Here is a 902,694-nt window from a genome sequence, read left to right as displayed (position 1 = left end):
CGCTGACGCTTACCCGGCCTACGTTTGCATCGCTGTTGCCGGGTGGCGCTAACGCTTACCCGGCCTACGTTTGCATCGCTGTTGCCGGGTGGCGCCGTTCGAGCCGTTGTAGGTCGGGTAAGGCAAAGCCGCCACCCGACTTTTTTATTTGCTGCACACCTCACACCCCGGGTTACGCATCAGCTTCATCTCGCGGAACTGGCAGGTCATCGCGTCATACATCACGATTTTACCCGCTGCGGGCGTGCCGTAGTGCGCCAGCACTTTGATCGCCTCCATCGCCTGCAAGGAACCGATAACGCCAACCAGTGGCGCCATCACGCCCGCCTCGACGCAGGTCAGCGCATTCTCGCCAAACAGACGGCTCAGGCAGCGGTAGCAGGGCTCTCCTTCAGCGTAGGTGAAGACGGTGATTTGCCCCTCCATGCGGATGGCCGCGCCGGAAATCAGCGGCGTTTTATGGGCAAAGCAACCCGCATTGAGCTGGTTGCGAATGGCGACGTTATCGGTGCAGTCCAGCACCAGGTCATGCCGTGCAATCTGCGCAAACAGCGCGTCGTCATCCAGCATCGCGTCAATCAGGGTGAACTGAACGTTGGGGTTAATGCGCGCCAGCGCCGTGCGTGCTGATTCCACTTTAGGCTGACCGACCGTCGCGTCGCTGTGCAGCGTCTGGCGTTGCAGGTTGGACACCGACACGGTGTCGAAATCCAGCAGCGTCATGCTGCCGACGCCCGCCGCAGCCAGATATTGCGCTGCCGCGCAGCCCAGCCCGCCAAGACCCACAACCAGCACGCTGGCCGCCTTGAGCGCTTCCTGGCCCTCGAAATCAAACCCGCGCAGCACGATCTGGCGGTTATAGCGCATCATCTCCGGGTCGCTCAGTTCCACCGTCATGTCAGCCTCCGAACAGGTGGTTAAAGCGTTCTACTTCAACCCATTCGCCCGCCTCAACGTGGCCGCGATCGCGCTCCAGCACGATAAAGCAGTTCCCCTGACTGAAGGAGCTAAAGATGTGTGAACCCTGATGCCCGGTGGTGCTCACCTCCAGCTCGCCGTCGGCGTTGCGCGCCAGAATGCCGCGCTGGAAATCGAGACGGCCCGGTGATTTTTTGAGGCGCGTTGCCGCCCGCACGCGCACACGCTCCGGCAGCGGGCTGGCATTGTTGCCTGAAAGCTTCGCCAGCAGCGGGATCACCAGTTGGTAGAAGGTCAGCGCGGCAGAGACCGGGTTACCCGGCAGGCCACAGAACCAGCTGTGCGGAAGTTTGCCAAACGCGAACGGTTTGCCCGGTTTAATCGCCAGCTTCCAGAAGGCGATTTCACCCAGCTCTTCAAGCAGGGTTTTGGTGTAATCCGCTTCGCCAACCGAAACGCCGCCGGAACTGATCACCACGTCGGCAGAGGCGTCAGCGTCGATAAACGCCGCGCGCAGTTTTTGCGGATCGTCAGGAATGATACCGAGGTTAATCACCTCACAGCCCAGCTGCTCAAGCATCAGGTGCACCGCCAGACGGTTGGTGTCGTAAATCTGCCCCTCGTTCAGCGGCTGACCCGGAAGCTGTAGCTCATCTCCCGTGGAGAACACCGCCACGCGCACTTTGCGGACCACGTCAATCTCCGCGATGCCAAGCGATGCCAGCACCGGCAGTTCGGCGACCGTCAGCTTTTGCCCGGCGGCAAAGACCGTTGCGCCCAGGGTAATGTCTTCCCCGATGTGGCGGATATTCTGTCCCGCTTTGACGCTGGCGGTGAAGCGCACGCCGTCGTCCGTTTGTTCGGTCTCTTCCTGCATCACCACGGCTTCACAGCCCTTTGGCACCGGTGCCCCGGTCATAATGCGCACGCAGGTGCCCGCTGGCCACTCACCGTTAAACGGCTGCCCGGCAAACGCTTTACCTGCCACCGGCAGCGGCTGACCCGTTTGCAGATCCGCCAGACGTACGGCATAGCCGTCCATCGCCGCGTTATCGAACCCCGGCACGTTCAGCGGCGAGACGATATCGCGCGCGGCAATACGGCCAAAACAGCGCACAAGCGGCAGTGTCTCAACGTCGTGCAGTGGAGTAATGCGGTCAAGCATCTGCGAGAGTGCCGTCTCAAGCGGCATCAGTCCGGCGGTAAAATCCATGGTGGGCTCCTGCGGAGTAACAACGAAAGCGCTCATTATGGCAGAAAAGTGCGGCTAACTGTATGACCCGATGGGTGTACGCTTTACATCACAGTTGCGTCTTTCTATATTCAAAAATCATCTGAAGATTCGTCGACGATAATGATATTTATAGAAAAAGCAGCCAGCCAGGCTGATGGGTGATGCGAAATGAGTAAAGCGGTTATCGCAATTCATGGCGGTGCCGGGGCAATCACCCGTGCACAGCTCAGTCCCGAGCAGGAGAAGCGTTATATTGATGCGCTGAACGCCATTGTGGAAACAGGCCAGCGGATGCTGGAAGCGGGCGACAGCGCGCTGGACGTGGTGACCGAAGCGGTGCGTCTGCTGGAGGAGTGCCCGCTGTTTAATGCCGGTATTGGCTCGGTCTTTACGCGCGATGAAACGCACGAGCTGGATGCCTGCGTGATGGACGGCGTCACCCTGAAGGCGGGCGCGGTAGCGGGCGTCAGCCGTCTGCGTAATCCGGTGCTGGCCGCGCGTTTGGTGATGGAACAAAGCCCGCATGTGCTGCTGGCCGGGGCGGGGGCGGAAAAATTTGCCGTTGAGCACGGGATGGACACGGTCTCGCCCGATCTTTTTTCCACCGAGGAGCGTTACCGGCAACTGCTGGACGCCCGTACAGCGGGGATGACGCAGCTGGACCATGCCGCGCCGCTCGATGAACGCAGCAAAATGGGCACGGTAGGCGCGGTGGCGCTGGATAAAGCCGGTAATCTCGCCGCCGCGACGTCGACAGGCGGTATGACCAACAAACTTCCCGGTCGCGTCGGCGACAGCCCGCTGCCGGGGGCCGGGTGTTACGCCAATAACGCCACCGCGGCGGTGTCATGCACCGGCACCGGCGAAGTGTTTATCCGCGCGCTGGCGGCCTACGACATTACCGCGCTAATGGATTACGGCGGATTAAGCCTGAGTGAGGCCTGCGAGCGGGTAGTGATGGAGAAACTGCCGGCGCTGGGCGGGATTGGCGGCTTAATTGCGGTGGATCGGGAGGGCAACGTGGCTCTGCCGTTCAACAGTGAAGGGATGTACCGGGCGTGGGGGTATGCCGGCGATGCGCCCAGCACAGGCATTTATCGTGAATAAGGGGGCATTGCGTGCCGCACCGTGAAGAGCTGGACAACTGCGAAGTGCTGGCTGTCCACCAACTGAATATTGCGTTTCAGGAAGAGCGGCAGTTCATCCCCGCAGTACAGAATTTATCGTTTTCGCTCAGGCGCGGCGAGACGCTGGCGATTGTTGGCGAATCAGGTTCCGGTAAATCCGTTACCGCGCTGGCGCTGATGCGTCTGCTTGAGCAGACGGGCGGGCAGGTCACCAGCGAGCGGATGCTGTTGCGCCGTCGCAACCGTCAGGTTATCGATCTCAACGAGCTGAGTGCGTCCCAGATGCAGGGGGTGCGCGGGGCAGATATTGCGATGATTTTTCAGGAGCCGATGACCTCCCTGAACCCGGTTTTTCCGGTGGGCGAGCAGATTGCCGAATCTATCCGCCTGCATCAGGGACTGAGCGGTGATGAGGCGCTCAATGAAGCAAAACGGATGCTGGAGCTGGTGCGTATCCCTGAGGCGCACGCGATTTTGTCCCGCTATCCGCATCAGCTTTCCGGCGGCATGCGCCAGCGGGTGATGATTGCGATGGCGCTGTCGTGCCGTCCGGCGGTGCTCATTGCGGACGAACCCACCACGGCGCTGGATGTCACCATTCAGGCCCAGATCCTGCAATTGATTAAGGTATTGCAGCAGGAGATGGAGATGGGGGTGATTTTCATCACCCACGATATGGGGGTGGTGGCGGATATTGCCGATCGGGTGCTGGTTATGCATCAGGGCAATGCCGTGGAAACCGGCACGGTGGAGCAGGTCTTTCATGCGCCGGTGCATCCTTATACCAAAGCGCTGCTGGCGGCGGTCCCGCGTCTGGGGGCCATGAATGGCAGTGATTTTCCGCGCCGTTTTCCGCTGTTCTCACAGACCGAACAGGGCCAGCAGGAAGACGAAACCGAACAGGATACGGTGGTTCCCGGCAGGCCAATTCTCGAAGTGCGTGACCTGGTGACCCGTTTCCCGCTGCGTAGCGGGATCCTCAATCGCGTGAAGCGCGAAGTGCATGCGGTTGAAAACGTCAGTTTTGATCTCTGGCCGGGCGAAACGCTGGCGCTGGTGGGGGAGTCCGGCTGCGGTAAATCCACCACCGGACGGGCGCTGCTCAGGCTGGTGGCGTCGCAGGAGGGGAGCATCACCTTCAACGGTGAGCGCATCGACACGCTCCCTAACAGTAAATTGCAGGCGGTGCGCCGGGATATTCAGTTTATATTCCAGGATCCTTATGCGTCGCTCGATCCGCGCCATACGGTGGGGTACTCGATTATGGAGCCGCTGCGGGTGCATAACCTGCTCGACGGTGAAGCCGCGCAGCGCCGCGTCGCATGGCTGCTGGAGCGCGTGGGCCTGAAGTCGGAGCATGCCTGGCGTTATCCGCACGAATTTTCTGGCGGTCAGCGTCAGCGTATCTGCATTGCGAGGGCATTGGCCCTCAATCCGAAAGTGGTGATTGCGGATGAGTCCGTGTCAGCGCTGGATGTCTCTATCCGCGCGCAAATTATCAATCTCCTGCTCGATTTACAGCGGGATTTGGGCATTGCGTTTCTGTTTATCTCCCACGATATGGCGGTGGTGGAGCGGATCAGCCATCGCGTGGCGGTGATGTACATGGGGCAAATTGTTGAAATCGGCCCCCGTCGGGCGGTGTTTGAAAACCCGCAGCACCCTTACACCCGCAAGCTGATGGCTGCCGTACCGGTTGCCGATCCTGAGCATCGTCACGCCCAGCGCGTGCTGTTGCAGGACGAAATGCCGAGCAATATTCGTAAACGGGGCGAAACCCTGGAGCGCGTGGCGCTGCGTGAGGTGGGACCCGGTCATTTTGTCGCACCACCGCGTCAGGGCAATGCATTCTCGCGGTTATAACTTACAACAGGCAGGAGAACACAATGGTTCCTTTTGTTGCTCGTAAATGGCTGCTGGCCGCGAGCGTGACGGCTGCGCTGGCCGCCGCCCCCGCGTTCGCGGCGAAAGATGTGGTGGTGGCTGTGGGGTCTAACTTCACGACCCTGGATCCGTATGATGCCAACGACACTCTTTCTCAGGCGGTGGCAAAATCCTTCTACCAGGGGCTGTTCGGCCTGGACCGCGAAATGAAGCTGAAAAACGTGCTGGCGGAAGGCTATACCGTGTCGGACGACGGGCTGGTCTATACCGTTAAGCTCCGTACCGGCGTGAAGTTCCAGGATGGCACCGACTTCAACGCCGAGGCGGTTAAGGTCAACCTGGATCGTGCCAGCAATCCGGAAAACGGTCTTAAACGCTACAACCTGTATAAAAATATCGCCCAAACCGAGGTGGTTGATCCGGCAACGGTGAAGATCACCCTCAAAGAGCCGTTCTCGGCGTTTATCAATATCCTGGCGCATCCCGCGACGGCGATGATTTCGCCCGCCGCCCTGAAAAAATACGGCAAAGAGATTGGATTCCACCCGGTGGGGACCGGACCGTACGAACTGCTCACCTGGAACCAGACCGATTTTGTGAAGGTGAAAAAATTCGCCGGATACTGGCAGCAGGGGCTGCCGAAGCTGGATACCATCACCTGGCGGCCGGTAGTGGACAATAATACCCGCGCCGCAATGCTGCAAACCGGCGAAGCGCAGTTTGCCTTCCCGATCCCGTACGAACAGGCGGCGCTGCTGGCGAAAAACAGCAAGCTGGAACTGGTGGCCAGCCCGTCGATCATGCAGCGCTACATCAGCATGAACGTTACGCAGAAACCGTTTGATAACCCGAAGGTGCGTGAAGCCATCAACTACGCCATTAACCGCCAGGCGCTGGTGAAGGTGGCCTTTGCCGGCTACGCCACCCCGGCGACGGGCGTGATGCCGCCAACCATTGAGTACGCGCAAAGCTATCAGCCGTGGCCTTACGATCCGGCGAAAGCGCGGGAACTGCTGAAAGAGGCGGGCTATACGAACGGCTTTAGCACTACGCTGTGGTCGTCGCATAACCACAGTACCGCGCAGAAGGTGCTGCAATTTACCCAGCAGCAGTTGGCGCAGGTGGGCATTAAAGCCAGGGTTACGGCGATGGATGCCGGACAGCGAGCGGCGGAAGTGGAAGGCAAAGGACAGAAAGAGAGCGGCGTGCGGATGTTCTACACCGGCTGGACGGCTTCAACCGGAGAAGCGGACTGGTCCCTGTCGCCGCTGTTTGCTTCCCAGAACTGGCCGCCAACGCTGTTCAATACCGCGTTCTACAGTAATCCGCAGGTGGATAAAGATCTGGCCGATGCCCTGAAAACCACCAAACCGGAAGAGAAAGCACGCCTGTACAAAGAGGCGCAGGACATTATCTGGAAAGAGTCGCCGTGGGTGCCGCTGGTGGTGGAAAAACTGGTCTCAGCCCACAACAAAGCGCTGACCGGTTTTTACATCATGCCGGATACGGGCTTTAGCTTTGATGACGCGGATTTGAAATAAAACTCATGCTGAATTATGTGTGTAAACGCCTGCTGGGGCTTATCCCGACGCTGCTGATTGTGGCCGTGCTGGTGTTTTTGTTTGTCCATATGCTGCCCGGCGATCCGGCGCGTTTGATTGCCGGACCGGAAGCGGATGCGACGGTTATTGAACTGGTGCGTAAACAGCTCGGTCTTGACCAGCCGCTGTACAGGCAATTTCTGCGTTACATTGGCAATGTCCTTCAGGGCGATTTCGGCATCTCAATGGTGTCGCGTCGTCCGGTGTCGGAGGAGATTGCCAGCCGCTTTATGCCTACCTTCTGGTTAACGATTGCCAGTATGAGCTGGGCGGTTGTCTTTGGCCTGGGCGCGGGGATTGTCGCCGCCGTCTGGCGCAACCGCTGGCCGGATAAGCTCGGTATGGCGCTGGCGGTCACCGGCATCTCTTTCCCGGCGTTTGCGCTGGGCATGCTGCTGATGCAGATTTTCTCCGTCGAGCTGGGCTGGTTGCCGACCGTCGGGGCCGACACCTGGAAGCACTACATTCTGCCCTCTATGACGCTAGGCGCGGCCGTTGCGGCGGTTATGGCCCGATTTACCCGCGCCTCGTTTGTCGACGTGCTGAGCGAAGATTACATTCGCACCGCGCGGGCAAAAGGGGTGAGTGAGAAATGGGTCATTCTGAAGCATGGTTTTCGTAATGCGATGATCCCGGTGGTCACGATGATGGGGCTACAGTTCGGCTTCCTGCTGGGGGGCTCTATCGTGGTTGAGAAGGTCTTTAACTGGCCGGGGCTGGGGCGCCTGCTGGTCGACTCGGTCGATATGCGTGACTATCCGGTTATTCAGGCTGAAGTCCTGCTTTTCTCGCTGGAGTTTATTCTTATCAACTTAGTGGTGGATGTGCTGTACGCCGCCATTAACCCGGCCATCAGGTATAAGTAAGATGCGATTACTGAACTGGCGTCGCCAGGCCATTTTAAACGCTATGCCGGGGATCAGGCCGGACCATATTCGCACCCCGTGGGTTGAGTTCTGGCGTCGATTCCGTCGTCAGCCCGTCGCTATGGTCGCCGGGTTGTTTGTGTTACTGCTGATCCTGGTGGCGATTATCGCCCCCTGGATAGCCCCGTTTGATGCGGAAAACTACTTCGACTACGACCGGCTGAACGATGGTCCGTCGATGATGCACTGGTTTGGCGTGGACTCGCTCGGGCGCGATATTTTTAGCCGCGTGCTGGTAGGGGCGCAGATCTCACTGGCGGCCGGGGTCTTCGCGGTGCTGATGGGCGCAGCAATTGGCACCGTGCTGGGGCTGGTGGCCGGGTACTACGAAGGCTGGTGGGACCGCATCATCATGCGTATCTGCGACGTGCTGTTTGCCTTTCCCGGTATTCTGCTGGCGATTGCCGTGGTGGCGGTGATGGGCAGCGGCATGGCGAACGTCATTATCGCCGTGGCGGTATTCTCGATTCCCGCTTTCGCGCGTCTGGTACGTGGCAACACGCTGGTGCTGAAGCAGCAGACCTTTATCGAGTCGGCGCGCAGCATGGGAGCCAGCGATGCCACCATCCTGTTCAGCCATATTCTGCCGGGAACGGTCTCGTCTATCGTGGTCTATTTCACCATGCGCATAGGCGTGTCGATTATCTCGGCGGCCAGCCTGTCGTTTCTGGGGTTAGGGGCACAGCCGCCGACGCCGGAGTGGGGGGCGATGCTGAACGAGGCGCGGGCGGATATGGTGATTGCGCCACACGTGGCGATCTTCCCGAGCCTGGCGATTTTCCTGACCGTGCTGGCGTTTAACCTGCTGGGGGATGGGCTGCGCGACGCGCTGGATCCGAGGATTAAGGGGTAGTGCAGTGAAATGTGCCGGGTGGCGGCTACGCCTTACCCGGCCTACAAAAGGGAAGCAGGGTGTTTAAACCCGGCTACCCCACAGGTCATACTCATCCGCGTTTTCAACCTTCACGCGAATAATATCACCCGGCTTAACCTGTGTTTCGCCGTTCAGGTACACCGCGCCGTCGATTTCAGGCGCATCCGCCATGCTGCGGCCAATCGCGCCTTCTTCGTCCACTTCGTCGATAATCACCAGAATTTCGCGGCCCACTTTCTCCTGCAAGCGTTCAGCCGAGATCTGCTGTTGCAGCTGCATAAAGCGGTTCCAGCGCTCCTCTTTTACCTCTTCCGGCACCTGGTCCGCCAGCTCGTTGGCGGTTGCGCCTTCAACCGGGCTGTACTTGAAGCAGCCGACGCGATCCAGACGCGCCTCTTTCAGGAAGTCGAGCAGCATCTGGAAATCTTCTTCGGTTTCACCCGGGAAGCCGACAATAAAGGTGGAGCGCAGGGTCAGATCCGGGCAGATCTCACGCCACTGCTTGATGCGCGCCAGTTGGCGATCCACGGAGCCAGGACGTTTCATCAGCTTCAGAATACGCGGGCTGGCGTGCTGTAGCGGGATATCCAGATACGGCAGGATTTTGCCTTCCGCCATCAGCGGGATCACATCGTCAACGTGCGGGTAAGGATAGACGTAGTGCAGGCGCGTCCAGATCCCGAGCTTAGCCAGCTGCTCGCACAGGCCGACCATGCTGGTTTTCACCGGCTCGCCGTTGTGGAAACCGGAGCGGTGTTTGACGTCCACACCGTAGGCGGAGGTGTCCTGGGAGATGACCAGCAGCTCCTTCACGCCCGCGTCGGCCAGGCGTTTGGCTTCTGCCAGCACCTCGCCAATCGGACGGCTCACCAGATCGCCACGCATCGACGGGATGATGCAGAAGGTACAGCGGTGGTTGCAGCCTTCGGAAATTTTCAGGTAGGCGTAGTGGCGCGGCGTCAGCTTCACGCCCTGTTCCGGCACCAGGCTCAGGAACGGGTTGTGCTTTGGTTTGGGGACGTAGTGATGAACATGTTCCAGCACCTGCTCGTAGCTGTGCGGGCCTGTGATCTCAAGCACTTTCGGGTGCACTTCGCGGATCTGATCCACCTTCGCGCCCAGGCAGCCGGTGACAATCACTTTGCCGTTTTCCGTCAGGGCTTCACCAATGGCTTCCAGTGACTCCTGGACCGCGCTGTCGATGAACCCGCAGGTGTTGACGATCACCATGTCGGCGTTGTCGTAGCTTGGCACCACGTCATAGCCTTCAGTGCGAAGTTCAGTCAGGATGCGTTCGGAGTCCACCAGGTTCTTCGGGCAGCCGAGGGAGACAAAGCCGATTTTCGGCGGGTGCGTAACATTGCTCATAGGTTAAAAATTCATCAATTATGGAGTTATCAGGGCGGGATTTTACAGCGTATCGCGGGGGATTTATACACTCTTGATGGCGCAGTTGAGGCGGGCAATCGTTGTAACATTGTAAAGAATGTTAATCAGTTATCGTTTATTGATCTCAGGCATTACATTGTACAAAAAATGACCTTATCCTTAATAAGGTAACATGGCTGACAGGGGAGGAAGTAGCATGTCCGTTGACAGACTGAAACGCGATCTGCTTAACAAGCTGATCAACGCCCGAATCGACCTGGCCGCATATCTGCAACTCCGCAAGGCGAAAGGGTATATGTCAGTCAGCGAAAGCGAAAATCTGCGTGATAACTTCTTTGAACTTTGCAATTTCATGCGTGAAAAAGCATCCATCCTGAAAGCGCACTGCGCTGAAAGCGAATTAGTGGCGCTGCGCCGCGCCGCCGAGGTGCTCTCCATCGCCGGAGTCTGTTTGATGAACGGACGTCACGACTGCCCGAATTTTATTGCCGTTAACGCGGAGAAGCTTGAAAACTGCCTGACCACGCTCGCGCTTTGCATCATGTGTCTGAACAAGCCGGAAACGCTTGCCCGGCACTGAACCCGGGGGAGGCAACTCCCCCTTCTGATTAAGCTTTTGTAAAAGTGGTAACGCACCCGGGAACAGTGGCTAATCTTTAAGCCATATGTCGATAAAGGAGTGCGTTATGCCTCGATCCTCGTTGATTTTCCTTCCAGTCTTGTTATTCCCGCTTTCACTGCTTGCAGCGCCTGAGACGGTTAAAGTCGACGTGCTACAGACAAAACTGGATCACCCCTGGTCGCTGGCGTTTTTGCCAGATAACAAGGGGCTGCTCATCACGCTCAAAGACGGGCAGCTTAAGCACTGGCAGGCTGGAAAAGGGCTCTCCGATCCGATTGTCGGCGTGCCGAAAGTGTGGGCGAGCGGCCAGGGCGGACTGCTGGACGTCGCGCTGGCCCCGGATTTTGCACAGTCACGGCGGGTCTGGCTCAGCTTCGCCGAGGCAGGTAATGATGGCAAAGCGGGTACCGCCGTGGGCTACGGGCGGTTGAGCGATGACATTTCGCGCATTGAGGGCTTCCAGGTGGTGTTCCGACAGATGCCGAAGCTCTCTACCGGCAACCACTTTGGCGGACGGCTGGTGTTCGACGGCAAAGGCTATCTCTTTATTGGCCTGGGTGAAAACAACCAGCGCCCGACGGCGCAGGAGCTGGACAAGCTTCAGGGCAAGGTGGTGCGCCTGACGGAGGACGGAAAAGTGCCGCCGGATAATCCGTTTGTGAACACCGCCGGTGCGCGCCCTGAAATCTGGTCCTATGGCATTCGCAACCCGCAGGGGATGGCGATGAATCCGTGGAGCGACACGCTGTGGCTCAACGAACACGGACCACGCGGTGGGGATGAGATTAACATTCCTGAGAAGGGCAAAAACTACGGCTGGCCCCTGGCGACGCACGGGATTAATTACAGCGGCCTGAAAATCCCGGAAGCGAAAGGCGAGCACGTTGAGGGCACCGAAAAACCGCTGTTTGTCTGGAAAGTATCGCCCGCCGTCAGCGGCATGGCGTTCTACAACAGCGACGTCTTCCCGCAGTGGAAAAACAAGCTGTTTATCGGCGCGTTGAAGGAGAAAGACGTCATTGTGCTGAGCGTGAAGGGCAATACCGTGACGGAGGACGGACGCATTCTGGGCGATAAAGATCAGCGTATTCGCGATGTGCGCGTCGGGCCGGATGGCTATCTGTACGTGCTGACTGACGAGACGGACGGGCAGCTGCTGAAAGTCAGCCCGTCCGGGTCGTAATCAGGTCACCGGGATCATCACCACGTTGCGATACGCCGGGCGCTCGCTAAGCTGCTGGATCCAGCGCTCCAGGTGAGGGCGCGGGGTCCAGTTGAGACCCATGTTAGTGAGGTTCCAGACGAAGGGGGCGACGGCGATATCACCCACGCCGAAGGTGTCGCCGGAGAACCAGGTGTGCTTCGCCAGTTCGTCGTCCATCATCGCGAACAGGGATTCGCAGGCGTCCTGGGCGACATGAATGGCGGGATAATCACGTTCGGCTTCCGGCGTGCGGATCAGCCCCATCAGGATCACCCGGTGCGTGGGGGAAAGCGTCTGGTTTGCCCAGTCCATCCATTTTTCGCCCTGCGCGCGCCGGGCCGGATTTTCCACCCACAGGCGACCCTGGCCGTATTGCGCGGCGAGATAACGCACGATGGTGTTGGACTCCCACAGCGTGGCGTCTGTCTCGTCATCGCGCAGCAACGGCACCAGTCCGTTTGGGTTCATCGCCAGATAGTCGGCGTCTTTATTCACCCCGAACGCCATGCCAGCCATGATTTGGTTGAACGGTAAATCCAGTTCCTCCAGCGTCCAGAGCACTTTCTTCACGTTAGTCGAATTGTTCCTGCCCCACAGCGTAATCATATTTACTCCCGATGAGATGTGAATCCGAGTCAGCTTTTCGCCATGGTGAGATAAACCTAACAATTACGCAACAGATGCTAAAAAAAACGCCGCAATCAAAGCGTATCTGAATGTTATTGCATAAACTTTAAAAACTTTACCTGGAACAGGTTTCTTTGAACGCTGTAGTGCGCTATTACTCATCGCTTCTTGCGACACGGTGATTGTGACGTGATTTTTAGAATGGACACTCGGGTGGCATTTATGACGCAAAAAACTTCTTCTCTGCGCAGCCTGGCGGCAGGCTCGGCGCTGCTTTTCCTTTTTGCCCCAACGCTCCATGCGGCGGAACAGACGGCGCCCGAAGCGCCGCCTGTCGATGCGCGCGCCTGGATCCTGATGGATTACGCCAGCGGGAAAGTGCTGGCGGAAGGTAACGCCGACGAAAAACTCGACCCGGCGAGCCTGACGAAAATTATGACCAGCTATGTTGTCGGCCAGGCGTTGAAAGCGGGCAAGATCAAGCTGGATGACATGGTCACCGTCGGCAAAGATGCCTGGGCGACGGGTAACCCGGCGCTGCGCGGCTCGTCCGTCATGTTCCTGAAGCCCGGCGATCAGGTCTCCGTTTCCGATCTGAATAAAGGGGTCATTATTCAGTCGGGAAATGATGCCTGTATTGCGCTGGCCGATTACGTCGCAGGCAGTCAGGACTCATTCATTGGGTTGATGAATGGCTACGCGCAAAAACTGGGTCTGACCAACACCACCTTTAAAACCGTTCACGGCCTGGATGCGCCCGGTCAGTTCAGTACCGCGCGCGATATGGCGCTGCTGGGCAAAGCGCTGATCCATGACGTGCCGGATGAGTACGCCATCCATAAAGAGAAAGAGTTTACCTTCAACAATATCCGCCAGCCTAACCGTAACCGTCTGCTCTGGAGCAGTAACGTTAACGTGGACGGCATGAAAACGGGGACGACCGCCGGGGCCGGATACAACCTGGTGGCTTCTGCGACGCAGGGCGACATGCGCCTGATCTCGGTGGTGCTGGGGACGAAAACCGACCGCATTCGTTTTAATGAATCCGAAAAACTGCTGACCTGGGGTTTCCGCTTCTTTGAAACCGTCACGCCGATTAAGCCGGACGCCACCTTCGTCAGCCAGCGCGTCTGGTTTGGGGATAAAAGTGAAGTGAACCTGGGGGCAGGTGAAGCGGGGTCCGTCACCATTCCACGCGGTCAGCTGAAAAACCTGAAAGCCAGCTATACCCTGACCGAGCCACAGCTGACCGCGCCGTTGAAAAAAGGCCAGGTGGTCGGGACGATAGATTTCCAGCTTAACGGCAAATCCATTGAGCAGCGTCCGCTGGTGGTGATGGAAGCGGTGGAAGAGGGGGGCTTCTTCAGCCGGATGTGGGACTTTGTGTTAATGAAGTTCCACGGCTGGTTTGGCAGCTGGTTCAGCTAGGTTTTTGCCGGGTGGCGCTGCGCTTACCCGGCCTTCGTTCGAGCTGTTGTAGGCCGGGTAAGCGAAGCGCCACCCGGCATAACCTCAATACATCAACTTCACCTGCTGCGCCTTTGCATACGACACCAGCTCGTCATCCGGGCGGCAATCACTGACGATGGCGTCAAAGCGCGACAGTTCCCCCATCCTTGCCGGACGAACCTTGCCAAATTTACTGTGATCAACCACCAGCACATGCTGCTGTGCGGCGTTGAGCGCCCACTGTTTCACCGGTAACTCTTCAAGATTAAAACAGGTTGCCCCCTGTTTCACATTCACACCCGCCGCAGAGTAAAAGGCGATATCCGGACATACATTGCTCAGCGTGTCCTGAATATTCAGCGGCTTGAAGATGGCGTTGCTGGCATGAAACTCGCCGCCGCACAAAATCACCCGGCACGCCGGTTTCTCCTGCAAGGCCAGGAAGGTGTTTAGCGAATAACAGACGGCGGTAAAGGGAACGGTGCTGTCGATGGCCTCGATGATCCACGGGGTTGTCGTACCGCAGTCAAAAAACAGCGTTTGATGCGGCTGCACCAGCGAGGCGGCGAGCCGCGCGGCTTTGCGCTTCTCTTCCACCAGGCGTGTTTTTTGATCGCTTAACAGATAATGGCTGGCGCTACGCGGCTCCAGAACAATATACCCGCCAAGCAGCACAACGGGGGCGCTGTCGCTGTTCAGATCGCGACGAATGGTCATTTCAGACACGCCAAGCAGGGTAGCGGCTTCCTTAAGATGCAGCTTATCGCTGCGCTTCAGCGCCTGAAGCAGCTGAGCAATGCGGTCATCGCGACGTGTTTCCATAGATCCTCGGGCTAAAAAAGTGAGCCCCCGCAGGGCGGGGGCTCAAGTGTAACCTGACGGACCGGGGTTAGTCACGTATCCAGCCTTTGCGGATCGGAAGGGCAAACAGAACGCGATAGGCCTGTGATAATCCACGATAAAGCGCCGGACCAAAGAGGCTCCACAGGATGGCTGCGCTGACGCAGCCCATCAGCCCCACCAGGAAACCGCCGACCATATCCAGCGGCCAGTGCACGCCCAGGTAGACGCGGGACCAGGCGATGGCGACCGCCACCCCCATCAGCACCATGCCAGACCACAGGCGATGCCAGAACAGGAAGGCCAGCGCAAAGGTGAAGATCACCGTGCCGTGATCGCTCGGGAACGAGTCATCCGGCGCATGGTGCAGGAAGTTGTAGCCGACGCGATCGACAAACGGACGATCGTGCGGGAAGGCGTGGCCCAGCACGTAGCTTGCCAGCACGCTCACGCCGATCGCCATCGCCATTTTGATCACCAGATGGCGCTGGGCGGTGACCTGTGTACGAGGTCCCCATAACCAGAGGATCACCGCCAGCGCCGGTACAATGCTGATCACATCTTTCGCAATGAAGGTGGCGAGATCGATCATCCATTCCGGTGATGCTGGCGTGGCGTTGAGCAGGTAAAACAGTTCGTAGTTCAGATTTTCTAACATAATCTCGTTACTCTTTAGCAAACCAGGTGGAAACCAGCCCGTAAACCAGCACCTGGGAAAACCAGACCCACCACCCGGCCCACAGGTTGTGAGAGAAAAAATGCGCGCCGCGCATGACCTGCCCGAATCCCATCAGCAGCCCCATAACAACGCCTAACGCGACAAAGGACCAGGCCAGGCGCGGACGTTCACGCCAGAAGGCAAAAAACAACCCCATCACCATAAACCCGCTTGAGGCGTGGCCGCCGGGAAAGCAGCGTCCCGGTCCGCTGTCTGCCGGAACGGCGCTGAACAGGGGATACGAGACGGCTTTGCCGCCATACTCCACCAGATCCCACGGACAGCTGTGGTGGCTTATGCTTTTCAGCACCCCAACTACCAGCGCCCCCAGCCCCATCAGAAGCGCGGCCGTCACCAGCCGGGCATTGCGTTTGTAAGCGCCGTAAATCAGCGATGCGGCAGCCAGCGCAATGGTCACATATTTCGCCAGCCGATGGTTCAGCAGATCCAGCAGCGGGTTTTGCTGTAGCGGGAAATGGTGCGTCGCCGCGTCATACCAGAAGCCGGTTATCCATCGGTCAAGCGATTCATCGCGCGAAAGCCAGGTAAAAAGCAGCGCAAGGACGATCAGCCCGAAAAGCTGATAACCATAAAAGCGGGCAGGCAAACGGTAAAGGCTTTTTGTCTTATTTGTCGGTAACTTAGATAATTCTGAAGGGCTGACGGCGTGTGTCATAGTTTCGGTCAATAACGTGAAATAGCACTATCATAGGGAGGGCAACTTAAGGAAACCTTAAACAACAACGATAAGTGCCTTATTTCTGTGTTTTCACGTGATTATGCTATCTCAGACAGCGGCAATTCATTACACTCATCGCGATTTTTTCATACTAAAGAGATTGCATGATAAACCGTTCTTCTTCCGGTAATCGTCTGGGTCGTCAGGCGTTACTTTTTCCTCTGTGTCTGGTGCTTTACGAATTCTCTACCTACATCGGCAACGACATGATCCAGCCAGGCATGCTGGCTGTGGTTGAGCAGTACAACGCAGGTATTGAGTGGGTACCTACATCCATGACCGCCTATCTGGCGGGCGGCATGTTTTTACAGTGGCTTTTAGGGCCGCTGTCGGATCGTATTGGCCGCCGCCCGGTGATGCTGACGGGCGTGGTGTGGTTTATCGTCACCTGTCTCGCCACGCTGCTGGCGCAGAACATTGAGCAATTCACGCTGCTGCGTTTCCTTCAGGGCGTGAGCCTGTGCTTTATTGGCGCCGTGGGCTACGCCGCTATTCAGGAGTCGTTTGAGGAGGCGGTATGTATCAAAATAACCGCGCTGATGGCGAACGTGGCGCTGATTGCGCCGCTTCTGGGGCCGCTGGTGGGAGCCGCATGGGTCCACGTTGCGCCGTGGGAAGGGATGTTCGTCCTCTTTGCCGCGCTTGCGGCCATCTCTTTCTTTGGGCTGCACCGTGCGATGCCGGAGACCGCCACCCGCCTGGGCGAAAAGCTCTCGCTTAAAGAGCTGGGGCGTGACTATAAGGCGGTGCTGCAAAACGGCCGTTTTGTCGCGGGCGCGCTGGCGACGGGCTTTGTCAGCCTGCCGCTGCTGGCGTGGATTGCCCAGTCGCCGGTCATTATCATCAGCGGCGAACAGCTTAGCAGCTATGAGTATGGCCTGTTACAGGTGCCGATTTTTGGCGCGCTGATTATCGATAACCTGGTGCTGGCGCGTCTGACGTCGCGACGTACCGTGCGTTCGCTGATTATTATGGGTGGCTGGCCCATAGCGGCAGGGCTGATTATCGCGGCGGTGGCGACCGTAGTCTCGTCCCATGCGTACCTGTGGATGACGGCGGGGCTGAGCGTTTATGCGTTTGGTATTGGCGTGGCGAATGCTGGCCTGGTGCGCCTGACGCTGTTCGCCAGTGAAATGAGTAAAGGCACGGTGTCTGCCGCGATGGGGATGCTGCAAATGCTGATTTTCACCGTCGGTATTGAGGTGAGCAAGCATGCCTATGCTTTCGGCGGTAACGGACTGTTCAGCCTGTTTAACCTCGCCAACGGCGTGCTGTGGATTGCCCTGATGGTGGTATTCCTGAAAGACAAACGCGTCGGAAACGCCCTGCAACCGTAATTCTTATTCCCTCTCCCCCGTGGGCGAGCTCGGGACAGTCCCCTCTCCCTGTGGGAGAGGGTTAGGGTGAGGGCACCAGAGCGCACGGAATCAATTAAACGGCGCCTCCCCGTCCAGCACCCTATCAATTACGTCCAGCACCCCTTCGTCATTATTGTTCGGCGCTTCATAGCGGGCCACCGCCTTAATGTGCGGTCTGGCATTGGCCATCGCGAAGCCATACCCTGCCTGGCGCAACATCTCCACGTCGTTACCGCTGTCGCCAAAGGCCACCACTTCACTGTCCTCAATGCCCCAGCGCGCTTGCAGGATCCGCAGGCCGTTAGCTTTGTGTACGCCGGGGATAATCAGGTCGATACTGCCGTGTCCCGTGGTCACCGGCACCATGATGTCGCCAAGCTTCTCATGCAGCAGCGCCTGAATGCGCGGAATTTCGTCGTCAGAGACGTTTAGCCCGAATTTGAAGAAAATATCGTTGAGGTTGTCAAAGCTGCTGACGCTTTCAAGGCGGTGATAGTATTTCGCAGCAATCTCTTTGAAGAGGTCGTTATACGTTTTCAGCGTGTAGGCGCTGTTTTTTCCGCAGGCAATTATCTCAATGCCGGGCACGTCGTTTAACAGGGTGGCGACGGTCAGAAAATGCTCTTTCGACAGTTCGCCGTTAAACACGTCTTCGCCCGCATCCACCACCCAGCCGCCGTTTTCGGCAACGAAGGCAATTTCATGGGCGATCTCCGGGAAAAATGAGATCAGCTGGTAGTACTGGTTTCCGCTGGCGACCACAAAACGGATGCCTTGCGCTTTCATGCGCGCGTACTGCGCCAGAAAACGCGCGCGGTTATAGGTTTTCGCATCGCTCAGGAAGGAGCCATCCATGTCGACTGCAATCAGTTTAACGCTCATATCCCTTCTCCATTGACGTTGTTTCTGCTTCCGGTTTTGCCACCGCTCGCGCCACCAGGGCGGCAATAATGACTAACCCTAATACCACCAGCATCGCGCTGCGTAACCCGTAGTGCTCACCGAGGAATCCAAGCAGCGGCGGGCCCACCAGGAAAGCGAGGTAGCCCGTGGTCGCCACGACGCTCACGCGCGTCGGCGCGTCGGGGCCGGTATCGCTGGCAGCGGAAATGGTCAGCGGGAAGCCAAGGGAGGCGCCCAGTCCCCACAGGATCACCGACACGCCGGCAATCCAGTCCACATCCACAAAGATAATCATCGCGATGCCCAGCCCACCCAGCAGGGCGCTGGCACGGACGACAGCCACGCGGCTGTAACGGTCGATAAACCAGCCCCCGGTAAAGCGTCCGACGGTCATGCCGAGCGTGAACCCGGCGTAAATCAGCGAGCCGGAGGTGGGGCTAAATCCGTGCCCGTCTACCATCAGCAACGGTAGCCAGTCGTTGGCGGAGCCTTCAGCAAACGCCATCGCCAGTACCACCACGCCAATCAGCATCAGCTGGAAATCGCGATAGAAGGGCAACCCTTTTGCCGCAGACTTCTGTTCGTCCGAGGCATTTTGTCCTGTGCCAGCGGGAATAGCCCTGATGCCGGTGAGGATCGGGATAATACAGACCAGCGCCGCGAGTAAAATGTGCACATTGGCCGCAATGCCCAGCGCCGTCAGCGCCATCCCTATGCCCGCGCCCGCCAGCGTGCCGAGGCTGTAAAAGCCATGCATCATCGGCAGCACCGTTTTGTTCATCGCCTGTTCAACGGCGGCCCCCTCGACGTTAATGGCCACTTCCGCCGCACCAAAGCTGCCGCCAAATACCATCAGCCCAAGGGCAAACATCAGCGGCGAGGCGAACCACAGCGCCACGCTCAGACCGAGCATTCCCACCACGGCGCAGCACATGGTGGTGCGGATCACCGCGCGCGTGCCAAAGCGTTTCACCAGCCAGGCCGAGCAGAGGATGCCGCTCATCGAGCCAATCGACAGGCCAAACAGCACGATCCCCATCTCCGCCGTCGAAACGGATAGCGTATCGCGGATTGCCGGGGTGCGCGTTGCCCAGGAAGCCATCAGCAGCCCGGGGATGAAGAAGAACATAAATAGCGCCCACATGCGCAGATGCAGGGCTTTGCGAGGAGAAGTTAGCGTCATTGGGATCAGCACCAGAAGTACAACAATAGCGACAACACTAGCAACTTTGTGTACATTTGTACATAAACCGGATGAGGATTTTATGAGCAGACCACCGAACGACCCTAACCGCCGCGAGAAGATACTCCAGGCGACGCTGGACACCATTGCTGAGCACGGTATTCATGCCGTCACGCACCGCAAAATTGCCACCTGCGCAGGCGTGCCGCTGGGGTCGATGACCTACTATTTCGACGGGATGGAGTCGCTTCTGGAGGAGGCATTCACGTGGTTTACGCAGCAGATGTCTCAGCAGTACCGGGATTTCTTCGCGGGGGTTACGGGGCGCGAGAGGGCGTGCGAGGCCATTACCACGCTGATCCACAGTTCAGCCGTGACCACGCCACACAATATGGCGCTGATGTATCAGCTGTACGCGTTTATGCACCGCAGCGCCGCGCTGAAAACGGTGATGCAGGACTGGATGAAGATGAGCCAGGCTACGCTGGAGCAGTGGTTTGATCCGGCCACCGCCCGCGCGCTGGATGCGTTTATCGAGGGGATGACGCTGCATTTTGTGACCGATCGGTCGCCGTTAACCCGGGAGGAGATCCGGGTGATGGTGGGGCGGATTGCAGGCGAGGATACCGTCTGATAGCACTCGCCCCGGCTACGCTTATTGTCGGGAGATTTTTTTCCCGCTGGCGTCAACGACGACTTCGCCATCTTCCTTTGTAAATGCCCCTTTTTGCGCGTCCGGAAGGATGTCGAGAACGACTTCAGAAGGACGGCACAGACGGGTGCCCAGCGGTGTCACCACAATCGGACGGTTAATCAGGATGGGGTATTGCAGCATGAAATCGATAAGCTGGTCATCGGTGAAATTTCCCCCGGCAAGGCCCAGTTGCTCATAAGGCTCGACGTTTTTGCGCAGCAGATCGCACACGGAAATCCCCATGTCTGCAATCAGCCTGGTCAGTTGATCGCGTGACGGCGGGTTTTCCAGATAGAGGACAATCTCTGGTTCCGTACCGCTGTTGCGGATCATCTCCAGCGTATTGCGCGACGTGCCGCAGGCGGGGTTGTGATAAATGGTGATGTAGCTCATATCAGTGACTCATTATGGTGTGAAGGAGAGACGTAGCGCGAGTGCGGCGAGCGTCACAAAGAGAACCGGCAGGGTCATTATGATGCCCGTCCTGAAGTAGTAGCCCCAGGTAACAGTCATGTTTTTCTGTGCCAGCACATGGAGCCAGAGCAGGGTAGCCAGACTTCCTATGGGGGTAATTTTCGGCCCCAAATCGCAGCCAATCACGTTAGCGTAAATCATTGCCTCTTTAACCAACCCTGTTGCAGCACTACCCTCAATGGAGAGCGCGCCAATCAGCACCGTTGGCATATTGTTCATTATGGATGACAGGAAGGCGGTGATAAATCCGGTTCCCAGCGTGGTGATCCAGAGTCCGTATCCGGCTAAGTGATCAAGAACGCCTGAAAGAGACTCCGTCAGCCCGGCGTTGCGCAGGCCATACACCACCAGATACATCCCCAGCGAGAAGATAACAATTTGCCACGGCGCGCCGCGCAGCACTTTTCCAGTGTTAATGGCGTGCCCGCGTTTAGCAACGGCAAACAAAATCAGCGCGCCAGTTGTTGCGATAGCGCTGACCGGGATACCCAGAGGTTCAAGCACAAAGAAACCGACAAGCAGTAGCAGCAGCACGATCCAGCCCGTTCTGAACGTTGGCAGGTCGTGAATGGCCCGTGCGGGCTCGCGGAGTTTTGCCTGGTCATATTCGTGGGGAATTTCTTTTCGGAAGAACAGATGCAGCATCACCAGCGTTGCGGCAATCGCAGCGATATCAACCGGGATCATCACCGAGGCGTATTCGCTGAAGCCCAGCTTAAAGAAGTCCGCCGACACAATGTTGACCAGGTTGGAGACAATCAGCGGCAGGCTGGCGGTATCGGCGATAAATCCCGCCGCCATCACGAACGCCAGCGTAGCCTGCTTGCTGAACCCCAGCGCCAGCAGCATAGCGATGACGATAGGGGTGAGGATCAGCGCCGCGCCGTCATTGGCAAACAGCGCCGCCACGGCTGCGCCCAGCAGCACGATCCAGGTAAACAGCAATCGCCCGCGACCGTTTCCCCAGCGGGCAACGTGCAGCGCGGCCCACTCGAAAAAGCCGGACTCATCCAGAAGCAGGCTGATAATGATGACGGCGATGAACGTTGCCGTCGCATTCCAGACGATATTCCATACCACAGGGATATCGTTGATGTGGATCACGCCGCTCATCAGCGCCAGCACGGCGCCAATGGTGGCGCTCCAGCCGATACTGAGCCCTTTGGGCTGCCAGATAACCAGTACCAGCGTAAACAGAAAAATAGCCCCTGCCAGAAACATCTTTTACTCCGTTATATCTGTTATTGTGAATGTGTTTTGGTCAGCACGAGCCCGGAAGTCGGTTTTTCAGCTTCATACGCGTCTCTTCCCGCAGGCAGTTCCAGCTGGTGTCGATAACGGTTGCCGCCCATGCAGGCATGTTGGGAGAGAGACGGTAGTAGATCCACTTACCCTCGCGACGGTCGATGGCCAGCCCGGCCTCGCGCAGTAAGGCCATGTGGCGGGAGACTTTCGGCTGCGGCTCGTTGGTAGCGGAGCAGAGATCGCAGACGCACAGCTCGCCCGCTTCACGCAGAAGCATGACGATGGAGAGGCGCGTTTCGTCGGAGAGGGTTTTGAAGAGCTGAACGGGGTGAAGCATCTGGCGATCCTGCGTGGTTTTTATCATATACATTAAATCATATATGTTTGTGGCGAGTGAGGGAAGGGCAATAAGGGCAAATAAATGCCCTTAAAGAAGTACTTTTATTTTACGCCGTAGTGCGTTCGTTCCAGGCGTCACTGTGCTGGATGTTCCCATCAACAATGCGCCAGGTGATCTTCTCATACTGCAAGCTGACGCTTTCGACGTGGTTAATTTTATCGTTGGCCGCGATTTTCACATTAGGTACGCTACAGTTAACCCCAGTCACCTTCACGTTCTCCATGAAGACTGTGTAATAGCACACTTCCTGACCGGCATCGTTAATATGATAGAACTTAATTTCTGCGCTTTTTAGCGCCTGGCCAGTGGCGGCAGCTTTATAAAGATATGGGGTAGAACTATCCACCTCCTTTTCGATCCTCATAGAAGAGTGCTGTCGTGTACCGGTAATCGCTCCATTTGCGCTGTTAACCGGAAGATTGATACCGTGACTTAAACCGATTATCTCAATGCTTCCTTCGCGGTCCTGAACATCTACTGAGCCTTTGATATCTGCGCCGCCGTCGTCTTTGAGCCACATATAGGGAGGGATTGGCATATTATTTTTTCCTTATTTTATTGAATAACTTCATTGTTAAGAGATAGAAAACTGTTGTGAGAGTAAACAGGATTAAAATATCGGTGTTTATATATGTTTCGTACATTGTTTCCGCATTCACATCACCATAGATGAAGCCGCAAATAGCAGTTGCAACATTATGATTAATATAATCTGTTGAAGGACCCAGCGTGCGTCCTAGCGGAAAGCTAATTAACACAAACCAGACGGCCTTAAGCAGTCTTGATCCCCATTTACGGGCAAGTGTAGCTATATCCACCGTCAACAACCTCAATACAGCCGCGAGCCATAAGTGAACGCATACATGGAACCTGAATAAGCTCTGTGTTCATAAGAGCGTTACGGATTAATGCATAATCGGAGTTATGAGCGATTGTTATACACCCTTCTGACACTGTACCGGGATGGAGTCTGAACAGCCCGCGATAGACGTGATCAACCCATGTTCCATCGTCGATTCCCAAATCATCCTTATATAAAGCAAACCACTCATCACGGCCAAATTCCGCACCGGATCTTATTTTGTTCCATTGGTCCTGAACATGAGCTTTTAATGAGGATAAGAAACCTCCTGAGCCTCGATCAACAATCCAATATTTACCTGGGGGAATTGGGCCTGCACCTTGTATTGCGCCACAAGTTCCTTGATTACGGTAAGTTCCCTGACCGGAATGCGCCATAAAGATGCCAACCCCATATAAATTAAATGGGGCGTAGTCAGCACCATTTAGCGTCATTGTTCCATTTATAGCCATACATACCAACCCTTCTTGTCACCGTTGGATTTTATCTTCGGCATGGTCGTCATCTTTAATCCAAATACTGCTGCTGAAAAGTCCATCTCTGTTAATTCCATCATTTACATTTATTCGCCGTAGCATATGCCCGCAGATGAGATGAAAATTCAAACCTGATCATGTTAAACCCAAGGAATCTGTTTTTAGGAAATTGACCAGGTAAATTTTAACCAAGTAATAGAAATGACTTATGAAAGTTCCCACACTGCCAGGACGATTTTATTAGCCATTAGCAATAACGGCTGAAATGAAACTGATGTTCTTGCGCATCCTTTCAGAAACATTTGATGTGCGACAGTTAACCTTATTTCCTGATCTTGATGGTTTTTGTAAAGCGCCCTCTGAGCATGTTAAGAGGTGGGATAACGAAAGATGGTGATACATGTATTTTTAGTCGCCATTTTGCCGCCACTGGGCTTGATGATGCAATATAACCTGTTGATTTTAATGTTAATAAAATTCAGGCAACAAAAAACCCATCAACCTTGAACCAAAACGGCGGGGTTGATGGGCTCCACAAATTGGGGACATCAAAGAAAAGCAGTGGCACTAGTTATGACTGCACCCTGCGTAAAAAGTTCTGCGCGTAACGAAAATTTTTTGCGCCACACGCAAACTTGAGATTTATCCGAGTCCAGGCCAGATAATGATGATCAGCGTACCCGCCAGCGTCAGCAGCACGTTGGCGATTGCGTACGTGCCTGCATAGCCCAGCGCCGGGATATTGCTGCGCGCAGTGTCGCTGATGATCTCCATCGCCGGTGCGCAGGTGCGCGCGCCCATCATCGCGCCGAAGAGCAGGGCGCGGTTCATGCGCAGCACGTAGGCGCCGAACAGGAAACAGATCACCACCGGTACCAGGCTGACGATAAGTCCGGAAACCAACATTTGCCAGCCGACCGCGCCCAGGCCGTTGCCAATGCCGCTCCCGGCGCTTAAGCCGACACCCGCCATAAAGACCATCAGACCGAACTCTTTCACCATGTTCAGCGCCCCCTGAGGGATATAGCCGAAGGTGGGATGGTTCGCTCGCAGGAAGCCCAGCATGATCCCGGCGAACAGCAGACCGGCTGCGTTACCAATGCCGAAGCTAAAGTTGCTGAACTGGAAGGTGATCATCCCGATCATCAGGCCGACAATGAAGAAGGCGCAGAAGGCTAACAGGTCCGTCACCTGGCTGTGGATCGAGATAAAGCCGATACGGTCGGCAACGGTTTTAACACGTCGGGCATCGCCGCTGACCTGCAACACATCGCCTTTATTGAGCACCACGTTATCGTCGATAGGCATTTCAATCTGGCTGCGGATCACGCGGTTGAGGAAACAACCGTGGTCGGTCAGCTTCAGCTGTGCCAGACGGCGGCCCACGGCGTTGTGGTTTTTCACCACAATCTCTTCGGTGACGATACGCATGTCCAGCAGGTCGCGGTCAAACACCTCTTTCCCGTTGCGGAAGCTCGGATCGAGACGCGCGTGGGCGTCCGGGTAGCCAACAAGGGCGATGTCATCGCCCATCTGGAGCACCGCGTCACCGTCCGGGTTTGCCAGAATGCCGTTACGACGGATACGTTCGATGTAGCAGCCGGTCTGACGGTAGATCCCCAGCTCGCGCAGGTTTTTCCCGTCGGTCCAGGCAACCAGCTCCGGCCCGACGCGGTAGGCGCGGATCACCGGCAGGTAAACTTTACGTTTGGAGTCCGTGTCCAGGCCGCGCTCGCGGGCGATGGTCTGGGCGCTGGTCTGGAGATCCTGATGCTGAAGTTTTGGCAGATAGCGCGCGCCAACAATCAGGCTCACCAGACCAATCAGATAGGTCAGGGCATAGCCCAGACTCAGGTTGTCCAGCGCGGAGGAAAGCTGCGTGCCTGCCATGCCAGAATGACGAAGCGTATCCCCCGCGCCAACAAGCACCGGCGTGGAGGTCATCGAGCCTGCCAGCATACCGGCCGTTAAGCCGATGTCCCAGCCAAACAGTTTGCCCAGCCCTAACGCAATCAGCAGGGCGCTGCCGACCATCACCAGCGCCAGCATCAGGTAATTTTTGCCGTCTCGGAAGAAAATGGAAAAAAAGTTCGGACCGGCTTCCACGCCTACGCAAAAAATAAACAGCATGAAACCTAAGTTAAGCGCGTCCGTGTTAATACTGAAATGTTGTTGACCTAATAACAGGGAGACGACTAAAACGCCAATGGAATTACCAAGTTGAACTGAACCCAGGCGTAATTTACCCAGACAAAGGCCCAGCGCCAGTACCACAAATAATAACAGGATGTAATTCCCATTTAACAAGTCTGCGACGTTTATATTCACGGAGGCTAACTTCTTGTTTACCAGTAAGTTGTTGAATGAAAGGACTATTTGGGCTACTGTTTTCAGAGTCAGGGAATCACTTTGCATCTCCCTGCTTCCTGATAAATACCCTAAACACTAGCAGTCGGTTAGTTTAATCGTAATAGCTACCGACAGCCACCTATTATCGCACGACTTCTGTGCGTGCTTTGGCAAGGATTGCCGCATTGCTTTATCTGACTGGGCGTCCACCGGACGATTTTTGTATTTGATAGAGATAAGTCAGGAGGATAGTTTGAACTTTAAACGAAACTGGGCTGGCGTAATCAGCTGTTTTTTGCTGTTTACGGTCGTTTGCATGTCGCTCGCTTTTAACGTGAAAGGCGCCTTCAGAGCGTCCGGTCATCCCGAGCTGGGCCTGTTGTTCTTCATCCTGCCGGGGGTAGTCGCTGGTTTTCTCTCGCGTAAAGGCGAGGTGGTGATGCCGCTTATTGGGGCAATGCTTGCGGCCCCGCTCTGCCTGCTTCTGATGCGCGTGCTGTTTCTCTCGTCGAGAAGCGTCTGGCAGGAAGTGGCGTGGCTACTGAGTGGCGTTTTCTGGTGTGCGCTGGGCGCGCTCTGTTTCTTATTTACGCGCAGCCTGCTGCAACAGCGGAAGCACCGTAAATAAAAACGCCCTCAGGGTGAGGGCGTCTTCGCATTACTGAGCCGCAAACAGGCCCAGGTGTTCTTTGGCGTAGGCCTCAAAATCGGTACAGCCGCCGATGTGTTTCTGATCGAGGAAGATCTGCGGCACGGTTTCAACCGGCTTACCCACGGTTTTTTCCAGATCGGCTTTAGTGATGCCTTCCGCGTGGATATCCACGTAACGGAAGTTGAAATCATCACGTTCTTCAGTCAGTTTCTCTGCCAGCTCTTTCGCGCGTACACAGTAAGGGCATCCTGGACGACCAAAAATTACTGCAAACATTTCTCTCTCCTCAAAAAACAAGCCTGACGGCGAATAGCGCCTATAGTGCACGATAACCTGCCGTCATGGAAAGAAGGTTTCACCTGTCACTTTGATACAGTCAGGCTATGTTTCGCCAATTACATCAGGTGGATCATTGCCTATACTGGCTGCCATACGTTTTACGCAACACAAAGAGAGACAAAATGACGCCAACCATTGACCTGCTTCGTTCCCACCGTTCCATTCGCCATTTCACCGATGAGCCGATTACCCAGGCGCAGCGGGAAGCGATCATCGACAGCGCAAGAGGCACCTCCAGCTCCAGCTTTTTGCAGTGCAGCTCCATTATCCGCATCACCGATCCGGCGATGCGTGAGCAGCTGGTAACGCTGACGGGCGGACAAAAGCACGTTGCCCAGGCGGCTGAGTTCTGGGTGTTCTGCGCCGATTTTAACCGTCATCTGCAAATCTGCCCCGAGGCCGAGCTGGGGCTGGCGGAACAGCTGCTGCTGGGCGTGGTGGATACGGCGCTGATGGCGCAAAACGCGTTCACGGCGGCGGAATCGCTGGGGCTTGGCGGCGTCTATATTGGCGGGCTGCGTAACAACATCGAAAGCGTGACGGAACTGCTGAAGCTGCCGAAACACGTGCTGCCGCTGTTTGGTCTGTGCCTCGGCTGGCCGGCAGATAACCCGGATCTGAAGCCGCGCATTCCTGCTGCGATGCTGGTGCATGAAAACCACTACCAGCCGGTCGACCAGGACGTTCTGCATCAATACGATGAAGAGCTGGCGAACTACTATCTGACGCGCGACAGCAACAACCGCCGCGACACCTGGAGCGACCATATTCGTCGCACCATCATCAAGGAGAACCGCCCGTTCATTCTTGATTACCTGCACAAACAGGGCTGGGCAACGCGGTAGTCCATTCCTCCTGCGCCTCGTGTATGATAGGCAGGCTTTTACCATGTCTTTAGAGAGGTGCAGGGTGAAAATTGCCATATTGTCCCGGGATGGAACGCTCTATTCATGTAAACGCCTGCGAGAAGCGGCGGCGAAACGCGGACATCAGATTGAGATCCTCGATCCGATGTCCTGCTATATGAACATCGACCCTGCGGCATCGTCGATTCATTACAAAGGCCGCAAACTCCCGCATTTTGATGCGGTGATCCCCCGCATTGGCTCCCAGATCACCTATTACGGTACGGCTGCGCTGCGCCAGTTTGAAATGCTGGGAAGCTATCCGCTCAACGAGTCCGTGGCGATCTCACGCGCCCGCGATAAGCTGCGCTCGCTGCAACTGCTGGCGCGCCAGGGGATCGATCTGCCCGTCACCGGGATTGCCCACTCCCCGGACGACACCAGCGATTTAATCGACATGGTGGGCGGTGCGCCGCTGGTTATTAAGCTGGTGGAAGGTACGCAGGGTATTGGGGTGGTACTGGCGGAGACGCGTCAGGCGGCGGAAAGCGTGATCGACGCGTTTCGCGGTCTGAATGCCCATATTCTGGTGCAGGAGTATATTAAAGAGGCCAACGGGTGCGACATCCGCTGCTTTGTGGTGGGCGATGAAGTGGTGGCCGCCATAGAGCGGCAGGCAAAAGAGGGCGACTTCCGCTCTAACCTGCACCGCGGCGGTATCGCGCGGGTGGCCCTTATTAGCGAGCGCGAGCGCGAGATTGCTGTGAAAGCAGCGCAGACGCTGGGCCTGGACGTGGCGGGGGTCGATCTGCTGCGTGCCGGGCGCGGGCCGCTGGTGATGGAAGTCAACGCCTCGCCGGGGCTGGAAGGGGTGGAAAAAACCACAGGCGTCGATATTGCAGGTAAAATGATCGCATGGATTGAACGCCATGCGACGCCGGGATTTTGCCTGAAAACGGGCGGTTAAATGGATCGGCGCGCACTTTTTGCGTAATCTGGACAACGTTTTTATTTAAGAGGCTGCACAGCGATGGATTTACAGGTCGTACCTACACTGGATACGTTACGTCAATGGCTCGATGATGCCGGTATTACTTTCTTCGAATGCGACTCCTGCCAGGCGCTGCATCTGCCTCACATGCAAAATTTCGATGGCATTTTCGATGCCAAAATCGATCTGATTAACGACGTGATCCTGTTCTCGGCGCTGGCTGAAGTAAAGCCTTCTGCGCTGCTGGCGCTGGCGTCTGATCTGTCAGCGATCAACGCCAGTTCTTTGACGGTGAAAGCGTTTCTCGACATACAGGATGATAATCTGCCAAAGCTGGTGGTTTGCCAGTCTTTATTCTCCGGCGCGGGGCTCTCCTTCAAGCAATTCGCCTGGTTTATGCGCCTGAGCGAAGAGCAAATTTCAATGGTAATGATGGAAGCCAACGCACATCACCTGCTGTATAGCGCGGAAGATGATGCCGAGAATAATGATGCATCTCCCAATTTTCTCCACTAAGCCTGTCTGACTTTTGCGCAGTCGCTGCCAGAGCGGCTGCATAACACCGTTTTTTCTGCTGCTTTTAACCTTTCTTTAAAGAGTTTTTCACCTCCTCTCCGGCCGTTTCGGCTTATCACGTAGACATAATCTGCATAAAAAATTGATAAAAGGCGTTTTTTCGTCTGGGCTATAGCCGGAGACACGGGCTACAGTTATTCTTGCGGTGCTTAAAAAAGCGAGCGGAACCTGCCGGGAAGAGGGGGGTATTTTATTTCGGGCAGAGCGACAAACTATGCATGATTATTGCATATCTTCAAGCTGCACAGTTTTGGTTCGTTTGTTAACGAACTTTCAGAAGGAATAACAATATGATCGCCTTGAATAAAAAATGGTTATCGGGTCTGGTTGCGGGTGCTCTGATGGCCGTCTCTGCCGGCACGCTCGCTGCGGAACAAAAAACGCTGCACGTCTATAACTGGTCTGACTATATTGCGCCGGACACCGTCGCGAATTTTGAAAAAGAGACCGGCATTAAGGTTGTCTACGACGTATTCGATTCCAACGAAGTGCTGGAAGGCAAACTGATGGCGGGCAGCACCGGTTTCGATCTGGTGGTGCCGTCGGCAAGCTTCCTGGAGCGTCAGCTGACCGCCGGTGTCTTCCAGCCGCTGGACAAGAGCAAATTACCGAACTGGAAAAACCTCGATCCGGACGTGCTGAAGCTGGTGGCGAAGCACGATCCGGAGAATAAATACGCGATGCCTTACCTGTGGGCGACCACCGGTATTGGCTATAACGTGGATAAAGTCAAAGCGGCGCTGGGCCCGGACGTCAAGCTGGACAGCTGGGACGTGGTGCTGAAGCCGGAAAACCTCGAGAAGCTGAAAAGCTGCGGCGTCTCTTTCCTCGATGCGCCGGAAGAGATTTTCGCCACCGTGCTTAACTATCTCGGCAAAGATCCTAACAGCAGCAAGGCCGACGACTACACCGGTCCGGCAACCGACCTGCTCCTGAAGCTGCGTCCGAATATTCGCTACTTCCAATCCTCTCAGTACATCAACGACCTGGCTAACGGGGATATCTGCGTGGCCATCGGCTGGGCGGGCGATGTCTGGCAGGCGGCGAACCGCGCGAAAGAGGCCAAAAACGGCGTAAATGTTTCCTACTTCATTCCGAAGGAGGGGGCGCTGGCGTTCTTCGACGTCTTCGCGATGCCGGCTGATGCGAAAAATAAAGAGGAAGCGTATCAATTCCTCAACTACCTGATGCGTCCGGAGGTGATTGCCCACATCAGCGACCATGTCTACTACGCCAACGGTAACAAGGCCTCCGTGCCGCTGGTGAGCGAAGAAATCCGCAATAATCCGGCGATCTATCCGCCAGCCGATGTGTTTGCCAAGCTCTTCACCCTGAAAGTGCAGGAACCGAAAATTGACCGTGTGCGTACCCGCGCGTGGACCAAGGTGAAAAGCGGTAAGTAACGGCGTTTGATATCGTTGCCCGGTGGCGCTGTCGCTTACCGGGCCGACAGATCCCGTAGGCCGGGCAAGCGTTAGCGCCGCCCGGCGATGCGCACCCTGACGGTGCGTTTGCACCAGTGTTGATCTATGCCGGAGAGCACCCCGTGAATGACGCTATCCCCCGCCCGCAGGCGAAAGTCCGTAAAGCGCTGACCCCGCTTCTTGAAATTCGTAACCTCACCAAATCCTTCGACGGCCAGCATGCCGTGGACGATGTCAGCCTGACGATCTACAAAGGTGAAATTTTTGCTTTGCTCGGCGCATCGGGCTGCGGCAAATCAACACTGCTGCGTATGCTGGCAGGCTTTGAACAGCCTACCGCCGGGCAGATCGTGCTGGATGGGGTAGACCTCTCCAGCGTGCCGCCGTACCAGCGGCCCATAAACATGATGTTCCAGTCCTATGCCCTGTTCCCGCACATGACCGTTGAGCAGAACATCGCCTTCGGCCTGAAGCAGGACAAACTGCCGAAAGCCGAAATCACCGCGCGCGTGGCAGAGATGCTGAGCCTGGTGCATATGCAGGAGTTTGCGAAGCGTAAGCCGCATCAGCTTTCCGGCGGCCAGCGTCAGCGCGTGGCGCTGGCAAGAAGTCTGGCGAAGCGACCAAAATTATTACTGCTCGACGAGCCGATGGGCGCGCTGGATAAAAAGCTGCGCGACCGGATGCAGCTGGAAGTGGTGGATATCCTCGAGCGCGTGGGGGTGACCTGCGTGATGGTGACCCACGATCAGGAAGAGGCGATGACCATGGCCGGGCGCATTGCGATCATGAATCGCGGTAAGTTCGTGCAGATCGGCGAGCCGGAAGAGATCTATGAACACCCGACAACCCGCTACAGCGCGGAGTTCATCGGCTCGGTGAACGTCTTCGAAGGGCTACTGAAGGAACGCCAGGACGACGGTCTGGTGATTGAATCGCCGGGGCTGGTGCACCCGCTGAAGGTTGATTCTGATAACTCCGTGGTGGACAACGTGCCGGTTTACGTTGCCCTGCGCCCGGAAAAAATCATGCTTTGCGATGAGCCGCCCGCCGATGGCTATAACTTTGCCGTGGGCGAAGTGGTGCACATTGCCTATCTCGGCGATCTGTCGATTTACCATGTGCGCCTGAAAAGCGGCCAGATGCTCAGCGCCCAGTTACAGAACGAACACCGGTATCGCAAGGGACAGCCAACCTGGGGCGACGAAGTGAGCCTCTGCTGGGATGCGGACAGTTGCGTAGTCCTGACGGTATAAGGAGCGGTCATGAGCACACTTGAACCTCCAGCCCGCGTCAAAAAACCGGGCGGTTTCGCGCTCTGGCTGGCGCGCATGCAGATGGCGCATGGCCGCAAGCTGGTCATCGCCATGCCCTATATCTGGCTGATCCTGCTGTTTCTGCTGCCGTTCCTGATCGTCTTTAAGATCAGCCTGGCGGAGATGGCGCGGGCGATCCCACCGTATACCGATCTGTGGGAGTGGGCCGACGGGCAGCTGACGCTGACCTTAAACCTCGGTAATTTCCTGCAACTGACCGACGATCCGCTCTATTTCGAAGCCTATTTGCAGTCGTTACAGGTTGCGGCCATTTCTACGATTTGCTGCTTGTTGATGGGCTACCCGCTGGCGTGGGCAGTGGCGCACAGCAAGCCGTCGACGCGAAATATTTTACTGCTGTTGGTCATTTTACCGTCGTGGACGTCGTTCCTGATCCGCGTGTACGCGTGGATGGGGATCCTGAAGAATAACGGCATACTGAATAATTTCCTGCTGTGGCTTGGGGTCATCGACCAGCCGCTGACGATCCTGCACACCAACCTTGCGGTGTATATCGGGATTGTCTATGCCTATCTGCCGTTTATGGTGCTGCCGATCTATACGGCGCTGACGCGAATCGATTACTCGCTGGTGGAAGCCTCGCTGGATCTCGGCGCACGCCCGTTGAAGACTTTCTTCAGCGTCATTGTGCCGCTCACCAAAGGCGGGATCATCGCCGGATCGATGCTGGTGTTTATCCCGGCGGTCGGGGAGTTTGTGATCCCGGAACTGCTCGGCGGCCCGGACAGTATCATGATTGGCCGCGTGCTGTGGCAGGAGTTCTTCAATAACCGCGACTGGCCGGTGGCCTCGGCGGTGGCGATCGTCATGTTACTGCTGCTGATCGTGCCGATCATGTGGTTCCACAAACATCAGCAGAAACAGATGGGAGACCACGGATGAACAACTTACCGGTAGTACGCTCCCCGTGGCGAATTGCGATCCTGATTATCGGCTTTACCTTCCTGTATGCGCCAATGCTGATGCTGGTGATCTACTCGTTCAACAGCTCTAAGCTGGTCACCGTCTGGGCGGGCTGGTCCACGCGCTGGTACAGCGAGCTGTTCCATGATGATGCGATGATGAGCGCGGTGGGGCTGAGCCTGACCATTGCGGCGCTGGCGGCGACGATGGCCTGCGTGCTGGGCACTATCGCCGCGCTGGTGATGGTGCGCTTTGGCCGTTTCCGCGGGGCGAATGGTTTCGCGTTTATGATCACCGCCCCGCTGGTTATGCCGGACGTCATCACCGGCCTGTCGCTACTGCTGCTGTTTGTCGCGCTGGCGCACGCCATCGGCTGGCCAGCGGATCGCGGGATGCTCACCATCTGGCTGGCACATGTCACCTTCTGTACGGCGTATGTGGCGGTGGTGATCTCCTCGCGACTGCGCGAGCTGGATCGCTCCATTGAAGAGGCGGCGATGGATCTCGGCGCAACGCCGCTGAAGGTCTTTTTCATCATCACGCTGCCGATGATTATGCCGGCTGTGATCTCCGGCTGGCTGCTGGCGTTCACGCTCTCGCTCGACGATCTGGTTATCGCCAGCTTTGTGTCGGGGCCGGGCGCGACGACGCTGCCGATGCTGGTCTTCTCCAGCGTGCGGATGGGGGTGAATCCGGAGATCAACGCCCTGGCGTCCATCATCCTTGGCGTGGTCGGAATTGTCGGATTTATCGCCTGGTATTTGATGGCGCGCGCGGAAAAACAGCGTGTGCGCGATATCCAGCGTGCAAGACGCGGCTGAAGGAATTACTATTTCCAATGATGTGCCGCGTATGACGCGGCACTGTTTTTCAGGGAAGTAAAAACATTGGGATTCTCACAAAAAACACGTCATTCGCACGCTCGTCCGAACGTCCCTGCACTGGTGCAGGTGGCGGCGCTCGCCATTATTATGATCCGCTGCCTGGATGTGCTGATGATAATGAACACGCTGGGTCCGCGCGGAATGGGGGAATTTATTCACCGCAGCGCGCAGACGTGGAATCTGACGCTGGTGTTTCTCAGCAGCCTGATGCTGGTGTTTATTGAGATCTACTGTGCGTTCTCGCTGGTGAAAGGACGTAACTGGGCGCGCTGGGTGTATCTGCTTACGCAGATCACCGCCGCAGGCTACCTGTGGGCCGCCTCGCTGGGCTATGGCTATCCGGAGCTGTTCAGCATACCCGGTGAGTCGCGACGCGAGATTTTCCATTCACTGGTGATGCAAAAACTGCCGGATATGCTGGTGCTCTGCCTGCTTTATCTCCCGGCTTCCAGTCGGCGGTTCTTCCGCCTGCAATAATGTGTATAATCGCAGCCCTCGTGTTTCTTAAGGTTTTCATATGCAGTGCGCACTCTATGACGCCGGACGCTGCCGCTCCTGTCAGTGGATAGAACAGCCGGTCTCTCAACAACTCACCGCCAAAATGGCCGACCTGCAACAGCTGCTGACAGCACATGCGGTGGGCGAGTGGTGCGCACCCGTAAGTGGCCCGGAACAGGGCTTTCGCAATAAAGCCAAAATGGTGGTCAGCGGCAGCGTTGAAAAGCCGCTGCTGGGGATGCTGCACCGCGACGGCACCCCGGAAGATTTAACCGACTGCCCGCTATATCCCGCCTCGTTTGAGCCGGTGTTTAGCGCGCTGAAACCGTTTATCGCCCGGGCGGGGTTAACGCCCTATAACGTTGCCCGCAGGCGCGGCGAGCTGAAATACCTTTTGCTGACCGAAAGCCAGATCGACGGCGGGATGATGCTGCGCTTTGTGCTGCGTTCGGAAAACAAGCTGGAGCAGCTGCGCGCGGCGCTTCCGGGGTTGCAGGAACAGCTTCCGCAGCTCAAGGTTATCACCGCGAATATTCAGCCGGTGCATATGGCGATCATGGAAGGGGAGAAAGAGATTTTCTTCACCGAACAGCATGCGCTGGCGGAGAGCTTTAACGGCGTGCCGCTGTGGATCCGTCCGCAAAGCTTCTTTCAAACTAACCCCACCGTCGCCAGCGCGCTGTATGCCACCGCGCGCGACTGGGTGCGTGCGTTACAGGTTCATCACATGTGGGATCTGTTCTGCGGCGTCGGCGGCTTTGGCCTGCACTGTGCCACGCCAGACATGCAGCTCACCGGAATTGAGATCTCCGCCGAAGCGATTGCCTGCGCGAAGCAGTCCGCCGCAGAGCTGGGGCTGACGAATCTGCACTTCCAGGCGCTGGACTCGACCCGGTTCGCCACCGGACAGGGCAACGTGCCGGAGCTGGTGCTGGTGAACCCGCCGCGCCGGGGTATCGGCCAGGCGCTCTGCGACTACCTGAGCCAGATGGCGCCGGAGTACATTGTCTACTCCAGCTGTAACGCGCAGACCATGGCGAAGGATATCGCTCATCTACCGGGCTACCGCATTGAACGCGTGCAGCTTTTCGATATGTTCCCGCATACCGCCCATTATGAAGTGCTGACGTTGTTGGTGAAAACGCGCTAATCCTCAACATCGCCCGGTGGCGCTGCGCTTACCGGGCCTACGATCCGGAGTAGGCCGGGTAAGGCGTAGCCGCCACCCGGCTTTGTTTGCTCAACCCAGTAATGCGACTCCCGTCTCTGTTTTAAGCCAGCGTGGCGCTTTCAACTGGTCGGCAAAATAGCCTGTCAGCTCACGTTGTTAACCAAAGCGCAGGCCGGGTAAGGCGAAGCCGCCACCCGGCATAAACCCCGCACAATGTTCAACAAAATGTGAACTCTTCCCCCGCTCGAAATCAGGTAAGCTTACGTCATAACAAATGATTGAAGGCTTACCCATGAAGCAGATCCTGCTGGTAGAAGACGACCACGATATCGCGGCACTCCTGCGTCTTAATCTGGAAGATGAAGGCTACGCCATTACCCACGAGCCCGACGGGGGCAACGCCTTACAGCGTCTTGAAACACAGCCGTGGGACGCGGTGATCCTCGATCTGATGCTGCCGAATGTCGATGGTCTGGAGATTTGCCGCCGTATCCGCCAGATGACCCGCTACCTGCCCATTATCATCATTAGCGCCCGCAGCAGTGAAACTGACCGTATTACCGGCCTGGAAACCGGGGCGGATGATTATCTGGCAAAACCTTTCTCGGTGCAGGAGCTGATTGCCCGCATTAAGGCGCTGTTTCGCCGTCAGCAGGCGATGGGCCAGGCGCAGACGGACGGCATTATTCAGGCGCACGGACTGACTATCGATCCGCTGGCGCGCACCGTGCGCCTTAACGGTCAACACGTCGATCTCACCCCGCGCGAATTTGAACTGCTCTATTTCTTTGCCCGCCATCCCGGAGAGGTCTTTTCGCGGCTGGCACTGCTGGAGCAGGTATGGGGGTATCAGCACGAAGGCTACGAACACACCGTCAATACCCACATTAACCGCCTGCGCATTAAAATAGAGAAAGATGCCGCCGAGCCGGAGATCGTTCGCACCGTCTGGGGCAAAGGCTACAAATTTGCGGAGCAGAATCATGATGCGTCGCTTTAGCCTGAGCCAGCGCCTGACGCTGCTGTTTACGGCGTTACTGCTGCTCTGCGCCACCGTCGCCTGTGCGGTGCAGCTCTACAGCAGCATGCAGTACGGCAATGCGATGGTGCAGCGGCTCTCCGGTGGGCTGGCGCAGCAGATTGTGCAGCGGGAAGCGATTCTGGATGCGCAGGGCAGGGTGGATCGCAGCGCCTTAAAACCGCTGTTCGACCGGCTGATGACCTTTAATCCGAGCGTCGAGCTGTATGTTGTCTCGCCAGATGGCGATATCCTGGCCGATGCCGCCCCGCCGGGGCACATTCAGCGGCAAAAAATTGACCTCGTGCCGATACAGAATTTCCTCAGCGGGACGGTGATGCCGGTGTTTGGCGACGATCCCCGAAGCCAGAATAAGAAAGTCTTCAGCGCCACCCCGCTGCGGCAGGACGGTGAGCTGAAGGGGTATCTGTACATTATTTTGCAGGGGGAGGAGTCCAACGCGCTGGCGGAGATGGCCTGGCACAAAGCGCTCTGGAGTACGGCGCTGTGGTCGATGCTGCTGGTGGCGCTGTTTGGTCTGCTGGCGGGGTTGCTGCTCTGGTACTGGGTGACGCGCCCGGTTAAAGAGCTCACGCTGGACGTGGCCGGGCTGGAGCAGGACAGCATCAGCGCGATTAAGCAGCTGGCGGCCCAGCCGCTTGAGCCTGCCGGCCAGGATGAAGTGGCGACCCTGCGCAATACCTTTATCGAGCTGGCGCGCAAAATCACCTCTCAGTGGGATCGGCTGGCCGACAGCGACCGCCAGCGCCGGGAGTTTATCGCCAACATTTCGCACGACTTACGCACCCCGCTGACGTCGCTGCTGGGTTATCTGGAAACGCTGTCGCTGAAATCCGCAACGCTGTCGCCGCAGGAGCATCAGCAGTACCTCGCTACCGCGCTGCGTCAGGGGCAAAAGGTACGCCATCTGTCGCAGCAGCTGTTCGAGCTGGCGCGTCTTGAGCACGGCGGCATCAAGCCCCAGCGCGAGCGTTTTGCCATGGCTGAACTGATTTCCGACGTGGCGCAAAAGTTTGAACTCGCTGCCCGCACGCGTGAGTTAAATCTGCACATTGACGTCCCGGGTCCGCTGCCGCAGGTGTTGGCCGATGTTTCCATGATTGAACGGGTGGTGACGAATCTGCTGGATAATGCGATACGCCATACCCCAGCAGGTGGAGACATTCGTCTGGCGGTGTGGCAGGAGAACGACCGGTTACAGGTTGAAGTGGCCGACAGCGGAACGGGTGTTGATGCCGCATTACGGGACGATCTGTTCCAGCGTCCGTCAGCGTTAAATCCACAGGCCTCGCGGGAGCACCGGGGCGGGTTAGGGCTGTTAATCGTGAAAAGAATGCTGGAGCTGCACGGCGGGGGGATCAGGCTGATGGAGTCCGTGAGCGGGGCACGGTTCAGGTTCTTTGTGCCGCTTTAAGAAATTGCCGGGTGGCGGCTTCGCCTTACCCGGCCTACAGACCACCCCCGTAGGCCAGGTCACCCGGCAAAAAAGGTTATTGCGGGAACCACTGCTCGCTGATTTTCTGGTATGTGCCGTCAGCTTTGATCGCTTTCAGCGCGCCGTTCAGTTTCTCAAGCAGAGCCTTGTTATCCGGACGCACGGCAATACCGAGGCCAGTGCCGAAATACTGCGGATCGGTCACTTTCTCCGTCGCTGTACCCAGCTGCGGGTTGGTTTTCAGCCACTCATTCACGACCGCGGTGTCGCCAAATACGCCATCAATACGGCCATTTTTCAGGTCGATAATGGCGTTCTGGTAGCTGTCGTAGGCCACGGTTTTCACTTCAGGATGCTTGTCCTGGAGGTATTTCTGGTGCGTGGTGCCGTTCTCCATGCCGATGCGCTTGCCTTTCAGCTCGTCGAAAGATTTATAAGCCCCTTTCTTCGCAATCACCACCGCAGAGTTCGCGTAGTACGGGTCGGTGAACGCGACCTGCTTGCTGCGCTCTGGCGTGATGTCCATGCCGGAGATCACCGCGTCGTACTTTTTAAATTTCAGGGACGGGATCAGGCTGTCAAATGCGTGGTTAGTAAAGGTGCAGTCGGCCTGCATCTGCTTGCACAGCGCTTTCGCCAGGTCGATGTCGAAGCCGACGATCTGGTTGCTGGCATCCAGCGATTCAAACGGCGGATAGGTGGCAGAAACGCCGAAATTGATTTTATCGGCGGCGGATGCGCCAGCGGCGAAGGTTGCGAGTAATGCGGCCAGAACTAACTTTTTCATTGTAATGCTCCCGTCTGTCAATCTTGTCATTATGCGCCGTGTCTGCGGCATGGATGTACAATGCCACTCAATGAATTTATATGCAATAAATATGATTAAATATTATTTAATGCATAAAAAAATGCGGGTAACCCATCAGGTTACCCGCACTACGAAATCAGCTTTATGCATTAAGTCGATTAATTTCTGCGCTCAAACGCCAGCGCCTTACGCTCGATAAGACGCATCATCAGGGTCAGCAGACCGTTGACCACCAGATAGACCAGACCCGCCGCACCGAACACCATCACGTCGTAGGTGCGTCCGTACAGCAGTTGTCCGTGGCCCATCACTTCCATCAGGGTGATGGTGTAGGCCAGGGAGGTACTTTTGAACACCAGCACGACTTCGTTGGAATAGGAAGAGAGGGCGCGCTTAAAGGCATAAGGCAGCAGGATCGCCAGCGTATCCTTCTTGCTCATGCCCAGAGCCCCGCAGGACTGCCACTGGCCTTCCGGGATCGCGCGAATGGCACCGTAGAACAGCTGCGTGGTATAGGCCGCGCTGTTCAGGGAGAGGGCAATCAGGGCGCAGAGCCATGGCTCAGAGAGCAGATGCCAGATAACCGGATATTCCTGTAACGACGGGAACTGGCCCGGGCCGTAGTAAATCAGGAAGATCTGCACCAGCAGCGGCGTTCCGGTAAAGAGCGTAATGTAGCCACGTACAATCCACACCAGCACCGGCGTTTTCAGCGTCAGGACGATGGTGAAGATCAGCGCCAGGATCAGCGCCACGATGATAGACGCGACGGTCAGCGTCAGGCTGGTGTGCAGCCCTTTCATCAGTTCGGGTAAATAATCCAGCATCAGCCTGGTCTCCGTTCAAAACGCGTTGCGCGCAAATCAATACGCTTCAGAACGTACTGGCTCAGCAACGTGATCACCAGGTAGATAGCCGCCGCGACGATGTACCAGGTAAACGGCTCCTGCGTACGGGTGGCGATACTTTTTGTTTGCAACATCAAATCGTTCACGCTGATCAGGCTCACCAGCGCGGTATCTTTCAGCAGTACCAGCCACTGGTTACCCAGCCCTGGCAGGGCATGACGCCACATCTGCGGCATCACCAGGCGGAAGAAGATCGCCGCTTTCGACAGACCCAGCGCCTGGCCGGATTCCCATTGACCCTGCGGTACCGCCTTCAGCGCTCCGCGCAGCGTTTGTGACGCATAGGCCGAATAGAGCAGGGAGAGCGCAATCACGCCGCACAGGAACGGGCTGACGTCGAAGTTCTCAATCTGCATCTGCACCGGGATCTGCGCAAAGCCGAGATTAATCGTGAAGCCGTCCGACAGCGTTAACAGCAGCTGTGAGGAGCCGAAATAGATAAACAGGACCACCAGAATTTCCGGCAGTCCACGCAGCACAGTCACCAGCGCTGAACCGAGCCATGCGACAGGGCGCCACTTAACGGACTCCCACACCGCAAAGAACATCGCCAGTACGAGGCCGATAATCAGTGCACAAACGGCAAGGCCGACGGTCATCCCGGCGGCGCTTGCTAAAGGAAAAATTTCATTCATCAGGAATTACTTCTGGAACCATTTTTTGTAGATGGTTTCGTAGGTGCCGTCTTTCTTCACTTTTTCCAGCGCAGCGTTGAATTTCTGCTGCAACTCGGTATTGCCCTGACGTACGGCAATACCCAGACCTGTACCGAAGTAGTCTTTATCGGTCACCTTGTCACCCACGGCGGCCAGCTTGTCGTTCGCTTTCAGCCATTCAGTCACAACAGCCGTGTCCCCGAACACCGCATCGATACGACCGTTTTGCAGGTCCAGCTTCGCATTCTGGTAGCTGTCATACGGCACGGTGGTGATTTCCGGATGCTTATCCATGATGAATTTCTGGTGCGTCGTGCCGTTCTGCACGCCCACTTTCTTGCCTTTCAGCAGATCAACAGAGGCGTATTTCCCTTTCTGACCGATGAACAGCGCAGAGTTGTCATAGTAAGGGGTGGTGAACAGAACCTGTTTTTCACGCTCAGGGGTGATGTCCATGCCCGCCATTACGGCGTCGATACGACGGAACTTCAGGCTTGGGATCAGGCTGTCGAAGGCCTGGTTGCTGAAGGTACAGGTCGCATCAATCTCTTTACACAGGGCGTTAGCCAGGTCCACATCAAAGCCGACAATCTTATTGTTGGCATCAATGGATTCAAACGGAGGATAAGACGCTTCAGTGGCGAAACGAATGGTCTGAGCTGCGGTAGCGGAAAGGCTGACGCTAGCGAGCAGCGCGGCAATCAATACTTTTTTCATTATCTTTTTCCCTAACACATCAGTGTGATAAGTAGTTTTTGAAGGCGTCGGTTTGCGGTTGAGTGAAACAACTCGCATCACCTTGCTCAACGATATACCCGTTTTCCATGTACACCACGCGGCTGGCGGTTTTGCGCGCCACTTCCACTTCATGGGTAACGATGACCTGCGTAATATTGGTTTCCGCCAGTTCACGAATAATGCTGACGATCTGGGCGGTAATTTCCGGGTCCAGCGCGGCGGTAGGCTCATCAAACAGCAGCACGGCTGGCTCCATCATCAGCGCACGGGCAATGGCCACGCGCTGCTGCTGACCGCCGGAAAGGTGCAGCGGATAACGATCGCTGTACGGCTTAAGGCGCAGACGCTCCAGCAGCTTTTCGGCACGCGCCATCGCCTGGTCTTTGCTTAAGCCAAGCACGCGGCACGGGGCTTCAATCAGGTTTTGCACCACCGTCAGATGCGGCCAGAGATTGTATTGCTGGAAAACCATGCCCACGTTTTGACGCAGTTCACGAATCGCTTTATCAGACGGGGTTTTCGCGAAGTCAAAATGGTTACCGGCGATGGCCAGCGTCCCCGAACGGGGCATTTCAAGCAGATTAAGAACACGCAGAAGGGAGCTTTTTCCCGCGCCGCTTGGGCCGAGCAAAACCAGCGTTTCGCCCTCCGGGCAACTCAGCGTAATGTCGAACAGCGCCTGGTGTGCGCCGTAGAAGCAGTTAATGCCGTTTAGTTTAATACTCATCGGGGCAGTCTTTACTCATCCAGGCAATCTATAGCAATTGAGGCCGCAGATAGTACCGTTGACAGAATAGTTATGCAATATTTCTGCGTTAAAAGTTAAATATAACCCGTGTTTCCTCTTAAACATAGCACAAAATAGCGACGGGAAAGGGGGGCGAGTATAAATGTCGGCATTCCGCAGGAAATGCCGGACATTTTACGGGGTTAACGTTTATTGAACGGATGCGTTAGCGGTTCTCAATCGACTGGCGAAGGGTACCGGCCGGGGCATGAACGCTGCCGCCAATGTAGCGCACATCGTCTATTGCCCAGCACTGGCCTTCACGGATCATCAGCACCTCATCCTGCCAGGTTTGCGTCCCCTGGGTGAGCTTCACGCGCAGGGGAATATTGCGTGCGTCGGTATTCGGTATGGTGGACGCGCTGGCGACGTCTGCGCTGTCCGGCAGCGTGGCGCGGCTGGAGAACGGATCGGATGACAGCAGGGCGTTGTGCTGCGGATCGCGCGAAGCGTCGGTGAGCAGTTTCGCCAGATTATCGCTCAGGTACGGGCGCAGGGCGGTCAGGTCATTACCGCGATGCTGAATACGGTAATCATAAAATTGTTGCGCCACGGCATCCGGACCACCCTCAATACAAGGGCCGCTGCGGGTTCCGATATCCTTAAAGGCTGGCGTGACCGGCGTTGTGCAGGCGCTGAGCACCAGCGCGCATGGCACTAAAAGCGTTAAAGCAGAGTAGCGCATGTTGATTTCCTTATTTATTAACTATCCTTTCAATCATAGCGTAACGAACCGATAATGCTGTCGCTAACGCATTGAACGCTAAAGAAGGAGAGAAAGTATGCAATTTTCAACAACGCCAACCCTGGAAGGTCAACCGATTACCGAGTACTGCGGCGTGGTCACCGGTGAGGCGATTCTGGGCGCCAACATTTTCCGCGATTTCTTTGCCGGCATTCGGGATATCGTCGGGGGTCGTTCCGGCGCGTACGAGAAAGAGCTGCGTAAGGCGCGCGAGATTGCTTTTAAGGAGCTGGGCGAGCAGGCCAAAGCGCTGGGCGCGGATGCGGTGGTGGGCATTGATATCGACTACGAAACGGTCGGGAAAGATGCCAGCATGCTGATGGTGAGCGTAAGCGGCACGGCGGTGAAGACCCGTCGATGAAGCGTTCGCTCTCAACCCTCCTGCTGGCGATGTTGCTGGCAGGATGCGCCTCGGAAGAGGGCATTGTTGATAAAGGCGCGTACGAGCTGGATACGCGCCATCAGGCGCAGGCGGCCTACCCGCGTATAAAGGTGCTGGTTATTCACTACACCGCCGATGATTTCGACACCTCGCTTGCGACCCTGACCGATAAAAACGTCAGCTCTCACTATCTCATCCCCGCAAAGCCGCCAGCTCCGCAGGGCAAACCGCGTATCTGGCAGCTGGTCCCGGAGAGCGAACTGGCCTGGCATGCGGGCATCAGCTTCTGGCGTGGCACCAACCGCATAAATGATACCTCCGTCGGCATTGAGCTGGAAAACCGCGGCTGGCGGAAAACCGATGGCGTGAAAACCTTTACCCCCTTCGAACCGGGGCAAATTGCGGCGCTGATCCCGCTTGCCAGAGATATCATCGCCCGCTACGACATTAAACCGCAGAACGTGGTGGCACACTCGGATATCGCCCCGCAGCGTAAAGGCGATCCTGGCCCGCTGTTTCCGTGGCGCGAACTGGCGCAGCAGGGTATCGGAGCCTGGCCCGATCCGGGGCGCGTGAATTTTTATATCAACGGGCGACCGCATTATCAGCAGGTTGATACCGCAGCACTGCTCGATTTGCTGGCGCGCTACGGTTACGAGGTGCCAGAAAACAGTACGCCCGAACAGCAAAAACGCATCATCATGGTTTTCCAGATGCATTTCCGTCCGCAGTTATGGAATGGCGTAGCGGATGTGGAAACCATGGCGATTGCCGAAGCACTTTTAGAGAAATACGGGCAGGGGTAAACCTTCGGACTACCCCCGAATGAGTATATTTTCGTAAGTTCCTATCAGATTAATCCTAAGTACAAACTCATTTCATTTTTAGTTAATTGACTTAAAATTATCCCGATTTAAGATGGACACATAGCGCGCTAAGTAATTTGGCGAATTAATAAAAAGCTTCACTCTTTTTTTGTTTATTCTTGACGTTTTCATCAGGAAAAATATTTATGGCTCGGTAACAACACCGTGGCCATGCTTTTTAAAAATCACATCTTAAATCGGGTATAACAATGTTAAGCATCTATGGAAAAAAATTACGTCCGCAACATGAAATGGAAAAGATCATTTCTGCAACCTCAGGCGTTGAAGAAAGAACGTTAAAAAAATGGCAGAAAATTTCCACTTCTGATTCCGACTATATTCATATTATCGTCAGCGGTGAAGTCGAATTTCGACGTGAATCTGACGAACTGTGCATGTTCACCGTCACCGGGCAATGCATTTTCGGCCTGTCGTCAATGTATTACAACGCCACCCATATGTACGGCCTTGTTCGGACGAATACGGTTGTTCGCTCGATCAAGAAAGAGGTCTTCGCCCAGCTGATGACCGAAAAAAATCTGTGGCCAGAACTGACCAAAGTCCTTTCCTGGTACATCTGCATGCTGAGCAAACGTGATGATGTTCTGGTTGCCCGCAGTGCGTATTCCGTTGTCCGCGAATTTTTATATGAGATTAACGACCTGATTGTTCAACAACAGCGTGATATTAACGTTTATGATTACATTCAGGAATACACTAACCTGGCACGTAGCACTATTATTAAAATCCTCTCCGATCTGAAAAAGGGTCAATATATCGTGGTGGAAAAAGGTCGACTGCTTAACCTTACCGCACTGCCTGAAAAATATTAACACCTGCTCCCGCCGTCTCCTTTTTCACTGAAAGGAGAACGGCTATTTCCACTGTTTTTTACACTGGCTTGTGAATTATCCTGCGTTTCGTCAACCGGCGGCGCGGGAATTTTTCCTTGAGAATAATCCCGCTCCTGCTCTTTTAGCGCCTGCTTAAATAATTCTGTTAATGATGACTCTTCACTGCCCGTGCTGGCGGGAGCGTTATCGTGCTCATGCGCTTCGGTCCCGGGTAAGGTATCCCGCGAGGCGTCGTGTGGCACCGCGCCGTCGGGCGCCTGCTGCCAGTCGCCATCATCACTGTTGATCGGCAGATCCTGCATCGATGGAACATCAACTGGCACTGGCGCAGCTTTAGGCTGCGGATGCGGGAACGGTTTACTCACGTACACATAATGCATATCCGAAAGTTGCGTTTCCGGTTTCGCAACGCTGGCGTTGACCGGTTCAGGCGCCGGGTGGCGCAGGTTCCAGTAGACGTGCATATACAGGCCGACAACCAGCATGACGCAAAGCCCGACCAGCCATAACGCTGTTTTGCCGAATACGTTTTTCAGGCTGGGGAGACGGTACGAAAACCAGACCGCTTCCCCGGTTGTATAGCTGCGCTGGGCCGCAAGGCAGATGGTCGACATTAGGCTTTCTTCTCCTGCGTTTTCGCGTCCGGGGCGGTGCTGGTGGCCTGAATCAGTACGCCCGGCGTGCTGTTGGTCACGCGCATCAGCTGCATCAGCGTATCTTCGCCGGGGATACCATCCACGTGCAGATGCATTTTTTGCTGGAATTCGCGGGTGCGTTTCATCATCTCTGTGGTCCAGATCCGGGCATGCGTTTCGGGCTGGCTCAGCGCCAGGCTTAATTGCTGATCCAGCCAGGCCATATCTTTGCTGTCGCTGGCCGCGCCGATCGCGTCTTTACCTTCCGGTGTCAGGCGGTGCAGCTGGGTGAAGTTGCCGGTCGCGTGCCGGTTAAACCAGCTGCGGCTCACCTGCCAGGTCCGGTTATTCATTAACAGGTCAATGGACGTGTCCCCGACCCTGGCGACCACCGCATAGTTAAGATGGCCGCTGGTTTTCAGTTCACTGACCCACGGATACCCTTCCTGCGCCAGCGTCTCCGGCGACGCGTTCCCCTGTTTACACATCAGGTTCACTTTGGCGGCGTTCTGGCACAGCGCATCTTCGGCCGAGGCGTCATACCCCCACATAAGATACAACTGATGCATCGCATCCGGCTGATTAACTATTTCGTTGTCGATAACCGGCACTACGGGCGCTTCGACTTTTAGCGATTGCTGTTTCCAGCTGACGGGCACCGGCAGCTGGATCGGCAGGCGTGCGCCGATCGATGAGGTCAAATACCAGCCGCAGGCGGCAAACAGCACGGACGCAAACAGCCCCACGGTCGCCAGGCGCTTACCGTGTTTTTGGGCGGGCAGGATCTCTCCCGCCGCCAGACGTAAATGACGTGGGCTGACCTGCGCCGCGCGTTCCGTCCAGGCGGCGAGCATTGACAGGTGCGCCAGCGCGTTCAGTTTGCTGATGTTGCCTTTGGTTAGCGTGTGCATTTTGCGCACGCGGGCAGGCGGCAACGGCGAGTTTTCGCAGCCGTGTTCTTCGCACTGGGCCTGTACATAGCTCAGGTATTCGCGGCAGGTCAGGGGGCGCAGGGCATGATGCGTGTGCGTATATTCGCGCAGTTCAGGTTGCTTTAGCAGGATCTCCTGATCCGCATTGCCCGTCAGTACCACGGCGAGCCGGAAGTTCAGCTCCTGGGCGCGCGTGAGCAGCGTTCCCAGGACTTCACGGCAGCTCTCCTTCATGGCTTCGGCATGGGCGATCGTCACTACTCTGGATTTCGCTTTCCCCTCCTGCCACTGGCGCAGGACGGCATCCACCGCCTGCATGCGATCTTTAATCGCTTTCGTTCCCGGGTTGAGTTTGTACAGCAGGCTACTGGCACTCAGTTTGGGAAACGCGTTGATGGCAAGAACGGTATGGTTGCTGGCTTTCAGCGCGTCGATGAACAGACCCAGAAGCGGAGCGTCGTCGCAAAAAAGCCCGATAATTCCCGCCAGCTGGGTTTTCTCTTTCAGCAGGTTGAACACGTCCTGATGATAAGGCACCAGAAAATCACCGGATAAACGGGTGATTGTCCTGAATGGCGGATTTTTAAAATTAAAGTGGCTCTGATACATAACGACTTACCGTCTCTGATTAGGAATAGCAACAGCAGCAGAAAGTAAGGTAATGCCCCTGAGCGGTCAATTTGCAGACAGAGTAAAAATATCCAGCCGGCTGCGCCTAACATCTGGAATTTATACGGTCAATATTTTTCTTTATGAAAGTTGGTGGCGAAGTCAGTGGTCGTGTTTGCAACAGCTTATTACTATTTTCCTCCATATTGGCGCAGTATGACGCTGCTTATTTTTGCTTTGCTATAGGCCGGATAAAAAATGAGGTTCTCATTTCTGTCACGGTGGATAACGCCTTGTATTATGTTTTTGCTGCTCATTTTTTGTGGCCAGCAAGGCTATCTCACCTTTAAAGATTATAAAAAAGTTATGAATAAGTTTGCTAATTCTGACCTACAGCCGCTGAAAAAAACGCGCGAAGACAAACCCTTCACGCTTTTTACGGCTGCCGTCCGTCAGGAGAACTTATCGGCTGCGGCAAAACCCCCGCTGGCGGCGGAGATTGAAGGCATTGTGCGCAGTGATGACGCCTGGCTCTCCTTCGCTGTCATCAAAACCCCGGGCGGCCAGCGAAGCTACCGCGAGGGTGAACCGCTCGCCGGGTTTAACGACGCATTTATTCAGGAAATAAACAAAGATAATGTGGTGGTTAATTATGAAGGTGCTACGCAGGTACTGGCGTTAAATAAACCGGACTATTTTAAGGGGGGCGTGGAGAGCGGCCCGGTTACAAAATCGACGAAAGATGCTGGCGCAGAGAGTGTGCATCTTGATGATTATCTGGTGTTAAAACCCATCATTGAAAAAGGCCGACTGGAAGGCTACAGGATAAACCCAAGGTATGCCTCCGCCTTTTACAGTCAGTCAGGTCTGGAAAAAGGCGATGTGGCGATTCAGGTTAACTCTGTCGATATGACCGATGAAGCAAAAGCGAAAAGCATTATTGCCAACTGGTCGAAAATGAAAGAAGCGGAGGTCATCGTACGACGTCACGCTCACCTTGAAAATATTCGGGTTAATGTTCTAAATAATTGATAAGTGTGCAGACATGAAAAAATTTCCCTGGGCGTGCGTGGCGCTGACCGCATTGTCGTTATATTCCAGTTCGCTGCTTGCAGCTAACTTTAGCGCAAGTTTTAAAAATACTGATATTCGCGAGTTTATCGATACGGTAGGTCGCAATCTCAACAAAACTATTCTGGTCGATCCGTCCGTCCAGGGAACCGTCTCGGTCAGAACCTACAACGTGCTGACGGAGGATGAGTATTACCAGTTCTTCCTGAGCGTGCTGGATCTCTACGGCCTGTCGGTGATCCCGATGGACAACGGCATGGTCAAAGTGGTGCGCTCAAGCGTAGCGCGTACCGCCGGTGCGCCGCTGGCAGACAGCAAAAACCCGGGCAAAGGTGACGAGATTATCACCCGCGTGGTGCGTATGGAAAACGTACCCGTTCGCGAGCTGGCCCCGCTGCTGCGTCAGCTCAACGATGCCACCGGCATCGGGAATGTGGTCCACTTTGAGCCGTCCAACGTCCTGCTGTTAACCGGTAAAGCCTCGGTGGTGAACCGCCTGGTGGATCTGGTTCAGCGCGTCGATAAAGACGGTATTCAGCGCCGCGAAATCATCCCGCTGCGCTTTGCCTCTGCCAAAGAGCTTTCGGATATGTTGAATAACCTCAACAACGAAGAGCAGAAGGGGCAGAATGCGCCGCAGCTGGCGACCAAGGTGGTGGCGGATGACGAAACCAATAGCCTGGTGATCAGCGGCTCGGAAGATGCGCGGGCGCGTACCCGTTCCCTTATCCATCAGCTGGATCGCGAGCAGAATAACGAGGGGAACACCCGCGTCTTCTACCTCAAATATGCCAGCGCCACCAAAGTGGTACCGGTGCTGACGGGGATTGGCGAGCAGCTGAAAGACAAGCCGGGCGCGGCCAAAGCGAAAACCGCGAGCGCCTCAACCGACCTGAATATTACCGCCGACGAGTCGACCAACTCCCTGGTGATCACCGCGCAGCCTAACGTGATGAACTCCCTGGAGAAGGTGATCGACAAGCTGGATATTCGCCGTCCGCAGGTGCTGGTGGAAGCGATCATTGCCGAAGTGCAGGACGGCAACGGCCTGGATCTTGGCGTGCAGTGGACGAGCAAGCACGGCGGCGTGCAGTTTGGCGCTACCGGCCTGCCAATCAGCCAGATTAAAAATGGCACCATGAAAGGGGCGAGCTTCACGGGCCTTGCGACCGGCTTCTTTAACGGTGATTTCGGTGCGCTGGTGACCGCGCTCTCCACCGACGGTAAAAACGACATCCTCTCCACGCCAAGCGTGGTCACGCTGGATAATAAAGAAGCGTCGTTCAACGTCGGTCAGGATGTGCCGGTGCTTTCCGGTTCGCAAACCACCAGCGGCGACAACGTCTTTAACTCGGTTGAGCGTAAAACCGTGGGGACCAAGCTGAAGATTGTGCCGCAAATCAACGATGGCGACATGATCCACCTGAAGATTGAGCAGGAAGTATCCAGCGTCGACAACAGCGCAACGGAAGATTCCAGCCTCGGCCCAACCTTCAACACGCGCACGATTAATAACGAAGTGATGGTCCACAGTGGCCAGACGGTGGTGCTCGGCGGCCTGATGGAAAATGTGACCAAACAGTCGGTCTCCAAAGTGCCGCTGCTCGGCGATATCCCGCTGGTCGGGCAGCTGTTCCGCTACACCTCGCAGGATACCTCTAAACGCAACCTGATGGTGTTTATTCATACCACCGTCCTGCGTGACGACGACAACTACAGCGCAGCCTCGAAAGAGAAATACGACCAGATCCGGGTGCGCCAGATGCAGCGCGTGGAAGAGAAAAAGCTCGGTATTGTCGAGCCGAGCGACAACGCCGTACTGCCAGCGTTTCCTGCCGCCAGCACTGCACCCGTGAAAACCCACGCGGCACGCAATCCGTTTAAAGAGTAAGGCGGAGGGGAAACGTGGACGAACTGACTAAAACCCTGTGTAGCAGCAACTACGCAAAAGAAAACGGCGTTCTGCTTTACAACAATGACGTCTATATCCGTGAGGACACCCCGGCGTTAGCGCTGCTGGAGGTGCGTCGGGTGCTGGGACGCGCGTTTGTCCCGGTTACCCTGGCGCCGGAAGCGTTTGACGAGATGCTGGCCAAAATCTGGCAGCAGAGCAGCGGCGTGTCGCAGCAGCTGGTGGACGATATGGACGCGGATATCGATCTGATGGCGTTAACCGAGGAGATCCCGGATAACGAAGATCTGCTCGATAACGATGAAAACTCGCCGGTGATCCGCCTGATCAACGCCATTCTCGGCGAGGCGGTGAAGGACGGCGCGTCGGATATTCATATCGAAACCTTCGAGCGCACCCTGAGCATACGCTTTCGCGTTGACGGCGTGCTGCGCCCGGTGCTGCAACCGGCGCGTAAGCTCGCCCCGCTGCTGGTGTCGCGTATCAAGGTGATGTCGAAACTCGACATCGCCGAGAAACGCCTCCCGCAGGATGGCCGTATCTCCCTGCGCATCGGTCGCAAGGCCATCGACGTGCGCGTCTCGACCATTCCGTCCCAGTACGGCGAGCGCGTGGTGATGCGCCTGCTCGATAAAAGCAATCTCAAGCCCGACATCAACAAGCTGGGGCTGATTGATGAAGAACTGGAGAAGCTGAAAGGGCTGATCGACCGCCCGCACGGGATCATCCTCGTTACCGGCCCGACGGGTTCCGGTAAAAGTACCACGCTGTACGCCATTCTTTCGGCGCTGAACGGCCACGAACGCAACATTCTGACCGTGGAAGATCCGATTGAGTACGAGCTGGAAGGGGTGGGGCAGACGCAGGTTAACCCGCGCGTGGACATGACCTTTGCCCGCGGGCTGCGCGCCATTCTGCGTCAGGACCCGGACGTGGTGATGATCGGGGAAATTCGCGACGGTGAGACCGCCCAGATTGCGGTGCAGGCGTCGCTGACCGGTCACCTGGTGATGTCGACGCTGCACACCAACAGTGCCGCAGGGGCGATAACCCGTCTGCGGGATATGGGGCTGGAGTCCTTCTTAATCGGTTCATCGCTGCTCGGTGTCATTGCCCAGCGTCTGGTGCGTCGGCTGTGTACGCACTGCCGGACCACCAGTCCGCTGGACGCCAATGAAAAAGCGCTGTTCAGCTTTATGGCCGCGCCGCCAGACGCGATTTACCGCGCGGTGGGGTGCGAACACTGCCGTCAGAGCGGCTATCAGGGCCGCGCCGGTATCCATGAATTCCTGGTGGTGGACAGCGCCATGCGCCGCGCCATCCATGAAGATAAGGACGAAATGTCCCTCGAAACGCAGCTTTTTAAGCATGCCTACAGCCTGCGTGAAAACGGGCTGCTGAAGGTGATCGGCGGCGTGACGTCTCTGGAAGAGGTCATGCGCGTCACCGCCGAACGTGGAGGGGATGCGTAATGGCTTTCTACGCCTGGACGGCAACGGATGCCGCGGGGAAAACACAGCGCGGGACGTTACAGGCCGAGGGGCAGAAGCAGGTTCGCCAGTGGCTTCGCGAGCAAAAGCTGATGCCCGTCAGCATCACCGAAACCCGCGAAACGGCGGCTGGCGGGAAAGCGAAAACCGGGGTGAAGCTCTCCACTCCGGTGCTGTCGATGTTTACCCGTCAGCTTTCGACGCTGGTCAACGCCGCGCTGCCGCTGGAGAGCGCGCTGAAAGCGATCTCGAAGCAGACGGAAGACAAAAAGCTGGCGGCGATGGTGGTGGAGATCCGCGAGAAGGTGGTGGAAGGCCACACCCTGTTCGATGCCTTCAGCCAGTTTCCGCGCACCTTCGACAAGCTTTACTGCACGCTGGTGATGGCCGGGGAGAAAACCGGTCACCTGGGCGACGTGCTGGAAAAGCTGGCGGAGTACAACGAGCAGCGCCAGAAGATGAAAAGCAAGCTGACGCAGGCAATGGTCTACCCGATAACCCTCACCGTGGTCGCCATCGCGGTCATCAGCATCCTGCTGGTGGCGGTGGTACCGCAGGTGATCGAGCAGTTTACCCACATGAAGCAGCAGCTGCCGATCACCACCCGGACGCTGATTGCGGTCAGTGATTTCCTGCAAGCCTGGGGCATTTATATTGTGGGCATTCTGGGGGGCGGCTTTATCGGCTTCAAAACCTGGCTGAGGAATGCCAAAAACCGTTTTCGCTGGCACAGCTGGCTGGTGAACGGCTCGCCGATTAAAAAGCTGGTCTGCGCCATCAACAGTGCCCGCTATATCCGTACCCTGAGCATTTTGCAGGCCAGTAGCGTGCCGCTGCTGGAGGGAATGTATATCGCGATGGACGGTATTGAAAACCGCTATGCCCGGCAGGTGCTGGAGCAGGCCGCCGACACCGTGCGCCAGGGGGCGTCGCTGTATGCGGCGCTGGAACAGGCGAAATTATTCCCGCCCACCATGCTGTATATGATTGCCTCCGGTGAAGAGAGCGGGGAATTAGGTAATTTAATGGATCGCGCGGCGGAAAATCAGGAATCGGCCTTACAACATCGAATTACATTAACGCTGTCGGTCTTTGAACCGGCGCTGGTGGTATCCATGGCGACGATTGTTTTATTCATCGTTCTGTCAATATTACAACCGCTTCTGCAACTTAATAATATGGTAGGTTAAATCATGGTTTTAAAACGTAAAAACCTGGCTCGCCAGGCGGGCTTTACATTGCTCGAATTAATGGTGGTCATTGTTATTCTCGGCGTACTGGCGAGTATGGTGGTGCCAAATTTAATGGGCAATAAGGAAAAAGCCGATACGCAAAAAGCAACCAGCGATATTGTCGCGCTCGAAGGCTCGCTGGATATGTACAAGCTGGATAACCACCGCTACCCGACCACAGAGCAGGGTTTGCAGGCGCTGGTGACCAAACCTGAAATCGCGCCAATCCCGAACGGCTACCGCACGGACGGCTATATCCGTCGCCTGCCGCAGGACCCCTGGGGCAATGATTATCTTCTGGTGAGCCCGGGTGAACACGGCGCGGTGGACGTCTTCTCAGCCGGTCCGGACGGCGAAGCCAATACCGCCGATGACATTACAAACTGGTCTCTGGATAAGAAAGAGAAATAATGAAAAATCAACGCGGCTTTACGTTGCTGGAAATTATTCTGGCGCTGGTGATATTTGCCAGCTGCGCCATGATGGTGGTGTCCACCATTCCTTCGCGCAGCGGCGCGGATATATTTGGCCAGCAATTAAAAGCGCTCGTTGATTATGGTTCAGACCGTGCGGTGATGGACGGAAATATTGTCGGGCTGGTGATCGCCACCGATAAATATCAGCTGGTGACGATCGCCGATAAAAATGGCGAGCGGCACTGGATGCCATTATCTGCCGGACGCATTAACACCAAAGGTGATTTTCCGGAAGAGATGCATGTGTCGCTTTCGCCGCAGCGTCTGGCCGCGACGGTGACCTCCGAGCCGCAGGTGATCTTTTTACCGGACGGTGAAATCAGCCGCTTTACGCTGACGCTGCAAAGTTACGACAAACAGCACCATTTCCGCGTGGTGTCGCACGGTGCGGCGCCGGTATCGGTAGAAAACGATGGCTAACGGCAACAAAAAGCAAAAGGGGATGACGCTGCTGGAGGTGATGGTCGCTCTGGTGATTTTCTCCACCGCCGCGCTGGCACTGATGAACTCGGTCTCCCTGAACGTGCGTTTTACCCATGGCCTGGCCGATACCTTGCAGGCCAGTTGGGTGGCGGAAAATCAGCTGGCGGAAGCACAGCTCACCCGAACCGACTTCCCGGATGCTGAACAGCAGGGGACGGAAATCATGGGCGGGCGCAGCTGGAACTGGCGTAAGCAGCGGGTGAAAACCGCCGACAACGTCTGGGCGAATACCCTACGCGTGTATGCGGAAAGCGATGAGAGCCAGCCGGTTATCTCCCTGCGCATCATTCCGCCGGGAGAGAGCAAGTGAAGAAAACGCGACGCCAGCGCGGATTTACCCTGCTGGAGATCATGATTGCGCTGACTATCTTCGCGGTGATCAGCACCCTGGCCTGGCAAATTCTGGACGGCGCGATGCGTACCAGCTCGGCCACCGATGCCAGCGCCGCAAAGCTCAACCAGCTTCAGCGCGCCTGGAGTCTGATGGAGCGTGATTTTTTCCAGCTTCAGGCGCGCGCCCCGCGTAATGAGCCGGAGCTGTTTCGTCAGGAGGGCGATGCTCTTGAACTGACCACCCTGAATGGCGTGAGCGGAACGGTCCAGCTGGAGCGCGTGCGCTGGCGGCTGGAAGAGGGGCGTTTGTATCGCGACGTCTGGCCGGTCATTGACGCTCCGGCGGACGTTAAGCCTGACGAAGTGCCCATTGTCAGCGGCGTAAAATCATTGCAGTGGCGGTTTTATCGTCAGGGCTGGCAGACAGCCTGGCACGACGCTGCCCATCTGCCGGACGGCGTGGAGGTTACGTTGACGATGGAAAGCGGGGATACCTGGCGCTGGGTGTTCACTACACCGGGTGATATGCCGGAGGTGGCCGCTGCCGCAGCGCCAGCGCCTTCGCCGGAGACCAGACCATGAAACGGATCCGTCAACAACAGGGCGTCGCCCTGCTGGTGGTGCTGATTTTGCTGGTGATGATGTCGGCGCTGGCCGCCAAAATCAGCCAGCAGTTCTGCCGTAATTTGCAGAAAACGCATTATCAGGTAAGCCAGCAGCAGCTGCGCTGGGCGATGCAGACCCAGGAAAAAGTGGTGAAGGACCGGTTACAGACCGACGCCAGCGGCGAGAGCAAGCCGCTGGCCCTGGACGGCGACTGGCATCAGCCGCTGGAGACGCAGGGTGAGGACTATACGGTCGTGAGCCAGGTGGAAGATGCGCAGGACTGCTTTAACGTCAATAACCTGTTGACCGCCGACATCGCACCCCAGGGGCAAAGCGCTCCCGCGGTGGCGGAAAAACCGCGTAAAGCGCGGATTGTTGAACAACTTCTGACGGAAAGCGGCCTCAGCCCGGGCACGGCGGAGGCGGTCTATTTCCAGCTGGTGGATTATCTCGATGGTGACAGCACCACGGCGAAGGAGGGGGCCGAAAGCGATGCGTGGGCTGGCGTCGTGCCCGCGCGGCAACCGGCAAATCAGATGATGCGCAGCATCGCGGAAATCAAACTGCTGCCTGCGTTCCCTGTTACGGCGTATCCGAAGGTGAGCAAGCTGTTATGCGCGCTGCCGGACGCTGCCAGCAAGGTTGATGTCAACACCCTGCAACCGGAACAGGCCGCCGTGCTGGCGGCCATGTTCCCCGGAAAACTGACGCGGGATGACGTCGTTCGCCTGTTGGATGCGCGTCCGGAATCGGGCTGGGAAAATATGGAAGCGTTCAGCAAAGCGCTGGAGCAGGCCTTCCCGCAGTTAAAAGACGATCTCCCGCAGGTGGCGGATCAATTTTCTATAAACAGCCGGTACTTCCGCGTGAATTACACCGGCAATACCGATGAATTAACGCTTCGCGTGGTCAGCCAGCTTCAGGTGAATAACGAAGCCGGTGAGATCGTGACGTGGCAGCGTCGTTACCGAATGATTGAATAAGAAAAGTAGAACGTTATGAAACAGGTACTTTTTGTTCGTCCCGACAGCCGCGAGGGCGGGAAAATAATGTGGTGTGAGTCCGGCAGCGAGCGCGTCGAGGTGGTCGACAGCCTGGAGATGCTGGCCGAACACCCCCTGGCTACGCGCGTTTGTCTCCTGTTGCCCGCCAGCGACATGATTTTCCGCCATTTTACGCTGCCGAAAAAGATGGCTTCTCAGGCGATGGCCTTCTCGTGGATGGCGGAAGAGACGCTGATTGGCGACGTGGACAACCTCCACTGGACGGTACTCCACAAAAAAGGCGCCGACGTCGACGCCGTGGCCATTGACGCCGACCGCCTGCGCGCGGCATTAACCCGCTGTCAGGAGGCCGGATTAAACGTGATTCAGGCCCTGCCTGATGCCTGGCTGCTGCCCGTGACGACAGGGGGCAGCACGCTGGTCGCACAGGATGATAGCTACTGGCTGCGTTTATCGCCCCATGTGGCGGGTGAAATGGAGGCAACCCTGCTGTCGCTGTTAATGCAGAAAGCCGGGGTCGGGGAAGTGTGGTGTTACGGCGATGCGCCTGCGAAGGTGCACGTTGACGTGCAGCATGCCTGGCAGCATCCGCTGGCACTGATTCAGCCGCAGTGGCAAACCTGCCGCGTTAACCTGCTTCACGGTGAATTCAGCCTTAAGGCCGGTAATGGGCGGGCGGCGAAAAGTATGAAAGCCGCGATGGTGGCGGCGGGCGTGCTGTCTGTTGCTCTGCTGCTGGGGCCACGCATTGCAATGGCCTGGATGCTTGTGCAGCAGGAAAATCGGGTGCAGGAGGAGATCGTCCAGGTTTATCAGCACCATTTCCCCAGCATGCGCCAGCAGACCAATATCAAATATCACTTTGGTCAAAGCCTGAAAAAACAGAGCAAGGGATTCTTTCTTCAGCTTGATGAGCTGGAGAAAGCCCGGCAGTCAGTCCCTGCGATGGAGATCGAACTGCTGGAGTACGATGCGCAGCAAAACACCCTGACGCTGAGCGTCAGCGCGCAAAACCAGCCCGCGTTGCAGGCGTTTGTTAACCAGACCAGTGAGAATTTTGATTTTACCTTACAGCCTGTTTCAACAACCGAACCGTATACCGCCATGATCGCAGGGAAACATAAATGAAAGAGCGAATCGCGCAGCTGAAGTCACGCTATCAGAATTACAGCACCCGGGAAAAAATTATTTTAAAAATATGTGCCGTTGCTATTGTGGGGGCAGCGGTGTATTACACAGGAGTGATCCCCCTGGATAATATGATTCAAAATAGTAAATCGACGCTTAAAAGACAAAAAGAGACCCTTAACTGGATGCGCAGTGAAATTGATAAAAATCATCTTCAGGTCCAGATAGTCAAAACGAATAATCCGCGTACGGTGGTCGAGAACAGCGCCCATGAAATTAACCTTTCACTGACGGATATGCGCCAGGAGGGACAAACTTTATCGTTCGTGGTGAATCGGGTGAATGTTTATGAATTAAAAAGCTGGCTGCGTGAAATTAATCAGACCTCCGGCGTGAGACTGCAAAAAATAAACCTCACGCCGGTGGACCACCTCAGCGACGTAAAAGCGCAGGTGCAGCTCACCTGGTCAAAAAACGCATGAATACCTTTTCGCTGATGAGGGACGCCTGCCCGGTAGGGTTCCCGATAATGAGTGCGATCCTGGGCGGCATTGTGGGCAGTTTTCTTGGCGTTGTCGCCGAGCGCGTACCGGGGATGGTGATGGATGAGGAGGGGAGTGGCAATCTGCTCTTTCCGGCCTCGCACTGTCCGGTGTGCCAGCACGCGCTTGCCGCGTGGGAAAACATCCCGCTGCTCAGCTGGCTGTTATTACGGGGGCGCTGCCACCAGTGCGGCAGCGCGATCCCGCTGCGACTCTTTCTGGTCGAACTGATCTCCGCCTTGTTTTTTGGCATTACGGCCTGGTGCATGCCGGACGTTCAGGCGCTGTTCTCTTTGTGGTTACTGGCGGCTTTTTTACTGCCGCTGGCCATGATCGACTGGCAGCATCAGCTGCTTCCGGACTGCCTGACCCAGCCGCTGCTGTGGGCGGGGTTAGTGCTCCATGCGTTTGACCACACGTTGCCGCTACGCGATGCGCTGTTCGGCGCGGTGGCGGGCTATCTGTCGCTCTGGCTGCTCTACTGGGCTTTTCGTCTGATCACGGGACGAGAAGGTCTGGGTTACGGGGATTTTAAGCTACTGGCGGCGCTGGGCGCCTGGTGCGGCTGGCAGGCGTTGCCCTCCATTGAACTGGCGGCAGCGTTAAGCGGTATTGTCGGTTATTTCGCCGTAAATAATTTAAATAAAAATAACCTCACTATTTCTTTTGGTCCTTATCTCGCCTTTGCTGGAATAGGGGTGTTTATGAGTCAGCAATTTGCTTTCACATTTTAAATATACAGGTCAAGATTTTTTATGAGTTTTTTCGATGGTAGAAGAGAAGGACGTCTCTTTATGCTCAGTGTATTGTAAAGGATATAAGCTAGACGGAATTTGGGCTTGTATCTTTTAATGGAGGAATACAACGCAGCAACAATTTTTTTGTTCACGACACTCACGTTGGTTAAATACGCATTACGCGAAACGCATCCATGATCTCACGGAAGACATGGGTTATTACGTTACGAATAAATTTATCAGGAAATAAAAATGAAATTTATGAAGCCAAAATATCTGGCGCTCTTTATTGCGGCGGCAACCAGCTCCGCATTTGCAGCAGCGCCAGGTGCACCGACGATCGGCTATGGCAATGACAAATTTGCCCTGGTGGAAGTGGATCAGGCTGCCCAGGATTATAACAATCTTGTCAAAGTGCATAACGATGGCGTGGATGTAAAAGTTGAGTGGAACGTCTGGAGTGGTGATGCGCCAACTTCAGCGAAAGTTCTGCTGGACGGACAAACCGTATGGACCGGCGCAGCCGGCGCGACGGGCTCTGCAACGTTTAAAGTGAAAAAAGGCGGGCGTTATCAGGAACAGGTTGAAGTCTGTAACGCCAGCGGCTGTGCGAAAAGCGCCAGCAAGCTGATTATTGTGGCAGACACCGACGGTAGCCACCTGCTGCCGCTGAATACGTCTCTCAAAGAGAATAACAAAGCGTTTGCGAAGCATACCGATAAAGTGGTTGCGGCCTACTTCCCGGAGTGGGGCGTTTATGACCGTAACTTCCCGGTTGATAAGATCCCTGCGGCAAACCTCAACCACATTCTTTACGGCTTCATTCCAATCTGTGGCGGTGACGGCATCAACGACGGCCTGAAAACCATTGAAGGCGGCAACAGCTTCCGCGTGCTCCAGAACGACTGTAAGGGCCGACCTGACTATACCGTGGCGATCCACGACCCATGGGCTGCGCTGCAAAAACCACAGGCTGGCGTCTCCGGCTGGGACGACCCGTATAAAGGTAACTTTGGCCAGCTGATGGCGCTGAAAAAAGCGCATCCGGACCTGAAAGTGCTGCCATCTATCGGCGGCTGGACGCTCTCCGATCCCTTCTTCCACATGGGTGACCCGGCTATCCGCGCACGCTTTGTCTCTTCTGTGAAAGAGTTCCTCCAGACCTGGAAATTCTTTGACGGCGTGGATATCGACTGGGAATTCCCTGGCGGCGGCGGTGTGAGCGAAAACCTGGGCAATCCGCAGCAGGATAAAGCGACCTATACCGCGCTGATGCACGACCTGCGCACCATGCTGAACGAGCTGTCTGCACAGACGGGCCGTACCTATGAACTGACCAGCGCCATCGGTGCAGGCCGCGATAAGATCGAAGACGTGGATTACACTGCCGCTCAGCAGTACCTCGACCACATCTTCCTGATGAGCTATGACTTCTACGGCGGCTGGAGCAACACCGTTCTCGGCCACCAGGCGGCGCTGCGCGCGCCAGCATGGCGTCCGGACACTGACTACACCACTGAAAATGGCGTTAACGCGCTGCTTTCCCAGGGCGTACAACCAGGCAAGATCGTGGTGGGTGCGGGAATGTATGGCCGCGGCTGGACCGGCGTGCATGGCTACACCGGTAACAATCCATTCACCGGCACCGCTACAGGTATGGTGAAAGGGACCTGGGAACCCGGCGTGGTTGACTATCGTCAGATCGTTAACGAATACAAAGGCAAACCAGGCTGGGAATACGGCTACGACGCTGATGCGGAAGCCCCTTACGTCTTCAACAAAACTACCGGCGACCTGATCACGTATGAAGATGCGCGTTCAACCACGGCGAAAGGTAAGTATGTTCTGGCGAATAAACTGGGTGGCCTGTTCGCATGGTCTATCGACTCTGACACCGGTGACATCCTGAACGCGATGAACGAAAGCCTGCTGGGCGGCGACGCTACGCCGGTTGATCCGGTGGTCACCAACCACGCGCCAATCGCGTCCTCTGCCGACCAGAACGTGTCTGGCCCGGTAACCGTCACGCTCGATGGCTCTGCTTCAAGCGATCCTGATGGCGATGCGATTACCTACAAATGGACTCAGGTCTCTGGTCCGTCGGTCACCATCACCAACAGCACCAAAGCGAAAGCGACCTTTAACGTTGCCGCCGCGACGTCCGACCAGACCATGGTGTTCCGCCTGACGGTGACCGATGCAAAAGGCCTGAGCAACGCGATTGATATCCAGGTGGTGAACAAGGCGCCGAAAGCTAACCAGGCACCGGTTTTAAACCCAATGGAAGCGATCACGCTTGAATCAGGTGAAACCTATGCGCTGCATGCCCAGGCCGCGGATCCAGACGGAGATGCGTTGACCTACGCCTGGAGTGTACCAGCAGATATGCACGCTACCGGGTCTGACTCCGCGAACGTGAACATCACTGCGCCGGAAGTGAGCTCGACGTCTACCTACACCCTGAGCGTGGTGGTGAGCGACGGTAAGACCAGCGTGCAGTCTAACGTCCAGGTCACCGTGAATCCGAAAGCGGCGCCTGCACCTGTGCCAGATGACGAAGACACTAACCCGGCGGATGACGTTACCCCTCCGGCTGATGATGTGACTCCACCGTCTGACAAAGGGAGCTGCGATGCACCTGTGGATGCTAACGCCAGCAAATATGCGGCGTGGGAATCCAGCAAAATCTACAACGGTGGCGATACCGTAAGCTTCGACCATCTGGTGTGGAAAGCGAAGTACTGGACTCAGGGCAATCAGCCTGGCTTCGGTGTGGATGCATGGGAGCTGGTAAGCAACGTGAAGATGAACTGGCGTTCTGACCTGGTCTACAACGGCGGCGACACCACCACCTATGAAGGAAACGTTTACCGTGCGAAATGGTGGACCCGTGGTGATAATCCAGCCAACAGCGACGTATGGGTAAAAGAAGGCGCATCAACAGACTGCAAATAATCTAACCCATTAATGACTCCCCCTTTTAGAGGGGGAGTGATTCAAAATTCATTTTACAGGATGTTGGTAAGGAGAAATAACCGAAACTGTCAGCAGGTAAAAATGAAAAAGTTGATTTTGTTGTTATTGATAATAAGCCAAAGCGCTCTGGCAAACTGTTGGAATAAAGCGGCGCATTATTATCATGTCGACCCTTATTTACTGTACGCGATAGCGAATGTGGAATCCGGAATGAACCCGTATGCGGTTGGGCAAAACCGCGATGGCACGCGGGATGTCGGGCTGATGCAAATCAACAGTTCGCATTTTACAGCGCTGGAAAGCAGAGGAATCGACGAATACCGGTTAATCACGGAGCCGTGTACCTCGATCATGGTCGGGGCTTCTATCCTTGCCGGGATGATCAGGGTGTATGGCTATAACTGGGAAGCCGTTGGCGCGTATAACGCCGGACTGAAAAAAGAAAATTATCCGCAGAGGATGAAATATGCCCATAAGGTCTGGGCCAAATATCAGCAACTGAAATTAGCAGCACGTTATTAACGTTTTTTATTTTTGAAGAATTCCTGAAGGTGTTCTTCGAAAAGTGAAAACAGCTGAATGTGGTTTATGTATTAACGGAGTAATACCTAAGCCGGGATTTTAACATTTAATTTTAAACGAACAGGAAAACTGAAGTGAACAAAAGGACGTTACTGAGTGTACTCATTGCGGGAGCCTGCGTGGCGCCACTCATGGCTCAGGCTGCTAACCTGAAGGAGACCAGCAGTGAGCCGTACACCATCAAAGCCAGCGATCTGGCGAAGAAAGAGAAGGAACTGACGGACTTCCCGCTGATGGCTTCGGTTAAAGAGACCATCCAGACGCTGGATAACGCGCAGGTTGAATTGATTGAGCCAGGCCGGGCGGCGAACCCGGACAACGTTAAGCGCGTTGAAGGGATTGTGAAAGCCAGCGACTGGGAATATCTCTTCCCGCTGCGCGCGCAGGCCTATACCTACAGCAACTTCCTGAAAGCCGTGGGTAAATTCCCGGCGCTGTGTAAGACCTACAATGACGGTCGTGACAGCGACGCCATCTGCCGCAAAGAGCTGGCCACCATGTTTGCCCACTTTGCCCAGGAGACCGGCGGCCACGAAAGCTGGCGTCCGGAAGCCGAATGGCGTCAGGCGCTGGTCCACGTACGTGAAATGGGCTGGAGCGAAGGGCAGAAGGGCGGTTATAACGGCGAATGTAACCCGGACGTCTGGCAGGGGCAGACCTGGCCTTGCGGTAAAGATAAAGACGGCGATTTCCTGAGCTACTTCGGTCGTGGTGCGAAACAGTTGTCCTACAATTACAACTACGGTCCATTCTCTGAAGCGATGTACGGTGACGTGCGTACGCTGCTCGACAAACCTGAGCTGGTGGCGGACACCTGGCTGAACCTGGCGAGTGCGATCTTCTTCTTCGCCTATCCGCAGCCGCCAAAACCAAGCATGTTGCAGGTGATCGACGGTACATGGCAGCCGAACGACCACGATAAAGCCAACGGTCTGGTTCCGGGCTTTGGTGTGACCACCCAGATCATCAACGGCGGCGTTGAGTGCGGCGGCCCGACTGAAATTGCGCAGTCTCAAAACCGTATCAAGTATTACAAAGAGTTCGCGAACTACCTGAAAGTGCCTGTTCCGGCGAACGAAGTGTTGGGTTGCGCCAACATGAAGCAGTTCGACGAAGGTGGCGCAGGCGCTCTGAAGATTTACTGGGAACAGGACTGGGGATGGAGCGCGGATACCCCGGACGGCAAAACCTACTCTTGCCAGCTGGTGGGTTACCAGACCCCGTTCAGCGCATTTAAAGACGGTGACTACAGCAAGTGCGTGCAGCACTTCTTTAACGTGAAAATTGTTAACGACGAGGGTTCTTCCGAGACCCCGGACGAAACGCCGGTCACGCCAACACCGACGCCATCTGGCGATGAAACGCCGGCACCAACCCCAACGCCGGATGAAACGCCGGTTGTGGTGAACCACGCGCCGGTTGCGCAGATTGCCGGTCCGATCGGTGCAGTGGAAGCGGGTGCGCAGGTTTCTCTGAGCGCCGAAGGCTCTACCGATCCAGATGGTAACACGCTGACGTATACCTGGCGTTCCCAGGATGGTCAGACTGTTACCGGTCAGGACAAAGCGGTTGTGACCTTTACAGCGCCAGAGTCTGCGACGGCGCAGCAGTATGAAGTGAGCCTGACCGTCAGCGATGGCGAACTGAGCAGCACCACGTCTTACCTGCTGAACGTGAAAGCGAAAGCGGCAACGCCATCCGGAGAAGATACGTCTTACCCGGCATGGAGCGCGAACAGCAAGTACAACGCCGGTGATATCGTGAACAACCACGGTAAACTGTTCCAGTGCAAACCGTTCCCGTACAGCGGCTGGTGTAACAATGCGCCGACGTACTATGAACCTGGCGCAGGTCTGGCATGGGCTGAAGCCTGGACGGCCTTATAAACAGCAAACGGCAACCCCCAGGGTTGCCGTTTTAGTGTCTGCACCCTCTCCCTGTGGGAGAGGGCCGGGGTGAAGGCATCAGTACGCACTCTCTGTTTTTTGCCGGGTGGCGCTGCGCTTACCCGGCCTACATGAGGCTGGAACGCTTACCGGTGCAACTTCCCGTGATCCCGTAACCACGCAGCCGTACGCACTATCCCTTCATCCAGCGATACAATCGGTTTATATCCCAGCTCGTTCTCCGCCCGCGAAATATCCAGCGTAAAATCAAAGTTGAGCTTCGACACACCGTAATGCGTCAGCGCAGGCTCTTTCGCCGATTTACTGCCAAAGCGCTCCATGCTGCGGGCAATCATGTCCAGCATCGGGTAAGGAACGGAACGGATCCGGCAGTCGATTTTTAACTCGTCAATCAGCCTTTGCACAATGCTGCGCAGGGTACAGGGTTCGCCGTTGGTGATGTTGTACGCGCGGCCCGACACCAGCTTATCGCATTCCGGCTGGCTCGCCAGCCACATGGCGTGAACGGCATTTTCGTAATAGGTCATGTCCACCAGCGCATCGCCGCCGCGCGGTAACAGCACGCTGCCGTAGTGGTGCATCATCTGGGCCAGTCGCGGGATAAAGACTTTGTCGTGCGGCCCAAACAGGCTCTGCGGACGCAGCACGGTAAAGCGGGTGTGCGGGTTTGACTGGGCCAGCAGGTCGATCACCTCTTCGCCCGCCGCTTTACTGCGGGCAAACTCACAGGCGAAGCGCGCCGGGCGGAAATCTTCCTGAATATCACGATGGTGGTGATAGTCGAAATAGAGCGACGGGGAGGAGATATGAATAAAGTTACGCACGCCCCAGGCGACGGCCCATTCGCCCAGACGGCGCGTGGCGCGCACGTTGGCGAGATCAAAGGCTTCCTGGGTACCCCACGGAGAGGTAAAACTGGAGCAGTGCCACAGCGTATCGATACCGGCGAGCATCACCTTGGCCTGAGAGGAGACCAGTTCCGTCAGATCGGCATGGACAAATTCAGCGCCCATTTTTTGCAGGAGCTTACCCATCGCCTCATTGCGACCGGTGGCCCTCACGCTGATGCCTTTGTTGCGCAGAAACTCGACCGCATTTCGGCCTAAGCCGCTGGTCGCCCCGGTAACCAGTACCTTCATAACAATCCACTGTGTTGAAAAGAATTTCGTGCGCATTCTTTCGTGAATTACGATGTGTTGCAATGGGAAAGGTGAAAGATTAAGAGTTTTATTTAGTTATTTTCCCGCTTTTCTTCTGCCAGTTGCGCAATCCGTTTCGCCATTCCGCGGAAGATAAACAGGTGTGCCGGGATCATCAGCAACCAGTAAAACAGACCCGGCATTCCGTGCGGATGCCACCATGCCCGAACGTCCAGTTCACGATGGTCGCCGTTGTCCTTGAGGGTGAAGCAGAGCCGCCCCAGCCCCGGCGCCTTCATGCCAAACAGCAGCGCCAGCTGTTTTTCCGGCTCAACAATAATCACTTTCCAGCTGTCGACGGTATCGCCCACCTTCAGCCAGGGATGGGCAGGGCGGCCTTTTGCCAGCCGGTGACCGACCAGCAGATCCAGCGCGCCGCGCGTTTGCCACAGAATATTGCCGAAGAAATAGCGCTCTTTGCCGCCGATCTGGTTCACAACTTCCCACAGCGCTGCCAGGCTGGCCGTGGTTTTTACCGTACAGCCCGCCTGTTTCGGATAATAGCCGTACTCGGGCCGCCAGCGGGCAAACGCCTGCGCGTCATAACCCCAGTCGCTGGAGTTCACCAGCTTCTCTTCCTCTTTCAGCGTATTGCGCACCGCGTCGTCAAAGCGGATCAATTCCTGAGGGATTAAGGCGCGCAGCGCGCGATCGTCCGCCAGCAGATCGTGCTTCAGCCCCTGGATCAGCGCTTTGGCGGTCGTCGGCGGCACGGAGGTGATCACATTCAAAAACCACACCGATATCCAGCGGGTCGGGAAAGGGATGGGGATCAGCCAGCGGCGGCGGCCGCTCACCCGCATAAAATGTTCGAACTGCGCCTGATAGCTCAGCACTTCCGGGCCTGCCGCCTCCAGCACGCGATGCTGCTCCGCCGGGTGATCCAGCAATGCCACCAGATAGTGGAGTAAATTCTCCAGCGCAATGGGCGTGGTGCGTGAGCGTACCCAGCGCGGCGGCGTCAGCACGGGCAGGTTGTAGACCATATCGCGCATCACTTCGAATGCGGCGGAACCCGCGCCGACGATGATCCCCGCCCGCAGTTCGGTGACGGGTATATGGGCGCTTCGCAGCGTTTCTGCCGTCAGTTGCCGGGCGCGCAGATGGTCTGACTGCTCGTGCTCAGGTGCCTGGAGCGAGCTTAAAAAAATCACCTGCTTCACCGGCGTTTGCCGCAGCGCATCACGAACGTTCATCGCCACCTGACGCTCGTGGGCGATAAAATCGCCGCCTTCGCCCATGCTGTGGACAAGGTAGTAAAGCGTATCGACCCCTTCCAGCAGCGCAGGAAGCGCTTTCGGCCAGTTAAGGTCAACGTTGTGACACGTCACGCCAGGCAAATGTAGCTTTTGCAGGCGTTCCGTGTTGCGTGCCGCTGCCAGCACCTGGTGCCCCTGCTGGCTTAACGCAGTGGTCAGATGCTGACCGATATACCCGCTGGCGCCGAGCACCAGAATACGTTGCGGCACGGTATGCTCCTTAACGCTGTAAAAATGCCTGCCAGTGTTTCACCACCTCGGTCAACTGCTCGCGGTTAACGTCAAGGTGCATCACCAGCCGCACGACCGGGGAGGCGTTAATCAGCACGCCACGGGCTTTCATAAAGTCGCCCAGCGCGGCAGCATGCTCATCGCCGACGCGGACAAACAGCATGTTGGTGTCGTGACGCATGACATCAGCGCCGATTTCACGCAGCTGCGCTGCCATCCACGCTGCATTGTCGTGATCGTTTTTCAGGCGTGACACGTTATTTTTCAGGGCGTACAGTCCGGCTGCCGCCAGAATACCCGCCTGACGCATCCCGCCGCCGGTCATTTTGCGCCAGCGGTTGGCGCGCCTGATGTAGTCCGCGCTGCCAACCAGCAGGGAACCTACCGGCGTACCCAGCCCTTTAGAGAGGCAAATGGTGAACGAGTCGCAATATTGGGTGATCGCTTTCAGCTCGCAGCCGTACTCCACCACGGCGTTGAAGATACGTGCGCCGTCAACGTGCAGGCCGAGCTTGCGCTCACGGGTAAAGTCCCATGCCGCTTTCAGGTATTCGCGCGGCAGGACTTTACCGTTATGGGTGTTTTCGAGGCTCAGCAGTTTAGTGCGGGCGAAGTGAATATCATCGGCTTTGATTTTCGCCGCGACCTTGTCCAGCGGCAGCGTACCGTCCGGCGCGGCGTCAATCGGCTGCGGCTGGATGCTGCCAAGCACCGCCGCACCGCCGGCTTCGTACAGGTAGTTATGCGCCCCCTGGCCGACGATATACTCCTCGCCGCGCTCGCAGTGGCTGAGCAGCGCCACCAGGTTAGCCTGCGTGCCGGTGGGCAGGAACAGGGCAGCCTCTTTACCGCTCAGCTCTGCCGCATAGCGCTGGAGTTCGTTGACCGTCGGGTCATCGCCGTAGACGTCGTCCCCGACCGGGGCGGCCATCATCTCTTCGAGCATGGCGCGGCTCGGACGGGTAACGGTATCACTACGTAAATCAATCATTTCACATCCCTTTAATCTAAGAGGTCTTGTGAAATGTTTTACCTGAGCCAGTTGGTTTTTGCCAGTTCGATCACTTCGTCACCGCGCCCGCTGATGATGGCGCGCAGCATGTAGAGGCTAAAACCTTTGGCCTGTTCCAGCTTGATTTGAGGCGGGATCGCCAGCTCTTCTTTGGCGACCACCACATCCACCAGCACCGGGCCGTCGATGGCGAAGGCGCGTTGCAGGGCGTCGTCCACCTCTGAGGCTTTCTCCACCCGAATACCGGTGATACCGCAGGCTTCGGCGATGCGGGCAAAGTTGGTGTCGTGCAGTTCGGTGCCGTCCGTGAGGTAGCCTCCGGCCTTCATCTCCATCGCCACGAAGCCCAGAACGCTGTTGTTAAAGACCACGATTTTCAGCGGAAGCTTCATCTGCGCCACCGACAGGAAATCCCCCATCAGCATACTGAACCCGCCGTCGCCGCACATCGCCACCACCTGACGTTCCGGTGCCGTCGCTTTTGCGCCCAGCGCCTGCGGCATGGCGTTGGCCATTGAGCCATGGTTGAACGACCCAAGCAGGCGACGTTTGCCGTTCATTTTCAGATAGCGCGCGGCCCAGACGGTGGGCGTTCCTACGTCGCAGGTGAAGATGGCATCGTCGTCGGCGAAGTGGCTGATCTGCTGCGCCAGATACTGCGGGTGGATCGCTTTTTCGCTCGGTTTGGCGAGATCGTCCAGCCCCTTGCGCGCATCGCGATAATCGCTCAGGGCTTTATCGAGGAATTTGCGGTCCGTTTTTTCTTCCAGCAGCGGCAGCAGGGCGGCGAGGGTGGATTTGATATCGCCGATAAGCGCCATATCCACCTTGCTGTGCGCGCCGATGCTGCCGGGATTAATGTCGATCTGGATAATTTTGGCATCCGTCGGGTAGAACGCGCGGTACGGGAACTGGGTGCCGAGCAGGATCAGCGTGTCGGCGTTCATCATGGTGTGGAAGCCGCTGGAAAAACCGATCAGCCCGGTCATGCCGACATCGTACGGGTTATCGTATTCAACGTGCTCTTTCCCGCGCAGGGCGTGCACAACTGGCGCCTTCAGCTTACCGGCAAATTCCACCAGCTCTTTATGCGCGCCGGCGCAGCCGCTGCCGCACATCAGGGCGATATTGCTGGAGTATCGCAGCAGCTGCGCCAGCTTTTTCAGCTCTTCATCGGCAGGGGTAATGGTTGGCTGGGGCGCAGAGTACCAGTGGGTGGTGGCGGTTTCAGGTGCGGCCTTCAGCGCCACGTCCCCCGGCAGCACAACCACCGAAACCCCGCGATTCAGGATCGCCTTACGCATGGCTATCGCCAGCACCTGTGGGATCTGCTCCGGCGATGAGACCAGCTCGCAATAGTGGCTGCATTCACGGAACAGCTCCTGCGGATGCGTCTCCTGAAAATAGCCGCTACCGATTTCAGATGACGGAATGTGAGCCGCAATCGCCAGCACCGGAACATGGTTGCGGTGACAGTCGAACAGACCGTTGATGAGGTGCAGGTTTCCCGGTCCGCAGGAACCTGCACAGACGGCGAGTTCACCCGTAAGCTGCGCTTCGGCACCGGCGGCAAAGGCGGCGACTTCTTCATGGCGGGTGGGCATCCACTCAATAGTTTTCATCTTGTTAAGGCTATCGCTGAGTCCGTTCAGAGAATCGCCAGTGACGCCCCAGATACGCTTTACGCCAGCCTGCTCAAGGGTTTTCGCTATGTATGCAGCCACAGTTTGTTTCATGGTTGTCCGTTCCTTTTTGTGATATCGCTTACAAGCTTAGAAGAAAGTCGCTGTATTGCCTGCTCAGTATTCCTTAAGTACAGGTGGTTTTTCTGCGCGACGCGCCGCCAGCGGGCTGAGGTTGGGGCGGGAGGAAGCGGGTTTGCAGACCCTTTTTTCCTGATGGTGCATAAGTTGTTGATTTTATATGGTTAGGCTGAAGGGGAATAAAAAAGGGGTTGGAGGGAGTTTTTGAGGTATTGGTTTATCAGACAAAGGGATAGATGTAGATTGCTTCAGTTCACTGCCGGGCAGGCAGCTTAGAAATACGGCGACACCGACACGCGCCAGCGTGTTTTGTTCACTGCCGGGCAGGCAGCTTAGAAATCTTGCCTGATTTGCTCATGCCTTTAGCCACGGTTCACTGCCGTACAGGCCGTAGGCACAATGTAGGCCGGGTAAACGTAGTGCCACCCGGCAAAAAGCCCGGTGGCGCTGACGCTTACCGGGCCTACAGAGGTTCCAAAGGCAAATGCGCTGGCCTGCATGGGCAAAAAGCCCGGTGGCGCTGACGCTTACCGGGCCTACAGAGGTTCCAAAGGCAAATGCGCTGGCCTGCATGGGCAAAAAGCCCGGTGGCGCTGACGCTTGCCGGGCTTACAGAGGTTCCAAAGGCAAATGCGCTGGCCTGCATGGGCAAAAAGCCCGGTGGCGCTGACGCTTGCCGGGCTTACAGAGGTTCCAAAGGCAAATGCGCTGGCCTGCATGGGCAAAAAGCCCGGTGGCGCTGACGCTTACCGGGCCTACAGGGGTTACAAAGGCATATGCGCTGGCCTGCATGGGCAAAAAGCCCGGAGGCGCTGACGCTTACCGGGCCTACAGGGTTCCAAAGGCAAATGCGCTGGCCTGCATGGGCAAAAAGCCCGGTGGCGCTGATGCTTACCGGGCCTACAGGTGAACCGCGACAGATTATGCGAGCACAAGATCGCCCTGCGGATGGCACGAACATGCCAGCACATAGCCCTCTGCGATTTCTGCGTCGGTCAGCGTCATGGTGCTGGTGACCGTGTACTCACCGGAAACCACTTTGGTCTTGCAACATCCGCACACCCCGGCGCGACAGGCCGCCGCCACCGGTACGTTGTTGCTTTCCAGCGCTTCAAGCAGCGTGGTGCCCACCCGCCCAAAGAAGGTCTGCGCCGGTTGCAGCTTCGTGAACTTCATCCCGCTGGTCGCCGCTTCCGCTACAGGCGTGAAGAACTGCTCTTTGAAGAAGCGGGTCACGCCGAGCGCTTTCACTTCTTTCTCCACGATCTCCATGTACGGCGCCGGGCCGCAGGTCATCACGGTGCGGTTCGCAATATCCGGCACGCTTTGCAGCAGCTCGCGGCTCAGGCGCCCCGCGACAAAACCGTGCGTCGCGTTGTGCTCGGCCACCAGCGTCACCGGATAGTTGCGCCATTCTTCGGCAAAAATCACATCTTCCGGGGAACGAACGCTGAAAATCACCTGCACGTCGGCCTGAGGACGGTATTTCGCCAGCCAGCGACGCATCGACATAATCGGCGTCACGCCACAACCCGCCGCCAGCAGCAGGAATTTATCTTCCGTCTTGTCGTCACAGGTAAACTCGCCCTGCGCGTCAGACAGCCAGATGTAATCCCCGCGCTTCACGTCCCGGGTCAGCCACTCGGATCCTGCGCCGTCATCAATACGACGAACGGTGAGCGTAATGTACTCGCTCACGCCCGGCGTGGAGGAGATCGTGTAGGCGCGCAGAGTATCCGCCGAATTACGCACGCTCACCAGCGCATACTGGCCCGCGCGGTACGGATAATAGTCATGGCACAGCAGCGACAGCGTCCACACATCCGGCGTCTCCTGATGGATGTGATGAACCTGCATCCGCCACGGACATTGTGAGGTTGGCATGGTCATGAGTTACTCCTTACGCGCTCAGCAGTTGCTTCATATCATCTTCAACGTTGGTCACAGAACGCAGACCAAATTTCTCGTTCAGGATGGCCAGCAGGTCCGGCGTCAGGAAGCCTGGCGCGGTCGGCCCGGTGACGATGTTGGTCACGCCGAGAGAGAGCAGGGTCAACAGGATAACGATCGCTTTCTGCTCGAACCAGGAGAGCACCAGCGACAGCGGCAGATCGTTCACGCCGCAGCCCAGTTTCTCTGCCAACGTGACCGCCAGAATGATGGCTGAATATGCATCGTTACACTGACCCGCATCCACCAGGCGCGGCAGACCTTCGATGTTGCCGAAGTCCAGCTTGTTGAAACGGTACTTACCGCAGGCCAGGGTCAGGATCAGACAGTCTTCCGGTACGCGGGTGGCGAAATCGGTGAAGTAGTTACGTTCCCCGCGCGCGCCGTCACAGCCGCCGATCAGGAAGATGTGACGCAGTTTTTCACGGCTGACGAGGTCAATCAGGGAATCCGCCGCACCCAGCAGGGTTTCACGACCAAAACCGACGGTGATGAGGTGCGGAATTTCGCTGTACGGGAAGCCTGCCATCTGCTGCGCCTGAGCGATAACCGGACCGAAATCGTCGCCTTCAAGGTGGCTCACGCCCGGCCAGCCGACGATGCTGCGGGTCCAGATACGGTCGTCATACGCGCCGACGGTCGGGTCGATGATGCAGTTAGAGGTCATGACGATTGGGCCAGGGAAGCGGGCAAACTCCACCTGCTGGTTCTGCCAGCCGCTGCCGTAGTTACCGATCAGATGCTTAAATTTACGCAGCTCCGGGTAGCCGTGCGCGGGCAGCATTTCGCCGTGGGTATAAACGTTAACGCCGGTGCCTTCGGTCTGCTTCAGCAGGTTGTAGAGATCTTTCAGGTCATGACCGGAGATCAGGATGCATTTGCCTTCGGTCGCTTTGACGTTGACCTGCGTTGGCGTTGGGTGGCCGTAGGTGCTGGTTTCACCGGCATCCAGAATGCTCATCACTTTGAAGTTCATCTGGCCGATTTCCATCGAGCATTCCAGCAGGGCGTTCATATCGGAAGGCCAGGTGCCCAGCCAGGCCATGATTTTGTGGTACTGGGCGTAAATAGCGTTGTCGTACTGGCCGAGTACGTGCGCGTGTTCCATATAGGCCGCAGCACCTTTCAGACCGTACAGGCACAGCAGGCGCAGGCCGAGGATGTTTTCGCCAATCGCCGCTTTGTCTTTATTGGGAGTAAATTCTGCGGCCTGACGCTGTAGCTCGCCCAGGTCGTCGCTCACCAGCTGTAGCTCCGCCATCGGGTTGTCCACGCGGGCGCTGGCGTCGGCATTCAGGCACTGCGCTTTCAGGGCTTCACGCAGGGCAATCGCTTCGCGGGCATAGCCCACAATGCGTGGAGAATCGAAGTTAACGTTGGTCAGCGTGGAGAAAAATGCGCGCGGCGCAAAGCTGTCGACATAGTGATCAACAATGCCATATTCACGGGCTTTGAAGGCCCAGGCGGACAAGCCTTGCAGCGCCGCAATCAGCAGATCCTGGAGATCGGACGTTTCTGCGGTTTTGCCGCACATACCCTGCGCGTAAGAGCAGCCGTTGCCTGCTGGGGTACGGATGGTTTGTTCACATTGCACACAAAACATAATCACACCTGTTAAAGTTATATTTGAGATACATGTTTAAGGTTATGCCTGTGCCACAACGGAGAAAAGTGCTTTCTTATACTAAGTGGAGGGTTATTGATTTAGCGCAATTTTGGCGGCAGGTTCACTACCGCCAAAGCAGTATCAGGCTGAGAAGAACGCCATCAAAATGGGTACCAGCAGGCTCAGAATAAAACCGTGTACGATGGCGGCAGGAACCATCTCCAGCCCTCCCGAGCGCTGTAATACCGGCAGGGTAAAGTCCATTGAGGTGGCCCCGCACAGGCCCAGCGCGGTAGAGCGGCTGCGGCGTACCAGGCCGGGGATCAGCATGATGGCTATCAGCTCGCGCGCCAGATCGTTAAAGAAGGCGGCGCTGCCGATCACCGGACCAAACGATTCGGTCAGCAGAATACCGGAGAGCGAATACCAGCCGAAACCGGACGCCATCGCCAGGCTGGTTTTCAGCGGCAGATCGAGAATAAAGGCGTTAATCACTCCCCCCGCCAGTGAGCTGGCCACAACGATAACGGCAACCATCATGCCCCGGCGGTTAAGGACAATCTGTTTCAGCGTCATGCCATTATTTCGCAGCTGAATACCAATCAGGAAGAGCAGGAAAATAAGCGTATATTCGCTGGCTTCCGTTGCGTGCTGTAAAAATGCCCAGCCGGTCAGACCCAGTAAAAAACCGAGTACCACCACGCCGCACAGTTTTAATGATTCCAGCGCCATCGCAATACGGGAGGGAAGCTTTTCCTGATGGTGGTGATTTTTCCAGGGAATAGTGCGTTCCAGCCAGAACAGCGCAGCAATATTGCACAGCAGAATAACCACTACCGTAACCGCAGAATAATGCAGGATGGAAAGCAAGTTCGTCGCCAGATTATCCAGGAAGGCCAGGCTGATCCCCATAAAGAACAGAATGACGTAAACAATCCAGCTGAGAAAGCGATTAATAAGCTTTAAGGCCGATTCATGACGCAGCGGAATAAGGTAGCCCACAATCAGGGGCAGAAGAATGATGAGGAGTCCTGAGAACATGAACAGCCGGTCCTTTTGAGTATCAGTTAAGCGCCAGAGACACTACCCAATAAAGGCTGTGAGGTAAAGCTACAAAAAAAGCCGGGTGGTGGCTGCGCCTTACCCGGCCTACAAAGTGCACACTAACGTAGGTCGGGTAAGCTTTAGCGCTACCCGACATTACAGACCGCACTTAATTAATCGCGTTTTTCCAGCAGGGTGCGATACAGCACGCCGCCCAGAATACCGCCGATAATTGGCATCACCCAGAACAGCCACAGCTGTTCAAGCGCCCAGCCGCCCTGGAAAATAGCCACCGCGGTGCTGCGCGCCGGGTTAACGGAGGTGTTGGTCACCGGAATGGAGATGAGGTGGATCAGCGTCAACGCCAGACCAATAGCGATGGGGGCAAAGCCCGCAGGCGCGTATTTGTCCGTTGCGCCGTGGATCACCAACAGGAAGCCTGCGGTGAGCACAATTTCAATCACGATGGCAGACAGCATCGAGTAGCCGCCTGGAGAGTGTTCGCCGAAGCCGTTCGACGCAAATCCGCTGGCCGCGGCGTCAAATCCGGCTTTACCGCTGGCAATTACGTACAGCACCGCCGCGGCAATAATACCGCCAATAACCTGGGCAATAATATAGCCAATAATATCTTTCGCCGGGAAACGTCCGCCCGCCCATAATCCTAATGTGACGGCCGGGTTGAAATGACCGCCGGAAATATGCCCCACGGCGAATGCCATGGTTAATACAGTTAAGCCGAATGCCAGCGCGACGCCGACAAAGCCAATACCTAATTCCGGAAATGCGGCTGCCAGTACTGCGCTACCGCAGCCACCAAACACCAGCCAGAATGTACCAAAGCATTCTGCCGCTAATTTTCTGAACATAACCACCTCAATAATAAACGTCCGCGCCCATTCCTGCGCGCGGGTTATATCGCCATAAAGGGATGACGACTCAAAGAGCCAGTATTTTGAAACCATCAACATCCCTTCGCCACTCAAATAAATTCACTAAATTTGATTTAAGGCAATGTGATGTCAATCCTTGTTCAGATCGGAGGTAATAAGAGCATAGCCCAATAATTAAGGGGCGTATATTCTGCTGTCGTGACCCACAGCCTGCCGCTATACTGCTGATAACTTGAAGGAAAAAGTGGCCGAATTGCGGGGGATGTATGCTACTCGAACGTGTGGAGATTGTCGGGTTTCGCGGGATTAACCGCCTGTCGCTGCAACTGGAACAGAACAACGTCCTGATAGGCGAAAATGCCTGGGGTAAATCCAGCCTGCTGGATGCCCTGACGCTGCTACTTTCGCCCGAAGAGAACTTGTACCACTTCGTTCATGATGACTTCTGGTTTCCGCCGGGGGATGTCAACGGACGCGAGAAACACCTGCATATCATTCTGACCTTCCGCGAATCCGAGCCCGGTCGCCATCGCGTGCGTCGTTTTCGCCCTATGTCGCCCTGCTGGGTGCCCTGTGAAGATGGTTTCCAGCGTATTTTCTATCGCCTTGAGGGCGAAATGGCGCAAAACGACGGGGTGTTAACCCTGCGTGAATTTCTTGATGAGAAGGGAAATCCGATCCCGCTCGATAATATTGACGAGCTTGCCCGCCATCTTATCCGCCTCTCCCCCGTGCTGCGCTTACGAGACGCGCGCTTTATGCGGCGGATCCGTAACGGCACCGTGCCGAATATGCCCGAGGTGGAGGTGACCGCCCGCGAACTGGATTTCCTCGCCCGTGAACTGGTCTCACGGCCGCAGAACCTCACCGACGGCCAGATCCGTCAGGGACTGTCTGCCATGGTGCAACTGCTGGAGCACTATTTCTCCGAGCAGGGAACGGGGCAGGCGCGCCACCGTCTGATGCGTCGCCGCTCGCACGATGAACAACGAAGCTGGCGCTATCTCGATATTATCAACCGCATGATCGACCGCCCCGGCGGGCGCACGCATCGGGTGATCCTGCTGGGATTATTCTCCACGCTTTTACAGGCGAAAGGGACGGTGCGCCTGGATCGGGACGCGCGCCCGCTGCTGCTGGTGGAAGATCCGGAAACGCGGCTGCACCCGATTATGCTTTCCGTGGCGTGGCATCTTCTTAATTTGCTGCCGTTGCAGCGAGTCACCACCACGAATTCCGGAGAGCTGCTCTCTCTGACGCCGGTGGAGTATGTCTGCCGCCTGGTGCGTGAATCCTCGCGGGTCACCGCCTACCGGCTCGGGCCCGGCGGGTTAAATGCCGAAGATGGCCGACGAATTGCGTTTCATATCCGTTTTAACCGTGCCTCTTCCCTGTTTGCCCGCTGCTGGTTGCTGGTGGAAGGGGAAACGGAAACCTGGGTGATAAACGAGCTGGCTCGCCAGTGCGGACACCACTTTGATGCCGAAGGGATCAAAGTGATCGAATTTGCTCAGTCTGGCTTAAAACCGCTGATCAAATTTGCGCGCCGGATGGGGATAGAGTGGCACGTACTGGTGGATGGCGATGAGGCAGGTAAAAAATATGCGGCGACCGTGCGCAGCCTGCTCAATAACGATCGTGAAGAGGAGCGGGAACATCTGACCGCGCTGCCTGCGATGGACATGGAGCACTTTATGTACCGCCAGGGATTTGACGACGTCTTTCACCGCGTGGCGATGATCCCGGTAGATGTGCCCATGAATATGCGCCGGGTGATTGCCAAAGCTATCCATCGGTCGTCAAAACCGGATTTGGCCATTGAAGTTGCGACGGAAGCGGGCAGGCGAGGCGTGGAGTCGGTGCCCACGCTGCTGCGTAAAATGTTCTCCCGCGTCCTCTGGCTGGCTCGCGGGAGGGCCGATTAACGGGCAGTCGCCTGCGAAACCTGTTGGATCAGGCTATCAAGCAGGGCATAGCGGCGGCGGTATTCGGACCGTTTTTTACTCGCAATCTCTTCCATCGGTTTGCGTGGCATGGTCAGTGGCAGGGCAAAGTTGCCGTTATCCTGCTGCTGTCCGCCAAGGGAGCGCCAGAAGCTATCATAGTCAGCCAGCAATTTTCCCTCTTTTTTCTTGCGATAGCGCCAGCTGCGGTAGATGTGGGTGGCGTTACTCACCGCGAGGATCTGCTCGACCGGGAAGGCGCCTGCCAGCGTCATGACCGCTTCAACCAGCAGACGTTTTGGGAACAGTCCGTGACAGGCTTTGGTCGCCAGCTGAATGTGCTCGTGCGGGACATGCGCTTTCGCCCCCTGCATTCCGCCGATGAAGAGCGTTGGCTTGCCCTGGTATGTGCACAGCGTAAAGGTCAGCTCGGCCAGCACCGTGTTCTGGTGGTCGCAAAAAGTGAGGGTCGCTTCCCCTTCTTTGTCCAGAAACGCATCCGCGCTCAGGCGAACGCTAAACTGCTGCTCCTCTTTGCCCGTTAACGTCACCAGCGTGATGCCCTGGCTGGAGAGGTAGCCGTTCAGCAGCGACGCCGGAAGATGGCGGCTCATCATCTCATAGTGATCGTTCAGTGCGTCCAGCGTAGTCTGGCGGCCCATATTGACGGTCAGCCACGGCCGGTGCAGGCGGCACGGCAGGCCGGGCTGCACGCGCAGGATCTGCATCAGACGGGGCTGTTTTGCAAGGTTTCCAAGCAGGCGCGCAGTGGTGAACGGCGTTGCCAGCGAGCGCAACATAAACTTACGTCGATAGGCCGGATTTTGCCACGCCAGCCCCGGCGTGAGGGAACCCGATGCCAGGCTTTTAAACAGTTGCCAGCCCGATTTAGGCTGGGGCAGCGTTGAATAAGGTGTATCGACGATGGAAGACATGTTAGATCCTGCTTCTGGTGGAATATCGCTATTTCAGCAGGCGCTTTATCAACATCGGGTAAACAATTCCCGACGATTACGGGGATCGGGGGTTTCGTTGAGGAGTGGTTTAGATAAAATCAACGGTGATGATAGCCAGAACAATTATTTGGAATATTTATGAACCTGAAGGGAAAACGCAGAAAGCTGTTTCTGCTGCTGGCGGTAGTGGTGTTAGCGGGCGGATTCTGGTTATGGAAGGTACTGAACGCGCCGGTACCACAGTATCAAACGCTGATTGTTCGTCCGGGCGAGCTGCAACAAAACGTGCTGGCGACGGGGAAACTGGATGCCCTGCGTAAGGTTGACGTGGGCGCGCAGGTCAGCGGTCAGCTTAAAACCCTGTCAGTTGAGATTGGCGATAAGGTTAAAAAAGGCCAGCTGCTGGGCGTGATCGATCCTGAGCAGGCGCAAAACCAAATCCGCGAAGTGGAAGCGACGCTGATGGAGCTGCGCGCGCAGCGCGCGCAGGCTCAGGCGGAGCGTAATCTCGCTCAGGTCACCCTGACGCGCCAGCAGGCGCTGGCGAAAACGCAGGCTATCTCGAAACAGGATCTGGACACAGCCGCCACGGAGCTGGCGGTGAAGCAGGCGCAGATTGGCACCATCGATGCGCAAATCAAACGGAATCAGGCCTCGCTGGATACGGCGAAAACCAACCTCGATTACACGCAAATCGTTGCGCCAATGGCCGGGGAAGTGACGCAGATAACCACCCTGCAAGGCCAGACGGTCATCGCCGCGCAGCAGGCGCCGAACATCCTGACCCTGGCGGATATGAGCACCATGCTGGTGAAAGCCCAGGTATCCGAAGCGGACGTCATTCACCTTAAGCCGGGGCAGAAAGCCTGGTTTACGGTGCTGGGCGATCCGCAAACCCGCTATGAAGGGGTGCTGAAAGATATCCTGCCGACGCCGGAGAAGGTCAACGACGCTATCTTCTACTATGCGCGTTTTGAGGTGCCAAACCCGCAGGGCGTGCTGCGTCTGGACATGACCGCCCAGGTGCATATCCAGCTGACCGGCGTTAAAAACGTGCTGACGGTTCCGCTCTCCGCGCTGGGTGAATCCGCCGGGGACAATCGCTACAAGGTGAAAGTGCTGCGCAACGGCGAAAGCCGCGAGCGGGAAGTGGTGATTGGCGCACGTAACGACACCGATGTGGTGGTGGTAAAAGGGCTGGAAGAGGGTGAGGAAGTGGTCACCAGCGAAACCCTGCCCGGAGCCGCGCAATGACGGCGCTGCTTGAGCTGAATGACATTCGTCGCAGCTATCCGTCCGGCGACGGGCCGGTGGAGGTGCTGAAGGGCATCTCCCTGCGCGTTGAAGCCGGTGAGATGGTGGCGATTGTCGGGGCGTCGGGCTCGGGTAAATCAACGCTGATGAACATTCTTGGCTGTCTGGATAAGCCCACCAGCGGCACCTATCGCGTGGCCGGGACGGATGTTTCCACCCTGGACGGCGACGCGCTGGCGAAGCTGCGTCGCGAGCATTTTGGCTTTATTTTTCAGCGTTACCATCTGCTTTCACACCTGAGCGCGGCGCAGAACGTGGAGGTGCCAGCGGTGTATGCGGGCGTCGAGCGCAAAAAACGCCTTGAACGCGCGAAGGCGCTGTTAACGCGTCTTGGGCTGGCGGAGCGTGTTGATTATCAGCCTTCGCAGCTTTCAGGCGGTCAGCAGCAGCGCGTGAGTATTGCCCGCGCGCTGATGAACGGCGGACAGGTGATCCTCGCTGATGAGCCAACCGGTGCGCTCGACAGCCATTCCGGTGAAGAGGTGATGGCGATCCTGCATCAGCTGCGCGATCAGGGGCATACGGTGATTATTGTCACCCACGATCCGCAGGTGGCAGCGCAGGCGGAACGCATCATTGAGATCCACGACGGCGAGCTGGTCAGCAACCCGCCGCCACGTCAGTCCAGAGCGGCGGCGCCGAAAGAAGCCTTACCTGCGTCCACCGGCTGGGGACAGTTCTCCAGCGGCTTTCGTGAAGCGCTGACCATGGCCTGGCTGGCGATGGCGGCCAACAAAATGCGCACCCTGCTGACCATGCTCGGCATCATTATCGGTATTGCCTCGGTGGTGTCGATTGTGGTGGTGGGCGATGCGGCGAAACAGCTGGTGCTGGCGGATATTCGCGCCATCGGGACTAACACCATCGACGTTTACCCCGGCAAAGATTTTGGCGACGACGAGCCGCAGTATCAGCAGGCGCTGAAATACGACGATCTGGCGGCTATTCAGAAGCAGCCGTGGGTGAACTCCGCCACGCCTGCCGTGTCGCAAAACCTGCGTCTGCGCTACGGCAACATCGACGTGGCGGCCAGCGCTAACGGCGTCAGCGGAGATTACTTCAACGTCTACGGCATGACCTTCAGCGAAGGGGCGACCTTCAACGCGGAACAGCTGGCGGGCAGGGCGCAGGTGGTGGTGTTAGACGCTAACTCGCGCAGACAGCTTTTCCCCAATAAAACCCGTGTGGTGGGGGAAGTGATCCTGGTGGGTAACATGCCCGCCACGGTGATTGGTGTGGCGGAAGAGAAACAGTCCATGTTTGGCAGCAGCAAGATCCTGCGCGTCTGGCTGCCGTACAGCACCATTTCCGGGCGCATTATGGGACAGTCCTGGCTCAACTCCATTACCGTGCGAGTGAAAGAGGGCTACGACAGCGCGCTGGCGGAACAGCAGCTCGAGCGGCTGTTAACGTTGCGCCACGGGAAAAAGGATTTCTTCACCTGGAACATGGACGGCCTCTTGAAAACGGCCGAAAAGACCACACGTACTCTTCAGCTGTTCCTGACGCTGGTGGCGGTGATTTCGCTGGTCGTCGGCGGGATAGGGGTGATGAACATTATGCTGGTGTCGGTGACCGAACGTACGCGGGAGATCGGCATTCGCATGGCGGTCGGGGCCAGAGCCAGCGATGTGCTCCAGCAATTTTTGATTGAAGCGGTGCTGGTGTGTCTGGTGGGAGGCGCGATGGGGATTGCGCTCTCGATGATGATCGCCTTCGCGCTCCAGCTCTTTTTACCGGGGTGGGAGATTGGCTTCTCACCGATGGCGATCCTCACCGCGTTTTTGTGCTCCACCTTTACCGGCATTTTGTTTGGCTGGCTGCCGGCACGAAACGCTGCGCGGCTGGATCCGGTGGATGCGCTGGCGCGGGAATAACCCGAAAATAAAAATGCCAGCCGATCGGGCTGGCATTTTGCCTGCGGGGTGTACACAATGAATCAGAGAGCTATGCAACCGTTTCTGCTTCAACGGGCACGATAAGACTGGCGTGATTGCCTTTTGGCCCCTGGTGTACATCGAACCGGACGGACTGCCCGGCTTTGAGCGTCCTGTAACCATCCATCTGAATGGTGGAATAGTGAGCGAAGATATCCTCGCCGCCGCCTTCGGGGCAAATGAAGCCAAACCCCTTGGCGTTGTTGAACCACTTAACAGTACCCATTTCCATGCTTCGACATCCTTCGTAAATCTTATAAATTAAGATGGAATGAACCGGTGGTGGAGTGGGGGCTGTTCAAAACCTCGCCAACTCACGCTTGTACAATTTAGAGAAACGGAAGAAGCCGTCAAGCGTTTGGCGCTGGAGTTGGGACAATAATCAACCAAAATTTGAGGCAGTTAACGCTATTGCAACAGTTTGTGACAGACATCGCGGATGACAGTAATAGATGATTGTTATCTAACATCTGAGGTAGATTCAAAGTGGTTATGCATAATGGGTAAGACCAACGATTGGCTGGATTTTGACCAGCTGGCGGAAGATAAAGTGCGCGACGCGCTAAAACCGCCATCTATGTATAAAGTTATGTTAATGAACGATGATTACACGCCGATGGAATTTGTTATTGACGTGCTACAAAAGTTCTTTTCTTATGATGTTGAACGTGCAACGCAACTGATGCTTACCGTTCATTATCGTGGCAAAGCGATCTGCGGCATCTTTACTGCCGAGGTTGCGGAAACCAAAGTAGCGATGGTGAACGACTATGCAAGGGAGAACGAGCATCCGTTGCTGTGTACGCTGGAAAAGGCCTGATAAGGCATAAAATTGGGGGAGGTGCCTATGCTCAATCAAGAACTGGAACTCAGTTTAAACATGGCTTTCGCCAGAGCGCGTGAGCACCGACATGAGTTTATGACCGTCGAGCACCTGCTGCTCGCACTGCTTAGCAACCCATCTGCCCGCGAAGCGCTGGAAGCCTGCTCCGTGGATCTGGTGGCGCTACGTCAGGAACTCGAAGCCTTCATCGAACAAACTACACCGGTGCTGCCAGCCAGTGAAGAAGAGCGCGACACGCAGCCGACGCTCAGCTTCCAGCGCGTGTTGCAGCGCGCGGTTTTCCACGTCCAGTCTTCCGGACGTAGCGAAGTGACTGGTGCCAATGTCCTGGTCGCCATCTTCAGCGAGCAGGAGTCCCAGGCGGCCTACCTGCTGCGTAAACACGAAGTCAGCCGGCTCGACGTGGTCAACTTCATCTCTCACGGAACGCGAAAAGACGAGCCTAACCAGGCATCGGATCCCAGCGGACAGATCAACAGCAATGAAGAGCAAGCAGGCGGGGAGGATCGTATGGAAAACTTCACCACCAACCTTAACCAGCTTGCTCGCGTTGGCGGTATCGACCCGCTGATTGGCCGCGACAAAGAGCTGGAGCGTGCCATCCAGGTGCTGTGCCGTCGCCGTAAGAACAACCCGCTGCTGGTGGGGGAATCTGGCGTGGGTAAAACCGCGATTGCCGAAGGGCTGGCCTGGCGCATTGTGCAGGGCGACGTGCCGGAAGTGATTGCCGACTGTACCATCTACTCGCTGGATATTGGCTCGCTGCTGGCGGGCACCAAATACCGCGGTGATTTCGAAAAACGTTTCAAAGCGCTGTTAAAACAGCTGGAGCAGGACACCAACAGCATCCTGTTTATCGATGAGATCCACACCATCATCGGCGCAGGTGCGGCCTCCGGTGGCCAGGTGGATGCCGCTAACCTGATCAAACCGCTGCTCTCCAGCGGCAAGATCCGCGTGATGGGCTCCACGACGTACCAGGAGTTCAGCAACATCTTTGAGAAGGATCGTGCGCTGGCGCGTCGTTTCCAGAAAATCGACGTTACCGAGCCGTCGGTTGACGAAACGGTGCAGATCATCAATGGCCTGAAAACCAAGTACGAAGCACACCACGACGTGCGTTACACCGCGAAAGCGGTCCGTGCGGCGGTGGAACTGGCGGTGAAATACATCAACGATCGTCATCTGCCGGATAAAGCGATCGACGTGATTGATGAGGCGGGTGCGCGTGCGCGCCTGATGCCAGCCAGCAAGCGTAAGAAAACCGTGAACGTGGCGGATATCGAGTCCGTGGTGGCCCGCATCGCGCGTATTCCTGAGAAGAGCGTTTCTCAGAGCGACCGTGATACGCTGCGCACCCTCGGCAATCGCCTGAAAATGCTGGTCTTTGGTCAGGATAAAGCCATTGAGGCCTTAACCGAAGCGATCAAGATGGCCCGTGCTGGCCTGGGGCATGACCACAAGCCGGTTGGTTCCTTCCTGTTCGCCGGCCCGACCGGGGTGGGTAAAACCGAGGTGACGGTTCAGCTTTCCAAAGCGCTGGGCATTGAACTGCTGCGCTTTGATATGTCCGAGTATATGGAGCGTCACACCGTCAGCCGTTTGATTGGTGCGCCTCCGGGATACGTGGGCTTTGACCAGGGCGGCCTGCTTACGGACGCGGTTATCAAGCATCCGCACGCGGTACTGCTGCTCGATGAAATCGAGAAAGCGCATCCGGACGTGTTCAACATCCTGTTGCAGGTGATGGACAACGGGACGCTGACCGATAACAACGGGCGCAAGGCCGATTTCCGCAACGTGGTGCTGGTGATGACCACCAACGCGGGCGTGCGGGAAACCGAGCGTAAATCCATCGGCCTGATCCACCAGGATAACAGCACCGATGCGATGGAAGAGATCAAGAAGATCTTCACGCCGGAGTTCCGTAACCGTCTGGACAACATTATCTGGTTCGATCATCTGTCTACCGAGGTGATTCATCAGGTGGTGGACAAGTTCATCGTCGAGTTGCAGGTTCAGCTGGATCAGAAAGGCGTGTCGCTGGAAGTGAGCCAGGAGGCCCGCAACTGGCTGGCTGAGAAAGGCTACGACCATGCGATGGGCGCCCGTCCGATGGCGCGCGTGATTCAGGACAACCTGAAGAAACCGCTGGCAAACGAGCTGCTGTTTGGCTCGCTGGTGGACGGCGGCCAGGTAACGGTGGGGCTGGATCAGGCGAAGAACGAACTGACGTACGATTTCCAGAGTGCGGCGAAGCACAAGCCGGAAGCGGCTCACTGATTTTCTTTAGTGTAAAAGCCGGGTTTTTAACCCGGCTTTTTTGTGTCCGCTTTTCTCCCTCTCCCTGTGGGAGAGGGTCAGGGTGAGGGCATCAGACCGCACTAAAATACCTCTTCCTGAACAGCCACACTAAAGCCATAAATAAAAAAGGCCGGGAATATCCCGGCCTTATTTAATATTCATCTGCCATTACAGGCGAAAACAATTAGCGACTACGGAAGACAATGCGGCCTTTGCTCAGGTCGTACGGGGTCAGCTCAACAGTCACTTTGTCGCCCGTCAAAATGCGGATATAGTTTTTGCGCATTTTACCGGAGATGTGCGCAGTTACCACGTGACCGTTTTCCAGTTCTACGCGAAACATGGTATTAGGCAACGTATCAAGTACGGTACCCTGCATTTCAATATTGTCTTCTTTGGCCATCTAATCCTCTGGGGTATCACTACCAAGTTTTGAACCGGCAAGATAATGCCGAAATTCCTCAATTAAGTAAAGAATTGCGCGTTTAAAACGCAGCAAAACAGTCTCAGCGTATTGCCCAAGCGTCACGGTACAACCGAACGGAAAGCGCATTCGTAAAGGGGAGACGACAGGATAAACGTAAGGACGTTATCTGAAGCGAGGGTCCCAAACGGCGGCGGGGCAACAGGCAGAAGCTACTCTGCGGCGTAATTATAACACCCTCATAAAAAATATGCGGAAAACATTTAGGCATTGGGTATAAAGAGCGTTCTGGGAACCCAAAAATCGCGTGGTAGGGTCTTCTTTCGGCACTGTTCCAGATGTTCGATATAGTGTCGGCGGGAGATTTCAACGGCGCCGAGCGAGGCGGTGTGCTCATTCAGCACCTGGCAATCCATCAGCCGTCCGCCGCGTCGGGCAAATTCCTCGCTAAACACCAGCAGCGCGGTTTTCGACGCATTCGTGGCGCGGGAGAACATCGACTCGCCGCAGAACAGCGTGCCCTGCGCCACGCCGTACATTCCGCCGACGAGGTTATCCTCTTTCCATACTTCAATAGAGTGCGCGTAGCCCAGCTCATGAAGCTGGTGGTAGGCGATAATGATATCGCGGGTTATCCAGGTGCCTTCATGACGATCTTCAGCGCAGCCTTCGATAACCTGGCCGAAGGCGTGATTGAGCGTGACGCGAAAGGGGGATTTTGCATGAAAACGCTTCATGCTGCGGCTCAGGTGAAACTGTCCAGGCCACAGCACGGCTCGCGGGTCGGGAGACCACCATAAGATCGGGTCGCCGGGAGAAAACCACGGGAAGATGCCGCGCTGGTAAGCCATTAAGAGCCGTGCCGGGCTGAGATCGCCGCCCAGAGCCAGCAAGCCGTTAGGTTCACGCAGCGCCCCCTCCGGTGAAGGGAACGCAATATTATGGCGAGAAAGCTGCACCAGGCGCATGACAACAGAACTCCAGTACGCGAGAGAGGACGCTACAAATATAGTCTACAGGCGCTGTTTAAACTGGTAGTAGCGACCCTGTTTTGCCAGCAGCTCTGCGTGACTACCTTGCTCAATTATGTGTCCGTTGTCCATCACAATTATCTGATCGAAATTCACCAGCCCGCGCAGACGGTGCGTGACCATCACCACGGTTTTACCTTTCATCACATTCGCCAGTAAATCAAGGATTTGGCTCTCTGTCGTGGCATCCAGTCCTTCTGTCGGTTCATCCAGCAGCATCAGCGGCGCATCGTGCAGCAGCGCACGCGCAATGGCCAGACGACGCAGTTCGCCGCCGGAAAGCTGTCGACCCCCTTCACCCAGCCAGCTGTTCAACCCGTCGTCTTCAAGCAGCTTGTGCAGCCCAACCTGCTCCAGCATTGCCCGCAGCGTATCGTCGGAGGCGTCTGGTGCCGCCAGAAGAAGATTATCGCGCAGCGTAGCGCTGAACAGATGCACCCGCTGGGGCACGACGCTGACCGTTTTACGCAAGGCCGCTTCGCTAAAACCAGACAGCGGAACGTCGTTAAACAGAATCTCGCCCTGCTGTGGGTCCCACGCGCGCGTGAGAAGTTGCAGAAGTGTCGATTTCCCACATCCCGTACGGCCAAGGATCGCAATGCGCTGCCCGGCATCAACAGAAAGGGTGATGTCTTCCAGCGCGTTTTGCGCCTGCTTGTCGTAGGCGAAAGTGACATTGCTGAGCGTCAGCGCGACCTGCTCTGGCACAGCGGTTTGACCCGCGCTGAACTTCACTTCCGGCTCCTGCTCGGCAATATCCGTAATGCGCAGCGCAGAGGCAATCACCTGGCCGAGATGCTGAAAGGCGCCCGTGACCGGGGCTAAGGCTTCAAAGGCTGCCAGGGCACAGAAAACAAACAGCGCAATCAGCGGGCCAGGCTGCGCGTTACCGCCCACGCCACCGGAGGCCATCCAGAGCATGGCGATAACGGCAATCCCACCAATTAACATCATCAGCGCCTGGGAGAACGCGGTCAGTTCAGACTGGCGACGCTGGGCTTCATGCCAGTTCAGCTCCGTATTTTCCATGCGGGCGCGGTAGCGCTTGCTGGCACCAAAAAGGGTGAGCTCGGCCTGTCCCTGCAACCAGGCGGTGAGCTGCTGGCGATATTCTCCACGCAGGCGCGTCAGGTTTTCCCCGGTGGTTTTACCTGCACGATAAAACAGGGGCGGCAGAATAATCAGCGTCATCAGCATGATGCCGCCGAGCGTCAGTGCGATGGGAACATCCAGGAAACTCAACCCCAGCGTGACCACGACAATCACTACAAACGCGCCCACCATAGGTGAAATGACGCGCAGATAGAGGTGATCCAGCGTATCCACATCTGCGACCACGCGGTTGAGTAATTCGCCCTGTCGAAAACGTGCCAGCCCGGCAGGGGAGAGGGGCAGCAGTTTGCTGAAGGTGTAAATACGCAGGTGTTGCAGCACGCGGAAGGTCGCGTCGTGGCTGACCAGACGTTCAAAGTAGCGCCCGGCAGTTCGCGTAATGGCCGTGCCGCGCACCCCGGCGGCAGGCAGCATGTAGTTAAAGCTGTACAGTCCGGCAAAGCCTGCGGCCGCAGACGCGGAGAGGAACCAGCCGGAAAGCGTAAGCAGACCGATGCTGGCCAGCAGAGTAACGATCGCCAGCACGATCCCGAGCGTCAGCATCCATTTGTGGCGTTTATACAGTGCAAGATACGGAAGCAGGGCGCGCATCAGATATCCTCCTGACGGTTCGCCAGCAGGGTCGCAAACGGCCCCTGCGCGGCAACAAGCGCGGCGTAATCGCCTTGCTCAACAATGTGTCCGTTTTCCATCACCCAAATCTGATCCCAGTCGGCAATACCTTCCAGCTGGTGGGTCACCATCAGGGTGGTTTGCTGGCGTGAGGCTGCGTTAAGCGCATCCATCACGCGCTGCTCGCTGTGAGCGTCCAGGCTGGCGGCGGGTTCGTCCAGCAGCATTAGCGAAGAGGGATTCAGCAGCGCACGGGCAACCGCGACGCGCTGTGCCTGGCCTACTGACAGCCCGGCAGACTGATCGCCAATGACGGTATCGACACCCTGCGCAAGCAGCGGCAGAAACTCGCTGACCCAGGCGCGGTCGAGGACCGATTGCAGCTCATCTTCACGCGCATCCGGCCGTGCCAGCAGCACATTCTCGCGTAGCGTCGGAGCTGGCAGCTGAGGGTTTTGCCCCACCCAACTCAGCTGTTTACGCCAGGCATCAGGATCGAGCTCGCGCAGCTCCGTTTTATTGATACGCAGCGATCCGGTGTACGCCATAAAACCTGACAGCGCATTCAACAATGAGCTTTTACCTGAGCCGCTGGTACCCACCAGCACCACACGTTGCCCGGCAGGCAGGGTAAAGTTCAGCGGACCGGCCAGCACTTTGCCTTCAGGCGACAGAACAGAAAAATCCTGTGCTTCAATGGTCACCGGATCGTTCGTATTCAGCGTTACCTCACCACGCTCCGGATTCGCCAGCGGCGTTTCCATGAAGGTTTTCAGGCTGTCGGCAGCACCCACCGCCTGCGCTTTGGCATGGTAAAAGGTGCCGAGATCGCGAAGCGGCTGGAAAAATTCCGGGGCCAGGATCAGCGCCAGGAACCCGGCGGAAAGCGTGACCGCCGTACCGTAGTGGCCAAAGTCCAGCGCGCCGAGGTAGGAGAAGCCAAAGTAAACCGCCACCAGCGCAATCGACAGGGAGGTGAAAAATTCGAGCACACCAGATGAGAGAAAGGCCATGCGCAACACTTCCATGGTGCGCTGACGGAAATCCTGCGACGCCAGGCGAATGTTTTCGGTTTCCGCTTCACCACGACCGAAGATCCGCAGGGTTTCCATTCCGCGCAGACGGTCCAGGAAATGACCGCTCAACCGACCCAACGCCAGGAAGTTACGACGGTTAGCATCTGCCGCACCCATGCCGACCATCGCCATAAACAGCGGGATGAGCGGGGCGGTGCCCAGCAGGATCAACGCCGCCACCCAGTTAACAGGGAAGATGGCGATAACAATCATCAGGGGCACAAACACCGCCAGCGCCATCTGGGGAAGATAACGCGCGTAGTAATCGTGCATATCGTCGATTTGCTCAAGGATCAGCGTCGCCCAGCTACCAGCCGGTTTGCCCTGGATCCACGCAGGCCCGGCTTCCGAAAGCCGGTCGAGCACCTTGCGGCGGATCTCATAGCGGATGTGCTGCCCGGCATGGAATCCAACCCGCTCGCGCAGCCAGACCACCCACGCACGCAGAACGAAAACCAGCACCAGAACGATAAACGGCAACAGCAGCGCTTCGCGCGGAATGTTCTCCATGATCATATGATTGAGAATGCGGGCCAGCAGCCATGCCTGGGCAACAATCAACAGACCGCTGATGAATCCCAGAACGCGGGAAATCATAAGCCAGCGGCGGGACAGAACGCTTTGCTGTTTCAGCCAGCGGGTTAACTCTTGTTGACGGGTTTTTTCCATTGCGTACTTTGCAGGTGACGTTATAAGAAATTAGACCTCTGCATGTTACACGCGAGCAAAAATAAAGGCGACCAGTGGCCGCCTTTATTTACGTTTGTTACTGACTTGTAAAGATTATTTGCCTTGTTCAGCCAGCCCGTCCAGGTAGCGTTCTGCGTCCAGCGCGGCCATACAACCGGTGCCCGCAGAAGTGATCGCCTGACGATAAATATGGTCCATCACGTCGCCAGCTGCGAAGACACCCGGAACGCTGGTCTGGGTGGCGTTGCCGTGAATGCCAGACTGCACTTTGATGTAGCCGTTCTCCAGCTCCAGCTGGCCTTCAAAGATAGCCGTGTTCGGGCTGTGACCGATTGCCACAAACAGGCCTGCCACTTCCAGCGTTTCGACGTTATCGGTGTTCTGGGTATCACGGATACGCAGTCCCGCCACGCCCATCTGATCGCCAGTCACTTCTTCCAGCGTACGGTTGGTATGCAGCACAATGTTGCCGCTCGCCACTTTGTCCATCAGGCGTTTAATCAGGATCTTCTCCGCGCGGAAGGTGTCGCGACGGTGAATCAGGTGTACTTCTGAGGCAATATTTGCCAGATACAGCGCTTCTTCCACAGCGGTGTTGCCGCCGCCGATAACCGCAACTTTCTGGTTGCGATAGAAGAAACCGTCGCAGGTCGCGCAGGCTGACACGCCGCGGCCTTTGAACGCTTCTTCAGACGGCAGGCCGAGATAGCGGGCAGAGGCGCCGGTGGCGATGATCAGCGCATCGCAGGTGTATTCGCCGCTGTCACCCGTCAGGCGGAACGGACGGTTCTGCAAATCCACTTTATTGATGTGGTCGAACAGGATTTCGGTTTCGAATTTGGCGGCATGCTCGTGCATGCGCTCCATCAGCAGCGGCCCGGTCAGGTCGTTCGGGTCGCCAGGCCAGTTTTCCACTTCCGTGGTGGTGGTCAGCTGACCGCCTTTTTCCATCCCGGTGATCAGTACCGGTTGCAGGTTAGCGCGTGCAGCATAGACCGCTGCGGTATATCCCGCAGGTCCAGAACCAAGGATTAGCAGCTTACTGTGTTTGGTCGTGCCCATGAGATCCCCATTGTTGTTGGCAGGCAATGGGCTGGATTGTAGGGAATTTGTTGCCGTAAAAAAAGAGCAGGAGAGTTTTGCTTCCGATATATGCAATAGACGCGCCCTATGGGTCAGAGGCGGTCACATCACTTCTGCTACTGAAAACCGCGCGTTTATAAGGCAATAAAATGAGGATTAATACCCCTCCGTAATGAATATCCGGCATGTTGTACTAAAAATCGATGTTTTGCTTTGACAATCCCCTGCGCTTTTGCGAAAACATTCAAGGAAGAAAAAAAGACGCACGAACTGCATGCCGCATAGACATGCACGGAAATGCCATTTTTACCGGGTCAGTGAAATCTACGCATGGTGTGGACAGACGCCATACGTGATGTCTGTGACTGCTTTCGGGCAACGGTCTTCTTACCGCAGAACCCGAATCTACATCGCGTCTAATACATAACCAGGCGATGTGATGAATAACGGGTCCAGGCTCTGAACAGTGATGTGCACAGGGTCCAGGCAGGAGTAGGGAAGGAATACAGAGAGACAATAATAATGGTAGATAGCAAGAAGCGCCCTGGCAAAGATCTCGACCGTATCGATCGTAACATTCTTAATGAATTGCAAAAGGATGGGCGTATTTCCAACGTCGAGCTTTCAAAACGTGTGGGACTTTCCCCGACGCCGTGCCTTGAGCGTGTGCGTCGACTGGAAAGACAGGGTTTTATTCAGGGCTATACGGCTCTGCTGAACCCGCATTATCTGGATGCCTCACTTCTGGTATTTGTTGAGATTACTCTGAATCGTGGTGCACCAGATGTGTTTGAGCAATTTAACGCCGCTGTGCAAAAACTTGAAGAAATTCAAGAGTGTCATCTGGTTTCCGGTGATTTTGACTACCTGTTGAAAACCCGTGTGCCTGATATGTCCGCCTACCGTAAGCTGCTGGGTGAAACCCTGCTGCGTCTGCCAGGCGTGAACGACACCCGTACTTATGTGGTGATGGAAGAGGTCAAACAGAGCAATCGTCTGGTTATTAAGACGCGCTAACACGGAACAGGTGCAAAATCAGTGTAGTTTGATTACACTCCTGTTAATCCATACAGCAACAGTGCCGGGGAGTCCCGGCGCTGTTGTCCGTTTTAGCACACAGGCAGGACATGCCTGATACCTGGAGAGCCTTTCTTGAGCCAGGAATATACTGAAGACAAAGAAGTCACATTATCTAAGCTAAGCAGCGGACGTCGTCTCCTTGAGGCGTTACTGATTGTTATTGCCCTTTTTGCCGTCTGGCTGATGGCTGCCTTACTCAGTTTCAACCCCTCAGACCCCAGCTGGTCGCAAACCGCATGGCATGAGCCTATCCATAATTTAGGTGGCGTTCCCGGCGCCTGGCTTGCGGACACACTCTTCTTCATTTTCGGTGTGATGGCCTATACCCTTCCCGTCATCATTATTGGCGGATGCTGGTTTGCCTGGCGTCATCGACAGAACGACGACTACATCGATTATTTTGCCGTTTCGCTGCGCCTGATTGGCGCCCTGGCGCTGATCCTCACCTCCTGCGGACTGGCGGCGATCAACGCCGATGACATCTGGTACTTCGCCTCCGGCGGGGTGATTGGCAGCCTGTTGAGCTCCGCGCTGCAACCGATGCTTCACAGCAGCGGCGGCACGCTGGCGCTGCTTTGTATCTGGGCAGCGGGCCTGACGCTGTTTACCGGCTGGTCCTGGGTGAGCATTGCCGAAAAAATCGGCAGCTTTATTCTGACTCTGCTGACGTTTGCCAGCAATCGCACCCGTCGTGATGATACGTGGGTCGATGAAGACGAATATGAAGATGAGTACGAAGAGGAAGACGAGGCACCCGTGCAGCGTCGTGAATCCCGCCGTGCCCGTATTCTGCGCGGTGCTCTGGCACGCCGCCAGCGCGTTGCTGAAAAATTTGCTAACCCGTTAGGCCGTAAAACGGATGCCGCGCTTTTCTCCGGCAAACGTATGGATGAAGAGGAGCAGATTGAGTATCGCGGCGCGGCCGTCGATCCTGATGATGTGTTGTTCTCTGGTCATCGAGCTACGCCGGGTGAGTATGATGAATACGATCCGCTGTTGCATGGTCATTCCGTGACTGAACCGGTAGCCGCTGCTGCTGCCGCAACGACGGCTGCGCAGGCCCATGTTGCGCCTGTTGAAGCCGTGATGCCGTCCTCGCCTGTTCCGGCACCGGAGTCCGCGATCCAGCAACCGCAGGTGGACTGGCAGACTGCGCCAGGTGTCCATACGCCTGAACCGACCATTGCGCCGGAGCCTGAAAGCTATATTCCTGTGCAGCAGGAACAGTGGCAGCAACCGTATCAGCCGCCTGAGCCTGCCAGCGAGCCGCAACAGCCGTATCAGGCTTATACGCCCGAACCTGCTGAACCTGAACAGCCATACGTTGCGCCGGTGTCTGAACCCGAAGTGGTGGAGGAAGCGAAGCCATCCCGTCCGCCATTGTACTATTTTGAAGAGGTGGAAGAGCGCCGTGCCCGAGAGCGCGAGCAGCTTGCCGCCTGGTATCAGCCCGTGCCTGAGCCGGTGCAGGAGCCTGTTGTAAAAGCGCCTTCTGCAAGCGTTGCACCTGTAGATCCAGCGCCAGCCGTTGCGTCAGGAGCGGAAACCGTGAAGCAGGCAACGGCAGCCGCTGCCGCGTCCGCTCCGCTATTCAGCCCGGCAACCGATGGTGCGCCGCGTCCTCAGGTAAAAGAGGGCATTGGTCCACAATTGCCGCGTCCTAATCGCGTGCGCGTACCGACGCGCCGGGAGCTGGCCTCTTATGGCATTAAACTGCCTTCCCAGCGTATGGCGGAAGAAAAAGCCCGTGAGTCCGACTACGAAGATGATGCCGACGAACTGCATCAGGATGAGCTGGCGCGTCAGTTTGCCGCCCAGCAGACTCAACGCTACGGGAATGAGTACCAACACGATGTTCATTCTCAGCAGGATGAAGATGATGCTGCCGAAGCGGAATTAGCGCGTCAGTTTGCGGCCACGCAGCAGCAACGTTATTCCGGTGAGCAGCCTTCGGGGGCAAACCCGTTCTCGCTCTCGGATTTTGAATTTTCACCGATGAAAGATCTGGTGGATGACGGTCCGAGCGAACCGCTGTTCACGCCGAGCGTGATGCCAGAAGCGGAACCGGTGCGTCAGGCGCCAGCGCCGCAGGTTAATGCGCAACCACAACAGCCAGTGCCGCAGGCTTATGCGCAGCCGCATACACCGCCGGCCCAACCGCCGCAGCCGCAGTTCCAGCAGCCAGCACCACAGCCGCAGGAAAGCCTGATTCACCCGCTGTTGATGCGTAACGGAGACAGCCGTCCGCTGCAACGACCAAGTACGCCGTTGCCGTCGCTGGATCTGTTAACGCCGCCGCCAGCGGAAGTCGAACCGGTGGATACTTTTGCTCTTGAGCAGATGGCCCGTCTGGTGGAAGCGCGTCTGGCTGACTTCCGTATTAAAGCGGACGTGGTGAACTACTCCCCTGGCCCGGTGATCACCCGTTTCGAACTGAACCTGGCGCCAGGCGTAAAAGCGGCGCGTATTTCTAACCTGTCCCGTGACCTGGCGCGTTCTCTGTCGACCGTGGCGGTTCGCGTGGTGGAAGTGATCCCAGGTAAGCCTTACGTTGGCCTTGAGCTGCCAAACAAGAAACGCCAGACCGTTTATCTGCGTGAAGTTCTGGATAACACCAAATTCCGCGACAACCCGTCCCCGCTGACCGTGGTGCTGGGTAAAGATATCGCTGGCGATCCGGTGGTTGCCGATCTCGCGAAGATGCCGCACCTGCTGGTTGCGGGTACCACCGGCTCCGGTAAATCGGTCGGGGTGAACGCCATGATCCTCAGTATGCTCTACAAAGCGCAGCCTGAAGATGTGCGTTTCATCATGATCGACCCGAAAATGCTTGAACTGTCCGTCTACGAAGGCATTCCGCACCTGTTAACGGAAGTGGTGACCGACATGAAGGACGCCGCCAACGCATTGCGCTGGAGCGTCAATGAAATGGAGCGTCGCTATAAGCTGATGTCTGCGCTGGGCGTGCGTAACCTGGCCGGTTATAACGAGAAAATCGCTGAGGCGGCACGTATGGGCCGTCCGATTCCGGACCCATACTGGAAGCCGGGTGACAGCATGGATGCCCAGCATCCGGTGCTGGAAAAACTGCCTTACATCGTGGTGCTGGTGGATGAATTCGCCGACCTGATGATGACCGTTGGCAAGAAAGTGGAAGAGCTGATTGCGCGTCTGGCACAGAAAGCGCGTGCGGCGGGCATCCACCTGGTGCTTGCAACGCAGCGTCCGTCCGTAGACGTTATCACCGGACTTATTAAGGCAAACATCCCGACCCGTATCGCGTTTACCGTGTCGAGTAAAATTGACTCGCGTACTATCCTGGACCAGGGTGGTGCAGAGTCGCTGCTGGGGATGGGTGATATGCTCTATTCCGGCCCGAACTCCACCTCGCCGGTGCGTGTCCACGGTGCATTTGTTCGCGACCAGGAAGTGCACGCGGTGGTGCAGGACTGGAAAGCGCGCGGTCGGCCGCAATACGTTGACGGCATCACCTCCGACAGTGAAAGCGAAGGTGGCGGCGGTGGTTTTGACGGCGGCGAAGAGCTGGATCCGTTATTTGACCAGGCGGTTAATTTCGTTACCGAAAAACGTAAGGCGTCCATCTCCGGCGTCCAGCGCCAGTTCCGTATTGGCTACAACCGCGCGGCGCGTATTATCGAGCAGATGGAAGCCCAGGGTATTGTGAGCGAACAGGGGCATAACGGTAACCGTGAGGTGCTGGCGCCACCGCCGTTTGATTAACCTTCAGCGATTGCAAAGAAGGGTAAATCAGCAAAAATTAAGCATATTCTTCTGTCGCCTGCCTTCGGGCAGGTCCAGAATAGAAACGGAACCCCATATCGGGAAGACGTATTTTAAGGAATAACAATGAAAAAAATCGCCATCGTCTGTGCATTACTCTCCAGTTTTGTTGCCAGCAGCGTCTGGGCTGATGCAGCCAGCGACCTTAAAAGCCGACTGGATAAAGTGAGCAGCTTCCACGCCAGCTTCACGCAAAAAGTGACTGACGGCAGTGGCAACGCGGTGCAGGAAGGTCAGGGGGATTTGTGGGTGAAACGCCCGAATCTCTTCAACTGGCACATGACCCAGCCGGATGAAAGCGTGCTGGTGTCCGACGGGAAAACCTTATGGTTCTACAACCCGTTTGTTGAGCAGGCGACCGCCACCTGGTTGAAAGACGCGACCAGCAATACGCCGTTTATGCTCATTGCCCGTAACCAGTCCAGCGACTGGCAGCAGTACAACATTAAACAAAACGGTGATGAGTTCGTCCTGACGCCAAAAGGCAGCAACGGTAACCTGAAGCAGTTCACCATTAACGTGAGCAGCAACGGTACCATCAATCAGTTCGGTGCGGTTGAGCAGGACGATCAGCGCAGTAGCTATCAGCTTAAGTCTCAGCAAAACGGCGCCGTAGATGCTTCGAAATTCACCTTTACCCCGCCGCAGGGCGTAACGGTGGACGACCAACGTAATAAGTAAGAGGCATGAGTGAGCAACCTGTCGCTCGATTTTTCAGATAATGCGTTTCAACCTCTGGCCGCCCGTATGCGGCCAGAAAATTTAGCGCAGTACATCGGCCAGCAACACCTGCTGGCTGCGGGGAAACCCTTGCCGCGCGCCATAGAGGCGGGGCATCTGCACTCCATGATCCTCTGGGGGCCACCCGGCACCGGCAAAACAACCCTCGCTGAAGTGATCGCCCGCTATGCTAACGCGGACGTTGAGCGCATCTCGGCGGTTACCTCCGGCGTGAAGGAGATTCGTGAGGCGATCGAGCGCGCGCGGCAAAACCGTAATGCCGGGCGCCGCACCATTCTGTTTGTCGATGAAGTCCACCGTTTCAATAAAAGCCAGCAGGATGCGTTTCTGCCGCACATTGAAGACGGCACGATTTTCTTCATCGGCGCAACCACGGAAAACCCGTCGTTTGAACTCAACTCCGCGCTGCTTTCCCGCGCCCGCGTTTACCTGCTTAAATCCCTGACCACAGAGGATATCGAAAAGGTTCTGACGCAGGCGATGGAGGATAAGGCGCGCGGCTACGGCGGGCAGGATATCGTTCTGCCAGACGACACGCGTCGGGCGATTGCGGAACTGGTCAACGGCGATGCGCGCCGCGCGCTGAACACGCTGGAAATGATGGCCGATATGGCCGAAGTGGACGATGCGGGCAAGCGGGTACTGAAACCTGAGTTGCTCACCGAAATAGCCGGTGAACGCAGCGCACGCTTCGATAATAAAGGCGATCGTTTTTACGATCTGATCTCGGCATTACATAAGTCCGTGCGCGGCAGCGCCCCGGATGCGGCGCTCTACTGGTACGCGCGGATCATTACCGCCGGTGGCGATCCGTTATATGTCGCGCGTCGCTGCCTGGCCATCGCGTCAGAAGATGTCGGTAATGCCGATCCACGCGCCATGCAGGTCGCTATTTCCGCCTGGGACTGCTTTACCCGCGTCGGACCCGCGGAAGGTGAGCGTGCCATTGCGCAGGCAATTGTCTATCTGGCCTGCGCGCCGAAAAGTAACGCGGTGTATACCGCCTTCAAAGCGGCGATGTCAGATGCACGTGAACGTCCGGACTACGATGTGCCGGTTCATCTGCGCAATGCGCCAACCAAATTGATGAAAGAGATGGGTTACGGGCAGGAGTATCGCTACGCCCATGATGAACCCAATGCCTACGCCGCCGGGGAAGAGTATTTTCCACAGGAGATGGCACAAACCCGCTATTATCATCCCACAAACAGAGGTCTTGAGGGTAAGATTGGCGAAAAGCTCGCCTGGCTTGCCGGACAGGATCAAAATAGCCCTATAAAACGCTACCGTTAGTTCAATCGTTGCGGTAATGTTGGCAATATATCTCTGTGGCCGCAGGCTGTGGTCACTTTTTCCTTTTTTAATTCGATAAGCACAGGATAAGCATGCTCGATCCCAATCTGCTGCGTAATGAGCCAGACGCAGTCGCTGAAAAACTGGCACGCCGGGGCTTTAAGCTGGATGTAGATAAGCTGCGCGCTCTTGAAGAGCGTCGTAAAGTTTTGCAGGTACAAACTGAAAATCTGCAAGCAGAGCGTAATTCTCGATCGAAATCCATTGGCCAGGCGAAAGCGCGCGGGGAAGATATTGAGCCATTACGCCTGGAAGTGAACAAACTGGGTGAAGAGCTGGATCAGGCGAAAGCTGAACTAGACGTTCTTCAGGCTGAAATTCGTGATATCGCTCTGGCGATCCCGAACATTCCTGACGACAGCGTGCCTGTCGGCAAAGACGAAAACGACAACGTTGAAGTGAAACGCTGGGGCACGCCTCGCGAGTTTGACTTTGAGGTGCGCGATCACGTCACGCTGGGCGAAATGCACGCGGGCCTGGACTTTGCGGCTGCGGTTAAGCTGACGGGTTCTCGCTTTGTGGTCATGAAAGGTCAAATTGCCCATCTGCACCGCGCTCTGGCGCAGTTCATGCTGGATCTGCACACCGAGCAGCACGGCTACAGCGAAACCTACGTTCCGTATCTGGTTAACCACGATACGCTGTACGGTACCGGCCAGTTGCCGAAATTTGCCGGCGATCTGTTCCACACCCGTCCGCTGGACGAGGAAGCAGACAGCAGCAACTACGCGCTGATCCCAACCGCGGAAGTGCCGCTGACCAACCTCGTGCGTGATGAGATCATCGACGAAGACGATCTGCCAATCAAACTGACCGCGCACTCTCCATGTTTCCGTTCTGAAGCCGGTTCTTACGGTCGCGATACGCGCGGTCTGATCCGTATGCACCAGTTCGATAAAGTTGAGATGGTGCAGATCGTTCGTCCGGAAGAGTCTATGGACGCGCTGGAAGAGATGACCGGTCATGCTGAGAAAGTGCTGGAGCTGCTGGGCCTGCCGTACCGCCGTATGGCGCTTTGCACCGGCGACATGGGCTTCGGTGCCTGCAAAACCTTCGACCTTGAAGTCTGGGTGCCTGCGCAGAACACCTACCGTGAAATCTCCTCCTGCTCCAACGTCTGGGATTTCCAGGCGCGTCGTATGCAGGCGCGTTGCCGCAGCAAATCTGACAAGAAAACCCGTCTGGTTCATACCCTGAACGGTTCTGGTCTGGCAGTAGGCCGTACGCTGGTTGCTGTGCTGGAAAACTACCAGCAGGCTGACGGACGCATTGAGATCCCTGAAGTGCTGCGCCCTTACATGAAAGGCCAGCAGTTCATCGGCTAATTATTTGCTCTAAGACAAAAAAGCGCCTCAGGGCGCTTTTTTTATGCCTCTGATTTGATACGAAGCAATAACCCCTCCCTCTAAAGTAGTAATACTCCTCCGAACGAAAGTCAGCATAAAACACTGATAACCAAAAATATCGTTATACATAAAACTATATAGCGGTATATGCCGCCCTTTATTTCTTTGTGAGCAACCAAAGTGAGTCTTTATGAAAATCAAAGCGCCTGAAGCGTTAATGGCTGCCGAGGTCACTCGCCGTGGGTTGATGAAAACCACGGCAATAGGCGGTCTGGCGGTTGCCAGCAGCGCCTTTACGCTCCCTTTTACCCGTCTGGCGTCGGCGGCGGAGGCTCTGTCTCCCGCTTCAGCCCCGGAAAAAGTGGTGTGGAGTGCCTGTACCGTTAACTGTGGTAGCCGTTGTCCTCTGCGTATGCATGTTGTGGACGGTGAAATCAAATATGTCGAAACAGACAATACCGGCGATGATAACTACGAAGGGTTACATCAGGTTCGTGCCTGTCTGCGTGGCCGTTCAATGCGCCGTCGCGTTTATAACCCGGATCGTCTGAAATACCCAATGAAGCGCGTCGGTAAGCGTGGGGAAGGGAAGTTCGAGCGTATTAGCTGGGACGAAGCCTACGATATTATCGCGACTAACATGCAGCGCCTGATCAAAGAGTATGGCAACGAATCCATCTACCTCAACTACGGCACCGGGACGCTGGGCGGTACCATGACCCGCTCCTGGCCGCCGGGTAAAACGTTGGTGGCGCGCCTGATGAACTGCTGCGGCGGCTATCTCAATCATTACGGCGACTACTCTTCCGCACAGATTGCTGCGGGGCTGAACTACACCTACGGCGGCTGGGCAGACGGTAACAGCCCGTCGGATATCGAAAACAGTAAACTGGTGGTGTTGTTCGGTAACAACCCAGGCGAAACCCGGATGAGCGGCGGTGGGGTAACCTATTATCTTGAGCAGGCGCGCGCCAAATCCAACGCACGTATGATCATCGTCGATCCGCGCTATACCGATACCGGCGCGGGACGTGAAGACGAGTGGATCCCTATTCGCCCTGGTACCGATGCGGCGCTGGTCAATGCGCTGGCGTATGTGATGATCACTGAAAACCTCGTCGATCAGCCGTTCCTTGATAAATACTGCGTGGGTTATGACGAGAAGACCCTGCCAGCCAGCGCACCGGCTAACGGGCATTACAAAGCGTACATTCTTGGTCAGGGCAGCGACGGGGTAGCGAAAACCCCTGAGTGGGCATCCACCATTACCGGCATTCCAGTCGAGCGTATTGTTCAGCTGGCCCGTGAAATTGGTTCAGCAAAACCGGCTTATATCAGCCAGGGATGGGGACCACAGCGTCACGCGAACGGCGAAATTGCCACCCGCGCTATTTCTATGCTCTCGATTCTGACTGGCAACGTTGGTATTCACGGCGGTAATAGCGGGGCGCGTGAAGGCTCGTATGAAGTCCCGTTTGAACGTATGCCAACGCTGGATAACCCGGTTCAGACCAGCATCTCCATGTTTATGTGGACGGACGCGATCGAGCGCGGCCCGGAAATGACCGCGCTGCGTGACGGTGTTCGGGGCAAAGATAAGCTGGACGTGCCGATCAAAATGATCTGGAACTACGCCGGTAACTGCCTGATCAACCAGCACTCTGAAATCAACCGCACCCATGAAATTTTGCAGGACGACAAGAAGTGCGAAATGATTGTGGTGATCGACTGCCACATGACCTCATCGGCGAAGTATGCCGATATTCTGCTCCCAGACTGCACTGCGTCTGAGCAGATGGATTTCGCGCTGGACGCCTCCTGCGGCAACATGTCCTATGTGATCTTCACTGACCAGGCCATCAAACCGCGCTTCGAGTGCAAAACCATCTATGAGATGACTTCCGAGCTGGCGAAACGTCTTGGCGTTGAGCAGCAGTTCACTGAAGGACGTACTCAGGAAGGGTGGATGCGCCATCTGCACGAGCTCTCACGCAAAGCCATTCCTGACCTGCCGGACTTCGATACCTTCCGCAAGCAGGGCATGTACAAGCAGCGCGATCCCGAAGGACATCACGTGGCGTATAAAGCCTTCCGCGACGATCCGCAGGCCAATCCGCTGACCACGCCGTCGGGCAAAATCGAGATCTACTCCGAAGAGCTGGCAAAAATTGCCGCAACGTGGGAATTGCCGGAAGGGGATGTAATCGATCCGCTGCCGATTTATACGCCAGGCTTCGAAAACTACAACGATCCGCTGACGGCGAAATTCCCGCTTCAGTTGACCGGTTTCCACTACAAAGCGCGTGTTCACTCCACCTACGGCAACGTTGACGTACTGAAAGCGGCCTGCCGACAGGAGATGTGGATCAACCCGATGGATGCGAAAGCGCGCGGCATCAGTAATGGCGATCGCGTACGTATCTTCAACGGACGTGGCGAAGTGCATATCGAAGCTAAAGTGACTCCGCGTATGATGCCTGGCGTTGTCGCGCTGGGGGAAGGGGCCTGGTATAACCCGGATGCGAACCGTATCGATCAGGCGGGCTGCATCAATGTTCTCACTACGCAGCGTCCGTCGCCGCTGGCGAAGGGCAACCCATCCCACACAAACCTCGTTCAGGTTGAAAAGGCGTAAGGAGTAACCGATGACAACCCAGTATGGATTTTTTATTGATTCCAGCCGCTGCACCGGGTGCAAAACCTGCGAGCTGGCCTGCAAGGATTACAAAGACCTGACCCCGGACGTTAGCTTCCGTCGTATTTATGAATACGCGGGCGGCGACTGGCAGGAGGACAACGGCGTCTGGCATCAGGATGTCTTCGCCTATTACCTGTCGATTGCCTGCAACCACTGCGAAGATCCGGCCTGCATCAAGGTCTGTCCGAGCGGGGCAATGCACAAGCGCGACGACGGTTTTGTGGTGGTGGACGAGGATGTCTGCATCGGCTGTCGCTACTGCCACATGGCCTGTCCGTACGGCGCGCCGCAGTACAATGCCGCCAAAGGCCACATGACCAAGTGCGACGGCTGCCACAGCCGCGTGGCGGACGGCAAAAAGCCCATCTGCGTCGAGTCCTGCCCGCTGCGCGCGCTGGACTTTGGCCCGATTGAGGAGCTGCGCAAAAAACACGGTCAGCTTGCTGCCGTCGCGCCGCTGCCGTCTGCGCACTTCACGAAGCCGAGTATTGTGATTAAACCTAACGCCAACAGCCGTCCGACGGGTGACACCACCGGCTACCTGGCAAACCCGAAGGAGGTGTGAGATGGGAAGTGGATGGCATGAATGGCCGCTGATGATCTTCACGGTCTTTGGGCAGTGCGTGGCGGGCGGGTTTATCGTCCTTGCGCTGGCGCTGTTAAAAGGGAACCTCAATGCTGAACAGCAGCAGCGTTTGGTGTTAAGCATGTTTGGCCTGTGGGTGTTGATGGGAATTGGGTTTATCGCCTCTACGCTGCACCTGGGCTCACCGATGCGCGCGTTTAACTCCCTGAACCGCGTAGGTGCCTCTTCGCTGAGTAACGAGATTGCCAGCGGCGCAATCTTCTTTGCCGTTGGTGGGCTGGGGTGGTTACTGGCAGCGCTGAAAAAGCTGCCTTCAGGGTTACGCGCGTTGTGGCTCATCGTCACCATGGTACTGGGCGTTGTCTTCGTCTGGATGATGGTCCGGGTGTACAACACTATCGATACCGTTCCGACCTGGTACAGCGTCTGGACGCCGATGAGCTTCTTCCTGACCATGTTTATTGGCGGGCCGCTGCTGGGTTATCTGCTGCTGCGTGTGGCTGGTATTAATGGTTGGGCGATGCGCCTGCTGCCCGCGGTCTCGCTGCTGGCGCTGGTAATCAGTACCGTTGTCGCGCTCATGCAGGGAGCGGAGCTGGCGACCATTCACAGCTCTATCCAGCAGGCTTCGGCGTTGGTGCCGGATTACGGTTCGCTGATGGCCTGGCGTGTGGTGCTGCTGACGGCGGCGCTGGTGTGCTGGATTGCCCCTCAGCTTAAAGGTTACTCGCCTGCGCTGCCGTTGCTGTCCCTGGCCTTTGTGCTGGTGCTGGCAGGGGAGTTAATTGGTCGCGGCGTATTTTACGGTCTGCATATGACGGTCGGTATGGCTATCGCCAGCTAATTTTAGATTTTGTTATAAAAAGCCGGGACATAGCGCCCGGCTTTTCTTTTTTCATTCATGAAATTTTTCGACTGATGTTTCGTTGTAAAAATTCCCGGAAATAAATAAAAACAAATAGATAATTAATATCAGTAACAGGCTTTGCATTAGCAGGATGAGTTTTTTAAATCGACAAGGCGCATAACGTGCGTGACGCCTGAACCGGTGGATTGACTTTGTTTTTGCCAGTGGCATGATGCGCACGAAATCTGAACTTCCTCACGGTTTTTAATCCATGACCACCTATACCCGCCCGGTGCTTTTGTTGCTCTGTGGCCTGCTTTTGCTGACCCTGGCGATCGCGGTGTTAAACACACTCGTCCCGCTATGGCTCGCCCATGAAAACTTACCGACCTGGCAGGTGGGTATGGTTAGCTCGTCCTTTTTTACGGGTAATCTGCTGGGCACCTTATTAACGGGCAGCCTTATTAAGCGCTTTGGTTTTAACCGCAGTTATTATCTGGCGTCGCTGATTTTTGCCGTCGGCTGCGCCGGTTTAGGCCTCATGGTCGGCTTCTGGAGCTGGATGGTCTGGCGCTTTATTGCGGGCGTCGGCTGCGCCATGATCTGGGTGGTGGTTGAAAGTGCGCTAATGTGCAGCGGAACGTCCCGTAATCGCGGGCGTCTGCTGGCGGCCTATATGATGGTTTACTACGTCGGTACCGTTCTGGGACAGCTGATGGTCAGCAAACTGCCAACCGACCTGATGAGCGTGCTGCCGTGGGTGACGGGCATGGTTCTGGCGGCGATCCTGCCGCTGCTCTTTACCCGTATTGTGAATCAAAACAGCGAGCATCAGGAAGCTACCCACGTCTGGCCGATGCTGAGACTGCGCCAGGCGCGTCTGGGGGTTAACGGCTGCATTATTTCCGGGATTGTGCTGGGCTCGCTCTATGGCCTGATGCCGCTCTATCTTAACCATCAGGGCGTCAGTGATTCCGGGATCGGTTTCTGGATGGCGGTGATGGTCAGCGCGGGGATTGTCGGCCAGTGGCCGATTGGCCGCCTGGCGGACCGCTTTGGTCGTCTGCTGGTGCTGCGCGTTCAGGTCTTCGTGGTCATCATGGGCTGTCTCGCCATGCTCAGCAACGCCGCAATGGCGCCTGCGCTGTTCATTCTGGGAGCTGCGGGCTTTACGCTCTATCCGGTCGCGATGGCCTGGGCCTGTGAGAAAGTTGAGCATCACCAACTGGTTGCAATGAACCAGGCTTTGTTGCTGAGTTACACCATCGGCAGTTTACTGGGGCCGACTTTTACCGCTATGCTCATGCAAAATTATTCTGACAATCTGCTGTTTATTATGATCGCCAGCGTGTCGTTTATTTATCTGTTAATGCTGCTGCGCAAAGTGGGCGAACATCCAACGCCAGTGGCCCATGCATGACTTATTAAAAGCCTGTCGATGACAGGCTTTTTTGTCCCTGTCACATATAAGACTTTTACTTATTGTGAGTTTTTACTGCCTGGCGATAATTCAAATGAGTTTACCACTAAAAGGCAGCAATCATGTCTACTCGTCGTTTTTCCACTACCGCACTTGCCGTAGTGTTGGCTTTAACGTTTGCAACGGCTCCGGCCATGGCTAATCCTGGAAACGGGAATGGTGGTGGTCACGGAAACGGTGGCGGACAAGGTAATAGCGGCAATCATGGTAACGGGAACGCTGGTAACCATGGTAATAAACACAATAACGGTCAGGATAACCCTGGGAAATCGGATAAGAGCTTTAAAAACAGCAAAGATGTCGGTAATGATGTGGATGCTCGCGTGAGCTTCGATCATGCCCGCCATCTGGCACTGAATTACGGCTTAACGGGCTACGACTCTCTGCCTCCGGGAATTGCGAAAAACCTGGCGCGCGGTAAGCCACTGCCTCCGGGCATTGCGAAGAAAACCGTGCCAGCCGATATGCTGGGTCAGCTTCCTTCCTATCCGGGCTATGAATGGCGCGTAGTAGGTGACGACCTGGTCTTAATTGCGCTGAGTACGGCGATTGTGACTTCCGTTATTAACGGCGTCTTTAAATAGAATATAAAAAGACCCGGTTTTCACCGGGCCTTTTCGTTAATACATGACCTTGTGGCCATACTGCTCAAGAATACCTTTGACGCGCTCCATCGTCTCTTTTTTCGGCGGCTTCACGCCATCGAGTTTGTACTCTTCACCCATCGCCACCCATTTATGTTTACCCAGCTCGTGATAGGGCAGGAGTTCAATTTTCTCCACGTTACCCATATCCCGGGTAAATTCACCCAGACGATGTGCAGAGTCATCATCATCTGACCAGCCCGGCACCACCACGTAGCGGATCCAGGTCTTGACGCCTTTATTGGCAATGTATTTGGCAAATTCCAGCGTACGGTGGTTTGAAACGCCAACCAGATTCTGGTGGATCTCATCGTTCATCTGCTTGAGATCGAGCATCACCAGATCGGTCACTTCAAGCAGTTCATCAATAACCGGATCGTAACGGCGCACAAAGCCGTTGGTGTCGAGGCAGGTATGAATGCCTTCTTTGTGGCAGGCGCGGAACCAGTCGCGCACAAACTCAGCCTGAAGAATGGCTTCACCGCCGGATGCCGTCACGCCACCGCCGGACGCGTTCATGAAGTGGCGATAGGTCACCACCTCTTTCATCAGATCTTCAACGGTGACTTCTTTACCGCCATGGGTGTCCCAGGTGTCACGGTTATGGCAGTACAGGCAGCGCATCAGGCAGCCCTGGAAGAAAGTGATAAAGCGGATCCCCGGGCCATCGACGGTGCCACAGGATTCAAAGGAGTGAATGCGACCAATAATTGACATTGCGGTGATATCTCCGAATTTGGCCCATCCGGGGGCCTATGTAGATGCACAGCTCAAAGGCTATGTCGAGTCTGTTTTGGCTGTTATCCATTAAGTATAGATAGCGGACAAAAGAGACTGATAAAGCGAGGGTGTTAAAAAGGCCCCACTTGCGTGGAGCCTTTATTGTACGCTTTTTAACGCGTGATTTCAGTCAATTCCACTTACATGGACTGAGTGAAAGTACGGGTAATAACGTCCTGCTGCTGTTCTTTCGTCAGGGAGTTAAAACGTACTGCGTAGCCAGATACGCGGATGGTCAGCTGAGGATATTTCTCAGGGTGTTCCATCGCGTCGAGCAGCATTTCACGGTTCATCACGTTCACGTTCAGGTGCTGACCACCTTCGATGGACGCTTCGTGGTGGAAGTAACCATCCATCAGACCCGCCAGGTTAGTTTTACGCACTTCGTCGTCTTTACCCAGCGCGTTTGGCACGATAGAGAAGGTGTAAGAGATACCATCTTTCGCGTAAGCAAACGGCAGTTTAGCAACGGAGGTCAGAGAGGCAACCGCACCTTTCTGGTCACGACCGTGCATTGGGTTAGCACCTGGGCCGAATGGCGCGCCAGCACGACGACCGTCTGGGGTGTTACCGGTTTTCTTACCATACACAACGTTAGAGGTGATGGTCAGAACAGACTGAGTCGGGATAGCGTTACGATAGGTAGTGAGTTTCTGAATTTTCTTCATGAAACGTTCTACCAGGTCAACCGCCATGTCATCAACGCGAGCGTCGTTGTTACCAAACTGCGGATATTCGCCTTCGATTTCGAAGTCGATAGCCAGACCATCTTCGTCACGAATTGGTTTAACTTTCGCATATTTGATTGCAGACAGGGAGTCAGCAGCAACGGACAGACCTGCGATACCACACGCCATGGTGCGAACGACGTCACGGTCGTGCAGCGCCATCAGAGAGGCTTCGTAGCTGTACTTGTCGTGCATGTAGTGGATAACGTTCAGCGCGGTCACGTACTGTTTAGCCAGCCAGTCCATGAAGTGGTCCATGCGCTCCATGACTTCGTCATAGTTCAGCACGTCGCCTTTGATCGGTTCAGACTTAGGACCAACCTGCATTTTCAGTTTTTCATCAACGCCGCCGTTGATTGCGTACAGCATGGTTTTCGCCAGGTTTGCACGCGCACCGAAGAACTGCATTTGCTTACCAACAACCATTGGACTTACGCAGCAAGCGATAGCGTAGTCATCGTTGTTGAAGTCAGGACGCATCAGGTCATCGTTCTCGTATTGCAGAGAAGAGGTGTCGATGGACACTTTAGCGGCGAATTTCTTGAAGTTCAGAGGCAGTTTTTCAGACCACAGAACGGTGATGTTCGGCTCCGGAGAAGGACCCATGGTGTACAGGGTGTTCAGGAAGCGGAAGCTGTTTTTGGTTACCAGAGTACGGCCGTCTACGCCCATACCGCCGATAGATTCGGTTGCCCAGATTGGGTCACCAGAGAACAGCTCATCATATTCTGGGGTACGCAGGAAGCGAACCATACGCAGTTTCATGACCAGGTGGTCAATCATTTCCTGAGCGTCTTGTTCGGTGATTTTGCCTGCTTTCAGGTCACGTTCGATGTACGCATCCAGGAAGGTGGATACGCGGCCGAAGGACATTGCTGCACCGTTCTGAGACTTAACAGCGGCCAGGTAGCCGAAGTAGGTCCACTGGATAGCTTCCTGAGCGTTGGTTGCAGGACCAGAGATATCGCAGCCGTATTTAGCCGCCATCTCTTTGATCTGACCCAGCGCACGGTGCTGTTCAGCGATCTCTTCACGCAGACGGATAGTCGCTTCCAGGTTTACGCCGTTTTCCAGGTCAGACTGGAGAGAGACGAACTGTGCGTATTTGTCTTTCATCAGGAAGTCGATACCGTACAGCGCAACGCGACGGTAGTCACCGATGATACGGCCACGGCCATAGGCATCTGGCAGACCGGTCAGAACGCCAGATTTACGGCAGTTCAGAATGTCTTTGGTGTAAACATCGAATACGCCCTGGTTATGGGTTTTACGGTATTCGGTGAAGATTTTTTTCAGCATTGGGTCCAGCTCGCGGTTATACGCTTTGCAGGAACCTTCAACCATTTTGATACCACCGAACGGGATGATTGCGCGTTTCAGTGGTGCTTCAGTTTGCAGACCAACGATTTTCTCAAGGGCTTTGTTGATGTAGCCAGCATCGTGAGAAGTGATGGTAGAAGCAACGGAGGTGTCAAAATCAACTGGCGCGTGAGTGCGGTTTTCCAGTTTAACGCCTTCCATTACGCTGTCCCACAGCTTGGTGGTTGCGTCAGTCGCACCAGCCAGGAAGGATTCGTCACCTTCATACGGGGTATAGTTTTTCTGAATGAAGTCACGGACGTTGACTTCATTCTGCCAGTCACCTTTCGTAAAACCTTCCCAGGCTGTGGCTAACTTTTCATTAAGCTCGGACATGTAACACCTACCTTCTTAAGTGGATTTTTTATTTACTGCCTGAGACAACCATTAATGATGATCGCCGCCACGCAGGTAAATGACCCAGTATGTCAACCCAACTAACAGACCCCCACCGATAATGTTCCCGATAGTGACGGGGATCAGGTTATCAGTAATGAAGTTCATAATAGTCAGGTGTGAAAAACTTTCCGGGGTTGAACCTACAGCAGTCCAGAACTCCGGGCTTGCAAAGTTGCGGATAACAATACCCATCGGGATCATGAACATATTCGCAATACTGTGCTCAAAGCCGCTGGCAACAAACATCGCAACCGGCAGAACCATAATCATGGCTTTATCCATCAGGCTACGACCAGAGTAGCTCATCCAGACCGCCAGGCAGACCATCAGGTTTGCGAGGATGCCGAGAGCAACAGCTTCGATAAATGTATGGTGCATTTTGTGGTCGGCGGTTTGCAGGACGTTAAGCCCCCAGCCGCCGTTGGCGGTCATATACTCGCCAGAGAGCCACATCAACAGAACAAAGAGCAGACAGCCAATCAGGTTGCCAACGTAAACGTTGAGCCAGTTGCGCCCCAGTTGACCCCAGGTAATTCTTCCGCTGGCTTTTGCCACCACAATCAGCACCGTTGAGGTGAAGAGGTCGGCGCCGCAGATGACGCAGAGAATCAGGCCCAGTGAGAAGCAAATACCACCAATCAGTTTCGCTACGCCGAAAGGCATCCCGGCAGTGCCGGTGGTGGCTGTGATATAGAAGACGAAAGCGATGGAGATGAACACCCCAGCCGTAATGGCCAGAAAGAACGTCGTCATCGGATGTTTCGTGGCTTTGTAGACACCCGCTTCTTCGGCAACTTTCGCCATCGCAGCGGGGAGTAATAGATCAAAAGGGTTGTCAGCTTTCACACTAACTCTCTCTTTATTAAGTCGGCGACGAGATACTAACAAAGCATTATAGAAGAGAAATTGATATAGATCATATCTCGCCTGGCTTATAGGCCCGCAGTGTGTATGGTTTTACAGCAAAAGCGGAGTAAGTATTTGATTATCCGTATAAAAATAAATTTTAAAAGTTATGAAAAGAGTTGAATTTTTTCCTTCAGCCTCCCGTGGAACAGTTAATTAAAATGGAGTATTTATTATAATTAGTAACAGTAAAGCTCAGGTAAGCGTTTTTATATTTACCCGTGATTAACTTAATTATTACAATTAAACGTCATTGCGGAAAAATAAAAAAAAAGGGGCAATGAAATTGCCCCGTAATATAGCTCAGGCGATTGAATACGCCTACAGCCATTAATGTTATATGCGCTTATTTTGACCAGTAAGCGGCTTTTGCCTTCTGCAATTTTTCATACGCATTCAGCAGTGACTGATGCGCCGGGAAGGCTTTCAGATCGCTGTCAACCGCTTGCAGGCCGTAGAATGGTTCTTCACCGCTCAGCGCCGCGCTGGCAGCTTCAACGGCATCCGCACCGTACATACGTACAAAGGCGTTCAGATACTGCAATGGCTCGCGGTCGTCTTCCTGAGAAAGCAGGAGCAGCGTTTGCAGGCAACGGTAATAGTTAGTGCGCTCGGCGGAGAAGACGGACTGGTTAAACTCCATCGTCCACTCGGTCCAGGCCAAAGCCTGATCCAGATCGCCGCCCGCCAGCGCCAGCATCGCTTTCAGCTCGCCGATGCGCAGGGTGTACCAGCCGTTATCTTTTCCGGTCGCCAGACCCAGCAGTTCGCGCACGCGGGTGAAATCATCGTGTCCTTCTTCGTCCAGCTGGGCGATCAGGTTCAGATAATCTTCTTTATCCCACTCGCTGCCTGGCAGGGCCAGCAGGGTTTCACGCAGATGCGCGCCCATGCTGTTGTTCGCCAGCCACAGATCTTCTGCCGGATAAATGTCCGACATACCTGGCACAATAATACGGCACGCGTAAACGCCGAGGTGTTCATAGTCGGCAATGTAAACTTCCTGATCTTCCGCGTTGAAGATCGCCATCAGGGTGGCGAATTCTTCTTCCGTCGTACCGGCAAAGCTCCAGTCCACGAACGGATAGTCCGCGTCCTGTTTGAACATATCCCAGGAGATCAAACCGCTGGAGTCGATGAAGTGTGTTTCGAGGTTGGTGTGCTCGGCGACTTCTTCGTCATCAAAGGTTGGCGGAGTAAAGACATCGAGATCTTTCAGGCTACGACCTTGCAGCAGTTCGGTTACGGTACGCTCCAGCGCCACGCCGAAGTCCGGGTGCGCGCCGAAGGAGGCGAAGCAGGTGCCATTTGCCGGGTTGAACAGTACCACGCAGATAACCGGATATTTGCCGCCCAGAGAGCCGTCATAAGCAAAGATTGGGAAACCTTCTGCTTCCAGTTTGGCGATGGATTCCACCACGCCCGGGTAGCGCGCCAGCACGTCAGCCGGGATCTCCGGCAGGCTGATGGATTCAGCAATAATGCGGTTTTTGATATGACGCTCGAAAACTTCAGACAATCCCTGCACGCGCGCTTCGTTGCGGGTATTACCGGCAGACATGCCGTTAGACACATACAGGTTGCCGACGATGTTCATCGGGATATAAACGGTCTGCTCGTCAGACTGACGGGTGAACGGCAGGGCGCAGATCCCACGATCCTCATTGCCGGATTGCAGGTCGATCAACATGCTGCCGGTCAGTTCGTTTTCCGGATCGTAGAACGCGCGCAGGCGGGCATCGAGAATGCCTTCCGGCAGTTCATCGTTTTCGGTCAGCGGGAACCATTTTTCGTTCGGATAGTGAACGAACGGACCGTTGGCAATAGTTTCGCCCAGCCAGAAGTCGGCGAAGAAGTAGTTGGTGGACAGACGCTCAAAATACTCACCCAGCGCAGAGGCCAGTGCCGCTTTTTTGGTCGCGCCTTTACCGTTGGTAAAGCACAGCGCACAGTCTTTGTCGCGAATATGCACGGACCAGACGTGAGGCACCGGATTCAGCCAGGAGGCTTCTTCGATATTAAAGCCCAGGTCGGTCAGTTTCTGCTGGAAGCGAGCGATGGAATCTTCCAGAGCGGCGTCTTTGCCGGGGATAAACGTTTGAGTCATGGCGTTCACTTTTATCGTACGTAAAGCGCGCAATGATACGGGTTTTGCGTGACGGGTGCTATCTCCGGCGAAAATAAATGGCTGGACTATGCTTATAAGCAGTAACCTACTGTTAAGGCATAAAAAAATGAAAGCTTTCGATCTCCAGCGGATGGCGTTTGATAAAGTCCCTCCTGAGTTTTTAGGCGAAGTAGCGCTGCGCAGCCTGTACACCTTTGTACTCGTTTTCCTGTTTCTGAAAATCACCGGACGTCGCGGCGTGCGGCAGATGTCGCTGTTTGAAGTGCTGATCATCCTGACGCTGGGGTCGGCGGCAGGGGACGTTGCCTTTTATGACGATGTGCCGATGGTGCCGGTCTTTATCGTCTTCGTGACGCTTGCACTGCTGTACCGGCTGGTCATGTGGCTGATGTCGAAAAGTGAGAAACTGGAAGATCTGCTCGAAGGGAAGCCGGTGGTGATTGTCGAAGATGGTCAACTGGCCTGGGAGAATGTGCAAAGCGCCAATATGACGGAGTTTGAGTTCTTTATGGAACTCCGTTTGAGCAGCGTTGAGCAACTGGGGCAGGTGCGTCTGGCGATTATGGAAACGAATGGTCAAATCAGCGTCTATTACTATTCCGACGATGAGGTGAAGCCCGGCCTGTGCATCCTGCCGGATATGCTCATCGAGCGATACAAAACTGTACCTGAAGCGGGCGAGTACGCCTGCATAAAATGTAGTCATGTCGTGGTTATGCAGGCGGGCGATCATCAATTATGCCCCCGCTGTACGAATCCAGAATGGACGAAGGTTAGCCGGGCTAAACGTAACACCTGACAGCGATTTTGTCGGTTTTGTGACAACGGTACGGCAGATTGTATTGTGTGACGAGGGGCACATTTCTTCGGCCATCAGTTTTAGACATTGCGGCGCGTGTCACTGAATGATAAAACCGATATCCACAGTTATAACTTATGGCTTTTAGCGTGGTGAGGGGAAATGGCTCAAGTCTTTAATTTCAGTTCAGGTCCGGCAATGTTACCGGCAGACGTGCTCAAACAGGCTCAACAGGAGCTGTGTGACTGGAACGGTCTGGGTACGTCGGTGATGGAAGTCAGCCACCGGGGTAAAGCGTTTATTCAGGTGGCGGAAGAAGCAGAAAAGGATTTTCGCGATCTGCTGAACATTCCCTCGAACTACAAAGTATTGTTCTGTCATGGCGGTGGACGCGGCCAGTTTGCGGGTATCCCGCTCAATCTACTGGGCGACAAAACCACCGCTGATTACGTTGATGCCGGCTACTGGGCGGCCAGTGCGGTAAAAGAAGCGCACAAATATTGCACGCCGAATGTCATCGATGCCAAAGTGACCGTTGACGGTCTGCGCGCCGTGAAGCCGATGAGTGAGTGGCAGCTTTCTGACAACGCCGCGTATCTTCACTACTGCCCGAACGAAACCATCGACGGTATTGCCATTCACGAAGAGCCAGACTTTGGCGAAAATGTCATTGTGACGGCGGATCTCTCTTCAACCATTCTGTCCACCCCGCTGGATGTCAGCCGCTACGGCGTCATCTACGCGGGTGCCCAGAAAAACATCGGTCCTGCGGGTCTGACTATCGTTATTGTGCGTGAAGACCTGCTGGGGAAAGCCCATAAGTCTTGCCCGTCAATTCTGGATTACACCGTCCTGAACGACAACGATTCCATGTTCAACACCCCACCAACGTTTGCCTGGTATCTCTCCGGCCTGGTCTTCAAATGGCTGAAGCAAAAAGGCGGTGTGGCGCAGATGGATAAGATCAATCAGCAAAAGGCTGAACTGCTGTACGGCGTGATCGACAAGAGCGATTTCTACCGTAACGATGTCGCCAAAACTAACCGTTCGCGCATGAACGTGCCGTTCCAGCTGGCGGACAGCAACCTGGATAATGTGTTCCTGGAAGAGTCCTTCGCGGCGGGTCTGCATGCGCTGAAAGGCCACCGTGTGGTAGGCGGAATGCGCGCCTCTATCTATAACGCCATGCCGCTGGAGGGCGTTAAAGCCCTGACTGATTTCATGATCGACTTCGAACGTCGTCACGGTTAATTGGCTGTTTTTCACCCCCGCAGCGTTCCTGCGGGGTTTTTATTATGTTGAGTTGAGAGTTGAGTTTCATGGAATCCCTGACGTTACAACCTATCGCGCGGGTAGATGGCACCATTAATCTGCCTGGTTCAAAAAGTGTCTCGAACCGCGCTCTGCTGCTGGCAGCTCTGGCAAACGGCACCACCGTCCTCACTAATCTGCTGGACAGCGATGACGTGCGCCATATGCTCAATGCACTGAAAGCGTTGGGCGTTCAGTACGCGCTGTCTGACGATCGTACCCGTTGTGAAGTCACCGGTAACGGCGGCGCGTTACATTCTGCTGAAGCGCTGAAGCTTTTCCTGGGTAACGCCGGTACCGCGATGCGTCCTCTGGCCGCTGCGCTGTGTCTGGGGAGTAACGATATTGTGCTGACCGGTGAGCCGCGAATGAAAGAGCGTCCGATCGGCCATCTGGTGGATGCCCTGCGTCAGGGCGGCGCGCAGATTGATTATCTTGAGCAGGAAAATTACCCGCCCCTGCGTCTGCGCGGGGGATTCACTGGCGGCAATGTTGAGGTTGACGGTAGCGTTTCCAGCCAGTTCCTGACCGCGCTGCTGATGACCGCACCGCTGGCACCACAGGACACCGTCATCAGCATTAAAGGCGACCTGGTTTCTAAGCCGTACATTGATATCACCCTGCACCTGATGAACACCTTTGGTGTTGAGGTGGAAAACCAGTCTTATCAGCGTTTCGTGGTTCGCGGTGGGCAGCAGTACCAGTCGCCGGGCCACTACCTGGTTGAAGGCGATGCTTCATCCGCCTCCTATTTCCTTGCCGCAGGCGCGATTAAAGGCGGTACGGTTAAAGTGACGGGCATTGGCCGCAACAGCGTGCAGGGCGATATCCGTTTTGCTGACGTGCTGGAAAAAATGGGCGCGGTGGTGACCTGGGGCGATGACTTCATCTCCTGCACCCACGGTGAGCTGAACGCCATCGATATGGATATGAACCATATTCCGGATGCGGCGATGACCATTGCCACCGCTGCGCTGTTTGCGAAAGGCACCACCACGCTGCGAAACATTTACAACTGGCGTGTGAAAGAGACGGACCGCCTGTTCGCGATGGCAACCGAGCTGCGTAAAGTGGGGGCCGAGGTAGAAGAGGGCGAAGACTACATTCGCGTCACGCCGCCGGCAAAACTGCAATTTGCAGAAATTGGTACCTACAACGATCACCGCATGGCGATGTGTTTCTCGCTGGTGGCGTTGTCAGATACGCCAGTCACTATCCTTGATCCGAAGTGTACGGCAAAAACGTTCCCGGACTACTTCGAACAGCTGGCGCGCATTAGCACCCTGGCCTGATGATCGTATGCCGCATCACCTGATGCGGCATTTCCTTACGCTTTCTGACACTCATCCTCTTTCATTTCTTCTACACTCTGCTTCAATCATTCCGTAATTTGCACGCAAAGGTAACAGTTGCGCACGTTGGCGCGTATAATGCGCGGCGTTCATGTAAACGGTATGCCTTAATTAAGGAGAAAAAGATGACGGCAATTGCCCCGGTAATCACCATTGATGGGCCAAGTGGCGCAGGGAAAGGTACTCTGTGCAAAGCGATGGCGGAAGCATTGCAATGGCATCTTTTAGATTCGGGAGCAATCTATCGCGTGCTGGCGCTGGCTGCGCTGCATCATCATGTGGATGTTGCGTCTGAAGAAGCGCTGGTACCGCTGGCTGCGCATCTGGATGTGCGCTTTGTCTCGACCGATGGCAACCTTGAAGTGATCCTGGAAGGGGAAGATGTCAGCGGTGAAATCCGTACGCAAGAAGTGGCCAATGCGGCCTCTCAGGTGGCGGCTTTCCCACGCGTTCGTGAAGCGCTGTTACGTCGCCAGCGCGGTTTCCGTGAAGCGCCGGGGCTGATCGCCGACGGCCGCGACATGGGAACCGTGGTATTCCCCGATGCGCCAGTGAAAATTTTCCTTGACGCCTCTTCAGAAGAACGTGCTCAACGCCGCATGCTTCAGTTGCAGGAAAAGGGGTTTAGTGTTAACTTTGATCGCCTTTTATCCGAGATAAAAGAGCGCGATGACCGCGATCGTAACCGCGCCGTCGCACCACTTGTTCCCGCGCAAGACGCATTAGTGCTGGATTCAACCAGTTTAACTATTGAGCAAGTGATTGAAAAAGCGCTACAATATGCGCGCCAAAAACTGGCACTCGCGTAATCGCGACCGATTTAGCAGTACCCCCGCTGCAATGGATTGACGGCGGGTATGTGAAACAACCCCATCCGGCACGGAGCCAGGTGGACGTTAATATTAACCTGAAGATTAAACATGACTGAATCTTTTGCTCAACTGTTTGAAGAATCCTTAAAAGAAATCGAAACCCGTCCGGGTTCCATCGTTCGTGGCGTTGTTGTTGCTATCGACAAAGACGTTGTACTGGTTGACGCCGGTCTGAAATCTGAGTCTGCCATCCCGGCTGAGCAGTTCAAAAACGCCCAGGGCGAGCTGGAAATCCAGGTTGGTGACGAAGTTGACGTTGCTCTGGACGCAGTAGAAGACGGCTTCGGCGAAACCCTGCTGTCTCGTGAGAAAGCTAAACGTCACGAAGCATGGATCACGCTGGAAAAAGCTTACGAAGAAGCTGAAACTGTGGTCGGTGTTATCAACGGCAAAGTTAAAGGTGGCTTCACTGTTGAGCTGAATGGTATTCGTGCGTTCCTGCCAGGTTCTCTGGTAGACGTTCGTCCAGTCCGTGACACCCTGCACCTCGAAGGCAAAGAGCTTGAGTTCAAAGTAATCAAGCTGGACCAGAAGCGTAACAACGTTGTTGTTTCCCGTCGTGCCGTTATCGAATCCGAAAACAGCGCAGAACGCGATCAGCTGCTGGAAAACCTGCAGGAAGGCATGGAAGTCAAAGGTATCGTTAAGAACCTCACTGACTACGGCGCATTCGTTGACCTGGGCGGCGTTGATGGCCTGCTGCACATCACCGACATGGCGTGGAAACGCGTTAAGCACCCAAGCGAAATCGTGAACGTGGGCGACGAAATCACTGTTAAAGTGCTGAAGTTCGACCGCGAGCGTACTCGTGTATCCCTCGGCCTGAAACAGCTGGGCGAAGATCCATGGGTAGCTATCGCTAAGCGTTACCCAGAAGGTACTAAACTGACTGGTCGCGTTACCAACCTGACTGACTACGGCTGCTTCGTTGAAATCGAAGAAGGCGTTGAAGGTCTGGTGCACGTTTCCGAAATGGACTGGACCAACAAAAACATCCACCCATCCAAAGTTGTTAACGTTGGTGATGTAGTGGAAGTGATGGTTCTGGATATCGACGAAGAACGTCGTCGTATCTCCCTGGGCCTGAAGCAGTGCAAAAACAACCCATGGCAGCAGTTCGCGGAAACCCACAACAAGGGCGACCGTGTTGAAGGTAAAATCAAGTCTATCACTGACTTCGGTATCTTCATCGGCCTGGACGGCGGCATCGATGGCCTGGTTCACCTGTCTGACATCTCCTGGAACGTTGCAGGCGAAGAAGCAGTTCGTGAATACAAAAAAGGCGACGAAATCGCAGCAGTTGTTCTGCAAGTTGACGCAGAGCGTGAGCGTATCTCCCTGGGCGTTAAACAGCTCGCAGAAGATCCGTTCAACAACTGGGTTGCACTGAACAAGAAAGGCGCAATCGTAAACGGTAAAGTGACTGCTGTTGACGCTAAAGGCGCAACCGTAGAACTGGCTGACGGCGTTGAAGGTTACCTGCGCGCTTCCGAAGCTTCACGTGACCGCGTTGAAGATGCAACTCTGGTTCTGAGCGTTGGTGACGACGTTGAAGCTAAGTTCACCGGTGTTGACCGTAAGAACCGTGCAATCAGCCTGTCTGTTCGTGCTAAAGACGAAGCTGATGAGAAAGATGCAATCGCAACTGTGAACAAACAGGAAGATGCAAACTTCTCTAACAACGCAATGGCTGAAGCTTTCAAAGCAGCTAAAGGCGAGTAAGTTCAGGTTCGCACCATCATTTGAGCTGTAACGCATTTACAGCGCGAAGGATGGAGAGCAGACTTGACAGATTGCAGGATTCGTCCTGTAATCAATAACAAAGGGCGGCTACGGCCGCCCTTGTTTAATAAGCTGTTCAGCTAATGGGTTTGAAAGGAACCGGAGGAATCATGACCAAGTCAGAATTGATTGAAAGACTTGCCAGTCAGCAACCGCATATCCCTGCCAAGGCTGTGGAAGATGCCGTTAAAGAGATGCTGGAGCATATGGCTACCACTCTTGCCCAGGGCGAGCGCATTGAAATCCGCGGTTTCGGTAGTTTTTCTCTGCACTATCGTGCACCACGTACCGGGCGTAACCCGAAGACTGGCGATAAAGTGGAGCTGGAAGGAAAGTATGTTCCGCACTTTAAGCCGGGTAAAGAACTGCGCGATCGCGCCAATATTTACGGTAACTGAGTTTAATCATCAGGGTTAAACTGAGTTTAAAGAAAGCACCTTAGGGTGCTTTTTTTGTATCCCGCCCCTGCATTTCTGAATACGCGCCGCATTTAAATTTTCTACTTGCTGTAAACGCTTAAAAAGGTTGCAGCGCCCGCTGTAAATCACGTTTTTTCTGTCTGACGATGCATCAGTCCCGCCGCATAATCGCCTGAAACATGGAGGTGAAGATGGGGATCCACGTTATCAGTATGTGCGCCATTCTGGCCATAATCCCGCTCTATTGGTTACCCGTTTTGCCAGATTTGCATCTTGTCTGGTTGCTGATTGCCGCAGGAATTGCGTTATCCGTACAGCAGAGAAAATGGCTCAGGTTTTCAGGACTCGCATTGCTTTTTATGTGCTGGGGGATCCTGGCCGCTCAGGAAAGCGTGTGGCCGATGAACTATTTAACGCAAGCACCGCAGCAGGCCGAGGTGGTCATTACCGCAACGGACGGCGCAACGATGCATCAGGGAAGGATTGTCAGCCTCAATGGAGAACGCGTGTGGGCTGCCATGGGCGTGGCGCTGTATGGCAACTATCTGCCGCAAAACGTCTGCGTGGGTCAACGCTGGGCAATGACCCTGCGGTTCAGGGCGGTACACGGAGAACTCAACGATGGCGGCTATGATTCACAGAAAAATGCCTTTGCCCGACACCAGACGCTGAGTGGACGGTTTACCCATGCGGCGCTCGTTGACGAAGGCTGTAGTCTGCGTGCGCAATACCTGACATCACTACAGAATACTCTTTCAGCATATCAGTGGGGATCCGTGATCCTGGGGCTGGGGATGGGAGAGCGGCTGTCGGTCTCGCGGGAGATAAAAATCCTGATGCGTGATACCGGAACGATGCATCTGATGGCAATCTCGGGATTACATATTGCGCTGGCCGCTTCTGTCATCTGGTTTCTGGCGCGGGGCATTCAGTTCTTCCTGCCGGGCCGCTGGATTATCTGGCAAATCCCCTTGCTGGCAGGGCTGATTTTTGCCGCGTTTTACGCATGGCTAACGGGCTTGCAGCCGCCCGCGCTGCGCACGGTTATCGCGCTTGTGGTACTGGCTGCATTAAAAATGAGTGGTCGCCAGTGGTCGCCCTGGCAGGTATGGCTTACCTGCGTGGCGGCGATCCTGATTTTCGACCCACTGGCGGTACTGTCACAAAGCCTGGCGTTGTCAGCGTTTGCGGTCGCCGCGCTTATTTTTTGGTATCAGTGGTTGCCTCTCCCGCACTGGCAACGTGGCCGGTGCCTGCGGCCGCTGGCGACGCTAGTGTATTTGCAGGTTGGAATGCTGCTGCTTCTGTTGCCGCTTCAGGTCCTGATTTTCCATGGTTTCAGCCTCTCCTCGCTGGTGGCGAACCTGTTTGCCGTTCCTCTGGTCACGTTTATCTCAGTTCCGCTGATCCTGCTCGGCATGTTTCTGCATCTGTTTCCGGTCGCTGCGCTGGAAAGTATTGTCTGGCTGGCTACTGATAAATCTCTGGCAGGGCTTTTCTGGCTATTGATGCGTTTACCGAATGGCTGGCAGGACGTTGATGAACGCTGGCAATACCTGACGTTACTGCCGTGGCTGCTGGTCATTGGCTGGCGATTCAGGGCCTTCAGCGCAGCACCCGCAGTCTGTCTGGCAGGCAGCGTGGTGCTGGCCTTTCCCCTCTGGCACAGGGTTAAAACAGACAGCTGGTCCCTGCATATGCTGGATGTAGGGCAGGGGATGGCGATGGTCATTGAGCGTCACGGGAAGGCCATTCTGTATGACACCGGGCTGGCATGGCCCGGTGGGGACAGTGCGCAGCAGCTGATTATCCCCTGGCTACGCTGGCATCATCTGAAACCGGAAGGGGCGATCCTGAGCCATGAACATCTCGACCACGCGGGGGGACTGGCATCGCTAAAAGCTGCCTGGCCCGCAATGTGGATCAGGAGCCCCTTATCCTGGTCCGGACATCTTCCGTGCTTTCGAGGACAGCGATGGCAGTGGCAGGGTTTAACGTTCTCCGTGCACTGGCCACCCGAAAACACCTCGGCGAAAGGTAACAACCGCTCCTGTGTGGTAAAAATCGATGACGGCGAACAGAGCGTGTTACTGACCGGAGACATTGAAGCGCAGGCAGAACTGGCAATGCTAAGCCATCGCTGGCGTCAGCTTGCGTCTACACTGATCCAGGTGCCGCATCATGGAAGTAACACGTCATCTTCAACACCGTTGCTACAGCGCGTAGAGGGGCAGGTTTCGTTGGCCTCGATGGCTCGCTATAACGCGTGGCGTTTCCCTTCTATTAAAGTGGTCCGGCGCTATCGAACGGAGGGATATCTCTGGCTTGATACCCCGCATTCCGGGCAGATATCTGTGACCTTTTCGCACCATAGTCGGCAAATTCGTCGCTTACGCGAACACTATTTACCGCGTTGGTATCATCAGTGGTTTGGCGCGCCCGTAGATAACGGGTAGAATATGCGGCTATTTCAACAAATGCTGGTTTTTTGAATGCATAACGACAAAGATCTCTCCACGTGGCAAACGTTCCGCCGGCTCTGGCCGATGATTGCTCCTTTCAAAACAGGCTTGATCGTGGCGGGCGTAGCGTTAATCCTCAACGCAGCCAGCGATACGTTTATGTTATCGCTTCTCAAACCGTTACTGGATGACGGTTTCGGTAAAACGGATCGTTCAGTGCTGCTATGGATGCCGCTGGTGGTTATTGGGCTGATGATCTTACGCGGAATCTCCAGCTATGTATCCAGCTACTGCATCTCCTGGGTATCCGGTAAAGTGGTGATGACCATGCGCCGTCGATTATTCAGTCATATGATGGGGATGCCGGTCTCATTCTTTGACAAACAGTCAACCGGCACCCTGCTGTCGCGTATTACCTACGATTCAGAGCAGGTGGCGTCGTCCTCTTCCAGCGCACTGATTACCGTTGTGCGTGAAGGCGCATCCATCATCGGCCTGTTCGCGATGATGTTCTATTACAGCTGGCAACTGTCGCTGATCCTTATTGTGCTGGCGCCGATTGTCTCCATCGCGATCCGCGTGGTATCAAAGCGTTTTCGCAACATCAGTAAAAATATGCAGAATACGATGGGGCAGGTGACTACCAGCGCCGAGCAGATGCTGAAAGGCCATAAGGAAGTGTTGATTTTCGGCGGTCAGGAAGTCGAAACCAAACGCTTTGACAAGGTCAGCAACAGAATGCGCCTGCAAGGAATGAAAATGGTATCGGCCTCGTCGATTTCCGATCCGATCATTCAGCTGATTGCCTCTCTGGCCCTGGCCTTCGTCCTGTATGCCGCCAGTTTCCCGAGCGTCATGGAAACCCTGACTGCGGGTACCATTACGGTGGTGTTCTCATCCATGATTGCGCTGATGCGTCCGCTGAAATCGCTGACTAACGTCAACGCCCAGTTCCAGCGCGGGATGGCAGCCTGTCAGACGCTGTTCAGCATCCTCGATTCCGAACAGGAAAAAGATGAAGGTACACGCGTGATCGAGCGCGCTAAAGGCGACCTGGAATTCCGTAACGTCACCTTTACCTATCCAGGCCGCGAAGTGCCGGCGCTGCGTGATATCAGCCTGTCCATCCCGGCGGGTAAAACCGTTGCGCTGGTCGGTCGTTCCGGTTCGGGCAAGTCGACCATTGCCAGCCTGATTACCCGTTTCTACGATATCGACCAGGGCGAGATCCTGCTTGATGGTCACGACCTGCGGGAATATACCCTCCAGTCGCTGCGTAACCAGGTCGCGCTGGTCTCGCAGAACGTGCATCTGTTCAACGATACAGTGGCGAACAACATTGCGTATGCCCGTACCGAAGAGTACAGCCGTGAAGAGATTGAGAATGCGGCGCGTATGGCCTATGCGATGGACTTCATTAACAAAATGGATAACGGTCTGGATACGATCATTGGCGAAAACGGGGTGCTGCTCTCAGGTGGTCAGCGTCAGCGTATCGCGATTGCCCGTGCGCTGCTGCGCAACAGCCCGATTCTGATCCTCGATGAAGCAACGTCCGCACTGGATACGGAATCTGAACGCGCTATCCAGTCGGCTCTGGATGAATTACAGAAAAACCGTACCTCGCTGGTTATTGCGCACCGTCTGTCGACCATCGAACAGGCTGACGAAATCGTGGTGGTGGAAGATGGCGTGATCGTTGAACGCGGCAGCCATGCGGACCTGCTGGAACAGCGTGGTGTTTACGCGCAGCTTCATAAAATGCAGTTCGGTCAATGATTGCACGCATCTGGTCGGGGGAATCCCCTCTGTGGGTGCTGCTTCTCCCGCTCTCCTGGCTGTATGGCCTGGTGAGCGGTGCTATTCGTCTGCTTTATCGCCTCGGGATCAAGCGCGCCTGGCGCGCACCGGTACCGGTGGTGGTGGTCGGCAACCTGACGGCGGGTGGAAACGGCAAAACCCCGGTGGTGATCTGGCTGGTAGAACAGCTCCAGAGGCGCGGTATCCGCCCGGGAGTTGTCTCACGCGGTTACGGTGGTAAAGCGGCGCAGTATCCACTGGTGCTGAGCCCAGCTACGACAACCGCTGAAGCCGGCGATGAGCCGGTACTGATTTACCAGCGTACAGGCGCGCCGGTTGCGGTATCGCCGGTGCGCAGTGATGCCGTAAAGGCACTGCTTGCGGAGCATGACGTACAAATCGTTATTACCGATGATGGTTTGCAGCATTACGCGCTGGCGCGTGACAAAGAGATCGTGGTCATTGACGGCGTGCGGCGTTTTGGCAACGGCTGGTGGCTGCCAGCCGGTCCAATGCGTGAGCGTGCGTCGCGCCTGAAGAGCGTCGATGCTGTGATTGTAAACGGTGGTGAAGCCAGAGCGGGCGAAATCCCGATGCATCTTCGTCCCGGACAGGCCGTGAATATGTTGACCGGCGTGCGTAAAGACGTCGCGCAACTGGAACATCTGGTTGCGATGGCCGGTATAGGTCATCCGCCGCGTTTCTTCGCAACGCTGGAGCAGTGCGGCGCAAAGCTTGATAAACGGGTGCCGCTCGCCGATCACCAGGCGTTAGTTGCCGAAGAGGTTGAAAGGCTGGCAACGCCGGGACAGACGCTGATCATGACGGAAAAAGACGCGGTAAAATGCCGGGCCTTTGCGAAAGAAAACTGGTGGTATCTGCCGGTTGACGCTGAACTCAGCGGCGAACAGCCGGAACATTTGCTCAAGGAACTGCTCGCGTTAGTGCAGTAACTTCTACGCGGTTCCGGTGGCGCTTTGACTGACAGGAAAACGCATGTCTCTACCGCAACTCTCACTTGCAGCCGCACGAAACTTGCATCTTGCCGCCCAGGGGCTTCTGAAAAAGCCCCGTCGCCGCGCGCAGCCAGCGGATATCCTCTCTACCGTGCAACGCATGTCGTTGCTGCAAATCGACACCATTAACATCGTGGCGCGTAGCCCGTATCTGGTCCTGTTTAGCCGCCTGGGAAACTATCCTCCGCAGTGGCTGGATAATGCGCTAAGTCAGGGCGAACTGATGGAATACTGGGCGCACGAAGCCTGTTTTCTCCCGCGCAGCGATTTTGCACTGGTGCGTCACCGCATGCTCGCCCCGGACAAAATGGGCTGGAAATACCGTCAGGAGTGGATGGTGGAACACGCGGATGAAATAGAGCAACTGATTGCCCATATTCAGGAAAACGGGCCGGTACGCTCCGCGGATTTTGAACACCCGCGAAAAGGCGCAAGCGGATGGTGGGAGTGGAAACCGCACAAACGCCATCTTGAAGGGCTGTTTACGTCGGGCAAAGTGATGGTGGTCGAGCGTCGCAACTTTCAGCGCGTCTATGACCTCACACACCGCGTTATGCCTCACTGGGACGATACGCGTGACCTGCTGTCTCAGGACGCTGCCGAAGCCATCATGCTCGGGAATAGCGCCCGCAGCCTTGGCATCTTCCGTCCACAGTGGCTGGCGGATTATTATCGTCTGCGTCAGCCGCAGCTAAAACCACTGCTGGAATCGTGGCAGCGCGAACAGCGCGTCATGCCGGTCTCGGTAGAGTCGTTAGGTGAAATGTGGTTGCATGCGGATTTGTTCCCTCTGCTGGCGCAGGCGCAGGAGGGCAAACTCCAGGCGACCCACAGTGCCGTGCTGTCGCCGTTCGACCCCGTTGTCTGGGACAGAAAGCGGGCCGGGCAGTTGTTTAATTTCAGCTACCGTCTGGAATGCTACACTCCGGCGCCCAGGCGGCAGTATGGTTATTTTGTTTTGCCGCTGCTGCACAAAGGCCAGCTAGTCGGGCGCATGGACGCTAAAATGCACCGTAAAACCGGCATGCTTGAAATTATCGCGCTCTGGCTTGAAGAGGGCATAAAGGTGACGGCTGGCCTGGAAAAAGGGTTAACGACTGCGCTCAGTGAATTTGCCCGCTGGCAGGGGGCGCATGAAATTGTACTCGGTCGCGTGCCTGCGGGGCTGTTTACGACCTGTCGAGGTGGCTGGGAAACAGGCACTCCCTGAAAAGGGAATGTGATAAGCTTTAGCGATTACCCATACGGAGGAACTATGGATCACCGTTTACTTGAAATTATTGCCTGCCCGGTGTGCAACGGCAAACTGTATTACAGCCAGGATAAACAAGAGCTGATTTGCAAACTGGACAGCCTGGCGTTCCCGCTGCGTGACGGTATTCCGGTCCTGCTGGAAAATGAAGCCCGTTCCCTGGTGGCAGAAGAGATCAAACCATGAGTTTTGTTGTCATTATCCCTGCGCGTTATGCTTCAACGCGCCTGCCAGGTAAACCGCTGGTGGATATCAATGGCAAACCGATGATTGTGCATGTCCTTGAACGGGCACGCGAATCGGGCGCCGGACGCGTCATCGTCGCCACCGATCACCCGGATGTTGCGCGCGCGGTTGAGGCCGCGGGTGGGGAAGTGTGCATGACCCGTGCCGATCATCAGTCAGGCACCGAGCGCCTGGCGGAAGTCGTCGAAAAATGCGGTTTCAGCGACGAGACGGTGATTGTGAACGTGCAGGGCGATGAGCCGATGATCCCGGCGGCGATTATCCGTCAGGTGGCCGACAACCTGGCTCAGCGTCAGGTCGGGATGGCGACCCTCGCGGTGCCGATTCACCACGCTGAAGAGGCGTTCAATCCGAATGCGGTGAAAGTGGTCATGGACGCAGAGGGCTACGCGCTCTATTTCTCCCGCGCCACCATTCCGTGGGATCGCGATCGTTTCGCGCAATCGAAAGAGACAATCGGCGAAACCTTCCTGCGCCACATCGGTATTTACGGCTACCGCGCCGGCTTTATTCGTCGCTACGTCGTCTGGGCACCAAGCCCGCTGGAGCATATTGAAATGCTCGAACAGCTTCGCGTGCTGTGGTACGGCGAGAAAATTCACGTTGCGGTTGCCCAGGAAATCCCAGGCACCGGCGTGGATACCCCTGAAGATCTCGAGCGCGTACGCGTCGAAATGCGTTAATTCGCTGGCATCCCCTCGTCTGGGGGGATGCTCTCCCGCCTGGCTATTTTCCTTTTCTTTTTCATTATTGATCTCTACCGGGTGACATCCGGGTTTCGCGCGCTCATTATAAAAGCAGTAGTCTTAATGGGGGTAATCTCATATGGAACAGCTGCGTGCTGAACTCAGCCATCTCCTTGGCGAAAAGCTAAGCCGGGTGGAATGCGTGAATGAAAAGGCCGACACCGCACTCTGGTCGTTGTACGACAGTCAGGGAAACCCCATGCCGCTGATGGCCAGAAGTTTTACCTCGCCGGGCGTCGCCAGACAGCTGGCCTGGAAAATGTCGATGCTGGCGCGGGAAGGGACTGTCCGCATGCCGACGGTCTACGGCGTGATGACCCATGAGGAGCATCCCGGCCCGGATGTTCTGCTTATCGAGCGTTTACGCGGGGTTTCTGTTGAAGCCCCGACGCGTACACCGGAGCGCTGGGAACAGCTGAAAGATCAGATTGTCGAGGCTCTGCTTGCCTGGCATCGGCAGGACAGCCGGGGTCTTGTTGGCGCGGTGGACAGCACGCAGGAAAACCTGTGGCCGCTGTGGTATCGCCAGCGTGTTGAAGTGCTGTGGGGCACGCTGAACCAGTTCAACAACACCGGTTTAACGATGCAGGACAAACGTATTTTATTCCGCACCCGGGAGTGTCTGCCGACGCTGTTTGAGGGCTTTAACGACAACTGCGTGCTGGTTCACGGCAATTTCACGCTGCGCAGTATGCTTAAAGACTCGCGCAGCGACCAGCTGCTGGCGATGGTCGGGCCGGGGATCATGCTCTGGGCGCCGCGCGAGTACGAACTGTTCAGGCTGAGCGAGGGCGGGGCGGCGGAAGATTTGCTCTGGCACTATCTTCAGCGCGCCCCCGTTGCGGAGGCCTTTCTCTGGCGACGCTGGCTCTATCTTCTCTGGGATGAGGTGGCGCAGCTGGTCAACACCGGGCGCTTTAATCGCGCCAGTTTCGATCTGGCCGCAAAATCACTCCTGCCCTGGCTTGCCTGACGAACCTTTGAGCCACTGCCAGAGGCGGCCAAGCGTCTCGTAGCCGACGCGATCGCTGTGCATCAGCCATACCGGGGACGGGATTATCCGTTCCCACGGATTGAGCGGGGCGTCAATAGCCATCTGGTTTGCCGGAGCAGGAAGCGGATGCAGGCCCTGCTTCTCAAAGAAAATCATTGCGCGCGGCAGGTGTGAAGCAGAGGTCACCAGCAGGAACGGTACATCACCGATGGCCTGTTTCACCGCCGCCGCCTCTTCTTCGGTATCTTTTGGGCTATCCAGCGTGATGATGGCGGAACGCGGTACGCCAAGCGATTCAGCCACTCTTGCTCCTGCTTCAGCGGTACTGACCGGGTTGGTTTTTGCCGCAGCGCCCGTGAAGATCATCTTCGATCCAGGATTGGCCAGCCACAGGCGGATCCCCTCGTTCAGGCGCGGCAGGCTGTTGTTGATCAGGTTCGAGCTGGGCGCCCAGTTCGGATCCCAGGTATACCCGCCGCCCAGCACGACGATATAGCCCACCTTCTGATTTCCCTGCCATGTCGGGTAGGTGTTTTCAATCGGACGTAATAAACCGTCAGCGACCGGTTGCAGGCTGAGTAACAGCAGCGCCAGCCAGCCCACGGTAACGAGGGATTTACCGCTTTTCTGAAAGCGGCTAAACCATATCAATGCCAGCCCCAGCGCGATGAGAAGCAACAGCAGGGGAAGGGGAAGCATCATGCCTCCGATATATTTTTTTAGGGTAAAAAGCATCCTTTTTGGTTCCTTTTTTAACCATACAGCAGGCGATTGTCGGTGATATTACACCAGAGTGGTTCATTCTCCGCGCGGGTGTGACAAAATAGCGGTTTTGCAGTGAGTGGAACCCTCCCAATGCGGGATCGCAATTTTGATGACATCGCGGAAAAGTTTTCGCGCAACATTTATGGCACCACCAAAGGTCAGCTTCGTCAGACGATCCTCTGGCAGGATCTGGACAAGCTGCTGGCTGAATTCGGTGACCGACCGTTGCGCGTGCTGGATGCCGGCGGTGGGGAAGGTCAGACTGCAATTCTGATGGCGCAGCGGGGACATCACGTCACGCTTTGCGATCTTTCTGCCGAGATGGTTGCGCGTGCAGGGCGAGCGGCAGAAGAGAAAGGTGTGAGCGACAACATGCATTTTATACATTGCGCCGCTCAGGACATTCCGCAGCATTTGGAAACGCAGGTTGATCTGATATTGTTTCATGCTGTGCTCGAATGGATCGCCGAACCACAAGCGATGTTAAAAACGCTGTGGTCGATGTTGCGCCCGGGCGGTGCGTTATCGCTGATGTTTTACAATGCCAACGGCCTGCTAATGCGAAACGTGCTGGTCGGCAATTTTGGCTATGTACAGCAGGGCATGTATAAAAAGAAACGACGCACGCTTTCACCGGATTTCCCCCGTGAACCGCAGCAGGTCTATGGCTGGCTGGAGGAGATCGGTTGGGAAATTACCGGCAAAACCGGCGTGAGGGTGTTTCATGATTATCTGCGTGATAAACAAAAACAGGATGACTGTTTAGACGCCTTAACAGAAATAGAGACGCGGTACTGCCGCCAGGAGCCTTATCTGAGCCTTGGCCGCTATATACACGTCACCGCGCGCAAGCCGCAGATGCAAGGATAATCTATGAGTGAATTTTCCCAGACAGTCCCCGAACTGGTTGCCTGGGCCAGGAAAAACGATTTCTCCATCTCGCTGCCGGTAGACAGACTCTCATTCCTGCTGGCGGTTGCGACGCTAAACGGCGAACGCCTGGATGGCGAAATGAGTGAAGGCGAACTGGTGGATGCGTTCCGCCACGTCAGTGATGCGTTTGAGCAAACCAGCGAAACCATTAGCGTGCGTGCCAACAACGCAATCAATGATATGGTGCGTCAACGTCTGCTGAACCGCTTTACCAGCGAGCAGGCGGAAGGAAACGCCATCTATCGTCTTACGCCACTGGGCATTGGCATTACCGACTATTACATCCGCCAGCGCGAATTTTCCACGCTGCGTCTCTCCATGCAGCTCTCTATTGTTGCAGGTGAGCTGAAGCGTGCCGCCGACGCGGCTGATGAAAACGGTGACGAATTCCACTGGCATCGCAACGTTTACGCGCCGCTGAAATATTCGGTCGCCGAGATTTTCGACAGTATCGATCTGACTCAACGTCTGATGGACGAACAGCAGCAGCAGGTGAAAGACGATATCGCTCAACTGCTTAATAAAGACTGGCGTGCGGCCATCTCCAGCTGTGAACTCTTGCTGTCAGAAACGTCGGGTACGCTGCGTGAGTTGCAGGATACGCTGGAGGCGGCGGGAGATAAGCTACAGGCCAATCTGCTACGCATTCAGGACGCGACGATGGCGCACGACGATCTGCATTTTATCGACCGTCTGGTGTTTGATTTGCAGAGCAAGCTTGACCGCATTATCAGCTGGGGCCAGCAGTCGATCGACCTGTGGATCGGTTACGACCGCCACGTGCATAAATTTATCCGTACCGCCATCGATATGGATAAGAATCGCGTCTTTGCTCAACGTCTGCGCCAGTCGGTACAGACCTACTTCGATGCGCCGTGGGCGCTGACCTACGCCAACGCCGATCGTCTGCTGGATATGCGCGACGAAGAGATGGCGCTGCGTGATGAAGAGGTCACCGGTGAACTGCCACCGGATCTGGAATACGAAGAATTTAACGAAATTCGCGAGCAGCTTGCGGCGATGATCGAAGAACAGCTCGCTGTCTACAAAACCAGACAAGCACCGCTGGATCTTGGCCTCGTGGTACGCGACTATCTGGCGCAGTATCCGCGCGCGCGCCACTTCGATGTTGCCCGCATTGTTGTAGACCAGGCGGTGCGCCTGGGCATCGCACAAGCCGATTTCACCGGACTGCCGCCGAAGTGGCAGCCGATTAACGATTACGGAGCCAAGGTACAGGCGCATGTCATTGACAAATATTGAACACGTGATGCCAGTTAAGCTGGCACAGGCGCTGGCGAATCCGTTGTTTCCGGCGCTGGATAGCCAGCTGCGTGCCGGTCGTCACATTGGCCTTGACGAGCTGGATAATCACGCCTTTTTGATGGACTTTCAGGAGTACCTGGAAGAGTTTTACGCTCGCTATAACGTTGAGCTGATCCGCGCGCCGGAAGGTTTTTTCTACCTGCGTCCGCGCTCTACCACGCTTATTCCGCGCTCGGTGCTTTCCGAACTGGATATGATGGTCGGCAAAATTCTCTGCTACCTCTATCTCAGCCCGGAACGTCTGGCGAATGAAGGGATCTTCACCCAGCAGGAGCTTTACGATGAGCTGCTGTCGCTGGCGGATGAAAGCAAGCTGCTCAAGCTGGTGAATAACCGCTCAACGGGGTCCGATCTGGACCGTCAGAAATTACAGGAAAAAGTTCGCTCTTCCCTGAACCGTCTGCGCCGTCTGGGAATGGTCTGGTTCATGGGTCACGACAGCAGCAAGTTCCGTATTACCGAATCGGTCTTCCGTTTTGGCGCCGACGTGCGTGCGGGTGACGATGCGCGTGAAGCGCAGCTGCGCATGATCCGTGACGGTGAAGCGATGCCGGTGGAAAACCATTTGCAGCTCAATGACGAGCACGAAGAGAATCAGCCGGATAGCGGGGAGGAAGAGTAATGATTGAACGCGGTAAATTTCGCTCACTAACGCTGATCAACTGGAACGGCTTCTTTGCCCGAACATTCGATCTGGATGAGCTGGTGACAACGCTCTCCGGCGGTAACGGGGCGGGTAAATCCACCACCATGGCGGCCTTCGTGACGGCGCTGATCCCTGACCTGACCCTGCTGCACTTCCGTAACACCACTGAAGCGGGCGCCACGAGCGGCTCTCGTGATAAAGGTCTGCACGGTAAGCTGAAAGCGGGCGTCTGTTATTCAGTGCTGGACGTGATCAACTCCCGCCATCAGCGCGTGGTTGTAGGCGTGCGTCTGCAACAGGTTGCTGGCCGCGACCGTAAAGTAGATATCAAACCGTTTGCGATCCAGGGACTACCAACCTCCGTACAGCCGACCGCGCTGCTGACGGAAACCCTGAATGAACGTCAGGCGCGCGTCCTCACGCTCCAGGAGCTGAAAGACAAGCTGGAAGCTATCGAAGGCGTGCAGTTTAAGCAGTTTAACTCCATTACCGACTATCACTCTCTGATGTTCGATCTCGGCGTGGTAGCCCGTCGTCTGCGCAGCGCGTCAGATCGTAGTAAATACTACCGTCTGATTGAAGCCTCCCTGTACGGCGGTATCTCCAGCGCCATTACTCGCTCCCTGCGCGACTACCTGCTGCCGGAAAACAGCGGCGTGCGTAAGGCCTTCCAGGATATGGAAGCCGCGCTGCGTGAAAACCGCATGACGCTGGAAGCGATTCGCGTCACACAGTCTGACCGCGACCTGTTTAAGCACCTGATCAGCGAAGCCACCAACTACGTGGCGGCGGACTATATGCGCCACGCCAACGAGCGCCGTATTCATCTCGACCAGGCGCTGGAGTATCGCCGCGAGCTGTTTACCTCCCGCAAACAGCTGGTGGCTGAGCAGTATAAGCATGTCGAAATGGCGCGCGAACTGGGCGAGCACAACGGTGCGGAAGGGGATCTGGAAGCCGATTACCAGGCGGCCAGCGATCACCTGAACCTGGTGCAGACCGCGCTGCGTCAGCAGGAAAAAATCGAGCGCTATGAAGCCGATCTGGATGAGCTGCAAATTCGTCTTGAAGAGCAAAATGAAGTGGTGGCCGAAGCTGCCGAATTGCAGGAAGAGAACGAAGCCCGCGCGGAAGCCGCCGAGCTGGAAGTGGATGAACTGAAAAGCCAGCTTGCTGATTACCAGCAGGCGCTGGACGTGCAGCAGACGCGTGCGATTCAGTACAACCAGGCGTTGCAGGCGTTGCAGCGTGCCAAAGAGCTGTGCCATCTGCCGGACCTGACCCCGGAAAGCGCTGACGAATGGCTGGATACCTTCCAGGCCAAAGAGCAGGAAGCCACTGAGAAACTGCTTTCTCTCGATCAGAAAATGAGCGTGGCGCAAACGGCGCATAGCCAGTTTGAGCAGGCGTACCAGCTGGTGGTGGCGATCAACGGTCCGCTGGCGCGTAACGAAGCGTGGGACGTTGCCCGTGAGCTGCTGCGCGACGGCGTCAATCAACGCCATCTGGCCGAACAGGTGCAGCCGCTGCGCATGCGCCTGAACGAGCTGGAACAGCGTCTGCGTGAACAGCAGGAAGCCGAGCGTCTGCTGGCGGAATTCTGCAAGCGTCAGGGTAAAAATTACGATTTCGACGAGCTTGAGGCCCTGCACCAGGAGCTGGAAGCGCGTATTGCGGCCCTGTCGGATACCGTATCGAACGCCAGCGAACAGCGCATGACGCTGCGTCAGGAGCTGGAACAGCTTCAGTCGCGTTCGAAGACGCTCTTACAGCGTGCGCCGATCTGGCTGGCTGCACAAAGCAGCCTGAACCAGCTCAGCGAACAGTGTGGCCAGGAGTTTGCCTCCAGCCAGGACGTCACCGAGTACATGCAACAGCTGCTGGAGCGCGAGCGTGAAGCGATTGTTGAGCGTGACGAAGTGGGTGCGCGCAAGCGTGACGTCGATGAAGAGATCGAGCGTTTAAGCCAGCCTGGCGGCTCAGAAGATCCGCGCCTGAATGCCTTAGCCGAGCGTTTCGGCGGCGTGCTGCTGTCTGAAATTTACGACGATGTCGGCCTGGACGATGCGCCGTACTTCTCCGCGCTGTACGGTCCATCCCGTAACGCGATTGTGGTGCCGGATCTGTCGCTGATTTCGGACCAGCTTGCAGGGCTGGAAGACTGCCCGGAAGATCTCTACCTCATCGAAGGGGATCCGCAGTCGTTTGATGACAGCGTATTCAGCGTCGACGAGCTGGAAAAAGCGGTGGTGGTGAAAATCGCCGATCGCCAGTGGCGCTATTCGCGCTTCCCGGAACTGCCGCTGTTTGGCCGCGCCGCGCGTGAAAACCGTATTGAAAGCCTGCACGCTGAGCGCGAAACGCTTTCTGAACGTTTTGCAACCCTGTCGTTTGATGTTCAAAAAACGCAGCGTCTGCATCAGGCGTTCAGCCGCTTTATCGGCAGCCACCTGGGCGTTGCCTTTGAGCCCGATCCGGAAGCTGAAATCCGCAAGCTCAACACCCGCCGTGGTGAGCTGGAGCGTGCGCTTGCCAGCCATGAAAATGACAACCAGCAAAGCCGCGTGCAGTTCGAGCAGGCGAAAGAGGGCGTTGCGGCCCTTAACCGCATCCTGCCGCGCCTGAACCTGCTGGCGGACGATACGCTCGCCGACCGCGTGGACGAAATTCAGGAACGTCTGGACGAAGCGCAGGAAGCGGCGCGCTTTGTGCAGCAGCACGGCAATCAGCTGGCAAAACTGGAGCCGATGGTTTCCGTTCTCCAGAGCGACCCGGAACAGTTTGAGCAGTTAAAAGAAGATTACGCCTGGTCACAGCAGGTGCAGCGCGAAGCGCGTCAGCAGGCGTTTGCCCTGACGGAAGTGGTGCAACGTCGCGCACACTTCGGCTACTCCGATTCAGCAGAAATGCTGAGCGGGAACAGTGATCTTAATGAAAAGCTGCGCGAGCGTCTTGAGCAGGCCGAAGCAGAGCGTACGCGCGCCCGTGAAGCGATGCGTACTCACGCCGCACAGCTGAGCCAGTACAGCCAGGTCATGGCCTCGCTGAAAAGCTCCTTCGACACCAAGAAAGAGCTGTTAAACGATCTGCATAAAGAGTTGCAGGACATCGGCGTGCGCGCCGACAGCGGTGCAGAAGAGCGGGCGCGTATTCGCCGCGATGAGCTGCATGCTCAGCTCAGTAACAACCGCGCGCGTCGTAATCAGCTGGAAAAAGCGCTGACCTTCTGTGAAGCAGAGATGGACAACCTGACGCGACGCCTGCGCAAGCTGGAGCGTGACTATCATGAGATGCGTGAACAGGTTGTGACCGCGAAGGCGGGGTGGTGCGCGGTGATGCGCATGGTGAAAGATAACAACGTGGAGCGTCGTCTGCATCGTCGCGAGCTGGCGTACCTGTCAGCCGATGAACTGCGCTCTATGTCGGATAAGGCGCTGGGGGCGCTGCGTCTGGCGGTGGCGGATAACGAACACCTGCGCGACGTGCTGCGTATGTCCGAAGATCCGAAGCGTCCTGAGCGCAAAATTCAGTTCTTCGTGGCGGTTTATCAGCACTTACGCGAGCGTATTCGTCAGGACATCATCCGTACCGACGATCCGGTGGAAGCGATCGAACAGATGGAGATCGAGCTGGGCCGACTGACGGAGGAGCTGACCTCCCGCGAGCAGAAGCTGGCAATCAGCTCCCGCAGCGTGGCGAATATTATTCGTAAAACCATTCAGCGCGAGCAGAACCGTATCCGTCAGCTGAACCAGGGCCTGCAAAGCGTGTCGTTTGGCCAGGTCAACAGCGTGCGGCTGAACGTGAACGTGCGTGAGGCGCACTCCACGCTGCTGGACGTGTTGTCTGAACAGCACGAACAGCATCAGGATCTGTTCAACAGTAACCGCCTGACCTTCTCCGAAGCGCTGGCGAAGCTATATCAGCGTCTGAATCCGCAGATTGACATGGGCCAGCGTACGCCGCAAACCATCGGCGAGGAGCTGCTGGACTACCGCAACTATCTGGAAATGGAAGTTGAGGTTAACCGTGGCTCAGACGGCTGGCTGCGCGCGGAATCCGGTGCGCTCTCTACCGGTGAAGCCATCGGTACCGGTATGTCGATTCTGGTGATGGTGGTGCAGAGCTGGGAAGATGAAGCGCGTCGTCTGCGCGGCAAAGACATCTCGCCATGCCGTCTGCTGTTCCTCGATGAAGCCGCGCGTCTCGACGCCCGCTCCATCGCCACGCTGTTTGAGCTTTGCGAGCGACTCGATATGCAGCTCATCATCGCGGCGCCGGAAAACATCAGTCCGGAAAAAGGGACAACCTATAAGCTGGTGCGTAAGGTGTTTCAGAACAGTGAACACGTACACGTCGTGGGCCTGCGTGGTTTCGCCCCGCAGCCACCGGAGTCATTACCGGGCACGGCTGACGCCTCTTAACCCGGGGTGCGACAAATAGCGGCGCTCATGCGCCGCTTTTTTTATTCACTTAACTTGTGTTCAGGGCTGCGTTATCTTTAAACTTCTTTACATAAGGTAAGGCAGCAGCGAGTATGCCTTTCTATACTGAAGGAAAGCTCCAGAATAATGGGCATGTCGTGAAAAACAGGGGGCAAGGGATGTTGCTTAAGAAAAATCGTGGTCGTCAGCTGTCTGCGCTGAGTTTGTGCCTGACAGTGATGTTTGCTCCACTGTTTACCGCTCAGGCCGATGAGCCTGAAATTGTACCGACTGACAGCTCCGCGACGATGGGCGCGCAGCCGACGTCGCTGTCACAACCGCTGGATCAGTCTCCGGCGACGGCCATCATGGCCGGCATTAAACCGCTGCCGGAAGGCATCGATACTGAATCATTACGCCAGCAGCTTATGACCGGCCTGCCCTCGGGCTATACTCCCGCTTATATTAACCAGCTCACGCTGCTTTACGCTGCGCGCGATATGAAACCGATGTGGGAAAATCGCGAGGCGGTACGTGCCTTCCAGCAGCAACTGGCTGAAGTGGCGATTGCAGGTTTTCAGCCGCAGTTCACGACCTGGGTTGAGCTCCTGACCGACCCTGCCGTTACCGGACAGGCGCGTGACGTGGTGCTGTCTGATGCCATGATGGGCTACTTACAGTTTGTGGCGGGGATTTCGGTGAACGGCAACCGCTGGTTATACAGCAGTAAACCGTACAAGCTGGCGACGCCTGCGCTGTCCGTCATTAATCAGTGGCAGCTGTCGCTGGATAACGGCGAACTGCCGCGCTTTATCGCAAGCCTTGCGCCTGCCCATCCGCAATATGCCACGATGCATCAGTCGCTTCTTGAGCTGGTTGCGGATTCCCGCCCGTGGCCTCAGCTGCGTGGCACCACAACGCTGCGTCCGGGGCAGTGGAGCAGCGATGTGCCTGCGATCCGCGAAATTATGAAACGCTCCGGCATTCTCGACAGCGGCCCTAAAATTGCGCTGCCCGGTGACGAGACGCAAAATGCGGTCGTCAGCCCGTCGGCGCCGGTAAAAGAGAAAACGGCCGTTGCGTTGAGCAATAAGCCCGCCGCTTACGATCGCGAGCTGGTCGCCGCAGTGAAGCAGTTCCAGGCTGGGCAGGGGCTTGGCGCTGACGGCGTGATTGGTCCATCTACTCGCGACTGGCTGAACGTCTCTCCGGCCCAGCGGGCAGGGGTGCTGGCGTTGAATATCCAGCGCTTGCGCTTGCTGCCGGGCACGTTATCCACCGGCATTATGGTCAACATTCCGGCGTACTCCCTGGTCTACTATCAGGACGGTAGCGAAGTGCTGGCGTCCCGCGTGATTGTCGGCCGACCTGACCGTAAAACGCCAATGATGAGCAGCGCGCTGAATAACGTGGTGGTTAACCCGCCGTGGAACGTGCCGCCGACGCTGGCGCGCAAAGATATCCTGCCTAAGGTATGGAATGACCCGGGTTATCTGGAGCGACATAACTATACGGTGATGCGGGGCTGGAACAGCAAAGAAGCGATTGATCCCTGGATGGTCGACTGGTCAACGATTACGCCATCGAACCTGCCGTTCCGTTTCCAGCAGGCACCGGGCGCCCATAACTCGCTGGGACGTTACAAATTCAATATGCCAAGTTCGGACGCTATCTACCTGCATGATACCCCGAACCATAATCTGTTCCAGAAAGATGCACGCGCGCTCAGCTCGGGCTGTGTTCGGGTGAACAAGGCCTCCGAGCTGGCGAATATGCTGTTGCAGGATGCAGGCTGGAACGATGCGCGGATATCAGATGCCCTGAAGCAGGGGGATACGCGTTACGTCAATATTCGCCACAATATTCCGGTCAATCTTTACTATCTGACGGCGTTTGTAGGCGCGGACGGACGCACCCAGTATCGTACAGATATTTACAATTATGATCTGACAGCGCGATCCGGCGCACAAATTTTGCCAAAAGCGGAACAATTAATCAGGTAAATGAAGTAGTTCGGTAAAAATGATTGTCGTAAGTTATGGTGAATATGAGGCGATCTGTCTGCAAGCCGCGTATTCACTGGGGTTGGGTGCCTTGACGTAGCAGGCTTTGCCAGTTATGGTGCCCTTCGTGCGCTAAGCATATTGACAATTTCTTTTACCTGTAGACCTGATTATCATGGACAAATTTGACGCTAATCGCCGCAAATTGCTGGCGTTAGGTGGCGTTGCGCTGGGCGCAGCAGCCATCCTTCCGACGCCAGCATTTGCCACCCTCTCGACACCTCGTCCGCGTATTTTAACGCTCAACAATCTGCATACTGGTGAGACGCTTAAAGCGGAATTTTTCGATGGCAGAGGCTATATTCAGGATGAATTAGCAAGACTCAACCATTTTTTCCGTGATTTCCGCGCGAATAAAATCAAAGCCATCGACCCTGGATTATTCGATCAGCTTTACCGCTTGCAGGGACTGCTGGGGACCAAAAGGCCGGTGCAACTCATTTCTGGCTATCGCTCTCTGGATACCAACAATGAACTGCGCGCCCACAGCCGTGGGGTAGCGAAAAAAAGCTATCACACTAAAGGGCAGGCGATGGATTTCCATATTGAAGGCGTTTCGTTAGCCAATATTCGCAAAGCGGCGTTATCTATGCGCGCAGGTGGTGTAGGATACTACCCACGTAGCAACTTTGTGCATATTGATACCGGGCCGGTTCGGCACTGGTAATAACGAAACACAGGAGCAGTATGAACTATCGTATTATTCCGGTTACCGCGTTCTCACAGAACTGTTCATTGATCTGGTGTGAACAAACTAAACTGGCCGCGCTTGTCGATCCCGGTGGAGACGCAGGGACAATCAAGCAGGAAGTCGCTGCCAGCGGTGTAACGCTGATGCAGATTTTACTCACCCATGGCCATCTCGACCATGTGGGTGCAGCGGCAGAACTGGCTGAACACTACGGTGTGCCGATTATCGGCCCGGAAAAAGAAGATGAGTTCTGGCTTCAGGGGCTACCTGCCCAAAGCCGCATGTTTGGTCTGGATGACTGTCAGCCACTGACACCGGACCGCTGGCTGAACGAAGGCGATCGCGTTAACGTAGGGAATGTAACTTTACAGGTGTTGCATTGCCCAGGGCATACGCCCGGCCATATCGTCTTCTTTGATGACGTGTCGCGCCTGCTGATTTCCGGTGACGTGATTTTCAAAGGGGGCGTAGGACGCAGCGATTTCCCACGCGGCGATCACGGTCAACTGATTCAGTCGATTAAGCAGAAGTTATTGCCGTTAGGTGATGATGTGACGTTTATCCCTGGACACGGACCAATGTCGACGCTGGGCGATGAGCGGTTGCATAACCCGTTCCTTCAGGATGAAATGCCTGTCTGGTAAACCCGGTAAAATAAAAAAGCCTGCGCGATGCAGGCTTTTTTTATGGGTGCAGGTTACAGCACCGCGACAATGGCTTCGCACAGCGGCGCCATGTTGTCAGGCGTCATACCTGCAACGTTCACGCGGCCAGAGGCAACGGCATACACGCCAAACTCTTCACGCAGGCGCAGCACCTGCTCTTTGGTCAGGCCGCTGAAGGAGAACATGCCGTTCTGCTTGATGATGAAGCTGAAGTCACGGTCAGCGCCTTTCTCAGCCAGCGTGTTCACAAACAGCAGACGCATGCGCTGAATGCGCTGACGCATATCGTTCAGCTCTTGTTCCCAGATTGCGCGCAGCGCATCGTTGCTCAGGATCGTCGCGACCACAGACGCACCGTGTGCCGGTGGGTTAGAGTAGTTAGCGCGGATCACGGACTTCATCTGGCTGAATGCGCGATCGACGGTTGCTTCGTCAGCAGCCACCAGCGTACAGGCGCCGACACGCTCGTTATACAGACCAAAGTTCTTGGAATAGGAGCTTGCGACAATCAGCTCCTGATGCACGGCGGCGAATGCGCGCAGACCTTCTGCATCTTCTTCCAGACCACGGGCAAAGCCCTGGTAAGCGAAGTCGAACAGCGGCAGCCAGCCTTTTTCAACGGACAGCTTAGCCAGCTGTTCCCACTGCTCAAGCGTAGGATCGATACCGGTTGGGTTATGGCAGCAGCCGTGGAACAGCACCACATCGCCCGCCTGGGCTTCGCTCAGGCTGGCCAGTAGACCGTCGAAATCCAGCGCGTGGTTTGCCGCGTCGTAGTAGGCGTATTCACGCACTTCCAGACCCGCAGAATTAAAAACGCTCTTGTGGTTCGGCCAGCTTGGATTGCTTACCCACACACGCTTCACAGAGGTGTTTTTCGCCAGGAAATCTGCCGCCACGCGCAGTGCGCCGGTACCGCCTGGGGTCTGCGCCGTGCGGGCGCGTTTTTCGCTCACAATGGTGCTGCCTTTGCCGAACAGCAGCTCCTGGGTGCAGCGACCAAATTCAGGGATACCATCAATACCGAGGTAGTTTTTGGTGGTTTCGTTTTCCAGCAGATACTGCTCAGCTTTTTTGACGCTGGTCAGTACCGGAGTTTTGCCGGTTTCATCTTTATATACACCAATACCCAGGTTGATTTTGCCAGGGCGGTCGTCGGCACGAAACAGATCGGCCAGGCCCAGAATTGGGTCGGCAGGAGCGGCAGTAATGTTCTCAAACATGACGAAGTTCCATTGTGATTACAGAAGTGAAATCCGCTATCAGGTTAACGGTAGATTTACAAAATGCCAACCGTTTGCGACGAAAAGCGTGCGGCTTTTCAAAAGTCGCTATTATTTTCTCTCAGGAATAAAAAAACAGGGCCGAAGCCCTGTTCATTAAGCATATAACAACGAGGTGTGCTGATTAGAACTGGTAAACCAGACCCAGAGCCACGATGTCGTCGTTGTTGATGCCCAGCTTGTTGTCATCTTTCAGCTGGTTGATCTGATAGTCAACATAGGTAGACATGTTTTTGTTGAAGTAGTATGTCGCACCAACGTCGATGTAGTTGATGTAGTCTTCGTCACCGATACCTTCTACGTCTTTCGCTTTAGATTTGTAGTAAGCGATGGATGGACGCAGACCGAAATCGAACTGGTACTGAGCGACGACAGAGAAGTCCTGAGACTTGTTAGCGAAACCACGGCTGCCCAGACGCGCTGCGTTACGCATTTCGCCATAAATAGCTGCCAGGTAGATGTTGTTCGCGTCATATTTCAGGCCGGTTGCCCACTGCTCAGCTTTGTCGCCTTTACCCCAATCCAGCGTCTGCTGGTTGTTGGTACGGTCAGCTGCACCATAAGCACCCACAATGCCGAAACCGTCGAAATCATAGCTCAGAGAGGTTGCCCAGCCGTCACCGTTGGAACGTACTGCGTCATCACGTTCATTTTTGCCCAGGTACTGAACACCAAAGTTCAGACCGTCAACCAGGCCGAAGAAGTTGCTGTTACGGTAAGTCGCCAGACCACCCGTACGGCCTGCGAAGAAGTTATCGCTCGCGCCGGTGTCGCCGCCGAACTCAGGCAGCATATCGGTGATGCCGATTGCGTCATAGACCAGACCGTAGTTACGACCGTAGTCGAAGGAGCCTGCGTCACCAAATTTCAGACCTGCGAATGCCAGACGGGTTTTGTTGCCGTTCTGTGCATCGCCACCTTCAGAGTTGTTACCCTGGAAGTTGTATTCCCACTGACCGTAGCCAGTCAGCTGATCGTTGATCTGAGTTTCACCTTTGAAGCCCAGACGCGCGTAAGTGTTGTCGCCATCGTTGCCCGCGTAATCAGAGAAGTAATGCAGGCCAACTGCTTTCCCGTAAAGATCTAATTTGTTGCCGTCTTTGTTATAGATTTCAGCAGCGTTTGCTGCACCGGCTACCAGCAGGGCAGGGACTACCACTGCCAGGATATTGCGCTTCATCATTATTTATTACCCTCATTGGTTTTTTTATGACACTCGCCACTGCCGCCAATAAATTCTGTCAATAAATATTTCCGGAACTATTGATGAGAGTTAGGTGTCTTTATGTGTCTGACAGGCATCTTTCCATTCATAGAACCGTTTCGCTACACTGAAAGTGCTACAATCTTCAAGATTCAGTTACCAAAAGAAAATATGTGTAACTAAATATGTATTTTTGGGAACTTTGTGAAGCACCTCAAATTTCAGTGCCGCCTGGCGAATTAAACATCCGCTTTATTCTTATATATATGATTTCCTTATATTTAATTTAGCTAAAGGCCTTTCGTATAAACAGAAGTTAAACGGCTCATTTTTTCTTATGATCGACAAAAGCCATCCAGATGGCTGTGAAATTGGTTGTTTTTTATGCTAATGCGTAAGAATTGTTTTAAGCGCAATAAGAATGGGGTTATTTTTTTGTCTCAGGATATTTCGTGGAAACAAAACGTAACAGGTAGAGGTAATAGCGGGGTTGTGGTTTAAAGACGCTTACTTCTGACTGACGAAAACTGACATTGCAGGATAAAATAATGGCCAGCATTTGCTGGCCATTAATGATTTGGTCGGTTAGAAACTTGCGTTACGCGGTGTGCGTGGGAACGGAATCACATCACGTACGTTCTGAACACCTGTTACGTAAGCAATCAGACGTTCGAAGCCCAGGCCAAAGCCGGAGTGTGGAACGGTGCCGTAGCGACGGAGATCGCGATACCAGCTGTAGTCCGCCGGGTTAAGGCCCATCTCCTGCATACGCGCGTCCAGCACATCCAGGCGCTCTTCACGCTGGGAGCCACCGATGATCTCACCAATGCCCGGCGCCAGGACATCCATCGCGGCAACGGTTTTACCGTCTTCGTTAAGGCGCATATAGAACGCCTTAATGTCTTTCGGATAGTTTTTCACCACAACCGGTGCTTTAAAGTGCTTCTCTGCCAGATAACGTTCGTGCTCGGAGGAGAGATCCACGCCCCAGTAAACCGGGTTTTCGAATTTCTCACCGCATTTTTCCAGGATTGCGACCGCGTCGGTGTAATCCACCTGCGCGAAGTCTGCGGAGACGAAGCGCTCAAGACGGGCGATGGCGTCGTTATCGACACGCTCAGCGAAGAATTTCATGTCGTCTGCGCGCTCTTCGAGAACGGCTTTAAACACGTATTTCAGCATCGCTTCTGCCAGGGCTGCCGCGTCATTCAGATCGGCAAAGGCCACTTCCGGCTCCAGCATCCAGAATTCCGCCAGGTGACGGCTGGTGTTGGAGTTTTCCGCACGGAAGGTTGGGCCGAAGGTATAGATCTTAGACAGCGCACAGGCGTAGGTTTCACCGTTGAGCTGGCCGGAAACCGTCAGGAAGGCTTCTTTACCAAAGAAGTCTTTGTCGTAATCGACTTTACCTTCCGGCGTACGCGGCAGGTTTTCCATATCCAGCGTTGAAACGCGGAACATTTCACCTGCGCCTTCGGTATCGGAAGCCGTGATCAGCGGAGTAGAAACCCAGAAGTAACCTTGCTCGTCAAAGAAGCGATGCAGCGCCTGCGCCAGCGTATGACGCACGCGGGCAACCGCACCAATCAGGTTGGTGCGCGGACGCAGGTGCGCGACTTCACGCAGATATTCGATGCTGTGACGCTTCGCAGCCATCGGGTAGGTGTCCGGATCTTCAACCCAGCCGGTCACTTCCACCGAGGTCGCCTGAATTTCGTAGCTCTGACCCTGGCCCGGAGAGGCCACCACAACACCGGTGACGATCACGGAACAGCCGGTTGTCAGGTGCAGAACGTCATCATTGTAATTGGGCAGAGAATTATTAATGACGGCCTGTACAGGATCAAAGCAGGAACCGTCATAGACGGCGAGGAAGGAGATGCCAGCTTTAGAATCTCGGCGAGTACGCACCCATCCGCGCACGGTGACCTCCTGGTCAACGGCGACACGGCCCTGGAGTACGTCGGCTACAGGCACAACGCTCATAATATTCTCTCTGTTAATAGTCGGAAAAAATAAACACTTGTCCGCCCTTATAGGGGGGATATCTATGTTACCTGCCATCCGCTATCAGACAAGTAAATTTCACCGTCTTAAGAGAAGAAATAAGAAATTAATAAGAGAAGGGGAGCCATGAAGGCTCCCCCGAAGCCGTTAGCTGGCTTTTTTAACCTGAGGCAGATCGAAGGCTTTACGTAATGCGCGGACAAACGCTTTGTCATGGCAGATGGTTTTGCCCGGACTGTCGGAGAGCTTCGCGACCGGCTTACCGTTACATTCCACCAGTTTTATGACGATGTTCAGCGGTTTCACCTGAGGAATATCACAGGTTAACCGCGTACCAATCCCGAAACTCAGGTTCACCCGCGATGAGAAATGGCGATAAAGGTCGACGGCTTTCGCCAGGTCAAGGTTATCGGAGAAGACCAGCACCTTACTCATGGGGTCGATGCCCAGTTTTTCGTAATGGGCGATGGCTTTCTCACCCCATTCAACCGGGTCCCCGGAATCATGGCGCAAACCCTGGTAGCGTTCGGCAAACTCAGGGCCAAAGTCGCGCAGGAACGCGTCCATGGTAATGCAGTCGGTAAGGGCAATACCCAGCCGATCGGGGTATTCCTCAAGCCACGCGGCGAGGGCGGCTCGCTGGCTGTTGGCAAGGTCAGGGCTGATCTGCTGGTGCGCCTGGAACCATTCGTGCGCCTGGGTGCCCATCGGCGTTAAATCAAGGCGACGTGCCAGATCGTAGTTACTGGTGCCAACGAACCACGGCTCCTGTTGCAGACGTCTGACAATGGCTTCCTGAACCTCGCGAGAGAAGCGGCGGCGCGTGCCAAAGTCCATCAGACGGAATCGGGACATATCCAGCCCTTCGGTCAGTCTGGAAAACTCAACGAGTTTATTCTCCAGAGCGGCAACCGCCTGCGTCACACCGGTTTCAGGGGAGCGATAGCGGTGGGCCAGCTCGCTGATCACGGCCAGAAGCGGCACTTCCCACATGATCACCTCGCGCCACGGGCCGGTCAGACGAATGTCCAGCTTGCCGTTATCATTGGTGACGGTGACCTGTTCCGGGTTATAGCGGAACTCACGCAGCCAGTTCAGATAATCCGCTTTAAAGAAAGGCAGGCCTGAAAGCCACTGATATTCGTCATCGGTGAGCGCCAGATGCTGCATGGCCTCGACCTGTTCACGAATGGAATCTGCGTAGATACCCAGCAAGTCGTCACCCCGGCAGCGAAATTCCGCCGCAACATGGACATCATGATAGTGGTGAAACACGGCTTGCTGCATATGCAGCTTGTACGCGTCGGTATCCAGCAACGTATGCAGAACCGGAGAAGCGAATTGAGTCATAGGTGCGCTGTAGCATCCTCTCACGGGAGCGTTTAGTACAATAAACAACTCCGGAGTATACCCTGTTTAGTGATTTATTGAACCCCGATCACAACATAAGCACACTTTATGGTCGAGAGCATTTCGTGCCCCGTGTTATAAAAATGTAGCTAAAAAGGGCGTTGTGCCTGAAAAGATGAACATTCTGCATAGCGCGTTTTACACAACAGGAATATATTGAATCGTTACTCGACAAACGATGCATAAGGTTTTCTATGACACAACAGCCACAAGCTAAATACCGCCACGACTATCGTGCGCCGGAATACCTGATAAGCGATATCGATCTGACTTTCGAGCTGGATGCCACAAAAACCGTGGTGACGGCGGTAAGCCAGGTGACGCGCCAGAGCGCGACAGCCGTGCCGCTGCGTCTGGATGGTGAAGACCTGACGCTGGTTTCCCTGCATATTAACGATGAAGCCTGGTCAGACTATAAAGAAGAAGGCAACCAGCTGGTCATCGACAACCTGCCGGAACGCTTTACCCTGCGCATCGTGAATGAAATTAGCCCTGCCGCCAATACCGCGCTGGAAGGACTTTACCAGTCAGGCGTAGCCCTGTGTACCCAGTGTGAAGCCGAAGGTTTCCGCCACATTACCTGGTATCTGGATCGCCCGGACGTCCTGGCGCGCTTTACCACCAAAATTATTGCCGACAAAACGCTGTACCCGTACCTGCTTTCCAACGGCAACCGGATTGGTGAAGGGGAACTGGAGAATGGCCGTCACTGGGTACAGTGGCAGGATCCGTTCCCGAAACCCTGCTATCTGTTTGCGCTGGTGGCGGGAGATTTCGATGTCCTGCGCGACACCTTTAAAACGCGCTCTGGCCGTGAAGTCGCGCTGGAGCTGTTCGTGGACCGTGGCAACCTTGACCGCGCACCGTGGGCAATGACCTCCCTCATCAACTCCATGAAGTGGGATGAAACGCGCTTTGGCCTCGAATATGACCTCGACATCTATATGATCGTTGCGGTCGATTTCTTCAACATGGGCGCGATGGAGAATAAAGGTCTTAACATCTTTAACTCTAAATACGTGCTGGCGCGTACCGATACCGCCACGGATAAAGATTACCTCGATATCGAACGCGTTATCGGCCACGAATATTTCCATAACTGGACCGGGAACCGCGTCACCTGTCGCGACTGGTTCCAGCTGAGCCTGAAAGAGGGCTTAACCGTCTTCCGCGATCAGGAGTTCAGCTCCGATCTGGGATCGCGGGCGGTGAACCGCATCAACAACGTGCGCACCATGCGTGGTCTGCAATTTGCAGAAGATGCCAGCCCAATGGCCCATCCGATCCGCCCGGATAAAGTCATTGAGATGAATAACTTCTACACCCTGACGGTGTATGAAAAAGGCGCTGAAATTATCCGTATGATCCACACCCTGCTGGGCGAAGAGAATTTCCAGAAAGGGATGCAGCTCTACTTCGAACGCCACGACGGCAGTGCGGCCACCTGCGACGATTTTGTTCAGGCGATGGAAGACGCCTCTAACGTCGATCTGTCTCATTTCCGCCGCTGGTACAGCCAGGCCGGTACGCCGATCGTGACGGTCAAAGACGACTACAACCCGGAAACCGAGCAGTACACGCTGACCATCAGCCAGCGCACGCCGCCAACGGCCGAGCAGGAAGAGAAACATCCGCTGCACATTCCGTTCAGCGTTGAGCTGTACGACAACGAAGGCAACGTGATCCCGTTACAGAAGGGCGGCCACCCGGTGCATAACGTGCTGAACGTGACTCAGGCAGAGCAGACCTTTATCTTCGATAACGTCTATTTCCAGCCTGTTCCTGCCCTGCTGTGCGAATTCTCCGCGCCGGTGAAACTCGAATATAAGTGGAGCGATCAGCAGCTGACGTTCCTGATGCGTCACGCGCGCAACGATTTCTCGCGCTGGGATGCGGCACAAAGCCTGCTGGCGACCTACATCAAGCTGAACGTCAACCGTTACCAGCAGGGCCAGCCGCTGACGCTGCCGGTTCATGTGGCAGACGCGTTCCGTGCCATCCTGCTGGATGAGGACATTGACCCGGCGCTGGCGGCTGAAATTTTGACGCTGCCGTCTGCGACTGAAATCGCCGAGCTGTTTGACATCATCGACCCGATTGCCATCGTCGCCGTGCGTGAAGCGCTGACCCGCACGCTGGCGACCGAACTGGCAGATGAGTTCCTCGCCATTTACAACGCCAACAAGCTGGACGCGTATCGGGTGGAACATGCGGATATCGGTAAACGTTCCCTGCGCAATACCTGCCTGCGCTATCTGGCGTTTGGTGAGGCAGAGCTGGCGAACACGCTGGTCAGCAAGCAGTACCACGAAGCCGATAACATGACGGATGCCCTGGCCGCGCTGGCCGCAAGCGTTGCCGCCGAGCTACCGTGCCGCGATGCGCTGATGCAGGAGTACGACGACAAGTGGCATCAGGATGGTCTGGTGATGGACAAGTGGTTCATCCTTCAGGCCACCAGCCCGGCAGCCGATGTACTCAGCAAAGTACGCAGCCTGCTGAAGCACCGTTCGTTCACCATGAGCAACCCGAACCGCGTCCGCTCTCTGATTGGTGCCTTCGCCAGCAGCAACCCGGCCGCGTTCCATGCCGAAGACGGCAGCGGTTATCAGTTCATGGTTGAAATGCTGACCGAGCTGAACAGCCGTAACCCGCAGGTGGCGTCTCGTCTGATTGAGCCGCTGATCCGCCTGAAACGTTACGATGCGCAGCGTCAGGCGAAAATGCGCGCCGCGCTTGAGCAGCTGAAAGCGCTGGAAAATCTGTCTGGCGATCTGTACGAGAAGATTGCTAAGGCGCTGGCCTGATGTAAAAAAGCCCGGTGGCGCTACGCTTACCGGGCCTACGTGGGGTCGCGGGGCATCGGTTTTCTCCCTCTCCCTGTGGGAGAGGGCCGGGGTGAGGGCATCAGGCATTAGCCTTTATCCGCTGAATCTCCGCTTCCCCACGTTTCATCACCCGATCCAGTACTTCGGCTTCCAGCTCCGCCAGTCTGGCCGATCCCACGCGGCGAGGACGTGGAATATCTACCGTCAGATCCAGACCAATTTTGCCCTCTTCTATTAACAGCACTCTGTCTGCCATTGCCACGGCTTCACTGACATCATGCGTCACCAGCAGTACCGTAAAGCCGTGCGTCTGCCAGAGGGTTTCAATCAGATCCTGCATCTCGATCCGCGTCAGGGCATCAAGCGCGCCGAGCGGTTCATCGAGCAGCAACAGGCCGGGACGGTGAATCAGCGCGCGTGCCAGCGCTACGCGCTGCTTTTGTCCACCCGACAGGGCCGCAGGCCACTCTCCCGCGCGATTCTCCAGCCCTACCGCAGCGAGTGCCTGCCGGGCGTCCTCCCGCCAGCTGCCCTTCAGGCCCAGCCCGACGTTATCCATCACCGTTTTCCACGGCAGCAGACGCGCGTCCTGAAACATCATGCGCGTATCATCCTGAATCGTGGCCAGCGGCGTAGTGCCTGCCAGAATGTCACCGCTGTTTGGCGCTTCCAGCCCGGCTAAAAGACGCAGCAGGGTACTCTTGCCGCCACCGCTGCGGCCGACAACGGCCACAAACTGTCCGGCAGGAATATGCAGATCCAGTGCATTCAGAATGGTGTTGTCGCCGTAGCGTTTGGTCACGCCGTTCAGCAGTAACGGTGTTCCCTGGTTCAGTCGTGCAGTATTCATGCTTTCGCCTCCTGAGGGGTGTAGGCCGGGTTCCAGCGCAGCCAGCTACGTTCCAGCCACTGGGCGCTGACGTCCGCAAGTTTGCCGAGCAGGGCATAAAGGATAATGGCAACCACCACCACGTCCGTTTGCAGGAACTCGCGGGCGTTCATCGCCAGATAACCAATGCCGGAGTTAGCCGAAATGGTTTCCGCCACGATCAGGGTTAGCCACATCAGGCCGAGCGCAAAACGCACCCCAACCATAATGGAGGGCAGGGCGCCCGGCAGGATCACATGGGTAAACAGGGCAAAACCTGACAGGCCATAGCTGCGGGCCATCTCCACCAGACCGCGATCGATATTACGGATCCCATGCCAGGTATTGATATAAATCGGGAATAACGTTCCCAGCGCCACGAGGAAAATTTTGGCGCTCTCATCAATGCCAAACCACAGGATAACCAGCGGAATAAGCGCCAGATGCGGCACGTTGCGCAGCATCTGAACGGAGGTATCCAGTAGCCGCTCACCCCAGCGTGACAGGCCGCTGATCAGCCCCAGCGTCAGGCCGATGCTTCCGCCAATCGAAAAGCCAATTACCGCGCGCCAGGAGCTGATGGCAAGATGTTGCCACAGCTCACCGCTGGCGCTTAGCGACCAGAACGCTTCCACAACGCCCTCCGGAGAGGGCAAAATGCGGCTCGACAGCCAGCCAGTTGAAGACGCCAGTTGCCAGACGAGGACAATGCCGACGGGCAGAAACCACGGCGCGGCGCGCAGCAGCCATTTTTGTGCGGTTGCAGACATGGTGGCTCCTTAGCTTTGCGCGACTTTTCTCGGGATAAACGCGTTCGCCACGGCTTCGCCCTGCAACTGAAGCTGACGTAGCTGCGGAATTTCCGGGATAGCGACATCCAGATGCGGGAACAGCAGTTCACCCACCTTGTACGCCTCCTCCAGATGTGGGTAGCCAGACAGGATAAAGCTGTCGATCCCCAGCGCCGCGTATTCATTAATGCGTGCCGCTACGGTTGGACCGTCGCCGACCAGTGCCGTGCCGGCGCCGCCGCGCACCAGACCTACCCCGGCCCACAGGTTCGGGCTGATCTCAAGATTTTCACGCTTGCCGTTGTGCAGGGAAGCCATCCGATGCTGGCCCACGGAGTCGGTTTTGGCAAACGCCGCCTGTGCTTTAGCGATAGTGTCGTCGTCCAGATGAGCGATCAGACGGTCGGCGGCTTGCCAGGCCTCGTCGTTGGTTTCGCGTACGATCACGTGCAGGCGAATGCCGAAGCGTACCGTACGGCCATGTTCTGCGGCTTTAGCGCGTACCTGAGCAATTTTCTCTTTCACCAGCTCCGGTGGCTCGCCCCAGGTCAGATAGAGATCGACCTGCTCAGCCGCCAGCTCCTGCGCCACGTCCGACGATCCGCCGAAATAGAGGGGAGGGCGCGGCTGCTGTACCGGCGGGAAGTAGAGCTGTGCATCGCGAACGTGGATATGTTTCCCTTCGAAGGTGACGGTTTCCCCTTCCAGCAGACGTCGCCAGACGCGGGTGAACTCTGCGGAGGCTTCATAGCGCTCGGTATGATCGAGAAAGACGCCATCGCCCGCCAGCTCCTGCGGATCGCTGCCCGTCACCAGGTTGAACAGCGCACGGCCGTTGGAAAGCCTGTCCAGCGTTGCCGCCTGACGCGCCGCGACGGTGGGCGACACCACGCTCGGGCGCAAGGCTACCAGGAATTTCAGACGCTGGGTGACGGGGATCATTGACGCGGCAACCAGCCACGCATCCTCACACGAGCGGCCCGTCGGGATCAGTACCCCGGTAAAACCGATGCGGTCTGCCGCCTGGGCGATCTGCTGTAGATAGCCGTGATCGACCGGGCGGGCGCCTTCTTCTGTGCCAAGATAGTGTCCATCACCGTGGGTGGGTAAAAACCAGAAAAGATTCAGACTCATGATTTTTTTCCTTCAATGCCAGCGGGTTGCCAGATGCGTTCGCGAATATTCACCTGCTTTGGAACCAGGCGGTTTTGATAAAAGAGGTCTGCCGTTTGCTGCTGGAGAGCGGCAACGTGGGCGTCAACCGGTGCTATGGTGGTGGGAGGACGGTGGTCAAGATAAGTGGCGATCACCGGTTCAGGCAGGCCCATGGTTTTTGCCAGCAGCGTGATGCTCTGCTGACGCTGGCTTTGGGTCAGCGCATCGGCCTGAGAGAAGGTATCCAGCACCTGCTGAATAAATGCGCCATTTTTCTCAGCGTAAGGACGTGCCGCCAGGTAGAACGAACCGGTCTGCTTCAGGGTGGTGCCGTCTTTCAGCACCCGCACACCGCCCTGCAACAGTGCGGCGGAGTAGTACGGATCCCAGATAGCCCAGGCATCAACATTTTTTTGCTGAAACGCCGCGCGCGCATCGGCAGGCGTCAGGTAAACGGGCTGGATATCGGTGAATTTAAGGCCGGCCTCCTGCAACGCGCGCAGCAGCAGGTTGTGTGAGCTTGAACCTTTCTGGAAAGCAACCTTATGGCCTTTGAGGTCGGCGACGCTTTTGATCTCGCTGTTTTCCGGCACCAAAATAACCTCTGCCTTCGGCTTGGCGGGCTCAACGCCAACGTAAACCAGATCCGCCCCGGCAGCCTGCGCAAAGATTGGCGGGATATCGCCGGTGCTACCTAAATCAATACTCCCGACGTTCAGCGCCTCCAGCATCTGTGGTCCGGCAGGGAACTCGACCCATGAGAATTTGGTCTCCGGGAAACGCTTCTCAAGCAACGCATGGCTTTTCGCCAACACCATGCTGACGCTGCCTTTCTGATAACCGATACGCAGGCTCTCCGGCGCTTTCTCCGCCGCCTGAGCCAGCGACGCCACTGCCAGCAGACCTGCCAGCCCGATACGGGTAACTGTTTTAAACATGCGCCACTCCTTGTGATTGATGAAATGCTGCCGCGTGGCGATCCCGACGGTTCAGGGCGTGCCAGAAGGTTTCGAGTGCACTGTCGAGGCGGGTTTGCAGATTCGGCGTGAAATGGGGTTTATGCTGGTAGTCGATTACCTGTGAGTCGTCAGCGAAGACGCCATGCAGGATCTCCTGCGCTTTCAGCGCGTTCAGAACCGGCTTGAGGGCATAATCCACCGCCAGTAAATGAGCTACCGTACCGCCTGTGGCCAGCGGCAGGACGACCTTACCGTCCAGCGCGCGTTCGGGCAGCAGATCGAGCAGCGTTTTCAGTGCGCCGGAAAAAGAGGCTTTATAAATCGGTGTCGCGACGACCAGCCCGTCAGCACTCTTAAGTTGTTCGATCAGAGTTTTCAGCGCCGGGCTGTCGAAACGGGCGTAGAGCAGATCTTCAGGCGCGAAATTGTGCAAATTCCAGTGACACACTTCGACATCCAGAGCATTAAGCTTTTCGCGAGCGTATTCCAGCAGTGCGCTGGAGCGAGAGGGGAAGCGGGGGCTTCCGGCCAGGGTAATGACGCGCATGGTTGCTCCTTATAACTAATTGTTTGCTTTTATCTAACATTCATAACAATTTTCAGGAGTGTGACATTGCGTGGTTATTCCACTAAATGATTTATCCTCAGGATGAATGCAGAAAAATGCATAAGAAGCGAACCGATAAGTAAACGATTGCGTTTTACGTGGCTTTTTTTGCCACAGGTCAATTCCCTTTCCGGGCGGAATCGCACATAATCCCCTCCCGGTTTGCACACCGGGAATCCAGGAGAGTTCATGTACTACCCCTTCGTTCGTAAAGCCCTTTTCCAGCTCGATCCTGAGCGCGCTCATGAATTTACATTTCAGCAGTTACGCCGTATTACAGGAACGCCTCTGGCCGCGCTGGTGCGTCAAAACGTGCCGGAAAAACCAGTTCAGTGCATGGGCCTGACTTTCAAAAATCCACTGGGCCTGGCGGCCGGTCTGGACAAAAATGGCGAATGCATTGATGCACTCGGTGCGATGGGCTTTGGCTCGATCGAAATCGGGACGGTGACGCCGCGTCCGCAGCCGGGAAATGACAAGCCACGTCTGTTTCGCCTGGTTGAAGCCGAGGGGCTGATCAACCGCATGGGCTTTAATAACCTTGGCGTCGATCATCTGGTTGAGAACGTTAAGAAAGCCCATTTTGATGGCGTGCTGGGTATTAATATTGGCAAAAATAAAGACACGCCGGTCGAGCAGGGTAAAGATGACTATCTGATTTGTATGGAAAAAGTCTATGCCTATGCCGGTTATATTGCGGTGAATATATCTTCGCCTAACACCCCAGGGCTGCGTTCATTACAATATGGCGAAGCGCTCGACGATCTTCTTGGCGCCATTAAAAATAAACAAACGGCGCTACAGGCGATCCACCATAAATATGTTCCGGTCGCGGTTAAGATCGCCCCGGATCTTTCGGCAGAAGAATTGATCCAGGTTGCTGACAGTTTAGTTCGCCATAATATTGATGGTGTGATTGCAACCAATACAACACTCGATCGCTCTCTCGTTCAGGGAATGAAAAACTGTGACGAAGCGGGTGGATTAAGTGGCCGTCCGGTACAATTAAAAAGCACCGAAATTATTCGCGCACTCTCCGCAGAATTAAAAGGTCAGCTGCCGATTATTGGCGTGGGTGGCATTGACTCTGTCATCGCTGCACGTGAGAAGATGGCGGCAGGTGCATCGCTGGTGCAAATTTATTCCGGCTTTATTTTTAAAGGGCCGCCGCTGATTAAAGAAATCGTCACGCATATCTAATCTTTTCTCTTAATCAGACAACCAGGGCTTTATTTCCAGCCCTGGTTGTTTTATATTCCGTCATTGTTGCTTATTTAAACATTATAGTCTTTTATTACTAGTGTTATAAGCGAAGCGGCAAACAGGACATTTTTAGTACAGGACGTTTAGGGGACGGGAGAGAAACATGCGAATTAAACCTGACGATAACTGGCGCTGGTATTTTTGTGACGAGCATGACCGTATGATGCTCGACTTAGCCAATGGCATGTTGTTTCGCTCTCGTTTTGCGCGCCGAATGTTAACGCCAGACGCGTTTGCTCCCTCAGGCTTTTGCGTTGACGACGCTGCACTCTATTTCTCTTTTGAAGAAAAATGCCGTGAGTTCGATCTCTCCAAAGAACAGCGCGCTGAACTGGTACTAAATGCGCTGGTGGCGATCCGTTTCCTGAAACCGCAAATGCCGAAAAGCTGGCATTTTCTCGCCCACGGCATGTGCTGGACCCCGGCTATCGGCGATGCGGCGAGCGTCAATCTGAGCGATACCGAAGAAGAGGTGAATTTGCTGGTGGTTGAACCCGGTGAAAACGCTGCGCTCTGTTTGCTGGCCCAACCCGGCGTGACCATTGCCGGGCGAGTTATGCAGTTAGGTGATGCCATCAAAGTGATGAATGACAGGCTGAAGCCACAGCTGCGCGTTGATTCCTTCAGCCTTGAACAGGCAGTTTAAGCTTCCAGCTGTACGGATGTTTTCGGGACACAGCTACAGCACAGGATCGTGCCGTCACTGCCAATCGCAGATTTCTTCAGGGCACTTACTTCACCATCGACCAGTTTAATGCGACAGCATCCGCAAATCCCCGCGCGACAGGAATACGGTACGCGGATACCTGCCTGCTCCAGCTGTTCCAGTAGCACCTGCTGATTGTTACCACGGATAACTTTGCCTTCCCAGTGAATATCCACCGCGGAAGCGACGTTGGTGACAACGTCAACCATCTCTTCTTCCTGACCTGCGCCGTACACCCTGGCAGGCCCGCGGGTGAGAATTTCGACCTCGTCGCCCACGCGGATCACGCCGCTGGAGCGGGGGATCAGGTTCTGGCCGAAGTCGACATCGCCGTTATCCTGCGCGGTACGAAATGACTGCAAGGTTTTCAGCGGTTCGCCGGAAGGGTGTTTCTGACCTTTCTCCGGGCTGACGGTGGTAAAAATACAGCGGCTGCACGGCTTCACGACATCAAAAATAACGCTGCCGATTCGGATCACTTTCCAGGTATCTTCATCCCAGGCATTCGCTCCGGTCACCACCAGATTCGGGCGAAATTGCTCCATCTGCACGCTGGCTTTGCAACGGTTTTGTAAATCACGCAGCGAGGCCTCGCTGGTCAGAAGGAAGGGAAAACCATCCGCGAAGGAGAGAGGAACCGCATCGTGGCGCTTCACGCGACGGGTCAGCGCAGGCCCAACCCAGCGCAGCTGAACGTCACGGGAGAAAAAGCCGCTCAGCCACTGGTTAATGTTATCCGGCGCGATACGCGCGGTAAAATGATTGCCCCACACTTCCGTTGGCGCATCAAGCGGCGCAAAATCAGCAAAGCGGATCACGACGCTTGAACCGTTCGGCGCAGTCAAATGCAGCCCGTCATGAAGCGGGGAAGGGGTAAAGCGAACCATCTGCGGGAACTGACGTGCGGTGATAAACGTACCGTCAGGCTCGGTGACCATAAAAATACGATCGAAGGCGAATCCGCTCATATCGGCCAGCGCGTGAGTCACGCCGATACCGCGCATCGATTTCACCGGATGAATAAAAAGCCTGGATAACGTCGCCACTGCACACTCCCGCTAAAGAAAATAAGCCTTCAACTTTATGACATACACGCCATATTAGCTATAATGCGCGACAATTTTCTATGAGTAAAAGTGACGATATGAATTCTCTGTTTGCCAGTACGGCCCGTGGGCTGGAAGAGCTGTTAAAAACTGAACTGGAAGCCCTGGGCGCGAAAGAGTGCCGGGTGGTTCAGGGTGGTGTCCATTTTGAGGGCGACACGCGGCTTATTTACCAGAGCCTGATGTGGAGCCGTCTGGCGTCGCGCATCATGCTGCCGATGAAAGAGTGCAAGGTCTACAGCGATCTTGATCTCTACACCGGCGTACAGATGATCGACTGGACAGAGATCTTCACCCCGGACGCCACCTTTGCGGTGCATTTCAACGGCGTCAACGATGAAATCCGCAACAGCCAGTACGGTGCCCTGCGCGTTAAGGATGCCATTGTGGACTGCTTCACGCGTCGTAATAAAGAACGTCCGAACGTTGACCGTGAAAACCCGGATCTGCGTATCAACGTCTGGCTGAACGGCGATACGGCCAGTATTTCCCTGGATCTGAGTGGCGCAGGCCTGCATCTGCGCGGCTATCGCGATCGCACCGGGATGGCGCCGATCAAAGAAACGCTGGCTGCCGCTATCGTGATGCGCTCCGGATGGCAGCCAGGTACGCCGCTGCTCGATCCGATGTGCGGTTCCGGTACGCTGCTGATTGAAGCCGCGATGCTGGCCACCGACCGTGCGCCAGGGCTGCATCGCGGCCACTGGGGCTTCAAAGGCTGGGCGCAGCACGATGAGGCCATCTGGAAAGAGGTCAAAGACGATGCGCAGACCCGCGCCCGTAAAGGGCTGGCGGAGTACACCTCTCACTTTTACGGTTCGGACAGCGATGCACGGGTGATTGAACGCGCGCGCAGCAACGCCCGTCGTGCCGGTATCGGCGAGCTGGTCACCTTCGAGGTGAAAGACGTGGCGAACCTGACCAACCCGCTTCCAAAAGGCCCGTACGGTACGGTGATCAGCAACCCACCGTATGGTGAGCGTCTGGACAGCGAGCCGGCGCTGATTGCGCTGCACAGCCTGCTGGGCCGCAACATGAAAGCGCATTTCGGCGGCTGGAACCTCTCCCTGTTTAGCGCCTCGCCGGAGCTGCTGAGCTGCCTGCAATTGCGTGCCGATCGCCAGTTCAAGGCGAAAAACGGCCCGCTGGATTGCGTGCAGAAAAACTACCATCTGGCAGAGATAGCGGCGGACAGCAAACCGTCAGGTGTGGCGGAAGATTACGCCAACCGCCTGCGCAAAAACCTGAAGAAATTTGAGAAGTGGGCGAAGCAGGAAGGTATCGAATGTTATCGCCTGTACGACGCTGACCTGCCGGAGTACAACGTGGCGGTTGACCGCTATGCGGACTGGGTGGTGGTTCAGGAATACGCCCCGCCGAAAACCATCGATGCGCAAAAAGCGCGTCAGCGTATGCTGGATGTGATTGCGGCCACCATTGCCGTACTTGGCATTTCGCCAAACAAGCTGGTGCTGAAAACCCGTGAGCGTCAGAAAGGCAAAAATCAGTATCAGAAGATGGGCGAGAAGGGCGACTTCCTCGAAGTGGGCGAATATAACGCGCGCCTGTGGGTTAACCTGACCGACTATCTTGATACCGGCCTGTTCCTCGATCACCGTATCGCCCGCCGCATGCTGGGCCAGATGAGCAAGGGCAAAGACTTCCTGAACCTGTTCTCCTATACCGGCAGCGCCAGCGTTCATGCGGGGCTTGGCGGCGCGCGTAGCACCACCACGGTAGATATGTCCCGGACTTATCTGGAGTGGGCTGAGCGCAACCTGCGTCTTAACGGCTTAACCGGTCGTCAGCATCGCCTGTTACAGGCCGACGTGCTGGGCTGGCTGCGCGATACCGACGAGCAGTTTGACCTGATCTTTATCGATCCGCCGACCTTCTCTAACTCCAAGCGTATGGAGGATAGCTTTGACGTTCAACGCGATCACCTGCGCCTGATGACCGACCTGAAGCGCCTGCTGCGTAAAGGCGGCACCATTATGTTCTCGAATAACAAGCGCGGATTCCGCATGGATCACGACGGCCTGGCCGAACTGGGACTGAAAGCACAAGAAATCAGCCAAAAAACGCTGTCTCAGGACTTTGCCCGTAACCGTCAAATCCACAACTGCTGGCTGATCTCCGCGGTCTGAAAGGAAAAATAAATGTCTTTAATTAGTATGCACGGCGCGTGGCTCTCTTTCAGCGACTCACCGCTTCTCGATAATGCAGAGCTGCATATCGAAGATAACGAGCGCGTCTGTCTGGTCGGCCGTAACGGCGCAGGTAAATCGACGCTGATGAAGATCCTCAACCGTGAGCAGGGGCTGGACGACGGCCGTATTGTTTACGAGCAGGATCTGATCGTCTCTCGTCTGCAACAGGATCCGCCGCGTAACGTCACCGGCAGCGTGTACGATTTTGTGGCGGAAGGGATTTCAGAGCAGGCGGAATACCTCAAGCGTTACCACGAGATTTCACATCTGGTGATGACGGACCCGAGCGACAAGAATCTCAACGAGCTGGCAAAAGTGCAGGGGATGCTCGATCACCACGGTCTGTGGCAGCTGGAAAACCGCATTAACGAAGTGCTGGCCCAGCTTGGCCTGGAAGCGGATATGGAGCTGTCGGCGCTCTCCGGCGGCTGGCTGCGTAAAGCGGCGCTGGGCCGTGCCCTGGTGAGCGGGCCCAGGGTGCTGCTGCTGGACGAACCGACGAACCACCTGGATATCGAAGCGATTGACTGGCTGGAAGGGTTCCTGAAAACCTTTAACGGTACCATTATCTTCATCTCCCACGACCGTTCGTTCATCCGCAACATGGCCACGCGCATTGTCGATCTCGATCGCGGCAAGCTGGTGACCTATCCGGGCGATTACGATACCTATCTGCTGGAGAAAGAAGAAAACCTGCGCGTGGAAGAGCTGCAAAATGCCGAGTTCGACCGCAAGCTGGCCCAGGAAGAGGTATGGATCCGTCAGGGCATTAAAGCGCGTCGTACCCGTAACGAAGGCCGCGTTCGCGCCCTGAAGGCGATGCGCCGCGAACGTAGCGAACGCCGCGAAGTCATGGGTAGCGCCAAAATGCAGGTGGGAGAGGCGTCCCGCTCGGGCAAGATTGTCTTCGAAATGGAGAACGTGAATTATTCGGTTGACGGCAAAGTGCTGGTGAACGATTTCTCCGCTCAGGTTCAGCGCGGCGACAAAATTGCGCTGATCGGCCCGAACGGGTGCGGTAAAACCACACTGCTGAAACTGATGCTCGGTCAGCTCCAGGCCGACAGCGGTCGTATCCACTGCGGTACCAAACTGGAAGTGGCGTACTTCGACCAGCACCGCGCCGAGCTGGATCCAGACCGTACGGTGATGGATAACCTCGCCGAGGGTAAACAGGAGGTCATGGTTAATGGCAAGCCGCGTCACGTGCTGGGCTACCTTCAGGACTTCCTGTTCCACCCGAAACGCGCTATGACGCCGGTGCGCGCGCTGTCCGGGGGAGAACGTAACCGTCTTTTGCTGGCGCGTCTGTTCCTGAAACCCAGTAACTTATTGATTCTCGATGAACCGACTAACGATCTGGATGTCGAAACGCTGGAACTGCTGGAAGAGTTGATTGATGGTTATCAGGGAACCGTAATGCTGGTCAGCCACGATCGTCAGTTTGTCGATAACACCGTGACCGAGTGCTGGATCTTCGAAGGCAAAGGGCGCATCGGGCAATATGTGGGCGGCTATCATGACGCGCGTGGACAGCAATCGCAGTCGCTGGCGCAAAAACAGGCGAAGACCAAAAATGTCGCTGAACCTGTTGTTGCAAAGGCAGAAACTGTCAAAAAGTCTCCTGCTAAAATGAGTTATAACTTGCAGCGCGAGCTGGAAGGGCTGCCGCAGCGTCTGGAAGAGCTGGAAGCTGCACTGGAAGCACTGCAAATCCAGGTCGCTGATGCGTCATTCTTTACGCAGCCTCACGACTATACTCAGAAAGTATTGGCTGAACTCTCCCAGGCTGAACAGGCGCTGGAAGAGGCATTTGAGCGCTGGGAGTACCTTGAGTCTCTGAAAAACGGCGCATAAACAGGGATAATCTATGTGTGACCAGCACCATGCCGATCGGCATATATTATGCTCGCAATGCGATATGCTCGTGGCGTTGCCAGAGCTTGGTCACGGACATAAGGCTGCCTGCCCGCGCTGCGGCGCTACGCTGACGACCGAGTGGGACGCGCCAAGGCAGCGTCCTACGGCTTATGCGCTGGCAGCCTTATTCATGTTACTGCTCTCCAATCTCTTCCCTTTCATCTATATGAAAGTGGGCGGGATGACCAGCCAGGTGGATTTACTGGAAATACCAGGCGTGATGTTCTCGGAAGATTACGCCAGCCTTGGCACCTTCTTTCTTCTTTTCGTGCAGATCGTCCCGGCTTTTTGCCTGGTCGTCATTCTGCTGCTGGTCAACCGCGTCAGGATGCCCACTGTCCTTAAAATCAAACTCGCGCGGATCCTGTTCCAGTTGAAAAGCTGGGGGATGGCGGAAATTTTTCTCGCGGGTATCCTGGTTAGCTTCGTGAAGCTGATGGCCTACGGCGATGTGGGGATTGGCAGCAGCTTTATTCCGTGGTGTCTGTACTGCGTGCTACAACTGCGCGCGTTCCAGTGCGTGGACCGACGCTGGGCCTGGGACGATATTGCCCCGGCGCCTACGCTCTCGCAGACGGTAAAGGTGGGCGTACCGGGTATCCGTCAGGGGCTTCGCTCCTGCTCGTGCTGCACCGCCGTGCTGCCCGCGGATGTCGAGGTGTGCCCGCGCTGTGAAACAAAAGGTCACGTCCGGCGTAAAAATAGCCTGCAATGGACCATGGCGCTGCTGGTGACCTCTGTCATGCTCTATCTGCCCGCCAATATCTTGCCGATCATGATCACCGATCTGCTCGGCGACAGAATGCCCTCGACCATACTGGCCGGGGTGATTTTGCTGTGGAGCGAGGGGTCTTACCCTGTAGCAGGCGTCATATTCCTCGCCAGTATTATGGTTCCGACCTTAAAGATGATTGCCATTGCCTGGCTTTGCTGGGATGCAAAAGGGCACGGTAAGCGAGACAGCGAGCGTATGCATCTGATTTATGAGGTCGTGGAATTTGTTGGCCGCTGGTCGATGATTGACGTGTTCGTGATTGCGGTTCTCTCAGCGCTGGTGCGTATGGGGGGGCTGATGAGTATTTATCCCGCTATGGGGGCGCTGATGTTTGCGTTGGTCGTCATTATGACCATGTTTGCGGCCATGACCTTCGACCCTCGTTTATCGTGGGATCGTGAGCCCGATTCAAGCCATGAGGAAGAGTAAGAGCATGGAAAATAAGAGTGGAGAGGCTAAAGTGCAGAAGGTCAGAAACTGGTCGCCGGTGTGGATTTTCCCTATCGTGACCGCGCTGATCGGTGCATGGATCCTGTTTTATCATTACAGCCATCAGGGACCGGAAGTCACGCTAATTACCACCAATGCAGAGGGGATTGAGGGCGGAAAAACCACCATCAAGAGCCGCAGCGTGGATGTGGGTGTCGTGGAAAGCGCGACCCTGACGGATGATTTAACCCATGTTGAAATCAAGGCCCGCCTGAATGCCGGCATGGAAAAACTGCTCCATGAAGATTCTGTTTTTTGGGTAGTGAAACCGCAGGTCGGGAGAGAAGGGATCAGCGGCTTAGGAACGCTATTGTCAGGGGCCTACATCGAACTCCAGCCCGGCAACAAAGGCGCCCAGCCAGCAAACTATCAGCTGCTGGATTCACCGCCGCTTGCGCCACCGGATGCAAAAGGGATCCGCGTTATTCTGGACAGCAAAAAAGCGGGCCAGCTCTCGCCGGGCGATCCGGTACTGTTCCGTGGATATCGCGTCGGTTCGGTTGAAACAAGCACCTTCGATCCGCAAAAACGGACCATCAGCTATCAGCTTTTTATCAATGCGCCTAATGACCGCCTGGTGACCAGCAACGTTCGCTTCTGGAAAGACAGCGGGATCGCGGTGGATCTGACCTCTGCGGGGATGCGCGTTGAGATGGGTTCACTCACCACGCTGTTTGGTGGGGGCGTCAGTTTTGATGTGCCGGAAGGTATCGATCTGGGACAACCGGTGGCGGAGAAAACCGCCTTCAGGCTGTTTGACGATCAAAAAAGCATTCAGGATGCGCTCTATACCGATCACATCGACTACCTGATGTTCTTTAAGGACTCTGTACGCGGCTTGCAGCCTGGGGCGCCAGTTGAGTTCCGGGGTATCCGTCTGGGGACCGTGGGACAAGTGCCTTACTTTGTTCCGGGACTCAAGCAGATGCTTGATGATGATTATCGTATTCCGGTGCTGATCCGCATTGAGCCTGAGCGTTTGATTAACCAGATAGGCGAGGACCAGGATATTGGGGAGCATATCAGCGATCTGATGAATCGCGGTCTGCGTGGCTCGCTGAAAACTGGCAACCTGGTCACAGGGGCGTTATATGTCGATATGGACTTCTATCCAAAAGCGCCACCAATGACGGGGATCCGTGAATTTGGCGGCTACAAAATTATTCCTACGGTCAGCAGTGGCCTGGCGCAGATCCAACAGCGCCTGATGGAAACGCTGGATAAGATCAACAATCTGCCGCTGAATCCAATGCTTGAGGCCGCGACGGGATCACTGCATCAGAGCCAGGCGACGATGCAACGTCTGCAAACCACGCTGGATAATATCAACAAGATCACTGCCAACCAGTCCATGCAGCAGCTGCCGCAGGATATGCAGAAAACGTTGCGCGAACTGAATCGCAGTATGCAGGGCTTCCAGCCGGGCTCAGCGGCTTACAACAAGATGGTGGCGGATATGCAACGTCTTGATCAGGTTTTACGCGAGCTACAGCCCGTTCTGAAAACGCTCAATGAAAAGAGCAACGCGCTGGTGTTTGAAGCGAAAGACAAAAAGGATCCTGAGCCTAAGAGGGCGAAACAATGAAAAAATGGCTAATCATCGCAGGCGCACTGGTATTAACGGCCTGTAGCTCTGGAAGCGATAACAAAAGCTACTACCAGTTGCCGTTAAGCGCGCAATCCGGTGCGCAGAGTAGCACCTCGCAGGGCAGCCGTCTGCTGTGGGTTGAACAGGTTGCCGTGCCAGATTATCTGGCGGGCAACGGGGTGGTCTACCAGACCAGCGATGTGCAGTACGTTATCGCCAACAATAACCTGTGGGCCAGCCCGCTGGATCAGCAGCTACGCAATACGCTGGTGGCGAATCTGAGCAGCCAGCTTCCTGGTTGGGTAGTCGCCTCGCAGCCTCTGGGAAGCGATCAGGACACTCTGAATGTTAACGTGACGGGATTCCATGGCCGCTATGATGGTGCGGTTGTTATCAGCGGGGAGTGGCTCTTGAATCATCAGGGCCAGTTGATTAAGCGTCCTTTCCATCTGGAACTGAAGCAGCAGAAAGATGGCTATGACGAAATGGTGAAAGTGCTTGCGCAGGGGTGGGCACAGGAGTCGGCTGCTATCGCAAGAGAGATTTCCCGGCTGCCATAAGTAAAATTCATCGACGAAAGCCGCACTCAGCTTCTTGCTGATTGCGGCTTTTTTTTCGTTTTATGTTCAGTTTGTTACTTGTCCCGCGTCACATTTTTTGTACAAACGATCTTCCATGTAGCTCACAAATATGACACCCGTATGAATTTTGAACGTTGACGCTGACGCCGATTCGGGGTATTCGTTAACTGTGCTTGCACATATTGCAATCACTGTTTTCTTTCCACCAGACAAAAGAATGAGGGAAACGAGGCATGAAGAGACAGAAACGAGATCGCCTGGAAAGGGCTCATCAACGTGGTTATCAGGCTGGCATCGCCGGACGTTCAAAAGAAATGTGTCCCTATCAGGCCCTGAATCAAAGGTCCCAATGGCTAGGGGGCTGGCGAGAAGCCATCGGAGACAGGGCAGTACTTGCTTGATACCGTCTCTTTAAAAAGAAACCTCCGCAATGCGGAGGTTTCGCCTTTCTGGAAGGGGCTAAATGCCGTTATCAGAAAGCGGAGGTATCCTGGAACAGACCCACTTTCAGGTCGTTCGCGGTATAGATAAGACGACCATCTACCAGCACTTCACCGTCCGCCAGGCCCATAATCAGGCGGCGGTTAACGATGCGTTTGAAATGGATACGGTAGGTGACTTTCTTCGCGGTAGGCAGAACCTGACCGGTGAATTTCACTTCGCCTACGCCCAGCGCACGGCCTTTGCCTTCACCGCCAAGCCAGCCCAGATAGAAGCCAACCAGCTGCCACATGGCATCGAGGCCCAGGCAGCCAGGCATTACCGGATCGCCAATAAAGTGGCAACCGAAGAACCACAGGTCCGGGTTGATATCGAGTTCTGCTTCTACGTAACCCTTATCAAAGTTGCCGCCGGTTTCGGTCATTTTCACGACACGGTCCATCATCAGCATATTTGGGGCCGGTAACTGCGGGCCTTTCGCACCAAACAGTTCACCGCGACCAGAGGCAAGAAGGTCTTCTTTAGTATAGGATTCGCGTTTATCTACCATGTTCTCAGTAAGCCTTATTTTAGTGAAGGACGCAGGATAGCTAACACGTGTACGCTGAACAAGTCCGATCAGTTAGCACTAAACCAACTTAACCAGCGTAACGGCCACGGATAACGATGACGAGCATCCTGCTGTGTCGCCTGAGCTATACGTTCCTGAATGGTCTGCATCAGGGTTGTCTGGCCTTCGCCGTCCCAGACCAGGTTTGTCAGTAAGGGTAGTGCATCCTCAACTCCTTCGATGGCCCAGACGGCGAATTGTTCCTGCTCTACCGCATCCAGAATCGCCTGGCTCAGGCTCAAATGGCGAGCGTTAGGCGCCGGAATAATCACGCCCTGTTTGCCGTTTAAACCGCGCTGCTGGCAGATAGCGAAGAAGCCTTCGATTTTCTCATTCAGTCCACCCACCGGTTGAGCACGACCAAACTGATCCACGGAACCGGTAATCGCAATATTCTGATTAATCGGTACGTCTGCAAGCGCGCTGATCACGGCGCACAGCTCTGCCATCGAGGCGCTGTCGCCGTCGACTTCACTGTAGGACTGCTCAAAGGTCAACGAGGCAGAGAAGGGGATCTGCTGCTCCAGCTGAAGTTCAGACATCAGGAATGCCTGCATGATCATCATGCCTTTGGCATGAATGTTTCCGCCCAGTTCGGCCTTGCGTTCGATATCGGTAAATTCGCCGTCACCAATGTGCACGACACAGCTGATACGGGAAGGCTCGCCAAAGGCGCGCGGGTGTCCGGGGAACTCGATGACGGACAAGGCGTTGATTTGCCCGATACGTTCGCCTTCGGTCTCCACCAGAATCTGTTCCAGCAGAATTTCATCCTGCATACGGTCAGCAAGATAACCTTCACGCCATTCACGCTGGGCCAGCATCTGGCTAAGCTGCTCACCAGTAAACGGACCGTTGCCGCTGATAACGCCCACTTCACGCAGCTGTTTACCGATCCAGAGCGGGCAGAGCGGCAGGGTTTCCTGATCGCCAGTGTAGCGTACGGCCTCGCGGATTAAGCCCGGCCACGCATCCTCGGCAGGCGAGGGCAGCGCGAAACGTTCCGCCACGGCCATAACCCACTGACACCACTGCGCCATGTCATCGGCATCGGCGATCTGAATATTGTCTTCAAATTCACTGTAAACCGCCTGCTCCGCGAGTTCTGGCTCCATTTCCTGGAAATCAGCCAGAGATTCACGGTCACCCGTCAGCACGACGGTCAGCGACAGCGGCATAGACGGAATGGAAACAGGCAGCGGACGTGAATCGTCGTAGCCTATCCAGTCAAAACGTTGCTGCATCACCACCGTTTTCAGGCGCATCCACAGCAGAGGCTGTGCGAGCAGGGTGCGAAGGGAGATGAGCAACACACCACCGTTCGCGCGGTGTACCAGACCGGGTTGCAGTGACACATCGCCATTGAACTGACGAAGGCAGCCGAACAGCTGTTCTGCTTCCACCCAGTTGGCGGTGATCACTTCGCCTTTTGCAGCGAATTGTCCGTCTGCCTGCGTGGCAGGTTCGAAGGTCACGTCACGTCCGGCAATATGATACTGACCACCAAAAACGGCATTCGTTTTTGGATGCAACTGGCGCATGGCATCACCGAGAAGCGTCAGATACTCGGCTTCTTCCGGGGCTTTGAGCAGCATGAAAGGAGATGTAGCCCATGGGGATGACATCTGTTCCAGCGCGTAATGCAAACGCGGTTGTGTATCGCTAAGTATGAATTCGTGTTCTTTTGTGAGGTCTGGCTGTGCAAACAGCTCCTGATAGCTCTCGGTATCCGGAACCAGGTCACGCCATGCAAGTTTCGTAATGGTCAAAGTTGATGTTTTTTAGTCAGAAGTAAAACCGTGGAGTATACCGTAAGCGGCGCACTCTGCCCAATCAGGATTCGGGTTTTCGTCATGCGGATCGCCTGCGGCGTTTCACAGGATATGATTTCTTTTCAGCAGATTGCCAAAAAACTGATATTCTGAACAGAGTTACACGGTAACACTGAGATCGCAATGAAATATCAACAACTGGAAAACCTCGAAAGCGGCTGGAAATGGAAGTACCTGGTCAAAAAGCACCGTGAAGGGGAGCTGATCACCTGCTACATCGAAGCCAGCGCGGCACAAGAAGCTGTGGATATGTTGCTGACCCTCGAAAACGAACCGGTACTGGTAAACGGCTGGATTGAGAAACACATTAATCCGGCCCTGTTAAACCGGATGAAGCAAACTATCCGTGCTCGTCGTAAACGGCATTTCAATGCCGAGCATCAGCACACCCGTAAGAAATCCATCGACCTGGAGTTCATGGTCTGGCAGCGTCTGGCCGGGCTTGCGCAACGGCGCGGGAAAACCCTGTCGGAAACGGTGGTGCAGCTGATTGAAGATGCCGAGCACAAAGAGAAGTATGCCAGCCAGATGTCGACGCTGAAGAACGATCTACAGGCACTGTTAGGTAAAAAATAAGCTTTTTACTTTTCTTCAGATAATAAAAAACCCCGCATCGCGGGGTTTTTTTATAAGACGATAACTTATGCCGCAGGCTGAGTTACAACGTCTTTGATACCTTTAACTTCGATCTCTACGCGACGATCTGGTGCCAGGCAGTCGATCAGTGCAGCGCGTGGTTTCACGTTGTCACAGGTAGAACCGGTAACTGGGTTAGATTCGCCCATACCACGTGGGGAGATCTTGTTAGCTGGGATACCTTTAGATACCAGGTAATCAACTACAGACTGAGCACGTTTCTCAGACAGACCCTGGTTGTAAGCGTCAGAACCGATACGGTCGGTGAAGCCCAGAACCACTACAGAACCGTCTTTAGGATCCAGGTTGCTCAGCTGGGTGTACAGCTGATCAAGTGCCTGCTGACCTTCTGGTTTCAGGGTAGCTTTGTTGAAGTTGAACAGAACGTCAGACTTCAGAGTGAAGTGCTTGGTCTGTACTTCTGGAGCTGGAGCCGGAGCTGGAGCTACGACTGGCGCATCTTCCTGCTGACCGAAACGGTAAGAAACACCAACGCTCAGCATGCCGTTGTCTGGACGAACGCCAACGGTAGCACCGTCACCGATGTTGTTAACCCACTGGTATTCCAGACGGGTAGCGATGTCACGGGTCATTGCCCACTCAACGCCACCAGCGAATACTGGGGAAACACCAGTGTCGTGGTCGTCACCAGCGATGCTGTTGCTGGAGTCTGCACGCCATACCATGCCGCCCAGACGGGTGTACACGTCCAGGTCGTCAGTCACTGGGTAACCCAGTTTAGCGGTCAGCTGTACGCCTTGAGCTTTGAAAGCGCCATTTACGTTGTCGCCTTTGTAAGGCATACGACCTAACCAGTCGTAACCCATTTCAAAGCCAACATACGGGTTAACCTGATAGCCACCGAACGCACCTGCACCCAGCTGGCTCTCGTGAGTAGGGCCATCGTTGTTCAGGCTGCTGTTGTACCAACCGGTGTCATGGAACTGAGACCAGCCCAGTTTACCACCTGCATACCAGGTATTATCTTTCGGAGCGGCCTGCGCTACGGTAGCGAAGCCAGCCAGTGCCACTGCAATCGCGATAGCTGTCTTTTTCATTTTTTGCGCCTCGTTATCATCCAAAATTTGCCATGAATATCTCCATCGGAGGAATCACGGTTAAATCCTTCACCGGGGGGCGTGGTCAAATATAAACCTACCGATATCTTCGGCTTAGGCCGAGCACCCCTGGCGATGTAAAGTCTACAACGTAGCTGAAAACTTACAAGTGTGAAGTCCGTCAGGCATATGAAAAAAAAAGTTCCGTATACCTAATATTTAACAATTTTTGAACGAATTTTGTGCAGTAAAATTAACGAGAACCGCGTCAGACAAGCCTTGCCGCAGTTTTGGCGCGTTGAACTTTTTTTGCATACTGCGGTCGAAAAAAATTCCAGGAAAACTCTTAAAATGACTCAATGGTACACATTTGAGTGAATTTTTAGCCCGGGATGTTGTCCTCTGCGATAGGAATCTCCACGAACCGGCCGCATGATGAAACCCATCGCGTTACCTTCTTCAGCCGCTTCAGTCAGACGCAAATGTTCCTCTTGCGACAGATCCTCAGGCAACCACCCAATCACGACGCTATAGTTCCCGGTACGTAATGCCCGGACCATCGACTCGACCGTATCGCAAGGGGAGAGTTGATTAATCTGCATCACCTTCGCTAACGGCAGGCCAGCCGACTGAACCCATTCACGACTTAATTTTTGCTGTGGCGTCAGCCAGAGCTGCCAGCGAGACTGTTGCCCGAGCTGCTGCAAAAGCGGCAGGAGTAAGAGTTGTGTTAACAGCGGCTGGTCTTCACGGTAAACCACTTCACTGATAAGCCCTGTCGATACACGCCCGATAGAATTCTGCGCAGCATTGCCTGCGGCAGAAGTGGAAGGTGTTAAGTGATTTGCATAGCCTGAAGTGTACATATTCATTCCAGCCCTGTAGTTACTGTATGGATATACAGTAACCCCTGTGTGCATAAAGATCAACCTCATTTTCGGAAAGCGACTCGCAAATTTCATCCATTCCTGGTGAACCTGAAAAAATCATCTTGCCCAACGGCAATAAGTTGCCTATTTTCCTGCTAACGGATCCGTTAGTAAGAAATATCGTGTTTACTGTATGATTTTTAATGGAATTATCATGAAAAAGATATCTTATGATCGGATTTATCAATCTCAGGAATACCTCTCTCCGCTGGGCGAAATTCATCATCGCGCCCTGTTTGGCGGTTATACCCTGGCCGTGGATGAAGCGGTGTTCGCGATGGTGTCTGACGGCGAGCTGTACCTTCGCGCCTGTGAGCAAAGTGCAAAATACTGTGTAAAAAAACGCCTCCTCTTTTCTGACACTGATGAAACGAGGACGGCCAGTGCTGCTTAATTACTACCGTGTGGATGAAGGTCTGTGGCAAAACAGGGAAAAGCTGCTTCAGCTCTCCTCGTTTGCGCTCGATGCCGCCAGGAAAGAGCGCTACCAGCGCCATCAGCGTAACCGGCTTAAGGATCTGCCGAACCTGACCTTTCAGATTGAGGTCCTGCTTATGGAGGCGGGCATTACCAATGAAGAGACGCTACGACAGTTGGGGGCGAAGACGAGCTGGCTGAAAATGCGCTCTAAGAATAAAGCGCTGAGTATCCGGGTATTGTTCGCGCTTGAAGGCGCCATCGAAGGGTTACATGAAGCGGCACTCCCGGCGGATATTCGCCGGGAGCTTATGGAGTGGTTTAATGCGCTGCCTGAGTCGCAGGGCGATCATTCCGCCAGGTAGCGATCTTCTGTCGCAGCCGACAAATTTCCGGCAGCAAAGCGATAAGCAGGCCAATTTGCTGTAGGACCAGCGGAGCTTTGTTGTCGGTGCCAGGATCAAGGTGAGCGATACGTTGCACCAGTTCATCCAGTGCCTGGTGAACCCGTGGCTCATCCGCAGGTTGATGATGAAGCGCATCATCAACGTAGCAAACGGCGTCGTCCAGCAGCGCCAGGATGCCCGGATTTGTCAGTTTCTCACGGTGGGCGCCAAGGGTAGAGATATAGCTGGTGAACGTGTGGTTCAGACACAGCAGGCGGAAGGCTGTCTCCCGGATTTCTGCCGTGGCGCGCGGCTCAGTTGACATATTCGAGACAACGGAAGCCAGCTCTGCGTCCGTGTTATGCGCATCGCGACGGGCAATCCGATAGGCCAGACGGTTATCGCGACCCTGATGGTATTGCTCAAGAATAGCATCCAGATAGCGGCAGTTAGCGTTCATCGCTCTGTCGGACACGCGCGGTAAGTTACGAAAACGCCAGTCCGGCCAGATAAAGCTCACCGCCGCCCAGGCAATGGCGCAGCCGATTAGCGTGTCGATAACGCGAGGAAGGGCCACTTCAAAGCCTTCACCCAGCAGATTGAAGCAGAGCAGCACCAGCAGCGTGATGAACATCGTGGCGTGGGCGTACTGCACATTGCGGAAGGCGAAAAACAGTACACCGGTAATCACAATCAGGATCAGTTGCCCTTCTACGGATGGCACAAAGTAGAGCACCGGCAGCCCGATGGCGACCCCGACTAATGTCCCGACAATACGCAGCGCGAGCCGATGGCGGGTAGCGTTATAGTTCGGCTGGCAGACAAACAGGCTGGTCAGCAGGATCCAGTAACCGTGGTGCAATCCTGTTATCTGGATAAACGCGTAGCCGACGCACAGAACCAGCGACATCCTTACCGCATGGCGAAAGAGGGCGGATTCCGGCGTAAAATGACGGCTCAGGCGCAGCCACATATCGCTGAAACCGTTGAGACTGTCGTCGGCAAGCTGGTTGTCGGCGTCATTGCCCGGCATTGCCATCGCCTGTTCAGACTCAATGGTGGCGAGCTGAGCATCGATGGCTCTCAGGTTGTTGAGCAAGAATCCCAGGGCTTTGAACTGTTCCGGCGATGTCCCACTGGCCTGAACGCGATCGAGGGCCGCATCCAGATGACTGAATGCGCGTTCAAAGCGAGGATCGTGCTGATAGGGCGTGCGCAGCAGTATTGAGCGCGCAAGTTGCTGGCAGGCCTGAGACTGCATCGACAGCAGGCGCTGGAAACGGAACATCACGTCGCTGTAGCGGAATTTCTCGCGCAGGTCAGCGTACTGCACATGCGAGGAGCTGGCGCGCTCGTGAATATCCTGGGCAACAAAGTAGTAGTGCAGTGTGCGCCGGGTACCGCGCTGACCGCGATCGCCGCGCAGACGGGTGAGCAGAGACGCTTTGGTCTGATTCAGCGTGGCGACCAGCTGGCCATTTGCCAGCGCCAGATCGTACAGGGGCGCCTGGCTGTCCTCTTCAATATCCGGATCAAACAGCCGGGATTTCAGTTCCAGATAGTGGGCCAGCTGTTCGTAACTGCGGGCAATGTTGTCCTGTAAGGCACGAACCGGAAAAATAAGATGTCCGGTTAAGGTCAGCAGGTTATACCAGATAGCGCCCAACAGCAGCAGGACCGGTTGCTGATACCACTGATCGTAAAGAGAGACGCCCAGCATGGTGTAAATGGCAATCAGCAGGGCGCCAAACGCGATAGTGGCGTAGCGTTGCCCGAGGCCGCCGAGCAAAATGAAGCCGCTGGTGGACACCGTCAGCCCTAAGGCAAACAGCCAGGGCCAGGGGAAAAGCAGCTCAACGGAGGCGGAAGCAATAAAGAAGCAGACCAGCGTAATGACCAGATTACGCAAACGACCGGCCAGGCGGTCGTCGAGATCCGCCAGCGCGCCGGCCACCACCCCAAGCGTGAGGGGGATGGTGAGCTTCACGTCATTTAGCCACCACGGCAGAGCGACGGTGCCGCAGAGGGCGATAAAGATCCTGACGTTATACAGCCAGTTACTGTTCCACGTATAGCGACGAAGCAGGGGGCTTAGCATGAGTGCGGCCAGTCCTTATTACTGAAAACGGCGACGGGCGTTGGCTTCACGAGCGGCTTGCGCGACTTCGACCGGGACAACACGGCGTCCTACCGGCCACAGGGCGATGGTAGCAATTTTGAAATTAGCGATGCCAACCGGAATGCCTATAATCGTGATGCACTGGGCGATACCGGCGAAGATATGCATCAGACACAACCACCAGCCAAAGAAGATCAGCCATAAAATATTCAGCAGCGTGCCGCCGGTATTCATCAGGGCGTTTTTTCTTTCCGGCTCCAGCTCATCCACGTGTACGGCTTCATTTCCATAAGGAACGAGGGACAGTTTGGTGATTTCCCAGCAGGAGCGCGTCAGCGGAAGGGTGAAGATGAGCACGATGCTCACCAGGGTGGCAAAAAGCCAGGAAAGGGTGGTGGCAAAACCGCCAAGGACAAAATTCAACACATTCAGAACGGTACGCATAAACCCTCATTTCCTTCGATATGATTAACGCCCGGTGATTGTAACGTTTTTTTGGGCTGGAGCACCTTAAAACTGGCAGTTAAACTGTCTGACAAATTATGACCTCGTGGATCCGGCAGGATATGGAACTGAAAGCAACTTCAATGGGCAAACGCCTGGCGCAGCACCCTTACGACAAGATTGTCCTGCTCAATGCAGGAGTGAAAGTCTCCGGTGAACGCCACGAATACCTTATTCCGTTTAATCAGCTACTGGCCATTCATTGTAAACGAGGGCTGGTATGGGGGGAGCTGGAGTTCGTCCTGCCGGCAGACAAAGTGGTGCGACTCCACGGGACCGAGTGGGCGGAAACCCAACGCTTCCACCATCATCTGAACACGCGCTGGCAGCAGTGGAGCCAGGAGATGAGCGTGATTGCCGCACAGGTTCTGCAACAGGTGCTGGACGATATCGCGCTAAGCAATACGCAGCAGAAGTGGCTGACGCGCCAGCAAACCGCCGGGCTTCAGCAAAAAATCGCCCAGGCGCTGACGGCATTGCCTTTACCGGTGGCGCGGCTTGAGGAATTTGATAACTGCCGCGACGCGTGGCGGAAGTGCCAGGCCTGGCTGAGCGATATCGAGAAAAGCCGTCTGGCGCATAACCAGGCCTGGACTGAGGCGATGCTTACGCAATATGCCGACTTCTTCAGCACGGTGGAGTCATCGCCCCTCAATCCTGCCCAGGCGCGCGCCGTGGTGAATGGCGAGCAGTCTTTATTGGTGCTGGCAGGTGCCGGGAGCGGCAAAACGTCGGTGCTGGTGGCGCGCGCGGGCTGGCTTCTGGCAACGGGCGAGGCGGTTGCCGACCAAATTTTGCTGCTGGCCTTTGGTCGCAAGGCTGCGCAGGAGATGGATGAGCGCATTCAGGCGCGTTTGCATACCCAGGATATCTCGGCGCGCACGTTCCACTCCCTCGCTTTACACATCATTCAACAGGGCAGCAAAAAAGTTCCTGTTGTCAGCAAGCTGGAGAACGACGCTCAGGCTCGCCAGGCGCTGTTTATCAAGGCATGGCGTCAGCAGTGCAGTGAAAAAAAGGCGCAGGCGAAAGGCTGGCGTCAGTGGCTTGAAGAGGAACTCAGCTGGGAGGTGCCGGAGGGCAGCTTCTGGCAGGATGAAAAGCTGGCGCGCCGGCTGGGCTCTCGTCTCGACCGGTGGGTAAGCCTGATGCGCATGCACGGCGGCTCTCAGGCGGAGATGATAGAAAGCGCACCGGAGTCGATCCGCGCTGTGTTTTCTAAACGGGTTAAGCTGATGGCGCCGATGCTGAAAGCGTGGAAAACCGCGCTGAAAGACGAAAACGCGGTCGATTTTTCGGGGCTGATCCATCAGGCCATTATCATTCTGGAGAAAGGGCGCTTCGTCAGCCCGTGGAAACACATCCTGGTGGATGAGTTTCAGGATATCTCGCCGCAGCGCGCTGCGCTGCTTTCGGCGCTGCGGGCGCAGAATAAACACACGTCGCTGTTTGCCGTGGGCGATGACTGGCAGGCTATCTACCGTTTCAGCGGGGCGCAACTATCCCTCACGACGGCCTTCCACCACTATTTTGGGGAAGGCGATCGCAGCGATCTGGACACCACCTACCGCTTCAACTCGCGGATTGGCGAAATAGCCAACCGTTTTATTCAGCAGAACCCGCACCAGCTGTCGAAACCGCTTAACAGCCTGACGTCGGGGGATAAAAAGGCCGTCACGCTGCTGGCGGACGATCAGCTGGAACCGCTGCTGGATAAACTGAGCGGCTATGCGAAACCGGATGAGCGCATTCTGGTCCTGGCGCGTTATCATCACCTCAAGCCGACGGCGCTGGAAAAAGCGGCGACGCGCTGGCCAAAACTTCAGCTCGATTTTATGACCATTCACGCCAGTAAAGGGCAGCAGGCCGACTACGTGATTGTGGTGGGGCTAAAAGAGGGGAGCGACGGTTTCCCTGCACCGGCGCGGGAATCCGTGATGGAAGAGGCGTTATTACCTGTTCCGGAAGATTTCCCGGATGCAGAGGAGCGGCGTTTACTGTACGTGGCGATAACCCGCGCGCGCCATCGCGTGTGGCTCTTGTTCAACAAAGAGGAGCCGTCGGTGTTTGTCGATATTTTGAAAAGTATTGACGTGCCGGTGGCGAGAAAGCCGTAACGCGCCGGGCAAATTCTGTAGGCCCGGTAAGCGCAGCGCCACCGGGCAAAAAACTACTTCAGTCTCTCCGCAAGATAACGCTGATAATCCGGGATCAAAATCTCCACCGGATCGTTAAACTGCGGCGATTCAATGATGAAATCTGCCGTTGAAAGATTGGTGGCTACCGGAATGTTCCACACCGTCGCCAGACGCAGCAGCGCTTTAACGTCCGGATCATGCGGAACCGCGTTCAGCGGATCCCAGAAGAAAATCAGAACGTCAATTTTACCTTCTGAAATCTGAGCACCTACCTGCTGGTCACCCCCCATCGGGCCGCTCAGCATGGCATTCACTTCCAGACCGGTTTCGCGGTGGATCAGGTTGCCGGTTGTTCCCGTGGCAGAAAGGGCATGATGCTGTAAAAGAGGCTGATGGCGACGAACCCAGTTAAGCAGCATTTGTTTACAGTGATCGTGCGCAACCAGAGCAATGTGCTTGCGCGCCGGAAGTGTGCGTGTTGTCAGTTCCATAATCTTATCCGTGAGGTTACCTCGTTACACGATGACGGGAACTGGCTGATGCTGCAAGAGAAAGGACGAAAAAATGTGGCTTACGACGAAGGTTGTTGCTTCGCCCATTGCAGAAAACGGGCGCGCGTGTCCGGATCGGCATTCTGGAACCAGAACTTGAGGCGTTGCTCAGTAAGGGTCTGCGACTGAGGGGGGAGTACATCCAGCTCCGATACGCCCGAAAGCAGGGTACTGTCATCCGCCATCATGGTGGCGAACTGGGGCAGCGAGGCGCGCCCGCTGGCCCTGTTGTAGGTCTCGGTGTCCGCTTCATAGTCTGTTCCCTTTGGCCTTTTTGTCAGCGCCAGAATATCCAGTTTTACCGGGATGGGCATGGAGTCCCCGTCCACCAGTTCAATGCGCGGCGAGGCATCAAATGCCAGTGACTCCTTTTCTGTCTCAAGGCGCGGGAGACGAAAATTGACCTGGCTGATACGCTGGGTATTAAAGCTGACCACCAGCGGAGGCGAAATGTACACCTGCTGTTCGTTGTCGGCGAGGCGAATGGTCTTTTCCACCCGAAAAACCACCTGGTGCGGGCCGTTATCCAGCTCGATACTGTCTGCACCCCGCAGCAGGGAGCTGGAGACTTTTTTCCCGTCCAGCACCAGCAGGTCAATGTCGGTTGAGAGTCTGAGGGTGGTTGCGAAAACACAAACCGGCATGATTAACGCAACCATAGCCCAGGCAATGCCGGTTTTCATAGCAGACTCCTGTAGACAAACTACCCGGTAAGAATGTATCAAAAGTTTTCGACAAACACGTTTACTAACATATAGACATATTCTGCCGTTTTGCCCTCATACTTCTGTATGGGATGCGTGGTTGAGATGTCCGCTTTGACGTACACTTTGAAAAAAGCCAGGAGGAAAAGCATGAAAGAGAACGACATTGTCGAAATTCTGACGTCCACGCGCACTATTGCGCTGGTCGGCGCGAGCGATAAACCGGATCGCCCAAGCTATCGGGTCATGAAATACCTTCTGGATCAGGGTTATCACGTGATCCCGGTCTCGCCGAAGGTGGCGGGGAAAACGCTGCTGGGCCAGCAGGGCTATGCGACGCTCGCGGACGTGCCGGAAAAGGTGGATATGGTGGACGTTTTTCGCAATTCAGAGGCGGCCTGGGGCGTGGCGCAGGAGGCGATTGCCATCGGCGCGAAAACGCTGTGGATGCAGCTGGGCGTGATTAATGAGCAGGCGGCCGTGCTGGCGCGCGATGCCGGGCTGAAGGTGGTGATGGATCGCTGTCCGGCAATCGATATTCCCCGTCTGGGGCTGGCAAAATAAAAAAAGCCCGTTTGACGGGCTTTTTTACACCTTTAGTTGCGCAGTCTTGGTGCCTGTAACTGTTTGCGGATGGTCTGAGCAAGCTCGTCCATAGTGGGTTGTTCCGGATGCTCATCCTGTAGTTCACCACTCAGCTGCGCTTCGGCAAGATAGGTATGGACAGGCTGACCATCGTCGCCCTCCATAACCACATGATACCAGGGCGCGGCGCGAAGCGCTGCGTCAACGGCCAGATCGTCTGCTGACGGTTCATCAAGGGAATACTCCGGGTCGATATCCACGACCACACCCAAATATCCAAGCAAGGTGTGGCGGACCTGCTGGCCGATACCGAATTTGCTGGCAATCATAGTCACCTCCCGGGAAACATTACATACACACTATGTGCGGGCAATATTTCTCTTTTCAAGTTACATGACGCGACAGGCAAACCCTTTCAGATACAGCCCTTCCGGGTAGGTAGCGATCACCGGGTGATCGGCGGCCTGACGGAACTGCTCTATAAATTGTACATCACGACCCGCATCTATTGCGGCATCGGCGATGATTTTTTGGAATAAATCTGTCGTCATCAGGCCAGAGCAGGAGAACGTCAGCAGCACGCCGCCCGGGTTCAGCAGCTGGATCGCCAGCATGTTGATGTCTTTATAGCCACGGCAGGCGCCCATCAGCTGGCTTTTGTTTTCAACAAACTTCGGCGGGTCCATCACGATTACGTCAAATTTCTCGCCCTGGTCGCGGTATTTACGCAGCAGTTTGAATACGTCGTCGCGCACAAACTCCGCTTTGCTCAGATCCAGCTTATTCAGCTCAACGTTCTGCTTCGCCACGTCCAGCGCTTCCTGTGAGGTGTCGACGCTCACCACCTGAGCACAGCCGCCCATCAGGGCAGAGACCGCAAAGCCGCCGGTATAAGAGAAGCAGTTCAGCACGAGTTTATCGGCAACGTACTGGCGCGTTGCCAGACGGCTGTCACGCTGGTCGAGGTAATAACCGGTCTTATGGCCGCCCTGGATATCCACCAGCAGCTTCATGCCATGCTCTTCAATAGGCAGCAGGGCAGGCGGCAGTTCGCCGGTGACCGGGCCTTGCGTCAGCTCCATGCCCTCTTTTTTACGTACCGCCACGTCGCTGCGGTCGTAAATGGCACATTCCGGGAACAGGGTTTGCAGGGCGCTAATCAGCGCGGCACGCTGGTATTCCGCCCCGGCGCTCAGCAGCTGCAACACCAGGAAATTGCCGAAGCGGTCAATGGTCACGCCCGGCAGCCCGTCGGACTCTCCGGCAATCAGACGATAGCTGTCCAGCCCGTCACGCTTTGCCAGCCACTCGCGCCACTGCTGCGCCTGTTGCAAACGACGGACAAAGAAGTCGATATCGATGGTTTCTTCTTTATCGAACGTCCAGACGCGCGCGCGGATCTGAGATGCTGGCGAGTATGCGCCGCGTGCTAACCATTTCCCCTGATGGTCAACAATATCGATGGTTTCACCGAGGCTGGCTTTACCTTCCATGCGGGCAACCGCGCCGGAAAAGACCCAGGGATGACGGCGCAGTAATGACTTCTCGCGCCCTTTGGCTAACACTAAACGTACACTCATAATTTGCTATTCTGTCGATTCCAATGAAATGGCCGCCATTTTCCCGACTTCAGTGAGGAAATGCAACGCGCCAGTCGGATAAGGAGAAGGATGATGTCAAATGTTTGCACCATTGCCTGGGTCCATGGCCTTGTACAGGGCGTCGGATTCCGCTACAGCACCCAGCGCGAAGCCCTTCAGCTCGGGCTGACAGGGTATGCGCGTAACATGGATGATGGCAGCGTGGAGGTTGTGGCCTGCGGTGAGGCGGATCGGGTTGAGAAGCTGGTGGCGTGGCTGAAAGCGGGCGGACCGCGCAGCGCGCGGGTTGATAAGGTGCTAACGGAACCGCATCAACCCGACCGGGAATACGCTGACTTCAGTATTCGCTATTAAATGCATTTTACCGGCTTTGGCAGGCCGGCGATTTTTGTCGCCTGTTTAGCCGGGCCTTTCGGAAACAGGCGATACAGATAACGGCTGTTGCCTTTCTCTTCGCCAAATTTATTCGCCATGGCTTTGACCAGCATGCGGATAGCCGGCGAGGTGTTGAATTCAAGGTAAAATTCTCGCACGAAGCGCACCACTTCCCAGTGTTCCGGGGAGAGGGTAATTCCTTCATTTTCCGCAATTTTCTCCGCCAGCGCTTCGCTCCACTGGCTGCTCTCTTTCAGATAACCGTCGTTATCGGTTTCGATCTCTTTGCCTTCAAAACTCAACATATTCATTCACACGTTAGTCAAAAACCGCCTAAGTCTACCAAAAAAACAAAGCCCCGCATAAGCGGGGCCCTGTTCACAGCACGGTGAGTTAATCGCGGCTGGCGAAGCCCAGGATGCTCAGCAGGCTGACAAAAATGTTGTACAGCGACACATACAGGCTCACGGTGGCGCGGATATAGTTCGTCTCACCGCCGTGAATGATGTTGCTGGTTTCATACAGGATTGCGCCGGATGAAATCAGGATAAACACCGCGCTGATTGCCAGATGCAGCGCAGGCAATTGCAGGAAGATGTTCGCCAGCATACCGACCAGCACAATCACGATACCTGCCATCAGCATACCGCCAAGGAAGGACATGTCCTTACGGGTGGTCAGCACGTAGGCCGAGCAGCAGAAGAACACCAGCGCGGTACCGCCCAGCGCCATACCAATCACGTCGCCCATTCCGGCAGACAGATAGGCATTCAGGATTGGCCCCAGAATGTAGCCCAGGAAGCCGGTAAAGGCGAACGCGGAGAGAATACCCACCGGTTTATCCGCGGTTTTGTAGGTCAGGAACATCAGACCGTACATACCCACCAGCGTCAGGATCAGGCCCGGAGAAGGCAGCATCAGTACGGTGCTGGCCGTCGCGGTGATCGCCGAAAACGCCAGCGTCAGGCTGAGCATGAAATAGGTATTGCGCAGCACCTTATGGGTGCTGAGTAGCGATGTGCGGTCGCGTGAAGAAGTAATTATACGATCCATGAGTCACTCTCTTATGACAGATGTAATTAGCGCAAAGAATAGGAAACGGCGCGGCAGACGCAAAGTGGTTTTACCCATCTTTACTCAGCCCCTTAGGGATTATGCTGGTTTTTTATTCTGGCAAAGCCTTTGTACTCAGAATGAAGTGCGGTTTGTAGGGCGTATTCAGATCAACCTCTTATAGGTCACTGAAAAATATTGCGTTATTTCCCTAAGGCCGCTAAGAGTTATTTCCGGATCGTCATAAAAACAGACAATAAGGCGAAGGAAATGAAACCACAAACACGCACGCACTTTACACTCTCTTTGTTAACCGCAGGGATCCTGTGCGCCAGCACGGCAACCTGGGCGGCTAACGTGCCGGCAGGAACCCAGCTGGCAGATAAGCAGGAACTGGTCAGGAACAACGGCAGTGAACCCGCCTCGCTCGACCCGCATAAAGTCGAAAGCGATGTCGAATTCAATATTATCAGCGATTTATTCGACGGGCTGGTCAGCGTCTCTCCGGCAGGTGAAATCCAGCCGCGCCTGGCGGAGAAATGGGAAAATAAAGACAACACCGTCTGGACGTTCCATCTGCGTCCGGGCATTACCTGGAGCGATGGAACCCCCATCACCGCGGAAGATATTGTCTGGAGCTGGCAGCGGCTGGTCGACCCGAAAACCGCCTCTCCGTATGCCAGCTATCCCGGTAGTATGCGTATCGTCAACGGCACTGATATCGCAGAAGGCAAAAAAGCGCCCGAGTCGCTGGGGGTGAAAGCCATCAATGACAGCACGCTGGAAGTTACGCTCACGCAACCTAACGCCGCTTTCCTGGCGATGCTGGCTCACCCGTCTCTGGTGCCAATTGATAAAGTCCTGGTAGGCCGTTTCGGTGATAAGTGGACCAAACCGGAGCACTTCGTCAGCAGCGGGGCCTATAAACTGTCACAGTGGGTGGTTAACGAACGCATTGTGGCGGTGCGTAACCCGAAATATTGGGATAACGAACATACCGTCATCAACAAGGTGACCTATCTGCCCATTTCCTCTGAAGCTGCTGACGTCAACCGCTACAAAGCGGGCGAAATCGACATTGTTTACACGGTGCCGATCAACCAGTTTGCTCAGCTGAAGAAAACGCTGGGGAGCGAGCTGGACGTTTCACCGCAGCTTGCCACCTATTATTATCAGTTCAACACCACCCGGCCGCCGTTCAACGACGCCCGCGTGCGCAAGGCGCTGAACCTGGCGCTGGATAAAGACATCATCGCCGGGAAAGTATTAGGGCAGGGCCAGCGCCCGGCATGGCTGATCAGCCAGCCGGATATTGGCGGCGTCAAGCTCCAGAACCCGGATTACGCCAGCTGGCCGATGGATAAACGCATTGCCGAGGCGAAAAAGCTGCTGGCCGAAGCCGGATTTAACGACAGCCATCCGCTCAGCTTTAATCTCCTCTATAACACCTCGGAATCGCACCAGCGTATTGCCATTGCCGCCAGCTCAATGTGGAAGAAGAACCTCGGCGTGGAGGCGAAGCTGCAAAATCAGGAGTGGAAAACCATGCTTGATACCATGCACACCCATAACTTTGACGCGGTACGCTACGCCTGGATTGCCGATTACGACGATGCGGCAACTTTCCTGAACAACTTCCGTACCGGGGATAGCCAAAACACCACTCAGTACAGCAATCCGGACTACGATCGGGCACTGGTGAACGCGGCGAAATCGAAAACGGCGGAGGAGCGCGGTAAATTCTACCAGCAGGCAGAAGATCTGCTAGGACGGGATGTACCGGCGATCCCGGTCTATCATTACGTGCGCACGCACCTGGTGAAACCGTGGGTAGGGGGTTTCACGCCAGACAAGCTCGGGTACTACTACACCAAAGATATGTACATCAAAAAGCACTAACGATCCGCGGTGGATATTATGCTGCCAAAACGGCCAATCTGTCGTCTATTCAACCGATTAAACGCATTTTGGCTATTTTTAAAGCGAACGAATGCGCGCACTCTTTACAGCGCGCGGTGAGGTGTTTATAGTTCGCCTCACTTAGGAAGCGTGGCCGAGCGGTTGAAGGCACCGGTCTTGAAAACCGGCGACCCGAAAGGGTTCTAGAGTTCGAATCTCTACGCTTCCGCCAAATTCGAAACCCCTGCGATAGCAATATCGCAGGGGTTTTTGTTTTTGCGCCAGTCTTCCGTCATGCCACCATGTTGTAGCTTATCGTGATCCCGGCGTCGGCCTTGCAGACCTGAGCTTTTACGCACCAGGTGTCCTCGATGTTTGCCGGCGTCAGAACCGCTTCGGGCGCGCCCGTGGCGGCGATCTGCCCGGCCTTCAGGAGGATCAGACGCTGGCAATAATTGGCCGCAAGATTGAGATCGTGCAGTGCAACCACCACCGTAAGCGGCAGCTGTGAAACGAGCCGCATCAGCTCCAGCTGGTGCTGAATGTCCAGGTGGTTTGTCGGTTCATCGAGCAACAGCACCTGCGGCTGCTGGGCCAGCGCGCGGGCTATCTGGCTTCGCTGGCGCTCTCCGCCAGACAAAGAGTGCCATCGCCGCTGGCGTAAGCGGCATAACTGCATCAGGCCAATCGCCTGCTCAACCGCAGCCTCATCGTCGCGCGAGGTTTTCTGGAATGTTTTCCGGTAGGGCGTACGCCCCAGTCTGACAATGTCCTCAACGGTCAGTTCTCCGTCGACCTCAGCATGTTGCGGGACAAACGCCATGTGCTGCGCGCGTTTTTTCAGCGGCATCATGCCGAGCGTTGTGCCATTAAGCGCCACGCGTTCGCTGAGTCGTGGAAACAGCCCGGCGAGACAGCGCAGCAGCGTCGACTTGCCCGAGCCGTTTGGCCCTAACAGGCCGATAATCTGCCCGGATGGCAGGTCGAGATCGATATCCTTAAGCACCGTCTGCGCTTGTCGGGTTACGGTTAACCCGGCCACAGTAATATTCATGGATGCTCCTTTCGGTTTTGATAAAGCAACGCCACAAAGACGGGGGCGCCTACCAGCGCAGTCACCACCCCGATGGGCAGAACCTGGTGCACAATCAGCGTGCGTGAGACGATATCGGCGAGGATCATAAAGTGGGCGCCGATAAGAAACGTCAGCGGGATAGATAGACGATGGCCCGGCCCACATAGCATGCGCGTTACATGGGGAATGACCAGCCCGACAAACCCCACTGCGCCCGTGGCGCTCACCAGCGTTGCGGTAACAATGGCACAGGTCAGCAATAAGACAATACGCACGGCGGTAACCGGGATCCCCAGCGTGGTGGAGACCTCATCCCCGAAGGTGAAGGTGTCCAGCGCCCGTGAAAAGAGCAATACCACCAGTAAACCCGCAAGCGTAACGGCCAGCGCCAGCAGCGCGTCAGGCCAGCGCACGCCGCTCAGACTTCCCAGCAGCCAGAACATGACGCTACGGGACTGCTCGGCATTGGCGGACGTGCTGACGACGTACGCGGTCATGGCGTTGAAGAGCTGGGTGCCCGCAATGCCAGCCAGTAAAATGCGCGACGGGCTTTCACTCATCCCGTTTGTAATCACCATGATGAGCGCAAAGGCGGCGCACGAGCCGACAAACGCACCGCTGCTCACGCCAATCACGCTCCCCCCGATGCCGAGAAGCATCACGCAGACGGCCCCCAGCGATGCGCCCGCGGAAATCCCCAGCAGATAAGGCTCAGCCAGAGGGTTACGCAGGATCGACTGCAACACCAGCCCGCACAACGCCAGGCCGCCGCCGCTGCACGCGGCCATTACTGCCCGGCTCATGCGATATTGCCAGACGATACCTTCCTCCGTTTGCGGCAACGCATAAGAGGTCAAACCCAGTCCGTTGAGGATCGCTTTCCCGGTACTGGCATACGACACCGGCATGTCACCGATACTGGCGGCAAAGACCAGCATCAGCGGCAGCGCCATGGCACCGGCTGCCAGTAAACCCTGCTGGCGGCGGTCAAAAGCGAAATGACTCATTGTTCATCCTGGAAAGAAGCCAGCCGATCGCTGATAAGCTCAACCGCATCGACATTACGCAATGAAGGGTTTAACGACATCGCTGGCACCACGATGATGTGGTTGTTCCTGACCGCAGGCATGTTCTTTGTCACCGGGTCACTGCGCAAGAACGCTTTTTTTACCTCAACGTCATCGGCAGGGTAGAGCCTGCGGGACATCCCGGCGATAACAATCACGTCCGGCTGCGATCGGGCTATATGTTCCCACGTTACAGCGGGCCATTCGTCGTGAGAGTCAATAATGTTCTTCAACCCCAGCGTGCGGCTGATCCAGCCAGGCGCGCCGTAATTCCCGGCCACCCAGGGATCGCCATTCAGACGGCTGCTGGAGAACCAGAATACAACGCTAAGCGGTTTCGCGGAGGCGCGCGCCTGGGCCTTTTTAATACGCTCCGCCAGCGCACGATTGAGCTGCTCACCTCGCGCGGAAACATCAAAAATCGTCGCCAGATCTGTCACTTCCCGTGTAATTTCCGCCAGTGAAAACGGCGCGCTACGTGCTCCGTCTGCGTTTGAGGTTTCCGTTACCGTTTTATCCGTGCAGTCGGCAGGGGAGATCCACGTATTAATCCCCAGCGACGCAAACTGCTCACGGGTTCCCACTTCTCCCTGCGGACCAATGTGCCAGTGATACTGTGCGAGAACGAGTTCAGGTTTCTGCCCTACCACGGCCTCAAAGGAGGGGGAATTATCCGCAAGCCTGGGGAGGTTTTTCCCGGCATCCTCCAGCGGGGCCGGGAGCTTGCCGAACCAGACTGACGTCGCGGCGATCGTTTTCTCCAGCCCCAGTGCGAGCAGTAATTCTGTTTCATGCTGACCCACGGTCACGACGCGCTGAGGAGCCTGCGTAAAGGTCTGCTTAACGCCGCAATTTTCAATCGTGAGGGGCCAGGTGGTTGCGGCGAAAGCGGCAGGCGCCATGGAGAGCAGTGAAGCCAGAAATAACCCATTTTTAAGTAACATAGAACGCAATCCGAAATTGTTATGTTATAACATAATACATATATTGTGACTGAGAGCAACACGCTCACCGTCGCTTGTTGCAGAAACGAAAGGCTGGACTATTCTCAACATACCCACCTGGCATTCGCGGGTTGCCTGAAAAATAACAAGATTTCTGACCTGGGGTAGTAAGGATGAAAAAGATCCTGCTCGCGTTTGCGTTCTGTTTTGCCGCCCTGAGCGGCTTCTCATCGTATGCCGCAGAGCCCCGCCAGGCGCCTACGGAGCAGGAGCGCGCCCGTACGGTCTATATCTTTCATCAGCCCATCGTCATGCTACAGGCGAAATTTGGCCTGACCACGCCGGAAGAGCGCGTTTTACGCATCCGCAACACCCTGCGCAATTTTACCGAGGCGGATGTGCGTGAGCCGCTCAGCATCGTCCCCGTGACCCGCTATAACCAGCAGGGACGGCTGATAGTGATGAACGGTAAACCTGTGATGCTGCTGACCGAAGGGGATTTGGACGAAGGGGACGATCTTACCCTCGATCAGGCCGCACAGCGCGTGCTGGCGCGCATGGAAGCGCAGAGAATGGCGCTGCGCGATCAATACGATACCGGCTGGCTGGCGCTGTCTACGGTAAAAACTGCCGCTGGCCTGCTGGGGCTGTTGCTGCTCTGCTATGGCGCGTGGCGTTCCTGGCGCTGGTTCCGGCGCGTCTACCGTCGGCGTATTGTGGAGAATCGCAGCCGGGTGCCGCAAAGCTGGCGGCGGTACATTGGCGCAATTGAGATTCGGCTTTACGCCTTGCTGATGTTCCTGCTGGGGTTGATCGGCTTTTACGTCTGGCTGAGCTGGGCATTCAGTCTGTTTCCGTGGACGCGGGTGTGGGGCACGTCGCTGGGAGACTGGACGCTTCGCGTGGTGCAGCAAATCGCCCTGGCGATTGTCTCGGCCTTGCCGGGGCTGACGATTGTGCTGATCATTTTCCTCATTACCGCATTTATTCTGAAGCTTCTCAGGATGGTGCTCAATCAGGTGGAGGCTGGTCGTCTGCAACTTCCCGGCGTACATCCGGAAACCGTGGGGGCTACCCGTAAGCTCATTTCCGTTGCCGTCTGGCTATTTGCTCTCTCCGCCGCCTGGCCGTTTCTTCCCGGTGCAAACTCGCTGGCGTTTAAAGGTATTAGCGTCTTCTTTGGCCTGATGCTAACGCTGGGCTCGGCAGGGGTGATGAACCATGCCATGAGCGGTCTGGTCCTAATTTACTCCCGCGCTCTGCGCAAAGGCGATGTCATTCGGGTGGCGGATAACGAAGGCAAGGTCAGTGAAATTGGCATGCTGGCGACCAAAATTATTACCCGGGAAAATTATGTCGTTACCGTGCCCAACGCGGTGGTGGTGAGCGGTAAGATCACCAATCTGAGCGCGCTACAGCCCGATGGCAGCCTCAATCTGACGGTCAGCGTCACGATCGGTTATGACACCCCATGGCGTCAGGTGCATGCCATGCTGGAGCTGGCCGCGAAACGGGCAAAAGGGATTGACCTTTCCGAGCCGCCGCTGGTACGCCAGTTAGGGTTAATGGACTGGTATATCGCTTACGAATTGCAGGTCCGTCTGCTGCCCGAACAGTCCCTCGCGGTTGCCCGCAATGAACTGCATAGCCAGATACAGGATGTGTTTAACGAATTTAACGTGCAGATCATGTCCCCGAATTTTGTTATGCAGCCAGAGGGCAGCGTAATGGTTGCCAAAGAGAACTGGTATACCGCGCCAGCCAAACCCCCTCAGGTCGAAACGTGACGGCCCGGTTTTTTTGTGGCAAGGCAAAATGTTACAGCTTTTAATCGACGATCGCCGATTTTACACGGGTCATCGCCAGAATGTTTTTTGAGCGCATATTTAATTTCTCGAGGATCCTCACGCGGTAGGTGCTGGTCGTTTTTTGTGACAATTGCAGCTTTTTCGCGATCTCATGGTTTTCCAAATGAAACAGCTTCAGCACGTCATATTCGCGTCGCGTAAAGGAGTGTGTCCTGAGCGCCCGGTAAAAGCGCATCAGCTGCTGAAAAGGGTGAGCAGTAAAATGCATCGACGAATAGATAATATTATCGATTCTCACTGCGCGGTTGGCTTCTATCTCATGCATCAGGACAATGTAATCACGCTTAACTTTTTTGACCTGCCGAATGGTTTTATTGCGTAACTTATCCTGTTCAATCGCAATGATAAAATCCATCGCCTGATCGACCCCATCAAGATCGTGAATATCCGCGTCATCGCGAATCAAATGGGTTGATGTCAGGGAGCTTGATACACCATGGCAAAGGTAATAGTTATCACTGATAAATAAAAAATTCATAATCGTCGTTAAATAAAGTCATGGCTAATCTCTTATCGCAGTGATCCACGGTTAATGGGTGTTGTGCGAAAAAGAGTCTAAATGACCACCCGCGAATCTAATAAACGTTATGAATGTAAAAATAAATGTTTACATTTTAGCCAGTCGATGGCGAAGAAATCAGCGGGACGGAAGGGGAGGACGAAAGACGTGTAATGTTATGCAATTTCGTGCTTTACATCATGCTCAGAGATGTTTATAGTGCGCCTCACTTTGGAAGCGTGGCCGAGCGGTTGAAGGCACCGGTCTTGAAAACCGGCGACCCGAAAGGGTTCTAGAGTTCGAATCTCTACGCTTCCGCCAAATTCGAAAACCCTGCGATAGCAATATCGCAGGGTTTTTTGGTTATTCCAGCCCCAGCGTATACTGCGCGATTTTGAAGTAGATAATCAGCCCGGTCCCGTCGATTAGCGTGGCGATAAACGGTGCGGAGACCACCGCCGGATCGATTTTGCAGCGTTTCAGTACCATCGGGATCACCGACGAGACGATGGCGCTCCACAGTGTAATGCAGACCAGCGTCAGGCTGACGATGAGCGTGATTTCCATCCCAATACCCATCATCCAGGCGCGAACGCAGCCCGCCAGACCCAGCGTGGCGGCAATCATTAACGAGGTGCTGATCTCTTTGCGCAGCACGCGACCCACATCGCGAAGGTGGACTTCACCCAGCGCCATGGCGCGCACCAGCGTCGAGGTGATCTGCGTCCCGCTGTTTCCGCCGGTGCCAATCAGCAGCGGAATAAAGAACGCCAGCGCGATGGCAGATTCCAGCGCCTCTTCAAAATGCTGGATCACCGAACTGGTATACGCTTCCGCAACAAACAGCAGCAGCAGCCAGACGGAGCGTTTCTTCCACAGGCTGAAGGCGCTGGTTTCCAGATAGGGCTTCTCCAGCGGCAGCGTCGCCCCCTGAAGCTGGGCATCTTCAGTAACGTCATCTTCCAGCAGATGGGCGATTTCACGCTCGGTAAGGCAGCCCACCAGCTTGCCGTGGGTCACCACCGGCACCACATCCGCACCCGCGTGCGCCAGCAGCCCGGCGACATCCGCCCGCTCATCTTCCGGTTTGAGCTGAATAAAATCCGATATCATCAACCCCTTAACAGGCTGCACGGTATCCGTGGCCTGCAATAATTTGCGTACGGCGATTAAACCTGCGAGGCGACCGTTATCTTCGATAAAAATATGCGACGGAATATCATCATCTTTTAATTTTTCAAAGAACTGCTCGCGTGCCAGAGCTACGCATAATGAAATATCGATAACGATAAAATCGGTATTCATATATTGCGCGATGGCGCTGTCATTAAAAACCAGGTTTTGGTTGTGAATAGCGTAAGACATAGTAAATTCCCTTTGAATATTAAAATCTCTCAGGGGCGAGCAAGACAGGGCATGTCGGAAAGGAGATCCCCACGTCCTGGGTTCAGCACTGTACACCGTATCCCACAAGGGAAGTTATACTGACAAAGCCTTGATTCGACAGTGCCTGTTTTACCCTGTGCCGGTTCTCTCGAACCCACCAGAGCGATAACGTGTATTTGTACAGGAGCCTCGCCATAACGAGATCGTTGTAAAACGAGAGGGATAATACGCCTGTTTAAATTTAGTGCTCAGAAAATTAAATAATGTTTAAGAACGGTTTAGGTAAATCTTATTAATAAAATGTTGAGGGTTTATTTAAGGTTATTCATTTTAAATGGACAATTAAATTATTAACGGGGGAGGGGAAAATGACATGGTTTGATAACCTGCTGAATCATTTTGCGCTATATCCGGCACATCTGTTTGTGCTGTTATTCGTGATGGCGCTGAGCAAATCGACGGTGCTGATCTCCTCCGTGCTGCCGCCTGCGTCGGTGATGCTGCTGGCGGGCATTACCGTCAGCCAGGGGAGCATGCATCCTGCGCTGACGTGGCTCGCCGTGGTGATGGGGGCAACGGCGGGTTCGGTGCTGAATTACCATATCGGCCAACTGATGGGGCATACCAGGATGGTCACGCGCTTCACCTCAAAGCATGCCAATAAGTTCCTGCGGGTCCAGCATCAGCTGCAAAAGAACGGGGTCATCGTGCTTTTTACGTCGCGCTTCCTGGCGGTGTTGCGTTACATCGTCCCGCTGGCGGCCGGGATGCTCAGGCTGAACGCCGTCAAGGTCTACGCCGTCAGCCTGCTTTCCGCCTGTGCGTGGGCGGCGCTGTATGTCGGCGCGGTCACCGGCATCAGCGCCTTTTGAATTACAGGCTCCCCATTCCGCCGTCCACCAGCAGTTCCGTTCCCACCGTGTAGCTCGACTCGTCGGAGGCCAGATAGAGTGCGGCTTTTGCCAGCTCGGTCGTCGAGCCCATTCTGCCCAGCGGCACCAGCTTAATGACCTCTGCCATCATCGCGTTAAGCGCCTCGTCGCTTAAGCCCGTTTTTGTAAACGCCGGGGTTTCCACCGGACCGGGACTCAGACCGTTGACGCGGATCCCGCGCGGCAGCAGCTCCGCCGACAGTGTACGCGCCAGCGACAGCACGGCGGCCTTGCTCGCGGCATACGCGCTACTGGTGGGCAGGCCGATGCGCGCGCTCACGGAGCCGCAGAGGATCACCGAGGATGGGTTATTCAGCAGCGGCAGCAGCGCCTGAATTAAAAAGAACGGTCCCTTCAGGTTGATGTTCATCAGACGGTCCCAGGCCTCTTCCTGCCAGGCTTCCAGCGGCGCGTGCGTAACGTCACCGGCGTTGAGAAAGACCGCATCCAGGCGTGGCCAGCGGGCGGTGAGGGTCTCCGCCAGCGCTTTTTGCGACGAAATATCGCCTGCGTCGGTTGGGATCACCCAGGCCTTATCGCCCAGAATGCGCTCTGCTTCGGCGAGGGTATCCGGGTTGCGTCCGGTCACGGCGACGCGCGCCCCTTCGGCGATAAACGCCTGCGCGGTGGCGAGACCGATACCGCTGGTGCCGCCGGTAATCAACGTATACTTATCGGTTAAACGACCCATGTTCTTCTCCTGAAATGTCTCTGGAGAAAGCACTATAGAAACGTTAGTATCGAAAGGAAACCAGGTACCAAATGGATACTAACGAGGCAAGAGGTGTGAAATGGCAGAGCTGCTGGAAGCGTGCTGCGAAAAAAAATCTGAGGCGTATACCTGCCCGATGACGCAGTTTGTGAATCTGATTTCCGGTAAGTGGGCGATCCCCATTCTCTATCGCCTGATTGTGTTCAATACGCCCGTTCGCTTTGGCGATCTGCTGCGTGCCGCTGCCCCCATCACCCAGAAAGAGCTGACGAAGCAGCTGCGCCTGTTTGAGCAGCGCGGTCTGGTGACGCGAACGGTCTACCCGGAGATCCCGCCGCGCGTGGAGTATCAGATCACCGAGCTGGGGCTAACCCTTCAGGACGCACTCTCGCCGCTGGCCGCCTGGATGAGCGAATACGGTGACCAGCTTCAGCGTTAGGCTACTGTTTTACGTAGCGCGGATCCCCGCTTCATCGGTGAGATAGGCCACCAGAATATCGACTGCGACCCCGTAGCGCGCGTCGCGAACAATCAGCAGCGACCACCAGTCGCCGATAATATCCAGCGAACGGGCGACGGGGCAGGTGCTCTCTTCAAGGCGGGTACGTTTCACAGCGAATTCTCCGGTGGGGTATGGTTTTTTTATAAAACTTATCGGCACACGCCGTAAGCACGTTAATCATCAGTTTGAGAAATGCTTCCCGAAAAACCTGTCACGGATCTGTCACACTCAGGGCGACATTAAAAACGTGTGAGGAATTAGGGATGAGAAAAGCACTACTCGCAGTTGCCGTGGCAGGTACCCTTTCCGTGACCTTTGGCGCACAGGCGCAGGACACGCCGGACGGCTATCAGCTGGAACAGGTGCTCATCATGAGCCGCCACAACCTGCGCGCGCCGCTTGCCAATAACGGCAGCGTGCTGGAGCAGTCCACGCCGAAGCAGTGGCCGGAGTGGGACGTCCCGGGTGGACAGCTCACCACCAAAGGTGGCGTACTGGAAGTGTATATGGGTCACTATATGCGCGAGTGGCTGGCAGAGCAGGGGATGGTGAAGACGGGTGAATGCCCGCCAGCGGATACCGTCTATGCCTACGCCAACAGCCTCCAGCGCACCGTGGCGACCGCGCAGTTCTTTATCACCGGCGCGTTCCCCGGGTGCGATGTTCCTGTGCATCACCAGGAAAAAATGGGCACCATGGACCCCACCTTCAATCCGGTCATTACCGATAACTCCCCTGAGTTTCGCGAGAAAGCGCTGAAAGCGATGGAGACGGAACGGCAGAAAATGCAGCTGGATGAAAGCTACAAACTGCTGGAACAGCTGACAAACTACAGCGACTCGCCGTCCTGCAAGGAGAAAAAAGTCTGCTCCCTGACGGAGGCGAAAGATACGTTCAGCGCCGATTATGAAAAAGAACCGGGCGTCTCCGGGCCGCTGAAGGTGGGTAACTCGCTGGTGGATGCGTTCACGCTACAGTATTACGAAGGCTTCCCGACAGACCAGGTGGCCTGGGGGGAAATCAAAACCGATCAGCAGTGGCGCGTGCTGTCGAAGCTGAAAAACGGCTATCAGGACTCGCTGTTTACGTCGACGGAGGTGGCGCAGAACGTGGCTAAACCGCTGGTGAAGTACATTGATAAAGCGCTGGTGACCGACCAGGCAAAAGCGCCAAAAATCACCCTGCTGGTGGGGCACGACTCTAACATCGCCTCGCTGCTGACCGCGCTGGACTTCAGGCCTTATCAGCTGCACGACCAGCAGGAAAGAACCCCGATTGGCGGTAAAATTGTCTTCCAGCGCTGGCATGACAAAAACACTAATCAGGAGCTGATGAAAATTGAGTATGTCTACCAGAGTTCAGAGCAACTGCGTAACGCCAGCGTACTGTCGCTGCAATCCCCTGCGCAGCGCGTGACGCTGGAGCTGAAGGGCTGTCCGGTGGATGGCAACGGCTTCTGTCCTGTCGATAAATTCAATGCGGTGATGAACAACGCGGCGAAATAGAAGATAACCCCCCGCGTGGGCGGGGGGAACGTTCAGACGTTTTTACGTTCGATGGTTTGCTCGCCCCAGAACAGCGAGTCTTTGTCGGTTTTTTCGAAGGCGCGAACCAGCACTTCATCGTTGCCTTCTTCCCAAATCTGCTCAGCCAGCTTTTCGTCATAATTGGCGACTTCAAAGATGGCTTCGGCAATCTCCGGAGAGGTATTGCGTAAACTTGCCCATTCGCCCACGTGGTGAGCTTTGGATTCTTGAGTTGGCATACTTGTCCTCCTGTTGGGTTAGCCGTTCAGTTTTTTGGCAAGACCCGCGACGTATTCACCCTGATAGCGGGCGATTGAAAGTTCTTCATTGCTTGGCTGACGTGAACCATCTCCACCGGCAATGGTGGTCGCACCATACGGTGTCCCGCCACGAACCTGCGAAACATCGAACAGTTCCTGTGCGCCGTAGCCAATCGGCACAATCACCATCCCATGATGGGCAAGAGTAGTCCAGGTGGAGGTGATCGTCTGCTCCTGGCCGCCGCCCGTGCCGGTAGAGCTGAACACGCTGGCCAGCTTGCCGTATAACGCGCCGGAGGCCCAGAGCCCGCCCGTCTGGTCGAGGAAGGTGCGCATCTGGCCGGACATATTGCCGAAGCGGGTCGGGGTGCCGAAGATAATGGCATCATAGTCCGCGAGCTCCTGCGGGGTGGCGACCGGGGCGTTTTGTGTTTTCCCCCCGGCTTTGGCGAAGGCTTCCGCCTGCATGGTTTCCGGTACGCGTTTAACCACGACCTCAACGCCGTCTACTCTGTTTGCGCCTTCTGCTACTGCGTGAGCCATGGTTTCAATGTGTCCATACATGGAATAATAGAGCACCAGAACTTTTGCCATTTTGCATCACTCCTCGTTGGTTTTTCTTACAGCGGATCGCTGCGTTCCTTTAAAGATATGACATCACAGCCAGACTGCAAAAATGAACGGCATTTCTTTGATATATAACAATATCTTTTGGTTACGCGCCTTGTAGCAAAATGAAACAACTTTCGCGGCGCGGATTTTTCAAAATATAAGAATGGCTTATGAATGACTTCCCCGATATTTCATACGAAAGGCTGAGATCATGTTGCAGAATATTACCTCTCGCTTGCCGGATAGCCGCATTACACTAAGCTTAGTTTCACGCGGCACAGATAAAGGCACTGTCCTTGAGCCGCGAGGTGAAAGAATCCTCTTTTACTGAATGCAATATGATGTCTAATGTTTCACACTCTGGAGGTTAGAGATGGCAAACCATCGTGGTGGTTCAGGTAATTTCGCTGAAGACCGTGAAAGAGCATCAGAAGCAGGTCGTAAAGGTGGCCAGTCTAGCGGGGGCAACTTCAAAAACGACCCTCAGCGCGCATCAGAGGCTGGTAAAAAAGGGGGTAAAAATAGCCACGGCAGCAATAAGTAGTACGCCGGGTTAACGCCCTGCCGCCGGGTTTCCCGGCGGTTTTTTTATGTCTGCTACATTGAACTGTCATCAAAGGCATCGCACACTACAGGATTAATTCTTCGTGCTGGTGTCCCATGTCCGTTTCCCGTTTTACCTTCTCCATTAAGCCTCAGGAAGCGATCCTGATTTTGATCACCATGTTCTGGGGCGGAACCTTTCTTGCCGTTCAGTACGCGGTCACGATGAGCGATCCGTTTTTCTTTGTAGGGCTGCGCTTTGCAACCGCGGCGATTGCCGTGGCGCTTATTTCGCTGAAAACCCTGCGCGGGTTGACCCTGAGAGAGCTTAAAGCGGGTGTCGCCATTGGCGTGGCGATTGCCATGGGCTACAGCCTGCAAACGTGGGGGCTCCAGTCTATCTCCAGCAGTAAATCCGCCTTCATCACCGCCATGTACGTACCGCTGGTGCCGCTGTTGCAGTGGCTGTGCCTCGGCAGAATGCCGGGCCTGATGTCGTGCATTGGCATCGTGCTGGCGTTCATCGGCCTTATTTTATTAGCCGGGCCGGAAAATAATCTGCTGGCGCTGGGGCCGGGGGAGATCATCACTCTGGTGGGGGCCGTCGCCATTGCGGCAGAAATTATCCTGATTAGCGCCTGGGCAGGAAAAGTGGACGTCAAGCGGGTGACGGTGGTGCAGCTTACCACCGCGTCGCTGGTGGCGTTCGCGACGATGGTGCCGGCAGGGGAGTCCGTCCCGCCGATGTCTACCGGGCTTATCGTCGTGGCGCTGGGGCTGGGCATTTTCAGCGCCATTATCCAGGTCACCATGAACTGGGCGCAGCGCAGCGTATCCCCGACACGGGCGACGGTCATTTATACCGGTGAACCGGTGTGGGCGGGTATTTTCGGGCGACTCGCCGGGGAACGTCTGCCCCTGCTGGCGCTGGTGGGCGCGGCGTTTATTGTTCTCGGCGTGCTGGTGAGTGAGTTAAAACTCAGAAAGCGTCGGAATGCGGTGAACGATTTAACGGCCGAATAAGCTTTTGATTGAAATAAAGGGCAGGTTTAACTACGATGTGTACGGATGAAAACCGTACACGATAAATGAAACCATGCCAGCACTCAAAAAACAGCGTATCGATCTTCGCCTGTCGGACGAAGACAAAACAATGATTGAAGAAGCGGCAGCGATGACCAACCAAACGATCACCCAGTTTATGGTGAACAGTGCGTCAGAGCGTGCTGCCGAAGTCATCGAACAGCATCGGCGTCTCGTATTAAACGAAGCCTCATGGAATGCCGTTATGGATGCCATCGACAATCCACCAGAGCCAAATGAACGCCTGAAGCGAGCGGCGAAACGTCTTCGAAACATGGAGTGAAGCGTCGTGGCAAATCTCACGATCGAAATGTTATCAGAGGGAACCGATTACGATTTCGGCGATTTCGATTGTGGTGAACCCTCGCTCAATGCCTTCCTTACCGATCACCTGGTGCGTCAGCATGGCGGGCGTATTTTACGCGGCTACCTGCTTAAAGAACGCGACCATCCGCGTATCCTGGGCTATTACACCCTTTCGGGAAGTTGCTTTGAAAAAGCGATGCTTCCTTCAAAGACTCAGCAGCGCCGCATCCCATACAGCAACGTCCCCAGCGTGACGCTGGGACGTCTGGCTGTCCATAAAGAACTACAGGGAAACGAGTGGGGAACAACGCTTGTCACACACGCTATGCGCGTGGTTTATCTGGCGTCGCAGGCTGTTGGCGTCCACGGAATTTTTGTGGATGCGCTTAACGAACGGGCCAAACGATTTTATCTGAAGCTGGGGTTTATCCCGCTGGCAGGTGAAAACAGCAGTTCGCTGTTCTTCCCCACGCAATCTATAGAACGACTGTTTGAGCAGGCGTGATCGCTCTTAAGGAACATGCAGGTCGGGTAAGGCGTCGCCGTTACCCGACGTGTTGATTTCACGGATCCTGAGTCACCACGGCGCCCTGCGGCGCGGCAGCCATCCGGCGGCTCAGCAGGGCGTTGAGCAGGATCGCGCCGAAGGTCGCCGTGCCAATCCCGCCCACCGTAAACCCGCCCAGCGTCAGGGCGAAATCACCCGCCCCCAGCACCAGCGTCACCGCCACCATGATCAGGTTACCGTTCTGGCTCAGATCAACATGATTCTGCACCAAGATACGTGCCCCTGCCACGGCAATCAGACCAAATACCACAATCGAGGCGCCGCCAATCACGGGGGCCGGGATGGTGTGGATCAATGCGCCGAATTTTGGGGAAAAGCCGAGCAGCATCGCCATCACCGCCGCCGCCACGAAGACCAGCGTCGAATAGACTTTGGTCACTGCCATCACGCCGATGTTTTCCGCGTAGGTGGTCACGCCGCTGCCGCCGACCGAGCCGGAGAGCATGGTCGCCAGACCGTCTCCCACAAACGCCCGCCCCATATACGGATCCATATTGCGCCCGGTCATTCCCGCTACGGCTTTCAGGTGGCCCAGGTTTTCAGCCACCAGAATCACCGCGACAGGCGCGATGAGCATCATCGCCTGAGCGTTAAAGGTGGGTGAGGTCATCTGCGGCAGGCCGAACCAGGCGGCCTGGTGAATCAGTGTGAAATCAACCGGTTTGCCGAGGCCGAACACGTTCGCCAGCAGCGCGTAGACCAGACAGGCCGCAATCAGCCCGACCAGGATCAGCAGCCGCTGGATCATGCCGCGCGTAAAGACCGCCACCACGCCGATGCACAGCACCGTAATTACCGCCATCCAGCTTTCAAACGGCGAAGCGGAGACGCTCTTCACCGCAATCGGCGCGAGGTTCAGGCCTATCGCCATCACCACCGCCCCGGTGACGACGGGGGGCATCATCCGCTCGATCCAGCGTGTGCCGACTTTCATCACCACCAGACCGGTCAGGGTGTAGACCAGCCCACAGGCGATAATGCCGCCGAGGGCCACGCTCAGGTTGGGGTTAATACCCTGACCGTTAAACCCGGTCGCTGCAATGACCACCCCCACGAAGGCGGCGCTGGAGCCCAGATAGCTGGGCACACGCCCGCCGGTGACAAAAAAGAACAGCAGGGTACCCATACCCGACATCAAAATGGCGAGGTTAGGATCCAGCCCCATCAGCATGGGCATCAGCACCGTCGCACCAAACATCGCGACCGCATGCTGCACGCCCATCACCATGGTCTGCCCGAGCGGGAGCCTTTCATCCGGCGCGACCACGCCTGCTTCTGTGGAGGTCGATTTCAACTGCCAGTGGGGAAGTCCGAACATGATCTGTCTCCTGAATGCGGATTAACAGGCGGGTCGCATAAGTGCGTGATAGCCGCGGTCAAACCACACCAGCCCTTGCGGCGCCGGGTGGCGTACGATGGATACAATGTCGCAGAACAGAATGTCGTGAGTACCGACGCTGACCACCTGGCTGATACGGCAGTCGAACGAGGCCAGCGCGTCCTCCAGACGCGGGCAGCCCGTGTCGCCCGTTTGCCAGCGAGCGGCGGCAAAGCGTTCCGCCATCGGCGTTTTACCGCCAAACAGGTTGGATAATGGCTCCTGTCCGGCACTCAGTGTGTTAACGCACAGGGTGCGGTTTTCGCTAAACGTCGACCAGACGGACGCGCCACGGTTGAGGCAAACCAGCAGAGTGGGCGGGGAATCGGTTACGCTGCATACCGCGCTGGCGGTGAAGCCCGCTTTTCCCGCCGGGCCGTCGGTGGTGATGATATTGACCGCTGCGCCGACGCAGGCCATAGCGTCGCGAAAGGTTTGTTTATCCGGTGTCATCACATTCGCTCCTTACGCCAGCCCGCAGGCATCGTCAAAGGCCAGACGCGGCAGGCGTCCGTACTGTTTGGTCGTATCGCCATAGCCGATGTTAATCAGCAGATTGCTTTTGAGCAGCGTGCCCGTGAAATAGGCCGCGTCCACTTTTTCCCGGTCAAAACCCGACATCGGCCCGGTGTCCAGCCCGAGCGCGCGGCAGGCGAAAATCAGGTACGCGGCCTGCATTGAGCTGTTGCGAAAGGCGGTCTCTTCCGCCAGCGCGGGGCTTGCGGTAAACCAGCTTCTGGCATCGCCGTGCGGGAACAGTTCAGGCAGGCGCTCATAAAACTCGCTGTCCCAGGCGACAATCGCCGTGACCGGGGCAGTGAGCGTTTTCTCAAGGTTGCCGCTGGAGAGCGCCGGGCGCAGCTTCTCTTTTCCTTCCGGGCTTCGCACAAACACAATGCGCGCCGGGGAGCAGTTGGCGGACGTCGGCCCCCATTTCATCAGGTCATAAATCTCGCGCAGCGTCTCGTCACTGACCGGTATATCCAGCCAGCCGTTATGGGTACGTGCGCCGGTAAACAGCGTTTCCAGCGCGGCGGGCGTGATGGCTTCGCTCATTCAAGCTCCTTACAAAGCGGGTTCTGGGCTGTGCAGCAGGCTGGCAAGCCCGTTCAGCAGCAGAGTGTTAAAGGTGTCCGGCTCGGTCACATTGCAGGCATGCCCGCCCTGGCGCATGACCGTTTTGCGGGCGTGCGGGAGGGCGGCGTGCAGTTCAGCGGAGCAGACGGACGGCACCAGCAGATCGTCGGTGGAACAGATAATCTGTACGGGGCAGCGAACGCGTGCAGCGTGGCGGCTGAAATCGGCCTGTTTCAGCGCATGCAGCCTGCGCAGCAGATTGGCTTTGCCCTGAAAATGGGCCAGCGCCAGCGCGTCCTCGGCCTCCAGCCGCGGGGCGCGGGCGGCCATCCAGTCTGCCGGGTAGAGGAACAACGGCTGTGCCTCTACCCACGCCTGCGCGCCGCCCGCATGCAGCAGACGTTCGCGAACGTCAAAACAGCGGCGGGTATGGGCATTGAGGGTCAGCCAGCCGTTGACGCAGACCAGCGCGGTGAGGGCGTCGGGCTTATCGATGGCCAGCCGCAGGCCGACCAGCGCCCCCAGCGCGTGGCCGACCACGCAGTAACGGGCGATCCCGGCCCCGGCTAACGCCAGCGCAAGCTCGTCGGCCATGTGTGCGAGGGTGTAGTCTTCCGGCAGGGTATCCGGGTTATTCCCCGTGCCCCGCTGGTCGTAGCACACCACCTGATACTCCTGCCCCAGCACGGCGAGCTGGGGCAGCCAGTAGCTGCCGCTGCCGCCGAGCCCGGCAATCAGTACCACCACGGGCGCGCCCGCAAAGGGGGGCGGTGAAATGGACAATTTCATGGCCGCCTCACTTCGCGATGTGCGCAACGGTGGCAATTTCAACCAGCGCTTCGGGCTTTACCAGCCCGCACTGGATGCAAAACCGCGCCGGTTTATCGCCGGGGAAAAACTCCGCGTAGATTTCGTTAATCGCGGCGTAGTTTTTCCAGTCGGTGATAAAGATGCTGTTGAAGGTCACGTCCTCCATCGTCCCACCCGCCGTTTCGATCACGGTTTTGATCGTCTCCAGCACGTGGCGGGTTTGCGCCTTTGGGTCATCGATAAACACCACGTTGTTGTCTTTATCAAACGGCAGCGTGCCCGAGACATACACCACGCCGTCGGCGAGAGTGCCGGGGGCAAACGGGGCAATCGGGGTGCTGGTGCCCGGCGGAATAATCACGGATTTCGGCATAGCGGTTCTCCTCAGGCGATGCGGGCGAGCGGCGGCGTCAGCGCGTCGCAGAAATCATTGACGTTACTGACCCAGCCAAAAAAGGTTTCGATATTGAACAGGGCGGCTTTCTGGGCAAAATCCGGCCCGGCCTGATGGGTGGCATCCTCCAGCACCACCCCAAAATACTCGAGGAAAAAGCCGTCGCGCAGGGTCGACTCCACGCACACGTTGGTGGCTATGCCCGTAAAGACCAGATGACGAATGCCCCGGCTGCGCAGCATGCTGTCGAGCGGGGTATTGAAAAAGCCGCTGTAGCGCGGTTTCGGCAGCACGATATCGCCGGGTTCCGGTACCAGCTCATCCACCAGCTGATAATCCCAGCCGCCTTTCGCCAGCAGCGAGCCCTGGAGTTCGGGCCGTTGGCGCATGGTTTTCAGGGCGTTGGATTTGTGAAAGTTGGGGGAACCGGGACCGCCAGCCTCGACGTACTGCTCGTCCCAGCCGTTCTGGAACCAGACGATCAGCATGCCCGCAGCACGTGCGGCGCTCACGGCGGTTTTGATGTTCTCAATCACCGGCTGCGTGGTGGAGACGTCAAACCCGGCCAGATCCAGATACCCGCCTTTACTGGCATAGGCGTTTTGCATATCCACCACGATCAGCGCGCTGCGCTGCGCGTCTAAGGTAATGGCTTCCGGGCGAGCGTTGAGGGTCGTCATTACGCCACCTCCTTCGTCACGGCAGGGATGTGGGCGCGGCACTGCATCAGCGGCTGAATGCGCTCGCCGAAAGTTTCCACGCCGGTGAGAAAATCATCGAAGGTCAGCAGCACGCCTTCGGCGCCGGGCACGGCAGCCACTTCGTCGAGCATTCTGGCCACGCTGGCATACGAGCCAACCAGGGTGCCCATGTTGATATTGACGGCAGACGTCGGGTCGGCCATCTGGCGAACGTTGGTGTCCGCGCCGGAGCGGGTATCCTTCTGGCTCTGCTCGGTAAGCCAGCTCAGCGCTTCGTCATCCGCGCCGTCCTTGTATCGTTCCCATTTGGCGCGCGCGGCGTCGTCGGTTTCGTCGGCAATCACCATAAACAGCACGTAGGAGCCCACGTCGCGCCCGGTTTTGTCGGCGGCCGCTTTCATGCGTGCCGCGGTGGGCGCGAAGGCGGCCGGGGTGTTAACGCCTTTGCCGAAGCAGAAGTTGAAGTCGGCGTATTTCGCCGAGAATTCCATTCCCGCGTCGCTCTGTCCGGCGCATATCACCTTCATCGGCACCGACGGCTGCGGGCTGACGCGGCAGTCGTTCATGGTAAAGAAGTCGCCTTTGAAATCGCTTTTGCCGGTGCCCCACAGATCGCGCAGCACCTGCACATATTCGGTCAGGTAGTCGTAGCGACGGGAGAAGTAATCGTCCCCCGGCCAGATCCCCATCTGCTCGTACTCCGGCTTTTGCCAGCCGGTGACCAGGTTAACGCCAAAGCGCCCCCCGGAGATGGAGTCGATGGTGGAGGCCATCCGCGCCACGATTGCCGGGGGAAGGGTAAGGGTGGCGGCGGTGGCGTAAATCTGGATGCGCGAGGTTACCGCCGCCAGGCCCGCCATCAGGGTGAAAGACTCCAGGTTGTGGTCCCAGAATTCGGTCTTACCGCCGAAACCGCGCAGCTTGATCATCGAGAGCGCAAAGTCGAAGTGGTAGTGCTCCGCTTTCTGCACGATGGCTTTATTCAGCTCAAAGGTCGGCATGTATTGCGGGGCAGTGGTTGAGATAAGCCAGCCGTTGTTGCCGATCGGTACAAATACGCCAATTTTCATCACGAACCTCTCTTCATTACGTCGCAGGTGTCACGATGTTTTTGCAAAGGCAGTGCCAGTTTTGAAAATCACTTTGTTATTAATGTGTTAAATGATGGTTGTTAAAATTAACAGCGAAAATGTGGACTGGATGGTCAAAATCATTGCACAGAAAACAGGCACTCATGCGCGCTGAGGGTGCAGAAGGTCGTGGCGAGACGGGGGTTTTGCTATGCTGAGCGCAGGACAGAAAATGGAGAGCGAAAATGACACAAGGCGCAGTGAAAACACCCGGTAAACGTTCGCAGGCGGTGAGCGCCAAGAAACAGGCGATCCTCAGCGCTGCGCTGGAGACATTTTCGCAGTTTGGTATTCACGGCACGCGCCTTGAGCAGGTGGCCGAGCAGGCCGGGGTGTCCAAAACCAATCTGCTCTACTACTACCCGTCAAAAGAGGCGCTCTATATCGCGGTGATGCAGCAGATCCTCGATATCTGGCTGGCACCTCTCAAGGCGTTTCGCGAAGAGCTGGCCCCGCTGGTGGCGATAGAGGAGTACATACGCCTGAAGCTGGAGGTATCGCGTGATTACCCGCAGGCATCAAGGCTGTTCTGCCTGGAGATGTTGCAGGGCGCGCCGCTGTTGCAGGCGGAGCTGACCGGCGATTTAAAGCAGCTGGTGGACGATAAATCAGCCATTATTGCCGGATGGGTCGCCAGCGGAAAACTGGCGCCCGTCGATCCGCATCATCTGATCTTCATGATTTGGGCCTCAACCCAGCACTACGCTGACTTCGCGGCCCAGGTCGAGGCGGTGACCGGTAAAACGCTCCAGGACGAGGCGTTTTTCCAGAGCACCCTGGAAAACGTACAGCGGATGATTATCGAAGGGATCCGCGTGCGCTAGTTTCCCGGCGGAAGAGGACAGCTTAAGTCGCCCTCTTCACACTGCATCAGCGTGGCCAGAAACGCTTCGCGCTCCGCGGTTTTCTCCGCCAGACACTGGTTCACAATCATTGGCTGAACGCTCCCGCCTTCCGTACCCGAACCGATAAACGCACAGTCCGCGTCGCGCAGGCTAATCCACGCCTGCTGCGCCTTTTTCAGGAGATCGCGCTGAGGCGCTGCCGCACGTTTGATGGCGGCCTGATACGTCTCGTTGAGCTTTTTATCGGCGGCCTGGTACTGCTGCGCGCTACAGGTGTTCAGTTCAAGCTGGGTGGTCGCGTTATCGCACTCGTCGGCCAGCGCGCTGGCGCTCATGAGCAGGGCTGCACCTGCGAGAAATACTCTTTTCATCATCCCCTCCATGTAAAAAAGCCGGATACGCTGTGCTTATCCGGCCTGGGCTATTTTGTAGCCCCGGTAAGCGTAGCGTCACCGGGGAGAGTTTACACGATTAACCGATTGTCATCAGGCTGGCGTTACCGCCCGCCGCCGCGGTGTTAACGCTGAGCGAGCGCTCAACGTACAGGCGCTCCAGCAGCAGGTTGGTCTCCCCGCGGGCGAAGCCCTGCACCGAGACAATCGCGCCGCTGCGGGCCGCCACCTGCTCGCACAGTTCGCGTAGCTGGTCGGAATCACCGTGGTAGATCACCGCGTCAAACGGCTGGGTCAGCAGGGCATCGGCCTTCGCAAAGCGAATGCGGGCCGAGACCGCTTTTGGCAACTGTTTGGCGAGGTCGCGATGCAGGGCATCTTCCGGCCACAGCACCTCACAGCCCGTTGCCGTTGCGGCTGCCAGCTGCACCAGCGCATCCTCCTCGTTATCCGCCACGCACAGCACACGCTCGCGCGGCATCAGCGTCCAGGTGTTGCGCTCACCGGTTGGACCCGGCAGCAGACGCTGTGTTCCCGCCTGCGCCAGCTCGCCGTACTGCTGTGCAATCGCATGCAGCTCGGGACGATTTTCAGCCCACTTAATCAGCGCGTCCAGCGGCTGGGTCAGCACGGCTTTCACCTGCGCATCCACCGGATATTCCGCGTCCTGACGCGCCAGCGTTACGCCCAGCGCATTTTCCGGACGGTTCGCCAGCAGGCGGTACAGATAGAGCGGACCGCCCGCTTTCGGGCCGGTGCCGGAGAGACCTTCACCGCCGAACGGCTGCACGCCCACGACCGCGCCAACCATGTTGCGGTTGACGTACAGGTTGCCGACTTTAGCATTGCCGGTCACCTGGGCAATGGTTTCGTCGATACGGGTATGCACGCCAAGCGTCAGGCCGTAACCCGAGGCGTTGATCTGATCGATCAGCTCGTTGAGGTTGTTACGGTTGTAGCGCACCACGTGCAGTACCGGACCGAAGACCTCTTTTTTCAGCTCGTCGAAGCTTGCCAGCTCAATCAGCGTTGGCGGCACGAAGGTGCCGGTCTGCCACTCGCGGGCATCTTCGCTGTTCTCGCGCACCGCCTGGAACACCGGACGGCCTTTGGCACGCATGGTCTGAATGTGATTTTCAATGTTGGCTTTGGCTTCCGCGTCGATCACCGGCCCGATGTCGGTGGTGAGACGGCCCGGGTTGCCCATGCGGCATTCCGCCATCGCACCGCGCAGCATCTTCAGCGTGTGGTCAGCCACGTCATCCTGTAAGCACAGTACGCGCAGAGCGGAACAGCGTTGGCCCGCGCTGTCGAAGGCAGAGGCCAGCACGTCAACGACGACCTGCTCGGTGAGCGCGGAGGAGTCCACGATCATGGCGTTCATGCCGCCGGTTTCAGCGATCAGCGGGGTAGGACGGCCCTGCGCATCCAGACGGGTGGCGATGTTGCGTTGCAGCAGGGAGGCCACTTCGGTCGAACCGGTAAACATCACGCCGCGCACGCGGTTATCGGAGGTCAGTTTGGCCCCGACCGTTTCACCGCGCCCTGGCAGGAGCTGCACCACGCCCGCCGGTACGCCCGCTTCCAGCAGAATGTTAATGCCCTGGGCGGCAATCAGCGGGGTCTGCTCTGCCGGTTTTGCCAGCACGCTGTTGCCTGCGGCCAGCGCCGCGGCAATCTGGCCGGTGAAGATCGCCAGCGGGAAGTTCCACGGGCTGATACATACCACCGGGCCGAGCGGACGGTGGGTTTCGTTGTCGAAATCATCGCGCACCTGACCGGCGTAGTAGTGCAGGAAGTCGACCGCCTCGCGCACTTCGGCGATGGCGTTGCTGAAGGTTTTACCCGCTTCACGCACCAGAATGCCGATCAGCTGCTGCATCTGATCTTCCATCAGCACCGCCGCGCGTTCCAGAATGGCGGCACGCTCCTGCGGCGGGGTAGCAAACCAGATTGGCGCGTTGTTCACCGCGCTCTCCAGGGCCTGCTCCACTTCCGCTTCCGTGGCCTCGCGCACGTAGCCGACGATGTCCTTCGGCTCTGCCGGGTTGATCACCGGCTGCATTTCACCGTCCTCAACGGACTGCTCAAGGATCGGCCTGGCCTGCCACTTCTGCAATGCGCTGTTAAGCAGGGCGGAAGAGAGCGACGCCAGACGGTGTTCGTTCGCCAGATCCAGACCCGCCGAGTTGACGCGGCCTGCACCATACAGCTCGCGCGGCAGGGCAATCTTCGGATGCGGCAGACCAATCTGGCCTTCCTGCGCCGCCATCTTCTCAACGGCCTGTACCGGATCGGCCACCAGTTCGTCCAGCGGCAGGGTGGTATCGGCGATGCGGTTAACGAAGGAGGTGTTCGCCCCGTTCTCCAGCAGACGACGCACCAGGTAGGCCAGCAGGGTCTCGTGGGTACCTACCGGGGCATAGATTCGGCACGGACGGTTCAGCTTGCCGTCGGCCACTTTACCGGTCACTTGCTCGTACAGCGGTTCACCCATGCCGTGCAGGCACTGGAACTCGTACTGGCCCGGATAGTAGTTCTGACCCGCGAGGCTGTAGATCGCCGCCAGGGTGTTGGCGTTGTGGGTGGCGAACTGCGGATAAATCAGGTTCGGCACGCCGAGCAGTTTTTTCGCGCAGGCGAGGTAAGAGACGTCGGTATAGACCTTGCGGGTATAGACCGGATAACCTTCCAGACCTTCCATCTGGGCGCGTTTGATTTCGCTGTCCCAGTAGGCGCCCTTCACCAGACGGATCATCAGGCGGCGACAGCTGCGGCTGGCCAGGTCAATCAGGTAGTCAATGACGAACGGACAGCGTTTCTGGTAGGCCTGGATAACGAAACCAATCCCGTTCCAGCCCGCCAGCTCCGGCTCGAAGCACAGTTTTTCCAGCAGGTCGAGGGAGATCTCCAGACGGTCCGCCTCTTCGGCGTCGATGTTGATGCCGATGTCATACTGGCGCGCCAGCAGGGTCAGGGACTTCAGGCGCGGGTAGAGTTCTTCCATCACCCGGTCGTACTGCGCACGGCTGTAGCGCGGGTGCAGGGCGGAAAGCTTGATAGAGATGCCCGGACCTTCATAAATACCGCGACCGTTGGACGCTTTACCGATGGCGTGGATCGCCTGCTGGTAAGAGACCATGTAGGCCTGCGCGTCGGCGGCGGTCAGCGCCGCTTCACCCAGCATGTCGTAGGAGTAGCGGAAGCCTTTGTCTTCCAGCTTGCGGGCGTTCGCCAGCGCTTCGGCAATGGTTTCCCCGGTGACGAACTGCTCGCCCATCAGGCGCATCGCCATGTCCACGCCCTTGCGGATCAGCGGCTCGCCGCTCTTGCCGATGATGCGGTTCAGAGAGCGCGACAGGTTGGCTTCGTTATGGGTGGAGACCAGCTTGCCGGTAAACAGCAGGCCCCAGGTGGCGGCGTTAACGAACAGGGACGGACTGCGGCCAATGTGGGAGTGCCAGTTGCCGTTACTGATTTTGTCGCGGATCAGGGCATCGCGGGTGGCTTTATCCGGAATACGCAGCAGCGCTTCCGCCAGACACATCAGCGCCACGCCTTCCTGCGAGGAGAGGGAGAACTCCTGCAACAGACCCTGCACCATACCGGCGCGTCCGCTGGCGGTTTTCTGGTTACGCAGCTTGTCGGCGAGCTGATACGCGAGGCTGTGCGCCTGAGCGGCAACGGCTTCCGGCAGGCGCGCCTGCTCCAGCAGCATCGGCACGGCGTCGGTTTCGGCACGGCGGTAGGCGCCGGTAATGGCGGCGCGGCTGACGGACTGCGGCAGGATCTGCTCGGCAAATTCCAGGAACGGCTGGTGGTTCTCTTCAACAGCCGTCGCGGCCTCTTCGCTTTCGTTCGCTGCACCCGCCAGCAGGGCAGGCAGCTCCGGCAGACCTTCTTCACTCTCCAGTCTTTCCAGATAGTTAAAAATCGCCTGCTTGATTAACCAGTGCGGTGTGCGGTCGATGCGGGTCGCAGCGGTTTTAATCCGTTCGCGGGTAGCGTCATCCAGCTTAACCCCCATGGTGGTCATCCCCATGCCAAAACTCCTGTTGTTCTGTAATAGCGTTCTGTTGATAGCGTGAAATATCCACCATGTTGCAACTTTGTGCAACCGTGTTAAATGTGACCTGGTCTGCAAGCTGGAAAATGAATGGATTGTTAACGATTAGTTAGCTGTGAAAAAGAACGTGCGGCGGTTTCTGAGCCCAGTTTTTATGCGGTGCTTAACACTTTTTAAAGGTGCAACCCGTAAAAGCGTGAGCGAGTGCAACCTATAGGAAAGACGTATAAAACCAGGGATGAAATTCATGTAAATGCAGTGTTAAATCGTTTGTCAGTGGGATGCGTATACGGCAGGATAGCGCGCCCAACGGAAACACATACACACATCACTACGTTCCGGTGATGACATAACAAGGCAACCCGGACGGTTGTCGCTCGACATTTTGGAGAATTTGAATGGCTATTAGCACACCGATGCTGGTGACATTTCTCGTTTATATTTTTGGCATGATCCTGATAGGGTTTTTGGCATGGCGTTCCACTAAAAACTTTGACGACTACATCCTCGGCGGGCGCAGCTTAGGCCCGATGGTCACCGCACTCTCTGCGGGCGCTTCCGACATGAGCGGCTGGCTGCTGATGGGGCTGCCGGGCGCGATTTTCATCTCCGGTATCTCCGAAAGCTGGATCGCCATCGGCCTGACCGTCGGCGCGTGGATCAACTGGAAGCTGGTGGCAGGCCGTCTGCGCGTGCACACCGAAGCCAACAACAACGCCCTGACGCTGCCGGACTACTTCACCGGACGCTTTGAAGATAACAGCCGTATCCTGCGCATTATCTCCGCGGTGGTGATCCTGCTGTTCTTCACCATCTACTGTGCCTCCGGCATCGTGGCGGGCGCGCGCCTGTTCGAAAGCACCTTCGGCATGAGCTATGAAACCGCCCTGTGGGCCGGCGCCGCAGCAACCATCCTCTATACCTTCGTGGGCGGATTCCTGGCGGTAAGCTGGACCGATACCGTGCAGGCGAGCCTGATGATCTTCGCCCTGATCCTGACTCCGGTGATTGTCATTTTCACCGTCGGCGGCTTTGGCGAATCGCTGGAAGTGATCAAGCAGAAGAGCATCGAAAACGTCGATATGCTGAAAGGGCTGAACTTCGTCGCCATTGTCTCTCTGATGGGCTGGGGCCTGGGCTACTTCGGCCAGCCGCACATTCTGGCGCGCTTCATGGCGGCGGATTCTCACCACACCATCGTTCACGCGCGTCGCATCAGCATGACGTGGATGATCCTGTGTCTGGCGGGGGCGTGTGCGGTCGGCTTCTTCGGTATCGCGTACTTCAACAACAACCCGGCGCAGGCGGGCGCGGTGAACCAGAACGCCGAGCGCGTGTTCATCGAGCTGGCGCAGATCCTGTTCAACCCGTGGATCGCCGGCATCCTGCTCTCTGCGATCCTCGCGGCGGTGATGTCCACCCTGAGCTGTCAGCTGCTGGTGTGCTCCAGCGCCATCACCGAAGACCTCTACAAAGCGTTCCTGCGTAAGGGCGCGAGCCAGAAAGAGCTGGTGTGGGTAGGGCGCTTTATGGTGCTGGTGGTTGCGCTGGTGGCGATTGCGCTGGCGGCAAACCCGGAAAACCGCGTCCTGGGGCTGGTGAGCTACGCCTGGGCGGGCTTCGGTGCGGCATTTGGTCCGGTGGTGCTGTTCTCTGTACTGTGGTCACGCATGACCCGCAACGGCGCGCTGGCGGGGATGATTATCGGTGCGGTAACCGTTATCGTCTGGAAACAGTTCGCGTGGCTGGGCCTGTACGAAATCATTCCGGGCTTCATCTTCGGCAGCCTCGGTATCGTGGTGTTTAGCCTGCTGGGTAAAGCGCCGTCTGCGTCTATGCAGAAACGCTTTGCGGAGGCGGACGCGCACTATCACTCAGCGCCGCCGTCTAAGCTCCAGGCTGAGTAATTTTCCCCTCACCCTAACCCTCTCCCCGGTGGGGAGAGGGGATAGTCCTTTCACTTATGTGAGTCTTCATCAATGAGAATTAAAACAGGGTTAATGGTGGCAGCATTCGTGATGCTGGCGGGCTGTAGCGCACCCGCACAGCACGCGGCGGTGAAAACCTGCAAAGCAGAAAATCAGATGCAGCAGACCACGCTTTATTTCGGCTTAAACCGTCCTGCCGGGGCGCAAATCACAGGCAACGAATGGCAGCAGTTTGTCGACCAGGACGTGACGCCACGCTTTCGCGATGGTTTAACGGTATTTGATGCGCGCGGTCAGTGGCTGGGGAATGATGGAAAAGTGGCGCGCGAGCCGAGCAAGGCATTGATGCTGATCCACGCTAAAGACGCGCAGAGTGAGAAGAATATCGAAGCGTTGCGCGGGATCTATAAGTCACGCTTCGCGCAGGAGTCGGTGATGCGGGTCGACCAGCCGGTGTGCGTGCAGTTTTAATGAAAAACGGCGGGAAACCCGCCGTTGTTGTATCGTAGGCCCGTGCAAGCGAAGCGCCGCCGGGCACAAAACTTACAGCACCAACCCCGCAAAGCTCGCCGACAGCAGGCTTACCAGCGTTGCCCCGTATACAAGGCGTAAACCAAACCGCGACACCACGTTACCCTGTTGCTCATTCAGACCTTTTATTGCCCCCGCCACAATGCCAATGGAAGCGAAGTTAGCGAACGATACCAGGAACACGGATAAAATCCCCAGCCCGCGCGGTGACATTTGATGGGCTATTTTTTGCAGCTCGATCATCGCCACAAATTCATTCGCCACCAGTTTAGTTGCCATAATGCTCCCCGCGCTTAAGGCATCGCTCAGCGGAATACCAATAAGCCACGCCAGCGGATAAAACACATAACCCAGAATCTGCTGGAAGCTCATGCCAAATATGCCGGAGAAGAGGGCGTTAATGGCGCTAATAAGGGCGATAAAGCCAATCAGCATCGCCAGAATAATCATCGCCACCTTAAAACCGGCCAGAATATACTCGCCCAGCATTTCAAAGAAGCTCTGGGATTCGTGCAGTTTTTCCAGCCTGATATCCGGCTCCGCTTCCGGGCGGGCCGGGTTAATGACCGAAAGAATAATAAAGGTGCTGAACATGTTCAGGATCAGCGCCGCGACGACAAACCTGGCGTCGAGCATAGTCATATAGGCCCCGACAATCGACAGCGAAACCGTCGACATGGCCGTGGCAGCCATCGTAAACAGACGACGCGAGGAGAGATCGCCCAGCACGCCTTTGTAGGCAATGAAGTTTTCCGACTGACCGAGGATCAGCGAACTCACCGCGTTAAAGGATTCCAGCTTGCCCATGCCGTTCAGTTTTGACAGCAGCGTCCCGATCACCCGAATAAAGATCGGCAGAATACGCCAGTGCTGAAGAATACCAATCAGCGCCGAGATAAAAATAATGGGGCAGAGCACGCCAAGGAAAATGAACGCCAGCCCTTTTTCACCCATCCCGCCAAAGACAAAATTCGTCCCTTCGGCAGCGAATTTAAGCAGCGACTCAAAGAAACCGGAAACGTATTTAATAATAAACAGGCCGCTTTCTGCGTGGAGGAAAAAGAACGCCAGCGCGATTTCGATCACGATCAGCTGTAAAACGAAACGAATACGAATTTTTCGGCGGTCGAAACTCACCAGCCAGGCGAGCGCAAGAATAATCACCAGCGCCAGCAGGAAATGGACAATTTTAAACATGGCTTATTTTCAGTTGGTTTTCGAGGCGGACATTTAGCCACAGCCCCGGTTAACCGTAAATGGGCATTTTCGTTATACCTTATAAACGTAACGGTTACTCAGGCAATTATTACTCCGCAATGCGTTTACATCTGGTCATCAAAACTCAACACATTTCGCTTGTTTTTCTTGTTGCCGTAATGATAATCACTATCACAAGAATTTACTTTTCTTTGCATCAGTTGACCGCGATAAACATTTAAGGTGTCGGCATGTTTGTTCCTTTTCTCATTATGTTACGTGAAGGCCTTGAAGCGGCCCTGATTGTTAGCCTTATCGCCAGTTATCTGAAGCGTACCCAGCGCGGACGCTGGATTGGCGTCATGTGGGTTGGGGTTTTCCTTGCTGCGGCGCTCTGCCTGGGCCTCGGTATCCTCATCAACGAAACCACCGGGGAGTTCCCGCAGAAAGAGCAGGAGCTGTTTGAAGGGATCGTCGCCGTGATTGCGGTGGTGATCCTCACCTGGATGGTGTTCTGGATGCGCAAGGTCTCCCGTAACGTGAAGGTACAGCTTGAGCAGGCGGTGGATAACGCCCTGCAAAAAGGCAACCACCACGGCTGGGCGCTGATCATGATGGTCTTTTTCGCCGTGGCGCGTGAAGGCCTGGAGTCTGTGTTCTTCCTGCTCGCGGCTTTTCAGCAGGACGTGGGCATCTGGCCGCCGCTGGGCGCGGTGCTCGGGCTGGCCACGGCGGTTGTGCTTGGCTTCCTGCTCTACTGGGGCGGCATTCGTCTTAACCTGGGCGCGTTCTTCAAGTGGACCAGCCTGTTTATTCTGCTGGTGGCCGCAGGGCTGGCGGCAGGGGCGATCCGCGCCTTCCACGAAGCGGGTCTGTGGAACCACTTCCAGGACGTGGCGTTCGATCTCAGCAACGTCCTGTCGACCCATTCACTGACCGGTACCCTGCTCGAAGGGATCTTCGGCTACCAGGAAACGCCGAGCGTCAGCGAAGTGGCGATGTACTTTATCTATCTGGTTCCGGCGCTGATCCTGTTCGCTATGCCGCCGCGTACCGGCTCGCAGACGTCGCGCGTAGCGCCGTAAGTGCTGTTTTAGTTACAACATACTTTTAAAGGGAAGAGTCATGGCCATTCAGTTCCGTCGTAGTGCGTTATGCGCAGGCATTGCCGCGCTGTTCGTGTCTGCCTTCACCGCTCAGGCGGCAGATATTCCGCAGGTAAAAGTCACCGTCAACGATAAACAGTGCGAGCCGATGACCATCACGGTTAACAGCGGTAAAACGCAGTTTATTATTCAGAACCACAGCCAGAAGGCGCTGGAGTGGGAAATTCTGAAAGGCGTGATGGTGGTGGAAGAGCGCGAGAATATCGCGCCGGGCTTCAGCCAGAAGATGACCGCAAATCTTCAGCCCGGGGAATATGACATGACCTGCGGCCTGCTGACTAACCCGAAAGGTAAGCTGATCGTCAAAGGCGCAGCGACGGCGGACGCGGCCAAAGGCACGGCGCTGCTGAGCCTCGGCGACGCCATTACCGCCTATAAAGCCTACGTCACCAAAGAGACAGCGGACCTGGTGGCAGGCACCAAAGCCTTTACCGACGCGGTGAAAGCGGGCGACATCGAAAAAGCGAAATCCCAGTATGCGCCTACCCGTCAGCACTACGAGCGCATTGAGCCGATTGCCGAACTGTTCTCTGACCTCGATGGCAGCATTGACGCCCGTGAAGACGACTACGAGCAGAAGGCCGCCGATCCGAAATTCACCGGCTTCCACCGTCTGGAAAAAGCCCTGTTTGGCGATAACTCCACCAGTGGGATGGAGAAATACGCCGAGCAGCTCAACAGCGACGTGCTGGAGCTGCAAAAACGCATCAGCGAGCTGGCATTCCCACCGTCGAAAGTGGTGGGTGGCGCAGCGGGCCTGATTGAAGAAGTGGCCGCCAGCAAAATCAGCGGTGAAGAAGATCGTTACAGCCACACCGACCTGTGGGACTTCCAGGCGAACGTCGACGGCGCACAGAAAATTGTCGATCTGCTGCGGCCTCAGCTGCAAAAAGAGAACGGCGAGCTGCTGGCGAAAGTGGATGCCAACTTTAAGAAAGTTGACGCTATCCTGGCGAAATACCGCACCAAAGACGGGTTCGAAACCTACGACAAGCTGACCGATGCTGACCGTAACGCGCTGAAAGGCCCGATAACCACCCTGGCGGAAGATCTCTCCCTGCTGCGTGGCGTACTGGGTCTGGATTAAGCGATGAACAAGCATGACGAGTACGACGTGGCGGAACCTTCCCGACGTCGGTTGTTAAAAGGGGTAGGGGCGCTGGGCGGCGCGTTTGCCCTGGCGGGCGGCTGTCCGGTGGCGCATGCGGCAAAACCGCAAAGCGCCCCCGGCACGCTCTCCCCGGATGCGCGTATGGAAACGCAGCCGTTTTATGGTGAGCACCAGGCGGGGATCCTGACGCCGCAGCAGGCCTCGATGATGCTGGTGGCTTTCGATTCGCTGGCGAGTGATAAAGCCGACCTTGAGCGTCTGTTCAGGCTGTTGACCACGCGTATTGCCTTCCTCACCGCCGGCGGTCCCGCACCGGAAACACCGAATCCGCGCCTGCCGCCGATGGATTCCGGCATCCTCGGCGCGTTTATCGCTCCCGATAATCTGACCATCACCGTGTCGGTGGGGGAATCGCTGTTTGATGATCGCTACGGACTGGCGAAGCAGAAGCCGAAAGCGCTGCAAAAAATGACGCGATTCCCGAATGATTCTCTCGACGCGGCGCTGTGCCACGGCGATCTGCTGTTGCAGATCTGCGCTAATACCCAGGATACGGTGATCCATGCCCTGCGCGATATTATCAAGCACACCCCGGATCTGCTGAGCGTGCGCTGGAAGCGGGAAGGTTTTATCTCTGACCACGCCGCGCGCAGTAAAGGGAAAGAGACGCCGGTCAACCTGCTGGGCTTCAAAGACGGCACCGCCAACCCGGACAGCAGCAATACCGCGTTGATGAAGAACGTGGTATGGGTGACGGCGGATCAGGGCGAACCGGCCTGGGCGGTCGGAGGCACCTATCAGGCGGTGCGTATCATTCAGTTCCACGTGGAGTTCTGGGACCGCACGCCGCTGAAAGAGCAGCAAACTATCTTCGGTCGCGATAAGCAAACCGGCGCACCGCTCGGCATGAAGCACGAGCACGATGAACCCGACTACGCCCGCGATCCGAACGGGGACGTCATCGCGCTGGACAGCCATATTCGCCTCGCCAATCCTCGCACCAAAGAGACGCAATCCAGCCTGATGATGCGCAGGGGCTACAGCTACTCGCTGGGGGTGACCAACTCCGGTCAGCTTGATATGGGACTGCTGTTTGTCTGCTATCAGCACGATCTGGAGAAGGGATTCCTCACCGTGCAGAAGCGGCTCAACGGCGAAGCGCTGGAGGAATATATTAAGCCCATCGGCGGCGGCTATTTCTTTGCCCTGCCCGGCGCGCGTGACGCGAACGCCTGGCTCGCTCAGGGTCTGATAGAAGCCTGATAATCGTCCCTGCGACAGTTCGCGGGGACATTATTTTTTCGAAGGACTATCTTATTGTTATATTTCTGTAATATTTCTATATAAGACTGATTTTCCATGTAGGGGCAGTCCTAAAAGTTGCATTCAGGTAAAATAAATGTTGCATTTATGATAATTCCTGATGTACTTAAGAGAAGACAGCGGTAGTTCCCGGCAGTGATGCTAACTCACTATGGAGATCGCGAATGGTTGCGTCCTGTACTGGACAAGGTAAACACATCAACCGCATTACCCGGCGCGGAGGCTCAGACTCCGGCAGCGATTTCTTCACCACCAAATTCTCTCCTTCACCTCAAGAACCTTTTTCTACCGACGTGCATAACGGTGCGCGTAGCCGTTGTATATCGTCATCCGGTAATGCAAGCAATGGCTTACAAGGAAGCCAACCCTCTGATGTTCGTGCGCATAATCGTGCCGATGCTGGCGCGTGTGATGAATACCAACAACTCAAGGTGCTATCCATGGGAAGACAGAAAGCAGTGATCAAAGCTCGTCGTGAAGCAAAACGTGTGCTGAGACGGGATTCACGTAGCCATAAGCAGCGTGAAGAAGAATCGGTCACCTCGCTTGTGCAGATGAGCGGCGTAGAATCCATTGGCATGGCGCGGGACAGCCGCGATGCATCGCCAATTGTGGCGCGGAATGAAGCTCAGGCGCACTACCTGAATGCTATCGAGAGTAAACAGCTCATCTTTGCAACCGGGGAAGCCGGATGCGGGAAAACCTGGATCAGCGCCGCCAAAGCGGCGGAGGCGCTGATTCATAAGGACGTGGAAAGGATCATCGTTACCCGTCCGGTACTGCAAGCGGATGAAGATCTGGGCTTCCTGCCCGGCGATATTTCCGAGAAGTTTGCCCCGTACTTCAGGCCCGTCTATGACGTGCTGGTGAAGCGGTTGGGCGCTTCCTTTATGCAGTACTGCCTGCGACCAGAGATTGGCAAGGTGGAAATCGCGCCGTTCGCCTATATGCGCGGACGTACATTTGAAAATGCGGTCGTTATTCTTGACGAGGCTCAGAACGTAACCGCTGCGCAAATGAAGATGTTTTTAACGCGCCTCGGGGAGAACGTGACGGTTATCGTCAACGGCGATATTACCCAGTGTGACCTGCCGTCGGGCGTGAAGTCCGGCCTGAGCGATGCCATGTCACGTTTTGAGGAAGATGAGATGATAGGGGTGGTCCGCTTCACAAAAGAGGACTGCGTCCGCTCAGCGCTGTGCCAACGAACGCTGGAAGTGTACTCCGACTAAGATCATTTCACATTTTAAGTCATTTCTTCCCGGCGTTATGCCGGGAAGCTTCCTTTATTCCCTCTGCACGCGTGGCTTTTTTAAATCATATTTATTTCCTATAGCATTCAACAGGATTTACGCCCCGTTTTGCGGTAATAATAATATTACTGTTAATTTGCTGCGAACGCTTTTTATACAGGTCACGGAAATGTGATATGTATTTATAATACCCACAAAATATCTATGAATATAATGATCATGCTAATTATTGGTTTAAAATTAAACGTGAATGTTGTCACAGAACATGACTAAGCAGTAAAAATTAAGTTGGTGTCTTTTGGGTAATTATCTATGTTTCGTACTTGTTCAGACAAAATTCTAAAAAGAAACTCGCCAGGGGATCGTTTCCTCTGGAACATCACGCTAAGGGTCATACATGAACGAACTGGTTAGTGCAATTAATGGTGTTATCTGGAGCCCGGCGTTAATATTTTTATGTCTGGGTGTCGGCCTCTATTTCTCGCTGCGTAGTCGCTTTCTGCAATTACGGCATATAAAACTTATGATTACCCTGATGTTTCAGGGGCGTCCTACCGAGGCAGGCGTGTCGTCGTTTCAGGCGCTGACGATGACGCTGGCGGGCCGCGTGGGGACAGGGAATATTGCCGGTGTAGCGACCGCCATTACCTTTGGTGGACCCGGTGCGCTTTTCTGGATGTGGATCGTGGCATTTTTGGGGGCAAGCTCTGCTTTTGTCGAATCCACGTTAGGTCAGGTTTATAAAGAGAAAATCAACGGCGAATATCGTGGTGGTCCTGCCTTTTATATTGAGAAAGGGTTAGGCGTGAAGTGGTACGCATGGTTATTTGCCATCGTAACGATTTTCTCCTGCGGATTATTACTGCCAGGTGTGCAGGCAAACTCTATTGGTGCGAGCCTGGATATTGCCTTTGGTCTGAGCCCAAATGTCACGGCGGCGTTACTTGCTGTGCTGTTGAGTTTTATTATTTTTGGTGGCGTAAAAAGGATTGCCAGCTTTAGCAGCATGGTGGTTCCGTTTATGGCGCTCGGCTATATTATTGTCGCGTGCGTGATTATCGCTATCAATATTGATCAGCTTCCTTCAGTTATATTGCTGATCTGGAAAAGTGCTTTTGGCCTTGAAGCTGGGTTTGGCGCTATTCTGGGCCAGGCCATCATGTGGGGCGTCAAGCGTGGCGTCTATTCCAACGAGGCGGCGCAGGGTACCGGGCCACATGCCTCCTCGGCGGCGGCCGTAAGCCATCCGGTGAAACAGGGGCTGGTTCAGGCGTTCTCCGTGTACATCGACACGCTGTTTGTCTGCTCCGCGACCGGGTTTATGCTGTTGATCACCGGGCTGTATAACGTGCAGGGCGTCGACGGCGCAGCGCTCTATACCGGAATAGCGGGCGTGGCCGCAGGACCGGGATATGTCCAGACGGCAATGGAAAGTATGATGCCGGGCTTCGGTAATTATTTTGTTGCCATCGCGCTGTTCTTCTTTGCCTTCACCACGATCATTGCTTACTACTACATCGCTGAAACGAATATCGCCTACATCAACCGTAAGATTCATCGCCCGTGGCTGACGTTCCTGCTCAAGCTGTGTCTGATGGCTTCGACGGTATATGGCACGGTACGCACCGCGGATCTGGCCTGGGGATTAGGGGATATCGGCGTAGGGCTGATGGCATGGCTCAACATTATTGCCATCGTTCTGTTGCATAAAAAAGCGTTTGCCAGCCTGAAGGATTATGAAATCCAGAATGCACAGGGGTTGGATCCACACTTTGACCCGGTTCGGCTGGGGATTAAAAATGCGGATTACTGGCTGGAGGAGCGTAAGGATGAAGCGGGTTTGAATATTGGCCAGAGACTTGCTCCCGAGGGAAAGCAACCGGCTGGAAAGCTGAATAGCTGAGGAATGGTTGAGACAGGCCCGTGCTTTTGTACGGGCTTTTTTTTGTAGGTGAGGCAGCTCGTGTCGCACCGGGGGGGATTGACTCGCTTCGCTCGCCCTGCGGGCAGCCTGTTCGCTATGCTCTCAGTCTGTCCAACTGGCTGCCGCCAGTTGTCGAACCCCAGTCGGGGGTTCTCATCCCCCCCTTTTCGGAGAATATAAAAGAAAAAAGCCCGTACTTTCGTACGAGCTCTCATCTTAAATATGGCGGTGAGGGGGGGATTCGAACCCCCGATACGTTGCCGTATACACACTTTCCAGGCGTGCTCCTTCAGCCACTCGGACACCTCACCATATTGTTTTGCTGCCTGACCGCTTGGGGGGCAACGGGGCGCTACTATAGGGAGTTGCGCTAAAACGGTCAAGCAGATTTTCAGCATTCGTGCTTGTTCGGTTAAGCCTTAATCAGCTTATGTCGCAGCGCGCAGGATTAACGCTGCGAATCGAGCACTTCGCTGTTTTTCACCACGTCCTGCGCTTTGCTGTAGCTTTCGATCAGCAGCTGGTAGGCCGGGAAGATGTGTGTGTACACCTCAGCCCATTCACCCGCATCTTCACGGTTCCACGTGCGCTGAATTTCGGAAGCAACAGCAGCCGTGTCCATCGGCACCACGCCTGCCTGCACCACGCGCGCCAGGGTGATCTCCTGCGCCATTTTGCTGTAGGTGCCGGAGGCATCAATCACCGCAAACACTTTATATCCGTCCGCCACCGCGCTGATGGACGGGAAGGCCATGCAGACGCTGGTGATCGTCCCCGCGATAATCAGCGTTTTGCGCCCGGTGGCTTTCACCGCCGCCACGAACTCCGGGTTATCCCAGGCGTTGATCTCCCCCTTGCGTGCCACATACTGTGCGTGCGGCGCGTTGGCGTGGATCTCCGGGATAAGCGGGCCGTTCGGTCCCTGTGGAACCGACGCCGTGGTGATCACCGGGATCTTCGCCAGCGAGGCGATTTTTGCCAGCGCTGCTGCACGGGCGCGCAGCTCAGGCATTGGCATGTCTCCTACGGTCTGGAACAGCCCGCTCTGGTGATCGATAAGCAGCATAACGGCATCGTTTACGTCAATAACGGGACGTGCACCGTTGAAGTTTGCAGGGGTAGACATAATGCGCTCCTTATTACGTTTAGATTTGGCCAAAGCGGCCGGAGTTGAAATCGCGAATAGCCTCGGCAATTTCGGTTTTACTGTTCATCACAAACGGGCCATAGCCCACGATGGGTTCATTCAGCGGCTCCCCGGCCATCAGCAGCACTTTGGCATCGCTGCTGGCTTCGAGATGCAGTTTGTCACCGCTCTGACTCAGCACGACCAGTTGCGCCTCACCGGCAGGCGTGGTGCCGTTCACCGTCACGCTGCCTTCAACGACAACCAGCGCCGTGCTCCAGCCTTCGGGCTGATTGAGCGTCAGATGGCTACCCTGGCGCAGCGCGAGATCCCACACGTTCAGCGGTGAGAAGGTATGCGCCGGGCCGGTTACCTCTCCAAAACGGCCAGCAATCACGCGCAATGTTCCGCTGTTATCCGGCAGGGTGACCACCGGGATATCCGACTGAGTGATGCTCTGGTAGCCAGGCGTCGCCATTTTGTCTTTGGCGGGCAGGTTGACCCACAGCTGCATCATTTTCAGTTCACCGCCTTTCTGCGAAAACGCGCTGGAGTGGAACTCCTCGTGCAAAATGCCTGCGCCTGCCGTCATCCACTGCACGTCGCCTGGGCCAATAACGCCGCCTCTGCCGGTGGAATCACGGTGCTCCACTTCGCCTGAGTAGACGATGGTCACCGTTTCAAAACCGCGATGAGGATGCTCGCCCACGCCGCGTTTCGCGCCGTCCGCCGGGAAGGTATGCGGTCCGGCGTAGTCCAGCAGCAGGAACGGGCTCAGGGGCTCGCCGTGCGTCTGGTAAGAAAACATCGAACGAACCGGAAAACCGTCACCGACCCAGTGCGGACGAGGTGCGGTATACACGCCTGTTACGTTTTTCATGATTAACTCCTGATGTCCTGTTGATGGAATTAGCTTATATTCAGGGTTAATATCCCGGTAGATAGCAAAAATGACATTCACTGTTCCTTAAATGGAACAATGGAGGCGTATGCAGGATCTCAATGATTTCGTATGGTTTGTGAAGGTGGTGGAGCATGGTGGCTTTGCGGCGGCGGGTCGGGCGCTCGATCAGCCTAAGTCGAAACTGAGCCGTCGGATTGCTCAGCTGGAAGAACGCCTGGGCGTTCGGTTGATCCAACGTACCACGCGGCAGTTTGCAGTGACGGAGGTGGGGCAGACGTTCTATCAGCACTGTAAAGCCATGCTGGTGGAAGCTGAAGCTGCGGAGGAGGCGGTGGCTGCTTTACAGGCTGAGCCGCGCGGTATGGTCAGGCTCACCTGTCCTGTCACCTTGCTGCACGTTCACGTGGGGCCCATGCTGGCGCGGTTTATGGCGCGCTATCCAGGGATCAACCTCCAGCTCGAAGCCACCAACCGCCGGGTCGATCTGGTGGCGGAGGGGGTGGATGTGGCGATCCGCGTTCGTCCGCGCCCGTTTGATGACAGCGATCTGGTATTAAGGGTGCTGGCGGACAGGGGGCACTGTCTGGTTGCCGGGCCGGCACTGATTGAACGGATGGGCAACCCGGCGATGCCCTCTGAACTCAGCGAGTGGCCGGGGTTAAGTATGGGGGCGGGCAAGCACCTGCATAAGTGGGAATTGAGCGGGCCGGAGGGCGCAAAGGCAGAAATTCACTTCACGCCGCGCCTGGTGACTACCGACATGCTGGCGCTGCGGGAGGCGGCGATGGCGGGCGTGGGCGTGGTACAGCTGCCCATTTTGATGGTGAAGGATCAGCTGGCTTCAGGTGAACTTGTTCGGGTGCTGAATGCCTGGGAACCCAGACGGGAAGTGATCCACGCGGTGTATCCATCCCGGCGCGGCCTGCTGCCATCGGTCAGGACGCTGGTGGATTTTCTCACCGAAGAGTATGCAAAGATGGTTGAAGACTAGCTTTTTGTAGGTCGGGTAAGCGTAGCGCCACCCGACATAAAGAACGCAGGGAGCGAATCTCCTTACGGAGAATATAAAAGAAAAAAGCCCGTACTTACGTACGAGCTCTTGTCTTGAATATGGCGGTGAGGGGGGGATTGACTCGCTTCGCTCGCCCTTCGGGCAGCCTGTTCGCTACGCTCTCAGTCTGTCCAACTGGCTGCGCCAGTTGTCGAACCCCGGTCGGGGGTTCTCATCCCCCCAAAGGCGTGCAACATGCGAAAAAAAAGCCCGCATTTTCATGCGAGCTCTTCTTCAAATATGGCGGTGAGGGGGGGATTCGAACCCCCGATACGTTGCCGTATACACACTTTCCAGGCGTGCTCCTTCAGCCACTCGGACACCTCACCATATTGTCATCCCGTTGTTGTCGGGACGGGCGCTAATGTAAGGAAAAGCCGTACTGCCGTCAACCCACTTTTTCAGTAATTTAGCGTGTTTAGACAAACTTCAGGCAACCTGATTCCGAAATGTGCGAAATACGCCTCTTTTATCAGCAACGCGGTTTAGCGATAAATTTGTTATGCTGGCAAGCCAGTTGAAAATGAAAATAAAACAGCGCAATAAAAGGCAATGACTATGGATATTATCTTCTATCACCCCACTTTTGATACGGCTTACTGGATTAACGCGCTCACGGCGGCACTGCCTGGCGCACGCGTTCGCGAATGGAAACAGGGCGATAATGAACATGCTGACTACGCGCTGGTCTGGCATCCCCCGGTCGAAATGCTTCAGGGACGCCGTTTGAAGGCGGTGTTTGCTCTTGGTGCGGGTGTGGATTCCATTCTCAGTAAGCTGAAGGCACACCCTGAAATGCTGCCGGAGGATATTCCCCTGTTTCGTCTGGAAGATACCGGTATGGGGCAGCAGATGCAGGAATATGCCGTGAGCCAGGTGCTGCACTGGTTCCGCCGTTTCGACGATTATCAGGCGTTTAAACAGCAATCCCACTGGGAACCGCTTCCGGATTATCAGTATGAAGATTTCACCATCGGCATCCTCGGCGCGGGTGTACTGGGTTCGAAAGTCGCCGAAGCGCTCGCGCCGTGGGGCTTCCCACTGCGCTGCTGGAGCCGGAGCCGTAAGGATTATCCAGGCGTCGAGAGCTTTGCCGGAACGGACGAACTCCCGGCGTTCCTGAAAGGGACTCGCGTCCTTATTAACCTGCTGCCGAATACGGCGGAAACGGTCGGCATTATCAATGGCACGCTCCTCAACCAGTTGGCAGAAGACAGCTACTTAATGAACCTGGCGCGCGGGGTACACGTTGTCGAAGACGATCTGCTGAAAGCGCTGGATAGCGGTAAACTGAAAGGCGCAATGCTGGATGTCTATAGCCGCGAACCGCTGCCAAAAGACAGCCCGCTCTGGGCACATCCGCGCGTGGCGATGACGCCTCATATTGCGGCCGTGACGCGACCGGCGGAGGCCGTGGCGTACATCTCGCATACCATCAGCGAAATAGAGAAGGGCAACGCGGTGACCGGACAGGTCGACAGACAGCGAGGCTACTGAGAGAAACCCGGCGTTCGCCGGGTTTTTGCTAATATTCGCCGCTGATAACTGCTATCCTTGGGAAAAACCGCAGAGGAGAGAAAGATGTATCCCGTTGACCTGCATATGCACACCGTCGCCAGTACCCACGCTTACAGTAACCTCCATGATTATATCGCTCAGGCGAAGCTGAAAGGCATTAAACTGTTTGCGATAACCGATCACGGTCCGGATATGGCGGATGCGCCGCACTACTGGCATTTTGTGAATATGCGTATCTGGCCACGCCTGGTGGACGGTATCGGGATACTGCGCGGCATCGAAGCGAACATCAAAAATACTGACGGTGAGATTGACTGCACCGGCCCGATGCTGACCTCGTTAGATCTGATCCTCGCCGGCTTCCACGAGCCGGTCTTTGCGCCCCAGGATAAAGAGACCAACACCGCAGCGATGATTGCCACTATTGCCAGCGGCAACGTGCACATTATCAGCCACCCGGGAAATCCGAAATACCCGATTGATATTCAGGCCGTGGCGCAGGCGGCAGCGAAGCACCGCGTGGCGCTGGAGATTAACAACTCCTCCTTTGTTCACTCGCGTAAGGGCAGTGAAGCCAACTGCCGCGAAGTGGCGGCGGCCGTGCGTGACGCGGGCGGCATGGTGGCGCTGGGCTCTGATTCACACACGGCCTTCACGCTGGGTGATTTCAGCGAGTGCCTGAAAATATTGCGGGACGTGAATTTCCCGGAAGAACAGATCCTGAACGTCACGCCGCGTCGTATGCTCGACTTCCTTGAGTCGCGCGGCATGGCGCCGATTGATGAATTTGCCGATCTTTAATTAATAACGGAATAAAAACATGAATGAGTTTTCCATCCTTTGCCGCGTGCTGGGCACCTTATATTACCGCCAGCCGCAGGATCCGCTGCTGGTTCCGCTGTTTACCCTGATTCGTGAAGGTAAACTGGCGCAGAGCTGGCCGCTGGAACAGGATGAGTTGCTGGAACGCTTGCAAAAAAGCTGTGATATGCAGCAGATTTCAACGGATTACAACGCGCTGTTTGTGGGGGAAGAGTGTCGCGTGTCGCCGTATCGTTCTGCCTGGCAGGAAGGTACGACCGAAGCGGAAGTTCGGGCGTTTCTGTCAGAACGCGGCATGCCGCTGACGGATATGCCTGCCGATCATATCGGTACCCTGCTGCTGGCGGCCTCCTGGATTGAAGATAATGCAGGTGATGATGAGAACGAGGCGATTGAAACCCTGTTCGAAACGTATTTGCTTCCGTGGGTTGGCACCTTCCTGGGTAAAGTTGAAGCCCACGCCACCTCGCCGTTCTGGAGAACGCTGGCTCCGCTGACGCGTGACGCCATCGCTGCCATGTGGGACGAGCTGGAAGAAGAGAACGAAGAGTGATTTGAATCACAAAAATCCTGCAACGATACATTTCAACTTGCACGTAATGTGCTTCTGATCTCATTTCTATGGTGCGCATCTGCTAAGATGCGCACCATGAACATACTACTTTGTATTGCAATCACGACTGGCATCCTCTCCGGCCTCTGGGGGTGGGTGGCTGTCTCTCTCGGCTTGTTGAGCTGGGCTGGTTTTCTTGGCTGCACGGCCTATTTCGCCTGCCCGCGGGGTGGTCTCAAAGGGCTCTTCATCTCCGGCTGTACTCTGATGAGCGGTGTGATTTGGGCGCTGGTCATTATGAAAGGCAGCGCGCTGGCGCCGCATGTGGAAATCCTGGGGTACGCCATCACCGGTATGGTGGCCTTCCTGATGTGCATTCAGGCAAAACATCTGCTGCTGTCCTTTGTGCCCGGCACGTTCATGGGTGCCTGTGCGACCTTTGCAGGGCAGGGGGACTGGAAGCTGGTGGTCCCTTCGCTCATGCTGGGATTACTGTTTGGCTACGCCATGAAGAACAGCGGTCTCTGGCTTGCGGCCCGGCGCGAGAAGAGCCAGAGCGTTCCTGCGGTAAGCAAATAAAAAAAAGGCGAGACGGAAATCTCGCCTTTTTTATGCGCCGCCGATTATGACTCTGGCGGCACCGACATCTCTCGGTATTTCACCAGCACCGCATTACTCACATCACTTTTATTCTGAAGATCCCACAAGCCGCGATCGATACCGTCATTAATCAGGAAAATCACGCCGGTTTCGATGGCCGACATCAGACACAGCATGACCGGCTCGTTAGAGGTATAGCCAATTTCACCTTCCAGCAGACGCTGGTAGTCGATAAAGCGGAATACCCCGGCCTGCACTTCATAAGAGAGAATCGTTTTGCTGGTGGTCACGGAGGATAATATCTCACCCGTGCTCACGTTAACCACGCGCAGGTTGACGGCAATCTGATCCAGCTGATACTGCGTGTCGGCCCCGATGCCAAAGTAACGCGCACCCGCGCCGCCCGATTTCACGTTACTTTCGTAGCCGATAATCGAGCCTTCCACCATGATATTGGCTGCGGTGAGAGACTGTAGCGGCATGCGGTTATTGACGCCAACGGTACCATTCTCCTGCGCGGCACGAATGATTTTTCGTTCGTTAAGCAGGTTTTGCAGCCCCTGACGTTCCAGCGGGATAAACCAGCGAGAATCTTTCAGGGCGGTGACCAGCATCGCGGTGGCGCTCTGCGGTACGGCCGTCGAGAAGTTACTGGCCGGATACGGTTTGAACTGGCCCGTCTCATCCTGAATGTTATAGACCGAGACGAATATCTTCCCGGTAGGGACCGGCAGATGCGTCAGATCCCGGTAGCTCTGGGCACGAGGCATCAGGGTGGGTTTAGCGGCTTCTTTTGGCGGGGCAGTTAAACAACCGCTTAATAAGCACACTGCAACTAAAATAAAAAAGCGCTGCATAATAATTGTCCTTATTTCGGGGTTGTTTAGAAATCAGTTGAACTGGTCTGCAAACCGGAAACCTGGATTGTCGACGTTTTACCGGTTTTTCGGTCTGTCACATTTAACTGAAGCTGCCCGTCTTTATTGGCAATATCGACGATAAAGTCGTTAGTGACCATCCGGCCGGGTTTTCCGGTATTAATGTTGGTTAATAAGCCACCTAATATTTGCGACTGGATGGCCTGAGTGAAATTATCCAGGGCCGACGGGGTCTCGATACCGAAATCATCGTCATAGCTGGGGTCTTTATAGGAGTTTTGAGCCTGAGCCTGGTTAAGCATAAAGGCTCCGTTATTCGGGTTGCCGCCAAAATTAGGGTTGCGGAACTGGAATGTCATATTTCCGGCCCAGCTCAACGGCGCAATGAGCATTAACGAAATCACTGTGTGTGCGAGACGCATTACAGCCTCCGAAATAGGTGTCGTTGCTAGAACTCATCTTTTGCTAAATCGCCTGTGCTCAAAAGGGCTTTGTCTAACTGTAGGCGGTTAATAGCTTCTTCTGTTTGTGCCAGCGCGAAAGCGACGTTCTGATCGAAGTCTCTTTTCGTTGGGAATAAAAAAGTCTGGTAAATAACGTCCTGATTAGCGGTTATTGTGATCCAGCTTCCCCACCGCGCACTGGGCCGTTCGTTGATGGTTAAGTTACCCGGATAATCGCTTTCCCACTTATCGCTGAAGGCACGATAAAAATCGTGTCCGACAGAGGTGACGGTGTGGTCGGTCAACAGTCCGGGAACTTCCACCTCAACAGCCTGAAGGTTTCCGGCAGCAAGCATAATGCCTGCGGCGGCAATCCAACTTAGGGTGCGTTTCATGCTATTAACGCCTGAGGTTATCGTTTGCCCACGACACCGCCTGCGTGCGATTTTTAACAGCTATCTTTTTGAAAAGATTATAAAGATGCGTCTTAACCGTATTTTCGCTGATAAATAACGAACGGGCGATTTCAATATTTGAAGCACCAATACGCAGTTTGTTCAGGATCTCTTTCTCACGGTGCGTCAGAAGTGCAGATTCTGAACTGTTATAGCGATAATTTCCGGAGTGGGTAATGAGGTAGCTGGCCAGTTTTTGCGAGAAATAACACTCCCCCCGCAATATGCCCTGCAAACCCTCCACGACACGGTTTTCTTCTTCAGTGACGTAAAACACGCCGTTAATATGCGGCCAGCTCTCAATATCGCGGAAAGGATACTCATCAGGCGTATTTAATAACAATACGCGGATATTATTGTTTTTCCTGCTTAAATTATCCTGCCAGTAATGGACCAGTTTTTTATCCGCTTCCATCATATCGAGAAGAATGATGCTGCCAGGAGCGATATCATCAAAAGAACGTTGAATATTATGCAGTTTCCCGTTAAGCGAGAGGCATTGTTTTAAATGCTGCAATAACGCTGTCGCTTGTAGGGAAGGTTTTGTGATCAACAATAATGTATGACCGGGTAAGCTATGGACTTCATTAAACATGATGAAACCCCACGTTATTTATGACACCCGGCAGCTGCCCTCGTATTATTGAAAAAGGCACCAGAAGTACTGACAGGTGTGGCACTGCTGTGTGTAGTTAAAAAACCTTCCTCCAAAGGAGGCGGTAAAATTAAAAACAAATAACGTACTGCTGTTTTCAATCTAGCTATTGCAAACTTTAAAGCAAGTGTTAATCATGTAACAGAATGTAAAATTCGATATTAAGTTGTGTATTTTGCAGGGTGAATAGATTTTAAGATAAGGGGAAAGTTGTACAGGTGTATAAACGTGCATAGATTTTGAAAGTCATACAATATATTATAAAGAATTGAATTATTGAGCTTTTAATTATTGTAAGCCAGCCGGTAAAAAGTATGAACTCAGCTAAAAAGTTAAGACTTCTCTAAGCTGGAAATTTTTCTTAAAAAAACTTGCTTCGTGTCACGCACCGGGCAAAAGACATTGCCATGTTTGTCTGTAGAAGCCGCTACAGGTTGGACAGCCTGTCTCGCTGTTGTCCAGGCGCTCAGACAAGAATTTATTTCTGCATTAGTGGTGTGTCGCGTCGTTTCAGGCGAGATTTACGACTTTGAGGTGAATGAGCATATAAAAATAAGGCACACGGGTGAGATATTAAACATGTTTCGGCAGACATACTCTTTTCCGTAACGCGGCGTTAACAAAACGAATCGCGTTAACGGAGTCAGGAATACCTTTTATATAGCCAGGTCCAGGGTGACAGCATGAAAAACAAAACGTTGTTTATGATGTTTACATTACTGGGTGCGCCTGGGTTTGTAATCGCAGGTGATTCAGATTTAGCCAGTTCTGAATATAATTTTGCGATAAATGAATTAAGTAAAGCTTCATACAATCAGGCAGCCATTATTGGTCAACAGGGCTCAGGTAATAATGCTGATGTACGCCAGGGCGGTTCTAAATTGCTGTCCGTTATTGCCCAAGAGGGCGGGAATAACCGCGCGAATGTTGATCAGTCAGGGACGTATAACCTTGCTTATATCGATCAGACCGGCAACGGCAATGATGCGAGTATTAAGCAGGGCGCTTTTGGCAACACCGCCATGATTATCCAGAAAGGCTCGGGTAACAGGGCGAATATAACGCAGTACGGTACGCAGAAAACAGCAGTTGTAGTACAGAGACAGTCGCAAATGGCTATTCGCGTTATTCAACGCTAGCGATGTGTGACGCCTTAATCAATCCGATGGGGGTTTACCATGAAACTTTTCAAAGTGGCAGTTATTGCAGCAATCGTAGTTTCTGGCAGTGCTTTCGCAGGTGCGGTACCACAATTTGGCGGCGGCCACGGTGGTGGCTGGGGTGGCGGCAATAACGGCCCTGACTCAACCCTGAGCATTTACCAGTACGGCGGCGGTAACTCCGCGCTTGCTTTGCAGACGGACGCCCGAGATTCTGAATTGACCATTACCCAGCATGGTGGCGGTAACGGCGCAGATGTTGGACAGGGCTCTGATGACAGTTCTATCGATCTGCTGCAAAAAGGCTTTGGTAACAGCGCCACCATCGACCAGTGGAATAGCAAAGACTCTGTTATCAACGTGAAACAGTTCGGAGGCGGCAACGGCGCGGCGGTAGACCAGACAGCATCCGGCTCAACGGTGACTGTGCACCAGGTTGGCTTTGGCAACAACGCGACCGCACACCAGTACTGATTCATTTCTGTACCAAAAAACAGGGCATGCGCCCTGTTTTTTTTCGGGAGGATCTCATGAGTACCTTCATTCTCCTTGCCGCGCTTGCCAGTCAGATAACGTTCAGCACCTCACAGCAGGCAAATATGACAACCATTATTCCTCAGGTCACGCTGGCAAACGCCTGCGAATGTCAGGTTGAGGTGTTATCTGTCCGACAGGGGCAGGCGGGACAAAGTACATCGCGGCAGAAAAATACTCTTTTTATACCCGCTAATCAGCCGATTGATTTAACGCGAATCAGTTTAAATATTCGCTCAGGGGATGCGGTAAAAATAATCGTCACCGTTTCCGATGGAAAATCGCTTCATTTATCACAGCAGTGGAACGCACCGGCAAGTACGCTTTAATCATTCATGAAATCAATGGTTTAATAAAGTGGCGGCGCTGCACAGGTAAGCTATGCTGATATCAAGAACCCAGCAATCGGGTTGCTTAAATTGATACGTCATAACGGAGCGTTTTTACCCCTCAAGGACGAATTTCATTGAGGAGTACAAATAATGTTCAAATCCGCAGCGTGTATTATTTCTGGTCTGGGACTGATCCTGTCCTCTTTTTTTTCTCCGGCTTATTCAGCAACTATAGAAAATGGTGGGGTGATTCATTTTCGTGGCGCGGTGGTCGCTGACCCGTGCGAAGTCACGCCCCGGCATCAGCAGTTTGCGATCTCCTGTCCGGAAAATAACCGTATGAAAACGCATACCATCAGTTATGACGAGGCGCTCCGGGGCCATCATCCTCATTCAGCTCTGGCCGCTGTCAGCATGAAATACCTGAATGAACAGAAAACGCTTGCGGTCGTTCAGGTCGATTACCGATAACCGACGTTTTTTTCACGGCAGTTTTTCTCCTTCTCCCTCTGCGATACACTGATGAAAAAGGCGGGTTGCAGAGGGTGTTTATGAGACCGCAAATCGACGTTATTCATGGCGATATCACGACGGTACACGTTGACGTGATCGTCAACGCAGCCAATTCCTCCCTGATGGGTGGGGGCGGGGTGGACGGTGCCATTCACCGGGCCGCAGGCCCTCAACTCCTTGAAGCATGCAAAACCGTGCGTCAGCAGCAGGGAGAGTGCCCGCCGGGGCATGCTGTTATTACGCTTGCAGGCGATCTCCCGGCCAAAGCGGTGATCCATACCGTTGGACCCGTCTGGCACGGTGGCGACCGCCATGAGGCTGAGATTCTGGAGCAGGCGTATCGTAACTGCCTGCGGCTTGCGGCGGATAACGGGTACAAGACCATGGCGTTCCCCGCCATTAGCACCGGGGTATACGGTTATCCAAAGGAAGCGGCAGCTACAATCGCCGTGAATACCGTTTATCACTACCTTTCCCTCAAACCCATGCCGGAAAAAGTCATTTTTGTCTGTTTCGATGAGCACACCGCCGACCTGTATCAGCGGATTTTGACCGCGCGCAGCCAGGCATTTTGATGTCTGAAGTGCAAAAACGGCGCCCTGGAGGCGCCGTTTTGTTATCCCGCTTTAACCTGAGGTTTGCCTGAGAACAGGAAACGCAAAAGCGGGATCCGCAGATGGATTTCATACAACACGATGGCAATGCCAACCACAAAGACCAGGCCGGTGAAGAAGCCCAGCGCATTCGAGGCGATATGCGGCGTAATGTACGCCCCGAAAAACAGCGTCAGCGGATGGTGAACCAGGTAGATAAACAGCGAAGCATTAACGAAATAGGTGACGCGACTGGATTTAAAATTCAGCAGACGATGGCCAAGGGCGAACACCACGTTAACCATCCACAGGCCCATCAGCATCGTTATCACGCTCTCTGTCTCATACATCCACGCGTCCCCGCTGCCATAGCGCTGATTGAGAAGATAGGCGGCAAAGGCCAGCGCAGCACCCACCGCACACCAGGGGGAGGGGGTGGTAAACAGCGCTTTAAGCCGAGGATGAATAAATGCCAGCGCCCCAATCAGGAAGAAGGGAATGTAAAACAGGGTCTGCATCACCACGAAATTAAACAGCCCATCGCTCAGAATGGGAGGGTAGACAATGAGCAGGGTACGCCTGACGGCGGCATACGCGACCCCCAGCGCAAGAAACAGCAGAGACAGCTTGCCCAGGGTGATGTTGGCGAAGAAGGTCGAGGATGCGGTGCTCGCACGCTGGCGCAGCTGGCTGAAGATCAACAAACTCACCGTGGTTAGCACCACCAGTACCAGCAGGAACCAGAGGTGGGAAATCAGCTCCCAGACCAGGGTGTTGTATTTCTCATAGAAGGAGAGATTCGGCCAGTTTTCCGCCTTGCCTTTAACATGCTGCAACATGATGAACTGCGGCAGCGTCAGCAGCGGAATGGCCGTCAACATCGGTATGCCCACGCGCTCCACGCGCACTTTCCACCATCGTTTGAGGGGATAGCGCAAGAAGAGCATGTAAGAGAAATAACCGGAAATGACAAAAAACACCTGCATGCGGAAGGCATGGATAAAATCATTAAACAGCGTCAGCCACCAGGAGGGCATCTGGCTGTTCACGTGCCAGGTGTGGCTGGAATAGATCAGTGAAATATGAAAAGGGATCCCCAATAGCATGAGCCATGCGCGGATCGAGTCGAGGAAATATTCACGTTGTACAGGGGTTGTGCTCATATAACTTTGCGCATTCTCAGACTTTTCGCCTTATCCCTAAGGCTCATAATGGTTACATTCGGAGCCAACCCTACACCAAGACCGACACCCTGTCTCCAGGATAAGCACGCAAAGTGAAAAGCGGGTTCTTTCATTTGCTTAATCCATGAGCCAGCGAGCTGAACAAAGCAGTGATAATGTTGTCGGATTGCCTGAGTTTCCATTAAAATGGATCGGATCGATATAAGCACACAAAGGGGGAAGTGCTTACTTATTATGAAACATAAACCACAAATGATGAAAATGCGTTGGTTGGGTGTAGCAGTGCTGTTGTCACTGTATACCTCATCTGCACTGGCCTTTAACATCGATGATGTCGCAAAACAGGCTAAATCGATGGCGGGCAAGAGCTACGAAGCGCCAAAAAGTAACCTGCCCTCCGTTTTCCGCGACATGAAATACGCGGACTATCAGCAGATCCAGTTCAATCACGATAAAGCGTACTGGAACAATATTAAAACCCCGTTCAAGCTTGAATTTTACCACCAGGGTATGTACTTCGACACGCCGGTTGCCATCAACGAAGTGACGGCGACCGCGGTACGCAAAATCAAGTACAGCCCGGATTATTTCAATTTTGGCGATGTGCAACACGATAAAGACACGGTAAAAGACCTCGGCTTCGCAGGCTTCAAGGTGCTTTATCCGATTAACAGCAAAGATAAAAACGACGAAATCGTCAGCATGCTTGGCGCCAGCTACTTCCGCGTGATTGGCGCGGGGCAGGTGTACGGGCTTTCTGCGCGCGGTCTGGCAATTGATACCGCGCTGCCATCAGGTGAAGAATTTCCACGTTTTCGCGAGTTCTGGATCGAACGTCCAAAACCAACCGACAAACGTCTGACAATTTATGCGCTGCTGGACTCCCCTCGTGCGACAGGCGCTTATCGCTTCGTGATCATGCCAGGGCGTGACACGGTGGTTGACGTACAGTCTAAAGTTTACCTGCGCGATAAAGTGGGCAAACTGGGCGTCGCGCCGCTGACCAGCATGTTCCTGTTCGGGCCGAACCAGCCCTCTCCGGCGACCAATTTCCGTCCTGAACTGCATGATTCCAACGGCCTCTCCATTCATGCGGGTAACGGCGAGTGGATCTGGCGTCCGCTGAACAACCCGAAACACCTCGCCGTCAGCAGCTTTGCGATGGAAAACCCGCAGGGCTTTGGTCTGCTGCAACGTGGCCGTCAGTTCTCCCGCTTTGAAGATCTGGATGACCGCTACGATCTGCGTCCAAGCGCCTGGGTTACGCCGAAAGGCGACTGGGGTAAAGGCAAGGTTGAGCTGGTTGAAATTCCAACTAACGATGAAACCAACGATAACATTGTGGCGTACTGGACACCGGATCAGCTGCCGGAAGCCGGTAAAGAGATGAACTTCAAGTATGCGATCACCTTCAGCCGTGACGAAGACAAACTGCACGCACCGGATAACGCGTATGTAATGCAGACGCGTCGTTCGACGGGTGACGTGAAGCAGTCCAACCTGATTCGTCAGCCGGATGGCACGCTGGCATTTATCGTGGACTTCACCGGGCAGGATATGAAAAAACTGGCCCCGGATACTGCCGTGACGGCACAGGCCAGCATTGGCGATAACGGTGAAATCGTTGAGAACGCCGTGCGTTACAACCCGGTCACCAAAGGGTGGCGTTTGACCCTGCGCGTGAAGGTGAAAGATCCGAAACAGACCACTGAAATGCGCGCCGCGCTGGTCAGTAACGATAAGCCGCTGAGTGAAACCTGGAGCTATCAGCTACCTGCCAATGAATAATACATCTGAATATATTGATGCCATGCCGCTGACGGACATTGAAAAAGCGGCACTCCCTGCGAGCGACATCCGCGCGGTTCACACCGCGCTGGATGGTGAACATCGTCACTTTTCCCGTGATGATGATACGCCGCTGGGGTCAGTGAAGGCACGTCTGGAGCAGGCATGGCCGGACTCGCTGGCAGAAGGGCAGCTAATCAAGGATGACGAAGGGCGTGACCAGCTACAGGCGATGCCGAAGGCCACGCGTTCCTCCATGTTCCCCGATCCGTGGCGCACCAACCCGGTGGGCCGCTTCTGGGATCGCCTGCGTGGGCGTGACGTGACGCCGCGCTATCTGTCACGTCTGACTAAAGAACAGCAGGCATCCGAGCAGAAATGGCGTACCGTGGGAACGATTCGTCGTTACATTCTGCTGCTGCTGACGCTGGCGCAGACGGTTGTCGCCACCTGGTACATGAAAACCATTCTGCCGTACCAGGGCTGGGCGTTGATTAACCCTGCTGACATGATTGGCCAGGATATCTGGGTCTCCTTCATGCAGCTGCTGCCGTATATTTTACAGAGCGGCATTCTTCTGCTGTTCGCGGTGCTGTTCTGTTGGGTCTCCGCCGGGTTCTGGACAGCGCTGATGGGCTTCCTGCAACTGCTGATGGGACGTGACAAATACAGCATTTCCGCGTCGACGGTCGGGGATGAACCCCTCAACCCTGAGCACCGCACCGCGCTGATCATGCCTATCTGTAACGAGGACGTTGACCGCGTATTCGCCGGGCTGCGTGCTACCTGGGAGTCTGTAAAGGCGACCGGTAACGCAGCGCATTTCGACGTCTATATCCTGAGCGACAGCTACAACCCGGATATCTGCGTGGCAGAGCAAAAAGCCTGGATGGAGCTGATTGCTGAAGTGCAGGGCGAAGGGCAGATCTTCTACCGCCGCCGTCGTCGTCGTGTGAAGCGTAAGAGCGGGAACATCGATGACTTCTGTCGTCGCTGGGGTAACCAGTACAGCTACATGGTGGTACTGGACGCGGACTCCGTGATGAGCGGCGACTGCCTGAGCGGGCTGGTCCGTCTGATGGAAGCCAACCCGAACGCGGGTATTATTCAGTCCTCGCCAAAAGCATCCGGTATGGACACGCTGTATGCGCGCTGCCAGCAGTTTGCGACCCGCGTTTACGGCCCGCTGTTTACCGCCGGTCTGCACTTCTGGCAGCTGGGTGAATCTCACTACTGGGGCCACAACGCCATTATCCGCGTGAAGCCATTCATCGAGCACTGTGCCCTGGCACCGCTGCCGGGTGAAGGGTCGTTTGCCGGGTCCATTCTGTCGCATGACTTTGTGGAAGCGGCGTTGATGCGCCGTGCAGGGTGGGGCGTCTGGATTGCTTACGATCTGCCTGGCTCGTATGAAGAGCTGCCGCCGAACCTGCTGGATGAACTCAAACGCGACCGCCGCTGGTGTCACGGTAACCTGATGAACTTCCGCCTGTTCCTGGTGAAAGGGATGCACCCTGTTCACCGTGCGGTGTTCCTGACGGGCGTTATGTCCTATCTGTCTGCGCCGCTGTGGTTTATGTTCCTGGCGCTCTCAACCGCGTTGCAGGTTGTGCATGCCCTGACGGAGCCGCAGTATTTCCTGCAACCGCGCCAGCTGTTCCCGGTGTGGCCGCAGTGGCGTCCGGAGCTTGCGATCGCGCTGTTCGCGTCGACCATGGTGCTGCTGTTCCTGCCTAAGCTGCTCAGTATCATTCTGATCTGGTGCAAAGGTTCGAAGGAGTACGGTGGTTTCTGCCGCGTGACCCTTTCACTGCTGCTGGAAGTGCTGTTCTCGGTCCTGCTGGCGCCGGTGCGTATGCTGTTCCATACGGTGTTTGTGGTGAGCGCGTTCCTGGGATGGGAAGTGGTGTGGAATTCACCGCAGCGTGACGATGACTCTACGCCGTGGAGTGAAGCCTTTATGCGCCACGGCTCTCAGCTGCTGCTGGGCCTGGTGTGGGCCGTTGGTATGGCCTGGCTGGATCTGCGTTTCCTGTTCTGGCTTGCGCCAATCGTCTTCTCGCTGATCCTGTCGCCGTTTGTATCGGTGATCTCCAGCCGTTCCACGGTGGGCCTGCGTACCAAACGCTGGAAGCTGTTCCTGATCCCGGAAGAGTATTCTCCGCCGCAGGTGCTGGTGGATACCGATACCTATCTGGAGCAGAACCGCAAACGCACGCTGGATGATGGCTTTATGCATGCCGTGTTTAACCCGTCATTCAACGCGCTGGCAACCGCGATGGCGACGGCGCGTCACCGCGCCAGCCAGGTGCTGGAGATCGCCCGCGATCGCCACGTTGAGCAGGCGCTGAACGAGACGCCAGAAAAGCTTAACCGCGACCGTCGTCTGGTGTTGTTGAGCGATCCGGTGACGATGGCACGGCTTCACTACCGCGTGTGGTCCGCGCCGGAGAGATACTCTTCGTGGGTGAACTACTACAAGGACGTGAAGCTCAATCCGCTGGCCCTGAAGGCGAAGTAAGTTGTTAAGTAGGGCGGGTAAGCGAAGCGCCACCCGCCAAATAAAATACCGGCTTAATCGCCGGTATTTTTTTAGAGGTCAGAAATGAAAGTAATCATTGTCGTCATGATGGCATGCCTGCTCAGCGGTTGCGGCAGCATCATCAGCCGCACCATCCCCGGGCAGGGCCACGGGAATCAGTACTACCCCGGCGTACAGTGGGATGTCCGTGATTCCGCATGGCGCTATCTCACCGTGCTCGATCTGCCGTTTTCGCTGATTTTCGACACGCTACTGCTGCCCATCGATGCCAGCCACGGCCCCTACGAGTAGCGGTGACTTATCGCTCGTCCCATTCGTCCGCTGCGGCCTGACCCTCTTCGGTATCCAGCGGCGGTTCGAGCTGAAACTCACCTTCGTCCCATTCGTGCAGCGTATTTTCTTCCAGCCACTCCTGACGTAACTCAATTTCGTCATAGTCGCCGTCGAATACCGCCTGTGCACCTTCACCACTGAGTATCGGCAGACATTCACCGTCTTCACCTTCATCAGCAAAGAATTCGGCCTGCCACATAATATCGCCGTCCTGTAGGACGTATTTTTGGATATTGAGTTGTTGCACGTCAGCATCTTCTTCCTCAATGCCGGGATTATCGGCGAGGAACTCTTCGCGAGCGGCATCAATTGCTTCTTCCAGCGTGGCGTACATGGTCATTGGTGTCTCCCTGTTTTTCGTGAAGGTATTCAGGGAAAGAATAGCTGATTATGTGATTTTGCAAGTATGAATGCGAAAATTAGCCGTCACGATGTTGTCTTATTCGCGCCGGGCGTAGCGCCCGGGATAAGCTGAGCCACGAATAAACGGCGTTGAACAGCACGACGCCTGCCGTCACGATAAAGACCGCCCGGAAACCGAAGCTGGCCGAAATCCCCGCGCCGACCAGCGGTCCGGTGACGTTACCCAGATCGCGAAACGACTGGTTATAGCTGAAAATACGACCGGCTATCTGGTTGGTGGAGTTATAGACCAGCAGCGTCTGTACAGCCGGGAGTAGCGCACCATCCGCAGCCCCCAGCAGGAAGCGCAGGACGCCGAGCTGCCACGGAGACTGCACCAACGCCATGGGGATCAGCAGCAGGACGGAGACGATCAGGGCGCAGATCAGGATCTTTTCCGGGCCGATACGGTCTCCCAGCTTGCCGAGCCTCGGCGCGCTCAGTAGCGCCGCCACGCCGGGAACAGAGGCGATTAGGCCGCTGATAAAGGCGATATTGCTGACGTTTCCCGCCAGGTCGCGTACGTAGAGCGTCAGTATAGGCGCGATTGAACCGGTGGCCACCTGGATAATCATGGTGGTTACAAACAGGCTCAGCACCAGCTTTGGGTTTTTCAGCGAGGCCAGCACATCCCGGGCGTGCAGCATCTCTTTTTTGGCCACGGGCGTGAAATTCTCGCGGATACAGATAAGCGTCACCAGGAAGCAGAGGAACAGCACGCTGGCGGTAATGAAGAATACCGGCCGCAGTCCGTAGTGGTCGGCCAGCAGCCCGCCCGCCAGTGGGCCCAGCAGTGCGCCGCTTACGCCGCCAGTGGATAGCGTGCCCAACGCCCAGCCGCTTTTCTGGCGCGGGATTTGGGTGGCGATCAGGGCGTTGGCGTTAGGGATAAATCCCCCGAGCAGGCCCAGAAGCGCGCGTAGTATCAGGAACTGCCAGACATTCTGCGCCACCCCCATCAGCAGCATAATGATCGCCATGCCGAGCGCGGAGCGCAGCAGCATAATTTTGCGGCCTTTGCGATCCGCCAGCCCACCCCAGAAAGGCGACGCAATGGCGGAGAACAGGAACGTAATGCTGAACACCAGGCCGGACCACATATTCAGGGCGCTATGTCCGGTGACGCCGAGCTGTTCAACGTAGAGGGGCAGGAAGGGCATCACCAGGCTAAAGGCGGCGCCAGTAAGAAAACAACCCAGCCACGCAACCGTCAGGTTACGTTTCCAGTTTATGGGAGCATCTGTGGGGGACATAACTATCCGCATAATGAGGTGCAGGGCACCGTGAACAGTGAGGTAATAAGCCTGCTAATTATGCGCCCGGGGTATGATTGCCGCAATGACGGGGAGCTTTTAAAGCTAAAACAACATGCGGCCCGGAAGGCCGCACGCAGGTTAATACCGGGAAGGGACGCCCTGAGGCCGGGTTTTAAAGCGGCGATGCAACCACATGTACTGCTCCGGCGCGAGCATAATGCATTTCTCGACAACGCCGTTCATCCAGCGGGCGGTGGTTTCTGCATCAATCAGCGGTGGCGCGAGTTCCGGCTCCAGCATGATGAGCTGATAGCCTGAACCGTCTGGTTTACGGCGCGGTACAAACGGCACGATAGCCGCTTTGGACATCCGCGCCAGCATCCAGGTCCCGGTGGTCGTCGCTGCATCTTCCACCGCAAAGAACGGGACAAACACGCTGGATTGCGGGCCATAGTCATGATCCGGGGCATACCAGACCACTTCACCTGATTTCAGGGCGCGGATCATCCCTTTCAGGTCTTTGCGATCGATCATGCTTTTATTGGAGCGCATGCGTCCGTTGGTCTGGATCAAATCGATCACCGGATTATCGTTAGGACGATAAACGCCAATACCCGGGGCCTGCATGCCGAACATGCGCGCGCCAATTTCGAGCGTCAGGAAATGAACGCCAATCAGCAGGACGCCAGTCTGGTTGGCCTGAAGAGTATGCACCGGCTCCATGCCGGTCCCGGCCACTTCCGTCCAGCGCGCCATGCGTTTATCCGACCAGAACCAGGCCATACCGGTCTCCATCAGCCCCATGCCGACAGATTCGAAGTTTTTAACCACCATGTCGTGGCGCTCAGATTCACTCATCTGAGGAAAACAAAGCTCAAGGTTACGATACGCGATCCTGGCGCGACGCTTCATAAACTGCTGAGCAATGCGGCCCAGTCCTTTACCCATGCGGAAAATGACGGGATAAGGCAGCTGTACAATTAGCCACAACAAGCCAATGCCTGACCATGTTAACCAATAGCGGGGATGCAAAAGCGCGGCAGTAAATTTCGGTAACTGGGTCATGTCTGTCCTGTGTTCTAACGTCCTGAAAGGATATTGTCTCATTTTTTAAGGCATAGCCAAAATGTCTGTCATCGAAACATGAAAGAATATGCAAATGTTAAGTCTGATTAATCAGGTTGACTGAAATGTAGCGTAAATTGTGTGGATGTAAATTGTCTTTGTTTGCTATATCATGCCGACCGATTTTTATTTCTCAACGATTGCAGGACTTGTACACCATGCCAGTGTTACACAACCGCGTTTCGAATGAGATGTTGAAAGCGCGTATGTTGGCCGAAACCGAACCGCGCACAACGATCTCTTTCTATAAGTATTTCACCATCGATGATCCCCAGGCGACCCGCGATGCGCTTTACCAGGCTTTCACCGCCCTGAACGTGTTTGGTCGCGTCTATCTGGCGCGTGAGGGGATTAACGCGCAGATCAGCGTGCCGGAAAGCAAGGTCAGCGCCTTCCGCGACCTCCTTTACGGGTTTGATCCGGCGCTTAACGGCTTACGCCTGAACATTGCGCTGGATGATGACGGTAAATCATTCTGGGTGCTGCGCATGAAGGTGCGCGAGCGTATTGTGGCGGATGGCATTGACGATCCGAGCTTCAATGCCGCTAATGTGGGGGAGTACCTGAAGGCCGCTGAAGTGAACGCGATGCTCGACGATCCGGATGCGGTGTTCATTGATATGCGTAACCACTACGAATATGAAGTGGGTCACTTCGAGAATGCGATGGAAATTCCTGCCGACACCTTCCGCGAGCAACTGCCAAAAGCCGTTGAGATGATGCAGGAGCATAAAGACAAAAAGATCGTTATGTACTGCACCGGGGGGATCCGCTGTGAAAAAGCCAGCGCCTGGATGAAGCACAACGGGTTTAATAAAGTCTGGCACATTGAGGGTGGGATCATTGAGTATGCCCGTCGCGCCCGTGAGCAGGGTTTACCGGTGCGTTTTATCGGTAAGAACTTTGTGTTTGACGAGCGTATGGGCGAGCGAATTTCAGAGGACGTGATCGCGCACTGCCACCAGTGCGGTACGCCGTGCGATACGCATACCAACTGCAAAAACGACGGATGTCATCTGCTGTTTATTCAGTGCCCTGCATGTGCCGAGAAGTTTAATGGCTGCTGTAGCGAGCTGTGCAGTGAAGAGAGTATCTTGCCTGAAGAAGAGCAACGTCGTCGCCGTGCCGGACGCGAGAACGGGAATAAGATCTTTAATAAATCCCGGGGCCGACTGAATACCAAACTGGGTATTCCGGACCCGGAGTAAAACACTGCCCGGCGGCGCGAAAGCCTGCCGGGCCTGTTTTATGACTTCTGCTGAACGCCTTCCACCGAAATAATCAACTCAACATCCTGCGATGCCGGGCCTAAATCCGTGGTGATATTAAAATCTTTCAGATGAATTTTGCCTGCGGCTTCAAAGCCAGCACGTTTGCCACCCCACGGATCGTCGCCCTGTCCAATTAATTTGGCATCCAGTGTGACCGGTTTTGTTACGCCGTTCAGCGTCAGATTACCGGTAATAGCGAGCTTATCACCGTCTTTCTTCACCTCTGTCGACGCGAAAGTAGCTTGCGGGAATTTGCCCACGTTCAGAAATTCAGCGCTGCGCAGATGTTTATCACGCTCGGCGTGATTAGTGTCGACGCTGTTGGTATTAATGGTGACGTTCACTTTATCGGCAGCAGGGTTTTTCTCGTCGAAAGTAAATGTGCCATCGAAATCATTGAATGTGCCATATAACCAGCTGTAACCCAGATGCTGAATACGGAAATTGACAAAGGCATGCTGGCCCTCCTTATCAATTTTATAGTCAGCGGCAATGGCCGAACCGGTGGTAAATAGCAGCGAACCTAATGCGATACCCAACAGGCGTTTTTTCATTTTATGCTCCAGAGTCAACTGACGAACGGCCAAGCATGCGCTTCAGCGTATCGTCTTTATCAATAAAGTGATGTTTCAGGGCCGCAAGGCCATGCAGGACAGACAGGATCACCACGCTCCATGCCAGCCACAGATGAACCACACCTGCGGTGTCAGCCTGTGAACCGGCGTCAGCCAGCGTGGCTGGGACGTCAAAAAGCCCAAACACGCTGATCGGTTTACCGTCTGCGGTCGAAATGAGATAGCCGCTGATCAGAATGGCGAACAGCAGGGCATAGAGTGCGATATGTGCGCCAACAGCGCTTATGCGGGTAAGGCGGCCATGGCTTTTGGGCGCTGGAGGGGGCGGAGAGATATGTCGCCAGATCACGCGAAAAACCAGACCCATCATCAGCAGAACCCCAATGCTTTTGTGCAATTCGGGGGCCTGATGATACCAACCGTCATAATAGCTTAATGTCACCATCCAGAGGCCGAGACCAAACATGGCATAGACGGCAAGTGCAAATAGCCAGTGTAAACACATGGATATTATTCCGTAGCGACGGGAGGAGTTACGCCATTGCATATGAATTTCCGTTCTCAAATGACTGAGCAATAAAAATGGACGGGTTAAATAAATAATGCAACTGAAAAAAATGAATAATGTTTTTTATTTAATTTATTTCAGCGAATTTGAATGTGTTTCCGCAATGTATTTCAATCGCTTCGTTCAATAAATTTGAGGTGACGTTTTTTAAAAAATATAAGTTAAATAAATTTAAAGGAGTGTCAATAAACGTCAGCGAGAATTTTCAGAAGAATACAATATAGATAACGTCAATGATCGCCAGCAGCGACCAAAGAACAATGTAGAGCATAAAATGCTCGCGGATGTTATTGATAAAGTAATTCACCAGTCTGCGCATCATGCCTCTATCGCTAAACAGGCCCCGGTTATTCGGAGCCTGTAGAGGTATTATCGATCAAAGCGCGCGAGCGCGAAGGGCTTGAGATCAAACGAAGGCGCGATCCCCTGCGCAAACTGGGCGGCGATTTCACCTAACACAGAGGCAAATTTAAACCCGTGACCGCTGAGTCCGGTTACGAGCAGGGTGTTATCGTGTCCCGGAAGGGTGTCGATGATAAAATCTTCATCCGGGGTGTTGTCGTAGGTGCACGCTGCGCCGTAAAGCAACCCGCCTATGCCCGGCAGGATATTACGCAGGAACGTGAAGGCTTCGGAACCATCCTGCGGATAAGCACCGTAAGGCTTGCGTTCTTCCGCAGAGGAAATTACCTGTCCGCCGTTATGTTTGCCAATCTTGAGCGCGTCTTTTTCCGAGGGGAAACCGTAGAACTGGTCGCCATTGGGTAACTCGCCTGTAAACGCCGGGAATTTGTTCTGGCTGCTGTAACGCCCGTCAGACTGGAACCAGGAGAAGACTTTTCGCACCGGCTGGATGGGTAGGTCCGGCAGCAGTTTCGTCACCCACGTTCCCGCACTCACCAGCAGACGCGTGGCGGTATATTCACCTTCAGAGGTGGTGACGGTTGAACCCTCTGCATGGTGGGTGATGCCCGTGACCGGACAGTTGAACAACTGTGCGCAGCCCGCTTTGGCGGCGAGATCAATCCAGGTCTTAATGGCCGTTTCGCTGTGCAGCACGCCAGAGTTGGCTTCAAACAACCCAATGTAGTCGTCAGGGACAGAAATTTCCGGCCAGCGCGCCATGATGCCGTTTGCATCCAGACGCTCGACGTCCAGGCGGTAGGCTTTCGCGCTCTCCTCGACGGTCGCCAGAAACGTGGAGCTGGCTGGCCCCAGGTTAACGACCCCGGTGCGCTCAAAAATGCGATCTTCGGTGAGTGTGGCCAGCTCATCCCACAGCGTCTGAGCCCGAAGCACCAGCGGTACATAACGTTCACCTTCGCCGTAAGCGTGACGGATCAGACGGGTATCGCCGTGATGGCTTCCTTCAGAGTGGGGGGGAAGGTGGGCGTCAATCATCAGCACTTTCAGACCCGCCTGCGTGGCGTAATAACCGGCGGCAGATCCTACGGAGCCGCTTCCGATAATGATTAAATCGTATTTCATAGGCTTCTCTTTACTAACGCTTTGTTAGCAGAGTAATTAACTAAGTGGGCTTATACAAGAGCGAAATAAATAAGGCACCGCGAGGGTGCCTGTTGAGTGAAAAGGGGCATAAGGTCAATGCCGTTTATACTCATTTTCCTGATAGTCGCCAGATTCTATTTTTGCGATGCCTGCTTCTAAAATAGAGATAAACTGACGGGCGACGTCTGTTGTAAGCCACAGCGTCTGTCCAACTTCCGCTTCATCACGGTTTTGCTGATTTGGGGTCTGGTAGTGCAAACGCAGCATCAGCGCATCGTAGCTGTCTACGGTGCTGATATCCCAGCCAACAAGCGGATGGGTCTGGATGACTTCACTATTCTTTTCCATTATAACCCCCTTAATGCGTGTTAGAAGACAACGACTTTGAGGTTCAATGCATGTTTTTCTGAAAGCAATTTCAGTATATCAATTAATAAGGGTTCAGAAGGAAAAAATAAACGGGTAGCAACACATTTTTATGCTTTTTAGGATTGTTCGAACAATAAAACGCCATCTTGTTCACGATTTTCTAAGAAGATGCTGAAATATTTTGAACTTTCAGGAGACGAAACGAAAAAAAGCCGGGGCGACCCGGCAAAAAAACACAATGAGGGAGCAAATTTTAAGCAGTGATGAACCAGTCGTCGGCGCTTTCCCATGTTTCCTGCAAAATTTCGCTGATGCGTTCTTTGTCTTCTTTCGCGCCGCCGATGACGGAAAGATGGTTTGCTGTTGCATAACGTACCGTTACGGCACCATCGTTTTCAGGAAAAGTGCTGTTAATACGTCGGGATAGTTCACCCGCCAGAGCGTCGAGTGCGCCAGCAGGCAGGACGGTGGATTTGGCTATGGTGACTTCGATACGCATAAATGCCCCCTGTGTAATATACTGTTTATTTATACAGTTATATTGTCGGTTTGACAACAGGGGGCGCGATTTTTTTAGCGTTTTACCGTCCAGTTTACGGTTTCACCGGCCAGGAAGGGGATCAGCGTATCGTCGGTGAGCGCAATCGACGCTTCAACCTGGCTTTCTTTGCGCTCCAGCTCAATGAACGTGTCATTGACTGGCAGACCGTAGAAACGCGGGCCGTTAAGGGAGCAGAAGGCTTCGAAATGGTCTAACGCATTCATCTCTTCAAACACGGTTGCGTAACTTGCCAGGGCGGTCGGGGCGTTAAAGCAGCCTGCACAGCCGCAACTCGCCTCTTTACGGTGACGGGCATGCGGGGCGGAATCCGTGCCGAGGAACGCGCGCGGGAAGCCGCTGGCGACCAACTCACGTAGCGCCTGCTGGTGGATGTTGCGCTTGAGGATTGGCAGACAATACAGATGTGGGCGAACGCCGCCCACCAGCATGTGGTTACGGTTAAACATCAGGTGCTGCGGGGTGATGGTGGCGGAAATCAGCTCGTTTCCATCCCGGACATACTCTGCGGCATCTTTAGTCGTAATGTGTTCAAACACCACTTTCAGCCCCGGAAGACGCTGGCGCAGCGGCTCCATGACCGTTTCGATAAAACGTGCTTCGCGATCGAAAATATCAATGTCAGCGTGGGTCACTTCCCCATGCACCAGCAGCGGCATGCCCAGTTTTTGCATACGCTCCAGAACAGGCATGATGGCATCAATACTGGTCACCCCATGGCTGGAGTTGATGGTGGCATTCGCCGGGTAGAGCTTCGCGGCGGTAAATACACCTTCGTTAAACCCGCGCTCAACTTCATTCGGATCCAGCGAGTCCGTCAGGTAGCAGGTCATCAATGGGGTAAAATCGTGTCCGGCCGGAACGGCGTCAAGGATACGCTGGCGATAGGCAATCGCGGCCTCGACGGTAGTGACTGGCGGAACCAGGTTAGGCATAACAATCGCACGGCCATAAATTTCGCTGGTATACGGCACGACGGTTTTCAGCATGTCGCCATCACGAAGATGGATATGCCAGTCGTCTGGGCGGCGGATTTTGAGAACCTGGGATTGTACAGTCATGTAAGCTCCGGCTTGAAAGAGATCAGTCATAAGAGGGCTGTTTTTGCCGGACACAAATCATAAGCGGAAACGTTTTCGTTTGCACACTATTCCGTTAAAAAAAACGGGCGCCTGAGCGCCCGGAGTGTTTAGTCGGTGAAAGGGATGATGATTTCACCCGGTTTCACCTCTATCCCTTTGGCATATTTTTTCGCCAGAGATTCGCCTTTGCTCTTGTCTTCGCTCAGAACATAGGCAGGCTGTTGGTTAAAGTAGTTCTGCAACGACTGGTTGAGATACGGCATCAGCGTTTGCAGCACCGGTTTCATTTTTTCCGGCGTCACAACTGCATCGACGATTTCCATCTCTTGCAGGAAAATGGCCCCTTTCTCTTTATTAAAGACCGGCAGCGCCTTGAGCTTCAGCTTGATATCCGCTTTCTGATTGCCGAAGAGCGAGGTCATATCGAGGCTGGCATCGCCGGAAAGGGTGACTTTGTTAGGCTCCTCGCGCCCAATCTGGCTGGCGAGATTCGTCAGGACGATATGCGCATCCGCAAGGCCGGGCACGCCGATATCTTTTGAAAAGTTATTATGTTTTTCCAGCGCCTGATTAATTTCCTGCTCACTGACGGTGTACTGCGTAAGCTGGTTACATCCCACCAGCAGACCACTGACAATTAACGCAGCGGCAATAACGATCTTTTTCATGGCGTTCCTCAACATAAAATCGGCGCATCTGTCCTGATACGCCAGTATGTCAGGGTGATTCAACAGAAACCAGCAGAAAAAACTGATAGTGAAAGAGGGTCAGGCGCCAGGCTCCAGCATCCCGCGGGTGCTGCGTTTATCACTGAACTGCCACCAGAGGGCAATCAGCGTCATAAAGCCGACCATGCCGAGCATGACCCACGGCAGCTCCGGCTGATGGAGCGCTTTTCCGGCATCAAACAGCCAGCCGCCACCGGTGTAACCCAGTGCGCCGCCAAGCGCCAGCCCGAGACGGCTGAAGCCCATGTAGCTGCCGCGGGCCCGGGCGTCGGCAAGTGACGCGCTCAGCGTTTCACGGGCTGGCTCGGCAATGATTGAGCCAATATAGAAGGTGCAGATGAGCATAAACAGTTGCTGAAGCGAACTCACCAGGCCGATGGGCATCATGCTCAGCGTCATCAGCAACAGCCCGGCCATCAGACGGTGCTCAAGCCGGAAACGGCGCTCGCTCCAGCGGGCAATCGGATAGAGCAGCGTCAGAGAGAGGCTGGCCTCAATGGCATACATCCATTTCACCGCTGCCGGCGTGCCGGCAATATCGTTAACCATAATGGGCAGCATCAGCATGACCTGCACGGCGAGCATGTAGTAGCCGGTCAGGGTTAACACATAGGTGACGAAGCGTTTATCGCTCAGCACGCGGTCAAGCCCTTCCCGCACAGGCGCCTTCACCGTCGACAGCTTCCACGCGGGCAGAAACAGACCGTTAAACAGCGCGCAGAGAATAAACAACACCGCGCCGGTGGCGCAGACCAGGCGGAAATCGTATTGCAGCAGCCAGCTTCCCAGCAGGGCGCCCACCACCGCGCCAGCGCTGTCCTGCATCATCAAAATCGAAAAGAAGCGCCCCCGGTGTTGCGGACGGATAAGCTTAACCACCAGCGCGGTACGCGGTGGGTCGAAAAGGGTGCCGCCAATCCCGGAAAGGAAACAGGAGAACCACAGCAGCCAGGGTTCATGAGCGATTGCCATGGTGGCGAATCCCGCCGCACGTAACAGCATGCCGGTGACGATCATCGGTTTCGCGCCGAAGCGGTCGGCTATTGCGCCGCCAAACACGCCCAGACCCTGTTGTACAAACTGGCGTAGACCCAGCGCGATCCCGACCATCAATGCCGCCCAGCCCATTTGATCGACAAAACGAATCGATATAAGCGGAAAAACGACAAAAAAGCCGAGCACGACCAGCATGTTATCGACGAGCAGGAAATATTTACCCAGGCTCCTGGCCTGTGATACGCGGGACATTTTCCCTCCAGGGAAAATAAAAGGTGAGCACGCTAACATTCTGCGGTGTCGCCGGGCTTTTTCCCATACCCGCTGGCGACAATATTTTTTTATCAAAAAGGTGCTTTGATAGAGAGTTCTCATCGAAAAATGTGAAAAGCGATCAAAATGGTATGTCACTGTTTTCACAGAAGGCACAGGCGCAGGTATAGTAAAGCTAACAGGCAGAGCAGAAGCGACGGGAAGGAGTGGTAACGATGTTTGGCTATCGCAGTAATGTGCCAAAAGTGCGTCTGACGACGGACAGGCTGGTCGTTCGTCTGGTGCATGAGCGTGATGCCTGGCGTCTGGCGGATTATTACGCCGAGAATCGCCAGTTTTTAAAACCCTGGGAACCCGTTCGGGACGAGAGCCACTGCTACCCCTCTGGCTGGCAGGCGCGCCTCAGTATGATTGCGGAATTTCATAAACAGGGAAGTGCGTTTTATTTCGCGCTTCTCGATCCGGAAGAGAAAGAGATCGTTGGCATTGCCAATTTTTCAAACGTGGTACGCGGGTCGTTTCACGCCTGTTACCTCGGGTATTCCATCGGTCAGAAATGGCAGGGGCAGGGGCTCATGTTTGAGGCGCTGACGGCGGCGATTCGCTACATGCAGCGCACGCAACATATCCATCGCATTATGGCCAACTACATGCCGCACAATAAGCGCAGCGGCGATCTGCTGGCCCGCCTGGGGTTTGAGAAAGAGGGCTATGCCAAAGATTATCTGCTGATTGACGGCGAGTGGCGGGACCATGTGCTCACCGCGCTCACCACCCAGGAGTGGACCGCGGGTCGTTAAGGAGAAAAAATGAAATATCAGTTAAATGGCGCCGAAGCGCGCGTGGTCGGCTGCCTTCTGGAAAAGCAGGTCACCACGCCGGAACAGTATCCTCTGTCCGTGAATGCCGTCACGATGGCCTGCAACCAGAAGACGAACCGTGAGCCGGTGATGAACCTTGGCGAGCACGAGGTGCAGGATACCCTTGACGAGCTGGTGAAGCGCCACTATCTGCGCACCGTCAGCGGCTTCGGTAATCGCGTCACTAAATATGAACAGCGCTTTTGTAATTCCGAATTTGGCGATTTAAAACTCAGCGCTGCGGAAGTGGCGGTGATCACCACGCTGCTGCTGCGCGGGGCGCAGACGCCGGGGGAACTGCGCACGCGCGCCTCTCGCATGCATGAATTTCGTGATATGCAGGACGTTGAACAGACGCTGGAGGGGCTGGCATCACGCGAGGACGGTCCTTACGTGGTGCGTCTGCCCCGCGAGCCGGGCAAGCGTGAAAGCCGCTACATGCACCTGTTTAGCGGCGACGTGGAGGCCTCTGCGCTGGCCGTCGAATCTGATACGCCAGCATCAAACGACAGCCTGACCGCGCGCGTGGCAGCCCTGGAAGACGAGGTTGCCGGGCTGAAGCAGCGTCTGGATGCGTTACTCGCACATCTGGGAGATTAATCGTGACAACATTACGCATTGGTGTTGTGGGGCTGGGAGGAATTGCGCAAAAAGCCTGGCTGCCCGTTTTAGGCGCCGCGTCCGACTGGACGCTGCAAGGGGCGTGGTCGCCCACCCGCGAGAAAGCTGAGCGCATCTGCAAAACCTGGCGCATCCCTTATGCCGGTTCGCTACAGGATTTAGCCCGTGAATGTGATGCGGTATTTGTGCATACCTCAACCGCGACGCACTATCAGGTGGTGAGCGAGTTGCTTAACGCAGGCGTTCACGTCTGCGTGGATAAACCCCTGGCGGAAAATGTACAGGATGCTGAACGACTGATTGAGCTGGCCGCGCGTAAAAAGTTGACGCTGATGGTCGGCTTCAACCGCCGTTTTGCACCGCTCTATCAGCAGCTTAAAGCGCAGTCCGGCTCGTTCGCCTCTCTGCGTATGGATAAGCACCGTACCGACAGCGTGGGGCCGAACGACCTGCGCTTCACGCTGCTGGATGATTATCTCCACGTCGTGGATACGGCCCTTTGGCTGAGTAACGGAAAAGCCCAGCTGCAAAGCGGCACGCTGCTGACTAACGAGCAGGGTGAGATGGTTTACGCCGAACATCATTTTGCCGTTGAGCATTTGCAGGTGACGACCAGCATGCATCGTCGGGCGGGCAGCCAGCGCGAGTCCGTGCAGGCCGTTACGGATGGCGCGCTGTATGACGTCACCGATATGCGAGAGTGGCGGGAAGAGAAGGGCAATGGCGTGGTCGCGTTACCGGTTCCCGGCTGGCAAAGCAACCTGGAGCAGCGTGGCTTCGTGGGCTGCGCGCGTCACTTCATCACCTGCGTGCAGAATCAGACGGTTCCTGAAACGTCCGGGGAGCAGGCTATTCTGGCGCAGCGCATTGTGGAACGACTCTGGCGCGAAGCCATGTCGGAATAACGCGTTGTAACATCTGCCGATAGTAATTCGTTGAAATCCGGTTAGACTAAGCGCCGCTTGTTGGCTTTGCCGGGTGGCGCTAACGCTTATCCGTCCTGGAAATCCGTAGGGTTGTGGAACTTCACGTTAATGAACTTATTAAAATCGCTGGCGGCCGTCAGCTCGATGACCATGTTTTCCCGCGTGCTTGGCTTTGCGCGCGATGCCATTGTGGCAAGGGTTTTTGGCGCCGGGATGGCGACTGACGCCTTTTTCGTCGCTTTTAAGCTGCCAAACCTGCTGCGCCGTATTTTTGCCGAAGGGGCCTTTTCACAGGCATTTGTTCCGATCCTCGCAGAATATAAAAGCAAACAGGGCGAAGATGCCACCCGCGTCTTTGTGGCCTACGTTTCCGGATTACTGACGCTGGCGCTGGCGATCGTGACCGTCCTGGGGATGCTGGCAGCGCCCTGGGTGATCATGGTGACGGCGCCGGGTTTTGCTGACACGGCGGATAAATTTGCCCTGACCACCCAACTGCTGCGTATAACCTTCCCCTATATTCTGCTGATTTCGCTGGCGTCGCTGGTGGGTGCCATCCTGAATACCTGGAACCGCTTCTCCGTTCCGGCCTTTGCCCCCACGTTCCTTAACGTCAGCATGATTGGCTTTGCGCTGTTCGCCGCGCCGCATTTTAACCCACCGGTGCTGGCGCTGGCCTGGGCCGTGACCGTCGGCGGCGTGTTACAGCTTGCTTACCAGCTTCCGCACCTGAAAAAAATCGGCATGCTGGTTCTGCCGCGCATTAATTTCAAAGATGCGGGCGCAATGCGCGTTATCAAACAGATGGGACCGGCGATACTCGGCGTGTCCGTTAGCCAGATCTCGCTGATCATCAATACCATCTTCGCCTCTTTCCTGGTGTCGGGCTCGGTGTCCTGGATGTACTACGCCGATCGTCTGATGGAGTTTCCATCCGGGGTGCTGGGCGTGGCGCTGGGGACTATTCTGCTGCCGTCGCTGTCGAAAAGTTTCGCCAGCGGCAACCACGATGAATACTGCCGCCTGATGGACTGGGGCCTGCGTCTCTGTTTTCTGCTGGCGCTGCCAAGCGCGGTGGCGCTGGGGATCCTGGCAAAACCGCTGACGGTTTCATTGTTCCAGTATGGAAAATTCACCGCCTTTGATGCCGCCATGACCCAGCGTGCGCTCGTAGCCTACTCGGTGGGGCTGATGGGGCTGATTGTCGTGAAGGTGCTTGCGCCCGGTTTCTATTCACGTCAGGACATCAAAACGCCGGTTAAGATTGCCATTGTGACGCTGATCATGACGCAGCTGATGAACCTGGCGTTTATTGGACCGCTGAAACACGCGGGGCTGTCATTGTCGATTGGTCTGGCGGCCTGTCTGAACGCCGGGCTGCTGTACTGGCAGCTGCGCAAGCAGGATATCTTCACACCGCAGCCGGGCTGGGCAAGCTTCCTGCTGCGTCTGGCGATTGCGGTAGTGGTGATGGCGGCCGCGCTGGTTGGCATGTTGTATGTCATGCCTGAGTGGGCGCAGGGCACCATGCCTTACCGCCTGATGCGTCTGATGGCCGTGGTGGTGGTCGGTGTGGTGGCGTACTTTGCCACGCTGGCGGTGCTTGGCTTCAAAGTGAAAGAGTTCACCCGCCGCACGGTATAAACGCCAAAAGGGGAGTTCACCAGAAGGTGCTCCCCGCTTCATGACGTGCCGCTACTGCGTCAAATCGAAATCTTTTTCCCACCCGTGATACGTGCCGTGGCCGTCTGACCATCCGCACCGTACAGCCCCGGCTCTTTATAGGGCTTTAACACTTCAAGCGCCTGCTGATTACGGATAATCTGTCCTTCCAGCAGCCAGCCGTTATGCTGGTTAAGATCGCGAAGATGCTGGGTTTTTTCTGTAATGGTCTGCCAGCGTTCGTTGATCTCATCATTGGCGCTGCGTTTCGCGTCTTGCTCAGCGCGTCGCTGTTTTTCCAGATAATCCAGGGTCGCCAGCAGCGAGCTTTTATCTTCAGTTATGCGTTGCAACGCGCTGCCGTTGATTTGACCAGAAGAGAGGTGGTGCTGTTCTGCATCCATCACCGTTTTCAGGTCGTTCAGGACCACCGTCATCTGATCCAGTATTTCTGACAGTCGACTCATACGGTTAGTTACTCTGGAGGAAACTCTGTGCGTCCTGAATCAGCGCATCAGCGATTTTGCTGGTATCCATTTTCAGTTCGCCGTTACGGATAGCCGTTTTCAGCGCTTCAACACGTTCCATATTGATATCGCTGCTGCCTGGCTGCATCAGCTTCGACTGCGCATCGCTCAGCGTGACGCTGGTGCTGTTAGCCGTCGACGTTTTTTCCAGACGCGTTTTTTGCGGGGCAGCCTCATTCGTTTCGCGAGGTTGTACAGTGCTAACCGGCTTCAGGGCTGATGTACGATCAATGCTCATAGTGTTGTCCTCATCGAGGGTTCGCGGCGTTTGCGCCTGACATCATCATTTGTTGAATATTTATCGGCAGTCGCCGCGAAATCTTTAAAAAGATTACAGGTTAATCAGAATATTCCCATCAGGACCGACCGTGCCGCTGACCACCTGGCCTGAGGACATTCTGACCCGGGCATTTTGCGCCACTGCGGCATTATTCAGCGCTTTTCCTTCACTGTTGATACTAAAGCCTTCGCCATTGGCGACCACCATCACCTGTTGTCCCGCTTTCACCCGCCACGCCTGGCGCAGCATGGATAGCTGTATCGCCTGTCCAGGAGCGACATCGCGCAGGCTGACCGCCTCCTGAGCCTGGTTGATATCCAGCATCGTCCGCGGTGGAAGCTGATCCAGACGGCCTCGCTTCAGCGTTACGCTGTCAGGTTGCAGCAGGCTGCCCCGGGGAATGGGAACGGCGGCGACAACATAATTGCCCGTCGCCTGAACCGCAACCTGTAAGTAGCGTTTTTCATTGGCGCAACGCGCCAGCACGTTCACGTTGCCCCATAAGCGGGTGCTGCCGGTCACGCTAAATGACGGGGCTTCGCAGGAAGGATAAAGGTTAGGCGGGGTGCGCACGGTCACGCGTACGTCATCGCTGAAACCGGCCAGCTTCTGCGCAAAGAATGCATTGAGCTGGTCCTCTAACCCCTCAGCCTGCACCAGAGGGCTTAAAAGCAGTAGGGTCGCCGCCAGGCCACGTTTAAAAGTCCGCATCGCACGTTCCACCATGTCCAGAATTTAGCAAATTCTACCCGCAGTGGTTTTCCATCAACGCAACAAATAGCGACGCATTTTGCGCTTATTCCGTCGATAGGGGAGACGGGGTGAGATTTAAGCTGTGAACTGAAATTTTCTCATCAGCGGAGGAGACATGCTCGATAAACTCGACGCCGCGTTACGTTTTCAGCAGGAAGCGCTCAATTTACGCGCCCAGCGGCAGGAGATTTTAGCCGCCAATATCGCCAACGCGGATACCCCCGGGTATCAGGCGCGCGATATTGATTTTTCCAGTGAACTCAAAAAAGTGATGGAGCGTGGACGTGCCGAAGGAACGGGTGTCTCACTGGCCCTGACATCCTCACGTCATATTCCCGCTCAGGCGATGACCGCGCCAACGACCGACCTGCTTTACCGTATTCCCGATCAGCCCTCACTTGATGGTAACACCGTCGACATGGACCGGGAGCGCACACAGTTTGCCGATAACAGCCTGCAATACCAGACAGGTCTGACGCTACTCGGCGGGCAAATTAAAGGCATGATGACCGTCCTACAGGGGGGCAATTAGTAAATGGCCTTGCTGAATATTTTTGATATCGCCGGTTCGGCATTAACGGCGCAGTCCAAACGACTGAACGTGGCCGCCAGTAACCTGGCCAACGCCGACAGCGTGACCGGCCCTGACGGGCAACCGTATCGCGCTAAACAGGTTGTCTTCCAGGTTGATGCTGCACCGGGTGCGGCAACGGGCGGCGTAAAAGTGGCGGACGTGGTTGAGAGCCAGGCACCCGACAAGCTGGTTTACGAGCCAGGCAACCCGCTCGCGGATGCCAGCGGCTACGTGAAAATGCCGAACGTGGATGTGGTCGGGGAGATGGTGAACTCCATGTCCGCGTCGCGCAGCTACCAGGCAAACGTCGAAGTGCTTAATACCGTGAAGAGCATGATGCTCAAAACACTCACTCTCGGCCAGTAAAGGAGACACGCATGTCCATCGCCGTAAACGTGAATGACCCGACAAATACCGGCGTCAACAGCACCAGCAGTGCGACCGGTTCTAGCTCTCTCACCGGGAGCAATGCCTCCGATTTACAGAGCAGCTTTCTGACCCTGCTGGTGGCGCAGCTGAAAAATCAGGATCCGACCAATCCGATGCAGAACAACGAACTGACCACGCAGCTTGCGCAGATCAGTACCGTCAGCGGCATTGAGAAACTGAACACTACGCTCGGCTCGGTCTCCGGTCAAATCGATAACAGCCAGTCCTTGCAGGCCGCCAACCTGATCGGTCACGGGGTGATGATCCCGGGGACCACGATTCTGGCGGGCACCAGCACTACCGATGGCACCTCCACCACCACCACGACGCCGTTTGGCGTTGAATTGCAGCAGCCGGCCGACAAAGTCACCGCCACAATCAAAGACGCCAGCGGCAACGTGGTGCGCACGATTGAGATTGGCGAGCTTAAAGCGGGCGTTCATACCTTTACCTGGGATGGCAGCCTGACCGACGGCACTAAAGCGCCTAACGGCTCGTATCAGGTTGCGATTAGCGCCAGCAACGGCACCACTCAGCTGGTGGCTCAGCCGCTACAGTTTGCCCTGGTTCAGGGCGTCATCAAGGGTAGCGATGGCAACAAACTGGATTTGGGTACCTCCGGTACCACCACACTCGACGAAGTTCGGCAGATTATCTAAGCCTTAATACTTATCAGGAGTAAGTCATGGCCTTTTCTCAAGCGGTCAGCGGCCTGAATGCTGCGGCCACCAACCTGGACGTCATTGGCAACAACATCGCCAACTCCGCGACCTATGGTTTTAAATCCGGTTCTGCGTCTTTTGCAGATATGTTTGCAGGCTCTAAAGTGGGTCTGGGCGTGAAGGTTGCGGGTATCACCCAGGACTTCACCGACGGGACGACCACCAACACCGGTCGCGGTCTGGACGTCGCCATCAGCCAGAACGGTTTCTTCCGTATGGTGGATGCCAACGGTTCCGTGTTCTACAGCCGCAACGGCCAGTTCAAGCTGGATGAAAACCGTAACCTGGTGAACATGCAGGGACTTCAGTTAACCGGTTATCCGGTTGCCGGCACGCCGCCTACGGTGCAAACCGGTGCGAATCCGCAGGCGATCTCCATCCCAACGACGCTGATGGCGGCGAAGTCCACCACCACGGCCTCTCAGCAGATCAACCTGAACTCCACCGATACCGCGCCAACCGTCGCCTTCGACCCGGCCAACCCTGACTCTTACAATAAGAAAGGCACCGTGACGGTGTTTGACAGCCAGGGTAATGCGCACAACATGAACCTGTTCTATGTCAAGGATGCAACTCCAGCTAACTCCTGGAAAGTGTATGCGCAGGACGGCAGCGTAGCGGGAGATAAAGCTCAGCTGGCAACCACATTGGTCTTTAATGAGAGCGGTGTGTTGACCGGTGGTGCGGAAGCCGACATCAAGACCGGAGAGATCCCTGGTGCAACGGCGGCAACATTCAAAATGAGTTTCGCCAACTCCATGCAGCAAAACACCGGTGCGAACAACATCGTGGCGACGAGCCAGAACGGCTATAAGCCGGGCGATCTGGTGAGCTACCAGATCAACGATGACGGTACCGTTGTCGGTAACTATTCGAACGAACAGACCCAGGTGCTGGGCCAGATCGTGCTGGCAAACTTCGCCAACAACGAAGGCCTGAAATCCGAAGGGGATAACGTCTGGTCTGCCACGCAGTCTTCCGGGGTTGCCCTGCTGGGAACCGCGGGTTCCGGTAACTTCGGCACGCTGACTAACGGTGCGCTGGAAGCCTCCAACGTCGATCTGAGTAAAGAGCTGGTGAACATGATCGTCGCGCAACGTAACTACCAGTCCAACGCGCAGACCATCAAAACCCAGGATCAGATCCTCAACACGCTGGTTAACCTGCGTTAAGCAGCTGACGGGAAAGCGCAATGGATCACGCAATATATACAGCGATGGGCGCAGCAAGCCAGACGCTCAATCAGCAAGCTGTTACCGCCAGCAACCTTGCGAACGCTTCCACGCCAGGTTTTCGTGCGCAGCTCAACGCGCTGCGTGCGGTGCCGGTAGAAGGGCTGTCATTGCCCACGCGTACGCTGGTCACCGCCTCCACGCCGGGCGCCGACATGACGCCAGGTCAGATGGATTACACCGCGCGTCCGCTGGACGTTGCCCTTCAGCAGGACGGCTGGCTGGCGGTGCAAACGGCTGACGGCGGGGAAGGGTATACCCGCAACGGTAATATCCAGGTGAGCGCCACCGGGCAGCTGACGATTCAGGGGCATCCGGTTATGGGCGAAGCCGGTCCGTTGACGGTGCCGGAAGGGTCAGAGCTGACCATTGCGGCAGACGGGACGATCTCGGCGTTAAACCCGGGCGACCCGGCGAACACCGTTGCGCCTGTCGGTCGTCTGAAGCTGGTGAAAGCGGAAGGCAACGAAGTGCAGCGTGGCGATGACGGGATGTTCCGTCTGACCCAGGCGGCGCAGGCCACGCGTGGCGCCACGTTACAGGCCGACCCGACCATCCGCGTGATGTCCGGCGTGCTGGAAGGCAGTAACGTCAAACCGGTGGAAGCCATGACCGACATGATCGCCAGCGCCCGCCGCTTCGAAATGCAGATGAAAATCATCAGCAGCGTCGATGAAAACGCAGGCAAGGCTAACCAACTTCTGGCTATGAGTTAACAGGACTCCCTATGATCAGTTCTTTATGGATCGCGAAAACCGGTCTGGACGCACAGCAAACCAATATGGATGTGATTGCCAACAACCTGGCAAACGTCAGCACCAATGGTTTCAAGCGCCAGCGTGCGGTTTTCGAAGATTTGCTTTATCAAACGATTCGTCAGCCAGGGGCGCAGTCTTCTGAGCAAACCACGCTGCCGTCCGGTCTGCAAATTGGTACCGGCGTGCGCCCGGTCGCCACCGAGCGTCTGCACAGCCAGGGCAACCTGTCCCAGACCAACAACAGTAAAGACGTTGCCATTAAAGGTCAGGGTTTCTTCCAGGTGCAGCTGCCTGACGGGACCTCCGCCTATACCCGCGATGGTTCGTTCCAGGTGGATCAGAACGGCCAGCTGGTGACGGCGGGCGGTTTCCAGGTTCAGCCTGCGATCACCATACCGGCGAACGCGCTGAGTATCACCATTGGTCGTGACGGTATCGTCAGCGTCACTCAGCAAGGTCAGGCCGCGCCGGTCCAGGTTGGACAGCTCAACCTGACCACCTTCATGAACGATACCGGACTGGAAAGCATCGGTGAGAACCTCTACACCGAAACGCAGTCTTCCGGCACGCCAAATGAAAGTACCCCGGGCCTGAACGGGGCGGGGCTGCTGTATCAGGGGTATGTGGAAACCTCGAACGTTAACGTGGCGGAAGAGCTGGTGAATATGATCCAGGTCCAGCGCGCCTATGAAATTAACAGTAAAGCAGTGTCGACGACCGACCAGATGCTGCAAAAACTGACGCAACTCTAAGGTGTAGCCCGGTGCGGTAAACGTCGCACCGGCTCCCTGTTTTCGAAGATGAAGGCAATGCAAAAAAACGCGGCGTTTCGTTATCCGATCCTGACTGTTCTGGCCGTCACCCTCAGCGGGTGTGCCTGGATCCCGTATAAACCATTGGTACAGGGTGCGACTACCGCCCAACCCGTTCCCGGCCCCGCGCCGGTGGTGAACGGCTCTATTTTCCAGACCGCGCAGCCGATTAACTACGGTTATCAGCCGCTGTTTGAAGACCGTCGTCCGCGTAACGTTGGCGATACGCTGACCATTGTGTTGCAGGAAAACGTCAGTGCGAGTAAGAGCTCGTCGGCGAACGCCAGCCGCGACGGCAAAACCAATTTTGGCTTCGACACCGTGCCGCGCTATCTGCAAGGGCTGTTCGGCAACGCCCGTGCGGATGTGGAAGCCTCCGGCGGCAACACCTTTAACGGTAAAGGTGGTGCGAACGCCAGCAACACCTTCAGCGGAACGCTGACGGTTACGGTTGACCAGGTTCTGGTGAACGGCAACCTGCACGTGGTGGGCGAAAAACAGATCGCCATTAACCAGGGTACGGAATTCATTCGCTTCTCCGGTGTGGTTAACCCTCGCACTATCAGCGGCACCAACACCGTACCGTCCACCCAGGTGGCGGATGCGCGCATTGAGTACGTCGGCAACGGCTACATTAACGAAGCGCAAAATATGGGCTGGCTGCAACGCTTCTTCCTTAACTTATCGCCGATGTAAGCGAGGTGACCTATGTATAAATTTCTCTTCGCCGTGGCGCTGTCGCTGGTCGCTACCGTTGCGCAGGCCGATCGCATACGCGATCTCACCAGCGTGCAGGGCGTGCGCGAAAACTCGCTGATTGGCTACGGCCTGGTGGTGGGGCTGGATGGGACGGGTGACCAGACGACCCAGACGCCGTTCACCACCCAGAGCCTGAACAATATGCTCTCGCAGCTCGGTATTACCGTACCGGCCGGGACCAACATGCAGCTGAAAAACGTGGCGGCCGTGATGGTGACCGCGTCTTATCCGGCCTTTGCGCGTCAGGGGCAGACCATCGACGTGGTTGTCTCGTCGATGGGTAACGCCAAAAGCCTGCGTGGCGGTACGTTGCTGATGACGCCGCTGAAAGGGGTCGACAGCCAGGTGTATGCTCTGGCGCAGGGCAACATTCTGGTTGGCGGAGCAGGCGCGTCGGCGGGCGGCAGCAGCGTGCAGGTGAACCAGCTGAACGGGGGACGTATTACCAACGGCGCGATCATCGAACGTGAGCTGCCGACCCAGTTCGGCACCGGCAACACCATTAACCTGCAACTGAATAACGAAGACTTTACGATGGCGCAGCAGATCGCTGACACCATCAACCGCAGCCGGGGCTACGGCAGCGCCACCGCGCTGGATGCCCGTACCGTGCAGATCCGCACGTCAACCGGCAGCAGCAACCAGGTGCGGTTGCTGGCCGATATCCAGAATATGGAAGTGAACGTGCCGGTGCAGGATGCGAAAGTCATTATCAACTCCCGTACCGGCTCGGTGGTGATGAACCGCGAAGTGACGCTGGACAGCTGCGCCGTGGCGCAGGGCAATCTCTCCGTCACGGTTAACCGCTCGGCCAACGTCAGCCAGCCGGATACCCCGTTTGGTGGCGGTCAGACGGTAGTGACCCCGCAAACGCAGATTGATTTACGACAGAGCGGCGGTTCGTTGCAGAGCGTGCGCTCCAGCGCCAACCTGAACAGCGTGGTGCGTGCTCTGAATGCGCTGGGTGCAACGCCAATGGATCTGATGTCCATTCTGCAATCCATGCAAAGTGCAGGCTGCCTGCGCGCCAGACTGGAAATCATCTAAATGCTGACCGATAGCAAACTGTTGACCAGTGCCGCCTGGGATGCCCAGTCGCTCAACGAGCTGAAAACCAAAGCGGGCAAGGATCCGGCGGCGAATATCCGCCCGGTGGCCCGTCAGGTGGAAGGCATGTTCGTACAAATGATGTTGAAAAGCATGCGTGAAACCCTGCCGAAAGATGGCATGTTCAGCAGCGATTCCACGCGGCTTTACACCAGCATGTACGATCAGCAGATTGCCCAGCAAATGACCGCCGGAAAGGGGCTCGGCCTGGCGGACATGATTGTGAAGCAGACCGCAGCCGCTCAGGGGCTCCCGCCTGAAGAGGCCCCGCCGCAGGTGCCGCTGAAGTTTGATCTGGAAAAGGTGACCAGTTATCAAAATCAGGCGCTGACGCAGATGGTGCGTAAGGCGATGCCGAAGCCGGCAGAAACGCGTGACGAGCCGCTCTCCGGCGACAGCAAAGACTTCCTGGCGCAGCTCTCCCTGCCGGCGCGTCTTGCCAGTGAAGAGAGCGGCGTGCCGCACCATCTGATTCTGGCGCAGGCGGCGCTGGAGTCGGGCTGGGGGCAACGTCAGATCCGCAGGGAGAACGGTGAGCCGAGCTTCAACATCTTTGGCGTGAAGGCCACCTCCAGCTGGAAAGGGCCGACCACCGAGATCACCACCACCGAATATGAGAACGGTGCGGCAGTGAAGGTGAAAGCCAAATTCCGCGTCTACAGCTCGTATCTGGAAGCGTTGTCGGATTATGTCGGGCTGCTGAGCCGGAATCCGCGCTACACCGCCGTGACCCAGGCCGCCACGCCAGAGCAGGGCGCTCAGGCATTGCAGAATGCTGGCTACGCGACCGATCCAAACTATGCGCGCAAGCTGACCAGCATGATCCAGCAGCTGAAATCCATGTCTGAGAAGGTCAGCAAAGCGTATAGCACAGATCTCGAAAATCTGTTCTGAAAGTTCTCAAGTCCCGGTGGAGGTTGCCGATAACCTTCATCAGGACTCGTGTCTGAACGTATAAAAGGAACCCCCATGTCCAGTTTGATTAACAGCGCCATGAGTGGCCTCAGTGCTGCGCAGTCGGCACTCAATACCGTCAGTAATAATATTTCAAGCTACAACGTGGCAGGTTATACCCGCCAGACCACCATTCTGGGGGCATCAAACAGCACCCTGACCGGCGGTGGCTGGGTGGGTAACGGGGTCTATGTCTCCGGTGTTCAGCGTGAATATGATGCGTTTATCACCAACCAGCTGCGCGCGGCGCAGAACCAGAGCAGTGGGCTGACCACGCGCTACCAGCAGATGTCAAAAATTGACGACGTGCTTTCTGATACCACGAACTCGCTTTCTGCCAACCTCCAGGATTTCTTTAAAAGCCTGCAAACGCTGGTGAGTAACGCAGAAGATCCGGCTGCTCGCCAGACGGTACTCGGGAAGGCGGATGGTCTGGTAAACCAGTTTAAAACCAACGATCAATATCTCCGCGATCAGGATGCGCAGGTCAATACGGCGATTTCTACCAGCGTCGATCAGATCAATAACTACGCGAAACAGATTGCCAATCTTAACGATCAGATCTCCCGGCTGACTGGCGTCGGTGCGGGCGCATCCCCGAATGAACTGCTCGATCAGCGCGATCAGCTGGTGAGTGAACTGAACAAGATTGTCGGTGTGGACGTCACCGTACAGGACAGCGGCACCTACAACATCTCTATCGCCAACGGTTACACCCTGGTACAGGGCAGCAACGCCAGCCAGCTGGCGGCGGTGAAATCCAGTGCGGACCCAGCGCGTACAACAATTGCGTATGTGGATACCGCAGCGGGCAACGTGGAGATCTCAGAAAAACAGATCACCACGGGGTCGCTTGGGGGGCTGTTAACGTTCCGTTCTCAGGATCTGGATCAGGCGCGAAACACCCTTAACCAGATGGCGCTGGCGTTTGCGGATGCCATGAATACCCAGCACCAGGCTGGCTTTGATGCCAACGGGGATGCAGGCGGCAAGCTGTTTGATTTTGGCTCGCCGGCAGTGCTGAGTAACGGTAAAAACACCGGAAGCGCGTCCGTTACGGCCACGATGACGGACAGTACAAAGGTCCAGGCGACAAACTATAAAGTCGAGTACAACGGTACTGACTGGACAATCACGCGTCTGTCGGACAACACCAGCTTCACGGCCAAGCCTGACGCCAGCGGTAATCTGTCGTTTGATGGTCTCAACGTTAAGATTAGCGGCTCAGCCGATAATAAAGACAGTTTCATCGTCAAACCGGTGAATGACGTCATTGTCAATATGGACGTAGCGATCAGCGACGAATCCAAACTGGCGATGGCCTCCGCGAAAGGAAGCGGTGAAAGCGACAATACCAATGGCCAGAAGCTGCTGGATTTACAGAGCGCCAAATTGGTGGGAGGGAACAAAACCTTTAACGATGCTTATGCCGCGCTGGTCAGTACGGTGGGCAGCACCACGGCGTCGCTGAAAACCAGCAGCGAAACCAAAGTTAACGTGGTGACGCAGCTGACCAAACAACAGCAGTCAATCTCCGGGGTTAACCTGGATGAAGAGTATGGCAACCTGCAACGCTATCAGCAGTACTATCTGGCGAATGCGCAGGTGCTGCAAACGGCGAGCACGCTGTTTGATGCATTGATCAATATCCGCTAAGGCTGAGGCATAAAAAATGCGTATTAGTACTCAAATGATGTATGAGCAAAGCATGCGCGGCGTGACGAACTCCCAAAGTCTCTGGCTCAGCTACGGCGAGCAGATGTCTACGGGGAAGCGTATCAACCGTCCGTCTGACGATCCGATTGCCGCCTCGCAGGCCGTTGTGCTCTCTCAGGCTCAAACGCAAAACAGCCAGTATGCGCTGGCACGCTCCTTCGCTACGACGAAAGTCTCGCTGGAAGAGAACGTGTTATCGCAAGTGACAACCGCCATCCAGGCTGCTCAGGAAAAGATTGTCAATGCGGGCAACGGTACGTTAAGTGACGATGACCGCGCTTCGCTGGCCACAAACCTGCAAGGTATTCGCGATCAGCTCATGAACCTGGCTAACAGCACGGACGGTAACGGTCGCTATATTTTTTCCGGTTACAAGACCGAAGCGGCGGCTTTCGACCAGACTACGGGTGATTATAAGGGCGGCGGAACGCCAATCAGCCAGCAGGTTGACTCCGCGCGCACGATGCAAATTAGCCATACGGGCACTGAAGTTTTCGATAGCTTCACCAGCAATGCCAAGCCAGAGCCAGATGGTAGTGCGCCGGAAACGAATTTGTTCAAGATCCTCGACTCCGCAATTGAAGCGCTGAATACGCCGATTGGGGAGGACGAAACGAAAGCCGAGGCGTTTACGGCGGCTATTGATAAAGCCAACCGTGGCCTGAGCAACTCCCTCAACAACGTGCTGACCGTGCGCGCCGACCTCGGCATCAAGCTGGATGAGCTGGGCAAGCTGGACGCTCTGGGTGAAGACCGCGCGCTGGGTCAGACGCAGCAGATGAGTAACCTGGTTGACGTGGACTGGAACTCGGTGATTTCGTCCTACACCATGCAGCAGGCGGCGTTGCAGGCCTCGTATAAAGCCTTTAGCGATATGCAGGGTATGTCTTTGTTCCAGATGAACAAATAAGACTCTGACCTGTTTGACATGTCTTGAAACTGGGCATGTTTTGACTGCCCAACCCGTCCGGGTTGGGCATTTTTTTTACACACTTTCAGCCTGTGCGGACAGCACCCTGGCGCTTTCAACCACTCTGATAGCCAGCGCAATGGCGCCACACAGGGTTGCCAGAGCCACCACGCCAGACCAGCCCGCCAGCGTATAGATATTGCTGCCTACTGCCGAACCTAGCGCCATTCCGATGAAAATGACGGTAAACAGCAGGGCGTTCAGGCGTCCGCGGGCCTGCGGCTCAAGGCTATAGACCAGGTTCTGGTGGGCCACGAGGCTGGACTGCAAGCCGAGATCGAAACCGACCGCGGAGAGGGCAATCAGGATCAACTGACCGTGTACACCCAGTGCCGGCATCAGGAACATCAGGGCAAACGAGAGGGTCACCAGCGCGGCACCCAGTTGGGTGACTTTACCGGCGCCCAGCTTATCGGCAAGACCACCCGCCAGCGGTGCGGCCAGCGCGCCAGCGGCTCCGGCAATACCAAATCCACCCGCTATGGCACTGCCAAGGTGATACCGTTCCAGCAGCATGACCGCCAGCGTTGACCAGAATGCGCTAAAGGCAATCGACAGAAAACCCTGGGCCAGCGCGGCCCGACGCAGCGCCGGATATCGGCGCCAGAGGTGTTCCATGGAGCGCATCAGCGCCGGGTAGCTCAGCGTGGAGTGAACGGCGAAGCGGGGAAGCACGGCCCACATCACCACGCCAATAAAGGCAATACTTGCGGCGGCCAGCTGATACATCACCCGCCAGCCAAAGGCCTCACCCACCACGCCGCTCACGGTTCTGGAGAGCAAAATCCCCAGCAGCAGGCCGGTCATCACCGTGCCGACCGTTTTTCCCTGTTTACCTTCCGGCGCGAGGATCGCTGCGGCCGGGACAATATCCTGCGCCATGGTGGCGGCCATGCCAATCAGCAGGCTGGTGAGCAGCAGGGAGTGCAGTTGTCCGGTCAGGCTACAACCCAGCAGGAACAGCGCCAGAGCCGCACTTTTTATCAGGATCAGCGTTCTGCGGTCATGACGATCGCCGAGCGGGAGCAGAAACAGGATGCCCAGGGCATAACCCGCCTGGGTGAGCGTCGGGACCATGCCCATGCCTTCGATGCTCAGATGCAGGTCTGAGCCCATCAGCGGCAGCAGAGGCTGGGCATAATAGATGGATGCCACGCTAAAGCCCGCACCGAGCGCCAGCATTAAGATTACCCAGCGGCTTACGGCCCGGGTGGTGGTTGTGTTCATAAGATGTTCCTCATTCGTTGTGTGCGGCTATTTTTTATCAGTACGCCTTGCGACGGTAGCGGGCGCGGTGGTAAAACGCTTATACGTGCGGCGTATGGGTAAAAATGGTATGAAAAGGTCTGAGCGTATAGATCGGGTAGAACTGATGCGAACGTTTGTTCGCATTGTGGAGGCGGGGTCTCTTTCTGCGGCGGCACGTCAGCTGGCAACAACCCAGGCCACGGTGAGCCGACGGTTGCAGTCGCTTGAGACCATGCTGGGAGTACGCCTGATGCTGCGCACAACCCATACGACCCGGCTGACCGATGACGGCGAACGCTGCTATCAGCATGCCCGACGGGTGATTGACAGCTGGCTGGCGCTGGAAGACGAGGTAGGGCAGACGGAAGATGAACCGGTTGGGGTGCTGAGGGTGCGCGCCCCGCACGCGTTTGGCCAGGATCAGCTTCTGAAACCGTTAACCGAATTTTTACAGCGCTATCCCCAGCTTTCTGTTGAGTGGATGCTCAACGATCGCTCGGTTGATTTCCTCGGCGACAACCTTGACTGTGCTATTCGGGTGGGTGTGGAAGTCGATCCGGCAACCGTGTCCGTGCTGCTGGCTGAAGTGCCGCGCTCGGTGGTGGCTTCACCGGAATTACTGGCCCGTTATCCCGCGGTTAAAACGCCGGAAGATTTGCAGCAGCTTCCCTGGATTGCCATCAGCTCTTTTTATCAACGTCATGTGGAGCTTTTCCACGATGCATCATCTGCCCCGGCGCGGGTTACCATTACGCCACGCCTGAGTACCGACAGCCTGTATGTGGCGCGCAATACGGCACTCACCGGGCTGGGCGTGGCGGTGGTATCCAGCTGGACAGTACAGGATGATATTCAGGAAGGACGACTGGTGCATCTACTGCCAGAGTGGCAGCCGGCAGCGTTACCGGTACATCTGGTTTACCCCTGGTCTCGTTATTATCCGGCGCGCTTGCGGCGTTTTCTGGAGCTGATGCGGCAGATAATGCCGGAGGTCACCGGAATGAGAAAGCCCCTGCAACAGCCATAAAAAAGCCGACCCGAAGGTCGGCTTTCAGTCTTAGCGTGCGTTATTCAACAGGCTGAGGACGGGTCGCTGGCGCAGTAGCCATGTGCGTTGCACTGTGACCACCGGCAGCACCTTTGCCTTCGAAGTTGAATGCCGGACGAACCCAGTCGCTATGGCGTGGCGCTTCAGGTACATACTCAGGTGCCGGGGCGCGAGTCATCGGCGCGGTAGCAACGTGAGCAGGCGCTGGAGCGGCAACGACCTCAACCGGCTCGGATTTCACTTCAGCCTCTTTGACCTCTTCGACAACAGGCTCAACCTGAATCTCGACGTCCTGAACAACCTCTTCCGTCACCGTTTCGACGGTAACGTCTGCGGGTTCTTCTGCTGCGGAGACCGGCTCAGCTTCCTCCGCGACTTCTTCAGCCACCACGGTATCTTCTTCGGCAATGATCTGCGGGGCGGCATCAACCGGCGCAGCAATGACTTCAGGATGGGTCGTTTCAACTTCCACAGCCTGCGGTGCCACCGTGTCAACAACCTGCGGTTCAACCACGGTTGCTGCTTCAGTCACGACGTCTTCCACCGCTGCTACCGGTGCAATCACCTCTTCGGTCACAGCCTGTTCTTCAACAGCCTGCTCCGGGCGAGCAACCGGATAACGGATCCAGACTTTACCGGATGCCATCTCAGGTGACGCGCACGCCACGGTCAGCGGCATTGGCGACTGAGTCGGGTAACGCTCGTCACGGTAGCGACGACGACGCTGGCCGCTCACGCGCAGGTGACGCGGAGAACGACGGGAGCGACGCGGCATACCTGCGTTGTCACGGTTTTCGCTGCTTTCGTCCTGCTCAACCTGATTTTCCACTACGGCTGGCAGGTCAACTTTCGCGACCTGGGTACCCGTTGTGCTTTCTGCTGCTTCAACCGCGATAACGTCGTTTTCTTCCGTCTGAACAGCACCCACACGTACTTTCTGGGTCAGCTGACGCTGCTTACGACGCGGCATAACCTGAGTACGCTCTTCCTGCTCCGTGTCCTGCTGTTCAACAGGCGCTTCGCGGTTCAGGTTTTTGACTTCCTGCTGGGCCTGGCGTTTCTCGTCGTTACGACGACGGTTACGCTCGCGGCGAGGTTGCTGCTCGTCACGCTGTTTGCTCTTCTCGGACTCATCGCCCGCCTGCTGGCGAATTTCACGATCTTCAACGTTCTGCTGTTGCTTCTCGCGACGGTTGCGACGGTTGTCCTCGCGTTGTTCACGACCTTCGTTGTTCTCGGAACGATTATCACGGCGCTCGTTACGATCGCTACGGTCGTTGCGGTCATTACGATCGCGACGATTGTTCTGACGCTTACGACGGTCCTGCTGACGCTCTGGTTTCGCTTCTTTTGGCGCTTCTTTCGGCTGCTCAGGCTGAACTTCTTCGCCAGCAAACATTTTTTTCAGCGCGCCGAAGATGCGGCTCAGGAGACCCGGCTGCTCAGGCTGCGCTTTTGGCGCGGCAGGGGCCGCCTTTTGCACGGCAGGTTTTGCCGCTGGTTTTTCCAGCGTCGCTTCCGGCGGGGCTTCCGGCATGATGAAGGTTGCTAATGCAGGCTGCTCAGGCAGTTTACGCTCGGCAGGCTCTTCATCCGATGGCAGCGCCATTTCTTCTTCATGCAGCTTCGGTAGCAGGTAGCTGAGGGTGCTTGTCTCTTCGCCTTTACGCACGCGCAGCACGTGATAGTGCGGGGTTTGCATCTCGTCGTTTGGCACGATGATGCAGCGAACGCCGCCCTGACGCGCTTCGATTGCGCTTACCGCTGCACGTTTTTCGTTCAGCAGGTAGGAGGCAATCGGCACCGGAACGATGGCGTGAACCTCTTTGGTGTTCTCTTTCAGCGCTTCTTCTTCAATCAGACGCAGAATAGAGAGGGAGAGCGATTCATTGTCACGCACGGTACCCGTACCGGAACAGCGCGGGCAGACGTGATGGCTGGACTCGCCGAGTGACGGGCTCAGACGCTGACGGGACATTTCCAGCAGGCCGAAGCGCGAGATATGGCTAATCTGGATACGTGCGCGATCCTGGCGCACCGCTTCACGCAGACGGTTTTCAACCGCACGCTGATGGCGAACCGGGGTCATGTCGATGAAGTCGATAACAATCAGACCACCCAGGTCGCGCAGGCGGAGCTGGCGGGCGATTTCATCAGCGGCTTCAAGGTTGGTGTTGAAGGCGGTCTCTTCGATGTCGCCGCCACGGGTTGCACGCGCGGAGTTGATGTCGATAGCGGTCAGCGCTTCGGTGGTATCAATTACGATAGAACCGCCGGACGGCAGACGCACTTCACGCTGGAAGGCAGACTCGATCTGGGATTCAATCTGATAGTGGCTGAACAGCGGGATTTCACCGGTGTACAGTTTAATTTTGCTGGTGAAATCCGGGCGACCCAGCGCGGCGATGTGCTGGCGAGCCAGCTCAAGCACTTTCGGGTTATCAATCAGAATTTCACCGATGTCCTGACGTAGATAATCACGGAAGGCACGCACAATAACGTTGCTTTCCTGGTGGATCAGGAACGGAGCAGGACGGCTCTCAGCCGCTTTCTTGATGGCTTCCCAGTGCTTCAGACGGAAGCTCAGGTCCCACTGCAACGCTTCGGCAGATTTGCCGACGCCTGCGGTGCGCACGATAAGGCCCATGCCGTCTGGCAGCTCGAGACTTGCCAGCGCTTCTTTCAGCTCGGTACGGTCATCGCCTTCGATACGGCGAGAGATGCCACCCGCACGCGGGTTGTTTGGCATCAATACCAGATAGCTTCCTGCCAGGCTGATAAAGGTGGTCAGTGCGGCACCTTTGTTGCCACGCTCTTCTTTATCGATCTGGACGATAACTTCCTGACCTTCACGCAGAACATCTTTAATGTTCGGACGGCCATGGGAGTTGTAGTTTGCAGGAAAATATTCGCGGGCGATTTCTTTGAGAGGAAGGAAACCGTGACGCTCAGCACCGTAATCGACAAATGCAGCTTCAAGGCTTGGTTCAATGCGGGTGATTTTGCCTTTGTAAATGTTCGCTTTTTTCTGTTCGTGTCCAGGACTTTCGATATCCAGATCGTACAGGCGCTGCCCATCCACAAGGGCGACACGCAACTCTTCTTGCTGAGTTGCGTTGATTAACATTCTTTTCATCGTAACTTACTCGTTATTCTTACATTGACGACAAAGCTGCGGGCAAGGTGACGCTTTCCGGGGTATGAACCGATGGCCTCGTGTCTATTCACGTCGCCAACCTCACGGTTGTCGCTCGCTTAAGAGGCGCAGAGTGTCGGTTGCCTGTGTTTCATACGGAAACACAGCGCAATTATCAGGGGAATTGCCTGGGAAAACTCTCCAGAGAACAATCCTTATACCGGGAAGTACTGCAACCCGCAGCCCGCTAACTGCCTGAAAGATCAATACGTCTTACGCCATTGCTGCGTGGATGATCGGTCAGACAAAATTGGTCATTCCGTCGACATCCTTACAAAACCCGGATTTAACGCGGAAAACGGATTCATTATTCCACTGCTCGCCGGGTTATAGCAAGATGACTTTTACCAATTATCACCCGGTTACTCACAGTTTCTTCACTTCAACGGGGTGATTGGTTTAATAACCACCAAATCGATTGCGCGAAAGGGGAGTGGTCCGGATAAAAGTAAATATAAGCATAGAAAAATGAGTGGCGCTAATGTCTGACGCTATTTAGAATCGCCAACCATGAAAACAGAGACTCCAGCCGTAAAAATGGTTGCCATCGCCGACGACGAGGCGGGGCAACGTATCGATAATTTTTTGCGCACCCAGTTGAAGGGCGTGCCAAAAAGTATGATTTATCGCATCTTGCGTAAGGGCGAGGTGCGGGTGAACAAAAAACGCGTGAAGCCAGAGTATAAGCTCGAGGCGGGCGATGAAGTCCGGATCCCACCGGTACGTGTTGCAGAGCGTGAAGAAGAGGTCGTTTCTCCGAAGCTGCAAAAAGTCGCGGCCCTGAGCGACGTTATCCTTTATGAGGACGACCACATTCTGGTGCTGAATAAACCGTCCGGAACGGCGGTACACGGGGGGAGCGGTCTGAGCTTCGGCGTGATTGAAGGGTTACGCGCGCTGCGCCCGGAAGCGCGTTTCCTCGAACTGGTTCACCGTCTTGACCGCGATACCTCTGGCGTGCTGCTGGTGGCGAAAAAACGTTCTGCGCTGCGTTCACTGCATGAACAGCTGCGCGAAAAAGGGATGCAGAAAGATTACCTGGCGCTGGTGCGCGGCCAGTGGCAGTCCCACGTGAAAGTGGTGCAGGCGCCGCTGCTGAAAAATATTCTGCAAAGCGGCGAGCGCATTGTTCGTGTTAATCAGGAAGGGAAACCGTCTGAGACGCGCTTTAAAGTTGAAGAGCGCTACGAATTCGCCACGCTGGTGCGCTGTAGTCCGGTGACGGGGCGTACCCACCAGATTCGCGTCCATACCCAGTTTGCGGGCCATCCGATTGCGTTTGATGACCGCTATGGCGATCGCGAATTTGATAAGCAGCTGGCGGGAACAGGGCTGTCGCGTCTGTTCCTGCACGCGGCAGCGCTGAAATTTACCCATCCTAATACCGGCGAAGTTATCCGTATTGAAGCGCCGCTGGATGATCAGCTCAAACGCTGTCTGAAAGTTCTGCGCGGCTAAGGTAAATGTAAAACGGCAATGTATATTGCCGTTTTTTATGTTTGCCCCCTCTCCCTGTGGGAGAGGGCCGGGGTGAGGGCATCAGGCCGCAGGGATCACATCGTCAGCGGATTACACTCTTCTCGCCTCAACATCTGGCACAGCGCAATCAGCGGCAACCCCACCAGCGTGTTGGGATCGCGGCCATCGAGCTTGTCGAACAACGCAATCCCTAGTCCTTCACTTTTAAAGCTCCCTGCACAGTTTAGCGGACGTTCCCGACGCACATAATCCATAATCTCCTGCTCGCTAAGATGACGGAAGTGCACATCAAACGGCTCGCACTCGGTTTGCAGATGACCGGAAGCCGAATTATAAAGCGCCAGGCCGGTATAAAAGGTCACGATACCGCCTCGCGCACGCAACAGCTGCTGGCAGGCGTTTTCTTCCGTATGCGGTTTGCCGGTGATTTCGCCGTCCAGCACACAAACCTGATCGGAGCCTATAATCAGATGTGCGGGGTAACGTACGGCCAGCGACTGTGCTTTCTCTTTCGCGAGACGGGTCACCAGATGACGCGGTGACTCGCCCGGCTGTGGCGTTTCATCCACCTCCGGCGCAGCGCATTCAAACGGGATCCCGAGCTTTTCCAGCAGCATTCGGCGATAAGGTGAAGTGGAAGCAAGGACGAGATTTGGCATATTTTTATCACCAGATATAGCGTATCGATGCCAGCCATTTTAAACTACAGGCCGCAATGTGTGCGAATAATTGGCAAAAGGCAGCTCTGGTTGCCTTTTTCTTTGACTCTATGACGTTACAAAGTTAATATGCGCGCCCTATGCAAAAGGTAAAATTACCCCTGACTCTTGATCCGGTTCGTACGGCTCAAAAACGCCTCGATTACGAAGGAATCTATTCTTCCGATCAGGCTGAGCGTATTGCCGAATCTGTAGTCAGTGTGGACAGTGATGTAGAATGCTCCATGTCGTTCGCTATCGACAACCAGCGTCTCGCCGTGTTAACCGGTGATGCAAAGGTGACGGTAACGCTCGAATGTCAGCGTTGCGGGAAACCGTTTGTACAGCATGTTCACACAACGTATTGTTTTAGTCCGGTTCGTTCTGACGAACAGGCTGAAGCACTCCCGGAAGCGTATGAGCCGATTGAGGTTAACGAATTCGGTGAAATCGATCTTCTGGCGCTGGTTGAAGATGAAGTCATCCTCTCCCTGCCAGTCGTTCCGGTGCATGATTCTGAACACTGTGAAGTGTCCGAGGCGGACATGGTCTTTGGGGAACTGCCTGATGAAGCGCAAAAACCAAACCCATTTGCCGTATTAGCCAGCTTAAAGCGTAAGTAATTGAGGAGTAAGGTCCATGGCCGTACAACAGAATAAACCAACCCGTTCCAAACGTGGCATGCGTCGTTCCCATGACGCGCTGACCGCAGTTACCAGCCTGTCTGTAGACAAGACTTCTGGTGAGAAACACCTGCGTCACCACATCACCGCTGACGGTTTCTACCGCGGCCGCAAGGTTATCACTAAGTAATCACGCGTCAGCGTGATTAGGCTTAGTGAGGAACTTCCCCGTGCAAACGGGGAGTTTACCGAACCAGGCTGCGACGATACCTTGACACGTCTAACCCTGGCGTTAGATGTCATGGGGGGAGATTTTGGCCCTACCGTGACAGTGCCTGCAGCATTGCAGGCACTGAATTCTAATTCGCAACTCACACTTCTTTTAGTCGGTAATCCCGACACAATCACGCCATTACTTGCAAAAGCTGACTTTGAACAACGTTCGCGTCTGCAGATTATTCCTGCGCAGTCAGTTATTGCCAGTGATGCCCGGCCATCGCAGGCTATTCGTAATAGCCGCGGCAGCTCTATGCGAATGGCGCTGGAGCTGGTGAAAGAAGGGCGAGCGCAGGCTTGCGTCAGCGCGGGAAATACTGGTGCGCTGATGGGGCTGTCGAAATTATTGCTCAAGCCGATTGAGGGCATTGAGCGTCCGGCGCTGGTGACGGTATTACCGCATCAGCAGAAGGGCAAAACGGTGGTGCTGGATCTGGGCGCTAACGTGGATTGTGATAGTACAATGCTGGCTCAGTTTGCCGTTATGGGGTCGGTGCTGGCTGAAGACGTGGTCGGGATTAACAATCCCCGCGTTGCTTTACTGAATATTGGTGAAGAAGAGACCAAAGGCCTGGACAGTATCCGCGACGCTGCGGAAATACTCAAACAGGTCCCCTCCATCAACTATATTGGTTATCTCGAAGCCAATGAGTTGCTGACGGGCAAAACGGATGTATTAGTGTGTGATGGCTTCACCGGAAACGTGACGTTGAAGACCATGGAAGGGGTCGTACGAATGTTCCTTTCTCTGCTGAAATCGCAGGGAGAAGGTAAAAAAAGGTCCTGGTGGCTGATTTTATTAAAGCGTTGGTTACAAAAAAGCCTGACGCGGCGATTCAGTCACCTCAACCCCGACCAGTATAATGGCGCCTGTCTGTTAGGATTGCGCGGCATCGTGATTAAGAGTCATGGCGCCGCCAATCAGCGAGCATTTACCGTCGCGATTGAACAGGCAGTGCAGGCGGTGCAGCGTCAAGTCCCTCAGAGGATTGCCGCTCGCCTGGGATCTGTATTAGCTAAAAGTGACTGAGCGTACATGTATACGAAGATTTTAGGTACCGGCAGCTACCTGCCAAAACAAGTGCGTACCAACGCCGATCTTGAAAAAATGGTAGATACGTCTGACGAGTGGATTGTCACGCGCACAGGTATCCGTGAACGTCGTATCGCCGCGCCAGACGAAACTGTGTCCACCATGGGCTACGAAGCCGCTCAGCGAGCGCTTGAGATGGCTGGCATTGATAAAGAACAGATCGGGCTTATTGTGGTGGCGACAACCTCTGCCACGCATGCCTTCCCAAGCGCAGCGTGCCAGGTGCAGAACATGCTCGGCATCAAAGGCTGCCCGGCATTTGATGTTGCAGCAGCGTGCGCGGGTTTCACCTATGCGCTGAGCATCGCCGATCAGTATGTAAAATCGGGCGCCGTAAAATATGCGCTGGTGATCGGCGCTGATGTGCTGGCGCGTACCTGCGATCCGACCGATCGCGGCACGATCATTATTTTTGGCGATGGCGCGGGCGCGGTGCTGCTGGGGCAGTCCGAAGAGCCGGGCATCATCTCCACGCACCTGCATGCCGATGGCCGCTACGGCGAGCTGTTAACGCTGCCTAACGCCGATCGCGTTAATCCGGACAGTTCGATTTACCTGACAATGGCAGGTAACGAAGTGTTTAAAGTGGCCGTGACTGAACTGGCTCACATCGTTGATGAGACGCTGGAAGCGAACAATCTGGACCGCGCCGCACTCGACTGGCTGGTACCGCATCAGGCGAACCTGCGTATCATCAGCGCGACGGCGAAGAAGCTGGGCATGTCTATGGATAACGTTGTGGTGACGCTTGATCGCCACGGCAACACCTCTGCGGCATCGGTACCGTGCGCATTTGACGAAGCGGTACGCGATGGACGAATCAAACGGGGCCAACTGGTCTTGCTTGAAGCCTTTGGTGGCGGGTTCACCTGGGGTTCCGCGCTGGTTCGTTTCTAGGATAAGGATTAAAAAATGACGCAATTTGCTTTTGTGTTCCCGGGACAGGGCTCGCAAACTGTCGGGATGTTGTCTGAAATGGCAGCAAACTATCCGGTTATTGAAGAGACTTTCCGTGAAGCCTCTGACGCGCTGGGTTATGATCTGTGGGCGCTGACCCAACAGGGCCCCGCTGAAGAGCTGAACAAAACCTGGCAGACTCAACCGGCACTGCTGGCAGCCTCCGTCGCATTGTGGCGCGTATGGCAGCAGCAGGGCGGCAAAGCGCCGACGCTGATGGCGGGTCATAGCCTGGGTGAATACTCTGCGCTGGTCTGCGCAGGGGTGATTGCCTTCGCTGACGCGGTACGCCTGGTTGAATTGCGTGGTAAATTCATGCAGGAAGCGGTGCCAGAGGGCACGGGCGGCATGTCTGCCATCATCGGTCTGGATGATGCGTCTATCGCTAAAGCCTGTGAAGAATCTGCTGAAGGTCAGGTCGTTTCTCCGGTAAACTTTAACTCGCCAGGCCAGGTGGTTATCGCGGGTCATAAAGAAGCGGTTGAGCGTGCAGGTGCTGCCTGTAAAGCTGCGGGCGCAAAACGTGCACTGCCCCTGCCGGTGAGCGTACCGTCTCACTGCGCGCTGATGAAGCCCGCTGCCGATAAGCTGGCGGTTGAGCTGGAAAAAATGACCTTTAACGCACCGACGATTTCCGTTGTGAATAACGTCGATGTGCAGTGCGAAACCGCGCCGGAGGCTATCCGTAACGCGCTGGTTCGCCAGCTCTACAGCCCGGTTCAGTGGACTAAAACCGTTGAATTTATGGCGTCTCAGGGCGTTGAACATCTGTATGAAGTTGGTCCAGGTAAGGTACTTACCGGTCTGACAAAACGTATTGTAGACACCCTGACTGCCTCGGCGATTAACGAGCCGGAAGCCATGAAAGCGGCACTCTCGCAATAAAAGAGGAATACCATGAGTTTTGAAGGAAAAATTGCCCTGGTGACCGGCGCAAGCCGCGGTATTGGGCGCGCTATTGCTGAAACACTGGTTGCGCGCGGCGCGACGGTGATCGGGACTGCGACCAGTGAGAATGGCGCACAGGCCATCAGCGACTATCTGGGTGCGAACGGTAAAGGTCTGGTACTGAATGTGACTGAACCAGCATCTATCGAATCTGTTCTGGAAAATATTCGCGCAGAGTTTGGCGAAGTGGATATTCTGGTCAATAATGCCGGGATCACTCGCGACAACCTGCTGATGCGAATGAAAGACGACGAGTGGAACGATATTATCGAAACCAACCTGTCATCTGTATTCCGTCTGTCAAAAGCGGTAATGCGCGCTATGATGAAAAAGCGTCATGGTCGTATTATCACTGTAGGTTCTGTGGTTGGTACCATGGGAAATGCTGGTCAGGCTAACTACGCTGCGGCGAAAGCAGGTCTGATCGGTTTCAGTAAGTCGCTGGCGCGTGAAGTCGCGTCCCGCGGAATTACTGTAAACGTTGTTGCTCCGGGCTTTATTGAAACGGACATGACGCGTGCGCTGACTGATGAGCAGCGTGCGGGTACGCTGGCGGCAGTTCCGGCGGGTCGTCTTGGCGACCCTAAAGAAATCGCCAGCGCGGTTGCATTTTTAGCCTCTGACGAAGCGGGTTACATCACTGGTGAAACCCTCCACGTCAACGGCGGGATGTACATGGTTTAATCACGATCGAAAATATTTGCGTTATTTGGGCAAATGGCCTCAAAATAACGTAAAATCGTGGTAAGACCTGCCGGGATTTAGTTGCAAATTTTTCAACATTTTATACACTACGAAAACCATCGCGAAAGCGAGTTTTGATAGGAAATTTAAGAGTATGAGCACTATCGAAGAACGCGTTAAGAAAATTATCGGCGAACAGCTGGGCGTTAAGCAGGAAGAAGTTGTGAACTCCGCTTCCTTTGTTGAAGACCTGGGCGCAGATTCTCTTGACACCGTTGAGCTGGTAATGGCTCTGGAAGAAGAGTTTGATACTGAGATTCCGGACGAAGAAGCTGAGAAAATCACCACCGTTCAGGCTGCCATTGATTACATCAACGGTCACCAGGCGTAAGTGAACATCTCCAGGCGGTCATTCGACCGCCTGAGTTTTATCTTTTGTTGTCCCACGAATCTCTTTTTTTATCCCTCCCTGGAGGACAAGCGTGTCTAAGCGTCGTGTAGTTGTGACCGGACTTGGCATGTTGTCTCCTGTCGGCAATACCGTAGAGTCCACCTGGAAAGCTCTCCTTGCCGGTCAGAGCGGCATCAGCCTAATCGACCATTTCGATACTAGCGCCTATGCAACGAAATTTGCTGGCTTAGTAAAGGATTTTAACTGTGAAGAGATCATCTCGCGCAAAGAACAGCGCAAGATGGATGCCTTCATTCAATATGGAATTGTCGCTGGCGTTCAGGCCATGCAGGATTCTGGCCTTGAGATTACGGAAGAGAACGCGACCCGTATCGGCGCCGCTATCGGCTCCGGGATTGGCGGTCTGGGTCTGATTGAAGAAAACCATACATCTCTGATGAATGGCGGCCCGCGTAAAATCAGCCCGTTCTTCGTTCCGTCTACGATTGTCAACATGGTGGCAGGTCACCTGACCATTATGTTCGGCCTGCGTGGCCCAAGCATCTCAATCGCGACAGCCTGTACGTCTGGCGTGCATAACATCGGCCAGGCCGCGCGTATCATTGCGTACGGCGATGCAGATGCTATGGTTGCGGGCGGCGCTGAAAAAGCCAGTACCCCGCTGGGCGTCGGTGGCTTCGGTGCAGCGCGTGCGCTCTCTACCCGAAACGATAATCCTCAGGCGGCGAGCCGTCCGTGGGATAAAGACCGTGATGGTTTCGTGCTGGGTGACGGTGCAGGCATGATCGTACTGGAAGAGTACGAACACGCGAAAAAACGTGGCGCGAAAATTTATGCTGAAGTTGTTGGCTTTGGCATGAGCAGCGATGCTTATCACATGACGTCTCCTCCAGAGAACGGCGCAGGCGCTGCGCTGGCGATGGAAAACGCCATCCGCGATGCGGGCATTACGCCAGCACAGATTGGCTACGTTAACGCCCATGGGACGTCTACCCCTGCGGGCGATAAAGCAGAAGCGCAGGCTGTTAAGTCTATCTTCGGCGAATCTGCCGGCCGCGTAATGGTAAGCTCCACGAAATCCATGACCGGTCACCTGCTGGGTGCTGCGGGGGCAGTAGAGTCAATCTACTCTATTCTCGCGCTGCGCGATCAGGCTGTACCGCCAACCATCAACCTGGATTATCCGGATGAAGGTTGCGATCTGGACTTCGTTCCTCACGAAGCGCGCCAGGTTAGCGGTATGGAGTATACCCTGTGTAACTCCTTCGGCTTCGGTGGGACTAACGGCTCTCTGATCTTCAAAAAGGTCTGAGTCTGGTTAGTCGCTGACGATAAAAAAGGTCCGCTTGCCGGGCCTTTTTTATTAGGTGAAATCCCCTTGTCCGGCTGCTCACATCCTGCCAGACTGAGCCTCCACGCATAAGGAGCCACCATGTTTTTGATTAATGGCCTTGAGCAAGAAACGCTGCCAGCCAGCGACAGGGCGACCCAGTTTGGCGATGGCTGTTTCACGACTGCGCGTATTCTCGACGGTGGCGTGTGTCTGCTCGGGGCCCATATCCTTCGTTTACAAAAAGCCTGCGAAGCATTACTGATCCCCTTCTCGCAGTGGGACATTCTTGAAAGTGAAATGCGTCGGCTGGCGTCAGATAAAGCAAGCGGCGTCCTGAAAGTCATTATTAGCCGCGGGAGCGGTGGCCGGGGCTATAGCGGTTCTGCCTGTCTGCATCCTACGCGGGTCCTTTCCGTTTCAGATTATCCTTCCCATTATGCGCACTGGCGTGAAGAGGGCGTAGCCCTGGCGCTAAGTCCGGTACGTCTGGGGCGAAACCCGATGCTCGCTGGCATAAAACATCTCAACCGCCTTGAACAGGTGCTTATTCGTACTCATCTTGAGCAGACGGAGGCCGGGGAGGCGCTGGTTCTTGACAGCGAAGGGTACATTACGGAATGCTGTGCGGCTAATTTACTCTGGCGGAAGGGCTGTGATGTGTTCACGCCTTCGCTGGAGCAGGCCGGCGTCAACGGCATTATGCGGCAGTTTTGTATGCACCAGCTGGCACGTGCAGGCTTTCGCGTTGTCGAAGTCAACGCTAAGGAAGAGGCGCTGCTGTCTGCCGATGAAGTTGTTATCTGCAATGCGCTGATGCCCGTTGTCCCCGTTCGCGCTTATGGCCGCAAATGCTGGTCATCCCGCGAGCTGTTCCAGTTTCTGGCCCCGTTATGTGAGCAAACCAGGTAGTCATGAAGAAAATGTTACGCTTTGTCCTCCTTCTTATCGTTGCGTTCGGTATCGCTGGCGGAGCGGGAGTGTGGAAAGTCCGTCAGCTGGCGGAGAGTCAGATCCTGATTAAAGACGAGACGATTTTTACCCTGAAAGCGGGTACCGGGCGGCAGGCGCTTGGTCAGCAGCTGTATGACGACAAAATTATCAATCGCCCACGCGTATTCCAGTGGCTGCTGCGTATTGAACCGGACCTGTCCCATTTCAAGGCCGGCACCTATCGCTTTACCCCTGGCATGACCGTGCGCGAGATGCTGCAACTGCTGGAGAGTGGTAAAGAAGCCCAGTTCCCGCTGCGTTTTGTGGAAGGTATGCGTCTGAGCGATTACCTCAGGCAGCTGCGGGACGCGCCATACATTAAGCATACGCTGAAAGATGACCGCTACCAGACCGTGGCAGACGCCTTAAAATTCGAACATCCCGAGTGGGTGGAAGGCTGGTTCTGGCCCGATACGTGGATGTATACGGCAGGCACGACGGATGTGGCCATTCTGAAGCGCGCGCACAACAAAATGGTCGCGGCGGTAGACGCTGCCTGGAAAGGGCGAGCAGAGGGCCTGCCTTATAAAGATCAAAACCAGTTCATGACGATGGCCTCGATCATCGAGAAAGAGACGGCCGTTGCTCCCGAACGTGACCAGGTTGCCTCGGTGTTTATTAACCGTCTGCGCATCGGCATGCGTTTGCAAACCGATCCTACCGTCATCTACGGCATGGGCGAAAACTACAACGGCAGGATTTCCAGAAAAGATCTGGAGACGCCAACGGCGTATAATACCTACGTGATTAGCGGCCTGCCGCCTGGACCGATCGCGACGCCGAGTGAAGCATCGTTGAAGGCCGCCGCGCACCCGGCCAAAACGCCGTATCTCTATTTTGTGGCTGACGGAAAAGGGGGGCATACGTTTAATACCAACCTGGCCAGCCACAATCGCTCCGTTCAGGACTATCTGAAGGCACTTAAGGAAAAAAATGCGCAGTAAATACATTGTCATTGAGGGACTCGAAGGGGCGGGCAAAACAACTGCCCGTAACGTGGTGGTGGATACGCTTACGTCGCTTGGCGTTGCCGACATGGTCTTTACCCGCGAGCCGGGCGGTACGCAGCTGGCGGAAAAACTGCGCAGCCTGGTTCTGGATATCAAATCCGTTGGCGATGAAGTTATTACCGACAAAGCGGAAGTGCTGATGTTCTATGCTGCGCGCGTTCAGCTGGTGGAGACGGTGATCAAACCCGCTCTGGCAGAAGGGAAATGGGTGATTGGCGATCGCCACGATCTCTCAACCCAGGCGTATCAGGGCGGGGGCCGGGGTATCGATCAGGCCATGCTGGCTACGCTTCGCGACGCGGTTCTGGGCGATTTCCGTCCTGACCTGACGCTGTATCTGGACGTAACTCCTGAGGTGGGCCTGAAGCGCGCCCGTGCCCGCGGCGAACTGGACCGCATTGAACAGGAGTCTTTTGATTTCTTTAACCGCACCCGTGCGCGTTATCTGGAACTGGCCGGGCAGGACAAGACCATTCGTACCATCGATGCGACGCAATCCCTTGAAGACGTTACGCGTGATATTCAGCAGACCGTTACGCAGTGGCTACAGGAGCAGCAGGCATGAAATGGTATCCATGGTTGCGCCCACACTTTGAACAGCTGATCGGCAGCTATCAGGTTGGTCGGGGGCATCATGCGTTACTGATCCAGGCGCTGCCGGGAATGGGTGATGATGCGTTGATTTACGCCATCACCCGCTTTCTGATGTGCCAACAGCCGGAAGGACATAAAAGCTGCGGTAAATGCCGGGGTTGCCAGCTCATGCAGGCGGGCACGCATCCTGACTATTACACCCTCGAACCCGAGAAGGGCAAAAATACGCTCGGTATCGACGCGGTGCGTGAGGTCAGTGAGAAACTGTACGAATATGCGCGTCTGGGGGGGGCGAAAGTGGTGTGGCTGAATGACGCCGCGCTACTCACGGAAGCCGCAGCCAACGCCCTGTTAAAAACCCTGGAAGAGCCGCCAGAGAATACCTGGTTTTTCCTCTCCTGCCGCGAGCCGGAACGCTTGCTGGCGACGCTGCGCAGTCGCTGCCTTCTTCACCACCTCGCTGTCCCTCAGGAATCCTGGGCGCTCGCCTGGCTTGAGCGAGAAGTGACGGTGTCACAAGATGCGGCGCGCTCGGCGTTGCGCCTGTGCAGCGGTGCGCCTGCGGCTGCGCTGGCCTTATTGCAGCCGGAAGTGTGGTCCCAGCGTGAAACGCTATGTCGTGCGGTTGAATCAGCCCTCGACAGCCATGACTGGCTTAGCGTGCTGCCAGCGCTGAACAGCGATCAGGCACCGGAACGGCTGCACTGGCTGGCCGCGCTGCTGCTGGATGCGCTCAAAATCCAGCAGGGGGCGACGCTTCTGACTAACCCTGACGTGTGGGCGCTGGTCACCACGCTGGCGAATCGCCTGTCAGGGCAGTCGCTGCACGCTATCCTTCATGATATCTGCCAGAGTCGTGAACAACTTTTGACGGTAACCGGTCTCAATCGCGAGCTTTTACTGACCGACCAGTTACTGCGTATCGAACACTACCTGCAACCAGGCGTCATACCGCCGGTTTCCCACCTCTGAGAGAGACATTATGTTTTTAGTCGACTCACACTGCCATCTCGATGGCCTGGATTATCAGTCCCTGCATAAAAATGTGGACGACGTGCTGGCGAAAGCCGCCGCGCGCGATGTGAAATTTTGCCTGGCCGTGGCGACCACGTTGCCGGGTTACCGCGCCATGCGTGAACTGGTAGGCGAGCGCGATAATGTCGTCTTCTCCTGCGGCGTGCATCCGCTGAATCAGGATGAAGCGTACGACGTTGAGGATTTACGCCGTCTTGCCGCAGAAGAGGGCGTAGTGGCGATGGGCGAGACCGGTCTCGACTATTTCTACACCCCGGAAACGAAACCTCGCCAGCAGGAATCCTTCCGCAACCACATCCGTATTGGCCGTGAACTGAATAAGCCTGTTATCGTTCATACCCGCGATGCGCGCGCCGACACGCTGGCGATCCTGCGGGAAGAAAAGGTGACGGATTGCGGTGGCGTACTACACTGTTTCACTGAAGACAGAGAAACGGCGGGTAAGCTGCTTGATTTAGGCTTTTATATCTCGTTCTCGGGGATTGTAACGTTCCGGAATGCTGAGCAACTGCGTGATGCGGCGCGATATGTTCCGCTGGATCGTATTCTGGTGGAAACCGATTCCCCGTACCTGGCACCGGTGCCTCATCGCGGCAAAGAAAATCAGCCAGCGATGACCCGGGATGTCGCTGAGTATATGGCCGTTCTGAAAGGTGTCAGTATTGAAGAGCTGGCTCGCGTGACAACGGAAAACTTCGCCAGTCTGTTCCATATCGACCCCGCCCACCTGCAATCTGTCTGATACGCCTGTTATTTTTAGGCTCGTAATTAATAAGTAAAACGAGTAAAGTTCACCGCCTCATTTGGGGCGGTGATGGCGTTTTTAGACACATCCAGACATGCTTTATGTAAATATCTGCAAGTTTTTTGGCCGTCTTGAACTGAAACGTGATAGCCGTCAAACAAACTCAGAGGGAATTATTTTACTCTGTGTAATAAATAAAGGGCGCTTAGATGTCCTGTCCACGGCGCGGTACTCCCCCCGGGCCAATGCGTGAAAACGTAAAAAAAGCACAAATACTCAGGAGCACTCTCAATTATGTTTAAGAATGCATTTGCTAACCTGCAAAAGGTCGGTAAATCGCTGATGCTGCCAGTATCCGTACTGCCTATCGCAGGTATCCTGCTGGGTGTCGGTTCTGCAAACTTCAGCTGGCTGCCAGCCGTAGTTTCCCACGTGATGGCCGAAGCAGGCGGTTCTGTTTTTGCTAACATGCCGCTGATCTTCGCTATCGGTGTTGCTCTGGGCTTCACCAATAACGACGGTGTATCCGCGCTGGCGTCCGTTGTTGCTTACGGCATCATGGTGAAAACCATGGCTGTGGTTGCGCCGCTGGTACTGCACTTACCTGCTGAAGAGATTGCCGCTAAGCATCTGGCGGACACCGGTGTTCTCGGTGGTATCATCTCCGGTGCGATTGCAGCGTATATGTTTAACCGCTTCTATCGCATCAAGCTGCCTGAGTATCTGGGCTTCTTCGCGGGTAAACGTTTTGTGCCGATCATTTCTGGTCTGGCCGCGATTTTCACCGGTGTGGTTCTGTCTTTCATCTGGCCACCAATCGGTACAGCAATCCAGACCTTCTCTCAGTGGGCGGCTTACCAGAACCCGGTTGTGGCGTTCGGTATCTACGGCTTCATTGAGCGCTGCCTGGTACCATTTGGTCTGCACCACATCTGGAACGTTCCATTCCAGATGCAGATTGGTGAATACACCAACGCAGCAGGCCAGGTGTTCCACGGCGACATCCCACGCTACATGGCGGGTGACCCAACGGCAGGTAAACTGTCTGGTGGCTTCCTGTTCAAAATGTACGGTCTGCCGGCCGCCGCAATTGCGATCTGGCACTCTGCTAAACCAGAGAACCGTGCAAAAGTGGGCGGTATCATGATCTCCGCAGCGCTGACCTCGTTCCTGACCGGTATCACCGAGCCGATCGAGTTCTCCTTCATGTTCGTTGCGCCGATCCTGTACATCATCCACGCGGTACTGGCAGGTCTGGCATTCCCAATCTGTATCCTGCTGGGTATGCGTGACGGTACGTCCTTCTCTCACGGTCTGATCGACTTCATCGTTCTGTCCGGTAACAGCAGCAAGCTGTGGCTGTTCCCAATTGTGGGTGCGGGCTACGCAGTGGTGTACTACACCGTCTTCCGCGTGCTGATCAAAGCACTGGACCTGAAAACGCCGGGTCGTGAAGATGCAACGGAAGACAGCAAAGCCGGTGCGACCAGCGAAATGGCGCCTGCTCTGGTAGCTGCCTTCGGTGGTAAAGAGAACATCACTAACCTGGACGCGTGTATCACTCGTCTGCGTGTGAGCGTTGCCGACGTTGCGAAAGTAGACCAGCCGGGTCTGAAAAAACTGGGCGCAGCGGGCGTCGTTGTTGCAGGTTCTGGTGTTCAGGCAATCTTCGGTACGAAATCCGATAACCTGAAAACCGAAATGGATGAGTACATCCGCAACAACTAAGCTGTGACCTGGGGAGACTAAGGCAGCCGAATGGCTGCCTTTTTTATTACTGCGGCTTGTGGTGCCGGGTGGCGGCGGCACCTTACCGGGCCTACGTGATGGGTAGGCCCGGTAAGCGCAGCGCCACCGGGCTTCTGTCACTCAGAAATCGTAGCTCGCGCTCACCGAGACGTTCAGCGGCGCGCCATACACTACATAAGAGCCGACGTAATCGTAATACTCTTTGTCGAACAGGTTGTTGACGTTAGCCTGCACCGCAAAATCTTTGGTGACCTGATAACGGCTGAACAGGTTCACCAGCCCATAGCTGCCTTGCTCCGCGCGGGAACGTCCTGCCGGGCCGCCTTCCACGTCCGTCCACACTTTGTTCTGCCAGTTTACGCCACCGCCCACGGTCAGTTCCGGCAGCATTGGCAACTGATAGCGGGTGAAGAGCTTCATGGTTGTGCGCGGCTGATCGGAGCTGACGGCGTTGCCATTCTTATCTTCTGCGATGTAACGCGTCGCGCCGAAGGTCAGCTGCCAGTTATCGGTCAGGGCACCATTGAGCTCGAACTCGACCCCTTTGCTGACCACCCCGTCCAGCGATTCATAGATCGACTCACCGCTCGGCATGTAGGTATAGGTGTTGCTGGCGACGTTATCCTGCTCAATGCGGAAAATCGCCAGCGAGGTGGTGAGGCGGGTATTAAACCAGTCCGCCTTCACCCCGGCTTCGTAGCTTTTACCCGTGGTAGGGTCAAGATAACGTCCGCTGGCATCGCGCTTATCCTGCGGCTGGAAGATAGAGGTATAGCTGACGTAGGTCGACCAGTCCTCATTGATGTCATACACCAGGCCGGCGTACGGCGTGACATCATCTTTGGTGCTTTCCAGACGGGTATTCGGCGATCCTGCCGGGTTATAACGAATGTTATATTGGGTGTAGCGCGCGCCCAGGATCAGGTGCAGCGGATCGGCCAGCGAGAAACGAGCCGACGAATAGGCTGAAGACTGGCGAATATCATCCTTGCTGTAGAGTTTCCACGGCGTCCACTGGGGATCGGCGATGTTCCCGTTCCAGTTCTTAAAGTTGCCGACATCAACCATGCCGTATACCGCATCCGGCATGGAGTTGTCGTAATGGTTACGCTGACGGCTGAAGCTGCCGCCGAACATCATTTCGTGCTGACGGCCAAAGAGATCGAAGCCGCCGCGCAGGAAGGCGTCAACCGCATCCTGTTTACGTTCCCCACGGTTCCAGCCTCCGTAACCCACCAGGCCCGCACCGGTCTCTTTATCCGGATAGCCGGACATATACATCAGTTTGGAGTCGAAGTTGGTTTCAGCGTGCATACCGTTGATGTGCGCTTCCCAGCCATTATCGAAACGCTGAGTCAGGTTAGCGAAGATGCGGGTGCTGTCTTTATCTGAATAAGCCCAGTCAGGTGCGACAGTCTGGCTGCGATTGTAGTGGGTCTTACTTCCGTCGCTGTACCAGGTCGGCAGCCCGCCCCAGGTTGGGTCGGCGGTATGGCTTTCCTGATACTCATACCCTACCGAGAGGGTGGTGCTGTCGGTGACATCCGCGTCCATCACACCGTAGAGGAATTTCTTCCGGTAGTGGTAGTTATCCACGAAGCTGTCGTTGTCCTGATAACCCGTAATCAGACGGCCCCGTACCTTACCTGACTCTACCAGCGGCGCCTGGAGATCCAGCACGTAGCGCTGCTTGTCCCAGCTGCCGTAACTGGCGGAGACGTTACCTTTAAATTCCGGGCTGTCCGCGTGCTTACGCACCATATTAACGTACGCCGCCGGGTTGCCCGTGCCGGACATCAGGCCGGTGGCGCCGCGAACCACTTCGATGCGGTCATAAATCGCGGTATCCGCGGCGGTATCACCAAAGTTCCACACTTCACTGATGGAGGTTGGCAGGTCGTCATAGGCGTAGTTGCTGACGAAAAAGCCGCGTGAGTAAAACACGGTACGGTCGCTGTCCTGCACCTGGGCCGTAATGCCCGTGGTATTCGTCAGCACCTGTCCGATGGATTGCAGATTCTGGTCAGCCATACGTTGCTGGCTGATAACGCTGACGGACTGTGGGATGTCGCGGGGAACCAGCAACAGTTTGGTGCCGGTGGTGGTGGTTTTTACGCTGTAATCCTGATCCTGGCTGGCAGAAAGATCCTGTGTGTTGTCAAAACCCCCGTCTACGACGACGGTATCTTCGGTGGTTGAAGCAGCGAAAGCGGCGGTTGGCGTCAATGCCATAGCAATGCAGGCGGCCAGCAACGAAGGTGTTGCGGCAGGCTGATGTTGCCCATCCCTGGTGTGATTAATGAAAGACATCATCAAACCCTTAGTGAATGGTGAAGGTAATTCGCGACAGTCCCGCTAGCACGGGCTGACGTCGTTTTCTATGTTAAAAATGCTCATGAAAATGCAAATGCGAAATATACGCATTGTGATTAACGCTGTAAACAGATGTTTCGGGATGAACTGAAATAAGGTTTCAGAAAAGAAATGTCCTAAAGCGATGCCTCTTCAGCCAGATGGCGGACAATCAGGAAAGAAATCACGGGAGAAGGTTGAAAGGACAGGAGAAACTCGCTCATACTCTTGTCTTGTGTCACGCAGTAAATCAGACAATGTGTGTTAACAACGGACGCACGACGCCAGATTAAACTTAAAAGGAAAAGGTCATGGCTGAAGAAACGATTTTCAGTAAAATTATCCGCCGAGAAATTCCGTCGGATATTGTCTATCAGGATGAACTGGTCACGGCTTTCCGCGACATTTCTCCCCAGGCGCCGACGCACATCCTTATTATTCCCAATATTCTGATCCCGACCGTCAATGACGTTAAAACCGAGCATGAAGTGGCGCTGGGCCGTATGCTTACGGTGGCCGCGAAAATCGCAGAGCAGGAAGGGATTGCTGAAGACGGATACCGTCTGATCATGAACTGTAATCGCCATGGCGGCCAGGAAGTCTATCATATTCATATGCATCTGCTGGGTGGACGTCCACTGGGACCGATGCTGGCACATAAAGGTCTTTAATATGTTAACTGGGCGTATTGCAGCGCTGATCGTGACGCTGGTAATGGTTGGGTGCAGCGCGCGTCCCGCCATCCCGGTCAGTGAAGAACAGACGCTGGTGATGGAGTCCTCAGTGCTTGCTGCGGGCATCACGGCGGAGAAACCTTCGCTGACCATAAGCGAAATCCAGTCTTCAGCCTCCTCTACGCTCTATAACGAAAGGCAAGAGCCAGTGACGGTGCATTATCGCTTCTACTGGTATGACGTGAGAGGTCTTGAGATGCACCCGCTTGAGGCGCCGCGCAGCGTGACTATCCCGGCAAGATCGTCAGTCACGCTCTACGGCAGCGCCAGCTATCTGGGTGCACATAAGGTGAGACTTTATCTTTATTTGTAAGGAGTGAACCTTGATTAAAACAATGAGCCGTTATGCGCTCCTGAGTGCTTTTGCACTCTTTCTGGCGGGTTGTGTGACGCGAACGGAAGAACCAGCACCGGTAGATCAGGCGAAGCCGGGAACGGAACAGCCAACAACGCCAGCGCAGCCTGTTCCAACCGTGCCGTCTGTACCGACCATTCCGGCGCAGCCTGGCCCGATCGAACATCCGGACGACACCGCACAGCCTGCGCCGCGAGTACGCCACTATGACTGGAACGGCGCAATGCAGCCGATGGTGGGCAAAATGTTGCAGGCACAGGGCGTTACGCCCGGCAGCGTGCTGCTGGTGGACAGCGTGAACAACCGTACAAACGGTTCCCTGAATGCGGGAGAAGCGACGGAAACCCTGCGCAACGCGCTGGCAAACAACGGTAAATTTACGCTGGTCTCAGCTCAGCAGCTCGCGGTCGCCAAGCAGCAGCTTGGTCTGTCGCCTCAGGACAGCCTGGGTTCGCGCAGTAAAGCGATTGGTATTGCCCGCAACGTTGGCGCGCAGTATGTCCTTTATTCTAACGCGACAGGCAACGTGAACACGCCGTCGTTGCAGATGCAGTTAATGCTGGTTCAGACCGGCGAAATTATCTGGTCAGGTAAAGGTGCCGTTACGCAACAATAAGCGCACGCGTCATGACGTCCTGACGCGTTATTTCCCTCAGTACCGTGTTATCGCGCCGCAAGCCCCCGCCGGGCTTGGCGGCGCGAGTTGCATTATTGAGCGTGGCGACCATCGGCTGGTTTTACGTCAGCATCACGATGCCGCCGCGCCTGCCTCCCATTTTCGTCGCCAGTTCCGCGCCCTGAAGCGCCTGCCCGCCGACCTTGCGCCACAACCTCATCTCTTTATCAGAGACTGGATGGCGGTGGCGTTTATTGCGGGTGAGATCAAAAGCGAGCTTCCCGATACGCCTGCGCTTGCAGCCATGCTGTATCATCTGCATCGCCAGCCGCGTCTGGGCTGGCGGGTAACGTTACTTCCTTTGCTGGATCACTACTGGCAGCAGGCTGCGCCTGGACGACGCACGCCCTACTGGCTGGCGCAGCTTAAGCGGCTACGCAGAGCGGGAGAGCCGCAGGCGTTACGTCTGGCGCCGCTGCATATGGATGTCCACGCGGGTAATATCGTTCATACCACGGCAGGCGAGAAACTTATCGACTGGGAATATGCCGGAGACGGTGACGTGGCGCTCGAACTCGCTGCGGTCTGGATGCCTGATGAGGCGTCGCGCGAGCAGCTGATAACCGCCTATGCCCGAAACGCCAACATCAATGCGCTCACCCTTGCGCGGCAGGTCGCGCGCTGGCGTCCGTGGGTGTTGATGCTGATGGCGGGATGGTTTGAAATGCGCCTTCAGCAGACAGATGACAAACAATTTATTGCGCTGGCAAATGATGCCTGGCGTCAGTTACAAACGAAAGGATAAGAGAGGTAGGTGTGGGTCCAGTAATGTTGGATGTCGAAGGGTTTGAGCTGGATGCGGAAGAGCGCGAAATTCTGGCGCATCCGCTGGTAGGGGGGCTGATTCTTTTCACCCGCAATTATCATGATCCGGAGCAGTTGCGTGAGCTGGTTCGCCAGATCCGTGCGGCGTCGCGCAATCACCTAGTGGTGGCCGTAGACCAGGAAGGTGGGCGTGTGCAGCGTTTCCGCGAAGGGTTTACCCGTTTACCCGCCGCGCAATCTTTTGCTGCGCTGCTGGGGATCGAAGAGGGCGGTCAACTGGCGCAGGACGCCGGCTGGCTGATGGCCAGCGAGATGATCGCCATGGATATCGACATCAGCTTCGCCCCGGTGCTGGACGTAGGACACATTAGCGCGGCAATTGGTGAGCGTTCGTATCATGACGATCCGCGTATTGCGCTGGCAATGGCGACGCGCTTTATTGACGGTATGCATGCTGCGGGCATGAAAACCACCGGCAAACATTTCCCGGGCCACGGGGCGGTGACGGCGGATTCCCATAAAGAAACCCCGCGCGATCCGCGCTCGGAAGCAGACATTCGCGCTAAAGACATGTCGGTTTTCCGCTCGCTGATCGCTGATAACAAGCTGGATGCCATCATGCCTGCGCACGTCATCTACAGTGAGGTCGATCCGCGTCCGGCCAGCGGCTCTCCGCACTGGCTGAAAACCGTACTGCGTCAGGAATTAGGCTTCAATGGCGTAATTTTCTCTGACGATTTATCCATGGAGGGGGCGGCAATTATGGGTAGCTATGCCGAACGTGGGCAGGCTTCGCTGGATGCGGGTTGCGATATGATCCTCGTCTGCAATAATCGTAAAGGGGCGGTGAGCGTGCTGGATAACCTGTCGCCGATCAATGCTGAACGTGTTACACAATTGTATCATAAAGGTTCATTTAGTCGTCAGGAGCTGATGGACTCGGCGCGCTGGAAAACGGTAAACGCCCGGCTTGAAGCCCTGAACGAGCGCTGGCAGGCACATAAAGCAGCCCTTTAATTCATCCCGGAAGGCGTAGCGTGGTGAGACGATGATCATTTATTTACACGGTTTTGACTCAAACAGTCCTGGTAATCATGAGAAAGTGCTGCAATTGCAGTTTATCGATCCGGATGTCCGGCTGATCAGTTACAGCACACGTCATCCGAAGCATGACATGCAGCATCTGCTTAAAGAAGTGGATAAAATGTTGCAGCTCAATATCGACGATCGCCCGCTGATCTGCGGCGTGGGGTTAGGAGGATACTGGGCAGAGCGCATCGGTTTTTTGTGCGATATCCGTCAGGTCATTTTTAATCCTAACCTCTTTCCGAACGAAAACATGGAAGGCAAAATCGATCGCCCGGAGGAGTACGCCGACATCGCAACTAAATGCGTGAGCAATTTCCGTGAAAAGAACCGCGATCGGTGTCTGGTGATCCTTTCCCGCAACGATGAAGCGCTGAACAGCTCCCGCGCCGCCGAGCTTCTGCACCATTACTACGAAATTGTCTGGGACGAAGAGCAGACCCACAAGTTCAAAAACATTTCCCCGCACTTGCAGCGTATTAAAGCCTTTAAAACGCTGGGCTGATCTCCCTGAACCTGATAAAGGCCCGGTACGTGAAAGCGTACCGGGCCTCTTTTTTGTCAGAGTTGTCTACTTTTAAACCATCAAAACTTGATACATATCAATTTTGGTATGACCAATGCGCCTGACGTGCTATTCTCAATGAATCTGAATGGTTTCAGCGCAGTAACCTGTTGTTAATTAAGGGTTATTTATATAACTTTTAATTAACAATTGGTTAATAATTTGAGGGGGTCACGTTGACTACGCCATTGAAAAAGATAGTGATTGTCGGCGGTGGTGCTGGCGGACTGGAGCTCGCGACACAGCTGGGTAAGAAGCTGGGTCGCGGTAAGAAAGCCAAAATCACGCTGGTGGATCGTAACCACAGTCATCTGTGGAAGCCGTTACTGCACGAAGTGGCGACCGGGTCGCTGGATGAGGGCGTGGATGCGCTGAGCTATCTGGCGCATGCGCGTAACCACCACTTCCAGTTCCAGCTGGGTTCGGTGGTGGATATCAATCGTGAAAACAAAACCATCACGCTGGCTGAGCTGCGTGATGATAAAGGCGAGTTGCTGGTTCCTGAGCGCAAGCTGGCCTATGACACGCTGGTGATGGCCCTGGGCAGTACCTCCAATGATTTCAACACCCCAGGCGTAAAAGAGCACTGCATCTTCCTGGATAATCCGCATCAGGCGCGTCGTTTCCATCAGGAGATGCTTAACCTGTTCCTGAAGTACACCAACAACATGGGTGCTAACGGCAAGGTCAACATTGCTATCGTGGGCGGCGGCGCAACGGGCGTTGAATTATCGGCGGAGTTGCACAATGCGGTCAAACAGCTGCACAGCTACGGCTACAAAGGGCTGACTAACGAAGCGCTGAATGTGACGCTGGTGGAAGCAGGTGAACGTATTCTGCCTGCGCTGCCGCCGCGTATTTCCGGCGCGGCGCACAACGAGCTGACCAAACTGGGCGTGCGCGTGCTGACCCAGACCATGGTGACCAGCGCGGATGAGGGCGGCCTGCATACCAAAGACGGCGAATATATCCAGGCCGACCTGATGGTTTGGGCTGCGGGGATCAAAGCGCCTGATTTCATGAAAGATATCGGTGGGCTGGAGACGAACCGCATTAACCAGCTGGTGACAGAGCCGACGCTGCAAACCACGCGCGATCCGGACATCTTCGCCATTGGCGACTGTGCCTCCTGCGCACGTCCGGAAGGCGGATTTGTACCGCCTCGCGCTCAGGCCGCGCACCAGATGGCAAGCCTCGTGCTGCATAACATCCTGGCGCAGATGAAAGGCAAACCGATGAAAGCCTATGTCTACAAAGACCACGGCTCTCTGGTGTCGCTCTCAAACTTCTCCACCGTGGGCAGCCTGATGGGTAACCTGATGCGCGGCTCCATGATGGTGGAGGGGCGCATCGCCCGCTTCGTGTACATTTCTCTGTACCGTATGCACCAGATTGCGCTGCACGGCTACTTCAAAACCGGCCTGATGATGCTGGTTGGCCGCATCAACCGCGTGATCCGTCCACGCCTGAAGCTGCACTAATTTCTCTCTCCCTCCGGGCCCTCCGGAGGGAATTCTTAGCACATCATGCTGTGCATTTCCCTCCTGACGCTTAAGAGTTCTCTTAAACCCACGTTGTCCCGGTCAACAGCCCTGATTTTGATCCTTTATCTTATTGGCGAAGCGTTTATTGCGCTGCAAAATTGCTACCAATTGCAACAAAGGAGGAAGTCCCGTGAATAAATCAATGTTGGCGGGTATAGGGATTGGCGTCGCAGCTGCGTTAGGTGTGGCTGCCGTTGCCAGTCTGAACGTACTTGATCGTGGCCCGCAGTATGCGCAGGTGGTTTCCGCTACACCGATCAAAGAGTCGGTCAAGACGCCTCGTCAGGAGTGCCGTAATGTTTCTGTCACCCATCGTCGTCCGGTTCAGGATGAAAACCGTATCGCTGGCTCCGTGCTGGGCGCGGTTGCTGGTGGGGTGATTGGTCATCAGTTTGGTGGCGGCCGTGGTAAGGATGTCGCGACGGTGGTTGGTGCGCTGGGTGGCGGTTATGCCGGTAACCAGGTACAGGGCGCGATGCAGGAAAATGATACCTACACCACAACGCAGCAGCGCTGTAAAACCGTGTATGACAAGTCTGAAAAAATGTTGGGCTACGACGTAACCTACAAAATTGGCGATCAGCAGGGCAAAATCCGCATGGATAAAGATCCTGGCACGCAGATCCCTCTCGACAGCAACGGTCAGCTGATACTGAATAACAAAGTGTAAAAAAGATGTTCTCTGAACTTAGCTCCTCATGCGCTCAGGCTGAGGAGCTTTTTTTTTGCGTCAGAGTTTAAGAAGTTCAGGCCACAGGCGCAGTGTTGTTTGCGTAATCCCCTGCAATTTTTCCAGCGTCGCGCCTTCACGGGCGCTGATGGACATCCCCTGTAAAATACAGCTCAGATACTGGGAAAGCTCCTGCGGACGGCAATGCGCCGGTATTTCGCCGCGCTGCTGACGCTGAGCCAGAAACGTGCTGAGCGTCTCCTCCTGCATCGCATGCCGCGATTTGACCGTGTTGGCAATCTCTTTAGACGATGCCGCGAGGGTCGCGGAGGTGTTGATCATAAAACAGCCCGCAGGCGTGTCCTTGCTGGTATAGCAGGTCGCGATTGCCGTGAAATAATCCTGCAATGCCTGCTCAACCGTTTTTTCTTCGCAGAACAGCTGGGCTTCATGTTTTGCCGCGAAGCGCGCGATGTATCTGTCCAGAACGGCCCGGAATAAGCCTTCTTTGTTGGTGAACTCTGCGTACAGGGTAGGGGCTTTCGCGCCCGTTGCTTCCACGAGATCGGAAAGCGACGTGGCTTCATACCCATGCTGCCAGAAGAGCGTCATGGCCTTATCGAGCGCCGCATCCCTGTCGAACACTTTTGGTCGGCCACGGCTTTTCTTCGCGTAACGCGTGACATCGGTTGTCATGTGCCGTTGGTCCTCTGTTGTTTTGTTGAATAGTCATTATAAAAATAAACGTCTGCAACGACCAGCGGTGATTTCTGAAAAATAATTTAATTTTATCTTTATGAAATATAAGGCAAATGAAATTAATTTAACGACCATTATAAAAATGGGTTGACGTGTGACCTGGATCACATCTATCATTTACCTATCGATCGTTAACTAAATAACTAACGACCACTACATCATCTGCCTAAAGGTATAAAATCATGAAAAACGTTAAAACCCTCATCGCTGCCGCCGTTCTGAGTTCACTCTCTTTCGCAAGCTTCGCTGCTGTTGAAGTGCAATCCACGCCAGCAGACCAGCAGAAAGTCGGTACCATCTCTGCCACTGCCGGTACTAATCTGGGCTCTCTGGAAGATCAGCTGGCACAAAAAGCTGACGAAATGGGTGCGAAATCATTCCGCATCACCTCTGTGACCGGTCCTAACACCCTGCACGGTACCGCTGTTATCTACAAATAAGCGTAACGCAACCCTCCGTTATGCCACTGCAATAAAAAACGCCCTGCTGATGCAGGGCGTTTGTCGTTATTACTGCTTTACATTGATTGCTGAGCAACCTCATGATGCCGCGTGACATCGGTTGGCATCCCCGAGCGCGCTTCCATCGCCCGCTCCATCACCGCGCCATCGGTATTGGCATTCGTTTTAAAGCTCACCATCGAGGCATTCAGATTAATCGGCAGCGTCTGCGGATCGTCATTGATGTTTTTCGATAGCGGCTGGTGGATCTCAACCAGACGGACGCCACCCGGTTCTTCAGACACTTTAATCGGCGTATTAATGATATTCACTTTCGTGCCAGGGGCGATCACGCGGTAGAGCGTTTTGATATCGTCATCGCGCAGGCGAATGCAGCCGGAGCTGACGCGCATCCCGATCCCGAAATCCGCATTCGTTCCGTGCAGAAGATAAACCCCACCGTATGCCGCCAGGCGAATCGCATGGTGCCCCATCGGATTATCCGGGCCAGCGGGCACCACGGCAGGCAGGTCGATACCTTGAGCTTTATAACGGGCGCGAATGTTTGCCGTCGGGGTCCAGGTTGGATTAGCGCGCTTATCAGAGACGGTGGTGACCATGGTAGGCGTGAGCGTATCGCCCCCCAGCTGACCAATACCGATAGGGTAGACGGTCACTTCGTTCTTGCCCGGCGGGTAGTAATACAGACGCAGCTCGGCGAGGTTAATCACAATGCCCTGACGCGGTGCGTCCGGCAGGATGGTTTGCAGCGGAATCGTCAGTACGCTGCCTGCCCGGGGCACGTATGGATCTACGCCCGGGTTGGCCTGCAACAGCGCCAGGAACCCGACGTTATATTTTTTGGCAATCGCTTCCAGCGAACCGCCATCGTTTTCAACCACGTGAAAGCGGTTTTCACCTACGACATTGCTGCCGGCAGGCGGAAGAGGCCAGGTATTGGCGCGAGCAGGGAGCGCGACGGCAACCGTCGCGGCCAGCGCAAACAGAGTTAACCAGCGGGTAAAACGCGAAGAAATCATCATTATCATAATCCATACAAATGATAAGGCTATTGTTTTATAAGGCGTTAATGATAATTATGGCGAATGTATAGTCGGGAAGTTCGGGCGAAGTGCAAAGAGTTTGTAAATTGTCCCCCCGCCAGCCGGGCGCTGGCGGGGGATACCGTTATGCGATGGCGTTCTCTTCCAGCTGACGCATAAAGTTACGCACCCAGTCCATGCGGGTTTTACGTTCCGTCAGATCCTGAGTGAATTTCAGACGCGTCGGGCCATCAAGACGGAAATGCTGCGGCTGTTTTTGCAGGAGGCCAATCAGCCACATCGGATCGACGTGGTTCTTCTCGGCAAACTCAATGACGCCGCCTTTCTCATTGCCTTCAAGCTTGCGAATGCCCAGCTTCTGCGCCTGCTGACGCAGGCGGGCAATATCCAGCAGGTTACGCGCCGCATCGGGCAATATCCCAAAACGGTCAATCAGTTCGACTTTGATCTCTTCCAGCTCGCCTTCGCTTTTCGCGCTGGCAATGCGTTTGTAGAACGACAGACGGGTATTCACGTCAGGAATAAAATCATCCGGCAGCAGAGAAGGCATGCGCAGTTCCACTTCGGTCTGCTGGCTGGTGAGATCTTCCAGAGACGGTTCACGTCCGGTTTTAAGCGCGTCGACGGCATTTTCCAGCAGCTCCATATACAGCGAGAAACCGATGGTTTCCATGGAGCCGCTCTGGTCTTCACCCAGCAGCTCACCGGCGCCGCGGATCTCCAGGTCGTGGGTCGCCAGCGCAAAGCCAGCACCCAGATCTTCCAGCGAGGCGATAGCTTCCAGACGCTTTTGCGCGTCGGTGGTCATCGCCTTCGGATGCGGCGTCAGCAGCCAGGCGTAGGCCTGATGGTGCGAGCGCCCGACGCGCCCGCGCAGCTGGTGCAGCTGGGCCAGGCCGAAGTGATCCGCACGTTCGATGATGATGGTGTTCGCCGTCGGAATGTCGATCCCGGTCTCAATGATGGTGGTACACACCAGCACGTTGAAACGCTGGTGGTGGAAATCGTTCATCACCCGCTCCAGCTCGCGCTCGCGCATCTGGCCGTGACCAATGGCGATGCGCGCTTCCGGTACCAGCTCTGCCAGCCTGTCGGCGGCTTTCTGAATATTTTCGACGTCGTTATAAAGGTAATACACCTGGCCGCCGCGCAGCACTTCGCGCAGGATCGCCTCGCGCACCACCAGATTGTCGTACTCGCGAACAAAGGTTTTCACCGCCAGACGGCGCGCCGGTGGGGTGGCGATTATCGACAGATCGCGCATGCCGCTCATCGCCATGTTCAGGGTGCGCGGGATCGGCGTTGCGGTCAGGGTCAGAATGTCGACGTCGGCGCGCATCGCTTTGATGCGCTCTTTATGGCGCACCCCGAAGCGGTGCTCTTCATCCACGATCAGCAGCCCCAGATCTTTCCAATTCACGTCGCTTTGCAGCAGCTTGTGAGTGCCGATCAGAATATCAATTTTGCCTTCGCTTGCCTGTTCCAGGATTTGCGTCTGCTCTTTGGCGCTGCGAAAACGCGACAGCATCTCAATGCGCACCGGCCAGTTGGCGAAGCGGTCGCGGAAGTTGTCGAAGTGCTGCTGGGCGAGGAGGGTAGTCGGCACCAGCACCGCCACCTGCTTGTTGTTTTCCACCGCCAAAAAGGCGGCACGCATCGCCACTTCGGTTTTGCCGAAGCCCACGTCACCGCAGACCAAGCGGTCCATGGCCAGCGGCTGGCACATGTCGCTCAGCACGGCGTTAATGGCCTGGGCCTGATCCGGCGTAGTTTCAAACGGGAAGCTGTCGCAGAACAGCTGATACTGCTCTTTATCATGCTTAAACGCATAGCCCTCTTTGGCCGCACGCTGGGCGTAAATATCCAGCAGCTCGGCGGCCACGTCGCGTACTTTTTCCGCCGCCTTCTGGCGCGCGCGCGCCCAGGCATCGCCGCCCAGCTTATGCAGCGGCGCGTTGTCTTCCGCGCCGCCAGCGTAGCGACTGATCAGGTGCAGGGACGACACCGGCACGTACAGTTTGGCGTCGTTGGCGTAGGTCAGCATCAGGTATTCACCTTTGATGCCGCCTGCTTCGAGGGTGGTCATCCCCTGATAGCGACCCACCCCGTGTTCAAGGTGAACGATCGGCTGACCGGGGTGCAGTTCGGCCAGGTTACGGATCAGGGTGTCTGGGTTGATGGTGCGACGGCTGTCCTGACGACGGCGCGCGACGCGCTCGCCCAGCAGGTCGCTTTCACAAATCAACGCCAGGTTATTGAGCGTATCAATGAATCCGTGCTCGGCGGCGCCGATCATCAGGTAACGGCCATTTCCGGTCGCTTCGCTCAGGCGAAGAATGCGCTTCGGCGCAACTTTGATCCGTCCCAGCAGTTCGCCCAGCGCTTCACGGCGACCCTCACTTTCAACGGAGAAGACCACCGGCCCGGTGAAGGACTCAAGAAACTTGCGCAGATTATCAAGCGGGGATTTCTGCTGCGCCTGGACGGCCAGGTCAGGCAGCGTCCGGAACGCGAGATTGGTGTTCGCCGCCTTCTCGGCAAGCGCGTCGGTTTTGAGCTGCATGCGCGGCCAGCGTTTCAGCTCGGCGTTGAGCTCGTCGGTACGTAGCCACAGCATTTCCGGCGGCAGCAGCGGACGCATCGGGTCAACGCCCCGGTTTTCAAAGCGGGCGCGCGTTTCGCTTTCAAAGCGGCTGGCACTGGCGTCGATATCCCCGGTGTTAACAATCAGCGTATTCGCCGGGAAGTAGCTGAACAGCGCCGGCAGCGGTTCGTTAAAGAACAGGGGCTGCCAGTACTCGATCCCGGCCGGAAGGGTGCCCTTGCTGACTTGCTGGTAGATATGTTCGGCATCGCGCTTCACGTCGAACCTGTCGCGCCACTGGCTGCGGAACAGCTCGATGGCGGTTTTATCCGTCGGGAACTCATGGGCGGGCAGTAGGTTAATGGAGTCCACTTCCTCCAGCGTGCGCTGGGTGTCAGCGTCGAACACGCGCAGGCTGTCGATCTCATCATCAAAGAAATCCAGACGATATGGCCGATCGCTGCCCATCGGATAGAGATCCAGCAGCGCACCGCGCGTCGCATATTCGCCGTGCTCCATCACCTGGTCGACATGTCGATAGCCGGCTCCGTCCAGCTGCACGCGCAGGGCATCGCGCGACAGGCGCTGGCCTTTTTTCATCACCAGCGCATGGCCGTGCAAATAGCTGTGCGGACAGACGCGCTGCATCAGGGTGTTCACTGGTACAATCAGCACGCCGCGCTGCATGGTGGGAAGCTGATACAGCGTCGACAGGCGTGAAGAGATGATCTCCTGGTGCGGAGAAAAACTGTCGTAGGGAAGCGTTTCCCAGTCGGCCAGGCTGAATACCAGACTGTCGGTGAACTGACGAATTTCGTCGTGCAGGCGCAGGGCGTTTTGCATGTCCGGGGCAACCAGCACCACCGGCCCTGGATGCCGCTCAGCAATTTCCGCCACCAGGGTGGCGCAGGCCGCGCCCGTGAGTTCGCCCAGCTGGCGCTGGTCGCCCGCTTTGACAGGCAAGGAGTAACGATAGTGTTCAGGCATGGCTATGTCAGAGTCTCTTGGGGATATACCAACAGTATTGGGGCATATCACTGATACGCAATGTCTTTATTATCCTCGATCGTTTTACATAAGCAAATCGTAACCGCACAAGAGGGAAAGTGCCCCCGGATGGGTAGAGAGTTCCTCAGTAATTTGAAAGCAGAAGCAATAACGTTGTCTTCAGACTAACTGAGGGCTTTCAGCGATGCCCTGGTCCGGCTGTAAATCGCTGAGGCGTTTCCTGAAGGCCGGGGCGAGGCGCAGGGATGCGCCGAGAGGGCGTGGCCTGCATGGATGCAGGCTCATGCCCGACCCGATAGCCGGAAGGAATAAGCCGAGGGTATCGCGAAGCGACGATTTACCGCCGGGAGCCCGGGTTGCCAGGGTGGTGGCGACTGAGCCACCCTGGCACGTTCACCGCTCGTGCGGTTATAGAATAGCAAGGAACATAAGGTGAACGGAACGAGCACCACAGCTGTATGTTCACCCTCACCCCAGCCCTCTCCCATAGGGAGAGGGAGCCGTCTGTGCAGGCCTTATTTTGTAGCCCGTATGGGACAGGGTTAGTTAGCGGGTCGTGGGCACGGGCGAAAGCCGCGCGGGAGGGGAGAAGAAAAGATCGCCAAAGAGGGCGGTCGAGAGCTTACGTGCCCCCAGCCCAACCAGCGTGCAGACGAGCAGGCTGATAAATGGATAAACCAGAATCAGCGTTAACTCCGCCCAGATCGGCCAGTACGCCGCATTCATTTCGCGGATCAGGAGCAGGCTAAATGCCTCGATTAAAATGCGGTGGGTGGTATATATCGCGATGGTGTTTGAACCGATGACGTTCAGCAGATTATTGGGATGAACGGCATAACGCTGCTCGAAGCTGTAAAAGAGCTTCATGATAACCACGATTGACAGCAGAGAGAGCGGCAGAGGGACATTAGCGAACCACAGCACCACCGACACCGCACCAGAGGCGATGAGTATCAGACAGCTGCGGCGCAAATTCATCCCTTTCATCCACGCCATCAACTGCGCGCCGTACCATGCGCCGAGGCTGTAGTAGACCATGTTGCGCACCACGCTGTTCATTCCCCACCACGGTAACGGCAGGAAGTTGATGGCGATGCTTGCCAGCGCCAGAAGCCCCAGCATCGGCAGTTTCCAGCGGCTCAGCAGCTTACAGAGCGTAAAGTAGACCACTAAGGCGTACAAATACCATAGGCTGGTGCTGGCCGTGAGCATTCCCCGTACAAACCCTGAAACGGAATCGGCGTAGGCCGCATTGGATGCTGTCGCCAGCTCTCGCTCGGGGGCGAGCCAGGCATTCAGATGAGTCAGCGCCTGCCATTGCAGGACGCCCCACAGGGCCAAAACCCAGACAATGCTCCAGATCCGCTTGTCGAGACTGGTGCGCCAGTTCACCTCGTCAATATATCGACGGATCAAATAGCCGGAGATAAAGAAAAACACCGGCATACGGAACGGGGCAAGGTAAAGATTAAAGTAGACCCAGCATTTGGCGAGCAGGCCCGATAACGGATGCTGTAGCCCGTCCAGGTGAGGATAAAAGGTGATCACCGAGTGGTAAATCACCACCAGGCAGATGCACAGACCTTTTATCTGGTTAATCCATAATGCTTTTTGTTTCATTGTGCGTGACGACCTTGTTGCCATAAACGAAAGGACGATTGTTGTAAAATGAAACCCTGATGTAACGGGTAACAGTCTGTATCAGGACGATTTTCGGAAAAGGTGGAGGCTGTCTGGCGGAAGTTCAGTCAGTAGCATGATGATTTATCTGAATTTTTCGGAAAAATGATTACCGAATCTTACGGTTTCAGTCATTTACGCTTAGCGGATTCGCTTATATACTCGTGGGTCTGCTATCAGCAAACAGACGGATTTCATGTATCAACCTGTCGCACTCTTTATAGGCTTACGTTACATGCGTGGGCGCGCCGCGGACCGCTTCGGTCGCTTTGTCTCCTGGCTTTCGACTATTGGCATTACGCTTGGCGTGATGGCACTGGTGACGGTGCTTTCCGTCATGAACGGCTTCGAGCGCGAGCTGCAAAACAATATCCTGGGGCTGATGCCGCAGGCCGTTCTCTCTTCCACTCAGGGTTCCGTTAATCCGCAACAGCTGCCGGAAAGCGCGGTGAAGTTACAGGGTGTCACGCGCGTTGCGCCGCTCACGACGGGCGATGTGGTGCTGCAAAGCGCCCGTAGCGTGGCGGTCGGGGTGATGCTGGGTATCGATCCGGCGCAAAAAGATCCGCTGACGCCGTTCCTGGTCAATGTGAAACAAACCGACCTGGAAGCGGGTAAATACAACGTCATCCTCGGCGAGCAGCTTGCCGGGCAGCTCGGGGTCAACCGTGGCGATCAGCTGCGTGTGATGGTGCCGTCAGCCAGTCAGTTTACGCCGATGGGGCGTCTGCCAAGCCAGCGCCTGTTCAACGTGATTGGCACGTTTGCGGCGAACAGCGAAGTTGATGGTTACCAGATGCTGGTTAACATTCAGGACGCCTCGCGTCTGATGCGCTACCCGGCGGGAAATATCACCGGCTGGCGTCTGTGGCTTGATGCGCCGCTGAAGGTGGATACCCTTAGCCAGCAGACGCTACCGGAAGGGACGAAATGGCAGGACTGGCGCGACCGGAAGGGCGAACTGTTCCAGGCCGTGCGCATGGAGAAAAACATGATGGGGCTGCTGCTGAGCCTGATCGTGGCCGTTGCCGCGTTTAATATCATCACCTCGCTCGGGCTGATGGTGATGGAGAAGCAAGGCGAAGTCGCCATTCTGCAAACTCAGGGGCTGACTCCGCGCCAGATCATGGCGGTATTTATGGTCCAGGGTGCCAGCGCTGGCATCATCGGCGCGCTGCTCGGCGCGGCGCTGGGGGCGCTGCTCGCCAGCCAGCTCAACAATCTCATGCCGATTATCGGCGCGCTGCTTGATGGCGCGGCGCTGCCGGTGGCAATCGAGCCGCTCCAGGTGGTCGGTATTGCGCTGGCCGCGATGGCCATTGCGCTGCTTTCTACGCTTTATCCTTCCTGGCGGGCTGCCGCCACTCAACCCGCTGAGGCTTTACGTTATGAATAAGATCCTGTTGCAGTGCGACAACCTGTCCAAACGCTATCAGGAAGGCACTGTGCAGACCGACGTGTTGCACAATGTGAGTTTTAGCGTGGGCGAAGGCGAGATGATGGCGATTGTCGGTAGCTCTGGCTCCGGTAAAAGTACGTTGCTGCATCTGCTTGGCGGGCTGGACACGCCAACCGAAGGCGATGTGATCTTCTCCGGGCAGCCGCTGAGTAAAATGTCGTCTACGGCGAAAGCCGAGCTGCGTAACCGCGAGCTGGGCTTTATCTATCAGTTCCACCATCTGCTGCCGGACTTTACGGCGCTGGAAAACGTCGCAATGCCGCTGCTGATTGGTAAAAAGAAACCCGCGGAAATTAATGCCCGCGCCAGCGACATGCTAAAAGCGGTAGGGCTGGGTCATCGCGGAAATCACCGTCCGTCTGAGCTTTCCGGCGGTGAGCGTCAGCGTGTGGCCATCGCCCGTGCGCTGGTCAACAACCCGCGCCTGGTGCTGGCGGATGAACCGACAGGTAACCTCGATGCGCGTAACGCAGACAGCATTTTCCAGCTTCTCGGCGAACTGAACGCCGCGCAGGGAACCGCGTTTCTGGTGGTCACCCACGATTTACAACTGGCTAAGCGGATGGGGCGTCAGCTGGAAATGCGCGACGGTCGTCTGAATGCTGAACTGACGCTGATGGGAGCGGAGTAATGGCTTCACCGTTATCGTTACTCATCGGGTTACGCTTTAGCCGCGGTCGTCGCCGGAGCGGGATGGTATCCCTTATCTCCGTGATCTCCACCATCGGTATCGCCCTGGGCGTGGCGGTGTTGATCGTGGGCTTAAGCGCCATGAACGGCTTTGAGCGTGAACTGAATAACCGCATTCTGGCCGTTGTCCCCCACGGTGAAATCGAGCCGGTTAACCAGCCGTGGTCCAACTGGCGTGATGCCCTTAACAAAGTGGAAAAGGTGCCCGGCATTGCGGCGGCTGCACCTTACATCAACTTTACCGGGCTGGTAGAGAGCGGGGTAAACCTGCGCGCCATTCAGGTGAAAGGGGTAAATCCTCGTCAGGAAGAGCGTCTGAGCGCGCTGCCGCGCTATGTGCAAAATGGCGCATGGGCAAACTTTAAGGCTGGCGAGCAGCAGATCATCATGGGCAAAGGCGTTGCCGATGCGCTGAAGGTGAAGCAGGGCGACTGGGTCTCGATCATGATCCCGAACGCCAGCGCTGATCACAAATTGCAGCAGCCTAAGCGCGTACGTCTGCACGTCACCGGTATTTTGCAACTGAGCGGCCAGCTCGATCACAGCTTCGCGATGGTGCCGCTGGAAGATGCGCGCCAGTATCTGGATATGAGCGACAGCGTGACGGGCATTGCCATTAAGGTTAACGACGTCTTCAACGCCAATAAACTGGTGCGTGACGCTGGCAGCGTGACCAATAACTATGTCTACATCAAAAGCTGGATCGGCACTTACGGTTATATGTACCGTGATATCCAGATGATCCGCGCGATTATGTATCTGGCGATGGTGCTGGTGATTGGGGTGGCGTGTTTTAATATCGTCTCGACGCTGGTCATGGCCGTTAAGGATAAGAGCGGCGACATCGCCGTGCTGCGTACCTTAGGGGCGAAAGACGGTCTTATTCGCGCCATCTTCGTCTGGTACGGTTTGCTGGCGGGGCTGTTTGGCAGCCTCTGCGGCGTGGCGATCGGCGTGGTGGTTTCCCTTCAGCTGACGCCGATTATTAACGGAATTGAAGCGCTTATTGGCCATCAGTTCCTGTCAGGCGATATCTATTTTATTGACTTCCTGCCGTCTGAACTGCACTGGCTGGACGTTATTTATGTGCTGGTTACAGCACTTTTACTGAGTCTGCTGGCAAGCTGGTATCCGGCGCGTCGCGCAAGCCGAATTGATCCGGCGAGGGTATTAAGTGGCCAGTAATTTCGTCATGGTTTAGCGGTCTTTTGGCCGCTGAATCAAACAGAGGAATGCATCATGTATTACGGATTTGATATTGGCGGCACCAAGATTGCGCTCGGCGTGTTCGATAAAGACCTTAAGCTACAATGGGAAACCCGCGTACCCACGCCGCGCGAAAGCTACGATGAATTTTTAACCGCCATTGCCGCGCTGGTGGCGCAAGCGGATGAACGCTTTGGCGTCATAGGCAGCGTCGGCATTGGTATTCCGGGTATGCCCGAAACCGACGATGGCACGCTGTATGCCGCCAACGTTCCTGCTGCCAGCGGCAAACCGCTGCGTGCCGATCTTTCTGCTCTCCTTGAGCGCGACGTGCGCTTAGACAACGATGCCAACTGTTTTGCTCTCTCAGAGGCCTGGGACGACGAGTTTCGTCGCTATCCGCTGGTGATGGGGTTGATCCTCGGAACCGGCGTGGGGGGCGGGATAGTCATTAACGGTAAGCCCATTACCGGGCGCAGCTACATTACCGGCGAATTTGGTCATATCCGTCTGCCGGTGGATGCGCTGGATGTTGTCGGACGTGATTTCCCGTTGATCCGCTGCGGTTGTGGTCAGCACGGCTGTATTGAGAGTTACCTTTCAGGCCGTGGGTTTGCATGGCTTTATGAACACTTCTATCATCAGAAACATGACGCCCCCCAAATCATTACCCTGTGGGAACAAGGGGATGCGCAGGCGCGAGAGCACGTTGAACGCTATCTCGACCTGCTGGCCGTGTGCCTGGGGAATATCCTGACCATCGTCGACCCGGATCTGCTGGTGATCGGGGGAGGGCTGTCAAATTTCACTGCGATTACGGAACAGTTGTCCGGGCGTCTGCCCCGACATTTATTGCCGGTCGCCCGCGTGCCGCGCATTGAACGCGCGCGACACGGGGACGCAGGAGGCATGCGCGGAGCCGCATTCCTTCATCTCACCGATTAGTTTACGAGGTTATTATGCTGTCGCGTCGCCAGGGTCGACTCAGCCGTTTTCGCAAAAATAAACGCCGCTTACGTGAACGCCTGCGTCAGCGGATCTTTTTCAGAGACAGGATGATGCCAGAAGCGATGGATAAACCCAGAGTGGTGGTGTTGACCGGGGCGGGGATCTCCGCCGAATCCGGTATTCAGACCTTCCGCGCGGCGGACGGACTGTGGGAAGAACACCGAGTTGAAGATGTGGCGACGCCGGAAGGTTTCGCCCGCGACCCGGCGCTGGTACAGGCGTTCTACAACGCCCGCCGTCGCCAGCTTCAGCAGCCGGAGATTGCGCCGAATGCGGCGCACCTGGCGCTGGCAAAGCTGGAGGAAGCGCTGGGGGATCGTTTTCTGCTGGTCACGCAGAACATCGACAATCTTCACGAAAGGGCCGGAAACCACAACATCATTCACATGCACGGCGAACTGCTCAAGGTGCGGTGCGCATGGAGTGGTCAGGTGCTGGACTGGAAAGAGGACGTGCTGGACGAAGACCGCTGCCACTGCTGTCAGTTCCCTTCGCGTCTGCGTCCGCATGTGGTCTGGTTTGGCGAAATGCCGCTGGGAATGGATGAGATCTACAGCGCCCTGGCTATGGCGGACGTCTTTATCGCCATTGGTACCTCAGGACATGTCTATCCGGCGGCAGGATTTGTTCACGAAGCGCGACTGCAAGGTGCCCATACGGTGGAGCTTAATCTGGAGCCAAGCCAGGTCGGGAGCGAGTTTGAAGAGAAACATTACGGTCTGGCGAGCGAGGTGGTGCCAGCCTTTGTGGATAAACTCCTGAAGGGGCTGTAAGAGTAACGGGCGACATTGCGTCGCCCGTTGTGCATTAACGGCCTGCTTTTAGCTTCTGATAATACTCTTCATACAGGCGGCTCGCGTCACCGACGTCGTTCTGCCATTCCCCTTTGCTGATGGTTTCAGCGTCCGGATAAAGCGATTTATCATTTGCCACTTCAGGGCTTAACAGCTTCCGCGCGGCCAGGTTTGGCGTCGGGTAGCCGATGGTTTCCGCCACCTCTTTTGCCACATCCGGGCGCAGCAGGAAATTAATCAGCTTCAGGGCGCCCTCGACGTTTTTCGCATTCGCCGGGATCGCGAGGCTGTCCATCCAGAAGATGCCGCCCTCCTTCGGCCAGACCACCTCCAGCGGCGTCCCGGCCTGACGCGCCACAAACGCAGAGCCGTTCCAGACCATACCCAGATTCACTTCACCTTCCATATACGGGTTAGCCGGGTTATCCGAGTTGAACGCCGCCACGTTTGGCATCAGCTTTTTCAGTTCGTTATACGCCGCTTCGATCTCTTTCGGATCGGTGGTGTTACCGGAATAGCCGAGTTTACGCAGCGCAACCTGGAACACTTCGCGCGCATCGTCGGTTAACAGCAGGCTGCTTTTGTATTCCGGCTTCCACAGGTCAGCCCAGGATGAAACCGTTTTTGGATCAATGGCATCGCTGTTGACGCCAATTGCCGTCGCGCCCCAGATGTACGGAATGGAGTAGTCGTTGTTCGGGTCGAACGGCTTGTTTAGCATCTCAGGATCGAGGTTTGAAAAATTGGTTAGCTTCGTTTTGTCGATCTTCTGGATCATGCCTTCTTTGCGCATCTTGTCGACGAAATAGGTCGACGGCACCACCAGGTCATACGCGCCATCTTTATAGGTTTTGAGCTTGGCGTACATGGTTTCATTCGACTCGTAGGTCGAATAGATCACCTTGATGCCCGTCTCTTTGGTGAACTGCTCCAGCAGGCCCGGCGGCACATACTCGGTCCAGTTGTAGAAATAGAGCGTTTTGCTGTCATCAGCATGCGCGGAGCCCATTCCGAGCACCAGTGCCGCAGCGGCAAGCATTTTTTTCATTTCTGTGTCCCCTGAGATTTTGTTTTATCACGAGCAATAACCTGGCTGGCAATTACCAGAACCAGCGATAACACCAACAGAATAGTCGCCAGCGCGTTCACTTCGGGTGAAACACCGACTTTAACCATTGAGTAGATCTTCAACGGCAGAATTTCATAGCTCGGCCCGGTGACGAAGGAGGACACGACCACGTCGTCCATCGACAGGGTAAAGCTGAGCAGCCATCCTGCTGCCACGGCGGGCATCGCCAGCGGCAGAATGATTTTGCGCAGAATGGTCATCTCGCTCGCACCCAGATCTTTCGCCGCTTCCAGCATGCGTACGTCGAACCCTTTCAGACGCGCGTAGACGGTTACCACCACAAACGGCAGACAGAAGGTGATATGCGAGAACAGCAGCGACCAGAAACCGAGCTGGACGCCCAGCAGCATAAACAGCACCAGCAGTGAAATGGCCATCACGATATCCGGGGACATCATCACCACAAACAGCATGCCACTGACGAACGGCTTACCGCGAAAACGGTAGCGGTACAGCGCCACGGCGGTCAGCGAGCCAATCAGCGTCGCGAAGGTGGCAGAAAATACCGCCATCGTCAGCGAGTGCTGAGCGGCCTGTAGCAGGCTGTCATTGTTCATCAGCAGGCCATACCATTTGGTGGTAAACCCTTGCCAGTTGATCCCGAAGCGTGAGCTGTTAAAGGAGTTCACGATCAAAATGATTATCGGAATATAGAGATACGCATAAATGGCGGTCATAAAACCGCCGCGAAGCAGTCGACCGATCATTCCAGCTCCACCTTCTTATTCAGCAGGCGTGATGCACGCCAGTAAACCAGCAGCATCAGTCCCATCACCACCGTCAGCGTTATGCTGGTGGCCGAGCCGAACGGCCAGTCGCGGATATTCAGGAACTGACTCTTAATCACGTTACCGATCAGCAGGTTTTTCGCCCCGCCCATCAGGTCCGATACGTAGAACAGGCCCATCGCAGGCAGCATGACCAGCAGACAGCCGGCGATAATACCCGGCATGGTCAGCGGAATAATGATGCGGACAAAGGTTTGTAACTTACTGGCGCCCAGGTCTTTCGCCGCTTCCAGCAGCGGTTTATCGAGCTTTTCAATGCTGGAGTAGAGCGGCATCACCATAAACGGCAGCAGGATATAGACCAGGCCGACAATCACCGCGCCCGGGGTGAACATGATGCGGATCGGCGTCTCGATCACCCCCAGCCACAGCAGAAACTCGTTCAGATAACCTTTGGTGCTGAGGAAGATTTTCAGCCCGTAGATGCGGATTAACGAGTTGGTCCAGAAGGGTACAATCAGTAAAAACAGCAGCAGCGGCCGTACTTTTTGCGGCAGGCGGGCCAGGAACCAGGCGAATGGATACCCCAGCACCAGACAGGCGAGGGTAGCAATCAGCGCCATATTGAGCGAGTGCAGCAGCACGTCAAAATAGAGCGGATCGAGCAGGCGCGCGTAGTTGTCCAGCGTAAAGACCATCGCGACGAAGTTCGCGTCGTCGCGGGTCAGGAAGCTGGTCACGATGATCATCAGGTTGGGTAGAAAGACAAACAACACAAGCCAACCGACGATCGTGGCAATCACCACATTCTGGAACTTACTTGTGTTCTTCATCAGCCAGTACAACCTCCCAGCTTTCTACCCAGTTGATGACCATTTTCTGATCCAGCGAGTGGTCGAAGTCCGGATCGTCCTCGTTAAAGAACTCGCTGACCATCACCATTTTGCCGTTTTCCAGTTCCACAACGGATTCGAGGGTCATCCCTTTGTAGTTGCGTTCGCGAACGTAACCGATCAGACCTTCGGCGTCAGCCGTGTCGTGGATCTCATCAACGCGGAGATCTTCCGGGCGCAGCAGGACGTTGAGCTTTTGCCCCTTCTCGACGGCAAAGTTGACGGTAATATTGCATTCGCGGCCTTCCACGTTCGCGCGAACGCGCTGCTCGTCCAGACGCTCGATCACCGTGGCGTTAAAGATATTGATTTCGCCAATAAAGCTGGCGACGAACAGGTTTTTCGGCTCTTCGTAAATTTCACGCGGGGTGCCATCCTGCTCAATCTTGCCGTCGCGCATCACCACGATACGGTCTGACATGGTCAGGGCTTCTTCCTGATCGTGCGTGACAAACACGAACGTGATGCCGAGCTTACGCTGAAGCGCTTTCAGCTCGTTCTGCATCTGCTTGCGCAGCTTGTAGTCCAGCGCGGAGAGGGATTCATCCAGCAGGAGCAGGCGAGGTTTGTTGACCACGGCGCGGGCAATGGCCACACGCTGCTGCTGACCACCGGAAAGTTGATGCGGCTTGCGCTGGGCGAACGCCTCCAGCTGTACCATGCGCAGGGCTTCGGTAACCCGAGGTGGGATCTCGCTGGCCGGTGTTTTTTGCATCCGCAGGCCAAACGCCACGTTCTCAAACACGGTCATGTGCGGGAACAGGGCATAGCTCTGAAAGACGGTATTGACGTGGCGATCTTCGGCTGGAACCTGGGTTATGTCCTGGTTCTCAAGATGGATATGGCCGTTATCGACGCTTTCCAGCCCGGCGATAAGGCGCAGGACGGTGGTTTTGCCGCAGCCGGAGGGGCCGAGCAGCGTGAGAAACTCACCGTCATTGATGGTCAGATTAAGGTCGGAAATGACATCTTTGCCATCGAAACTTTTACGAATTCGTTCCAGTTGCACCAGCGGTGAAAGGGAACGGGGTTGTGTATTCAATTTTCGCGCTGTCCCATATAGACGCCTCAGGCAGCAGACTGAAGCGGGGTTTGTGTGTAACCACCTTGGTGACTCGTAATGAGGGCGGACATTCTACGGCAAACCCATTGAATCGCCAATCCTTCTCACTTATTCATAAGCTACATTTATTAACGCACAACGATATAAACGTAAAAAGTTCTCGTTTGCGGGATAAAAGTGACCTGACGCAATATTTGCGTTTTGCTGCTTAATGATAATGTTGTCACAAAAAGTGAGGGTGACTGCATGGATAAACTACTTGAGCGTTTCTTACATTACGTTTCGCTGGATACCCAATCTAAGCCGGGGGTCCGACAGGTGCCAAGCACCGAAGGCCAGTGGAAGCTGCTAAATCTGCTGAAAGAGCAGCTGGAGGCCATGGGGCTGGTTGATGTCACGCTCAGCGAAAAAGGGACCGTGATGGGAACGCTGCCGGCGAATATTGACGGCGATATTCCGGCAATTGGCTTTATTTCTCATGTCGATACCTCACCTGATTTTAGCGGTAAACACGTAAACCCGCAGATTGTTGAAAACTATCGCGGCGGTGATATTGCGCTGGGCATTGGCGACGAAGTGCTGTCGCCGGTGATGTTCCCGGTACTGCATCAGCTGCTGGGGCAGACGTTAATCACCACTGACGGCAAAACCTTGCTGGGGGCCGATGACAAAGCGGGCATCGCCGAGATCATGACGGCGCTGGCGGTGCTGAAGGGCAAAAATATCCCACATGGCGATATCCGCGTGGCCTTCACGCCGGATGAAGAGGTTGGAAAAGGCGCAAAACACTTTGACGTTGAGGCGTTTAACGCGCAGTGGGCCTACACCGTCGACGGTGGCGGCGTGGGTGAACTGGAGTATGAAAACTTTAACGCGGCATCGGTAACGATCAAAATCGTCGGGAATAACGTGCACCCGGGGTCTGCGAAAGGGGTGATGGTGAATGCGCTGTCGCTGGCTGCGCGTATTCATGCGGAAGTGCCCGCCGAAGAGAGCCCGGAGATGACGGAAGGGTATGAGGGTTTTTATCATCTGACCAGCATCAAGGGGACCGTGGACAGCGCGCAGATGCACTATATTGTCCGCGATTTCGACCGCAAAGCCTTTGAAGCACGCAAACGTAAGATGATGGAGATCGCGAAAAAGGTCGGCAAGGGGCTACATCCGGATTGCTATATTGAACTCATCATCGAAGACAGCTATTACAATATGCGCGATAAGGTGATGGAGCATCCGCATATTCTTGATATCGCCCAGCAGGCGATGCGCGATTGTGACATCGAGCCGGTGATGAAACCGATCCGTGGCGGTACCGATGGTTCACAGCTGTCGTTTATGGGCCTGCCGTGCCCGAACCTGTTTACCGGTGGATATAACTACCACGGCAAGCATGAATTCGTGACGCTGGAAGGGATGGAGAAAGCGGTGCAGGTGATCGTGCGGATAGCGGAGTTAACCGCGAAGCGGTAATGTTTTATGCCGGGTGGCGGCTACGCCTTACCCGGCCTACGGGTGCAATATGTAGGCCGGGTAAGGCGTAGCCGCCACCCGGCACATGAACAGGGAGTTCAAATGTCAAACTACCGCCGCCACTACATCCCCGGTGGGACCTGGTTTTTCACCGTCAATCTGCAAAACCGCCAGAGCGATTTACTTACTCACCACATCGACAGCCTGCGTTCCGCTACCGCCACGGTTAAGCGTGCAAAGCCCTTTACCATTAACGCCTGGGTTATCCTGCCTGAACATATGCACTGTATCTGGACCCTGCCGGAAGGAGACAGTGACTTTTCAGCGCGCTGGCGCGACATCAAAAAAACGTTTAGCCGCAACATTGAAATGCGCCACGTCTGGCAACCGCGTTTCTGGGAGCACACTATTCGCAATGAGCAGGATTATCGGCGGCATATGGATTACGTCTACATCAATCCGCTGAAGCATGGCTATGTCGGGAAAGTCGTCGACTGGCCCTATTCAACGTTTCATCGGGACGTGCGGGAAGGGTTATATCCGGCAGACTGGGCGGGTGAGATTGAGGATTTTGCGGCGGGGGAGCGGAAGTAAAACAAAGCCCGGTGGCGGCTACGCCTTACCCGGCCTACATTTCGATCGTAGGCCCGGTAAGCGCAGCGCCACCGGGCATTAAAGCGGCTCAGTCCTCAAAAAACCAGTACCCGCTGTTCACCAGCGCGGCCAGCATGGCGAGGAAGGAGGGATCGTCCAGTGCGTCGCCAAAGGTATCCGCAGTCAGCACCATATGGCTGGCAATCGCTTCCAGCGCCGGGCGATGCGGAGAGTCCAGGCGCTCGCCGTTGACGAATACCTCTTCGCCAATGCGCAGTACGCGTAATCCGCCCAGACGAACCAGCTTATCGCCCTGCTGGAGCGCATCATAAATTTCATCTGCCTGATACGGCGGCTCTGGTGGTGCGACGTCCAGTTCGTGACGCGACTGGCTGATAAACTCGCCAAACCACTGTCTGAAGTGCTCCGGTTCGTTGATCAGATCCAGCATCATCCCGCGCAGCTTATCCAGCTCCTCTGGCAGAATATCCGCCGGGTGCTCACGCGCCGGAACGTCCGGATCGCTGTAACGGTAGCTGCCCAGCTCACGCTGTAAAACATAGTCAGCAAATCCGCTGATCATCTCGCGCCCGCTTGGCGCGCGGAAACCAACCGAATAGTTCAGCGAGTTTTCCAGGGAATAACCTTCATGCGGGAAGCCCGGTGGGATATAAAGAATGTCACCTGGCTCCAGCTCTTCATCAATGATCCCTTCAAACGGATCAACCTGAAGCAGATCCGGGTGCGGGCAGTGCTGCTTCATTGGCACTTTTTCGCCCACGCGCCAGCGACGGCGCCCGGTACCCTGAATGATAAACACGTCGTACTGATCCAGATGCGGACCCACGCCGCCACCGGGAACGGAGAAGGAGATCATCAGATCGTCCATTCGCCAGTCTGGCAGGGCGCGGAAGGGACGCATTAAGGCTGCGGTGGGTTCGTGCCAGTTGTTGACCGCCTGCACCAGTAAAGACCAGTTGTTTTCGCCCAGATGATCGTAGCTTTCAAAGGGACCGTGGCTGACCTGCCATTTCCCGTCCTGGTGGCTCACCAGACGGCTGTCTACCTCGTTTTCCATCGCCAGACCAGCGAGTTCGTCAGGAGAAATAGGGTCGATAAAATTGCTGATCCCGCGTTTAAGAACGACCGGGCGTTTTTGCCAGTAACGTTCAATAAATTCGGGCCAGTTAAGCGTTAATTGATAATCCATATTTTTGTATTCCGCAGGCTCTTACTGAGACGGATTATAACGGAAGCACCGCCCCCTGACTGCGAGATCCGCGTATTTTTCACATTTCGGGTCAACTATCGTTCGATACGGGATGCTGGCGGCCAAAAATGACTTCCATACGGGCACCGCCCAGCAAACTTTCACCGGTTTCAATCTTGCCCTCGTACTGATCGACGATTTCCCTGGCGACGGATAATCCGACGCCCTGGCCTGGCCGCAGCGTATCGGCGCGCTGGCCGCGATCGAACACCACTTCGCGTTTATTACAGGGAATGCCAGGACCATCATCCTCAACGATAATATGCAGTTCGTTATCCGTTACCCGCGCGGACACCTCGACAAACTCCAGACAATATTTGCAGGCGTTATCGAGCAGGTTTCCCATCACTTCCATAAAGTCATTTTTCTCACCGACAAAGCTAATTTCCGGTGAGATATCAAGACTGATGTTGACCCCTTTACGCTGGTACACCTTGTTCAGCGCAGAGGTGAGGTTATCCAGCAGCGGGGCTACCGGGTGCAGTTCACGGCTCAACAGGGCGCTTCCGGAACGCATGCTCGCGCGGTGCAGGTAATAGCCGATCTGCTGTGAAATACGGCTGATTTGTTCCAGCATCACCGGCTCGGCGTCATCCACGCTCATTTTCGAACTGCGCATGGAACGCAGGGTACTCTGCATCACGGCCAGCGGGGTTTTCAGGCTGTGCGTAAGGTCGGTGAGCGTCGTGCGATACTTGTCGTAGCGTTCACGTTCGCTTTTCAGCAGGCGGTTGAGGTTGCGCACCAGGCTGGTCAGCTCACGCGTGGTCTCCGGGTTTAGCTTCTCGCGGTGATGTTCCTCCAGCTCGCGCACCTCTTTGGCAAGGGATTCAATCGGGCGGAGGCTCCACCACGCAGCAACCCACAGGAGAGGGATCACCAGCAGCAGGTTGGCAGCCAGAACATACACAAACCAGTTCCAGACCATATACGAGCGTTTCAGCTCAACCGGTATGGTATCGATCACCACAATGGTTAACTGCGGCATGTTCAGGGTGGCGGGGTAAAGGTTGATGGCCACAGAGTGGGTCATCTCCGTGTCGTCATCTTCGGCCCGGATCTCATTAAGCTTAATCTGTAAGGCGCGATCGTCACGCAGCAGGCTGCTGGTGGAGTTGAGGTCGGCTTCTATTTCATGAAAACCGTTGGTTTTCAGCCATTCCGGACGGATGCGCTTTTTCAACCACGGGACATCGCGCTGGGCCCAAAGCAATTTCCCTTTTTCATCATAGATCAGCGCTAGCGTCGGGCTCTGCTGATTCAGGTTTTCCGGCATCTCGACGGTGATTCGGTTGTTCTCCCACTTCGCCAGGGTATAAAACAGGTTACTTTCGCCGCGAAGCAAGCGGAAGGTGGTTTTATCGAAGCTCACGCTATAACCGACCAACGCCACCATCCCGTAAGAGAGCGACAGCACCAGCACGACGGCGGCGGTTGCCAGCAAAAAGCGAACCCGCAGCGAAAGGGGTAAAATGTGGCGCAATATCCCTTTCATTTAGCGTAATTCGAACAGGTAGCCCTGACCACGCACGGTGGTGATCACGTCATGCGGGTACTGCGCCTGAATTTTTTTACGCAGGCGACCCATCAGTACGTCAATGGTGTGGCTTTCGCGCAGCTCGGCATCCGGATAGAGCTGAAGCATCAGGGAATCTTTGCTCACCACTTTACCGTTGTTACGGATCAGCGTTTCCATGATGGTGTATTCGAATGCGGTCAGCTTGATCACTTCATCATTAATAGAAAATTCGCGGCGAGAGAGGTCCACTTGGAACGGCGGCAGAGAGATAACCTGTGACGCCAGCCCGCTGTTGCGGCGCAGCAGCGCCTGCATACGCGCAGCGACTTCTTCAATATGGAAGGGTTTGGTCACGTAGTCATCCGCGCCAGCGCTCAGGACTTCAACCTTGTCCTGCCAGCCTTCGCGGGCAGTCAGCACCAGCACCGGCAGGGAAACGTCATGGCTACGCCAGCGGCGGATAAGGGACAATCCGTCTTCATCCGGCAGCCCTAAATCGACAATGGCGATGTCCGGCAGGTGTTCATTGAGATAATAATCGGCCTCTTTTGCGTCTTCAGCATCATCCACCTGATGACCCATCTCCTGAAGTTGAACTTTCAGGTGATGACGTAGCAATGCGTTATCCTCAACAACCAGTACGCGCATCATCACTTCTCCCTTTATAAATGGTATGAATAGTTTAACGCTGATTATTCAGGTTGACACCAGCGCAATGAAATTAAATGATTTTTTCATGCTCCCGAACACAGGGGGGGATGACGCCAGGCACCTGATTATTAAGTATGTTGACCTGAGCCTGGTTCATATCACCCACCCAACTCACGTAAGCCTCATGCGCCCCCAGCAGGCGCGGGTAATATAAACTGACTTGTTTTCGCAAGCTTTCGCAATCCCGATAAAACAGCCATCCGTTTATGAACTGTTGAAGGCGAGTCGCTTTTTGGACAGCACGGGCACGCCAGTTTTGTAAATATTGCCCTTTTTTTTGTAAGGATGTTCTCACTATGCCTGGCTTTGTCTACGCTTATTTTATGGTGCGAAATTAGATTTGCATAAGATGTGCCAGAAAAGCAGCATTTTTACACAACAAAACAGCAATATAGCGAGTAAAGAGGACTTTATGGAATGGAAGGTTGTTGAGACTATTGCGAGCCCGGAAAGCGGAACCATCTTTTGCAAAGTTGAAACACAGTATGGCCTGAATTATATCCTGTGGTTAAAGGGAGATTATTACGTTCGTACAGGTGAAATCATCACCACTTCAAACCAGGGGATCCTGATTAACGATCGGCGGCGTAGAGTATGGATAGCGCAGGCAATGCCCTTTACATCAATAGGCTGGATGGGGTTCAAACAGAAAAACGCGTGTCCAGGCAACCGACAGGAGATGGATCGCCCGTGCACGGCTGAAACCCCGTGCCAGTTCAAACTTTGCCCGTTCGGCTTAAAACGGTATATTCCGGAAAGTTATTCCACGGCAAAAAATAACATTCAGCCTGACGGCAGGCTCTAATCCCGGCAAAACAGATAATGTGACGTGAAATGTCGGCTCGATGATGTAAAGCAGCCCCCTTTCCAGGTGGAAAGGGGGAAGGGCGATTACTTCAGCTCGTCAACCATAGCGATGGCACGGCCAATATAGTTTGCCGGGGTCATCTCTTTCAGGCGCGCTTTTTCTTCTTCTGGCAGCGCCAGACCGTCGATAAACTGTTTCATACCTTCAGCATCAACGCGTTTACCGCGGGTCAGCTCTTTGAGTTTCTCGTACGGTTTTTCGATGCCGTAACGACGCATCACGGTCTGAATCGGCTCCGCCAGCACTTCCCAGTTGTGATCCAGCTCGTCCAGCAGACGGTCGCGGTTAACTTCCAGTTTGCTCACACCTTTCAGGGTGGACTGGTAGGCGATCAGCGCGTAGCCAATACCTACGCCCAGGTTACGCAGCACCGTGGAGTCAGTCAGGTCGCGCTGCCAGCGGGAGACCGGCAGCTTGCTCGCCATATGCTGCAACACGGCATTCGCCAGACCCAGGTTACCTTCGGAGTTTTCGAAGTCGATTGGGTTCACTTTGTGCGGCATGGTGGACGAACCGATTTCCCCGGCGATGGTCTTCTGCTTGAAGTGGTTCAGGGCGATGTAACCCCATACATCACGATCGAAGTCGATCAGGATGGTGTTGAAGCGCGCAATGCAGTCAAACAGCTCGGCGATGTAGTCGTGCGGCTCAATTTGGGTGGTGTACGGGTTCCACTGGATCCCCAGAGAGGTCACAAACTCTTCGCTGAACTGGTGCCAGTCCACTTCCGGGTACGCGGCGATGTGGGCGTTGTAGTTACCCACCGCGCCGTTGATTTTGCCGAGGATCTCAACCTGCTCCAGCTGACGATACTGGCGTTCCATGCGGTACGCCACGTTCGCCATCTCTTTACCCATGGTGGATGGGGTTGCTGGCTGGCCGTGAGTACGGGACAGCAGCGGAATGTCGCGGTATTCCACGGACAGCGCTTTCACCGCATCAATGATTTTACGCCAGTAAGGGAGTACTACCTCTTTCCGCGCGGTAGAGAGCATCAGCGCGTGAGACAGGTTGTTAATATCTTCAGACGTACAGGCGAAGTGAATAAATTCAGATACCGCGTGCAGGGCAGGGACGCTTGCCACTTTCTCTTTCAGGAAGTATTCAACCGCTTTCACGTCGTGGTTGGTGGTGCGTTCGATGGTTTTAATGCGCGCGGCATCTTCTTCGCTGAACTCAGCAACGATTTTATCAAGGTAATCGTTTGCCTTTGCGTCAAAAGCAGGAACTTCCTTGATTGCTGTCTGGGCGGCCAGCTTTTGCAGCCAGCGTACTTCAACCTGAACACGGAACTTCAGCAGGCCATATTCGCTGAAGATCCCGCGCAGCGCGCTGACTTTATCGCCGTAGCGTCCATCGACAGGGGATACGGCGGTCAGTGAGGATAATTCCATAATTCGCAACTCCGGGAGGTTAACAATGAGCAAGAATTTGTTTTGCCTGAGTCGTCAGGCGATGACGAGAAAACATTAACTGTAGGCGGCCACCGCCGACCTGTTGCCACAGCACGGCGGCACGGATGCCTGCCAGCAGCGAAGCGCGTACCTTCGCCTGTACCTGTGGGCTTTGCAATACGGCAGGCGAACCGGTGACCTGAATACGCGGGCCGAGCGGGCTAATCACGTCAACGTAGATACCGGCCATCGCGCTGAGCAGGGTCTCAGACTGGAGGTCAAAGTGGTCGAGCTGGCGCTGTAGCCCGGCGATGCGGTCGCCCAGGGTATTCATTGCGCCTTTTGCCGCATTAAGCTTACGTTCCAGCACCATCAGGCTTAAGGTGTAGCGGGTCAGTTCCGCGTTCAACCCCTGACGGTTGCTGGCGTTGAGCACGCCGAGCAGAGTTTCAAGACCGAGACGAAGATTGGTTTCACTGCCGCCAAAGACGCCCAGCGTGGAGCCTGGGTTAAGATCGATAACGCTGTTGAGTGAAACGTGCAGGGCATCAGCGTCGCAATGACCCTGATGCGCCAGCTGTTGCACCAGACGGGCTGACTGGCAAATTCCCGCCAGCGCCAGGGTGATGTCATAATAGTTCTTCGCCACACGGTCTCCTTTATGTGTGCAAACGGTTTAAACAGCAGGCAGCGGCAGGCGCTGTTCAATGATCCCACCGCCGAGGCAAATTTCGCCGCTGTAGAAAACAGCAGACTGGCCAGGGGTAACGGCGGAAACCGGCTCGTCGAAACGCACGTCAATGCGATCGTCATCCAGTGCGGTTACGGTGCAAGGGATGTCCGTCTGGCGGTAGCGCGTTTTCACTGTGCAGCGTAGCGTGCCTTTCAGCGGCTCGCGATCGACCCAGTGCAGCTGTTGCGCGATCAGTCCAACGGACATCAGGCGCGGGTGGTCGTGACCCTGAGCCACAACCAGAATATTGTTTTCGACGTCTTTGTCGACCACGTACCACGGATCTTCGCTGCCCTCTTTGGTGCCGCCGATACCCAGACCTTTACGCTGGCCGAGAGTGTGGTACATCAGCCCCTGGTGCTGACCAATCTCATCGCCGTCAACGGTGACGATTTTGCCCGGCTGTGCAGGCAGGTAGCGCCCCAGGAACTCGCGGAATTTACGCTCGCCGATAAAACAAATACCGGTGGAGTCTTTTTTCTTCGCGGTGATCAGATCCAGATCTTCAGCAATCTTACGCACTTCCGGCTTTTCCAGCTCGCCGACCGGGAACAGGCTCTGGGCAATCTGTTCGTGGCTCAGCGTATAGAGGAAGTAGCTCTGATCTTTGTTGCCGTCCAGGCCGCGCAGCAGCTGGCTTTTGCCATTCACATCCGCGCGACGCACGTAGTGGCCGGTCGCAATGTAGTCTGCGCCCAGGTCTTCCGCGGCGAATTCCAGGAAGGCTTTGAATTTGATCTCTTTGTTGCACAGGATATCCGGGTTTGGCGTGCGGCCCGCTTTGTACTCTTCGAGGAAGAGTTCAAAAACGTTGTCCCAGTATTCTGCGGCAAAGTTAACGGTGTGCAGTTCGATGCCGAGCTTATCGCACACGGCCTGCGCATCGGCGAGATCCGCAGCGGCAGTGCAGTATTCCTCGCCATCGTCTTCCTCCCAGTTCTTCATGAACAGGCCCTCCACCTTATAGCCCTGTTGCTGCAACAGGTAGGCGGAAACGGAGGAATCGACACCGCCGGACATGCCGACGATTACTTTTTTCTGGCTGTTATCTGACATGGAATACTCACGACATTGAACTTCAAGGCGGCGTATTCTATCACGCCCCCCCACCATTGACACCCTCTGTAAACGGCCAGTTAAATTCTGCAATGACATCCAGCGGCAGGCGCGCCGCAGACTGCCAGCAGCGGATGCTTTCCGCCACCAGCGGCGAACGCAGGTTTGGCGCGTTCAGGATCTCCTCGGCAGTCACCCACAGGCAGCGATCGATATCGTCGTCGTGCGGTTCAGTGGCGCACGTTTCGTTAAGTTCAACGGCGAATAAGAAGCGCAGGAAAGGCGTCTGGTCAGGCGCTATCCACTGATGCATACGGATAAAATGCTGCGGTTCGGCGCGGATACCCGTCTCCTCCCACAGCTCACGGGCTGCCGCCTGGCGTAAGGTTTCATTGGCTTCAAGATGCCCGGCAGGCTGGTTCCACAGCGCTTTGCCGTTGATGGTCTCTTCCACCACCAGGAATTTCCCCTGCGCATGGACCACGCAGGCGACCGTAACATGAGGTTTAAACATCAGTTCTCCTTAGGGGTAACATCCCGCCATTCCCCGTTTGCCAGCGAGTCCAGCGTGTAGCTGCCCATGGCATAGCGAATGAGTCGCAGGGTAGGGTAGCCCACATGCGCAGTCATGCGCCTGACCTGTCGGTTGCGGCCTTCATAAAGGGTGATTTTAAGCCAGCTGGTGGGAATGGATTTCCGCTCACGAATCGGCGGGTTGCGCGGCCACAACCACTCGGGTTCATTCACGCGCTCAATACCAGCCGGCAGGGTGGGACCGTCGTTCAGCGTTACGCCGTTACGCAGTTTTGCCAGCGACGCGTCGTCCGGCTCGCCTTCAACCTGCACAAAGTAAATTTTCCCGGTACGCTTGCCCGGCTGAGTGAGCCTGGCCTGGAGCACGCCGTCATTGGTGAGCACCAGCAACCCTTCGCTGTCACGATCCAGACGTCCCGCCGCGTACACTCCCTGAACGGGAATAAAGTCCTTCAGCGTGCTGCGCCCGGCCTCGTCGGTAAACTGCGGCAATACATCGTAGGGTTTATTGAACAGTATGACCCGCGTTGGCTGGGGTTCTGGCGTTCTTCTGGTGGCTTGTCGTGAGCTGAATCGCTCAACCCGGTGTTTTCTAAAAGAAGTTTTCGTCATGGTATTTTCAGGCGTTATCAATTGCCGCATTATAGCCTAATAACGAAGACCTTTCATGGCGTCGGACAATCAGGTACTATCGGAAGGCTCATTACAATTTATTAACATAAGATCAGTAACAACCAGAAGCGCTCGAAGGAGAGGTTAATGGAAAGCAAAGTAGTTGTTCCGGCGGAAGGTAAAAAGATCACCCTGCAAAACGGCAAGATTAACGTTCCTCACAACCCGATTATCCCGTTCATTGAAGGCGACGGTATCGGCGTAGACGTTACCCCGGCAATGCTGAAAGTGGTTGATGCCGCTGTTGAGAAAGCCTACAAAGGCGAGCGTAAAATTTCCTGGATGGAAATTTACACCGGTGAAAAATCGACTCAAGTTTATGGCCAGGACGTCTGGCTGCCAGCCGAAACGCTGGACCTGATCCGCGACTATCGCGTTGCTATCAAAGGCCCTCTGACCACACCAGTTGGCGGTGGCATTCGCTCCCTGAACGTGGCGCTGCGTCAGGAACTGGATCTGTATGTGTGTCTGCGTCCGGTGCGTTACTACCAGGGCACCCCAAGCCCGGTTAAGCACCCGGAACTGACCGACATGGTTATCTTCCGTGAAAACTCAGAAGACATCTACGCCGGTATCGAATGGAAAGCGGACTCTGCTGATGCAGAAAAAGTGATTAAATTCCTGCGCGAAGAGATGGGCGTGAAGAAAATTCGCTTCCCTGAGCATTGCGGCATCGGCATCAAGCCATGCTCCGAAGAAGGGACCAAGCGTCTGGTGCGTGCCGCCATCGAATACGCTATCACCAACGATCGTGACTCTGTGACCCTGGTTCACAAAGGCAACATCATGAAGTTCACCGAAGGCGCGTTCAAAGACTGGGGCTACCAGCTGGCGACCGAAGAGTTCGGCGGTGAACTGATCGACGGCGGCCCATGGCAGAAAATTAAGAACCCGAACACCGGTAAAGAGATCATCATTAAAGATGTGATTGCCGATGCGTTCCTGCAACAGATCCTGCTGCGACCTGCTGAGTATGACGTGATCGCCTGTATGAACCTGAATGGTGACTACATCTCCGATGCGCTGGCCGCACAGGTGGGTGGTATCGGTATCGCCCCGGGCGCGAACATCGGTGACGAGTGCGCCCTGTTCGAAGCAACTCACGGTACTGCACCTAAATACGCAGGCCAGGACAAAGTCAACCCAGGCTCTATCATTCTATCCGCAGAGATGATGCTGCGTCATATGGAATGGTTCGAAGCCGCAGACCTGATCGTTAAGGGTATGGAAGGCGCGATTAACGCGAAAACCGTCACCTATGACTTTGAACGTCTGATGGAAGGCGCTAAACTGCTGAAATGCTCAGAGTTTGGCGACGCGATTATCGCGAACATGTAATCCACTCGCTGGGTTAAATGACAACGGGAGCCTGAGGGTTCCCGTTTTTTATGCACACAAGACGGAAACAACGCTATGACCCATGATATCCCGCTCAAGTATTATGACATCGTCGACGAGTATGCGACTGAAACGGCGAAACCGGTAGAAGAGGCAGAGCGTACGCCGCTGGCACACTATTTCCAGCTGCTGCTCACTCGCTTATACAACAATGAGGAAATCAGTGAAGAGGCGCAGCGGGAGATGGCTGTCCAGGCGGAGATAGACGAAGCGCGCATTGACGATATTGCGAACTTCCTGAATCAGTGGGGCAATGAATAACGCGTCATCGCGCTGAGTCTGCCAGCAGCCTGGCGAGGTCGTGCCGGGTTAGCGACTTTGAAAAGTACCAGCCTTGTACGAGGGCATCGGGGTATCTCTGCGCGATGAACTGATATTGCGTTTCGCTTTCAACCCCTTCAAAAACCAGGGTTTTGTGCAGTTTAGCGAGCGCGTCGCTGAAGATCACCAGGATATCCTGTTTATAGTGCTCGCTGATGCCGTCCACTAACGACTTATCCACCTTGATTTCGTCATATTTGAGATTTGAGAGCCTGGCCAGATTAGAGTTTTGCACACCAAAATCGTCTATTGAAATTTTGACGCCTGCCGATTTAAGCTCCTCACAAAACTCTTCAAGGATGGCCGCGGTGGAAACGCCATTTTCGGATAACTCAACTTTGATTAACGATAAGGGAATCGCGTTCTCTGAGCATTCATGACGTAATACCGCCAGGAATTTGCCGTCTTCAATTTCCGTCCGGCCAACGTTCAGTGAAATCATTAACTGATGTTCAGCGGCCAGCGCGGCAATTTCCGCCAGGGATTTCTTTATCATGTTCTGATAATAAACGTTATACAGGCCAATTTTTTTAATTAACGGGATAAACAGCTCAGGAGAAACCTCTTTGTGATTGTTATCCTGCCATCTTGATAACACTTCAACCCCGACGATTTTCTTATCAGCAACCCGAATAACAGGCTGAAAATGAACGCTGATGGTATTCGCTTTTACCGCTTTGACCAGCGTTCGTTCCAGAGAACGTCGGTCTTCATAAAGTCGAAGAGAAAACAGCGTCAGGGATACCCAGATAAAGTATAAAAACAAGCACAGAAGCACCATCACTACGTGGGAGAGCGAAGCCAGTCCGGCATCATGGTGTGTGACGGTAACGCACAAATCCCAGCGTGTACTGCACTCTGTCACAGCCAGCGTAAATAACAGAGACTGTAAGCGGCTGAAGTTTTCTGATGGCGGCGTAACGGTGAAAAAGGTGCGGCAGAAATCTTTAGTGGAAGAACGAAGCGAATAGTTGGCGGTAACGGGGGCAAATTTATCGTAGGCTGAACGGGAGGTGAAGATAATAAGGTGGTTATAGATTGTCGCATTGCCGACAAAGAAATCTTTCTGCGAAAACTGCGCCAGGCTGAATCCGTTCTGGGTATTATGCAGCTCAGAGGGAAGGGCGATGGGATTTGCCAGCTTGCCCCAAAACGCGGTGCAGGTGATTTTCCCCTTTTCAATAAACCCCACATCGGCGAAATAGAGACTTCGCATCTTTAATTTTCGGTAGACGTTCAGACTGGCGCTATCGCATCCCTGCGTGGAGGTATTTTTAAGCGTACTGGCGATATTTTGCGTTAACTCTTCAGAATAGCTTAAGAGCGTGTGGGAGATCTCCCTCTGCCGGTTCTTTTGCTGCTCAGCGATAATGGCGTTAACAGCATACAGCGACAGGACGACCATAAAGGTTGAGATGATAGCAACGGCAATGGCCTTCTTCATTTTCCTGTTGTCCCACCACGTCCTGAGGTGCAGGGATCTTAACACAGGTCATAAAAGCTACAAGTATGAGAGTTGAGGCTGCACGGAATCGAAAGGAAAGCCACCATGCCAGGCTCCTTTCATCTCAGAACCATTCAAACCGTGTTGAGAGCAGTAGCAGTAACGTACTGGCAGAAACAAGATTAAGGCAGATGACAAACTTGCTTGATACGTTCATGTTATCAACGTTTTTGTTGTTCAGTAGCCACAGAGAATAGCGTTTCATCTCCACTGAAGAAACGCCAGATTTTGGTGGGTTCGGGCAAAAAAAAGCCCACTCAAGAGTGGGCAAGAAATACTGGAAGCAATGTGAGCAATGTCGTACTGAATACCTGAGTGATTTGCTCAACTATTCAGTAATGAGAAAGATAATCTTTCTCAGTAAAAGATGCAACCCCACGATGAGTGTGGAACGGCATTTTTTTACTGCTCATATTTTAATCAAACGAACCGTGTGATTCTTATCACAAATTTCCTTTCTCAGATCCTGTGCTATCCTTTTCTGTGTCGTTGATTTAATGACAAAAACCATACAGAGAGGAAAGCTATGGGAATTTTATCCTGGATTATCTTTGGGCTGATTGCGGGGATCCTGGCGAAGTGGATTATGCCGGGCAAAGATGGCGGCGGTTTCATCGTCACGATCATTCTGGGGATTGTGGGTGCAGTCGTCGGTGGCTGGATCAGTACCCTGTTCGGCTTTGGCAGAGTTGATGGCTTCAACTTCGGCAGCTTTGTCGTCGCGGTGATTGGCGCGCTGGTTGTTCTGTTTATCTACAGAAAAATCAAAAGCTAAATCTGACCTGTGTTAAAAAAGGCTGCCTGACGGCGGCCTTTTTACTTTGGGCGTTACCACCAGCCTAACTGCGTACCGGCGACGGCCACGATGGCGACAATCAACATGATGATGGTCGTTTTTCTCATTTAAGCCCCCGGCGCGGCGTAACCGCCAAGGAAAAACCAGCCTAAAAACACCACCGCTGTGATAAAAATAACCACCGGAAAGAGGATCCCTATTCTCATGCCATCACCTGTTTGAGTTTGTATAAGGCCGTAGAGTGTACGGTTTTAATCTAACGCGACAAAGCCTGTTTTGCTTTTTCCTTTTTTATCCTGATACATCGCGAGGTCTGCGGTGCGCAGGGCGCTATCTTCATCCGTGCTGTGAGGATCAACAATAACGACGCCAAGGCTTGCGCCGGGATAAAGAATAGTGGCATTGCCTAATCCGTATTCGCCCGCAATAAGACCATTGAGGCGGGTTTTGATTGCGTTGACCTCTGTACTGGCGTCGCCATCATCGCTGTGACTCAGGCTGGCAACCAGAAATTCATCGCCGCCGAGCCGGCCAATAATCTCATCCTGCGTTTGCTCGTGAGTCAGCCGCTTGCCGACCTGTACGAGGAAGCGATCGCCCGCCTCATGCCCGTACTGGTCATTGATTCGCTTGAAATCATCGAGGTCAATAAAAGCCATCATGACGTTGCGGTTAAGATGGCGCGCCAGTGAGAACAGGGTGGTAAGGTTTTCAAAAATGGCGCGACGATTCGGCAGGCCGGTGAGGGCGTCGGTGTAAGAGTGAGCAATGAGCGCCGCATTTGCTTCGCGAAGCTGAAGCACAAGCGACTCTTTCTGAATGTACTGACCAATTAAACCGGCAAAGAGTCTGATTACCTGCTCGCCACGCTCGCTGAACTGTTTCTGTGCGGTGCTGGCCGCGCAAAGCGTGCCATATAGAGAACCGTCAGCCAGGTGAACCGGCACGCTCATATAGGTTGTAATGCCCAGTGCTTTGGCCGCTTCACACTCCGGCCAGCGGTCGGGCACCTCGTTACTGAACAACGTGTCGCTGTCGATGGCGCGCTTACACAGTGTTTCGTCCCAGGGCACGCTGAACCCTTCAGGGATCTGCATTTGCTTGCTGTTACGGGCATATAAAATGTGCTGCAAACGCGCATTGATATCGACTTTCGTCAGGTAGGTTGATTCCATATCCGTCACAATTTCCAGCATTTCCAGTAGCTGACGCACCAGACTGTCGAGAGATTGCTCAGTGGAGAGGGTTTCTGAAACACGGGCAAGAATGATATCTGACATGAGGCAGGATGACTCCCATGCAGAAGACCTCTGTATCTGCATGTTATGCTGAAAATATAGACTCCGGTCATAGTAAAACATGAACAGGATTAATTTTATAGATTCTTCTGAAGGCAGATGAGGGGAAGACTAAAAAAAGCCCCGATGTTGAGATCGGGGCAAAACATCTTGATTACGGAATGATGTTCTCTGGTCAGTGTGAGAACAGGCATCACTATAAGGGGGAATCGTGCAGGTTTAATGGAGAAATCATGGAGAAAACGGCGATGACCCGTTACTCTGACGTTTTTACACCCTGAAGGATCATGATAATGAAATATCTTCTCCTGGCGCTGGTTTTACCGCTGGCCGCCTGCTCAACAAAGACAACCCCTCCTGATGCGCCTCAACCGCCGCACGCTATTGGTATGGCAAACCCGGCGTCAGTGTACTGTCTGGAGAAAGGGGGAGAGCAAATCCCTGTTCAAAGCCCGCAGGGCGTACGTACCGAGTGCAAATTGCCAGGCGGGGAAGTGATCGATGAATGGGATCTCTACCGCCGCGATCACCCGCAACCGACCAGATGACAACGGCAATAAAACTGCGATACACTTCTCTTTAGGATTATTCTTAGCCAGTTTCTGGCAGTACGTTTGCGAGAAGAAGTATGTTTCAGTTAAAACCGGGCAGCATGGCGATGATCGTGGGTGCGCGTACGGCGGCAGGCCGTCGAAATATCGGTAAATCCGTCGAGCTGTTTGGACTTTGTCAGCCGGGCCAGCGTTTTGTGAACCCGGTTAACGGCGTCATGACGCAATTACCCGCCACGTCAGCGCGTGCGCTGTGGCTGGTCACCGGTGATGTTTACGCCTTTGATAATCAGCACGGTTTTGCGTTTGTTCGCCCGGAACATCTGATGCCGCTTACTCCCGACGAGATGCCACACAACGTGGATGAGCTGGCGATCGGTTAATCACAGTTTACGCAGCCAGTCCGCCAGTACCTGCGCGTGATTCTGCTCCGTATTTTTCGCCCCATAGAGTAGCGTCACGGTCTGCTGTTTGGCGAGAGCCGCCAGGCGTTTGCCTTCATCCGGATGCTGCGCCAGCTCTTTACGATAGGCTTCACTGAACGCGGTGAAATCTATCGTTTCACTGTGAAAAGCTTTTCGCAGTTCGCTGGACGGCGTTAGCGCTTTACACCACTCATCACAGACGAGGTCGGTCTTTTTTATCCCTCGCGGCCAGAGTCTGTCGACCAGGATCCGGTAACCGTCTTTTGAGGTCGCCTGCTCATACACGCGTTTACATTGAATCATGGGTCCTCCTCATTTCCTTACGACGTTCTGCAAGAACACTATAGCACCCGGCTTTTATCCACCCAATTTAAGGTATTGTGATAATTGCAAAAGATCGGTAGTCTGAGGTTCCTTATGTTATCTGAAAATCCTCCGGCATAAGGAATCTCTGATGGAACTCTCCCCGGTTAAAACGACGCTGCGCATTGCGCTGGTTGGTGATTACAATCCCGATGTTATTGCGCACCAGGCGATCCCGCTGGCGATTGACGACGCCGCTGCGGTTCTGGATCTCACCGCTGATTATGACTGGCTCGCCACGCCTGAGCTGACCAGCGCCGAAGACCTGGTCGGGTATGATGCCATCTGGCTGGTACCGGCAAGCCCGTATAAAAACACCGAGGCGGCGTTTATTGCGGCCCGTTACGCGCGTGAGAACAGCATCCCCTTTCTCGGCACCTGCGGCGGGTTCCAGCATGCGCTGATTGAGTATGCGCGTAATGTACTGGGCTGGCACGATGCAGGCCATGCCGAAACCGACACCGAGGGAAGGATGGTAATTGCGCCGCTGACCTGCTCGCTGGTGGAAAAAACCGACGCGATCGAGCTGCGGAATAACACGCTGATTGCTAAAGCGTATGGCAAGCCGGAAATTCAGGAGGGGTATCACTGCAATTACGGCGTCTCACCTGAGTTTGCCGACCAGCTTGAGCGGGGCGACATGCGCGTAACGGGCTGGGACGAGCAGGGCGAGATCCGCGCGGCAGAGCTGGTAACCCATCCTTTCTTTGTCCTCACCCTGTTCCAGCATGAGCGGGCCGCGCTGCAAGGGCGCCCGGTCGTGCTGGTACAGGCCATGCTGCGGGCGGCGCAGGGATAAAAAAAGCAGACCTCCGGGTCTGCCTTGAATGTCAGCGGGGTGTGATCTCCCGGTCACGCCCGGCAAGCATACCGCATAATGCCATCACTACCGCGGCCAGCGCGCAGGCGAGCAGCGGAATGCGCCAGTCTCCGGCGGTATCGTGAATTTTCCCCATCAGCGGTGGGCCACAGGCCGCCAGAAGATAGCCAATCGACTGTGCCATGCCGGAGAGCGCCGCGGCCTGATGGGCCGAGCTGGCGCGCAGCCCTATAAACGTCAGGCCGAGGATCATGGTGGCGCCGGATCCAAAGCCAAACGCCAGCGTCCAGACGACGGCCAGCCCCGGCGCGAACCAGAACCCGGCCGCGCTGACGGCGCACATCAGGGCGACTAGCCCGGCAATGCCACGCTGATCGTTAAGACGGTGCAGGATCAGCGGAATGGCGAGACCGGGAACCGCGGTTGCCAGCTGGAGAAGCCCGTGCATGGAGCCAGCCTGCGTTTCGCTGTAGCCATGGCTAAGCAAAATCGCGGGTAACCAGCCGATAATGACGTAGTAAATCAGCGAGTTAATGCCCAGAAAAAGCGTCACCTGCCAGGCGAGCGCCGAGCGCCAGATAGCCCGATTGTGCAGCGCGCCCGCTCCGGTCAGGGTGGCGGCCGGCTTCTGGCGCCATTGCGGTAACCACAGCAGCAGCGCCACCAGCGGGAAGAACATCAGCATCAGCAGCGCCCCGTGCCAGCCACCACTCCCCAGCGACAGCGGGACGATCAGCGCCGACCCTGCGGCAGCAGCGGCTCCCATCGTCAGCGAATAAGCCCCCGTCAGTTTTGCGACCTGGCCCGGAAAATCACGTTTGATTAAGCCAGGTAGCAGGACATTGCCCAGCGCAATCCCACAGCCCACGATCGCCGTACCGATAAACAGCAGCGAGGCCGACGGCAGCGAACGTACGCCAATCCCGATGCAAATCAGCAGCAGAGCGATAAAAAGGCTGCGCTCCATGCCCAGGCGCCGGGCGACGCCTGCGGCAAGGGGAGAGATAAAGGCGAAGGCCAGCAGAGGCAGCGTTGTGAGCAGGCCGGTTTGCGCCGTGCTTAAGCCATAGTCCTGTCGGATGGTATCGAGCAGGGGGGCGACACCGGTAAAGGTGACGCGCAGCGTCGTGGCAATCATCAGGATGCCTGCAATCAGCAGCGCACCCTGTTTCCCGGAAGGTTGAATAGCAGTAGTCATTATTGTCTCTTACGTTCAGGCGAGCGCATACCATACCGATTTAAGTCGTGGTTGAAATCAGGCTAAAATGACAGTTTATCGCTAATATCGGACAACTTTATGTACGGACTGGGGCTCGATGGCTACGATCCCGATAGCCAGCACGACGCGGCGGTGGCCTTTCGCATCCGCGTGGTGGCACAGGAACAATATATTCCGCTGCATCAGCACCGCAAAGGGCAGCTGATTATGGCGCTGGGGGGAGCGATCACCTGTGAAGTGGAGAACGCGATGCTGATGGTGCCGCCCCAGTATGCGGTGTGGATCCCGGGACAAACGCCGCACAGCAACAAGGCGACGCCCGGCGCGCAGCTCTGTCTGCTGTTTATTGAACCCGGTGCGCTCGAATTGCCGACGCGTACCTGTACGCTGAAAATATCGCCCCTGGTGCGGGAGCTGGTGCTGGCGCTTGCGGACAGGTCACGGGAGGAACTGCCTCTTCCCGCTACCGGAAGGCTGGTTGACGTCCTGTTTGATGAACTGCCCCTGCAACCGCAGGAGCATCTACAGCTGCCGGTATCTCCGCATCCAAAAATTCGCCTGATGAGTGAGACCATGGCAAACGAACCTGCCGCCTGGCAGACGCTGGCGCAGTGGGCCAGCCACTTTGCCATGAGCGAACGCAATCTGGCGCGGCTGGTGGTGAAAGAGACTGGCTTGAGCTTTCGCCGCTGGCGGCACCAGCTCCAGCTGATTGTCGCATTGCAGTTTTTGATCGGCGGAAAGTCGGTTCAGCAGGCGGCGCAGGCGCTGGGGTATGACTCCACCACCGCCTTCATCACCATGTTTAAGAAAGGACTGGGACAGACGCCCGCCCGCTATATCGCCAGCCTGACTACGACTTCCCGATAAACAGCGAAACCAGTCCGGCAGCAATCAGCGGGCCAACCGGCACGCCACGAAACAGCGCCACGCCTAACACGGTGCCCACCAGCAGCCCGGCCACCAGTGAAGGCTGGCTGCTCATCAGCGTCACGCCGCGCCCGCCAAGCCATGAGACAAAAACGCCCACCGCAATCGCCACCAGCGATTTCCAGTTTACAAAGGAGTGCAGCAGCGTTGAGGCCGGTAGCGTTCCGCTGGCAATCGGGGCCATCACGCCGATGGTCAAAATAATGATCCCGATGGTAAGCCCCTGTTTTTCTATCCACGGGAAGAAGGTATTCAACGGTGTGACGCGAACAATGATCAGGACCAGAATGGAAATCGCGACGGTGGTGTTGTGGCTGACAAAACCCAGAGCAGCCAGGGTCAGAAGTATGAGCAGAGTAGGGTCGAACATGACGGGATCCTTGCCAAAAATAGTAAGCCTGCTTACTTTACGCGCAAACGCGACGGCAGGCAGGCTTTACTGAAAAAATTGTCTATTTTTGGGCACTTGCCTGACGTCAGTCCACCAGCTGCTGGATAAGCGGACTCCCTTCGCGGATAAACACCGGGATGGTTTCCAGCGCCGCAGGCACCCGGATATGCTCCCCACCGGCGTAGCGCTCACCGTTGAGAGCGACCCAGCTATTGCCCGTCGGCAACCAGACATCGCGCTCACGCTGACCGGCCTGCATAACCGGCGCCACCAGAAGATCTTCGCCAAACAGATACTGATCTTCACACGCCCAGCTCTGCTTATCCTGCGGATAGTGCCAGAACAGCGGACGCATGAGCGGGTCTCCGTGCAGATGAGCCTGCTGGTACAACGCGTCAATATACGGGCGCAGGGTTTCGCGGACGGTAAGCCAGTGCTGCATGATGGCGTAATTCTCTTCTCCGTAACTCCACAGCTCATTAGGCGAACCGCTGTTACACTGAGGAATGCCGTCACGGTAGCGCTCCGGGGGCTGGATCTGCGGTTCGCGATAGCCGTGCATGCGCAGAACCGGTGTAAACACCGCCCACTGGAACCAACGGATCAGCAATTCGTGGAACGCCGGGTCGTTAACGTTCCCTCCCTGGAAGCCACCGATATCGGTCGTCCACCATGGGATCCCCGCCAGCCCCATATTCAGTCCCGCGGCGAGTTGATTGCGAAAAGCATGGAACGAGGAGTGGACATCACCCGACCACGCCAGCACGCCGAAGCGCTGGCTGCCTGCCCAGGCACAGCGTACCAGGTTAACAATGTCGGTTTCACCATTTGCCTGGAGCCCATCGTAAAAGCCCTGCGCAAAGTCACGCGGGTAGCGATTGCCCACTTCCAGCACCGGACCGGCGTGGTAGCGATAGTTGTCAAAATCATAGGCTCGGTATTCCGGTTCCGCTTCGTCCAGCCAGAACAGCTTAATGCCCATGTCGTAGTAATTTTTCTTCACCGTATCCCAGACGAATTTCCGCGCCTCAGGATGGGTCGCATCAAAGAAGGTGGTATTGCCCATAAAATCGAGGTTGACCTGCACGCCACGTTCACTGCTGACCAGCCAGCCTTTGGCTTTCATCAGCGGGTAGAGAGGGCTGCGCGCCTCTACCGTTGGCCACACCGACACCATCAGCGCAATACCCATTTCGCGCAGCTCGTCGACCATCCCTTCAGGATCGGGCCAGTCTACGGGGTCGAAGCACCAGGTGCCCTGATTCGGCCAGTGGAAAAAGTCGATGACCATCACCGACAGCGGCAGATTACGGCGGCGATACTCCCGCGCAACCTCCAGCACCTCCTGCTGGGTGCGGTAGCGTAATTTGCACTGCCACAGCCCGCTGATAAACGCCGGGGCGGAGGGCGGAGTACCGGTGGCTTTCACATACTGGCGGGTGATATCCGCCACCGTATCAGCGGCGGTGATCCAGTAGTCCATTTCTCCCGTCACGCGGGCGCGCCATTCCGTCTGATTTTTTGCAAAGCTGGCTTCACCAATCGCCGGGTTGTTCCAAAGCAGGCCATAGCCAAGGCTGGACTGCATAAAGGGCACGCTGGCCTGGGAGTTGCGCTGCGCCAGTTCCAGCGTACAGCCTTTCAGATCCAGCCACGGCTGTTGATACTGACCCATGCCATAGATGCGTTCATCCGGACGCGATTCAAACCGGACGGTGAACTGATATTTCCCCCCCATTAGCGGCTTAAATTCGCGGCCATCCAGCTTCAGGGCGCTGACATATTTATCCTGGCTCTTCTCGCTGGCACCGATACCCACCGTTGAACGCTGGCGCCACATCTCTTCCAGCAGCAGTTCGCCGCGCTGATTGTAGAAGGCCAGCTGACCTTTAAGATTCAGCGTCGCGGTAATATTGCCGTTGCGCAGCGTCAGGCTTTCCGCTTCGGCGACAATCTCAGCCTGGCAAGGGGCGGCGGGCAACAGTGCCTGTAAGGCGTCATCAAAAGCCGGGGAGCAGGTGGCCCTGACGCGCAGGCTGTTTTCACCCCACGGTTCAATACGCAGGGTCTGGCGTTCAAAACGCCATTCGATACTGTTGGAATGTTGGATCAGCTCACTCATGGAAAACGCGTCCTTCTAAACAGGGTGTTTGGCAAGATGGATGGATTGCATTGTGCTGTCGTCGAGCTTGTACCAGCGCAGCGTGGCAAACGCGCAGAGTGACAAGACGCCAGGCACGACGGTGAAGAGGGCGATGATGCAGTACATGGCCGTGGTGGTCTGTTCCGGGGCGTTGGCGACATAGCCGCTTAAGCCCAGCGTCCAGCCAACAATCGCGCCGCTGATCGCCATTCCCAGCTTGAGTACGGCGAGGAAGGTGGAGAAGATCACGCCGTCCATGCGTTTGCCCTGTTTCCATTCGCCGTAATCGGCGACGTCCGCCATCATTACCCACATCAGCGTGGTGGTGGCCTGGTAAAGGGTGGAGACGATAAACGTCATGGGCACCAGAATAAGCACTGACTTAGGCGCAAAGAACAGGGCGATGCTGAGTACCCCCGCCAGTACGGAACAGTATCCAAACATCTGCACTTTGCTGACGTTCTGCGTCAGACGTTTGGCCAGCGCACTGCCTGCGGCTTTCCCGAGAATATGCGCCCCGAGCATCCACATAAAATAGCTTGCGCTACCGAGATAATAAGTGACGAAATACATCATTGCGCCAAGGCGAATAACGCCAAAACCAATGTTGGTTAATACCAGGACGGCGACAACCCGCCATTGGTCGTTTCGTAATAAATCCCGCAGTTCCGCAAGATAATTATTGTGGGTGGCGGGAGCCTTAATACGCTCGCGCGTATTGGCGAAGCAGATCCAGAACATGATGACCGCGATGGTCGCCATAATGGCCATCGCCCAGCGGTAGCCCAGTAATTTATCATCGCCGCCTAAAAACTCTGCGAGCGGCATCATAAAGAATGTCGACAGCGCGCCACCCAGCGTGGCCAGGAAAAAACGATAGGACTGGAGGGAAATTCGCGCATCGTTGTCGGGCGTGATCACCGCGCCCATGGAGCAATAGGGAATATTGATTGCGGTATACATCAGCATCATCAGGGTATAGCTGACGGTGGCGAAAATCATTTTACCGTGCAGATCGAGCGACGCCGGAACGGCGTAGGTCAGCAGACAACTTGCGCCAAAGGGCAGCGCCAGCCACAGCATCCAGGGGCGGAATTTGCCCCAGCGCGTGCGCGTCCTGTCTGCGATATAGCCCATCGCCGGGTCTATTATGGCATCGGCGGTTCTCGCCAGAAGAAACATGGTGCCCACGAATGCGGCAGGTAGCCCCACCACGTCCGTATAGTAAAACGTCAGAAAAATAATGACGTTATCCAGCCCAATATGGCTCGCCATATCGCCTAACCCATAACTGATCTTTTCTTTACGGGTAATTATTTCGGTCATTGTATTCACCTTGCCAGTGTAAGGTTTATTTTTGAGGTGCTCCGTAAACAGGGTTAACCATGATGAAAAGGTTAACAATTGCGAGATCTGGCATCGGGGTTACGTAAATTTCTTTTCGTGATACCGGTAACAAATAAAGTATTTAAACAGTGACTTTATACGGGGGAGGATAGTTAACAGCGAATCGTTTCAGCGAAAAAATAGTTATTTCATGGACGCGTCATTGTCATTTAACTGTCATTGTGCGGGGGTAAAAAAGAGGCAAACGGGCAAAGCAGAGGGCATCATGAACGATCCTATGTTTGTCGAAACGCTGATTATCTCCTCATCGTTTTTTATTATCGCGATTATTTTGATTGCTTCCGTGCTGCTGCTGGAAAACGGCTGACCGTTAGCCAGCCGCAGTATTTATTGTTTACGGAACGTCACCAGTTCAGGACGGGCGATACGCAGATAGTCCTGGGTGTCCATAATCACCGACTTTTCCAGCAGGCCGGCGTTAAAGGCGATCTCATCGAAGCGCTCAAACAGCAGCGGATCGGCGACCAGCGTCAGATCCGGATGAAAGCTGAAGGGGGGAATGGCGCCGAAAACGCAGCCGGTAAGCGCATCCACTTCAGCCGGACTGGCGAGAGAGGCCTTTAGCCCACCGAAATGACTGGCCAGAAGGCTCAGATCGGCCTGCCGATCGGCGGCGAGGATTGCCAGAATATGTTTCTTAACACCGTTGCCTTTTACCTTGCAGACCAGTGCTTTTGCACCCTGCCGGAGATCGGTCCCGCGAATTTCACTGACCGCTTCGCATTTCCCAACGGCCTCATGCGCCACCACGCGAAAGCGCGCCTCCTGCTCGGTTAATAAGCTGATTAGCCGCTGATGGGGCGTCGTCCCGATCACGTCATCAGACATAACGATTTCACCTGTGATTTGCCAATACGTAGCTTGCTACATTAGCACGGGACGGAGAGGGCTGAAAGAAAACAGCCAGCGGGTGCGCTGGCTGTTGGGTCATGCGTTGCTGGTGGACGACTGTTTCTGGAACAGTTCCCGGAAGACCGGGTAGATGTCATCCTGGTCACGAATGTGCTGCATCGCAAAGTTATCGAACATCGCTTGCAGATGCTCATACTCACGCCACAGCGTCTGGTGGGCGCGACGGGTAATTTCAATGTAGCTGTAGTAACGCACCACCGGCAGGATCTTCTTCGCCAGAATTTCATGACACAGCGGCGAGTCATCCGCCCAGTTATCGCCATCCGATGCCTGCGCGGCGTAGATATTCCACTGCGCCGGATCGTAGCGCTCCTTCACCACCTCGTCCATCAGCTTCAGGGCGCTCGACACGATGGTGCCGCCGGTCTCCTGCGAGTAGAAGAACTCATGTTCATCCACCTCTTTCGCCTGAGTGTGATGGCGGATGTAGACCACCTCCACGTTCTTATACGTTCTGCTCAGGAACAGATAGAGCAGAATATAAAAACGCTTAGCCATATCCTTGGTGGCCTGATCCATTGAACCTGATACGTCCATCAGGCAGAACATCACCGCCTGACTGGAAGGCTCCGGCCGTTTTTCGTAGTTCTTGTAGCGCAGGTCGAACGTGTCGATAAACGGCACCCGGTCGATCTTCGCCCGCAGTTCGGCGATCTCTTTTCGCAGGCGCTCCTCTTCCAGCAGTTGTGCCGGCTCCGTGTTTTCCACCACTTTCAGGCTGGTTTCCAGCTCGCGCAGTTCGCGCCGTTTGCCTGCCGTCATCGCCGTGCGTCGCGCCAGCGAGTTTTGCAGTGAACGCACCACGCTGATGTTGGCGGGTACCCCGTTTGCGGTATAACCCGCGCGATGGGTTTTGTATTCGTTGAGCTGACGGTGCTGATTCTTTCTCAGATTCGGCAGGGCCAGATCCTCAAACAGCAGGTCGAGATATTCGTCTTTTGAAATCTGAAAGACGAACTCGTCCTGGCCTTCACCGTCCTGGCTGGCCTGCCCCTGACCGCTGCCAGAACCGCCGCCTCCGCCTTGGGGCCGCTCGATTCTGTCATTCTGGACGAAGTGGTCATTACCTGGGTGCACGCGATGGCGAAGGCCGCCACGCCCCTGATGAAACATCGGTTCGCTGATGTCATCGTTAGGGATGGAGACGGATTCGCCGCTGTCGACGTCGGTCACCGAGCGTTTGTTGATGGCCTCGGAGATCGACTGTTTAATTTGCGCTTTATAACGGCGCAAGAAGCGCTGGCGATTCACCGTGCTCTTGTTTTTGCCGTTAAGACGCCGGTCAATAAACCAGGTCATATATCCCCCGTACTGCATTTGCCAACTTGCAGCGTCCGTAAGTACCGGACATTTTGTTGGCCCGGTAAGCGCGTTACCGGGCACTTGTTTTAAGACGATTTACGCACGCGCAGATACCATTCACAGAGCAGGCGGACCTGTTTGCGGGTATAGCCTTTTTCCATCATACGGTCGACAAAATCGTCGTGCTTTTTCTGCTCGTCGGTTGAGGTTTTGGCGTTGAACGAGATGACCGGCAACAGCTCTTCCGTGTTAGAGAACATTTTCTTCTCTATAACCGTGCGCAGTTTTTCGTAGCTGGTCCAGTTCGGATTGCGGCCGTTGTTATGCGCTCTGGCGCGCAGCACGAAGTTCACAATCTCGTTTCGGAAGTCTTTCGGATTGCTGATCCCGGCTGGTTTCTCGATTTTTTCAAGTTCCGCGTTCAGGGATTCACGGTCAAACAGCTGGCCGGTATCCGGGTCGCGATACTCCTGATCCTGGATCCAGAAGTCAGCGTAGGTGACGTACCGGTCGAAGATGTTCTGGCCGTATTCGGAATAGGATTCCAGGTAGGCGGTCTGGATCTCTTTGCCGATAAACTCGGCGTATTTCGGGATCAGGTAGCCTTTCAGGAACTCCAGGTAGCGTTCAGCCTGCTCCTGTGGGAACTGTTCACGTTCAATTTGCTGTTCCAGCACGTAGAACAGATGTACCGGGTTGGCGGCCACCTCCGCGTGGTCGAAGTTAAAGACGCGGGAGAGGATCTTAAACGCGAAACGCGTCGACAAACCGTTCATCCCTTCGTCGACCCCGGCGTAATCGCGGTATTCCTGGTACGATTTCGCTTTCGGGTCGGTATCCTTCAGGCTTTCACCGTCATATACGCGCATTTTTGAGTAGATGCTGGAATTTTCCGGCTCTTTCAGGCGCGACAGGATCGAGAAGCGCGACAGCGTTTCCAGCGTTCCCGGTGCGCAAGGGGCATGGACCAGCTCACTGTGGTTGAGCAGTTTTTCGTAAATCTTGATCTCCTCGGAGATCCGCAGGCAATATGGCACTTTGACGATGTACACACGGTCAAGGAATGCCTCATTGTTTTTATTGTTACGGAAGGTCACCCATTCAGATTCGTTAGAGTGGGCAAGGATAATCCCGTTAAACGGCAGGGCGGAAATACCTTCTGTCCCGTTGTAGTTCCCTTCCTGGGTGGCGGTCAGTAGCGGATGCAGCACTTTGATCGGTGCTTTAAACATCTCGACAAATTCCATAATCCCCTGGTTGGCGCGGCACAGCGCACCGGAATAACCGTAGGCATCCGGGTCGTTTTGCGCGTGATGCTCCAGCTTACGGATATCGACTTTACCCACCAGCGCCGAGATATCCTGGTTGTTCTCGTCACCGGGTTCAGTTTTAGCGATGGCGATCTGCTCGAGGATAGACGGCCACACTTTCACGACGCGGAACTTGGTGATGTCCCCGCCAAACTCGTGCAGACGTTTTGCCGCCCACGGCGACATGATCGTACCGAGATAGCGATGCGGAATGCCAAACTCTTTTTCCAGAATTTGCGCATCCTCTTGCGGATTAAACAGGCACAGCGGATGGTCATTGACCGGGCTGCGTTCGCCGTTGGCGCTCAGCACATAGATCGGCACGCGCTGCATCAGCGCTTTCAGCCGTTCAGCCAGGGAGGATTTACCCCCACCGACAGGACCCAGCAGGTAAAGGATCTGTTTCTTCTCTTCCAGCCCCTGAGCGGCATGCTTCAGGTAGGAGACGATCTGCTCAATGGCGTCTTCCATGCCATAGAACTCTTCAAACGCCGGGTATCGGGCGACCACCCGATTCGAAAATAGACGGGAAAGCCGTGGCTCCAGGGCAGTATCAACCATGTTTGGCTCACCAATAGCCATCAATAGCCGTTCTGCCGCATTGGCATAGGCACTGCGATCTTGCCGACAAATGGTAAGAAACTCCTGCAGTGTGAACTCTTCGTCCTTGGCAGCTTCGTAGCGCTGGCGATAGTGATCGAATATATTCATGGCATGCCGTCCTTTCGTTTTTTAGCACAGGATAAGAGCCGTTCGTATGAGTAGTGGAGGCTCCCGGAAGAGAATTTTTCGCACCTCACTGCCAGAGCAGCAACCTGTGTGCCAGGTCGAAGGCTATGAACCTCAGGGTGTTCAGCAAAACCTCTTCTTAAATTAAAGCGTAGATGGCAATTGCAAAACTTGCATACGGATAAAATCTACTTTCAATGACATATCAATAACTCATCCAAAAATTTCCACTGCGGTTATAAGCGAAAAGCGGGTTTTTCATTTATCGGTCACATAAATGAAAGCGGGATGTCATCTGAAAAATGAAAAATAACGGGTTAATCAAACGGATTAGCGCGCAAAAAATTTTGGGATGTACGGGAATGGCGGTTACACTTCACCCGCTGATTATTTGACTACAGGAAAGAATGGATTGTGACCAAACTCAAACTTCTGGCATTGGGCATCCTTGCCGCTACCGCAGCGAGCACCGTACAGGCTGAGAGCCAGTGGACTGTTGGCGCGGGTGCTGGCGTGATTAACAGCCCGTACAAGCAGTATGACCGCGACGTTTATCCTGTCCCCGTTGTCACCTATGAAGGCGATAACTTCTGGTTCCGTGGGTTGGGCGGTGGCTACTATCTGTGGAACGATACGGCCGATAAGCTCTCCATCATGGCCTATTACGATCCAACGCACTTTAAACCAGGCGACAGCGACAGCAATGCGCTTCGTCAGCTGGACAAACGCAGAAGCTCACTGATGGCGGGGCTTTCTTACGTCCATAATACCGAGTATGGCTTCCTGCGCACTGCGCTGGCGGGCGATACCCTGGACAACAGCAACGGCTTCATCTGGGATCTGGCGTGGCTTTATCGCTATACCAACGGCGCAGTGACGCTGACGCCGGGTATCGGTGTGCAGTACAGCAGCGAGAATTACAACGACTACTACTATGGCGTGTCTAAAGCGGAGTCTCGCCGCAGTGGTCTGAAGAGCTACAGCGCGGATGATGGCTGGGACCCGTACCTGGAACTCACCGCCTCGTATAACTTCCTCGGTGACTGGAATGTGTACGGTACTGGCCGTTACATTCGTCTGAGCGATGAAGTGAAAGACAGCCCGATGGTCGACAAGTCCTGGTCTGGCATCTTCTCCGTGGGTGTGACCTACAAGTTCTGACCAGAACGTGATGCATTAAAACGGGGCGCTAGCGCCCCGTTTGTTTTTTATGATGCCTGAACAATATTAGCGCTTCACAATCTTGATCGTCTGGCCTAAGCGGGACGGTTTTTCTTCGCTGGTTTTCTGCGGCGCGGTCACGCACGCGGTTTCCACACACACGAAGGTCTTGTAACCGTCATCCGGGATATCCGCCATGCTGACGGAAAGGGCAGGGCCCGGGTTCCAGCCCACCACGTTGCTGTGGTGGTGATGAACCACATCAATACCGCGGTTCAGCGCGCTGTCGTGGATGACGCTACAGGCTTCCGGGTGCAGATACACGCGGTCGGTACGATCCGGGAAAGTCTGCACGCCGTCGTCCAGCTTGCCTTCTTTCGCGTTATCCACTTTGTCGATAAAGGTATCGCCAAGTCCGCTCACCTTAACGGCCTGAATGTCGCCTACGTTGAAATAGGTGTGCAGGGCGGACGTTGTTTCAAATTCGCCGTGCGCTTCCAGTTCAATCTCGCAGGTTTTACCCAGCTTGAAGCGGGCATACAGGGTGAACTCGTGTGGCCACAGGGCACGCGTTTCATCATTCGCCTGGAGTTCAAAGGTCAACACCGCGCCGTTATCATCTTCGTTGTGGGCTTTCAGCGTCCACTGCTGGTTACGGGCGAAACCGTGTGAGGGTAAACCCTGCTGCGCTGACGGGCCAAACCATGGCCAGCAGATCGGTACGCCGCCGCGGATCGCCGCCCCTTTTTTGAACGAGGTGGCCTCGCTCAGCCACAGGCCTTCTTCTTCACCTTCTGGTTTCCAGGAGAGCAGGTGGGCGCCATTGAGCGCTACGGAGGCTTTAACGCGCGGATGATCAACGACGATGATATCAGCACCGTCGATCTGACGGCGGGAGAGCACAGGGGTAAGTTGTTCGACTACCGGAAGTGCAAAAATTTTATTAATCATTAAGCAATCCTCTGTCTAAAAACAATAAAAAAGGCGACCGAAGTCGCCTTTTAGGATCAAGCACTCATCTCAACTTATTTGGAGATGTGAGCGATCAGGTCCAGTACTTTGTTAGAGTAGCCAGTTTCGTTGTCGTACCAGGAAACCAGTTTCACGAAGTTGTCGTTCAGTGCGATACCTGCTTTAGCATCGAACACGGAAGTGCACACTTCGCCGTTGAAATCGGTAGATACAACGTCGTCTTCGGTGTAACCCAGAACGCCTTTCATTGGGCCTTCGGAAGCAGCTTTGATTGCTTTCTTAATTTCTTCATAAGAAGCAGCTTTTTCCAGACGAACGGTCAGGTCAACAACGGATACGTTAGGAGTTGGAACGCGGAACGCCATACCGGTCAGTTTGCCATTCAGTTCTGGCAGTACTTTACCTACTGCTTTAGCAGCACCGGTAGAAGATGGGATGATGTTCTGAGCCGCGCCACGGCCGCCGCGCCAGTCTTTGTGAGACGGGCCATCAACGGTTTTCTGAGTAGCGGTGGTTGCGTGAACGGTAGTCATCAGACCTTCGATGATGCCGAAGTTGTCGTTGATAACTTTAGCCAGCGGTGCCAGGCAGTTGGTGGTGCAGGATGCGTTGGAAACGATGTCCTGGCCAGCGTAAGTTTCGAAGTTTGCACCGCGAACGAACATTGGGGTGTTGTCTTTGGAAGGACCAGTCAGAACAACTTTCTTCGCACCCGCAGTGATGTGTTTACGTGCAGTTTCGTCGGTCAGGAAGATACCGGTAGCTTCAGCTACAACGTCAACACCGATTTCGTTCCATTTCAGGTTAGCTGGGTCTTTCTCAGCAGTAACGCGGATGGTTTTGCCATTAACAACCAGGTGGCCGTCTTTCACTTCAACGGTGCCGTCGAAACGACCGTGAGTTGAGTCGTACTTCAGCATGTACGCCATGTATTCAGCGTCCAGGAGATCGTTGATACCAACGATTTCGATGTCAGAACGTTTCTGAGCAGCACGGAAAACAATACGGCCGATACGGCCAAAACCGTTGATACCTACTTTGATAGTCATATATTCCACCAGCTATTTGTTAGTGAATAAAAGGTTGCCTGTAAAATTACAAAAACCTTACGCAGCGTCAAGCGGAATCGTGTCAATCATTGCGACAAATCAATCCTGTGACTAACGTTTGTGCGACTGACTCGCCTCACTTTCCCTTTGAGCTAGCAACCACATGGGGGCTGCGCCCGGAATTTTAAAGGCCTCGCAGGATTAAAATGTGAAATTGATCACAATTGCCTGACCGCCTTTTCGCGACACATAAGTTTAGAACAAAAGTGCACGCGCGGGTGTTAATGTTTTGTTAGAATCTGGGTTAAAAGATGTCTGTTTCAACAGCGAGATGTAAGCATATGTCGAACCAACGTAACCCCGACGATTTGAAAAAAAACCTTACAGAGATGCAGTTTTACGTGACGCAAAATCACGGCACAGAACCGCCGTTTTCCGGGCGTTTGCTGCACAATAAACGGGAAGGCGTCTACCACTGCCTGGTGTGTGATGCACCGCTGTTTAACTCCCAGACGAAGTACGATTCTGGCTGCGGCTGGCCGAGCTTTTACGAGCCTGTCAGCGATGATGCGATCCGCTACCTGACGGACACCTCGCACGGCATGGTGCGCACCGAAATTCGCTGCGGGAACTGTGACGCCCATCTCGGGCATGTCTTCCCGGATGGCCCGCAGCCGACGGGGGAGCGTTTCTGCGTAAATTCGGCTTCCATGAGCTTTACCGATGATGAAAACGGCGACCAGACCAAGGGTTGAAAAAACGATTCAGCAAATTATTCCTTTGAAAGGGAGAGATCATGAATATTGATGACATGATTGCAGGTATGACCCCGGAGGTTTATCAGCGTCTGGTAACGGCCGTTGAGCTGGGAAAATGGCCGGACGGTGTGGCGCTCACACCTGAGCAAAAAGAGAACAGTTTGCAGCTGGTGATGCTGTGGCAGGCGCGTCATAATACCGACGCCCAGCACATGACTATCGACACTAACGGTCAGATGGTGATGAAAAGCAAGCGCGAGCTGAAAGAAGAGTTCGGCATCGCGCCGAAGCCGATTGCGACCTTCAAATAAAGATCCCATGTAGGCCGGGTAAGCGCTAGCGCCACCCGGCACACTACATCTTAGTGCGGGATCCCAAGCGACTCCGCCAGCTGTTTCGCGAGCTGGTTTTCGTCGTCTGCCCCATACTCCCAGAACATGGCGCCAGCCAGACCTTTCTCCTTAATGTAATCCGCTTTGATCGCCACGGATCGCGGGTTCTCATAGGAAATCGCAAACAGCGCCTTCCCGTCGGCGGATTTCACCGACAGCCACGGCACCTTCGACTGTTCGTCCCAGTGCTCGGTAAAGCGTTTCTGCGGATCGTTCAGCAGCTTGCGGACGATATCGTTGTATTTCACATAGGTATCTTTGGTCAGATCATAGCCAAGCGATTTGAACAGGCCCAGTTCCTGCGGCCCGAAGTAGGGCTGCGTCACCGGATTGTTCTGCGCGTCCGGTTTGCTCCAGTCGATACCCGGTTCAACGGCGCGCTTCGGCACGCGCCCATAGAAACCAATTCCGAGGTTCATCTGCTGCGGCTTCAGCCCGGCGGCCAGATAGTTATTCACCACAAAATCGACGCTGTATTTGTCTGCGGCAGCCACCGTTGGCCAGGCGCTGGAGTCATACAGATTCGCGTTAAAATACTGAGTACCGTACGCCATGTCGTAGGTCATCAGGTTGATGTAATCGAGCAGGGGGGCAATGGCTTTCACATCCACCCAGCTTTTCGGACTTTCCGCATTCGCGCCCACCGCAATCGTGACCAGCTTTTTCTTACCAAACGCGTCACGCATCTCTTTTAACAGCGCGGTGAAATTATCCCGGTCGGCAGGGGTGCTCTCGACCAGTCCCCACGCGCCGTTGACCGGATATTCCCAGTCCAGGTCGATCCCGTCCAGGCCGTATTTACTGACGATCTCCTGCGCGGAGCGAATAAATACCGCGCGACTCTCTTTGGTTGCCGCTGCGCCAGAAAAACCACGCGCGCCCCAGCCGCCAACGGAAAGCAGGACTTTCAGGTTCGGGTTTTGTTTACGAAGCTGAGGAAGTAACGCCAGATCGGATGCCACCTTAGGTGATAACCAGATTTGATGCAGTTTTGCCGGATCTTTCAGCGCGGCGTTGGTTTCGTCTTTCTCGTTGTTATAGACCAGACCAAACGAGTAGTTGAGGTGGGTGATCTGGCGGACGTCCAGTTTCTTAATATCGCCACCCGGTCCGGCGGTAACATCGCCACCGCCATTGAAGTAGCCCACGGACATCAGGGGCGCGGCGGAAGCCAGTGACGCGCAAAGCAAGGGTAATGCTGCCAGCAAGGGCAAACGTTTCATATAAGTTCCTCTTTGACCGAATAAAAATAACCACGCCACAGAAAAGGCGTGGCGAAAAAACAGCCTGAAGAGAATAGCATCGCCGCTTCGCTTGTGATGCGAGGGAGTTCACTTTATGGGGATTGGGGAAGAAATGCCGGGTGGCTTCGCCTTACCCGGCCTACAAAACCAGAGAAAGTAGGCCGGGTAAGGCGAAGCCACCCGGCTAAAAAAGCTTACGCTTGCGTCTCCATCCAGTCAGCCAGCGTATACAGCGTTGCGCCTTCTGCGGCCATATCCATAAACGCCTGAGCGCTGTCCTGCGGCTGAATATTCACCCCGCGACAACCGTCGGTAATGACATTCACGGTGTAGCCCAACTGGAGCGCATCCAGCACGGTGAACTTCACGCAGTAATCCGTCGCCAGGCCCAGCACAATCAGCTCGGTGATCTCATGGTGGCGTAACCACGCGTCCAGCGCCGTCTTCTGGCGGTGACCGTTATCAAAGAACGCGCTGTAGCTGTCGATGGTTGGGTTTTCACCTTTGTGGAACACCGCGTCGATGGCCTTCTGGTTCAGCAGCGGGTGCAGCTCAGCGCCTTCCTTCTGCTGCACGCAGTGATCGGGCCAGAAGGTTTGCGCCAGCCCGTCCAGTTCGCCCTGGCTGTAAGGCTCAACGTTGTGCTGGCTGGCAAAGCTGCCGTGGTTTGCCGGATGCCAGTCCTGACTCGCCACCACCGCTTCACCACGAGCCTTGCACCACGCAATCAGCGAATTCGCGACGTCTACGGTGCTGTCGCCTTCCGCGACGGCCAGTGCACCGCCCGCACAGAAATCATTTTGCAAATCGACCAGTAACAGGGCGCGTTGCTTCATGGGACCTCCTTATTCGTCCGGCGTCAGTTCACCGCGCAGGTTTTGCATCATGGCGCGGCGAATGGAATCAATATCCAGATCCTGACTCAGTAAATAGTGAAGTTTAGTCAGCGTTGCCTCAACGGTCATATCGAAACCACTGTTCACGCCAGCGTGCGCCAGAGCATTACCGGTGGCGTAGCCGCCCATATTGACCTTACCGGACATACACTGGGTGAGGTTGACCACCACAATCCCGCGATCGCTCGCCTCCTGAAGCTCTTTCAGGAACTCACCGTTCTGCGGGGCGTTACCCACACCATAAGAGCGCAGGATCAGCGCCTTCACCGGCTGGCGCAGGAAGTTGCGCACCACGTCGGCGGAAATACCCGGATAAATCGTCACCACGCCGATCGGCTGCGGGGTGATGGGGTGAACGATCAGTTCGCCTGCGGTATTTGGCGCGGGCGGCGTGCCCAGACGACGGATATGGATCCCCGCTTCCAGCAGCGGTTGCAGGTTAGGTGAGGCAAAAGCGTCAAAGCCGTCAGCGTGCGCTTTAGTGGTACGGTTCCCGCGGTACAGCCGGTTGTTGAAGAACAGCGTTACCTCGTTGATCGGGTAATTAGCGGCCACGTACAGGGAGTTAAGCAGGTTGATCTGCCCGTCTGAACGCAGTTCCGCCAGCGGGATCTGCGAGCCGGTCACGATGACGGGCTTGCTCAGGTTCTCCAGCATGAAGGAGAGCGCCGAGGCGGTGAACGCCATGGTGTCGGTGCCGTGCAGGATCACGAAGCCGTCATACTGGTCGTAATGGGCTTTAATATCGTCCGCAATATGCTGCCAGTCTTCCGGCGTCATGTCGGAGGAGTCCATCAGCGGCTCATATTCGTGAATGGTAAAGTCCGGCATTTCCGGACGGTGGAATTCAGGCATCAGCGCCAGCTGGCGCTGCAAGTGGCCGGAAACCGGGATATAGCCATTTTCTGAGCGCTGCATACCGATGGTACCGCCGGTATAGGCGACATAAATTGATTTCTTCTGCATGGTAATGAGTTCTTGTTCTTCAAAAGAAAAAATCCCCTCTTCACGGGAAGAGGGGACGGTTGTTAACGCACGTTCGCACAGGTCAGGCAAAACGCGTAGCGGCTTTGTGGATCATTAAAGGCTGCGAGCTTGTCGCTCTCCGCTTTCATGGCTTTCGCCGCGGTCGCCATCGGCGCCGGCAGATAAGCCTGAAGCGCGTCCGGCAGCATGGCACGGACGGAGCCGGACATGCTGTCCATGACCATATCGAAGAACGTCGGTTCGTCCTGATAATAGTCCACGTGCCACTGCTTGAGCTTCGCCAGCTCCGCCGCTTTCTTCACGGCGTCGTCGAAGTCACCCAGACTGTCTACCAGACCGTTGCTCTTCGCGTCCTGGCCGGTCCAGACGTGGCCCTGAGCGATCTGGTCAATCTGATCGGGCGTCTTTTTACGGGAGTCCGCAACCAGCGTGATGAAACGTTTATAGCCACTCTCAATGCTGAGCTGCATCATCTCAGACACCTCAGGCGGCAGGGATTTGGTAACGGACACGTCCGCCAGCGGCGAGGTGGAGACGCCGTCGGTGTGGACGCCGAGATAATCCAGGCTGTTCTCTACGGTGTTGATCACGCCGAAGATGCCAATCGAGCCGGTCAGCGTGCTTGGGTTAGCCACAATGTAGTTGGCTGGCGTCGAGATCCAGTATCCCCCGGAAGCCGCCATGCCGCCCATCGAGACCACTACCGGCTTGCCTGCGGCGCGCGCGGCGGCCAGTTCAGCACGGATTACTTCAGAGGCGCTGACGCTGCCGCCAGGGCTGTTCACCCGCAGGACAATCGCCTTCACTTTCGGATCCAGGCGCGCATCGCGGATCTGCGACGCGGTGGTGTCCCCGCCGACGTTCCCCGGCGTTTCTTCGCCATCCATAATGGCCCCGTTAGCAAACACCACGGCGATGCTGTCACCGCTGTCGTCCGGCTTTTTCGCGGCGTAGTCATACATGCTGATGGCGCTGTAGTTTTTATCCTCTTTACTCCAGCCGAACTGTTTGGTCAGCGCTTTTTCAATTTCAGCGCTGGAACCCAGCTGATCGACCAGTTTGTTATCAAGCGCGTATTTCGCTGTATCGCCGTCCACCTTGCGCAGGCCGTCCAGCACGCCGCGCGCGCCCGGGAAGACCTGCTCAGCGGTAATCTGACGGTTAGCGGCAATGGTGCCGAGGTAGTTCTGCCACAGCTCGCCAATCCAGCGGCTGTCCGCTTCACGGGCGGCAGGGGACATATCATCGCGGATAAACGGCTCCACGGCGGATTTATAGGTCCCGACGCGGAAGACGTGGGTGGTGACCTTCAGCTTGTCGAGCAGCGATTTGTAGTACAAACCATTAGTGGCAAAGCCATGCAGATCGACCGTGCCCTGTGGCGAAAGCCAGATCTTATTGGCAAAGCTCGCCAGATAATATTGTCCCTGGGTGTAGCTGTCGCCAATGGCAATAACCGGTTTACCGCTGTCGCGGAATTCGCGCAGCGCTTTACCGATGTACTGCATTGACGGCTGATCGGCGCCGGCAAAATCTTTCAGGTCCAGCACGATACCGGTAATGTTACGATCGTCTTTAGCCTGACGGATGGTGTCGACGATATCAAACAGGGAGTTTTCCTGAAGACGGTCTGACGTTGCGCCGAACAGCTGGCGACCAATCACGCCCAGACGGTTGCTGGTCGATGGCTTATCAACAATCACGCCGGTGATATCGAGTAACAACGCGCCGCGCGTCGAATGCTGCGACTGGGTTGCGTTGCTGATATGCATCCAGATACCTGCGCATACCAGGACCAGGAAGATGAAGAAGATGTTCATCACCAGGTTGCGGACGAAGTTGAGCAGTCGCCACGTCCATTTAAAGAAACCGGCAAAGATTCGCCAAAGGGTTCGCATGTATTCTCCCTAACCAGAAAAGGACTGTTTCCGTCGCCACGGGACGGTAATGTGCGGTTATCGTAATGACCCAACCGCCACTTGTCAGCAGGAATCGCCTGCCACGCTGTAACAAATTCTGCTGTCGTGTTAATTTTGTGAGTAAATTTCATGAAAGGAGTTAACCAATGGACGCACTTGAACTGCTTGTTAACCGTCGTAGCGCTTCCCGCCTGGCCGAACCGGCACCCGTCGGCGAGCAGCTGGAAAACATTCTGCGTGCCGGAATGCGTGCGCCGGACCATGGCACATTGCAGCCGTGGCACTTCTTTATCATTGAAGGCGAAGGGCGCGACCGCTTCAGCCAGCTGCTGGAGCAGGGGGCTGTTGCCGCAGGCCAGGATGAGAAGGGGATTGATAAAGCCCGCAGTGCGCCATTCCGCGCGCCGATGATCATCGCTGTCGTGGCGAAATGTCAGGCCGACCATAAGGTGCCGGTCTGGGAGCAGGAAATGTCCGCAGGCTGCGCGGTAATGGCGATGCAAATGGCCGCCGTCGCGCAGGGCTTCAATGGCATCTGGCGCACCGGACCGCTGACCGAGAGTTCGGTCGTGCGTGATGGCTTTGCCTGTGGTGAGCACGATAAAATTGTCGGCTTCCTCTATCTTGGCACCCCGCAGCTTAAAGCCTCCAGCACCATCAGCGTGCCAGACACCACGCCTTTCGTCAGCCGTTTCTGATAAGCCGCGCTAAACTGTCTGGATTCTGAGCATCCGCCGCAGAATTCAGACAGTCATACTTACCTCTTTATTGAATGAGCGCTACCATAGCGCGATTGAGATGACAGGAGACGTCCATGAGCGAGCAAACCATTCGTTTAACGCAATACAGCCACGGAGCCGGTTGCGGTTGTAAAATTTCCCCGAAAGTGCTGGAGACCATCCTGCACAGTGAACAGGCGAAGTTTGTCGACCCGAACCTGCTTGTCGGTAACGAAACGCGTGACGATGCAGCGGTTTATGACCTGGGTAACGGCACCAGCATTATCAGCACTACTGACTTCTTTATGCCGATTGTCGACAACCCGTTCGACTTCGGGCGCATTGCGGCCACCAACGCCATCAGCGATATCTTTGCGATGGGCGGTAAACCGATTATGGCGATCGCCATTCTGGGCTGGCCGATTAACACCCTCCCGCCGGAGATTGCCCGCGACGTGATCGAAGGCGGACGCTTTGCCTGCCAGCAGGCGGGTATTGTCCTGGCCGGTGGTCACTCTATCGATGCGCCGGAGCCGATCTTCGGCCTGGCCGTCACCGGCGTGGTGCCGACCGAGCGCGTGAAGCGCAACAGCACGGCGCAACCGGGCTGCAAATTGTTCCTCACCAAGCCGCTGGGCATTGGCGTACTGACCACTGCCGAGAAGAAATCCCTGCTGAAGCCCGAGCATATCGGTCTGGCAACGGAAGTGATGTGCCAGATGAACCTCGCCGGTGCGGCATTCGCCAATATCGACGGCGTGAAGGCCATGACCGACGTGACCGGTTTTGGTCTGCTGGGGCACCTCTCTGAAGTCTGTCAGGGCGCGGGCGTGCAGGCGCAGGTCTGGTATCAGGATGTGCCTAAGCTGCCGGGCGTGGAAGAGTACATTGCTCAGGGCGCAGTGCCGGGCGGGACGCAGCGCAACTTCGCCAGCTACGGCCATTTAATGGGCGAAATGCCGGAAGCGTGGCGTAACCTGCTGTGCGATCCGCAAACCTCCGGCGGCCTGCTGCTGGCGGTGACGCCGGAAGCTGAAGCTGACGTTCAGGCGACGGCTGCCGAGTTTGGCATCACCCTGACGGCCATTGGTGAGCTGGTGACCGCCCGCGGTGGTCGACCGATGATTGAGATCCGTTAATTCGATGCGGTTGTTTATTGCCGAAAAGCCGAGTCTGGCGCGTGCCATCGCCGATGTGCTGCCCAGGCCGCATCGCAAAGGCGACGGCTTTATCGAATGCGGTAACGGGCAGGTGGTCACCTGGTGTATCGGTCACCTGCTTGAACAGGCGCAGCCGGATGTCTACGACAGCCGCTACGCCCGCTGGAATCTCAACGATCTACCGATTGTGCCGGAAAAATGGCGTCTCCAACCGCGTCCTTCCGTCACCAAACAGCTCAACGTCATTAAGCGCTTCCTGCATGAGGCGACGGAAGTGGTCCACGCGGGTGACCCGGACAGGGAAGGGCAACTGCTGGTCGATGAAGTGCTGGACTACCTGGAGCTGGCGCCGGAAAAGCGCCAGCAGGTGCAGCGCTGCCTGATCAACGACCTCAACCCTCAGGCGGTAGAGCGGGCCATTTCACGCCTGCGCGCCAACAGCGAATTTATTCCCCTGTGTGTCTCCGCGCTGGCGCGTGCCCGTGCGGACTGGCTGTACGGGATCAACATGACCCGCGCCTACACCATTCTCGGGCGCAACGCGGGTTATCAGGGCGTACTCTCCGTCGGTCGTGTCCAGACACCGGTGCTGGGGCTGGTGGTGCGTCGCGACGAAGAGATCGAAAATTTCGTCGCCAAAGACTTCTTCGAAGTCAAAGCGCATATCGTCACGCCGAAAGACGAACGCTTTACCGCCGTCTGGCAGCCAAGCGATGCCTGTGAGTCATATCAGGACGAAGAGGGACGGCTGCTGCATCGCCCGCTGGCGGAGCACGTGGTCAACCGCATTACCGGCCAGCCCGCAATCGTCACCAGCTATAACGACAAACGGGAAACGGAGCCCGCACCGCTGCCGTTCTCCCTTTCGGCGTTGCAGATTGAGGCGGCTAAGCGCTTTGGTCTTAGCGCACAGAACGTGCTCGATATCTGCCAGAAGCTCTACGAAACCCACAAGCTGATCACCTATCCGCGTTCGGACAGCCGCTATCTGCCGGAAGAACACTTCGCCGGACGCCACTCGGTGATGAATGCCATTGGCGTCCATGCGCCGGATCTGTTGCCGCAACCGGCGGTAAACCCGGATACCCATAACCGCTGCTGGGACGATAAAAAAGTCGATGCTCACCACGCGATAATCCCGACGGCGCGCACCAGCAACGTCAACCTGACCGACAACGAAGCAAAGGTCTATAACCTGATCGCACGTCAGTATCTGATGCAGTTCTGCCCGGACGCGGTGTTCCGCAAGTGCGTTATTGAACTGGAGATTGCCAAAGGCAAATTTATCGCCAAAGCGCGTTTCCTCGCGGAAGCGGGCTGGCGCACGCTGCTCGGCAACAAAGAGCGTGACGAAGAGAACGACGGCACGCCGCTGCCGGTCGTGGCCAAAGGCGACGAACTGCTGTGCGAGAAGGGCGAAGTGGTTGAACGACAAACCCAGCCGCCGCGCCATTTCACCGACGCGACGCTGCTGTCGGCCATGACCGGCATCGCCCGTTTTGTGCAGGATAAAGATCTGAAGAAGATCCTGCGCGCCACCGACGGTCTGGGGACGGAGGCGACCCGCGCGGGGATCATCGAACTGCTCTTTAAGCGCGGCTTCCTGGAGAAAAAGGGACGTTACATCCATTCAACAGAACCGGGCCGGGCGCTAATTCATTCGCTGCCGGAGCTGGCCGCCAGGCCGGACATGACCGCGCACTGGGAGTCGGTGCTGACGCAGATCAGCGAAAAGCAGTGCCGTTATCAGGACTTTATGCAGCCGCTGGTAGGGACGCTTTATCAGCTGATTGACCAGGCGCGCAGTACGCCAGTGAAGCGATTCCGGGGAATGGTCGCCCCGGGCGGCGGGGCGAAGAAACCGTTCAAAAAGAAGAAAAGCGCAGCCAAAAATACAACCGCTTAAACCGTAGGCCGGGTAAGGCGAAGCCGCCACCCGGCGAAAGCCCCTCTGCGGCCTGAAAAAAGCCCGGTGGCGCTAACGCTTACCGGGCCTACAAGGGCGAGAATGCAGCGAAACTAAATCACACCCTGTCCGATCATCGCATCGGCCACCTTCACGAACCCGGCGATATTCGCCCCGCGCACGTAGTTAGTTTGCGAGGCCTCGCCGCCGTACTCCACGCAGGCGTGATGAATATCGAGCATGATGTGGTGCAGACGGGCATCCACTTTCTCTGCCTTCCAGCCCATTCTCGCGGCGTTTTGCGCCATTTCCAGACCGGATGTTGCCACGCCGCCAGCGTTCGCCGCCTTGCCTGGCGCAAACAGCACGCCCGCGTCCAGGAACAGGTCGGTCGCTTCAATAGTGGTGGGCATATTTGCCCCTTCCGCTACCGCTTTCACGCCATTGCTAATCAGCGTCCGGGCGGCATCCACGTCCAGTTCGTTTTGCGTCGCGCACGGCAGGGCGATATCCACCGGCACGCCCCACGGCTGTTTACCTTCCAGATAGGTCAGGCCAAATTCACGGGCATAATCCGCTACCCGACCGTCACGGCTGGCTTTGATTTCGCACAGACGCGCCAGTTTTTCTGCCGTAAAGCCAGCTTCATCCACCACGGTACCGCTGGAATCGGAGGCGGTCACCACGCGCGCGCCAAACGCCATCGCTTTCTCGATAGCGTACTGCGCCACGTTGCCGAAGCCGGAGACCGCCACGCGCATCCCCTCGAAGCTCAGCCCGTGACGCTTAAGCATCGCTTCGGTGAAATAGACCAGACCATAACCCGTCGCTTCCGGGCGAATCAGGCTACCGCCAAACGACAGACCTTTGCCGGTAAAGACGCAGGCGCTGTTGTTGGAGAGCTTTTTCATCATCCCGGCCATAAAGCCCACTTCACGCCCCCCCACGCCGATATCCCCGGCAGGAACGTCGGTGTCCGGCCCAAGGTGGCGATAGAGCTCAGTGACCAGCGCCTGGCAGAAGCGCATCACTTCGCCTTCGCTCTTGCCTTTCGGATCGAAATCACTCCCGCCTTTACCGCCGCCCATCGGCAGGGTAGTGAGCGCATTTTTAAAGGTCTGCTCGAAGCCGAGGAATTTCAGAATCGACAGGTTCACCGAGGGGTGGAAGCGCATCCCGCCCTTAAACGGCCCAATGGCGGAGTTAAACTGCACGCGCCACGCGCGGTTGACCTGCACCTGATTGCGGTCGTCCACCCACGCCACGCGGAACTGGATGACGCGCTCCGGCTCTACCAGACGTTCAAGCAGCGCCATCTGACGGTAACGCGGATTTTCCTCAAGGAAGGGCCACAGGGTGGTCATGACTTCACGAACGGCCTGGGCAAACTCGCTTTGGTGCGGGTCGCGCTGCTGAACATGGGCAAGAAAGCTTTCCAGAGAGCGTGTCTGATCCATAGATATAAGAACCTCTTATAATAATTTATGCGTGTGGCGTAGATGTTTTGTGTCGTTTTTTTGACTATACCACCCGCACCGCTTTGAGAGGCAAGCAGAAATTTATTCCGCAAGGGAAATTAATGACAGGGCGCGCGTCATAACCAAAAGCGATGACGAGATAAATTAAAGATCCCGTCCGGATCGACCGTTATAGATATAAACGATGCAAAGGAAATAAAGTCTATGAACCGTTACGCAATGGCCGCGTTATGTTTGATGGTGTCCGCCGGGGCACAGGCTGACCGCATTCGCCCGGATGTCGAGGTCAACGTGCCGCCAGAGGTTTTTAGCGCTGGCGGCCAGCGTGCGCAGCCGTGTAATCAGTGCTGTATCTATCAGGATCAAAACTATTCCGAAGGCGCAGTAGTCAGGGCAGATGGCGTGCTGTTGCAGTGCCAGCGTGATGAACGCACCCTCAGTACAAATCCGCTGGTCTGGCGTCGCGTAAAAGAATAAACGCTTCCAGCAGCGGTATATCCGCCGGGGCTAAAGCATACGTGAACGCGTCTTCTGGCGTGCACCATACCAGCGCCGAGTGATAATGCGCCTTCAGCTGACCGCTAAATTCAGGCACATGCCAGGCGTGGAGGTGAATCAGCCGCTGCGACACCTCCCGCTGGTGGCTTGCCACATACCGCGCGGGCACGGCTTCAATGCCGAGTTCTTCGCGCAGTTCGCGGATCAGCGCTTCCGGCTGGGTCTCACCGGCTTCAACCTTCCCGCCCGCAAATTCCCACATTCCTGGCTGATCGGCATGTTCGGGACGCTGCGCCAGCAAAATCTTGCCCTCTTTTTCGAGGATGGCCGCAACCACATCGAGTGTTTTCAGCATGTTCGTCAATAATTAATAGCGAAAAACGACATATTATCGTGCCCTTCCAAAGAGTCCAGTCATCAGGAGAATCAGTTGAAAGAGACATCCGCCTGGGTTGCGCCCATGGAAACCCTTCCCGTCAGCCTCAGCCCCATCGCCGCCATGCAGAAAAAACACTTCGGCGCGGTGCTGAACCCCACGCGCTGGTGGGGGTGTATGCCGCGTCTTTTCTGGCTGGTGGCGCTGTTTGTCGGCTATCTGGAGCGGCGCAAGGCGCGTTTGACGCCGGTTCTGCGATCGCTACTAATGACGCGGGTCTCGCAGATCTGCCACTGCGCATTTTGTATTGATGCCAACAGCCTGCGTCTGGCCGAGCGGAGCGGGGCGCTGGATAAAGTACAGGCCGTCAGCGACTGGCAAAATTCCACCCTGTTCAGCGAAGAGGAGCGCGCGGCGCTGGCCTATGCGGAAGCGGTCACCGCCACGCCGCCTCAGGTGGATGAAAATATCAAAAGTCTGCTGAAGCGCCACTTTACGGAAGAGACCATCACCGAAATGACGGCTCTGATTGCCTTTCAGAATCTTTCCGCCCGCTTTAACGCCGCGCTGGATATCCCGGCTCAGGGGCTGTGCGCCACGTTTAAAGGTAAACCGCATGCTGGATAAACATCTGCACCCCCGACTGAAACCCGGGTTAAATCAGCTGGCCGCCGCGCTGGATAGACCGTTTATCACGCCTGATGGCTTAACGCTCGCCGGGTTTGCGATTGGCGTGCTGGCGTTACCGTTTCTGGCGCTGGGCTGGTATCCGGCGGCGCTGATCGCCATTGTGCTGAACCGGCTGCTGGATGGTCTGGACGGCGCGCTGGCGCGTCGCCGTGGCCTGACGGACGCGGGAGGATTTCTTGATATCGCCCTCGACTTCCTGTTCTACGCCCTGGTGCCGTTTGGCTTTGCGCTGGCCGCTCCGGCTGATAACGCGATCGCCGCCGCCTGGCTGCTGTTCGCGTTTATGGGGACGGGCAGCAGCTTCCTGGCCTTTGCCGCGCTGGCGGGGAAGCATGATATCGACAATCCCGGCTATGCGCACAAGTCGCTTTATTACATTGGAGGATTAACGGAAGGAACGGAGACCATCGCGCTGTTTGTGCTGTGCTGCCTGTTTCCGGCGCATTTCGCGCTGTTTGCCTGGACATTTGGCGCGTTGTGCTGGCTGACCACCACAACGCGCATCTGGAGCGGTTATATCACGCTGAAATCACTTCCCCGCTAGCGTGCGCTTTCCGGTCCGCGCTCCCCGGTGGAGACCGGGTTCTGCGGATGGCTGCTCCATTCGTACCAGCCGCCGTCGTAGACGGCAACGTTCTGCCAGCCCATCGCGCGGGCGTACATAAAGGCTTCAGACGCGCGCCAGCCGGTACCACAGTAAAACGCAACGTGCTGCTCCGGCAGGATATTCCATGTTTTCCACATGGCGGCAATATCATCGGCGCTGCGCATGGTGCCATCCGGATTGTGGAAATCTTCCATGTGGGTCGCGTCGCTGCCCGCATGGCCCCAGCGCGCACCGGCAATCTCACCTTTTGGCTTGATATAGCTGTAGCCGCTGGTTTCACCGATAAACTCTGGCCAGGAACGAATGCTCACCAGCGAGGCGTCCTGACGGTGCAGCATTCCCCGGGCCTGCTCCATATCCACCATCAGCCGGGGCTGGCTCGGGATCGGCGCGCCAAAATCAGGGGCTGGCTTCACCTTTGCAGGCGTTCCGCGCTCAACGGGCAGGCTGGCGTCGGACCACGCCTTCCAGCCGCCATCCAGAATTCGCACATCCTTCACGCCCGCGTAGAGCATGATCTGCGCCACGCGCGCGGCGGCATACACGTCGCGACCGTACAGAATGACGGTGGTATCGTGACTGATCCCGTGCTTCGCCAGCATCGCTTTCAGCTTTTCGTCAGAGACCTTATTCCACAGCGGTTCGCTTTCCACTTCATTGGTGTCGATATAGCCCGCACCGGGAATGTGGCTCAGGAGATAAAGCTTCGGCGCACCCCAGCCAGCCTCGATCACCTTCCATTCTCCGGCTGGTGCGGCGGTAACGGGTTTGCCCTGCTGCAACTGGCGGATCCACTGCGGATAAACCAGCTGTTCGAAATGTGCCAGACGTTGCAGACGGTCGGATTGTTGCAGGGCATCGCTCAGGGTGGAGACGTGGGTAAAGCCCGCTTTCTCCAGCCGCGCTTTGACGGTCTGGTTGTCATCATCGTTGCCATAGAGCGCGACCGGCATGTCTGGCGTAAGCCGATGTTGTTTTGCCCAGCCGCTGAGCTGTTCATCGCTCATTGCCCCAAGCCAGCTGGCAGAGAGATTAAGCGCGGCGGGTTCATGCCCGGACTTTCCGCTCAGGGTCTGCGGCCAGCCGTTATAGAACGCACTGACGCGCGTATCAATTACCGCGCCGTTTTGCGCCTGGAGCTGGTCCAGCGTGAGGGAGTGGGGCATATCAGCCGCCGTGGAGGAGAGTGAGGCGAGGCCGCAGATCAGGGCCAGCGCGGTCAGTTGAGAAACACGTTTCATCGAAAAACCTGACGTCATTAAAAGAGGGGGGCATTGTCGTCTCTCCTGAAGCCAAAAACATTGCGTTAGCACATTATTGCCAGCGAGAAATCTCAATCACCTCGCCGCCGGGCGGAATATCGTCCTCATCATGCGTGACCAGCACCACCGGGATCCTGCGCTGGCGAGTAACCTCGAATACCCACGCCCGGAATGAGGCGCGCAGCGTTTTATCCAGTCGACTGAACGGCTCGTCGAGCAGCAATGCCTGCGGCTGGGCGAGAAGAGCGCGCAACAGGCTGACCCGGGCGCGCTCGCCGCCGGACAGGGTCGCCGGATCGCTGGCGTAGTGGTTTGCCAGCCCGGCAGTGTCCAGGGCCTGTTCTACCGCGTTGCGGCGGGCGCGCCCGACGATGTGCGCCGGCAGCGCCAGCATCAGGTTTTGCCCCACGCTGAAGGCGTCAAACAGCAGGGCATCCTGAAACAGAATGCCGATCCCGCGCGTTTCCACGGGAAGCATATCGCAGCGGCGATCGTTCAGCCACAGCTCGCCGTGCGCCTTAAAATCAGCGGATAACGCCCCCACCATCCAGGCGAAAAGGGTCGATTTCCCGCTCCCGGAGGGCCCCATCAGCGTGACAATCTCCCCCGCCGGGACGCGGAAGTTGACCTCACGGAAGAGTGGCGCAATGGTGAGATTTTTCACGTTCAGCATTAACGTAATCCTTGTCTGTGACGGCCCACGAGCCGGGAGAGCAGCGCGGCAAGGGCAAATACGCTGCTGGTCAACAGCAACAGACCCAGCGCCCGGCTGGCGAGGATCGGAATGCTGCCGCCGCTGCTGAGGGCGACCGCCTCCGTCGTCAGGGTGGTGAAACGTCCCGCTCCCAGCCAGAGGGTCGGCATGTACTGGGCCATGCTCACGGAAAAGCCGGTGGCAAAGGCCAGCAGGGCCGGACGAATCATCAGGGGGCATTTCACCAACCAGAAAATTTTCGCCTGTCGCCAGCCCAGCGTTCTGGCGGTGAGGATAAGCCGGGGATCGAGCCTGCGCCAGGCCGGTTGCAGCACCAGGAGCATCCACGGGAGGACCCAGAGCATATGGCTCCAGAGCACCGCAGCGTACTGGCCGTCGATGCCCAGCCACAGCGCCACGGCATATTGCCCGGACACGAGGGGCAGCGCCGGGAGGGCGAGCGGCAGCCAGACCCACACCGCGCCGCGCTGGGGTCCCCGCTCAAGCCAGAGCATGAGGATGGCCAGCGCTGTCAGGCTGGACAGCAGTCCCAGTGAAAGGCTGTCGCTGACGGGGCCGATGTCGTCCCGGCGTGCCAGCATCAGCAGAACCAGCGCACAGAGGACGCCGCACAGCGGCAGTAACCCGCCCAGCGTCCGTGCGGGCAGCGCAGTATGCGAAGCGCGACGAACTCCGGAGGGGTCACGCTGGGCGCGCCGCCATGCCGTCCAGAAGCCGTATCCCACCGCGGCAAGCGCCGCCAGCAGCAGGAGCAACACCAGACACAGCAGCGTTCCCTTTGTTTGCTGTTGTGCATCGCCCTGGGTGAGCCACTGCCAGGCCAGCACCGCCAGCGTCGGCGGGTTGCCCGGCCCGAGCACGATCGCCACATCCACCACGGAAAGCGACCAGGCCAGCACCGCCAGCATGACAGCGCCCAGCGCGGGGGCAATGGCCGGGAGGACGAGCCAGTTGAGCGCCTGCATGCGTCCGTAGCCGAAGGTATGCAGGACAATTTTCTGCTGTGCGAGGCGCTTTTCAGGCAGCGCGGCGTAAATTGCCCACAGAACGAACGCGCTCTCTTTGACCGCAAGCGTCAGGCCAAGCCCGATACCGTAGCGGTCAAGCTGCGGCGAACAGACTGTACAGATCCGGTAAAACTGCCCTCCTTCCGCAAACAGCAGCAGCGCGCTGGTGGCGAAGGCGACGTGCGGCACGGCTAACAGCCACGGCAGACGGGTGCTCAGGCGCTGCCAGCCTTCACCCGGCCAGAGAAGCGCAAGCAGGATCAGGGCGATAAACAGTGAGCCCAGCGTCGCGATAAGCGTGGAAACCAGCGTGGCGGCCAGCGCCTGCGGCAGCTGCGGGTCGGCAAACAGCGCCGCCCAGTTGCCGGGAGAAAACGCCGGGGCCAGCAGCATGCCGCTGGCGGGAAGCAGGGGCAGATAGATGACCGCCATTGCCGCCCAGACCAGCCCGCTTAGCGGGTTCCGTAGCGGCGAAGCCATTCCTGCTCCAGGGCGTTAACCCAGGCGGCGTGCGGTTCGGGAAGCACATCAGGCGTGTCTGAGGGGGTAAAGGCGCGAAGCTGTTTTGCCGCTGTCGCAGGCAGTTTTTCGCCATCCAGTACGCTCGGGTCACCCCAGACGGCAGGATTGGCTTTGCGGATCTGCGCCTGCGGTGACAGCAGGAAATTGGCCACTACCTTCGCGCCTGCGCTCGCGCTGGCGTTTGCCGGGATAGCGACAAAATGGACGTTGCCGATCATGCCTTTGAGAAAGCCGAAACTGTAGCTGTCGGCAGGTAATTCACCGCTCGCCACCTTTTGCATCGCATGGGCGGGGTTAAAGGTGAGCGACAGGTTCAGACTGCCGCTGGCCAGCAGCGTATCCATTCGTGCAGGCGACGGAGGAAAATCGTTCCCTTCGCGCCACAGCAGGGGGTGCAGCGTATCAAGGTAATCCCACAGCGGCGCGGTGACCTGCGCAAAGGTTCTGTCTGGCGCGTTTTTTAACGCCTCCGGATGGGCGGTCAGCGCCAGCAGTAGCTGCTCAAGAAACGCCGTGCCGGTAAAATCCGGCGGTCGCGGATAGCTCACCTTGCCAGGGTGCTGTCGGGCGTATACCAGCAGCGCGTGGGGATCTGCCGGTGGTGTCGGCGTACTCGCTTTACGGGCGATAAAGGTTAATTGCGCGCCGCCCCACGGGGATTCTGCCCCATCGGTCGGGATGGCAAAATCTTCCGTTACCGGTTTACGGGTATCGACGTAGCGCCAGTTGGGCAGGGTTTGCGCCCAGCCGGTGAGCAGCAGGTTTGCCGCTTTCAGGTTGCGGAAGTTTTCCCCGTTTACCCAGAGTAGATCCACCGACCCGTTACTGCTGCGTCCTGCGGCATGTTCCGTCTGGATCCGCTTCACCGCGTCGGCGGCATCGGCCAGATGAACGATCTTCAGGTTGACGGCGTAGTGCGTTTTCATCTCGCCGCTTACCCAGTCGAGGTAGCGGTTAACGGCCTCGTCACCGCCCCAGGCGTTAAACCAGACGGTCTGCCCGGTGGCCTGTTGCTGAATGGATTGCCAGCTCTCTGCGGCGAAGGCAGAGGTTGCCAGCAGCAGACTCGTCAGAAACGCGCAAAAACGCACCCGGCGCATAATGCCTCACTTTTTAATCGAAGGGATGTAACGGGAAAACAGCCAGCGAGTGACCAGCGGTAATAACCCTAATAGTGTAAAGGCGAACAGCAGTCCCGGCGACAGAATATCGCGCAGCGCGGTGAGTTTCCCCAGCTCGCGTCCGGCGTTCAGATAAATGACGGTGGCAGGTAGCATTGCAAGCTGGCTGACCCACCAGTAGTGACGCACCCTGAGACGGGTTAGCCCCATCAGCAAATTGACCAGAAAGAACGGGAACAACGGCATCAGGCGCAGGGCAAAAAGGTAGCGCGCGCCGTCGCGATCCATTCCCGCATCTATCGTGCTCATCTGTGCGGCAAAGCGCCGCTGCACCCAGTCGCGCAGCAGATAACGGCTGACGAGCATGGCAAGCGTGGCGCCGAGCGTCGAGGCAAATGACACCAACAGCGTCGCCTCCCACAGGCTGAAAAGCGCCCCGCCGAGCAGCGTCAGAAGCGCGGCTCCGGGGATCGACAGCGCGGAGAGCAGAACGTAAACCGCAAAATAGATCAGCGCGCTCTGAAGAGGCGCCTGCTCCACACGATCGATCAACGTTTGCTGGTGCATTTTTAGCGTGTCGAGGGAGAGCATGCCTGGAGGAAGCAAAACAACGGTCAAAACAAATGCGCCCAAAAGGGCGCACAGGAGACTGATTTTTTTAATATTCACTGAAGTTTACAGCTTAAACGTTGCCCATACCGGCGCATGGTCGGACGGTTTTTCCATGCTGCGGATGTCATAGTCGATACCGGTTTCGATGCAGCGTTCGGCCAGGGGGGCGCTCGCCAGCAGCAGATCAATACGCAGGCCCCGGTTGTCATCGAAGCCTTTAGAGCGATAATCAAACCACGAGAAGCGATCCTGCGTCGCCGGGTTAGCCGTGCGGAAAGTATCCACCAGCCCCCAACCCAGCAGGCGCTCCATCCACTCGCGCTCCTCCGGCAGGAAAGAGCATTTGCCGGTGCGCAGCCAGCGCTTACGGTTCTCTTCGCCAATACCGATATCCAGATCCGTCGGGCTGATATTCATGTCGCCCATGATCAGCACCGGGTTTTCTTTTTTGAGTTCGGTTGTCAGGTAGTTTTGCAGATCCTGATAAAACTTCGCTTTGGCCGGGAATTTGGTTTCATGATCGCGGCTTTCACCCTGCGGGAAATAGCCGTTGATGACGGTCACATTGCCGAGCGCGGAAGGAATTTCCGCCATGATGATGCGGCGTTGCGCCTCTTCATCGTCACCCGGGAAGCCACGACGCACCGACACCGGCGTATCTTTGGTCAGCAGCGCAACGCCGTAGTGGCCTTTCTGACCGTGGTAAAAAACGTTATAGCCCAGCTTCGCTACCTCTTCGAGCGGGAACATATCGTCGTGAACTTTTGTCTCCTGCAAGCCGATCACATCTGGCTGATGTTGCTCAACAATCGCTTCAAGCTGGTGAGGGCGGGCACGCAGGCCGTTGATATTAAAAGAGACAAATTTCATAGTCGCTGCCAATGCAAGGTGAATAGTGCAAGGATGGTAGCAGAATTTACGTCGTCTGTTATCCGCTTCGCCCAATTACTGCGACAGATAATGCCGACGGTGCAATATTTGCACCATTTCGGCGCGTTTTGCCCTCGAACAGGGCATAAAGGACCGATAAATTTCGCGAGCGATCACAATTCCAGAATTATATTTGGCCTCTGCATACTCTTTCTTGTTTTCATGCGGCAAAGCGCCGCTTGTCGTAAAAATATTCACTATTTATGCATTAACAGTGAATAACTCCATATTGTAACTCATTGATATTGTGTTACCCCAACCCGTTTATGCATTTTTATCGCTGGCTGGCACGAAGGCTGCAATCTACATTCACAGTGCAAACACTCAATTATTTAACATTTAAACAACCTTTTATTTACCGGATGAGGTCGCTATGTCTCTGTCAGTTACGCGTGAAAATTTCGATGAATGGATGATGCCGGTATACGCTCCGGCGGCTTTTATTCCGGTACGTGGGGAAGGCTCTCGCCTGTGGGATCAGCAGGGCAAAGAGTATATCGACTTTGCGGGTGGGATTGCGGTGAATGCGCTGGGGCATGCAAACCCGGCGCTGCGGCAGGCGCTGAATGACCAGGCAGCGAAATTCTGGCATACCGGCAACGGTTATACCAACGAACCGGCATTGCGTCTGGCGAAGAAGCTGATCGACGCCACTTTCGCAGACAAAGTCTTTTTCTGTAACTCCGGCGCGGAAGCGAACGAAGCGGCGCTAAAGCTGGCGCGAAAATATGCGCACGATAAATTCGGCGCGCACAAGAGCGGCATCGTAGCCTTTAAAAATGCCTTCCATGGCCGCACGCTGTTTACCGTCAGTGCGGGTGGTCAGCCCTCATATTCTCAGGATTTTGCGCCGCTGCCGCCGGATATCCGTCATGCGGCGTATAACGATTTACACTCTGCCAGCGAGCTGATTGACGACACCACCTGTGCGGTGATTGTCGAGCCCATGCAGGGGGAAGGCGGCGTCATGCCCGCCCAGAAAGCGTTCCTGCAAGGGCTGCGCGAGCTGTGCGATCGGCATAACGCGGTCCTGATTTTTGACGAAGTCCAGACCGGCGTGGGCCGCACGGGTGAGCTGTACGCCTACATGCACTATGGCGTGACCCCGGATGTGCTCTCAACAGCCAAAGCGCTCGGCGGCGGTTTCCCGGTGGGGGCGATGCTGACCACCGATAAATTCGCCAGCGTGATGACCGTGGGCACCCATGGCACCACATACGGCGGCAACCCGCTGGCAACCGCTGTCGCCGGACAGGTGCTGGATATCATCAACACCCCTGAGGTGCTGAACGGCGTGAAGCAGCGTCACCAGTGGTTTGTTGAGCGCCTTACTGCCATCAATAACCAGACCGGCTTGTTCAAAGAGATCCGCGGTCTGGGGCTGTTAATAGGCTGTGAGCTTGCCCCTGAGTTTGCCGGCAAAGCGAAGCTGATTTCACAGGAAGCGGCAAAGCAGGGCGTAATGGTGCTGATTGCCGGTGCTAACGTGGTGCGGTTTGCCCCTGCGCTGATCGTCAGCGAGGAAGAGGTCAGAACTGGCTTAGATCGTTTTGCGCTGGCCTGCGAACAGGTGAAGTCCGGGGTGTCATCATGATGGTCATCCGTCCCGTTGCGCACGGCGATCTCGCCGGGCTTATGCAGCTTGCCGGTAAGACAGGGGGCGGGCTAACCTCGCTGCCTGCCGATGAAAAAACGCTGTCGGCGCGCATTGAGCGCGCCCTGCAAACCTGGCAGGGGACGTTGCCAAAAAGCGAACAGGGCTATGTGTTCGTGCTGGAAGATACCGACACGGGAACCGTGGCGGGGATTTGCGCTATCGAGGTGGCCGTCGGGCTTAACGATCCGTGGTACAACTACCGGGTCGGCACGATGGTCCACGCCTCGAAAGAGCTGAACGTTTACAACGCGCTGCCGACGCTCTTCCTCTGTAATGACCATACCGGCGCCAGCGAACTCTGCACCCTGTTTCTCGATCCGGACTGGCGCAAAGAGGGCAACGGTTATCTGCTCTCCAAATCGCGCTTTATGTTTATGGCCGCCTTTCGCGACCGCTTCAACGAAAAAGTGGTCGCGGAGATGCGCGGCGTGATTGATGAGACGGGCTACTCGCCGTTCTGGGAGAGTCTGGGCGAACGCTTCTTCTCCATGGAATTTAGCCGGGCGGATTACCTGTGCGGTACCGGTCAGAAGGCGTTTATCGCCGAGCTGATGCCGAAGCATCCTATTTATACCCATTTCTTAACCCCAGAAGCGCAGGCGGTGATCGGCGAAGTTCACCCGCAAACCGCTCCGGCCCGCGCAGTGCTGGAGAAAGAGGGATTTCGCTACCGTAACTACGTCGACATCTTCGACGGCGGCCCGACGCTGGAATGCGACATTGACCGCGTTCGCGCCATCCGTAAAAGCCGCCTGGTTGAGGTTTCAGAAGGCCAGCCCGCGCCGGGCGAGTGGCCAGCCTGCCTGGTCTCGAACGAGAATTACACCAACTTCCGCGCCATGCTGGTGCGAACCAACCCAACATGCGAGCGTCTGGTACTGACGGCTGCGCAACTGGATGCCCTGAAATGTAACGCTGGCGACACGGTTCGCCTGGTGCGGCTCTGCCCTGAGGAGAAAACAGCATGACTCTATGGATTAACGGTGACTGGGTAACGGGCGAAGGTGACGCGCGGACAAAAACTAACCCAGTCGGCCAGGAGGTGCTCTGGTCGGGGAACGACGCCAGCGCCGGGCAGGTTGAGCAGGCCTGCCAGGCTGCACGCCGCGCGTTTCCGGCATGGGCGAAACGGCCATTCTCCGAGCGCCAGGCGCTGGTTGAGAAATTTGCTGCGCTGCTGGAGGCCAATAAAGCCGAGCTGACCCGCATCATTGCCTGCGAAACCAGCAAGCCGCGCTGGGAGGCAACAACCGAAGTCACGGCGATGATCAACAAAATCGCGATATCGGTGAAGGCGTACCATACCCGCACCGGCGAGCAGCATACCGAGATGCCAGACGGCGCCGCCACGCTGCGCCACCGTCCGCACGGGGTGCTGGCGGTGTTTGGCCCGTATAACTTCCCCGGACATCTGCCGAACGGGCACATTGTGCCTGCGCTGCTGGCGGGGAATACCGTCATCTTCAAGCCGAGTGAGTTAACCCCCTTAACCGGAGAAGCAGTCATAAAACTCTGGGAGCAGGCGGGGCTGCCGCCGGGGGTGCTGAATCTGGTGCAGGGCGGGCGTGAAACAGGTCAGGCGCTGAGTGCGCTGAGCGACATTGACGGTTTGCTGTTCACCGGCAGTGCCGGAACGGGGTATCAGCTGCATCGTCAGCTGGCGGGGCAGCCGGAAAAAATTCTGGCGCTGGAGATGGGCGGCAACAACCCGCTGATTGTGGAAGATCCGGATGATATCGATGCCGCGGTCCATCTGACCATTCAGTCGGCGTTCATTACCGCCGGACAGCGCTGCACCTGCGCCCGCCGCCTGCTGGTTAAGCGCGGCGCGCAGGGGGATGCGTTCCTGAAGCGTCTGGTGGAGGTGAGCGCGCGTCTGGTTCCCGCGAAATGGGATGCCGAGCCGCAGCCGTTTATCGGCGGGCTGATCTCCGCGCAGGCGGCGCTGAACGTGCTGAAAGCGTGGCAGGAGCACGTGGCGCGCGGGGCGAAAACCCTGCTGGAGCCGAAGCTGGTTCAGCCGGGCACGTCGCTGCTGACGCCGGGGATTATTGAGATGAGTGCGACGAGCAACGTGCCGGATGAAGAGGTCTTTGGCCCGCTGCTGTGCGTCTGGCGCTATGACGATTTTGAGTCGGCGATCGAGATGGCCAACAACACCCGCTACGGCCTGTCGAGCGGCCTGATATCGCCGCATCGCGAGAAATTCGAACAGCTGCTGCTGGAAGCGCGCGCCGGGATCGTGAACTGGAACAAACCGCTGACCGGTGCGGCGAGCACCGCGCCGTTTGGTGGCGTAGGGGCGTCGGGCAACCATCGCGCCAGCGCCTGGTATGCCGCCGATTACTGCGCGTGGCCGATGGCAAGCCTGGAAACCCCGGCGCTGACGCTGCCGGAGACGCTGAATCCGGGGCTGGATTTTACAGAGGGTGACGCCCATGAAAGCGCGTGAGGTTAACTTTGACGGCCTCGTGGGGCTGACGCACCACTATGCCGGGCTGTCGTTCGGTAATGAAGCCTCGACGAAGCACCGTTTCCAGGTCTCGAACCCGAAGCTGGCGGCGAAGCAGGGTCTGTTGAAAATGAAGGCGCTGTCCGATGCCGGTTTCCCGCAGGCGGTGATCCCGCCTCAGGAGCGACCAAACGTGGACGTGCTGCGCCAGCTGGGGTTCAGCGGTACGGATGAACAGGTGGTGGAAAAAGCAGGCACGCAGACGCCACACCTGCTTTCGGCGGCCAGTTCAGCCTCCTCGATGTGGGTGGCGAATGCCGCCACCGTTGCGCCGTCGGCGGATACGCTGGACGGCAAAGTGCATCTGACCGTTGCTAACCTGAACAACAAATTCCACCGCGCCAGCGAAGCGGAGACCACCGGGCGCGTGCTGCGCGCCATTTTTAATCATGAAGCGCATTTCGAGGTGCATTCGGCGCTGCCGCAGGTCGCGATGTTTGGCGATGAAGGGGCGGCAAACCACAACCGTCTGGGCGGCGACTATGGCGAGCCGGGTTTGCAGCTGTTTATCTATGGACGGGAAGAGGGCGGCCACGCCGCGCCGGTTCGTTATCCGGCGAGACAAACTTTAGCCGCAAGCCAGGCGGTTGCGCGGCTGAACCAGGTTAATCCTTCTCAGGTGATTTTTGCCCAGCAAAATCCGCAGGTGATCGACCAGGGCGTGTTTCATAACGACGTCATTGCCGTTTCCAACCGTCAGGTGCTGTTCTGCCACGAGCAGGCGTTTGCCCATCAGGAAAAGTTGCTGGCCACGCTGCGCGAACGCGTGCCGGGATTTATGCCGATTCAGGTGCCCACGCAGGCGGTAAGCGTGCAGGATGCGGTCGAAACGTATCTGTTCAACAGCCAGCTGCTGAGCCGGGATGATGGCAGCATGATGCTGGTGCTGCCGCAGGAGTCCCGCAACCATCAGGGCGTCTGGCGCTATCTGAGCGAACTGGTGCAGGCGGATAACCCGATTGATGAACTGCGCGTGTTTGATCTGCGGGAAAGTATGGCCAACGGCGGGGGACCGGCGTGCCTGCGACTGCGCGTGGTGTTAACGCCGGAGGAGATGCAGGCCGTGAATCCGGCGGTAATGATGAACGACACGCTGTTCAATACCCTCAATGACTGGGTGGACCGCTATTATCGCGACCGTCTAGTTCAGGCCGATCTGGTTGATCCGCATCTGCTGCGCGAAGGCCGCGAGGCGCTGGATGCATTATCGACCATCCTGCAACTGGGATCGGTTTATCCGTTCCAGCGCTAAGGAGACGATATGGAAAACTTACTGGCGCTGACGCTGGCCGAAGAGACACCGGAGCGGCACGAGGGGGAAGGCCCCTCGTTCCACTGGCGATGGCTGGGGCGGGGCGTGCTTGAACTGACGCCGACGGGGGAATATGACCTGTCGCTGCTGCTTTCGACCGGCATTCACGGAAACGAAACCGCACCCGTGGAGATTGTCGATCTTTTGCTGCGCGCGCTGTTTCGCGCTGAGATCACGCTGCACTGCCGTCTGCTGGTGGTGCTGGGAAATCCGCCTGCGCTGGCGCAAAATAAACGGTATCTCGTGAGCGACATCAACCGCATGTTTGGTGGTCGCTGGGCGCAGTTTCCACAGAGTGATGAGACGACACGCGCGCAATGGCTGGAGAAGGTGGTTACGGCGTTTTTTGCCGGGGCGGGGGAAACGCGCTGGCACCTCGATCTGCATACGGCCATTCGCGCCTCGTACCACGTGCGTTTTGGCGTGTTACCGCAGCGTCATCAGCCGTGGGATGAGGCGTTTCTGACCTGGCTTGGCGACGCGGGGCTGGAGGCGCTGGTTTTCCACCAGACGCCAGGCGGCACGTTTACCCACTTCACCTGCGAGAATGTTGGCGCGTTATCCTGCACCCTGGAGCTGGGAAAAGCGCTGCCGTTCGGGCAAAACGACCTGACGCGTTTTGCCCCTACGCATCAGGCGCTTCGGGCGTTGCTTGCCGGGGTTGCGCCGGAACCCTCCCGGGAACCCGTTGTGCGCTATCGGGTCGTGCAGCAGATCACGCGTCAAAGCGAGGCTTTCCAGCTACATATGGCGCCCCATACGCTGAACTTTACGCCGTTTCGCCAGGGCGTCCTGCTGGCGGAAGATGGTGAGACGCGCTATGCGGTACAGAAATCCACGGAATATGTTTTATTTCCTAATCCGTCGGTCGCGTTTGGTTTGCGAGCTGGCCTGATGCTGGAAAAAATGCCCTGATCGTCTCCCCTCGCGCAGACCGGAGGGGAAATGAAGAATAAATTTCTTAGCGTTAAAAGCGCTCTGGTATTGTTTGCGGAATATTCCTGGAGAATTGCTTTATTATTAAACGACACTTCGCTATACTTCTCCATAATCTCTTTAAAATCATCCTGTTGAATATTTTTGTTTCATCTCTCCACGCTTTTTCCTTAATTTCTCCACAATTGGCGAAAAGTTGTTTTTTACACTTTCATTGTTTTACCGTTGCTCTGACTAATTGACGATAAACCCCGTAAAGTTAATCTCGTCAACACGGCATAGCGCCGAAGAATAACTGAAAGTAAGGAAAGACATTATGCGTAAATTAACTGCACTGTTTGTTGCCTCTACCCTGGCTCTGGGCGCTACCAGCATGGCGTTCGCCGCCGATACCGCGACCACTACCGCCGCGCCGACGGAAGGCAAAATGATGATGCATCATAAAGGCAAGCCGGGTATGCACCATGAGATGATGATGTTTAAAGATCTGAACCTCACCGATGCGCAGAAGCAGCAGATCCGCGACATCATGAAAAGCCAGCGTGACCAGATGAAACGTCCTCCGCTGGAAGAGCGCCGCGCAATGCATGACATCATTGCCAGCGACAGCTTCGATAAAGCAAAAGCGGAAGCGCAGATCGACAAAATGGGCGAGCAGCATAAAGCGCGCATGCTGGCCCACATGGAAACTCAGAACAAGATTTACAACATTCTGACGCCGGAACAGAAAAAGCAATTTAATGCCAATTTTGAGAAGCGTCTGACAGAACGTGCAGCGCCGGAAGGTAAAATGCCTGCACCAACCGAATAATCGGTTCACTCTCTTAAGACCGCCGGGCTCCTGTCTACAAAAGCGAAAACGCTGTGGACAGGACCGGCGGTTTTTCTTTTATCCCATCCCTAAGGTCTGGCCTGACTGCTGCCGATAATACGTCTGTGAAAATGCCCTGGCGCACGGTGCGTCCTTCAGGAGTGGTCATGGAATTCTTTGATATCCGTAAAATGCCGGTCAGTCTCTGGCGTAATGGTGCGGGTGAGACGCGTGAGATTTGCTGTTTTCCTCCCGCGACGCGGGATTTTTTCTGGCGGGCCAGTATTGCCTCCATCGCCAGTAACGGCGAATTTTCCGCATTCCCGGGCGTTGACCGGGTGATTACGCTGCTGGAGGGCGGCGAGGTGACCCTGGATGCAGGCAGGGCGTTTTGTCATACCCTGAAGCATCATCAGCCTTACCGATTTGCGGGCGATCTGGCGGTGAAAGCCGTGCTCACTGAGGGGCAGATGTCGATGGACTTCAACATCATGACCCGACGGGACTGCTGTCAGGCAAAGGTGCGCGTTGCTACCCGGACGTTCACTACCTTCGCTTCACGCGGTGGGGTGGCCTTCGTATTAAGTGGCGCCTGGCAACTGGGCGACAAATTACTGACCGCCGATCAGGGCGCCAGCTGGGAAGCGGGCAGTCATACCCTCCGTTTACTGGAAACGAAGGGGTCGCTGCTGTTCAGTGAAATTACCTGGCTGCCGGGTCATTGAGGACGATGATCTCATATTTTCCGGTTAACAGTGGCTTGCAGAGAATTTTGTAACCATCCTGATCGAACCCGGCAGGGGTGCGCAGCAGGGCGGTAGCGTCATCCAGATTTTCAACGGCGCCAAGCCAGAGCCAGTTGCGGATGATGTGATAGTGCGTCATCCCATCGCGGGTTTCTTTCAGCGCCACCGCGCCTTCCCACGGCCAGCAGTTAACGCTGATAGAGGCCAGGCCAGCCATAAACCGGGCATGATGTTCTTCAACGCTCTCTTTTCCACAGCACGCCCCGGCGCAGCGTTTCAGCGCGGAGCGGAAACAGGCGCGACCGCGGGTGGTGGCTTCCAGTCCTAACAGGCCGTAACAAAGCTGTAATTCATCAGCCAGGGATTGCAGGGTTTGCAGTGCGGCACGTTTGTTGGCAAACAGACCGTAAAGATTGGGTTCATGCGAAAAATCCACTTCCCGGGCATAAACGATCTGCGGTTTTCCTGCGTTAATCTGCAAGGAACACAGCTGGCGGTTGCGGCGCAGGCGTTTGTTAAACAGCGGCTGCTGTTCCTTGATGAGCCGGGCTTCGAGCAGAAGCGCGCCCAGTTCGCCTGCCGTCTCGATCCAGGTGATCCGCCGGGACTGCCTGAGCATCGATGCTTCATCCGGCGTACGCAGGTGCGACATCACCCGGCTGCGGATATTCACGCTTTTGCCGATATAGAGCGGCATGGTGTCGCTGTCGCCGTGGAAGAAATAGACGCCAGGCTGTTTAGGCAGTGCCTCAAGCCAGGGGCGAAGATGCTCGGGATATTCGTAGATAGCCGCCGCTTCGAATTCAAGACGCGGGGCGGATTGACGCCTGCTCACATACTGCTCCATATACTGTTCAGGCATACAGTGTAGCAGGTGTTTGGTGGTTAAAAAAGAGCCGGGTGGCGGCTACGCCTTACCCGGCCTGCAAAGCGGAGTTACCGTTTTGCTTTTACTTTTTCCAGAAATCATCAAACACCGTAATGGGCGGACGGCGCTTATGCTCGGTTTTCAGATACCAGCCTTCGATAATTTTAGCGGTACCTTCGTCGAGCGTTTTGCCTTCCAGATAATCATCGATGTTGTCATACGTAACGCCCAGCGCCGCTTCATCCGGCAGGGAAGGGCGATCGTCCTCCAGGTCCGCCGTTGGCGCCTTCTTATACAGGTGCTCCGGGCAGCCCAACGCCGCCAGCAGTTGCTTACCCTGACGCTTGTTCAGGCGGAAGAGGGGGTTGATATCCGTGCCGCCATCGCCGTATTTGGTGAAGAAGCCGGTGATGGCTTCCGCGGCGTGGTCAGTGCCGACGACGACCCCTTTGGTCATCCCTGCGATACTGTACTGCGCTTTCATGCGCTCACGGGCTTTCTCGTTGCCGCGGACAAAATCGCTCAGTTCAATACCGGCTTCACGCAAGGCCTGCTCGCTGGCCAGTACCGAACCTTTGATGTTTACGGTAAGAACACGGTCCGGCTGAATAAACGCAATCGCATCCTGACAGTCCTGCTCGTCGGCTTGCACGCCATACGGAAGACGTACGGCAATAAATTGCAGCGCGGTGTCACCGGTCTCGTCACGCAGCTCGGAGATGGCCATCTGGCTCAGCTTACCGGCCAGAGTGGAATCCTGACCGCCGCTGATGCCCAGCACCAGCGTCTTCAGGAAAGGGTGTGCAGACAGGTAAGCTTTCAAAAAATCAACGCTACGACGGATCTCTTCATTGGCATCAATCGCAGGTTTCGCGCCCAGCGCCTGAATAATTTCTTGTTGCAGAGCCATTACGCCCTCCCTATGCAGAACCAAACAGAAAGTGTGATCTGTTAAAACTAACCCTTTGTCGGGGAAACGACAAGGATCACAGTTTTGAGTGTACTGTTTTACAGCGATTTAGCAGCTTACCGTTGTTTTATTAGAATTTTCCGAAATTCGTCTGGCGTAACTCGCAAAGTTGAACAATAGTAATTTTTATCCCATGCTTAGTTAACACGCTGATAAACAAGAGGACGGAATATGAACAAGAACGTAGCAGGAATTTTAAGCGCAGCGGCGGTACTGACTATGCTGGCAGGGTGTACAGCTTACGATCGCACTAAAGATCAGTTCACACAGCCAGTGGTAAAAGACGTCAAAAAAGGCATGACGCGTTCCCAGGTTGCAGCCATTGCCGGTAAACCTTCTTCAGAAGTCACTATGATCCACGCGCGTGGTACCTGCCAGACCTATATTCTGGGTCAACGTGATGGTAAGGCAGAGACCTATTTTGTCGCCCTGGATGATACGGGTCACGTGATCAATTCTGGTTACCAGACCTGTGCCGAATACGACACCGACCCACAGGCACCTAAGGCACAGTAAGCCTGCTTGCCTGAGAGCGTTAACAAACCGGCCGGAAGGCCGGTTTTTTTATGCATACGTGAATCTTATTTCTTGGCGCGAATTATTTGCCTGAAATGTGAAGGTAGTCAACAAGCCAGGTCAATGAGAGACAATTTCAGTCTATCCAGAATTATCCCCTCCCTGTACCATTGCGTATACTCACTTCAACGACAAACAATGTTCAGCACACTGCCCGTCAGCCAGGATAGCGAGTCGAGTGATAGCGAGACGGCGGGTAGCCAAACAAGAGGGAAGTTATCATGGAAAAGAAACATATCTATCTGTTTTGCTCTGCGGGCATGTCCACTTCGCTGCTGGTTTCCAAAATGCGCGCGCAGGCCGAAAAATATGAAGTCCCTGTGGTGATTGAGGCGTTTCCGGAAACGCTGGCGGGCGAGAAGGGCCAGACAGCAGACGTTATTTTACTCGGGCCGCAAATCGCTTATATGCTGCCAGAAATTCAGCGTCTGCTACCCAATAAGCCGGTCGAAGTGATCGATTCCGTTTTATACGGCAAGATTGATGGTTTAGGTGTATTAAAAGCTGCCGTTGCGGCGATTAAAAAAGCTGCTAATTAATTTTTTATTTTTCCCGTCAAAGAGTTATTTCACACACAATACGCCGTAACGGTCGTTGCGGCATTTAAGGGTATTTTCCTATGAGTAAAGTCATCGCTTCACTTGAAAAGGTACTCCTTCCTTTTGCTGTTAAAATAGGAAAGCAGCCTCACGTTAATGCCATTAAGAACGGCTTTATTAAATTAATGCCGTTGACATTAGCCGGGGCAATGTTCGTTTTAATTAACAACGTTTTTCTGAGCTTTGGAGAAGGTTCCTTTTTTTATTCATTAGGAATTAGGTTAGATGCTTCAACTATTGAAACCCTTAATGGTTTAAAAGCCATTGGCGGCAACGTATACAACGGTACGTTGGGTATTATGTCGCTAATGGCGCCTTTCTTTATCGGAATGGCGCTGGCGGAAGAGCGTAAAGTGGATCCGCTGGCGGCAGGCTTACTGTCCATTGCCGCGTTCATGACCGTCACACCGTACAGCGTGGGTGACGCTTACGCCGTTGGCGCCAACTGGCTGGGTGGGGCAAACATCATTTCCGGTATTATTATCGGGCTGGTGGTGGCCGAAATGTTCACCTTCATTATTCGCCGTAACTGGGTTATCCGCTTGCCGGATAGCGTTCCGGCCTCCGTTTCTCGTTCATTTTCCGCGTTGATTCCGGGCTTCATTATTCTCTCCATCATGGGGATTATTGCCTGGGCGCTCTCTCACTGGGGAACTAACTTCCACCAGATCATTATGGACTCTATCTCAACGCCGCTGGCGTCGATGGGTAGCGTGGTCGGTTGGGCGTATGTCATCTTTACCTCCCTGCTGTGGTTCTTCGGCGTGCATGGTTCACTGGCACTGGCGGCGCTGGACAGCGGTATTATGACCCCATGGGCACTGGAAAACGTCGCGCTTTACCAGCAGTACGGCTCCGTCGATGCGGCGCTGGCGGCCGGTAAAACCTTCCATGTGTGGGCGAAGCCGATGCTTGACTCCTATATCTTCCTGGGCGGTACCGGGGCGACGTTGGGTCTGATCATCGCGGTCTTTATTGTCTCTCGCCGCGCCGACCATCGTCAGGTTGCGAAGCTGGCCCTGCCGTCAGGCATCTTCCAGATTAACGAGCCGATCCTGTTTGGTCTGCCAATTATCATGAACCCGGTGATGTTCATTCCCTTCATCCTGGTTCAGCCGCTGCTGGCCGCGATTACGCTGACGGCGTACTACCTGGGCATTATCCCGCCGGTGACCAACATTGCGCCGTGGACGATGCCGGCTGGTCTGGGCGCGTTCTTCAACACCAACGGTAGCGTGGCGGCCTTCCTGCTGGCGATATTCAACCTCGGGATTGCAACCCTGCTCTACATGCCGTTCGTGGCGATTGCGAACAAGGCCGCAACGGTTATCGATGAAGAAGAGAGCGAAGAGGATATCGCCCTCGCACTGAAATTCTAAAATTGCACGGCGCGGGGCAACCCGCGCCAGCGGAAAGGAGCTTAAAGATGTTAGATTTAGAGAGTATCGTTGCCGAAGAAACCGCAGAGAACGATCTGGAAGAGGTGGTGATGGGCCTCATCATCAACTCCGGGCAGGCACGCAGCCTGGCGTATGCGGCGCTTAAGCAGGCTAAGCAGGGCGACTTCGTTGCCGCGAAAACCATGATGGAGCAGTCCCGTACAGCGTTAAACGAAGCGCATCTGGTGCAGACGAAGCTCATCGAAAGCGACCAAGGCGAAGGGAAGATGAAAGTGAGTCTGGTGCTGGTACATGCGCAGGATCATCTGATGACCTCCATGCTGGCACGCGAGCTGGTCGCGGAGCTCATCGAGCTTCACGAGAAGATGCAATAAGTCAGTTGAAGTAGCAGGAGGTCAGCACGATGGAAATCAAAACCGCACATGAGCAACAGCTGTTTAATGGCAAAAATTTTCACGTGGTGATTTACAACAAAACGGAGAGCGCCAGCGGTCTGCACCAGCATGACTACTACGAGTTCACGATTGTTCTGACCGGCCGCTACTATCAGGAGATCAACGGTAAGCGCGTCCTGCTTGAGCGTGGCGATTTCGTCTTCCTGCCAATGGGATCTTATCACCAGAGCTTTTATGAGTTTGGTGCGACGCGCATTCTGAACGTAGGGGTGAGCAGGCGTTTCTTCGAGAAGCACTATCTGCCGCTGGTGCCGTTCTGCTTTGTGGCGTCACAGGTGTATCGCGTTAAAAATGAGTTTATGACCTGGATTGAAACGGTTATCGCATCGCTGAATTTCCGCGACAATGAATTTGATGAATTTATTGAAACCGTGACGTTCTACGTCATGAATCGCCTCCGCCATCACCGTGAAGAACAGCAGGTGGTGGATGATATTCCTCAGTGGCTGCGCAGTACCGTGGAGCTGATGCACGATAAAGGGCAGTTCAGCGATAACGCCCTGGAGAATATGGTGGCGCTGTCGGGTAAATCGCAGGAATATTTGACGCGCGCCACGCAGCGTTATTACCGTAAAACGCCTGTGCAAATCATTAATGAAATCCGCATTAACTTTGCCAAAAAACAGCTGGAAATTACTAACTACTCTGTCACCGATATCGCTTACGAATCGGGTTACAGCAGCCCCAGCCTGTTTATTAAAACCTTTAAAAAATTGACTTCATTCACACCGAACAGTTACCGCAAAAATTTAACGGTAATTAATTAACTTTCGGCGGTTTATCCGCCAGGAACAGTGACGTAATGGCTTGCCCAAATAGCGGGAAGAGTACGCTATACCTTGCAGGCGATTAACCTGATATGCTAAGGGAGATATTATGCAACAGAAATTAAAAGTCGTAACCATTGGTGGCGGCAGCAGCTATACCCCGGAATTACTTGAAGGTTTCCTGAAACGGTATCATGAATTACCGGTCAGCGAATTATGGCTGGTGGATGTTGAAGAAGGTCAGGAGAAGCTGAATATTATTTTTGAACTGTGCAAACGCATGGTTGAAAAAGCGGGCGTGCCCTTAACCGTGCATAAAACGCTGGATCGCCGCCTGGCACTGAAAGATGCTGACTTCGTGACCACGCAGCTGCGCGTCGGCCAGCTGAAGGCGCGTGAGCTGGACGAGCGCATTCCGCTGAGCCACGGTTATCTGGGCCAGGAAACCAACGGGGCAGGTGGCCTGTTTAAAGGCCTGCGTACTATTCCGGTCATTTTTGACATCATTAAAGACGTGGAGGAGATCTGCCCGAACGCCTGGGTGATCAACTTTACCAACCCGGCCGGGATGGTCACCGAGGCAGTCTATCGCCACACCGGTTTCAAACGCTTTATCGGCGTCTGCAATATTCCGATTGGCATGAAGATGTTCATCCGCGATGTACTGGAACTGACCGATAACGATGATCTGTCCATTGATCTGTTCGGCCTGAATCACATGGTCTTTATCAAAGATGTGATAGTGAACGGGCAATCGCGCTTTGCGGAACTGCTCGACGGCGTCGCCTCTGGTCGCCTGACCGCGGCCTCGGTGAAAAACATTTTCGATCTGCCATTCAGCGAAGGGCTGATCCGCTCCCTGAATCTGCTGCCGTGCTCGTATCTGCTCTACTACTTCAAGCAGAAAGAGATGCTGGCCATTGAAATGGGCGAATATTACAAAGGTGGCGCACGCGCTCAGGTTGTACAGAAAGTAGAGAAGCAGCTTTTTGATTTGTATAAAGATCCGAACCTGAACGTCAAACCGAAAGAGCTGGAGCAGCGCGGCGGGGCATACTATTCGGATGCCGCGTGTGAAGTGATTAACGCCATTTACAATGACAAGCAGGCCGAGCACTATGTAAACGTTCCCCATCACGGGCACATCGACAATATTCCGGCAGACTGGGCCGTTGAGATGACCTGCATCCTTGGGCGCGAGGGTGCAAAACCGCATCCCCGCATTACCCATTTCGACGATAAGGTGATGGGCCTGATTCACACCATCAAAGGCTTTGAAGTGGCGGCGAGCAATGCGGCCCTGAGCGGCGAGCTGAATGACGTGCTGCTGGCGCTGAACCTCAGCCCGCTGGTGCATTCTGACCGTGACGCTGAAAAACTCGCGGGTGAGATGATCCTGGCGCATGAAAAATGGCTGCCAAACTTTGCTGCAACGGTTGAGAAACTGAAACTCACACACCGTTAAGAGGAGGCGCGATGGAAAACCTGCTGATCGTCAATGCCGATGATTTTGGCCTGTCAAAAGGGCAGAACTACGGCATTATTGAAGCCTGTCGCCGGGGCGTCGTGACCTCTACAACAGCGCTCATCAACGGTGAGGCGGTGGAACATGCGGCGCAGTTAAGCCGTGAGCTGCCCGAGCTGGGCGTGGGCATGCACTTTGTGCTGACGCTTGGGTTGCCCCTTTCGCCAATGCCGGGCCTGACGCGCGACGGCCAGCTGGGGAAATGGATTTGGGAAATGGCGGAGCAGGACGCTCTGCCGCTCGATGAGATTGCCCGCGAGCTGGATTGCCAGTTTAACCGCTTTGTGGATGTGTTTGGCCGCGAGCCTACCCATATTGACAGCCATCATCATGTGCATATGATCCCGGCGATTTTCCCGCTTGTGGCAGAGTTTGCGCAACGTAAAGGCGTGGCGATGCGCGTGGATCGTGAGGTGCGCGGGTTGCCGGACGTCGCGGTGACGTCAACGGAGGGGTTCAGCAGCGCATTTTATGGCGACGAGATCGACGAAGCGCTGTTCCTGAAGGTGCTGGATGACTCCGCCGCAAAAGGGGAGCGCTCGCTTGAGGTAATGGCGCACCCGGCGTTTGTCGATAACATCGTACGTAAGAGCGCCTACTGCTGGCCGCGTCTGGCAGAACTGGATGTGCTGACGTCGGCGTCGCTAAAGTACGCGATTGCCGAGCGTGGGTATCGTCTGGGGACGTTCAGGGATCTTTGAGTTAAAGCCCGGTGGCGGCTTCGCCTTACCGGGCCTACAAAAGCAATCGAAATGTAGGCCGGGTAAGCGCAGCGCCACCCGGCTTTTTTTTACGCCGGTATCTGGTCAATCTTACTGCTGCGCGACCACACGCGGTGGGCGGCAAGCAGGTCAAACAACCGGGTCATAAACGCATCGTCAATGTTATCACCTTCGACAATGCCTTCTTCCCCTTGATCCGGTACCTTCAGCAGAGATTTAAACTTCCGCGCATCGCCTGCCAGGGCGATTGGCTTCAGGTGCTTATAGGCTTCCAGCAGATAATAGGCGGCATCACCGTTACCGAGCAGGCTCTCAACGTCGCCGCACGGCATAATCACCGCGTCAACCGTCAGCGACGGTGCCCCGGCGAAGGTCGCGGCAATTGGCAGGACAGAGCCATCGTCGGCTGTCACTTCACCCATGCGGGAGTAAAGCAGTTTGGCATGTACGCCCTGGGTTTTGAGCGCCTTCATGATCCCCAGCACGTCGCTGGCGCGCGGTTTATCATTCAGCAGGATAGCCACTACGCGGCCTTTAATTGACCCGCCAGGTACCGCGTACAGGCTCAGGGACGGATCCTTCTTCAGCCCGTTCACGTCTTTTGGCGGTGCGGCATGGCATTGCTCGTCAGTCAGCGTGATGCCGAGATTATTCGCCACGCCCTGAGCAAGCTGGATATCAATATGCGCCAGATGGTCGACCACGCGCTCGCGAATGTAGGTACGCACCACTTTGCTCAGCTCAAAGCTGAAACCGCCGATAATGTGCTGCTGTTCAATTGGGGTCTGGCTGTTCCAGAACAGGCGAGGCTGAGCGTAATATTCGCCGAATGACGGGCTGCGCTCGCGAATTTTTGTTCCGTCCACGCGCTCCTGATACGACTCAAATCCGCCACGTTTTGGCCCCGGCGGGGTTTCACGCGGCCAGTTATCGTTAATGGAGTTTGGCTCGTAGTTCGCCGGGTTGGTATCGATATCCTGGCGATGCATCCCGTCACGCTGGAAGTTATGGTACGGGCAGGTCGGACGGTTGATAGGAATTTCGTGGAAGTTCGGTCCACCGAGACGGCTGATCTGCGTATCGGTGTAAGAGAACAGACGGCCCTGTAGCAGCGGATCGTTGGTGAAATCCAGCCCCGGCACAATATGGCCCGGGTGGAACGCAGCCTGCTCATTCTCCGCGAAGAAGTTATCCGGGTTGCGGTTAAGCACCATTTTGCCCACCAGCTGAACCGGCACCAGCTCTTCAGGAATAAGCTTGGTCGGGTCGAGCAGGTCGAAGTCGAATTTGAACTCGTCCTCTTCCGGGATCAGCTGTAATCCCAGCTCGTATTCCGGGAAATCACCGGCTTCAATGGATTCCCACAGTTCGCGACGGTGGAAGTCCGGATCGCGCCCGGTCAGCTTCTGTGCTTCATCCCACACCAGGGATGCTTTCCCCGCGACCGGTTTCCAGTGGAAACGCACAAACGTCGCTTTACCTTCAGCGTTAATCAGACGGAAGGTATGAATACCAAACCCTTCCATGGTGCGATAGCTGCGTGGGATCCCCCGGTCAGACATCGCCCACATCACGTTGTGAAGGGTTTCCGGTTGCAGGGAGACGTAGTCCCAGAAGGTGTCATGCGCACTTTGTCCCTGCGGTATGGCCCAGTGTGGCTCTGGTTTTACCGCATGGACAAAGTCAGGGAACTTATGCGCATCCTGAATGAAGAAAACCGGGGTGTTATTCCCGACGAGGTCGAAAATGCCCTCTTCGGTATAGAATTTGGTGGCGAAGCCGCGGATATCACGCACCGTATCGGCCGAACCCGCGCCGCCCTGTACGGTAGAGAAGCGCACAAATACCGGTGTGATTTTGTTCGGGTCGGAAAGGAAATCCGCCTTCGTGATCGCCTTCAGGCTCTTGTACGGCTGGAAATAGCCGTGCGCCGCGGAGCCGCGAGCGTGAACGATACGCTCAGGAATACGCTCATGGTCGAAATGGGTGATTTTTTCCCGCAGGATGAAATCTTCCAGCAGCGTCGGGCCGCGCGTTCCGGCGCGCAGGGAGTTCTGGTCATCGGCGATGCGCACGCCCTGATTGGTGGTCAGCGCATAGCCTTCACCCCCTTTGCGGTGCGGGTCGAGAGATTTTAACTTCTCGTTGTCCGCATCGGGTGACTTCATGCTTCCCGGTGCAGTAGGTTGCTCGCCCGGCGCGGACAGGCCCGGCGACGGTTTATGAGAGCCATCCGCAGGGGCGAGTGAGTCCATTCCCGGTTGAGATTCTTCGGTGCCATGAATAGGGGCTTGATGTGGTTTATCATTGTTCGACATTGCACGATTCTCCTTTGTTCGTTCCTGAAAACCCTATTAAGGATAGAACAATGTGATGAATTAGCAGGCGAACTAAGCGTTTTCAGATAAGTGATTAGCGAAAGGAGCCATCTGCCTCACGTCAGGCGCGACGGGTGGGGGGAGAATCGGCTATGATAGAAATTTCCTGCTTTAAGAATTTGCTTTAGTGAACCCGTCGCTTATGAAACCTCTTCGTCAACAAAACCGCCAGGTTATTAGCTATGTGCCCCGCGTTGAACCCGCGCCGCCTGACCATGCCCTGAAAGTGGATGGTTTTCGCGATGTCTGGATGTTACGGGGTAAATACGTTGCCTTCGTGCTGATTGGCGAGCACTTCCGTCGCTCCCCTGCGTTTACGGTGCCGGAATCGGCGCAGCGATGGGCTGTGCAGACCCGCCAGGATGAAGAGGTTGAAGAATAACAGCCATAAAAAAACCGCCCGCAGGCGGTTTTTTTATTTCAGCCGTGATTAACGATGGGCCAGTTCCGCATCTTCTTCACTGTCGAGAATCGTTTTGTCGGTCTGCTTCAGCCACTGGCTGGTCAGGGTACCGGCGGTCATTGAGCCACTCACGTTCAGGGCGGTACGCCCCATATCGATCAGCGGTTCAACAGAGATCAGCAGGGCAACCAGCGTCACCGGCAGTCCCAGCGCAGGCAGAACGATCAGCGCAGCGAAGGTCGCGCCGCCGCCCACGCCCGCAACACCGGCGGAGCTAATGGTCACGATACCCACCAGCGTCGCAATCCAGACCGGATCCAGCGGGTTAATCCCCACGGTTGGGGCAACCATCACGGCCAGCATCGCCGGGTAGAGACCCGCACAGCCGTTCTGCCCGATGGTGGCGCCAAAGGAGGCCGAGAAGCTGGCGATAGACTCCGGTACGCCCAGACGACGGGTCTGTGCTTCCACGTTCAGCGGGATAGATGCCGCGCTGGAACGGCTGGTGAAGGCGAAGGTCAGCACCGGCCAGACTTTGCGGAAATATTTCAGCGGGCTAACGCCGTTCACGCCCAGCAGGATACCGTGCACCACAAACATAATGCCCAGCCCCAGATAAGAGGCGATCACAAAGCTGCCAAGCTTGATGATGTCTTGCAGGTTAGAGCCTGCCACGACTTTGGTCATCAGCGCCAGGACACCGTACGGCGTCAGCTGCATGACCAGACGCACCAGCTTCATCACCCAGCTTTGCAAGGTATCGATGGCCGTCAGAACGCGCTCGCCTTTCGGCACATCGTCCTTCAGCAGCTTGAGCGCAGCCACGCCCAGGAATGCCGCGAAGATCACCACGCTGATAATGGAGGTTGGGCTTGCACCGGTCAGGTCAGCGAACGGGTTCTTCGGAATGAAGGAGAGCACCATCTGCGGAACGGTCAGATCGGCCACTTTACCCACGTAGTTGGTCTCAATCGCCGTCAGACGCGCGGTTTCAGCGCTACCCTGCACCAGACCTTCAGCAGTCAGGCCAAACAGATTGGTTACCAGCACACCCACCAGCGCCGCAATCAGCGTGGTGAAGAGCAGGGTACCAATGGTCAGGAAACTGATTTTACCCAGTTGAGAGGCATTATGCAGGCGGGCTACGGCGCTCAGAATAGAGGCGAATACCAGCGGCATAACGATCATTTGCAGCAGCTGTACATAGCCGTTACCGACAATGTTGAACCACTGAATAGAATCTTTCAGTACCGGGCTATCGGAGCCGTAAATGGCGTGTAAGGCCAGGCCAAACACCACGCCCATGACCAGACCGACCAGTACCTTTTTCGCCAGGCTCCACTGTTTGTGGCGAGCCTGGGCGAGAAGCAATAGCAATACGACGAACACAACAATGTTCGCGATGAGTGGAAAATTCATCCCCGTTCTCCTGATTTATTATACGGTCGGTTTTTACCGAACCTGTTGGCGCAAGGTTATCAGAAGTGTGATGTCGCGCTTATATCCATATGGAATGGTTTATGACAAAAGTGATTATATTGCCGGTTTAATGTTCAATCTGGTGATTAATAAAACGATTGAACTGAAATTGTAGCGAGTTGATCATTTGCGATGACCAGCGCACTGCACCATTTTCGGGCAATGTCTGCGGCATCCACACGGCATACGCAAACAGCGCCATACACAGAACGCGCTCCAGCTGGTTGCCTTTTTGCGGCACGAGGATTGGCAGACGGAAACGCCAGCGGCAGGGCCAGAGCAGCGGTACGCCCGCTGGCGTCAGCATATCGGCGAGGATATGGCTTAAGTAGCCGAGCACCATGCCCTGAATGGCATCCGCCGGGACGATCCAGCTCTCCGGAACCTTCAAATAGAAGAGTGTAAGCAGGCCGAATACGGCCAGCAGGCTGTGGGTAAACCCGCGATGGCCAAAGGCTCTGGCGATGGGTTTTGAAATCCACTTCAGCCGCTGGCCAAGGAATGACTTTGGATGATCTATGTCCGGCAGGAGGCAGGTCAGCACGGCGGAAGGGACAATATGCCACCAGTCCCCCTGTGCCAGCACAGGGGTCAGTTCAGCGTTTTTGGCAAACACTGCACAGGCAAGTGAAAAAAGCAGGTGGCCTTCCGCCGTCATGATAAAACCCGGTAAACTGTCGATTCATACAGTATAGGGTTTTTATACAGTGTGTGAAAGAGGTGACGGTGTAACTCTTTGTCACAAACGCACGGTTAGCGCGCCAGCCAGCCACCGTCTACGGCGAGGGTATGACCGTTAACGTAATCAGAGGCCGACGAGGCCAGGAACACCACCGGACCCTGTAAATCCTCCGGCAGACCCCAGCGACCCGCCGGAATACGGTCGAGGATCGCCTGGCTGCGCTGCTCATCATCGCGAAGCTGCCGGGTGTTATTGGTCGCCATGTAACCCGGCGCAATAGCATTCACATTAATGCCCAGCGTTGCCCATTCGTTCGCCAGCAGGCGGGTGAGGCCCAGCACGCCGCTTTTGGACGCCGTATAGGAGGGCACCCGGATGCCGCCCTGGAAGGAGAGCATGGAGGCAATGTTAATAATCTTGCCGCCCTGACCCTGCGCGATAAACTGTTTCGCCACTGCCTGAGAGAGGAAAAAGACCGATTTCAGATTGAGATCGATGACCTCGTCCCAGTCCTTCTCGCTAAATTCCAGCGCATCGGCACGGCGGATGGTGCCGGCATTGTTAACCAGAATATCGATGCGGCCCATCTCAGCGACTGCGGTATCCACCACGCTCTGAATACTCTCCTGCTTGCCAAGATCGGCGCGAATCGCGATAAAGCGTCGTCCCAGCGCCGTAACGCGCGCTGCCGTTTCGTCAGGAACCTTGCGGTTAACCCCCACGATATCGCATCCTGCCTGGGCGAGGGCAATGGCCATACCTTGCCCCAGACCGGTATCGCACCCGGTCACCATCGCCACTTTTCCTGCCAGAGTAAAAGCATCCAGTATCATACGCGCCTCAGAAGTCAGGTTATTGTCATTCTGCACGTAAGAATAGGAGTCTGGAATGAGAAAAGCAAATAAAGTAAAACGTTGTTTTGATTTGGCGAGACAGGCAGCCGAAGCTGCCTGAAAGAGCGTTACTCCCCGCGCAGATGGCGGGCAGTCAATTCTTCAAGAGACGTCAGCCTGACGTCCGCGAGGGCAAAACGGGGATCGTGTCGGCCTTCTTCAGCCGGCACAACAATGGAGCGCATACGAGCGGCTTTGGACGCCACCATGCCGTTAACCGAATCTTCCAGCGCCACACAGGTAAGTGGATCCAGCCCCAGTTTCGCGGCGCAGTCCATATATACCTGCGGATGTGGCTTGCTGTAAGGAAGCTTTTCGGCCGAGGCCAGCGCGTCGAAACTGTCGCGCAGCCCGAACATCGTCAGCACTTTTTCCAGCATATGCAGCGGTGAGGCGGAGGCCAGCCCCACTTTCAGCCCTTGCGCCTTGCACAGGGCGATAGCGTCGCGTACGCCCGGTAACAGCGGCTTATACTCTTCTACGAGGGAGATAGCGCGGTTGATAATGCGCGCCGTTACTTCGTCGCGATCCGGGCCAACCCATGGCTGGTGGGCATACCAGAGGTCAACCACCATATCGATGCGCAGCCCCAGGGTATCGGGAAGCTCGTTACGACGACTGATATCGACGCCGAGGCTGGCCATCACGTCCAGTTCAGCCCGATCCCACAGGGGTTCGGAATCAATCAGCAATCCATCCATGTCAAAAATAGCGGCAAGTATCTGGCGCGGGGTCGACATTACAACATCTCCTTATCTTGGGGGTAAGACAAACGGTGCTAAGCACAAGCAATTTAGCATATTGCATTCAAAGAGCGGGCGAAAATGACCGACAGCAGGTAGACTTAGGCACAAATAACGCGTCTTTATGAAGAGGAACTAATGACGTATCAACAAGCTGGACGCATCGCGGCCTTAAAACGTATTGCTGGTTGGGTTATTTTCATTCCCGCCCTGATTTCAACGCTGATCTCCGTACTCAAATTTATGTACGATCACAGCGAAAAACAGCCGGGCATCAATGCCGTCATGCTTGATTTTGCGCACGTCATGATTGAGATGATGCGGTTTAACACCCCGTTCCTGAACGTCTTCTGGTTCAACTCGCCCACGCCGGATTTTCACCACCAGCTGAATGTCGGTTTCTGGATAATCTATGCGTTGATATTTATCGCGATGGCGTTGCAGGCTTCCGGCGCGCGCATGAGTCGCCAGACCCGCTTTTTGCGCGAAGGGGTGGAAGACCAGCTGATCCTTGAGAAGGCGAAAGGCCCTGACGGGATGAGCCGCGAGCAGATCGAATCGCGCATTGTCGTTCCGCGTCATACCATTTTTGTGCAGTTTTTCCCGCTCTACATCCTGCCGGTCATTATCATTGTGGCCGGGTATTTCTTCTTTACGCTGCTTGGCTTCCTGTAAATCCTAAGGGAAGGGGCGTGAAGCCGCCCCCTCCCGCTATGCCGCCAGAATGCGGTCCAGCGCCCGCTGGGCATTCACCAGATGACTCCCGCCAAACAAAATAGCCCGGTTTATCAAGGTGTACAGCTGATAAACCGGCTGACGATCAAGGAAACCCGCAGGTAACGGCGAGACAGACTGATAGCCATCATAAATTTGCGGCGGCTGTTCAGAGTGCAACGGCAGCATTGCGAGGTCACATTCTCTGTCGCCCCAGTAGCAGGCCGGGTCAAATATATAGGGACCATCAGGCCCAAGTGCACAGTTGTTTGACCATAAATCTCCGTGCAGAAGGGAAGCCTGAGGCTGATGCGAAGCCAGACGCTGCTGAATGTGTTCAACAATCGCGTCGATGTTGCCGAACGCTAATCCCTTTTCAGCGGCCAGCTCCAGCTGCCAGCCGATGCGCTGCTCGGCGAAAAAGGTCGACCAACGGCGCTGCCATGCGTTTGGCTGTGGGGTAGTGGAGAGGTCGTTATCAAAATCGAGCCCGAACTGAGGTTGATCGCTCCACTGGTGCAAACGGGCGATCTGTTGCCCGAGAATAAAGGCGTTGTGCGCATCCAGAGGGCGCGCGGGAAGATAGTTCATCACCAGAAAGCTATAGTCACGATCGCTGCCGACGGCTAATACCTGCGGAACGGTGACTGTTTTACTGCGCGATAACAGCTCAAGCTGATCGGCTTCGGCAGTAAAAATGGGGAGCAATTCACGCTCATCACATTTAACGAAAAGATCGCGCCCGGCGTAACGTAAATGCCATGCGGCATGGATCTCTCCGCCTGGCAGTTCGTTACGCAGTTCAATTTCACCTTCACCCAGCTGCTCACTTAAAAGATGACTGATAGCCTGCCACATGATGTCTCTCCCATGTTGTCTGCCAGATCATAAAGTTAGCGCAAAACGGCTATAAAAAAACAGGAACTAACGCACAACTGAGCGGTTTAATTTTGTACAGGGCACTTATTGTTCTTTTTTATGCCAGTTTTCCCAGCTATCCACATCAATTTCCGTGGCTTTGTCAGTCACGCTTTCCACCAGGCTACTGGCCAGCGCCTTCACCTCTTCCTGACTCAGCGGGCTTATCAGGCCAAATGCCAGTGAGCCGAGATCGTGGATATTGCCCTCATCGTCCGTCAACGTGAGCAGAAAATTGGCGCGCGTGAACGCGTTGTTGAGTTCATTAAGTTCGGTCAGCGACGCCTCATGAATATTCACGGTTACGACGTAGCGGGTGATATCACCACTGCTCATAATTCACCTCGTTGTTATCCTGAAAGTTTTCTTAGCATAGTCGATATGCCCTGTTTAGCGACTTCCCCCTCCATGGGAAGGGGAAGCAGGTTCAGCTTCTCGCCAGGTAATCGACAATTTTCTGGGTATCCGCAAGCGAACACAGACGCGTTCCCTGGTTTATGGTGGCTGCACTCCCTGCCGCGACGCCATAGCGTGCCATCTCCAGAAGCGAAGCGCCCTGCGCTAGCTTCAGCACCATCGCGCCAACCATACTGTCACCGGCACCCACGGTGCTCTGGCTTTTCATCGGCGGTGGCACAACCTGTACAAAGCCCGTCTTGTCGACGGCCAGCGCACCCTGAGGACCGAGAGAGACCACAACGCGATGCGCTTTGCCCGTACGTACCAGCTCTTCTGCGGCAGTACGAACGTCATCAGGCTGGCTGAGTTCTCGATTAACCAGGGCACTGAGCTCTTTCTGGTTAGGTTTAACGAGTTCAAGTTGTCCGGGTTCTAACGCCGCCTTCAGGGCTTCGCCCGAGCTATCGACAATGCAGCGGATGCCGCGCTGGAGCGCCGCCTGAACCAGCGCCGTCAGTTTTTCTGTTTTGACGCCCGGCGGCAGGCTGCCGCTGATCACCAGTAATGAGCCGCTTTCAATGGTCAGCACTTTCTCTTCCAGTTGACGAAACTCATCATCGCTCAATTTCGCCCCCGGCATCACAAAACGATATTGCTCGCCGCTGGATTCAACATGGACATGCAGGTTCTGCCGGGTCCAGTCTTTAGCGTCGACGGTGTCTACGGCAACCTGTTCATCTGCCAGCAACGCCACCAGATGTTCTCCCGTGGCGCCGCCAGCGGGGAAGATGGCGGTGGCTTTTCCGCCGAGATGGGTAATGGCGCGCGCCACGTTAATGCCGCCGCCGCCCGGCTCAAACACCGGCGCGCTACAGCGCAGCTTACCTTCCGGGTAGATTTGCGGCGTCATGGTCGCGGAGTCGAGGGAAGGGGAGAGTGTCAGCGTATAAATCGAAGCCATCATGACCTCCTTTTATCATGGGTTCTTTTAAGCCTGGCACCGTTTGGCAGGAAGGCAACGTAAATAACAGTATGATTTTAAATATGAATGCTGACAAATAACCTGCGCCGGGCATATAAAATAAAACACGTTTTGGGATCGTTCTTATTCAAAAAATGAAAGAAGAAAATATTGCTATGTTATTTGCGGCTTTTTATAATTTGTTACCTTTCTATGGTCGCCTTGTCATTGATCCGCAAGAAAGTTTCCGAGACCGTGACGGTCTCTTTTTATGTTGTACGGACTCCTTAAATAAAATGAAGCTTTTGAAGACAGTACCCGCAGCACTGATGCTGGCGGGTGGCGTATTTGCGTCACTGAATGCAACCGCCGATGATACCGTTTTTACTGTCATGGACGATCCCTCCACTGCCAAAAAACCCTTTGAAGGTAACGTGAATGCCGGGTATCTGGCGCAATCCGGTAATACGAAAAGCTCCTCCCTGACCGCAGACAGCACCCTGACCTGGTACGGCAACACCACGGCCTGGTCGCTGTGGGGAAATGCCAGCAACACCTCTGCTAACGATCAACGCTCATCGGAGAAATACGCGGTAGGCGGACGTAGCCGATACAACATGACCGATTATGACTACCTGTTCGGGCAGGCGAGTTGGCTGACTGACCGCTACAACGGCTATCGCCAGCGTGATGTCGTAACTGCGGGTTATGGTCGTCAGTTCCTCAATGGGCCGGTGCACAGCCTGCGTTTTGAATTCGGTCCGGGTGTCCGTTACGACGAGTACACCAACGGCGAAGATGAAACCCAGCCGCTGGGTTATGCATCGGGCACCTATGCATGGCAGATGACGGACAACGCAAAATTCACCCAGGGTGTGTCGGTGTTTGGTGCTGAAGATACAACGCTGAACTCAGAAAGTGCGTTGAACGTGGCCATCAACGAACACTTTGGACTCAAGGTGGCGTACAACGTAACCTGGAACTCATCACCACCTGATTCTGCACCGGAACATACCGATCGCCGAACCACGATTTCTTTAGGTTATAAAATGTAATATCGTCGGGCCGGGATTATTCTCGGCCCGTTTTTTATTTTCTGAAACTGTGCTTATTTATATTAAACGGCGTTTTAAAATAATGGGTCTGGTTTCATCTTCATAATTTCTCCATAATTAGCCGGCCAGGGCTTATTCAGTTTATTTGACACGAATTGATAAATAATTTGACTAGGCAAGAATGTGATCCAGATCTACACTTACGGCACAGGCGAAAAACTCGCCTCAGGCATATCGCATTAAATAAGTATGAGAATAAAATTATGAAAAAAATCAAAACCGCTACAGCAGCGATGGTGCTTTCCGCACTTTCATTTGGCGTATTTGCTGCTGATAATATGACGCAACCTGCCAGTGACGTTAACAGCCCAATCGGGATCGCTAAAGCCTCGGATGTAGAAGCAGGCTCCAACATTGCCCCTGGCTCTCAGTCTACCGGCCAGTCAATGAATGATGCATTTGATGTACACAAGCTGGTGGCGGGTGAGTGGTCCTGATATTTCAACTGCCACGTGTGACGGAATATATACGCTGTCACAGCCTGTCGAAAACCGGATTATGACGTACCGGTTTTGGACCATAAATTATCGTAAAGATAGTTAAGATTTATTCAGTAAATTCACGGCACGTTTTCGCTGACAAAATATTAGCCCCAGATCATTGCGGCCCAGCGCAGCAGCAACATCGCGCCGCAAATAGCAATTAACACCACGACCATTTTCCAGTGCTTCACGGCAAATCTTTTTGTTGGCATAACCTAATCCTTGTCAGTTGATACCCTTAGTCTACCAAAATCTGCGCCAGAAAGCGCTCAACCCTGGACAACAGGTTATGCCGGAACACCGGTTCGGCTTAAAACCAATGGAATCTGTCAGCCAGAATCAATACCAGGCAAGCAGCGGAAAGTAGATTCAATATCACAACGGTTTTGCTGGATACATTCATGTGATACCCCTTCGATGTTTAAGGACCAAGTCAAGAATAGCTCAGCACTTTCGGATTGCGAGCCTCCGTCAGCAAAAGTTCATGAACGCAGACAAAAGGATGAACGGTTCAAACGGTCGCAGAAGGTGCATTCGCCCTTTCAATAGTGTTACCATTACCCTGCTTGCCGTAAATTCGCATTTATCTGAATCGGCAGGTGCATGATGACGAACCAATTTGACGATTGTTGGTCAGATGGTTTCGTAATCTACTGTTTAATCACGATTATTTTCTTTGTATATGCTCTTATGTGTGGGGCATCACTGCAAATAAGGATATAAAATGCCTGTAATTACTCTTCCTGATGGCAGCCAACGCCATTTCGACCATGCTGTTAGCCCAATGGATGTTGCCCTGGATATCGGTCCTGGACTTGCAAAAGCAACCATCGCAGGTCGCGTAAACGGTGAGCTGGTAGACGCGTCCGATCTGATTGAAAGCGATGCAACGCTTGCGATCATCACCGCGAAAGACGAAGAAGGTCTGGAGATCATTCGTCACTCCTGTGCGCACCTGTTAGGCCATGCTATTAAGCAGCTGTGGCCAAACACCAAAATGGCGATCGGCCCGGTTATCGACAACGGTTTCTACTACGACGTTGACCTTGACCACACCCTGACTCAGGAAGATATCGACGCGCTCGAGAAACGAATGCACGAGCTCGCCGAAACCAACTATGACGTCATTAAGAAGAAAGTCAGCTGGCACGAAGCGCGTGAAACCTTCGTGAAGCGCGGCGAGAGCTACAAAGTCTCGATTCTTGATGAAAACATCGCTCATGATGACAAGCCTGGCTTGTACCATCACCAGGAATACGTCGACATGTGCCGTGGACCGCACGTGCCGAACATGCGCTTCTGTCATCACTTCAAACTGATGAAAATCGCAGGCGCTTACTGGCGTGGCGACAGCAACAACAAAATGTTGCAGCGTATTTATGGCACCGCGTGGGCCGATAAGAAGGCCCTGAACGCGTACCTGCAACGCCTGGAAGAGGCGGCTAAGCGTGACCACCGTAAAATCGGTAAGCAGCTTGACCTGTATCATATGCAGGAAGAAGCGCCGGGGATGGTGTTCTGGCATAACGACGGCTGGACTATCTTCCGTGAACTGGAAACGTTCGTGCGCTCCAAGCTGAAAGAGTACCAGTACCAGGAAGTGAAAGGCCCGTTCATGATGGACCGTGTGCTGTGGGAAAAAACCGGCCACTGGGACAACTACAAAGATGCGATGTTCACCACTTCGTCTGAGAACCGTGAATACTGCATCAAGCCAATGAACTGCCCGGGCCACGTTCAGATCTTCAACCAGGGTCTGAAATCCTACCGCGATCTGCCGCTGCGTATGGCGGAATTCGGTAGCTGCCACCGTAACGAGCCATCAGGTGCGCTGCACGGTCTGATGCGTGTTCGTGGCTTTACTCAGGATGATGCGCATATCTTCTGTACTGAAGATCAGGTCCGTGAAGAAGTTAACGCCTGTATTCGTATGGTCTACGATATGTACAGCACCTTTGGCTTCGAGAAGATCGTGGTCAAACTCTCAACGCGTCCGGAAAAACGTATCGGCAGCGATGAGACATGGGATCGCGCAGAGGCGGATCTCGCCGTCGCGCTGGAAGAGAACGGTATTCCGTTCGAATACCAGCTGGGCGAGGGCGCATTCTACGGTCCGAAAATTGAATTTACCCTGTATGACTGCCTCGATCGCGCATGGCAGTGCGGAACGGTACAGCTGGACTTCTCCCTGCCGCAGCGTTTAAGCGCCTCTTATGTTGGCGAAGACAACGAGCGTCAGGTGCCGGTTATGATTCACCGTGCGATTCTCGGTTCACTGGAGCGCTTCATCGGCATCCTGACCGAAGAGTTCGCGGGCTTCTTCCCAACCTGGCTTGCGCCAGTGCAGGTAGTGGTGATGAACATTACCGATTCTCAGGCGGATTACGTTAAAGAATTGACGCAGAAACTACAAAATGCGGGCATTCGCGTAAAAGCAGACTTGAGAAATGAGAAGATTGGCTTTAAAATCCGCGAGCACACTTTACGTCGTGTCCCGTATATGTTGGTCTGTGGTGATAAAGAGGTGGAAGCAGGCAAAGTTGCCGTTCGCACCCGCCGTGGTAAAGACCTGGGGAGCCTGGACGTAAGTGAAGTGATTGAGAAGCTGCAACAAGAGATTCGCAGCCGCAGTCTTCAACAACTGGAGGAATAAGGTATTAAAGGCGGAAAACGAGTTCAAACGGCACGTCCGAATCGTATCAATGGCGAGATTCGCGCCCAGGAAGTTCGCTTAACAGGTCTGGAAGGCGAGCAGCTGGGGATTGTGAGTCTGAGAGAAGCGATCGAAAAGGCTGAAGAAGCTGGAGTAGATTTAGTTGAAATCAGCCCTAACGCCGAACCGCCAGTTTGTCGTATCATGGACTACGGCAAGTTCCTTTATGAAAAGAGTAAGTCTTCTAAGGAACAGAAGAAGAAGCAAAAAGTTATCCAGGTTAAGGAAATTAAATTCCGTCCTGGTACCGACGATGGCGATTATCAGGTAAAACTCCGCAGCCTGATTCGCTTTCTGGAAGATGGCGATAAGGCCAAGATCACGCTGCGTTTCCGCGGTCGTGAGATGGCCCACCAACAGATTGGTATGGAAGTGCTTAACCGCGTCCGTGACGATCTGAGTGAACTGGCAGTAGTCGAATCCTTCCCTACGAAGATCGAAGGCCGCCAGATGATCATGGTGCTCGCTCCTAAGAAGAAACAGTAAGGCCTTCAAGCAGCAAAATCTGTGGAGCCTTCGGGCCCCATAGGTTTTGTTCGCCTATGTTTCGTTTATTTAACAATGCGAAGTGGAAGTTATTAAAATGCCAAAAATTAAGACCGTACGCGGTGCTGCTAAGCGCTTCAAAAAAACCGGTAAAGGTGGTTTTAAGCACAAGCACGCTAACCTGCGTCACATTCTGACTAAGAAAGCTACCAAGCGTAAACGTCACCTGCGTCCAAAAGCCATGGTTTCTAAAGGCGATCTGGGCCTGGTCATTGCGTGCCTGCCGTACGCATAAGTCGTTAACGTTTAACTTTTTTAACTTAGAATAGATACAGGAGAGCACACATGGCTCGCGTAAAACGTGGTGTAATTGCACGTGCACGTCACAAGAAAATTTTGAAACAAGCTAAAGGCTACTACGGTGCGCGTTCACGCGTATACCGCGTTGCCTTCCAGGCTGTTATCAAAGCAGGTCAGTACGCTTACCGTGACCGTCGTCAGCGTAAGCGTCAGTTCCGTCAACTGTGGATTGCGCGTATCAACGCAGCAGCACGTCAGAACGGTATTTCTTACAGCAAATTCATCAACGGCCTGAAAAAAGCCTCTGTTGAAATCGACCGTAAGATCCTGGCTGACATCGCAGTATTCGACAAAGTAGCGTTCACCGCTCTGGTCGAAAAAGCGAAAGCAGCACTGGCATAAGCCAGTTGAGAGAGGGGGCTTTGCCTCCTCTTTTCATTTAACACCATCAGAAGATTGACATTTATCCGTGCAGGCTTTTCAATAAGGTCTAACGGTTTTTACCCTACAAGGTAACGCAAGCATGAATGCTGCTATTTTCCGCTTCTTCTTTTACTTTAGCACCTGACTTCAGGAGGCTAGCGCGTGAAAGATGAAACGAAAAACAGCGCCAGATAAGCCTCCCGATGGAGGCTTTTTTTGTGCCTGAAGTTAAGAGAATACGTCCAACAATTCGGTGTCTGCACCGACATAATGAGGAAAACCATGTCACATCTCGCAGAGCTGGTTGCCAGTGCAACGGCCGCCATTAACCAGGCCTCAGATGTTGCCGCGTTAGACAATGTCCGCGTCGAATATCTGGGCAAGAAAGGGCATTTGACCCTTCAGATGACTACCCTGCGTGAACTGCCAGCAGAGGAGCGCCCGGCAGCCGGTGCAGTGATTAACGAAGCCAAAGAGCAGGTACAGCAGGCGCTGAACGCGCGTAAAGCCGAGCTGGAAAGCGCAGTACTGAATGCGCGTCTGGCGGCAGAAACGATTGACGTTTCTCTGCCGGGTCGTCGTATTGAAAACGGCGGTCTGCATCCGGTGACTCGTACTATCGATCGTATTGAAAGTTTCTTCGGTGAGCTCGGCTTTACCGTGGCGACTGGCCCGGAAATTGAAGATGACTACCACAACTTCGATGCCCTGAACATTCCTGGCCATCATCCGGCACGTGCTGACCACGACACTTTCTGGTTTGACGCTACCCGTCTGCTGCGTACTCAGACTTCCGGCGTTCAGATCCGCACCATGAAGGAGCAGGAGCCGCCAATCCGCATCATCGCGCCGGGTCGCGTATACCGTAACGACTACGATCAGACCCACACCCCAATGTTCCACCAGATGGAAGGTCTGATTGTTGATAAAAACATCAGCTTTACCAACCTGAAAGGCACGCTGCACGATTTCCTGAACAACTTCTTTGAGGAAGATTTGCAGGTTCGCTTCCGCCCGTCCTACTTCCCGTTCACCGAACCGTCTGCGGAAGTTGACGTGATGGGTAAAAACGGCAAATGGCTGGAAGTGCTGGGCTGCGGCATGGTGCATCCAAACGTGCTGCGCAACGTGGGTATCGATCCGGAAGTGTATTCCGGCTTTGCGTTCGGTATGGGTATGGAGCGTCTGACCATGCTGCGCTACGGCGTAACCGACTTACGTGCGTTCTTCGAAAACGATCTGCGTTTCCTCAAACAGTTTAAATAAGGGCAGGACAGAACAATGAAATTCAGTGAACTGTGGTTACGCGAATGGGTGAACACCACGCTGGACAGCGACGAGCTTTCCAACCAGATCACCATGGCGGGTCTGGAAGTTGACGGTGTAGAGCCGGTTTCTGGCGCCTTCACCGGCGTGGTCGTGGGTGAAGTGGTTGAATGCGGTCAGCACCCTAACGCTGACAAACTGCGCGTAACAAAAGTCAATGTGGGCGGTGACCGTCTGCTGGATATCGTCTGCGGTGCGCCAAACTGCCGTCAGGGCCTGAAAGTGGCCGTGGCGACCGTCGGTGCGGTGCTGCCGGGCGATTTCAAAATCAAAGCGGCTAAGCTGCGCGGTGAGCCGTCTGAAGGCATGCTGTGCTCCTTCTCCGAACTGGGTATTTCCGACGATCACTCCGGCATTATTGAACTGCCGCAGGATGCGCCAGTTGGTACCGATATCCGCGAATACCTGAAGCTTGATGACAACACCATCGAAATCAGCGTAACGCCAAACCGTGCTGACTGTTTAGGCATCATCGGTGTGGCCCGCGACGTGGCCGTGCTGAACCAGACTGAACTGAACGTGCCGGAGATCGCTCCGGTTGAGGCAACCATCAGTGACGTGCTGCCGATACAGGTAGACGCGCCTGAGGCCTGCCCACGCTACCTCGGTCGTGTGGTGAAAGGTATTAACGTTAAAGCGCCAACCCCGCTGTGGATGAAAGAGAAACTGCGTCGCTGCGGTATCCGTTCTATCGATGCGGTCGTCGACGTCACCAACTATGTTCTGCTGGAGCTGGGCCAGCCAATGCACGCCTTTGATAAAGATCGTATCGAAGGTGGGATCGTCGTGCGCATGGCGAAAGAGGGCGAAACCCTGGTTCTGCTGGACGGCAGCGAAGCGAAACTGAACGCTGGCACCCTGGTGATTGCCGATCACAACAAAGCGCTGGCGATGGGCGGGATCTTCGGCGGCGAGCACTCTGGCGTCAACGACGAGACGCAAAACGTCCTGCTGGAATGCGCGTTCTTCAGCCCGCTCTCCATCACCGGCCGCGCACGCCGTCACGGTCTGCACACTGATGCTTCTCACCGCTACGAGCGTGGCGTGGATCCTGCGCTGCAATACAAAGCGATGGAGCGTGCTACTCGCCTGCTGATCGACATCTGCGGCGGCGAAGCGGGTCCGGTTATCGATGTGACCAACGAAGCGACGCTGCCGAAGCGTGCGACCATTACCCTGCGCCGCAGCAAACTGGATCGTCTGATTGGTCACCACGTTGCCGATGCGCAGGTGACCGACATTCTGACGCGTCTGGGCTGCGAAGTTACTGAGGGTCTGGACGAGTGGAAAGCCGTTGCGCCGTCCTGGCGTTTTGACATGGAGATCGAGGAAGATCTGGTGGAAGAAGTGGCCCGCGTTTACGGCTACAACAACATCCCTGACGAGCCGGTGCAGGCGGGTCTGGTGATGGGCAGCCATCGCGAGGCCGATCTGTCTCTGAAGCGTGTGAAAACCATGCTGAACGACAAAGGCTACCAGGAAGTGATCACCTACAGCTTCGTTGATCCTAAGCTGCAACAGCTGATCCACCCGGGTCAGGAAGCGCTGATCCTGCCAAGCCCGATTTCCAGCGAGATGTCAGCGATGCGTCTGTCCCTGTGGACGGGGCTGCTGGGTACTATCGTTTATAACCAGAACCGTCAGCAAAACCGCGTGCGTATTTTCGAAAGCGGTTTGCGCTTTGTACCGGATACTCAGGCGAATTTAGGCATCCGTCAGGATCTCATGCTGGCCGGCGCCATCAGCGGTAACCGCTTTGAAGAGCACTGGGACCTGGCAAAAGGGACGGTTGATTTCTACGATATGAAGGGCGATCTGGAAGCGATTCTCGATCTGACCGGTAAATTATCCGAAATTGAATTCCGCGCAGAAGCGATTCCAGCCCTGCATCCGGGTCAGAGTGCGGCGATCTATTTAGACGGCAAACGTGTTGGTTTCATTGGGGTTGTTCACCCGGAACTGGAACGTAAGCTGGATCTGAATGGCCGTACCATCGTATTCGAACTGGAGTGGAACCCGGTTGCAGACCGCGTCATTCCTCAGGCGCAGGACGTCTCCCGCTTCCCGGCAAACCGCCGTGATATCGCGGTTGTGGTCGCTGAAAATGTGCCCGCAGCAGATATTTTGGCCGAATGTAAGAAAGTTGGCGTAAATCAGGTAGTTGGCGTAAACTTATTTGACGTGTACCGCGGCAAGGGCGTAGCAGAAGGTTTCAAGAGCCTCGCTATTAGCCTTATCCTTCAGGATACCAGCCGTACACTCGAAGAAGAGGAGATTGCCGCTACCGTCGCCAAATGTGTAGAGGCATTAAAAGAGCGATTCCAGGCATCATTGAGGGATTGAACCTATGGCGCTTACAAAAGCTGAAATGTCAGAATATCTGTTTGATAAGCTTGGGCTTAGCAAACGGGATGCCAAAGAGCTGGTAGAGCTGTTTTTCGAAGAGATCCGTCGTGCTCTGGAAAATGGTGAGCAGGTTAAACTCTCCGGTTTTGGCAATTTTGATTTGCGAGACAAAAACCAACGTCCGGGCCGTAACCCGAAGACGGGGGAAGATATTCCCATTACAGCCCGCCGCGTGGTGACCTTCAGACCCGGACAGAAGTTAAAAAGCCGTGTCGAAAACGCAACGCCCAAAGCAGAGTAATATGAACTAACTAAAAAGGCCGCTCACGCGGCCTTTTTTCTTTGCGCTATTTGCTAAACCCGCCGTAAAATCAATGATATCTCAACCGGATAACCTATCGTCTATGCTTGATCTTGCCCGCCGCCAGCACCGCTCCGATCTTCGCCGCCTGTGTCTGCTCGGGGTGCTGTTGATTGTCGCCACCACCGTCAGCCTGTGTGCGGGCGATCGGTGGCTGGGGCCGGAAAGCTGGTTTACGCCTGAAGGACAACTCTTTGTCTGGCAGATCCGCCTGCCGCGGACGCTGGCTGTCCTTTTAGTCGGCGCTGCGCTGGCGCTGTGCGGCACGATCATGCAGGCATTATTTGAAAACCCTCTGGCGGAACCCGGGCTTCTCGGGGTGTCAAATGGCGCAGGCGTCGGGCTTATCGCCGCCGTGATGCTGGGGGGAGGCGAGCTCTCCGGCTGGGGGATTAGCCTCAGCGCCATCCTTGGCGCGCTGTTGATAACCCTTATCCTTCTGCGCTTTGCCCGCCGCCACTTATCCACCAGTCGGCTGCTGCTTGCCGGGGTAGCGTTGGGGATCATCTGTAGTGCGCTGATGACCTGGGCCGTCTACTTTTCTACTTCCTTCGATCTGCGCCAGTTAATGTACTGGATGATGGGGGGATTTGGGGGTGTTGACTGGCGTCAGGGGTGGCTGATGGTGCTCCTGATCCCGGTCATCCTGTGGACGGCGTTCCAGGCGCAGCCTCTTAATATTCTCGCGCTGGGCGAAACGTCTGCTCGCCAGCTCGGGATGCCGATTGGATTCTGGCGCAACGTGCTGGTTATCGCCATTGGCTGGATGGTAGGCGTAAGCGTGGCGCTGGCGGGGGCGATTGGCTTTATTGGGCTGGTGATCCCGCATATGCTGCGCCTGTGCGGCATTACGGACCACCGAACCCTGCTCCCGGCCTCGGCGGTTGCCGGGGCGGCAACGCTGCTGATTGCCGATATCATCGCCCGGCTCGCCCTGACGGCCGCTGAGTTGCCCATAGGCGTGGTGACCGCAACGCTGGGCGCGCCGGTCTTTATCTGGCTACTATTAAAAGCTGGACGTTAAAACACAACCTGTAAGTCAACCTGAGGGAATGCTATGCAGTCTGATATTCTGAATACCGAAGTGACGACCATTGACGGCGAGAAAACCACGCTGGAAGGCTACAAGGGCAAGGTGCTGCTCATCGTGAACGTGGCGTCGAAATGTGGCCTTACGCCGCAGTATGAACAGCTGGAAAACATTCATAAAGCCTGGGAAAAAGACGGCTTTACCGTACTCGGCTTCCCGTGCAACCAGTTCCTGGGCCAGGAGCCGGGTAGCGAAGAGGAGATTAAGACCTTTTGCAGCACAACCTATGGCGTGACGTTCCCGATGTTCAGCAAAATTGATGTGAACGGGGAAAATCGTCATCCGCTGTATGCCAAACTGGTGGCCGCGGCGCCGACCGCCGTTGCGCCTGAAGAGAGTGGTTTCTATGAGCGTATGGCGAGTAAAGGCCGCGCGCCGCTCTATCCGGACGATATTCTGTGGAACTTCGAAAAATTCCTGATTGGCCGTGACGGTGAGGTCGTGCAGCGTTTTTCGCCTGACATGACGCCTGAAGATCCTATCGTGATGGAATCAATCAAGCTGGCGCTGGCGAAATAATGACGCTGCTGATGCAGCTCACGGACGTTGCCGGGAAGGGACGTCTTGAGCCTGTGACTGCCGCAGTCAACGCAGGTGAAATCCTTCACCTGGTTGGGCCAAACGGCGCCGGAAAAAGCACGCTGCTGGCGCGTATGGCGGGGCTGACCAGCGGGGAAGGGGAGATTACCTTCCTCGGGCAATCGCTCGTCGACTGGCTACCCGCTACACTTGCCTCCCGTCGAAGCTATCTGGTTCAGCAGCAGGTTCCGCCCTTTGCGATGCCCGTCTGGCACTACCTGACGCTGCATCTGCCTGATAAAAATCAGGTGGGATTGCTCAACGAGGTTGCTGCGGCACTCGGGTTAGACGATAAGCTCAACCGGCAGGCAAATCAGCTTTCCGGCGGCGAGTGGCAGCGCGTGCGTCTGGCTGCCGTTATCCTTCAGATCCATCCGGCGGGAAATCCTCACGGGCGGTTGCTGCTGCTGGACGAGCCGATGAGTGGGCTGGACGTTGCCCAGCAGGCAGCGCTGGATACCCTGCTCAGCGCGCTGTGTCGCAAGGGGATTGCCATCGTGATGAGCAGCCATGATTTAAACCATACGTTGCGCCACGCGCATCGGGTGTGGTTGCTGGCGCGTGGCAAGCTGATTGCCAGCGGAACGCGCGACAGCGTGCTGACGGCCGCCAATCTTGCGAGCGCTTACCACATGTCGTTCCGGAGGCTGGATATTGAAGGCCACAAGATGCTCATTTCCACGGCGCAGGAATAACCTTTCTTGCACAGCTGCATAGATGCACGCTAAATTACCGAAAGAACAAAAAAAGCAGAGGATTCGTCTGAAATGCGATTCTGGTTTCTCCTTGTTGCGGCGCTCTTTCTTGCAGGATGCAGCAGCCATCGTGCACCTCCGCCCAACCCACGGCTTTCCGATTCCATTACGGTCATTGCCAGCCTGAACGATCAGCTCAGCAACTGGCGCGGCACACCTTATCGCTACGGCGGCATGAGCCGGGGCGGGGTGGATTGCTCGGGATTCGTACTGATGACCTTCCGCGATAAATTTGACCTCCAGCTTCCGCGTGAAACGCGTATGCAGGCGAAAATCGGCACTGAAATTGATAAAGACGAGCTCCTGCCCGGCGATCTGGTCTTTTTTAAAACGGGCTCCGGTGAAAGCGGCCTTCATGTCGGCATCTATGATACCGATAATCAGTTCATTCATGCCTCGACCAGCCGTGGCGTGATGCGCTCCTCTCTGGATAATGTTTACTGGCGTAAAAATTTCTGGCAGGCCAGACGTATTTAACCGCTGCATAAAAATGCAGTGCGGAGGGCCTGGCGGTGAAAATAGACGTCAGGCTTTTCTTGCGGGTTGATTAAAGTTAAATTTTTTGCCCAATTATTTATGTCCGCATGTGCCTGTTTTATCTAAAACTGGCTATTATTCAATAACCAGGATAAAATTAATTTAGATTCAGGGAAAAATCTGAAAATTAATACGGAAAGAATGAAATTAATCTTATTAAAATCAAGACAGTGGAATTGTGCCTGCAATTGCTCCAGGATGTTCTCTCTCATCTTTAATGCAGGACAAGCGCGATGATTATTACGCTAGATAATGCTTACCAGTCTGAACTTTTACTCCTTCCGGCGCGTGATAGTGCAGGTTTGCTTAAAGGTTTAGAGATTTTGGTTAACTTTACTGGCGTGGGTGCGGACGTACGGATCCCGACTGAACTGGTTATCCCACATCTTTCTAAGGAAGATGAATTAGCGCTGTTTCAGGAGAAACTGCAATTACTCGATACCTGTAAGCTATTTTTTATTCAGCATCAGTTAATTGCATGGATCAATATTACACCTGCAATTGTTGAGTTTTTATTAACTAATGAGAACGCTGTTTCAATCCTCGAGCGTTATCCGTTTCTTGAGTTTACTGTTAATGAGAACTATCCAGGTTTAAATAACGGGAAAGACGATCCCTGTCTGGCAAGAATGGCGATCCATTTCCCCTTAGTACTGGCTAACTTTGGTGCAGGGGCATCTTCCCTTAAACCGGTTTATGATGGTCTGTTCAAACGGGTGATTCTGGATAAAAACTTTATCCAGCAGCGCGCGTCGGCACTCTCGTTTGAGCCTTTTATGCGCGCCATTCTCTGGCAGATCGCGCCGCATTGTCAGTCGGTCATGGTCTCGGGAATTGACGATCACGGCATCTTAGAACGCGTGCTGCCCTTCAATTTCGGTGCAATGCAGGGAAGCCTGTGGCCTGCCGTTCCGGCAGAGCGGGTCACGACTCTCGTTCAGCAATAACCCCTTTCTTCGCCCGTGTTTACGTCCAGGGAAACCCTCTACACTTAAAGCAGGAGGACTTATGACCCTGTCTTTTACTGCTCACTGGCACGATGAATTACCCGGCTTTTACACCGCGCTTAAGCCAACGCCATTACAGAACGCGCGTCTTATCTGGCATAACGATGCATTAGCGGATTCGCTTGGCATCCCTTCGACGCTTTTTCAGCCAGAAAAAGGCGCCGGCGTCTGGGGCGGCGAAACGCTGCTCCCGGGCATGAAGCCGCTGGCTCAGGTCTACAGCGGACATCAGTTTGGCGTCTGGGCCGGACAGCTCGGCGATGGCCGCGGCATCCTGCTGGGTGAACAACTTCTGCCGAATGGCGAAACGCTCGACTGGCACCTGAAAGGGGCAGGGCTAACCCCGTACTCACGCATGGGGGATGGCCGCGCGGTGCTGCGTTCAACCATCCGTGAAGGTCTGGCTTCCGAGGCGATGCATGCCCTGGGGATCCCCACCTCACGCGCGCTGTCCATTGTCACCAGCGACACGCCGGTGGCCCGTGAAACGATGGAGCAGGGAGCGATGCTGGTCCGCGTGGCGGAAAGCCATCTGCGTTTCGGTCATTTTGAACACTTCTACTATCGCCGCGAGCCGGATAAGGTCCGCCAGCTTGCCGATTACGCCCTTCGCCGTCACTGGCCGCACCTGCAAAACGAGCCGGACCGCTATGTTCTCTGGTTCCGTGATATTGTCGCGCGCACTGCCGCAATGATTGCCCGCTGGCAGGCCGTCGGCTTTGCCCACGGGGTGATGAATACCGACAACATGTCCCTGTTAGGGCTGACGTTTGACTACGGTCCGTACGGCTTCCTTGATGACTATCAGCCGGGTTACATCTGTAACCATTCGGACTATCAGGGGCGTTACCGTTTCGACAACCAGCCTGCGGTGGGGCTGTGGAACCTTCAGCGGCTTGCGCAAAGCCTGTCGCCGTTTATCGACGTCGATGCCCTGAACGATGCGCTGGACAGCTATCAGGAGATCCTGCTGCGGGAATATGGTGTGTTAATGCGCAACAAGCTGGGGCTGATGACGCAGGAAAAAGGCGATAACGCGCTGTTGAATGGGCTGTTTGCCATCATGGTGCGTGAAGGCAGCGACTATACCCGAACCTTCCGTATGCTGAGCCAGACCGCGCAGCAGAGCGCCGCGTCACCGCTGCGCGACGAGTTCATCGATCGTCAGGCGTTTGATGACTGGTTTGCCGTTTACCGGACGCGTTTACAGCAGGAACAGATTGATGACGATACCCGCCAGACGCGGATGAAGGCGGTTAACCCGGCGATGGTGTTGCGCAACTGGCTGGCGCAGCGGGCCATTGAGCAGGCAGAGCAGGGGGATTATACCGAGCTGCATCGGCTGCATATCGCCCTGCGCACGCCGTTTGCCGACCGGGAGGATGACTATGTCAGCCGCCCGCCGGACTGGGGCAAGCGGCTGGAAGTGAGCTGCTCAAGCTAAGGGGCGAGAAAAACCTGCGGTGCGGCGTGCGCCGGATGTCTGCCGACGTGCACCTGCGCACCGTACCAGTGTGCCAGCGCGTCGGCCTGCAAAACCGTCTCCGGTATGCCCTGAGAAACAATCCTGCCGTTGTGTAACAGCAGGATCCGGTCCGACCATAATGCGGCAAGATTGAGATCGTGCAGCACCACGCAGGCGTGAAGATGGCCCTGACGGGTCAGCGATTTCAACAGGCGCAGCAGATGCTGCTGGTGGTAGAGATCCAGCGCTGAAGTGGGTTCGTCGAGAAACAGCCAGCCGCGCGGCGTTCCGTCACGCCACAGCTGCGCCAGCGCGCGGGCGAGCTGGACGCGCTGCTGCTCGCCGCCGGAGAGGGCATGATAACGCCTGCCGGCCAGCGGCAGGCAACCGGTCAGCTGCAACACCTCACGCACAATCGACGGTTCCGGGTGACGCGTCCAGGGCGCACGCCCCATGCCAACGATCTCCTCCACCTGCCAGTCAAATCCAGGCTGAGACTGCTGGCGCATCACTGCCCGATAGCGGGACAGCGTCTGCGGATGCCATTCATCCAGCGCTTTTCCCGCCAGCGAACAGCCGCCGCTGTCGGGTTTCAGGTAGCCGGTCAGCAGCCGCAGCAGCGTGGATTTCCCCGCGCCGTTGGGGCCGATCAATGTAACCAGCTCTCCCTGCGACAGTGACAGCGAAACGTTATCTGTCAGCGTGCGGCCAGATCGGGTAAAAGTAAGATTTTCAGCCGTATAACGTTCAGCCATGCTGTTCTCCACGACGAAAAATGAGCCATAAGAACCAGGGAGCGCCAAGGATACTGGTGAGCAGGCCGACCGGCATTTCTGCCGGAGCGACCAGGGTGCGCGCGACCGTATCCGCCACCAACAGCAGTAATGCGCCCGCGAGTACCGTGCCGGGGAGGGTTGCCCGGTGATCGGCGCCCAGCCACATGCGCATCAGGTGCGGCACCACGAGTCCGACAAAGCCAATCACGCCGCTGACGGCGACAGCCGCAGCGACCAGCAGGGCGCTGCATAACAGTAATATTCGCTGTACAAGGGCAACGTCCACGCCAAGGTAATGCGCTTCCTCCTCACCCAGTTGCAGTAAATTTAATGCGCTGGCACAACGCCAGATCGCCAGAACGGCAGGCACCATCAGCGAGGTCACGGCGAGCAGCGTTGACCACTGTGCCTGACCAAGACTTCCCATTCCCCAGAGTGAAAGCTGACGCAGCTGGGCGTCATTGCTGACCCACGAAAGCACACCCACTGCCGCACCGCACAGGGCATTGATGGCGATACCCACCAGCAACAGACGTGACAGAGAGGGGTCACGCTGCTTGCTGAGCAGGAAGATCACGCCAGTGGCTGCCAGCGCCCCAAGAAATGCCGCCAGCATAGGGGCGTAAAGCATCACCAGCGCGGGCAGCGAGAGCGGGAGCACCACCCACAGGGCGACGGCCAGCGCCGCACCGCTGCTGATCCCGAGCAGGCCCGGGTCGGCCAGTGGATTGCGGAACAGCCCCTGCATGACGCAGCCGGCGAGCGCCAGCGATCCGCCAATCACCAGCGCCAGCAGTACGCGGGGCAGACGGATGGTAAGCCAGATCTGGCGTAGCGTCTCATCGCTGCCGCTCCACAGCACGTTCACCGGCAGGCGTAACGCCCCAAAACCGGTGGCCATGAACGTCATGACGGTAAGCAACCCCGCCAGAAGCCATAACGATAACGTGATGCGCCGGGACATCAGGGCAGTTGCTCCGCTCTGGCACGCAGCTGTTGTATGGCTTTCGGCGTGCGGACGCTGAAGCCCAGCAGGGCCATGTCATCAATAGCCAGCACCTGCTTGCTTCGTCCCGCTGGCGTTTGCGCCAGGCCGGGCAGTTTCCACAGATTTTCTTCGCCGCCCAGCGCGTTAAGGCCGTCCTGCGAAATCACCACCAAATCCGGCTGGCTGGCCATCACCCCCTCCTGGGAAAGCGGCTGATAGCGGGTAAAGCCCTGCATGGCGTTCTGCAACCCGGCGGCGCGTATTGCCGCATCCGCGCCGGTCTGTTGCCCGGCCGCCATTGCGGTCATTCCGCCGTGGCTGAGGATAAACAGCACCCGCTTGTTGAGCGGTGTTGAGGGCAGTGCCGCCAGCGCCTGACGCAGCGAGTTGCGCAGGGTTTCCCCTTGCGCCTCATGATGCGTCGCCTGAGCTATCACCCGTACTTTTTCGTCAATCGCGCGCAGGTCAGGCGTGCCGGGAACGGTAACCACCCGGACGTGGCTCTGTTCAACCTGTTTCAGCGCCAGAGAGGGCTGCGCCTGGTCGCTTGCCAACACCAGCGTCGGGCGTACGGACAAAATTCCCTCCGCATTCAGCTGGCGAAGATACCCCACGTCAGGCAGCGCATTTGTCGCCTGCGGCCACTGGCTGGTACTGTCGCGCGCAACCAGAGAAGACTCCGCGCCGAGGGCGTAGACGATCTCCGTCACGTCGCCGCCGAGGGCGACAATTCTCTCCGGCGCGGCGACGGCGACCAGCGGCAGGGCGCAGAGCAGGGCGAACCAGTTTTTCATGCGGCCAGCCCTTCTGGCGTCAGGGCGTCAATCTGGCGGCGCCACTGGCTCTGCTCAGGCTCGCCTTCGGTACGCTGCCCGTAGAGCTGGGCGATCTGAGTGCCGTCCGCAGCAAACAGCTCCAGGCTGGTAACGTGTCCGTCCGCCGTAGGCTTGCGCGTTACCCACGTCTCGGCGATAGTCTCCTCCAGCAGATGCAGGGTAAAGGTTGGGTTGAAGATGTTCAGCCAGCCCTTCATGGGCGTCAGTTTTTCCACCACACCGGTGAAGATCTGCACGCAGCCGCGGTTGCCGACGAAGATCATGATTTCGTTTCCGTCCTGTCGCGCCGTCTCCAGCAGCTGTGCCAGCGCGCTGTTATCCACCTTACAGGCCAGATCGTCACTCACCAGACGAAACGCCTGCTGGCGGCTCAGGTTATGGCGCTTTAGTAAGCTAAAGAACTGATGCACATCGGTCATGGCGCGCCACTCTTTCTCCACCGAGCCTGCATCAGCACCGTCGGAATGCGCAGGGGCATCGACAGCCTTCAGTGCCAGAGTGGGGTTATCGGCAATGATAAAACGGGTCAGCACGTCGCCCCAGGCGGCAACGTCGGTGTGATCCGTGGTGTAGACCTTCAGTAAAGCGTCGCCCTGATGATCGAAGAACTGAATGCTCTGACGTTCGCCGCGGGAGGTCGTTTCACTTATGTGGAACGCGCTCGCCCACTGGTTGAGGAACAAACGCAGATCCAGCGCGCGCGGATTCAGCACCAGCCCGGCGTGGCCGCCGAGGTGCTGGTTAGTAAACGCCCCGACCTGTTCGTGAACGGCGTATTCGTTACGGCAGATGCATTTGGTTTCCCCCACCGACTCCAGCGCTGCCAGAATCTCACGGATTTCACCGCGCAGCCGCCAGGCGTCGTGTCCAACGCGCGCAAATGCCAGCTCTGCTTCGCTGATGTGCATTAATCCGGCGATATCACGGGCGTACTTACCCGGATGTTCTTCTTTAAGCTCAAGCCAGCGTGTGTAGTGACCCATAATCTTATCCTTCTGAATCGTTGCCCCGAAGGGAATTACCATTGATAACTGACGAAGATCTTGCCGTTGCGGCCATCCTGCGGGATGCCTTGTGGTGACCAGTAGGCTTTGTCGAAGGCGTTCCCCAGCACGAGGGTGGTGGTGATGCCTTTGAACTGCTGCTGACCTTTATAGCTGACGTAGAAATCATTCACTGCGTAGCCAGGCTGCTCGCTGTAGCTGCTGCTGATGTGCGTTGAACGTTCGACGAAGGTGCCGATCCAGCCCACGGAGAAGCCGCTTTGCGCCACGGGGATATCCAGCTTGCTGGTGACGGTGTCCGGGTTGATGCTGGAGATGTATTCGCCCGTGTCGGTATCTTTCCCGCGCGTGCGGTTGTAGGCCACGTCCAGGTTGAACAAACTGGTCGCGTAGGTCGCCATCATGTCCCAGCCCCAGATTTTGGCATTTGGTACGTTATAGGACATGGTGGTGGCCGCCGCAAAATCGACGGTAGTGGAGATGTAATCTTTCGCTTTGGTGTCGAAGTAGCTGGCTTTGAACTCCAGCGCGTCGTTGGCGAGCAGCAGATCGTCAAAACGTAGCCCAAAACCGAACTCCTGGGTTTCGTTAGTTTCCGGACGCAGGTTCGGGTTCGGCACCCAGTAGTTGGTGTAGAAGCTGCCGATAGAGAAGTGCTTCGAGTCGTTATACATCTCGCCCATCGTTGGCGCACGGAAGGCCTGGGCGTAAGAGCCGAACAGCATCAGCCAGTCGGCTGGACTCACGGTTAACCCGGCGCGTGATGACCACTTATCCGCATCCACGTCGTCGTAACCGTCGCTGCTGCCGCGGTAGTTGTCGTAACGCGTCCCGCCGAGAAGCGTTACCGGCAGGTCGCGCAGGGTGATCTCATCCTGCAACCAGCCGGAGCTGAAGTCGATTTTCGCGTCCGGGAAGCCGGTGGTCGCGCCGCCAGGGTGTTGCTCCTGACGATAGTATTCCCCCCCGTAGGTCAGCAGGTGCGAGGCGAAGGAGTCGCTGAACAGGCGGGTGCGGTTTTCCACTTTGCCGCCTTTGGTAGTCTGCTTACGGAACTCGCCGCTGGCGTCGATGTTCTGGGCGTTGATCCGCGCTTCGGACCAGTAAATTTTCGCATCGGCGTTCAGCCAGTCGTTTCCGGCTGGCGCAATGCGGTAGCCAAGCTGGGCATCGCGCTGAATGGTGGAACGATCGGTCATCGGGTTACTGCTGCTGGCATCCGTGGTCTGCGGATTTTTCGGCTCCTGCGCGTCGTTGTTGTAGTAGCGCAGGGAGCCACTCAGCGTCTGCGCCGGATCGATTTTCCAGCTGCCTTTCGCCAGCATATTGTTGATGGATTCGTCGTTTGGCGCCCTCGCGCCGTCACTCTGGCGAATGTCGCCGCGATCGCGGCTGGACCAGGAGACCAGACCGTCCAGGGTATCGGTGCGGCCATAGGCGCTGGCACCCATCCCGATGCTATGATCGCCCGTTGCACCGGTAGCAAATACGCGATAGCCGCTGTTTTTACCTGCATCCAGCAGATCGCTGGCGTCGACGGTGTCATACGAAATTACGCCGCCCAGCGCGCCGCTGCCGTACAGCAAGGCGGAAGGACCACGTACTACTTCAATACGTTTGATCAGCGCCGGATCGAGGAACGTGCTGTTCAGGTGTCCGGTATCAGTGCCCTGGCGCACGCCATCCACCAGTATCAGCACGCCACGGCGGTCATAGCCCCGGAGGTTAACGTCCTGACCGTTGGTGCGCCCGGTGCCGTCCAGCGTCAGACCGGGCACCTTGCGCAGCAGGTCGGCGGCGGAGCTGGCGGTCTGGTTTTCCGGCGCGGTGGCGTCAATCACGCTCACCATCATGGGGGCTTCAAAGGCGCTGCGGGCATTGCCGGTGGCGGTGACGGTGATCTCGTCTGCGGCGGCAAACGTAACGCCCGGCAGGGTGCTGACAATCGCCAGCGCCAGAAGAGACGGGCGTAAAGACGCGGATTGCAGGTGTGGCATAGCAACTCTCCATAAGAATTGAAAAGCGCTGGCTGCCTGGGGATCACCTGGGTGGCTGGCGAATGTGTTGTCTGGTTTATTTAGTCAGGATCAGTTTTCCGGCATTGGTCTGGCGCAGCAGGTAGTGCTGGCCGTCATGCTCGATAATGACCCGTCCCTCCTCACCCAACAGGCTTTTGCTGTCGATTCGGCGATCGGTGGGAGCAGGGGACGGTGCTGTGTGTGTTTTTGTTGGCGTTGCCGCGCTGTTATCGGTAGGTGACATAATGTTTATAAATAACAATCAATGTAACAATGATAATCATTATCAATAAACTGCAAATTCACGGCAAGCGTTTTTGTGAAAATTGTGTGACGGGATCAAATTTGGGGGAGAGGTGCGGTCTGATGCCCTCACCCCGACCCTCTCCCACGGGGAGAGGGAGAAGGGCACGTACCGTAGGCCGGGTAAGCGCAGCGTCACCCGGCAGGATTTTAAAAGCGTGTGTCCACGGCTGAAGCCAGCATCTCCAGCAGCAGCTCGCTGTCTTCCCAGCTCAGGCACGGGTCGGTGATCGACTGGCCGTAGACCATTTGCTGTCCGGCGACGATCTTCTGCGTGCCTTCTTTGATAAAACTCTCCGCCATAATTCCTGCAATGGCGGTCGAGCCGCTGCGGATCTGCTGGCAAACTTCCTCGCAGACGTCCAGCTGGCGGCGGTGCTGTTTCTGACAGTTGCCGTGGCTGAAATCCACCACCAGATGCTCCGGCAGGTCAAATTCCGCCAGCGTTTCGCAGGCGGCGGCAATATCTTCTGCATGGTAATTCGGTTTTTTACCGCCACGCATAATGATATGTCCGAACGGGTTGCCGCTGGTCTGGTAGATGGTCATCTGGCCGTTTTTATCCGGGGAGAGGAACATATGGCTGGCGCGTGACGCGCGGATGGCATCTACGGCAATTCGGGTATTGCCGTCCGTTCCGTTTTTGAAGCCCACCGGGCAGGAAAGCGCCGACGCCATTTCACGGTGGATCTGGCTTTCGGTGGTACGTGCGCCAATCGCGCCCCAGCTAATGAGGTCGGCAATAAACTGTCCGGTCACCATATCCAGAAATTCGGTGGCAGTTGGCACGCCCAGCTCGTTAACCTGTAACAGCAGCTTGCGCGCCAGTGTAATACCGTGATTCACCCGGTAGCTACCGTTCAGATCGGGATCGGAAATCAATCCTTTCCAGCCCACGACGGTACGCGGCTTTTCAAAGTAGGTACGCATCACGATCTCCAGGCGATCCTGATACGTGCCGCGCAGCGTCTGAAGGCGTTGTGCATAATCCATTGCCGCGTCGAGGTCGTGGATGGAGCAGGGGCCAATCACCACCAGAAGACGTTTGTCTTCACCATTGAGAATTTTTTCGATGCGGCGACGGGAGGCCGTCACATGGTCCGCCACCTCGGCGGAAACGGGATGCAGCCGGGCCAGTTCAGCCGGTGTGACCAGGCTATCAATGCGCGCGGTGCGCAGTTCGTCGGTTTTATTCATGGAATGTCTCAGAAATTTTTTGCTTCATCGGCAGACTACCGGGAAGTGATGGGCATCACCTTAAACCAATCCCTGCTGATTTCAAGTTCGGGGCACGTCGCCCCGAGGATGGCGTAATAATAACTGAAACCGGAATAATGTACTAGCATATTAGTACATGCGGCGATTCAGCCCCATGATATCGAGGATTTTGGTGGCAATTTCTTCTACTGAATAGTTGGTACTGTTCAGCCAGGGAATTTGATTTTTCCGGTACAGCGCTTCGACTTCGGAGACTTCCATTCGGCACTGGCGCATCGAGGCGTAGCGGCTGTTCTCGCGACGTTCTTCGCGGATCGCTGCCAGTCGTTCCGGGTTGATGGTCAGCCCAAACAGCTTATGCTGGAGCGGCTTGAGCGCGGCGGGCAGCACCAGGTTATCCATATCATCGGCAATAAAGGGGTAGTTGGCGGCACGAATGCCAAACTGCATGGCCAGGTAAAGGCTGGTGGGGGTTTTACCGCAGCGCGACACGCCGAGCAAAATCACCTGCGCCTGGTCGAGATTGCGCAGGGAGATCCCGTCGTCGTGCGCCAGGGTGTAGTCAATGGCGGCAATACGCGCATCGTATTTGGTCAGGTTACCGGGGTTCAGCCCGTGGGTACGGTGGGCGATCGGCGTCGGGTCGAGCTTCAGCTCGCTTTGCAAGGGAGCAACCAGCGCCTGCACGATGTCCTGACAGAAGCCCTCGCTTTGCAAAATGATGTTGCGGATCTCAGGGATCACAATGGAATAGAACACCAGCGGACGAACGCCGGTCTGCTGGTAAATGGCGTCGATCTGGTCCTTGACCGCTTTGGCCCGGCTCTCATTTTCCACGAACGGCAACGTGATGCTGTTTATCGATACCGGAAACTGCGACATCACCGCGTGTCCCAGCACCTCGGCGGTAATCGCCGTCCCATCAGAAATATAAAAAACGTGGCGATCGACAGCATTATCCATTTTATCCACCCTGAATAGCGTACGTAATTGCCTGAAAGCATAAATTAAAAAAGTTAATTTCACAGCAAAGAACTTATCTGAATTTAAAATGAAATGGTGTTTTTGATTTTCCTGAAAAGTGGATTTCATTTTTCGAATAGCGGCTTTATTTCTATGGTTTTTGCCGGAATCTATAGGAATCATCGGGTTAGCGAGTGCCGGGAAACTGTCCGAAAAGTTGAAAATTTAAATTGCTTACACGATTCACCGTTTTTTTAGCGGAAATAAATATGCCAGTATAAATACGTAGTCAGGTGTTTCTTACTCCGATCAAATATCACAAAAGGATTGTTTCGATGTCCAACAATGGCTCGTCACCGCTGGTGCTTTGGTATAACCAACTCGGCATGAATGATGTAGACAGAGTTGGGGGCAAAAATGCCTCCCTGGGTGAAATGATTACAAATCTGTCCGGTATGGGTGTCTCCGTACCTAACGGGTTTGCCACAACCGCCGATGCGTTTAACCTGTTTTTAGACCAGAGCGGTGTAAACCAGCGCATTTACGACCTGCTGGATAAAACGGATATTGATGATGTCACCGAGCTTGCCAAAGCCGGCGCGCAAATCCGCCAGTGGATTATCGACACACCTTTCCAGCCGGAACTGGAAAAAGCCATCCATGACGCGTACAACCAGCTCTCCGCTGACGACGCGCAGGCCTCCTTTGCCGTGCGCTCTTCCGCCACCGCGGAAGATATGCCTGACGCCTCTTTCGCCGGGCAGCAGGAAACCTTCCTCAACGTCCAGGGTTACGAGGCGGTGCTGGTGGCGGTGAAGCACGTGTTTGCTTCCCTGTTCAACGACCGCGCCATCTCCTATCGCGTCCATCAGGGCTATGACCACCGCGGCGTGGCGCTCTCCGCGGGCGTACAGCGCATGGTGCGTTCCGACGTGGGCTCTTCCGGCGTGATGTTCTCTATCGACACTGAATCCGGCTTCGACCAGGTGGTATTTATCACCTCCGCATGGGGTCTGGGCGAGATGGTGGTGCAGGGGGCAGTGAACCCTGACGAATTCTACGTGCACAAGCCTACGCTGGCGGCTAACCGTCCGGCAGTGGTACGCCGCACCATGGGCTCGAAAAAAATCCGCATGATCTATGCTCCGACGCAAGAGCATGGCAAGCAGGTCACCATTGAAGATGTGCCGCAGGAGCAGCGGGATCGCTTCTCGCTGACCGACGCCGAAGTGGAAGAGCTGGCGAAGCAGGCGGTGCAGATTGAAAAACACTATGGCCGTCCAATGGACATCGAGTGGGCGAAAGACGGACACACCGGCAAGCTGTTTATCGTTCAGGCGCGTCCGGAAACCGTCCGTTCACGCGGTCAGGTCATGGAGCGCTACACCCTGCACGCGCAGGGCAAAATTGTCGCGGAAGGCCGCGCAATTGGTCACCGCATCGGTGCCGGTCCGGTGAAAGTGATCCACGACATCAGCGAAATGAACCGCATTCAGCCCGGCGACGTGCTGGTGACCGACATGACCGACCCGGACTGGGAACCGATCATGAAAAAAGCGGCTGCCATCGTCACCAACCGCGGTGGCCGTACCTGTCACGCGGCTATTATCGCCCGTGAGCTGGGGATCCCGGCGGTAGTCGGCTGCGGTGACGCGACCGAACGCATGAAGGATGACCAGAAGGTGACGGTCTCCTGCGCTGAAGGCGATACCGGCTACGTGTATGCCGATATCCTCGACTTCAGCGTGAAAAGTTCCAGCGTGGATACCATGCCGGACCTGCCGCTGAAGATCATGATGAACGTCGGCAACCCGGACCGCGCGTTTGACTTCGCCTGCCTGCCGAACGAAGGCGTGGGCCTGGCGCGTCTGGAATTTATTATTAACCGTATGATCGGGGTGCACCCGCGTGCGCTGCTGGAGTTCGACGACCAGGACGCAAAACTGCAAAACGAAATCCGCGAGATGATGAAGGGTTACGACTCGCCGAGAGAGTTCTATGTGGGGCGTCTGACGGAAGGGATCGCCACGCTCGGCGCGGCCTTCTACCCGAAACGCGTGATCGTGCGTCTGTCGGACTTTAAGTCCAACGAATACGCCAACCTGGTGGGCGGCGAACGCTACGAGCCGGAAGAAGAGAACCCGATGCTGGGCTTCCGCGGCGCCGGACGCTACGTGTCGGAAAGCTTCCGCGACTGCTTCGCGCTGGAGTGCGAGGCGGTAAAACGCGTGCGCAATGACATGGGGCTGACCAACGTGGAAATCATGATCCCGTTCGTCCGTACCGTGGATCAGGCGAAAGCGGTGGTGGACGAGCTGGCGCGTCAGGGGCTGAAGCGCGGCGAGAACGGGCTGAAGATCATCATGATGTGCGAAATCCCGTCCAATGCCCTGCTGGCCGAGCAGTTCCTGGAGCACTTCGACGGCTTCTCCATTGGCTCGAATGACATGACGCAGCTGGCGCTCGGCCTGGACCGCGACTCCGGCGTCGTCTCTGAGCTGTTCGATGAGCGTAACGAGGCGGTGAAAGCGCTGCTCTCCATGGCCATCCGCGCGGCGAAGAAACAGGGTAAATATGTCGGCATTTGCGGCCAGGGTCCTTCTGACCATGAAGACTTTGCGGCCTGGCTGATGGATGAGGGGATTGATAGCCTTTCCCTGAACCCGGACACCGTGGTGCAGACCTGGCTGAGCCTGGCAGAGCTGAACAAGTAAAACCTGCATAATCTGAAAAAGGCGAGGATATCTTTCCTCGCCTTTTTTATTTTCCTGCGAATATGCTCACCATCACAAATAAAGCAAAAAACCAAATATCATAATTTACCTGTTAATTTAGACAATTGTTAGCGGGCAGGGCGTTGCTAATACTTGAGCCTTACCGCGTACATCCGTCGGGATGATGCGCGACTGGTTGAAATACGTTTTAACCTGATAAAAAGGCAAATAACAATGACAATCTCCTCTGTATTACGTACCAAAGATAAAATAGGTTATGGCCTCGGCGATATGGCCAGCGCGCTGGTCTGGCAAACGGCAACGTTATTTCTCGCTTATTTCTATACGGACGTATTCGGTTTGCCTGCGGCCATTATGGGCACCATGTTTTTAGTGGTGCGCGTGGTCGATGCGTTTGTCGACCCGTGCATTGGCGCGCTGGTGGACCGCACTCAGACCCGCCACGGTCGTTTTCGTCCCTGGCTGCTCTGGTTTGCCATTCCGTTTGGCGTGAGCTGCCTGATTACCTTCTACGTCCCGGATGCCGGGGCGACGGCAAAAATTGTCTATGCCTGCGTAACCTATGCCATCCTGAGCCTAATCTATTCCGCGATTAACGTCCCTTACTGTGCCATGCCTGGCGCGCTGACGCTCGACCCGCGCGAACGCCACTCGCTGCAATCCTGGCGCTTTGGCCTGTCGTTTATCGGCGGGTTGATTGTAACGGTCATCGCGCTGCCGCTGGTCTCATTATTAGGCCAGGGGAATGTGCAAAAAGGCTATTTCTATGCCATGAGCCTGATGGGGCTGCTGGGTATTGTTTTATTCTTCTGCTGCTTCTTTATGACCCGGGAGCGTTACTCGCCGCGCAATGACACCTCCGGCTCGATGCTGACGGATTTAAAACTGCTGGCCGCCAATAGCCAGTGGCGAATTGTTTTTCTGTTTAATATTTTACTGTTAACCGCCGTCGTGACGCGTGGCTCTGCGACCATGTATTACGTTAACTATTTTCTGTTACGTCCGGAACTGGTTTTTGCCTTTATTGTTTCCGGCATGGTGGCCTCCTTAAGCGGCGCATTATTATCTGAACGCCTGCTGGGCAAATTTGACCGGGTGCGTGCCTATCAGTGGACCATTATTTCTTTCGTTATTTTTGGCGCGCTGATTTTCTTCATTCCGCCTTCGCAGGTGTGGCTGATATTCGGTCTGAATATTGTATTTAGTTTTATTCAGAACCTGACCACGCCGCTGCAATGGACCATGTTCTCCGATGTGGTGGACTACGAAGAACACCGTAGCGGCCGCCGCCTGGACGGGCTGGTCTTTTCTACCGCCCTGTTTGCCATCAAGTTTGGGCTGGCGCTGGGTGGGGCGGTGGTCGGTTGGGTGCTTGGCATGGTGGATTACGCGCCGGGTCAGGCAAACCAGGCGCCTCACGTTCTCGCAACCATCAATGCCCTGTTCACCCTGATCCCCTGCGCGCTGTTCCTCTGCATGGTGGCGCTCCTTGCCATCTACAAACTTAACAGCCGGCTGGTGGACAGCATCGCCCGCGAGCTGGCCAGCAAACGCGATAGTCGAAACGATACGGGGCAGCTCAGCCCGGCAACCCAATCCGCACTACAGGAGTAAACCATGACTGCGATCTACAAGGACGCGGGACGTTCCGTACACGAGCGTGTCGCTGATTTACTGGCGCGTATGACGCCGGAAGAGAAATTTGCCCAGATGCACGCATACTGGCTGATCCTTGATGAACACGGCAACCACCGCGAGCGCAGCGATCTGAGCGATGAATTCGCCGGCGTGAGCGAACAGGCGTCCCTCAGCGAAAGGCTGAAGCTGGGCGTCGGGCAGATCACCCGCCCGCTCGGCACGCACATTGTTGATGCAAAAACCGGCGTGCGTGCCGCCAACCGCCTGCAACGCATGATGATGGAGGAGACCCGGCTCGGCATTCCGGCGCTGTTTCATGAAGAGTGTCTGGTAGGGCTGCTGTGCAAAGATGCAACGCTGTTCCCGTCGTCGCTGAACTACGGTTCTACCTGGGACCCGGCGCTGGTGCAGCGCGCGGCGGAGCAGATTGGCAAAGAGGCCCGATCCGTCGGGTGCCAGCAGGGGCTGGCCCCGGTGCTGGATGTCTCGCGCGATGTGCGCTGGGGACGGACGGAAGAGACCTTTGGGGAAGATCCGTGGCTGGTAGGGGTGATGGCGACGGCGTACGTGAAGGGGTTGCAGGGCGATAAGCGCGATCTGCTGGCGACCCTGAAACATTACGTCGGCCACTCCTTCAGCGAAGGGGCGCGCAATCATGCGCCGGTCCATCTCGGTTTCAGCGAGCTTAACGATACCTTCCTGCTGCCGTTTGAGATGGCGGTAAAGCTGGCCAACGCCGGTTCGGTGATGCCAGCCTATCACGACATTGATAATCAGCCAGGGCACAGCGACCATTTTCTGCTCACCACCGTGCTGCGTGAACAGTGGGGCTTCGACGGCATTATCGTGGCGGATTACGGCGGCGTCAGCCTGCTGCACCAGCACCACGGGATTTCTCACGATCCAGCACAATCGGCGGCTCTGGCGTTTAACGCCGGGCTGGACGTGGAATTGCCGAAGGATGACTGCGCGCGTCATCTGGCGGAAGCGGTAGAGCGTGGGCTTATCTCAATGGCGAAAGTGGATGAGATTGTGGCGCGCGTGCTCAGTGAAAAATTCCGTCTTGGGCTGTTTGAAAAACCGTACGCCGACGAAGACGGTATCGATTTGCAGAATGAGGCGACCCGGCAGGTGGCGCGCGAGGTGGCAACAAAATCGATCACGCTGCTGGAAAATAACGGCATTTTGCCCCTCGGCGGAAAACCCCGTGTAGCGGTAGTGGGGCCGACGGCGGACGATCCACTGGCGTTACTGAGCGGCTACAGCTTCCCGGTTCACCTGATTATCAGCGATATGGTTGAAGACACTTCGCAGGTGACTACCCCGCGCGCGGCGCTGGAACAGTACCTTGGCGCATCACAGATACGTTACGCCAAAGGGTGTCACATTATCGAAAAACGGATGGCGGGCGCACCGGTGTTCCCGGGCGACAGCGGCGGTAAGCCGATGCAGCAATCGCCGGTTTCACAACGCACGGATCTGATCCCCGACGCCGTGAGCGCGGCAAAAGAGAGTGACGTGGTGGTAGCCTGCGTGGGCGACCTCGCCGGACTATTCCAGAGCGGCACCGTGGGGGAAGGTTCGGATACCGATTCGCTGGATCTGCCGGGCGTGCAGCAACAGCTGCTGGAGGCGCTGGTGGCAACCGGTAAGCCGGTGATTGTCGTCATGACGGGTGGGCGTCCTTATAACCTTCAGGGGCTGGAAGAGAAGGTGGCCGCGCTGATGATGGCCTGGGCGCCGGGGCAGGAAGGGGGCTGGGCGATTGCCGATGTCTTAACCGGCCGCGCGGAGCCGCAGGGCAGGCTGGTAGTGAGCGTGCCGAAAAACGCCGGGGCGATGCCGTACTACTATAACCACAAGCTGAAAAGCGGCGGCACGCCGTTTGCGTTCCATTTCGGCGCACTTTACCCGTTCGGTTACGGTCTCGGCTGGACGCAGTTTCGCTGGGGCGCGGCCCGCCTGGCGGAAAGCCGCGTCCCGATCGACGGAGAGGTGGCGTTAAGCGTCGATATCACCAACACCGGCGAGCGCAGCGGCAGCGAAGTGGTACAGGTGTACGTACGCGATAAGGTCGCCACGCAGGTGCGTCCGCTTCAGGAGCTGAAAGCGTTCCAGCGCGTTACGCTTTCACCGGGAGAAACCGCCACGCTGACCTTTACCCTGCCGGTGGAGATGTTTAATTTCACCCGCCGGGACGGGAAGCGGATTGTCGAGCCAGGGGAATTTGAGCTACAGGTTGGCGCGTCCTCGGCGGATATACGCGAGGTGGTGAACGTGCTGGTAACCGGGGAGACGCGGGAGCTGGCGGGGGAATGGCGCATGCTCAGCCGCTGTGACATTACACGGGCGTAAAAAAGATAAAAAAAAGCCCATCGTGGGAGATGGGCAAAGACTACACACAGCAATTCGTTGTTTCACTCAGGGGATTTCCATGCTTATAAATCAAGGTGTTGATTTATAACCGTGTCTTAATAGTAGGCATGCCAGTATTTTGAGTCGATCGGATTCGTCTCAATAGTTAAAGGCAGGTAAAGATTTCTTGAAGAGAATGACGGTTTTAGGCAGGAAAAGGCGGGTCTGACCAGTGCACAGAGAATAAATAGTTTAGCAACGTTTAAGTATTGCTGTGGAGAGTGTAGGCCGGGTAAGCGTTAGCGCCACCCGGCCTACGTTCTTACTGCGCGTTCTTATCTTCCAGTTCTTCAAGTTCGCTTAAGATGACGTCAGGGTCGGTTCCCGGCGGCGGCACTTCATGCACCCAGGCGGAGAAGAGACGCCAGGTTACCGCAAGCAGCACCGGACCGATGAACAGGCCAATCATGCCGAAGGCAATTAACCCCCCGATCACCCCGGACAGGATCAGAATCAGCGGCAGGTCAGCGCCCATGCGGATGAGGAGGGGACGGATCACGTTATCCATGGTGCCCACCACGCAACTCCAGACCAGTAGCACCGTGCCCCAGGTCGTGTCCCCCGTCCAGTAAAGCCAGATAATGCAGGGAACCAGCACCAGCAGCGGACCGAGCTGAGCCAGACAGGTCATCAGCATGACGACGGTGAAAATGGTGGCATAAGGTACGCCGGAAATCGCCAGCCCGATTCCGCCAAGTACAGCCTGCACCAGCGCTGTGACCACCACGCCGAGCGCCACCGCGCGGACGGCCTGGGCTGCCAGCAGCACGGCCGCATCGCCGCGTTTACCTGCCAGTCGGGTGGCGAAATGACGCACCCCCAGCGCAACCTGCTCGCCGCGCCAGTACAGCAGGGCGCTGAAGACCAGCATCAACGTACAGTGCATCATGAAGCGACCAATGTGCGCAGCCTGCCCCACAAACCAGGTGGTGGTTGTGCCGATGTACGGACGCACTTTGGCCATCAGGGCGCTACCGCCCATCTCCAGCAGGCTGTGCCAGCCGCTGTACAGTTTTGCGCCCACAACAGGAATACTGTTCAGCCACGCGAGATCCGGCAGCGTCATATCACCGCTGGTGACCGCGCGAATAACCGGGCCGCTACTGTCAACCAGGCTGTTAACCAGCAGTGCAATGGGAATAATAAACAGCAGGAACAACAGCAGCGTCATCACCAGCACGGCCAGGCCGCGGCGACCAAACAGCAGTTTCTGCAAACGTAAGAGTAAAGGCCAGGTTGCGACGACGACGGTCGCGGCCCAGGCAAATCCGAGCACGAAAGGACGAACAATCCACAGACACGCAATAATCATAATGGCTAAGAACAGCACCGACAGCAGTATCTGCGCGACATCCCTGGGCTGACGAAGATTGACCATAAACGAAACTTTCCTTAAATGAACACCAGCAAGGCTGATGGGAATATAAACCGCATCTCTCTAATCATTAGTGATTTCAGCGATTTTTGACAGGCGGATTTTGCCCGTAATTCTACGAAGCACATAAGAAAAAAATGTGATAAAACTTTCCAGACACAACGCAAACGATTTCACACTATTCTCATTAGGGTCGACAGCAATGATCCCACAGATTTCTCAGGCACCGGGCGTCGTTCAGCTGGTGCTTAATTTTTTGCAGGCACTGGAGCAACAGGGTTTTACAGGTGACACCGCCACCGATTATGCCGACAGGCTGACGATGGCGACCGATAACAGTATTTACCAGCTTCTTCCCGATGCCGTCGTTTTCCCGCGCTCTACCGCCGATGTGGCGCTCATCGCCCGTCTGGCGTCGCAGGAGCGTTTCAACTCCCTGGTCTTTACCCCACGCGGCGGCGGGACGGGTACCAACGGGCAGGCGCTGAACCAGGGCATCATCATTGATATGTCCCGCTATATGAACCGCATCATTGAGATCAACCCGGAAGAGGGGTGGGTGCGAGTGGAAGCGGGGGTGATCAAAGATCAGCTGAATCAGTTTTTGAAACCTTACGGCTATTTTTTTGCGCCAGAGCTTTCCACCAGTAACCGCGCGACCATTGGCGGGATGATCAACACCGATGCCTCGGGGCAGGGCTCGCTGGTCTACGGCAAAACCTCCGATCACGTTATGGGTGTGCGGGCGGTGCTGCTGGGGGGCGATATCCTCGATACCCAACCGATGCCGATCGAGCTGGCCGAAACGCTGGCAAAAGAGAGCACCACCAGCGGACGGATTTATCGTACCGTGCTGGAGCGCTGCCGCGAAAATCGCGAACTGATCCTCAACAAATTCCCGAAGCTTAACCGCTTCCTGACGGGCTACGATCTGCGCCATGTCTTTAATGACGATCTGAGCCAGTTCGATCTTACCCGCGTACTGACCGGGTCAGAAGGGACGCTGGCCTTCATCACCGAAGCGCGTCTGGATATCACCCGGTTGCCAAAGGTGCGCCGTCTGGTGAATGTCAAATACAACTCCTTTGACTCTGCGCTGCGTAATGCACCGTTTATGGTGGAGGCGCGGGCGCTGTCGGTGGAAACCGTCGATTCAAAAGTTCTGAACCTGGCCCGGGAAGATATCGTCTGGCATTCGGTGAGCGAACTGATTACTGACGTGCCGGATAAAGAGATGCTCGGCCTGAACATCGTCGAGTTCGCCGGGGATGACGCAGAGCTGATTGAGAGCCAGGTAAGCACGCTCTGCCAGCGTCTGGACGAGCTGATTGCCCAGGGGGAAGGCGGCGTCATTGGCTGGCAGCTGTGTAACGATCTCTCCGGCATCGAGCGAATCTACGCGATGCGTAAAAAAGCGGTGGGGCTGCTCGGCAACGCGAAAGGGGCGGCGAAGCCGATTCCGTTTGCGGAAGATACCTGCGTGCCGCCGGAGCACCTTGCTGATTATATTGTGGAGTTTCGCGCGCTGCTCGACAGCCATGGTCTGAGCTATGGCATGTTCGGGCACGTGGACGCGGGTGTGCTGCACGTGCGCCCGGCGCTGGACATGTGCGACCCGCAGCAGGAGATCCTGATGAAGGAGATCTCCGACGAGGTCGTGGCCCTCACGGCCAAATACGGCGGCTTGTTATGGGGCGAGCACGGCAAAGGATTCCGCGCCGAGTACAGCCCGGCGTTTTTTGGCGAACAACTTTACGCCGAGCTGCGTAAGGTGAAAGCCGCTTTTGATCCCGATAACCGCCTCAACCCGGGAAAAATCTGCCCGCCGGAGGGCATCGATGCGCCGATGTTGCAGGTGGACGCCGTCAAGCGCGGTACCTATGACCGACAAATTCCGATTGCGGTACGCGCTTCCTGGCGCGGCGCGATGGAGTGCAACGGCAACGGGCTGTGCTTCAACTTCGATGTGAAAAGCCCGATGTGTCCGTCGATGAAAATCACCAGCAACCGCATTCATTCCCCGAAAGGGCGTGCCACGCTGGTGCGCGAATGGCTGCGCCTGCTGGCCGACCGCGGCGTTGACCCGCTCAAGCTGGAACAGGAGCTGCCGGAAAAACGCGCCAGCCTGCGCGGGCTTATCGAACGCACCCGCAACAGCTGGCATGCGAACAAAGGTGAATACGATTTCTCGCATGAGGTGAAAGAGGCGATGTCCGGCTGCCTGGCGTGCAAGGCGTGTTCAACCCAGTGCCCGATTAAAATTGACGTACCGGAATTCCGTTCCCGCTTCCTCCAGCTGTACCACACGCGTTATCTGCGCCCGATGCGCGATCATCTGGTGGCGACGGTGGAGAGTTACGCGCCGCTGATGGCCCGTGCGCCAAAAACCTTTAACTTCTTTATCAACCAGCCGCTGGTGCGCAAACTGTCAGAAAAACATATCGGCATGGTGGACCTGCCGCTGCTGTCGGTGCCATCACTCCAGCGTCGGCTGGTGGGGCACCGCTCGGCGAACATGACCCTGGAACAACTGGAAGCATTAAGCCCTGAGCAGAAAGCGAAGGTGGTGCTGGTAGTGCAGGATCCGTTTACCAGCTATTACGATGCCCAGGTGGTGGCCGATTTTGTCCGACTGGCCGAGAAAATCGGCTACCAGCCGGTGGTGCTGCCGTTCTCCCCGAACGGCAAGGCGCAGCACATAAAAGGTTTCCTCACCCGCTTTGCGAAAACCGCGCAGAAAACTTCAGATTTTCTGAATCGCGTGGCGCAGCTCGGTATGCCGATGGTGGGCGTCGATCCGGCGCTGGTGCTCTGTTACCGGGATGAATATAAGCAGACGCTCGGCGATAAGCGCGGTGATTTTCAGGTCTTACTGGTGCACGAGTGGCTGCCTGCGGTGCTGACGCAAACGCCCACTCAGGAGGTGAGTGGAGAAGCCTGGTATCTGTTTGGGCACTGCACCGAAGTGACGGCGCTGCCGACGGCGCCTGCCCAGTGGGCTTCTATCTTTGCCCGGTTTGGCGCGAAGCTGGAAAGCGTTAACGTGGGCTGCTGCGGTATGGCCGGAACCTACGGACATGAAGTCAAAAACCACGCTAATTCGCTCGGCATTTACGAGCTGTCATGGCATCAGGCGATGCAGCGCCTGCCACGCAACCGCTGTCTGGCGACGGGCTACTCCTGCCGCAGCCAGGTGAAACGGGTGGAAGGTAACGGCGTCCGCCATCCATTGCAGGCTTTACTGGAGATTATCGGATGATCTGGAAACGTGCGGTCACGCTGGAGGCCTTAAATGCCATGGGCGCGGAGAACATGGTCGGTTTGCTGGATATCCAGTTCACGCGCATTGGCGACAACGAACTGGAAGCGACGATGCCGGTAGACAGCCGTACTCATCAACCGTTTGGCCTGTTGCACGGCGGCGCGTCCGTCGTGCTGGCCGAAACACTGGGGTCGGTGGCGGGCTACCTGTGTACGGAAGGAGAGCAGAAGGTGGTGGGTCTGGAGGTCAATGCCAACCACATCCGCTCCGTTCGCAGCGGGCGCGTGCGCGGCGTCTGCCGGGCGCTGCATGCCGGAAGCCGTCATCAGGTGTGGCAGATTGATATTCTGGACGAGCAGGATCGCCTGTGTTGTTCATCCAGGCTGACGACGGCCGTTGTGTAAAGTTTCCGGATGTCTTGTTTTTGGTCAAAAATTAGCCGCCTGATTGTGATATACTGGTCACGTTTTGAACATAAGCGAGGACATCATGGATACTGAAATAACCCCAACACAGCTGGCAATTGAATATTTACGTCGCGATAAAAGCAATCTCTCTCCCGCGCAGTACCTGAAAAAGCTGAAACAGCTTGAGCTGGAATTTACGGATTTGCTGGCGCTCTCTTCAAACGAACTGAAAGAAGAGATCTACTTTGCCTGGCGGTTGGGCGTTCACGTCCATTAAGCAGTGAAGAAAAGGCCGCAAGCGCGGCCTTTTTTGTGTCTGACATTCAGTATCTGGCAGGCAGTTTGTTAATTTTAATCAGCCGGCCTTCTTCCATTTCGATGAACCCACCCGTTTTCAGATCAGCCAGGATCCGCATTACGCCACTGCGGGAAAGATGGGTTTTATCCCTGATATACCTTTCCGCCGTCACGCTGCGTCGGTAGCTGTCATCTTCCTGCATCAGCAGCACGAGCTGCTGGCGAATCATCTCGTACGCGGTTGGCGCGCCTTTCGGCATGACGTTGTGATAGAGGCGGTTATAGACAAACATCAGATGATTAGAAAGCAGCCCCCACAGCGCCTTCTCTTTGATAATTTCAGCCACCCGATCGGTCGTGAGCACACCAATCAGGCAAGGCGTTACCGTTCGGAGGTAGTCATTAAAATAAATGTCCGTCAGGTTAGCGAGGCCAAACAGGGCGGGACTGCGCGCCGTTGAAAGCATCATGTCGTCGCTTCTTCTGTATATGGCGACCGTGCCATCAAGAATTAAATAACACATGCTCTGCCCTTCAACCTGGAGATCAAGTTGCTCGCCGGGATCGGTTTTATGCGTGGCGCAGTGCGGCTGTAAATGAGAAATCAGTTCCTGAGCATAGGGAGAGCCGCGATGCGATGGTTTGTCAGAAGACATAGCGTTAACCTGGAAAGAGACTGTACTCTCTATAGTGTCGCTCTTCTTTTCCACCTTCTCCAGAGATAAATACAGCCTCAGTACTTACGGGGTAAGTGATGGATCTCAACTAGTACGCCACGCTCCATGGTGATGTATTTCCCCGTCCGCAACTCCGCGAGGATCCGCATAATGCCGCTGCGTGAAAGATAGGTGCGGCTTTTGATATAGGCCGCGGCGGTAATGTTTTGTCTTATGGCTTCCGGCTCCTGCATCAACTCAACCAGTTGAAAGCGGATAATGTCATAAGCCGACATTTGCGATATCTGGGCACAATGTTCGTAGACGCGCGATGCGGTGTAGATCAGCAGGTTTGAGAAGTGCTCCCATAAATTCTGTTGTGCGACAACATGATTGAAACACGCCAGCGAAACGCTGGCCACCTCTGAAGTTTCCAGCGCTCTGACGTACAGGTGTTCAGACGATAACTGGCTGCTCACGCCGAGTATAAATGGCGCGGATTCAGAATTTAAGACGATACCGTCCCCGCGACGGTGCAACGCCACGCTGCCATGCAACAGTAAAAAGCATTGACGGGTATCGCCGGAGCAATAATGGATAATTTCTCCTCTGGCAATAATGCTTCTCTCCGCATGCGGCAAAACATTATCGATTATTTTTTCAATGTGCTTAAAAGGCTTAGCGCCGAGCACTGTTGACTTATCAATATCTGACTCAGGCGCGAAACGGGTATTCATGTGAAACCTCACTGACTGATGCGATCATTTTTTGATCGGCATAAAGAATTATCTTAAAAACCAGCAGATCAGGGAATGTTTGCGGCGAGTCTAATTATAGACTCGCTTTTTTTTGAGTCTTAATTAATTGAAATTGAAACCTTTTTTATTCAGGTCTAAAAGTAGACTTTGGCCATTATTCTTAAGGTGTTTCCGAGTGAATATGTTTTGTAATTGTTAAAAGAGGGTCTACAGCTAGACCTCAAAATTGATTGTATGCGGAAAAAGAGTTGTATAAATTTTGACTCGTCGGAAGGTCTTTTGTTTCTGCAACTGAATGTCGGTAATAAATAAAGTAATACGGGATATAAAATTATGAATACAAAATTGATGATGGCAATGTTAGCGGCAGGTTCTGTACTCACCATGACCAATGCATTCGCAGCGGCCGGTACCGTTAATTTTAACGGGAATATTCTGGATTCTGCCTGCGACGTTGATGTGGCATCCCAGAATCAGGTGGTGGTATTAGGCGATTATTATAAAACGGAATTCCCGACAACCGGGGCGAGAACGGCTGCGACGCAATTCAATATTATTTTGAAAAACTGTCCGGTAACGGTCACCAATGCAAAAGTCCGTTTTGACGGCACGCCGGATCTAACCAACGCCAGCCTGCTGGCGATTGATACGTCCGTGGCGGGGGCGGCCACCGGGGTGGCGATTAACCTGATGACGGCAGATAAAGCCGATCTGCCGCTGCACGGCAGCAACAGCTATATTTACCCGCTCAGCAGTACGGCTGATAATACGCTGAACTTCTACGCGCAGTATATCTCCACCGCGGCATCCGTGACCGCGGGCCCGGCTAACTCGGTCGCAAACTTCTCAGTGGTATACAACTAAGTCATTGCAGTAATCAGCAGGGGGCCGCCCGGCCCCTTGTTTTATGAGGTATTAAAATGCGTTTTATCACGACAATGGGCCTGGCTATGGCGCTGTTACCGCTGACATTAACATCCGTCAGTGCAGGAGTAATTATTGGCGGCACCCGTATTATTTTTGATGGGACTAAAAAAGAGGCGTCAATAGGTATTACTAATCCTGATAATGTTCCTTATTTAATCCAGTCGTGGATAGATGTTCAGGATGAACAATCGGGTAAAGCGCCTTTTATTATTACGCCACCACTGTATCGGCTGGACGGCGGGCAAAAGAACCTTGAGCGTATTGTCATGACCGGCTCATTGCCTCAGGGGCGGGAGAGTTTATTCTGGCTGAACATTAAAGCTATTCCTTCAGCCTCAAAGCAGATGAACTCGCTGCAAATTGCCGTCAAAACGCGCATCAAATTAATTTATCGACCAGAGACTCTTCGTGCGTCTACCCCCGAGGAGCAAGCCAATAAATTAACCTGGCGTCGTGCGGGAAATACCCTTCAGGTTAATAACCCTACGCCGTACGTTATCAATTTCAATGAAATTACGTTGGGTAATAAGAAACTTGACGATGTCACGTACGTGATGCCTTCAGGCACAGCCCGTTTTCCGTTACCGAACGGAACCAGTGGCAATACGCTGACGTTTAAAGTCATTAACGATTATGGCAGCCCTGGTGAATTACACCGGGCCAGTTTGTGATCCTTACGCGTTAATCAGGTGTTCGTCATGACAACGGCATTGAATACAATGCAGCCTGCGCGCCTGGCAATATTTATTGCCCTCGCGCTTGCTGGTGTCTCTCCCATACTGTATGCCAGTGAGACGTTTAATACGGAACTGGTAGAGCTGGATAATCCCGGAATGGGAAAAGCGGATTTATCTGCCTTTGAATCCGGCTCGCAGGCGCCCGGGACATACCACGTTGATATTATTCTTGACGATCGGCTGCTGGAAACGCGGGATATTCGTTTTATGGCAGTGAAGGATGCTAACGGCAGTGAAACGTTGCAGCCGTGCCTGAGTATCGGGCAGTTAAAAGCGTGGGGCGTGAAAACGGCGCTTTTCCCGCAGCTCGCCGCCGGGGAAAGTGAATGCGCCGATCTCAGGGCGATCCCACAGGCCAGCGCGGATTTTCAGTTTGGCGCCCAGCGTCTGGCGATTAGCATTCCACAGGCGGCTATAGACCTGCCAGCGAGAGGTTACGTTCCGCCGGATATGTGGGATGAAGGCATTACCGCGGCCATGCTCAACTACAGCCTGAGCGGGGCAAACAGCCGGGCAAGAAGCGGGGCAGGCACCCGCAGCGACAGCCAGTATGCAAACCTGCGGCCGGGGATCAACGTCGGTCCCTGGCGGTTACGCAACTACACCACCTGGTCCCGCGATGCGTCCGGCCAGGATAAGTGGGACAACGTCTATACCTTGATGCAGCGCGCGATTATTCCCCTGCAAGCCCAGCTTACGCTCGGAGACAGTTCCGCGCCTGCCGATGTCTTTGACAGCATGCCGTTTCGCGGCGTCCAGCTGGCGTCCGACGACGATATGCTGCCGGATTCCCTGAAAGGCTATGCGCCGGTGGTGCGCGGTATTGCGCGAACTAACGCGCAGGTCGTGGTGCGTCAGAATGGCTATCAAATCTACCAAAGCTATGTGGCGCCGGGCGCGTTTGAGATCGCGGATATGTATCCCACCGGCGGCGCGGGAGACCTTGATGTCACGATCGTCGAAGCTGATGGTAGTGAGCAACATTTCACCCTGCCGTACGCTTCGCTGCCGGTCCTGCAACGGGAGGGGCGCCTGAAATATGCCCTTACCGCCGGGCAGTATCGCTCGTATAACCGTAGCGTGGAGAAAACCCCCTTCGGGCAATTGACCGGAATTTACGGCCTCCCTCACGGTATTACGCTCTATGGCGGCGTCCAGGGGGCAGATAAGTACCAGTCGGCGGCTCTGGGGGTGGGCAAGAATATGGGCGATCTCGGGGCTGTATCCGCAGACGTCACTCAGGGCTGGTCAACGCCGGAGCATGCCGCGAAAACAAACGGTCAGTCGTGGCGGGCCCGATACAGCAAGAATTTTATCAATACCGGGACCAACTTTTCGATTGCCGGGTATCGCTACTCGACCCGCGGCTATTACGGGATGCAGGACGTCCTCGATTCTTACGGCGACAGCAGCGCGCTTCATGACAGGCGACGTAATCGTGCCGAGCTGACGATGAGCCAGACGCTGGGGGACAACCTGGGCGCGCTTACCCTCAGTGCGGCGCGGGAAGATTACTGGAATGACGGTAAGTCGATGGCTTCGTGGAGCGTCGGCTATAGCAACTACTGGCACAACATCAGCTATGGCCTGACATGGACTTACAGCAAAAATGTCCGCTCAGCGTCAGAAACCCGCGACAGCCAAAAAAACGCTGACCATGACCAGCTTCTGGCGTTCAACGTCAGCATTCCGCTGGATAAATTTTTGCCGCAGACATGGGCTAACTATGGCATGAACGCCAGCGGGAATAACGGGACGACGCATAACGTCGGCCTGAACGGGGTAGCGCTCGAGAACCGTGCCCTGAGCTGGAACGTACAGCAGGGATACGGAACAGAGGGTGTGGGCTATACCGGCAATGTTAACGCGGACTACAAAGGCACCTATGGCGAAGTCACGGCAGGTTATGGTTATGACAAAAACAGTGAACGCCTGAATTACGGGCTGCAAGGCGGCATTCTCGCCCATGCTGATGGCATCACGCTTTCCCAGCCGCTGGGGGAGACCAGCGTCTTAATCAAAGCCCCTGGCGCCCACGACGTGGATATCCGCAATCAGCCCGGTGTACGGACAGATTTTCGCGGATATACGGTCGTGAGCAACCTTTCTGTCTACCGGAAAAACGATCTCACCCTCGACCCGGAAACGATGCCGGACGATGTCGAGCTGGAGATCAACACTCGCACGGTGACGCCGACGCGGGGAGCGGTGGTGAGAGCCGATTATCTGCCGAAGTCAGGTCGCCGGGTGCTGATGACCTTGACCGACAACGACCGCGCCGTTCCGTTTGGGGCGGTGGTCACCCTTGTGGGTGATGACAGCGGCAGTTTTATTGTCGGCGATCGCGGTCAGGTCTATTTAACCGGGATGCGCGAGCAGGGAACGTTAGTCGCTACATGGGGAAGTCAATCCAGTCAGCAATGCCGCGCTGATTTCACGCTGCCGAATCACTCAACGTACGGTGGGATCGCTGATATGCGCGCCACCTGCCGTCAGGAACGCTAACATGAAATGTCTTAACGCGATGCTGCTGCTCTGTTTGCTCGCGGCGGCAAATATGGCTCGTGCCGGTACCTGCACCACCATCACCCCGCAGCTTTCCACCCTGTCCGTGGGGACGATCAACGTGCAGCGCGATGCGCCTGTCGGCACGGTGGTATTTTCTGGCGCGGCGTCAGCCACAGGCTCCTATCTTACCGGGTGTACTAATCCGCTGATGCTGGGATTCAGCCTGCGCTACAACGGCGCCACGTTGAGCAGCTACGGCAACCATGTTTACAACACGAACGTCAGCGGGATAGGGATACGCTTTTCTTCCAACGGCTATTTTGAAAACCCGAGCAATACGTTCTCGTACAATGCGCAGACCTCCTATGTGGACTGGTACGGCGGGAGGATTGAGCTGGTGGTGACGGGGCCGGTCTCATCGGGGGCATTAACCCCCGGGACGATCGGTGTCGTGACGCTTCAGGGAAGCGATGGCCTCTACCGTGACGGTCTGACCACGCAGCTCACCTCCGGCACCATCAATGCGCTGGCGTGCACGGTGAATACGGCCCAGCTGACGTTTCCGATAGGGGATATTCCCGCCTCGGCGTTCGGCTCCACGGTGGGCACCACGCCAGCGGGAGCACAGAACACGCAAAACCTGGGCCTGACCTGCGCCGCCGGAACCAATATTACGGTCTCGCTCAGTGGAATACAGAACCCGGACAGCGCCAATACCAGCGTGATGGCCTTAACCGGGCAGGGAAATGCCGGCACTGCGAAAGGGGTGGGGGTGCAGCTTATCTATAACGGTGCACCGCTGGTGATGAACAGCCGACTATTCTTGCGGCAGTCTGCCGGGGGGCAAGAGACGTTGCCATTAACGGCCCGGTATTACCAGACGTTAACCCGCGTGGAGTCAGGTTCAGCGAATGCCTCCGCCACCCTTAATTTGACCTACCAGTAGCAGGTAAGAAGATGAAAATAAGATGCAGGACACTGCTTTTACTTGCCTTACTCAGCGGGAAGGTATGCTCCGCTGATAGCGTCAACATCGGTGTGACGGGAAATATCGTTGCGTCGCCGTGCATATTTAATGGCGGCAGTAACAGCCTCGATGTCAACCTGGGCAATATTCAGGCAACCAATATGGCGACGCCGGGCTCAACATCGGATCCGGTGCCTTTCAGTCTGCTGTTTACCCAGTGCCCAACGGGAACGCAGAGTGTGACCGTCGCTTTCACCGGCAGCCCCGATCCCGAGGCGGGAGCGGACTATTTCATGAACAGCGGTTCGGCCACGCACGTGGCGATAGCCATGCGCGATGCCCAAACCGGCGCGCTTAAAGGAACAGGCACCAGTATGACCCAGACCATTGCCGCGGACAGAACCGCGACATTGGCTATGCTGGCCTCGGTAAAATCCATGCCGGGAGGCGCCACGCCGGGAAGCATCAGCGCGGTTGTGGTAATGACGATGCAGTACAACTAAATGCCGGTGATAAGCCTTTTTTAAAGACGTTGGTGTGAACTATGTTAAATATTCTGATTCAGGAAACGGATCTGTTTTTTCAGGCTGGGCTACAGAGCTTTTTCGACGATTTTTTTAAGCATAACTTTCATCGCTCCATCACATTTCACCTGGCGCTGACCAATGAAAACGTCAGCCAGGCCGATATTATTGTTCTTTCATTATGTCAGGGGGAAACGCTGACCTGTTTTCCGGAGTTACTGGCCCGGCAAAAAGGAATTGTGATAGGTCTCGTCGACGATGAGCTGCGTTTTTCGGCGCTGCCTTCCTGCTTTCAGGACATTATTTTTCTTCCGCGCCGGGCGTCGCTTGATCGTATTAGCGGCGTTCTGTTTATCGCGTGGTTCAGGACGCAATTACCAGGTTACACGTTGAATAAAAAGACCTGTTTCGACTGCCAGCATAAAGGGTTATCCCGGCAACAGATTCGTATTATGGTCAATTTTTACCGGGGGCTGTCGGTGGTGCAGACCGCGAACGCGTTGAAGATGAGCGAAAAAACGGTCTTTACCCATAAATATATGATGATGCAGAAATTTAATCTGCGAAGCGATTACGAGCTGATCGTACTGTTGAGAAGGCTGATGGAGAAAAAGAGCCGTCCGAACCTGCTTCGCGATTACCTGGAAAATAATTATGCACAACAAATAGCCTAAAACGGCAGCGGATAGCGGGCCGGGCAGCGATAGCTACCCGGCAATGCATTTAAACATTAACCGCAGCGATCAACCGCGTCTTCATGGTCTGGTATGCGGAAGCCGCAAAATCCTCCGCCCAGCGCTGGTCCTCGATCGCCTCCAGCTGCACGGCGCAATACTTCGTTTCCGGCGTTCTGGAGATCGGGTCGAGATTATCCTGCGTCAGCTCATTACAGGCGCCAATCCACCACTGGTAGGTCATATAGATTGCTCCCGCATTGATGCGCTCGCTGATGCTGGCGCGGGTGATCACTTTACCCCGGCGTGAACGCACCCAGACCAGCTGGCCTTCGGCAATCCCCCGTTCATCCGCATCCGCCGGGTTCATTTGCACCCGGCCCGGCTCGTCGGCCAGGCTTTGCAGCGCCGCGCAGTTCCCGGTCATTGAGCGACAGGAGTAGTGACCCACTTCGCGCACCGTGCACAGTACCAGCGGGTAATCCGCATCCGGTGTCTCCGCCGGGGCGCGCCAGGGGGCGGCAAATAGCTGTCCTTTGCCAGTAGGGGTGTCGAACTGATTATCCTTGTACAGGTAGGGGGTGCCGGGATGATCGAGGGATGGGCAAGGCCACTGCACATGGCCCATCTCGCCCATTTTTTCGTAGGTCACGCCGTAGAAGAGGGGGCACAGCTCGCGCATTTCGTCCCAGATCTGCTGGTTATCCTCGTAATGCATGGGATAGCCCATCTCCGTGGCCAGCAGGCTGATAATCTCCCAGTCGCGCTTCACGTTGCCGCTGGCCTCAACGGCTTTGCCGAAACGCTGGAAGCCGCGATCGGCACAGGTGAACACGCCGGCGTGCTCTCCCCATGAGGTGGCAGGGAGCAGCACGTCAGCCACCTCTGCCGTTTTGGTCATAAAGATGTCCTGAACCACCACAAAATCGAGCGCCTCAAAGCCGCGGCGGACTAGACCCAGATCGGCTTCTGTCTGAAGCGGATCTTCCCCCATGATGTAATACGCTTTGATCTTTCCTTCCAGCGCGAGATGCGGCACTTCGGTGATACGCGTCCCGACGCGATCGTCCATCCGGTTGACATTGATTTTCCACGCATCGGCAAATTTCAGTCTGACCGCCGGGTCAGTGACGTCCTGGTAGCCGGGGAACATATTGGGCAGAACGCCCATATCGCAGGCACCCTGAACGTTATTTTGCCCGCGAACCGGACCCACGCCGACGGCAGGGCGGCCCAGGTTGCCGGTCAGCAGCGCCAGGCTGGAGAGACCTTTCACCACATCGACCGCCTGACCAAACTGCGTGACGCCCATTCCCCACATCACCGTTGCTGAAGGCGCCGCTGCGAACATGCGCATTGCCTGACGAACATCCCGCGCGCGGATCCCCGTCAGATGTTCAACCTGCTCGGGGGCGTAATCTTTTACCGTCAGCCGGTACGCCTCAAGCCCTTCTGTAAAGCGGGCAACGTAGTTTTTGTCGTACAGTTCCTCTTCCAGCAGGACATAGCCAAAGGCATTGACCAGCGCCATGTTACTGCCATTTTTTAGCTGAAGATGAAGATCGGCAATGCGTGCCGTTTCAATATGACGCGGATCGCAGACGATGATTTTAGCGCCATTTTCACGTGCTTTAAGCACGCGTCGGGCGACGATGGGGTGAGAGTCGGCGCAGTTATAGCCGAATACCAGCAGGCATTTTGAGTTTTCAATATCGTTAATGGAATTGCTCATGGCGCCGTTGCCGAGGGTCTCCTGTAAACCGGCAACGGACGGACCGTGACAGACGCGGGCGCAGCAGTCGACGTTGTTAGTATTCAGCACCGCACGGGCAAATTTTTGCATCACATAGTTGGTCTCATTGCCCGTTCCCCGTGAGGAACCCGTGGTCATAATGGACCGAGGGCCATACTGTTCTTTGATGCTTTTAAGCCTGTGAGCGGTATAACGAATGGCCTCTTCCCAGGTAACAGGGGTAAAGGCCTCGCCTTTGCTGTAGCGGATCATGGGCTGCGTCAGACGGGGGGTAAGCAGCCGTGTGTCGTTAAGAAAGTCCCAGCCGTAGAAACCTTTCAGGCAAAGCGTGCCCTGATTGGTTACGCCATCAGCGGCTTCGGCACGGATAATGCGGTTATTTTTTACGACGAGGTTTAGTTTGCAGCCTGCACCGCAGTAGGGGCAGACGCTGGCGATTTTTTTCATCAATAACAGACCTGTTAAGAAATGAAGCAATGTTTACTGGAAAGCCCAGTCCCTTAGCGGACTAAGCAGGATCCATGCCACATTCAGCGTTCTTGATTAACAGGGCGTTAGAGGAGAGAGGGTGTGTCATCGTCAGTCTGTTCGTCAGAATTGACGATGACACGCTATCCGTAGGGATGGGGGAGGCGTTAAAGATCGTCCATGGTGTAACCGACGACAATTTCCAGCGTCTTGCGGATCACATCCGCCTTAACGACATCGTCGGTGGATTCCAGCGTCTGGATTAGCCAGAGAATGATCGCTTTGTTGGTCAAATGACCTTCGGAAGCGAGAACACAACGAACCGCAGTCGAAAAAATGGCAGACTCTTCAGCAAAGCGATCGCCTGCGTGACGGAAATACTCCGACAACGCGCTATCTAAAAAGGCGGAGTGGTATTCGGGTTGAAGCTGAATATTTTGTCTCATTTGTTCTCACCGTAGCTGTAAAGTTGTAGTCAATGTATCTTTTTAGGATCGGACGGTTTTCCATTTCCAAATAACGGCACTACATTGTCTCGGTTATTTTTGAGAGATCCCTCTCTCTGTATTCGTCCTTGTGCGGTTCTGCGACCTTTAAAAGCGACCGTGCCAGAGCTGATTTCAGCTATCACTCGCGCTAATGTCTCCCGCCGCTGGGGATCCGTTTCATATGCTTGCATGTTACGCAGACGCTGAACCAATCCCTCGGTCGTCACGGGACCGCGCTCCTTCAAAAGTGAAAGAGCGGCTTCTCCAATAAGCTTGTCGATCAGTCTGTCCGCATCACTGCTGTTCATGACATTAACGTTCGAAGAGCAGGCCAAGAAGCATGTGATAATGATGTTCCTCTTCCGGGCCATTGGCCTTTTCAAGGCGACTCAACAGTTTTGTGCAGAGCGATTTGCGATTCAGATTTCGCCCGTCGCTAAGGATTTCAACAACAACCTGACCCAATGTTTCCTGTTGGGTTGGAAGCGCGGCTTTTTCGAAATACTGCGCAATCGCTGTTGCCGAGTCTGCGAGGTGTCCGTTCTGCTGCATGTTTCGCTCCTGTAAATTTTCGTAATCAGTAACGTTACATTTAAGGTATACATAATTTTCAAATCTGTACATTTAAAATGTACAATTTTTTAAATATTTTATAATATTTTTTATAAAATCATTACTTATCATATGCTTATTCTTATACGATTTACTGCGGGATTCACAAGATATATTGTACAATCCGAAGCGGCGTCGCAGAGTTGTACAAGCCCGTAAATGACGCAAAAAAGCCGTGTAAATCGTTGAGATGTAAATTATTTGTTGGGCAATTAATGTGCTATAACAGAGTTTTCCCCACGTGTTTTCGTGGTCACCCCCTCAATCTTCAGGATTAGCATGCTCACAACCATCATTTACCGCAGTCACATCTGCGAGGACGTTCCAGTGAAAGCGCTGGAAGACATGGTCGCTGCTGCAAATTGTCGAAATCGCCAGTTCGATGTGACGGGGATTTTGCTGTTTAACGGCACACACTTTTTTCAGTTACTTGAAGGGCCCGCTGATAACGTTAAGGAGATCTATGAGCTCATCTGCCGTGACCCACGGCATCACAACGTGGTCGAATTGTTAAGCGATCACGGGCCTTCAAGACGTTTTGGCAACGTGGGTATGGAGCTCTTTGACCTTCGTCAGTACGATACCGACGAAGTGCTGCAACAGGTACTCGATAAAGGCACAACGCGCTATCAGCTGACCTATAACGATCGCGCCCTGCAATTTTTCCGCACCTTCGTTGAAGCCACTGAAAAAGCCAACTACTTTGAGCTGCCTCCGGCTGACGCCTGGGAGTTTGTCACCGAAAATACGCCGTTATCCTCCCAGCCGACAGTAGTGGCAAAGGGCGCGGACTGTAGTTTCGCATTTCAACCTATCGTCGATCCGTTTATGCAGCAGGTAGTTTCCTGGGAAGCCCTGATCCGCACGCCGTCCGGTGAGTCTCCGGAAAGCTATTTTGCCAACCTCTCGCGTGAGGCGCTGTACGAATCGGATCTGAAGAGTAAACAGGTGGCTTTGTCGATGGCCAGCGCGCTGGGCCTACAGACTCAAACGTTGTCCATTAATCTGCTGCCGATGACGCTGGTCAATGTTCCTGGCGCCGTCGATTTTTTACTGACGGCAATTGAGGCGAACGGTTTTGTGCCGGAGCAAATTGTGGTCGAGTTCACCGAGAGCGAGGCGATCTCGCGCTTCGAAGAGTTCACCAGCGCGGTCAGACAGCTTAAAAGCGCCGGGATCAGCGTGGCCATCGATCACTTTGGCGCGGGATTCGCCGGTCTGCAACTGCTGGCCCAGTTTCAGCCGGACAGAATCAAGATCAACCGTGATTTGATTGCCAACGTGCACAAGAGCGGCCCGCGTCAGGCGATCATTCAGTCAATTATTAAATGCTGCGCGTCCCTGGAAATTCTGTTCTGTGCGGTAGGCGTAGAGCTGGCTGAAGAGTGGATGTGGCTGGAATCAGCCGGGATTTCTCAGTTCCAGGGGCACCTTTTCGCCAGCCCGCGCCTGGGGGGCATACCGGCGATTGCCTGGCCCGAGAAAAAGTACGATTTATAAAAACCTGTACGTAACTCTTAAAAGTGACCTGTACGTACGGCTAAATTTATACAACAATACATTAACGAGTGAGTGGTTCGTTGAGCCATTCACTTGTCTCAGAACGAGGAGTTAGTTATACAAATGATTTGTACAATCTGATAAGGTTGGTTTGGTTAGGTATGGAAGTATTGTGCGTGAGGGAGTTAATGGCCTATTACAGTATCGGCGAAGTGGCCGAACGATGCGGTATCAACCCCGTTACGCTGCGTGCCTGGCAGCGCCGTTATGGATTGTTGAAGCCGCAGCGAAGCGAAGGGGGTCATCGTCAGTTTGACGATGAAGATATCCTGCGTATCGAAGAGATCAAACGCCTGATGAAAACGGGTGTTTCGGTCGGTAAAGTAAAAGCGCTTCTTGAAAATACAGAAGTAATGACTCAGGGGAACTGGGCATCTTTTCAGGAAGAGATGTTAACCGTTCTGCGCTATGCCAATCCGGCAAAACTGCGCGCCAAAATCGGCGAGTTCCGCCGTGACCATGCGATGGATGTTCTGATAGATAACATCATCACCCCTGTGCGGCAGCGAATGAACCAGGACCAGAATACGGTGCGCCACATGGCGAGCCTGCTGGACGGTGTCCTGATTGAGTTTGCCGTTGCAAGCCTGGGTGAGTCGCGAAAAAAAGCAGGTAAGGATGCGCTGCTGATTGGGTGGGAGTGCGACGACCGTACGCATTTGTGGCTGGAAGCGGCCCGTCTTGCCTACAAAGGCTGGCATATCGACGTGCTGGCTGAGCCGATTGATTCTCCACGTCCTGAACTCTTCCCCGGGCAAAAAATCTTCGTCTGGACCGGTAAAGCGCCTACGCCTCGTCAACAGGAGCAGCTCGACCATTGGCGTGAACAGGGTTTCGCCGTTTCGTTCCATCACTGATGTTAAGGGGGCCAACGGTAAACCGCCAGTGCGGGATTTTGCCTTCTGGCGATACGACAGGGGTATCCGCGAAGATGCATAGCATCAGTACCCCTGTCATATCGTCGGTTTATTCCATCATCAGGTTGTCTGAAATATTCATACTGGCCACGGATTCAACTTTCCACACGCCATCTTCCTTGACCATGCAGTCAATCACGGTGTGATCCCGCTTTTTGCCGAATGAGATATAAACCTGCATACAGGCGGCATCGTAATCCAGCGCCCGCGCACTGACGATGCCCCAGTCATCTTCATATCCCTGAGCCTTGATGAACATATCGACGTCAGGCACGTCATATTCATCTGAATCCAGCTTATCCATGGCTTTGAGTTTGCTGATAGTTTCGCGGGTTACATATGGCCTCAGCGCTTCATAGTTTTTCAGGGGCTCTTTCCCGATAATAATTTGCGAGATGTACCACTTATTAAACTGAAGGGCAGCGGATACCTCAGGGGGGAACTTCTGTGCAGCGGATGCGAGAGTGGGCAGAAGCAGGATCGCCAGAATTATTTTTTTCATGTCAGTCATGCCTGTAAATTGCATATGCTGTCTTTACTTGCCGGTATTGCTATTAAAGAAAATTCTGCACATCTTTTCTGGCTATACTGACCTGCATGCTGGCGAGCATGAGCTGCGGCTTTATAGGTACTCCACATAATTTAATCCCTTATTGAATAAATGGTTAACAAGGGAAACATTACGTCGAAAAGGGATGAGTTTATGTAATTAATCATGATCGGAATTTAACCACTATCAGACTGATAAATAATGGTTAACTTATCCATCAAACGTCTTTATGCGCGCCCAGGTAAGGCAAAAAAGGATTAAAAAGAACCTGGCTTAAGGGGGAGGCATACGTAAAAAATGTATATGGTGCCTGCGCGTACTTTAGCTATCTTAAAAATAGGTATTTCCAATACAATTTTTATCATTGCCCGTCACCTTACCGCCTTTCTTATGAAATGCATTATTTATCAATACATTGAACAAATCTAACCATCCCATCCGCATCCCGTCACAGGGTCTATGCTTAATGAAAGTAGCCAAAAAGGGCGGTTTAGCCCAAAGCCCCTGCTCGCAGGGGGTTGAAGTGATAATCGTTATCACTAACATGGTGTTATGCCCTGGTGGCTTATCAGATGAGGTGGACCTATGGAACTGCATTCAGAAACCTTCAATCCGGCCGATTTTGCCTGGCGTGGCTTAACGCTGACGCCCGCGGCGGCGGCGCATATTCATGAGCTGGTGGCAAAAAATCCCGACATCCTCGGCGTACGCTTAGGCGTTAAGCAGACTGGCTGCGCGGGATTTGGCTACGTGCTGGATACCGTAACCGAACCTGAAAAAGACGATCTGGTCTTTGAAACCGACGGTGCAAAGTTATACGTCGCGCTACAGGCGATGCCGTTTATCGATGGAACCGAAGTCGACTACGTTCGGGAAGGTTTAAACCAGTTATTCAAATTTCATAACCCGAAAGCCCAGAACGAATGCGGCTGCGGCGAAAGCTTTGGGGTATAGGCGGTACTATGTCTCGTAATACTGAAGCAACGAGTGATGTAAACACCTGGAGCGGCGGACACCTCAACTATAAAGAGGGTTTCTTTACGCAGCTGCAAACCGATGAGCTGGCGAAAGGCATCAACGAAGAGGTCGTGCGCGCCATTTCGGCGAAACGTAACGAGCCGGAGTGGATGCTGGAGTTTCGCCTGAGCGCATTCCGCGCGTGGCTGGAGATGGAAGAACCCCACTGGCTGAAAGCGCATTACGATAAGCTGAACTATCAGGATTATAGCTACTACTCCGCGCCCTCCTGCGGCAGCTGTGATGATACCTGTGCCTCGCAACCCGGCGCGGTTCAGCAAACCGGCGCGGAGAACAGCTTCCTGAGTAAAGAGGTGGAAGAGGCGTTTAATCAGCTCGGCGTGCCCGTGCGCGAAGGCAAAGAGGTGGCGGTAGACGCCATATTTGACTCCGTCTCGGTGGCAACCACCTACCGTGAAAAACTGGCGGAGCAGGGGATCATTTTCTGTTCCTTTGGTGAAGCCATTCACGATCACCCGGAGCTGGTGAAAAAGTACATTGGTACCGTGGTGCCGAGTAACGATAACTTCTTCGCGGCACTGAATGCGGCGGTGGCGTCAGACGGTACCTTTATCTACGTGCCGAAAGGCGTGCGCTGCCCGATGGAGCTCTCGACCTATTTCCGCATCAATGCGGAAAAAACCGGCCAGTTTGAACGCACCATCCTGGTGGCCGATGAAGGCAGCTACGTCAGCTATATCGAAGGCTGTTCGGCGCCGGTGCGCGACAGCTACCAGCTGCACGCGGCAGTGGTGGAGGTGATCATCCATAAAGATGCGGAAGTGAAGTACTCTACGGTACAGAACTGGTTCCCGGGCGACGGCAACACCGGTGGTATTCTGAACTTCGTCACCAAGCGTGCGCTGTGCGAAGGCGAAAACAGCAAAATGTCCTGGACGCAGTCAGAAACCGGCTCCGCCATTACCTGGAAATACCCGAGCTGTATTCTGCGCGGCGACAACTCCATCGGTGAGTTTTACTCCGTGGCGCTGACCAGCGGTCATCAGCAGGCCGATACCGGCACCAAGATGATCCACATCGGTAAAAACACCAAATCGACCATCATCTCCAAAGGGATCTCTGCCGGTCACAGCCAGAACAGCTATCGCGGGCTGGTGAAAATCATGCCGACGGCTACCAACGCGCGTAACTTCACCCAGTGTGACTCCATGCTGATTGGCGCGGACTGCGGGGCGCATACCTTCCCGTATGTCGAATGCCGCAATAACAGCGCCCAGCTTGAGCATGAGGCAACTACGTCACGTATTGGTGAAGATCAGCTTTTCTACTGCCTGCAACGCGGGATCAGTGAAGAAGATGCGATTTCAATGATCGTTAACGGCTTCTGTAAGGACGTGTTCTCTGAACTGCCGCTGGAATTTGCCGTTGAAGCCCAGAAACTCCTCGCCATTAGTCTTGAACACAGCGTCGGTTAAGGAAAGCACATGTTAAGCATTAAAGATTTACAGGTTAGCGTGGAAGAGAAAGAGATCCTGCGTGGCCTCAATTTTGACGTCAAACCGGGTGAAGTTCACGCCATCATGGGGCCAAACGGCTCCGGGAAAAGTACGCTTTCAGCGACGCTGGCAGGACGCGAAGATTATGAAGTTACCAGCGGCTCCGTTGAGTTTAACGGCAAAGATCTGCTGGAGATGTCGCCGGAAGAGCGTGCCGGCGAGGGCATCTTTATGGCCTTCCAGTATCCGGTGGAAATTCCGGGCGTCAGCAACCAGTTCTTCCTGCAAACCGCGCTGAACGCGGTGCGCAAGTATCGCGGCCTTGAGGCGCTGGATCGCTTTGACTTCCAGGATCTGATGGAAGAGAAGATCAAGCTGCTGAAAATGCCGGAAGATCTGTTGACCCGCTCGGTAAACGTGGGTTTCTCCGGCGGTGAGAAGAAACGTAACGATATTCTGCAAATGGCGGTTCTGGAACCGGCGCTGTGCATTCTCGATGAGACCGATTCAGGGCTGGATATCGATGCCCTGAAGATCGTTGCCGACGGGGTGAACTCCCTGCGTGACGGCAACCGCTCATTTATCATCGTGACTCACTATCAGCGAATTCTGGACTACATCAAACCGGACTATGTCCACGTGCTTTACCAGGGACGCATTGTGAAATCCGGTGACTTTACGCTGGTTAAACAACTGGAGGAGCAGGGTTATGGCTGGCTTACCGAACAGCAGTAATGCACTTCAGCAGTGGCACCGGCTGTTTGAAGCGCAGGGTGGAGCGCGCTCTGAACAGGCTCAGCACCATCTCCAGCAGATGCTGCGTCTCGGTTTACCGACGCGTAAACATGAGAACTGGAAATATACCCCGCTGGATGGCCTGCTGAACGGCGAGTTTGTCACCCGTCTGGCGCAGGTCAGCCCCGATCAGCGCGACAGGCTGGCGCTGAGCGTGGATGCCGTGCGTCTGGTGTTTGTCGACGGTCTGTTCCGTGCGGAGTTGAGCGACAGCGTGCAGGAGAGCGGGTTCGATATCGTCATTAACGATGAACGTCAGTCGCTGAACGCGCCCGTTCAGCCTGAAGTCTTCCTGCACCTGACAGAGAGCCTGTCGCAATCTGTCACCCATATTCGCGTTAAGCGTAACCAGCGCCCGGCAAAACCGCTGCTGCTGATGCATATCACCCAGGGCGTTGAGGGTGATGAGATTAACACCGCCCACTATCGCCACCATCTTGAGCTGGCAGAAGGGGCGGAGGCGACGGTGATCGAGCATTACGTCAGCCTTAACGACACCCGTCATTTTACCGGTTCGCGTCTGACGATGAACGTGGCGGCCAATGCCCAGCTGCACCACATCAAGCTGGCGTTTGAAAATCCGCTCAGTCACCACTTCGCCCACAACGATATTCTGCTGGGCCAGGATGCCGCGGCGTACAGCCACAGCTTCCTGCTTGGCGGCGCGGTGCTGCGCCACAATACCAGCACCCAGCTGAACGGTGAGAACACTACGCTGCGTATCAACAGCCTGGCGATGCCGGTGAAGTCAGAAGTGTGCGACACGCGCACCTGGCTTGAGCATAACAAAGGCTACTGCAACAGCCGTCAGCTGCACAAAACCATCGTCAGCGACAAAGGTCGTGCAGTGTTTAACGGCCTGATCAACGTGGCGCAGCACGCCATCAAAACTGACGGGCAGATGACCAACAACAACCTCTTGCTGGGACGTCTGGCAGAGGTGGACACCAAACCACAGCTGGAAATCTATGCGGACGACGTGAAATGCAGCCACGGCGCGACGGTCGGGCGTATTGACGATGAGCAAATGTTCTACCTGCGCTCGCGCGGGATAGACCAGCAGGCCGCGCAAAAGATGATTATTTACGCCTTTGCGGCTGAGCTGACGGAAGCGCTGCCCGATGGCGGACTTAAACAGCAGGTGCTGGCCCGTATCGGTCAGCGTCTGCCTGGAGGCGAAGCATGACATTTCCCGTAGAGAAAGTCCGGGCAGATTTTCCGGTACTGACCCGTGAAGTGAACGGTCTGCCGCTGGCCTATCTCGACAGTGCGGCCAGCGCGCAAAAACCAAATCAGGTGGTGGATGCGGAAGCCGAGTTTTACCGCCATGGTTATGCGGCGGTACATCGCGGGATCCACACCCTGAGCGCCGAAGCGACCCAGCGCATGGAAAACGTGCGCACGCAGGTTGCTGCCTTCCTCAACGCGCGTTCGCCGGAAGAGCTGGTGTTCGTGCGCGGCACCACCGAAGGGATCAACCTGGTGGCTAACAGCTGGGGCAATGCGCAGGTGCACGCGGGGGATAACATCATCATCACCCAGATGGAGCACCATGCCAACATCGTGCCCTGGCAGATGCTCTGTGAGCGTGTGGGTGCGCAACTGCGGGTGATCCCCCTGAATGAAGACGGCACGCTCCAGCTGGAAAAGCTGGACGCCCTGCTGGACGACAGAACGCGGCTGGTGGCGGTGACCCACGTTTCAAACGTGCTGGGCACGGAAAATCCGGTGGCGCTGATCGTCGACAAAGCCCATCAGGCCGGTGCGAAAGTGTTGATTGATGGCGCCCAGGCGGTGATGCACCATGCGGTTGACGTTCAGGCCCTGGACTGCGATTTCTACGTCTTCTCCGGGCACAAGCTCTATGGCCCGACGGGCATCGGCGTGTTGTATGTGAAAGAGGAGATTCTCCAGGCCATGCCGCCGTGGGAAGGGGGCGGGTCAATGATCGCCACCGTCAGCCTGACGGACGGCACAACCTACGCCCGTGCGCCCTGGCGCTTCGAGGCGGGTACGCCCAACACGGGCGGGATCATCGGGCTGGGCGCGGCCATTAGCTACGTCACTGAAACGGGGCTGGTGGCGATTCAGGAGTACGAACAGCTGCTGATGCATTATGCCTTGCAGGAGCTGGCCAGCGTCCCGGAACTGACCTTATATGGCCCTGCTGACCGTCTGGGTGTGATAGCCTTCAACCTCGGCAAGCATCACGCCTATGATGTGGGCAGTTTCCTTGATAATTACGGCGTCGCCGTGCGTACCGGGCATCACTGCGCGATGCCGCTGATGGCGTATTATCAGGTACCGGCTATGTGCCGCGCATCGCTGGTGATGTACAACACAACGGAAGAGGTCGACAGACTGGTGGCGGGACTAAAACGTATTCACCAGCTGCTTGGCTAACGGAGAGGCGAGAGATGGCAGATTTGCCGGACAGAGATAAATTGCTGCGCAACTTTGGGCGTTGCGCAAACTGGGAAGAGAAATACCTTTATATCATCGAGCTGGGTCAGCGCCTGCCGCCGCTCAGCGAAGAGGCGCATAACCCGGACAACATCATTCAGGGCTGCCAGAGCCAGGTCTGGATCCTGATGCAGCAGACGGACGAAGGCGTAATTCAATTACAGGGTGACAGCGATGCCGCCATTGTGAAGGGGCTTATTGCCGTCGTATTTATTCTTTATCATCGGATGTCGGCGCAGGATATTGTCGCCTTTGACGTTCGCCCGTGGTTTGAAAAAATGGCCTTAACCCAGCACCTCACCCCGTCCCGATCCCAGGGACTGGAAGCGATGATCCGCGCCATACGCGCCAAAGCCGCAATCCTTAGCTAAACTGACAGAACAGCATTCATTCTGTTTCGCGAGGTGGTTTCCACCTCGCTGGTTTTTCAGCTTTCTGACGTTTGGTCAGTGAATAAGGAATCTCAGCATGAAGCGCGCATCTCTAATAACTCTATTACTCCTTGGTTCGCTCAGTGCTGTTAATTCAGCCTGGGCGGTTGATTATCCTTTACCGCCCGCAGGCAGCCGCCTGATTGGGCAAAACCAGACATACACCATTCAGGAAGGTGACAATAAACTTCAGTCTATCGCTCGTCGGTTTAATACCGCCGCACAGCTCATCCTTGAAACCAATAATACCATTGCACCGGTGAACCCTGCGCCAGGAACGGTCATTACCATCCCTTCCCAGATGCTACTGCCGGACACCGAGCGTGAGGGCATTGTGGTGAATCTGGCGGAGCTGCGTCTTTACTTCTATCCGCCTGGCGAAAATATCGTGCAGGTCTATCCGCTGGGTATTGGTCAGCTTGGGCTGGAAACACCGGTCAGCACCACCCGTGTGAGTCAGAAAATCCCTAACCCTACCTGGACCCCCACAGCGGGCATCAGAGCGCGCTCACTGGCCCAGGGCATTAAACTGCCGCCTGTGGTACCCGCAGGGCCAAATAACCCGCTGGGGCGCTTTGCGCTTCGTCTGGGTATCGGGAATGGGGAATATCTTATTCACGGCACCAGCGCGCCGGACAGCGTAGGGCTGCGGGTCAGCTCGGGTTGTATGCGGATGAACGCGCCCGATATCAAAGCGTTGTTTGAGCAAGTGCGCGTCGGCACGCGGGTGCAGATCATCAATGAGCCGGTGAAGTTCTCCGTCGAGCCGGACGGCAAACGTTATATCGAGGTGCACAGGCCGCTGGCGCAGGCTGAGGGCGAAAACCCACAGACGGTGCCGTTCACGCACTCGGCGGCGTTTACCGCCTTTGCAGCGGAATCAGGTAGCGATAAAACGCTTATCGATAAAGCCCTTGCGCGCAGAGCGGGGATCCCGGTTGCCGTGTCAGCAGGCAGTGGTTCGTCAGCCAGCAATTCTGTCCTGTCGGTGCAGAACAGTCGTGTCTCAGCGGCGGTGGCGGAAGGCGAGGGCGAGAAGGCGCTTCAGTAGAGGTTTGACGAAGGCAAAAAAAATGGCGCACAATGTGCGCCATTTTATTAACAGGTACTATTACTTACGGTATTTAGTAGCCTGGTTGTCCAGACGCTGGTTAGCGCGAGCTGCGTCGTCTTTAGCAGCCTGAACGTCGGAACGCATTGCGTTCACGTCGTTGCTCAGCTGGTCAACTTTAGCGTTCAGAGTCTGAACGTCAGAAGACAGCTGATCGATTTTAGCGTTGCTGGAGCAACCTGCCAGCAGAGTAGAACCCAGGATTACCGCGCCCAGTACCAGTTTAGTACGATTCATTATTAATACCCTCTAGATTGAGTTAATCTCCATGTAGCGTTACAAGTATTACACAAAGTTTTTTGGGTTGAGAATATTTTTTTGATGGGATTACGCCTATTTTTGATCGTTCGCTCAAAGAAGCAACGAAATCGGCAATTTTGACGAAAAAGCTATGTTAAAAAAGGCATTTTTCATCGGATTCATCTTAGATAAATCGCGATTAAATAGAAAAACCCGATTTGCTTTTTGAATAGTTCTGGTTAAAGGCGGGAATAAAAAAAGCGCCCCGAAGGACGCTTTTTAACAAAACAATAATTTGTTCGTGAAATATTACAGCACGTGGACAGATGCAGTGTTGGTGGTGCCGCTTGGAACCAGCGCGCCAGAAACCATAACCACCACGTCGCCTTTCTGGGCCAGGCCACAATCAACCAGTTCCAGCGCCACTTCTTTACCCAGACGATAGAAATCATCGGTAGAGGCAATCTCTTTCACCAGGTGTGGGATCACGCCTTTGCTCAGCACCAGCTGACGCGCGGTGGTTTCGTTGGTGGTCAGCGCCAGAATGGTCGCATCCGGGAAGTATTTACGCACGGCACGCGCAGATTTACCGCCCTGGGTCGCCACGACAATCAGTGGGGCTTCCAGTTTTTCGGCGGTTTCTACCGCACCACGGCACACGGCTTCGGTGATGCGCAGTTTACGGCTGTCGTTGTTGTAATCCAGACGGCTTTTCATCACGCGGTCGGTACGCTCACAGATGGTCGCCATGATGCTGACCGCTTCCAGAGGGTATTTCCCTTTTGCAGATTCGCCAGACAGCATAACGGCATCGGTACCGTCGAGGATGGCGTTCGCCACGTCGCCTGCTTCAGCGCGGGTAGGGCGTGGGTTTTTGATCATGGAGTCCAGCATCTGCGTTGCGGTGATAACCACTTTACGCGCGCGAACACATTTCTCGATCATCATCTTCTGCGCGAAGATCACTTCTTCAACCGGGATTTCAACGCCCAGGTCGCCACGCGCAACCATGATACCGTCAGACGCTTCGAGGATTTCGTCGAAGTTGTTCAGGCCTTCCTGGTTTTCGATCTTGGAGATGATCTGGATGTTCTCGCCGCCGTGCGCTTTCAGGTGCTCACGGATCTCAACCACGTCAGAACGTTTACGGATAAAGGAGGCAGCAACGAAGTCCACGCCTTGTTCGCAGCCGAAGATCAGGTCTTGTTTGTCTTTTTCAGCCAGCGCTGGCAGCGCAATGGACACACCCGGCAGGTTAACGCCTTTGTTTTCGCCCAGATCGCCGTTGTTCAGCACTTTACAGATAACCTTGTTGCCTTCGATCGCGGTCACTTCCATGCCGATCAGGCCGTCATCCACCAGCACGGTGTTGCCAACGGACAGGTCGCTGGTGAAGCCTTCGTAGGTCACGGCAACGATTTCGTTGTTACCTACAACGGATTTGTCGGTGGTGAAGGTGAAGGTCTGGCCCGCTTTCAGGGAAACGTCGTTACCGCCTTCCAGTTTGATGGTGCGGATTTCAGGACCTTTGGTGTCGAGCAGGATCGCCGCTTTTTTCCCGGTCTTGCTCATCACGTTGCGCAAGTTCTGGATACGCTGACCGTGTTCAGCATAGTCGCCGTGGGAGAAGTTCAGACGCATCACGTTCATGCCGGCATCCAGCATTTTGCTCAGCATCTCTTCGGATTCGGTTTTCGGGCCGATAGTACAAACAATTTTCGTCTTTTTCATGACAGTCTTAGTCTTTAAGTTGGGAAGGATATGGAAATCTCGCTCCGGGGGCGCACCGCCGCGGAGTCAAACCTGTGTTGCGAAAGAGTATATGACACGCACTAAGAATAGGTGACATCAAATGAGCGTGCAGAAGAAAGTGTGCCTGAGTGCCAGCCCAACGAAGGAGAGGAGAAGTTGTACGTTGTTTTTTGTATTCCAAGCGCTGAAACCATTCACCAGGGATTTGGCGCGCATTATACGCTGATTTACAGTAAAAAGGAAAATGGAAACAGCGTTTCAAAAACAATCTGTGCAGATTCACATAAGTTTGTTATCAAGGCGTTAAGGCCTAATGTCATCTTATGACGGCAGGCGCAACGCCCGCCGTTTTTTGCTCACTTTTTCAGCGCCTGCTGAAGGTCGGCGATCAGGTCTTTCGCATCCTCAATCCCCACCGACAGGCGGATAAGCTGCGGCACAATGCCGTTGGCAAGACGCTGCGCCAGTGGAATGGAGGCATGGGTCATGCTGTAGGGCTGGCTCACCAGACTCTCCACGCCGCCCAGGCTTTCCGCCAGGGTAAAGAGCGTAAGATGACGGATCACCTCTGTCGCGCGTTGCGCATCGCCTTTTATCACTACGGAGATCATGCCGCCCGGCAGCGCCATTTGTCTGCGGGCCAGCGCATACTGGGGATGTGACGCCAGCCCGGGATAGAACACGCGGTCTACCTGCGGATGCTGCTCCAGCCATTGCGCAATTGCCAGCGCGTTGGCGCTGTGCTTCTCAACGCGCAGTGAGAGGGTGCGAATCCCCCGCAGCGTCAGGAAGCTGCTGAACGGATCCAGAACGCCGCCAACCGCGTTTTGCAGATAGCCCAGATGCTCCGCGAGATCCTTATTTGCCCCGACAACAGCCAGCCCGGCAACCACGTCTGAATGACCATTGAGATATTTAGTGGCGGAGTGGACCACTATGTCGAACCCCGCCTCCAGCGGCCGGTGAATGACCGGGGAGGCGAAGGTATTATCCGCCACGCTGATCGCATTATGGCGCCGGGCAATGTCCGCGATGGCCTCCAGGTCGGCCAGTTTCAGCAGTGGGTTCGTCGGCGTTTCCACCCAGATCATGCGGGTGTCCGGGCGAATGGCGGCCTCAAGTCCGGCTACATCGTCCGGCTTAACCCAGCTCACCTGTAACCCGGTGCTGCGTTTGCGCACGTTTTCGATCAGGCGATACGTACCGCCATACACGTCGTCAATGGCGACGATATGGCTGTCTTTATCCAGCAGTTCGAGCACGGTGGAAATGGCCGCCAGCCCTGACGCGAAAGCGTACCCGCGCGTGCCGCCTTCCAGTTCGGCGATGGCGGTCTCCAGCGCGTGGCGGGTGGGGTTGCCGCTACGGGAGTATTCGTAGCCGGTATGTTCACCCGGTGCCGGTTGCGCAAACGTCGACGTGGCGTAAATCGGCGGCATCACGGCGCCGTGCGGGTCGTGATACTCACCGCTGTGAACGCTGAGGGTGGCCAGGTTTGTCATCTTTTGCTCCTTTTATTTCGTCAGGCGGTTACGCCAGGCGGTAAGTACATCACTGCGCGTGATCAGACCCAGAAAGCGATCTGCGTCATAAATAATCGCCACCAGGCCACGGTCAAAGATGGCGTACAGGGCGCTCTCCGGGGCCTGCTTATCCAGATATTCGACCTGACGCGTCATGGCTGCCGTCACGGGGAGTGAGAAGCGATCGGCATCTCCCCCGATGTGTCGCAGCAGGTCCCACTCGTCGATGATGCCGACGACCTTGTCGTTATCGAGCACCGGCAGCTGGGAGATGTCGTACAGGCGCATGCGGGCCAGCACGGTGGAAAGCGTGTCGTCCGGGGCGGCAGTCACCGTCGCGCCTTCATCGTGGCGCAGGGCAATATAGTCCGAGAGATCGCCTGCCTGCGGACGCGAAATCAGCCCCTGCTGACGCATCCAGTCGTCGTTGAACATCTTCGAGAGGTATTTATTGCCGCTGTCGCAGGCGAAGGTGACCACACGTTTTGGCGTAGTCTGCGCCTGGCAATATTTCAGCGCCGCCGCCAGCAGCGTGCCGGTGGAGGAGCCTGCCAGGATCCCTTCCGTTTTTAGCAGATCGCGGGCGGTAGTGAACGCCTCGCGATCGGTAATGCGCCAGGCGCGGTTAACCCCTTCGATGTGCGCCAGCGGAGGGATAAAGTCTTCGCCAATCCCCTCAACCAGCCACGAGCCGGCATCGTGATGGCGTCCGGTCTCAACCTGGTCCGCCAGCACCGACCCGGCCGGATCGGCAAGCACAAATTCCGTCTGCGGCGAATGTTCTGCAAACCACGCCTGTAAGCCCCCCAGCGTACCACCGGACCCCACGCCGACGACGATGGCATCGATCTGGCCGTCAAGCTGCTCAAACAGTTCCGGTGCGGTAGTGGTGCGGTGCGCCAGCGGATTGGCCGCGTTATTGAACTGGTCGATATAAAACGCGCCTGGCAGTTCGTTCGCCAGCCGCCGGGCATAATCCTGGTAGTAGGCCGGATGCCCTTTATTCACATCCGAGCGGGTCAGCACGACCTGCGCCCCTAACGCCCGCAGGTGGAAAACCTTCTCGCGGCTCATTTTGTCCGGCACCACCAGGATCAGCGAGTAGCCTTTCTGCGCCGCAATCAACGCCAGCCCCAGACCGGTGTTCCCCGCCGTGGCTTCAATAATGGTGCCGCCGGGCCGTAGCTGGCCCGTACGCTCGGCTTCGTTAATCATCGACAGCGCGACGCGGTCTTTAATCGAGCCGCCGGGATTCTGGTTTTCCAGCTTCAGAAACAGCGAGCAGGGGCCGGTGTCCAGCTTGTGCAGCTGGATGAGCGGCGTACGGCCAATCAGTTCGGTGACGGAGTGGTAAAGCGTCATGGTCATGTCCTGTGAAGAGGTGATGACCGGATGATAGAACCATGAAATTTTCTCAATAAAGAACGTTTCACTGCGTTTTAGAACGGAAAGGAATAATCCTTGTGTTTTCAGATGGAAAGACAGCAAGACGTAAAGTTGTCCGGATGTGAGGATGGCTATATCCGCATAAAGTGCTGCAAAATTAGCCGATTTCGTCGGGTGAGTGAGACCTGATATGCAAATGGCAGATAATTATTGCTGATATTCATCTAAATGCTTTTCACCCGCCAGTTCGCTGCTTATTCCGCAGAATTATAAGACATTCTTTTTTGGTCATTTAAAAGCTGATAACGGCTGTTTACTATCTTTTGGACATCCATACTGCTAAACCGCTATATGCGAAACGGATAACGAATAAGAATGATCGTACTCAGCAATATTTCGAAGGTTTTTGACAACGGGAAACAGGCGCTAACAGCCGTTGATAACGTCAACCTGACTATAGAGCAGGGACAGATTTACGGGATCATCGGTTACAGCGGGGCCGGGAAAAGTACGCTGATCCGTCTGCTGAACGGTCTGGAAAAGCCCAGCGTCGGCAGCGTCACCATTAACTGCCAGGATATCTCCGCCGCGAAGGGAGAAGCGCTGCGTCAGGCACGCCTGAAAATCAGCATGGTGTTCCAGCACTTTAATTTGCTCTGGTCGCGCACGGTGAAGGAAAACATCGCCTTTTCAATGCAAATTGCCGGTGTACCAAAAGCGCAAATTCAGGCTCGCGTTGCCGAACTGGTGGAGCTGGTCGGCCTGAAGGGGCGCGAGAATGCTTACCCGTCGCAGCTGAGCGGCGGGCAAAAACAGCGTGTGGGCATTGCCCGCGCGCTGGCCAATCATCCGGACGTACTGCTGTGTGACGAAGCCACCTCGGCGCTGGATCCACAAACCACCGATCAGATCCTCGATCTGCTCCTGGACATTAACCGTCGCTTTAACCTGACCATCGTACTCATTACGCATGAGATGCACGTGGTGCGCAAAATCTGCGACCGCGTGGCGGTAATGGATAACGGCAAGGTGGTGGAAGAGGGGGACGTGTTGAGCGTGTTTACGCATCCGCAGCAGCCGATCACCCGGCAGTTTGTCCGCCAGGTGAGCCAGTACGCGGAGGAAGAGACCTTCAACACCGAACTGGCAAACGATCTGGAAGGCACGGTGATCAGGCTGACCTTCACCGGGCACAGCACGCACAGGCCGATCGTCGGTGAACTGACCCTGCGCTACGGCCTGCCGTTTAACATCCTGCACGGCAAAATGACGCAAACCGCCCACGGTGTTTTCGGGCAGCTCTGGGTGCACGTGGTGGCATCGGACGAACAACTGAACAATATCCTCGCCGACCTGAAGCAAAGCGATATTGAAGGCGAGGTAATCAAGCATGGGTGAAGAACTCTTTCCGCACCTGAAGTGGGATCAGCTTTGGGCTGCAACTCAGGAGACGCTTTACATGACCGCGCTTTCCGGCGTGGCGACGTTTGTCCTGGGGATCGCGCTTGGTCTGGCGCTGTTTTTAACCGCCCGCGGCGGGTTATTCCACAACCGCACGGTCTACAGCGTGATGTCGATTGTGGTGAACGTGTTCCGCTCGATTCCGTTCATCATTCTCATCGTCCTGCTGATCCCGTTCACCAAGACCGTTGTGGGGACCATTCTTGGCGCTAACGCTGCGCTGCCCGCTCTGATTGTGGGTGCGGCGCCGTTCTACGCCCGTCTGGTCGAGATTGCCCTGCGAGAAGTGGACAAAGGGGTCATTGAGGCCACGCGTTCGATGGGCGCGCGGCTGAGTACGTTAGTGTTTCGGGTTTTATTGCCGGAATCTTCACCCGCACTGGTTTCAGGTATGACGGTGACGCTGATTGCGCTGGTGAGCTACAGCGCAATGGCAGGGGTGATAGGTGCTGGCGGTTTGGGAAATCTGGCTTATCTGGAAGGATTCCAGCGCAACCATGGTGACGTCACGCTGGTGGCAACGGTGACCATTTTGATCATCGTGTTCATTATCCAGTTCGTCGGCGATGCCATTACTTCACTGTTAGATAAACGCTAATAAATACAAACAGGAACCACATCATGAAAAAGACACTGACACTGATCGCCGCCGCAACCCTGAGCGCCCTGAGCTTTGCCTCCTGGGCGGACACGCTCACCGTGGGGGCGTCCAACACCCCGCACGCGGAAATTCTGGAGCAGGCTAAGCCGATTCTGGCGAAGCAGGGGATTGATCTGGAGATTAAACCGTTCCAGGACTACATTCTGCCAAACACGGCGCTGGCGGGGCATGACATTGACGCCAACTATTTCCAGCACATCCCTTACCTGAACAGCGTGCTGAAAGATCACGCGGGCGATAAGGATTATGATTTTGTCAGTGCGGGCGCAATCCACATTGAGCCGATCGGGATCTATTCGAAAAAATACAAATCGCTGAAGGATCTGCCGGAAGGCGGCAAAATCATCATGCGTGATGCGGTTTCCGAGGAAGGGCGTATTCTCTCCATCTTCGAAAAAGAGGGCGTGATCAAGCTGAAGCCAGGCATCGATAAAGTGACCGCGCGCATCAGCGATATCGTGGAGAACCCGAAAAAGCTGCAATTCACCCCTAACGTTGAGGCATCTCTGCTGCCGCAGATGTACAACAACGACGAAGGTGCTGCGGTGGTGATCAACGCCAACTACGCAATTGATGCCGGTCTGGATCCGGTGCACGATCCAATTGCGGTTGAAAGCGGTGAGAATAACCCGTACGCCAACATCATTACCGTTCATCGCGGTGACGAGAAGAAGAAGGATATCGTCGCGCTGGTGAACGTGCTGCACTCCAAAGAGATTCAGGACTGGATCCGCACCAAATACAAAGGCGCAGTCATCCCGGTAAACAACTAATCTCCTGATTTTCCAGACGAAGCCCGGCGAACTACACGCCGGGCTTCTTTTTTGTATACAGCCGACGAATGATTTAAGCTGACGGTTTAGGGCAACGGAGTGATGGCAATGGGCAATGTGACCAAAGACGAAGCGCTTTACCAGGAGATGTGTCGGGTGGTAGGCAAGGTCGTTCTCGAAATGCGTGATTTAGGGCAGGAGCCGAAACATATTGTCATTGCGGGCGTTCTGCGTACCGCGCTGGCGAACCAGCGCGTTAAGCGCAGTGAGTTGACCACCAAAGCGATGGAAACGGTGGTTAAAGCGCTGGCCGGCTAACTCGCCAGCGCTTCGCGAGCAGCTCAAGCGAGCAGCAGAGCAGGTAATAGATCACACCCGTGAAGATAAAAATGGCCGCCGGGTAAATTTGCACCCGGTTGTTGATCTGTCCCGCCACCGTGGTCAGTTCAGGAACGTTCACGATAAACGCCAGCGACGTATCCTTTAGCAGGCTGATAAAAATCCCCACCAGCGACGGCAGAATATTTCTCAGCGCCTGCGGCAGCAGCACGCGCCACAGCGTTTGCTGCGTACTGAACCCTTGAGAAAGCGCGGCCTCATTCTGGCCCGACGGCAGGGCTCTCAGTCCGGCTAACACCGAATGCATCACCGCAGCCGCGGTAAACCAGGCCAGCGCCAGCGTGACGGTCGTCGCGCCCGGGAGATCCCTGCCGGTTATCAGTGGCAGCAGATACCACATCCAGAATATCACGAAGATCAGGGGGATCCCGCGAATCAACTCTGCCCACGCAAACAGCGCACTGCGCACCACGCCGGGATAGCGCCAGGCGACGCAAGCCAGCACAATCCCGCCGGGCAGGGCAAGCGCGGCGGCGCCTGCGGCCATCAGCAGTGAGAGCAATACGCCGCCGGGTTCTCCCGCAGCCGCACGTCCCCAAAGCAGATAATCCAGGTTTTCGACAATAACGTTAAATCCGGGGATCATGATATTTCCCCCCTGAATGGGGGCCGAGGCGCACCAGCACGCTTCCCGTCACCATCCCGGTAAGCAAGTAGAGCACCGTACCGACGGTGAAGGCTTCCAGTGCATGGGCGTTGTAACTTTCTATCTGGCGGACCTGGTAGGTCAGTTCGGCGAAGCCAATCCCGCTCGCGAGCGAGGAGAGCTTCATCAGGTTAAGGTACTGGCCGACGACGGGCTGCCACGCGTTAGCGAGCCCCTGTGGCAGAAGAATGTAGCGAAACAGACGCCATGAGGAAAATCCCTGAGCGAGCGCCGCCTCCCGTTGCCCGGCAGGTACGGAACGCAGCCCCGATTCCACTTCTGCAATTAAAAACGCCGAGGTAAAGACGCCTAACCCCCAGGCGGAGCATAAAAACTCGGGCGTAAACCACCAGACGTCACCGGGTAAAATGGACCAGCTGTGGTCTGCGTTCACCGCGTCACGCAGCCCCTGCGGCAACCCGTTCCAGGCGGCGAAATACCAGAACAGCAGCTGTACCAGCAACGGCGTATTGCGAAACAGCGATACCCAGCAGCTGACGATCAATGTCCCGAAACGTCCCCCGGAAAGCCGCAAAAGCATAAAGAACAAGGCGAGCAGGCTGGCCAGCATAATCCCCGCCAGCGTCACCCACAGAGTGGTGAGAAATCCGGAGAGGATCCAGTGCAGGGGCTGTCCGGCCAGCACCCCCTGCCAGTCCAGAGCGGGCATTACAGTTGCTCCTGATGCAGCGGATCCAGCACTTTTTGCAGGAAACGCCTCGCACGGGGATGCGACGGTTGATTGAAAAATTGCGCCGGGGGCGCGGTTTCCAGAATTTTTCCGCCGTCGATAAAGACGATTCGATCGGCAATTTCCCGGGCGAACTGCATCTCATGGGTAACGACAATCATGGTGATCCCGCTGTGGGCGAGGGTTTTCATCACAAACAGCACTTCGCCAATCATTTCCGGGTCGAGTGCCGACGTCGGCTCGTCAAAGAGAATGATTTGCGGCGACGAGGCCAGAGCTCGGGCAATCGCCACGCGCTGCTGCTGTCCGCCGGAAAGTTCAGCGGGGAAGCGGTGCGCCTTCTCCAGCATGCCGACCTTCTCCAGCAGCGCCAGCGCGCGCTCCTGGGCGGGCAGGGGTTTCCAGCCGTGAACGTGCTCCAGTGCCAGGGTGATGTTCTGACTGGCGGTAAGGTGGGCATAGAGATTGAACTGCTGGAACACAAACCCGACGCGGCTGCGTAACTGACGTAGCCTGCTGCCGGAAAGCTGTCCGGTCGGCTTGTGGTCGATCAGAATCTCCCCGCCGCTCAGGCTCTCAAGCTGGTTGATAAGCCGAATCAGGGTCGATTTTCCGGAACCCGAAGGGCCGAGAATGGCAACCACTTCACCCGGCATGATGGTGAGGTTAATGTCGGTTAAAACCGGATGGTCGCCGTAGCGTTTGTCCACATGGCGAAACTCAACGCTGGCCTGTTCCAGATGTGAAAAATCCGCGGCATTGGCCGCGGAGCGTGAAAATAAACCTGAGAGCATATTACCGGGCTTCTATTTTAAAGTTACGAGGCTGTGGAGCTGGGGTGCCTGGACCGAACCAGACGTCATAGATTTTTGCCGCCTGGCCGTTTTTCTCCAGGGTTACCAGCTCATCGTTAACGGCTTTCAGCAGCGCCGTTTCACCTTTTTTCACCCCCACGCCAATCTCTTCTTTACTGAGCAGGTCGGGCAGGATTTTGAAGTCGGCTTTATCCGGCGCCTGCGCCAGCAGACCGGCCAGAATGGTGCTGTCCTGGGTAATGGCCTGCACGTTGCCATTGCGCAGTGCCGTCAGCGCCAGCGGAATATCATCATAAGAGAGGACGCGGGACTGCGGAAAACGCTGGTGCAGCGCCTGTTCACCCGTCGTACCTTTTACGGCGCCAATGCGTGCCCGGCTATAGTCATCAAGCTTGTCCGGTGATTTTGCCGGAACCAGGAACTGCTGGCCGGTGACAAAGTAAGGCGTTGAGAAATCAATGACCTGTGCGCGTTCCGGAGTGATCGTGATATCCGCCACGATGAGATCCGCTTTTCCGGACTGTAGCAGCGGTATACGGTTAGCCGGATTAGTGGCGACCAGTTCAAGCTTGACGCCGAGCGATTTCGCCAGCGCTTTGGCGAAGTCCACGTCGTAACCCACGATCTCATGCGTTTTGGCATCAATCGAGCCAAAGGGTGGATTGGCATCAAACGTGGCCACTTTCACCACGCCTGCTGCCTTGATATCCGCCAGCCGATCGGCCTGCGCCTGCGCTGAAACCAGGCCCCAGGCTGCCACTAATCCCAGAACCTGCGCCCGTTTTTTAAACCCTTTCATTTTTGCAGCCATAGTCATACGCCATCCCGTTGTTTTTGTTTTACCCCGTTACGCTCCCATAAGGGAAAGCTATCGCCAAATAAGAAATCGTTCTTTGCTATGAGAAAAAAAGCATGAGTGAACAAGGTGTTAAAGAAGAGAGCAGACGGCGGGGCGCTATTTGCAGATCCTGCACATCGACAGTGGATTTTGATATTTCCCCCGGGCGCAATTTGGGTGTTTAACTGAGGACAGGTTAAGCGAGAAGGGTAATGACGATGAAAAAATGGATAAGCACGTTACGGCGGTTTTTTGCGCCCCGACCAGTGAATGCGGAGAACAGCGCGCAACGTGTTCTTGAGTCAATACTGCCTGTCGCCAGCCTGTATGGCGTGGACGTAGCCAACATCGACCCGGAGTGGTTCCATGATAAAACGTCACGCTGAACTGCGCCGGACGCGCGAAATGTACTGGAATGAGCTGTGCGTGGTGTCTGTAAAGCGAGGATGAAGGGAAAAATACCCAGGCAAATCCTCGGTAAATGATGGCCGTTTTGTTACCACTATCTCCTTTCACAGATGGAGATAATAATGAAACGGACAGTATTAACCCCCGCGCTTTCTGCCTCCGCACTTCTGCTTACCATGCAGGCGGTACACGCTGGTCCACAGGCGCATGTTGTATGCAGTTATTCCCACACCCTCGGCGATGATGCCATTATGATGTTCGGCATGCCCAATGAGGCTATGCTGCACGATTTTTTTGGTAACGTGCACGCGGATGCTTACTCCAGCCGTGAATCTCTGCGTACCCAGGAAAAGACCACCTGCGATAACAAAGCAGACAGCTCGGCCTACTGGGCTCCGTCGCTAAAATTGCCGGACGGAACGGTGGTCAAACCCGCCTATCAAAAAACCTATTATCAGGCATCGAATGTTGACGCCTGGCCGCTTCATCCGTTTCCGCCGGGGCTGTCGCTGCTGGCGGGCGATCATCATGGCACCGCGCCAAATCCGCATATCACCTTTTTATGCGCCAATGGCAAGGGCTACACCACCAGAACGGGTGAAGTCTGCGGCTTACGCAAGGCGAAGGATGCCGTGCAGTTTAATATCGGCATTCAGTTCCCGAACTGCTGGGACGGGGTCAACCTGAAGCCCGCCCACGGCCTGGCTAACGCCACCTACGATACGAAAGGACAGTGTCCGTCCGCCTTCCCGGTGAAGATCCCGACGGTGAACATGAATATTGCGTACGTGCTCCCGACAATTAGCTCTCTGGATACCAGTAAAGTCCAGCTTTCCCTCGACCCCATCATGCATGGCAGTGAGCGTGAAGAGCGGTGGGGGAGCCTGTATACGGCGCATGCTGACTTCATGAACGGCTGGACGGAAGATGCCGCGCGATTTATGACCGACCTGTGCATGAACCGGGGAATGGATTGCGGCACCACCGTGCCGTATGGTTATTCAAAAGCGAAGGCTAACGTCTGGCTCAGCAGCATGGAACCGGCACTTTCACAGCCCGATCCCCAGGTCTTACTGGTGCAGGATAACTGGAAGAACGGTGGACGCACGAAAAATAGCGAAACATTGTCGCTGGTGAAGTTCAACATCCCTCCGCTGCCCGCTGGACAGGATCCTGCCCAGTTTAAATACCGCGTGAGAATTTATGGCGGGAAAGTGGAAACTGACGGCGCGGATCAAATCTTCTTCTATCCGGCGAGTAACGACTGGGAACCGGCCACCGTGAGCTGGCAGTCACGACCGTCCTGCAACTATCGCTCGGATGCGGTGGTGTACCTGAACCACTCCCGCGAATACCGGATGGTGGACGTGGATAAAGCGGTGCGCAAGGCGCTGGCAGAAGGGAAAACCGACATTTCGTGGTATATCGGCGGCGATCGTCAGGGAAATCACTATCAGTTTGAGACGGGGTCATCTCCCCAAAGCCTGATCCTGATGCTGACCGGGTTTAGCAAAACGCCGGAGATCTGATAGCGGGTAGCAAAAGGCATTCATAAAAAAAGCACCGGGGAGCCCGGTGCTTTTTCTTCAGATCTTGCAGGCATCGCCGCAGTCGTCATCGGCGACAATCGCCTGGGCTTTTTTATCCGCATCGTCGAGACGTTCCGCGTTGCGCTCTTCTGCTTCATCCAGCCCGTTAAAGACTAAGTTATCGAGATCGATTTCCATGTGCCACCTGCGTTATTCAGTTTTTGATACTGGCATAGTATAAGTCAAAAAAAGCGGGCCAGGCACCCCTCAGCACATATGGATAATCCCTGCCATACTCAGTGATTTATTGCTGAGAAAAGCCGATGATTACACTCTGTAAAACCTGCGGTACCGCTTACGATGAACAGCCCAAAAACTGCCCGATTTGCGACGATGAGCGCCAGTATGTCCCGGTGACGGGCCAGACATGGACGGACTTCGACAGCCTTACGACCACGCACACCAACAAATGGCAACAGCTGGAGCCGCAGCTGTTCAGCATCAAAACTGTTCCCTCTTTTGCCATCAACCAGCGGGCGCTTCTGCTGCGTACGCCACAGGGCAATGTTCTGTGGGACTGTATCGCCAATCTTGACCCGGCGACCAGAGCGTTAGTTGACGCGCTCGGGGGGATCAGCGCGATCGCGATTTCGCACCCGCATTACTACACCACCATGCAAGAGTGGGCCGCGGCGTTTAACGCACCGATCTACCTGCACGCCAGCGATCGGCAGTGGGTGATGCGTGACAGCCCGGCGATACGCTTCTGGGAGGAGGACGCCCTGGAGATTATGCCTTTGGTGACTCTTCTGCGGCTGGGCGGGCATTTTGCAGGCGGCACGGTGCTGCACTGGCAGTCAGGCGACGGCGTGCTGCTGGCCGGTGATATTTTGCAGGTTACGCCCGGTAAAGACGCCGTGTCGTTTATGTGGAGTTATCCGAATATGCTGCCACTGCCTGTCCGCACCGTTGAGTCGGTGATTGGCCGACTGACAGGGAAAACGTACCAGCGCCTGTACGGGGCCTTTGAAGGGCAGAACATCCTGGCGAACGCGGATGAGATCGTGCAGCGGTCGGGCCAGAAATATATTGCTTGTCTCCGCTAAGGCGCGGTGGTTAAATTTTACGAGTGTGATCGCGATCATACCTAAATTAAAACAGATAAAAGAGAAATGGCTATGCAACATATCATTGAAGGTTTTCTCAGCTTTCAAAAAGAGATTTTCCCGCAACGTAAAGAGCTTTTTCGTAGTTTAGCGTCCAGTCAGAATCCCAAAGCGCTGTTCATCTCCTGCTCCGACAGCCGTCTGGTTCCGGAACTGGTTACGCAACAGGAGCCAGGACAGCTCTTTGTCATTCGAAACGCGGGCAACATTGTGCCTCCGTTCGGGCCGGAGCCTGGCGGTGTCTCTGCGACCATCGAATATGCTGTTGTTGCCCTGGGCGTGACCGATATCGTTATTTGCGGCCACTCCAACTGCGGCGCAATGAAGGCGATTGCTGACAACGCCGATCTGGAGCCGATGCCGGCCGTTTCCCACTGGCTGCGCTATTCTGATGCGGCAAAAGCGGTGGTTGAGAAGAAAACCTGGGATAAGCCAATCGATAAAGTGAATGCGATGGTGCAGGAGAACGTCTTTGCGCAGCTGAGCAATATCAAGACCCATCCGTCGGTGGCGGTAGGCCTGCGCAACAACGCCATTCGCCTGCACGGCTGGGTATATGACATTGAAAGCGGCAAAATCCTTGCCCTGGACAAGAACACTAAATCGTTCGTGTCGCTGTCGGAAAACCCGGACGTCTTCTTCGAGTAACCCGACCCCGCAGGGCAGGGAAGCTCTGTTAAAATTCCATGAATGGTAACTTCCTTCGCACGCCTGTCGCAGGTTTTCCAGCCGCTTTCGCCATCGCTTTACCAATTTCAGCGCACTCAGACAAACCCTGAACAAAGGGATGATCGTGCATCAGCCAGGGGATCGCCCCAAAAGCGATGCGCCCCCGCAGTGATGCAGGCGCCAGCAACGTATAGTCTTCCCCCACGTCCGGGACGTCATCGCCGGTTTCCGCAAGCTGTTTACGCAGGGTGGGGAAGGGAATGTCCTTGTTTCTGAGTGGCTTTTGCCCGCGCGCATCAATAAACACGTCGAAGCGGTAACGTTTTTCTGCCGTGGTGATGACGGTCTGATCGCTGCCGATATCCAGGTCGTAATTATCACCGAGTGCGACCACGCTAATGATCCCTGCCTCGCGCAGCGCCAGTAACCGGCGGATAGACTGCGGTGGAATGGCGGCATAATTATCGATAAACACACGCTCCAGCCCGGATTTAAACCGCTCTCTGTCATGCTCACTGAGTGAAGGGACGATGGCCTGAACCACTTCATGCAGACGAAGCACGGTATAGCGCCAGGCAACGGTGCGTTTTTCGCGCTTGTTGCGCTCCACTTCTTTCAGATTCGCTTCGGCCCAGGTGAAAGGGCCATGCTTTTTACGATCCTCAAACCAGACATCACGAAGCGTGTCGGCATTCAGCGTACCGAGCGATATCGCCTGGCACCAGCGCGGATCGGCCAGCTCGAGCTCTTTCACCATCAGCGCAAAGATGCGGTCAAGCAGCCCGTCCGGGCCTTTGGCGATTTCGCTCTCCGCCACAGACTCCGTTAACACGGACAGCGGTTCATAAGGGATAGGGCAGTAGAAGTCGGCCTCCGGCAGAACGCCCGTGCGGGACATCAGCGTGATATTTAACCCTTCGCTGCCTTTATTGACAACGAACTGCTCCCCGCTAAACCGGCCATGCTGCATCACAACCGCCATTGCAGCGTCCAGCCCGCTGAGGGAGGTACCCATGATCCCCACCTCACAGGCTCGGACCTCCGCGTCCATCAGCCCTGACCATGGGCTTGGGAAATATGCGCGGGTGGTTTCATCTTCATCAGGCCAGACGTGGCCGGTGGCGACTACCGCAAGATCAAACCGCCTTGAGAAAGGGGCATCGTTCACTGAAAGGGCCACGCCGTCTGCATCAGCCTTAATATCCGTGACTTCTGCGTTGGGGTGCACCTCGACATTAAAGCCCGACTTTTTCGCCTCAGCAACGACGGCGAGAAACCGATCGCGAAAATATTCACCCAACAGAATACGCGGCAGGAATTGCCGGTCGTGCAGTTTCTCACTGTCGACGTGATAGCGGGTAAGATGGGCCGCACTCTGCTGTTTGAGCCAGTCGAGATAGGTAATAAAAATGGGCGGAATTTCGATACTGGCGATGTTCGCCAGCATCAGCCGGGAATTATCCTCGTCGCTGTAGGGCATCCCGACACCTGGTTGGTCTGCCTTTTCGAACACGGTGATCGAAAGCGGTGCTGCGTTGTTAAGAAGTGAGTAAAAGGTATAAATCCCTGTTGGACCTGAGCCGATAATGGCGATTTTTTTCATCGAAAGCGTTCCTGCATTTCTGAACCATAAAATAAGCGTAGCAGGAGAAAGGTTAAATCATTCAATGAAGGAAAAAATTAAGACGTTTTGAAGAGGGGATGTTGCGCCCCTTCCTGAACTTATGGGAAAGTCAATTCAATTGACCCTGGCTGATTAGATATGATTCTGCCTGATTTCAGAAAGGAAAGACTGTTTGGTCCCAGGTTTAACGATTATCTGTATGTGATGGGGGTTAAAAAGTACGGTAACTTCGCCGGCGGGCTTGACCTGCACAGCGTCAGTGAGGAGAACCAGCTGATTTTATCAGGAGAATTCTCCATCTTACGGTCAGTGCACTTTTTAACATGCAGGCTGATGCCGCCCGTGGAAGACAGCCCTGCTCGTGCTCAAAAGGTGGCATAGCACACTGTACATCGGATGGTCGTTTTGTCTGCAATGACGGAAGTCTGAGCCAGTCGAAGCGATTCTGTTCAGGTTATGGCGCCTCCGAACTGCCCCGGCAGGTAAAACCCTCCCCCTCCGCCAGGCTAGCGCAGACGAAAAAGAAAACAGCCGTGAAAGGCCAGGAGCAGCGTGTTGTAGAAAACAATGCGCAGTTCGATACACAACCGCGGCAACCTACATGCGCCCCTCTCTATATGGCCAACAAGCCCGGATTCATCCATTTACCCGTTTGTTCAGGAAATCAGTATTAATCCGCCAGTGTAAACGTTCTTTGTCTGTTATTCGAACTGATAAGACGCTTGCAGGTGGAAACCCACCTGCACGCGCTGGGCGACCTGTTACAGCGTCTGGCATTAAAGCATGCCGTTCGCACCTTCCGGCTACATGGCGAACTTACTGCATGGCTGGCGTTTATGTTTTCTGCGTGATTGGTAAAAGGGAGGGAAAATTATGACCAGGGCTGAAGAGTTTTGTCGTTCCTGAAATGTGAACACTGGCAGATGTATGCGCACGCATCGCTCAAAAAACGATCTTTTTCGGGCGGATACTGAGATCAGAAAAGCATATGACCTTGAACAGTAATCACAATGACTGGAGGGATATGCTAATGAAGCGACAAGATATTAACGCATTAAAGAATTTTGATTTTCTGGCACGCAGTTTTGCCCGTATGTACGCCCTGGGCCAGCCAGTTGATATCGATGCCGTGACCGGCAATATGAGTAATGAACAGCAGGCATGGTTCCGGGAGCGATATGACCACTACCGAAAGCAGGCTGAGCGGGCGAGAGTGATAGAACTGCGATGATGTAACGAATAACGGGCTTAACGGCCCGTTGCGTTTTTTAGGTTCCAGCTACATTTTGCAGGCTCCTGAGGTTGAAATATTGTGCGGTAACCTCATATAGAAAGCGGGTAAGGAATACCTGCCCGTAAGACATGAACTTTTTGAATATTCTTTTTTACTGTTCAGGAGGTACATGATGACTCTGAGAGCTTTTCCCATGTTGAACGATCTCTCCGACTCTCTGTTTGCGGACCGTTTTAACCGTATCGATCGCCTTTTTAGCCAGCTAACCGGCAGTACGCCGTTGCCCTCCACGCCTTCTTACAATATCCGGCGGGTGGGTGATAACTGCTATGAACTGACGCTCAGCGTGCCGGGCTGGAAAGAGAGCGAACTGGAAATTGAAACCGTTGGCGGTCAGCTGAATATCAGCGGTAAACGTGAAGAAGAGAAAACCGAAAACGGCGAAGAAGGGTGGATCCATCGGGGTATCAGCCGCAGCGACTTCCGGGCCAGCTATAGTCTGCCGGAGCATGTGAAAGTAACCGGCGCTTCGCTGGAAAACGGCTTGCTGGCGATTGAATTACACCAGGATATCCCGGAAGAAGAGAAACCGCAGCGCATCGCCATCAACAACAACCCGGCGATTGAACATAAGCCGTAATCATTGATTGACGTTGTTTTCACGCCCGGCAAACGCCGGGCGTTTTGCTAACCTGATGGGACTTATGCCATTCCGCTCTTTCGCTGCACGCGCGGGCTGGAGGTCACTTTCGATGTGCTTAAAAGGTTTGCTGCCTCTGCATGAGGCTGAACGGGAATGAAATGTGCGAGAAAACAGATTGGTGCGTCTGAATGGACTCGAACCATCGACCCCCACCATGTCAAGGTGGTGCTCTAACCAACTGAGCTACAGACGCAGAATGGTGCGTTCAATTGGACTCGAACCAACGACCCCCACCATGTCAAGGTGGTGCTCTAACCAACTGAGCTATGAACGCATTGTGTTGTCGGTGACAACGGGGACGAATATTAGCGGCACAGCCCCAAGGTGGCAAGAGGGAAAATGCATTTTTCTCTCTGATTTCACGCGATTGCTTCATTACCGCGCAAAGTGAAGAGAAAGTAGCCGCCAGGCGGCGGCTACTGTGTTATTAACGTGCAGCGCGCTGCAAAATTACCGCAGACGGCTGACGTTGCAGGAAGCGCATACGCAGCATCATCATAATGGCCGCAGACGTTAAGCCGATGATAAAGCCCATCCAGAATCCGGCTGGCCCCATGCGATCCACCACCAGATCCGTGAGCGCCAGAATGTACCCGCACGGCAGACCCAGCACCCAGTAAGCGATAAAGGTGATGAAGAAGATGGAACGCGTATCTTTATACCCACGCAGCACGCCGCTGCCAATCACCTGGATGGAGTCAGAGATCTGATAAATGGCCGCCAGCAGCATCAGATGCGAGGCCAGGGTCACTACCTCCGGGTTGTCGTTATAGAGCAGGGCAATTTGCTCACGCAACAGCACGGTAAAGAGCGCGGTACAGACTGCCATGCAGACGCCGACGCCGAGGCCGGTGCGGGCTGCCGTTTGCGCGTCCAGCGTCGAGCCTTGCCCCAGACGGAAGCCCACGCGAATCGTCACCGCGGCAGCCAGGGACATCGGCAGGACGAACATCAAAGAGCTGAAGTTCAGGGCGATCTGGTGTCCTGCGACATCAATAATCCCTAACGGCGAGACCAGCAGGGCGACGACGGCAAACAGCGTCACTTCGAAGAACAGCGCCAGCGCAATGGGTAACCCCAGCTGAATGAGACGGGTCATGAGCGTCCAGTCAGGTGCGCTGAACGAGGTGTCGTTACGAATGTCACGCATGGATCGCGCATGTTTAATGTAGGTGAGCATACAGCCGAACATCACCCAGTACACCGCAGCCGTTGCCACGCCGCAGCCTACGCCGCCGAGTTCCGGCATGCCAAAATGACCGTAAATGAAGATATAGTTCACGGGAATGTTCACCAGCAAGCCGATAAAGCCCATCACCATGCCCGGCTTGGTTTTTGCCAGCCCTTCACACTGGTTACGTGCCACCTGGAAGAACAGATAGCCGGGCGCGCCCCAGAGCAGGGCGCGCAGATAACCGACCGCCTTATCCGCCAGCGCCGGGTCGATATTATGCATGGCGCGAATAATATACCCGGCGTTCCACAGGACGATCATAATCAGGACGGAGACACCCCCGGCCAGCCAGAAGCCCTGGCGCACCTGATGGGCCACGCGGTCGCGTCGACCGGAGCCGTTAAGCTGCGCGATAACCGGCGTCAGCGCCAGCAGCAGGCCGTGACCAAAAAGAATGGCCGGAAGCCAGATTGAGGTTCCGATCGCCACGGCGGCCATATCGGTGGCGCTGTAACCACCGGCCATTACCGTATCCACAAATCCCATTGCGGTTTGGGCTACCTGCGCGACGATCACCGGTATGGCCAGTGCCAATAACTGACGCGCTTCGATCATATACTTCTGCACGTGAACACCTTTGTATTGTAGTTATTTGAGAGACTAAAAAGGCCGCCGTTACTGGCAGCAAGAAGAAAAAACAGAGGGATGCCAGCTATTGTAGCGGGGTTTAACTAATTATCTAGTGAAAAAATCGCCAGAAATTGCGCATCACTGGCAACCTGTTTTTTCAACTGTTATTGTGGTGGGATTATACGGTGTCATCGCCGTTCGGAATGAACAGGAGCTGTAAGCATGTTTACTGGTATTGTGCAGGGCACTGCCAAAGTGGTGTCCATTGATGAAAAACCGAATTTCCGCACTCACGTAGTTGAGCTGCCTGAATATATGCTCGACGGCATTGAAACCGGGGCGTCGATAGCGCATAACGGCTGCTGCCTGACGGTGACCGAAATTAACGGTAACCAGATTAGCTTTGATTTAATGAAAGAGACGCTGCGTATCACTAACCTGGGTGAGCTGGTGGTGGGAGATATCGTCAACGTGGAACGCGCGGCGAAATTCAGCGATGAGATTGGCGGGCATCTGATGTCGGGCCATATTATGACCACCGCAGAAGTGGCGAAAATCGTGACCTCGGAAAATAACCGTCAAATCTGGTTTAAGGTGCAGGATCCGTCATTAATGAAATACATCCTTTATAAAGGATTTATTGGCATCGATGGGATTAGTCTGACCGTCGGTGAAGTGACGCCAACGCGTTTTTGCGTGCATTTAATTCCTGAAACGCTGCAACGTACTACGCTTGGCGCAAAAAAACTAGGGCAGCGCGTAAATATCGAAATTGATCCCCAGACCCAGGCGGTCGTGGATACCGTTGAGCGCGTACTGGCGGCGAAAGAGGCGGCGATAATTAAAACCATGGAAGAAGAATAAAAAATAACCCCGGTTAACCGGGGTTATTTTTTCAGCGAGCCACACGCAAACCGTGCTCAATCCCACGACTAAACACCACCTGCCAAAGCTGTATATCCCGCGCACGGAACGCGCCCGCACAGGCATTCAGATAATAGCTAAACATCCGTTTGAATCGTTCCGAATAGTTGTCGGCGATTTCAGGCCATGCAGCCTGGAAACGTTCATGCCAGGCCATCAGGGTGGTGTCGTAATCTGCGCCGAAGTTATGCCAGTCTTCCACAATAAAATGCGGTTCGCTGGCGTTCGCAATCTGGCGAACAGAGGGTAAACAGCCATTCGGGAAGATATATTTGTTGATCCAGGGATCCACATTGTTATCGGTGCGTTTAGAGCCGATGGTGTGTAGCAGGAAAATTCCCTCAGGCTTCAGGTTACGATCGGCGACCTCGAAGTAAGTCTTGTAGTTCTTCGGCCCCACGTGCTCGAACATACCTACGGAAACAATGCGATCGAACTGCTCGTTCAGGTCGCGGTAGTCCTGAAGCCGAATATCAACATCCAGACCCAGACAGCGTTCCTGCGCCATCTTCTGCTGTTCAGCCGAAATCGTGACGCCGACTACGCTGACGCCGTAATTTTTAGCCATAAACCAGGCAAGACCACCCCAGCCACAGCCGATGTCCAGCACACGCATACCGGGCTGTAACTGCAATTTATCGCAGATCAGTTGCAGCTTGTCCTGCTGCGCCTCTTCTAGGGTCGTCGCTTTTTTCCAGTATCCGCAGGAGTACTGCATTAAAGGATCGAGCATACGGCTGAACAGATCGTTGCCCAGGTCGTAATGCTCTTTACCGACGATCCACGCCCGTTTTTTACTTTGCAGATTGAACAGGCGGGCGGAGGCAATACGTAAGGTATCTTTGAAATGACGAGGGAGCTGTTTTTCAAGACCGGCGCGTAATACGCTGGAGAAGAACATATCCAGCCGCTCACACTCCCACCAGCCGTCCATATAGCTTTCACCCAGCCCTAACGACCCCTCCTGTAACACGCGTTTGAAAAAATCGGGATGCTTTATCTGGGGATCGGAGGGGGATGAGCCATTAATCGTAATGCCCGCACGTCCCAACAGTTCACTGACGATCCGGGACCAGTTATCGTCCGGAACGCTGACTTCTTCTATACACGATGAACTCATAGCTTCTCCATCACCTTGCTGTGATCAGAACCTTAAAACAGCGTAGACGCTTTTTTGGTTTGTGAGAAATCTCACGGTAAATGCCCGCGAGGCTAATATCCGACGTAGAACAGAGGAAGGGAGATAACCCTTGCCGAAATGCCTTCCATGGTAAAACGGGAGCGCTCCGGCTCCCGTTAACACTTAATATTTATCGTATTTAATCGAACCAAATTTAGTATAGGCCGCAAAATTTGGTGATTCAACAGAAAATTGTTAGCAACCTAATCACTGGTATTTAACATAGTTTCCCGCGCAATCAGGCGTGCGACGTTTCTGTCTGCGCGTTTTCACTCTGCTCGCGATGGGCTGAGGACTGCATGCGATAGCCCAAACCCGACAGCGCAACGGTGACCAGCATCACGCTGGTAGTGGTGAGCAGCGGGGTTGCAATCAACGCAGAGACCACGAGACTTGCCAGGAAGCACAGGCCAAGTTGCAGGGTATTTTGCAGCGCGGCAGCGCGGCCTGTCGCCTGCGGAAATGGACGCAACGCCTGGGCTACAACAATAGGGTAGATGGCCCCGTTAGCGATCGCCATGACGCAGAACGGAATCAAAATTTCTGCAAGCCCGGCGCCGGGAATAAAGCCGACAGCCCAGGTCGCAATCACGCTTAGCGCATACAAAACCAGCAGCCAGGGCAGCATCTTTTGGCCTTCCCATTTTTGCAGCGCGGCGCGACAGCCATAGCCACCCACCAGGAAGGCGATGGTCTGTGGTACATAGCTCAGGCCGATAGCCGCCGGGCTGTAGCCCATGTCATGCAGAATGAACGGCGAACCGGTTAGCCAGGCAAAGAAGCTGGCAGAGCAGGCAGCATAAATCAGCACGTTACCGCGATAGGCTTTCGACCGCAGTAAAGAGGTAAAGGTGATGGGCTTTGCGTCCGGATGCGTCTCTTTTTTATGCGCAGGTTTAAGCCCGAAAGCAGGCAGCATCAGGACCAGCGTAATAGCAAAGAGCGTGGCGAAAATGGCCTGCCAGTCGAAATGCGCCAGGATCCAGCTGCCCAGTAACGGGGCAAGCGCCGGCGACAGGCCGACCAGCGGCATAATAGTGGCGAATATGCGGTTAGTGCGCGAGGCGGGGTAGTAATCGGTCACCAGCGCCTGCCAGGTCACCGCTGCGGCGCAGACACCGACCGCCTGAATAAAGCGCAGCGCCAGCAACCAGGCGGCATCGCGGACCCACAGCATGCCCAGACAGCCTACGGCAAAAATCGCCAGCCCCAACAACAGGACGGGCTTACGGCCAAAACGATCCGAGAGCGGCCCCCACAGCAATTGCGCAAAAGCAAAGCCGGCGAGGAACAAACTTAAACTGGCGCTGATGGCGGCGGCAGGGGTTTGCAAATCTTCCTGCATCGCGGCGAACGCGGGCAGATACATATCGGTCGCCAAAAAGCCCAGCACGCTTAAGCCGCCGAGCCAGACTAAAAATCCTTTCCTGGGTTGCACTTTTTTCTCCTGAGGAGGCAGGTGTACGTTGGCGCAGAGTGTAGGGAGTGCAAAGCGGCTTGTGAAACGCTAATATTTGGCGGGTGCGTTCAAAAAATTTGCAGGCTAAAGATGTGGTCAGATTATTCCCTTGAAGTGGTTGATGCCGTGGCGCGTAACGGCAGCTTTACCGGTGCCGCCCAGGAGCTGCATCGCGTTCCCTCGGCTATCAGCTATACGGTGCGCCAGCTGGAAGCGTGGCTGGCGGTCCCGCTGTTCGAGCGGCGCCATCGCGACGTGGAGCTCACGCCTGCCGGAGCGTGGTTTTTGAAGGAAGGGCGGTCTGTTATCAAAAAAATGCAGATCACCCGTGAGCAGTGCCAGCAGATCGCCAACGGCTGGCGCGGGCATCTCGCTATCGCGGTGGATAACATCGTTAAGCCGGAGCGGACCCGGCAGATGATCGTCGATTTCTATCGTCATTTTTCCGACGTCGAACTGCGTGTTTCGCAGGAAGTGTTCAACGGCGTCTGGGATGCGCTGGCGGACGGCAGGGCGGAGATGGCGATTGGTGCAACCCAGGCGATCCCGGTTGGGGGGCGCTACGCGTTTCGCGACATGGGCATGCTGAGCTGGACCTGCGTGGTCGCGCGCGATCACCCGCTGGCGGCGCTGGAAGGTCCGCTGAGCGATGACACCTTACGCAACTGGCCCTCGCTGGTGCTGGAAGATACCTCCCGCTCGTTGCCCAAGCGCATTACCTGGCTGCTGGATAATCAGCGCCGCGTGGTCGCACCGGACTGGGAGTCGTCGGCCACCTGTCTGAGCGCGGGGCTGTGCGTTGGCATGGTGCCGGTGCATTTTGCGCGCCCGCGCATCGACGCGGGAGAGTGGGTGGCTCTGACGCTGGAAAACCCCTTCCCGGATGCCGCGTGCTGTCTGACGTGGCAGCAAAACGACGTCTCGCCCGCCATGGCCTGGCTGCTGGATTATCTGGGCGACAGCGAAACGCTGAACCGGGAGTGGTTGCGGGAACCAGCATAGCTGGCCCCGTAATGAGATTAACGACGGTAGTCGCGGAACGGACCGTCCGCAACGGAACGGCGTTCAATCAGGCGCGGGTGAACTTCAATGGACTGGGACTGTTCACGCTTGTTGACGATCCTGTCCAGCAGCATATTGAAGGCCGTTTCACCCAGCGAATCTTTCGGCTGGTGAATGGTGGTCAGCGCCGGGGTAAAGAAGCGGGCGTTGCGCACGTTGTCATAGCCGATCACCGAGATATCCTGCGGGACGCGCAGGCCGAGTTCATCCGCCGCGCAGAGCGCGCCCATCGCCATGATGTCGCCGCCGCAGAACACCGCGGTAGGGCGATGCGGCTGGGAGACGATCTGCTGCATGGCGCGATAGCCCGACTCCGGCTCGAAGTCGCCCTGAACAATCCAGTTTTCCGGCACGGTGATCAGCGCCTCTTCCATCGCTTTCATGAAACCGGCCAGACGGCCAGCCCCGGTGTTACGCTCCAGCGGACCCGGGATCACGCCAATTTCACGATGACCGCGTTCTACCAGATAACGCCCCGCCATGTAGCCGCCTTCAAAGGCGTTATCAATAACGGAGTCGGTAAAGTCTGCGCGCGCTTCGCCCCAGTCCATGACCACCATCGGAATGTGGCGATACTCTTCCAGCATGGAAAGGACCGACTCGGGGTATTCAGAACACATTACCAGCAGGCCGTCGACGCGCTTTTGCGCCATCATTGACAGGTAAGCGCGCTGTTTTTCAATGTTGTTCCACGCGTTGCCCAGAATCAGGGTATAGCCTTTCTGGAAGCAGTTTTTTTCAACGGCTTCGATGATTTCAGCAAAGTAGGCCGCTTCACTGCTGGTGGCCAGCAGGCCAATCGATTTGGTGTGATTAACCTTCAGGCTGCGGGCGACGGCACTTGGCGAGTAGTGCAGTTCTTTGATTGCCGCCCAGACGGCATTACGCGTCTCTTCAGCGACGAAACGCGTTTTGTTAATAACATGTGATACGGTTGTGGTGGAAACGTTTGCGCGTTTTGCTACGTCTTTAATTGTTGCCATTAAATGTCACTCCAGACCATATCCTAAGCTCCTGAAAAAATTGAAGGTAAACGTTTGCCTTCTCTCACCCTTATCACGCAAACATGAGTTGCGACACGCCGGGAAAACGACACAGGACGTCAGGAGGGGGTCAGTGGCCGGTACGCTAATAAATTTAGCGTGGAATTTTGTCCTATCTTGATGAAAAGGGGAAGAGGTAAAGTGGATATCCGCTTAAATCCTGGAAGATTTTTGACCTGAACTGTGTAAAAATGAGCAAGCTCACTTTTCGTAGGGTGAATAAAAGGAGAAAAATTGATGAGTACCGATCTGAAGTTTTCGCTGTTTACCACCATTGTTGTTCTTGCTCTGATTGTTGCCGGTGGTTTAACCGCTGCACTGCACTGATTCAGGCAGAGGGAGAACTTTCTCCCTCTCTTGCCGCTATTGTTACCTCTCCGGCAAAAATCTTTTGCCAAAATGTTAACTTCTCATTTTTTGTGATTGATGTCATGCTTTTGACTTCTTAGTTCTGTGCCGGGTTATGGCACGGTATCCGGAGTCTCTTCATGAAAATCAATTTTCCCCTGCTGGCCCTGGCGATTGGCGCCTTTGGGATTGGCACCACTGAATTCTCCCCTATGGGGTTATTGCCTGTTATCGCCCGGGGTGTGGACGTCTCAATTCCTGCGGCCGGTATGTTAATTAGCGCCTACGCGATTGGCGTGATGGTGGGCGCGCCGCTGATGACGCTGCTGCTTTCCCACCGCGCTCGCCGCAATGCGCTGATTTTCCTGATGGCGATTTTCACTCTCGGAAATGTGCTTTCCGCGATTTCGCCCGATTACACCACTCTGATGCTTTCGCGCATTCTGACCAGCCTCAACCATGGCGCCTTCTTCGGACTGGGCTCGGTTGTTGCCGCCAGCGTGGTGCCAAAACATAAGCAGGCCAGCGCGGTAGCCACTATGTTCATGGGCCTCACCATCGCTAATATCGGCGGCGTTCCCGCTGCCACCTGGCTGGGAGAAGCCATCGGCTGGCGTATGTCTTTCCTCGCAACCGCCGGACTGGGCGTGGTCGCGATGGTTGCGCTGTTCTTCTCACTGCCGAAAGGAAGTGCGGGAGAACGTCCGGAAGTACGTAAAGAGCTGGCGGTGCTGATGCGTCCTCAGGTGTTGTCCGCGCTGCTCACCACGGTACTGGGGGCCGGGGCGATGTTTACGCTCTACACCTATATCTCCCCGGTGCTGCACGACATTACCCACGCAACGCCACTCTTTGTTACCGCGATGCTGGTGCTGATTGGTGTCGGGTTCTCGATTGGCAACTATCTCGGCGGGAAATTTGCCGACCGCTCCGTCAGTGGAACACTGAAAGGTTTTTTAACGCTGCTGATTGTCATCATGGTGGCGATTCCGTGGCTGGCGCGTAACGAAGTGGGTGCCGCGATTGCCATGGTGGTGTGGGGCGCCGCAACCTTTGCCGTGGTGCCACCGTTGCAGATGCGCGTAATGCGCGTTGCGCACGAAGCGCCGGGGCTCTCTTCGTCGGTGAATATCGGTGCGTTTAACCTGGGCAATGCGCTGGGGGCCGCAGCGGGCGGGGCGGTGATCTCCGGTGGTTTGGGTTACAGCTTTGTGCCGGTGATGGGGGCGATCATTGCCGCACTCGGCCTGCTGCTGGTGATGATGTCTGGTCGTAAACAGCCTGAAGCGGTGTGTACGGCGGAATAAACAAAAACGCAGAAGGGCTGCCCCTTCTGCGTGTCTCTTACGCGGCGAAGTTCTTCGCAACAAATTCCCAGTTAACCAGTGCCCAGAAGTGTTCCAGGTAGTTCGGGCGCGCATTACGGTAATCAATGTAATAGGCGTGTTCCCATACGTCCACGGTCATCAGCGGCGTGGCGCTGGTGGTCAGAGGGGTACCCGCATTAGAAGTGGAAACGATAGCCAGTTTGCCATCAGCCTCTTTTACCAGCCAGGTCCAGCCGGAGCCAAAGTTTTTAACGGCTGCGTCAGTAAACTTCGCTTTAAAATCCGCGAAACTGCCGAACGCGGCGTTAATCGCTGCCGCCAGCTCACCGGTAGGTTCTCCGCCTGCATTGGGGGCCAGGCAGTGCCAGTAGAAGGTGTGGTTCCACACCTGTGCGGCGTTGTTGAATACGCCGCCGTCTGAACTGCGCACGATCTCTTCCAGCGTTTTGCCTTCAAAATCGGTGCCCTTGATCAGATTGTTCAGGTTGGTGACATAGGTCTGGTGATGCTTGCCGTAATGGTACTCCAGGGTTTCCGCGGAAATGTGCGGGGCCAGGGCGTCTTTTGCATACGGTAGTGCAGGTAATTCGAACGACATTGCTTCTCTCCTTATAGTTTTATACGTTGCCAATAACCCTACAGACAACAAGGACAGAATAGCAAATTGAAAGGGTATGCAAAAGAGGAACTTACCCTGCCATGGAGGCGGCAGGGCAGGGTTTAGCGAATGGTTTTTGGCGTCATCACGCGGCGCGCACCCACATAGTGGCGCACCCAATAATCTTCGCTGAGAGAGGTGATCTGAATGTCCTGACCGCTGCGCGGTGACTGGATAAATTTACCGTTACCCACATACACCCCAACGTGATCGGCCGTACCGCGTCCCTGGGTGCGGAAGAACACCAGGTCGCCATTTTGCAGTTCGCCACGGTTTACAGGCGCGGCGTCGCGCAGATGGTACATCTCATTGGCGGTGCGTGGAATGCGAAACTTCACCAGATCTTTATAGGCATAATAAACCAGCCCACTACAGTCAAAACCGGTGCGCGGAGAGGTGCCACCCCAGCGATACGGTTTACCTATTTGCCCCATCAGTTTGTTCATCGCCGTTTTTTGCGCTTTCTGCATACGCGCTTTATGCACGTCAGCCAGCTTCGTCACTTTTGCGCATTTCGTTTTATGGCCTTTGCGCACGGTGCATTTTTCATTCACCAGGCTGGCGGTCGTGCGGGTGGTTTTGTGCGTGCCGGAACGGAGAGTTTTGGGTTTACTGGAGGCGGTCTTTTTGGTCTGAGCGGTGGTTTTCTTCTTTACTGTTTTACTGGTGGTTTTTTTCTTACGTTCTGTGGTTTTTGCCAGATGCGATTTTTGTACAGCAGAATGCCGCGCCTGTTCAGAGGCGTTCGCCGCTGGCGTAAATGAGAGTGTGGTAAACAGTAAAGCACAGAGCGTCATCGAGATTTTAGTTATCCGCGCCACTGGGCAGTCCCCTGATAAATGCAGGCCACAATGCATACCCGCGTGAGATTTACAAAACCTGTCGATTCTAATCCATAAATTCAGAAGAAGTTAATAGCATTTTTCATTCAAAAATTATGTTTCGTTAGCAAGTGCAAAAAAATTCACCATTCTGACGCACTCCTGTTCGCTCCTTAAGCAAAACCGCACCTCGTCTGGGGATAAACGACATTAGCAATGCAACTTTATGCGATAAGCGATAATATAATTAGACGTGACAAAAATGTTATTTTCCGATGTCGGCCTGACCCGCTACAATGTCAGACTGATGCCGTAACAGAAGTTAAAGGAAGCAAGACATGAGCACCACTATTGAAAAAATTCAGCGCCAGATCGCTGAAAACCCGATTCTCCTGTACATGAAAGGTTCTCCGAAGCTGCCAAGCTGCGGCTTCTCCGCGCAAGCGGTTCAGGCGCTGTCCGCCTGTGGTGAGCGTTTTGCTTACGTTGATATCCTGCAAAACCCGGACATTCGCGCTGAACTGCCAAAATACGCCAACTGGCCGACCTTCCCACAGCTGTGGGTTGACGGTGAACTGGTCGGCGGATGCGACATCCTGATTGAAATGTATCAGCGCGGCGAACTGCAACAGCTGATCAAAGAGACTGCGGCGAAGTATAAAACCGAAGAGCCGGACGCAGAGTAAGTTTTCTGCGGAGATAAAAAAGCGACCACATTATGTTGGTCGCTTTTTTTTGTCCTGTGGGGCTATTGATTACCCAACCTACGATTGAAGATCGGCCTCGTCGCCCATCGGCAGCGGCCAGCCGCCGAGACGTTTCCAGCGGTTGACGATCTCACAGAACAGCTCCGCCGTACGCTCGGTGTCGTATAACGCGGAATGCGCCTGGGTGCCGTCAAACGCAATACCCGCCGTGATGCAGGCTTTAGAGAGCACGGTTTGCCCCAGCGCCAGGCCGCTCAGCGCGGCGGTGTCGAAGGTCACAAACGGATGGAATGGATTACGCTTGAGCGAGGCACGCTCGGCGGCAGCCATAGTGAAGCTGTGATCAAAGGTGGCATTGTGGGCCACCATGATGGCGCGGCTACAGTCATTCTCTTTCATGCCTTTGCGCACCATTTTGAAAATGGCGTGCAGCGCCTCGTATTCGCTTACCGCCCCGCGCAGCGGGTTTGTCGGATCGATACCGTTAAAGGCCAGCGCCTCTGGCTGTAAGTTTGCCCCTTCAAAGGGTTCAACGTGGAAATGCAGCGTGGTGTCCGGTACAAGCCAGCCCTGTTCATCCATCTTCAGCGTGATGGCGGCAATCTCAAGCAGCGCATCGGTTTTAGCGTTAAATCCGGCTGTTTCAACATCAATGACAACGGGATAAAAACCACGAAAACGGTCGCACAGACCGGTAAATTGAGCATTATCGGACATCAGGGTCTCTTACAAGGGGGAAAAAGCAGTGCGCATTATGGCAAATTTTGAGAGGTGATGCAGCAAAACAACGGGCGCAAAGTGCGCCCTGCGGGATCAATTGCCAAGGCCGCGACCAGCGTCTTTGGCTTCGATCAGTTCGATTTTATAACCGTCCGGATCTTCCACAAACGCAATTACGGTGGTACCGCCTTTAACCGGACCGGCTTCACGGGTGACGTTACCGCCATTGCTGCGAATACGTTCGCAGGCTTCGGCGGCGTTATCCACTTCCAGCGCGATGTGGCCGTAAGCTGTACCCAGCTCGTAGCTGTCCACGCCCCAGTTGTAGGTCAGCTCGATGACCGCTTCATCAGATTCCGGGCCGTAACCGACAAACGCCAGAGAGTATTTATATTCCGGATTTTCGCTGGTGCGCAGCAGCTTCATGCCCAGAACGTTAGTGTAGAAATCGATGGAACGTTGCAGGTCGCCAACGCGCAGCATGGTGTGAAGTAGGCGCATAATTTCCTCATTAACCAGTGGAATGGATTATCTTTTTGAACAGAAACGATGTTTTAGTATAGCGGCGAAAGGTCGCCGCTATCAATGTACAAAGCGGGATTACAGTGAAGGGTAGTCGGTATAACCTTCCGCGCCGCCGCCATAGAAGCTTTCAGGACGCTGCGGGTTCAGTTCGGCTTTTTTCTGCAAACGGGCAACCAGATCCGGGTTAGCAATGTAGTCACGGCCAAAGGCCACGGCGTCGATCAGGCCTTTACCGATCAAATCCTCGGCTTTCTCTGCCGTATACGCACCCGCCCCGATAATCACGCCGTGGAAGCGCTCGCGCACTTTCTGACGGAAGGCTTCACTGTAAGGCTTGCCGCCTGCCCAGTCCGGCTCGGACATGTGCAGATAGGCGATACCGCGTTTCGCCAGCTCTTCAATCAGATACAGCGCGTCTGCTTCTTCGTTCGGACCGTTGTCGACGTTCTGGAAAGTACCGATCGGGGAGACACGAATACCAATGCGGTCTGCGCTCCACTCATTACAGACAGCATCCACCACTTCAAGCACCAGACGCGCGCGGTTTTCAACGCTGCCGCCGTACTGGTCGGTACGCTGGTTGGAAGACGGGGACAGGAACTGATGCAGCAGGTAACCGTGCGCAGAGTGAAGCTCAACCAGGTCGAAGCCCGCTTCCCGGGCGTTGGCGACGGCCTGACGGAAATCATTCACGATACCCGGGATCTCGTCCAGCTCCAGCGCGCGTGGCGTGGTGGTGTCGACGCGGATCGCATTACCGTTTTCATCGCGCAGGGAAGTGCGGGTATTGGCGTTGAGGGCAGAGGCAGAAACCGGCGCCTGACCGCCAGGCTGGATGCTGCTGTGTGAGATACGACCGGTGTGCCACAGCTGAACCGCAATACGGCCATCTTCAGCATGCACGCCTGCGGTGATTTTTTTCCACGCGGCGATCTGTTCCGGGCTGTGCAGACCCGGTGCACCGGCGTAGCCTTTTGCCTGGGCAGAAATCTGCGTGGCTTCGGAGATAATCAGGCCCGAGCTGGCGCGCTGACGGTAATACTCACCCATCAATGGCGTTGGGATATCGCCCGGCTCGATGCTGCGCAGACGGGTAAGTGGGGCCATAAACACGCGGTTTGGGGCAGTAACGGCACCCACTTTCAGTGGGGTAAACAGCTTTTCAGCGGACATAACGGCTCCTGAGTAGACCAGTCGACTAGTAAAAGGGTAAATAAAAACGCCGGCTACACGCCAGGCGCGGTAATACAGTTTTTCACATGCGCCAGCGCGCTTTCGAGCGGCACGGCGCTGCGAGACATTTTTGCTTGCAGGTTGGCGCCTAACCAGAGGGAATAGAGCACCTGTGCCTGCGTGAGCGGATCGCCGGAGAAGGAGAGCGTTTTTTCATTGCGCCCGCTCTCCAGCGCCTGAGCCAACAGGGCAATAACGCCGCTGGCCCCTTTATCCATTGCGGTGCGCATATCTTCGGAGAGATCGCACACTTCGGCAGACAGTTTTACCGTCAGGCAGCCGCTGATGATGCCCTGCTGACAGAACTGCGTCAGCGTTTCCTGATAGTAGTTCAGAACACGATCCCGGTAGTCACCTTCACCGCTGGCGAAGTGGGTTGCCAGGCGCTGATGGTAGCTGGCGTAGTGCCGCTCCAGCATGGCAACGCCAAACGCCTCTTTGGATCGAAAATAGTGATAAAACGATCCCTTAGGTACTTCAGCGGTTTTTAACAACTCGCTCAGCCCCATACCGGTAAACCCGCGATGCATGCAAAGGCGCTCGCCGGTAGCCAGCAAATGTTCTCGTGTATCGTGTTCAGTGTGTCTGCTCATGCCCTTACTTTAATAGACCGTTCGGTCTAATGCAAGCCCGCTTAGCGACGACATTGCGACAGAATATCCAGCTGCGGTTGATAAACTGCTGATTTCACGTCCATCATGCCCAGAACGGTGGCGAATAAATTGTCCTGTGAAACCGCCTCTTTTGCGGCATGGTCACGCAGGCAATCCGTGTTTACGCCGAAGTTTTTCGCATAATCCGGGGAGAGCCAGAACATAAACGGAATATGCGTTTGCTGCTCCGGGGCCAGCATATACGGCGTACCGTGCAGGTAAATTCCGCTTTCACCCAGCGATTCACCGTGATCGGAGAGGTAAATGAGCGCCGTGTTCATGTTGGCCTGCCGGGCTTTTAGCGCGTCGATGGTTCGGCTGACCACGCTGTCAGTATACAAAATCGAGTTGTCATAGGTATTGATCAGCGACTGATGATCGCAATCCTGAATTTCATTGGTATCGCAGGTTGGGGTGAACTTGCGAAAGCTGTCCGGATAACGGTTGTAGTAGGCCGGACCGTGGCTGCCCATCAGATGAATAACCAGAACCGTATCCTGCTTTATTCCATCCAGCACGTTGTCCAGACGGTAGAGGTTGACGTCGTCGATACAGGATTTGTCCTTACAGAACTGATCCAGTTTCCACTGGGTCATGTCCGTGTGCGGCACGCGGTCGCAGGCGCCTTTACACCCGCCGTCGTTGTCGCGCCACAGCAGGTTGAAACCGGCATGGTTAAGTACATCGAGCAGACCTTCCTGGTGATGGGCGAGGTCCGCGTCATATTTTTTCCGCGTCATGCCGGAGAACATGCAGGGGACGGAAACGGCGGTTTCCGTGCCACAGGAGGAGGCCTGGGGGAAGTTGATGACATCCTGCTTTTTCAGCTCGGGGTTGGTTTCACGCGGGTAACCATTTAACGAGTAGTTTGCGGCGCGGGAGGCTTCGCCCACCACCACAATCAGCACGGTTTTCTTGCGTTGGCTGGAAATCAGCGCGCCTTTATGAGCATCCTTGCCAATGCGGACCAGCGTCTGGTCGCCGGCAAACCAGCGCATTTTGCTGTATTTCACCACGGCGCTCACGTAATTCGCCGGGGTGACCATTTTGACGATGCTTTTGTTATTGCGGAACAGCGAAGCATAGTCTTTATAAAACACCGCCGCGACCAGGATGATCACCAGCAACGCGCCCAGCATAGCGGCGACACGCGTCAGGAGGGCATACCACCATTTTCCGGTGCGAATGCGCGTCAGGGCTAAAATAATCGATGGAACCAGACCCGCAACGACCAGCCACAGGATCATCTGCGGCGTCACCAGGGCAGTCGCTTCCTGGGAATTAGTTTCGAACACGTTCACAATCATGTTCTGATCGATAACCGTGCCATAGGTATACATAAACCAGGTTGCGGCGGCGCATCCCAGGGTCAGGACAATCATGAGCGGCTTGCGAACAAAGGGAATATTCAGCAGGCTGAAGACAATCACCCAGCCGCAGAACAGCACCAGCGGCACGCTGGCAGCAAACAGGAGATCGTGCAGATGTGCAGGCGCAATGATTGACCAGCTGCGCTGGATAAACAATGCATTCAGTACGGTGAAGAAAAGTGCACAGCCCAGAGTAAATTTTATATCGTTACAGTGTAACTTTTTAGTGAACCACATGATGACCAGACCATTCGTTATATCAATGCGGCGAGTATAAGAAGGGAAGATTAGCGAAACCTTAATGCTCTGTTTGTGTCGGACATCCTTGCATGCAAGCCATTTAGGGTCTTCACTGTAGGGAATAATGACGTTCTGGAGGTAGGTGTGGCAGAGCAACTGGAGTTTTTCCCTGTCCAGAGCCCGTGCCGGGGTATTTGCCAGGTAGATGAACGAGGACACTGTCGTGGCTGCATGCGCACGCGCGATGAACGTTTTAACTGGCAAAATTTCAGCGACGCGCAAAAGCAGGAGGTCTTACGGCTCTGTCGACAGCGTCTGCTGCGTAAAATTCGTGCAAACAAAGCGGTTGAAAGCGTAGAACCTCAGCAACCTTCACTGTTTTAGCAGGGTAATTGCGTATACTGGTGACATGACTTCCTTGAGGAAAATGTTATGGTTCAGCGTATTACCCTTGCCCCGCAGGGCCCGGAATTCTCCCGATTTGTTATGGGCTACTGGCGCCTTATGGACTGGAATATGTCTCCGGTCCAGCTGGCGGACTTTATAGAAGAGCATCTCGATCTCGGGATCACCACCGTCGATCACGCTGATATTTATGGCGGCTATCAGTGCGAGGCTGCCTTTGGCGAAGCGCTGAAGCGTGCGCCGGCGCTGCGTGAACGTATGGAGATTGTGACCAAATGCGGTATTGCCACCACAGCAAAACCGGAGCATGCGCTTGGGCATTACATCACTGACAGCGCGCATATCGTTAAAAGCGCCGAGCAGTCACTGATTAACCTGGCCACCGATCGTATCGACCTGCTGCTGATCCACCGACCCGATCCGTTGATGGATGCGGATGAGGTCGCGGAAGCCTTCCTGACGCTTCACCAGAGCGGCAAAGTGCGCCATTTTGGCGTGTCTAACTTCACCCCGGCACAGTTTGCGCTATTGCAGTCTCGCCTGCCGTTTACGCTGGCGACGAATCAGGTGGAGATCTCGCCTGTTCATCAGCCGCTGCTGCTGGATGGCACGCTCGACCAACTGCAACAGCTGCGCATCCGTCCAATGGCATGGTCATGTCTGGGAGGCGGCCGCCTGTTTAACGATGAGGCATTCCAGCCGCTGCGTAACGAGCTTGAAACGGTGGCGCGCGAACTGAATGCGGAGAGTATCGAGCAGGTGGTTTACGCCTGGATCCTGCGCCTGCCGTCTAAACCGCTGCCAATTATTGGCTCCGGCAAAATTGAGCGCGTCCGCGCTGCGCTTGTGGCTGAGGAGCTGGATATGACGCGTCAGCAGTGGTTCCGCATCCGCAAGGCGGCGCTGGGCTACGACGTACCCTGAGCACGCCTGAACCTGACTTTCCGGTGAAATCTGCGCCGCTGGTATAGACTTAAGGTGCAAAAAATAACCCGTGGAGGTCTTATGAAGCGTTTTGCTCTGGCAATGGTCACGCTGGTTGTTTGCGCAGGTGCGCATGCAGCCAGCGAGGACGTTGAAATGAATCTCGTCACTTCTCAGGGGGTAGGCCAGTCCATCGGGACGGTGAAAATCACCGAAACCGATAAAGGGCTGGAATTTGCTCCCGATCTCAAGGCTCTTCCACCCGGCGAACATGGTTTTCACGTTCATGCCAAAGGCAGCTGTCAACCCGCGATGAAAGAGGGGAAACCAACAGCTGCGGAAGCCGCAGGGGGGCATCTCGACCCGCACAACTCCGGTAAGCATGAAGGCCCGGAAGGGATGGGGCACCTCGGCGATTTGCCGGTGCTGGTGGTAAATAACGATGGTAAAGCCACCGATCCGGTTGTGGCGCCACGACTCAAAAAGCTTGACGAGGTCAAAGGCAAGGCGCTGATGGTCCACGTGGGCGGCGATAACATGTCCGATCAGCCTAAACCGCTTGGCGGCGGCGGGGCGCGCTATGCCTGCGGGGTGATCTGATCGCCAATCGTTCCGGGTGGCGGCGCCTGTTCAAGCTGTGACAGGGAGCAGTGCAGCCGCCAGATAATGGACGCCAGATCGCGGGCCGCAGGCTGATGATGGTGCGCCAGCGCGTCGCAAATACGCTGAAGCTCGGCGAGCGTGACGCTCAGGGGGCGCTGCTGCACCCCGCGCTCGCTCATCACATCTCGGAGCATGGAAATACAGTTATCACGGACCTGCGACAGCGGATCGGAACGCGTCTCCCAGGCGCGCAGTTGCCACACCACGTGCGAACAGTTTAACAGCACCACGCCCCAGCGCAGCAGCCAGCGACGGGAGAGTGAATCCTGGCTGTTGTTCAGCTGGCTGACATGATGGTAAACCAGCGATTCATACTCGCTTTCGCGCAGATGCGGCCTGCGGCTCAGCTGATCGACAAAACCCCTGCGCAACTCCCGAATATGCCTGCGGCTTTTACGCGCGTCCGAGCCCGGGCGTAGCACAGCGAAAGCCAGCCACGCCAGCCCCACGCCGAGGATCTTCGCCAGGTTGTCGTTGAGAAAATCAGCGTAATCGTAAACCGGTGGATTCGTTACAGAGATAAATGAGCCCATAAAAACAATCAACTGACCCCACAGACCGGCCAGTTTAGGCATTTGCAGTTTGAGCAACTGCATGGTGGTTAATAGCGGGAAGAGAAACAGCAGAAATTGCCAGAGGTCGGTTATCTGCACCATCAAACCAAATTTCACCACGAAGCTGAATAGCGACAGCAGTACCAGCGTACGCAGCAGAAGCGTCAGGGAATTAAAGGGGGAAGCGGCGACGGAATAGAGCACGCAGCTGATTGCCGCAAGCGTCAGGGCCGCACTGCCCGCATCCCATTGCGTGGTGATGGCCCATGCGCCCACGGCCGTTAACGCGCAAAACGTACGAAAACCGCTCCACAGCGCCTCCATTGCGTCGGTATGGCGCGCCAGAGCAGGACTACCGGGAACGGAAAATTCGGTGACGGGCGTGGCATTCTCGACGGCTTTTAACCAGCGGCTGCTGCGCAGATACAGGCGGCAGAAATAGTTCAGACGCTGCCAGAAGGCACGGTGCCTGTAGTCATATTCATCCGTTGGGGCGAGCGGCGCGATAATGCGGGCCACGGTATAGATATCGGCATCCGGACGCGCAAGAGCGGCGAGCAGCGCCTCGATAATCTCCCGGGTATGGGCTGGCGGTGCAGGCCAGTTCAGCAACATCCGGCGAAGGCTTGAGATCGCGCTCGTCATCCGCAATTGCTGGTGCAGTAAATAGTTCAGAAGCGTGTTCTGGCGACGAAAACGGTAGTGGCTCCAGAAAGCCTGGATGCGCAACAGGTTCATGGTCAGGATCTGGCCGATGACCTTTTCGTGCGCGAGGCGGATGTCATCGCTGCTGTCAGGCTGCCAGAGCAGGCTGGCATGTTCCAGCAAACGTGCGTGCATCGTTTTAAGGGCGGTGATAAGCGTAGTGCCATCTGAGGTACTGGGCAGGATCATCATCATGACGCCCCCGCACAGAATGCCGACCATCACTTCACACACGCGTGCCTGGGCGATATCCCACAGCTCGGTGGTGTCCAGCACGTTGACGACCGGAAAGGCGATAATGGCCGCGGTGTAACCCGCCAGCTGAAACGCATAGGCAACGTTATTGGTAAAATGGGCGCAGGCCCAGGTACACAGCCCCAGCCATGCCGACATGCTTAACAGAAAGAGCCAGGGATCGTTCAGGGTATGGCCGGCAAGAAGCAGTGCGGCGGTTGCCCCCAGCAGGCTACCCGCCACGCGCCCGAGGCTTTTACTGATAACGCCCCCGACGGTAGGGAAGCTGACGACCGCCGCAGAGGTCATCGCCCAGTAAGGCTCATCCAGATTCAGATAATAGGCAACCGTAAGCGCAAGGCACATGGCGATGCCGTTGCGCAGCGCGTAACGCCACTGCGGCCGTGTCGCTTTTATCCACGGCGTATTGCGCCAGGAGAAAGCCCCCAGGTTCATCATCGCGATCCGATGGCGACGGTGCAGGTTGTGCCAGAGACCAGGGTAATGTCTTTCGGCAGTTGATCAAACTCGACGCGAACAGGCACCCGCTGAGCCAGGCGCACCCACGGGACGTTGGGTTTGATGTCAGGCACCAGGCCAGAATCGGTTTCCACGCTCTGATCGTATATTGCCCGACCTATGCTGCTAACGTGACCCTGTAACGTTTCTGCGCCGCTGTAAAGCGTGATCCGGGCAGGCGCACCCTCGCGGATATGGCGCAGCTTGGTCTCTTCAAAATAACCTACAACATAGAAAGAGTGGCTATCGACCAGGGCGAAGACCGGCTGGCCTGTGGTGGCGTAATCACCCACACGGGTAGACAGGCTCGTGATCCATCCATCCACCGGGGCTTTGACCACGGTCTGGGTCAGTTGCCACTCGGCCTGTTTCAGCGTTGCCTCTGCAACCTTCAGGCTGGCCTGCATGGCTTTTACATTGATATTGGCGGTATCGAGATCTTCCGCAGAGATGTAATTTCTCGACAGATGGCGGCGGCGTTCGGCTTCGTTATTGGCTTTTGCCAGATCTGATTGAGCTTTTGCGAGCTGCGCCTGGGCATTAAGCACCGCAATGTGGAAAGGGGTCTCATCGATACGGAATAGCACATCGCCCGCATGAACGTACTGGTTGTCCTTCACCAGAAGCGCGCTGATACTGCCGGACACCTGTGGCGTGATGCTGACCTGTTCCGCGCGGATCTTGCCGTCACGCGTCCAGGGCGACTGCATGTAATAATTCCAGAGCCACCAGCCGGCCATCACCGCCAGCGCTAAAACGAAAAGAGTGGAAAAATATTTTAACGTTTTCAATGCTATTCTCACCACACGGTTAACACGGCAAGGCCAAGACAGACGGAGAGGGTAAACAGGGAGAGATCCATTAACATCGGGTGCCAGATTTCACCGGAATACATCCAGTCGCGCAGAAGACGATGCGCAATGAGCCAGATTACAAAACCGACCATCACGGCTTTAAACAGTGGCGGAAAGTAGACCGATGCGCCAACAATCAAATCCTGGAGGGGCAACCCTGCGGAGAAGGAAAACAACGTCACAAGCAGCGATCCTTTGCGGTGGAATGAGGGCCACATTGGCAGATTTCAATGCGATGGCGAATTACCATTCAGTGTAAATCATCCTTTAAGGAATGATGAATACCGTGATTGCATTTGTTTTGGCAATACAAATACTGCAAACTATTCTAAAATCACTATAATCACTTAGCAAGCTAATTATAAGGAGATGAAATTGGAATCGCCATTAGGTTCTGATCTGGCAAGGTTGGTACGCATCTGGCGTGCTCTGATTGACCATCGCCTGAAACCTCTGGAACTTACGCAGACGCACTGGGTTACGCTGCATAACATTCATCAGCTCCCGCCCGATCAGTCACAGATCCAACTGGCAAAAGCGATTGGAATTGAGCAGCCGTCTCTGGTGCGTACCCTTGACCAGCTGGAAGAGAAGGGACTCATCTCCCGACAAACCTGCGCCAGCGACCGTCGCGCCAAGCGGATCAAATTGACGGAAAAAGCGGCCCCGATTATCACTGAGATGGAAACCGTCATCAGTAAAACGCGAGGGGAGATCCTGGCCGGTATTTCCCCCGCTGAGCTGGAAATGCTGATCGGACTCATCGCCCGTCTTGAGCAAAACATCCACGATTTACAGTCGCGCGACTGACGTTGTTTACAGGCCTTGCTCGTGCAAGGCCTCTGTCATGTTCTGAACACCACCACCCGGTTGCGGCCCGTCTCTTTTGCCTCGTACATGGCTTTATCCGCGCTTTCCACACAGGTTTCAGCGCTGGTCTCCGGCGAGGTGGCGGTGAATACCCCCATACTGATAGTAATCGGTTCCGGGAGATAACCGCCGCTGCTGACGTTGTCGAAACCGCTCAATTTGAGACGTATGCGTTCGGCAACCTGTTGCGCAAGATCGGAAGGGGTATTTGTCAGCATGAGCACAAATTCTTCGCCGCCGATCCGCGCTGCGATATCCTGCGGTCGCACTGAATCGGTCAACAGGTTTGAGACAAACTGTAAAACCTTATCCCCCTGCAAATGGCCGTAGCAGTCGTTAATGCGTTTGAAACGGTCAAGATCGCTCACGATCACCGATACCGGGTGCGCCAGGGTTGCTGTACTCAGCGCGTGGTTTAATGAATCATAGAAATAGCTACGATTATACAGACGGGTGAGGGGATCGCGGATCGAGTTTTGATAAGACTGCTGATATTTTACATGCGAGTCACGATACAAATTAAATACATCGGAAAGTAAGATGAAGATAATGATTAATGTAGCGACAGTTTCGAATAACCGTGCCCGGTACCATGAAATATCTTCAGCGTGTCCGCCTAACAATAGCATGAGCAGGGTGACGATATAACAGACGCATAAAAAATTGCCGCCGACCCAAAACAAATTCCTCACGCGGGTAATGGCCATCAGGGTGATTAACGTTACTACCCACAGGACGATCAAAATGATATTAATCGCCTGGCTCCAGAGAACCATAAACTGTCGGGTTTCATTGTCTACCAGGTCCAGTGTGAGCAGGGTTGAATGGCTGGAATAGAACAATGCCAGCCCAAGCATACTGCCCGTAAAGAGCGAGGCGCCGACAACGATACCGATGTGGGTGCTTCGTGAGAGAGCGGACGTACGCAGGGTATACAGCAATGCCGAGATGATTATCAGCACCGCCATTAAAAAGTGGCGGAACATATAGAAAATCATGGCGTCATTATAGTTCGCCACGTTGAACTGATAGAGATCAAGCCAGGCCGGGAAGCTGGACAGAGTCCCCACCATCAATAACGCTGAGCCGGCAAAGGCCAGGGCAATGGGAACAAGATATAATCGCCTTCTGTCGCACCAGTATTTCATTGCCATAAAACAGGCAATAAACAGATGAAACACCAGAAGAAATATCGTCAGCGTAGGGAAAAACAAAGGTGAAAACGAAGGAACCCATTCAACAAGTTTTATAAAAAAAGCTTGTAATACGGCAATGATAACAATGCATCCAAGCGCGAAGGCCACAAAGCGGTTCTTTACAAATCGACAGATCGCAAGCATAGAGAATTTAAAAATTAAAAAAGAAAAGAGATTGCGAAGAGTCTAAGCGAGGGAAATAAAAAATACTTTGCGCACGGACAAGAACAGATGAAATGAATAATTCACCGTGTGAATGTATTGTGCAAATATATTGTTGGAAATGATGGTTTTGTTAAATGGATGCGGTCTGAACAGACCACATCCATCAGGATATTAGCGCGGGGAGACGGTAACCTGGCTGCCGTTGCTTGCCAGTACAACACGCTGGCCAGCAGAGAAGCGGGTGTTACCCTGTTTCTGCACAACCATAATGGTGCTGCCATCGTCTTTACGGATTTCCAGCTCAACGCCCTGAGTTTTGTTCATCGCACCCTGAACGCCCTGACCCGCTACGCCGCCTGCAACTGCGCCCGCTGCGGTAGCCAGAGAACGTCCGGTGCCGCCGCCAATGGTATTACCCAGGAAACCACCCAGCACAGCACCACCGATTGCGCCCACCACGTTCGTGTCATCGCCACCCTGAATCTGAACAGGACGGGCATTAACGATAGTACCGTATGTCACGTTCTGTACCTGTTTAGCTTCAGAAGCACTATATACGTCGCCGGAGAGTGAACTGTCATTCACACAACCCGCCAGTGTTAAACCAATCAGCGAAACGCCCAGTACACGTAAAATCATTTGACTCTCCTGTTCACCAAAAAACGCCCGGTTGGGGCATCCGTTATGGCTAAATTATATGGCATTCCTGACCACAGTTCATATCTTTGCATGCCGAATAGATAAATTTTACTTCAGCAGGGCTTAACGGGACATAAACAAAAACCGTCTGTGCTACAGGTCTGAGATTGTTAAAAAATATTATCACCGCATAGCAAAGCCGCGTTATTTATGATGGAGTGTTTGCACTTAGCCCATGTAACGTAAGGAAAGCGCATGAAATCGGGTCGCTATATCGGTGTGATGTCTGGTACCAGTCTTGACGGTGTGGATGTCGTTCTGGCCGCCATTGATGAAAATATGGTGGCGCAGCAGGCAAGCCTGACCTGGCCTATTCCTGTCTCGTTAAAAGAAGAGATCCTGAACATCTGCCAGGGACAACAGCTGACGCTTTCCCAACTGGGCCAACTGGATGTGCGTCTGGGGGCGCTGTTTGCTGAGGCGGTACTGGCCCTGATGCAGCAGGAAAGACTCCACCCGCAGGATATCGTGGCAATAGGTTGCCATGGGCAGACCGTCTGGCATGAACCTGTCGGCGAGGCGCCGCACACGATGCAAGTTGGCGATAACAACCAGATTGTGGCAAAAACCGGTGTGACGGTGGTGGGTGATTTCCGTCGTCGCGATATGGCCCTCGGCGGGCAGGGGGCGCCGCTGGTTCCGGCATTTCATCAGGCGCTGCTGGCGCACCCGGTAGAGCGCAGGATGGTCCTGAACATCGGCGGGATCGCCAACCTGTCGATGCTTATTCCCGGGCAGCCCGTGCGGGGGTACGATACCGGACCCGGTAATATGCTGATGGATGCCTGGATCTGGCGTCAGAGCGGTAAAGCCTACGACAAAGACGCGCAGTGGGCCAGCCAGGGGAAAGTGATCCTTCCCTTGCTGCAAACCCTGTTAAGCGATCCTTTCTTTGCTCTGCCCGCGCCGAAAAGCACGGGGCGGGAATATTTCAACTACGGCTGGCTTGAACGTCAGCTGGCGCGCTTCCCCGGTCTTGCGCCTCAGGATGTGCAGGCTACGCTGACGGAGCTCACCGCGGTGTCGATTTCTGAACAGGTGTTGCTGAGCGGCGGATGTGAGCGCTTGCTGGTATGCGGAGGCGGAAGCCGCAACCCGCTGGTGATGGCACGCCTCGCCGCCTTGCTGCCAGGCACCGAAGTCACGACCACTGATGAAGCCGGGATCAGCGGAGACGATATGGAAGCGCTGGCCTTCGCCTGGCTTGCCTGGCGTACGGTTGCCGGTCTGCCGGGGAATTTACCCTCCGTAACCGGTGCGCGGGAGGCGAGCGTCCTTGGGGCCATTTTCCCCGCAAACCCGCGCCATAATCAGAGTTAACTGAAATTCAGCGGGAGGCGTAACCCGTAAAATAGGGAAAAACAGGAGGGCGGTTAGGCCCTCCAGGACCAGGATAGTCTTCGGAATCTGCCCATGAAAAAACTTCTTCTCATTGCTGTACCTTTTCTTATGACCGGATGCAGCGTCTATAACCAGTTCGTTGAGCGTATGCAAACCGATACGCTGGAATATCGTTGTGATGAAAAACCGCTGACGGTGAAGCTGAACAACCCGCATCAGGAAGCCAGCTTTGTTTATGACAATAAGTTGTTAACGCTGAAGCAGGGAATGTCGGCCTCCGGTGCGCGCTACTCAGACGGGATCTACGTCTTCTGGTCGAAAGGCGACAGCGCCACCGTCTACAAGCGTGACCGCATTGTGCTGAACAATTGTCAGCTTGAAAATCCGAAGCGTTGAGATTTTTGAAGGGGGCGCGCACAATAGCGCCACCCAATCTCACTTTCAGCTAACGCCATGTCAGATAACGACGAACTACAGCAAATTGCGCATCTGCGCCGTGAATACACCAAAGGCGGTCTGCGCCGCCAGGATCTTCCCGCCGAACCGCTGGTGCTTTTTGAACGCTGGCTGAAGCAGGCCTGCGAAGCGAAACTGGCTGACCCGACGGCAATGGTCGTTGCCACGGTTGATGAAAATGGTCAGCCGTATCAACGCATCGTTCTTCTCAAGCATTATGACGAGAAAGGGCTGGTGTTCTACACCAACCTTGGCAGTCGTAAAGCGCATCACCTTGAAAATAATCCGCGTATTAGCCTGCTCTTCCCGTGGCATATGCTGGAGCGCCAGGTGATGGTCACCGGCAAGGCGGAGCGCCTCTCTACGCTCGAAGTGGTAAAATATTTCCACAGCCGCCCGCGCGACAGTCAGATCGGCGCCTGGGTGTCTAAACAGTCCAGCCGAATCTCAGCCCGCGGTGTGCTGGAAAGTAAATTCCTCGAACTCAAACAGAAGTTTCAGCAGGGTGAAGTACCGCTGCCGAGTTTCTGGGGCGGGTTCCGCATCCCCATTGAGCAGATGGAATTCTGGCAGGGCGGTGAACACCGCCTGCACGACCGCTTTTTATACCAGCGCGACAACGGTGGCTGGAAAATCGACAGACTGGCCCCGTAATCCCCAAAATTTGTTGATTTAAGCGCTAGCGCACACCGCGCTGGCGCTTTATTCTATGGTCCTTTCGCATCAGGCGAAAAGTCGTGTACCGGCAAAGGTGCAGTCGTTTATACATGGAGAATTTGATGGCAAGCAGTAACTTGATTAAACAATTGCAAGAGCGGGGCCTCGTGGCCCAGGTGACGGACGAGGAAGCGTTAGCAGAGCGACTGGCGCAAGGCCCGATCGCGCTCTATTGCGGCTTCGATCCCACCGCTGACAGCTTGCATTTGGGGCATCTTGTTCCATTGTTATGCCTGAAACGCTTCCAGATGGCCGGCCATAAGCCTGTCGCACTGGTTGGCGGCGCGACCGGTCTGATTGGCGACCCAAGTTTCAAAGCCGCTGAGCGTAAGCTGAATACCGAAGACACCGTGCAGGAGTGGGTGGATAAGATCCGTAAACAGGTTGCACCGTTCCTGGATTTCGACTGCGGTGACAACTCTGCGATTGCGGCGAACAACTACGACTGGTTTGGTGGCATGAACGTGCTGACGTTCCTGCGTGACATCGGCAAACACTTCTCTGTTAACCAGATGATTAACAAAGAAGCAGTAAAGCAGCGTCTTAACCGTGACGATCAGGGTATCTCTTTCACGGAGTTCTCCTACAACCTGTTGCAGGGGTATGACTTCGCCTGCCTGAACAAACTGCACGGCGTCTCTCTGCAAATTGGCGGTTCCGACCAGTGGGGTAACATCACCTCCGGTATCGATCTGACCCGTCGCCTCCACCAGAATCAGGTGTTTGGTCTGACCGTGCCGTTGATCACCAAAGCCGACGGTACCAAGTTCGGTAAGACCGAAGGCGGCGCGGTATGGCTGGATCCGAAGAAAACCAGCCCGTACAAGTTCTACCAGTTCTGGATCAACACGGCGGATGCCGACGTTTATCGCTTCCTGAAGTTCTTCACCTTTATGGATATCGAAGAAATCAATGCGCTGGAAGAAGAAGACAAGAACAGCGGTAAAGCACCACGCGCCCAGTACGTGCTGGCGGACGAAGTGACTAAACTGGTTCACGGCGAAGAAGGTCTGGCGGCGGCGAAGCGCATTACGGCGAGCCTGTTCAACGGAACCCTGAGCGATTTAAGCGAAGCGGATTTCGAACAGCTGGCGCAGGATGGCGTGCCGATGGTTGAGATGGAAAAAGGCGCCGATCTGATGCAGGCGCTGGTGGACTCCGAGCTCCAGCCGTCTCGCGGTCAGGCGCGTAAAACCATCGCCTCTAACGCGATCACCATTAATGGCGAAAAACAGGCCGATCCGGAATACACCTTTACCGAGAACGACCGTCTCTATGGTCGCTACACGCTGCTGCGTCGCGGTAAGAAAAATTACTGCCTGGTCTGCTGGAAGTAATTAAAAGTATGCAGGGGCGTGGGAAACCACGCCCCTTTTGTTTTGACAGGGTTTGGTAAGTACAACATGAAGAACATCCTCGCCATTCAGTCCCACGTTGTGTTTGGACATGCTGGCAACAGCGCTGCGGAATTCCCGATGCGCCGCCTCGGCGTTAACGTCTGGCCCCTCAATACCGTCCAGTTCTCGAATCACACCCAGTACGGTAAATGGACCGGCTGCGTAATGCCGCCGTCGCATCTGACGGAAATCGTTCAGGGGATTGCGGATATCGACCAGCTTAAACGCTGCGATGCCGTACTGAGCGGCTATCTGGGTTCGGCGGAGCAGGGGGAACATATCCTCGGCATTGTGCGCCAGGTGAAAGCGGCAAACCCCGCGGCGAAATATTTCTGCGATCCGGTGATGGGACATCCGGAAAAAGGCTGCATTGTAGCGCCGGGCGTTGCGGAGTTTCATGTCCGCCATGCATTGCCCGCCAGCGATATTATTGCCCCCAACCTGATTGAACTTGAGATCCTGTGCGAGCATCCGGTCAACAGCGTAGAAGAGGCTGTAAGCGCCTCTCGCGAGCTGATCGCCCAGGGGCCAGAGATTGTGCTGGTTAAGCACCTGGCACGCGCAGGGTTGAGCCAGGACCGTTTTGAAATGCTGCTGGTGACGAAGGATGAAGCCTGGCATATCAGTCGACCGCTGGTGGATTTCGGTGCACGTCAGCCTGTCGGGGTCGGGGATGTGACCAGCGGTTTGCTGCTGGTGAAGCTATTGCAGGGCGCGAGCCTGCGCGATGCGCTGGAGCACGTCACCGCAGCCGTTTATGAAATCATGATTGCGACGAAGACGATGCAGGAATATGAGCTCCAGGTCGTCGCGGCGCAGGATCGCATCGCGAAGCCGGAGCACTATTTTAGCGCAGCGCAGCTTTAGAAAACGCCCGGCGCCGCTGCGCTTGCACGGGCCTACGGAATTTGTAGGCCGGGTAAGCGTCAGCGCCACCCGGCAATCCAGGCCGCTCGGTTAATTCAACCCTTCCGCTTTCAGCGCCGCTGCCACCGCAGGACGCTCCGCCACGCGCGTCATATACGATGCGACATGGTCTAATCCTTCCATGTTCAGCTTAACCGCGCGCGCCCAGCGCAGAACGGTAAACAGATAGGCATCGGCGATGGTGAAACGCGAGCCACAGATCCACTGGTCGTCTTTCAGCGCGTCGTTAACGTACTGCAACTTTTTCTCCAGCAGCGCGCGCACGGTAGGTTTGTACTCTTCCGGCGTGTCCGGGCGGAACAGGGGCGTAAAGCCTTTGTGCAGTTCGGTGGCAATATAGTTCAGCCACTCCAGCGTCTTATAACGTGCAATGCTGCCGGTGGGGGCAAGGAGCTGGCGATCCGGTACGTTGTCCGCCAGGAATTGCATAATCGCCACCCCTTCGGTCAGCAGGGTGCCATCATCCAGCAGCAGGGCCGGAACCTGCCCTTTTGGGTTAATCGCAAAAAAGTCATCCCCGTTTTCCAGGCGCTTTTTCATCAGGTCAACGCCGTCCAGCGTGAAATCCTTACCGCTCTCGCGAAGGGTGATATGCGAAGCAAGAGAGCAGGCGCCCGGTTTATAGAACAGTTTCATCGGTAACTCCTTTTTGCTGAGGTTCCAGCTATGTTAGTGCGCGTTCAGATAAAAAAAAAGCCGCTAATCAATTAGCGGCTTCTGTTCAGTCGTTTCCCGATGACATCACGCGTTCGCGGTTTTGATCGCTTTAGCGGATTTGTCGTCGTCCTGCGTCATACGATTCAGTTTAGGTGCGGTCAGCAGCATCAGCACGGCAATCACGGCGGTCGCGATACCAATTTGCATGAACACGGTGCCGTAGACATTCAGGGAAACCAGCGGGTCGGTAACGTTGTCTGGTACCGCCATCAGGTTCGCAATCTTACCTGCGATGATAGCCGCGCCAGCGGTGGTCAGGAACCAGCTACCCATGATGAAGCCCATCAGACGCTGAGGGACCAGCTGCGCAACCATCGCCAGGCCCAGACCGGAGATCATCAGTTCACCGATGGATTGCAGCGCATAGCTCAGGATCAGCCAGTTAACAGACACGATACCCGCGTCGGTGGCGAATTTCGTCCCCAGCGGCAGCACCAGGAACGCGCCAGAGCACAGCACCATACCGATAGCGAACTTGTGCGGCATAGGCAGACGGTCGCCCATCTTGTTATAGATAGCGGCCAGAATCGGGCTACCAATCATGATCCAGAACGGGTTCAGGGCCTGATATTGCTCCGGCTCGAACGCGATACCAAGGATGGAGTGCTCAACGTTGCGGATAGCGAAGAAGTTCAGAGACGTTGGCATCTGGCTGTACAGAACGAAGAAGATGATCGCTTCCAGCATCAGGATGAACGCCACAATCATCTTACGACGTGCCGCACCCTGCATCGCAAAGGCTTCTTTCGCGAAGATAAACACGATACCCAGCGCAACCACGCCCAGTACGGCACGTGCAACGCCCTGGTTGTGCAGCAGCCAGGTGGCGACAGCGGCAAGGATCACGATGCCGACGATGGTTGCCAGCAGTTTGCCCATGTGCACGGGTTCGAAGTCTGGTTTTGAACCATAGTCTTTAACCCAGCTACGGCAGAACAGGAAGTTCACAACGGTGATCAGCATACCCACGAAGCTCAGCGCAAACGCTACGCTCCAGCCGAATTTTGCGGCCAGCCATGGGGTTGCCAGCATAGAGAAGAAGGAACCGATGTTGATGGACATGTAGTACATGGTAAATGCACCGTCCAGACGTGGGTCATCTTTGCTGTAGCAGGTAGAGAGCAGGGAAGACGGGTTCGCCTTGAAGAGGCCGTTACCTACCGCGATGGTAGCCATGCCCATGTAAACCACACCTGCATCGTGCCCGGACCAGGCAACCAGCCCATAGCCAATCGCCAGAACAACGGCGCCCAGCATAATGACTCGTTTAGTACCGAGAACTTTATCGCCTAACCAGCCGCCGATAGCGACCAGGCCATACACCAGGGCGCTGAAGGAAGAGAACAGCGTGATGGAATCAGCTTCAGACATACCCAGCTGTTTAACCAGGTAAACCGCCATGATCCCTTGCAGGCCGTAGTAGCCAAAACGTTCCCATAATTCGATCGAGAAAATGAGATAGAACGCTTTAGGCTGTTTGAAAGCGTTAAGACTTACGCTCTCATCTGTTGGTTTATTGTTTGCAGTAGACACATATACCTCTTTTTTTACATCCCATATTAACGGGGGTGTTCATAGCGTGATGACCGTAGTCCATCCGCTTTATAGTTATATTGGGAGGGGAAACGGCGGGTAATGTTCACTATCCAGCCCCATCTGGCAATACGTTTGTAATAATCTGTTACATATAACTCTGGCGGTATAATCATCGGTTCATGCAAATGTTATACAGCGTTAAATCTCATCCGTTCAAAATTGATGGTTTTTTTCACTGTAAACGACCCTGTTCAACGGCTGTATGGCGATATGTTCTGCTATTTTGGGTGATTGGCAGTGATATAGCCCATATTCTGAAAAATGACTGGTCTTATGTGCGGTGTGGAATCGATGAAATCTTGTCTGACAAAGGGGGTGGGCGGGTTTTAACAACAAAAATCCAACATCAGGTTATCAGAGTGATCGCGATCACAGATGTATAGAAATTTTTGGTGATGAAAAAACTATTAACCTGTTTGAGTGTTAAATGACCGAAGAATCGACAATGCGTAAAGGAGAAAGAGAGGGCAATTTATGGTCAATCGGGAAGATATCAGAGCCCTTGTTAATTTTAAGGGCTTGAACAGGTAAGAAGTAAGGTGGTTTACGCTCAGGGATAGACTTTTTCTTTGTATTCGCAGAGATCTTCGATAATGCAGGAACCGCAGCGTGGCTTACGGGCAATACAGGTATACCGTCCGTGCAGGATCAGCCAGTGGTGGCAGTCCACCTTAAATTCCGCAGGGACCACTTTTAACAGCTTCTCTTCCACCTCTTCCACGTTTTTACCCGGCGCGAACCGGGTGCGGTTAGAGACGCGAAAGATATGGGTATCCACGGCGATGGTCGGCCAGCCAAACGCCGTGTTCAGCACCACATTTGCCGTTTTACGCCCGACGCCCGGCAACGCTTCCAGCGCAGCGCGGTCTTCCGGGACTTCGCCGCCGTGCTGCTCCAGCAGGATCCGGCAGGTCTTAATGACGTTTTCGGCCTTGCTGTTAAACAGGCCAATGGTCTTGATATAGGATTTCACACCTTCAACGCCCAGCTCCAGCATGGCCTGCGGCGTATTGGCGACAGGGTAGAGCAGGGCCGTGGCTTTGTTGACGCTCACGTCCGTCGCCTGTGCAGAGAGCAGCACCGCGATCAACAGTTCAAACGGCGAGTTAAAATTCAGCTCTGTCGTTGGATGAGGATTCTCATCGCGCAGGCGCGTCAGGATCGCAATGCGTTTCTCTTTATTCATACTGCTTTCTCGGGGATCCCTTCCTGTACGCTGCGCTCAGCGGCGCGGCGTTTACGTTTTTCATCAATCAGGTATTTTAACGCCAGCATCATCCCAAGGCCAATGAAGGCGCCAGGCGGCAGCATGGCCAGCAGGAACGGAGTGTCCGTATGGAACACCTCAATACGCAGCGACTTCGCCCAGCCGCCAAGCAGCGCGTCCGCACCGTCGAAGAGCGTACCGTTGCCCAAAATTTCACGCAGAGAGCCGAGGACGAACATGGCGGCAGTCGCGCCCATGCCGATGGAAAAACCATCCAGCGCGGATATGGCCGGATTGTTTTTCACCGCAAAGGCTTCAGCGCGGCCTACGACAATACAGTTAGTCACGATAAGCGGAATGAAAATCCCGAGCGACTGGTACAGGCCAAATGCGTAGGCGTTAATCAGCATTTGCACCACGCTGACCACCGACGCAATGATCATGACATAGATCGGAATACGGATTTCCGACGGCGTCCAGCGGCGCAAAACTGAAATGGAAAAGTTAGTCAGGGTCAGCACCAGCGTGGTCGCCAGCCCCAGCCCGAGCGCGTTGGTGGCGGTAGACGTCACCGCCAGCAGCGGACACAGCCCCAGCAGCTGTACCAGCGCGGAGTTGTTCTTCCAGAGACCCTGGACGATAACCTCTTTAACCTGGCTCATGGTCACTCCTCACAGGTGGAAAGATGATTGATCTGCGCGGGCAGCGTTTCGGCATACAGCCCGGCGCGCTTGACGGCGTTGACCACCGCGCGCGGGGTAATCGTGGCACCCGTGAACTGGTCAAACTCGCCGCCATCTTTTTTCACCGCGAAAGCAGGATCGTCTTCGCCATGAATCATCTTTCCGGAGAAGTGTAAGATCCAGTCACTTAAGCGTGTTTCAATTTTGTCGCCAAGGCCCGGCGTTTCGTGATGTTCCGTCACGCGCGTGCCCAGCACGGTGCCGGAAAAATCGCTGCCAACCAGCAGCTGAATCGCACCGGAGTAACCGTCCGGCGCGGTGGCTTCCATGACGGCACCCACGGGATTATCGCCCTTGCGGGCAATATAAATGCGATGGGGTCCTTTACCGAGCTGCGGAGCCTGCACGACAAAGCAGCTTTTTTGCAGGTCATTATCGTAGAAGTCGGATGGGATCACCTGATCGAACAGCGCCTTTTGCTGCTTCATTGCCTGCTCTGCAATGGTTGTTTTCGTCAGTTCATTTACCAGCGCGGTCAGCCCGGTGAGGGCGGCAGCGAAGATCGCCAGCGTAACGCCGTGTTTTTGCATTGTTTTTAGCATGGCGTGACCCTTAGCGATGACCGTACACGCGTGGCCGCGTGTAGTAGTCGATGAGCGGAACGGTGATGTTAGCCAGCAGCACGGCAAATGCCACACCGTCCGGATAACCGCCAAAGCTGCGAATAAGCCAGACCAGCAAGCCCGCCAGCGCGCCGAAAATCAGACGTCCTCGGTTGGTGGTAGACGCGGTGACCGGATCGGTCAGAATAAAAAATGCCCCGAGCATGGTCGCGCCGGAGAGCAGATGGAGCTGCGGGCTGGCCAGTGACTCAGGTGAGATGACCCAGCCGAGCGTCGAGCAGACGGCCAGCGTCACCAGGAAGCTCACCGGAATATGCCAGCGGATTGCCTTCTGTTGCAGCAGGAACGCGCCGCCCAACAGATAGGCCAGATTGACCCACTGCCAGCCAGCACCCGCCAGTACGCCGCTGTAAATAGACGATTTCATCACCTGCTCCACGCTGTGTCCGGCACGCAGGGAGGTTTTGAAGGTATCGAGCGGGGTGGCCTGGCTGATGCCGTCCACGCCCATGCGAAGCGCGTTCATATCTGCGCCCAGCGCGGTGTGGCCGGTAAAGATAACGTGCAGGGCATCCATAAAGCCGGGGACGGTGGCGGCGATCTCATGCGGCGGCAGCCAGCTGGTCATCTGTACCGGGAAGGAGATCAGCAGTACCACGTAGCCAATCATCGCCGGGTTAAACGGGTTATGGCCCAGCCCGCCGTACAGCTGCTTGGCGATGATCACCGCAAACACCGTTCCCAATACCACCATCCACCACGGGGCGAACGGGGGAATGCTGATGGCCAGCAACAGGCCGGTCAACAGGGCGGAGTTATCGCTCAGGATGCGAGTCACTTCCATTTTGCGCAGCTTCAGGATCGCTGCTTCCGCTGCGACGGCACTGGCGCAACCCAGAACTAACTGGAAAAGCGTACCCCAGCCGAAAAACCAACACTGTACGGCAATACCTGGCAGCGCGGCCAGGCACACCAGCATCATAATACGCGATGTCTGGCGCTGGTTATGGGTATAAGGGGAACTTGCAATTCTGAAAACCATTTAATCCTCGTTAACGGCTTGCTGCGCGGCTTTCTTTGCCTGAACGCGCGCAATCGCGGCGGCGACTGCGGCTTTGCGTGGATCGTCGTTGGCGGCCGCAGGCCGTTCGTCCTGCTGTGCCGCTTTTCGTGCTTTGGCACGGGCGATGGCCGCTTCAACGGCGGCTTTACGCGGGTCGACAGGCGCTTCACTCTCTTCGGCTGGCTGAACCTGTGCCGCTTTTCGTGCTTTGGCACGGGCGATAGCGGCTTCAACGGCCGCCTTGCGCGGATCCGTCGCTTCCTGTTCAACCACCACTGTCTGCTGACCGGCCTTACGGGCTTTTGCCCTGGCGATAGCCGCTTCCACTGCCGCTTTACGCGGGTCGATATCGGCTTCCGGTTTGGCGTGTTGCGCTTTCTCCGCCTGACGCGCGCGAGCTTCGGCTTTACGCGCTTCGCGGGCCGCAATCGCTTCGCTGTTGTCCGGTTTTTCTCCCGGAGCGATCACAACCGTCTGGGCGGCGGTGGCTTTCTTCTCGCGCACGCGGGCCAGGGCTGCGTTAATGGCATCCTGATCTTTCGCCGCAGGCTGGACGGCAGCCTGCTTATGGCGTTCCTGACGGGCTTGTTTCTCGCGCTCCAGTCGTGCCTGACGCGCTTCAAAGCGGGCCTTCGCTTCAGCGGCACGTTTTTCTTCCATGGAGATGGCGTAGATTTCGGCTTTCTCCTGACGGAAGTATTGCACCAGCGGAATATTGCTTGGGCAGACCCAGGCGCAGGCACCGCATTCAATACAGTCAGCCAGGTTATGCGCCTGGGCTTTATCGTGCAACTGGCCTTTGCTGTACCAGTACAACTGCTGCGGCAGTAAATCTGCCGGGCATGCGTCCGCACAGGCGCTACAGCGTATGCAGCCTTTCTCTTCCTGCGTTTCGCCCATCTCCGTTGGGGAAGGGGCGAGCAGGCAGTTGGTAATCTTCACCACCGGCACATCCAGCCACGGCAGGGTAAAGCCCATCAGCGGGCCACCCATAATGACCAGTTGATCGCTACCCGGGCAGAAGCCAGCCTGTTCCAGCAGATGACGCACCGGCGTACCCAGACGCGCCCAGACGTTGCCGGGACGGGAGACGGACTCGCCGGTCAGCGTGACGACGCGCTCGGTCAATGGCTCGCCGTCAATCACCGCACGTTTCACCGCGTAGGCGGTTCCCACGTTTTGCATCAGCACGCCGATGTCGGACGAACGGCCCCCGTGGGGGACCTGTTTGCCGGTCAGGATCTGCGTCAGCTGTTTTGCCCCGCCGGACGGGTATTTGGTCGGGATCACTCGCAGGGCGATATCGTGGCTGTCCGCCAGTACCGCTCGCAGCATCGAAATGGCCTGCGGTTTATTGTCCTCAATACCGATCAGCACTTCGCGGGGTTGCAGAATATGCGCAAGAATGCGAATCCCTTCCACCACCTGCGCGGCACAGTCCTGCATCAGACGGTCATCGGCGGTGATGTACGGTTCGCACTCGGCGGCGTTGATGATCAGCGTTTCGATTTTATCGCCGCCGCCGTGAAGCTTAGCGCCGGTCGGGAAGCCTGCGCCCCCCAGACCCGCCACGCCGAACTGATGAATGCGTTCAATCAGCGCTTCACGACTGTGGGAACGGTAGTCGCTCCAGCCGTCACGATCGATCCAGCGGTCTTCACCATCGGCTTCAATGATCACGCTCAGCTCAGACAACGCCGACGGATGGGCAACGGTATGGGGGGCAACAGCCACCACCTTACCGGAAGTCGGGGCATGTATCGGCAACATCCGTCCGCGACCAAAGGTCAGCGGCTGGCCGCGAAGAACGCTATCGCCTTCTTTCACGCACAGTTCACCTTCCGCGCCGATATGCTGTTTTAGGGGCATAACGTAACGGGTCGCCAGCGGGATCTGGCGCAGCGGCGTGCCGTTAGACTGCGATTTCATCTCAGGCGGATGAATGCCGCCGTCGAAATCCCAGATCTTCTCTTTTCTGAAGGCAGAAAATAACTTAAGCATGTTGTTCCACAGGAATATTGCGAACCGGAATGGTCTGAAGGTCCCACTTCCAGCTTTCAGTAGTCGTTTCAACCGGGCGTAGTTCTATACACTGCGTCGGGCAGGGCGCCACGCAGAGATTACAGCCGGTGCACAGATCCGCCACAACGGTGTGCATCGCGCGCGTTGCGCCCACAATGGCGTCAACAGGACACGCCTGAATACATTTGGTGCAGCCAATGCAGTTGGCTTCGTCGATGACAGCAAGGGCACGAACGGGCTCCTGGGCCTGTTCATCGCCGTCGACAGGCTGGGGATCGACGTTCAGCAGGGCAGCTATTTTAAGCATGACCGCTTCGCCACCCGGTGCGCAGCGGTTGATCTTTTCGCCCTGCACGCCCACCGCCTCAGCGTAAGGGCGGCAGCCAGGGTAGCCGCACTGCCCGCACTGGCTCTGCGGTAAAAGTTCATCAATTTTTTCAACCACCGGATCGTCCTCCACCGCAAACCGGCGGGAGGCATAACCCAGAATGATGCCAAAGACGAGTCCCAGTACGCTGATGGACGCGATGGCAATCCAGATAGCACTCATTACAACTTCACCAGACCACTAAAGCCCATAAAGGCCAGAGACATTAAACCTGCGGTCACCAGAGCGATGGCGTTACCGCGAAACGGCGCGGGAATATCCGCCGCGGCCAGACGCTCGCGAATCGAGGCGAACAGGACCATAACAAAAGAGAAACCGACCGCCGCGGAAAAACCGTACAGCGCCGATTGCAGGAAATTATGCCCAAGGTTGATATTGAGCAGCGCCACGCCCAGCACCGCGCAGTTGGTGGTGATGAGAGGCAGGAAAATGCCCAGCAGGCGATACAGGGCAGGGCTGGTTTTCCGCACCACCATCTCGGTAAATTGCACCACAACCGCAATGACCAGAATAAAGGACAAGGTGCGCAGGTAGAGCATGTCGAGCGGGATCAGGATCCAGGTATCAATCAGCCATGCGCAAATGGAGGCCATCGTCATCACGAAGGTGGTCGCCAGCCCCATGCCCATTGCCGTCTCCAGCTTTTTGGAGACGCCCATAAACGGGCACAGGCCAAGGAACTTCACCAGTACGAAGTTATTAACCAGCACAGTTCCGACAAAGAGCAGTAAGTAATCGGTCATTATTTAGCCTGAAATAAAATAGCCGCCTATTATCGGATAAACGACAACAGGCCACAACAGGTTAACTGTAAGGTTATTACGGGTTGACAAAGGTCTTCTTAACGCGCGTCGAACGCTTGAAATAAGGGACCAGAAGCGCCGTCGCCAGTAGCGGAAACAGTAACTGGCGAACCGCCAGCGCGTCAGACACTGGCGAGAAAGCGAATGCTTTGACAGCCAGCAGCACGGAGACCAGCAGCCAGATAATGTAATGTTTTGGCACGTTTTTGCGGCGTTTGAAGAAGGCGATAGTCAGCCACAGCGTGTAGTACCACATCGCGATCGCGAAAACGAACGACACAAACCACGTTGCAATATTGAGCGCACTCTGGGACATCAGTGTCTGGATAGCATGAGGCGTAACCAGTGCGGTGGTGTATAGCAACAGCGCCAGCGAAGCGCTTAATAATGCCACCAGCAGCCATGCCAGCGGGGCGATTAACCAGCCCCCAATTCTCTCTCCAGGCAATGCGGTCATACGCTCTCCCATAGTCTGCGCGAAATGTTATACAGAAATTTGCAGGGCGGAGAGTATATAACATTTCACGCCGAAGGCTACTTTCTTATACAACGTAACGCCATACGGATTTAGGCACTTCCCCCACATTGAACAGACGACCGCCAGAGACCAGTTCGGCGCGACGATGGTCAGCAGCGCGGTACATATTGATGATGTCCTGATTATCCGACAGCGTGTAGTTCAGATGGTCAAACAGTTTTTCCAGGCTTTCAAGGGAATTGATCTTGCGAAATTTTAATAAATAGTCCTGAACTGTCATGTTAATAAGTTTCCATATAAAAGGGTAATACCCATAAAGGTAATGCGTTCGAATAATAAACGGATTAATAAAGACGTAAACTGTCCACTCGGGTAACGCGACGAAATTAGGAGTTTTCTTTGCGAAGATTCAGGCATCAGCAGATGCCTGGAAGAGAAGGGTAACCCCGTTCATTACGGCTGGCAATACGTTCCATGACGTAACGTGTCACGCTTTATGACGACACGGCTTACTTTTGTTGTGCGACAGTAACAGGCTCCGGCGGCTGGTAGTTATCGATATGGCTGGCGATGCCGAGCAATACGACTGAAACCCCAAGGACAATCCATCCCGCTAATTCAATGATTCGATTAATTATTGACGACATAATTTGTGTTTGTAATTTATCCATAAATACAGATTACAAATGTTACAGCGCCCTTTTCGCCAGAGCAAGCGCTTTGGGAACGATTCCCCGAACCCATATACACACTTTAATGCGAGGTAACAAAAAACGCTGTCGCAAGATGCTATTTTAACTCACAGGGCACATTATTAATCTGTGCGTTAAGCACAAGGCCAGTGATAAATAAGCGCACAGCGAGGGGGCAAACGATGAGTGAAAACATCCGCGTCGGTCTTATTGGCTACGGGTACGCAAGCAAAACCTTTCATGCACCGCTGGTTGCCGGCACGCCGGGAATGGAACTGGCGGCTATCACAAGCAGCGATGAGACTAAGGTCCGCGCCGACTGGCCAGCCGTGCCGGTGGTAACGGAGCCTAAGCATCTGTTTAACGATCCTAATATTGACCTTATTGTCATTCCTACTCCTAACGACACTCATTTCCCCCTGGCGAAAGCGGCGCTGGAGGCAGGGAAACATGTTGTTGTCGATAAGCCCTTCACCGTGACGTTGTCACAGGCGCGCGAGCTGGATGCGCTGGCGCGAAGTCTGGGTCGGTTATTATCGGTCTTTCACAATCGGCGCTGGGACAGCGATTTCCTGACGGTTAAGGCGCTGATAAACGCAGGCACGCTCGGCGAAATTGCCTTTTTTGAGTCGCACTTCGATCGTTATCGTCCGCAGGTGCGAGATCGCTGGCGCGAGCAGGCGGGACCGGGTAGCGGCATCTGGTATGACTTAGCGCCGCATCTTCTCGATCAGGCCGTTCATCTGTTTGGTTTGCCCGTGAGCATGACGGTCGATTTAGCGCAGCTCAGGCCGGGGGCGCAGACCACCGACTATTTCCATGCCATTTTGAGTTATCCGCAGCGGCGCATTGTGCTGCACGGGACAATGCTTGCGGCGGCGGAATCGGCCCGCTATATCATTCACGGGGCGCGCGGCAGCTATGTGAAGTTCGGCCTGGATCCGCAGGAAGAGCGCCTCAAAAATGGCGAACGCTTACCGCAGGAGGACTGGGGCTACGACATGCGCGACGGGGTGGTGACGCGTGCGGAGGGTGAGGTACTGGTTGAAGAGACGGTATTGACCCTGCCGGGGAACTATCCGGCGTATTACGCCGCCATTAGTGACGCGCTGAACGGTTCAGGTGAAAATCCGGTTCCCGCAAGCCAGGCAATCCAGATTATGGAGCTCATCGAGCTCGGGATCGAATCTGCCAAACATCGCGCAACGCTCTGTCTGGCATAAGTGCCAAACGCTTTCGTAGGCCGGGTAAGCGCAGCGCCACCCGGCAGTAAAGAGGACTACTGAGCAACTTTATCGCGCAGCGCCTGTTTCTCTTCAGGCGTCAGGAAGGCGATCTCCAGCCCGTTGATTTGCGCCTGACGGATCTGCTCGCGGCTCAGCCCGGCCTGTGGTGCGGCGATGTTGTATTCGTGAATAATATCCACGCCCTGAACCGCCGGATCGTCCGTGTTCAGCGAAGCCAGCACCCCGTGTTCGAGGAAGGTTTTCAGCGGGTGTTGCGCCAGCGACGCTACTGTACTGGTCTGAATATTGGAGGTCAGGCAGGATTCGATTCCAATACGTTGTTCGGCGAGGAAATCCATCAGCGCGCGATCTTCAATGGCTTTCACGCCATGACCTATACGTTCCGCACCCAGTTCACGAATGGCCTGCCAGATGCTTTCCGGCCCCGCAGCTTCGCCCGCATGAACGGTAATATGCCATCCTGCATCACGTGCGCGGTTGAAATGAGACAGGAACAGACTGCCCGGGAAGCCCAGCTCGTCACCGGCCAGGTCGATGGCGGTGATCTGGTCGCGATGCGCCAGTAATGCTTCCAGTTCCTGAAGACAGGCCGCTTCACCGAAGGTACGGCTCATAATGCCAATCAAACGCGCCTGAACGTCAAAGGTTTTGCAGCCTTCACGCACGCCTTCAATGACCGCTTCAACCACGCCCGCTACGGGGAGGTTGTGGGTCATCGCCATATAGCCCGGGGAGAAACGCAGTTCAACATAGTGCAGGCCGTTACGCGCGGCATCTTCGATGTTTTCAAAGGCGACACGGCGACAGGCATCGACCGAGGCCAGCATCTTCACGCCCCAGTCGAGCTTGCTCAGAAAACTCACCAGATCCGGTTCGTTCGACGTGACCTGAACATGCGGGATCAGGGTTTCAAGCGTTTCGGCAGGGAGGGTTAAATTGAACTGGCGACCAAGATCGAGAATGGTTTGGGCACGAATGTTTCCGTCGAGGTGGCGGTGAATATCAGTTAAAGGCAGGCGTGTATCAATCATGGTCGCACTCTTTGCTGGTTAAAGTGCGCCATATTATAAAAACAAAACGGGGTAAAAAGCTATTTGCGCAAGGGAATATTCCGTTGCGCAAATGATTTACAGCAGAGTGTTAATGCCAGCGATAAGGCGTTGAACGCCCTGTTCAAGCTTACTACGCGGACAGCCAGCGTTCAGACGCACATAGCCTTTACCTTCATCCCCATAGGTATATCCCGGCATGATGGCCACTTTTTGCTGATCAATCAGCACGTTTTGCAGCGTATTGTCATCAATGCCAAGCGGGCTGAGATCGATCCATGCCAGATAGGTGGCCTCAGGCGGTTGCCAGATGAGTGTCGGAAATGCAGTATTCAGTTCGTCAGCAATGTAGCGCAGGTTTTCTTCGAGATAGGTCCGCAGCGCGTCCAGCCAGGGTTCTCCCTGTCGGTAGGCAGCAATGTGCGCGGTCAGCGCCAGCACGGAAGGGGAAGAGAGTCCGTCCCGACCTTTTAATGCATTCAGATAGGCGTTACGGCTGGCGTCATCGGCGATAAGCCCCCAGGCACCCGTCAGCGCCGGAATGTTGAAGCTTTTGGAACCCGAGGTCAGCAGCGCCCATTTACCGCGCGCAACCTCGTTCCACGGGGTATGACGATGCGTGCCCCATACCATGTCCATATGAATTTCGTCGCTGATCACCGCTACGTCATAACGTTCACACAGGGCCGCCATTGTGGTCAGCTCTTCCCGCGTCCAGACTTTGCCGGTCGGGTTTTGCGGGCTACACAGCAGCAGCACCTTGTTTTCCGGTTTTGACAGCGCCGCTTCCAGCGCGGCCATATTGCCCTCCCAGCCATGCGCTGTTTTCTGCATCGGCACGGAAACAACGGTACGCTGGTTGCCTTCGATGGCTTTATAAAAGGCATCGTAAGCCGGGGTATGGACCACCACGCCGTCGCCAGGCGAGGACCAGAGGCGGATCAGCTCCGAGACCATATAAATGACCGACGGCCCATACACCACGGTTTCGGTATCAATCTGACTGTTAAAGCGTTGCCGGAACCAGTGCGCCACGGCGGCCAGAAATTCGTCATTTTTCCAGCGACTGTAGCCAAACACCCCGTGGTTTATTCGCTGGTGCAGCGCATCGGTAATGCAGGGGGCGGTGGCGAAATCCATATCAGAGATGGTGAAGGGCAGCAGGTCGGCAGCGCCAAAACGGTCAGCGACATAATCCCACTGGGTACAACAGGTGCCGTGTCGATCCACGACGGTAGAAAAATCAAACATGACGGTGCTCCGTAAAGTAAAACCCCCTCATGACGAGGGGGGCGAGGCATCAGGCTTCGACGGTTCGCATCAGGGTTGCCAGCTCATCCTTCACTGACTGTACCTGCGGGCCAATGACGACCTGCAAATTGTGTTGATTTAACTGTACCACCCCAATAGCCCGGTTAGCTTTAAGTGCGTTGGTATCCACTTTGGACATGTCCGCCACCGACAAACGCAGGCGGGTGATGCAGTTATCCAGAGAGGTAATGTTATCCGCACCGCCCAGCGCCGCCAGAATAGCCGGCGTGTTATATCCGGATTTCCCAACGGTACCAGCTACCGCCTGTTCAACGCTGGTGGCCGTATCGGTATCGCGGCCAGGCGTTTTCAGGTTAAAGCGGGTGATGGCGAAGCGGAAGATCCCGTAGTAAACCGCGAACCAGATGGCGGCCACAACCGGCACCAGATACCACTTGGTGGACAGGCCGTGCAGTATACCGAATACCACGAAGTCAATCACGTTACCGTCGGTGTTACCGATGGTCACACCGAGCACAGCCATCACGGTAAAGCCCAGGCCCGTCAGTACGGCGTGGATGAGGTACAGTACCGGCGCTACGAACAGGAACAGGAACTCGATAGGTTCTGTCGTACCGCCCACCACGCAGGCAATAACGCCGGAGATCAGCAGACCTTTAATTTTATGACGATTTTCCGGACGGGCACAGTGGTACATCGCCAGCGCTGCGCCCGGCAGGCCGCCGAGGAAGGCAGGCATTTTACCCTGAGAGAGGAAACGCGTCGCACTTTCAGAGAAGCCGTGAGTGGTCGGGCAGCTCAGCTGGGCCTGGAAGATGGTCAGCGCACCGCTAACGGAATGACCGCAAACGTCCATGGTACCGCCGGCTTCGGTAAAGCGGATCAGGGCAACCAGGATATGCTGTAAACCAAATGGCAGCAGCAGACGTTCACCCGTACCGAAAATCATCGGGCCGAAATCACCCGCGCCATTGATAATGCGGCCGATACCGGTGATCCCCATGGCAAAAATCGGCCAAATCAGAGGGATGATCAGACCAAACAGACCCATCACAACCAGCGTAATGATTGGCACAAAGCGGGTCCCGCCGAAGAAGGCCAGCGCATCGGGCAGGCGGATGTTGTGGAAGCGCTCGTGCAGCATCCAGATAATTACCCCCGCGATCACGGCTCCAAGGATCCCGGTATCGATGGACTGAATACCAATCACGCTCTGAATGTTATTGGCTTTCAGTACCGCCGCGTCGGTCGTGGGCAGGATCCCTTTGGCAGTCAGCCAGAAGTTAACCGCAAGGTTCATGACCGCATAGCCAACGAAGCCCGCAAACGCCGCCACGCCTTTGTTTTCGCGCGCCAGACCCAGAGGAATGGCGATACAGAACATTATCGGCAGGAAGCTAAAGGCAAAAGAGCCGACCTTGCTCATCCAGATGAAGATCGCCTGAAGTACCGGATTTCCGAGGAAAGGGATCAGGGTAATGACGTCGTGGCTGCTTAACGAGCTGCCGATCCCCAGCATGATCCCGCAAAAAGAGAGAAGCGCCACGGGCAGCATAAAGGTTTTACCCAGTTGCTGGAAAAACTCCCACAGCGATATTTTTTGTGCTGCTTTCGTCGTCATAAAACGACTCCTTAAATGGTAGAAAGAGATTTAACGACCTCGATGGGGCGAGAAGATAAAACGTTTTATCAAACTTTAGTGCGCGCTAAATCACATTCTCAGGCTTTTACTGGTAGTATAAAGATAACGTATTGATAAAACGTTTTAGCGATCTCATTATCAAGGAGTCACGCCACCACATGGCTGTAGCGAAAAAGATCACCATCAACGATGTCGCGCTGGCGGCGGGGGTTTCCGTCAGCACCGTTTCGCTGGTATTGAGCGGGAAGGGGCGCATCTCTCCTGCAACGGGTCAGCGCGTCAACGAGGCCGTTGAGCAGTTAGGCTTTGTGCGTAATCGCCAGGCGTCGGCGCTGCGCGGTGGGCAAAGCGGGGTGATAGGGCTGATCGTTCGCGACCTCACGTCGCCGTTTTATGCAGAATTGACCGCCGGGCTTACCGAGGCGCTTGAAGCGCAGGGGCGAATGGTTTTCCTGCTCCACGGTGGGCGCGAACCGGAGCAGCTGCTCTCCAGGCTGGATATGCTGCTGACGCAAGGGGTGGATGGGGTGATCGTGGCCGGCGCGTCTGGCGTGGGCAGTGAATTGTGTGAGCGCGCGGCGCAGAAAGGCGTACCGCTGGTGTTTGCGTCGCGCGCCAGCTATCTCGACGAAGCCGATACCCTTCGGCCAGATAACATGCAGGCCGCGCAAATGCTGACCGAGCATCTTATTCATCGCGGCCATCAGCGCATCGCCTGGCTCGGCGGTAAAAGCTCGTCCCTGACGCGTGCCGAGCGGGTGGGCGGTTACTGCTCCACGCTCATCAAATACGGCCTGCCGTTTCACAGCGAATGGGTGGTGGAGTGTGAATCCAGCCAGAAAAAAGCCGCGGAAGCCATCGGCACGCTGCTTCGCAACAGCCCGACGATCAGCGCGGTGATTTGCTATAACGACGTCATTGCGATGGGGGCGTGGTTCGGTTTGATCCGCGCCGGACGCCAGAGCGGTGAGGGCGGGGTAGAAACGTTCTTCGGCCATCAGGTGGCGCTGGGGGCATTTGCGGATGTCGGTGAAAATGCGTTAGACGATCTCCCCATCGTCTGGGCGACGACGCCGGCTCGTGAGATGGGGTACACCCTGGCAGACAGGATCATGCAGCGCATTGAAAATACGGACGTGCAGGCCGGGCATCAGATTGTGGCTGCGCGGTTAGTGACCGTGAAGTAAACGCTTTGCTTGCACGGGCCTGCAACGGCTCATGATCGTAGGCCGGGTAAGCGTCAGCGCCACCCGGCAATAAAAAACCCCTCATGCGAGGGGTTTTTCGTTTACTGCTGCGGTACTGCCGGCGGCGCTGCCGGTTCAGCCGGTGCCGGAATGCCCAGCGTCGGCATACCAAACATACCGACAAACTCTTCCAGCGGCATTTTGTCGCCGTTGAGCGTCACCTGGCCATTAGCATATTGCAGGCTGGTGGAAATGGTGTTGTCTTCCACCTTCGTGATGCGGAACATCTGGCCCATCGCCGCCAGGCCTTTCACCTGTTGGTTTGCCAGTTTCCCTGCATCTTCTTCACCATACCCTTCAAGTTTCGCAATCTGCGTCATGAACTCGGTCGCCATATCCATCGGGATGGTCAGCTTGCTGTCGAGCGATTTCACGCTGCGGTCAACTTCCTGCGCCAGGGTCTGCGGTTCGCCGGTCGCAGCGGCCGGATCCTTCAGGAACAGCGACAGGTTGAAGTTGGTTTCGCCTTTGCCGTTTTTCCAGCTCAGTGGCGCAACGGTAATCACCGGCTCGCCCTTCAGCAGGATCGGCAGGTTATTAAACAGCACCGTCATCGCCTGCTGCTGGTACGCCTGCGGGTTCTGTTGCAGGGCGGCATCGGTCAGCAGAGCCTGGCTCTCTTTGCTGTATTTCTGACTAAATTCGTGCCACGCCTGGCCGTCAATGTTGCCGATTTTCAGAGACAGCTTACCGGTACCGAGATCCTGATTTTGTACCTTCAGGCTTTTCAGGCTGTAATCCAGCTGGGTGTTGATGCTTTTACCGTCTTTGGACACGTCGGACTTGCCGTCCAGATCCATGCCTTCCAGCACCGCCATCTCTTTGCCTTCAATCGCAATGGCGATCTTATCGAGGCTCAGCTTCTGGTCGCCGATACGCTCATCAAAATCGGTCATACGGCTGTTGCCGCTGGCTTTGAGGTTGTTGAAGGTAAGCTGGACTTTCTGGTTATATTCATTGACTGAATTCACCAGGCCGCTTGCGGCATCACCGGTCAGGGAGACAGTCTTGCCGTCACGATCGGCATCAAGCTGGAAATTGCCGCCGCTGAAGGCGACTTTGTCAGTGCCTTGTTCGTAATTCAGCGCTTTCAGGTCGATGTCCGAATGCGTATCACCGGCATAGCTGATGCGGGTATTGATCTCAAACGGCGACGTGTTTTTCGCCATATCGAACAGCGGCTTCGTCACCTCATTATTGACCAGTACGGTTCTGGCGGAAGCCATGGAGGGGATCAGGTTAAATTTCTTCAACTGCGCCAGCGGGAACGGACCGTGGCTGACCACCTCATCCAGCACCACGCTCTGGCCCGGTTTCAGCCAGGCGTTCTGATTACCCGCAACCGGCTTCACCACCACCTGCATATGGCTGGTAAACACGCCACGCTGGTAGTTCTGGTAGCTTAGCTCCAGACCTGCTTCAGGCGCGCTGCGCTTAATCTCGCTGTTTGCCTGCGCCATCATCTCTGCCAGACGGCTTTCCAGCTGTTTCCCGGTATACCAGGAAGCACCCGTCCAGATCACGCCTAAAGCAACAATCACTCCTACCGCTACGACCGATTTTTTCATTGCGATTATCCCTAAAATGAAACCAGGCGGTTAAAACCGCCTGGTGTTACAACGCCTGTTACTAGCTTAGCAAGAGTTGTTAAAAAATTCAGTAAGTCCCTAAAGCTTATTAAAAACACGCGCCAGGCGACCGTTGCCGCTCACCCGGACAGGCGACTCGTTGGCCGCGACAAAGGCGGATTCACCCGGTTTAAGCACCAGACGCTCGCTATCTTTATGCAACGTCGCTTCGCCTTCTACACAGAACAGGATCGCTGCGCTCTCCTGTGCAATGGCGGTTTCGTCTGCGCTTAGGTCGTGCAGCGAGAAGGCAAAATCGTCAACCGGAATCGGGAAGTCCAGCTCTGCGCCGTTTTTCACCGGCTGCGTAAGCAGCTCCGCAGCAGGTTTCGCCACGAACTTCACGTTGGCAACCAGCTCAGGGATGTCGATGTATTTTGGCGTCAGGCCCGCGCGCAGTACGTTATCGGAGTTAGCCATCACCTCCAGCGCCACGCCGTTCAGGTAGGCGTGCGGGGTTTCAGCGAACAGGAACATTGCTTCGCCCGGGTTGAGCTTCACCACGTTCAGCAGCAGCGGAGAGAAGAGACCGCTGTCGTCCGGATAAAACGCGGAAATTACGCGAATGGTGTCCCATGGCTCACCCTGCTGGCTGTTCAGCGCGGCTTTCAGCACCGCCAGCGCGTGGGATTTTTCCTCGCCCTGCATATTCAGCAGGCTGGCAAACAGTTCGCACAAGGCTTCTGCGTTCGGGTTTTCCAGGAAATGGGCGATCGCGTTGTGAGCCCCGGCGACCGGTTGCAGCAGGGAGATGATCTCGGAAAACTCGCGGAAGGCATTCATCGCCAGGAAAGGGGTCAGGGCGAAAACCAGTTCCGGCTTGTGGTTAGGATCTTTGTAGTTACGCTCTGCGGCGTCTAACGGAATACCGGCGGCATTTTCTTTGGCAAAGCCCAGCTCAGAGGCTTTTTTGTTCGGGTGAACCTGAATGGAGAGCGGCTGGTCGGCGCACAATACCTTGAACAGAAACGGCAGCTCACCAAAACGATTCGCCACTTTATCGCCGAGCAGTGCGGCTTTGTCGGCGTCGATGACGTCACGCAGGCTGCGAACCTGGCCGCTGGCATCTTCAATTTTTGAGCTGCTCTTCGGATGCGCGCCCATCCACAGCTCTGCCATCGGCAGGTTGTCCGGGTTGGCGATACCGTAGAGATCCGTTAACGCAGTTTTACTTCCCCAGGCGTAGTTTTGCACTGAGTTGATGAGTTTTTGCATTATCAAGCCCTGATTCATATGTGGAATTAACTCCGCGTATTAAAGCAATAAACCGAATGGAAGTAACCTGCGGATGTAAAAAGTCGTACTAGTCTCAGTTTTTGTTAAAAAATTGTGTAGGATAAGCTGACTCGCTTTTAAGCCGGGCAGCGGAACATCTGCCCTGAATAAACAGACCGAAGCAGTAAGTGAGAGAACAATGTCGAATAAACCCTTCCATTATCAGGATCCTTTCCCCCTCAGTCAGGATCAGACCGAGTATTACCTGTTAACCCGCGATTACGTTTCTGTCTCTGAGTTTGAAGGGCAGGAGATCCTCAAAGTTGACCCGCAGGCGCTGACGTTGCTGGCGCAGCAAGCCTTCCATGATGCTTCCTTTATGCTCCGTCCGGCGCATCAGCAGCAGGTTGCTGATATCCTGAGCGACCCGGAAGCCAGTGAGAACGATAAGTACGTTGCCCTGCAATTCCTGCGTAACTCTGATATCGCGGCGAAAGGCATTCTGCCGACCTGCCAGGACACCGGCACGGCGATTATCACCGGTAAAAAAGGCCAGCGCGTCTGGACCGGCGGCGGTGACGAAGCGGCGCTGGCGCGCGGCGTTTACAATACCTACACCGAAGACAACCTGCGCTATTCGCAAAACGCGGCGCTGGATATGTACAAAGAGGTGAACACCGGCACCAACCTGCCTGCGCAGATTGACCTCTACAGCGTCGACGGTGACGAGTACAAATTCCTCTGCATCGCCAAAGGCGGCGGTTCAGCCAACAAAACCTATCTTTACCAGGAAACCAAAGCGCTGCTTACCCCGGGCAAGCTGAAGAATTATCTGGTCGAGAAGATGCGCACCCTCGGCACCGCGGCCTGCCCGCCGTACCATATCGCGTTTGTGATTGGCGGTACGTCTGCCGAAAGCACCCTGAAAACCGTTAAGCTGGCCTCAACCAAATACTACGATGGCCTGCCAACGGAAGGTAACGAACATGGTCAGGCGTTCCGGGACGTGCAGCTTGAGCAGGAACTGCTGGCCGAAGCGCAGAATCTGGGCCTGGGCGCGCAGTTTGGCGGCAAATACTTCGCGCATGACATTCGCGTGATCCGCCTGCCGCGCCACGGTGCTTCCTGTCCGGTGGGGATGGGCGTCTCATGCTCGGCGGATCGCAACATCAAGGCGAAGATCAACCGCGACGGCATCTGGATCGAGAAGCTGGAGAACAACCCGGGCAAATATATTCCTGAAGAACTGCGTAAAGCGGGCGAGGGGGAAGCGGTTCGCGTGGACCTGAATCGTCCGATGAAAGAGATTCTGGCACAGCTTTCGCGGTATCCGGTTTCAACGCGCCTTTCCCTGAACGGGACGATTATCGTGGGTCGCGACATCGCCCATGCGAAGCTGAAAGAGCGCCTGGACAACGGCGAAGGGCTGCCGCAGTACATTAAAGATCACCCGATCTACTACGCAGGCCCGGCAAAAACGCCTGATGGATATGCTTCCGGCTCGTTAGGCCCAACCACGGCGGGCCGTATGGACTCCTACGTCGACCAGTTGCAGGCCAACGGCGGCAGCATGATCATGCTGGCGAAAGGCAACCGCAGCCAGCAGGTGACGGACGCGTGCCACAAGCACGGCGGCTTTTACCTCGGCAGTATAGGTGGCCCGGCGGCGGTGCTGGCGCAGGGCAGTATCAAGAGCCTGGAGTGCGTGGAGTACCCGGAACTGGGTATGGAAGCGATCTGGAAAATTGAAGTGGAAGACTTCCCGGCGTTCATCCTCGTGGATGACAAAGGTAACGACTTCTTCAAACAGATCCAGTCTTCCCAGTGTTCGGCGTGTGTGAAGTAATTCTGTAAATTGCCGGGTGGCGCTGACGCTTACCCGGCCTGCATTCTCGTAGGTCGGGTAAGGCGCAGCCGCCACCCGACATCAAAAAGAGCGCACAAAGCGCCATAACGTTTCTCAGAAGTCATCAATACTTATCTCTTAAGCATGTGAGCAATCCCATCTTTGTTATCAAGGAGTAAGTAATGACAATGCATCGCCGCGAGAAAGACTCCATGGGCGCCATCGACGTCCCGGCCGACAAGCTATGGGGCGCACAAACCCAGCGTTCGCTGGAGCATTTCCGCATTTCGACAGAGAAAATGCCCGTCTCGCTAATCCAGGCGCTGGCGTTGACCAAACGCGCTGCCGCCAAAGTCAATCAGGATCTGGGCCTGCTGGATGCCGATAAAGCCACCGCCATCATCAATGCCGCCGACGAAGTGCTGGCGGGCAAACATCCCGACGAATTCCCCCTTGCCATCTGGCAGACCGGCTCAGGCACCCAGAGCAACATGAACATGAACGAGGTGCTGGCGAACCGCGCAAGCGAGCTGCTTGGCGGCGTGCGCGGCATGGAGCGCAAGGTCCACCCGAACGATGACGTGAACAAAAGCCAGAGTTCCAACGACGTGTTCCCGACGGCCATGCACGTGGCGGCCGTCATCGCAATCCGCGAGCAGCTTATCCCGCAGCTCAACGTGCTTAAATCTACGCTTAACGAGAAAGCGCAGGCCTTCCGCGACATCGTTAAAATTGGTCGTACGCACCTTCAGGACGCCACGCCGCTGACGCTTGGTCAGGAGATCTCCGGCTGGGTGGCAATGCTGGAGCACAATCTTAAGCATATCGACAACAGCCTGCCGCATCTGGCGGAGCTGGCGCTCGGCGGGACGGCGGTGGGCACTGGCTTAAACACCCATCCCGAGTACGCGGTGCGCGTGGCCGAAGAGCTGGCGAAGATCACCGGGCAGCCGTTTGTTACCGCTCCGAATAAATTCGAAGCGCTGGCGACCTGTGATGCGCTGGTGCATACCCATGGCGCGCTGAAAGGGCTGGCGGCCTCGCTGATGAAAATTGCCAACGACGTGCGCTGGCTGGCCTCCGGCCCGCGCTGCGGCATCGGCGAAATCAGCATTCCGGAAAACGAGCCGGGCAGCTCCATTATGCCGGGCAAAGTGAACCCGACCCAGTGCGAAGCCATGACCATGCTGTGCTGTCAGGTGATGGGTAATGACGTGGCGGTTAACATGGGCGGCGCGTCGGGTAACTTCGAGCTTAACGTCTATCGTCCGATGGTGATCCACAACGTACTGCAATCGATTCGTCTGCTGGCCGATGGCATGGAGAGCTTTAACGAGCACTGCGCGGTGGGCATTGAGCCTAATCGCGAGCGAATCAGCCAGCTGCTGAATGAGTCTCTGATGCTGGTAACGGCGCTGAACACCCATATCGGTTATGACAAAGCGGCCGTAATCGCTAAAAAAGCGCACAAAGAGGGGCTTACCCTGAAAGCCTCTGCGCTGGCGCTGGGCTACCTGACGGACGCCGAGTTTGATGCCTGGGTCCGCCCGGAAGCGATGGTGGGCAGCCTCAGGTAATTACTGCGCCACATACAGGTGCAGCCGCGGAATAATCAGCTGTAGCGGCTGCGCCTGGGGTTTATAGCGATGCTGAACGTTTTCAGCATCGTAGTTCAGCAGTTCCCCGATATCCGGCACCACCGCACCCTGATCGGCATCGTAGAGCGCAATCAGCGGCGTCGGGCAGGCGTATTGCACCTGCTTTTGTTGCCCGGCATACCAGACGCGGGCGATAGGCTGCACCTTCACCGGACGCTTTATTTTAAGACGAGTATCAGCTGGCAGGGAGGCAATGCTGTGGTACTCCTGCTCCAGCCGTTCAATCCACTGTTCCCGCGACCACGGGGCGACCGTTCGCGGCGATTTCAGGCTTTTCTCCAGCTGAGCCAGGATCTCATCGCGCGTGAAATTTTTAATGATGTGCTTGTTGGCCCAGCCGAAGCGCAGCGTGGCGGGGTGGCGCAGTACCGTCAGCGTGCGGTAAGCATTCAGGGTGATCAGCCCCGGAAGCTGGCGATGCACCCATTCAAAACGGGCAGCCGGCGCCAGCCCGGACTCAACGGTTACAATCTTCTCAAACGCGGCTTTCAGCGTATTGATATGCGTAATCTGCGCCTCAATTCCTTCACGCGTTGCGGCATCCGTTTGCAGGCAGATGACGCCGGGCAGGCGAACGGCGGCCTTACTGCTGCGATTTTCGGACTGCTGCTGGATGAAAAGGCGACGAAAGTGCTGCAACGTCATTTCCAGCGCCGCCTTGCCAATATGCTGCGTCACCTCAATGGTGTTCAGCGGGTCGTGCTCCGCGCCTTTCGCCACCTCGGGCAGGGAAAAGACGCGGGCGGCCAGCAGGCGGCAGTCCTGAAGTTGCCCCGTGAGGGTCAGTAACGCCTGCTCTATTTCCCGAAATGTGGTGTTAAGCCTTTCGATGAGATCGTAAGTTGCCATGGCAGCCCTTAATTAGTTACAACATACTATTGATATAGCATAACACGCCGGGTCAGGCCAGCGTGCGGTTTAGGTCAGGCAGGTACGGGAAGGGGAATATTGTGATAGATCGGCCAGCTAAAGACGAACCGGGCCCCACCCAGCTCGCTCGCTTCGCAGCGAACCGAACCGCCCATCGCCTGGGCAATAGAACGGACAATTGCCAGCCCCAGACCACAGCCGCCGGTAGCCCGATCGCGGCTGGGATCGAGGCGCACAAACGGCTCAAAAACTTTTTCACGCTCCGCCGGCTCAATGCCGGGGCCATCGTCTTCCACACACAGAATCGCCTGGCTTCCCTGCAAATCTAAACCTATGCGCAGCGTCGTTTCGCTGTAGCGCATGGCGTTGTTCATCAGATTATCCAGCACGCGTTCCATCAGGCGCATGTCCAGTGCGCCGTACGCGCCGGGGGTAATGGCTGTCAGCAGTTTTCGCTGAGGGTTAACGCTCTGCACATCGTTAATATGCGTCTGTAGCCAGACGGGGAGATCCGGTGTACTGAGGTGCAACTCCGTCTGAGGCCGATCGAGGCGGGCATAGGTCAGCAGCTCTTCAATCAGCGCTTCAAGCTGGCCGATATCCCGATTGAGCGCCTGCGATTCCGCCCCGGTGAGGTTCTCGCTCATCTCCAGGCGATAACGCAGGCGTACCAGCGGAGTGCGCAGTTCATGCGCAATACCATCGATCAGCTGCTTCTTGCTGGCAATCAGGGCGTTGATGTTATCGGCCATCTGGTTGAAGGCAATACCGAGCCGGTCAAAACTGGAACCGCTGTCGAAATGTATGCGTTCAGTTAAATGACCCTCCCCAAAACGCTGTGCGGCGGATTCCAGTTTCAGCATGTCCTGCCAGTGCGGTCGCATCCAGATGAACACAGGTAAAGCGAGCGAAATGGCAATAAAGCCCAGCAGAGCGAGATCCAGCAGGCGCATCTGGTGCAGGTAATAGAGATAGGGCACTGGCCCGACGGCCAGAACATAATGGCTGCGCGGAATACGCTGAATGAAGGTATATTTCTCGTCCAGTGCGACGATGTCTCCGTCGCGCAGACGCTGCATCGCAGGCGGCGCTAAGTCAAAATCCTTCATGGGTTCGATACGCAAATCAAACGACAGATTCAGATCCAGCTCTTTTAACGTGCGCGCCCAGTCATGAGGAGGAATTTCTCGCAGCTCGCTACGCATCAGGTAGAGCGAGCTTTTCATCAGATCGTCCAGGGATTGCCTGCCCGCGCGCTCTGCGGTGAATTTGTAGACCAGCCCGACCAGCATGGTCATCACCAGAAAGCAGACAAACAGCAGGAGATAAAACTGCACAAACAGCTTTTTCATTGGATAGCACCGCTAAATCAATCAATTAAGAACCTGGCTTTACTTCGTCAGCCCTGCGTGGACATGCATATCACCACAGGAGCGAAGAAGGTTGATGATACACTTTCTTCGGAAACAGAGGGAGCAAAGTGAACAGCACGATTATGCGGAATAGTTAAATTTAAAGGGCAATGTCGTAAAAAAGCCTGCATTTTGCAGGCATTAATAATGATGGATTGTAATTTTTCTCATTCTGAGTGAAATAAATGCTGTGTTGTTAACCGGACTAGTGACAGAAAATATTATAAATATTGTTTGGCAGCATCAGATATTTCCTGAGAGGTAAGTTCCCTGTCTGAAGCAACATAGATAGAATTATGATCTCCCGTCAACGACGGAAAGCTTGCAGTCATGATCTGAAGATTAATTTCTTCACCATCCGGATATGTCTGGCGTACAGACGTTATGCCCTTAAGCACGATAATGACTTTGCTGGGGTTGGCATTAAAAAAAATGATCACCTTTTTCATATATCACTCTATATCTCTTTGTGATTGTGCAAGGTAAGAATGTTCCAGAAGCGTGGCTCCTTTCCATTTTTTGCTCTCTTTGGGAAATAAAAGCAAGCAATATCCTGCCTTAACGTGTATGGTGGCAATCCTTTTCATTCAGGAGCAGCCTATGTCGGGACGTAAAAACTCGCAACTTCGTCGCAATTATTTAGTCAAATGTTCATGTCCAAACTGCGCTAAAGAGTCAGAGCACAGTTTCACTCGCATACAAAAGGGGGCCCAGCTTGTCTGTCCCTACTGTAGCGCTTTGTTTAAATCCTCTCAGCGTCTCTGAAGAAATACTCATACAAGAAGTGGAAGAGACGATGTTTTTCGCGGCCGCCTGACCTCAATAACACTTTACTGATTTACAAGCAGTTAGCATCGGATTGTAGACTGCTTGTGCAGTCCACGAGCCAGAAGCAACATCTTCGTCAACGCGGCTGTGTGCTGATATTATTTATCGCAAAGCGTTACATTCGCAGCAGCAGGGCCTTTATCGCCGCTTACGATGATAAATTCGACTTTCTGACCTTCAAAAAGTGTTTTGAAGTTCTCTCCCTGAAGGGCAGAGAAATGCACGAAAACATCTTTGCTGCCATCTACAGGGGAGATAAAACCAAAGCCTTTATCTTCCTTAAACCACTTAACCAGACCTAAAATTTTTGATGACATAAAGACTCCATTTGAACATTTCCGAGGTGATATAAAAGCTAATAAACATATAATGCTAAGGTGTGGACTCAAAAGGAGGGGATATCAGCGATAGCGCCTGGTTATGAGAATTGTCATGCAACTTGTCCAACTATTATTGGATCGGACTAACGAGACCATTAATGCACGGGCAGGGTTAATTAGCAATTTTTATTTTAGCCTTCCGGATGGCTTGCTTAAAATTGCACAATAAAAATTAATTTGATACAAGAAGCCAGAGTTGCCAGGCGTGACTACAGCCCAAATGTCCCCACAGGAGCATTTGGGCTGTAGTCACGGAGATTTATCCGGACAAAGGCGGTGCAGCAGAAATATTAATTATCTTGATCTCAATATTTCCGATTTTCGCTAATGTCTGGATTTACCTGTGCTGACAATCAGTGGGTTGGTGGCAAACCCATGCGGGCATTTCCGCGCGTTGCAATGCACCGCGTAAGTGCATATCTCCTCGTGCTGGTTTCGATTGTATGGGCAGGCCATCTTGTTTTTAATTTCACTCCACAACATTTCGTTGTAAGGTGATATGTTGTATATCGATATAGGCTTGAAAACACCATTTATGAAGACGCCATTTTTTGTCGGATATATCCTGTCACCGGGGTACAAATAGACATCGCTTTCATACCAAATGATGAGTTTCAAGAACTTGAGTCCCAAGATGCTTGAATAAACGATTCCCGTGTTAGGACAAATTACCGAGCTAATGACTCTCCATGACATTGCTATACCTCTTTCATTAAATAATTGAGAGAGTATAAGGTTTAGCATGAGAATTAGATTTCTGCAAACACGTAAGCTATTGAAAAAGATCGATATTATTTATATGTTCGCCATTATCCCCTTTGTTTTCATAAGGATAAGATAATGATTAAGTCAATTGTAAAGATCATTTTTAGCCTAATGTGCATTTAAGTGACGGATTTTTGATCGATGATGGTGCCTGCTCTGCTGAATATATATTGTACTATAGCAATCAAATACATTAGCGCTACTTTTGTTTACGCGAAAAATGCACATCGAAATAGAACTGGAGAGAGGAATCAGACCAAGGGATATGTCATAACTGACGATGCATATAATCGATAACTTTCGACGAATATCGATAACAATTCCGATGCATCGTCAGTTATTTTTCGAATATTCCTGTTTGCTCCTTTTTCAGGTTTCCCAGGCGTGCGGTGCAAACAGATAGCCCTTGTTGCGTACGGTTTTGATGCGGTAAGGTTCCGTGGCGTTATCCAACAGTTTTTTACGCAGTCGTGAAATCGCCACATCAACGCTACGATCCATTCCGTCGTAACTTACGCCGCGCAGATTTTTCAGTAATGCATCCCGGTCCATAATTTGTCCGGCATGGGTTGCCAGCTCCCACAGCAGGTCAAAATCTGCGGTTGAGAGCGCAATCAGCTCCCCGGAAAGCATAACCTGTCGGTTGACCGGGTCGATAGAAAGTGTGCCGAAACGCATCGCTTTATGCGGCGTTAAGGAGGGCGCAGGCGCTTCACGCTCAGCGCTGGCACGCTGACGCAGATGGAGGCGTAAACGGGCTAGCAGAACCGCCGGCGGCGTGGTTTTCAGGATGTAGTCGTTTGCGCCCATCTCAAGCGACAGAATATGATTCATATCGCTGTCGAGAGAGGTCAGCAGCACGATCGGGCCGTCCCATTTCGCGCGCAGATCCCGGCAGAGCGTCATACCATCTTTCCCGGGCAGCATGATGTCCAGCAACACCAGATCCGGATTTTCGCGGTTGACGACGTCTTCAGCGCGATCGCCACGAGGCTCGACAACCACTTCCATATCATGTTTACCCAGATAAGCGGCGATTAATTGCCCCACCTCGGGTTCATCTTCAACATAAACAATCTTATTCATACAACGTCTGTCATCGCGAAAAACGTCAACATACACCGCTCAACCTTAACCTTCCATTAATCTTTCAAAATTAGCCGGAGTTCCGTTATCCTGCACGGGAATGTTATTTGATTGTTAAGGGAAAAGAATGGGGCTGGTGATAAAAGCCGCGCTAGGTGCGCTGGTCGTGCTGCTGATTGGGGTGCTGGCTAAAACGAAGAACTACTATATTGCCGGGCTGATCCCGCTGTTTCCCACCTTTGCGTTAATCGCGCACTATATTGTGGCCTCTGAGCGGGGTATTGAGGCGCTGCGCGCCACCATTGTGTTCGGGATGTGGTCGATCATTCCGTATTTTATTTACCTGCTGTCGCTGTGGTACTTCACCGGTTTTATGCGTCTGCCCCTGGCGCTGGGCGGGGCGGTGGTCTGCTGGAGCCTCAGCGCCTGGGTGCTCATCTTCTTCTGGAGCCGCTTTCACTAGCGCAGGGGGCGGCCACCGTCCACGGCAAACGTTCGGCCCGTGACGTAACAGCTGGTCAGCAGATAATCGATCAGGTCGATCACCTCTTTCTCGCCGGGCGCAATTTTCATTAACGACTTGTTGAGCGCCTGCTGACGATACTCGGCATCATCGCCTTCGTTAAATAAAATCATCGCCGGAGCAATCGCGTTGACCTTTACCTCGGGCGCCAGCTTGCGTGCGAAAGAGCGGGTCATATTATCCAGCGCGGCTTTGCTGGCCGCATAGGCGATGTGTTTGTCGCTTCCTCGCTCCACCACGTAATCGGTGAAATGGATAATGTCGCCTGCGGCATGGCCGTGTCCGCGCAGCAAATCCTGTAGGGCATGGTTGAGCAGATAAGGCGCATTAACGTGGATCTGCATCATGCAGGCGAGCGTTTCGCTGAGTGAATGTCCTGCTTTTTCGGGAAGCCAGGTACTGGCGTTGTGAATAACCGCCCGCAGTCCGTGAGTGGTCGACTTCACTTTGTCCGCGAAGGCGAGAATACCTTCATCTGTGGAGAAATCCGCCTGAATGCAGACTGCTCCGGCATTTCGTAGCCCTTCAATGGAGGGATATTCCGTGCGGTAACTGACGATAACCGGATGGCGAAGATTGAGAAAGTGATGGGCGAGGGCGAGGCCAATGCGACGGCCTGCGCCAGTGATCAATATTGGGCGTTGCTGCGTGTGTCCCATCGTAATCTCCTTTTCAGTTCAACAATGGGACAGGCGGCGCTATCCCATTAACATCCACGTTGCCGGTACGGCAGCGACTAACAGCAAACCTATCAATGCCATTTCGCGGCGCTTAAGGGCATTATCAAGCTGATGTGTACGGCGAGCGTAAATAAACACCAGCAGGCCCGGCGCGTAGAGCACCACGGACAGCAGCAGATGCATCGGTCCGGAAGCATACAACAACCATAGACCGTAAATACAGGCGCCGACGCCTACCGCATAGTGTGCCGGGCGGGTCGCAATTTTTAACAGATATGCGCCCACTAAGAAATAGGGTACCAGAATCATCTCGGAGGCGATGGTCAGCAGCGTGTTATAGTCCGATCCTGTGAGCCAGATCAGCACCAGACAGACCTGCACGCTGATGTTGGTGAGCCACAGAGAGGCCGATGGCGCACTGTTTTTGTTCTGACGGGCAAACAGGCGCGGGAACGCTTTGTGCGTGGCGGCCAGGAACGGGACTTCCGCTGCCATAATGGTCCAGCTCAGATAGGCGCCGCAAACGGAAACAATCAGACCCGCCGCGATAATCACGTCCCCCCAGGGACCCAACATTTTCACCATCAGCCCGGCCATGGACGGGTTACGCATTTCCGCAAGTTCAGGGCGAGCTACCACGCCGAGCGACAGCAGCGTCACCAGCAGATAAACGCCCAGCGCCGCCAGTACGGCCAGCAGCGTGGCGCGTCCCACATCGCGCTTGTTACGCGCGCGGGCAGAGACCACGACGGCACCTTCAACGCCGATGAACACCCACAGGGTGATCAGCATGGTATTTTTCACCTGTTCCCAAACGGGGACGCCCAGCGCAATGCCGCTGAAATCGAGCGTAAAGACATCGAGACGGAAGGCGAGGAAGGCCAGCACGACGAACAGGCCAAGCGGCACCAGCTTGGCCAGCGTCGCCACCAGGTTAATGCTGGCTGCGGTCTGGACGCCACGCAAAATCAGCCAGTGAACTATCCACAGCAGGACCGAGGCGCCGACGATGGACTGCCAGGTATTGCCGTCGCCAAACAGGCGCAGTTCGGGCGTGTCGGTAAAGAAGCTGAGCGCCGAGAAGACGATAACCAGATAGGAGACGTTGGCGATCACCGCGCACAGCCAGTAACCCCAGGCGGAGCAGAAGCCGATCAGCTCGCCGAAACCTTCCCGGGCGTAAGTGAATATTCCGCCGTCCAGATCCGGTCGGATACGGGTCAGCAGCAGCATGGCGAACGCCAGCAGCAAAATCCCGACACCGGTAATGCCCCAGCCAATCAGTAATGCGGCCGGGCTGGCGACGGCCGCCATGTTCTGCGGCAAACTGAATACGCCCGCGCCCAGCATTGAGCTCAATACAAGTGCAGTTAAAGCACTCAGGCCAAGTTTCTTTTCCATTGGCTTCCTGTTATGAAAAGTCCAAATCCAGAATAATTATTTCGCTAAGGCGCATAAAAATGGTGGATCACGCTAAGGCGCGGGATTTTACGGAGTGTGAAGGATGCATGCAATGACGTGTGGCAGAAATCAGAAAAAAAGTAACAAAAAAGGCGGCACTGCGCCGCCTTTATGAAACCGTTTTGTTACTTGTACAGATCGGCGCTGATGGTCAGGTTGTTACCACGTTCCTGCCACTGGCGGGTGATGTGGTAATACTTCGCGCCTTTCTTCGCAGCACGCTTCGCCACCTGATAGGAGATTTCCGTCATGTTGCCATAGTTGCCCGTAAACTTGATGCTGTCGAACGGCACCATCTGCGCGGCAGTGGCTTTGTTCAGCTCTTCAATTTTCGTGCCGTCTGGTAACGTAACGGTATAACGACCGCCTTTGGTGGATTGGGTTTCAAAGAAACGACCCACTTCAGCGCTTGGTGCCGCCGAGGTTGCAACGCCCGGAATTTCCACTTTCTTCGCTTCTTCACCGCCTTTCGCTAACGCGGCACGTCCCGCATCTGAATCCGCTGGAATGGCATCCGGGCTTTGTACTACGCGTTTTTTCGCATCTTGCTTATAGATGAAGGCGGTGATGCGCTGGTTTCCGCCCTGGTTGGCATCAACCTGACGCACGATATAGAACGCGTAAGCGCCTTTTTCTCTCGCGGCTTTGGTGATGGCATCGTTAACTTCAGGCTGGCTGCGGTAGAAGCCCTGAACGGTCACGGTGTCATACGGTTCCAGCTGAACAGCCTGATCTTTCGGCAGTTCAACAATGCCGTTAATCACGCGGTTTTTCTGTTCATCTGCTTTTGGGGCATTCTCTTTGTACAGCGCAATCGTCACGCGCTGGTTGCCGCTGTTGCCCTGATCGGACTGGTCAACAACGTAAAACGAGGCAGCGCCGTTTTTATCGGCGGCTTTTGATGCGGCGGCGACGGCATCGCCAATAGAGTTATAGCGACCCACAATGACCGTATGGTCAAAAGGTTTTAACGCTGCCGCTTGCTCCGGCGTCAACTCTGTCGCGGCATTCGCAGACAGGGCGGTCGCGGAAAGAAGTGCGGACGCCAGGAGTGTGTTCTTAAGCTTCATAAAAATAATCCTTCGCCTTGCGCAAACCATGTACTGGTGTTGTTGTTAATTTGAGACGGTCCCGATTATGGCATTTAACACCCGTCGCTGTCTGCGGCATTTTTCACAGCCTGTGCTCACCAAAGGACCTGATTCGATAACATTTTGTGATATGTGGAAAAAACAGGCATTTCACAAGCAAAACTGATTAAGCATATGACTTTTACAAGTTAATTTAATGTTAATGAGTTGTTCTTTTATGGCGCTATATCATGTTTTTACCGCTTCGCTTGCGCGATTTATCGGTCCTGAAGGCGAATTTAAGGTAAATATCTCTGTCAGTGACCCCGATCGCTTATTTTTCACAGATAAAGTAAGAAATAGTGTTTTCTGGCGGTAGATCACGGGCGCTATTTTCAGTAGGTTATAGAAAGTTTGTTACTGTTTTATTTTCCGGGGTTAATCATTCTCCGTCGATATCTCGATGGTGAAAATTGATACAAACCGTGGGCAATTATCGACAAACCATCATCAAAAACCGATGGAAGGGAAAACTATGCGTATTGGGGTACCAAAAGAACGGTTAGCCAATGAAACCCGCGTAGCGGCGACACCAAAAACGGTGGAGCAACTGCTTAAACTGGGTTTTACCGTCGCGATTGAAAGCGGCGCGGGCAAACTGGCGAGTTTCGATGACGAGGCCTTTACTCAGGCTGGCGCGGACGTAGTGGACGGTGCTGAGGTCTGGCAATCACCCATCATTCTGAAGGTCAACGCACCGGAAGAGAGTGAAATTGAACTGCTGAACGCGGGCACGACGCTTGTGAGCTTTGTCTGGCCAGCCCAAAACCCGGAGCTGATGGAGAAGCTGGCAGCACGCGGTGTCACCGTGATGGCGATGGACTCCGTGCCGCGTATTTCGCGCGCGCAGTCTCTGGATGCGCTGAGCTCCATGGCGAACATTGCCGGCTATCGCGCCATTGTCGAAGCTGCGCATGAGTTTGGTCGCTTCTTTACCGGTCAGATTACGGCGGCAGGTAAAGTACCACCCGCGAAGGTGATGGTGATTGGTGCCGGTGTGGCAGGTCTTGCCGCTATCGGGGCCGCAAACAGCCTGGGCGCTATTGTTCGCGCGTTTGATACCCGGCCGGAAGTGAAGGAGCAGGTGCAGAGTATGGGCGCCGAATTCCTTGAGCTGGACTTCAAGGAAGAAGCGGGCAGCGGTGATGGTTACGCGAAGGTCATGTCTGAAGCCTTTATTAAGGCGGAAATGGCGCTCTTTGCGGCGCAGGCAAAAGAGGTGGACATCATTGTCACCACCGCGCTTATTCCGGGTAAACCGGCGCCGAAGCTGATCACCCGTGAGATGGTGGATTCCATGCAGCCGGGCAGCGTTATTGTCGATCTGGCGGCGCAAAACGGCGGTAACTGTGAGTATACCGTGCCAAACCAGGTCACGACGACCGCGAACGGCGTGAAGGTGATCGGTTATACCGACCTGCCAGGGCGTCTGCCAACCCAGTCCTCTCAGCTGTACGGCACGAACCTCGTTAACCTGCTGAAGCTGCTCTGCAAAGAGAAAGACGGCAACATTACCGTTGATTTTGATGATGTGGTGGTGCGTGGCGTTACCGTGGTGCGTGAAGGGGAAATCACCTGGCCTGCACCGCCGATTCAGGTTTCCGCTCAACCTCAGGCTGCGCCGAAAGCGGCGCCAGAGCCCGCGGAGCCAGCAAAACCTGCGTCGCCGTGGCGCAAATACGCCATCATGGCGCTGGTTATTATCCTGTTTGGCTGGCTGGCGGATGTCGCGCCAAAAGAGTTCCTTGGCCACTTCACCGTCTTCGCGCTCTCCTGCGTGGTGGGTTACTACGTCGTGTGGAACGTTTCTCATGCGCTGCATACCCCGCTGATGTCGGTCACCAATGCCATCTCCGGGATTATCGTGGTCGGGGCATTGCTGCAAATTGGTCATGGCGGCTGGATCAGCTTCCTGAGCTTCATTGCGGTGCTGATCGCCAGTATCAATATTTTCGGTGGTTTCACCGTGACTCAGCGCATGCTGAAAATGTTTCGTAAAGGCTAAGGGGTAGCATATGTCTGGAGGATTAGTTACAGCCGCATACATTGTTGCTGCAATCCTGTTTATTTTCAGTCTGGCGGGGCTTTCCAAACACGAAACGTCTCAGCAGGGAAATAACTTTGGTATCGCCGGGATGGCGATTGCGCTGATTGCCACCATCTTTGGGCCGGACACCGGCAACGTGGCGTGGATCCTGGTGGCGATGATCATCGGCGGCGCGATTGGTATTCGTCTGGCGAAACGCGTTGAAATGACCGAGATGCCGGAGCTGGTTGCCATTCTGCACAGCTTCGTGGGTCTGGCGGCGGTGCTGGTGGGCTTCAACAGCTACCTGTACCACGAACCGGGCCTGGAGCCGATTCTGGTGAACATCCACCTGACCGAAGTGTTCCTCGGCATCTTCATCGGTGCGGTGACCTTCACCGGGTCGATTGTGGCGTTCGGCAAGCTGCGCGGGAAGATCTCTTCCAAACCGCTGATGCTGCCTAACCGCCACAAGCTGAACCTGGCGGCGCTGGTCGTTTCCTTTGTGCTGCTGGTGGTCTTCGTGCGTACCGAAAGCGTAGGCTTGCAGGTGCTGGCGTTACTGGTGATGACCATCATCGCGCTGGCCTTCGGCTGGCATCTGGTGGCGTCTATCGGCGGAGCAGATATGCCGGTGGTGGTTTCCATGCTGAACTCCTACTCCGGTTGGGCGGCGGCGGCGGCAGGCTTTATGCTGAGCAACGACCTGCTGATTGTCACCGGTGCGCTGGTCGGTTCTTCCGGTGCGATCCTGTCTTACATCATGTGTAAGGCGATGAACCGTTCGTTTATCAGCGTCATTGCGGGTGGCTTCGGTTCTGACGGCTCATCAACCGGTTCTGATGAGGAAGTGGGTGAACACCGTGAAATCAGCGCGGAAGAGACCGCAGAGATGCTGAAAAACTCGCATTCCGTCATCATCACCCCAGGCTATGGCATGGCGGTGGCGCAGGCGCAGTATCCGGTGGCGGAAATCACCGAGAAACTCCGCGCGCGCGGCATCAAGGTTCGCTTTGGTATTCACCCGGTGGCGGGGCGTCTGCCAGGCCACATGAACGTGCTGCTGGCGGAAGCGAAGGTGCCTTACGACATCGTGCTGGAAATGGACGAGATCAACGATGATTTCGCCGACACCGACACCGTGCTGGTGATTGGCGCCAACGACACCGTTAACCCGGCGGCACAGGACGACCCGCGTAGTCCGATTGCGGGTATGCCTGTTCTCGAAGTGTGGAAGGCGCTGAACGTCATTGTCTTCAAACGCTCTATGAACACCGGCTATGCTGGCGTGCAGAACCCGCTGTTCTTTAAAGATAACACCCACATGCTGTTTGGCGACGCGAAGGCCAGCGTGGATGCGATCCTGAAAGCGCTGTAATTGCGCTTCATCCTGACAAACCGCCCCCTGGGGCGGTTTTCTTATTTCTGCGGCCAGCTTTTCTCCTCTGTCTATACTTTACCCTTTGTGTAATACGAGGAGGTGTAATGCGATTTTTGTCCCGCTTCGACATCATCGAGCTGATGATGACGCCATCTTTCTGGATCGGCGTCGCCACGGTGGTTTTTGTGACTCTGCTGGTGTACTGGCTGCTGACGCGTCTGATCGCCTTCGTTAAGAAAGGGATCACTACCTGGGGCGACAAGCACCCCACCACCAACCGGATGCGTTTTATCCTGACGGATATGCTTAACCGCACCAGCCGCGTCCTGCTTTTTGTCGTGGCGCTGTTATTCAGCCTGCGTTTCGTCGACTTACCGGATCATCTCTTTGGTACCGTGAGCCACGCCTGGTTCCTGGTCTTCGCTATCCAGGTCGCGCTGTGGATGGATCAGGGGGTGGTGTCGTGGCTTCGTCACGTCATGCTGGCGCCGGGAAGCCATAAAAACCCGGTGACGCTGGTGATCACGGGGCTTATCCTCCGTGCCATAGTCTGGTCAGTGATGCTGCTGTCTATTCTTGCTAACGCGGGCGTCAACATCACTGCTCTGGTTGCCAGCCTTGGGGTAGGGGGTATTGCAATCGCCCTCGCGGTGCAAACGATCCTGAGCGACGTGTTTGCATCGCTTTCCATCGGTTTTGATAAGCCGTTCGAAATTGGCGATTTTGTGGTGTTTAACGATGTCGCCGGGACGGTAGAGCACATTGGCCTGAAAACCACCCGTATCCGCAGCCTGAGCGGGGAGCAGATTGTCTGCGGGAACGCCATTCTGCTGCAACAGACGCTGCATAACTACAAACGGATGCAAACGCGCCGGATCGTCTTTACCTTCGGGGTTGCCAGCGACACGGCGCCGGACAAACTGCGTTCAGTGGGTGATATGGTCAAACAGATCATTACCGACGTCGGGGAAACGAAGTTTGACCGCGCCCATTTCCTGGGCTTCGATCGCGATCGCCTGACCTTCGAGGTGGTCCATATCGTTAATACGGCGGACTACAACAAGTACATGGATATTCAGCAGGAGATCAATATCCGTATTCTGGAGGGGCTGAACCAGCAGGAGATCAAGCTGGCGCTGCCGAGCATGGTTCTGCACGCGCCCTGGATGAATGCCGGCGACGAGGCACCGACGCAGCGGTTGAGCGAAGCGTAATAAAAAAGCCCGCCGTTACCGGCGGGCTTTCATTTTGGGGTCAATCGTCTTCCTCATCGTCCAGTTCAACCGGCGTTTGATACTGATCCGGTTTGATGACCAGAAGGTCGCAGCGCAGGTGGTCGATCACCTGCTCGGCGGTATTTCCCAGGAACGCGGCAGAGATACCGGTCCGGCCAATGGTGCCCAGCACCACAATCCCGGCCTGCAAATGCTCCGCCAGATCCGGAATAACCTCTTCCGGTAACCCTTTTTCTACGTGCGTCATATTCTCATCGATACTGAATTTCTGGCGCAGCGCTTTCATGGCCAGCAGATGCTGACCGCGAATCGCGTCGTTATACACGCTCGGGTCAAATTCAGGCAACTCGATGGCGATATTGATTGGCGTAACCGGATAGGCACCCACCAGATGGACTTCGGTGTGGTTAACCTGGTCGGCAAGCTGGATGGTTTCCTTCACCAGCTTCTCGTTCAGCGAATTGTGATAATCCTCTTCGCTGGCCAGATTCACCGCCACGACGGCTTTCCCGCCCTCAGGCCATGGCTGATCTTTCACCATCCATACCGGGCAAGGGCATTTGCGCAGCAGGTGCCAGTCGGTTGGAGTGAAAATCACAGATTCCAGTTTGTCATGCTGGTGCGCCATTTTCAGCAGCAGGTCATGCCCACCGGCCACCACTTCCTGAATAATGGCTTCGAAAGGTCGGTTGTGCCAGACCACTTTGATATCAATCGGTACGCCCGCTTCCAGGTAATATTTCGCCTGCTCGCGGATCCACGCGGTACGCTGGCTGATCACTCCCTGACGCATAGCGGTGCGCTCGTCAGGCGACAGAAGGGTGGTCATCTCGTATGAGAAGTCATAAATCGGCAAAAAGGCTTTAATTTTGCCACCAATCCGTTGATGTAAATACACAGCACGTCGTAATGCCGGCTGATCGTCCTGATTAGGATCGATAGCCACCAGCATGTTTTGATACTTTGCCATACAGGTCTCCTTACTACTGTCACCACAGTCTGTAAGTAAAAGAGTAACCTATATATCTTGAATGAAACAGGGGGGAAGTTTTTGCCAGATCAATAATCATGAAAATTTATCGACCTGGCATAAGATATCCGGGAGAGTTATGCCACGTTACGTGAGTGACCCGCCAGAATGGCCAGCGCTTCACCGTTTTCGATGGTGATGTACTTACCTTTAACCGCCAGCATTCCGCTCTTCTGGAAGCGACCCAGCAGACGGCTGATGGTTTCCACGGTCAGGCCCAGATAGTTGCCAATATCACCGCGCGTCATGGTCAGACGGAATTCACGCGGGGAGAAGCCACGCTCCGCGAAACGGCGGGAGAGGTTATAGATAAAGGCGGCCAGACGCTCTTCGGCATTCTTTTTGGAAAGCAGCAGGATCATATCCTGATCGCCTTTAATCTCACCGCTCATCAGACGCATCATCTGCTGACGCAGGTTCGGCATCTTACCGGACAGATCGTCCAGCGTCTCAAACGGAATTTCGCAGACCATAGAGGTTTCCAGCGCCTGAGCAAAGCTCGGGTGATGGCCACTGCCGATGGCGTCAAAGCCGACTAAATCGCCTGCCAGATGGAAGCCGGTGATCTGCTCGTCGCCCTGTTCGGTAATGGTGTAGCTTTTGATAGTGCCAGAACGGATAGCATAGAGCGATTTCAGTTCGTCTCCCGCCTTAAACAGCGTCTGCCCTTTCTGAATAGGCTTTTTGCGCTCGATGATATTGTCAAGCTGATCGAGTTCGTGCTCATTCAGAGTAAACGGGATACAGAGCTGGCTGATGCTGCAATCCTGGCAATGGATAGCACAACCGCCAGACTGAATGCGTCGTATAATTCGCTTTTCCGGGATCATAGGTTTGCTCAAGCCTTAATTGATATTGGTCAATTTTAACATCTTTTTGGTAAGGACGTAAGTCTGGCAAACCCCCAATAAAGACAAGAGACGGCAGCGTGTTGCCATCTCCTTGAAATTCCACAGAATGATTAAGGATTATGAACCTAACAGGAAGAAAATTAAGCACAAAAAGCCTGGGAATTACAGCAGAAAATACCCTTCGTGACGCAGCAGCCACTCTTTGCGCTGTACGCCCCCGGCATAGCCGGTGAGGGTGCCGTTGCGCCCGATCACGCGATGGCAAGGCACCACAATGCTGACGGGGTTAGAGCCATTTGCCGCACCGACCGCGCGCGCCGCGCCGGCACGGCCAAGCTGTTCTGCCAACTGACCGTAGTGCATCACCTGCCCGCAGGGAATATTACGCAGCGCCTGCCACACCTCGCGCTGGAAAGGGGTGCCCGCCGTGGCGGTTGGCAGGGTATTAATAATGCTGAGATCGCCCTCGAAGTAGGCCGTCAGTTTATCGCTCAGCCCGCCAGGATTACGGGCAGTAATACGCTCGTAACCCTCGGCGCGATAATGGATGTTGAGCAGCTCAACCATCCGGTCGCTGTGCTCTTCCCATTCAACCGCGCGCAGATTGAACGCTTCATCCGCGATAACCCACAGCGGCCCCAGCGGCGTCGCAATATTATCTTCGAGTAATCTCAGCATCAGTACTCCTTAGTTCAGCCTCGGGTAAACACCCGGTCCAATCGGCAGGCCGACAAGATACCACGCCACCAGCATCACCAGCCATACCCCTAAGAAGATAAGCGGATAGGGCAGAACCAGCGAATAGTAGGTACCCAGCTTAGCCTCCGGTCTGTAGCGTTGCAGGAAGCCTAAAAACAGCGGAACGAAGGGTGACACGGGCGCCAGCGGGATCACCGAGGAATCGGCGACACGGAAAAGGATCTGGGCGAACGCAGGATGGAAGCCGAGCATCATAAACATGGGGACAAAGATGGGCGCCAGAATCGACCAGATGGCCGACCCGCTGGCAATAAACATGCACAGCAGGGACGACAGCAGCGCCAGGCCGACAAACGCCGGAACACCGCTCAACCCCGCCGCCTCCAGCGCGTCCGTCAGGCTCACGGCCATAAACTTGCCCATGTTGCTCCAGTTAAACATGGCGACAAACTGCGCCAGCGGGAACACCATCACGATAAAACCCGCCATCTCCTTCATCGGCTCGATCATCAGGTGCGGCAGATCTCCCTGACGGCGGATTTTGCCGGTGGCGATGCCGAACGCGAGCGAAACGACGAAGAAGAAGAGAATTATCAGCGGCACAATGCCCTGAATAAACGGCGAGGGCAGTACGGTGTGTTTGATCGGATCGCGCAGCACGCCATTTTCCGGCACCACCATCAGCGCCACCACCGCAATGAACGCCAGCGAGACGATCCCGGCTACGCGCAGGCCGAACTGCTGCTCTTTGCTCAGCGTCTCCAGCTTTTCATCGCTCCGGCCTTCCCATTTACCCAGGCGCGGCTCAATGATCTTATCGGTAATCAGCCCCCCGACAATCGTCAGGACAATCACCGAACTGGCCATAAAGTACCAGTTGTCGATCACGCTGACGTGCATAGTCGCATCGATGGTGCTGGCTGCCTCCGTACTGATGCCGGAGAGCAGCACATCGGTGGTCACGATAAGCAGGTTAGCGGTAAACCCACAGCCGACGCCCGCAATCGCCGACAGCAGGCCCGCAACAGGATGACGGCCAACGGCGAGGAAAATCAGCGCCCCCATCGGCGGCATGATCACCAGCGCCGCGTCGGACGAGATATGGCTGAAGAAGGCAATAAACAGCACCATATAGCTGGCATAACGCGCGCTGACGTGCGAGGCCATTTTCACCATCAGCGCGGGCAGCAGACCCACGCGTTCGGCCAGTCCCGCGCCTAACACCAGCGCCAGGATGGCGCCCAGCGGCGCAAAACCGCTGAAGTTTTTAATCACGTTCGGCAAAAACCAGTGCAACCCTTCAACGCTGAGCAGGTTTTTCACTGCTACCATACTGCCGTCGGCCGGGCTGCGCACGCTCACCTCAAAGGCGGACAGCACGGCCGTCGCGACCATCAGGATGACAATTAAATAGATAAAAAGCAGGAAAGGGTGCGGTACTTTATTGCCGATCCTTTCAACCCAGCCATAGAGCTTACCGGATGGGGAATGCGAAGGTATGGAAGACATACTCATGGGCGTTCCTCGGGACTGTTGTTGTGTTGTGTTTTTTTATTTTAAAGGTGACGGTGTCACGCCCTGCGGGATCGGACACTCGTACGGTTTTTCTGTTATGTGTTGTTCGAACTCTTCCCGGCATTTTCGCAACAGGTCGGCATCCTGAAGCAGATGCAGCGCGGTCGCGCCCATCACTTTTCCGGCCAGCAACATGCCTTTATGGGCAATTGAGGTACGCCCCTGCGCCACTAGTTGCCAGGTATGCAGTGGGGTGCCGACGGTAAAACAGGGGCTAAAGCACTGTGCAACAGGCATCTTCCAGCTGACATCCCCCACATCGGTGGAGCCTGCCAGCACGTTATCGGTGATGGCGTAAGGGGCAACTTCATCCACCAGCAGCGTCTCCTGATGGCGTCGGGCAAACGCTTTTCCCTCTTCGGCCCCCGTTGCGGCAATGTTTTTCAGGCTGTTTTGCAGGTCGTTTGCCGTGAGCGTGGCGCGGATTTCACGGGCAAATTCGCGTTCCTCTTCCGTCCAGGCCGGCGTGCCATAATGCTGCAATGCGCGGTACATCGCCGCTTCGAGCGTACGGTTCGGCAGATAGCTGGAGCAGGCTTTATCAAAGCGGCACTCGACGGTGGTTTCGGTCATCATCGCCGCACCCTGGGCGATTTTCTCGATGCGCGCGTAGATCTGCTGCGCATCGGCCATCTCCGGGGCGCGGATCAGGTACAGCACCTCGGCCTGGGCCTGTACCACGTTGGGCGAAATCCCGCCGGTATCGGTGATGGCGTAATGAACGCGCGCTTTTTCAATGATGTGTTCGTTGAGGAAGTTTGTACCGGTGGTCATCAGCGTCACGGCATCCAGCGCGCTGCGCCCCAGATGTGGGGAGTTTGCGGCATGAGCGGCGATCCCCTTAAACCGCCAGGCGGCCTGAATATTGGCCAGCGTGCTGACGTTAAACATCCCGGCAAAGGCCTCCGGGTGCCATGTCACGGCAGCGTCCACGTCGTCAAACAGCCCTTCACGTACCATAAAGGTTTTACCGGAGCCGCCTTCCTCGCCGGGGCAGCCGTAAAATCGTACCGTTCCGCTGCCGCCGTGTTGTTCCAGCCAGCTTTTCACCGCCACCGCCCCGGCGAAGGCAGCAGTGCCTAACAGGTTATGCCCGCAGCCGTGGCCGTTCGCCCCCGGGGTGGCGGATTGCGCCGTCGCGCAGTGCGCCTGCTGGCTTAGCCCGGCCAGGGCATCGTATTCGCCCAGAAGGGCGATAACGGGCTTGCCGCTGCCGTAGCTGGCAATAAAGGCATTGGGAATGCCTCCGGCTTCCCGCGTCAGGGCAAAGCCCTCGGCTTCCAGCGCACTGGCGAGCCGTTCGGCGGACCAGAACTCTTCGAAGCGCGTTTCGGGATGATCCCAGATGTCGTCGGCAATATCGGTAAACGTCTGACATCGCGTGTCGATGGCATCGGCGATAAAAGCGTAGTTCTCCTGCATTACACACCTCGCGTCCACGGGAAATTAAGCGCAGTTCGCGCCAGCGTTTCGATGGCAACGTTCATCACCTGCTCATCAAAATCGAATTTTTCGTTGTGATGTCCGGCGCTCAGCTCGGTGCCGAAGACCATATACGAGGCCATGCCGCCGTTCTGCTGTACGCGGGCCATCATTAGCGTGGCATCTTCGGAGCCCGCAGGCGCTTTGACCTTATTAATGGCATGAGTCACGCCGGGCACCTGGCTTGCCTGTTCGCGCAGATAATCGACCCAGGCCGGAGAAGGGGCGCTGGAGGTCGCCGCCCCCATCAGGTTTACCCCGGCTGTTACGCCGTAGAGCGCCGCCGCGCCGGTAATTACCGCCTGTGCGCGCTCAAAGACATACTGATTAATAGCCTCGCTTTCGCCGCGGGTTTCAACCTTAAGCAACGCATCAGCCGGAACCACGTTGCGTCCGCTGCCCGCCTGCATGACCCCGACGTTAACCCGGGACGCGCCTTCGCTGTGTGGTGCGATGCCATGCAGCGCGATGGCGGCCTGGGCAGCCGCGAGTAGGGCGTTACGGCCCTCTTCTGGTTTACCGCCAGCGTGTGCGGCGACCCCGGTAAAGCGCACGTCAAATTTGGTGGTCGCCATGAAGTTATCGCTGCCGCAGATCACCGTCCCTTCCGGAACGCCGGTCCCGATATGAATGGCGGTAAAGTAGTCCACGCCGTCCAGCGCGCCTGCGGCGACCATAGCCCGCGCGCCGCGCGTACCCTCTTCGGCAGGCTGGAAGATCAGTTTGATGATGCCGTTGAGCTGCGCCTCATGCTGCTTAAGCACCTGCGCGAGCCCCAGACCAATGGTGGTATGCCCGTCGTGGCCACAGGCGTGCATCATGCCCGGGTTGCAGGAGGCAAAACCGTCGCGGAAGGGGCGATGACTTTCGTCAAGCGCTTCGCTTAAATCAAGTGCATCCATGTCTACCCGAAACGCCAGCGTCGGGCCGGGGCGGCCGGTATTCAGGGTCGCCACAATGCCGGTAAATCCGCCCTCAAACGGCGCCAGCCATTTCTCCGGCGCACCCTGCGCCCGGGAGCGGGCAAACTCTCGCGAAAGGGTGGCATCATCGGGCAGTCCCATACGGCTTTCGGCATCGACCACGTCGCGCCCCATCGCCAGTTCGTAGCCCAGCGAGTCGAGGATCTCCGCGACTTTCGCAGCTGTTCGAAACTCTACCCAGCCGGATTCCGCAAAATGGTGGAAATCGCGACGCCATGCGCTCAGTTGTGGAGCTAATGTCTGAATGTACTGCGCCAGTGCGTTCATATCTTTTCCTGTCATCATTAAAATATGTGAACTGCTTCACGCTGTGATAGTTTTTACTTATCACTAATCGTTTTTTCACAGTTTTAACCGTTCAGGAATTACCCTCGCACATCCGTTTCCATTAAAGTAGATGACAGTTTCTTTACTCTGATAAACAACGGTTATCGGTCTCGTTATGTCATTTCAGATTAAATTTCATCAAATCAGGGCGTTTGTCGAGGTGGCGCGACAGGGCAGCATTCGCGGCGCCAGCCGGACGCTTAATCTTTCGCAGCCCGCGCTGACCAAATCCATTAAAGAGCTGGAGGAGGGTATGGCGGCCCAGCTGTTTGTGCGCCAGAGTAAAGGCGTCGCGCTGACCGAGTGCGGGGAAGGGTTTTATCACCGCGCTAATTTGATTCTGGAAGAGCTGCGTGCAGCGCAGGATGACATCCGCCAGCGACAGGGCGAGCTTGCCGGGCAGATCAATATTGGGATGGGAGCCAGCATTTCACGCAGCCTGATGCCGGCCGTCATTACGCGTTTTCATGCGCAGCATCCTCAGGTCAACGTCCGGATTATGGAAGGCCAGCTGGTGTCGATGATTAATGAATTACGTCAGGGTGAGCTGGACTTTACCATCAATACCTATTATCAGGGGCCGTACGATCACGAATTTACGTTTGAAAAGCTGTTCGAAAAGCCTTTTGCTGTATTTTGTCGGGCAGGGCATCCGGCGACAGGGGCGACCTCAATTAATGAGCTTTTGCAATATAACTGGACGATGCCTACGCCCCGGGGAAGTTATTATAAGCAGTTGCAGGATACTTTTAGCCATCGATCTCAAATACCGCGAATTGGCGTTGTCTGTGAGACCTTTTCCTCCTGTATTAGCCTCGTCGCACAAAGCGATTTCATCAGCATTTTACCGCAGGAGCTGGGCTGCGATCCGCTTCTGGCGCACCGTCTGATAATGCTGCCGGTTGTCGAAACTCTGCCTAAAGCAGCATATTATTTAATTCAGCGTCGTGATTCTCGCCAGACACCGCTTGCCGAATCATTAATCACGCAGTTTCGAAGGGAAGCCAGGAAATTAATTTAATAAAAATAACAACAATAAAAAAATAGAGTCTGCCCGACATCAGACAGACTCCACAGTACACACAGTCGTGCGTCCTTTCGCGGATCCTACATGCATTATCCATTGGGCAGGTTTATTAAGTTATAACAGCTTTTTCTTAAAAGAGAAGGACGTTGAGTGATTGATTTCACGATTTTTTAACGTAAATTATTTAATTAATTACGGCTGAAATTTAAGTTAAGGTTAGATTAAATTTATTGCGTCTGCGATTATCTGTTCCTTAAGCCATTATTTGAACCTGTGCCTGGATGATTGAGACCCGCAACGGGCGCAGGTATAGTACATCACTCAGATGTAGCCGGAGGATTTCCATGAACCCTGACGACAAATCACTTTTTCTTGACGCCATGGAGGATGTCCAGCCGCTCAAACGCTGCGCGGATATTCACTGGCAGCAGAGCCGCAACACGCGGGCGCGTCAGGAAATAGATACTGAGCAGCTCGATAACTTTCTGACGCTGGGGTTTCTGGAACTGTTGCCCCTTGCCGAGCCGCTCATGTACCAGCGCGAAGGGGTACAGCAGGGGGTATTTGATAAGCTGCGTTCCGGCAAATATTCCCGTCAGGCCAGCTTAACGCTGTTACGCCAGCCTGCGGAGCAATGCCGCCAGCTGGTCTATTCCTTTATTCGCCAGGCCGGACGTGACGGGCTACGCAACCTGATCATCGTGCATGGTAAAGGGCGTGAACAGCAGTCGCATCCTAACGTGGTGCGCAGCTATCTTGCGCGCTGGCTGACCGAGTTCGACGAAGTACAGGCCTTTTGCGAAGCGCAGCCGCATCACGGCGGCAGCGGAGCATGCTATGTCTCGTTGCGTAAGTCAGAGGATGCGAAGCGAGATAACTGGGAGCGCCACGCCAAGCGCAGCCGCTAATCAGGAAGGCGGGCGAGATGCCCGCCTGTCACTCAGAAGGTTTCCCAGTTCGCGTCAGCTGTATTCGCGCCTGCCGCTGACGGGCGCAGCAGTACGGGCGTTTTCACGTTTTTAGGGCGAGCCGCCAGCGATGCCTGAGCGTTCAGCCGGAATGCCGCCACGGCCTGACGCAGCTGTTCAGACTGATCTTCCAGCGCTGCCGCCGCCGTTGCCGACTCCTGTACCAGCGCGGCGTTTTGCTGCGTGACGCTGTCCATCTGCGAGACCGCCAGGCTGACCTGCTCTATACCGCGGCTCTGCTCGTCAGACGCAGAGGAAATCTCAGCCATAATATCGGTTACGCGCGTCACGGCCGCGACGATCTCTTTCATGGTCGCACCCGCCTCGCTCACCTGTTCTGAGCCGGTATTCACCCGGCTGACAGAGTTCTCGATAAGCCCTTTGATCTCTTTTGCCGCCTGCGCGCTGCGGCTGGCCAGCGTCCGTACTTCACCTGCCACGACCGCAAAGCCGCGACCTTGTTCCCCGGCACGGGCGGCTTCAACCGCCGCGTTGAGCGCCAGAATGTTGGTCTGGAAGGCAATGCTGTCGATAACGCCGGTGATATGCGCAATTTGCTGAGAACTGTCGGCAATGTCATTCATGGTACGCACCACGTTATCCACCACCTGACCGCCGCGTGCGGCGGTTTCAGACGCATTCTTCGCCAGCAGCGTCGCCTGACGGGCGTTATCCGAGTTCTGTTTCACCGTGGCAGTCAGCTCTTCCATGCTGGCGGCGGTCTCTTCCAGCGAGGCGGCCTGCTGCTCGGTTCGCGCGGAAAGGTCGTTACTCCCGGCGGCAATTTCTCCTGCGCCCGTATAGATAGAATCTGTGCTGCCGCGCACGGCGCTGACGGTGCTCACCAGCGACTGCTGCATCTCGTGCAGACCAGCAGCCAGCTGGCCCATCTCGTTGCGCCCGGTAATCGCGACGTTTTGCGTCAGATCGCCGCTCGCGATGGTGCGAATATGGTTCATGATGGCGTTGAGCGGTTTCAGGAGCAGGTGCTGTAAACCCTGCCAGATCACCACCAGCACGGCGATCACAGTCAGGAAGATCGCCGCCAGCGTCCACTGCATCTGGGTAAAGCTGCTCTGGTTCTCTTCGGCGGCGGCTTTCAGCAGCACGTTGTTTTCAGCGCGCCAGCGGGTATAGACCGCCTCCATCTCATCCTGCGCCTGCTGGGCGTCCAGGTCGCCATAGGCCTGATAGTTATCGGCGCGCAGATACTCAATGGACAAGCGCATCACCTCGTGCATTTGCTTCCAGGCTTTCTGCATCTCTTCGGTAAGCGCGGCATTCTGGCCCTTCACCTGCGAAATCGCCTGCCAGTTTTTGTAATAGTCTTCGGCTTTGGTCAGCGAACCGTTCGCGGTGCCCAACAGCGTGTTGATTGCTGCGAGAGAGGCCGGATCGCGCTGGTTTTTCAGGTAGCGGATCGCCACGCGGGTGACGGTAACGCGCGTTTTCACCAGCGTGTTCACGCTGTCGCTCAGGCTCTCCTGTTGGGCATTGAGTAACCCGGAGTTCTGAAAGTTGTGACGATCGTTGTTAACGGCAGAGTAGAACAACCCTCCCGTGACAACTTGCAGCAGACAGAATATGGTTAGGGCAAAGATAATACCGGTAATCACGTGCAGATTTTTCAGCATGGCGGTCATCCGTAAGAGAAGAGGCAGGGTTACATCAATACTATCGTCGTAGCGAATTTAAACTTTAATTTTACTATTGCTTAACTAATGGTTTCGTTGCGGAACCTGTTGTAAATCCGGATCATTTTTTATGAGGAAGGTCAGCATGAGCAGCATAGATAAAAGCGGAACGTTCACGCTCGGAACGCGTACGGTTAAACGATTTGGCTATGGCGCGATGCAGCTTGCCGGGCCTGGCGTTTTTGGTCCGCCAAAAGACAAAAATGCGGCGCTGGCGGTGCTGCGTGAAGCGGTGGCGTCGGGTGTGAATCACATTGATACCAGCGATTTTTACGGACCTCATGTGACCAACCAGCTTATCTGCGAGGCGCTTCATCCGTACCGGGACGACCTTACGATTGTGACCAAGATCGGAGCCCGACGCGGCGAGGATGCCTCCTGGCTGCCGGCGTTTTCCGCGCAGGAGCTGACGCAGGCGGTGCATGACAACCTGCGTAACCTGAAGCGGGATGTGCTGGACGTGGTTAACCTGCGGATCATGTTTAGCACCCACGGACCGGCGGAAGGCTCGATTGCCGCGCCGCTGAGTACCCTTGCGGAGCTGCAACAGCAGGGGCTGGTTCGCCATATTGGGCTGAGCAACGTTACCGCTTCGCAGGTCGCTGAAGCGCAGAAGATGGTTTCCGTGGTGTGCGTACAGAACATGTACAACGTTGTGAATCGCGGTGACGATGCGCTGGTCGATTCACTGGCGCAGCAGGGGATTGCCTGGGTGCCGTTCTTCCCGCTGGGAGGTTTCACGCCACTGCAATCTTCCGGACTACAGGCGGTGGCGGATTCACTGGGCGCGACGCCGATGCAGGTGGCGCTGGCATGGCTGCTGCAACGCTCGCCAAATATCCTCTTGATCCCGGGAACCTCGTCGGTGGCGCATCTGCGTGAAAACCTGGCGGCAGCCGATCTGGTATTGCCGCCTGAGGCGCTGGAGACGTTAAATTCGCTGGTGGGGTAATCCCGATGGCAGCAAAAGCCCGGAGGATTTTTCGGGCTTTTGCTGTTTATGATCCAATCTGACTTCTTTGGCGGTGAAGCGCTAATGCTTCCGCCACGATTTCCTGCTTACTTTTCCGTGTTTCATACGCAGTAATGCGGATGTACTCCATCAGCGCAGGATCGATGCGCGCGCTTAACATCCTGAGTTCGGCCTCCTTTGCGACACCGCGAGCAACACGCTTATCGGGATAATCACGGGCGGGCATAGAAAACGTCCTCCAAAAATTGTCTTGTTAATTTGTGCTGTAAAATATGCGCCAGTCTAAATAGAAAGTCAACGGATAGTGATTATGCAGTGATGGTGCTTTGTCTTTTGTACATTTACAAGTCATCAATAAGTGATGATGTAGTGATGTTTTATGACGCGTTAAGCTTGCCCATGCGTAAAAATTTACAAAACAAATAATCTTCATTGCTATAGAGGGTTATAAGCGAAGCGGTTAAGGCGTAGCCAGCCGCTTACGCTGACATGGCTTGATCGATACCTCAGTTAAAACTACTGTATATAAAAACAGTATGGAGGTGTTTATTATGATCTTTTTCAGACCCGCAGAGTTGCGTGAAATCGTTGCTATTCCACTTTTCAGCGACTTAGTACAGTGCGGCTTCCCCAGCCCGGCAGCGGATTATGTAGAGCGGCGTATCGATTTAAACGAGTTATTAGTCGCCCATCCCAGCTCCACTTATTTTGTCAAAGCCGCCGGTGACTCGATGATAGAAGGGGGGATTAATAACGGTGATTTGCTGGTGGTGGACAGTTCCCGCAAGCCTGAGCATGGCGATATCGTGATTGCGGCGGTAGAGGGCGAATTTACCGTGAAGCGCCTCCAGTTGCGTCCCAATATTCAACTCAACCCCATGAACAGCGCCTATTCACCGATTATTGTCGGCAGCGACGATACGCTCGATATCTTTGGTGTAGTGACGTATATCGTGAAATCCGCGAGCTGATCGTGTTTGTGAAGCTTAATTAATAGGCAATAAGTTAATTCTCATCATGCAAAAATCTTACGTTATCGGGGCTGTCTTGTCGGCAAACCTGATATTCATCGCATAAGCCGGAACTGACTGGTCAAATATTCTGGTATTGGCGAATTACAGAGTGATATCCCATTTTTTTATTTTGTTATGTTCCTGCACTTTAGTGAGTTTTCTTTTCTTCCGACAGAATACATTTTGTCTACATTATAATTTTAATTTATGATTCGCACACGAACAATTGATGTTATGCAGGGTTTTAGCATCGTGGCAGTCAATAAAACCCTGCTGTTATAAAGTAATCAGGAGATTCATTTTTATGTCAGACAATAATCCCCGCCCATCCGGCTGGTTAGGCCCGTGGTGCCTGCTGGTGGGTGTGATACTTCTTGTAACGGGGCTCTTTTTTGCCATCGGCGGTTTTAAACTGGTTTCCCTGGGGGGGAGTTGGTATTTTCTCATCGCCGGGGTTATCACTCTGCTCTCTGCGATTCAGTTCTTCCGCCGCAAGTCCTCTGCCGTGGGGCTGTTTGCCCTGGTGTTTCTTGGCACCCTGATTTGGGCATTTTTCGATGCCGGGCTCGACTTCTGGCCGCTGGTTTCCCGTTTAATGGTACCCGCCGGGCTGATGGTGCTGGCAGCCGCCACCTGGCCTGCATTGCGTAAACGTGAAGGAAAACCGTCCTGCGCAAAAGGGGCCCTGGGGGTCTGCGCGGTCCTTATTGTCGCCATGGGCGTCACCTTTGTTCAGATGTTTCAACCCCATCCGACCGTGCCGTTTAGCGGTGAAAAACGCCCGCTGGTGCCGGTAAAAGATGATGCGAAACAGCAGAACTGGGATCACTACGGTAATACGGCTGGCGGTAGTCGCTTTGTGGCGCTGGACCAGATAACCCGTGACAACGTGAAAAACCTGAAACCGGTCTGGACCTACCATACCGGTGACGTACCGGAAAGTCCGGACGGCAATGGCGCAGAAGATCAGCAAACGCCGCTACAGGTTGGCGATCGTGTCTTCCTCTGTACGCCGCATAACAACGTGATCGCCGTGGATGCCGATAGCGGGAAAGAGATCTGGAAAGCGGAAATCAACGCCAAGTCTGCAATCTGGATGCGCTGCCGTGGCCTGGCGTACTTTGATGCCACCAAACCGCTGGCACAGCCAACGGTAGCCGGCTCCACGCCGGTCCTGCCAGCGCAGGTGGCACCGGGCGCTGCATGCCAGCGCCGTATCCTGATGAACACCATCGACGGTAAGCTGATCGCGTTAGACGCCGATAACGGCAACTTCTGCCCGGACTTCGGTACTAACGGCAGCGTTAACCTGCATGAAGGGATGGGCGACGCGTCAGATCCCACCTACGTGCTGACGTCGGCCCCGACGCTGGCGGGTACGACGGTTGTCGTTGGCGGCCGCGTTGCGGATAACGTCAGCACCGATATGCCGGGAGGCGTTATACGTGGTTATGACGTGATCACCGGCCAGCTGCGCTGGGCGTTCGACCCGCGTAATCCGGATCCGAACTATGTTCTGAAGCCGGGCGAACACTACAAACGTAGCTCTGCAAACTCCTAGGCCCCTATGTCCTGGGATGCGTCGATGAATACCGTGTTTATCCCGATGGGAAGTTCCTCTGTCGACCTGTGGGGCGCTGACCGTATTCCGGAAGATCACAAATACGCCACCTCAATCCTCGCGCTGGATGCGACTACCGGGAAAGAGAAGTGGGTATACCAGACCGTGCATAACGACCTCTGGGATTTCGATATCCCGATGCAGCCGAGCCTGGTTGATTTCCCGACGAAAGAGGGCAACAAGCCCGCGGTGGTGGTGGGCACCAAAGCGGGGCAAATTTACGTTCTTGATCGCCTGACGGGTAAACCGCTCACTGAAGTGAAAGAGGTTCCGGTAAAACCAGCGGATATTCCACGTGAACAGTACCCGGCAACGCAGCCTCGTTCTGTGGGAATGCCGCAGATTGGCGCGGAAACCCTGAAAGAATCGGATATGTGGGGGGCGACGCCGTTTGACCAGCTGGCCTGTCGTATCAGCTTCAAATCAATGCGTTATGACGGTCTGTACACGATGCCGGGAACCGATATTTCCCTGAGCTTCCCGGGCTCGCTGGGGGGAATGAACTGGGGTAGTCTGTCCACCGATCCGAACAACCAGTACATCTTCGTCAACGACATGCGTCTGGGTCTGTGGGTCCAGCTGATTAAACAAGATCCGCAGAGCGCGGTGGCAAACACGGGCGGTGAAGCCGTGAACGCCGGGATGGGCGCCGTTCCGATGAAAGGAACGCCGTATTCGGTCAACAAAAACCGTTTCATGTCACCGCTGGGCATTCCGTGCCAGAAACCACCGTTTGGCTCTCTCTCCGCGATTGACCTGAAAACGCAGAAAATCGTCTGGCAGGTGCCGGTCGGTACCGTTCAGGATACCGGTCCGTTTGGGGTAAAAATGCGCATGCCAATGCCTGTCGGTATGCCGACGCTGGGCGGTACGCTGGCCACGCAGGGCGGTCTGGTCTTCATTGCGGGAACCCAGGATTACTACCTGCGCGCCTTTGATTCCTCTACGGGGGAAGAAGTGTGGAAAGCGCGTCTCCCGGTGGGTAGCCAGGGCGGACCTGTCAGCTATGTATCACCGAAAACCGGCAAACAGTACATTCTGATCTCTGCCGGCGGTGCACGTCAGTCGCCGGATCGTGGTGACTACGTGATTGCCTACGCGCTGGATAAATAACAGCGAAATAAGCAGCCCGGCCCCGTCATAGTACGGGGCTTTTTTTTGACTAAAAACTACGCACAGGAAGAAAGCGGCGGTTCCGGTCAGCCCGTGAAAAGCACCCGCCAGCGTCGGCGAGTCATCTCGCGCCATAGCGCGATTATCTCGTCAGGTTGCAGGGCATCAATAGCCTGCGGTGTTAACACCGGCAAACCATAGCGCTGGCGCAGGGCGGCCACTGCCGTGGCGCTGGCATCCATCGGTGAGCGGATCTGCGTCGCCAGCTGCTGTCGCAACACGCTGAACGCTGCCTCATCGCACGGCGTCAGCTCACGCAAAAATCGTTTGCAGCAACCCAACAGGTTCACGGGAGAACGGTCAGGCGACTGTAACGCCAGCAGCAGGCCATCGCGATCGGCAATACGCTGATAACGACAGCTGACCACGTAGCCAATCTGCTGTTCCACGCGCAGGCGCTGGAAAAATTGCGGTTCGCAGCATAACGCCAGCAGCCGCAGCGCGGCGAGCGACGCGCCCGGCGGCAGGGGAATAAACACCAGCAGCGCCGAATCCGCGCTGGCGTGCGGAATGTGTTCGATCCCGCCGGGACAACCGCTTAACGGCAACGGCGTAGCGTTAACCGGCGTCCGGAGCAGGCCAAGCTGCCGGGCTAACCCGTGCGCGTGCCCGGCACTGCCGCCAACTAACGCCGCCAGCCAGCCGTCCCGCGGCGGATCCGATGCCAGACGTTCAGGCAATTGCTGAAGCAGCTCACGGATGGCAATGCCTTCTGGCACTGACGTAGTAGCCGGAGCGGGGTGGGAGAGGCGATCGATTATCGCCCCGATGATGGGTTCCGCCGTCACCATGGCGTCAGGAAGCCGCAGGGTGAGCTGCCAGCTACCGTCAACCGTTTGCCACTCGCCGCTGCCGTCGATATGGCGCAGTTCAGCAAGAAGAGGGCGTAACTGCTTGCCCATCGCCACCCCCTGTGACCTGTCCACGCGCGAATAAAAAGGCCTGCGCAGGATCAGCGTCGGCGGTTGTGTCTGCGCCGACAAATGCAGCAGTGGAGCGGCTTCTGACGTCGGGGCTGGCGCAGCATACCTGGCAGTCTGCGGGTAGAAGGAAAACGCGATGGGGCTATCATCTGCAACCGGCTGGCGACGCCAATGGCTAAGCGGCAGGGCAAAGCCCTGGCTGGCAATAATTTCAGCGGTTTCCATTTTTTTGCAGGCCAGATACGAGGTGGGCGCCGCCCGTAAGTTGGCACAAAAGGCGTAAAAACCCACGGGCGCCGCGCCGGGTGCAAAACCAAATGCCCGCTGGCGCAGCTGCTCCAGCGTCGGCAGGGCGCTGAAACGCTGCTGTGCCAGCCGATAATAATGCCGCTGCTGCTCATCCGTCGTTTGCTGTAGCGCCCGTAGCCAGTGGGTAATATGCGGGTCAATGTCCTCGGGCCGTTCGCTATCAACCGTTAGCGCCAGCCAGCCGTAATCGTCATCCTGATAAAGCCAGTTCAGGGCTACCTCTTCTGCCAGCCCGCGCGCCCGTAGCCCGGCAATCAGGCTTCCGGGGGCGTCGTCCAGTAAAAACTCCCGAAATAAAGTGACGTTGTCACTTTTTCGGATTAACGGACAACGCCACAGTGCGGGTCGCTCCGTCACCGCCAGCTGATAATCTGCTTCAGCGCTAAGACGCAACGGGGGAGCGGTTTCAGGCATGCCTCCTGACGCAAAACCTGACGCAAACGTATGGGCAAGCTCGGCCAGGACATCCAGCGTTTGCGGCCCTTGCAGCCACAATTGCAGGTGCCCGGCTACATAATAGCGACGATGAAAGTCGCGCAACGCGGTTTGCAGCGATACCGGGTCCTGCCCGAGAGACTCCTTGCTACCCACCTGAAAACGGCGAAAAACCGCGGGTTCTTCCATCGCGTGGCGCGCCGCCGCTTCGCGCCTGGCGGAATCATGTTGCTGGATGAGCCGGTTTTCCGCATCAATGACCGCCACTTCGCGCTGTATGTCATGCGGTGAAAGCAGCGGCGCCAGCAACATATCCCGCAGCCGCGCGACGCCGTCGGACAGGTTATCGGCGGCAACGTCGAAGAAAAAAGCGCTATGGCGAGCCAGCGTGGTGGCATTGACGCTGCCGCCCTGGCGCTGGACCCAGGCCATGAGTCGATCATCGCCCTGATAGCGCTGGCTACCGCGGAACAGCAGGTGCTCAAGCAAATGCGCCAGACCGGCGAAGCGCGGTGGCTCGTGATGGCTTCCGGCACTCACGCGCGCCAGCGCCGCCGCGCGTGTCGCCTGCGGCTGATGCACCAGCGTTGCGCGCAAACCGCCTGCCAGTTCCACGATGCGGGTGGTCATTATCGTTACAGTTCCCGGGTTTTATAGATAAGCTGAGAACGGGTACGGTTGCGGAACTGAAGCTGACCGATCTTCATATCACTACAGGCTGCTTCGCGGCGCGCCTCGAGGATTTTATGATGATGCGGCGATTTGCTGCACACCGGATCGGCGTTATCCGCATTCCCGGTGAGCATAAAGGCCTGACAGCGGCAGCCGCCGAAGTCCTTCTCCTTTTCATCGCAGGAGCGGCACGGCTCTGGCATCCAGTCAAACCCGCGATAGCGGTTGAAGCCGAAAGAGTCATACCAGATGGATTCCAGGCTCTGCTCAAGCACCGACGGGAAATCCACCGGCAGCTGGCGCGCGCTGTGGCAGGGCAGCGCCGTGCCTTCCGGGGTCACGCTGAGGAAAATCGACCCCCAGCCGCCCATACAGCCTTTTGGCCGCTCTTCGTAATAATCGGGGGTGACGAACAGCAGGTTGGTCAGATTGCCGCTGGCGGCCATTTTTTGCCGATATTCGGCAACCACGCGTTCCGCGCGGGCAATCTGTTCCCGCGTCGGCAGAAGCCCCTGACGATTAAGGAACGCCCAACCGTAGAACTGGCAGGTGGCAAGTTCGACATCGTCGGCGTCCAGTTCGATGCACAGCTCGATGATTTTATCGATCTGATCGATATTATGCCGGTGCAGGACGAAATTCAGCACCATCGGGTAATCACGGGCTTTGACCGCTTTGGCCATCGCCAGCTTCTGCTGGAAGGCTTTTTTATTCCCCGCCAGCGCAGCGTTGAGCACTTCATCGCTGGCCTGGAAGCTAATCTGGATATGGTCCAGACCGGCCTCGCTGAACGCGTCGAGTTTGCTTTCCGTCAGGCCAATTCCCGAGGTGATCAGGTTGGTATAAAAACCGAGATCGCGGGCGGCGCGGATCAGCTCCGGCAGATCTTTACGCGTCAACGGTTCGCCGCCGGAAAAACCTATCTGCACGCTGCCCATCGCCCGCGCCTGGCGGAAAACCTCAATCCACTGTTCGGTGGTCAGCTCCTGATCCTGCCGGGCAAAGTCCAGCGGGTTAGAGCAGTAAGGACACTGTAGCGGACAGCGATAGGTCAGCTCCGCCAGCAGCCACAGCGGTGGATTGACGGCGGGTTTATTCTGGCTCACGGAAAATAATCCACTTCTGTTGATAAGCGATTTGCAGGAATTCTACGACGTCGTCATCCACGCCGCCGGCTTCCGGGAACCGTTCGTTGAGTATGGCAATGATGGCCGCCGCGTCGCGTTGGCCATCGACCAGTTCGAGGATCGCGGCCGCGGTCTCATTGAGTTTAGCCATGCCTTCCGGATAGAGGATGACATGGCTGTCCTGAGCGGCTTCCCATTGCAGGCGATAGCCGCGACGAAAGGCGACGATGGAGTTTTTTTGCATGCTTATACCAGTCGGGTTGTGTGCCAGGCCGCTTTGTCGGTGACCGTGTGATAAGGCGGACGCTGTAGCGCGTAGGCCATGGTCATCGCGTCGAGCATCGACCACAGGATATCGAGTTTGAACTGAAGGATCTCCAGCATCCGATTCTGCTTTTCCGCGCTATCGCAGTAACGCTTCGCCAGCTCCAGGCCGTGTTCAACGTCGCGGCTGGCCTGGCTGAGGCGGCTGCGGAAATAAAAATAGCCTTCCTCTTTGATCCACGGGTAGTGCTGTGGCCAGCTGTCGAGACGCGACTGATGGATTTGCGGGGCGAACAGTTCGGTGAGCGAGCTGCATGCCGCCTCCTGCCAGTTGGCGCGGCGGGCGAAGTTAACGTAAGCGTCGACGGCGAAACGGACGCCGGGCAGCACGTGGCGTTCGCTGATTAAGTCCTCGCGGCTGAGCCCCACGGCTTCGCCCAGCTGTAGCCAGGCTTCGATACCGCCGTCATGACCGTTGCTACCGTCGTGATCGAGGATCCGCTGCACCCATTTGCGACGCGTGTGCGGATCCGGGCAGTTCGCCATAATTGCCGCGTCTTTCAGCGGGATCGTCGTCTGGTAGTAAAACCGGTTCGCCACCCAGCCCTGGATCTGCTCGCGGCTGGCCTCGCCGTTATGCATCGCGATATGGTACGGATGGTGAATATGATAGTAGGCGCCTTTCGCCCGAAGGGCGTGCTCAAACTCTTGCGGCGAGAGCGTTTCGCGAATGTGCATAGTTAGTCCTGAAGCGTGATGTTCATCCCGTCCCAGCTCACTTCTATTCCCTGCTGCGCAAGGGCGTGACGCTGCGGCGACTGCTCGTTAAGGATCGGGTTGGTGTTATTAATGTGGATCAGAATCTTGCGCTTTGCCGGCAGCGAGGCCAGCAGCGCCATCATGCCGTGTTCATCGCCGAGCGCCAGATGGCCCATGTCGCGGCCGGTATTGCGCCCGACGCCGGTGGCCTGGAGTTCATCGTCCTGCCAGACGGTGCCGTCAATCAGCAGACAGTCCGCTTTTTTAAGCCACGGCAGGATGGTGTCATCGGGTTCACCGAGACCCGGTGCGTAGAACAGCGTCTGACCGTTGCGGCGGTTTTCGATAAACAGCGCCACGTTATGCCCCGGCAGCGGGCGGTCGCGCCACGGCGAATAGGGCGGTGCGTTACTGGCGATGGGGACAGCGGTAAACTGCAAATCAGGGCAGGCTTCCACGCTAAAGGCGGTGAGCGGCGCGATCGGGTGATGAATCAGGCCGCCGTTCCAGTGCCGGAGCATGGTAAAAATCGGGAATCCGCTGGAAAGATCTTCATGCACCTCCGGCGTACACCATACCTGATGCGGGCACCCTTCGCGCAGGCTGAGCAGCCCGGTGGTGTGGTCAATCTGGCTATCGGTGAGAATAATGCCGCCAATATGCGTGCCGCGCAGAACCTCTTTCTTATTCAGTTCTGGCGTATGGGCAATCTGCTGGCTGATATCGGGGGAGGCGTTACACAGCACCCACTCTTTGCCGTTATCGCTGACGATGATCGACGACTGGGTGCGAGGGGTCGCCTGAAGGGTACCGTCGCGCAAACCCTGACAGTTGGCGCAGTTACAGTTCCACTGGGGGAAACCACCGCCAGCGGCGGAACCGAGGACTTTTATAAACATGAAGATGGGCCAGGTAGTCAAACAAAAATGCCCGCACGGATGGCGGGCAGAGCGATTAGCGGTTGGAAATGTACAGGGTCACTTCCAGGCCAAGACGTAAATCAATAAAAGCAGGTTTCTTCCACATCGTTTTTTCCTCTTTAAAAATGCAGCACTAACGCCATTGTTTGTGCCAGTTTTGTGATGGTCATCAAATAATGCGTCACAGGAGGGCAAAGCTCAACCCGAAAGATGTAAGGAATTAACTTAATGTTTACAACGTAACCTATTGTTGCCAAACATTTTGCAATACCTTTTGCCAGTTGCCCCACAGCAGCTTATTCAGCACAAATTGATCATAGCCGCTGTCACGCAACGCGCTGATTAGCCGCGGTAAACCACTCACATCGTGTAAGTCATCAGGCAACGTAATGCCGTCAAAATCGGAGCCCAGCGCGACATGATCGTCACCCATGATGTTAATAAGATAGTCGATATGGCGAACAATCGTACTCAGCGGGGTATCGCTATCGCGTTTACCGTCGGCGCGCAGAAACGCGTTGCCGAAATTGACGCCTGCCACGCCGCCGCTGTCGCGGATAGCCAGCAGCTGCCGATCGGTCAGATTGCGCGGTTGCGGGCACAGCGTATGGGCGTTGGAATGGGTGGCGACCAGCGGTGAAGAGGAATGACGAGCGGTATCCCAGAACGCTTTTTCATTCATATGCGAAACGTCAATCAGCATGTTCAGGGCGTTAGCGTGCTTAATGAGGGCGATACCCTCAGCGGTAAGCCCTGGGCCGCTGTCCGGGCTGCCGGGAAACGCCCCGTTAACGCCGGTGCCAAAACGGTTAGCAATGTTCCAGAAAGGCCCAATGCTGCGCACCCCGGCGGCATAGAAAGCCTGTAGATCGCCTCCCTCGCCGTCAAAACCGCCCGCGCCCTCAATATGCGCCACCATCGCCAGCACTTTATCCTGACGGCAGCGTTCGATATCCGCCGCGCTCAGGCACAATCGCGCCCGGCCATCGGAGTGGGCGACAAGCTGCTTAAGGATCGTCAGCTGCTGCCAGAGAATGTCGACCGGCTGCCACGGCTCGCTGGCGTATTGTGGCGCCATGCGGGCGATATACTCCTGCGGCGGCACGAACAGCGCGAACAGCCCGCCGGAAAATCCGCCTTGCTGCATGCGTGGATAATCGAGGTGTCCGTTCTCAATGCCGGAGAAGAAGGCCGTTACCGGATCCTGGCGATGGTGAAGCCATAAATTAAGCAACAGGTCATTGTGACCATCAAAAATCGCCATAGCGCATCCCACTGTCTTTTATTGCTGCGAAAGTTGCCTGGCACAATAACCGATTTGTCCGGTCCGGCAAGGGGAAAATTACAACTTAGCAGCAATTGTTAATATCACTTAACAGTGAGGAGATCCGCAAAGCGGGTGGTGTAGCGGGGTGAAAGCATTTCCCGTTTCATCTGCCACGGCTGCTGTATACCCTGTCCCGCGAAGTAAAGCGTGCCACGGCCATTTTCAGCATTCAGATGGTCTAATACATCCATTAACTTTTGGCTGTTTTTCCTGGGTGCGTTGTCGTCAAACAGATTAAGTTGCGCGACGCCCTGGCTATAAAAATCTCCCAGCATCACTCCGGCTTTCTGGTACCGATGGCCGTTCTTCCAGACCGCATCCAGACAACGAACTGATGCGCCGATAATATCCCGGCTATCCTGGGTTGGGGTGAGCAGTTTTACCGACGCGCTATTGCCATAATATGGCTCGTTAAGCGCGAAGGGCGAGGTTTTAACAAATACGGAGATAAAGCGGCAATGCTGATGCTCATTGCGAAGTTTTTCTGCTGCCCGGGCGGCATAACTACAGATGGCCTGGCGTACATCGTCATATTCCGTGATGCGTTCGCCAAACGAGCGCGAACAGACGATTTCTTGCTTTACCGGGGCAAACTCTTCCAGTTCAAGACACGATTCGCCCCGTAATTCACGCACCGTTCTCTCCAGCACGACATTGAAATGTTTTCTTATGAACCGGATATCGGTGTCTGCCAGTTGCAGGACGGTCTTAATCCCCATCATCTCAAGCTTCTTCGCTATGCGACGTCCTACCCCCCAAACGTCTTCGACGGGTAGCGCCGCCATCAGCTTTCTCTGACGATCTACATTGGATAAATCAACAACGCCTCCCGTCTGGCGCTGCCAGCGTTTCGCCGCGTGATTTGCCAGTTTCGCCAGCGTCTTTGTGGGTGCGATGCCCACCCCGACGGTCAGATGGGTGCGTTGCAGTACGGTCGCTCTCATTTCATGCCCAAAATCGGAAAGATCGCGACAATTACGCACGCCGGTAAGATCGCAAAAGATCTCATCAATTGAGTATATTTCGCTACGAGGCGACATCTCTTCAAGCGTGTTCATTACCCGGTTGGACATATCCGCGTAAAGTTCATAATTACTGCTGAAACAAACCACGCCATGATGCCTGAAGAGATCTTTCTGTTTGAAGTACGGTTCACCCATTTTCACAAAGGGTTTGGCTTCAGCGGAGCGAGAGATGACGCACCCATCGTTATTGGATAACACGACCACCGGTCGTCCCTTCAGGTCCGGGCGAAAAACCGTTTCACAGGAAGCATAGAAAGCGTTCACATCACACAGTGCAAACATGGTCAGCTCGCTCTGGTATCGCCAGGAGGGGTGAAAAACTGCATTATGATCACCGTTAATTAAGACTGTATTTATATACAGTATTGTATGTTGATAGCAAAGATCAAGGGGGAACGAGGAGTGACGTCGTACGGGTGCAGGAGGGAGAGGGTTATGTTCAGAATGGCGGCGAGGCAAATCTGGCGGAAAGGGTATTTAATGAAATGTTTAAGGAATATAAGTGCCCATACGACAGGTATGGGCAGTGAAGCCGTCGATATTACTTCTTCTTGTTCATCATCGCCTTGAGATCGGCAAAGGGGTTAAACGTGGCGACACCCACGTCTTTTTGCGCATCCTCACCCGCGACAACGGTGGTGCCATACTGATCCGCTTCGGTGTACTTTGAGTGTTCGTGATCGTGACAAAACAGGCACAACAGCTCCCAGTTACTGCCATCTTCCGGGTTATTGGTGTGATCGTGGTCGATATGGTGAACCGTGAGTTCACGAAGATTTGAATAAACAAACTCACGCGAGCAGCGTCCACAAACCCAGGGGTAGATTTTTAGCGCTTTTTCACGGTAGCCGCTTTCCAGCCGTGCGTAGTTTTTGGGGATCAGAGCCATTGCTGATGTTACCTGTTAAAAAGAGAATAGTTCACACTATATCCCATTATGAGATGTCAGGAGAATGCCTCCTCTGCGGGAAGGCAGCGTGCGATTTGCGTATTTCTGTCAGTTTATTTGAAGCATTCCGTTAAATAATCACCATTTATTCTCATCCGTTAATGCGTAGAGTAGGGATAACGCAATGCTTTATCAGGATACTCCACTATGAAAAAGATCGGATTTTTGTCGTTTGGTCACTGGACGCCGTCACCCCAGTCCGGCACGCGAACCGCGGCTGACACGCTGCTACAGTCCATCGATCTGGCGGTCGCCGCCGAAGAGCTGGGCGCGGACGGGGCTTATTTCCGTGTGCATCACTTTGCCCGCCAGCTCAGTTCGCCATTCCCCTTGCTGGCTGCAATAGGCGCGAAAACCAAACGCATTGAAATCGGGACGGGCGTGATCGACATGCGGTATGAAAATCCGCTGTATATGGCGGAAGATGCTGGCGCGGCAGATCTCATCTCCGGCGGGCGATTACAGCTTGGTATCAGCCGGGGTTCCCCGGAGCAGGTGATTGATGGCTGGCGTTATTTTGGTTACGTGCCGCAGGAAGGGGAAAACGAATCTGATATGGCGCGCCGCCACACTGAGGTACTGCTTGATGTATTACGCGGTGAAGGGTTTGCAAAGCCTAACCCACAGCCGATGTTCCCAAACCCGCCGGGATTATTGCGTCTGGAGCCGCATTCAGAAGGCTTACGCGATCGTATCTGGTGGGGGGCTGGCTCTAATGCAACGGCAGTATGGGCGGCAACACTGGGGATGAACCTGCAAAGCTCAACGCTGAAAGATGATGAAACCGGCGAGCCGTTCCATATTCAGCAGGCAAAACAGATCCGTGCCTACCGACAGGCCTGGGCTGAGGCAGGGCATACCCGTCAGCCACGCGTTTCGGTCAGCCGCAGTATTTTTGCCCTGATGGACGATCGCGACCGGATGTATTTCGGTTCAAGCCGCAATGAAAGCGACAGCGTGGGCTATCTGGATGAGAAAACGCGGGCCATTTTCGGACGCAGCTATGCCGCAGAGCCAGACAAGCTGATTGAACAGTTGAAAAAGGATGAAGCGATCGCGGAAGCGGATACGCTGTTACTTACCGTGCCGAATCAGCTGGGCGTGGAATACAACGCACATGTGATCGAGTCCATCCTGAAACATGTCGCACCGGAAATGGGATGGCGCGATCGCAATGCTTAATCTGGCCCTCTGGTATCGCCGGTTTGGTGAGCCTGAATCGGTACTGCAAGCGGAAACTACACCATTGTCGCCGCGACAGCCGGGAGAGATACGTGTGCGCATGCTTTTTTCCCCGGTGAACGCCTCCGATCTCATCCCCATCACCGGAGCATATCGCCATCGCACGCCGCTGCCTGCGATAGCCGGTTATGAAGGGGTCGGAATAGTGACCGAAACGCCCGCCGCTTATCCGGCGCTGCTGGGCAAGCGGGTCCTGCCGTTACGGGGGCAGGGAACCTGGCAGCGCTATGTCGACTGCCCGGCGGCGTATGCGGTTCCCGTCCCGGACGACGTCGACTCGCTACTTGCCGCGCGGGCGTATATCAACCCGCTTGCCGCACAGATGATGCTGGACCGCTATCCTCCGGTCGGGAAAACGGTGCTGCTCACCGCTGCCGGTTCTGACTGCGCCGTTCTGCTCGGGCAATGGGCACGCCAGGCGGGTGCGGAGGCGGTTTACGGGATCCATCGTTCGCCCGTGCACGCTCAACGTCTGGCTGAAATGGGGATCGTCCCGATTGCGCAACATGATACGGCCGCCGTCAACGCTGCCGCCGCGCAAGCGGAGGTGGTGTACGACGCCACGGGCGGCAGTCTGGCGGAGACGATCCTGAGCGTGATGCCCGAAACCGGCACCTTTGTCTGCTACGGGCTACTCTCCGGGCAGACCTTCCGGCAGCAGCGGCCGTTGCCGCGCGTGGCGTGGTTTCACATTCGTAACTATCTGGACGCGCTGAGCGCTGAGGCGTGGCAGGCGGAGTTTCGGCGCATCTGGCCTAAACTGCGCGCCAGCCAGTGCAGCGATGTCACCCTCTACCCGCTGTCGGAATGGCAGCGGGCAGTGGGCAACTATCGCGAAGCGGGAAGAACGGGTAAGCCTATGCTGTCGATGGACAATTAATCGGCCTTATGGCTCATGTCGCTCAGCAGTACAGCGATACTTTGTCCACCGGCGGTCTGCTCCAGGCCAATTTTGACAATAATTGTCAGCGGAACGGAGAGCAGCATGCCGACAGGCCCGAGCAGCCAGCCCCAGAAAATCAGGGACAGGAACACAACAAGGGTTGAAAGCCCCAGCCCGCGTCCCATTATTCGTGGTTCGAGAATGTTCCCGAAGACAAGGTTAATCACCAGATAGCCTGCCAGCAGAATCAGGGCATCATACAAACCGCTGAAAACCAGCACCTGAAGGATAGGGGGGATCGCCGCCAGCACGGAGCCGATGTTAGGAATATAGTTGAGCGCAAAGGCCAGCAGCCCCCAGACAAAGGCAAAACGCACATCCAGCGCGGCGAGCATCCCCCAGACCACTAATCCCGTCACCAGGCTGATGGCCGTTTTCAGCACCAGATAGCGTGAAACGCTGTCGAGCGCGCGCTGAATGGCGCCCATTCCCTCTACCGGACGCACCATGATGTGCTGGAGCTTTGCAGGCAGCTGTGGAACTTCCAGCAGCATAAACACAACCGTCAGGAACAGCAGGAAAATCGAGGTCATGGCGTTGGAGAGTTGTGCCAGCAGGCTGGTGACAATCGTCATGGCGGCATTCGGATCGATGTATTTAAGCAGTTCCTCAACCGAGACTTCGATACCCGCGCGTTGCAGCCAGGGTTCAATTTGCAGCAGCGGGGTCGCCAGGGAAGAGCGGTATGTCGGTAGCGTCCGCGCCAGCTCGTTCAGGGAGGTTCCCAGATAGGCGACTAACAGCACCATCGCAACGATAATAATACTGATAAGCAGGCTTATCGCCAGCACACGCGGGATGCGCAGCCGCACCATTCGCTGCACTAGCGGATTGAGGATCACCGCGATAAAAAGCGCCAGGATAAAAGGCACGATGATATCGGCCGCAAAACGAACGCCGGTCAGAATGATCACCAGCATGCCCAGCATGATGACGATCTTAAGCCCGTTGAGGGTGATAATAGGTTTGGCCATGGACGTTCCTGAACAGTTTTTTATTTATAATAGAGGGGAAAGCGGATTAAAAAAACTAACCAAAATCAAACAGACTGGGTAAAGAAATGAAAAGGCTTTGAGTAAATTCCTGGCTTATGATACAAATCAGGCGTGTTCAACTACCGAGGACAATTTTCATCCGCAAAGACGAGAAGCAACACCGCGGATAATTGTAATTTTATGGACAATTTGTTCAGGACGTATTTTTCAAACAACTCTGCTCTGTTTTCAACCTCCCTCTGCCTGCTTTCTGGTGAGCAACACTGGCGTTCCGCGCTATAGTCACGTCTTCTGCCTGAGCTGGCGCTATGCGCTTAGCTAACTGATTTAATTCCCAATTTTTTGGTTTGCTGTCCGCAGCGAGCCTCGATGGATTATATTCTCAAGCAGGAGAAAAAACATGTTTTACTGGATTTTATTAGCTCTGGCGATCGTCGCTGAAATTACCGGCACCTTGTCGATGAAATGGGCAAGCGTGAGTGAGGGCAGCACCGGTTTTATTTTGATGCTGGTCATGATTACGCTTTCCTATATTTTCCTCTCTTTTGCGGTTAAAAAAATCGCGCTGGGCGTGGCATACGCATTGTGGGAAGGTATTGGTATTTTATTGATTACGCTGTTTAGCGTCATGTTATTTGATGAAACCCTGACGACAATGAAAATTGCCGGGCTGACGACCCTGGTCGCAGGTATCGTGCTGATTAAATCGGGTACACGCAAACCGGCAAAACAGCAGAAGGAGCAGACCCATGCAGCAGTTTGAATGGATCCACGCGGCCTGGCTGGCTTTCGCCATCGTTCTGGAAATTATTGCCAACGTCTTTCTGAAGTTCTCCGACGGTTTTCGTCGTAAAGCCTACGGCCTGTTATCGATTGCCGCGGTTCTGGGGGCGTTTAGCGCCCTGTCACAGGCGGTGAAAGGCATCGATCTGTCCGTGGCCTATGCGCTGTGGGGGGGCTTCGGTATTGCCGCCACCCTGGCGGCAGGCTGGATTATGTTCGGGCAGCGTTTAAACAATAAAGGCTGGATAGGGCTGGTATTACTGCTCGCCGGTATGATCATGATTAAACTGGCCTGAGTGACCTACTGCTGCGCCAGGGCTTCCAGCCGGTCGCGAAAACCGGTCACCGACAACGCCCGGTTATCGGCGCGCCAGCGGTCTTTCGCCGCTGGCGCAGAACTCTGAACGCCAATCAGCTGCCAGCCGTTATCGGTTTTTAACATCAGGGGCGATCCGCTATCACCCGGTAGCGTATCGCACTGATGCGACAGTACGCTGTTTTGCGCCCAGCCCGTCACCACGCAGTCCGTATGGGTGTACAGCGAATCGAGGTGATCAACAGGGTAGCCTGACTGCGTCACTTTTCGATCGGCGGCTTTCAGGGCGGCGGTGAGCGCGGCTTTATCGCCATCAAAGAGCGGCAGCGGGGTGATCCCGGACGGCGGATAACGTAAAACGATCAGCCCGAAATCCCAGGAGGCCGCCCCGGGCGGCACAATCCAGCCATCGCCATCCGGTTTCAGGCGTTTGCCAAGCGACGGATCCACCCGCCCCTCAATACCGTGAATTTCGTAGCGCCATATTCCTTTTTGCGACACAAAGCGCAGGGCGATCGCTTTATCCGGTTTGCCTTCAGGCGGCATTAACAGGCAATGACCCGCCGTCAGCGCAAGGCGTGGCGTAATGAGGGTCGCGGTACATAAATTGCCGCTGGCGGTTTCCAGTTGCCCGATGGCATCCCAGGGCGATTCGGTAGGATCGGTGACACGCGTACGATCGTCATGACCAAAAAACAGCGTCTTTACCTCTTTGGCGCTAATGGCGTCATCGTCGCCATCATCCGCATGTGAAAAGCCAGCAAAAAGGCTAAACGTTCCCAGTAACAACACAACAGATTTACGCATATCACACTCTGGTGGGGGTAATTATGATTATTAAAAGTGAACCCTATGAAAATACTATAGACGCGACGGCGAGAAAGTGGGAGTAAAATCAGCGTGCTACATTCAGGAAAGATAAAAGTGGCTGGCGATGAGCGCGCATAAAATTAGCAGGATAAGAATGAACTCAAACCGATAGCGCCGCAGCATACGCCCTCCGGATAAAAAAACGGCGCTGACCGCAAACCCGTTCAGCGCCGGTTTACCAACGTGCCCCGAAGGGCACGGTTAAGCTTGTACTCTTACGCTGCTGGCTGTGCAGCAGGTTTAGCCGCTTCGTGTTTTGCTGCTTTTTTGTGATGCTTTTTAGCCGCCTGGGCTTTCTGCTCTACCGCAGGTTTTGCCGCTTTTTTATGGTGCTTTTTCGCGGCCTGCGCTTTCTGTTCTGCCGCTGGTTTAGCCGCTTTGTGATGTTTTTTATGGTGAACCGTTTTGGCCGGAGCAGCGGTGGATGCCGCAGGCGCTGCGGTGGCGGTAGTTTCAGCCGCGAATGCAGCGGAAGACAGACCCATAGCAGCGGCAACAACCAGAGCTAATACTTTTTTCATTTTCATACCCTCGAATTTGGTTTCTCATTTAACCCCACTGCGGGGCCGTTGAAATAACTATATCCCTGTAAATTCGGGGTTTCCGTGAGTGATTGGTATCGGCGTGTAACCATATGTACAACGCCAGGGTGGACCCCCGGCGCGTTCGGTTACAGGTAGCGGGACGTCAGGTGTTCGCGGAAGTAGCGGATATTCAGATCTTCACCTGTAGCCTGGGTGATGAGCTGCGACGTGCTGAAACGGCTGCCGTGCTGCCAGATATTCTGACGCAGCCAGTCAAACAGCGCCGAGAAATCGCCCCCGGCAATGGATGCCTGCAACCCGGGCAGCGCAGTTTTGGCGGCATGGAACAGCTGTGCCGCATACATTGCCCCCAGCGTGTAAGACGGGAAGTAGCCAAAACCGCCGTCGGTCCAGTGGATATCCTGCATACAGCCGTTGCGGTAGTTATCTTTGGTGGATAACCCAAGCCAGGCCTGCATTTTCTCATCCCATAACGCGGGAATATCATCGACTTCAATTTCGCCGTTGATTAACGCACGCTCGATCTCATAGCGCAGCACCACATGCGCCGGATAGCTCACTTCATCCGCATCAACGCGGATGTAGCCCGGCTTCACGCGCTGGTTCCAGGCAATAAAATTCTCTTCGCTGAATGCCGCCTGGCTACCGAAACGGGCATGAACCGCCGGAAGCAGATGCTTCAGGAAAGCGTCGCTGCGGCCCAGCTGCATTTCAAAGAACAAGCTCTGGGATTCATGGATCGCCGTAGAGCGCGCCAGCGCAACGGGCTGGCCGGCCCACGCTCGCGGAAGGTTTTGCTCGTAGCGGGCATGTCCGGTTTCGTGGATCACGCCGAAAAGCGCGCTGAGCAGTTCATCTTCATCGTAACGCGTGGTGATACGCACATCTTCCGGCACGCCGCCGCAGAACGGGTGGGCGCTAACGTCCAGACGACCGCCGTTAAAATCGAAGCCAAGCATTTTCATCGCTTCCAGGCCCAGCTCGCGCTGCGTGGCGGTCGGGAAGGGACCCTGTGGCGGAACGAACGATCGTTGAGCCTGTTTTTCCACAACCTTTGCCAGCAGCTCCGGCAGCCAGGACTTCAGATCGCCGAACAGCACATCCAGGCGAGCGCTGGTCATGTCGGGTTCAAAGATATCCAGCAGCGCGTCGTAAGGCGTGCAGCCTTTAGCCTCAGCGCGCAGGCGGGCCTCTTCACGACTGAGTTTCACCACCTCTTTCAGGTTGGCTGAAAAGCCCTGCCAGTCGTTGGCCGGACGCTGAGTGCGCCACGCGTGTTCACACCTGCTGCCCGCCAGCGATTTGGCCTCCACCAGCGATTCCGGCAGTAAAGTGGCCTGCTGGTAGTGGCGTGTCATTTCACGCAGGTTGGCTTGCTCAACGTCATTCAGATCTTCGTCTGCCGCCGCCGCCAGCCATTCACCCACTTTTTTATCGGTCAGGATCTGATGTTGCAGGACGCTCATCTCCGCCAGCGCTTCACCGCGCGCGGCGCTGCCGCCTGGCGGCATCATGGTGAACATGTCCCAGCTGGCGATGGAGGAGAGGTGCGAGAAGCGGGAGAGGCGCTGGAAGGTGCGGGTGAGTTGTTGATAATTATTGTTTTTCATGAAGTCCTCGTGTCTGAATCAGCCGATGACAAAAATTAGCATCGGCTCGATTTAAACACGAAGAGGGCTGAATGTTAATGCAGTCGTTTATGCAGGCTCGCGCCCACCAGCAGCGCCGCGCACAACATCAGCGCGATAAATCCGCCCACGCCGTTCCAGCCGTAGTTATGCCAGAACACCCCGCCGAGCGTACCGGCTATGCTGGAACCGAGATAGTAACTGAACAGATACAGTGACGAAGCCTGACCTTTAGCGCGGCGCGCGCGTGGGCCAATCCAGCTGCTGGCAACGGAATGCGCGGCAAAGAATCCCGCAGAGAAGAGCAGCATTCCGGCAAAAATCAGCCACAGGGAAGAGAAAAGCGTCATCAGCAGTCCGAACAGCATCACGGCGGTGGAAACCAGCATCACCGGACCACGACCGAAGCGCGCGGTCATGGCGCCCGCTTTTGGCGAACTCCATGTCCCGGTGAGATATGCCACAGAGAGCAAACCCACCAATGCCTGACTAAGATGCCACGGTGAAAGCATCAGACGATAGCCGATGTAATTAAACAGCGTCACGAACGAGCCCATCAGCAGGAAACCGGTCAGGAACAAACGGGGCAGCCCTTGATCGCGCCAGTGCAGACGAAAGTTGATAAATAACGTTTTCGGACGCAGGGAGGTCGGGCGGAAATGGCGCGATTCCGGCAGGATTTTCCAGAACATCAGCGCCGAAGCGAGGGCGAAGCAGCCGATAACGGCCAGCGCAATGCGCCAGTTAAAGAAATCAGTAAACACACCGCTGAGCAGGCGTCCGCTCATCCCGCCGATAGAGTTCCCGCTAATGTATAGCCCCATGGAGAAGGCCACGAAGCTCGGGTGGATCTCCTCGCTGAGATAGGTCATCCCGACCGCCGCCACGCCGCTGAGGGATAACCCAATCAGCGCGCGCATGACCAGAATGCCGTGCCAGCTGGTCATCATGGTGGACAGCAAGGTACACACGGAGGCCAGCATTAACGCCGTTACCATGACCTGCTTACGTCCGATGGCATCCGAAAGTGGCCCGGTGAACAGCAGACCGATCGCCAGCATCCCGGTTGAAATGGAGAGCGAAATACTGCTGCTGGCTGGCGACACGCCAAATTCATGCGACAGGACCGGCAGGATCGGCTGAACGCAGTAGAGCAGGGCAAAAGTAGCGAGACCCGCTGAGAAGAGCGCCAGCGTGACGCGCATAAACTGGGGGGTACCACGTTTAATAAACTGAACCGGCTGCGGTGCTGCGGGTAAATCATCAATGTCGCTGGCCGGCGCGATATCAACGGTCGTTGTACGGCTCACACATAATCCTTGCTTAAACATCCCCGTGGTTTCTGGTGACGGGTATGACCACAAGATTAGGGTAGGAAAATGTAAATATTCTGTCTAATATATTAATAATCTCAAATGATACTTTAAAAATATGAATATCGAGCTGCGCCATCTGCGCTATTTTGTCGCCGTCGCCGAAGAGCTGCATTTTGGTCGTGCGGCGGCAAGGCTGAATATCTCTCAGCCACCGCTAAGCCAGCAGATCCAGATCCTGGAGCAGCAGGTCGGGGCGCGTCTGCTGGCGCGAACCAACCGCAGCGTGAGCCTGACGGCGGCGGGAAAACAGTTTCTCGCCGATAGCCGGCAGATCCTGAGTATGGTGGAGGACGCCGCCGCCAGAGCGGAACGGCTTTATCTTGGGGAGACGGGGGAGCTGCGCATCGGGTTTACCTCATCGGCCCCCTTTATCAGCGCTGTTTCACAAACGCTATCCTCGTTTCGCCGTAACTTTCCGGATGTGCATATTCAGACGCGCGAAATAAATACCCGGGAGCAGATATCGCCGCTTAACGAAGGATCGCTCGACCTGGGGCTGATGCGTAACACGCAGTTGCCTGATACCCTGGCGTGGCAGGTGATCCTCCGCGAACCGCTGATGGCGATGATCCCCCGGGATCATCCGCTCGCCGCGCAGCACAGCGTCTCGCTGGCTGAACTGGCGAAAGAGCCGTTTGTCTTTTTTGACCCACAGGTGGGTACCGGGTTGTATGACGATATTCTTGGTCTGATGCGGCGATATGGCCTTGTCCCGACTATCGCGCAGGAGGTGGGGGAAGCCATGACGATCATTGGTCTCGTTGCCGCAGGGCTTGGCGTGTCGATTCTCCCGGCCTCATTTAAACGGGTACAACTGGCGGAAATGCGCTGGGTGAAGATAGCCGAGCAGGATGCAGTCTCAGAGATGTGGCTGGTGTGGTCTAAACATCATGAACAGAGCCATGCGGCACAGCGTTTCAAAGAACAATTAATTACCGCTTCTCGCGGGCGTTATTTATAGGGAAAAGTGGGCGAAAATGTGCAGTAAATCACATGGCTAAGTAAAAATTTGACGTCAGCCATTGAAGTGCTTCACCATAGCCCTCAGTTTATTTCGAAGCTCGAAAATAAGGGAGTACGAGGTGGTTGCTGATAGTCAGCCAGGGCATATCGATCAGATCAAGCAGACCAACGCGGGTGCCGTTTATCGCCTGATTGATCAGCTTGGTCCGGTTTCGCGTATCGATCTTTCGCGCCTGGCACAACTGGCACCCGCCAGTATTACCAAGATTGTCCGCGAAATGCTGGAAGCCCATCTGGTTCAGGAAACAGAAATTCAGGAGCCGGGCAGCCGTGGCCGTCCGGCGGTAGGGCTGGTGGTGGAAACGGAAGCCTGGCACTACCTGTCGCTGCGGATTAGCCGCGGGGAAATCTTCCTCGCGCTGCGCGACCTCAGCAGCAAGCTGGTGGTGGAAGACCGGCTGGAACTCCCGCTTAATGCAGAGCAACCACTTCTCGATGCCATTCTGACCCACATCGACCAGTTCTTTATTCGTCACCAGCAGCGTCTTGAACGTTTAACGGCGATTGCCATCACCCTGCCGGGAATTATTGATACCGAAAATGGCATTGTGCACCGCATGCCGTTTTATGAAAACGTCAAAGAGATGCCGCTGGGCGACGTGCTGGAAAACCACACCGGTGTGCCGGTCTACATTCAGCATGATATCAGCGCCTGGACGATGGCGGAGGCATTGTTTGGTGCCTCCCGGGGCGCGCGCGACGTAATTCAGGTGGTGATTGATCATAACGTTGGCGCAGGTGTGATCACCGACGGGCGTCTGTTGCATGCTGGCAGCAGTAGCCTGGTGGAGATCGGCCATACGCAGGTCGATCCGTACGGAAAACGCTGCTACTGCGGTAACCATGGCTGTCTGGAGACGATTGCCAGCGTCGAAAGCGTGCTGGAGCTGGCGCAGGTGCGGCTCAGCCAGTCGATGAGCTCCACGCTGCACGGTCAACCGTTAAGCGTCGAGGCACTGTGCGCTGCGGCAAGGCAGGGCGATCTGCTGGCGAAGGACATTATTACCGGCGTGGGCAATAATGTCGGGCGCATTCTGGCCATTATGGTGAACCTGTTTAACCCGCAAAAAATACTGATCGGCTCCCCGCTCAGTCAGGCGGCGGATATCCTCTTTCCGGCGATTTCCGCCTGCATCAATCAGCAGGCGCTTCCCGCGTACAGTAAAAACATCGTGGTCGAGAGTACGCAATTTTCCAACCAGGGTACGATGGCCGGCGCCGCGCTGGTAAAAGATGCGATGTACAACGGCTCGTTACTGATTCGTTTGCTACAGGGCTAACTCTTTTCCAGAGATGTACGAAAAATTGCGCTATCTCAAGCCCGGTAGCGCACGCATCCCGTAGACTTTCCCCACTGAATTATTTACCTGGTTTATATTTTGAAGCATACCCAAGAGGTGGAATGAGTCATGCTTAAGCGTTTCTTTATTACTGGTACGGATACGTCTGTCGGGAAGACAGTCGTATCCCGCGCGTTACTTCAGGCCCTGGCGGCAAGCGGTAAACGCGTTGCAGGATACAAGCCGGTTGCAAAAGGCAGTAAAGAGACGCCAGAAGGGCTGCGCAATAAGGATGCCCTGGTTCTGCAAAGCGTCTCGTCTCTGGAACTGCCTTATGATGCCGTTAATCCTATCGCCTTAAGCGAAGAGGAAAGCAGCGTCGCTCACAGTGGGCTTATCAACTACAGCCTGCTTTCTGATGGCCTGGCAAATCTGAGTGAAAAGGTTGACCACGTTGTCGTTGAAGGGACCGGCGGCTGGCGCAGCCTGATGAACGATTTACGTCCCCTTTCCGAATGGGTGGTGCAGGAGCAGTTGCCGGTGATTATGGTCGTGGGCATTCAGGAAGGGTGCATCAACCATGCCTTGCTGACGGCGCAGGCTATCGCTAATGACGGCCTGCCGCTGATTGGTTGGGTGGCGAACCGTATTAACCCGGGCCTTGCGCACTACGCTGAAATCATCGATGTGCTGAGCAAAAAGCTGCCTGGCCCGCTGGTGGGCGAACTGCCTTATCTGCCCCGCGCCGAGCAGCGCGAATTAGCGCACTACATCGATCTCTCGGCTTTCGGCGGTATGCTGGCCGTAGATCGAGTCGTGGCGTAGCGTTCTCGACAATACCGACGCCACAACACAGGCAACCAGCAAACCGGGAAGTAAAAAATACTGCCCGGTCATCTCACATACCATCAAGGCCGACATGATTGGCGCATGCGTTGTGGCGGCGAGCAGCGTCGCCATACCCGCCAGCCCGAGCAGGATCGCCGTCTCAGAGCCAGGAAACCACAGCGCAAAGATCTGCGCAAACAGCATTCCCGTTGCCATACCGACGAACAAGGTTGGCGTGAACACGCCTCCCGGCGCGCCGGACCCGCTGCTTGCCAGCACCGCCAGCAGCTTGCAAATAAAGACGCCAGCAATCACCGACAGCAGCGGCGGCGACTGCAAAAACGCCTGAACCACGCTATAGCCATTCCCCCATACCTTCGGCGTCAGCAGCGACAGCAGCCCGACGATCAGACCACCCAGCGCCAGCTGCCACGGCGGTGAAAGTTTGAGACGCAGAAACAGCCTGTGGCTGGCCGCCATCAGCCACATCAGCAGCGGGCCGCAAACGCCAGCCAGCAGACCCACGCCAACGATCAGGAAATAATCCACCGCCGTAAGCATCTCGCTGAGATGGACATCATATAGCGTATTCGCGCCGGGACTTAACAGGCGCGTGGTCAGCAGGGCCACTACAGCAGCAATCACCACCGGGCCGAGGGAGGCCAGCATCAGCGTGCCAAACAGGATCTCTGCGATAAACAGGCTGCCCGCCAGCGGCGCATGATAGGCGCTGGCCATCCCGGCGGCGGCACCGCAGGCGATCCACAGTTTCCATTCGGATTTCGGCGTACAACGTTGTGCAAAAAAGGAGGTGGCGAGGGCAGCAAGCAGGATCATGGCGCCTTCACGGCCGATGGCGCTGCCGCTGGCGACCACCAGCAACGACGCGAGGGATTTCACCAGGCTGGCGCCGTAATCAAACTGGCCGTCACCCGTCTCAAGCGCTTCCATATAATCGGTGGGGGCGTGGGGACGTTGTGCCGTCATGCGCTGCCATCCCCACAGTAGCATTCCCGCGGCCAGACCACCCAGCGCAGGCGTCAGCGCCCGCCGCCAGGGTGATAACGCGGCTGCGGCGTTCACCAGACTTCCGCTTTCGTTGCTGAGAAATAGCCACTCCAGCAGATACATGCTGTGGCGGAACACCGCAACGGCCAGCGCCGCCAGCACGCCGGTGACGGTAGCAATCAGGAGACGACGAAACATCGCGCGGATGTCGGGGTAAGCGTGAAGACGTTGCATGAAGTCGTGATTTAACGGGGACGATACAATATTGTGGCGGTAAATCGGGAGGTTAGCAAAAGGTATGCGTGCGGAAAAAGGCCGGGCAGTACCCGGCCTGAATGCTTAACTCTCGCTATGAATATTCAACGCCCGGCGCGTACGCCCTGAGCTCAAATATTCCGCAATATAATCCTGGGATATTTCGCCGTTATAGCGTCCGTCCTCGTCCACAATCGGCATCCAGCTGGTGTTGCTCTCATACAAGCGAGAAAGCACCACGCGCAGGTTATCCTCGGCCTTACCGGTCATGCGGAACGGATGCAGAATATCCCCGCAGCTGCCGCTGGCGTTACGCGCTTCGCGGCGCTTCACAAAGCCGAGCGGTTTGCCGTGCTCATCAACCACGGTAATGGCGCGAATATCGTTGTCATCCATGGTGGCGAAGGCCTCCGGCAGCGGCGTCGATTCGCGTACCGTAATGGTAGGCTGCTGGTCGGTGACGTCGCCCGCCGATACCAGCAGCAGGCGTTTCAACGTCCGGTCCTGGCCAACAAACGAGCCAACAAACTCATTCGCGGGTTTCGCCAGCAGCTCGTCCGGGCTGGCGCACTGCACGATACGTCCCTGACGGAAGACGGCAATACGGTCGCCCAGCTTCAGCGCTTCGTCAATATCGTGGCTCACCAGCATCACGGTCTTTTTCAGCTTGCGCTGCATCTCCAGGAACTGGTTCTGGATCACCTCACGGTTAATCGGGTCGACCGCGCCGAACGGTTCATCCATCAGCAGGACCGGAGGATCCGCTGCCAGCGCGCGGATGACGCCGATACGCTGCTGCTGACCGCCGGACATTTCGCGCGGATAGCGGTGAAGGAATTTATGCGGATCCATTGCCACCATATCCATCAGCTCCTCGGCACGGGATTTACAGCGCGCTTTATCCCAGCCCAGCATGCGCGGCACGACGGTAATGTTCTCTTCGATGGTCATGTTGGGGAACAGGCCAATTTGCTGGATCACGTAGCCAATGTTGCGACGCAGGGTCACGGTGTCCATTCCGCTGGTGTCTTCGCCGTTAATCAGGATCGTCCCGCTGCTTGGCGTAATGAGACGGTTGATCATCTTCAGGGTAGTGGTTTTCCCGCAGCCGGACGGGCCGAGCAGCACGCACATTTCCCCTTCAGGCACGTTCAGGTTGACGTTGTCGACGGCCTTAAACGTCTGGCCGTGTTTCTGTGAAAATTGTTTGGTGAGGTTTTCCAGTTTTATCATTATCGAATCCCCTTCGGAGTCAGTACCACCTGCAAACGGTGCAGCAACCAGTCGAGCACAATCGCTAAAAGACAAATCATCAGCGCGCCCGCAATCAACATACGAATATCACTCCCGCCAATACCGTTAAGCAGCAGCAGGCCCAGCCCGCCCGCGCCGATCACGGCGGCAATCGCCATGACGCCGATGTTCATCACCACGGCGGTGCGGATGCCGCCAAAAATCACCGGCAACGCCATCGGGATTTCCACCCAGCGCAGACGCTGCCAGAAGGTCATGCCGATGCCGCGTCCCGCTTCACGCAGGCCCGGCGGCAGGCTGTCGAGCGCCGTGTGGGTGTTACGCACAATCGGCAGCAGCGAATAGAGGAACACTGCCGTAATCGCGGGCAGGGCGCCAATGCCCTGACCGATCAGCGAAAAGAGCGGGATCATCAGGCCGAAAAGCGCAATTGACGGGATGGTGAGCACAATGGTGGCAATCCCCAGCACCGGCGTTGCCAGCCATTTATGGCGGACAATTAAAATGCCCAGCGGCACGCCAATAATAATCGCCAGGCCCACGGCGAGCGCCACCAGCCACAGGTGTTGCAGCGTCAGGGTTAAGAGATAGTCCCAGTTGTCGAGAATATAGTGAATCGTCTCCATAGCGCCTCCTACAGCAACTGTTTGCTACGCAGGAAATCACGGGCGACCTGCTGCGGTGACTGATGGTCGATATCCACCTTCTTATTCAGTTCGGTGATAACGTCGTTATTGAGCTGGGCTGATAGGGTGTTCAGCGCCTCCTCCAGCCCCGGATTAGCCTCCAGCGTGTCTTTTCGAACAACTGGCGTCACGGCGTAACTCGGGAAGAAGCCTCTATCATCTTCCAGCACTTTAAGATCGAAGCCCTTTACGCGCCCGTCGGTGGTGTAGATCAGCCCCGCATCGACAAACCCGTCGCGCACCGCGTTATAGACCAGGCCCGGATCCATCTGGCGGATCTGCGGGCGGTCCAGCTCCATGTTGTAGGCTGCCTGCAACGGTTTCATCCCGTCGCTGCGCCCGGCAAATTCCAGGTCAAGGCCCAGCAGCCAGTTGTTATCCGGATCGGTTTTACGGATCTGCTCAATCTTTGCCACCATCTCAGACATGGTATTGATATGTTCAGCCTCGGCGCGCTTGCGCTGCATGGCAAAGGCATAGGTATTGTTCATATCGGCAGGTTTAAGCCACACCAGACCGTGCTTCGCATCGAGGCGTTTCACCGTCTCGTACGATTCCTGCGGCGACATGCGTTTGTTGATGTGGTTGAAGATGATCAGCGAGGTGCCGGTATACTCCCAGGTCATATCAATCTGCTTGTTGATCATCGCGTTACGGGAAATCACCGTTGCAATATTGGTCTGAGGCTGTACCTGAAACCCTTTCTTTTGCAGATACTGCACGGTCATGGCCGAGAGAATGTGCTGCTCGGTAAAGCTCTTGGTTGCCAGGATCAGCGGCGCGGCAAGCGCCTGGCTGGTGAAGAGCGCGGCGGCGCATAGCGCCGTCAGCCCGGAAAACAGTCTCATAGAAGCTCCTTGTTATAATTATCGCGCGAGATGCGGGCTCAGTAATCGGCCCAGTGCCGCCAGCAGCGTATCCAGAATCAGGGCGAACAGGGCGGTGGCCGCCGCGCCCAGGATCAGCGTCGGAAAATCATTCAGATAGATCCCAGGGAAAATCAGCTCGCCGTAGCTGCTGGCGCCAATCAGGAATGCCAGCGGTGCGGTACCGACGTTAATCGCAGTGGCAATGCGAATACCAGAAAGCATCACCGGCCACGCGTTAGGGATCTCAACCTGACGCAGGCGCTGCCATTTGGTCATGCCGATACCGTTTGCCGCTTCCAGCAACGACGCGGGAACAGAGCACAGCCCGGCATAGGTGTTACGCACAATCGGCAGCAGAGAGGCCAGAAAGAGGGCGATAATGGCCGGTTTATCACCGATGCCAATCACCACCATCGCCAGTGCCAGAACGGCCAGCGGCGGCAGGGTGTTGCCCACGTTAAAGATTTGCATCACATATTCGGCGATACCACGCGCGGCCGGACGGCTCAGCAGAATACCGCTTGGAATGCCCACCAGCAGGGCAAAGAACATGGATGAAAAGACCAGAATCAGGTGCTGTTGCCCGAGGTAAATCAGGTCAACCTGGCGCGCCTTAATCGTTTCCAGTCCTATTCCCCAGGTGAGGAGAGCGAGAACCACGATAATCGCGCCGACAAAAAGCAGCGAACGTTTAAGTAATGGGTGCATTGCGGTGTGTCTCCCTGTGCGCATGCGTTATAGCAACCACCGGTTGCCTGTTGTTATGCCATGTTTCGGCAGGGGTACTTCACCTATAGCAAGCGAAACGGAAGGGTTCCAGCGAAGGGGGTAAATCAGTAACCCTATGAAATTAGTGACAACCTGAGTGAAGCCTTATGGCATAAGGGCTGTCAGTGGGCAGGCAGAATAGTCTTAAAGAAGCACGCCTTAGGTGACAATGTCACGTCAGGCGTGCTGATTAAATCTGACGACTCAGTGCGGCGCGCACCTTTCGTACGCGCCACGAGATGCGAACGATAGAGAAGGCGGCGACGAGTACCAGCATCAGGCCCAGCGCCAGCATCGCGTGGAATCCAAACTCTCTGAACAGGATCAGCCCCGCGATCCCGCCGCTGATAAAGGAGAAAAGGGTAGTTAAATGGGTTTTGAGCTGACTCTTTTGCGCGGCCGTATCTTTGGAGTAATCCCGGCGCAGCATGGCGACCATAACGGAGGCCAGCGAAATGCCCGCATCGGTCAGCGTGCCGGTGATGTGCGTGGATCTCACCCGACCGCCGGATAGTTGAGTGGAGGTGGAATTATGAATTCCCATCAACCCGCACAGGAAAATAATAATCTCCTGATTCGTGGCGAAGGAGTGAAAATACATTTCGTACAGGGATACCCCGGCCAGTAATAGCCCTTCAACAAACAGAACCTGGCTGAATACCAGCCTGACGTTATGGATAATCCCCCAGATAACAATAATCCGCGCAGCGATGGCGCCTGAGACAAACGAAAGAATAATGGCGCCAAAGAAAAGAATATCGCTGAGATCGGTGGAGGAAACTTCGCTGGATAGCTGCGAGGTATTGCCCGTCATATGCGAGGGAAAAAAACCGAACGCGCCCAGCGCAATGGCATTCAGCAGTCCCGCGGAGGTCGCCAGCCAGAGGGCAAGACGACGATCCTCCTGATGCGTTCGTTCTTTCTTTAATTTAATCAGCAAAGAATACCTCCGGTTTGAGCTTTGCCTGAATGCTCAAGCTAACAAAGCGATGTCGCTGGCTGACCAGGATATTGCTTAATTATTATTTCTACGGGAGGTGAGCGAGGTTTTGTAATTAAATAAAACAACCCTGTTAATATAATGCCTTATTTCCGATGGCGCGACGTCGTAAAAGTCAGCACCCCTGCACTCAGGAGTAATATGCTGCTTAAAGCGAAGGTGCTCTGCCAGCCAAAGGTATCAAACACCACGCCACCCGCCGTTGAGCCAAGCGCAATGGAGAGTTGGATCACCGCGACCATTAGCCCGCCGCCAGCCTCGGCATCTTCCGGTAACGTACGGGCGATCCACGTCCACCAGCCCGTAGGGGCCGCAGTTGCCAGCATTCCCCAGAAACCTAACAGCAGGGCCACGATCCACAGGCTGTCCCCGGTGAGCATTAATACCCCTGCAATCAGTGCCATAAGCAGCGGTATGGCCATTAAGGTGAGGTAAAACGCGGCATTCAGGACCAGCGCGACGATCAGCGTGCCGATGAAACCTGCGATACCGATAGTGAGCAGGATCAGCGATAAGCCGGAAGGACTGACGTGGGTGACGGTTTCGAGGAAGGGGCGCACATAGGTAAATAACGCAAACTGTCCCATGAAGAACAGGCCGCACGCCATCAGACCCACCGAAACCGCAGGCTGGTGGAGCAGGCGAAATACGCTTTTATGTGGCGACGGCCGCTGGTTCCCGCCCATGTTGGGCAGGCTAAAATATTGCCAGATGAACGCCACAATCGCCACGGGAACCAGGCAAAGAAACGCGCCGCGCCAGCCAATGGTCGAGCCGAGATAACTGCCCAGCGGGGCGGCTACCACCGTCGCCAGCGCGTTGCCGCCGTTAAAAATCGCCAGCGCACGAGAGACCTGATGCTGAGGCACCAGCCGAATGGCGGTGGCAGCAGACATCGACCAGAAACCGCCGATGGCGATGCCGATCAGCGCCCGGCCTGCCATATACATCAAAGCGTTTGGGGCGAAGGCGATAATGATCCCTGACAGCGCCATCAGGACGGTCATGCCTGAAAGAAGATGTTTGCGATTCATATTCCCGGCAAGCCGGGAAAGAAAAAGGCTGGTCAGGACAGCCAGCGCACCAGAGAGGGCGATCCCCTGGCCAGCCATCCCCTCTGTCACCCCTAAATCTCTGGCGAGGGGCGTGAGCAGACTGACGGGCATAAATTCCGAGGCAATAAGGACAAAAACGCACAGGGTCATGGCAAAAATACCGCCCCAGTGTGCATGCTCAGCATCACGGGATGAGGTTTGATTCAGTGTGGACATTGGTGTAATTCACGGCGAAGAGAAGATAAGCCCCGTGATTGCCGGGGCTAAGAGAATTAATTCAGACTGGTTTTGAAGAACTGCCCGAACTGCGCGAACGGGATTTTCCCTGCGACGTTATCGTAGAGATCAACGTGATTCGCACCGGGAACAATCACCAGTTCCTTCTGTTTGCTGCCGACAGCTTTAAACGCATCTTCCGCAAAATAACGTGAGTGCGCGTTTTCACCGGTCACAATCAGCGTTGGGATGGTGATCTCCCCGGCATAGCTCAGCAGCGGCATATTCATAAAGGACAACGGCATGGTCGCGGTCCATGCGCCGGTGGAGTTTACGGAACGGGCATGGAAGCCGCGCGGCATACGGTAGTAATCATAGAATTCTTTCAGTACCGGATGCGGATCGGCGGGCAATGCTTCCGGCAGAATACGCCCGGCCGCCGTTACCTTAACGTTTTCATCGACATAAATATCGTGGCCGCCATGGGCGAAGGTGCCGCTTTCAGCATCTTTCCAGCGTTGCGCGTTCAGATACTGCAACACGGCCCGGCGATCGGCCGCTGAATAACGATCTTTCCCGTCGCCCACGCCGTGACCCATCGCACGGCTCATATCGTACATTACGCTGGTGGCGGCCGCCTTCACGCGGGTATCCATGGATGCCGCGTTCAGCGCCATACCACCCCAGCCGCAGATCCCGAGAATGCCGATACGGTTACGGTCGACTTCTTTCTGTAATCCGAGGAAATCCACTGCGGCGCTAAAGTCTTCGGTGTTGATGTCAGGGGAGGCAACGTTACGCGGCTGGCCGCCGCTTTCACCCGTGTAGGATGGGTCGAAGGCCAGGGTCACAAACCCCTGTTCAGCCAGAGTCTGGGCGTAAAGACCACTGGATTGTTCTTTTACCGCACCGAACGGTCCACTGACGGCAATCGCCGCCAGCTTCTGGTCGCCGCTGTTCCTGGGAATGTACAGATCGCCGACCAGGGTGATCCCGTATCGGTTCTCGAACGTCACCTTGCGGTGGTCGACTTTATTGCTCTCGACGAAGGTCTTATCCCAGGTTGTCACCATCGAAACGGGGGCGGCAGGATTTCGTGTTTCTGCATAACTCATTGTTGTCACTCCACTTAATGATGCGCATAGCAGCAGCGCAACGGACAGTTTTTGGGTGAATGTTTGCATAAGAGGTACCGTGTATTGTTGTAATGCGGTCATTATAGTTAGCAGAAATAGTGCTGATTAGAGGCCAAAGGCTGCTAAGATTAATATCATATTGTTATGAATTGATGAGGCATGATGGCGAAGCGGGAAAACTACAATGAGCTGTATCTGTTTATCCAGGTAGTGCGGGAGGGAAGCTTCACGGCAGCCGCGCAACGGCTCGGGCTGGCACAATCCGGGATCAGTCGATCGGTTCGCGAGCTGGAAGAGCGGCTGGGCGTTCGGCTTCTGGTGCGTACAACGCGCAAACTGTCGCTGACCCACGCCGGGGAGCAACTTTACCAGACCGCTGGTTCAGCCTTTGATGCGCTCGATACCGGGCTGACCAGACTGGCGCATTACCGCCAGACGCCATCCGGCACGGTGCGCATTAATGCCAGCCAGCACGCCATCGAAAAATGCCTGCTGCCAAAGCTCGCTATCTTCAAACAGCGTTACCCGGATATCCGTCTGGAATTGATGAATGAGAGCCGGTTCGTGGATATCATTGCCGAGCGATTCGACGCGGGCGTCCGGCTTGGGCCGGAGGTGGGACAAGGAATGATTGCCGTGCGCATCACGCCCGATATGGAGATGGCTGTGGTTGCCGCTCCGGCGCATTTTCGGCGCTATGGTTTCCCGCAGACGCCCGCCGATCTGGATGCTCATCCCTGCATTGCCTACCAGTTTGCCGACGGTAACCACTATCAATGGGAGCTTGTTCAGGACGGGAAGCATGTTACTCACCGCCCGGAGGGGCAATGGGCCTTTTCCGACAGCTACATGGAGGCCGAAGCGGCCCGGCTGGGACTCGGGCTGGCCTATGTCCCGGTTGAGCTGGTGGCTGACGATCTGGAGCGTGGCACGCTTATACGCGTCTTACAGCGCTACAGCCTGCGGATGGACGGACTGTACCTCTATTATCCACACCGCAACGTATCCCCGGCGCTGAGAGCGGTGATTGATACGCTGAAAATTTAGGGTGCCTCTTTGCTACGGTCTATACAGCCCCTACGTTTGTGATACGCTACTATTTTATATAGCGCAGCTCAACTAAGGCTCTGAAATGACAAAAATAATGCCAGAATATACGGTAGTTGACTTATCACGTTGGGCAAGAAAGGAACACTTTGAAGTATTTCAGGGCTTTGCTCAATCTACATTTAACCAAACGGTTCAGCTGGACATTACCGTGCTGCTAAAGCATATCAAAGAGGTTGGCTGGAAATTTTATCCTGCGATTATTTCCCTTATTTCTGACGTCGTAAACCGGCATCCGGAATTCCGTATGGCCATGAAGGATGATGAGCTTGTAATATGGAATGAGGTTCATCCAAGCTATACCCTTTTCCATAAAGAAACGGAGACATTTTCATCGTTATGGAGTCATTACGATGGAAATATTCACCATTTTCAGCGCGTTTATGCAGAAGATGTTGCCCGCTATGGCAATATCCTTGCTTACTGGCCTAAAGAAGAGTCCCGGGAGAATATTTTCTTCATATCGGATATTCCGTGGGTCAGCTTTAGCAGTTTCAACGTCAACGTCGCTAACATGCGGAATTTTTTTGCGCCCATGTTCACGTTTGGAAAATACTATAACCAGGATGGAAAGGTCTTGTTGCCTTTCGCCGTTCAGGTCCATCATTCTGTCTGTGACGGTTTCCATGTGGCCAGGCTGATCAACGAGTTACAAGAGTTGTGTGATAATTTACCGCACCATTCAGAGGCGCTCAACGTGTGATTCACGTGTTTTTAACATACGCCTGACGAGGGGAAATAATGGAACCGAATTTTACGCCAGAACAGATTGAAATGATTAACCGCATTGTTTTCGAGCAGATCGAGATCATGCATGAGAAAGTAGCTGAAATAATCGCAGATACAGAGACGGTGGCGCATCAGCGCCTGAAGGATAACGGGATCACTACGACAGATTTCTATCCTGCAAATAAAAACTTCCTGATGATGACCCTTGTACAGGATCTGATAGATAAAGTGCACGGGGGCGATAAGGACCTGGCCAAAACAATGATAACCATGGAAGCAAAAAGGCTGAATATCAGCGTAAACGTTGAGGCGGACAAATCAAGATAACAGGACGTATTTTCAGGGTTACGGTTGATGAATATAAGGTTCAGCCGACCTTAATAAAGCCGCGAGCCGTTTCCGGCCCGCGGCGGCAGGACAGGTGATGAGACGTTCTGACGATCAGGCGGCTTTGACGGCCCGGATTTTTTTGCTGCTGTCCGCATCTGATGCTGTTTTATCCGTTTCAGCATTGAGCTCGGGAAGCTTGCTGGTACGCAGGATATGCTGCACGGACTCTTTCTGCTCGGCGAGATAAAGACCAAGGTTCTCCGCCTGCGTTTCATCCATCTGCATTCCGCTTTGCAACAGCCAGTCGGTAAACGCTTCTGCCATATCGAGCAGCTTGTCGTGAGCGTCAGCCTCTTTCTTACTGGCAAATGTCATTTTTTCTTCACCTTTTCTTACGACAACAAATTTTGTTTCAACAGCCATTGTGCACCCCCGTATACTGTAATTATATACAGTATAGCAGTTGTGACGTTGTGTTGCAGCAAAAATGTGCGAGCCTGGCCTGCACAACGGGTGGACAAGCCAGGTGCTGTTATCGGTACAGCGTTTTTTCGACAATCGGGATCAGCAAAGTGGACTGCCATTCCGCCAGCGTCAGCTGGGCAAGTTTACCCAGCGCGGTGTAGAACGGATGGGCCGCGTTTTCAACGAATACGCTAAGGAAACGCGTGCTCCATGGCAGCAGATGCCAGGCAAGAAGCTGGTCGCGTTCTGTTTCGCGACCGTTCTCGGCAAGCCATGCCGCCAGCATCAGCAACGTTCCGAAATGATCTTCAGGCTCATTCTGCTGCATCTCAAAGGCGATATGGTTTTCACGCATCCACTGACGCAACGCGAGGGTCGAATCGCCAAACAGCACGGACTCGCGATCAAGCCAGACCGAGCCCCACGGGGGGGCGGGCAGGGCATACGGGCCAATAAACAGACGCTGCCAGGCGTCTTTCAACGCTTCATCCGATGGGGTCTTAAACATACTGGCGACAGGCAGCAGATTTCCCTCCGCCAGCGGCCAGTCCTGAACCCAGTCACCTGCGGTCAGGGCACTCACCAGCGGCGCGGTCTGCTCGCTGTCTGGAGCGAAATAAAACAGCGCGCCCAGTACCCGGGCGCTGAACGCGAACGATTCGCGGTGTGAGACGTCATTCATTACAACTTTCCTTACTTGCGCGCGGGTAGCCCCGCGCACCTGTGTTAACCTGCAATTGCTAACCCTGCGGTCATATGCAGACCATAAAATAGCCCACGGCCAATCAGTTCACCCAGCGCCACCAGCACGACACCTGCAAACAGGCCGAGCGTTTTTGGCTCCTGACGACGAATCAGCGGGCAGATCCAGCAGCCTAAACCCGCCGCCAGCAACGCGATGCGCCATACCTGAAGCGAACCATAATCCGGAAGCAGGGCGTTAGCCTGCTGGATGGAACTCTGTATTGTCCCCAGCGTATTGCTTTGCAACACGACGACCGCCACGCAGACGATAAGTGCCAGTACGCTGACTGACGCAGCAAGAGTACCTTTGAATGTCACGTTTGCGACGCGCAGCAGCAGCGCGGCCAGCAGAGGACCAGCCAGAACCATCGTCAGGAAGAAGCTCAGCGTGGTGTAACCCGTATACCAGGTCGGGACAGTCTCAATCTGATAGACCCGGGTCATCGCCCAGACAAAAACGATGCCCAGGATCTGGCTGACAACCAGCCAGATTTTGCCCAAAGCTGGGGGCATTTTACCGATAACCGACACCAGCCACCAGAAACCGCCCACGGCAAAGAAGATCGAACCCGCCGCGATCTCATTACTCAGCGCTGACGCGCCCACGCGGTTAAGCGAGTTGAAGGCACGCAGCGGGGAGCCAAGATGCAGTACCGAGGCCATAAACCCAATACCCATTACCAGCCAGAGAAAAAACAGGCTGCGCACGATGCGCATGCTGGCCTTGTCATCATTTTCCTTAAGCCAGACGAAGCCCATCACGATTAACGCGCCGGCCACGCACTGCCCGAAAACGGTGAAGATCACCAGCGGCCATTCATGCCATCCACTTCCCATCTCACACCTCCTTCGGGTTTGCCAGGTAGCCGGTGGTGTCACCCGTCGGACGGCTGTTGGCGTTAGGTTTAATCACAATACTCGGCTTCGTGAAGTGCGCAGACGGCAGCGGCGCGACGGCAGCAAGCTGACCGTGTTTTTTGCGCAGCTCTTCAATCGGGCCAAAGTCCAGCGCGCGCAGCGGGCAGGATTCGACGCAGATGGGCTTTTTGCCGTCCGCCACGCGGCTGTGGCAGCCGTCGCACTTGGTCATGTGGCCTTTGGCGGCATTGTACTGCGGCGCGCCGTACGGGCAGGCCATGTGGCAGTAGCGACAGCCGATGCAGACATCCTCGTCCACCACCACAAAACCGTCGTCGCGCTTGTGCATTGCCCCGCTCGGGCAGACCTTGGTGCAGGCCGGATCTTCGCAGTGGTTGCAGGCAATCGACAGGTAATAGGCGAAGACATTCTGATGCCAGACGCCGTTGTCCTCCTGCCAGTCGCCGCCCGCATATTCATAAATACGCCGGAAGCTGACGTCCGGGGTCAGGTCTTTGTAATCCTTGCAGGCCAGCTCGCAGGTTTTACACCCGGTGCAGCGGCTGGAATCAATAAAAAATCCATACTGGGTAGTCATCGGTTAATCCTTATGCCTTCTCGATCTGCACCAGGTTCGTGTGCTGCGGGTTGCCTTTCGCCAGCGGTGACGGGCGGTGTGTGGTCAGGGTATTGATGCAGGAGCCGTGATCGACACGATCGCCGTTCATGTTGGCGTCATGCCAGGCGCCCTGGCCCATCGCGCTTACGCCGGGCATGATGCGCGGGGTGACTTTCGCGGCAATACGCACTTCGCCGCGGTCGTTGAAGACGCGCACCATATCCCCGTTTTTGATTCCACGTTGCTCCGCATCCACAGGGTTAAGCCACACCTCCTGGCGACAGGCGGCCTGGAGCACATCCACGTTGCCGTAGCTGGAGTGGGTACGGGCTTTAAAGTGGAAACCGAACAGTTGCAGCGGGAATTTGCTGCGCTCGGGCGCGTCCCAGCCTTCAAAGGTTGAGGTATAGACCGGCAGCGGGGTGATGGTTTCGTCTTTTTGCAGTTCCCAGGTTGCCGCAATATCCGCCAGCTTGCTGGAGTAGATCTCGATTTTGCCCGACGGGGTTTTCAGCGGATTGGCATCCGGATCGTCACGGAATTTTTTATAGGCCACAAAATGTCCGTTAGGATCTTTGCGCTTATAAATACCCATTTTTTTCAGCGCATCGTAGGATGGCAGCAGCGGATCTTTGGCGACCATTTTGGCGTACAGGTAGCGCAGCCACTGCTCCTGCGTACGGCCTTCGGTGAATTTCTGATGGATATCCGGTCCGAGGCGTTTCGCCACTTCACTCATGATCCAGTAGATGGGCTTGCGCTCGAACTTCGGGGCGGTAACCGGCTGGAGAAAAATCAGGTATCCCATGTTGCCGGCGTAATCGTTGGGGATGATATCTTCCTGCTCGACGGTCATCAGGTCCGGCAGAACAATATCGGCATACTTCGCGGACGAGGTCATAAAGTTGTCGATGACGACGATCGTTTCGCACTTGCTCTCATCCTGCAAAATGTCGTGAGTTTTGTTGATATCGGAGTGCTGGTTGATGATGGTATTACCCGCGTAGTTCCAGATGAACTTGATCGGCACATCGAGCTTATCTTTGCCGCGTACGCCGTCGCGCAGGGCGGTCATCTCCGGTCCACGGGCAATGGCATCCGTCCAGCTGAAGCAGGAAATTTGCGTTTTCACCGGATTTTCCGGCAGCGGCATGCGTTCGATGGTGATGGTGTAGGTCGATTCGCGCGCGCCGCTGTTGCCGCCGTTAATGCCGACGTTGCCGGTCAGGATCGGCAGCATGGCGATGGCGCGGGACGTTTGCTCCCCGTTAGCCTGACGCTGTGGGCCCCAGCCCTGGCAAATGTAGGCCGGTTTCGCCGAACCGATTTCACGGGCCAGCTTAATGATGCGATCGGCAGGGATGCCCGTTATGCGAGACGCCCACTCCGGGGTTTTCGCGGTTTTGTCATCACCCTGGCCGAGAATATAGGCTTTGTAATGACCATTAGCCGGTGCGCCTTCCGGCAGGGTTTTTTCGTCATAACCCACGCAGTATTTATCGAGGAAAGGTTGATCGACCAGATTTTCATTAATCAGCACCCACGCAATACCTGCCACCAGCGCGGCATCGGTGCCCGGACGAATCGGGATCCACTCGTCTTCACGCCCTGCGGCAGTGTCGGTATAACGCGGATCGATAACGATCATCCGCGCGTTTGACCGTTCGCGCGCCTGCTCAAGGTAGTAAGTGATCCCGCCGCCGCTCATGCGCGTTTCCGCCGGATTATTGCCGAACATCACGACCAGTTTGGTGTTTTCGATATCCGATGTGCTGTTGCCGTCGTTGCTGCCGTAGGTGTAGGGCATTGCGCAGGCGATCTGCGCGGTGCTGTAGGTGCCGTAGTGGCTGAGGAAGCCGCCGTAGCAGTTCATCAGGCGCGCGACCAGCGAGGCATAAGGGGAGGAGCGGGTGATGTTGCCGCCTACAATTCCGGAGGAGTAGTTAATGTAGACCGCTTCGTTGCCGTATTTTTCGACCACGCTTTTCAGGCTCGCGGCGATGGTGTCCAGCGCTTCTTCCCAGGTGATACGCTCAAACTTGCCTTCTCCGCGTTTGCCCACGCGTTTCATCGGATAGTTCAGACGGTCTGGGTGATTAATGCGACGGCGAATTGAACGGCCTCGCAGACAGGCGCGAACCTGATGGTTGCCGTAAATATCCTCGCCGGTATTATCCGTTTCAACCCAGTAGACTTCGTCATCGCGAACGTGCAGACGTAGCGCGCAGCGGCTACCGCAGTTCACCGAGCAGGCGCCCCAGACGACTTTGTCTTCTGCGGGCTGAATAGCGGTCTGCACAGCGGCGGCGGCGCTTTTCAGACCAAAAGGTAATGCGATCCCACCGGCGGCAAGCGCCAGAGATCCTATGGCAGTAGATTTAACCAGAGTTCGACGGCTTATACCGCCGTGATGTTCAACTTCGGACATAACTCACCCCATCATTGTTAATAATTATTTTCACCCGTGACTACAACCGGGCTAATGATGGGGGGAGTGTTACTTATTTAGAGGTATTAAATATTAATCCTCGTCAAATCAGGGGAATTGAGTGGAAAATCATTGCGGCTCAGCGGGCGCATTCTCTTGCGTACCTGCGCCGCTCACCGGGTAGTTGCCGCTACTGGTGCGGGTGTACAAAATTTTGAAAGTATCGTTGGCACAATGCCCAACGACCTGCGCATTCGGCTGATCGGCCTGATCGTTCGGGACGATGTTCAGGGTAAAGCCAGACTCCGGTACGCCGTTGTTGATAATCTTCTGCTGAATGTCGCTTTTCACGCGCTCGCAGGAGTCCGGGGCCGCAAGAAGAGCGGGTGAAGCACTCATTAACAGCAGGGCGGTAATCCAGGGTAACCGTTTCATCTGTAGCTCCTTTTCACTGTGTGGACTGTAAGCATAGCAGGGTTAGGGTAAGCTTTTGTTTTTGGACCTGTCTTTCTGAATTGTCCTGGAGCCGTAATCATGTTGAAGAATGTTAGATTACCCTTTGCCCTGATCGATTATTTGATTCAATAAAGGAGTTATGGCTCTACGATAACGGTGGCGAAGCTTTGCAGCTAACGGCCTTTCCCGCATAAGTAAATTCCAAATTTTTTTCTTTTTGGCATCCAGCATGGCATCACCTTTTGATTCATTAATTGTTGAAACATTGGCTTCTTCGGAAAGGCGTACTGGATAAGGTACTATAGAGTGAATTTTAGCCAGTGATAGGTCTTCGAATAAACTCCATTTATCGGCAACCATCCATACAGGATAAAGGTTATCCAGAAGGCTTCTAGCAGCTTTTTGATTGATAATGTATGCATGAGTAGTCGTGGCATGCTGAGTCTTATGTATATTATATGAGCCGAAAATGTGTTTGAACGGTTTTTTGTAATATTTATTGACTCGACTCAGAAGAAGTATCTCAGGTTTTGTTTTGCTGAGCGTAACGCTATTAAGTATCTCACGCAGATCGCTGTTTAGTACAACATCATCCTCAAGGATAAGAGCGGCGTCGATATTTTCATCTATTATTCTTTTGTATATTTTTTGATGGCTTAATGCACAACCCACTTCTCCCGGGAGAAAAGCATAATTTGTCTCCCGTGTGACATTTCTTAGTTCAGTTTCAGTCATTTTTCGACCATCTACTGCTTCAATAAACTCGTATGCAATGTTCAATTCGGACAATTGACATTCCATTTTCGCACGACGTTCGAGCGAGTGTTTGAGATTGACTATAAAAGTTCTCATCCTTTTAGCGTTCCTTAAAGACTTAATAGCTGGGCCAAATTCATACATTTTACCAGTATTCGAACCAATTCAACATCGCTACCATACTATTTGCTACTATGAGTGCCACAATCCTTTCATTCTTTTGGTAAATGATGTGAATAAATACGCAGCGATAACGCTACTGGCAACGGTACTGGTGGGATGCGACAACAACACCGCGCCGCTGTCATTTACGCCGGAGATGGCGAGTTTTTCGAACGAGTTTGACTTTGATCCTCTGCGCGGGCCGGTGAAGGATTTTACCCAGACGCTGTTCAACGATAAGGGTGAAGTCTCTAAACGTGTGACCGGCACGATGTCAACGGAAGGGTGTTTCGATACGCTTGAACTGCACGATCTCGACGCTAATACGGGCGTTGCGCTGGTGCTGGATGCTAACTACTACGTCGATGCGGAAACCCAGCAGCAGAAGGTAAAGTTGCAGGGAAAATGTCAGCTGGCGGAACTGCCGTCTGCCGGCCTGACGTGGGACACCGACGATAACGGGTTTGTGGTTGCCGCGCACAGCAAAGAGATGGAAGTGAAGTACCAGTATGACGCTGACGGCTACCCGCTGGGTAAAACTACGGTTTCCGGCGACAAGCGTTTATCGGTCAAGTCGGTGCCGTCGAAAGATCTGCGCAAGCGCATGGATTATACGGCGGTAAGCCTGTTGAACGATAAACCGATGGGCAATGTAAAGCAGAGCTGTGATTACGATCGCCATAATAACCCGGTGAGCTGTGAGCTGGTGATCACCGATGACAGCGTCAAACCTGCCGTTGAGCACAAGTACACCATCAAAAACAGCATTGAATATTATTGAGAATAAAACCGCGCAGGTTACTGCGCGGTGGGTTTAAGCAGGCTGGCGGAGGAGGACTTATGCCCGGCCAGATGCTGATGCTGGAAAATGCACATGCGGATGGTGTTACGGTATTCGCCGTTAATAAAGAACTCATGGATCAGTTCACCTTCCACCATAAAGCCCAGCTTACGGTAGATATGAATCGCTTTTTCGTTCTCTTTGTCGACGATAAGGTAAAGCTTGTAGAGATTCAGGACGTTAAACCCGTAATCCATCGCCAGCTTTGCCGCCCGCGACGCAAGACCTTTCCCCTGGTGCTCCGGTGAAATAATGATCTGAAATTCCGCCCGACGGTGAACGTGGTTGATCTCAACCAGTTCAACCAGCCCGGCTTTCTCACCTTCGCATTCCACCACAAACCGGCGTTCACTCTGATCGTGGATATGCTTGTCGTAGAGATCGGACAGCTCGACAAACGCCTCATAAGGCTCTTCAAACCAGTAGCGCATCACGCTGGCATTGTTGTCGAGCTGGTGAACAAAGCGTAAATCTTCGCGCTCCAGCGGACGGAGCTTAACGTCACACGGCGTCGACATTACGGTGCTACCGTGCGGCCAGTGCGACGATCCAGACAGCGCAGGGTGTTAGGCTCCCAATAGGCGTTGACGTTGGCACTTTGCTGGCATTTGTCGCGGGCATCAAACGCGACGTCTTCTTTATCCCACTCTTTTTCCACGCGCTTATTCACTTTCTGACGCAGGCTGCGGGTGTCATTCCATTGTTCTTTGTCCATGGCGGCGTTCTGACGGCTTTGCGCGCTGTCACCAGACTCAATGATGAGTTTGCTGGTTTCGGCTGATGCCGTTGCGGCGAAGGCGAACGATGACAGCGCCAGTACGGCTGTCAGACAAAGGCGTTTGCTTAATGTAGTCATAGCGTTTCCTTTAAACGGGTGCAGACAATCGGATTACCCCGTTGGATTCTACACCAATCCGAAAGGGTGTCATACCCGCGCGGCAGGTATGGGAACGATGTGAACATTATCGCGTATGATGTCTAAATCAATCCTCACGAAACGAGAAAAATGTTCAAAACGACGCTGCTTTTTTTCGCGACCGCGCTGTGCGAAATCATCGGATGCTTTTTGCCGTGGCTCTGGCTAAAGCGGGGCGCTTCCGCGCTGCTGCTGATCCCGGCGGGTGTGTCCCTGGCCCTTTTTGTCTGGCTGCTCACCCTGCATCCGGCCGCCAGCGGGAGGGTATATGCGGCCTACGGCGGAGTGTACGTCTGTACCGCGCTGCTGTGGCTGCGCGTTGTCGATGGCGTCAGGCTAAGCCTGTATGACTGGGCAGGCGCGCTGATTGCCCTGTGCGGCATGTTGATCATCGTGGCCGGTTGGGGACGCGCATAAGCGTCCTTATAGTGTGATCGCCCGCTGATTTTACGATCATTATACTTGTATGGTAGTAGTGTAGTTGCGTAAATTTCCTGCATCACAACGAGCGATGTAAGGAAATGGATTATGAAGATTGTCGGGGCTGAAGTATTTGTCACCTGCCCGGGGCGTAACTTTGTCACCCTTAAAATCACCACCGATGAGGGCATTGTCGGCCTGGGTGATGCCACGCTGAACGGACGTGAACTTTCCGTTGCCTCATACCTGAAAGATCACCTGTGCCCTCAGTTGATTGGCCGCGATGCGCACCGCATCGAAGATATCTGGCAGTTCTTCTATAAAGGCGCTTACTGGCGTCGTGGTCCGGTCACCATGTCAGCGATTTCTGCCGTGGATATGGCGCTGTGGGACATTAAGGCGAAAGCCGCGAACATGCCTCTCTATCAGCTTCTGGGCGGAGCCTCCCGGGAAGGGGTGATGGTTTATTGTCACACCACCGGGCACACCATTGACGACGTGCTGGAAGATTATGCCCGTCATAAAGAGATGGGCTTCAAGGCAATTCGCGTGCAGTGCGGCGTGCCGGGAATGAAAACCACCTACGGCATGGCAAAAGGAAAAGGGCTGGCGTATGAGCCAGCGACCAAGGGCGCCTGGCCGGAAGAGCAGCTGTGGTCCACTGAAAAATACCTCGACTTCACGCCGAAACTGTTCGACGCAGTGCGCAGTCAGTTCGGCTTCAATGAACATCTCCTTCACGACATGCACCACCGTCTGACGCCCATCGAAGCGGCGCGATTCGGCAAAAGCATTGAAGAGTACCGTCTGTTCTGGATGGAAGATCCGACTCCCGCTGAAAACCAGGAGTGTTTCCGCCTGATCCGCCAGCACACCGTCACGCCAATTGCGGTGGGGGAAGTGTTCAACAGCATCTGGGACTGCAAGCAGCTGATTGAAGAGCAGCTCATTGACTATATCCGCGCCACCATAACCCATGCGGGCGGCATCACCGGGATGCGTCGCATTGCGGACTTTGCCTCACTTTATCAGGTGCGTACCGGCTCACACGGCCCGTCGGATCTGTCGCCGATTTGCCACGCCGCGGCGCTGCATTTTGACCTGTGGGTACCGAACTTTGGCGTGCAAGAGTATATGGGGTATTCGGAGCAGATGCTGGAAGTGTTCCCGCACAGCTGGCGCTTCGATAACGGCTATATGCACCCGGGCGACAAGCCAGGGCTGGGCATTGAGTTTGATGAGAAGCTGGCGGCGAAATACCCGTACGATCCGGCTTATCTGCCGGTGGCTCGTCTGGAAGACGGCACCCTCTGGAACTGGTAAACGAGGAGCGAATGATGAAAAGCGTAGTGATCCAACAGCCGGATGTGCTGGTGATTGAAGAGCGTCCTCTCCCGTTGCCGGGCGCAGGCGACGTCCGCGTCAAAATTAAGCTCGCCGGTATTTGCGGTTCAGACAGCCATATCTATCGCGGGCATAACCCGTTTGCAAAATACCCGCGGGTAATCGGTCACGAGTTCTTTGGCGAAATAGACGCGGTTGGCGAAGGCGTGGAGGGCACCCGACTGGGCCAGCGCGTTTCGGTTGATCCGGTGATCAGCTGCGGGCACTGCTACCCGTGTTCCGTTGGAAAACCGAACGTTTGTACTTCGCTGGTGGTGCTGGGCGTCCACCGTGACGGCGGCTTCAGCGAATACGCCGTGGTGCCGGCGAAAAATGCCTGGCGCATTCCGGATGCGATCCCTGACCACCACGCGGTGATGGTTGAGCCATTCACCATTGCCGCCAACGTAACGGGGCAGGCGAAACCCACCGAACAGGATGTGGCGCTGATTTACGGCGCAGGCCCGATGGGGCTGGTCACCGTGCAGGCGCTGAAGGGCGTTTACAAGGTGAAGCAGGTCATCGTGGTGGATCGCATTGATGAGCGGCTGGAGATGGCGCAACGCAGCGGCGCAGACTGGGTCTTCAACAACGGCGAGCATTCTTTACAGGCCGCGCTGGATGAAAAAGGCATCAAGCCGACGTTAATCATCGATGCTGCCTGTCATCCGTCCATTTTACAGGAAGCGATTACGCTGGCGTCTCCGGCGGCGCGCATCGTGCTGATGGGCTTCTCCAGCGACCCGAGCCAGATTGTGCAGCAGGGGATCACCGGCAAAGAGCTGTCGATCTTCTCTTCGCGCCTGAATGCCAACAAATTCCCGGTGGTCATTGACTGGCTGGAAAAAGGGCTGATCGACCCTGAAAAACTGGTCACCCATACATTTGACTATCACCACGTTACAGACGCCATCGAACTGTTTGAAAAAGACCAGCGGCAGTGCTGCAAAGTCTTGCTCACGTTCGACCAATAATAATTCACGCGGTTAAGAGCCTGCGAAGACAGGCTCTCAGTGGTACGCATCTTACCTTGCAGAGATAGCCATTATGACTCAAGCACAACCTCAAAGAAGTACGTCAGATCTGGTGAAAGCCGCCGTATCTGGCTGGCTGGGCACCGCCCTGGAGTTTATGGATTTCCAGCTCTACTCCCTTGGCGCCGCGCTGGTGTTTCATGAAATTTTCTTCCCTGAGCAGTCCGCGGCCATGGCGCTGATCCTGGCGATGGGCACCTACGGCGCAGGCTACATCGCGCGTATTGTCGGGGCATTTATCTTCGGCAGAATGGGCGACAGAATTGGCCGTAAAAAAGTGCTGTTTATCACCATCACCATGATGGGGATCTGCACCACCTTAATCGGCGTCCTGCCAACCTACGCGCAGATCGGGATTTTCGCACCGGTGCTGCTGGTGACGCTGCGTATTATTCAGGGGCTGGGCGCGGGGGCTGAAATCTCCGGCGCAGGCACCATGCTGGCCGAATACGCCCCGAAGGGTAAACGCGGCATCATCTCCTCGCTGGTGGCCATGGGCACCAACTGCGGGACGCTGAGCGCCACGGCGATCTGGGCCGTGATGTTCTTTGCCCTCGATCGTGAAGAACTTATTGCCTGGGGCTGGCGCGTGCCGTTCCTCGCCAGCGTGGTGGTGATGATCTTCGCCATCTGGCTGCGTATGAACCTTAAAGAGAGCCCGGTGTTTGAGAAGGTAAACGATGCCGAAGCCGTTGCGCCGGTTGCTGCGCAGGATACCTCGGTCGGCGCGATGTTTAAGAGCAAATCGTTCTGGCTGGCGACGGGGCTGCGCTTTGGTCAGGCCGGTAACTCTGGGCTTATCCAGACCTTCCTTGCCGGGTACTTGGTACAGACGCTGTTATTTGATAAGGCGATCCCAACCGATGCGCTGATGATCAGCTCGATTCTTGGCTTCGTCTCCATCCCGCTGCTGGGCTGGCTGTCCGATAAAGTGGGGCGCCGTCTGCCATATATCATCCTTAACATTTCAGCCATTATTCTGGCTTACCCGATGCTGTCGATTATCGTCGATAAGAGTTACGCGCCGGGCGTGATTATGCTCTCTATCATCGTTATTCATAACTTTGCGGTGCTCGGGCTGTTTGCGCTGGAAAACATCACCATGGCGGAGATGTTTGGTTCGCGAAACCGCTTTACCCGCATGGCGATCTCCAAAGAGGCGGGCGGTCTCGTGGCGGTAGGCTTTGGTCCGGTGCTGGCGGGGATCTTCTGCAATATGACCGGGTCCTGGTGGCCGATTGTGGCGATGCTGGTGGCGTACTCGCTGATTGGGCTGGTCTCCGCTTTGCTGATGCCAGAAGTGCGCGACCGCGATTTGAGCCTGGTGGAAGATGCAGCTGAACCCCTGCGCCAGAGCGATACCGCAGCGAAGCAGCGGAAATATGGAGCCCTGTCATGAGTTTTATTAACGATAACTTTATGATTGGCAATGCGAGAGGTGTTGAACTTTATCGTAACGTCGCGAAAGCGCTGCCAATTATTGATTATCACTGTCACCTGGACGCGAAAGATATCTTCGAGAATAAAAATCTCGATAATATTACCGAACTCTGGCTGGCTGGCGATCATTATAAATGGCGCGCCATGCGCGCCAACGGTATTGACGAAAAATACATTACGGGCGATGCCCCGGCGGAGGATAAATTTGCGGCATGGGCTGAAACGGTCGAAGCGAGCTATGGAAATCCGCTCTATCACTGGACTCATTTAGAACTTCACCACTATTTTAACTGTGACGAACCGCTGGGCAGGCATAACTGGCGTGAAATAATGGAGCGCTGTAATCTGCTATTGCAGCAGCCTGATTTTACGCCGAGGGAACTCATTAAACGCTCCAGGGTAGAAGTTATTTGTACGACAGATGCTCCGCTTGATGATTTACGCTACCATCAATTATTGCGTGATGACGCGACGTTCAACGTTAAGGTATTACCGACCTTTCGTCCGGACGATGTTTTTGCGCAAAACGCGGAACAGTTTGCCGACTTTATCGATCGATTAGGTGAGACGACAGGATCTAAAATCCAGACATTCAGCGATTTTGTTAAGGGAATGAGCCAGCGTATTGCCTGGTTCCACGAAATCGGGTGCCGAATTTCCGATCACGGACCCGTGGAGATCCATTTTCAGTCAGCAGATGAAAGTCAGGTTGAATCCGTGTTTGCCCGAAAGCGCCGGGGTGAAAATCTGGACGCCCGTAATAATGCGATTCTTGACAGTGCCATTTTTATTATGCTGGCGCATAATTACAGGCAGCATAACTGGGCAATGCAGATACACTTCGGTGCGATTCGCAATAATAATTCCCGCATGTACCGTTCTTTGGGTAGTAATACTGGTTTTGACTCGCTGACCGATCAGTCGAATCTTGCGGCCAATCTCAACCAACTCCTGGATGCAATGGCGCAGGCTGAAGCTTTGCCCAAAACCATTCTATATAACCTCAACGCCAGCTATAACGATATTGTCGCGACGACTATCGCTAATTTTCAGACTGCGGAATTGGGCGTTAAATCGCCGATACAGTTTGGCTCCGGATGGTGGTTTAACGACACTCAACGCGGAATGGAAAACCAGCTACATAGCCTTGCGGATCAGGGACTATTAATGAATTTTGTCGGTATGTTAACCGATTCCCGTAGTCTGGTTTCGTATACTCGCCACGATTATTTCCGACGTATTTTGTGCAATGTCATTGGTGGCTGGGTGGAGCGTGGTGAAGTTCCGGATAATAACACCATCCTAACGAAGATGGTTAAAAATATTTGCCATGATAATGCTGAAAACTATTTCAGATTCTAAATTCTACTCACTGAGTGGGGATGGAACATGTCTCGTACTGCAAAAAAAATTACTATTCCGGTTAGTATCGGCTACGGACTAACGGATATTATGGGCGGCGGTGCCTTTACCGTTATCGGCGCCTGGTTATTATTCTTCTATACGACATTTGTTGGGTTGTCACCGGTTGAAGCGGCGTCTATTGTTGCTATAGCGCGCATTGTCGATGCTATCGTTAGTTTGTTTATGGGAAGTTTCACTGACCATTTTTACAAAAACTATTTTGGTAAAAAATTTGGTCGCCGACGTTTCTTTTTGCTGATCGGTGCACCGTTGATGCTGGTCTATGCATTGCTGTGGCTTGATGGCATGACATACGGTTTTTATCTCGCCGTCTATCTAGCATTTGAAATTATTGCTGCAATGGTACTGATCCCGTGGGAAACGTTACCGTCAGAAATGACAAAAGACTTTAACCAGCGGACCAAACTCTCTACCTGTCGCATGTTTCTTTCAGCGTCCGGGACGTTTCTGGCGACATTTATTCCCGGATTACTGATCGGCTATTTCGGGGAAAACAGCGCCCATGCCTACCTCATAAACGGCGTTATTTTTGCTGTACTGTTTATGGTATGTGTATTCATCTCGTGGAAAGTGACCTGGGAACGCGAGTTGACGCCGGAAATGCTCTCCGGGTTGGAAAAAAACACACGCCCACAAACAGCAGGAGAGAAGCTGGCTGCCTTTGGACGACTTTTTAAGGAGTATGGTTCCACCCTGAAAATCCGGGCCTTCAGGAAACATCTCGCCATCTATCTGCTGTCGTTTACCGGCAAAGATGTCTACAACACGGTATTTGTATTTTTCTGCGTCTACTGTCTGAATGTCTCTTCCTCACTGGCAGGCACGCTGCTGTCGATGAGTATTGTGGGGCTGCCCGTCACGTTAATTGCGGGTATAGGGATCATCAGATATGGGCCATCAAAGCTATATGTATTTGCCTATTCACTGATGTTGCTCTGTTTGGGGGGCTTCTTTGCCGTGTACCAGATCCCTGCGCTGAATACCGTCGCGACGCTGGTCATTCTGGCCGGGGTGTATCAGGTGGGGCGCTGCGTCCTTGAGTTTACACCGTGGAACGTGTTCCCGTTCATTCCAGATATCGATGAAATGGTCAGCCGTCAGCGTCGTGAGGGACTGTTTGCCGCGGTAATGACATTCTCCCGAAAAACCACGGTCGCTATTGCCACCTTTATTGTGGGTCTCCTGTTACAAAGCGGCGGATTTGTAAAAGGGAGCCAGACGCAGCCAACCGAAGCCATCCACACCATCGCAATGCTGATGTTCATCGGCACTGCTGCCTTGCTTATCCTGGCCCTGTGGCAGGCTCTGACATTTAACCTGAACAAGCGTACGCACAAAATCTTTGTGGATGAGCTGGATCGCCTGAAAGCCAACGGCTCTCCCCAACGCGTATCCGCCGAAGCTCGCCGGGTCGTGGAAGATTTAACAGGCTATTCCTACGACAGGTTGTGGCGTGAGCCGACGGTCCGGTCCGGCGAGCAGACGGTGCGCACCCCTGTATGATCTGGTTTATATCTTTTGCCAGATGTCACACAACTTGATTTTTATATCACACCACTTGGCCGAAAGTTAATGTAAATCAATGTTCATGGCAGCATAACCAGTATTGTGATCGACAGGATAAAGTAATGACACTGCCATTCTAGTTGGTTTAGTCAACCGGCGCAGCCGCACTGTCACCAGAGCGGCTGCGGATCTCAGCGTTCATAATTAACGAGTCTCAATCATGGAAAACCGTTTATTACAGGCGAAGGCAACGCGTCCTCAGTACGATCGCGACAGCCTCAAGGCACGCATTGTTCATTTAGGGTTTGGCGCGTTTCACCGTGCGCACCAGGCGGTGTACACCGATATACTCGCCGCAGAACAGGGCAGCGACTGGGGTTACTGCGAAGTTAACCTGATTGGCGGCGAACAGCAGATCGCCGATCTGAAGGCACAGGATAATCTTTATACCGTAGCAGAGATGTCTGCCGATGCGTGGACGGCGCGCGTGGTCGGCGTCGTCAAAAATGCGCTGCATGCGCAGGTCGACGGCCTTGAAACCGTGCTGGCGGCGCTGTGCGATCCGCAGGTCGCCATTGTTTCCCTGACCATCACCGAGAAAGGGTATTGCCACTCCCCGGCAACCGGACAACTGATGTTCGATCATCCGTTAATCGTTGCCGACCTGCAAAACCCCCATCAGCCGAAATCTGCGCCAGGCGTAGTGGTTGAAGCGCTGGCGCGGCGTAAGGCGGCGGGGCTGCCAGCATTCAGCGTGATGTCATGCGATAACATGCCGGAAAACGGCCACGTGATGCGCAATGTCACCTGCGCCTACGCGCGCGCTGTTGACGGCGAACTGGCCGACTGGATTGAAGCGAACGTCACCTTCCCGTCAACCATGGTGGACCGTATTGTGCCCGCCGTCACGGCTGAAACGCTGGATAAAATTGAACAGTTGACCGGCGTACGCGATCCGGCAGGTGTCGCCTGTGAGCCGTTCCGCCAGTGGGTGGTAGAAGATAATTTCGTCGCCGGACGTCCACAGTGGGAAAAGGCCGGTGCGGAACTGGTTTCTGATGTCATTCCGTTTGAAGAGATGAAGCTGCGTATGCTTAACGGCAGCCACTCGTTCCTGGCCTATCTCGGCTACCTGGCCGGTTATCAGCACATTAACGACTGCATGGAAGATGAACATTATCGCGCAGCCGCGCATGCGCTGATGCTGAAAGAGCAGGCGCCGACGCTGAAAGTGAAGGGGGGGGATTTAGCTCACTATGCCGACCAGCTGATCGCACGTTACAGCAATCCGGCCCTGCGTCACCGCACCTGGCAAATCGCCATGGACGGTAGCCAGAAATTGCCGCAGCGGATGCTCGATTCCGTGCGCTGGCACCTTGTCCACCAGAAACCCTTCCCGCTGCTGGCGCTGGGTGTGGCGGGCTGGATGCGTTATGTCGGCGGTGTGGATGAGCAGGGTAACGCGATTGAGGTGAGCGATCCGCAGCTGGCGGTGATTCAGGCGGCGGTAAACGGTAGCGCTGAAGGCGAAAGCCGCGTTAGCGCGCTGTTGGGCATTGAGGCTATTTTCGGTAACGAGCTGCCGAAGGACGCGGTGTTTGTGGCTGCGGTCATGCAGGCCTATCAAACGTTGCTGCAAAAAGGCGCGAAGGCCACGGTTGCTGAGTACGCCTCCCGGCTTTAACGCGATGACATGCCGCCGTCCGCGGCGGCATGTCGGGGCGCAGCTTAGTGCATCCCCAGGCGAATCAGCTCAATCGGTTCGAACTTACCTTCGCATCCTTCGACTTCAACCGTTTTACCACGGCGCACCTGCTCGGCATTAAGGCCGTCGCTGTGGATCGCTTTAATCACGCCGAACTGGCCTGTGCCGCTAATCATGACGCGGCTGCCAGTAGTGATTGCATTTCGGTTACGGTCGTATGTCATCATGGTATTTTCTCCTCTCGTACTTATCCGTTACGGCGCTAATTCAACGGCTGCCGTTCACGGGGCACTATTAATACGCCTCTCTTTAACGAAATTATTTGCTTTTGATCAAGCTCACACTTTTTTCTTATTTCATGCAGGCGTTGACGGTTCAGGACACCACTTTACAAAGCGGACAGTTATTTTCCTTAATTGATAGTTTCCGGGTGCAAGTGTTTAGGCTTTGTTTATATCCACAATGTCATTCTGGAGGCAGAAAATAACCCTTCATCGGAAAAGGAGTCAGGCTTATGTATAAGAAAATTTTGATGCCTGTTGATGTGTTTGAAATGGATTTGAGCGATAAAGCGGTACGCCACGCGGTCAACCTCGCGAAGGCGGAAGGCGCGACGATCACCCTGGTCAACATTCTCCCTAACAGCAGCCGTTCGTTACTGCGGGGGTTCAATGCCGATATTAAGAAGTTCGAAGAGTATATGACCGCCGAGTCTGATAAGAAGATGAAGGCGCTGAAACGGCTCTTTGATATGTCCCCGGACAATATTGACTGTGAAGTTCGCTTCGGAAACGTACGCGATGAAATCATCAAGCTCAGCAAAGAGGGGAAATATGATGTCATTGTTATCGGATCAAAAAATCCGAGCATTACAAGCCATCTGCTGGGTTCAAATGCTGAAACTATTCTGCGCTACGCCACTATTCCGGTATTAGTGGTCCGCTAATTACTTCGCCGCAACCGAAAGGGGGCGGCGAGGTTTTATTCTTCGCTGAACCACTCGCGGTTTTCCTGGCGAATTAACTGAACTGACTCACTAATTTCCTGAAGGTGAAGCGTCATCGCTTTATCTACGGCTTCCACGTCGCGTTTTTCCAGCGCGCTGAAAATATCATGATGCTGGCGCAGCAACATCTCTGGCGGAGAAACATGGTCGAGGCTCATGTAGCGCACGCGGTCGATGGTAGCTTTGATGTTTTCGACGGTATCCCACGCGAGCTGGCACTCGGCGATCTGCGCCAGTTTCTGGTGGAACTCGTCGTCCAGCTGGAAAAAGTCGTTTAACTGTTTGCGGTCGATGGCGATTCGTTGCTGATGCAGGTTTTGCTCCAGCAGGTAGCACTGGTTATCGTTGATGAGCGACGCGGCGCGACGCACCACGGCGCACTCGATGGCCTGGCGAACAAAACAGCCATTCCGTACCTGCGAAAGCGAAATTTTATTTACATAGCTGCCGCGCTGAGGGCGGATCTGAATAAGGCCGTTTTCTGCAAGCTTAATAAACGCCTCACGTACGGGCTGACGGGAAACGTCAAAACGTACCGAAACCTCTTTTTCTGAGAGTGGCGTTCCCGGTGGGATCAGGCAGCGAACAATATCACGGCGTAAGATGCGATATATTTGCTGATTAACGGGCTGGGTAGGATTAAGTTGCGATTCAGCGGCCATGGGTTGTGATTTCTCAGAGAGTTAACCTGAACATACTACCATTCTTTTCCCTGCCATCACATACCCGGCCCGCAGGCCGGGCAGGGTAAATTAACCGCGATGCACGCTGAGTCCGGCATAGGTCTGGCTGACGGGCATCATCTCAACCGTATTGATGTTGACATGCTTCGGCAGATTCGCGACCCACCAGACGGTTTCGGTGATATCTTCCGGCGTCAGCGCATTCGCGTTTTCATAGGTTTTATCCGCTTTCGCGTCGTCGCCTTTGAAACGCACGTAGGAGAATTCAGTTCCGCCTACCAGACCCGGTTCAACATCGGTCACGCGGATCGCGGTTCCGTGCAGGTCGGTGCGCAGGTTCAGACTGAACTGGCGGACAAAGGCTTTGGTCGCGCCATAGACGTTGCCGCCCGCGTAAGGCCAGCTTCCGGCGGTGGAACCGATGTTAATGATATGGCCACGGTTACGTTCAACCATGCCCGGCAGCACGGCGCGGGTCATGTACACCAGCCCTTTGTTGTTGGTGTCGATCATGTTTTCCCAGTCTTCCACGCTGGCTTTGTGGGCAGGCTCCATGCCCAGTGCCAGGCCAGCGTTATTGACCAGCACGTCAATTTCACGCCATTCGGCAGGCAGGTTGGCAATCATCTCTTCGATGGCGGCGCGGTTGCGCACGTCCAGCTGCGCGGTCAGAATGCTGTCACCCAGCTCGTCTTTTAGCTCCTGCAAACGCTCCTGACGACGCCCTGTTGCAATCACTTTGTGTCCGTTGGCGACGAAGCGACGCGTGATGCTTTCACCAAAACCCGCTGTCGCCCCGGTAACTAAAATAATCATCTCACTGTTCCTCAACGCTTTTTGTGTTGTACTAACATAGCACGCTCTCCGGCACGTCGTTAAGGCAACATTTGTATGACGCCATTGCAGGCCGGCGCAGGCTGGCCTACTCTGGGGAGAAATACCGTGCTCAGGAGTAAACGATGTCGGTCAACAATCCTTTTTTTGAAATTAGCCTGTTGCCTTATCAGGCGCCACGTTTTGATGCGATTAACGACAGCCATTATCGTCCGGCATTTGATGAAGCAATGCGCCTGAAGCGTGCAGACATTGACGCGATTATCGCGCAGCGCGCCGCGCCGGACTTCGACAATACCGTGCTGGCGCTGGAAAAGAGCGGGGCCATGCTGTCGCGCGTGAGCAGCGTGTTCTTCGCCATGACGTCCGCACACACCAACGATGATCTTCAGGCACTGGACGAGCAGTTCTCCACCGAACTGGCCGGGCTGGCGAACGATATCTGGCTAAACGATACGCTTTTCGCCCGCGTGGAAGCCGTCTGGCAGGATCGCGAGGCGCTGGATGCCGAATCCCGACGACTGACGGAGGAGATGTATCAGCACTTTGTTCTTGCTGGCGCGCGTCTGAACGCCGATGAAAAAGCCGAGCTGAAAGCCCTGAATACCGAAGCCGCCACCCTGACCAGCCAGTTCAACCAGCGCCTGCTGGCGGCGAACAAGGCGGGAGGGCTGGTGGTGGACAATGTTCACCAGCTTGACGGGCTCAGTGCGGAGGAGGTGGCTGCCGCGGCTCACGCTGCCGCAGAAAAAGGGCTGAAGGATCGCTGGCTGATCCCGCTTTTGAATACCACGCAACAGCCCGCGCTGGCGGCGCTGTCGTTGCGCGAGACCCGTAAAAAGTTGTTCAGCGCGGGCTGGGAACGCACTCAGAAAGGCGACGAAAACGATACGCGCGAGCTGATCCGTCGGCTTACCGCGTTGCGGGCAAGACAGGCGCAGCTGCTCGGCTTTGACAACTATGCGAGCTGGAGCATTGCCGATCAGATGGCGAAAACGCCGGAAGCCGCGCTCGAATTCATGCGCGGGATAGTTCCTGCGGCACGCGGCAGGGCCGCGCTGGAGCAGGCGGATATTCAGAAGGTCATCGACGACGAGCAGGGTGGTTTTACGGTACAGGCCTGGGACTGGGCGTTTTATGCCGAACGCGTGCGCTCAGCGAAATACGCGCTGGATGAGTCGCAGATCAAACCCTATTTCGCGCTCAATACCGTGCTGGAAGATGGCGTATTCTGGACCGCCACGCAGCTGTTCGGTATCCGCTTTGTCGAGCGTTTCGATATTCCGGTTTACCACCCGGATGTTCGCGTGTGGGAGATTTTCGACCACACGGGTGAAGGCATGGCGCTGTTCTACGGCGACTTTTTCGCGCGTGATTCCAAAGCGGGCGGCGCGTGGATGGGGAATTTTGTTGAGCAGTCTTATGAGTTTGCCGCGCGTCCGGTGATTTATAACGTCTGCAACTATCAAAAACCGGCGAACGGGCAGACCGCGCTGATCTCCTGGGATGATGTGATTACCCTGTTCCACGAGTTTGGCCATACGCTGCATGGCCTGTTTGCCAGCCAGCGCTATGTCACGCTATCAGGCACCAACACGCCGCGTGATTTCGTTGAATTTCCTTCGCAAATCAATGAACACTGGGCCAGCCATCCCCAGGTGTTTGCACACTTTGCTCGTCACTATCAAACAGGCGAACCGATGCCGGATGCGCTGCGGGAAAAAATGCTCAATGCGACCCAGTTTAATAAGGGTTATGACATGACGGAGCTATTGAGCGCCGCGCTGCTGGATATGAACTGGCACGGCATTCAGGAGCCCGTTGAAGACGTGGAAGCCTTTGAAGCCGCCGCGTTGAAAAAAGAGGGGTTGGATCTTCCCGCCGTACCGCCGCGCTATCGCAGCAGCTATTTCGCCCATATCTTCGGCGGCGGCTACGCGGCAGGGTATTACGCCTATCTCTGGACGCAGATGCTGGCGGACGATGGCTATCAGTGGTTTGTCGAACAGGGCGGTTTGACGCGCGAAAACGGACAGAAATTCCGCGAGGCGATTTTGTCCCGCGGCAACAGCACTGATTTAGCTGAACTTTACCGGAACTGGCGCGGGCACGATCCGAAGATCGAACCGATGCTGGAGAATCGCGGATTGAGTGCGTAAGGCTTTTTAGTGTGGGAACAGAACCGGGCGCGAGGCCCGGTTTTTTCTTTCCCAAAATGAATCCTTAATTCTGCGAAATTTGCAGGAGGATAGGGGCCAGCTTCACGTAGCTACACCTTTACTTTTACCCAGTAAGGATCCCCGCGACTTTAGAACATCTGGCGCTTTAACCCGGCTTTATCCGTTGGCCGGACTAAATATACTGCTTCAGCGTCCACCTTTATAAGTCAGCCATCCCTCACAGGATGGCTGTATATTGTTTAATTTAATGAAATACGAACCACACTATCCGGGCCTTTCGTCGTGTTGTCGTCATTGAAGTCCTGCTTCACGGTTACGTATAACGTTTTACCGTCCGGTGTTACCAGAAGACTGTTGGGATGGCTGGTGAACGTCCAGCTGTTTTTCACAGCATAGCTCCCGGCGTCAAGCTGCAACACCTTCCTGGATTCGCGCTGAGTGATGAAAATTTCGTTGCGCTCAGCGTTAAACTTTATTCCCAGCGCATCGCCTTTAAGACGCTTGATAACTTTCCCGCTGCGCTCATCAAATACCAGTGTGGTTTTGGCTTTTGAATCATCAGTCACGAACAGGCGCCCGGTGGCCGGATCTTCTGCCATATTCAGGAACAAATACGCTTTTTTATCTCCCGGCGTCCAGCGCTGTTCGATTTTATACGTCTCCGGGTTAATCACCAGAATTTCACCGCCGCCATTGGCGGCATAAAGGCGGTCTGTCAGCGGCGAATAAATAATCCCCGTCACCCATTTCCCGGCATTTTCGATTCGGGCTTTTAGCGTCATGGTGTTGGCATCAACCACGGAGATAAACCCAGGGTCGGCAACGCCGCCGATAAACAGTTGTCCCTTGTGGAAGAGGATTTCACGCGCACCAACCGGGTCGCCATCCTTGTCTTTGCCTTCAAACATCAGGCGCTGTAGCACCTTGCCGCTTTGCACGTCCACTTTCGATACCCCGCCATCAAGGGTGTTGGTGGTGTAGTAGACCTTGCCATTATCGTCCGCTGCCATGCCGAAGTTTTTCAGGTCGGTGTGGGTTTCACCTTGCGTGGCAAGCGTTGTGGGATCCAGTTTATAGAGCACCCCGCCGTTGACGTTTTTGAAACTCTGTGCGCTCGCAACGTACAACGCGTTTGCCGTTGGGGAGTAAACCATCTCATACAGACCGTCAGCGAGTTCGCGCTGCTTGAGCTCAGCCGAACCCGGGAGGGCTGCTGACGCCGTTGCGCTCAGGGTTAACGCCGCGGTAAGAATGCTTAAGCCCCATGTCTTTCCTTTTAGCCAATGGAATGTGTTCATTTTTTGTTCCTGTCATGCGCGAGCCGCGCTGATTTTGATAAATATACATTTATTTACATTTAACTTACAAAATTACCTGTGCATAATAAAGCAAATAATTATCATTTCCATTCTTATTTGGATGAATGATTTGCACATAACGACAACAACAGACAGGTAACATGATGATTTTTAAAGGCAGGGCTAATCGCGCGAAAGCGCCCGCAGGGTTAATTCCTGCTTCCTTCTCACTTTCACTGCTTGCGCTGGCAATGTCCGCCGTCATGCACCCGGCACAGGCGGATGAAAATACGCAAGAACAAGAGATGGTTGTCTACGGTGACGGGAACGGGAGCGCCGACTCGCAGCAGGATTATGCGGTAAAAACCACGCGTTCAGGCACCAAAATGCTGCTGACCCCGCGCGATATCCCCCAGTCAGTCAGCGTCGTGACGCGCCAGCGTATGCAGGATCAAGACCTGCAAACCATTGACCAGGTACTTACCAATGCCACCGGCGTTTCGTCGCAGCAGGTTGATAGCGAGCGTTCCAGCTACTTTTCCCGCGGCTTTGAAATCACCAATTTCGCCTACGATGAGATCCCCACATCAATGGGCGACGCGTGGAACTTTGGCGATGCGCAGGAAGATACTGCCATTTATGATCGTATAGAGATTGTGCGTGGCGCAAACGGCCTGATGACCGGCGCTGGCGATCCGGGAGCAACGGTGAACATGGTGCGTAAACGTGCCGACAGTAAAACCTTCAGGGGCAACGTCAGCGCAAGTTACGGAAGCTGGAACAAACAGCGTTATGTGGGCGACATCTCCGCGCCCCTCAATTCCGACGGCAGCCTGCGTGGGCGCGTCGTGGCAGGTTATCAGGATCAGGACAGCTGGCTTGACAGATATGGCAAGCGCAAGAAATTTCTCTATGGCGTCATTGAAGGCGATGTAACGGAACACACGACGGCCTCGCTGGGCTGGGACTATCAGCAAACAAACACAGCCAACCCGACCTGGGGCGGATTACCCAGCCTGTACAGTAACGGCAGCCGTACCCATTACGATCGCAACGTCAATACCTCGGCAGACTGGACGGGATACTCCGTTGAGTCGCGTAAAGTTTTTGCTAACCTCACCCACAACTGGGATAACGGCTGGTCGGTGCGTTTCAATGGAACCCACGGCGAGCAAACGTTCAATGATACCCTGCTTTATGTGATGGGCAATCCGGACGCCACCACCGGAGAAGGCGCATCAGGCTGGGGTAGTAAGGATCGCGGCAAGCGCACTCTGGACGCCTTTGATGCCTACGCCAGCGGGCCTTTTGAACTTCTCGGGCGTCAACATCAGCTGATGGCCGGAGCCAACTATAGCCGACAGCACAATGCTACCTTCAGCAAAGACGGGCCAATGGACAGTGCTCAGATTGGCATCTTCAACAACAGCTGGGACGGCAGCGTGGCCGAGCCGGAGTGGGGCGACTGGTATCAAAATGCGGATGATATCGTGCGGCAAAAATCGGCGTATACGGCGGCACGCCTGTCGCTGGCGGATCCGTTGTCGCTAATCGTTGGCGCACGTTATACCCAGTACAGCTCAGATGGCAGCAGCGGCGATATGCGTAAATACAACACCACCCCTTACGGCGGGCTGGTGTATGACATCAACGACAGCCTTTCCGCTTACGCCAGCTATACCTCAATTTTTGCCCCGCAAACCAAACGCACGAAAGAGGGTGCATGGCTCTCTCCCGTCACCGGTAAAAATTATGAAACCGGCCTGAAGGCAGACTGGATGGACGGTCGACTGACCACCAACGTTGCCGTATTCCGCATAGAACAGGAGAACGCGGGGGAGGAAATCAGCGGGGTATTCGTTAATGGATCCAGCGAACAAGCTTATCGGGCAACCAAAGGCGCAGTGAGCAAAGGGGCGGAATTTGAGGTGAACGGTGCCGTTACCGACAATCTACAGCTTACCTTCAGCGCGACCCGCTATGTTGCCCGTGATTCAGATGGCCGCTTCAACAGCTTTGCGCCGCAGACGCAGCTTAAGGTGTTCAGCCGTTACCGCGTCCCGGCGCTTCCGGATCTGACCGTAGGCGGCGGCGTGAACTGGCAGAATCAGGTGTACAAAGATGTCACCGGTCCGGACGGCGAGACGCAGCGCCTCTATCAGGGCAGCTATCCGCTCGTCGACTTGTTCGCGCAGTATCAGCTGACGAAACAGCTGGCGGTGCAGGCAAACGTTCGTAACCTGTTCGACCGCGAATACTACTCATACCTTGATGACTCTGCCGTCTATGGCGAACCGCGTAGCGTCTCGGTAAGCATGAGTTACACATTCTGATCTAATCAGCTTATCGCTATCCTGGCCATCACCTGTTCCGAAATGCGCTTCGGCCCCACCAGCGGCAACGACACGGCGATGGCCGCCATGCCATTGCCATCCTGGTAACGAATAAAGTGCCGGTTTGAACGGGTGACGAGCCTGGTGCCTGAAACATTGGGCCAGTTAAAGAAGACGTATGTTGGATATGCAGTAAAACAGCCAGACGCAAAAGCGTAAATATTCAATGAACAGGACGCCCTCAGACTCGAGGGGAATCCTGAGCAATACACAACTCCTCAAGTTATTTAATCACTATGTATCTATCTATATAGCGAGTTGGGCTACAACTGTGCAAAAGACATTGATGACAATGAGTTCAAGATTCTTCTAAGCAAAGCCACGAGGAGTTTACGCAGCATGTTTCATGAACAATTGCCCACAATTGGATGACAACATCTGACTAAGTCGACCATGCACCACCCAGACCGATTTCCTTTTATTCAACCTTGCATCAACGGCGCGCTTGAGGAGGTTGTCATTGCGGTGATTTTTCTGGAAAATTCGATATATAAACGAATATATAACGAGAGGGTGTTTATGGCCAGGAAACGAATGCAGGTTGTGCTGGTGGCGGTTGCGCTGCTGCAAATGCCATCCATGGCGCTGGCAAAGGATATCAGGGTGACTTATGCCGGTTCCATGGGCAAAGTAATGGACCAGGGGTTAGGTCCGGCTTTTTCCAGAGCAAATAACGACGGCTATCAGGGGCAGGGCCAGGGTGCATACGGGATGGCACGCCTGCTGGCAAGCCACAAAATTGAGGCCGATGTGTTTGTCTCCATCACCCCGGGACCGATGCAAATTCTCAAAGACGCCGGGCTGATAGATGAGGCGGTCCCTGTCGCCAGTACCAGCATGGTGGTCGCTTACAGTCCTGAGGGTAAATATGCAGCGCAGTTTGAACAGGCCAACAGAAAGAAAGACGGCTCGTGGCTGACTCTGCTGACGCAGAAAGATGTCTCATTTGGCCGCACCGATCCTTATGTCGACCCAAAAGGCCAGAATATTGTGTTTAGCCTGATGCTGGCGGAAAAGTATTACAACATGCCGGGCATCACCGATAAAATTTTAGGCTCGCTGCAAAACCCACAGCAGACTCATCAGGAAGGAGGGCTGCTGGCGCGTCTGGAAAGCGGTCAGGTGGATGCAGCAGCGGGATACGAGAGTGAAGTTCGCTCAGCGCATTTGCCGTATGTCGCGCTGCCGGATGAAATAAACCTCAGCAACCCGGCGATGACGAAACAGTGGTATGACACCGTCAGTTTTACCATTAAAGACAGCAAAGGCCAGGATCAAATCCTGCACACTCAACCAATGGTGTTCTATGCGGCAGTGCTGAAAAACGCGCCGAATGGTGTAGAACAGGGACAAAAGTTCGTATCGTTCATGCAAAGCGCCGAGGGGCAGAAATTGTTCAAAGCGTTTGGCTACGCCGAACCTATAGGAGACAGCTTATACGCCCGCTAAGAAAATCGGGCTGGGTGGCGGGGTGGTTATCTCTGCCCGCTATCCTGCTGTTAAGTATCCCCTTTATCACGCTGATTAGCGTCACGCCCTGGCATCATCTGAAGCTGGCCTGGCGCGACGACAGCGCCATTGCCGTCTCTATGGGACTGGGTGTGCTGGCACTCGGAATTATCATTCTTATCGGCATGCCGGTGGCATGGTGGCTGTCACAAGCCACGGGTCGAAAACGATTGATCGGTGAACTGCTGGTGATGATCCCTCTGCTGACGCCACCGCTGGCAATGGGGATTTTGCTGGTTTCGGCTTTCGGGCCTTATGGCGTGATTGGCCGCTGGCTTTCACTGTTGGGAGCTACGCTGGTAAATAATCCGGCGGCGTTTGTGCTGGCTCAGGTTTACGGCGCTTTGCCTTATTTTATCGTGGTGTCGCGTTCGGCGTTTGCCACTGTTCCCAAAAATATTCTTGAAGCGGGACAAACGTTGGGAGCTTCTCCCTGGAACCGCTTTCGTTTTCTTACCTTACCCCTGGCATTGCCTGGGCTGGCTTCTGCCGTAACACTCGCCTGGGTTCGCGCGGTAGGCGAGTTCGGGATCGTGATGATCTTTGCTTATTTCCCGCAGGGTATACCGGTAAAGCTGTATACCAATCTGCAAAATGACGGGGTGGACACAGTATATACTTTGCTATGGATGCTGCTGGTAGTGACGCTTCCCCTGCCAATGGTCTGCTTTGCTCTTGGCAAACGAATGGCCAGGAAATGAACACCCCTTAGATCGTCCGTTCCTCGTTCATAGCGGATGAGCTTGCTCACGTTTCCATTTCAGCGGGCTACCTCGAATAACCCCAAACCGGATTCTTCATAAAAGGCCACACACAGAAACCTCCAGTCAGTCAGACTGAGAGTACAGGGCAGGAAGAAAATGTGGCGCGCGCTGGATATGTCTTACAATCGGATCGGTGGGATTATGCTGTGGGAACTATGGAGGCGTAAATCGGTACGTCGCGATAGCGGAAGAAATTACGCAAAGTTAACGTTGTATGCTCTTTGTCTCCCGAAGCCAGAACCGGGCTTTGCGCCCGGTTACTCTTGTATTAACCACATGTCCGACTCTTCGAACATCTCCTCAAGCATGCGGTTGAGCTTTTCACGGTCGCTTTTGCTGGCGTCGCTGTTCAGGCCGTTCGCTTGCATTGGCTTAACCGTCACGCTGGCATCAGGAAAAATCCGGTGCACGCGTTTTGTCAGTTCGGCCAGAATGATTTCCCTGGCTCCCTCCAGCCCCTGTACGTTTCGCTTGTCATAAACCAGTTCCACAAACATGATTGTTTACCTTATGGATATTACGCATGTGATTCAGCCTGAACGTAAAATACTACTGTATATGGGTACAGTCAAACGGCGTTCAGACTAAAGCATTGTCCAGAGCAATGCAGACAGCGTTGCCAGCCCCCCCAATACGACCAAAAACACCGTCACGCCGCGAAGCTCTGCCAGCGAGGGGCGGGTGTATATGAGGTACGCCGGGATAAGGAACAGGATCACCGCGATCAGTGGTCCGCAGAACATTTCAATCAGGCTGAGCACATCCGGATTGGCATAAACAATGCCATAGGTCAGCAGGAACAGCGCCAGAGAGGCCAGCCGCTTGCTGGCGTTGGCCTTTTTGCCGGATACGCTGGCAGCCAACTGACCAAACGTTTGTGCGACCGACAGACCTACGCCGAGGAAGGATTTCGTCATACCGATGATAGCGATGAGCGGGGCAATGTGGTAAATCAGGCTGAAATCACCGTTTCCCTTCATCACCGACAGCACATTCAGGTTTTCCGCCTTCGCTCGCACAAAGTTGTCATGGGGGATCCCCAGCACGCAGCTCAGCACGAAAAAGAGGATACTGGCGAAGATAGCTAAGTAGGCGATACGGATCACGAACGGTGCCTTTTTCTCACCCTCCGCTTTCCTCTCCCGGTAGTAAGAGCTCAGCGGGGAGACCATAGGCGCACAGCAAAACGAGAAGGTAATAAGCGGCAGCGTCAGCCAGATATTTTTCAGCGTTACCGGCAGCGGCGTGGCGGTCATTTCAGCGGCCGTATCGGTCAGGTTAGACAGATGCCATCCCGGGATAAGTGATACGGCGATCAGCAGTACAGATGCCGCGAACGGCAGCGCCAGTGCGCTCATAATGGCCACGACTCTGTCCCGGCCCTTGCTAAGCACCACATACAGCGCAGCAACCACGATAAACGACAATGGCCCACGGCTGATGGCGGTAATATGCAGATGCTCCACCAGTAAATTACTCAGCGCATTAATCAGCGCCACCCCGTAAACCAGGGTTACCGGGAAGAAGGTCACACAATAGAACAGGGTGATCAGCTTTTCACCCCGTCCGCTGAAGAAGGAGCCGAAGATCGGCAACGTGCCGTTTTCAGTCTTCTCTTCACGCATATACACACGACAAAGGAGTAAATGGGGGATCAGGGATAACGGCAGCCCCAGCAGGAGCATAACCAGAAAAATAACCGGACCACGGGTGCCGATTTCCACGGGAAGGAACAGTGTTCCCGCTCCGACGGCTGTACCATAAAGGCCCAGCGTCCAGATATTATCCTGCCAGTGCCAGTTAGAGCGTGTTGTAATATTAGCTGAGAGAGTTGTGGCTTTATTCATCATATTTTACCGCGTTGTTAGAGGGGCGACGACTTATTTAGTTTTTATCTGTCTGTAGTCGTCGCTGCGCCATCACGTCACGGGTGGGAGGGGTTTGATGTTGCATACCGAAAACCTTATGTGTATGCCTGCAATAACTATCGTTATTCTTTGACGATGCTTTAACAGGCGGTTAATTAAGAAAGGGATTTGTTAAATTAACGAACAAATAACGACTGACTTTCCCTGCCTGCACGTCTGTTAATTAAAGAATAAACACCCTGTTTTATTAAGTACCATAAGGCGCCATCATATTGAAGGGGGGCTTGTTTAATTATTTTATTGGGCGTGAAATTATCCCGTTATGCCTGAAATTAAAAAACAGAATGTAGACAATCGCGTAACCCGCTCGTAGCTTTCGAACCGTCTTGTAACATAACGCTCTCTTTATGGTGGCGAAGGGGTTCAGGACGTCGTATGCCTGCTATTAAACGCCCCATAAGAAAATCCTCTTCTATACTCAGTTACGTTTAGTGAAATAGGTCGCCGCTCCACACGTCGCGTTCCCTTAATAGCGGCGGGCAGCAGGGGTATATATTCACGAAAACGCCTTAATAATGGTCAATTTTGCATTTTAGAGGGGGTTTCCTGGTATGTTGCATTCTCAATCCTCGCGGGTCGGTAGCATTTTGCTGCTGCTGACCGCGATAATAGCCTTTGCGGTGGCGCTATACGCCTGGTGGACGCCGCTTACCGGCGTCACTGGCACCATTGGCGCACTGGGCGTGGTCATTGCCAGCGTAGTGCTGGCGATACTGACCTTTATGTTACGTGCGGCATCGCGTCGTGGGGCGCGCGTTTTTCTGATTATTGTCACCCTGGTGGTGTTGGCGGGTATTGCTTTCGCCGCCGCGCTGCTGCACCAGTACATCATAACGGCAGCCATGGTGGTCGGCCTGATTGGTCTGATTATGCTGAGCAGCCATTCCGCTCGTTACAACCATCCCGTCAGAAGCTGAGGAGCCGCCCGTGCACAACGATAAGCATTATCCCTTCATAAAAGTCAGCATGACGGCGCTGGCGCTGCTGGTCGCTCCGCTCGCGCTACAGGCGCAGGATAAGGCCGCTGAAGCCTCTCAGGGGACACAGGAATCACTGAACATTGATGCGGCCGATCAGCAGGCGCCCGGAACCACAAAAACCACCGGCGATGCCTCAACCGGCAGCGGTGATGGAAAGAAAGTCGCCTCGGCCAGCCAGCCAGCGACGCCGCTGGTGCCCGGCACCGCCACCTGGGACAGCTTCCACGGCCAGCTTAACGCGCAGAAATACAGTCCCCTGACCCAAATTACGGCGGATAACGTCGGGAAATTAACGAAAGTCTGGGAGTTCCATACCGGCGACGTCTCGGACGGTAAAGGCGATACGCCAGCTACCGTCTGGTCCGCAACGCCCATTTTCGCCAACGATACGCTCTACATCGGCACGCCATTCGATCGCCTGATTGCGCTGGATCCGGGGACGGGTAAAGAGAAGTGGCACTATGACACCAAATCGTCGCGCAAGGCGCTGACCCAGCCGGTGCTGAAAAATCGCGGCGTTTCCTACTGGCAGGCCAAAAATCCGGTGACAGGTGAGGCATGCCAGAAGATGGTCTATATGGGCACCGTTGACGGCAAGCTCTTTGCGCTGGACGCCGATTCAGGCAAACCGTGCAGCGGCTTTGCGAACAACGGCGTGCTGGATCTGAACCAGTGGAACACCGTTAACGCGAAGTATCCGCTCTCTGTCCTGCAACCGCCAACCGTTGTCGGCAACCATCTGCTGGTGGGCTGGGCCGGGAAGGACTGGGCCTATGCCGAAGCCCCTCCGGGCACCGTATTTTCAGTCAACGCCCAGACCGGTAAGCTTGAGTGGACCTTTGAGGCGATCCCCGCAGAGATCCGCAAGCGTACCGGTACCGCCAACGTCTGGACGCACATGTCCGCCGATGAGGCTAACGGGCTGGTCTATCTCCCGGTCTCATCGCCGTCTCCCAACTATTGGGGTGGCAACCGCGTAGACGCTATTCCGCTTGGCACCTCGACCACCGCGCTGGACATCAACACCGGTAAAGTGGTCTGGTCACGTCAGTGGGTACACCACGACGTCTGGGATTACGATATCAACTCCGCCCCGACTCTGATGGACATCACCGTAGACGGCAAGCAGATCCCGGCGCTGGTGCAGGCCACCAAGCAGGGTTTCCTGTTTGTGGTTAACCGCCTGACGGGGGAGGACGTATGGCCAATCGAAGAACGTCCGGTTCCGCAGGGTGATGGTTCGGTCCAGGGCGAAGTTCTCTCGCCCACGCAGCCATTCCCGACCAAACCCGCGCCGCTGCTCGACCAGTCGAAAAAACCGGAAATCTGGAAGCTGGCGGATATCGTCGGTGGCGGCCAGTGCTCCCGTCTGTGGGATAACCTGACCTATGAAGGAATGTATACCCCGCCAACCACCAAAGGCGAAGGCACGCTCACCTATCCCGATAGCGCCGGCGGCGTCCAGTGGGGTGGGGTGGCGTTCGATCCGCAAAAACAGATCGCCATCGTCAACACCTCGCATATCGTCCAGTACGTGAAGCTGTACAGCCGTGAGGATTACGATAACGCAGACAAAGACTCCGGCAACGAAAGCGGCTTTGCCCCACAGGAAGGCGCCCCGTACGGTATGCGTCTGCTGGTGGCGAGCAACTGGCTTGGCATGCCGTGCTGGCAACCGCCGTTTGGTGAAATCGTGGCGCTGGACATGCACACGGGCGATGTGAAATGGCGTCGTCCGGTTGGCGCCTCCCAGCAGTATGGCTTCTTCATGCCGGAAAGCTGGGGTTCGCCTACCATTGGTGGTCCGGCAGTGACGGCGGGCGGCGTGATCTTCATCGGTGCCTCAATGGATGCCAAAGTGCGTGCCTACTCGGTAGAGAGCGGTGAAGAGCTGTGGTCCGATCAGGCCGAAGCTCCGGCGGTAGCGAACCCGTCCGTCTATGAATATAAAGGTCGCCAGTATGTGGCCTTCGTGGCTGGCGGGAATACGATCCTGAAGGATCAGGTGGGCGATCAGGTGGTGGTCTACGCCTTGCCGGAATAATTCAGCAGGAAGGGGAAATAAGCGTGGGGCCTGCGGGCCCCACTTTATTTTGCAGTAGTTGTTTTACCGACGCGTTATTTATCGGCTGATGCGCCAGCACGCGCTGACATCTGCTCGGCGGACTTCAGATGCTGCTCAACGACCGGAGTGTGCTCGTTGGCCAGAGCCTTCACATCTGGATCGTCGATTTTACTGGCGTCGCTTTTAAGCTTCGACAGCACCTTCTCGTGGTCCTTCACGCCAGCATATTCCATATACATTTTGTCAAAAGCGTCACCGCGCTGGTTTTCCAGCCTTGAGTTCAGGGCTTTATGCGCGGCGTCTGGTTCGGTCGGCAGCTCCACGCCCTTTTTCTGGGCAACGGTCTTGACTTTGGTCAGCGCGGCGCCGTGATCGTCGACCATTTTCTGGGCGAATGTTTTCACTTCACTGGTTTGGGCCTTGTCGAGGGCGAGCCTGGCGGCGGCAACTTCGTTGATATTGGCCTGCGCCATGTCCTTCAATGCTTTCTCGTCGCCGGAGCTGAGTCTGGCGTCCGGTTGAGCCTGGCCCGCAGTTTGAGTTTGCGCGGCGCTGGTTGTCTGGGCTTGTACGCCAACGGTGCTGAACATTGCTGCAACTGCTGATACGGCTAGCAGCCTTTTCAGGGTTTTACTCGTATGCATATTGTTCTCCTGATGGTCATGGTACAGGTAAGTTTCGGTTGCTTCAGGCGCAACCGGCAGATAAATGACGACTGCACAGGTCAGTATAGTAGATGAACCTGCTGTACCCGCTGTTCAGGTCAGTAATGGCTGGTCGTGATGCTCAATCCTTCTACAATATTGATACGGATCATTTACATATTTGCTGCTAATGTTAAATATATAGATTCATCAACAGGAGGAATGATATGAAAAAAGCACTATTAGGGAGTGTATTGGCTTTAACAGTAGTAAGCTTCGGCGCATCTGCGGCAGATATGATTTCCAAGGATGAAGCGCACCACTTCAAACTTGAATACCTTGGTAATGTATCTGTAGGGGCTTCAGGTGGACAAATTTCCTCACCTTCAGATCTTCATCAAAAACTCTCCAAACTGGCAGACGAGAAGGGCGGGAAATACTACGTCATTATCGCTGCCCGCGAGCATGGCCCTAACTTCCAGGCCGTCGCAGAAGTCTTTAAATAATTTTCTCGAATAACTCAAAAACCCGCTTCTGGCGGGTTTTTTGCTTACAAACAACCAAAAAAATGCCCCTGATGCGGGGCGAGTGTGAGTCAAATCTATTCTTATGTTTATGTGTTGTGCTCTAAGGCTTTGGGACAATAACACCTTGTTCAAATAATGCAATCTAAATGCATATTTAAATGCGACGGCTGCATACGTTACACAGATAGTCTACTCTTTACATACAGTTATGGTGAAAGGCAGTTAATCGTTAGCTGTCGCCTGCTGGAGAATGGAAACAGTAAACGGTTGCAAGAGGTAAACATGAACGTTGACGCACTGACGCAAAAGGCAGAAGAAGAAATTTCAGCGCTTATAACCAAAAAAATTTCAGAGTTACGTAAAAAAACAGGGCAGGAAGTGTCTGAAATTGAGTTTATCGCTCGTGAAGCCATGACAGGCCTCGAGGGGTATGAGGTAAAAATCAAACTTATTTAATCAAAATTATTACCTGTTTCGGGACACTGGATAAAGCAGAGCGGCAAACGTCAGCTAAGACTATCCTGCGCGTGGCAGGATTGAAGCCAAAAAGCCCGGTGACGCTGCGCTTACCGGGCCTACAATTAACGCAATCCACAGGCCGGGCAGGGCGTAGCCGCCACCCGGGTTACCAGGCTTACACTATCGCGTTCGGGCACGCTTCTCCCTTTTCGAGTTGACGCAAATTCCCCAGCGTGGTTTCCGAAATGCTGATCAGCGCTTCGGCGGTCAGGAACGCCTGGTGTCCGGTGAACAACACGTTGTGACAGGCAGACAGGCGACGGAACACGTCGTCCTGGATCACGTCATTAGATTTATCCTCAAAGAACAGATCGCGTTCGTTCTCATACACATCCATACCCAACGCGCCGATTTTTTGCGTTTTCAACGCTTCGATAGCCGCCTGAGAGTCGATCAGCCCGCCGCGGCTGGTATTGATGATCATCACGCCGTCTTTCATCTGGTCGAACGCCGACTGGTTAAGCAGATGATAGTTCTCCGGGGTCAGCGGACAGTGCAGGGAGATAACGTCAGACTGCGAGAAGAGCGTTTTCAAATCGACATACTCCACGCCCAGCTCCAGCGCAGCGGCGCTTGGGTACGGATCAAACGCCAGCAGGCGCATGCCAAATCCTTTCAGGATGCGAAGGGCGGCCACGCCAATTTTGCCGGTACCGATCACGCCTGCGGTTTTACCGTACATGGTAAAGCCGGTCAGCCCTTCCAGAGAGAAGTTAGCATCACGGGTTCGCTGATAGGCACGGTGAATACGACGGTTGAGCGACATCATCATCCCGACCGCATGTTCTGCCACGGCTTCCGGAGAATAGGCCGGGACGCGAACGACCTTCAGACCCAGCTCTTTGGCGGCATCGAGATCGACGTTGTTAAAGCCCGCGCAGCGCAGGGCAATGTATTTCACGCCCTGTTTTTTTAACTCTTCCAGCACCGGTCGGCTACCGTCGTCGTTAACGAAGATACACACGCCTTCGCAGCCGTGGGCGGTTTTAGCCGTCTTTTCAGTTAGCAGAAAGTCGAAAAATTCAAGATCGAAACCGTACGTCTCGTTAACATGTTGCAGATACTTTTTGTCGTACTGCTTTGTGCTATATACCGCGAGTTTCATAAGACTTTCTCCAGTGATTTTGGAACCACGTTAGCATGTTTAAAATTATCTTACAATTTTTCAAAATTCATTGAAATCAATAAGTTCTATGAATTATTGTAGAGCATCTACTCTTAAAAATGGCATTACCTTCAACTGACTGGCTAAACATGCGACAATGAGCGGCAAGAACGGCTTATTTTTTTCGCAAAATCAGGATATTAACTGCCCATGAAGGGTAAATACAAAGCCGCAATCGCGCTATTACTGCTGCTATTTCTTGTGCCGCTGACGCTGCTGATGACGCTCGCCCAGTGGGTACCCACGCTCGCCGGGATCTGGCTCCCCGTCGGAACGCGCATCGCGTTTGAAAAAAGCCCACGGCTCACGCGCCACGCCCTGATCATCCCCGATCTCCGCTATCTGGTAGAAGAGTGTGAAATTGCCCGCGTGGAAAACGTGACTCTGTCACACCCCAGCCGCTGGGATCTGGATATTGGCGCACTTGAACTTAACTCTGTCTGCCTGAGCAAATTACCGCAATCGGCGCCATCTACGGTGGCGCCGAAAACGCTGGCGCAGTGGCAGGCCATCCTGCCCAACACCTGGCTGACCATCCATCGCTTTACCCTTTCTCCCTGGCAGCAGTGGGAGGGTGAACTGCAAGCTTCTCTGACGCCAGCCCGCCAGGACATCACCTATAAAGGCGAGCAGGTGAGCATTAAGGGGCAGTTACGCGGCCAGACCCTTTCCATCAGCCAGTTCGATGTGCAACTGCCGGATCAGCCGCAGCCCGTGAAGCTGGTCGGTGAATTCACCCTGCCGCTGGTGCCGGACGGCGTGCCGGTGAAAGGGCATACGGTCGCGACCTTTAACGTGCCACAGTTATCCTCGCTGGTCGATGCCGATCTGGACTGGGAGGACAATCAGGGCCAGCTGGTGGTCATGGCGCGGGACAACCCCGATCCGCTGCTCGATTTACCGTGGCAGATCACCGCTCAGCAGTTGACCATCAGCGACGGACGCTGGAACTGGTTAGCCTCCGGCGTGCCAATGAGCGGACGCGTCGGGCTGAAAGTGGATAACTGGCAGCAGGGGCTGGAGAAAGCCACCTTCACGGGGCGGCTCAACGTGCTGACCCAGGGGGATGCGGGTAAGGGCAACGCGGTGCTGAATATCGGTCCCGGCTCGCTCAGTATGGATAACAGCGCTATGCCGCTGCACCTGAGCGGGGAAGCCAAGCAAAACGATCTGATCCTGTATGCCAGGCTCCCGGCGATGCTGACCGGCAGCCTTTACGATCCGCAGCTTACGTTTGAACCCGGCGCTTTATTGCGCTCGCGCGGGCGCATCATCGACTCGCTGGATATCGATGAGATCCGCTGGCCGCTGGCGGGCGTGAAGCTCACGCAGAAGGGCGTGGACGGCCGCCTGCAAGCCATTCTGCGGGCGCATGAAAACGAAATGGGCGATTTTGAGCTGCATCTGGACGGCCAGGCTAACGACTTTTTACCGGACAACGGTTTGTGGCAGTGGCGCTACTGGGGTAAAGGGAATTTCACGCCAATGAACGCGCGCTGGGATGTCCGGGGAACCGGGGAGTGGCGCGACAACGTTATCGAACTGACCGATCTTTCCACGGGGTTCGACAAATTGCAGTACGGTACGATGCTGGTCAGCAAGCCGCGCCTGGTGTTGGATCACCCGGTGCGCTGGTCGCGGGACCCGGATAACCCCACCTTTAGCGGCGCGCTCGCGCTTAACGCCGGGCAAACAAGCTTTTCAGGCGGAAGCGTGCTGCCGCCGTCCGTTTTGACCTTCAGTGTTGACGGGACAGACCCGACGGTGTTCCAGTTTAAAGGGAACCTGCATGCGGACGACATCGGCCCGGTCCAGGTGAATGGACGCTGGGACGGCGAACGCCTTCGCGGTCAGGCCTGGTGGCCAAAACAGTCTCTTACGGTGTTTCAGCCGCTGATCCCGCCAGACTGGAAAATGACCCTGCGCGGCGGCGAAATGTACGCGCAGGTGGCTTTCTCTGCGGCGCCCGATCAGGGGTTTGAGGCCGGGGGGCACGGGGTGCTGAAAGCGGGCAGCGCGTGGATGCCGGATAACGAAATCAACGGCGTGGATTTTGTTCTGCCGTTCCGCTTAAGCCAGGGTACCTGGTCGCTGGGCACGCGCGGGCCGGTAACGTTACGAATCGACGAGGTGAAAAACCTGGTCACAGCCCGAAATATCACCGCGGATCTCCAGGGCGATTATCCCTGGACCGAAGCGAACCCGCTCCTGCTCACCAACGTGAAGGTGGAAGCGCTCGGCGGGAAAATCACCATGCAGCAGTTGAGAATGCCGCAGCACGATCCGGCTTTACTGCGCGTGGATAATATTTCCTCCAGCGAACTGATAAGCGCGGTGAATCCGAAGCAGTTTGCCATGTCCGGCCCGGTGAGCGGCGCGCTGCCGTTCTGGCTGGACAATGAAAAATGGATCATTAAAGATGGCTGGCTGACCAACCCGGGGCCGATGACGCTGCGCATCGACCAGGACACGGCGGATGCCATTGTGAAAGACAACATGGTTGCCGGGGCGGCGATCAACTGGCTCCGCTATATGGAAATTTCGCAGTCGTGGACAAAACTCAATGTGGATAATCTGGGTGTGTTAACCATGCAGGCGGCCATTAAAGGCACCAGCCGCGTCGAGGGCAAAAGCAGTTTCGTAAACCTGAATTACACCCATGAAGAGAACATTTTTACCCTCTGGCGCAGCCTGCGCTTTGGGGACAATCTGCAAACATGGTTTGAGCAACATGCGGCGATACCCCTTCTCCGCGGTTCGACAGGCAAGGAAAGTGAGGAACAACAATGAAAAAGAGGGCTGGTGTACTCACCGTGGCCGTCGTCGCGCTGCTGTCAGGCTGCACGCCGCGCATTGAAGTGGCGGCGCCCAAAGAGCCGATCACCATCAACATGAACGTGAAAATCGAGCATGAAATCCATATCAAGGTGGATAAAGACGTTGAAGCCCTGCTGAAATCCCGCAGCGATCTGTTCTGAGGATGTCATGAAACGATTAGCTCTGATGTTACTGGCGCTGGGGATGAACGTTCACGCCGCCACGCTTACGCTCAACGATGCGCGTGCCCAGGGGCGCGTAGGGGAAACCCTGAGCGGCTATCTTGCGCCCGTTCAGCACGACGCTGAAACCCTGGCGCTGGTGAACCGTATCAACGCCGCACGCACGGAAAGTTACCAGCAGCTGGCTGACAGTAATAATTTGCCCGTCGACGAGGTGGCGAAAATGGCGGGGCAAAAGCTGGTGGCCCGCGCGCAGCCGGGTGAGTACGTGAAGGGAATTAACGGCAAGTGGCTGAAAAAATAGCTAGCGGTAACGCCTGCGGTATTCGCCCGGCGAAACCCCGAAACGCTGCTTAAAGGCGGTGGAAAAATGGCTATGGTCGGTAAAGCCCCAGTTGTAGCCAATCCCCGCCAGCTTTTCGTCATCGCTGATGGAACGCAGCGCCTGAGCGCATAAATCGAGGCGACGGTTCTTAATATACTGCGCTACCACCAGCCCTTTCCCGGCAAACATGCGGTACAAGCTACGCACGGACATGCCGCTCTCTGAGGCTATCCACTCCGGTCTTAACGCCTCCGACTGAATATGATCATCAATCAGGGACAAAACGTGGCGGAACTGACGCTCCTTGCGCGGCAGCACCTCGTCATGCTGCTGGAAGGCCGGACGCAGCAGACACACCATCGCCTCCAGCGCCGCTTCGCTTTCACTGGCGCTGAGATCGGCATTGCCCATGCTCTCCTGCAACAGACGGTAGCTCAGCTGTACGGTAGGCAGACTGCGGGAGAGGGGCAGCGCGCATCTCACTTCCTGAAAACGCGCGTGTTGCTCAATGATTTGTCGCGGGAGCAGCAGCGAAATCTGGCGGGAACGCTCCTGCCAGTAAATGGAGCACGGGCGGGAGGCGTCAATCAGCGTGATATCCCCGGCTTTCAGCATCGCGCGCTGGTCGTCCTGTTCGATTCCGGCGCTGCCTTCCAGCTGAAACACGGTGTAGAACCAGGCGTCGTTGCCGTTTCTGATCTCCTGACGGGTGCGAAACAGGTTAACGCCTGCGGCGGTCACCGTGCTCAGCTTCAGACTTTGGGTGTAGCTGGTTTCCAGCTCGCCGAGAAACGCCCCCTCTAACGGACGTGCCGCAAAGCGCCCACAAACCTGGTTAATTTGCGCCAGCCACTGCTGAAAATTGTCCTGTTCGCTTGCACACGCCATTGATGTTCTCGCTGCACCGTCACTGTTTTCGCATTGTTGCATTTATGTTGCATTTTGTCAGGACTACGAGGCTGACTATAGGAAAGAACACTCAACGGTTACAGCGATATAAGCGGGAATTATCACGATTTGCGGACCCTGTCACAGCTGGCAAAGCGAATGTCACACAGACAAAAGCAGGAATGCGAATCCCCTCTTAGACTGCATACACACCCTGCGAAGCATAACGAAGGAGTATTCTATGTCCGAATCACATGTCGCCATCCTGCCGGGCGTGCAGCAGTTTTTAGATCGCCAGCACGGCCTGTGGATCGAAGGGCGTCAGGCGGCATCCGATAGCGAAAAGCGTCTGAACGTCTACAACCCGGCGACCGGAGAGGTTATTGCCTCTACCGCCGATGCCAGCGTCGATGATGTCGATCGTGCGGTGATGTCTGGCTGGCGCGCCTTTGTCGCCCGAAGCTGGGCCGGACGGCTGCCGGCAGAGCGGGAACGTATCCTGCTGCGGTTTGCGGATCTGGTGGAACAGCATGGCGAAGAGCTGGCACAGCTCGAAACCCTGGAGCAGGGGAAATCGATTAACATTTCCCGCGCCTTCGAGGTGGGCTGCACCCTGAACTGGATGCGCTACACGGCAGGGCTGACCACCAAAATTGCCGGTAAAACTCTCGATCTCTCGATTCCACTGCCGCAGGGCGCGCGTTATCAGGCGTGGACGCGTAAAGAGCCGGTGGGAGTCGTGGCGGGGATTGTGCCGTGGAACTTCCCGCTGATGATTGGCATGTGGAAAGTGATGCCCGCGCTGGCGGCAGGTTGCTCCATCGTGATCAAACCGTCGGAAACCACGCCGCTCACCCTGTTACGGGTGGCGGAACTGGCGAGCGAGGCGGGGATCCCGGAGGGTGTGTTCAACGTGGTGACCGGCAGTGGCGCCGTCTGTGGCGCGGCGCTGACCTCGCACCCGCGCATTGCCAAAGTGAGCTTTACCGGTTCGACGGCGACGGGCAAGCAGATTGCCCGCGCGGCGGCGGACACGCTAACGGGCGTGACGCTGGAGCTGGGCGGCAAAAACCCGGCCATCGTGCTGAAAGATGCCGACCCGGCGTGGGTGATTGAAGGGCTGATGACCGGCAGCTTCCTGAACCAGGGGCAGGTCTGCGCGGCCAGCTCGCGCATTTATATTGAGGCTCCGCTGTTCGACACGCTGGTCAGCGGGTTTGAACAGGCCGTGAAATCCCTGAGCGTCGGGCCGGGCATGTCGCCGGAGGCGTTTATCAACCCGCTGGTGTCGCGCGCCCACTGCGATAAGGTTCAGGCGTTCCTGGATGAGGCGAAGGCGCACAATGCGGAGCTGATCGCCGGGAACCGGGGGCCAGACGGCAAAGGCTATTACGTTTCGCCAACGCTGGTGGTCAACCCGGATAATCATCTGCGACTGACGCGTGAAGAGGTCTTCGGGCCGGTGGTGAACCTGGTTCGTGTGGCCGATGGGGAAGAGGCGCTTCAGCTGGCGAACGACACTGAATATGGCTTAACGGCCAGCGTCTGGACGCAGAACATCAGTAAAGCGCTGGCGTATACCGACAGGTTACAGGCCGGAACAGTGTGGGTGAACAGCCACACGCTGATAGACGCCAACCTGCCGTTCGGCGGCATGAAGCAGTCCGGCACCGGGCGCGATTTCGGCCCCGACTGGCTGGACGGCTGGTGTGAAACCAAGTCGGTGTGTGTGCGGTATTAAAAAAACGCCGGGTGGCGGCTACGCCTTACCCGGCCTACGGGATCGAGGAAAAGGTTGGTTTTGTAGGCCGGGTAAGCGCAGCGCCACCCGGCGTAACTTACAGCGACCATCGATCCCGCCCGGCCTCCTTCGCCCTGTACAGCGCCGCATCGGCGCGGGCAATGATTTCGGCCCCGACTGGCTGGACGGCTGGTGTGAAACCAAGTCGGTGTGTGTGCGGTATTAAAAAAACGCCGGGTGGCGGCTACGCCTTACCCGGCCTACGGGATCGAGGAAAAGGTTGGTTTTGTAGGCCGGGTAAGCGCAGCGCCACCCGGCGTAACTTACAGCGACCATCGATCCCGCCCGGCCTCCTTCGCCCTGTACAGCGCCGCATCGGCGCGGGCGATGATTTCCGGGCCGGCAAGCCCTGCGGTATAGCCTGCAATGCCCATACTCGCCGTCACACATTCACTCACCTTCGACGCGCTGTGCGGAATGGCTGCGTTGCGCAGGCCAGCCTGGATCCGCGCGGCGACTTTCTCAGCAATGCTTTCTTCGCAGTCAAAGAGGATCACCACAAACTCCTCGCCACCGTAGCGCGAAACCACATCCTCTGGCGTGCGCACCGAGGTGTTCAGCACCTCTGCCACCCGCGCGAGGCACGCATCTCCGGCCTGGTGACCGTAGGTATCGTTATACAGTTTGAAGTAATCGACATCCAGCATCAGCACCGCGAAGCGTTTGCCTTGCTCCACGGCGTTTTCCAGCACCAGCTCCATCGCCCGGCGGTTGGCCGTTTTCGTCAGTGGATCCTGATGGGCCAGCGCATCCAGCCGCGAAATTAAACGCTGATTCTGCTGGTTGCGACGCCACGCCTCTTCAAACCAGCTCAACAGGATATAGCGCCCGCACACGAGAATGAACGTGAACACCACCCACAGCCCGGCAAAGCGATAATTAATTTCCTGATTCAGCAGCATGCTGGCAACGGGCAGGCTTACCCATAGCGGAACGGTGAAGCAGAGCAGTGCAACCGGGTGAAAATAGAGCGCGGTCATACCGGCCATCAGCAGGGTAACGAATATAGGCCAGGGATGAGGAAGCTGTAACACGTTGATAAACCAGTAACAACTTATCGACCATAGCAGGCTGCACATAAACAAAACGGCGCTGACGCCGCGGATGTGGCGCCAGGCCATGATCACCAGCGCCACGGAAAGGATCACCACGCCCAGCATGGAGGCGTCAATCATCTGCCGCAGAGGGGGGCTGATGTGCAGGAGGGCATCGATATGGCCGAACAACGAATTGCGCAGCAGGACCATAAGGGCAAAGCTGGCATTCACAAAGGCGAGCCACGGCAGGTTCACGGCCAGCCCGTGAACAACCATTGATTTACGGGTAGGCCATATCGCGGGTTCGGGTGTGGCTGGATGTCTTTTTTCCATTGAAGAGAATTTTCCTTGAGCGGGCGGAACGTCCGCCCGCGAGTGCTGCCTTTACGGGGTCACAATGTTAAACCAGAATTCAAATTTATCCATGTAACCGAGCATAGCATCAAGTTTTGCGGCATCGCCGGTCACTTTGATATCGCCATTATCCTGCGCCTGTTTAAGCGTCACTTCTTTCAGGATGATTTTATTCAGCGTATCGCGGTTGAGGGTCACGGTCGCGTCAGCGTCTTTCGCTTCGGCGTTCGCCGTGTGGTTCAGCACGCCATTTTCCAGCTCCAGCTTGTATTTACCGCCGTCGCTGCCGAGGTCGATGTTAAACACCGATTTTGCATCCGCCGCTTTTTCACCGTTAATGTGCACCGCCAGATAGTCAAAGAACATTTCTGGCGTCATCGCGCGCACGGTATCCGGGCTGGCGGTGTTCGGGGTCGGGCCTTTCACCACGCCGTTACGCAGTTCCTGCGCGCCGGTCAGGTAGAAGTTACGCCACGGGCCTGATTCAGCCTGATAACCCAGCTGCTCCAGCGCGTCCGCTTCCAGGTTTCGCGCGGCCTGATTATTTGGATCGGCAAAGACCACTTTGCTGACCACCTGAGCCACCCAGCGGTAGTTCCCCTGTTCAAAGTCGGTTTTCGCTTTGCTCAGGATGGCATCCGCACCGCCCATATAGTCCACAAATTTCTTCGCGGCTTCTTCAGGCGGCAGTTCGTCCAGGGTCGCCGGGTTGCCGTCAAACCAGCCTAAATAGAGCACGTAGGTCGCTTTAACGTCATGGCTGACAGAACCGTAATAGCCACGGTTTGCCCAGGTATTGGCCAGGGAGTTTGGCAGTTTGAAGTTGGCGGCAATCTCGTCACGGGTCAGCCCTTCGTTCGCCATGCGCAGGGTCTGGTCGTTGATGTAACGGTAGAGGTCGCGCTGGCTTTTCAGCAGGTTAACCACGTTGTCGTTGCCCCATGTCGGCCAGTGGTGCTGCGCCATAATGATTTCGGCTTTGTCACCCCAGCGTACAATCGCCTGGTTGATGTATTTCGACCATGGCAATGGCTCACGAATTTTCGCCCCGCGCAGGGAGTAGGTGTTGTGCAGGGTATGGGTGACATCTTCCGCAGACTCGATCAGTTTTTTCTCTTCGATATACCAGAGCATCTCGGAAGGCGCTTCCGATCCCGGCGCGAGCATAAAATCATAGGTCAGGCCGTCGATCACCTCTTTCTGACCATCTTTCTCGATGATATTGGTCGGGGCGATCAGGGTCACCGTCCCGGCGGAGGTGGTGGTACCGAGACCCGCACCGACCTGGCCCTTCGCATCCGGCTTCAGAAGGTTGCCGTACATATAGCTGGCGCGGCGGCTCATGACGTTACCCGCCATGATATTCTCCGCGACGGCGGCCTCCATAAATCCGGCGGGCGCGTAGACTTTCACCTTGCCGGACTTCACATCTGCTTCATCCACCACGCCGCGCACGCCGCCATAGTGGTCAACGTGGCTGTGGGTGTAAATAACGGCGACCACAGGCTTATTACCGCGATTTTTATAGTAAAGATCCATCCCGACTTTGGCCGTTTCCGCCGACACCAGCGGGTCGACCACGGTAATGCCTTCTTTACCTTCAATAATGGTCATGTTTGACAGGTCGAGGTTACGGATCTGGTAGACGCCTTCGGTCACTTCAAACAGACCGCTGATGTTAATCAGCTGGGACTGACGCCATAAGCTCGGGTTAACCGAGTCGGGCGCCTTATCGCCTTCTTTGATAAAAGCGTACTGCTGCGGATCCCAGACGGTGTTGCCTTGCTCACCTTTGATAATGTCCTGAGGCAGCGGGGCAATAAACCCTTTGTGGGCGTTGGTAAAATCGGTGTTATCGGAGAAAGGAAGCTGGTTGAAGAGTGCGTTGTTGGCCTGCTGCGTTGCTGCGGTGGCATCCTTAGGTGCTTCTGCGGCCCAGGCGGAACTGGCCGAAATAAAACATCCCGCCAGCGCGAGACTCCTGACGATCTCATTGATTCTCATCCTAAAACCTCTCAGTAAACTGTGACGTTGTTTATGGAGACTTCGAATCCTGGTGAAAGTGTGTCAAGAAATGCAAAAGGATTAAGCGAGGTAACAATAACTATAATCGGGGAGAATAATTCGGCAAGTAAGCAGATGAAAAACCGGGCATTACGCCCGGTCGGTGGGTTATTTCTGCTCTTTTTTCTTGCCGAGCGTTGGCGTCTCGTCAAAGAAATTCCACGGCTTGAGTAACGTGTGCACCCATTCCGTCGGCATTATCGGCCACTCCTCGGCGCGGGCGACATGGGTGGTGCCGGTGGTCATCCAGATGACGTTATCCTGGTCGTTCAGCGATTCGTTATCTTTGCTGTACTGGCCGAGGCCGGTATCGTGCGTGGAACGGTTCGGGTATTTTCCCTCCGGGTACATCTCGTCGGGATGGTAACGCGTCACCCACAGCTGTTTATCCATAAAGCTCAGGCGGTGATAAATCCACTCGTCCGGGGCAAACTTCGCGCCGGACGCTACCGGGTGTGTACCGCCCGCGTAAGGGATGATCTGATACGAGACCGGGTTGCCCATGCGGTTCTCTTTGCTGGTATTGCTCAGCAGGCGGATGGTGCCCGGGTCAAACTTCTGCGCCGCCTGCTGTTCGGTATCAATATCATACTGATTCACCTGCATGGTGCTGGTGCGCGGTCCGCCAGCGGTGTTCGGTTTGACGTCCGGATCCATGGCCACCAGCTTGTTGTTGATGCCGTCCACGTCCATATCCAGACGGAAGTTGTAGATGTGCTGGTGGGTGGTACCGACAATATTATGGTCGATCAGCGTTCCGTATCGGGTGTCATCCTTCGCGGTGGCATCATGCATGGTTTTCGTTTGCACGCCTTTCACCGCTTCAATGCCCGTAGCCCCTGCATCAATGCCGATGGTGCCGTTTTCGTGGAATACCCAGTCGAAGATGTAATCGTAGTTACCCACGGTGCTGACCCAGCGCACCACCAGCTCGCGGCGTTCGGTGCTGACGTTGGGTTTACCTAATTCCTGATGCTTATATTCCGGCCCGGCGTAACGCTCGAAAATGGCGATCGCCCTGGGGATCTCCATTGGCGCGCCGGTGTAATCCGGGATGGTTTCGTTGAGCATCACGGCGTTAGACGGAACATCCTTGCCGCGCACCAGCGGGGAGGTCAGGGTACCCATGCCGTAATCGCCGGAGTCCAGGTAGGCTTTAAAGTACCAGCCGATATCCGGGTCGCCGTACGGCACAATCATGCCGCCGAGCGATCCCTGATACATCACCTGTCGCTTTTTGCCGTTGTCGTTATAGGTCACGGTGGAGATTATCGGGCCGACGCGTGAGTCCAGGCTCAGATGAAAATCCCAGTTCTGCCAGTGCACCCTATCCCCGGTGATGGTGTAGTTCTTGCCTTCCGGCTCGATAATTTCCAGCGGTTTTTTCACCGTTTCAACGCGGTCGCGGCCATCATAAGGGCGCGGCGTGAGCGGAACCGGCACGACCGGGCCTTCCTCAATCTTCTGGATTTTCTTCTGCTCGAGATCCACCACCGCAACCAGGTTTTCGATCGGGTGCGCCCAGTAGTTACCGTCGCCCACGTCGAGATAGCTGATCACTTTCAGCAGGCGGTCTTCCTGTTTCAGCCCATCCTTGCCGTCAAAAAAGCCGACGGTAAGCGGAGTGGTGATCACTTTCTTCGGGTCGGTAATGCCGCGCTTTTTCAGCACGGCGGCAAACTCCGGGCTTTCATTGATGATCTGCTGCACGGTATTGAAGTCATCCAGCAGCACCATGCCGTGCGCGTCTTTGATCGGCTCCCAGCGAAGGATCTTTTTCTCCTTCAGATCCACCCGGCTTTCGATGATGTGTTTACCATCAAGCATGATGATATTGGCCTGGCGGGGCGCATCCACCGCCGTGCCGTTAAGCACAAAGTCCCAGACTTTGGCCTTTTCTGGCTCCGCCAGCGCAATCTGGGTAAAGCGGGTATTGGGTTTAAAATCCGCAGAGGCTTTCACAATGGCTACGGCCTGGTTGATTTCATCAGCCGTCAGCGCGTTTAACGGGTGGGGGCTTTTTTCAACCTGGAATGTCTGATCAAGACCGGACTGAAAAACATCGTTGATAAAGGTCTCCGGGATAAACGCCTTATTGTTCTTCATCACCACGGGCACCTGGAGCGTCAGCGGTTTGCCGTTAACGATGGCGGTATTTGCGCCGGGTTTGACCTTCACAAAGGCACCGTCTTTGACGATGGTGAACATCTGGGCGTAATCATCCCACTGCACGTCCGCGCCAAACGCCTGAAGCGTTTTGTCCATCGGGACCATATGCGCCTCGCTGCCGTGAGCGTAAACAGGGGATTGCCAGGCGCAACAGAGCGCAACGGCCATGGCCAGTGCCGTTCTACGGGCAGAAAAAGAAGAATTGCTTCCCATCGCAGACCTCATCTTGTTGTGTTTATTGTGTTGTGTCAGCCTTATCCTGACAGGCGCGCACGAAAAGCGTTTGCCTGCATCTGCCAGGTTGTTTGTCAGTCTTGCCAGGTTAAAAAAAGACCGGGGGATATCACACCCCGGTCAGGTAGTTGTAGGCCGGGTAAGCGGAGCGACACCCGGCAAGAAAGAGGTGGGTCAGAAGTCACCCTGCTGGCGCGCCACCAGCGTCAGGATGGAGTAGAGCGCCACGGCCTGCTGGTGCTGGTTGAAGATCTCCACCGCCCATTCCACCACGCCGGTGGGTTTTTCCTCGGCAGTGCGCTGTTTCTTCAGCGTTTTACGTTTACAGGTCAGGCGCACCTGAATGGTATCACCCGGCTTGACCGGCTCGATAAAGCGCAGGTTTTCCATGCCGTAGTTGGCAATAACCGGCCCAACCCCGGCATCGACAAACAGCCCCGCCGCGGCGGAAATCAGGAAATAACCGTGTACCACGCGCTCGCCAAAAATCGACTCCGCCGCGCCAATTTTGTCCATATGAGCGTAGAAATGATCCCCGCTCAGGCAGGCAAAATTCACGATATCCGCTTCCGTCAGGGTACGACGCGGGGTCAGCAGGCTGTCGCCCGGCTGTAACTCCTCGAAGTATTTACGGAAGGGATGAACGCGATCTTCCTGCACCTCCGCGCCACGGACCCACTGTTTACCGATCGCGGCGAGCATGGACGGGCTGCCCTGAATGGCCGTGCGCTGAAGATAGTGCTTCACCGCGCGCAGGCCGCCCAGCTCTTCGCCGCCGCCCGCACGTCCCGGACCACCGTGCACCAGTTGTGGCAGCGGTGAACCGTGGCCGGTGGATTCTTTCGAGGATTCCTGGTTGAGGATCTGAATACGTCCGTGGGCGCGCGCTGCCCCGGCAATAAACTGCCGCGCCACGCGGGTATCTGCCGTAACCAGCGTTCCCGCCAGGCTGCCGCCGCCCGCCCGCGCCAGCTGCATGGCGTGTTCGGTGTTACGGCAGGGCATCAGGGTTGCGACGGGGCCAAAGGCTTCGGTGGCGTGAACGGCCGGGGTTTCGTCCGGCTGCGGGCAGAACAGCAGGGTGGGCGGGAAGAATGCGCCAGCCGCCTGCAAATCAGCTTTACCACCCAGACGGATCTGGCAGCCCGCGGCAAGCAGATGATCGACTTTTTCCTGCACGTCAGCACGTTGCTCACCGTTGACGAGGGCCCCCATCTTCACCCCTTCCTGGGCCGGATCGCCGACGACTACTTTCTCCAGCCGCGCAATCAGCGCCTGGCTGACGGCGTCAATCTGCGCTTCCGGCACGATGATGCGGCGGATGGCGGTACATTTTTGTCCGGCTTTGGCGGTCATCTCGCGCACCACTTCTCGGATAAACAGCGCAAACTCCGGGTGTTCCGGCGTCACGTCCTCACCCAGCACGCAGCAGTTGAGAGAATCTGCTTCCATGGTAAACGGAATGGAATGCGCGACGATATTCGGGTGGACGCGCAGACTCTGCCCGGTGCTGGCCGATCCGGTAAACGTCACCACGTCCTGGCTGTCGAGCTGGTTCAGCAGATCGCCCGCGCCACCGCAGATCAGGCTGATGGCGCCGTCGGGCACCAGTCCGCTCTCGACGATCGCTTTCACCATCGCCTGAGTCACCTGCGCGGTGGCGGTGGCGGGCTTGATGATGGCGGGCATCCCGGCAAGCCAGGTGGGCGCGAGCTTTTCCAGCATCCCCCAGCACGGGAAGTTGAACGCGTTGATATGCACCGCCACGCCGGATTTCGACGTTAACACGTGACGTGCCGCAAAGCCGCCTTCCTTCGACAGCGGGATCAGCTCATCCTCCGGCCACAGGGTATCGTCCGGCAGCTCACGGCTGCCGAGGCTTGCGTAGGTGAAGAGGGTGCCGATACCGCCTTCAATATCCACCCAGCTGTCGGCCTTCGTCGCGCCGGTCTGAGCTGACAGGGCATAAAACCGATCCTTCTGGCTCAGCAGATGTTTGGCCACCGCCTTCAGCATGGCGGCGCGCTCGATAAAGCTCATTGCGCGGAGCGCTTCTCCGCCGTGTTCAATGGCGTAACGGCGCGCGGCCGCCATACCAAGCCCTTCGCTGGTCACTTCAAATAGCGTTTCCCCGCTGATGGCGTGGGTGATGGTGCGCTCGCGGCCCCGGCCTGATTGCCAGGTGCCGGACAAGAAGCTGGCTAACTGCTGCATTTCTTCTCTCCAGATGTTTCGTAATTTCACTATAAATAGTTTGATCGTGAATCATAAAAAGCAAGTCGAGTTTTAATGAATTGTTAACGTTGTGATCTGTATTGCTTAACCTGACCACCTGAAAGCCTTGTTTCATCGGCCTTTCATGAAAAGGCTTGCGAGCGTCGTCACAAAATAAACAAACGCTTCTTGGGGTTATATTTAACCTTTGTGTAACTTTTAAAAAACCAAATGATTCACAATTTTGCTATTTGTGGTGATTTAACGAATCAAAAAGGTGGTTATGTGACGCAAGAACAACGCTTTGAGCAACGCATCGCACAGGAGACGGCCATCGAGCCGCAGGACTGGATGCCGGATGCCTACCGCAAGACGCTGATCCGCCAGATTGGACAGCACGCCCACTCTGAGATTGTCGGCATGCTGCCGGAAGGAAACTGGATCACCCGCGCGCCGACGCTGCGCCGGAAAGCCATTCTGCTGGCGAAGGTGCAGGATGAAGCCGGACACGGCCTGTACCTCTACAGCGCGGCGGAAACGCTGGGCTGCGCCCGGGAGGACATTTATCAAAAGATGCTCGACGGCAAGATGAAATACTCCTCCATCTTCAACTATCCGACCCTGAGCTGGGCCGATATCGGGGTCATTGGCTGGCTGGTGGACGGGGCGGCCATTGTGAACCAGGTGGCGCTGTGCCGTACCTCTTACGGCCCGTATGCCCGGGCGATGGTGAAAATCTGTAAAGAAGAGAGCTTCCATCAGCGTCAGGGTTTTGAGGCCTGCATGGCGCTGGCGCAGGGCAGCGAAGCCCAGCGGCAGATGTTGCAGGACGCCATCAACCGTTTCTGGTGGCCCGCGCTGATGATGTTCGGACCCAACGACGACAACTCCCCAAACAGCGCCCGCAGCCTGGCCTGGAAGATCAAACGCTTTGGCAACGATGAGCTTCGCCAGCGCTTCGTGGACAACACGGTGCCTCAGGTGGAGATGCTCGGTATGACCGTGCCGGACCCCGACCTGCGTTTCGATGAAGAGAGCGGCCACTACCGCTTCGGCGAAATCGACTGGCAGGAATTTGACGAGGTGATCAACGGGCGCGGGATCTGCAACCACGAACGTCTGGCCGCAAAACGTAAAGCCTGGGACGACGGCGCATGGGTGCGTGAAGCCGCTCTGGCCCACGCGGAAAAACAACGCGCCCGCCAGGCCGCATAAGAGGAATCAACCATGAGCAATGTTTACTGGCCGTTATACGAAGTTTTTGTCCGTTCGAAGCAGGGGCTGTCGCACCGGCATGTGGGCAGCCTTCACGCTGCCGACGACCGCATGGCGCTGGAAAACGCGCGCGATGCCTATACCCGCCGCAGCGAAGGCTGTTCCATCTGGGTGGTGAAGGCGAGTGAAATCGTCGCTTCCCAGCCGGAAGAGAGCGGGGAGTTTTTCGATCCGGCGGAAAGCAAGGTCTACCGCCATCCCACGTTTTACACCATCCCTGATGGTATCGAGCATATGTGAGGTTGGGGATGAACAACGTATCTGCTTATGCCCTGCGTCTGGGCGACAACGGTCTGGTGCTCTCACAGCGTCTGGGCGCCTGGTGCGGCCACGCGCCAGAGCTGGAAATTGACCTGGCGCTCGCCAATATCGGCCTTGATCTGCTCGGGCAGGCGCGCAATTTCCTGACCTACGCCGCTGAACGGGAGGGTAAGGGCGATGAAGACACCCTGGCCTATGGCCGTGATGAGCGTCAGTTCCGCAATCTGCTGCTGGTGGAACAACCAAACGGCAGCTTCGCTGACACCATTGCCCGTCAGTATCTGATGGATGCGTGGAACGTGGCGCTCTACGAGCGGCTGATCCATAGCAGCGACAGTCAGCTTGCCGCCATCGCGGCAAAAGCCATTAAGGAGGCGCGCTACCACCTGCGCTTTAGCCGCGGCTGGCTGGTGCGGCTGGGGGACGGAACAGAAACCTCCGCACAAAAAATGCAGCAGGCGGTGGATAGCCTGTGGCGCTTTACGGCTGAACTGTTCGACGCCGACGACGTCGAACTGGCGCTAATTGATGACGGCGTGGCGGTTGATCCGCGCGACCTGCGGGACCCGTGGGAGCGCGAAGTGTTTGCTGGCCTGGCGGAAGCCACCCTCCGCGTGCCCGAAGAAGTGGCGTATCGCACGGGCGGCAAGAAGGGGCTACATACCGAACACCTCGGGCCGATGCTGGCAGAGATGCAGTATCTCCAGCGCGTTTACCCCGGCCAGCAGTGGTAAAGGAGGACGCCATGCAACGCCTCGTCGACATCGCGCCTGCACAAATCCCGCAGATTTGGGCGCTGTTAAGCCAGATCCCCGACCCGGAAGTGCCGGTGCTGACCATCACCGACTTAGGCATGGTGCGCAACGTGAAGGCGCAGGGGGAAGGCTGGGTCATCGGCTTCACGCCAACCTATTCGGGCTGTCCGGCAACGGAGCATCTGCTGGGGGCGATCCGCGAAACCCTGACCGGAAACGGCTTTAGCCCGGTACATATTGTGCTGCAACTGGAGCCCGCCTGGACCACCGACTGGATGACCGACGATGCCCGCAGGCGCCTGCGTGAATATGGCATCAGCCCGCCTGTCGGCCATAGCTGCCATGCCCACGTTCCCGCTGAGGTGAGCTGCCCGCGCTGTGCGAGCACCGATACCTCGCTTATCAGTGAATTTGGTTCTACGGCCTGCAAAGCGCTCTATCGCTGCAATACCTGCCGTGAGCCCTTCGACTATTTCAAATGTATTTGAGGCTGCCATGACAACGTTTCATTCATTAACAGTGGCAAAAGTAGAACCCGAAACCCGCGACGCGGTGACCATTACCTTCGCGGTGCCGCAGGCGTTACAGGAGGCGTACCGCTTCCGTCCCGGTCAGCATCTGACCCTGAAAGCCAGTCCTGGCGGGGAGGAACTGCGCCGCTGCTACTCCATCTGCCGGAGCACCGCGTGCGGTGAGATCAGCGTGGCGGTCAAAGCCATCGAGGGCGGACGTTTTTCCCGCTATGCCCGGGACGAGATCAAACCGGGCATGGCGCTGGAGGTGATGGTGCCGCAGGGGCATTTTGGCTACCAGCCGCAGGCCGAACGCGAAGGCCACTATCTGGCGGTTGCCGCCGGGTCCGGGATCACCCCGATGCTGGCGATTATGTCCGCTACGCTGGCCACTGAAGCCCACAGCCACTTCACCCTGATTTACGGCAACCGCAGCAGCCAGAGCATGATGTTCCGCCGGGCGCTGGCAGACCTGAAAGATAAATACCCGCAGCGTTTGCAGCTGATCGCCATCTTCAGCCAGGAGACGCTCGACAGCGATCTGCTCCATGGCCGCATTGACGGGGAAAAACTCCAGGCGCTGGCAAAAACGCTGGTGAATTTCCGCCAGTACGATGAAGCCTTCATCTGCGGCCCGTCGGCGATGATGGACGAGGCTGAGGCGGCACTAAAAGCGCTGGGTATGCCGGAAAAAGCGATCCATCTTGAGCGCTTTAACACGCCGGGTACACCCGTTAAACGGACTGTCAGCGTGCAGGCCGACGGGCAGAAGGTCACCGTCCGCCAGGACGGGCGCGACCGTGAAATCACCCTGACGGCGGACGACGAGAGCATTCTTGATGCGGCCCTGCGTCAGGGGGCGGATCTGCCTTATGCCTGCAAGGGCGGCGTATGCGCCACCTGCAAATGCAAAGTGCTGCGTGGAAAAGTCGATATGGCGACCAACTACAGCCTGGAGCCGGACGAGCTGGCCGCAGGCTATGTGCTGAGCTGTCAGGCGCTGCCGTTAACCGCCGACGTTATCGTCGATTTTGATGCGAAGGGGATGGCATGAGTGAACTGATTGTCACCCGTCACGGTCGCGTGTTGCAGCTGACGCTTAACCGTCCGGCGGCGCGCAACGCGCTCAACAATGCGCTGCTCCTGCAAATCGCGGAGCAGCTTGAGGCCGCCGCCGCGGATGCTGAGATCGCCGTCTGCGTGGTGTACGGCAACGAACGCTGCTTTGCCGCCGGGGCCGATCTCAACGAAATGGCGGAGAAAGACCTGCCCGCCACCCTGAACGATATCCGTCCGCAGCTGTGGGCGCGGATCAACGCCTTCACCAAACCGCTGATTGCCGCCGTGAACGGCTTCGCGCTGGGGGCAGGCTGTGAGCTGGCGCTGCTCTGCGATGTCGTGATTGCCGGCGATAACGCCCGTTTTGGCCTGCCGGAAATCACCCTCGGGATCATGCCGGGCGCAGGGGGCACCCAGCGGCTGATCCGCAGCGTGGGCAAATCGTTGGCCAGCAAAATGGTGCTGACGGGCGAAAGCATCACGGCGGTTCAGGCGCACAGCGCCGGGCTGGCCAGCGACGTCTACCCGGCCTCGCTGACGCTGGAGTACGCCCTGAAGCAGGCGGCGCGGATGGCGCGCCACTCGCCGCTGGCGCTACAGGCGGCGAAGCAGGCGCTTCGCCAGTCGCAGGAAGTCCCGCTTCAGGCCGGGCTGGCGCAGGAGCGTCAGCTGTTTGCGCTGCTCGCGGCCACCGACGATCGCCGGGAAGGTATCAACGCCTTTTTACAAAAACGCACCCCAGACTTTAAAGGACGCTAATTGTGGAATCTATTCTGAGCCATGTTGAGCAGGGCGTAATGACCATTACGCTGAACCGCCCGGAGCGCCTGAACAGCTTTAACGACGTCATGCACCAGCAGCTTTCCGAATGCCTGAAGCAGGCCGAGCGCGATGACGCCATCCGCTGCCTGCTGATCACCGGGGCAGGACGCGGTTTCTGCGCCGGGCAGGATCTTAACGACCGTAACGTCGACCCGAACGGCCCCGCGCCCGATCTGGGCATGTCCGTTGAGACTTTTTACAACCCGCTGGTGCGCCGCCTGGCAAAACTGCCGAAGCCGGTGATTTGCGCGGTTAACGGCGTGGCGGCGGGCGCGGGGGCCACGCTGGCCCTCGGCTGCGACATGGTGATTGCGGCCCGTTCAGCCAGCTTTGTGATGGCCTTCAGCAAGCTCGGGCTGGTACCGGACTGCGGCGGCACCTGGCTGCTGCCGCGCGTGACCGGACGCGCCCGCGCCATGGGGCTGGCATTGCTGGGCGATAAGCTCAGCGCCGAGCAGGCACAGGCCTGGGGAATGATCTGGCAGGTGGTGGACGACGACCAGCTCTCCGCCACCGCACAGCAGATGGCGCTGCATTTTGCCTCGCAGCCGACCTTTGGCCTGGGCTTGATCAAGCAGGCGATTAACGCCGCCGAAACCAATACCCTCGACGCCCAGCTTGATCTGGAGCGCGACTATCAACGTCTGGCCGGACGCAGCGACGACTACCGGGAAGGCGTCAGCGCGTTCCTGGCAAAACGCGCGCCGAACTTTACGGGGAAATAAGATGGTGAATATCCATACGGTCGCCGTCATTGGCAGCGGCACCATGGGCGCCGGGATTGCCGAAGTGGCAGCCAGCCACGGTCATCCGGTCCTGGTGTACGACATTGACGCAGCGGCGATTTCCCGCGCCATCGACGGCATTCGCCAGCGGCTCTCCTCTCGCGTTGCGCGCGGAAAACTCTCTGCCGACGCCGGGGAACAGATCCTCGCCCGCCTGACGCCGGTGACGAATATCAGTGCTCTGGCGAAAGCCGATCTGGTGATCGAGGCGGCCTCCGAGCGGCTTGAGGTAAAAAAAGCGCTGTTTACCCAGCTGGCTGAGATCTGCCCGCCGCAGACGCTGCTTGCCAGCAATACCTCGTCCATTTCCGTTACCGCGATTGCAGCGGAGATAAACCACCCTGAACGCGTCGCCGGGCTGCACTTCTTCAATCCTGCCCCGGTGATGAAGCTGGTGGAAGTGGTCAGCGGGCTGGCGACTTCTCCCGAAGTGGCCGATGCACTGTGCGAGCTGGCGTTGAGCTGGGGAAAGCAGCCGGTACGCTGCCAGTCCACGCCGGGGTTTATCGTCAACCGCGTGGCGCGCCCGTTCTACTCGGAAGCCTGGCGCGCGCTGGAGGAGCAGGTGGCAACGCCCGATGTGATCGACGCCGCCCTGCGAGACGGCGGGGGCTTCCCGATGGGGCCGCTTGAGCTGACGGACATGATTGGTCAGGACGTCAACTTTGCCGTGACCTGCTCCGTGTTTAACGCCTTCTGGCAGGAGCGTCGTTTTCTGCCGTCGCTGGTGCAGCAGGAGCTGGTGCTGGCCGGGCGTCTGGGCAAGAAAAGCGGGCAGGGCGTTTACCGCTGGCTGGAGGAGAAACCCGCCGTCAGCTGGCTCGCCCCGGTCAGCGACAGCTTCAGCCCGATGCGCGTACAGCGAAGAAGTGACGGTGTCACGGAAATTGACGATCTGTTGCTGATCGAAACGCAGGGTGAAACCGCGCAGTCGCTGGCGCTGCGCCACGGCTGCCCGGTGGTGGTGGTCGACCGCATCGAGCGGGATGTGGCCGTGATAGCCGCCGCACCCGGCAACCCGCACGCCGCCACGCAGAAAGCCATTTACTGGTTGCAGCACCAGGAGAAACGGGTGGTACAGATTGCCGATTACCCCGGCCTGCTGGTCTGGCGCACGGTAGCGATGATTGCCAACGAAGCGCTGGACGCCCTGCAAAAAGGGGTCGCCAGCGAGCAAGACATCGATACCGCCATGCGCTTAGGGGTCAACTATCCCTGCGGGCCCATCGCCTGGGGCGAGCGCCTTGGCTGGCAGCGTCTGTTAACGCTGCTGGAAAACCTGCAACGTCACTACGGCGAGGAACGCTATCGCCCCTGTTCACTGCTGCGCCAGCGTGCGCTTCTGGAGAGTAGCTATGAGTCATAACGCCTGGCATAACGCCCGCGCGATGTACGAACGGGACGCCTGCGCGCAGGCGATGGGGATGGACATTATCGACATGGGCGAGGGCTACGCGGTGGTGACCATGACCATCACCCCGCAGATGCTCAACGGGCATAAAACCTGCCACGGCGGACAGCTGTTCTCGCTGGCCGATACCGCCTTTGCCTACGCCTGCAACAGTCAGGGGCTGGCGGCGGTGGCCTCAGGCTGCGCCATCGATTTTCTGCGTCCAGGCTTTGCCGGAGATAAGCTCACCGCCACCGCGCGGGTGAAGCATCAGGGCAAACTGACCGGCGTCTACGACATTGAAATTCAGAACCAACAACAGAAAACCGTCGCTCTTTTTCGCGGGAAATCGCACCGCACTGGCGGCAGTGTGACAGGAGAAGCCTGATGTGTGACGCATTTATTTGTGAGGGTGTGCGTACCCCGGTTGGTCGCTACGGCGGAGGATTATCCAGCGTGCGCGCCGATGACTTAGGTGCCGTGCCGCTGCGTGCGCTGCTGTCGCGTTACCCGCAGCTCGATCTGGAGCGCATAGATGACGTGATCTTCGGCTGCGCGAATCAGGCCGGGGAGGATAACCGCAACGTGGCGCGCATGTCGGCGCTGCTGGCCGGGCTGCCGCAGACGGTATCCGGCACCACCATTAACCGCCTGTGCGGCTCCGGTCTGGATGCCATTGGCTTTGCGGCGCGCGCCATCAGGGCCGGGGATGGCGATCTGCTGATCGCCGGTGGCGTCGAATCCATGTCCCGTGCGCCGTTCGTGATGGGCAAAGCCACGGCGGCGTTTCAGCGTCAGGCGGAGATCTTCGACACCACCATCGGCTGGCGATTTGTGAATCCGCTCATGCATCAGCAATACGGAACTGACAGCATGCCGGAAACGGCAGAGAATGTAGCGGAATTGTTAAATATAAGCCGTGCCGATCAGGACGCATTTGCCCTGCGCAGCCAGCAGCGCACCGCGCGGGCGCAGCAGAATGGCGTTCTGGCGCAGGAGATTATCCCGGTACAGGTGGTGGGGAAAAAAGGCGCGGTAACGGAAGTGAGCGTGGACGAGCATCCGCGCGCCGAAACCACCCTGGAACAGCTTGCCGCGCTGAAAGCTCCGTTCCGTAAGAACGGTGTGGTGACGGCGGGGAACGCCTCTGGCGTCAACGACGGGGCGGCGGCGCTGATTATCGCCAGCGAGCCGATGGCGCTTGCCCAGGGGTTAACCCCGCGCACCCGCATTGTGGCCATGGCGACAGCGGGCGTCGAGCCGCGCCTGATGGGATTAGGCCCGGTGCCCGCCACCCGCAAGGTGCTGGAGCGTGCCGGACTCAGTATCACCGATATGGACGTCATTGAGCTTAATGAAGCCTTCGCCGCACAGGCGCTGGGCGTGCTGCGTCAGCTGGGCTTGCCGGATGACGCGGAGCATGTCAACCCGAACGGCGGGGCGATCGCGTTAGGTCATCCGCTGGGAATGAGCGGTGCCAGACTGGCGCTGGCCGCAAGCAATGAATTGCACCGACGCGGCGGTCGCTACGCGCTGTGTACGATGTGCATCGGTGTGGGTCAGGGCATTGCCATGATCCTTGAGCGTGTTTGAGCGAACAATAATGTGAGTACCCTGCGATGATAAATACAACAAAGCTTGATCCGATCGAAACCGCGTCCATTGATGAATTGCAGGCGTTGCAGACCGCGCGCCTGAAGTGGACGCTGCACCACGCCTACAACAATGTTCCGATGTACAAACGCAAGTTTGATGCCGCGGGCGTTCACCCTGACGACTTCACCGAGCTGGCGGACCTGCAAAAATTCCCGTGCACCACCAAGCAGGATCTGCGCGACAACTACCCGTTTGATACCTTTGCGGTGCCAATGGAACAGGTGGTACGCATCCACGCTTCGTCGGGCACCACCGGAAAGCCGACCGTGGTGGGGTATACCCAGAATGATATCGACAACTGGGCCAATATCGTCGCCCGTTCCCTGCGCGCCGCCGGGGGCAGCGCGAAGGATAAAATTCACGTCGCCTACGGTTACGGGCTCTTCACCGGCGGGCTGGGGGCGCACTACGGTGCCGAGCGTCTGGGAGCGACGGTGATCCCGATGTCCGGCGGCCAGACGGAGAAGCAGGCGCAGCTGATCCGCGATTTCCAGCCGGATATGATCATGGTGACGCCGTCTTACTGCCTGAACCTCATTGAAGAGCTGGAGCGTCAGATGGGCGGCGATGCCAGCGCCTGTTCCCTGCGCGTCGGCGTGTTTGGCGCCGAGCCGTGGACGCAGGCGATGCGCCGCGAAATTGAAAAACGGCTGGGCATTACCGCGCTGGATATCTATGGTCTCTCCGAGGTGATGGGGCCGGGCGTGGCGATGGAGTGTCTTGAAACCGCCGACGGCCCGACCATCTGGGAAGATCACTTCTTCCCGGAGATCGTCAACCCGAATGACGGCACGCCGCTGGCCGACGGCGAGCAGGGCGAGCTGCTGTTCACCACGCTGACCAAAGAGGCGCTGCCGGTGATCCGCTACCGCACCCGCGACCTGACGCGCCTGCTGCCGGGCACCGCACGCACCATGCGCCGGATGGATCGCATCAGCGGGCGCAGCGACGACATGCTCATCATTCGCGGGGTTAACGTCTTCCCGTCACAGCTGGAAGAGGAGATCGTTAAGTTCGAACACCTTTCGCCGCACTATCAGCTGGAGGTGAACCGCCGCGGGCATCTTGATTCACTTTCGGTGAAGGTCGAGCTGAAACAGAGCAGCTTAACGCTGACCCATGAACAGCGCTGTCAGGTCTGCCATCAGCTGCGTCATCGGATTAAATCGATGGTGGGGATCTCGACCGACGTGATGATCGTGAACTGCGGCAGTATACCGCGCTCCGAGGGTAAAGCCAGCCGGGTGTTTGATTTGCGTAAAGTGGCAGCCAACGGTTGAATTTCCCTCACCCCAGCCCTCTCCCAAATGGAGAGGGTGTATTAAGTTCCCTCTCCCTTTGGGAGAGGGTTAGGGTGAGGGTACACCCCAGATTCGTATGCTATGATTCATCCAGGAAAAAAATAACAACAGAATGAATCACATGAATAAACTTGATGCCTTTATCCAGCACGCAGTCAGCTCTGTTCCCGTCAGCGGAACGTCGCTTATCTCCTCGCTGTATGGCGATGCGCTTTCCCATCGCGGCGGAGAGATCTGGCTCGGCAGCCTGGCGGCCCTGCTGGAAGGGATGGGTTTCGGGGAGCGCTTTGTGCGCACCGCGCTGTTTCGCCTCAACAAAGAGGGCTGGCTGGACGTGTCCCGCATTGGCCGCCGCAGCTTTTACCGTCTCAGCGACAAGGGGCTGCGTTTGACCCGCCGCGCGGAAAATAAAATCTACCGTGCGGAACTGCCGGCGTGGGATGGTAAATGGCTGCTGCTGCTTTCCGAGGGGCTGGATAAAACCACGCTCGCGGACGTGAAAAAACAGCTCATCTGGCAAGGGTTCGGCACGCTGGCGCCGAGCCTGATGGCCTCGCCGTCGCAGAACCTGGCGGACGTGCAGTCTCTGCTGCATGACGCGGGCGTGGCGGAAAACGTCATTTTCTTTGAAGCCCATTCGCCGCTGGCCTTGTCACGCGCGGCGCTACGATCCCGCGTGGAAGAGTGCTGGCAGCTGACCGAACAAAATGCGATGTACGAAACGTTTATCAACTCGTTCCGTCCGCTGCTGCCGCTGCTGAAAGAGGCGCCGCCTGAGGATTTGACTCCGGAACGCTGCTTCCAGATCCAGCTGTTACTCATTCATTTTTATCGTCGCGTGGTGCTGAAAGATCCGCTGTTGCCGGAGGAGTTACTTCCTGCGCACTGGGCGGGACAGAGCGCGCGACAGCTGTGTATTAACATCTACCAGCGCGTGGCGGCGGGAGCCCTGGCGTTTGTCAGTGAGAAGGGGGAAACCTCCGTGGGCGAGCTGCCCGCTCCCGGCACGCTTTATCACCAGCGTTTTGGTGGTCTGAATATCACATAAGGAGAGGGTATGCCTGTTTATCAAATTGATGGTCTGACGCCGGTCGTGCCTGAAGAGAGCTATGTTCACCCGACCGCGGTGCTGATTGGCGACGTGATCCTCGGAAAAGGTGTTTACGTGGGCCCTAACGCCAGCCTGCGCGGTGATTTTGGCCGGATCGTGGTGAAAGACGGCGCGAACATCCAGGATAACTGCGTGATGCACGGTTTTCCGGAGCAGGACACGGTGGTGGAAGAGGACGGGCATATCGGCCACAGCGCGATCCTGCACGGCTGCATTATCCGCCGTAATGCGCTGGTGGGGATGAATGCGGTCGTGATGGACGGGGCGACGATCGGCGAAAACAGCATCGTCGGGGCGGCGGCGTTTGTGAAGGCCAAAGCGGAGATGCCTGCGAATCACTTAATTCTTGGCAGTCCGGCGAAAGCGATTCGTGAGTTAAGCGCGCAGGAAATAGAGTGGAAAAAGCAGGGCACGCGGGAGTATCAGGTACTGGTGGATCGCTGTAAGCAAACGCTGCATCAGGTGGAGCCGCTGCGGGAAGAAGAGCCCGGCCGCAAACGGCTGGTCTTCGATGAGAATTTACGGCCCAAGTCGGCTGGCCGGGATAAATAAGGCCGTTCGTTCCCGCGTGTTGCTCAAGGCGTGAAGATGAGCTTAATACGCTTCCGGCAGGGGCCGGTCAATCGACACCAGCTTTCCGCGCTTCATGGTGATATAGCCCCCGGCTTTGAGATCTGCCAGCACGCGAAAGACATGCGTGCGTGACAGGTTAGTGCGCTTAATGATAAACAGCGCCAGGCCCTCATTCTCTCCCGTGTGGGTCTCCTGCCGATAGAGATAGCGGTACAGCATCGGTTTGATGGTCTGGTAGCTGGTGACCTGCCTGCGTTCATTGTGCAGGTCGATGGTGAAAATGGACATGTAGGTCAGTATGGTGGCCAGCGCCTGCATGCGCTCACACCCGCCCCCGAAAAATAGCTGGTCGAAGTCGGCCCAGGCTATTCTCACCAGCTTCACCTTTGCACTGCTGCGATATTCATACTTCGCCAGTGGACAATACCTTTCCATTAACCCTATCGGCATATACTCGATAGTATTGCCAATATTTAGGCCATCATCAGGCATTAATATTGTCAGCGATCCTTCAGTGCAAAAATAGATATAGCCAGGCTCGACGGTGAATTTTTTATTTGCGGCAACGGATAAGGCCTCGCCTTTACAAAGCATGTGCGGAAAGAATTGCCCAATATTGAGTTGCTGATAATAGGTATGGATATCCTGAAAATTCACGCTAAGCCTCTCCCCGCAACGTCTGCCGTGGTAACGAGTATAGCAGCAATAGCCCCCGGATTACGAACCGATAAATAACCAGTCCCATATGGGACTATGATGAGAAAGTATTCTGATTAGAATGGTCGTCAATGAGTTCGCATTAAAATTATCCGCCAACAGTAAATATCCAGGCGGCGCAATTAATCTATGAGGCCATTCAATGAAATTAACCCTAATTGCTAAACATCTGGCGCTTGCCGGTGTGTTAACGTCGCTGTCGCTTTCCGCGTTTGCGGAAGTGCAGCCGCAGGATGCCACTGCCACAACCCGGCAGGCAAATAACGCCCTGTATAACAAATTACCGTTTGCCGATAAAACCGACTTTGAGAACGCCCATAAAGGTTTTATCGCCCCGCTGCCACAAAACATGATTAAAGGCGAGCAGGGGAACGTTATCTGGAACCCGGCGAAATATGATTTCGTGAAAGAGGGTGAAAAAGCCCCGGATACGGTAAACCCGAGCCTGTGGCGTCAGTCACAGCTGATCAACATTGGCGGGCTGTTTAAGGTCACCGACGGCGTGTATCAGATCCGCAATCTCGATCTCTCCAACATGACCATCATTGAAGGCGAGAAGGGCATCACCGTTATCGACCCGCTGTTAAGCGCTGAACCGGCGAAAGAAGCGCTGGATCTCTACTATGCAAACCGCGGCAAGAAACCGGTCGTCGCTGTGGTGATCACCCACAGTCACGTCGACCACTACGGCGGCCTGCGCGGTGTGGTTGACGAAGCCGACGTGAAGTCCGGCAAAGTGAAGATCTACGCCCCGGAAGGCTTTATGAAAGAAGCGGTTTCCGAAAACATTATGGCCGGGAATGCGATGAGCCGCCGTGCGAGCTATATGTACGGCAACCTGCTGAAGCCGGATGCAAAAGGCCAGGTGGGGGCGGGTCTTGGCACCACCACCTCTGCGGGTACGGTGACCCTGATCCCGCCGACCAACTACATTACCCATACCGGCCAGCAGGAAGTGATTGACGGGCTGACCTACGACTTTATGATGGCGCCGGGCTCAGAAGCCCCGTCCGAAATGCTGTGGTATGTCAAAGAGAAGAAAATGATCGAAGCCGCAGAGGACGTGACCCATACCCTGCACAACACCTACTCCCTGCGCGGCGCGAAAATCCGCGATCCGCTGGCCTGGTCCAAGTACATCAACGCCGCCATTGAGCGCTGGGGCGCGGACGCGGAAGTGATTATTGCGCAGCACCACTGGCCGACCTGGGGCAACGAGAATATCGTCAAGCTGATGAAAGGCCAGCGCGATATGTATCGCTACATCAACGACCAGACCCTGCGTATGGCAAACAAGGGGCTGACCCGCGACGAGATCGCCGCTGAATTTACACTGCCGGAATCGCTGGAAAAACAGTGGGCTAGCCGCGGCTATTACGGTTCCGTCAGCCACGACGTCAAAGCCACCTACGTGTTTTATCTCGGCTGGTTCGACGGCAACCCGGCTACCCTCGACGAACTGCCGCCTGAACAGGCTGCGAAGAAGTTTGTGGAATACATGGGAGGGGCCGATGCCATCATGCAGAAAGCCAAAGCTGACTATCAGCAGGGCAACTACCGCTGGGTGGCGCAGGTGACCAGCAAAATTGTCTTCGCCGATCCGCAGAACGCTGCGGCACGTAATCTGGAAGCCGACGCGCTGGAGCAGTTAGGTTACCAGGCGGAAGCGGGCACCTGGCGTAACTTCTACCTGACCGGCGCGCAGGAACTGCGTAATGGCGTGAAGAAGCTGCCGACGCCGAACACCGCCAGCCCGGATACCGTGCGGGCGATGACCCCGGAAATGTTCTTCGACTACCTGGGCGTGCACATCAACGGGGTGCGGGCCGGTAACGCGAAAGCGGTCTTTAACATCGATCTCGGTAAGGATGGCGGCAAATACAAGCTGGAGCTGGAAAACGGCGTGCTGAACCATACCGCCAACGCGCAGGCGAAGGATGCCGACGCAACCATCACCCTGGACCGCACCACGCTGAATGACATCATCCTTAAGAAAGAGACGCTCAAGCAGGCGATGGACAAGGGTGACGTCAAGGTGAGCGGAGACGGAGCGAAGCTGGAAGAGATGCTGAGCTACATGGACACATTTGACTTCTGGTTCAATATTGTCACGCCATAAGTTTAGCGTTCATCCTGGTTAATCCTGGCGCCTTATTACGATAAGGCGCTATTTTTTTCATTCACGCATCGCCAGCGCGCTGGCGCTTGCCGGATCGAACAGCGAAATACTCTCGATCTGATCCAGCATGATCACTTTGCGAAAATCCATGGCGCTTTTGGGCTCCGAATCGAGCGTAATGTCATGCTCGGCATACCATTTGCTGTAGTTATGTTCGATACAGAGCTGCATGTTCTTCCCGTCACGGTAGCCGCTCAGCATCGGAATAAGCACGATATTGGCCGTTTTTTCATACTCCAGCGTGGCGGTATGGATCATGCCAATATAGATCCGCCGCGATTTCAGCGTGACGTGCGCCAGTTCACCTTCCTCCATGCACTGATAGAGCAGTTGTTCAATCCCGCTCGACTGCGCCAGCCGCTTGTACAATTTTTTCCGGCCATCGCCGTCCAGCCGCGCGCTTCCGGCCCAGTTCGATCGGTAGAGACAAAACAGGATCGCGAAGGTCAGCATCACCACCACCGGGGCCTGAATCCCCAGGAAGCTCCAGTTCATAAAATCAATTTGCCAGTCGGCATATTTTGCTGACGTGAAATGGAACGTGTTATCGGTGGCGGAGAGGGCGAACAACAGCAGCCACAGCAGGCCGGTGGCGATCACCCCCTGAAGAACAAAAATACAGCCATACAGTGCAACAAGAAAATAGACGTCCCAGCCAAAGGATCGCTTGATTTTAAACCGTGTTGAGAGGTCGCGGCTGGTGTACCAGTACCCGCATACCATCAATACCATGAATATTGCCGTTCCCATTTCAGGCCCTCTTCAGCGCGTTGACATGGCGCAGAAAGTCCTGCCGCACCTCGTGGCTTTTGTAGTTAACCGAGGCGTTTCCATCCTGATCGATGATGATGCGGTCGCCATCCTCTACGGCTTCGATAATTTCCTGGTGACTCATGACCTGCAACAAGGATTCCGGGCTGGAAAAGAGCGTCATCAGTAAATGTTTCATCGCGTGACATCCTTATGAATTAAAAGGATAAGTCTGGAAGATAAATGGCACCTTTGCCTTAAGGTTATCCCTAAAAAATCGGCAGCCTGGCGGCGAAATTCATATTTTTCACAAAATGGTTGTGCGTGGTGATATTCCATATAACTGAAAAATAATAATAATAAAAAATATTTCTGCGCAAACTTGGACAAATAAAGTTAATTGTGTAAGTTTAAATTATGCGATTCCGCTACGTTGTTTACACCCAGGATGTGACCCATGAGCACGTTGCCGTCCGTCATCAGTCGGTTCGTTGATTACTACGCCACGCTGGATACCCAGCCACCTTCGGCGCTGGCGGGGATTTATCGCGCCGATGCCACGCTTATCGATCCCTTTGGCGAACACAGCGGGGTGTTCGCGATTCAACGCTATTTCACCCATCTGCTGGCTAACGTCCAGCACTGTCGCTTTACCGTCGATGCACCGTTGCAGCAGGGCGATCGCTTTGTGGTCACCTGGATGATGCACTGGTCGCACCCGCGTATCGCCGGGGGGGCAATGCGCCAGCTGCCGGGCTGCTCCGTGGTAGACATGCGCGACGATCGCATTGTTCGCCAGCGGGATTACTACGATGCCGGAGAGATGATTTACGAACATCTCCCGATACTCGGCTGGGCCGTGCGCGGCGTGAAGCGAAGAGTGAAATCATGAAAACGGTTCTGATCACCGGCGCAAGCTCGGGCATCGGGGTGGGGCTGGCGAAATCTTTTGCCGACGATGGTTACCGGGTGATTGCCTGCGGGCGCGATGCGCAACGTCTGGCAGCCGTGCATCATTACAGCCCCAACATTACGGTGCGCCTGTTCGATATGACAGACAGGGACGCCTGTCGCCAGGCGCTGGCGGACTGTACTGCCGACACGGTGATTCTCTGCGCCGGAACCTGCGAGTATCTCGACCGCGGCGAGGTGGATGCCGAGCTGGTGACGCGGGTCATGACCACCAATTTCATCGGGCCGGTAAACTGCCTTGCGGCGTTGCAGCCGCAGCTGGTATCCGGCAACCGCGTGGTGCTGGTCAGTTCGATGGCGCACTGGCTTCACTTCCCGCGAGCCGAAGCGTATGGCGCCTCCAAGGCGGCGTTAACCTGGTTCGCCGATACGCTGCGCCTCGACTGGGAACCGAAAGGGATTGCCGTCACGGTCGTTTCACCCGGTTTTGTCGACACGCCGCTGACCCGCAAAAACGATTTCCCGATGCCGGGCCGGGTCAGCGTGGGGGACGCCGTCCACGCCATTCGTCGCGGTCTGGCAAAAGGGAAGGATCACATCGCGTTTCCCGCCGGGTTCAGCCTGGCGCTGCGCCTGCTTTCCGGCCTGCCCGATGTACTTCAGCGCGCACTGCTGCGCAGGATGGTGCGACCATGAAAATCGCAATTATCGGCAGCGGCATCGCCGGGTTAACCTGTGCCTGGCGGCTCGCCGGACATCATCAGGTCACGCTGTTTGAGGCGCAGGCCACGCCGGGCGGCCATACCGCAACGGTGGATGTCGATACGCCGCAGGGCAGCTTTGCCATCGATACCGGTTTTATCGTCTACAACGACCGCACCTATCCGCGCTTCATGGGGCTGCTCAGCGAACTGGGCATCTGCGGGCAAAAAACGCAGATGAGCTTTTCGGTGCACAACCCGCAGAGCGGGCTGGAGTACAACGGGCACACGCTGACGTCGTTGTTCGCCCAGCGACGTAATCTGCTCAACCCGGCTTTCTGGACGCTGCTGAAGGAGATCGTGCGCTTTAACCGGCTGGCGAAACAGACGCTCCGGGGCGAAGTCGATGGTTCCGCCACGCTGGAAACGTTCCTGCGCCAGCACCGTTTTACGCCCTTTTTTGCGCGCCACTACATCCTGCCAATGGGGGCGGCTATCTGGTCGTCGTCGCTACAGGAGATGAAACGCTTTCCGCTGCCGCTCTTTTTACGCTTTTTTGAAAACCACGGTCTGCTGGACATTACCCATCGTCCGCAGTGGTACGTGGTGCCAGGCGGCTCCAGGGAGTATATCCGCGCGATGCTGGATACGCTCGGCGATCGCCTGACGCTGCACCTTAACGCGCCGGTGCAGCAGGTTATTCGCCACGATCGTGGGGTTGATATTGCGCGTGAGGGCGTAACAGACACTTTTGATCAGGTGATCTTCGCCTGCCACTCCGCTCAGGCGCTGGCGATGCTCGCCAGCCCAACGCAGGCTGAACGCGAGGTGCTGGGGGATATCGGCTGGCAGCGTAACGAGGTGGTGCTTCACCGCGATCCGCGCTGGCTGCCGGTGCGCGAACGCGCGTGGGCGAGCTGGAACTACCGCCTCAGCGAGCAGGATCAGGCCAGCGCCTGCGTCACCTACAACATGAATATCTTGCAGGGACTGCCGCCGGGTAGCCCGCTGTTTTGCGTCACCCTCAACCCGGAAACGCCGGTGGAGGAACGGTTTGTGCTGCGCCGCTTTGTCTATGAGCATCCACTTTTTAACCCGCAAAGCTGGCAAGCTCAGGCCCGGCGCGGCGAAATAAACGGTCGCCAGCGGAGCTGGTTCTGCGGCGCGTACTGGTACAACGGCTTCCACGAAGATGGCGTACGCAGTGCGCTGGACGTGGTCAACGCTATCGCGACCGGGGAGGGCAACTAAGATGAACAGCTGCCTTTACCACGGTACATTGCGCCATCGTCGGCTTGCGCCGAAAGCGCACCACTTTACCTACAGCGTGTTTATGGCCTGGCTCGATCTGGATGAGCTGGACGCGCTGCCCTCTGTCGGCGTGCGTCGTAACCGCGTTGCGCCCGCGGCATTTTATGATGCGGATTACCCGCTGGGCACGCCGCTCAAAGCGCGTGTCCTTGAGCGTCTGGAAAATCTGACCGGCGAACGTCCGGCGGGGCGGGTCATGCTTCTGACTCAGCTGCGCTATTTCGGTTTTCATTTCAACCCGGTCAATTTCTACTACTGCTATGACGGGGAAGACACCCTGCGCTGGGTTCTCGCCGAAGTCCGTAACACGCCGTGGAATGAACGACATTACTACGCGGTAGCGGGGCGGGACGCCCCGCCGACGGAGAAAGCGTTTCACGTCTCGCCCTTTAATCCGATGGATATGATCTACCACTGGCGCTTCAACAGCCCGGACAGCACGCTGCGCATGCATATCGAAAACCATCAGGAGACGAAGGTGTTTGATGCCACCCTGACGCTACGCCGGGCGCAGCTGACGCGCACGGCGCTGCGTTCGCTGCTGGTGCGGATCCCGTTGATGACCCTCAAAACCGTTTTCGCCATTTACTGGCAGGCGCTCAGGCTGTGGCTGAAGCGCGTGCCGCTGCATAACCATCCCCTCAGCAGGAGTGAACGCTCATGACCAATCCCGTCTTTGCGCTTGAACCCGATATCCCGCGCAACGTCCGCGTCGCGCGATGGTTGCTCTTCCGCCTGCTGAATGGCCTGCACGGTGGCTCGCTGACGCTGCGTGAAGGCGCGCAGACGTTCCAGTTCGGCGACGCTTCCGCCGCGCTTCACGCTGAGGTGCAAGTACTTGCTCCGGGCGTCTACAGGCGCATTTTAACCGGGGGCAGCCTCGCCGCGGCACAAGCGTGGATGGATGGCGACTGGGAGACGCCCCACCTGACGCCGCTGCTGGAGCTGATTGCGCGCAATAGCCAAATCCTCGGAAAGCTGGAAAAAGGGTTTCGCCTGCTCGGGAAACCGGTGGAGCGGCTGCGGCACTGGATGCGGCGCAACTCCCGCGCGCAGGCGCGGGAAAATATTGCCGCCCATTACGATCTGGGCAACGCCTTTTACGCCCATTTCCTTGATGAACATCTCCTGTACTCCAGCGCGTTGTTTAGCGGGGACGAGCAGGATCTGACCGCGGCTCAGCAGGCGAAAATGGCGAGGCTGTGTGACCAGCTGGCGCTCACAGCAAACGATCATCTGCTGGAGATTGGCACCGGCTGGGGGGCGATGGCGGAATATGCCGCCCGTCATTACGGCTGCCGGGTGACCACCACCACGCTGTCGCAGGAGCAGTACCACTGGGCCACCGCGCGCATCGCCCGGGCAGGGTTGCAGGATCGCGTTGAGGTGCTGCTCTGCGACTACCGCGATCTGACCGGGGTCTACGACAAGCTGGTGTCGGTTGAGATGATTGAGGCCGTCGGTCAGCGCTACCTGCCAACATTTTTCCGCACCTGCCAGGCGCGTCTGCGTCCAGGCGGGCGGATGGCGATTCAGGCCATCACCATTCAGGATCAACGCTATCGCGACTACAGCAAAAGCGTCGATTTTATTCAGCGCTACATCTTCCCCGGCGGCTTTTTGCCCAGCATCACCGCCATGAATGAACTCATGACCCGCCATACCGATTTTGTGGTGCGTAACCTCTTCGATATGGGGCCGGACTACGCCCGCACGCTGGCGCACTGGCGTCAGCGGTTCGTTCACGCCTGGCAGGAGATTGAAAAGCTCGGGTTTGATGACCGTTTCCGCCGGATGTGGCTGTACTACCTCGGCTACTGTGAAGCCGGGTTTAATGCCCGCACCATCAGCGTGGTGCAGCTGACTGCGGAACGCGTGTGAAGCGCTACGGGCAGGTATTTCTGCTGGCCATCGGGTTTGATCTCTACTGGACGCGCTCTGGGCGCTGACGGGGCTGATTGCGTTCACGGGCGCGTCCCTGATGCCGCTATGGATGGTGGCGCTGTGGCTAATGTTTGCCACCGTCTGGACGCAACTGACCCGCACGACCACCTTGCCGGGCTGGTTGCTGACGGTACTGGCGACCCTGGGCGGGCCGGTGGCCTACCTGATCGGCGAGCGTCTGGGGGCCGTTTACCGTTTATACCTCTCAGCTTCTGACGCCCGACGGCAGCTATACAGGGTTAGACGGCGATAATGCGCTGATTATCACCTATGCCCGGGACATCGATGGTGACGACCTGGTTGAGGCGACCCGCGACCAGTGGCAGGCGCAGGGCATTTTGCAGCAGGAGCCGCAGAGTGAAGCCTGGCTGAGCGAGTATCCTGAACTGCGTCAGCAGTTAATCGGAGGACCACAATGAAACGTTTCCTGTTAATGGCGCTTGCCCTGACGATGCTGGTGGCCGGATGTAGCACCGAGGTGACAGAGTATCGTCAGCAGCAGCCACGGCTTGATATTTTTACTTACTTCCAGGGGAAAACCGAGGCGTGGGGGATGGTGCAGGATCGCAGCGGTAAGCAGATCCGTCGTTTTCACGTCGAGATCGCCGGGGATGTTATCGGCGATACGCTGACCCTGAATGAACATTTTGTCTACGATGACGGCGAGAAGCAGCAGCGCGTCTGGCATATCCGCCGCGTTGGGCAGAATCGCTATGAAGGCACGGCGGGTGACATAGAAGGTGGCGCGACAGGCCAGGCGGCGGGCAATGCCCTTAACTGGCGCTACAGCATGAACGTGAAGGCGGACGGTAAAACCTGGCTGCTGCACTTTGATGACTGGATGTATTTGCAGGACAGCACCCGTCTGTTTAATAAAACCGAGATGAAGAAATTTGGCGTCACCGTCGCCACGGTGACGCTGTTCTTTACCCGCAAAGAGGGCGGTTAATCCTCTTCGGGCTGAGGTTTACTGCTTGAGTAGATGAAGAAGAGCGCAATACTCAGGCAGACGACGGCCCCGAAACGGCTCACTGAAAACGGAATGGCTTCATTGTTCAGCCAGCCAAAGTTATCAATCAGCATGCTCATGGCCAGCTGGCCCAGGATAACCGCTACCGTGGCAACGGCGGTCCCGATGCGCTGCACCGCGAGCACCATAATCACGATATAGGGCACGCCGCACAGGGCGCCCAGAAGCTGCCATTTGGGCACATCCATCAGGCTGACCGCCTGTTTCGGCTCAAAAAAGAAGATCAGCAGGGCGGTCACCAGCGCGCCGACGGAAAACGTCAGAAACGCGCTTTTGAATACCCCCACGCTGCTGCCTAATTGCCCGTTAATGGCAGCCTGAATGCTCAGCGTTGCGCCGCCAATCACCGCCAGAATAATCATAATCACTGTCATAACGTTACCCCTGCGCCACGAGAATGAGCGCGGCGATAATAAATCCCAGCGCAATAATGCGTTTTGTGTCGATCCTGCGGTGCGGCGTACCCAGCAGGCCATAATGGTCAATAATCAGGCTTTTAAAAACCTGGCCTGCCAGAATGCCGATCATCGTCATGGCAATGCCGATCGCTGGCGTGGCAATGGTGAGAATGATGACGTAAACCGGGCCGAGCACGCCGCCCAACAGGTGCCATGAAGGCTGCGCAAAGAATGAGGGACTGTTGCGCGGGCTGAAAAACAGCATCAGCAGAAACGTCAGCCCCGTTCCCACGCTGAATATGCTGAACGCCGCCCACAGGTCGCCCACCTCTGCGCCCAGCGGCCCCAGCAGTCCGGCTTCCACGGACAGCCCCATGCCACCGGCAATCACCAGTAAAATTAAAATAATGTGCATAACGCTTTTTCTCCTTTTTCCAGGCGGAGAAGATTACGTCTGAACATCATTGAGAAAAATGCCATAATGCAGGAAACACCTTTGCAGGAAATGCATTAATGATGGATGCCGGACATATCAGCATTCGCGCGCTGCTGATCTTCATCGACGTTTATGAAACGCAGAATTTTTCCGTGGTGGCGAGGCGGGAAGGGATTTCTGCGTCGCAGGTTTCCCGCGTGATCCACCAGCTTGAGGACGCCCTCGGGCAACAGCTTTTCTACCGCAACACGCGGGCGATTATGCCCACAGAGAGCGGGCATCTTTTTGTGCGCTATGCCCGGGCGATGGCCGGGAATATGGAGGACGCGCGACGCGAGCTGGATGAACGCGCCCGCGAGCCGTCGGGCACGCTGCGTATCAATGGCCCGGTTTTTTTCGGACAGAGGCACATCGCGCCGGGCCTGCCGGGGCTTCTGGCGCGTTACCCTCGTCTCTCCATTGAACTGACCCTCACCGACGATTTTATCGATCCGCACCGTGACGCCGCGGACGTTATTTTTCGCATCGGCGCGCTGACGGACTCCTCGTTTCACGCCCGGGTGTTCGGGCAGCAGTTCTATCATCTGGCGGCCTCGCCGGACTATCTGCGAAAACATGGCGCGCCCGAGGGGCCGGACGATCTCAGCCGTCACCACTGTCTGGTTTACCGCGGCTCGTCCGGGCCTAACCGCTGGCTGATCCGGCAGCCGGGCGAGGCGTGGGTTCACTATCCCATCGTACCGCTGATGACCTCCAATAACGCGGAAACGCTCCTGATTGCGGCGCTGGGCGGCATGGGCGTTGTGCTTTTCCCGGACTGGATGGTGAGCGAACGGCTCAAAAGCGGTGAACTGGTGGCGCTGCTGCCGGAAATGGAGTGTTCAATTAATACGGAGCCACTGACGATTGCGGCGATTTACCCGAACGCGCGTCATCCGCCCCTGAACGTCAGGGCGGTGATTGATTACTATATTGAGCGATTCGGTACGCCGCTGTACTGGCAAACCTGAAGGTTAGCGGGCAAGCTCGCGACGGATAATGTCAGCCCCGGCGCTTAACGCCTTCAGCTTACCGTTGGCGACCTGGCGGGAAAGGGGAGCCATACCGCAGTTGGTGGACGGATAGAGCTTGCCTGCATCAACAAACTGCAACGCCTTGCGCAGCGTATCGGCCACCTCTTCCGGCGTTTCGATGGTCTGGGTGGCGACGTCAATTGCCCCGACCATCACTTTTTTACCGCGGATAAGCTCCAGCAGATCCATCGGCACGCGCGAGTTGTGGCACTCCAGCGAGATGATATCGATCGTCGAGGTCTGCAACTTTGGAAATGCCTCTTCATACTGGCGCCACTCGGAGCCGAGCGTCTTTTTCCAGTCCGTATTGGCTTTGATGCCGTACCCGTAACAGATATGTACCGCGGTTTCGCATTTCAGCCCTTCAATGGCGCGCTCCAGTGCGGCGATACCCCAGTCATTCACCTCGTCGAAAAAGACGTTAAAGGCAGGTTCGTCAAACTGAATAATGTCGACGCCGGCCGCTTCCAGCTCGCGGGCCTCCTGATTGAGAATTTTAGCGAACTCCCAGGCCAGCTTTTCGCGGCTTTTATAGTGGGCATCGTATAGCGTGTCGATCATGGTCATCGGGCCGGGCAGCGCCCACTTGATCGGCTTGTCAGTCAGCTGGCGCAGGTATTTCGCGTCGTCAACAAACACCGGCTTCTGGCGCGCCACCGCGTCTACCACGGTCGGCACGCTCGCATCGTAACGGTTACGGATGCGTACCGTCTGACGGTTCTCAAAATCCACGCCGCTGAGATGTTCAATAAAGGTGGTGACGAAATGCTGGCGGGTTTGTTCCCCGTCGCTGACGATATCAATCCCGGCGCGAATCTGTTCATCCAGAGACAAACGCAGCGCATCCTGTTTCCCTGCCAGTAATTCCTCGTCCTGGAGTTTCCACGGCGACCAGAGCGTTTCCGGCTGCGCAAGCCAGGTGGGTTTCGGCAGGCTGCCAGCCGTTGATGTCGGGAGCAATGTTTTCATAAAAGAACCTTTTATCCGTATTAAATTAAAGCGTGAAGTGTTGAGACCACTGCTCAAGAAGGGTTTTATAGGGTTTGATAAACCGCTCTTCGGTATATTTACCCTGTTCAATGGCCAGCTGGCTGCGCTCTTCACGGTCATAGACGATTTTGGTTAATGAGTGATCCTGCTGATTCAGGTCGGGCTGATAGCACTGTCCCGCAGCGGAATTGGCATTGTAAATTTCTGGTCGATAGATCTTCTGGAACGTCTCCATGGTGCTGATGGTGCCGATCAGTTCCAGATTGGTGTAATCACGCAGTAAATCGCCGGTGAAGAAGAAGGCAAATGGCGCGACGCTGTTTTCCGGCATGAAATAGCGAACCTTCAGGCCCATCTTCGCGAAGTACTGTTCCGTTAGCGACTCGCCGTCCGGCTGGTACTCATAGCCCAGCACCGGGTGGTGGTTACCGGTACGACGATAGGTGTCTTTGCTGGAGACGCTCAGGCAGATCACCGGCGCTTTTTTGAAGTTCGCCTGATATTCCGCAGAATGAACGAAGCTTTTAAAGATATTGCCGTGCAGCTCGCCAAAATTCTCGGGGAGGGAGAAACGGGCCCGGTCTTTATTATGCTCCAGCAGCAGGACGCTGAAATCATAGTCACGAACATACGATGAGAAGTTATTCCCGACGATGCCTTCGATGCGCTCGTGGGTTTTTTTATCCACGATCGTCGTTTGCAGAATTTCGATGGCCGGGAAAGTAAAATCGCCGCCGATATTCATATCGACTGAAATAATCTCCAGCTCGACGGCATAGCGGTCAGCTTTCGGGTTATCCCAGCTCGCCAGCGCGTTAAAGCGGTTGTTGATCATCACCAGCGTATTGCGCAGGTTCTCCTGACGCTTCTCGCCACGCGCCAGGTTGGCGAAGTTGGTGGTGGTACGCGTATTTTCTGACGGGTTATAATTTTCATCAAAGCAACTGCGCTTAAGGGTAAATGTGAAAGCCTGACTCATTTGGTTATGCATCCTAAGTTCATGTTGCCGGAACGTTATCAATGCATAATTTATGCCTGAGCCACTGGCGCAGGGGAAGTGACTTAATTTCACTGCAACATGAGGGTTCTTCATGAACTGCGCGATTCAGGTATAATCCCCCGACATTTCCAACCGGTTTAAACGAATATGACAAAACTCACCCTACAAGAGCAGATGCTGAAAGCGGGCTTAGTCAGCAGTAAAAAGATGGCGAAGGTTCAGCGCACGGCGAAAAAATCCCGCGTCCAGGCTCGCGAGGCGAGAGAGGCTGTTGAAGAGAACAAGAAAGCCCAGCTGGAGCGTGATAAGCAGCTGAGCGAACAGCAAAAACAGGCGGTGCTGGCAAAAGAGTTCAGGGCGCAGGTGAAGCAGCTGATTGAGATGAACCGCATCACCGTGGCGAAGGGCAACATTACCTTCAACTTTACCGACGGCAACCTGATCAAAAGAATCGAGGTCGATAAGCAGACGCAAACCCAGCTGATCAACGGGCGTCTGGCGATTGCCCGACTGGTGATTAATGCGAAGGGCGACTGTGATTACGCGATTATCCCGGCGGTGGTGGCGGATAAAATTGCCCAGCGCGATGCGGACAGCATTGTGCTAAACAGCGCCCTGAGTCAGGAAGAGCAGGACGAAGACGATCCGTACGCAGACTTCAAAATCCCTGACGATTTAATGTGGTAATCCCCGCTCAGAACGGCGCGGCGTGACGGGCGTTCATCGTCTCGCCGCTCAGCGGATGAATAAAATTCAGAGCGCTTGCATGCAGCATCAGCCGGGGCGTTTCTTCCGCCCCCGGCCATTCCAGACCACCATACAGATCGCACCCCAGAATAGGGTGGCCTAACTGCTGGCAGTGAATGCGCAGCTGGTGGGTGCGCCCGGTCTCCGGGGTAAGCTCAACCCGCGTCAGCGGCATTATCGTATCCTGGTAAATACGTTCCACCACCCGATAGCGCGAGCGAGCGGGCTTACCGGTGCGGGCACAGATCGTCATCAGCGGAAACAGCGCCGGATCTTTGGCAATCGGCGCATCCACGGTCCCTTCGTCCTGTTCCACATGTCCGCACAGCAGGGCGGTGTAAACCTTGTTCACGGCGCGCTGACTGAACTGGTGGCAAAGCGCGGCGTTGATCGCTTTGTTACGCGCAATGACCATCAGACCCGAAGTGCCAAAATCAAGACGGTGCACCAGCGTGCAGCCGGGAAAGGTTTGAACAAGACGGTGGTGGACGGAATCGAGGTTTTGCGGATTTTTCCCCGACAGGCTGAGCAGACCGGAAGGTTTATTGATCAGCAGCAGATGCTCGTCCTGCCAGAGGATCTCAATGTCGTCGTGACAGGGTGGTGCAATAAACGTATCGATAATGACAGACATCAGGCCGCCGGGCTGGAGAGTGGGTGCGGATGATAACGAAATACGGGGGAAAAGAAAAACCCTCCCACCGGGCGGTGAGAGGGGGAAAACTTAGGCAGCGACCAGGCTGTCGATAGCGGCTTTCGCGTCGGTCTGCGCTTTGGTGGCCACTTCCGGGCCGTAAGCGATACCTTCAGCGAACACGAAGTTCACGTCGGTAATGCCGATGAAGCCCAGGAACAGCGTCAGGTACGGTGCGACCAGGTCGGTAGGGGTATCTTTGTGAATACCGCCGCGGCTGGTCAGTACAACCGCACGCTTGCCTTTCACCAGACCTTCCGGGCCGTTCTCGGTGTAACGGAAGGTTACGCCAGCACGCGCCACCAGGTCGAAGTAGTTCTTCAGCTGGGTAGGAATGTTGAAGTTGTACATTGGGGCGTTGATCACGATAACGTCGTGCGCCTGCAACTCAGCAATCAGCTCGTCGGAGAGCGCCAGGGCTTCCTGCTGACGCGGGGTAAGAGGCGCATCGCTCGGACGCAGCGCGCCAACCAGCTCGCCGTCCAGCACAGGAATTGGGTTTGCCGCCAGGTCACGCACGGTGATTTCATCCGCGCTGTGCTGTTCACGCCACTGTTCAACGAAATAGTCAGACAGCTGACCAGACTGTGAATACCCTGCCAGAATACTGGATTTCAACACTAATACTTTGCTCATGGGAAATTCCTGTTTTGTATTTGATTGAGGGGGTTGCCCCGTTGCTTGTTGACACTTTATTCACAATCCTGCCACAGGGATAGCGCAATATATCGAAGCCTATGTTCGAATTTTTTGAATAAGGCGCGAAAGGCGCTGATGTGGTACTCTATACCAATCATTAAAAAGAGATTTTATCCGGCAGTGCACTGCCCGTTAACGCTATGACAGAACACCAAAAATTGACCTTCCCGATGCTGATGCAAAAGCTTGATTCGCTGATGCTGCGCGATAAACAGCGGTTTGCGCGCCGTCTGCACGGCGTTAAGAAGGTTAAAAATCCTGATGCACAACAGGCCATTTACCAGGAGATGGCCAACGAGATTGAACAGGCGGCAGGGAAAGTTGTGCTGCGTGAAGCCGCACGTCCGGAGATTACCTATCCGGAAAATCTGCCCGTCAGCCAGAAGAAACAGGATATTCTTGAGGCCGTACGCGACCACCAGGTGGTGATCGTCGCGGGGGAAACCGGTTCAGGTAAAACCACTCAGCTGCCGAAAATCTGCATGGAGCTGGGCCGCGGGGTGAAAGGGCTGATCGGTCACACCCAGCCGCGTCGTCTGGCGGCGCGCACCGTGGCGAACCGTATTGCGGAAGAGCTGCAAACGGAGCCGGGCGGCTGCATCGGCTACAAGGTGCGATTCAGCGACCACGTCAGCGATAACACCATGGTTAAGCTGATGACCGACGGTATCCTGCTGGCGGAAATCCAGCAGGATCGTCTGCTGATGCAGTACGACACCATCATCATCGATGAAGCGCACGAGCGCAGCCTGAACATCGACTTCCTGCTCGGCTACCTGAAAGAGCTGCTGCCCCGGCGTCCGGATCTGAAAATCATCATCACCTCCGCGACCATCGACCCGGAGCGCTTCTCAAAACATTTCAACAATGCGCCGATTATCGAGGTGTCAGGACGCACGTATCCGGTGGAAGTGCGCTATCGCCCGATTGTGGAAGAGGCTGACGATACCGAGCGCGACCAGCTTCAGGCCATCTTTGATGCCGTCGACGAACTGGGCAACGAGAGTTCTGGCGACATTCTGATCTTCATGAGCGGCGAGCGCGAGATCCGCGATACCGCCGATGCGCTCAGCAAGCGCGATCTGCGCCATACCGAGATCCTGCCGCTGTACGCGCGCCTGTCGAACAGCGAGCAGAACCGCGTGTTCCAGCCGCACAGCGGGCGCCGCATCGTGCTGGCGACCAACGTGGCCGAAACTTCGCTGACCGTACCGGGCATTAAATACGTGATCGACCCGGGTACGGCGCGCATCAGCCGCTACAGCTACCGCACCAAAGTTCAGCGCCTGCCGATTGAGCCGGTTTCGCAGGCGTCGGCTAATCAGCGTAAGGGCCGCTGCGGCCGCGTGTCGGAAGGGATCTGTATTCGTCTCTATTCGGAAGACGATTTCCTGTCGCGCCCTGAGTTTACCGATCCGGAGATCCTGCGGACCAACCTGGCATCCGTTATTCTGCAAATGACCGCGCTGGGGCTGGGCGATATCGCCGCCTTCCCGTTTGTGGAAGCGCCGGATAAGCGCAATATTCAGGACGGGGTGCGGCTGCTGGAAGAGCTGGGGGCCATCACCACCGACGAACAGGCGACGGCCTACAAGCTAACGCCATTGGGCCGCCAGCTTAGCCAGTTGCCGGTCGACCCGCGTCTGGCGCGCATGGTGCTGGAGGCGCAAAAACACGGCTGCGTGCGCGAGGCGATGATCATCACCTCGGCGCTCTCCATTCAGGATCCGCGCGAGCGTCCGATGGATAAGCAGCAGGCGTCGGATGAAAAACACCGTCGCTTCCACGATAAAGAGTCCGATTTCCTCGGCTTTGTGAACCTGTGGAACTACCTTGGCGAGCAGCAAAAAGCGCTCTCCTCGAACCAGTTCCGCCGTCAGTGCCGGGTGGATTTCCTCAATTATCTGCGCGTACGCGAGTGGCAGGATATCTACACCCAGCTGCGCCAGGTGGTGAAAGAGCTGGGTATCCCGGTGAACAGTGAACCGGCGGAGTACCGCGAAATTCATATCGCCCTGTTGACTGGCCTGCTGTCTCATATCGGGATGAAGGATGCGGATAAGCAGGAATATACCGGCGCACGCAACGCGCGTTTCTCCATCTTCCCGGGCTCCGGTTTGTTTAAGAAGCCGCCGAAGTGGACCATGGTCGCCGAGCTGGTGGAAACCAGCCGTCTGTGGGGGCGTATCGCCGCGCGTATCGATCCGGAGTGGGTTGAACCAGTGGCGCAGCACCTGCTGAAACGCTCATACAGCGAGCCGCACTGGGAGCGCGGGCAGGGCGCGGTGATGGCGACGGAAAAAGTCACCGTCTACGGCCTGCCGGTGGTGGCCGCGCGTAAGGTTAACTACAGCCAGATCGATCCGGCGTTGAGTCGCGAGCTGTTTATCCGCCACGCGCTGGTGGAAGGCGACTGGCAGACGCGTCATGCCTTCTTCCGCGAAAACCTGAAGCTGCGCGCCGAGGTGGAAGAGCTTGAGCACAAGTCCCGCCGTCGCGACATTCTGGTGGACGACGAGACGCTGTTTGAGTTTTACGATCAGCGCATCAGTCACGATGTGATCTCGGCGCGCCATTTCGACAGCTGGTGGAAGAAAGCCAGCAAAGAGGCCCCGGACCTGCTCAACTTCGAAAAGAGCATGCTGATCAAAGAGGGCGCGGAGTCGGTCAGCAAGCTCGATTACCCGAACTTCTGGCATCAGGGCAACCTCAAGCTGCGTCTGACCTATCAGTTTGAGCCGGGCGCGGATGCCGATGGTGTGACGGTGCACATTCCGCTGCCGCTGTTAAACCAGGTGGAAGAGAGCGGGTTTGAGTGGCAGATCCCCGGTCTGCGCCGCGAGCTGGTCATTGCGTTAATCAAATCCCTGCCTAAACCGGTGCGGCGTAACTTTGTGCCGGCGCCGAACTACGCCGAAGCGTTTTTAGGCCGCGTCACGCCGCTGGAGCTGCCGCTGCTGGACGCCCTGGAGCGTGAGTTCCGCCGCATGACCGGGACCACCATCGACCGCGACGACTGGAACTGGGATCAGGTGCCCGATCACCTGAAAATCACATTCCGCGTGGTGGACGATAAAAACAAAAAGCTGCTCGAAGGCCGTTCTCTGACGGAGCTGAAAGAGGCGCTGAAAGGTAAAGTCCAGGAGACGCTCTCTGCGGTGGCCGATGACGGCATTGAGCAGAGCGGGCTGCACATCTGGAGCTTTGGTCAGCTTCCGGAAAGCTACGAGCAGAAGCGCGGGAACTATAAGGTCAAAGCCTGGCCCGCGCTGGTGGATGAGCGCGACAGCGTGGCGATTAAGCTCTTTGACAATCCGCAGGAGCAACAGCAGATGATGTGGCGCGGGCTGCGTCGACTGCTTCTGCTCAATATCCCGTCGCCGATTAAGTATCTGCACGAGAAGCTGCCGAACAAAGCCAAGCTGGGGCTCTACTTTAACCCGTACGGTAAGGTGCTGGACCTGATCGACGACTGCATCTCCTGCGGTGTGGATAAGCTGATCCACGAGGCCGGCGGTCCGGTCTGGACGGAAGAGGGCTTTGCTCAGCTTCATGAAAAGGTGCGCGCGGAGCTGAACGACACCGTGGTGGAGATTGCCAGACAGGTCGAGCAGATCCTCACCGCCGTGTTCAATATCAACAAGCGCCTGAAGGGGCGGGTGGATATGACCATGGCCCTGGGGCTGTCGGACGTCAAGGCGCAGATGGCGGGGCTGGTGTATCGCGGCTTTGTCACCGGCAATGGCTTTAAGCGTCTGGGCGATACGCTGCGTTATTTGCAGGCGATAGAGAAGCGTCTGGAGAAAATGGCGGTCGATCCGCATCGCGATCGTGCGCAGATGCTGAAAGTCGAAAACGTGCAGCAGGCGTGGCAGCAGTGGCTCAACAAACTGCCGCCGGCGCGTCGCGATGACGACGACGTGCGGGAGATCCGCTGGATGATCGAGGAGCTGCGCGTCAGCTTCTTCGCTCAGCAGCTGGGAACGCCGTATCCCATTTCGGATAAGCGTATCTTGCAGGCGATGGAGCAGATTTCCGGCTAAAACCGTTGCCCGGTGGCGCTGCGCTTACCGGGCCTACGGGAGAATATGTAGAACATGTAGGCCGGGTAAGGCGTAGCCGCCACCCGGCTTTTTATCGTTTCTCCGGTTAAAACCGTTGCCCGGTGGCGCTGCGCTTACCGGGCCTACGGGAGAGCATGTAGAGCACGTAGGCCGGGTAAGGCGTAGCCGCCACCCGGCATGTTTTCACGCACTGACCCAACCGCCGCCCAGCGCTTTATACAAATCAATTTGCGCCAGCAGCAGGTTGTTTTTCACCTGTACCACGCTGGTCTGCACCGAGAACAGCGTGCGCTGCGCATCGAGCTCATCCAGATAAGAAGAGTATCCGTTGCGGTAGCGGTTTTGCGCAATCCTCAGCGTCTCCTGCGCGACCGTCTGCTGTGCCAGCAGCTCGGTAAGCTGTTCCTGATAGCGGGTGATGGCATCAAGGCTGTCATTCACCTCAGCAAACGCGTTACGCACGGTTTTTTCGTAGCTATACAGCGCCTGATTCCGCTGGGACTGAGAGATATCTACCTGCGCATTCAGCGCCTGACGGTTCAGCAGCGGCGCAAGAATACTGCCGCCCACGCTCCAGAGCTGTAGCGGGTTATCCAGCAATCCCGACAGCGTGCGATCCTGCACCGATCCCGTGGCCGTGAGGTTGATCGACGGCAGCAGGCTGGCGCGCGATGCCGCCAGCGTCGCGTCCGCCGCAATCAGCTGACGTTCAGCCTGGACGATATCCGGGCGTCGGTTCAGTAGCGTCGACGGCAGCTGGGAGGGCAGTTTCAGCGGCGTCAGGGCATCAAAGCTTTCACCGCGCGCAACGTCACCCGGGTTGCTGCCCAGCAGCAGGCTAAGCGCATTTTCCTGCTGCGCAATCTGGTGCTGAAGCAGTGGAACCTGGGCGCGGGTGGCGCGCAGCTCAGAATCCGATTGCATCAGCTCAAGGCGAGAGCTGTATCCCGTCTCAAACTGTCGCTTGGCGAGGTTGAACGCCTCTTCACGCGACTTCAGCGTGGACCGGGTAACGCGAAGCTGTTCGTCCAGCGACAGCAGGGTGACGTACCCGGAGGCCACCGAGGATGCGACGGTAAGATCAGCCGCCGCAGCCGCCGCCTTTTGTGCCTCCAGCGACGCTTCAGCGGCACGGGAGGTGCTGCGGTTTACGCCCCAGATATCCACGTCGTAGCTGGCGGTCAGGCTGCCTTTGTACAACGTACCGTATACCGGAAGCCCCGTGGCGGCGGACTGCGAGCGCGCGCGCGTCCCGGTCACGCCCGCGTCAAGCGACGGGAACAGGCTGCCATCGGCGGCGTACACCCGGGCCTGGTACTCGTTAATCCGCTCGCGGGCAATCAGCACGTCGCTGTTATTCTTCAGCGCCTGATCCACATAGCGATTCAGATTGCTGTCGTGAAAATTTCGCCACCAGAGCTGCTCTGTCGGGCTGGCTGGCCCCGACGTCGCGCGCCACTGGGCCGGTATGTGCAGGGACGATTTGGCGGGCTCAACGTCTACCGACTGGCATCCCGCCAGGAAAGCCATTATCAGCAGGCCGGCTATCGGGCGAAGGGTCATTGTTTCGCCTCCCGCGTGTCGATGGTCACCTGCACCGACATGCCAGGACGCAGCAGCCGGTACGCCTCCGGCTCACCGAGTACCTCAATACGTACCGGGATGCGCTGGGCGATTTTAACAAAGTTGCCCGTGGCGTTATCCGGCGTGATAGCGCTGAACTCGACCCCTGTGGCCGGGGATATGCTCTCCACGCGCCCCTGATAGGCTTTATCGTTTAAGGCATCGACGGTGAATTTCACTGGCTGTCCGACGCGTAAATTCGCCAGCTGCGTCTCTTTGATATTGGCGATCACCCAGTGCTGCGGCGGGACCAGCGTGGTAAGGTGCGTCCCGGCGGTGACGTACGCCCCCAGACGCACCGCAATCTGCCCGAGCTGACCGTCACGCGGCGCGACAATCCGGGTGTTTTGCAGATCGATCTGCGCCAGCTCCAGCGCGGCTTTCGCATTCTCAACGTCCGCTTCCAGCGAACCGCGATTGACGATGACCGTTTGTAAATCCTGACGCGACATCTCAAGCGTTGCTTTCGCCTGGTCGATATCGGCGCTCCCCTGGGCGGCACTGGCCAGCGCCGAATCGCGCTCGCGAATGGAGAGGGAGCCGTCCGCGGTCAGCTCTTTCACGCGTTTCAAATCCGCCTGGGTTTTCAGACTTTGGGCACGGGCGTTTTTCAGCGCCGCCTCGTTTTTGGCAATCACCGCTTCCGCGCTTTTGCGCTGTTGCAGGTTGTTATTCAGGGCTGCAATTTTCATTGCCAGCTGCGCCTCGGCCTGATGGACGCGCTGGCGATAGATGCGGTCATCTATCTGCAACAGCAGCTCGCCTTTTTTAACCTGCGCGAAATCCTGAACATGGACCTCGGTAATGTAGCCGTTTACCTGGGGACTGATGAACGTGGTCTGGCCGCGCACGTAGGCGTTATCGGTAAACTGGGCATGACGCGTGAACGGGGGCAGCTGCCAGGCATAAAGGATCACCAGTACCCCGACAATGCCGATAGCCGCGGCGGTGAAAATGGAAACGACGCGCACATTTTTGCGGGTGTTGGCCTGCTCTTTGGCGGCATCCTGCTGACTCATAACTTCTCCTGAAAAATAGTCATTACTTGTTGCCAGTGGCGTTCTTAAGGGCCATACGGGCGGTGATGCGCAGACGCAGCAAGCGCCATAAAATCCAGACCAGCGTGGCAGTGGCAATGCTCGCCGTCAGGAGATAAGTATCGTTGTAAGCCAGAATATTCGCCTCAAGCGTCGTCACCGACTGAAGCTGGGTAATGGCCTGGGTTCCCAGCAGGGAACTGTCGCCAACCAGGCTTTTGTACATCTGGGTGTAAAGCTGTATGCGTTCGTTCACCAGCGGGTTAAGGGTGGTGAGCTGGTCAGCCAGCAGGCTGGAATGGTACTTCTCGCGCCAGGTCTGGAAGGTGCCGAGGATCGCGGAACCCAGCAGGCCCCCAAGGTTCTGACTCATGCCAAACATCACGGAAAAGCTGACCAGATTGCGCGGATCGGCGATCACCCCGCCAATGGCGGCCAGCATCGCAGGCGCAAGGAAGAACGCGCTGCCGAAGCCCAGCAGGAACTGGCTGAATATAAGCTGATCCGGCCGGGTCAGGTTGTTGGACTGGCTGTCCAGCAGCGAGGCAACGATCATCAGCGCCAGCGAGGTGATAATCGGCCAGGCCAGTTTAGTGGGCTTAATCGTCAGACAGCTGGTGACGATACCGCAGACGATCCCGGCGAAAATAGCCCACGCCAGATGGGTCATCTGTTCATTCTGTAAGCCTACATATTGCAGCCAGCCGATGACGCCCGTGTTCTGCTCCGCCAGTACGATGCGGATCAGCAGCATAATCAGCCCCAGGCGTACGATGCTGCCGCTGGAGAGCCAACGGGTATTAAGCAGCGGGTTGTTGCGGTTATGTTCAAACACGATCGCGGAGACAATCAGCACCAGCGAGAGAGCCAGCGCCCAGCCGATCCACGGCGCTTCAAACCACCAGTCCAGACGCCCTAACGACAGAACCGCGCACAGCAGCGCCATGCCGGGCGCAAGCAAAAAGAAGGTGATGAAATCTTTCTTCTCGAAGACCTTGCGTCGATCGCCCGGCGGCAGCTTGAGCGCCATCACGCAGGCCAGGGAGATCAGGGCCAGACCCAGCTCGAAGAAGTACAGCCCGCGCCACTCATCAAGCTGTAACAGCTCGGTGGAGAACAGCCGCGCCAGCGGGATCGCCAGCGACGACCCGGTTATGCCGATGGTCAGCGCCTTCAGTCGGTGCTTCGCGGGCCAGGCCTGGATCTGGTAATAAATGCCGAGCGAGCTGAGCGCGGCGGCGACCATCCCGTGTGCCGCCCGTACCATCAGCGCCGAGCTGAGATCGTTCACAAACAGGTGGAAAAAGGTGACCAGCACATACAGCACCAGGAAGCCTTCCGTAAAGGCGCGCAAACCGTACTGCTGGCGAAATTTTACCAGCAGCAGGTTGATGGAGACGTTGGTCATGACATAGACGGCGGGGAGCCAGGCGATTTCAGTCGACCAGGCGCCAAAGGTGCCTTGCAGATTTTGCAGATTGGCGGTGACGACCGCGTTACCCAGCGCCCCGGTCAGACACACCAGCAGGCCGACCACGCCATAGGCGATTCGTTTCGACGTTGGATGTTCCGGGGTGGAAGGGGAACCCAGCAGGGCGGGTTTCTCGTGTGGCTGCCACTCGCGAGGAGCATAAGGGTCGCGTTGGGGCAGGCGCATAACGGGGTTTACCTTTCAAAAAGTTGAATTGTGAGCGGGCTAATGATTCTAAGGCTGACGCAAATCATAATTCAAGTGAATACGATTTTCTCATGTTAATCAAATGTGAGTGCTTTTTGAGCACATCCCGGCCCGTTTTTTCAGCATTCATGCCATAGCATGACGCGAGGAAAGGGGGATAATCGAAGGCTCTGTATGCTGTAAGGAGGTAACGATGACAATGGCACTTTTCCCCTGTCTGCCTGGCACAACCCTCGACGCCGTGAATACCGTTGGGGCGTGGCTTGCTCAGGACGACTATCAGGACAACCAGCCCGTTGATCTGGTGATTCTGGCGGGTAATGCGGTGATCCCCACGATTGATGCTGCCTGTAAAATCGCGGCTGAACAGGGTGTTCCTCTGATCATCAGCGGCGGGATCGGTCACTCGACGACCTTCCTCTACGCCGCGATTGCGAAACACCCCCGCTATAACAGGATACCCACCACCGGGCGTGCTGAGGCGGCTATTCTGGCCGACATCGCCCGTGAATTCTGGAACATTCCGGCCGAGCATCTTCACGTTGAGGATCAGTCGAACAACTGTGGCGAAAACGCCCGCTTCAGCCGGGCGTTGATGAAACAATCCGGACTGAACGCCGCCCGGGTGCTGGTGGTGCAGGACCCGACAATGCAGCGTCGCACAATGGCTACGTTTGCCCGCGTTTGCCGCGACGAGGCCGCATCGCCCGCATGGGTGAGTCATCCCGGCCTGACGCCCGTGCTGCAAAACAGCGACGACGGTCTGGTGTTTAGCGGCCCGGTCGAGGGGTTATGGCCGGTAGAGCGCTACTTGTCGCTGGTGCTGGGTGAATTTCCGCGACTCAGGGACGACATCAACGGCTATGGTCCGGCGGGACGTGATTTCATTGCCCATGTCGATATCCCTGCCGACGTGGACGCCGCGTGGCAGATCTTGCGAAACGACGTCATTCTCACCGACGCGCTGGTGAGCCGTTCCCTGCTGTGATGCTCTGCCCGTTTGCGCCATCTTTTACGCAAACGGGCATCCTGTGTTGCCGATTTGTGATTTTGGAAACGGGCTGACCCGTTTCTTTTATGAGATATCTCACAAAAACAGACTCATAGAGTAGGCAATTGCCCCGGTAATTATAGTTTTTAACATTAAGTTTACTTGTTAAAAACAGTGTGATTACAGGAGCAGGTTATGACAGTACCCGTACAACATCCTATGTATATTGATGGACAGTTTGTTGCCTGGCAGGGTGATGCATGGATTGACGTGATCAATCCGGCCACGGAAGAGGTCATTTCCCGTATTCCCGATGGCAGCGCCGAGGACGCCCGCAAGGCCATTGACGCGGCAGATCGCGCGCAGGCTGGCTGGGAGGCGCTGCCTGCTATTGAACGCGCCAGCTGGCTACGCAAAATTTCCGCCGGGATCCGCGAGCGCGTCAGTGAAATCAGCGCGCTGATTGTGGCCGAAGGCGGCAAGATCCAGCAGCTGGCGGAAGTGGAAGTGAACTTTACCGCTGACTATATCGACTATATGGCCGAGTGGGCGCGCCGTTATGAAGGGGAAATCATTCAGAGCGACCGTCCGGGCGAAAATATTCTGGTGTTTAAGCGTGCCCTGGGCGTCACCACCGGCATTCTGCCGTGGAACTTCCCCTTCTTCCTGATTGCCCGTAAGCTCGCTCCCGCGCTGCTCACCGGTAACACCATCGTTATCAAGCCGAGCGAATTTACCCCAAACAACGCCATTGCGTTTGCCAAAATCGTCGATGAGATTGGCCTGCCGAAAGGCGTCTTTAACCTTGTGCTGGGCCGGGGTGAAACCGTCGGACAGGAGCTGGCCGGGAACCCGAAAGTGGCGATGGTCAGCATGACCGGCAGCGTCGGGGCAGGCGAGAAGATCATGGCTGCGGCGGCGAAAAACATCACCAAAGTGGGGCTGGAGCTGGGCGGTAAAGCCCCGGCCATCGTGATGGACGATGCCGACCTCGAGCTGGCCGTGAAGTCCATTGTGGATTCACGCGTCATCAATACCGGGCAGGTGTGTAACTGTGCGGAACGTGTCTATGTCCAGAAGGGGATCTACGACCGCTTTGTTAATCGTCTGGGCGAGGCAATGAAAGCCGTCCAGTTTGGCAATCCGGCTGAGCGAACGGATATTGCCATGGGGCCGCTGATCAACGCCGCCGCGCTGGAGCGCGTGGAGCAGAAGGTGGCGCGCGCGGTGCAGGAGGGGGCTAAAGTGGTCCTTGGCGGTAAAGCGGCAGAAGGCAAAGGGTATTTTTATCCCCCAACGCTGCTGCTGGACGTACGTCAGGATATGGCCATCATGCACGAAGAGACCTTTGGCCCGGTGCTGCCAGTGGTGGCATTCGACACCCTGGAAGAGGCGCTGAACATGGCCAACGACAGCGACTACGGTTTAACCTCGTCTGTTTATACGCAGGACCTGAACGTCGCGATGAAAGCCATTAAGGGGCTTAAGTTCGGCGAGACCTACATTAACCGTGAAAACTTTGAAGCGATGCAGGGCTTCCATGCAGGCTGGCGTAAATCCGGTATCGGCGGGGCGGATGGCAAACACGGTCTGAATGAGTATTTGCAGACGCAGGTGGTCTATTTGCAGTCGTAATCAGGAGCCCCCTCCATGCGAGGGGGTTCACATTTTCAGGAAAGGTGGTTATGTTGGCGCGATAATGATTTTTATCGGGAAACAACATGCGCACAAAATATACGGGTCTGCAAATCAGCATTCACTGGTTGGTTTTTCTGTTAGTCATTATGGCCTATTGCGCCATGGAGTTCAGAGGGTGGTTCCCAAGAACCGATCGTCCGCTTATTAATATGATCCACGTTTCCTGCGGGATCAGCATCCTGGTGCTGATGGTGGCGCGCCTGCTTATCCGCCTCAAATTCCCGGCTCCGCCTATTCAACCGAAACCAAAAGCGATGATCACCGGGCTGTCCCATCTCGGGCATCTGGTAATCTACCTGCTGTTCATTGCGCTGCCGCTGATCGGTATGGTGATGATGTATAACCGGGGAAATGACTGGTTTGCGTTTGGCCTGACGATGCCGCATGCGGCGGAGGGGAATTTTGACCTGGTGGATACCCTAAAGGAGTGGCACGTAACGCTGGCGAATCTGGGGTATTTCGTGATTGGTTTGCACGCCTTTGCCGCGCTGATGCATCACTACTTCTGGAAGGACAACACGCTGCTGCGCATGATGCCGAAAAAGCGTCAGTAACCGATAATGCCCTGCTAACCCGCAGGGCATTTTTTTGCGGCTTATTGCAGTTGCGCGCGCTCCTGCGCCGTTAAGTCAAGTTCCAGAGTTGAACCCGTTTCCGAAGATTTTACCGCCGCTTCCAGCACCGCCATCACCGCCAGGGCTTCCACCGGATGGACCGGGTTGTCAATCTTGCCGTTCAGGGCATCGCGCACGTTTATATAGTACTGCCGCTGGTCGCCTTTTGGCGCAGGGATAGCGCTGGCTTCACCCTGGGCATTAAACAGCACCATAGCGTCGCTGTCTTCACCCCAGCTTTCGCTACCCGGAACGACGCCTGCCAGCAGCTGGGCTTCCTGCTGATCGATGTGCGCTTTCACCACGCTGGCCTTATCGCCGTGGACGGTAAAGCGGGCAACGCCACCCGCCACCAGCATGCTGCAATGGAGGACCACTTTGTGTTCCGGATAATTCAGCACCACGTGCGCCCAGTCGTTAATCTCCGCGCCGTCACGCAGGGTGGCGATGTTGCCCTGTACCGACTGCGGCAGACCAAAAAGCTGTAGCGTCTGGTCAATCATATGCGGGCCTAAGTCGAACCACAGGCCGCTGCCGGGCACGTTTTGCTCTCTCCAGCGCACGCGAACCTCCGGACGGAAACGATCGATATGCGACTCAAAATGTTTCACCTTACCGATACGGCCTTGCTCAATCACCTGCTTAATGCCGAGAAAATCGCTATCCCAGCGGCGGTTATGGAAGACCGAGAGCAGGCGCTGTTTTTCTTGCGCAAGCGCAATCAGATCTCGCGCTTCCTGCATATCCAGCGTAAACGGCTTATCCACTACCACATGCTTGCCGGCATTGAGCGCCAGGGTGGCCAGCGGCGCATGGGTCGCGTTAGGGGAGGCGATAACCACCAGGTCGATATCCGGATGCTGAATGGCCTCTTCCGGCGTGGCAACAACGAGGACGTCCGGCAGATCGCGTTTCACTTTCTCTTCATCCCGGGATGAGACCACCGCCAGCTTCAGGCCGTCGACGGACTGGATCAGCGGGGCATGGAACGTCTTACCTACAAAACCATACCCGATCAGCGCAATATTCATTGTCTTCACTTTATTCATGACCTTCTCCACGTTAATGCGCGCCAACGGTAACCTGCAAGGCGCTATAGTCCCCGAGCTCTGCCCAGGGACGATCTAAAAACAGTTGATGAATCTCGGATAACCCTGACACCAGATACGGTTCGCACTGGTTGAGTTTTAGATGGTCGGCGACTACCCAGTGCGCCTGGCTTGCGGCCAGCATGGCACGCTTCACTTCGGCATCCGCCTCCTGACTGGCGCTCAATCCGAGTTCGGCATGGATGGCGCATGCGCCAAGGATGGCAATATCCGCCCGGTAGCGAGAGAGCAGGGAAAGGGTGGCGCTTCCGGCAAACAGGCGTTGTTTCTGATCCCACTTTCCACCGAGCAGGATCAGGTCAATATCTTCCCGATCGCTAACCTGCTGGGCGATATCAAGAGAAGGGGTGATGATGGTCAGCGGCCCCTGAAGGAAAGAGGCAACGGCCAGCAGTGTGCTTCCGGCGTCCAGAAAAAGCGTCGAGCCCGCAGGCACGCATTGCGCAACCTGTTTACCCAGCCGCTGCTTAATTTCAGGGAGCAAGCTATTCCTGCTTACTCGGGTCATCGTCGAGAGATTCAGCGCGATGGCGCCGCCATGGTTTTTTTGTGCCAGTCCCTGTTTTTCCAGGTCGGTCAGATCGCGACGGATGGTGTCCGCCGAAACCTGCAATCGCTCTGCCAGCTCGGTAATGCTGGCCTGGCCTTGCTCAGTAATGATATCAAGCACATATTTCTGTCTGGCGGTTTTATGCATGGGGCAGTATCCTGCAAAATGTCGCAATAAATCGCAGTTTACAGCATTTTGCAGGAAAGGGAATCGCGACAGGTGCGGGATGTTATCCAAAAACAGTTTAATGATGTGATTATTGATATCGCATTAATCAGTCATCAAAAACATGTATGTATCTTTTAGGTATGTTGTTATCGCTATGTTTTACTTGAAAATTTGGCTTAAGCTGCCGGATTATTGGCTCTAACCAGAATGTTTAGCTAATTTGTAATTATAAATTAGTGCATATATCTATTAGTTTCTATTTTTAAAGTAAAATAATTCAATTTTATTCGGTGTATTACTTAAGTTGACATTTCTTTGAAAATCTTTGTGTCTGATTCGGGGTGAAATTAACGCAAAAATGTACACCGGGGCATTTTAGAATTTTCTTTATATTACAGGGGGTTTATTTGTTTCATCTGAAAGGCCTTTTATAACGTTTTGTCCAGAAACCCCATCTTTTTTCTTATTTGTAACACCGCATTAACATTGCGGGTGTGGTTGCTCATATCACATTTTGTTATGCTGCGAATCAATAAATATTTAAGTAAATTCTTAAAAGAAAAAAAGAGATTGAACGGCTCTCATCTCAATTGAAATGGGCTTGGGGAACTATTACCCAAATTAATCGAGAAGAGGTGAGGGATTTCTGAAGAATTATTTGTACCTCTTCCTGGGTATTTATTTGGCTATCACCTGGAGTCGGGGGATATTATGAAGATGAAATGCAATAACAGGTTGCTCAGATTATCTGTCTCCCTGACCTTAATTTCGCTGGTGGTGACTGCGGCTAATGCAAATAACGGCCAGGCGGGGATATCTCCCGTTGCGGCAATGACGATGAAAGAAAGTATTCTTTTCGCTCTCGATCGCGACCCCTCAGTGAGCCAGCAGGCAGCGCAACTGGGGATCGGCCAGGCACAAATAGACGAAGCGCGCAGTGGCTGGATGCCACAAATAGCCCTGAACGGGAGTACGGGTCACAGCCAGACCACCGATTCAAGCGGCTCGTTGCGAAATTCCGCAGCCTGGGGCCTGAGCCTGACGCAGCTGGTGTACGATTTTGGCAAGACCAATAACAGCATCAGCCAGTCTTCAGCTCAGCGTGACAGCTATCGCTACCAGCTGATGAGCACGATGTCTGCCGTCGCGGAAAAAACGGCCCTCAGCTATGTGGAAGTAAAACGCTACAGCGATCTGTTGCAGGCGGCAAAAGAGAACGTGAAGGCGCTTAAAAACGTTGAGCAGCTGGCAAAACTCCGCGCCGATGCTGGCGTAAGCTCCACCTCTGATGAGCTTCAGACCCGCACCCGTATCGCCGGGATGCAGGCGACGGTAGAGCAGTATAATGCGTCTCTGAACAGCGCCCGCGCGCGGCTGGCGGTATTAACTGGCATACAGGCTGAACGCTATTCACCGGTTCCGGGAGGTCTGGCCGTGGAGCCGGATTCTCTCAATCGGATTGATTATTCACTGATCCCAACGGTGATGGCCGCGCAGAACATGGAGCGTTCAGCCCAGTACGGCGTAGAAACCGCCAGGTCTCAGCACTGGCCGACCTTAAGCCTGAAAGGGGGCCGCACCCGCTATGAGTCTGATAATCGCGCGTACTGGGATGATCAGATCCAGCTCAATATTGACGCACCGCTTTATCAGGGCGGCGCGGTCTCGGCGCGCGTCCGTCAGGCCGAGGGCGCAAGGGCAATGGCATCGTCCCAGGTCGATCAGGCCCGTTTTGATGTCCTGCAAAAAGCCTCCGTCGCACAGGCCGACTGGACCGGGGCGCGTGGACGAATGGAAGCCGGGAAGCGTCAGCTGGAAAATGCGTTGCGCGCCCGCGATGTCTACAAAAATGAATATACCCTGAGCAAGCGCAGCATTAACGATCTGCTCAGCGTGGAGCAGGATGTCTGGTCTGCCACCTCAGCGAAAATAATGGCTGAATACGATGGCTGGAGTGCGGCGATTAATTACGCCTCCGCGGTGGATAATCTCATGCCGCTTATCGGAATAGAGAAAAACGCTGCCGCGAAATTACCTGATTTAAGTTAAAAAAAGGCGCGCCTTTCTGCGCGAAATAAGTCAGACAATAATGGGTGATTTTTCCCAAGGATAGCTACATCCCTCTGGTGGACATATCCACAGGAATACGCGCACCTGCAAGGAGAAGAATATGAGTACCGCAAAAGTTGTTGATGTCATCATTCGCAAAACGGCAGAGAAGACGAAATTAACCGGTGAAGGGAATCTCTCGGTCTCTATTTCATCGCCGAGCGTGATTGAAATTCAGGGTTCTGCTCAGGACGTGGTGCGTTATGTCCGCCAGGGGAATGACCTCCTCATTTATATGAAAGATGGCAGCGTGATCCGCTGCAATAATTATTTTGTCGAAGACACGGAAACCCATAATCATTCCGAGCTGGTATTTAACGATAACCAGGCGTTGACGCATATTTCATTTGCCGATGCCGGGGAAGCATCAGGCGTTGCCGCCACCGAATTAACCGCCCAGGCTGCACCCATTAGCAGCATTGAACCTTTCCTGGAGCAGGGAAGCGTCTTAAGCGATGCGCCGTGGGGCTGGATTGCCGGTGCGGCGTTAGGGGGCGGTGCGATCGGCGCACTGCTGGCTCACGGCGGCGATGGTGAAACCAAAACCAAAGTTATTGATAATACAAAAGAAGTCGAAAGCGCCACGCCGACATTTTTGCTGACGGACAACGCGGGTGACAAGCAGGGCGTGCTGAGTGCAAAAGCGGTCACGGATGACAACACCCCCACCTTCAGCGGTACCGGGCAGCCGGGCGCGACCATTCAGGTTAAAGACGGCAGCGGCAGCACTATCGCCAGCACCATGGTCGCGAAGGACGGCACCTGGACGGTAACACTCCCGACCCAGGCCGACGGGGAGCATACCTGGTCTGTCGTACAGATCGACGGCAGTAAAACGACCTCTGCGGGCAGTATCACCGTAACCGTTTCTACAGCGGATGCCAGCGTGACGCTCGCCACCACGGCGGGCGATAACGTGATCAACGCCAGCGAGCAGGCCGCTGGCTTTACACTGTCCGGCACCAGCAAAAACCTGGCCCAGGGAACGGCGCTTACCGTCACGCTCAACGGTAAAACCTATACCGCAGAAGTGGGGGCAAACGGCGCATGGAGCGTGAAGGTCCCTGCGGTCGACGCACAGGCGCTGGGCGATGGTACCTGGACGGTCAACGTCAGCGGAAAAGACGCGGCGGGCAACACCGTGTCCGGCAGCCAGACGATTGGCGTGGATACCGCCTCGCCAGTGATCTCTGTCGACACGATCGCCCAGGACAACATCATCAACGCGGCTGAACATAATCAGCCGCTGACGCTGACCGGGAAAACCGATGCGGAAGCGGGCCAGATTGTGACGGTCACGCTGAACGGCAAAAATCACACGGCGACCGTGGGCAGCGACGGCAGCTGGTCCGTTACGCTTCCGGCCAGTGAAGTACAGGCGCTGGCTAACGGCGAGCACACCCTGACGGTAAACGTCAGCGACAAAGCGGGTAACGGGTCATCCACCACCGCCGATTTCACGGTCGATACCGCAGCGCCAGTGGTCACTATCAACACCGTCGCGGGCGACGACATTCTGAACACCAGCGAGCAGGGGCAGGCGCAGATTATTTCCGGCCAGGCGAACGGCGCGGCGGAGGGCGACATTGTCACCGTGACCGTTGGCGGCAAGACCTTTACCGGTGCCGTCCAGGCGGACGGCAGCTGGAGCGTCGGTGTGCCTGCCTCCGTCATTGGCGCGCTGGGGGAAGGTAGCCACAGCATTTCGGTCTCCGTGACCGATACGGCGGGCAACACCGGCAGCGCGACGCACGGCATTACGCTGAGCGGCAACCCGCCGGAATTTACCCTTGACCCCATCAGCCAGGATAACGTCCTGAATGCGCAGGAGGCCATGCAGCCCCTGAGCCTGAGCGGGACCAGTAATCTGCCGAACGGCAGCGCTGTCACCGTGACGCTGAACAACGTTAACTATCAGGCCACCGTTGAGAACGGTCGCTGGTCCGTTCAGGTGCCGGTTTCCGACGTGCTGGATCTGGCGAATACCCTTTACACCGTCAGCGTCAGCGGCACCGACAGCGTGGGTAACAGCGGCTCCGCCGAGGCGAATCTGCTGGTAGACACCGTGCTGCCGCAGGTGATCGTCAACACCTTTGCCGGGGATAACCTGGTCAATAACGCCGAAGCGGCGGTTGACCAAACCCTCAGTGGACGCGTCACCGGCGCGGCGGCGGGCGATACCGTCTCTGTCACCGTGGGCGGCAAGAGCTATACCGCGACGGTTGGCAGCGACCTGAAATGGAGCGTGACAATCCCATCGGCCGACCTCCAGGCGTTTGGCGACGGCGATTTAACCTTCAGCGCCTCTGTCACCAATGCGCACGGCAATACCGGCACCGGCGAACGTGATATCAACATCAACGCCGAACTGCCGGGCCTGCGCGTGAACACGATCTCTGGCGATGACGTGATTAACGCCATCGAGCAGCAGCAGGATCTGGCCGTAACCGGCTCCAGCACTCATCTGGCCGAAGGCACACAGATCACCGTTACCATCAATAATGTCGAATACGTCACCACGGTTAACGCCAGCGGCAACTGGCAGATTGGCGTGCCGGCGGCGGACCTTCAGGCATGGACGGCGGGAGGCATGACCGTCAGCGTCAGCGCGGAAGATGCCTGGGGCAACACTGTGGCGGCTGAACACCCGATCGAGCTTGACCTGAATGCGGTGGCCGTCACCATCGATACCGTAACCACTGACGATATGCTCAACGCGGCGGAAAAAGGCGCGGATGTCACGCTTTCTGGTCAGACGCAGGGCGTGGAGGCCGGGCAGACCGTGGTGGTGAAATTCGCGGATCAAACCTTTACTGCACAGGTGCAGCAGGACGGCTCCTGGCACCTGACCGTTCCGGCGAGCGCGATGGAAACGCTGATCGACGGGCGTGCGCAGGTGAGCGTCAGCGTGACTAACGTCAACGGCAACAGCGCGGACGCCTCACGCGTGGTGATCGTCGATACGCAGCCGCCAGCCATTACGCTTGATAACCTGACCGACGACAACATCATTAATGCGGCAGAAGCGCAGCAGGATCTGGTGCTCAGCGGCAGCACAACCGCTGAAGCGGGCCAGACGGTCACCGTGACGCTGAACGGTAAATCTTACCAGACCACGGTACAGGCGGACGGTCGCTGGCAGCTGAACGTGCCTGCCGCCGACGTAGGCGCGCTGACCGATGGCAATGTCACCGTGACGGCCACCGTCAGTGACGTGGCGGGCAACAGCAGCAGCGCGGACCGCGTTGGGCTGGTGGATGCCACCGTGCCGCAGGTGACCATCAACGATTTCGTCACCGACACCAACACCGTTAACCAGCTGGCCCATGCTCAGGCGCAGATCCTGAGCGGCTCCGTCACCGGCGCGGCGGCGGGCGATTTGGTCACCATCACCATCAATAACGTGGACTACACCACCGTGGTGGATGCGGCAGGCAACTGGAGCCTCGGCCTGCCTGCGTCCGTCGTTCAGGGGCTGACGGACGGCACCTGGACCATTAACGTCTCCGTGACCGACCAATCCGGCAACACCGGCAGCAGTTCAGTGGATGTGGTGGTCAATACTGTGACGCCCGTTATCGGTATTAACACGCTGGCCGCGGATGACGTGATCAATGCGGCAGAGAAGGGCGAAGATCTGCTGCTTTCCGGTACCAGCAACCAGCCGGAAGCAACCACCATCACCGTTAATCTGAACGGTATCAACTACACCGCCACCACCGACGCCAGCGGCAACTGGAGCGTTACCGTCCCCGCCTCTGCGGTGAGCGCGCTGGGTGAAGCCAATTACACCGTGACGGCGAGCGTCACCGATAATGTGGGCAACAGCGCCGCTGCCACGCACGATGTACTGGTGGACAGCTCGCTGCCGGTTGTTACCCTCAACAACTTCGCGGGCGACAATATCGTCAACGCGGCGGAAGTGGCCGCAGGGCAAACCCTGACCGGAAAGGTTTCTAACGCGGCATCGGGCGATACCGTCACGATTATCCTCGGCGGGCAGACATACACGGCCACCGTACAGGACGATCTCACCTGGAGCCTGCCGTTAACCCAGAGTCAGTTAACCGCGCTCGGCAACGGCGACCTGACCGTATCGGCCAGCGTAACGAACGCGCACGGCAATACCGGATCGTCTTCCCTGGATGTCACCATTGACGCCCAGCTGCCCGGCCTGCGCATTGATACCGTCGCCGGTGACGACGTCATTAACGTTATTGAACACGCGCAGAACCTGGTTATCTCCGGCACCAGCACCGACCTGGCGGCGGGTAGCACCGTCACCGTGACCATCAACGGCAAGAGTTATTCCGCCTCGGTACTGGCGGATGGCACCTGGCAGGCTGCGGTTCCGGCCGCCGACGTCTCCCGGTGGGCAGACGGGTCGCTCACCATCAGCGCCAGCGCGCAGGATACCTCCGGCAACCCGGTGAATATCGGTACCGTTGTGGATGTCGATCTCGCCCCGGTGGCGATAAGCATCAACAGCGTGACGGACGACAACGTGCTTAACGCGGCAGAAAAAGGCCAGGATCTGGTGCTGTCCGGCTCCTCCTCGAACGTTGAAGCGGGCCAGACCGTTACCATTATCTTAGCGGGTAAAACCTGGACCACGACGGTCGATGCCAACGGCGACTGGACCTGCACCGTACCGGCTGCCGATCTAAGCGGCCTGAAGGACGGCGACGCCAGCGTACAGGTCAGCGTCACCAACGTGAACGGCAACGCGGCCTCTTCCTCGCAGGCATTCAGCGTCGATACCGCCGCGCCAGCGGTCACCATCAACACCATCAGCGGCGACAACATGCTGAATGCGGCAGAGGCGGCGCAGGATCTGACCCTGAGCGGGACGTCTACTGCCGAAGCAGGCCAGACGGTCACCGTGACCTTCAACGGCAATCAGTACACCGCCCAGGTGCAGGCGAACGGCAGCTGGACGCTGGACGTTCCGGCGGCGGATCTGGCGGGGATCGCCGACGGCAGCGCGGCGGTCACGGTGACTGTGTCCGATAAAGCGGGCAACCCGGCCAGCGCGGGGGCGTCCGTGCTGGTCGACACTACCGTGCCGCAGATTATCTTCAACATTGTGGCGGGCGACGACATTGTTAATATTGCCGAGCACGGCCAGGCGCTGATTGTCACCGGCAAGGTGACGGGCGCGCAGGCGGGCGATGTGATTACCCTGAGCCTGAACGGGAAAGACTACACCGCGATGCTGGATGCGTCCGGCAACTGGAGCGTGGGCGTTCCGGCGACGGACGTGGGCGCGCTGGCTAACGGCGATCAGACGATCTCCGCGACACTCACCGATAAAGCGGGCAACAGCACCAGCGCGACGCACGCGTTTGACGTCTCCCTGACCGCGCCGGTGATTGCCATCAATACCCTGGCGGTTGACGACGTGATCAACGCGACCGAAAAAGGCCAGGACCTGTTGATCTCCGGCACCAGCAACCAGCCGGACGGGACCCGCATCACCGTAACCCTGAACGGTATCAGTTACGCCGCCACCACCGATGCCAGCGGTAACTGGAGCGTCACCCTTCCGGCGGCAAACGTCTCGGTACTGGGCGAAGCGAGCTACAGCGTGACGGCCAGCGTGACCGATACCGCGGGTAATAGCGCGAATACCAGCCATAGCGTGCTGGTCGACAGCGCGCTGCCGCAGGTCACCATTAATGCGGTTGCCACCGACGACGTGATTAACGCGGCGGAAGTGGCTTCCGGACAAACCCTGAGCGGGAAAGTGAGCGGCGCGGCGAGCGGTGACACTGTCACGATCGGTATCGGGGGCAACACCTATACCGCGACGGTTCAGGACGACCTGAGCTGGTCGGTTAACGTGGCGTCTGACGTCTTAACCGCTATCGGTAACGGCGATCTCACCGTAACTGCGAGCGTGACCAATGGCCACGGCAACACCGGCACCGGCGAACGCGACATCACGATTGATGCCAGCCTGCCGGGCCTGCGCGTGGATACCGTAGCAGGCGACGATGTGATCAACAGCATCGAACATGGTCAAAACCTGATTATCACCGGCTCCAGCGACGGGCTGGCGAGCGGATCGGCGCTGACGGTCACCGTCAACGGCAAAATCTACGCGGCAACCGTGCTGGCGGACGGCACCTGGACGGCGGCTATTCCGGCGGCGGACGTCGGCGCGCTGAGCGCAGGCACGATCACCGTGACCGTTGACGGCCAGAGCGCGGCGGGTAACCCGGTTTCCATCAGCCACGACGTGAAAGTGGATCTGGCGGCAGTCGCCATCAGCATTAATCCGATTGCTTCTGACGACGTAATCAACGCGGCTGAGAAAGGCGCGGACCTGGTGCTGTCTGGCTCGACCACCAACGTGGAAGAAAACCAGACCGTTACCATCACCTTCGGCGGCAAGTTGTACACCGCGACGGTGGATGCCAGCGGCAACTGGACGGCGACCGTACCGTCTGCCGATTTGGGCGGACTGAAAGACGGCGACGCCAGCGTGCAGGTCAGCGTCACCAACGTGAACGGCAACAGCGCCTCGGCGGGCCGCGAGTACAGCGTGGACGCCACCGCGCCGACGGTGTCCATCGAGATCGTCAGCGACAACAACATCATCAACGCGGCCGAAGCGCAGCAGGATCTGGTCATTAACGGTGTCTCCAACGCCGAAGCGGGCCAGACCGTGACCGTGACGCTGAACGGCGTGGACTACACCACCACCGTACAGGCGAACGGCAGCTGGAGCGTCACCGTACCGTCTGCGGATATCGGCGCGATTACCGACGGCGATTACACCATCACGGCAGCCGTCGCGGATAAGGCGGGTAACCCGGCCTCGGCGGACCGCGATGTGCTGGTGGATACCACGGTGCCACAGCTGACCATTAACACCGTTTCCGACGACGACGTGATTAACAGCGCCGAGCATGCGCAGGCGCTGATTGTCACCGGTTCCGTGACCGGTGCGGCGGCGGGCGACGTGGTGACCGTCACCATCAATAACAAAGATTACACCGCGACCCTGGACACTTCCGGCAGGTGGAGCGTGGGCGTGCCTGCGGCGGACGTGAGTGCCCTGGCCGCCGGGGATTACACCATCACCGCGGCGCTGACCGATAAAGCCGGAAACAGCAACAGCACAACGCACGAGGTTGAAGTCAACCTCACCGCGCCGGTGCTGACCATTGACACCGTGTCCGGTGACGATGTGATCAACAGCAGCGAGAAAACGCAGGATCTGACCATCACAGGTACGGCTTCCGGGCTGGCAGCGGGCGCGGTGGTCACCGTGATGCTCAACGGCAAAGCGTACAGCGCCACGGTGGACACCAATGGCCAGTGGACCACAACCGTTCCGGCGAGCGAGGTGGGGCAACTGGGTGAAGCGCTTTACACCGTGTCGGCCTCCGCGACGGACAGCGTCGGCAACAGTTCCAGCACCTCGCACACCGTGAACGTGGAATCCGTGCTGCCTGGCGTCATCATCAACACCGTGGCGGGCGACGACGTGATCAACGCAGCGGAGCTGGCAACCGGCCAGACCATTAGCGGCACAGTGGTGAATGCCGAAGCGGGCAACACCGTGACTGTGTCTGTTGGCGGCCACAGCTACACCGCAACGGTACAGGACAATCTCACCTGGTCCGTCAGCGTACCGGAGTCTGTGCTCACCGCGCTGGGCAATGGCGATCTGACTGTGACCGCCAGCGTCACGAACGGCGTGGGCAACAGCGGCAGCGGCGAGCGCGATATCACTATCGACGCGAATCTGCCGGGCCTGCGCGTGGACACCGTAGCGGGCGATGACGTGATTAACAGCATCGAACACGGGCAGAATCTGATTATCACGGGTTCAAGCGACGGCCTGACGGCGGGCACAGCGCTGACCGTCACCGTAAACGGTAAAACCTATCCGGCTACCGTGCTGGCAGACGGCACCTGGAGCGCGGCGATCCCTTCTGCGGACGTGAGTGCCCTTGCCGCAGGCACGGTCACCGTGAACGTTGAAGGCCAGAGCAGCGCGGGCAATCCGGTGACTATCAACCATGATGTGACGGTGGATCTGGCAAACGTCGCCATCAGCATTGACGCCATCGCTTCCGATGACGTGATCAACGCCGCCGAGAGGGGTGCGGATCTGGTGCTCTCCGGCACCACCTCGAACGTCGAAGAAAACCAGATCGTCACCATCACCTTCGGCGGCAAGAACTACACCGCCACGGTGGACGCTGAGGGTAAATGGACCGCCACGGTGCCGTCTGCGGATCTGACCGGTCTGAAAGACGGCGACGCCAGCGTGCAGGTGAGCGTCACCAACGTGAACGGCAACAGCGCGTCTGCGGGCCGCGAGTACAGCGTGGATGCTACCGCGCCGTCCGTGACCATCAACACGATTGCCACCGACGATATCCTGAACGCCTCAGAAGCGCAGTCCGACCTGGCAATCTCCGGCACCAGCACCGCCGAAGCAGGCCAGACGGTGACCGTATCGCTGAACGGCAAAGATTACACCACAACCGTCAGCGCGAACGGCAGCTGGACGCTGAACGTGCCGGCAGCTGACCTTGCAGGATTAACCGACGGCAGCGTCACCGTGACCGCGGCCGTCAGCGACAAGGCGGGTAACCCGGCGTCGGTTGACCACACCCTGACGGTGGACGTCACCGTACCTGCGGTGACCATCCACACCGTGGCAGGCGACGACGTGATTAACGTGGCTGAACACAATCAGGCGCAGATTATCAGCGGCTCCGCCACCGGCGCGGCGGCGGGCGATAAGGTCACCGTTACCATCGGCGGCCAGTCGTACACCACCGTGCTGGATGCGGCGGGTAACTGGAGCGTGGGCGTTCCGGCCAGCGTCATTTCCGGCCTCAGCGACGGCAGCGTGACCGTCACTGCGTCAGTCACCGACGCGGCGGGCAATACCGGCAGCGGCACGCATAATGTGACCGTCGATACCGGTCTGCCGTCGGTCAGCTTCAACGCCATCAGCGATGACAACGTCCTGAACGCCGTTGAAAAAGGCCAGGATCTGAGCGTCAGCGGCACCAGCGCCAACCTGGCGGAAGGCACCGTGGTCACCGTGACCCTGAACGGTAAAAACTACACGGCGACAACTGCGGCAGACGGCACCTGGAGCCTGACGGTTCCGGCTGCGGATCTGGCCGGTCTCGGTCAGGCCAGTTACACCCTGAACGCGACGGCCACCAACGGCGTTGGCAACAGCGTGAGCAGTTCTGCGAACCTGCTTGTCGACACCGCGCTGCCAACCGTTACCATCAACACCGTGGCGGGGGACAACGTCATCAACGCGGCGGAAGTGGCGGCAGGCCAGACACTGAGCGGCACCGTGGCGAATGCCGAAGCGGGCAACACCGTGACCGTGACTATCGGCGGCCACAGCTACACCGCAACGGTGCAGAATAATCTGTCCTGGTCCGTCAACGTGCCGTCTGACGTGCTGACCGCACTCGGCAACGGCAGCCTGAGCGTGACGGCGACCGTCACCAACGGCCACGGCAACACCGGCACCGGCGAACGCGAGATCGCTATCGACGCTAACCTGCCGGGCCTGCGCGTGAATACCGTGGCGGGTGACGACGTGGTCAACACCATCGAGCACGCGCAGAACCTGATTGTTTCAGGCTCCAGCGACGGGCTGGCGCCGGGCACGGCGCTGACGGTTACCGTCAACGGTAAAGATTACGCGGCAACGGTACTGGCAGACGGCACCTGGAGCGCGGCGATCCCGTCCGCCGACGTGAGCGCGTGGCCGGAAGGCACCGTGAAAATCAGCGTTACCGGTGACAGCGCGGCGGGTAATCCGATCACCATCAGCCACGACGTGACCGTGGATCTGACTACCGTTGCCATCAGCATCAATGCGCTTGCCACCGACGACGTGATTAACGCGGCGGAGAAGGGCGCGGATCTGGTGCTGTCCGGTGTGACCACCAACGTGGAAGCCGGGCAGACCGTGACCATCAGTCTGAACGGCAGGATCTACACCACCACCGTGGACGACAGCGGCAACTGGACTTACACCGTGCCGTCAGCGGATCTGGCTGGCCTGAAGGATGGCGACGCCAGCGTGCAGGTGAGCGTCACCAACGTGAACGGCAACAGCGCCTCGGCGGGCCGTGAGTACAGCGTGGATGCTACCGCGCCGTCCGTGACCATCAACACGATTGCCACCGACGATATCCTGAACGCCACGGAAGCTCAGTCAGACCTGGCAATCTCCGGCACCAGTACCGCCGAAGCAGGCCAGACGCTGACCGTATCGCTGAACGGCAAAGATTACACCACAACCGTCAGCGCGAACGGCAGCTGGACGCTGAACGTTCCGGCGGCGGATCTGGCAGGATTAACCGACGGCAGCGTGACGGTCACCGCCTCAGTCAGCGACAAGGCGGGTAACCCGGCGTCGGTTGACCACACCCTGACGGTGGACGTCACCGTACCTGCGGTGACCATCCACACCGTTGCAGGTGACGATGTGATTAACGTGGCTGAACACAATCAGGCGCAAATTATCAGCGGCTCCGCCACCGGCGCGGCGGCGGGCGACACCGTCACCGTCACCATCGGCGGCCAGTCGTACACCACCGTGCTGGATGCGGCGGGTAACTGGAGCGTGGGCGTTCCGGCGAATGTGATTTCAGGCCTCAGCGACGGCAGCGTGACCGTCACTGCGTCAGTCACCGACGCGGCGGGCAATACCGGCAGCGGCACGCATAATGTGACCGTCGATACCGGTCTGCCGTCGGTCAGCTTCAACGCCATCAGCGATGACAACGTCCTGAACGCCGTTGAAAAAGGCCAGGATCTGAGCGTCAGCGGCACCAGCGCCAACCTGGCGGAAGGCACCGTGGTCACCGTGACCCTGAACGGTAAAAACTACACGGCGACGACTGCGGCAGACGGCACCTGGAGCCTGACGGTTCCGGCTGCGGATCTGTCAGGCCTCGGTGAAGCCAGCTACACCCTGAGCGCGACGGCCACCAACGGCGTGGGCAACAGCATCAGCACTACGGCGAACCTGCTTGTCGATACCGCGCTGCCAACCGTCACCATCAACACCGTGGCGGGGGACAACGTCATCAACGCGGCGGAAGTGGCCGCAGGCCAGACCATTACCGGTAAGGTGGCGAACGCGGACATCGGTAACACCGTGACGGTGAACATCGGCGGCAACACCTATACCGCGACGGTGCAGAGCGATCTGACCTGGTCCGTTAACGTGCCGGAATCCGTCCTGACCGCGCTGGGCAATGGCGATTTAACGGTGTCAGCAACCGTCACTAATGACCATGGCAATACGGGAACGGGCGAGCGCGATATCACTATCGACGCCAGCCTGCCGGGCCTGCGCGTGGATACCGTCGCGGGCGACGATGTGATTAACAGCATCGAGCATGGACAGAACCTGATTGTCACCGGCTCCAGCGACGGACTGGCGGCAGGCACTACGCTCACCGTGACCGTCAATGGCAAAACCTATGCGGCCTCCGTGCTGGCAGACGGTACCTGGAGCGCGGCGATCCCGGCAGCAGACGTCGGGGCCCTGGCTGCGGGCACGGTTACCGTGACCGTTGCAGGCCAGAGCGCGGCGGGCAATCCGGTCTCTATCAGCCACGACGTCACCGTCGATCTGGCAGCCGTGGCGATCAGCATTGATGCCATCGCCACCGACGACGTGATTAACGCGGCGGAGAAAGGCGCGGATCTGGTGCTTTCCGGCAGCACCTCCAATGTGGAAGAGAACCAGACCGTGACCATCACCTTTGGCGGCAAGTCTTACACCGCCAAAGTCGATGCCGACGGCAACTGGACGGCCACCGTGCCTTCCTCGGATCTTGCGGGTCTGAAAGACGGCGACGCCAGCGTGCAGGTGAGCGTTACCAATGTGAACGGCAACAGCGCGTCTGCGGGCCGGGAGTACAGCGTCGATGCCACGGCGCCAACCGTGACCATTGACACGGTAGCCGGCGACAACGTGATCAACGGCAGCGAAGCGGCTGCGGGCGTGGCCATTTCCGGCACCACCACGGCTGAAGTCGGTCAGACGGTAACCGTTAACCTCGGTGGAAACAGCTATACCGCACAGGTTCAGCAGGGCGGCGTCTGGAGCATTAACGTGCCGGCCGCCGATCTGTCCACTCTGGCGGATAACGGCTACACCGTGCAGGTGAGCGTGAGTGACGCCGCGGGTAACCCGGGCAGCGCGGGCAAAGCGATTACGCTCGATACTACGCCGCCGACCGTCAGCTTTAACGTCGTGGCGGGCGATGACGTCATCAACAGCGTTGAGCACGGGCAGGCGCAGGTCATCAGCGGCACCGCAACCGGCGCCAGCGTCGGCGATAAGCTGGTCATCACGATAGGTTCGAACCAGTACACCACCACCGTTGACGCCAGTGGCAAATGGAGCGTGGGCGTTCCTGCCAGCGACATTTCTGCCCTGACCGACGGCACCGTGACCCTCAGCGCGACAATCACCGACAGCGCGGGCAACAGCAGCACCCAGACCCATGACGTGGTGGTAAATACCGCATCGGTCGCGCTGACCGTCAACACCCTCAGCGGTGATGACGTGATCAATGCGGCAGAAGCGGGGGCGTCGCTGGTCATCAACGGCTCCAGCGCGCAGTTTGCTAACGGCACGCAGGTCACTATCACCCTGAATGGTAAGAGCTATACGGCCACTATCCAGAGCGATGGCTCCTGGACAACCACCGTACCGGCCGCCGACGTGGGCACCCTGGCCGACGGCGCGAGCTACCAGGTTTCTGTTTCGGCGCAGGACAGCGCCGGGAACAGCGCCTCGGCGACGCACACCATCAGCGTGGACACCACCGCGCCGGTGATTAGCGTGAACACGTTGTCGGGCGACGATGTGCTGAATGCGGCGGAAGCCCAACAGCCGCTCACCGTACACGGCTCTTCCAGCGCGGAAGCAGGCCAGACGGTGACCGTCACGCTGGGCGGGAAAACCTACACTGCGCTTGTGGCAAACGACGGCACCTGGACGCTCGACGTCCCGGCCGCCGATCTTGCCAACCTGAGCGAAGGCGCGCTGACGGTCACCGCGTCGGTGAACGACAAGGCGGGTAATAACGGCCAGACGACGCATACCTTAACGGTCGATACCGTCGCGCCAGCCGTGACCATCAGCACCGTGGCCGATGACGATATCGTCAACAACGCCGAGCAGCTGGCGGGACAGACCATCAGCGGGACCACCACCGCGGAGCAGGGCCAGACGGTGACCGTCTCCTTCAACGGCCACAGCTATCAGGCGACCGTGGCGGCGAATGGCTCCTGGTCCGTCTTCGTGCCGGGACGCGACTTCCTCGGACTGAGCGACGGGGATTACACCATTACGGCTACGGTGAGCGATAAGGCAGGTAACCCGGGCAGCGCAACGCACGACGTGACGCTGAACGGCGACGTGCCGACCATCGCCATTAACACCTTTGCGCAGGATGATATCGTCAACGCCGCCGAGCACGGCACGCCGCTGGTTATCAGCGGCACCACCGATGCGCCAACGGGCCAGACGGTGACCATTACGCTTAACGGTAAAACCTACACGGCTACCGTTCAAAATGACGGCACCTGGAGCTATACGGTCGGCAGCGCAGACGTGACCGCGCTGGCGGACGGCGGTTCGTACGTGATTAACGCGCAGGTGAGCAACGCCATCGGCAACAGCGCCAGCGATAACCATACCGTTACCGTGGATCTCACCGCACCGTCGATGGGGATCAGCATTGATTCCCTGCAAAACGATACCGGCCTCAGCGCGAATGACTTCATCACCAACGACAGCCAGGTGGTGGTGAATGGTTCCCTGACCGCGCAGCTCGGCAATAACGAGAAGGCGCAGATCAGCCTTGACGGCGGTACCACCTGGATTGACCTGACCGTCACCGGCACCACCTGGCGCTACACCGATGGCCGTACCCTGACCGACGGTACGTACCAGTACCAGGTGCGCGTGATCGACAATGCAGGCAACGTTGGGGCAACGGACAGCCAGGACGTGGTAATCGATCTGACGAAGCCTGCGGCGGCGACTATTACCGTGGATTCCGTCTCGCAGGATACCGGCCTGTCCGACAGCGACTTTATTACCAGCGACAACCAGATCAGCCTGAAAGGGACGCTCGGCGCGGCCCTGGGCAGCGGCGACCACGCTCAGATCAGCCTCGACGGTGGCGCAACCTGGACTGACGTGAGCGTCAGCGGCCTGAGCTGGACCTACGTTGACGGCCGCACGCTGGCCGACGGAGACTACAACTATCAGCTGCGGGTGATTGACGACGCGGGGAATATCAGCGCCACTACCAGCCAGGTGGTGACCATTGATACCGTCGCGCCGGACGCCAGCAAAACGATCGCTATCGACAGCATCAGCGACGATACCGGCCTGAGCAGCAGCGACTTTATCACCAATGATACCTCCCTGACGCTGCACGGCTCGCTCGGCGCAACGCTGGCCGACGGCGAATATGCCCAGATCAGCATCGACGGCGGGGTCACCTGGCAGAACGTGATCGTCACTGGCAACAGCTGGTACTACGTGGACGGCCGCACGCTGGGTAACCAGACCTATGACTACTACGTTCGCGTAGTGGATGCGGCAGGCAACGTAGGTGCCAGCGCTCATCAGCAGGTGACGGTCGATACGGTCGCGCCGGATGCGGCGATTACGGTTACCGTGGATAACATCACCGTCGATACCGGCTTCGACAATAACGACTTCCTGACCAGTTCGACCTCGTACACGCTCAACGGGACGCTCGGGGACGAACTCGGGGCGGGTGAGTATGTGCAGGTGAGCATGGATGGCGGCACCACCTGGGTTTACGCCACGGTAAGCGGCACCCGGTGGAGTTATAACGACACCCGCACCCTGGCCGACGGCGACTACCGCTATCAGGTGCGGGTTGTCGATCAGGCGGGCAACGTTGGGGCCACCACCACGCAGGACGTGACGGTGGATACCCAGGCGCCGCAGTACGGCATCACCATTGACAGCATCAGCGAAGATACCGGGCAGTCCGGGAGTGATTTCATCACCATGGACACCTCGCTGACGATCAACGGCTCGTTGGGCAGCGCGCTGGCCAGCGACGAGCGCGTACAGATCAGCCTCGACGGCGGTAATACCTGGATTGACACTACCGTCACTAACCAGCGCTGGAGCTATACGGATACCCGCGATCTGGCAGATGGGGATTACACCTACCAGGTGCGGATCATCGACCAGGCGGGCAACGTCGGCTCAACCTCTTCGCAGGTGGTAACGGTTGATACCACGCCGCCTGACACGGTGGGAACGGTGGTCAGCTATACCGACGGGGAAGGAGAACGTACAGGCACGTACGGCGCATCAGTCGCGACGGACGATACCTCGCCGCTGATCAACGGTACGCTTAACCGCGCTCCGGAAGATGGCGAAATCGTGCAGCTTTACCGGGACGGGATCTTGCTGGGTCAGGTCACGATGAACGGCAGCGCAAGCTGGTCCTATCAGGACAACGGCCTGCTCGACGGGAATCACACCTACATTCTGCGCGTCACCGACAAAGCCGGTAACTACACGGAATCGGATGGCTTTGTGCTGAACGTCGATACCAGCATCCCGACCACCACCGCGGCGATTACTGCCCAGACCACCTCGGATACCACGCCGATTGTCAGCGGTACGGTCTCCGCAGACCTGGTGAACGGTGAATATCTGGTGGTGACGGTGAACGGGAAAACCTACACCTCCCAGACCGGCGGTGCGGTGGTCGTCGACCCGGATCACAATACCTGGTATCTACAGATCCCGGACAGCGATGCCCTGAGTGTGGCGAGTTACGACGTAACCGCGCAGGTGAAGAGTAGCGCGGGCAACGGTAACACCACCGGTACGGCAACCGGTAGCCTGGTGATCGATACCACCTCGGTGAATACCGACTGGGCGACCACTGCGGGGAACAGCAACAACTCAACCATGACTCTCGGCATGAACAGCAGCGGGCTGTGGAATATCATTGCTAATGGACAGTCTTATTCCAGCAGCGATGATTCAACCTATGCCGGGAATACGTTAACTAACACCCGTAGCTACTATGTGGTGAGCCAGACGGCAGCTGACTTTGACCGTAACGGCACGCAGGATATCTTTGCGACGGAGAACACCTACGCGGGCTCTACTCAGGTGATGTGGACCTACGATGGCAGCAGCTACACCGCCAGCCAGCTGGCGATGGGAACCACCATCTGGTACGGCGGCGTAATTGCCTACGATAAAACCGGCGATGGCTATCTTGATCTGGCGTACGGCGATGCCGGTATGGACTCCCTGACCTACCTGGTGAATACCAACGGCGTTCTGTCGCCGGACGGCACCGGCGGGGAAGGTGGATTCTACGGCCAGTTCGATTCCGGGCGTGAAATCTCCGGCGTCGACCTGAACAACGACGGTACCGTGGACATCGTGCAGCACACCAACCGCAGCGGGGCGTACTCGCTCACCGTGATTAACAACAACGGGAACGGTACGCTTTCCATTGGCCAGAACCTGACCAACGTGTTTGTGGCCAACGCGGCGAATACCACCACGGCGGCCTCCATGACGTGGGCGGACTTTAACGGCGATGGCTACATGGATCTGTACCTCGGCAGCAGCTACAACAACAACGGCGGGGTGATTTACTACAACGACGGTACCGGGCAGCTTTCCACGACCAAAAGCGCGGTGGAAGCCTCTAACGCCACGGCGGGCTATCTGTCGGTGGCGGTAGACTGGAACGGTGACGGGCAGATGGACATCATCAAGCTCAGCACCTACGGCAGCTCACAGACGGCGACCCTGTTCACCAACAACGGCTACGGCTCGACCTGGACTTCAAGCCAGCTGGCTTCTGGGCTGGCCAACGTCACCGGCGTCGCCGCGGTGGACTACAACTGGGACGGTGCGCAGGATCTGCTGGTGTCTCAGCAGAACGGTAAGGTAGTGCTGGTGCAGAACAATGCGGAGATCGCTGACGGTACCGCGATGCATCTGCACATTGTCGATAGCGAAGGCATCAACGCGTACTACGGCAACACGGTCAATCTGTATAACGCTGCGGGCGTGCTGGTGGCCTCGCAGATCATCAACGCTCAGTCCGGCATTGGCTCGAACGATACCTCTGCGCTGGTGAGTTTCTACGGGCTGGATCCGAACGAAACCTACTCGGCGGAGATCGTGAAGATCACCAACGGCGTCTCGGATAACGTCACCTGGACCGGCCTGGACGCGGGCAACGGCAAAGAGGGTTATGTTCTCACCGCCGAAGCGGCCACCGGCGGCCACAGCGGAACCATCACCGGTACCGGGTATAACGACACCTTTATCGCAGAGGATGGGACCTATACCTATAACGGCTCCGGCGGCTGGAATACCCATTCCGACTACGACACCTGGAGCAATACCGGCGGCATGGACGTGGTGGATTATCGTAATGCCACCTCTGGGATAACCGTTGATTTGCGCCTCTCAACGGCGCAGGACACCGGATTCGGTACCACGCGGTTGTTGAATATTGAAGGGATTAACGGCTCCGACTATGACGACGTGATCACCGGCAACAGCGGTGATAACCAGTTCGAAGGCCGGGGCGGGAACGACACCTTCAACATCGGCAGCGGCGGTCACGATACGTTGCTCTATAAGCTGATCAACGCGTCTGACGCGACGGGCGGCAACGGTAGCGATGTGGTGAACGGCTTTACCGTCGGCACCTGGGAAGGGACGGCGGATACGGACCGTATCGATCTGCGCGACCTGCTTTCCGACAGCGGCTATACCGGCACCGGCTCGGCGAGCTACGTGAACGGCGTGGCGACGCTGGACAGCAGCGCGGGCAACATCGCCGACTACATCCGCGTTGTGCAAAACGGCAGCAACACCGAGATCCAGGTTGACCTGGACGGGACGGGCGGTCAGTTCACGCCCACCACGCTGGTAACGCTGAACGGCGTGCAGACGGATCTGGCGACGCTGTTGGCCAATCATCAACTGTTAATTGCGTAAAACAACGCCGCGGGGAGCGATCCTCGCGGCCTTTTGCGTTTCTTTACACGAATAGCCATAACCCTATATTTCACAAGATTATTTTGCGGGCTCGTTTAGACAGTGTTCGATTTCTAATCATCCCGGAAAGGTATCATTTCAGTGCGAAATCATCGCCCTGAACAGGACGTAGCATTATGAAGACACATCCACAGTACGAACCCTGGTTGCAGGGCATGCTCATCATCGCGAAATATTATCGGCTGGATTTTTCGGCGGAGCATGTTCGGGTCACGATTAACCATGAAAGCCAGTCTCCACGCCAGCTGGTGCTGGAGGAGATGGCGCGCCAGCTTGGGCTGGGGATGCGTTGGGTGGCGGCGGGAGCCGTAGCACTCGATCCGTGGCGTTTACCGCTGCTGGCGGAGTTCACCGGCGGGCAAATTGCGGTCATCAACCGTATGGACAACGAAGGGAACGTCAGCGTGCAGTTTAGCGGCGACGGGGGCCTGGAGACGACGCTGACGCGCGACGAACTCGGTTCGCGGTTAAAGGGGCTGATGGTGCTGCGTCCCCTGGAGTCCACGCCGGATGCGCGCGTGGATGATTACATCAAACCCTATGAGAAAAACTGGTTCTGGCAGCTGGCGCTGAAAGACTGGCGTCGTTACAGCGACATAATGCTGGTGGCGCTGGTCGCCAACGTGCTGGCGCTCTCCGGCATGGTCTTTTCCATGCAGGTGTATGACAGGGTGGTGCCGTCCCAGTCGGAGGCCACGCTGTGGGTGCTGTTTGGCGGTGTGATGATCGCCATCGTGTTTGAATTCATCATGCGCATGCTGCGGGTGCATATTTCGGACGTGGTAGGGAAACGCGCCGACCTGCGTATTTCCGAGCGCGTGTTTGCCCACGCCCTGAGGATTAAAAACGGCGCACGGTCGAAATCGACCGGGTCGTTTATCGCCCAGATCCGCGAGCTGGAGTCGGTGCGGGAGCTGATCACTTCCACCACCATTGCCGCTATCTCCGATCTGCCGTTCTTCCTGCTGTTCGTCTTCATTCTGTGGATGATTGGCGGCCCGCTGGTGCTGGTGGTGCTGCTGGCCGTACCGCTGCTGCTCATTCCCGGCCTGCTGGTGCAGCGCCCGCTGGGAAAACTCTCCAGCGAAGGGATGCGTGAATCGGCGATTCGTAACGCCACGCTGGTGGAAGCGGTGCAGGGGCTTGAGGACATCAAGCTAATGCGCGCCGAGCAGAGGTTCCAGAACCAGTGGAATAACACCAATGACGTTGCCGCGAGCGTCGGCATGAAGCAGCGCTGGCTGACGGGGCTGCTGCTGACCTGGACCCAGGAGGTGCAGTCTATCGTCTACGCCGTGGTGCTGCTGGTGGGGTGTTATCTGGTTATCAGCGGCGACATGACCACCGGTGCGCTGGTGGGGACCTCGATTCTGGCGTCCCGCACCATCGCGCCCCTGTCGCAGATTTCCGGCGTGCTCTCCCGCTGGCAGTCGGCAAAGGTGGCCCGCAAGGGACTGGATGACCTGATGCAGCGCCCGATTGACGATCCCCAGCACGGCAAAAAAGTGCATAAAGCCCATCTGCGCGGTGATTATCGGCTGGACGACGTTGGGTTTTATTACGATGAAGAAGAGAAGCTTACCGTGCTGAATATCAGCAAACTGCGCATTCGCGCCGGAGAGCGCGTGGCGGTGCTCGGGCGGAATGGTTCGGGGAAAAGCACCTTGCTGCATCTGCTGGCGGGAATGCAGGAGCCGCAGCAGGGCAGCATTTTGCTGGACGATATTGCTCTCAATCATCTTGACCCGGCCGACGTGCGCCGCGACATGCAGTTGCTCAGCCAGCAGGCGCGGCTGTTCTTCGGCTCCGTACGCGACAACATCCTGATGGGTAATCCGCTGGCGACAGACGAGGAAATCCATCAGGCGCTGGTCAACAGCGGCGCGCTGGAGTTTGTGCGCAAGCAGAAAATGGGGCTGAACACCATCATCAATGAGGGCGGAACGGGGCTTTCCGGCGGGCAGCGTCAGGCGCTGCTGCTGGCGCGCGCGCTGATCACCTCGCCGAATATTCTGCTGCTGGATGAACCCACCGCCTGGCTGGATGAGGTCAGCGAGAAGCAGTTTATCCAGCATCTGCACCAGTGGCTCGGTAAGCGCCGGACGCTGGTGGTGGCGACGCATCGTCTGCCGATTCTGGACCTGGTTGACCGCATCATCGTCCTGGAAAACGGCAAAGTGGTGATGGATGGCCCTCGTGATGCCATTTTACGCCAGCACGGAATGGCCCCGCAGCAGGCGCCGCAGCGCACGGTTAAACTGAAAACGGAGGGCGTGGCATGAATGATTTCTCCCGCTTTAACAGCCGGCTCAAGGAGCCGCGCCTGCCGCGTTCGTCGCTGGTGGCATGGTCGCTGTTTGCCCTGCTGGTGTTCTTTATTACCTGGGCCAGCCTGTTCCAGCTGGATGAGGTCACGACGGGTAGCGGCAAGGTGATCCCGTCCTCCCACGAGCAGGTGATCCAGTCCCTGGAAGGGGGGATTATCCACAGTCTGATGGTGCGCGAAGGCGATATCGTCGAGCGTGGTCAACAGCTTGCCCAACTGGACCGGACGAAAACCGAGTCCAGCGTGCTGGAGAGCGAGTCTCGATTAAACGCTGCGATGGCGACGGCCGCGCGTCTGAATGCTGAGGTAAACGACACCGGGCTGACATTTCCGGCAGAGCTGGATGACGACGTTGAGTTGGTCAAACAGGAAACGGCGCTTTATCAGTCACGTCGTGAAAGCCTTGAAAAAGGGCTGGCGGGTTTACGCCAGGGAGCAGATCTCGTGCAGCGTGAACTGGCATTAACGCGCCCGCTGGTGACGCAGGGGGCGGCCAGTAAGGTCGAAGTCTTACGCCTTGAACGTCAAAAAAATGAGCTGGAGAGCAAAATCACCGAAATGAAAAACCAGTACTACGTTCGCGCCCGCGAAGAACTGGCAAAAGCGAACGCGGAAATGGAAGCGCAGCGTTCGGTCATGAAAGGACGCGAAGATTCACTCACCCGCTTAACGTTTAATGCGCCGGTGCGTGGCATCGTGAAGGACATTGACGTGACGACGGTGGGCGGGGTGATCCCGCCGAACGGCAAACTGATGAGCCTGGTACCGCTTGATGACCAGATGGTGATAGAAGCGAAAATCTCGCCGCGCGATGTCGCGTTTATCCATCCCGGGCAAAAAGCGCTGGTGAAAGTCACCGCCTATGATTACTCCATCTACGGCGGGCTGGAAGGGGAGGTGACGATGATTTCCCCGGATACCCTTCAGGACGAGGTGAAACGGGATGTTTATTATTATCGCGTTTATATCCGTACAGACAGTAACCATCTGACCAACAGGCAGGGCAAGGAATTTCCGGTGTTCCCGGGCATGATAGCCACGGTTGATATCAAAACCGGCAGTAAATCCGTCATTGATTATCTGCTGAAACCGTTGAATAAGGCAAAAGAGGCGCTGCGCGAGCGGTAAAAAAGGCGTTCAGCAAACCGAACGCCCGTCAGATCAGAGTGTAGGCGTCATGTTGACAGCATGGCGTCGTTCTTTTGGTACCACGTTGATGTAATGTGTGACATACGCAAAATATAATCCGGCATAATTTTCGACCAGCTCGATAAATGCCGGGTAAATTGACATCCGGCCATCGCCGCGATCTTTAAGGTAACCTGCCTCCTGCGCCGATTTGATAATGCGGTTGACGTGGATACGCGAGACGAAAAATTCTTTTGCCAGTGTGCTGGCTGAATACGCTATTATGGCACCGTGTGCTGTTTTGTTTTTAATGGCCTGCAAATAGAGATAGAGCATAATCATTCGGCCACCATCCTTATCAATAAATAAACCCACCTCCGGAAGCACTTTCCTGAATGTTAATCCGCGGAAAAGGTACTCTGCGGCGCGCCGGAAAAAGTTGTGCCTCAAAATGTCATTGTCCAGAAGGTTAACATTAATGTTGAATGTCGGAAAAAGAATGCTGACAGGCGTAAACGCCCCGGACATATAGCGTTTCAGCTCATCCAGTCCTTTTTCCGTTGGCGCGATTTTTGTTTTTCGGCGATCTTCGGTACAGCGCCAGGTCTTAATTCGCCCGGTGGTCTTAAGTATGGTGATGATCGCGATAACACTGTTAGGACTGGCGATATTATAGCGGGTACACAGTGCCTTTATCTCTGAAACTGACTCAGCCTGATTACCAAAAACAAAACAACACATTGACAGTATTATGTTGAAGCGTGATTCCTGAAGCATCGTTTTGTAGAACAAGGGTTGTTTTTTATAAATGGCATCATTGATTCTGTAGTGCTCTGTTATAGCTTCACCAAATCGCGGGTTGTTTTTAATAACATCCCTTCGATGTAGCAAAGCCCTGGATGAAATGTGATTATCCATAGCATTTTCTCTTTTTGTCTGGGCCGATAAGATGAAGTGTCCGGTCTTCTTTTTCGGAATTTTCATTATACCTTGTGAAGTGCATATTTACTGTCGTTATATGAAAAGAAAGTAATATTTATGCTGCATATGGATGAGTGGGTTGATTAACGCAAAGATGTTCCCGTGCATAACATTGATAACGGTTTATTAACCAAATGGGGTGCGGTAAAATTATTCAATGCGACAAAGAATATTGGCTTTAATCACATTTGGGAATGATGTTTGCATTCTCAGGAGCAGGTTATGTCTCAAAACTTACCTTTTATGCAAGGTACTTGCTACAAGCAACGATTCGTTATTTCAGCCTGCGGTTTCACCTTCGAGGGGTATAGCCTGCTTCTCAAGTCTCGTGGCGTAAACGTCACGCGGCTCCATTTTGAAGATGATGAAGTTTGCTCAGGTGATGTGCAAAAAATGATGCAAAATCAACAGCCTGATATTTCTGTTTTTCTTGGTCGCGACGTGACTGCCTTTCTTGAAAGCCTGAAACGGTTGGTCTCGGTTCTGAATGCACTGCCGGTTATTTGTAGCGTGACCCTGTATGGTGCAATACCAGAGAGATGGCTTTATGCCACGCTGAAAAGTCTCGTTAATAATACCAAATCGTTGTCGAGGATCAGGGTGGCGAATATTTCAGAGGTAATGAATTGTGTAGAGAGTATTTCTGATGTGCATGCCGATTCGTCACGTTTATTGCGTGAAGGACCTCAGAAAGAAGGTAAGGAAAGCCTGCATGGTTTATCAAAACGTGAATTAACCGTATTGCTGAATTTTTATCGAGGTATTTCGATAAAAGAGCAGTCAGCGAGGTTAGGTTTGTCAGATAAAACCATTTATACTCATCGTAAAGTGGGGTTGGGTAAATTATATCTTATCAGAGTGTGGTTTAGCGATGCACGTGTCTTAAGGGATGAGGTCTGTGCAGTAAAGAACAAAGCGCAGGGGTTTTCGGAAGCAGAAATAAATATATTGCAGGCGTTACATAAGCGGGAAATCTTTGCGGCTTATCAAATTATTACCGATGGCGATAAAAAAGGAGTGGGCTTTGAAATTCTGCTGCGCTGGCATAAAAACGGTCAGGTCCTGAAACCAGGCCAATTTCTGGATGGGATAAAAAATGGCGAAATTTGGCTCAAGCTGACGGCGTTAGTCATTCACGCGGCCGTGTCAGGTATCAACAGATACAATGGAAAATATTATTTTTCGGTTAATATTCCTCCTCAACTGGCTGCCGGGAACGCGCTGCCGGGAATGGCGAAAAAAGCCGTTGAAATGTTACTGAAACCGCAGTGGGCCGGGAAACTTGTCTTCGAATTAGCTGAAACCATTGATGTAACAAAGGATCCAAATATTCCTGTCACTCTCCAGCGTTTACGCGCCGAGGGATGCCGGCTGTTTCTGGATGATTGCTTTTCCAGAAATTACGCTATGTTACCCATCCGACAGATTAATGTTGATGGACTGAAGCTTGACCGCGATATAGTCGAGCACTTTGTTGCTAACGACAATGACAATAGCATTATTAAAGCGATACAGATATACAGCGACATGACGGGAAGGGAATGCGTTGCGGAAGGCGTCGATAGCGAAGAAAAATTTGAAAAACTTGTCGCATTAGGGGTTAAGCGCTTCCAGGGATATTATCTTTCCCGGGCGGTTAAAGAAGATGAGCTGGATCGAATGGTACGGCTATTTAGTTAATGGCTTCACTATACTGGTGGTACGACAGACTTAACTCTTCGACCACCAGCAAAAACAGTCACTCACCAGGGCAATAATCTGTTATCAGATATCATCGCGCGTAAAACCGACAACAATTTCAAGCGTGTTTCGAATGACATCGCAGGCTTCGGGCTCCTCGGTAATTTCGAGGGCGTGAATCAGTTGCAGGATAATCTCTTTATTTGAGAGATTGTCACCGGTCAGCATAATACAGCGTATTGCCGAGCCCAACACTTCAACCTCACCACTGAGATGCTTTCCAGCATTAAGAAAATGTTCCGCCAGTTCTTTATCGTGCAGGGCTTCAAAATTATACGTCTGCTGCATAATCGCTTTACTCATGGTGGTCACCGTTTCGGTTAAAATTAGTGTTTCTTGTCTGGGGTCAGAAGCGTGTTGTGAGTAAAGAGAGAGCGCATGCGCCCAATTTCATAATCGCCCATCACTCTTCCCCGGTCGTGCGAGACGCCGGTTACACGCTGGCGCACTTCATCTTCAGCGGCAATCAATGCATTTTTACGTTCATCATTTGATTCAACGTTAGCCATCGCCCGCAGGCGATTAGCAAGAGACACAAAGGTAATAGGTCCGTTCTCTTTCAGTATGGATAATACGGCCTCACCGATAAGGTCATCCTTAAGTCGTTCAAATTTAGTTCTATGCATAGCTTCAATCTCACTCTGCTACACGCAGCAGGCTGTAGCATGGGGTTAGTCATCGCATTCAGGAGCTCTATTCTCACTCAGCATGACTAACTTAGTAAGTTAAAAAAACAGTGTTCAGGTTAACGCTCGAAGAAGAGGGCTATCAGACCGTTATAGTGCGCTTTCTCAACGTCAGACGTTGACTCTTCAATTCTGCGCAACAGCTTTGTACAGATTGTCATTCTGCTCAGTTGTACATTTTCTTTGATGATCTCACTGACGATAGCACCAAGGGTTTCCTGCTGTGTTGGGACATTATCCTTGTTAAAATACAAGGTGATAGCGCTTTCTGCTGTAGAGGGAGCATGGTTGCGACGCATAATTTTCCACCGTTAACAAACAATTTTGTAACATCAGTGGCATTGAATTTATACTATTCGATCAAATCTGTACATTAAAATTGTACAACTTTTCACGTGGATCGTGTTTTTGTCAGGAAAACTATCAACTATAGGGGGGGAAAGAGCAGGAAAGAAGGGAAAAGGAAAGGCCCCGAAGGGCCTGAAATTATTTACGTCCCAGCAGAAGTCCCAGAACGATACCTACCGCACCCGCAGCGATTAAGCCCGTTAAGGGATTGTTTCTGACGGCTTCAGTGACATCCGAGACGGCATCACTGGCCTGGGCAGCATATTTTTTCGCTGCACCTTTCACCTGGTGTTTAGGGGAATCAACGAATTCACCAAACTGCTGCTGCGCAGAGCCGGATAATTCATCAAGTTTGTTTTTGGCTTTATCGCCAGCGTACTGTGCATTTTTATCAGTGTCGAAATCAGACATTCCAGCCTCCTTTTGTTGGTAGTCTAAGAATAGACGCTGATTGCAGCAGTGAGCGAGAATTCGCTGAATTCGACGGCAGATTGCCCCTTTTTAGGACATGTCTTTCTTACATGACCACCACAACGTCCAAAAAATGTCGTTGATAAATATTTCCCTCGCCATCTTTCTCTACGCAGCGCGAAGAGACTGTTTCTGCCGTGCGTGAGTGTGAAAGGTAACGTAATAGCCAAGGGATGCGGCCAGGCACAGCATATAGCCGAATGATTCCGAACCTTCCTCCACGGCGTTTTTCACGACACGCATATAGCCATGCTCCAGGATGTCGTGCCACAGCACCTGCATTCCAAAGAGGCGGGAGAAGACCAGTACAGCCAGCAGGCCGCTCAACAGAATGCCGTACCAGGGGGATTGGGTATATTTTGCCAGCTGTTCCAGGGTAGCGCGAAAATGCATAACGGGGCGAATTAACGCCAGCAGAGCGGTAATCAGCGCGAACCACACCCAACTCCCATGAGAAATGAGATCAAAAAGCGCGTCCAGTTCACGAATTAGCATTGTCAGGAAAAATCCGCCCACCAGAATATTACAGTAACGCATGGATTCGTCCATTTTCGCCAGACGAAAATGGAGAAAGACAATAGTCGCTAATACCGTTTCCTGCATAATTTCGGTCAGTGATAATTCCGGAATATCATGGCCGACAAACCGCATATCAACCCAAAGACACAGTACGATAAGTGCGCAAGCGGCCGCTGCGCCAACGAAGAATAAAAAGCTCTTTAGTACAATCATTAACACCACCATTTTGTTTGTAGCGAGTATGTTAGGTGACGAGAATGTTATTTCTGTTCACATTGTGCCATATAAGTGCGGATTTTTAACATTTTGAGCTAAATAAGGTTGGTCACGACGAGACGAAAGCGTAAATATCGTCAGACTCGTCTGTGCTGTTTAGGCGGGCGCTGTCATTACGGAGGGTGCCTTCTGGCAACGGGATGTTAGGGTATTGAGGGACCAGCGAGAGGTGGAAAACACAGCTGCGGAACTATCTTGTCGATATTTTCTTAAGAACGTACTCTGATAGAGAAAGCGTTCAGTTCCACAAAAAATGCTGTTTCTCCACCCTGGCAATTATTTTTCTTCTGTGTACTCACCTTTTGATTTCAGTTTATCTCTAACAAGGTTGGCGCAACTGGTTGCATTCTGTAAACTCTGATCGTTTACAATAGAGGACCGAGATTTTAAAACTTCGTTGTAAGCATCTTTAACTTTCGGACTGACTGTTGCAGCATAACTATCTGGCGGGAAGTCACCCAAAGGTTCTTTGTCACCGCTTAAGGCCTTAGCGCAAGCATTATTAATTTGGTCATCAATGCTTAATTGATTTGCGTTAGCAGATAACGAAAAAGATAAAACCAAAGAGGCGAGAACAATTCTTTTCATACTTAGTCATTCCTTAATGATGAAGCGTTGTGATCCGAATTCAATTTGTAAAACCCAATTGTGATAGTAATATTTATCAAAGTGTATAGAAATTCTATTAGATAAACCGGATCCGAACCAGTTTCAGCAATGTTTTCTGTCCGAACATGCTGTATCCGACTTATTTTGTTTACTACAGGCTAAATGTTATCAAAGATAAATATGTCCAACATGTATTAGTCTATTCTTTTTCGTATTCTTATGACACCTACATTCTTTAGTGGGGGGAGTGTGCTTGCACAAGTCTTTAAAAGTAGGATTTTTAAGGGAGAATGACGTTGTATGTCTTCATCTGTACCACACCTGCATTACACTTAATAACAAGAACGACCAACACGTTAATTTTAAAGGAGCAGTGCATGTCTGCCATGGATTTATCCAATCTACTTTTCGCTCATGACGCACCTGATTGCCCACTTCTGGTATATCAGCGAGTCACCAATATTAACTCCAGACGCTGATTTTTCACATTACCTACGGCTCTACTTAAAACCCACACTAAACTTCATGTTTACATAAAATCGTATTAACAGATACAATACCCCCCTATAGTATCAGGAGGGCGTATGCCGCATTCACCCGAAGATAAAAAACGTATTCTGACTCGCGTCCGCCGCATTCGGGGCCAGGTTGATGCCCTTGAACGCGCCCTGGAATCGGGCGATCCCTGTCTCGCCATTTTGCAGCAAATTGCCGCCGTGCGCGGCGCTGCCAATGGCCTGATGGGTGAAATGGTCGAAATTCACCTCAAAGATGAGCTGGTGACGGGGGAGACCACCCCGGATCAGCGGGCAGTGCGGATGGCGGAAGTCGGCCATTTACTGCGCTCTTATCTAAAATAAACCCACACACCTCACAACAAGGGAAAGACATCATGAAATCTCGCGCAGCTGTCGCGTTCGGCCCAGGCCAGCCGCTGAAAATCGTTGAAATTGATGTTGCTCCGCCGAAGAAAGGCGAAGTGCTGATCAAAATTACCCACACCGGCGTTTGCCATACCGATGCGTTTACCCTGTCTGGTGACGATCCGGAAGGCGTATTCCCGGCGGTGCTCGGCCACGAAGGGGGCGGTGTGGTGGTGGAAGTGGGTGAAGGCGTCACCAGCCTGAAGCCCGGCGACCATGTGATCCCGCTCTACACCGCAGAGTGCGGCGAGTGTAAGTTCTGCAAATCCGGCAAAACTAACCTCTGCCAGGCCGTGCGCGCCACGCAGGGCAAAGGACTTATGCCGGACGGCACCACCCGTTTCTCCTATAACGGCGAGCCCATTTATCACTACATGGGTACCAGCACCTTCAGCGAATACACGGTGTGCGCCGAGATCTCACTGGCGAAAGTGAATCCGCAGGCCCCGCTGGATAAAGTCTGTCTGCTCGGCTGCGGTGTCACCACCGGTATCGGCGCGGTGCATAACACGGCGAAAGTGAAAGAGGGGGACACCGTGGCGGTGTTCGGCCTGGGCGGGATCGGTCTGGCGGTTATCCAGGGCGCGGTACAGGCGAAAGCTGGGCGTATCATTGCTGTGGATACCAACCCGGAGAAATTTAAGCTCGCAGGTGAGATGGGGGCGACCGACTTTATCAACCCGAAAGACTACGACAAACCGGTTCAGGACGTGATCGTTGAGCTGACCGACGGCGGCGTGGACTTTAGCTTCGAATGTATCGGCAACGTCAACGTAATGCGCTCAGCGCTGGAGTGCTGCCACAAAGGCTGGGGCGAGAGCATCATTATCGGTGTGGCCGGCGCGGGTCAGGAGATCAAAACCCGTCCCTTCCAGCTGGTGACAGGGCGCGTATGGCGCGGGTCAGCATTTGGCGGCGTGAAAGGCCGTACTCAGCTGCCGGGCATGGTTGAAGATGCGATGGTCGGTAAAATTCAGCTTGATCCGTTCATTACGCACCGCCTGCCGCTGGAGCAGATCAACGAAGCCTTCGATCTGATGCACGAAGGAAAATCCATTCGCACTGTTATCCATTTCGGCGACAACTGATTATTCTGCCAGCGGTTTTTTCCGCTGGCATTTCTTCCCTGATCTTCTCTAAAGTGTGACCTGTCCGGCGCTTTTAGACGTAATTTAATTCCCTGGCGTGCCGATGACTCTTTTACAGGCGTGTTATTACGCATCTTACCTATAAGAGAGTCGACGGTCATGGACAACACAACATCGATGCAGGCGCAGCCTAAGCTGAGTTTCTTGCATCACATCCGGCTGGTTCCGCTGTTTTCCTCCATTCTCGGTGGCATTATTCTCCTGTTTGCATTGAGCTCGGGTCTGGCAGGCTATTTCCTGCTCCAGGCCGATAACGATCAGCAGGATGTCACGGCAGAAATCCAGGTGCGCACCGGTCTGTCAAACAGTTCCAACCATTTACGTACCGCCCGTATCAACATGATCCACGCGGGGGCGGCGAGCCGTATCGCGGAGATGGAGGCGATGAAACAAAACATCGCTGAGGCTGAGACCCGCATCAGGCAGTCGCAGGATGGATTTGCCGCCTATATGAAGCGCACCGTTCGCACCCCGGCTGATGAAGCGCTGGATGGCGATCTGAAAGCCCGCTATGACGCCTACATCGCCGGTATGCAGCCGATGCTGAAATATGCCAAAAATGGCATGTTTGAAGCCATTATTAACCACGAAAATGAGACCGCGCGTCCGCTGGACGATGCCTATAACGCGGTGCTGCTGAAGGCGATAAAAATCCGCACCGAACGCGCCAACGCGCTGACGGCACAGGCTCACACCCGCACCCGGCTGGGGCTGATGTTTATGTTCGGCGCGTTTGGCCTGGCGCTGGCGCTGGCGGTGATCACCTTTGTGGTGCTGCGCCGTACGGTGATAAACCCGCTCCAGCGAGCCGCTACGCGTATCGAAAATATCGCAAAAGGCGATTTGACCATGCCGGACGAACCGACCGGACGCAGCGAAATTGGCCGCCTGACGCGCGATCTGCAAACGATGCAGCACGCGCTGGTGACAACCGTGGGCACCGTGCGGCAAGGGGCGGAGGAGATCTATCGTGGAACCAGCGAGATCTCCGCGGGTAACACCGATCTCTCTTCCCGTACCGAGCAGCAGGCGGCGGCGATTGAACAGACGGCGGCCAGCATGGAGCAGCTCACCGCGACGGTGAAACAGAACGCCGATAACGCGCATCATGCGAGTAAACTGGCAGAAGATGCCTCCGGTAAGGCCAGCCGCGGGGGGCAGATGGTCTCCGGCGTGGTGAAAACCATGGGTAATATTTCCACCAGCTCGAAGAAGATCTCTGAAATTACCGCCGTGATTAACAGTATCGCGTTCCAGACCAATATTCTGGCGCTCAACGCGGCGGTCGAGGCGGCGCGTGCGGGTGAACAGGGACGCGGCTTTGCGGTCGTGGCGAGTGAAGTCCGCACCCTGGCAAGCCGCAGCGCGAATGCGGCGAAAGAGATTGAAAGCCTGATTAATGAATCTGTGTCGCTTATCGATCAGGGTTCCGGGGAAGTGGTTGCGGCGGGCAATACCATGAATGAGATCGTCGAGGCGGTTAAACGCGTCACCGATATTATGCTGGAGATTGCAGCGGCGTCCGATGAGCAGAGCCGCGGCATTGTTCAGGTGAGCCAGGCGATTTCCGAGATGGACAAGGTGACGCAGCAGAATGCCTCGCTGGTGGAAGAAGCTTCTGCGGCGGCGGCCTCGCTGGAAGAGCAGGGCGCACGTCTGACGGAGGCTGTTGGCGCGTTTCGTCTCATCGGGGCAGGGGCTGGACGGACTACAGCCCCTGCAACCGCAGCGAAATCCGCGCCTTTAACCCCGGCGGCGGCCGTCTCAGGTGATAACTGGGAAACGTTCTGAGTAAGACAGACCCGCCCTCGCGGCGGGTTCTGCGTTTAGGGTCAGAGAGGCATTGATTTACGAATGGCGCTTAACAGCGTTTGGGCGCCTTCAGAGAGCGGGGCATCTACCCGCGTCAGGATCCCAATCGGTTCTCCCGCGCCGGGCGATGTTACCGGCAGCGCCGTAAGCACACCGCGTCGCAGATCGTCCTTCACCGCGCCGGACGGCACAAACCACACGTAGTCGTAATCCACCGTAAGCTGGCGCGACAGCGACGCCGAAAGCGTTTCAATACACCCGGAAGGCAGCGTGCAGCCCTGCATTTGCAGCAACGCCTCCGCATTCTGACGCGGAACGGTTCCTTTTGGTGAGACTACCACCGGCCACTCCATCACGCGGCTCAGGGTCACGGTGTCCTGCAACAGGGGATGATTCGGACGCACGACCAGCTTCAGCGATTCCAGGAACAGCAGCTCGTAATTCAGGCCGCTCATCAGTTCCGGATCGGACATCCGCCCAATGCCCAGATCCAGCTCGCCTGACTTCAGGCCCGCCAGCAGCATGGTATTATTCATGGTCGCGACCTGAAGCGTGGCGTGCTTTTGCTGACGGTGGAACTGGCCGATCGCCGCAGGCAGTATACCCAGCGCCGCCGTTGGCAGCGCGCCCACGCGCACGATGTCGCTGGCCGACTCCTCTTTACGGTTGAGCGCCTGACCGGCGGTATTGAGGGCATCGAGAACTTTAACGGCATGCGTCAGGAACTGTTCACCCACGAGAGTAAGCTGAGCGCCCAGACGGCCGCGATCGAACAGGCGGGTTCCGGTAAGCTGTTCCAGTTCGTTCAGCGTTTTGGATAGTGCAGGCTGACTGAGGTTAAGGGTTTCAGCCGCTCGCCCCAGCGTTCCCTGTTGAGCGACGGCCACAAAAGTATGCAAATGGCGCAAGCGTATGCGCTGACTGAACAGACCATTTTTTTCCATAGGCGATGTTAAAAACAGAGCGACGCGGGTGACAAGTTAAGATGTTTGAATTTGATAACCTGATAGCAAAATATTTTTAACATTTGATCTATTTGAGTTACAACCGTTTTTCGAAAATGCCCACGCTTTGACCACTGGTCTGCCTGGATCACAATTCGTAAATTCTTCCCAACGAAAGGAACGGGCTTCTCTACACTCCAGGTAGTATTCACTGGAGGCATGACATCATGGCGAACACCATCACGGCTGATGATATTCGGGAACACTTTTCGCAGGCTATGTCGGCGATGTACCAGCAGGAAGTTCCGCAGTACGGCACCTTGCTGGAACTGGTGGCGGACGTTAACCTGGCGGTTCTGGAAAATAACCCACTTTTACATGAACAACTGGCAAACGCAGACGAACTGGCGCGCCTGAATGTTGAACGTCACGGTGCGATCCGCGTTGGCACCGCGCAGGAGCTTTCCACCCTGCGCCGGATCTTCGCCATTATGGGCATGTATCCGGTCAGCTATTACGATCTCTCCCAGGCGGGCGTGCCCGTCCACTCGACGGCGTTTCGTCCGACAGACGATGCAGCGCTCTGCCGTAATCCGTTTCGCATTTTTACCTCGTTGCTGCGCCTGGAGCTGATTGAAAACGTTGCGCTGCGCGAAAGGGCGGCGGAGATCCTCTCCCGGCGCAACATCTTTACGCCGCGCTGCCTGGAACTGATCGACCTGCATGATGCGCAGGGACACTTTACTGAGGCACAGGCGCGCGAATTTGTGCAGGAAGCCCTGGAAACCTTCCGCTGGCATCGCCATGCGACGGTCGATCAGGAAACCTATCTGGCGCTGAGCAACGAACATCGCCTGATTGCCGACGTGGTCTGTTTCCCGGGGTGTCATATAAACCATCTCACGCCGCGCACGCTGGATATCGACCGGGTGCAGGAGCTAATGCCGAAGTACGGCATTGAGCCGAAAATTCTGATTGAAGGCCCGCCGCGCCGCGAGGTGCCGATCCTCCTGCGCCAGACCAGCTTTAAGGCGCTGGAGGAGCCGGTGCTTTTCGCGGGAGAACACAAGGGCACCCATACCGCGCGTTTCGGTGAGATTGAGCAGCGCGGCGTGGCCCTTACGCCGAAAGGGCGCGAGCTGTACGACAGTCTGTTAAATCAGGCCGGGACCGGCAAAGACAACCTGACCCACCAGCTTCACCTGCGCGAGATCTTCAGCGCCTTCCCGGACAGCGAAATGTTCCTGCGCCGTCAGCGGCTGGCTTATTTCCGCTACCGTCTGACCCCGACAGGTGAGGCGCATCGCCACGCATTTCGTCCCGGCGACGATCCGCAGCCGCTGATCGAACGGGGCTGGGTTGTGGCACAGCCCATCACCTACGAGGATTTTCTGCCCGTCAGTGCGGCGGGGATCTTCCAGTCGAATCTTGGCAATGAAACGCAGGCGCGCAGCCACGGCAATGCCAGCCGCAATGCCTTCGAAGCCGCGCTCGGCTGTGCGGTGTACGACGAGTTTTCGCTTTACGAGGAGGCGGAAGCGCGCAGCAAACAGCGTTGCGGTTTGCTCTGAAACCGTTACTCTGCAAGGGTGTGATGGAAAAAGAAGGTTGGTATGGAAAATCCCTCCGCCCCTGTGGTTGAAACGCGCCAGGGCGCATTGATTGGTTTTACTGAAGGCGATACTCACGTGTGGTGCGGCATTCCCTATGCGGCACCGCCCGTAGGCCAGTGGCGGTGGCGCTCCCCGCGTCCTCCCGCGCGCTGGGATGGCGTACGTCCGGCGACGGCGTTCTCCGCCTCCAGCTGGCAGAGCAGCGAAAGCTGTCAGGAGCTGGGTGGCGGCGATCCCGGCCAGTTCTCTGAAGACTGCCTGTACCTTAACGTCTGGTCGCCAGTCGCACGCGCCGATCCGCTTCCGGTGATGGTCTGGCTGCACGGCGGAGGATTTACCCTCGGCGCTGGCGGGCTGCCTCCGTATAACGGCAGGGCGCTGGCGAAGCGCGGCACGGTGGTGGTGACGATCAATTACCGTCTCGGACACCTCGGCTTTTTTGCCCATCCGGCGCTGGAGGGGGAAGAAGAGCGCGTGGTGCATAACTTTGCGCTGCTCGATCAGATCCAGGCCCTGGAATGGGTGCGCGATAACATCGCCGCGTTCGGCGGCGATCCTGAGAACATCACCGTATTTGGCGAGTCGGCCGGCGCGCGCAGCGTGCTGTCGCTGATGGCCTCTCCGCTTGCGCGAGGACTGTTCCATAAAGCCATTGTGCAAAGCGGGTACACGCTGCCCGACACCCCACGCGGGCAGGCCATGCATAAAGGCGAAGCGATTGCCGCCCATTTCGGCCTGCACAATGCCACCGCGGAACAGCTTCGCGCGCTCCCGCCTGAGGCGTTCTGGCCGCTGACCTCGCCGCTGAATATCGCCCCTGCGCCCATCGTGGGGGATTGCGTTTTGCCTGAGGCCATGCTCGACGTCTTTTTCGCGGCCCGCCAGCATCCTGCACCGGTGATGATTGGGTCAAACAGCGACGAAGCCAGCGTGATGTCGGTGTTCGGGGTCGATCTGGCCGGGCAGATCCAGAAGCTTCGCCGCGAGCGGCGCTTTGGCCTGGGGCTGATTAAGCTGCTTTATCCTGGCGTGAAGGGCGATGAGGAACTTGGCAGGCAGGTATGCCGCGACATGGCCTTCACCACCATGGGATACGTAGTGATGCAGGCGCAGCAGCGGGCGGGCGGCCTGTGCTGGCGATACTGGTTTGATTATGTGGCCGAAGCGGAGCACGCGACGTACATCAATGGCGCCTGGCACGGCAACGAAGTGCCCTACGTGTTCGATACCCTTGGACAGGTGGAACCCTCGCGGCAGTATGTAAATGAACGCGATCTGGCCTTCGCCGCTCAGGTGGCGGACTACTGGGTGAGCTTCGCCCGGGATGCGGGGGCTCGCGATAGCCTGGCAGGGCCCACGCGCTGGCCCGCCTGCCGGAAAGGGCGAGACGTGCTGTTACGTATCGGTGTGAATAAACATGCAGGTTTTCGGCTTGAAAACCGCTTCATGCGTGCCCGTATGAGCCTCTTCAAACGGGTGATGAAACACCACGTCAGCCTCGACTGAGCAGACAGGCGCGAAACGCATCCAGTCCGTTTTCCGGGCCGGGTGCGTCGCGTAATACCAGCCGGTAGCTCGCCCCCGTCTTTATGCTTGTGTCAAAAGGCCGCATCAGCCGTCCGGCGCGCACGTCCTCCTCCACCAGCGTTTCATCCGCGATGGCGATGCCCAGCCCCTGAATGGCGGCGGTAATGGCCAGATCCATGGTTTCGAAGTGTTGATTTTTGAGCATAGCTGGCGGCGGACCCGGCTGTTTCGCCAGCCACAGCGTCCAGTCCGTTTTGTCCCGCGTGGGGTGAAGGAAGGTGAGAGTTTCCAGCGCAGAACCGGCCCGTACCGGGCTCATCACCGGGGTTAAGGCCTCTTCGAACAGCAGATCGCCGGCGCTCATGTGTGTCCCAAACACAATCGCCGCGTCACAGGATTCGGTTTTGAAATTGACGTTATGATCGGTGGTGGTGGTCAGCGCAATCTGGAGTTCCGGCTGTTCGCGCTCCACCTGTAGCAGCCGCGGCACCAGCCAGCGCATCGCGCAGGTAGGCGCTTTCAGACGAATAACGGTCTGGTGCGTTCGTGCCTGTTCAGCAACGTTCAGCAGGTGCTCAAACGCAGATTGCAGCTCCGGCAGCAGGGCGCTTCCCTGAGAGGAGAGACGCAGGCCGCGCGCATGGCGCTCGAACAGCGGGAAGCCGAACCAGCTTTCCAGCGAAGCGATTTTGCGGCTTACCGCCCCCTGCGTCAGACAAAGCTCCCTGGCGGCATGGGTTAGATTCAGGTGACGCGCGGTCACGATAAATGTCTCTACGGCATTGAGCGGAAATGATCGACGCGACATATCTCACCTTAGCTATGCGTTTTTGTCATGGCTATTATGACAACAATTCGATTGTCCCGGCAATGAAGTTGTTGTTTGAATAGTTATGCATTCACCACGAGAAGGGACAGAGGATGACTTTGAAAACGCCGGTGCAGACACGATCCAAATTGCCCGATGTGGGAACCACCATTTTTACCGTTATCGGCCAGCTTTCAGCCCGGCATAACGCCATCAACCTTTCTCAGGGTGCGCCGAATTTTTCCTGCGACCCAAAACTTATCACCGGCGTGACCCGCGCCATGGAGGCAGGGCATAACCAGTACGCCTCCATGACCGGGCTGCAACCGCTCAGGGAGCGCATTGCGGACAAAATTGCCACGCTCTATGGCACACGCTATGACCCGGCGAGTGAGGTGCTGGTGACCGCCAGCGCCAGCGAAGGGCTTTACTCAGCCATCAGCGGGCTGGTTCATCCTGGGGATGAGGTGATCTATTTCGAGCCCTCCTTTGACAGCTATGCGCCGATTGTGCGTCTGCAAGGGGCGACGCCGATCGCCATTAAGCTGACGGTACCGGATTTTGCCGTGAACTGGGATGAAGTACGGGCGGCTATTACCCCGCGCACGCGGATGATCATCGTCAATACGCCGCACAACCCGAGCGGGCAGGTGTTTTCAGCCGCCGATCTGCACCAGCTGGCAGCGCTGACGCGCCACACCGACATCATCATTTTGTCTGACGAAGTGTACGAGCACGTCGTTTTTGATGGCGAACCGCACCACGGAATGGCGACGCACCCGCAGCTGGCGGAGCGCAGCGTGATTATTTCTTCTTTCGGAAAAACCTATCACGTCACCGGCTGGCGCGTGGGTTATTGTGTGGCACCCGCGGAGCTGATGGATGAGATATGTAAAGTCCATCAATTTTTAATGTTCTCGGCCGATACCCCGATGCAGTACGCGTTTGCCGAACACATGACCGATCCGCAAACCTGGCTGTCGCTGGCGGCGTTTTATCAGCGCAAGCGCGATCTGCTGCAAAGTTTGCTCGCCGACTCACCGTTCAGGCTGCTACCAAGTGCCGGTTCGTTCTTCCTGCTGGCGGATTACAGCGGCTTTAGCGACGAGCGCGACAGCGAGATGGTGAAAAGGCTGATTGTCGAGTACGGGGTTGCCACCATTCCGCTGTCGGCGTTTTATGCCGATGGTACGGACAATAAGTTAATCCGTCTCTCTTTTGCGAAAGATGAGGCGACGTTACGGGCAGGTGCCCAGGCCCTTTGTCGGGTTACACCACGTTAAGGAATTTGAGATGAAATTACGCGCGTTAGTTGTCGGCATGGGACTGTTGTGTTCATTCTCGTCGTTTGCCGCTACCGAGTTGCGATACGGGCTGGAGGCGGAATATCCGCCGTTTGAAAGCCGCAATGCGTCAGGGGAGCTGGAAGGGTTTGACGTAGAGCTGGGAAATGCCATCTGTAAAGCCGCCGCGCTGAAGTGCAGCTGGGTTGAAACCTCGTTTGATGCGTTGATCCCCGGTCTGGTGGCGAAAAAGTTCGACGCCATAAACTCGGCGATGAACATCACCGAACAGCGTCGCAAAAGCATTGATTTCACCCAGCCCATCTATCGCATTCCCTCCCAGCTGGTGGGCAAAGCCGGTTCTGCGGTAGAGGCTACCCCCGAAGGGCTGAAGGGCAAAACCATCGGCGTTCTTCAGGGTTCAATTCAGGAAACTTACGCCAAAGAGCACTGGGAAAAGCACGGTGTCACCGTGGTGTCTTATAAAGATCAGAATATGGCCTGGGGAGATCTGCTGAATGGCCGCATCGATGCCTCGCTGGTCATGTCAGCGGCCGGGCAGGCAGGTTTCCTCAGTAAGCCGCAGGGTAAAGGGTTTGGCTTTATCGGCAAACCGGTGTCGGACGACACCATCCTCGGCAGTGGGATCGGCTTTGGGCTGCGTAAGGGGGATGAGGCCACCAAAAAGCAGCTTGATGCCGCAATTGATAAAGTACGTGCCGACGGCACGATCGCTAAACTGGCTGATAAGTACTTCCCGGGTATCGATGTCAGCGTAAAATAACCGCCTCGTTGGTCCCGGCTGTCGATGTCCAGCCGGGACACTTTTATACATAACTTTACCCCTTTTTCAGGCCGTTCTGGTCGACAGAAAATATTTCTCGGTTTGTTCAGATAATCACCCGCCAACAATTGGATTCTTAACCGTTTTTGTTTAGGCTGTGCGTTCTTTCTTGCCGTCATTTCGCTGCGCGCGAAACTCATTCACACGACCATAAGGACGTTTTCTCAGGCATGAATCGCAGACGTTTTCTCAAAGGTTCCCTGGCAATGGCTGCCCTGAGCGGCACTTCTGGCCTTGCTTCTCTGTTTTCCCAGGCGGCGTATGCTGCTGACTCCGACATTGCCGACGGTCAGAGCCGTCGCTTTGACTTCTCTGTTCTGCAATCCATGGCGCACGATCTGGCGAAAACCGCGTGGGGCGGTGCGCCGCGTCCGCTGCCGGAAACGCTGGCCACTATGACGCCGCAGGCGTACAACGCCATCCGTTACGATGAGAAGCAGTCGTTGTGGAATAACATTGAAGGCCGTCAGCTGGACGCCCAGTTCTTCCATATGGGGATGGGGTTCCGCCGCCGCGTGCGCATGTTCTCGCTGGATCAAACCACCTCTCAGGCGCGTGAGATCCACTTCCGGCCTGAGCTGTTCAGCTACGGCGATACGGGCGTGGATACCCGCCAGCTTGAAGGGCAGAGCGACCTCGGCTTCGCCGGATTCCGCGTCTTTAAAGCGCCGGAGCTGGCGCGACGCGATATCGTTTCGTTCCTGGGCGCGAGCTACTTCCGCGCGGTGGATGATACCTACCAGTACGGCCTCTCTGCGCGTGGTCTGGCGGTGGATACCTTTACCGACACCCCGGAAGAGTTCCCGGATTTCACCTCCTTCTGGTTTGAAACCGTGAAGCCGGGTGATACCACCTTTACCGTCTATGCGCTGCTGGACAGCCCGAGCATTACCGGTGCCTATAAGTTTGTGATCCACTGTGAGAAGAGCCAGGTGATCATGGACGTCGAAAACCATCTCTATGCGCGCAAAGACATCAAGCAGCTCGGCATCTCGCCAATGACCAGCATGTTTAGCTGCGGCAACAACGAACGCCGCATGTGCGACACCATTCATCCGCAGATCCACGATTCAGACCGCCTGGCGATGTGGCGCGGTAACGGGGAGTGGATCTGCCGGCCGCTGAACAACCCGCAAAAGCTGCAATTTAACGCCTACCTGGATAAAAACCCGAAGGGCTTTGGTTTGTTGCAGCTTGACCGTGACTTCTCTCATTACCAGGACGTCATGGGCTGGTATAACAAGCGACCAAGCCTGTGGGTCGAGCCGCGCAACAACTGGGGGAAAGGTTCCATTGCCCTGATGGAGATCCCGACAACCGGCGAGACGCTCGATAACGTGGTCTGCTTCTGGCAGCCAGAGAAACCGGTGCAGGCGGGTGATGAGCTGGACTTCAAATACCGTCTCTACTGGAGCGCGCAGCCGCCGGTGCGTTCCCCGCTGGCAAACGTCTACGCCACCCGTACCGGTATGGGAGGCTTCCCGGAGGGCTGGGCGCCGGGTGAAAATTACCCGAAAGTGTGGGCCCGTCGCTTTGCCATTGATTTCGTCGGGGGCGATCTGAAGGCCGCCGCACCGAAGGGCATTGAGCCGGTGATCACCCTGTCCAGCGGTGAAGCGAAGCAGGTGGAGATCCTCTACGTCGAGCCGTTCGACGGATATCGCATTCTGTTTGACTGGTATCCAACCTCTGACTCCACCGAGCCGGTGGATATGCGCCTGTTCCTGCGCTGTCAGGGCGATGCCATCAGCGAGACCTGGCTGTATCAGTACTTCCCGCCCGCGCCGGACAAACGTAACTACGTTGACGACCGGATCATGCGCTAGTCCTTATGGGTTTGTGCCGGGTGGCGACCCGGCCTGCTCTGGACGCATTTGTAGGCCGGGTAAGCGTTAGCGCCACCCGGCAATTAAGAGGCACCATGTCTTCAGAAATCATCCCCGTTAACCAGGAAATCGAGCTTCGCGCCGTCGAAGAGCGCTATACCACCGATCTGCATAACCTCGTAATCAAAAACAAAACCTGGCTGCAAACCGCCTTTGACTGGGCGCAGCATGTCGGCAGCGAAGAGGACACGCGCCGCAACGTGCAGAGCAACCAGATGTTGCACCAGCGCGGTTACGCCAAAATGTTCCTGATTTTTATGAATGACGAGCTGATAGGCGTGCTCTCCTTCAACGCGATCGAGCCTGCGAATAAGGCCGGGTATATCGGCTACTGGCTCGACGAAGCGCATCAGGGGCAGGGAATACTTTCTCAGGCGCTCCAGGCGTTTATGCGCTATTACGTTGAGCGCGGCGAGATCCGCCGTTTTGTGATCAAGTGTCGCGTGGATAACCAGAGCAGTAACCGGGTGGCGCAGCGCAACGGTTTCACGCTGGAAGGTTGTTTGCGGGAAGCGGAAATGCTCAACGGGCGTTACGATGACGTGAACCTGTACGCCAGAATCTTCCCGCTATAGCGCCCCCAGCAGCGGCGTCCGGGTGATCCGCGTGTCGCCGTTGATCACTTTGGCTCCCCGGACGTGAATGCTATCTCCCTCCAGCGCCTCGATAACCGCATCGTCCGTTATTTCCACCTGATGCTCAATCAGGACATCGCCGCTGATACGCGCCCGCCCCTGAATGACCACCTTGTCGTCAATCAGGATCGGCCCGCCGCGTAACCACGCCTCGCCGCCTATTAATACGTGGTGTTTAATGACGCAGTTGCCTTCGACGAGGGCGTTTTCCGCGACCTGTGAACTGTACCGCACGGTCGGGATGGCATCATCTTCCAGACCGGCCAGCAGACGGGCGTTGCCGTACACTTTGGCGCAGTCGCACACCCAGACGTTATTCAGCGCGTTGCCCTCAAGAATGGCGCGATCGAACACCTCGGCGCGGTGCTCAACAAAGGCCCAGGTCACCATGGCATCGCCGAAGATTTGCGCCTGATGCACAATACGCGACTGGCTGACCGTGGCTCGGTCATAAATTTGCAGGATCTGCTCACGGTCGGGTGTCAGCCCTTTGGCTGCAATCACCAGGCTGTTATGCAGCACCCGCGCGTCACCCGCGATACGGCATTCCCCGCGAACGGTGGAGTGCTGAACGGTGACGTTGTCACTTATTACCGCCTCGTGACTCACCTCTGCCGCGTCAAGCCAGCCGTTGCCGCCCACGTGTGCGTGGTGGCTTACGATGCAGGGTTGGGTGAGGCGGGCGTTACCGGATATCCTGGCCCCGGCAAACACCACGCTGTTTTCATCGTAAACCCAGCAATCCCCATCCTGGGCGAGCGCGTGTTCATCCTCAACCCAACCGCCTTTAGTCCCGCTGGTCACATCGTTAAAATCCTTCACGGCAATAATTTGTCTGAGAGGCGTTGTGCACGGCGTTGATCCGTCCTGCCAGCGCCAGAGACGCGTTTCATTGCTAAGCCGATATTTTGTCATCGTGTTATCCCTGAAAAGCCTTTCAATAAACGTAGCAAAGTTTTGGTTTTTCGAAGTGCTGGCGTCCACTCAAGAAACCCCTTAAAATGGCATTTAAAATACATTTTAAAGTTTAAAAAAAATGCATAACCAAAACCAAAGCGTTCTTAACTTGCCCGCCGGGTATTTCGGTATGGTTCTCGGGACCATAGGCATGGGGTTCGCCTGGCGTTATGCCAGCACCATCTGGCCGGTGACGCGCTGGCCGGGCGAGATTCTGGTGGCGCTGGCGGTGGCGATCTGGTTGCTTCTGAGCATGGCGTTTCTTACCCGTGCGGTACGGTTTCCACATAGCGTGCTGGCCGAGATGCGGCATCCGGTAATGAGCAGTTTTGTCAGCCTGTTTCCTGCCACCACGCTGCTGGTGGCCATCGGTTTTGTGCCGTGGTATCGCCCGGTGGCGCTGGGGTTGTTTGGCGTGGGCGTGGTGATCCAGCTTGCGTATGCCGCCTGGCAAAGCGCCGGGCTGTGGCGCGGCAAGCATCCGGAAGAAGCCACGACGCCGGGACTGTATCTGCCGACGGTAGCGAACAATTTTATCAGCGCGATGGCCTGCGGTGCGCTAGGCTTCCACGACGCGGGGCTGGTGTTCCTTGGTGCCGGGGTCTTTTCCTGGCTGAGCCTGGAGCCGGTCATTTTGCAACGCCTGCGCAGCGCGGGCGAACTGCCCGCTGCCCTTCGTACCTCGCTCGGGATCCAGCTTGCGCCTGCCCTGGTGGCCTGTAGCGCCTGGTTTAGCGTCAACGGCGGCGAAGCGGACACCTTCGCTAAAATGCTATTCGGCTATGGCCTGTTGCAACTCCTGTTTATGCTGCGTCTGATGCCGTGGTATCTGTCGCAGCCGTTCAACGCGTCGTTCTGGAGCTTCTCGTTCGGGGTGTCGGCGCTGGCGACCACCGGTTTACATCTTGGGCAGAGCAGTCCGTCAGGGCTCTTTCATGCCCTCGCGGTTCCCCTGTTTATTTTCACCAACGTCATCATCGCGATGCTGCTGGTCCGTACTTTTATCTTGCTGATGCAGGGCAAACTTCTGGTGCGCGCTGATAAGGCACTGCTTATGCAATCTGAGGAAAAATAATGACTGTCGATGAAAACTACTTTACTGAGAAATATGGGCTGACTCGCACGCACTCAGAGGTGCTGCTCAGCGCGGACATTGTTAAGCCCGGTAAAACGCTCGATCTCGGTTGCGGAAATGGCCGTAACAGCCTCTACCTCGCTGCCAATGGCTATGACGTGACGGCGTGGGATAAAAACCCGATGAGCATCGATAACATTGAGCGCATTAAGGCGGCGGAAGGGATCGCGAATCTGCAAACGGCGATTAAGGATCTGAACAACCTGACCTTTGACGGCGAATATGATTTTATTCTTTCCACCGTCGTATTGATGTTCCTCGAAACGAATACCATCCCTGGTCTTATCGCCAATATGCAGCGTTGCACCAGACCAGGCGGCTATAACCTGATCGTTGCTGCCATGGATACGGAGGATTATCCGTGCACAGTCGGCTTCCCGTTTGCCTTCAAAACCGGTGAACTGAGCAACTACTACGAAGGCTGGGAGCTGATCAAGTACAACGAAGAGGTAGGGGAACTCCACCGTACCGATGCCAACGGGAACCGTATCAAGCTGCGCTTCGCTACCATGCTCGCACGCAAGCCCGCTTAACGCGCGGCCAGCAGACAGAGTTGCAGGGCCGTGCGACAGGAGGCCTCGAACGACGACAGCGGTAAAAACTCAAACTTCGAGTGGAAGTTATGGGCGCCGGTGAAGAAGTTCGGGGTGAGCAGGCCTTTGGCTGACAGGGCCGCTCCATCCGTGCCACCGCGCATGGGGATCGGTTTTGGGGTGATGCCGAGCGATTCCATCGCCTCGAACATCAGGTCGATCGCGCGGCGGTCTTCGCCAATCGCATTGCTGATATTGCTGTAGGTATCCTCAATGCGGTATTCCACGTTTGCCGTGGGATGCTGCGCGGCTATTTGCGCCGCCACATCGGCAATGTGCTGCTTGCGGGCGGCGAAACCATCTTTGTCAAAATCACGAATATTGGCTTTCAGTATCGCTTCGTTCTGCCCGGCCTGGATGCCGTTAAACCAGATATAACCTTCGCGCCCCTCGGTGCATTCCGGGGTTTGCCGGCGATCGAAATGGCTGATGAAATCCGTTGCCATCAGCAGCGGATTGACCAGCACCCCTTTGGCGGACATCGGGTGAGCCGTGACGCCGGTAAAGCGAATTTCAGCCGCCGCCGCGTTAAAGTTCTCGTAAACAATCTCCCCCAGCTCGCAGCAGTCGATGGTCCAGGCAAAATCGACGTCGAAGCGCTTCAAATCCAGCGCTTTCGCGCCACACAGGCCAATCTCTTCATCGGGCACAAACGCCACCACAATATCGCCATGCTTATGTTCAGCGGTAAGGTTTTCCAGCACCGTCATGACCACGGTGACGGCCGCTTTATTATCTGCGCCTAATACGCTGGTTCCGTCGCTGAAAATAATCTCCTCATCAGGATAAGCCAGAATTTCCGGGTGCTCATTTACGCGCAGCCAAATATCTTTCTCTTTATTCAGGCAGAGATCATCCCCCGTAAACGTTAATATTTGTGGATGAATATCCGGGGATAAACCGACGTCGACGGTGTCGATATGGGTAATAAAACCAATCCGCGGCGCGCCGGGAACATTGCCTTTTTTCACGGCGGTAACGGTGGCGAACTCATCTATCACAATATCATCTAACCCCAGCGTTTTCAGCTCCTTCGCCAGCTCCCGCGCCATGTCGTGCTGGCCCGGAGTGGAGGGCAGGGTTTTGACTTTCGGGTCGCTCTGGCTGGTGATGGCGAGATAGCGGAAAAAGCGTTGGGTTAATTGTCTGGAGAGTTCTGAGCCCATAGTGTTTCCTTCTGTATTTATTTTTCATGTGTTTGCGCCATCACTTTAATGTTATTTATGAAATGGCAAAAGAAGTAATTAGCCGTCGAATTAAAAAGACAGGAATAAATGATGAAAAGCACATTCACAATGATAACGCTGGCGCTTGCTGCGCTGACGGTCAGTTCCACCGTCGCGGCAAAAACGCTGGTGTATTGCTCCGAAGGATCGCCGGAAAATTTCAATCCTCAGCTCTATACGTCGGGGACCAGCGTGGACGCCAGCGCCGTACCGGTTTATAACCGTCTGGTCGATTTCAAACCGGGCACTACCGAACTGGTGCCGAGCCTGGCGGAAAGCTGGGAGGTCAGCGAGGATGGCAAGATCTACACCTTCCACCTGCGAAAAGGGGTGAAATTCCACAGTAATAAGCTGTTCACGCCGACGCGCGACTTCAACGCGGACGACGTGATTTTCTCGTTTATGCGCCAGAAGGATGTGAATCATCCCTACCATAACGTCTCCAACGGCAGTTATTCCAACTTCGAAAGTCTGGAGTTCGGCAGCCTGATTACCGCCATTGATAAAGTTGACGATCGCACCGTGCGCTTCACCCTGGCGCATCCGGAAGCGCCGTTTGTCGCTGACCTGGCGTGGTACTTTGCCTCCATTCTGTCGGCGGAGTATGCCGATGCCATGCTGAAAGCGGGCACGCCAGAAAAGGTCGATATGCAGCCGATTGGCACCGGGCCGTTTAAGCTGGCGCAATATCAGAAGGATTCCCGCATCCTCTTCACCGCTTTCCCTGACTACTGGCAGGGAAAATCGAAGCTGGATCGTCTGGTGTTCACCATCACGCCGGACGCCTCGGTGCGTTTTGCCAAAGTCGAGAAGAATGAGTGCCAGGTGATGCCGTTCCCGAACCCGGCGGACCTGCCGCGTATGAAGGCTAACAAAGACATCAACCTGATGAGCAAGGCCGGTCTGAATACCGGTTTCCTGGCGTTTAACACGCAAAAGCCACCGCTGGATAACGTAAAAGTGCGTCAGGCGCTGGCGATGGCGATTAACAAACCCGCCATCATTGAGGCGGTGTTCCACGGCACCGGCACGGCGGCGAAAAACCTGCTGCCGCCTGGCGTCTGGAGTGCCGACAGCGAGCTGAAAGACTATGATTACGATCCAGAAAAAGCGAAAGCGCTGCTAAAGGAGGCGGGATTTGCCAACGGCGTAAGCATCGATCTGTGGGCCATGCCCGTGCAGCGGCCGTATAACCCGAACGCGAAGCGTATGGCGGAGATGATCCAGGCGGACTGGGCGAAAGTGGGCGTGCAGACCAAAATCGTGACCTACGAATGGGGCGAATACCTGAAGCGCGTGAAGGGCGGGGAGCATCAGGCCGCACTGATGGGCTGGACAACGGCGACGGGCGATCCGGATAACTTCTTCGGCCCGCTGTTTACCTGTACGTCCGCCAACGGCGGGTCGAACTCGGCCAAATGGTGCTATAAGCCGTTTGATAACCTGATTGCCGAAGCTAAATCGATAACCGATCGCGAAAAACGCGTGGCGCTGTACAAGCAGGCGCAGCAGATGATGCACGATCAAATGCCGGCGGTAATGATTGCCCACTCGACGATTTTTGAGCCAGTCCGTAAAGAGGTCACGGGCTATGAAATCGATCCCTTCGGCAAGCACCTGTTCTGGCAAGTGGACCTGAAGGAGTAATTTTTCACTGCCCGGTTTCGGTCGGGCAGTTTTTTCGCTATTTGTGCTGTCTTCGTCATTTTTTGCCACAACACATCGCCCGGTTTTTTGTTATAACTTCAAGTGCATACTTGCAGATAACATGGAATACCATCATGCGTACTCACACTTTTTTTAAAGTTGCAGTGCTTTCTGGTCTGTTGGCCCTTTCCGGCTGTGCGTCAAAAGTCGCAGCCCCCGATCAATATTCAGGCTTTTTAAAAGATTACTCCGGCTTGCAGGAGATGAAATCTGCAACCGGGAAGCCAACCCTGCGTTGGGTTGACCCGTCCTATAATGAGGCGAATTACGACAGCATTATCTGGACGCCGATAACCTATTATCCGACGCCAAAACCGACCACTCAGCTTGGGCAAAAAACGCTTGATGAGCTGTTGAATTATACCAATACCAAACTGAAAACCGCGATTGGCCAGCGTAAGCCGATTGTGACGACGCCGGGCAAACATAGCCTGATCTTCCGCGGCGCCATCACGGGTGTGAGCTCAGACAAAGAAGGTTTGCAGTTCTATGAAGTGGTGCCTGTGGCGCTGCTGGTTGCGGGTACGCAGATGGCAACGGGCCATCGTACCATGGATACGCATCTGTTCTTCGAAGGTGAGTTAATCGATGCGGCCACGAACAAACCAGTGATTAAGGTTGTTCGTAAGGGTGAAGGGAAAGAGCTGGCGAACGAGAATACGCCAATGGGCTTCGGCACCCTGAAGCAGGTTGTGGATGACATGGCGACGGATGCCACCATGTTTGATGTTCATCAGACAGCAAATTAATAAAAAATGGCCTGCATTTTCGCAGGCCGTTTTTTTATGCCGTCCGCAGGCGGCGGAACCAGGTTTCCGGCTTCGTAAACATCACCATATTCCCGCCCAGTATCAACAGCAGGCCGACGATCCCGTTGAGATGCCACACGTAACCCTCGTACACCGTTGAAATCGACAGCGCCACCAGCGGGAACAGCAGGGTGCTGTACGCGGCTTTACCGGGACCAATGCGGCCTACCAGCGTAAAGTAGGCGCCGAAGGCAATCACCGAGCCAAACAGCGCAAGATAGAGCAGCGCCCCCATATAGCTCACCGTCCATTCCGGCATAAAGCTATCGCCCCTGAAGAGCGCGATAAGGCCCATCACGACGGTGCCGTACAGCATCGCCCAGGCGTTGGTGGTCATAGTTTCCAGCCCGTTTCGCTGATGACGCATGCTGATCATATTCCCCAGCGAGAAGCCGTAGGTGCCGAGGGCGGAAAGCCCGATGCCCGTAAGCAACGACGCGCTCCAGCCGCTGGCGAGCAGATCGTTCCAGAAAAGGGTAATGATCCCGATAAGCCCCAGCGCTGCCGCCGTCCAGAAGCGTGCGGGTGGGCGCTGGCCGAAGAAGATAAAGCTGTTGATGGCGTTATACAGCACGGCCATCGAGAAAATCACCGACTCAAGGCCGGTATTGATATGGGCGGCGGCGGTGTAAAAGCACCAGAAGTTGAAACAGAAAACGCAGCAGCCCTGAAGCATGCAGTAGAGATGATCCCGCAGCGCCAGCCTGCGCAGGCGGCGAAGGGCGACCAGGACGATCATCATCGTGGCGCTGGCCACGGCGAAGCGCCAGAAAATGGAGACCGGCGCTGCAACCGGCCCCTGTTGTAAAAAAATGGCGATCCAGGTCGTGCCCCAGATCACAACGACCAGCCCATAGAGTAATGCGTTCATGGTGTCTCTCTTCTCATACCGCGAAAAACGACATTGTGGCGAAAGAAGGGGGGGGCCGGCTTTCATCGTCTTGCGCCGGACTTGCAAATTCTTGCGCTTTTTTCTCGCACAATGGCTGGTAACAGGCTGCAACACTTCTTAGACTGACAGTCTGATTAATCACCTGTTTACGGCCATGTCTCTCGTTTACGACACCTTTGAAACGTTACGCCAACAAAATGCAGTGCTACGGGAAACCGTCGCGCTCAATACTGGCATTCAACTGGCGGCGTGGTACAACAAGCACGACACGATCACGGTGAAAAGCAACCATCACACCCTTAGCCTGTACGTGGCGGATGGCTATGAAAGCTATCAAAAAACGCCGGGTGGCTGGAAAAATGGTGGCGGGCCGGACCGTTTTTGTCTGATGCCGGAAGAGAGCGAATCCACGTGGGATATTCGTGACGACCTGTCGTTTGTGCACCTCTACTGCACCGATGAACACCTGCGGGACGTGGGGGAGAAAATCTGGGATAAACGACCGCTATCGCTGACGCTGGAGGAAAAAATCTTCGGCAGCGATCCGAAAATCACCGCCCTTTATCGCCAGTTTTTGCTCGGCTGCGACTGGCAGCAAAACGCCAATCAGCTCACCCTGAGCACCGCGTCGACCTTATTGCTGACGCATTTGGTCCAGCACTATTCCAGCGTACAGTGGAAGCTGCCGGTAGTGACCGGCGGGTTATCACCGTTTGTACTGCGCAACGTGCTGGCCTTTATCGAGGAAAACCTTGCACAACCCTTAACCCTGGCGGAACTGGCGGGCCAGGCCGCACTCAGTGAGTATCACTTTGCGCGGATGTTCCGCCAGTCGATGGGGCTGGCGCCGCATCAGTACGTTATGCAGCGCCGCATGGAGAAGGCCAAAGCGCTGGTACAGCACACGACCACGCCGCTCACCGACATCGCGCTGGCCTGCGGATTTAACTCCGCCAGCCATTTCAGTAACCGTTTTCGCAGCATGACCGGCATCACGCCGTCACAGCTACGCGCGGCGAAGGCGTGAGAAGACGGCGTAACAGATCCCACCCAGCACCAGCCCCCAGAAGGCGGAGCCAATTCCCAGGAGCGTGACGCCGCTGGCGGTCATCAGGAAGGTAACGATCGCCGCGTCGCGTTCTGCTTCATGGTTCAGTGCCTGATACAAACTCCCGCTGATAGTGCCGAGCAGGGCCAGCCCGGCCAGCGTCTGGATGCCGCTCAGCGGCAGGGCGGCCATCAGCCCGGAAATCGACCCGCCGAACACCCCCGCCAGCAGATAAAACCCGCCTGCCGCCGCCGCGGCCAGCCAGCGTTTACTGGCATCCGGATGGGCGTCCGGGCTCTGGCAGATGGCGGCAGTGATGGCGGCGATGCATATAGAATAAACGCCGAAGGGGGACAACAGCAGTGCCAGCCCGCCGGTGGCAACGATCAGCGGTGAGACCGCCAGCGGATAGCCCGATGCCTGCATGGTGGCGAAGCCGGGCGCATTCTGCGACGCCATGGTCACCAGGAAGAAGGGTAAGCCGATGCTGAGCAGGCTGGTGAAGGTGAACGCAGGGGCAATGAATTCCGGCATGATGACTGATAACGTCATCCTGTTCGTGACAACGTCACCTCCGGCCCATGCCACGAACACGCCCACCAGCAGCGTGGCGACAATGGCGTACCGGGGCGCTACGGCTTTGGTCACCAGCCAGGCGGCCAGCATACTGCCGCAAAGAAAAATGTGTCCCTCAAGATTGCTGAATGCCTTCAGGCCAAACTGTAACAGCACGCCCGCCAGCATAGCGGCGGCAAGCGAGTGCGGGATTAGTTTCATCAACCGGGCAAACAGGCCGGTGACGCCGCACAGCAGAATCAGCGCATTCGCGAATATAAATACCCCGATGGTTTCCGCCAGCGTCACGCCTTGCAGGCTGGTGGCGAGCAGCGCCGCGCCGGGAGTCGACCAGGCGGTCAGCACGGGGGCTTTATACCACCACGACAATGCCAGCGTGCTGATCCCCATCCCGAGCCCTAGCGCGGTCATCCATCCGGCAATTTGCTGTGTACTGGCGCCAGCCGCCGCAGCCGCCTGCCAGATAATGGCGGCAGAGCTGGCATAGCCCACCAGAACGGCAACAAAACCGGCCAGCACGGCAGGAAAGAGAGAGGCAGTCGATCGCATGGATACTCCGTTGTGCGTTATAACGTCCGGGATAAGGTATCACTGTGCGCTATAGCGTACAAGTGGTATGCTTTGCCGCAACGGGAGGAACTATGGATATCACTCAACACCTGGCAACCACACTGAAAGCGCTGCGTCAGGCGCGGGGCTGGAGCCTGTCGAAACTGGCGGAAGAGACGGGCGTGTCGAAAGCGATGCTTGGGCAAATCGAACGCAATGAGTCCAGCCCGACGGTCTCTACCTTGTGGAAAATTGCCACCGGGCTGAACGTACCTTTTTCGGCGTTTATCACTCCAGAAAGCGAACCGCAGGCGGTGTTCGATCCGCAGCAGCAGGCGATGGTGGTGAAACCGCTTTTCCCCTGGGATGAGCAGCTTAAGTTCGACCATTTCTCCATTACTCTCTCGCCCGGCGCGCTGAGTGAGTCCACGCCGCACGAAGCCGGGGTGATCGAGCACGTGGTGGTGATAAGCGGTGAGCTGGACATGCAGATCGACGGTGTCTGGCGCACGCTATACGCTGATTCCGGCGTGCGTTTTGCCGGCGATAAACCGCACGCGTACCGCAACAGCAGCGCCCGGACGGTGCATTTTCACTCTCTGATCCATTATCCCCGCTAAAGCGTCGCAAAACGGTTTCACTGGCACAGACTTCTGACTACAATAGCCGCCATTTTGACCATAACGGATAACGACGAAGTATGCGCCTGCACTCCCATCATCTTGAACTGCTAAGCCCGGCCCGCGACGCCGCCATTGCCCGTGAAGCCATTCTTCACGGAGCAGATGCCGTCTACATTGGCGGCCCTGGCTTCGGTGCCCGTCATAACGCCAGCAACAGCCTGCGCGACATTGCCGAGCTGGTACCGTTCGCCCACCGTTTCGGGGCGAAGGTGTTCGTGACCCTGAACACCATTCTTCATGATGATGAGCTTGAGCCCGCGCAGCGTCTTATTACCGATCTCTATCAGACCGGCGTTGACGCCCTGATCGTTCAGGATATGGGCGTTCTGGAACTGGATATCCCGCCGATTGAGCTGCATGCCAGCACCCAGTGCGATATCCGCACCGTTGAGAAGGCGAAGTTTCTTTCGGACGTCGGGTTTACGCAAATTGTTCTGGCGCGCGAGCTGAACCTGAACCAGATCCGCGATATCCACCAGGCGACCGACGCGACCATTGAATTCTTTATCCACGGTGCGCTGTGTGTGGCGTATTCCGGGCAGTGTAATATCTCTCACGCCCAGACGGGGCGCAGCGCGAACCGGGGCGACTGCTCTCAGGCCTGCCGTCTGCCGTATACCCTGAAAGACGATCAGGGCCGCGTGGTGGCATTCGAAAAACACCTGCTGTCGATGAAAGATAACGATCAAACGGCCAACCTCGGCGCGCTGATCGATGCCGGTGTACGCTCCTTCAAAATTGAAGGGCGCTACAAGGACATGAGCTACGTGAAAAATATCACCGCCCATTATCGTCAGATGCTGGATGCCATCATCGACGATCGCGGTGACCTGGCGCGCGCGTCCGCCGGTCGTACAGAGCATTTCTTTATTCCGTCGACGGACAAGACCTTCCACCGCGGCAGCACGGACTATTTCGTGAATGCCCGTAAAGGGGATATTGGCGCGTTCGATTCACCGAAGTTTATCGGTTTACCGGTGGGTGAAGTGCTGAAAGTGGCGAAAGATCATCTTGACGTTCAGGTTACAGAGCCGCTGGCGAACGGCGATGGTCTCAACGTGATGATCAAACGTGAAGTAGTGGGTTTCCGCGCCAATACGGTGGAGAAAACCGGCGAAAATCGCTATCGCGTCTGGCCGAACGAAATGCCTGCCGATCTCTATAAAGCCCGTCCTAATGCGGCGCTTAACCGTAACCTGGATCACAACTGGCAGCAGGCCTTGCTCAAGACCTCCAGCGAGCGCCGCATTGCGGTGGATATCGCGCTGGGGGGCTGGGAAGAGCAGCTGATCCTGACCATGACCTGCGAAGACGGTATCAGCGTGACGCATACGCTCGACGGCCTGTTCGAGGTGGCGAACAATGCGGAGAAAGCGCTTAGCAACCTCAAGGATGGCGTGGCGAAGCTGGGGCAGACCATTTATTACGCGCGCAATATTGAGGTGAATCTGCCGGACGCGCTGTTCGTGCCGAACAGCCTGCTGAACCAGTTCCGCCGTGAAACGGCAGAGATGCTGGATGAAGCACGGCTGGCAAACTATCCGCGCGGCAGCCGTAAGGCCGAAACGGTGCCTGCGCCGGTCTACCCGGACACGCATCTCTCGTTCCTCGCGAACGTTTACAACCACAAAGCGCGTGCGTTTTACCATCGTCACGGCGTGCAGCTGATTGACGCCGCGTATGAAGCGCATGAAGAGAAGGGCGATGTGCCGGTGATGATCACCAAACACTGCCTGCGGTTTGCCTTTAACCTTTGTCCGAAACAGGCGAAAGGCAATATTAAAAGCTGGAAAGCGACGCCGATGCAGCTGGTGAATGGCGATGAAGTGCTGACGCTGAAGTTTGACTGCCGTCCGTGTGAAATGCACGTTATCGGCAAGATGAAGAATCACATCTTCAAAATGCCGCCTCCGGGAAGCATTGTGGCCTCCGTCTGCCCTGACGATTTGATGAAGACCCTGCCGAAGCGTAAAGGCAGCTAACCCGCAGAGTGGGTATCCGGTTTGCGCGATTTCTGCCAGGCATGGTGCTCGCGCAACCCCTCCGCAGACTCCTCAGCCGCGCTGCGTAACTCGTCGCTGTCAGCTTCATGACGAAGCTGATGGTCGGCGTTTTTCACATACACAAATTCATGCCCTTTGTGCTCCGCCATAATCTGCCCTGAGAACAGGGCGCTAATCACCAGCAGTAGCGAAAATTCTTTTCTGAACATCCTTTATCCCCTGAAAATACGCTACGGTCATCGTAGGGATAATTTCATAGAGTAATTATTCGACTGTTTAAATTTGAGAAAATAGACTGTCAAAAATTGTGGTCGCAATAAAACTCACTTAAGACTATTCTTAAAAGCAATATCGCCGTTGTAAACTCCCATTTCTGGTATGCAAAGAGAAGCTAGATTTATTGGGAAATCATTTACAATAAGATTTTTCTGGCTAAGGATTGGATCGAATAAATGAAAAAAATAATCGTGCTATCACTTCTGGGCGTAGTGGTTGCGGTGGGTGCTGCGGCCAGCATCTATTCAAATGAAGAACCAGAATATATTCAGTCAGCAAAAAGCCGTGTCGGATCGTATTTAACCAGCGATTACGGACGTGTCGAATGTAATAGCACCCAGGTAAGTGAAGATCGCTGGGAGCTGGGCTGTACCAATAAGGCGAGGGGCAAAACCTTCCAGTTCGCCGTTTACCCATCCGAGCAGGCGCCGTATGGGGTCTCTCGTGCGTTTTATCTCGAAGCGATTAATGATGATGCCCGCCAGAGTGCAGAGCAGGGGCTGATGCGTTATCTGCAAATTAATACCAAAGCGGGTTAATCGATTCGTTTATGCTTCGTTGAGGCTCACAGTGGTAGATTGCAGATGATCCACATCCCGGTATGGAATACCGGAGCGTAGATACCAAAATACAAATCTATCCATGCAAGCATTTACCGCCAGATTATGGCGGTTTTTTTTTGCCCGTTTATCGTACCGGCTGTGAAAATTGTTTGCGATATTGCGCGGGCGAAAGCGCAAATTGCTGCCGGAAATGGTGGCGCAGCGTGCCGCTTTGTCCAAAACCGGTTTGTTCCGCAATATTGTCGATGCTGAGCCGACTGTTTTCGAGGTAATCTTTTGCCCGCTGCAATCGTGCAGTTAATAACCAGCGCGCGGGCGTTGTTCCGGTCGCGTCCTGGAAACGGCGCAGAAAGGTGCGCTGACTCATACCCACCCGCAGGGCCAGCGATTCGACGGTATGGGAAACGGCCAGATGCTGGTGAAGATAATCAAACAGCTGGCCCAGGCGCTGGCTCTCCCGCAACTGAGCCACCGGTCGGCTAAGCTGCTGGGTTTGCGAGCCGTCCCGATGGGGTGGGATCACCAGCCGACGCGCCACGCGGTTTGCCGCCTCCATACCGTAATTCCGACGCACCACGTGCAGGCACAGATCAATCCCCGCGGCGCTGCCTGCGGAAGTGAGAATATCGCCTTCGTCCTGGTACAGCACATCGTCGACCACGGTGATGGCGGGAAAGCGTGTTTTCAGAGCTTGCGTATAGCGCCAGTGGGTGGTTGCCTTCCGCCCGTCAAGCAGGCCTGAGGCTGCCAGAACGAAAACGCCAGAACAGATCGAGAGTAGCTGACAGCCGCGGGCATGCGCCGCGCGGAGCGCCTGGCAGAGCGCTTCGGGTACGGGGTCATCCAGCCCTCGCCAGCCGGGTACGACAACCAGATCCGCCGTCTCCAGCAGACGCAGATCGCCATCGGCCAGAATACGGATCCCTCCCGTTGCCCGGAGCTCGCCGTCATCCACGCTCGCCACGGCGAACTGATACCAGTCATCGCCCATCTCCGGGCGCGGCAAGCCAAATATTTCTACCGCCACGCCAAACTCAAAGGTACATAAACCGTCATATGCCAGCACGACCGCGCGCGGCGAGGAATGTCTTAAGTTTGTCATCTTTTTGCTGTTTTCTGGCATAGGCGGACGCATTCATGGGCTGAATTAAGGGATAGAGTAGTGTTAACACAAACACCACAAATGAGGAAGATTCATGAGCTATGTTACTGAATTTCCGGCTGCTGAGCCGCAGGAAGCCGTGGGGCATTTTCTGCGTCGTCTGAGCGTCGAGACGGACTGCGCCGATGTCCATCACGCGGTATCCAGCGGTGAGCAGGACTTTGTTCTGCTGCACGTTGTCGGAAAACCTGAACATTTTGCCCGGCGGCATCTGCCCGGCGCGCTGCATTTACCCTGGAGCCAGATCACCGCCGAGCGGATGAAAGCGTGGCCAGAGGGCACGCTGTTTGTCGTCTATTGTGCAGGCCCGCACTGCAACGGGGCGGACAGGGCGGCGCTGAAGCTGGCGCGTCTGGGTCTGCCGGTCAAGATTATGCTCGGGGGCATCACCGGCTGGGAAGATGAGCGGTTCGCGTTTGCAGGATCTTCATCACCCACCCTATGAACATGAATTTATTTCAACACAGATGAAATTTTCTCGTTTGTCGTCGGCGAGCCGGTATGACATCTTTTCAGGACGTTTAGACATCCAGAAGTCTAAAGATTCAAGAGATGAATTATCACTGTGGGCAATTAACGCCGACAGACAGAGGAGATTTCCATGCAGCGACACCATGCCCCGTACCGCGCCGATGTAGTCGGCAGTTTTTTACGCCCGGATTCTGTTAAACAGGCCCGTCTGCAATTTGCCAGCGGTGAGATCGATGCCGGTCAGCTTCGCGCGGTTGAGGACGAGGCCATTCGCCATGTTGTCGAGCAGCAGTGCGCCTGCGGTCTGCATGTGGTAACGGACGGTGAATTCCGCCGCGCCTGGTGGCACTTTGACTTCTTTGACGGGCTACAGGGCGTAGAGCGTTATGATTCGCAGCAGGGCATTCAGTTCAACGGGGTGCAGACCAAAGCCCATGGCGTGCGCGTAACGGGCAAACTGGGCTTCGGCGATCATCCTATGCTGGAAGATTTCCGCTACCTCAAAAGCATCAGCGGTAACGCACAGCCGAAGATGACTATTCCGAGCCCGAGCGTGCTGCACTTCCGCGGTGGCCGCAAGGATATTGATGCCACGGTCTACCCGGATCTGAAAGATTACTTTGACGATCTGGCGACCACCTGGCGCGATGCCATTCGGGCCTTTTACGATGCAGGCTGCCGCTATCTGCAACTGGATGATACCGTCTGGGCCTACCTTTGTTCAGAAGACCAGCGCCGGCAGATCCGCGAGCGCGGTGATGATGCAGACGAACTTGCCCGAACCTATGCCCGGGTGCTGAATAAGGCGCTGGAGGGCAAACCGGACGATCTGACCATCGGGCTACACGTCTGCCGCGGCAACTTCCGCTCAACCTGGATTTCCGAAGGCGGCTATGAGCCGGTGGCGGAGGTGCTGTTCGGTACGGTGAACGTCGACGCGTTCTTCCTGGAGTACGACAACGACCGTAGCGGCGACTTTGCGCCACTGCGTTTTGTGCGCCCGGGTAAACAGCAGGTGGTTCTGGGGCTAATCACCACCAAGCACGGTGAACTGGAGAACCCGGAAGGGGTGAAAGCGCGTCTGGAAGAGGCCGCGCGCTACGTGGCGAAAGAGCAGATTTGCCTCAGCCCACAGTGCGGATTTGCCTCCACGGAAGAGGGTAACAGCCTGAGCGAAGCCCAGCAGTGGGATAAAGTTCGCCTGGTGACGCAAATCGCCAGCGACGTCTGGTAACATCGTTCACAGCGCTGCATTATTACAGTGCAGCGCTGTACCATTCTGAGTCGTTTACCGTAGATCCTCTCTTCGAACCCGTTTAAATCCTGCCTCTGCAACCTGGCACCCTTTTTGCTCTCCTGAAACTGACGTTACTTTTTCTGCGTCCGGGCGGTAACGGACGTCTTCGCACAGCTTTCTTTTTCAGGAGTGAAAATATGCACCGTCGTACCTTTATAAAAGCGTTCGCCTTGTCCGCCTCCGTGGTCGCCATGGGGGTCAGTTTTGGCGTCCAGGCCGCAGAGACCATTAAAGTCGGGATCATGCACTCTCTCTCCGGCACGATGGCCATTTCAGAAACGCCCCTGAAAGATGTCGCCCTGATGACCATCGACGAAATCAACGCCAAAGGCGGCGTGCTCGGGAAAAAGCTGGAGCCGGTGGTGGTTGACCCGGCATCCAACTGGCCGCTGTTTGCCGAAAAGGCCCGCCAGCTTCTGAGCCAGGATAAGGTCGCCGTGGTGTTTGGCTGCTGGACCTCCGTATCGCGTAAATCAGTTCTGCCGGTTTTTGAGGAGCTGAACGGTTTGCTGTTCTATCCGGTGCAGTATGAAGGTGAAGAGATGTCACCTAACGTCTTCTATACCGGCGCGGCGCCAAACCAGCAGGCGATCCCGGCGGTGGAGTACCTGATGAGCGAGGACGGCGGCAGCGCGAAACGCTTCTTCCTGCTGGGAACGGACTACGTTTACCCGCGCACCACGAACAAGATCCTGCGCGCCTTCCTGCACTCGAAAGGCGTGGAAGATAAAGATATTGAAGAGGTCTACACCCCGTTTGGTCATAGCGATTACCAGACCATCGTCGCCAGTATCAAGAAATTCTCCGCGGGCGGTAAAACGGCGGTGGTCTCAACCATCAACGGTGATTCCAACGTGCCTTTCTATAAAGAGCTGGCGAACCAGGGGCTGAAAGCCACGGACGTGCCGGTGGTGGCGTTCTCGGTGGGCGAGGAAGAACTGCGCGGCATTGATACCAAACCGCTGGTGGGTAACCTGGCGGCGTGGAACTACTTTGAATCCGTCGATAACCCGACCAACCAGACCTTTGTCGCGGCCTACAAAGCCTACGCGAAAGCCCATAAGCTGCCGAATGCCGATACCGTCGTCACCAACGATCCGATGGAAGCGACCTATGTCGGCCTGCATATGTGGGCGCAGGCGGTTGAAAAAGCGGGGACAACCGACGTGGACAAAGTGCGCGCGGCAATGGCGGGCCAGTCGTTCAACGCGCCGTCCGGCTTTACGCTGACCATGGATGCCACCAACCACCACCTGCATAAGCCCGTCATGATTGGTGAAATCGAAGGCAACGGCCAGTTCAATGTCGTCTGGCAAACCGAACAGCCGGTACGCGCTCAGCCGTGGAGCCCGTTTATCGCCGGGAATGACAAAAAACCTGACCAGCCGATGAAAACCGCCAGCAACTAAGCCACCACCAGGGAGAGACGTCATGAACGCCATGCGCATAATTATTGCGATTGTGTGGCTTACCGGACTGCTGCCAGGGATGGTGCAGGCATCGGATGCCGATGATTTCGTTGCCGCTAGCCGCAGCCAGCAGACCGCCATGCTGACCCGCTGGGCAGCCACGCCGGAACCTGCACGTTTGCCGCTGCTTAAAGCGCTGCAACAGGAGAACCTCTACACCGACAGCCAGAAGAAGGCTTTTACCCGCATCGACGGCGAAATGGTTGCCCTGGGCGCGGCAAAGAGCGCCGAAGGAACGACCAAAGCCGTGCGGCTGACCAACCGGCTGCGCGTGTTAACCGTCACGGCGCTGGCGACGCATCAGCTTGTCAGTGACAGTGTCACCGAAAGGCGTCATGCCGCGCGGCAACTTCAGCGTGACGCTCAGCCGGATATGCTCGGGTTTCTGCAACAGCGGGCTAACCGCGAAACGGATGACGTCACCCGACAGTCGCTGAGGCTGGCGCTGGCAAATCTTCAGCTGGCGAGTCCGCAGGCGGAAACGCGCCTCAACGCGGTTGAACTGTTGGGACAGTCTGACGATCCGGACGTTCAGGCCACGCTGACGCCGTTCACCCGGGCGCAAACCGAGCCGGACGCACGGGTACGTGCCGCCGCCGCTGAGAGCCTGGACCGTATTCAGCACCGGCTGATGTGGGGCGAACTGCTGGGGCAGGCCTTCATGGGCCTGTCGTTGGGGTCGGTACTCTTGCTGGCCGCGCTCGGGCTGGCTATCACCTATGGTCTGCTGGGGGTGATTAACATGGCCCACGGCGAAATGCTGATGCTCGGGGCGTATGCCACCTGGATGGTGCAGCAGGTGATGGCGCAGTGGATGCCTCAGTGGCTGGCGCTTTATCCGGTGGTGGCGCTGCCGGTGGCGTTTTGCCTGACGGCAGGTATCGGGATGGTGCTGGAGCGCACGGTGATCCGCCATCTGTATGGCCGCCCGCTGGAAACCCTGCTCGCCACCTGGGGGATCAGCCTGATGCTTATCCAGCTGGTGCGCATGACCTTTGGCGCCCAGAACCTTGAGGTCGCAAACCCGGCCTGGCTGTCCGGCGGGGTGCAGGTTTTCGCCAACCTGACGCTACCGTGGAACCGCATTGTGGTGCTCGGGTTTGTGCTGATGGTGCTGTTCTTCACCTGGCTCATTCTGAATAAAACGCGTCTGGGGCTGAACGTGCGGGCGGTGACGCAAAACCGCAGCATGGCGGCCTGCTGCGGCGTCCCCACCGGACGGGTAGATATGCTGGCGTTTGGCCTCGGGTCCGGCATTGCCGGGCTGGGCGGCGTGGCATTGTCCCAACTGGGGAACGTGGGACCGGAGCTGGGCCAGGGATACATCATTGATTCGTTCCTGGTGGTGGTGCTCGGCGGCGTCGGCCAGCTGGCCGGTAGCGTCGCGGCGGCCTTTGGTCTGGGGATCTTCAATAAAATTCTTGAACCGCAGATGGGCGCCGTGCTGGGCAAAATCCTGATTCTGGTGGCGATCATTCTGTTTATTCAGAAACGTCCGCAGGGGTTATTCGCACTTAAAGGGAGGGTGACAGACTGATGAGCCAGCCATTGACCTTAACACTGGCGCGCAGGGCACCGCGCTCCACGCAAATCTTCGGCAGTCTGCTGGTTGCGGCGCTGCTGGTGCTGCCTTTTCTCGCGCTGTTGCCCGCAACGCATCCGCTGGCCGTTTCTACGTGGATGTTGACGCTCATCGGCAAGATCCTCTGCTACGCAGTTGTCGCCGTGGCCCTCGATCTGGTCTGGGGCTATGCCGGTATGCTCTCACTGGGGCACGGAATATTCTTCGCCCTGGGCGGCTATGCGATGGGCATGTACCTGATGCGCCAGGCGGCCGGGGACGGGCTGCCCGCGTTTATGTCGTTTCTCTCGTGGAGCGAGCTGCCCTGGTTCTGGTGGGGAACGCAGCATTTTGCATGGGCTCTGGTGTTAATTGTGACGATCCCCGGCCTGCTGGCGCTGGTCTTCGGCTGGTTTGCTTTTCGCTCGAAGATCAAAGGGGTCTATTTCTCCATCATGACCCAGGCGCTGACCTACGCGGGCATGCTGCTGTTCTTTCGCAACGAAACCGGCTTTGGCGGCAATAACGGCTTTACCGGCTTTACCACGCTGCTCGGGTTTTCCGTCACGGCGACCACCACGCGGATCGCGCTGTTTCTCGCAACGGTCGTGCTGCTGCTTCTGGCCCTGGGCACAGGCTACGCGCTGGCGAAGAGTAAATTTGGCCGCATTTTAACGGCGGTGCGCGATGCGGAAAACCGTCTCACGTTCTGCGGCTACGATCCGCGCGGTTTCAAGCTGCTGGTCTGGACGCTTTCCGCCGTGCTGTGTGGCCTGGCGGGAGCGCTGTACGTTCCGCAGGTGGGCATTATCAACCCGGGTGAAATGTCGCCGACCAACTCGATTGAAGCGGCCATCTGGGTAGCGCTGGGTGGACGCGGCACTCTGGTGGGCCCGGTGATTGGCGCGGCGCTGGTCAACGGTGCGAAGAGCTTTTTCACCGTGGCGATGCCGGAGTACTGGCAGCTGTTTCTGGGGCTGATTTTCATCGCCGTGACGCTGTTTTTACCGCGCGGCGTGTTCGGTCTGTTTCGTAAGGGAGAGAATTAATGCAGCCCTCTGAAGGACTCTTTACCCGCCAGCTACCGGGCGACCGTTACCGCGAGCAGACCGATCCGGTGTTGCAGCTCGAGGCCATTAACGTCAGTTTCGACGGTTTTCAGGCGTTGACCGATCTCTCGCTGAACATCGGCGTCGGAGAATTGCGCTGCATCATTGGCCCTAATGGCGCCGGTAAAACCACGCTGATGGACGTGATTACCGGCAAAACCCGGCCAAAAAGCGGGAAAGCTATTTACGATCAGTCCATCGATCTGACTGCCCTGGAACCGGCGGCCATCGCCCGTCAGGGCATTGGCCGTAAGTTCCAGAAGCCGACCGTGTTTGAAGCGCTGACCGTAGGGGAAAACCTCGAAATCGCCATGAAAGCCGACAGGTCCGTCTGGGCGAGCCTGCGGGCCACGCTCAGCGGCGAGCAGCGCGACCGCATTGATGAGATGCTGGTTTTGCTGCGGCTTGGCAGCGAGCGCGATCGCCGTGCCGGACTGCTTTCCCACGGACAGAAGCAGTTTCTGGAGATCGGCATGCTGCTGGTGCAGGACCCGCACCTGTTACTGCTGGACGAACCCGCCGCCGGTATGACCGACGCAGAGACGGAATACACTGCCGAGCTGTTCCGCACCCTGGCAGGCAAGCATTCGCTGATGGTGGTTGAGCACGATATGGGTTTCGTCGAGACCATCGCCGACCACGTCACGGTGCTGCATCAGGGGCGGGTACTGGCGGAAGGTTCGCTTCGCGAGGTACAGGCCAATGAACAGGTAATTGACGTCTATCTGGGACGTTAAGGAGAGGTGATGTTACAGGTTAGCGAACTGAATCAGTACTACGGCGGAAGTCATATTCTGCGCGGGGTGAGCTTTGAGGCGGTCGTCGGGGAAGTTACCTGCCTGCTGGGGCGCAACGGGGTGGGCAAAACCACGCTGCTGAGGTGCCTGATGGGGCTGATCCCGGTGAAAGGCGGGGAGGTGGTCTGGCAGGGAAAGAGCATCACTCACAGTAAACCGCACCAGCGGGTGCAGTCCGGCGTGGCCTATGTTCCGCAGGGGCGGGAGATTTTTCCGCGTCTGACCGTAGAAGAAAACCTGCTGATGGGGCTGTCACGCTTCTCCGCGGGAAACGCAAGGAGCGTACCAGAGGAGATTTGGCAGCTTTTCCCGGTGCTGAAGGAGATGAAGCACCGACGCGGAGGCGATCTTTCCGGTGGTCAGCAGCAGCAGCTGGCGATAGGTCGCGCGCTGGCGAGCCGTCCACGGTTACTGATTCTGGATGAACCCACGGAAGGTATTCAGCCGTCGGTGATTAAAGAGATTGGGCAGGTGATCCGCAGCCTGGCGAACCGGGGGGATATGGCCATCCTGCTGGTGGAGCAGTTTTATGATTTTGCGGCAGAGCTGGCCGACAGCTATCTGGTGATGTCGCGCGGCAGCATCGTCCAGCAGGGGCGCGGGGAGAACATGGAGCAGGAGGGCGTTCGCGGGCTGGTTGCGATCTGAAATGTTATAATATAACATCCTCATTCTTATAAAACGGAATGAGGATTTTGCTGTGGCTGCACAACTTGCAAAAATTGCGCTGACTCTGGGAACGCTGCTGGTAAGCGGCTCGCTTTTTGCCCATTCGCACGGTCATCAGATGACAGAGGCGGAACAGAAGGCGGCAAACGGCGTCTTTGAGGATAAAGACGTCAGGGACAGGAAGCTGTCTGACTGGGACGGGACCTGGCAGTCCGTTTATCCGTTCCTGCTTGATGGTTCACTGGATCCGGTTTTCGAAAAGAAAGCGCAGAAGGGAGAAAAATCCGCTGCCGAGGTGAAGACCTACTATCGCAAGGGGTACGCGACGGACGTGGACGCCATCGGCATTGAAAACAACGTGATGGAATTTTACCGAGGCAAAACGGTGAGCAGCTGCCGCTACGACTACAGCGGCTACAAAATTCTGACCTATGCGTCGGGGAAAAAAGGCGTGCGCTACCTGTTTGAATGCAAGGATAACGCGAGCCAGGCGCCTAAGTTTGTGCAGTTCAGCGACCATATCATCGGGCCGAAAGCCTCTTCTCACTTCCATATCTTTATGGGCAACACCTCCCACGAGGCGCTGCTGAAAGAGATGGATAACTGGCCGACCTACTACCCGAATGAGATGTACAAAGAGCAGGTGGTGGAGGAGATGTTGCACCACTAGGGTGTTGGTTTTGCCGGGTGACGGCTTCGCCTTACCCGGCTTACGATTAGGGTTTTGTCGGTCGGGTAAGCGCAGCGCCACCCGACACGCTATCTTCACTTTTCACGCGCATCCCGCGCAGTATCATCAGCCAGGCCGCAATGATGGCGGCCATCATAATGATAAATAATGACCAGTGCGGCAGATGGGTCAGGATGAGCCCGGTGATCATCGGGTTCGCCGCCGCGCCGAGCCAGCCCAGCGCCTGGGCGGAGAAATAGCTCGCCTTCATGCCCGGCGGGGCGATATTGTCGATCAGCATGTATTCACCCGGTGCATAAATAATTTCACCCAGGGTGAAAATCGCCGCCGCGATCCCCCAGTAAATCAGGTTCTCGCCGGAAAGCATAAACCCGCCCAGCCCGAGGATGAAAAAAAGCGTCGCGGCGGTCATTAACGGACGAATATTGCTGGCGGTGATCTTACGTCCAAGCGCGTATTGCAGGGTGACGACCACCGCCGCGTTGACGGGCAGCACAACGGCCACCACCTTTTCTGCGAAATCACTGTCCGCATGTGCGGCGAGGACATACTGGGAAATGCAGGTGGCGAACGATCCACCCACATACGACGCCAGCAGGCCGGAGAGCGTGTACCAGAACAGCGCCCGGTCTTTCAGCAGCACCGAGGGCTGCCACGGCATTTTCTCCTCAGGGCTGTCTGAGGCTATGCTTTTCTGCACAAAGAAATGGATAAACCCGAGCGGCAGTGCGGCACAGAAGGCGGCCAGCCAGAACGGCAGTTGCAGGCTGTACATCACCAGCAGGGTGCCGATCGGCGGCCCGATCGTCCAGCCAATGTTCAGGAAACTGTAGTTGAGTGAGAAAACGCGCGCCTTTTCGCTGGAGGTCAGCACGTCGGCAAACCATGCTTTCAGCACCGTTGAGAAGACGGAATAGGCGCAGTTAATCAGGGCAAAGAACAGCACCACCAGCGTCACGTTATTCATCAGCGGAATCGCCACAAACCCGGCGATAAAGGCTACGATGGCGATCAGCATATAGCGTTTTTTGTCGAACTTATCCGCCAGGATGCCAAACCCCAGGCTAAACACCACGCCAATGGTCAACGCCACGGTAAGGGCATAGCCAATATTCTCCACGCTCATATCGTACACGCGTGTGAGATATATGGTCATAAAGGGCAGCGTTGCCCCGCGGCCAATTGTTAATAACAATGACGATGCCAGCAGCGCTGCGGTTGAGCGCCTGATTGATGGTTTCATTTTCCTGCCCGACAAATGCTTATGCTTTTTTTGTTGTGTTATTACAGGATTATCATGGGATCGGCAGCTTGTATAGCACCCAATTTATCCGCAGGTGCTTCTCTCCAGTACCAGAATTAATGATCTTCTCGCGGGGCTATTTTTTCTGTTACCTTGAAGTGTTTACAAAATTTTAATAATTCAGGGGCGGAAAATGACGCGGAAAGACGGGCTGTTAGCGTTGCTGGTTGTCGTGGTGTGGGGACTCAATTTTGTGGTCATCAAAATGGGGTTGCACAACATGCCTCCACTGATGCTGGCGGGGCTGCGCTTCCTGCTGGTGGCCTTCCCGGCGCTGCTGTTCGTTGCCCGCCCGAAAATTCCCCTTAAGCTGCTGCTGGGCTACGGCCTTACCATCAGCTTTGGTCAGTTTGCGTTTCTTTTTTGCGCCATCAAATTCGGTATGCCTGCGGGCCTGGCTTCGCTGGTGCTTCAGGTGCAGGCGTTCTTTACCATCATTCTCGGCGCATTTGTCTTCGGCGAACGCTTGCAGGGCAAGCAGCTGGCGGGCATTAGCCTTGCGGTCTTTGGCGTGCTGGTGCTGATTGAAGGCAGCCTCAACGGTCAGCATGTCGCGCTGCTAGGCTTTATGCTCACCCTGGCGGCGGGGCTGAGCTGGGCGTGCGGCAATATCTTTAACAAACTGATAATGCAGCACGAGACGCGTCCGCCGGTCTTATCGCTGGTGGTCTGGAGCGCATTGATCCCAATCGTGCCGTTTATGGCCGCGTCGTTTATTCTGGATGGTCCGCAGGCGATGTTGAAAAGCCTGGTGGAGATCGACCTGACGACGATTTTGTCGCTGATCTACCTGGCGTTAGTCGCCTCAATCATTGGCTATGGTATCTGGGGATCGCTGCTCGGACGCTATGAAACCTGGCGTGTGGCGCCGTTATCGCTGCTGGTACCGGTGGTCGGGCTTGCCAGCGCCGCACTGTTGCTGGATGAAACGCTCAGCGCGCTGCAACTGTGTGGCGCAGGGCTGATTATGGCCGGGCTGTATATCAACGTCTTTGGCTTGCGGGTGCGTCGGGCAACGCGGGTGCGGGGTTAAGGCAGAAAAAAGCCCCGCATTAGCGGGGCAAAAACGAATTACAGGTCGTGGTTGTAATACGGCACGCCTAATTCGTCGGATTTGTCGCTGCCAGCGCCCATGTGATTGAAGTCCCAGGGCGACTGGTTTTGCGTGGACGGCATAATCATGGTGTCACGATTATTTTGCTGCCCCGCATTGGGGGTTTGCTCCGCGAAGCTCTGGCCGGAAACCAGCACCAGCAAGGTGAGGGCGGCGGAGGCGATAAATTTCATGATTTCCTCGGTTACGTCTTAACAGGCGATGATTAACTGCAATGTTTTAGCGGATACAGATAACGGGATTCACCCGGCATACTGGTAATACGGTACTTATGAGGCGGCACGTCAAAGTAGTTCTTGAACGTACGCGTCAGGGTCTGTTGCGATTCAAATCCGTAGCGTTCCGCCAGATAGAGGATCGGCTCATTGCTTTCTTTCAGTTTTTGGGCAATCTCCGTCAGCTTGCGGCTGCGAATATATTGTCCTAATGAATGGCCGGTCTCTTTTTTAAACATCCGTTGCAGGTGCCATTTTGAGTAACCTGAACGCTCAGACACTTTCTCAAGAGAGAGTGGAGATTCCAGGTTATCTTCGATCCAGTCCAAAATGCTATGAATGGTGATAGCGTCAGTATTGCGTCTGGACATCGTCATACCTCTTTTTCTGTTTACGGCAGGATTTTCTTGAGTAAGAGCTCAAGCGTTGCCACTTCATCTGCCGATAAGTTTTTTGTCAGTTCCTGGTGCAGTGTTTGTCCTACTAATTGATGACATTGCTCACACATGGCCGCGCCATCGCTGGTCAGTTTCACCAGTACGCCACGTTTGTCATTCGGGTTAGGGCTTCGTTCTATCCATCCTTTACAGACGAGACGATCCAGCATGCGGGTTAACGCACCCAGATCGACAGAGAGCACCTTTTTCAGCTCAACCGGCGTGATACACACTTCGCAGCGAATGGAACACAGCACTTTGAACTGTGTTGCGGTGATATCCAGCGGTGACAGATAGTCATTGAGCAGGCGATCTTTTTTCTGGTTAACCATATGAATAAGACGACCCAGTGGGATTATGTCGTTAAAGAGGTCACTGGTGCTTTTCACAATGGTTGCCCTGGCAAGTAGTTTAGTCACGGCAGATATTATTGCTCAGGCAAGTATAAGTCAACTGAATGAATCGGCCGATGCCACGAAATGCTAAAACGCTTCAGGAACTTATTCTGTACGCTTTTAAATCATACAGATAATCTGGGGTTATGAATTACGCGAGACAATTATGGTTACGCTGTCGGATGGCTCCGGACGAGGATTTGCCCCTATAATTGCGATGTTGAATAAGGATAAGGACTGCGGTGCATTATGTTGGATTTGATTAAAGCAGTGGGGCTTGGACTGGTGGTGTTGCTGCCGCTGGCGAACCCGTTAACGACGGTGGCGCTTTTTCTGGGGCTGGCGGGGAACATGAACAGCGCAGAGCGCAATCAGCAGTCGATGATGGCCTCTGTCTATGTCTTTGCCATAATGATGGTGGCTTATTACGCCGGGCAACTGGTGATGAATACCTTTGGTATTTCGATTCCCGGTCTGCGTATTGCTGGCGGGCTGATTGTGGCCTTTATTGGTTTCCGGATGCTGTTCCCGGCGCACAAAGCGCACGAATCCCCGGAAGCCAAAAGCAAATCGGAGGAGCTTGAAAGCGAACCGAGCGCCAACATCGCGTTTGTGCCGTTAGCCATGCCGAGCACGGCGGGGCCGGGGACGATTGCGATGATCATCAGTTCCGCCTCAACGGTGCGTGATGGGTCGACATTTCCGCACTGGGTTATCACCGTTGCGCCGCCGATCATTTTTGCGCTTATCGCCATTATCGTCTGGGGATCATTGCGCAGCTCCGGGGCGATTATGCGCTGGGTGGGCAAGGGGGGGATTGAAGCTATCTCCCGACTGATGGGTTTTCTGCTGGTCTGTATGGGCGTGCAGTTTATTATTAACGGCGTGCTGGAGATTGTTAAGACGTATCATTGAGAACGTTGCCGGGTGGCGGCTTCGCCTTACCCGGCCTACTCGCAATGGATATAATTCTTATGAATATAAAGCGATGCGTCTTCTGCAACCACTCCTCTGGCAACGAGAATCGGTATCTATGATTGTCAGACCAAAATGACAGATGAAAGATTCCGTTATCTTGGCGGTGATGAAGAACACGGATATTAATGCTTCGTAGGCCGGGTAAGGCGAAGCCGCCACCCGGCATAACAAACGTCAACCGTGGCTGGACTGTTCTTCCATCGCGACCGGCCATTTACGGAAGATAAGCACCGACCAGATCAGCGCGATCAGCGCCGGAATCGCCCCGAGATAACCAATGGCCGACATCGATACATGCAGGCTGATCTGATTTCCCACCAGCGCACCGGCTCCAATCCCCAGATTAAAAATCCCGGAGAAGAGCGACATCGCTACGTCCGTGGCGTCCGGGGCCAGCGCCAGCACTTTGACCTGCATTCCCAGACCAATAATCATGATTGCCACGCCCCAGAACAGACTGAGGATCGCCAGATGACTCTCGCTGCCTGCCGCAGGCATCAGTAACAGCAGGCATGCCAGCAGCAGACCAATCGCACTGCTTACCAGCGCAGACGCGTGCTTATTGCCCAGCTTCCCGAACAGGATGCTGCCGATAATCCCCGCGCCGCCCAGGATCAGCAGCAGAACGGTGGCAAAGTTAGCGCTAAAGCCCGCCACAACCTGAACAAACGGCTCAATATAGCTGTAGGCCGTGTAATGGGCGGTCACCACAATCACGGTCAGCAGATAGATGCTCATCAGCGCCGGTCGACGCATCAGCAGCGGCAGACTTTTCAGCGAGCCGGAGTGTTCGCTGGGCAGTTTTGGCAGCAGTTTGATCAGACACACCAGGGTGATCAGCGCCCCCATGCCGATGGCAAAGAAGGTGGTGCGCCAGCCGAAGTATTGTCCCACAATGCGCCCGATCGGCAGGCCTAACACCATCGCCAGCGCCGTTCCGGTGGCAATCAGGCTCAGCGCCTGGGCGCGTTTTCCCGCCGGAGCCAGACGAATGGCGAGGGACGCGGTGATCGACCAGAAAACGGCATGGGCAAACGCGATGCCGACGCGGCTGATGACCAGCACGGTAAAGTTCCATGCCATAAATGACAGCACATGGCTGGCAATGAACACCACAAACAGCCCAATCAGCAGCTTACGACGTTCCATCTGGCTGGTCAGCAGCATAAACGGCAGCGACATCAGCGCCACCACCCATGCATAGATGGTCAACATAATGCCAACCTGTGCCGTTTCCATATGGAAGCTGGCGGCGATATCGGACAGCAGCCCAACCGGAACAAATTCCGTGGTGTTGAAAATAAACGCTGCGATGGCGAGCGTGACCACGCGTAGCCACGCGACCCTGCGGGAAACCGTGTGTGTTGTCATAGGGATATCTGGGATTCGTTGCCTGAAAGATGAGGAGACGATCTTAAAGCCTTAAACGGCGAAAACTCAACCGTTATGTGATGTGAATCACAAAATTTACCTTCATGCAGCGGTAGCGAACGGGGTTGTTTTCATCGAAGATAAAGAACAACACAACAAAAACAGGCGGTAACACGATGCAGGAGATTGATTTTTATCTGGTAGATGCGTTCAGCGCATCCTCCTTTGGCGGCAACCCGGCGGTGGTGTGCCCGCTCGACGCGTGGCTACCGGATGAGACGTTACTGCGGATGGCACAACAGCATAACCAGTCAGAAACCGCGTTTTTTGTGTGTACCAAAGGGGGGATCGAGTTGCGCTGGTTCACCACGCTCACCGAGGTTAATCTCTGTGGTCACGCGACGCTTGCCGCGGCGTATGTACTTTTTCACGAACTGGATTATCCGGACTCACGCCTTCATTTTGACACCGCCTCTGGTCGCCTGACCGTCAGTCGTGAAGGTGACTGGATGACGCTGGACTTCCCGGCCTGCCCGACGCAGGCACAGACGCCGCCACCGGAGATGCTCACCGCACTCGGTATCAGCCACTACGTCGAGGCGCGAAAAGGCCGCGCCTGGGTGCTGGTACTGGAGAGCCGCGAGCAGGTTGAAGCCCTTAATCCGGATTTCTCCGCCATGACGCCGGGCGAGCATAAAGTGGCCGTCACTGCCCGGGACGAGGGGGAATACGACTTTGTCAGCCGTTTCTTCTCGCCAGGCGTGGCCGTGCCGGAAGATCCTGTCACCGGCTCCGCGCACACCATGCTGATCCCGTACTGGAGTGAACGGCTTGGCAAAACACAGATGTTTGCCCGCCAGGTTTCTGCCCGTGGTGGCGACGTACGCTGCGAACTCAAGGGCGACCGCGTGCGGATGGGCGGGCAGGCGGCACTGTATCTGAAGGGCACAGTATTTCTGCGCTGAACAAATCTAAGAGGAACCAACGATGCAGGAAATTGATTTTTATCTGGTAGATGCCTTCAGCGACAGGGCGTTCGGCGGCAATGCGGCGGCGGTGTGTCCGCTGGAAGCGTGGCTGCCGGATGAGACGCTGCTGAAGATGGCGAAGCAGCATAATCAGTCAGAGACGGCGTTCTTTGTCCGAACGGATAACGGGTTTGAACTGCGCTGGTTTACCACGCAGGATGAAATTAACCTCTGCGGCCACGCAACCCTCGCGGCTTCTCACGTTATTTTCGAATACCTGGATTATCCGCATACGGAAATCACCTTCACCACGCGCTTTGTCGGCGATCTGACGGTACAACGCAGCGGCGACTGGCTGACGCTTAATTTCCCGGCGTGGTCAACCGAGGTTGTTGATACTCCACCCGCAGTGCTGTTCAGCGCGCTGGGCATTAACGCAGCAGACGAGGTGCGTGTGGGGCGTGACTACATGGTGGTGCTCGACAGCCAGCGGCAGGTGGAAGCGCTGACGCCGGATATCGCGGCTATGCTCCCGCTGGGGAAAATGGTCTGCGTTACGGCGCCGGGGGATGAGTATGATTTCGTCAGCCGCTTCTTCTGCCCGGGGGAAGGGGTGCCGGAAGATCCGGTGACGGGATCAGCTCACAGCATGCTGATCCCGTACTGGAGCGAAAAGCTTGGTAAAACGCAGATGTCGGCCCGCCAGGTCTCCTTGCGCGGCGGGGATCTGCGCTGCGAGCTGAAAGGCGACCGCGTGCTGATTGGCGGGCAGGCCACGCTGTATATGAAGGGAAAAATTTTCCTTCGACTCCAGGACTACGTTCATCATTAACAACTGGGCGCTGGTGGCTGACGCTCGTTCAGCAGCGCGATAAACGCCTCAAGCTGGCGGGTCATCGCCCCGCGTCGCCACACCAGCCAGGTGGTGAGCCAGCGCCAGTTTTCCGCCAGCGGCCACGCCGCCACCTGATGATGGCCCGGCATGCTCTCCAGCATGGAGCGGGGCATCAGCGCAATGCCTGCCCCGGCAATCACGCAGGCGAGCATCCCATGATAGGACTCCATCTCATGGATCCTTCCCGGCGTGACGCGGTCGGCATGGAACCAGCTCTCCAGATGACGCCGGTAAGAACAGTTGGCGCGAAAGGCATACACGTCGCTGCCGCTCACCTGCGTGGCTTTTGATACTTCTGCGTGACCCGCAGGGGTGACCAGCATCATCTCTTCCCGGTAAACCGGCATCCCTTCCAGTTCCGGGTGCGAGAGCGGCCCGTCGACAAAGGCGGCGCTGAGCGTCCCCTCAAGCACGCCGTCAATCATCGTACCGGAAGGTCCGGTGGACAACGCAAACTGAATGCGCGGATAGCGCTGGTTAAACCGCGCCAGACTTTCCGGAATGCGTACGGCGGCGGTACTTTCCAGCGCGCCGAGCGAGAATAATCCCTGCGGTTCATCCCCGGCGACGACCATTCGCGCTTCGTCAACCAGCGCCAGGATCTGCTTGCTGTAGCGCAAAAAATTGTGCCCGGCGGGGGAAAGCCGCAGGCGCTGATTCTCGCGAATAAACAGTTCCACGCCGAGGTCCGCTTCTAGCTGTCGGATGCGGGTGGTGAGGTTTGACGGCACCCGGTGTACCTTCTGCGCCGCCTGGGTAATGCTGCCGGTCAGTGCGACGGCGTTAAACATCTCAAGCTGTGTTAAGTCCATTCCGTTCTCGATTCGTGAATAAGGTGGTGAGTATTATTCATTTTTAAGAAATAGCAGAGTAGGCCACAATCAATCAACTGTTATTACGTGGAGAACATCATGACCTATTCATCTGCTACCCATGCCCACTCTGTCAACCCGGCTACCGGCGAAACGCTGGCTGCTTACCCGTGGGCAACGTCCGGTGACGTTGAGCGTGCCATTGCGCAGGCGGATACCGGTTTTCGTCAGTGGCGACGCGAAAGCGTGGCGCACCGGGCGCAAAAACTTCGCGATCTGGGTGCGGCGCTGCGTAGTCGTGCGGAAGAGATGGCGCAGACTATCTCCCGGGAGATGGGCAAGCCCATTATGCAGGCGCGTGCGGAGGTGGCTAAGTCCGCCAGCCTTTGCGACTGGTACGCTGAACACGGCCCGGCGATGCTGCACCCGGAATCTACCCAGGTCGAAAATGCGGTGATTGAGTACCGTCCGCTTGGGCCCGTTCTGGCGGTGATGCCGTGGAACTTCCCGCTCTGGCAGGTGCTGCGCGGTGCGGTGCCGATCCTGCTGGCAGGGAACAGCTATCTGCTTAAACATGCGCCTAATGTGCTCGGCTCGGCGGAGCTGATCGGGAAGGTATTCGCGGATGCCGGTTTCCCGGAGGGGGTCTTTGGCTGGGTGAACGCGACGAATGACGGCGTCAGCCAGGCGATTAATGATCGTCGTATCGCGGCGGTGACCGTAACCGGCAGCGTTCGGGCTGGTGCGGCAATTGGCGCGCAGGCGGGCGCGGCGCTGAAGAAATGCGTGCTGGAGCTGGGCGGTTCCGATCCGTTTATCGTTCTGAACGATGCCGATCTGGATCTGGCCGTCAACGCGGCGGTGGCCGGACGTTATCAGAATACCGGGCAGGTTTGTGCGGCGGCAAAACGCTTTATTGTGGAAGCGGGCGTGGCGGACGCCCTTACCCAACGCTTTGTTGACGCGGTCAAGGCGCTGAAGATGGGCGCACCGGATGAGGAAGATAACTATATTGGCCCGATGGCGCGATTTGATCTTCGCGATGAACTGCATCAGCAGGTGCAGGCTACGCTGGCGGAGGGGGCGACCCTGCTGCTCGGCGGAGAGAAGATGTCCGGGACCGGTAACTATTATGCCCCAACCGTACTCGGCGGCGTCACCCCACAGATGACGGCCTTTCGTCAGGAGCTGTTTGGTCCGGTGGCGGCAATTACCATCGCGAACGATGCGGCGCACGCGTTGCAGCTGGCTAACGACAGCGATTTTGGCTTATCGGCGACGGTCTTTACCGCGAACGATGCGCTGGCTGAAACCTTCGCGCGTGAGCTGGAGTGCGGCGGGGTGTTTATCAACGGCTACAGCGCCAGCGATGCGCGCGTCGCGTTTGGCGGGGTGAAGAAGAGCGGCTTCGGGCGAGAGCTTTCTCATTTCGGTCTGCATGAGTTCTGTAATGTGCAGACGGTGTGGAAGGATCGCGTCTAGTCTTGTTGCCGGGTAAGGCCAGGCCGCTACCCGGCAGTTCACGTTTCCTGTCATTTTTGCGTAATGGTTCTGTCATTTTCGTTTCGTAGACTCGCTCGCGTCTAACGTATTGTTACAGAAGAAAATTATGAACCTAACGCAAATTTTTAGTCGTCTTGCGCCGCGCTTTATCCCTCGTCAGTTTGGCCTGCTGACCGGCATCTTTTGTATCATTGGCCTTTTCTCCGCCCTGCAACTCTCTTCCTCCTTCCTGCTGACCGCCTCCCTGAATGAAGCCCAGCGTAACGAACAGCGCAATCAGCTGGCCTGGCAGCAGCAGAGCAGGCTGGATCAGGCCCGTATTTCTCTGCTGGCGGCCAGCGATCTGCTCAACCGCTCCGGCGTGTACTTTATGCAGGATAAAGAGACCGGCTCGGAAGGAAGCTGGCATAGCCTGATGGACGAGGCGCAAAAATCCCTGGCGGCGTCACAGCAGGCATGGCAGGCCTGGCTCGCGCTTAATCCGCCGAAAGACAACGGGCTGGTTAACAGCTATCAGCTGTTTTTCGACGCCATCCGAGAGCAGGCGGAGGGGCTGGTGAAAACCAACAGCATCGACCTCTTTTTCGCCGTACCCGCCCAGGCGTTTCAGACCGATTTTAATGACAATTTCGCACGCTATCAGCAACGGAGTGAGAAGCAGACGATACAGGGGCGTCAGTCGCTCATGGAACAACTCTCAGGTCTGCAACGGCTGTTCCTGTTTGCGCCGCTGGTGCTACTGGCCATTGCCATAGCCGTCTGGTTCGGAATGGCGAAGTGGGTGATATCCCCGCTACGCCGTCTGATTATCCAGATTAACCAGCTTGCGGCAGGGGATTTGTCAGGCACGCCGCCTGACGTTGTGCGCTTTAACCGTGAAATCAGCCAGCTCAGCGGCAGTATTACCGCCATGCAGCGCGGGCTCCAGCAACTGGTGACCCAGGTCAGCGAGGCCACTACCTCCATGGTTGAAAATATCGGATCGCTTGCGCAGGGGAATCAGAAGCTTTATCAGCAGTCTACGCGACAGGCCAAAGAGCTGGAGGAGGTGACCGCACACATCGCCGATCTCGAAACCCACGTTGAGGGGAACACGGGTTATGCAAAACTCGCCCGCTCGCGCGCGGATGAAGCCCGACAGGCTGCCGCTGGTGGGGAGCAAATGATGTCAGCGGTGAATGGCTCGATGCAGACGATCGTCGACCGATCCTCAGAGATGCGCGGGATCGTCGCGATGATCGACAGCGTGGCGTTTCAGACCAACATTCTCGCCCTCAACGCTGCCATTGAAGCCGCCCATGCAGGAGAGCAGGGGCGCGGATTTGCGGTGGTTGCCCGGGAAGTGGGGCTGTTGGCCAGAAAAAGCAGTCACTCTACGCAAACCATCCAGGCGCTAATTAACCACTCGCTACAGGGCATTGAAGAAGGTTCTCAGGTGGTAAACCGTCTGGAAGAGAATTTGCAACAGGTCACCGGGTTGGTGGCGAATCTGAGCAGCCTGCTGAATGATATTTCGCTGGCTACCCTGAATCAGGGGGACAGCATTCATCAGATGACCCGTCAGCTTCAGGCGCTGAATCAGGTATCGCGTCGGACAGATATGCTGGTTAGCGAAGCGTCAAATGCCTCTGAGCGCCTGCATCAGCAGTCCGATCTTTTGTTGCAGGCCGTCTCGCGTTTTCGTCTCCCTGCCTGACGTGACGTATCAGCCTCTGTTATACTCGCAGCCCGTTTTAGCCTGAGGGCAAGGAGCAAAGTGTGGCTGCGGTCATCCATAATGAGATGCTGGACGAGATTCTGGCGCAGGTTCGTCCGTTACTGGGGCAGGGTAAGGTTGCCGATTACATTCCCGCGCTGGCTTCGATCAGCGGTAATAAGCTCGGTATCGCCATTTGTACTGTCGACGGTCAGCGTTTTCAGGCGGGAGACGCGCTTGAGCGCTTTTCGATTCAGTCGATCTCAAAAGTGCTTAGCCTCGTTGCCGCCATGCGCCAGTATGACGAGCAGGAGATCTGGCAGCGGGTGGGCAAAGATCCGTCCGGTCAGCCGTTCAACTCCCTTCTCCAGCTGGAAATCGAACAGGGTAAGCCGCGTAACCCGTTTATTAACGCCGGGGCGCTGGTGGTGTGCGATATGCTGCAAAGCCGGCTGAGCGCGCCGCGCCAGCGGATGCTCCAGATTGTGCGGCAGCTTTCCGGCGTGCAGGACATCGCCTACGATCCGGTGGTAGCGCGCTCTGAGTTTGAACACTCTGCACGTAACGCCGCCATCGCCTGGCTGATGAAGTCCTTCGGCAACTTTCATAATGACGTCGCCACGGTGCTGCAAAACTATTTTCATTACTGCGCGCTGAAGATGAACTGCGTCGAACTAGCGCAGACTTTTCTGTTTCTGGCGCATCAGGGCCATGCCCCGCATCTGGGCGAGGACGTTGTCTCCCCGATGCAGGCCCGGCAGATCAACGCCTTAATGGCAACCAGCGGAATGTATCAGAATGCCGGGGAGTTTGCCTGGCGCGTGGGGCTGCCGGCTAAATCCGGCGTTGGCGGTGGGGTCGTGGCGATTGTCCCTCACGAGATGGCGATTGCCGTCTGGAGCCCGGAACTGGACGAGACCGGAAATTCACTGGCGGGCGTGGCGGCGCTGGAACAGCTGACCAAACGCCTTGGACGGTCCGTATACTGATGTCCACGTTAGATCCTCTGTTCGCGCGCCTGGCTCGCTCCACGTTCCGTTCACGATTTCATTTAGGGACGAAAGAGCGGCAATACTGCTGGGATAAGGGCGCGGAGACTATCGATAAGCATGCTGCTGATTTTGTCGCCGCGCGGTTGGCGCCTGCACACCCGGTTAATGACGGTAAGCAGACGCCAATGCGCGGCCATCCGGTTTTTATCGCCCAGCATGCCACGGCAACCTGCTGTCGGGGCTGTCTGGCTAAGTGGCACGCTATCCCGCAGGGCGTGCCGCTGAGTGCGCAGCAACAACAGTATATCGTCAACGTAATCCATCATTGGCTGGTCATAGAGGTAAATCGTGCCTCCTGAACTGACAATGTCTCTGTTTAAGCTACGCTTTTACTAATGCTCAGCGTCAGGAGACGTTATGAAGGCACCTCAAATTCCCGTGAATGAAGCGGAGCGCATGAATGCTCTGCGCGAGTCCGGTCTGCTTGAGATCGACAATTACCCCGCGTTTGATCGTCTTACGCGGCTGGCAACACGCTTTTTCAGGGTGCCGCTGGCGATGATTACGCTGGTGGATGACCACGCCGCGATCGTGAAGTCTGCCGACGGCCAGGTACCTGCCACCCAGCCTCGCGATCTCTCGTTTTGTGGTCATACGATCCTGGGTGACGCGCCGCTGGTGGTGAGTGACACGCTGCTGGACGAACGCTTTGCGGATAATCCGCAGGTGGTGGGAGATCCGGGCGTGCGCTTTTACGCCGGTTTCCCGCTGCGTTTACGTGACGGGGCGTGCGTGGGATCGTTGTGTCTCATTGATTACGCGCCTCGTGAGTTTACCACGGCGGATGCCGCCGTACTGGCCGATCTCAGCGCGCTGGCAGAGGATGAATTTGCGGCCGTTAGCGCGGCCACAACCGATGAACTCACGGGGCTGTTTAACCGTCGCGGGTTTAACCAGTTTGCGCAGTTTGCACTGTCGGTTTCGCAGCGTCGGGCAGAACCCTTAACCCTTGGCTGGCTGGATCTGGACCATTTCAAAACCATTAACGATCGCTTCGGACATCAGGAGGGGGACAAAGCTCTGAAAGCGATGGCCGCCCTGATGCGTTCCTCGTTCCGCGAGGCCGATCTGCTGGTACGTTTCGGGGGAGATGAGTTCGCGGTGCTGTTTGCGGATACCGATGAGCCTGGCGCCTGGATCGCCATGCAGTATCTCGTGGAACAAACGGAAAAGTATAACGCGCGTCAGCTGCATCCCTGGTCGTTACAGTTCTCCTGGGGGCTGAGCGAGTTCGATCATCACCGCAACGATATGCAGGCATGGCTAAAACACGCGGATGCGCAAATGTACGCCATGAAGCGGCAACACCACGGCGAGAAATGACATAACGAAATCCTATGTCATCACTTATTGCGTTACAAAAATGTTAATAGCAAAGTGGAGAGATTCAACCTAAGGACGCGCAATGAACTCTCCCATGCTGATTAAACCTCTCTCCCGGCAGGACATCCTCACCCACATCGATGCCCTGAACGATATTCTCGTCAACTGTGTCAACGGCGGCGCCTCCGTCAGCTTTATGCTGCCTTTTTCTGCCGGGAAAGCCCAAACCTTCTGGGTCGGCGTCGCAGACAGCGTCGGGCGCGACGAGCGTACCGTCCTGGGCTGTTTTGATGCGGAGCAGGGGCTGGTTGGCACGGTCCAGCTGATCACCGATCAGCCTGAAAACCAGCCGCACCGTGCAGATGTCGCGAAACTGCTGGTTCATGAGAACGCGCGCCGTAAAGGGGCGGCAATGGCGCTGATGGAAGCCCTGGAGGCGGTTGCACGTGAAAAAGCGCTTACGGTACTGGTGCTTGATACCTCAACCGGCAGCGGCGCGGAGACGTTTTACCAGAGAGCAGGCTGGCAAAAGGCGGGGGAGATCCCACGCTACGCCCTGATGCCGAACGGGGACATGACGGCGACCTCGGTGTTCTATAAATTTCTGTGATTATTTTTCACCATCGCATCCTGAGTTGATCCAGACAGGGGTTATGGTCCTGAAGTTTTGATAAGTTATCACACCAATCTTATCAGGCTGTATGACTAATCATAAAGGACCTCCATTGTGAACACACTCAACCGTCGTGATTTCCCCGGTGCGCGCTATCCTGAACGTATCATCCAGTTTGGCGAAGGTAACTTCCTGCGCGCGTTCGTTGACTGGCAAATCGACCTCTTAAACGAGCATACCAATCTCAATGCCGGTGTGGTGATTGTGCGGCCGATCCAGAGCGATTTTCCGCCGTCCCTGAGCACCCAGGAGGGTCTGTATACAACGATTATTCGCGGTCTGAATGAGCAGGGGGAAGCGGTAAGCGATGCGCGTCTTATTCGTTCCGTGAATCGTGAAATCAGCGTCTACAGCCAGTACGATGAATTTCTGAAGCTCGCCCATAACCCGGACATGCGGTTTGTCTTCTCCAATACCACGGAGGCGGGGATCAGCTATCACGCGGGGGATAAGTTTGACGATGCGCCAGCGGTCAGCTATCCGGCCAAACTGACGCGTCTGCTGTTCGAGCGTTTTACCCACTTTAACGGGGCAGCGGATAAAGGCTGGATTATCATTCCTTGCGAACTCATCGACTACAACGGCGATGCCCTGCGTGAACTGGTGCTGCGCTATGCACAGGAGTGGGCGCTGCCGGCGGCATTCATTGCGTGGCTGAATGATGCTAACACTTTCTGTTCGACGCTGGTTGACCGCATTGTTACCGGCTATCCGCGTGATGAGGTGGCAGAGCTGGAAGCCGGGCTGGGCTATCACGACAGCTTCCTCGACACGGCGGAACATTTCTATCTGTTTGTTATTCAGGGGCCGAAATCACTTGCAGCTGAACTGCGCCTGGATAAATACCCACTCAACGTCCTGATTGTTGACGATATCAAACCGTATAAAGAGCGTAAGGTGGCGATCCTCAACGGCGCGCACACGGCGCTGGTTCCGGTCGCTTTTCAGGCCGGCCTGGATACGGTAGGGGAAGCCATGAACGACGCGGAAATTTGCGCGTTCGTAGAGAAGGCTATTTATGAGGAGATTATTCCGGTCCTGGATCTGCCGCGCGACGAGCTGCACTCCTTCGCCAGTGCCGTAACGGGGCGTTTCCGTAATCCGTACATTAAGCATCAGCTGCTGTCGATTGCCCTGAACGGGATGACCAAGTACCGCACCCGCATTCTGCCGCAACTGCTGGCAGGGCAGAAGGCGACCAGCAAACTGCCAGCACGTCTGACCTTTGCTCTGGCGGCGCTGATTGCATTTTACCGTGCCGAGCGCAACGGTGAGCGCTATCCGGTGCAGGACGATGCGCACTGGCTTGAACGTTACCAGCAGTTGTGGACGCAACATCACGACAAACAGGTCACTACCCGTGAACTGGTATCGTCAGTGTTAAGCGTGAGCGAGCACTGGGAACAGGATCTCACTCTGGTGAACGGACTGGTAGACCAGGTTGCGCTGGATCTGGATGCAATTTTAAGCAAAGGCATGCGCGATGCGGTAAAACCGCTCTGCTAATCATAATGCCCGGCGTTGGCCGGGTTTTTTAAAGACCCTATTTAGTTACAACATACTATACGTTTTTTTTTAAAACACATGCAGCACCGTGCGGTTGAGGCTTAACAGGTCAGAAAATGCAATGAACAATTAACATGCTTGCAACCGTGAGGGGGATCACGTTTAATAGCCGCGCTCTTTACTTTTCTGAAGCTGATTATGATTGTTCGTCCTCAACAGCACTGGCTGCAACTGATTTTTGTCTGGCATGGTTCGGTACTTCCCAAAATTTATACCCGACTGCTGCTTAACTTCCTGCTTTCCATCGCCGTGATTGTCATGCTGCCGTGGTACACCTCGCTGGGTATCCGGTTTACCGTCGCGCCGTTCAGCATTCTGGGCGTGGCTATCGCCATCTTCCTGGGATTTCGCAATAACGCCTGTTATTCGCGCTACGTTGAGGCGCGTCTGCTTTGGGGGCAGTTGATGATAGCGGCGCGCTCGCTGTTTCGCGAGGTAAAAAACACCTTGCCGGATGATAAACATCTTGGAGAGTTTGTCCGCCTGCAAATCGCGTTTGCTAACTGTCTGCGTATGACCCTGCGCAGAGAAACCAATGCCGATCAGCTGTCCCGCTATCTGGCTCCAGACGATTTACGCAAAGTTATGGACGCCAACTCGCCGGCGAACCGTATCCTGCTGATCATGGGGGAGTGGCTGGCCGTACGGCGGCGTAGCGGGCACCTTTCAGACATTCTGTTTCACAGCCTCAACAACCGCCTGAATGATATGTCCATCGTGCTGGCTGGCTGTGAGCGTATCGCCAATACGCCAGTCCCGTTTGCCTATACGCTGATCCTGCACCGGACGGTGTATCTGTTCTGCATCATGCTGCCGTTTGCGCTGGTTGTGGATCTGCATTACATGACGCCCTTTGTCTCTGCGCTGATTTCGTACACTTTTATCTCGCTGGATACGCTGGCAGAAGAGCTGGAAGATCCGTTTGGGACGGAAGATAACGATTTGCCGCTGGACGCCATCTGCAACATGATGGAGCGCGATCTGTTGCAGATGAACGATGAAGAGAACATCCCTGAAAGACTGATGCCGGATAAGTATTATCAGCTGACCTGACGGGCATTCCATTCGTCGCGGGTGATTTCCCACAGTTCCGAGTCCAGCATGCCGCTGACGTAGGCTTTCTTCTCCGTCCTGATAAGCCGCATGCCGCTGCTGTCTGAAATACGTCGGGAGCGGCTGTTGGCCGCCGCTTTCGGCGCACGTAACACCGGTTTATTGAGCGTATTAAACCAATAATCCGTTGCCGCAATGCTCGCTTCCCGCATATATCCCTGGTCCTGAAATTCCGGCGCAAGCCAGAAGCCCCGGTTGTTGTCCTCCACGTCATACAGGCAAATCACCCCCATCAGTTCGTCAGGCGCTTCGCGACGGCGAATCGTCCAGAACCACGCAATCCCTTTGTCCATGTCGGGCAGTGCAACGTTGTTGACGTAGTTTTCAGCACCGTTTTCCGGGTAGGGCCAGGGGACTGAAGCCACCATATAGCGGACAATCTCCCAGCGGGGATAGCGTTGCTGGATCTGGACGGCATCGGCGGCAACAAGGGGTTTAAGTAATAAGCGTTCTGTCGTAAGCGTGGGTATCGTCATCCGGTGATCTCCATATTTGAGCGTTATCATTTGTTTGGGTTCTGATATTTCATCAATATCACATTCCAGTTGGTCGTGCTTTTGTTATTCAGATTTATCCATAAAGGAGTATGTAATGCCAAGAAAAGCCAGGCCCGAAGAAGCCGAAACACTCTGGCACGTCCGTAACGAAGCGATGCGCCATGGCTGTAAAATCTGTTACGACGCAGAAGTGATTGCGCGCTGGACGTCAGAAAAGATGCCTGAACATTACCGTACCTCCAGGTCGATTTCGTGTTATAGGCCTGCCCATGCAGGAGCTGAACTGCTCCCAAATGGAGCTACGGTTTACGAAGTTCAATAGCTTATTTACATTTGCTTACATAAATACACTTTCTTTACATTAAGTAATGTAAGATATTTTTTTAGCACAAAATGCAAAACTAAATTAAATGGAGATGATTTATGTCGAATATAAGAGCATTAAGCCTTAATGAGATAGCATTAGTAAGTGGCGGCAATGGAAGCGGTAATTATGAAGGTGCCGGTAGTCGTAACACCAGCTCTAAACCTGGTAATTCAAAAGGAAACAATGGCTCTATTTACAAGGGCGTTGACTCATGCGGCGCAGGAATCATCGGTGGTCTAATCGCCGGCTCTCCTGGGGGGCCAGTGGGTATGACCGCTGGGGTAATTGGTGGAGCTATAGCTGGCCAGTGCACAAAAGATAGTTTTTCAGATCGTGGTAGTAAAGATAAAAGTAATAATTACAACGGCCCCGGACAATGCCGTTGGTAAGTAATTTGAGTTGTGTGTGATAATAATTTAAAAGCTCATTATAACTGAATGTTATTCTAGGTGTTTCGATATTTAATGATTATTCGAAGTAGTCATGATGAGCTATTATTTTTGATAAAGTTAATGTAATCACAAGTATCGGGTTAAGCATGAAACAATTTTTAAATTTCCTAATTTACTTATTTTTTTTCATTATCGCATTTACCCTTTTGAAATACGCTGAAGTTCTTGAGTTTGACGAAGTATCACGGCCAGGGATTATATCAAGGTTTCTTATTGCGTTGATTGTATTAATAGCAGTAACACGATGGGGCGTTAACTTGATGAATAGGTTTAAAAGTAAATAAAGTACACTCCGATAAAAATTGTTGTGTTGCAGAATGGAATCATTACAAATGTTCACTGAAGTTAAAGTGCATGATATCAAAAAATGATTACGATATCATAGCCATATTTGTTGATTCTTATATAAAATATGAATTAATAATAGGTTGAACATGATAATCTTTAGGCATGTCTATCCATTCATTTATAGTAAGAAAAACGTAATTGTTCTTTTTATTGCGTCTGTTATCTCAATAATAATTACGTTATCGCCATCCATAACCCTCCGCTATCTTACTCTCGATGTGTCATTTTTCTTATTGTTTATTGCGGAATTTTCAATTGCATTTTTCTTGTATATTTTTTACTTAAGGAAGTTGGATGGTTTTAAATTACGCCCAAGTAGAGATTTAACTTCAATAAAATTTTCTATTGTTGTGTTGTTTGTCATTTTGCTGGTTCAGTATAATGTTTATCTTTACAGGGATAATTTATATCATTATGGACCTTCCCATATTAGTTTTATAGCATTTATAATAGCCACCTTCGTAGTCCCATATTATGAGGAGATTATATACAGGGGCTGTATCTTCGGTGTTTTCCACTCAATTTTTAATAAAAAGTATATTATCCCATGTATATTGACTTCATTGTCTTTTTGTCTGATGCATGGACAGTATTATAACATTTTAGATCAATCCATTCTTTTTTTGGTGTCAATATTGCTATTAATAGTTAGAATAAGAAGCAGAGGGCTTTTTTATCCTATTATAATTCATTCGTGCATGAATGCTTTTGTTTTGTCGTTAAATTTTTGAAGGGTATTTGGGATATGAATATCTTCAGGGAAGAGGCTTTAAATCATCAAACAGATTCTGATTATGGTGAGATTGTCTTACCTGCGTCATTCGGTTTATCAGTAAGCGCACTCACAACGTTATTCATATTTCTGTGCCTGATACTCTTTATTCTTTATGGTAGCTATACACGTAAGGCTCACCTTTCCGGAATCGTTATGCCCTCATCCGGGCTGGTAAAAATCACTCCTCAATATGCTGGGTACGTAACCAAATTGACCGCCTCAGAAGGTCAACACATTATTGCCGGTGAGACTCTTTATCATATCAGCGGTGAACATTTCAACGAACAGGGGGCAGGTACACTCGCTGCTATAAGACTTTCCCTACAAACTCAGTTTACAATGCTGACTTCTCAACAGACCCTGGAATTGCGTGACAACAGTCAGCAGCAGCATGCCATACAACAGCGAATAGTTTCCCTGAAACCTCAGGTTAAAAGTGCAGAAAAGCGTCTGTCACTTGCCGTGCATCAGGCTGCGCTGGCCGTGTCTGTTATGGAGCGCTATAAGAAACTTGCTGATACGCATTACGTATCAGATATCGAATACCAGCAGAAGCAGATTGACGTTTCAACGTCACAGCAAAACGTTGAGGATCAGCGTCAGGGGCTTCTGCAACTGCACACCGCGATGGAGGCTGCTAAAGACGACCTTGACCATCTCATCGTTCAGGGTGATAGCCGGAAGGCTGAAATGGACAGGCAGTTGCAGGTGATCAGGCAACAGCAGGACGAACTGGCAGGTAAGGAAAATTTCACGCTGACTTCACCGGTATCCGGAACCGTTGCTGCCGTGCTGGTCAGACAGGGACAGTCTGTCAGGGCATCTGAACCTGTCATGACCCTCATTCCCGACAATGCCCGTTTGCAGATAGAACTCTATGCTACCAGTCAGAATGCTGGCTTTATTCAGGCGGGGCAGCGTGTTGCCCTGCGGTTCTCTGCCTTCCCCTATCAGAAGTTTGGTGTGCAGTACGGGACTATCCGTGAAATAAGCCATACAACGCTGACATCTTCTGATTTACTCTCCGTATCTCCTGTGACCTGGAAGGAGAATGAAGGTCATTACCGCGTCATCGTTGAACCTGAAAATACTTTTATTCTGGCTTATGGGAAACAGGAAGCCCTGCGCCCCGGCATGGTTCTTGAGGGGGATGTCAGCCTGGATACCCGCAATTTGTGGGAGTGGCTGACTGAGCCGCTCTGGAGCCTGAAAGGAAAGCTGTGATGGATACACTTAAATGGACCGGGAGAAAACAGCTTCCTCTCACCCGACAGACAGAGTCAGCGGAATGTGGTCTGGCATGCCTGGTCATGATGGCCTGCTGGCATGGTCTGCAAACAGACTTACCCACACTGCGCGAACGTTTCAGTATCAGCTCACAAGGGATGACCCTGCAGAGACTGACTGAATGTGCGGCCGGTATCGGATTATCCAGCCGGGCAGTTCGGCTGGAGCTTGAGGACCTAAGATCCCTTTCTCTCCCGTGTATTCTCCACTGGAACATGAATCATTTTGTTGTGCTACATAAAGTTCGCGGAAGCAGGCTGGTTATTCATGATCCGGAAAAGGGAAAAGTAACGCTCTCCCTACAGGATGCTGGAAAACATTTCACCGGCGTCGCGCTGGAGCTGATGCCAGCCAGTGATTTTACCGCTCGGGATGAAAGGAAAAAAATCCATCTGCGCCAACTGACAGGTAAAACACCGGGTCTGTTGTCGGCAATGTCGCGAATTATCGTTTTTGCCGTGGCACTCGAAATCCTGACACTGGGAAGCCCGCTTCTCAACCAGCTGGTGATTGATGAAGTCCTGGTGGCTGCCGACCAGAGTTTGTTGACCGTCATTATTATTGCGCTTCTGCTGATGTCACTGACCCAGATGCTGCTGTCACTGGCCCGCCAGTGGGCGAGTATTACACTGTCCGTCAATTTTAACATGCAGTGGACAGCACGGGTTTTCCATCATCTGGTCCATCTTCCTCTGGCCTGGTTTGATGCACGCAGTAAGGGGAGTATTAATGCTCGTTTTGAGGCGGTAGATACCATCCAGCAGGCGCTGACTACGCAAGTGCTGGAAGGTATTCTGGATGTGTTGCTCGTGGTGACTGCGCTTTGCATGATGCTGCTGTACAGTCCTGAAATGACATTGATCGCCGTACTTGCAGCCATTTTCTATGGTGTGTTGAGGGCACTGTGGTATCCGTCCCTTCGACAGTCGGCAGAAGATGCCTGGGATGCAGGTGCCAAGGAGTCCGGGCATTTTCTTGAAACACTCAACGGGATCCTCAGCCTGAGAATTAACGGTGTGACGGCACATCGTGAGGCCGCCTGGCTGAATCTCAACGTTGCCCGCAGAAATACGCAGTTGCGTCAGAGCCGTCTGCTGATGTGCTATGACATTGCTCACACTCTTACCGGCAGCGTGGTATCAGCAATCATTTTGTGGAAAGGCGCCGGGGAGGTATTGAATGGAACCTTCACCGTCGGCATGCTGGTTGCTTATTTATCCTATCAGACGCGTTTTTCTTCCAGTATCAGTAGCCTGACTGATAAGTTTTTTTCCTGGCGTATGCTCGATGTTTACAACGAACGACTGGCTGATATTGTACTGACCCCGACAGAAGGCCTTCAGCAACAGCCTTTTCGTGAGCATAACAACGCTTCGCACATTCCTTCTGTATCCCGCAGGGAGATGGATGAATATGCTCATGCTCCTCTAGTACTTGAGCACATCATCTTCAGCCACAAGGGAGGGGAAAATCCGATAATCGGCGGGGTGTCGCTGACACTCAATCCCGGAGAAGTCGTTGCCATTACAGGTAAATCCGGATGCGGGAAAACGACACTGGTGAAGCTTATCCTTGGGATCCACATCCCTGATGAGGGCAGGATCAGGGCATTTGGCATATTGCATACGCATCCGGATTATTTTCAGGTTCGTCAGCGTATCGGTACCGTACTGCAGGATGACCATCTTTTCAAAGGTTCTGTAGCAGATAACATTATTTTTTTCAGTGATGACCGAAATTATGAACGAATGATCCAGTGCGCAAGACTGGCACTTATCGACAGCGATGTTATGGCAATGCCGATGGGGTATCAGACGCTGATTGGTGAAACCGGCGGAGGGCTTTCCGGAGGACAAAAACAACGCATTCTGCTGGCAAGGGCGTTGTACAAGAAACCGGGATTCCTGTTACTGGATGAAGCGACCAGCCACCTTGATGTTGAGAGTGAAATCCGGATAAGCCAGACCTTACGTCAACTGGGGCTTCCTGTTCTGCTGATAGCCCATCGCCCGGAAACCATAGCCTCTGCAGACCGGGTTTTGTATCTGGCAGACGGCTACTTAACGGAGCTGAATCTCCAGCATACAGTCAATAATGGCGAGTCTGTTTGTGAATATACTAATGACGTGATGGCAAAAAATTAACCTTAACGTACATAATTTTCGATATCCAAACTTACCCCTATCTGGAAGATCTATTTGTTGACGCTGCCGAACGTGGCGCAGGGGCGGGTAAAGCGCTTATCGACGCCCTGATCGATGAGGGTAAGCGGGAAGGGTGGTCAAAACTCTACTGGGTAACCCGCATGCACAATCCGGCGCGTAAGCTGTATGACCACTATGGTGAAGCCGACGATTACGTCCGGTACCGAATCACCCCTTAACCGGGTTTGAATCACACTGTATCTGCGTCTGTGATACATACACAGGTATGCAATAAAGCCGCATCCGCACACATCCTTTATACAAACGCATGGTGTTATATCTCCGTCAACTGAACTCACCCGGAGATAACATCATGTTTAACAAACTCGCATACTCAGCAGTCGCCCTGACCGTTTCGCTTGGCACCGTGATGTCCTGTCAGGCGGAAGCGATGGGCAAGGATTACGCGTCGGCCTTCAACCAGGTTAAACAGATTAACGCTGGCGATTTGAACGTCGGTTACGTCGATATCGGGCCAAAAGAGGGGCAACCGGTGATCCTGCTGCATGGCTGGCCGTACGACATTCACAGCTACGCTGAAGTGGCCCCCGCGCTGGCCGCGAAAGGGTATCGTGTCATTGTGCCGTCCCTGCGCGGGTACGGCACCACACGCTTTATTTCTGATAAAACGCCGCGAAACGGTCAGCCTTCGGCAATGGCAAAAGACATCGTCAACCTGATGGACGCCCTGAATATCAAACAGGCAGTGTTTGCCGGTTATGACTGGGGGGCGCGTACGGCGGATATCGTTGCGGCGCTCTGGCCGGAACGGGTGAAATCGCTGGTCTCGGTGAGTGGCTACCTGATCAGCAGCCAGGCGATTGGCAAACAGCCTTTACCGCCGAAGGCAGAGGTTCAGTGGTGGTATCAGTTCTATTTCGCCACGCCGCGCGGTGCGGAAGGCTATGCTAAAAATACGCACGATTTTGCCCGGTTGATCTGGTCCCAGGCTTCGCCTGACTGGAAATTCAGCGATGCCACCTTCAATGCCAGCGCCAGGTCCCTCGATAATCCGGACCACGTTGCCGTCACGCTCAGTAATTACCGCTGGCGTCTGGGGCTGGAGAAGGGGGAGCAGAAATATGACGCCTACGAACAAAAGCTGGCTACGCTGCCGAATATTACGGTGCCGACCATCACCATCGAGGGCGGTAACAACGGGGCACCACATCCTGCACCCGCAGCCTATGCGGGGAAATTCACCGGAAAATATGAGCACCGTACTTTCGGCGCAACGGTTGGCCACAACCCGCCGCAGGAAGATCCGCAGGACTTTGTTAACGCGGTTGTCGACGCGGATAAGCTCTGATATGTGCTATTTTCAATCCGTTACCTCTTAATCAGGGAGCCTGCGGTGGAGCATATTGATCACATCCTTGTCGTCGATGACGACAGGGATATTCGTGAGCTGATTGTCGATTACCTCGTGAAATCCGGCTACCACGCCTCTGGCGCGGCGAACGGGAAAGAGATGCGCGTAGTGCTCGACAAACAGCATATCGACCTGGTGGTGCTGGACGTGATGATGCCCGGCGATGATGGCCTGACGCTGTGTCGACAGCTGCGCAGCAGCAGGCATAAGGATCTGCCGATCCTGATGCTCACCGCGCGCAACGAGGACACGGACCGCATCCTGGGGCTGGAGATGGGCGCCGACGATTACGTGGTGAAACCGTTTGTGGCCCGCGAACTGCTGGCGCGTATCAAAGCTATCCTGCGTCGTTTTCGTACTATGCCGCCTAATCTTCAGGTGACCGAGGCAGGGCGCCTGGTGGTGTTCGGGGAATGGCAGCTGGATACCGTGGCGCGTCATCTGATTGATAACGAGGGTATGGTTGTGGCGCTCAGCGGGGCGGAATATCGCCTTTTGCGCGTATTCCTCGATCATCCTCAACGGGTGCTGACCCGCGACCAGCTGCTGAACCTGACGCAGGGACGTGATGCCGAGCTGTTTGAGCGTTCGATTGATCTCCTGGTGAGCCGCGTGCGACAGCGTCTGAATGAAGATGCCCGCACGCCCGCCTACATTAAAACCGTTCGCAGCGAAGGCTACGTTTTTACCATGCCGGTGACCATCGTCGAGGCCAATGAATGACGCTGTGGCCCCGCACCTTACTGGCCCGGCTGCTGATCATTGTGCTGCTTGGACTCTTGCTGGCTAACGCGCTCAGCCTGACGCTGGTCATGGTTGAGCGAATGCGCAGCGCGCGTACGGTTATGCTGGGCAATCTTGAGAACGACGTGGCGACCAGCGTGGCCATTCTCGACCGGCTTCCGGCCAAAGAGCGGCCAGAGTGGCTGGAACGGCTCAGTCGCGGTAATTATCGTTATATCCTTGGCCCCGGCGAGGCAGGCGCCGCGCCAACGGACAAGCGCTCGCGGGACGCGATTCGCACCCTGAAAGAGACGCTTTCAGCACAATATCCGCTCCACTTTACGGCGGTGCCGGGGCCGATTTCCCATATTCAGGCCCATCTGACGCTCCGCGACGGCGCACCGCTCACCATCGATCTGATCCCGCGCATGCCGCCTGTCGCCAGCTGGTTGCCCGTGGTGCTGGTTCTTCAGCTGTTACTTGTCGCGCTCTGCTCCTGGGTTGCCGTGCGCCAGGTTGTCCGGCCCTTCCTGCAATTCACGCGCGCGGTTGATTCCCTCGATCCTGCGGCCCATTCTCCGATGACTGAAAAAGGTCCGGTTGAGGTGCGCCAGGCAGCGCACGCTTTTAATGAGATGCAGTCGCGGATACAGACGTATCTGCGTGAACGCGCGCAGATTCTGGCGTCCATTTCTCACGATCTTCAGACGCCCATCACGCGCATGAAGCTGCGGATCGAAATGGCGGATCAGCCCGAACTCCGCGATAAGCTGCTGAGCGACCTGGATAATATGTCGCGCCTGGTACGGGAGGGGATTGCCTATGCCCGGTCATCAGAATCCCTGGAAGAGACCACGCTGAAGCTGGAGCTGAATGCGTGGGTTAACAGCATCGCCAGTGATTATCAGGACATTGGTAAAAACGTGCAGTTTCATGCACGCAATGCGCGTCTGCCGATCGTCACTCGTCCCCAGGCATTGCGCAGGGTAATGACCAATCTGCTCGATAATGCGCTGAAGTTTGGCGATAGCGCGGTAATTGAGATTGATGAAAATGAAAGGCAGGTAGCGATCCGCATTATGGATAACGGCCCTGGCATCCCGGAGGCAGAACTGGAGGCGGTGTTACAGCCGTTCTACCGGGTTGAAACGTCGCGCAACCGGGAAACGGGCGGCACCGGGTTAGGCCTCGCCATTGCCGCGCAGTTCACCGCCCAGCTTGACGGGAAATTGCATCTTGCAAACCGGGCAGAGGGAGGGCTGGCCGTAAGCGTGATCCTTCCGCGCGGTTAATTGTACGCCTGTGTATCTGCACCCCGCGCCGATACGCAGGCAGACAAAATCCAGCTTTTCACACACAGCCTGAACACATTCGTACGATGAAATGACCTCACTGCATCTTCGCAGCAACCGTATCGTGAGGTCGTTATGTTTATGATAATCGCTTTTTTAGGCGGCATGATTAGCCTGCTCAGTCCGTGCACGCTTCCCGTCATTCCTCTGCTGTTCGCCGGCTTTCAGGGGCAGCGCAAACACATTCTGGCGCTTCTGGCGGGAATGATTGTGATGTTCATGTTGGTGGCGATGGTAGTAACGGTTGCCAGCGAGTGGATCGCTGACGCCACCGTTATCGGTCGCTGGATTGCGCTCCTGGTACTGAGCATTGCCGCCCTGGCCCTGATCTTCCCGCAGTTCGCTCAGCGCATAGCCCGCCCGGCGATCAGCGCGGGAAACGTTCTCAACACCCACAGCATGCAGCGACGCGGCCTGATTTCGGCTTTTCTGGCAGGGCTGGCCGTTGGGCTGCTGTGGTCCCCCTGTGCCGGACCGATTCTCGGGGCGATCTTCAGCATTAATATTGCGGGCCACTCGGCTATCGCAACCGGAGCGCTGTTAGCCGCTTACGGTAGTGGGTGCGCGTTGATGCTGGGGCTGCTTGTCGCGGGGGGCCGTAAGCTGATAACCCCTCTGAGGGCCAAATCCGCGTTGATGGCGCGTTTGCGTCAGGGAGCGGGAGTGATGATGTTAGCCGCCGTTGCGTTCAACGCCAGCGGGATGACCTCAGCCCTGAAAGGTGCCAACGGTATTGCCGACCAGCTGGAAAATGCCCTGTTGAGCCTTGCGCAACCTACCTCCACGCAGGTGAAACTGCAACCGGTCACTGACACGACGCCGGGCAGCCAGCTACCGTCATTAAGCGGCGGTACGGGTTGGGTAAACGGTGACCCTGTCACGTCTGAGGCCTTGCGGGGAAAAGTTGTGCTTATCGATTTCTGGACCTGGGACTGTATCAACTGCCAGCATACGCTTCCGCATGTGCGTGACTGGGCGAAGAAATATCAGTCTGAAGGTCTGGTAGTGATTGGCGTCCACACCCCGGAATACCCCTGGGAAAAGCCGTTATCATCGGTGAAAAACGCGGTCAACAAATGGCAGTTGCCGTACCGCGTAGTGACGGATAATAACTACAAAATCTGGAGCGCGTTCGGAAATCAGTACTGGCCCGCACATTACTATTTCGATGCGAAAGGGCAACTGCGTTACACCGCGTTTGGCGAGGGGAGCTATGACAAGCAGGAGGCCGTGATTCAGCAGTTGCTCAAGGAAGCGCGTTCCTGATCCGGCTTACGGAACCCGCTGAGCCACCAAAAACAGGCGCGGAAAAGCCAGCAGTATCTGCCCGTTCTCCTGGAGCGGATACTGCTCTTCCAGCAGCTCAAGATAGCGTTTCAGATAGTTTTTCTGCTCGCTTTCGTTGAGTTCCTGTAACCACGGGCGTAACCCTGTCGCGCTGACCCAGTCAATAATCGCCTGATGAGAGCTCATCTGATGGAAGTAAGTGGTGCGCCAGATATCCACGTCGCATCCCGCTTCCGTCAGAATATCGTAGTAGGCATGGATACCCGGCAATGGCTCGCGGCCACGATCGGGGTAGCCCTGTTCCCAGGCAACTTCACGCATCAGGGCGTGCGTCGGCTCAAGCCAGTTGTCAGGCATTTGCACCGCCAGCACGCCGTTTAACTGGAGCAGCGAAACCAGGTGTGGCAGAAGGTGGTAATGGTCCGGGATCCATTGCAGTGAGGCGTTGGCGTAGATCAGGCTGAGCGGCTGGTCAGGTTTGTAGTGCCGGATGTCCGCCTCAACAAAGTGGCAGTCTGGCAGGGCCTGCCGGGCTTCCTCCAGCATGGCCGGGGAGTTATCCACGCCGGCGATCTGCGCTGAAGGCCAGCGCTGTTTCAGCAGCGCGGTGCTGTTGCCTGGCCCGCAGCCCAAATCCACGGCAGAGGTTATGTCAGCAAGCGGCACCCGGGCGAGTAGCTCTGCGGCGGGACGTGTGCGTTCTGCGCTGTACTGTAGATAAAGAGAGGGATCCCAGTCGGCCATTTTCGCATCTCCGTGTTGAGGTGTTCAGCAAGAATAGCACAGGCAAATACCTGCGCCGGGGCAGGTATCTGGCTAATTGAGATATTATAAAATGCCTTTCAGGGCCAGGTGATAGAGCAGCATGATGGTTTTTCCGTCGACAATCTGCCCATTTTCAATGCCCCGAAGCGCGTCGTCCAGCGTCATTTCCAGTACGTCGATATCTTCTCCCTCTGCTTTAACGCCGCCGCCCGCGCTGGTCCGATCCTGCGGGTGATATTCCGCCAGATAGAAGTAGAGTTTCTCGGTAACCGAGCCCGGGCTCATATAGGCCTCAAAAATTTTCTCTATGCGCGTCACCTTATACCCGGTTTCTTCTTCCGCTTCGGCCTTAATCCGGCTTTCCGGGTCAAGGTTATCGAGCAACCCGGCGGCCGCCTCAATGAGATCCTCTTCGTGACCATTTATAAACACCGGGAAACGGAACTGACGCGTCAGAATGACGGTTTTGCTGTCGCGATTATAGAGCAGTATCGTCGCGCCATTCCCCCGGTCATACACTTCACGCTCTTGTCGCTGCCAGTCGCCATCGCTGCGCTGGAGGTCAAAAGTGTATTTTTTCAGGTTATACCAGTTGTCGGACAACGTTTCGCTGTTGATGATGCGTATATCTGCACGTTTTGATTGCACGTTTGGCTCTCCTCTCGTAGAGTAAGCATCATAAACAGCACTATCGTGCAAATACAAGGCATATCGTGCAACAACAGGAATAATTCATGCTCACAAGCCAGCGTAAACAGTTGATTCTGGAAAAACTGGAGGCGGAAGGTCAGGTCCAGTCTACTGCGCTAAGCCTCTTTTTCTCGGTGTCTGAGGACACTATCCGCCGGGATTTACGTGAACTGGCGGCAGAAGGGCGTTTGCAGCGTGTTCACGGCGGCGCACTGCCAGCATCGTCAGCGATTGCGCCTTTTGCCGAGCGTCAGTCCGTCAAAATGGATGCAAAAAAACGCGTGGCACGGCGAGGCGCGCAGCTCATTTCACCGGGGCAGGTGGTGATCATCGATGGCGGGACGACCACCTCCGAACTTATTACGTTCTTACCACCCGATTTACGGATAACCGTGGTGACGCACAGCCCGGGTATCGCTTTGGGGCTGGTCGACCATCCATGCATAGAGGTGATCCTGATTGGTGGTCGTTTGTATAAACACTCCATCGTCACGGTCGGCGCGGCCGCTATTGAAGGCATCAATAATATTCATGCGGATCTGTTCTTCATGGGGGTCACCGGCGTTCATCCTGAGGCCGGGCTGACCACCGGAGATTACGAAGAAGCGTGCATCAAACGTGCATTTTCCGGCAGAGCGGCGGAAACGGTGGTATTGGCCTCACCGGAAAAGATCAACACGGCCTCGGCGTTTGTGATTGGCGACCTGTCGCTGGTGAATACGCTGGTTGTTGAAAACACAACGGATGAACGCTGGGTGAGCGCTCTGAAAGAAAAGGGCGTTGCGGTGATCGCAAGCCAGTAAATATCTGCTTTTTTGCCAGCCTGACCGCGTGGCTGTCAAACAGACAAAGGTTATCCTTGACGCGGATTTCTAGACTAAGGCTTTCATCTGTTTAAGGACAAGCCATGAAAGCGGTCTCCATTCTGACGTGCGGCGCGGACCCAACCGCGCAACACCTGTCAACGTCTGCCATTCAGCAGGCCATAAATAGCGCTCAACAGAACGATGTCATTGTTATTCCGCAAGGCCGTTTTCTAACCGGAGCACTGTTTCTGAAAAGCGGTGTTTCGCTTCACCTGGACGCGGGCGCACAGCTCGTTGGAAGCCAGGATCTGGCTGATTATCCCCTGATAAATACCCGGGTGGCCGGCATTGATATGCGCTGGCCGGCAGGCATTATTAATATCATCGATTGTGAAAACGTCAGCATTACCGGTACAGGCACGATAGACGGGCAGGGTGTTATCTGGTGGCAACGCTTCTGGGGCGATGACGAGCGCAGCGGCATGGTCGGCGATTACAGCGCCAGAGGATTGCGCTGGGTGGTTGATTACGACTGTCAGCGCCCGCGCAATATCCTGGTCTTTGAAAGCCAGAGCATTCTGCTGCGTGATTTTACCAGTCGGGAGTCCGGATTCTGGAACATGCACCTCTGTTATTCGCACCATATCGCTGTTGAGGGCGTGCAAATCAGCAATTCTGCCGGACCGAGCACCGACGGGATTGATATCGATTCCTGTGAACAGGTGCGGGTTGAACGCTGCATTGTTTCCTGTAATGACGACAATATCTGCATCAAATCAGGACGAGGACGCGAAGCGGCGCAAAAAGCACGTACCGCAAGGGATATAGTGGTTTGCGGATGTACGCTGAATAAGGGGTCCGGGATCACGCTGGGGAGCGAAACTTCAGGCGGCATTGAACGCGTCCTGATAGAAGATAACGCGTTTAACGGTACGGGCGTCGGGTTTCGCATTAAGTCGGCCCGCAACCGGGGCGGGTTTATCCGTGATATCACCGTCCAAAATTTACATCTTACGGACGTACGTTTTCCGGTGCTGATCCAGCTGAACTGGTTTCCGCAGTACAGCTATGGCGACCGGGGAAATTTATCTGATAAACCAGAACACTGGCGCAAGCTGGCTGAAGGTGTTGAGGGCGAAGCCGGTCTTACTGCGGTCAGCGGACTGACGATTAAAAATATGACGGCGCGTCGCTCAGACAACAAATATTTCTCGCGGGCATTTTTCATTGAGGGGTATCCGGAGCGTCCTGTGACCGGGTTAACGCTGGACGGAATTTTGATTGACGCGTCAGAGTTCGGGAAAATTTCCGGTGTGGATGGGTTGCGCTTTAAGGATGTGCAGGTGACTGCCGTAGAGAACACGCAAGACCGTAACGACAGTTATGAGCGTTGATGTATTGCACGGTGAAGGCGTTAACGTTACTGTTAGAGAGCTACAAGCAAATAAATCAGGGGCTTACCGTGAAGAAAGAGATAAAAACACTGGAATCGAGACAGATTTATCGTAACCGCTGGATGTCGCTAAAGGAAGACCGGATTCTGAGAGCCAATGGGAGCGAGGGGCTTTATTCCGTCATTGAAAAAGATGATTTCGTGGTCATCATTCCGGTTGAGAATGATGAAATCTATCTGGTTGAACAATACCGATACCCTCTGGGCCAGAGAACCACAGAACTCCCTCAGGGAAGTTGGGAATGTTCTCGCGACGCTGCACCTGAAGACGTTGCCAGAGGCGAGCTTAAAGAAGAAACCGGGTTAAGCGCCGGGAAAATGGAGTACGTCGGTTATCAAAAGCTCGCACAGGGTTATTCAGCCCAGGGTTATCATATTTACCTTGCCACGGAGCTGACATTTACCGGCCAGCAACTGGAGGAGGAAGAATACGGCCTGACGGTGAAAAAAATTAAAATTAGTGCCTTTGCTCAATTAATACGTGACGGCAAAATCACTGACGCCACCTCAGTTACGGCATTCCTGCTGGCGAGAACAAAAAATATGTTCTCTTAATCATAACGTTTTAGATTAATATTGAGTCTCCACATCATTGTCAAAGCCAAGTTCAGATGCCCGGGGAAGCGCAAAGCTCAAATATTTGATCTGTGCCAGGAGCGGACGTTAATGTCAATATTCTCAGGCGGAGGCACACCAGAAATGGCTGCCTCCTGATAAAATGGTGTTATTGTTTGGATGTTATTTTTCATATCCGTATAAATTAATCCTACCTGACAAGTACTCACCTAAATATACTTCACTAATTTTACTGAAGCCTTTCTTTGTAACTTCAGTTTCTAACCATTCACTGTCTTTATTAAGGATTTCTAGCAGGTCATGGTTGGCCAAACCGTCCACTATAATTGGATAGCGTATATTTTCATCGCCACTTTGTATGATGGTTAATTGCCCATTTTGTTCGAGAACGACGCGTTTTAGTTGTTCTATCTCATAAATTCCATTTGCTCTTAATTTGAACATTAGATCATTTGCAGAAACACCATTCCGTAAACACTCCTTAACATTAACACTGCCATTGTGTACTAAGGTAATCGGTTTCCCATCAATTATCCTTTTAATTAATCGATTGTTTTCCTTCAGGAATTTAAGAGCGAAGACCAAAAGAGTCCATATGATTAGTACCAGAATAAATTGAAGAACCGATATAGATTCGTTGTAAATTACGCCTCCTATAATTCCCCCCAGCACATAGTTTTGAACCTGGTCCATTGCAGATGAGGGGGCCAGATTTCCTTTTCCCATAAGATTTATTTGAACAATTAAACACAGTATCCCCAGGCCCAACTTTATAATGATAGGTAAATAAATTATCATTTCCACACCTCAGTTTGTTATGATTTCTATTTCTGGGTTTACTAACGAAACCTCTACTAAATTGTATGTTTTTTGATCCGGGCTCAAATTGACGCGATAAAAAACATCACTAATTTTAACGATAATGCCATCAGAGAGTTGTACGGAACTGGAAAATATAGCATTTACATTCACATCTTTTTTTTGTGATAGGAGCCTAACAAAATTAACCATTTGCGAGGATTGGGAATGTATATTTTGACTATCAGTATAATCAGCATACTGAACACCAGAAATGAAGAGCAAAAACAAGAAAACTATGATTGTTAAGTCACGATATTTGGTTTGCAGGCGATGACGCATATACAGGCTAAAAACAACGATCAAGATAAATAAAGTACTAAATATAACTATGTATTTTAAATAATCATTGATATTAGACTGCATTTGTAGATAATCTATGCTATAAAATTTCATATAAGTTCAATCCCTAACCCCTCAAAACCACATTTTATTATAGTAAAACATTTCCATTTATTAGTTATCAGCTGAAATTGATCATTATCCTTAAGCCAACTATGTTGACTTGCTTGTTATGACTCAAGGCATCTCAATGTTAGTAGCATTCAGAACTTCCGTTCTTCGCTCATGTCGGGCATTTATCATTCTTCCATACAGGTCACTCACTACCGGAAAAAGAATTCAGAGTATAAATAATCTTCTAACGTTTGTCCTGAACCAGCTTAATAAACTAAGGAATCTGCCCGAGGCGCTTGTTGTCCACGATAGCAGCCTAATCAATTTCCTGAATACGATTATAAGTGAAGTAGGGAAGGATGACTCCGTTTAGCCTGAGTTCTTTCCGGCCATCCGGGTAATGCCAGACCTCAATGTACTTCCCAATATTTTGACAGGTGAACATCGTGCAGTTCTTCGTGTTCCTCGCTGGCAGCGTAGGCCCAAAGTCAGTATAGCTTTCGCGGATAATATTGAATGCGTACCGGGCAAGACCATCCGGTAGTTGATTATTGCCGGGTTTCCTGCGACGACGGCCAGCCATACCCAGTGGGCCAGATTCATTGTAACGCAACAGAAGGCGTTGGCTGTGACTGTCTGAAATATCAAGGCGCTGCGCGGCCATCAGTGTGGTCAAAGGCTGGACGACAACGTCCTGAATGATTTTGAGTCGGTTAACTTTGTCCATAGTGAAAAACTCCGCTGCGTGTGCCGTCATCAGAATCCCTCGATGGTGAATCTATGTGATGTACACTTAACTTATCCTTATCCCAGAACGGACATTACAATTTTGCTGTTACAACCTTAGTGCGCATAATGTATATTATGTTAAATATGGTGGGTTTGTTCTTAGGTTCATGAGTTCCTCTCTTTCAGGAACTTACCGATGAATCAGTCAGTTGCCAAAGTTTAGTTGTGGACTTACGATGACTTCATAACGCAAAAATTACGGGGCATCCGCTAAGTTCATGGCATATTCCATCTTACATTTATCGAGGAACAACCAGAGAACTCATCTCATAGTTGATGATGTGACTACCCTACCGGTCATGTTCGCCACAATTTATGGAATGAATGAACTGAGCAAGAAACATCTGGGGACTCAAGAAAACATTCTGTGTTCGCTGCGCTTCTTTTACGTCTATTACTTTAAGAAGCACAAACGAACATTTGACTACGATTTCTATCGGTCTGTCTACAATATCTCCTGTTTTATCAGGGAGCTTGATGGCTTCTTTACTTACCTGCTCGGGAAGCAGCACCTGAGTGACGAGACCGACATAATCTCTACCGGGTTTTTACATTCTGCACTCTCCAGAACCAACAAGTCCACCTATGGTAACCACGTCAGAAACGTTGGCCGATTCCTTAAGTATCTCAACTATAGATATATGAATCTGGCATACCAGGATATGTCACCTGTTGAAGCTCACCAGATTAACCAGGCGAACCACAGAGATCTCGCTGACAGAATTAAGGTCTTCAACAGAGTTGATGTATCCAGGAACGAACCCGCACACCGATACAAAAGTATCACCAGTCAGCAAAGTGTCGAACTAACGAACATGTTAATCCCCTCCACTCCTGAATTTTCAGATATCGAGACCGGCGAATTATTCACGGCTGTGGTTAATCCCCAAAACCCATTCGATTCAGGATTTCAACAATACCGTAACTACCTTATCCACCGGTTAATGTTTAACTATGGCTTACGTGTTGGTGAAGTTCAATTGTTGTTGAAGGATTGCGTGGGGCCAACCCTTCCAGACTCACGAGGTAACATTCGTTTCATCCTGATTGTACAAAATCTACCAGATGATGTAGTTGATCCAAGGAAACAACAACCTTCACTCAAGACTGAGCATTCACAGCGACAAATCGAACTGACCGAAGATGACTTCATTATTTTTACCATTTATATGGAGCAATATCGGTCCCCATTATTTGAAGAGAAAAAAATTGATGACCATGAATTTGTTTTTATTAAAGGCTCAGGTAGGTTAACTCCATTAACTTACGATGCAATTCGAACATTTTATAAGGAAAAAATTGATCCGGCATTCATTGCCCTATTCCCTCATTATCGTACGAAAAGTAATAAAATTATTAATAATATGGTTAACATAACACCACACGTTGGGCGGCATACTTGGGCTAATATTACTCTTGAGTTTATTTACAATAGTCTCCTGAGTGAATCACTTATACTGGCGCAAGACTATGGTATTCGAGCAAGGATGAATGGAGTACTTGAACCAGCTATTGAACAACTTCGTGCTTTAGGCGGCTGGTCACTGACCAGTAAAGTTCCATTAAGATATGCCAAGCGGTTTATTGAAGTGGTGAGTAACCAGAGCAACTATAAGCGTACGAAACATTCAGATATGCATTTAGCTTCCCCAGAAACAAACATTTCGCAAAGAAAAACCTACAACTTGCTAGAAGATAATATTTATGACGAAGACTTCTCATTCAAAGATCTATTCAACTGAGAGCGGTATCACCGGGGGTGGTTTATTTAAAACCCCTCCCCTTCACTTTACAAAAGAACAGCTTGAATGGATTGAAAATATTCAGATCCCTAAACGATTGTTTTTAATAAGTGCAACAGAATTTGATGACCGATATTTATATCTACATGATGATTGGCGATACAGATTCTCAGGTAATAATGTGGCTATATTATTCTCTAATGGTAAATACTTTTGTGATTTATCACCAGTTCCACTCAAGCTCTTGAAATACTTAACAATCGCGTACATTAATGAGAACTCGGCAAGTGTTGCTGATAAATTTGCTCAGTTTGTTGCAACAACTTTCAAACAAATTGAGGTTATCACTCGCGAAAGCCTTATTGAAAAAATGCAAATGCTGGTTGCGAAGACTGAGCGAAATCACTCAGACTGCAGTCAGTTCTATTACACCCTCTATGCGTTACGAAAACTTGATCGTAGTGGATTCTTCGAAAGTAAGGATGACAGTAATGAGCTGGAAGATCTATTGCTGGAAGTGCCACGCCCTAGGAACAATAACTGGGCTCGCTACCAAAACCTAGACCTCGTTATACCAGAAGAAGTATGTCTAATGATAGAAAATGGCATTCAACGTTGGGCATCTAAGCTATGTCCAAAAATTGATGTTGAAGAAAATAAAAACATTCATCTGGAAACTGTAAAGAAAACCATTAAAATTGATACATTACGGGACTGCATTATTATTGGCATAGTTTATTACATTGGGGCCAGACCTGTACAGATCGGTAAACTTTCCGGAGGCGATTTTATCGTTGATACCGAGAATAAGTACGGGATGCGTTATTCAGTACTTGTGCCATATGCCAAAAAGTCAAAACTAACTATCGATCGAGTTCGAGTCGCAATTCCGGAAGAACTTGGAAAGTTAATCTTACTGTATAAGTACCTAGTTGGAATTGGTGATACCGACCCAATGTTTTCCATCACAGTATCTTCAATGAAGATGGTGGAAGCGTCATTAAAGAAAATGCTTTTCAGATTTTCACCACAGGAGATTCAGGAGGCAGTAAAAAACGATGATTATCAACTACCTGTATATACCGCAAGCCTCTTTCGTCACAACGTTGGTCACTCAATGGCAATGAGTGGTGCCAGTGCTCCTGAGATAGCTTATATATTGGGTCAATCCTCTTATGTTGTTGCAGATCGATACATTGCAGCCACCCCTGAGCTGGCTGATATTCGTGAGGCAGCTTTGGGTCGCAACCCTGTGTTTAAGAACATGATGGCACTCATGTTGACTGGGAATTTGGTTCACAGCAGCGAATGGGAAGGCCGCAGTGTTGCAGGGTCAATTGGTGGGCAACTTCACTACCATCTCGGTGGATGTAATTATGAAGAAGACATGTGCCCCTTTGCACAGGGTCGTGGATGTTACGGTTGCCTGTATTTCAAACCATTTATAGATGGAGACCACAAAAAAGTATTTCTTTCGCTGAATGATGAAATCAAAAATGTCCGTGATGTTGCCGATGATGCTGGCGTTTTAAATCATCCACTTCTCAAGGAATTAGTACGGCGGAAACAGCATGTAAATCAGGTTATGGCTCGCATTGAAATAGCAAACTTACGGAGGGCTATCTAAACGATGACTACGCAAATAACAATACTTAATAAACAGGCGGATAATCTTCTTATTTATATAGAGAAATATAAAGCAAAATTTGAAGAGCGTCTTGTTGCCTACAATGCTGTTGGACAACTGGAGTGGAATGCCGGCTCCTGGCATTTTGGTGAGAAAGGGGTTGCATGGCTTAAAGAAACAAAAGATCGCGGCTTTAAGTGGGACGAAGTTTCTAGTCGTGTTAAGGGGCTCTCACAAATGAATATTTCTTCGGAATTTCAGGATTTTATGCGAGCTTATCACATGCATCTGGTGTGTATCACTGGCGGATTACCATCAGGTTCTACACTAGACAAACCATTACAGGTGATGAAGCGCTGGTATTGGGAAATGGTAAATAAAACAAGTCAAACGCACCCAATGTATCTGACTTCCGATATTATTCATGCAGCGATGGAGCGGCATCATGAGAATTCTGACAGTCCTGATAATGTCAGCGACTATTGCGATATTGCAGTAAAGTCCATTGATTTACTACGTCAATATGATCTTTTCTTAGTTAATATTGAAGTAAAAAATAAGTTTCCTTATCGAAATGGTTCTAACAGCACTAAAGAAAGGAAGAAAGCGCAAGAAGCCACCCCTGATCAAACTGATGATGAAAGACTCATATCAATCCGTGCATTTATGTGTGTTATTGAGTTGATCGCTTTAGCTGAGAATAGTTATCAGCGTATCTTTTACAATATGTTGTTACTCACAATTATTTGCGGTTTCCGTTTCCAGGAAATAATGTTGCTGAAAATGACTTCTTTGGTTAAGCGAGAAATTACGGATAAAGAAAAACGTCAGCACGCAATAGATCAAGACTGGCCTACTTACAGGTTGGGTATTGAGTATCTTGGTGCAAAAAAGGCTGGATGGCGGATCCATTGGCTGGCGCCAAGCACTTATTCTGTCGTTGAGATGATTTATAAATCTGTGCAAGAATTGACCTCTGGGTTCCGTAAAACGATTCAGGGCTTCAGAGATTCTAATTTCACTAACATGCTCCCAGGTAAGATCGCTGATTTTCCTGATGAATGGATTGAGCAAAATTATCTTGAAGACATCATGTTTAGTGGTTCTGGTGGCTCCAGGAACGATCTTGGAAAGAGTATTCGGAATTCCATTGCGAACTTTAGCGGACATAAACCTAAGGTAATACCCGTTCATAAACAGAAGAACAGCTGGTACTTCACTAAAGAACAGTTGAATGATTATGTCTATCAGCGTTACGCTCAAGCAAAAAACTTTGAGCCTGGGCACCAGTGCATAATTTCAGCCAAAAACAATGGTGACTGGGTACACTTCAATTATGAAGACCTGATGTTCATCATGCCGGAAGGTGCATTTGGAATTGGTAAAGATTTTGTTTCATTGCAACATATTTTTCCACTTGATGAAAACTCAATAGAAGCATGGTTAGGCGGAACACAAAACCGAAAATCTATCTTTGATCACTTTAATCTTTTTGAAGATGATGGATCCCGTGTCATTATCAAAAAGCATGTACCGAGACATAATATAAATACATTCTTGGCAATCGCTGGAGTGACGGATCATATTCAGGCCATCCTAATGGGGCGTGTTGATATCACCCAGAATAAACACTATCAGCATCAGGCCGAATCACAGTCCTATCAGACCGCTTCTCTAGCAATCAATATGCTGGAAAAGGCTTATGATGAGAACAATCAAGCTCTCACGAAGAGTTTCCAGCTTTCACTCTTTACTACGCAGCAGAAGCCCTGCATTCCGGTCAACCTACCCTCCCCCAGAACTGAGGTTAGCCGCAGAATGGCAGCTCTATCACGGTCTTCCAAGACGGTAAAAAATACAGGTGTTGCAAACGTTAAATTAACAACCTCACTAATGATAAATCCTGAGCTCAATACCGAGCATAATCTGAAGCAGAACATGCAGACTTTTGGTGAAACAACTGCTGAGGTTGTTGACTATATAACTGGCACAATGTCTGATAACTTTCTGCCTGAACTAAAACGTGCACATGACAAGTTAGTACAACAAAATTTGGCTGATAAGGCGAAATCACTGCTTCAACGCCATGCAAAACTGCATCCTCTTGGATTTGGAGCCTGTACGAGAGATGTAGCTCGGTGGGGTTGTCCTCATGCGCTTAAGTGTCAGTCTGGTCTACCTTGTGGCTACTTCACTCTTACAGGTCGTCTTGGCGAAGCGGAAGAAGCATCACGACGTTTATCAAACAAGCGAAAAGAAATCATTCAACTCCGTAAGTTGACTATAGTGAATCCAGGCTTCATGCTGGCTTTAAAAGAACAGGAAGAAGCTCTCATCGTGCTCGAGGCTCTTGAAGCTGATGCTATAAAGGTTCAAGGCGAGAAAAAATTGGTTTCCCTGTTTTCTGATGATCTGAACAATCCATTATATAAAGTTATTGAGCGAATTAATAAACAAATGCTAATTGGCAAAACCCCAAAAACCCTAGCTGATCTTTTCTTTATTGAACAGAAACGTATAGAGAGAAATAATAATGGCTAAGACCCCGCGCAGTCGCAATGCAGACGATAAAGTCATTCAGGGTAAGGAACTTGATGCTTACATCAAAGCCGAGCTACAAGCCATGGTGCAAGAGGGACTGGAAAAATCCCCAATTCAACCATCCACGTTACATGCTCGTCTTAAAGCCAAAGGAATAGTTAAAGGTGGCATTAGTACCCTCACCTCTCGAAAAATTATCATCAATAATTACAGGCTTCGCCAGCATAACAACTACGAAGATGGTAAACGAGAGTTGACTACAGATGAAAAGGCTAAATTGGCTATGGGGCGAACCGGCGCTGCTTATATAAGTAAGGCAAATCGTCTTGATGCTGAAATTATAGCATTGAAAGCTAAATATGAACGAAATGTACTGGCGCTCGCCGACATCATTGAGTATATCGACAACGCAACTCCTATCAAAGTAGAGGACATGCTTGCAGACGATCTCATTCGAGAACTTGCTGAGCGCAAAAGAAATTCAAGAATGAGCTAATGAGTAAACGGCCTACTCTATTCGTAAAATTAGCGCACTAATTATCAATACTCCCTCTTCTATGTCCTTTATGTCGAAGGGAGTCTTCCATTCTAATGGCGATTTGGCTCTTTACACCAGTTTAATGCTGCACTTTCGTTACCTTCTAAAAGATCAATAGCCTTTTGTAGAACATCAGTTGTTACCACCATGTTTTACACCTGAAGACGTTTTGAGTGCTTCGATAAGATTACTTCGCTCTTCTTCTGTCATCCGGGATATGAGTAATGCAAGTTCTGCTGTGGTCTGATCATCACAAAAAAAGTAGTTTAACGGCACGTTTAACTCTGACGCCATCCGTCGGAGCGTATCAATATCGGGGACATGCCGCCCTTTCTCATAATGATTCATACGACTGCTAGCCGAAGCGGGATCAAACCCAACAAGGAGGCCCAGTGAGCGCTGTGATAAACCCGCCCTGCATCTCGCTTCCTTAAGTCGTTCTGGTATCGGATTTTTTTCAGACACTGATTCATCTTCATTGGCCTCGAATGCTTAGATTGTCTAAGTATCTGCCATTGTTGTATACTTAGCAATCCTAAGTTAACTGCATTGTTTTAGTCATATGAATAGTCGAGTATCCAACCCTGAGTCGTACATATTTTCTGCAATAATCCACATTTGCAAGGATAACTTCACCAGTAATGATGTAGCAAAAATTCTTGTCGAGCGATTCTCACTCCCGAAAACTTATCGAAAGGCAAAAGCTTTTTCTTATAACCAAATTCAATATCTAGTTAAAAAAGGATTATTAAATAAAGTAAGAAAATCAGGCGTGTATCAATATTTATACTCAATCACATCAGAATTCAATATAGCAAAAGAAAATGTGCAATTAATTGAGGTAAGCCAAAAAACCTCCCTTCAATTTTCAAGTGCTACCAGCCATGAACACAGTGATGTAAACATTCAAATAAGATCTCTCATTGAAAAATACAGCAGTGAATTGGAAAAAGTGTCAGGAGCAAAAGAAATTTATGAAGAATTGATAATTGCCGTGCCGAGCAGGGAAAATGAATTCAGAAAACTTTCTCTTGAGCAAGATAGAAGACATATTAAGATAAATGAAAAAATAAACACACTGATTGGGATTGTTAATAAAAATATCGCATTAAGGCAATGAGTTTTAAAAAGAATTTGAAGTTTAATGCAGTTATGAAAAAGAGAGGGCAAAGCCTACCCTGCCCTCTCCCTTCATGCACTGATAAGCCTCACTAATATGAGTGTTAGCAGCGCGTACCACTATATGCTAGTCCTGAAAAATATAATCTTAGTCAGTCCCAGATGCAACCTTTAACACTTTAATGCAACAAATTAAACAACGAGTTCATCCTTACACCTTAAAGGCTGTAAAGTAAAAAAACACCCTGAAGGCTGTTATTTTTACGCAAAGTGGACTTATTTTAAATAATCGACATGGTCACCTACTTATGGATAATGTTTTCCCGGTCAGACTTCTTAGCCAGTTACGGCCACTTTTAATTGGTTTTCGTAAATCAAAAGGATTAACTCAAAGAGAATTATCCGCCAGGTTGGGTGTCACTCAGCAGACTTATGCTCGACTTGAGGCAAACCCTTCAAAAGCAAGTTTTCAGCGTCTATACAACGTGTTAAATACTTTAGGAGTGGAGATTTCGCTTAGTTCTGGACCTATTTCAACTTATACAAAGGCTTCAAATTTGGTTGAAAAGGAGTTTGATTCACCGGCAAGGCGTGAAGAATGGTGATAGAAGCCAGGCTATTTGATAGGGCTGTACGTCAGGCACTGCCCCTAAGGAAGGTGCGATTTGCGAGCAAGGGCGCTTTGCATCGGAGTTAGCGGGCCGCCAATATGGGAGTTAGCGAGCACACAACCAGCCGCGAAGATCCCCGCGTCATAGCGACATAGAGGTGTCGTGCATCCATCTCTTCCGGGGATGTGATGACTGCCACCTCCCCTTCCAGCCCCTTTAGCAACAATGTGCTGCCGATTACACGCCGGGCCAGGGGTCGACTCTCGTGGCGATTGCGTTCGCGCTCGTTTACCGTGGCGTCTGCAAAAGTGCAGCCTCCAGCAGCAGCCGACTGCAGGGCGCGCAAACAACAGCGCAAAACCTCTGGCCGATAGACCCGCGCATTGTCCTGACGGGTCAAAAGGCGCAGCGCCTCTGCGGCCAGCATAAAACCTGGTCTCTCCGCAAATGCCACTAACGCCGCTTCGGCAACCGTCGGCGGGTTGCGGGCTCGCCCTCTTCGTAGCGTTTCCAGGCGGGGCAGCAATGCTGCGGGGCCAACCTGGGTCATGACGTCTGCGGCAAACTGCACCAGGCGCGTCAACGCATCAGCAGCTTCCAGGTTAAACGCTGCACCAAAGTCGGTAAGGTCGACCAAATCTACGGCTTCGACGGTCGTTGCCCCCGGGATCTGGCTGGCCATCTGCTGACGCCCGCGTGTGTCGTAGCTGTTTCCAATCACCAGTACCTGCCCGTTCGCGGTGACCGCGCGCGTCAGGGCGGCAGTAAGACGCTGCTGAACAGCGGTTTCTGCCTGTAACGGTACCCAGGTCACCCCGGCAGGCACCTGGCGAAGGTCAATGGCGTTACCATTCAGCAACATCCGCCGGCAGTCCAGAAGCCAGCGACCGAGCTCCGGCGACCCTGCGTTAGCCCAGCGCCATGGATGATTGAGCTCACCAATCAGTGGAAAGTGAGCGAGTACATGTGTATCCCAGTCCACGAGCTGGTTACCCCTAAAGCCAAAAATGGCCTGCATGGGGTCACCCAGTACACAGGCGGGCAGCACCGTTGATAACGCGGTTACCAGTGCATGTTGCACCAGGTTGCAGTCCTGGTATTCATCCACGATGAGGTGAGCGTAACTGGCCGCCAGAACATCATCGAGATGCCCTCCCTGCAGCAGCTGGCAGGCAGCCAGCCGTATAGCGGGATAGTCAGCCCCGCGATTGCGCAGTTGAAGAACCTCAACGTTGAGCCCACTGCGCGCCGGAAACATCGCAACCAGACGCATGGCAAATCCATCAATGGTGGCGATACGGTAGGTCGCAGCAGTAACACCGGCGCGTTGCATACGCAGACGCAGTGTTGTCACACCCGCGTTGGTGTGCGTGAGAATAAGTACCGGCCTGGCCCCCGTATACAGGGTCAGGGTATCCGCGATGATTTGTGTTTTACCGCACCCGGCCGGGGCCGTAATCGCCCCCCGATGATATTCCAGCAGGTTGTAGTCAGGCGGCATGGGCCCACCCGTAAAGCCGGTTAATCAGCGCCTGGAACCCGGCATCGGAGGCGGGAAGATGAGGGCCAAGGATATCGTGCGCCACATCCTCATACCGGGTCACCGATTTAAACCACCCATTTCGTCGATGACGAGAAGCGATCCCCAATAATTGTCGTATTTCTAGGGAATAAGGGGTGCCATTCAACCGGCGCTGCTGCCGGATCTGAGCAAGCGTTACCTGACCGTTGGACTGCGTCTGGATATGTGCCGCCACCAGTTCCTCCTCCATAAGCTCAATGCCTCGCTGAAGCAGCGCGTCGACGCCTGCATCCGGCAGGCTCATAAACAGCTCATCCTCCAGCGCGCGACCGGCTCGCCAGGTGATATGTTCTCCACCCGCGGCCTGGAAGGCCTCGACCGTCGCCGGGGTGGGCGGCTTATCCGCATCCACCAGAACTAGCACACGGTAGCCAAGCCGACGCAGTGCCAGCCCACGCACAAAACATCGGTCAGGCTCTCCTCCACCAACATTCACGAATGCGGTTCCTGCACTCAGCATGGAATTACCGTTGAGGGCGGTCCAGTAATGATCCAGCCCGCGGATCAGCCCCACCTCGCTAGCCCCTTCACAGACGATCACGCTACGCGCCAGAAAGGCTTCGGGGTCGGCCCGGACCGTACTTTGAATATCATCGGCAATGCCCACCGGCAGCACCAGGTGGGGAGCTGTCGGATGGCCCCGCACAACGAAGAGCTGGTTGCCATTAAGCTCACGCACGGCCACGGGAGAGTGTGTGGTCAGAAAAACCTGAAGTGGCGGCGGTGTTTCCCTGGCCCCCAGAGAGTTCAGTAACCGGGTAAGCCGATGCGGCTCCAGTCCGTATTCCACTTCATCGACCAGAGCCACGGAGGCCCGCTGCGCGGCAGCACGCTGCATTCCTGCCACCAGAAGACGGGACGACCCCGTACCAAGAGAACGCAGCGGCACACCGGTTGAGTTGTGCAGCGCAATTGCACCATCGCCGATGGAAACCGCGTGAGCGTCCAGTAAGGCTTGAGTCCGACCACCGACCGGCACACCCAGCTCATTGGCCTTCTGAGTAACCACGTCCAGCGTTGCCGCGAGTTGTACCGCAGCCTGACCACCGAAACTGGTTCGGGCCTGGCGCGCAGCGTTTGACAGCTCAGCCCCCAGATTAGGGCGCTCCTCCGTGAGCCGATTGAGCACCGATCCGCGTGCCCAGGACAAATTTGAGCTTGCATAGGTGCCAAGTCTCGCCGGTGCGATGAGCAGCCGATCTTTCCAGGCAAGATTGCGTTCCTGACCCAGGGCCTCGCCACGCAGAGATACCAGCGTCCAGTTGGGCTCAAGCTCACTGTCTACACGCAGACGCAGACAGAGAACCGTTTCCAGTCCGAACTGGGGCTCTTCCTGAACCAGCCCCGTCACGCTGTTGAACGCCTGCAAATAATTACCGTAGGCATCCATTGCCCTAAGAGGATCCGGCAACGAACCCAGTGTCAGGGTAATACTGATAGGCTGAGTCACATCGAGACCAAAAAAATCGGTATCGCTGAAACTGACGTTACGCCGTGCTCCCAGGCACAAATCGATAGCGTCAAGAATGGTGGTCTTGCCACTGTCCCCAGGACCGATGAGGCAGTTAAGCCCTGGCGAAGGCTGCCAGGTCAGTAAACGGATAGAGCGGAAGTTCTGGATTTCAACTTTACAAACTCTGACCACGGCACTCTCCCTCTTTTATTATTTTTATCCACACGCTTTTCGTAAAGATAGCCACAAACGTGTAGATAGTGCACTGATACGGATAAAAGTAACGCCCCTGAATTGCCCAATCAATGATATATAGCCTGTTTTACTGACATATCTGACAGCGGGTGAATTTTCTTTAATTATTGATGTAACACCATACGCACTACATCTGTCTCCACCAGAATATGAGGTGAAATTGTTGCGCACCGATTAATCCGGGTGTACTGGTCAAACTGTTGGTAGCCATGCTTAAGTTCTATTACGCAGGCTGATATGCAAATCTGGGATATTTCTGACAAGTAACATAAGGACCAAAAATGAAGGGGAGCAAAGAAAAATCTACGCCGGATGTTCTGGACTCTGCCCAGTTGGTACGTATTGAAGCCGTACACCGGGGATTCCTTTATCAGCACTTGTATGCCGTTGGCTGCTTGCTGCTGGCACAGAAAGTCAGCGTGGAGACAGTAACCGTTGAGCTGGATGAGGATATTGAGCTCAACTCCATACAGGAGCGCATTTACGTTCAGGTTAAAACCCGCCAGAAACCCATCATTCCCAGCGATGTGTCTGGCGCGCTCGCGAGGTTTGCGGAGATGCGTAACGAGCACATTGTTGGGCGCCGCCAGGGAAGCGCTTCTTTCGTTATCGTCGCCAACCAGGCACCAGGTCCACACCTGCAGAAGATGATTGAGGATAAGACGCTTCCTGCGGATGTCCGTTTTATCTGGCCCCAGTCAACCGCTGAGCGCCATCCCGCACTTCCCCCTGCCTGGGACACCGTGGCTAATGCGGCCGCGTGGTGCATCTCGCAAGCAGAGCAGCTGAAGTTTTCGCTATTGTCGCCAGAATCCCTGATCTGGAAGCTGGCCGGTCTGGTCCAGCTCGCTGCCACCGGAGGTGATGCCGACGGACAGCATGCGTTTTATACCCGGGATCTTCCTGCCCTGTTCGAACAGCTCATCGTTCAGTTACAGGACTTCCCTGCACCGCCGACACTCTACCGGCCACAAAGAGAGGAACCCTCTTTTGTGTCGGATGAGCGGATACGCATCATTTGCGGCTTGTCCGGTGCAGGTAAATCAGCATGGGCAGCACAGGCCGCCCAGCACAGTACCCAGGTGTGTGCGTATTACGATGCTGGCGACCTTCCAGGCCCTGCACTTGCCAGTACGCTGGTTCGTGAGCTGGCAGCCCGGTTTGCGACTCAGGAGCAAGGTGGCCTGCGAAGAATACTGCTCCCTGGTGCCAGTGGCGTTGAAGCGCTGAGAACGTTCGACACCTTCTTGCAGCAACGGAACGACAACCTGCTGCTGGTTCTGGATAACGCGCATCGTATCCCTGTGGAGAACCTGCGGGATGTTCTGCACGCCACAACCCGTATCCATTTTGTGCTGCTGTGCCAGCCCCATGACAATGTCCGTCAACTGGAGGCGATGACTGGACTTCAGCGTGAATCGTTACAGGGATGGGATATCGACACAGTGGCTGCCGCAGTGGCCGACCTCGGTGGGCACGCCAGTGCGCTGGGATATGAGCAGCTACGAAGCTACACCGGAGGGTTGCCGCTGTATGTCGAAAGCGCGGCGAGAGTTGCCGCAGAGGAATACAAAGGGGATATAGACACGCTGTGTGCTGAACTGCGGCAACAGGAAAACAGCACGGAAACCGCGCAGGAAGTCATTCTCAGCCGTGTCTATCAGGGGTTTGAGCCACTGGTTCAGAACGCTCTGGCGTTGTTCAGTCTGTCCGATGTGGGGCTAAGCCGTGATGAAGTTTCAGGGTACCTTGCCCGCTCATTAAATATCCCTTCAAACGGGGCAGCCACATTAATTAAAAAAATGCGGGCCACCGGAACCATTGAAAACTATGGAAACCAGACGTTAAAGGTACACGATGCTGTCAGGGCGCTGGGGCTGCAACACCTGACCATGATGGACGTGGATATCGTAAATAACGCGTTACTGGCGTTAAAAGATCTTTTGATTGAGAGCCTTCAGCAAGAACGCGACACTTCGCGATTTTCTCTTCTAACGCAGATATACATCAAGCTTAACGATGTCATGACGCTCATCGCTCTATCTGGTGAAGAGCTGTTTTATGAGATGGGCATTACTGTCGACATTATGGAAAGCCTGAAACAGGCGACAGCTTCGGACTCTCTGCCGCCTTTACAAACGTTCTGGGCACTCGATGGGCTAGTTTTTTCCGAGCTTAAAGACGGTGTTTCTGAGCAAATTGCACAATGGCTGGAAGCGATGGGAGCTTTGCTTACAGAACATGAGTTTGGTTACCGGGAACGCACAGCCTACACCATGAAACGGATGCTTTTCTTATCCGAAAAGGGAGACTTTAGTGAAGTGCAAACGCTGGCTGAAGATGCCCGCCTCAGCCTTCCGGATGAGGAGCATGCGCGTATTTTTGACTATAACCATGCTATCGCGCTATGGAGACTGAAAAGATACAAACAAGCAGAAACACTGTGTCTGAGCGTAGTGAATCGCTACTACGCGTTATTTGGTATTACCCCACAGGATGTCATGGGTAAAAACTCGGATGTGCTGTGGGCAATCATCAACCAGCCTGAAAATGTTCACGAGCACATCAAACATCTGGCCGATGCCCTAGAGTTGCTCGCCAGAATTAATGACGCGCAGGGAAAGGTGTCACCGTTTCTGCGCATTCATGCGATGAAATTTTACAACATGATCGCAGCCCCCGAATCTCTGGTCCGGGTAGGACAGGATCTAGCTGATGAGTTTGTCGCAATAAAGGACTATGTCGGTGCCAGAGAGGTGATGGAGCAATACGTCCTGCCAGTCGTCAATGAAGCCGGTCTGGTACAGCGACTGGTTCAGGTCCGAAGCCAGTACGCCGTTATACTGGCACTTGCAGGCGAACATGAGCAGGCAGAAGCGGAGATGTGTCGGCTAGCCCCCTTTTTTGAAGGGTTAACAGGTGAGCAGCGACAGGAGGTTGAAAATCAGTCGAACTACATCGCGCAGCTTGCTTACAAGGCGGCTAAATCCGAAGTAACGCGATTTTTCGGGGCGGTAGGCAGAAATGAACCTTGTCCCTGCGGGTCGGGAGTAAAGTATAAAAAATGTCATGGAGCCTGAGTGCTGGTTTCGCTATGTTAGACGCGGCCGGGGGGTAAGTCCATGGGAGCCATATCAGGATGCTGTCCACATCGTGCAACCGAGCGCTTTTTATGGGTATTGCCGTTGACTCTCTTAAAGCACATCGTCGTACGTGGAAGCAGTATATGGCCTGCGAAAGCAGGCCAAATTCACCCAAGAGTGAGGAAAATACGCGAGTGCGCACTAAAACACGCTATCGTAGCGCTGACCTTTAGTTGCAACGTCAAAAATGAACAACTCCCAGGTAGGGTTACTGGCTTCGGCTCAACGCATATGGTTAAAAACCCACCAGGAAAATTGTCTCTCTGCTTCCATTCTTAGTTCTGGGTCAGTTTTCATCGATGCTGTATCAGGCATACCATCCGGACAAAAATCAGCAAGCTGACTTTGAATAAACTTTAGCTTTTCTTCTTTTTCCCCTGCGTTCTCAAACACCATAAATGGCAGCTCGATAATCGGCGGTTTGGTCTGGGTGGTTAACGGCATGGTTATGCCTGAATTACGGCCAGGCAGTGAGTGTAATTCTCTGATATGACTCAACAGATTGTAGGGTAAGGTGTTTTTTACGAAGTAAAAAACGTCAGCATAATAATCAGTTACGAATCCATCCCTTTTTCCCGGATAAGCCAGCGTATCCATCTCTGGAAAGGGAAACTGTAAACCCTCTTTTCTGTAATGTACGATTGGCACTCGTTCAAGTACACGCCCACGGTATTTGAGGATGTATTCATAGTGACAAGGTTGCTCAATGCTAATCGTTGACCACCAGTGTTGTCCTCCTATATCTTTTTCTGTGTCGCCAATATGAATGGCATAATCCGGGTCCAACCGATAATAGGCCTCGCTGATACCGTCATATTCCCAATTGTCGTAATCCAGAAGCAGTCTGACTATGCGGTCAGCGGGTGCCAGGTCCAGATTAAAGCGCTCTCTCCACATTGCCATGACATCTCCAGGGCTGGCACAGCTAGTTACGGGCGTATTGGCATCTTGTTGCCGGGTGTAAACGACACCGGCTCTGACAGTTTTTCCCTCTTTTATATAGTCCTGGGTCAGATAGTAGGGTTTTATTCTGACGTTACGAATTTGTAGAATAGCCAGCACCTTATGCTGGAGTGTGATGTGGTGCAGCTGAATATCCGGACAATGGTGCTCTGCAAAACTGACTTTTCTTAACAGATCGATTAAATTTGCCTGGTTAAGTTGCTTACCATCTTCCGGCACGCCAGTAATCAACCCTTCATCATTCACGCCAAAAATCAGATACCGATCACCGTCATGCAGGACGTTTGCCATGCAGAGGATATCGTGAACAAGGGCTGCATTGTTTTGGTGGTAGGTTTGTTTAAAGTCCCACCATGGCCCTTCCTTGCCACTGGCAATCAGTTTTTCGATGGTTTCGTTCATAGTCCCCTCTATCCGATATGGCGTGCGTTTGCTTGTACCAAGTATTCCTTCAGTCTACTTAAATTGGTAGTGCGAAATGGCTCTTCTGGCATTCGATGCCAAGGCAGCCAGTTGATTACTTAATAAGTATCGTTGTCAGCAGTTAAACGGCAGTTCCTCTTCTCGTAAAACTACCGGTGCCTTGTCTGCCCGGTACTGGATCCAAGTTTTCAGGTCTATTTGCGTGCTATTACGACGAGCTAAATCAAAATATCCTCTGTTAGCAAAACGGCGATGTATAAGCTCTTCACCTGTTATGGACAGATAGGCGTTCAATGCCGAACGATGGATGAAAAGTCCGCGTTGTTTTACACCTTTTTGATGGAAGGCGATAAGTTTGCCAGAATGATCAACCCAACCGCTTTGACAATCCCATAAAAGTTCGAGTTTTTGAATGATCCCCAGGCATGGCGCAATGAGGTTATCCTGGCGCTCGGGCATGGTATATGAGTAGTCGTATTCCCATTCGTTTCCGCGCAGTAAACTGACTTCTGTAAAATTAAACGCTTCACTATCTTCATCACTATTAAGAAGTTGTTTGTATACCGGGCTGTCAGGATATTCAGCAAGATAACCGCGATAACAACTACTTCCCTGATTATATTGGAAAATATCGCGTGATCTTTTCTGTTTAAAGTTCTGGATGCTTTCATTTATGAGTGCGCTTGAGTAGGAAGCACGCACTCCCAAGTACGGGGAATCCCAGCTATTTTCATTCGGCGCTTTATCGTCATCCCAATAGCTATGTGAAAGCGCTACCCACTGCTCTCCTTCCTCGTCAGTTCGAATAAGACAAGCTTCATAAGGTGGAAAATCATCGGTCCTAACCCAACCTTTGATATCTGAATTGTGGTCAGGGAATGCATAATTTGTTTCCTCCATCAGTACTGGATAGACACCTTCTGCGGTGATATCGCGTACATCGGTCAGGTCAACTTTACGGACGTCGACTGACCATAGATGATCACTTGTAGGTTCGTAGTCGGAATATGGGTCTTCCAGTGCGGGAACATTACTGGCCAGAATGCCCAGTAGTCGATGTAAGGCGATCCAGTAATATTTTTTACCGAGTCGGTCAGCATACCCTTTTCTACCCCGTCCCGAGCCATACTGACTCCCGATATGGCGATCATAATTGAGCGCGCAGTGGTTATAACCGGGATATCCTAAATTAAGTGCTTCTCGCATTAACCAACAGGCAATGTTTTCATGGCTGATATTGGCGCTCTCCAAGTCAAAGCCGGAAATCTTCGATTCCACCTGATAACGCCAGAAATCCGGGGCCATGGATTCTCCCCAGAGCACCATGTTTGATGGTAAATGTTCCAGATCTAGGAGGGGTTTGACATCCGCCAGTACAGGCCATCGTGATGGTAATGATACGTTTGTCTGGTAATGCTGTAATTGGCTTGTTACGGCTGTGGGAAATTCTCCTGTTTTCAACAAGTTTACTAATAGCTGAACCGTATCCCGGAGCAGAATATTCTTGCTATCTGACGCAATGCTTAATAGACCAGGGAGCGCTGGCATAAACGCATTTCTGCGTTGGTATGACAATAAGCATGCACTGTAGATAGCAAGGCTAATACGCTCTAATACGTAATCATCATCACAATATGCAAATTCACTGATTACTGTTTGGCAGTTCTCCGGGTAGTTTGCCAGGATTCTGCTTAGCCCTTTTGAGGATAAATCCCTGATTCGGCGGTCAGCACACGAAGTGAGCCAGGCAAGTGTTAGACTGGCCAGCCTCCGGCTTTCAGCAGGCCAATGGGTTATGTCAGCAAATAGTGCTGCATGGATGAGTGAATAGACAGCAGTCTTATTATCAAATGATCCCAGCGCAGCTAATGACAAGTAGGTGTCACGTTCAGCTAAGGATGACTGCCGTAAAAATGGCCCCAGCCAGTTAGTTGCGTTTAGACGATGGTCAGGAACCAGACTAAGTGAAAACAGCGCTTCATAAACCGACTCCCATAATCCAGGTGTATGCAGTGCTGCATGGATGTGTTCATCAATTTCTTCCACTACACTTTGTCGGGAGCGCCAAACCAATGACTGGATGAACAGCTTATGGGCTTGTTCGGATGGTAATCCTACTTCTTCAGCAGTAATTTCAAGAGCAGTTTTCTCTGGCAGCACGGCGGCAAGAGCTTCCAGCAATCCAGCATCTTCTTCTGTTAACGCTGCAATTTTCTCCGCTAGTTTTACTGTATCCGAATCAAGAGCTTCCACAAGGCTGATAGCACGGAGTATGTCACCGTAGCGTTGATAACCCAGACGGATCAGGAAGGTATCCTCATCTACAACAGAAAGGATAATGAGGCCTTCATGTGCCAATGCATTTAAAAAGGATTCAGGTGTGGTCTCAGTTCCCACTATTTTGCTCAGTGCTTCGCAACAGGTTTCCCACGTTCGGTTCTGCGGCAACTCATGTGTCAGGGTTTTCGCGAGTGCCATCATTGCAGCCCTTACCAGATTGCGAGGGTTTGCGTAGTGGAGGCGTTCTCGAATTAAAACATCGCAATGTTTGAGATGTCCTTGAAACAGAGAGGTAAAACCCGGCAAAGAAATATCCAGACTGTCACGGCCTTCGCCCTTTAGCGTTTTACAGGCCAAGTGTAAAAATAAAGGATTACCGAGTTCGGGTGAAAAAAGTGGTGTAATCTCTGCATCCAGCTCATAGTAGGCTGCGAAAGCTTGTACCGCTTCGAATTGATGTCCTGAAAAACCGATGTGTTCGAAAGCAAACCCTGGAAAGCGTGAATCGACCACAAGATTGCGATAGGTATCTCGGGTTGAAACGCAGATTTTGATGTCTGGATAAGACTTGCATTGAGCGAGCAATTCGGGAAGCTTGTCCTTCCAGCGCACTTCTCGCGGGCTTTCGTTCAATGCATCGATATAAATGACAAAAGGTAAGCCAGTATGTTCGGCGCAGGCCTGTATGCATTCAAATAATGTCGAACGATCGATGGCGGCACCCAGCCCTATTTTACTGCGTAGCACTTCCCAAGGCTCTGCTTTGCCAAAGTCGTCTCCAAAGACGACCAGTGAAAAACCACCATGTTCCAGTCGACGCAATGCTGCGCTGACAATCGCGTGGGTTTTGCCGATACCCGCTGGCCCAACCAGCAGTAAGGAATGTGCTGTTGCGGCACCAATGACCTGAGAAGTCAGCAAATTTTGCAGTTGCTGCGCCTGCTCTTCCCATTTTCTCGCCGCATCCATATCTCCGGCAGGAAATGCACACATATACTCTGCGTGGAACTGTCGGAACGATTCTGTATCACTATGCTTGCCATGCTTTTCATAAAATTTATCTTCTTGAGCATGGCGGGCATCAGCGAAAAGTGTCAATAGGGATGACAGAGCGACGGAAAGATCTGTAACCGATGTGGCCGTGACATTGTTATCTCTCATGCTCTCACAGTAGGCAATTATTTCTTCAATCAATGCCGTGGCAGATGTAGCACGGGTTTCGCCGAGTATATCCAGCGATTTGCGTCCGTATCCATTCAGTGAATGGAACTCTCGAACGATTGGTGTTAATGATGTTTCGTACCACTCGCAAAAGTCACCAGTCCCACCAAAGAAATCCAGGCCGACATGAGCATTCGTCACCACATCCAGCATTGAAGTATATCTTGGCCCGGCAAAAGCAATGGCGTCCTCCAGACATTGTTGAATTTGAGCTGTTGTCAGCAACGTGTCATCAAACCAATACCTGCGCATCCCTCCGTAAGGGTCTATCTCAAGTAATTGATTGCAGATAACAGCAGCGGTACAAAGGACAATAGAAAGTGACTTCCCTTTCGCTGACGCTTCCGATTCGACTTTACTTTTCCATTCTTCAAAGCGTTCCGCCTGGCTTTTTCCTCGCTTTCCCGCAGCAACACGCCCGGTCAGGTCAAACGGTATATAAATCCAGTATTCGGTTAGTGTGGGATGGTTGCTTAGCGCAGCTTTAAGGGAACTATCAATCTGTGTAAGCTCTGCGGAAGCAAGCTGGAAAAAGTATTTTGCCTGAACACCGAATACGGCACCGTCCGGTGAGCGGAAATATGCCTCAACGCCACCGTCTCCACCATCTCCACGCAGACTAATAAATGTTGAATTTGTCGGTACTCGACAGGTTTTCCTAAATAACTGTACGGCGAGTGCTTCAAAGCTATCGTTACGGCTTTTGGGGGCGCTACGAATTAAACTGAAATCAATATTCATCACCAGTCCTTGTTCCTGTCAATAATGCGGCAAAAGCAGTCACATATTATACCCATTAAAAGTGTATTGGTATTGAAGCGAGGTAAGGTTTAGTGAAACACTGCCTTGAATTTGTATCCTTGATAACCCAAAAACATTAGTTCAACAGAAATGGTCAAAGACCCACCAAGGAAATGGTTTCTCACCCCTCATTCTTAGTGCTGGATTTGATTTCAGCGATACATCCTGAGGAACACCCTCTGGGATAAAATCGACAAGCTGTTACTGGATAAGTTTCCACTTAGCTTCCTATAGGGCAGGATCGTCTACCGGGGTGGTGTCAGTCTATAAATAATTCTGAGGTATCTGTTAAACTAGTGGCGATCCAATATTAATACGTTTCTTACTGCTAGAAAGACCAGACGAGCCCCGACTAGCTGTCAACAATTTCGACTGGCTCCACTGTCGGACAATCAGTATGTCAGTAGAAAGAGGACAATGATAAAAAAATATTACCACTATTGACGCGAAAGAGATTTTTAAAAAGATTCATCATACTTTCGATCGGGCGCTGATATTTTTCTCCATATCCAATTAAAAGTTCTTTTCTCAAGTAATGCATGAATAAATATGGACTCCCAATTATTTTGACTTTGATGTCGCTTATCAAATGACCGTAGGTGGGAAAATAGAATATTCCTCAGTTCTTGCGGACTATTGATCCGATCTGCAAGAGTATATACTACCGAACTTGGTGCGCGCTTCATTTCATAAAACCGCTCTCTGATAGTAGTAATCAATAAATCAGAGTCAACAATCTTTTCATAATGAAAAGCCAAGCCTTTAGCATTCGATATTTTCTTTGGAGGATTGAATTCAAGATATATTTTAATTGCACCATCATGGTTTCTTATTTTAGCCGTGATAATCCGCTTGGAAAGTTTTTTTTCATACCTAGGGTGTAATAATATTTCGTCAATATTATCCCCTATAGTAAATTTTCCTTTTTTTTGATTACATTTGCAAATCGGAATTAAATTAGCACTTAATATAGAATATTCCGGAAAAAATTCTTGGGGAAGAAAATGATCTATTTGGGTACTTAAATTGGCCCCACACATTGAACAGCATTTTCCTGTATTTTTATCTCGCAATTCTTTTATGAAAGATAATTGTTTTCCTTTGCTCTTGTATAACTTTTTTATGCTTTCTCTTGCGTCATTTAGTCCAAACATACCATTAATACTTAACGCAGCACCTTTGCATGAATAATATTCTTTATATCTCTCGATGAAAATGTTCAGATTATTTTCAATCAACTTTGAACCGGAATAATTTGCATTCGCAATTTCTGTGATTTTATCTATGTCATTTTCAAGAGGTTGATTGAAATACTTCATTTCATCATGCCTCTTATAAGTGAAAGCATTTCAATTGAAAAAGAATCTCTATATAAGCCCTCAATTTCTTCAAAAGATCTGTGTTCTCTAATTACCTTTTTGGCTATTTCATTAACAAGCTTAGAGCGACTATTTTCTCCAAATATAAATGATGATAATGAACCTAAGTTTGCACCTAATGTAGTCATTCCTGTTGTTTTTTGGACAACATTGTTTTTTTCATCCCTCTCTAAAATAATTACTTGGTCTTGAGGGACCTCTCGTACAATATAAACAGAGTGTGTTGATATTATTGAATATGACCCTGTGGCTGTCAATATTTTATGTAAAGCAGACATTATTAGCGCTATGAAGTTAGGATGTAAATGAGTTTCGGGCTCATCTATCAGTAAGAGACTCCCATTCTCGATGTGCATCGTCATATTGGTGATTATTTTTAGAAAGCTAATCTCACCACTACTTAATTTAAACTCATTACCTTGAATAAGTCGAATTGGTTCAAGATCTTCTTGAATAGTACCCCAACCCAGGAGGCTATTATTTTCTTTTTGATCGTTTAAGAATTTAAGAGAATAATATTTCTTGGGTGAACTTCCTTTTAGATAAATTTCACCGTGATTAGTTAGCCCATTCAAAGATTGAGAGAAAATTTCCCATCGTGACCTGCCAGCAATAGTTTCTTCGCTTCGGACAATGTCTAAAATGGTTTCAGTTGTGGTTTTTTTACTTCGCGTTTGATATGATCTTGTTGTTGGAAATGTTCTATAGTACGTTGCCGGATTTTTCCAATGTTCGGATGGGAATGAGCGCAACTCATGTCTAGGTGCGAATAATAAAATCCGGTTTACTTCTATTCTATCCCCATAAGATCTAGAGCCACTCAGAGCCATTTTTGCAATATTACTTAACGTCCTACTTTTCCCGTTACCATTACTGCCAATAATAGTTATTATGTTTCGAGGGTGGTTTTTTTTATAAGAAAAATTAAAGCCAAGATTTATCCTATTTGACTCTCCATCATCAATATCAATCGAGAATTCTAATTCATTATTTTTTATTTCTTGTGATTCTATTTCACCACTTATAAAATTTGAGTTTTTGAAAGCGTAATAACTCTCCGAGGTCCTTATTAAGGACGTTTGAAATATTTTGCTTTTAATAAATAGCCTAAATTTATTTAGATGCTTTTTCTTATTCCGTATAGTGCTCAGATCATTAATTTTAGTCAGAATGATGTCTGACTTTTCTTTTCCAACACATCGATGCAAATATCTGTAAGTCTCTAGGGACTGGCATTGCGAAAAATAAAGTATATCATCATTTGGATATATTGGGGTATCATTATTATTTGTTTTATTAAAATACTCTACTAGAGTAAGTTCTTGATTGCTTTCTTTTACGTCGAGAATTGCTAGTTTTGTACGGAACTCAACCTTATCATCTTCAAATTGTGCACGTATTAAAACCGAGGTGATTTTCCCAAAGTCATTAAAATTATCGTCACTTGGCGATATTAATATGTAATTGGTTTTCTTTGGGTTGACTGAAGTATAATCAAAGTAATTAATTGATTTACAGAATATTAACTCTACTGCATCCATTATTTATACCTTTATGTTTTATTGACCAGGCAGAAGACTGAAAATCTCATTTAACAAGGTAATTAATTGTTAGCCTATTATATTAACCCCTATCTTGAGATGAAAAGTTTCATCACAATGTCTAAGTTCTTTATAGATAAATTGAATTGGCGCTCGCTTCACACAACTCGATCTACTTAGATCTCATTCAAATAGATAGAACTATCTTGCTGGACTAAAACGCCTCAGACAAGGCGAACCAACCTTGACAACGCTACCGCCCTCAGATGAATTAGTTCTGATTAGCTTTTGTGGTGCATCTAAATGTTACAGAAAATCATAAATTACTCAAGTAAACAATCAGATGCCCCCTAAATACTCATGTGCTTGGTTACGCGATTAAGGTGTAAAATGGTGAAGCCGAGTAAGCTGCTAGGAAATGCTCATAAGACGCGCATTCCCTGTTTGTTCATGAATGTTTTTGGAGATTAATTCATTTCTTTCTAAAAAAAACAATTAAAACAATTTGATATGAGTCATTATCTCATGAACTGGATTTTTACTAAACATAAGGATCAACGCCTCCTTGGCCTCATTTGTTCACTGTTCATTAAATCGGAGTGGCAGGGATTCTTTTCAAATCGGCTTTTTCTGCTGTTTGGCTGCTTGTTCGCAGGTGTAGGTGCGGGAATGTCTATGGTCACCTGCCTCACGCTCTTTGGGCTGCGGACTCGTGAACACAGCCAGGCAGGTCAGCTATCCGGCAAAGCGCAATGTATCGGCTATTTGATTGGTGCTCTCGGCCCCTACCTTGCGGGCATTATTCGCGGCCACTCACTTAACTGGAACTCTGTGTTGCTCTGCATACTTGTCGTTACGCTGGTACAAGCCTATTTTGCATGGCACGCCGGTAAGGACAGATTCATTTGAATATAATCGGTAAAGTTTAGACCTCCGCGTACCCAAGCCGCGTTTTACGCTGGCTGGCCAAACGCATTTACCGCTGCTCCGGTTGTCGGAGAGGTGGTAAACAATCGCTCATCGAGTAAAAGGTAATATTACTGAACACTAAAACCTGACGCACATCACAAAATTAGAACGAACAGTTCATGAACCAACAAGCGTAACATCGAGTGATTTATGGACAGCGTTTAACACAGTTATGAACCAAAACTGAGTTCATAACTGTGAGTTTGAATCGCCATTTGATTAATATCCATTTAAAACAGTTTGTTATACTTTTTCTGGTGCTGAAGTAAATTATGTATATTCCTCAAACCCAGAATAGTTAAATTGGATATTATGAAGCCTATCCCTCGTCAGATAAGCCCATCGCATCCTACCCCCTCCCTTTGCCTCTACTGAGGAAGCCTGAGAAACAGTGTCCGTTCCTGAGTCTGCGATGCTTTAAAACCATGGTGGATATAAAACGCTTTGGCTTCCTCAGTGAGTGCATGAACCATGATCGCTCGCACCCCGATATTCTCAGCTACCCGATAACAGCGTAAAACCGCATCGTGGAGTAAATCGGCTCCCAACCCGTTTCCGCGTAACGAGACATCCACAGCCAGACGGGCAAGTATAATCACGGGAATGGGATCCGGCATGTTACGCCGCAGATTACCTGTCGCTTGCGTATGGTTAACGCTGCCGGTAGCCAGAGAGTAAAATCCCGCGACCTGCTTCGTGCCCGTTTTACAAACGACAAACGTTCGGGCTGCGCCGAGCGCCTGGTTTTTCAGACCTCTTTGTTTTAGCCATTCGTCAAGCACGGCCTCTCCGCTGACGAACTCCGCCAGTTGATGGACGCTGGATAAGGGCTCTGGTGCTGTTACACGTCCCACTGCGGTTTCCTTGCCAGCAGTTTTTCTATGGCAGGATCGTCCGCGACCGGGGCATCGAGCATGTCAATGAACTCTGCGTACTGTTCATCGTTAAAATTGAATACACGTCGATCGAGGATCACATTCTCGGCTGCCTGACAGGCCATCTCCAGAATGAAGTCCGTGCGTGATTTATGGAGGATCTCTGCGGCGGCATCGATAAGCGCCCGCTGGGATTCTTTGGCTCTGAGATTGAGTTGAACATCTGATTTCATAGGTATACCTCTTGTATAGCAATTGCTTTACAAGCATAGCATAAGCGGTGTGTATAGCAATCGCTATACAGAGCCCGAAATTATGTCTGACCTCTCCACACCGCATATCGCAAGAATTTGCTCTCTCAGCCAGCGGTGACCAGGGTCGCGTTCCATTCATCTGCGATACCGTAATACGACGGCTTTTGAACGGCAGCTCGAACAGATGTACCTGGTCCGTTACCTGCTGATTGAGTAAATAGAGCGCGGGTATCATGGCGATAAGATCCGATTCCAGCGCCACGGAGAGCGCCGTCGGAAATCCCGGTACGACGCTGGCGATTTTACGTTTTGTCCCCAGCTCGGCCAGCGCATCGTCAACGGATCCATGCAACGCGCCCTCGGGTGACGCAACCACATGGCCCCAGGCGACATAATCCTTCACGCCTATTTCTGCCTGCTTAGCCAGCGGGTGTCCCTTACGCACGACGCCCACAAACCGATCCTCAAACAGTCGTTGCAGCCGTATTTCAGGCCCCATATTGCTCTGGACGCCAATCTCCAGATCAACCAGCCCTTCCCGAAGATAGCGCGACGTTTTTTCCGGCTTAGGCGCAAAGCGTATACAGACGTCCGGCGCGGCGTCGGCCACAGCCGCTATAAGCGCAGGCCCAAACGCCACCACAAAACCATCGTTTGCCCTGATGGTAAAAAGGCGCGCCAGACTTTGCGCACTGAACGTTTCAGTTGAGGGCTGCAATACCGCCCTCGCCTCGTGCACTGCACGTCTGGCGCGATCCCGGGTCGCTTCGGCCCACGGGGTTAGTACCATGTTACGTCCTGCGCGCACCAGGATCGGGTCGCCTGTAACGTCGCGTAACCTGCTTAATGTCCGGCTCATGGCCGAGGTGCTGAGGTTCAGACGACGTGCTGCACCTGCGACACTCGCTTCGCTCAGCAATATGTCGAGTGCAATCAGTAAATTAAAATCAGGATCGGTCATAGCGCTCATTCCTGTTCATTCAGATAAGGCGTTTCGTGCAACGATAAAGTGTAAATGGTGCGCCTTCCGCCCTGTAAAAGCCATCTTTATAGTTTTGTCATCCATACACTCTTCTCAGAGGACAACATAATGACGCTCTTTTCCAGTCAACCCGGCGACGAAGGACTGCCTGGCCCGGCGCGCGCACGGGTGATGGCCGCAATTATGACCACCACCTTAATGGGCGTGTTTGATGGCACCATGATCAACATTGCCCTGCCCTCCATGGCTCAGGAGATGCAGGTACCTGCCAGTATTGCCGTCTGGTTCGCCAACGGGTATCTGCTGGCGGCTGCGATGACGCTGGCGATATTCGCGGCGCTTGCGGCCCGCCTGGGTTATCGCCCCGTATTTCTGGCAGGTCTGACGACCTTTACCCTGACATCACTGGGTTGCGCGCTGGCGAATACACCCGAAATGCTTATCGGTATGCGCGTGCTTCAGGGGATCGGCGGCGCGGCGACGCTGAGTATTGCCCCCGCAATCCTGCGGTCCGTATTTCCCGGGCGATTGCTTGGCCGCATTCTGGGGTTACACGCCCTGCTCATCGCCTCCAGCTCCGCTATCGGCCCGGTATTGGGCGGGACGATCCTTCACACCCTGAGCTGGCAATGGCTGTTTGCGATAAATGTTGTTCCCGGCACCCTCGCCTTACTGCTGGCGGTCAAAGCGCTGCCGCGGGATGCGGTTCGAAAGCAAGCGCCTTTCGACACCCCGGGCGCGATATTGTCGGCGCTGCTGTTGGGGTCGACGATCATGGCGGCGAACAGCCTCCAGGACTATCATCCCGGTAGCCTTTGCTGGACAATGCTCGCTGCGCTGAGCGGCATGGCGTTTATCTGGCAGATCCGCCGCGCGGATAACCCCTTACTGCCGCCGATGATGTTTAAAAATGAACGTTTTACCCTCGCGGCCTTCACGTCGATGATTGCTTTTGTCAGCCAGGGGATCACCTTTATTGCGCTGCCCTTCCTTTTTCAGAGCGAATACGGCTACAGCCCGGTGTTGTCTGCCCTGCTGTTTACGCCGTGGCCGCTAGGGATCGTACTGATTGCGCCGCATGCAGGCCGGTGGGCAGACACGATTTCAGCCCCGGCGATATCCACCCTGGGGCTGATGATTTTTGTCGTCGGTTTGATCCTGCTGGCAACATTACCCGACCGCCCTTCAGTGTGGGATATCTGCCTGCGGAGTCTGGTGTGCGGAGTGGGGTTTGGCTGCTTTCAGAGTCCCAATAACCGGGAAATGCTTTCCAACGTTATTCGTGAGCATGCGAGCTATGCATCCGGTGTTTTATCCATTATGCGCACGTTCGGGCAGTGTCTGGGCGCCGCCGCCGTGGCCGTTCTGCTGGCCGCAGATGAAAGGTCAATTCATGTTGCGCTGTGGGTCGCCGCCGCAGCTTCTGCGGTAGCGGTCGTCGTCAGCGCGAGCCGGTTGCGTAAAATCACTCATCCTGCGGAAACAGGATGAGCACGAAAAATATAACTAAGCGCTACTCCAGCGCCAGCAGCGCAAAACTCGCCAGCCAGTGGCCGCCGCTGTAGTGACTGCCGACAACATGCTCCACGCTTGCCGAGAGATGGCGCGCAACGGCATCCTGTAACGCCTGTTGCGCCGGGTGGTTTTCCGGCAAAGCGCGGGCAATGTGCTTCATACACCACGCGCGGCTGAGGTTAAGCCCGTCCAGATGTGCGATTTTCGGGTCGGTGCGGTCGCTTACCTCAGCCGGGTTCATCAGCGCTGAAACGGCACCCACTTCAGGCAGAAACGCATCAAACCAGGCCGGGAAATTCTCCACCACCTTACTCATCAGCAGGGCCTCGGTCAGCGCCCCGGAGATATACTCGTCGCCGCCCGGCTCATAATGCGCCGGATATTGCGTGTCCGTATGATAAAAGCGCGTCGCCGCGTCCAGGATCGCCTGTTCAAGCCCGTCATCCGTCACCGCCCGGGCATAATCCAGCCCCAGCGCGAGCGCAAACGCCGTGTTGTAATGTGTTCCGACGCGGATGGGATAGGTGAGCTTGCTGAGGTAATCCACCAGCCGCTGGCGAATATCCCGCGTTAACGGTTGCAGCGTCTGGTACCAGCGCTCCGCCTGTGGCAGTGACGACTGTTTCAGCTCCTGCGCCAGCGCCAGCAGCCAGCCGTAGCCATAAGGCCGCTCAAACGACGCGCGGAACGGCGCGGTAAAATAGGCCAGCTCCTTCGCCACCTTCTCGTCGGTCAGGTGTTCTTCGAACAGAGTGACGATCTCTTCCCGGCACGGCAGTTCGGGCCAGAGACGCAGGCAGCGCAGCAGCAGCCAGTAGCCGTGCACCGCAGAGTGCCAGTCAAAACAGCCGTAAAAGATCGGGTGCAGCTCGCGAGGCGGCAGAACGTCGCCGTCATCGTTGAGCAGATGCATAATGTGGTTCGGGTATTCCTGACGTAAATAGGTCAACGGCATTCTGGCGAAGGCGTCAGCCTGATGTTGCGTTAATTCCATTGCAGCTCCTTAGCGAAACACGAGGAAATACATTAAGAACACGTTCACCACCAGCAGGGTTAACGCGGTCGGGATCTGGATCTTGATAACCTGATATTTGTCTTTTAGCTCCAGCAGCGCGGCGGGCACAATGTTGAAGTTGGCGGCCATCGGCGTCATCAGCGTGCCGCAATAGCCTGCGTACATACCGATAGCCAGCAGCGGCGCCGGGTTACCGTGATGGACGTTAATCAGGAATGGCAGAGCGATACCGGCGCTTAACACCGGGAAGGCTGCAAAAGCGTTACCCATGATCATGGTAAACAGCGCCATCCCCACGCAGTAAATCACCACAAGCATGAAGCGGCTGTCCGGGTTCACAAACAGGCTGACCACCTTTTGCACCGAGTCGCCCGTGTTCGCCACCACGAAGACCCCGCCGAGCATGGCCAGCATCTGCGGCAGGATCACCGCCCAGCCGATGGTATCGACCAGCCGACGCGACTGACGCACCGCATGCAGCGGCGTACCTTTTGTCAGCCACCAGCCCGTAAGGATAGCCGCCACGCAGGCCACGCACAGCGCCGCCAGCGTAAGCTGTTTCTGGTCGAGCAGATAAACGCCGCCAATCGACACGCCTTTCAGAAACAGCGTCCCGATGACCGTTACCACGGGGATCATCAGTGCCGGTAAAAACAGCCAGTTTTTCAGCCGGTTCGACGAGGCAACACGCTCCTCCTCGGTGGACATTTTATAGTGCCCCTTCCCGACCAGCCCGAAACCGGCCAGCAGCGCAATCACGATAACGGCGCCGCCAATAATGCGATACGCCAGCGACTTACCCAGCTCCTGCACCATCAGATCGCCAAACAGGAAGATCCCGCCGAACAGAAACCAGAACAGCGCCGTGGTATAGCGTTTCGGGTTAGCGCGGTCGCGAAGGGTCATCACAACCAGCAGCATCACGACGAAGCCGATCAGGTAATACACGCGGTTAATGGTGATGAGGGTCATCATGGTGCGATCTCCTGCGTACCCTGCTCTGCTTTCCAGGCCATCACGTCGCGACGAATGCTGGCGTCGAGGCGCAGCAGACGCGTCATATGGATGATCAGTGCCGCAATAGCGGTCGGAATGGCCCACAGGCCGATATGCAGCGGTTCGATCCCCTCGATCCCGTTCTCTTTCAGGAACGCATCAATCAGCAGTACCGCGCCAAAGGCGATAAAGATATCTTCCCCAAAGAAAACCGCGATATTGTCACACGCGGCGGCATGGGCTTTGATTTTGTCGCGGATAGTCTGCGGCAGTTCGCCGTATTCATTCAGGGCAGCCCCTTCCGCCATCGGCGCCAGCAGCGGACGCACCGTTTGCGCGTGGCCGCCAAGGGACATCAGGCCCAGCGCAGCCGTCCCTTCGCGGGCGACAAAGTAGAGCATCAGGATACGCGCCGAGGTGGCGCTGGCGATCTTCGCGACCCAGGCCTGGGCGCGCTCTTTCAGCCCGTAATACTCCAGCAGGCCAATCACCGGCAGGATCAGAATGAAGGTGGCAAGCGATCGGCTATTCACGAACTTTTCGCCAAAGGTTTCCAGCAGCATACCGAAATCCATGCCAACCAGCAGGCCCGTCGCCAGCCCCGCCACCACGACAACCAGCAGCGGGTTGAAACGCAGTGCAAAACCAATAACCACCACCGGAATCCCGATAAGTGGCAACAGTGTAGAACTGTCCATAAACGTTACCCTATCCAAAGTGAGCGTTGCGCGCCGACGGCTATTTTTTATACTTCGCAGCAGAGCGAAGCCGGTGCATTACGGCGCGCGATGTTATGTTTTGCGTCAGGCTCCACAGAACCTGCACTAAAAAGCTATATCTGAACGTCAAAAACATGTAAACAATTTATCAATAAAATGTTCTTATTTTATCGACGGGTTTACATTTCGGGGGAAGGATCGTTATGACAGTAAAGAAAAAGACGACAGCGTTAAACCACGACGATATTGCGGACGGGCGAATCGTCTCCTCCCGTCATCTCGTCTCAGAGCGGTGTGCTGAATTATCAGAGCTGGAATATGCGCTGATCATGACCAGCAATGCGTTTAACAAATGGATGGTGCGCTGCATGACCGCTGCGGGTGAACCGGATATGGGGGCCTTTGACGTTTCGCTTCTGCACCATGTGAATCACCGCAACCGCAAGAAAAAGCTGGCCGACATCTGCTTTGTGCTGAACGTGGAAGATACCCACGTGGTGACGTATGCGCTGAAAAAGCTGGTCAAGGCGGGATATGTCACCAGCGAGAAAGCCGGAAAAGAGCTTTTTTTCTCTACCACGGAGGAGGGAAAAGCGCTGTGCATGAAGTACCGGGAGGTGCGGGAGGCCTGCCTGATCAACATTCACGCTGAAAGCGGCATTCCGGGCGCGTCGATTGGCGAGACCGCGCAGTTACTCCGCGCGATCTCCTCCCTGTATGATACCGCCGCACGCGCGGCGGCCTCGCTTTAAGGACGGCGGAAAAGCGACATGCTCCGCCCGGCCAGTTCATAATCGACGGATTCCGTGATGATTTCCCCTGTGGGGGCATCATCCGCCGTCGAAAGCTCCAGCACCCAACCCCCTTCGCCAAACTGCGGGATCTGGAATGGCACCGTGCCTTCAAACGGGTTAAACAGCATCAGCACGTCGTGCCAGACGCCCTCTTCCTGCTCAAGATCGGGACGGCTGATGGCAAGACCAAGGGTGGAACCCTCGTCCCATTGTTCCGACTGCTGCGGTCCGCCGCCGGCGTTAAACCAGCGGATCTCCAGCCCGTCGCGCCAGTTTTCACGTCGCAGCAGCGGCTGCGTCGCGCGCAGGGCAATCAACCGACGGGTAAAGTCGCGCAGCTTCTCGTCGTTTTCAGAGAGCCCTTTCCAGTTTACCCAGGAGATCTCGCTGTCCTGACAATAGCCGTTATTATTGCCCTTTTGCGTCCGGCCAAATTCATCACCTGCCAGCAGCATCGGCGTGCCGTGCGAGAAGAAGAGCGTGGTGAGGAAGTTGCGCTTTTGCCGCTCGCGGGTGGCGATGATATCCGGATTCTCCGTCGGCCCCTCTTCGCCGTAGTTATACGACCGGTTATCGTTATGTCCGTCGTTATTATCTTCCCCGTTATCGGCGTTATGTTTCTCGTTGTACGACACCAGGTCGTTCAGCGTGAAGCCGTCATGCGCGGTAATAAAATTGACGCTGGCCCACGGACGACGCCCGCGCAGATCGTACAAATCACCGGACCCTAACAGACGGGCGGCAAAATCGTTAGAGACGTTATCCCCCTTCCAGTATTCACGTACCGTATCGCGGTATTTGTCGTTCCACTCACCCCAGCCAGGCGGGAAGCCTCCCACCTGATACCCGCCGGGGCCGATATCCCACGGCTCACCGATGAGCTTCAGCTTCGACAGCACCGGATCCTGGGTCACGGCATCGAAGAAGCCGCCGCGCGGATCGAACCCCTCCGGCTCACGTCCGAGAATGGTCCCGAGATCAAAGCGGAAACCGTCAATCTGCATCGATTCTGCCCAGTAACGCAGGGAGTCCATGACCATCTGCAATACGCGCGGGTGTGAAGTATTAACGGTGTTCCCGGTGCCGGTGTCGTTGATGTAATACCGGTGCTGATCCGGCATGGTGCGGTAATAACAGAAGTTATCAATTCCCTTAAACGACAGGGTTGGCCCCAGCTCGTTGCCCTCCGCCGTGTGGTTATAGACCACGTCGAGGATCACCTCGATGCCCGCGTCATGATAGGCACGCACCATGTCGCGGAAACCCTGGATCCCCGCCGGGCCGTAATAGCGTGACGCTGGCGCAAAGAAACCGAGCGAGTTATAGCCCCAGAAGTTTTTCAGACCGCGATCGAGCAGGTGCTGATCGTCAGGGAACCAGTGAACCGGCAGCAGCTCGACCGAGGTAATGCCGAGGCTTTTGATGTACTCCACCGACGCTTTATGCCCCATCCCCTCAAACGTACCGCGCAGTTCAGGCGGAATAGCCGGGTTAAGCTGGGTAAAACCTTTGACGTGGCTCTCATAGACCACGGTATGCGGCCATGGGATATCGGGTCGGCGGGAGTCTTGCCAGTCAACGGCATTGGGGTCGATGACCTTACATTTGGGCGTAAACGGCGCGCTGTCTCGCGTATCAAAGCTGAGATCCAGCTCATCGTGTCCCAGCTCATAGCCGAAGTGGGCATCGTTCCACTCAATGTCACCCACCAGTTCACGGGCATAGGGGTCAATAAGCAGCTTATTGGGATTGAAGCGGTGACCGTTCTCCGGATCGTAAGGGCCATACACACGGTAACCATACAGCGCCCCCGGTTTCAGATCCGGCACATAGCCGTGCCAGACCTCATGGGTATATTCCGGCAGTTCCAGGCGGGCTATTTCTGTTTTTCCCGAAGGATCAAACAGACACAGCTCTACCCGCTCCGCGTGGGCGGAAAACAGAGCGAAGTTCACCCCTTTCCCGTCATAATTTGCGCCCAACTGCTGGCCATGACCGGCCCGAATTTCAAACGTTGTATCCTTTGGCATTTTTGTTCTCCTCGATTATTCGCAGGTAAGCAGAACCAACAAACATCCCTTTTCAGACGTTAAATCCAGCGTCTCTGGCAGAAGGCGACGCTCACCGGTAAACAGATCCCGGTAGTGCTTCCCGGCCAGCTCCTGGGGTATGGCCACCGTAGTATTGGCCCACAGCATCGCATTGTCGGTGACGTCAAACACCAGACGCGGCACGGCGACGATCAGCGCCTCGTCATCTTTTATGCGGGCATAAACGATCAGATTCTCTTCCCGCTCGCCGGTCACCTTCAGCGGCAGCCAGTCGCCGTAGCGGAAAAGCGCGGGGTAATGCGGCCGCAGCCGTAACAGCGTGGCGGTGACGTACTGCTTCACGCTGCCGTCTCGCCAGCGTTGCGCATCGTTAAAAATGGTTCCATCCGCTACGCTGAGGTTTTCCGCCAGCGCGGTGAAATCCGGTTCGCGGCGGTTATCCGGGTCGACCAGGCTGAAGTTAAGCCCTTCGCTGCCCTGGTAGATGTCCGGTACGCCGGGCGCAGTCAGCTTGATCACCGTCTGGCTCAGGCTGTTCATTAACCCAGCCCGAATAAACGGCTGGAGTGCGGCACTGAAATCACGCAGGAACAGGGTGTTATCCGGGGAGAGCAGATGGCGCACGTAGTCCAGCACCACGCTCTCGTACCCTTCGTTGCTGTCGATCCAGTCGGTACGCTGCTTGGCCTCGCGCAGGGCTTTCTCAATAAAGCCGAGGAAACGCTCTTCCAGTGACTTAAGACCATCACGATCGTCAGGCGACAGCGTGGCTGGCCAGACGCCCGCCAGCGCCTGGAAGATCATCCAGGTGTCGGCGGCGTTCGGCGCGGTGCCGTCGTTGAGGAATCGAACCTGCGTCTGGTTCATCTGGCGCCAGCGCGCCAGGTTTTCTCCCCACAGATCTGGCGCTTCCGTCAGCGTATACAGACGCGCTCGCGCATCCTCGCCGCGTTTGGTGTCGTGGGTGGAGGTTCCAAGCAGCGCATCGGGCTGGCGGGCAAGACGAATGCGCATCTCCTGATGAAAACGGGAAAGTGAAAACGCGCGCGGCGTCGGGTCGGCGCCGACTTCGTTCAGGGCCAGCTCCAGGTTATGGCGGAAGAACAGCGTATCCTCTACCGATTTCGCCATCAGCGGCCCGGTCAGTTGCTGAAAACGGGTGCGGAAAAGCGAGGCCAGCGCGTGGTCCTCCTCCGGCAGATCGCCGGTAAGAATACGCACGATCAGGCTGAGCGCGGGTTCAGAGGTGTCGACGCTGGCGACCACGCGACTGAGCAGCGCAACATCCGGTGGCGTCAGCCCCTCTCCGGTGCCGTAGGTGCGATACACCGGAAACGCGATAAGCAGCTCGCGCAGGGCATGGCGGATATCCTCATGCTCCACTTCGGCGCCGTTATGCCCGGCCAGCTCGCTGGCTATTTTGAGCAGCGTGGTAAATTCACCTTCAAAATTACGATCGGTCATCAGCCCTTTGGCTTTGCGAAGTTCCGCCTGCCTGTCCACGGTCGTACCCAGCGTCTCGTCGTAGAGCGTCTCCAGTCGCGAGAGGTTGGTATCATCCACCAGCACTTCCGCCAGCGAGGCAATAAACTCATAGCCCGTAGTACCCGAGACCGGCCACTCCGGAGGAAGCTGTTCCCCTTTGGCGAGGATCTTCTCTACCGTGATGTAGCAATCCGGTCCGGTCGCCGCACGCAGGCGCTGCAAATAGCCCAGCGGATCGGCAAGCCCGTCCACATGGTCAATGCGCAGGCCATCGACAACCCCGGCGTGAACAAGCTCAAGGATCAGGCGGTGCGTGTCTGCGAAGACCGCCTCATCCTCTACCCGCACGCCGACCAGCCCGGTGATTTCAAAAAAGCGCCGCCATGAAAGCTGTTTCGGCGCTTCCCGCCAGGACATCAGCCGCCAGCTTTGCGCCTCGTGGATCTCAGCGATGCTCTTGCCTTCGGCATACGTGCCGGGATTAAGCGGATAGGCGGTATCATAGTAAACCAGCGCTGCGCTGTTGGTGACACTGTCACGTTTTAAGGTGATAGCCCCCCGCTCCAGCTCGGCTTCAAAGGTGTCGCCAAGAAACGGCAACGTCAGCGGTCGGGACCAGTCGATATCAAAATACGCCGCATAGCGGCTCTGCCTGCCTTGTTCTATAACATCGCGCCACCAGCGGTTTTCCAGCGAGGTCGACATATGGTTAGGAACGATATCCAGAATCAGCCCCATCCCCGCCTGTTTCAGCGCTGCCGCCATGCGGTCAAACCCTTCCCGCCCGCCAATCGCCGGGTCGATTTCGTTGGGGTCGGTCACGTCATAGCCGTGGGTGGAATCCGTGGTTGCGGTGAAAACAGGCGACGCGTAAAGATGGCTAATTCCAAGGTCTTTCATATACGGAATCAGGTCCACCACGCGATCGAAGGTCATGCCGTTGCGAAACTGAATTCGGTAAGTAGAGGAAGGGATCATAGCGCTGCTTCTCCATCAGCTAAGCGAACAACAATGCTGTTTGGCGGCAGGTTATCGACTGCCTCCGGCCAGCTAAAGATCGTTTTTCCGGGCAGGTTCGGTAAGGCGAGCGGCTTTTTGCCGATATTCAGCGCCAGCGACAGCGTACCGGATGGGAAACGCCAGCTCACGGCAACCATGCCGAGCGCCGTTTGCAGGACGTTACCCTCCACGGCGCCCCGCTGTTTCAGTAGCGGGACGATAAAGCGCTGACGTAGCGCAATCAGTTCGCGCGTAGCGTGCAGCCACGCCCTGCCTTCCTCCGTGTCTGCCTTGTTCCAGTCAAGCTTCGACCGCATAAAGGTATTTACGTCATTGGGGTCCGGTACGGTTTCATCGTGCCCGGCATGGCCGGTGAACTCTTTCGCGCGCCCTTCCCGCACGGCTTTCGCCAGGTCGCCGTGAAAGTCGGTGAAAAAGAGGAACGGATGCGTTTCGCCATACTCCTCGCCCATAAACAGCAGCGGAATATGAGGCGACATAAGCAGCGCCGCAAACAGCACATGCGTTTTATCCGCGCCTGCCAGAGAGATAAGCCTCTCCCCCTGGGCACGGTTGCCGACCTGGTCGTGATTCTGAATAAAATCGACAAAAAACTGCGGAGGTTGCTCGCGACACTCTACCCCGCGCGATTTTCCGGTCTGAAGCGAGATTTCCCCCTGGTAGACAAAGCCCTCTCCCAGCGCCCGCGCCAGTTTTTTCTCCGGCTCAAAGGAAAAATCCTGATAATAGGCGTGTGATTCCCCGGTCGCGAAGACATGCGCGGCGTTGTGAAAATCATCATTCCATTCGGCGGTGAAAAGCGGCGTCTGACCATGCTCATCGCGCGGATGCAGGAAAATCACGTTGCGACTGTCTTCGGTGGTCAGATGGATATGCCGATCCGGAAATGCGTCGCGGATCCGTTGCGCTATCTCGGGAAGAATATGGGTCTCAGCGTCGTCATGGATCTGGTCGATGGCGTCGAAGCGCAGACCGTCAAGATGATACTCCGAGAGCCAGAATAACGGCGCCTCGGCGATGTATTGCCGGACGGCCTCAACCTCATAGGCAATACCGTTGCCCCACGGGGTCATACGATCCTGATGGAAAAACGCTGGCGAGAGCAACGGCAGGTAATTACCTTCCGGGCCAAAGTGGTTGAGTACGATATCCAGCACCACGGAAAGCCCGAGCGCGTGGGCGGCATCAATGAAGGCATGAAAATCATCCGGTGTGCCATAAGCCGAGTGCGGGGCATACAGCAGTACGCCGTCATACCCCCATCCGCGCGCGCCCCCGAACTGGGACACGGGCATCACTTCCAGTTGCGTAATACCCAGCCCGGCCAGATAAGGCAGTTTGTCGATGGCCGCCCTGAAGGTTCCTTCCCCGGTGAAGGTGCCGATATGCAGCTCGTAGATCACCGTCTCTTCCCACGGTCGTCCTTGCCATTCCCGCTGAGTGGGCTGGCTGCGACGCGGGTCGATCACCACCGACGGGCCGTTGACGTCAGCCTGCTGCGCGCGTGAGGCCGGATCCGGCACCGCCATTCCATCCTGTAAAACAAACTGATAGGTCGTACCGTGCCTGGCGCCGGGCACGTCAATCTGAAACCAACCGTCGCCCACCGCCGCCATGGGAATGTCGGTATCGGTTAAACGTAATGTGAGATCTTTCTGCCCTTCTGCCCAGACGCGAAAACGTACAACGTCATCGGAAATAAACTCAGCACCCCAGTGCCTGCGACATGTTCTGAATTCCATTCATTGTCCTCGAATGACCACCTTTTACGCGGAACGAAATACAAGCTTAGACCAGGATCTACAGAGTGTTATGCCAGCAGGGGATGCCGCTTCGTCTATTATCTATTTATAACTCCCACTTAAGGAATACTATGCATATTCGAAAAGGATTAAGTACAGACCTCGCCCGCCTTGAATGTTGTGATTTTTCTTTCAAGGTTGATGAGATTGCAAGAGAGCCATTTCTCAATGGTGATTTGCATATCGAGGCGCTGACCGAACCTTATCTTAAAACCTATGAACTTGATCTCCAGACGCTGGAAAATCATTGCGTTAATCCGGATTCAATATTTCTTATCGCCGAAACGGATGACGGTGAAATCGCCGGTTTTATTACCGCGTCCTGCAACTGGAATAAATTTATTTCGGTGGATTACATTGCCGTGGAGCGTACAAAACGCCGTACGGGCGCGGCGCACAAGCTGATGTCCGCCACCCACGTCTGGGCGCGAAGCCTCAATGCGCCCGGCTTACGGCTGGAGACGCAAAACGTTAATGTTTCTGCCTGTCTGTTCTATCGTCACTATGGATTTATTCTGGGCGGTTACGATCGCTATCTTTACAACGCCCTGCCGGAAAAAGATGAGGTCGCCCTTTTCTGGTATTACATGCTGGCTTGAGAAAATATTTTATATCCGCTACCGGAAGATAGATTTGTCTGAATTTGTCAATTTTGCCCGCTTACGTTTAATTAACGACTAATCTTGGAATTCACTATTAAGGAGGCCGGTATGTCTACAGGAAATAATCACACGCTGCATTACCCTCGTCCACCGTTTGCTGAACAACCGCAAAGGGCTCCCGGGCTGGCATCGGAAATGAAGCCAATACCGGATCATGGTGAAACAAGTTATATCGGGTCAGGAAAACTGGCAGGAAAAAAAGCGCTGATTACTGGCGGTGATTCCGGAATTGGTCGCGCGGTAGCGATCGCCTATGCCCGTGAAGGTGCGGATGTCGCTATTGGCTATTTGCCGGAAGAGGAGTCCGATGCGGCATCGGTCATAGCGCTGATTCAGGCTGAAGGCCGTAAGGCGGTCGCCATTCCGGGCGACATTCGCGTGGAGTCGTTCTGCGATACGCTGGTGGAAAAAGCCGTCGCGGAACTGGGTGGCCTGGATATCCTGGTGAACAATGCCGGACGCCAGCAGTACTGCGAATCGATCGACGATCTCACCACGGCAGATTTTGACGCGACGTTTAAGACCAACGTCTATGCCCCCTTCTGGATCACCAAAGCTGCGCTGCGCCATTTGCAGGAAGGCGCCGTGATCATCAACACCACTTCCGTTCAGGCGTTTAAACCGAGCGCGATCCTGGTGGACTATGCGCAGACCAAAGCCTGTAACGTGGCCTTTACCAAGTCTCTGGCCCAGCAGCTGGGACCGCGTGGCATTCGGGTGAATGCCGTCGCGCCAGGCCCATACTGGACGCCTCTTCAGTCCAGCGGCGGCCAGCCGCAGTCCAAAGTTCAGAAGTTCGGGGAAGATACGCCCCTGGGCAGACCGGGCCAGCCGGTTGAAATCGCACCGCTGTATGTGCTGTTTGCCTCCGATACCTGCTCATACGCCTCCGGGCAAGTATGGTGCTCTGACGGCGGTACCGGCGTACTGTAAAGCATCCTCTCAGACCTATCCATTCCATGGATAGGTCACATCCACTCCCCTGCTGTTCTCAAAAATCTCAGTTGAACTATGATGAACTTACTATTGAGGAGCCCATCATGTTTACTGTGAAAAAACTTGCGATATCAACCCTGTTGACCGGTTCGGTTTTATCCTTTCCTGCGATCCACGCAGTGGCCAGCGTTCCGCAGCATGTGGTGAAACAGCAGGCTGGCGGCTACAGCGTTCAGGTTGGCGAGACGATTGTCACCGCCTTTACGGACGGCAGCGTGCCGCAGGATCTGCACGCCTTATTGCGCCGGACGACGGCGGAAAATACCGATGCGTTACTGGCTAAAAACTTCCAGGCCAATCCGGTGGAAGCGTCGATTAACGCGTTTTATATCGCCATCCCCGGCCACAAAATTCTGGTGGATACCGGTTCCGGTCAGCTCTTTGGCCCCGGCAAAGGCGGGCGGCTGATTGAGAGCCTGGCGACGCAGGGCATTAAACCGCAGGATATTACCGATATCCTGATCACCCATGCGCACTCCGATCATGCTGGCGGCCTGGTTAAAGACGGTCAGCGCGTGTTTACCCGCGCGCAGGTCTATGTCGGCAAACCGGATATCGATTTCTTCTTTAACGACGAGAACCAGAAAAAGTCCGGCTATGACCAGAACTACTTCGACGTCGCGCGCAAGACCTTAAAGCCCTATCTGGATGCCGGAAAAGTTAAGACCTTCTCCGGGACGGAACAGCTTCTGCCGGGCATCAGCGGTACGGTACACCCGGGCCACACCCCAGGCTCCGCGTTCTACACGCTGGAGAGCAAAGGTGAAAAAATGACGTTTGTCGGCGACATCATTCACGTTGCCGCGGTTCAGTTCCCGCAGCCCAACGTGACGATTGCTTACGATGAGGATCAAGACGGCGCCGCCCGGGTACGCAACGCTGCTTTCGCTGAGTTTGTGAAAAACAAAGATCTGATTGCGGCGCCACATCTGCCTTTCCCCGGGATCGGCTATGTGACGAAAGGTGAGCGGGAAGGCTACGCGTGGGTTCCGGTGACCTATACCAACCGTGAAGCAAAATAAGATGCCCTCCTCCGATATGGATATGGACCTGATCCTGACGCTGGATGCGTTACTCAGGGACCAGAATATCACCCATGCGGCCGCGCGGCTGGGCATCAGCCAGCCAGCGATGTCTGCCCGCCTTGCGCGCCTTCGCGTGTTGTTTGGTGAGCCGCTGTTTGTCCCTTCCCCACACGGACGTGGGGTGTTACCGACGCCGCGCGCCGAGGCGTTAAGGCCGCAGGTCGCGACGGTTTTGCAGGGGATATCGGCGATGCTTGAACCCACCACGTTCAACGCGCAGAACAGCAACCGCACCTTTGTGATTGCCCTGCACGAAAACCCGGCGCTGATGCTGGGGGCTGAATTGCAAAATCAGATTAGCAATGCGGCACCAGGCATCCGTCTGCGTTTTGCACTCCCGGAAACCCAGCTGCTGCCAGCGCAGATGGAAAATGGCGATGTGGATATTTATGTCGGCGTTAATGCGGTAGCGCACGATGCATGGGTCAGACGTAAGCTGTTTGACGATGAATATGCCACCGCCCAGCGTAAAGGCCATCCACGCGGTACGGGGCCGATGGATCTGGAAAGCTATTGCAGCCTTTCCCATCTGGTGGTTTCATCCGAGGGCGACCCGTTCGCGGGCTTTGTCGATCAGCATCTGGCGGGGCTTGGTCACCAGCGTAACGTAGTGATGTCGACGCAAAGCTATGCGATGGCGCCTGCGATTGTTGCCGGTACCGATTTGCTCTGCACCCTACCCAGACGCATGTTGCTACGTTTCACGCAAACGCTTGATATTTTTCCGCCGCCGCTGGATCTGCCGCCGATCGTCATCGGTATGTACTGGCACCCGAAAAACAGCCAGGATCCGGCTAACCGCTGGCTACGTGAACAGCTTCTTCAGGCCGCCGGACGTCAGGTATGATCGAGGATGCTCATCAATTTTTTCAGCACCTCAGAGCGAATAATCCGGTGGCAAACCAGCGTCAGCTCGCTCTCCCGGAGTCGGTCAAGAATATCCACAAAGACGACGTTTTGTACGCATATCGCCTTCGCTGAGGCGGGCAGCATGGCGATGCCAAACCCTGCCGAGACGAGGCTTATCACCGTGGGGACATCGGTGGCATTTTGCACAACGTCAGGCTGTATGCCCGCGCTGTGGCAGGCATCATAGAAATATTGCTCCAGCCCCATCCCCTCCGGGTCGCGCAGGGCGATCCACTTCTCCTCTTTCACCGACGCAAGCGTCAGCGCGGCGGAGCCCGCCAGACTGTGTTGACGAGGTAAGGCCAGCACGGCTTTTTCCGTTGTGAAAGGACGGCTTTGCAGATCGTCAGGCAATAGCGGTAACGGGGCACGAATAATGGCTACATCCAGCTGGTTGCTTTGCACGCCGGTATAAAGGGTTTGCACGTTTCCCGTCATCATGGAAAGGCTGATGGCGGGCCATTTCTCATGTAAAAGCCGCAGCGCGGCGGGCAGCTTACTGTCGAATATCGCACTTGAAACACATCCGAGATTCAGCACGCCCTGTTCCCCTCTGGCCGTCTGTCTGGCATCCAGAATCGCCTGATCGGTCATTAAAATCGCGACTCTGGCTTTACTGAGAAATGCCTCACCGGCTGGCGTCAGCGTCAGGCGACGATTCGCCCGGCTAAAGAGCATTACCCCCAGACGATCTTCCAGCGTTTTTATCTGCTGGCTCAGCGCCGGCTGCGCCATGTTAAGGCGCTCCGCCGCACGATGCATGTGAAGCTCTTCCGCCACCACGATAAAATTGCGCATCAGTCGAAACTGCATACTGTGCCTTCACTATTGATAATAAAATTCAAATTAAAATAGCATAAATGATGCAATTGATAGCCCTCTTCGTCCGGTTAAGAATGGAAGCATTCATCCGAGGGGGAAAATATGGAAAACCACATCAACGATCTCAGAAGTGCTATCGAACTGCTCAAACGCCATGAAGGTCAATACCTTGAAACCAGCCATCCGGTCGATCCTGACGCGGAGCTGGCAGGTGTGTACCGGCACATTGGTGCTGGCGGCACGGTAAAACGTCCGACGCGCATCGGCCCGGCGATGATGTTTAACGCTATTAAGGGGTATCCCGACTCCCGTATTCTGGTCGGAATGCACGCCAGCCGCGAGCGGGCGGCGCTCCTGTTGGGCTGCGAGCCCTCTGAACTGGCAAAACACGTCGGCCAGGCCGTGAAAAACCCGATTGCTCCCGTTGTGGTTCCGGTGGCCCAGGCGCCGTGTCAAGAACAGGTGTTTTATGCCGACGATCCGGACTTCGATCTGCGTAAATTGCTTCCGGCACCGACCAACACGCCGATAGATGCCGGTCCGTTCTTCTGTCTGGGGCTGGTGCTGGCAAGCGATCCGGAAGATGCCTCCCTGACCGATGTCACTATTCACCGTCTTTGCGTTCAGGAGCGCGATGAGCTCTCCATGTTCCTTGCCGCGGGCCGCCATATAGAGGTGTTCCGTAAGAAAGCCGAGGAGGCGGGCAAGCCGTTGCCGGTCACGATCAATATGGGTCTCGATCCCGCTATCTATATTGGCGCCTGTTTCGAAGCCCCTACCACGCCCTTCGGCTACAACGAGCTGGGTGTCGCCGGTGCGTTACGTCAGGCACCCGTCGAGCTGGTGCAGGGTGTGGCCGTAAATGAAAAAGCGATTGCGCGTGCGGAAATTATCATCGAAGGCGAACTGCTGCCGGGCGTGCGCGTAGAAGAAGATCAGCATACCCACACCGGGCACGCGATGCCGGAATTTCCCGGCTACTGCGGGGAGGCTAACCCCTCCTTGCCGGTAATCAAAGTAAAGGCCGTCACGATGCGTCATCAGGCGATCCTGCAAACTCTGGTGGGACCGGGCGAAGAGCACACCACGCTGGCCGGTTTGCCAACGGAGGCCAGCATCCGGAATGCGGTGGAAGAAGCCATCCCCGGTTTTCTGCAAAACGTCTATGCGCATACCGCTGGCGGCGGCAAGTTCCTTGGCGTATTGCAGGTGAAAAAACGCCAGCCCTCTGACGAAGGGCGTCAGGGTCAGGCGGCACTCATTGCGTTAGCCACCTACTCCGAGCTTAAAAACATTATTCTCGTCGACGAAGATGTGGATATTTTCGACAGCGACGACATCCTGTGGGCGATGACCACCCGTATGCAGGGCGATGTCAGCATCACCCATCTGCCGGGGATCCGCGGACACCAGCTCGATCCGTCTCAGGCGCCGGACTACAGCCCCTCCATTCGTGGCAACGGGATCACCTGCAAAACGATTTTCGACTGTACGGTGCCCTGGGCGCTGAAGTCCCGCTTTGAGCGTGCGCCCTTTATGGAGGTAGACCCGACGCCGTGGGCGCCTGAACTGTTTAAAAAATAGCGTTAACCGGAAAATCTTCTTCACCCTTCACGGGCTGAGGGTTCCCCACAAAATAATGCCTGCACAGACGGCCCCCGCTCCCTTGAGGGAGAGGGCTGGGGTGAGGGGGAACATACGGCGCTGGTGGTCATTCCGTTCACTTAGGGCATCGCTGAAAGCCCTCAGTTTTTCTGAGGCAACGTTATAGCTTTTTCTTTCAAATTACTGGGTAACCCTCCCCTTCACGGGTGAAGAACCTCACGCTGAAATTGCCGCGTCCCCTGCTTTCTTGTAACCTTTGAGCGTTTATCACATCCCCATAAAAAATGAGACTACCGGACGCCTATGACAGCACATATTTCCAACGATCCTTTGCATGGCGTAACGCTCGAAATGCAGGTTAACGCGCTGGTTGCGCGATATGGCTGGAATGAACTGGGCAACCGAATCAAAATCAACTGTTTTCGCAAGGACCCGAGTGTTAAATCGAGTCTGAAGTTCCTGCGCCGCACCCCATGGGCGCGGGCGGAAGTTGAAGCCCTCTACCTCGACTCTCTTCACGATGACGGTAACGGGGAACAGGACGAACCGGCGTTTAATCCCTGGACGGATAGCCGGACACCCAGGAGCTAACACGCAAATGATGCGACACGTAAAACGGACTGGCGCGCTGCTTGGCTGCGCGCTTTTACTGGTAAGTTGCACTTCCAAACCACCCAAATCACTCGTTACCCCGCTGCCGCAGGCGAAACCTCTACAGCAGACTAACGAACCCATGCGCGGGATCTGGCTGGCGACCGTCTCCCGTCTCGACTGGCCTCCTGTGTCATCGGTGAATGGCCGTAGCGCGGACCAGCGTATCGCCCAGCAACTGCGGGCGCTGACGGACAAGCTCGATAAGCTGAAAAAACTTGGGATCAACACCGTCTTCTTTCAGGTAAAACCGGACAGTACGGCGCTGTGGGCCTCTAAAATACTGCCCTGGTCAGATACCCTGACGGGGACTATCGGGGAAGATCCCGGTTACGATCCGCTTCAGTTTATGCTGGATGAAGCGCACAAGCGCGGGATGAAGGTTCATGCCTGGTTTAACCCGTACCGCGTTTCCACCAACACGAAGCCGTCGACCATCGCCGCGCTTAACCGCACCTCGTCGCTTCATCCTTCCAGCGTGTACGTCCAGCATCCGGAGTGGATCCGCACCTCGGGGGATCGTTTTGTTCTCGACCCGGGCATTCCCGACGTGCGGGACTGGATAACCCAGGTGGTGATGGAAGTGGTAAATCACTACCCTGTCGACGGCGTTCAGTTCGATGACTATTTTTACACCGAGACGCCGGGGTCCACCCTGAATGATGCCTGGACCTTCAGGCGCTATGGCGAAGGATTTGCGTCAAAAGCGGACTGGCGTCGACACAATACGCAGCAGTTGATTGTGCAGGTTTCAAGGGCGATCAAGCAGGCTAAACCTGAGGTCGAATTTGGCGTTAGCCCGGCGGGGGTCTGGCGCAATCGCTCCTTCGACCCGGCAGGCTCGGACACGCGCGGTGCCGCAGCCTATGATGAATCCTACGCTGACACGCGCAAATGGGTACAGCAGGGTTTACTGGATTACATTGCGCCGCAGATCTACTGGCCCTTCGCCCGCGACGCGGCACGTTACGATGTGCTGACAAAATGGTGGGCTGACGTGGTGAAACCGACCCATACCCGCCTGTATATCGGGATCGCGTTCTACAAAGTGGGCGCGCCTTCCAGAAACGAACCGGACTGGACGGTGAACGGCGGCGTACCGGAGCTGAAAAAACAGCTCGACCTCAACGATTCACTGCCAGACGTTAAGGGCACCATCCTGTTCCGTGAAGACTATCTTAACCAGCCGCAGACGCAGGAGGCAGTAAATTACCTCCGGGGACGCTGGGGTAGTTGACTGAAAAAAGGCAGAAACGTCCTGTTTCTGCCTTTCTTTTACGGCTTCGGCCCGAACATCGCCTCAAGCTGTTTTGCGTCTGGCATACCCACGACCTGTTGCAGTTCGTTTTGCTCATTCAGGTAATAAATAGCCGGTGTGGCATTCGCGCCAAGACTGTCCATTAGCGTCTGGTGATTTTGCAGGATCTCAACGGTTTCCCGGGAAGCCGCAGCTTCAGGTTTCGGCAGCTTTTTCCCGCCGGACAGCTCGTACGTTTTCCAGGCCGACACCGGATCTTTCGCATTCAGGATCGCGGAGGCGTTACGCCCGCTGTTCGGGTTAAGAAATGCAACCAGCAGCGTATTGAGCTGAACCTTGCCAGCCTTCACCCACGGCTGCGCTTCAGCCCAGAACTGCTTGCAGTACGGGCAGAACGGGTCGGCAAAGACGAAGACTTTGCGCGGGGCACTCTCCGCGCCCTCTTTCAGGGGATGCGCCGCATTGAGCTTTTTCCACATCTCGCGGCCCATCGGGGCGTAGATCTCTTTCTGGAAAAAGGCCTCGCTGAGGTTGGTTCCCTTCTCATCATAAAGATAGCCAGACACGACGTGCTTTCCGTCAGGGGTCAGAAAGAGCGTCACGCCCATGTCCTGATATTTCCCCAGCCACGCTGGCGCGCCGCCGGGGGCGTCAATTTTCTTGATGATTTTGATGTCCTGCTGTTCACTGAAGTGCTTCACCACATCCGGAAGCGACTCCTCTGCCCTGACCAGCCCTGAAACCATCAGAGCAGAGAGTAACAGCACCTTTTTCTTTGCTAACCGTTGAAGCATAACGACCCCTTTAAAATATTGTTTTTCAGAGTGGTCGAAGTTTATTGCCCTGTCAACGCTTCATAAATATCCTTGAGGCGACTACGCAAAAATCGCACGGCTTTGTGTTTGCGGGATAATAACGCCTGCACACTGTCGCCTGTTTCCTCTGCCAGCATCTTCATGCTGTAGCCCTCAAATTCCGTTTTTTCAAACACCTCGCGCTGAGGTGGCGGCAGTTCCGACAGGGCTTGCCCCAACTCTTCCCATAGCAGCATGTTGAGATACTCTTCCTCCGGCGTTTGCGGTACGCCGAATAACGTTTCTGCAATCTCCTGCTCAGGAAAGTCCTCGTTATCTGCTATCAGGTACCCCGGCAGTGAAACCTCGTGCTTTTTTCGCGCCCGGTCGATCATCTCATTTCGTGCGGCGCGAAACAGCCAGGCGGCGACGTTCTCGACCGGTTGTTCCACTTTCATCAACTGCCAGGTCACTTCCTGAAGAATATCATCGACATCATCACGAACCGCAGTCCGTCCGCGAATGAAGGCTTTTAGCCGCGCGCGGCAGGCTTTGAGTGCCGAGATCAGTAATGATTCCCCCGCCTCACCGGCTTTCATATCGCTCACTCGGCTTCCGGCGCTTTCGCACCGTTATCATCTCGCTTTTCATCCCGGCCATCGTGCCACCGGCAATGACCGTGGCGCCCAAATCCCGCCCGACGCTGCTGAATGAAGGCCTCACGTTGTTCGGGGCTCATATTCATCCATTGTTCGTGCATACGGCGGTGCGCACCGAACATGCCCGGACGGAAACCCAGCCCACCGAAAAGAATGCGGCTCAGCAGCAGGATCCCCAGCGCCTGCCAGAAGCCAATGGCTTTAACCCCCAGGATGGCCGGGAGCAACGCGTTCCACAGGGACATGACCAGCAGGCCAAGCACCACGAACAGGACTGCGCCAATCACGATGCCCTTACCCATACGATGGCGGCCCAAACCACGCCCGTGACCTTTTCCGTGCATATCAAAATTTCTCATGTGTACCTCGTTTATGTTGAATGATTATGGTCTCTGATGAGGTAGACGGATGAGGAACAGAAATATTGCCGGGGAAAGATAAAATTTATGTGATAGCGGCTTTGTACGGATAACAGTAATGGCTGAAGGAGATTGTGCAGCGGCTACATGGAGACATTAAAAAGGCTCCCTCAGGAGCCTCTCTGAACATCACGCCGTAGCAGGCAAACTAAAGCTCGAGATACTCTGGGACAGCTGCTGCGCCTGCTCCTCCAGCGAGGCGGCGGCGGCGGCGGATTGCTGCACCAGCGCCGCGTTCTGCTGGGTCACACCGTCCATCTCCGTTACGGCCTGCCCAACCTGACCAATCCCGCGGCTCTGCTCTTCTGAGGCAACCGAAATCTGTTCCATCAGCGTATGCACTTTATTCACAGAGCTGATAATAGAATCAATCACCTCTCCCGAACGATTCACCAGTTGTGCACCGTTTTTCACGCTGGAAACAGACTGGGCGATAAGGCTTTCGATATCTTTCGCCGCCACCGCGCTTTTTTGTGCCAGGGTGCGCACTTCACTTGCTACCACGGCAAATCCTCGCCCCTGCGTGCCAGCACGCGCCGCTTCAACGGCCGCGTTTAGCGCCAGAATATTAGTCTGGAAAGCAATGCTGTTGATGACGCTGGTGATGTCTTCAATACGCTTCGAATTGGACGCGATAGTATTCATCGTTTCGATGACTTCACGGGTTACCGCTTCACCGGTATGGGCATTTTTCACGGCATCCTGCACCAGCTTACCGGCCTGGAAAACGTTGTCGGTGTTATTCGCCACCGTCGCGCTCAGCTCTTCCATGCTGGCGGCCGTCTGGGTCAGGGCCGAAGCCTGTTGCTCGGTACGGGAGGCCAGGTCGATATTGCCGGAGGCAATTTCCTGCGCCGCATGCGTCACGGTGTGGCTGGCATCGCGCACCTGAGAAATGGTGGAGAGCAGCGCCTGGCGCATCTGCTCCATCGAGGACATCAGGTGATCGATTTCATTCCTGGAATCACGCTTAATCGGTACCGGTACGTCCAGCTTCCCGGCCGCAATCTGGCGACAGTGCTCGCGCGCCAGGTTCACCGGCGCAAAGACCACGCGTTTCATCAGCAGGCTGACGGCGAAAATCACCACCACGAACAGCACCGCAATGCAGGCGATAATAACCAGACCCGACACGAAATTATGACTCGCATCCTCGTTCAGCGTTTTGGCGTACTTCTGGTGAACGGAGAGAACCTGATCGAGCACAATTTCATATTGGCGATCGAGTTGAGACACCACGGGAATAAGAGCGTTGAACCGCGACACATCGTGAGCGGCGGCAGCGGCGATGAGAGGCGCCAGTCCCTGGTTACGGTAGTTTTGCCACGCCTCCTGGTAGGCAGTGACCAGTTGGGCTTCGTCCGGCAAACGCGGCGAGGCCATAAACGCCGAAAATGCACTATCGGCTTTGGTCAGCGCCTCTTTAACCGAGGCCAGTTTCGCAGACGGGTCGGTAGCGTCCCCCGCTTCCACCATTTTCACATACTCCATAACCCTGACGCGCAGGGTTCGGCTGTGGTTAATGGGATCAATAATGGACAGAACCACCTGAATTTCTTTGTTCACATTATCCAGCGAAGTATTACTTTTAATGATGAGCCCAACGCTGGTGATAGTGCTGGCCACAAAGAAGAAAAGCAGGGAAAACAGGATAATCAGGGATGATTTTTTCAACGACATAACACACCTCAGGGATATAATTTCCCTTTGGTTATCGGCTGAATCCAATCTTTAATTAATTAAAGTTATTGATGTCACCCTAAGACGTTACCCTGTCACTCCACGGCCTTGTATCGCCGTTGCAGGGTGGCATCCAGCTTACGCTGGATCGGCTCCGGCGTTTCCCCTTCAATCAGTTTGCCAATCAGATCAAAGCAGTGCCAGGCGAGCTGGCGGTTATCCTGACGAACGGTATCGACAGGAATGGTCAAAGAATCATAGAGATAGTGATCGTCAAAGCTGGCCAAACGCATATCGCTTTGCAGCAGATTATGTTGCCCCATATAGCGCAACACCCCTTCCAGAAGACCGCAGGCGGCGGTAAAAAGGGCTTTTGGCGGGCGGCCCAGGCGTGCGCAAAGCTCGGCAAACATTTCGTAGCCGGAGCTCGGATGGTAATTACCATGAATGATCCACTCCGGACGTAACTCGACGCCAGCGTCACGCAGCCCCTGCTTAAACCCTTCAAGACGGTCACGCGTCGGGGAAAGCCGCGGCTGACCGCCGAGGAAGTAGAACTCATCCGGATGCTGGCGCGCGATGTCGGCCACCAGTGTGGCGGTTGGGGTAATTGAATCGGTGAGAACCAGCGGCAGAGAACTGTCGTTCATATGACGGTCAAAGAGTACAACGGGCAACTGTTCGCTCAGCTTTTGATAGTCCGCGTCGTTGAGCATGCTGGAGGCGACAATCAGCCCGTCCACCTGGCGGGCCACCATGTTATTGACCACCACAGTCTCCTGGCCCGGATTTTCATCGCTACAGGAGATCAGCAGCTGAACACCCGCCTCGCGGCAGAGGGTCTCCAGCTCATGAGAAAAAACGGCAAACCCGTAGTTGGTGATTTCCGGCACCACCAGACCAATGGTGTGGCTGCGGTTGTCCCGCAGCGAACGGGCGTGAATGCTGGGCTGATAATGATGTTCTTTGGCAATCGCCAGCACACGCTCGCGTGTCTCCTCCGCCACCCGAAGCTCTTTGCTGCGGCCGTTCAGAACCAGGCTGGCGGTGGCTTTTGATACCCCCGCCAGCTCCGCGATATCTTTAATGGTGACGCGTTTTGTTTTTCTCACAACGACTTAGATCCGGCTGCCAAAACCTCTATTCTATCATGCAGCTGCGCAGCGACCAGTAGCGTAATGTGATATCGGACGCACCTTCGAAGCGTACCTGGGCCGGATGGTCAGGAAAATAGCGGCTGCTCATGACGCCTTCACCGTGATTGATGAAAATTTCGGCGCTGGAACAGTCGCACAGCACGCGTAAATGATGAACATTGCCCTGCCAGTAGCGGGTCAGCGTGTCTGCGGTTTTCAGACTGGCGCGTTCCAGACGGATCCCCTCATCATCCACAATCAGCCGCAACGCGCCGGCAAAATCCACGTTCACGCTCGATGCGCTCAGTTCGAACTCAAGACGCGCTCCCGCCAGCACCGGGGCATCGCTGGCGCGTCCCTGCCAGAGATGTTCATCCTCGCGCAGCGTTTCCAGCTCACGGACGGGGGTTTGCCAGAGCTTACCGTCGCGGTAGCGCAGTTCGCGAGGACAGGTCATCTGGTGGATCCAGCCGTGCGCCCGCGTAGGCTGGAGCATCTCTTCGCCGTCCGGCACGCCCATCCAGCCGATGAGGATGCGGCGGCCATCTTTTGCCACCGTGGTTTGCGGCGCGTAAAATTCGAAACCGGCGTCAAGCTCATGCAGCTCGCCGTGCGCAAATGCAGGCGTTTGATAATCAAATGCCCCACGCATCCAGACGGCCGGATAGGTGTTGAGATAGCGATGCGGTTCGCGCGCCAGCCCCTGCGGGCAGCAGATCAAGACGTGTGTGCCATCAAGCTCAAACAGATCCGGGCACTCCCACATATAGCCCGCGTCCGTGAGTCCGTTGACGCCGTGACCGGCGATTTCGCCGCAGGACGCCCAGGTGTGTAAATCGGCTGACGTAAACAGCAGCACCTTGCCGCGCTGCTGTCGATCCTGCGCGCCGAGCACCATGTACCACAGCCCGTCATGCCACCATACTTTCGGATCGCGGACGTGCCCGGTGTACCCGTCCGGCAGGGGCAACACCGGTCCCAGTTTGGCAAACGTGCCATCGTCATTTTGCACCGCCAGACACTGCCAGGCGGTGCGGCCGCCATCGTCAAACTTAACGTTGCCGGTATAGCACAGGGTCAGCACGCCGTTGTTATCCACGGCGCTGCCGGAGTAACAGCCATTGCGGTCATACTCTTCGTCAGGCATCAGCGCCATTGGCTCGTGCTGCCAGTGCACCAGATCTGCTGAGCTCCAGTGCCCCCAACACTTGTAGCGATGATCGCAGCCCAGCGGGTTCCACTGATAAAACAGATGGTAGCGCCCGGCAAACCAGATAAACCCGTTCGGATCGTTCATCAGCCCTGTCACCGGTGCGGGATGCCACTGCGGATAGTGGCTGTCCGCCAGCGCACGCGGCTGGCCTTGCATAACGGCCTGCAACACGGCAGGCCAGCGGGAAGATAAGGTCATTATTCAGAGTCCGTTTTATATTTCAGCAGCAGAGAGACTGTGAACGCCACGCCAAAGGCAATCACCATGCCGATTATATAGTTGAGCAGCGAGCTGGCCTGGACAATCGCCATGCCGGGAAGCGCCGTCAGGCCAACGGCGGTCATGTAGACATGCACCGACACCACCCAGGCACCGCCCGCCGCACCACCGATCAGCGCCGCGATAAACGGCTTCACAAAACGCAGGTTGATGCCAAAAATTGCCGCTTCGGTGATGCCCAGCATCGCGGAAAACGCCGACGGTAAGGTAATGGCTTTGATTTTGGCATCGCGGGTTTTGAACCACACCGCCAGACACGCCCCGCCCTGCGCCACGTTCGCCATCGCCCAGATCGGCAGCAGGAAGTTAACGCCAATCGACGGATTACCCAGCAGCCCGGCCTCAATGGCGTGGAAGCTGTGGTGAATGCCGGTAATGACAATCACCGAATAAAGCCCACCAAACAGCAGCCCGGCCAGCCAGCCCGCGTGGGCAATCAGAGTGCTAAGAATGAAGGAGATTCCGTCGCCCAGCGCGCGTCCCGCCGGGCCAATAATCAACAGCGCAATGAAGCCGGAGATAATGACGGTCAGGAACGGCGTCAGGATCAGATCTAACGCATCCGGGATCGCCCGGCGCAGCTGTTTTTCCACAATGCTCATAAACCACACCGCCAGCAGCACTGGGAAGACGGTTCCCTGATAGCCAATCATGGCGATTTCAAGACCGAAGAAGTTCATGGTGTGGAAGCCGGACGCTACGCCCCAGGCGTTGGTCAGCGCCGGATGAGTCAGGATGCCGCCGAGCGTTGCCCCCAGATACGGGTTGCCGCCAAACTCCCGCGCGGCGGTGAAGCCAATCAGGATCGGCAGAATAATAAACGCCGCCGAGCTGCACATATCCAGCATGATATAGAGCGCGTTATCCGGATTAACCCAGCCGTAGGTTTTAACCATCCCCAGCAGGCCCATCAGCAGACCCGAGGCCACGATCGCCGGGATAATCGGCACGAAGATGTTGGAGAGCAGACGCGCGATACGCTGGAACGGGTTCAGCTTGCGGGCCGCAATATCCGCCGCTTCCGATTTACTGGACTCGCTAATCTCTGCCGCCTGAATAAACGCGGCGTAAACCTTATTCACCACCCCGGTGCCGAAGATTACCTGCATCTGCCCGGCGTTTCGAAAACAGCCTTTCACGCCTTCAACCTTGCCGATAGCCTGCTGGTCGGCAAGCGCATCATCGACCAGCACCAGACGAAGGCGCGTGGCGCAATGTGCCGCGCTGGCAATGTTCTCTTTGCCACCGAGCAGCGGAATAAGCTCGCGCGCAATATGATTAAAATCCATAGATACCTCTTCCTGACCTCTTTTTATTGTGTTCGAAACGCCCCCGCGATGCGGGAGCGTGAAGGGTTAAAACCAGGTTTCCATCTGCACCCCAAAGTTCCATTCCCCGCCCGCGTTGAAGCCGCTGCTGCCAAAGGCGTCATCGCTGGCGTAGTTATCCAGCTTGCTGCTCCAGTCCATCCAGGTGGCGAACAGGCGCAGCTCCGGACGGCTGAAGAAATCGCCAATTTTGCCCGCCTTTAACGTCGGGGCGAAGGTCAGCTTGTAGAAGCTACCGTTAACCGCATTGCGATCCTTGTAGCCTTCCGGGCTTAAATCCATGTACTGATAGCTGCCTTCGAACGCGAGGGCGAAATTCTGGGTCACCTCTTTGATCAGACGCGTATTGAGCGTGACCCACTCATAGCTGTCGCCCTTCACGTAGCGGTCCTTACTGCTTTGCGCCAGCACGGCGGGCGCAATGTGCCAGCCACCGCCCAGCGGCGTGACACCGTAACTTGCAAAACGCCAGGTATCGGCTTCTGACAGCAGCGCGCCGTCTGAACCAATGCTTTTCACCTCGGCGCCCAGACCGTGGCCGTAAAGCAGCGCCGTTTTGGCGGAACCTTCCCGCAGGCCGTAGAAGCTCTCGTTATGCAGACCAACCAGCGCATGTACCCCGTTATTGGCCGCGTCGGTTTTAATCGGATCGCCGTTGCTGTCCTTACGGTCGTCATTATCTTTTGCCCGTAAGCCGCTGGCCATCATCTGCACCGGCCCGGCGAAGTGATTCATGCTGAGGATGTAGTTCTGAACGTTGTTGTCGATCTCCTCTTCGCTGCCGAAGTTACGGCCATAAAGGGAGAAGTTACTGCGCAGCGTATCGTTCCACTTCACGTCGTAGACGCCGCCGCCGGTCCCGGCGAGAAACACCACGTCGGAATCCAGCCAGTGAATGTCGAAGTTGTCGCGGTCAAAACGCTTACCCGCCCAGAAGGTACTGCCCTTCAGCGCACCGGTAAAGTCAGGCAAATTGCCCAGCTCGGCAAAGGCCTGACGAATGTTCAGGTCGCTGCTGTCTGCCGACCAGTCGTTATAGGTTTTCTGGCCGTCGGCCAGCATCGCCTTAAAGCGCGTCGTCGCACCATTCTCCAGCGTCTGTTTGTGCTCAACATTCAGCTCAACGTAGGTATCCGCTTCGTTCCCCAGACGCCCGATGGCCCCGCCGGTTTCCCCGGCGGGCGTCAGATAAGGGCCGCTTTTGCTGCTGGAGGCCGCGTCGTTCATCAGCAAGCCGGAACGGGCGTAACCGTGAAATTCAAAACCGCCTGTCCGGTCGGCTTTTTCTTCCAGCACCGTAGTACGTTGCGCCACCGCCTGTGTGGAGGTCTGCGCTTCCTGCTGCGCAGCCACCAGCTGCTGTGTTTTCTGTTCCGCTGCCGTGGCGCGCTTTTCAGCAACCTGCGCGCGGGTTTCCGCCTCCTGCAAACGCTGCTCCAGCGCCGCCAGGCGCGCTTCGATACGTGTCATATCCGTCTGGGCAAAAACAGAGGTACTCCCGGCCAGCATGCCTATCATCACGGCAAGTCTGCGTTTTTTATACATTTTGTCGCATCCCTAATAACTATCGGTGAAAGTGCTAAATTGCTAAACCGGTTTAGGCTGATGATACTAAACCGTTGAATTTTGGATCGGCAACGTTTTTTGCTAAACCGTTTTAGTAAGTGTGATCGAGGCGACAATTCAGGCCGCCGACCGGAGGCCTGGAGAGGTGAATTACAGTTCGTGATGATAAGGCAGCGCGGTCATTGCCCCTTTTGCGGTTGTCGCCAGCGCCCCACAGCGCTGCGCCAGCGTGATGACCTCTGAAAGACGGGCCTGGCCATCACGAGCCAGACCGAACAGCAGCCCGGCGACGAAAGCATCCCCCGCGCCGGTGGTATCAATGCATTCCACGGGTGATGCAGGATAGTGCGTCAACGCGCCTTTCTGCCAGGCGGTTACGCCCTCTTTTCCCTGCGTCACCAGCACCAGCCTGGCCGGACAGGTGCGCATCAGCGCCGCCAGCCCCTCATGGACCTGCGCATTTCCGGTTAAGAACGCCAGCTCTTCCACCGAGATTTTCACCACATCTGCACAGGCTAATGCCCGCTCAAGACACTGACGCAGCTCGACTTCATCGTGCCAGAGATCGGCGCGGATATTGGGGTCAAAGCTGACAAATCCCCCCGCCAGTCTGATAGCGGACATCGCCTGAAACGTCGCGGAACGGCTGGGTTCGGCGCTGAGCGCGATAGAGCAGACGTGCAGCCACTCCCCGGTGCGGAATGGCGGGAGATCGGCAGAGTCGAGGAATAAATCAGCGCTCGGGCGAACCATAAAGGTAAAGGAACGTTCACCGTCGTTATCGAGATCCACCACCACCGTGGAGGTGCGATGCTGCGGGTCCAGGCGCAGCCATTCTGTATTAACCTGCTCATCCGCAAGCGTTTTTTGCATAAAACGCCCGAAGGGGTCGTCGCCCACCCGGCCTATAAAGGCGCTTCTGCCGCCCAGACGCGCAACCCCTACCGCGACATTGGCCGGTGCGCCGCCAGGACATTGCAGCAGTTTGCCCTCTCCGTCGGGCAACAGATCCACCACGGCATCGCCAAGTACCCAGATCGTCTCCATATCACCTTCTTAGCTAAATCATGTTAAACCGGTTTAGCTATTTAAGCACAGGCAGGGTGTCGGGGAAATATGGCGAGGGAAAATTTGCTTAACCCACCCGATGGGGCCAGTGAATATCACCCACGCCATTGAGCTGCGGGCGGGCGAACAAAAAGCCCTGGAAGCGGCGAATACCGGCGGATTCAAGCCAGCACCACTCTTCTATCTTCTCAATGCCTTCTGCGACCAGCGTAATCTCCAGATCGGTGCAGCAGCTGATTATCGACTTCACAATCGCCTGCTTGGGCCCGCTCAGGTGGATATCGCTGACGATCTCTCTGTCGATTTTGAGCTTATCCGGCTGGAACCGCGTGAGCAGTGAAAGACCAGCATAGCCGGAACCAAAATCATCTATCGCCAGCCCAACCCCTTCCGCGCGCAGCTGTTTAATGGCGCTGTTAAACTGGTTGAAGCCAGAGATCATCTCGTTCTCAGTGACTTCAATGATCACCTGCTCTGGCTGTAGATTGTGCTTTTTGATCTGCGTTACCAGGAACTCTACCGCGCCCGGCACGTTAACCAGCGACATTGGCAGCAGGTTCACCGCCAGTTTGTGGCTGCCGATGCCGAGCTTTTGCGCCAGCGCAAAGGTCCAGGCTTTGGTTTGCAGGTCGACTTCGTAAATCTGTTCACGATCGAGACTACGGAAGAAATGCTCCGGGCTGCCGCCGTCGTTTCCGCGTATAAGCGCTTCGAGAGAACTGATTTTGCCTTCGGACGGCTCGACAATGGGTTGCAGCGCAAACTGGCAGGGCTGTCCCGCCAGCAGACCTAACCCTTTACCAAACGGCGCGCGCTCTCGCGAAAGCGTCCATTTATCAGGCTCATAGTCCGAAGCGGGTGGGATAGCGGTTTTGCCGGTGATAAAGGTCTGAATAAATTTGAAGACCCGATCCTCAGAAGTCAGATAGCTTTCCAGCTTGCTGTAATGCAGAACCGACGCCAGAACCGCTTTCGGGGTCTGAACATCCAGGTCAAACAGCAGCATTCCCACGTCTTCGAAACGTCTGCGCGGGCCGTAATCGCGCATCAGCTCCACCACGCCGGTATGCCGGTCATCCGCACGGATGGTGTTAAAAAGCGCGACGACGCGCTGTTCCGTGCCTTCGAGAATTTGCAGAACGTCACGTCCACGGGAGAGAAGAATGCCTGAGATGCCCTGCTCCGTATTACGGATCCTGGCCTGTTCAACCAGCGCGCTTAACGCTGCGGAGGTGCAGGTTAAGCTCAGCTGGCTTCGATAAATGAGAGTTGTCAGCACAGAAACGGGGTCCGGTATGGGGTATACGCCTGAACGGTACTGTTTAACACAGTTCCCCGGTGTGACCTAATCTATTGTTGGGCTTGTTTCTCCCCGATACGGCTGTCGATCCGCGTCTGCATGTAGTCATAGAACGGATTCGACGTCACGCGCATCAGCGCATCTTTGCCGACGCTCAGAACCGATGTTTCTCCCCACAGGGCTATCGTCCCGAGGCTGATACCGTAGTGGTTTTTCACCGCAGGATGGCGGCCATACAGATCGTCATCCGGCGGGAACGGAATGGCAACATGAGACAGGGAATAAACCTCCTGCGGATACGCCACTGACAGCGGCGCCACCGTTTCCCGGGTGCTGCCCGCTGGCGTTGTCTTTGCCACCATATCAAACCTGTCGGGGCTGGCATTGGTCATAATCGTGACACTGTAACGTCTTTTTGCCTCGGGCAGCAGGTCAGCCACCGCCGTCCACGATGACGGCCTGAACAGTGGACGGAAACTCCCGGCCTGGTTGATATCAAAAACCACCAGTTCGCTGCCGTTTGCCGGAAGCTGGTCAAACAGCCCGCTGACCACGGCGCGGGTACTGACCGTTGAATCCATGACCGACTGAAACGCCAGCACCGGCGGAAGCTGCGCCAGTTTGTGATCATGAACATCGCGGTTTATCTGCTCATGCAGCGCCTGGGTAAGCAGCCAGGACTGACGTGCTGCATTCACCGGGAACGAATTGTATTTATAAGGATTATATTCCGGCGAAATGTTGAGCCACGCGGCTTTGGCAAACGCCGGTAACATGGCCGGTAGCCCGGCGAATCCGGCAAAGCGCGCAAACGCCGTGACGCCAATCATCGGTGAGAGCAAAACGATCTGCTGAGGTTTACGCAGTTCAGGCGCATCAAGAGCGTCGAGGGCGTATTTCATCGCCAGCGCCCCGCCGTTGGAGTAGCCCACCAGATGCAGGGGGAGATCGTTCCCCGTCAGGCGTGTCGCTTCACGAACCGCAAGGCGCGATGCGGCCAGCCACGCCTCCCAGTCAACGTCTGTCAGGGCACCCGGCGCCGTGCCGTGTCCGGGCAAACGAGGCACTACGGCCACAAAGCCGTGCTGTTGATAATTCTCTGCCAGATGCCTGACGCTGTAGGGCGAGTCCGTCAGACCGTGCAGCAATACCACCGCCCCGCGCGGCTTTCCGGCAGGCATCAGCACGAATGACCGGTTTGCATCCGGGGAAAAGTGTCCTGGCCACACCAGGCTCTGGCGGTAATAACGGTTCAGCGGCGTGCGCTCTGCGGGGGTGACATTCGCCGTCACCTCAGCGTCGAGAGCGGTGAAGATGGCGTTTTCCCGCGCGACATACGCTGCGAAGGTCGCGTTATCCATCTCCTGCACGGACATTTCATCAGCCCGCCAGGTGTGCCAGTGATGCAGAGCCGGCCCCTGCTGCGAAAGATAAACCCGCACCGCCAGCAGCACGAGCACAATGATCCCGATGACCATCGCTATTTTTTTTGCGAGAGCCATCAGGCGCACGCTGACCCGCCAGGGCAAATTCGCCATGTTAGGCTCCCTCTCTTATTCCCAGAGCGTTCATCTTACCAAAAAATGTGAAGAGGCTGACGTATTCACCAAATAGATACCGCTCAGGCCGGACACTGCACCAAAAGTGAACTACGCTGCACAAATGTTGAGCATCTGTTAAACAAATATTGCATTAACTTTGCTGCACAGCGCGTTTTCGCCGCAATGTGAACATGGCACGCGTCCTGCATTGTTAATCCGGTAACAGAATCCCGGCCTTTGACAGCCAGTTAACAGCGAGGCGGTATGACGACCAAACCTGAGGTGTTGAGCCGTATCGAAGCGACCTTTAGCCAGCTCACCCCGAGCGAAAAGCGGGTGGCAAGCTGGATGCTGGCGCACGTCGGGCAGATCCCCTTTGAAACGGCAGAGAGCGTGGCACTGGCCACGGCAACCAGCGGGATCACCGTCGGACGCTTTCTGCGCAAGCTGGGCTATCGCAACCTGGACGACGCCAAAAAAAGCCTGCGCGATCCCCACCAGCCCTGGGGCATTAACGAGCGTCTCGACTCCTGGAAGCAGCAACAGCCGCTGTCGGGTCGCCTTCAGCACTCCCTGTCGCTGGAGGTGGACGCCATTGCCCATGTCTACCAGCTGGCGCAAAGCGAAACGTTCAGGCAGGTGGTCCAGCAACTTACCCATGCCGACGCCGTCTTCGTGCTGGGGATCCAGTCCACGCGCGGGATCGCCAATGCGTTCTTCAGCCATCTGGAGTATCTGCGCCCGCGGGTGAGCTATTCCGAAGGGCTCTCCGGTAGCTGGGTGGAGTCGCTTAACTCCGGCTTTGCGAACCCGTATATCGTGCTGACGGATACCCGCGCCTACTCCGCCATTGCCCGCCAGTACTGCCGCGTGGCGAGCGAAAAAGGCCTGGCGATGGCGCTGATCACCGATATCTGGTGCCCGTGGGCGCGGGATTACCCGATTGATTTACTCCAGGTGAAGACCGATACCGGCCATTTCTGGGATTCGCTGGCGCCGGTGAGCTGTCTCTTCAACCTGCTGCTGTCGGGCGTTGTGGAGGCGCTGGGCGATGCGCTGCCGGAACGTCTGGCAATCAACCGACAACTACAACAAGAGTTTGGTCAATTTGAACGCTAAAGGAGCGGAGCTATGCCTGAAGAGAGTCAACTGATTGATGTGGCGAAAACCTTTCCCACGCTGCATATCGATCTGAAATACGCGACCGCCGATAACATCACCGGCCGCCCGATCTACCAGCACGCCGCGTGCCTGTTGCATACGGATGCCGCCACCGCGCTGGCGAAAGCGATCAGCATCGCCGCGCTGGCCGGTCTGAAGCTGGTGGTTTACGACGCCTACCGCCCCCAGCAGGCGCAGTCGCAACTCTGGGATGCCTGCCCCAATCCGGAATACGTGGTGGATGTCGCAATTGGCTCTAACCACAGCCGGGGCACCGCCATTGACGTCACGCTGATGGATGAACACGACAACGTGCTGGATATGGGCGCCGGGTTTGACGAAATGCACGACCGTTCTCATGCCTGGCACCCTTCCGTTCCGCCCGAGGCGCAGCGAAATCGTCTGCTCCTGAACGCCGTGATGTACGGCGGCGGTTTTGTGGGCATCAGCAGCGAGTGGTGGCATTTCGAACTGCCGAACGCCGCCAGCTACCCGCTGTTAGATGACCAGTTCGCCTGTTATCCGACCACACACTCACTCTAATTCTGGAGCCCGGCCATGAAAACTACGCTGCTTACAACCCTGATTGCCGCTACGCTCGCCCTGAGCGCCCCTCTCGCGCTGGCGGCGGTGCCAAAAGATATGCTGGTGATTGGGAAAGCTGCCGATCCGCAAACGCTGGATCCGGCGGTCACTATCGATAACAACGACTGGACGGTGACCTACCCCTCGTACCAGCGTCTGGTGAAATACAAGCCTGGCACCACGGAGGTGGAAGGCGATCTGTCGACGGGCTGGAAGGCGTCTGACGACCAGAAAGAGTGGACGTTCACCCTGGCAGATAATGCAAAATTCTCCGACGGCACGCCGGTGACCGCCGAAGCGGTCAAGCTGTCGTTTGAACGTCTGCTGAAAATTAATCAGGGACCTTCCGAAGCGTTCCCGAAAGATTTGAAAGTGGACGCGGTGGATGAACATACGGTGAAATTCACCCTCAGCCAGCCGTTCGCCCCGTTCCTCTACACGCTGGCCAATGACGGCGCGTCGATCGTCAACCCGGCGGTGCTGAAAGCCAATGCCGCCGACGACGCGCGCGGTTTCCTGGCGCAAAACACCGCGGGTTCCGGACCGTTTATGCTGAAAAGCTGGCGGAAAGGTCAGCAGCTGGTGATGGTGCCCAACCCACACTGGCCGGGTGAAAAGCCGCACTTCAAGCGCGTCTCGGTGAAGATTATCGGTGAAAGCGCCTCGCGTCGCCTGCAACTTTCCCGTGGCGATCTGGATATCGCCGACGCCCTGCCGGTGGATCAGCTTGCCGCTCTGAAGCAGGAAGGCAAAGTGGCCGTGGCGGAATACCCGTCCCTGCGGGTGACCTACCTCTATCTGAACAACAGTAAGCCTCCGATGAATCAGGTGGATTTGCGCCGCGCGGTCTCCTGGGCCACCGATTATCAGGGGATGGTGAAAGGCATTCTCAGCGGGAACGGCAAGCAGATGCGCGGCCCGATCCCGGAGGGCATGTGGGGCTTCGATGCGAACGCCATGCAGTACAGCTTTGACGAGGCTAAGGCCAAAGCGGCGCTGGAGAAAGTCAACGATAAACCGGCCAGCCTGACGTTCCTCTACTCCGATAACGACCCGAACTGGGAGCCTATCGCCCTCTCCACGCAGGCGAGCCTGGGCAAGCTGGGGATTAACGTCAAGCTCGAGAAACTGGCGAACGCCACCATGCGCGACCGCGTCGGCAAAGGTGATTATGACATTGCGATTGGTAACTGGAGCCCGGACTTCGCTGACCCGTACATGTTCATGAACTACTGGTTTGAATCGGACAAAAAAGGGCTGCCGGGTAACCGCTCATTCTATGAGAACAAAGAGGTCGATGCATTGTTGCAGGCGGCACTGAAAACCACCGATCAGGCGGAACGCACCAAAGATTACCAGCAGGCGCAGAAAGTGGTGATTGACGAGGCGGCTTACGTTTATCTGTTCCAGAAGAACTACCAGCTGGCGATGAACAAAGAGGTCAAAGGCTTCACCTTTAATCCGATGCTTGAGCAGGTCTTTAACATCGCCACCATGAGTAAGTAACGGCCCACGCCGGGGGGAAGTGTATGACGTTCTGGAGCATCGTGCGCCAGCGCTGCTGGGGGTTAATCCTGGTGGTGGCCGGTGTCTGTATTATTACTTTTATTATTTCACACCTGATCCCCGGCGATCCGGCCCGCCTGCTGGCCGGTGACCGCGCCAGCGATGAAATCGTGCAGGGCATCCGCCAGCAGCTGGGGCTGGATCAACCACTCTATATTCAGTTTGGCCGCTATGTAGAGGCGCTGGCGCACGGCGATCTGGGCACCTCCATTCGCACCGGTCGCCCCGTTGCGGAAGATTTGAAAGCCTTTTTCCCCGCCACGCTGGAGCTGGCCTTCTGCTCTTTGCTGCTGGCGCTGGTGATTGGCGTACCGCTGGGCATTTTATCGGCGGTGTACCGTAACCGCTGGCTGGATCACCTGGTGCGACTGATGGCGATGACGGGCATCTCGACGCCTGCCTTCTGGCTGGGACTGGGGGTAATCGTTCTGTTCTACGGGCAACTGCAAATTCTGCCCGGCGGCGGCAGGCTGGACGACTGGCTCGATCCGCCTGCCCACGTTACCGGCTTTTATCTGCTGGACGCCCTGCTGGAAGGCAACGGCGAGGTGTTTTTCAACGCCCTACAGCACCTGATTCTACCCTCCCTGACCCTGGCCTTTGTGCATCTGGGTATTGTGGCGCGTCAGGTGCGTTCCGCGATGCTGGAGCAGCTGAGCGAGGATTATATTCGTACCGCCCGCGCGAGCGGGTTGCCGGGCTGGTACATCGTGCTGCGCTACGCCTTACCCAACGCCATGATCCCCTCCATTACCGTGCTCGGGCTGGCGCTGGGCGATCTGCTGTATGGGGCAGTCCTTACCGAAACCGTGTTTGCCTGGCCGGGAATGGGAGCCTGGGTGGTGACCTCCATTCAGGCGCTGGACTTCCCTGCCGTCATGGGCTTCGCGGTCGTGGTATCGCTGGCCTATGTCTTCGTCAATCTGGTGGTGGATCTGCTGTATCTGTGGATCGACCCGCGAATCGGGCGCGGAGGTGCCGAATGATGTTAACTCAGGAAACGCCCGTCCCCGTCAGCACCGCCAAACAGCGCATCAACTGGGCAAAGCTGTTCTGGATGTTACGCAAAAGCCCGCTCACGCTGATCGGCGGGGTGATTATGATCGTGATGCTGCTGATGATGGTGGTCTCGCCGTGGATAGTCCCGCACGATCCGAACGCGCTGGATCTGACCGCGCGATTGCAGGCGCCTTCAGCCCAGCACTGGTTTGGCACCGATGAGGTAGGCCGGGATCTGTTCAGTCGCGTGCTGGTGGGCAGCCAGCAGTCCATCACGGCGGGGCTGGCGGTGGTGGTGATTGCGGGCGGCATCGGTTCTCTGCTCGGCTGTTTGTCCGGCGTACTCGGCGGGCGCGGCGACGCCATCATTATGCGTATCATGGACATTATGCTCTCCATCCCCTCGCTGGTGCTGACGATGGCGCTAGCCGCCGCGCTCGGCCCAAGCCTGTTTAACGCAATGCTGGCGATTGCGATTGTACGCATTCCGTTTTACGTGCGGCTGGCACGCGGGCAAACGCTGGTGGTGCGCCAGTTCACCTACGTACAGGCCGCCCGCACCTTTGGCGCATCGCGCTGGCACCTGATCAGCTGGCATATCCTGCGTAACGCCCTGCCGCCGCTGATCGTTCAGGCATCGCTGGATATCGGCAGCGCCATTCTGATGGCCGCCACGCTGGGCTTTATTGGATTAGGCGCGCAGCAACCCACCGCCGAATGGGGCGCGATGGTGGCCGTGGGGCGTAACTACGTGCTTGACCAGTGGTGGTACTGCGCGTTTCCGGGGGCGGCAATTCTGATCACGGCAGTTGGGTTTAATCTGTTTGGCGATGGTCTTCGCGACCTGCTGGATCCCAAATCAGGAGGGAAGCAGTCATGAGTGATTCCGTATTATCAATTGAAGATTTGCACCTGAGCTTCCCCATTTTTCGCGGTGACGTCCACGCGCTCAACCACGTCTCGCTGGAGATTGGCCGGGGTGAAATTGTCGGCGTGGTGGGCGAATCCGGCTCGGGAAAATCGGTTACCGCGATGCTGGCGATGCGCCTGCTGCCGGAAGGCAGTTACCATATTCACCATGGACGGGTCACGCTGCTCGGTGAAGATGTCCTGAACGCGTCGGAAAAACAGCTTCGTCAGTGGCGCGGCGCCAGGGTGGCGATGATTTTTCAGGAGCCGATGACGGCGCTCAACCCCACGCGCCGGATTGGCAGGCAGATGGTGGAGGTGATCCGCCAGCATCAGTCGCTTTCCCGCCGCGACGCGCAGCAGAAGGCGATCGCCCTGCTGGGCGAGATGCAAATCCCGGATGCGGCACAGGTGATGGATCGCTATCCGTTTGAGCTTTCCGGCGGCATGCGCCAGCGGGTGATGATCGCCCTTGCCTTCTCCTGCGAGCCGGAGCTGATCATTGCCGATGAGCCGACCACCGCGCTGGACGTGACCGTTCAGCGTCAGGTGCTGCGTCTGCTGAAACACAAAGCGCGCGCCAGCGGGACGTCGGTGCTGTTTATCAGTCACGATATGGCGGTGGTGTCGCAGCTTTGTGACCGGATGTACGTTATGTACGCGGGCAGCGTGATCGAAAGCGGCAGCACGCAGACCTTGATCCACCATCCTGTGCATCCCTATTCGATTGGCCTGCTGCGGTGTGCCCCGGAAAATGGTGAACCGCGCGAGATCCTCCCGGCCATTCCCGGCACGGTGCCTAACCTCAGCCACCTCCCGCGCGGATGTGCCTTTCGCGAACGCTGTTTTGCTGCCGGGGCGAAATGCAGCGAAACGCCGCGCTTAATTTCCACGGGCGCAGAAGGCCAGCAGGCTGCCTGCTGGTACCCACAACAGGAGACACGCCATGTCTGAGGTACTGCTGGAACTGGATAGCGTGCATGTGAATTTTCCTGCGCGCAAAAACTGGCTGGGGCGCGTGACGGAGCAGGTACACGCCCTCAACGGCATGGATCTCCGGATCCATCGCGGCGAAACGCTGGGCGTTGTGGGGGAATCTGGTTGCGGAAAGAGCACGCTGGCGCAGCTGCTGATGGGCATGCTCAAACCGAGTACCGGTGCCTGTCAGCGCGCGAATGCGGCAGGCGGTATGCAGATGGTATTTCAGGACCCGCTCTCGTCCCTCGACCCGCGTTTACCCGTCTGGCGCATCATTACCGAGCCGGTGTGGATACAGCAACGCCGCAGCGAACGGGAGCGTCGTCAGTTGGCTGAGACGCTGGCGCAGCAGGTGGGCATTCGGGCGGAATATCTTGACCGCCTGCCGCATGCGTTTTCGGGTGGACAGCGCCAGCGCATCGCTATTGCCCGGGCGCTCTCTTCGGATCCGGACATCATCGTGCTGGATGAACCCACCAGCGCGCTGGATATTTCCGTCCAGGCGCAGATCCTCAATTTGCTGGTTGCCCTGCAACAGCAGCGAAATCTGACCTACGTGCTGATCTCGCACAACGTCTCGGTGGTCCGTCACATGAGCGACCGGGTGGCGGTAATGTATCTGGGGCAGATCGTGGAGCTGGGTCCGGCGGACCAGGTGCTGGGCAAGCCACGGCATCCGTATACGCAGCTGCTGCTTGACTCCGTTCCCCGTACCGGAGAACCGCTGGACGAAGATCTGGCATTACGCAAAACCGATCTCCCCGGTAATCGCCGCCTGCCCGATGGCTGCTACTTCCGCGACCGCTGCCCGCTGGCAGTTGAAGGATGCGAACGGCCGCAGCCGCTTCAGCCCGCAGCCGGAGACCGAAGCGTACGCTGCTGGCGTAACCGCTAGATTTGCGCCATCCCGCCATCGACAAACAGCTCCGTGGCGTTTATAAAGCTGGCGGCATCGGACGCCAGAAACGCCACGGCTTTTCCGACTTCGCCCGGTGCGCCCAGGCGACCCAGCGGCACCTGGGCCGCCAGCGCATCGTATAATCCCTGACGCTGTTCTTCGGGAACCAGATCGCCAAGACCGGGCGTTTTCACGGGGCCAGGGCTGACGACGTTGACGCGTATCCCGCGGCCCTGTAAGTCCAGCGCCCAGGAGCGGGCAAAGTTACGCACGGCGGCTTTACTGGCGCTGTAGACGCTAAAATTCGCCGTCCCCTTAATCGAAACCGTCGATCCGGTGAGGATAATGGATGAACCAGAGGAGAGCAGCGGCAGCGCTTTCTGGACGGTAAACAGCACGCCGCGCACGTTGGTGGCAAAAATCCGGTCAAACTGCTCCTCGGTGATGGCGCCCAGCGGCAGCATGTCGCCGCCCCCGGCGTTGGCGAACAGAATATCGAGTCGTCCCTCTTCTTTAGCAATCTGCGCGTAAACCGCATCCAGTTCGGCCATTCTGGAGACGTCCGCGCGGATAGCTACCGCCGCGGCGCCAATGTCTGCCCGCGCAGCATCCAGTTCGGCCTGACGACGTCCGGTGATATAGACCTTCGCTCCCTGCGCCGCCAGCTCCTGTGCCGTTGCGAGACCAATACCGGTGCTGCCGCCGGTCACCAGAGCGATTTTTCCTGCAAGCGTTGTATTCATACTCATAACCTTCTGTTGTGATGTAAAAGAGGAGCGTTTGCCCGCGTCAGGCAGACTTTAGATCTTGCGGGATTCGTGATAAACGGGCAAAAATGAAAATGAATTTTCACAGCAGGAAATAATCAGAGGAGATCTGTGTGGATCAGCTAATGGCAATGCGCGCCTTTACGCGGGTGGTTGAATCCGGAAGCTTTACCCGAGCGGCAGACTCCCTGAACATGCCGATAGCTACGCTGAGTAAGCTGGTAAAATCACTTGAAGCGCACCTGGAAACACGGCTGCTGCATCGTACTACGCGCCGGGTGGTCACGACGGCAGAAGGCATGGAATACTACGAGAAAGCGCTGCGGGTATTAATTGATATAGAGGACATTGATACCGCCTTTCGCGCATCGTGCTGCACGCCTAAAGGCCATTTGCGTATCGACGTGGGGGGGTCAACCGCCCGGGACGTGTTGATCCCCCTGCTGCCGGATTTTTTTCAGCGCTACCCGGACCTGCGCATCAACCTGGGGGTAGCCGACCGTCCGGTAGACTTAATCAGTGGAAACGTAGACTGCGTGATCCGCGGCGGCCCGCTGGATGACTCTTCGCTTATCGCCCGGCATATCGGTGACGCCCGGATGATAGCCTGCGCGACGCCGGGCTATCTTAAGACTCACGGCATCCCTGCCTATCCGCAGGAGCTGCGCAACGGCCATAAGCTGATTAGCTACCTTTCCCCCGTTACCGGACGCGCATTCCCGTTTCGGTTCCTCGATCGGGGTGAACCGCTGGAGATCAGCGTTCCGCACCATCTTGGAGTCAATGAAAGCAACGCACACCTGGCCGCGGCGCTGGCGGGTTTAGGGATTATTCAGACGTTTGGCTATGCTGCGAGAACGCATCTGGAAACGGGCGCGCTGGTAGAGATCCTGAGCGACTGGCGTCCTAAGGCGTATCCTTTTCACGTAGTCTATCCACAGAGTCGGCATTTAACACATCGCCTGAGAGTGTTTATTGCGTGGCTTGCCGAGGTCTTCCCTGCGGCGGTGAAAGGTTAGCCGGGCATTTGCCCGGCCAGATATCAGTTCAGTTTGTAATCCAGCGTGATTTCGGCTTTCAACAGCTGCGACACCGGACAACCCGCCTTCGCTTTCTGAATAATGCCGTCGAACTGCTGCGGATCGATACCCGGTACCGTCACCTTGCTTTGCAGCGCCACTTTGCTGATGGCAAAACCACTGTCGGTTTTATCCAGCGAGACATCCGCCGTGGTATCGATGGAGTCGGCGGTATAACCCGCTTCGCCCAACATTAGCGACAGGGCCATAGAGAAACAGGCCGCGTGCGCTGCGCCAATCAGCTCTTCCGGGTTGGTCCCTTTTTCGCCCTCGAAGCGGGTGTTAAAGCCGTAAGGTTGCTGGTTTAGGACGCCACTTTCTGTTGAGACCGTCCCTTTGCCGCGTTTGATGTCGCCAGACCAGTGTGCTGAACCGTGCTTATGAATCGTCATTCTTGCTCTCCTTTTGGCTTACAAAGGGATAAGTATAGGACGCATAATCCATTTTGCAGGTAAGACAGATTAGTCCGAGCGCGTGGCAAGGTGGTTTGCCAGCGCGTCGAGGAACACACGCTGCGCCGCAGGCTGATAGTCTCGCGACTGATAAATACCAAAAATACCGATCGGTTTTGGCGTAAAGGCGCTGAGCACCGGCACCAGGCTGCCCTGCCGTAGCGCCGCGTCGGCCTCGCGCTCGGGCAGCATGGCAATACCACAGTGGTTTATCGCCGCCTCCATCAGCAGTGACGAGATGCTGGCGCTGAGATTGCCGCTGACCGCCGTCGTGATCGGCTCCCCTTCGGGCGTCAAAAAACGCCACGACTGACCGGCAAAAAAGCTGTAATGCAGGCAGTTGTGCCGTGCTAAGTCCTCCAGCTGCTCTGGAACGCCCCGGCTGGCAAGGTAGTGCGGCGAAGCGCAAAGTACGGATCGACACTCTCCCAGTCGGCGGGCGATCATGCCCGGTTCGGGGTTATCGGTGATGCGGATCGCCACGTCAATTCGCTCGCCCACCAGGCTTACCGGATGGTTATTAACATCCAGCTCAATGCGCAGCTGAGGGTAACGCTGCAACAGATCGGGCAGCACCGGAGCGATAATCTGCATCGCGGTGAAATGCGCGCAGGCGACGCGAAGCGTACCTGAGGGTAAATCCTTCACTGACTGATCTTCAATTTCCTGAGAAATTTGCGAGAGCGTACGCGTCTTTTGCAGGACCTTCTCTCCCGCCGCCGTCAGCGTCAGCTTGCGGGTGGAGCGGTTCACCAGCCGCGCCCCGGCCCACTTCTCCATCTGCTCCAGATAACGGCTCACCATCGGACGGGAGATCCCCAGCGCCCGCGCCGCCGCGCTTAAACTCCCCAGCTCACAGATGCGGTTGTACACCTGGGCGGCAATAACGCGATCCATTTTGACCTCCATTTGCTCGATTTATGAAACTAAGCATCTCCTGTTTCAGGAATTCTGGCAAATGAAGAGATCCGTACAATAGAGACTTTCCTGAAGAACAGAGAGATGACCATGACCATCGCCCGCCTTGCTTTACTGACAACCCTTTTCACTCCGGCCGTCTTTGCCGCGCCGTTGACCGTTGATACGTACAACCCGCAGGAAAAAGGCATTTTTGCCGTTTCTTCCACCCTGGTGTCTGGCCCGAAAGAGGCGGTACTGTTTGACGCCCAGTTCAGCGTGAAAGATGGCGAAGCGCTGGTAGAAAAAATTCGCCACAGCGGTAAAACGCTGAACAAAATCGTGATCACTTCCGGCGATCCGGATTTCTATTTCGGCCTGCAACCGCTGGTGAAAGCCTTCCCTAATGCCAAAGTTGTCGCCACGCAACAGGTGGTGGACCATATCAAGGCCACAAAAGACGCGAAGCTCGCCTTCTGGGGGCCACAGATGAAAGACGGCGCGCCGACGCAGCTCTACGTGCCGCAAGTGCTTGCCTCAACCACCTTTATGATTGACGGTGAGAGAGTGAATATTGAAGAGCCTGAGAGCTATGCGGCGTATGTCTGGATCCCATCCGCAAAAACCATCCTCGGCGGCACGGGCGTCTCATGGGGCATTCACGTCTGGACGGCAGATACCCAAACGCCGGAAAGCCGCAAACAGTGGCAGCAGACGCTGGATAGCATGGCAGCCCTTAAGCCCGAACACGTTATTCCGGGCCACTACCTGGGGACACCGCCAGCAGGTACCGGCGCTATCGACTTTACCCGTCGCTATCTACAGCAGTTTGAACAGGCCCTCACGGCAGATAAAGCGTCAACCGGCGTCATCAACACAATGAAAAAACAGTGGCCGAATCTGGCGGAAGCCAGTTCGCTGGAACTGAGTGCCAAAGTGAATACCGGCGAAATGAAGTGGTAATAGCCTGATTATCTCCTGCTATATTTAAATTTTTTATAGCAGGAGTTAACTATGCCATCTTCAGTAAGGGGCATCGACCATATCGGTATTACGGTGCCCGACATTGAAAAAGCCACCCTATTTTTTGAACGCGCTTTCGACGCCCAGGTTTTATATCATTCTGTCGATGCGCAAACCGATAATATTGATCAGCCCGCCCAGCAGCACACCTTAAAATTATTTCCCGGCACAAAAATTCACGCCATTCGCATGCTCGTCATGCCCCACGGACCCGGCATAGAACTTTTCGAAATGCATGGCCCTGAACAGGGAATGCCCGCCCGCGCCAGCGACTTTGGCCTCCAGCATTTTGCTGTTTATGTTGATGATTTTGATAAGGCGATAGCCGCTTTCACCGCTGCTGGCGGGGAGATGTTTACCGCGCCAAAGCCGCTCACGTTTCCGGATGAGCAAGGTGAAGGTAATGCTTTCTGCTATGGGCAAACCCCCTGGGGCAGCAGTGTAGAATTGATTTCCTGGCCAACGCCCATGCCTTATGAAAAAACGACAAATTTACGCCGCTGGAAACCCTGAATTTTATTTCTGTGCTACGGGAGATGATATTTTTATTTCCAGGACGAATCTGAACCACAACGGCGAAAATATTTGCCAATCTGAATGCGAATTACGATTTTGCACGCCGTAACATTAAACAGACAACGACACGGAGGCAGCATGTTTACTTATTACCCGGCACATACCACAGCAGCACAACCCGAACTCGTTAACGCGATTGCGCAGGGTCTTCAGGCGGAGCACGGTGTTGTTACCGAAGATGACATTTTGATGGAACTGACCAGGTGGGTGGAAGCCACAGACAATGACATCCTCAGTGACATCTACCAGCAAACCATCAACTATGTCGTTAGCGGGCAAAATGCACCTTTGTAAAAACCTGCTAAGCTGGATCTGCAACCTAAGGGGTTACATTTCGTTTGCGTGAGCAAACTTGTCCTTAAAACTATCAACGGGATTGAGGAGTTAATATGAAATCGAACCGTCAGGCACGCCACATTCTGGGACTGAACTACAAGCTCTCAAACCAGCGCAAAGTGGTTATTGAAGAGGGGAGCGAAACGCAAGTGACCCACGCCACCGGCAGGAAACGTCAGGCAGGCAAGTAAGTTCCAGTACGAAATCCACAACACCATCGGTTACCCCGGTGGTGTTTTTGTTTATGTGTTGCGGTAATTAATATTTAGCTCCTTTATAATACCGCCCGACCGCACCCCGTAGCACAGGCCAAAAAGATGACAAACAGCAGTGTCAGGGACGGATCTTCTTAAAAAGAGTGAGTGACATGGACAACAAACTGAAAAAACATCGTTCCCTTTATATTCCTTACGCCGGTCCGGTTTTACTGGAGTTTCCCCTTCTGAACAAAGGCAGCGCCTTTAGCATGGAAGAGCGCAGCAGCTTTAACCTGCTGGGTCTGCTGCCTGAAGTGGTTGAAACCATTGAAGAACAGGCGGAACGCGCCTGGATCCAGTATCAGAGCTTTAAAACCGAAATCGATAAGCACATCTACCTGCGTAATATCCAGGACACCAACGAAACCCTCTTCTACCGCCTGGTGCAGAACCATCTCGAAGAAATGATGCCCGTCATTTACACCCCAACCGTCGGCGCGGCGTGTGAACGCTTCTCAGAGATCTACCGTCGTTCCCGCGGCGTGTTCATCTCCTATCAGAACCGTCACAACATGGACGACATTCTGCAAAACGTGCCTAATCACAACATCAAGGTGATCGTGGTAACCGATGGCGAACGTATTCTGGGCCTTGGCGACCAGGGCATTGGTGGGATGGGGATCCCCATCGGTAAGCTCTCGCTGTATACCGCCTGCGGCGGGATCAGCCCGGCCTACACCCTGCCGGTTGTGCTGGACGTGGGGACCAACAACCAGCAACTGCTGAACGATCCGCTGTACATGGGCTGGCGTCACCCGCGCATTACCGACGACGAGTACTATCAGTTTGTTGATGATTTCATCCAGGCCGTGAAGCACCGCTGGCCGGACGTGCTGTTGCAGTTCGAAGACTTCGCACAGAAAAACGCCATGCCGCTGCTGAACCGCTACCGCGATGAGATCTGCTCGTTCAACGATGACATTCAGGGCACTGCGGCAGTGACCGTGGGGACGCTGATTGCCGCGAGCCGTGCGGCAGGCAGCCAGCTCAGCTATCAGAAAATTGTCTTCCTGGGTGCAGGCTCCGCGGGCTGCGGCATCGCCGAGCAAATTATTGCCCAGACCCAGCGCGAAGGCTTAAGCGAAGAGCTGGCTCGCTCCCGCGTCTTTATGGTGGACCGTTTTGGCCTGCTGACCGACGGTATGCCAAACCTGCTCCCGTTCCAGACCAAACTGGTGCAGAAGCGTGAAAACCTGAAAAACTGGGATACGGATAACGAAGTGCTCTCGCTTCTTGACGTGGTGCGCAACGTGAAGCCGGACATTCTGATCGGCGTATCCGGGCAGACCGGCCTCTTCACGGAAGAGATTATTCGCGAGATGCACAAGCACTGCGAACGCCCTATCGTGATGCCGCTGTCTAACCCGACTTCACGCGTGGAGGCAACGCCGCAGGATATCATCGCCTGGACAGAAGGTAAGGCACTGGTCGCGACCGGCAGCCCGTTTGATCCGGTGCTGTGGAAGGACAAACTCTATCCCATCGCACAGTGCAATAACTCCTATATCTTCCCGGGTATTGGTCTGGGGGTTATCGCCTCCGGCGCGTCACGCATCACCGACGAAATGCTGATGTCCGCGAGCGAAACGCTGGCAGGTCACTCACCGCTGGTGAATAACGGTGAAGGCCTGGTACTGCCGGAGCTGAAAGACATTCATAAAGTGTCCCGCGCAATTGCCTTCGCGGTAGGCAAAATGGCGCAGCAGCAAGGCGTCGCGGTGAAAACCTCTGCCGATGCGTTGCAGCAGGCGATTGACGATAATTTCTGGATGCCGGAATACCGTAGCTATCGTCGTACTTCTATTTAAGCATTGCCCCTCACCCAGCCCTCTCCCCTTTGGGGAGGAGGGTTAGGGTGAGGGGAATATACGGCACCTCCCACTAGCCAAACCCATTTTCCCCCGCTACACTCCCTTCATCCATTAACCTACTGAATATATAAGGAGGCCAATTATGCTGTACTGTGAAATTTTCAATGTTTCACATACATTTGGTGATCGCACCAGCTCAAGCGTTATCGGTATCGTGCTGCGATAACTTCCGCTTGAGCGAAGACACCAACCCCTGAAATCCCTTCTCTCGGGCTTACTGAGTTATCGTCAGCGATGTTTGACGAGGCATAAACATGCCTGTAACTCCTGGGTAAGCAACAATGAGCACTTTACTCACTGCACATTCTTTACGCGTTGATACGGCGTTCGGCACGCTCTTCGACTCTCTCTCCTTTACGTTGAAAAAAGGCGATCGCATCGGCCTGCTGGGTGATAACGGCTGCGGAAAAAGTACGCTGCTGAAAATCCTCGACGGGACGCAGTCCCCTGCTGCCGGAACCGTTTCACTGGCGGGGCATTGCCTACTGGCGCGCGTGGAACAACATCTGCCGGAGGCCCTTTATCCCCTGACCATGCTGGATGCGGTGCTGGCGCAGCTGCCGATCGGTGAGCGCGACAGTTTGCGCTGGAAAGCCGAGACGCTGCTGGCCGGAATGGGCTTCACGACGCAGGAAACGGCGTTAACCTCCGCCACGCTGAGCGGCGGCCAGCATACGCGGTTGCTGCTGGCACGAGCGTTGATAAGCGATCCGGATCTGCTGCTTCTGGACGAACCGAGCAACCACCTTGACCTGCCGACCCTGCTGTGGCTGGAGCAGTTTCTACAAAACTGGTCCGGCAGCTTTGTGCTGGTCTCACACGACAGGCAACTGCTGGACGCGGTAACCAACGGCAGCTGGATCCTGCGCGATAAAACGCTGCACGCCTTTGCCCTTCCCTGCACTGCCGCCCGTCTGGCGCTCGACGCAAAAGACGAAAGCGATGCGTTGCGCCATAAGGCAGAGCAAAAAGAGATCGACCGCGTCACGGCCAGCGCACGGCGTCTCGCGACCTGGGGCAAGGTCTATGACAACGAAGATCTCTCCCGTAAGGCTAAGCAGATGGAAAAACAGGTCGAACGCCTGAAAGAGACCCAGACGGAACTGACGGCGGGAAGCCCGTGGACCTTAACCCTGCGCGGGGACGCGCTTCGCGCCGACCGTCTGCTGGAAATGACTCACCTCGGCGTCCCCCCGGCGCCGGGTCTGCCAGACCTGTTTACTCTCGACAGCGCGCGGCTGAAGAGCGGCGATCGCGTGGCGATTGTGGGTCGTAACGGCTGCGGAAAATCGTCGCTGCTGAAGCTTATCTGGCGACATTTTCGCGACGAGATCGCGGACGAGCGGCTTAAGCGTCATCCGCGCGTCTCACCCGGCTACTACGACCAGACGCTGCACCAGTTGCCAGATGATGCGGCGCTGCTTGATGCGCTGGAGCCTTTCGCGCCAGATCCGCAGACCCGTAAAATGGCGCTCATCAGTGCCGGGTTCCCTTGGGCGCGTCACGGGCAAAAAGTCAGTACGCTGAGCGGCGGGGAACGTTCGCGCCTGCTGTTCGTCGGCCTGACGCTTGCCCGTTATAGCCTGCTGATGCTGGATGAACCGACCAACCACCTGGACATGGAAGGCAAAGAGGCGCTGGCGGAAACGCTGCAACAGTTTGAAGGCGGAGTGCTGCTGGTGAGCCACGATCGTCAGTTAATTAGCCAGAGCTGTAACCGCTTCTGGCTGATTGAGGACGGCAGGCTGAGCGAATGGCACGATGCGGAGGCGGTGTTTGAGCGCCTGCGTGAGGACACCGCTCCGGTTGTACCTGAGGCATCGAATAACGCATTGAAGGCACCCTCTTCAGCGTCTGACGATCTGCTCGAACGCCTGGTTGCCCTGGAAACGCTGCTGGAAGAAGATTTGGCGCGCAAGCCAAAACATCAAAAACCGCAGTTACAGGCGCAATGGCGAAAAGAGATTGAGGTGATAGAAGCGCAACTGTAAATCTGAGCCCGGCGGTGACGTCGCCGGGCCAGTGTTTTTCACCCCAATTTATGAGGGGTACAGCCTTTTCTTAATCCGAAAATGCATCAAATAATGACATTATGTTGCGGTTGCCTTGCATTACAGCGCCAAAGTATTAATCCTTAATGGGTAATCAGACCTGCTATGCAGATACTCATCATGAAAGGAGAAACACATGAAGGCTGCTGTTGTCACTCAGGATCATCAGGTTAATGTCACAGAAAAAACCTTACGCGCGCTCAAACATGGTGAAGCGCTGCTGAAGATGGAGTGCTGTGGCGTTTGCCATACCGATCTCCATGTTAAGAATGGCGATTTTGGCGACAAAACCGGGGTGATCCTCGGCCACGAAGGGATTGGTATCGTCAAAGAGATTGGTCCTGGCGTCACGTCGCTAAAAGTAGGCGATCGTGCAAGCGTGGCGTGGTTTTTCGAAGGCTGTGGCCACTGTGAATATTGTAATACCGGCAACGAAACGCTGTGCCGTGACGTGAAAAACGCGGGTTACTCCGTTGACGGCGGCATGGCGGAAGAGTGCATCGTAACCGCGGATTACGCGGTTAAAGTTCCGGACGGACTGGACTCTGCGGCGGCCAGCAGCATCACCTGCGCCGGGGTCACCACCTACAAAGCGGTAAAAGTCTCTGACATCAAACCCGGCCAGTGGATTGCGATCTATGGCCTGGGCGGTCTGGGCAACCTCGCGCTGCAATACGCCAAAAATGTCTTCAATGCGAAGGTTATCGCCATTGACGTGAATGACGAGCAGTTGAAGCTCGCTGCCAGCATGGGCGCAGACTTAACCGTGAACTCCCGCAGTGAAGATGCGGCAAAAGTGATTCAGGAGAAAACCGGCGGTGCACATGCGGCGGTGGTGACGGCGGTAGCGAAAGCGGCCTTCAACTCTGCCGTTGACGCAGTTCGCGCCGGAGGCCGCGTGGTGGCTGTAGGCCTGCCGCCGGAAGCGATGAGCCTGGATATTCCACGTCTGGTCCTCGATGGGATTCAGGTAGTGGGTTCCCTGGTGGGTACCCGTCAGGATCTGCTCGAAGCCTTCCAGTTTGCGGCTGAAGGTAAGGTGAAACCGAAAGTTACAATGCGCCCACTGGAAGATATCAACGCCATCTTCAAAGAGATGGAACAGGGCCAGATCCGTGGCCGTATGGTGATTGATTTACGTTCTTAACCGCGGTGGCCGGGTATCGGCTCTGCCCTGCCCGGCTTTTCATGTGGACGAACGGCGATCGGAAATCCATTCCTGAACCTCGATCTGGAACGTGTCCGGCGCTTTTCGATACATCTTCCGCGCCAGATCCAGGATGGTATGGCGCCCTAACTCCTCTTCCATCCGCTGCTGCGCGCTGTCCATGACCGAGCGCACCCCACACGGGCCGTCACAGACCCAGGCAGGTGGCGTTTCATCAAACACCGCCAGGCGCTGACGCACTTCCCGACACTCAAACATATTCTTCTCGCCGTCAATGGCATGCGCCACGTCCAGCACGCTGATCAGCTCGGCCGGACGCGCCAGCCGGAAGCCTCCCCCTTTGCCTTCGGTGCTGATGACCAGCCCCGCGCGTGATAAACGGGTGAAGATTTTTCCAAGATAGTCGTACGGCACGCCCTGCAAGGCCGCCATCTCCCGGACGCTCATCTCACGTTCATTGCCTTTTGCATCCACCATACACATCAGGCTATGAATGCCATATTCCACACCAGAACTGTAAAACGCCATGGCTCACTCCGGGTCATTGTTCGCTGCATTATAACGATTTTTAACTCAGAAAGAAGTTGTCGCAGTTAACTCCGACAAGTATAGTGGCAGTTATGTCAGACATACAGCCTGACGCACTAAAGGATCGAGTATGAAAAAGCAGATTTTAATTGTGGGTAGTGGGTTTTCCGGTATGTGGGCTGCGGTCAGCGCCGCGCGCCTTTCTGCTCTGGCGGGTAACAATAGCCTCAGCATTGCCGTGCTGGCCCCTGTTGCGGAGCTAGGCGTTCGCCCACGCTTTTATGAAGAGAACGTGTCGACGATGGTCGCGCCGCTGACCGAACTGTTTGCTGAGCTGGGTATCGCCTTTATTGCGGGCGAAGCACAACGTATTGATACCTCGTCTAAAACCGTTTTGTATCGCGATTCAAACGGCGCGATTGCTGACGTCGCCTGGGAACGTCTGATCCTCGCAACCGGTAGCCAGACTAAACGTCCTCCTGTTGCCGGTCTGGCTGAATACGCATTTGATATCGACCAACTCGACTCCGCCAGATTATTCGAGCAGCATCTTGATTCGCTGGTTTCGCGCCCCTCCACCCCGGAGCGTAATACCGTGGTCGTGTGTGGCGGCGGCTTTACCGGCATCGAACTGGCAACGGAACTCCCTGCCCGACTCCGTACTCGCTTCGGCGCTGATACAAAGACTAAAGTAATCGTAGTTGAAAGAGGTGCAACCATCGGCGGGCGTTATAGCGAGGCGCTGCGTAACACAATTGAAGAAGCAAGCAACGCGCTCGGCGTTGAATGGCGTTTAAACAGTGAAATTGAAGCCATCGATGCCAGCGGCGTAACGCTGAAAAACGGAGAGCGGATTGCCAGCGCCACTGTAGTGTGGACGGCAGGGGTAGAAGCTAACCTCCTCAGCCTGCAAATTGACGGGGAACGCGATACTCAGGGACGGCTGATCGTCAACGACACGTTGCAGGTTCCTGCGCATCCGGAGGTTTACGCGACGGGTGATATGGCGCACGCCAAAACGGACGATGCGGGCAACACGGCGCTGATGACCTGCCAGCACGCGATCCAGCTGGGGAAATTCGCCGGACACAACGCGGCGGCCAGCCTGTTAAATCTGGAGCCGTACCCTTACCGTCAGGTGAACTACGTCACCTGTCTGGATTTGGGTGGCTGGGGCGCGGTATACACCGAGGGCTGGGAACAGCGCGTTAAATCCGTGCGCGAGGAAGGCAAAAAGATCAAAGTCGCCATCACCAACGAACTGATTTACCCGCCAGCAGCAGACAAAGCGGTCGCTTTTGCCGCCGCTGACCCGCTAGCGAAATTCGTTTAGTCCCCTTCTGCGCCCGCGACCAGCGGGCAAAGTGTGTAATCAGGCCAGCGCACCTGCGTTGGCCTGACGCTTTTTGGCACATAAATAACCATACATCAGCAGAGAGGTCATCGCAGAGAAGGATAAAATCGCGGCCGGCAGCGTGACATAGCTCCAGCTAAAGCCGAGCGTAATCATCAATCCACCGAAATAGGCGCCAATTGCGCTGCCGAGGTTAAACGCCATTTGCCCGCCTGCGGCCCCCAGCATCTCGCCGCCTTTCGCATTTTGCAGCAGCAGAATTTGCAGCGGCGCAGAGAGCGCAAACAGCCCGGCGCAGCAGACAAATCCCATGACCAGTGAAGCTGTTTTAAGCTCGCCAAAGGCAAACAACGCCAGCAGCGAAGCCACAATCACCAGGTCGGTGGTGGCAGCAATGCGCAGCGGGCTAAAGCGTGACGACAGCTTGCCGCTGAAGACATTTCCCAGCACCATGCCCAGCCCCATCAGCATCATGATCACGGTCATGACGCCCTCAGAAAAGCCTGACACGTTGACCATAAACGGCTTCACGAAGCTAAACCAGGCAAACACCCCGGCATTGCCAAACATCGTAGCGGCAAAAATCAGCCACGGTTCCGGTTTCTTCAGGAAGTGGAATTGTTCTGCCAGCCGGGTGGTTGTCGTGTCGTGAATGTCAGGCACCCACAGCAGAACAGACAGGATCACCAGCGCGTCAAAGACCGCAATCAAAAAGAAGGTGTAACGCCAGTTAAATTCATGTCCCAGCCACGTCCCGAGCGGCACGCCAAGCAGGTTGGCAACGGTCATCCCGGCAATCATCCCGGCCACAGCGACCGTCACTTTACCCGGCGGCGCGATTTTTGACAGGATTATCGCCCCCACTCCGAAAATCGCGCCATGCGGGAAACCAGAGATTAAGCGCCCCGCCGCCAGCCCCACGTAGGAGTCAGAGAAGGTAAAGAGCGCGTTACCGACGACGCACATCGCCACCAGAAACAGCAGCGTTGTTTTCAGCGAAAATTTGCTGGAGAACAGCGCCACAATCGGCGCGCCGATCACCACGCCAAAAGCGTAAAACGAAATCATATTTCCGGCGGAGGGAATCGAAATGCCCGTATCATGAGCCAGCTCGGTCAGCACGCCCATAATGCCAAACTCAGCCATCCCCAGGCCAAAGGTACCCAGTGCTAACGAAAAAATTGTCTTTTTCATACCGCGACCACTGTTAAAAAATATGCAGCGTGCATTATTGATTAAACTTGTATGGTGAACCAGTTCAAATCAGATTTCTGACACATTAATCCATTCATTCAGGCCGATTACACTCTTAGTACGGCCTCGATCCCGCGACCGGATACAAAGGGAGACCCACCATGGTCAGTAAGAAGAAAACCCGTGTTGTTGATGATGTCGTTAAAAACGCGCCGCTCAAAACCAAAGCGTACGAGCAAGAGCTTCGCCGCCTCCATGTTGAACTGGTTAAGCTCCAGCAATGGGTGGTCGCCAAAGGGTTAAAGGTCTGTATTGTTTTTGAAGGACGAGACGGCGCCGGTAAAGGCGGCGTCATCAAAGCCATCACCGAACGCGTCAGCCCTCGGGTGTTTCGCGTTGTTGCGTTACCGGCTCCCACCGATAAAGAGAAAAGTCAGCTCTATTTTCAGCGTTACGTTCCCCATCTGCCCTCTGCCGGGGAAATCGTTATTTTTGACCGCAGCTGGTACAACCGTGCGGGCGTGGAAAGAGTCATGGGTTTCTGTACCGAGGAGCAGGCCGAAAAATTTCTTGATGGAACGCCGGTGATGGAAAAAGCGATGGTCGATGCCGGGATCATTTTGTTGAAATACTGGCTTGAAGTAACGCCAAAAGAGCAGGAGCGACGCCTTCGCGATCGCATTAATGATGGTCGCAAGATCTGGAAGCTGTCTCCAATGGATATTAAATCTTTCAATCTGTGGGATGAGTATACCCTCGCCCGCGACGCGATGTTTAAAGCGACCGACACCGCCTGGGCGCCGTGGTTTGTGGCGCGCTCAGAAGATAAAAAACGGGTGCGGCTGAATATTATTTCGCATCTGCTTTCCCAGATCCCCTATAAAGAAATTCACGTAGACAAAGTGGATTTACCGAAACGCAAGATCGGCAAAGTGAAGCCTACAAAATATCCCTTCCGCTATATTGCAGAGCGGTTTTGATATTACTGGAAGACGGCTCGCATAATGTAGATTACCAGGGGAAACAGTATTGTTTTTTGTTGGCTGCGGTTGATAATGACCGCACCAACAAAGGAGAAAACATGAAACCGAACCGCACAGAAAGATGTGTTACAACAAAGCCTTTTACGGGGAAAAAGCCTCGCCCACTCTCTACAACAGCAGAGCACAAGCGACAGCATCAACAGGATCAGGGATTTATTAAAGCGATGAATGAATTAACGGCCAAAGCAGGGCTATTATCGGATGACCCTTATTTTGGAGGGCTTTGATGTGTTTTCAGTTTGACGTTTATCGCAACCCATCAGACAGAACGCGTGAATACCAGCCCTATTTTATGATTATTCAGCACGATTTTTATGACGACTTATCAACGAGACTTATTGTACCGTTAAGCTATCACAATCATTTAAGAGGACATTCAAACGCTGCAACGCCACTGGTGAACATTGAATTCCAGACATATTTTCTTAATACAGCCAACATCACACACGTGGAGACAAAGAAACTTAATAATAAGAATTATGTATGTAATCTGCGCAGTGCAAGAAGTAGTGTTCTTGCAGGAATTGATGCGTTAATTACCAATACGTAGCTCAGAGCCGCGCAAGTGCAGCGCCGCCGGACAATGCCGACGGCGCGAGGTTTACTTCAACCCTTCCGAACTCTCTTTTTGCGCTTCAAGACGCTCGACGTCCCGATACCAGCGCGGATGGTGTTTTTGCGCCCAGCGGCGGCTCACCTTCCCTTCAATCATGCCTTTAATCGATCCTTTCACCCAGAAGGCCATATACATATGGATCAGGATGGCGTGGATCAGAATAATGGCCGAGGTCGCGTGGATCAGCAGTGCGTAGCGCACCACCTGGATCGGGAAATATTGGGCAAAATACGGACGCCAGATAATCACTCCGGTTACCAGCAGCACGAAAATCATGCTCATGATGGTCCAGAACATCATCTTCTGCCCGGCGTTGTATTTGCCCACCTTCGCGACTTTATGCTCGTTGCCTTTCAGAACCTCAACAATCCCTTTAATCCAGGGAATATCCTGCTTGTCAGGGATGTTGTGATGAACGAAACGCACGAACATAAACATCAGCACCACGAAAATCAGCACGCCGAAGAACGGATGCAGAATGCGCCCCATCTGCGGTGTCCCGAAGGTTTCCGTGAGCCACTGTAGCGTCGGGAAAAAGAACGAAATGCCGGATACCGCCACCAGGAAGAAGCAGATGACCACCGTCCAGTGACAGGCGCGATCGACAAATTTTGTGCGCACTATCATTTTCGACTTATTCATGATGCTCCTCCTCGTCGTCATCCACCTCTTTATTCGGCCCGATACCGATGTAGTGATAAATCAGCCCGGCAAAGGTGGCGATAAAGCCCGCCGCTGAGAGCGGCTTAAGCGCCCCTTTCCAGAGGTTGATCGAGGTATCGATCGCCGGATCTTTCGGCAGATTGTGATACAGCTCCGGCTGGTCATTGTGGTGCAGAACATACATGACGTGCGTACCGCCCACGCCCTGCGGGTTATAAATCCCGGCCTTGTCATAGCCGCGCGCTTTGAGCTTATCCACCCGCTGCTGCGCCACGTCCAGCATCTCTTTTTTGGTGCCGAAGTGGATCGCCCCGGTAGGACAGGTCTTCACGCAGGCAGGCTCCTGGCCGACGCTGACGCGATCGACGCACAGCGTGCATTTATAGACCCGGTTATCCTCTTTATTGAGGCGCGGGATATTAAACGGACAACCTGCAATACAGTAACCGCAGCCGATGCAGTTATCCTGCTGGAAGTCGACGATCCCGTTGGCGTACTGAATGATTGCCCCGGCAGACGGGCATGCCTTCAGGCAGCCCGGATCTTCACAGTGCATACAGCCGTCTTTACGGATCAGCCACTCCAGCTTGCCATTCTGGTCGGTTTCGCTAAAGCGCATCACCGTCCAGGACTTGGCGCTCAGATCAGCAGGATTGTCATAGACCCCAACGCAGTGCCCCACCTCGTCGCGAATATCGTTCCACTCCGAGCAGGCCACCTGGCAGGCCTTACAGCCCACGCAGGAGGAGACATCGATCAGCTTGGCGACTTCTGCCTTGTAATCCCGCGCACGAGGCGCGGGCGTTATCGGGTTGGTCGCGGAGCGTTTAATAATGTCTTGTGTTTCCATCGCCATTTAATCGCTCCTTACGCTTTCTCGATGTTGACCAGAAACGCTTTATACTCCGGCGTTTGCGAGTTTGAATCGCCGACGTTTGGCGTCAGGGTATTGGCGATGTAGCCTTTCTGCGCTACCCCTTCAAAGCCCCAGTGCAGTGGTATACCGACGGTTTCCACCTGCTGGCCATGCACGTTCAGCGTTTGCAGACGACGGGTGACCACCGCCACCGCGCGAATAAAGCCGCGCTTGCTGCTGACCTTCACGCGATCGCCGTTGGCAATGCCTTTCGCCTTCGCCAGCGTTTCGCTTATCTCCACAAACTGTTCCGGCTGCGCGATGGCGTTAAGCCGCGCGTGCTTGGTCCAGGTATGGAAATGCTCGGTCAGGCGGTAGGTGGTGCCGACATACGGGAACTTGTCCTTTTTACCTAAACGCAGCACGTCGTCTTCGTAGATGCGTACCACCGGACTGGAGACCACATTCGGGTGCAGCGGGTTAGTGCCGAGCGGCGTTTCCATCGGCTCGTAGTGTTCCGGGAACGGCCCTTCCGCCAGTTTGTCGATAGCAAACAGACGTCCCAGCCCTTCCGGCTGCATGATAAACGGCCCGGTGTTGCTGCCCGGCGCGGCGGTGTTGAAGTCCGGGATATCGTTCCCCGTCCACTTCGTGCCGTTCCACTCGATCAGCATGCGTTTCGGATCCCACGGCTTACCGTTCACGTCTGCGGAGGCACGGTTGTACAGTACGCGGCGGTTCAACGGCCACGCCCATGCCCAGCCCAGGGTATTGCCCAGGCCTGACGGATCGGCGTTATCGCGGTTGGCCATCTGGTTACCCTGCTCCGTCCAGCTGCCGGTGTAGATCCAGCAGGAAGAGGCCGTGGTACCGTCGTCACGCAACAGCGCGAAGCTATTGAGCAGCTGTCCTTTCTTCGCCACCAGATTGCCGTTGGCATCGTACAGGTCGGCCAGCGCCACGCCGTTGTTCTCTTTTGCCACCTCTTCGGACTCAGGATGATCCGGCTGCTTGTAGTTCCAGCTCATCTTCAGCAGCGGCTCAGCGCCTTTGCCGCCTTCGGCGCGGTACATCTCGCGCAGACGATGGTAAATCCCGGCCAGAATTTCGCCGTCATTACGCGCTTCGCCGGGCGCATCCTGACCTTTCCAGTGCCACTGTAACCAGCGGCCAGAGTTGGCAATAGAACCGTCCTCTTCCGCAAAGCAGGTCGACGGCAGGCGGAACACCTCGGTCTGAATCGCTGCCGGATCGACATCGTTTGATTCACCGTGGTTCTGCCAGAACGTAGACGTTTCGGTGACCAGCGGATCGATAACCACCATGTACTTCAGCTTGCTCAGGCTGCGAACGACTTTGTTTTTATCCGGGAATGACGCTACCGGGTTAAAGCCCTGGCAGATATACCCCGTGACGTCGCCCTTATCCATCATATTGAAATACTTGATGACATCGTAAGCCTGGTCCCATTTCGGCAACCACTCAAAGCCCCAGTCATTCTCTTTCTGCGCCGCGTCGCCGTAGAACGATTTCATCAGACTGACGGCAAACTTCGGATAGTTACTCCAGTAGTTCACCTGGTCCGGACGCGTCGCTTTTGGCGTGTTGGCGTCAAGCCAGCTTTGCCAGTCGGTCTGCTTCTCGGACGGCAGGGTCAGGTAACCCGGCAGGCTGGTCGACAGCAGGCCGAGGTCGGTTAAGCCCTGAATGTTAGAGTGCCCGCGCAGGGCGTTCACGCCGCCACCGGCCATCCCCATGTTGCCGAGCAGCAGCTGGATCATCGCCATGGTACGGATGTTCTGCGCGCCCACGGTATGCTGCGTCCAGCCCAGCGCGTACAGGAATGTAGTGGTTCTGTCGGCGGCACTGGTGGAAGCCAGCACTTCACATACTTTCAGGAAGTCCGCTTTCGGCGTACCGCAGATGTTTTCCACCACGTCCGGCGTATAGCGGGAAACGTGCTGTTTCAGCAAGTTCCACACGCAGCGCGGATCGCTCAGGGTCTCATCGCGTTTCGCGTAGCCGTTTTCGTCGAACTGATAGTTCCAGGACGATTTATCGTACTGACGTTTCCCGGCGTCATAGCCGCTGAAGAGGCCATCTTCGAAGGCGAAATCTTCCCGTACCAGCAGGCCGGCATTGGTGTAATGCTTAACGTATTCCGCGTTAATTTTGTTATTTTCGATCAGGTACAACAGCACGCCGGAAAGGAACGTGATGTCCGTACCGGAGCGGATCGGCGCATAGATATCAGCCACCGATGCCGTACGCGTAAAGCGTGGATCGACGACAATCAGCGTCGCATCGTTGTTGTTTTTCGCTTCCATCGCCCAGCGGAATCCCACCGGATGGGCCTCAGCGGCGTTACCGCCCATTACCACCACGACGTTAGCGTTTTTGATATCAACCCAGTGGTTGGTCATCGCACCGCGACCAAATGTTGGAGCAAGACTTGCTACCGTTGGTCCGTGTCAGACGCGCGCCTGGTTATCAACCGCCAGCATGCCGAGGGAGCGCACAAATTTTTGCGTCAACATGCCGGTCTCATTACTTGCCGCAGAGGCACACAGCATCCCGGTGGAGGTCCAGCGGTTTACCGTGATGCCCTGCTCGTTCTTCTCAATAAAGTTGGCGTCGCGATCCGCTTTCATCAGTTTTGCAATTCGGGAGAAGGCTTCGTCCCAGGAGATACGCTGCCATTTGTCAGAGCCCGGCGCACGATATTCCGGGTAGCGCAGACGGTTTTCACTGTGGACGTAGTCCAGCAGCCCCGCCCCTTTCGGGCAAAGCGCCCCGCGGCTCACCGGATGGTCCGGGTCCCCTTCAATATGATAAATCGCTTCTTTGGCGTTCTTTGCGCCATCACCCAGGCTATACATTAATAGCCCACAACCCACGGAGCAGTATGTGCAGGTGTTACGGATCTCTTTCGCACGCAGCAGTTTATAGTTGCGTGCCTGAGCCAGCGCCATTTTGGGAGCGAATCCCAGCATTGCGGCTGTTGTTCCGGCCATACCGCCCGCGCAGATTTTAAAAAATTGTCTGCGGCTGACGTCCATTGCTGTCCTCGTTATCTGATAAGACTTCGCGCCGCAAACTAACAGCAAAGTCCCTGTTTTTTTTGCGTCAAATCAAGGTCGTCAGACTTCGCCCCCTTAATAGTCACTGCCGGTACGATTTGCTAATCCTTTCGGGTTAACAGGCTCTTTGAAAATTCGCCAGGTGTAGCAAATAGATGCTATAAGTTTTCCCTTTGATTTTTAGAAGACTGGCAGGGTAATGGACAGAAAAAGAGCAACGCTGACAGGCCTGGCGGCCATATTGTTGTGGAGCACCATGGTGGGTCTCATCCGCAGCGTCAGTGAAGGACTGGGCCCGGTGGGCGGCGCGGCGATGATTTACACCGTCAGCGGGCTGTTGTGTCTGGTGACGGTGGGTTTTCCCGATCTTCGGCGTTTTTCCATGCGCTATCTCATTGCGGGCAGCATCCTGTTTGTCAGCTATGAGATGTGCCTGGCCCTGTCGCTGGGATATGCCGCGACGCGCTCACAGGCGATTGAAGTCGGTATGGTCAATTATCTGTGGCCAAGCCTGACGATTGCGTTCGCGATTTTGTTCAACGGGCAAAAAACCACCCTGTGGGTGATCCCTGGGCTTCTCATCTCGCTGTTGGGTGTGTGCTGGGTTTTAGGTGGCGAAAACGGTCTGCAACTGAATGACATCATGCAGAACGTCGTTTCCAGTCCGCTAAGTTATGGGCTGGCGTTTGCTGGCGCTTTTATCTGGGCCGCCTACTGCACCGTCACCAGCAAGTATGCCAAAGGGCAAAATGGCATTACCCTTTTCGTCCTGCTGACCGCCCTGAGCCTGTGGGTCAAATATGCCGTCAGCGATCAGCCCGAAATGGTGTTCAGCGTCCCGGTTGTGGTGAAGCTATTGATGTGTGGGGTTGCGCTTGGCTTTGGCTACGCCGCCTGGAATATCGGTATTCTTCACGGTAACGTCACGGTGCTTGCGGCTGTCTCTTATTTCACGCCAGTTCTTTCCGCCGCACTGGCGGCTATTCTGCTGAGTTCTCCGCTTTCACTCTCATTCTGGCAAGGGGCATTGATGGTGTGCGCCGGATCGTTACTGTGCTGGTATGCCACCCGCAAATAGCATTTTTATTTTTGCCGGGTACCGAATATGCCCGGCAAAATATTAACAATATTTTAATATGTGATCACACCCTCGAATATGGTTCGTAACATTAGAGAGTAATTAAATTTCTGTATAGAGTGCTGTCAGAAAGCCAGAGTTGTTGTGGAAATTGACATAAACTGACAACGCAGGTAATTAATTCAGCGCCAATATTCCCGCGCTATATAGCACAAAGTGCAATAGTTTATTTCTGAATATTTCTCTTAAAAAACAGGTTCTGGTTTCCCGAGAAATTTATAATCAACTGTTTTAAAAAAGGTTATTCTGCCACATGCTTTGACATTCCCTGCCAAACCCTTTTAATCCCACCAAAAAACTAAAACGTCCGACAACTATTCACAGCCATATTATCTTGATTAGTTAATAATCACTTTATGTCTATATATTAACCTGACTGGCCGATTTAAGGGCAATTTATCCGATCAGGATCACACTAATTGAAATTATCTTTAATATTTTGAAACTTATTATTGAAAGCAGTCTACGGAATTTTAAAAATAGTCTGCCATTGACGATAAGCCTCGTTTAAAAATCGCTCAGGTGGCTTAGGAAATACCTAAATAAAATTATAAGGATTATTTAAGATGAAACTTAAATTAGTTGCAGTGGCAGTGACTTCCATGTTGGCAGCTGGCGTTGTTAACGCGGCTGAAGTTTTTAACAAAGACGGTAACAAACTGGATCTGTACGGCAAAGTTACTGGTCTGCACTATTTTTCTGATGATGCTGGTAGCGACGGCGACAAAACGTATGTTCGTCTGGGCTTCAAAGGTGAAACTCAGATCAACGATCAGCTGACCGGATACGGTCAGTGGGAATATGAGTTCAAGGGCAATCGCTCTGAAGCTCAAGGTTCCGACGGCAACAAAACCCGTCTGGCGTACGCTGGTCTGAAATTCGATGAATTCGGTTCCTTCGACTACGGTCGTAACTACGGTGTGGCTTATGACATCGGCGCATGGACTGACGTTCTGCCAGAGTTCGGTGGCGATACCTGGACGCAGACTGACGGCTTCATGACCGGCCGTACCACTGGCGTTGCAACCTACCGTAACACCGACTTCTTTGGTCTGGTTGACGGCCTGAACGTGGCTGCTCAGTACCAGGGTAAAAACGACCGTGACGATATCACCGAATCCAACGGTGACGGCTGGGGTCTGTCTTCTACCTATGAATTCGACGGCTTCGGTGTGGGTGCGACCTACGCGAAATCTGACCGTACCGACCGTCAGGTTCGTGCTGCAAGCAACCTGAACGCCGGTGGCGAAAACGCAGAAGTCTGGGCTGCTGGCCTGAAGTACGATGCGAACAACATCTACCTGGCAACCACCTACTCTGAAACCCGCAACATGACGGCGTTCGGTAACGGTCACGTTGCCAACAAAGCGCAGAACTTCGAAGTTGTGGCTCAGTACCAGTTCGACTTCGGTCTGCGTCCGTCCATCGCTTACCTGAAATCCAAAGGTAAAGACATCGGTTCTTATGGCGACCAGGACCTGGTTGAATACGTTGACGTTGGCGCGAGCTACTACTTCAACAAAAACATGTCCACCTATGTTGATTACAAAATCAACCTCGTGGATGACAGCCAGTTCACCAAAGATGCCAAAGTGGCTACCGACAACATCGTAGCTGTAGGTCTGACCTACCAGTTCTAAGATTTGTTAGTTCAAAAGGCCAGCCCTCGCGGCTGGCCTTTTTTATTACTGCTGCCCTCCGACCTTCGCCAGACTAAACCAGATCCCGACCGCCAGAATCAGCAGCATGCCTCCCGCACTGCCCAGGGCCACGCTGTGCGAGGTGATGAACGCGGTTTTCGCCGCCTTCATCACCGGCTCGGCCAGCGACGGCGACAGCTCCTGCGCCACCTTCATCGCTTCACCGATGGACGACGAGGCTTTATCTGTCAGCGACGCGCTCAGCCCTTGCGGCAGTACAATAGACGCCGAAAAGCTGCGGGTTAACAGCAGACCGAAAATGGCGATCCCCAGACCAGCACCCAGCTCGTAGGACATGGTTTCGATCGCGCCTGCGGCGGCCGCTTTCTCTTTCGGCGCGGCAGCCATGATCGCTGACGTCGATGCCAGCAGTGCGCTGGCGGCACTGAAGCCCAGCAGCACCATCAGGCTCCACGCCTGCCACTGTTGGGTGCTGAAATCGAGCGTCGACAGGCCGATAAAACTGACCGCGCTAAGCCCCATGCCTCCGGCCGCGACAATGCGCAGCCCCAGACGCCCGACCAGCACACCCGCGATCGGCCCGCTAAATCCGCTCGCCACCATCACCGGCAGCATGAATATCCCTGCTTCAAACGGCGTAAAACCATGCACGAACTGCAACTCCTGCGCCATCAGCAGTTCAAAGCCCACCAGCGCAATCATGGCGGTCATCGCCATGACCACGCCGCTTAAAATAATGCGATGGCAAAACAGACGCATGTCGATCATCGGCACGCGCGCGCGCAGCTGGATACGGACGAAGATAAACAGCATCACCGCCCCGGTAAGCAGCGTACAGGCCACCATCCACGGCGACAGCACCCCTTTCAGGGCGATTTTGGCGCTATAGACCAGCAGTAAAATCGCCACAATCAGCATAATGGCATGGCTGATATTGAGCGGCTGCTCGGGCCGCCCCTGCTGAGCAGGCACAAAGCGCGCAGCAAGCGAAACCACGATCAGCACGATCGGCACGTTAATCAGGAACACCGACCCCCAGTAAAAGTGCTCCAGCAACATGCCGCCAATCAGCGGGCCAAACGCCGCGCCGCCCGACCCAACGGCCGCCCAGACGCCGAGGGCAATATTACGGTGCCGCGCGTCAGTAAACAGGGTGCGGATCCCTGCAAGCGTTGCCGGGATGATCATCGCCGCCCCTATCGCCAGCGACGCGCGGGCGGCAATCAGCCAGCCCGCGGAAGGCGCAAAAGCCGCCGCTAACGAAGACAGGCCAAACAGCACGCTGCCGATCATCAGCAGGCGCTTGAAGCCAATGCGATCCCCCAGCGCGCCCATAGGCAGCACCATCCCCGCCATCACCAGCGAGTAAATATCAATAATCCACAGCAATTCGTTGCCGCTGGCACCCAGCGTCATGCTCAATGTTGGCGCCGCCACGTGCAGCACCGTCGCGTCAATCGCCACCGGGATATACACCAGCACGATAATCACTAACGCTAACCACTGACGAAACATAAATTTCCTTTTCAGTTAAAAACTGGACACATGTCCAGAATGCGATCCTACGTAAAGTTGAACACTTGTCCAGCTCTTTGTTACACTCGTTTCGTTGCCATTGAGAGTGAGAAATTATGCGTTATCTGAGCAAGGACGAGCGGCGGGAAGAGATCCTCCAGGCCGCGATGCGCGTGGCGCTGACCGAAGGATTCGCTGCGATGACCGTGCGCCGCATCGCCACCGAAGCGGGCGTCGCCACCGGGCAGGTGCATCACCACTTTGCGTCGGCGGGCGAGCTTAAGTCGCTGGCGTTTGTCCGGCTAATCCGCGATTTGCTGGATGCTGAAATCGTTGGCGAAAACGCCGGCTGGCGCGAGCGCCTGCATGCCATGCTCGGCAGCGATGACGGCGGGTTTGAGCCTTATATTCGACTGTGGCGGGAGGCGCAAATTCTTGCCAGCCGGGATAGCGATATCAAAGGCGCCTACGTTTTGACCATGGAGATGTGGCACCAGGAAACGGTCGCGATTATCCGCGCCGGGGCGGAGGCCAACGCCTTTACGCTTGCTGACCAGCCGGAAAATATCGCCTGGCGTTTAATTGGTCTGGTATGTGGCCTGGATGGCATATACGTATTAAATATGCCTGAAATGGACGACGCGGCATTTAATAAGCATCTGGATAAGCTTATTTCCCTCGAATTGTTTTAATACTCCCATCGGGGTATTAATTTCCGCAAACAGTTACAATTAGTAACACATAAAGCGAACCCTGATTCCCATTCCAAACTCAGGGATTCGCTTTTTTATCTATCCTTTCAGATGTATCCCATAACATCCAAAAATTTCTACAAACTGCCGAAAGGTATCTTTCTGTTTTCACTTCTTTTTTCTCTCCATTTGGGTAAGCAAGAGGGTGATATGTCACATCAAAGCGAGAAGAGTAATCAGCATCTGTTGAGTAACTGGAAACCGGAAAACGCGCAATTTTGGGAGAATAAAGGGAAACATATCGCACGTAGAAACCTGTGGATTTCCGTGGCGTGTTTGCTTCTCGCGTTTTGTGTATGGATGTTGTTTAGCGCTATTGCGGTAAATCTTAATAAGGTCGGATTTAATTTCAGCACCGATCAGCTTTTTATGCTAACGGCATTACCTTCTCTTTCCGGCGCGATATTGCGTGTCCCCTACTCTTTTATGGTGCCGATATTTGGCGGACGTTACTGGACCGTGTTAAGTACCGTTATCCTGGTCGTACCCTGTGTCTGGCTTGGGATCGCCATCCAGAATACCGCCACGCCTTACTGGGTCTTTATCATCATCGCACTGCTGTGCGGTTTTGCCGGCGCCAACTTCGCTTCCAGCATGGGAAACATCAGCTTCTTCTTCCCGAAAGCCAGACAGGGCAGCGCGCTGGGCATTAACGGCGGGCTGGGTAACCTGGGCGTGAGCGTGATGCAGCTGGTTGCGCCGCTGGTGATTTTTCTGCCGATGTTTACCTTCCTCGGCGTTCACGGCGTCCCCCAGGAGGATGGCTCGACGATGTGGCTGGCGAACGCGGCGTGGATCTGGGCCCCGCTGCTGATTCTTGCTACCCTTGCGGCGTTTTTTGGCATGAACGACATCGCCAGCTCGAAAGCGTCCATTGCCAGCCAGCTTCCGGTGCTTAAGCGCTTTCACCTCTGGCTGCTGAGCCTGCTTTATCTGGCAACCTTCGGCTCGTTTATCGGTTTCTCGGCAGGCTTTGCTATGCTGTCGAAAACCCAGTTTCCGGACGTAAATATCCTCCACCTCGCCTTCTTTGGCCCGCTGATCGGCGCTCTGGCGCGTTCGGCTGGCGGAATGATTTCAGACAGGCTGGGCGGCGTACGGGTGACGCTGATCAACTTCGTCTTTATGGCCATCTTTAGCGCCCTGATTTTCCTGACGCTCCCCGGGTCTGGTTCAGGCAGTTTTATCGCCTTCTATCTGGTCTTTATGGGCCTGTTCCTCACCGCAGGCCTGGGCAGCGGCTCGACCTTCCAGATGATCGCGATTATCTTTCGCCAAATCACCCTCGACCGCGTGAAAAAACAGGGCGGGAGCGACGAACAGGCACAGCATGAAGCGGTGACCGAAACGGCTGCCGCGCTGGGCTTTATCTCTGCCATCGGTGCGGTAGGCGGGTTCTTTATTCCCAAAGCCTTTGGCACATCCCTGGCGATGACCGGTTCCCCGGTGGGCGCCATGAAAGTCTTCCTCGTGTTTTACATCGTCTGCGTGCTCGTCACCTGGCTGGTGTACGGCCGCAAATCCTCACAAAAATAATAACTACCTCTTCGCCGGAGCGTGATGTCTCACCCTCCGGCCATGCTATCGAAGCAGGAGAAATGTCATGAGCAAACTGTTGGACCGCTTCCGTTACTTCAAAACAAAAGGCGACAGTTTCGCCGATGGGCACGGGCAGGTGTACCACACCAACCGCGACTGGGAGGACAGCTACCGTCAGCGCTGGCAGTTCGATAAAATTGTGCGATCCACCCACGGCGTTAACTGCACCGGCTCCTGTAGCTGGAAGATTTATGTCAAAAATGGCCTGGTGACCTGGGAAACCCAGCAGACCGACTACCCGCGCACCCGCCCTGACCTACCTAACCACGAACCTCGCGGCTGCCCGCGTGGCGCAAGCTACTCCTGGTATCTCTACAGCGCCAACCGTCTCAAGTACCCGCTGGTACGCCGCAGGCTGATCGAACTCTGGCGCGAGGCGCTGGCGCAGCATACCGATCCGGTGCTGGCCTGGGATGCCATCCAGAACGATCCGCAGAAAGCGCAGAGCTACAGGAAAGCGCGCGGAAAAGGCGGTTTTATCCGCTCAAACTGGAAAGAGCTTAACCAGCTGATTGCTGCCGCCAACGTCTGGACCATCAAAAACTACGGCCCGGATCGGGTAGCCGGTTTTTCCCCCATCCCGGCCATGTCGATGGTCTCTTATGCCGCCGGTACGCGCTATCTCTCCCTGCTCGGCGGCACCTGCCTGAGCTTCTATGACTGGTACTGCGATCTGCCTCCGGCGTCGCCGATGACCTGGGGCGAACAGACAGACGTGCCGGAATCGGCGGACTGGTACAACTCCAGCTATATCATTGCCTGGGGCTCGAACGTGCCGCAGACGCGCACCCCGGACGCCCACTTTTTTACCGAAGTGCGTTACAAGGGCACCAAGACCGTCGCCATTACGCCGGACTTCTCGGAGGTGGCGAAGCTCAGCGACCAGTGGCTGGCCCCCAAACAGGGTACCGACAGCGCCCTTGCCATGGCGATGGGCCATGTGATCCTTAAAGAGTTCCACCTCGATAACCCGAGCGAGTACTTCCTCAACTATTGCCGCCGCTACACCGACATGCCGATGCTGGTCCTGCTGGATGAACAGGCTGACGGTCGCGTGGTGCCGGGCCGCATGCTGCGCGCGTCGGATCTGGCCGACGGGCTGGGTGAAACCAATAATCCGGAGTGGAAAACCATCGCCTTTGACGTGGCCGGAAATCTGGTGGCGCCGAATGGTTCCATCGGCTTCCGCTGGGGTGAAAAAGGCAAATGGAACCTGGAGTCGCTGGCAGCAGGACAGGAAACCGAGCTGACGCTTTCCCTGCTCATCACCCACGACAGCGTGGCAGACGTGGCCTTCCCTTACTTCGGGGGCAACGAGAATCCGCATTTCCGCAGCGTGAAGCAGGAGCCGGTGCTGACGCGCCGCGTACCGAGTAAAACCCTGACGCTGGCCGACGGCAGCCAGAGACGCGTGGTTAGCGTGTACGATCTGGTGCTGGCAAACTACGGCCTCGATCGCGGTCTGGAAGACAGTAACGCGGCGACAAACTACGCCGAGATAAAAGCCTACACCCCGGCCTGGGGCGAACAAATTACCGGCGTCCCCGCTTATCTGATAGAAAAAATCGCCCGTGAATTTGCCGACACGGCGCACAAAACTCACGGTCGTTCGATGATCATCCTCGGGGCCGGTGTGAACCACTGGTACCACATGGACATGAACTACCGCGGGATGATCAACATGCTGGTCTTCTGCGGCTGCGTCGGGCAGAGCGGCGGCGGCTGGTCGCACTACGTGGGCCAGGAGAAGCTGCGCCCGCAAACCGGCTGGCTGCCGCTGGCCTTCGCGCTGGACTGGAACCGTCCGCCGCGCCAGATGAACAGCACATCGTACTTCTACAACCACGCCAGCCAGTGGCGCTATGAGAAGCTCACCGCCCAGGAGTTGCTTTCTCCCCTTGCAGACGCATCGAAGTTTACCGGTCACCTGATTGATTTCAACGTCCGCGCCGAGCGCATGGGCTGGCTCCCTTCCGCGCCGCAGCTCAACCTCAACCCGCTGCACGTGAAAGCTCGCGCCGACGCCGCCGGGATGTCGCCGCAGGATTACACCGTGCAGGCGTTAAAATCGGGTGATATTCGCTTCGCATGCGAACAGCCGGATAACGGTAAGAACCACCCGCGCAACCTGTTTGTCTGGCGTTCTAACCTGCTTGGCTCGTCCGGGAAAGGCCATGAATACATGCTGAAATACCTGCTTGGCACCGAAAGCGGTATCCAGGGTGAGGATTTAGGCTCAACGGACGACGTGAAACCTGAAGAGGTGGAATGGCAAACCGCCGCCATTGAGGGCAAGCTGGATCTGCTGGTGACGCTCGACTTCCGCATGTCCAGCACCTGCCTGTTCTCGGATATCGTCCTCCCGACCGCCACCTGGTATGAAAAAGACGACATGAATACCTCGGACATGCATCCGTTTATTCACCCGCTTTCCGCCGCCGTTGACCCGGCGTGGGAGTCCCGCAGCGACTGGGAGATTTACAAGGGCATCGCCAAAGTGTTCTCTGAAGTGTGCGTAGGGCATCTCGGCACCGAAACTGACGTGGTGCTACAGCCGCTACAGCATGATTCACCGGGGGAACTGTCGCAGCCGTTTGATATTCAGGACTGGCGCAAAGGCGAATGCGATCTGCTCCCCGGCAAAACGGCACCGAACATCGCCGTGGTCGAGCGTAACTACCCGGAAACCTACGAGCGCTTTACGGCCCTTGGGCCGCTGCTGGACAAGCTCGGTAACGGCGGAAAAGGCATATCGTGGAACACCCAGAACGAGGTCGATTTCCTCGGCAAGCTCAACTACGTCAAGCTCGACGGCCCGGCGAAAGGTCGCCCGCGCATCGAGACCGCCATTGACGCTTCAGAGGTGATCCTCGCCCTTGCGCCGGAAACCAACGGTCAGGTCGCGGTCAAAGCCTGGGAAGCCCTCGGCGAACTGACCGGGCGCGATCACACTCATCTGGCGCTGAACAAAGAAGATGAGAAAATCCGCTTCCGCGATATTCAGGCGCAGCCGCGCAAAATCATCTCCAGCCCGACGTGGTCCGGCCTTGAGAGCGAGCACGTCTCCTATAACGCAGGCTATACCAACGTTCACGAGCTGATCCCGTGGCGCACGATTTCGGGCCGCCAGCAGCTGTATCAGGATCATGACTGGATGCGCGCCTTCGGGGAGAGTCTGGTGGCTTATCGTCCACCGATTGACACCCGCAGCGTTACCCATATGCGCGAAATCCCGCCGAACGGATTCCCGGAAAAAGCGCTTAACTTCCTGACGCCGCACCAGAAATGGGGCATTCACTCCACCTACAGCGAAAACCTGCTGATGCAGACCCTGTCGCGCGGAGGGCCAATCGTCTGGATCAGCGAAACCGACGCGCGCGAGCTGGGCATAGAGGACAACGACTGGATCGAAGCTTTTAACGCCAACGGCGCCCTCACCGCCCGCGCGGTGGTCAGCCAGCGCGTGCCGCCGGGCATGACCATGATGTACCACGCTCAGGAGCGCATTCTGAACATTCCGGGGTCAGAAGTAACCGGACGGCGCGGCGGGATCCACAACTCGGTCACCCGTGTCTGCCCGAAACCGACCCACATGATCGGCGGCTACGCGCAGCTGGCGTACAGCTTCAACTATTACGGCACCGTCGGCTCGAACCGCGACGAGTTCATCATGATCCGTAAAATGAAAAACATTAACTGGCTGGACGGCGAAGGTCGGGATCAGGTACAGGAGGCGAAAAAATGAAAATACGCTCACAGGTTGGCATGGTTCTGAATCTCGATAAATGCATTGGCTGCCACACCTGCTCGGTCACCTGTAAGAACGTCTGGACCGGGCGCGAAGGGATGGAGTACGCGTGGTTCAATAACGTCGAAACCAAACCGGGTATCGGCTATCCGAAAAACTGGGAAGATCAGGATGAGTGGCAAGGCGGCTGGATCCGCGGTATTCACGGCAAGCTGACCCCGCGCCTCGGCGGCAAAATGGGCGTGCTGTCGAAGATTTTCGCTAACCCCGTCCTGCCGCAGATTGACGATTACTATGAACCCTTCACCTTCGATTACCAGGATCTGCACCGCGCGCCAGAGGGCGATCACCTCCCTACCGCCCGCCCGCGCTCGCTGATTGACGGCAAGCGAATGGATAAAATCGAATGGGGGCCCAACTGGGAAGAGCTGCTGGGCGGCGAGTTCGAAAAACGCGCCCGCGACCGCAATTTCCAGAAGATCCAGAAGGAGATGTACGGCCAGTTTGAAAACACCTTCATGATGTACCTGCCGCGCCTGTGCGAGCACTGTCTGAACCCCAGTTGCGTTGCCACCTGCCCGAGCGGTGCGATTTACAAGCGTGAAGAGGACGGCATTGTGCTGATTGACCAGGACAAATGCCGCGGCTGGCGTCTGTGCATCAGCGGCTGCCCGTACAAGAAAATCTACTTCAACTGGAAGAGCGGCAAGTCAGAGAAGTGCATCTTCTGCTACCCGCGCATTGAGTCCGGCCAGCCGACCGTCTGCTCGGAAACCTGCGTCGGGCGCATCCGCTACCTTGGCGTGCTGCTGTATGACGCGGACCGCATTGAAGAGGCGGCCAGCACCGAGCATGAAACCGATCTGTACGAGCGCCAGTGCGACGTGTTCCTTAACCCGAACGATCCGGCGGTGATTGAGGAAGCGCTGAAACAGGGTATTCCGCAGAACGTCATCGACGCGGCACAGCGTTCCCCGGTTTACAAAATGGCGATGGACTGGAAGCTTGCCCTGCCGCTGCATCCGGAATACCGCACCCTGCCAATGGTCTGGTATGTGCCGCCACTGTCACCGATTCAGTCCTACGCCGACGCGGGTGGTCTGCCGCAGAGCGACGGCGTGCTGCCTGCGGTCGAAAGCCTGCGCATTCCGGTGCAGTACCTGGCAAACATGCTCAGCGCGGGCGATACCGGTCCGGTGCTGCGCGCCCTGAAGCGCATGATGGCGATGCGCCACTACAAGCGTTCCCAGACCGTGGAAGGCGTGACCGACACCCGCGCCATCGAAGAGGTCGGCCTGACGGAAGAACAAGTAGAAGAGATGTATCGCTACCTGGCGATTGCCAACTACGAAGACCGCTTCGTGATCCCGACCAGCCACCGCGAAATGGCGCGCGACGCCTTCCCGGAGAAAAACGGCTGCGGCTTCACCTTTGGCGACGGCTGCCACGGCTCCGACACCAAATTCAACCTCTTCAACAGCAGCCGCATCGACGCGATCAACATCACCGAAGTGCGCGATCACGGGGAGGGAGAGTAATGCAAATCCTCAAAATCATCGCGCTGCTCATTGAGTATCCCGATGAGCTGCTGTGGGAAAACCGTGACGAAGCGCTTTCCCTGGTGGAACAGGACGCGCCCATGCTGCTGTCGTTTGCGCAGCAGCATCTGAGCGCCCCTCTGCTGGATAAGCAGGCCGAATGGTGCGAAGTGTTTGAACGGGGGCGCGCAACCTCGCTACTGCTGTTCGAACACGTTCACGCCGAGTCCCGCGATCGCGGTCAGGCGATGGTCGACCTGATGAGCCAGTATGAGAAAGCCGGGCTCCAGCTGGACTGCCGCGAGCTGCCGGACTATCTGCCGCTCTATCTGGAATATCTCAGTATCGTCAGCGATGACGAGGCGCGTGAAGGGCTGCAAAACGTCGCGCCGATCCTGGCGCTGATTGGCGGCCGGCTGAAACAGCGCCAGGTGGCGCATTACCAGCTGTTTGATGCCCTGCTGACGATGGCCGGTACACGGCTTTCCAGCGACAGCGTGGCGAAGCAGGTGTCTGGTGAAAAACGGGATGATACCCGTCAGGCGCTGGACGCCGTGTGGGAAGAGGAACAGGTGAAGTTTATCGAAGACAACGCCACATCGTGCGACAGCTCGCCGATACAGCAATATCAACGACGCTTTAGCCAGGACGTCGCGCCGCAGTACGTGGACGTCAGCGCCGGAGGCCCAAAATGACACATTACCTGAACGTGTTTTTCTATGACATTTATCCGTACATCTGCGCCACCGTCTTTTTCCTTGGCAGCTGGTTGCGCTACGACTACGGGCAGTACACCTGGCGCGCCTCGTCGAGCCAGATGCTCAGCAAACGCGGTATGAACTGGGGCTCTAACCTGTTTCATATCGGGATTTTGGGGATCTTCTTCGGGCATTTGTTCGGCATGTTAACCCCACACTGGATGTACGCCTGGTTTTTACCCGTCGCGGTTAAGCAGCAGCTGGCGATGATGGCGGGTGGTGTGTGCGGCGTATTGACGCTGGTTGGCGGGTCTATGCTGCTTTACCGCCGCTTGTTCAACCAGCGGGTGCGTGCCACGTCCACCACTCCGGATATTATCATCATGAGTATCCTGCTGCTTCAGTGCATCCTTGGGCTGTCGACCATTCCTTTCTCCGCTCAGTATCCTGACGGAAGCGAGATGATGAAGCTGGTCGGCTGGGCGCAGGGGATCGTGACGTTTAAGGGAGGCTCGTCAGAAATGCTAAGCGGCGTCGCGCCGATCTTCCGCGTGCATCTGGTGCTGGGGATGACGATCTTCCTTATCTTCCCGTTCACCCGCCTGGTGCACGTGTGGAGCGCGCCGTTTGAGTACTTCACCCGTCGGTATCAGGTAGTGAGATCGCGCCGTTGATTTTGTCGGGTGGCGGCTACGCCTTACCCGACCTACGTTTCAAGCCGCTGTAGGCCCGGTAAGGCGTAGCCGCCACCGGGCTATTTCCCTGCCTGTGGATGCGTATCAAACCCCGCCATCACGGCCGTCAGCTCGGCCAGGGTAAAGCCGTGCTTCGGGTCATCAACGCCCAGGCCAAACCGCGCCTGCATCAGCTTATACAGCGCCTCCGCATCCGGCAAATGGATCTGCTCCTCCATATGACCGTTCTGCCAGTGGGTAAAATTAAAGTTTGTCAGCGTCAGCTTGCCCCCGTCCGGCAGGTGGCGACACATCAGCAGGTGATGACGGAAATGGGACTGCGGCCAGTGCGCCGACCAGAAGTTTCCCATCACGTAATCGTTGAAGTACTGGGTCGCCAGGTCGAAGTGGTACATCGACTGCCAGTGCTCGTGATGGCGGAATTGCAGTACCCAGTCGTTACCCTCGCTCAGCAAACGATAACGCCCGTGTGGGGTTTCCTGTTCCTCGTTGGCGATCAAACGAATCGGCGCCGTCAGCGTTTGTCCGCCAAATCCCACATCGGCGATCCAGCGCTCGCCGTTCAGCTCAACCAGCAGCAACCGGTGCGTGCGTGGCGGCATCTGCGACGGATTAGCCAGTACAACCCGCCCCAGCACGCTGCGCACCGTAAACCCGACTTCGCGCAACACCCGCTCAAACAGGCCGTTTTGCTCGAAGCAATACCCCCCCCGACGCGCGGTGACCAGTTTATCCACCAGACACCCGTCGTCCAGATGGATTTCCCGCGGCAAAACAACATCGATATTTTCGAAAGGGATTGCGCAGTTATGGTGTAAATGCAGCCCCCGCAGGGTATCGATATCAACCTGCACGGGCTGCTGCCAGCCCGTGCGGGCGAAATAAGCACTCAGAAATGGGGACATGATTTGCTCCAGGATGTGATATCCCCTGTTTATAAACTATTTTCCCTTATGCATATGCGCAAAAGTGCTTTTTCGTCATACTCATCGTGTACATGAGGAGATCCTATGAACCACTTTCGCCCTGTTGAATTACGCCATGCCAGCCGTCTTCTGAATCACGGTCCAACCGTGCTCATCACCAGCCGGGATGAGACCATCGATCGTCGCAACGTCATGGCCGCCGCATGGTCTATGCCGGTGGAATTTGAGCCCCCGCGTATCGCGATTGTGGTAGACAAAAGCGCGTGGTCACGGGAGTTGATCGAACGCAGCGGGAAATTCGGCATTGTGATCCCCGGCGTGGCGGCAGCCAACTGGACCTGGGCGGTCGGCAGCGTCAGCGGGCGCGACGAGGATAAATTCAACTGCTACGGGATCCCGGTTATTTATGGCCCTGAGCTTGGCCTGCCGGTTATAGAAGAGAAATGTATGGCGTGGATGGAGTGCCGGTTATTACCTGTAACCTCTGCGGCAGAGAAATATGACACTCTGTTTGGCGAAGTGGTTTCCGCCGCGGCGGATGAACGCGCATTTGTCGCCGGACGCTGGCAGTTTGACGGGGATAAGCTGAATACGCTGCATCATCTGGGTGCGGGTACGTTTGTCGCGAGCGGGAAAATGGTGAAGGCGCTGGAATGATTTTTTAATTATACCCATCTGAATTATATAAAATTTCTATGGCATTTTATGTTTATCACGACGATGTTAAACGGAGGATATTTCAGAAGCTGTTGCATAAACAATCTTTCGTAAAGGAAATATGCATGTCATGGAACAAAGATGGCGCAATATCATATGCGAAATCACACGCGCAACCCAGCAGCACGGGTTATTGTGCTCGTTACGTAACAGAAGCGATCAGAGCGGGTGGTCGATTAAAAATCCCCAACACGCGTCTGGCAAAAGATATGGGGCGCACATTAGTCAATGCAGGCTTTCACCTGGTATATGATCAACCCCATGCTGGTGACGTCGCAGTTATCCAAAATATAATTGGTCATGATAGCGGTCACGTTTGTATATACGATGGTCAACAGTGGATCAGCGATTTTGTGCAACGCACCATGTATCCTGGGCAGGCTTACCGCAACATACAACCTCATTACGAACTGTTCAGGCATGATTAATGAAACCACTCTACTTTTTACTTTTCGCCCTGTCTCCGCTCGCGGCCGCAGAAAACATTTATGCACCGGGTCAGGCGGCGCTTAAATTCAATCAATGGTATATAGCGCAGTTAGATCAGAACAAACCACCCGTACTCAATCCAGACATTATGAACGAGTACGTAGCCTCAGGGACCATTGCAGCAATTAAAGAAATGTACTCTGGCGACAGTAACGACAAAGATATGCCCGATGCGGATATGTTTATCAAAGCGCAGCACTGGGATGATGACTGGAATCAGATAACCGTCTTACATTCTGATTTTGACGCCGTTTGCACAAACGTCTATGTCGCATTTGGTAAGAAGCAAGATCATGTGATTGCAGATTGTCTCGTTGAAGAGCAAGGAAAATGGAAAGTGCGATCGGCGACGCTAATTAAGTAACAGGCATAAACTCCCTGTCGTAATAATAAAGGCACATGGTAGCCAAATGACTACCATGTGCAATTAATTAACTCTTCACACGCTTCGCAATAATCTCATCCGCCACATTCCGCGGAGCTTCCGCAAAATGATGGAATTCCATCGTATACGTCGCGCGCCCCTGGGACATCGAGCGCAGCGTGGTGGCGTAGCCAAACATCTCAGCCAGCGGGACGTCAGCGCAAATAATCTGGCTGCCATACTGCTCTGCCATACCCTGCACCAGGCCGCGACGGGAGGAGAGATCGCCCATAATGTTCCCGGCGTACTCTTCCGGCGTTTCCACCTCAACGTGCATCACCGGCTCAAGAATAACCGGATCCGCCCGCCGTGCGCCCTCTTTGAAGCCGAGGATCGCCGCCATGCGGAAGGCCATCTCCGAGGAGTCAACGTCATGGTAGGAACCAAACGTCAGGGTCGCTTTCACATCCACCACCGGATAGCCCGCCAGCACTCCCGTATTCATGGCTTCTCGCAAGCCTTTTTCCACCGACGGGATGTACTCCCGCGGCACCACCCCGCCTTTGGTGGCATCTTCAAACACAAAACCACTCCCGGCGGCTAACGGCTCAAGGCTCAGGACCACATGACCGTACTGCCCTTTCCCGCCGGTCTGTCGGACAAATTTACCTTCAATATCCTTCACCGCTTTACGCAGAGTTTCACGGTAGGTGACCTGCGGACGACCAATGTTCGCCTCAACGCCAAACTCACGCTTCATGCGGTCAACGATGATCTCCAGATGCAACTCGCCCATCCCGGAGATAATGGTCTGTCCGGACTCTTCGTCCGTGTGCAGGCGGAACGACGGATCCTCCGCCGCCAGGCGCTGTAGGGCGATCCCCATCTTCTCCTGATCGGCCTTGGTTTTCGGCTCAATCGCCAGCGAAATAACCGGGTCCGGGAACTCCATCCGTTCAAGGGTGATCACCGCATTCGGGTCGGTCAGCGTGTCACCGGTGGTGACGTCTTTCAGCCCGACACAGGCCGCGATATCCCCTGCGCGCAGCTCGTCCACCTCATGGCGATCGTTGGCATGCATCAGCACGATGCGCCCGATACGTTCTTTCTTACCCTTCACCGGGTTGTACACCGCGTCGCCTTTACGCAGTATGCCGGAATAGACGCGGATAAAGGTCAGCTGGCCGACGTACGGATCGCTCATCAGCTTGAAGGCCAGCGCGGAGAACGGTTCATCATCGCTTGGGTGGCGCTCGGCGTGCTGTCCGTCTTCGTCTACCCCATCAATAGCGGGCACGTCCAGTGGAGACGGCATCAATTCAATCACCGCGTCGAGCATGCGCTGCACGCCCTTGTTCTTGAAGGCGCTGCCGCACAGCATGGGCTGTATTTCGCCGGAGATAGTCCGGATCCGGAGCCCTTTGATGATTTCCGCTTCATCCAGTTCGCCCGTCTCAAGGTACTTATCCATAAGCTCATCGCTGGCTTCTGCCGCAGCCGAAACCATTTTTTCTCGCCACGCCTGGGCGGTGCTCAGCAGATTGTCAGGCACTGGCGCATAGCTAAACGCCATGCCCTGCGTCGCATCATCCCAAAGAATAGTGCGCATCCTGATGAGATCCACCACGCCGGTGAAGTGTTCTTCTGCCCCCACGGGGATCACAATCGGGACCGGATTGGCTTTCAGCCGCTCCTGCATCATCCGCACCACGCGGAAGAAATCTGCGCCCGGGCGGTCCATTTTGTTGACGAATGCCAGACGCGGAACGTGATATTTATTCGCCTGACGCCAGACGGTCTCCGACTGCGGCTGCACGCCACCGACGGAGTCATAGACCATCACCGCACCGTCGAGCACTCGCATGGAACGTTCCACCTCAATGGTGAAATCCACGTGCCCGGGGGTGTCGATAATATTGATGCGGTGCGGTTCAAAGCCTCTGTCCATACCGGGCCAGAAACAGCTTACCGCCGCCGACGTAATGGTGATCCCGCGCTCCTGCTCCTGCGCCATCCAGTCGGTGGTTGCCGCGCCATCGTGTACTTCACCCAGCTTGTGGCTCATCCCGGTGTAAAACAGGATGCGCTCAGTGGTGGTTGTTTTGCCGGCATCGATATGCGCGGAGATACCGATGTTGCGATAACGTTCGAGTGGAATGGGTCGGGGCATGATATTTCCTTAAGTCTTCATGACTGGTTTGTGACGACCGGGATGGTCGCGTGTTCGTTCGTTTGTTATAATAGTCCTATTGTACGAGTATTATCGAACTATTTTTTAACGGTTGACCTATTGTTGATATAGCTCAATCTCACGCGAGACGCAGGAAAACGATGATCCCAAACCACCCGGAACCTGAACAAATAGTGTTGGAAAATGTGCTGTTCGCCCTCGGCAACCCGCTGCGATTAGCGATTATCCGCAGGCTGGCCGACGGCAGCGAACTGAGCTGTAACGCACTGCGCCCGGAAGAGGTGGTGAAATCCACTATGACTCACCACTGGCGCGTGCTGCGCGACAGCGGTGTGATCTGGCAGCGCCCGCAGGGGCGCGAGAATATGATCTCACTGAGAAGAGAAGATCTGGACGCCCGTTTTCCTGGGCTGCTGGCGATCCTGCTCCAGGCTAAGTAGCGGCAGCGTCCTCAAGACGATAAACCGGAATGCGCCGTATTGTTCCGGTAAGGGTGTCGAACACCTCCGTATCGGACGTGACTATTCTCATCCCGGTCTTCCTTAACCGCTGCACCTCGGCGGCTATGCGCTGGAGGCCAAACCAGAAAAGCCCGTCAAGCGCGGTGACCGCAAGCCCCTGTTCCAGCGCCAGCTGGAGGCGCTCGCGGGGGGCTTTCACCTGCTGAGCGATTTGCCGGTAAGGCACTTCCGATCCGCCGGACGCATCGATTCGCTGAATACGGGTCTTCAGGTGGTAGGTAAATTCATCGGGAATGCCGTTCAAATCCTGTTTAAGGCTGTAGACGCAGCCAAACCGCTTGCCGTTGAACAGGACATTTTTTTGACTGAGCTGAAACTCATTTCTGATGCCATCAATCAGCTGCGGTGCGCGGGTAAGAAGTAACCGGAAGGGAAGCTCAAAGCTGGTCACGTAATCCACATTCAGCAGCGCAAGACGCAGCCGCTCTTCTGCTCCGGATTTCTGGTCATGACACTCGCGCATCACCTCCGCCCACTGGCGCGTCAGGCGTTCCGGCTCACCGGCTTCGGTGAGGAGGTATTTTTCCAGATGATAATCGACTCTTCCGGTCATGTTGGGCATCCCGTCAATGTGGATGCGGTAATTCTATCCAGCGCGGCAGGATTTATAAAGGGCGGAGCGCACCGGCATCCGCCCTGCCGGGCTACTGCTGGATACTCGACCGGTCCGAAATATCGCTGGCAGATAAGGTTCTTGTAGAAGATGGGATCTGTTTTTTGCGTTTATACCGGTCCGGCTGGCCTTCAGGGCGGGTTTTGAACCGGCGATGCAGCCACATATATTGCTCAGGCGCCATCATCACGGCGCGCTCAATCGCTCTGTTCATTTGCGTGGCCACCGACGCTTTGTCGCCTCCCTGCAAGGTATCGCTAATATCTTCCAGAATAATCAGCTCATACCCTGTGCCGTCTGCTTTTCTGCGCGGTACAAACGGGATCACGGCCGGTCTGGCACTTTTCACCAGCATGTAGCTCCCGGCAGTTGTCGCGGCGTCCGGGACGGCAAAAAACGGCACAAACACGCTATTCGTTTTGCCATAATCGTGGTCCGGGGCATACCACAGGATCTCGTTTTGCTTCAGCGTGCGGATCATGCCCTTCAGGTCATAGCGGTCAAGCATGGTTTTATTGGAACGCAGACGACCGCGCGTTTGCAGCCAGTCGAGCAACGCATTATTGTTGGGACGATACACACCAATACCCGCGTTGAGCATGCCAAAGATGCGTGCGCCTAATTCCAGCGTGAGAAAATGCATGCCAATGAGCACCACGCCCCTTCCTTGCGCCCGCGCCTGTTCCATATGTTCGTAGCCGGTCACGCTGAAGTGTTTCCGTACGCGCCAGTCTGGCCAGAACCACGCTATCCCCGTTTCAATGACGCCCATTCCAACCGATTCAAAATTACGCTCAAGTAAACGCTCGCGCTCGTCCTCTTTCATATCAGGAAAGCAAAGCTCAAGATTTCGTCTGGCGATCTCCACGCGACGTGGAAGCAGGCGCATAGCCAGACGCCCAAGCCCGTGACCTGTTTTTAACAGCAGCGGGTACGGAAGCTGAACCGTGCACCAGAGCGCGGCAATGCCTGCCCAGCTGAGCCAGTAACGAGGATGAATAAAGGCGAGTGAAAACTGAGGTAATTTTGTCATGGAAAAATTATCCTTTTACTAATTTGTACTTAATCTGGTGCAGTTGCAGTGCTTACCTGCTGATTTAACGAATATTGTTCGGAAGGATGAATTGTAGCGGAATCGTTATGGTTTTTATTATCGATTTTTGCGAAAGGGAATAAAAGCGAGGAGCGCCGGGTGATATTGCACCACCCGGCAGGCAAGTTACATCGAATAACCGGGCTTCTTAATCAGTTCATCCAGTTTCGGGCCGATCTCGGTATCCCAGACCTGCGCCTTCCAGTCAGCTTCCTGAACCTCCTGAAGCGCCACGGAGATTGAGCGATCTTTGCTGTTCAGATGACGGGCGATCGCTTCGGCGATATCCGCCGCCAGGGCCGTTTTTTGTTCGTCAGTCAGATCGCGTGGAAAACATTTGATATCAACGTGTGGCATGGCCAGGGCTCCTTTTATAGGTGAGCGTTCCACGTTATCAGATTATATCGTTAGCTTTTAGCACCTTGTGCAGTTCCGGCAGCACGCAGACGGCATCCGCGACGGCGGTAATATTAGGCGTGTTAGTGGTAAACCACTCATGACGTGGCCCCCAGGTACGCGCAACGGCAATATAGACGTCAAGCAGCGTCAGCTGTTTGCCAAACGCAAACGGCGAGGCGCTGAGCTGGCTGTCGAACCACAGATAGAGCGATTTTCGGTACTCAATGCAATTTTTCTTCAGCTGTTCCGGGGCATCAGGCACCCAGCGTTCCGGGTAATCTGCATACGTAAAGGTGGGATAGACGTTCGCCACAAACCAGATGAGCAGGCGCTGAAACTGCTGGCGCTCGGCCTGCCCTACGGGCGGCGCGAGGTCGGGACGTCTGTCGAGCACCATCAGGGCGATCGCCGCGGTTTCCGTCACGATCGCCCCGTTTTCCAGCTCCAGCGTCGGCACCTGGCACAGCGGGTTCAGTTTCAACAGCAATTCGCGCTGCGGGCCGGGCTGGTCAAACCCGTCCACGTTGACGAACTGATACGGGATGTCTGCCAGAGTCAGCATCACTTCACTGATTGCCGATCCCCAGCCGGGTACGCCATAGAGTTTGATCATGTTGCCCCCTCAGGGATGAAAACCCTAAGTGTAGAGCACCATTAGTAGGTTATCCCGGGCGGGTTAACGTCAGAAGAAGTCACCGCTTCGCCCGCCTCCCCCCAGCGCGCCAGCACCTTTTGATACTCCCCGCGCTTAATCGCACCGTCCAGCGCAGCCTGCAACGCATACACCAGCCCATTACCTTTTTTGGTTGTGGTGGCGACATAGGCTTTCTTCGGCCCTAATCCCACGACGCGGGTTTTGCCGGTTAAGGCGGCTTTGTAGGCCGAAACGGACTGCGGTCCAAAGAAAACATCCGCCCTGCCGGACTGAATATAAAGATTGCCTGAGGCGTCGTCGGTCAGATAAACCGGCAACACAGGCTCGCGCCCGGCCTTTTTATTCTCTTCGTTCCAGCCCAGCAGAATACGTTCCTGATTGGTGCCTGACCCGACAATCACCTTTTTACCGGCCAGATCTTTCGCACGGGTGATCGACTGTACGTTGCTGGTGGATTTCACCGAGAAGGCGAGGGAATCGACGCGATAGGTCGCAAAATCGAACTTCGCCTTACGTTGCTCGGTGACGGCGATATTCACCAACGCCACGTCATAACGCCCGGAAGTGATCCCCAGCGGCCAGTCTTCCCATGCCGTTGGCACCAGCTTCAGCTTCAGCCCCAGACTGCCCGCCAGCAACCGGGCGATATCCGGGTCGCTGCCAATACGGGTGCGGTTATCACTGGCCAGCTGCGCCAGCGGCGGAGAATTCAGAGCTGAAATCGCCACCGTGAGGGTACCCGGCTCAACAAATTTATAGTTCGCCGGGATTTTCGCCACTGCCTGTTGATCAACCGTCACCGGCAGCGGCTGTTCGTTGGCCTTTAAATCAATGCTGGCGTAGCTCGCCATCGTGAAGACCAGCCCCGCCAGGAGTCCATATTTCATCTGCGCTCCTTACAGCACTTTTGAGAGGAACTGGCGCGTTCGCGGATGCGACGGTCGGTTTAACACGCCGTCGCTGCTGCCCTGCTCCACAATTTTACCGTCGACCATAAATACCACCTGGTCCGCCACTTCCCGGGCAAAGCCGATCTCATGGGTGACCACCACCAGCGTAGTGCCGGAACGGGCGAGCTTTTTAATCACGTCCAGCACTTCGCCAACCAGTTCCGGATCCAGCGCCGAGGTGGGTTCATCAAACAGCATCACGCGCGGGCGCAGCGCCAGCGCGCGGGCAATGGCAATACGCTGCTGTTGGCCGCCGGAGAGGTGACGCGACCAGGCATCGGCTTTATCGCGCAGACCTACCACATCCAGAAGGCTGTAGGCGTTTTCAACAGCCTCTTTTTTACTGAACTTTTTATGCGCGATGGGTGCTTCAATCAGGTTTTCCAGCACCGTGAGATGCGGAAAAAGATTGAAGTTCTGAAACACGTACCCAACGTTGACGCGCTGTTTGAGGATCTCTTTCTCTTTGAGCTCGTAGAGTTTGTCACCCTGACGGCGATAGCCGATGTAATCCCCGTCAATTTGAATAAAGCCTTCGTCTACGCGCTCAAGATGGTTAATGGTGCGCAGCAGCGTCGATTTTCCCGATCCTGAGGGGCCGAGGATCACCGTCACGGAGCCCGGCGGGATCTCAAGCGTGACGTTATCGAGCGCTTTATGTCGGCCAAAAAACTTACTGACGCCGGTAATGGAAATATGTCCTTCAGGAGAGGCTTGCATGAACAGGCTCCTGTGCTGGCGAAGTGGTGACGGAACGCGCGCGACTGGCCGCCCGGTTGTGGTTAACGGCGGAGCGGCGCTCGCTGCGGGCGAGTCCACGCTCAATAACATGCTGGATGGCAGACAGTACGGTGGTGATCACCAGATACCAGACGGCCCCCACCATCAACAGCGGGATCACCTCCTGGGTGCGGTTGTAGATCATCTGGATCGTGTAGAACAGTTCCGGCATCGCCAGCACGTAAACCATCGCCGTCCCTTTGGCGAGGCTGATGATTTCGTTAAACCCGGACGGCAGGATGGTGCGCAGCGCCTGCGGGAGAATTATGCGCACCGTGCGACGCCATGCCGGCAGACCTAGCGCAGCGGCCGCCTCATACTGACCGTGGTCGACCCCAAGGAAACCCCCGCGAATGATCTCCGCAGTATAGGCGCTCTGCACCAGCGTCAGCCCCACGATGGCGGTAGAAAACTGCCCGAGAACATTGATGGTTTCAAAGCTGCCCCAGGTAATGCCGGTAAAAGGCACGCCGAGAGAGAGCGTGTCGTAGAGATAGGAGAAGTTATAGAGGATAATCAGCACCACGATCAGCGGCAGGGAACGGAACAGCCAGATGTACCCCCACGCCAGGCTGCTCAACAGCCATGATGACGAGAGCCTCGCCAGCGCCAGCATGCCGCCAATAACCACGCTCAGTACGGTGCTTATTAATGTCAGCAGCAGCGTCTGGCCGACGCCTTCGAGGATCACCGGGTCGAAGAACCAGCGGGCAAATACCGCCCATTCCCAGCGCGGATTAAAGGCCACGGACTGGATCACGACCGCCAGTACAAACAGCGCCACCACGGCGCCAGCAGCGCGCAGCGGATAACGTGCCGGGACCACTTTTATGGTTTCAACGTTGCTCATCGTCGCTCCTTATGCGGTTTTGCTGAGCGCTTCGCGGATCAGCGTCTTGGTGAAACGCAGCCGACCGTCGAACGGCGGCTGGCTATACTCTTCCGGATCGCGGTTAAGATCGAACTGCGGCTGATACCCCTGACTGAGATAGAGCCGCACCGCCTCCGGCTGGCGAAACCCCGTGGTCAGGTAGATGCGGCTGTAGCCCGCCAGCACCGCCCGGCGCTCCAGCTCCTGTACCACGCGCGCGGCCAGCCCCTGCTGGCGCAGCGTTTTATTCGTCCAGATGCGTTTGATCTCTGCGGTATGTTCGTCGAAGGGCTTGTACGCACCGGTGGCGATGATCTCGCCATCGCGCTCCAGGACGATAAACAGCCCCTGCGGCGCCAGGTACCACTCTGTCAGCTCGACTTCCGCATCCTTTGAAAAGTAGTCGCCGTAACGAGCGGCGTACTCACCGAAAAGCCCCTCGATAATGGGCTGAAGATCGGCATCTTCCGGCGAAACGTCACGAAATTGTTCGCGCATAGCGCCTCCTTAATCGCCCAGACCCGCCGGGTTAACTTCGGAACTGGGGATACGCTCCACGCCTTCCCCCCAGCGGTTCAGCACTTTGTCGTAATCTCCGTTCTTGATCGCGCCGTTCAGCGCGGTTTGAACCGGCTCGACCAGGCCGCTGCCTTTTTTCAGCGTCACCGCGATATGCGCCGCCTTCGGCCAGCCGCCGTCGACGCTGCCGACCAGTTTGGTTTTACCGTTAAGCGCCGCTTTCCAGGCACCGATCACGTTCGGGCCAAAGTAGGCGTCCGCGCGTCCGGACTGAAGCGCCAGCGTTTGGGCCGCGTCGTCTTTGGTGTAGATCGGCGTAAAGGGTTTAAGCCCTTTTTTGAGGTTCTCTTCGTTCCATGCCAGAAGGATGGCCTCCTGGTTGGTGCCGGAACCCACGATGATGCGCAGCCCGGCGATATCCTCTGCCTTCACAAGCGAGTTGATCGGACTGGTGGATTTCACGTAGAAGCCAAGTGAATCCTTGCGGTAGGTGGCGAAGTCGAACTTCTCTTTGCGCGCTTTAGTGACGGTGATGTTGCTGATAGCCGCGTCGTATTTCCCGGAGGCAACCCCCAGCGGCCAATCCTCCCAGGAGGTGGGCACCACGTTCAGCTCCAGTCCGAGGCTGTCCGCTACCAGACGCGCGATGTCGACCTCACTTCCCAGCAGAGTTTTGTTGTCGTCGGAAAAGACCGTCAGTGGCGGTTGATTCAGTCCCGCCACCGCCACGGTAAATTTCCCCGGCACGGCAAAACGATAGTCTTTCGGCAGTTGCGCGATCGCATCGCTGTTTTTGGCGGTATTGATCGGCGTTTTATTGGCCTCAATGCTCACGCCGGTGCCGTTAATATTGACGTTCTCTGCCCAGACGGCAGGGGTAAAGGCCAGCGCAAGCGCCAGAATAAGCGATGATTTCTGCATAGCATTTTTCTCTTTTATTGTTGTGTGAACTGATTTTTGGGCTCGTCTAAGCCCAGACTTTCGCGCAGCGTGGTGCCGGGATAGTCGGTGCGGAACAGGCCGCGCGCCTGTAAAACGGGCACCACCTGGTCAACAAAGCGCGGGAAGGTGTCCGGCGTGCCGCCCTGAATGATGAAGCCATCCGCCGCCTTCTCTTCGAACCAGGCCTGTAAACCATCGGCCACCTGCTCCGGTGTGCCGGAAAAACGCGGGCGCGGCGATGCGGCTTCCAGCGCGACCTGACGCAGAGTTAAGTTGCGCTCACGGGCGTTACGCTTGATTTCATCGGTGGTGCTGCGGAAGCTGTTTTTGCCCAAATCGCCAATATCCGGGAACGGCGCGTCGAGGGGATACTGGCTGAAGTCGTGATGCTCGAAATAACGTCCGAGGTAATTCAGCGCATCATTAATGGAGACCAGTGCCGCCGTAGTTTGATACTGGTTTTCTACGTCATCGGCGTCGTTTCCAACAATCACGCTGACGCCCTGGAATATATGTAAATCCTCTGTGCGACGGCCGTGACTTTCCAGCTGCTGTTTAACATCGCGGTAAAAAGCCTGGGCTTCTTCCCGCGTGTCATGGTGGGTAAAGATGGCGTCAGCGTGTTTTGCCGCCAGCTTTTTACCGTCGTCGGACGCGCCAGCCTGAAAGACAATCGGACGTCCCTGCGGCGTGCGGCCAATATTCAGCGGGCCGGAAACCTGGAAGAAATCACCGTGGTGATCAAGAGTATGCAGTTTCGACGCATCAAAGAACTGTCCGCTCTCTTTATTGCGGATAAAGGCATCCCCTTCCCAGGAATCCCACAGCCCCTTCACCACGTCGAGATACTCATCGGCAATGCGGTAGCGCAGCGCATGCTCCGGGTGTTTTTCGCGGGAGAAGTTCCTGGCTGACCCTTCCAGCGGTGACGTCACCACGTTCCAGCCCGCGCGTCCGTTGCTCAGGTGATCGAGGCTGGCGAACTGGCGTGCAACGGTGAAAGGTTCGCTGTACGAGGTGGATAACGTGCCGACCAGCCCCAGGCGCGAGGTGATACTCGCCAGCGCGGACAACACCGTCAGCGGCTCAAAGCGGTTTAAAAAATGCGGAATGGATTTCTCGTTAATATAAAGGCCGTCGGCCACAAATATAAAGTCGAGCTTGCCCTCTTCTGCTTTTAAAGCCGTTTCTTTAACGAAATCAAAATTAATGCTGGCATCCGCGACCGCCGCCGGATGGCGCCAGGCAGACATATTTCCGGATGCACCATGCAAAATGGTCCCCAGCCGCAATTGACGATGTGCAGACATATTCACCTCAAATTAATTAAACGTGTTGCAGGGCTTTTTCCGCGAGCTGAGCAAAATAGCGGGCAGCGGGTTCGATTAATGCTTCGTCCGGGTTAAATGCCGGGTGATGTAACCCAAACGGACTGTTGCTGCCAATGCTGACAAACGCGCCGGGTATGTTTTGCAGATAAACCGCGAAATCCTCCCCGCCCATGTGCAGTTCCGCATGCCGGGTTTCATATCCCGCTTCGCGCGCGACCGAGGTGGCAAACCCGGCCCAGTGCTCATCGTTCACCAGCGCGGTGGGCCCGGCGTACCAGGTGATGTTGATCTGCGCGCTAAAGGCGCTGGCAAATCCGGCGGCGATTTCACCGACGCGCGCTTTCACGTTCTGCTGCACTTCTGTGCGGTGCGTGCGCAGCGTACCCTCCAGCTCAACGCTTTCCGGCAGCACGTTCCAGGTATTCCCCCCGGCGATGCGCGTCACGCTCAGAACAACCGAATCCAGCGTGTTGACGTTACGGCTGGCAACGCTTTGCAGCGCGGTCACCAGCTGGCTTGCCAGCACGATGGCGTCGTTGCCTTCATGGGGACGTGCGGCATGCGCGCCTTTGCCGGTTACGTGAATAACGAAGCGATCGACGTTGGCATAGAACGGGCCGCCGCGCGTGGCAAACTCGCCGACCGGCAGTGAAGGCTCATTATGCATTCCGAAAATCGCGCGTACGTCGCGTAACGCTCCGGCCCGCACCATGCTTTTCGCTCCGCCGAAATTCTCTTCCGCTGGCTGGAACAGGATCCGCACGCGACCGTTGAGCGAGGCTTCCCGCTCCTTTAGCTTTAGCGCGGCACCGAGGATCACGCTGGTGTGGATGTCGTGCCCACAGGCATGCATCACCCCCGCACGCCGGGAGCTAAACGGCACCCCGCTACGCTCGTCGATGGGTAACGCGTCGATATCGGCGCGCAGCGCAACCAGTGCGTTGCCCGTGCCGATCTCTGCAACCAGCCCGGTCTGGAGATCGTAATCCAGCGGGGCAATCCCGGCGGCCGTCAGCCACTCGCGCAGGCGCGCCGTTGTTTCGACCTCCTGACCGGAGAGTTCAGGGTTCTGGTGCAGCTCACGGCGCCAGGCAATCAGTTGTTCGCTAAAGCTCATACGGTCACCTCCCTGTTAAGACGCGCCTCGGCCAGCAGTCGCAGAGACTGCACGCGCGTTGCGCCATCAGCGACCGGCGTGTCGATGATAAATTCGTCAATCCCCCACTGCTGATGCAGCGCGTTGAGCTGTTCAAGCACCGAGGCCGCCGTTCCGGCCAGCAGAGACTGCGCCCGACGCGCGATGCGCACCGGTTCACTCCCCGCCTGCCGCGCAAAGGCGTAGGCCTGTTCTTCGCTGGCCACGGTGACACGCTGTCCGTTTGCCAGCTCCACACCCCACACTTCAACCTTCTGCGCCAGCGCATCGGCTTCAGCCTGGGTTGGGGCAACAATGACCTGCACGGCCACAATCACCTCCCGGACGCTGTGTTGACGCCAGGCTGTGACGACCTCGCGCAGCAGCTCAGGATCGCCGTTCAGATGGGCGGCAAAGACAAAATGCCAGTCGAGAGAGGCCGCCAGCAGCGCGCTTTCGGTGCTGGCGCCCAGCAGAAATCCCCGGGCAGGCACCGGCGGCAGCGGCGTGGCGCGAACGTCCTCCTCAGCTGACTGACTTTCAGGGCGGATCCAGCGATCGAGCTGCGTCAGTTGTTCAGCAAAACTGCCTTTTTCCTGCGGATTAAGGCCGTGCTGCAAGGCGCGGGTAGAGAGCGGCAGACCGCCGGGCGCTTTGCCAACGCCCAGATCAACCCGGCCCGGCGCAATGGCGGCCAGTACGTTAAAATTTTCGGCAACTTTATAGGGGCTGTAATGTTGCAGCATGACGCCGCCTGAGCCTACGCGAATGCGTTTTGTTTGCCCGAGGATCCAGGCAATCAGCAGCTCCGGCGAGGGGCTGGCAAGCTGCGGGGTATTGTGGTGTTCGGCAATCCAGAAGCGGTGATAACCCAGCGTTTCTGCCTGTTGCGCCAGTGCTAAGGTTCGCGCCAGCGCATCGGCGGCTGTTTCGTGTTCTGCGACGGGGCTTTTATCCAGAATGCTGATTCGCCATGACATGTTGCGTTCTCGTTTGACTTAACATGTCGTCATTATTAAAGGCGGATTTCACCTCTGAGAAACAATTAATTTACATTTGGATTGCCGGAAAACGGCAATAGAGCGTCTGTCATCGGCGTGATTTAAGCGAGGCAATGAGTCTTTCCGCATCCTGCCGTCGGGTAATGCGGAGAAAGCGAATGTGTGCGTACTGCGGGTTTTGCATATCCGCCTCATATCGTTTGCGGTTGCTGCGCCAGGTTTTGATCGTCCAGATGATAATAGAGTCCTTGCTAAGGAACGACCGACGAAAGCTTTCGCGGTTCCCCGTGCCGGGCCAGAGCTCCTGTTTGTGCCAGGCGCGTCTGGAGGCCCGCGTCACCGCCTGCCAGAGCGTGCGGATAAACCCACGATCTATCCACACCACCAGATCGACGTCGCGCCACTTAACGTCGCGTGTGCGATTGTAATTTCCGTCCAGGACCCAGTCAGGCGAGGCGGCGAGCGCTTTTTCCAGGGTTGCAAGAAACTCATCATCCGGTGTTCCCTGCCAGTTCGCTCGCCAGTAAAGCCTGTCCATCTCAATGTAAGGGATAGCCAGCGCCTCCGCGATTCGCCTGCCAAACGTGCTTTTCCCACTTCCGCTGGTGCCTATGATATTGATTTTCACCGTTCCGCCTGCACATGCTGAAGAAAACGGATCGAATCATAACGTTAATAATTTGTTTACGAAACGCCAGACTACTCGTTCGGATACTGCTCGTCGGTGACCTTCTCCAGCCATGCCACCGGACTCCCGTCGACGGCTTCTGCGATGGCGATATGGGTCATGGCCGTCTGCGCGCTTGCGCCGTGCCAGTGCTTCACGCCGGGTGGGATCCAGGCGATATCACCCTGATTCAGCGGTTCCGCCTCTTTCCCCCACTCCTGTAACCAGCCGCGCCCCTGCGTCACGATTAGCGTTTGTCCAAGAGGATGCGTATGCCAGGCGGTACGTGCGCCGGGTTCAAAGGTGACGGTCGCGCCGCCGACTTTTGCCGGTTCAGTCGCCTGGAAAGGTGCGTCAATGCGCACGCAGCCGGTAAACCAGGCCTCTGGCCCCTGAACAGAAGGTAACGAACCGCTACGGATAATTTTCATGATTAACTCCTCGTTTGCTGTTGCGTTAACAGTAGCGTAAAGCCATGGGGAGCATTAGAGTGCATAATCAGAAAGGAACCATGAGTTCAATTCATAAATCGAGTAAGCCGCCATGTTAAAAGACAACTTCAACGATCTGCTTTCCTTTATGGTCGTCGCCCGGGAGCGCAGCTTTACCCGCGCCGCGGCGCAGCTTGGGGTATCTCAGTCGGCACTCAGCCACGCAATGCGCAATCTGGAAGCGAGGCTGGAAGTCCGTCTGTTAACCCGCACCACCCGTAGCGTGGCCCCTACCGAGGCCGGCGAGCAACTCTTTATGCGCTTAAGCCCCCATCTGCTGGAGATCGAGCAGGAACTCACCGCGCTGCGTGATACCCGCGACAGACCTGCCGGGAATATTCGCCTTACCGCCGGGGAGCACGCCATGTCTGCGGTGCTGTGGCCTGTGCTTATACCCTTTATGGCGCAGTATCCTGACATCAACGTTGAAGTCACGGTGGACAATGGGCTGACTGATATTGTCGATGGCCGCTTTGACGCGGGGGTGCGTCTGGGTGAGCAGGTGGCGAAAGATATGATTGCCGTACGTATTGCGCCGGACATGCGCATGGCGGTCGTCGGGTCGGCAGAGTATTTGCAACGTTTCGGCGTACCGGAAACGCCGGAGCAGCTTGATCAGCACCGCTGCATTAATATGCGCCTGCCCACACGCGGCGGATTATATGCCTGGGAATTTGAACGGGACGGACGTGAGCTGCGCGTGCGGGTTGACGGCCAGCTGATCCTCAACAGCCTGCCGCAGCGCATCGATGCCGCCGAAAACGGTCTGGGGCTGGCGTACGTCCCGGAAGATGCGGTTCAGGACGCCCTTGCTGAGGGCCGGTTAATGCGTGTGCTTGAAGCCTGGTGTCCGGTTTTTACGGGATACCATCTGTATTATCCGAGCCGCCGCCAGCACACTACCGCCTTTGCATTACTCATTGCAGCCCTGCGGCATTCATAATGCTCTACCTATAAGTAACTATTAAGTAAACCTGATGATTAAATCAGCATTCGCAGACCTTTTTGCCTAAAAAAACGCCACGATTCAGCGCGTTGTGATCCCCGTCTGCTCTGACCACACGATTTCCTTCGACGTGCATCACTTTCGGCACGGTTATATTTTGCGTCGCTTATCAATTGCGGGTAGGATGCCTCGCCATGTTTTGCCTTATCCATACACAGAATGACTGGAAAGGCAGCATGTGTCTGCGCAGAAGCAATCGTTTGTTTCGGCATCTACCAGGCAGGACTATCACGTTAATGGTTCAGACAGGCAAACAGGTAACTCAATGAAAACAAGCAATAAAAGCGCAGCCGATCATCATTCTGCGAAACGTCGCTGGTTGAACTCTCATGAAGAGGGCTATCACAAGGCGATGGGCAACCGTCAGGTCCAGATGATCGCCATCGGCGGCGCTATCGGTACAGGTCTGTTTTTAGGTGCAGGCGCACGTCTGCAAATGGCTGGCCCCGCTCTCGCCCTGGTCTATCTGGTGTGCGGGATCTTCTCTTTCTTCATCCTTCGCGCCCTCGGCGAACTGGTACTCCACCGCCCTTCCAGCGGCAGCTTTGTCTCTTACGCCCGCGAGTTTCTTGGTGAAAAAGCCGCGTATGTCGCGGGCTGGATGTACTTCGTTAACTGGGCGATGACCGGTATCGTCGATATCACCGCCGTTGCGCTGTATATGCACTACTGGGGCGCGTTTGGCGATGTGCCGCAGTGGGTGTTCGCCCTCGGAGCGCTGGCAATTGTCGGGACCATGAACATGATCGGCGTGAAATGGTTCGCCGAAATGGAGTTCTGGTTCGCGCTGGTTAAGGTGCTGGCCATTGTGATCTTCCTGGTGGTCGGGACCGTATTCCTCGGCACCGGTAAACCGCTGGACGGTAACGCAACCGGCTTCCACCTGATTACCGATAACGGTGGTTTCTTCCCGCACGGCCTGCTGCCCGCGCTGGTTCTGGTGCAGGGGGTGGTGTTCGCCTTTGCCTCCATCGAACTGGTCGGTACGGCGGCAGGTGAATGCAAAGATCCGCAGACGATGGTGCCAAAAGCCATCAACAGCGTGATCTGGCGTATCGGCCTGTTCTATGTGGGTTCCGTGGTGCTGCTGGTTCTGCTGCTGCCGTGGAACGCATACCAGGCGGGCCAAAGCCCGTTTGTAACCTTCTTCTCTAAGCTGGGCGTGCCGTACGTGGGCAGCATCATGAACATCGTGGTACTGACCGCCGCGCTCTCCAGCCTGAACTCCGGACTCTATTCGACGGGCCGTATCCTGCGCTCCATGTCGATGGGGGGCTCTGCGCCGAAGTTTATGTCGAAGATGAGCAAGCAGCAGGTGCCTTACGCGGGTATTCTGGCCACGCTGGTGGTGTATATCTTTGGCGTGTTCCTGAACTATCTGGTGCCGTCTCAGGTGTTTGAGATCGTGCTGAACGTCGCGGCACTGGGCATTATTGCCTCCTGGGCCTTTATCGTGGTGTGTCAGATGCGTCTGCGCAAAGCGATCAAAGAAGGAAAAGCGGCTGACGTCAGCTTCAGGCTGCCGGGCGCACCGGTGACCTCCTGGCTTACCCTCCTGTTCCTGCTGAGCGTGCTGGTGCTAATGGCCTTCGACTACCCGAACGGTACTTACACCATCGCCACAATCCCGCTGCTGGCGGTGCTGTTAATTGCTGGCTGGTTCGGCGTGCGTAAGCGCGTTCACGAGATCCACAGCACCGCGCCGCTTCATCACGACGATGAAAAGCACGACGCACCGCTGGTAGAAGAAACCTCGCGTTAATAAAAAAGCCGGGTGGCGGCTTCGCCTTACCCGGCCTACATCTCATGGTTTTGTAGGCCCGGTAAGCGCAGCGCCACCGGGCAATTCCACCATCACAGCGCGATACGAATCACATCGTCAGGCTGGGTCGCTTCCTGCTGACGGGTTGATTTCTGTTTCACCGTTACGTACAGCGTTTTACCGTCCGCAGACAGCGCCAGGCTGTTCGGGTAAACCGGGGTATCATAAGTTTTGGTCACTTTGTAGGTTTTGGCGTCAATCACACTCACCTTACCCGCCTCGCGGTGCGTCACATAGGCTTCGTTACGCGCCGGGTTAAACAGTACGGCCAGCGATTCTGGCGCAGCGATTTTCTGCATCACGCTGCCATCTTTCAGATTCACCACCAGCACTTCTGGCTGTTTTGAATCCGTCACAAACGCACGCTGGCCGGCAGTGTCCAGGCTCAGGTTCAGGTAGAAGTGCTCTTTTCCGTCATCCTGCACTTTTTTACGGCTAAGGATTTTGTTGGTTGCCGTATCAATGGTCACCAGCTCGCCGTCCGCATTGGTGGTATACAGGCGTTTTGCCTTCGCATCCAGCGCCAGCCCGGTGCTGAACGTGCCGGTGTTCGTGATGGTGTCCTTCAGCTTCAGCGTTGCGCCATCAACAACCCAGATCACGCTCTGCTTGCCGATGCCGGTAATGTATACCGTATTGGTCGTGTCATCGGCCACCAGCTGGCGCGGCTGAAGCGGCTTCACCGTGTCGCTACGCTTGCGATCGTCCAGCACCAGGCGCCCTTTCACCTCGCTCGTTTTGGCGTCAATCGCCGTCACGGCGCTGTTGACGGTGTTACCGAACCACAGCGTCTGGGTGGCGTTATCGATCGTGGCGCCAAACGGCTTGAGATCGTTATGAATCGCCTGCGTCACTTCCAGCGTGACCGGATCCAGACGATAGACCACGCCGCCCTTATCGGTTTTGCGGCTTTGTGACGTCGCAACCCACAGCGCGTTTTCCTGCTGGCTGACGGCCATTTCATACGCGCCCTTGCCGACCGCTTTGCGCAGCATCTCTTCAGCGGCATGAACCTGGAACGTACCGGCAAACAGTAAAGAGCCCAACAGCAGAGACCCACGCAGGCGCGGCGAGCACAGATGACGTAAAGACATAACAATTCCTTTTTAAATGAGGAGATTTACCGCTGACATCACTTCCGGTGGGCAAAGTCATCGCTTTGCCGTTATTTTAATGAGAATAGTAATCATTAATGAGTTGAATGTGGAGTATTTCTTTCCTTCAAAACCTTACATTCACGAAATGTGCGGTTATAGTTTTCATAACATTTACAAAGGATTTAACATATATACACAGGTTCCAGTTGATTTGGTTCGAATTTTTCTTAACCGGTTTACTCCATGAAAATTATTACTGCCCGTAAGGCATCACTACCACTGCTCTTCGTTCCCGTCATTTTTGGCCCGCTGAGTGCGATGGCCGCGGATGAACAGACCCTGATCGTCAGCGCCACGCCGCAAACCGTCTCCGAACTGGACACCCCGGCCGCAGTCAGCGTGGTGAGCGGCGAGGATATGCGACATGCCACACCGCGCATCAACCTTTCTGAATCCCTTGGGAGCGTACCTGGCCTGCAAATCCAGAACCGCCAGAACTATGCTCAGGATCTGCAACTTTCCGTTCGCGGATTCGGCGCGCGTTCGACCTTCGGCGTACGCGGGATCCGCATGTACGTGGACGGCATTCCGGCAACCATGCCCGACGGCCAGGGGCAGACGTCTAACATTGACCTCAACAGCATTCAGAGCGTCGACGTGCTGCGCGGCCCCTTCTCTGCCCTGTACGGCAATGCCTCCGGCGGCGTGATCAACATCAACACCCAGACCGGACAACAGCCAGCCACAATTGAAGCCAGCAGCTATTACGGCAGCTACGGCACCTGGCGTTACGGCATGAAGGCCACCGGTGCGGTGGGCGACGGGACTCAGGCTGGGGATGTGGACTATGCGGTATCCACCACCCGCTTCACCACCCATGGCTATCGCGACCACAGCGGCGCACGGAAAAACCTCGCCAACGCGAAACTGGGCGTGCGCATTGATGATGTCAGCAAGCTAACGCTGATTTTTAACAGCGTGGACATGAAAGCCAACGATCCGGGCGGACTGAGTTATCAGGAGTGGCAGAACAACCCGCGGCAGTCACCCCGTGGCGATCAATACAATACGCGTAAAACCATTAAGCAGACCCAGGCCGGGATCCGCTACGACCGCCAGCTGAGCGAACAGGACGACCTCAGCGTGATGATGTACGCCGGTGAGCGTGAAATGACCCAGTACCAGTCCATTCCGGATACCACGCAGACTGAAAATCCAGCGCATTCGGGCGGCGTAATTGATATGCAGCGCCACTATCAGGGTATTGATACCCGCTGGACCCACCGCGGCGAGCTGCTGGTGCCGGTAACGTTTACCACCGGCCTTAACTACGAAAATATGAGTGAAAATCGCCGCGGGTATGAAAACTTCGTGATGAACAACGGCGTGCCGGATTTTGGCGTGAAGGGTAACAAACGCCGTGACGAACGTAACCTGATGTGGAACCTTGATCCCTACCTGCAAACCCAGTGGCAGCTCACGCAAAAGCTGTCCGTTGAGGCGGGCGTGCGTTACAGCTCCGTCTGGTTTGACTCCAACGATCATTACATTACCCCGCAAAACGGCGATGACAGCGGTGACGCCAGCTACCATAAATGGCTCCCGGCTGGTGCGGTGAAATACGCCGTGACCGACGCCTGGAACCTTTATGCCGCGGCGGGACGTGGATTTGAGACCCCGACCATCAACGAACTCTCCTACCGTTCTGATGGCAAAGGCGGCCTCAATATTAATCTGCAACCGTCAACCAATAACACCTATGAGATTGGCAGCAAAACCCGCATCGGCAATGGCATCCTGACGGCGGCGCTGTTCCGCACGGATACCGACAACGAGATCGTGGTGGACGAAAACAAAGATGGTCGCACTACCTACAAAAATGCGGGGAAAACGCGCCGTCAGGGTGTGGAAATTGCGCTCGACCAGCAGTTTGCCGAAAACTGGAAGCTGAAAATGGCGTGGACCTATCTCGATGCGACCTACCGTACCAACGTCTGTAGCAATGCAGACTGTAGCGGCAACCGGATGCCGGGGATTGCCCGTAACATGGGGTATACGTCGTTTGGCTGGGAGCCTGAGGAAGGCTGGTACGCGGGGGCAGATGCCCGCTACATGAGCGACGTGATGGCAAACGACACCAATACCGCCAAAGCGCCCTCTTATACCGTGGTCGGTCTGAATACCGGGTATAAACTCAATTACGGCAAATGGGGAATGGACATCTTTGGTCGCGTCGATAACCTGTTTGATAAAGAGTACGTCGGTTCAGAGATTGTTAACGCTGGCTACAATCGCTATTACGAACCCGCCCCTGGCCGTAACTATGGAGTGGGCCTGTCGGTCTCTTATCGCTTTGAGTAAAACATTTTCCGGCAGCGCACGTTGCCGGTAAAAAATAACATCATTCCCGGTAGCCTTAAGCGCCGGGAATATACTCAGGGAAGTTTAAAACGAATAAAAAAATAAGTGCGCCAGTGCGATCCTTAACTGTAGTATTGCCGTTGCAGGAGGATATTAGCTTCATCAATGGCTCGGTCGATCGCTTCCCGACTGGCCGTCACGTCCCTTTGCTCAAGCGCAGAAAGCAGATCGGCATAATGGTAAGTCGTTGCAGGGATATCTTTCATCTCTTCGTGCAGGTAGTTGATACACGGACCAATCCGTACCCAGAGCTGCTCAATCAGCGAGTTCAGGGTCGGCATTTCGGCATACTGATAAAGCGTAAACCGGAACACGCGGTTGGCATGGATCGCCTTCTGCACGTCGCCCTGATGCATGGCGGTGCTGAAGTTATCTGACAGCGCACGTAATGCATCCAGTTTGGTCTCGGTCATATTCTGACACGCCGCCGCAACGGCCATCGGCTCAAGCTGTTTTCGAATGGCGTTAATTTCGTTATAACGCTCCAGCGTAACCTCTGGCACCAAAAACGCTTGAGCAGGCGTGGCCTGTAATGCGCCTGCCGACACCAGGCGCAGCAGGGCTTCGCGCACCGGTGTGATGCTGGTGCCTAATTTATCCGCAATCTCTTTCGTGATGAGTCGAGCCCCAGGTTTTAATGAGCCCGTAATTAACGCTCCCTTTAAACTGTTCTCAACTTGCATCGTCAGACTGATTCTTTGTGCTTTTTCCAGGTTTTCCAAATCAAGCATGTTTAATTCCCGTAGCCAAAACAAAATGCCATTTTCAGCGACTGTTTAAAAAAACATCGCCGGTTTGATATATCCTGTATCGTCATGCCTGGTATGAAGGGCGCGCGTTAAAATAAAAATTGTTCAATTAATATTACGTTTACCACTTCTGGCTCAGCTGGGCCGATGGCGCGCAATGCTTATGGATTAATTAAAGACAATATATCGTATCTTCACAAATAATTATGGCGGACTTTGCCCGCCATAACCGATGCTCTGTTTAGTCCGCCGCCACGCGGATCACGACCTTGCCGAAGTTTTTCCCTTCCAGCAGCCCAATCAGCGCCTCCGGCGCCGCGTCCAGCCCTTCGGTGACCTGCTCGCGATAGTGAATTTTGCCTTCCTTCACCCAGCGTCCCATTTCCTGCTGGAACTCGTCGATACGATGACCATAGTCCTGAGCGATGATAAAGCCCTGCATGCGGATGCGTTTTTTGAGGATGGTCCCCATCAGCAGCGGCAAGCGATCCGGACCATCCGGCAGGTTGGTCGCGTTGTAGCCGCTGACCAGTCCGCAAACAGGTACGCGCGCGGAGGTATTCAGGAGCGGCAGTACGGCGTCAAAGACTTTACCGCCGACGTTTTCATAATACACGTCAATGCCCTGCGGGCAGGCTTTCGCCAGCTGTTCGGAAAAATCATCCGCATGGTGATCCAAGCAGGCGTCGAAACCGAGCACGTCGACCGCATGACGGCATTTCTCCTCCCCGCCGGCCACGCCGATAACCCGGCACCCCTTGATTTTACCGATCTGCCCCACCGTTGCGCCGACCGGCCCCGTGGCTGCCGCCACGACAAGCGTTTCCCCCGCCTGAGGCTGGCCGATATCAAGCAGCCCCATATACGCGGTGAAGCCCGGCATTCCCAGCACGCCGAGTGCCCATGAAGGGTGCGACGGGTTTTCGCCCAGCCTGACCAGTCCTTTCCCGTCGGAAAGTTCATACTCCTGCCAGCCGCTGTAGCCCAGAACCCACTCGCCCTCTTTATAATCCGGATGGCGGGAGGTCTCGACGCGGCTTACCGTGCCGCCCACCATCACCGCGCCAATCTCGACAGGAGGTGAATAGGATGGGGCATCGCTCATACGGCCACGCATGTACGGATCAAGCGAGAGCCATACGGTGCGTAATAACACCTGCCCCTCTGCGGGCGAGGGGATCGGCTGCTCTTCCAGGCGGAAATTTTCGGCAACCGGTGCGCCGTGTGGACGGGAAGCCAGTACCCAGCGTCGGTTTTGCGTAGTTGATTGACTCATTCATCGCTCCTTACAGCTGAAAATGTCATTCAAGTCTGGCACGTTATCCTGCGGATCGCCTTTGCATTATGAGCCGGACTGATTAAGCCGCACGACCAGATAAAGGCACGATTCATCCGTTTCGTTAATAAACCGGCAGTCGTTCGGCGGCCCGAGTTCCAGACAATCTCCGGCCTTCATTTCATGGCGGGTGTCCCCCTCCAGAAAGACCAGTTCACCTGCCTGCAACCAAATCAGCTGTCGCGCCAGCGCATAAGAGGAGGCGGGCATCGGCACATCGCTGCCCGCGGGCAGTTCCACCTGGACGAGGTCAATAGGCATATCGCTGCGCGGCGACACATGACGACGTAAATAGTGGGTTTGCGGATCGCGCCAGACGGGCTGGTTCGCCAGACGTAACAGTTTGCCCTCCTGCATTTCCGCGCGCGCAATGAGCGTAGACATGCTAATACCGAAGGCACCGGATAACCGGGCAAGCAGCGTCGCCGTTGGGCTACTGTCCCCCCGTTCAATCTTATGGATCATGGCGCGTGAAATACCTGCCCGTTCGGCCAGTTCGCTTAATGACCAGCCCCGCGACTCGCGTTCAAGGCGTATGCGGGCGCTAATGCGTTGATTCATATTGTCTGTCATTGTGTTCATGACGTCATACTATAGTGTACGGATGGTTTTTCGGGGCAGTTTGGTGACAAAAAAATAGGGATTTTGTCGTAGCGATGCAACACAAGAACTGTGTAATATTGTGAGTGAATCGTACTACTATAGTAAACAACACAGCCAGAGGTTAACCATGATCGTTCGTCATGCCTGCAAAGAAGATTGTGCCGCTATCGGTGAAATTTATAACCATGCGGTGCTGCACACCGCCGCCATCTGGAACGATACAACTGTCGACACCGATAACCGTATTGCATGGTTTGAGGCGCGCACGCTGTTGGGTTATCCGGTGCTGGTCAGTGAAGAAGAAGGTGTTGTGACGGGATACGCCTCATTTGGCGACTGGCGAGCGTTCGACGGTTTTCGCCATACGGTGGAGCACTCGGTTTACGTTCATCCCGATCACCAGGGCAAAGGCATCGGTCGGCTGCTGATGACGGAATTAATCAAGGAAGCCCGCCAGATTGGTAAACATGTGATGGTTGCCGGTATCGAGGCGCAGAACCAGGCGTCGATTCATCTGCACGAAACCCTGGGCTTTGTTACCACCGGTAATATGCCGCAGGTGGGAACCAAATTCGGTCGCTGGCTGGATTTAACCTTTATGCAACTCCAGCTCGATGAGCGCAGCGATCCGGATGCTCTGCCATGAATCAATCGTTGACGTTAGCGTTTCTGGTGGCCGCCGGGATTGGGCTGGTGGTACAAAACACCCTGATGGTGCGCATTACGCAATCCTCTTCCACTATTCTTATCGCCATGCTGCTGAACTCGCTGGTGGGGATTGTGCTGTTTGTCAGCATTTTGCTGGTGAAAAATGGCCTGGCGGGGTTTAGCGAACTGGCGTCAACGGTGCGCTGGTGGACGTTGATCCCCGGCCTGCTGGGGTCATTTTTTGTCTTTGCCAGTATTAGCGGGTATCAGAATGTGGGCGCGGCAACGACCATTGCCGTGCTGGTAGCAAGCCAGCTGATTGGCGGCCTGGTGATGGACATCCTCAAGAGCAACGGTGTCCCCCTGAGGGCGCTGGTTGGCCCGGTCTGCGGCGCAGTGATGCTGGTGGTCGGCGCCTGGCTGGTGGCACGGCGCCAGTTTTAACCCTTACAGGATAGTCCCACCCTGCGTGAGGTGGGCATGGCGCGCCTCCGCCTCTTCTTTATGCTGCTTACCATGATGCGCAATCGCGGTACGCAGGCGCTGCTGCTGGGTATAGCGATCTTCACGGCTGAGCTCTGCATCGTCGCTTAATTCGATCAGCAGTTCGTTCATGTGGGTAATTATGCTCTCTTCGATGGCGGCATCGACGCGGGCGATAACATCGTTTAAATGTGACATTGTCACTCCTTTCCAAATGCCCGGTGGCGCTACGCTTACCGGGCCTACGGGTGGTAACTGTAGGCCGGGTAAGGCATAGCCGCCACCCGGCAAGAATACGATCAGTTCAGCTTCGCTTTCGAGAAGTCACTGCCCATCAGACTCACGCTGTACCCGGTCACGTTGCTGCGGGTCGCGTAGAACGTTTTGCCGTTAGCTAACGCAATCCACGGTGCCTGCTGGTAGAAAATCTCCTGTGCCTGGCCATACAGCTTCGCACGTTCGTCCGGGTTGCTGGTCAGTTTGGCCTTTTGCACCAGCTCATCATACCCCTTATCACACCAGCGCGCGGCGTTAGATCCGGTTTTGATGCTGTTACAACCCAGCAGCACATCGGCGAAGTTGTCCGGATCGCCGTTATCAGACATCCAGCCGAACAGCGCGGAATCATGCTCGCCTTTACGCATGCCGGAGAGATATTCCCCCCACTCGTAAGAGACGATTTTCGCCTTCACGCCCACTTTCGCCCAGTCAGCCTGGATCATCTCCGCAATGCGTCGCGAGTTCGGGTTGTACGGACGCTGAACCGGCATGGACCAGAGGGTCACTTCCGCGCCCTTCTCCAGACCCGCCTGCTTCAGCAGCGCTTTCGCTTTTTCCGGATCGTAGCCGTAATCCTTAAGGTCTTTATTAAAGCCGAGCATGTTCGGCGGGATCGGCGATTTAGCGACCGTACCAGACCCCATAAAGACCGCGTTCACAATGGCCTTTTTGTCCGTCGCGTAATTCAGCGCCTGGCGCACCAGCACGTTATCAAACGGTTTTTTCTCCGTGTTAAACGCCAGGTACCCCACGTTCAGCGCATCCACCGAGTGCAGCGTCAGGTCTTTGTTTTTCTTGATCGCTTCAAACTGCACTGGCGACGGCGCAGGAATGATCTGACATTCGTTCGTTTGCAGCTTCGCCAGACGCGTCTCAACGTTTGGCGTGATGGAGAAGATCAGGTGTTTGGTCGGCACCTCTCCCTCCCAGTAGTTCGGGTTGGCGACGTAGCGGATCAGCGAATCCACCTTGTACTGCTGAAGCACATACGGCCCGGTGCCGATTGGCCAGGTATCCACATTTTCAGGTGTCCCCTTTTTCAGCATCGCGTCCGCGTACTCGGCAGAGAGGATCGAGGCGAAGTCCATTCCCCAGTCGGCCAGGAACGCCGCGTTGGGTTCGCTCAGCGTGAACTGGACGTGATAATCGTCGATTTTTTTCACATCCTGAATGAGCTTGTCGAGGCCCACGTCATTAAAGTATTCGTAATTGCCCTGGGAAACATTGTGATAGGGATGCTTAGGGTCTTTCTGACGCATAACGGAGAAAATAACGTCATCAGCGTTAAAATCACGGGTCGGTTTGAAGTATTTATTGCTGTTGAATTTTACCCCTTTACGCAGGGTAAACGTGTATGTTTTGCCGTCTGGCGAAATGGTCCACGACTCGGCCAGAGAAGGCACCGGCGTGTTTTTTACCGGGTCGAAGTTAATCAGACGGTTATACAGCGTTTGCGAGCTGGCGACAAACGAGGGGCCAGAGCTGGCGATCTGCGGGTTAAACGACTCCGGCGATGCCTCGGAGCAGTAGATAATGGTGTCTTTGTTTGCCGCCCATGCGGCGCTTGCCGGTAGCAGCGCGCTCAGCGCGAGGGCGAGCACGGTTTTCCCTGTAGACATGGTTATTACCCTTTCGGTTTTATTATAGTGAACAGTAATAACAGCACAGACGTTTTGGCCTTACAAATAACGAATCACTATCAGGTTATTCTAAAGCCGTACATTTCGCTGGTTTTAGCATCAGCCCGCAGAAACCGATTTGCCTTAAGGTTCATTATTCGTCAAGCACAACCGTCACGATCAATGCCGCAAGAAATCGTCCCTTTTGTCGTCTCCTCCGCCGTTTGCTTGCTTACCTGTTTCGTTACAGTAATGGCGTGAAGAAGTCTACAGGACCAAATCGTGGCAAAAACACTTTTACGCAGCGGTAATCTGGATGATTTTCAGGCCGTTGGCGGCGGCGGACAGGCCGTTTTTGAATCAGCGCTGCAAATCCGCGAAGCGCTTCGGTTGCGCAAACAGCAGGCTATTGTTGATTGCCTGGCCATTCCTCAGGTCAACGACGGCGGCGATCGCGTTGACTGGTACTCCCCGGTTGAGGGAACCGTCTCCAGCTGGAAGGCGGCGGATGAAGATGATCGTTATCGCGCCCTGCGCTATCTGGAAAACACGCTCGCCAGCGTGGAGTCGCTGAGTAAAAAATGCCTTCAGTCACCGAAAACGGCGCAGCAACTGTTTGGCTCTCTGCTCTCAAAAGCCTTTCAGTTTCCCGGTGAAAACTTTGTTTTCCTCGTGGATGGCAAGCCGGTGATCTGCTTCTGGGGCTTCGTCAACCTTAACGAAAACGCGCGCGACGACGTGCTGGACTGCCTGCGTGAATCGTTGATCCCTGAACCTGCACCCGAGATGATTAACGAACCTGAACCTGAACCGGAGCCAGAACCGGCCCCGGTGGTGACTTTTGAGCAGGCCGACGCGCCGCTTATTACGCCTGCGGCTACCGTCCGTATCACCGACGATGAGCTGTATACGCCAGAGCCGGTGCGCATGAACGCCGCGCCGCCAGAGCCCGCACCGGCGGCCTTACAGAAAAAACGTCGCTCCCCCCTGTGGTTACTGCCGGTTGCCGCCGTCATTATTGCAGCCATCGCCACCCCGCTGCTCTGGCCAAAACAGGCCCCGATCGCAGCGCCTGTTGCCACACCAGCGCCAGTACCCGTCGCCATTGCTCCGGCCCCCATAAAGACGGTTGAGCCGCTTGAACTGAAACTCCCGCTGCACCAGGCCGAAGTGGTAGAGCCGAAGGTGAAAACGCCTGCCCCGGCAGCCGAACCGGTGGTCATTACCGCGATACCGAAAGATGCGATGGTGATGGAGGCAAACCAGGTCAAAGCGGGGTTAACGCGCTTCCTGAACGGCACCTGGCGCGCGTTTCTCGATGTGCAGGATCCGCTCACCGGCAAACCGCCGTCGCTGCGCTACCAGATCCAGAACAATAAAGGTTTCGCCCGGGTCGTGCATGGCGACAACATTGTCTGCCGGGTAGACGTCTTTTCCGGATTACACAGCAACGGCGAGCTGTTGATCAAAACGCGCGGAAACGCGCGTTGCACCGACGGTTCACGCTATCCGATGCCGGAAGTGACCTGTAAGGCAGGTGCCAGCGATGTGGCGGAATGCACCGCACGTTACGATGCCAACACCGTCGTTCCTCTGACGTTCAAGAAAGCAGGTGTCTGATCCTATGCTGGTTAATCTTTGCGACTATAAACAGAGCGTGACGCTGATTGCTAACAGCGGCGTGCAGTTTCTCGATTTTGGCCTGACTCCGCAGGACACCGCCAGCAACGGGCGTTTCGTGCGTAAAACAGCAAATGGCCCGCTGCTGCGTCTGGATTTTGACCTGGTTAACGGCCGGTACACGCTCCCTGCCACCGATGGCGGGCAGCCGGAAGTGGTCAAGCCTGAAAGCACCATTCCACTGCATGACTCCCTGACCGTGCTGGACGGCGTCTGGCTGCCGATCCCTTTCCTGCGCTTTAACCCGCCGCGGACGTTTGTTGAAGGCCCGGATAACTGGGCGCGCGTCCAGGTACGAAAGCTTTCCACGCCCGACGCAGCTGGCAATACGCACCGGGTCACCGTCGCGCTCGACAGCCAGATTGCAGAGCATGCGACGTCTGCCCTGTCGCCGGTTGAAAACGATATCCTGAACGGCACGCGTTTCGCGCTCGCCTGGCGCGACAGTGAGGTTGAGAGTTTCCTCGACCAGACCTGGATTGACGGCTGGCTGCGCGAAGCCTTCACGCAGTTTGCCGACGGGGTTGAAAAACGCTCCGAGCGCGAGCTGCATCAGGCCATGCGCAGCTTTGAATATCAGGCGCACTGGCTCAACCTGCTCTCCATGCTCGGTGAACAACTCACCGTGCCGGAAGTGAAGTTTGTCACCCATACCCTGAGCACCCCTGCTATTCCTGTCGATTTGATCCTTGACGTAGGCAACACCCATACCTGCGGCGTGATTATTGAAGATCATGGTGATGCCAACGACGGCCTGCGCCAGACGGCTGAACTTCAGGTACGATCTCTGAGTGAGCCGCAGTTCCTGAATGAGCCGCTGTTTACCAGCCGACTTGAGTTTTCTGAAGCGCGTTTTGGCAAACAGCACTTCTCCGTGGAAAGCGGCCGGGAGGATGCGTTCGTCTGGCCGTCGATTGTCCGCGTGGGTGATGAAGCGCGTAAGCTGGCGATGCAGCGTCTGGGCACGGAAGGCAACAGCGGCATCTCCAGCCCGCGTCGCTATCTGTGGGACGAGACGCCGGTGGTGCAGGACTGGCGCTTTAGCCAGATGAACAGCAAAACCCAGCGCGAACCGCTGGCAACTGCGTTTCCGCTGATGAACCTGATGAACGACGACGGGGAACCGCTCTTTACGCTGCCGCAGGATGAGCGCCTGCCGGTGTTCTCTCCGCAGTACAGCCGCAGCACCCTGATGACGCACATGCTCTGCGAGCTGCTGGCTCAGGCGCTTGGCCAGATTAACAGCGTGGCCACCCGCCTGCGGCTCGGCTTCCCGGCCTCTCCCCGCCAGCTGCGGACGCTGATCCTCACCCTGCCTTCGGCAATGCCGAAACAGGAGCGCGAGATTTTCCGTCGCCGCATGTTCGAAGCCATCGCCATCGTCTGGAAGGCGATGGGCTGGCACCCGCAGGATGAAGATTTTGCCAGCCGCAAGCAGCAGGAAAAAAGCGTGGTGCCGGTCCCTGAGATCCAGATGGAGTGGGACGAGGCCAGCTGCGGCCAGCTGGTGTGGCTGTATAACGAAGCCATTTCCCATTTTGGTGGCCAGACCGAGGCCTTTTTCGCCTCCCTCGCCCGTCCGGATCGCGCGCCTGAGCCTGGCGTCCAGCCGGGGCGTGCGCTACGCGTGGCCTCGATTGATATCGGCGGCGGCACGACGGATATGGCCATCACGCACTATCAGTTAGATGATGGTTCCGGGAATAACGTCAAAATCACCCCGCAGCTGCTGTTCCGCGAAGGGTTCAAGGTCGCTGGCGACGACACGCTGCTGGACGTGATCCAGCGCTACGTTCTGCCCGCCCTGCAAACCCAGCTTCAGAAATCCGGCATAGCCGATGCCTCCCAGCTGATGGCATCCCTGTTCGGCGACTCCGGGCGGATCGATACCCAGGCGGTCCTGCGCCAGCAGACGGCGCTTCAGCTCTTTATGCCGATCGGTCACGCGATCCTGGCGGCGTGGGAATCGAGCGATGTTGACGATCCGCTGGCCGGGCTGCATGCCACCTTTGGCGATCTGCTTGCGCAAAAACCGACGCGCAACGTGATGAATTATCTCCAGCAGGCGATCGACCATGCGTTGCCTGCCGGCTCAGAACACTTTGATCTGTTCAGCGTACCGCTGCACGTCAGCTTCCGGGAGATGCGGGACGCCATGCTGGCGGGTCAGTTCACGCTTGCCGCCCCGCTTCATGCGGTATGTGAGGCGATCTCTCATTACAGCTGCGATATCCTGCTTATCACGGGACGGCCGGGCTGTCTGCCGGGCGTTCAGGCCTTGATTCGCCACCTGCAACCGGTGCCCGTCAACCGCATCGTCTGGCTGGATAAATACCAGGTTCATGAATGGTATCCGTTCAGCCAGCAGGGACGGATCGGCAACCCGAAATCCACCGCTGCGGTGGGAGCGATGCTCTGTAGCCTGGCGCTGGATCTTCGTCTGCCGCGCTTTAACTTTAAAGCAGCGGATATCGGCGCGTATTCTACGGTGCGCTATCTGGGCGTGCTGGATAACACGATCAATACCCTGCGGGACGAGAACGTCTGGTATCACGATATCGACCTCGATAAACCCGGCGCGAAACTGGACGCCCGTCTGCACTTCCCGCTGCGCGGCAACGTTACGCTCGGCTTCCGGCAGTTGGCCAATGCCCGCTGGCCCGCGACGCCGCTCTATACCCTGAGCATCAACTCAGCCGAGCTGGCGAAAGCCATTGCGGGCGACGGCGTACTGAACGTGCGCCTGAAGCTGCGTGGCGGCACTAAGCAGGAAGGCCCGGAATCTTTCGAGCTGAGTGATGCCTGGCTACAGGACGGCACGCCCGTGCCGCCGGATGCCCTGACCTTTAAACTGAATACTCTGGCCGATCGCCGACACAGCGGCAGCCACTACTGGATCGACAGCGGGAGCGTATACCTCAAATGACTGCGACGACTGCCACCACTCAGGCCTTAATCGGGTGGATCAACGAGACGCGACAGCACGCCCCGATGCTGGATAACGAAGCCGACGCCCTGCTTGCCCGCCTTAACGCAGTAAGCGCGCGTGAAGAGGCGCTCGATCGCGCCCTTGTCAGCCAAGGCAGTATCGGCTTATATGGCCACTCGCAGGCCGCGAAAGCGCACCTGCTGGCTGCTCTTTGCGGCAGCGGGGACGAACGGCTGAACGTTACGCCGGGTCAACGCACGTTTGATTACTTCTCGCATATTAACCCCGGGCATGCACCGACCAACATGGCCGTGCGTTTCAGCAGAGCGTCCCGCGAGGTCGCAGACGACGCGTTTCCCCTGCGCCTGCGCCTGGTAACGGAGGCCGAGCTGGTGCAGCTGTTTATCGCGCGCACCACGCTGGATCCGCAGATCCGCGCGGTGGATAAATTGGTGATTGAAGCCCGGCTTGAGAAGTGGCGTGCACTGCGTCAACCGCAGAGCGTGCCGGGAATGACGGCGCGGGAAGTCGCGACCATTGCCCGGTTCTGGCAAAGCGTAGTACCCGGCGCTAAGCAGCATATTGATGATGCCCTGTGGCACCAGTTTGCCCTGCTGGTTCCGTCGCTTGATCTCAGCACCCGCGCCAGCGTCTGGTCTCTGCTGTGGGGTGAGCAGCAGGAGTTAACCCAGCAGTGGCTTAAATTCGCCCAGGTGCTGCATCAAACCAGCCATGCCAGCGCGCTTGCGGCGCCGTTGAGTCTGCTGGTGGACAGCTTTGGTCTGCCCTGCGAAGGCTTCCTTACGCACGGGGCGTTTACCGTGCCGGAAGCACAGGAAACACTGCTTCATCCGGTAAAAAACGGCGAGCTGCTTAACGCCATTAGCCTGCCCGTCGATGTACTGGCATCTCTGACCCGCGAAGTGGTGCTGCCCGTTGAGAACTGCGTGCTGGATAACGTTGACATCATTGATATCCCTGCCATTTCTGAGGAAAACACGCCGCTGATGATGCAGGCAAAATGCCTGTGGTTGCTGGAGCATTATCGTCAGCACATTCAGCCGGATGTCCTGGTTATCTGCAATGCAACGGCGCACCACCAGCAGACCGCGAAAACGGCAAGGCTCCTGCAAAACTGGGTCAAAGAGACGCAGCCGGTTGAAGAATCCGCATTGCCGGGGCTGGTCTGGGCCATTACCCCTCATGATGCGCGGTTTACCACAAAGCAGAATCTGGACGAAGCGGTGCAGCAATTGCTGGGCCAGCCGGGTCTGCGCTGGGGCACGCTCCAGGCGCTCGATACCCACAGCATGCAGCGGGTGATTGAGTGGCTGTCGCAGGCTACCCTGCCGGCACAGCGCCAGAAGCGTCTCCGCGCGCTGAACAGGCTGTTACAAGAGTCGCTGTCGACGCTGATTCGCCCATATGTCGCGCCTCTCACTCAGGAGCCAGGCGCAGGGCGGGCACAGGCCGAAAAAATGGTCCGAACGCTGCAAGGCAGTGCCGCTCGTCATGGTGAACTGCTTGAGGGACTTCTGCCGCCGTTAAACGCGTTTGAGACGCTGCTGACCGTTCACCAGCCTCGTGAGGAACAGGTCAACGGCCTGTTTAACGATGTTATCGATCTGTTTGCGGAAGAGACGCAGGAAAATCCAGGCGCGTTGCAGACCAAAGACAAGGCGCGGCTGGCCCATAACGTGTGGGTTAACCATCTTCGTCAGTGGAGTCGCAACGACGCGGCGGCTGCCCGTCTGGGCCTGGACGCAGAGGTATTACAGCAGATTGCGGATGTGCTGATCGTTACCAGCTACCGACTGGATCTGCCGCTGCAACTGCAACGCATTGCAGAAAAAGATAAAAGCAGTGCCGCGCAGCTGCATGCCGCGACAGGCAATTTCATTAGCTGGCTTGGCTATGAAATGACGCCCGTTTCTGAACGGCCTGCAAGCCGGATCCGCAAAGGTCAGCCAATTTTTGTGACGCCAGTTGTGAGCAGCGCTTCACCCCGTCTTACCCGACTTGGCGAGCAGCCTGTCCATGCGGCGACAGCCTATGTTTATGACTGGCTGGTTGCGCTCTACACCCGCGCGATTGAAAACGTGGATTATCAGTGCCCGTATGACGTTCAGCCTGCTGCGCGGAAAGCCTTGTCTGCCCTGCTGTCTTAATCATTGCAGCCCGCAGCAATGCGGGCTACCCCTTCATGAGCCGTTTATGAAGCCAGACAAAGCCTGAGCCAACGCTGACGGGTTTTCCCAGGACATTGAATGGCCCGCATCAGGGATAATTTTTACAGCAACGCCGTTTTGTTGCAGGCGATTAAAATCGTCATCAGGCAGGGATCGCTCACCAAAAACTAACATTACCGGGCAGCTCAATGACAAGAACAGGTGTGCCCAGTCAGGTTTAACGCCCTCGACCAGGCTTGTTGCGCCGCGCCAGACGGCCCAGGGGGCATTGCTTTGAAGGCTTCCAGCCCACGGCGACGTTTCCGCCCGCAGCATGTCATCATAGCCCTGTTCCAGAAAATGTTGTTCCGTTTGGGCCGCAATTGCTCGGCTGAACATCCCGCCACCCACATGAAAATTGGGTTCAGATACTATCAGGCCCTTAACGCGCGACGTTAACAGTGCTGCCGTTTCGATCGCGATACTCCCCCCCATGCTATGACCATACAGCCAGAGACTATCCAGGGCGAGATGGTTTAACAGTTCAACCACCACCTGCGCCTGTTCGCTCGTGCGATAACGGTAGTTGTCAGGTTTGTCACTGTAACCGCTACCGGGAAGATCGATCAGAATGGCTCTGCGCCCCCCGAAACGGGTATCACAGACAATACGAGGATATTCATACGACGATGCACAGCCCAACCCGTGGATAAACACAACCGGGTCACCGAAACCGGGAAGATCCTGCCAGCGCACAGTGCAGCCTGCTTGCTGCGAATAGAAACTGTTCATAAGCACTCCATGTATGACGGACTGTATATTTATACAGCATCAATGTATGGAATGCTATGGCTGGATGCCGATTCTGGAAGCGTGCTTCAGAAAAGAGAGATCAACAGGGCAACAGGAAAGCTCATCGGCCAGGTGGAACCCACCAGGAATGCGCTCAACAGGCGAATACGTTTACGATCTTTAGACAGGAACCAGGTGATTAATGCGCAGATGGAGGCCATGATTGCGTAGAACACCAACATCTTTTGATACAACGTCATTCTGTTTACCTGAGCCGAAAAATAACCGCACGCAATATGCGTCATATATTGACACAGATCAAGTTTTTTCGTTACATCATAACCACTTAAATACTAAGGATAATAACAACTGAGTACCTTGTGTAACAACGCCGGGTAAAGGAAAACGGTTATTATTGATAAGGTGCATATTAAATGCACTTTTTGATAAATCCATCCCCTCAGAAAGCAGTTTAATACCAGCAGGCTTTTAAGGGAGGAAACATGCTACGCATTCCGCAGAGTTGCATTCACACCCGTTCCACGCCTTTCTGGAACAAAGAAACGGCCCCCGCCGGCATTTTTAAACGCCACCTGGATACGGGCACGCGTCCGGGCGTTTACCCTCGCCTGTCGGTGATGCGTGGCGCAGTGCGTTATCTGGGCTATGCTGATGAATTTACACCTGAGCCTGACAGCGAGCTCGTCATTGAAGCGGGTCGTTTCGGCGTTTTCCCGCCAGAGAGATGGCACCACATTGAGGTGATGACCGACGACACCCTGTTCAATATTGAATTCTTTGTTGAACCTGAGATGCTTAAGTCCCTTTAAGCGCCCGCCAACATGAAGGAAACTATTATGTTACGTATTCCTGAAAACTTTGTTCATACCCGCTCGACGCCGTTCTGGAATAAAGAGACCGCCCCAAAAGCGCTTTTTACCCATCACAACACCAAAGCCGGCGTGTACGGTCGGTTATCCGTCATGCAGGGTGCAGTGCGTTACTTTGGCTTTGCCGATGGCGACGCCACCGAACCCGATCTGGAAGTGGTCATTGAGGCCGGTTCTTTTGGCATCTCCCCACCCCAAAAATGGCACCGCATTGAGCTACTGACCGACGACACCTATTTTAATATCGACTTTTTCGCGGATCCTGCCGTCACGCTCAGCGGTGCGGGCATCGGTAAAGTGGTCAACACGCATAAGGAGTAAATAATGGGTAAGGCTACCTATACCGTGACCGTCACCAACAACAGCAACGGCGTGTCGGTGGATTATGAAACAGAAGCGCCAATGGAGCTGTTGATCCCGGACGTCGCGGCAGATGTCGTGAAGGATCTGGTGAACACCGTTCGCGCCTACGATACGGAAAATGAACACGAGGTCTGTGGCTGGTAAGCTGAATCGCCCGGCACTGCGCCGGGCATGAAGGTTTAGTGTTTGATCATTACATGCCGGACTACCGTGTAATCCTCAAGTCCGTAGACCGACATATCTTTGCCATAACCGGATAACTTCATCCCGCCGTGCGGCATTTCGCTCACCAGCATAAAATGGGTATTGACCCAGGTGCAGCCATACTGCAACCGTGCGCTGAGGCGATGGGCGCGTCCGACGTCTTTTGTCCAGACGGACGAGGCCAGGCCGTATTGCGAATCGTTAGCCCAGTTCAGCACCTGCGCTTCATCCTCAAATTCTGTCACACTGACCACCGGGCCAAACACTTCTCGCTGGACGATCGCATCTTCCTGCTTCGCCCCGGCCAGCAGCGTTGGCTGGAAGTAATATCCTGCCCCCTCACTTTTATTGCCACCGGTGACGACGCGGATATGTCCAAGGGCTTTGGCTTCGTCCACGGCAGCACAAACGCGGGAAAGATGCGCTGCGGAGCTGAGCGGTCCCAGCTCGGTTGACGCATCGTCCGGCGCGCCCATTTTCAGGCTGGCAACGGCTGCGCCCAGCTTTTCGACCAGCGCGGGGTAAATCCCCTTCTGGGCATAGATACGACAGGCTGCGGTACAATCCTGACCAGCATTGTAGAAACCAAACGTACGCACGCCTTCAACCACGGCATCCAAATCTGCATCGTCAAAGACAATGACCGGGGCTTTTCCGCCCAATTCCATATGGGTACGTTTAACTGAAGATGCGGTATGCCCGATAATATGTTCTCCGGTAGCAATAGAGCCGGTGAGAGAAACCATACGGACTTTTTCGTGGCCGGTCAGCGGATCTCCTACGGTTTTTCCGCGACCAAACAGCACGTTCAGCACGCCTGGCGGGAAGATATCTTTCGCCAGTTCCGCCAGCTTCAGCGCCGTCAACGGGGCAATTTCAGACGGCTTGATGACGACACAGTTTCCCGCCGCCAGCGCGGGCGCCAGCTTCCACGCCGCCATCATCAGAGGGTAGTTCCAGGGCGCAATAGAGGCGACAACGCCAACCGGGTCGCGGCGGATCATTGAGGTATGTCCTTCGAGGTATTCTCCGGCAGCCAGCCCGTTCAGGCAGCGGGCGGCCCCGGCAAAGAAGCGAAACACATCGACCACGGCCGGGATCTCATCTCCCTGAACACAGTGCAGCGGTTTCCCGCAGTTAAGGGACTCCACTTTTGCGAACGCGTCAGCGTTGGCTTCTATCACATCAGCCAGTTTCAACAGACATTCGGCGCGCGTTTTCGGCGTCGTTTGTCCCCACTCTGTGAACGCGCGATCGGCAGCCTGGACGGCAGCGTCCACCTGTGCTGCCGACGCTTCAGCAATCTCCAGCAGCACTTCACCCGTGGCAGGATTATAAACCGCCTGCTTCTCACCTTCGCCGGTCACCAGTTCACCATTAATCAGCAATTGATTTTGCATAGCATCGTCCTGTTGAAATCGACATTGTTTTCGCTGTCAGCACACGTTCTGGCGGGCAGAAACGTGACAACGTCACGTTACCAATCCGCGCTCCCTTACTAAAGGTAGACTGCGCGTTATGTCGCTTCAGGAATTTTCATCAAGGTGTGACTGGGTGCAGCATCATTTCGCGGATTAACCCCGCCAGCTGGATGACCGCCTGCTCTTCCCGCTCGCCCCAGCCCCATGAGGTATTGAAACGGAAAAACGGTGTCCAGATATTGGAGGTGGAAAACATCTTGCCGGGCGCAATGCTGATTTGATGGGTTAACGCCTTCTCACTCAACCGCCCCGCATCCAGCTGTTCAGGCAGTTCCAGCCATAAAAAATAGCCGCTGTCGTTATGATGGATTTTGACGCCGGCAGGCATATGACGCAAAAGCGATTGCCAGGCCTGCTGTTTGCGTTCAGCAAGCGTGCGTCGCAGACGGCGAAGGTGGGCGTCGTAACGTTTGGTCGCCAGGTAATCCACCAGCGCCAGCTGCATGGGAGAGCTGGTGGACAACGTACTCATCAGCTGCAACTGCTGAATACGGCGCGCATGTTTTCCCGTCGCCACCCAGCCAATACGGAAACCGGCCACCAGACACTTGGAGAATGAGGAGCAGTGCAACGTCATATCCTGCTTATCCCAGGCCTTTGCCGGAAGCGGCTTTTCGCGGCCAAAGTAGAGTTCGCTGTAAACATCGTCTTCAATCAGCGTGACGTTATGCCGGGTGAGTAAGGCCACCAGCTGAGCTTTCTTCTCTGCACTCAGCGTGAAGCCGAGCGGGTTCTGACTGTTGGTCATCAGCCAGCAGGCTTTCACCGGATAATCATTTAACGCCTGCTCAAGGGCACTGAGATCGATGCCCTCACGCACGTCAGTGGCAACCGACAGCGCTTTCAGTTTCAGACGTTCAAGCGCCTGGAGTGCGCCATAAAAACAGGGGTTTTCAACGATAACCCAGTCCCCTGGTTCAGTCACAGCCTGCAAACTGAGGTTGAGCGCCTCAAGCGCGCCCGCGGTGATCACAATTTCATCCGGGGAGATATTCATTCCCTGCTGAGCGTAGCGACGGGCAATGGCATGACGTAAGTCGACGTTACCCGGCGGCAGGTTTTCGATCACGCTCATGGCGGTAGCCGTTTTGCTGACGTTAGCCAGCGATCGGTTGAGTTGCTGAAGCGGGAAAAGGCGCGGATCGGGAAATGCCGAGGCAAAAGGGACAACGGAGGGGTCGCGGCTGGCCTGTAGCACGTCGAAAATATAGGTGTTGATGTCGACCACTTCATCGCGCATCACCTGCGCGGGCGGTGCAGGCTGGTGTGTGGTCGGGCGGGCGGCAACGTAATAGCCTGACTGCGGTCTGGCAACAATGCGCCCCTGACTTTCCAGCATCTGATACGCGTGGCCCACGGTCATAAAACTCATGCCGCTGCTTGCCACCTGCTCTCGCAGAGAAGGTAGCTTATCGCCCGGCAACCATACGCCAAGCTCAATCTGCGAGATAATTTGTTGCGCCAGACGCTGGTATTTTTTCATCAGATTCTCCTTATTGCTGACAGTGTATATCAGCAGGAGAAAAAGAGAAGATTTTGCTAACTGTTATAGGAAACGCGGCAGATTACTTGCGGTACTCTGTAATGTGATTCTGAGCAGAACGCGCTGCGGCCAGGTGGTCGAGCGTGATCATCGACGATTTGCAGAAAATGCATTTCGCGCCGAACGGATTTTTGTCAGACACATCAAAAGCTGAGGTGCGGTACTGCGAGCCATGACAGCATGGGCAGCGGAAATGGATATAAGAAGTCATAGGATTCTCCTTTGAACGTAAAAACGTAAATTACTCATGAGCCGATCAGGCAAAAAATGGTTCGATACAAAACTAATCGGAATGTAGATAAAGACCCAAGAGAGGCTGCGGAGAGGCACAACGTGATGAGAACTGCTTTATAAAACTACGTCAGATATTTATTTGGATTCAAAACCAGAAATCCATTAACGCATGTTGCTGGCGACAAAGCAAGCTGTTTAATGCGTAAAAATCATAAAAAGAAATTTTTTATTCTTCCTTGTTAACTATATCAGCCAGATAAAATTCAGCTTTTCCCACAACTGTTATAGAAAATTTATCAAATTCTGCTTCTGATATCTCATTTGCCGCCTCTCTATCATAACAGTACACCGTTTAACATTGAGGCAGTGCATGTTTGGTTTAGATGCGTTTCATCTTGCGCGAATACAGTTCGCCTTTACCGTATCCTTTCATATTATTTTTCCGGCGATAACCATTGGCCTGGCGAGCTATCTCGCCGTGCTGGAAGGGCTGTGGCTGAAAACAAAAAATCCCGTCTGGCGCTCGCTGTACCATTTCTGGTCGAAGATCTTCGCCGTCAACTTTGGGATGGGCGTGGTCTCTGGCCTGGTGATGGCTTATCAGTTTGGCACTAACTGGAGTGGGTTTTCCCAGTTCGCGGGCAGTATTACCGGCCCCCTGTTGACCTATGAAGTGCTTACCGCGTTCTTCCTTGAGGCGGGGTTTCTCGGAGTAATGTTGTTTGGCTGGAATAAGGTCGGGCCGGGGCTGCACTTCTTTTCGACCTGCATGGTCGCACTGGGGACCCTCATGTCTACGTTCTGGATCCTCTCGTCAAACAGCTGGATGCAGACACCGCAAGGGTATGAAATCATCAACGGTCAGGTCGTTCCGGTGGACTGGTTTGCCGTGGTGTTTAACCCCTCCTTCCCTTACCGCCTTCTGCACATGTCGATAGCGGCATTTCTCAGCAGCGCGCTGTTTGTCGGTGCCTCCGCGGCCTGGCATTTGCTGCGCGGAAACAATACGCCCGCTATTCGCACCATGTTCTCCATGGCGTTGTGGATGACGTTGATCGTGGCCCCCGTCCAGGCGCTGGTGGGGGATATGCACGGGCTTAATACCTTAAAACACCAGCCAGCGAAAATAGCCGCCATTGAAGGCCACTGGGAGAATCCGCCGGGTGAGCCTACTCCACTGCTGCTGTTTGGCTGGCCGGATATGGAGCAGGAACGGACCCGTTTTGGCCTGGAAATTCCCGCTCTCGGCAGCCTGATCCTGACCCACAGTCTCGATAAACAGGTTCCGGCATTGAAGGAGTTCCCAAAAGAAGATCGCCCGAACGCCACCATTGTCTTCTGGTCTTTCCGCATCATGGCCGGCCTGGGAATGTTGATGCTGCTCCTGGGCGTGACGGCAATCTGGCTGCGTTATAAACAGCGCCTTTATACCTCACGTTCCTTCCTGTGGTTTGCCCTGCTGATGGGGCCGTCCGGGCTGATCGCGATCCTCGCCGGATGGGTAACAACGGAGGTCGGCCGCCAGCCCTGGGTCGTCTATGGTCTACAGCGTACAAAGGATGCGGTTTCCGCGCATGGCGATCTGCACATGAGCGTCAGTTTGCTGGCCTTCTTCGTGGTTTATACCGCGGTATTCGGCGTGGGTTACAGCTATATGGTGCGTCTGATTAAAAAAGGGCCGCAGCACCATGGATCCTTCGCGACTGAATCCGATGGCCGCCCTGCTCGTCCGCTTTCTGCCGTAACCACTGAATTTAAGGAGTAACCGTAATGGGTATCGATCTTTCCATTATCTGGTTCGTGATTATCGTTTTCGCCACGTTGATGTATATCGTGATGGACGGTTTTGATTTGGGGATAGGCATCCTGTTTCCGGCAACGCCGAATGCGGACGACCGCGACGTGATGGTCAATAGCGTGGCTCCCGTCTGGGATGGCAACGAAACCTGGCTGGTACTTGGCGGTGCGGCCCTGTTTGGCGCCTTTCCTCTCGCCTATGCGGTTATCATCGACGCGCTAACCATTCCACTGACAATAATGCTGATCGGGCTTATATTTCGTGGCGTCGCCTTCGAATTTCGCTTCAAGGCCACTCCGGCGCACCGCCCGTTCTGGGATAAGGCCTTTATTGGCGGATCAATTGTGGCGACCTTTAGCCAGGGCATCACCGTCGGCGCGGTCATCCATGGGTTCAGCGTCACTGGTCGCGCTTACAGCGGTGGTCCGTTTGACTGGTTTACCGCGTTCAATTTTTTCTGCGGTGCGGGTCTTGTAGTGGCTTACGCGCTGCTAGGTTCAACGTGGCTGGTAATGAAAAGCGAAAATGCCCTGCAACAGCGGATGCGTCAGGTATCGAAAGTGCTTCTGCTCCTGATTCTGGTATTCATTGCAGTAATCAGTATCTGGACCCCTCTCGCCCAACCAGCTATTGCTGCGCGCTGGTTTACGCTGCCGAATCTGTTTTATCTGCTGCCCGTGCCTGCGCTGGTTGCGATCCTGAGTCTGTGCCAGTGGCGCTGCCTGAACGATCCTGCGAGCCATACTCTGCCGTTTATTATGACATTAGGGCTGGTTTTTCTTGGCTTTAGCGGGCTTGGGATCAGCATCTGGCCGCATATTATCCCGCCGGACATTACCCTGTGGCAGGCCGCTGCGCCAGTCCAAAGCCAGGGCTTTATGTTAGTGGGTGCACTGTTGATCATTCCCGTGATTCTGGTCTACACCTTCTGGAGTTATTACGTTTTTCGCGGAAAAGTACAGCATGGGGAGGGTTATCACTGATGCAACAACCTGTATGGAAACGTTTGATGTGGCTTGCCATCATCTGGGGCGGCAGCGTTCTGGCGCTGGCCTGCGTAAGTATGCTCTTTAAAATGCTGATGACCGCAGCCGGATTTAAATCGCACTAACTCACTGACCGGGTGCGCCGCCGCCCGGTCCCTTCCCGCACTTTCAGATAAACCCCATTAACACCCAGGAGGGTATGGTTACACTGAAAAAATATTTACGGTATTGATAGTTTGAGAAAAAAAATGAAAAAGCTCGCGGCAGTAAGTTTAATCAGCCTCGCACTGGCTGGATGCGTTAATCCTGGTAAAGCCTCCGTTCAGACCGAACAGCTAGAGAATCATCGTTTCGTTCTGGAGAATGTGGATGGCAAAGCGGTTAAAGGCGGGAAAACCCAGCCTGAAATTCGCTTCAGTGCGCAACCCAATATCAGCCTGATTAACAACATTGTCGTCTCCGGCACAATGTGCAACGGCTTCAACGGCCAGGGGAAACTGTCCGAAGGAGAGTTGACGGTCAAAACGCTGGCAATGACGCGGAAACTCTGCACCGAGCCGCAGCTAAATGAACTGGATCAGACCATCGCCGATATGCTACGCACAGGGGCACAGGTAGACCTGACCGAAGACCAGTTAACCCTGGCGACAGCCAATAAAACATTGATGTTTAAGCGAGTTGAATAACTCAGTAGCTTCCGCACGAACCTACGGCAAGCGACTGCTCACTACAGCGTTTGCCATTTGGCAATGCGCACATGCCGATGGCGGAGCCATCGAGCTGACGGGCAACGGAGAGTGAACCGCCGATCATTGCGCAGTTGGCCTGACCTGAACTGGACATAGCCGCCCGCATACCTGGCGTAACGTGTGCCGCTGTCGCCTGCTGTACAGGTTCATTGCTGCATGCCGACAACAGTAACGCGGCACATCCGACCCAAAATGCTGAACGCATACCTTCCTCCCCATAATTAACGCGAAACCTATGCATAATAGGCATCACGCGCCGCATCGTCGAGAGCGGATGTGCGTATTTATGCGCCCTGGTAACAATTTCTCGCAATTTTTTAACGCGAGTAGCCATCGAGTCATTGATACAGCGCATACCAAGGACACAAAAGCGAAAATCGTAAAACCTGAGCTTTGCTAAAATACACAGATAATATTCAGGGTCTGTCGTCGTTTTTCAGGCCCCTCTTTTTGCGCAATGTAAGGGTGTTGTCCTATGCAAACTATTGACGGCAATGGTGCAGTCGCGTCTGTTGCGTTTCGTACCAGCGAAGTGATCGCCATCTACCCCATCACTCCCAGCTCCACGATGGCTGAACAGGCTGACGCCTGGGCTGGTAATGGGATAAAAAACGTCTGGGGCGATGTCCCGCGGGTTGTAGAGATGCAGTCCGAAGCCGGTGCCATTGCCACCGTGCATGGTGCGTTGCAGACCGGTGCCCTGTCGACCTCGTTCACGTCGTCTCAGGGGCTGCTGTTGATGATCCCCACGCTTTACAAGCTGGCAGGGCAATTAACGCCGTTTGTGTTGCACGTTGCCGCACGCACCGTAGCCACTCACGCTCTCTCTATTTTTGGCGACCACTCAGATGTGATGGCCGTGCGTCAGACCGGCTGCGCTATGCTCTGCGCCAGCAGCGTGCAGGAAGCGCAGGACTTCGCGCTGATTTCGCATATCGCCACGCTGAAAAGCCGAGTGCCATTTATTCATTTCTTCGATGGTTTTCGCACGTCCCACGAGATCAATAAAATCGTTCCGCTGCCGGACGACACCATTCTGAATCTGCTGCCGCAGGCTGACATCGATGCGCATCGCGCTCGCGCCCTCAATCCGGAACATCCGGTGATCCGGGGTACCTCTGCGAACCCGGATACCTATTTCCAGTCCCGCGAGGCGACAAACCCGTGGTACAACGCGGTCTATGCGCACGTTGAACAGGCGATGGACGATTTTGCCGCTGCGACGGGCCGCGAATATAAGCCGTTTGAATATTACGGTCATCCGCAGGCCGAGCGCGTGATCGTCCTGATGGGCTCCGCCATTGGCACCTGTGAAGAGGTGGTTGATGAGCTATTGACGCGTGGTGAAAAAGTTGGCGTGCTCAAAGTTCGCCTCTACCGTCCCTTCTCAGCGAAACACCTGCTCGCAGCCCTGCCGGACAGCGCGCGTGCAGTGGCGGTACTGGACCGCACCAAAGAGCCTGGCGCACAGGCTGAGCCACTTTATCTGGATGTGATGACCGCTCTGGCTGAGGCGTTTAACCGCGGTGAGCGCGAAACGCTGCCGCGCGTCATTGGCGGGCGTTATGGATTGTCTTCCAAAGAGTTCGGACCGGAGTGCGTCCTGGCGGTATTTGCTGAACTCCGCGAGGCAAAACCGAAGCCGCGCTTTACGGTCGGCATTTATGATGACGT

At 55.4% G+C, this 902,694-nt stretch carries 839 protein-coding genes, 6 tRNA genes, 2 other RNA genes, 11 pseudogenes, 1 riboswitch and 1 other annotated feature (1 of these 860 cut by a window edge); of the genes and pseudogenes, 459 read left to right on the top strand and 399 right to left on the bottom strand.

All coding sequences use genetic code 11. From position 1 onward, the window contains the following. Nucleotides 1-144: 144 nt before the first annotated feature. Together moeB and moeA are read right to left on the bottom strand one after the other, a co-directional pair. The gene (moeB, locus tag SK54_RS16435) at nt 145-897 is read right to left on the bottom strand and encodes a molybdopterin-synthase adenylyltransferase MoeB (RefSeq protein ID WP_017693746.1); all 753 of its coding nucleotides are present in this window, start codon (nt 895-897) and stop codon (nt 145-147) included. A 1-nt stretch (nt 898) separates the two neighbouring features. Continuing rightward, nucleotides 899-2,131 carry a molybdopterin molybdotransferase MoeA gene (moeA, locus tag SK54_RS16430; RefSeq protein ID WP_022650670.1) on the bottom strand — a complete coding sequence of 411 codons (1,233 nt, stop codon included), beginning with the start codon at nt 2,129-2,131 and terminating at the stop codon, nt 899-901. A 189-nt stretch (nt 2,132-2,320) separates the two neighbouring features. Between moeA and iaaA the strand changes: the two genes are divergently transcribed. Genes iaaA through gsiD form a run of 5 tightly spaced genes read left to right on the top strand, consistent with a single transcriptional unit; the run spans nt 2,321 to nt 8,543 of the window. Next, a complete protein-coding gene (iaaA, locus tag SK54_RS16425) occupies nt 2,321-3,259 on the top strand; it encodes a beta-aspartyl-peptidase (protein WP_017384893.1) in 939 nt (312 codons plus the stop codon). An 11-nt stretch (nt 3,260-3,270) separates the two neighbouring features. Further along, nucleotides 3,271-5,142 carry a glutathione ABC transporter ATP-binding protein GsiA gene (gene gsiA / locus SK54_RS16420; RefSeq protein WP_017693744.1) on the top strand — a complete coding sequence of 624 codons (1,872 nt, stop codon included), beginning with the start codon at nt 3,271-3,273 and terminating at the stop codon, nt 5,140-5,142. A 23-nt stretch (nt 5,143-5,165) separates the two neighbouring features. Further along, nucleotides 5,166-6,704, top strand: coding sequence for a glutathione ABC transporter substrate-binding protein GsiB (gene gsiB, locus SK54_RS16415; protein ID WP_032634035.1), 1,539 nt, complete (start codon nt 5,166-5,168; stop codon nt 6,702-6,704). 5 nt (nt 6,705-6,709) lie between these two features. Continuing rightward, the gene (gene gsiC / locus SK54_RS16410; protein WP_006809475.1) at nt 6,710-7,630 is read left to right on the top strand and encodes a glutathione ABC transporter permease GsiC; all 921 of its coding nucleotides are present in this window, start codon (nt 6,710-6,712) and stop codon (nt 7,628-7,630) included. 1 nt (nt 7,631) lies between these two features. Next, nucleotides 7,632-8,543: a glutathione ABC transporter permease GsiD gene (gene gsiD, locus SK54_RS16405; RefSeq protein ID WP_015571027.1), complete on the top strand. Its 912-nt coding sequence runs from the start codon at nt 7,632-7,634 to the stop codon at nt 8,541-8,543. A 63-nt stretch (nt 8,544-8,606) separates the two neighbouring features. Here gsiD and rimO read toward each other — a convergent pair whose 3' ends face one another. Next, nucleotides 8,607-9,932, bottom strand: coding sequence for a 30S ribosomal protein S12 methylthiotransferase RimO (rimO, locus tag SK54_RS16400; RefSeq protein ID WP_017693743.1), 1,326 nt, complete (start codon nt 9,930-9,932; stop codon nt 8,607-8,609). A gap of 217 nt (nt 9,933-10,149) precedes the next feature. Between rimO and bssR the strand changes: the two genes are divergently transcribed. Together bssR and SK54_RS16390 are read left to right on the top strand one after the other, a co-directional pair. Next, nucleotides 10,150-10,533 carry a biofilm formation regulator BssR gene (gene bssR, locus SK54_RS16395; protein ID WP_048247606.1) on the top strand — a complete coding sequence of 128 codons (384 nt, stop codon included), beginning with the start codon at nt 10,150-10,152 and terminating at the stop codon, nt 10,531-10,533. Between the two features lie 106 nt (nt 10,534-10,639). Further along, nucleotides 10,640-11,758 (top strand): PQQ-dependent sugar dehydrogenase, encoded by a 1,119-nt coding sequence (locus tag SK54_RS16390; protein ID WP_045343711.1) that lies wholly within the window; start codon nt 10,640-10,642, stop codon nt 11,756-11,758. Here the strand turns inward: SK54_RS16390 and SK54_RS16385 are convergent, their stop codons facing one another. Further along, a complete protein-coding gene (locus SK54_RS16385; protein WP_048247604.1) occupies nt 11,759-12,385 on the bottom strand; it encodes a glutathione S-transferase family protein in 627 nt (208 codons plus the stop codon). 243 nt (nt 12,386-12,628) lie between these two features. On the opposite strand from SK54_RS16385, the gene dacC reads away from it, so the two are divergent. Beyond that, nucleotides 12,629-13,834 (top strand): serine-type D-Ala-D-Ala carboxypeptidase, encoded by a 1,206-nt coding sequence (gene dacC / locus SK54_RS16380; protein WP_023296184.1) that lies wholly within the window; start codon nt 12,629-12,631, stop codon nt 13,832-13,834. A gap of 84 nt (nt 13,835-13,918) precedes the next feature. Here the strand turns inward: dacC and deoR are convergent, their stop codons facing one another. The 3 genes from deoR to SK54_RS16365 form a co-directional block, all read right to left on the bottom strand. Beyond that, nucleotides 13,919-14,677 (bottom strand): DNA-binding transcriptional repressor DeoR, encoded by a 759-nt coding sequence (deoR, locus tag SK54_RS16375; protein ID WP_017384886.1) that lies wholly within the window; start codon nt 14,675-14,677, stop codon nt 13,919-13,921. A 67-nt stretch (nt 14,678-14,744) separates the two neighbouring features. After that, nucleotides 14,745-15,353 carry an undecaprenyl-diphosphate phosphatase gene (ybjG, locus tag SK54_RS16370; protein ID WP_015571025.1) on the bottom strand — a complete coding sequence of 203 codons (609 nt, stop codon included), beginning with the start codon at nt 15,351-15,353 and terminating at the stop codon, nt 14,745-14,747. A gap of 7 nt (nt 15,354-15,360) precedes the next feature. Continuing rightward, complete coding sequence (locus SK54_RS16365; RefSeq protein WP_023303358.1) at nt 15,361-16,089, bottom strand: phosphatase PAP2 family protein; 729 nt, start codon at nt 16,087-16,089, stop codon at nt 15,361-15,363. Nucleotides 16,090-16,256: 167 nt separating this feature from the next. On the opposite strand from SK54_RS16365, the gene SK54_RS16360 reads away from it, so the two are divergent. Then, complete coding sequence (locus SK54_RS16360) at nt 16,257-17,489, top strand: MFS transporter (protein ID WP_048247603.1); 1,233 nt, start codon at nt 16,257-16,259, stop codon at nt 17,487-17,489. 90 nt (nt 17,490-17,579) lie between these two features. Here SK54_RS16360 and SK54_RS16355 read toward each other — a convergent pair whose 3' ends face one another. Continuing rightward, a complete protein-coding gene (locus SK54_RS16355; RefSeq protein ID WP_017384884.1) occupies nt 17,580-18,392 on the bottom strand; it encodes a Cof-type HAD-IIB family hydrolase in 813 nt (270 codons plus the stop codon). Further along, entirely contained in the window at nt 18,382-19,596 is a 1,215-nt protein-coding gene (locus tag SK54_RS16350) for an MFS transporter (RefSeq protein WP_017384883.1), read from the bottom strand. Before SK54_RS16350 ends, SK54_RS16355 begins: the two co-directional genes overlap by 11 nt. 82 nt (nt 19,597-19,678) lie before the next feature. On the opposite strand from SK54_RS16350, the gene SK54_RS16345 reads away from it, so the two are divergent. Beyond that, a complete protein-coding gene (locus SK54_RS16345) occupies nt 19,679-20,230 on the top strand; it encodes a TetR/AcrR family transcriptional regulator (protein ID WP_015571021.1) in 552 nt (183 codons plus the stop codon). A 21-nt stretch (nt 20,231-20,251) separates the two neighbouring features. Here the strand turns inward: SK54_RS16345 and arsC are convergent, their stop codons facing one another. From arsC to SK54_RS16320, 6 genes are all read right to left on the bottom strand, one after another. Continuing rightward, nucleotides 20,252-20,683: a glutaredoxin-dependent arsenate reductase gene (arsC, locus tag SK54_RS16340; RefSeq protein ID WP_015571020.1), complete on the bottom strand. Its 432-nt coding sequence runs from the start codon at nt 20,681-20,683 to the stop codon at nt 20,252-20,254. Nucleotides 20,684-20,695: 12 nt separating this feature from the next. Next, complete coding sequence (locus SK54_RS16335; protein WP_045343706.1) at nt 20,696-21,985, bottom strand: arsenic transporter; 1,290 nt, start codon at nt 21,983-21,985, stop codon at nt 20,696-20,698. A 40-nt stretch (nt 21,986-22,025) separates the two neighbouring features. After that, nucleotides 22,026-22,346 (bottom strand): metalloregulator ArsR/SmtB family transcription factor, encoded by a 321-nt coding sequence (locus tag SK54_RS16330; RefSeq protein WP_015571018.1) that lies wholly within the window; start codon nt 22,344-22,346, stop codon nt 22,026-22,028. 109 nt (nt 22,347-22,455) lie between these two features. Further along, on the bottom strand, nt 22,456-22,947 hold the full coding sequence (locus SK54_RS16325) for an Hcp family type VI secretion system effector (RefSeq protein ID WP_017384881.1): 492 nt from the start codon (nt 22,945-22,947) through the stop codon (nt 22,456-22,458). A gap of 254 nt (nt 22,948-23,201) precedes the next feature. Continuing rightward, nucleotides 23,202-23,723, bottom strand: a complete 522-nt coding sequence (locus tag SK54_RS22145) for a DUF2778 domain-containing protein (protein WP_075550062.1) — start codon at nt 23,721-23,723, stop codon at nt 23,202-23,204. A gap of 666 nt (nt 23,724-24,389) precedes the next feature. Beyond that, nucleotides 24,390-26,075 carry an aspartate:alanine antiporter gene (locus SK54_RS16320; RefSeq protein ID WP_026080732.1) on the bottom strand — a complete coding sequence of 562 codons (1,686 nt, stop codon included), beginning with the start codon at nt 26,073-26,075 and terminating at the stop codon, nt 24,390-24,392. Nucleotides 26,076-26,349: 274 nt separating this feature from the next. On the opposite strand from SK54_RS16320, the gene SK54_RS16315 reads away from it, so the two are divergent. Further along, a complete protein-coding gene (locus SK54_RS16315) occupies nt 26,350-26,724 on the top strand; it encodes an inner membrane protein YbjM (protein ID WP_017384878.1) in 375 nt (124 codons plus the stop codon). Between the two features lie 30 nt (nt 26,725-26,754). Here SK54_RS16315 and SK54_RS16310 read toward each other — a convergent pair whose 3' ends face one another. Continuing rightward, nucleotides 26,755-27,024, bottom strand: coding sequence for a GrxA family glutaredoxin (locus SK54_RS16310; RefSeq protein WP_006809455.1), 270 nt, complete (start codon nt 27,022-27,024; stop codon nt 26,755-26,757). Nucleotides 27,025-27,209: 185 nt separating this feature from the next. Between SK54_RS16310 and nfsA the strand changes: the two genes are divergently transcribed. The 11 genes from nfsA to SK54_RS16250 all read left to right on the top strand — a co-directional run bounded on the left by nfsA (nt 27,210) and on the right by SK54_RS16250 (nt 38,169). Further along, nucleotides 27,210-27,932, top strand: a complete 723-nt coding sequence (nfsA, locus tag SK54_RS16305; RefSeq protein WP_015571015.1) for a nitroreductase NfsA — start codon at nt 27,210-27,212, stop codon at nt 27,930-27,932. A gap of 64 nt (nt 27,933-27,996) precedes the next feature. Further along, the gene (gene rimK, locus SK54_RS16300; RefSeq protein WP_017693733.1) at nt 27,997-28,899 is read left to right on the top strand and encodes a 30S ribosomal protein S6--L-glutamate ligase; all 903 of its coding nucleotides are present in this window, start codon (nt 27,997-27,999) and stop codon (nt 28,897-28,899) included. 63 nt (nt 28,900-28,962) lie between these two features. Then, nucleotides 28,963-29,439, top strand: coding sequence for a YbjN domain-containing protein (locus SK54_RS16295; RefSeq protein WP_003858385.1), 477 nt, complete (start codon nt 28,963-28,965; stop codon nt 29,437-29,439). A 350-nt stretch (nt 29,440-29,789) separates the two neighbouring features. After that, on the top strand, nt 29,790-30,902 hold the full coding sequence (gene potF / locus SK54_RS16290) for a spermidine/putrescine ABC transporter substrate-binding protein PotF (RefSeq protein WP_048247600.1): 1,113 nt from the start codon (nt 29,790-29,792) through the stop codon (nt 30,900-30,902). A 143-nt stretch (nt 30,903-31,045) separates the two neighbouring features. Next, nucleotides 31,046-32,179, top strand: coding sequence for a putrescine ABC transporter ATP-binding subunit PotG (potG, locus tag SK54_RS16285; protein ID WP_017693732.1), 1,134 nt, complete (start codon nt 31,046-31,048; stop codon nt 32,177-32,179). A 9-nt stretch (nt 32,180-32,188) separates the two neighbouring features. Then, a complete protein-coding gene (potH, locus tag SK54_RS16280) occupies nt 32,189-33,142 on the top strand; it encodes a putrescine ABC transporter permease PotH (protein WP_017693731.1) in 954 nt (317 codons plus the stop codon). After that, complete coding sequence (potI, locus tag SK54_RS16275; RefSeq protein WP_003858378.1) at nt 33,139-33,984, top strand: putrescine ABC transporter permease PotI; 846 nt, start codon at nt 33,139-33,141, stop codon at nt 33,982-33,984. Before potH ends, potI begins: the two co-directional genes overlap by 4 nt. Before the next feature lie 42 nt (nt 33,985-34,026). Beyond that, complete coding sequence (locus SK54_RS16270; protein WP_156172758.1) at nt 34,027-34,524, top strand: YbjO family protein; 498 nt, start codon at nt 34,027-34,029, stop codon at nt 34,522-34,524. Nucleotides 34,525-34,564: 40 nt separating this feature from the next. Then, nucleotides 34,565-35,695 (top strand): 23S rRNA (uracil(747)-C(5))-methyltransferase RlmC, encoded by a 1,131-nt coding sequence (rlmC, locus tag SK54_RS16265; protein ID WP_017693730.1) that lies wholly within the window; start codon nt 34,565-34,567, stop codon nt 35,693-35,695. A gap of 313 nt (nt 35,696-36,008) precedes the next feature. Beyond that, nucleotides 36,009-36,716, top strand: coding sequence for a response regulator transcription factor (locus SK54_RS16255; protein ID WP_022650690.1), 708 nt, complete (start codon nt 36,009-36,011; stop codon nt 36,714-36,716). Then, nucleotides 36,700-38,169 carry a sensor histidine kinase gene (locus tag SK54_RS16250; RefSeq protein WP_048247597.1) on the top strand — a complete coding sequence of 490 codons (1,470 nt, stop codon included), beginning with the start codon at nt 36,700-36,702 and terminating at the stop codon, nt 38,167-38,169. The genes SK54_RS16255 and SK54_RS16250 overlap by 17 nt, the downstream gene beginning before the upstream one ends. A 76-nt stretch (nt 38,170-38,245) precedes the next feature. Here SK54_RS16250 and artJ read toward each other — a convergent pair whose 3' ends face one another. The 6 genes from artJ to SK54_RS16220 form a co-directional block, all read right to left on the bottom strand. Beyond that, complete coding sequence (artJ, locus tag SK54_RS16245; protein ID WP_015571008.1) at nt 38,246-38,977, bottom strand: arginine ABC transporter substrate-binding protein ArtJ; 732 nt, start codon at nt 38,975-38,977, stop codon at nt 38,246-38,248. Between the two features lie 179 nt (nt 38,978-39,156). Next, nucleotides 39,157-39,825 (bottom strand): arginine ABC transporter permease ArtM, encoded by a 669-nt coding sequence (gene artM / locus SK54_RS16240; protein ID WP_003858369.1) that lies wholly within the window; start codon nt 39,823-39,825, stop codon nt 39,157-39,159. Further along, nucleotides 39,825-40,541, bottom strand: a complete 717-nt coding sequence (gene artQ / locus SK54_RS16235) for an arginine ABC transporter permease ArtQ (protein ID WP_003858367.1) — start codon at nt 40,539-40,541, stop codon at nt 39,825-39,827. Before artQ ends, artM begins: the two co-directional genes overlap by 1 nt. A gap of 6 nt (nt 40,542-40,547) precedes the next feature. After that, entirely contained in the window at nt 40,548-41,279 is a 732-nt protein-coding gene (artI, locus tag SK54_RS16230) for an arginine ABC transporter substrate-binding protein ArtI (protein ID WP_006174322.1), read from the bottom strand. A 19-nt stretch (nt 41,280-41,298) separates the two neighbouring features. After that, a complete protein-coding gene (gene artP, locus SK54_RS16225; protein WP_006174323.1) occupies nt 41,299-42,027 on the bottom strand; it encodes an arginine ABC transporter ATP-binding protein ArtP in 729 nt (242 codons plus the stop codon). A 226-nt stretch (nt 42,028-42,253) separates the two neighbouring features. Continuing rightward, a complete protein-coding gene (locus tag SK54_RS16220) occupies nt 42,254-42,772 on the bottom strand; it encodes a lipoprotein (protein ID WP_015571007.1) in 519 nt (172 codons plus the stop codon). Between the two features lie 97 nt (nt 42,773-42,869). Here SK54_RS16220 and SK54_RS16215 point away from each other — a divergent pair, with 97 nt between their 5' ends. The 3 genes from SK54_RS16215 (at nt 42,870) to SK54_RS16205 (ending at nt 44,913) form a co-directional block, all read left to right on the top strand. Next, nucleotides 42,870-43,193 (top strand): heavy metal-binding domain-containing protein, encoded by a 324-nt coding sequence (locus tag SK54_RS16215; RefSeq protein WP_006174327.1) that lies wholly within the window; start codon nt 42,870-42,872, stop codon nt 43,191-43,193. After that, on the top strand, nt 43,190-44,020 hold the full coding sequence (locus SK54_RS16210; protein ID WP_048247595.1) for an N-acetylmuramoyl-L-alanine amidase: 831 nt from the start codon (nt 43,190-43,192) through the stop codon (nt 44,018-44,020). The genes SK54_RS16215 and SK54_RS16210 overlap by 4 nt, the downstream gene beginning before the upstream one ends. A gap of 269 nt (nt 44,021-44,289) precedes the next feature. Further along, on the top strand, nt 44,290-44,913 hold the full coding sequence (locus tag SK54_RS16205) for a helix-turn-helix domain-containing protein (RefSeq protein ID WP_047727942.1): 624 nt from the start codon (nt 44,290-44,292) through the stop codon (nt 44,911-44,913). On the opposite strand, the gene SK54_RS16200 is transcribed toward SK54_RS16205, so the two are convergent. Together SK54_RS16200 and SK54_RS16195 are read right to left on the bottom strand one after the other, a co-directional pair. Next, nucleotides 44,910-45,548 (bottom strand): hypothetical protein, encoded by a 639-nt coding sequence (locus SK54_RS16200; RefSeq protein WP_048247593.1) that lies wholly within the window; start codon nt 45,546-45,548, stop codon nt 44,910-44,912. The genes SK54_RS16205 and SK54_RS16200 overlap by 4 nt on opposite strands. Beyond that, on the bottom strand, nt 45,548-47,110 hold the full coding sequence (locus SK54_RS16195; protein ID WP_048247591.1) for an ExeA family protein: 1,563 nt from the start codon (nt 47,108-47,110) through the stop codon (nt 45,548-45,550). Before SK54_RS16195 ends, SK54_RS16200 begins: the two co-directional genes overlap by 1 nt. A gap of 300 nt (nt 47,111-47,410) precedes the next feature. On the opposite strand from SK54_RS16195, the gene gspC reads away from it, so the two are divergent. From gspC to SK54_RS16120, 15 genes are all read left to right on the top strand, one after another. Beyond that, nucleotides 47,411-48,142, top strand: coding sequence for a type II secretion system protein GspC (gene gspC / locus SK54_RS16190; RefSeq protein WP_048247589.1), 732 nt, complete (start codon nt 47,411-47,413; stop codon nt 48,140-48,142). A gap of 13 nt (nt 48,143-48,155) precedes the next feature. Beyond that, nucleotides 48,156-50,072, top strand: a complete 1,917-nt coding sequence (gene gspD, locus SK54_RS16185) for a type II secretion system secretin GspD (RefSeq protein WP_015571003.1) — start codon at nt 48,156-48,158, stop codon at nt 50,070-50,072. 14 nt (nt 50,073-50,086) lie between these two features. Further along, nucleotides 50,087-51,565, top strand: coding sequence for a type II secretion system ATPase GspE (gene gspE / locus SK54_RS16180; protein ID WP_023296198.1), 1,479 nt, complete (start codon nt 50,087-50,089; stop codon nt 51,563-51,565). Further along, a complete protein-coding gene (gene gspF / locus SK54_RS16175; protein ID WP_017384864.1) occupies nt 51,565-52,773 on the top strand; it encodes a type II secretion system inner membrane protein GspF in 1,209 nt (402 codons plus the stop codon). The genes gspE and gspF overlap by 1 nt, the downstream gene beginning before the upstream one ends. A gap of 3 nt (nt 52,774-52,776) precedes the next feature. After that, nucleotides 52,777-53,226, top strand: a complete 450-nt coding sequence (gene gspG / locus SK54_RS16170) for a type II secretion system major pseudopilin GspG (protein WP_045343702.1) — start codon at nt 52,777-52,779, stop codon at nt 53,224-53,226. Further along, the gene (gene gspH, locus SK54_RS16165) at nt 53,226-53,711 is read left to right on the top strand and encodes a type II secretion system minor pseudopilin GspH (protein ID WP_023296201.1); all 486 of its coding nucleotides are present in this window, start codon (nt 53,226-53,228) and stop codon (nt 53,709-53,711) included. The genes gspG and gspH overlap by 1 nt, the downstream gene beginning before the upstream one ends. Continuing rightward, nucleotides 53,704-54,084, top strand: coding sequence for a type II secretion system minor pseudopilin GspI (gene gspI, locus SK54_RS16160; RefSeq protein ID WP_015571001.1), 381 nt, complete (start codon nt 53,704-53,706; stop codon nt 54,082-54,084). The genes gspH and gspI overlap by 8 nt, the downstream gene beginning before the upstream one ends. After that, on the top strand, nt 54,081-54,689 hold the full coding sequence (gene gspJ, locus SK54_RS16155; protein ID WP_023296202.1) for a type II secretion system minor pseudopilin GspJ: 609 nt from the start codon (nt 54,081-54,083) through the stop codon (nt 54,687-54,689). The genes gspI and gspJ overlap by 4 nt, the downstream gene beginning before the upstream one ends. Continuing rightward, entirely contained in the window at nt 54,686-55,696 is a 1,011-nt protein-coding gene (gspK, locus tag SK54_RS16150; RefSeq protein WP_023296203.1) for a type II secretion system minor pseudopilin GspK, read from the top strand. The genes gspJ and gspK overlap by 4 nt, the downstream gene beginning before the upstream one ends. Before the next feature lie 15 nt (nt 55,697-55,711). Then, nucleotides 55,712-56,845 (top strand): type II secretion system protein GspL, encoded by a 1,134-nt coding sequence (gene gspL, locus SK54_RS16145; protein WP_045343700.1) that lies wholly within the window; start codon nt 55,712-55,714, stop codon nt 56,843-56,845. Next, entirely contained in the window at nt 56,842-57,327 is a 486-nt protein-coding gene (gspM, locus tag SK54_RS16140) for a type II secretion system protein GspM (RefSeq protein WP_015570998.1), read from the top strand. Before gspL ends, gspM begins: the two co-directional genes overlap by 4 nt. Then, complete coding sequence (locus SK54_RS16135) at nt 57,324-58,121, top strand: prepilin peptidase (protein WP_015570997.1); 798 nt, start codon at nt 57,324-57,326, stop codon at nt 58,119-58,121. The genes gspM and SK54_RS16135 overlap by 4 nt, the downstream gene beginning before the upstream one ends. 255 nt (nt 58,122-58,376) lie before the next feature. Then, on the top strand, nt 58,377-61,079 hold the full coding sequence (locus SK54_RS16130; protein WP_032647856.1) for a glycosyl hydrolase family 18 protein: 2,703 nt from the start codon (nt 58,377-58,379) through the stop codon (nt 61,077-61,079). 102 nt (nt 61,080-61,181) lie between these two features. Then, entirely contained in the window at nt 61,182-61,622 is a 441-nt protein-coding gene (gene iagB / locus SK54_RS16125; protein ID WP_017384854.1) for a type III secretion system invasion protein IagB, read from the top strand. Between the two features lie 134 nt (nt 61,623-61,756). Further along, entirely contained in the window at nt 61,757-63,568 is a 1,812-nt protein-coding gene (locus SK54_RS16120; RefSeq protein ID WP_045343698.1) for a glycoside hydrolase family 19 protein, read from the top strand. A gap of 146 nt (nt 63,569-63,714) precedes the next feature. On the opposite strand, the gene SK54_RS16115 is transcribed toward SK54_RS16120, so the two are convergent. The 9 genes from SK54_RS16115 to aqpZ all read right to left on the bottom strand — a co-directional run bounded on the left by SK54_RS16115 (nt 63,715) and on the right by aqpZ (nt 74,522). Next, nucleotides 63,715-64,728: an NAD-dependent epimerase/dehydratase family protein gene (locus SK54_RS16115; protein ID WP_017384852.1), complete on the bottom strand. Its 1,014-nt coding sequence runs from the start codon at nt 64,726-64,728 to the stop codon at nt 63,715-63,717. 92 nt (nt 64,729-64,820) lie between these two features. Continuing rightward, nucleotides 64,821-66,257, bottom strand: a complete 1,437-nt coding sequence (locus SK54_RS16110; RefSeq protein WP_039271219.1) for an SDR family oxidoreductase — start codon at nt 66,255-66,257, stop codon at nt 64,821-64,823. 10 nt (nt 66,258-66,267) lie between these two features. Further along, complete coding sequence (gene ltaE / locus SK54_RS16105) at nt 66,268-67,269, bottom strand: low-specificity L-threonine aldolase (protein ID WP_032670227.1); 1,002 nt, start codon at nt 67,267-67,269, stop codon at nt 66,268-66,270. A gap of 38 nt (nt 67,270-67,307) precedes the next feature. Continuing rightward, nucleotides 67,308-69,026 (bottom strand): ubiquinone-dependent pyruvate dehydrogenase, encoded by a 1,719-nt coding sequence (gene poxB / locus SK54_RS16100; protein ID WP_032653119.1) that lies wholly within the window; start codon nt 69,024-69,026, stop codon nt 67,308-67,310. Nucleotides 69,027-69,415: 389 nt separating this feature from the next. After that, a complete protein-coding gene (locus SK54_RS22585; RefSeq protein ID WP_154294646.1) occupies nt 69,416-69,553 on the bottom strand; it encodes a hypothetical protein in 138 nt (45 codons plus the stop codon). A 421-nt stretch (nt 69,554-69,974) separates the two neighbouring features. After that, nucleotides 69,975-70,943, bottom strand: coding sequence for an NADH oxidoreductase (hcr, locus tag SK54_RS16090; RefSeq protein ID WP_023303384.1), 969 nt, complete (start codon nt 70,941-70,943; stop codon nt 69,975-69,977). A gap of 10 nt (nt 70,944-70,953) precedes the next feature. Beyond that, the gene (gene hcp / locus SK54_RS16085) at nt 70,954-72,606 is read right to left on the bottom strand and encodes a hydroxylamine reductase (protein ID WP_017384847.1); all 1,653 of its coding nucleotides are present in this window, start codon (nt 72,604-72,606) and stop codon (nt 70,954-70,956) included. A 144-nt stretch (nt 72,607-72,750) separates the two neighbouring features. After that, complete coding sequence (locus tag SK54_RS16080; protein WP_015570988.1) at nt 72,751-73,650, bottom strand: LysO family transporter; 900 nt, start codon at nt 73,648-73,650, stop codon at nt 72,751-72,753. A gap of 176 nt (nt 73,651-73,826) precedes the next feature. Next, complete coding sequence (gene aqpZ / locus SK54_RS16075) at nt 73,827-74,522, bottom strand: aquaporin Z (RefSeq protein WP_026080729.1); 696 nt, start codon at nt 74,520-74,522, stop codon at nt 73,827-73,829. A 290-nt stretch (nt 74,523-74,812) separates the two neighbouring features. On the opposite strand from aqpZ, the gene SK54_RS16070 reads away from it, so the two are divergent. Then, nucleotides 74,813-76,471, top strand: coding sequence for an ATP-dependent endonuclease (locus tag SK54_RS16070; protein WP_017693708.1), 1,659 nt, complete (start codon nt 74,813-74,815; stop codon nt 76,469-76,471). Here SK54_RS16070 and SK54_RS16065 read toward each other — a convergent pair. Continuing rightward, nucleotides 76,468-77,424 carry a VirK/YbjX family protein gene (locus tag SK54_RS16065; RefSeq protein WP_017693707.1) on the bottom strand — a complete coding sequence of 319 codons (957 nt, stop codon included), beginning with the start codon at nt 77,422-77,424 and terminating at the stop codon, nt 76,468-76,470. The genes SK54_RS16070 and SK54_RS16065 overlap by 4 nt on opposite strands. A gap of 159 nt (nt 77,425-77,583) precedes the next feature. On the opposite strand from SK54_RS16065, the gene macA reads away from it, so the two are divergent. Both macA and macB read left to right on the top strand, forming a co-directional pair. Beyond that, nucleotides 77,584-78,699: a macrolide transporter subunit MacA gene (gene macA, locus SK54_RS16060; protein WP_015570985.1), complete on the top strand. Its 1,116-nt coding sequence runs from the start codon at nt 77,584-77,586 to the stop codon at nt 78,697-78,699. Further along, on the top strand, nt 78,696-80,636 hold the full coding sequence (gene macB, locus SK54_RS16055) for a macrolide ABC transporter ATP-binding protein/permease MacB (RefSeq protein WP_015570984.1): 1,941 nt from the start codon (nt 78,696-78,698) through the stop codon (nt 80,634-80,636). The genes macA and macB overlap by 4 nt, the downstream gene beginning before the upstream one ends. 70 nt (nt 80,637-80,706) lie before the next feature. Here macB and cspD read toward each other — a convergent pair whose 3' ends face one another. Further along, nucleotides 80,707-80,928, bottom strand: coding sequence for a cold shock-like protein CspD (gene cspD, locus SK54_RS16050; RefSeq protein WP_006809408.1), 222 nt, complete (start codon nt 80,926-80,928; stop codon nt 80,707-80,709). 267 nt (nt 80,929-81,195) lie between these two features. Between cspD and clpS the strand changes: the two genes are divergently transcribed. Then, entirely contained in the window at nt 81,196-81,516 is a 321-nt protein-coding gene (clpS, locus tag SK54_RS16045) for an ATP-dependent Clp protease adapter ClpS (protein ID WP_006174393.1), read from the top strand. A 27-nt stretch (nt 81,517-81,543) separates the two neighbouring features. After that, the gene (gene clpA, locus SK54_RS16040) at nt 81,544-83,823 is read left to right on the top strand and encodes an ATP-dependent Clp protease ATP-binding subunit ClpA (RefSeq protein WP_048247587.1); all 2,280 of its coding nucleotides are present in this window, start codon (nt 81,544-81,546) and stop codon (nt 83,821-83,823) included. A gap of 205 nt (nt 83,824-84,028) precedes the next feature. Here the strand turns inward: clpA and infA are convergent, their stop codons facing one another. From infA to trxB, 5 genes are all read right to left on the bottom strand, one after another. After that, the gene (infA, locus tag SK54_RS16035; RefSeq protein WP_002211347.1) at nt 84,029-84,247 is read right to left on the bottom strand and encodes a translation initiation factor IF-1; all 219 of its coding nucleotides are present in this window, start codon (nt 84,245-84,247) and stop codon (nt 84,029-84,031) included. Nucleotides 84,248-84,531: 284 nt separating this feature from the next. Next, the gene (aat, locus tag SK54_RS16030) at nt 84,532-85,236 is read right to left on the bottom strand and encodes a leucyl/phenylalanyl-tRNA--protein transferase (RefSeq protein WP_032103403.1); all 705 of its coding nucleotides are present in this window, start codon (nt 85,234-85,236) and stop codon (nt 84,532-84,534) included. Nucleotides 85,237-85,281: 45 nt separating this feature from the next. Next, a complete protein-coding gene (gene cydC / locus SK54_RS16025) occupies nt 85,282-87,003 on the bottom strand; it encodes a heme ABC transporter ATP-binding protein/permease CydC (RefSeq protein WP_048247586.1) in 1,722 nt (573 codons plus the stop codon). Next, nucleotides 87,003-88,769, bottom strand: a complete 1,767-nt coding sequence (gene cydD, locus SK54_RS16020; protein ID WP_015570980.1) for a heme ABC transporter permease/ATP-binding protein CydD — start codon at nt 88,767-88,769, stop codon at nt 87,003-87,005. Before cydD ends, cydC begins: the two co-directional genes overlap by 1 nt. Nucleotides 88,770-88,883: 114 nt before the next feature. Beyond that, a complete protein-coding gene (gene trxB, locus SK54_RS16015; protein WP_003858303.1) occupies nt 88,884-89,852 on the bottom strand; it encodes a thioredoxin-disulfide reductase in 969 nt (322 codons plus the stop codon). A 543-nt stretch (nt 89,853-90,395) separates the two neighbouring features. On the opposite strand from trxB, the gene lrp reads away from it, so the two are divergent. The 10 genes from lrp (at nt 90,396) to SK54_RS15965 (ending at nt 104,389) form a co-directional block, all read left to right on the top strand. Then, nucleotides 90,396-90,890, top strand: a complete 495-nt coding sequence (gene lrp / locus SK54_RS16010; protein ID WP_000228469.1) for a leucine-responsive transcriptional regulator Lrp — start codon at nt 90,396-90,398, stop codon at nt 90,888-90,890. 135 nt (nt 90,891-91,025) lie between these two features. Next, nucleotides 91,026-94,694: a DNA translocase FtsK 4TM domain-containing protein gene (locus SK54_RS16005; protein WP_032647886.1), complete on the top strand. Its 3,669-nt coding sequence runs from the start codon at nt 91,026-91,028 to the stop codon at nt 94,692-94,694. A 126-nt stretch (nt 94,695-94,820) separates the two neighbouring features. After that, nucleotides 94,821-95,435 (top strand): outer membrane lipoprotein periplasmic chaperone LolA, encoded by a 615-nt coding sequence (gene lolA / locus SK54_RS16000; protein ID WP_017384837.1) that lies wholly within the window; start codon nt 94,821-94,823, stop codon nt 95,433-95,435. A gap of 9 nt (nt 95,436-95,444) precedes the next feature. Next, nucleotides 95,445-96,788: a replication-associated recombination protein RarA gene (gene rarA / locus SK54_RS15995; protein WP_023296220.1), complete on the top strand. Its 1,344-nt coding sequence runs from the start codon at nt 95,445-95,447 to the stop codon at nt 96,786-96,788. Nucleotides 96,789-96,880: 92 nt separating this feature from the next. After that, on the top strand, nt 96,881-98,173 hold the full coding sequence (gene serS / locus SK54_RS15990) for a serine--tRNA ligase (RefSeq protein WP_003858266.1): 1,293 nt from the start codon (nt 96,881-96,883) through the stop codon (nt 98,171-98,173). A 211-nt stretch (nt 98,174-98,384) separates the two neighbouring features. Beyond that, nucleotides 98,385-100,829: a dimethylsulfoxide reductase subunit A gene (gene dmsA, locus SK54_RS15985; protein ID WP_015570977.1), complete on the top strand. Its 2,445-nt coding sequence runs from the start codon at nt 98,385-98,387 to the stop codon at nt 100,827-100,829. Nucleotides 100,830-100,839: 10 nt separating this feature from the next. After that, on the top strand, nt 100,840-101,457 hold the full coding sequence (locus SK54_RS15980; RefSeq protein ID WP_048247584.1) for a DMSO/selenate family reductase complex B subunit: 618 nt from the start codon (nt 100,840-100,842) through the stop codon (nt 101,455-101,457). A gap of 1 nt (nt 101,458) precedes the next feature. Further along, on the top strand, nt 101,459-102,322 hold the full coding sequence (locus SK54_RS15975) for a dimethyl sulfoxide reductase anchor subunit family protein (protein WP_017384834.1): 864 nt from the start codon (nt 101,459-101,461) through the stop codon (nt 102,320-102,322). 274 nt (nt 102,323-102,596) lie between these two features. Then, on the top strand, nt 102,597-103,745 hold the full coding sequence (locus tag SK54_RS15970; RefSeq protein WP_003858254.1) for an MFS transporter: 1,149 nt from the start codon (nt 102,597-102,599) through the stop codon (nt 103,743-103,745). 122 nt (nt 103,746-103,867) lie between these two features. Then, the gene (locus tag SK54_RS15965) at nt 103,868-104,389 is read left to right on the top strand and encodes an anti-virulence regulator CigR family protein (protein WP_017384833.1); all 522 of its coding nucleotides are present in this window, start codon (nt 103,868-103,870) and stop codon (nt 104,387-104,389) included. A 36-nt stretch (nt 104,390-104,425) separates the two neighbouring features. On the opposite strand, the gene pflA is transcribed toward SK54_RS15965, so the two are convergent. The 4 genes from pflA to ycaO form a co-directional block, all read right to left on the bottom strand. Beyond that, a complete protein-coding gene (pflA, locus tag SK54_RS15960; RefSeq protein WP_003858250.1) occupies nt 104,426-105,166 on the bottom strand; it encodes a pyruvate formate lyase 1-activating protein in 741 nt (246 codons plus the stop codon). 203 nt (nt 105,167-105,369) lie between these two features. Next, nucleotides 105,370-107,652, bottom strand: coding sequence for a formate C-acetyltransferase (gene pflB / locus SK54_RS15955; RefSeq protein ID WP_015570975.1), 2,283 nt, complete (start codon nt 107,650-107,652; stop codon nt 105,370-105,372). Nucleotides 107,653-107,703: 51 nt separating this feature from the next. Beyond that, nucleotides 107,704-108,561 carry a formate transporter FocA gene (focA, locus tag SK54_RS15950; protein WP_040117452.1) on the bottom strand — a complete coding sequence of 286 codons (858 nt, stop codon included), beginning with the start codon at nt 108,559-108,561 and terminating at the stop codon, nt 107,704-107,706. A 406-nt stretch (nt 108,562-108,967) separates the two neighbouring features. Then, the gene (ycaO, locus tag SK54_RS15945; RefSeq protein ID WP_023303388.1) at nt 108,968-110,728 is read right to left on the bottom strand and encodes a 30S ribosomal protein S12 methylthiotransferase accessory factor YcaO; all 1,761 of its coding nucleotides are present in this window, start codon (nt 110,726-110,728) and stop codon (nt 108,968-108,970) included. Between the two features lie 127 nt (nt 110,729-110,855). On the opposite strand from ycaO, the gene SK54_RS15940 reads away from it, so the two are divergent. From SK54_RS15940 to SK54_RS15880, 13 genes are all read left to right on the top strand, one after another. Then, nucleotides 110,856-111,548: a DUF421 domain-containing protein gene (locus SK54_RS15940; protein WP_017693700.1), complete on the top strand. Its 693-nt coding sequence runs from the start codon at nt 110,856-110,858 to the stop codon at nt 111,546-111,548. Nucleotides 111,549-111,710: 162 nt separating this feature from the next. Further along, nucleotides 111,711-112,799, top strand: coding sequence for a 3-phosphoserine/phosphohydroxythreonine transaminase (gene serC / locus SK54_RS15935; protein ID WP_017384829.1), 1,089 nt, complete (start codon nt 111,711-111,713; stop codon nt 112,797-112,799). A 68-nt stretch (nt 112,800-112,867) separates the two neighbouring features. Next, entirely contained in the window at nt 112,868-114,151 is a 1,284-nt protein-coding gene (gene aroA, locus SK54_RS15930) for a 3-phosphoshikimate 1-carboxyvinyltransferase (RefSeq protein ID WP_017693699.1), read from the top strand. Between the two features lie 185 nt (nt 114,152-114,336). Then, entirely contained in the window at nt 114,337-115,020 is a 684-nt protein-coding gene (cmk, locus tag SK54_RS15925; protein ID WP_015570968.1) for a (d)CMP kinase, read from the top strand. Nucleotides 115,021-115,131: 111 nt separating this feature from the next. Beyond that, nucleotides 115,132-116,805: a 30S ribosomal protein S1 gene (rpsA, locus tag SK54_RS15920; protein WP_003858235.1), complete on the top strand. Its 1,674-nt coding sequence runs from the start codon at nt 115,132-115,134 to the stop codon at nt 116,803-116,805. 170 nt (nt 116,806-116,975) lie between these two features. Beyond that, the gene (gene ihfB, locus SK54_RS15915) at nt 116,976-117,263 is read left to right on the top strand and encodes an integration host factor subunit beta (protein ID WP_003858233.1); all 288 of its coding nucleotides are present in this window, start codon (nt 116,976-116,978) and stop codon (nt 117,261-117,263) included. Nucleotides 117,264-117,475: 212 nt separating this feature from the next. Beyond that, on the top strand, nt 117,476-119,740 hold the full coding sequence (locus tag SK54_RS15910; protein ID WP_045338015.1) for a ComEC family protein: 2,265 nt from the start codon (nt 117,476-117,478) through the stop codon (nt 119,738-119,740). Between the two features lie 36 nt (nt 119,741-119,776). Continuing rightward, nucleotides 119,777-121,525: a lipid A ABC transporter ATP-binding protein/permease MsbA gene (gene msbA, locus SK54_RS15905; RefSeq protein ID WP_017693697.1), complete on the top strand. Its 1,749-nt coding sequence runs from the start codon at nt 119,777-119,779 to the stop codon at nt 121,523-121,525. After that, nucleotides 121,522-122,499 (top strand): tetraacyldisaccharide 4'-kinase, encoded by a 978-nt coding sequence (gene lpxK, locus SK54_RS15900; protein WP_017693696.1) that lies wholly within the window; start codon nt 121,522-121,524, stop codon nt 122,497-122,499. The genes msbA and lpxK overlap by 4 nt, the downstream gene beginning before the upstream one ends. Nucleotides 122,500-122,542: 43 nt before the next feature. After that, nucleotides 122,543-123,772: a winged helix-turn-helix domain-containing protein gene (locus SK54_RS15895; protein ID WP_032671220.1), complete on the top strand. Its 1,230-nt coding sequence runs from the start codon at nt 122,543-122,545 to the stop codon at nt 123,770-123,772. 45 nt (nt 123,773-123,817) lie between these two features. Beyond that, nucleotides 123,818-124,000 (top strand): protein YcaR, encoded by a 183-nt coding sequence (gene ycaR, locus SK54_RS15890; RefSeq protein WP_003858220.1) that lies wholly within the window; start codon nt 123,818-123,820, stop codon nt 123,998-124,000. Further along, nucleotides 123,997-124,743 carry a 3-deoxy-manno-octulosonate cytidylyltransferase gene (gene kdsB / locus SK54_RS15885; protein ID WP_017693695.1) on the top strand — a complete coding sequence of 249 codons (747 nt, stop codon included), beginning with the start codon at nt 123,997-123,999 and terminating at the stop codon, nt 124,741-124,743. The genes ycaR and kdsB overlap by 4 nt, the downstream gene beginning before the upstream one ends. A 142-nt stretch (nt 124,744-124,885) precedes the next feature. Further along, complete coding sequence (locus tag SK54_RS15880; RefSeq protein WP_003858216.1) at nt 124,886-125,779, top strand: YcbJ family phosphotransferase; 894 nt, start codon at nt 124,886-124,888, stop codon at nt 125,777-125,779. On the opposite strand, the gene elyC is transcribed toward SK54_RS15880, so the two are convergent. Then, nucleotides 125,756-126,535, bottom strand: coding sequence for an envelope biogenesis factor ElyC (gene elyC / locus SK54_RS15875; RefSeq protein ID WP_015570963.1), 780 nt, complete (start codon nt 126,533-126,535; stop codon nt 125,756-125,758). The two genes, SK54_RS15880 and elyC, sit on opposite strands and share 24 nt — an antisense overlap. A 120-nt stretch (nt 126,536-126,655) precedes the next feature. On the opposite strand from elyC, the gene cmoM reads away from it, so the two are divergent. The 7 genes from cmoM to SK54_RS15840 all read left to right on the top strand — a co-directional run bounded on the left by cmoM (nt 126,656) and on the right by SK54_RS15840 (nt 137,292). Continuing rightward, a complete protein-coding gene (gene cmoM / locus SK54_RS15870; protein WP_003858212.1) occupies nt 126,656-127,435 on the top strand; it encodes a tRNA uridine 5-oxyacetic acid(34) methyltransferase CmoM in 780 nt (259 codons plus the stop codon). A 3-nt stretch (nt 127,436-127,438) separates the two neighbouring features. Then, nucleotides 127,439-128,761 carry a chromosome partition protein MukF gene (mukF, locus tag SK54_RS15865; RefSeq protein ID WP_015570962.1) on the top strand — a complete coding sequence of 441 codons (1,323 nt, stop codon included), beginning with the start codon at nt 127,439-127,441 and terminating at the stop codon, nt 128,759-128,761. Further along, entirely contained in the window at nt 128,742-129,446 is a 705-nt protein-coding gene (mukE, locus tag SK54_RS15860; protein WP_017384823.1) for a chromosome partition protein MukE, read from the top strand. Before mukF ends, mukE begins: the two co-directional genes overlap by 20 nt. Then, a complete protein-coding gene (mukB, locus tag SK54_RS15855; RefSeq protein WP_017693693.1) occupies nt 129,446-133,894 on the top strand; it encodes a chromosome partition protein MukB in 4,449 nt (1,482 codons plus the stop codon). The genes mukE and mukB overlap by 1 nt, the downstream gene beginning before the upstream one ends. Before the next feature lie 179 nt (nt 133,895-134,073). Next, a complete protein-coding gene (ldtD, locus tag SK54_RS15850) occupies nt 134,074-135,897 on the top strand; it encodes a L,D-transpeptidase (RefSeq protein ID WP_017693692.1) in 1,824 nt (607 codons plus the stop codon). Between the two features lie 175 nt (nt 135,898-136,072). After that, entirely contained in the window at nt 136,073-136,624 is a 552-nt protein-coding gene (locus SK54_RS15845; protein ID WP_003858202.1) for a YcbK family protein, read from the top strand. Nucleotides 136,625-136,644: 20 nt separating this feature from the next. After that, complete coding sequence (locus tag SK54_RS15840) at nt 136,645-137,292, top strand: MBL fold metallo-hydrolase (RefSeq protein WP_017693691.1); 648 nt, start codon at nt 136,645-136,647, stop codon at nt 137,290-137,292. Between the two features lie 53 nt (nt 137,293-137,345). On the opposite strand, the gene SK54_RS15835 is transcribed toward SK54_RS15840, so the two are convergent. From SK54_RS15835 to pncB, 4 genes are all read right to left on the bottom strand, one after another. Further along, a complete protein-coding gene (locus SK54_RS15835) occupies nt 137,346-138,536 on the bottom strand; it encodes an amino acid aminotransferase (protein ID WP_017384820.1) in 1,191 nt (396 codons plus the stop codon). Nucleotides 138,537-138,720: 184 nt separating this feature from the next. After that, the gene (gene ompF / locus SK54_RS15830; protein ID WP_015570956.1) at nt 138,721-139,779 is read right to left on the bottom strand and encodes a porin OmpF; all 1,059 of its coding nucleotides are present in this window, start codon (nt 139,777-139,779) and stop codon (nt 138,721-138,723) included. A gap of 606 nt (nt 139,780-140,385) precedes the next feature. Beyond that, nucleotides 140,386-141,786, bottom strand: a complete 1,401-nt coding sequence (asnS, locus tag SK54_RS15825) for an asparagine--tRNA ligase (RefSeq protein WP_015570955.1) — start codon at nt 141,784-141,786, stop codon at nt 140,386-140,388. 168 nt (nt 141,787-141,954) lie between these two features. Beyond that, the gene (gene pncB / locus SK54_RS15820; protein WP_015570954.1) at nt 141,955-143,157 is read right to left on the bottom strand and encodes a nicotinate phosphoribosyltransferase; all 1,203 of its coding nucleotides are present in this window, start codon (nt 143,155-143,157) and stop codon (nt 141,955-141,957) included. 254 nt (nt 143,158-143,411) lie between these two features. Here pncB and pepN point away from each other — a divergent pair, with 254 nt between their 5' ends. Continuing rightward, a complete protein-coding gene (gene pepN / locus SK54_RS15815; protein ID WP_048247581.1) occupies nt 143,412-146,024 on the top strand; it encodes an aminopeptidase N in 2,613 nt (870 codons plus the stop codon). A 100-nt stretch (nt 146,025-146,124) separates the two neighbouring features. Here the strand turns inward: pepN and ssuB are convergent, their stop codons facing one another. Genes ssuB through ssuE form a run of 5 tightly spaced genes read right to left on the bottom strand, consistent with a single transcriptional unit; the run spans nt 146,125 to nt 150,365 of the window. Next, the gene (gene ssuB / locus SK54_RS15810) at nt 146,125-146,895 is read right to left on the bottom strand and encodes an aliphatic sulfonates ABC transporter ATP-binding protein (RefSeq protein ID WP_015570909.1); all 771 of its coding nucleotides are present in this window, start codon (nt 146,893-146,895) and stop codon (nt 146,125-146,127) included. Continuing rightward, complete coding sequence (gene ssuC / locus SK54_RS15805; protein ID WP_048247580.1) at nt 146,892-147,683, bottom strand: aliphatic sulfonate ABC transporter permease SsuC; 792 nt, start codon at nt 147,681-147,683, stop codon at nt 146,892-146,894. Before ssuC ends, ssuB begins: the two co-directional genes overlap by 4 nt. 9 nt (nt 147,684-147,692) lie before the next feature. Further along, nucleotides 147,693-148,838 carry an FMNH2-dependent alkanesulfonate monooxygenase gene (ssuD, locus tag SK54_RS15800; RefSeq protein ID WP_048247577.1) on the bottom strand — a complete coding sequence of 382 codons (1,146 nt, stop codon included), beginning with the start codon at nt 148,836-148,838 and terminating at the stop codon, nt 147,693-147,695. Beyond that, nucleotides 148,835-149,797 carry a sulfonate ABC transporter substrate-binding protein gene (locus SK54_RS15795; protein WP_023303399.1) on the bottom strand — a complete coding sequence of 321 codons (963 nt, stop codon included), beginning with the start codon at nt 149,795-149,797 and terminating at the stop codon, nt 148,835-148,837. The genes ssuD and SK54_RS15795 overlap by 4 nt, the downstream gene beginning before the upstream one ends. Continuing rightward, nucleotides 149,790-150,365: an NADPH-dependent FMN reductase gene (ssuE, locus tag SK54_RS15790; protein WP_003858180.1), complete on the bottom strand. Its 576-nt coding sequence runs from the start codon at nt 150,363-150,365 to the stop codon at nt 149,790-149,792. The genes SK54_RS15795 and ssuE overlap by 8 nt, the downstream gene beginning before the upstream one ends. 249 nt (nt 150,366-150,614) lie before the next feature. Here ssuE and pyrD point away from each other — a divergent pair, with 249 nt between their 5' ends. Both pyrD and zapC read left to right on the top strand, forming a co-directional pair. Further along, on the top strand, nt 150,615-151,625 hold the full coding sequence (gene pyrD / locus SK54_RS15785; protein ID WP_023299739.1) for a quinone-dependent dihydroorotate dehydrogenase: 1,011 nt from the start codon (nt 150,615-150,617) through the stop codon (nt 151,623-151,625). A gap of 166 nt (nt 151,626-151,791) precedes the next feature. Then, nucleotides 151,792-152,334 carry a cell division protein ZapC gene (gene zapC / locus SK54_RS15780; RefSeq protein ID WP_015570906.1) on the top strand — a complete coding sequence of 181 codons (543 nt, stop codon included), beginning with the start codon at nt 151,792-151,794 and terminating at the stop codon, nt 152,332-152,334. Here zapC and SK54_RS15775 read toward each other — a convergent pair. Beyond that, nucleotides 152,331-153,440 carry a YcbX family protein gene (locus SK54_RS15775; protein ID WP_048247575.1) on the bottom strand — a complete coding sequence of 370 codons (1,110 nt, stop codon included), beginning with the start codon at nt 153,438-153,440 and terminating at the stop codon, nt 152,331-152,333. The two genes, zapC and SK54_RS15775, sit on opposite strands and share 4 nt — an antisense overlap. Before the next feature lie 98 nt (nt 153,441-153,538). Between SK54_RS15775 and rlmKL the strand changes: the two genes are divergently transcribed. The 6 genes from rlmKL to rmf all read left to right on the top strand — a co-directional run bounded on the left by rlmKL (nt 153,539) and on the right by rmf (nt 161,464). Continuing rightward, the gene (gene rlmKL, locus SK54_RS15770; protein WP_045897374.1) at nt 153,539-155,647 is read left to right on the top strand and encodes a bifunctional 23S rRNA (guanine(2069)-N(7))-methyltransferase RlmK/23S rRNA (guanine(2445)-N(2))-methyltransferase RlmL; all 2,109 of its coding nucleotides are present in this window, start codon (nt 153,539-153,541) and stop codon (nt 155,645-155,647) included. A gap of 12 nt (nt 155,648-155,659) precedes the next feature. Next, nucleotides 155,660-157,567: an ABC transporter ATP-binding protein gene (locus tag SK54_RS15765; protein ID WP_048247572.1), complete on the top strand. Its 1,908-nt coding sequence runs from the start codon at nt 155,660-155,662 to the stop codon at nt 157,565-157,567. 13 nt (nt 157,568-157,580) lie between these two features. After that, nucleotides 157,581-158,834 carry a membrane integrity-associated transporter subunit PqiA gene (gene pqiA, locus SK54_RS15760; RefSeq protein WP_017693685.1) on the top strand — a complete coding sequence of 418 codons (1,254 nt, stop codon included), beginning with the start codon at nt 157,581-157,583 and terminating at the stop codon, nt 158,832-158,834. A 4-nt stretch (nt 158,835-158,838) separates the two neighbouring features. After that, the gene (pqiB, locus tag SK54_RS15755; protein WP_015570901.1) at nt 158,839-160,479 is read left to right on the top strand and encodes an intermembrane transport protein PqiB; all 1,641 of its coding nucleotides are present in this window, start codon (nt 158,839-158,841) and stop codon (nt 160,477-160,479) included. Next, nucleotides 160,476-161,042 (top strand): membrane integrity-associated transporter subunit PqiC, encoded by a 567-nt coding sequence (gene pqiC / locus SK54_RS15750; protein ID WP_017384809.1) that lies wholly within the window; start codon nt 160,476-160,478, stop codon nt 161,040-161,042. Before pqiB ends, pqiC begins: the two co-directional genes overlap by 4 nt. A gap of 254 nt (nt 161,043-161,296) precedes the next feature. Then, the gene (rmf, locus tag SK54_RS15745) at nt 161,297-161,464 is read left to right on the top strand and encodes a ribosome modulation factor (protein ID WP_003858162.1); all 168 of its coding nucleotides are present in this window, start codon (nt 161,297-161,299) and stop codon (nt 161,462-161,464) included. Nucleotides 161,465-161,535: 71 nt separating this feature from the next. Here the strand turns inward: rmf and fabA are convergent, their stop codons facing one another. Next, a complete protein-coding gene (gene fabA / locus SK54_RS15740) occupies nt 161,536-162,054 on the bottom strand; it encodes a bifunctional 3-hydroxydecanoyl-ACP dehydratase/trans-2-decenoyl-ACP isomerase (protein WP_000227926.1) in 519 nt (172 codons plus the stop codon). Between the two features lie 68 nt (nt 162,055-162,122). Continuing rightward, the gene (locus SK54_RS15735; protein WP_017384808.1) at nt 162,123-163,883 is read right to left on the bottom strand and encodes an AAA family ATPase; all 1,761 of its coding nucleotides are present in this window, start codon (nt 163,881-163,883) and stop codon (nt 162,123-162,125) included. A gap of 186 nt (nt 163,884-164,069) precedes the next feature. Here SK54_RS15735 and matP point away from each other — a divergent pair, with 186 nt between their 5' ends. Next, nucleotides 164,070-164,522 (top strand): macrodomain Ter protein MatP, encoded by a 453-nt coding sequence (gene matP, locus SK54_RS15730; RefSeq protein ID WP_003858158.1) that lies wholly within the window; start codon nt 164,070-164,072, stop codon nt 164,520-164,522. Nucleotides 164,523-164,587: 65 nt separating this feature from the next. Here matP and ompA read toward each other — a convergent pair whose 3' ends face one another. Further along, on the bottom strand, nt 164,588-165,640 hold the full coding sequence (ompA, locus tag SK54_RS15725; protein WP_017694761.1) for a porin OmpA: 1,053 nt from the start codon (nt 165,638-165,640) through the stop codon (nt 164,588-164,590). A gap of 356 nt (nt 165,641-165,996) precedes the next feature. Continuing rightward, nucleotides 165,997-166,506 carry an SOS-induced cell division inhibitor SulA gene (gene sulA / locus SK54_RS15720; RefSeq protein ID WP_026094322.1) on the bottom strand — a complete coding sequence of 170 codons (510 nt, stop codon included), beginning with the start codon at nt 166,504-166,506 and terminating at the stop codon, nt 165,997-165,999. A gap of 217 nt (nt 166,507-166,723) precedes the next feature. Here sulA and SK54_RS15715 point away from each other — a divergent pair. After that, a pseudogene (locus tag SK54_RS15715) lies at nt 166,724-167,351 on the top strand (TfoX/Sxy family DNA transformation protein). Here the strand turns inward: SK54_RS15715 and yccS are convergent. After that, nucleotides 167,308-169,470 (bottom strand): YccS family putative transporter, encoded by a 2,163-nt coding sequence (yccS, locus tag SK54_RS15710; RefSeq protein ID WP_048247571.1) that lies wholly within the window; start codon nt 169,468-169,470, stop codon nt 167,308-167,310. The pseudogene SK54_RS15715 and the gene yccS overlap by 44 nt on opposite strands. A gap of 18 nt (nt 169,471-169,488) precedes the next feature. Next, complete coding sequence (locus SK54_RS15705) at nt 169,489-169,935, bottom strand: YccF domain-containing protein (protein ID WP_003858149.1); 447 nt, start codon at nt 169,933-169,935, stop codon at nt 169,489-169,491. A 122-nt stretch (nt 169,936-170,057) separates the two neighbouring features. Here SK54_RS15705 and helD point away from each other — a divergent pair, with 122 nt between their 5' ends. Then, a complete protein-coding gene (gene helD, locus SK54_RS15700) occupies nt 170,058-172,112 on the top strand; it encodes a DNA helicase IV (protein ID WP_047057584.1) in 2,055 nt (684 codons plus the stop codon). 53 nt (nt 172,113-172,165) lie between these two features. Here helD and mgsA read toward each other — a convergent pair whose 3' ends face one another. Together mgsA and SK54_RS15690 are read right to left on the bottom strand one after the other, a co-directional pair. Beyond that, nucleotides 172,166-172,624 carry a methylglyoxal synthase gene (gene mgsA / locus SK54_RS15695; RefSeq protein WP_003858146.1) on the bottom strand — a complete coding sequence of 153 codons (459 nt, stop codon included), beginning with the start codon at nt 172,622-172,624 and terminating at the stop codon, nt 172,166-172,168. Between the two features lie 80 nt (nt 172,625-172,704). After that, on the bottom strand, nt 172,705-173,367 hold the full coding sequence (locus SK54_RS15690; protein ID WP_047057585.1) for a curli synthesis inhibitor: 663 nt from the start codon (nt 173,365-173,367) through the stop codon (nt 172,705-172,707). Nucleotides 173,368-173,538: 171 nt separating this feature from the next. Between SK54_RS15690 and SK54_RS15685 the strand changes: the two genes are divergently transcribed. Continuing rightward, the gene (locus tag SK54_RS15685; protein ID WP_006809337.1) at nt 173,539-173,952 is read left to right on the top strand and encodes a CoA-binding protein; all 414 of its coding nucleotides are present in this window, start codon (nt 173,539-173,541) and stop codon (nt 173,950-173,952) included. 32 nt (nt 173,953-173,984) lie between these two features. Here SK54_RS15685 and hspQ read toward each other — a convergent pair whose 3' ends face one another. Then, nucleotides 173,985-174,302, bottom strand: coding sequence for a heat shock protein HspQ (hspQ, locus tag SK54_RS15680; protein ID WP_017693678.1), 318 nt, complete (start codon nt 174,300-174,302; stop codon nt 173,985-173,987). Nucleotides 174,303-174,362: 60 nt separating this feature from the next. Beyond that, on the bottom strand, nt 174,363-175,553 hold the full coding sequence (gene rlmI, locus SK54_RS15675; RefSeq protein WP_048247568.1) for a 23S rRNA (cytosine(1962)-C(5))-methyltransferase RlmI: 1,191 nt from the start codon (nt 175,551-175,553) through the stop codon (nt 174,363-174,365). A gap of 93 nt (nt 175,554-175,646) precedes the next feature. On the opposite strand from rlmI, the gene yccX reads away from it, so the two are divergent. After that, nucleotides 175,647-175,928 carry an acylphosphatase gene (gene yccX / locus SK54_RS15670; protein ID WP_017693676.1) on the top strand — a complete coding sequence of 94 codons (282 nt, stop codon included), beginning with the start codon at nt 175,647-175,649 and terminating at the stop codon, nt 175,926-175,928. Here the strand turns inward: yccX and tusE are convergent. Both tusE and yccA read right to left on the bottom strand, forming a co-directional pair. After that, nucleotides 175,925-176,254, bottom strand: coding sequence for a sulfurtransferase TusE (gene tusE / locus SK54_RS15665; protein ID WP_003858129.1), 330 nt, complete (start codon nt 176,252-176,254; stop codon nt 175,925-175,927). The genes yccX and tusE overlap by 4 nt on opposite strands. A gap of 88 nt (nt 176,255-176,342) precedes the next feature. Then, the gene (gene yccA / locus SK54_RS15660; RefSeq protein ID WP_003858127.1) at nt 176,343-177,002 is read right to left on the bottom strand and encodes an FtsH protease modulator YccA; all 660 of its coding nucleotides are present in this window, start codon (nt 177,000-177,002) and stop codon (nt 176,343-176,345) included. A gap of 270 nt (nt 177,003-177,272) precedes the next feature. Here yccA and SK54_RS15655 point away from each other — a divergent pair, with 270 nt between their 5' ends. Both SK54_RS15655 and SK54_RS15650 read left to right on the top strand, forming a co-directional pair. Next, complete coding sequence (locus SK54_RS15655; protein ID WP_047057586.1) at nt 177,273-178,901, top strand: ABC transporter substrate-binding protein; 1,629 nt, start codon at nt 177,273-177,275, stop codon at nt 178,899-178,901. A gap of 144 nt (nt 178,902-179,045) precedes the next feature. Continuing rightward, nucleotides 179,046-179,133, top strand: a tRNA-Ser gene (locus tag SK54_RS15650). Between the two features lie 60 nt (nt 179,134-179,193). Here the strand turns inward: SK54_RS15650 and SK54_RS15645 are convergent. From SK54_RS15645 to SK54_RS15635, 3 genes are read right to left on the bottom strand one after another with little or no spacing between them, the layout of a single operon-like run. Beyond that, nucleotides 179,194-179,955 (bottom strand): ABC transporter ATP-binding protein, encoded by a 762-nt coding sequence (locus SK54_RS15645; protein ID WP_015570887.1) that lies wholly within the window; start codon nt 179,953-179,955, stop codon nt 179,194-179,196. Next, complete coding sequence (locus tag SK54_RS15640) at nt 179,952-180,983, bottom strand: FecCD family ABC transporter permease (RefSeq protein ID WP_040117464.1); 1,032 nt, start codon at nt 180,981-180,983, stop codon at nt 179,952-179,954. Before SK54_RS15640 ends, SK54_RS15645 begins: the two co-directional genes overlap by 4 nt. Continuing rightward, nucleotides 180,980-181,987 carry an ABC transporter substrate-binding protein gene (locus SK54_RS15635; protein ID WP_047731344.1) on the bottom strand — a complete coding sequence of 336 codons (1,008 nt, stop codon included), beginning with the start codon at nt 181,985-181,987 and terminating at the stop codon, nt 180,980-180,982. Before SK54_RS15635 ends, SK54_RS15640 begins: the two co-directional genes overlap by 4 nt. Before the next feature lie 173 nt (nt 181,988-182,160). Here SK54_RS15635 and SK54_RS15630 point away from each other — a divergent pair, with 173 nt between their 5' ends. Beyond that, nucleotides 182,161-183,774: a mechanosensitive ion channel family protein gene (locus SK54_RS15630; protein ID WP_048247566.1), complete on the top strand. Its 1,614-nt coding sequence runs from the start codon at nt 182,161-182,163 to the stop codon at nt 183,772-183,774. A gap of 40 nt (nt 183,775-183,814) precedes the next feature. On the opposite strand, the gene SK54_RS15625 is transcribed toward SK54_RS15630, so the two are convergent. Then, nucleotides 183,815-184,333: a LuxR C-terminal-related transcriptional regulator gene (locus tag SK54_RS15625; RefSeq protein ID WP_003858117.1), complete on the bottom strand. Its 519-nt coding sequence runs from the start codon at nt 184,331-184,333 to the stop codon at nt 183,815-183,817. A 254-nt stretch (nt 184,334-184,587) separates the two neighbouring features. Here SK54_RS15625 and SK54_RS15620 point away from each other — a divergent pair. Then, nucleotides 184,588-184,675 (top strand) — tRNA-Ser (locus tag SK54_RS15620). Between the two features lie 42 nt (nt 184,676-184,717). Here SK54_RS15620 and SK54_RS15615 read toward each other — a convergent pair. Further along, nucleotides 184,718-185,719, bottom strand: a complete 1,002-nt coding sequence (locus SK54_RS15615; protein ID WP_045142614.1) for a magnesium transporter — start codon at nt 185,717-185,719, stop codon at nt 184,718-184,720. A 60-nt stretch (nt 185,720-185,779) separates the two neighbouring features. After that, a riboswitch (M-box (ykoK) riboswitch) is annotated at nt 185,780-185,949 on the bottom strand. Between the two features lie 159 nt (nt 185,950-186,108). Between SK54_RS15615 and SK54_RS15610 the strand changes: the two genes are divergently transcribed. Beyond that, on the top strand, nt 186,109-186,612 hold the full coding sequence (locus SK54_RS15610; protein WP_015570881.1) for a DedA family protein: 504 nt from the start codon (nt 186,109-186,111) through the stop codon (nt 186,610-186,612). Between the two features lies 1 nt (nt 186,613). Here the strand turns inward: SK54_RS15610 and SK54_RS15605 are convergent, their stop codons facing one another. Next, nucleotides 186,614-187,363: an SDR family oxidoreductase gene (locus tag SK54_RS15605; protein ID WP_045338800.1), complete on the bottom strand. Its 750-nt coding sequence runs from the start codon at nt 187,361-187,363 to the stop codon at nt 186,614-186,616. A 100-nt stretch (nt 187,364-187,463) separates the two neighbouring features. Here SK54_RS15605 and SK54_RS15600 point away from each other — a divergent pair, with 100 nt between their 5' ends. Beyond that, nucleotides 187,464-187,823: a winged helix-turn-helix transcriptional regulator gene (locus SK54_RS15600; RefSeq protein WP_017384779.1), complete on the top strand. Its 360-nt coding sequence runs from the start codon at nt 187,464-187,466 to the stop codon at nt 187,821-187,823. A gap of 66 nt (nt 187,824-187,889) precedes the next feature. Here the strand turns inward: SK54_RS15600 and SK54_RS22765 are convergent. Continuing rightward, nucleotides 187,890-187,997 (bottom strand): annotated as a pseudogene (locus tag SK54_RS22765) (winged helix-turn-helix transcriptional regulator); the annotation flags it as partial. Nucleotides 187,998-188,149: 152 nt separating this feature from the next. On the opposite strand from SK54_RS22765, the gene agp reads away from it, so the two are divergent. Beyond that, nucleotides 188,150-189,391: a bifunctional glucose-1-phosphatase/inositol phosphatase gene (agp, locus tag SK54_RS15590; RefSeq protein WP_017693667.1), complete on the top strand. Its 1,242-nt coding sequence runs from the start codon at nt 188,150-188,152 to the stop codon at nt 189,389-189,391. A gap of 32 nt (nt 189,392-189,423) precedes the next feature. Here the strand turns inward: agp and SK54_RS15585 are convergent, their stop codons facing one another. Together SK54_RS15585 and wrbA are read right to left on the bottom strand one after the other, a co-directional pair. Continuing rightward, nucleotides 189,424-189,651: a YccJ family protein gene (locus SK54_RS15585; RefSeq protein WP_006809324.1), complete on the bottom strand. Its 228-nt coding sequence runs from the start codon at nt 189,649-189,651 to the stop codon at nt 189,424-189,426. Nucleotides 189,652-189,669: 18 nt separating this feature from the next. Then, nucleotides 189,670-190,266 (bottom strand): NAD(P)H:quinone oxidoreductase, encoded by a 597-nt coding sequence (wrbA, locus tag SK54_RS15580; RefSeq protein ID WP_006809323.1) that lies wholly within the window; start codon nt 190,264-190,266, stop codon nt 189,670-189,672. Between the two features lie 391 nt (nt 190,267-190,657). On the opposite strand from wrbA, the gene SK54_RS15575 reads away from it, so the two are divergent. The 4 genes from SK54_RS15575 to SK54_RS15560 all read left to right on the top strand — a co-directional run bounded on the left by SK54_RS15575 (nt 190,658) and on the right by SK54_RS15560 (nt 192,721). Then, entirely contained in the window at nt 190,658-190,828 is a 171-nt protein-coding gene (locus SK54_RS15575; protein WP_001273664.1) for a con-10 family general stress protein, read from the top strand. 116 nt (nt 190,829-190,944) lie between these two features. Next, a complete protein-coding gene (locus SK54_RS15570) occupies nt 190,945-191,850 on the top strand; it encodes a DMT family transporter (RefSeq protein WP_017693666.1) in 906 nt (301 codons plus the stop codon). Nucleotides 191,851-191,923: 73 nt separating this feature from the next. Then, nucleotides 191,924-192,193: a type II toxin-antitoxin system TacA family antitoxin gene (locus SK54_RS15565; RefSeq protein WP_001303459.1), complete on the top strand. Its 270-nt coding sequence runs from the start codon at nt 191,924-191,926 to the stop codon at nt 192,191-192,193. Nucleotides 192,194-192,199: 6 nt separating this feature from the next. Next, on the top strand, nt 192,200-192,721 hold the full coding sequence (locus SK54_RS15560) for a GNAT family N-acetyltransferase (protein ID WP_040117472.1): 522 nt from the start codon (nt 192,200-192,202) through the stop codon (nt 192,719-192,721). A gap of 58 nt (nt 192,722-192,779) precedes the next feature. Here SK54_RS15560 and rutG read toward each other — a convergent pair whose 3' ends face one another. From rutG to rutA, 7 genes are read right to left on the bottom strand one after another with little or no spacing between them, the layout of a single operon-like run. After that, nucleotides 192,780-194,102 (bottom strand): pyrimidine utilization transport protein G, encoded by a 1,323-nt coding sequence (rutG, locus tag SK54_RS15555; protein ID WP_040117473.1) that lies wholly within the window; start codon nt 194,100-194,102, stop codon nt 192,780-192,782. Nucleotides 194,103-194,123: 21 nt separating this feature from the next. Continuing rightward, entirely contained in the window at nt 194,124-194,615 is a 492-nt protein-coding gene (gene rutF / locus SK54_RS15550) for an NADH-dependent FMN reductase RutF (protein ID WP_040117474.1), read from the bottom strand. A 12-nt stretch (nt 194,616-194,627) separates the two neighbouring features. Continuing rightward, nucleotides 194,628-195,218, bottom strand: a complete 591-nt coding sequence (locus tag SK54_RS15545) for a malonic semialdehyde reductase (RefSeq protein WP_040117475.1) — start codon at nt 195,216-195,218, stop codon at nt 194,628-194,630. Between the two features lie 9 nt (nt 195,219-195,227). Continuing rightward, nucleotides 195,228-196,028, bottom strand: coding sequence for a pyrimidine utilization protein D (rutD, locus tag SK54_RS15540; protein ID WP_047735077.1), 801 nt, complete (start codon nt 196,026-196,028; stop codon nt 195,228-195,230). A 7-nt stretch (nt 196,029-196,035) separates the two neighbouring features. Continuing rightward, complete coding sequence (rutC, locus tag SK54_RS15535) at nt 196,036-196,422, bottom strand: pyrimidine utilization protein C (protein WP_040117477.1); 387 nt, start codon at nt 196,420-196,422, stop codon at nt 196,036-196,038. A gap of 11 nt (nt 196,423-196,433) precedes the next feature. Then, nucleotides 196,434-197,123, bottom strand: coding sequence for a pyrimidine utilization protein B (gene rutB, locus SK54_RS15530; protein WP_040117478.1), 690 nt, complete (start codon nt 197,121-197,123; stop codon nt 196,434-196,436). Then, nucleotides 197,123-198,214: a pyrimidine utilization protein A gene (rutA, locus tag SK54_RS15525; protein ID WP_003858092.1), complete on the bottom strand. Its 1,092-nt coding sequence runs from the start codon at nt 198,212-198,214 to the stop codon at nt 197,123-197,125. Before rutA ends, rutB begins: the two co-directional genes overlap by 1 nt. A 245-nt stretch (nt 198,215-198,459) precedes the next feature. Here rutA and rutR point away from each other — a divergent pair, with 245 nt between their 5' ends. Beyond that, nucleotides 198,460-199,098, top strand: coding sequence for an HTH-type transcriptional regulator RutR (rutR, locus tag SK54_RS15520; protein ID WP_003858090.1), 639 nt, complete (start codon nt 198,460-198,462; stop codon nt 199,096-199,098). Here the strand turns inward: rutR and SK54_RS15515 are convergent. Together SK54_RS15515 and putA are read right to left on the bottom strand one after the other, a co-directional pair. Beyond that, nucleotides 199,095-199,490 carry a lysozyme inhibitor LprI family protein gene (locus SK54_RS15515; RefSeq protein WP_017384770.1) on the bottom strand — a complete coding sequence of 132 codons (396 nt, stop codon included), beginning with the start codon at nt 199,488-199,490 and terminating at the stop codon, nt 199,095-199,097. The two genes, rutR and SK54_RS15515, sit on opposite strands and share 4 nt — an antisense overlap. A gap of 100 nt (nt 199,491-199,590) precedes the next feature. Further along, nucleotides 199,591-203,553: a trifunctional transcriptional regulator/proline dehydrogenase/L-glutamate gamma-semialdehyde dehydrogenase gene (putA, locus tag SK54_RS15510; RefSeq protein ID WP_048247563.1), complete on the bottom strand. Its 3,963-nt coding sequence runs from the start codon at nt 203,551-203,553 to the stop codon at nt 199,591-199,593. A 422-nt stretch (nt 203,554-203,975) separates the two neighbouring features. Between putA and putP the strand changes: the two genes are divergently transcribed. Next, nucleotides 203,976-205,484: a sodium/proline symporter PutP gene (gene putP, locus SK54_RS15505; protein WP_017384768.1), complete on the top strand. Its 1,509-nt coding sequence runs from the start codon at nt 203,976-203,978 to the stop codon at nt 205,482-205,484. Between the two features lie 72 nt (nt 205,485-205,556). After that, nucleotides 205,557-205,976, top strand: coding sequence for a DUF3574 domain-containing protein (locus tag SK54_RS15500; RefSeq protein WP_048247562.1), 420 nt, complete (start codon nt 205,557-205,559; stop codon nt 205,974-205,976). 72 nt (nt 205,977-206,048) lie between these two features. Here the strand turns inward: SK54_RS15500 and SK54_RS15495 are convergent, their stop codons facing one another. Next, nucleotides 206,049-207,233 carry a NupC/NupG family nucleoside CNT transporter gene (locus SK54_RS15495; protein WP_017384766.1) on the bottom strand — a complete coding sequence of 395 codons (1,185 nt, stop codon included), beginning with the start codon at nt 207,231-207,233 and terminating at the stop codon, nt 206,049-206,051. Nucleotides 207,234-207,484: 251 nt separating this feature from the next. Between SK54_RS15495 and efeU the strand changes: the two genes are divergently transcribed. The 5 genes from efeU to SK54_RS15470 all read left to right on the top strand — a co-directional run bounded on the left by efeU (nt 207,485) and on the right by SK54_RS15470 (nt 213,989). After that, a complete protein-coding gene (gene efeU, locus SK54_RS15490; protein WP_017384765.1) occupies nt 207,485-208,318 on the top strand; it encodes an iron uptake transporter permease EfeU in 834 nt (277 codons plus the stop codon). A 40-nt stretch (nt 208,319-208,358) separates the two neighbouring features. Further along, a complete protein-coding gene (gene efeO, locus SK54_RS15485) occupies nt 208,359-209,486 on the top strand; it encodes an iron uptake system protein EfeO (protein WP_045349210.1) in 1,128 nt (375 codons plus the stop codon). A gap of 3 nt (nt 209,487-209,489) precedes the next feature. Further along, nucleotides 209,490-210,773 carry an iron uptake transporter deferrochelatase/peroxidase subunit gene (gene efeB / locus SK54_RS15480; protein WP_023296295.1) on the top strand — a complete coding sequence of 428 codons (1,284 nt, stop codon included), beginning with the start codon at nt 209,490-209,492 and terminating at the stop codon, nt 210,771-210,773. A gap of 500 nt (nt 210,774-211,273) precedes the next feature. Further along, complete coding sequence (gene phoH / locus SK54_RS15475; RefSeq protein WP_017384762.1) at nt 211,274-212,065, top strand: phosphate starvation-inducible protein PhoH; 792 nt, start codon at nt 211,274-211,276, stop codon at nt 212,063-212,065. Between the two features lie 418 nt (nt 212,066-212,483). Continuing rightward, nucleotides 212,484-213,989 (top strand): alanine/glycine:cation symporter family protein, encoded by a 1,506-nt coding sequence (locus SK54_RS15470; RefSeq protein WP_017384761.1) that lies wholly within the window; start codon nt 212,484-212,486, stop codon nt 213,987-213,989. A 244-nt stretch (nt 213,990-214,233) separates the two neighbouring features. Here SK54_RS15470 and SK54_RS15465 read toward each other — a convergent pair. The 3 genes from SK54_RS15465 to SK54_RS15455 all read right to left on the bottom strand — a co-directional run bounded on the left by SK54_RS15465 (nt 214,234) and on the right by SK54_RS15455 (nt 216,016). Next, nucleotides 214,234-214,321: transfer RNA gene (locus SK54_RS15465), tRNA-Ser, on the bottom strand. A 137-nt stretch (nt 214,322-214,458) separates the two neighbouring features. Continuing rightward, a complete protein-coding gene (locus SK54_RS15460) occupies nt 214,459-215,136 on the bottom strand; it encodes an isochorismatase family protein (RefSeq protein WP_003858068.1) in 678 nt (225 codons plus the stop codon). 19 nt (nt 215,137-215,155) lie between these two features. Then, the gene (locus tag SK54_RS15455) at nt 215,156-216,016 is read right to left on the bottom strand and encodes a pirin family protein (protein WP_015570855.1); all 861 of its coding nucleotides are present in this window, start codon (nt 216,014-216,016) and stop codon (nt 215,156-215,158) included. Nucleotides 216,017-216,125: 109 nt separating this feature from the next. On the opposite strand from SK54_RS15455, the gene SK54_RS15450 reads away from it, so the two are divergent. Continuing rightward, nucleotides 216,126-217,031: a LysR family transcriptional regulator gene (locus tag SK54_RS15450; protein ID WP_015570854.1), complete on the top strand. Its 906-nt coding sequence runs from the start codon at nt 216,126-216,128 to the stop codon at nt 217,029-217,031. 120 nt (nt 217,032-217,151) lie between these two features. Here the strand turns inward: SK54_RS15450 and SK54_RS22110 are convergent. Together SK54_RS22110 and SK54_RS15445 are read right to left on the bottom strand one after the other, a co-directional pair. After that, nucleotides 217,152-217,288, bottom strand: a non-coding RNA gene (locus SK54_RS22110) — RtT sRNA. Nucleotides 217,289-217,332: 44 nt separating this feature from the next. Continuing rightward, nucleotides 217,333-217,420 (bottom strand) — tRNA-Ser (locus tag SK54_RS15445). A gap of 229 nt (nt 217,421-217,649) precedes the next feature. Between SK54_RS15445 and ghrA the strand changes: the two genes are divergently transcribed. The 4 genes from ghrA (at nt 217,650) to SK54_RS15425 (ending at nt 220,563) form a co-directional block, all read left to right on the top strand. After that, complete coding sequence (gene ghrA, locus SK54_RS15440) at nt 217,650-218,588, top strand: glyoxylate/hydroxypyruvate reductase GhrA (protein ID WP_048247560.1); 939 nt, start codon at nt 217,650-217,652, stop codon at nt 218,586-218,588. 84 nt (nt 218,589-218,672) lie between these two features. Then, a complete protein-coding gene (locus SK54_RS15435; RefSeq protein WP_003858061.1) occupies nt 218,673-219,410 on the top strand; it encodes a phosphatase in 738 nt (245 codons plus the stop codon). Between the two features lie 19 nt (nt 219,411-219,429). Beyond that, nucleotides 219,430-219,984, top strand: a complete 555-nt coding sequence (locus SK54_RS15430; protein WP_023303414.1) for a TorD/DmsD family molecular chaperone — start codon at nt 219,430-219,432, stop codon at nt 219,982-219,984. 96 nt (nt 219,985-220,080) lie between these two features. Then, complete coding sequence (locus tag SK54_RS15425; protein WP_075550061.1) at nt 220,081-220,563, top strand: DUF1097 domain-containing protein; 483 nt, start codon at nt 220,081-220,083, stop codon at nt 220,561-220,563. 44 nt (nt 220,564-220,607) lie between these two features. On the opposite strand, the gene csgG is transcribed toward SK54_RS15425, so the two are convergent. Genes csgG through csgD form a run of 4 tightly spaced genes read right to left on the bottom strand, consistent with a single transcriptional unit; the run spans nt 220,608 to nt 222,955 of the window. Then, nucleotides 220,608-221,441 (bottom strand): curli production assembly/transport protein CsgG, encoded by an 834-nt coding sequence (gene csgG, locus SK54_RS15420; protein ID WP_003858055.1) that lies wholly within the window; start codon nt 221,439-221,441, stop codon nt 220,608-220,610. Nucleotides 221,442-221,467: 26 nt separating this feature from the next. Further along, entirely contained in the window at nt 221,468-221,884 is a 417-nt protein-coding gene (csgF, locus tag SK54_RS15415) for a curli production assembly/transport protein CsgF (protein WP_003858054.1), read from the bottom strand. Between the two features lie 26 nt (nt 221,885-221,910). Continuing rightward, on the bottom strand, nt 221,911-222,300 hold the full coding sequence (csgE, locus tag SK54_RS15410; RefSeq protein WP_003858052.1) for a curli production assembly/transport protein CsgE: 390 nt from the start codon (nt 222,298-222,300) through the stop codon (nt 221,911-221,913). A gap of 4 nt (nt 222,301-222,304) precedes the next feature. Then, on the bottom strand, nt 222,305-222,955 hold the full coding sequence (csgD, locus tag SK54_RS15405; RefSeq protein WP_017384754.1) for a biofilm master transcriptional regulator CsgD: 651 nt from the start codon (nt 222,953-222,955) through the stop codon (nt 222,305-222,307). 743 nt (nt 222,956-223,698) lie between these two features. On the opposite strand from csgD, the gene csgB reads away from it, so the two are divergent. From csgB to ymdB, 5 genes are all read left to right on the top strand, one after another. Beyond that, nucleotides 223,699-224,154, top strand: a complete 456-nt coding sequence (gene csgB, locus SK54_RS15400; RefSeq protein WP_048247556.1) for a curli minor subunit CsgB — start codon at nt 223,699-223,701, stop codon at nt 224,152-224,154. 39 nt (nt 224,155-224,193) lie between these two features. After that, on the top strand, nt 224,194-224,649 hold the full coding sequence (gene csgA / locus SK54_RS15395) for a curli major subunit CsgA (RefSeq protein WP_003858043.1): 456 nt from the start codon (nt 224,194-224,196) through the stop codon (nt 224,647-224,649). A gap of 56 nt (nt 224,650-224,705) precedes the next feature. Further along, nucleotides 224,706-225,038 carry a curli assembly chaperone CsgC gene (csgC, locus tag SK54_RS15390; protein ID WP_048247554.1) on the top strand — a complete coding sequence of 111 codons (333 nt, stop codon included), beginning with the start codon at nt 224,706-224,708 and terminating at the stop codon, nt 225,036-225,038. A gap of 153 nt (nt 225,039-225,191) precedes the next feature. After that, nucleotides 225,192-225,512 carry a type 1 fimbrial protein gene (locus SK54_RS15385; protein ID WP_003858038.1) on the top strand — a complete coding sequence of 107 codons (321 nt, stop codon included), beginning with the start codon at nt 225,192-225,194 and terminating at the stop codon, nt 225,510-225,512. Nucleotides 225,513-225,592: 80 nt separating this feature from the next. Beyond that, complete coding sequence (gene ymdB, locus SK54_RS15380) at nt 225,593-226,129, top strand: O-acetyl-ADP-ribose deacetylase (protein WP_015570849.1); 537 nt, start codon at nt 225,593-225,595, stop codon at nt 226,127-226,129. Between the two features lie 41 nt (nt 226,130-226,170). On the opposite strand, the gene mdoC is transcribed toward ymdB, so the two are convergent. Continuing rightward, entirely contained in the window at nt 226,171-227,310 is a 1,140-nt protein-coding gene (mdoC, locus tag SK54_RS15375; protein ID WP_017384749.1) for a glucans biosynthesis protein MdoC, read from the bottom strand. Between the two features lie 255 nt (nt 227,311-227,565). Here mdoC and mdoG point away from each other — a divergent pair, with 255 nt between their 5' ends. From mdoG to SK54_RS15360, 3 genes are all read left to right on the top strand, one after another. Further along, a complete protein-coding gene (gene mdoG / locus SK54_RS15370; RefSeq protein ID WP_015570847.1) occupies nt 227,566-229,119 on the top strand; it encodes a glucans biosynthesis protein MdoG in 1,554 nt (517 codons plus the stop codon). Continuing rightward, a complete protein-coding gene (gene mdoH / locus SK54_RS15365) occupies nt 229,112-231,640 on the top strand; it encodes a glucans biosynthesis glucosyltransferase MdoH (RefSeq protein ID WP_015570846.1) in 2,529 nt (842 codons plus the stop codon). Before mdoG ends, mdoH begins: the two co-directional genes overlap by 8 nt. An 84-nt stretch (nt 231,641-231,724) precedes the next feature. Further along, a complete protein-coding gene (locus tag SK54_RS15360; RefSeq protein ID WP_003858030.1) occupies nt 231,725-231,952 on the top strand; it encodes a YceK/YidQ family lipoprotein in 228 nt (75 codons plus the stop codon). Nucleotides 231,953-231,959: 7 nt separating this feature from the next. Here the strand turns inward: SK54_RS15360 and SK54_RS15355 are convergent, their stop codons facing one another. From SK54_RS15355 to SK54_RS15345, 3 genes are all read right to left on the bottom strand, one after another. Continuing rightward, nucleotides 231,960-232,334 carry a MysB family protein gene (locus tag SK54_RS15355; RefSeq protein ID WP_003858026.1) on the bottom strand — a complete coding sequence of 125 codons (375 nt, stop codon included), beginning with the start codon at nt 232,332-232,334 and terminating at the stop codon, nt 231,960-231,962. 79 nt (nt 232,335-232,413) lie between these two features. Beyond that, on the bottom strand, nt 232,414-233,649 hold the full coding sequence (mdtG, locus tag SK54_RS15350; RefSeq protein ID WP_017384746.1) for a multidrug efflux MFS transporter MdtG: 1,236 nt from the start codon (nt 233,647-233,649) through the stop codon (nt 232,414-232,416). Nucleotides 233,650-233,790: 141 nt separating this feature from the next. After that, on the bottom strand, nt 233,791-234,717 hold the full coding sequence (locus SK54_RS15345) for a Kdo(2)-lipid IV(A) acyltransferase (protein WP_003858019.1): 927 nt from the start codon (nt 234,715-234,717) through the stop codon (nt 233,791-233,793). Between the two features lie 218 nt (nt 234,718-234,935). On the opposite strand from SK54_RS15345, the gene SK54_RS15340 reads away from it, so the two are divergent. Then, the gene (locus SK54_RS15340) at nt 234,936-235,985 is read left to right on the top strand and encodes an oxygen-dependent tRNA uridine(34) hydroxylase TrhO (RefSeq protein WP_015570841.1); all 1,050 of its coding nucleotides are present in this window, start codon (nt 234,936-234,938) and stop codon (nt 235,983-235,985) included. 38 nt (nt 235,986-236,023) lie between these two features. Here SK54_RS15340 and SK54_RS15335 read toward each other — a convergent pair whose 3' ends face one another. The 9 genes from SK54_RS15335 to mdtH form a co-directional block, all read right to left on the bottom strand. Then, entirely contained in the window at nt 236,024-236,602 is a 579-nt protein-coding gene (locus SK54_RS15335; RefSeq protein WP_017384744.1) for a YceI family protein, read from the bottom strand. Nucleotide 236,603: 1 nt separating this feature from the next. After that, complete coding sequence (locus SK54_RS15330) at nt 236,604-237,170, bottom strand: cytochrome b (protein ID WP_017384743.1); 567 nt, start codon at nt 237,168-237,170, stop codon at nt 236,604-236,606. 226 nt (nt 237,171-237,396) lie between these two features. Then, nucleotides 237,397-237,510: a YceO family protein gene (locus tag SK54_RS15325; protein WP_023303419.1), complete on the bottom strand. Its 114-nt coding sequence runs from the start codon at nt 237,508-237,510 to the stop codon at nt 237,397-237,399. Nucleotides 237,511-237,560: 50 nt separating this feature from the next. Then, on the bottom strand, nt 237,561-238,679 hold the full coding sequence (gene solA / locus SK54_RS15320; RefSeq protein ID WP_048247552.1) for an N-methyl-L-tryptophan oxidase: 1,119 nt from the start codon (nt 238,677-238,679) through the stop codon (nt 237,561-237,563). Between the two features lie 114 nt (nt 238,680-238,793). After that, nucleotides 238,794-239,048, bottom strand: coding sequence for a biofilm formation regulator BssS (gene bssS, locus SK54_RS15315; RefSeq protein WP_015570838.1), 255 nt, complete (start codon nt 239,046-239,048; stop codon nt 238,794-238,796). A 274-nt stretch (nt 239,049-239,322) separates the two neighbouring features. Then, entirely contained in the window at nt 239,323-239,568 is a 246-nt protein-coding gene (gene dinI, locus SK54_RS15310; RefSeq protein WP_023303421.1) for a DNA damage-inducible protein I, read from the bottom strand. A gap of 74 nt (nt 239,569-239,642) precedes the next feature. Beyond that, the gene (gene pyrC / locus SK54_RS15305) at nt 239,643-240,689 is read right to left on the bottom strand and encodes a dihydroorotase (RefSeq protein WP_048247550.1); all 1,047 of its coding nucleotides are present in this window, start codon (nt 240,687-240,689) and stop codon (nt 239,643-239,645) included. A gap of 128 nt (nt 240,690-240,817) precedes the next feature. After that, nucleotides 240,818-241,378, bottom strand: a complete 561-nt coding sequence (locus SK54_RS15300) for a lipoprotein (RefSeq protein WP_017384739.1) — start codon at nt 241,376-241,378, stop codon at nt 240,818-240,820. A 99-nt stretch (nt 241,379-241,477) separates the two neighbouring features. Further along, nucleotides 241,478-242,686, bottom strand: coding sequence for a multidrug efflux MFS transporter MdtH (gene mdtH, locus SK54_RS15295; RefSeq protein WP_023303422.1), 1,209 nt, complete (start codon nt 242,684-242,686; stop codon nt 241,478-241,480). Between the two features lie 236 nt (nt 242,687-242,922). On the opposite strand from mdtH, the gene rimJ reads away from it, so the two are divergent. The 4 genes from rimJ (at nt 242,923) to murJ (ending at nt 246,758) form a co-directional block, all read left to right on the top strand. Beyond that, nucleotides 242,923-243,507 carry a ribosomal protein S5-alanine N-acetyltransferase gene (rimJ, locus tag SK54_RS15290; protein ID WP_003858007.1) on the top strand — a complete coding sequence of 195 codons (585 nt, stop codon included), beginning with the start codon at nt 242,923-242,925 and terminating at the stop codon, nt 243,505-243,507. Nucleotides 243,508-243,516: 9 nt separating this feature from the next. Then, nucleotides 243,517-244,167: a YceH family protein gene (locus tag SK54_RS15285; protein WP_047057610.1), complete on the top strand. Its 651-nt coding sequence runs from the start codon at nt 243,517-243,519 to the stop codon at nt 244,165-244,167. 2 nt (nt 244,168-244,169) lie between these two features. Beyond that, the gene (locus tag SK54_RS15280; protein WP_048247548.1) at nt 244,170-245,093 is read left to right on the top strand and encodes a Gfo/Idh/MocA family protein; all 924 of its coding nucleotides are present in this window, start codon (nt 244,170-244,172) and stop codon (nt 245,091-245,093) included. Between the two features lie 129 nt (nt 245,094-245,222). Next, entirely contained in the window at nt 245,223-246,758 is a 1,536-nt protein-coding gene (gene murJ, locus SK54_RS15275) for a murein biosynthesis integral membrane protein MurJ (RefSeq protein ID WP_017384735.1), read from the top strand. Nucleotides 246,759-246,817: 59 nt separating this feature from the next. On the opposite strand, the gene flgN is transcribed toward murJ, so the two are convergent. The 3 genes from flgN to flgA all read right to left on the bottom strand — a co-directional run bounded on the left by flgN (nt 246,818) and on the right by flgA (nt 248,294). Beyond that, complete coding sequence (flgN, locus tag SK54_RS15270; RefSeq protein ID WP_003858003.1) at nt 246,818-247,243, bottom strand: flagella biosynthesis chaperone FlgN; 426 nt, start codon at nt 247,241-247,243, stop codon at nt 246,818-246,820. Between the two features lie 4 nt (nt 247,244-247,247). Next, nucleotides 247,248-247,541, bottom strand: a complete 294-nt coding sequence (flgM, locus tag SK54_RS15265) for a flagellar biosynthesis anti-sigma factor FlgM (protein ID WP_003858002.1) — start codon at nt 247,539-247,541, stop codon at nt 247,248-247,250. A 93-nt stretch (nt 247,542-247,634) separates the two neighbouring features. Beyond that, nucleotides 247,635-248,294: a flagellar basal body P-ring formation chaperone FlgA gene (gene flgA / locus SK54_RS15260; RefSeq protein WP_023296301.1), complete on the bottom strand. Its 660-nt coding sequence runs from the start codon at nt 248,292-248,294 to the stop codon at nt 247,635-247,637. Between the two features lie 157 nt (nt 248,295-248,451). On the opposite strand from flgA, the gene flgB reads away from it, so the two are divergent. The 11 genes from flgB to flgL all read left to right on the top strand — a co-directional run bounded on the left by flgB (nt 248,452) and on the right by flgL (nt 258,309). Further along, nucleotides 248,452-248,868 carry a flagellar basal body rod protein FlgB gene (flgB, locus tag SK54_RS15255; RefSeq protein WP_003857999.1) on the top strand — a complete coding sequence of 139 codons (417 nt, stop codon included), beginning with the start codon at nt 248,452-248,454 and terminating at the stop codon, nt 248,866-248,868. Between the two features lie 3 nt (nt 248,869-248,871). Beyond that, entirely contained in the window at nt 248,872-249,276 is a 405-nt protein-coding gene (gene flgC, locus SK54_RS15250; protein WP_003857997.1) for a flagellar basal body rod protein FlgC, read from the top strand. 11 nt (nt 249,277-249,287) lie between these two features. Next, entirely contained in the window at nt 249,288-249,998 is a 711-nt protein-coding gene (gene flgD / locus SK54_RS15245; RefSeq protein WP_003857994.1) for a flagellar hook assembly protein FlgD, read from the top strand. Nucleotides 249,999-250,024: 26 nt separating this feature from the next. Next, nucleotides 250,025-251,233, top strand: a complete 1,209-nt coding sequence (gene flgE, locus SK54_RS15240; protein WP_039271120.1) for a flagellar hook protein FlgE — start codon at nt 250,025-250,027, stop codon at nt 251,231-251,233. A 20-nt stretch (nt 251,234-251,253) separates the two neighbouring features. Further along, nucleotides 251,254-252,009, top strand: coding sequence for a flagellar basal body rod protein FlgF (locus SK54_RS15235; RefSeq protein ID WP_003857990.1), 756 nt, complete (start codon nt 251,254-251,256; stop codon nt 252,007-252,009). Nucleotides 252,010-252,020: 11 nt separating this feature from the next. Continuing rightward, nucleotides 252,021-252,803: a flagellar basal-body rod protein FlgG gene (flgG, locus tag SK54_RS15230; protein WP_000625853.1), complete on the top strand. Its 783-nt coding sequence runs from the start codon at nt 252,021-252,023 to the stop codon at nt 252,801-252,803. A gap of 57 nt (nt 252,804-252,860) precedes the next feature. Next, on the top strand, nt 252,861-253,559 hold the full coding sequence (flgH, locus tag SK54_RS15225) for a flagellar basal body L-ring protein FlgH (RefSeq protein ID WP_048247546.1): 699 nt from the start codon (nt 252,861-252,863) through the stop codon (nt 253,557-253,559). 12 nt (nt 253,560-253,571) lie between these two features. Beyond that, entirely contained in the window at nt 253,572-254,669 is a 1,098-nt protein-coding gene (locus tag SK54_RS15220; protein ID WP_017384733.1) for a flagellar basal body P-ring protein FlgI, read from the top strand. Then, a complete protein-coding gene (flgJ, locus tag SK54_RS15215; protein WP_017384732.1) occupies nt 254,670-255,623 on the top strand; it encodes a flagellar assembly peptidoglycan hydrolase FlgJ in 954 nt (317 codons plus the stop codon). It abuts the gene before it with no gap. 75 nt (nt 255,624-255,698) lie between these two features. Further along, complete coding sequence (flgK, locus tag SK54_RS15210) at nt 255,699-257,339, top strand: flagellar hook-associated protein FlgK (RefSeq protein ID WP_017384731.1); 1,641 nt, start codon at nt 255,699-255,701, stop codon at nt 257,337-257,339. A gap of 16 nt (nt 257,340-257,355) precedes the next feature. Continuing rightward, nucleotides 257,356-258,309, top strand: coding sequence for a flagellar hook-associated protein FlgL (gene flgL / locus SK54_RS15205; protein WP_017693643.1), 954 nt, complete (start codon nt 257,356-257,358; stop codon nt 258,307-258,309). A 75-nt stretch (nt 258,310-258,384) separates the two neighbouring features. Here flgL and SK54_RS15200 read toward each other — a convergent pair whose 3' ends face one another. Further along, nucleotides 258,385-259,596, bottom strand: a complete 1,212-nt coding sequence (locus SK54_RS15200; protein WP_048247544.1) for an MFS transporter — start codon at nt 259,594-259,596, stop codon at nt 258,385-258,387. 94 nt (nt 259,597-259,690) lie between these two features. Here SK54_RS15200 and SK54_RS15195 point away from each other — a divergent pair, with 94 nt between their 5' ends. Continuing rightward, nucleotides 259,691-260,644: a LysR family transcriptional regulator gene (locus SK54_RS15195; RefSeq protein ID WP_032671510.1), complete on the top strand. Its 954-nt coding sequence runs from the start codon at nt 259,691-259,693 to the stop codon at nt 260,642-260,644. 40 nt (nt 260,645-260,684) lie between these two features. Here the strand turns inward: SK54_RS15195 and rne are convergent, their stop codons facing one another. Beyond that, nucleotides 260,685-263,801, bottom strand: a complete 3,117-nt coding sequence (gene rne, locus SK54_RS15190) for a ribonuclease E (RefSeq protein ID WP_023303426.1) — start codon at nt 263,799-263,801, stop codon at nt 260,685-260,687. A gap of 570 nt (nt 263,802-264,371) precedes the next feature. Here rne and rluC point away from each other — a divergent pair. Then, on the top strand, nt 264,372-265,319 hold the full coding sequence (gene rluC / locus SK54_RS15185; RefSeq protein ID WP_041907418.1) for a 23S rRNA pseudouridine(955/2504/2580) synthase RluC: 948 nt from the start codon (nt 264,372-264,374) through the stop codon (nt 265,317-265,319). A gap of 95 nt (nt 265,320-265,414) precedes the next feature. Here the strand turns inward: rluC and SK54_RS15180 are convergent, their stop codons facing one another. Further along, nucleotides 265,415-265,999, bottom strand: coding sequence for a Maf family protein (locus tag SK54_RS15180; protein ID WP_017693639.1), 585 nt, complete (start codon nt 265,997-265,999; stop codon nt 265,415-265,417). A gap of 140 nt (nt 266,000-266,139) precedes the next feature. On the opposite strand from SK54_RS15180, the gene yceD reads away from it, so the two are divergent. From yceD to ptsG, 14 genes are all read left to right on the top strand, one after another. Then, entirely contained in the window at nt 266,140-266,661 is a 522-nt protein-coding gene (gene yceD, locus SK54_RS15175; protein ID WP_003857966.1) for a 23S rRNA accumulation protein YceD, read from the top strand. A gap of 16 nt (nt 266,662-266,677) precedes the next feature. Further along, on the top strand, nt 266,678-266,851 hold the full coding sequence (rpmF, locus tag SK54_RS15170; RefSeq protein ID WP_003857964.1) for a 50S ribosomal protein L32: 174 nt from the start codon (nt 266,678-266,680) through the stop codon (nt 266,849-266,851). Nucleotides 266,852-266,932: 81 nt separating this feature from the next. After that, nucleotides 266,933-267,967: a phosphate acyltransferase PlsX gene (gene plsX / locus SK54_RS15165; protein ID WP_017693638.1), complete on the top strand. Its 1,035-nt coding sequence runs from the start codon at nt 266,933-266,935 to the stop codon at nt 267,965-267,967. A gap of 6 nt (nt 267,968-267,973) precedes the next feature. Continuing rightward, nucleotides 267,974-268,927: a beta-ketoacyl-ACP synthase III gene (locus SK54_RS15160; protein ID WP_003857960.1), complete on the top strand. Its 954-nt coding sequence runs from the start codon at nt 267,974-267,976 to the stop codon at nt 268,925-268,927. 15 nt (nt 268,928-268,942) lie between these two features. Continuing rightward, a complete protein-coding gene (fabD, locus tag SK54_RS15155; protein WP_015570824.1) occupies nt 268,943-269,872 on the top strand; it encodes an ACP S-malonyltransferase in 930 nt (309 codons plus the stop codon). A gap of 12 nt (nt 269,873-269,884) precedes the next feature. Beyond that, nucleotides 269,885-270,619: a 3-oxoacyl-ACP reductase FabG gene (gene fabG / locus SK54_RS15150; protein WP_003857956.1), complete on the top strand. Its 735-nt coding sequence runs from the start codon at nt 269,885-269,887 to the stop codon at nt 270,617-270,619. Nucleotides 270,620-270,773: 154 nt separating this feature from the next. Further along, the gene (acpP, locus tag SK54_RS15145) at nt 270,774-271,010 is read left to right on the top strand and encodes an acyl carrier protein (protein ID WP_003857954.1); all 237 of its coding nucleotides are present in this window, start codon (nt 270,774-270,776) and stop codon (nt 271,008-271,010) included. Nucleotides 271,011-271,101: 91 nt separating this feature from the next. Then, nucleotides 271,102-272,343: a beta-ketoacyl-ACP synthase II gene (fabF, locus tag SK54_RS15140; protein ID WP_017693637.1), complete on the top strand. Its 1,242-nt coding sequence runs from the start codon at nt 271,102-271,104 to the stop codon at nt 272,341-272,343. Nucleotides 272,344-272,463: 120 nt separating this feature from the next. Further along, nucleotides 272,464-273,273 carry an aminodeoxychorismate lyase gene (gene pabC, locus SK54_RS15135; protein WP_015570822.1) on the top strand — a complete coding sequence of 270 codons (810 nt, stop codon included), beginning with the start codon at nt 272,464-272,466 and terminating at the stop codon, nt 273,271-273,273. A gap of 2 nt (nt 273,274-273,275) precedes the next feature. Further along, nucleotides 273,276-274,298: a cell division protein YceG gene (yceG, locus tag SK54_RS15130; protein ID WP_048247543.1), complete on the top strand. Its 1,023-nt coding sequence runs from the start codon at nt 273,276-273,278 to the stop codon at nt 274,296-274,298. Further along, on the top strand, nt 274,288-274,929 hold the full coding sequence (gene tmk / locus SK54_RS15125) for a dTMP kinase (RefSeq protein ID WP_015570821.1): 642 nt from the start codon (nt 274,288-274,290) through the stop codon (nt 274,927-274,929). The genes yceG and tmk overlap by 11 nt, the downstream gene beginning before the upstream one ends. Then, complete coding sequence (gene holB / locus SK54_RS15120; protein ID WP_017384721.1) at nt 274,926-275,930, top strand: DNA polymerase III subunit delta'; 1,005 nt, start codon at nt 274,926-274,928, stop codon at nt 275,928-275,930. Before tmk ends, holB begins: the two co-directional genes overlap by 4 nt. A gap of 10 nt (nt 275,931-275,940) precedes the next feature. Continuing rightward, on the top strand, nt 275,941-276,735 hold the full coding sequence (locus tag SK54_RS15115; protein ID WP_017384720.1) for a metal-dependent hydrolase: 795 nt from the start codon (nt 275,941-275,943) through the stop codon (nt 276,733-276,735). Between the two features lie 297 nt (nt 276,736-277,032). Continuing rightward, nucleotides 277,033-278,466: a PTS glucose transporter subunit IIBC gene (ptsG, locus tag SK54_RS15110; protein ID WP_003857942.1), complete on the top strand. Its 1,434-nt coding sequence runs from the start codon at nt 277,033-277,035 to the stop codon at nt 278,464-278,466. 141 nt (nt 278,467-278,607) lie between these two features. Here the strand turns inward: ptsG and fhuE (SK54_RS15105) are convergent, their stop codons facing one another. Next, nucleotides 278,608-280,797 (bottom strand): ferric-rhodotorulic acid/ferric-coprogen receptor FhuE, encoded by a 2,190-nt coding sequence (gene fhuE / locus SK54_RS15105; protein ID WP_017693635.1) that lies wholly within the window; start codon nt 280,795-280,797, stop codon nt 278,608-278,610. A gap of 353 nt (nt 280,798-281,150) precedes the next feature. On the opposite strand from fhuE (SK54_RS15105), the gene hinT reads away from it, so the two are divergent. From hinT to SK54_RS15065, 8 genes are all read left to right on the top strand, one after another. Further along, nucleotides 281,151-281,510 (top strand): purine nucleoside phosphoramidase, encoded by a 360-nt coding sequence (gene hinT / locus SK54_RS15100; RefSeq protein ID WP_006809243.1) that lies wholly within the window; start codon nt 281,151-281,153, stop codon nt 281,508-281,510. 1 nt (nt 281,511) lies between these two features. Further along, nucleotides 281,512-281,886, top strand: coding sequence for a YcfL family putative periplasmic lipoprotein (locus tag SK54_RS15095; protein ID WP_003857939.1), 375 nt, complete (start codon nt 281,512-281,514; stop codon nt 281,884-281,886). A gap of 13 nt (nt 281,887-281,899) precedes the next feature. Then, nucleotides 281,900-282,544 carry a penicillin-binding protein activator LpoB gene (lpoB, locus tag SK54_RS15090; protein ID WP_085929697.1) on the top strand — a complete coding sequence of 215 codons (645 nt, stop codon included), beginning with the start codon at nt 281,900-281,902 and terminating at the stop codon, nt 282,542-282,544. Continuing rightward, complete coding sequence (gene thiK, locus SK54_RS15085; RefSeq protein WP_017384718.1) at nt 282,525-283,349, top strand: thiamine kinase; 825 nt, start codon at nt 282,525-282,527, stop codon at nt 283,347-283,349. Before lpoB ends, thiK begins: the two co-directional genes overlap by 20 nt. An 11-nt stretch (nt 283,350-283,360) precedes the next feature. Continuing rightward, nucleotides 283,361-284,386 (top strand): beta-N-acetylhexosaminidase, encoded by a 1,026-nt coding sequence (gene nagZ, locus SK54_RS15080; RefSeq protein WP_048247541.1) that lies wholly within the window; start codon nt 283,361-283,363, stop codon nt 284,384-284,386. A 31-nt stretch (nt 284,387-284,417) separates the two neighbouring features. Then, on the top strand, nt 284,418-284,960 hold the full coding sequence (gene ycfP / locus SK54_RS15075) for an alpha/beta hydrolase YcfP (protein WP_006809239.1): 543 nt from the start codon (nt 284,418-284,420) through the stop codon (nt 284,958-284,960). Nucleotides 284,961-285,196: 236 nt separating this feature from the next. Next, nucleotides 285,197-286,501 (top strand): NAD(P)/FAD-dependent oxidoreductase, encoded by a 1,305-nt coding sequence (locus tag SK54_RS15070; protein WP_017693633.1) that lies wholly within the window; start codon nt 285,197-285,199, stop codon nt 286,499-286,501. A 193-nt stretch (nt 286,502-286,694) separates the two neighbouring features. Further along, entirely contained in the window at nt 286,695-287,234 is a 540-nt protein-coding gene (locus SK54_RS15065; RefSeq protein WP_047637431.1) for a glycine zipper 2TM domain-containing protein, read from the top strand. A 60-nt stretch (nt 287,235-287,294) separates the two neighbouring features. On the opposite strand, the gene SK54_RS15060 is transcribed toward SK54_RS15065, so the two are convergent. Next, complete coding sequence (locus SK54_RS15060; RefSeq protein ID WP_047729145.1) at nt 287,295-287,930, bottom strand: TetR/AcrR family transcriptional regulator; 636 nt, start codon at nt 287,928-287,930, stop codon at nt 287,295-287,297. 245 nt (nt 287,931-288,175) lie between these two features. Between SK54_RS15060 and bhsA the strand changes: the two genes are divergently transcribed. After that, complete coding sequence (gene bhsA / locus SK54_RS15055) at nt 288,176-288,433, top strand: multiple stress resistance protein BhsA (protein ID WP_006809234.1); 258 nt, start codon at nt 288,176-288,178, stop codon at nt 288,431-288,433. A gap of 77 nt (nt 288,434-288,510) precedes the next feature. Here bhsA and SK54_RS15050 read toward each other — a convergent pair whose 3' ends face one another. The 3 genes from SK54_RS15050 to SK54_RS15040 all read right to left on the bottom strand — a co-directional run bounded on the left by SK54_RS15050 (nt 288,511) and on the right by SK54_RS15040 (nt 294,709). Next, nucleotides 288,511-289,476: a L,D-transpeptidase LdtC gene (locus tag SK54_RS15050; RefSeq protein WP_023303432.1), complete on the bottom strand. Its 966-nt coding sequence runs from the start codon at nt 289,474-289,476 to the stop codon at nt 288,511-288,513. Between the two features lie 145 nt (nt 289,477-289,621). Further along, the gene (gene mfd, locus SK54_RS15045; protein ID WP_048247539.1) at nt 289,622-293,068 is read right to left on the bottom strand and encodes a transcription-repair coupling factor; all 3,447 of its coding nucleotides are present in this window, start codon (nt 293,066-293,068) and stop codon (nt 289,622-289,624) included. Nucleotides 293,069-293,635: 567 nt separating this feature from the next. Next, on the bottom strand, nt 293,636-294,709 hold the full coding sequence (locus SK54_RS15040) for an acyltransferase family protein (protein ID WP_015570811.1): 1,074 nt from the start codon (nt 294,707-294,709) through the stop codon (nt 293,636-293,638). 256 nt (nt 294,710-294,965) lie between these two features. On the opposite strand from SK54_RS15040, the gene lolC reads away from it, so the two are divergent. Genes lolC through cobB form a run of 5 tightly spaced genes read left to right on the top strand, consistent with a single transcriptional unit; the run spans nt 294,966 to nt 299,905 of the window. Then, nucleotides 294,966-296,165, top strand: coding sequence for a lipoprotein-releasing ABC transporter permease subunit LolC (gene lolC / locus SK54_RS15035; RefSeq protein ID WP_017384712.1), 1,200 nt, complete (start codon nt 294,966-294,968; stop codon nt 296,163-296,165). Then, entirely contained in the window at nt 296,158-296,859 is a 702-nt protein-coding gene (lolD, locus tag SK54_RS15030) for a lipoprotein-releasing ABC transporter ATP-binding protein LolD (protein ID WP_015570809.1), read from the top strand. The genes lolC and lolD overlap by 8 nt, the downstream gene beginning before the upstream one ends. Further along, the gene (gene lolE / locus SK54_RS15025) at nt 296,859-298,103 is read left to right on the top strand and encodes a lipoprotein-releasing ABC transporter permease subunit LolE (RefSeq protein ID WP_045349257.1); all 1,245 of its coding nucleotides are present in this window, start codon (nt 296,859-296,861) and stop codon (nt 298,101-298,103) included. Before lolD ends, lolE begins: the two co-directional genes overlap by 1 nt. A 54-nt stretch (nt 298,104-298,157) precedes the next feature. Beyond that, a complete protein-coding gene (gene nagK, locus SK54_RS15020) occupies nt 298,158-299,069 on the top strand; it encodes an N-acetylglucosamine kinase (protein WP_015570807.1) in 912 nt (303 codons plus the stop codon). Nucleotides 299,070-299,083: 14 nt separating this feature from the next. Then, complete coding sequence (gene cobB, locus SK54_RS15015; RefSeq protein WP_006809226.1) at nt 299,084-299,905, top strand: Sir2 family NAD+-dependent deacetylase; 822 nt, start codon at nt 299,084-299,086, stop codon at nt 299,903-299,905. A 34-nt stretch (nt 299,906-299,939) separates the two neighbouring features. Here cobB and potD read toward each other — a convergent pair whose 3' ends face one another. Genes potD through potA form a run of 4 tightly spaced genes read right to left on the bottom strand, consistent with a single transcriptional unit; the run spans nt 299,940 to nt 303,748 of the window. Then, nucleotides 299,940-300,974, bottom strand: coding sequence for a spermidine/putrescine ABC transporter substrate-binding protein PotD (potD, locus tag SK54_RS15010; protein WP_045344131.1), 1,035 nt, complete (start codon nt 300,972-300,974; stop codon nt 299,940-299,942). Continuing rightward, the gene (gene potC / locus SK54_RS15005; protein WP_015570805.1) at nt 300,971-301,762 is read right to left on the bottom strand and encodes a spermidine/putrescine ABC transporter permease PotC; all 792 of its coding nucleotides are present in this window, start codon (nt 301,760-301,762) and stop codon (nt 300,971-300,973) included. The genes potD and potC overlap by 4 nt, the downstream gene beginning before the upstream one ends. After that, nucleotides 301,759-302,616 carry a spermidine/putrescine ABC transporter permease PotB gene (gene potB, locus SK54_RS15000; RefSeq protein WP_017693625.1) on the bottom strand — a complete coding sequence of 286 codons (858 nt, stop codon included), beginning with the start codon at nt 302,614-302,616 and terminating at the stop codon, nt 301,759-301,761. The genes potC and potB overlap by 4 nt, the downstream gene beginning before the upstream one ends. After that, the gene (gene potA, locus SK54_RS14995; protein WP_181007831.1) at nt 302,600-303,748 is read right to left on the bottom strand and encodes a spermidine/putrescine ABC transporter ATP-binding protein PotA; all 1,149 of its coding nucleotides are present in this window, start codon (nt 303,746-303,748) and stop codon (nt 302,600-302,602) included. Before potA ends, potB begins: the two co-directional genes overlap by 17 nt. Nucleotides 303,749-303,985: 237 nt before the next feature. Here potA and pepT (SK54_RS14985) point away from each other — a divergent pair, with 237 nt between their 5' ends. Next, nucleotides 303,986-305,209: a peptidase T gene (gene pepT / locus SK54_RS14985; RefSeq protein WP_006809220.1), complete on the top strand. Its 1,224-nt coding sequence runs from the start codon at nt 303,986-303,988 to the stop codon at nt 305,207-305,209. A gap of 102 nt (nt 305,210-305,311) precedes the next feature. Then, nucleotides 305,312-305,803 (top strand): REP-associated tyrosine transposase, encoded by a 492-nt coding sequence (locus SK54_RS22385; protein WP_047729138.1) that lies wholly within the window; start codon nt 305,312-305,314, stop codon nt 305,801-305,803. A gap of 88 nt (nt 305,804-305,891) precedes the next feature. Here the strand turns inward: SK54_RS22385 and SK54_RS14975 are convergent, their stop codons facing one another. The 3 genes from SK54_RS14975 to phoP all read right to left on the bottom strand — a co-directional run bounded on the left by SK54_RS14975 (nt 305,892) and on the right by phoP (nt 309,240). Beyond that, nucleotides 305,892-307,013 carry a ribosomal protein uL16 3-hydroxylase gene (locus SK54_RS14975; protein ID WP_017384706.1) on the bottom strand — a complete coding sequence of 374 codons (1,122 nt, stop codon included), beginning with the start codon at nt 307,011-307,013 and terminating at the stop codon, nt 305,892-305,894. A 91-nt stretch (nt 307,014-307,104) separates the two neighbouring features. Then, entirely contained in the window at nt 307,105-308,568 is a 1,464-nt protein-coding gene (phoQ, locus tag SK54_RS14970) for a two-component system sensor histidine kinase PhoQ (RefSeq protein WP_032634007.1), read from the bottom strand. Then, the gene (gene phoP / locus SK54_RS14965) at nt 308,569-309,240 is read right to left on the bottom strand and encodes a two-component system response regulator PhoP (RefSeq protein WP_026094318.1); all 672 of its coding nucleotides are present in this window, start codon (nt 309,238-309,240) and stop codon (nt 308,569-308,571) included. It lies immediately after the preceding gene. Nucleotides 309,241-309,715: 475 nt separating this feature from the next. On the opposite strand from phoP, the gene SK54_RS14960 reads away from it, so the two are divergent. Further along, nucleotides 309,716-310,108, top strand: a complete 393-nt coding sequence (locus tag SK54_RS14960) for a hypothetical protein (RefSeq protein WP_168728655.1) — start codon at nt 309,716-309,718, stop codon at nt 310,106-310,108. An 86-nt stretch (nt 310,109-310,194) separates the two neighbouring features. On the opposite strand, the gene purB is transcribed toward SK54_RS14960, so the two are convergent. The 5 genes from purB to rluE are packed head-to-tail and all read right to left on the bottom strand — an operon-like array spanning nt 310,195 to nt 314,530. Then, nucleotides 310,195-311,565, bottom strand: coding sequence for an adenylosuccinate lyase (purB, locus tag SK54_RS14955; RefSeq protein ID WP_017693620.1), 1,371 nt, complete (start codon nt 311,563-311,565; stop codon nt 310,195-310,197). 19 nt (nt 311,566-311,584) lie between these two features. After that, nucleotides 311,585-312,214 carry a high frequency lysogenization protein HflD gene (gene hflD / locus SK54_RS14950; protein WP_006809213.1) on the bottom strand — a complete coding sequence of 210 codons (630 nt, stop codon included), beginning with the start codon at nt 312,212-312,214 and terminating at the stop codon, nt 311,585-311,587. Nucleotides 312,215-312,241: 27 nt separating this feature from the next. After that, entirely contained in the window at nt 312,242-313,354 is a 1,113-nt protein-coding gene (gene mnmA, locus SK54_RS14945) for a tRNA 2-thiouridine(34) synthase MnmA (protein WP_032103856.1), read from the bottom strand. A 40-nt stretch (nt 313,355-313,394) separates the two neighbouring features. Then, nucleotides 313,395-313,868 (bottom strand): NUDIX hydrolase, encoded by a 474-nt coding sequence (locus tag SK54_RS14940; RefSeq protein WP_032619915.1) that lies wholly within the window; start codon nt 313,866-313,868, stop codon nt 313,395-313,397. Beyond that, nucleotides 313,868-314,530 carry a 23S rRNA pseudouridine(2457) synthase RluE gene (rluE, locus tag SK54_RS14935; RefSeq protein WP_017384702.1) on the bottom strand — a complete coding sequence of 221 codons (663 nt, stop codon included), beginning with the start codon at nt 314,528-314,530 and terminating at the stop codon, nt 313,868-313,870. The genes SK54_RS14940 and rluE overlap by 1 nt, the downstream gene beginning before the upstream one ends. 117 nt (nt 314,531-314,647) lie before the next feature. Here rluE and icd point away from each other — a divergent pair, with 117 nt between their 5' ends. Both icd and SK54_RS14925 read left to right on the top strand, forming a co-directional pair. Then, on the top strand, nt 314,648-315,898 hold the full coding sequence (gene icd, locus SK54_RS14930) for an NADP-dependent isocitrate dehydrogenase (RefSeq protein WP_003857898.1): 1,251 nt from the start codon (nt 314,648-314,650) through the stop codon (nt 315,896-315,898). Between the two features lie 75 nt (nt 315,899-315,973). Next, nucleotides 315,974-316,219, top strand: a complete 246-nt coding sequence (locus SK54_RS14925; RefSeq protein ID WP_022650806.1) for a YmjA family protein — start codon at nt 315,974-315,976, stop codon at nt 316,217-316,219. Between the two features lie 4 nt (nt 316,220-316,223). On the opposite strand, the gene SK54_RS14920 is transcribed toward SK54_RS14925, so the two are convergent. Together SK54_RS14920 and yncL (SK54_RS22090) are read right to left on the bottom strand one after the other, a co-directional pair. Next, nucleotides 316,224-317,723: an EAL domain-containing protein gene (locus SK54_RS14920; protein ID WP_048247534.1), complete on the bottom strand. Its 1,500-nt coding sequence runs from the start codon at nt 317,721-317,723 to the stop codon at nt 316,224-316,226. A 124-nt stretch (nt 317,724-317,847) separates the two neighbouring features. Then, nucleotides 317,848-317,940, bottom strand: coding sequence for a stress response membrane protein YncL (gene yncL / locus SK54_RS22090; RefSeq protein WP_071524166.1), 93 nt, complete (start codon nt 317,938-317,940; stop codon nt 317,848-317,850). 369 nt (nt 317,941-318,309) lie between these two features. On the opposite strand from yncL (SK54_RS22090), the gene SK54_RS14915 reads away from it, so the two are divergent. Next, entirely contained in the window at nt 318,310-318,558 is a 249-nt protein-coding gene (locus SK54_RS14915) for a GlsB/YeaQ/YmgE family stress response membrane protein (protein WP_003857896.1), read from the top strand. 53 nt (nt 318,559-318,611) lie between these two features. On the opposite strand, the gene yoaJ is transcribed toward SK54_RS14915, so the two are convergent. Genes yoaJ through SK54_RS14905 form a run of 3 tightly spaced genes read right to left on the bottom strand, consistent with a single transcriptional unit; the run spans nt 318,612 to nt 319,859 of the window. After that, nucleotides 318,612-318,686, bottom strand: a complete 75-nt coding sequence (gene yoaJ, locus SK54_RS22820; RefSeq protein ID WP_015570794.1) for a protein YoaJ — start codon at nt 318,684-318,686, stop codon at nt 318,612-318,614. After that, nucleotides 318,687-318,785, bottom strand: a complete 99-nt coding sequence (locus SK54_RS22575) for a YoaK family small membrane protein (RefSeq protein ID WP_015570793.1) — start codon at nt 318,783-318,785, stop codon at nt 318,687-318,689. Between the two features lie 45 nt (nt 318,786-318,830). Further along, a complete protein-coding gene (locus SK54_RS14905) occupies nt 318,831-319,859 on the bottom strand; it encodes a sensor domain-containing diguanylate cyclase (RefSeq protein WP_045344202.1) in 1,029 nt (342 codons plus the stop codon). Between the two features lie 311 nt (nt 319,860-320,170). Between SK54_RS14905 and SK54_RS22380 the strand changes: the two genes are divergently transcribed. Continuing rightward, entirely contained in the window at nt 320,171-320,425 is a 255-nt protein-coding gene (locus tag SK54_RS22380) for a putative hemolysin (protein ID WP_015570791.1), read from the top strand. Nucleotides 320,426-320,505: 80 nt separating this feature from the next. After that, nucleotides 320,506-320,811 carry a hypothetical protein gene (locus tag SK54_RS14895; RefSeq protein ID WP_015570790.1) on the top strand — a complete coding sequence of 102 codons (306 nt, stop codon included), beginning with the start codon at nt 320,506-320,508 and terminating at the stop codon, nt 320,809-320,811. Here SK54_RS14895 and SK54_RS14890 read toward each other — a convergent pair whose 3' ends face one another. Further along, nucleotides 320,812-321,156 (bottom strand): DUF488 domain-containing protein, encoded by a 345-nt coding sequence (locus SK54_RS14890; protein WP_032653239.1) that lies wholly within the window; start codon nt 321,154-321,156, stop codon nt 320,812-320,814. Between the two features lie 151 nt (nt 321,157-321,307). Between SK54_RS14890 and SK54_RS14885 the strand changes: the two genes are divergently transcribed. Then, nucleotides 321,308-322,015 carry a CTP synthase C-terminal region-related (seleno)protein gene (locus SK54_RS14885; protein ID WP_017384697.1) on the top strand — a complete coding sequence of 236 codons (708 nt, stop codon included), beginning with the start codon at nt 321,308-321,310 and terminating at the stop codon, nt 322,013-322,015. Between the two features lie 31 nt (nt 322,016-322,046). On the opposite strand, the gene SK54_RS14880 is transcribed toward SK54_RS14885, so the two are convergent. Beyond that, complete coding sequence (locus tag SK54_RS14880; RefSeq protein WP_048247531.1) at nt 322,047-323,234, bottom strand: CynX/NimT family MFS transporter; 1,188 nt, start codon at nt 323,232-323,234, stop codon at nt 322,047-322,049. A 99-nt stretch (nt 323,235-323,333) separates the two neighbouring features. On the opposite strand from SK54_RS14880, the gene SK54_RS14875 reads away from it, so the two are divergent. Beyond that, nucleotides 323,334-324,125, top strand: coding sequence for an AraC family transcriptional regulator (locus SK54_RS14875; protein ID WP_017384695.1), 792 nt, complete (start codon nt 323,334-323,336; stop codon nt 324,123-324,125). Here SK54_RS14875 and SK54_RS14870 read toward each other — a convergent pair. From SK54_RS14870 to SK54_RS14860, 3 genes are all read right to left on the bottom strand, one after another. After that, nucleotides 324,109-324,555, bottom strand: coding sequence for a DUF441 domain-containing protein (locus SK54_RS14870; RefSeq protein ID WP_017693614.1), 447 nt, complete (start codon nt 324,553-324,555; stop codon nt 324,109-324,111). The two genes, SK54_RS14875 and SK54_RS14870, sit on opposite strands and share 17 nt — an antisense overlap. Before the next feature lie 106 nt (nt 324,556-324,661). Beyond that, on the bottom strand, nt 324,662-326,698 hold the full coding sequence (locus tag SK54_RS14865; RefSeq protein WP_048247529.1) for a glycoside hydrolase family 31 protein: 2,037 nt from the start codon (nt 326,696-326,698) through the stop codon (nt 324,662-324,664). A 15-nt stretch (nt 326,699-326,713) separates the two neighbouring features. Next, entirely contained in the window at nt 326,714-328,045 is a 1,332-nt protein-coding gene (locus tag SK54_RS14860; protein WP_015570785.1) for a glycoside-pentoside-hexuronide (GPH):cation symporter, read from the bottom strand. Nucleotides 328,046-328,331: 286 nt separating this feature from the next. Here SK54_RS14860 and yoaI point away from each other — a divergent pair, with 286 nt between their 5' ends. Beyond that, nucleotides 328,332-328,433: a small membrane protein YoaI gene (gene yoaI / locus SK54_RS22760; protein ID WP_017384693.1), complete on the top strand. Its 102-nt coding sequence runs from the start codon at nt 328,332-328,334 to the stop codon at nt 328,431-328,433. 20 nt (nt 328,434-328,453) lie between these two features. Here yoaI and SK54_RS14855 read toward each other — a convergent pair whose 3' ends face one another. The 3 genes from SK54_RS14855 to yeaG form a co-directional block, all read right to left on the bottom strand. Then, complete coding sequence (locus SK54_RS14855; RefSeq protein ID WP_023303492.1) at nt 328,454-328,954, bottom strand: YbaK/prolyl-tRNA synthetase associated domain-containing protein; 501 nt, start codon at nt 328,952-328,954, stop codon at nt 328,454-328,456. A gap of 99 nt (nt 328,955-329,053) precedes the next feature. Next, the gene (locus SK54_RS14850) at nt 329,054-330,337 is read right to left on the bottom strand and encodes a YeaH/YhbH family protein (protein WP_017384692.1); all 1,284 of its coding nucleotides are present in this window, start codon (nt 330,335-330,337) and stop codon (nt 329,054-329,056) included. An 89-nt stretch (nt 330,338-330,426) separates the two neighbouring features. Then, entirely contained in the window at nt 330,427-332,361 is a 1,935-nt protein-coding gene (gene yeaG / locus SK54_RS14845) for a protein kinase YeaG (RefSeq protein WP_006809140.1), read from the bottom strand. Between the two features lie 432 nt (nt 332,362-332,793). Here yeaG and SK54_RS14840 point away from each other — a divergent pair, with 432 nt between their 5' ends. Beyond that, nucleotides 332,794-333,540 carry a MipA/OmpV family protein gene (locus tag SK54_RS14840; RefSeq protein ID WP_017384691.1) on the top strand — a complete coding sequence of 249 codons (747 nt, stop codon included), beginning with the start codon at nt 332,794-332,796 and terminating at the stop codon, nt 333,538-333,540. 66 nt (nt 333,541-333,606) lie between these two features. On the opposite strand, the gene SK54_RS14835 is transcribed toward SK54_RS14840, so the two are convergent. Both SK54_RS14835 and gapA read right to left on the bottom strand, forming a co-directional pair. After that, complete coding sequence (locus SK54_RS14835) at nt 333,607-334,491, bottom strand: D-hexose-6-phosphate mutarotase (RefSeq protein WP_047051512.1); 885 nt, start codon at nt 334,489-334,491, stop codon at nt 333,607-333,609. A 74-nt stretch (nt 334,492-334,565) separates the two neighbouring features. Further along, nucleotides 334,566-335,561: a glyceraldehyde-3-phosphate dehydrogenase gene (gene gapA, locus SK54_RS14830; RefSeq protein WP_006809136.1), complete on the bottom strand. Its 996-nt coding sequence runs from the start codon at nt 335,559-335,561 to the stop codon at nt 334,566-334,568. Nucleotides 335,562-335,902: 341 nt separating this feature from the next. On the opposite strand from gapA, the gene msrB reads away from it, so the two are divergent. Together msrB and SK54_RS14820 are read left to right on the top strand one after the other, a co-directional pair. Next, nucleotides 335,903-336,316: a peptide-methionine (R)-S-oxide reductase MsrB gene (msrB, locus tag SK54_RS14825; protein WP_003857865.1), complete on the top strand. Its 414-nt coding sequence runs from the start codon at nt 335,903-335,905 to the stop codon at nt 336,314-336,316. 41 nt (nt 336,317-336,357) lie between these two features. Beyond that, nucleotides 336,358-336,630, top strand: a complete 273-nt coding sequence (locus tag SK54_RS14820; RefSeq protein ID WP_017384688.1) for a YeaC family protein — start codon at nt 336,358-336,360, stop codon at nt 336,628-336,630. A gap of 50 nt (nt 336,631-336,680) precedes the next feature. On the opposite strand, the gene SK54_RS14815 is transcribed toward SK54_RS14820, so the two are convergent. From SK54_RS14815 to sppA, 4 genes are all read right to left on the bottom strand, one after another. Further along, nucleotides 336,681-337,934, bottom strand: a complete 1,254-nt coding sequence (locus tag SK54_RS14815; RefSeq protein ID WP_048247527.1) for a chitinase ChiD — start codon at nt 337,932-337,934, stop codon at nt 336,681-336,683. Nucleotides 337,935-338,149: 215 nt separating this feature from the next. Then, nucleotides 338,150-338,791 (bottom strand): bifunctional nicotinamidase/pyrazinamidase, encoded by a 642-nt coding sequence (gene pncA / locus SK54_RS14810; RefSeq protein WP_048247525.1) that lies wholly within the window; start codon nt 338,789-338,791, stop codon nt 338,150-338,152. Nucleotides 338,792-338,800: 9 nt separating this feature from the next. Then, entirely contained in the window at nt 338,801-339,817 is a 1,017-nt protein-coding gene (gene ansA, locus SK54_RS14805) for an asparaginase (RefSeq protein WP_048247523.1), read from the bottom strand. A 62-nt stretch (nt 339,818-339,879) separates the two neighbouring features. After that, the gene (gene sppA / locus SK54_RS14800; RefSeq protein WP_048247521.1) at nt 339,880-341,736 is read right to left on the bottom strand and encodes a signal peptide peptidase SppA; all 1,857 of its coding nucleotides are present in this window, start codon (nt 341,734-341,736) and stop codon (nt 339,880-339,882) included. Between the two features lie 167 nt (nt 341,737-341,903). Between sppA and SK54_RS14795 the strand changes: the two genes are divergently transcribed. The 3 genes from SK54_RS14795 (at nt 341,904) to SK54_RS14785 (ending at nt 345,542) form a co-directional block, all read left to right on the top strand. Then, complete coding sequence (locus SK54_RS14795; RefSeq protein WP_023296329.1) at nt 341,904-342,455, top strand: NAD(P)H nitroreductase; 552 nt, start codon at nt 341,904-341,906, stop codon at nt 342,453-342,455. Nucleotides 342,456-342,571: 116 nt separating this feature from the next. Next, on the top strand, nt 342,572-343,615 hold the full coding sequence (gene selD, locus SK54_RS14790) for a selenide, water dikinase SelD (protein ID WP_048247519.1): 1,044 nt from the start codon (nt 342,572-342,574) through the stop codon (nt 343,613-343,615). Nucleotides 343,616-343,619: 4 nt separating this feature from the next. Further along, entirely contained in the window at nt 343,620-345,542 is a 1,923-nt protein-coding gene (locus tag SK54_RS14785) for a DNA topoisomerase III (RefSeq protein WP_017384681.1), read from the top strand. A 113-nt stretch (nt 345,543-345,655) separates the two neighbouring features. On the opposite strand, the gene gdhA is transcribed toward SK54_RS14785, so the two are convergent. After that, entirely contained in the window at nt 345,656-346,999 is a 1,344-nt protein-coding gene (gene gdhA / locus SK54_RS14780) for an NADP-specific glutamate dehydrogenase (protein ID WP_048247517.1), read from the bottom strand. Nucleotides 347,000-347,224: 225 nt separating this feature from the next. Here gdhA and SK54_RS14775 point away from each other — a divergent pair, with 225 nt between their 5' ends. Further along, on the top strand, nt 347,225-347,497 hold the full coding sequence (locus SK54_RS14775) for a YnjH family protein (RefSeq protein WP_003857857.1): 273 nt from the start codon (nt 347,225-347,227) through the stop codon (nt 347,495-347,497). Here SK54_RS14775 and SK54_RS14770 read toward each other — a convergent pair. After that, nucleotides 347,457-347,873, bottom strand: coding sequence for a pyrimidine (deoxy)nucleoside triphosphate diphosphatase (locus SK54_RS14770; protein ID WP_017384679.1), 417 nt, complete (start codon nt 347,871-347,873; stop codon nt 347,457-347,459). The two genes, SK54_RS14775 and SK54_RS14770, sit on opposite strands and share 41 nt — an antisense overlap. Nucleotides 347,874-347,948: 75 nt before the next feature. Between SK54_RS14770 and SK54_RS14765 the strand changes: the two genes are divergently transcribed. Both SK54_RS14765 and SK54_RS14760 read left to right on the top strand, forming a co-directional pair. Next, entirely contained in the window at nt 347,949-348,521 is a 573-nt protein-coding gene (locus tag SK54_RS14765) for a carboxymuconolactone decarboxylase family protein (RefSeq protein ID WP_048247514.1), read from the top strand. After that, nucleotides 348,511-349,128, top strand: coding sequence for a CDP-alcohol phosphatidyltransferase family protein (locus SK54_RS14760; RefSeq protein WP_033487174.1), 618 nt, complete (start codon nt 348,511-348,513; stop codon nt 349,126-349,128). Before SK54_RS14765 ends, SK54_RS14760 begins: the two co-directional genes overlap by 11 nt. On the opposite strand, the gene SK54_RS14755 is transcribed toward SK54_RS14760, so the two are convergent. The 6 genes from SK54_RS14755 to xthA all read right to left on the bottom strand — a co-directional run bounded on the left by SK54_RS14755 (nt 349,125) and on the right by xthA (nt 355,300). Next, nucleotides 349,125-350,432, bottom strand: a complete 1,308-nt coding sequence (locus tag SK54_RS14755; protein ID WP_048247959.1) for a sulfurtransferase — start codon at nt 350,430-350,432, stop codon at nt 349,125-349,127. The two genes, SK54_RS14760 and SK54_RS14755, sit on opposite strands and share 4 nt — an antisense overlap. Before the next feature lie 73 nt (nt 350,433-350,505). Further along, complete coding sequence (locus tag SK54_RS14750; RefSeq protein WP_015570760.1) at nt 350,506-351,126, bottom strand: ATP-binding cassette domain-containing protein; 621 nt, start codon at nt 351,124-351,126, stop codon at nt 350,506-350,508. Then, on the bottom strand, nt 351,126-352,655 hold the full coding sequence (locus tag SK54_RS14745; protein WP_017693603.1) for an ABC transporter permease family protein: 1,530 nt from the start codon (nt 352,653-352,655) through the stop codon (nt 351,126-351,128). Before SK54_RS14745 ends, SK54_RS14750 begins: the two co-directional genes overlap by 1 nt. Beyond that, entirely contained in the window at nt 352,628-353,797 is a 1,170-nt protein-coding gene (locus SK54_RS14740) for an ABC transporter substrate-binding protein (protein WP_017693602.1), read from the bottom strand. Before SK54_RS14740 ends, SK54_RS14745 begins: the two co-directional genes overlap by 28 nt. Nucleotides 353,798-353,803: 6 nt before the next feature. Next, entirely contained in the window at nt 353,804-354,487 is a 684-nt protein-coding gene (locus SK54_RS14735) for a TVP38/TMEM64 family protein (RefSeq protein ID WP_017693601.1), read from the bottom strand. A gap of 6 nt (nt 354,488-354,493) precedes the next feature. After that, a complete protein-coding gene (gene xthA / locus SK54_RS14730; protein ID WP_015570756.1) occupies nt 354,494-355,300 on the bottom strand; it encodes an exodeoxyribonuclease III in 807 nt (268 codons plus the stop codon). Nucleotides 355,301-355,733: 433 nt separating this feature from the next. On the opposite strand from xthA, the gene SK54_RS14725 reads away from it, so the two are divergent. From SK54_RS14725 to ves, 7 genes are all read left to right on the top strand, one after another. Continuing rightward, nucleotides 355,734-356,954, top strand: coding sequence for a succinylornithine/acetylornithine transaminase (locus tag SK54_RS14725; RefSeq protein ID WP_045141487.1), 1,221 nt, complete (start codon nt 355,734-355,736; stop codon nt 356,952-356,954). Next, nucleotides 356,951-357,985: an arginine N-succinyltransferase gene (astA, locus tag SK54_RS14720; protein WP_015570755.1), complete on the top strand. Its 1,035-nt coding sequence runs from the start codon at nt 356,951-356,953 to the stop codon at nt 357,983-357,985. Before SK54_RS14725 ends, astA begins: the two co-directional genes overlap by 4 nt. Beyond that, nucleotides 357,982-359,469 (top strand): succinylglutamate-semialdehyde dehydrogenase, encoded by a 1,488-nt coding sequence (gene astD, locus SK54_RS14715; RefSeq protein ID WP_017693599.1) that lies wholly within the window; start codon nt 357,982-357,984, stop codon nt 359,467-359,469. Before astA ends, astD begins: the two co-directional genes overlap by 4 nt. Further along, nucleotides 359,456-360,781 carry an N-succinylarginine dihydrolase gene (gene astB / locus SK54_RS14710; protein ID WP_048220164.1) on the top strand — a complete coding sequence of 442 codons (1,326 nt, stop codon included), beginning with the start codon at nt 359,456-359,458 and terminating at the stop codon, nt 360,779-360,781. Before astD ends, astB begins: the two co-directional genes overlap by 14 nt. A 9-nt stretch (nt 360,782-360,790) precedes the next feature. Further along, nucleotides 360,791-361,756, top strand: coding sequence for a succinylglutamate desuccinylase (gene astE / locus SK54_RS14705; RefSeq protein WP_048220163.1), 966 nt, complete (start codon nt 360,791-360,793; stop codon nt 361,754-361,756). 337 nt (nt 361,757-362,093) lie between these two features. After that, nucleotides 362,094-362,588, top strand: a complete 495-nt coding sequence (gene spy / locus SK54_RS14700; protein WP_048247512.1) for an ATP-independent periplasmic protein-refolding chaperone Spy — start codon at nt 362,094-362,096, stop codon at nt 362,586-362,588. A gap of 167 nt (nt 362,589-362,755) precedes the next feature. Next, nucleotides 362,756-363,313 carry an environmental stress-induced protein Ves gene (gene ves / locus SK54_RS14695; protein WP_017384666.1) on the top strand — a complete coding sequence of 186 codons (558 nt, stop codon included), beginning with the start codon at nt 362,756-362,758 and terminating at the stop codon, nt 363,311-363,313. Here ves and cho read toward each other — a convergent pair. Together cho and nadE are read right to left on the bottom strand one after the other, a co-directional pair. Next, entirely contained in the window at nt 363,291-364,169 is an 879-nt protein-coding gene (gene cho, locus SK54_RS14690) for an excinuclease Cho (RefSeq protein WP_072204511.1), read from the bottom strand. The two genes, ves and cho, sit on opposite strands and share 23 nt — an antisense overlap. Before the next feature lie 115 nt (nt 364,170-364,284). Then, on the bottom strand, nt 364,285-365,112 hold the full coding sequence (gene nadE, locus SK54_RS14685; RefSeq protein WP_003857837.1) for an ammonia-dependent NAD(+) synthetase: 828 nt from the start codon (nt 365,110-365,112) through the stop codon (nt 364,285-364,287). Between the two features lie 231 nt (nt 365,113-365,343). Here nadE and osmE point away from each other — a divergent pair, with 231 nt between their 5' ends. The 7 genes from osmE to chbG all read left to right on the top strand — a co-directional run bounded on the left by osmE (nt 365,344) and on the right by chbG (nt 371,195). After that, nucleotides 365,344-365,688: an osmotically-inducible lipoprotein OsmE gene (gene osmE / locus SK54_RS14680; protein ID WP_003857836.1), complete on the top strand. Its 345-nt coding sequence runs from the start codon at nt 365,344-365,346 to the stop codon at nt 365,686-365,688. Nucleotides 365,689-365,969: 281 nt separating this feature from the next. Then, nucleotides 365,970-366,287, top strand: coding sequence for a PTS N,N'-diacetylchitobiose transporter subunit IIB (gene chbB, locus SK54_RS14675; protein WP_015570750.1), 318 nt, complete (start codon nt 365,970-365,972; stop codon nt 366,285-366,287). An 80-nt stretch (nt 366,288-366,367) separates the two neighbouring features. Next, complete coding sequence (chbC, locus tag SK54_RS14670) at nt 366,368-367,726, top strand: PTS N,N'-diacetylchitobiose transporter subunit IIC (protein ID WP_017384664.1); 1,359 nt, start codon at nt 366,368-366,370, stop codon at nt 367,724-367,726. A 47-nt stretch (nt 367,727-367,773) separates the two neighbouring features. Then, entirely contained in the window at nt 367,774-368,121 is a 348-nt protein-coding gene (gene chbA, locus SK54_RS14665; protein ID WP_003857835.1) for a PTS N,N'-diacetylchitobiose transporter subunit IIA, read from the top strand. A 29-nt stretch (nt 368,122-368,150) separates the two neighbouring features. Then, on the top strand, nt 368,151-368,969 hold the full coding sequence (gene chbR, locus SK54_RS14660) for a transcriptional regulator ChbR (RefSeq protein WP_017384663.1): 819 nt from the start codon (nt 368,151-368,153) through the stop codon (nt 368,967-368,969). 109 nt (nt 368,970-369,078) lie between these two features. Beyond that, nucleotides 369,079-370,434, top strand: coding sequence for a 6-phospho-beta-glucosidase (locus SK54_RS14655; protein ID WP_017384662.1), 1,356 nt, complete (start codon nt 369,079-369,081; stop codon nt 370,432-370,434). A gap of 11 nt (nt 370,435-370,445) precedes the next feature. After that, nucleotides 370,446-371,195, top strand: coding sequence for a chitin disaccharide deacetylase (gene chbG, locus SK54_RS14650; RefSeq protein ID WP_045334058.1), 750 nt, complete (start codon nt 370,446-370,448; stop codon nt 371,193-371,195). A gap of 89 nt (nt 371,196-371,284) precedes the next feature. Here the strand turns inward: chbG and katE are convergent, their stop codons facing one another. Continuing rightward, entirely contained in the window at nt 371,285-373,534 is a 2,250-nt protein-coding gene (katE, locus tag SK54_RS14645; protein ID WP_017693594.1) for a catalase HPII, read from the bottom strand. 187 nt (nt 373,535-373,721) lie between these two features. Here katE and cedA point away from each other — a divergent pair, with 187 nt between their 5' ends. Then, nucleotides 373,722-373,976 carry a cell division activator CedA gene (gene cedA, locus SK54_RS14640; protein WP_071524159.1) on the top strand — a complete coding sequence of 85 codons (255 nt, stop codon included), beginning with the start codon at nt 373,722-373,724 and terminating at the stop codon, nt 373,974-373,976. A 48-nt stretch (nt 373,977-374,024) separates the two neighbouring features. Here cedA and tcyP read toward each other — a convergent pair whose 3' ends face one another. The 4 genes from tcyP to hxpB form a co-directional block, all read right to left on the bottom strand. Continuing rightward, nucleotides 374,025-375,416: a cystine/sulfocysteine:cation symporter gene (tcyP, locus tag SK54_RS14635; protein ID WP_023296348.1), complete on the bottom strand. Its 1,392-nt coding sequence runs from the start codon at nt 375,414-375,416 to the stop codon at nt 374,025-374,027. A 127-nt stretch (nt 375,417-375,543) separates the two neighbouring features. Further along, nucleotides 375,544-376,134: a metal-dependent hydrolase gene (locus SK54_RS14630; protein ID WP_015570742.1), complete on the bottom strand. Its 591-nt coding sequence runs from the start codon at nt 376,132-376,134 to the stop codon at nt 375,544-375,546. 95 nt (nt 376,135-376,229) lie between these two features. Beyond that, nucleotides 376,230-376,991, bottom strand: a complete 762-nt coding sequence (gene kduD, locus SK54_RS14625) for a 2-dehydro-3-deoxy-D-gluconate 5-dehydrogenase KduD (RefSeq protein ID WP_017384658.1) — start codon at nt 376,989-376,991, stop codon at nt 376,230-376,232. 128 nt (nt 376,992-377,119) lie between these two features. Next, on the bottom strand, nt 377,120-377,791 hold the full coding sequence (gene hxpB, locus SK54_RS14620) for a hexitol phosphatase HxpB (RefSeq protein ID WP_003857825.1): 672 nt from the start codon (nt 377,789-377,791) through the stop codon (nt 377,120-377,122). A 141-nt stretch (nt 377,792-377,932) separates the two neighbouring features. Here hxpB and SK54_RS14615 point away from each other — a divergent pair, with 141 nt between their 5' ends. Next, complete coding sequence (locus SK54_RS14615; protein WP_017693591.1) at nt 377,933-378,469, top strand: YniB family protein; 537 nt, start codon at nt 377,933-377,935, stop codon at nt 378,467-378,469. Between the two features lie 36 nt (nt 378,470-378,505). Here the strand turns inward: SK54_RS14615 and SK54_RS14610 are convergent, their stop codons facing one another. From SK54_RS14610 to pfkB, 3 genes are all read right to left on the bottom strand, one after another. Then, nucleotides 378,506-379,366: a fructosamine kinase family protein gene (locus SK54_RS14610; protein WP_017693590.1), complete on the bottom strand. Its 861-nt coding sequence runs from the start codon at nt 379,364-379,366 to the stop codon at nt 378,506-378,508. 105 nt (nt 379,367-379,471) lie between these two features. Next, nucleotides 379,472-379,762: a type V toxin-antitoxin system endoribonuclease antitoxin GhoS gene (ghoS, locus tag SK54_RS14605; RefSeq protein WP_003857822.1), complete on the bottom strand. Its 291-nt coding sequence runs from the start codon at nt 379,760-379,762 to the stop codon at nt 379,472-379,474. Between the two features lie 91 nt (nt 379,763-379,853). Next, nucleotides 379,854-380,786 carry a 6-phosphofructokinase II gene (pfkB, locus tag SK54_RS14600; RefSeq protein WP_017693589.1) on the bottom strand — a complete coding sequence of 311 codons (933 nt, stop codon included), beginning with the start codon at nt 380,784-380,786 and terminating at the stop codon, nt 379,854-379,856. 296 nt (nt 380,787-381,082) lie between these two features. On the opposite strand from pfkB, the gene SK54_RS14595 reads away from it, so the two are divergent. Both SK54_RS14595 and SK54_RS14590 read left to right on the top strand, forming a co-directional pair. Next, nucleotides 381,083-381,841 carry a DUF481 domain-containing protein gene (locus tag SK54_RS14595; protein ID WP_026080717.1) on the top strand — a complete coding sequence of 253 codons (759 nt, stop codon included), beginning with the start codon at nt 381,083-381,085 and terminating at the stop codon, nt 381,839-381,841. A gap of 263 nt (nt 381,842-382,104) precedes the next feature. Next, on the top strand, nt 382,105-382,338 hold the full coding sequence (locus SK54_RS14590; RefSeq protein WP_015570736.1) for a YdgH/BhsA/McbA family protein: 234 nt from the start codon (nt 382,105-382,107) through the stop codon (nt 382,336-382,338). Between the two features lie 149 nt (nt 382,339-382,487). Here the strand turns inward: SK54_RS14590 and yniD are convergent, their stop codons facing one another. Together yniD and yncL (SK54_RS22070) are read right to left on the bottom strand one after the other, a co-directional pair. Continuing rightward, entirely contained in the window at nt 382,488-382,595 is a 108-nt protein-coding gene (yniD, locus tag SK54_RS22570) for a small membrane protein YniD (RefSeq protein ID WP_003857815.1), read from the bottom strand. A 98-nt stretch (nt 382,596-382,693) separates the two neighbouring features. Next, on the bottom strand, nt 382,694-382,786 hold the full coding sequence (gene yncL, locus SK54_RS22070) for a stress response membrane protein YncL (protein ID WP_017384656.1): 93 nt from the start codon (nt 382,784-382,786) through the stop codon (nt 382,694-382,696). 321 nt (nt 382,787-383,107) lie between these two features. On the opposite strand from yncL (SK54_RS22070), the gene thrS reads away from it, so the two are divergent. The 14 genes from thrS (at nt 383,108) to selO (ending at nt 395,750) form a co-directional block, all read left to right on the top strand. Further along, entirely contained in the window at nt 383,108-385,036 is a 1,929-nt protein-coding gene (thrS, locus tag SK54_RS14585) for a threonine--tRNA ligase (RefSeq protein ID WP_003857814.1), read from the top strand. A gap of 3 nt (nt 385,037-385,039) precedes the next feature. Further along, nucleotides 385,040-385,582 carry a translation initiation factor IF-3 gene (infC, locus tag SK54_RS14580; protein ID WP_023616141.1) on the top strand — a complete coding sequence of 181 codons (543 nt, stop codon included), beginning with the start codon at nt 385,040-385,042 and terminating at the stop codon, nt 385,580-385,582. 97 nt (nt 385,583-385,679) lie between these two features. Continuing rightward, nucleotides 385,680-385,877 (top strand): 50S ribosomal protein L35, encoded by a 198-nt coding sequence (gene rpmI / locus SK54_RS14575; protein WP_001124225.1) that lies wholly within the window; start codon nt 385,680-385,682, stop codon nt 385,875-385,877. Nucleotides 385,878-385,927: 50 nt separating this feature from the next. After that, on the top strand, nt 385,928-386,284 hold the full coding sequence (gene rplT / locus SK54_RS14570) for a 50S ribosomal protein L20 (protein WP_000124850.1): 357 nt from the start codon (nt 385,928-385,930) through the stop codon (nt 386,282-386,284). 116 nt (nt 386,285-386,400) lie between these two features. Continuing rightward, nucleotides 386,401-386,525: a sequence feature (Phe leader region), on the top strand. Further along, nucleotides 386,406-386,450 carry a pheST operon leader peptide PheM gene (gene pheM / locus SK54_RS22565; protein ID WP_001386830.1) on the top strand — a complete coding sequence of 15 codons (45 nt, stop codon included), beginning with the start codon at nt 386,406-386,408 and terminating at the stop codon, nt 386,448-386,450. It overlaps the preceding feature by 45 nt. A gap of 62 nt (nt 386,526-386,587) precedes the next feature. After that, complete coding sequence (gene pheS, locus SK54_RS14565) at nt 386,588-387,571, top strand: phenylalanine--tRNA ligase subunit alpha (protein WP_003857809.1); 984 nt, start codon at nt 386,588-386,590, stop codon at nt 387,569-387,571. A 15-nt stretch (nt 387,572-387,586) separates the two neighbouring features. Further along, complete coding sequence (gene pheT / locus SK54_RS14560; protein ID WP_048247509.1) at nt 387,587-389,974, top strand: phenylalanine--tRNA ligase subunit beta; 2,388 nt, start codon at nt 387,587-387,589, stop codon at nt 389,972-389,974. Nucleotides 389,975-389,978: 4 nt separating this feature from the next. Next, the gene (gene ihfA / locus SK54_RS14555) at nt 389,979-390,278 is read left to right on the top strand and encodes an integration host factor subunit alpha (RefSeq protein ID WP_003857805.1); all 300 of its coding nucleotides are present in this window, start codon (nt 389,979-389,981) and stop codon (nt 390,276-390,278) included. Between the two features lie 103 nt (nt 390,279-390,381). Next, a complete protein-coding gene (btuC, locus tag SK54_RS14550; RefSeq protein WP_023303523.1) occupies nt 390,382-391,362 on the top strand; it encodes a vitamin B12 ABC transporter permease BtuC in 981 nt (326 codons plus the stop codon). A gap of 33 nt (nt 391,363-391,395) precedes the next feature. Further along, nucleotides 391,396-391,947, top strand: coding sequence for a glutathione peroxidase (locus tag SK54_RS14545; RefSeq protein WP_017384653.1), 552 nt, complete (start codon nt 391,396-391,398; stop codon nt 391,945-391,947). Further along, nucleotides 391,947-392,702 (top strand): vitamin B12 ABC transporter ATP-binding protein BtuD, encoded by a 756-nt coding sequence (gene btuD, locus SK54_RS14540; RefSeq protein ID WP_032104826.1) that lies wholly within the window; start codon nt 391,947-391,949, stop codon nt 392,700-392,702. Before SK54_RS14545 ends, btuD begins: the two co-directional genes overlap by 1 nt. A 72-nt stretch (nt 392,703-392,774) precedes the next feature. Next, entirely contained in the window at nt 392,775-393,239 is a 465-nt protein-coding gene (locus SK54_RS14535; protein WP_015570730.1) for an NlpC/P60 family protein, read from the top strand. Between the two features lie 293 nt (nt 393,240-393,532). Then, entirely contained in the window at nt 393,533-394,246 is a 714-nt protein-coding gene (locus SK54_RS14530; protein WP_032670076.1) for an EAL domain-containing protein, read from the top strand. 61 nt (nt 394,247-394,307) lie between these two features. After that, the gene (gene selO / locus SK54_RS14525) at nt 394,308-395,750 is read left to right on the top strand and encodes a protein adenylyltransferase SelO (RefSeq protein ID WP_039270979.1); all 1,443 of its coding nucleotides are present in this window, start codon (nt 394,308-394,310) and stop codon (nt 395,748-395,750) included. Here selO and SK54_RS14520 read toward each other — a convergent pair. The 8 genes from SK54_RS14520 to ppsR all read right to left on the bottom strand — a co-directional run bounded on the left by SK54_RS14520 (nt 395,747) and on the right by ppsR (nt 403,877). Continuing rightward, the gene (locus SK54_RS14520; protein ID WP_015570728.1) at nt 395,747-396,526 is read right to left on the bottom strand and encodes a heme ABC transporter ATP-binding protein; all 780 of its coding nucleotides are present in this window, start codon (nt 396,524-396,526) and stop codon (nt 395,747-395,749) included. The two genes, selO and SK54_RS14520, sit on opposite strands and share 4 nt — an antisense overlap. Continuing rightward, nucleotides 396,519-397,511, bottom strand: coding sequence for a FecCD family ABC transporter permease (locus SK54_RS14515; RefSeq protein WP_017384648.1), 993 nt, complete (start codon nt 397,509-397,511; stop codon nt 396,519-396,521). Before SK54_RS14515 ends, SK54_RS14520 begins: the two co-directional genes overlap by 8 nt. Continuing rightward, on the bottom strand, nt 397,511-398,329 hold the full coding sequence (locus tag SK54_RS14510; protein ID WP_017384647.1) for a heme/hemin ABC transporter substrate-binding protein: 819 nt from the start codon (nt 398,327-398,329) through the stop codon (nt 397,511-397,513). Before SK54_RS14510 ends, SK54_RS14515 begins: the two co-directional genes overlap by 1 nt. Next, on the bottom strand, nt 398,326-399,354 hold the full coding sequence (chuS, locus tag SK54_RS14505; protein ID WP_023296351.1) for a hematinate-forming heme oxygenase ChuS: 1,029 nt from the start codon (nt 399,352-399,354) through the stop codon (nt 398,326-398,328). The genes SK54_RS14510 and chuS overlap by 4 nt, the downstream gene beginning before the upstream one ends. Before the next feature lie 35 nt (nt 399,355-399,389). Further along, nucleotides 399,390-401,372: a TonB-dependent hemoglobin/transferrin/lactoferrin family receptor gene (locus tag SK54_RS14500; protein ID WP_017693583.1), complete on the bottom strand. Its 1,983-nt coding sequence runs from the start codon at nt 401,370-401,372 to the stop codon at nt 399,390-399,392. Between the two features lie 76 nt (nt 401,373-401,448). Further along, nucleotides 401,449-401,637, bottom strand: coding sequence for a hemin uptake protein HemP (gene hemP / locus SK54_RS14495; RefSeq protein WP_015570723.1), 189 nt, complete (start codon nt 401,635-401,637; stop codon nt 401,449-401,451). 209 nt (nt 401,638-401,846) lie between these two features. Continuing rightward, on the bottom strand, nt 401,847-402,893 hold the full coding sequence (gene aroH / locus SK54_RS14490; protein WP_032670070.1) for a 3-deoxy-7-phosphoheptulonate synthase AroH: 1,047 nt from the start codon (nt 402,891-402,893) through the stop codon (nt 401,847-401,849). A 150-nt stretch (nt 402,894-403,043) separates the two neighbouring features. Continuing rightward, the gene (ppsR, locus tag SK54_RS14485) at nt 403,044-403,877 is read right to left on the bottom strand and encodes a posphoenolpyruvate synthetase regulatory kinase/phosphorylase PpsR (RefSeq protein ID WP_017384644.1); all 834 of its coding nucleotides are present in this window, start codon (nt 403,875-403,877) and stop codon (nt 403,044-403,046) included. 335 nt (nt 403,878-404,212) lie between these two features. Here ppsR and ppsA point away from each other — a divergent pair, with 335 nt between their 5' ends. The 3 genes from ppsA to SK54_RS14470 all read left to right on the top strand — a co-directional run bounded on the left by ppsA (nt 404,213) and on the right by SK54_RS14470 (nt 410,605). Further along, a complete protein-coding gene (gene ppsA / locus SK54_RS14480; protein WP_023296353.1) occupies nt 404,213-406,591 on the top strand; it encodes a phosphoenolpyruvate synthase in 2,379 nt (792 codons plus the stop codon). A gap of 234 nt (nt 406,592-406,825) precedes the next feature. After that, nucleotides 406,826-408,226, top strand: coding sequence for an MFS transporter (locus tag SK54_RS14475; protein ID WP_048247507.1), 1,401 nt, complete (start codon nt 406,826-406,828; stop codon nt 408,224-408,226). 3 nt (nt 408,227-408,229) lie between these two features. Then, nucleotides 408,230-410,605 carry a glycoside hydrolase family 3 N-terminal domain-containing protein gene (locus SK54_RS14470; RefSeq protein ID WP_048247505.1) on the top strand — a complete coding sequence of 792 codons (2,376 nt, stop codon included), beginning with the start codon at nt 408,230-408,232 and terminating at the stop codon, nt 410,603-410,605. Nucleotides 410,606-410,610: 5 nt separating this feature from the next. Here the strand turns inward: SK54_RS14470 and rprA are convergent. Both rprA and ydiK read right to left on the bottom strand, forming a co-directional pair. Continuing rightward, an RNA gene (gene rprA, locus SK54_RS22060) (antisense sRNA RprA) lies at nt 410,611-410,718 on the bottom strand. A 209-nt stretch (nt 410,719-410,927) separates the two neighbouring features. Further along, nucleotides 410,928-412,043, bottom strand: a complete 1,116-nt coding sequence (ydiK, locus tag SK54_RS14465) for an AI-2E family transporter YdiK (RefSeq protein ID WP_015570721.1) — start codon at nt 412,041-412,043, stop codon at nt 410,928-410,930. Nucleotides 412,044-412,242: 199 nt separating this feature from the next. Here ydiK and SK54_RS22375 point away from each other — a divergent pair, with 199 nt between their 5' ends. The 3 genes from SK54_RS22375 to SK54_RS14450 all read left to right on the top strand — a co-directional run bounded on the left by SK54_RS22375 (nt 412,243) and on the right by SK54_RS14450 (nt 415,986). Next, entirely contained in the window at nt 412,243-415,299 is a 3,057-nt protein-coding gene (locus tag SK54_RS22375; protein WP_048247502.1) for a D-2-hydroxyglutarate dehydrogenase YdiJ, read from the top strand. Further along, the gene (gene menI, locus SK54_RS14455; RefSeq protein WP_015570720.1) at nt 415,296-415,706 is read left to right on the top strand and encodes a 1,4-dihydroxy-2-naphthoyl-CoA hydrolase; all 411 of its coding nucleotides are present in this window, start codon (nt 415,296-415,298) and stop codon (nt 415,704-415,706) included. The genes SK54_RS22375 and menI overlap by 4 nt, the downstream gene beginning before the upstream one ends. Nucleotides 415,707-415,791: 85 nt before the next feature. Beyond that, entirely contained in the window at nt 415,792-415,986 is a 195-nt protein-coding gene (locus SK54_RS14450) for a YdiH family protein (RefSeq protein WP_003857766.1), read from the top strand. 46 nt (nt 415,987-416,032) lie between these two features. On the opposite strand, the gene SK54_RS14445 is transcribed toward SK54_RS14450, so the two are convergent. Beyond that, nucleotides 416,033-416,662 carry a helix-turn-helix domain-containing protein gene (locus SK54_RS14445; RefSeq protein WP_015570719.1) on the bottom strand — a complete coding sequence of 210 codons (630 nt, stop codon included), beginning with the start codon at nt 416,660-416,662 and terminating at the stop codon, nt 416,033-416,035. Nucleotides 416,663-416,739: 77 nt separating this feature from the next. Then, the gene (locus SK54_RS14440) at nt 416,740-417,399 is read right to left on the bottom strand and encodes a winged helix-turn-helix transcriptional regulator (protein WP_015570718.1); all 660 of its coding nucleotides are present in this window, start codon (nt 417,397-417,399) and stop codon (nt 416,740-416,742) included. 354 nt (nt 417,400-417,753) lie between these two features. Here SK54_RS14440 and SK54_RS14435 point away from each other — a divergent pair, with 354 nt between their 5' ends. From SK54_RS14435 to SK54_RS14410, 6 genes are read left to right on the top strand one after another with little or no spacing between them, the layout of a single operon-like run. Next, nucleotides 417,754-418,284 carry a fimbrial protein gene (locus tag SK54_RS14435; RefSeq protein ID WP_015570717.1) on the top strand — a complete coding sequence of 177 codons (531 nt, stop codon included), beginning with the start codon at nt 417,754-417,756 and terminating at the stop codon, nt 418,282-418,284. Between the two features lie 56 nt (nt 418,285-418,340). Next, nucleotides 418,341-419,018: a fimbrial biogenesis chaperone gene (locus SK54_RS14430; protein ID WP_015570716.1), complete on the top strand. Its 678-nt coding sequence runs from the start codon at nt 418,341-418,343 to the stop codon at nt 419,016-419,018. 27 nt (nt 419,019-419,045) lie between these two features. Then, nucleotides 419,046-421,589, top strand: coding sequence for a fimbria/pilus outer membrane usher protein (locus tag SK54_RS14425; RefSeq protein WP_048247500.1), 2,544 nt, complete (start codon nt 419,046-419,048; stop codon nt 421,587-421,589). Between the two features lies 1 nt (nt 421,590). Continuing rightward, entirely contained in the window at nt 421,591-422,538 is a 948-nt protein-coding gene (locus SK54_RS14420; protein WP_023296361.1) for a fimbrial protein, read from the top strand. Nucleotides 422,539-422,549: 11 nt separating this feature from the next. After that, nucleotides 422,550-423,062: a fimbrial protein gene (locus tag SK54_RS14415; RefSeq protein ID WP_026094315.1), complete on the top strand. Its 513-nt coding sequence runs from the start codon at nt 422,550-422,552 to the stop codon at nt 423,060-423,062. Nucleotides 423,063-423,103: 41 nt separating this feature from the next. Beyond that, nucleotides 423,104-423,757: a helix-turn-helix transcriptional regulator gene (locus SK54_RS14410; protein ID WP_032103715.1), complete on the top strand. Its 654-nt coding sequence runs from the start codon at nt 423,104-423,106 to the stop codon at nt 423,755-423,757. A 49-nt stretch (nt 423,758-423,806) separates the two neighbouring features. Here the strand turns inward: SK54_RS14410 and fdhF are convergent, their stop codons facing one another. The 4 genes from fdhF to ycgZ (SK54_RS14395) form a co-directional block, all read right to left on the bottom strand. After that, nucleotides 423,807-425,957 (bottom strand): formate dehydrogenase subunit alpha, encoded by a 2,151-nt coding sequence (gene fdhF / locus SK54_RS14405; protein ID WP_032648089.1) that lies wholly within the window; start codon nt 425,955-425,957, stop codon nt 423,807-423,809. A 188-nt stretch (nt 425,958-426,145) separates the two neighbouring features. Next, nucleotides 426,146-426,424 carry a biofilm/acid-resistance regulator YmgB/AriR gene (locus SK54_RS14400; protein ID WP_003857748.1) on the bottom strand — a complete coding sequence of 93 codons (279 nt, stop codon included), beginning with the start codon at nt 426,422-426,424 and terminating at the stop codon, nt 426,146-426,148. 29 nt (nt 426,425-426,453) lie between these two features. After that, nucleotides 426,454-426,774, bottom strand: a complete 321-nt coding sequence (locus tag SK54_RS22045) for a hypothetical protein (RefSeq protein WP_032648090.1) — start codon at nt 426,772-426,774, stop codon at nt 426,454-426,456. Nucleotides 426,775-426,778: 4 nt separating this feature from the next. Next, the gene (ycgZ, locus tag SK54_RS14395; protein WP_017384632.1) at nt 426,779-427,018 is read right to left on the bottom strand and encodes a regulatory protein YcgZ; all 240 of its coding nucleotides are present in this window, start codon (nt 427,016-427,018) and stop codon (nt 426,779-426,781) included. A gap of 339 nt (nt 427,019-427,357) precedes the next feature. On the opposite strand from ycgZ (SK54_RS14395), the gene SK54_RS14390 reads away from it, so the two are divergent. Together SK54_RS14390 and SK54_RS14385 are read left to right on the top strand one after the other, a co-directional pair. Next, nucleotides 427,358-428,578 (top strand): diguanylate phosphodiesterase, encoded by a 1,221-nt coding sequence (locus tag SK54_RS14390; protein WP_015570710.1) that lies wholly within the window; start codon nt 427,358-427,360, stop codon nt 428,576-428,578. A gap of 188 nt (nt 428,579-428,766) precedes the next feature. Next, nucleotides 428,767-429,495: a MerR family transcriptional regulator gene (locus tag SK54_RS14385; protein WP_017384631.1), complete on the top strand. Its 729-nt coding sequence runs from the start codon at nt 428,767-428,769 to the stop codon at nt 429,493-429,495. 109 nt (nt 429,496-429,604) lie between these two features. Here the strand turns inward: SK54_RS14385 and SK54_RS14380 are convergent, their stop codons facing one another. Then, nucleotides 429,605-430,057, bottom strand: coding sequence for a DUF3828 domain-containing protein (locus SK54_RS14380; protein WP_023303543.1), 453 nt, complete (start codon nt 430,055-430,057; stop codon nt 429,605-429,607). Between the two features lie 633 nt (nt 430,058-430,690). Here SK54_RS14380 and sufA point away from each other — a divergent pair. The 7 genes from sufA to SK54_RS14345 all read left to right on the top strand — a co-directional run bounded on the left by sufA (nt 430,691) and on the right by SK54_RS14345 (nt 437,319). Continuing rightward, on the top strand, nt 430,691-431,059 hold the full coding sequence (sufA, locus tag SK54_RS14375; protein ID WP_003857741.1) for a Fe-S cluster assembly scaffold SufA: 369 nt from the start codon (nt 430,691-430,693) through the stop codon (nt 431,057-431,059). A gap of 8 nt (nt 431,060-431,067) precedes the next feature. After that, complete coding sequence (gene sufB / locus SK54_RS14370) at nt 431,068-432,558, top strand: Fe-S cluster assembly protein SufB (RefSeq protein ID WP_003857739.1); 1,491 nt, start codon at nt 431,068-431,070, stop codon at nt 432,556-432,558. Between the two features lie 9 nt (nt 432,559-432,567). Then, nucleotides 432,568-433,314, top strand: a complete 747-nt coding sequence (sufC, locus tag SK54_RS14365) for a Fe-S cluster assembly ATPase SufC (protein WP_003857736.1) — start codon at nt 432,568-432,570, stop codon at nt 433,312-433,314. Beyond that, nucleotides 433,289-434,560, top strand: coding sequence for a Fe-S cluster assembly protein SufD (gene sufD / locus SK54_RS14360; RefSeq protein WP_045329716.1), 1,272 nt, complete (start codon nt 433,289-433,291; stop codon nt 434,558-434,560). Before sufC ends, sufD begins: the two co-directional genes overlap by 26 nt. Continuing rightward, on the top strand, nt 434,557-435,777 hold the full coding sequence (gene sufS / locus SK54_RS14355) for a cysteine desulfurase SufS (protein WP_048247497.1): 1,221 nt from the start codon (nt 434,557-434,559) through the stop codon (nt 435,775-435,777). The genes sufD and sufS overlap by 4 nt, the downstream gene beginning before the upstream one ends. Before the next feature lie 14 nt (nt 435,778-435,791). Beyond that, nucleotides 435,792-436,208 (top strand): cysteine desulfuration protein SufE, encoded by a 417-nt coding sequence (sufE, locus tag SK54_RS14350; protein ID WP_048247495.1) that lies wholly within the window; start codon nt 435,792-435,794, stop codon nt 436,206-436,208. Nucleotides 436,209-436,305: 97 nt separating this feature from the next. Beyond that, nucleotides 436,306-437,319, top strand: a complete 1,014-nt coding sequence (locus tag SK54_RS14345; RefSeq protein ID WP_017384625.1) for a L,D-transpeptidase LdtE — start codon at nt 436,306-436,308, stop codon at nt 437,317-437,319. Nucleotides 437,320-437,379: 60 nt separating this feature from the next. On the opposite strand, the gene lpp is transcribed toward SK54_RS14345, so the two are convergent. The 4 genes from lpp to SK54_RS14325 all read right to left on the bottom strand — a co-directional run bounded on the left by lpp (nt 437,380) and on the right by SK54_RS14325 (nt 442,256). Beyond that, on the bottom strand, nt 437,380-437,616 hold the full coding sequence (gene lpp, locus SK54_RS14340) for a murein lipoprotein Lpp (RefSeq protein ID WP_001082307.1): 237 nt from the start codon (nt 437,614-437,616) through the stop codon (nt 437,380-437,382). 312 nt (nt 437,617-437,928) lie between these two features. Beyond that, nucleotides 437,929-439,350, bottom strand: a complete 1,422-nt coding sequence (pykF, locus tag SK54_RS14335; protein ID WP_003857687.1) for a pyruvate kinase PykF — start codon at nt 439,348-439,350, stop codon at nt 437,929-437,931. Between the two features lie 377 nt (nt 439,351-439,727). After that, entirely contained in the window at nt 439,728-440,873 is a 1,146-nt protein-coding gene (locus SK54_RS14330; protein WP_048247493.1) for a trans-sulfuration enzyme family protein, read from the bottom strand. Between the two features lie 12 nt (nt 440,874-440,885). Beyond that, nucleotides 440,886-442,256: a pyridoxal-phosphate dependent enzyme gene (locus tag SK54_RS14325; protein ID WP_048247492.1), complete on the bottom strand. Its 1,371-nt coding sequence runs from the start codon at nt 442,254-442,256 to the stop codon at nt 440,886-440,888. 399 nt (nt 442,257-442,655) lie between these two features. On the opposite strand from SK54_RS14325, the gene SK54_RS14320 reads away from it, so the two are divergent. From SK54_RS14320 to fumD, 4 genes are all read left to right on the top strand, one after another. Further along, on the top strand, nt 442,656-443,678 hold the full coding sequence (locus SK54_RS14320; protein WP_048247489.1) for a methionine ABC transporter ATP-binding protein: 1,023 nt from the start codon (nt 442,656-442,658) through the stop codon (nt 443,676-443,678). Next, a complete protein-coding gene (locus tag SK54_RS14315) occupies nt 443,671-444,339 on the top strand; it encodes a methionine ABC transporter permease (RefSeq protein ID WP_032103706.1) in 669 nt (222 codons plus the stop codon). The genes SK54_RS14320 and SK54_RS14315 overlap by 8 nt, the downstream gene beginning before the upstream one ends. 23 nt (nt 444,340-444,362) lie before the next feature. Then, the gene (locus SK54_RS14310; protein WP_003857677.1) at nt 444,363-445,175 is read left to right on the top strand and encodes a MetQ/NlpA family ABC transporter substrate-binding protein; all 813 of its coding nucleotides are present in this window, start codon (nt 444,363-444,365) and stop codon (nt 445,173-445,175) included. Nucleotides 445,176-445,283: 108 nt separating this feature from the next. After that, nucleotides 445,284-445,493, top strand: coding sequence for a fumarate hydratase FumD (gene fumD, locus SK54_RS14305; RefSeq protein ID WP_003857676.1), 210 nt, complete (start codon nt 445,284-445,286; stop codon nt 445,491-445,493). On the opposite strand, the gene SK54_RS14300 is transcribed toward fumD, so the two are convergent. Genes SK54_RS14300 through SK54_RS14285 form a run of 4 tightly spaced genes read right to left on the bottom strand, consistent with a single transcriptional unit; the run spans nt 445,474 to nt 448,537 of the window. After that, on the bottom strand, nt 445,474-446,160 hold the full coding sequence (locus tag SK54_RS14300; RefSeq protein WP_015570700.1) for an amino acid ABC transporter permease: 687 nt from the start codon (nt 446,158-446,160) through the stop codon (nt 445,474-445,476). The genes fumD and SK54_RS14300 overlap by 20 nt on opposite strands. After that, nucleotides 446,144-446,890, bottom strand: a complete 747-nt coding sequence (locus SK54_RS14295; RefSeq protein ID WP_048247486.1) for an amino acid ABC transporter permease — start codon at nt 446,888-446,890, stop codon at nt 446,144-446,146. The genes SK54_RS14300 and SK54_RS14295 overlap by 17 nt, the downstream gene beginning before the upstream one ends. Beyond that, nucleotides 446,890-447,705, bottom strand: coding sequence for an amino acid ABC transporter ATP-binding protein (locus tag SK54_RS14290; RefSeq protein WP_032103702.1), 816 nt, complete (start codon nt 447,703-447,705; stop codon nt 446,890-446,892). The genes SK54_RS14295 and SK54_RS14290 overlap by 1 nt, the downstream gene beginning before the upstream one ends. Before the next feature lies 1 nt (nt 447,706). After that, nucleotides 447,707-448,537, bottom strand: coding sequence for an ABC transporter substrate-binding protein (locus tag SK54_RS14285; RefSeq protein ID WP_044488997.1), 831 nt, complete (start codon nt 448,535-448,537; stop codon nt 447,707-447,709). Between the two features lie 245 nt (nt 448,538-448,782). On the opposite strand from SK54_RS14285, the gene SK54_RS22660 reads away from it, so the two are divergent. Together SK54_RS22660 and SK54_RS14275 are read left to right on the top strand one after the other, a co-directional pair. Continuing rightward, nucleotides 448,783-448,950, top strand: a complete 168-nt coding sequence (locus tag SK54_RS22660; protein WP_032653328.1) for a hypothetical protein — start codon at nt 448,783-448,785, stop codon at nt 448,948-448,950. Nucleotides 448,951-449,094: 144 nt separating this feature from the next. Further along, the gene (locus SK54_RS14275) at nt 449,095-450,501 is read left to right on the top strand and encodes a DUF1996 domain-containing protein (protein ID WP_048247484.1); all 1,407 of its coding nucleotides are present in this window, start codon (nt 449,095-449,097) and stop codon (nt 450,499-450,501) included. Between the two features lie 57 nt (nt 450,502-450,558). On the opposite strand, the gene SK54_RS22560 is transcribed toward SK54_RS14275, so the two are convergent. Continuing rightward, entirely contained in the window at nt 450,559-450,699 is a 141-nt protein-coding gene (locus tag SK54_RS22560; RefSeq protein WP_003857665.1) for a hypothetical protein, read from the bottom strand. 125 nt (nt 450,700-450,824) lie between these two features. On the opposite strand from SK54_RS22560, the gene SK54_RS14265 reads away from it, so the two are divergent. Further along, complete coding sequence (locus tag SK54_RS14265) at nt 450,825-451,607, top strand: MBL fold metallo-hydrolase (RefSeq protein ID WP_045142541.1); 783 nt, start codon at nt 450,825-450,827, stop codon at nt 451,605-451,607. A gap of 72 nt (nt 451,608-451,679) precedes the next feature. Beyond that, nucleotides 451,680-452,315: a carbonic anhydrase gene (locus SK54_RS14260; RefSeq protein ID WP_015570694.1), complete on the top strand. Its 636-nt coding sequence runs from the start codon at nt 451,680-451,682 to the stop codon at nt 452,313-452,315. A 28-nt stretch (nt 452,316-452,343) separates the two neighbouring features. Here SK54_RS14260 and SK54_RS14255 read toward each other — a convergent pair whose 3' ends face one another. Then, complete coding sequence (locus SK54_RS14255; RefSeq protein ID WP_048247482.1) at nt 452,344-453,939, bottom strand: FAD-NAD(P)-binding protein; 1,596 nt, start codon at nt 453,937-453,939, stop codon at nt 452,344-452,346. A gap of 302 nt (nt 453,940-454,241) precedes the next feature. On the opposite strand from SK54_RS14255, the pseudogene SK54_RS22815 reads away from it, so the two are divergent. The 4 genes and pseudogenes from SK54_RS22815 to SK54_RS14240 form a co-directional block, all read left to right on the top strand. Beyond that, a pseudogene (locus tag SK54_RS22815) lies at nt 454,242-454,412 on the top strand (hypothetical protein); the annotation flags it as partial. Between the two features lie 276 nt (nt 454,413-454,688). Next, entirely contained in the window at nt 454,689-454,811 is a 123-nt protein-coding gene (locus tag SK54_RS22755) for a hypothetical protein (RefSeq protein ID WP_255308918.1), read from the top strand. A 179-nt stretch (nt 454,812-454,990) separates the two neighbouring features. Continuing rightward, nucleotides 454,991-455,191, top strand: coding sequence for a cell surface composition regulator GlgS (glgS, locus tag SK54_RS14245; protein ID WP_026080713.1), 201 nt, complete (start codon nt 454,991-454,993; stop codon nt 455,189-455,191). 172 nt (nt 455,192-455,363) lie between these two features. Continuing rightward, the gene (locus SK54_RS14240; RefSeq protein ID WP_082195374.1) at nt 455,364-455,834 is read left to right on the top strand and encodes an Hsp20 family protein; all 471 of its coding nucleotides are present in this window, start codon (nt 455,364-455,366) and stop codon (nt 455,832-455,834) included. Nucleotides 455,835-456,013: 179 nt separating this feature from the next. Here SK54_RS14240 and SK54_RS14235 read toward each other — a convergent pair. The 3 genes from SK54_RS14235 to mdtK all read right to left on the bottom strand — a co-directional run bounded on the left by SK54_RS14235 (nt 456,014) and on the right by mdtK (nt 457,698). After that, a tRNA-Val gene (locus SK54_RS14235) sits at nt 456,014-456,090 on the bottom strand. A gap of 4 nt (nt 456,091-456,094) precedes the next feature. Next, nucleotides 456,095-456,171: transfer RNA gene (locus SK54_RS14230), tRNA-Val, on the bottom strand. Between the two features lie 153 nt (nt 456,172-456,324). Beyond that, complete coding sequence (mdtK, locus tag SK54_RS14225; protein ID WP_017384611.1) at nt 456,325-457,698, bottom strand: MdtK family multidrug efflux MATE transporter; 1,374 nt, start codon at nt 457,696-457,698, stop codon at nt 456,325-456,327. A 225-nt stretch (nt 457,699-457,923) separates the two neighbouring features. Here mdtK and SK54_RS14220 point away from each other — a divergent pair, with 225 nt between their 5' ends. Then, the gene (locus SK54_RS14220; protein WP_015570688.1) at nt 457,924-458,565 is read left to right on the top strand and encodes a riboflavin synthase; all 642 of its coding nucleotides are present in this window, start codon (nt 457,924-457,926) and stop codon (nt 458,563-458,565) included. 31 nt (nt 458,566-458,596) lie between these two features. Here SK54_RS14220 and cfa read toward each other — a convergent pair whose 3' ends face one another. Together cfa and punC are read right to left on the bottom strand one after the other, a co-directional pair. Next, nucleotides 458,597-459,745, bottom strand: a complete 1,149-nt coding sequence (gene cfa / locus SK54_RS14215; RefSeq protein ID WP_017384609.1) for a cyclopropane fatty acyl phospholipid synthase — start codon at nt 459,743-459,745, stop codon at nt 458,597-458,599. Between the two features lie 298 nt (nt 459,746-460,043). Beyond that, nucleotides 460,044-461,243: a purine nucleoside transporter PunC gene (gene punC / locus SK54_RS14210; protein ID WP_048247476.1), complete on the bottom strand. Its 1,200-nt coding sequence runs from the start codon at nt 461,241-461,243 to the stop codon at nt 460,044-460,046. Between the two features lie 111 nt (nt 461,244-461,354). Between punC and punR the strand changes: the two genes are divergently transcribed. Next, nucleotides 461,355-462,266, top strand: coding sequence for a DNA-binding transcriptional activator PunR (gene punR / locus SK54_RS14205; RefSeq protein ID WP_003857638.1), 912 nt, complete (start codon nt 461,355-461,357; stop codon nt 462,264-462,266). 17 nt (nt 462,267-462,283) lie between these two features. Here punR and purR read toward each other — a convergent pair whose 3' ends face one another. Further along, the gene (gene purR, locus SK54_RS14200) at nt 462,284-463,309 is read right to left on the bottom strand and encodes an HTH-type transcriptional repressor PurR (RefSeq protein ID WP_003857634.1); all 1,026 of its coding nucleotides are present in this window, start codon (nt 463,307-463,309) and stop codon (nt 462,284-462,286) included. A gap of 297 nt (nt 463,310-463,606) precedes the next feature. Here purR and SK54_RS22555 point away from each other — a divergent pair, with 297 nt between their 5' ends. Together SK54_RS22555 and SK54_RS14190 are read left to right on the top strand one after the other, a co-directional pair. Continuing rightward, on the top strand, nt 463,607-463,696 hold the full coding sequence (locus SK54_RS22555) for a cytochrome bd-I oxidase subunit CydH (RefSeq protein ID WP_003857632.1): 90 nt from the start codon (nt 463,607-463,609) through the stop codon (nt 463,694-463,696). Nucleotides 463,697-463,857: 161 nt separating this feature from the next. Further along, on the top strand, nt 463,858-465,024 hold the full coding sequence (locus SK54_RS14190) for an MFS transporter (RefSeq protein WP_017384607.1): 1,167 nt from the start codon (nt 463,858-463,860) through the stop codon (nt 465,022-465,024). Between the two features lie 37 nt (nt 465,025-465,061). On the opposite strand, the gene sodB is transcribed toward SK54_RS14190, so the two are convergent. Beyond that, nucleotides 465,062-465,643 carry a superoxide dismutase [Fe] gene (gene sodB / locus SK54_RS14185; RefSeq protein ID WP_017693553.1) on the bottom strand — a complete coding sequence of 194 codons (582 nt, stop codon included), beginning with the start codon at nt 465,641-465,643 and terminating at the stop codon, nt 465,062-465,064. 122 nt (nt 465,644-465,765) lie between these two features. Next, the gene (locus tag SK54_RS14180) at nt 465,766-466,524 is read right to left on the bottom strand and encodes a C40 family peptidase (RefSeq protein WP_017384605.1); all 759 of its coding nucleotides are present in this window, start codon (nt 466,522-466,524) and stop codon (nt 465,766-465,768) included. A 338-nt stretch (nt 466,525-466,862) separates the two neighbouring features. Here SK54_RS14180 and grxD point away from each other — a divergent pair, with 338 nt between their 5' ends. Further along, entirely contained in the window at nt 466,863-467,210 is a 348-nt protein-coding gene (grxD, locus tag SK54_RS14175) for a monothiol glutaredoxin 4 (protein WP_003832760.1), read from the top strand. Between the two features lie 78 nt (nt 467,211-467,288). Here the strand turns inward: grxD and rnt are convergent, their stop codons facing one another. From rnt to eptA, 5 genes are all read right to left on the bottom strand, one after another. After that, nucleotides 467,289-467,948, bottom strand: a complete 660-nt coding sequence (gene rnt / locus SK54_RS14170; protein ID WP_003857625.1) for a ribonuclease T — start codon at nt 467,946-467,948, stop codon at nt 467,289-467,291. Between the two features lie 96 nt (nt 467,949-468,044). Further along, nucleotides 468,045-468,452, bottom strand: coding sequence for a lactoylglutathione lyase (gene gloA, locus SK54_RS14165; RefSeq protein WP_003857623.1), 408 nt, complete (start codon nt 468,450-468,452; stop codon nt 468,045-468,047). Between the two features lie 99 nt (nt 468,453-468,551). Then, entirely contained in the window at nt 468,552-469,649 is a 1,098-nt protein-coding gene (locus tag SK54_RS14160; RefSeq protein ID WP_023299948.1) for an alkene reductase, read from the bottom strand. A gap of 53 nt (nt 469,650-469,702) precedes the next feature. Then, entirely contained in the window at nt 469,703-470,302 is a 600-nt protein-coding gene (locus SK54_RS14155; RefSeq protein WP_017384602.1) for a TetR/AcrR family transcriptional regulator, read from the bottom strand. A 41-nt stretch (nt 470,303-470,343) separates the two neighbouring features. Continuing rightward, the gene (eptA, locus tag SK54_RS14150; RefSeq protein ID WP_047733668.1) at nt 470,344-471,969 is read right to left on the bottom strand and encodes a phosphoethanolamine transferase EptA; all 1,626 of its coding nucleotides are present in this window, start codon (nt 471,967-471,969) and stop codon (nt 470,344-470,346) included. A gap of 147 nt (nt 471,970-472,116) precedes the next feature. Here eptA and SK54_RS14145 point away from each other — a divergent pair, with 147 nt between their 5' ends. From SK54_RS14145 to sodC, 3 genes are all read left to right on the top strand, one after another. Continuing rightward, complete coding sequence (locus SK54_RS14145) at nt 472,117-472,356, top strand: DUF1289 domain-containing protein (RefSeq protein WP_048247474.1); 240 nt, start codon at nt 472,117-472,119, stop codon at nt 472,354-472,356. 48 nt (nt 472,357-472,404) lie between these two features. Beyond that, complete coding sequence (locus tag SK54_RS14140) at nt 472,405-473,301, top strand: aldo/keto reductase (protein ID WP_015570678.1); 897 nt, start codon at nt 472,405-472,407, stop codon at nt 473,299-473,301. An 81-nt stretch (nt 473,302-473,382) separates the two neighbouring features. Next, nucleotides 473,383-473,901: a superoxide dismutase [Cu-Zn] SodC gene (gene sodC / locus SK54_RS14135; protein WP_015570677.1), complete on the top strand. Its 519-nt coding sequence runs from the start codon at nt 473,383-473,385 to the stop codon at nt 473,899-473,901. Here the strand turns inward: sodC and SK54_RS14130 are convergent. From SK54_RS14130 to SK54_RS14120, 3 genes are read right to left on the bottom strand one after another with little or no spacing between them, the layout of a single operon-like run. After that, a complete protein-coding gene (locus tag SK54_RS14130) occupies nt 473,880-475,913 on the bottom strand; it encodes an FUSC family protein (RefSeq protein ID WP_026080711.1) in 2,034 nt (677 codons plus the stop codon). The two genes, sodC and SK54_RS14130, sit on opposite strands and share 22 nt — an antisense overlap. Further along, nucleotides 475,913-476,773 carry an efflux RND transporter periplasmic adaptor subunit gene (locus SK54_RS14125; protein WP_026080710.1) on the bottom strand — a complete coding sequence of 287 codons (861 nt, stop codon included), beginning with the start codon at nt 476,771-476,773 and terminating at the stop codon, nt 475,913-475,915. Before SK54_RS14125 ends, SK54_RS14130 begins: the two co-directional genes overlap by 1 nt. Before the next feature lie 2 nt (nt 476,774-476,775). Next, nucleotides 476,776-477,012, bottom strand: coding sequence for a DUF1656 domain-containing protein (locus SK54_RS14120; RefSeq protein ID WP_003857607.1), 237 nt, complete (start codon nt 477,010-477,012; stop codon nt 476,776-476,778). A gap of 187 nt (nt 477,013-477,199) precedes the next feature. On the opposite strand from SK54_RS14120, the gene slyA reads away from it, so the two are divergent. Continuing rightward, nucleotides 477,200-477,640 (top strand): transcriptional regulator SlyA, encoded by a 441-nt coding sequence (slyA, locus tag SK54_RS14115; RefSeq protein WP_006808997.1) that lies wholly within the window; start codon nt 477,200-477,202, stop codon nt 477,638-477,640. A 35-nt stretch (nt 477,641-477,675) separates the two neighbouring features. Here slyA and SK54_RS14110 read toward each other — a convergent pair whose 3' ends face one another. Next, nucleotides 477,676-479,040, bottom strand: coding sequence for a sensor domain-containing diguanylate cyclase (locus tag SK54_RS14110; RefSeq protein ID WP_017384595.1), 1,365 nt, complete (start codon nt 479,038-479,040; stop codon nt 477,676-477,678). 192 nt (nt 479,041-479,232) lie between these two features. After that, nucleotides 479,233-479,700: an outer membrane lipoprotein SlyB gene (slyB, locus tag SK54_RS14105; RefSeq protein WP_003857604.1), complete on the bottom strand. Its 468-nt coding sequence runs from the start codon at nt 479,698-479,700 to the stop codon at nt 479,233-479,235. Nucleotides 479,701-479,955: 255 nt separating this feature from the next. Between slyB and anmK the strand changes: the two genes are divergently transcribed. The 5 genes from anmK to pdxY all read left to right on the top strand — a co-directional run bounded on the left by anmK (nt 479,956) and on the right by pdxY (nt 484,538). Further along, on the top strand, nt 479,956-481,080 hold the full coding sequence (anmK, locus tag SK54_RS14100) for an anhydro-N-acetylmuramic acid kinase (protein ID WP_048247472.1): 1,125 nt from the start codon (nt 479,956-479,958) through the stop codon (nt 481,078-481,080). A gap of 93 nt (nt 481,081-481,173) precedes the next feature. Further along, the gene (mliC, locus tag SK54_RS14095) at nt 481,174-481,497 is read left to right on the top strand and encodes a C-type lysozyme inhibitor (RefSeq protein ID WP_015570672.1); all 324 of its coding nucleotides are present in this window, start codon (nt 481,174-481,176) and stop codon (nt 481,495-481,497) included. Nucleotides 481,498-481,554: 57 nt separating this feature from the next. Beyond that, nucleotides 481,555-482,211, top strand: coding sequence for a pyridoxamine 5'-phosphate oxidase (gene pdxH / locus SK54_RS14090; protein WP_003857601.1), 657 nt, complete (start codon nt 481,555-481,557; stop codon nt 482,209-482,211). A gap of 125 nt (nt 482,212-482,336) precedes the next feature. After that, a complete protein-coding gene (gene tyrS, locus SK54_RS14085) occupies nt 482,337-483,611 on the top strand; it encodes a tyrosine--tRNA ligase (RefSeq protein WP_017384594.1) in 1,275 nt (424 codons plus the stop codon). 66 nt (nt 483,612-483,677) lie between these two features. Next, on the top strand, nt 483,678-484,538 hold the full coding sequence (gene pdxY, locus SK54_RS14080; protein WP_048247470.1) for a pyridoxal kinase PdxY: 861 nt from the start codon (nt 483,678-483,680) through the stop codon (nt 484,536-484,538). Nucleotides 484,539-484,628: 90 nt separating this feature from the next. Here the strand turns inward: pdxY and gstA are convergent, their stop codons facing one another. The 12 genes from gstA to blr all read right to left on the bottom strand — a co-directional run bounded on the left by gstA (nt 484,629) and on the right by blr (nt 494,813). After that, the gene (gene gstA, locus SK54_RS14075; protein WP_003857598.1) at nt 484,629-485,234 is read right to left on the bottom strand and encodes a glutathione transferase GstA; all 606 of its coding nucleotides are present in this window, start codon (nt 485,232-485,234) and stop codon (nt 484,629-484,631) included. Nucleotides 485,235-485,339: 105 nt separating this feature from the next. Continuing rightward, complete coding sequence (gene dtpA, locus SK54_RS14070; RefSeq protein ID WP_017693548.1) at nt 485,340-486,848, bottom strand: dipeptide/tripeptide permease DtpA; 1,509 nt, start codon at nt 486,846-486,848, stop codon at nt 485,340-485,342. Nucleotides 486,849-487,461: 613 nt separating this feature from the next. Further along, complete coding sequence (gene nth, locus SK54_RS14065; RefSeq protein WP_015570668.1) at nt 487,462-488,097, bottom strand: endonuclease III; 636 nt, start codon at nt 488,095-488,097, stop codon at nt 487,462-487,464. Then, nucleotides 488,094-488,780 carry an electron transport complex subunit E gene (locus SK54_RS14060; RefSeq protein WP_003857592.1) on the bottom strand — a complete coding sequence of 229 codons (687 nt, stop codon included), beginning with the start codon at nt 488,778-488,780 and terminating at the stop codon, nt 488,094-488,096. The genes nth and SK54_RS14060 overlap by 4 nt, the downstream gene beginning before the upstream one ends. Before the next feature lie 2 nt (nt 488,781-488,782). Continuing rightward, nucleotides 488,783-489,403, bottom strand: a complete 621-nt coding sequence (gene rsxG / locus SK54_RS14055; protein WP_023296391.1) for an electron transport complex subunit RsxG — start codon at nt 489,401-489,403, stop codon at nt 488,783-488,785. Nucleotides 489,404-489,413: 10 nt separating this feature from the next. Continuing rightward, nucleotides 489,414-490,466: an electron transport complex subunit RsxD gene (rsxD, locus tag SK54_RS14050; protein ID WP_015570666.1), complete on the bottom strand. Its 1,053-nt coding sequence runs from the start codon at nt 490,464-490,466 to the stop codon at nt 489,414-489,416. Then, nucleotides 490,467-492,488 (bottom strand): electron transport complex subunit RsxC, encoded by a 2,022-nt coding sequence (gene rsxC, locus SK54_RS14045; protein ID WP_023303569.1) that lies wholly within the window; start codon nt 492,486-492,488, stop codon nt 490,467-490,469. Continuing rightward, on the bottom strand, nt 492,481-493,059 hold the full coding sequence (rsxB, locus tag SK54_RS14040) for an electron transport complex subunit RsxB (protein ID WP_015570664.1): 579 nt from the start codon (nt 493,057-493,059) through the stop codon (nt 492,481-492,483). Before rsxB ends, rsxC begins: the two co-directional genes overlap by 8 nt. Next, nucleotides 493,059-493,640: an electron transport complex subunit RsxA gene (gene rsxA, locus SK54_RS14035; protein WP_000133206.1), complete on the bottom strand. Its 582-nt coding sequence runs from the start codon at nt 493,638-493,640 to the stop codon at nt 493,059-493,061. Before rsxA ends, rsxB begins: the two co-directional genes overlap by 1 nt. A gap of 76 nt (nt 493,641-493,716) precedes the next feature. Next, nucleotides 493,717-494,157: a DUF2569 domain-containing protein gene (locus SK54_RS14030; protein ID WP_017693547.1), complete on the bottom strand. Its 441-nt coding sequence runs from the start codon at nt 494,155-494,157 to the stop codon at nt 493,717-493,719. An 85-nt stretch (nt 494,158-494,242) separates the two neighbouring features. Then, nucleotides 494,243-494,458: a transcription modulator YdgT gene (ydgT, locus tag SK54_RS14025; RefSeq protein WP_000217941.1), complete on the bottom strand. Its 216-nt coding sequence runs from the start codon at nt 494,456-494,458 to the stop codon at nt 494,243-494,245. A gap of 229 nt (nt 494,459-494,687) precedes the next feature. After that, a complete protein-coding gene (gene blr, locus SK54_RS14020) occupies nt 494,688-494,813 on the bottom strand; it encodes a division septum protein Blr (protein WP_151884424.1) in 126 nt (41 codons plus the stop codon). Nucleotides 494,814-495,052: 239 nt separating this feature from the next. On the opposite strand from blr, the gene SK54_RS14015 reads away from it, so the two are divergent. Further along, a complete protein-coding gene (locus SK54_RS14015) occupies nt 495,053-496,093 on the top strand; it encodes an oxidoreductase (RefSeq protein WP_048247467.1) in 1,041 nt (346 codons plus the stop codon). 56 nt (nt 496,094-496,149) lie between these two features. On the opposite strand, the gene add is transcribed toward SK54_RS14015, so the two are convergent. The 3 genes from add to malX form a co-directional block, all read right to left on the bottom strand. Further along, nucleotides 496,150-497,148 carry an adenosine deaminase gene (add, locus tag SK54_RS14010; RefSeq protein WP_015570661.1) on the bottom strand — a complete coding sequence of 333 codons (999 nt, stop codon included), beginning with the start codon at nt 497,146-497,148 and terminating at the stop codon, nt 496,150-496,152. Nucleotides 497,149-497,244: 96 nt separating this feature from the next. Beyond that, nucleotides 497,245-498,417 (bottom strand): MalY/PatB family protein, encoded by a 1,173-nt coding sequence (locus SK54_RS14005; RefSeq protein ID WP_048247465.1) that lies wholly within the window; start codon nt 498,415-498,417, stop codon nt 497,245-497,247. Between the two features lie 49 nt (nt 498,418-498,466). After that, a complete protein-coding gene (gene malX, locus SK54_RS14000; protein WP_048247463.1) occupies nt 498,467-500,059 on the bottom strand; it encodes a maltose/glucose-specific PTS transporter subunit IIBC in 1,593 nt (530 codons plus the stop codon). A gap of 179 nt (nt 500,060-500,238) precedes the next feature. Between malX and SK54_RS13995 the strand changes: the two genes are divergently transcribed. After that, nucleotides 500,239-501,267, top strand: coding sequence for a Mal regulon transcriptional regulator MalI (locus SK54_RS13995; protein WP_017384586.1), 1,029 nt, complete (start codon nt 500,239-500,241; stop codon nt 501,265-501,267). A gap of 101 nt (nt 501,268-501,368) precedes the next feature. On the opposite strand, the gene SK54_RS13990 is transcribed toward SK54_RS13995, so the two are convergent. After that, on the bottom strand, nt 501,369-502,895 hold the full coding sequence (locus SK54_RS13990; RefSeq protein WP_045347979.1) for a YdgA family protein: 1,527 nt from the start codon (nt 502,893-502,895) through the stop codon (nt 501,369-501,371). Nucleotides 502,896-502,994: 99 nt separating this feature from the next. Beyond that, nucleotides 502,995-504,170, bottom strand: coding sequence for a mannose-6-phosphate isomerase (gene manA / locus SK54_RS13985; RefSeq protein WP_048247461.1), 1,176 nt, complete (start codon nt 504,168-504,170; stop codon nt 502,995-502,997). Nucleotides 504,171-504,369: 199 nt separating this feature from the next. On the opposite strand from manA, the gene fumA reads away from it, so the two are divergent. Continuing rightward, entirely contained in the window at nt 504,370-506,016 is a 1,647-nt protein-coding gene (fumA, locus tag SK54_RS13980) for a class I fumarate hydratase FumA (RefSeq protein WP_048247459.1), read from the top strand. Between the two features lie 182 nt (nt 506,017-506,198). Then, the gene (gene fumC / locus SK54_RS13975; RefSeq protein ID WP_048247457.1) at nt 506,199-507,593 is read left to right on the top strand and encodes a class II fumarate hydratase; all 1,395 of its coding nucleotides are present in this window, start codon (nt 506,199-506,201) and stop codon (nt 507,591-507,593) included. Here the strand turns inward: fumC and tus are convergent, their stop codons facing one another. From tus to SK54_RS13960, 3 genes are all read right to left on the bottom strand, one after another. Then, a complete protein-coding gene (gene tus, locus SK54_RS13970) occupies nt 507,594-508,523 on the bottom strand; it encodes a DNA replication terminus site-binding protein (protein ID WP_023296464.1) in 930 nt (309 codons plus the stop codon). It lies immediately after the preceding gene. A gap of 74 nt (nt 508,524-508,597) precedes the next feature. Next, on the bottom strand, nt 508,598-509,896 hold the full coding sequence (gene rstB, locus SK54_RS13965) for a two-component system sensor histidine kinase RstB (RefSeq protein WP_017693541.1): 1,299 nt from the start codon (nt 509,894-509,896) through the stop codon (nt 508,598-508,600). A gap of 281 nt (nt 509,897-510,177) precedes the next feature. After that, complete coding sequence (locus SK54_RS13960) at nt 510,178-510,405, bottom strand: hypothetical protein (protein WP_017384578.1); 228 nt, start codon at nt 510,403-510,405, stop codon at nt 510,178-510,180. A gap of 118 nt (nt 510,406-510,523) precedes the next feature. On the opposite strand from SK54_RS13960, the gene SK54_RS22700 reads away from it, so the two are divergent. Next, nucleotides 510,524-510,721: a YnfU family zinc-binding protein gene (locus SK54_RS22700; protein ID WP_306414190.1), complete on the top strand. Its 198-nt coding sequence runs from the start codon at nt 510,524-510,526 to the stop codon at nt 510,719-510,721. A gap of 161 nt (nt 510,722-510,882) precedes the next feature. Here the strand turns inward: SK54_RS22700 and SK54_RS13955 are convergent, their stop codons facing one another. The 3 genes from SK54_RS13955 to rstA form a co-directional block, all read right to left on the bottom strand. Next, a complete protein-coding gene (locus SK54_RS13955; RefSeq protein ID WP_017384577.1) occupies nt 510,883-511,101 on the bottom strand; it encodes a cold shock domain-containing protein in 219 nt (72 codons plus the stop codon). Between the two features lie 387 nt (nt 511,102-511,488). Continuing rightward, on the bottom strand, nt 511,489-511,860 hold the full coding sequence (gene iraM, locus SK54_RS13950; RefSeq protein ID WP_023296508.1) for an anti-adapter protein IraM: 372 nt from the start codon (nt 511,858-511,860) through the stop codon (nt 511,489-511,491). Nucleotides 511,861-512,298: 438 nt separating this feature from the next. Next, a complete protein-coding gene (rstA, locus tag SK54_RS13945; RefSeq protein ID WP_015570649.1) occupies nt 512,299-513,015 on the bottom strand; it encodes a two-component system response regulator RstA in 717 nt (238 codons plus the stop codon). A 127-nt stretch (nt 513,016-513,142) separates the two neighbouring features. Here rstA and SK54_RS13940 point away from each other — a divergent pair, with 127 nt between their 5' ends. Further along, nucleotides 513,143-513,478 (top strand): GlpM family protein, encoded by a 336-nt coding sequence (locus tag SK54_RS13940; RefSeq protein WP_017384576.1) that lies wholly within the window; start codon nt 513,143-513,145, stop codon nt 513,476-513,478. Here SK54_RS13940 and folM read toward each other — a convergent pair. The 3 genes from folM to ydgH all read right to left on the bottom strand — a co-directional run bounded on the left by folM (nt 513,475) and on the right by ydgH (nt 516,749). After that, on the bottom strand, nt 513,475-514,197 hold the full coding sequence (gene folM, locus SK54_RS13935) for a dihydromonapterin reductase (protein ID WP_003857550.1): 723 nt from the start codon (nt 514,195-514,197) through the stop codon (nt 513,475-513,477). The two genes, SK54_RS13940 and folM, sit on opposite strands and share 4 nt — an antisense overlap. Nucleotides 514,198-514,236: 39 nt before the next feature. After that, nucleotides 514,237-515,619: an amino acid permease gene (locus SK54_RS13930; RefSeq protein ID WP_003857548.1), complete on the bottom strand. Its 1,383-nt coding sequence runs from the start codon at nt 515,617-515,619 to the stop codon at nt 514,237-514,239. 185 nt (nt 515,620-515,804) lie between these two features. After that, the gene (gene ydgH / locus SK54_RS13925) at nt 515,805-516,749 is read right to left on the bottom strand and encodes a DUF1471 family protein YdgH (RefSeq protein WP_000769339.1); all 945 of its coding nucleotides are present in this window, start codon (nt 516,747-516,749) and stop codon (nt 515,805-515,807) included. Nucleotides 516,750-517,284: 535 nt separating this feature from the next. Here ydgH and pntA point away from each other — a divergent pair. From pntA to SK54_RS13910, 3 genes are all read left to right on the top strand, one after another. After that, nucleotides 517,285-518,814, top strand: a complete 1,530-nt coding sequence (gene pntA, locus SK54_RS13920) for a Re/Si-specific NAD(P)(+) transhydrogenase subunit alpha (protein ID WP_017384575.1) — start codon at nt 517,285-517,287, stop codon at nt 518,812-518,814. Nucleotides 518,815-518,824: 10 nt separating this feature from the next. Further along, nucleotides 518,825-520,213 (top strand): Re/Si-specific NAD(P)(+) transhydrogenase subunit beta, encoded by a 1,389-nt coding sequence (gene pntB, locus SK54_RS13915; RefSeq protein WP_017384574.1) that lies wholly within the window; start codon nt 518,825-518,827, stop codon nt 520,211-520,213. Between the two features lie 107 nt (nt 520,214-520,320). Continuing rightward, the gene (locus SK54_RS13910; RefSeq protein ID WP_032619779.1) at nt 520,321-521,430 is read left to right on the top strand and encodes a mechanosensitive ion channel family protein; all 1,110 of its coding nucleotides are present in this window, start codon (nt 520,321-520,323) and stop codon (nt 521,428-521,430) included. Between the two features lie 40 nt (nt 521,431-521,470). Here the strand turns inward: SK54_RS13910 and uspE are convergent, their stop codons facing one another. The 6 genes from uspE to SK54_RS13880 all read right to left on the bottom strand — a co-directional run bounded on the left by uspE (nt 521,471) and on the right by SK54_RS13880 (nt 528,338). Beyond that, a complete protein-coding gene (uspE, locus tag SK54_RS13905) occupies nt 521,471-522,421 on the bottom strand; it encodes a universal stress protein UspE (protein ID WP_006808916.1) in 951 nt (316 codons plus the stop codon). A 137-nt stretch (nt 522,422-522,558) separates the two neighbouring features. Next, on the bottom strand, nt 522,559-523,311 hold the full coding sequence (gene fnr / locus SK54_RS13900) for a fumarate/nitrate reduction transcriptional regulator Fnr (RefSeq protein WP_000611906.1): 753 nt from the start codon (nt 523,309-523,311) through the stop codon (nt 522,559-522,561). Nucleotides 523,312-523,494: 183 nt separating this feature from the next. Beyond that, nucleotides 523,495-524,010 (bottom strand): methylated-DNA--[protein]-cysteine S-methyltransferase, encoded by a 516-nt coding sequence (gene ogt, locus SK54_RS13895; protein WP_045334113.1) that lies wholly within the window; start codon nt 524,008-524,010, stop codon nt 523,495-523,497. 9 nt (nt 524,011-524,019) lie between these two features. Continuing rightward, nucleotides 524,020-525,546: a p-aminobenzoyl-glutamate transporter gene (gene abgT, locus SK54_RS13890; RefSeq protein WP_032104209.1), complete on the bottom strand. Its 1,527-nt coding sequence runs from the start codon at nt 525,544-525,546 to the stop codon at nt 524,020-524,022. 36 nt (nt 525,547-525,582) lie between these two features. Next, the gene (locus SK54_RS13885; protein ID WP_017384571.1) at nt 525,583-527,028 is read right to left on the bottom strand and encodes a M20 family metallopeptidase; all 1,446 of its coding nucleotides are present in this window, start codon (nt 527,026-527,028) and stop codon (nt 525,583-525,585) included. Beyond that, on the bottom strand, nt 527,028-528,338 hold the full coding sequence (locus SK54_RS13880) for a M20 family metallo-hydrolase (protein ID WP_045911677.1): 1,311 nt from the start codon (nt 528,336-528,338) through the stop codon (nt 527,028-527,030). The genes SK54_RS13885 and SK54_RS13880 overlap by 1 nt, the downstream gene beginning before the upstream one ends. A gap of 175 nt (nt 528,339-528,513) precedes the next feature. On the opposite strand from SK54_RS13880, the gene SK54_RS13875 reads away from it, so the two are divergent. Next, nucleotides 528,514-529,419, top strand: coding sequence for a LysR family transcriptional regulator (locus SK54_RS13875; protein ID WP_048247454.1), 906 nt, complete (start codon nt 528,514-528,516; stop codon nt 529,417-529,419). Nucleotides 529,420-529,769: 350 nt separating this feature from the next. Beyond that, a complete protein-coding gene (smrA, locus tag SK54_RS13870) occupies nt 529,770-530,333 on the top strand; it encodes a DNA endonuclease SmrA (RefSeq protein WP_015570640.1) in 564 nt (187 codons plus the stop codon). Nucleotides 530,334-530,365: 32 nt separating this feature from the next. Here smrA and SK54_RS13865 read toward each other — a convergent pair whose 3' ends face one another. After that, entirely contained in the window at nt 530,366-532,027 is a 1,662-nt protein-coding gene (locus SK54_RS13865) for a methyl-accepting chemotaxis citrate transducer (protein ID WP_017384568.1), read from the bottom strand. Between the two features lie 145 nt (nt 532,028-532,172). Between SK54_RS13865 and SK54_RS13860 the strand changes: the two genes are divergently transcribed. Beyond that, nucleotides 532,173-533,039, top strand: coding sequence for an aldo/keto reductase family oxidoreductase (locus SK54_RS13860; RefSeq protein WP_023296516.1), 867 nt, complete (start codon nt 532,173-532,175; stop codon nt 533,037-533,039). Between the two features lie 46 nt (nt 533,040-533,085). On the opposite strand, the gene SK54_RS13855 is transcribed toward SK54_RS13860, so the two are convergent. Beyond that, nucleotides 533,086-533,286 (bottom strand): hypothetical protein, encoded by a 201-nt coding sequence (locus SK54_RS13855; protein ID WP_003857516.1) that lies wholly within the window; start codon nt 533,284-533,286, stop codon nt 533,086-533,088. 325 nt (nt 533,287-533,611) lie between these two features. Here SK54_RS13855 and SK54_RS13850 point away from each other — a divergent pair, with 325 nt between their 5' ends. Further along, nucleotides 533,612-534,031, top strand: a complete 420-nt coding sequence (locus tag SK54_RS13850) for a translesion error-prone DNA polymerase V autoproteolytic subunit (protein WP_003857514.1) — start codon at nt 533,612-533,614, stop codon at nt 534,029-534,031. Nucleotides 534,032-534,377: 346 nt separating this feature from the next. Beyond that, nucleotides 534,378-536,807 (top strand): annotated as a pseudogene (locus tag SK54_RS13845) (glucose/quinate/shikimate family membrane-bound PQQ-dependent dehydrogenase). Between the two features lie 86 nt (nt 536,808-536,893). Here SK54_RS13845 and pqqF read toward each other — a convergent pair. From pqqF to yajD, 9 genes are all read right to left on the bottom strand, one after another. Then, nucleotides 536,894-539,164 carry a pyrroloquinoline quinone biosynthesis protein PqqF gene (pqqF, locus tag SK54_RS13840; RefSeq protein ID WP_048247452.1) on the bottom strand — a complete coding sequence of 757 codons (2,271 nt, stop codon included), beginning with the start codon at nt 539,162-539,164 and terminating at the stop codon, nt 536,894-536,896. 5 nt (nt 539,165-539,169) lie between these two features. Further along, the gene (gene pqqE, locus SK54_RS13835; protein WP_022651046.1) at nt 539,170-540,312 is read right to left on the bottom strand and encodes a pyrroloquinoline quinone biosynthesis protein PqqE; all 1,143 of its coding nucleotides are present in this window, start codon (nt 540,310-540,312) and stop codon (nt 539,170-539,172) included. Further along, nucleotides 540,299-540,577, bottom strand: coding sequence for a pyrroloquinoline quinone biosynthesis peptide chaperone PqqD (gene pqqD, locus SK54_RS13830; RefSeq protein WP_003857508.1), 279 nt, complete (start codon nt 540,575-540,577; stop codon nt 540,299-540,301). The genes pqqE and pqqD overlap by 14 nt, the downstream gene beginning before the upstream one ends. A gap of 2 nt (nt 540,578-540,579) precedes the next feature. Further along, the gene (gene pqqC, locus SK54_RS13825) at nt 540,580-541,335 is read right to left on the bottom strand and encodes a pyrroloquinoline-quinone synthase PqqC (protein WP_003857506.1); all 756 of its coding nucleotides are present in this window, start codon (nt 541,333-541,335) and stop codon (nt 540,580-540,582) included. 2 nt (nt 541,336-541,337) lie between these two features. Next, on the bottom strand, nt 541,338-542,255 hold the full coding sequence (gene pqqB, locus SK54_RS13820; protein ID WP_017384563.1) for a pyrroloquinoline quinone biosynthesis protein PqqB: 918 nt from the start codon (nt 542,253-542,255) through the stop codon (nt 541,338-541,340). 55 nt (nt 542,256-542,310) lie between these two features. Beyond that, complete coding sequence (gene pqqA, locus SK54_RS22025; protein WP_002905689.1) at nt 542,311-542,382, bottom strand: pyrroloquinoline quinone precursor peptide PqqA; 72 nt, start codon at nt 542,380-542,382, stop codon at nt 542,311-542,313. A gap of 138 nt (nt 542,383-542,520) precedes the next feature. Further along, nucleotides 542,521-543,540: a dipeptidase gene (locus SK54_RS13815; protein WP_023303647.1), complete on the bottom strand. Its 1,020-nt coding sequence runs from the start codon at nt 543,538-543,540 to the stop codon at nt 542,521-542,523. 104 nt (nt 543,541-543,644) lie between these two features. Beyond that, nucleotides 543,645-544,910: a Y-family DNA polymerase gene (locus tag SK54_RS13810; RefSeq protein ID WP_032609083.1), complete on the bottom strand. Its 1,266-nt coding sequence runs from the start codon at nt 544,908-544,910 to the stop codon at nt 543,645-543,647. 259 nt (nt 544,911-545,169) lie between these two features. Beyond that, complete coding sequence (gene yajD, locus SK54_RS13805; protein WP_006808895.1) at nt 545,170-545,517, bottom strand: HNH nuclease YajD; 348 nt, start codon at nt 545,515-545,517, stop codon at nt 545,170-545,172. 207 nt (nt 545,518-545,724) lie between these two features. On the opposite strand from yajD, the gene SK54_RS13800 reads away from it, so the two are divergent. Next, a complete protein-coding gene (locus tag SK54_RS13800; RefSeq protein WP_017384559.1) occupies nt 545,725-546,759 on the top strand; it encodes an LLM class flavin-dependent oxidoreductase in 1,035 nt (344 codons plus the stop codon). Continuing rightward, nucleotides 546,752-547,699, top strand: a complete 948-nt coding sequence (locus tag SK54_RS13795) for a zinc-dependent alcohol dehydrogenase family protein (protein WP_039270868.1) — start codon at nt 546,752-546,754, stop codon at nt 547,697-547,699. Before SK54_RS13800 ends, SK54_RS13795 begins: the two co-directional genes overlap by 8 nt. On the opposite strand, the gene SK54_RS13790 is transcribed toward SK54_RS13795, so the two are convergent. Continuing rightward, the gene (locus SK54_RS13790; RefSeq protein WP_003857467.1) at nt 547,696-548,736 is read right to left on the bottom strand and encodes an AI-2E family transporter; all 1,041 of its coding nucleotides are present in this window, start codon (nt 548,734-548,736) and stop codon (nt 547,696-547,698) included. The two genes, SK54_RS13795 and SK54_RS13790, sit on opposite strands and share 4 nt — an antisense overlap. Before the next feature lie 421 nt (nt 548,737-549,157). Between SK54_RS13790 and mdtJ the strand changes: the two genes are divergently transcribed. Then, nucleotides 549,158-549,520, top strand: a complete 363-nt coding sequence (gene mdtJ / locus SK54_RS13785; RefSeq protein WP_017384557.1) for a multidrug/spermidine efflux SMR transporter subunit MdtJ — start codon at nt 549,158-549,160, stop codon at nt 549,518-549,520. After that, complete coding sequence (gene mdtI, locus SK54_RS13780) at nt 549,507-549,836, top strand: multidrug/spermidine efflux SMR transporter subunit MdtI (protein ID WP_003857463.1); 330 nt, start codon at nt 549,507-549,509, stop codon at nt 549,834-549,836. The genes mdtJ and mdtI overlap by 14 nt, the downstream gene beginning before the upstream one ends. Nucleotides 549,837-549,841: 5 nt before the next feature. Here the strand turns inward: mdtI and SK54_RS13775 are convergent, their stop codons facing one another. The 5 genes from SK54_RS13775 to SK54_RS13760 all read right to left on the bottom strand — a co-directional run bounded on the left by SK54_RS13775 (nt 549,842) and on the right by SK54_RS13760 (nt 554,209). Continuing rightward, on the bottom strand, nt 549,842-550,663 hold the full coding sequence (locus SK54_RS13775; protein ID WP_003857461.1) for a trypsin-like serine peptidase: 822 nt from the start codon (nt 550,661-550,663) through the stop codon (nt 549,842-549,844). 102 nt (nt 550,664-550,765) lie between these two features. After that, entirely contained in the window at nt 550,766-550,849 is an 84-nt protein-coding gene (locus SK54_RS22810) for a small membrane protein YdgU (protein ID WP_057979992.1), read from the bottom strand. Nucleotides 550,850-550,941: 92 nt separating this feature from the next. Next, the gene (gene asr / locus SK54_RS13770; RefSeq protein ID WP_003857459.1) at nt 550,942-551,247 is read right to left on the bottom strand and encodes an acid resistance repetitive basic protein Asr; all 306 of its coding nucleotides are present in this window, start codon (nt 551,245-551,247) and stop codon (nt 550,942-550,944) included. Nucleotides 551,248-551,396: 149 nt separating this feature from the next. Beyond that, nucleotides 551,397-552,881, bottom strand: coding sequence for a carboxypeptidase M32 (locus tag SK54_RS13765; protein ID WP_015570631.1), 1,485 nt, complete (start codon nt 552,879-552,881; stop codon nt 551,397-551,399). Between the two features lie 74 nt (nt 552,882-552,955). Then, nucleotides 552,956-554,209 (bottom strand): MFS transporter, encoded by a 1,254-nt coding sequence (locus tag SK54_RS13760; protein ID WP_017384556.1) that lies wholly within the window; start codon nt 554,207-554,209, stop codon nt 552,956-552,958. Nucleotides 554,210-554,330: 121 nt separating this feature from the next. On the opposite strand from SK54_RS13760, the gene SK54_RS13755 reads away from it, so the two are divergent. The 3 genes from SK54_RS13755 (at nt 554,331) to bioD (ending at nt 557,403) form a co-directional block, all read left to right on the top strand. Continuing rightward, nucleotides 554,331-555,236 carry a LysR family transcriptional regulator gene (locus SK54_RS13755; RefSeq protein WP_032653407.1) on the top strand — a complete coding sequence of 302 codons (906 nt, stop codon included), beginning with the start codon at nt 554,331-554,333 and terminating at the stop codon, nt 555,234-555,236. A gap of 121 nt (nt 555,237-555,357) precedes the next feature. Continuing rightward, nucleotides 555,358-556,578: a sugar metabolism global transcriptional regulator Mlc gene (mlc, locus tag SK54_RS13750; protein ID WP_003857451.1), complete on the top strand. Its 1,221-nt coding sequence runs from the start codon at nt 555,358-555,360 to the stop codon at nt 556,576-556,578. A gap of 129 nt (nt 556,579-556,707) precedes the next feature. Continuing rightward, nucleotides 556,708-557,403 carry a dethiobiotin synthase gene (gene bioD / locus SK54_RS13745; RefSeq protein ID WP_015570628.1) on the top strand — a complete coding sequence of 232 codons (696 nt, stop codon included), beginning with the start codon at nt 556,708-556,710 and terminating at the stop codon, nt 557,401-557,403. On the opposite strand, the gene clcB is transcribed toward bioD, so the two are convergent. From clcB to SK54_RS13705, 8 genes are all read right to left on the bottom strand, one after another. Further along, complete coding sequence (clcB, locus tag SK54_RS13740) at nt 557,338-558,648, bottom strand: voltage-gated ClC-type chloride channel ClcB (RefSeq protein WP_048247450.1); 1,311 nt, start codon at nt 558,646-558,648, stop codon at nt 557,338-557,340. The two genes, bioD and clcB, sit on opposite strands and share 66 nt — an antisense overlap. A 105-nt stretch (nt 558,649-558,753) precedes the next feature. Beyond that, entirely contained in the window at nt 558,754-559,902 is a 1,149-nt protein-coding gene (osmV, locus tag SK54_RS13735) for an osmoprotectant ABC transporter ATP-binding protein OsmV (protein ID WP_003857446.1), read from the bottom strand. Further along, nucleotides 559,902-560,549 carry an osmoprotectant ABC transporter permease OsmW gene (gene osmW / locus SK54_RS13730; protein WP_006808875.1) on the bottom strand — a complete coding sequence of 216 codons (648 nt, stop codon included), beginning with the start codon at nt 560,547-560,549 and terminating at the stop codon, nt 559,902-559,904. Before osmW ends, osmV begins: the two co-directional genes overlap by 1 nt. An 8-nt stretch (nt 560,550-560,557) precedes the next feature. After that, nucleotides 560,558-561,457: an osmoprotectant ABC transporter substrate-binding protein OsmX gene (gene osmX / locus SK54_RS13725; RefSeq protein ID WP_017384554.1), complete on the bottom strand. Its 900-nt coding sequence runs from the start codon at nt 561,455-561,457 to the stop codon at nt 560,558-560,560. Between the two features lie 18 nt (nt 561,458-561,475). Continuing rightward, the gene (osmY, locus tag SK54_RS13720; RefSeq protein ID WP_003857442.1) at nt 561,476-562,186 is read right to left on the bottom strand and encodes an osmoprotectant ABC transporter permease OsmY; all 711 of its coding nucleotides are present in this window, start codon (nt 562,184-562,186) and stop codon (nt 561,476-561,478) included. A gap of 250 nt (nt 562,187-562,436) precedes the next feature. Beyond that, nucleotides 562,437-563,186 carry a YoaK family protein gene (locus SK54_RS13715; RefSeq protein WP_040117585.1) on the bottom strand — a complete coding sequence of 250 codons (750 nt, stop codon included), beginning with the start codon at nt 563,184-563,186 and terminating at the stop codon, nt 562,437-562,439. Between the two features lie 146 nt (nt 563,187-563,332). After that, nucleotides 563,333-564,517 carry an MFS transporter gene (locus tag SK54_RS13710; protein ID WP_047726958.1) on the bottom strand — a complete coding sequence of 395 codons (1,185 nt, stop codon included), beginning with the start codon at nt 564,515-564,517 and terminating at the stop codon, nt 563,333-563,335. A gap of 56 nt (nt 564,518-564,573) precedes the next feature. After that, nucleotides 564,574-565,701 (bottom strand): alpha/beta hydrolase, encoded by a 1,128-nt coding sequence (locus tag SK54_RS13705; RefSeq protein WP_048247447.1) that lies wholly within the window; start codon nt 565,699-565,701, stop codon nt 564,574-564,576. Nucleotides 565,702-565,815: 114 nt separating this feature from the next. Between SK54_RS13705 and SK54_RS13700 the strand changes: the two genes are divergently transcribed. From SK54_RS13700 to SK54_RS13690, 3 genes are all read left to right on the top strand, one after another. Then, a complete protein-coding gene (locus SK54_RS13700) occupies nt 565,816-566,700 on the top strand; it encodes a LysR family transcriptional regulator (protein WP_017384550.1) in 885 nt (294 codons plus the stop codon). Between the two features lie 85 nt (nt 566,701-566,785). Next, nucleotides 566,786-567,463: a type A chloramphenicol O-acetyltransferase gene (catA, locus tag SK54_RS13695; protein ID WP_015570622.1), complete on the top strand. Its 678-nt coding sequence runs from the start codon at nt 566,786-566,788 to the stop codon at nt 567,461-567,463. Nucleotides 567,464-567,501: 38 nt separating this feature from the next. Beyond that, nucleotides 567,502-567,816 (top strand): hypothetical protein, encoded by a 315-nt coding sequence (locus tag SK54_RS13690; RefSeq protein ID WP_017694081.1) that lies wholly within the window; start codon nt 567,502-567,504, stop codon nt 567,814-567,816. 114 nt (nt 567,817-567,930) lie between these two features. Here SK54_RS13690 and SK54_RS13685 read toward each other — a convergent pair whose 3' ends face one another. The 7 genes from SK54_RS13685 to SK54_RS13655 all read right to left on the bottom strand — a co-directional run bounded on the left by SK54_RS13685 (nt 567,931) and on the right by SK54_RS13655 (nt 574,241). Further along, the gene (locus tag SK54_RS13685; protein WP_017384548.1) at nt 567,931-568,242 is read right to left on the bottom strand and encodes a YebG family protein; all 312 of its coding nucleotides are present in this window, start codon (nt 568,240-568,242) and stop codon (nt 567,931-567,933) included. A gap of 109 nt (nt 568,243-568,351) precedes the next feature. Further along, nucleotides 568,352-568,966, bottom strand: a complete 615-nt coding sequence (gene dmsD, locus SK54_RS13680; RefSeq protein WP_017694080.1) for a Tat proofreading chaperone DmsD — start codon at nt 568,964-568,966, stop codon at nt 568,352-568,354. A gap of 44 nt (nt 568,967-569,010) precedes the next feature. After that, nucleotides 569,011-569,865: a dimethyl sulfoxide reductase anchor subunit family protein gene (locus SK54_RS13675; RefSeq protein WP_017694079.1), complete on the bottom strand. Its 855-nt coding sequence runs from the start codon at nt 569,863-569,865 to the stop codon at nt 569,011-569,013. Between the two features lies 1 nt (nt 569,866). Beyond that, complete coding sequence (locus tag SK54_RS13670; protein WP_017384545.1) at nt 569,867-570,484, bottom strand: DMSO/selenate family reductase complex B subunit; 618 nt, start codon at nt 570,482-570,484, stop codon at nt 569,867-569,869. Between the two features lie 10 nt (nt 570,485-570,494). Beyond that, complete coding sequence (gene ynfE / locus SK54_RS13665) at nt 570,495-572,933, bottom strand: selenate/tellurate reductase subunit YnfE (RefSeq protein WP_048247444.1); 2,439 nt, start codon at nt 572,931-572,933, stop codon at nt 570,495-570,497. A 129-nt stretch (nt 572,934-573,062) separates the two neighbouring features. Further along, nucleotides 573,063-573,368: a DUF1161 domain-containing protein gene (locus SK54_RS13660; RefSeq protein ID WP_045894297.1), complete on the bottom strand. Its 306-nt coding sequence runs from the start codon at nt 573,366-573,368 to the stop codon at nt 573,063-573,065. 117 nt (nt 573,369-573,485) lie between these two features. Beyond that, nucleotides 573,486-574,241: a glycosyltransferase family 25 protein gene (locus SK54_RS13655; RefSeq protein ID WP_045911697.1), complete on the bottom strand. Its 756-nt coding sequence runs from the start codon at nt 574,239-574,241 to the stop codon at nt 573,486-573,488. Between the two features lie 136 nt (nt 574,242-574,377). Between SK54_RS13655 and SK54_RS13650 the strand changes: the two genes are divergently transcribed. Continuing rightward, the gene (locus SK54_RS13650) at nt 574,378-575,088 is read left to right on the top strand and encodes a YnfC family lipoprotein (protein ID WP_017384542.1); all 711 of its coding nucleotides are present in this window, start codon (nt 574,378-574,380) and stop codon (nt 575,086-575,088) included. A 17-nt stretch (nt 575,089-575,105) separates the two neighbouring features. Here the strand turns inward: SK54_RS13650 and speG are convergent, their stop codons facing one another. Beyond that, the gene (gene speG, locus SK54_RS13645) at nt 575,106-575,666 is read right to left on the bottom strand and encodes a spermidine N1-acetyltransferase (RefSeq protein WP_003857416.1); all 561 of its coding nucleotides are present in this window, start codon (nt 575,664-575,666) and stop codon (nt 575,106-575,108) included. After that, nucleotides 575,666-576,004 (bottom strand): DUF1283 family protein, encoded by a 339-nt coding sequence (locus SK54_RS13640; protein ID WP_006808856.1) that lies wholly within the window; start codon nt 576,002-576,004, stop codon nt 575,666-575,668. The genes speG and SK54_RS13640 overlap by 1 nt, the downstream gene beginning before the upstream one ends. A gap of 150 nt (nt 576,005-576,154) precedes the next feature. Between SK54_RS13640 and SK54_RS13635 the strand changes: the two genes are divergently transcribed. The 7 genes from SK54_RS13635 (at nt 576,155) to SK54_RS13605 (ending at nt 584,956) form a co-directional block, all read left to right on the top strand. Next, on the top strand, nt 576,155-576,481 hold the full coding sequence (locus tag SK54_RS13635) for a YnfA family protein (protein WP_003857412.1): 327 nt from the start codon (nt 576,155-576,157) through the stop codon (nt 576,479-576,481). A gap of 111 nt (nt 576,482-576,592) precedes the next feature. Continuing rightward, nucleotides 576,593-577,807, top strand: coding sequence for a D-mannonate dehydratase ManD (gene manD, locus SK54_RS13630; protein ID WP_017384541.1), 1,215 nt, complete (start codon nt 576,593-576,595; stop codon nt 577,805-577,807). 14 nt (nt 577,808-577,821) lie between these two features. Further along, nucleotides 577,822-578,841, top strand: a complete 1,020-nt coding sequence (locus SK54_RS13625; RefSeq protein ID WP_023296536.1) for a Zn-dependent oxidoreductase — start codon at nt 577,822-577,824, stop codon at nt 578,839-578,841. Nucleotides 578,842-578,914: 73 nt separating this feature from the next. Then, nucleotides 578,915-580,300, top strand: a complete 1,386-nt coding sequence (locus SK54_RS13620; RefSeq protein ID WP_017694076.1) for an MFS transporter — start codon at nt 578,915-578,917, stop codon at nt 580,298-580,300. After that, nucleotides 580,297-581,703, top strand: coding sequence for a glucuronate isomerase (uxaC, locus tag SK54_RS13615; protein ID WP_048247442.1), 1,407 nt, complete (start codon nt 580,297-580,299; stop codon nt 581,701-581,703). Before SK54_RS13620 ends, uxaC begins: the two co-directional genes overlap by 4 nt. Nucleotides 581,704-581,730: 27 nt before the next feature. Continuing rightward, nucleotides 581,731-583,269, top strand: a complete 1,539-nt coding sequence (locus SK54_RS13610) for an MFS transporter (RefSeq protein ID WP_015570613.1) — start codon at nt 581,731-581,733, stop codon at nt 583,267-583,269. Between the two features lie 223 nt (nt 583,270-583,492). Further along, a complete protein-coding gene (locus SK54_RS13605) occupies nt 583,493-584,956 on the top strand; it encodes a mannitol dehydrogenase family protein (RefSeq protein ID WP_048247439.1) in 1,464 nt (487 codons plus the stop codon). Nucleotides 584,957-585,000: 44 nt separating this feature from the next. Here the strand turns inward: SK54_RS13605 and ydfZ are convergent, their stop codons facing one another. Further along, the gene (gene ydfZ, locus SK54_RS13600; RefSeq protein WP_003857405.1) at nt 585,001-585,204 is read right to left on the bottom strand and encodes a putative selenium delivery protein YdfZ; all 204 of its coding nucleotides are present in this window, start codon (nt 585,202-585,204) and stop codon (nt 585,001-585,003) included. Between the two features lie 287 nt (nt 585,205-585,491). Here ydfZ and SK54_RS13595 point away from each other — a divergent pair, with 287 nt between their 5' ends. Next, nucleotides 585,492-585,923: a universal stress protein gene (locus SK54_RS13595; protein ID WP_039270850.1), complete on the top strand. Its 432-nt coding sequence runs from the start codon at nt 585,492-585,494 to the stop codon at nt 585,921-585,923. Nucleotides 585,924-585,958: 35 nt separating this feature from the next. Here the strand turns inward: SK54_RS13595 and SK54_RS13590 are convergent, their stop codons facing one another. Then, on the bottom strand, nt 585,959-586,645 hold the full coding sequence (locus tag SK54_RS13590) for a GntR family transcriptional regulator (protein WP_003857403.1): 687 nt from the start codon (nt 586,643-586,645) through the stop codon (nt 585,959-585,961). A 90-nt stretch (nt 586,646-586,735) separates the two neighbouring features. Continuing rightward, a complete protein-coding gene (ydfG, locus tag SK54_RS13585; protein WP_048247436.1) occupies nt 586,736-587,482 on the bottom strand; it encodes a bifunctional NADP-dependent 3-hydroxy acid dehydrogenase/3-hydroxypropionate dehydrogenase YdfG in 747 nt (248 codons plus the stop codon). Between the two features lie 143 nt (nt 587,483-587,625). Between ydfG and dcp the strand changes: the two genes are divergently transcribed. Further along, nucleotides 587,626-589,659, top strand: a complete 2,034-nt coding sequence (dcp, locus tag SK54_RS13580; protein WP_039270848.1) for a peptidyl-dipeptidase Dcp — start codon at nt 587,626-587,628, stop codon at nt 589,657-589,659. Between the two features lie 260 nt (nt 589,660-589,919). Here dcp and SK54_RS13575 read toward each other — a convergent pair whose 3' ends face one another. Further along, nucleotides 589,920-590,978, bottom strand: a complete 1,059-nt coding sequence (locus SK54_RS13575) for a YncE family protein (RefSeq protein WP_017694072.1) — start codon at nt 590,976-590,978, stop codon at nt 589,920-589,922. Between the two features lie 164 nt (nt 590,979-591,142). Between SK54_RS13575 and fhuE (SK54_RS13570) the strand changes: the two genes are divergently transcribed. The 3 genes from fhuE (SK54_RS13570) (at nt 591,143) to SK54_RS13560 (ending at nt 595,581) form a co-directional block, all read left to right on the top strand. Further along, nucleotides 591,143-593,311 carry a ferric-rhodotorulic acid/ferric-coprogen receptor FhuE gene (gene fhuE / locus SK54_RS13570; protein WP_045348164.1) on the top strand — a complete coding sequence of 723 codons (2,169 nt, stop codon included), beginning with the start codon at nt 591,143-591,145 and terminating at the stop codon, nt 593,309-593,311. Nucleotides 593,312-593,905: 594 nt separating this feature from the next. Then, nucleotides 593,906-594,820, top strand: a complete 915-nt coding sequence (locus SK54_RS13565; protein WP_048247434.1) for an extracellular solute-binding protein — start codon at nt 593,906-593,908, stop codon at nt 594,818-594,820. A 14-nt stretch (nt 594,821-594,834) separates the two neighbouring features. Beyond that, complete coding sequence (locus SK54_RS13560) at nt 594,835-595,581, top strand: molybdate ABC transporter permease subunit (protein ID WP_017384530.1); 747 nt, start codon at nt 594,835-594,837, stop codon at nt 595,579-595,581. Nucleotides 595,582-595,901: 320 nt separating this feature from the next. Here SK54_RS13560 and SK54_RS13555 read toward each other — a convergent pair whose 3' ends face one another. After that, entirely contained in the window at nt 595,902-596,141 is a 240-nt protein-coding gene (locus SK54_RS13555; protein ID WP_003857390.1) for a DinI family protein, read from the bottom strand. Nucleotides 596,142-596,228: 87 nt separating this feature from the next. Beyond that, nucleotides 596,229-597,491 (bottom strand): amino acid permease, encoded by a 1,263-nt coding sequence (locus SK54_RS13550; protein WP_082195380.1) that lies wholly within the window; start codon nt 597,489-597,491, stop codon nt 596,229-596,231. Between the two features lie 632 nt (nt 597,492-598,123). Between SK54_RS13550 and SK54_RS13545 the strand changes: the two genes are divergently transcribed. Continuing rightward, nucleotides 598,124-598,489, top strand: coding sequence for a hypothetical protein (locus SK54_RS13545; protein ID WP_032104048.1), 366 nt, complete (start codon nt 598,124-598,126; stop codon nt 598,487-598,489). 10 nt (nt 598,490-598,499) lie between these two features. After that, the gene (locus tag SK54_RS13540) at nt 598,500-600,596 is read left to right on the top strand and encodes a pyrroloquinoline quinone-dependent dehydrogenase (protein ID WP_048247433.1); all 2,097 of its coding nucleotides are present in this window, start codon (nt 598,500-598,502) and stop codon (nt 600,594-600,596) included. Nucleotides 600,597-600,670: 74 nt separating this feature from the next. Here the strand turns inward: SK54_RS13540 and SK54_RS13535 are convergent, their stop codons facing one another. Beyond that, nucleotides 600,671-601,261: a DUF4142 domain-containing protein gene (locus SK54_RS13535; RefSeq protein WP_017384526.1), complete on the bottom strand. Its 591-nt coding sequence runs from the start codon at nt 601,259-601,261 to the stop codon at nt 600,671-600,673. A gap of 227 nt (nt 601,262-601,488) precedes the next feature. Between SK54_RS13535 and SK54_RS13530 the strand changes: the two genes are divergently transcribed. Then, on the top strand, nt 601,489-601,767 hold the full coding sequence (locus SK54_RS13530) for a YdgH/BhsA/McbA family protein (RefSeq protein WP_048247431.1): 279 nt from the start codon (nt 601,489-601,491) through the stop codon (nt 601,765-601,767). A 303-nt stretch (nt 601,768-602,070) separates the two neighbouring features. Continuing rightward, nucleotides 602,071-602,244 (top strand): GnsA/GnsB family addiction module toxin, encoded by a 174-nt coding sequence (locus tag SK54_RS22020; protein WP_006808842.1) that lies wholly within the window; start codon nt 602,071-602,073, stop codon nt 602,242-602,244. 178 nt (nt 602,245-602,422) lie between these two features. Here the strand turns inward: SK54_RS22020 and SK54_RS13525 are convergent, their stop codons facing one another. Beyond that, nucleotides 602,423-603,412, bottom strand: a complete 990-nt coding sequence (locus tag SK54_RS13525; RefSeq protein ID WP_017384525.1) for a 2-hydroxyacid dehydrogenase — start codon at nt 603,410-603,412, stop codon at nt 602,423-602,425. Nucleotides 603,413-603,622: 210 nt separating this feature from the next. On the opposite strand from SK54_RS13525, the gene SK54_RS13520 reads away from it, so the two are divergent. Genes SK54_RS13520 through SK54_RS13510 form a run of 3 tightly spaced genes read left to right on the top strand, consistent with a single transcriptional unit; the run spans nt 603,623 to nt 606,775 of the window. Then, entirely contained in the window at nt 603,623-606,262 is a 2,640-nt protein-coding gene (locus tag SK54_RS13520) for a YdbH family protein (RefSeq protein WP_047062780.1), read from the top strand. Beyond that, a complete protein-coding gene (locus SK54_RS13515) occupies nt 606,259-606,450 on the top strand; it encodes a YnbE family lipoprotein (protein WP_003857369.1) in 192 nt (63 codons plus the stop codon). The genes SK54_RS13520 and SK54_RS13515 overlap by 4 nt, the downstream gene beginning before the upstream one ends. A 7-nt stretch (nt 606,451-606,457) precedes the next feature. Continuing rightward, nucleotides 606,458-606,775 (top strand): YdbL family probable chaperone protein, encoded by a 318-nt coding sequence (locus tag SK54_RS13510; RefSeq protein WP_006808832.1) that lies wholly within the window; start codon nt 606,458-606,460, stop codon nt 606,773-606,775. Here the strand turns inward: SK54_RS13510 and feaR are convergent, their stop codons facing one another. Beyond that, complete coding sequence (gene feaR / locus SK54_RS13505; protein WP_048247428.1) at nt 606,776-607,684, bottom strand: transcriptional regulator FeaR; 909 nt, start codon at nt 607,682-607,684, stop codon at nt 606,776-606,778. It abuts the gene before it with no gap. A 241-nt stretch (nt 607,685-607,925) separates the two neighbouring features. Between feaR and SK54_RS13500 the strand changes: the two genes are divergently transcribed. Both SK54_RS13500 and SK54_RS22805 read left to right on the top strand, forming a co-directional pair. Further along, a complete protein-coding gene (locus SK54_RS13500) occupies nt 607,926-609,425 on the top strand; it encodes an aldehyde dehydrogenase family protein (RefSeq protein ID WP_017384522.1) in 1,500 nt (499 codons plus the stop codon). A 163-nt stretch (nt 609,426-609,588) separates the two neighbouring features. Then, a pseudogene (locus SK54_RS22805) lies at nt 609,589-609,651 on the top strand (hypothetical protein); the annotation flags it as partial. 97 nt (nt 609,652-609,748) lie between these two features. Here the strand turns inward: SK54_RS22805 and SK54_RS13495 are convergent. From SK54_RS13495 to paaZ, 4 genes are all read right to left on the bottom strand, one after another. Further along, a complete protein-coding gene (locus SK54_RS13495; protein WP_048247426.1) occupies nt 609,749-610,855 on the bottom strand; it encodes a GGDEF domain-containing protein in 1,107 nt (368 codons plus the stop codon). 51 nt (nt 610,856-610,906) lie between these two features. Then, the gene (locus SK54_RS13490; RefSeq protein WP_045357743.1) at nt 610,907-612,880 is read right to left on the bottom strand and encodes an alkyl/aryl-sulfatase; all 1,974 of its coding nucleotides are present in this window, start codon (nt 612,878-612,880) and stop codon (nt 610,907-610,909) included. A gap of 168 nt (nt 612,881-613,048) precedes the next feature. Beyond that, nucleotides 613,049-615,322, bottom strand: coding sequence for a primary-amine oxidase (gene tynA, locus SK54_RS13485; RefSeq protein WP_045334809.1), 2,274 nt, complete (start codon nt 615,320-615,322; stop codon nt 613,049-613,051). A gap of 195 nt (nt 615,323-615,517) precedes the next feature. Next, nucleotides 615,518-617,557, bottom strand: coding sequence for a phenylacetic acid degradation bifunctional protein PaaZ (gene paaZ / locus SK54_RS13480; protein ID WP_048247424.1), 2,040 nt, complete (start codon nt 617,555-617,557; stop codon nt 615,518-615,520). A gap of 285 nt (nt 617,558-617,842) precedes the next feature. Between paaZ and paaA the strand changes: the two genes are divergently transcribed. From paaA to paaY, 13 genes are all read left to right on the top strand, one after another. Further along, nucleotides 617,843-618,772, top strand: coding sequence for a 1,2-phenylacetyl-CoA epoxidase subunit PaaA (gene paaA, locus SK54_RS13475; protein WP_003857355.1), 930 nt, complete (start codon nt 617,843-617,845; stop codon nt 618,770-618,772). Nucleotides 618,773-618,784: 12 nt separating this feature from the next. Then, a complete protein-coding gene (gene paaB / locus SK54_RS13470) occupies nt 618,785-619,072 on the top strand; it encodes a 1,2-phenylacetyl-CoA epoxidase subunit PaaB (RefSeq protein WP_003857353.1) in 288 nt (95 codons plus the stop codon). A gap of 8 nt (nt 619,073-619,080) precedes the next feature. Continuing rightward, a complete protein-coding gene (gene paaC / locus SK54_RS13465; RefSeq protein ID WP_015570597.1) occupies nt 619,081-619,827 on the top strand; it encodes a 1,2-phenylacetyl-CoA epoxidase subunit PaaC in 747 nt (248 codons plus the stop codon). An 11-nt stretch (nt 619,828-619,838) separates the two neighbouring features. Further along, on the top strand, nt 619,839-620,336 hold the full coding sequence (paaD, locus tag SK54_RS13460) for a 1,2-phenylacetyl-CoA epoxidase subunit PaaD (protein WP_023296559.1): 498 nt from the start codon (nt 619,839-619,841) through the stop codon (nt 620,334-620,336). A gap of 7 nt (nt 620,337-620,343) precedes the next feature. After that, the gene (paaE, locus tag SK54_RS13455; RefSeq protein ID WP_048247422.1) at nt 620,344-621,414 is read left to right on the top strand and encodes a 1,2-phenylacetyl-CoA epoxidase subunit PaaE; all 1,071 of its coding nucleotides are present in this window, start codon (nt 620,344-620,346) and stop codon (nt 621,412-621,414) included. Continuing rightward, nucleotides 621,411-622,178, top strand: a complete 768-nt coding sequence (gene paaF / locus SK54_RS13450) for a 2,3-dehydroadipyl-CoA hydratase PaaF (protein WP_048247421.1) — start codon at nt 621,411-621,413, stop codon at nt 622,176-622,178. The genes paaE and paaF overlap by 4 nt, the downstream gene beginning before the upstream one ends. Continuing rightward, nucleotides 622,178-622,966: a 2-(1,2-epoxy-1,2-dihydrophenyl)acetyl-CoA isomerase PaaG gene (paaG, locus tag SK54_RS13445; protein ID WP_026094304.1), complete on the top strand. Its 789-nt coding sequence runs from the start codon at nt 622,178-622,180 to the stop codon at nt 622,964-622,966. Before paaF ends, paaG begins: the two co-directional genes overlap by 1 nt. A gap of 1 nt (nt 622,967) precedes the next feature. Next, nucleotides 622,968-624,392, top strand: a complete 1,425-nt coding sequence (gene paaH, locus SK54_RS13440) for a 3-hydroxyacyl-CoA dehydrogenase PaaH (protein WP_048247419.1) — start codon at nt 622,968-622,970, stop codon at nt 624,390-624,392. Beyond that, nucleotides 624,382-624,804, top strand: coding sequence for a hydroxyphenylacetyl-CoA thioesterase PaaI (gene paaI / locus SK54_RS13435; RefSeq protein ID WP_015570592.1), 423 nt, complete (start codon nt 624,382-624,384; stop codon nt 624,802-624,804). Before paaH ends, paaI begins: the two co-directional genes overlap by 11 nt. Then, nucleotides 624,804-626,009, top strand: a complete 1,206-nt coding sequence (gene pcaF, locus SK54_RS13430) for a 3-oxoadipyl-CoA thiolase (RefSeq protein WP_048247417.1) — start codon at nt 624,804-624,806, stop codon at nt 626,007-626,009. The genes paaI and pcaF overlap by 1 nt, the downstream gene beginning before the upstream one ends. 26 nt (nt 626,010-626,035) lie before the next feature. After that, a complete protein-coding gene (gene paaK / locus SK54_RS13425; protein ID WP_023303684.1) occupies nt 626,036-627,352 on the top strand; it encodes a phenylacetate--CoA ligase PaaK in 1,317 nt (438 codons plus the stop codon). Between the two features lie 133 nt (nt 627,353-627,485). Then, nucleotides 627,486-628,421: a phenylacetic acid degradation operon negative regulatory protein PaaX gene (gene paaX, locus SK54_RS13420; RefSeq protein WP_032103751.1), complete on the top strand. Its 936-nt coding sequence runs from the start codon at nt 627,486-627,488 to the stop codon at nt 628,419-628,421. Between the two features lie 9 nt (nt 628,422-628,430). Beyond that, nucleotides 628,431-629,036, top strand: a complete 606-nt coding sequence (gene paaY / locus SK54_RS13415) for a phenylacetic acid degradation protein PaaY (RefSeq protein WP_006810541.1) — start codon at nt 628,431-628,433, stop codon at nt 629,034-629,036. 42 nt (nt 629,037-629,078) lie between these two features. On the opposite strand, the gene SK54_RS13410 is transcribed toward paaY, so the two are convergent. After that, on the bottom strand, nt 629,079-629,714 hold the full coding sequence (locus SK54_RS13410) for a helix-turn-helix domain-containing protein (protein ID WP_017693472.1): 636 nt from the start codon (nt 629,712-629,714) through the stop codon (nt 629,079-629,081). 202 nt (nt 629,715-629,916) lie between these two features. Here SK54_RS13410 and SK54_RS13405 point away from each other — a divergent pair, with 202 nt between their 5' ends. Next, complete coding sequence (locus tag SK54_RS13405; protein ID WP_017693471.1) at nt 629,917-631,893, top strand: alkyl/aryl-sulfatase; 1,977 nt, start codon at nt 629,917-629,919, stop codon at nt 631,891-631,893. Nucleotides 631,894-631,950: 57 nt separating this feature from the next. On the opposite strand, the gene SK54_RS13400 is transcribed toward SK54_RS13405, so the two are convergent. Together SK54_RS13400 and SK54_RS13395 are read right to left on the bottom strand one after the other, a co-directional pair. Beyond that, nucleotides 631,951-632,703 carry a hypothetical protein gene (locus SK54_RS13400; protein ID WP_048247415.1) on the bottom strand — a complete coding sequence of 251 codons (753 nt, stop codon included), beginning with the start codon at nt 632,701-632,703 and terminating at the stop codon, nt 631,951-631,953. Between the two features lies 1 nt (nt 632,704). Then, a complete protein-coding gene (locus SK54_RS13395) occupies nt 632,705-632,902 on the bottom strand; it encodes a hypothetical protein (protein WP_003857318.1) in 198 nt (65 codons plus the stop codon). Nucleotides 632,903-633,160: 258 nt separating this feature from the next. On the opposite strand from SK54_RS13395, the gene SK54_RS13390 reads away from it, so the two are divergent. From SK54_RS13390 to SK54_RS13355, 8 genes and pseudogenes are all read left to right on the top strand, one after another. After that, complete coding sequence (locus SK54_RS13390) at nt 633,161-633,595, top strand: nuclear transport factor 2 family protein (protein ID WP_017384507.1); 435 nt, start codon at nt 633,161-633,163, stop codon at nt 633,593-633,595. Further along, entirely contained in the window at nt 633,592-634,311 is a 720-nt protein-coding gene (locus SK54_RS13385; protein WP_048247413.1) for an SDR family NAD(P)-dependent oxidoreductase, read from the top strand. The genes SK54_RS13390 and SK54_RS13385 overlap by 4 nt, the downstream gene beginning before the upstream one ends. Next, nucleotides 634,308-635,567, top strand: a complete 1,260-nt coding sequence (locus SK54_RS13380; RefSeq protein ID WP_023303690.1) for an NAD(P)/FAD-dependent oxidoreductase — start codon at nt 634,308-634,310, stop codon at nt 635,565-635,567. The genes SK54_RS13385 and SK54_RS13380 overlap by 4 nt, the downstream gene beginning before the upstream one ends. Before the next feature lies 1 nt (nt 635,568). Next, nucleotides 635,569-636,291, top strand: a complete 723-nt coding sequence (locus SK54_RS13375) for a DUF1365 domain-containing protein (protein WP_045334821.1) — start codon at nt 635,569-635,571, stop codon at nt 636,289-636,291. Further along, nucleotides 636,288-637,508 (top strand): SAM-dependent methyltransferase, encoded by a 1,221-nt coding sequence (locus SK54_RS13370; protein ID WP_039270805.1) that lies wholly within the window; start codon nt 636,288-636,290, stop codon nt 637,506-637,508. Before SK54_RS13375 ends, SK54_RS13370 begins: the two co-directional genes overlap by 4 nt. 46 nt (nt 637,509-637,554) lie before the next feature. Next, nucleotides 637,555-637,761 (top strand): annotated as a pseudogene (locus SK54_RS13365) (DUF2878 family protein); the annotation flags it as partial. Continuing rightward, nucleotides 637,751-637,963 (top strand): annotated as a pseudogene (locus tag SK54_RS22800) (hypothetical protein); the annotation flags it as partial. The pseudogenes SK54_RS13365 and SK54_RS22800, both read left to right, overlap by 11 nt. A 23-nt stretch (nt 637,964-637,986) precedes the next feature. Beyond that, nucleotides 637,987-638,520: a DUF3833 domain-containing protein gene (locus tag SK54_RS13355; RefSeq protein ID WP_023303692.1), complete on the top strand. Its 534-nt coding sequence runs from the start codon at nt 637,987-637,989 to the stop codon at nt 638,518-638,520. On the opposite strand, the gene SK54_RS13350 is transcribed toward SK54_RS13355, so the two are convergent. Both SK54_RS13350 and SK54_RS13345 read right to left on the bottom strand, forming a co-directional pair. Next, a complete protein-coding gene (locus SK54_RS13350) occupies nt 638,517-638,975 on the bottom strand; it encodes a DMT family transporter (RefSeq protein ID WP_003857305.1) in 459 nt (152 codons plus the stop codon). The two genes, SK54_RS13355 and SK54_RS13350, sit on opposite strands and share 4 nt — an antisense overlap. A 4-nt stretch (nt 638,976-638,979) precedes the next feature. Then, nucleotides 638,980-639,414, bottom strand: a complete 435-nt coding sequence (locus SK54_RS13345) for a DMT family transporter (RefSeq protein WP_003857304.1) — start codon at nt 639,412-639,414, stop codon at nt 638,980-638,982. A gap of 98 nt (nt 639,415-639,512) precedes the next feature. On the opposite strand from SK54_RS13345, the gene SK54_RS13340 reads away from it, so the two are divergent. Next, nucleotides 639,513-640,445, top strand: coding sequence for a LysR family transcriptional regulator (locus tag SK54_RS13340; RefSeq protein ID WP_048247411.1), 933 nt, complete (start codon nt 639,513-639,515; stop codon nt 640,443-640,445). Between the two features lie 3 nt (nt 640,446-640,448). On the opposite strand, the gene SK54_RS13335 is transcribed toward SK54_RS13340, so the two are convergent. Both SK54_RS13335 and SK54_RS13330 read right to left on the bottom strand, forming a co-directional pair. Next, nucleotides 640,449-641,477: a methionine synthase gene (locus SK54_RS13335; RefSeq protein WP_048247409.1), complete on the bottom strand. Its 1,029-nt coding sequence runs from the start codon at nt 641,475-641,477 to the stop codon at nt 640,449-640,451. 25 nt (nt 641,478-641,502) lie between these two features. Beyond that, on the bottom strand, nt 641,503-642,477 hold the full coding sequence (locus tag SK54_RS13330) for a DUF1852 domain-containing protein (RefSeq protein ID WP_045357873.1): 975 nt from the start codon (nt 642,475-642,477) through the stop codon (nt 641,503-641,505). Between the two features lie 168 nt (nt 642,478-642,645). Between SK54_RS13330 and SK54_RS13325 the strand changes: the two genes are divergently transcribed. Next, nucleotides 642,646-643,185, top strand: a complete 540-nt coding sequence (locus SK54_RS13325) for a DUF2058 domain-containing protein (protein WP_048247407.1) — start codon at nt 642,646-642,648, stop codon at nt 643,183-643,185. Nucleotides 643,186-643,192: 7 nt separating this feature from the next. On the opposite strand, the gene SK54_RS13320 is transcribed toward SK54_RS13325, so the two are convergent. After that, a complete protein-coding gene (locus tag SK54_RS13320; RefSeq protein WP_040117617.1) occupies nt 643,193-643,879 on the bottom strand; it encodes an RluA family pseudouridine synthase in 687 nt (228 codons plus the stop codon). A 90-nt stretch (nt 643,880-643,969) separates the two neighbouring features. Next, complete coding sequence (gene azoR, locus SK54_RS13315) at nt 643,970-644,575, bottom strand: FMN-dependent NADH-azoreductase (RefSeq protein ID WP_015570577.1); 606 nt, start codon at nt 644,573-644,575, stop codon at nt 643,970-643,972. A 203-nt stretch (nt 644,576-644,778) separates the two neighbouring features. On the opposite strand from azoR, the gene hrpA reads away from it, so the two are divergent. After that, nucleotides 644,779-648,681 (top strand): ATP-dependent RNA helicase HrpA, encoded by a 3,903-nt coding sequence (hrpA, locus tag SK54_RS13310; RefSeq protein WP_032103743.1) that lies wholly within the window; start codon nt 644,779-644,781, stop codon nt 648,679-648,681. Between the two features lie 204 nt (nt 648,682-648,885). Here the strand turns inward: hrpA and SK54_RS13305 are convergent, their stop codons facing one another. From SK54_RS13305 to SK54_RS13295, 3 genes are read right to left on the bottom strand one after another with little or no spacing between them, the layout of a single operon-like run. Continuing rightward, the gene (locus SK54_RS13305) at nt 648,886-650,265 is read right to left on the bottom strand and encodes an efflux transporter outer membrane subunit (RefSeq protein WP_045327926.1); all 1,380 of its coding nucleotides are present in this window, start codon (nt 650,263-650,265) and stop codon (nt 648,886-648,888) included. After that, nucleotides 650,262-651,344, bottom strand: a complete 1,083-nt coding sequence (locus tag SK54_RS13300; protein ID WP_017693458.1) for an HlyD family secretion protein — start codon at nt 651,342-651,344, stop codon at nt 650,262-650,264. Before SK54_RS13300 ends, SK54_RS13305 begins: the two co-directional genes overlap by 4 nt. Before the next feature lie 22 nt (nt 651,345-651,366). Next, nucleotides 651,367-653,019, bottom strand: a complete 1,653-nt coding sequence (locus tag SK54_RS13295; protein ID WP_017384496.1) for an MFS transporter — start codon at nt 653,017-653,019, stop codon at nt 651,367-651,369. A gap of 214 nt (nt 653,020-653,233) precedes the next feature. Between SK54_RS13295 and SK54_RS13290 the strand changes: the two genes are divergently transcribed. The 3 genes from SK54_RS13290 (at nt 653,234) to cybB (ending at nt 656,283) form a co-directional block, all read left to right on the top strand. Then, nucleotides 653,234-654,028, top strand: coding sequence for a YdcF family protein (locus tag SK54_RS13290; protein ID WP_072203957.1), 795 nt, complete (start codon nt 653,234-653,236; stop codon nt 654,026-654,028). Nucleotides 654,029-654,226: 198 nt separating this feature from the next. Beyond that, nucleotides 654,227-655,666 carry an aldehyde dehydrogenase gene (aldA, locus tag SK54_RS13285; protein WP_045348295.1) on the top strand — a complete coding sequence of 480 codons (1,440 nt, stop codon included), beginning with the start codon at nt 654,227-654,229 and terminating at the stop codon, nt 655,664-655,666. An 86-nt stretch (nt 655,667-655,752) separates the two neighbouring features. Further along, nucleotides 655,753-656,283 carry a cytochrome b561 gene (gene cybB / locus SK54_RS13280; RefSeq protein WP_015570570.1) on the top strand — a complete coding sequence of 177 codons (531 nt, stop codon included), beginning with the start codon at nt 655,753-655,755 and terminating at the stop codon, nt 656,281-656,283. 41 nt (nt 656,284-656,324) lie between these two features. Here cybB and SK54_RS13275 read toward each other — a convergent pair whose 3' ends face one another. Together SK54_RS13275 and SK54_RS13270 are read right to left on the bottom strand one after the other, a co-directional pair. Next, a complete protein-coding gene (locus SK54_RS13275; RefSeq protein ID WP_023296577.1) occupies nt 656,325-657,392 on the bottom strand; it encodes an oxidoreductase in 1,068 nt (355 codons plus the stop codon). 13 nt (nt 657,393-657,405) lie between these two features. Further along, the gene (locus SK54_RS13270) at nt 657,406-658,149 is read right to left on the bottom strand and encodes a DeoR/GlpR family DNA-binding transcription regulator (RefSeq protein ID WP_023296578.1); all 744 of its coding nucleotides are present in this window, start codon (nt 658,147-658,149) and stop codon (nt 657,406-657,408) included. A 732-nt stretch (nt 658,150-658,881) separates the two neighbouring features. Here SK54_RS13270 and SK54_RS13265 point away from each other — a divergent pair. The 4 genes from SK54_RS13265 (at nt 658,882) to SK54_RS13250 (ending at nt 681,860) form a co-directional block, all read left to right on the top strand. Continuing rightward, on the top strand, nt 658,882-660,219 hold the full coding sequence (locus tag SK54_RS13265; protein ID WP_045911718.1) for a TolC family outer membrane protein: 1,338 nt from the start codon (nt 658,882-658,884) through the stop codon (nt 660,217-660,219). A 121-nt stretch (nt 660,220-660,340) separates the two neighbouring features. Continuing rightward, nucleotides 660,341-678,346, top strand: coding sequence for an Ig-like domain-containing protein (locus SK54_RS13260; protein WP_048247403.1), 18,006 nt, complete (start codon nt 660,341-660,343; stop codon nt 678,344-678,346). A gap of 176 nt (nt 678,347-678,522) precedes the next feature. Beyond that, nucleotides 678,523-680,688, top strand: a complete 2,166-nt coding sequence (locus tag SK54_RS13255; RefSeq protein ID WP_017384015.1) for a type I secretion system permease/ATPase — start codon at nt 678,523-678,525, stop codon at nt 680,686-680,688. Next, nucleotides 680,685-681,860, top strand: coding sequence for an HlyD family type I secretion periplasmic adaptor subunit (locus SK54_RS13250; protein ID WP_015570567.1), 1,176 nt, complete (start codon nt 680,685-680,687; stop codon nt 681,858-681,860). Before SK54_RS13255 ends, SK54_RS13250 begins: the two co-directional genes overlap by 4 nt. Before the next feature lie 33 nt (nt 681,861-681,893). Here the strand turns inward: SK54_RS13250 and SK54_RS13245 are convergent, their stop codons facing one another. After that, nucleotides 681,894-682,778, bottom strand: a complete 885-nt coding sequence (locus SK54_RS13245) for a hypothetical protein (protein ID WP_032667732.1) — start codon at nt 682,776-682,778, stop codon at nt 681,894-681,896. 285 nt (nt 682,779-683,063) lie between these two features. Here SK54_RS13245 and SK54_RS13240 point away from each other — a divergent pair, with 285 nt between their 5' ends. Then, nucleotides 683,064-684,521, top strand: a complete 1,458-nt coding sequence (locus tag SK54_RS13240; RefSeq protein ID WP_017693453.1) for an EAL domain-containing protein — start codon at nt 683,064-683,066, stop codon at nt 684,519-684,521. An 84-nt stretch (nt 684,522-684,605) separates the two neighbouring features. Here SK54_RS13240 and SK54_RS13235 read toward each other — a convergent pair whose 3' ends face one another. The 6 genes from SK54_RS13235 to SK54_RS13210 all read right to left on the bottom strand — a co-directional run bounded on the left by SK54_RS13235 (nt 684,606) and on the right by SK54_RS13210 (nt 687,469). After that, nucleotides 684,606-684,884, bottom strand: a complete 279-nt coding sequence (locus SK54_RS13235) for a biofilm development regulator YmgB/AriR family protein (protein ID WP_017384011.1) — start codon at nt 684,882-684,884, stop codon at nt 684,606-684,608. Between the two features lie 23 nt (nt 684,885-684,907). Continuing rightward, on the bottom strand, nt 684,908-685,207 hold the full coding sequence (locus SK54_RS13230; RefSeq protein WP_017693452.1) for a hypothetical protein: 300 nt from the start codon (nt 685,205-685,207) through the stop codon (nt 684,908-684,910). Between the two features lie 119 nt (nt 685,208-685,326). Further along, the gene (gene ycgZ, locus SK54_RS13225) at nt 685,327-685,566 is read right to left on the bottom strand and encodes a regulatory protein YcgZ (protein WP_003857265.1); all 240 of its coding nucleotides are present in this window, start codon (nt 685,564-685,566) and stop codon (nt 685,327-685,329) included. Between the two features lie 187 nt (nt 685,567-685,753). Continuing rightward, complete coding sequence (locus tag SK54_RS13220; RefSeq protein ID WP_003857263.1) at nt 685,754-686,026, bottom strand: ElaB/YgaM/YqjD family protein; 273 nt, start codon at nt 686,024-686,026, stop codon at nt 685,754-685,756. A gap of 168 nt (nt 686,027-686,194) precedes the next feature. Beyond that, complete coding sequence (locus SK54_RS13215; protein ID WP_017384009.1) at nt 686,195-686,818, bottom strand: hypothetical protein; 624 nt, start codon at nt 686,816-686,818, stop codon at nt 686,195-686,197. Nucleotides 686,819-687,157: 339 nt separating this feature from the next. Further along, nucleotides 687,158-687,469: a hypothetical protein gene (locus SK54_RS13210; RefSeq protein WP_017693451.1), complete on the bottom strand. Its 312-nt coding sequence runs from the start codon at nt 687,467-687,469 to the stop codon at nt 687,158-687,160. A 605-nt stretch (nt 687,470-688,074) separates the two neighbouring features. Between SK54_RS13210 and SK54_RS13205 the strand changes: the two genes are divergently transcribed. From SK54_RS13205 to SK54_RS13195, 3 genes are all read left to right on the top strand, one after another. Continuing rightward, entirely contained in the window at nt 688,075-688,350 is a 276-nt protein-coding gene (locus tag SK54_RS13205; RefSeq protein ID WP_003857256.1) for a metal/formaldehyde-sensitive transcriptional repressor, read from the top strand. 32 nt (nt 688,351-688,382) lie between these two features. Further along, nucleotides 688,383-689,501 (top strand): S-(hydroxymethyl)glutathione dehydrogenase/class III alcohol dehydrogenase, encoded by a 1,119-nt coding sequence (locus tag SK54_RS13200; RefSeq protein ID WP_017693450.1) that lies wholly within the window; start codon nt 688,383-688,385, stop codon nt 689,499-689,501. A 159-nt stretch (nt 689,502-689,660) separates the two neighbouring features. Next, nucleotides 689,661-691,352 carry a methyl-accepting chemotaxis protein gene (locus SK54_RS13195; RefSeq protein WP_023296590.1) on the top strand — a complete coding sequence of 564 codons (1,692 nt, stop codon included), beginning with the start codon at nt 689,661-689,663 and terminating at the stop codon, nt 691,350-691,352. 41 nt (nt 691,353-691,393) lie between these two features. On the opposite strand, the gene SK54_RS13190 is transcribed toward SK54_RS13195, so the two are convergent. Beyond that, nucleotides 691,394-692,317 carry a LysR substrate-binding domain-containing protein gene (locus SK54_RS13190; protein WP_015570563.1) on the bottom strand — a complete coding sequence of 308 codons (924 nt, stop codon included), beginning with the start codon at nt 692,315-692,317 and terminating at the stop codon, nt 691,394-691,396. A gap of 227 nt (nt 692,318-692,544) precedes the next feature. On the opposite strand from SK54_RS13190, the gene SK54_RS13185 reads away from it, so the two are divergent. Both SK54_RS13185 and SK54_RS13180 read left to right on the top strand, forming a co-directional pair. Beyond that, complete coding sequence (locus SK54_RS13185) at nt 692,545-693,888, top strand: 2-oxoadipate dioxygenase/decarboxylase HglS (RefSeq protein WP_017384005.1); 1,344 nt, start codon at nt 692,545-692,547, stop codon at nt 693,886-693,888. A 42-nt stretch (nt 693,889-693,930) separates the two neighbouring features. Further along, nucleotides 693,931-695,436, top strand: coding sequence for a carboxylesterase/lipase family protein (locus SK54_RS13180; protein WP_048247400.1), 1,506 nt, complete (start codon nt 693,931-693,933; stop codon nt 695,434-695,436). On the opposite strand, the gene SK54_RS13175 is transcribed toward SK54_RS13180, so the two are convergent. Further along, nucleotides 695,423-696,265, bottom strand: a complete 843-nt coding sequence (locus SK54_RS13175) for a LysR family transcriptional regulator (protein ID WP_015570561.1) — start codon at nt 696,263-696,265, stop codon at nt 695,423-695,425. The two genes, SK54_RS13180 and SK54_RS13175, sit on opposite strands and share 14 nt — an antisense overlap. A 113-nt stretch (nt 696,266-696,378) precedes the next feature. On the opposite strand from SK54_RS13175, the gene SK54_RS13170 reads away from it, so the two are divergent. From SK54_RS13170 to rimL, 4 genes are all read left to right on the top strand, one after another. Beyond that, on the top strand, nt 696,379-697,548 hold the full coding sequence (locus SK54_RS13170) for a pyridoxal phosphate-dependent aminotransferase (RefSeq protein ID WP_017384002.1): 1,170 nt from the start codon (nt 696,379-696,381) through the stop codon (nt 697,546-697,548). Nucleotides 697,549-697,558: 10 nt separating this feature from the next. Beyond that, the gene (locus tag SK54_RS13165) at nt 697,559-698,332 is read left to right on the top strand and encodes an ABC transporter substrate-binding protein (RefSeq protein WP_003857237.1); all 774 of its coding nucleotides are present in this window, start codon (nt 697,559-697,561) and stop codon (nt 698,330-698,332) included. Between the two features lie 230 nt (nt 698,333-698,562). Next, a complete protein-coding gene (locus tag SK54_RS13160; protein WP_017384001.1) occupies nt 698,563-700,218 on the top strand; it encodes a glucan biosynthesis protein D in 1,656 nt (551 codons plus the stop codon). A 95-nt stretch (nt 700,219-700,313) separates the two neighbouring features. Next, on the top strand, nt 700,314-700,853 hold the full coding sequence (gene rimL / locus SK54_RS13155) for a 50S ribosomal protein L7/L12-serine acetyltransferase (protein WP_017384000.1): 540 nt from the start codon (nt 700,314-700,316) through the stop codon (nt 700,851-700,853). Here rimL and ydcK read toward each other — a convergent pair. Beyond that, on the bottom strand, nt 700,848-701,828 hold the full coding sequence (gene ydcK, locus SK54_RS13150; RefSeq protein WP_017693447.1) for a YdcK family protein: 981 nt from the start codon (nt 701,826-701,828) through the stop codon (nt 700,848-700,850). The genes rimL and ydcK overlap by 6 nt on opposite strands. Before the next feature lie 121 nt (nt 701,829-701,949). On the opposite strand from ydcK, the gene tehA reads away from it, so the two are divergent. Then, a complete protein-coding gene (gene tehA, locus SK54_RS13145; protein ID WP_017693446.1) occupies nt 701,950-702,945 on the top strand; it encodes a dicarboxylate transporter/tellurite-resistance protein TehA in 996 nt (331 codons plus the stop codon). After that, nucleotides 702,945-703,538 (top strand): tellurite resistance methyltransferase TehB, encoded by a 594-nt coding sequence (gene tehB / locus SK54_RS13140; RefSeq protein ID WP_017693445.1) that lies wholly within the window; start codon nt 702,945-702,947, stop codon nt 703,536-703,538. The genes tehA and tehB overlap by 1 nt, the downstream gene beginning before the upstream one ends. On the opposite strand, the gene pepT (SK54_RS13135) is transcribed toward tehB, so the two are convergent. Beyond that, entirely contained in the window at nt 703,535-704,764 is a 1,230-nt protein-coding gene (gene pepT / locus SK54_RS13135) for a peptidase T (RefSeq protein WP_017693444.1), read from the bottom strand. The two genes, tehB and pepT (SK54_RS13135), sit on opposite strands and share 4 nt — an antisense overlap. Before the next feature lie 111 nt (nt 704,765-704,875). Between pepT (SK54_RS13135) and SK54_RS13130 the strand changes: the two genes are divergently transcribed. Both SK54_RS13130 and SK54_RS13125 read left to right on the top strand, forming a co-directional pair. Next, on the top strand, nt 704,876-706,471 hold the full coding sequence (locus SK54_RS13130) for an ABC transporter substrate-binding protein (RefSeq protein ID WP_017693443.1): 1,596 nt from the start codon (nt 704,876-704,878) through the stop codon (nt 706,469-706,471). A 134-nt stretch (nt 706,472-706,605) separates the two neighbouring features. Then, a complete protein-coding gene (locus SK54_RS13125) occupies nt 706,606-707,280 on the top strand; it encodes a DUF3313 domain-containing protein (RefSeq protein WP_003857221.1) in 675 nt (224 codons plus the stop codon). Between the two features lie 34 nt (nt 707,281-707,314). On the opposite strand, the gene SK54_RS13120 is transcribed toward SK54_RS13125, so the two are convergent. After that, nucleotides 707,315-708,211, bottom strand: coding sequence for a DMT family transporter (locus SK54_RS13120; RefSeq protein ID WP_023303719.1), 897 nt, complete (start codon nt 708,209-708,211; stop codon nt 707,315-707,317). 175 nt (nt 708,212-708,386) lie between these two features. Between SK54_RS13120 and SK54_RS13115 the strand changes: the two genes are divergently transcribed. Next, complete coding sequence (locus tag SK54_RS13115; protein WP_006810606.1) at nt 708,387-709,259, top strand: helix-turn-helix domain-containing protein; 873 nt, start codon at nt 708,387-708,389, stop codon at nt 709,257-709,259. Here the strand turns inward: SK54_RS13115 and SK54_RS13110 are convergent. After that, nucleotides 709,239-710,405, bottom strand: coding sequence for a benzoate/H(+) symporter BenE family transporter (locus SK54_RS13110; protein ID WP_039270769.1), 1,167 nt, complete (start codon nt 710,403-710,405; stop codon nt 709,239-709,241). The two genes, SK54_RS13115 and SK54_RS13110, sit on opposite strands and share 21 nt — an antisense overlap. A 92-nt stretch (nt 710,406-710,497) precedes the next feature. On the opposite strand from SK54_RS13110, the gene SK54_RS13105 reads away from it, so the two are divergent. Together SK54_RS13105 and SK54_RS13100 are read left to right on the top strand one after the other, a co-directional pair. Then, entirely contained in the window at nt 710,498-711,025 is a 528-nt protein-coding gene (locus SK54_RS13105) for a helix-turn-helix domain-containing protein (protein ID WP_015570550.1), read from the top strand. A gap of 80 nt (nt 711,026-711,105) precedes the next feature. Next, nucleotides 711,106-713,070 (top strand): peptidase U32 family protein, encoded by a 1,965-nt coding sequence (locus SK54_RS13100; RefSeq protein ID WP_048247397.1) that lies wholly within the window; start codon nt 711,106-711,108, stop codon nt 713,068-713,070. Here SK54_RS13100 and SK54_RS13095 read toward each other — a convergent pair. After that, nucleotides 713,067-713,300, bottom strand: a complete 234-nt coding sequence (locus SK54_RS13095; RefSeq protein WP_015570548.1) for a DUF2554 family protein — start codon at nt 713,298-713,300, stop codon at nt 713,067-713,069. The two genes, SK54_RS13100 and SK54_RS13095, sit on opposite strands and share 4 nt — an antisense overlap. Before the next feature lie 243 nt (nt 713,301-713,543). Here SK54_RS13095 and SK54_RS13090 point away from each other — a divergent pair, with 243 nt between their 5' ends. Next, entirely contained in the window at nt 713,544-713,906 is a 363-nt protein-coding gene (locus tag SK54_RS13090) for a hypothetical protein (protein ID WP_015570547.1), read from the top strand. Nucleotides 713,907-714,054: 148 nt separating this feature from the next. On the opposite strand, the gene ftrA is transcribed toward SK54_RS13090, so the two are convergent. Beyond that, complete coding sequence (gene ftrA, locus SK54_RS13085) at nt 714,055-715,053, bottom strand: transcriptional regulator FtrA (RefSeq protein ID WP_048247395.1); 999 nt, start codon at nt 715,051-715,053, stop codon at nt 714,055-714,057. A gap of 73 nt (nt 715,054-715,126) precedes the next feature. Here ftrA and SK54_RS13080 point away from each other — a divergent pair, with 73 nt between their 5' ends. The 8 genes from SK54_RS13080 (at nt 715,127) to zinT (ending at nt 723,135) form a co-directional block, all read left to right on the top strand. Then, entirely contained in the window at nt 715,127-715,537 is a 411-nt protein-coding gene (locus SK54_RS13080; protein WP_032103026.1) for a rhodanese-like domain-containing protein, read from the top strand. Nucleotides 715,538-715,693: 156 nt separating this feature from the next. Next, nucleotides 715,694-716,797, top strand: a complete 1,104-nt coding sequence (locus tag SK54_RS13075; protein ID WP_015570545.1) for a cobalamin-independent methionine synthase II family protein — start codon at nt 715,694-715,696, stop codon at nt 716,795-716,797. A 200-nt stretch (nt 716,798-716,997) separates the two neighbouring features. After that, complete coding sequence (gene urtA / locus SK54_RS13070; RefSeq protein ID WP_015570544.1) at nt 716,998-718,269, top strand: urea ABC transporter substrate-binding protein; 1,272 nt, start codon at nt 716,998-717,000, stop codon at nt 718,267-718,269. Between the two features lie 22 nt (nt 718,270-718,291). Continuing rightward, complete coding sequence (gene urtB / locus SK54_RS13065; RefSeq protein ID WP_015570543.1) at nt 718,292-719,866, top strand: urea ABC transporter permease subunit UrtB; 1,575 nt, start codon at nt 718,292-718,294, stop codon at nt 719,864-719,866. After that, nucleotides 719,866-720,939: an urea ABC transporter permease subunit UrtC gene (gene urtC / locus SK54_RS13060; RefSeq protein ID WP_015570542.1), complete on the top strand. Its 1,074-nt coding sequence runs from the start codon at nt 719,866-719,868 to the stop codon at nt 720,937-720,939. The genes urtB and urtC overlap by 1 nt, the downstream gene beginning before the upstream one ends. Next, nucleotides 720,939-721,736 carry an urea ABC transporter ATP-binding protein UrtD gene (urtD, locus tag SK54_RS13055; protein WP_015570541.1) on the top strand — a complete coding sequence of 266 codons (798 nt, stop codon included), beginning with the start codon at nt 720,939-720,941 and terminating at the stop codon, nt 721,734-721,736. Before urtC ends, urtD begins: the two co-directional genes overlap by 1 nt. Nucleotides 721,737-721,745: 9 nt before the next feature. Next, complete coding sequence (gene urtE / locus SK54_RS13050) at nt 721,746-722,444, top strand: urea ABC transporter ATP-binding subunit UrtE (protein ID WP_032103021.1); 699 nt, start codon at nt 721,746-721,748, stop codon at nt 722,442-722,444. 52 nt (nt 722,445-722,496) lie between these two features. Further along, a complete protein-coding gene (gene zinT, locus SK54_RS13045; RefSeq protein ID WP_048247393.1) occupies nt 722,497-723,135 on the top strand; it encodes a metal-binding protein ZinT in 639 nt (212 codons plus the stop codon). 46 nt (nt 723,136-723,181) lie between these two features. Here the strand turns inward: zinT and ydeE are convergent, their stop codons facing one another. After that, nucleotides 723,182-724,399, bottom strand: a complete 1,218-nt coding sequence (ydeE, locus tag SK54_RS13040) for an efflux MFS transporter YdeE (RefSeq protein WP_048247391.1) — start codon at nt 724,397-724,399, stop codon at nt 723,182-723,184. A 193-nt stretch (nt 724,400-724,592) separates the two neighbouring features. Here ydeE and eamA point away from each other — a divergent pair, with 193 nt between their 5' ends. Beyond that, a complete protein-coding gene (eamA, locus tag SK54_RS13035; RefSeq protein WP_017693436.1) occupies nt 724,593-725,492 on the top strand; it encodes an O-acetylserine/cysteine exporter in 900 nt (299 codons plus the stop codon). Nucleotides 725,493-725,530: 38 nt separating this feature from the next. Here the strand turns inward: eamA and marB are convergent, their stop codons facing one another. The 3 genes from marB to marR are packed head-to-tail and all read right to left on the bottom strand — an operon-like array spanning nt 725,531 to nt 726,614. After that, nucleotides 725,531-725,746 (bottom strand): multiple antibiotic resistance protein MarB, encoded by a 216-nt coding sequence (gene marB / locus SK54_RS13030; protein WP_015570538.1) that lies wholly within the window; start codon nt 725,744-725,746, stop codon nt 725,531-725,533. A gap of 32 nt (nt 725,747-725,778) precedes the next feature. Next, nucleotides 725,779-726,159 carry an MDR efflux pump AcrAB transcriptional activator MarA gene (gene marA / locus SK54_RS13025; protein ID WP_001303241.1) on the bottom strand — a complete coding sequence of 127 codons (381 nt, stop codon included), beginning with the start codon at nt 726,157-726,159 and terminating at the stop codon, nt 725,779-725,781. Between the two features lie 20 nt (nt 726,160-726,179). Then, nucleotides 726,180-726,614 (bottom strand): multiple antibiotic resistance transcriptional regulator MarR, encoded by a 435-nt coding sequence (marR, locus tag SK54_RS13020; protein WP_017383983.1) that lies wholly within the window; start codon nt 726,612-726,614, stop codon nt 726,180-726,182. Between the two features lie 255 nt (nt 726,615-726,869). On the opposite strand from marR, the gene SK54_RS13015 reads away from it, so the two are divergent. Then, nucleotides 726,870-727,535 (top strand): MarC family NAAT transporter, encoded by a 666-nt coding sequence (locus SK54_RS13015; protein ID WP_003857180.1) that lies wholly within the window; start codon nt 726,870-726,872, stop codon nt 727,533-727,535. 237 nt (nt 727,536-727,772) lie between these two features. Here SK54_RS13015 and SK54_RS13010 read toward each other — a convergent pair whose 3' ends face one another. Then, nucleotides 727,773-728,969, bottom strand: a complete 1,197-nt coding sequence (locus tag SK54_RS13010) for a sugar transporter (protein WP_023296611.1) — start codon at nt 728,967-728,969, stop codon at nt 727,773-727,775. Nucleotides 728,970-729,145: 176 nt separating this feature from the next. Here SK54_RS13010 and SK54_RS13005 point away from each other — a divergent pair, with 176 nt between their 5' ends. Both SK54_RS13005 and SK54_RS13000 read left to right on the top strand, forming a co-directional pair. Beyond that, nucleotides 729,146-729,934, top strand: a complete 789-nt coding sequence (locus SK54_RS13005; protein ID WP_017693433.1) for a PhzF family phenazine biosynthesis protein — start codon at nt 729,146-729,148, stop codon at nt 729,932-729,934. Nucleotides 729,935-729,956: 22 nt separating this feature from the next. After that, a complete protein-coding gene (locus SK54_RS13000; protein WP_032619672.1) occupies nt 729,957-730,769 on the top strand; it encodes a PhzF family phenazine biosynthesis protein in 813 nt (270 codons plus the stop codon). On the opposite strand, the gene SK54_RS12995 is transcribed toward SK54_RS13000, so the two are convergent. Then, complete coding sequence (locus SK54_RS12995) at nt 730,766-731,644, bottom strand: putrescine utilization regulator PtrR (protein WP_017382364.1); 879 nt, start codon at nt 731,642-731,644, stop codon at nt 730,766-730,768. The two genes, SK54_RS13000 and SK54_RS12995, sit on opposite strands and share 4 nt — an antisense overlap. 99 nt (nt 731,645-731,743) lie before the next feature. On the opposite strand from SK54_RS12995, the gene sad reads away from it, so the two are divergent. The 8 genes from sad to SK54_RS12955 all read left to right on the top strand — a co-directional run bounded on the left by sad (nt 731,744) and on the right by SK54_RS12955 (nt 740,510). Next, nucleotides 731,744-733,126: a succinate-semialdehyde dehydrogenase gene (sad, locus tag SK54_RS12990; RefSeq protein ID WP_048247389.1), complete on the top strand. Its 1,383-nt coding sequence runs from the start codon at nt 731,744-731,746 to the stop codon at nt 733,124-733,126. Nucleotides 733,127-733,253: 127 nt separating this feature from the next. Continuing rightward, nucleotides 733,254-734,843 (top strand): methyl-accepting chemotaxis protein, encoded by a 1,590-nt coding sequence (locus SK54_RS12985; protein ID WP_048247387.1) that lies wholly within the window; start codon nt 733,254-733,256, stop codon nt 734,841-734,843. A gap of 62 nt (nt 734,844-734,905) precedes the next feature. Next, nucleotides 734,906-735,832, top strand: coding sequence for a glutaminase B (glsB, locus tag SK54_RS12980; RefSeq protein WP_003857165.1), 927 nt, complete (start codon nt 734,906-734,908; stop codon nt 735,830-735,832). Then, nucleotides 735,832-736,194 (top strand): DUF4186 domain-containing protein, encoded by a 363-nt coding sequence (locus SK54_RS12975; RefSeq protein ID WP_003857163.1) that lies wholly within the window; start codon nt 735,832-735,834, stop codon nt 736,192-736,194. Before glsB ends, SK54_RS12975 begins: the two co-directional genes overlap by 1 nt. A 58-nt stretch (nt 736,195-736,252) precedes the next feature. Further along, the gene (locus tag SK54_RS12970) at nt 736,253-737,218 is read left to right on the top strand and encodes a sensor domain-containing diguanylate cyclase (RefSeq protein WP_048247385.1); all 966 of its coding nucleotides are present in this window, start codon (nt 736,253-736,255) and stop codon (nt 737,216-737,218) included. Between the two features lie 82 nt (nt 737,219-737,300). Beyond that, nucleotides 737,301-737,828, top strand: a complete 528-nt coding sequence (locus tag SK54_RS12965) for a GNAT family N-acetyltransferase (protein WP_023296618.1) — start codon at nt 737,301-737,303, stop codon at nt 737,826-737,828. A gap of 117 nt (nt 737,829-737,945) precedes the next feature. Then, entirely contained in the window at nt 737,946-739,397 is a 1,452-nt protein-coding gene (locus SK54_RS12960; RefSeq protein ID WP_048247383.1) for a tagaturonate reductase, read from the top strand. A gap of 198 nt (nt 739,398-739,595) precedes the next feature. Continuing rightward, a complete protein-coding gene (locus tag SK54_RS12955; protein ID WP_017382358.1) occupies nt 739,596-740,510 on the top strand; it encodes a bestrophin family protein in 915 nt (304 codons plus the stop codon). Here the strand turns inward: SK54_RS12955 and SK54_RS12950 are convergent. After that, nucleotides 740,498-741,046 (bottom strand): GNAT family N-acetyltransferase, encoded by a 549-nt coding sequence (locus SK54_RS12950; protein WP_017382357.1) that lies wholly within the window; start codon nt 741,044-741,046, stop codon nt 740,498-740,500. The two genes, SK54_RS12955 and SK54_RS12950, sit on opposite strands and share 13 nt — an antisense overlap. 444 nt (nt 741,047-741,490) lie before the next feature. Here SK54_RS12950 and SK54_RS22545 point away from each other — a divergent pair, with 444 nt between their 5' ends. The 9 genes from SK54_RS22545 to SK54_RS12915 all read left to right on the top strand — a co-directional run bounded on the left by SK54_RS22545 (nt 741,491) and on the right by SK54_RS12915 (nt 751,213). Beyond that, complete coding sequence (locus SK54_RS22545) at nt 741,491-741,823, top strand: hypothetical protein (RefSeq protein ID WP_071524110.1); 333 nt, start codon at nt 741,491-741,493, stop codon at nt 741,821-741,823. A 497-nt stretch (nt 741,824-742,320) separates the two neighbouring features. After that, a complete protein-coding gene (locus tag SK54_RS21995) occupies nt 742,321-742,965 on the top strand; it encodes a CPBP family intramembrane glutamic endopeptidase (RefSeq protein WP_023300106.1) in 645 nt (214 codons plus the stop codon). Nucleotides 742,966-742,979: 14 nt separating this feature from the next. Beyond that, entirely contained in the window at nt 742,980-744,233 is a 1,254-nt protein-coding gene (locus SK54_RS12945; protein ID WP_048247381.1) for an HlyD family secretion protein, read from the top strand. Beyond that, a complete protein-coding gene (locus tag SK54_RS12940; protein WP_017382355.1) occupies nt 744,233-746,440 on the top strand; it encodes a peptidase domain-containing ABC transporter in 2,208 nt (735 codons plus the stop codon). The genes SK54_RS12945 and SK54_RS12940 overlap by 1 nt, the downstream gene beginning before the upstream one ends. Nucleotides 746,441-746,451: 11 nt before the next feature. After that, entirely contained in the window at nt 746,452-746,679 is a 228-nt protein-coding gene (locus tag SK54_RS12935; RefSeq protein WP_254909581.1) for a GNAT family N-acetyltransferase, read from the top strand. Nucleotides 746,680-746,813: 134 nt separating this feature from the next. Continuing rightward, the gene (locus tag SK54_RS12930; protein WP_048247379.1) at nt 746,814-747,809 is read left to right on the top strand and encodes an alpha/beta fold hydrolase; all 996 of its coding nucleotides are present in this window, start codon (nt 746,814-746,816) and stop codon (nt 747,807-747,809) included. Nucleotides 747,810-747,854: 45 nt separating this feature from the next. Next, nucleotides 747,855-748,595, top strand: a complete 741-nt coding sequence (locus SK54_RS12925; RefSeq protein WP_022651194.1) for a response regulator — start codon at nt 747,855-747,857, stop codon at nt 748,593-748,595. After that, nucleotides 748,592-749,887: an ATP-binding protein gene (locus SK54_RS12920; protein ID WP_048247377.1), complete on the top strand. Its 1,296-nt coding sequence runs from the start codon at nt 748,592-748,594 to the stop codon at nt 749,885-749,887. The genes SK54_RS12925 and SK54_RS12920 overlap by 4 nt, the downstream gene beginning before the upstream one ends. A gap of 135 nt (nt 749,888-750,022) precedes the next feature. Next, a complete protein-coding gene (locus tag SK54_RS12915) occupies nt 750,023-751,213 on the top strand; it encodes a cytochrome c biogenesis protein/redoxin (protein ID WP_048247375.1) in 1,191 nt (396 codons plus the stop codon). 6 nt (nt 751,214-751,219) lie between these two features. Here the strand turns inward: SK54_RS12915 and tam are convergent, their stop codons facing one another. Continuing rightward, on the bottom strand, nt 751,220-751,978 hold the full coding sequence (gene tam / locus SK54_RS12910; RefSeq protein WP_048247373.1) for a trans-aconitate 2-methyltransferase: 759 nt from the start codon (nt 751,976-751,978) through the stop codon (nt 751,220-751,222). A gap of 84 nt (nt 751,979-752,062) precedes the next feature. After that, nucleotides 752,063-752,647 carry an NUDIX domain-containing protein gene (locus SK54_RS12905; protein WP_047050949.1) on the bottom strand — a complete coding sequence of 195 codons (585 nt, stop codon included), beginning with the start codon at nt 752,645-752,647 and terminating at the stop codon, nt 752,063-752,065. An 86-nt stretch (nt 752,648-752,733) separates the two neighbouring features. Between SK54_RS12905 and SK54_RS12900 the strand changes: the two genes are divergently transcribed. The 3 genes from SK54_RS12900 to SK54_RS12890 all read left to right on the top strand — a co-directional run bounded on the left by SK54_RS12900 (nt 752,734) and on the right by SK54_RS12890 (nt 755,503). Continuing rightward, the gene (locus SK54_RS12900) at nt 752,734-753,492 is read left to right on the top strand and encodes a DeoR/GlpR family DNA-binding transcription regulator (protein WP_015570520.1); all 759 of its coding nucleotides are present in this window, start codon (nt 752,734-752,736) and stop codon (nt 753,490-753,492) included. Nucleotides 753,493-753,596: 104 nt separating this feature from the next. Beyond that, nucleotides 753,597-754,889, top strand: coding sequence for a glycoside hydrolase family 28 protein (locus tag SK54_RS12895; protein ID WP_048247370.1), 1,293 nt, complete (start codon nt 753,597-753,599; stop codon nt 754,887-754,889). Next, nucleotides 754,889-755,503 (top strand): NUDIX domain-containing protein, encoded by a 615-nt coding sequence (locus SK54_RS12890; protein ID WP_082195373.1) that lies wholly within the window; start codon nt 754,889-754,891, stop codon nt 755,501-755,503. Before SK54_RS12895 ends, SK54_RS12890 begins: the two co-directional genes overlap by 1 nt. Nucleotides 755,504-755,686: 183 nt before the next feature. Here the strand turns inward: SK54_RS12890 and SK54_RS12885 are convergent, their stop codons facing one another. The 3 genes and pseudogenes from SK54_RS12885 to SK54_RS12875 all read right to left on the bottom strand — a co-directional run. Beyond that, nucleotides 755,687-756,322 carry a DUF421 domain-containing protein gene (locus SK54_RS12885; protein WP_015570517.1) on the bottom strand — a complete coding sequence of 212 codons (636 nt, stop codon included), beginning with the start codon at nt 756,320-756,322 and terminating at the stop codon, nt 755,687-755,689. A gap of 9 nt (nt 756,323-756,331) precedes the next feature. Next, nucleotides 756,332-756,778, bottom strand: coding sequence for a DUF3290 domain-containing protein (locus SK54_RS12880; protein WP_014069654.1), 447 nt, complete (start codon nt 756,776-756,778; stop codon nt 756,332-756,334). 428 nt (nt 756,779-757,206) lie between these two features. Next, a pseudogene (locus SK54_RS12875) lies at nt 757,207-757,535 on the bottom strand (ISNCY family transposase); the annotation flags it as partial. Nucleotides 757,536-758,229: 694 nt separating this feature from the next. Here SK54_RS12875 and SK54_RS12870 point away from each other — a divergent pair. Genes SK54_RS12870 through SK54_RS12855 form a run of 4 tightly spaced genes read left to right on the top strand, consistent with a single transcriptional unit; the run spans nt 758,230 to nt 763,973 of the window. After that, a complete protein-coding gene (locus SK54_RS12870) occupies nt 758,230-759,309 on the top strand; it encodes a site-specific integrase (RefSeq protein WP_223411741.1) in 1,080 nt (359 codons plus the stop codon). Continuing rightward, nucleotides 759,272-760,936, top strand: a complete 1,665-nt coding sequence (locus SK54_RS12865; protein WP_048247368.1) for an integrase — start codon at nt 759,272-759,274, stop codon at nt 760,934-760,936. The genes SK54_RS12870 and SK54_RS12865 overlap by 38 nt, the downstream gene beginning before the upstream one ends. A 3-nt stretch (nt 760,937-760,939) precedes the next feature. Beyond that, entirely contained in the window at nt 760,940-763,477 is a 2,538-nt protein-coding gene (locus SK54_RS12860; RefSeq protein WP_048247366.1) for a hypothetical protein, read from the top strand. Further along, nucleotides 763,470-763,973 (top strand): hypothetical protein, encoded by a 504-nt coding sequence (locus tag SK54_RS12855; RefSeq protein ID WP_001140767.1) that lies wholly within the window; start codon nt 763,470-763,472, stop codon nt 763,971-763,973. Before SK54_RS12860 ends, SK54_RS12855 begins: the two co-directional genes overlap by 8 nt. A gap of 174 nt (nt 763,974-764,147) precedes the next feature. Here SK54_RS12855 and SK54_RS21990 read toward each other — a convergent pair whose 3' ends face one another. Next, nucleotides 764,148-764,480: a helix-turn-helix domain-containing protein gene (locus SK54_RS21990; protein WP_071598204.1), complete on the bottom strand. Its 333-nt coding sequence runs from the start codon at nt 764,478-764,480 to the stop codon at nt 764,148-764,150. Between the two features lie 97 nt (nt 764,481-764,577). On the opposite strand from SK54_RS21990, the gene SK54_RS12850 reads away from it, so the two are divergent. Both SK54_RS12850 and SK54_RS21980 read left to right on the top strand, forming a co-directional pair. Next, nucleotides 764,578-765,135, top strand: a complete 558-nt coding sequence (locus SK54_RS12850; RefSeq protein ID WP_048247365.1) for a hypothetical protein — start codon at nt 764,578-764,580, stop codon at nt 765,133-765,135. A gap of 307 nt (nt 765,136-765,442) precedes the next feature. Next, nucleotides 765,443-765,739 (top strand): helix-turn-helix domain-containing protein, encoded by a 297-nt coding sequence (locus SK54_RS21980; protein WP_032166700.1) that lies wholly within the window; start codon nt 765,443-765,445, stop codon nt 765,737-765,739. An 88-nt stretch (nt 765,740-765,827) separates the two neighbouring features. Here SK54_RS21980 and SK54_RS12845 read toward each other — a convergent pair whose 3' ends face one another. Continuing rightward, nucleotides 765,828-767,246, bottom strand: a complete 1,419-nt coding sequence (locus tag SK54_RS12845) for a UvrD-helicase domain-containing protein (RefSeq protein WP_048247363.1) — start codon at nt 767,244-767,246, stop codon at nt 765,828-765,830. Continuing rightward, entirely contained in the window at nt 767,236-768,972 is a 1,737-nt protein-coding gene (locus tag SK54_RS12840; protein WP_048247361.1) for an ATP-dependent nuclease, read from the bottom strand. Before SK54_RS12840 ends, SK54_RS12845 begins: the two co-directional genes overlap by 11 nt. Nucleotides 768,973-769,316: 344 nt before the next feature. On the opposite strand from SK54_RS12840, the gene SK54_RS12835 reads away from it, so the two are divergent. Beyond that, the gene (locus SK54_RS12835) at nt 769,317-772,115 is read left to right on the top strand and encodes an ATP-binding protein (RefSeq protein WP_048247359.1); all 2,799 of its coding nucleotides are present in this window, start codon (nt 769,317-769,319) and stop codon (nt 772,113-772,115) included. A 285-nt stretch (nt 772,116-772,400) separates the two neighbouring features. Here SK54_RS12835 and SK54_RS12830 read toward each other — a convergent pair whose 3' ends face one another. The 4 genes from SK54_RS12830 to SK54_RS12815 all read right to left on the bottom strand — a co-directional run bounded on the left by SK54_RS12830 (nt 772,401) and on the right by SK54_RS12815 (nt 780,786). Continuing rightward, entirely contained in the window at nt 772,401-773,543 is a 1,143-nt protein-coding gene (locus SK54_RS12830) for an AlbA family DNA-binding domain-containing protein (RefSeq protein ID WP_001006009.1), read from the bottom strand. A 135-nt stretch (nt 773,544-773,678) separates the two neighbouring features. After that, on the bottom strand, nt 773,679-777,806 hold the full coding sequence (locus SK54_RS12825; protein ID WP_048247357.1) for an NACHT domain-containing protein: 4,128 nt from the start codon (nt 777,804-777,806) through the stop codon (nt 773,679-773,681). 518 nt (nt 777,807-778,324) lie between these two features. Next, a complete protein-coding gene (locus tag SK54_RS12820; RefSeq protein ID WP_048247354.1) occupies nt 778,325-779,185 on the bottom strand; it encodes a hypothetical protein in 861 nt (286 codons plus the stop codon). Next, complete coding sequence (locus SK54_RS12815) at nt 779,182-780,786, bottom strand: AAA family ATPase (protein WP_048247352.1); 1,605 nt, start codon at nt 780,784-780,786, stop codon at nt 779,182-779,184. Before SK54_RS12815 ends, SK54_RS12820 begins: the two co-directional genes overlap by 4 nt. A gap of 510 nt (nt 780,787-781,296) precedes the next feature. Between SK54_RS12815 and SK54_RS12810 the strand changes: the two genes are divergently transcribed. Together SK54_RS12810 and SK54_RS22540 are read left to right on the top strand one after the other, a co-directional pair. Next, the gene (locus tag SK54_RS12810) at nt 781,297-781,695 is read left to right on the top strand and encodes an MFS transporter (RefSeq protein WP_048247350.1); all 399 of its coding nucleotides are present in this window, start codon (nt 781,297-781,299) and stop codon (nt 781,693-781,695) included. 33 nt (nt 781,696-781,728) lie between these two features. Next, nucleotides 781,729-781,821 (top strand): annotated as a pseudogene (locus SK54_RS22540) (4-carboxymuconolactone decarboxylase); the annotation flags it as partial. 302 nt (nt 781,822-782,123) lie between these two features. On the opposite strand, the gene SK54_RS12805 reads toward SK54_RS22540, so the two are convergent. From SK54_RS12805 to SK54_RS12795, 3 genes and pseudogenes are all read right to left on the bottom strand, one after another. Beyond that, the gene (locus SK54_RS12805) at nt 782,124-782,609 is read right to left on the bottom strand and encodes a GNAT family N-acetyltransferase (RefSeq protein WP_003857133.1); all 486 of its coding nucleotides are present in this window, start codon (nt 782,607-782,609) and stop codon (nt 782,124-782,126) included. After that, complete coding sequence (locus SK54_RS12800) at nt 782,597-782,863, bottom strand: type II toxin-antitoxin system TacA family antitoxin (RefSeq protein ID WP_003857131.1); 267 nt, start codon at nt 782,861-782,863, stop codon at nt 782,597-782,599. The genes SK54_RS12805 and SK54_RS12800 overlap by 13 nt, the downstream gene beginning before the upstream one ends. 63 nt (nt 782,864-782,926) lie before the next feature. Further along, nucleotides 782,927-783,845 (bottom strand): annotated as a pseudogene (locus SK54_RS12795) (LysR family transcriptional regulator). Nucleotides 783,846-783,974: 129 nt separating this feature from the next. Here SK54_RS12795 and SK54_RS12790 point away from each other — a divergent pair. After that, entirely contained in the window at nt 783,975-785,357 is a 1,383-nt protein-coding gene (locus SK54_RS12790) for an MFS transporter (RefSeq protein WP_045911739.1), read from the top strand. A gap of 22 nt (nt 785,358-785,379) precedes the next feature. Here the strand turns inward: SK54_RS12790 and SK54_RS12785 are convergent, their stop codons facing one another. Genes SK54_RS12785 through SK54_RS12775 form a run of 3 tightly spaced genes read right to left on the bottom strand, consistent with a single transcriptional unit; the run spans nt 785,380 to nt 788,090 of the window. After that, nucleotides 785,380-786,375, bottom strand: a complete 996-nt coding sequence (locus SK54_RS12785; protein ID WP_048247348.1) for a DUF2891 domain-containing protein — start codon at nt 786,373-786,375, stop codon at nt 785,380-785,382. Between the two features lie 9 nt (nt 786,376-786,384). Then, nucleotides 786,385-787,371 (bottom strand): DUF979 domain-containing protein, encoded by a 987-nt coding sequence (locus SK54_RS12780; RefSeq protein WP_047637343.1) that lies wholly within the window; start codon nt 787,369-787,371, stop codon nt 786,385-786,387. Further along, nucleotides 787,368-788,090: a DUF969 domain-containing protein gene (locus tag SK54_RS12775; protein ID WP_003857121.1), complete on the bottom strand. Its 723-nt coding sequence runs from the start codon at nt 788,088-788,090 to the stop codon at nt 787,368-787,370. The genes SK54_RS12780 and SK54_RS12775 overlap by 4 nt, the downstream gene beginning before the upstream one ends. Before the next feature lie 224 nt (nt 788,091-788,314). On the opposite strand from SK54_RS12775, the gene SK54_RS12770 reads away from it, so the two are divergent. Continuing rightward, nucleotides 788,315-788,863, top strand: coding sequence for a winged helix DNA-binding protein (locus SK54_RS12770; RefSeq protein ID WP_003857118.1), 549 nt, complete (start codon nt 788,315-788,317; stop codon nt 788,861-788,863). Here SK54_RS12770 and glgX read toward each other — a convergent pair. Genes glgX through treZ form a run of 3 tightly spaced genes read right to left on the bottom strand, consistent with a single transcriptional unit; the run spans nt 788,860 to nt 795,203 of the window. Further along, nucleotides 788,860-790,935, bottom strand: coding sequence for a glycogen debranching protein GlgX (gene glgX, locus SK54_RS12765; RefSeq protein WP_048247346.1), 2,076 nt, complete (start codon nt 790,933-790,935; stop codon nt 788,860-788,862). The genes SK54_RS12770 and glgX overlap by 4 nt on opposite strands. Before the next feature lie 15 nt (nt 790,936-790,950). Continuing rightward, the gene (gene treY, locus SK54_RS12760; RefSeq protein WP_048247344.1) at nt 790,951-793,419 is read right to left on the bottom strand and encodes a malto-oligosyltrehalose synthase; all 2,469 of its coding nucleotides are present in this window, start codon (nt 793,417-793,419) and stop codon (nt 790,951-790,953) included. After that, nucleotides 793,416-795,203, bottom strand: a complete 1,788-nt coding sequence (gene treZ, locus SK54_RS12755) for a malto-oligosyltrehalose trehalohydrolase (protein ID WP_048247342.1) — start codon at nt 795,201-795,203, stop codon at nt 793,416-793,418. Before treZ ends, treY begins: the two co-directional genes overlap by 4 nt. Nucleotides 795,204-795,334: 131 nt before the next feature. On the opposite strand from treZ, the gene SK54_RS12750 reads away from it, so the two are divergent. The 4 genes from SK54_RS12750 (at nt 795,335) to SK54_RS12735 (ending at nt 798,853) form a co-directional block, all read left to right on the top strand. Then, nucleotides 795,335-795,862 (top strand): GNAT family N-acetyltransferase, encoded by a 528-nt coding sequence (locus SK54_RS12750; protein WP_048247340.1) that lies wholly within the window; start codon nt 795,335-795,337, stop codon nt 795,860-795,862. 111 nt (nt 795,863-795,973) lie between these two features. Beyond that, nucleotides 795,974-796,858, top strand: coding sequence for an SDR family oxidoreductase (locus SK54_RS12745; RefSeq protein WP_022651207.1), 885 nt, complete (start codon nt 795,974-795,976; stop codon nt 796,856-796,858). Between the two features lie 107 nt (nt 796,859-796,965). Continuing rightward, on the top strand, nt 796,966-797,943 hold the full coding sequence (locus SK54_RS12740; RefSeq protein ID WP_048247338.1) for an MBL fold metallo-hydrolase: 978 nt from the start codon (nt 796,966-796,968) through the stop codon (nt 797,941-797,943). Between the two features lies 1 nt (nt 797,944). After that, a complete protein-coding gene (locus SK54_RS12735) occupies nt 797,945-798,853 on the top strand; it encodes a LysR family transcriptional regulator (protein ID WP_048247336.1) in 909 nt (302 codons plus the stop codon). On the opposite strand, the gene SK54_RS12730 is transcribed toward SK54_RS12735, so the two are convergent. After that, the gene (locus tag SK54_RS12730; protein ID WP_003857101.1) at nt 798,844-799,728 is read right to left on the bottom strand and encodes a LysR substrate-binding domain-containing protein; all 885 of its coding nucleotides are present in this window, start codon (nt 799,726-799,728) and stop codon (nt 798,844-798,846) included. The two genes, SK54_RS12735 and SK54_RS12730, sit on opposite strands and share 10 nt — an antisense overlap. 111 nt (nt 799,729-799,839) lie before the next feature. On the opposite strand from SK54_RS12730, the gene SK54_RS12725 reads away from it, so the two are divergent. The 3 genes from SK54_RS12725 (at nt 799,840) to SK54_RS12715 (ending at nt 803,230) form a co-directional block, all read left to right on the top strand. Then, nucleotides 799,840-801,321 carry a UbiD family decarboxylase gene (locus SK54_RS12725; RefSeq protein WP_048247334.1) on the top strand — a complete coding sequence of 494 codons (1,482 nt, stop codon included), beginning with the start codon at nt 799,840-799,842 and terminating at the stop codon, nt 801,319-801,321. A gap of 324 nt (nt 801,322-801,645) precedes the next feature. Continuing rightward, nucleotides 801,646-801,933, top strand: coding sequence for a VF530 family protein (locus SK54_RS12720; protein ID WP_000123965.1), 288 nt, complete (start codon nt 801,646-801,648; stop codon nt 801,931-801,933). Between the two features lie 7 nt (nt 801,934-801,940). Next, nucleotides 801,941-803,230 (top strand): glycoside hydrolase family 10-like protein, encoded by a 1,290-nt coding sequence (locus SK54_RS12715; protein ID WP_048247332.1) that lies wholly within the window; start codon nt 801,941-801,943, stop codon nt 803,228-803,230. A gap of 38 nt (nt 803,231-803,268) precedes the next feature. On the opposite strand, the gene dsbG is transcribed toward SK54_RS12715, so the two are convergent. The 11 genes from dsbG to SK54_RS12660 all read right to left on the bottom strand — a co-directional run bounded on the left by dsbG (nt 803,269) and on the right by SK54_RS12660 (nt 816,231). After that, nucleotides 803,269-804,045, bottom strand: a complete 777-nt coding sequence (gene dsbG, locus SK54_RS12710; protein WP_015570501.1) for a thiol:disulfide interchange protein DsbG — start codon at nt 804,043-804,045, stop codon at nt 803,269-803,271. Between the two features lie 41 nt (nt 804,046-804,086). Continuing rightward, nucleotides 804,087-804,644 carry an RNA polymerase sigma factor gene (locus SK54_RS12705; protein ID WP_181007827.1) on the bottom strand — a complete coding sequence of 186 codons (558 nt, stop codon included), beginning with the start codon at nt 804,642-804,644 and terminating at the stop codon, nt 804,087-804,089. Nucleotides 804,645-804,649: 5 nt separating this feature from the next. Continuing rightward, nucleotides 804,650-805,063 (bottom strand): hypothetical protein, encoded by a 414-nt coding sequence (locus tag SK54_RS12700; RefSeq protein WP_015570500.1) that lies wholly within the window; start codon nt 805,061-805,063, stop codon nt 804,650-804,652. 189 nt (nt 805,064-805,252) lie between these two features. Further along, a complete protein-coding gene (locus SK54_RS12695) occupies nt 805,253-806,803 on the bottom strand; it encodes a methyl-accepting chemotaxis protein (protein ID WP_048247328.1) in 1,551 nt (516 codons plus the stop codon). A 95-nt stretch (nt 806,804-806,898) separates the two neighbouring features. Continuing rightward, nucleotides 806,899-807,915, bottom strand: a complete 1,017-nt coding sequence (locus SK54_RS12690; RefSeq protein WP_017693400.1) for a LacI family DNA-binding transcriptional regulator — start codon at nt 807,913-807,915, stop codon at nt 806,899-806,901. A gap of 28 nt (nt 807,916-807,943) precedes the next feature. Then, nucleotides 807,944-809,350 (bottom strand): sucrose-6-phosphate hydrolase, encoded by a 1,407-nt coding sequence (locus tag SK54_RS12685; RefSeq protein WP_045345159.1) that lies wholly within the window; start codon nt 809,348-809,350, stop codon nt 807,944-807,946. After that, the gene (locus tag SK54_RS12680) at nt 809,350-810,720 is read right to left on the bottom strand and encodes a sucrose-specific PTS transporter subunit IIBC (RefSeq protein ID WP_017382323.1); all 1,371 of its coding nucleotides are present in this window, start codon (nt 810,718-810,720) and stop codon (nt 809,350-809,352) included. The genes SK54_RS12685 and SK54_RS12680 overlap by 1 nt, the downstream gene beginning before the upstream one ends. A gap of 66 nt (nt 810,721-810,786) precedes the next feature. Further along, nucleotides 810,787-812,304 carry a carbohydrate porin gene (locus tag SK54_RS12675; protein ID WP_048247326.1) on the bottom strand — a complete coding sequence of 506 codons (1,518 nt, stop codon included), beginning with the start codon at nt 812,302-812,304 and terminating at the stop codon, nt 810,787-810,789. 171 nt (nt 812,305-812,475) lie between these two features. Beyond that, the gene (locus SK54_RS12670) at nt 812,476-813,372 is read right to left on the bottom strand and encodes an aminoimidazole riboside kinase (protein ID WP_047726569.1); all 897 of its coding nucleotides are present in this window, start codon (nt 813,370-813,372) and stop codon (nt 812,476-812,478) included. Between the two features lie 88 nt (nt 813,373-813,460). Then, a complete protein-coding gene (locus SK54_RS12665; RefSeq protein ID WP_017693396.1) occupies nt 813,461-814,672 on the bottom strand; it encodes a diguanylate phosphodiesterase in 1,212 nt (403 codons plus the stop codon). A gap of 71 nt (nt 814,673-814,743) precedes the next feature. Further along, on the bottom strand, nt 814,744-816,231 hold the full coding sequence (locus SK54_RS12660; protein ID WP_048247325.1) for an alpha/beta hydrolase: 1,488 nt from the start codon (nt 816,229-816,231) through the stop codon (nt 814,744-814,746). Between the two features lie 267 nt (nt 816,232-816,498). Here SK54_RS12660 and SK54_RS12655 point away from each other — a divergent pair, with 267 nt between their 5' ends. The 7 genes from SK54_RS12655 to SK54_RS12625 are packed head-to-tail and all read left to right on the top strand — an operon-like array spanning nt 816,499 to nt 823,327. Then, nucleotides 816,499-817,353 (top strand): MurR/RpiR family transcriptional regulator, encoded by an 855-nt coding sequence (locus tag SK54_RS12655; RefSeq protein ID WP_023303764.1) that lies wholly within the window; start codon nt 816,499-816,501, stop codon nt 817,351-817,353. A 12-nt stretch (nt 817,354-817,365) separates the two neighbouring features. Then, entirely contained in the window at nt 817,366-817,938 is a 573-nt protein-coding gene (gene ddpX / locus SK54_RS12650; protein WP_017382319.1) for a D-alanyl-D-alanine dipeptidase, read from the top strand. Between the two features lie 15 nt (nt 817,939-817,953). Then, nucleotides 817,954-819,486, top strand: a complete 1,533-nt coding sequence (locus SK54_RS12645; RefSeq protein ID WP_003857078.1) for an ABC transporter substrate-binding protein — start codon at nt 817,954-817,956, stop codon at nt 819,484-819,486. 23 nt (nt 819,487-819,509) lie between these two features. Further along, nucleotides 819,510-820,532, top strand: a complete 1,023-nt coding sequence (locus SK54_RS12640) for an ABC transporter permease (RefSeq protein ID WP_003857077.1) — start codon at nt 819,510-819,512, stop codon at nt 820,530-820,532. Continuing rightward, nucleotides 820,529-821,425 (top strand): D,D-dipeptide ABC transporter permease, encoded by an 897-nt coding sequence (gene ddpC / locus SK54_RS12635; RefSeq protein WP_006810694.1) that lies wholly within the window; start codon nt 820,529-820,531, stop codon nt 821,423-821,425. The genes SK54_RS12640 and ddpC overlap by 4 nt, the downstream gene beginning before the upstream one ends. Beyond that, complete coding sequence (locus SK54_RS12630) at nt 821,422-822,408, top strand: ABC transporter ATP-binding protein (protein WP_032648372.1); 987 nt, start codon at nt 821,422-821,424, stop codon at nt 822,406-822,408. Before ddpC ends, SK54_RS12630 begins: the two co-directional genes overlap by 4 nt. Beyond that, complete coding sequence (locus tag SK54_RS12625; protein WP_045345153.1) at nt 822,401-823,327, top strand: oligopeptide/dipeptide ABC transporter ATP-binding protein; 927 nt, start codon at nt 822,401-822,403, stop codon at nt 823,325-823,327. Before SK54_RS12630 ends, SK54_RS12625 begins: the two co-directional genes overlap by 8 nt. Here SK54_RS12625 and SK54_RS12620 read toward each other — a convergent pair. Beyond that, the gene (locus tag SK54_RS12620; protein ID WP_048247323.1) at nt 823,324-824,073 is read right to left on the bottom strand and encodes an SDR family oxidoreductase; all 750 of its coding nucleotides are present in this window, start codon (nt 824,071-824,073) and stop codon (nt 823,324-823,326) included. The genes SK54_RS12625 and SK54_RS12620 overlap by 4 nt on opposite strands. A gap of 137 nt (nt 824,074-824,210) precedes the next feature. Here SK54_RS12620 and SK54_RS12615 point away from each other — a divergent pair, with 137 nt between their 5' ends. Then, entirely contained in the window at nt 824,211-825,116 is a 906-nt protein-coding gene (locus SK54_RS12615; RefSeq protein WP_047717483.1) for a LysR family transcriptional regulator, read from the top strand. Between the two features lie 23 nt (nt 825,117-825,139). On the opposite strand, the gene SK54_RS12610 is transcribed toward SK54_RS12615, so the two are convergent. Beyond that, nucleotides 825,140-825,568, bottom strand: coding sequence for an OsmC family protein (locus SK54_RS12610; RefSeq protein ID WP_003857069.1), 429 nt, complete (start codon nt 825,566-825,568; stop codon nt 825,140-825,142). Nucleotides 825,569-825,637: 69 nt separating this feature from the next. Next, the gene (locus SK54_RS12605; protein WP_023303768.1) at nt 825,638-826,525 is read right to left on the bottom strand and encodes a LysR family transcriptional regulator; all 888 of its coding nucleotides are present in this window, start codon (nt 826,523-826,525) and stop codon (nt 825,638-825,640) included. A 111-nt stretch (nt 826,526-826,636) separates the two neighbouring features. Between SK54_RS12605 and SK54_RS12600 the strand changes: the two genes are divergently transcribed. From SK54_RS12600 to adhP, 7 genes are all read left to right on the top strand, one after another. Continuing rightward, a complete protein-coding gene (locus tag SK54_RS12600) occupies nt 826,637-827,488 on the top strand; it encodes a Vmh family MBL fold metallo-hydrolase (RefSeq protein ID WP_023296660.1) in 852 nt (283 codons plus the stop codon). A gap of 51 nt (nt 827,489-827,539) precedes the next feature. Further along, nucleotides 827,540-828,061: a VOC family protein gene (locus tag SK54_RS12595; protein WP_048247321.1), complete on the top strand. Its 522-nt coding sequence runs from the start codon at nt 827,540-827,542 to the stop codon at nt 828,059-828,061. 141 nt (nt 828,062-828,202) lie between these two features. Further along, nucleotides 828,203-828,418 carry a biofilm-dependent modulation protein gene (bdm, locus tag SK54_RS12590; protein ID WP_015570485.1) on the top strand — a complete coding sequence of 72 codons (216 nt, stop codon included), beginning with the start codon at nt 828,203-828,205 and terminating at the stop codon, nt 828,416-828,418. 95 nt (nt 828,419-828,513) lie between these two features. Beyond that, a complete protein-coding gene (sra, locus tag SK54_RS12585; protein WP_000841561.1) occupies nt 828,514-828,651 on the top strand; it encodes a stationary-phase-induced ribosome-associated protein in 138 nt (45 codons plus the stop codon). Between the two features lie 176 nt (nt 828,652-828,827). After that, on the top strand, nt 828,828-830,525 hold the full coding sequence (locus tag SK54_RS12580; protein ID WP_048247319.1) for an NAD-dependent malic enzyme: 1,698 nt from the start codon (nt 828,828-828,830) through the stop codon (nt 830,523-830,525). Between the two features lie 344 nt (nt 830,526-830,869). Next, complete coding sequence (locus tag SK54_RS12575) at nt 830,870-832,579, top strand: ABC-F family ATP-binding cassette domain-containing protein (RefSeq protein ID WP_048247317.1); 1,710 nt, start codon at nt 830,870-830,872, stop codon at nt 832,577-832,579. Nucleotides 832,580-832,775: 196 nt separating this feature from the next. Next, complete coding sequence (gene adhP / locus SK54_RS12570) at nt 832,776-833,786, top strand: alcohol dehydrogenase AdhP (RefSeq protein WP_006810706.1); 1,011 nt, start codon at nt 832,776-832,778, stop codon at nt 833,784-833,786. 39 nt (nt 833,787-833,825) lie between these two features. On the opposite strand, the gene SK54_RS12565 is transcribed toward adhP, so the two are convergent. Beyond that, on the bottom strand, nt 833,826-834,335 hold the full coding sequence (locus SK54_RS12565; protein WP_015570482.1) for an RrF2 family transcriptional regulator: 510 nt from the start codon (nt 834,333-834,335) through the stop codon (nt 833,826-833,828). A 130-nt stretch (nt 834,336-834,465) separates the two neighbouring features. Between SK54_RS12565 and SK54_RS12560 the strand changes: the two genes are divergently transcribed. After that, nucleotides 834,466-835,668, top strand: a complete 1,203-nt coding sequence (locus tag SK54_RS12560) for an NAD(P)/FAD-dependent oxidoreductase (protein WP_048247315.1) — start codon at nt 834,466-834,468, stop codon at nt 835,666-835,668. 39 nt (nt 835,669-835,707) lie between these two features. On the opposite strand, the gene araJ is transcribed toward SK54_RS12560, so the two are convergent. Next, nucleotides 835,708-836,883: an MFS transporter AraJ gene (araJ, locus tag SK54_RS12555; RefSeq protein WP_032648381.1), complete on the bottom strand. Its 1,176-nt coding sequence runs from the start codon at nt 836,881-836,883 to the stop codon at nt 835,708-835,710. Nucleotides 836,884-837,044: 161 nt separating this feature from the next. Between araJ and ppk2 the strand changes: the two genes are divergently transcribed. From ppk2 to SK54_RS21975, 3 genes are all read left to right on the top strand, one after another. Beyond that, complete coding sequence (gene ppk2 / locus SK54_RS12550) at nt 837,045-837,863, top strand: polyphosphate kinase 2 (RefSeq protein ID WP_017693386.1); 819 nt, start codon at nt 837,045-837,047, stop codon at nt 837,861-837,863. Nucleotides 837,864-837,964: 101 nt separating this feature from the next. Beyond that, complete coding sequence (locus tag SK54_RS22535) at nt 837,965-838,153, top strand: hypothetical protein (RefSeq protein ID WP_017382306.1); 189 nt, start codon at nt 837,965-837,967, stop codon at nt 838,151-838,153. Further along, nucleotides 838,153-838,476: a CcdB family protein gene (locus SK54_RS21975; protein WP_017382305.1), complete on the top strand. Its 324-nt coding sequence runs from the start codon at nt 838,153-838,155 to the stop codon at nt 838,474-838,476. The genes SK54_RS22535 and SK54_RS21975 overlap by 1 nt, the downstream gene beginning before the upstream one ends. 51 nt (nt 838,477-838,527) lie before the next feature. Here the strand turns inward: SK54_RS21975 and fdnI are convergent, their stop codons facing one another. The 3 genes from fdnI to fdnG are packed head-to-tail and all read right to left on the bottom strand — an operon-like array spanning nt 838,528 to nt 843,120. Then, entirely contained in the window at nt 838,528-839,184 is a 657-nt protein-coding gene (gene fdnI / locus SK54_RS12545; RefSeq protein WP_032102982.1) for a formate dehydrogenase-N subunit gamma, read from the bottom strand. After that, nucleotides 839,177-840,061 carry a formate dehydrogenase subunit beta gene (fdxH, locus tag SK54_RS12540; RefSeq protein ID WP_015570476.1) on the bottom strand — a complete coding sequence of 295 codons (885 nt, stop codon included), beginning with the start codon at nt 840,059-840,061 and terminating at the stop codon, nt 839,177-839,179. The genes fdnI and fdxH overlap by 8 nt, the downstream gene beginning before the upstream one ends. Before the next feature lie 11 nt (nt 840,062-840,072). Continuing rightward, complete coding sequence (gene fdnG / locus SK54_RS12535; RefSeq protein WP_121363381.1) at nt 840,073-843,120, bottom strand: formate dehydrogenase-N subunit alpha; 3,048 nt, start codon at nt 843,118-843,120, stop codon at nt 840,073-840,075. A gap of 220 nt (nt 843,121-843,340) precedes the next feature. On the opposite strand from fdnG, the gene yddG reads away from it, so the two are divergent. Both yddG and ompC read left to right on the top strand, forming a co-directional pair. After that, on the top strand, nt 843,341-844,219 hold the full coding sequence (gene yddG / locus SK54_RS12525) for an aromatic amino acid DMT transporter YddG (protein WP_017382301.1): 879 nt from the start codon (nt 843,341-843,343) through the stop codon (nt 844,217-844,219). A 626-nt stretch (nt 844,220-844,845) separates the two neighbouring features. After that, nucleotides 844,846-845,919: a porin OmpC gene (gene ompC / locus SK54_RS12520; protein WP_017382300.1), complete on the top strand. Its 1,074-nt coding sequence runs from the start codon at nt 844,846-844,848 to the stop codon at nt 845,917-845,919. A gap of 45 nt (nt 845,920-845,964) precedes the next feature. Here the strand turns inward: ompC and SK54_RS12515 are convergent, their stop codons facing one another. Then, nucleotides 845,965-847,455, bottom strand: coding sequence for an MFS transporter (locus SK54_RS12515; RefSeq protein WP_045339844.1), 1,491 nt, complete (start codon nt 847,453-847,455; stop codon nt 845,965-845,967). A 116-nt stretch (nt 847,456-847,571) separates the two neighbouring features. On the opposite strand from SK54_RS12515, the gene SK54_RS12510 reads away from it, so the two are divergent. The 6 genes from SK54_RS12510 to narI all read left to right on the top strand — a co-directional run bounded on the left by SK54_RS12510 (nt 847,572) and on the right by narI (nt 856,464). After that, complete coding sequence (locus SK54_RS12510) at nt 847,572-848,147, top strand: TetR family transcriptional regulator (protein WP_015570471.1); 576 nt, start codon at nt 847,572-847,574, stop codon at nt 848,145-848,147. A gap of 210 nt (nt 848,148-848,357) precedes the next feature. Beyond that, nucleotides 848,358-849,743 (top strand): NarK family nitrate/nitrite MFS transporter, encoded by a 1,386-nt coding sequence (locus tag SK54_RS12505; RefSeq protein ID WP_003857034.1) that lies wholly within the window; start codon nt 848,358-848,360, stop codon nt 849,741-849,743. 67 nt (nt 849,744-849,810) lie between these two features. Next, the gene (locus tag SK54_RS12500; protein ID WP_048247313.1) at nt 849,811-853,551 is read left to right on the top strand and encodes a nitrate reductase subunit alpha; all 3,741 of its coding nucleotides are present in this window, start codon (nt 849,811-849,813) and stop codon (nt 853,549-853,551) included. Further along, a complete protein-coding gene (gene narH / locus SK54_RS12495) occupies nt 853,548-855,092 on the top strand; it encodes a nitrate reductase subunit beta (protein WP_048247311.1) in 1,545 nt (514 codons plus the stop codon). The genes SK54_RS12500 and narH overlap by 4 nt, the downstream gene beginning before the upstream one ends. Then, nucleotides 855,092-855,787 carry a nitrate reductase molybdenum cofactor assembly chaperone gene (gene narW / locus SK54_RS12490; RefSeq protein ID WP_048247309.1) on the top strand — a complete coding sequence of 232 codons (696 nt, stop codon included), beginning with the start codon at nt 855,092-855,094 and terminating at the stop codon, nt 855,785-855,787. Before narH ends, narW begins: the two co-directional genes overlap by 1 nt. Then, nucleotides 855,784-856,464: a respiratory nitrate reductase subunit gamma gene (gene narI / locus SK54_RS12485; protein WP_023303778.1), complete on the top strand. Its 681-nt coding sequence runs from the start codon at nt 855,784-855,786 to the stop codon at nt 856,462-856,464. Before narW ends, narI begins: the two co-directional genes overlap by 4 nt. Before the next feature lie 80 nt (nt 856,465-856,544). On the opposite strand, the gene nhoA is transcribed toward narI, so the two are convergent. Further along, entirely contained in the window at nt 856,545-857,390 is an 846-nt protein-coding gene (nhoA, locus tag SK54_RS12480) for an N-hydroxyarylamine O-acetyltransferase (protein WP_047741257.1), read from the bottom strand. Between the two features lie 105 nt (nt 857,391-857,495). Between nhoA and SK54_RS12475 the strand changes: the two genes are divergently transcribed. The 3 genes from SK54_RS12475 (at nt 857,496) to SK54_RS12465 (ending at nt 858,981) form a co-directional block, all read left to right on the top strand. After that, on the top strand, nt 857,496-858,068 hold the full coding sequence (locus SK54_RS12475; protein ID WP_048247307.1) for a flavin reductase family protein: 573 nt from the start codon (nt 857,496-857,498) through the stop codon (nt 858,066-858,068). Nucleotides 858,069-858,193: 125 nt separating this feature from the next. Then, on the top strand, nt 858,194-858,556 hold the full coding sequence (locus tag SK54_RS21970; RefSeq protein WP_039273782.1) for a hypothetical protein: 363 nt from the start codon (nt 858,194-858,196) through the stop codon (nt 858,554-858,556). Then, nucleotides 858,556-858,981, top strand: coding sequence for a DUF3828 domain-containing protein (locus SK54_RS12465; protein ID WP_045345129.1), 426 nt, complete (start codon nt 858,556-858,558; stop codon nt 858,979-858,981). Before SK54_RS21970 ends, SK54_RS12465 begins: the two co-directional genes overlap by 1 nt. 67 nt (nt 858,982-859,048) lie before the next feature. Here SK54_RS12465 and fusA read toward each other — a convergent pair whose 3' ends face one another. Further along, nucleotides 859,049-861,151: an elongation factor G gene (fusA, locus tag SK54_RS12460; protein WP_048247305.1), complete on the bottom strand. Its 2,103-nt coding sequence runs from the start codon at nt 861,149-861,151 to the stop codon at nt 859,049-859,051. Between the two features lie 161 nt (nt 861,152-861,312). Between fusA and SK54_RS12455 the strand changes: the two genes are divergently transcribed. Continuing rightward, entirely contained in the window at nt 861,313-861,612 is a 300-nt protein-coding gene (locus SK54_RS12455) for an ArsR/SmtB family transcription factor (RefSeq protein WP_000612740.1), read from the top strand. Here SK54_RS12455 and SK54_RS12450 read toward each other — a convergent pair. The 13 genes and pseudogenes from SK54_RS12450 to SK54_RS12385 all read right to left on the bottom strand — a co-directional run bounded on the left by SK54_RS12450 (nt 861,605) and on the right by SK54_RS12385 (nt 873,080). Further along, entirely contained in the window at nt 861,605-862,246 is a 642-nt protein-coding gene (locus SK54_RS12450) for an ECs1377 family protein (protein WP_047365089.1), read from the bottom strand. The genes SK54_RS12455 and SK54_RS12450 overlap by 8 nt on opposite strands. A 91-nt stretch (nt 862,247-862,337) precedes the next feature. Next, a complete protein-coding gene (locus SK54_RS12445) occupies nt 862,338-863,339 on the bottom strand; it encodes a Kdo(2)-lipid IV(A) acyltransferase (protein ID WP_048247303.1) in 1,002 nt (333 codons plus the stop codon). Between the two features lie 186 nt (nt 863,340-863,525). Beyond that, complete coding sequence (gene pptA / locus SK54_RS12440) at nt 863,526-863,756, bottom strand: tautomerase PptA (RefSeq protein ID WP_003857012.1); 231 nt, start codon at nt 863,754-863,756, stop codon at nt 863,526-863,528. Nucleotides 863,757-863,793: 37 nt separating this feature from the next. Further along, on the bottom strand, nt 863,794-864,411 hold the full coding sequence (locus SK54_RS12435; RefSeq protein WP_048247301.1) for a glutathione S-transferase family protein: 618 nt from the start codon (nt 864,409-864,411) through the stop codon (nt 863,794-863,796). 41 nt (nt 864,412-864,452) lie between these two features. After that, nucleotides 864,453-865,304 carry a transporter substrate-binding domain-containing protein gene (locus tag SK54_RS12430; protein ID WP_181007826.1) on the bottom strand — a complete coding sequence of 284 codons (852 nt, stop codon included), beginning with the start codon at nt 865,302-865,304 and terminating at the stop codon, nt 864,453-864,455. Nucleotides 865,305-865,349: 45 nt separating this feature from the next. Next, complete coding sequence (locus tag SK54_RS12425) at nt 865,350-866,123, bottom strand: amino acid ABC transporter ATP-binding protein (protein ID WP_048247296.1); 774 nt, start codon at nt 866,121-866,123, stop codon at nt 865,350-865,352. Next, nucleotides 866,107-867,033: an amino acid ABC transporter permease gene (locus tag SK54_RS12420; RefSeq protein ID WP_040117689.1), complete on the bottom strand. Its 927-nt coding sequence runs from the start codon at nt 867,031-867,033 to the stop codon at nt 866,107-866,109. Before SK54_RS12420 ends, SK54_RS12425 begins: the two co-directional genes overlap by 17 nt. Before the next feature lie 9 nt (nt 867,034-867,042). After that, nucleotides 867,043-867,552 (bottom strand): GNAT family N-acetyltransferase, encoded by a 510-nt coding sequence (locus SK54_RS12415; protein ID WP_015570459.1) that lies wholly within the window; start codon nt 867,550-867,552, stop codon nt 867,043-867,045. Between the two features lie 9 nt (nt 867,553-867,561). Further along, a pseudogene (locus SK54_RS22750) lies at nt 867,562-869,825 on the bottom strand (NtaA/DmoA family FMN-dependent monooxygenase). A 16-nt stretch (nt 869,826-869,841) separates the two neighbouring features. Continuing rightward, nucleotides 869,842-870,963: an amidohydrolase gene (locus SK54_RS12400; protein WP_047051063.1), complete on the bottom strand. Its 1,122-nt coding sequence runs from the start codon at nt 870,961-870,963 to the stop codon at nt 869,842-869,844. After that, the gene (locus SK54_RS12395; protein WP_048247292.1) at nt 870,960-871,961 is read right to left on the bottom strand and encodes an MsnO8 family LLM class oxidoreductase; all 1,002 of its coding nucleotides are present in this window, start codon (nt 871,959-871,961) and stop codon (nt 870,960-870,962) included. Before SK54_RS12395 ends, SK54_RS12400 begins: the two co-directional genes overlap by 4 nt. A gap of 109 nt (nt 871,962-872,070) precedes the next feature. Continuing rightward, nucleotides 872,071-872,610, bottom strand: coding sequence for a shikimate kinase (locus SK54_RS12390; protein ID WP_045329905.1), 540 nt, complete (start codon nt 872,608-872,610; stop codon nt 872,071-872,073). A gap of 71 nt (nt 872,611-872,681) precedes the next feature. After that, the gene (locus SK54_RS12385; protein ID WP_015570456.1) at nt 872,682-873,080 is read right to left on the bottom strand and encodes a (R)-mandelonitrile lyase; all 399 of its coding nucleotides are present in this window, start codon (nt 873,078-873,080) and stop codon (nt 872,682-872,684) included. A gap of 112 nt (nt 873,081-873,192) precedes the next feature. On the opposite strand from SK54_RS12385, the gene SK54_RS12380 reads away from it, so the two are divergent. Together SK54_RS12380 and ansP are read left to right on the top strand one after the other, a co-directional pair. Beyond that, nucleotides 873,193-874,083, top strand: coding sequence for a LysR family transcriptional regulator (locus tag SK54_RS12380; RefSeq protein ID WP_048247290.1), 891 nt, complete (start codon nt 873,193-873,195; stop codon nt 874,081-874,083). A gap of 328 nt (nt 874,084-874,411) precedes the next feature. Then, a complete protein-coding gene (gene ansP, locus SK54_RS12375) occupies nt 874,412-875,908 on the top strand; it encodes an L-asparagine permease (RefSeq protein WP_048247288.1) in 1,497 nt (498 codons plus the stop codon). Between the two features lie 92 nt (nt 875,909-876,000). Here the strand turns inward: ansP and SK54_RS12370 are convergent, their stop codons facing one another. Then, a complete protein-coding gene (locus SK54_RS12370) occupies nt 876,001-877,062 on the bottom strand; it encodes a 7-bladed beta-propeller protein YncE (protein WP_047051059.1) in 1,062 nt (353 codons plus the stop codon). Nucleotides 877,063-877,308: 246 nt separating this feature from the next. On the opposite strand from SK54_RS12370, the gene pqqU reads away from it, so the two are divergent. Then, entirely contained in the window at nt 877,309-879,426 is a 2,118-nt protein-coding gene (gene pqqU, locus SK54_RS12365; protein WP_047056846.1) for a TonB-dependent receptor PqqU, read from the top strand. A 122-nt stretch (nt 879,427-879,548) separates the two neighbouring features. Here pqqU and SK54_RS12360 read toward each other — a convergent pair whose 3' ends face one another. From SK54_RS12360 to SK54_RS12350, 3 genes are all read right to left on the bottom strand, one after another. Further along, nucleotides 879,549-880,217 carry a GntR family transcriptional regulator gene (locus SK54_RS12360; RefSeq protein ID WP_003856981.1) on the bottom strand — a complete coding sequence of 223 codons (669 nt, stop codon included), beginning with the start codon at nt 880,215-880,217 and terminating at the stop codon, nt 879,549-879,551. 259 nt (nt 880,218-880,476) lie between these two features. After that, entirely contained in the window at nt 880,477-881,511 is a 1,035-nt protein-coding gene (locus tag SK54_RS12355; protein WP_045329906.1) for an NADP-dependent oxidoreductase, read from the bottom strand. 66 nt (nt 881,512-881,577) lie between these two features. Further along, on the bottom strand, nt 881,578-882,153 hold the full coding sequence (locus SK54_RS12350) for a helix-turn-helix domain-containing protein (RefSeq protein ID WP_017382277.1): 576 nt from the start codon (nt 882,151-882,153) through the stop codon (nt 881,578-881,580). A gap of 148 nt (nt 882,154-882,301) precedes the next feature. Between SK54_RS12350 and SK54_RS12345 the strand changes: the two genes are divergently transcribed. Further along, entirely contained in the window at nt 882,302-882,820 is a 519-nt protein-coding gene (locus SK54_RS12345) for a GNAT family N-acetyltransferase (RefSeq protein ID WP_015570449.1), read from the top strand. Next, the gene (locus SK54_RS12340) at nt 882,817-883,266 is read left to right on the top strand and encodes a DMT family transporter (RefSeq protein ID WP_015570448.1); all 450 of its coding nucleotides are present in this window, start codon (nt 882,817-882,819) and stop codon (nt 883,264-883,266) included. The genes SK54_RS12345 and SK54_RS12340 overlap by 4 nt, the downstream gene beginning before the upstream one ends. Nucleotides 883,267-883,269: 3 nt before the next feature. Here the strand turns inward: SK54_RS12340 and SK54_RS12335 are convergent, their stop codons facing one another. Further along, nucleotides 883,270-883,503, bottom strand: a complete 234-nt coding sequence (locus SK54_RS12335; RefSeq protein ID WP_017382275.1) for a YdcY family protein — start codon at nt 883,501-883,503, stop codon at nt 883,270-883,272. 101 nt (nt 883,504-883,604) lie between these two features. Then, nucleotides 883,605-885,203 carry an ABC transporter substrate-binding protein gene (locus tag SK54_RS12330; RefSeq protein WP_048247286.1) on the bottom strand — a complete coding sequence of 533 codons (1,599 nt, stop codon included), beginning with the start codon at nt 885,201-885,203 and terminating at the stop codon, nt 883,605-883,607. A gap of 282 nt (nt 885,204-885,485) precedes the next feature. Here SK54_RS12330 and SK54_RS12325 point away from each other — a divergent pair, with 282 nt between their 5' ends. Genes SK54_RS12325 through SK54_RS12315 form a run of 3 tightly spaced genes read left to right on the top strand, consistent with a single transcriptional unit; the run spans nt 885,486 to nt 891,980 of the window. Continuing rightward, entirely contained in the window at nt 885,486-886,823 is a 1,338-nt protein-coding gene (locus SK54_RS12325) for an SrfA family protein (protein WP_032648417.1), read from the top strand. Between the two features lie 4 nt (nt 886,824-886,827). Then, on the top strand, nt 886,828-889,809 hold the full coding sequence (locus tag SK54_RS12320) for a virulence factor SrfB (RefSeq protein ID WP_032619621.1): 2,982 nt from the start codon (nt 886,828-886,830) through the stop codon (nt 889,807-889,809). Next, nucleotides 889,806-891,980, top strand: coding sequence for a virulence factor SrfC family protein (locus SK54_RS12315; RefSeq protein WP_048247284.1), 2,175 nt, complete (start codon nt 889,806-889,808; stop codon nt 891,978-891,980). The genes SK54_RS12320 and SK54_RS12315 overlap by 4 nt, the downstream gene beginning before the upstream one ends. A gap of 33 nt (nt 891,981-892,013) precedes the next feature. Here SK54_RS12315 and SK54_RS12310 read toward each other — a convergent pair whose 3' ends face one another. Continuing rightward, complete coding sequence (locus SK54_RS12310; protein WP_017693363.1) at nt 892,014-892,772, bottom strand: alpha/beta fold hydrolase; 759 nt, start codon at nt 892,770-892,772, stop codon at nt 892,014-892,016. Between the two features lie 86 nt (nt 892,773-892,858). After that, nucleotides 892,859-893,032, bottom strand: a complete 174-nt coding sequence (locus SK54_RS12305) for a GhoT/OrtT family toxin (RefSeq protein WP_003856960.1) — start codon at nt 893,030-893,032, stop codon at nt 892,859-892,861. A 243-nt stretch (nt 893,033-893,275) separates the two neighbouring features. Here SK54_RS12305 and SK54_RS12300 point away from each other — a divergent pair, with 243 nt between their 5' ends. From SK54_RS12300 to SK54_RS12290, 3 genes are read left to right on the top strand one after another with little or no spacing between them, the layout of a single operon-like run. Further along, nucleotides 893,276-893,602, top strand: a complete 327-nt coding sequence (locus SK54_RS12300; RefSeq protein ID WP_048247282.1) for a TehB family protein — start codon at nt 893,276-893,278, stop codon at nt 893,600-893,602. Nucleotides 893,603-893,629: 27 nt separating this feature from the next. Further along, a complete protein-coding gene (locus tag SK54_RS12295) occupies nt 893,630-893,983 on the top strand; it encodes a TehB family protein (protein WP_003856958.1) in 354 nt (117 codons plus the stop codon). Nucleotides 893,984-893,986: 3 nt separating this feature from the next. Next, the gene (locus tag SK54_RS12290) at nt 893,987-894,169 is read left to right on the top strand and encodes a DUF1869 domain-containing protein (protein WP_003856955.1); all 183 of its coding nucleotides are present in this window, start codon (nt 893,987-893,989) and stop codon (nt 894,167-894,169) included. A gap of 35 nt (nt 894,170-894,204) precedes the next feature. On the opposite strand, the gene patD is transcribed toward SK54_RS12290, so the two are convergent. The 3 genes from patD to SK54_RS12275 form a co-directional block, all read right to left on the bottom strand. Beyond that, the gene (gene patD, locus SK54_RS12285) at nt 894,205-895,629 is read right to left on the bottom strand and encodes an aminobutyraldehyde dehydrogenase (RefSeq protein ID WP_048247280.1); all 1,425 of its coding nucleotides are present in this window, start codon (nt 895,627-895,629) and stop codon (nt 894,205-894,207) included. Between the two features lie 139 nt (nt 895,630-895,768). After that, nucleotides 895,769-897,193: an aminotransferase-like domain-containing protein gene (locus SK54_RS12280; protein ID WP_048247278.1), complete on the bottom strand. Its 1,425-nt coding sequence runs from the start codon at nt 897,191-897,193 to the stop codon at nt 895,769-895,771. A gap of 82 nt (nt 897,194-897,275) precedes the next feature. Beyond that, on the bottom strand, nt 897,276-897,464 hold the full coding sequence (locus tag SK54_RS12275; protein ID WP_017693360.1) for a cold shock small protein YmcF: 189 nt from the start codon (nt 897,462-897,464) through the stop codon (nt 897,276-897,278). Between the two features lie 393 nt (nt 897,465-897,857). Here SK54_RS12275 and SK54_RS12270 point away from each other — a divergent pair, with 393 nt between their 5' ends. The 4 genes from SK54_RS12270 to hslJ all read left to right on the top strand — a co-directional run bounded on the left by SK54_RS12270 (nt 897,858) and on the right by hslJ (nt 900,957). Continuing rightward, nucleotides 897,858-899,252, top strand: a complete 1,395-nt coding sequence (locus SK54_RS12270) for a cytochrome ubiquinol oxidase subunit I (protein WP_032671196.1) — start codon at nt 897,858-897,860, stop codon at nt 899,250-899,252. Nucleotides 899,253-899,257: 5 nt separating this feature from the next. Continuing rightward, nucleotides 899,258-900,268: a cytochrome d ubiquinol oxidase subunit II gene (gene cydB / locus SK54_RS12265; RefSeq protein ID WP_048247276.1), complete on the top strand. Its 1,011-nt coding sequence runs from the start codon at nt 899,258-899,260 to the stop codon at nt 900,266-900,268. Beyond that, complete coding sequence (locus SK54_RS12260; RefSeq protein ID WP_017382264.1) at nt 900,268-900,396, top strand: DUF2474 domain-containing protein; 129 nt, start codon at nt 900,268-900,270, stop codon at nt 900,394-900,396. The genes cydB and SK54_RS12260 overlap by 1 nt, the downstream gene beginning before the upstream one ends. A 123-nt stretch (nt 900,397-900,519) precedes the next feature. Then, nucleotides 900,520-900,957 carry a heat shock protein HslJ gene (gene hslJ, locus SK54_RS12255; protein ID WP_015570436.1) on the top strand — a complete coding sequence of 146 codons (438 nt, stop codon included), beginning with the start codon at nt 900,520-900,522 and terminating at the stop codon, nt 900,955-900,957. Between the two features lies 1 nt (nt 900,958). Here hslJ and SK54_RS12250 read toward each other — a convergent pair whose 3' ends face one another. Continuing rightward, nucleotides 900,959-901,225 (bottom strand): putative hemolysin, encoded by a 267-nt coding sequence (locus tag SK54_RS12250; protein ID WP_003856935.1) that lies wholly within the window; start codon nt 901,223-901,225, stop codon nt 900,959-900,961. A gap of 270 nt (nt 901,226-901,495) precedes the next feature. Here SK54_RS12250 and nifJ point away from each other — a divergent pair, with 270 nt between their 5' ends. Further along, nucleotides 901,496-902,694: the 5' portion of a pyruvate:ferredoxin (flavodoxin) oxidoreductase gene (nifJ, locus tag SK54_RS12245; RefSeq protein WP_048247274.1), read on the top strand. The gene runs 2,326 nt beyond the window's last position; 1,199 of the gene's 3,525 nt are visible here — the first part of the coding sequence; it begins with the start codon at nt 901,496-901,498; its stop codon lies off the right edge, out of view.

It is taken from the genome of Enterobacter sp. MGH120, assembly GCF_001037725.1.
GTDB lineage: Bacteria > Pseudomonadota > Gammaproteobacteria > Enterobacterales > Enterobacteriaceae > Enterobacter > Enterobacter hormaechei_C.
Note: the sequence above shows the minus strand (reverse complement) of the source record. Positions and strands in the feature narration are given on the sequence as shown.

Coding starts and splice junctions, on each gene's coding strand:
- SK54_RS12725 (WP_048247334.1), top strand. CDS start 799,840: ATGGAAAACCACATCAACGATCTCAGAAGTGCTATCGAACTGCTCAAA.
- SK54_RS15545 (WP_040117475.1), bottom strand. CDS start 195,218: ATGAGCGAAGCCATCACGCCCGCCGCGCTGGAAACGCTGTTTACCGGC.
- artJ (WP_015571008.1), bottom strand. CDS start 38,977: ATGAAAAAGTTAGTTCTGGCCGCATTACTCGCAACCTTCGCCGCTGGC.
- SK54_RS14740 (WP_017693602.1), bottom strand. CDS start 353,797: ATGCGCCGGGTGCGTTTTTGCGCGTTTCTGACGAGTCTGCTGCTGGCA.
- SK54_RS13885 (WP_017384571.1), bottom strand. CDS start 527,028: ATGCAGGAGAACTACGCTTTTATCGCCGATGCCATCGACACGCGATGT.
- SK54_RS13380 (WP_023303690.1), top strand. CDS start 634,308: ATGAAAATCGCAATTATCGGCAGCGGCATCGCCGGGTTAACCTGTGCC.
- adhP (WP_006810706.1), top strand. CDS start 832,776: ATGAAGGCTGCTGTTGTCACTCAGGATCATCAGGTTAATGTCACAGAA.
- flgN (WP_003858003.1), bottom strand. CDS start 247,243: ATGAGTCGACTGTCAGAAATACTGGATCAGATGACGGTGGTCCTGAAC.
- fhuE (WP_045348164.1), top strand. CDS start 591,143: ATGATTTTTAAAGGCAGGGCTAATCGCGCGAAAGCGCCCGCAGGGTTA.
- SK54_RS14385 (WP_017384631.1), top strand. CDS start 428,767: ATGGCCTATTACAGTATCGGCGAAGTGGCCGAACGATGCGGTATCAAC.
- SK54_RS12250 (WP_003856935.1), bottom strand. CDS start 901,225: ATGCGTTCAGCATTTTGGGTCGGATGTGCCGCGTTACTGTTGTCGGCA.
- fdnI (WP_032102982.1), bottom strand. CDS start 839,184: ATGAATAAGTCGAAAATGATAGTGCGCACAAAATTTGTCGATCGCGCC.
- SK54_RS14755 (WP_048247959.1), bottom strand. CDS start 350,432: ATGAAACGTGTTTCTCAACTGACCGCGCTGGCCCTGATCTGCGGCCTC.
- bhsA (WP_006809234.1), top strand. CDS start 288,176: ATGAAAAACGTTAAAACCCTCATCGCTGCCGCCGTTCTGAGTTCACTC.
- SK54_RS15355 (WP_003858026.1), bottom strand. CDS start 232,334: ATGACCATGTACGCCACGCTGGAAGAAGCAATTGATGCCGCTCGCGAA.
- menI (WP_015570720.1), top strand. CDS start 415,296: ATGATCTGGAAACGTGCGGTCACGCTGGAGGCCTTAAATGCCATGGGC.
- ydgT (WP_000217941.1), bottom strand. CDS start 494,458: ATGACAGTTCAGGACTATTTATTAAAATTTCGCAAGATCAATTCCCTT.
- iagB (WP_017384854.1), top strand. CDS start 61,182: ATGAAAAAGTTGATTTTGTTGTTATTGATAATAAGCCAAAGCGCTCTG.
- ydiK (WP_015570721.1), bottom strand. CDS start 412,043: ATGGTCAATCTTCGTCAGCCCAGGGATGTCGCGCAGATACTGCTGTCG.
- SK54_RS14745 (WP_017693603.1), bottom strand. CDS start 352,655: ATGGCTTCGCCGCTACGGAACCCGCTAAGCGGGCTGGTCTGGGCGGCA.
- patD (WP_048247280.1), bottom strand. CDS start 895,629: ATGCAAAATCAATTGCTGATTAATGGTGAACTGGTGACCGGCGAAGGT.
- SK54_RS15470 (WP_017384761.1), top strand. CDS start 212,484: ATGAACGAACTGGTTAGTGCAATTAATGGTGTTATCTGGAGCCCGGCG.
- SK54_RS13160 (WP_017384001.1), top strand. CDS start 698,563: ATGAATCGCAGACGTTTTCTCAAAGGTTCCCTGGCAATGGCTGCCCTG.
- rlmI (WP_048247568.1), bottom strand. CDS start 175,553: ATGAGTGTACGTTTAGTGTTAGCCAAAGGGCGCGAGAAGTCATTACTG.
- ssuC (WP_048247580.1), bottom strand. CDS start 147,683: ATGTCTGCAACCGCACAAAAATGGCTGCTGCGCGCCGCGCCGTGGTTT.
- manA (WP_048247461.1), bottom strand. CDS start 504,170: ATGCAAAAACTCATCAACTCAGTGCAAAACTACGCCTGGGGAAGTAAA.
- gsiD (WP_015571027.1), top strand. CDS start 7,632: ATGCGATTACTGAACTGGCGTCGCCAGGCCATTTTAAACGCTATGCCG.
- pheS (WP_003857809.1), top strand. CDS start 386,588: ATGTCACATCTCGCAGAGCTGGTTGCCAGTGCAACGGCCGCCATTAAC.
- helD (WP_047057584.1), top strand. CDS start 170,058: ATGGAACTGAAAGCAACTTCAATGGGCAAACGCCTGGCGCAGCACCCT.
- asr (WP_003857459.1), bottom strand. CDS start 551,247: ATGAAAAAAGTATTAGCTCTGGTTGTTGCCGCTGCTATGGGTCTGTCT.
- rutD (WP_047735077.1), bottom strand. CDS start 196,028: ATGAAATTGTCCATTTCACCGCCCCCCTTTGCGGGCGCGCCCGTGGTG.
- SK54_RS14860 (WP_015570785.1), bottom strand. CDS start 328,045: ATGACCGAAATAATTACCCGTAAAGAAAAGATCAGTTATGGGTTAGGC.
- SK54_RS14330 (WP_048247493.1), bottom strand. CDS start 440,873: ATGACAAACCTGGCCACCCTCAGCGTTCACAGCGGTGAGTATCACGAC.
- rlmKL (WP_045897374.1), top strand. CDS start 153,539: ATGAATTCTCTGTTTGCCAGTACGGCCCGTGGGCTGGAAGAGCTGTTA.
- SK54_RS13000 (WP_032619672.1), top strand. CDS start 729,957: ATGCAGGAAATTGATTTTTATCTGGTAGATGCCTTCAGCGACAGGGCG.
- SK54_RS14325 (WP_048247492.1), bottom strand. CDS start 442,256: ATGACGCTTTACCACTCCGTCACCGAACTGATTGGCCGTACGCCGCTC.
- SK54_RS12695 (WP_048247328.1), bottom strand. CDS start 806,803: ATGTCGTTGAAAAAATCATCCCTGATTATCCTGTTTTCCCTGCTTTTC.
- SK54_RS16390 (WP_045343711.1), top strand. CDS start 10,640: ATGCCTCGATCCTCGTTGATTTTCCTTCCAGTCTTGTTATTCCCGCTT.
- SK54_RS12740 (WP_048247338.1), top strand. CDS start 796,966: ATGTTTACTGTGAAAAAACTTGCGATATCAACCCTGTTGACCGGTTCG.
- SK54_RS15795 (WP_023303399.1), bottom strand. CDS start 149,797: ATGTTTAAAACAGTTACCCGTATCGGGCTGGCAGGTCTGCTGGCAGTG.
- SK54_RS12420 (WP_040117689.1), bottom strand. CDS start 867,033: ATGAGCAACGTTGAAACCATAAAAGTGGTCCCGGCACGTTATCCGCTG.
- cmk (WP_015570968.1), top strand. CDS start 114,337: ATGACGGCAATTGCCCCGGTAATCACCATTGATGGGCCAAGTGGCGCA.
- SK54_RS12930 (WP_048247379.1), top strand. CDS start 746,814: ATGTTTAACAAACTCGCATACTCAGCAGTCGCCCTGACCGTTTCGCTT.
- SK54_RS15630 (WP_048247566.1), top strand. CDS start 182,161: ATGAAAAAGATCCTGCTCGCGTTTGCGTTCTGTTTTGCCGCCCTGAGC.
- SK54_RS15040 (WP_015570811.1), bottom strand. CDS start 294,709: ATGAAACAAAAAGCATTATGGATTAACCAGATAAAAGGTCTGTGCATC.
- deoR (WP_017384886.1), bottom strand. CDS start 14,677: ATGGAAACACGTCGCGATGACCGCATTGCTCAGCTGCTTCAGGCGCTG.
- SK54_RS13130 (WP_017693443.1), top strand. CDS start 704,876: ATGAAAAGCACATTCACAATGATAACGCTGGCGCTTGCTGCGCTGACG.
- arsC (WP_015571020.1), bottom strand. CDS start 20,683: ATGAGCTACATCACCATTTATCACAACCCCGCCTGCGGCACGTCGCGC.
- SK54_RS14380 (WP_023303543.1), bottom strand. CDS start 430,057: ATGAAAAAAATAATTCTGGCGATCCTGCTTCTGCCCACTCTCGCATCC.
- phoH (WP_017384762.1), top strand. CDS start 211,274: ATGGGAAGACAGAAAGCAGTGATCAAAGCTCGTCGTGAAGCAAAACGT.
- SK54_RS13800 (WP_017384559.1), top strand. CDS start 545,725: ATGAAAAAGATCGGATTTTTGTCGTTTGGTCACTGGACGCCGTCACCC.
- SK54_RS12885 (WP_015570517.1), bottom strand. CDS start 756,322: ATGATAATTTATTTACCTATCATTATAAAGTTGGGCCTGGGGATACTG.
- marA (WP_001303241.1), bottom strand. CDS start 726,159: ATGTCCAGACGCAATACTGACGCTATCACCATTCATAGCATTTTGGAC.
- SK54_RS12975 (WP_003857163.1), top strand. CDS start 735,832: ATGTCCACGTTAGATCCTCTGTTCGCGCGCCTGGCTCGCTCCACGTTC.
- SK54_RS12965 (WP_023296618.1), top strand. CDS start 737,301: ATGAACTCTCCCATGCTGATTAAACCTCTCTCCCGGCAGGACATCCTC.
- fhuE (WP_017693635.1), bottom strand. CDS start 280,797: ATGTCTTTCATTAATCACACCAGGGATGGGCAACATCAGCCTGCCGCA.
- SK54_RS12290 (WP_003856955.1), top strand. CDS start 893,987: ATGGGTAAGGCTACCTATACCGTGACCGTCACCAACAACAGCAACGGC.
- serS (WP_003858266.1), top strand. CDS start 96,881: ATGCTCGATCCCAATCTGCTGCGTAATGAGCCAGACGCAGTCGCTGAA.
- tusE (WP_003858129.1), bottom strand. CDS start 176,254: ATGTTGAGTTTTGAAGGCAAAGAGATCGAAACCGATAACGACGGTTAT.
- sufB (WP_003857739.1), top strand. CDS start 431,068: ATGTCTCGTAATACTGAAGCAACGAGTGATGTAAACACCTGGAGCGGC.
- SK54_RS12315 (WP_048247284.1), top strand. CDS start 889,806: ATGACTGCGACGACTGCCACCACTCAGGCCTTAATCGGGTGGATCAAC.
- SK54_RS15340 (WP_015570841.1), top strand. CDS start 234,936: ATGCCAGTGTTACACAACCGCGTTTCGAATGAGATGTTGAAAGCGCGT.
- matP (WP_003858158.1), top strand. CDS start 164,070: ATGAAATATCAACAACTGGAAAACCTCGAAAGCGGCTGGAAATGGAAG.
- SK54_RS12400 (WP_047051063.1), bottom strand. CDS start 870,963: ATGAGCTTTAGCGAACAACTGATTGCCTGGCGCCGTGAGCTGCACCAG.
- SK54_RS12915 (WP_048247375.1), top strand. CDS start 750,023: ATGTTTATGATAATCGCTTTTTTAGGCGGCATGATTAGCCTGCTCAGT.
- pdxH (WP_003857601.1), top strand. CDS start 481,555: ATGTCAGATAACGACGAACTACAGCAAATTGCGCATCTGCGCCGTGAA.
- SK54_RS15600 (WP_017384779.1), top strand. CDS start 187,464: ATGGCAGAGCTGCTGGAAGCGTGCTGCGAAAAAAAATCTGAGGCGTAT.
- SK54_RS13550 (WP_082195380.1), bottom strand. CDS start 597,491: ATGAATAAAGCCACAACTCTCTCAGCTAATATTACAACACGCTCTAAC.
- paaC (WP_015570597.1), top strand. CDS start 619,081: ATGAACAACGTATCTGCTTATGCCCTGCGTCTGGGCGACAACGGTCTG.
- SK54_RS12830 (WP_001006009.1), bottom strand. CDS start 773,543: ATGAACGAAACCATCGAAAAACTGATTGCCAGTGGCAAGGAAGGGCCA.
- ycgZ (WP_017384632.1), bottom strand. CDS start 427,018: ATGCAGCAGAACGGACACCTCGCAGACTCGGCAACAGCGATTGCGCAG.
- pheT (WP_048247509.1), top strand. CDS start 387,587: ATGAAATTCAGTGAACTGTGGTTACGCGAATGGGTGAACACCACGCTG.
- pfkB (WP_017693589.1), bottom strand. CDS start 380,786: ATGGCTTCGATTTATACGCTGACACTCTCCCCTTCCCTCGACTCCGCG.
- SK54_RS22660 (WP_032653328.1), top strand. CDS start 448,783: ATGAAAAAATGGATAAGCACGTTACGGCGGTTTTTTGCGCCCCGACCA.
- SK54_RS15845 (WP_003858202.1), top strand. CDS start 136,073: ATGGACAAATTTGACGCTAATCGCCGCAAATTGCTGGCGTTAGGTGGC.
- SK54_RS13015 (WP_003857180.1), top strand. CDS start 726,870: ATGTTGGATTTGATTAAAGCAGTGGGGCTTGGACTGGTGGTGTTGCTG.
- grxD (WP_003832760.1), top strand. CDS start 466,863: ATGAGCACCACTATTGAAAAAATTCAGCGCCAGATCGCTGAAAACCCG.
- SK54_RS22545 (WP_071524110.1), top strand. CDS start 741,491: ATGTCGAATATAAGAGCATTAAGCCTTAATGAGATAGCATTAGTAAGT.
- rmf (WP_003858162.1), top strand. CDS start 161,297: ATGAAGAGACAGAAACGAGATCGCCTGGAAAGGGCTCATCAACGTGGT.
- fumC (WP_048247457.1), top strand. CDS start 506,199: ATGACAATGCATCGCCGCGAGAAAGACTCCATGGGCGCCATCGACGTC.
- SK54_RS14545 (WP_017384653.1), top strand. CDS start 391,396: ATGCAGTCTGATATTCTGAATACCGAAGTGACGACCATTGACGGCGAG.
- SK54_RS12745 (WP_022651207.1), top strand. CDS start 795,974: ATGTCTACAGGAAATAATCACACGCTGCATTACCCTCGTCCACCGTTT.
- yccX (WP_017693676.1), top strand. CDS start 175,647: ATGTCAAATGTTTGCACCATTGCCTGGGTCCATGGCCTTGTACAGGGC.
- csgG (WP_003858055.1), bottom strand. CDS start 221,441: ATGCAGCGCTTTTTTATTTTAGTTGCAGTGTGCTTATTAAGCGGTTGT.
- pptA (WP_003857012.1), bottom strand. CDS start 863,756: ATGCCACACGTTGATATCAAATGTTTTCCACGCGATCTGACTGACGAA.
- SK54_RS12785 (WP_048247348.1), bottom strand. CDS start 786,375: ATGGAATTAACGCAACATCAGGCTGACGCCTTCGCCAGAATGCCGTTG.
- nth (WP_015570668.1), bottom strand. CDS start 488,097: ATGAATAAAGAGAAACGCATTGCGATCCTGACGCGCCTGCGCGATGAG.
- flgJ (WP_017384732.1), top strand. CDS start 254,670: ATGCTGACCGATAGCAAACTGTTGACCAGTGCCGCCTGGGATGCCCAG.
- SK54_RS14855 (WP_023303492.1), bottom strand. CDS start 328,954: ATGTCTGATGACGTGATCGGGACGACGCCCCATCAGCGGCTAATCAGC.
- artM (WP_003858369.1), bottom strand. CDS start 39,825: ATGCTGGATTATTTACCCGAACTGATGAAAGGGCTGCACACCAGCCTG.
- SK54_RS12505 (WP_003857034.1), top strand. CDS start 848,358: ATGTCACATCAAAGCGAGAAGAGTAATCAGCATCTGTTGAGTAACTGG.
- efeU (WP_017384765.1), top strand. CDS start 207,485: ATGTTTGTTCCTTTTCTCATTATGTTACGTGAAGGCCTTGAAGCGGCC.
- artP (WP_006174323.1), bottom strand. CDS start 42,027: ATGAGTATTAAACTAAACGGCATTAACTGCTTCTACGGCGCACACCAG.
- lolD (WP_015570809.1), top strand. CDS start 296,158: ATGAATAAGATCCTGTTGCAGTGCGACAACCTGTCCAAACGCTATCAG.
- gspK (WP_023296203.1), top strand. CDS start 54,686: ATGAAACGGATCCGTCAACAACAGGGCGTCGCCCTGCTGGTGGTGCTG.
- astA (WP_015570755.1), top strand. CDS start 356,951: ATGATGGTCATCCGTCCCGTTGCGCACGGCGATCTCGCCGGGCTTATG.
- hspQ (WP_017693678.1), bottom strand. CDS start 174,302: ATGATTGCCAGCAAATTCGGTATCGGCCAGCAGGTCCGCCACACCTTG.
- SK54_RS13075 (WP_015570545.1), top strand. CDS start 715,694: ATGCAGCGACACCATGCCCCGTACCGCGCCGATGTAGTCGGCAGTTTT.
- SK54_RS12670 (WP_047726569.1), bottom strand. CDS start 813,372: ATGGAGACGATCTGGGTACTTGGCGATGCCGTGGTGGATCTGTTGCCC.
- potC (WP_015570805.1), bottom strand. CDS start 301,762: ATGATCGGTCGACTGCTTCGCGGCGGTTTTATGACCGCCATTTATGCG.
- sulA (WP_026094322.1), bottom strand. CDS start 166,506: ATGTACACTTCAGGCTATGCAAATCACTTAACACCTTCCACTTCTGCC.
- SK54_RS12600 (WP_023296660.1), top strand. CDS start 826,637: ATGACCATCGCCCGCCTTGCTTTACTGACAACCCTTTTCACTCCGGCC.
- narI (WP_023303778.1), top strand. CDS start 855,784: ATGACACATTACCTGAACGTGTTTTTCTATGACATTTATCCGTACATC.
- mgsA (WP_003858146.1), bottom strand. CDS start 172,624: ATGGAACTGACAACACGCACACTTCCGGCGCGCAAGCACATTGCTCTG.
- ydfZ (WP_003857405.1), bottom strand. CDS start 585,204: ATGATGACATACGACCGTAACCGAAATGCAATCACTACTGGCAGCCGC.
- rutR (WP_003858090.1), top strand. CDS start 198,460: ATGACACAAGGCGCAGTGAAAACACCCGGTAAACGTTCGCAGGCGGTG.
- rpmI (WP_001124225.1), top strand. CDS start 385,680: ATGCCAAAAATTAAGACCGTACGCGGTGCTGCTAAGCGCTTCAAAAAA.
- SK54_RS12370 (WP_047051059.1), bottom strand. CDS start 877,062: ATGTCTTTACGTCATCTGTGCTCGCCGCGCCTGCGTGGGTCTCTGCTG.
- pqqD (WP_003857508.1), bottom strand. CDS start 540,577: ATGCAAAAAAACTCCATCGTCGCCTTTCGTCGCGGCTATCGCCTGCAA.
- SK54_RS15895 (WP_032671220.1), top strand. CDS start 122,543: ATGTCTCTACCGCAACTCTCACTTGCAGCCGCACGAAACTTGCATCTT.
- SK54_RS15610 (WP_015570881.1), top strand. CDS start 186,109: ATGACATGGTTTGATAACCTGCTGAATCATTTTGCGCTATATCCGGCA.
- pyrC (WP_048247550.1), bottom strand. CDS start 240,689: ATGACTGTACAATCCCAGGTTCTCAAAATCCGCCGCCCAGACGACTGG.
- SK54_RS12455 (WP_000612740.1), top strand. CDS start 861,313: ATGATCCCAAACCACCCGGAACCTGAACAAATAGTGTTGGAAAATGTG.
- SK54_RS12715 (WP_048247332.1), top strand. CDS start 801,941: ATGATGCGACACGTAAAACGGACTGGCGCGCTGCTTGGCTGCGCGCTT.
- SK54_RS14130 (WP_026080711.1), bottom strand. CDS start 475,913: ATGAACCTGGGGGCTTTCTCCTGGCGCAATACGCCGTGGATAAAAGCG.
- dacC (WP_023296184.1), top strand. CDS start 12,629: ATGACGCAAAAAACTTCTTCTCTGCGCAGCCTGGCGGCAGGCTCGGCG.
- pcaF (WP_048247417.1), top strand. CDS start 624,804: ATGTGTGACGCATTTATTTGTGAGGGTGTGCGTACCCCGGTTGGTCGC.
- SK54_RS16195 (WP_048247591.1), bottom strand. CDS start 47,110: ATGTATCAGAGCCACTTTAATTTTAAAAATCCGCCATTCAGGACAATC.
- marB (WP_015570538.1), bottom strand. CDS start 725,746: ATGAAATTTATCGCCTCCGCCGCCCTCACCTTGCTGGTGCTGGTTTCC.
- SK54_RS15625 (WP_003858117.1), bottom strand. CDS start 184,333: ATGAATTTTTTATTTATCAGTGATAACTATTACCTTTGCCATGGTGTA.
- SK54_RS22375 (WP_048247502.1), top strand. CDS start 412,243: ATGATCCCACAGATTTCTCAGGCACCGGGCGTCGTTCAGCTGGTGCTT.
- gloA (WP_003857623.1), bottom strand. CDS start 468,452: ATGCGCCTACTTCACACCATGCTGCGCGTTGGCGACCTGCAACGTTCC.
- SK54_RS13405 (WP_017693471.1), top strand. CDS start 629,917: ATGAAATTAACCCTAATTGCTAAACATCTGGCGCTTGCCGGTGTGTTA.
- hinT (WP_006809243.1), top strand. CDS start 281,151: ATGGCTGAAGAAACGATTTTCAGTAAAATTATCCGCCGAGAAATTCCG.
- paaK (WP_023303684.1), top strand. CDS start 626,036: ATGATAAATACAACAAAGCTTGATCCGATCGAAACCGCGTCCATTGAT.
- fumA (WP_048247459.1), top strand. CDS start 504,370: ATGTCGAATAAACCCTTCCATTATCAGGATCCTTTCCCCCTCAGTCAG.
- ssuE (WP_003858180.1), bottom strand. CDS start 150,365: ATGCGCGTCATTACCCTGGCCGGAAGCCCCCGCTTCCCCTCTCGCTCC.
- SK54_RS14770 (WP_017384679.1), bottom strand. CDS start 347,873: ATGCTGAAAACACTCGATGTGGTTGCGGCCATCCTCGAAAAAGAGGGC.
- gapA (WP_006809136.1), bottom strand. CDS start 335,561: ATGACTATCAAAGTAGGTATCAACGGTTTTGGCCGTATCGGCCGTATT.
- SK54_RS14920 (WP_048247534.1), bottom strand. CDS start 317,723: ATGAAGAAGGCCATTGCCGTTGCTATCATCTCAACCTTTATGGTCGTC.
- SK54_RS15360 (WP_003858030.1), top strand. CDS start 231,725: ATGAAAGTAATCATTGTCGTCATGATGGCATGCCTGCTCAGCGGTTGC.
- hcr (WP_023303384.1), bottom strand. CDS start 70,943: ATGACCATGCCAACCTCACAATGTCCGTGGCGGATGCAGGTTCATCAC.
- SK54_RS15655 (WP_047057586.1), top strand. CDS start 177,273: ATGAAACCACAAACACGCACGCACTTTACACTCTCTTTGTTAACCGCA.
- SK54_RS16210 (WP_048247595.1), top strand. CDS start 43,190: ATGAAGCGTTCGCTCTCAACCCTCCTGCTGGCGATGTTGCTGGCAGGA.
- malX (WP_048247463.1), bottom strand. CDS start 500,059: ATGACGACGAAAGCAGCACAAAAAATATCGCTGTGGGAGTTTTTCCAG.
- SK54_RS15195 (WP_032671510.1), top strand. CDS start 259,691: ATGGGTAAAAATGGTATGAAAAGGTCTGAGCGTATAGATCGGGTAGAA.
- ycaR (WP_003858220.1), top strand. CDS start 123,818: ATGGATCACCGTTTACTTGAAATTATTGCCTGCCCGGTGTGCAACGGC.
- iaaA (WP_017384893.1), top strand. CDS start 2,321: ATGAGTAAAGCGGTTATCGCAATTCATGGCGGTGCCGGGGCAATCACC.
- SK54_RS21995 (WP_023300106.1), top strand. CDS start 742,321: ATGATAATCTTTAGGCATGTCTATCCATTCATTTATAGTAAGAAAAAC.
- SK54_RS12680 (WP_017382323.1), bottom strand. CDS start 810,720: ATGGATTTTAATCATATTGCGCGCGAGCTTATTCCGCTGCTCGGTGGC.
- mliC (WP_015570672.1), top strand. CDS start 481,174: ATGAAAAAACTTCTTCTCATTGCTGTACCTTTTCTTATGACCGGATGC.
- mfd (WP_048247539.1), bottom strand. CDS start 293,068: ATGCCTGAACACTATCGTTACTCCTTGCCTGTCAAAGCGGGCGACCAG.
- SK54_RS13220 (WP_003857263.1), bottom strand. CDS start 686,026: ATGTCTGATTTCGACACTGATAAAAATGCACAGTACGCTGGCGATAAA.
- ldtD (WP_017693692.1), top strand. CDS start 134,074: ATGTTGCTTAAGAAAAATCGTGGTCGTCAGCTGTCTGCGCTGAGTTTG.
- SK54_RS21975 (WP_017382305.1), top strand. CDS start 838,153: ATGTGTTTTCAGTTTGACGTTTATCGCAACCCATCAGACAGAACGCGT.
- ghrA (WP_048247560.1), top strand. CDS start 217,650: ATGGATATTATCTTCTATCACCCCACTTTTGATACGGCTTACTGGATT.
- SK54_RS13190 (WP_015570563.1), bottom strand. CDS start 692,317: ATGGAAAAAAATGGTCTGTTCAGTCAGCGCATACGCTTGCGCCATTTG.
- speG (WP_003857416.1), bottom strand. CDS start 575,666: ATGTCGACGCCGTGTGACGTTAAGCTCCGTCCGCTGGAGCGCGAAGAT.
- SK54_RS12630 (WP_032648372.1), top strand. CDS start 821,422: ATGAGTGATTCCGTATTATCAATTGAAGATTTGCACCTGAGCTTCCCC.
- SK54_RS13005 (WP_017693433.1), top strand. CDS start 729,146: ATGCAGGAGATTGATTTTTATCTGGTAGATGCGTTCAGCGCATCCTCC.
- flgG (WP_000625853.1), top strand. CDS start 252,021: ATGATCAGTTCTTTATGGATCGCGAAAACCGGTCTGGACGCACAGCAA.
- SK54_RS15835 (WP_017384820.1), bottom strand. CDS start 138,536: ATGTTTGAGAACATTACTGCCGCTCCTGCCGACCCAATTCTGGGCCTG.
- SK54_RS13345 (WP_003857304.1), bottom strand. CDS start 639,414: ATGCACATTATTTTAATTTTACTGGTGATTGCCGGTGGCATGGGGCTG.
- SK54_RS14655 (WP_017384662.1), top strand. CDS start 369,079: ATGCAACAGAAATTAAAAGTCGTAACCATTGGTGGCGGCAGCAGCTAT.
- rimJ (WP_003858007.1), top strand. CDS start 242,923: ATGTTTGGCTATCGCAGTAATGTGCCAAAAGTGCGTCTGACGACGGAC.
- sra (WP_000841561.1), top strand. CDS start 828,514: ATGAAATCGAACCGTCAGGCACGCCACATTCTGGGACTGAACTACAAG.
- SK54_RS14450 (WP_003857766.1), top strand. CDS start 415,792: ATGGATACTGAAATAACCCCAACACAGCTGGCAATTGAATATTTACGT.
- gspM (WP_015570998.1), top strand. CDS start 56,842: ATGAAAGAGCGAATCGCGCAGCTGAAGTCACGCTATCAGAATTACAGC.
- SK54_RS13355 (WP_023303692.1), top strand. CDS start 637,987: ATGAAACGTTTCCTGTTAATGGCGCTTGCCCTGACGATGCTGGTGGCC.
- nhoA (WP_047741257.1), bottom strand. CDS start 857,390: ATGTCCCCATTTCTGAGTGCTTATTTCGCCCGCACGGGCTGGCAGCAG.
- SK54_RS13350 (WP_003857305.1), bottom strand. CDS start 638,975: ATGACAGTGATTATGATTATTCTGGCGGTGATTGGCGGCGCAACGCTG.
- murJ (WP_017384735.1), top strand. CDS start 245,223: ATGAACTTATTAAAATCGCTGGCGGCCGTCAGCTCGATGACCATGTTT.
- rlmC (WP_017693730.1), top strand. CDS start 34,565: ATGCAGTGCGCACTCTATGACGCCGGACGCTGCCGCTCCTGTCAGTGG.
- pepT (WP_017693444.1), bottom strand. CDS start 704,764: ATGGGCTCAGAACTCTCCAGACAATTAACCCAACGCTTTTTCCGCTAT.
- ymdB (WP_015570849.1), top strand. CDS start 225,593: ATGAGACCGCAAATCGACGTTATTCATGGCGATATCACGACGGTACAC.
- SK54_RS15050 (WP_023303432.1), bottom strand. CDS start 289,476: ATGATGATTTCTTCGCGTTTTACCCGCTGGTTAACTCTGTTTGCGCTG.
- csgC (WP_048247554.1), top strand. CDS start 224,706: ATGAGTACCTTCATTCTCCTTGCCGCGCTTGCCAGTCAGATAACGTTC.
- SK54_RS15425 (WP_075550061.1), top strand. CDS start 220,081: ATGAACATACTACTTTGTATTGCAATCACGACTGGCATCCTCTCCGGC.
- SK54_RS13490 (WP_045357743.1), bottom strand. CDS start 612,880: ATGAGAATCAATGAGATCGTCAGGAGTCTCGCGCTGGCGGGATGTTTT.
- SK54_RS16255 (WP_022650690.1), top strand. CDS start 36,009: ATGAAGCAGATCCTGCTGGTAGAAGACGACCACGATATCGCGGCACTC.
- SK54_RS13930 (WP_003857548.1), bottom strand. CDS start 515,619: ATGGAAAAGAAACTTGGCCTGAGTGCTTTAACTGCACTTGTATTGAGC.
- SK54_RS12450 (WP_047365089.1), bottom strand. CDS start 862,246: ATGACCGGAAGAGTCGATTATCATCTGGAAAAATACCTCCTCACCGAA.
- SK54_RS12655 (WP_023303764.1), top strand. CDS start 816,499: ATGACGACCAAACCTGAGGTGTTGAGCCGTATCGAAGCGACCTTTAGC.
- rluC (WP_041907418.1), top strand. CDS start 264,372: ATGAAAACAGAGACTCCAGCCGTAAAAATGGTTGCCATCGCCGACGAC.
- SK54_RS15840 (WP_017693691.1), top strand. CDS start 136,645: ATGAACTATCGTATTATTCCGGTTACCGCGTTCTCACAGAACTGTTCA.
- SK54_RS13125 (WP_003857221.1), top strand. CDS start 706,606: ATGCGTACTCACACTTTTTTTAAAGTTGCAGTGCTTTCTGGTCTGTTG.
- wrbA (WP_006809323.1), bottom strand. CDS start 190,266: ATGGCAAAAGTTCTGGTGCTCTATTATTCCATGTATGGACACATTGAA.
- pqiB (WP_015570901.1), top strand. CDS start 158,839: ATGGAAAATAAGAGTGGAGAGGCTAAAGTGCAGAAGGTCAGAAACTGG.
- SK54_RS12380 (WP_048247290.1), top strand. CDS start 873,193: ATGTTAAAAGACAACTTCAACGATCTGCTTTCCTTTATGGTCGTCGCC.
- gdhA (WP_048247517.1), bottom strand. CDS start 346,999: ATGGATCAGACACGCTCTCTGGAAAGCTTTCTTGCCCATGTTCAGCAG.
- sufA (WP_003857741.1), top strand. CDS start 430,691: ATGGAACTGCATTCAGAAACCTTCAATCCGGCCGATTTTGCCTGGCGT.
- osmW (WP_006808875.1), bottom strand. CDS start 560,549: ATGGAGACGATTCACTATATTCTCGACAACTGGGACTATCTCTTAACC.
- SK54_RS12340 (WP_015570448.1), top strand. CDS start 882,817: ATGAATCAATCGTTGACGTTAGCGTTTCTGGTGGCCGCCGGGATTGGG.
- feaR (WP_048247428.1), bottom strand. CDS start 607,684: ATGGCGTGTGCAAGCGAACAGGACAATTTTCAGCAGTGGCTGGCGCAA.
- SK54_RS14875 (WP_017384695.1), top strand. CDS start 323,334: ATGTACGGACTGGGGCTCGATGGCTACGATCCCGATAGCCAGCACGAC.
- SK54_RS22575 (WP_015570793.1), bottom strand. CDS start 318,785: ATGAGAATAGGGATCCTCTTTCCGGTGGTTATTTTTATCACAGCGGTG.
- SK54_RS12815 (WP_048247352.1), bottom strand. CDS start 780,786: ATGGATGCAGTAGAGTTAATATTCTGTAAATCAATTAATTACTTTGAT.
- SK54_RS12310 (WP_017693363.1), bottom strand. CDS start 892,772: ATGAACAGTTTCTATTCGCAGCAAGCAGGCTGCACTGTGCGCTGGCAG.
- SK54_RS14905 (WP_045344202.1), bottom strand. CDS start 319,859: ATGTCAGATATCATTCTTGCCCGTGTTTCAGAAACCCTCTCCACTGAG.
- SK54_RS12510 (WP_015570471.1), top strand. CDS start 847,572: ATGCGTTATCTGAGCAAGGACGAGCGGCGGGAAGAGATCCTCCAGGCC.
- xthA (WP_015570756.1), bottom strand. CDS start 355,300: ATGAAATTTGTCTCTTTTAATATCAACGGCCTGCGTGCCCGCCCTCAC.
- SK54_RS13495 (WP_048247426.1), bottom strand. CDS start 610,855: ATGGAAAAAAGACATCCAGCCACACCCGAACCCGCGATATGGCCTACC.
- mnmA (WP_032103856.1), bottom strand. CDS start 313,354: ATGTCAGATAACAGCCAGAAAAAAGTAATCGTCGGCATGTCCGGCGGT.
- chuS (WP_023296351.1), bottom strand. CDS start 399,354: ATGGGTCACTACACACGCTGGCTTGAGCTTAAAGAAGAACATCCGGGT.
- SK54_RS16310 (WP_006809455.1), bottom strand. CDS start 27,024: ATGTTTGCAGTAATTTTTGGTCGTCCAGGATGCCCTTACTGTGTACGC.
- SK54_RS13765 (WP_015570631.1), bottom strand. CDS start 552,881: ATGAAAAACAATAATTATCAACAACTCACCCGCACCTTCCAGCGCCTC.
- mukE (WP_017384823.1), top strand. CDS start 128,742: ATGTCATTGACAAATATTGAACACGTGATGCCAGTTAAGCTGGCACAG.
- SK54_RS13670 (WP_017384545.1), bottom strand. CDS start 570,484: ATGACTACCCAGTATGGATTTTTTATTGATTCCAGCCGCTGCACCGGG.
- SK54_RS15300 (WP_017384739.1), bottom strand. CDS start 241,378: ATGAAAAAGATCGTTATTGCCGCTGCGTTAATTGTCAGTGGTCTGCTG.
- catA (WP_015570622.1), top strand. CDS start 566,786: ATGACAAAAATAATGCCAGAATATACGGTAGTTGACTTATCACGTTGG.
- SK54_RS13255 (WP_017384015.1), top strand. CDS start 678,523: ATGAAGACACATCCACAGTACGAACCCTGGTTGCAGGGCATGCTCATC.
- potD (WP_045344131.1), bottom strand. CDS start 300,974: ATGAAAAAAATGCTTGCCGCTGCGGCACTGGTGCTCGGAATGGGCTCC.
- aqpZ (WP_026080729.1), bottom strand. CDS start 74,522: ATGTTCAGAAAATTAGCGGCAGAATGCTTTGGTACATTCTGGCTGGTG.
- SK54_RS13110 (WP_039270769.1), bottom strand. CDS start 710,405: ATGCGATCGACTGCCTCTCTCTTTCCTGCCGTGCTGGCCGGTTTTGTT.
- SK54_RS13775 (WP_003857461.1), bottom strand. CDS start 550,663: ATGCGTAAATCTGTTGTGTTGTTACTGGGAACGTTTAGCCTTTTTGCT.
- SK54_RS13265 (WP_045911718.1), top strand. CDS start 658,882: ATGAAGATGAAATGCAATAACAGGTTGCTCAGATTATCTGTCTCCCTG.
- rutF (WP_040117474.1), bottom strand. CDS start 194,615: ATGACACCGGATAAACAAACCTTTCGCGACGCTATGGCCTGCGTCGGC.
- SK54_RS15495 (WP_017384766.1), bottom strand. CDS start 207,233: ATGTTTAAAATTGTCCATTTCCTGCTGGCGCTGGTGATTATTCTTGCG.
- smrA (WP_015570640.1), top strand. CDS start 529,770: ATGAACCCTGACGACAAATCACTTTTTCTTGACGCCATGGAGGATGTC.
- SK54_RS14300 (WP_015570700.1), bottom strand. CDS start 446,160: ATGATCCCCGGATTTAACGTTATTGTCGAAAACCTGGATTATCTGCTT.
- SK54_RS12895 (WP_048247370.1), top strand. CDS start 753,597: ATGAAAGCGGTCTCCATTCTGACGTGCGGCGCGGACCCAACCGCGCAA.
- astD (WP_017693599.1), top strand. CDS start 357,982: ATGACTCTATGGATTAACGGTGACTGGGTAACGGGCGAAGGTGACGCG.
- flgK (WP_017384731.1), top strand. CDS start 255,699: ATGTCCAGTTTGATTAACAGCGCCATGAGTGGCCTCAGTGCTGCGCAG.
- ompC (WP_017382300.1), top strand. CDS start 844,846: ATGAAACTTAAATTAGTTGCAGTGGCAGTGACTTCCATGTTGGCAGCT.
- phoQ (WP_032634007.1), bottom strand. CDS start 308,568: ATGAAAGGGATATTGCGCCACATTTTACCCCTTTCGCTGCGGGTTCGC.
- SK54_RS13395 (WP_003857318.1), bottom strand. CDS start 632,902: ATGAAACATTTACTGATGACGCTCTTTTCCAGCCCGGAATCCTTGTTG.
- SK54_RS12595 (WP_048247321.1), top strand. CDS start 827,540: ATGCCATCTTCAGTAAGGGGCATCGACCATATCGGTATTACGGTGCCC.
- SK54_RS14220 (WP_015570688.1), top strand. CDS start 457,924: ATGTTTACTGGTATTGTGCAGGGCACTGCCAAAGTGGTGTCCATTGAT.
- rnt (WP_003857625.1), bottom strand. CDS start 467,948: ATGTCCGATAATGCTCAATTTACCGGTCTGTGCGACCGTTTTCGTGGT.
- SK54_RS15975 (WP_017384834.1), top strand. CDS start 101,459: ATGGGAAGTGGATGGCATGAATGGCCGCTGATGATCTTCACGGTCTTT.
- SK54_RS12605 (WP_023303768.1), bottom strand. CDS start 826,525: ATGGATCGCGTTATTGCCGCCCAGGTGTACAACCGCATCTGTGAGCTG.
- SK54_RS13705 (WP_048247447.1), bottom strand. CDS start 565,701: ATGCAAACATTCACCCAAAAACTGTCCGTTGCGCTGCTGCTATGCGCA.
- yeaG (WP_006809140.1), bottom strand. CDS start 332,361: ATGAATATATTCGATCACTATCGCCAGCGCTACGAAGCTGCCAAGGAC.
- mdoC (WP_017384749.1), bottom strand. CDS start 227,310: ATGAGCACAACCCCTGTACAACGTGAATATTTCCTCGACTCGATCCGC.
- SK54_RS13605 (WP_048247439.1), top strand. CDS start 583,493: ATGGAAAACCGTTTATTACAGGCGAAGGCAACGCGTCCTCAGTACGAT.
- eamA (WP_017693436.1), top strand. CDS start 724,593: ATGACGCGGAAAGACGGGCTGTTAGCGTTGCTGGTTGTCGTGGTGTGG.
- SK54_RS13790 (WP_003857467.1), bottom strand. CDS start 548,736: ATGGCCAAACCTATTATCACCCTCAACGGGCTTAAGATCGTCATCATG.
- SK54_RS15385 (WP_003858038.1), top strand. CDS start 225,192: ATGTTCAAATCCGCAGCGTGTATTATTTCTGGTCTGGGACTGATCCTG.
- tynA (WP_045334809.1), bottom strand. CDS start 615,322: ATGGGAAGCAATTCTTCTTTTTCTGCCCGTAGAACGGCACTGGCCATG.
- clpA (WP_048247587.1), top strand. CDS start 81,544: ATGCTCAATCAAGAACTGGAACTCAGTTTAAACATGGCTTTCGCCAGA.
- SK54_RS14310 (WP_003857677.1), top strand. CDS start 444,363: ATGAAAAAGACACTGACACTGATCGCCGCCGCAACCCTGAGCGCCCTG.
- csgD (WP_017384754.1), bottom strand. CDS start 222,955: ATGTTTAATGAAGTCCATAGCTTACCCGGTCATACATTATTGTTGATC.
- SK54_RS12675 (WP_048247326.1), bottom strand. CDS start 812,304: ATGTATAAAAAACGCAGACTTGCCGTGATGATAGGCATGCTGGCCGGG.
- sufS (WP_048247497.1), top strand. CDS start 434,557: ATGACATTTCCCGTAGAGAAAGTCCGGGCAGATTTTCCGGTACTGACC.
- dinI (WP_023303421.1), bottom strand. CDS start 239,568: ATGCGTATCGAAGTCACCATAGCCAAATCCACCGTCCTGCCTGCTGGC.
- SK54_RS12395 (WP_048247292.1), bottom strand. CDS start 871,961: ATGTCATGGCGAATCAGCATTCTGGATAAAAGCCCCGTCGCAGAACAC.
- gsiB (WP_032634035.1), top strand. CDS start 5,166: ATGGTTCCTTTTGTTGCTCGTAAATGGCTGCTGGCCGCGAGCGTGACG.
- anmK (WP_048247472.1), top strand. CDS start 479,956: ATGAAATCGGGTCGCTATATCGGTGTGATGTCTGGTACCAGTCTTGAC.
- potB (WP_017693625.1), bottom strand. CDS start 302,616: ATGAAGAACACAAGTAAGTTCCAGAATGTGGTGATTGCCACGATCGTC.
- SK54_RS13990 (WP_045347979.1), bottom strand. CDS start 502,895: ATGAAAAAATCGGTCGTAGCGGTAGGAGTGATTGTTGCTTTAGGCGTG.
- nadE (WP_003857837.1), bottom strand. CDS start 365,112: ATGGCTCTGCAACAAGAAATTATTCAGGCGCTGGGCGCGAAACCTGCG.
- kduD (WP_017384658.1), bottom strand. CDS start 376,991: ATGATACTGGATGCTTTTACTCTGGCAGGAAAAGTGGCGATGGTGACC.
- tyrS (WP_017384594.1), top strand. CDS start 482,337: ATGGCAAGCAGTAACTTGATTAAACAATTGCAAGAGCGGGGCCTCGTG.
- SK54_RS15060 (WP_047729145.1), bottom strand. CDS start 287,930: ATGACAACCGATGTCACGCGTTACGCGAAGAAAAGCCGTGGCCGACCA.
- SK54_RS13815 (WP_023303647.1), bottom strand. CDS start 543,540: ATGGCGATTTTTGATGGTCACAATGACCTGTTGCTTAATTTATGGCTT.
- chbB (WP_015570750.1), top strand. CDS start 365,970: ATGGAAAAGAAACATATCTATCTGTTTTGCTCTGCGGGCATGTCCACT.
- ydcK (WP_017693447.1), bottom strand. CDS start 701,828: ATGACAAAATATCGGCTTAGCAATGAAACGCGTCTCTGGCGCTGGCAG.
- SK54_RS15575 (WP_001273664.1), top strand. CDS start 190,658: ATGGCAAACCATCGTGGTGGTTCAGGTAATTTCGCTGAAGACCGTGAA.
- ycfP (WP_006809239.1), top strand. CDS start 284,418: ATGATCATTTATTTACACGGTTTTGACTCAAACAGTCCTGGTAATCAT.
- SK54_RS12475 (WP_048247307.1), top strand. CDS start 857,496: ATGAACCACTTTCGCCCTGTTGAATTACGCCATGCCAGCCGTCTTCTG.
- SK54_RS14725 (WP_045141487.1), top strand. CDS start 355,734: ATGTCTCTGTCAGTTACGCGTGAAAATTTCGATGAATGGATGATGCCG.
- SK54_RS14835 (WP_047051512.1), bottom strand. CDS start 334,491: ATGATTAATAAAATTTTTGCACTTCCGGTAGTCGAACAACTTACCCCT.
- SK54_RS12565 (WP_015570482.1), bottom strand. CDS start 834,335: ATGGCGTTTTACAGTTCTGGTGTGGAATATGGCATTCATAGCCTGATG.
- SK54_RS14510 (WP_017384647.1), bottom strand. CDS start 398,329: ATGAAAAACTGGTTCGCCCTGCTCTGCGCCCTGCCGCTGGTCGCCGTC.
- SK54_RS12660 (WP_048247325.1), bottom strand. CDS start 816,231: ATGGCGAATTTGCCCTGGCGGGTCAGCGTGCGCCTGATGGCTCTCGCA.
- bioD (WP_015570628.1), top strand. CDS start 556,708: ATGCTTAAGCGTTTCTTTATTACTGGTACGGATACGTCTGTCGGGAAG.
- SK54_RS22385 (WP_047729138.1), top strand. CDS start 305,312: ATGTCAAACTACCGCCGCCACTACATCCCCGGTGGGACCTGGTTTTTC.
- fumD (WP_003857676.1), top strand. CDS start 445,284: ATGGGCAATGTGACCAAAGACGAAGCGCTTTACCAGGAGATGTGTCGG.
- mdtH (WP_023303422.1), bottom strand. CDS start 242,686: ATGTCCCGCGTATCACAGGCCAGGAGCCTGGGTAAATATTTCCTGCTC.
- SK54_RS13910 (WP_032619779.1), top strand. CDS start 520,321: ATGCGATTTTTGTCCCGCTTCGACATCATCGAGCTGATGATGACGCCA.
- SK54_RS14110 (WP_017384595.1), bottom strand. CDS start 479,040: ATGCTTGCGATCTGTCGATTTGTAAAGAACCGCTTTGTGGCCTTCGCG.
- pncB (WP_015570954.1), bottom strand. CDS start 143,157: ATGACTCAATTCGCTTCTCCGGTTCTGCATACGTTGCTGGATACCGAC.
- SK54_RS13500 (WP_017384522.1), top strand. CDS start 607,926: ATGTCCGAATCACATGTCGCCATCCTGCCGGGCGTGCAGCAGTTTTTA.
- SK54_RS13185 (WP_017384005.1), top strand. CDS start 692,545: ATGGCGAACACCATCACGGCTGATGATATTCGGGAACACTTTTCGCAG.
- aat (WP_032103403.1), bottom strand. CDS start 85,236: ATGCGCCTGGTGCAGCTTTCTCGCCATAATATTGCGTTCCCTTCACCG.
- SK54_RS21970 (WP_039273782.1), top strand. CDS start 858,194: ATGTCATGGAACAAAGATGGCGCAATATCATATGCGAAATCACACGCG.
- paaX (WP_032103751.1), top strand. CDS start 627,486: ATGAATCACATGAATAAACTTGATGCCTTTATCCAGCACGCAGTCAGC.
- fusA (WP_048247305.1), bottom strand. CDS start 861,151: ATGCCCCGACCCATTCCACTCGAACGTTATCGCAACATCGGTATCTCC.
- SK54_RS16250 (WP_048247597.1), top strand. CDS start 36,700: ATGATGCGTCGCTTTAGCCTGAGCCAGCGCCTGACGCTGCTGTTTACG.
- SK54_RS12950 (WP_017382357.1), bottom strand. CDS start 741,046: ATGACGATACCCACGCTTACGACAGAACGCTTATTACTTAAACCCCTT.
- pabC (WP_015570822.1), top strand. CDS start 272,464: ATGTTTTTGATTAATGGCCTTGAGCAAGAAACGCTGCCAGCCAGCGAC.
- SK54_RS12720 (WP_000123965.1), top strand. CDS start 801,646: ATGACAGCACATATTTCCAACGATCCTTTGCATGGCGTAACGCTCGAA.
- SK54_RS14420 (WP_023296361.1), top strand. CDS start 421,591: ATGAAATGTCTTAACGCGATGCTGCTGCTCTGTTTGCTCGCGGCGGCA.
- paaZ (WP_048247424.1), bottom strand. CDS start 617,557: ATGCAGCAGTTAGCCAGCTTCTTGTCCGGCACCTGGCAATCAGGCCGG.
- SK54_RS12465 (WP_045345129.1), top strand. CDS start 858,556: ATGAAACCACTCTACTTTTTACTTTTCGCCCTGTCTCCGCTCGCGGCC.
- gspH (WP_023296201.1), top strand. CDS start 53,226: ATGAAAAATCAACGCGGCTTTACGTTGCTGGAAATTATTCTGGCGCTG.
- pqiC (WP_017384809.1), top strand. CDS start 160,476: ATGAAAAAATGGCTAATCATCGCAGGCGCACTGGTATTAACGGCCTGT.
- SK54_RS12750 (WP_048247340.1), top strand. CDS start 795,335: ATGCATATTCGAAAAGGATTAAGTACAGACCTCGCCCGCCTTGAATGT.
- SK54_RS13625 (WP_023296536.1), top strand. CDS start 577,822: ATGAAAAGCGTAGTGATCCAACAGCCGGATGTGCTGGTGATTGAAGAG.
- SK54_RS12575 (WP_048247317.1), top strand. CDS start 830,870: ATGAGCACTTTACTCACTGCACATTCTTTACGCGTTGATACGGCGTTC.
- SK54_RS14345 (WP_017384625.1), top strand. CDS start 436,306: ATGAAGCGCGCATCTCTAATAACTCTATTACTCCTTGGTTCGCTCAGT.
- ssuD (WP_048247577.1), bottom strand. CDS start 148,838: ATGAGTCTGAATCTTTTCTGGTTTTTACCCACCCACGGTGATGGACAC.
- rsxD (WP_015570666.1), bottom strand. CDS start 490,466: ATGGTTTTCAGAATTGCAAGTTCCCCTTATACCCATAACCAGCGCCAG.
- SK54_RS12335 (WP_017382275.1), bottom strand. CDS start 883,503: ATGTCACATTTAAACGATGTTATCGCCCGCGTCGATGCCGCCATCGAA.
- SK54_RS13590 (WP_003857403.1), bottom strand. CDS start 586,645: ATGGCCGCTGAATCGCAACTTAATCCTACCCAGCCCGTTAATCAGCAA.
- paaF (WP_048247421.1), top strand. CDS start 621,411: ATGAGTGAACTGATTGTCACCCGTCACGGTCGCGTGTTGCAGCTGACG.
- SK54_RS14885 (WP_017384697.1), top strand. CDS start 321,308: ATGGAACTCTCCCCGGTTAAAACGACGCTGCGCATTGCGCTGGTTGGT.
- SK54_RS16220 (WP_015571007.1), bottom strand. CDS start 42,772: ATGCGCTACTCTGCTTTAACGCTTTTAGTGCCATGCGCGCTGGTGCTC.
- SK54_RS13530 (WP_048247431.1), top strand. CDS start 601,489: ATGAAAAAAGCACTATTAGGGAGTGTATTGGCTTTAACAGTAGTAAGC.
- SK54_RS16330 (WP_015571018.1), bottom strand. CDS start 22,346: ATGCTTCACCCCGTTCAGCTCTTCAAAACCCTCTCCGACGAAACGCGC.
- SK54_RS16200 (WP_048247593.1), bottom strand. CDS start 45,548: ATGTCGACCATCTGCCTTGCGGCCCAGCGCAGCTATACAACCGGGGAA.
- yniD (WP_003857815.1), bottom strand. CDS start 382,595: ATGCCAACAAAAAGATTTGCCGTGAAGCACTGGAAAATGGTCGTGGTG.
- macA (WP_015570985.1), top strand. CDS start 77,584: ATGAACCTGAAGGGAAAACGCAGAAAGCTGTTTCTGCTGCTGGCGGTA.
- SK54_RS14140 (WP_015570678.1), top strand. CDS start 472,405: ATGGTTCAGCGTATTACCCTTGCCCCGCAGGGCCCGGAATTCTCCCGA.
- pepT (WP_006809220.1), top strand. CDS start 303,986: ATGGATAAACTACTTGAGCGTTTCTTACATTACGTTTCGCTGGATACC.
- SK54_RS13370 (WP_039270805.1), top strand. CDS start 636,288: ATGACCAATCCCGTCTTTGCGCTTGAACCCGATATCCCGCGCAACGTC.
- SK54_RS14595 (WP_026080717.1), top strand. CDS start 381,083: ATGAAGCTTTTGAAGACAGTACCCGCAGCACTGATGCTGGCGGGTGGC.
- mukB (WP_017693693.1), top strand. CDS start 129,446: ATGATTGAACGCGGTAAATTTCGCTCACTAACGCTGATCAACTGGAAC.
- rpsA (WP_003858235.1), top strand. CDS start 115,132: ATGACTGAATCTTTTGCTCAACTGTTTGAAGAATCCTTAAAAGAAATC.
- SK54_RS12275 (WP_017693360.1), bottom strand. CDS start 897,464: ATGACTTCTTATATCCATTTCCGCTGCCCATGCTGTCATGGCTCGCAG.
- SK54_RS15570 (WP_017693666.1), top strand. CDS start 190,945: ATGTCCGTTTCCCGTTTTACCTTCTCCATTAAGCCTCAGGAAGCGATC.
- sufC (WP_003857736.1), top strand. CDS start 432,568: ATGTTAAGCATTAAAGATTTACAGGTTAGCGTGGAAGAGAAAGAGATC.
- ybjG (WP_015571025.1), bottom strand. CDS start 15,353: ATGTTAGAAAATCTGAACTACGAACTGTTTTACCTGCTCAACGCCACG.
- ltaE (WP_032670227.1), bottom strand. CDS start 67,269: ATGATTGATTTACGTAGTGATACCGTTACCCGTCCGAGCCGCGCCATG.
- glgX (WP_048247346.1), bottom strand. CDS start 790,935: ATGCCAAAGGATACAACGTTTGAAATTCGGGCCGGTCATGGCCAGCAG.
- SK54_RS13810 (WP_032609083.1), bottom strand. CDS start 544,910: ATGTTTGCACTGTGTGATGTGAACGCTTTCTATGCTTCCTGTGAAACG.
- gspC (WP_048247589.1), top strand. CDS start 47,411: ATGTTTTTGCTGCTCATTTTTTGTGGCCAGCAAGGCTATCTCACCTTT.
- SK54_RS15335 (WP_017384744.1), bottom strand. CDS start 236,602: ATGAAAAAACGCCTGTTGGGTATCGCATTAGGTTCGCTGCTATTTACC.
- SK54_RS15965 (WP_017384833.1), top strand. CDS start 103,868: ATGTCTACTCGTCGTTTTTCCACTACCGCACTTGCCGTAGTGTTGGCT.
- dcp (WP_039270848.1), top strand. CDS start 587,626: ATGTCGGTCAACAATCCTTTTTTTGAAATTAGCCTGTTGCCTTATCAG.
- SK54_RS14390 (WP_015570710.1), top strand. CDS start 427,358: ATGCTCACAACCATCATTTACCGCAGTCACATCTGCGAGGACGTTCCA.
- pqiA (WP_017693685.1), top strand. CDS start 157,581: ATGTGTGACCAGCACCATGCCGATCGGCATATATTATGCTCGCAATGC.
- ansA (WP_048247523.1), bottom strand. CDS start 339,817: ATGCAGAAGAAATCAATTTATGTCGCCTATACCGGCGGTACCATCGGT.
- narW (WP_048247309.1), top strand. CDS start 855,092: ATGCAAATCCTCAAAATCATCGCGCTGCTCATTGAGTATCCCGATGAG.
- flgD (WP_003857994.1), top strand. CDS start 249,288: ATGTCCATCGCCGTAAACGTGAATGACCCGACAAATACCGGCGTCAAC.
- SK54_RS16325 (WP_017384881.1), bottom strand. CDS start 22,947: ATGCCAATCCCTCCCTATATGTGGCTCAAAGACGACGGCGGCGCAGAT.
- potF (WP_048247600.1), top strand. CDS start 29,790: ATGATCGCCTTGAATAAAAAATGGTTATCGGGTCTGGTTGCGGGTGCT.
- ompF (WP_015570956.1), bottom strand. CDS start 139,779: ATGATGAAGCGCAATATCCTGGCAGTGGTAGTCCCTGCCCTGCTGGTA.
- lolE (WP_045349257.1), top strand. CDS start 296,859: ATGGCTTCACCGTTATCGTTACTCATCGGGTTACGCTTTAGCCGCGGT.
- SK54_RS14815 (WP_048247527.1), bottom strand. CDS start 337,934: ATGAAACGTTTGCCCTTGCTGGCAGCATTACCCTTGCTTTGCGCGTCA.
- rstB (WP_017693541.1), bottom strand. CDS start 509,896: ATGAAAAAGCTGTTTGTGCAGTTTTATCTCCTGCTGTTTGTCTGCTTT.
- moeA (WP_022650670.1), bottom strand. CDS start 2,131: ATGGATTTTACCGCCGGACTGATGCCGCTTGAGACGGCACTCTCGCAG.
- SK54_RS12820 (WP_048247354.1), bottom strand. CDS start 779,185: ATGAAGTATTTCAATCAACCTCTTGAAAATGACATAGATAAAATCACA.
- asnS (WP_015570955.1), bottom strand. CDS start 141,786: ATGAGCGTTGTGCCTGTAGCCGACGTACTCCAGGGCCGTGTCGCCGTT.
- potH (WP_017693731.1), top strand. CDS start 32,189: ATGAGCACACTTGAACCTCCAGCCCGCGTCAAAAAACCGGGCGGTTTC.
- SK54_RS12970 (WP_048247385.1), top strand. CDS start 736,253: ATGAAGGCACCTCAAATTCCCGTGAATGAAGCGGAGCGCATGAATGCT.
- SK54_RS12280 (WP_048247278.1), bottom strand. CDS start 897,193: ATGAAAAAATACCAGCGTCTGGCGCAACAAATTATCTCGCAGATTGAG.
- ves (WP_017384666.1), top strand. CDS start 362,756: ATGGAATTCTTTGATATCCGTAAAATGCCGGTCAGTCTCTGGCGTAAT.
- SK54_RS13290 (WP_072203957.1), top strand. CDS start 653,234: ATGACAATGGCACTTTTCCCCTGTCTGCCTGGCACAACCCTCGACGCC.
- SK54_RS13270 (WP_023296578.1), bottom strand. CDS start 658,149: ATGCATAAAACCGCCAGACAGAAATATGTGCTTGATATCATTACTGAG.
- paaE (WP_048247422.1), top strand. CDS start 620,344: ATGACAACGTTTCATTCATTAACAGTGGCAAAAGTAGAACCCGAAACC.
- add (WP_015570661.1), bottom strand. CDS start 497,148: ATGATTGATACACGCCTGCCTTTAACTGATATTCACCGCCACCTCGAC.
- hslJ (WP_015570436.1), top strand. CDS start 900,520: ATGAAAAAGCTCGCGGCAGTAAGTTTAATCAGCCTCGCACTGGCTGGA.
- selD (WP_048247519.1), top strand. CDS start 342,572: ATGAGCGAGCAAACCATTCGTTTAACGCAATACAGCCACGGAGCCGGT.
- yddG (WP_017382301.1), top strand. CDS start 843,341: ATGGACAGAAAAAGAGCAACGCTGACAGGCCTGGCGGCCATATTGTTG.
- pqqB (WP_017384563.1), bottom strand. CDS start 542,255: ATGTTTATAAAAGTCCTCGGTTCCGCCGCTGGCGGTGGTTTCCCCCAG.
- SK54_RS13795 (WP_039270868.1), top strand. CDS start 546,752: ATGCTTAATCTGGCCCTCTGGTATCGCCGGTTTGGTGAGCCTGAATCG.
- SK54_RS12610 (WP_003857069.1), bottom strand. CDS start 825,568: ATGACGATTCATAAGCACGGTTCAGCACACTGGTCTGGCGACATCAAA.
- pflB (WP_015570975.1), bottom strand. CDS start 107,652: ATGTCCGAGCTTAATGAAAAGTTAGCCACAGCCTGGGAAGGTTTTACG.
- SK54_RS14155 (WP_017384602.1), bottom strand. CDS start 470,302: ATGAGCAGACACACTGAACACGATACACGAGAACATTTGCTGGCTACC.
- SK54_RS12295 (WP_003856958.1), top strand. CDS start 893,630: ATGTTACGTATTCCTGAAAACTTTGTTCATACCCGCTCGACGCCGTTC.
- tmk (WP_015570821.1), top strand. CDS start 274,288: ATGCGCAGTAAATACATTGTCATTGAGGGACTCGAAGGGGCGGGCAAA.
- putA (WP_048247563.1), bottom strand. CDS start 203,553: ATGGGGATGACCACCATGGGGGTTAAGCTGGATGACGCTACCCGCGAA.
- elyC (WP_015570963.1), bottom strand. CDS start 126,535: ATGCTTTTTACCCTAAAAAAATATATCGGAGGCATGATGCTTCCCCTT.
- SK54_RS22555 (WP_003857632.1), top strand. CDS start 463,607: ATGAGTACCGATCTGAAGTTTTCGCTGTTTACCACCATTGTTGTTCTT.
- icd (WP_003857898.1), top strand. CDS start 314,648: ATGGAAAGCAAAGTAGTTGTTCCGGCGGAAGGTAAAAAGATCACCCTG.
- cfa (WP_017384609.1), bottom strand. CDS start 459,745: ATGAGTTCATCGTGTATAGAAGAAGTCAGCGTTCCGGACGATAACTGG.
- SK54_RS12500 (WP_048247313.1), top strand. CDS start 849,811: ATGAGCAAACTGTTGGACCGCTTCCGTTACTTCAAAACAAAAGGCGAC.
- SK54_RS14940 (WP_032619915.1), bottom strand. CDS start 313,868: ATGTTTAAACCTCATGTTACGGTCGCCTGCGTGGTCCATGCGCAGGGG.
- SK54_RS12730 (WP_003857101.1), bottom strand. CDS start 799,728: ATGCAGTTTCGACTGATGCGCAATTTTATCGTGGTGGCGGAAGAGCTT.
- SK54_RS12735 (WP_048247336.1), top strand. CDS start 797,945: ATGCCCTCCTCCGATATGGATATGGACCTGATCCTGACGCTGGATGCG.
- msbA (WP_017693697.1), top strand. CDS start 119,777: ATGCATAACGACAAAGATCTCTCCACGTGGCAAACGTTCCGCCGGCTC.
- zapC (WP_015570906.1), top strand. CDS start 151,792: ATGCGAATTAAACCTGACGATAACTGGCGCTGGTATTTTTGTGACGAG.
- cydC (WP_048247586.1), bottom strand. CDS start 87,003: ATGCGCGCCCTGCTTCCGTATCTTGCACTGTATAAACGCCACAAATGG.
- SK54_RS14870 (WP_017693614.1), bottom strand. CDS start 324,555: ATGTTCGACCCTACTCTGCTCATACTTCTGACCCTGGCTGCTCTGGGT.
- cspD (WP_006809408.1), bottom strand. CDS start 80,928: ATGGAAATGGGTACTGTTAAGTGGTTCAACAACGCCAAGGGGTTTGGC.
- SK54_RS12270 (WP_032671196.1), top strand. CDS start 897,858: ATGTTTGGTTTAGATGCGTTTCATCTTGCGCGAATACAGTTCGCCTTT.
- ycgZ (WP_003857265.1), bottom strand. CDS start 685,566: ATGCGTCGCAACCATGCTCCCTCTACAGCAGAAAGCGCTATCACCTTG.
- lolC (WP_017384712.1), top strand. CDS start 294,966: ATGTATCAACCTGTCGCACTCTTTATAGGCTTACGTTACATGCGTGGG.
- efeO (WP_045349210.1), top strand. CDS start 208,359: ATGGCCATTCAGTTCCGTCGTAGTGCGTTATGCGCAGGCATTGCCGCG.
- fdxH (WP_015570476.1), bottom strand. CDS start 840,061: ATGGCGATGGAAACACAAGACATTATTAAACGCTCCGCGACCAACCCG.
- SK54_RS13210 (WP_017693451.1), bottom strand. CDS start 687,469: ATGAAAAGAATTGTTCTCGCCTCTTTGGTTTTATCTTTTTCGTTATCT.
- SK54_RS12435 (WP_048247301.1), bottom strand. CDS start 864,411: ATGATCAAACTCTATGGCGTACCCGGCTGGGGATCGGCAATCAGTGAA.
- SK54_RS14535 (WP_015570730.1), top strand. CDS start 392,775: ATGCGATTCTGGTTTCTCCTTGTTGCGGCGCTCTTTCTTGCAGGATGC.
- SK54_RS12880 (WP_014069654.1), bottom strand. CDS start 756,778: ATGAAATTTTATAGCATAGATTATCTACAAATGCAGTCTAATATCAAT.
- SK54_RS16355 (WP_017384884.1), bottom strand. CDS start 18,392: ATGAGCGTTAAACTGATTGCAGTCGACATGGATGGCTCCTTCCTGAGC.
- flgL (WP_017693643.1), top strand. CDS start 257,356: ATGCGTATTAGTACTCAAATGATGTATGAGCAAAGCATGCGCGGCGTG.
- gspD (WP_015571003.1), top strand. CDS start 48,156: ATGAAAAAATTTCCCTGGGCGTGCGTGGCGCTGACCGCATTGTCGTTA.
- pyrD (WP_023299739.1), top strand. CDS start 150,615: ATGTACTACCCCTTCGTTCGTAAAGCCCTTTTCCAGCTCGATCCTGAG.
- lrp (WP_000228469.1), top strand. CDS start 90,396: ATGGTAGATAGCAAGAAGCGCCCTGGCAAAGATCTCGACCGTATCGAT.
- SK54_RS13250 (WP_015570567.1), top strand. CDS start 680,685: ATGAATGATTTCTCCCGCTTTAACAGCCGGCTCAAGGAGCCGCGCCTG.
- bdm (WP_015570485.1), top strand. CDS start 828,203: ATGTTTACTTATTACCCGGCACATACCACAGCAGCACAACCCGAACTC.
- SK54_RS16130 (WP_032647856.1), top strand. CDS start 58,377: ATGAAATTTATGAAGCCAAAATATCTGGCGCTCTTTATTGCGGCGGCA.
- ghoS (WP_003857822.1), bottom strand. CDS start 379,762: ATGAGCAGTGGTGATATCACCCGCTACGTCGTAACCGTGAATATTCAT.
- mdoG (WP_015570847.1), top strand. CDS start 227,566: ATGAAACATAAACCACAAATGATGAAAATGCGTTGGTTGGGTGTAGCA.
- SK54_RS13700 (WP_017384550.1), top strand. CDS start 565,816: ATGGCGAAGCGGGAAAACTACAATGAGCTGTATCTGTTTATCCAGGTA.
- osmE (WP_003857836.1), top strand. CDS start 365,344: ATGAACAAGAACGTAGCAGGAATTTTAAGCGCAGCGGCGGTACTGACT.
- SK54_RS12330 (WP_048247286.1), bottom strand. CDS start 885,203: ATGTCTACAGGGAAAACCGTGCTCGCCCTCGCGCTGAGCGCGCTGCTA.
- SK54_RS12305 (WP_003856960.1), bottom strand. CDS start 893,032: ATGACGTTGTATCAAAAGATGTTGGTGTTCTACGCAATCATGGCCTCC.
- kdsB (WP_017693695.1), top strand. CDS start 123,997: ATGAGTTTTGTTGTCATTATCCCTGCGCGTTATGCTTCAACGCGCCTG.
- SK54_RS13385 (WP_048247413.1), top strand. CDS start 633,592: ATGAAAACGGTTCTGATCACCGGCGCAAGCTCGGGCATCGGGGTGGGG.
- csgB (WP_048247556.1), top strand. CDS start 223,699: ATGAAAAACAAAACGTTGTTTATGATGTTTACATTACTGGGTGCGCCT.
- SK54_RS14865 (WP_048247529.1), bottom strand. CDS start 326,698: ATGAGTGAGCTGATCCAACATTCCAACAGTATCGAATGGCGTTTTGAA.
- SK54_RS14410 (WP_032103715.1), top strand. CDS start 423,104: ATGTTAAATATTCTGATTCAGGAAACGGATCTGTTTTTTCAGGCTGGG.
- paaH (WP_048247419.1), top strand. CDS start 622,968: ATGGTGAATATCCATACGGTCGCCGTCATTGGCAGCGGCACCATGGGC.
- SK54_RS14530 (WP_032670076.1), top strand. CDS start 393,533: ATGATTATTACGCTAGATAATGCTTACCAGTCTGAACTTTTACTCCTT.
- SK54_RS12685 (WP_045345159.1), bottom strand. CDS start 809,350: ATGACCTTATCTTCCCGCTGGCCTGCCGTGTTGCAGGCCGTTATGCAA.
- SK54_RS13165 (WP_003857237.1), top strand. CDS start 697,559: ATGAAATTACGCGCGTTAGTTGTCGGCATGGGACTGTTGTGTTCATTC.
- yncL (WP_017384656.1), bottom strand. CDS start 382,786: ATGAATGTATCCAGCAAAACCGTTGTGATATTGAATCTACTTTCCGCT.
- btuD (WP_032104826.1), top strand. CDS start 391,947: ATGACGCTGCTGATGCAGCTCACGGACGTTGCCGGGAAGGGACGTCTT.
- gspL (WP_045343700.1), top strand. CDS start 55,712: ATGAAACAGGTACTTTTTGTTCGTCCCGACAGCCGCGAGGGCGGGAAA.
- SK54_RS14435 (WP_015570717.1), top strand. CDS start 417,754: ATGAATACAAAATTGATGATGGCAATGTTAGCGGCAGGTTCTGTACTC.
- ihfA (WP_003857805.1), top strand. CDS start 389,979: ATGGCGCTTACAAAAGCTGAAATGTCAGAATATCTGTTTGATAAGCTT.
- SK54_RS13635 (WP_003857412.1), top strand. CDS start 576,155: ATGTTCAAAACGACGCTGCTTTTTTTCGCGACCGCGCTGTGCGAAATC.
- SK54_RS12850 (WP_048247365.1), top strand. CDS start 764,578: ATGAATAGTCGAGTATCCAACCCTGAGTCGTACATATTTTCTGCAATA.
- SK54_RS13955 (WP_017384577.1), bottom strand. CDS start 511,101: ATGTCATCAAAAATTTTAGGTCTGGTTAAGTGGTTTAAGGAAGATAAA.
- pntB (WP_017384574.1), top strand. CDS start 518,825: ATGTCTGGAGGATTAGTTACAGCCGCATACATTGTTGCTGCAATCCTG.
- SK54_RS15345 (WP_003858019.1), bottom strand. CDS start 234,717: ATGACCCAGTTACCGAAATTTACTGCCGCGCTTTTGCATCCCCGCTAT.
- clpS (WP_006174393.1), top strand. CDS start 81,196: ATGGGTAAGACCAACGATTGGCTGGATTTTGACCAGCTGGCGGAAGAT.
- poxB (WP_032653119.1), bottom strand. CDS start 69,026: ATGAAACAAACTGTGGCTGCATACATAGCGAAAACCCTTGAGCAGGCT.
- SK54_RS12640 (WP_003857077.1), top strand. CDS start 819,510: ATGACGTTCTGGAGCATCGTGCGCCAGCGCTGCTGGGGGTTAATCCTG.
- SK54_RS22045 (WP_032648090.1), bottom strand. CDS start 426,774: ATGAACAGCAGTGATGCGGACAGACTGATCGACAAGCTTATTGGAGAA.
- lolA (WP_017384837.1), top strand. CDS start 94,821: ATGAAAAAAATCGCCATCGTCTGTGCATTACTCTCCAGTTTTGTTGCC.
- osmX (WP_017384554.1), bottom strand. CDS start 561,457: ATGAGACTGTTTTCCGGGCTGACGGCGCTATGCGCCGCCGCGCTCTTC.
- SK54_RS12300 (WP_048247282.1), top strand. CDS start 893,276: ATGCTACGCATTCCGCAGAGTTGCATTCACACCCGTTCCACGCCTTTC.
- paaB (WP_003857353.1), top strand. CDS start 618,785: ATGAGCAATGTTTACTGGCCGTTATACGAAGTTTTTGTCCGTTCGAAG.
- SK54_RS15970 (WP_003858254.1), top strand. CDS start 102,597: ATGACCACCTATACCCGCCCGGTGCTTTTGTTGCTCTGTGGCCTGCTT.
- SK54_RS22810 (WP_057979992.1), bottom strand. CDS start 550,849: ATGCTGCGGCGCTATCGGTTTGAGTTCATTCTTATCCTGCTAATTTTA.
- slyA (WP_006808997.1), top strand. CDS start 477,200: ATGAAATTGGAATCGCCATTAGGTTCTGATCTGGCAAGGTTGGTACGC.
- SK54_RS14515 (WP_017384648.1), bottom strand. CDS start 397,511: ATGTCCCGGCGCATCACGTTATCGTTATGGCTTCTGGCGGGGTTGCTT.
- SK54_RS14890 (WP_032653239.1), bottom strand. CDS start 321,156: ATGATTCAATGTAAACGCGTGTATGAGCAGGCGACCTCAAAAGACGGT.
- SK54_RS14630 (WP_015570742.1), bottom strand. CDS start 376,134: ATGACGGCGGAAGGCCACCTGCTTTTTTCACTTGCCTGTGCAGTGTTT.
- nfsA (WP_015571015.1), top strand. CDS start 27,210: ATGACGCCAACCATTGACCTGCTTCGTTCCCACCGTTCCATTCGCCAT.
- bssS (WP_015570838.1), bottom strand. CDS start 239,048: ATGGAAAAGAATAGTGAAGTCATCCAGACCCATCCGCTTGTTGGCTGG.
- SK54_RS13520 (WP_047062780.1), top strand. CDS start 603,623: ATGAAGGGTAAATACAAAGCCGCAATCGCGCTATTACTGCTGCTATTT.
- SK54_RS12890 (WP_082195373.1), top strand. CDS start 754,889: ATGTATTGCACGGTGAAGGCGTTAACGTTACTGTTAGAGAGCTACAAG.
- SK54_RS12945 (WP_048247381.1), top strand. CDS start 742,980: ATGAATATCTTCAGGGAAGAGGCTTTAAATCATCAAACAGATTCTGAT.
- SK54_RS14160 (WP_023299948.1), bottom strand. CDS start 469,649: ATGTCCGCTGAAAAGCTGTTTACCCCACTGAAAGTGGGTGCCGTTACT.
- astB (WP_048220164.1), top strand. CDS start 359,456: ATGAAAGCGCGTGAGGTTAACTTTGACGGCCTCGTGGGGCTGACGCAC.
- SK54_RS14775 (WP_003857857.1), top strand. CDS start 347,225: ATGAACCGTTACGCAATGGCCGCGTTATGTTTGATGGTGTCCGCCGGG.
- hxpB (WP_003857825.1), bottom strand. CDS start 377,791: ATGTCGACCCCGCGCCAGATACTTGCCGCTATTTTTGACATGGATGGA.
- flgH (WP_048247546.1), top strand. CDS start 252,861: ATGCAAAAAAACGCGGCGTTTCGTTATCCGATCCTGACTGTTCTGGCC.
- tehB (WP_017693445.1), top strand. CDS start 702,945: ATGACTGTCGATGAAAACTACTTTACTGAGAAATATGGGCTGACTCGC.
- SK54_RS13660 (WP_045894297.1), bottom strand. CDS start 573,368: ATGAAACGGTTACCCTGGATTACCGCCCTGCTGTTAATGAGTGCTTCA.
- SK54_RS13610 (WP_015570613.1), top strand. CDS start 581,731: ATGTCTCGTACTGCAAAAAAAATTACTATTCCGGTTAGTATCGGCTAC.
- sodC (WP_015570677.1), top strand. CDS start 473,383: ATGAAGCGTTTTGCTCTGGCAATGGTCACGCTGGTTGTTTGCGCAGGT.
- SK54_RS15455 (WP_015570855.1), bottom strand. CDS start 216,016: ATGAAAAACGTAACAGGCGTGTATACCGCACCTCGTCCGCACTGGGTC.
- SK54_RS13200 (WP_017693450.1), top strand. CDS start 688,383: ATGAAATCTCGCGCAGCTGTCGCGTTCGGCCCAGGCCAGCCGCTGAAA.
- SK54_RS15095 (WP_003857939.1), top strand. CDS start 281,512: ATGTTAACTGGGCGTATTGCAGCGCTGATCGTGACGCTGGTAATGGTT.
- SK54_RS14285 (WP_044488997.1), bottom strand. CDS start 448,537: ATGGCTGCAAAAATGAAAGGGTTTAAAAAACGGGCGCAGGTTCTGGGA.
- cmoM (WP_003858212.1), top strand. CDS start 126,656: ATGCGGGATCGCAATTTTGATGACATCGCGGAAAAGTTTTCGCGCAAC.
- SK54_RS13180 (WP_048247400.1), top strand. CDS start 693,931: ATGGAAAATCCCTCCGCCCCTGTGGTTGAAACGCGCCAGGGCGCATTG.
- aldA (WP_045348295.1), top strand. CDS start 654,227: ATGACAGTACCCGTACAACATCCTATGTATATTGATGGACAGTTTGTT.
- flgC (WP_003857997.1), top strand. CDS start 248,872: ATGGCCTTGCTGAATATTTTTGATATCGCCGGTTCGGCATTAACGGCG.
- SK54_RS15880 (WP_003858216.1), top strand. CDS start 124,886: ATGGAACAGCTGCGTGCTGAACTCAGCCATCTCCTTGGCGAAAAGCTA.
- fdhF (WP_032648089.1), bottom strand. CDS start 425,957: ATGAAAAAAATCGCCAGCGTCTGCCCCTACTGCGGTGCAGGCTGCAAA.
- folM (WP_003857550.1), bottom strand. CDS start 514,197: ATGGGACACACGCAGCAACGCCCAATATTGATCACTGGCGCAGGCCGT.
- yoaI (WP_017384693.1), top strand. CDS start 328,332: ATGAACGATCCTATGTTTGTCGAAACGCTGATTATCTCCTCATCGTTT.
- SK54_RS14290 (WP_032103702.1), bottom strand. CDS start 447,705: ATGCTCTCAGGTTTATTTTCACGCTCCGCGGCCAATGCCGCGGATTTT.
- SK54_RS16080 (WP_015570988.1), bottom strand. CDS start 73,650: ATGTTCTCAGGACTCCTCATCATTCTTCTGCCCCTGATTGTGGGCTAC.
- SK54_RS14925 (WP_022650806.1), top strand. CDS start 315,974: ATGACCCATGATATCCCGCTCAAGTATTATGACATCGTCGACGAGTAT.
- SK54_RS13535 (WP_017384526.1), bottom strand. CDS start 601,261: ATGCATACGAGTAAAACCCTGAAAAGGCTGCTAGCCGTATCAGCAGTT.
- fnr (WP_000611906.1), bottom strand. CDS start 523,311: ATGATCCCGGAAAAGCGAATTATACGACGCATTCAGTCTGGCGGTTGT.
- potI (WP_003858378.1), top strand. CDS start 33,139: ATGAACAACTTACCGGTAGTACGCTCCCCGTGGCGAATTGCGATCCTG.
- SK54_RS12425 (WP_048247296.1), bottom strand. CDS start 866,123: ATGCAAGCCTCTCCTGAAGGACATATTTCCATTACCGGCGTCAGTAAG.
- SK54_RS12955 (WP_017382358.1), top strand. CDS start 739,596: ATGATTGTTCGTCCTCAACAGCACTGGCTGCAACTGATTTTTGTCTGG.
- SK54_RS14880 (WP_048247531.1), bottom strand. CDS start 323,234: ATGACTACTGCTATTCAACCTTCCGGGAAACAGGGTGCGCTGCTGATT.
- solA (WP_048247552.1), bottom strand. CDS start 238,679: ATGAAATACGATTTAATCATTATCGGAAGCGGCTCCGTAGGATCTGCC.
- chbA (WP_003857835.1), top strand. CDS start 367,774: ATGTTAGATTTAGAGAGTATCGTTGCCGAAGAAACCGCAGAGAACGAT.
- SK54_RS14320 (WP_048247489.1), top strand. CDS start 442,656: ATGATCGTACTCAGCAATATTTCGAAGGTTTTTGACAACGGGAAACAG.
- SK54_RS14005 (WP_048247465.1), bottom strand. CDS start 498,417: ATGTTTGATTTTTCTACCGTCGTGGATCGACACGGCACCTGTTGTACC.
- rplT (WP_000124850.1), top strand. CDS start 385,928: ATGGCTCGCGTAAAACGTGGTGTAATTGCACGTGCACGTCACAAGAAA.
- SK54_RS15460 (WP_003858068.1), bottom strand. CDS start 215,136: ATGTCTACCCCTGCAAACTTCAACGGTGCACGTCCCGTTATTGACGTA.
- sufD (WP_045329716.1), top strand. CDS start 433,289: ATGGCTGGCTTACCGAACAGCAGTAATGCACTTCAGCAGTGGCACCGG.
- uspE (WP_006808916.1), bottom strand. CDS start 522,421: ATGGCAAAGTATCAAAACATGCTGGTGGCTATCGATCCTAATCAGGAC.
- aroH (WP_032670070.1), bottom strand. CDS start 402,893: ATGAATAAAACCGACGAACTGCGCACCGCGCGCATTGATAGCCTGGTC.
- SK54_RS12415 (WP_015570459.1), bottom strand. CDS start 867,552: ATGCGCGAACAATTTCGTGACGTTTCGCCGGAAGATGCCGATCTTCAG.
- ydfG (WP_048247436.1), bottom strand. CDS start 587,482: ATGATTATTTTAGTTACCGGGGCGACAGCGGGTTTTGGTGAAAGCATC.
- SK54_RS12620 (WP_048247323.1), bottom strand. CDS start 824,073: ATGAATACAACGCTTGCAGGAAAAATCGCTCTGGTGACCGGCGGCAGC.
- SK54_RS12845 (WP_048247363.1), bottom strand. CDS start 767,246: ATGCCGCCTGACTACAACCTGCTGGAATATCATCGGGGGGCGATTACG.
- SK54_RS13115 (WP_006810606.1), top strand. CDS start 708,387: ATGTCTCTCGTTTACGACACCTTTGAAACGTTACGCCAACAAAATGCA.
- SK54_RS16065 (WP_017693707.1), bottom strand. CDS start 77,424: ATGTCTTCCATCGTCGATACACCTTATTCAACGCTGCCCCAGCCTAAA.
- SK54_RS13675 (WP_017694079.1), bottom strand. CDS start 569,865: ATGGGAAGTGGATGGCATGAATGGCCGCTGGTGATCTTCACCGTTTTC.
- pykF (WP_003857687.1), bottom strand. CDS start 439,350: ATGAAAAAGACGAAAATTGTTTGTACTATCGGCCCGAAAACCGAATCC.
- SK54_RS14240 (WP_082195374.1), top strand. CDS start 455,364: ATGATGACTCTGAGAGCTTTTCCCATGTTGAACGATCTCTCCGACTCT.
- rimL (WP_017384000.1), top strand. CDS start 700,314: ATGTCTTCAGAAATCATCCCCGTTAACCAGGAAATCGAGCTTCGCGCC.
- rsxC (WP_023303569.1), bottom strand. CDS start 492,488: ATGCTTAAGTTATTTTCTGCCTTCAGAAAAGAGAAGATCTGGGATTTC.
- SK54_RS13875 (WP_048247454.1), top strand. CDS start 528,514: ATGTCATTTCAGATTAAATTTCATCAAATCAGGGCGTTTGTCGAGGTG.
- SK54_RS12865 (WP_048247368.1), top strand. CDS start 759,272: ATGACGAAGACTTCTCATTCAAAGATCTATTCAACTGAGAGCGGTATC.
- glgS (WP_026080713.1), top strand. CDS start 454,991: ATGAAGCGACAAGATATTAACGCATTAAAGAATTTTGATTTTCTGGCA.
- yceD (WP_003857966.1), top strand. CDS start 266,140: ATGCAAAAGGTAAAATTACCCCTGACTCTTGATCCGGTTCGTACGGCT.
- rstA (WP_015570649.1), bottom strand. CDS start 513,015: ATGAATAAGATTGTTTATGTTGAAGATGAACCCGAGGTGGGGCAATTA.
- holB (WP_017384721.1), top strand. CDS start 274,926: ATGAAATGGTATCCATGGTTGCGCCCACACTTTGAACAGCTGATCGGC.
- gsiC (WP_006809475.1), top strand. CDS start 6,710: ATGCTGAATTATGTGTGTAAACGCCTGCTGGGGCTTATCCCGACGCTG.
- rne (WP_023303426.1), bottom strand. CDS start 263,801: ATGAAAAGAATGTTAATCAACGCAACTCAGCAAGAAGAGTTGCGTGTC.
- SK54_RS13655 (WP_045911697.1), bottom strand. CDS start 574,241: ATGAGAACTTTTATAGTCAATCTCAAACACTCGCTCGAACGTCGTGCG.
- ogt (WP_045334113.1), bottom strand. CDS start 524,010: ATGCTGAGATTACTCGAAGATAATATTGCGACGCCGCTGGGGCCGCTG.
- punR (WP_003857638.1), top strand. CDS start 461,355: ATGTGGTCAGATTATTCCCTTGAAGTGGTTGATGCCGTGGCGCGTAAC.
- SK54_RS22700 (WP_306414190.1), top strand. CDS start 510,524: ATGGTGGCAATCCTTTTCATTCAGGAGCAGCCTATGTCGGGACGTAAA.
- SK54_RS12790 (WP_045911739.1), top strand. CDS start 783,975: ATGACGCTCTTTTCCAGTCAACCCGGCGACGAAGGACTGCCTGGCCCG.
- ihfB (WP_003858233.1), top strand. CDS start 116,976: ATGACCAAGTCAGAATTGATTGAAAGACTTGCCAGTCAGCAACCGCAT.
- SK54_RS13575 (WP_017694072.1), bottom strand. CDS start 590,978: ATGAACACATTCCATTGGCTAAAAGGAAAGACATGGGGCTTAAGCATT.
- SK54_RS12920 (WP_048247377.1), top strand. CDS start 748,592: ATGACGCTGTGGCCCCGCACCTTACTGGCCCGGCTGCTGATCATTGTG.
- rimO (WP_017693743.1), bottom strand. CDS start 9,932: ATGAGCAATGTTACGCACCCGCCGAAAATCGGCTTTGTCTCCCTCGGC.
- btuC (WP_023303523.1), top strand. CDS start 390,382: ATGCTTGATCTTGCCCGCCGCCAGCACCGCTCCGATCTTCGCCGCCTG.
- SK54_RS13325 (WP_048247407.1), top strand. CDS start 642,646: ATGACAAAACTCACCCTACAAGAGCAGATGCTGAAAGCGGGCTTAGTC.
- SK54_RS14015 (WP_048247467.1), top strand. CDS start 495,053: ATGAGTGAAAACATCCGCGTCGGTCTTATTGGCTACGGGTACGCAAGC.
- pdxY (WP_048247470.1), top strand. CDS start 483,678: ATGAAGAACATCCTCGCCATTCAGTCCCACGTTGTGTTTGGACATGCT.
- urtE (WP_032103021.1), top strand. CDS start 721,746: ATGTTACAGGTTAGCGAACTGAATCAGTACTACGGCGGAAGTCATATT.
- SK54_RS15565 (WP_001303459.1), top strand. CDS start 191,924: ATGCCAGCACTCAAAAAACAGCGTATCGATCTTCGCCTGTCGGACGAA.
- clcB (WP_048247450.1), bottom strand. CDS start 558,648: ATGCAACGTCTTCACGCTTACCCCGACATCCGCGCGATGTTTCGTCGT.
- osmY (WP_003857442.1), bottom strand. CDS start 562,186: ATGCACCCATTACTTAAACGTTCGCTGCTTTTTGTCGGCGCGATTATC.
- flgB (WP_003857999.1), top strand. CDS start 248,452: ATGCTCGATAAACTCGACGCCGCGTTACGTTTTCAGCAGGAAGCGCTC.
- pncA (WP_048247525.1), bottom strand. CDS start 338,791: ATGAAGCAACGCGCCCTGTTACTGGTCGATTTGCAAAATGATTTCTGT.
- hrpA (WP_032103743.1), top strand. CDS start 644,779: ATGACAGAACACCAAAAATTGACCTTCCCGATGCTGATGCAAAAGCTT.
- cobB (WP_006809226.1), top strand. CDS start 299,084: ATGCTGTCGCGTCGCCAGGGTCGACTCAGCCGTTTTCGCAAAAATAAA.
- csgF (WP_003858054.1), bottom strand. CDS start 221,884: ATGCGTCTCGCACACACAGTGATTTCGTTAATGCTCATTGCGCCGTTG.
- SK54_RS13235 (WP_017384011.1), bottom strand. CDS start 684,884: ATGAGTAAAGCGATTATGCAGCAGACGTATAATTTTGAAGCCCTGCAC.
- ppk2 (WP_017693386.1), top strand. CDS start 837,045: ATGGTCAGTAAGAAGAAAACCCGTGTTGTTGATGATGTCGTTAAAAAC.
- fabD (WP_015570824.1), top strand. CDS start 268,943: ATGACGCAATTTGCTTTTGTGTTCCCGGGACAGGGCTCGCAAACTGTC.
- SK54_RS13205 (WP_003857256.1), top strand. CDS start 688,075: ATGCCGCATTCACCCGAAGATAAAAAACGTATTCTGACTCGCGTCCGC.
- SK54_RS14895 (WP_015570790.1), top strand. CDS start 320,506: ATGTTTCAGTTAAAACCGGGCAGCATGGCGATGATCGTGGGTGCGCGT.
- trxB (WP_003858303.1), bottom strand. CDS start 89,852: ATGGGCACGACCAAACACAGTAAGCTGCTAATCCTTGGTTCTGGACCT.
- SK54_RS14795 (WP_023296329.1), top strand. CDS start 341,904: ATGGACGCACTTGAACTGCTTGTTAACCGTCGTAGCGCTTCCCGCCTG.
- treZ (WP_048247342.1), bottom strand. CDS start 795,203: ATGGAATTCAGAACATGTCGCAGGCACTGGGGTGCTGAGTTTATTTCC.
- SK54_RS14820 (WP_017384688.1), top strand. CDS start 336,358: ATGAATATTGATGACATGATTGCAGGTATGACCCCGGAGGTTTATCAG.
- SK54_RS13340 (WP_048247411.1), top strand. CDS start 639,513: ATGATGGATGCCGGACATATCAGCATTCGCGCGCTGCTGATCTTCATC.
- SK54_RS12260 (WP_017382264.1), top strand. CDS start 900,268: ATGCAACAACCTGTATGGAAACGTTTGATGTGGCTTGCCATCATCTGG.
- SK54_RS14475 (WP_048247507.1), top strand. CDS start 406,826: ATGACAATCTCCTCTGTATTACGTACCAAAGATAAAATAGGTTATGGC.
- spy (WP_048247512.1), top strand. CDS start 362,094: ATGCGTAAATTAACTGCACTGTTTGTTGCCTCTACCCTGGCTCTGGGC.
- SK54_RS14590 (WP_015570736.1), top strand. CDS start 382,105: ATGAAAAAAATCAAAACCGCTACAGCAGCGATGGTGCTTTCCGCACTT.
- SK54_RS15500 (WP_048247562.1), top strand. CDS start 205,557: ATGAGAATTAAAACAGGGTTAATGGTGGCAGCATTCGTGATGCTGGCG.
- rsxG (WP_023296391.1), bottom strand. CDS start 489,403: ATGCTAAAAACAATGCAAAAACACGGCGTTACGCTGGCGATCTTCGCT.
- SK54_RS12625 (WP_045345153.1), top strand. CDS start 822,401: ATGTCTGAGGTACTGCTGGAACTGGATAGCGTGCATGTGAATTTTCCT.
- SK54_RS15765 (WP_048247572.1), top strand. CDS start 155,660: ATGTCTTTAATTAGTATGCACGGCGCGTGGCTCTCTTTCAGCGACTCA.
- SK54_RS15160 (WP_003857960.1), top strand. CDS start 267,974: ATGTATACGAAGATTTTAGGTACCGGCAGCTACCTGCCAAAACAAGTG.
- macB (WP_015570984.1), top strand. CDS start 78,696: ATGACGGCGCTGCTTGAGCTGAATGACATTCGTCGCAGCTATCCGTCC.
- hemP (WP_015570723.1), bottom strand. CDS start 401,637: ATGTCACCTACCGATAACAGCGCGGCAACGCCAACAAAAACACACACA.
- SK54_RS14750 (WP_015570760.1), bottom strand. CDS start 351,126: ATGCTGAACGTGAAAAATCTCACCATTGCGCCACTCTTCCGTGAGGTC.
- manD (WP_017384541.1), top strand. CDS start 576,593: ATGAAGATTGTCGGGGCTGAAGTATTTGTCACCTGCCCGGGGCGTAAC.
- SK54_RS21980 (WP_032166700.1), top strand. CDS start 765,443: ATGGATAATGTTTTCCCGGTCAGACTTCTTAGCCAGTTACGGCCACTT.
- SK54_RS14060 (WP_003857592.1), bottom strand. CDS start 488,780: ATGAGCCAGGTTAAAGAGGTTATCGTCCAGGGTCTCTGGAAGAACAAC.
- thrS (WP_003857814.1), top strand. CDS start 383,108: ATGCCTGTAATTACTCTTCCTGATGGCAGCCAACGCCATTTCGACCAT.
- SK54_RS14190 (WP_017384607.1), top strand. CDS start 463,858: ATGAAAATCAATTTTCCCCTGCTGGCCCTGGCGATTGGCGCCTTTGGG.
- SK54_RS13320 (WP_040117617.1), bottom strand. CDS start 643,879: ATGTCTGTCATTATCGATACGTTTATTGCACCACCCTGTCACGACGAC.
- uxaC (WP_048247442.1), top strand. CDS start 580,297: ATGAGTTTTATTAACGATAACTTTATGATTGGCAATGCGAGAGGTGTT.
- SK54_RS13095 (WP_015570548.1), bottom strand. CDS start 713,300: ATGTTCAGAAAAGAATTTTCGCTACTGCTGGTGATTAGCGCCCTGTTC.
- SK54_RS14445 (WP_015570719.1), bottom strand. CDS start 416,662: ATGTCTTCTGACAAACCATCGCATCGCGGCTCTCCCTATGCTCAGGAA.
- SK54_RS12430 (WP_181007826.1), bottom strand. CDS start 865,304: ATGGCGAGCTACGCCAGCATTGATTTAAAGGCCAACGAACAGCCGCTG.
- SK54_RS16205 (WP_047727942.1), top strand. CDS start 44,290: ATGTTAAGCATCTATGGAAAAAAATTACGTCCGCAACATGAAATGGAA.
- SK54_RS13525 (WP_017384525.1), bottom strand. CDS start 603,412: ATGAAACTCGCGGTATATAGCACAAAGCAGTACGACAAAAAGTATCTG.
- artI (WP_006174322.1), bottom strand. CDS start 41,279: ATGAAAAAAGTATTGATTGCCGCGCTGCTCGCTAGCGTCAGCCTTTCC.
- SK54_RS15330 (WP_017384743.1), bottom strand. CDS start 237,170: ATGCAATGGCGTAACTCCTCCCGTCGCTACGGAATAATATCCATGTGT.
- SK54_RS14315 (WP_032103706.1), top strand. CDS start 443,671: ATGGGTGAAGAACTCTTTCCGCACCTGAAGTGGGATCAGCTTTGGGCT.
- SK54_RS13995 (WP_017384586.1), top strand. CDS start 500,239: ATGGCTGTAGCGAAAAAGATCACCATCAACGATGTCGCGCTGGCGGCG.
- SK54_RS14960 (WP_168728655.1), top strand. CDS start 309,716: ATGGAATGGAAGGTTGTTGAGACTATTGCGAGCCCGGAAAGCGGAACC.
- urtA (WP_015570544.1), top strand. CDS start 716,998: ATGCACCGTCGTACCTTTATAAAAGCGTTCGCCTTGTCCGCCTCCGTG.
- iraM (WP_023296508.1), bottom strand. CDS start 511,860: ATGTCATGGAGAGTCATTAGCTCGGTAATTTGTCCTAACACGGGAATC.
- SK54_RS22380 (WP_015570791.1), top strand. CDS start 320,171: ATGAAATATCTTCTCCTGGCGCTGGTTTTACCGCTGGCCGCCTGCTCA.
- SK54_RS16215 (WP_006174327.1), top strand. CDS start 42,870: ATGCAATTTTCAACAACGCCAACCCTGGAAGGTCAACCGATTACCGAG.
- SK54_RS12940 (WP_017382355.1), top strand. CDS start 744,233: ATGGATACACTTAAATGGACCGGGAGAAAACAGCTTCCTCTCACCCGA.
- SK54_RS13400 (WP_048247415.1), bottom strand. CDS start 632,703: ATGGGAACGGCAATATTCATGGTATTGATGGTATGCGGGTACTGGTAC.
- SK54_RS12825 (WP_048247357.1), bottom strand. CDS start 777,806: ATGAATATTGATTTCAGTTTAATTCGTAGCGCCCCCAAAAGCCGTAAC.
- gspI (WP_015571001.1), top strand. CDS start 53,704: ATGGCTAACGGCAACAAAAAGCAAAAGGGGATGACGCTGCTGGAGGTG.
- SK54_RS12985 (WP_048247387.1), top strand. CDS start 733,254: ATGAACCTAACGCAAATTTTTAGTCGTCTTGCGCCGCGCTTTATCCCT.
- SK54_RS13755 (WP_032653407.1), top strand. CDS start 554,331: ATGAATATCGAGCTGCGCCATCTGCGCTATTTTGTCGCCGTCGCCGAA.
- SK54_RS14850 (WP_017384692.1), bottom strand. CDS start 330,337: ATGACCTGGTTTATTGACCGGCGTCTTAACGGCAAAAACAAGAGCACG.
- SK54_RS13860 (WP_023296516.1), top strand. CDS start 532,173: ATGAGCAGCATAGATAAAAGCGGAACGTTCACGCTCGGAACGCGTACG.
- SK54_RS14295 (WP_048247486.1), bottom strand. CDS start 446,890: ATGCCCGCTCTGGACTGGCAGGGGGTGCTGGCCGGACAGCCCCTGCAC.
- SK54_RS15690 (WP_047057585.1), bottom strand. CDS start 173,367: ATGAAAACCGGCATTGCCTGGGCTATGGTTGCGTTAATCATGCCGGTT.
- SK54_RS16345 (WP_015571021.1), top strand. CDS start 19,679: ATGAGCAGACCACCGAACGACCCTAACCGCCGCGAGAAGATACTCCAG.
- SK54_RS13515 (WP_003857369.1), top strand. CDS start 606,259: ATGAAAAAGAGGGCTGGTGTACTCACCGTGGCCGTCGTCGCGCTGCTG.
- gstA (WP_003857598.1), bottom strand. CDS start 485,234: ATGAAACTGTTCTATAAACCGGGCGCCTGCTCTCTTGCTTCGCATATC.
- azoR (WP_015570577.1), bottom strand. CDS start 644,575: ATGAGCAAAGTATTAGTGTTGAAATCCAGTATTCTGGCAGGGTATTCA.
- SK54_RS15685 (WP_006809337.1), top strand. CDS start 173,539: ATGAAAGAGAACGACATTGTCGAAATTCTGACGTCCACGCGCACTATT.
- SK54_RS16335 (WP_045343706.1), bottom strand. CDS start 21,985: ATGTTTCTGGCAGGGGCTATTTTTCTGTTTACGCTGGTACTGGTTATC.
- rutA (WP_003858092.1), bottom strand. CDS start 198,214: ATGAAAATTGGCGTATTTGTACCGATCGGCAACAACGGCTGGCTTATC.
- SK54_RS16360 (WP_048247603.1), top strand. CDS start 16,257: ATGATAAACCGTTCTTCTTCCGGTAATCGTCTGGGTCGTCAGGCGTTA.
- SK54_RS13305 (WP_045327926.1), bottom strand. CDS start 650,265: ATGACCCTTCGCCCGATAGCCGGCCTGCTGATAATGGCTTTCCTGGCG.
- SK54_RS12855 (WP_001140767.1), top strand. CDS start 763,470: ATGGCTAAGACCCCGCGCAGTCGCAATGCAGACGATAAAGTCATTCAG.
- SK54_RS14975 (WP_017384706.1), bottom strand. CDS start 307,013: ATGGATTATCAATTAACGCTTAACTGGCCCGAATTTATTGAACGTTAC.
- SK54_RS12320 (WP_032619621.1), top strand. CDS start 886,828: ATGCTGGTTAATCTTTGCGACTATAAACAGAGCGTGACGCTGATTGCT.
- rutC (WP_040117477.1), bottom strand. CDS start 196,422: ATGCCGAAATCCGTGATTATTCCGCCGGGCACCAGCACCCCGATTGCC.
- ptsG (WP_003857942.1), top strand. CDS start 277,033: ATGTTTAAGAATGCATTTGCTAACCTGCAAAAGGTCGGTAAATCGCTG.
- SK54_RS13195 (WP_023296590.1), top strand. CDS start 689,661: ATGGACAACACAACATCGATGCAGGCGCAGCCTAAGCTGAGTTTCTTG.
- SK54_RS13275 (WP_023296577.1), bottom strand. CDS start 657,392: ATGAATAAAGTGAAGACAATGAATATTGCGCTGATCGGGTATGGTTTT.
- SK54_RS14275 (WP_048247484.1), top strand. CDS start 449,095: ATGAAACGGACAGTATTAACCCCCGCGCTTTCTGCCTCCGCACTTCTG.
- SK54_RS22585 (WP_154294646.1), bottom strand. CDS start 69,553: ATGCAGGCCAGCGCATTTGCCTTTGGAACCTCTGTAGGCCCGGTAAGC.
- msrB (WP_003857865.1), top strand. CDS start 335,903: ATGTCGAACCAACGTAACCCCGACGATTTGAAAAAAAACCTTACAGAG.
- SK54_RS16385 (WP_048247604.1), bottom strand. CDS start 12,385: ATGATTACGCTGTGGGGCAGGAACAATTCGACTAACGTGAAGAAAGTG.
- bssR (WP_048247606.1), top strand. CDS start 10,150: ATGTCCGTTGACAGACTGAAACGCGATCTGCTTAACAAGCTGATCAAC.
- rutG (WP_040117473.1), bottom strand. CDS start 194,102: ATGTTCGGACTTCCCCACTGGCAGTTGAAATCGACCTCCACAGAAGCA.
- aroA (WP_017693699.1), top strand. CDS start 112,868: ATGGAATCCCTGACGTTACAACCTATCGCGCGGGTAGATGGCACCATT.
- sad (WP_048247389.1), top strand. CDS start 731,744: ATGACCTATTCATCTGCTACCCATGCCCACTCTGTCAACCCGGCTACC.
- SK54_RS15980 (WP_048247584.1), top strand. CDS start 100,840: ATGACAACCCAGTATGGATTTTTTATTGATTCCAGCCGCTGCACCGGG.
- SK54_RS14400 (WP_003857748.1), bottom strand. CDS start 426,424: ATGAGACAAAATATTCAGCTTCAACCCGAATACCACTCCGCCTTTTTA.
- ompA (WP_017694761.1), bottom strand. CDS start 165,640: ATGAAAAAGACAGCTATCGCGATTGCAGTGGCACTGGCTGGCTTCGCT.
- sodB (WP_017693553.1), bottom strand. CDS start 465,643: ATGTCGTTCGAATTACCTGCACTACCGTATGCAAAAGACGCCCTGGCC.
- SK54_RS15220 (WP_017384733.1), top strand. CDS start 253,572: ATGTATAAATTTCTCTTCGCCGTGGCGCTGTCGCTGGTCGCTACCGTT.
- SK54_RS13010 (WP_023296611.1), bottom strand. CDS start 728,969: ATGACAACACACACGGTTTCCCGCAGGGTCGCGTGGCTACGCGTGGTC.
- SK54_RS12355 (WP_045329906.1), bottom strand. CDS start 881,511: ATGAGTCAATCAACTACGCAAAACCGACGCTGGGTACTGGCTTCCCGT.
- infA (WP_002211347.1), bottom strand. CDS start 84,247: ATGGCCAAAGAAGACAATATTGAAATGCAGGGTACCGTACTTGATACG.
- SK54_RS12835 (WP_048247359.1), top strand. CDS start 769,317: ATGAAGGGGAGCAAAGAAAAATCTACGCCGGATGTTCTGGACTCTGCC.
- ssuB (WP_015570909.1), bottom strand. CDS start 146,895: ATGAATACTGCACGACTGAACCAGGGAACACCGTTACTGCTGAACGGC.
- SK54_RS14610 (WP_017693590.1), bottom strand. CDS start 379,366: ATGTGGCAGGCTATCAGTCATCTTTTAAGTGAGCAGCTGGGTGAAGGT.
- SK54_RS12995 (WP_017382364.1), bottom strand. CDS start 731,644: ATGGACTTAACACAGCTTGAGATGTTTAACGCCGTCGCACTGACCGGC.
- csgE (WP_003858052.1), bottom strand. CDS start 222,300: ATGAAACGCACCCTAAGTTGGATTGCCGCCGCAGGCATTATGCTTGCT.
- SK54_RS14255 (WP_048247482.1), bottom strand. CDS start 453,939: ATGAAAAAAATCGCCATTATCGGCTCAGGTCCAACAGGGATTTATACC.
- SK54_RS14615 (WP_017693591.1), top strand. CDS start 377,933: ATGACGTATCAACAAGCTGGACGCATCGCGGCCTTAAAACGTATTGCT.
- hcp (WP_017384847.1), bottom strand. CDS start 72,606: ATGTTTTGTGTGCAATGTGAACAAACCATCCGTACCCCAGCAGGCAAC.
- SK54_RS15450 (WP_015570854.1), top strand. CDS start 216,126: ATGCAGGATCTCAATGATTTCGTATGGTTTGTGAAGGTGGTGGAGCAT.
- SK54_RS13240 (WP_017693453.1), top strand. CDS start 683,064: ATGTCTCAAAACTTACCTTTTATGCAAGGTACTTGCTACAAGCAACGA.
- SK54_RS15705 (WP_003858149.1), bottom strand. CDS start 169,935: ATGCGTACCGTTCTGAATGTGTTGAATTTTGTCCTTGGCGGTTTTGCC.
- cydB (WP_048247276.1), top strand. CDS start 899,258: ATGGGTATCGATCTTTCCATTATCTGGTTCGTGATTATCGTTTTCGCC.
- SK54_RS13960 (WP_017384578.1), bottom strand. CDS start 510,405: ATGAAAAAGGTGATCATTTTTTTTAATGCCAACCCCAGCAAAGTCATT.
- yajD (WP_006808895.1), bottom strand. CDS start 545,517: ATGGCTCTGATCCCCAAAAACTACGCACGGCTGGAAAGCGGCTACCGT.
- paaD (WP_023296559.1), top strand. CDS start 619,839: ATGCAACGCCTCGTCGACATCGCGCCTGCACAAATCCCGCAGATTTGG.
- SK54_RS12345 (WP_015570449.1), top strand. CDS start 882,302: ATGATCGTTCGTCATGCCTGCAAAGAAGATTGTGCCGCTATCGGTGAA.
- SK54_RS15235 (WP_003857990.1), top strand. CDS start 251,254: ATGGATCACGCAATATATACAGCGATGGGCGCAGCAAGCCAGACGCTC.
- SK54_RS14430 (WP_015570716.1), top strand. CDS start 418,341: ATGCGTTTTATCACGACAATGGGCCTGGCTATGGCGCTGTTACCGCTG.
- SK54_RS13850 (WP_003857514.1), top strand. CDS start 533,612: ATGATCTTTTTCAGACCCGCAGAGTTGCGTGAAATCGTTGCTATTCCA.
- rluE (WP_017384702.1), bottom strand. CDS start 314,530: ATGCGGCAATTGATAACGCCTGAAAATACCATGACGAAAACTTCTTTT.
- SK54_RS15515 (WP_017384770.1), bottom strand. CDS start 199,490: ATGAAAAGAGTATTTCTCGCAGGTGCAGCCCTGCTCATGAGCGCCAGC.
- gspF (WP_017384864.1), top strand. CDS start 51,565: ATGGCTTTCTACGCCTGGACGGCAACGGATGCCGCGGGGAAAACACAG.
- SK54_RS14425 (WP_048247500.1), top strand. CDS start 419,046: ATGACAACGGCATTGAATACAATGCAGCCTGCGCGCCTGGCAATATTT.
- SK54_RS14260 (WP_015570694.1), top strand. CDS start 451,680: ATGCAACATATCATTGAAGGTTTTCTCAGCTTTCAAAAAGAGATTTTC.
- SK54_RS13175 (WP_015570561.1), bottom strand. CDS start 696,265: ATGTCGCGTCGATCATTTCCGCTCAATGCCGTAGAGACATTTATCGTG.
- artQ (WP_003858367.1), bottom strand. CDS start 40,541: ATGAATGAAATTTTTCCTTTAGCAAGCGCCGCCGGGATGACCGTCGGC.
- SK54_RS12775 (WP_003857121.1), bottom strand. CDS start 788,090: ATGGACAGTTCTACACTGTTGCCACTTATCGGGATTCCGGTGGTGGTT.
- pqqC (WP_003857506.1), bottom strand. CDS start 541,335: ATGCACATTCGCGAAACGCTCTCGCCGCAAGAGTTTGAGCACGCCCTT.
- dmsA (WP_015570977.1), top strand. CDS start 98,385: ATGAAAATCAAAGCGCCTGAAGCGTTAATGGCTGCCGAGGTCACTCGC.
- eptA (WP_047733668.1), bottom strand. CDS start 471,969: ATGTGGTTCACTAAAAAGTTACACTGTAACGATATAAAATTTACTCTG.
- SK54_RS12810 (WP_048247350.1), top strand. CDS start 781,297: ATGAGTCATTATCTCATGAACTGGATTTTTACTAAACATAAGGATCAA.
- ddpX (WP_017382319.1), top strand. CDS start 817,366: ATGCCTGAAGAGAGTCAACTGATTGATGTGGCGAAAACCTTTCCCACG.
- SK54_RS13685 (WP_017384548.1), bottom strand. CDS start 568,242: ATGGCTGTTGAAACAAAATTTGTTGTCGTAAGAAAAGGTGAAGAAAAA.
- fabA (WP_000227926.1), bottom strand. CDS start 162,054: ATGGTAGATAAACGCGAATCCTATACTAAAGAAGACCTTCTTGCCTCT.
- SK54_RS13090 (WP_015570547.1), top strand. CDS start 713,544: ATGAAAAAAATAATCGTGCTATCACTTCTGGGCGTAGTGGTTGCGGTG.
- slyB (WP_003857604.1), bottom strand. CDS start 479,700: ATGATTTTACGTGTACTGGGCGTTTCGCTGATTGGTTTAACACTGGCG.
- mdtG (WP_017384746.1), bottom strand. CDS start 233,649: ATGTCCCCCACAGATGCTCCCATAAACTGGAAACGTAACCTGACGGTT.
- SK54_RS13390 (WP_017384507.1), top strand. CDS start 633,161: ATGAGCACGTTGCCGTCCGTCATCAGTCGGTTCGTTGATTACTACGCC.
- SK54_RS12860 (WP_048247366.1), top strand. CDS start 760,940: ATGACTACGCAAATAACAATACTTAATAAACAGGCGGATAATCTTCTT.
- tus (WP_023296464.1), bottom strand. CDS start 508,523: ATGGCAACTTACGATCTCATCGAAAGGCTTAACACCACATTTCGGGAA.
- lpp (WP_001082307.1), bottom strand. CDS start 437,616: ATGAATCGTACTAAACTGGTACTGGGCGCGGTAATCCTGGGTTCTACT.
- rsxA (WP_000133206.1), bottom strand. CDS start 493,640: ATGACCGATTACTTACTGCTCTTTGTCGGAACTGTGCTGGTTAATAAC.
- mdoH (WP_015570846.1), top strand. CDS start 229,112: ATGAATAATACATCTGAATATATTGATGCCATGCCGCTGACGGACATT.
- SK54_RS13710 (WP_047726958.1), bottom strand. CDS start 564,517: ATGTCCACACTGAATCAAACCTCATCCCGTGATGCTGAGCATGCACAC.
- SK54_RS13295 (WP_017384496.1), bottom strand. CDS start 653,019: ATGCGCCTGCCCCAACGCGACCCTTATGCTCCTCGCGAGTGGCAGCCA.
- SK54_RS14470 (WP_048247505.1), top strand. CDS start 408,230: ATGACTGCGATCTACAAGGACGCGGGACGTTCCGTACACGAGCGTGTC.
- pqqU (WP_047056846.1), top strand. CDS start 877,309: ATGAAAATTATTACTGCCCGTAAGGCATCACTACCACTGCTCTTCGTT.
- pflA (WP_003858250.1), bottom strand. CDS start 105,166: ATGTCAATTATTGGTCGCATTCACTCCTTTGAATCCTGTGGCACCGTC.
- rsxB (WP_015570664.1), bottom strand. CDS start 493,059: ATGAGTGCTATCTGGATTGCCATCGCGTCCATCAGCGTACTGGGACTC.
- dmsD (WP_017694080.1), bottom strand. CDS start 568,966: ATGAATGACGTCTCACACCGCGAATCGTTCGCGTTCAGCGCCCGGGTA.
- SK54_RS15910 (WP_045338015.1), top strand. CDS start 117,476: ATGGGGATCCACGTTATCAGTATGTGCGCCATTCTGGCCATAATCCCG.
- purR (WP_003857634.1), bottom strand. CDS start 463,309: ATGGCAACAATTAAAGACGTAGCAAAACGCGCAAACGTTTCCACCACA.
- SK54_RS13565 (WP_048247434.1), top strand. CDS start 593,906: ATGCAGGTTGTGCTGGTGGCGGTTGCGCTGCTGCAAATGCCATCCATG.
- abgT (WP_032104209.1), bottom strand. CDS start 525,546: ATGAGTATGTCTTCCATACCTTCGCATTCCCCATCCGGTAAGCTCTAT.
- SK54_RS13170 (WP_017384002.1), top strand. CDS start 696,379: ATGACTTTGAAAACGCCGGTGCAGACACGATCCAAATTGCCCGATGTG.
- SK54_RS13640 (WP_006808856.1), bottom strand. CDS start 576,004: ATGACTACATTAAGCAAACGCCTTTGTCTGACAGCCGTACTGGCGCTG.
- SK54_RS14520 (WP_015570728.1), bottom strand. CDS start 396,526: ATGGCTGAACGTTATACGGCTGAAAATCTTACTTTTACCCGATCTGGC.
- SK54_RS12700 (WP_015570500.1), bottom strand. CDS start 805,063: ATGAGAAATTTTGATATGCACGGAAAAGGTCACGGGCGTGGTTTGGGC.
- SK54_RS12515 (WP_045339844.1), bottom strand. CDS start 847,455: ATGTTTCGTCAGTGGTTAGCGTTAGTGATTATCGTGCTGGTGTATATC.
- chbC (WP_017384664.1), top strand. CDS start 366,368: ATGAGTAAAGTCATCGCTTCACTTGAAAAGGTACTCCTTCCTTTTGCT.
- narH (WP_048247311.1), top strand. CDS start 853,548: ATGAAAATACGCTCACAGGTTGGCATGGTTCTGAATCTCGATAAATGC.
- SK54_RS14500 (WP_017693583.1), bottom strand. CDS start 401,372: ATGCCACACCTGCAATCCGCGTCTTTACGCCCGTCTCTTCTGGCGCTG.
- paaY (WP_006810541.1), top strand. CDS start 628,431: ATGCCTGTTTATCAAATTGATGGTCTGACGCCGGTCGTGCCTGAAGAG.
- SK54_RS13245 (WP_032667732.1), bottom strand. CDS start 682,778: ATGGATAATCACATTTCATCCAGGGCTTTGCTACATCGAAGGGATGTT.
- SK54_RS12350 (WP_017382277.1), bottom strand. CDS start 882,153: ATGAACACAATGACAGACAATATGAATCAACGCATTAGCGCCCGCATA.
- gspG (WP_045343702.1), top strand. CDS start 52,777: ATGGTTTTAAAACGTAAAAACCTGGCTCGCCAGGCGGGCTTTACATTG.
- SK54_RS12800 (WP_003857131.1), bottom strand. CDS start 782,863: ATGAAATCAGATGTTCAACTCAATCTCAGAGCCAAAGAATCCCAGCGG.
- SK54_RS12385 (WP_015570456.1), bottom strand. CDS start 873,080: ATGAAAATTATCCGTAGCGGTTCGTTACCTTCTGTTCAGGGGCCAGAG.
- SK54_RS12360 (WP_003856981.1), bottom strand. CDS start 880,217: ATGCTTGATTTGGAAAACCTGGAAAAAGCACAAAGAATCAGTCTGACG.
- SK54_RS13215 (WP_017384009.1), bottom strand. CDS start 686,818: ATGATTGTACTAAAGAGCTTTTTATTCTTCGTTGGCGCAGCGGCCGCT.
- SK54_RS13690 (WP_017694081.1), top strand. CDS start 567,502: ATGGAACCGAATTTTACGCCAGAACAGATTGAAATGATTAACCGCATT.
- rpmF (WP_003857964.1), top strand. CDS start 266,678: ATGGCCGTACAACAGAATAAACCAACCCGTTCCAAACGTGGCATGCGT.
- SK54_RS15585 (WP_006809324.1), bottom strand. CDS start 189,651: ATGCCAACTCAAGAATCCAAAGCTCACCACGTGGGCGAATGGGCAAGT.
- SK54_RS22560 (WP_003857665.1), bottom strand. CDS start 450,699: ATGGAAATCGATCTCGATAACTTAGTCTTTAACGGGCTGGATGAAGCA.
- pntA (WP_017384575.1), top strand. CDS start 517,285: ATGCGTATTGGGGTACCAAAAGAACGGTTAGCCAATGAAACCCGCGTA.
- chbG (WP_045334058.1), top strand. CDS start 370,446: ATGGAAAACCTGCTGATCGTCAATGCCGATGATTTTGGCCTGTCAAAA.
- SK54_RS13375 (WP_045334821.1), top strand. CDS start 635,569: ATGAACAGCTGCCTTTACCACGGTACATTGCGCCATCGTCGGCTTGCG.
- SK54_RS13120 (WP_023303719.1), bottom strand. CDS start 708,211: ATGAACGCATTACTCTATGGGCTGGTCGTTGTGATCTGGGGCACGACC.
- SK54_RS12705 (WP_181007827.1), bottom strand. CDS start 804,644: ATGAAAGCCGGTGAGGCGGGGGAATCATTACTGATCTCGGCACTCAAA.
- ftrA (WP_048247395.1), bottom strand. CDS start 715,053: ATGCCAGAAAACAGCAAAAAGATGACAAACTTAAGACATTCCTCGCCG.
- ppsR (WP_017384644.1), bottom strand. CDS start 403,877: ATGGATAATGCTGTCGATCGCCACGTTTTTTATATTTCTGATGGGACG.
- araJ (WP_032648381.1), bottom strand. CDS start 836,883: ATGAAAAAGACAATTTTTTCGTTAGCACTGGGTACCTTTGGCCTGGGG.
- SK54_RS13300 (WP_017693458.1), bottom strand. CDS start 651,344: ATGAGTCAGCAGGATGCCGCCAAAGAGCAGGCCAACACCCGCAAAAAT.
- SK54_RS14030 (WP_017693547.1), bottom strand. CDS start 494,157: ATGACCGCATTGCCTGGAGAGAGAATTGGGGGCTGGTTAATCGCCCCG.
- putP (WP_017384768.1), top strand. CDS start 203,976: ATGGCTATTAGCACACCGATGCTGGTGACATTTCTCGTTTATATTTTT.
- SK54_RS12870 (WP_223411741.1), top strand. CDS start 758,230: ATGTCACCTGTTGAAGCTCACCAGATTAACCAGGCGAACCACAGAGAT.
- SK54_RS12780 (WP_047637343.1), bottom strand. CDS start 787,371: ATGATGACCCTCATCACCATTAACCGCGTGTATTACCTGATCGGCTTC.
- purB (WP_017693620.1), bottom strand. CDS start 311,565: ATGGAATTATCCTCACTGACCGCCGTATCCCCTGTCGATGGACGCTAC.
- SK54_RS13335 (WP_048247409.1), bottom strand. CDS start 641,477: ATGAAAACATTGCTCCCGACATCAACGGCTGGCAGCCTGCCGAAACCC.
- urtB (WP_015570543.1), top strand. CDS start 718,292: ATGAACGCCATGCGCATAATTATTGCGATTGTGTGGCTTACCGGACTG.
- ansP (WP_048247288.1), top strand. CDS start 874,412: ATGAAAACAAGCAATAAAAGCGCAGCCGATCATCATTCTGCGAAACGT.
- SK54_RS13620 (WP_017694076.1), top strand. CDS start 578,915: ATGACTCAAGCACAACCTCAAAGAAGTACGTCAGATCTGGTGAAAGCC.
- cydD (WP_015570980.1), bottom strand. CDS start 88,769: ATGGAAAAAACCCGTCAACAAGAGTTAACCCGCTGGCTGAAACAGCAA.
- SK54_RS13555 (WP_003857390.1), bottom strand. CDS start 596,141: ATGTTTGTGGAACTGGTTTATGACAAGCGAAACGTACAGGGGCTGGAG.
- SK54_RS22020 (WP_006808842.1), top strand. CDS start 602,071: ATGAACGTTGACGCACTGACGCAAAAGGCAGAAGAAGAAATTTCAGCG.
- SK54_RS15180 (WP_017693639.1), bottom strand. CDS start 265,999: ATGCCAAATCTCGTCCTTGCTTCCACTTCACCTTATCGCCGAATGCTG.
- SK54_RS22535 (WP_017382306.1), top strand. CDS start 837,965: ATGAAACCGAACCGCACAGAAAGATGTGTTACAACAAAGCCTTTTACG.
- lpxK (WP_017693696.1), top strand. CDS start 121,522: ATGATTGCACGCATCTGGTCGGGGGAATCCCCTCTGTGGGTGCTGCTT.
- yceG (WP_048247543.1), top strand. CDS start 273,276: ATGAAGAAAATGTTACGCTTTGTCCTCCTTCTTATCGTTGCGTTCGGT.
- SK54_RS15635 (WP_047731344.1), bottom strand. CDS start 181,987: ATGTTACTTAAAAATGGGTTATTTCTGGCTTCACTGCTCTCCATGGCG.
- SK54_RS13510 (WP_006808832.1), top strand. CDS start 606,458: ATGAAACGATTAGCTCTGATGTTACTGGCGCTGGGGATGAACGTTCAC.
- SK54_RS13260 (WP_048247403.1), top strand. CDS start 660,341: ATGAGTACCGCAAAAGTTGTTGATGTCATCATTCGCAAAACGGCAGAG.
- SK54_RS16365 (WP_023303358.1), bottom strand. CDS start 16,089: ATGACACACGCCGTCAGCCCTTCAGAATTATCTAAGTTACCGACAAAT.
- SK54_RS12770 (WP_003857118.1), top strand. CDS start 788,315: ATGACAGTAAAGAAAAAGACGACAGCGTTAAACCACGACGATATTGCG.
- SK54_RS13940 (WP_017384576.1), top strand. CDS start 513,143: ATGGGGCTGGTGATAAAAGCCGCGCTAGGTGCGCTGGTCGTGCTGCTG.
- SK54_RS15435 (WP_003858061.1), top strand. CDS start 218,673: ATGTATCCCGTTGACCTGCATATGCACACCGTCGCCAGTACCCACGCT.
- paaI (WP_015570592.1), top strand. CDS start 624,382: ATGAGTCATAACGCCTGGCATAACGCCCGCGCGATGTACGAACGGGAC.
- dsbG (WP_015570501.1), bottom strand. CDS start 804,045: ATGCTTCAACGGTTAGCAAAGAAAAAGGTGCTGTTACTCTCTGCTCTG.
- SK54_RS13230 (WP_017693452.1), bottom strand. CDS start 685,207: ATGCATAGAACTAAATTTGAACGACTTAAGGATGACCTTATCGGTGAG.
- SK54_RS15430 (WP_023303414.1), top strand. CDS start 219,430: ATGAATGAGTTTTCCATCCTTTGCCGCGTGCTGGGCACCTTATATTAC.
- SK54_RS14915 (WP_003857896.1), top strand. CDS start 318,310: ATGGGAATTTTATCCTGGATTATCTTTGGGCTGATTGCGGGGATCCTG.
- SK54_RS16115 (WP_017384852.1), bottom strand. CDS start 64,728: ATGAAGGTACTGGTTACCGGGGCGACCAGCGGCTTAGGCCGAAATGCG.
- csgA (WP_003858043.1), top strand. CDS start 224,194: ATGAAACTTTTCAAAGTGGCAGTTATTGCAGCAATCGTAGTTTCTGGC.
- SK54_RS12900 (WP_015570520.1), top strand. CDS start 752,734: ATGCTCACAAGCCAGCGTAAACAGTTGATTCTGGAAAAACTGGAGGCG.
- moeB (WP_017693746.1), bottom strand. CDS start 897: ATGACGGTGGAACTGAGCGACCCGGAGATGATGCGCTATAACCGCCAG.
- fabG (WP_003857956.1), top strand. CDS start 269,885: ATGAGTTTTGAAGGAAAAATTGCCCTGGTGACCGGCGCAAGCCGCGGT.
- tam (WP_048247373.1), bottom strand. CDS start 751,978: ATGGCCGACTGGGATCCCTCTCTTTATCTACAGTACAGCGCAGAACGC.
- yccA (WP_003858127.1), bottom strand. CDS start 177,002: ATGGATCGTATAATTACTTCTTCACGCGACCGCACATCGCTACTCAGC.
- SK54_RS15640 (WP_040117464.1), bottom strand. CDS start 180,983: ATGAGTCATTTCGCTTTTGACCGCCGCCAGCAGGGTTTACTGGCAGCC.
- SK54_RS14760 (WP_033487174.1), top strand. CDS start 348,511: ATGCTGGATAAACATCTGCACCCCCGACTGAAACCCGGGTTAAATCAG.
- chbR (WP_017384663.1), top strand. CDS start 368,151: ATGGAAATCAAAACCGCACATGAGCAACAGCTGTTTAATGGCAAAAAT.
- SK54_RS15940 (WP_017693700.1), top strand. CDS start 110,856: ATGAAAGCTTTCGATCTCCAGCGGATGGCGTTTGATAAAGTCCCTCCT.
- SK54_RS13330 (WP_045357873.1), bottom strand. CDS start 642,477: ATGAGTCAGGCTTTCACATTTACCCTTAAGCGCAGTTGCTTTGATGAA.
- flgE (WP_039271120.1), top strand. CDS start 250,025: ATGGCCTTTTCTCAAGCGGTCAGCGGCCTGAATGCTGCGGCCACCAAC.
- SK54_RS14785 (WP_017384681.1), top strand. CDS start 343,620: ATGCGGTTGTTTATTGCCGAAAAGCCGAGTCTGGCGCGTGCCATCGCC.
- flgM (WP_003858002.1), bottom strand. CDS start 247,541: ATGAGCATTGATCGTACATCAGCCCTGAAGCCGGTTAGCACTGTACAA.
- SK54_RS15615 (WP_045142614.1), bottom strand. CDS start 185,719: ATGTCTTACGCTATTCACAACCAAAACCTGGTTTTTAATGACAGCGCC.
- urtC (WP_015570542.1), top strand. CDS start 719,866: ATGAGCCAGCCATTGACCTTAACACTGGCGCGCAGGGCACCGCGCTCC.
- SK54_RS13545 (WP_032104048.1), top strand. CDS start 598,124: ATGTTGCATTCTCAATCCTCGCGGGTCGGTAGCATTTTGCTGCTGCTG.
- SK54_RS15200 (WP_048247544.1), bottom strand. CDS start 259,596: ATGAACACAACCACCACCCGGGCCGTAAGCCGCTGGGTAATCTTAATG.
- osmV (WP_003857446.1), bottom strand. CDS start 559,902: ATGATAAAACTGGAAAACCTCACCAAACAATTTTCACAGAAACACGGC.
- ycaO (WP_023303388.1), bottom strand. CDS start 110,728: ATGACTCAAACGTTTATCCCCGGCAAAGACGCCGCTCTGGAAGATTCC.
- SK54_RS13100 (WP_048247397.1), top strand. CDS start 711,106: ATGCGCCTGCACTCCCATCATCTTGAACTGCTAAGCCCGGCCCGCGAC.
- mdtI (WP_003857463.1), top strand. CDS start 549,507: ATGCAGCAGTTTGAATGGATCCACGCGGCCTGGCTGGCTTTCGCCATC.
- SK54_RS13880 (WP_045911677.1), bottom strand. CDS start 528,338: ATGAACGCACTGGCGCAGTACATTCAGACATTAGCTCCACAACTGAGC.
- yncL (WP_071524166.1), bottom strand. CDS start 317,940: ATGAACGTATCAAGCAAGTTTGTCATCTGCCTTAATCTTGTTTCTGCC.
- agp (WP_017693667.1), top strand. CDS start 188,150: ATGAGAAAAGCACTACTCGCAGTTGCCGTGGCAGGTACCCTTTCCGTG.
- rutB (WP_040117478.1), bottom strand. CDS start 197,123: ATGACGACCCTCAACGCTCGCCCGGAAGCCATTACCTTAGACGCGCAG.
- treY (WP_048247344.1), bottom strand. CDS start 793,419: ATGATCCCTTCCTCTACTTACCGAATTCAGTTTCGCAACGGCATGACC.
- SK54_RS13105 (WP_015570550.1), top strand. CDS start 710,498: ATGGATATCACTCAACACCTGGCAACCACACTGAAAGCGCTGCGTCAG.
- sufE (WP_048247495.1), top strand. CDS start 435,792: ATGGCAGATTTGCCGGACAGAGATAAATTGCTGCGCAACTTTGGGCGT.
- ydgH (WP_000769339.1), bottom strand. CDS start 516,749: ATGAAGCTTAAGAACACACTCCTGGCGTCCGCACTTCTTTCCGCGACC.
- phoP (WP_026094318.1), bottom strand. CDS start 309,240: ATGCGCGTACTGGTTGTTGAGGATAACGCATTGCTACGTCATCACCTG.
- SK54_RS12445 (WP_048247303.1), bottom strand. CDS start 863,339: ATGACAAAATTACCTCAGTTTTCACTCGCCTTTATTCATCCTCGTTAC.
- SK54_RS12580 (WP_048247319.1), top strand. CDS start 828,828: ATGGACAACAAACTGAAAAAACATCGTTCCCTTTATATTCCTTACGCC.
- SK54_RS13595 (WP_039270850.1), top strand. CDS start 585,492: ATGTATAAGAAAATTTTGATGCCTGTTGATGTGTTTGAAATGGATTTG.
- efeB (WP_023296295.1), top strand. CDS start 209,490: ATGAACAAGCATGACGAGTACGACGTGGCGGAACCTTCCCGACGTCGG.
- SK54_RS15645 (WP_015570887.1), bottom strand. CDS start 179,955: ATGAATATTACTGTGGCCGGGTTAACCGTAACCCGACAAGCGCAGACG.
- SK54_RS12560 (WP_048247315.1), top strand. CDS start 834,466: ATGAAAAAGCAGATTTTAATTGTGGGTAGTGGGTTTTCCGGTATGTGG.
- ynfE (WP_048247444.1), bottom strand. CDS start 572,933: ATGTCCGAAGTTGAACATCACGGCGGTATAAGCCGTCGAACTCTGGTT.
- nagK (WP_015570807.1), top strand. CDS start 298,158: ATGTATTACGGATTTGATATTGGCGGCACCAAGATTGCGCTCGGCGTG.
- acpP (WP_003857954.1), top strand. CDS start 270,774: ATGAGCACTATCGAAGAACGCGTTAAGAAAATTATCGGCGAACAGCTG.
- katE (WP_017693594.1), bottom strand. CDS start 373,534: ATGTCGAACAATGATAAACCACATCAAGCCCCTATTCATGGCACCGAA.
- SK54_RS16295 (WP_003858385.1), top strand. CDS start 28,963: ATGGATTTACAGGTCGTACCTACACTGGATACGTTACGTCAATGGCTC.
- mukF (WP_015570962.1), top strand. CDS start 127,439: ATGAGTGAATTTTCCCAGACAGTCCCCGAACTGGTTGCCTGGGCCAGG.
- SK54_RS14415 (WP_026094315.1), top strand. CDS start 422,550: ATGAAAATAAGATGCAGGACACTGCTTTTACTTGCCTTACTCAGCGGG.
- SK54_RS14440 (WP_015570718.1), bottom strand. CDS start 417,399: ATGAATACCCGTTTCGCGCCTGAGTCAGATATTGATAAGTCAACAGTG.
- SK54_RS15115 (WP_017384720.1), top strand. CDS start 275,941: ATGTTTTTAGTCGACTCACACTGCCATCTCGATGGCCTGGATTATCAG.
- cybB (WP_015570570.1), top strand. CDS start 655,753: ATGCGCACAAAATATACGGGTCTGCAAATCAGCATTCACTGGTTGGTT.
- ydeE (WP_048247391.1), bottom strand. CDS start 724,399: ATGAAACCATCAATCAGGCGCTCAACCGCAGCGCTGCTGGCATCGTCA.
- pepN (WP_048247581.1), top strand. CDS start 143,412: ATGACACAACAGCCACAAGCTAAATACCGCCACGACTATCGTGCGCCG.
- tcyP (WP_023296348.1), bottom strand. CDS start 375,416: ATGAATTTTCCACTCATCGCGAACATTGTTGTGTTCGTCGTATTGCTA.
- serC (WP_017384829.1), top strand. CDS start 111,711: ATGGCTCAAGTCTTTAATTTCAGTTCAGGTCCGGCAATGTTACCGGCA.
- SK54_RS14265 (WP_045142541.1), top strand. CDS start 450,825: ATGATTACACTCTGTAAAACCTGCGGTACCGCTTACGATGAACAGCCC.
- urtD (WP_015570541.1), top strand. CDS start 720,939: ATGCAGCCCTCTGAAGGACTCTTTACCCGCCAGCTACCGGGCGACCGT.
- SK54_RS12645 (WP_003857078.1), top strand. CDS start 817,954: ATGAAAACTACGCTGCTTACAACCCTGATTGCCGCTACGCTCGCCCTG.
- astE (WP_048220163.1), top strand. CDS start 360,791: ATGGAAAACTTACTGGCGCTGACGCTGGCCGAAGAGACACCGGAGCGG.
- SK54_RS15285 (WP_047057610.1), top strand. CDS start 243,517: ATGAAATATCAGTTAAATGGCGCCGAAGCGCGCGTGGTCGGCTGCCTT.
- sppA (WP_048247521.1), bottom strand. CDS start 341,736: ATGCGAACCCTTTGGCGAATCTTTGCCGGTTTCTTTAAATGGACGTGG.
- SK54_RS13080 (WP_032103026.1), top strand. CDS start 715,127: ATGAGCTATGTTACTGAATTTCCGGCTGCTGAGCCGCAGGAAGCCGTG.
- SK54_RS15325 (WP_023303419.1), bottom strand. CDS start 237,510: ATGCGCAGACTGGTGAATTACTTTATCAATAACATCCGCGAGCATTTT.
- SK54_RS15605 (WP_045338800.1), bottom strand. CDS start 187,363: ATGGGTCGTTTAACCGATAAGTATACGTTGATTACCGGCGGCACCAGC.
- flgA (WP_023296301.1), bottom strand. CDS start 248,294: ATGCGGACTTTTAAACGTGGCCTGGCGGCGACCCTACTGCTTTTAAGC.
- tehA (WP_017693446.1), top strand. CDS start 701,950: ATGCATAACCAAAACCAAAGCGTTCTTAACTTGCCCGCCGGGTATTTC.
- SK54_RS16070 (WP_017693708.1), top strand. CDS start 74,813: ATGCTACTCGAACGTGTGGAGATTGTCGGGTTTCGCGGGATTAACCGC.
- selO (WP_039270979.1), top strand. CDS start 394,308: ATGACCCTGTCTTTTACTGCTCACTGGCACGATGAATTACCCGGCTTT.
- SK54_RS22145 (WP_075550062.1), bottom strand. CDS start 23,723: ATGGCTATAAATGGAACAATGACGCTAAATGGTGCTGACTACGCCCCA.
- SK54_RS13855 (WP_003857516.1), bottom strand. CDS start 533,286: ATGCCCGCCCGTGATTATCCCGATAAGCGTGTTGCTCGCGGTGTCGCA.
- SK54_RS16135 (WP_015570997.1), top strand. CDS start 57,324: ATGAATACCTTTTCGCTGATGAGGGACGCCTGCCCGGTAGGGTTCCCG.
- ddpC (WP_006810694.1), top strand. CDS start 820,529: ATGATGTTAACTCAGGAAACGCCCGTCCCCGTCAGCACCGCCAAACAG.
- ppsA (WP_023296353.1), top strand. CDS start 404,213: ATGTCCAACAATGGCTCGTCACCGCTGGTGCTTTGGTATAACCAACTC.
- SK54_RS16350 (WP_017384883.1), bottom strand. CDS start 19,596: ATGACGCTAACTTCTCCTCGCAAAGCCCTGCATCTGCGCATGTGGGCG.
- SK54_RS13865 (WP_017384568.1), bottom strand. CDS start 532,027: ATGCTGAAAAATCTGCACGTGATTACCGGTATTATCTTTGCCCTAACC.
- yccS (WP_048247571.1), bottom strand. CDS start 169,470: ATGCTAAGCCCCCTGCTTCGTCGCTATACGTGGAACAGTAACTGGCTG.
- pqqF (WP_048247452.1), bottom strand. CDS start 539,164: ATGACCACCCGCATCGTGGAACTGGCAGGCGGTTTGCGCGCAACGCTG.
- mdtJ (WP_017384557.1), top strand. CDS start 549,158: ATGTTTTACTGGATTTTATTAGCTCTGGCGATCGTCGCTGAAATTACC.